This window comes from Halomonas sp. M4R1S46 (genome assembly GCF_025725685.1).
Taxonomy (GTDB): Bacteria; Pseudomonadota; Gammaproteobacteria; order Pseudomonadales; family Halomonadaceae; genus Halomonas.
In genome coordinates this window covers 1459686-2371297 of the sequence record NZ_CP107008.1, presented here as the reverse complement: position 1 = coordinate 2371297, position 911612 = coordinate 1459686, and the positions used below count along the sequence as shown (strand labels likewise).

Sequence of the window (911612 nt, the reverse complement as noted above, 5' to 3'; positions counted from 1 at the left end):
TGTGGCGTTATGGTTCGTCTTCAGCAGGCTGGGTGGGCGAACCGGCGCTGCCAACAAGGAAGGCGCAACCACCCGGGAGGAAGTGCCTTATTCGACACTCGACAAGGCGCTGCACAATTATGCGTTTTCGTCGCCGGGGCTGCAGATCTCGCTGTCGTCGATCGAGGATCGGTTATGGCGGAACAAGATCGCAGCGACCCGAACCGGACGGCCGCTCTTGATCACCTCGCTGCCACGCGCCGGGACGACCATTCTGCTGGAGCTGCTGGCCCGGCAGAAGGAATTCGCTTCCACCACCTATCGCAACATGCCCTTCACCATGGCCCCGCTACTCTGGGGACGCTTCTCGAGCATGTTCCGCAAGGCTGGCGAGAAGGCCGAACGCGCCCATGGTGACGGAATCGCCGTTGATTTCGACAGCCCCGAGGCCTTCGAAGAAATGATCTGGATGGCCTTTTGGCGCGAGCGCTACGAAAATGACTGGATCGGGCTCTGGGAGGCCACGGATCGGGATGCCGAATTCGAGGCGTTCCTCTCCCGTCATATGCAGAAACTCGTGGCGAGCACGCCTGACGCACAACGCTATGTGTCGAAGAACAACGCCAGTATTGCGCGGTTGCCGCTGCTTTCTGCCGCCTTTCCTGAGGCGCAGATGCTGATCCCCATCCGTGATCCAGCCTCACAGGTCGCATCGCTGAAGCGTCAGCATGCCCGTTTCAGCGATCTCCACGCCCGCGATCGCTTCGCGCAGCAATACATGGAGGGAATAGGGCATTTCGAGTTTGGTGCCGCACTCAGGCCTGTCGCCTTTCCGGGTGCCCCGGAGAGTGCGGAGGGGGCAGAGCATGTCGATTACTGGTTACGCTACTGGATCGCCGCCTATGAACATGTCCTGCATACCGCCCCGGAGGAGGCGATTTTTATCGACCATGTTGCGCTCAGTAGTCGTCCCGACATTCAGCTTCCACGACTCGCTGAAGCGCTTGATATTCATGATCGGGACCGTTTCCTCGCTGCGTCCAGCATGTTCCGCGCGCCAGCCTCTCCGCCTCGATTGCCGGATGCCTCGGCTGATCTCGTGCGACGCGCTAATGAGCTTCATGCGGCTCTGCTTGAGCGGGCGCTGTAACCGGGTCCCGCGGACAATGAGGATGTTTACTCAGTGAAATCATCGTTGTGGGATCGTATTGGTCTGATCGTGTTCGTGGTGTCGCTGGCGATCATTGCCATGGTCTATGGCACCGTTTCCTCCTGGCGAGGCTGGTTTCCGGCGCCACAGATCAAGCTGGCGCAAGAGACGTTGTTCGATGTCGCAGCGAACTGGAAGAATGACCTCGCGCTGGAGCCCACGCGGCATCTGGTCGATCCCGGGGGGGTCAATACGGGGCCGGAACGCGGCTTTTCAGGCGGGCCATCCAGGGAAGGGTATGTCCTCGTTGCGGGGTTGAGCGAGCAGCAGGATGAGTCATTCCATGTGGTCCATCTGTATGACAGAGCAGGGGAGGAAGTGCACCGATGGCCGGTGCACTACGAATGGCTCGATAGTGAGCATAAACCCCAGAATGTCATGCTGCATGGGATGGAGGTCTTCAAGGACGGCTCCCTCGCCTTGACATTCGATGCGGGTAATGTCATTGCACGCATCGATGCCTGCGGAAAGCCAATCTGGACACGGAATGACATTTTTCATCATTCCATCTCGCGTGATGGCGAAGGGCGCCTCGTCACTCTTCTGAAAAACGGCGTGGCCTGGATCGACGAAGATTCCGGCGAGCTTCTGCATTCGCTGGATATCGAAGAGGACATGACCACCGTCGATGACGGCGCGCACCAGGCAATGTTCAATATCCGGACGCGCAGTCCCGAAGACGCCAGCGAGGAGATCAGCTACCTGCTAGACCCGTTCCACATCAACGATGCCGAACCTCTGCGTGGCGATATGGCCAGCGCCTTTCCGATGTTCGAGGCAGGTGACGTACTCATCAGTCTCAGGGAGCTCAACCTGGTCGCCGTCGTCGAGCCCGAGAGCGGGCGCATGAAATGGTGGCAACATGGCCCGTGGTTCAAGCAGCACGACCCCGATTTCGAACCCGACGGCACGATCACTGTCTTCGATAATGGCACCGGCACCGGGTCCAGCAAGATTCGCCGGGTTCGCCCTGTCGACGGAGCGGACGTCGAGACGGTGTTCGTGGGCTCGGAGGAGGTGCCGTTCTATACTTGGCGTCGTGGAAAGCATCAAACCTTGCCGGATGGCAACATCCTTCTCGCCGAAGCGGAGGGTGGACGTGTTCTCGAAGTCACGCCGGAGGGCAAGCTGGTTTGGGAACGTCACATGGTCTGGGATGCCGAAAAGAACCTGATCATCACCGAAGCCCGCTTCGTTCCGGAAGACTTTTTCAAGAACAGTTTCAAGAGCGGAGTCCCCGATTGCAACACGCGCTGAGCATTGGTGAGTCACGAACCTCGCTGACGCCCGCCGGCGAGTCTCAACGCAGGGCCTCCTTATAAGCGATGGTCCCCCAATCGTCTGCTCACGGGGACCGTCGCTGCCATGGATGCCGCGCGCTCTGCCTGCTCTGAAAGGCATCATTCCCGTTCCTCAAGCCCTTCTCGATACCGACGCCTGCGCTGCTCCATCTGCGGCTCCACCCGGGAGCGTACCAGCTGGCTGCCTGGGCGCCCGTCAGTCATCGATACGCTTTGCAACACGCCCACGTCGGCCAGCCCGGGCCCGACGTCGGCGTGGACGTGCCTCCGCTGAAGGTTACGTGAGTGGCGAGACGGGCACCCCGCACATGAATGAAGTACGTTGAAAGCATGAGGCGTGCCCTGCGTCATGCGTAGCACGCCAACGAGTGGAATATGATACACAGTGATCATGCCATCTCCTTGATTCACATCGGCGCGTTGCCGGAGGGATGGCCGCTTACAAGACGCAAGGGAACTCATGAAACGCAAGCTGACGTTCACCATGCTGCTCTCGCTCTCCGCCGCCAGTGCGCAGGCGCTGGCGCTGGGGCTGGGCGATGTCGAGGTGCGCTCGACGCTCAATGCGCCGCTGCGTGCCAGCATTCCGCTGACCGATACGGCGGGCCTGGAGGCCGGCCTGCTCAATGCCTCGGTCGCCGATCCGGGGGCCTACCAGGCCGCCGGCCTGACGCGCACGCCGCTCGCGGCCAGTGTCCAGCTCGAGGTCAGCCGTCGCCAGGGGCAGCTGGTGCTCGACCTCGCCACCGAGCGTGCCGTGCGTGAACCCTGGCTCGACCTGCTGCTGCGCTTCGACTGGCCGGGCGGGCGGCAGTTCCGCGAGGTGACCCTGCTGCTTGACCCGCCCAACTACGCGGCGATGCCGGTGCTGATCGGCTCGTCGCGTCCCGGCCAGGACACCCGGGTCACCCAGGCCACCTCGACATCGGCTCCCGCGAGCCGCCGGGCCGTCGCGCCCTCGATGCCCGCCGATCCCCGTGATCCCGCCCGGGTGCGCAGCGGGGACACGCTCTGGGCGGTGGCCGGTCGCCTGCGTCCGGACAGCGGCATCGGCATGAACCAGATGATGCTGGCCCTGGTGGAGGCCAATCCGGAGGTGTTCCCCACCGGCAATATCAACCAGATGCGCGCCGGGGTCACCCTCGTGGTGCCGCCCCGCGAGGCCATCGCCGCCCGTTCGTCCGAGGCGGCGGCCGACCTCGTCCAGGCCATGAACCAGGCCTGGGCCAATCGCGGCAGCGGGGCGCCGGCCCAGGTGCCGCTCTCGGCGGAAACCGAGCCGACAGCCGTGGCCGGGGCCGAGACGCCGGCCGTGGAGGCGGCTGCCCCATCGGTGGGCGACGAGGCGGCGGATATCGCCACCCGGCGTGCCGAGGCCGCCGACAGCGGCCCCCGGCTCACGCTGCTCACCGAGGCGGAGGCCGCGGCCGCCGGCCTCGGTAACGGCCGCAGGGCCGACACCGCGCCCGCCCGCGACGGCGGGCAGGGCGATGGCCAGCAGGCGGCCCCAAGGGAGCGGCTGGATCCCTCCGTGTTCGCGGCCATCACCGGCACCGGCGAGCTGAGCGAGGATCAGCGACTGTTGCGCCTCGAGCGGCGCTGGCAGGAGAACCGAGAGGCGCTGGCCGCGGTGCAGGCCGAGCGCGACGCCCTGGAGGAGGAGGTCGGTGACCTGCGTGGCGAACTCGCCGCCCTGCGCCAGCGCGTCGAGGCGCTGGCGGCCGGCGGCAGCGGCGTCGACGGTGCCGGGGCCGGTGGCGTGGTGTCGCCCGGCAGCGAGCCCGCCGATGCGTCCCCGCCCTGGTGGGGCGCCCTCTACCAGGGCGCGACCGAGCGACCCTTGCTGTTGGGCGGTGCCGGGTTGGCCGCCCTGCTGGCGCTGTGGGGCCTGGTGCGTCGACGTCGGCGTCGAGAGGAGGAGCCGGCCTTCCCCTTCGGCGAGGTGCAGGTGGCCGAGCCGTCCGGTGGCACCCCGCAAGGGCGCACCCCGCCCACGCCGGCCGCGGCGCCCGAGCGGCCCCCCGCCAACGCGGTGCGGGCCTCCATGCCCGAGGCCGAGGCCATCAACGAGGCCGATATCTTCATCGCCTATGGCCGCTACGACCAGGCCCGCGAACTGCTGGAAGCGGGATTGGCCCGGGAGCCGGAGCGCGACGACCTGCGCCTGAAGCTGCTCAAGGTGCAGCTGGAGCAGGGGGACCGGCCGGCGGCCCGCCAGGAGGCGCAGCGCCTCCGGGAATCCGGGAATACGGCGACCCGGGCCGAGGTCGAGCGCCTGATGGCCCGCCATGCCGCCCCCGCCGCCAGTCCCGCCGGCGAGCGTGCCGTCTTCCCGGAGCCGAGTGAGCTGCCGCCCCGGGTCTTCGGCGACCCCGATGCCCCCGAGAGTGAGGAGGAGGCGGGCCCGCCGGCGAGCGACGGCGAGGCCGCTCGCGACGCCTCGCGGGCACCGCCCGCGGCGGATGACGGCGAACCCGATGACCTGGCCCGCTATCGCCCTCCCGAAGTCGACGCCGGCGCCGAGGACGAGGGGCGTGACCAGCCGGTCCCGACAGGCCGGGACGAGGCGTTCGGCGCTCCGCCGCCCGGGCCGTCGAGCGAGCCCTCCTCGACGCCCGACACCGGGAACGAGGAGCCGCCGATGCCTCAGGTGACAAGCCGCACCAGCGAGGAGGGGCGCGAGATCATCGATTATCGCCCGCCGTCTCTCGATGAAGCGACGCCCGTGCGCCAGGAGACGCCCATGCAGCCGGGCGTGGACTTCACCCCCGCAGGGCGGGAGGCGCCGAGCGAGGACGATGACGCCCAGTCTCGCGAGTCGTCTCGCGATCCTTCCCGCTGGGAGGTGGAGGAGGTGGCGTTTCCGCCCCTTGGCGGGGATAATGGGGCCTCGTCCGGCGCGGCGTCCTCCACGGCGACCCTGGGTGAGGCCCGCCACCTGCTCGATCTCGGCGAGGTGCGCGAGGCCCGGATCCTGCTGGAACGCTTGCTCGAGGCGTCCCATGACGCCGGAGCGAGGGAGGAGGCCCGCGAACTGCTCGACCGCCACCAGCCATGACGTGCGCATGACCCTTTTCCAACGGCTCGATGAACATCACCCACTGACCGGCCGCCTGGCCATGGCAGTGGAATACGACGGCACTGCCTACTGCGGTTGGCAGCGCCTCAAGCATGCCGCCTCGGTACAGGCCTCCCTCGAGACCGCCCTGTCCCGGGTGGCCGGTGACCGGGTCAAGGTCCACGCCAGCGGGCGTACCGACTCCGGTGTCCACGCCACCCGCCAGGTCGTCCACTTCGACCCCCCGGCGGCGCGCTCCCAGAAGGCGTGGGTGTTCGGCGCCAACGCCAACCTGCCGCGCGACGTCGCCGTGCGCTGGGTCACGCCGGTGCCCGACGACTTCCATGCCCGCTTCAAGGCCCTGGCCCGGCGCTACCGCTACGTGATCCTCAACCAGCCCAGTCGACCGGTGCTGGAGCGCGCCAATGTCACCTGGTGCCGGGATCCCCTGGATGCCGAGGCCATGCATGTGGCGGCCCAGGTGCTGGTGGGCGAGCACGATTTCTCCAGCTTCCGCGCCGCGGGCTGCCAGTCGAAGACGCCGTGGCGTCACCTGCACTTCATCGAGGTGCATCGGCATGGCCCACTGGTGGTGGTCGATGTCCAGGGCAATGCCTTCTTGCATCACATGATCCGCAACATCGTCGGTGCCCTGGTCTCGGTGGGCCGCGGCGAGCAGGGCGTCGACTATCTGGCGCGGCTGCTGGCGTTGCGGGATCGCACCCTGGGGGATGTCACCGCCCCGGCCTGCGGCCTGCACTTCGTCGACTCCCTCTACGACGAGGCCTGGGGCCTGCCCCGGGAGCCGCTGGGGCCCAACCTGCTGGCCTTCCTGGGCGAGTGGACCGGCGAGCGGCCGCTGCCGGACTGCCCGATGGTCGAGTTTCGCCGCGGCCGCCCGGTGGCGCAGGCGGCCATGGCCGGGGAGGACGGCGATGACTGAGCACGGACGTGTCCCGGGGCGCACCCGGATCAAGTTCTGCGGCATGACACGCCCCGAGGACGTGGACGCCGCCGTGGCCGCCGGCGCCGATGCCCTGGGCTTCGTGCTCTGGTCCGGCAGCAAGCGGGCCGTGGGCCTCGAACGCCTGGCGACGTTGAGCGCCCGGGTGCCGGCCTTCGTGACCCGGGTCGGACTCTTCGTCGACCCCGAGCCGGACCTGGTGGCGAGGGCCGCCGAGCATCTCGACCTGCTGCAGTTCCACGGCGAGGAATCGCCGGCCGCCTGCGCCGCCGCCGGACGCCCCTGGATCAAGGCCCTGCGCATGCGCGACGGCCTCGACCTGCCTGCCGCGGCCGGCGACTATCACCAGGCCCGCGCGCTGCTGCTCGACGCCTATCGTCCCGGCCTGCCGGGGGGCACCGGCGAGACCTTCGACTGGTCGCGAATCCCCGCAAGCCTGGCAAAACCTGTTATCCTCGCCGGAGGCCTGACACCGGCCAACGTGGCCGAGGCCATCGCGGTGGTCCGGCCCTACGCGGTGGATGTCTCCGGCGGCATCGAGGCCGCGCCCGGGCGCAAGGACGCCGCCTTGATGGCGGCCTTCCGGCAGGCGGTGCGCCGCGCCGACGAGTGCCGCACCGACGGCTGAGCCCGCACCACCGTGTCTTCCAAAACCCCCAACACCCCTTCTGGCGACCCTGTGAGGTGTCTTTCGTGAGCAAGTTCAGTGACCTGACCCGACTGCCGGATGCCCGTGGCCATTTCGGCCCCTATGGCGGCCGGTTCGTCTCGGAGACCCTGAGCTTCGCCCTGGAGGATCTGGAGAAGACCTACCTGAGTCTTCGCGACGATCCGGACTTCCAGGCGGAATTCGACTATGACCTGGCCCATTACGTGGGCCGCCCGTCACCGCTCTATCATGCCGAGCGATGGTCGAAGCAGCTCGGTGGTGCCCAGGTCTGGCTGAAGCGCGAGGACCTCAACCACACCGGCGCCCACAAGGTGAACAACACCATCGGCCAGGCCCTGCTGGCCAAGAAGAGCGGCAAGCCGCGGGTGATCGCCGAGACCGGCGCGGGCCAGCACGGCGTGGCCACCGCCACCGTGGCCGCCCGGCTGGGCCTCGAGTGCGAGGTCTACATGGGGGCCGAGGACGTCGAGCGACAGAAGCTCAACGTCTACCGCATGCGCCTGCTGGGGGCCAACGTCATTCCGGTGGAGTCCGGCACGCGGACCCTCAAGGACGCCATGAACGAGGCGCTGCGCGACTGGGTGACCAACGTCGACGATACCTTCTACATCATCGGCACCGTGGCCGGGCCGCATCCCTATCCGATGCTGGTGCGCGACTTCAATGCCGTGGTCGGGCGCGAGGCGCGCCGCCAGTCGTTCGAGGAGTTCGGCCGGCTGCCCGACGCCCTGATCGCCTGCGTCGGCGGCGGCTCCAACGCCATGGGGCTCTTCTACCCCTTCGTCGAGGACGACGAGGTCGCCATGTACGGCGTCGAGGCCGGCGGCGACGGGGTCGCCACCGGGCGTCACGCCGCGCCGCTGGCCTCGGGCGCGCCGCGCGGCGTGCTGCACGGCAACCGCACCTACCTGATGTCCGACGAGGGCGGCCAGGTCTCCGACACCCACTCCATCTCGGCGGGGCTCGACTACCCCGGCGTGGGGCCGGAGCACGCCCTGTGGAAGGACGTGGGCCGGGTCAACTACGTGGCCGCCGATGACGACGCCGTGCTCGAGGCGTTCCGCGAGCTGACCCATGTGGAGGGCATCATGCCGGCGCTGGAGTCGGCCCATGCCCTGGCCCATGCCAAGGTGCTGGCGCCGACCATGCGCCCCGACCAGCATATCGTGGTCAATCTCTCCGGACGCGGCGACAAGGATATCCTGACCGTCGCCAAGCTCGACGGCATCGACATCTAGGGGACCCTGATGAACCGTATCGACCAACGTTTCGCCGCGCTCAAGGCCCAGGGACGCCGCGCGCTGATTCCCTACATCACCGCCGGCGACCCGGCCCCGGAGCATACCGTGGGCTTCATGCACGCCCTGGTGCGTGCCGGGGCCGACGTCATCGAGCTGGGGGTGCCGTTCTCGGACCCCATGGCCGATGGCCCGGTGATCCAGAAGGCCTGCGAGCGCGCCCTCAAGCACCAGGTGCGGCTCTCGCACCTCTTCGAGATGGTCCGCGAGTTCCGCCGCGACGACGCCGAGACGCCGATCGTGCTGATGGGCTACCTCAACCCGGTGGAGCGCATCGGCCTCGAGGCCTTCGCCGACCAGGCCCGCGAGGCGGGCGTCGACGGGGTGCTGATCGTCGACATGCCCCCGGAGGAGGCCGACATCCTCGGCCCGACCCTCAAGGCGCGCGGCCTGGCCTCGATCTTCCTGGTGGCCCCTACCACTTCCCGCGCCCGGGCCGCTACAATATGTGCCCACGGCGAGGGGTATCTCTACTACGTGTCCCTCAAGGGGGTGACCGGTGGCGCCGCCCCCAATGCCAACGATGTCGCCGAGCACCTGGCCCCGCTGCGCGAGCTGACCGACCTGCCGCTGTGCGTGGGCTTCGGCATTCGCGATGGGGCCTCGGCCGCCGAGATGGGCCGGGTCGCCGACGGCGTGATCGTGGGCAGTGCGCTGGTCAGCCGAATCGCCGAGAACGCCGATGCGCCCGAGGCGATTCCCGCCGCCCTGGAGGCGGTACTGGGCGAGATGCGTCAGGCACTGGATGCGTGACGGGCCCCGCGCCGACCGATTCGATTCCGCCCCCGGTTCGCCGGGGGCGACAGCATAGATGGAAGCGTTTCTGACATGAGCTGGCTAGACAAGATCGTGCCCTCGGTGGGCCGCATTCAGCGCAAGGACCGTCGCGCGAGCGTGCCCGACGGCCTGTGGCGCAAGTGTCCCAAGTGCGAGGCGGTGCTCTACCTGCCCGAGCTGGAGAAGCACCACAACGTCTGTCCCAAGTGCGATCACCACCTGCGCCTCACCGCCCGCAAGCGGCTGGACTGGTTCCTGGACAAGGACGGTCGCGAGGAAGTCGCCGCCGACCTCGAGCCCATCGATCGCCTCAAGTTCCGGGACTCCAAGAAGTACAAGGACCGCCTGGCGGCGGCCCAGAAGGCCACCGGCGAGAAGGATGCCCTGGTCGCCATGCGCGGCACCCTGGAGGGGCTGCCGGTGGTGGCCGTGGCCTTCGAGTTCACCTTCATGGGCGGGTCCATGGGCGCCGTGGTGGGCGAGAAGTTCGTGCGCGCCGCCACCCTGTCCCTGGAGGAGGGCATCCCGCTGATCTGCTTCTCCGCCTCCGGCGGGGCGCGGATGCAGGAGGCGCTGTTCTCGCTGATGCAGATGGCCAAGACCTCGGCCGCCCTGGAGAAGCTCAAGCAGGCCGGCGTGCCCTATATCTCGGTGCTCACCGACCCGGTGTTCGGCGGGGTCTCGGCGTCGCTGGCCCTGCTCGGCGATCTCAACGTCGCCGAGCCCAATGCCCTGATCGGCTTCGCCGGGCCCCGGGTCATCGAGCAGACGGTACGCGAGCAGCTGCCCGAGGGCTTCCAGCGCAGCGAGTTCCTGCTCGAGCACGGCACCGTGGACATGATCGTCCATCGCCAGGAGATCCGTGCTCGCCTCGGCGGGGTGCTGCGCAAGCTGACCCACCAGCCGACCACCGGCCTGGCCGAGCCCGAGCCGGCGGCCGAGCCCGACCTGGTGGATGCGGCGCAGCAGGCGGAAGCCCAGGGCGAGGAGGCGCCGGCCGCGGCGGACGCCGCCGAGCCGGTGGAGACGGCAGAGCCGACGGGCGACGAGCAGCGCCCCGACGCCGGCCGCTGAGCCAGGAGCCCATGCACGACGCTTCCCTTTCCCCGCTCGAGGCCTGGCTGGCACGGCTGGAGGCGGCGCATCCGGTGGACATCGATCTCGGCCTCGAGCGGGTGGCCGAGGTCGCGCGCCGTATGGGCCTGCTGGACGGCCCCGTCGCCGGGCGCGTGATCACCGTGGCCGGCACCAACGGCAAGGGGTCCACCGTGGCCATGCTCGAAGCGCTGGCCCGGGCCCATGACTGGACCACGGCGACCTACACCTCGCCCCACCTGCTGCGCTACAACGAGCGCCTCCGCCTGGACGGCCAGGAGGCGGATGACGACTGCCTGGTGGCGGGCTTCGAGGCGGTCGACGCCGCCCGGCATGACGGCGACCCGGTCAGCCTGACCTATTTCGAGGCGGGCACCCTGGGGGCGCTGCATGCCATCGCGGCGCGGGGCCCGGACCTGGCGATCCTCGAGGTCGGCCTCGGCGGGCGCCTGGATGCGGTCAATATCCTCGATGCCGACGTGGCCGTGGTCACCACCATCGCCCAGGACCATGCGGCCTTTCTCGGCGACGATCTCGAGGGTATCGGTCGGGAAAAGGCCGGCATCATGCGTTCGGGGCGCCCGGTGGTCCTCGGCAGCACCGCGCTGCCGACGAGCGTGCGCGCCACCGCGGCTGCGCTGGGGGCGCCGGTGCATGCCCTGGGCGAGGCCTTCCGGCGCCTGGCCATCGATCCCGGCTGGACCTGGCGGGGGCATGACGCCGCGGGGCGGGCGCGTCGGCTGGCGGCGCTGCCCGATCCGGGCCTGCCCTTGGACAATGCCGCCACCGCCCTGCAGGCCCTGGCGCTGGCCGGCATCGCACTGGACGAGGCCGCCTGCCGCCAGGGCCTGGCGTCGGTGACGCTGCCCGGTCGCATGCAGTGGCGGGGCCAGTGGTGCCTGGACGTCGGGCACAATCCCCATGCCGCCGGCTACCTGGCCGGTCGCCTGGCCGAGCGGCCCTGCCGGGGACGCACCATCGCCCTGCTCGGCATGCTGGGCGACAAGGACGCCGATGGCGTGATCCGCACCCTGGCGCCGGTGATCGACGCCTGGGTGCCGGTCAGCCTCGACGGCGACCGGGCGCGCAGCGCCGACGCGCTGGCCGGCCGCCTCGAGGCCCTGGGCCAGACGGTATGGCATCGCGCCGCGTCGCCGGGGCAGGGGGCGGACTGGCTGGAAGCGCGCCTCGAGCCCCAGGATCGGGTGCTGGTCTGCGGGTCCTTCTTCACCGTGGGCGCCGTGCTGGCGGCCTGGGCGTCCCGGGCGCAGACTGCAACGGATGACAGGCCCAGCGAGGGAGCGACATGAAATACGGTATGCGTGAGCGGGTCAGCGGTGCGCTGATCCTGATCGCCCTGGCGGTGATCTTCGTCCCGCTGTTGTTCGACGACCCGGCTCCCCGGGAGGATCGCCCCGAGCCGGTGCTGACCATGGAGCAGCCGGTGGAGGTCCAGCGCCGCGACGTGGCGGATCCGCAGCCGCCCGAGAGCCTGCAGGAGACCCCGGCGGCCGGTCGCGACACGGCGAGCGACGAGGCCACGGCGTCCCGCGAGCCGGCCCCGGCACCCGCGCAGGAAGACACGCCGTCGACTGCTTCCGCACCCGAACCCGAACCCGAACCCGAACCTGAAGCCGTCGCCGAGGCCGGCACCCCGGAACAGGCCGCCGAGCAGTCGGCCTCGGCCGACCCCATCGCCGACCTGGCCCGCGCCGCCGACGAGCGGTTGGCCGGGAGCGAGGCGTCCGGCAGCGAGCCGGCTTCCCCCGCCCCCGGCGGCGAGTGGGCCGTCCAGGTGGGCAGCTTCGGCGAGCCGGGCAACGCCGAGCGCCTCGAGACGCGGCTGACCGAGCAGGGCTATCCGGCCTACCTGCGGCCACGGGGCAATGACCTGACCAGCGTCTATGTGGGCCCCTATGCCAACTCCGAGGTGGCCGAGGACGTGATGGGCCAGCTCAAGGCCCGCCTGAACCTGCAGGGCCTGCTGGTGAAGGCGCCATGACGTTGACCTGGCTGGACTGGCTGTTCATCGGCCTGCTGACGGTGACCACCCTGGCCGGCTTCCTGCGAGGCCTGGTGCGCGAGGCGCTCGGGCTGGCCTCCTGGATCGTCGCCCTGCTGGCGGCGCGCTGGCTGGCCGAGCCGGTGGCCGAGCTGCTGGCCGGCGTCATCGACAGCCCCGACGGCCGTCTGGTGCTGGCCTTCGTGCTGGTGGTCTTCGCCGTCATCCTGGCCTGTGGCGTGATCATCCGGCTGATGCATGCCGCCATCGAGTGGGTCGGCATGGGGCTCCTCAATCGGGTCACCGGGGCCGCCTTCGGGGCGGCCAAGGGCGCGGCGATCCTGGTGCTGGTCACCATCGTGATCAGCCTGACGCCGTTGGTGCAGCTCCAGGCCTGGCAGCAGGCCACGCTGCGCCCGAGCTTCGAACAGATGAGAGACTGGGCGGTAAGCCGACTGGCGGTCTGGGAGGATCGCCTGCCCGAGTCGGCGCCGTCCCTGGGCGACCTCCCGCGCTCCGCCTCGCGACCGGCGACGGAAGCGGACGAGGTCGCCTCCCCCTGACATTGATGAAACACGGGGCGGCCTCTCGATGCCGTCCCACCCTAGGCGAGCGAGGTAAGGTGTAATGTGCGGTATCGTGGGCCTGATGGCCAAGCAGGCGGTGAACCAGGGGATCTATGATGCCCTGACGGTGCTTCAGCATCGAGGCCAGGATGCCGCCGGCATGATGACCTGGAACGAGGGGCGCTTCCTGCTGCGCAAGAGCAACGGCCTGGTGCGTGACGTCTTCCACACCCGCCACATGGCGCGTCTCAAGGGCAACCTGGGCATCGGCCATGTGCGCTACCCCACGGCGGGGTCCTCCAGCGAGGCGGAGTCCCAGCCGTTCTACGTCAACTCGCCGTACGGCATCAGCCTGGCCCACAACGGCAACCTGACCAATTCCGAGCAGCTCAAGCAGGAGCTGTTCTCCTCCGACCTGCGCCACATCAACACCAGCTCCGACTCCGAGGTGCTGCTCAACGTCTTCGCCCATGAGCTGGGCAAGCAGGGCCTGCACCTGGAGCCGGGCGACATCTTCGATGCCGTGCGACGAGTGCATCGCCGCTGCCGTGGCGGCTATGCCGCGGTGGCGATCATCAACGGCGTCGGCATGGTCGCCTTCCGGGATCCCAACGGCATCCGTCCGGTGGTCTTCGGCACCCGTGACGAGGGCAACGGCCAGGAGGTGATGATCGCCTCCGAGTCGGTGGCCCTCGACGTCGGCGGCTTCGAGCTGCACCGTGACCTGGCGCCCGGCGAGGCGCTGTTCGTCGACATGAACGGCCAGCTGCATACCCAGTCCTGCGCCGACGCCCCGCGGCTCGCCCCCTGCATCTTCGAGCACGTCTACCTGGCACGTCCGGACTCGATCCTCGACGGCGCCTATGTCTACGGCACGCGCATGCAGATGGGCCGCAAGCTCGGCGATCGCATCAAGGCCGAATGGCCGGATCACGACATCGACGTGGTCATCCCGATCCCCGACACCTCCCGGACCTCGGCCCTGGAGCTCGCCCAGCACCTCGGCGTGACCTTCCGGGAAGGCTTCATGAAGAACCGCTACATCGGGCGGACCTTCATCATGCCCGGCCAGACCCAGCGCAAGAAGTCGGTGCGCCAGAAGCTCAACGCCATCGACATCGAGTTCAAGGGCAAGAACGTGCTGCTGGTGGACGACTCCATCGTGCGCGGCACGACCTGCCGGCAGATCATCCAGATGGCCCGGGAGGCCGGGGCCAACAACGTCTACTTCGCCTCGGCGGCGCCGCCCGTTCGCTATCCGAATGTCTACGGCATCGACATGCCGGCGGCCAACGAGCTGATCGCCCATGGCCGCAGCGAGGCCGAGGTGGGCGAGTTGATCGGCGCCGACCGCATGATCTACCAGGACCTGGATGACCTCCAGGACGCCTGTCGCGAGGTCAACCCGGCCCTGGACGCCTTCGACTGCTCGGTGTTCGACGGTCGCTACATCACCGGCGACATCGACGCCACCTACCTGGCCGATCTCGAGGCGTCCCGCAACGACGCGGCCAAGGAGCAGAGCGCCGGTGATCATGCCCTGGTGGGCATGCACAATCAGGAAGACGACATCGACTGAGGGAGGCCTCATGCACGACGAATCCAATCCGGCGGACGCCTGGGGCCTCGACACGCGGGCGATCCGTACCGGGCACCAGCGGACCGGCGAGCAGGAGCACGGCGAGCCGATCTTCCCGACCTCGAGCTTCGTCTACGAGAGTGCCGCCGAGGCGGCGCGCAAGTTCGGCGGCCAGGAACCGGGCAACATCTATTCCCGGTTCACCAACCCCACGGTGCGCACCTTCGAGCAGCGTCTGGCCGCTCTGGAAGGCGGCGAGCGTTGCGTGGCGACCAGCTCCGGGATGTCGGCGATCCTCGCCTCGGCACTGGCGTTGCTGCAGGCCGGCGACGAGATCGTCGCCTCGCGCTCGCTGTTCGGCTCCACGGTGAGCCTGTTCGACAAGTATCTGAGCAAGTTGGGCATCACCATCCGCTATGTGGAGCTCTCGAACCTCGAGGCCTGGGAGGCGGCGGTGACGCCGGCGACCAGGCTGCTGTTCGCCGAGACCCCGTCCAATCCGCTCTCCGAGGTGGTCGATATCGCGGCGCTGGCCGAGATCGCCCGTCGCCATGGGGCCTGGCTGGCCATCGACAACTGCTTCCTGACTCCCGCCCTGCAGCAGCCGCTGGCCCTGGGGGCGGACCTGGTGATCCATTCCGCCACCAAGTACCTGGACGGTCAGGGACGTGCGGTGGGGGGCGCCGTGGTGGGGCCCGACAAGCTGCTCGAGGAGGTGTACGGCGTGGTGCGCACCTGCGGGCCCTGCCTGAGCCCGTTCAATGCCTGGATCTTCACCAAGGGCCTGGAGACCCTCGGCCTGCGGATGAAGGCCCATTGCGCCAATGCCCGCCAGCTGGCCGAATGGCTCGAGGTCCACCCGGCGGTGGAGCGGGTCCACTACAGCGGCCTGGCCAGCCATCCCCAGCACCCCCTGGCGGCGCGCCAGCAGCGCGACTTCGGCGCCGTGCTCGGCGTCGAGGTCAAGGGGGGCCGCGAGGGCGCCTGGTCGGTGATCGATGCGACCCGGCTGCTGTCGATCACCGGCAACCTGGGCGACGTGAAGAGCACCATCACCCATCCCGGGACCACCACCCACGGTCGTCTCTCCGACGACCAGAAGGCCGCCGCCGGCATCCGCGAGGGGCTGATCCGCGTGGCCGTCGGGCTCGAGGACCTCGCCGATCTCCAGGCGGACCTGTCCCGCGGGCTCGATGCCCTGGCCTGATCCTCCTGCTTCACATGCCGTCCGTCCGGGCGGCATGTGGAAATTCCGAACGAAACTTTCATCTTTTTTCAGCGGATTCGGCCGGTCCGGTCGGGTAGCCTGTCGTCTCGATTCGCGATGATCAGGAGTCGCTCATGTGGCGTAACTCGACTTCCGGCTGGGGGCTGGTCAGCATCCTGCTGCACTGGCTGAGTGCGCTGGCCTTCGTCGGGCTCTTCGTGCTGGGCTGGTGGATGACCGGGCTCGGCTACTACGACAGCTGGTACAACCTGGCGCCCTGGTGGCACCGTTCGCTGGGTATGCTGCTGCTGGCCGCGACCCTCGCGCGGCTGGCCTGGCGGCTTCCCCAGCCGGCACCGGTGTTGCCCGGCCCCCGCCTGGAACGCCTCACCGCGCACCTGGGGCACGTGGCGCTCTACGCGCTGATGCTGCTGGTGCTGATCAGCGGCTACCTGATTTCCACCGCCGAGGGCGACGGCATCAGCGTCTTCGGCTGGTTCACGGTGCCGGCGCTGGTCAGCGACCTGCCCAACCAGGCGTCCCTGGCCGGCACCGTCCACTGGTACGGCGCCCTGGCCATGATGGGCCTGGCCGCGGGCCATGCCCTGGCCGCCATCAAGCACCATTACCGGGATCGCCACGACACCCTGGTCCGCATGCTTCATCCGCGTCATGCCCGTCGCGGCGGGACGCCACACCCCTGAGTCACCTCCAAGGAGACAGCGATGTTCAAGAAGAACGCCCTGGCGGCCATCCTGGCCACCACCGCCCTCGTGCCGCTTGCCCAGGCCCAGGCCGCCGACTACGTGATCGATACCGAAGAGGGCCAGCATGCCTTCATCCAGTTCAAGATCAGCCACCTCGGCTTTTCCTATATCCTGGGCAGCTTCGAGGACTTCTCCGGCCAGTTCAGCTATGACCCGGACGATCTGGCGGCCTCTTCCGCCAACCTCGAGGTGGACGTGGCGAGCCTGACCACCAACCACGCGGAGCGCGACAAGCACATCAAGAGCGACGACTTCCTCGACGTCGCGGAGTACCCGACCGCCAGCTTCACCTCCACCGGCTTCGAGGCGACCGGCGAGGACCAGGGCGTGCTGAGCGGCGAGCTGACCCTGCACGGCGAGACCCGGGCCATCGAGATGCCGGTGACGCTGCTGGGCGAGGGTGAGGACCCCTGGGGCAACTATCGGGCCGGCTTCGAGGGCTCGACGACCCTGGCCCTGGCCGATTATGGCATCGACATGTCCAGCTTCCCCGAGCCGATGCAGGAACTCGAGCTCTACGTGACCTTCGAGGGCATTCGCCAGTAACACACCGATCAGGCGTCGCCCGAACCAGAACACCCCCGGCCGCTGGCAGGGGGTGTTTTTCATGCCTGGCCATCAGGCCAGGCTGACGGGACCGGCGCCGGGGACCTCAGCGGCCAGCGCCGTGGAGGATGGCCTCCGGGAAGTGGCGGCGCAGGATACGGTTCTGGAAGGGGTCGACGAAGCGCGAGTTGATGATGATGATGAAGCGCTCGAAGGACGCCGACGGCTCTTCCGCGGTGATGGTGTCCACGCTGTGGAAGAGCTTGTCGTCGCGCAGGTGCAGCACATCCCCCGGGGTGAGAGACATGTCGGCGAGCTGCCGGGTGCCGGCCTTGTCGGCATACAGCCGGTTGCGGCCCCCCGTGACGTTGTGCCGGGTCAACACCATGATGCTCAGCGCGTTGCAGCCATCGGCATGGATGCCCTGGCCCTGCAGCGGATCGAGGGCCGTCTCACCGCGTACGCCGTTGATCTGGAAGAGGATCGGTTCATTGGGCTGGATGTTCCAGAGTCGCGCCCAGGCGCGCACGAAGGCCCTGACATCGGGGCGTTGCAGAAACGCCTCCTGCAGCGGCGCGTAATACCGCAGCCTGTCGGCCATGCTCTCGGCATCATTGAAGGCGCCGCCCTGTGCCATGGGGCAGGGGCCCAGGGTCTGGACGCCGTTCTGGTCGTCGATGGCGAGCCACGCCATGCGCTTCCAGCGCTGATTGACATAGGGATCACGCGGCAGGTCCGTGGTGAAGCCCTGCCAGGCTTCCAGGTCCACCCGCGAGCCGACCCGCGTCAAGGCCCAATGCTGCCGGCTGAGGTCCTCGCTGACGCCTGGCGACCAGTAGTCGGCGAGGGGGTCGATTGGCATGGTGGTACGGTCGAAGCCATATTTGAGTGTGTCGAGTTTCATGAGTCGTTCTCCTGTGAGTCCTGGGCGTTATTGCCCGTTCGTTGACTAAAAAAATCAGCCAACAATAAGGACAGGAGAAGAATTGTTTCTAAATGTCAATAAGTGTTTCTGTGGCGTATTCTCCTGGGGCATCCAAGGGCGAGAGGCGCCATGGCCGGGATCATCGGCGGTGGCGAGGGGCAGATCGAGGCGATGCCGTGCAAAAAATAAGCGAAAAGTGTGATAATCGAGACGTGCCCTATCATGAGAACGTCTGAGTGGATTTCATCGCCCGCTACCGAGAAGTGTGATGATCGGTGCTGTGTCCCGCCTCTGGCGGTGGTTGGTACAAGGGGTGAGCCCCGGCCGGCAGGCCTCGCCACTCCCGGACGACGGGGGCGGCGAGGACGTCGCCGTGGTGCGTCGCCAGTACCTGGAGAGCGAGCAGCGCTTTCGTGCCCTGCTGGAGAGCCTGCCCAAGGTGGCCGTGCAGGGCTATGACCGGGACCGGCGAGTCATCTACTGGAACGAGGCCAGCACGCGACTCTATGGCTATCGGGCGGAGGAGGCGGAAGGACAGCTGCTGGAGCACCTGATCATTCCGCCTCCCATGCGGGAGGCGGTGATTCGGGCCCATCGGGCCTGGATCCAGGAGGGCCAGGAGATTCCGGCGGGGGAGCTCGAGCTGCTGCATCGCAGCGGCGAACTGGTCCCGGTGTTCTCGCACCACGTGATGCTGGGGGAGCACACCGAATCGCCCTTGATGTTTTGCGTGGATGTGGATCTCTCGGACCAGAAGCGTGCCCATCGCGACCTGGCCTTCGCGACCCGTTTCGACAGCCTGACCCAGCTGCCCAATCGCCAAACCTTCGAGATCGAGCTGGATGCCCTGCTCGAGGAATGCCGGCGGCGGGGCATCGGCGCGGCATTGCTCTACCTCGATATCGACCGCTTCGTCGAGATCAACGACGCCCTGGGGTATGCCCAGGGCGACCAGCTGCTGGTGGAGCTGGCCCACCGGCTTCGCCAGGAGCAACGCGGGACGGATCTGATGTCCCGGGTCTCGAGCGATGAATTCGTGCTGGCGTTCCCGGGGATCGAGTTTCACGACGATGTCCTGCGGCTGGTGCGCAAGGTGAAGGGCGTCTTTCAGCGGCCCTTCAGTCTCGGGGGCGGTGAGCGCATGGTGACGGCCAGCCTGGGGATCGGCCTGTTTCCCGAGAATGGGGTCACGGCCCGCGACCTGATCCGTAACGCCGACGTCGCCAAGAACCACGCCAAGCTCGAGGGGCGGGGCGGACTGCAGTTCTTCCACCAGCGGTTGCACGATGAGCTGGTCCATCAGCTTGACTTGGTGGAGCGGCTGGAAAAGGCCGTCGATCGGGGCGAGCTGAGCCTGTGCTATCAGCCCCAGGTCTCGGCCGTCAGTGGACGCATCGAGAATCTCGAGGCGCTGTTGCGCTGGCTGCCGGCGGAGGGTGCCCCGGTGTCGCCGGCGGAGTTCATCCCCCTGGCGGAGCAGTCGGGGTTGATTCACCGCCTCGGGGACTGGGTGGTCGAGGAGGCCTGTCGTCAACAGGCGGCCTGGCGCGCCGCGGGATACCTCGAGTCGCGCATCGATATCAACCTCTCGGGCTCCCAGCTCGCCCGGCCGGATACCCTGGAGCGTTTCGAGGCGTGCGTGCAGGCCCATGGCCTGGCGCCGGGCGATATCGGCATCGAGCTGACCGAGAACGTGTTGATCGATGCCGACCACCAGATCCTGGAGGGGCTGCGGCGCCTCTACCATCGCGGCGTGCGGATCGCCATCGATGACTTCGGTACCGGCTACTCCTCGCTGAGCTATCTCAAGCTCTTTCCGCTGACGGCACTGAAGATCGATCGCAGCTTCGTGCGTGATGCCCCCGGTCAACCCGAGGATCGCGCCATTATGGAGGCGGCGGTGTTCATCGGTCATCGCCTGGGACTCGAGGTGGTCGCCGAGGGGGTGGAGAACGCCGAGCAGCTGACCCTGATCCGCGAGATGCACTGTGATCTGGTGCAAGGCTATTACTTCTATCGTCCCATGCCGGCGCCGGACATCGAGCGCTTGCTGTCAGGGCTGGTCACCGGTCCTCACGGGTAGGGCTATCGCAGTTAGCCGTGTCGCTCGGGGCTGATCCGGCGACAGGTCCCGGGGTGCCGGACCATCAAGGAGGCGCTGTAAACCCTTCCTTGGGCGCTACCGACGCCCTGCGGCGCTCTCGCGTCCCGCTCCGCTTGCAGGTCCGGTGCTGGCCATCCATGGCCAGCCCGTTCGGAGCCGTGCTCCTCACCCCTGGCGTAGGACCTCCTCTCCGACCTGTCCCCGGCGCCCCTCGTCATATCCAAGTTCTATAGCCTTGCCTTCCACGGGTTTGCCGACTGAGAGTCGTCACGGGATGGCGTAGAATGCCCAGCTCACGTTGCGACCCGGAGTAGATGTGAGTCATCCCTCGCCCCCCTCATCGTCGCTGGGGCTGACGCTGTGGCGTCAGACCTGGCCCATGGCCATCGGCGTGATGGCCCTGCTGGGGTTCCAACTGGTGGACAGTGCCTTCGTCGCCCGGCTGGGCACCCGGCCACTGGCGGCCCAGTCCTTCACCTTCCCGCTGTCGTTCCTGATCATCGGCGTTCAGGTGGGCATGGGCATTGCCATTGCCGCCCTGGTGTCTCGTGCCCTGGGTGCCGGGGAGACGGGGAGGGCGCGGCGCCTGGGCAGCCTGGTGCTGCTGGCCGGCACGGCGGTGATCGCGCTGCTGGGGCTGGTGCTCTGGCTGACCCAGGGGCCGGTCTTCCGCCGGCTGGGGGCCGACACGGCATCGCTGGCACTGATCCGCGACTACTGGGCCCCCCAGCTCCTGGCCGCCTGGTTGGGCGCGGCGCTCTATTTCGGCTACAGCCTCTTCCGTGCCCATGGCAACACCCGACTCCCGGGGTCGCTGATGGTGCTGACCAGCCTGGTTAACCTGGCGCTGGACCCCCTGTTGATCTTCGGCATCGGTGACTGGCCGGGCCTGGGCCTGCCCGGGGCGGCCTGGGCCACGGTGCTGGCCTTCGGGGTGGGGCTGGTCGTGCTGGGCGCCCGCCTGCGGGGGACGCACTGGCTGGCCGGAGCGGGGCTGTTGGCGGAGGCCCGAGAGTCACTTCGTCCCTTTGCCGGCATCGCCGGCCCGGCCATGGTCAGCCAGTTGATGCCCCCGCTTGCCGCCATGCTGGCGATCGCGGTGGTGGCACGGCTGGGCGAGGCCGAGGTGGCGGCCTGGGGACTCGCCAGCCGCCTGGAGACCCTCTCGCTGATGGTGGTACTGGCCATGACCATGTCGCTTCCGCCGTGGCTCGGGCGCTGTTACGGCGCCGGTGACTGGGAGCAGGTACAACGCCTGATGCGCCTGGCGCTGCGCGTGGTGGTGGCCTGGCAGCTGCTGCTGGGGGTGGTCCTGGCGCTGGTCTCGCCCTGGGTCGCCGAGACCCTGTCGGGCAACCCGGAGGTGCGGGACGAGCTGGCGATCCTGATTCGTTTCCTGTTGCCGAGCTACGCCGCCCTGGGCGTGTGCATGCTGGTGGTCTCGGCCGGCAACGCGCTCGGCTGGCCGCTCAGGGCCATGCTGATGTCCGCGGTCCGGCTGTTCGTGTTCTACCTGCCGTGCCTGTGGGCCGGGGCCTGGGTGGCCGGGGTGAGCGGCCTGGCGCTGGGCGCCGCCGTCGGCAACCTGCTGGCGGGGCTCGCGGCCTGGCAGCTGCTGCGACGCATTCTGGCGAGCCCCCGGCGCAGCCCAGCCCATGGTAGTTGAATGGACCAAAAAATGACGGATAATCGAAAAATAAGTCTGAGTAGTATTAAGAATTTGGTTATTGTGTAAATTTATTGACATAAAAACAGAATAATAGCCTGTATTGTTCGCCCTATACTCTGTCCCTCATTCGGCCCGGGTTCCCCGCCCGGGCCATGCCGTTCCCGCAAGTGACAACGAGAAGGTGAGGGCAGCACATGAAGGTACTGATTCTTGGCAGTGGCGTGGTGGGCGTCACCAGCGCGTACTACCTGGCCCGCCGGGGCCATGAGGTCACGGTGGTGGATCGACAGCCGTCGCCGGCCATGGAGACGAGCTACGGCAATGCCGGCCAGGTATCCTTCGGCTTCTCCTCGCCCTGGGCGGCGCCGGGTATCCCCCAGAAGGCCATGAAGTGGATGTTCCAGGAGCACGCCCCGCTCAAGATCCAGCCCAGGATGGACCCGACCATGGCGCGCTTCATGATGAAGATGTTCGCCAACTGCAACGCCGAGCACTATGCCGTCAACAAGGAGCGCATGGTGCGCATCGCCGAGCACAGCCGGGCCTGCATCGATGCCCTGCGTGCCGAGACGGGGATCCGCTACGAGGATCGCCAGCGCGGCCTGCTGCAGCTGTTCCGCCACGATAGCCAGGTCGAGGCGGTGGCCAAGGACATGAAGGTCCTGACCCAGTGCGGCGTGCGCCACGAACTGCTCGACAGCGAGGCGATCAAGGCCGTGGAGCCGGCGCTGGCCCGGGTGCCCGGCAAGTTCGTGGGGGGGCTCCACCTGCCCGATGACCAGACCGGTGACTGCCATCTGTTCACCAATCGCCTGGCAGACCATTGCCGGGAGCAGTTGGGGGTCGAGTTCCGCTTCCATGTCGATATCCAGCGTCTCAAGCGCGGCGGTGCCGGCATCGAGAGCGTGGTCACCAGCGCCGGCGAGCTGACCGCCGATGCCTACGTGGTCTGCCTGGGCAGCTATTCGCCGTTCCTGGTCAAGGACCTGGACATTCGCCTGCCGATCTACCCGGTCAAGGGCTACAGCCTGACCATACCGGTGGTCGACGATGGCGGGGCCCCCCAGTCCACGGTGATGGATGAAAGCTACAAGGTGGCGATCTCGCGCTTCGACGATCGCATCCGCGTGGGAGGGACCGCGGAGCTGGCCTCCTATGACCTGAGCCTGCTGGAAAAGCGTCGAGCCACCATCAGCATGGTGGTCCAGGATGTCTTCCCCGAGGGGGGCGACGTGGCCAGGGCTGAGTTCTGGACCGGCCTGCGTCCCATGACGCCGGACTCCACGCCGATCATCGGGGCCACCAAGCACGGCAATCTCTGGCTCAATACCGGTCATGGCACCCTGGGCTGGACCATGAGCTGCGGCAGTGGCCAGCTGCTCTCGGACCTGATCGACGCTCGCCAACCGGCCATCGACCCGCGTGGGCTCGACGTCTCGCGCTACGTCTGATCGCCGCGACCGGCCCATCCTGCAGCCCGCCCGGCCTCGCCGCGCGGGCTGTTCTGCTTTGGCAACACTGTAACTGGTTGATCACGCAGGGATTCGGGATTCCGGTGCGAAGGGGTGTCGTCGAATGCCGACGATCCCTCGGGCCCAGACGGACGTCTCACCGTGTAGTGTGGCCCGTGTTCGTTAATAACCAATTGTTTTTGAAGTGTTTTATTTAGTCCTGGCATATCTTTCGCTGCTCCAGCCTGTAGCCCTGGCGATCCTTGTCCAGGGCGTCGGGCGGCAGCAAGGGTTCTCCGCCGCCACGGAGGGTGCCGGGCCAGGGACGGGTCCGGTCGACAGGGAACCCCATACACAGGACAGGCCGGGAGCGCCCGGCGGTTCGATGACGGAGGTAGCATGCAGCTGAAGACACTGGGTATCAGTATCACCCTCGCGATCGCGGGGCTTGGCGCCAATACCGTCCTGGCCGACAGTGCCGGGATGCAGACACAGGCCGAGACCTCCCACCAGGCGGAGGCGGCCGGGCAGAGTGCCGGGGCAGAGCTCGGCGTCGAGGCCCAGGGCAGTGCCGGCACGGGCATGGGCACCGAGGCCGGACAGGGTGCCGCCGCGGACGGCAGTGCCGGCACGGGCATGGGCGCCCAGGCCGGACAGGGCGCCGCCGCGGAAGGCGAGCCCTACCTGGGCACCGAGCAGGCCCAGGAGCAGGCCGGTGACACGCTGGAGGCGGCCGGTGAGCGTGCCGCAGGGTCCATGGAACAGGCCGCCGGGACCGCCGACGAGGCCCTGGAGTCGGCCACGGGTACCGCCGAGCAGTCACTCGAGTCGGCCACCGGCACCGCCGAGCAGAGCCTGGATAACGCCGCCGGGGCGGCGGGGTCGGCCGGGGCAGACGCCGGCCTCTCCGGCTCCGCCGAGGGCGAGGCCAGCCTCGACTGACCCGCCACCCAAGTGGTCGTGGCGTGTCCACCGAGGCATTCGACAGACAATGAAATGCAAAGACGCCCGGGTCGTGAGACCCGGGCGTCTTGTGTGAGCAGGCGGTGGGGCCGGCTCAGTTGACCGCGGCGATGGCCTTGGCCAGGTAGGGCAGGTTCTCGTCGGAGAAGCCAGCCACGTTGGCACGGCCGGAGCGCACCATGTAGATGCCGTACTCGTCACGCAGGCGGTCCACCTGGTCCGGCGTCAGGCCAGTATAGGAGAACATGCCGCGCTGTTCGGCGACGCAGGCGTATTTCTCGTCGAGCCCGTAGGGCTGGAGGGCCTCGACGAACTGGCGCCGCAGCCCGTTGATGCGATCGCGCATCTCGGTGAGCTCCTCGCGCCAGATGGCGGCGAGCTCGGCGGAATTCATGATCTCGGAGACGATGGAGCCGCCATGGGCGGGCGGGTTGGAGTAGTTCTCCCGGGCCACGATGGCGACCTGGGAGCGCACGTTCTCCATCTGCTCGGCGTTCTTCGCCACCATGATCAGGCAACCGGTCCGCTCGCAGTAGATGCCGAAGTTCTTGGAGCAGGAGCTGGTGACGATCATCTCGTCGAGGTTCTCGGCGAGCAGGCGCACGCCGTAGGCGTCCTCGTCGAGGCCCTCGCCGAAGCCCTGGTAGGCGAAGTCGACCAGCGGCAGCAGGCCACGCTCCTTGACCACCTCCAGCACCTGTTGCCACTGGTCCCGTGACAGGTCGAAGCCGGTCGGGTTGTGGCAGCAGGCGTGCAGCAGCACCACATCGCCCTCGGGAATCTGCTTCAGGGCCGCGAGCATGCCGCCGAAGTCGAGGCGATTCTCGGCATCCACGTAGGGGTACTTGTGCAGCGTGAGGCCCGCCGCCGGGAAGATGCCCAGATGGTTCGGCCAGGTCGGGTCGCTGACCCAGACGTCCTTGCCGGGCAGCTGGGTGGCGATGAGGTCCGCGGCCAGGCGCAGGGCACCGGTGCCGCCCGGTGACTGGGTGGCGCTGGCGCGACCGGCCTCGAGGACCGGCGACGACGCGCCCAGCACCAGCGGCAGGATGGCCTGGCCATAGCGCGGGTCGCCGTGAGAACCGATGTAGGTCTTGGTGGTCTCGTTCTTGAGCAGCAGGGCCTCGGCCTCCTTGACCGCGCGCATCACCGGGGTATTGCCCTGGGCGTCACGGTAGACGCCGACGCCGAGATCGACCTTCTGGGGATTGGTGTCCTTCTTGAAGGCCTCGATGAGCCCGAGGATGGCGTCCCCGGGAACCCGCTCAATTTGCTCGAACATTTACTTCGCTACCTCGTCGGTTCTGGCGGCTAGGATGAAATCGTTCTTGTGCAGGCCCTTCATCTCGTGGGACCACCAGGTCACGGTGACCTTGCCCCATTCGGTCAGCAGGGCAGGATGGTGACCCGCGTCCTCGGCGATCTCGCCGACGCGATTGGTGAACTCGAGGGCCTGACGGAAATTGCGGAACGTGAAGCTCCGCTCCAGCTGCATGATGCCATCGCGCTCGACGATCTGCCACTCGGGGATGTCGCGGCGGAACTGCTCGATCTCGCTCTCGGTGACGTGGGGGGCATCCCAGCTGCAGGCTTCGCACTGCTGTTCGGAAAGCTCGCTCATGATGACTCCTTGTGGTTGTCGGGGGAATTCGCTAACGGCGGTGGTCAGGCGCTGGCGGCTTCGGCCGGCTTGGGCTTGGGCGGGAAGCGCGGCTCGAACAGGCCGAGTTCCATCGCCTCGTGGACCATGCTCATGATGTCGCGGCCCGCCAGCTCGTGCAGCGTCTCCAGGCCCTCCAGAACATAGTAGAGGGGCTGGAGGATATCGATGCGATAGGGCGTGCGCAGCGCATCAATGGGGTCGAAGGGCGCGTGCACCGGCACCTCGGACAGGGCGTGCAGGGTCTCCTTGGGCGAGGAGATGATGCCGCCGCCATAGATGCGCCGCCCCGCCGGCGTGTCCACCAGGCCGAATTCCACGGTCATCCAGTAGAGCCGCGCCAGGTAGACGCGCTCCTTCGGCGAGGCGGTCAGCCCCAGGCGGCCGTAGGTGGCGGTGAACTCGGCGAAGGCCGGATTGGTCAGCATCGGGCAGTGGCCGAAGATCTCGTGGAAGATGTCCGGCTCCTGCAGGTAGTCCAGCTCCTCCGGCGTGCGGATGAAGGTGGCCACCGGGAAGCGGCGATTGGCCAGGAGCTCGAAGAAGGTATCGAAGGGGATCAGCGCTGGTACCTGGGCGGTCTCCCAGCCGGTGGCCTCGCGCAGCACCGCGTCCACCTCGGCGAGCTGGGGAATGCGCTCCACCGGCAGCGCCAGGCGCTCCATGCCGTCCAGATACTCCTGGCAGACGCGGCCCGGCAGCAGCTCGACCTGGCGCTCCATCAGGGTCTGCCAGGTGGCATTCTCCTGATCGGACCAGGCGATATGGCCCTGGGCATCGGGCATCCTGGCCTGGTAGGCGGTCTTCTTGCTTGTTTGAGCCTTCATGATGTCTCCCGTGGCGGTTGGGGTTGTGATGGCCTTGGAGGGAATACCCGGAGTCTAGGCTCGTCGGCGCGGGGAGGGAGGGCCGGGGCGGAGGGGCAGGCCGCGAGAAAGGGCGGCCTGTCGTAACGAAATCTTGACACCCGAGGCCCTCCCCCTCTCGGCGGCGTGCCAGGACAGGGATGTCGGGCGTTGTCGCGGCTCTCGTGTCACGTTATCTTGACAGTAGAGTCATGCTCGCCTGACGCCCTTTTGCCGCCGTCGGTCCTTTCTTTCTTTGAGTGCCCCATGCGTCTGAGATTCCACTGCCAGAACCGGATCGGCATCCTGCGCGACATCGTCGCCCACTTCGCCGATTACGGCCTCAACGTGGCCCACGGCGAGGTCGGTGGCGAACACGGCAATGCCATCTACCTGCATGTGCCCAACCTGCTCAACGCCCAGCTGACCACCCTCAAGCCCGAGCTCGAGCGGGTGCCCGGGGTGTTCGGGGTCCGCCGGGTCAGCCTGATGCCCAGCGAGCGACGCCACCTGGAGCTCGATGCCCTGCTCTCGTCGCTTTCCGACCCGGTGATGTCGATCGACATGGAGGGCCACCTGGTGGCCGCCAACCGGGCCGCCGGCCAGCTGCTTGGGGTCCGGGTCGACGAGGTGCCGGGCCTGTCCCTGGACCGCTACCTGCCCGACCTCGACCTGCCGGCGCTGATCCGCCGCAACAACGCCCGGGTCAATGGCCTGAGGGTCAAGCTGCGTGACACCGTCTTCCTGGCCGACATCGCGCCCCTGCATCGCGAGAACCTCGTGGACGTCGCCTCCCTGGCCGGGGCCGTGGTCACCCTGCACCGGGCCGATCGCATCGGCGAGCGCATCTATCAGGTGCAGCGCCAGGAGTTGCGCGGCTTCGAGTCGCTGTTCCAGTCCAGCCCACGCCTCGCCGCGCTGATCCGCGAGGCCCGGCGCATGGCGCCGCTGGATGCCCCCTTGCTGATCCAGGGCGAGACCGGCACCGGCAAGGAGCTACTGGCCAGGGCCTGCCACCTGGCGAGTCCCCGCGGCCAGGCGCCCTTCATGGCGCTGAACTGTGCCGGCCTGCCGGAGTCGATGGCCGAGACCGAGCTGTTCGGCTATGCCCCCGGGGCCTTCGAGGGCGCCCGACCCGAGGGCAAGCTGGGGCTGCTCGAGCTCACCGCCGGCGGCACCATCTTCCTCGACGAGGTGGGCGAGACCAGCCCGCGCATGCAGGTCAAGCTGCTGCGCTTCCTTCAGGACGGCGGCTTCCGCCGGGTCGGCAGCGACGAGGAGACCTACCTGGACGTGCGGGTGATCTGTGCCACCCAGCAGGACCTGCCGACGCTGTGCGCCGAGGGGCGCTTCCGCCATGACCTCTACCACCGGCTCAACGTCCTGACCCTGGCGGTGCCGCCCCTGCGCGACTGCCTGGACGGCATCGAGGAACTCGCGGCGCACTTCATCGACCGTGCCGCCCGGCAGATCGGCTGCCCGCTGCCCACCCTGTCGCCGGCCGCCGTGGCGCGCCTGACCGGCTACCACTGGCCGGGCAACGTGCGTCAGCTCGAGAACGTGCTCTTCCAGGCGGTCTCGCTGTGCGAGGGCGGGACCATCGAGCCGGCCCACCTGCGCCTGCCCGACGTGGGCCAGGCGCCGGGACTGGCCGGCATCGACCTGGACGGCTCGCTGACCGAGATCCTCGGCGAGGTGGAGCGCCGGGTCCTGGCGACCCTCTATCCCCAGCACCCCTCCAGCCGCCAGCTTGCCAAACGGCTGGGGGTCTCCCACACCACCATCGCCAACAAGCTCAAGCGCCACGGCATCGGCACGGAGGAGGCATGAGCGGCCTGGTCCCGAGGCGCGGCCGCCTGCCGCTGTGGCTCAAGCTCGCCTTCACGCTCTGGGTGGTCATCTGGGCGACGCTCTATGGCCGGGTGCTGGGCTGGCAGAACTTCCTGTGGCTGTGCGACCTGGCGAGCTTCCTGATCCTGGTCGCCCTCTGGACCGAGAGCCGTCTGCTGATCTCCGCCCAGTGGCTGGCGGTGACGTTGGTGGGCGTGCTGTGGGCAGTGGATGTGGCGGTGGCGCTCGCCACCGGGGTGCATCCCATCGGCGGGACCGAGTACATGTTCAATGCCGCCCGCCCCCTGGCCTTTCGGCTGCTTTCGCTGTTCCATCTGCTGCTGCCGTTGGTGGCGGGCTACGGCGTGTGGCGGCTGGGCTACGACCGCCGCGGCCTGGGATGGCAGGTCGCCCTGACCTGGGTGGTGATTCCGCTGAGCTACGTCGTCACCGACCCCGAGCGCAACATCAACTGGGTGCAGGGCCCCTTCGGTCAGCCACAGGCGAGCCTGGATCCGCTGGTGTATCTCGTCGGACTGATGCTGGGCTGGCCCCTGGTGGTCTATCTACCGGTGCACCTGGCGACCCTGGCCCTGCGTCGCCGGCCGTGAGGCGTCATCCCGTCGGCCGTTGCACGAGCCAGTCGCGTACCTCGGCGAAGGGATAAGCCTCCAGGGCGGCGAAGCCGTCGAGGCGACGGGCCTGGTGGCGGGTCAGGCGCGGGGAGGTGAGGCCGCACAGGAAACGGGCCAGCAGGGCCGGCGTGGCGGCGTCCCCCTCGTCGGCATCAACCAGGCGATCCCGCAGCGGCGCACACAGTCGCTGGATGTCGAGTGCGTCCAGGGGGGTGGGCCGGGGCGGTGTCGGCAAGCGGGCGGCCTCGCCGCGACAGGCCGAGCAGTGGCCGCAGCGCTCGGGCGCGCGGGTGTCGCCGAACCAGTCGGCCAGGCGTCGGGTCAGGCAACCGTCGGTCTCGAACAGCGCGAGCATGGCGTGCAGGCGCGCGATCTCGGCGCGCTCCTTGTCGACGAAGTAGTCATGCAGGGCCGAGACGAGCGCTGGGGCGTCGACGCGCTCGACCACCTCGAAGACCTCGGTCATCTGGCGGGTCTCCAGGACCAGCCAGCCCTTGTCGACGAAGTAGTCCAGGGCGGTGATCACTCGCCGCCGCGAGGTATCCAGGCCGCGCTCGCCGCCCAGCCGCTCCAGCGCCGCGAAGTCCAGGCTGTACCAGGTGCGGGCCCGGGAGGAGGCCGCCAGGATCGCCTCCACGAAGGCGCGACGCTCGCCCTGGAAGCGCCCGACCAGCGCCTCGGCGTCCTCCAGCAGCCGGAAACGGTACTCGGCGAAATAGCTGTAGCGTGGCCGGATCACCCCGCGCAGCTCCAGCTGCACCAGCAGGGTCTTGAGCGGCAGGGGGCGGATGTCGCTGTCACGGGACAGGGCGTTGAGGGTGAACTCCCAGGCCTGGCCCGCGGGCGGCAGCATCTCGATGACCCGGGCGATGGCGCCGCGCTCCGGCGTGTCGCCATAGGCGAAGTTCTCCAGCACGTTGAGGTGGTCCCCCCCGGCCAGCATCAGGCATTCGGCGGGGGCGCCGTCGCGGCCGGCCCGGCCGATCTCCTGGCTGTAGTTCTCCACCGACTTGGGCAGGTCGTAGTGCACCACCGCGCGGATGTCGGCCTTGTCGATGCCCATGCCGAAGGCGATGGTGGCGACGATGCAGGGCGCCCGGCCGGCCATGAAATCGTCCTGCAGTCGGGTGCGCGTCTCGCCGTCGAGTCCGGCATGATAGGCCACCGCCGGCAGGCCGGCGGCCTGCAGGTAGGCGGCGATGCGCTCGGCGGTCTGCTGCAGGGTCACGTAGACGATGCAGGGCCGCGGGGTGGCCTGGGTGAGGCGGGGGCGCAACCAGTCGACCAGCCGACGGGGGCGCTGCTCGGCGGGCACCGGTGCCACCTGCAGGTCCAGGTTGGGACGATAGAAGCCGGTGGCGGTGACGTCGGTGGCCTCGATGGCGAAGCGCGCGCACATGTCGTCGATGACCCTGGGCGTGGCCGTGGCCGTCAGCAGCAGCACCTGGGGGATGCCCAACTCGCGGCGCACCTCGGGCAGCTTGAGGTAGTCCGGACGGAAGTTGTGCCCCCACTCGGAGATGCAGTGGGCCTCGTCGACGACCATCAGCGACAGCGGCACGCGGCGGATGAAGGCCCGGAAGCGCTCGTTCTTGAGGCGCTCGACCGAGACCATCAGGACGCGGATCCGTCCCTGGCTCACCCCCTCCATCACGGCCTGGACCTCCTCCCGGCTCTGGCCGGAGGCCAGGCTGGCGGCCGGGACCTGGTGGCGCTGCAGGAAGTCCAGCTGGTCCTGCATCAGCGCCAGCAGCGGCGAGATCACCAGCGTCAGGTGGGGCAGGTGCAGGGCGGGAAGCTGGTAGCACAGCGACTTGCCGGAGCCCGTGGGGAAGATCGCCGCGGCCGAGCGACCGGCCACCACGGCCTCGATCACCGGGCGCTGTCCGGGGCGGAAGTCGGGATAGCCGAAGACCCGCTCGAGGGTCTGGTCGATGGCGGTCATGCGCACTCCTGGGCCGTCACGAAGGGGGCCTCAGGATACACGCTCGCCGGGGCGATGACCCGCACCGCCTCCCCTTGGCATAATGGGCCGTTTACGGGTCCCAAGGATGTCACATGACCGCATGGAGCAAGCTGCTCGTCGCCACCACGCGGCTGATCGACCTGCACGACAGTGCCCACGAGCCGGGCTCCCCCTTCGTGCAGGTCAGCCAGGAGACTCGGCGGGGCTGGCGCGACGGCTACTGGCTGGATCTCGGTTGCCTGCTGCTGGAATACCTGCTCGATGTCGATTTCGCCACCAACAGCGCCTTCGTCTCCCAGGCCCGCTGCCTGGCCTGGCTGAAGAGCTATTATCCCGACCTGGTGCATGACGACCTGGCGTTCGTCATCAACCTGCTGGCCACGCCCAGCGAACTGCACTTTCGCCAGTCGTCCCCGACACCGGAGGCGCGCCAGGCTCCCCCGGCAGCCGAGGCGCGTCAGGCAGCCCCGATGGCCGGCACGGGCCGCGCCGAGGAGGCGACGCGGGGCGGACGCAGCACCAAGCGCACGGCGCTGATCGAGAAGCAGGGCCAGACCGGCCAGGTGCGCCTGACGCCCAGCGGCCGCCAGGCCGTGACCCTGGCCGGTCAGGTCGAGGACCTGCTGTACTCCGAATACGATGCGGCCAAGGTGTTGGCGGCGCTGGCGCGGGGCGACTTCGCGCGGATTCCCGACATCACCAACCAGATCCTGCTGGCGATTCGTGCCCTGACCCAGGAACTGCGCCGGGTTCGCGAGAACCCCACCCGAGAAGGCAAGCTCTCGGCGTTGCTGGACAACGAGCGGCACTACCACAATGCCCTGTCGAGCATTCAGCAGACGCTGCTCGACGCCCGGGCCCAGCTCGGCACGCCGCGGCTGATGGAACGCTTCGCGGCCTGGCGCGAGGCCCAGGCCGAGGACTGGGACCTGCGCATGCTGTCCGGCGCCATCGGCCGGGTGCTCACCGCCATCGAGAACCTGTCGCGGCGCCTCTCGGAGTTGCTCGCCGATATCGCCGAGGGGCGCGTCCAGTCCATGGGGGTGGTCGACTTCGCCGGCCTGGCCCGTGAACTGTTGACCGCCTCGCCGCAGCCGGCGCTGCAGGCGGCGCTGGTCAAGCGCATGATGCCCTTCCACCAGGCGGTGGCGGTGCCGCGCCTGGCGCCGCTGCTGCCCCTGCTCGAGACGCGCCGGGCCGAGACCAGCCATGCCGCCCTGGTGTTCGACGAGACCGACGACGCCCGCCCCCAGGACCCGCTGCTGGCGCGCTTCCTCGAGGCCCGGGGGCCGGCGCTGCGGCGTCGGGTGGCGCGGCAGCCGCTGTCGCTGCCCGAGGCGCTGGCCGAGGGCTGGCACCGCTTCGAGGAGGCCGACTGCCTGCCCCAGCTGCTCAACGTCTTCGTCGACACCCAGCAGCTCGACGACGCCCTGGCGGTGGGCATCGAGGCCCGGCCCTTCCGGCTGGACCTGCCCGACGGTCGACGCATCGAGGGCCACGTGACGCCCAGCCTGAGACTCGCCGCCGCGGCCGACGGGTCGCTCCTTGCCACGCAACAGGACGCTCCGCAATGAACATGACCGAGATGGGCGAGGTGGTCGCCTACCTGCTGCGCTACCGCAGCGCCGAACGCCAGCCGGGCAGCGGCCGCAAGCGCCGTGCGGCCCGGGAAGGCCAGCTCTCCGAGCGCGATGTCTGCGCACTGATCGACGATGCCAGCGATGCCGAGCGCGAGGCCCTGCGCGATTTCCTGGCCGGGCAGGGCCTGCGGCTGCGGGTCCTGGAGGCCGGCGACTACCCGGGCATCGCTCCGGGCTCGCGGTACTATGCGCTGTTGCCCGACCCCGAGCTCGAGCAGCCGCCACTCTACACCCGGGAGCCGGTGTTCGATGCCCTGCGCCTGCGTCAGGAGAGCCGCGGCGAGCTGGCCCAGTGGTACCTGCAGCTGTGGCTGCTGATGCACACCCTGCTCTATACCCGCTATAACCGGGCGCTGTCGGACGTCAGCCGCTACCAGGAGGCGACCTTCTCGGCGCCCGAGCTGGTCGAGCTGATGCGCGACCAGCTCGAGGCCCTGCGCGGCCTCGGCGAGACGGTGCCGGCGGCCAACCTGTCGCTGCTCGACGAGCGCGGCGAGGACATCAGCCGGCGGGTGCGGGCCTTCATCGACCTGCAGGTCCGCGCCGGCTTGCTGGAACCCCTGCGCGAGGCCGCCGAGGAGGGGGGCGAGGTCTGGCAGCAGACCCTGCTCGGCGCCCTGGAGAGCGAGCAGGTCGGCATTCACCAGCTGGGGCACCTGCAGGCCCTGGCCGAGGGACGGCTCGAGGAGCCGGGCGCCGTCCCGGCCGAGGCCGGGGAGGAACAGGATGCCGAGGAGGGCGAGGCATGAGCGTGATCAACCGGATCGAGGTGGCCAACCTGCTCAACAAGCACGGCGACGTGGCGTCTCCCTGGGAGGCGAAGATGCGTCACCTGTTGCTCGACCTGCGTGGCCAGTCCAGCGCCATCAGCATGGAGAACGGCTTCGGCAAGACCACCCTGGCCGAGGCGCTGATCGGGCTGCTGTCCCGGGACAAGACGCTGCTGACGCGGACCCGCCGTAAGTGCTCGCCGACCCAGGTGGCCGGCCAGGGGCGCAGCTGGAGCCACCTGCGGGTGGAGTTCCGCTCGCGCAGTGGCCAGGGCGGGCAGGAGGACATGCTGGCGGCGGCGGGCGAGGAGGTCGCCGGCGAGACCTTCGTCTTCGGCTTCTACGGCTACAGCGACGGCAGCGGCCTGTCCTTCTATCACTATACCGGCCGACTGGAAGAGGTCCCGGTGCACCACCAGACCGTCGACGGCAAGCTGGCGCTCTACGCCAACAGCGACGTCAAGACGGCCATGGGCCGCCAGGGCGTTCGCCTGACGCTCAACCGCGAGGAGTGGCTCGAGGCGGTGGGAGCCCATGTCTCGCGCCGGGAACTGGCCCAGCTCGCCGCCTTCCAGAAGGACGGCGGCGCCGACAAGAGCCAGATCTTCAACGCCATCCGTCCCCGGGCCGGCGAGAAGGCCGACCAGGCCTTCTTCTTCGAGGTGCTGGCCCCGGAGATTCTCTCCGGCGCCACCCGCGGCGAGACCGACGAGGGCGAGGAGTTGATCGAGGAGGTCATCCTCAACTCCGGGACCAACATCACCGAGTTGCGTCACCGCCTCGAGGAGGCGGAGCGCGACCAGCGCCGTACCGGCGACAAGGTGGAGTGTCTCGCCGGCCTGACGGCCCGGGGCGAGACCCTGGTCGAGGCGCGTGATCGCCTCGCCGCGCTGGACCGGGGGCTGGCCGCCAGCGAACGCCTGCTCGGCGGCCAGGCGCTGAGCGGGCTGCCGGGGGTGCCGCGGCCTCCCGGTGACGGCGACGAGGCCGAGTGGCTGGCCGGCTTTGCCTGGGGCGCCGGGGACACCGGCCGACCCCGGGTCTCGGTGTGGCTGCTCGCAAGGCTCAGCGGGCTCGGCGAGCGCCGCTTGCGCCAGCTGCTCGCCGACCAGGGGCAGAGGGTGGACAGTCATCGCCGGCTGGTCCACCTGCCCGAGGCCTCCTGGGTCGCCGCCCGGGACGTCGCCCACCTGAGCTTCGAGGCCGCCCGGGACTGGCTGGCGGGTAGCCTGGCCTTCGATGACGACGCCGCCCGGCACCGCGCCGTCACGGCCCTGGAGACGGGCGCCGAGGCCTTCGAGGCCCTGGATGGCAACCGCTACCGGGACGAGGTGATCGCCGACCGGCACTACCTGGCCGAGCTGGACCACGACCTGGCGGGGCTCGACGACGAGGCCGAGCGGCTCGACCAGGAGCGCGAGCGCCTGGCGTCCCGCCAGCGGGAGTTCGTCGACAACCAGAGCTTCTTCACCCAGGCCCTGTCCGAGGGGCTCTTCGACGAGGCCGAACTGGAAGCGCCCATGGACACCGCCGAGGCCTGCCGGGCCGAGGCGGCGTCGGCCCGGCAGGCGCTGCTGGACCACACCACCCGGGTGGGAGAGCTCTCGCGGGTCGCCGAGTGGCACGACGCCTTCCGCTGCGAACACCCCGGGCTCGACCCGGAGGCAGTGCTGGAGGAGAAGCGGGAGCGCCAGGCGACCCTCGAGGCGGCGCGGCACACCGCGACAACCGAGCGCGATAGCGCCGCCGCCGCCGTCGAGAATGCGCGGGAAGCGCTTGGCCGCCTCGACGGGGAACGCCAGCGGCTCGCCGGGGAGCGTGGCCCCCTCGAGCAGGGGCGGGCGCCCTGGGAGGCCTTCCGTCGCGGCTGGCCCGACGCGGCGGTGTCCGGCTTCTGGGCCGGTCGCAAGGCGGCGCTGGCCGAGCTCGACGAGGCCTGTCGCGAGGCGCAGCGGCAGCGCGAGGAGGCCGAGCGGCGTCGGGCGCGGCTGACACCCCTGGCCGAGGCCGCGGAGCGCTATCGCCGCCTCCACGGCGAGGACGAGCCCGTCCACCTGCGTGACCGCCTGCACGCCGAGTCCCGCACCCTCGCCGACGAGGCCCACCGGCTCGAGGCCGAGGAGGCGCGCCTGCGCGACCTGCACGCGGCGCGCCTGGCCTTCGCCGAGGTCAGCGAGCTGACCCCCACGGACTGGTTGCGGGACGCGCGGCGACGCTATCCGCGGCTGCTCGCCGAGGCGGAGCAGCTCGAAGTCGAGCTCGCCCGTCGCGAGACCTACCTGGAACAGTTGAATCGCGATCCCCTCGAGCGCCGCGCCGTGGAGGCCGAGGCCCACGCCTGCCTGGACGCCGCCGGGATCGCCTGGCAACCGCTGCATGGGGTGCTCAACGATCCGGCGCACCCCGAGGCACGACGTCGGGACTGGCTGGCCCAGGCCGCCGGCCTGCTGTTCGCGCCGGTCGTCCAGGGCGCCGAGGCCGCCGGTGCCGCGGCCGAGGCCCTGGTCGAGGCGGGCCTGGCGGTGCCGGTGGTCGAGCGCGAACGACTCGCCGACTGCCTGGTGGCAGACGCGTCGCCGCTGGGCGCGATCCAGGGTGTCGAGACCCTGGCGGTGAAGGCCGCCCTGGACCCGCGCCACCTGGAGGCCCTGCGCGAGGCCACCCAGCGGCGCCTGGTCGCCGATCGCCAGCGCCGCGAGGCGCTGGCGGCCGAGTGTGGTCGCCTCGACCCCCATGGCGAGCGCCATGCGCTGGCCCTCCAGGCACGTGAGGCCGACGAGGCGGACGTCGAGACGGCGCTTGAGCGGCTGGGGGAGCGGCGCGAGGCCCTCGAGGCACGTCGCCAGGCGCTGGCCCCGCGGCTGACCGACGACGCCCTGAGCTGCATCGACGATTACCAGCGGTTTCTCCAGGAGGGGGGCGAGATCGCCCTGGAGGAAGCCGCCGAGGAGAGGCTCGCCGCCGAGACGCGCCTGGCCGAGGTCGAGCCGGCCCGCGAGCGGGCCACCCGGGAACTCGAGACCCATGGCGACACCTGGCTCGCCGCCGAGCGATTCGCCGATGCCGGGGGCGCCCAGCGCCTGGCCGAGCTGGATGAACGCCTGGCCCGGCTCGATGAGCAGTGGCAGCAGGCCGAGGCGCGACGGGCGGCGAAGACCGAGGCCCTGGAGGCGGCGCGTCGGCGACTCGACGATCTCGAGGGCCAGCTGCAGGGACTGTTCGCCGATGGCGAGCGTGACCGCCTCCAGGCCCTGGCGGAGTACGAGCGCCAGGAGGGCCCGGCCTTCATGGCCGGGGCCGAGGCCCGCCAGGCGACCCTCGAGGCGGACCAGGCACGGGCCAGCCGGCGCGCCGATTTCGACTTCGAACGGATCCGCGCCTACCTGGCGGTGCGCGATGCCAGCGGCGGCAGCCAGGCCCTGGAGCGCGACCTGGTCAACCTCGAGCGCCGGCTGAGGGAGACCCGGGAGGCGCGCAAGGCCAAGGACCGGGAGCGTCGCGACGTCCAGGCGCGCCTGACCGATCAGCAGGCCGCCCTCGGCTGGGTGGATCAACTGGGCATCGCCTGGCTGGAGGCGGTGCGCCAGCTGCCGGAGGGCTGGGCGCGGCGGCTCGGGGTCCCGCTGTCGCCGAGCGAGGCCACCTGGCCCGAGGACGCCCCGCAGGCCGAGGCGCGCGAGGCGGCGCTGGCCCGCTGGCGAGCCCTCGCCGGTGGCGCGGAGGAGACGGATCTCGCCGAGCTGGAAGGCTGCCAGCAGTCGCTGCTCGACGCCCTCGGCGAAATGAACCTCGGCGAGCGGGCTCGCGACCGCGAGCGCCAGGCCCGTCAGGTGGCCGAGGCCGAGCGGGCGTTGGCCGCGGCCCTGGAGGAGAGTGCCCACAGCCGCCTGTTTAACGAGACCGAACGGGCCCGGCTGGCGTCCTTGCAGGGGGTGAACGAGGCGACCCTGGCCGACCTGGCCGGCCTGCATGCCCAGCTCGACGAGCAACTGGCGGAGCACCGCGGCCGGGTCGCGCGCCTGCAGGCTTCCCGCGACCAGATCGAGGGCACCCTGGTCGAACGCCTCGGCTCGATCATCGGCGATGCCGCCGGCAACCTGGATATCCTCAGGCGCGTGGCCCGGCGCGGCAGTGAGCGTCGTGATGGCGAGGACGGCGCCTACTTCGAGGTCAAGGCCGGGCTGATCGGCGGCGGCCAGCTCCGCGAGCTGATCGTCACCCTGCTGGCCGATATCGACGAGCACCAGGCGGCACTGCGGCGGCGGGCCGAGCGCGACGGCGGCCTGGCCGAGGGGGAGGCGCTGCGGCGTGACGACGAGCTGCTGGGGCAGATTCGCCGTCGCATCTATCGTGGCCTCTTCCACGACGTGGCGATCCGCCTCAAGCACGACGCCATCCGCCCCCATGGGCGACTGTTCTCGCTCAACGAGGCGATGTCGGAAGGCCAGCGCGAGGCGGTGTCGCTGATGTGGCTGGTCAAGCTCTCCGAGTTCGCCATCGAGCGCGAGCTGCGCGAGTTGCCCGGGCACCACAAGCGCCGGGCCCGGGCCAGCCGCGAGAGCGTGATCCTGCTCGATGGCCTGTTCTCCAAGCTCTCCCATCGCCGGCTGATCCAGGATTCCCTGGAGTCGCTGCGCAACACCCGCGGGCGCTTCCAGATGATCGGGCTGATCCATAATCCCAACTACGAGAACGATGCCGAGATATTCCCCACCTATCTGGTGGGCAGCGTCATCGGTGGCGTGCAGGGGCAGGGCGGGCACGTGATGGTCCGCGACGGGCGAGTGGCCGCCCCCGAGTCCCTGGGGCGAGGTGAGGGGGAGGCGAGCCTGTTCGGTATCCATGTCACGGAGGCGGCGACATGAGCGAACTCCAGGACACCGTGGAAGCCGTCCGGTCATGGCTGGAAGACGACTGGTGTCGCCATCGCCGCGTCCGCGTGGCGTCCCGGCGGTGGCAGGCCGCAAGCCTGGTGAGGAAGCTGAAGCAGGAGGGGGTTTGTGGCTCGGTCTTCATCGCCTGGCGGGCGCTGGCCGAGTTGGCCAGACAGGGGGTCATCGATGCTTCATCCACCTCGCTCGATAACCGGGTGTCGCAGGCGTTCGGGTTGTCGGAGGGAGAGTGCCATCGCCTCGAGCAGCGCCTGGTCGTGCCGGATGCCGCCCTCGGCCTGGCCGATCACCAGGCCGGGCCCTGGGCCCGAGCCCTCGACGGCGTTCTCGACGACTGGTCGCTGGCGGACCAGCGACGCCTGGTCGAGGGCCTGCGCCGGCTTGCCGCCGACCTGCCCGAGGCCTATGGCTTGAGCGCCAAGGTGGCCAGTGCCCGCTACCTGCTGGGCAGCAGCAAGTTGCTCGAGGCGCTGCCGGGCGAGTTGGTGCGCAGCTTCGGCATCGAGCCGCGGGACTTTCGCGCCGCCCCGCTGTGGCTGTTGGCCGCCATGCCCGAGGCACCCGAGAGTCTGCTGCTGATCGAGAACCCGCAGAGTTTCGCCCAGGCCTGCCGGGTCGGGCTGGATCGCCGCCTCGCCGTGGTGTGCAGCTTCGGCTACGGCCTCTCGCTTGGCGAGGCGATGCTCGACCCGGCGGCCGTGCGCCTGGTCGGCGAGCAGGGGCTGTCCCACGATCTGACGGCATTGCTCACCCTGCCGTCGCCGACCTACTGGGGGGACCTCGACCCCGAGGGGCTGCGGATCTATCGGCGCCTGAAGGCGCAGCTTCCCGCCTTGCGGCTGTCCGCGTTGCTCGAACCCATGGCCTCGGCGCTGGCGGGGCAGGGGGGCCACCCGCTGCATCGCCTGACCGGCAAGGAGGGCCAGCGGTCGGCCGGTGATTGGACGCGTGGGGTCGATCAGGAAGCGCTGGAGGATGCGACGGTGGCGGCGCTGGGCGGGCAATCACTGCCCTCGGCCCTCGAGGCCGAGTGGATGGCGGCCCTGATCGAGTAGGCCATCGAGGATTCAGTGGCCGCTCTCCACCCGATTGCGGCCCTGGTGCTTGGCCCGGTAGAGGCCGTCGTCGGCGCGTTTCATCAGGATATCCCGGGTATCGCCGACGCGGTGTTCGGCGATGCCGAGGCTGACGGTGACGCGGCCGCTCCCCATGCCGTAGTCCTGCGCGGCGATGTGTTCGCGTAGCCGCTCGGCCAGTCGCTCGGCGTGGGCCCGTGGGGTCAGCGGCAGCAGCAGCGCGAATTCCTCGCCGCCGAGCCGCGCCAGCAGGTCTTCCTCGCGAAGCAGCGCCTGGCAGTGACCCGCCAGTGAGGCCAGGACCTCGTCCCCCTGCAGGTGCCCCCAGGTGTCGTTGATGACCTTGAAGTGATCCAGGTCGAGCATCATCAGCGACAGGGGCGTGGCATGCCGGTTGCTCAGGGAGATCTCCTCGTCCAGGCGCTGGAGAAACTTGCGGCGATTGGCCAGTCCGGTAAGGGCGTCGGTGTCGGACAGCGCTCGAAGGCGCTCCTCTTCGGCCACCTGCTCGCTGATGTCGAACATCATGCCGTGCCAGAGCACGCCGCTCTCGATCCGCTGGGGTTGGGCGCGTACGGCGATCCAGCGACAGTGCCCGCCCTCGACGATCAGGCGGTACTTGGTGGCGATGCGGGTGCACCACTTCACCGAGCGCTCGATGGCGGCCATCAACCGGGGATAATCGTCGTGGTGGACGTACTCGAGGGCCGGACGGGCGTCGCTGGCCAGCACCGCGGGGTCCAGGTCGAGGAATCGTGTCCCGCTCCCCACCAGGTAGGGAAAGTGCAGGTGCCCCTCCTCGCTGCGGTGGAGCTGGAAGATCAGTCCGGGCAACTGTTCCGCCAGTTCGAGAACCCGCTGTGGCTCCTGTCGTTCCCTACACGGCATGACATCGATCGAAGGCATGCGGTTGTCCTTGTCGTTCCTGCTGCGTACAGGAAGATGCATCATCGTTTCCTGTCGCGCTTTCAGGCGCCCGGAAGGACAATGTCATTATTGATTTGCTTATCAAGGCGCATATGATACACGGCGGACGAGAGGCTGGCACTACCCATCCGTTGTAGGAGATTACCGACAATTCTCCGGCATTGGCGCCCGTTTTTCTCCTTTTCGTGCTTGTTGTTAGCACGATAAAAAACCAGGCGATGCCATCCTGTGGGAGTGCCGGTCCACCCGGGGCTGCGCTCAGCGCGGGGCGTCGTAGCGGCTCGGGCGGCCCAGCGAGTAGATGACCTGCCACAACTGCAGGTTGCGGGCGCGGAAGGCGCCGGCGCATACCGAGAGGTAATAGCGGAACATGCGCCGGGTGCGCTCGTTGTAGCGATCGGCGATCTCGTGCCAGTGGGCGTCGAAGTTCTCGGGCCAGGCCATCAGGGTATGATCGTAGTCGGCGCGGGGTCATGGACAGCGCCAGTCCACCCGTCAGCGCGGGGCGTCGTAGCGGCCCGGGCGACCGCGGGAGAAGACCACTTGCCAGAGCTGCATATGGCGCGCCCGGAAGGCGCCGGCGCATACCGAGAGGTAATAGCGGAACATGCGCCGGGTGCGCTCGTTGTAGCGATCGGCGATCTCGTGCCAGTGGGCGTCGAAGTTCTCGAGCCAGGCCATCAGGGTATGATCGTAGTCGGCGCCGAAGTTCTGCCAGTCCTCCATCAGCAGATGTCCCTCGCTGGCCTTGGCGATATGCACGGCCGAGGGCAGCACCCCGTTGGGGAAGATGTACTTGTTGAACCAGGGATCGACGCTGATCTCCGAGTTGTTCGAGCCGATGGTGTGCAGCACGAAGAGACCGTCCTCGGGCAGCAGGCGACGCACCGTGTCGAAGTAGGTCTCGTAGTTGCGGTGGCCGACATGTTCGAACATGCCGATGGAGACGATGCGGTCGAACTGGCCCTGCAGGTCGCGATAGTCCTCGAGCCGGATCTCCGCCGGCAGGCCCTTGCAGCGCTCCTGGGCGAGGTCGGCCTGCTCCCGGGAGATGGTGATGCCGGTGACGTTGACGCCATGATGCCGTGCGGCATGCTCGGCGAAGCTGCCCCAGCCGCAGCCGATATCCAGGACGTGCATGCCCGGCTTCAGGTCGAGCTTGCGACAGGCCAGCTCGAGCTTGGCCTTCTGGGCCTCGTGGAGGCTGTCAGCGTCCTTCCAGTAGCCGCAGGAATAGCACATGGTGTCATCCAGCATGCGCCGGAAGAGATCGTTGCCCAGGTCATAGTGCGCCTCGCCGACGATGTAGGCGCGTGCCCGGCTCTGCAGGTTGAAGAACCCGGACTGCAGGCGGTACATCAGCCGCTCGGAGGGCGACTGGGCGTGTTCGCCGAGGCCATGGTGCAGCATCAGGTTCGCCATCCGGTCGATGCGCTCGCAGTCCCACCAGCCATCCATGTAGGACTCGCCGAGCCCCAGGGTGCCCTGATGGAGAATGCGGGAAAAGAAGTCGGGATGGTAGACGCGGATGTCCTGGGGGGCATCGCCGTTGAGGCTCACCCCGGAGCCGTCCAGCAGCTTCTCGACAACGTGACGGGCCCGGGTATCGGGCAGGGCAACAGGGCCGAGGCGTGAGTCACTGGTCATGGAGTCCTCCTGGTCCCGCAGTGGCTGGATGCCGGATACTGGCGGCGTAACCGCGTTTCTTATCATGATAGACCACTGATACAAGACCTGAATTCCCCAGGCGTTCAACTATCAGCGAGCAGCGAGGAGAAAGGACAATGCATGTCATCATCGATCTCTGCGTGGTGCCCCTGGGCGTGGGGGTATCCGTCTCGTCCCATGTGGCCGCCTGTCAGCGGGTCATCGAGGCCTCCGGCCTGGAGCACCGGATGCACGCCTACGGCACCAACATCGAGGGCCCCTGGGACGAGGTGATGGCCGTGGTCAAGCGTTGCCACGAGGTCGTGCACGCGATGGGGGCGCCGCGCATCACCACCACCCTCAAGCTCGGCACGCGCACCGACCGCGAGCAGCACATGGACGACAAGGTGCGAAGCGTCGAGTCCCTGTTGCGCGAACCCGGCGGCGGTCGTGTGTAACGAATTCCTTACGGCCTGTCAGCCAAGCTTGCCGCCCCGGCGAGGCCAGTCATGGCCTCGCCGGGGCTGTAAGGAATGCTTGACAGCGGGGTGGCCAAGGCGGCCACCCGAGGCGGCGAAGGCGTGGTCTCGGGGCGTTCCGGTGGGGGCGGGGGCACTCTAGGCTGGGGGCACCCAAGGGCCGACGAGCCCGGACCCGACAACCACAAGCGACCCGGAGGTCTTCATGAACGCCCCTGCCCAGACGAGCCAGACCGTCAACACCGCCAACCCGATCGGCACCGATGGCTTCGAATTCGTCGAGTATACCGCCCCCACCGCCGAGGGGATCGAGGCACTGCGCCAGCTGTTTCTCCAGCTGGGCTTCACCGAGACGCGCAAGCACCGTTCCAAGGCCGTCACGCTGTTCCAGCAGGAGCATATCAACTTCGTGCTGAATGCCGAGCCGGATAGCCACGCCGCCGAGTTCGCCCGTGTCCACGGCCCGTCGGCCTGCGCCATGGCCTGGAAGGTGGCCGACGCCCGGCAGGCCTTCGACCATGCCGTGGCCTGCGGTGCCAAGCCGGTGGAGACCCCGGTGGGTGAGGGCGAGGTGGGCATTCCCGCCGTCGAGGGCATCGGCGGCTCGCTGCTGTATTTCGTCGACCACAAGGTCGACGGCGACGGCCGCACCATCTACGACATCGACTTCGCGCCGATCCCCGGGCGCACGCCTCAGGACCACAGCGTGGGCCTCGAGGTGCTCGACCACCTGACCCACAACGTCGACCGCGGGCAGATGGACGTCTGGGCGGACTTCTACACCCGCGTCGCCAACTTCCGCGAGATCCGCTACTTCGATATCGCCGGCAAGAAGACCGGGCTGCACTCCCGCGCCATGACCGCGCCCTGCGGCAAGATGCACATCCCGATCAACGAGTCCGCCGACGATAACTCGCAGATCGCCGAGTTCCTGCGCGAGTACAACGGCGAGGGCATCCAGCACCTGGCCATGGCCACCGACGACATCTACGCCACGGTGCGCGCCCTGAAGGCCAACGGCGTGACCTTCCTGACCACGCCGGACACCTACTACGAGAAGGTCGACCAGCGGGTGCCCAACCACGAGGAGAACCTCGAGGAGCTGCGCGAGCTGAACCTGCTGGTGGACGGCGGTCCCGACCAGGGGGTGCTGCTGCAGATCTTCACCGAGACGGTGATCGGGCCGATCTTCTTCGAGATCATCCAGCGCAAGGGCAACGACGGCTTCGGCGAGGGCAACTTTAAGGCCCTGTTCGAATCCATCGAGGAGGACCAGATCCGTCGCGGCGTGCTCGAGGCCGACGACTGATCCACTCCTCGTCGATCCCGGCAGGCCCGCCGGGATCGACGGGCAGGGCGAAGATAGCCAGAACAATCCCCCGTCTCCCTGCCCATTCACGATAAAATCCGTCACAATGGGCAGCCTTGCTGCCGCGTGGCGGGTGACAACAACAGTTCCGTGATCCCTGGTGTGACATGACAAACGACGCTCAACCCCGTACCCAGTGGCTCGGCCGCTGGGGCTTCGTCCTGGCCGCGACCGGCTCCGCCGTCGGCCTCGGCAACATCTGGAAGTTTCCCTACATCACCGGCGAGTATGGCGGCGGTGCCTTCGTGCTGGTCTACCTGGCCTGCATCCTGGCGGTCGGCGTGCCGGTGATGATGACCGAGATCGCCTTCGGCCGCCGTGGCCGCGGCAGCCCCATCGACGCCATCCGCCGGGTGGCCGGCGAGGCCGGCGCCTCCCCGGTGTGGTCGCTGCTCGGCTGGATGGCCATGCTCTGCGGCTTCATGATCCTGTCCTTCTACGTGGTGGTGGCCGGCTGGTCCTTCGCCTACCTGTGGAAGATGCTCAGCGGCGGCCTGGCCGGTTCCAGCGTCGACGAGATGGCGGCGATCTTCGGCGCGAACAACGAGAGCCCGCTGAACCTGGGCTTCTGGAGCACCCTGGTGACCATCGCCACCATGGCCATCGTCGGCAAGGGGGTGCAGGCCGGCATCGAGAAGAGCGTCAGTTGGATGATGCCCGGCATGGTCGTGATGCTGGCCATCCTGATCGGCTATGGCGCCTTCTCCGGCGGCTTCGTCGAGGCGCTGCGCTTCCTGTTCACCTTCGACGCGGGCAGCCTGTCCAGCGAGGGAATGCTGGCCGCCCTGGGCCACGCCTTCTTCACCCTGTCTCTGGCCTCCGGGGCCATCCTCACCTACGGCAGCTACCTGCCGGGCCGGGCCTCCATTGCCCGCACCACCCTCAGCGTGGCCGTGGCCGATACCGTGGTGGCCCTGATGGCGGGCCTGGCGATCTTCCCGGTGATCTTCGCCAACGGCATGGAGCCGGGCAGCGGCCCCGGCCTGATCTTCATGAGCCTGCCGCTGGCCTTCCAGGCGATGCCGCTGGGCACCCTGTTCGGCATTCTGTTCTTCGTGATGCTGTCCATGGCCGCGCTGACCTCGTCGATCTCTATGGTCGAGGCCACCGTGTCCTGGCTGACCGACAACAAGGGCATCTCGCGGCGCACCGCCTCCTGGGGCACCGGCATCGTGCTGTGGCTGATCAGCACCCTGGCCATGCTGTCGTTCAACGTGGGGGCCGAGTGGACCCTGGCCGGTAAGCACTTCTTCGGCTGGCTGGATTTCCTCACCTCCCGCTGGATGATGCCGCTCGGCGGCCTGGGGATGGTGCTGCTGGCCGGCTTCGTGCTGAAGAACGAGGCCTTCCGCGAGGAGCTCGGCTTGTCCCCGGCCTGGCATGCCCTGTGGCTGTTCATGGTGCGCTACGTCAGCCCGCTGGGGATCCTGGTGATCTTCGTCGACGCCCTGGGCATCGCCAAGGTGCAGTTCGGGACCCAGTGGCCCTGGTTGCTGCTGGTGCTGGCCATGATCACGGTGGTCGGCGAGCTGGCGAGTCCGCGGCTCAAGCGTGCCATCCGCGCCTGAGCCGATTCCCGCATGGTGAGACGACATCGCCCCCGCCCTTGCGGGGGCGATGTCGTTGGCCGGGCGGATGGCCGCGTCTGTCGCCCGCGAGCGGCGCAGTGGTTATATGCTTGCGCAGAGTCGATAGTGGCAATCTGGCGGCAAATTAATTACTTTATCGCATATTAAATCCTATCAACCTCGAGTGTGTGGAATATGAGTGCCGCAAGCGATCCCCGGGCGCCCGATAGCGTGCGGTTGCCGAAGGCCGTCTCCGAACTGGCGCCGGGACGGGTCAGCCTGGTCGGGGCGGGGCCGGGGGATCCGGAACTGCTGACCGTCAAGGCCCTGCGGCGTCTCCAGGCCGCCGAGGTGATCCTCCACGACCGCCTGGTCAGCGACGAGATCCTGGCCCTGGCCAACCCCGCGGCCTGGAAGCTCTACGTGGGCAAGGCCCGCTCGGACCACAGCGTGCCCCAGGAGGGCATCAACCAGGCGCTGGTCGACTGGGCGAACGCCGGCAAGCGGGTGGTGCGCCTCAAGGGCGGCGACCCCTTCATCTTCGGGCGTGGCGGAGAAGAGCTCGAGACGCTGGTGGCCGCGGGGGTCGAGGTCGAGGTCGTGCCGGGCATCACCGCGGCCTCGGGGTGCGCGGCCTATGCCGGCATCCCCCTGACACATCGGGATCATGCCCAGTCGGTGCGCTTCATCACCGGCCACCTGCGCGAGGGCGGCTGCGACCTCGACTGGCCGGCCCTGGCGAGCCCCGGGCAGACCCTGGTGTTCTACATGGGGCTCGGCAGCCTGACGATCATCGCCGAGCAGCTCAAGGCCCATGGCCTGGCCGCCGACACCCCCCTGGCCCTGATCGAGCAGGGCACCACCGCCCGCCAGCGCGTGCATGTGGGGAGCCTGGCGAGCTTGCCGCCGGCCATCGAATTAGGTATCATTCGACCGCCGACGCTTATCATCGTCGGCACCGTGGTGACGTTGCATGACGCGCTGGCCTGGTTCGACAATGATCGCGCCGGCAGCATGGGTTGGTTGCAGGGAAAGCACCCGACGCCGTCTGACACGTCTCAAGGCGCCTGAGGTCGCGGGGAGATCGACATCGGCGTACAAGTCGTTGTGAGGTGACGAATGGTGTATTCCCGCAAGGCGAGTTCGACTCGTCCCCATGGGTGGCGTTTGTTGTGTCTCGGGCTGTCCCTGCTGCTGCTGAGCGGCTGTGCGGGGGATTCGCTGGCCCACCAGTCCCGCGACGATGTTGCGATCCAGAAGGGGGTCGCCTCCTTCTACAGCGACCGCTTCCAGGGGCGTACCACCGCCAGCGGAGAGCCCTTCGACCAGCAGGCCCTGACCGCTGCCCACCGGAGCCTGCCCTTCGGCACCAAGGTGTTGGTGACCCGGCGCGATACCGGCCGCCAGGTCGAGGTGGAGATCACCGATCGGGGCCCCTTCGTCGACGGCCGCGTGATCGACCTCTCCAAGCAGGCCGCCCGTGCCCTCGGCATGCTGAGTCGCGGTACTGCCCCCGTCCAGCTCAGCTACGTGCGCTGATCCTGTCTCTCCGGCCAGTCGGCCGGGCCCGGCGAGTCAGTCGCCTGCCTCGCCGCCCCGCGAAAACTCCCGCCGCCAACGGGCCAGCAGGGCCTGTCGCTTGAGATCATCCAGGGTGGCCAGCAGCCCCGGGCCCAGCGTCAGGGGTCGCAGGGCCTCGCCGTGGGTCGCGCGCAGGCGGCCCGCCGTCCCCGGGCCATCCAGGGCCGGGTGGATCGCGCCCAGTGCGGTCTGCTCGGCGATCACCCGCTGGCCCTCCAGGCCGATCAAAAAGTCCAGGAAGCGTCGCGCGCTCCTCGGGTGGGGAGCCTGGCGCGGAATCAGCGCCAGGCGCTGGGTGACCAGCGCATAGTCATCGGGAATCACCATCTCTAGCGCCGGATCTCGCTCTACCACCCGGTGGGCATAGCTGCCCAGCAGGTTGTAGCCCAGCCAGTAGCGCCCCTCCGTGAGCCCCGTCAGCATCTCGCCGGTGGTATCCACCAGGCGCGCGTCGGCCTGGCCGAAGGCGGCCACCAGGTCCCAGTAGCGGGGCGACAGCCGCGATTCCTCGATGGCATAGGTGTAGCCGGCGCCGCTGCGCGAGGGGTCATAGGTCACCACTCGCCCCGCCAGCGCCGCTCCATGCCGCTGGAGCAGGGCGAGCAAGTCGGCATGACTCTCCGGGCGGCCGAAGCGGTCGATCAACTCGCGGCGGACCACCATCACCACCGGCTCGAAGGTGAAGGCGAACAGCTCCTGTCGCCAGCGGGCCCAGTCCGGCCAGGCCGCGGCGACGGCAGAGTCGAGGGGCTGGGCATGGCCGTCGTTGGCCAGGCGGTACTGCCAGGGCATGGCCGAGGAGATCAGCACATCCACCTCGCCCGGTGCGGCCAGGAAGCGCTCGTGGAGCGGCAGGGTGTCGAGGTTGCGGTAGGTCAGCTCGATGCCGGGATGCGAGCGGTGGAAGGTCGCCAGCAGGGGACGGATATGCCCCAGGTCCAGGGCCCCATGGATCACCAGCTGCCCCGTGGCCTGGCCGGGCCCGGGGCGCGCCGGGTAGTGCAGGCGTTCCTGTGCCGCGGCGAGGGGGGCGGCACACAGCCACATCAGCAGCAGGGTGGCGACGCGTTGCCTCATGGCGTGTCTCCCGGGAAGCGCAGGGCGACCCTCAGTCCGCGGCCGCCGCTGCCGTCCTCGAGGATCAAGCGGGCACCATGGGTGCGGGCGATGCCGTCGACGATGGCCAGTCCCAGGCCGGAGCCGTCGGGGTCATCGCTGCCGCGATGGAAGGGCCGCAGCATCAGCAGGCGGCGCTCGGCGGGGATCCCGGGCCCGTCATCCTCCACTTCCAGGGTCGGCGGCGAGGCGTGGGTGCGCACGGTGATGTGTCGGGCGCCATAGCGCCTGGCGTTGTCGATCAGGTTGCCGAGTGCCTCCTCCAGCTGCCAGTCGAGCCCCTTGACCGTCACCGGCGACGGCGAGGCCTCGACCCCCAGGTCGACCCCGTCCCGGTGGCAGGCGTTCCAGTGAGTCCTGACGGCCTGGCGGGCCAGAGTGTTGAGGTCCAGCACGGCCAGCTCGGGACGATACTCGGGATTGTCGAGGCGCGTCAGCGACAGCAGTTGGATGGCCAGGCGCGAGGTGCGCACGCTGGTGGTGTGCATGGCCTCGAGGGCCTCCCGCCAGCGGGCCGGGTCGTCCTGGCGCAGGGCCAGCTCGGCCCGCGCCGACAGGCCCGCCAGGGGGGTACGCAACTGGTGGGAGGCGTCGCCGATGAAGCGTTCCTGGTTGGCGCGGACCCGGCGCATGCGGGCCAGCAGGTCGTTCAGGGTCTCGCGCAGTTCCGCGAGCTCCCTGGGCAGGCTCAGCGCCAGGGGAGCCAGGGTGCGCGGGTCGCGGGCGCGGATGGCGCGGCGCAAGCGGGTGAGAGGGGCAAGAGCGGCGCGAATCGCCAGCAGCAGGATCACCACCGCCAGGGCCGCCATGGTCAGGATATAGGCCAGGTTGCCGCGCAGCAGTTCGGCGGCCAGGCGCTCGCGCCCCTCGCGGGTATGGGCGACCCGTACCTCGAAGCGCTCGCGCTGTCGCCAGTCCTCCAGGCGCGCCCGGCGGACCCCCTGTCGCAGCGCCAGGTCGCGCCAGACGATATCGCGGTAGAGCAGGCCATCGGCGCGCTCGCCGACCTGTCGGGGGTCGCCGGGCAGCTCGGCGTTGCCGGTGACGAATCGGCCCTGGGCATCGTAGAGGGCATAGAAGACCCGCTCCTCGGCGTCGGTGGCGAGCATCTCCAGGGCGGCGGGGGGGAGGTCGAGCCACAGGCGCTGTTCCTGCCACTGCACCTGTTCGGCGATCGCCAGGGTGGCGGCCTCGAGCAGGCGGTCATAGGCGCGGTCGGCCGTGCGGCGGGCATCCATCCAGGCCTGCAGCACCATCAAGCCGCCCAGGGCCAGCAGGGGCAGCAGCAACCAGCTCAGCAGCCGTCGGTAGAGGCTGTCCCGGCGGATCACGTGGCCTCCAGCAGGTAACCCAGACCGCGGACCGTGCGCAGGGCCACACCGCCATCGGCCAGGCGCTTGCGCAGGCGATGGACATAGACCTCGATGGCATTGTCGCCCATGGGCTGGTCCTGGAAGGCCTCCTCGGCGAGTCGCGCCTTGTCCACCGGCTCGCCGGCGTGACGCATCAGGCAGGCCAGCAGGCGTTGCTCCCGGGGCGGCAGTGCCAGGGGCGTGTCGCCGAGGGTGAAGCGCTGGGCCAGGCCGTCGAAGCTCAGGGGGCCGACCTGCAGCTGCTGGCCGCGCTCGCGGCGGCGTAACAGCGCCCGCACGCGCGCCTCCAGCTCGTCCAGGGCGAAGGGCTTCGCCAGGTAGTCGTCGGCCCCCAGGTCCAGCCCGCGCACCCGGTCCTCGATGGCGCCGCGGGCGGTGAGGATCAGCACCGGGGTGTCGCGGTCGTGGGCGCGCAGGGCCGCCAGCACCTCCAGCCCCCCGCAGCCGGGCAGGTTGAGGTCCAGCAGCACCAGCGACAGGCCATGCTCCGGCCCGGTCAGGCGCTCCCGGGCCGCGTCGCCGTCGGCCAGGTGGTCGACGTCGTGGCCCTCGAGGCGCAGGGCATCGACCAGCGTCTCGGCCAGCAGGTGATCATCCTCCACCAGCAGCAGTCTCATGGGGTCGTTTCCTCCTCGGCCTGAGGTGCCTCCAGGCGGCCGCGTGCCGCCTCCAGGGCCCGGTGCCACGTACCGGCCGGCTGGCGGCCGGCGGGGCCCGACAGCGACAGCCAGAAACGCGGCTCGTCGGGGCCGGTCGTCAGCGCCAGGCATTCCATGTGGCCCCCGGGCAGGACCGGGCGCGGGTCGTCGTCCTTGGTGGTCGGCCAGCGGCTGCCGGGCCTCAGGTCATGGCGCAGGTCGCTGGCCGGCAGGGCCACCAACCGACACTCGGCCTCGCCGTGGCGCGCCTCCAGCAGGGCCGCGGTCTCCCCGGTTTCAGCGGCCAGGTGCTCGAGCTGGGGCTGGACCCTGGCCGCCAGGTGTCGTGATGGGGCATGCCGCCGGGCCAGGCGGACCGGGCTGGAGCCGAGTCGCCAGCGGCCGTCGGGGCTACGCTGCACGTAGTCGAAGCGTTCCAGCGAGCCGAGCAGCCGCAGCAGGGTGCTCTTGTAGAAGCCGGTGGCCTGGGCCAGCTCGGCCAGGCTGAAGGCCTCCTGCTCGGCGTCGAAGGCCTCGAGTACCGTCAGGGCCCGCTCCACCGCTTCCACGCGATCCTGCGCCATTCTGGGGGTCTCCGGGGTCGGGAGGAGGGATGCAACTTTGGTCGCAAATTCACGGCCAGGCGTTGACCCCGACCAGCGAGGCGCCTAGCTTTCTATCCTGAAGAACGTGGTTCTGCCTTACAGAATTGTAAGCCAGTCGTCAGCGTTCGACAAGTCCAACGTTTCGTTCCACCGTCCAGGGGACCACAACAATGTCCAAGAGTACGCCGCTCAAACTCATCGCCGTCGCCGCCTTCACCGTCAGCGCCGGCTCCGCCATGGCCTTCGAACCCGAGGGCAAGGTCGAGTGCCTGGCCCCCGCCGACCCGGGCGGCGGCTGGGACTTCACCTGCCGCAGTGTCGGCAAGGTGATGGAGGACCTGGATATCGTTCCGCGCAGCGTCCAGACCATCAACATGGCCGGTGCCGGTGGCGGCGTGGCCTTCGGGCATACCGTCAGCAAGCGTGCCGGCGACGAGCAGTTGCTGGTGGCGGCCTCCACCGCGACCACCACGCGACTGGCCCAGGGGCAGTTCCCGAACATGAACGCCGACATGGTCAACTGGATCGGCGCCCTCGGGGCCGACTACGGCATCATCGCCGTGTCGGCGGATTCCGAGTACGAAGATCTCAATGGCCTGATGGATGCCCTCAAGGAAGATCCGCGCGCGGTCAAGTTCGCCGGCGGCAGCGCCAAGGGGGGCTGGGATCACCTCAAGGTGCTGATCGCCGCCCAGGCCGCCGATGTCGAGAACCTGCCGCGGATTCCCTACCTGTCGTACAACAACGGCGGCGAGGCACTGACGCAGGTGATCGGGGGGCACGTGGACGCCTTCACCGGTGACATCACCGAGGCCCAGGGCTTCATGGAATCCGGTGACCTCAAGGTGCTCGCGGTGCTGTCCGAGGAGCGCCTGCCGGGCGAGTTCTCCGATATCCCGACCGCCATGGAGCAGGGCATCGATGCCCTCGGCCCCAACTGGCGCGGCTTCTACATGCCGGCCGACATCTCCGACGAGGCCAGGCAGTACTGGGTCGATGCCATGGACACCATCTATGAAAGCGAGGAGTGGCAGAGCGTCATGACCCAGAACGGCCTGATGCCCTTCCATATGAGCGCCGGTGAGTTCGAGACCTTCGTCAAGGACCAGATCGCCGAGATCGAAACCCTCTCCAAGGACATCGGGCTGATTCAGTAATGACCTTCAACGACCGCATCTTCGGGGTCCTGATGATCGCCCTGGCCGTCGCGTACGGCTGGGGCACGACCCAGTTCCCCGAGCCGTTCGGCGGGACCGAAGCCGTCGGTCCCGAGACCTTCCCGCGCCTGCTGGCCGTCGTGCTGGCACTCTCCAGCCTGTACATGGTCGTGCGGCCGGATCCGGATAACGCCTGGCCGTGGAGCCGCACCGGCATCGAGCTGATCGTCGCCGTGGTGGTGTTGATCCTCTACGCCGCGCTGCTGCAGCCGCTGGGCTTCATCATCAGCACGACCCTGGCGGTGGGCACCCTGTGCTGGCGCATGGGCTCCGCCCCGGTGCGAGCCTTCGTCACCGGCGCGGCGTCGGGCGTGGTGGTCTTCCTGCTCTTCAACTTCGCCCTCGACCTGGCGCTGCCGCTGGGCCTGCTCTCGTTCCTGGAGGTGAGCTGATGGAGACCCTTGGCTTTTTGATGGATGGCTTCGGTGTCGCGCTGGCACCGCATAACCTGATGTTCGCGCTGCTCGGGGCCTTCCTCGGCACCCTGATCGGCGCCCTGCCGGGGCTCGGCCCGGCCAATGGGGTGGCGATCCTGATTCCGTTGGCCTTCACTCTCGGCCTGGCCCCGGAAACCGCGATGATCATGCTCACCTCGGTCTATGCCGGCGCCATGTACGGCGGGCGCATCTCGTCGATCCTGCTCAACATTCCCGGCGACGAGCCGGCGATGATGACCTGCCTCGACGGCTATCCGATGGCGCAACAGGGCAAGGCTTCCGAGGCCCTGGCGATCTCCGCCGTGGCCTCCTTCATCGGCAGCCTGGTCGCCACCATCGGGTTGATCCTGCTGGCGCCGTTGCTCGCCGACTTCGCCCTGACCTTCGGCCCGGCGGAGTACTTCGCGCTCTTCCTGCTGGCCTTCGCCACCCTCGGCGGCATCACCGGCAAGAACCCCATGAAGACCGTGGTGGCCGCCGCCATCGGGTTGATGATCGCCACCGTGGGCATCGACAACACCGGCGTGCAGCGCTACACCTTCGGTACCCTGGAGCTCTACGAGGGCGTGGACTTCATCATCGCCATCGTCGGGTTGTTCGCCATCTCCGAGCTGCTGTTCTTCATCGAGGAGAAGGCCGGCGGCGGCAAGGAGAAGATGGCCGTCAACAAGCTCACGCTCAGCTGGAAGGACATCCGCAACATCCTGCCGTCCAGCTTCCGGGGCGGCGTGCTGGGCTTCATCGCCGGGGTGCTGCCGGGCGCCGGCGCGTCCCTGGGCAGCTTCATCGGCTATACCCTCGAGAAGAAGATCGTCGGCAAGAAGGGCTACTTCGGCAAGGGCGACCCGCGCGGCGTGGCCGGGCCCGAGGCCGGCAACAACGGTGCCTCCAGCGGGGCCCTGGTGCCCATGCTGACCCTCGGCGTGCCGGGCAGCGGTACCACCGCGGTGCTGCTGGCACTGCTGATCTCGCTGAACATCACCCCCGGGCCGCTGATGTTCACCCAGAACGCCGACATCGTCTGGGGCGTGATCGCCGCGCTGCTGATCGGCAACTTCCTGCTGCTGGTGCTGAACATCCCGCTGGTGGGCATCTTCGTCAAGCTGCTCTCGGTGCCGCCGATGTACCTGCTGCCGGTGGTGACCATGATCGCCTTCGTGGGCATCTACTCGATCAGCAACACCACCTTCGACCTCTACTTCATGGTGGCCTTCGGCGTTGCCGGGTACATCTTCCGCAAGTTGGAGATCCCGCTGGTGCCGATCATCCTCGGCCTGCTGCTGGGGCCGGAGATGGAGAAGAACCTGCGCCATGCCATGGACATCTCCGACGGCGACTGGACCATCCTCTGGGACAGCGGCCTGGCCATCGGCCTGTGGGTGTTCGCCGGCCTGGGGCTGATCCTGCCCTATATCGTCGGCCCGCTGCTGCGTCGCCGCATGCAGCTCCAGACCGGCACGGGGGGGCCGGAGGGCGACTGATCGCCCGATATTCCCCGCAGCGCCACGAGGGGCGCCGGCCAGGCCGGCGCCCCTCGTGCTTTCCGGGCGGCCGAACCCGGCCTGCCTCATGCTACGGGCTACGAGTGCCCGTCTCAGCCTCGGCCGTGGCGGACGCTTTGCCCCATGACGGTGCGTTCGTCGCTCTCGCGTACTCGGATGGTGCAAAAGCCCACTCGCTCAGCGGCGCCGATGGTGCAAGCGGGCATCCGGATACCTCTTTGTGTACAAAACAACCATCTGATAAGAAACGGTTTTTTGGTGGCTTCACCAGATTGGTACGCGACTTGCTGAGGGAGAGGCAATAGCCACCGGACGCACAGGACCCTTGTCGATGACGGCCATCCCGCGCGCCATCCCTTCCCACCCCGAGTCGGGCCACCGCTTCGATGCCGGCCGCCGCTGGGCGGCGTCGCTGGACCTCGGCTTCTCGGCACGGGATGGCGTGACCCGTCTGGCCAGGGCGCGTCACCAGGGGCCATTGCGAGTCCAGCGCCCCTTCTATCCGGAAGGGCGCGATGCGGCAGGCCGCCCCGGCGCCTGCCACCTCTACCTGCTGCATCCCCCGGGCGGCCTGGTCAGCGGCGATGCGCTGCGCATCACCGCGGATGTCGAGATGGGAGCTCATGCGCTGCTGACCACGCCGGCCGCCAACAAGCTCTACATGGCGGACAGCCACGGCGTTGCCTGGGGCCAGCATACCCGGCTGCGCGCGGCAGACGGCGCCGTCCTCGAATGGCTGCCCCAGGAAACCATCGCTTTCGACGGTTCCCGGGGCGTGCAGCGCACGACCATCGAGCTTGCCGGTGGGGCCCGTTGCCTGGGCTGGGAGGTGCTGGCCCTGGGACGCCCGGCCAGCCGGCTTCCCTATGTCAGTGGATGCATCGAACAGCGCTTTCGCCTGCTCCGCGATGGGCGGCCGCTATGGCTGGAGCGCCAACCCCTCGACCCGGCCCACCCGCGCTTCCGGGGGCGCTGGGGGCAGGGGGGCGCGAGCGTCCAGGCGACCCTCTGGGCGGTGGGCCTGAGCGAGGAGAGCGATGCCATCGAGGCGCTCCGCGGGCGGCTCCCCGCGAACCCCTGCTGGGCGGTGACGGTGCGTCACGGCGTGCTGTTGCTGCGCTACCTGGGCAATGACCGCAACGAGGCCTGGCGGCTGTGCGAGGCGGCCTGGAAGGTCTTGCGACCGAGGCTGATCGGCCGGGAGGCCTGCGTGCCGCGGATCTGGCGGACCTGACAACAGCCGGAACCTTGAAGCTGGAAGTCCCCGTGATCTGGCTAAGGGGGTTCTTCGAGCTTCTCGCTTCCAGGCGCGCAGCGCCGCTCTTCCAGCTTGGTTGCGACAGGCTTGGCATCGAATGAAAGCGACATGGTTTGGGAGCTACCGCGATGGAACTCACCCCGAGAGACAAGGACAAGCTGCTGCTCTTCACCGCCGGCCTGTTGGCCGAGCGGCGCCGGGCTCGCGGCCTCAAGCTGAACTACCCCGAGGCGGTGGCGCTGATCAGCTGCGAGGTCATGGAGGGGGCGCGCGACGGCAGGAGCGTCGCCGAGCTGATGAGCGCGGGACGCGAGATCCTCGGCCGCGACGACGTGATGGAAGGCGTGGCCGAGATGGTCGACGAGGTGCAGGTCGAGGCGACCTTTCCGGACGGCACCAAGCTGGTCACGATCCATGACCCGATTGTGTGAAGGAGGGGAGTGCGGGGTAAGGGGTATGGAGTTACCCCTAACCCTTAACCCCTCACGGCGACTGCAAGGAGCCACGACATGATTCCCGGTGAATATCAATTGAAGGACGGCGAGATCGCGCTCTGCGAGGGCCGCGAAAGGATCAGCCTCGAGGTCGCCAATACCGGCGACCGGCCGGTACAGATCGGCTCCCACTACCACTTCGCCGAGGCCAACCCGGCCCTGGTCTTCGATCGGGCCCGGGCGCGGGGCTACCGCCTGGATGTCGCCGCCGGCACGGCGATTCGCTTCGAGCCCGGCCAGGTCCGGGAGGTGACGCTGATCCCCTATGCGGGGAGTCGGCATATCTTCGGCTTTCGCGGCGAGGTGATGGGTGTGCTGGACGACCGGCAGGGAGGTCGCTCATGACGTCCGGGAAGCAGATCAGCCGCCAGGCCTATGCCGATATGTACGGACCGACTACCGGCGACCGGGTGCGCCTCGGCGACACCGCGCTGTGGATCGAGGTGGAGCGGGATGCCACCCACTACGGCGACGAGGTGAAGTTCGGTGGTGGCAAGGTGATCCGCGACGGCATGGGGCAGAGCCAGCGTGTCGATGATGCCGTGATGGATACCGTGATCACCAATGCCCTGATCCTCGACTGGTGGGGGATCGTCAAGGCCGACGTGGGCCTCAGGGCGGGGCGCATCGCCGCCATCGGCAAGGCCGGCAACCCCGACACCCAGCCAGACGTCCAGCTGGTCATCGGGCCGGGCACCGAGGTCATCGCCGGGGAGGGCAAGATCCTCACCGCCGGTGCCGTCGACGCCCATATCCACTTCATCTGTCCCCAGCAGGTGGAGGAGGCGCTGATGAGCGGGGTCACCACCATGCTGGGGGGCGGGACCGGCCCGGCCACCGGCTCGAATGCCACCACCTGCACCCCGGGGGCCTGGCATATCGGCCGGATGCTCCAGGCCGTGGACGGCCTGCCGATGAATATCGGCTTTCTCGGCAAGGGCAACGCCAGCCTGCCGGAAGCCCTGGAAGCCCAGCTCGAGGCGGGGGCCATGGGCCTCAAGTTGCACGAGGACTGGGGGACCACGCCGGCCGCCATCGACAACTGCCTCGGCGTGGCCGAGCGCTACGACGTCCAGGTGGCCATCCATACCGACACCCTCAACGAGTCCGGCTTCGTCGAGGACACCCTGGCCGCCTTCAAGGAACGCGGTATCCATACCTACCATACCGAGGGCGCGGGGGGCGGCCATGCGCCCGATATCCTCACCGCCTGTGCCAAGCCCTACGTGCTGCCGTCGTCGACCAATCCCACCCGGCCCTACACGGTGAACACCATCGACGAGCATCTCGACATGCTGATGGTCTGCCACCACCTGGATCCGGCGATACCCGAGGACGTGGCCTTCGCCGACTCGCGCATCCGTCGCGAGACCATCGCCGCCGAGGACATCCTCCACGACCTGGGCGTGATCTCGATGATCGCCTCGGACTCCCAGGCCATGGGGCGGGTCGGCGAGGTGATCTGCCGCACCTGGCAGACCGCCCACAAGATGAAGCTGCAGCGTGGGCTGCTGCCCGAGGATCAGGCGCGCGGTGCCGACAACTTCCGCGCCAGGCGCTATATCGCCAAGACCACCATCAACCCGGCCCTCACCCATGGCATCGCCCATGAGGTGGGCTCGGTGGAGGTCGGCAAGCTGGCCGATCTGGCGCTGTGGGACCCGGCCTTCTTCGGCGTCAAGCCGGCGCTGATCCTCAAGGGCGGCATGATCGCCGCCGCCCCCATGGGCGATCCCAATGCCTCGATCCCCACGCCCCAGCCGGTGCACTACCGCCCCATGTTCGGTGCCTTCGGCCGGGCGGCGAGCCGCTCCCGGCTGACCTTCGTCAGCCAGGCCTCCCTGGACGCCGGCATCAAGGACCGGCTCGGGCTGGACAGCGACCTGGCCGCCTGTCGCGATGTCAGGCAGGTGAGGAAGGGCGACATGAAGCTCAACGATGCCTGTCCCGCCCTCAGCGTGGACCCCCAGACCTACGAGGTGCGTTGCGACGGCGAACTGCTGAGCTGCGAGCCGCTGGCCGAACTGCCCCTGGCCCAGCGCTATCACTTGTTCTAGCACGCCTGCAGCGCAGGAGGAGTGTGGGGTAAAGGGTAAGAGAGAAGGGGGCGGAGTCACTCCTCACTCCCAACCCCAGACTCTTCACCGCCCCACCCAGATTTCGAGGACATAGAGACATGCTGAAACTGACCGAACGCCTGGGGCCGATCACCGCCGACCCGGCCGCCGACAGCCTGACCCTGCCCTTCGAGCTGCGCACTCGCGGGCGCTTCAAGGCGACCAGCGACGCGGGACGCGAGGTCGGCGTCTTCCTCGATCGCGGCCCGGTGTTGCGCGACGGCGAGGGGCTGCGGGCCGAGGGCGGCGAGACACTCAGGGTGCGTGCCGCCGTGGAGCCGGTGATCACGGCCCGCATCGAGGCCGGCCTCGCGCTGGCGCGGCTGTGCTATCACCTGGGTAACCGCCATGTGCAGTTGGCCCTGGGCGGCGGCGATGCCGGTACCGGTTGGGTGCGTTTCCCGCCGGACCATGTGCTGGAGGCCCTGGCCGAGCGCCTGGGGGCCCGGCTCGAGCGTCACGAGGCGCCCTTCGATCCCGAGCCGGGGGCCTATGCCCACGCCGGGGAAGGACATGGTCACCACCATCACCACCACGGTCAGGCGCACGGCCATGCCCACTGAGTGGCGGGGGGCCACGACCGAAGGCGATGACCTGGCGCTGCTGGGCCTGCTGCAGCTGGTCAGCCCGGCGCTGCCGATCGGCGCCTTCGCCTGGTCCCAGGGGCTGGAGAGTGCCTTCGAGCTGGGCTGGGTGGCGGACGAGGCGAGCCTCGCCCGCTGGCTGGAGGGCGTGCTCGACGATGGCCTGGCGCGCTGCGAGCTGCCGGTGCTGGCCCGGCTCATGTCGGCCTGGGCGGACCGGGACGGGGCGACGGTGACCCGCTGGAACGACTGGCTCGCCGCCAATCGCGAGACCTCCGAGCTGGCCGCCGAGGACGGCCGCCTCGGCGCCGCCCTGGTCCGCCTGCTGGCGAGTCTCGAGCTCCTGCCCGGCGAGACGCCGCTGCCCCAGCCGGCCGGTTACGTCACCGTCTTCGCCTGGCTGGCCCATGCCCGCGGTATCGTCCCCCGTCAGGCGCTGCTGGGGTTCGCCTGGGCCTGGCTGGAGAACCAGCTCGCGGTGGCCTGCAAGGCGCTGCCGCTCGGTCACACCGCGGCCCAGCGCCTGGTCGAGCGCCTGCGGCCGTCCCTGGTGGCGGCCGTGGACGCGGCCCTGTCGCGGGATGACGAGGCGCTCGGCCCGGTGCTGCCGGGGCTGGCGCTGGCCAGTGCCCAGCACGAGACCCAGTATTCACGCCTGTTCAGAAGTTAGCGCCCAGCGCCAAGACAGGACGGCAGGGCGATCACTGGCGAATCCACCTCGCGCGGCCGCTGGCTCTGCGACCGCGAGAGGCCGGCCGGAGGGCCAGGGTTTCGGCCGCGTGGTGTGGTGAGGCCAGTGGGTCGCCCGTGCCGGGAAGGCAAACGATAGAAGCATGCATGAGGAGAGATCGAGATGACCCATTGTTTACGCGTAGGCGTCGGCGGCCCGGTCGGCTCCGGCAAGACCGCGCTGCTCAAGCAGCTGTGCCTGGCACTGCGCGACCACTACGACATCGCGGTGGTCACCAATGATATCTATACCCGGGAGGATGCCGACTTCCTGACCCGTCACGAGGCCCTGCCCGAGGACCGCATCCTCGGGGTGGAGACCGGCGGCTGCCCGCATACCGCCATCCGCGAGGATGCTTCCATGAACCTCGCCGCCATCGACGACCTCCAGGCCCGCCATCCGGGGCTCGAGCTGGTGCTGGTGGAGTCCGGGGGCGACAACCTCTCGGCAACCTTCAGTCCCGAGCTCTCCGACCTGACGCTCTACGTCATCGATGTCTCCGCCGGCGACAAGATTCCCCGCAAGGGCGGTCCCGGGATCACCAAGTCGGACCTGCTGATCATCAACAAGATCGATATCGCCGAGCAGGTGCACGCCTCCCTGGCGGTGATGGAGCGCGACTCGCGACGCATGCGCGGCGAGCGCCCGTTCGTCTTCGCCAACCTGCATGACGGCATCGGGGTGGAGGAGATCATCGCCTTCATCCTCGATCGCGGCATGCTGCCCGAGCGCCGGCCGCCCCAGGGCCGGACCACGGCGGACGACCTATCCGCCTGACCCTCGTTCCCCCTCAAGGAGACTCTCCGATGCTTCGTCTTGCCACCTCCGCCGTGCTCGCTGGCCTGCTGGCGAGCCCCCCCGTCCTCGGCCATCCCGGACATGGTGCCCCGTCGCTGCACCAGCATGCCGCCGAGCCTTCGCCCCTGGTCCTGCTGGGCGTCGCCACCCTCGCGACCGTCGCCGTCAGCCTGCTGGGGCGGGCCCTGTTGCGGCGTCGCCGGGCGCGCCCCCAGCCCTGACACGACGCCGGCATGCGCTCCCCCTGCGCCTCGCCGCCTGCACGCCGGCGGCGGGCGCGTTATGCTGCTGATGATCGTCGTCGGCCGGCGTCCAGGATGGCCGGCCGGGCCGGCAAGGAGAGTCAGGGATGCACAGGCGACGCGGATCGCGCGGGGGGAGGATGCCCATGGGAGCGTGGATACTGGCCATCGGGCTGCTCGCGTGGTTGGCCATGGGCCTGTGGCAGCGCTACAAGCCGCTGCCCGAGGGCATCGGCGAGGCCTATCCGGTGCGCGGCGTCGACGCGGTGCGGTTCCTCGCCGACGAGACCTGGTACGACGCCGAGGGAGACCGACAGCATCGCCGGGTCATCTTCGACGAGGTGCTCGGCCTGATCGGCCAGGCGCAACGCCTGGTGGTGGTCGACATGTTCCTGTTCAACGACTTCGCCGGCGAGGCCCGTGGCCACGAGTTCCGCCCCCTCTCGGCACAGCTCACCCGGGCGCTGGTGCGACAGCGGGAGCGGCATCCCGACCTCCGGGCGGTGCTTATCACCGACCCGCTGAATACCGTCTATGGCGGTCTCGAGCTCGCTCACCTGCAACGCCTGCGCGAGGCCGGCGTCTCGGTGGTCATGACCGACCTGACGCGCCTGCGCGCTTCCAACCCGATCTGGTCCGGGCTCTGGCATCTCGGGCCGCGCTGGCTCGGTAACAGCGTCCAGGGTGGCTGGCTGCCCAACATCCTGGGCCCGGGGCGCGTGACCCTGCGCAGCTACCTGGCCCTGGCCAACTTCAATGCCAACCATCGCAAGACCCTGGTGGTGGATCACGGCGAGGGCTGGGCCGGGCTCGTGACCTCGGCGAACCCCCATGATGCCAGCAGCCTGCACGTCAACGTGGCGCTGCGCTTCGAGGGCGCCGCGGCGCTGGACCTGCTGGGCTCGGAGCGTGCGGTGGCGGCCTGGTCGGGCGTCGAGGTGCCGGGGCCGATGCCTCCGGCGGCCGATGACGACGTCCCGGGCCTGCGCCTGCAGCTGCTCACCGAGGGGGCCATCCTCGATGCCCTGCTGACCGCCGTCGAGCGCACCCGGGAAGGAGACCGGCTGGATATCGCGGTCTTCTACCTGGCTCATCGCGACCTCATCGAGGCGCTGATCGCCGCACGACGGCGTGGCGTCGAGGTCCGCGTGCTCCTCGACCCCAACCGGGAGGCCTTCGGCATCGACAAGGGGGGCATCCCCAATCGGCCGGTGGCCGATGAGCTGGTGACGGCCGGCATCGCGGTGCGCTGGTGCGCCACCCGCGGGGAGCAGTGTCACAGCAAGCTGCTGTTTCGCCATCCGGCGGACGGCGGAGAGGCGGAACTGATCCTCGGTTCGGCCAACTTCACCCGACGCAACCTGGATGACCTGAACCTCGAGACCAGCGTGCGGCTCACCGGCCCGCCACAGCACCCGTCGCTGGCCGAGGCGGCGGCCTTCTTCACCCGTCGCTGGCAGTCCACGCCGGAGCGGCTGACCAGCCATCCCTACGGGAAGCAGGACGCGGTCAGCGCGTCGACCTGGTGGCGCTATCGGGTCATGGAGGCCACCGGGCTCTCGACGTTCTGACCGCCAGGCCACGACACCGGCGCGAGCTGGGCCGCGGGCAACCGACTCTCGGGCGTGTGCCGAACGCCTGACGCAGCGATGGAGGCATGTTATGGAGCGATTCTGGCTGGGAGTGAAGCTGGTGCTGATGGCGCTGGTGGGGATTCTCGTCATTCAGAACTTCTCGCTGGTGGAGATTCGGCTGTTGACCTGGAGTGTCACCCTGCCGATGCCCTTGCTGATCGTCGCCCTCTACTTGCTGGGAATGGTCAGCGGGCGCAGCCTGTTAGGTCTGATCCGACGGCTGGGCGGTCGCCGTGACCCGCGCTGAGCGGTGGCTCAGTCGACATGGGTGACAGCCTGATGCCGGGGATCCAGGTACCAGGGCACGCCGAGCCGGGCATTGCGTTCGAGTTCGGCGATGACCTGGGCACCGAGCAGGAGAATGACGGCACCCACCTCCAGGGACAGCAGCACCACGATCAGGGTCGCGAGCGAGCCATAGACGACATTCACGAAGGACAGGTTCTCGAAGTAGAACACCAGCAGCAGCCGGACTCCCTCCCACAGCAGGGCGGCGACGAAGCCCCCGACGACGGCGCGTCGCACGGCGATGCGTACCACCGGCAGGACCTTGTAGATGGCGCTGAAGAGCAGGAAGACACCGGCGAAGCTGGTCAGGTTGAGGGCGGTGCCGGAGAGTCCCGCCAGGGGCAGTTCGCGGCCCAGCACCGCCATCCATAGCGCATTGACCGCGCTGGCCAGGCTCACCAGCAGGGTCAGGCCCAGCAGGCCGGCGCCCAGCACCAGCATGAAGGCATAGGGCATCAGCACCGAGACCCAGATCGAGCGACGCGTATGGGTGTCCGGGGCGTGGAAGATGATCGCCAGGGCATCCTCGAGCATGCGAAAGACGAAGGAGCTGAACACCAGCAGCACGGGGATGCCGAGGATGCCGATGGCATCGCGGGAGTCGAGCAGGGTGCGCACGGCATCCAGCAGCACCTCGGCGTGGGCCGGTGCCAGGTGCCGGGCCTGGATGGCCAGCACGCCGAGCAGGTGCTGCTCGTCCACCACCTGGGCGAGCAGTACCACCAGCAGCGCGAACAGCGGCACGATGGAGAGCAGGATGTTGTAGCCGACGCCGCCGGCCAGCAGGATCCCCCGATTGCGCAGGAAGGCGGCGAGGACCCGCCAGGCGAAATGCAGCACCCGCGGCAGCAGGGTGAACATGCGGTGGCGGTCGGGGGCGCGGTCCGGCGGTGCGGTCATGGGCAATCCGGTCGGGTGGCTTTCGGCATGATATGCCGAGTGCCGCCTTCTGCGTCAATCCTCGCCGCGGCACCCCGACCAGCGACAGGCTTCGGGGCGTGCGTTGCCGCCGGGCATGGCGGTGTGCCCCTACCGCGTGTTGCCCTATCGGACGAGGCAATCGCCGAGACCCGTCGGCGCTTCGGGGTGTATGCTGAAATGGTTGCCGGGGCGCCTGCCCAGGGTGTCGCTGGCCCCAGCCAATGATCAAGGGAGAATGCCCGATGGCCGATAGCTCGATGGGACAGCTCTTCAAGGACAATCGCGTCAGAGGCCTGGCGGCCGTGGCGGTGGTTGCCATCGTCTGGGCCCTGGTGGCCCAGTCCAGCGTGAGTTCCAGCAACGAGGCGCGCCAGTCGCTGCAGGCGCGACTGGAGGCGGCGTTGGCGGAGAACGAGTCGCTCTCCGGGCGGCTCGCCCGGCTGGACGAGGCCGAGACCGATGTCGACAGCCTCCAGACGACGATCGAGGAGCTTGAGACCCGCCGACAGGATGCCCAGGCCGAACTCGAGGGCAGGACGGCCGAGCTGAGCAGTGCCCAGAACCAGCTCGAGGAGGTGCGTGCCCGGGTCGAGACCCTGCAGGCCGACGCCGAGGGTGCCGAGAGCCGGCTGGCCGAGGCCGAGACTGCCCTGGCCGATGTCCAGCAGCAGGCCGAGGATGCCAAGCAGGCCCGTGACGAGGCCGAGGCGGCCCGCGACGAGGCCGAAGCCGCCCGCGAGCAGGCCGAACAGGCTCGCCAGCAGGCCGCCGACCAGCGTGAGGCGATGACCCAGGAGATCACCGCCCTGGAGGAACAGATCGGTGAGCTCGAGGCCTCCCTGGAGACGCTCAACCAGGAGCAGCAGACCCTGCAGACCCAGCGCGACGAGACGCGCAACGAGTTCGAGAACCTCAAGGTGGCGATCCAGATCGGCCGTGATGAGCTCGCCGAGCTCGAGTCCCAGATCGAGGCGCGCCGCCGCCAGCTCGAGCAGCTGAACGCCGAGCTCGACGCCTGGCGCGAGCAGCTGGCCGAGCTGGACGCCCGTGTCGCCGAGAGCGCCGCGGCCTCCGGAACGGCTGCCGCCGAGACCAGCGATGCCTCCGCCGGCAACGACCAAGCGTCCTCTGACAGCGAACCGCAGGCCACCTCTTCCAGCGCCACTGACGCCCCGGAGGAGGGGGCTTCCAGCGAGGCCAACGACCAGGCCCCCACTTCAAGCGATCCGGAAGCCGCCAGCGCCACCGATGACTCCGCGGACACCTCGTCACAGACCACGACGGCCGATGAAGTCGATCAGGATGTCGGCGGCGAGGAGGCGTCGGCGGATGACGCCGAGGCGGCGTCCATGGAGTCCTCGAACTCCTGATCCATCCGCGCGCCGTTCAGGCCCAGGGGGCGCGCCGCGGTGCGCCCCCTGTCGTTACCAGGCAGGGGGGCGGCATTGCATCGGGGCGCGCCGGGACGGGTATACTGGCGCCAGTTGCCGCCTGGGCGGCACCGCCAACTGCAGAAGGAGCGAGTCGTGATCGAAGGGGTCAAGCACATCGTCGCCGTGGCGTCCGGCAAGGGCGGGGTGGGCAAGTCCACCGTCACTGCCAATCTGGCGCTGGCCATGGCCGCCGAGGGCTATCGCGTGGGGGTTCTCGATGCCGATATCTACGGGCCCAGCCAGGCCCAGATGCTGGGCGTCGGTGAGGGCGTGCGGCCGGAGGCCGCCGGCGAGAATCGCATGAAGCCGCTCCAGGCCCATGGCATCCAGGCCATGTCCATGGCCTTCATGGTGGATATCCGCGAGCCGATGGTGTGGCGTGGCCCGATGGTGGCCGGCGCCTTCCAGCAGCTGCTGACCCAGACCGCCTGGGACGACCTGGACGTGCTGTTCATCGACATGCCGCCGGGCACCGGGGACATCCAGCTGACCCTGGCCCAGAAGGTGCCGGTGGATGGTGCCGTGATCGTCACCACCCCCCAGGACATCGCCCTGCTGGATGCCCGCAAGGGCATCGAGATGTTCCGCAAGGTCAACGTGCCGGTGCTCGGCGTGGTCGAGAACATGAGCCTGCACGTCTGCTCCAATTGCGGCCACAGCGAGCCGATCTTCGGCGAGGGCGGCGGCGAGCGCATCGCCGGCGAATACGACACCCGGGTGCTGGGTCGCCTGCCGCTGGCGCTGTCGATCCGCGAGCAGGCCGACGGCGGTCGGCCCACTGTGGTGGCCGAGCCGGAGGGCGAGGTGACCGCGACCTTCCGCGACATGGCACGCCAGGTGGCCGACCAGCTGGCGGATGCGTCGTCCGAGGGGCCGGAGATCTCCTTCAGCGACTGAGGCGGCGCGCGGCGCGAACAGTGACGCCCGACCGTGGGGCCGCTATCATGGCGGCCCCTTTCGTTTCGATTCCACCCAGCAGGACGACCCATGAGCATCAAATCCGACCACTGGATCCGCCGCATGGCCGAGCGGGAAGGCATGATCGAGCCCTTCGAGGCCGACCAGGTGCGCTATGTGAACGATCGGCGGGTGATCTCCTACGGGACGTCCAGCTACGGCTACGATGTGCGCTGCGCCGACGAGTTCAAGGTCTTCACCAACATCCACTCGGCGGTGGTCGACCCCAAGGGCTTCGACGACAAGAGCTTCGTCGACATCAAGGGCGATGTCTGCGTGATCCCGCCCAACTCCTTCGCCCTGGCGCGCACCGTGGAGTACTTCCGCATCCCGCGCAGCGTGCTGACCATCTGCCTCGGCAAGTCCACCTATGCCCGCTGCGGGATCATCGTCAACGTCACGCCCCTGGAGCCGGAGTGGGAAGGGCACGTGACCCTGGAGTTCTCCAACACCACCAACCTGCCGGCCAAGATCTATGCCAACGAGGGCGTGGCCCAGATGCTGTTCCTCGAGTCCGACGAGGTCTGCGCGACCTCCTACAAGGACCGTGGCGGCAAGTACATGGGTCAGCGGGGCGTCACGTTGCCGCGTACCTGAGCCGGCGGAGCCGGCTCAGAAGCTTGAAGCTGGAAGAGCGGCGCTGCGCGCCTGGAAGCTCGAAGATAACCCTCGACCCAGGCTCTGGAGGCGACAAGCTGCCTTCCAGCTTCCAGCTTCCAGCTTCCAGCTTCCAGCTTCCAGCTTCCAGCTTCCAGCTCCGGGCGAAGCCCGGCTCTTCCAGCTTACAGCTCCCGATCCTCGTCGAGTTCCTCCGCGGCGTCGGCGTGGGACATGCGTAGCCCCTGGGCGGGCAGCGGCATGCCGTCGAAGCGGGCGCCGTCGTCGCCGAACCGCAGGCGGCCTTCCAGGCACCATTTCACGGCGATCGGGTAGATCAGGTGCTCCCGGGCGTGGACCTTCTCCTTGAGGCTTTCCTCGGTCTCGCCCTCGGCCACCTCGACCGCCGCCTGCAGCAGCACCGGGCCGCCGTCGAGCTCCTCGGTGACGAAGTGCACGCTGCAGCCGTGCTCGGCGGCGCCGTCGGCGAGCGCTCGGGCGTGGGTGTTCAGGCCCTGATAGGCCGGCAGCAGCGAGGGGTGGATATTGATCAACCGCCCCAGGAAGCGCTGCACGAAACGCGGGGTGAGGATGCGCATGAAGCCGGCCAGCACCACCAGGTCGGGCTCGTGGCGCTCGATGACCTTGATCAGGGCGCCGTCGTAGGCCTCGCGGCTCTCGTACTCGCGGTGGGGCAGGGCGACGGCGTCGATGCCGGCGTCCCGGGCCCGCTTGAGGCCATAGGCGTCGGGCTGGTTGGAGATCACCGCGACGATCTCGCCGCCCAGGCGGTCGTGGCTCTGTTCGTCGATCAGCGCCTGGAGGTTGCTGCCGTTGCCGGAGATCAGCACCACCACCCGCCGGGCCTCGGCGGGCTCGGGGGTGAAGTCCTGCAGGGTGTCGCTCTGGTAACCGGACTCGCTCATGCCTTGAGGTTCTCCAGCCGGACCGCGTCCTCGTCCTCGCCGCAGGCAACGATCTCGCCGATGCGATGGACCCTCTCGCCAAGGCCCTGCAGGTGGGCGCGGGCCTGGTCGGCCTTGTCCGCCGGCACCACCAGCACCATGCCGATGCCGCAGTTGAGCACCCGGTGCATCTCGTGCTCGTCGACGTTGCCTTTTTCCTGCAGCCAGTCGAAGACGGCCGGGCGGGTCCAACTGGCCACGTCGATGCGCGCGGCCGTCCCCTCCGGGAGCACGCGCGGCAGGTTCTCGAGCAGCCCGCCGCCGGTGATGTGCGAGAGCGCATGCACCGGCACGTCGGTCTCCTTGAGCAGCGACAGCAGTGGCTTGACGTAGATGCGGGTCGGCGCCAGCAGCGCCTCGCCGAGGGGCCGGCCGTCGATGGCGGTGTCCAGGGAGGCGCCCGAGACCTCGAGGATCTTGCGGATCAGCGAGTAGCCGTTGGAGTGGGGGCCGGAGGAGGCCATGCCCAGCAGCACGTCGCCCTCGGCGACCCGCCGGCCGTCGAGGATCTCGTCCTTCTCGACGACGCCGACGCAGAAGCCGGCCAGGTCGTAGTCGCTGCCCTCGTACATGCCGGGCATCTCGGCGGTCTCGCCGCCGACCAGGGCGCAGCCGGCCTGCTCGCAGCCTTCCCCGATGCCGGTCACCACGTCGGCGGCGATGTCCACATCCAGCTTGCCCGTGGCATAGTAGTCGAGGAACAGCAGCGGCTCGGCGCCGGCGACCACCAGGTCGTTGACGCACATGGCCACCAGGTCGATGCCGATGGTGTCGTGACGGCCGAGATCCATCGCCAGGCGCAGCTTGGTGCCCACGCCGTCGGTGCCGGTCACCAGCACCGGCTCGCGATAGCCGCTGGGCAGCTGGCACAGGGCGCCGAAGCCGCCCAGGCCGCCCATCACCTCGGGGCGGGTGGTGCGGCGGGCGACGCCCTTGATGCGGTCGACCAGGGCATTGCCGGCATCGATGTCGACGCCGGCATCCTTGTAGCTGAGGGAGGCCCCGCTCGGGCGATTGGTGGAATCGGTCATGACCTGTCCTGTATGAACATTGCTGTCGAAGAGTCGTCCCGACACCGTGGCGGGCCCGCGCGCTGGGGCGCCACGGTGGGCAAGAGTGGGCAGGAATTGTAGCATCACGACGCGCGGCTCGCACCGCCGTGCCAGGCATCACACAGGGAGAGCGCGATGCGCAGACAGGGGTGGATAGTGGCCGCGCTCGCGGCCCTGGGGTTGTGGTTCTTCATCAGCATCGAGCCGGTGCTGATGCCGTTCTTCGTCAGCATGATACTGGCCTATCTGGGCGACCCGCTGGCCGACCGGCTGGAGGCACACGGACTGTCACGCCGGCTCTCGGTGGTGGTGGTCTTCCTGCTGCTGACGCTGGCCATCGTGCTGACCCTGCTGCTGGTGATCCCGCTGCTGGGCCGCCAGATCGGCCAGCTGGTCGAGCTGATGCCGGTGGCCCTGAGCTGGATGCAGGGCAGCGTGCTGCCCAGGCTCCAGGCGCTGACCGGCATCGACCTCTCCACCGACTTCGATCAAATGCGCCAGGCCCTGCTGGAGAACTGGCGGGAGACCGGCACCTTCGCCGCCACCCTGCTGGCCCAGGTGTCCAAGTCGGGCCTGGCGCTGGCCGCCTGGGTGGGCAACCTGGCGCTGATCCCGGTGGTGACCTTCTACCTGCTGCTCGACTGGGATGACCTGGTGGCCAAGCTGCGCGGCTCCCTGCCACGCAGTTGGGAGCCCGCCGCGGTGCGCCTGGCAAGCGAGTGTGACGAGGTGCTGTCGTCCTTCCTGCGCGGCCAGTTGATCGTGATGCTGTGCCTGGGCGTGATCTATGCCATCGGCCTGACCCTGCTGGGGGTGAAGTTCGGCCTGCTGATCGGCCTGCTCTCCGGACTGGCCAGCATCGTCCCCTACCTGGGGGTGATCGTGGGCATCTCGGTAGCCGGCCTGGTGGCGTTCTTCCAGTTCGGCGATCCCCTGATGCTGCTCGGGGTGGCGGGAATCTTCGGCTTCGGGCAGCTCGTCGAGAGCACCCTGCTGCAACCCAAGTTGCTGGGCGACAAGATCGGGCTGCACCCCGTCGCGGTGATCTTCGCCGTGCTGGCCGGTGGCCAGCTGTTCGGCTTCACCGGCGTGCTGCTGGCATTGCCGGTGGCCGCCGTGGTGATGGTGGTGTTGCGTTATCTCCACGAGCATTATAAAAACAGCACACTGTATGACGCGGGCTACCGATCCCAGGAGCCCCAGGACGAGGAGTCGCCATGAGCCGTGCACCCGCACAGCTGCCGCTGGGCGTGGGGCTGCGCGACGATGCCACCTTCGCCAACTTCCACCCCGGGCCCAGTGCGACCCTGGTCGATCGCCTGCAGCACCAACTGGACGACGACGGCGAGCCCTTCCTGTATCTCTGGGGGGGCGACGGCGTGGGGCGCAGCCACCTGCTCCAGGCGGCCTGCCATGCGGCCTCCGACCGCGACCGCCGTGCGCTCTACCTGCCGCTGGAGGAGCTCGGCCACTTTCCGCCGCTGATGCTCGAGGAAGTCGAGCGCCTGGACCTGGTGGCCATCGACGACCTCGACCGGGTGGTGGGCCGCAGGCGCTGGGAAGAGGCCCTGTTCCATGCCTTCAACCGCCTGCGTGACGAGGGGCGGCGCCTGGTGATCGCCGCCTCCGCGCCACCCCGGCAGCTGGGCGTCGCCTTGCCGGACCTGGCCTCGCGGCTGACCTGGGGGATGACCTTCCATGTCTCGGGGCTCGATGATGGCGGGCGGCTGGAGGCGCTGCAGCTGCGCGCCCGGGTGCGTGGCATGCAGCTCCCCGACGAGGTGGCGCGCTATATCCTGCACCGCGGGCCGCGGCGGCTGGAGGCATTGTTCGAGGCCCTCGAGACCCTCGATCGGGCCTCGCTGTCGGCCCAGCGCAAGCTGACCATTCCGTTCGTCAAGCAGGCGCTGGGCTGGTAGTCACCACCCGCCCGCCTGGCAGGGGGTGCGGGTGTCGAATCGGTAAGAGTAGAGGATGTCCTGCTTCGTCCTCGTCGCCAAGGAGGCGATTGGGGTTCGAGGCGAGCACCAGGAGGCCTTACGCTGGAAGGGCTCCTGGGCGGGTAGCGGGGGCATGGCTTCACGGGGCATTCGAGCGGACGCTGGCCACGGCGTCGAACAGCAGCGATGGCCGTTGCCACAAGGAATTGACGAAGATGGTGGTCACGCTGGCGGCCATGGCCACCATGGCCCATACGGGATAGATCAGGCCGGTGGAGGCCAGCGGGATGCCGATGCCGTTGAACAGGAAGGCCAGCGAGACGTTCTGCAGCATCTTGCGATATCCCCACTGGCTGATCCGCCAGGCGGTCACCACGCTGCTCACCTGTGCGTTGAGGATGATGATGTCGGCGGCGTCGATGGCGATGTCGGTGCCGCTGCCCATGGCGATGCCCACTTCCGCCTGCATCAGCGCGGGGGCGTCGTTGATGCCGTCGCCGACCATGGCGACCCGCCCCCCGCGCTGCATCTTCCGCAGCAAGTCGGCCTTCTGTTCCGGTAGCACGCCGGCGTGGACGGTGTCGATGCCCACCAGTTCGGCGATATGCCGGGCGGTGCGCGCGTTGTCGCCGGTCATCAGCGCGGTGTCGATGCCCAGGGCGTGGAGCCGTTGCACGGTCTCCGCGGCATCGGCCCGCAGGCCGTCGCCCAGGGCGATGGCCCCCAGCAGCCGTTCGCCACGGGCGATGACGATGACCGTCTGGCCCTGCTGCTCGGCGCTTTCGATGCCATCACTCACCGGTGCCAGGTCGATGCCTTGCTCGACGAGAAAGGTCGGGCTGCCGACCCATACCGGTTCGTCGTCCACCCGGGCGATGACGCCTCGGCCGGAGTGCCCCTGGAACTCGGTCACGTCGGGGATCGCCAGGTCCCGTGCCAGGGCCGCTTCGACCACGGCACGGCCCAGGGGATGTTCCGAGGCGGACTCGACCGCGGCGGCAAGCGACAGCAGGGTGTCGTCGTCGCCGTCGATACTGGTGATGTCACGTACCGCGGGGCGCCCCTCGGTGAGCGTGCCGGTCTTGTCGAACACCACGGTGGTGACGCGCCGCAGCGCCTGGAAGGACTCACCGGTGCGCATCAGCACCCCCTGGTCGGCCGCCTCGCCGGCGCCCCGCACGATGGAGAGCGGCGCGGAGATGCCCACCGCGCAGGGATAGCCCATCACCAGCACGGTGAGGGCGGCGAACACGGCCCGTTCCAGGTCGGGCGCGGCCCCCCAGAGCAGCGGCGCACTCATCCAGAACCCGAAGGCCAGCGCCGAGACGATCAGTACCGCGGGGGTATAGATCCGCAGTACCCGGTCCACCAGATGCAACAGACCCGGCTTGAGTGCCCGGGCATCTTCCAGGCTGCGCACCACCTGATGCAGGAAGCTCGCCTCGCCGGTGGCCGTCACCCGCACCACTAGCGTGCCGTTGCCATTGATGGTGCCGCCGACCACCGAATCGCCCGCCGTCTTCTCGATCGGCAGGGGTTCGCCGGTGACCAGGGACTGATCCACGGCCGAGTCGCCATCGATGACCTCGCCGTCCACCGGGATACGCTCGCCGGGGCGGATACGCACCCACATGCCGGTTTCCACCTGCGCCACCGGCAGGTCGCGTTCGCCGCCGCCCTCGCCGATGATGTGGGCGGTCTCTGGCTGCAGGTCGAGCAGGCGACGCACCGACTGGGAGCTGCGGGTCTTGACGATCAGCGAAAGCCACTCGGAGAAGAGGTGGTAGCTCAGCACCATGACCGATACGGCGAAGAAGGCGGCGGTGGGGTAGCCGTCGGGCCGCAGTACCAGACCGATGCCGCCGCCGACCAGGCCCGCGAAGGCACCGATCTCCACCAGCACGTGTTGGTTGAGAATGCCACGGCGCAGCGCCTGATAGGCCATGACCAGCATCTGCCGGGCGATGCCGAACACCATGGCGAGGGCCAGGCCCGCGACCAGGATCGCCTCCTGGCCCGCCAGCAGGTTTCCGGCGCGCAGCCCGAACAGGACCAGACCGCCCAGGGCCAACAGCGCGCTACCGCCCAGGGCGGCTCGGGTGCCCTGGCCGCGAAGGACGGCATAGCCGAAGATCACCAGGCTGACGTAGACCAGGGTGGAGAGCCCCAGGGTCCAGGGCGACGCGGGATCGACGATCAGGCCCACCGCCGCCAGACTGGCGGCCAGCGCCACCAGGAAGCGGTTGCGCTCGCGAGCCAGCTCGCGCTCCTGGTCAGCGTAGGGTTCGATCTTGCGAGGGTCGCTGAGGGTGTAGCCGATGGCCTGCAGGGTGCCCATCAGCGTCTCGGCACTGGTCTCGCGCGTGTCGTATTCCACCAGGGCCTGTTCGTGGGTGAGGCTGACCGCCACGCGGCGCACCCCCGGTTTCTGTCCCAGGGCGCGCTCGATGGTGCCGGTGCACAGCGAGCAGTGCAGCCCGCCGATATGGGCCCTCACCCGCTGGATCTCCGGTTCCCCGGTGGATTCCAGGCTCCAGGGGGGGAGGCCATCCTCAGTCGTTGCTGTCGCTGCCGTACCCATCGCACGCCCGTCGGTGAAAATGAGGTCATGCGTCAAGGATAGGGGCCGTACCTTGCTACGTGGTCAAGCGCCGATGGGTACCAATCAGGGCTATCGCAGTTGAGTCTGACGAGGGGCGCCGGGGACAAGCCGAAGAGGAGGTCCTACGCCAGGGAAGGCGTCGGTAGCAATGGGATGGAGTCCTCCCCACCCAACATCGGCGTCGTAGCGCCACACTGGTGAGGGGAGTGCATCACACCTACCAGCCTGAGGATGAGGAGAACTCCCCATGAACATTACCCGGGTCGGCGTCGATATCGCAAAGTCCGTCTTCCACGTGCATGGCGTGGATCGCCATGACCAGGTCCAGTGGCGCGGAAAGTACTCCCGCGCCAAGTGGCTGAATGCGATCGTCAAGCGGGTCCCCGCCGGAGCCGAGATCGGCATGGAAGCCTGCGCCTCGTCTCACCACTGGGCTCGAGAGCTGCAGGCGCGCGGCTATCGCGTGAAGCTGATCGCAGCCCAGTTCGTGAAGCCCTACGTGAAGAGTCACAAGAACGACCGGGTCGACGCCGAAGCCATCTGTGAAGCCATGGCACGACCGCACATGCGCTTTGTGGCCATCAAGAGCGTTGCGCAGCAGGATAGCCAGGCCGCGCACCGCATCCGCGAAGAGCTGATTCGGCAGCGCACGGCCAAGGCCAACCAGATACGGGGGTTGGTGGGGGAGTATGGCTTGGTAGCCCCGGCCGGTATCGGCCAGCTGCGCGCCGCACTGCCCCGCTGGCTGGAAGAGGCGGAGAACGGGCTGACGGATGCCTTTCGTGTCCTGCTGGCCGGCCTCGCCGAGGACCTGCGTCACCTGGATGACCGTATCACCACGGTCACGGCGGGCATCGAGCGGCAGGCGAAGGCCGATCCCGTGGCGAAACGCCTGCTGGCGCTGCAGGGGGTCGGCCCACTGACGGCCAGTGCCCTGGCCGGCGCCTTGGGCGATGGCCAGGCCTTCCGTCGCGGACGCGACTTCGCCGCCTCGCTCGGCTTGACGCCGCATCAACATAGCACCGGTGGGAAAAACCGCCTCTTAGGCATCAGCAAGCGCGGCGACGGCTATCTGCGCAAGTTGCTGGTGCACGGGGCCCGGTCGGCCCTCCGCCACGTGGGCAGTAAGGAGGATGACCTGAGCCACTGGCTTAGGCACCTGGCCGAGCGCAAGCACGCCAATGTGGCGGTGGTGGCCCTGGCCAACAAGACGGCGCGCATTGCCTGGGCCGTCACTCGACATGAGACGTCCTATGAGGCCTCGTTGGCGGCCGGCCCGTTGGCATGAAAACGTTTTTTATTTAATGAGTTAGAGCATACGGATCATCTCCACCACGATTGCTGAGCATGCTGCAGGATGGCGAACAGGTCGAACCGATGTCGGAAAATCCCTTATGTACGCCGAGCCATCAAGCTCGTGGTAGCGACGGGGGGCCGACGTGCGCATAGCCCATCAGGGTCCGATGCCATCAAGGCATCCTTAGCGAGACCGGATATACGTTTGCAGTCGTACCTAGCTGTGTAAACCCACCAGGTTGTTCACGGAAAGCCTCAGCCGGCTAACCGGAGGCCGATAATCCAGACTGGCATGTGGCCGATGCCAGTTGTACGTAAGCGTCCGGTGACCCCATCTACCGCTGAGCCGCGAATTCCGAGACGGTAGGTGTCCACCTATTCATAAGTGGACACCTATCATGAGTGAGTTAAGCGTGTTGGCAACACCCCGGAAGCGTCGCCGCTTCACCGCCGCGTTCAAGGCCAAGATCGTCGAAGCGTGCCAGCAACCCGGCGCCTCGGTGGCCGGGGTTGCCCTGGAACATAGCTTGAACGCCAACCTGGTACACAAGTGGATCCGTGATGCTCGTCGGCGGAAGCCGGAGGACGACTCACTACCGTTTGTCCCGGTACCAATGGCAAGCCCCTTGCCCCCGGCGGCCCCCCAGCATCAGGAGACTGAGTGCATCCGACTCACGATCCCGCACTCTCGGGGGCCAGTGACCGTGGAGTGGCCCGTATCAGCCGCAGAGAGCTGTCGGACGATGCTTCGGGATCTGCTGTCATGATCCGTATCGATGAGATCTGGTTGGCCACCGAGCCGCTGGACATGCGCGCCGGCCCCGATACGGCGCTGGCCCGAGTGGTGAAGGTGTTCGGCGCTGCCCGGCCTCACTGCGCTTACCTGTTCGCCAACCGGCGCGGCAACCGTATGAAGGTGCTGGTTCACGATGGTCTGGGCATCTGGCTGTGTGCCCGGCGCCTGAACCAGGGCAAGTTCCACTGGGCGGAGACTTGGCGCGGGGACCGGCTCGAGTTATCTCCCGAGCAGGTCAGCGCGCTGGTGCAGGGGTTGCCCTGGCAGCGCATTGGGCCGGCAGGGGCCATTTCGGTGCTGTAATATCCGGCAAGTGCCGGCACAGAATGCGGCGCCTGACCATTCGATGATCCGCGCATCCCGCTGCTGCCAGCGGACTGGCATAATCGACGGATGAATACGCCGCCCGACCTGTCCCAGCTCTCACCCGATCAGCTCCGCCAACTGGCGGCAGCGCTGATGACGCAGGTCGAGCAGCAGGGGCAGGCGCTGGAGCAGAGTCAGAAGGCACTGCATCACACCGAGCAGGTCAATCAGAAACTGACCCATGAACTGGCGCTGCTCAAGCGCCATAAGTTCGGCCAGCGCAGCGAACACCTCAACGTGCTGCAGATCAGTCTGCTGGACGAGGTGGTCGACGCCGACATCGCTGCCATCGAGGCCGAGCTAGAGGAACTGGCAAGGCCGATGGCACCACCAGCCAAGAAGACGCCCAAGCGTGCACCGCTGCCTCCCGAACTACCTCGCACCGAGATCCGCCATGATCCGGAGAGCGACCATTGCGCCTGCGGTTGCCAACTGCGGCGGATCGGCGAGGAGATCAGCGAGAAGCTCGACTACACGCCGGGCGAGTTCCACGTCGAGCGCCACATCCGCGGCAAGTGGGTCTGCGATCACTGCGAGACGCTGACCCAGGCGCCGATGCCGGCGCAGATCATCGACAAGGGCATCCCCACCGCCGGCCTGCTGGCCCAGGTGCTGATCGCCAAATACGCCGATCATCTGCCGCTCTATCGCCAGGAGCAGATCTTTGCGCGAGCCGGTGTACCGATTCCGCGCTCGACCCTGGCCGAGTGGGTCGGCATCTGTGGCGTGCGGCTTCAGCCGCTGATCGATGCCTTACGTGACCTGCTACTCAGCGAGCCGGTGCTGCATGCCGACGAGACGCCGGTGCCGATGCTGGCCCCGGGCAAGAAGAAGACCCATCGGGCCTACCTCTGGGCCTACGCCACCACCCCCTACGCCGGGTTGAAGGCGGTGATCTACGACTTCAGCGAGGGGCGCGGCGGCCAGCATGCCCGCGACTTCCTCGGCGTGTGGCGGGGCAAGCTGATCTGCGACGACTACAGCGGCTACAAGCAGAGCTTTGCCAACGGCGTCACCGAGATCGGCTGCATGGCACATGCAAGACGCAAGTTCATCGACCTGCACGTGGCCGGCAAGAGCCAGATCGCCGAACAGGCCATCGACCTCATCGGCCAGCTCTACCAGGTGGAGCGCGAGGCCCAGTCACTGACCGCGGAAGAACGCCAGCAGTTACGCGATACAGGGGCGAGACCGATTGCCGACGCGCTACACCGCTGGATGCTGGCTCACCGGGAGAAAGTGCCGAACGGCTCGGCGACGGCCAAAGCGCTGGACTACAGCCTGAAACGCTGGGCGGCGCTGACACGCTACCTGGATGACGGCGGGCTGCCGATCGACAACAACCGGGTCGAGAACCTGATTCGCCCCTGGGCATTGGGACGCAGCAACTGGCTATTCGCCGGGTCACTGCGCAGCGGCCAGCGTGCCGCCAACATCATGAGCCTGATTCAGTGCGCCAAGCTGAACGGCCACGAACCCTACGCCTACCTGAAGGACGTGCTGGAACGGCTGCCGACGCAAAAGGCCAGCCAGGTCCACGAACTCCTGCCGCAGAACTGGTAAAAACCCGCCTGATCATGTGCCGGTGGTGATGCCCGAACGCTTACAGTTGTACTGATGAAGCCAGGCAGGCAGATGCCTGCCTCGCTCCTCCGAGCTGATGTATGACCGGGCGTAGGCCCATTCCCGCAGCGCGGTCTGAATGAACCGCTCTGCCTTGCCATTGGTGCGGGGCGTATAGGGTCGAGTGCGTTTGCGCTTCAGTCCCAGACGCCGGCACAGGCGGCGGAACGGCTTGGATTTGTAGCATCCACCATTGTCGGTCAGCACGCGCGTGAAGCGAATTCCCAGTCCTCGGTAATAGCGCACGGCCTCCAATAGGGCATAGCACGCACTCCAACCGGTTTCATCGGGATAGCGGGTGCCGAAAGCGACCCGCGAGTGATCGTCGATGGCGATGTGAACATACTCCCAGCCGGCGCCCCGCGTGTTCTGCTGGCGATCGCCGGTGACACGATGCCCTGGGCGTTCGAAGCGGCCGAGTTTCTTGATGTCCAGGTGCAGTAGATCTCCCGGCGCGTCATGCTCGTAACGATTCACGGGACGGGCAGGTGCCAAGGCCGGGAGACGATTCAGCCCCTCGCGTTCGAGGAGCCGTGCGACCGTGCTGTGTCCGATCCCTAACCGCTCGGCGATCTGGCGGTAGGTCTGGCGCTGCTGGCGACGCTCGAGGACCTGCTCGCGAACCTCGGCAGGGACCGCATGAGGGCAGCGACGGGGACGAGAAGAGCGGTTCTGCAGCCCGGCCTCACCCTCTTGCCGGTAGCGGCGCACCCACTTGTAGACCGTCCTCACACTGACACCTTGCGCCTGGGCGACCTCCTCTGGCCGGAGCCCTTCGTCAACGACTCGGCGGACCAGCAGGGCTCGACCATGCGGTGTGAGACGGGCATTCTTATGGGTGTTCATCCGGGCCTCCTGGAGGTTGGTTTGGGTCGCACCTCCAATTGTCCGGGTAGGTTCCGGATGAACAACCTACCGAGAGATCACACCTAGCGACCATCATGCTTCATGCTGGCAAACGGGGAGGACTCCATATACGTACAGGGAGGTATTCACAGCGCCTCCTCGCAGGCTTGTCGACGGATCAGCCCCGAGAGATACCGCTATCTGCGATAGCCCTGGGGTATTAATGTGGAACGGTACAGGGGCACTGTAGGGAGGGAGCCGGTCGAGCCCTCACGTCCAGGAGAAGGCCAACCACAGGGTCCACGCTCCCAGCCCCACCAGCACGGCCCCCGTCCAGCGCGGCATGCGTCCGGCGAGTCGCGCGAGGGCCTCGAGCCAACGCCGGCCCCGGGCGGTATGGACGGCAAGCACCAGGGGGCTGGAGAGCGCCAGGCCGAACACCAGCAGAGTGGCGGCGCCGAAAGTGACGCCCCCACCGGCCGCGGCTCGCGCGGCCGTATCACCGAGCAGCACCGCCAGCAGAGGGGCGGCACAGGCCGGCACATTCAAGCCGAACAACATGCCCAGCCCCAGGCTGCCCGGGGTCCCGGAGAGGCGTGGCAGGAGGCGTGTCACGCGGGCCAGGAACCAGGGCGCGCCGCCACCCAGGTACAGCAGTCCCACGATCACATAGAGGCTTCCCAGCAGGGCCCAGAGACCGTGCTGAAGCCCGGTGAACGCACTGCCGATCAGTGCTGCGAGCACTCCTAGCCCGGCCATCAACGCGGCCCGGGTCAGGGTGAACAGCAGCGTCTGGACGGCCTGAATCCGGCGAGGAAGTCGTTCGAGATGGCGGAGGAACAGCAGGTGGCTACCGACCGAACAGGGCTCGACGAAGCCCAGCAACCCGAGTCCGGCGGCCAGCGGCAAGGCAGCGACGATCTCCAAGACGCTAGTCTGCCGCTGTCACGAGGCTTGCCGAATACCCTGCGCCCTGTACCGCCTCCGCGAGCCGCTCAGCGGGGGTCTGGGCGGTGTCGACCGCCACCCTGGCCTCGCCGCTCTCATGGGAGACCGTGCACCCCTTGACCCCGGGCTGCTGCTCGAGAACGTGGCGGACGATCTCCGCACAGCCGTCGCAGTGCATGCCCCCGACGGTGAGTTTCACTGTCTGCATGCCATTCTCCTTTCGCCTGGTCGTCTCGCCGTGCAAGACCCTGTCGTGTTCCAGCGCATCGAGGATGGAGCAGCACCGCAACGGGCCCTCTCCCGGGCAACGGTCGAGCAACGTCAGCAGCCCGCGACGGATACGCTGGAGCCGCTCGATCTTGCGGTCCACATCCTGGAGCTTGGCGGTGGCTCGCTGCTGAACCTCTCCGGCATCGGTGTCGTGGTCGGCACGCAGCGAGAGCAGCTCGGCGATCTCGCGCAGGGAGAACCCGAGCTCCTGGGCGCGGCGAATGAACTGCACCCGCCGCACCGTCTCATCCGAATAGACGCGATATCCTCCCACTGCCGGGCGAGGGGGCTGTGCGATGAGCCCGCGTCGCTCATAGAAGCGAATCGTCTCGACCCCCACGCCCACCGCCCCGGCCACTTTGCCGATGGTCATGTCACTCATCGCGGTACCCACACGGTAATCTGGAGGCTAGCTTAATCGCCGTACCATGGTACGAGGGCAAGGCCAACGCTCCCAGTCGGTCTCCGCCCTCGAGGGCGGCGAAACCGCGTCGGAGATCGCTGCCCGCCCCGAGGCCATGCGCCGAAGGCGACGGCGTGCTGGTGCCGTTCATGCAGGGGCCTGCCAAGCGGGTGGCGTCGGGTCCGCGTCGGGAGCGGGGATGCTCAGGCGCTGACCCGCTTGGACTCGCCGGCAAAGACACTGAGTCCCAGCCAGTTCTGCATGCTGGCCTGCAGCTGGCGTGCCCCGGTCAGCCGGAGCTTGCCGCTATCGAGCGCCTCCGCCACGGTCATCAGCCCCATCCAGATGGCGGTCATGGTGCGCAGGTCGCTGACCACGTAGAGATCGACATCGTGGCCGGGATCCTTCCTGCACAGGTCGACGGCGCCATCTTCGTTCGATTCGTCGACGATCAGCCACCACTTGGCCCGGCCGGGCGTTACATCGTGGTACAGAAACTGAATCGTGACCCGCTGGGGCGGCAAGGGGGCGGGATCGAGGTTGCGTCGCATATCCCACATCAGCAGCGACGGATCGAGGTTCTTCATGGAGAGCTGCGCTTCCAGCCAGCGCTGCCCCCAGCAGCCCATCGCCATGATCACCGGGCGCAGCTCCTCGCCGGCCTCGGTGAGACAGTAGAGCGGGTTGCCGGTCTCGGGATCGCGCTCGCGGCCCACCACCCCCAGCTCTTCCAGTTCGCGCAGCCGCTTCGACAGCAGGGCCGGCGAGATATGCGGCAGCCCACGGCGCAGGTCATTGAAGCGATGGCTGCCGCTCAGGAGCTCACGGATGACCAGGATGGTCCAGCGGGTGCCGAGCACCTCCGAGGCCATGGCCACGGGGCAGAACTGCTTGTATCCCCAGTCCGTCATCGAAGGGCCCTCCTCGGGTGGCGGGACGTCCGCGGCGCCGCTCGTCCGCCGGGTGCGGTACAGATCGTGAATTCCCGGTCAGCCGGCGGCTCTACTAAGTTTAGCGTGACGATGTCCTCCACGCTCCGCATGGCAAGGTGCCGAGCCAGGGCCGCCACGCCGAGACCCGGAGGCGGCCCTCGCGGTGTGGACGCGGACCGGTGGGGGCGCATACCTCGAACCTTGGCGACGACAGGAGCCCTGACCATGAGAGCGACAACACTCGAGGATACCGAGATCGATTTGACGCCGGACATGCTTGCCGGTTTGCAGATGCAGCTCCAGGGGCCGCTGTTGACGCCGGACGACCTGGATTACGAGGCGTCGCGCCGCCTGTGGAACGCCATGATCGACCGGCGGCCGGCCGTGGTGGTGCGTTGCCTGGGGGTCGCCGACGTAATGGCGGGCGTGCGCTTCGCCCGTGAGCACGACCTGCTGCTCTGCATCAAGGGCGGCGGCCACAACATCGCGGGGCTGGCGGCGGCCGACGGCGCGCTGATGCTCGATCTCTCGCTGATGCGTGGGGTCTGGGTCGACCGCGAACGTCGGGTTGCCCATGCCCAGGCGGGGTGCGAGCTGGGTGACGTGGATCGCGAGACCCAGGTACACGGCCTGGCCACCGTGCTCGGTTTCATCTCGACCACCGGCATCGCCGGGCTCACCCTCGGGGGCGGCTTCGGCTACCTGAGCCGGCGCTGGGGCTATACCACCGACAACGTGCTGGGCATGGAGGTGGTGACCGCCGACGGCCGACTGGTGCATGCCAGTGCCGACGAGCATGCCGATCTGTTCTGGGGGCTGCGGGGTGGCGGCGGCAACTTCGGTGTGGTGACCGGCTTCGACTACCAACTCTACTCCGTCGGCCCGGAGATCGTGGGCGGCCTGGTGGCCTGGCCCGCCAGCGAGGCCCCGGCGGTGCTCGAACTCTATCGCCGCCTGGCCGAGCAGGCCCCGCTCGAACTGACCCTGGTCGCCCTGATGCGCCCGGCGCCGCCGGCGCCCTGGTTGCCCAGGGAATACCATGGCAAGCCGATCGTGGCGCTGCTCGCCTGCTACAGCGGCAACCCGGAGGAGGGAGAGGCGGTGGTCGCACCGATCAAGGCGTTCGGCCGGCCCATCGGCGACGTGCTGGTGCGTCGGCCCTATGCGCAGATGCAGAAGCTGCTCGATGCCACCCAGCCCAGGGGACGGCGCTACTACTGGAAGAGCGAGTATCTGCCGGACATCGAGCCCGCGCTGTGCGACAGGGTCATCGAGCATGCCGGGCGCATCCGCTCGCCGCACTCGGCGGTGATCCTGTTCCAGCTCGGCGGCGCCCTGAACGCGCTCGACAATGACCACTCGGCGGTGGGCAACCGCGATGCGCGCTACGTCTTCAACGTGGGCGGCGCCTGGGAGTCGCCGGACGACGACGCGGCGAACATCGCCTGGGCCCGCGAGGCCTGGCACGACCTGAAGGCCTTCTCCACCGGCGGCACCTACATCAACTTCCTGACCGAGGACGAAGGCCCTGAGCGCGTCGAAGCGGCCCTCGGCCCGGCCCTGCGGCGGCTCACCGAGATCAAGCGCCGCTGGGATCCGGATAACCGCTTCCGCGTCAATCGCAACATCGCGCCCGATTGAGCGAAGGGCGCGGGTGCGCTCAGCGTACGGTCGCAGGCCCGGTGGGCCTCCTCGCGTGTCTCGGCCATCCAGATCTCGTGCAGGTCGGCCTGGACCTCGGGTGACACCACGATCATATCGTTCACCCGGCACAGCATGACAACTGCGTCACATCCTGGGAGAAAGCCTGGGCACAGAGCTTGAGGCCTTCCACCATGGTCAGGTAGGGAAACAGCTCATCGCCGATGGCATGCACCGTCATGCGCGCACGCAGCGCCATCACCGCCGTCTGGATCAGCTCGCCGGCGTTCCCCGCCACCGCCTGGACGCCCAGCAACCGCCCCGAGTCGCGTTCGGCCACCAGCTTGATGAAGCCGGCGGTATCGAAGTTCACCAGCGCACGCGGCACGTTCGCCAGGTCGAGCACGCGAGTCTCCACGCTGACGCCCTGCTCGAGTGCCGCGGCTTCCGTCAGGCCGACGGTGGCCACCTGGGGGGCGGTGAAGATCACCGCCGGCATGGCGCCGAGGTCCAGGGTGGCCTCGCCCCCGGTCATGTTGACGGCGGCGCGGTTGCCCCCGGCGGCGGCCACATAGACGAACTGCGGCTGATCGGTACAGTCACCGGCGGCATGGATGCCCGGTACCGTGGTTTGCAGGTGCTCATCCACCAGAATCGCGCCACGCATGGTTTCCACGCCGATGCCCGCCAGGTTCAGGGTCTCGGTGTTGGGTGTCCGCCCGGTGGCCACCAGCAGTTGATCCGCCTGCAAGCTGCCGGCGTTGGTGTCGACAATGAATGCATTGTCGAGGTAGTCCACATAGCTCGCCTGAGTCTGCTTGAGCACCTCGATGCCCTCGCGGCGAAACGCTGCCTCCACGGCGTCACCCACCGCCGGGTCTTCATGGGAGAGCAGGCGGCTGCGGGCCAGCAGCGTGACCCGGCTGCCCAGCCGGGCGAAGGCCTGGGCCAGTTCCAGGGCGACAGACCCGGCGCCGATGACGATCAGCCGTTCGGGGATGGTGTCCAGTGCCAGCGCGCCGGTGGAGGTCAGGTATGGCGTATCGGCCAGCCCCGGTACCGGCGGCTCTGCCGGACGGGCGCCGGTGCCGATGAAGGCACGATCGAAGCGGACGGTCTGCTCACCGCCCTCGTTCAGCTTGACCGTCAGGTGATGGGCATCGACGAACCGGGCTTCACCGTTCAGCACCGTGATGGCCGGATGGTCGCGCAGAATCTGCTGGTACTTGGCGTCACGCAGTGCCTCGACACGCCGCTGCTGTTGCCGGAGCAGCTTCGCCCGGTCCACCACCGGCGTCCGGGCGTTCACCCCCTCGTCGAAGGGGCTCTCCCGGCGTAGATGGGTAATATGCGCGGCGCGAATCAGGATCTTCGAGGGCACACAGCCCGTATTGACACAGGTGCCGCCGAGGATGCCGCGTTCGATCAGGGTGATGCGGGCGCCGCGCTCGGCCGCCTTGAGGGCCGCCGCCATAGCCGCACCACCGCTGCCGATCACGGCGATGTGCGGGGTCTTGGCATCATTCATGAGGGGAATTCCTTGAAGGAGGCGAGCCGTTGTCCCCACCGGCGTCGCATCGCTTCTTGCGCCAAAGCGCATAGAGGGTCAGGCCGATGAAGAAAGCCAGGGCGGGAAACAGCACAACGTCCAGATAGCCGGTCAGTGTCGCCAATCCGAGGGTACCGAGCAGGATCACCAGGATCGGCGTAAAGCAGCACAGCGCCACCAGGACGGTGCCGATCACGCTCACGCGCAGCAGGGTCTTCGGGTTCCTCATGGTCACTGCGGATCCGCCTCCGAGGGTTTCGGGGTGGCGGGGTACCCGGCGTGGGTGGTGGCCTCGGTCAATGCGTCAACGGACGTCCGGGTATCGTCGAAGGTGACCACGGCCTCACGATTCTCGTAGCTCACCTCGATTTGCGAGACGCCGTCCACCCTGTCGAGGGCGGCCTTGACGGTGATCGGGCAGGGGCGCAGGTCATGCCCGGTACCGACAGCGTCACGGTCTACATGGCGGCCCAGTTCCTGCTCATTCCGCCTGGCCGCACAGCCACTCGGTATCGAAGCGAAAGGCGTTGAGGATGTCGTCCTGGGTGAAGCCGTGTTTCTCGAGGGTGTCCTGCCAGGCTCGGGTATTGCGGTAGTCCAGCAGTTCCTCGGTGAAGGCGTCCCGCAGTGCCTGGGCCTCCGGGGGGAAGGTGAAGGCGCCCCAGCTGCGCACCAGCTCCCCGTCGACCTTCGGGTCCTCGAAGTTCTGCACCACCTCGACCTCCTGGCTGCTGGCGTCCAGCTGGCTCACCGTGAGGCCGGTGCCGGCATAGGCATCCGCGTCCCCCTCCAGCAGGGTAGCGATGGCGGCCTCGTTCTCGGCGATCCGGACCATCCGGGCATCCGGGACGCCCAGCGCTGCCATGATGTCGATCTGGCTGGCGCCCTCGAGGACGGCGACGCGGATGTCGTCGCGCTCGGCGAAGTCGGCGTAGCCATTGATCTCCAGCGGATTCGCGGCGCGCACCAGCAGGCCCTCGCCGTAGGAGGTGTTGGGTGCCGAGAACAGCACCCGCCGACAGCGTGCCGGGCGAATGGCCATCTCGGCGGCGGCCATGTCGAAGCGTCCCTCCTCGAGCCCCGGGATCAGCTCGCCGAAGGGCGTGACCACCCAGTCGATCTGGTCGATCCCCAGTTCCCCCAGGATGTGCCGTGCCACCTCCGGGCCGGCACCGCGTCCCTCGCCATTCTCGTCCAGGTAGCCGTAGGGCACCTCGTTGGCCACGGCCACGCGGATGCTGCCACGCTCCTGGAGTTCCGCCAGGGTCGCCGCCATGGCGAGAGTCGGGGCAAGGGTCAGGGTCAGTGCCAGTGCCCAGCGGGCCCAGGGCGTAGAGAGGGGGCGGCCGGTGCCGTCGGTGCTGCAGTCCATGTCGAATCTCCCGTCCGAGCCGGCACCCCGGTGGCAGAGGTGCCCGTATCAGCCTTCAGCGTAGATGGCGGGGGATGAGGGTGCCACGGGGCGCCGGTCAGCGGCTGAGCTGGAGCTGGCGGTGCTGGCCGGGGGCCAGCGAGACCTGGTGGATCACCACGCGCCGCTTGCCGCTGGCGGGGTCCACCAGGCTGCCCGAGACATAGAACTCGCCGGCGGGCAGGCCACGCAACAGGAAGTGGCCGTTGGCATCGGTGCGCGTGGTATGGGTATAGGCCCGTGCCCGCGGGTCGGCCCGCTCGACGGCGCGGCCGGCCAGGGCCTGTTCGGCGGCCTCGGCGGAGTAGGTGGTGATCGGGGCCACCGAGATCGTCTCGCCGGCGCCCACCACCGTGCCCGCCGCGCTCTCCAGGGACAGGCGGCCACTCAGGGCGGCGCTGCCGGTCTTCTCCAGGGCGGCGTATTCCTCGGCGGGGAAGGCCACCTGGCGGGGAACGCGTCCGCGAGTCCGGTCCTCCGGTTCGCCGATGTCGATCACCTCGGCGGGTCCTTCGCGCTGGGGCAGGCCGGCGGGGGGCAGCATCTGGCAGCCGGACAGGATCAGGCCCAGCAGGGCGATCAGGATGGGGTATCTCATTGCACTCTCCCGGTGGGGTTGGCCCTGTGCGGGGGAGAGAGTAACCAAAAAAGGGGCCACCGCGGTAGCGGTGGCCCCCTTTGATCGGTCGCCGATGGCGACGTCAGGCTTACTGAGCGGCCTTGGTGGCGGTCTCGGTGGCCTGCTTGACGCTGTCTTCGGTCAGCTTCTGGCTCTGCTGGACGAAGTCCTGCTGCAGGGACACGACCTTCTCGGCGTCGCCCTTCAGGCGCTCGGTCAGGTCCTTGGCGATCTTCTGCTGGCCTTCCATGTAGCTGCGCAGGCCTTCGGCGTCCTTGACGTCGAGCAGGGCGCGGACCTGGGCCAGGCCGGTGTCGGTGTAGGCCTTGCCGGCTTCCAGCTGGGCGTTGGCCAGCTTCTCGGCGAAGTCCACGGACAGGGTCGCGTAGGCGCGAGCCGGACCGAAGAACATGGATTCGAACTGCTGGGTGAACTGCTTGGTGTCGAAGTTTTGCATCGTTTGACCCTCCTCGGGGGTGGCTTGGTGAAGGCCTGGGCGGTCCGCCGATGCCTTCCCTCGTCTGTTGCAGTGCACAATAGCAAAGTGATTTGTGCAGTGCAACATGGTCGGATCAAATTCTTTCGGGCCCGTCCGGACGCCTTGCAAGGTGCCCCGGCGAACACCATGGTGACAGGGCAGCCATCCACGAGGAGCCGATCATGAGCGAGCAGCGTATCGAACGCGACAGCATGGGCGAGCTGGAGGTGCCGGCGCATGCCCTCTATGGCGCCCAGACCCAGCGGGCGGTGAACAACTTTCCGGTGTCCGGCCAGGCCATGCCCACGGCCTTCATCCAGGCCATCGCCCGCATCAAGCTCGCCGCGGCACGGGTCAACCGTGACCTGGGACTGCTCGATGCCGAGCGGGCGGCCGCCATCGTGACGGCCGCCGAGGCGGTGATCGCCGGGGACCACGACGACCAGTTCCCGGTGGATGTCTTCCAGACCGGCTCGGGTACCTCGAGCAACATGAACGTCAACGAGGTCATCGCCAACCTGGCCAGCCGCGACGATCTCAAGGTGAGCCCCAACGACCACGTCAACATGGGCCAATCCAGCAACGACGTCGTTCCCACGGCCCTCCACCTGTCCGCCGCCCTGGAGGTGACCCGGGGACTGCGCCCGGCGTTGGTGCACCTCCACGAGACGATCGACGTGCGGGCCGCGGGTCTCGATGCCGTGGTCAAGACCGGACGCACCCACCTGATGGATGCCATGCCGCTGCGCATGAGCCAGGAGCTCGGCGGCTGGTCCAGCCAGGTCGGCCAGGCCATCGAGCGTTTCGACAGCGCCATGCTGCGCCTCTGCCGGCTGGCCCAGGGCGGCACGGCGGTCGGCACCGGCATCAATGCCCATCCCGAGTTCGCCGGGCGCATGGCTCGCGACCTCAGCGAGCAGACCGGCCTGACGCTGTCCCCCAACGACAGCTTCTTCGCCAGCCTGGGGGCCCAGGATGCCGCCGTGGAGCTCTCCGGGCAGCTGCGCGGCCTGGCCTGCGTGGTCATGAAGATCGCCAACGACCTGCGCTGGATGAACTCCGGCCCCCTGGCGGGCCTCGGCGAAATCGAGCTCGAGGCCCTCCAGCCCGGCAGTTCCATCATGCCGGGCAAGGTCAACCCGGTGATCCCCGAATCGGCGGCCCAGGCCGCGGCCCAGGTGATCGGTCTCGATACCGCGGTGACGGTGGCCGGCCAGAGCGGCAACTTCCAGCTCAACGTCATGCTGCCGCTGGTGGCCAACAACCTGCTGACCTCGATCACCCTGATGCGCAACACGGCCTGGCTGCTGGCCGACCGGGCCATCGCCACCTTCAAGGTCCGCGAGGACCACCTGCGTGAGCCTCTGTCGCGCAACCCCATCCTGGTGACCGCGCTGAATTCGGTGATCGGCTACGACGCCGCCGCGGCCATCGCCAAGCAGGCCTACCAGGCGGGGCGTCCGATCATCGAGGTGGCCGAGGAGCAGACCGATCTCGCCCGGGAGGAACTCGAACGACTCCTCGACCCGGCGGCACTGACCCGGGGCGGGATTCCCGAGTAGCCGGCGTGACGTTCCGGCGGGCGGCGAGTGTCATCGCCGTGCAGGGTGACTGCGCGCCGATCAAGTGTCCTGGTCGCGCTCCCTGGCCTCCTCCACGGTGCCCTCGGCATCGCGATGCTCGTCATCGGTGGCCGTCGGGGTCTCATGCTCGTCGGCCCGGGCGGGGCGATAGCAGAGGGTGGCCAGGATCGGGAAGTGATCCGAACCGAAGCGGGGCAGGCGCTGCATCTTCTTCAGCGTGAAGTGCTCGCTGACGAAGACGTGGTCGAGGGGCCAGCGCATCAGCGGGTAGTCCGCATGGAAGGTACTGAACATGCCGCGCCCCCGCCGCGGGTCGAGCATGCCGCCGACCCGGCAGAACAGCCGGGTACTGCGTGACCAGGCCACGTCGTTGAGATCCCCCGCCACCACGGTGGGCTCGGGCTCCTGGTGGATCAGCTTGGCCACCAGCATCAGCTCTCCGTCCCGCCACAGCGATTCCTCGCTCTCGCTGGGGGCCGGTGGCCGAGGATGCAGGGCATGAAAGCGGATCCGGTCGCCGCTCTCGAGTTCGACCCCGCAGTGGATAGACGGGATGTCGTCCTGGATCAGCCACTTGACCGTAGGGTCGACGAGCGGGCGGCGCGAATACAGGTGCATGCCATAGAGGTTGTCCAGGGGGATGCGCACGGCATGGGGCCAACCGCCGTTGAGCCCCTCGTCGAGGTGCTGCCCCCACCAGTCATCGGACTCCAGGGTCAGGACCAGGTCGGGATCCTGTTCGCGGATGATCGCCAGCAGGGCATCGCTGTTGCGATTGGGGGTCAGCACGTTGGCCACCAGCAGGGTCAGGCAGCGATCGGGGCGATCGTCCCGGGCGGCCTTGACCTGGACCGGCCACAGCGGCGTCCAGGGCAGGACATGGCGTAGCTGCACGGCGAGCACGGCGCATCCCGCCGCGGCGATCCACGGAGTCGCGGCCGGGTCGGCCAGCGGTGAGGCGAGGGCGCAGCCGGCACCGCCCAGGCCGATCTGCAGACGCGGGAACTCGCAGGCCCGTAGCCACCACCAGTGCCCGGGGACCCGAGCGATCAGGCTGGCCAGCAGCAGGACGGCGGCGAGCCCACCGAGCAACCATTCGACCATGTCGCGTTCTCCCCCGAAATGACGTTCGGCAGGTGCGCTTCCTGCCGCGCCCGCTTCCCGAGGGTAATGCCACCGGCCTCAGGCCGCGAGCTCGGTGCGGCGGTGGGCCATGTAGTCTGCCAGACGCGCGACCTGGACGGGGGAGAGATGCAGGCCGAGCTTGGTCCGGCGCCAGAGGATGTCCTGGGGTTCGCGGGCCCACTCCTGGGCCATCAGGTAATCCACCTCGGCGGTGGTCAGGCCCGCGCCGTAGGGTTCACCCAGCGCTTCCTGGGAGCGCTTACCTTCCAGAAAGCGCAGGCACAGCGAGCCGTAGCTGCGGGAGAAGCGGCGCACCTGGGCCGGGCTCAGGAACGGGAAGTCGGCGGCCAGCCGTTCGCGGAAGCGCGCCTGGTCACCGATGTCCCCGCCGGGCAGGGGCGCCTCGGCCGTCCAGGGTCCGCGCATCGCCGGCAGGTGCGGGGCCAGGGCGGTCATGGCCGCCTCGGCGAGCTTGCGATAGGTGGTGATCTTGCCGCCGAACACCGACAGCAGCGGCGGGCCCTGGGTATCCAGATCCAGGGTGTAGTCACGGGTCATGGCGGAGGGCTCGGCGGATTCATCGTCGCATAGCGGACGCACCCCGGCGAAGGTGCGAATGACATCGTCCCGCGTCAGGGGGCGGCGGAAATGATCGTTGACCACCGAGAGGAGGTAGTCGATCTCTTCCTCGCTGGTCTCGACGCGGGCGGGATCGCCCTCGTAGCGCCGGTCGGTGGTGCCCACCAGGCTGAAGTCCTCATCGAAGGGCAGCACGAAGACGATGCGCTGGTCGGTGTTCTGCAGGATGTAGGCCCGGTCGTCGTGGTTGCGGCGGGGCACGATCAGATGGCTGCCCTGGATCATGCGCACGCTGTAGCGGGAGGGCCGGTGGGCCGTGTCCTTGACCACGCCTTCCACCCAGGGACCCGCGGCATTGACCAGGGCGCGGGCCCGTCGCCGGAAGCGTTGACCGCTATCCAAGCCCTCGAGCTCGATCTGCCAGTGGCCGTCGACCTCGCGGGCGTCGACGCAGCGCGTGCGCACCCGGACCTCGGCCCCCATCTCCCGGGCCTGCAGGGCATTGAGGACCACCAGGCGGGCGTCATCGACCCAGCAGTCGGAATACTCGAAGCCGCGGCGGATGTCCGGACTCATGCCCTGGGCCGGCGTGAGCCTGATGCCACGCGAGCCCGGCAGCTGCTGGCGCTTGCTCAGGTGATCGTAGAGAAACAGGCCGGCACGCAGCATCCAGGCCGGGCGCAGGTGGGAGCGGTGGGGCAGGATGAAGCGTAGCGGCCAGATGATGTGCGGGGCCTTGGCCAACAGGACCTCGCGCTCCCGCAGGGCCTCCCGCACCAGGCGAAACTCGTGGTGCTCCAGGTAGCGCAGCCCGCCATGGATCAGCTTGCTGCTGGCCGACGAGGTGGCGCCCGCCAGGTCGGCCTGTTCGCACAGGCCCACCGAGAGGCCCCGCCCGGCGGCATCGGCGGCGATGCCGGCGCCGTTGATGCCGCCGCCTATGACGAAGAGATCCAGGATGTCATGGGTCGTTGTCATGGAGTGCTCCGCACCGGCCGGGAGACCGGGATGTCTGAAGGTGACCAAGATATGTTTGAAAACGAAAATAAAGCAATTGAAATCGAACATCAAGCGATGAGGCCTGGGTGACAGGGCTATCGCAGTTGGTCTGACGAGGGGCGCCGGCGGACGAAGGGGCCCACCGCAAGGGCGGGCCGGCGAGTCAGGCGAGGTGGAGGGTGACGTCGTGGGCCTGCAGCAACTGCAGGATGCGCTCGGAGGGCTGGCGGTCGGTGAACAGGGCATCGAGCTGGGCAAGGTTGCCCTGGCGCACCACGGGGTTGCGCTGGAACTTGGAATGGTCGGCGGCCAGGTAGACCTGCCGGGAGTTCTGGATGATGGCCTGGGCGACCCGCACTTCCTGGTAGTCGAATTCCAGCAGCGAGCCGTCCTCGTCGATGCCGCTGATGCCGATGATGCCGAAGTCGACCTTGAACTGGTTGATGAAGTCGATGGTGGCCTCGCCGATGATGCCGCCGTCCCGGGAACGGACCTGGCCGCCGGCGATGATCACGTTGAAGTCTTCCTTGCGCTGCAGGATGGCGGCCACGTTGAGGTTGTTGGTGATGACCTCCAGCCCGTGGTGATCCAGCAGCGCCTCGGCGACCACCTCGTTGCTGGTGCCGATGTTGATGAACAGCGAGGCATGGTCCGGGATATGGCTGGCGAGCAGGGCCGCGATGCGCTGCTTGGCCTCCAGATTGAGGGTCTTGCGCATCGAGTAGGCGGTGTTGACCGTGCTCGACTCGAGGCCGGCCCCGCCATGGACGCGTCGCAGCTGTCCCTCGCCGGAGAGCCGGTTGAGGTCGCGGCGGATCGTCTGGGGGGTGACCGCGAAATGTTCGGTGAGCTGTTCGATGCTGGCGTAGCCCTGCCGGCGTACCAGGTCGACGATGCTGTCTTGGCGCTGCTGTGGGTTCATGCTGACTCCTTGATCGCCGGGATTCTACGCCATCCCGTCGGCCGCTGCAGGGGCGCTTTCCCCGATCCTCTTGCGGCGAAAGTCGTAGGCCGGAGGCGGGGTTGTCAATTGAGCGTCATCGGCCACTAGCGTAGTCTTTTGATCATAAGCGAACATTTTCGTTGTGGAAAACGAAAGTGCTCCCCGGCTCAACGACACCAGGATGCATCGCCATGGCCTCTTACCTGCTTGCCATCGACCAGGGCACGACCAGCTCCCGGGCGATCCTCTTCGATCGCGACGGCCACAGCATCGCGACTGCCCAGCGCGAGTTTCCCCAGCAGTTCCCCGCCGATGGCTGGGTGGAGCACGACCCCGAGGCGATCTGGGACAGCGTGGTGGCGACCTGTCGCGAGGTGATCGCGCACCCGGGCGTGGGCCTCGAGGCGATCGCCGGCATCGGTATCACCAACCAGCGCGAGACCACCCTGCTGTGGGATCGGCAGACCGGCGAGCCCCTCCACAACGCCATCGTCTGGCAGGACCGGCGCACCGCCGATCGCTGCCAGGCGCTGCGCGAGGCGGGGCACACCGGCCTCGTCCAGGCGCGCACCGGGCTGCTCATCGATCCCTACTTCTCGGCCACCAAGCTGGCCTGGCTGCTCGACAACGTCGAGGGCGCCCGGGAGCGGGCGGAACGCGGCGAGCTGGCCTTCGGCACCGTCGACACCTTCCTGATCTGGCGACTCACCGGCGGTTGGGTGCATGCCACCGATGCCACCAACGCCTCGCGCACGGCACTGTTCGACATCCATGCGCAGCGCTGGGACCCGGAGCTGCTCGCGCTGTTCGACATTCCGGCGAGCCTGCTCCCCGAGGTGAAGGATTCCAGTGACGACTTCGGCCGGGTCCGGGCCGACCTGCTGGGCGGAACCCTGCCGATCGCCGGGGTCGCCGGCGACCAGCAGGCGGCCCTGGTGGGGCAGGCCTGCTTCATGCCGGGCATGGGCAAGAGCACCTACGGCACCGGCTGCTTCATGATCGTCAATACCGGGGAGCGGGCCGAGATCTCCCGCAACCGGCTGCTGACCACCGTGGGCTATCGCCTGAACGGCGTGCCGACCTACGCCATGGAAGGCAGCATCTTCGTCGCCGGGGCCACCGTCCAGTGGCTGCGGGACGGGCTCAAGCTGTTCGCCGATGCCGCCGAGACCGAGACCCTGGCCAGCGAGACCCGGAGCGGTCACAGCGTCTACCTGGTGCCGGCCTTCACCGGCCTGGGCGCACCGCACTGGGATCCCAAGGCTCGGGGCGCCATCCTCGGCTTGACCCGGGATACCGGCATCGGCGATATCGTCGCCGCGGGGCTCCAGGCGGTCTGCTACCAGACCCGGGACCTGCAGGTGTGCATGAGCGACGACATGAGCACGCCGCCGGGCACCCTGCGGGTGGATGGCGGCATGGTGGCCAACAACTGGCTCATGCAGTTCCTGTCCGACATGCTGGGCGTCCAGGTGGACCGCCCGGGGATCCTCGAGACTACCGCCCTGGGGGCGGCCTACCTGGCCGGCCTGCGCCTGGGCTGGTACCGGGATCTCGACGAGATCGCCGCCCTCTGGCACTGCGAGCGCAGCTTCACCCCGACCATGGACGAGGCCGAGCGCGAGCGGCTCTATGCCGGCTGGCTCGAGGCGGTGAACCGGGTCCGCTGCACGCCGGAGCAGGACACCCCAAGTTCCTGATCCGGCGCGACTTGACCGCCTCGTGGCGGGAAAAAAGGGGTTGCATTTCCCGCCCGGCCCAGTAGAATACGCAACCGTTGTCACGGCGAATGCCGCCGGGGTACGTAGGACCATAGCTCAGTTGGTTAGAGCGCCACGTTGACATCGTGGAGGTCGGCGGTTCAAATCCGCCTGGTCCTACCAGCGCTTCCCAGACGACCTTCCGTTGCAGGACCATAGCTCAGTTGGTTAGAGCGCCACGTTGACATCGTGGAGGTCAGCGGTTCAAATCCGCTTGGTCCTACCAGATCCCGAGACGCCCCCAAGGTCCACCGCACCTTGGGGGCGTCTTGCGTTAGGGCCGCTCGCCGCCAGGGCGCGAGCCCACGGGCACCGGGAGCATGTTCCTGATGACGGCGCTCAGCCGTATGGCGGAGACGCTTCCCCTGCCTGGGCACCATCCTATTCAACCGTCATGCCGTTTGAACCCTCCGGTCGCCGAGAGCTAGCTTTCAAGGAGGACGAGGGCATTTTGCGATGCTTCGCCGATCCGGGCCGGCCACTTCGCCGGGCCGGTCGATTCCGCGATTGCAGGAGGTGCCTCATGGCGGTCTCCCATCACCTCTTCGAGCTGGCGCTGGACGATGCCGCGCTGGAGGGCGACCTGCTGATGCCGGAGCAGCCGAAGGGCCTCGTCGTCTTCGCCCATGGCAGTGGCAGCAGCCGGCTCAGCCCCCGCAACCAGCAGGTGGCACGCTTCCTGGCCGATCAGGGCCTGGCGGCGCTGCTCTTCGACCTGCTCACGCCGGACGAGAACATCATCGATGAGCGTACCCGGGCGCTTCGCTTCGATATCGACCTGATCTCGCGGCGGCTGATCGGTGCCGTGGACCGCGTCAGCCGGGCGAGCGAGACCCGCAGCCTGGGCATCGGGCTGTTCGGGGCAAGCACGGGGGCGGCGGCGGCGCTGATCGCCGCCGCGGCGAGGCCGGAACAGGTGCGGGCGGTGGTTTCCCGCGGTGGGCGAGTCGACCTCGCCGGCGACCAACTGGCGGCGGTGCGCGCGCCGACGCTGCTGCTGGTCGGCGAGAACGACCCGACGGTGTTGCGGCTCAACGAGCAGGCGCGCCAGGGTATTCCGGGGCGCTGTGAGCTGGTGGTGGTGCCCGGCGCGACCCATCTCTTCGAGGAGCCGGGTACCCTGGAAGCGGTGCAGGAACATGCCGCCCGCTGGTTGCTCGAGTGCCTCTGATCCCCTGGACTGGGGGAGGTGGGTGTCAGGTCAGGTCAGGTCGGTGTTGGCGACGAAGACCTGAACCAGCCGCTCGATGCCGGCCTGATCGGCCGGGGTGAAGCGACCTCGCTGCGGGCTGTCGAGATCCAGCACGCCCCACAGGCGGTCGTCGACTACCACCGGCACCACCAGTTCGGCGTTGGAGGCGCTGTCGCAGGCGATATGGTCGGCGATGGCGTGGACGTCATCGATGCGCTGGGTCTCGCGGGTGCGCGCCGCGGCGCCGCAGACGCCCTTGCTGAAGGGGATGGGGTGGCAGGCCGGCTTGCCCTGGAAGGGGCCGAGACCCAGCATCTCGGGCTCGCGGTGCAGGTAGAAGCCGACCCAGTTGAGCGCCGGCAGTTCCTGCATCAGAAAGGCGCAGGTCTGGGCACTGTTGGTCAGCCAGTCCCGGTCATCGAGCAGGGCATCGAGCTGGCGCGCGAGCAAGGCGTAGTCGGGGGTGGGCTTGGTCATATCGTTTCCTTCAACGAACGGGGCCGGCGTGGAGCCGGCCCCGGAGTTTTTGTCGAAGAGGGTAATTCGGATATGCGTTATGAGCGAAGAGAGGCTGGTCGCCGCCGGAGCGCAGCTCCCGGAGTGTAGCCTGCTACATGAGGAGAGCGAGCACTGCCGGCGGCCAGGATGGCTAGGTTCGTTCCCGACGAACCAACGCACTTCCCACCTCCATGTGGGTCGTCGAGCGCAATAGCATATCCGTTTACCCTCATTTCCAGCCGGGGACCGCCGCGCCCTTGAATAGCTCCTCGGCCTTGGCGGCGACCTCGTCGCGCTGGTAGGCGTCGACCAGCTGCTGGATGGCCTCGCGATCCTCGTCGCCCGCGCGCACCGCGATGATGTTCACGTAGGGCGATTCCGGCCCCTCGCTCACCAGGGCGTCGTCCAGGCTCAGGCCGGCCGGCTGGGCGAAGGTGTTGTTGATGAACGCCATGTCCACGTCGGGCAGGACGCGGGGCAGCTGGGCGGCCTCTATCTCGCGGAAGTCGAAGTTGTGCGGGTTCTCGACGATGTCCAGCGGGGTGGCTTGCAGGTTGCTTGGGTCGTCGAGGGTGATCAGGCCCTTGTTGTGGAGCAGGATCAGTGAACGGCCCTCGTTGGTCGGGTCGTTGGGCAGGGCGATGGTGGCCCCGTCCGGCAGTTCCTCGAGGCTGTCGTACTTCTCGGAATAGGCGCCGATCGGATAGACGAAAGTGCGACCGGCGATGGCGAAGTCGTAGCCGCGATCCTCGACCATGGACTGCATGTAGGGCTCGTGCTGGTAGGCGTTGGCGTCCAGGCTGCCATCGGCAAGGGCGGCATTGGGCGTCACGTAGTCGGTGAACTCGACGAGCTCGACCTCCAGGCCATACTCGCGCTCGGCGATGTCGACCGCCACCTGCATGACGTCGGTCTCGGGGCCGGCCACGGTGCCGACCTTGATGCTGTGCTCGTCGGCATTGGCCTGGCCGATGGCCAGCGTCAGGGCCGAGGCGGCGAGGGTGCCGATCAGGGCATTGCGCATGTCATTGTCTCCCAAGCGAGCTGTGGTGATGGATTGCTCGCGATTTTAATGGAATAAGCAGTCGATGTGTAATGCTATTGCGTTATCAGTACGATCGAATCACTTGTGGTCGCTCTTCCGCACCAGGTAATCCCCCAGGCTCTGGAAGCCCTGCACCAGCACCACCAGGATCACCACGGTGATCAGCATGATGGTGGGGTTGAAGCGGTTGTAGCCGTAGCGGATGCCCAGGTCGCCGAGGCCGCCGCCGCCCACCGCGCCGGCCATGGCAGAGTAGCTGACCAGCGTGACGATGGTCACCGTCAGGGCGGTGAAGATGCCGCCCCGGGCCTCGGGCAGCAGCACCTTGGCGATGATCTGCCAGGGCGTGGCGCCCATGGACTGTGCCGCTTCGACCAGGCCCGGCGGGATCTCGTTCAGGGCGCCCTCGACCAGGCGAGCGATGAAGGGGATTGCGGCGATGGTCAGCGGCACCACGGCGGCATTGGTGCCGATGGAGGAGCCGACCAGCGCCCGGGTGAAGGGGATGATCGCCACCATCAGGATGATGAAGGGCACCGAGCGACCGATGTTGGTGATCACGCCCAGCGTACCATTGAGGGCCGGCTGGGCGAGGATCTGCCGGGGGCGGGTGACGTAGAGCATCACGCCCAGCGGGATGCCCAGCAGGGCGGCGATCAGCCCCGAGACTGCCACCATGTAGAGGGTGTCGAGGGTGGCCTCGAGGATCAGTTCAATCATCGCGCTGGACATGGCCGAGCACCTCCACCTGCAGGTCGTGGGTTTCCAGATAGCTCAGGGCGCGGCGGGTATCCGCCGCGTCGCCCATCAGTTCGGCGATCATCAGCCCCAGGGTGCGATCCTGGATGGACTCCACCTTGGCCTGGAGGATGCTGACGTCGACGCCGCACTCCCGGGCCAGCCGCGAGATCAGCGGCGTGGAGACGGCATCCCCGGAGAAGGCCAGGCGCACCACCGGGTGGCTGTGCGCCCCGGGTTCGGCCTCCAGGCGTTCGATCAGCGCCCGGGGCGGCTCGAGCTCGAGGAAGTCGTTGAGGAAGTCGCGGCCCAGCCGGGTGCGCGGGGCGGTGAAGAAGTCGCCGACCTCGGCCTCCTCGACCAGCTCGCCGCCGGAGATCAGGCTGACCCGGTGGCAGATCGACTTGACCACCTCCATCTCGTGGGTGATCAGCAGGATCGTCAGGCCGAGCTGCTGGTTGATATCGCGCAGCAGCTCCAGGATCGAGCCGGTGGTGTGCGGGTCCAGCGCCGAGGTGGCCTCGTCGCACAGCAGCACCCGCGGCCGGCTGGCCAATGCCCGGGCGATGGCCACCCGTTGCTTCTGGCCGCCGGAGAGCTGGGCGGGGTACTGGCGCGCCTTGTCGGCCAGCCCGACCAGTTCCAGCAGCGGGGTGACCCGCTCGGCGATCTCGGCCTTCTTCATGCCCATCAGCTCCAGGGGCAGGGCGACGTTGGCGAAGACGGTGCGCGAGGTCAGCAGGTTGAAGTGCTGGAAGATCATGCCGATGCGATGGCGCGCCTGGTTGAGGGCGTCGCCGCTGAGGCCGGTGAGCTCCTGGCCATCCACCGTCACGCTGCCGGTGGTGGGGCGCTCGAGCAGGTTGACGCAGCGGATCAGGGTCGACTTGCCGGCCCCGGACAGGCCGATCACGCCATGGATCTGGCCCTTGGGCACATGCAGGTCGACCGCCTTCAGTGCCTCGACGCCCCTGGCGCCGGCGCCTTTGCCCTTGCTGAAATAGGTCTTGGAAACGTTTTGCAGTCGAATCATCTGGGCCACCGAGGTGGCGCCGGGACCGGCGCGGGCGAGCAGGCGAGCGGGCAAAAAAAGGCCACCCTGACGGGTGGCCATCAACGCTGGACACACCCTTTTAGCTGCACTTCACGCCGTGAGACACGAGGCCCCGCGACGTCGGCGCCCGCAATCCGGGTACAAATCGGCGCCTTCAAAATGTAGCCGACAATCCTAGGTCTCGAACAAGCGTATGTCAAACGCCCTGGGGCATGTTGAGCCTCAAGACGCGATTGGCTGGCAAATTTCACTGTAAAAGCGAAGAAAGCAGCAAGAATTTCTGATCAGGGCGCCTGCGGTCGCCATCGGAGGCCGCGCGGAGGTCGGGCGGCCCCGCCCGGCCGGGCGGCGCGGGTCGGCACGCGCCGGCATGGACGCGGTGGCCAGGGCTTCCCTACACTATCGGCTTTCCCGGCCGCCTTCCCCGGCGGCCCCGCGACGAGAGGAGAGGGCATGTTTACCGGCATCGTGCAGGACACCGCCGAGGTGGTCGCCATCCAGGAAGCGGAGGCGTTCCGCACCCATGTGCTGGCCTTGTCCCCGGCGCTGAGCGAGGGCCTCGAGATCGGCGCCTCGGTGGCCCATAACGGGGTCTGCCTGACCGTCACCGGCATCGACGGCGAACGCGTGAGCTTCGATCTGATGCGCGAGACCCTGAGGGTGACCAACCTGGGCGAGCTCGCAGTGGGCGACCGGGTCAACCTCGAGCGCGCCGCCCGCTTCGGCGACGAGATCGGCGGCCATGCCATGTCCGGCCATGTCATGGCCATGGCCGAGCTGATGGAGCTCGACGAGGCGCCCAACAACCGGCGCCTGTGGTTCGAGCTGCCCCACGCCCTGGGGCGCTTCCTGTTCGACAAGGGCTACATCGGGGTGGACGGGGCCAGCCTGACCATCGGCGAGGTGCGCCAGGCGACGGCCGGGCACGGCCCGCGCTTCTGCGTCGACCTGATTCCCGAGACCCTGGCGCGGACCGTGCTGGTGGATCGGGTGCCGGGCGATCACGTCAATATCGAGATCGATCCCCAGACCCAGGCCATCGTCGAGACCGTGGAGCGGGTGCTGGCCGCCCGCGGCGCCTGAGGCGTTCAGGCTGCGTTGGCGGCGCGGCTGGCGTCGCCCCCGGAAGTCACTTATATATCAGGGAGTCTCGCCGCACCGCTTGCGCGCCGGCGTCTCGCATCCCGGGACGCCATCCGCTACCATGTGCGGCTTTTCTCGCACCCGGACGCGACGTCCCCCCGCAGGACGAATCCCATGCTGAAACGCCTTCTGGATAATCACTTCGCGCTCACCGAGCACGGCACCGACATCAAGACCGAGGTCATCGCCGGGATCACCACCTTCCTGACGATGGCCTACATCATCTTCGTCAACCCGAGCATCCTCTCGGAGTCGGGGATGGACTACGGTGCGGTGTTCGTGGCCACCTGCGTGGCGTCCGCCATCGGCTGCCTGATCATGGGGCTGTGGGCCAACTATCCCATCGCCCTGGCGCCGGGCATGGGCCTCAACGCCTTCTTCACCTACGGCGTGGTGCTCGGCATGGGGTACAGCTGGGAGGCGGCGCTCGGCGCGGTCTTCCTCTCCGGCTTCACCTTCTTCCTGCTCAGCATCTTCCGCATCCGCGAGTGGATCATCAACTCGATCCCCATGTCGCTGCGCATGGGGATCGCCGCGGGCATCGGCCTGTTCCTGGCGATGATCGCCCTGCAGAACGCCGGCATCGTGGTGGCCAATCCGTCCACCTACGTGGCGCTCGGCGACCTCTCCGAGCCCCCGGCCCTCTATGCGCTGCTCGGCTTCTTCGTGATCACGGCCCTGGCCTACCTGCGCATCACCGGCGCGGTGATGATCGGCATCCTCGGCATCACTTTCCTGGCGATGATCCTGGGCCACAACGAGTTCGCCGGGGTGATGTCCCTGCCGCCGTCGATCGCCCCGACCCTCATGCAACTGGATCTGGCCGGCGCCTTCGATATCGCCATGTTCAGCGTGGTCTTCGCCTTCCTGTTCGTCGACCTGTTCGACACCTCCGGGACCCTGATCGGCGTGGCCCATCGTGGCGGCCTGCTCGACGAACAGGGCAAGCTGCCGCGCCTCGGCCGGGCCATGATGGCCGACAGTGGCGCCTCCATGGCGGGGGCGGCGCTCGGCACCTCCACCACGACCAGCTACATCGAGTCCACCGCCGGCATCGTCTCCGGCGGGCGCACCGGCCTGACCGCCGTGGTGGTGGCCGTGCTGTTCCTGATCAGCCTGTTCTTCTCGCCGCTGGCCGGCTCCATCCCCGCCTTCGCGACGGCCGGCGCCCTGCTGTACGTGGCGGTGCTGATGACCGGCAGCCTGACCCATGCCGACTGGGATGACGCCACCGAGGCCGCCCCGGTGCTGATCTCCGCCCTGGCCATGCCGCTGACCTTTTCCATCGCCGAGGGTATCGCGCTGGGCTTCATCAGCTACGCGGCCATCAAGACCCTGTCCGGGCGCTTTCGCGACCTGAACCCGGCCGTGGTGGTGCTGGCGCTGATCTTTGCCGGCAAGTTCCTGTTCCTCGACTGACACTGACCAACCGAGAATCCCGATGAGCATCTACGGCGACTACATCAAGTCCGTGATCCGCACCGTCCCCGACTGGCCGCAGCCGGGGGTCAACTTCCGCGACATCACGCCGCTGCTGCAGAACAGCGCCGCCTTTCGCAAGCTGATCGACAGCTTCGTGCACCGCTACCAGGAGATGGACATCGACGCCGTCGCCGCCATCGATGCCCGGGGCTTCATCGTCGGCGCGCCGCTGGCCTACGAGCTGGGCTGCAGCTTCGTGCCGGTGCGCAAGAAGGGCAAGCTGCCGTTCAAGACCATCAGCGAGACCTATACCCTGGAGTACGGCGAAGCCGAGGTGGAGTTGCATTCCGATGCCTTCCGCGCGGGAGATCGCATCCTGGTGGTCGATGACCTGATCGCCACCGGCGGGACCATGCTGGCCGCGGCCAAGCTGATCACCCGTACCGGCGGCCAGGTGGTGGAGACCGCGGCCGTCGTCGACCTGCCGGATCTCGGCGGCGCCGACAAGATCCGCGAGGCAGGCTTCGGTGTCTTCTCCGTCTGCTCCTTCACCGAGGACGAGTGACAACCCGATGAGCACCCACCGCTACCACCAGCATTTCACCGTCTCCTGGGATCAGCTGCACCGGGACGTCCGCGAGCTCTGTCATCGCCTGGTCGAGCGCGACTTCAAGGGCATCGTCGCCATCACCCGGGGCGGGCTGATCCCCGCGGCGCTGATCGCCCGTGAGCTCAACGTGCGGCTGATCGACACCGTCTGCATCAAGAGCTACGAGGGCATGGAGCAGGGCGGTCTCGAGGTCATGAAGGGCGTCGATCACGACGGCGACGGCTGGCTGCTGGTCGACGACCTGGTCGACACCGGAAAGACGGCCCGCAAGGTGCGCGAGATGCTGCCCAAGGCGCACTTCGTGACCGTCTATGCCAAGCCGGAGGGCCGGCCGCTGGTCGACCAGTACCTCACCGAGGTGGCCCAGGACTGCTGGATCCAGTTCCCCTGGGACATGGGCGTGGCCTATGTCGAGCCCCTGGCCGACCAGGTCAAGCGCTGAGCCATGGGTTGTCCGCTTCCCGACAGCTGGCAGCAGTGGCTGGGTGACGAGTTCGAGGCGCCCTACATGCAGGCGCTGCGCGACTTCCTGGCCGCCGAGAAGGCCGCCCGCAAGGTCATCTATCCGCACTCCTCGAACTGGTTCCGGGCCTTCGAGCTGACGCCGCTGGACCAGGTCAAGGTGGTGATCCTCGGCCAGGATCCCTATCACGGCCCGAACCAGGCCCATGGCCTGTGCTTCTCGGTGCGCCCCGAGGTGCGAATCCCGCCCTCGCTGGTCAACATCTACAAGGAGCTGGCCGCGGACGTGGGCTTCCGCCCGGTGAACCACGGCTACCTGGAGAGCTGGGCCCGGCAGGGCGTGCTGCTGCTCAACACCTCGTTGACGGTGGAGCAGGGCAATGCCGGGTCCCACCGGGGCAAGGGCTGGGAGACCTTCACCGACCGCGCCATCGCCGCGGTCAACGAGCACGCCGGTCCCTCGGTCTTCCTGCTCTGGGGCAGCCATGCCCGCCAGAAGAAGGCCCTGGTGGATACCCGCCGGCACCTGGTGCTGGAGTCTCCGCATCCCTCGCCGCTCTCCGCCCACCGCGGCTTCTTCGGCAACCATCACTTCTCCCGGGCCAACGCCTTCCTGGTCGAGCATGGCCGCTCGCCGATCGACTGGCAGCTGCCCGAGACTCCGTGACCGAGACCCAACTGCGATAGCCCTGCGGCGGGTCTCGGCCAGCTTAACCTCGCGGCGGGATGCGGTTAGAATATTTCCCAATTGGCACATGCCCGGCATGTGACGAAGGATCGATCCAACCCCCGCCGAAGAGGTCCGCCATGAGCGTTCATGCCATCCAGCACCCCCTGGTCCAGCACAAGCTGGGTCTGATGCGCGAAGCCGGCATCAGCACCAAGAGTTTTCGTGAACTGGCCGGCGAGGTGGCCAAGCTGCTCACCTACGAGGCGACCCAGGACCTCGAACTGGAGACCCAGGAGATTCCCGGCTGGAGCGGCGAGCCGATCCCCGTGCAGCAGCTCAAGGGCAAGAAGGTCACCATCGTGCCGATCCTGCGCGCCGGCCTGGGCATGCTCGAGGGCGTGACCGACCTGATTCCCAGCGCTCGGATCAGCGTGGTGGGCCTGTACCGCGACGAGGAGACCCTCGAGCCGGTGCCTTATTTCTCCAAGTTCGCGGGGGATCTGGACGAGCGCATGGCCATCGTCATCGACCCGATGCTGGCCACCGGCGGCACCATGGTGGCGACCCTCGACATGCTCCGCGACCGGGGCTGCAAGCACATGAAGGTGATCGTGCTGGTGGCCGCCCCGGAGGGCATCCAGCGCGTGCAGGCCTCCTACCCGGATATCGAGATCTACACCGCCGCCGTGGACGATCACCTCGACGAGAACGGCTATATCGTGCCGGGTCTCGGCGATGCGGGAGACAAGATCTTCGGCACCCGCTGAGGCGTTCCGTCTTCCCGGCCAGCCGGCCTCGCGCCGGCCGGCCAGCCTTCAGAAAAAGCTCAAGCCAACCTGAAAGAGTCGTTCCACTTCCCGTAATCGGCGCTTATCGATGACGAACAGGATCACGTGGTCACCGGACTCGACCACCACGTCGTCATGGGCGATCAGCACCTCCTCGCCGCGCACGACCGCCCCGATGGTGGTCCCCTTGGGCAGGTCGATGGCGCCGATGGCACGCCCGACGACCCTGGAGGAATGGGCATCACCGTGGGCGACAGCCTCGATGGCTTCGGCGGCCCCGCGACGCAGCGAGTGGACGTTGACGATGTCGCCGCGGCGCACATGCGTCAACAGGCTGCTGATGGTGGCCTGCTGGGGCGAAATGGCGATGTCGATCTCACCACCCTGAACCAGATCCACATAGGCCGCGTTGTTGATCAGGGTGAGCACGTTGCTGGCGCCCATGCGCTTGGCCAGCAGCGAGGACATGATGTTGACCTCATCGTCGTTGGTGAGCGCACAGAAGATGTCGCACCCTTCGATGTTTTCCTCCTCGAGCACTCGCTTGCTGGTCGCGGTCCCGTGCAGCACCACCGTTCGATCGAGGCGTTCGGACAGCTGGGCACAACGCTCGAGGTCGCGCTCGATGATCTTGACCTGGTAGTCGTGCTCCAGGTGCTCCGCGAGGCGCTCGCCGATGTTGCCGCCGCCGGCGATGATGACCCGGCTGAAGTCCTCATGGCGACGACTCAGCTCGTTGGTGACCGTGCGGAGGTCGCGCCGGGCGGCGATGAAGAAGACCTCGTCATCGGCCTCGATGATGGTATCGCCACGGGGGATGAGCGGCCGATTCTGCCGGTAGATGGCCGCCACCCGGGTATCCACGTTCGGTAGGTGGCGCCGCAGGAAGCTCAGGTCCTGTCCCACCAGGGCCCCGCCGAAGACCGCCTTGATAGCGACCAACTGGACCAGGCCGCCGGCGAACTCCAGCACCTGCAGGGCGCCCGGATACTGGATCATCCGGCGGATGTGGTCGGTGACCACCTGCTCGGGGCTGATCAGGACATCGATGGGCACCGCCTCATGGGCGAACAGCCCCTTGCGGGTCAGGTAGGCGCTCGAGCGGACCCGGGCGATCTTGGTGGGAGTGCGAAACAGCGTATAGGCGACCTGACAGGCGATCATGTTCACCTCGTCGCTATTGGTCACCGCGATCATCAGGTCGGCATCCTCGCAGCCCGCCTGGCGCAGCACCGCGGGGTAGGAAGCGACCCCTTGCACGGTGCGGATATCGAGCCGCGTGTGCAACTCCCGCAGGCGCGCCCCATTGGTATCGACGACCGTGATGTCGTTCTCTTCATGGGCCAGGTGTTCGGCCAGGGTCCCGCCGACCTGACCGGCACCGAGGATGATGATCTTCATGCGTCCTCTCCCGAGGCGGTAAGAAGGCGGTACCCGACGCCGGCTTCGGTCTGCAACAAGGCCGGAGACTGGGGGTCATCACCAAGCTTGTGGCGCAGCTTGCTGATCACGATCCGCAGATAATGGGTGTCATGGGCATGCACGGGCCCCCAGATCTCGCGCAGCAACTGCGTCTGGGTCACCACGCGGCCGGCATGGCGGACCAGATGGGCGAGCACGGCGTATTCCTTGGGGGTCAAGTGCACCACGGCGCCATCGAGCAGTACCTGCCGGCTCTCGAGGTCGATGGCGACGCCCCCATGCCGGTAACGCGACATCTCGGGCGCGGAGGCGGCAATCTGATGGCGTCTGAGTACCGCGCGGATACGTGCCAGTAGCTCACGAATCCCGAACGGCTTGGTGACGTAGTCGTTGGCCCCGTTGTCCAGGGCCCGCACCTTCTCATCTTCCTGTTCCCTGACCGACAGGATGATCACCGGCACATCGCTGTGCCGCCGGAGGGACTCCAGAAGGGTCTGGCCGTCCATGTCCGGCAGCCCCAGATCCAGCAACACCAGATCGACACCGCCCGCCTCCGCCCGGCCGAGCCCCATGCTGCCCGATGATGCCTCGATGACCTCGAAACCCTGGGAACCCAGGCTGATCCGCAGGAAGCGGCGAATCTGGGGCTCGTCGTCGATCACCAGGACCCGGGGGCATTCACTCGGCATCGGGGCTCTCCTCATGCGCCGACAGCGGGAGGCAGACCTCGATGGTGGTGCCCTGGCCATCCGGACCGGGCAGCGCGGTCACCGAGCCACCATGCGCCCCTATCATGCCTCGACAGATGGCCAGTCCCAGGCCACTGCCACGCCGCCCGCGGTCGCCTTCGCCACCGGTGACGAACATGTCGAAAACGGCATCTCGCTGTTGCGGGTCGATCCCCGGCCCTTGATCCGTGATGCGCAGGGTCAACCAGTCGCGGTCCGCGGAGTGCTCCCCGTGGATCGCGATCCTGCCCCCCGGCGGGGAATAGCGCGCCGCGTTGTCGATGATGTTGACCAGGGCCTGCTCGATCAACGCCGGATGGACATGCAGCAAGGGCAGGTCTCCAGGCCAGTCACGCGCCACCGACAGTGCCTCGAGCGAGGGGGCGAGACGCTGGAGGGCCGAACCGACCAGGTCATCCAGCGAGATCCAGTCGCGTTCGATCCTGAGCTGGCCCTGTCCCAGCCGGGTCATGTCCAGCAGGTTCTGGATATACCGGTCCAGGCGCTCACTCTCGCTCAGGATGCTGTCGAGCAATTCGCGCTTGTCGTCATCCCCCAGCTGTTCATCGAGGTCACGCAACGCGCTGGCCGAGCCGATGATCGAGGACAAGGGCGTTCTCAGGTCATGCGACACGGAGGAGAGCAGCGCCGAGCGCAGGCGCTCATTCTCCTCCGATAGCCGCGACGCGCTCAGCTCGTCGACGAGGCGGGTGCGTTGCAGGGCCATCGCCAGTTGCCGGATCAGGGCGTCGATCAGCGCCTCCTGGTCGGTGGTGGGAGAGGGCTGCAGCACGGCCAGCTTCAGGCCGACCACGCCGAGCAGCCGGCCATGCTCGTGGAGGGGGATAAAGCGCCAAGGCAGCTCGCTCTGCTCACCCGTGTCGAAACCGCAGGCCTGCCGTGTCTGGCGACACTGCTGGACGGCGTCGTCCGCCGCCTGATCCAGAGTCACCCCCTCGGGCAGCGATTCACGGATGGTCAGGGGCGCTCTCGGGGCATCGGCTTCCAGGAAGACCACCGGCACCGCGAGCCAGCGCTCCAGGGTGGAGACCCCCACCCGGCGTACCTGCCCCCAGTCGGTCGCGATCGATAGCGCCCGGGCATACTGCAGCAATCGGTGGGTGTGTTCACGGTTCGCCCTCAGCGCCACCAGCCGCTGCCGCCCGCTGCCGGCCAGCTTGCCGACCACGATGGCCACCAGCAGGAAGAAGGTGACCGTCAGCAGCTGTTCCTGCTCCCCCACGACGAGCGAGAATCGCGGCCGAGTGAAGAAGAAGTTGAAGGCCAGGAAGCCGAGGATGGCGCTGGCCATGGCCGCCCGCGTTCCCGCCAGGGTGGCGCTGGCCAGGACGGCGCCGAGGAAGAGAAGCGACAGGTTGGCCAGCTCCAGCCAGGCCTCCAGGCCCCAGGACACCCCCAGCGCGACCAGCGTGGTCCCGATGGCGATGACGGGCTCCTGCCATCGCAAGGCCTGCCAGCGGGCTCGGGGGCGCCAACGCTCGCGTACGCCACCCCCGGACATGACGACCAGGTCGAAGCTGCCTTCCCGCCGGGCCAGTCGGTCGGGCAGGGAATGCCGCCAGAAACGCCAGCCGGAGGGGCGCGACCGGCCCATGATCAGGGTGCGAACCTTCTGGCTCTCCGCGTAGTCGAGCAGTGCCTCCGCCCATCCCTCACCCTGTAGCCAACGGGTTTCACCGCCCAGTCGGGTCGCCAGGGCGAAGCCTTTCTCCACCCGAAGCCGGCGGGCACTGTCATCTCGGGCCGGCTGCACATGGACGGCTCGCCAGCGCAGCTGATCTCGCTCGGCCATCCGGTGGGCGGCCCGCACCAGGTCGCTGTCCTGGGCGCCGCCGCTCAAGGCCACCAGCAGCGATACCGGGGACGGGCCTTCCGTCAGGTCACTCGCCGGGTGATCCCGTTTTTCGAGCATCGTGCTGGCCATGGAGGACGCCTCTTTCAACGAATGAGTCATTGGACCTGGCTCCCCGCGGTTCATCGGCGCCAGAACATGGGGGTCAGGAGGACCAGGACGGTGAGAATCTCGAGCCGGCCCATGAGCATCCCGATGCACAGGAGCCATTTGGCCGCATCCGGCAAGGGCGCAAAATTGCCGGACGGGCCGATGATGTCACCGAGGCCCGGCCCCACATTGGCCACGGCCGTGGCGGCCCCGGAGAGCGCGGTGACCAGGTCCAGGCCCATCAGGGAGAGGCCCAGGGCCACGCCGGCAATGGTCAGGAAGAAGAAGAAGGAGAAGGCCACCACGCCACGCGTGATCTCATCGGTCAGTGATTGGCCATTGTAGCGCGACACGAAGACGCCACTGGAGTGGATAAGGAAGCGCAACTGGCTGATCAGCAGCAAGATGGCGACCTGGAACCGGAAGATCTTCATGCCGCCCGCCGTGGAACCGCTGCAGCCACCGACGAAGGTGAGGTAGAAGAAGGCGACCGTGGCCATGGGCCCCCACAGGGTGTAATCCTCCGATGCATAGCCCGTGGTAGTGACCACCGAGATGACATTGAAGACCACATGGGTAAGGGCCTCGGCGGGGGGCGTGCCCAGCTGCATTCGCCATATCGCCATGAGCAGACAGACGACCGTGAGCACCAACAGCAGCCCCCTGACCTGCTGATCCTTCCACAGGGCCAGGCCGTGGCCGCGCAGCATCCGGATATACAGCACGAAGGGCAGAGAGCCACCCAGCATGAACAGGCTGGCGAGCCACAGTATGCGCGGTGTCTCGGCGTAGGCGCCGAAGGAGGCATCGGTATTGGCGAAGCCCCCCGTGGCCACGGAGGTCATGGCGTGGACGACGGCGTCCAGGGGCGTCATGCCCGCCAGCCAGTACGTGACCATGGCGGTCAGCGTCATTCCGCAGTAGATCCCCAGGGTCGCCTTGGCGATGCCGCCGGTCCGGGGCATGACCTTGTCCGACCAGTCCGACGACTCGGTATGGAACAGCCTCATGCCGCCGACCTTCAGGAACGGCAGGATGGCGATGCCCATCACGATGATGCCGATGCCCCCCAGCCACTGCATGATGCCGCGCCACAGCTTGAGCCCATCGGAAAGCGTGTCGATGCCGGACAGGATCGTGGACCCGGTCGTGGTGATCGCCGATACCGACTCGAACACCGCATTGGTGAACGAGAGCTGTGGGGCGCCCAGGATCAGAGGCAGGCTGGCGAAACCGCTGACGCTCACCCAGCTCAGTGTGGTCAATACGAACATCTGCCAGGGCTTGAGCTCAACGGCAGTGCGAAAGGTCAGGCTCCAGGTGAGGCCCACCGCCAGGAGGATCAAGAGGATGGACAGACCGAACGCCATGGCGTCGGGATCCCCTTCGATCAGCAGCACCCCCCAGGGCAAGGCCATGAACAGCGCCAACACCAGCCAGAGCACGGATACCGCCTTGAAGACCGGAGCCCAGAGGCGAGCACGTTCTTCGGCATGACGACGAGGAAAGCCCAACGTCCGAGACATTTGGATACCCCCACAAAATCCAGTCGTCATCATGAGAGCACGAGGGGGCATAAAATTTCTGTAAAGATTCCCGGGCTAATGACGGGGCAGTCCACGGGTAGGGAAACGGGGGCTGTCCTGTCTCTCATGACATGAATAATGCGTAAAAACTTCCCGAAGACTCGGAGGGGTGCTTGAAAATATCGCCATACAGATCAAGCCTGTGTGTCCACCAGGGAGCATTGTGCTCTTCAGGTTCAAATGGCGTACTCTCCATGTGCCAGGCGTGAAAACACGCTGACGCATCATGTCTTGTCTGCAGGCGTCAGCCCAGAGGTGCGTCGAGCACATGCCGTATCGGCAGCAACAGAGTTGATGGCCATCAGGCTTCGCTCGTCGACCGATGGCAACCTGGAACAAGAACTGGAAAGGCTGGACTCATATGCCGATACGATTCAAGCCGCATTGTGCCATTCTCGCCTGAGCGGCAAGGATCGAGAGGGTACATAATGTTCTGGTCAAGTCAGAGCGGACACATTTTCAAGCTGCCGCTGCCAGTTCGATCTCCCTCGGCGACTGGTAGCCGAGAGTCGAGTGGAGCCGGCAACTGTTGTACTCCATCTCGATATATTCGACGACGTCACGCCGTGCTGCCTGGCGGCTCCCGTAGCGCTGGTCAGCCAGCCACTCGCTCTTCAGTGAGCCGAAGAAGCGCTCCATGACGGCATTGTCCCAGCAGTTCCCCTTGCGGCTCATCGAGGCCTGGAACTCGTGCCGATCCAGCGTGGCGCGGTAATCACGTGACGCGTACTGACTGCCGCGGTCGCTGTGATGGATCAACCCGCTCTCGGGCTGCCGGCGACCCACGGCCATCTCCAAGGCGTCCAGGACCAACTGCGTGCGCATGTGGTCCGCCATTGCCCAGCCCACCAGCTGCCGGTCGTGGAGGTCGAGCACCGCCGCCAGATAGAGCCATCCTTCCAGCGTCCAGATCGCCGTGATATCGGCCACCCAGGCCCGGTTCGGTGCCGCCACCGTGAACTGGCGGTTCAGCAGGTTAGGCGCCACCGGCAGGGTGTGCTGACTGTCGGTCGTATGGCGCCAGCGGCGGCGCTGCCGTGACTCTACGCCTGCTTCCCGCATCAGGCTGCGGGCCTGGTAACGACCGACCTGGTAGCCACGGCGTCGCAGCTCTCTGGCCATGCGGCGGCTGCCGTAGCTGCCGCGCTTACGACGATGGATCTCTCTGACCTCGCGGTGCCGGGCCTGGCGATGGTCATCAGGGCCACGCCGTCGCCAGGCATAGAAACCGCTCCGGCTGACCCGCATGACTCGACACAACACGGCCACGGGATAGGTGGCCTTCTCCGACTCGATGAACTGGTATCTCAGCTCGACTCTTTGGCGAAGAAGGCCGCCGCCTTTTTTAAAATATCCTTTTCAATCTGAAGCTTACGAACTTCTTCGCGGAGCTTCTTGATCTCGGCGTCGCGATCATCCGCTTGCCGGCTCGAGGTGTCTGAAGCCTGTTGACGGTACTTGCGGCACCAACGATCCAACAGGCTACGGTCAACCCCCAGGCGCCGGGCGGCCTCGGATACGGAATACCCCTGCTCGGTCACCAGGCTCACCGCATCCGCCTTGAATTCATCGGAATACCGACGTCGAGTCTTCTTGGTCATGAACACCTCCATTGCCCCCATTATGAGGCTTATCGGGGTGTCCGCTCCAATTGGACCACTTCATAACGACAACCGTCACCGGTGGTCTCAATGACCGAATGCTACACCTGGCCCATCGGGTACGGTGATGCCATGCTGCGTCGCTACCGGCTTCCACCGCCGAAGACCGAGAGGCCATCATGATGATGCGAGCCACTCTTCGCTTTCCTGCAGATCGGCAACGGCAAGCGTTGCTCGCGACACCCCTGCCTCCCTGAAAGACGTGCTGGCTCGGCTGCCGACGCAGAACGCCAGCCGGATCCACAGACTCCTGCCTCACCACTGGCCATATGGTTTGCCGAATTGCTTTCTAAGGCACTATGAGTGAGTATTTATACGTTTTTGCAAACCTCCGGCATTGCCAGGAGTTTATTATGGGCGTATTTTGCTAACTATGAGTGAGCAATATACTAGGCGCATAAACCGCCTGATGGCCAACCTGGGCGACACCACCCTGGCTTCCAGCCGCTGGCTGAGGACCCATGGCTACTCCAGCAGCCTCGTCAGTCGTTATGTGGCTAGCGGCTGGCTGGAGTCGCCGGCACGCGGCGTCTACATGAGGAAGGGTGGGCGACTCCTGTGGGAGGGCGTGGTGCGTTCTCTCCAACTCCGGGAAGGGCTGTCGCTTCATGTGGGCGGACGCTTCGCACTTGCCTGGCAGGGGTATGAGCATTACCTGCGCCTAGGCGAAGGAGATGTAGTGACACTGTATGGCCCTGACCGGCTCCCGGGATGGGCCACCAGGCTCCCGATGTCCGAACGATTCGAGGCATGCGGAAAAGGCCCCTTCGACCTCCCCGCGCTTCGTTTCACATCCGAGGTGCCGGACCGTCAGCTAGCTGATCAAGGCTTAGTCAGGCGGGAGACCAGCTCCGGTGAGGGGCCCATCGTCTGCTCCACTCCAGAGCGGGCCATGCTGGAGCTATGCGATGAGCCGCCGGACGCAGCCCTGATCTATGAAGCCGATGCGCTGATGCAGAGCATGACGACCCTGAGGCCGCGCCGTATCGGCATGCTGCTGCGTCACTGCAGCAGCATCAAAGCCAAGCGCTTGTTCCTTGCGCTGGCGGAAAGGCATGAGCATGCCTGGCTGCCCCGGGTCCCGATGGAGGACGTGGATCTAGGCCGCGGCAAGCGATCGTTGGTGCCTGGAGGGCGGCTGCATCCCACTTATCTGATCACGCTACCAGGAGACTTGGATGAGCACTTGGGATAGGCGCTATGCCGACCGTGTGCAACTCTTGGTCGACATTCTGCCCATGTTGGGGCGGGAGCCGCGCTTCGCCTTGAAGGGTGGGACGGCGATCAACCTGTTCGAGCACGATCTGCCCCGGTTGTCGGTGGACATCGACCTGGCATGGCTGCCGGTACATGATTTCAACCAGGATTCAGCCCTCATCGCCGACTCGCTGGAGACGTTGGCTGGCCTCCTGCGGGCTCCCCCGCTGCGGTTGCAAGTGCAGCTATCGGGTAGCCAGGGGGCCCGGGGCATTACCCGACTGGTGGTCAGCCGCGATCGTGCACGCGTACAGATCGAGACTTCACCGGTAATGCGCGGGACTGTACATCCAGTGAGGGAGATGGAAGTTACCCCACAAGTCGAGGAGGCGTTCGGCTTTGCTTTCGTCCAGGTTCTCGCCTTCGCCGACCTCTATGCAGGCAAGCTGGCGGCGGCACTAACACGTCAGCATCCGCGCGATCTATTCGATATCGGGTTGCTGCTGCAGGATGCACGAGCGGACGCCACGCTGTGGCGCACCTTCCTGGTCTACCTGACCTGCAGCCCCAAGCCCGCGTGGGAAATGCTGGCGCCACGAGAGCCGGAGAATTTCGAGGCGATATTCAATACCCACTTCAGGGGCATGACCGCCGTGCCGACGAGTACGAGCGGCCTCCTGGAGACTCGAGCCCAGCTATTGGCGTGGATTTCCGGCTGGTTGGATGAATCGTCTCGCGATTTCCTGCGCTCCGTGGAATCCGAGCAACCGGATTTCGGGCTGATCGGATTGCCTCGGGCGCAAGCGTTACCCGGGGTGCGTCGCAAGCTGCACAACCTGTCCCGCCGTTCACAGGCCAAGCGGCAGGCCGATAGACTGCAGCTGGAGCTGACATTGGCGCAGGTTGCTGAGCGTGTAACTTGAGATATGCCGCGGCAACCGTTCCGAGGTAGTCGCAGTGCCTGGGCAGCTGCCTGGCGGTGGCGTTTGGCTCAGGGCATTCCTGTCTCGTGCCGGCAGGCCGCGTCCTGTCCAGCACCTCCCGGTGCGTGTCCCATCCACCAAGGTGGCGAGACCGTCGTCCTCGCAGAGAGTGATCTCCCTGGCCTCCTCGACCAGCAGGGCCAGCCCATTGATCTGCTGGTGCCTGTTGGCCGGCTCGCGGTACAGATCTGCTCCGCAGACCGGTGTCCGGTCGGATAATCCCGCCACCTCAACCGCCATAAACTGCATAGACCGTAGACGTGGCGGTACCAGCACTTCCTGTACGGTCCAGTGCGACTACCCACTGGCGTTGGCCTATTCTTAGCGTTGTTTCTTCATAATGTTCGAATTCGTTCAGTATTGAACATCCTCTCGCCGACCGCGCTTTTTCTTCGCGGATAACTGGCGGCCTTGGACAAAAGTTCAATGCTGCTACAATATTATTTATAAACAATAACATGGGGTGAGTGGATCGGGATTTCGTGCGGCGCGTGGCGCATTTTCGGTTATTAACATTTGTGGCGGTATCCGAATCTCGGCTAGGGTTCCCTCAGCACTTTCCGAATACCGTCAACAACAACGAAAGCCGAGAACTGTATGTCCCTGATCCTTGAAAACATCGATCGTGTGGTCGGCGGTGATACGCATATCGCGGGGGTGAGCCTCGAGCTCGAGCCCGGCTCCTTCAACGTGCTGCTGGGCCGCACCCTGTCCGGCAAGACCACGCTGATGCGCCTGATGGCCGGTCTCGACACCCCGACCCGCGGCCGGGTGCTGATGGACGGCGAGGATGTCACCGGCCGTTCGGTGCGCAAGCGCAACGTCTCGATGGTCTACCAGCAGTTCATCAACTACCCGAGCCTCAGCGTCTACGACAACATCGCCTCGCCGCTCAAGCTGGCCAGGGTCGAGAAGCGCGAGATCGATCGGCGGGTCCGCGAGATCGCCGAGATGCTGCATATCGAGGCCTTCCTCGATCGCCTGCCCCTGGAGCTGTCCGGCGGCCAGCAGCAGCGCACCGCCATGGGCCGGGCGCTGGTCAAGGATGCCGATATCGTGCTCTTCGACGAGCCGCTGGTGAACCTCGACTACAAGCTGCGCGAGGAATTCCGCGAGGAGCTGCGCGCGGTGTTCAGCGAGCGCAACTGCATCGCCGTCTACGCCACCACCGAGCCCGCCGAGGCCCTGGCCCTGGGCGGCAACACCGCGGTGCTCCACCAGGGGCGACTGCTGCAGTACGGTCGCACCGAGGATGTCTACCACCGTCCGCGGGATATCCTGACCGCCGAGATGTTCTCCGAGCCGCCGATCAACATCGTCGACGGCATCGTCTCCGGCGCGGAGGTCACCTTCGACAGCCGGCTGCATTTCCCCATCAACGACGACCTGCGCTCGCTGCCCCCCGGAGAATACCGCTTCGGCATACGGGCCTCGCACCTCTCGCTCACCCGCCGGGCCGAGGACGACATCGAGGTGCAGATGAGCGTCGACCTGGCCGAGATCAGCGGCTCCGAGACCTTCCTCCACGTGCACAACGAGAGCTTCCACATGACGGTGCATCTCGAGGGCGTACACGAGTTCCCGGTCGATGCGCCGGTCACGCTCTACTTCCCGACCCACAAGGTCTATGCCTTCGACCGGCAGGGCGCCGTGGTGCATATCCCGACCCACCTGGGAGGCATGTGAGATGGCCGAGATCACCCTGAAGTCCCTGGCCCACACCTACCTCGCCGACCCCCAGTCGCCCGAGGACTATGCCATCCGCGAGATGAACCACGTCTGGCACCAGGGCGGGGCCTATGCGCTGCTCGGGCCCTCCGGCTGCGGCAAGTCGACCCTGCTCAACATCATCTCCGGCCTGCTGGAGCCGTCGAGCGGTGACGTGCTGTTCGACGGCGAGCGGGTCAATGCCCTGCCGCCGGAGGCGCGCAACATCGCCCAGGTTTTCCAGTTCCCCGTCATCTACGACACCATGACGGTCTACGACAACCTGGCCTTCCCGCTGCGCAACGTGAAGACCCCCGAGGCCCGGGTCCACGAGCGGGTGATGGAGGTCGCCGACGTGCTGGAACTGACGCCGCTGCTCAAGCGCAAGGCCAAGAACCTCACCGCCGACGAGAAGCAGAAGGTCTCCATGGGCCGCGGGCTGGTGCGCGACGATGTCTCGGCGATCCTCTTCGACGAGCCGCTCACCGTGATCGACCCGCAGCTCAAGTGGAAGCTGCGCCGCAAGCTCAAGGAGATCCACCAGCGCTTCGGGATCACCATGGTCTACGTCACCCACGACCAGCTCGAGGCCTCCACCTTCGCCGACAAGATCGCCGTGATGTACGAGGGGCAGGTGGTGCAGTTCGGCACGCCCCGTGAGCTCTTCGAGACCCCCAACCACACCTTCGTCGGCTACTTCATCGGCAGCCCCGGCATGAACTTCCTCGATGTCGCGCTGCGCGACGGCCGGGTGATGGCCGGCGACACCGCAGTGGCGGTGGGGCAGGGCGTGCGCCGGGCCATCGATGGCGCCCGCTCGAGGAACGTCAAGCTGGGCATTCGCCCCGAGTTCGTCGAGGTCCACGAGACCCCGGTGGAGGGCGGCATGGAAGCCACCGTCGAGCACGCCCAGGACCTCGGCACCTACTCCATCGTCTACCTCAAGCTCGGTGGCACCGCCCTCAAGGCGCGCATCGAGGAGGACCAGCCGACCCCGACCGGGCGTGCCTACCTGCGCTTCCCCGACGATCGCCTCGGCCTTTACGTCGACGAATACCGCGTGGAGATCGATCATGACTAAAGTCCCCAACAACCGCGCATGGTGGTTGATCCTGCCCATGCTGCTGCTGGTGGCCTTCTCGGCCATCATCCCGCTGATGACCGTGGTCAACTACTCGGTCCAGGACGTCTTCGACGCCAATACCCGCTTCTTCACGGGCACCGAGTGGTTCAAGGAGATGCTCAACGACCCGACCCTGCAGGCGGCGGTGCTGCGCCAGTTCGCCTTCTCGCTGACGGTGCTGGCCATCGAGGTGCCGCTGGGCATCGGCATCGCCCTGATCATGCCCAGGAAGGGCTGGCAGGCCTCGGCGGTGCTGATCCTGGTGACCATGCCGCTGCTGATTCCCTGGAACGTGGTGGGCAGCATCTGGCAGATCTTCACCCGCGGCGACATCGGCCTGATGGGCTGGAGCCTGCGCGAGCTGGGTTACGGCTACAACATCACGGCGAGTCCGGTGGATGCCTGGGCGACCATCATCCTGATGGACGTCTGGCACTGGACGCCGCTGATCGCGCTGCTCTGCTACAGCGGGCTGCGCTCGATCCCCGACGCCTACTACCAGGCCGCGCGCATCGACCGCGCCTCCAGGTGGGCGGTGTTCCGCTACATCCAGCTGCCCAAGCTGACCAACGTGCTGGTGATCGGCGTGCTGCTGCGCTTCATGCACTCCTTCATGATCTACGCCGAACCCTTCGTGCTCACCGGCGGGGGGCCCGGCAGCTCGACCACCTTCCTCAGCCAGTCGCTGACCACCATGGCCATCGGCCAGCAGGATCTCGGGCCCTCGGCGGCGTTCTCGCTGATCTACTTCCTGATCATCCTGCTCGTCAGCTGGGTGTTCTACACCGCGATCATGAACATGCAGAAGGACAAGCAGGAAGGGGAGGCCTGAGATGACCGATTCGATGCCCACCACACCCGAGGCCGTGCGCAAGCGCGCGGCGTCCGCCGATGCCCGTCGCCGTCGCCAGGCGCGCCCGCTGGCTCGCCAGTGGCGCAAGCGCGGCCTGATGGCGGCCTACATCGTCTTCGTGCTGCTGCCGATCTACTGGCTGCTCAACATGTCCTTCCAGTCCAATACCGAGATCCTCGGCGGGCTGACCCTGTGGCCCGAGGACTTCACCCTCGAGCACTACGCCAGGATCTTCACCGACTCCAGCTGGTACATGGGCTACGTCAATTCCATCACCTACGTGGTGATGAACATGGCGATCAGCATCGTGGTGGCCCTGCCGGCGGCCTATGCCTTCAGCCGTTACCAGTTCATCGGCGACAAGCACCTGTTCTTCTGGCTGCTGACCAACCTGATGGCGCCGCCGGCGGTGTTCCTGCTGCCGTACTTCCAGCTCTACTACACGGTCGGGCTCTTCGATACCCATATCGCCGTGGCCCTGGCGCACTGCCTGTTCAACATTCCGCTGGCGGTGTGGATCCTCGAGGGCTTCATGAGCGGCGTGCCCAAGGAGATCGACGAGACCGCCTTCATCGACGGCTACAGCTTCCCGAAGTTCTTCGTCAGGATCTTCATCCCCATGATCAGCTCGGGGATCGGCGTCACGCTGTTCTTCCTGTTCATGTTCTCCTGGGTCGAGCTGCTGCTGGCCAGCACCCTGACCGCCACCGATGCCCAGCCCATCGCCTCGGTCATGACCCAGACCAAGGGGGCCTCGGGGATCGACTGGGGGGCGCTGGCCGCCGCCGGCACCCTGACCATCCTGCCGGGCATCGTCGTCGTCTACTTCGTTCGTAACCACATCGCCAAGGGTTTCGCCCTGGGCCGGACCTGAGGAGGAATCGACATGGAATGGATGGTCTGGACCACGCCGACCACGATCTTCTTCTCGGCCATCGCGGCCATGCTGGCCGGGATGACCGCCTGGGAAGTTGCCTCACCCTCGATCGAGCGCAAGGGCTTCCTGCCGATCGCGACCACGCGGGGAGATCGGCTGTTCATCGGCCTGCTCTCCGCCGCCTACATCCATCTGCTGGTGGTGGGATTCACGCCGCTGAGTATCTGGATCGCCCTGGGTGCCTCCATCCTCTGGATGCTGGCGTTGATGCGCTGGGGCTGACAGCCACGCATGGAGCTCAACGTTCACGGACGAACGACCACAACGATCCAGGGCAATGCAATTGGTTATCGAGGGGCGACGGGGACAGGACGAAGAGGGGGTCCTACGCCAGGGATGGCGTCGGTAGCGCCCAGGGAGGGGTTCACAGCGCCCCCTCGCAGTCCTGTCGACGGAGCATCTCCGAGTGCCAAGGCTGGCTGCAATAGCCCTGCACAACAAACCAAGAGGTCAATATGCAAGCGACAACAATGCGACGCTCTCTGCTGGCGGCCGGTGTCATGCTGGCAAGCACGGCCCTGCACGCCGACAACCACGACGCCCGCGCCATCGCCGAGCGGCTGGTCGATGAGCACTTCCAGGATTCGACGCTCTCCCGCGAGCAGCAGATCGAGGAACTGATGTGGTTCGCCGAGGCGGCCGAGCCGTTCCGCGGCATGGAGATCAACACCGTCGCCGAGGGCCTGACGACCCACATCTACGAGCGCGACGTGCTCGCCGAGGCCTTCGGCGAGCTGACCGGCATCGACGTCACCCACAACATCATCGGCGAGGGTGATGTGGTCAACAACATGCAGACCCAGATGCAGTCCGGGCGCAACATCTACGACGCCTACGTCAACGACTCCGATGCCATCGGCACCCATATCCGCTACGGCACCACCGTCAACCTGTCCGACGCCATGGAGAACGAGTGGGCGGACTATACGCTGCCGACCCTGGACCTCGAGGACTTCATCGGCCTGCAGTACGGCACCGGGCCCGACGGCAGCCTCTACCAGCTTCCCGACCAGCAGTTCGCCAACCTCTACTGGTTCCGCTACGACTGGTTCCAGCGCGAGGACCTGCAGGAGCAGTTCCGCGAGCTCTACGGCTATGACCTCGGCGTGCCCACCAACTGGACCGCCTACCAGGACATCGCCGAGTTCTTCACCGAGCACGTCGGCGAGATCGACGGCACCAAGGTCTACGGCCACATGGACTACGGCCGCCGCGACCCGTCGCTGGGCTGGCGCTTCCATGACTCCTGGCTGTCGATGGCCGGCATGGGCAGCCCCGGGGTGCCCTTCGGCAATCCGGTCGACGACTGGGGCATCCGCGTCAACGAGCAGAGCGAGCCGGTGGGGGCCAGCGTGAGCCGTGGCGGCGCCACCAACTCGCCGGCCGCGGTGTTCGCCGTCACCAAGATGGTCGACTGGCTGGAGAAGTACGCCCCGCCCGAGGCCAGCGGCATGACCTTCGGCGAGGCGGGGCCGGTGCCGGCCCAGGGCAACATCGCCCAGCAGATGTTCTGGTACACCGCCTTCACCGCCGACATGACCGACCCGGGCCTGCCGGTCACCGAGGACGACGGCACGCCCAAGTGGCGCATGGCGCCGTCTCCGACCGGGCCCTACTGGGAGGAGGGCATGAAGGTCGGCTACCAGGACGTGGGCTCCTGGACCTTCTTCGACTCCACCCCCGAGGACCGTCGCACCGCCGCCTGGCTGTTCGCCCAGTTCACGGTCGCCAAGACCGTCTCGCTGGAGAAGCTGATGGCCGGCCTCACGCCGATCCGCCGCTCCGACATCTTCTCCGAGCAGATGACCGAGATGGCGCCCAAGCTCGGCGGCCTGGTGGAGTTCTACCGCAGCCCCAACGAGTCCAAGTGGACGCCGTCCTCCACCAACGTGCCGGACTATCCGCGCATGGCGCCGCTGTGGTGGCAGAACCTGTCGCCCGCCGTCAGTGGGGACATCTCGTCCAAGGAGGCCCTCGACAACCTGGCCGGCGACCTGGACAGCATCATGGCGCGCCTGGCGCGGGCCAAGGTCTTCGAGACCTACGCCCCCAACCTCAACGAGGAGCGCGACCCCGAATACTGGCTCTCCCGGGACGGCTCGCCCAAGGCCGAGCTGGACAACGAGATGCCGCAGGGGACCACCGTGCCCTACGACGAGATGATGGAGGAGTGGATGGCCGCCGGCTCACGTTGATGTCCGCGGGCCTTCGGGTCCGCCTCGGCCCGCCGCTTGGTGGCGGGTAACGACACCCGTGTGAACGGTTGCCTGAACGGGACCCAGGGCCCCGCCCGGAGTACACCGAGCGGGGCCCCTTGCTTCCAGGAAGGGCCAGACATGCAACTACGACAGACCAATCTTCGCAAGCTGCCCGAGCCGGTGTTCGATGTCCTGGTGATCGGCGCCGGCATCAACGGGGCCTCCGCCGCCGCCGCGCTCAGCGGCAAGGGGGCGCGGGTGGCGCTGATCGACCGCGGCGACTTCGCCGGCAGCACCAGCATGCAGTCCTCCAACCTGGTGTGGGGCGGCATCAAGTACATGGAGAGCGGCGACTTCGCGCTGGTGCGCAAGCTCTGCAAGAGCCGCAACCACCTGATCGAGAGCTATCCCTCCACGGTGCAGGAGATCCGCTTCCTGACCACCATCAACAAGGGCTTTCGCCATCATCCCCTGTACCCCTGGGCCGGCACCTGGCTCTACTGGCTGATGGGCAGCGGCTTCACCCGCCGGCCGCATTTCCTCACGGCCTCCGACATCAAGGCCCGCGAGCCGATCATCGACACCGACGACGCCCTGGGTGGCTTCGAATATTCCGATGCCTACCTGCACGACAACGACGCCCGCTTCGTCTTCAACTTCGTGCGCGGTGCCCTGGACTTCGGCGCCGTGGCCGCCAGCTACGTCGAGTCCCTGGGCTCACGGCGGGAAGGGGGCCTCTGGGTGACCCGGGTGCGCGACGTCATCGACGGCGACACCTTCGAGGTCCGCTCGAAGGTGCTGATCAATGCCGCCGGCCCCTGGGTCGACCGGCATAACCGCCTCTCGGGCCAGCAGACCGAGCATCGGCATGTCTTCTCCAAGGGCATCCACCTGATCGTGCCGCGCCTCACCGAGCACCGTCGCGTGCTGGCCTTCTTCGCCGACGACGGGCGGCTGTTCTTCGTCATCCCCATGGGCGCGCGCACCTGCATCGGCACCACCGATACCCGGGTCGACTCGCCCGAGGTCGAGGTGACGGAGGACGATATCCAGTTCGTGCTCGACAACATCAACAAGCGCCTGGCGCTTCCGGCGCCCTTGAGTGCCGCCGATATCATCGCCACCCGCTGTGGCGTGCGGCCGCTGGCGGTGAAGACCAACGGCGGCGGCGAGCGGGACTTCCTCAACCTCTCGCGCAAGCATGCCATCGACATCGACCGCCAGGCCCGTCACCTGAGCATCTTCGGCGGCAAGCTGACGGACTGCCTCAACGTCGGCGAGGAGGTGGTCGAGGCGGTGGGGCGGCTGGGGGTGAGGCTGCCCCATCCGGACTATCGCTGGTACGGCGAGCCCGATGCCTCGTTGCGCGAGACCTTCATGCACCAGGCGCGCCTGATGGACCTGGACGCCATGACCGCCGCCCATGCCTCCGAGCCGCTGAGCCTGCGGCTGTGGCGGCGCTACGGCACCCAGGCCCTGGAGGTGCTCGAGGACATCCGCCAGGATCCCCGGCAGGGCGAGGTGCTGATCGCGGGGACCGAGTACCTGCGCGGCGAGCTCAAGCTGACCCGGCGCCGCGAGATGGTCACCCGGCTCGAGGACTTCCTGCGCCGACGCTCGAAGATCTCCCTGGTGGTGCCCCAGGCGACCATCCGCACCTCGCCGGGGCTGCGCGAGGCCTGCGACATCCTCTTCGGCGACCGGGCCGAGGCCCGCATGGCCGAGTACTTCGCCGATGCGCCCGCTCCGGTCGACGAACGCCTCGGGGAGGGGACTTAAGAGCTCCTTTCAAACCGCAACCAGTGGAGGTGGGCTTTTCCGGCGACAAGCCTTCGCGAGGGCGCTGTGAACCCCTCCTTGGGCGCTACCTTTGCCCTGCGGCGCTAAAGCATCCTGCGCCGCTTGCAGGGCCTGGGTTGGCCATCCTTGGCCAACCCGCTCGGCGGGAAGAACATTCACTGGATGTTCTCCATGTCCCGCCTCGCCCATGGCAAAGGACCCTCGCTTCGCCTTGTCCCCGGCGCCCATTGCTACTGCGAAACTGGAAAGGCTCTCTAAGGCGTCTGGTTGTGGTAGCAGCGGGTACGGTCGTTCAGACTCTCCCCGCGCCTGGGAGGCCCCAAGCCGCGGCGAGGCTGCTAGAATGCCGCGCGACGTCCACTGCCCGCTGTCCAGGAGCCCATTCCATGCCCGATACCTCGGCGGCCGCCCCCCTGCCGGTCGATTCCCCCGTGCGCACCCTGCTGGTCGGTGCCCAGATGCTGTTCGTGGCCTTCGGCGCCCTGGTGCTGGTGCCGCTGCTCACCGGCCTCGACCCCAACGTGGCACTGTTCACCGCCGGCGTCGGCACCCTGGTCTTCCATGGCGTGACCCGGGTGAGCGTGCCGGTCTTCTTGGCCTCGTCCTTCGCCTTCATCGCGCCGATCCAGGGCTCGGTGGCCAACTTCGGCATCCCCGCGACCCTCGGCGGCCTGCTGGCGGCGGGCCTGGTCTACGTGGCGATCTCGCAGCTGGTGCGCCTCAAGGGCACCGCCTGGCTGCATCGCCTGCTGCCCCCGGTGGTGGTGGGGCCGGTGATCATGGTCATCGGCCTGGCGCTGGCGCCGGTGGCGGTGGACATGGCCACCGGCGAGACCAGCGAGGCCATCGGCTACGGCCCGGCGATCTTCCTGTCCATGGCGAGCCTGCTGGTGACCCTGGTGCTGGCGGTGTTCAGCCGCGGGCTGATCCGGCTGGTGCCGATCATGGGCGGCATCGCCACCGGCTACGTGCTGGCGGTGCTGATGGGGGTGGTCGACTTCACGCCCGTGCACGAGGCGGCCTGGCTGGCGCTGCCCGAGTTCGTCGCGCCGAGCTTCCACTGGGCCGCGGTGCTGTTCATGCTGCCGGTGGCCATCGCCCCGGCGGTGGAGCATATCGGCGACATGGTGGCCATCGGCTCGGTGACCCGTCGCAACTACCTCGAGACGCCCGGCCTGCATCGCACCCTGCTGGGCGACGGCCTGGCCACCAGCGTCGCGGCGCTGTTCGGCGGGCCGCCGAACACCACCTATTCCGAGGTGACCGGGGCGGTGACCCTGACCCGGGCCTTCAATCCCTGGATCATGGTGACCACCGCCTGCATCGCCATCCTGCTGTCCTTCTTCGGCAAGCTCGGCGCGGTGCTGCAGACCATTCCCGGCCCGGTGATGGGCGGCATCATGACGCTGCTGTTCGGCTCCATCGCCGTGGTCGGCATGAACACCCTGGTGCGCGCCGGCAAGCCGTTGACCGCGCCGCGCAACCTGGTGGTGGTATCGCTGATCCTGGTCTTCGGCATCGGCGGCATGCAGTTCGGCGGCGGGCAGTTCACCCTGCAGGGCGTGAGCCTCGCCGCCCTGGTGGGCATCGTGCTCAACTGGGTGCTGCCCAGGGCCGAGGAGGAGTGACGGCTCCCCGCCGCTTCGGGCGGGGAACCGTCACTTGCGTCATCTGAAGCGACGCGTGCCCCTTCCAGCATCGGCTGAGCCCCGGCCCGAGCGCCCTCGGGCCTGGCATCGAGGTGAGCCCGAAAGATCGGGTACAGGCGGGCCGTCACCCCTCGCTATGCTGGCACGGGGTAACGGCAGGCAGGATGTCGGGCAGCGTCAGGAGGTCTTCCAGCGGCATGGGCCTGGCGAAGAGGAACCCCTGCAGCAGGTCACAGTCGCGATGGACCAGGTCCTGTTGCTGCTCCCGCGCCTCTATCCCCTCGGCGACCACCACCAGGTCCATGTGATGGGCCATGGTGATGATGCCCTGGACGATGGCGGCATTGCTGCGGTTGGTGAGAATGTCGCGGATGAAGGCGCGGTCCAGCTTGACCTTGTGGATGGGGAGATCGCGCAGGTAGCTGAGACTGGAAAAGCCGGTACCGAAGTCGTCGATGGCGACCGTGATGCTCATGCCGCGCAATGCGCCGATCATCTCGATGGCCTGTGCGGCTCCCCCCAGCAGGATGCTCTCGGTCATCTCCAGCTCGAGGAGCTCCGGCGGCAATCCCGTCTCGTCCAGAATGGCTTGCACCTCGTCGAGAAACCCGTCGCGGCGGAACTGCAGCGACGAGATGTTGACCGCCACCGGGAACACGCGCTCGCCCCTGGCGCGCCTGGCGGCGAGGCTCCGGCAGGCTTGTCTCAGCACCCAGCGGCCCAGGGGGATGATCTGGCCGGTCTGCTCGGCGATGGGAATGAAGATCCCGGGAGATACCATCCCGTGTGTCGGATGGTGCCAGCGGACCAGAGCCTCGACGCTGCGGATGCGGCCACTGACGGCATCGACCACCGGTTGGTAGTAGAGCTCGAACTGATTGTCGCGCAGCGCCGTATGGAGATCATGACGTAGCAGCACGTGCTCGATGGTGTCCCCTTTCCTGTCCCCCTGGTACCACTGCCAGGTGTTGCGTCCCTGCTGTTTCGCGACTTCCAGGGCCAGGTCGGCATGCTGCAGCAGTTCGTGAGCCTGCTGGATCTCCTCGTCGCTGCAGGCGACCCCGATACTGGTACTGATGTGCAGCGCGTGGCCATCGATCTCGAACGAGGGCGCGAAGGCCGCGAGGATATGCTCGGCGCTGATGGTCACCTCCTCGCGGGACGTGACGTTCGGCATCAGGAAGGCGAACTCGTCCCCGGTGAGGCGGGCCAGGGTGTCGTGGGGGCCGAGCAGCTGATGCAGTCGGTCGGCGATGGACACCAGCAACCGGTTGCCGGCGTGGTGACCCAGGCCATCATTGATCGCCTTGAACCCGTCCAGGTCGAGGTACATCACCGCCAGGAGTCGCTGGTTCTGCTGGCTCCACCGCAGGTCATGCTCGAGGCGGTCATCCAGGGTCGTCCGATTGGGCAGGCCGGTGAGCAGGTCGTGGGTGGCCTGATAGGCGATCTGGGCCTCCTGGTTGGTCTCCCGGGTGATGTCCTCCTGAATGCCGATGAAGTGGGTGCAGTGGCCGGCCTCGTCGACGACCGGGTTGATGGCCAGTCGATTCCAGAAGGGGGTGCCGTCCTTGCGGTAATTGAGCAGCGTGACCTGTACCTCGCTGCGCGCCGCCAGGGCCTGCCGGATCGCTTCGACGGTCGAGGGGTCGGTCTCGTCACCTTGCAGGAAGCGACAGTTTCTGCCGATGACTTCGTCCAGGGCATAGCCCGTCAGGCGGCAGAAGGCTTCATTGGCATAGACGATCGGCATGTCGCGCTGGGCGGCATCGGCCATGAGGATCCCGTTGGGGCTGGCTTCGATGCCCCGCTGCAAGAGACGGAGTTGGGCCTCCTGACGCTTGCGCGGGGTGATGTCGTGACAGATGCCATAGACACCGACGATCTCGTCATCGACGGTCACCGGGAAATTGGTGACCTCGAGGTAGTAGGTGTGACCGTCGGCATGGGTGCCCAATGTCTCGTACTGGCGTGATGCCCCGGCCCTGGCGGCATCGAAGGCCGCCTGAGTCTTCTCGCGATAGTCGGGGGCGATGAAGTCGTTGAAATGGCGACCGACCAGGGCCGACTCCGGATAGCCGGTGATTCGTTCCAGGGCGGTGTTGCCTCGCTGGAACCGGCCCTCGAGATCGAATTCGTAGACGCCGTCGGGGTGGTTGACGAACAGCGAACGGTGCCACTCGGCCAGCGTGCGGTGGCGGTGGTTGTCACGGTCCCTGATGATCGCCAAGGCGATCAGGGCGGCGGCTTGGCGAAGCCGTCTCTTGCTTACGGCGCTGGGCGTGGCGGTCTGGCGATAATAGGTGCCGAATGTCCCCAGCAACTCGCCCTGCGCGGTGATCACCGGGCTCGACCAGCAGGCACGCAGTCCCTCGGCAAGGGCCGCGCTACGGAAGGCGTCCCAACGCGAATCCGCCTGGATGTCTTCCGTGATGACCTGGCGACGCAGGTAGGCGGCCGTCCCGAAGGAGGCCACTGCCGAGCCGATGGGAACATCCTGGAGCCGGTCGACATAGGCCTCGGAGAAGCGTCGGCTGGGAAGCAGGCTGAGGGAACAGCGGGCCGGGTCGAAGCGCATGAAGTCCACCACGGCGCCGGGGAGCAGGATGCCGATCCACCGGGCAATCGCATCCAGCGTCTTCTCCAGCGGCGCCTGTTGGGCGATGAGTTCGTGGATATCCTGCTGAGCCTCCAGCAGGGTGAGGTCGTCGGTCACGCCCAAGTCTCCATGTGACATTCCCCTGGATTTTGTTGGTGCATCGCACATTAGCGGGAATTGCCGCAACAATTTCCCACGCCACCACGGCCTTCACGCTGATCTGCGAGGAGTCGATTCCTGGGGTGGCCGATAGTTTAGCAAAGACTGAAGGAATTGATCAGGCCGCTATCGTCGCACATGAACCGTGCGTCGGTCCGTCGATGGGACGCGATCCGCCACGAGCCTTCGCCCTCAGGGGCGGGGGCTCGAGACGGTCGGTTGGGCGGTCCACGGCGAGCGGGCTGACTAGCCGTGGTGAAGCTCCTCGCCGCCATCGGAGAACGACGGCGGGGTATTGGCGCTGACGATCACGCACTCCTGGTCGCCGATGTTGCGAAAGCGGTGGGGCAGGCGCGAGTCGAAGTAGTAGGCGTCGCCGGCTTCCAGCACCGAGACCTCGCCGTTCACGGTGATCTCGATCTCGCCTTCGATCACCACGCCGCCTTCCTCGCCCTCGTGCTCGAGCATCTCGTCACCGCTGTCGGCGCCCGGCGGGTAGCGCTCGTGCAGCACCGACATGCGCCGGTCCGGTCGACGCGCGGCGACCAGCCGCCAGGACAGCACCCCGTCGCCGATCTCGGTGAGCTCCGAGGCCTTGTAGAAGGGCCGCGGCTGGCTGTGCTCGTCGCCGGCGAAGAAGGCGCTGATCGACACCGGCAGGGCATCGAGGATCTTCTTCAGCGAGCTCACCGAGGGGCTCACGCTGTTCTGCTCGATCAGCGAGATGCTGCTGTTGGTCACCTTGGCGCGCTTGGCGAGTTCACGCTGCGAGAGGCCACGTTCCTGGCGCAGCTGGCGCAGTCGGGCGCCCACGTCGAATCCTGCATCCATCATCGTTCCTGCCGGCGGCGTCGGCCGCGAGTCTGAAGTGGGTGGTCGTGGAATATTCTTGACGAATGATACCGTGTCGCGACGGCCTCGATAAGCCGCGGCTTGATCGGCGTCACGGCGGCGACGAACCGTGAGCGGCGGTCATGGCACCCATCGCGTGGCTAAGGCATCATGAGGCCATATCTGAGCAATCCACTGGAGTATTGATGATCCACCGAGACGACCTCACCGGACTGGTGCTGGCCGGGGGTCAGGGGCGCCGCATGGGCGGGCGCGACAAGGGCCTCGAACCGTTCGCCGGCCGCCCCCTGGTGGCCCATGCCTGCGCGCCCCTGGTGGGACGGGTATCCGAGGTGCTGATCAACGCCAATCGCCACCTCGAGGCCTATGCCGAGCAGGGCGATCGGGTGATCCGCGACGCCGAGGACGGCTACCAGGGCCCGCTGATGGGCATCTACAGCGGCCTCCACGCCGCCCGGACCCACTGGGTGGTGGTGGTACCCTGCGACAGCCCGGCGCTGCCCGACGACCTGGTGGCGCGGCTGGTGGCGGGCATCGGCACGATGGATATCGCCGTGGCCGATGACGGCGAGCGGCTGCACCCGGTGGTGGCGCTGATCCGCCGCGCGCTGGTCGACGACCTGGCCCGCGCCCTGGCCCAGGGCGAGCGCAAGATCGATCGCTGGTACGACCGGCATGCCTGGTACCGCGTCGATGTCTCCGACTGTCCCCAGGCCTTCGCCAACCTCAACACCCATGACGAGAAGCAGCGCCTGGAGCGGCTGCACGGCAAGGAGTCCACGCGACCATGAGCGATTCGGTACCCGCCTCCCTGACCCTTCGCGACGACCTGCCGCTGCTCGGCATCGCCGCCTGGAGCGGCACCGGCAAGACCACCCTGCTGGAGCGCCTGCTGCCGGCGCTCGCCCAGCGTGGGCTACGCGTGGCGGTGATCAAGCACGCCCATCACGACTTCGATGTCGACCAGCCGGGCAAGGACAGCCATCGCCTGCGCCAGGCCGGGGCCGCGCCGATGCTGGTGGCCTCTCGGGCACGCATCGCGATGATGATGGAGACCCCGGGGCGCGACGAGGCGGACCTCGCCGAGCTGGTCGAGATGGTCCGTCCCCAGGCCCCGGACCTGGTGCTGGTGGAGGGCTTCAAGGCCTGGCCGCTGCCCAAGCTGGAGCTGCATCGTCCCGAGGTGGGCAAGCCGCTGCGCGTGGCCGAGGATCCCTGGGTCAAGGCGGTGGCCAGCGACGTCGCCGTGCCCCTGCCCGAGGGGGTCGAGGCGCTGGAGCTCAACGACCTCGAGGCCCTGGCCGACTGGGTCGCCGCCTGGCCCGCGCGCTGGCCCGAGGCGCGCCACCCGCGCCGGGAGGGCCGGCCGGCATGACGCTCTCCTGCTTCGATCTCGGCGAGCGCATGCTCTCGCCGGCAGAGGCCGACGCCGCCCTGGCCGAGCTGGTGCCGACGCCGCTGGCGGTGGAGCGGGTCGGCCTGGACGCCCTCTACGGCCGGGTGCTGGCCGAGGACGTGGTCTCGCCCATCGACGTGCCCCAGAACACCAATGCCGCCATGGACGGCATCGCCCTGGCCTGGCCCGTCGCCGGCCCGCCGCCCGAGACCTGGCGCCGGGTCGGCGAGGTGCTGGCCGGCCGCGCCCATGGCGCGGCCCTCGCGCCCGGCGACTGCGTGGCCATCACCACCGGGGCGCCGCTGCCCGCCGGGGCCGATACCGTGATCATGCGCGAGCAGCTCGAGGCGACGGGGCCGACCGTTTGCGTGCAGCATCCCGAGCGGGTCAAGCGTGGCCAGCACGTGCGCCAGGCCGGCGAGGACATCGCCCGTGGCCAGCGGGCGCTGACCGCCGGCACCCGGATCGGCGCCGCCGAGCTCGGCCTACTGGCCTCCCTGGGGCTGGCCGAGGTGGCGGTCCATCGTCGGCCCCGCGTGGCGGTGTTCTCCACCGGCGACGAGGTCACGCCCCCGGGCGAGGCGCTGCCCCCGGCCGGCATCTTCGATGCCAACCGCTTCAGCCTCGCCGGACTGCTGCGCGAACAGGGCGCCGAGCTGCTCGACCTGGGCATCCTCGCCGACGACCGGGCCGCGACGATCGCGGCGCTGCGCGATGCCGCCGAGCGGGCCGACCTGGTGATCACCACGGGCGGCGTCTCGGTGGGCCAGGCCGACTTTACCCGCCAGGCGCTGGAGGAAGTGGGCCGCCTGGCCTTCTGGCGCATCGCCATCCGCCCGGGGCGGCCGCTGGCCTGCGGCCAGCTCGGCGAGCGAGCGGTGCCCTTCCTCGGCCTGCCGGGCAACCCGGTGGCCACCATGGTCACCTTCCTGCAGTTCGTGGCGCCCCTGCTGGGCCGGCTGCAGGGCAGGGCGGAGGTGGCCCCGCGGCGGCTGACGGCGCTGGCCGAGACGCCCCTGCGCAGCCGCACCGGGCGCACCGACTTCCTGCGCGGGGTCACCCGCTGCGACGAGGCCGGCCGGCTGTGGGTACGCGACACCGGCGCCCAGGGCTCCGGCATCCTGTCTTCCATGGTGGCCGCCGACTGCCTGATCGAGCTCGACGCCCGGCGCGACAGCGTCGAGGCCGGCGAGGCGGTGACCATCCAACCCCTTTTTCGACTGTCTTGAGGCGCTGAATCCATGAGCCTGACCCATCTCAATCCCCGCGGTGAAGCCCATATGGTCGATGTCGGCGACAAGGCGGAGAGTCGCCGCGAGGCGCGGGCATCCGGCGTCATCCATATGCGCCCCGCGACTCTGGCCCTGCTGGCCGATGGCGACCTGCCCAAGGGCGACGTGCTGGCCACGGCGCGCATCGCCGGCATCCAGGCCGCCAAGCGCACCCACGAACTGATCCCGCTGTGCCACGCCCTGGCGTTGTCCAAGGTGAGCGTCGACTTTCGCCTGGACGAGGCCGCCTCCTGCGTGCACGTCAGCGCCACCTGCCGGCTGACCGGTCGCACCGGCGTCGAGATGGAGGCGCTGACCGCCGTGTCGGTGGCCTGCCTGACCCTCTACGATATGTGCAAGGCCGTGGACAAGGACATGGAGATCGGCAGCATCCACCTGGATGCCAAGACCGGCGGCAAGTCCGGCGACTATCAGCGCGGCCCGGCCGCCCTGGAGCCGGCGCCGATCGTCACCGGCGAGGGCGCCACCGGAGAGGTATCCTTGGGCGTGCGCTGTGCCATGGGCGAGCCCTGCATCCGCGTCAAGTGCCTGGCCGAGCTTCGCGAGCGGCTCGGCGTGGGCGAGGTCTCGGTGCCCTTCGACGAGCTGGAAAGCGCCGATGTGGCCGGCCTCAAGGCGCTGCTCACCGCCATGGACGCGCGCTTCGCCGGCCTCGACGAGGGCCGGGTGCTGTGCGCGGTCAATCAGGTCATGGCGGGCAACGCCACCCCGCTGACCGCCGAGGACGAGGTGGCCTTCTTTCCACCGGTGACGGGGGGCTAGGGTGATGATTCGTGTGCAGCAGGAGCGCTTCGATGCGGGGCGCGAACAGCAGGCCCTGACCCGGGGCCGCAGCGAAATCGGCGCGGTGGTCAGCTTCACCGGGCTGGTGCGCGACTTCAACGAAAGGCCCGAGGTCCAGGCCCTGACCCTGGAGCATTATCCCGGCATGACCGAGTCGGCCCTGGCCGAGATCGTCGCCGAGGCCGAACAACGCTGGCCGCTCCAGGGCGTGCGCCTGATCCACCGCATCGGCCGCCTGGCCCCGGGGGATCCTATCGTGTTAGTGGTGGTGGCCAGTGCCCATCGGCGCGCGGCCTTCGAGGCCTGTGACTTCATCATGGATTTCCTCAAGACCCGCGCGCCCTTCTGGAAGAAAGAACACACGGCCACCGGTGACTACTGGGTGGCCGAACGCGAGGGCGATCATCGCGATGCCCGTCGCTGGGAGACTTCAACATGAACGACGAGCTCATCGACGACTTCGGCAGGCGAGTGCGCTACGTGCGCATCTCGGTCACGGACCGCTGCGACTTCCGCTGCGTGTACTGCATGAGCGAGGAGATGACCTTCCTGCCGCGGGCCCAGGTGCTGACCCTCGAGGAGCTCGCCCTGGTGGCCCGGGCCTTCACCGAGATGGGCGTGGAGAAGATCCGCCTGACCGGCGGCGAGCCGCTGGTCAGGCGCGACATCGACCGCCTGGTGGACGACATCGGCGCCTTGCCGGGGCTCAAGGACTTCGCCATGACCACCAACGGGGCGAGCCTGCGCAAGTTTGCCCCGCGGCTGCGCGAGGCGGGGCTGCAGCGGCTCAATATCAGCCTCGATTCCCTGGACGCCGAGCGCTTCCGTCGGCTGACCCGCACCGGCGAGCTGGCCAGGGTCATCGATGGCATTCGCGCGGCCCGCGAGGCCGGCTTCGAGCGCATCAAGCTCAATGCGGTCATCCTCAAGGGCCGCAACGACGACGAGGTCGTGGACCTGGTCGACTTCGCCCGTCGCGAAGGCATCGATATCAGCTTCATCGAGGAGATGCCGCTGGGCGACGTCTCGGACCACTCCCGGGCCGAGACCTTCTGTTCCAGCGACGAGGTGCAGGCGCTGATCGAGCGCCGCCACAGCCTGATTCCCACCACCGAGTCCACGCTCGGGCCCTCGCGGTATTTCCGCATGCCCGACAGCGAGACCCGGGTGGGCTTCATCTCGCCCCACAGCCACAATTTCTGTTCGACCTGCAATCGGGTGCGCGTCACGGTGGAAGGGCGCCTGCTGCTGTGTCTCGGCAACGAGCACTCGGTGGACCTGCGCGCCGTGCTGCGTCGGCACCCCGGGGATATCGAGGCCCTCAAGGAGGCCATCGTCGAGGCGATGCCGCTCAAGCCGGAGCGCCACCATTTCACCACCGACGGCGACGTGCAGGTGGTGCGCTTCATGAACATGACCGGCGGCTGATTCCCCCCGACCCGCCGGGAAGGGCGCTCCCTTTTCCGGCGGGTCATGGCTCCGCTGCCCTGCGTTTCCCTCCCGGTTTTTGCCCCTCTTCATTGCGCATCCCGATGAATCCCGTCCATGATGGCCGGGATTTTTCCTCGACTATTCTTGCCAAATGGGTATCGACGAATATACTTTCGATATGGCCCGGTTGGTCGCAACCGAACGTGAGAATTCCCGATACGGAGGGGGCAATGTCCAACGAATCCCTGGAGCGCATCGCTCGCAACAAGAACGTGGCGCGTGCTGCGGCTCGTCAGCTCAGCATGGAGCAACTCCACAAGCTTGCCGAGGTGATCGGTGAGGTCATCGAGCAGAAAAACGATGAAGAGCGTCGTCGCCAGGAAGAGGAAGCGCTAAAGGCTCGCAAGCTGGCCGAGATCCGTGAGCAGATCAATGAAGCGGGCCTCTCCGTCGATGATCTGGTGCCTGAGCAACCCAAGCGCAAGCGCGGCCGTCCGCCGAAGAAGGCCGACAACGCCTGACGCGCTGCGGTGACCTCGCGAAGGTCATCGCGTAGAAAGCACAAAGCTCCCGCCATCACGGCGGGAGCTTTTTGTTTTCCCGAAGCCCTCGTCAGTCAGACGAGCTCGAGAGGAGTTCCGCCTCGGCGGCGAGGATCTGCAGGTGGATTTCCGGGACCCGACGCAGGTGCTCGCCCATCCAGGCCAGCAGTCTCGGACGCAGGGCGAGGCGCAGGTCGGCGAGGGTGTCGACGTGAATGTCCTCGAGGCAGTCGTCCAGCCAGTCGCTGAAGGCGTCCTCGTCGAGGGACGACGACTGGCTGGTATCCAGCAGCAGGCGACCGAGGCGCGTCCAGCCATGGTCGGTGGCGGCCACCGTCAAGGCCAGGTGAAGCTGGCCATGGCGCGAGCGTTCCTCCCCGCCGAGGCCCGGCAGGGGCGCCACCTCGTCCTGGCGGATCATGCGCGGCGACTGGGGATGGCGCGCCTCGAGGTGCAGGCCCTCGGCATCCAGGCGGAGCAGGTCGCCGTTCTGGGGCGTGAGGGGCGCCTCGATGCCGAGTTCCCGGGCGAGCGCCCGATGGGCATCCTGATGGCGCGGCTCGCCATGCACCGGCAGCAGGCGTCGCGGGCGCACCCAGCCATAGAAAGTCGCCAGTTCCTCCCGGGCGGGATGCCCCGAGGCATGCAGCTCTGGGTGGTTGGCGTCGTCCATCAGGGTCACGCCGAAGCGCCCCAGGGCGGCCTTCAGGCGCTCGATCAGGCGCTCGTTGCCGGGGATGGTCCGGGACGAGAAGATCACGCTGTCGCCGCTCTCCAGCTCGAAGTGGCGATGGTTCCCCCGGGCCAGGCGGGACAGCGCCGCCCGGGGTTCCCCCTGGCTGCCGGTGGCGATCACCAGCACCTCCTCCGGGGGCAGGTAGCCGAGGTCGCAGACCGGCACCAGCGGCGGGAAGTCCTCCAGGTAGCCGAGCCCCCGGGCCACGCCCACCATGCGCTCCATGGAGCGGCCCATCAGGCTCACCCGGCGCCCGCAGCGCTCGGCGGCGCGGCCGATGGCCAGCACGCGGGCCAGGTTGCTGGCGAAGCAGCTGACCACCACGCGGCCCCGGCAGGCGCCGATGGCCGTCTCCAGGGCCCGCGATACCTCGCCCTCGCTGCGCGAATGCCCGGGGAGGAGGGCGTTGGTGGAATCGCCCACCACCAGGTCGACCGGCGCCAGGGCGCGATAGATCTCCGGGGCCACGGCGGGACCGATCAGCGGCTCGGGGTCGAGCTTCCAGTCGCCGGTATGCAGCACCCGGTGCTCGCCGGCGGCGAGCAGCAGCGCACAGCTCTCGGGGATGGAGTGGGTGAGCGGCAGGTAGCGCAGGGTGAAGGGGCCCGTCTCCAGGGCCTCGCCGGGCTCGATGACCCGGATGGCGTCCTGGCGCAGGCCGCGCTCGGCGAACTTGGCGCGCAGCAGGCCGGCCGCCAGGGGAGTGGCATGGATCGGGCAGCCCCATTTCGGCCACAGCCAGGCGGCGGCGCCGATATGGTCCTCGTGGCCATGGGTGATGATCAGCGCCGAGGGCTGGATGCCCAGGCTGGCCAGGGTCGAGAGGTCGGGCACCTGCAGGGGGCTGTCCGGCAGGTCCTGGCGGATCATCATGCCGCAGTCCACCGCGATCCAGTCTCCCTCGTGGCCGTAGAGGCTCAGGTTCATGCCGATCTCGCCGCACCCGCCCAGCGGCAGGAAGTGCAGCGGCGGGCGGCGGCGGCGACGAATCTGGACACGGGGTTGGGGCATCGAGGAGGCAGGCGGCCGGGAAATGTGACTTCACTATACGGGATCGTCACCCTGGCCCACAACGAACCCCTTATCAAGCGGCTCACGTTACCCGTCCGTGCATCCGGGTGCTGTCTTGGGGCTATCGCAGCTGCCTATTGTTGACGCACCGGGGGCTGGCCATCGAGGAGGCGCTGTGAACCCCTCCCTGGGCGCTTCCGACGCCATCCATGGCGTAGGACCTCCTCAATGGCCAGCCTCCGGTGCCTGTCGAGCGGATGTGCACTGACCCATCTGTTATCCGTGATCCCTCTGGCCGGTCTGACCCGACACGAGGATTTCGCTACAATGCAGGCTTCCTCGTCCGCCCAAAGCAACGGTCATCCGATGTCACACTACTATCGACTGGTGGTTTCCTGCCCCGACCGCCTGGGGATCGTCTCCCGGGTATCGACCTTCATTGCCGGGTATGGGGGCTCCATCACCGAGGCCAGCCAGCACTCCGATCTCGAGTCGGGGCGCTTCTTCATGCGCTACGAGATCCTCGCCGATTCGATCGGCATGTCCCATGAGGCCCTGCGCGATGCCTTCGCGCCGATCGCCGACGAATTCGCGATGGACTGGGCGCTCAACGACACCAGCCAACGGCGCCGGGTGGTGCTGATGGTGTCCCGGGAGAGTCACTGCCTGGTGGACCTGCTCTACCGCTGGACCGCGGGCGAGCTCGACTGCGACATCGCCGCGGTGATCTCCAACCACGACGACCTTCGCGCCCTGGTCGAGTGGCACGGCATCGCCTATCACCACGTGCCGGTGGCCCCCGACGACAAGGCGCCGGCCTTCGCCGAGGTGCAGCAATTGGTGGACGAGGCGCGCGCCGACTGCGTGGTGCTGGCGCGCTACATGCAGATCCTGCCGCCGAGCCTTTGCGAGCGCTATGCCGGGCGGGTGATCAATATCCACCACAGCTTCCTGCCGTCCTTCGCCGGCGCCAAGCCCTACCACCAGGCGTACCAGCGGGGCGTGAAACTGATCGGCGCGACCTGCCACTACGTGACCGAGGAGCTCGATGCCGGGCCGATCATCGAGCAGGATATCCATCGGGTCAGCCATTGCCATACGCCCAACGACCTGGTGAGGTTCGGCCGCGACGTGGAGAAGGCCGTGCTCGCCCGCGGCCTGCGCTGGCACCTGGAGGATCGCGTGCTGGTGCACGGCAACAAGACCGTGGTCTTCGCCTGAACCGGAGGCGCGATGTCGTTTTCCGAGCTGGTACTGGCGCCGTGGCTGCTATGGCTGGGAGCCGCCGTCTCGCTGGCCTTCGTCGGGCTGGCGCTGAGCCGGCGCCCCTGGCAGGCGCTGCTCGACGATCACGCCCTGCAGCACCGCTGGCTGGCGGCCACCGTGATGGTCATGCTGCTCTGGCAGCTGCGCGCCCAGGCGGTCGACTGGCTCACCCTGCACCTGATGTTCACCGCCCTGCTGACGCTGGTCTTCAAGGCGCCCCTGGCGCTGCTCTCCATCGTGGTGGTGAACCTCGCCATGGTGCTGCTGGGGCGGGTCGAATGGCCGCTGCTGGGCGTCAACGTGCTGGTCACCGGGGTGGTGCCGGCGCTGGTCATCAGCCTGGTCTGGCGTCTGGTGGATCGGCGCCTGCCCGATCACCTGATGGTGTTCCTGTTCGTGGGCTGTTTCTTCGGCCCCGCCCTGGCCACGCTCGCCGCCGGGGGCGCCGCGGTGGGGCTGATGGCCCTCGGCGCGACCGATCCCGGCGCCATGCACCAGGCGCTGGAGTATGCCCGCTTCCTGCCCCTGCTGATGCCCTCGGAGGCCTTCATCACCGGCATGCTGATGAGCATCCTGCTGGTCTATCACCCCGACTGGGTCGCCACCTTCAACGATCACCGCTATATCGATACCAAATAGGAGTGAAGAGTGAAGAGAAACTCCGATTCACAGCGGCAACATACCCCTGATATGGCAGAGTGTCGATTAGGCCGTTCTTTTGCTGCCTTTCCGGGCCATGCAGCGTTGCTCGTTATGGCATAGTGTGGCCTTTCCGTCGTTGCCCGAGAGACTTCGTGAACGCCAACGCTACCCCTATCGCCCGCTCGCCGAGGTTGCTGCGTCAGCAGATGCTGCGAGATAACCGTTTCCTCGGTCTTCACCAGATCTGGTTCGCCGTACTGTTGACCCCTGGCAGCCTGTATCTCCTGCGCCTGTTCAGTCCGCTGGAATGGGAGTGGCTCGTGGTCCCTGGCTTCCTGATCGCCTGGCTATTGGTCGAGCTGCTGTTTCTTCCCCGCCGCCTCGCCATCCGGCGACTGGCGGTGAAGCAGAGCTACGACGAGGTCGTCCGCGAGGCCCTTCATCACGGGGTCGCCTTGCAGGAGGTCCGTGTGATCGATCGTGCGGAAGGATCGACAGGCAGGATCTGAGCCTTCAGATCGGCAGGCTCAGCTGCTGTCGGGCATCTTCCGGCAATAGCCGCACCCCGACCCCCAGCAGGCGCACCGGGCGCTGGGCCCGGGCCCAGGCCTGCTCCAGCAGGCTCAGGTAGCTGGCGAGATCGGTCGCCAGCCCTCGGCTCTCCAGGGTGGTCAGGCTGAAGTCATCGAAGCGCACCTTGACGAAGATGCCGGTGAGCGGCGGGTGCCCGTGGCGGGCCAGGCGGCCTTCCAGGCGCTCGCACAGCGGGGCAAGGGCGGCCCTGGCGCTATCCAGGTCGGGCAGGTCGCGATCGAAGGTGGACTCCACGCTCACCGACTTGCGCTCGCGCTCCACCTTGACCGGCCGCTCGTCGATGCCCCTGGCCAGCTCATAGAGGCGATGGCCGAACTTGCCGAATTCCTCGAGCAACCGCTCCAGCGGCACCCGGCGCAGGTCCGCGCAGCTTTCGATATCCAGCGCCTCCAGCCGCGCGCCGGTGGCCGGCCCCACGCCGTGCAGCTTCTTCACCGGCAGGGCCTCGACGAAGCCATCGACCCGCTCGGGGGGAATCACCGTGAGGCCGTCGGGCTTGTCCCAGTCGCTGGCGATCTTGGCCAGGAACTTCGAGGGCGCTACCCCCACCGAGACGGTGATCCCGGTGCGGGCCAGGCACTCCTGCTTCAACCACTGGGCCATCCAGGTGGCGCTGCCCTGGAAGCCCTCCACGTCGGTGACATCCAGGAAGGCCTCGTCTAGCGACAAGGGCTCCACCAGGGGCGTGAGCTCATGGAAGATGGCCTGGATCTGTCGGGAGACCGCCCGGTACTTGTCGAAGTCGCCGGGCAGCAGGGTCAGGTGCGGGCAGAGTCGCAGGGCCCGGGCCGTGGGCATGGCGGAGTGGATGCCATAGGTCCGCGCCGGGTAGTTGCAGGTGGCGATGACGCCGCGATGCTCCCGCGAGCGGCCGATGGCGATGGGAATCTCCCTGAGGCGGGGGTCATCGCGCATCTCCACCGCCGCATAGAAGCAGTCGCAGTCGGCATGCAGGATCTTGCGGATGCGCTGGGTCATGAGTCAGTCATTGGCCGGCGTGTCGCGCACCGGCCAGCGGTAGATGGTTAGCCGAGGGCCTGGCCATTGCCGCCACGAATCACCCCCACCCCGATCCCCTCGATCTCCAGCGCCTGGTGGCGCAGGTCCACCTCGATGGGGGCGAAGTCGGGATTCTCGGCCTCGAGGGTGACGGTGTGGCCCTGGCGGTGGAAGCGCTTGACGGTCACGTCGTCCTCCACGCGGGCCACCACGATCTGGCCGTCGCGGACCCGCTCGGTGCGATGCACGGCGAGCAGGTCGCCCTCAAGGATGCCCACATCCTTCATGGACAGCCCGCGAACCCGCAGCAGGTAATCGGCCCGGGGCGTGAAGTATTCCGGGGGCAGCGGGCAGTAGCGGTCGATATGCTCGGCGGCGAGTATCGGGCTGCCGGCGGCTACCTCGCCGATGATCGGCAGGCCCTGGGGGGCGTCGTCCTGGGGGGCATCGGGGGCCGCGGCCTCCGGCTCCTGGGCCGGCAGGCGGATGCCCCGGGAGGTACCGCGGATCATGCGGATGGCGCCCTTGCGCTCGAGGGCCCGCAGGTGCTCCTCGGCGGCGTTGGGTGACTTGAAGCCCAGGGCGCGGGAGATCTCGGCCCGGGTCGGGGGGTAGCCCAGCTCGTTCATGGTCTTGACGATGAAATCGAAGACATTCTGCTGACGCGGGGTGAGGGGGCGAGTCATGCGACCTCCGGGGCGGGACCAGTGGATGGCATCCATGCTGCCAGTCTATTGGGGAAGTATACAGCATGGGTATCCATCCAGTAAAAGGCGAAAGAGCCTTCCCCCTGACTCTCTCGATCACCGCCTGCTCCTGGCCCGCCAACGCGGGCAGCGATGACCCTGCTCATCACGTTTCAAACGCATGGCCGTGTGCGCATTGAGGCGAGGCCCTTGGCTGTCATACACTCGACATATATTCAAACAAATGTTTCCAACCCGGACGCACCCTATGGCTCAGCCCGATACCGTTACCCGCATCCTCGATACCGCCGAGGTGCTGTTCGCCGAGCGCGGCTTCGCCGAGACCTCGCTGCGCAACATCACCAGCAAGGCCAAGGTCAATCTCGCGGCGGTCAATTACCACTTCGGCTCCAAGAAGTCGCTGATCCAGGCGGTCTTCGCTCGCTACCTCGACCCCTTCACGGCGCGCTTCCATACCGCCCTGGATGAGCTCGAGGCACGCCATTCGGAGGAGGGCGACGAGATCCCCCTGGAGGAGCTGCTGGAAACCATGGCGCGCACCGTGCTGGAGGTGCCGGCGGAGCGCAACAGCCTGAAGGTGTTCATGCGCCTGCTGGGGCTGGCCTACAGCCAGGCCCAGGGGCACCTGCGCCGCTACATCCAGGACGAGTACGGCAGCGTCTTCACCCGCTTCACCGAGCTGGTGCGCCGGGCCACCCCCGACCTGCCGGATGCCGAGCGCTTCTGGCGGCTGCACTTCATGCTGGGCACGGTGATCTTCACCCTGTCGGGCCTGGATGCGCTGCGTGATATCGCCGAGAAGGACTACGACGAGCACGTCACGGTACGCGACCTGGTGCGCCGCCTGCGCCCGGTGGTGGTCTCGGCCATGAACGCCCCCCTGCCGGAGCCCCCGGCGGCGGTTCGCCAGGCGAGTTGAAGGGCCGGCGGGGTAAGGTGAAAGGGACGAGGAGCGAGGAAAGCATAAAGGGCTACTCGAACCTCTTCCCTCGCCCCTCACCCCTGTGTTCCTAGAATAACTCAGCGGAAAAATGTTTCATTTCCCCGAACGGATGAGTTAAACATTTTAAATCAATAGCTTATCTAATGGTGATGAGATGAAAGATAGGGGGTCACTTCAGATAGGGACAGTGCCCTGAAACGGACCGCCTGTGTTGGGATGGCGTAGCCACGGCGGATGACGAGCCGGCGACGGCAGCAGAATCATCAACGCTTTGTAGATCCCCAACACATAGGAGGCACGCTCTCGTTGCTCTGGTTCCAGCCAGGCTTGGGCTGGGTCATCCGACCAGGCGTGGTAGGTCTCGGAATCGATTCCAAGCAGCCGGGCCATCTCATCCGGCGTCAGGCTCCACTCTCGGGCGATGTTGGGCAGAGAACGTCCAATCACGCCACCAAGCGCTCCATCCGCTATCTTCGTTTCTACCCCTCCTCGGTGAATAAGGCGGGTTTCTCGACGCCCTGAGGAATGAGGCGGGCTACCGGTCCTGATATGGGGTGAGGGTCAAAACCGGGGCAACTCTGCTTAGCGCCTGGTCCGAATGTCGGGGACCACTTCATCCACATGGTGGGGAGCGGGCTGAGCCGACGCCGTTGGCGATGATGGCAATACCATCAGATCGACACCGCTGATGAAGGAGCCATCGCCTGACACGGTCAGCTCCCTTGTGCCAGTATCCGTCAGGCTCAGGCGTTGCAGTTGCTGCGGTGAGATTCTCAACCGGTAATCCCCGGCGATTACCCCTGGCACAATATAGAAACCGTCCCAGCTGCTTGTTGTCCGGGCCACTACCTCTTGCTGGTCGTTCAGCAGTTCCAGCTTCAGATCACCGACACCGCGCTGGACACCATCCTCCAGCAGATAGACCGTACCATCGATTTCTGTGGTCATGCGTACCGGGAACTCTAGGCTGGCCACGCTGCCCGGGCGCGGCACCAGCCTCAATCCTTCGATCGCTGGCGCCCATTGCGGGTCTATCAGTGTCGAGGTGTCTATCCCGATGTCTACATGCTGTTTCACCGGCAAGTGATCGATATGGGCAATGCCCGCCGCATCCGTGCGGGCCTGTTGCCTGCCGCCGTTGACCATGAATCCAGCACCCTGAAGCGGCTCCTCATTAGCGTCCATTACGCCATTGTGATTGTCGTCCATGAACACGCGCACTGAAGCGGCACCGCTGTTCGCCATGGGCCGGGCATCGAATCGCCAGTCGGAGCGCCGGTGATCCCGGCCCATGGCAATAAACAATTGTGCACCGAGAGCGATCTCCCCCGTGTCTACGTAGCTGGCATTAACGCCCAACCCGAAGCGGCCCAGGCTTTTGGTAAAGCCGGCGGTATAACGGGTTTCGGGTGACACGAAGGTGTGGGCTATACCCAGGGTCCCGCGATAGCCGTCTGCCAGATACTTATCGGCGGAGAGCGCTAACGAGGAGATGTCACGCTCAGAGCCCAGCAGGTAATCGATTTGACTGCGCAAACTCATATCGCGAACACGGCGGCTGACCTGCAGGCTGCCGGCAGCGTGCTCGATGTCACCGGAGGCGCGCCAGCGAAGGGTGTTGGTGAGGGCCGTGCGGTGCACATAAGCGGAAACACGCGCGCTGACCTCGGTATTGGCCCTGCCGGACTCCCATTCGTCCCGCTTGGCCTCGAGGGTTATGGGCATGCGCGAGCGAGACGTCAGCGGAAGGGAGCCACTGAGTCGAAGCTCATCATGGCTGCGCATGGGATCGCTGTCGGCGGGAAACACCTCGCTGGTGAAATCGGTCAGGTGGGTGCGACTCGCGTCCACGGCCACGCCGCCAATACGGGTCTGGACACCGAGCTCGGCCAGTGAACCACCGTCCTTCGCCTGGACAACATCCCCGCCGAGGCTCAGCGACTGCCAGAAGGTCCGTACCCCCAGGGTGGTATAGAGTTCCTCGTCCCCGGCCGTCGGTGCTCGGATCAGCCCGGCCGAGGCGGTCAGCGAGCGCGCGAGCCCCAGGTCGAACTGGGCGATGGTTCGGGATTGCCCGTCGTCGTCCCGGTGCTCGGTCACGCTGTACTGAAAGTCGCCGGGGCGAACCATGGATTGATCCAGAGGGAAACTGTACTGCTCCACCCGTGTCTGGCCCAGGGGACCGTTGAAAATCAGCCGGAAGTCATTGCGGCCATAGCTCAGGGGCTGGTCGTCGAAACGATAGCGGCCCTCGGCATCGGGCCGCGCAAAGCCCACCAAGGCATCATTGTAATAGAGTTCCACGTCCCACCCCGGCGGCAAGTCGCCCTCGAACGCCTGGCGGTCGAAGCTGGTGGGCCGTGTCAGGGGGCGATTGCTCAACGTCACCCCCTCGCCCCTGATACCGCGGGTGATATTTTCTACGCTGGAGGTCGAGTGACTACCGAATCGGAAAGACCGGGCATGCAGCGGACCCAGCAGGTTCCCGCCCGGGTCGTGTCGCGCGAGCGTGGCCCGCACTTCCGGCGAAGGATCCTGTTGGCGGCTTGAAAAGTAGAGCGAGGACTCCATGCCCAGCAGATCCCCCGTGAGGTAAGCGGTATAGGCCGCGTCGCTTTGGGTATGGTTATTCCTGCGCTGCAGTTCGGTGGCCAACGTCTGATCGATGAACGGCATGCTCAGCAGCCGATACGGCTGCTCATGGTAGGGATAGCCCGGGTCCTCATAGCCACCGCGTGTTCCTGCACGATCCGCGAGGCGTTCCCGCGCCAGGCGCGCCTGCAGGGGCAATGCCTCGAGGGCATGAACGCGCAGGGAGAGGCTGGCACGGTCGACCTCGAGTGCCAGCGGTAGCCACTGTTCGAGCAGGGACACAGCAACATAGATATCGTCCGGCTCCGCCAGCACCAGCGCCGGATCGAATGTCTCGGTATTCCCGCTCCGGGTAACGCTGGCGTTGTCCAGGTTCAGGCTGAACCCGCGATCTTCGCTGAGGATGAAGCCGCTGGCGGAGCCTTCCCCGGGCTGGGTCTGGATGGCGATGGTCAGCAATCTTGCCAGCTCGCCCAGTGGCAGCAGGGTATGCTCACCCCCCTCATAGGCAGGGATGGCGCCGGACAGTACGGCCTGGTCCAGGCGCACTTCCAGCAGCAGGAACTCCGGCTCCCTGGCCGGCTCCTGGGCAGGCAGGACTCGGGCGTAGGCCAGCAGCGCGAGCCATAACGCCAGCACGGTCAACTGACTGGCCCGGTGGGCGGTAGAGGATCTCATATCCGTGCTGCATAGAGCCAGGAAGCTATAGCGATAGCACCGCCTCGGCCAGCAGCCTGCCACCGTCCTCCGCCTGTTCCCGGTAGGTGACGCGCAGGGTGCCGTTGCTGAGGGGAAGGCCACTCGGCGGTTGCAGTGCAATGCGCGCTCGGCGCAGGGGGTTGGGGGTATAGACCGCCACCCCATTGGCGCGGCCGATGACCTGCTCTGCTCCGCTTCCCGGGGTGAAGCTGACGGTCAGATCGCCGTAGACAGACTGCGTACCGCTACGCTCCATCTGCAGCGCAAGCAGCGGCGCTCCGTTCGATGATCGCTGAAGCTCGAGCTGGGTCAGCGATACGGTAACGTCTGTGCCGCCATGACGCACGATCACCGGGATGGAGGCGCCGATCAGCGCCGTCAGTTGGATGCCTATCTCATCATTGGCGGCAGAGCCACGGGTCTCGATGCTACGACGGCCCCGGGTTTCGGGCTGTTGTGCGAACAGCAGGTGCGAGCGATACTCGCCGGCCGCCAGATCGGCAGGCTTGCGCACCATGATGCGGACCGTCTGCCCGGCGCCGGGCTCAAGGGTCACCTGGCGCGGCGAGTAACGCAGCAGAGTATCGGCAAACTGTTCACCCGGCAAAGGCTCGTCAACTTCGGAGAAACCGCCGGTTGCACTCATGCGTCGGTTGACCAGGGAAATGCGATAGGTGGCACTCTCGGTGCCGTTGTTGATCAGTTCCAGCTGGGCCGAGCGCTGGTTGCCCTCGAAGACGATTCGGGTCGGATAAAGCATCAACTGGGCCAGCGCATGGCTCGCCGGCAACACGAGCAGCAGGGCGCACAGGGTGACACGGTACAGGAACGCCATGGCTCGGGCTTTCTGGGGCAAGGTCTCGGGGATCATTGCGGAATCCATTTATCGCTTTTTTCGGGAGCACCGGACGGCACAAGGCACGATGGGTGCTATCCACAGGTGTTGCTCGCGGTGCATCAGTTGTAGTTCACGGTCACGCTGAAGGTGCCGGCGTAATCACCCGGTGCCTGGGCGCTGCCGACGTTGAGTGTTCCCCCGACCGTCAGGGTCTGGGACCCGCCCGCACTCAGCTGGCCGCCGGCCCCGGAAGGGGCACTGGTAAAGTCGTTGATGACCATATCGCTGCCCGGGCCCGTCAGTTTCACGAAATCGTCGCCGGGCAACTGGATCGTATAGGTCGCCTCGGCATCGCCCGTCACCGTAAACTCGGCGGCAAGGCCCGCGCTCGAGGGGATCAACAGCACATCACCGCCGGCGCTGCGCACGCCGCTGGTACTGACCGCGACCGAACCGCCACTGCCGGCCACGAAGCTGCCGAACGACAATCCCTGGGTGTTCTGGATCGCGATGTCCACCGCCCAGCCGTTGGAAGCCACCAGGGTGGCCAAGGCGACACCAGCCATGATCGTTGGCCAGCCACGTTTCATCGCAATGCTCCCGGTTTCTGGTGTCGATGGCCTACTAGTTGTAGAGCACAGTGACGCTGACATCGGCCGTGCCGGATGGGCCTCCCTCGACAGCCTTGACCCCAAGACCGCTGACCGGGTCGCCCTCGAGCATCCCATCATCGGCGTTGGCCATGATGCAGTCGGCCAGGCTTCCGGTGCGCTGAACACAGCCCTCAGGCACGACGGCCACGGAGACGGATGTCTCAGAGGGAAGAGGACCACCATCCTCCCCATCCACCCCGGACGAGACTGCTCCCGGAAGGCGTATGATCAGATCCCCCGTCGTGCCGCTGACGAAGGCGCTAGTGGAGGCGACCTGGAGGGTACGGCCGATGGTGACGGGCGCAATGACGGAAGCACTGACACGACCGGTCGCGCTGCGTGCATCGAGGTTGGCGGAAATGACGCAGGCGCTAACCAATGTCAGTGCCAAACCAGCGGTGGAGCCTCTGAAAGCGCTTTGCATAGCCCCACCCTGGTCTCCGCCGGTCTGGCACCCGGCTCGACATGCCGGTTAACGGTTAGTTGTACTCTACCGTTACCGTCACATTGCCGGTATAGGTCCCGGCTGCCTGAGCTGTAGCCACCGTCAGCTCGCCACCCAGATAGATGGATTGCGCACCCGATGTGAGTGTGCCGCTTGTCACGTCTCCGACCGTGGTGGAGGCGCTGGGGGTAAGCTCACTGATGCGGCCCAGTGTCATGGTGTTCGTTGCTCCGTCGGTCAGCTCGGTATCGCCGGACCAGGCAATGCTGTAGGTGGCATCAGCAGCACCCGTCACATCGAACTGGGCGGCGGCGGCGCTAGCGCCTGTGGAGGATAGAATCGGTCCCGATGCGGTTCGGTCACCGTTAGTGGCAACCGTCACGGTGCCGCCGGCGGAGCCGGGGGCGAATTGGCCAAAGTTGAGATCAACCACCTTGGTGATTGCGATCGGCTCGATCACCGTGCCCGTCGCCGTGGCTGTAGCATCGGCCGCAAAGCTGTTGGATGCCCCGAAAGCCCCAAGCGCGACGACGGAAGCCAGCGTGGTACGGCGAAAATTCTTACGAATGAAAGCAGATGAACTCATTTATCAATCCCCTGTAAGCCATTGCCACGGTTGTTTACCGTCGACGATGGCTTGAGTTAACACCAGGCAGGGGGAGCCGTTAACACTGCGATGGGGGCGGGCAGGAAGAACAGCGTGCCCGGAGCCAAAGGAGGTGTTGGCGGTCCCGCTGTCTTGGGGCTGTTACGCCCGTTAGACCGGTGACTTTGCGTCCCCGCCTTTCGACGGGTTTGCCTTTTTCGTTATCCGACAAATCGGTGAAGGCACCGGGCTGTCGGGAGCCGTATCACCCTTGGGTGGGTTGGCCTAAGCTAAGCGTAACTGAAGGGTAACCCTTCCACAAGCGGATTCTCTGAAAGGTATCCAATTCATGACTTACGTCAATTGCTTAAATTGTTATCTGATTGTTTTTGTGGGATAAAGAGCTGTCGGAAGCCATGTCACCCTTGGGTGGGTTGGCCTAGGTGAAGTGTAACTGAAGGGTAATCCTTCCACGAGCGGATTCTCTGCAAGGCATCCAATTCATGACTTACGTCAATTGCTTCAACTGGTATCTGATTGTTTTTGTGGGAGAAGGATCCTTGGTCAGCTATTCTCCAGCAGCAAGGTCAGTGGTCATGCCATTCCTGTAAGGCATACCCTACCCGTGGGTTCCCCCTTTCTGATTTCAGTATCAGATGTATACGACTGAAAAGAAGGTCTCCGGACAACGGCAATAGGCCGATAACTGTCGGACCCCCAGATCGCGGATGCGCCGCTTCGCTCGGACATTGACCGCTGAATCGACAGCCGCCAGGTCTTCGGGCAAGGTAAGCGCCTTTCCCCATGCACGAGACCGGTTTGCCCCCATGCGTATCGACGACATGAGCCTCGACCAGCTGTTGACGCTCAACCAGATCATCTGCCGCCGAATCGAAGAACTCCAAGCCCGGCAGGAGCTTGGCGTGCTGAGCCGCATGAACTTGGGGCAGGTCGTCTCCTTCGAGACCCGCGAGGGGCAGATCTTCGGCCGCGTCATCAAGATCAACCGCAAGACGGTCGTCGTACAATCGGATGACAGCCGCCAGTGGAAGGTCTCGGTGGGGCTGATCCAGCCATTACGGGACGTATAGCGCAAGCGGTACCTGAGACGCCTCGGAATGACCGGTTACCACTCGGCTCCTCAATCATCAGTTTCGCTGAAGGAGTCAGCATTGGTGCACGATCCTCGCCGGTTGCAGAGGCAGTCTCACCAGCAGCTTACACGCCTTGTCCCATGGAATATGGCTTTTCTGGGAGCGACGGCTCAGCCACTTGATCTAGATCCATGACACCCGGAATCGAAATGTCTGGAGGGCCTTCATATTGCCACGGATGCCGTAGTAGGCAACGTGTCCCTGGACCTTACGGCTTAGCTGTCGGTGCTGGTCACGTAACGGTCGGTGACGGTTGGCTCGACACCACAGCGCAATGCGCTTGAGGCCGCGCCGGAACCGGTCTTTCGCCGTCTTGCGCTTGACGATCCAGCTTCCACGCCGGGACTTGCCCCAGTAATGGGTGAAGCCCGGGAAGTCGAAGGTCCCGGGGCGCTGCTCACGGTGTGGCTGGAACCGCACCAGCCGGGTCTTGGTCGGGTGCAGGGTGAGGCCGAAGCGCGCGAAGCGCTCTGGCAACACCTCCAGCACCTTGCGAGCATCGGCTTTGTTGCTGAATGCCAGCCCCTATACAAGAAATGAAACGAGTAGCGCGGAACTGGAAGTTTCCTAGAGCACGCTGCCCAACTCGAAGATCGGCAGGTACATGGAAACCACCAGGCCACCGACCAGTACCCCCAGTATCACGATGATCAAGGGCTCGAGCAGCGAGGTGAGGGTATCGACCATGTTGTCGACCTCCTCCTCGTAGTAGTCCGCCACCCGGTTGAGCATGGCATCCAGCGAGCCGGCCTCCTCGCCGATGCCGACCATCTGCACCGCCAATGGCGGGAACTGCTCGGTCATGCGCATGGCGAAGTGCAACTGCTGGCCCGTGGAGACATCCTCGCGCACCTGGTTGACGGCCTTCTCGTAGACCTTGTTGCCGCAGGCACCTGCGGCGGTGTTCAGGGCCTCGACCAGCGGCACCCCGGCACCGAAGGTGGTGGCCAGGGTTCGGGAATAGCGGGCCACCGCGGACTTGTCGAGGATCTTGCCGATCACCGGAATGCGCAGTGACAGGGCATGCATGCGGTAGGCAAAGGCCTCCGAGCGCTTGATGCCTGCCCGCAGCAGGAAGATGAAGACCACGACGGACCCCAGGGCCCAGAGCCAGTAGGCCTGGGCAAACTCGGAGAGTTCGATGGTCATTTGGGTCATGGCCGGCAACTCGGCGCCAAAGCCCTGGAAGAGGCTCTCGAACTGGGGGACCACCTTGATCAGCAGCAGGGCGGTGACACCGATGGCGACCACGATGACGGCGGCGGGATACCACAGGGCCTTCTTGATGCGGCCCTTGAGGGATTCGGTCTTTTCCTTGTAGGTAGCGATACGCTCGAGCATGCGATCCAGGGAGCCCGATTGTTCGCCGGCTTCGACCAGGTTGGAGAACAGGCGATCGAAATGCTCCGGGTGCCGCTTCAGGGCCTCCGAGAAGCTGGCGCCGGCCGCCACATCGTTCATCAGCTCCTGCACGAGCCCACTCATGGCCGGCTTCTTGAGGCTTTCGGCGACCACCTGGAAGGCCTGGAGCACCGGTACGCCGGCGCGGATCATGGTGGCCATCTGCCGGGCGAACAGCATGATGTCGCGAGGCTTGATCTTGCCCATCCCGCCGCCGATGCCGCTCTTGCGGCGGATGTTCTTGATCATGATGTTCTGGCCGGCGAGCTCCTTCTCCACCTCGACGCGCCTGCTGGCGATCACCTCGCCGCTCACGCGCCTGCCTTGAGGGCCCTTGCCGGTCCATCGCCAGCGGTAGAGCTTGATCTTCCGTGCCTTGCGTAACGTCGCGGTGGCCATGGTCGATGTCCCTGCATTGTTCTAATGGTGTTTGGTGTTTGGTGTTTGGTGTTTGGGGTTTGGGGTTTGGGGTTTGGGGTTTTGGGTTTGGGGTTTGGGGTTTGGCGTGAGGCGTGCCCATTCTCCTCACTCCTCACTCCTCACTCCTCACTCCTCACTCCTCACTCCTCACTCCTCACTCCTCACTCCTCACTCCTCACTCCTCACTCCTCACTCCTCACTCCTTACCCCGAACTCTTTGCGCCTGATTAATCCTTGGTGACGCGGTTGACCTCCGCCAGGCTGGTCAGCCCCTGCATCACCTTGAGCAGGCCGCTGCGGCGCAGGTCGGGGTGGCCTTCCTCCCGTGCCTGGACGGCGAAGTCCATCGAGTTGCCCTGCTTCATGATCAGCTGGCTCATGGCATTGGTGATCGGCACCACCTCATAGATGCCCACACGTCCCTTGAAGCCCTGGGTGCAGTGCTTGCAGCCCACCGGCTCGAAGATGGTGGCCTGGTCGACCTCCTCCTCGTTGAAGCCCTGGTTGAGCAGCGCCTCCCGGGGGATATCGGCCGGCTGCTTGCAGTGATGACACAGCCTTCGCGCCAGGCGCTGGGCGATGATCAGGCTCACCGAACTGGCGATATTGAAGGGCGCCACCCCCATGTTGGCCAGGCGCGTCAGCGTCTCGGCGGCGGAGTTGGTATGCACCGTGGAGAGCACTAGGTGGCCGGTCTGGGCAGCCTTGACGGCGATCTCGGCGGTCTCCAGGTCGCGGATCTCGCCGACCATCACCACGTCCGGGTCCTGGCGCAGGAAGGCGCGCAGGGCGCTGGCGAAGTCGAGGCCGATCTTGGGCAGCACGTTCACCTGGTTGACCCCGGGCACCTTGATCTCCACCGGGTCCTCGGCGGTGCAGATGTTGCGCTCCACCTCGTTGAGGAGATTGATGCCCGTATAGAGGGTGACGCTCTTGCCGCTGCCGGTGGGGCCGGTGACCAGAATCATGCCCTGCGGGTGATCCAGCACCTGCTCATAGACCTCGCGCTGCTCGGGGGTGAAGCCGAGCTGCTCGATGCCAAGCTGCGCCGAGGCCGGGTCGAGGATCCGCAGCACGATCTTCTCGCCGTAGACGGTGGGCAGCGAGTTGACGCGAAAGTCGATGGAGCGAGTGCTGGAGATCTTCAGCTTGATGGCGCCGTCCTGGGGCAGGCGCCGTTCCGAGATGTCGAGGCGCGACATCACCTTGAGGCGGGCGGCGATGCGCGTGCGCATGGCAAAGGGCGGGTGGGCCACATCGTGCAGTATGCCGTCGATGCGAAAGCGCACCCGATAGCTCGTCTCGTAGGGCTCGAAGTGGATGTCCGACGCCCCGCGGCGGATGGCATCCAGCAGGATCTTGTTGACGAACTTGACGATGGGCGCGTCGTCCCCGGCGGCGGCCACGGCCTGCTGTTCGTCGCTGACGTCGGTGACGTCCTCGCCGTAGCTGAGCTCGCCGATGGCATCGTCCACATTGGCCAGCTCGTCGAGCATGCTGCTCTCGTTGCGGGCGAGATAGCTCTCGAGCACCGGGCCGAGCTGATCCACCGGGGCGAGAATCCCCTCGGGGGTCAGCCCGGTGGCGAACTGCAGTTCATCCAGCTGCGCCAGGGTGGAGGGGTAGGGCACCGCCACGGTGAGGCGATGGCCGTGCCGATTGAGCGGCAGCACCCCCAGCCGGCGCAGAATCTTGTCGGGGTAGTCCGCCGCGGGGGGGAGGCTCTCGAGCCGGATGGCATCCAGGTCGAGGATCGGCAGGCCATATTCCCAGGCCGCCGTCAGCGTCGCCTGTCGGGCCGGCACCAGGCCGGACTGGATCACATGCTCCAGCAGCGAGATCTCGCCCTCCCGGGCCTCCTGCTCGGCGCGGGCGGCGGCGGCCTCGCTCAGGTAGCCATCGCGCATCAGGCGCCGGCTGAGCCCGCGCAGCCCGCTGCGGTTGGCGGCGCCGGAGAGGGGCGAACTGGCGGGCTCGGGGGTGTAGGGCTGCTCGGGGCCGGGAGGGCGGTAGTCATTCATAGGGTTCGATCGTCTCGCCGCGGGAGCTGATGGCTTTCCTGCTTGATTCTAGCCTGTAAGCATGGCGGGCGCCCAGCGTAGGCCTCGTGCGTTCAACCTTAGGCTTGACCTATCGGCGGCAATCGTCAGTATGGTATCCATCAGTCTTCAGGTTTCGCAGCGTGATACCTTGTCCTTGCAAAGTACCAAAATGTAAATTAATGTAACGTCAGGGCGGCCTTCTTGTCGCCTGCGGGGGCTTGGGAGAGGCCAGCCACTGGGTGGTCTCCTCCACTGGGTCCCGAGGCTTGGCAACGAGTTCGCCTGTACCACTATCTGATATCGGCTTGGGCAGGCGGGAAGAGCAAGGGGTGAAGACCATGAAAAGACAAGGCACGAAGCATTACGTCAAGGCAGGCCAGGGTGGCTTTACCCTGATAGAGCTGCTGATCGTGGTGGCGATTATCGGGGTGTTGGCAGCGATTGCCATACCGCAATATCAGAACTATTTGAATAGAGCCGCTGACGGGGCTTGTGAAGCGGAAACAGCGTCGCTTCGGGCACCTGTTGCAGCTGACATTGCCGATCGGAATGCTGCCATGGCACATATTGCTGCTGATGGGACAGTTACTCCGGCTAATTTCGATGAAACTGAGTATATTACTCTTGAGTCTTGCTCTGACGTGACTCTTGCTGCTGCTGCTGTTGCTGCTGATGGGTATGTCCTTACAGGAACTACCGCTCGGACTAGTAATACCAACGATGTGGCAATACCGAATCTTTAATTAACCAATCGGGGACAGACCCCAATTAAAGAAGGCGGTCGGCATTTTCCGGCCGTTTTCTTTTCCACCGTTTCAGCAGTCACGTTCTCTGGGAACAATTGCGCCTGACGTCCGGCGGTCTCAAGTTCCAAGCGCAACGCTATTGAAGGGTGCTAGGTCCACCGACGGATTTCTTGAGCACCTCGGCGTAAACTTCCAGCGGCGTTCGCCAGTCCAGTGTCTTGCGCGGCCGCGTGTTCAGTGAATCAGCGATCTCATCGAGCTCTTCCTGGCTGTAGACCGACAGATCCGTGCCCTTCGGCAGGTACTGCCGCAACAGCCCGTTGGTGTTCTCATTGGAGCCCCGCGGCCATGGGCTATGCGGATCAGCGAAGTAGATCGCCGTACCGGTCTTCTGAGTGATCTCGGCATGCCTCACCATCTCTCTGCCCTGGTCATAGGTCATTGAGAGACGCAGGGATCGCGGCACTTCATTGAGCTTGTCACTGAAGCCGACGGCCGCCGCCGTAGCCGTGGTGCCGTCCACTTTCGCCAGGATCACCAACCGTGTGGTCCGCTCCACCAGCGTACCGACGGCGGAGCGATTGTTGGCGCCAATGATGAGATCGCCCTCCCAGTGGCCAGGCATCAGGCGGTCTTCGATCTCAGGCGGCCGCATATGGATGCTGACCAGCTCGGGAATCTGCTGGCGTCGATCCTTACCACGACTGCGTGGCCGACGCTTGCCGTTGCCCTGCCGTAAGCAGGCGATGAGTTCCTTTTTGAGGCTGCCGCGGGGCATCACATAGAGCGCGTTGTAGATGGCCTCATGCGAGACCTGGCGACGTGAATCGTTGGGAGACATACGCTTCAGTGTGCGGGCTATCTGTTCCGGTGACCAGTACTTGCGCAGCAGGTAGACCACCACCTCGAAGAGCTCCCCGTCGGGATGCAGCTTGGGACACTGACGTGGCCGATGTCGCGTCAGACGGGCCCGGTAGCCCGCCAGACCGGCATCGTAGCCCTTGATGGGATCGACCGTGTGGCGCGCGATTTCTCGCGACACGGTGCTCGGTGCACGGCCCAGATGAGTGGCGATGGCCCGGATCGAATGAGTAGCTCGCATCATCATGATGGCGGCTCGGTCTTCAGCAGAGAGATGGCGAAAGAAGCAAGTCATGGCAACACCGTACCTGATGGGTCACGTGTCGCACTTGGTCATTGAGACCGCCTCCCCTGATGACCATACACTTTGTCTGAGGAGACGCTATACCTATCGCGATCGCGGCCGCCCTGGCCCTGGGGCAAGATGGCTTATCTCCACCCCTACGACGGCCGCCTCGTCCTGGCTCTGGGGTGATGGCGGTGATCCATGGGGCGGTGGCATGGCGGAATGGGCGGCAGTAGCCATGCGTGAACGCCTAGCGCCGGAAGCGGTCACATGAGCGCACTGTCTTTTTCAAGGAGTTACCTCATGGACGTGATCCGCATTCTGTTCGCGATTTTTCTGCCTCCGGTAGGCGTGTTCCTCCAGGTCGGCTTCGGCCTGCATTTCTGGCTGAATATCTTGCTGACGCTGATGGGCTACATTCCCGGCATCGTGCATGCGGTCTGGATCATCGCTCGGCGGTGAGGCCATAGCAGCCAGTCGGGGACAGGCCCCAGGTAAAGGAGACGGTCGACATTTGCCGGCCGTTTTCTTTTCCACCGTTCCAGTTCTCAATGGTCTCGGGGTCGGCGCCCAGGTTTGCCGGGGGGTGGTGCGGCGGCCGAGCAACTCGGCCGCCTGCTGCTGGAAACGCTCGCCGCCCAGGACCAGGCCGCTGTGGGTGATCTGGCGGGTCTGATCGACCATCTGAGAAGCAAGCTGATGTCGGGTGAGTTCCCGGTATTAGCTGCATCGCTGCTCGCGGGTTGGACCGAGCGCTTCGATGGTGGGATGGGATGTGATCAATCGGCCTGCCTCTCCCTGGGCGTTAGTGCGATAGCTGCACCAGCGGTAGTGGCCGGGGTGGGCGACCATCCCGGCGCGGACGGGGTTCAACTCGATAATCCTGTACCCGTCCCCGATTAATCCCCGGAGACCGGCCCAGTTAACCCCTGATTAATCCCAGCTGTCTTGATAGTTCTCCCAGTAGCGGCCCAGGTCGCGGTCGTTGGTGATGCCGTATAGCTGGTACTGACGGTTCAGGCGGGCGCCGCCGTCACGCGTGAGGGGCTGCCAGGCGATGGTGGAGCGGCCGCGGCTGGAGCGAACGAAGAAGGCGTCCAGGGGAATGGAGACATAGAAGGCCTTGTCGAAGCTGCCCTCGCCGTAGGCGTCGCCGGCATCGGTGAACGTCGTCCAGGCACCCACGCGCACGCCGTTGTCGAACTCCCGCGACACATCCAGGGTGGCGCCATAGTCGCCGGCCAGGTAGCGGCCCACGCTGAACTGGGCCAGCATGTCCTCGAAGCCGGTCTCCCAGTAGGCGGTGGCGTGGCCGGTCCAGGTCTCGTAGTCGCGCAGGCCGAACTGCTGGTCGAACTCGCGCTGCTGGACCCAGTTCATGTCCAGGCCGAGTGCCAGGTCGCTGTTGAAGGGGCGGTAGAGCAGCTCGCCCCCCGCGCCGGCATACATCGTTTCCAGCAGGCCGCCATACCCCATGGCATACAGGTCGTCGCCCAGCTGCGCGGTGCGGGTGTACTGCAGGTTGCTGATCCCGACGTCGGCCTCGGCCAGGTAATCGCCGATATGGGTGCGCACACGGGGCAGGTCCGACTCGGCGATGTACTCGTACTCGTCGAGGTTGTCGGCCAGGGTGGCGGTCAGGCTGCCGGAGAGCCAGCCGTTGGGGTCGGTGGTGTATTCCGCCGAGGCGAAGGCCGAGAGGCGATAGAGGTAGCCATCCGGGCCGCCGAAGTTCTGCTCGATGGCCGGCCCCGTACTCCAGGAAAAGCGCTTCGGATCATCCTGATAGAGAATCTCGCCGGCAGGCTCGTCCAGCAGCGCGCGAGAGTAGATCCCGTAGCGATGGGCGGTTTCGGCATCCTGAGAGGCGGTTGCCGCAACCAGGGTGGAGCGGTCGTGAACGTCCTCGCGCAGGCCCAGGCCGCGGTTCTGCCAGCGGTAGTGGAAGGTCTCGACGGCCTCGTCGGCATTGGCATGCAGGATGCGCCCGGCTCGGCCTTCGCTCTTCGCCAGGTTGCGGAAGGTCACGGGCTCGCCGGTGACGATGAGGTCCTCGCCGTCCTGGCGGATCTCGTCCACGCGGATGCCGGCGTTATCCTGCAGCTTGGCGGCCACGGCCGGCCAGTCCTGCTCCGCTGGCGCGTTAATGGGCGCCGGCGGCGGGTCGCGCTTGATCTGGCTCAGCCCGGCGAGATTGGTGGAGAAGGTGATGCCGGCCATGGCGGCATTGCCCCGCTGCCAGCCGGCATGCAACTCAAAATTGTCCGTCAACCGGTAACGCGCCCCCAGGTTGAAACGCGAGTCCTGGGGCTGGTCGTTGTCCTGCGGCTCGTTCGCATAGTCGTTGCCCTCGTATTCGAGCTGCAGGACCAGTGGCTCCCAGGGCGTCTGATACTCGATGCCGCCGAAAAAGGCGGTGTTGCCGCTGAACAATTGATCGATCTGGAAATCACCAGCCTGGTCGCCACCCTCGCCTTCTGGCCGGTTCCTGAAGCGATCGCTTATCAGCGACAGCGGGGAGTCCATGTCGCCGCGGTTGCCGAGGTAGCCCCATCCAAGGCCCAGGCTGAAATCGAGGTCATGCCAGCGCTTGCTCGCCACGATGTACTCGGAACCGAAAAACGTAGTACCGCCGAGATCGCGTATTCCCAGCGCCAGTTCAGGCAGGTAGCGGCTTTCCTGACTCAGTCGTATCTTTGCATCGATGCTCTTGTCGAGATAGTCGCGATCGCCGGCGATGCTGGGGCCATACAAGCGATTCTCGATCGAGGTGTAACGAAAACCTCCTTCCAGCCACTCGGTGGGTTGCATGAAGATCGAGTAGCGGCGGTAGGGAGACGTTCGACTGGCATTGATAGCGAAATCACCGACTGGGGCCATGCGCGCCGTCGGGGTCTGCATCAGGCCGACGCCGCCGAAGTCGCTCTGGCCGGTGCCCAGGTTGTTGGCCGAGGCCGGGGAGGCCATCCATAGCAGCATCGGGGCCATGCCCCATGGGAGAGTCCGTCCTTTCATTCCACATCCCTGATGGTGCAGTCGTCGCCGGGAAGGCGGGTGGCGAGCCAGGCGGCCAGTTCGCGATTGACGATGTCGCCTTCCGCCGTGCCGCCGAGGCCACGCTCGGGCAGCAGCGAGACCAGCCGAGAGCCGGGGGCGAGGGGGGCACCCTCGTGATTCCAGGCGGCGATGCCGAGGTCGCGGGTCTCGCCCAGCGGGGTGACCAGCGTGACCCGGTCGATCCCCTTGGTGGCGCTGCCCGGCAGGGCATCCAGCGCCTGTTCCACGCTCATCCCTGGTGTCCACCGGAGCCGGTCGACGCCCTCGAGCGTCCAGGTCTCGATCCAGGCGGGTGGTGTGCAGGTGCCCAGCGCGGCGATGTCGGCCATGGCCGGGTTGCGCCGCAAGTCGCTCGCCAGGTGTGGCAGGCCCAGTCGCTCCGGGGAACGGGCAGGCTCTGCCGGCAGGGACGACAGGCCCCGTTGCCAGTCGGTCAGGGCATCGGCCCTGTCGGTATCCCTTGCCAGCTCCAGGGTGTTCGAGAGCACCTCGAGCTCGGCGACAAGGCGCCTGCGCCGTTGCTCCAGCGGCAGGGCATCGTTCGCCCTCAGGGCAAAGCTATAGGCCCAGTCGAAGGGAGCCGCCTGGCTGGCCTGGCGCTCTTCCTGCCAGGCCAGCCAGGCCTCGAGAAGCGTGGGGGAGGTGGCGGCGGATTGCGCCTGTGCCAGGCCGGGAAGCACCGCCAGCCAGCCAAGGGCCACGAGAGTCAAGTTGCGCATGAAAAGGATGCCTTGCGAATTACCACCAGTGGCGAGCCACCTGCCACTGCATCGTTGGAGCGCCTGGCCACGGGGTCTCATCGACGGCCCATAGCCGGTGGGAGCTCGGGTCGCGCCACAGGGTCGAGGCCGTCGTCGAGCCGTCGGCCCACTCGAGGACGAGTGAGCAGCGTTCCAGCTCTCGCTCGGCGAGGGGCAGGGCCAGCATCTCGGTGGCATCGCACCTCAGCTGCCCCTCTCCGGTGCCCTGGACGACATGCCCATCGGCGTCGCGCCAGTGTCGTTTCATCTCGACGCGTGCAGGCGCTTCGCGTCGCCAGGGCGGTGGTCCCGCGTAGTGCGTGCCGAGCAGGTTGGCGTCGAGCCCGCTGGTGGCATGGAGCCCGCCGTCCCGCAGCTCCAGCACCACGCCCTCGCCGGAGGGCCAGTAGGTCATCTCGCCGGCCTGGCTGCCCATGACCATGAGGCCGCTGACAGCGCCCAGCTGGACGGACAGGGAGGCATAGGGGATCTCGGTCGCCTGACGCGCGGTGGCCTGGTCGTCGGGGAAGAGCTCCGCCAGCGACGCCGACAGTGGTGTGGTACCACCGCTGGCACAGCCCGCGAGCAGCGCGGCTGGCACGGCACACGACAAGACCGCCCGCAGGCGGCCTTGAAATCTGCCTTCATGAGGACGATTGGGCATGGTCAGAAGGTGCCGGTCGTCCCCGTGGTGCCAGTGGTGCCGGAGGTACCGCTGCTGCCGCCATCGTCATCGTCTGACGCGATTGAGCTGATGCCGACCCCGACGGCCACGGCCCCGGCAACGGCAATACCCGTCAAGGCGGCGGTGGAGAGGCCGGTGGCGGCCCCGATGCCGGCCAGCCCGCCACTGGAAGCGGCTCCGCCAGCCGCGGCGCCCCCCGTGGTGCCAGCTGCACCCGCGCCGCCTTCCGTTTGGGCGCTCGCCAGCGGTGAGCCCAGCATCCCGACGATACCGATCAATGCAAACGTTTTGCGTAACATCCTGTTTTCTCCCGTCGCGTTGTGTGTTGCGGCCAGAGCTGCTGCTAGCCAGTCCTAACGTCTCGACGATTCGTATGGTAGGCGGTGAACGCGCCGATGTCTCGCCGAGGATGAGTTTTTTCATGGAATGATCATGAAATATATCAGTCTTCTCACATCCGTGTAAGAGATCACTTACACATGAGGTCAGCTAAGCCTTTAGTACTAGAGCTGCAGCGAGATTGTCATGTAGACTCGCTACCTTGCTGCTTAGCAACACTCAGCACATACAAACACTTGCGCGTTGCCATATGGCGACAGGCCTCGGGGAAAGCCATGGTATCCCGGGGCGGTAGCGTGCCCGAACGTCCTGGCGTTTTACCCTACAGGCAGTCCCTTATGCGTCATTCCACGCCCCGTACCCTCTTGCTCGTCCTGTGCTCTGCGGCCTGGCTATCCGGCTGCGCCTTCGCTCCCGGCAGTCATGTGGATTACCGCAGCGAGAGCGCCCCCATCGACGATCTGGTCGATGTCGAACCCATCACGCTCGGGCTGATCAACGCCCAGCAACCGGCCGACACCGGCGTCGAGCGGCGTCAGGCGGGTGAAGAGCAGCGTGCCGCGGTCGAGGGCTACGATTACCGCATCGGCAAGGGCGATGTGCTGAGCATCATCGTCTATGAACATCCCGAGCTGACCATTCCCGCGGGGGGGGAGCGCAGCGCCGAGGAATCCGGCAATACCGTCCACCAGGATGGCAGCATCTATTATCCTTATGTGGGGCGTCTCGAGGTGGCTGGCATGACCATGACGGAGGTGCGCGATACGCTGACACGCCGTCTGAGGGCGGTCATCCCCGAGCCCCAGGTAGAGGTCAAGGTGGCGAGCTTCAATTCGCAGAAGGTGCTGGTGACCGGCGAAGTGCAGGAGCCCGGGCGCCTGCCCATCACCAACGTGCCGATGACCGTGCTGGATGCCATCAGCCAGGCGGGCGGCCCCCGTGAGCTGGCCAACTGGCACGAGGTGCAGCTGACCCGGGAAGGCCAGACGCGCACGCTCTCCCTCTATGACATGCTCAATGACGGCCAGCTGGCCCAGGACCTGCTGCTGCAGGATGGCGATGTGCTGCATGTGCCGGATGTGGGCAACCAGAAGGTCTTCGTGATGGGCGAGGTGGGCGAGCCGCAGTCGCTGCCGATGGGGCGCTCGCGCCTGACCCTGACCGACGCCCTGGCCCAGGCGGGTAGCTTCGACGAGGCCCAGGCCGATGCCAGCGGCATCTTCGTCATCCGCCGCAAGCCGCAGGAGAGCGACAAGCTGGCCACGGTCTACCAGCTGGATGCCCGCAACGCCACGGCCATGGTGCTGGGCACCGAGTTCCGGCTCCAGCCCACCGATATCGTCTACGTCACCACCACGCCGCTGGGTCGCTGGAACCGCGTGATCAACCAGCTCCTGCCCACCGTGACGTCCATCTACCAGGTCACTCGCACGGCGAGGGATGCCAACGACCTCCGGGATGATATCTGATGTTTCAGCGTATCCTGGTCGTGTGTATCGGCAATATCTGTCGTAGCCCGGTGGCGGCGGCCATGCTGGGCCGTGCCTTGCCGGACCGAGAGGTGACCTCGGCCGGCCTCGGTGCCCTGGTGGATCAGGGCGTCGATCCCACGGCTCGCGAGCAGGCCGAGGCCGACGGGCTGGTCGTCAGCGAGCACAAGGCCCGGCAACTGACCCCGGAAATGCTGCAAGCCGCCGACCTGGTGCTGGTGATGAGCGAGGGTCAGCGGCGTGCCGTGGCCGATCTCTCGCCGGCGGCACTGGGCAAGACCATGCTGCTGGGGCGCTGGCTCGATGACGGCCAGGGACGCGAGATCCCCGATCCCTACCGCAAGAGCCGCGAGGCCTTCGTGCATGTGCACCGCCTGCTGGGGGAGGCCACCACCAGCTGGGCCAGCAAGTTGTGAATCCCCGCGGAGGCACTCCGCTTCGGTTTCCGATAACCCTTTTCCATCTTCAACCGGTATTCGCATGTCTGACGCATCCCGTAGCCCTTCTCCTGCCGATGACGAGATCGATCTCGGTCGGCTCTTCGGCCTGCTTCTCGATTACAAGTGGTGGATCGCCGGCACGACGCTGGTCTTTGCCTTGATCGGGGTGACCTATGCCCTGCTGGCCACGCCGGTGTACCGGGCCGAGGCCCTGGTGCAGGTGGAAGAGGACTCTCCCGGCATGAACCCGCTGGACGACGTGACCAGCATGCTGGGCGGCGAGCCGCCCTCCCAGGTCGAGATCGAGATCATCCGTTCGCGCATGGTGCTGGGGGATGCGGTCAACCTGCTCAACCTGGATATCGTGGTCGCGCCGCAGCGGCTGCCGCTGATCGGTGATTTCCTCGTCCGTCACGGCATCGAGCGGCCGGGCTTCGCCGACGGCTGGGCGAGTACCTGGGCCGGTGAAGAGATCGCCATCAGCGAGATGCCGGTGACCGATGCCTGGCGCGGTGAGCCCCTGGAGCTCGAGGTGCTGGAGGGCGATCGCTATCGCCTCTTCCACGACGGCGAGAGCCTCGGGGAGGGGCAAGCCGGGCAGCTGGAGAGTTTCGAGAATGGCGAGGTGTCGCTGCGGGTCACCGAACTGGCAGCCGCACCCGGCGCCCGGTTCGAGATCACCCACGTCAAGCATATGACCGCCTTTCTCGACCTGCGCAGCCAGCTGGGCATCAACGAGCAGGGGCAGGAGACCGGCATCCTGAATTGGTCGATGACGGGGCCCCAGCCCGAGGCCCTGCAAAAGACTCTCAACACCGTGGCGGATATCTACGTCTCGCAGAATGTGCGTCGCCAATCCGAGGAAGCGCGCAAGAGTCTCGAGTTCCTGGATGAACAGGTGCCCAAGGTGCGCGGCGACCTGCGGGCGGCCGAGAACCGCCTGAACGCCTACCGTACCGACCAGGACAGCGTCGATCTTTCCCTCGAGACCCAGGCGGTGCTCGAGCGATTGGTGAGCCTCGAGAGCCAGCTCAATGAGCTGGAGTTCACCGAGACCGAGATCTCGCGCAACTTCACCCCGAGCCACCCGACCTATGCGGCGCTGCTCGACAAGAAGCAGCAGCTCGAGCGGGAGCGAGCCAAACTCAACGAGCAGATCGACGGTCTCCCGGCAACCCAGCAGGAGATCCTGCGCCTGCAGCGCGACGTGGAAGTGAGCCAGGAGATCTACGTTCAACTGCTCAACAAGGTGCAGGAGATGGAGATCGCCGAGGCCAGCACGGTGGGCAATGTGCGCATCCTCGACCAGGCGGCCACCCTGCCGGAACCCGTCAAGCCCAACAAGCCGCTGATCGTGGTGGTGGCCACCCTGCTGGGCGGTATGCTGGCCGTGGGCGGGGTGCTGCTGCGGGCCGCCTTCCACCGTGGCGTGGAGGCGCCGGAGCAGATCCAGGAGACCGGCCTTTCCGTCTATGCCACCGTGCCCCTCTCCGAGGAGCAGGGCAAACTGGTCAAGCGCATCAAGCGCCGCAAGGATGGCCATGGCAATGCGGTGGCCACCGCCGTGCTCGCCGAGCGGGCGCCGGCCGATACCAGCGTGGAGGCCCTGCGCGGGCTGCGCACCAGCCTCCACTTCGCCATGCTGGAGGCGGGCAACAAGCGCCTGATGATCACCGGCCCCAGCCCGGGTATCGGCAAGAGTTTCATCACGGTCAACCTCGGCGCCGTTTGCGCCCAGGCCGGGCAGCGGGTGCTGGTGGTGGATGCCGACATGCGTCGGGGCCACATCCACCATGCCTTCGGGCATCCCAGCGAAGGCGGTCTCTCCGACCTGCTTTCCGGCAAGAGTTCCCCGGAGGCGCAGATCCGCTCCACCTCGATGGATGGCCTGGATTACGTGGCCCGCGGCACGGCACCGCCCAATCCCTCGGAACTGTTGATGGGCGAGCGCTTCACCGCCTTCATCGAGGCAGCCGAGGCCCGGTATGACCTGGTGATCATCGATACGCCGCCGGTACTGGCCGTGACCGACGCCTCTGTGGTCGGCGCGCAGTGTGGGACCACCCTGATGGTGGCGCGCTTCCAGCTCAACCCGGCCAAGGAGATCACCATCGCCAGGGAACGGCTGGAAAACGCCGGCGTGACGGTCAAGGGCGCCATCCTCAACGCCATGGAGCGCAAGGCCGCCACCAGCTATGGGTACGGCTACTACAACTATTCGTATAAGTGAGGGGTGTAGGGTGAGGAGTTGGGAGTGAGGGGTGGAGAGTGTGGAGTCGGGAGTGAGGGGTAGAGAGTGTGGGGTAGGGCGTGAGGGGTGGAGCGTGTGGAGTATAGGGTGAGGGGTTCAGTGTGAAGGGGGTGGAGTAAGGCGTGAGGAGCTATCACGGCCTTCACGCTTGGCAACAGGGCATGCAGCTTGTCGAGGAAGTGTACAGGCTGACTGCCCGGTTCCCCTCCTCGGAGCAGTTCGGTCTCACCAGCCAGATGCGGCGAGCTGCGGTTTCGATACCCAGTAACATCGCCGAAGGCGCCGGCCGAGGCAGCCCCGCCGAGTTCCTGCGATTCCTGGTCATCGCCCGTGGCTCACTCAACGAGCTGGAAACCCAATGCCAGCTCGCCCAGCGCCTCGGGCTAACGCCCGACATCCAGGAAATCATGGAACGCATCGAGCAAGTCTTCGCCCAGCTCGGCGGCCTGATCAAACACACAAGGGGAAAGGTCAAGCGCAACCAAACTCCGCGCCCCTGACCCCAAACTCCACACTCCGTACTCCACACCCTAAACACCAAACTCTCTACTCCATACTCTTTACTCCATACCAAAAACTCTTTACCCCGTACCCCAAACTCTTTACCCCGTACCCCACACTCTCAACTCCAAACTCTTTACCCTAAACTCCATACTCTCTACCCCAAACAACAAAAAACAGGCATGCCAGTCACTCCCTGACATTCACCCGCTACTTGCGCACCACGCGCACCGCGTTGACCCATGCCTCCTTCTTCGCTCAATTACCTTCTGGATAGATAACCCATGGATTGGGATGCTTATCTTTCGATTGCCGTCGTCGTGGCGGTACTGGCAGGGCTCGTATTGACTCGCGTCGCCCCCGACGTGATCCTCATGGCGGCCCTGGTCGCCCTTGCCATCACTGGCGTGCTGACCCCTGCCGAGGCCCTGCAGGGCTTCGCTAACCCCGGGGTGATGACCATCGCCACCCTCTATGTGGTCGCCGCTGGTCTCAAGGAGACCGGTGCCGTCCAGTTCATCGCCCACCGGCTGCTCGGTCAGCCGGCCACGCTTCGACGCGCCCAGCTGCGCATGCTGGTGCCGGCCGGCGGCCTCAGTGCCTTCATGAACAACACCACCGTGGTGGCGATGTTCATCCCCGCGGTTCAGGAGTGGGCCTACCGGCTCAAGCTCCCTCCCTCCAAGCTGTTACTCCCCCTGAGCTATGCCGCCATCCTGGGCGGCACCTGTACACTGATCGGCACCAGCACCAACCTGGTGGTGGATGGCCTGCTGCAGAGCGAGCGCGGCATCTCCCTGGGCATGTTCGAACTGGCCTGGGTGGGCGTGCCGCTACTGGTGATCGGCGGCACCTTCCTGTGGCTGTTTGCCGGGCGGCTGCTTCCCGATCGGGAAAGCGTCATCGAGCAGTTCGACCAGGCACGCGAGTACTGCGTGGAGGTGGTGGTCGAATCCGCCGGCCCGCTGGTGGGCAAGTCCATCCAGGAAGCCGGGCTGCGTCACCTGCGTCACGGCTACCTGGCCGAGATCCAGCGTGGCGAGCGGCTGCTGACGGTGGTCTCGCCGGATACCGACCTGCAGGCCGGTGACATCCTGATGTTCATCGGGGCTCCCGAGTGTGCCCGTGAGCTGCGCCGCGTGCATGGCCTGAAGCCCGCCAACGGTGACGTGCACAAGCTGGACGTGGCCCATCATCGGCGCTGCCTGGTGGAGGCGGTGATCGGCCCGGATTTCGCCGGCCTGGGCCAGACGATTCGCGAGTCGCGCTTTCGCTCGTGCTTCCAGGCGGTGATCCTTTCCATCTCCCGGGAGGGCCGGCGGCTCCCCGGCAAGGTCGGCGACATCAAGTTGCAGGTGGGCGATACCCTGCTTCTGGAGACGGCCCAGGACTTCGTCGACCAGTACCGCTACCGCAAGGACTTCCTGCTGGTCAGCGCGCTGCACGACTCCACGCCGCCGGATTATCGCAAGGCGCCGTTGGCGCTGGGCATCCTGGGCCTGATGGTGTCGCTGAGCGCTTCGGTGTGCTGAGTATCCTGGAGGCGGCGATGCTCGCCGCCGGCGGCATGCTGGCCAGCCGTTGCATCACCGCCAGCAAGGCCCGGCGCTACGTGAACCTGCAGGTGCTGGTCGTGATCGCCGCCTCGTTCGCTCTGGGGGCGGCCATGACCGAGACCGGCGCGGCCCGGGCCATCGCCTCACTGCTGGTGGGCGGCGTGGCCGCTCCCTGGTTGGCGCTGGCGCTGGTCTATGCGCACACGGTGCTGTTCACCGAGCTGATCACCAACAACGCCGCCGCCGTGCTGATGTTCCCGATTGCCGGTGCCGTGGCGGATCAACTAGGTGTCGACTTCATGCCGTTTGCCATCGCCATCATGGTCGCCGCCTCGGCCAGTTTCACGACCCCGCTGGGCTACCAGACCAACCTGATGGTCTACGGTCCCGGTGGTTATCGGTTCAGCGACTACCTGCGCATCGGCTTCCCGTTGAGCGTGCTGGTCGGTGTTACCGCCGTCGCCCTGATCCCATTTGTCTGGGCGTTTTAAACCCAATACCCCAAACCCTGTACTCCAGACTCCGAACGCTGAACTCCAAACACCGAACTCCAAACCCCATACTCCAAGCCCCCAACCCAACTATGCTAACCAAGCTCTCCCACCGCCTTAAGGGCGACCTGATTCTCCCTCTGGCCCGTACCTTTATCGCGCGAGGTATCGCCGCCTTGGGAGGCCTGCTGCTGGTGGTGGTGCTCGGCCGCCTCTACGGCCCGGCCGGCGTCGGGGTCTTCGCCCTGGCCCAGAGTGTCTATCTCGGCGCGGGCATCCTGGCCCGTTATGGCATGGACAACGCCTTGATGCGCTATGTGGGTCAGGACCACGCCTCCAGCGCAATCAAGATCTATTTGCGCTGGGCCGTGAGCCGGTCCTTCAGTCTGAGCGTATTGGCGGCGGTGGCGGTCTTTCTGCTGCGCCATCGATTCGCTATCTGGTTCGATGCCCCCATGCTGGCCAGCGTCTTGCCCGGCATCGCATTGACCATCCCGGCCTTCACCGTGGCCTTCGTGCTGGGCGGCTTTATGAAGGGCATCCGTAGGCCTGCCACCGCCTGTCTGATGGAAAACGGCAGTATTTCTCTGATTGCTAGCTGTGTAAACCCACCAGGTTGTTCACGGAAAGCCTCAGCCGGCTAACCGGAGGCCGATAATCCAGACTGGCATGTGGCCGATGCCAGTTGTACTGATGAAGCCAGGCAGGCAGATGCCTGCCTCGCTCCTCCGAGCTGATGTATGACCGGGCGTAGGCCCATTCCCGCAGGGCGGTCTGAATGAACCGCTCTGCCTTGCCATTGGTGCGGGGCGTATAGGGTCGAGTGCGTTTGCGCTTCAGTCCCAGACGCCGGCACAGGCGGCGGAACGGCTTGGATTTGTAGCATCCACCATTGTCGGTCAGCACGCGCGTGAAGCGAATGCCCAGGTTCCTGTAGTAACGCACGGCCTCCAATAGGGCATAGCACGCACTCCAACCGGTTTCATCGGGATAGCGGGTGCCGAAAGCGACCCGCGAGTGATCGTCGATGGCGATGTGAACATACTCCCAGCCGGCGCCCCGCGTGTTCTGCTGGCGATCGCCGGTGACACGATGCCCTGGGCGTTCGAAGCGGCCGAGTTTCTTGATGTCCAGGTGCAGTAGATCTCCCGGCGCGTCATGCTCGTAACGATTCACGGGACGGGCAGGTGTCAAGGCCGAGAGACGATTCAGCCCCTCGCGTTCGAGGAGCCGTGCGACCGTGCTGTGTCCGATCCCTAACCGCTCGGCGATCTGGCGGTAGGTCTGGCGCTGCTGGCGACGCTCGAGGACCTGCTCGCGAACCTCGGCAGGGACCGCATGAGGGCAGCGACGGGGACGAGAAGAGCGGTTCTGCAGCCCGGCCTCACCCTCTTGCCGGTAGCGGCGCACCCACTTGTAGACCGTCCTCACACTGACGCCCTGAGCCTGGGCGACCTCCTCGGGCCGGAGCCCTTCGTCAACGACTCGGCGGACCAGCAGGGCTCGACCATGCGGTGTGAGACGGGCATTCTTATGGGTGTTCATCCGGGCCTCCTGGAGGTTGGTTTGGGTCGCACCTCCAATTGTCCGGGTAGGTTCCGGATGAACAACCTACCGAGAGATCACAGCTAGCGGCCTTGTGCTGATTCTGCATTTCCTCTCGCCGCTGGGTATCGCCAATGCCGGCTGGGCCATGGCCTTGGCCGCCTGGCTGGTGTTGGGGCAAGGTGTCTGGCAGGCATGGCGCTGGTTTGGCCGGCAGGACTTGCAAAGCGGAGATGAGCTGACAACGCGACAGGAGTTCGTCACTAGCTCACGCGCCTTCTTCGTCATGAGTCTGGCCCAGTTCATGCAAACTGTGTTGAGTGTGCTGATCGCCGGCATGTTGCTTAGTAGTGCCGACCTTGGCCTGTTCAAGTCTGCAGAGCGAACGGCACTGCTGATCAATTTCATCCTCATGGTCATCAACGCCGTGCTGCCGCCGCGCTTCGCTACTCTTTATCGGCAGGGAAATTTTCTGGGCCTGAACGATCTGGCGCGCAAGGGGGTTTTGCTGGGGCTGGCCCTGGCCTCGCCCATGCTACTGGTGTGTCTGCTGGTGCCACACTGGGTATTCGGCCTGTTCGGGGCCGAGTTCACACAGGGCGCCAACTTGTTGCGCATCATCGCCGTGGCACAATTGGTCAATGTGGCCACCGGCTCGGTGGGCTTCCTGCTCAATATGACAGGGCACGAGAAGCTGATGCGAAATATTGCCTTGAGCTGTAATGCCTTGGGGCTCGCCCTGTTCTTCATCCTGATTCCGCTACTGGGGGCCTTGGGTGCCGCCTTGGCGCTGGCGATGGTGCTGGTGCTGCAGAATCTCACCGCACTGGTATTCGTGTGGCGCAAGCTGGGTATCTGGATGCTGCCCGTTCCCAATTTTCTCAAGTGGATGCACATCGATCGCCAGGAGGCACTATGATGAAACTCCCGAATCTTGAACAACGCCAGGCCCTGCTCGACGGCGTGAAGGCTGCCGGCCTCGACGTGTTGGCGATATACCGTCGCGACTTCGACATCGAGACCAAGGAAGACAAGAGTCCGCTGACCGAGGCCGATCTGGCGTCTCACCATGCCCTGGTGGCGCTGCTCGAGGAGTTGACTCCCGGGGTGCCGATCCTCTCCGAAGAATCCGGCGAGATCCCTTTCGAGACGCGCCAAGGCTGGGAGCGCTACTGGCTGATCGACCCGCTGGACGGCACCAAGGAATTCATCAAGAAGAATGTCGAATTCACCCTCAATGTGGCGCTGATCGAGAACGGCGTGCCGGTCTTCGGTATCGTGCATGCGCCGGCCCTGGGGGTGAGCTGGTGGGGGCAGGCAGGCGAGGGCGCCTGGAAGGTACAGGGCAATAAGTCCACCGCGATTCAGGTGAGGGAACTTCCCGGTCCCGAGCAGGCCTCCTGGAAGGTGGTGGGCAGTCGCTCCCATGGTTCCGAGGAGTTCGAGGCTTTCTGTTCTCACTTGCCCCAGCACGAGCGCGTCTCCATGGGCAGTTCACTGAAGCTGTGCCTGGTGGCCGAGGGGGAGGCGGACCTCTACCCGCGCTTGGCCCCCACCAGCGAATGGGATACCGCTGCCGCCCAGGCCGTGGTTAGCGCCGCTGGCGGGGAAGTGCTGAATGCCCAGTCACTCGAGCCGCTGCGCTGCAACCAGCAGGAGAGCGTGCTCAACCCCTTCTTTATCGTCTGCGGCCAACGCGATACCCGCTGGGAAGAGGCCCTGCGGTCCAGCTTGAAGCTAGAAGCTTGAAGCTGGAAGTAACCCCAAGGCTGGGCTCCGAGTGGTTTTTCTTCCAGCTTCCAGCTCATAGCAACCCCTCATCGACAATGCCCTGAATTTCCCGGATACCCCATGACCGAGATAACCCCCGAACGCCAGACCCATCTGAAACAACTCGAGGCCGAGTCAATCCATATCATTCGTGAGGTGGCTGCCGAGTTTGCCAACCCGGTGATGATGTACTCCATCGGCAAGGACTCCTCGGTGATGCTGCACCTGGCGCGCAAGGCCTTCTACCCGGGTACGCCGCCGTTCCCGCTGATGCACATCAACACCACCTGGAAGTTCCGCGAGATGATCGAGTTTCGCGACCGCATGGCCGCGGAAGCCGGGATGGACCTGATCGAGCACATCAACGAGGAAGGGCGCGAGGCAAACATCAACCCCTTCGACCACGGCAGCGCCAAGTATACCGATATCATGAAGACCGCGGCGCTCAAGCAGGCGCTGGACAAGCACGGCTTCGATGCTGCCTTCGGCGGGGCACGCCGCGACGAGGAAGCCTCGCGGGCCAAGGAGCGGGTCTTTTCCTTCCGCGACAAGCACCACCGCTGGGATCCCAAGAACCAGCGCCCGGAGCTGTGGAGTGTTTACAATGCCAAGGTCAACAAGGGCGAGTCGATCCGCGTCTTTCCGCTCTCCAACTGGACCGAGCTGGATATCTGGCAGTACATCTACCTGGAATCGATCCCCATCGTGCCTCTGTATTTCTCGGCACCGCGCCCGGTCGTGGAGCGCGACGGCATGCAGATCATGGTCGACGATGAGCGCCTGCCCCTCGAAGAGGGCGAGGTGCCCGAGGAGAAGTGGGTCCGCTTCCGCACGCTCGGCTGCTACCCGCTGACCGGCGCCGTGGAATCCAAGGCCGCAACCCTGCCCGAGATCATCCAGGAGATGCTCCTCACCCGCACCAGCGAACGCTCCGGCCGCGCCATCGACCACGATCAGGCTGGCTCGATGGAGAAGAAGAAGCGTGAGGGGTACTTCTAATTCGGCGGAGTTGATTTAGAAAGACGGAAGAAGGAAGTCTACCAATTCCCGTGACTTCGGCTTCAAGGATCAGGTCACGTGATCCGGCCTGTCCGATCCCAGCAATATTGCCGAGGGCATGACGAGGCCATCCGTCAAGGACCGTACCAAGTTTCTCTATATTGCCAAGGGCTCCTGTGCCGAACTTAGGACCCTGAATTCAAGCAATAAGCGCAGCACCTGCGGTGTTCAGGGCTCCTGAGTATTCCCACAGGAATACCTGTGCCGGAGTCCGGTAGCCGGGCGATGCTCGATACCTACACGGTTGGGAATCTTGCTAAGCCAAGCGCTCTTGGCCTGGGCACTGTGCTTGCTGCGCCGTTTGGGCTGGCGGAGGTGCTGCCAGAGATCACCACCGCGCTCCTTGTCTACCCAGATCGAGGAGTAGATCCACTAGTGACTTAAGCCTACGCCGGCCAAGGGCGCGATGAAACCGCTGATCTGCTTCGGACTCGAGTCCTCACGGAGCCGTTCGGCGACGCGGCGATCATGCTGGGCAAGTGCCTCGTCCACTTCCAGGAGGTGCGGCGGCGGTGATCACTAAGGGACAGCGCCTGTTCGGGGTCGTAGCCGCTGGCGGTGGCGTTGCGGCGCAGCTCACGGCTGATCGTGCTGCTATGGATGCCCAACTCCCTGCCGATCTGGCGCTGGCTGATGCCCAAGTCATAGCGGGCGTGGATCTGGTATCGTTGGGTCTGGGTCAGCTTTTGGTATCCCATGCTCTGCGTCACTTTGGTCGGTAAAGCAGGGAGGGTACCGGCGCTGGCCCTCCTGCCTCTACCGTGCGGTCCAAAGTGCTGCGGTTATTCTATGAATCCAGGGGATTGATGATTATATGTATGTTTTGTTTTCGTGTTTAGCATATTTTTTTTACATTGTTTGTCATAGGAAGTTATTGTCAACTGGGTTTATTTTTTTAACGTTCTATGTTTTTACGTTGTTGGTAGGATACTTAGGGTTTAATGTATTTACATTTTCTTATGGTATGCCTTTTGAGCTGGGTGACGATCTATATCGAAAAAGCTTTGTTAATGCAGAATTTGTTTTTTTTATAGCAATAGTGTCTTTCATGCTAGGGGATTCTATTTCGGGATTGGTTTTCAGAAAGTCAAGTATTCAAGAAAGTATAACTCAAAAGCAGGCCAGCGTTTTTTTAAAAGCCGGAGCTGGGCAGAAAAAAATCCTTTTCCCCCTATTGCTATTGTCTTGGTCCATGCTTGTTCTATCGTATGGTTTAGATGCAATACTGTATAGAAGCAAATATATACCGGCCAACATCGGAGCAATAAAGTCCTTGGGATTATTGTTGACAGTTCTTCTTCTGGTTTTGATTTATGGGGTTGTTAAAAGCAAGCTGTGCATGTTTTTTATTTACTCCGCAACTTTTCTTATATTCTTTAGCTATGGGAGTAGGTTTATGGCTGTAGTTCCAATTTGTTATATAATGTCAAATTTGTTATTTTCAAATAAAAATCTAGGTCCAACCAAGATTATTTCTTGCGCAGCTTCTTCATTATTTTTTGTCATGTTGGCTATTCAGTTAAGAAGATTTGAACCTCATGGGTTAGTGCCTTATTTCTGGGGTTTAATAAATAGAGGTATTGATATCGATTTGTGGATGTTTTCGATAAACTATATTGCATCTTTTAGTTATTCTTTAACTGCATATGTTGTAGAAAAATTCTCTTACGATATAGAGTATTTTTATTTGTCAATTAATCCAGCGCTCGGAAGTATGCTAGATTGGGCGGATCGATCTAAGGATGTCAGAGTTAATGAATATGTTCCTTTTAATGCTATAAGTGAGCTTTACCTTACAGGGGTCGCTTATCTATCAGTATATTTCTTGTTTTCTGGATTCTATTGGAAGTTGATCGATCAAGTTGTTTTTTCAAAAAGTAAGTTGTGTGCTGTATTCGTCTATGTGTTTTGTTTGATATTCACTTTCTATACTTTACAGTATAACTTGAGGAGCTCTACAAGGATCATGTATTACTCCTTTGCGGTTATTTCAATGTATTTTTCCTACTTTTATATTATTCGCATTCTGCCTAAGAAAAAAAATCATGGTTAATTACGCTCTAAGGTTGTCTAATGCCTTTTTCGTTTTGCTATTTGCATTGGCATGCGATTATTATTCAAATTCTGGAGGAAATGAGCTTCTGGTTACTTTTTCTTACTCAATATTAGGCGCTACAGTCTTAAGAAGGGGCTGGGATACTGCAATGATGAATGTTATTGCTAGTAGGCTGCTTAGTGTATCTCAGTCTTTCACGTTATTTTTCTATTTGCTGAAAAAAAATATCTATCATTTTGTGTCTCTCCTCATTGCTATGTTTTTTTTGTCAATGTTTGTTGAGGCAAGCCCGTTCTTGTTTTTAGGTTTGATTCTTAATATATATATAGCATTTTTCATGTCTGAGGTATATAGAGGTCTTGGAAAAATAAAGCTTTCAACAATTCTGCAGTTTTTTTATCCATATATTATTGGGGGGGTGTGCCTTTATTTCAAGGTGACTAGCTCAAGTGATTACTTATCGCATTCCTTGTTAGCTGCATTTTTTGCGCTACTAATATTTTATACATTTAAAAAAGTGCAAGGTGGTTGTGAAGAAAAAAAAGTTGACATTTTTTTGCCTGAAATAAAAGAGAAAGGAAAAAACTTCTTTTGCTCACAAGTTTATAATAATGTTGCCTACTGGTCGTCGCCAATAGTGATCTCTCTGTTCCTTTCTAAGGAGTATGCCTCGTCTTTTAATGCTAACTTCAGGGTGGGGTTTTCCAGTTTGTTTATAGCGTCAAGTTTGAGTTTTGTAGCGCTCCCTTTTATAAGCAAGTTGGTGTATGAGGGTGAACAAAGTGAGTTGACTAAAATTTATAGAAAATGGGTTCTAGGTTTCTCTGTGTTGTCACTTTTTGCAAGCTTGATAGTATTTTCTTTTTTTATATTTGTCGAGTACGAGTTTATATATATTTTTTTTCGTGGATTTGATGTTGAGTTGTTTTTAACATTTTATGTTTTTTCTCTGCTCTGCTGTATATTTTATATTTTTTTAAACGTGGCAAATATCTCGATAAAGACCAAAGGGGTTTGGTTTTTGCTTTCGGTTAGTGCTTTGTTCTCGCTTGTTATTTTGTCCTTCTCATTGTTAGAAAATAGTTTGCTGGGTATATCTATTGCTTATTCACTGCTTCTCTTTCTTCCATATTTTTTATCCTTTCTCAAGGTGCGAGTCTAAGCTAAATAATAAATGCATGGTCGATATTGTAATGGTCACCTGGCTTGGCGGTCTCAATAACCAAGTGTATATATGGTCTCCTTCCCCCAGTGTCAGGATGAATCGTGCCCTCTGAAACCCTGTTCTTATAATCCAAGGGGCGATAGGAGCCGCTTATTCCTCGCTACTCCGAGGAACGCTGATTAGCCGTGGTCGCCAAACTGCTGCCACCCCATAACTGAAGTACCTGTAGGGTCGGCGGTCTCAATGAGCAAGTGCAACACGTGACCCATCAGGTACGGTGTTGCCATGACCATTTGCTACCGCCACCTCACCGCCGAAGACCGAGCCGCCATTATGATGATGCGCGCCACGCACTCGATCCGGGCCATCGCCACTCACTTGGGCCGTGCACCGAGCACAGTGTCGCGAGAAATCGCTCGTCACACGGTCGATCCCATCAAGGGCTATGATGCCGGCCTGGCGGGTTACCGGGCCCGTCTGACGTGACATCGGTCACGTCAGCGCCCCAAGCTGCATCCCGACGGGGAGCTCTTCGAGGTGGTGGTCTATCTGTTGCGCAAGTACTGGTCACCGGAGCAGATAGCCCGCACACTGAAGCGCATGTCTCCCAACGATTCACGTCGCCAGGTCTCGCATGAGGCCATCTACAACGCGCTCTATGTGATGCCTCGCGGCAGCCTCAAGAAGGAACTCATCGCCTGCTTACGGCAGGGCAACGGCAAGCGTCGTCCACGCAGTCGTGGCAAGGATCGACGCCAGCAGATCCCCGAGCTGGTCAGCATCCATATGCGGCCGCCGGAGATCGAAGATCGCCTGATGCCTGGCCACTGGGAAGGCGATCTCATCATTGGCGCCAACAATCGCTCCGCCGTCGGTACGCTGGTGGAGCGGACCACACGGTTGGTGATCCTGGCGAAAGTGGACGGCACCACGGCGACGGCGGCGGCCGTCGGCTTCAGTGACAAGCTCAATGAAGTGCCGCGCTCTCTGCGCCTGTCCATGACGTACGACCAAGGCAGAGAGATGATGAAGCATGCCGAGATCACTCAGAAGACCGGTACGGCGATCTACTTCGCTGATCCGCATAGCCCATGGCAGCGGGGGTCCAATGAGAACACCAACGGGCTGTTGCGGCAGTACCTGCCAAAGGGCACGGATCTGTCGGTCTACAGCCAGGAAGAGCTCGATGAGATCGCTGATTCACTGAACACCCGGCCGCGCAAGACACTGGACTGGCGAACGCCGCTGGAAGTTTACGCCGAGGTGCTCAAGAAATCCGTCGGTGGACCGAGCACCCTTCAATAGCGTTGCGCTTGGAACTTGAGACCGCCGTCCCTGATGATCAGATGAGCTATAGGAGTTATCCTCTGCTGGCAGCCAGAGAGCTTCTACAGCAGTTCATCCGGGAGCAGAGACATGGACATCAAGCTGCATAAACAATGGGATGGAGTCCTCCCCACCCTCTCCGGCGCCGATGCGCCACTCTGAGAGGGTGAGGCCACCGGCTGAGGAGACCCTCCCATGAACATTACACGTGTTGGTGTCGACATTGCGAAGTCCGTCTTCCACGTGCATGGCGTGGATCGTCATGATCAGGTCGCGTGGTGCGGCAAGTACAAGCGCGACAAGTGGCTGGATGCCATCGCCAAACGCGTCCCTGTGGGCGCCGAGATCGGCATGGAAGCCTGCGCCTCATCCCATTACTGGGCACGCGGCTATCACGTCAAGCTGATCGCCGCTCAGTTCGTCAAGCCCTACGTCAAGAGCAACAAGAACGACCGCGTGGATGCCGAGGCGATCTGCGAGGCCATGAGCCGTCCTCACATGCGCTTCGTGGCTGTCAAGACGGTAGCGCAGCAGGACATTCAGGCGGCGCATCGCATCCGCAGCGAGTTGGTCCAGCAGCGCACCGCCAAGGCCAACCAGATTCGCGGTCTGGTGGGCGAGTACGGCCTGGTGGCGCCCACCGGTATTGGCCAGCTGCGAGCCGCCATGCCGCGCTGGCTGGAGGACGCCGAGAACGGCCTGACCGACGACTTCCGGATCCTGCTGGCGGGACTCGCCGACGACCTGCGCTACCTCGACGACCCCCAGTGTCAGGATGAGTGTCGTGCCCTCTGATACCCTGTTCTTAAAATCCAGGGGGCGATAGGAGCCGCTCATGCCTCGCTACTCCGAGGAACGCCGACAAGCCGTGGTCGCCAGGCTGCTGCCACCTCATAACCTGACCGCTCAGGAGGTCGCCGAGCAGGAAGGCATCTCCGTTGCCACCATCTACAAGTGGCGCAAGGAAGCCCGTGCCGAAGAGCGTTGCCTACCCGATGCCTCTGACCAGGGGAGTGAAGGCTGGTCCTCCCGAGACAAGTTCGCCGCCGTGGTCGAGACCGCGGCCATGAATGCCGAGGAAGTCGCCGAGTATTGCCGGCGCCGTGGTCTGTATCCCGAACAGCTCCAGCGGTGGCGCCATGATTGTGAGCAGGCCGCCAGCCTGTCCCACGAGGAGCGTCGGCGTGAGGCCGATGACGCCAAGCAGCAGCGCAAGCGCATCCGGGAGCTGGAACGCGAACTCCAGCGCAAGGAGGCCGCCCTGGCCGAAACCGCAGCCCTGCTGACGCTGCGAAAAAAGGCCCGGGCGATCTGGGGGACGAGGACGAATGATCAGTGGCCCGGATCGCCAACACGCTGTCGAGCTGATCGACAAGGCTCGCGCCAACGGCGCCCGTCTCGAGCCCGCCTGTCGTGCGCTGGGGCTCACCGCCCGCACCTATCAACGTTGGACGCGTGACGGCGACCTCCAGGAGGATCAGCGCCCTTTTGCCGAGCGGCCGGTGCCCGCTAACTGTGATCTCTCGGTAGGTTGTTCATCCGGAACCTACCCGGACAATTGGAGGTGCGACCCAAACCAACCTCCAGGAGGCCCGGATGAACACCCATAAGAATGCCCGTCTCACACCGCATGGTCGAGCCCTGCTGGTCCGCCGAGTCGTTGACGAAGGGCTCCGGCCCGAGGAGGTCGCCCAGGCGCAAGGTGTCAGTGTGAGGACGGTCTACAAGTGGGTGCGCCGCTACCGGCAAGAGGGTGAGGCCGGGCTGCAGAACCGCTCTTCTCGTCCCCGTCGCTGCCCTCATGCGGTCCCTGCCGAGGTTCGCGAGCAGGTCCTCGAGCGTCGCCAGCAGCGCCAGACCTACCGCCAGATCGCCGAGCGGTTAGGGATCGGACACAGCACGGTCGCACGGCTCCTCGAACGCGAGGGGCTGAATCGTCTCTCGGCCTTGACACCTGCCCGTCCCGTGAATCGTTACGAGCATGACGCGCCGGGAGATCTACTGCACCTGGACATCAAGAAACTCGGCCGCTTCGAACGCCCAGGGCATCGTGTCACCGGCGATCGCCAGCAGAACACGCGGGGCGCCGGCTGGGAATATGTTCACATCGCCATCGACGATCACTCGCGGGTCGCTTTCGGCACCCGCTATCCCGATGAAACCGGTTGGAGTGCGTGCTATGCCCTATTGGAGGCCGTGCGTTACTACAGGAACCTGGGCATTCGCTTCTCGCGCGTGCTGACCGACAATGGTGGATGCTACAAATCCAAGCCGTTCCGCCGCCTGTGCCGGCGTCTGGGACTGAAGCGCAAACGCACTCGACCCTATACGCCCCGCACCAATGGCAAGGCAGAGCGGTTCATTCAGACCGCGCTGCGGGAATGGGCCTACGCCCGGTCATACATCAGCTCGGAGGAGCGAGGCAGGCATCTGCCTGCCTGGCTTCATCAGTACAACTGGCATCGGCCACATGCCAGTCTGGATTATCGGCCTCCGGTTAGCCGGCTGAGGCTTTCCGTGAACAACCTGGTGGGTTTACACAGCTAACGCCCTGACACCGGCCGAGGAGCAGGAGATCCTCGAGGTATGCCACCGGCCGGAATACGCCAACCTGCCGCCGGAGCAGATCGTGGTGCGACTGTTCGATGACGAGGCGCGCTATCTGGCTTCGCCCTCGACCTTCTATCGCGTCCTGCATAAACACCGCGAGGTCGTCCACCGCGGCCGCGCTAAACCGCCCAAGCGCCACGCGAGGCCCACGACCTACCTTGCCACCGCGCCGAACCGGATTTGGACGTGGGATACGACGTGGCTCGGCGGGCCCATCAAGGGCCAGCACTACTACCTGGTGATGCTGCTCGACATCTACAGCTGCAAGATCACCGGCTGGGAGGTGTTTCTGGCCGAATCGGCCCACAACACGCGTACTGTGTTGGAGCGTGCTGTGCTGGCGGAGCAGGTGAGCGACCAGCCCCTGGTGCTGCACGCCGACAACGGCAGCCCGTTCAAGGGTGCGACGCTGCTGGAGAAGTTGCATGATCCCGGCATCACCCCGTCGTTCAGCCGGCCACGGGTCAGCAACGACAATCCGTACTCGGAGTCGCTGTTCCGCACCTGCAAGTACCGGCCCTGTTACCCGGCAGACGGCTTCGCCAACCTCGACGCTGCCAGGCAGTGGGGGCATGGTTTCGTCCAGTGGTACAACCACGAGCATCGGCACAGCGGCATCCGCCTGGTGACGCCGGCACAACGCCATGCGGGCCAGGACGCCGAGGTGCTGGTCAAACGCCACGCTATCAATCAGGCGGCGCGTGAGGCCAACCCGGCCCGCTGGAGCGGCAAGACCCGCAACTGGACGCCCATCGGTACTGTCTCGCTCAACCCGGAGCGGGAATTGCACGTCACCACGTCCGAACCAGAAAAACGGGCGGCGTGAATGAACTCAGAGACGACAACTTGCTTGACAACTACCGTCTGCGGGGTAACGCATGTTGACCACCTCTCAATCCGTTTAGGTGACAACTACGTTGACAGATAGGGTAGTCGATAGACAGTTACTAAACTACCTTCGAACCGGGAAATAGTAAAAGTTAATCGGTGAGTAAAATGAGAGATTTAATGAAGACGAAAGTGAATAATATTTTATTGCATACTGAGAAGAATGCGCGGTCTTATATGGAGAAAGTATCAGCATTCAATAATGATGAGGATTTTATTCTTGCTTCCTTTCCCAAGTCAGGTAATACTTGGTTGAGGTTTTTGTTTGCAAACTATATAAATGAGATGTCGGGAAAAATTTATGATGAAATTGATTTCCATAATGTTTCTCATGCTTGCCCACCCCTCAGGGCTCCGAAAGAGCATATGTCGGGTTCTCGGCTGAAGTTTAAGTCATTAAAAACACACTTCCCCAGTGTGGGTAAGTTTTACAACTTTGATGCGGTGGTCTTATATAGAGAGCCAGTAAAGACTCTTCGTTCATATTACGATTACATGATTTATGAAAAAGGGAAAAGGTTTAAAGACGAGGAAAGCTTCATAAGCCACTGGAAATATGGTGTAGATTCTTGGTGTTATTTTCACAATAGCTGGTTGCAAAGGGAATGCCAAAAAAAAACACTATTTGTAAATTACAAGGATTTGCTTGATAACCCAGTTAGTGCGATGGAGCTCCTCTTCTTCGAGTTAAAAAAACCTGTTTTCCAGAATTCTCTTAGTACTGCCATTGAGAAATCAAGTAAAGAGAATATGAAAAGGGTTTTGGAAAAACAGGGTGATCCCTATGCGCAAAACGAGAATTATAATTTCGTAGGAGATAAAAAAGATCGTAAAAATTTATCTGACAATGTCTGTAAAATCATTTATGAGAAAAGCTCACATGTATACAATGCGCTTGAAGATAAAAAATTAATAGTGTATAGATAATTTATGCATCAGATGTTTGGGGCGTCTTCGCGCAATTGCAATAAATCAAGGCTGAGAGTTATGATATAGTGCGTTATTGAGTTCAGGTTTATAATTTATAGAAACTCTCTTCATGGACTTTTTTATGTGCTTTGTCAGCACATTGATAAGTTGATATCAAGTGGCTTGAAGTTCTTACAACCTTGGCGAATACTAATACTGGTATCGCCTAATAGAATGAAGTGTGATAAATATGATATTTCTTGCAGACTTTCCTCCTCCAGTCCATGGCATGTCGAAGGTTAATCAAGATGTTTTTAACTTTCTGTCAAGCGTAGAAAGCAATATCAAAGTTATTAACACCGTGCCATCCAAACAAAATTGTCTGTTTGGCACTAGAAGATGGGTGTTTTATAAGGGGGGGTACTCGCTAGGAATGTTAGCGAAGCTTTTTTATGTTTTGATGTCTGCTAAGCATAAGTCTGTTTACCGACCAATTAATGGTGGAGTTGGTCAAGTATATGATGTGTTGTATTTGATGTTATGCAGAATGTTCCGAAAAAGAATTTATATCCACCATCACTCTTTCAGTTATCTAAACAGAAAGAGTCTTGTTTTTTCTTTGTTATCAAGCCTGGCAGGTAAGAGAGCTGTTCACGTAGTGTTAGGTGACAAGATGTCATCAAATCTACAACAGCTATACAATGTTAAGGAAGATAATGTTAGGATTCTGTCGAATTCATCATTTTTCAGGAAAAATTTAGAAGAAGATAAGGGTGTTGATTATGGTGAAATTGGAGAAAAAAAAGAATCTTTGATTATTGGGCATTTGGCCAATCTTTCAAATGACAAAGGTGTAGGTGTTTTTTGTCAACTTTGTCGAAAACTTGATGCCTTAGGGATTCAATTTCGTGCAAAAGTTGCCGGCCCATTTCATGATGAAGCTGCAGAAAAACTGATATTTTCCTTAATTGATAATTGTCCTAATGCATCATACTTGGGTCCAGTTTATGGGCAAAAGAAAGAAGATTTTTTTAAAAGTCTTGATGTCTTTATATTCCCATCTAAATATCGAAACGAAGCAGAGCCCCTTGTTTTATACGAGGCAGCTGAGCATGGTGTATTCTTGATGGGTACAGAAGCTGGTTGTATGAGAGACTCAATAAAAAATCTTAATGGGTTCTCATTCCCATTATCTGACGAAGAGGCATGGGTAGAGAAAGTTGTGGAATATTTAAAAGAAAATATCAATCAAGTAAGATCGCTAGATCAACGGCGTGCTAGGGGAAAAAGATTTCACCAGTTTTATGAAGAATCAAATAAGTCATTGGTTCGTTTGGCAAGGGAGATGCGTGATGCAGAGGCTTGATCTGTTTAAGCTTCCTCCTGGTTTTAGGGGGAGATCCGCATTTTGGTGTCAACTTTGGTGGGTTGTGCAATCTTGCTTGTTTTCCACTTCACCTCAGTTTATGTACGCTTGGAGGGTGTTTCTCTTGCGTATCTTTGGTGCAAAAATTGGTAAAAAAGTAATAATTCGTCCAACTGTTCGCGTGACATACCCATGGAAGCTGATGATTGGCGATAATTCATGGGTTGGAGATAATGTTGAACTTTATAATCTTGGGGATATTGTTATAGGTAAAAATTCTGTTATATCACAGCGCTCATATTTGTGCACAGGAAGTCATGACGAAACCAAGATAGATTTTGCTATTTACCAAAGGCCAATTGTCATAAAAGATAGTGTTTGGGTTGCTGCTGATGTCTTTATTTCTCCTGGTGTAATTGTTAATGAGAATTCAGTTATTGGAGCAAGGAGCTCTGTTTTTCATGATGTGAAGTCAGGGTATATATATATGGGAACTCCTGCGAGGCCTATCAAAGTGCGCGAAGCTGGTGGAAATTAATATCAAAAGGAGGTAGTATGAAAAAGGCTCTTATTACTGGTGTTACAGGGCAAGATGGCTCTTATCTGGTGGAGGCTCTTCTTGATAAGGGTTATGAAGTTCATGGCATTAAGCGCCGTGCTTCACTTTTCAATACTGAGCGTATTGATCACCTTTACCAAGATCCGCATGTTTCTAATCGAAATTTTGTTCTGCATTATGGCGATCTGTCAGACTCCTCCAACCTCACCCGCATTCTTTCTGAAGTGCAGCCGGATGAGGTTTATAACTTGGCAGCGCAATCTCATGTGGCTGTAAGTTTCGAGTCTCCTGAATATACGGCTGATGTCGATGCTTTAGGTACCTTGAGGTTGCTGGAAGCTATCCGGTTTTTGGGGCTAGAGAAAAAGACTCGTTTTTATCAAGCTTCTACTTCCGAGTTATATGGGTTGGTGCAGGAAACTCCTCAGAGGGAAACTACGCCGTTCTATCCTCGCTCTCCTTATGCGGTGGCAAAGCTGTACGCCTACTGGATCACAGTAAACTACCGTGAGTCATATGGTATGTACGCATGCAATGGCATCCTGTTTAATCATGAGTCGCCACGTCGTGGCGAAACATTCGTTACCCGCAAGGTAACTCGGGGGCTGTCGAACATCGCTCAAGGCCTCGAGCAGTGCCTCTACATGGGGAACATGGATGCACTTCGTGACTGGGGGCATGCTCGCGATTACGTGAAAATGCAGTGGATTATGCTTCAGCAGGAGGAAGCGCGCGATTTCGTCATCGCCACCGGCAAGCAGATCTCGGTTCGCGAATTCATCCGCCTGACGGCCCAGGAGCTGGGTATCACACTGCGCTTCGAAGGCGAGGGCGTTGAAGAAAAGGCCATCGTAGAGCAGGTATTTGGCGACAAGGCGCCGGCGGTCAAGAAGGGCGACGTGGTCGTGGCAGTGGATCCGCGTTACTTCCGCCCCGCGGAGGTCGAAACGCTGTTGGGCGATCCGACCCAGGCCAAGGAACTGCTGGGCTGGGAGCCGGAAACCACCGTCGAGGAGATGATCAGCGAGATGGTTGCCAGCGACCTCGACGCCGCGAGGCGCCATGCCCTGCTCAAGTCACACGGCTATGACGTCCAAGTTGCCAGGGAGGCTTGATGCCATGAGTATGGAGAGGAAACGGATCTTCGTCGCCGGCCACAAGGGTATGGTTGGTTCGGCCATCGTACGTCAACTGGCTGCGCGTGACGATCTCGAGTTGATTACGCGAGACCGCCACGAACTGGACCTGATGTCTCAGGCCGCGGTGGACGAGTTCTTCAGAACAGCTCAGATAGATCAGGTCTACCTAGCCGCCGCCAAGGTGGGTGGCATCCATGCCAACAACACCTATCCGGCGGACTTCATCCATGACAATTTGGTGATGGAGGCCAATGTCATTGGCGCGGCCCATCGCCATGGGGTGCAGAAGCTTCTGTTCCTGGGGTCCTCTTGCATCTATCCTAAGTTCGCCGATCAGCCGATTCGCGAGGATTCCCTGTTGACCGGCGAGTTGGAGCCCACCAACGAGCCCTATGCCATCGCCAAGATCGCTGGCATCAAGTTGTGCGAGAGCTTCAATCGCCAGCACGACCGAGACTATCGCAGCGTGATGCCGACTAATCTCTATGGGCCTCATGACAACTTCCATCCCGACAACTCGCACGTGATCCCGGCGTTGCTGCGTCGCTTCCATGAGGCGAAGGTCAACGGAGACACGGAGGTCTCGGTGTGGGGCAGCGGAAAGCCGATGCGCGAGTTTCTGCACGTGGATGATATGGCGGCGGCTTGTGTGCATGTGATGGAGATCGATGGTTCGACGTATGAGGTTCATACCCAGCCCATGTTGTCCCACATCAACGTTGGCACCGGGGCGGACTGCACCATCCGTGAGCTGGCGGAAACCATCTCCCATGTGGTGGGCTTCGCGGGTGAGGTTACTTTCGATACCAGCAAGCCGGACGGTACGCCGCGGAAGTTGTTGGATGTCTCTCGTCTCAAGCAATTGGGCTGGCAGGCTAGTATCTCGCTGGAGGACGGCCTGCGCGATGCCTATGACTGGTACGTCAATAACGTCGAGCAGGCACGGGCGCGCTGATGAAGATTCTGCTTTACGGAATCAACTACAGTCCTGAAGTAACTAGTACCGGGAAATATACGGGCGAAATGTCTCGCTGGCTGGCCGATCAAGGACACGAGGTCAGGGTGATTACAGCCCCACCTTATTACCCGAGCTGGAAAGTTCAGGACGGCTTTTCTGTTTGGAAGTATCTGTGTCACGATGAAGGTGATATCAAGGTTTTTCGTTGCCCATTATATGTGCCGGAGCATCCTACGGCGCTCAAGCGCCTGGTACACTTGGCAAGTTTCTCCTTATCGTCATCGCTGGCCGTGTTGGCCCAGGTTCGCTGGAAGCCGGATCGGGTCGTGCTGGTGGCGCCGACGCTCTTCTGCGCCCCCCAGGCCCTGTTATTGGCCAAGCTCACCGGTGCCGGTTCGGTGCTGCATATCCAGGACTATGAGGTTGATGCGCTGTTCGGCTTGGGGATGGCAAAAGGTGGGGGGCTCAAGCGCTTCGCTTTTGCCGCCGAGAAGGCCATCCTGCGGGCTTTCGACAAGGTGTCCACCATCTCCGAGGGCATGCTCAAGCGCGCCCGCCAGAAGGGGGTGAACCCGGATAACCTGCTGTTCTTCCCCAACTGGTCCGAGACGGAACGCTTTCGTGGTGTCTCTCGCTCGCCGCGTATGCTTGAGCGCTTCGGCCTCGATCCTGGCATGAGGGTGCTGTTGTACTCCGGCAATATCGGCGAGAAGCAGGGCCTGGAAAGCGTGATCGAGGCCGCCGAGCGCTTGCAGGATCGTCCCGAGCTGGCGTTTTTGATCGTCGGGGAGGGCGCCGGCAAGGCCCGCCTGGTGGAGCTGGTGCGCCGGAAGGGCCTGAACAACGTCCATTTCGCCCCCCTGCAGCCTTACGAGGATCTGCCAGCCTTGCTGGCCTCAGCGGACTGTCACCTGGTCATCCAGAAGCGGGGTGCCGCGGATGCGGTGCTGCCCTCCAAGTTGACCAATATCCTCGCGGTGGGGGGCAATGCCGTCATCACCGCCGATCCCGACACCAGCCTGGGGCTGCTGTGTGAAGAGCAGACGGGCATCGCCACCCTGGTCGAACCCGAATCGGTCGACGCCTTGGTTGCGGGGATCGAGCGGGCTCTCCGGATGCCGGAGCACAATGCAGTGGCCTCTGACTATGCCAGTAAAAATCTCGATAAGCACAACGTCATGACTCGCTTCCAGGCTGAGATTTCGTCATGTGGCTGAATGATGAATCGTTTCGCAGCGTAGTGGCCGCCACACCGTTGGTGTCCATCGACCTGATCGTAACCAATGAAAAAGGGAAGGTCCTGCTCGGGCAGCGCTTGAACCGTCCAGCGCAAGGCTACTGGTTCGTGCCGGGCGGTCGCATCCTCAAGGGCGAAAGCCTGGACCTAGCCTTCGAGCGACTGACCCAGCATGAGTTGGGTGATGTATTCGCACGCGATCGGGCAAGGCTGCTGGGCGTATACGAGCACTTCTATGCCGATAGTGTCTTCGCCGGAGCAGATGGTCCGAGCACTCACTATGTCGTCTTGGGCTACCAACTCCCGCTTGGCATCGGTGAAGTGGTGAGCCCCCCGCTGGAACAACATGGACGATATCGATGGTGGACCGTGGACGACATGCGTCACAGCCCCGACGTCCATGAAAATACCCGCGCCTATCTGGGCACGTTGAACTGAACATCGAGTGAAAGGAGGACAAGGATGTTAACCCCCGTGATCATGGCCGGAGGGACCGGCTCACGCCTGTGGCCGCTTTCGCGTCAACTGCGGCCCAAGCAGTTCCTGTCGTTAAATAACGATTCGACGATGATGCAGCGGACCCTCACGCGTCTGGAAGGGCTCGAACAGCGGGCCCCCATCGTGATCTGCAACGAGGAGCATCGCTTCCTTGTGGCGGAACAACTGCGCCAGATTGGTGCAGACGGCGGTCGAATTCTCCTCGAACCCATGGGCCGCAATACCGCGCCCGCGATCGCACTCGCGGCGATCGCTGCCATGCAGGAGGGCAAGGACCCGCTGCTGCTGGTGCTGGCTTCCGATCACCTGATTCAGGACGTCGAGCGATTCCATGCCAGTATCGAGCAGGCCATCCCGCTCGCCGAGCAGGGCCACCTGGTAACGTTCGGCGTGGTGCCGACGCATGCCGAGACCGGCTATGGCTACATCCACCAGGGGTCGGAGCTTGGCCAGGGCTTCAAGGTCAGGCGCTTCGTCGAGAAGCCGGATGCCGATACCGCCGCCACCTACCTGGCCAGTGGCGAATACTTGTGGAACAGCGGCATGTTCCTGTTCCAAGCGAGCCGTTATCTGGACGAGCTGGCGCAACATCAGCCGACGATGCTCGAGGCTTGCCTCTCGGCGATGGCGGAAGCCGCCGACGATCTGGACTTTACCCGTGTCTGCGCCGAGGCCTTCGCCAAGTGCCCGGAAGACTCCGTCGACTATGCGGTGATGGAAAAGACCGACAAGGCCGCGGTCGTGCCGCTAGACGCACGCTGGAACGACATCGGTTCCTGGTCGTCACTATGGGACGTCAGTGACAAGTGCGATGCCGGCAACAGCTGCCATGGCGACGTGCTGCACGAGGATACCCGCAATACCCTGGTGCGCGCCGAAAGCCGCCTGGTGACCACGGTAGGCGTCGAGGACCTGGTGATCGTCGAGACCAAGGATGCCGTATTGGTGGCCCACAAGGACAAGGCCCAGGACGTGAAGAAAATCGTCCAGCGGCTGAAGGCAGAAGAACGGCCTGAGTTCAAGAACCACCGTGAGGTCTACCGCCCCTGGGGCATCTACGACTCCGTGGACAATGGCGAGCGCTACCAGGTCAAGCGCATCACCGTCAAGCCGGGAGCCAAGCTGTCGGTGCAGATGCACCACCACCGTGCCGAACACTGGATCGTGGTCTCCGGTACGGCAGAGGTGACCAACGGCGAGAGTACCTACCTGGTGAGCGAGAACGAGTCCACTTATATCCCCATCGGCCAGGTTCACGCTCTGAAGAACCCCGGGGTGATCCCGCTGGAGCTGATCGAGGTGCAGTCAGGTTCCTACTTGGGAGAGGATGATATCGTGCGACTCAAGGATAACTACGGGCGCGCCTGACGTCGCTGATGAAGGTAGTGGTTCGAAACCAGTTCTCATCTTACATCTACTTTCCTCCTTCTTACATCTTTAACGAGGGATCGTATTATGTCGTCCAATACCATCTGGCATGCCCACAAGGTATGTCGGGGAAGTCGTGAAATTCTCAACGGCCACAAGGCCTGCCTGCTGTGGTTCACCGGCCTGAGTGGCTCCGGCAAGTCCACCATCGCCGGTTTGGTGGAGGAAAAGCTCCACGATACGGGCAAGCGCACCTATCTACTCGATGGCGACAACGTCCGCAAAGGGATGAACAAGGATCTCGGGTTCTCTGATTCAGACCGTGTCGAGAATATCCGCCGCATCGGCGAGATGTCACGCCTGTTCGTCGATGCCGGGATCATTACCCTCTCGGCGTTCATTTCGCCTTTCCGCTCCGAGCGTCGCAGTGTCCGTGAACTGATGCCAGAGGGAGATTTCATCGAGGTATTCGTCGACTCACCGCTGGCCACCTGCGAGCAGCGCGACCCGAAGGGGCTCTACCAGCGGGCACGGCAGGGCGAGATCCAGAACTTCACCGGGATCGACTCTCCCTACGAGACGCCGGAGAAGCCCGAGATACATGTGATCAATGACGGCATCACCCCGGATGAGGCGGCCAACGCCGTCATCGACTACCTGGTAACGCACGGCTACATCTAATCAAGCCAATCTGCCTACCAGTAACAACAAACTGCAACTCAGGTTGCAAAGGTGCTGACAATGGAAATGACAGTGACGCGCGGCAGAGCCCGCAGCCTATCGCATCACCGCTGGTTGATCAGTTTTACCGCTCGACTGGCGGATATCACCTCGACCCTGCTTGCAGGGAATGCCGCCTATTTCGGCTATTTTTCAGATTGGCATCCGTCGGATCAGTATCTCTGGGGCATGATGGTCGGGGCCCTGCTGGTTGCCGCCGTGTTGCCCAACCTGGGGGTCTATCGTACCTGGCGTGGGCGGCTGTTGAGTCCGCTGTTGTTCAAGCTGATGATGGGCTATGCCATCGTCGGTGTGATTTGCACCAGTCTGCTGTATCTCAGCGGGTTGGGAGATGACTTCTCGCGTGTGTGGCTGGTCTCCTGGTTTGTGTTGGCGTTCATGGGCTCATTGACGGCTCGCGCCATGACGTATCCGGTGATCAATCGCTTCCGCCTGCATGGGCGCAACCGCCGCCAGGTGGTGCTGGTGGGGGATGCCCACTCCTGTGCCACGGCGGCCGAGCACCTGCATAGGGAACCGACTTCCGGCTTCGATATCGGCAAGATTTATCTCGTTGGCAAGGACACCATGAGCGAACTGGCCGACATGCGCCTGTCGTGGGAGTCCTATGCCGCGGAGCAAGTACATGATATTGATACCGATGAGGTATGGATCTGCCTGCCGATCTCCCGGGGTAGCCAGGTAAAAGAGATTATCGCCGATCTGGGCGTGACGGCGGCCAACGTTCGCTTCATGCCCGATATGCGTGATTTCCGTTTGATCAACCACGACATCTGCAACGTAGCCAGCCTCTATCTGCTCAACATGAGCTGTTCCCCGATCGCTGGTTCGGCGCGGTGGCTCAAGGCGGTCGAGGATAGAATCATCTCGGCCCTCATCCTGCTGATGATCTCGCCGATCATGCTGGCCCTGGCGATCGGGGTGAAGTTGTCGTCGCCGGGGCCCGTGTTCTATCGCCAAGAGCGGGTGAGCTGGAACGGCAAGCCGTTCAACATGCTCAAGTTCCGCTCCATGCCGGTGGACTCCGAAAAGAACGGTGTGCAGTGGGGCGGCTCGCAGAAGAAGACCACCACCAAATTCGGGGCCTTCATCCGCAAGACCAGCCTCGACGAGCTGCCCCAGTTCATCAACGTACTGTTGGGTGATATGTCGATCGTCGGGCCGCGCCCCGAGCGGACGGTTTTTGTCGATCACTTCAAGCACGAGATCCCCGGTTATATGCAGAAGCATCTCATGAAGGCCGGCATCACCGGATGGGCTCAGATCAATGGCTGGCGAGGTGATACCGACCTGGAGAAGCGCATCGAATGTGATCTCTGGTACATCGAGCACTGGTCGGTGATGCTGGATCTCAAGATCATCTTCCTGACGATCTTCAAGGGCTTCATCAACAAGCATGCCTACTGACGCACTCGTCAAGCGTTGGCCGCTGTGGCTATCAGTCGCCGCGCTGCTGGCGTTCCTGGTTGGCGGCCTGATTCCCGGCGCACTGCGCGCCGCCATTGAGCAGCGCCTGCACCTGCCGTTTGCCGTGCCGCCGGTGGCACACTTCCTGCTGAGTGGCGTGATGGCCGCCGGCCTGCGCTGGTGCCGGCCGGCTTGGCCATTGGCGGTGGTACTGCTGGTGGTGCTGGCCATTGGCGGCCTGGCGGAGGTCGCCCAAGTGTGGGTGCCGGGGCGGCAGCCGAGTTGGGGCGATCTGGGGCTCGACCTGGCGGGCACGGTAACGGGGCTAATCGTCGCGGCATCCGCCAGGCGCCTGGCTGCATTCATCGGCCGATGAAGTGGGGAGCTACGACCGCTAGGTGTGATCTCTCTGTAGGTTGTTCATCCGGAACCTACCCGGACAATTGGAGGTGCGACCCAAACCAACCTCCAGGAGGCCCGGATGAACACCCATAAGAATGCCCGTCTTACCCTGCATGGTCGAGCCCTGCTGGTCTGCCGAGTCGTTGAGGAAGGGCTTCGGCCAGTGGAGGTCGCCCAGGCGCAAGGTGTCAGTGTGAGGACGGTCTACAAGTGGGTGCGCCGCTACCGGGAAGAGGGTGAGGCCGGGCTGCAGGACCGCTCTTCTCGTCCCCGTCGCTGCCCTCATGCGGTCCCTGCCGAGGTTCGCGAGCAGGTCCTCGAGCGTCGCCAGCAGCGCCAGACCTACCGCCAGATCGCCGAGCGGTTAGGGATCGGACACAGCACGGTCGCACGGCTCCTCGAACGCGAGGGGCTGAATCGTCTCTCGGCCTTGACACCTGCCCGTCCCGTGAATCGTTACGAGCATGACGCGCCGGGAGATCTACTGCACCTGGACATCAAGAAACTCGGCCGCTTCGAACGCCCAGGGCATCGTGTCACCGGCGATCGCCAGCAGAACACGCGGGGCGCCGGCTGGGAATATGTTCACATCGCCATCGACGATCACTCGCGGGTCGCTTTCGGCACCCGCTATCCCGATGAAACCGGTTGGAGTGCGTGCTATGCCCTATTGGAGGCCGTGCGTTACTACAGGAACCTGGGCATTCGCTTCTCGCGCGTGCTGACCGACAATGGTGGATGCTACAAATCCAAGCCGTTCCGCCGCCTGTGCCGGCGTCTGGGACTGAAGCGCAAACGCACTCGACCCTATACGCCCCGCACCAATGGCAAGGCAGAGCGGTTCATTCAGACCGCGCTGCGGGAATGGGCCTACGCCCGGTCATACATCAGCTCGGAGGAGCGAGGCAGGCATCTGCCTGCCTGGCTTCATCAGTACAACTGGCATCGGCCACATGCCAGTCTGGATTATCGGCCTCCGGTTAGCCGGCTGAGGCTTTCCGTGAACAACCTGGTGGGTTTACACAGCTAGGGGCCTCCTTGCGGATGCAGGAGCCCACCTTGTGGGTCGCCCCCCGCCGTTTCCGGCGGCCGCCCATGAATGGCGGCAGTGCTGCCCACGCTCGCAGCGCCCCGTTCATGGGGCTCTCGCAGCGGGGCGGTGGCTTGGACGAGGGGACATCGCTCAATGATTCGGGCTCCTGAAGCCAGTCGTCAGGGAATTTGATTTGGCTTCATTAGGGTTTTCGGCTGGAGCGGTCGGAGCTTGAGGCCTTCTTTGTAATTTATTGTAAAAAAGGTGGGTGCGGCGCATCTTGCCTCGGCAGGGTTCACCGCATTCACGGGAGAGGAGATAAGGATATGTCGATTCTGGTCACCGGTGGGGCGGGCTATATCGGCTCTCACGCTGTCGTCGAGCTGCTGGAAGCGGGCCACCGGGTGGTGGTGCTGGACAACCTCTGCAACGGCTCTCGGGAGGCGCTGCAGCGAGTGGAGGCCATCACCGGCAAGGCGGTGCAGTTCGTCGAGGGAGATGTGCGGGATCGCGCCTTGCTGGACAGCCTCTTCGCCAAGCACGCCATCGAGGCGGTGATCCACTTCGCCGGCCTCAAGGCGGTGGGCCAGAGCGTGCATGAGCCGCTGGCCTACTACGACAACAACGTGCACGGCTCGCTGGTGTTGTGCCAGGCGATGGCGGCGGCAGGGGTGTTCAAGTTGGTGTTCAGCTCCTCGGCCACCGTCTATGGGCCGGATGCGCCGGTGCCCTACGTCGAGGACATGCCGCGCGGGCGTACCTCCAACCCTTATGGCACCACCAAGGCCATGGTCGAGCAACTGCTCGAGGACCTGTGCCGGGCGGACGAGCGCTGGTCGCTGGCACTGCTGCGGTACTTCAACCCCATCGGGGCGCATCCCTCGGGGCTGATCGGCGAGGATCCCCAGGGCATCCCCAACAACCTGATGCCGTTCATCTCCCAGGTCGCGGTGGGGCGCCGCCCGGAGCTGTCGATCTTCGGCAACGATTATCCCACCGATGACGGCACCTGCGTGCGCGACTACCTGCACGTGGTGGACCTGGCGGTGGGCCATGTGCAGTCGCTGGCAAGCCTGGGAACGTCGGGGGTGCATATCTATAACCTGGGCACCGGGCAGGGTTACTCGGTGCTGCAGATGGTCGAGTCCTTCCAGCGCGAGACTGACCAGTCGGTGCCGTACCGCTTCGCTCCGCGCCGCGATGGCGACCTGGCGGCGTTCTGGGCCGATGCCGGCAAGGCCGAGCGGGAGCTGGGCTGGCGTGCCGAGAAGGGGCTGGCCGAGATGATGGCCGATACCTGGCGGTGGCAGCAGAAGAATCCGCAGGGGTATGGGGAAGGCTGAGGGAAGAGGGAAGAGGGAAGAGGGAAGAGGGAAGAGGGAAGAGGGAAGAGGGCTCCTGCATCGCTCAATGAACTGAGCTCCCACAGCTGCCAAGCCCCTCACTCCACACTCCATACTTCACACTCTTCACCCCTCACCGCTTCCCCTGCCCAAACAAACAGCTTGCAGAGAATTCATCTCATCATGGAGGAGGGATACATGGATACGATTCCGGCTTCGATCTTTCGGGCCTATGACATACGCGGCATCGTCGGCGATACGCTGCGCCCGGAGTGGGTGGAGCTTATCGGCCGTGCCATCGGCTCGGAAGCCGCCGCACGGGGCGAGGCGACGGTCGTCGTGGCCCGCGACGGGCGCCTCTCCGGCGAGGCGATGTGCGAAGCGCTGGTGCGTGGCCTGCGCGCGGCGGGGCGCGAGGTGGTGGACATCGGCATGGTGCCCACGCCGACCCTGTACTTCGCCGCCAAGACGCTGGAGGGCACCGATTCCGGGGTGATGGTCACCGGCAGCCACAATCCGGCCGACTACAACGGCTTCAAGACGGTGCTGGCCGGAGAGTCGCTCTCCGGCGAGGCGATCACCGCGCTCTACCAGCGGATCCGGGACAACGACTTCGTCGCCGCCGAGGAAGAGGGCGGCTATCGCCAGCTCGACGTCCGTGAGGCCTACCTCTCGCGCATCCTCGACGATATCGAGCCGGCCCGGCCGCTGCGGGTGGTGATCGACTGCGGCAACGGGGTGACCGGCGAGCTCGCGCCGCAGCTCTTCGAGCGGTTGGGCTGCGACCTGGTCACGCTGTACGCCGAGATCGACGGCGCCTTCCCCAACCACCACCCCGATCCGGGCAAGCCCGAGAACCTCGAGGACCTGATCCGTTGCGTCAAGGAAGGCCGCGCCGACCTGGGCCTGGCCTTCGACGGCGACGGCGACCGGGTGGGGGTGATCACCCCGAGTGGCGCGCTGATCTACCCGGATCGACTGATGATGGCCTTCGCCGAGGACCTGCTGTCGCGCAACCCGGGCGCGCGCATCCTCTTCGACGTCAAGTGCACCGGCAACCTGGCCAAGGTGATCGAACGCGCCGGCGGGGAGGCGGAGATGTACCGCACCGGCCACTCGCTGATCAAGGCGCGCATGAAGGAGAGCGGGGCGCTGCTGGCCGGCGAGATGAGCGGGCATATCTTCTTCACCGAGCGCTGGCTCGGCTTCGATGACGGCCTCTATGCCGCGGCACGCTTGGTGGAGGTGCTGGCCAACCAGGACCTCGATGCCGACGCCTTCTTCGCGCGCTACCCCCAGGACGTCAGCACCCCCGAGGTGAACGTCTCGGTCACCGACGAGAGCAAGTTCGCGATCATCGCTCGCCTGACCGAGGGCGACTTCGGGGGTGGCGTGATGAACACCCTGGATGGCGTGCGCGTCGACTACGACGACGGCTGGGGGCTGTGCCGCGCCTCCAACACCTCGCCGGTGCTGGTACTGCGCTTCGAGGGCAAGGACGAGTCGGCGATGTCGCGCATCCGCGAGCGTTTCGTCGCCAACCTGACCGAGGCGATGGGCGAGGCTCCGGCGCTCTCCGCCCACTAGGCTCGGGGGCATCCCGAAATATCTCGCGTCCGGCCTGCGCTACCGATTCGGTGTGGCCGGATGTCATTCCGTTTGAGGAGTCTTTCCGCATGAATTCCTTACGCAAGGTGATTATCCCGGTGGCCGGCTTCGGCACACGTTTGCTGCCGATCAGCAAGGCGATTCCCAAGGAGATGGTCCCGGTGGTCGACCGGCCGCTGATCCAGCATGTGGTCGAGGAGGCGCTGGCCGCCGGTCTCAATGAGGTGATTCTGGTCACCCGCGGCGGCAAGTCGGCGGTGGAGGATCACTTCGATGCCCATTTCGAGCTCGAGGCGAGCCTGGAGGCCAAGGGCAAGGAGGCCCTGCTCAATGAGCTGCGCGCCATTGCCCCGCCGGAACTCAAGCTGACGGTGATCCGCCAGCCCCAGGCGCTGGGCCTGGGCCATGCCGTGCACTGTGCGGCCCGGATACTGGATGACGGCGAGCCGTTCGCGGTGATCCTGCCCGATGTGCTGGTCAAGCCTCAGCCCGGCGAGTCGGCCGTGGATCTGGGCGACATGGTCACGCAATGGCGGGAGCTCCGGCGGGCCCAGATCATGGTCGAGGCGGTGCCGCGGGCGGAGGTGCAGAGCTATGGCATCGTCGACTGTGGCGGCGACGAGCCGCGAGCCGGCGAATCGATGGCGATGACCGGGGTGGTGGAGAAACCCGCGCCAGAGGTGGCGCCGTCGCGTCTGTCGGTGATCGGCCGCTATATCTTGCCGTATCGGGTGATGACGCTGCTCGAGGACCTTCCGCCTGGGGCCGGGGGCGAGATCCAGCTCACCGATGCCATCGAGGCCCAGATTCGGGAGAGCGGCGATGTGGATGCCTTCCGCATGCGCGGGCGCTCCTTCGATTGCGGCCAGATCGCCGGCTGGCTGCAGGCCAACACGCTGCTGGCCAGGGAAGCCGGTTATGCCGTGGACCAGACCGGGCCCACTGATTCGTGATGATGCGATAGTGACGGGGTGAGCGGTGTACAGGGGCCAGGAGGGGCTTACCCGTTGCCGCTCAGCGGATCGGTCAGGAAGTTTCGTGATCAAGGGAGTGAACATGGACGAACAGACAGTGGTGCCAGGCGAGCGTGCCGGCGAAGAACAGGGATGGCATGAACGCTTGGCCGACAAGGCCGAAGCGTTGCAAACGACTCCGCTGGCCATGTGGCTCGATGGTGGCTCCCGGCTATGCCGGGCGCGGGCCGAGGCCCTGAGTTGGCGCTGGGGCCCGCTGACCCTGGATGCCAGCAAGCAGCGCCTGGATCAGGAGGCGCTGCGGCTGCTGGTCGACTGGGCCGAGAGCCGTGAGCTCCATCGCTGGCGTGAGGCGCTGTTTGCCGGCGAGATCGTCAATCCGTCCGAGGGCCGGCCCGCCTGGCATGCCGCCTCGCGCTGGGGGGTGGAGCCCCCGGCGCCGAGCGGCAGTGAAGCGGCCGTTGCCGAGGCGCAGTCGCAGCGCCGTCGGATGTCGGCGCTCGTGGAGCACATCCGGGCCGGGCGCTGGCAGGGTGCGACCGGCCGGCCGATCCGTCACCTGGTGCATATCGGCGTGGGCGGCTCCGATCTCGGGCCTCGGCTGGTCAGCGAAGCCCTGGCCGAAGAGGGGGACGCCGACGCCATCGAGGTGCATTTCGTCTCGAGCATGGACGGGGGCCAGCTGCTGCCGCTGATGGAACGCCTGGACCCGGCGGCCACCCTGCTGGTCGTGGCCTCCAAGTCCTTCACGACCGCGGATACGAGTTTCAACCTGCGCACGGCCCTGGCCTGGTTGGAGGCATCGCTGGAGACCGGTGAGGCCGAGATTCGACGCCATCAGCTCATCGGCGTTTCCGCCCATCCCGAGCGCATGACGGCGTTCGGCATTCCCGACGCGCACCAGTTGACCTTCAGTGAAGGCGTCGGCGGGCGATTTTCGCTGTGGTCCGCCATCGGGGTGAGTCTGGCGGTACGGATCGGCATGCCGGCCTTCGAAGGGCTGCTGGAAGGGGCCCATGCCATGGATCGGCACTTCCTGGAAGCGCCCAGCCACGACAACCTGCCCGTGCTGAGCGCCGTGATCGGTGCCTGGAACAGCCAGTTTCTGGGCATTCCCACCCATGCCATCCTGCCCTACGACAGTCGCCTGGCCTCGCTCCCGGCGTACCTGCAACAGCTGGAAATGGAGTCCAACGGCAAGAGCTGTACGCGGGACGGGCGGCCGGTGGAGAGCGCGACCTGCCCCATCCTGTGGGGCGAGGTCGGCCCCGATGCCCAGCACGCCTTCTACCAGCTATTGCATCAAGGGAGCCATACGGTCAGCGCCGAGCTGTTGGCGGTCGCCCAGCGGCATGGCGCCCGGGGCGGTCGGCTCGGTGCATGCCTGCGGGATCAGCAACGCCTGACGCTGGCCAACTGCCTGGCTCAGTCGCAGTTGCTGGCGCTGGGCGATGAGGCGATTCCCTCATCCTTGCAAGGCTTTCTCTCTCAGGGGTATCGGGGCAATCAGCCGCACTCCGTGCTGCTGATGGAATCCCTGACGCCCCAGGCCCTGGGGAGCCTGCTGGCGCTGTACGAGCACAAGGTGTTCGTGCAGTCCCTGCTGTGGGGGCTCAATCCCTTCGACCAGCCCGGCGTCGAGCTGGGCAAGCGCCTGGCCAGCTCACTCTATCGACGACTCGGGGGAGAGGATGTCGAGCCGGAGGAGACCGTTCGCGATGTCGCGACCGAGCGCTTGGTGTCTCGGCTGACCGGCCTGGATGGCCTGACCTCCGCCATGGCGCCCCGGAGCATGCCGTGAGGTAGAGGGCCTCGCTGCGAGCCTCGCTCAGCCGGGCCTCCACATCGACACACCCCCCTTCGCCGACGCCCGGCTCAGTGCTCTGAGCCGGGCGTCGGCGTTTCTGGGGGCCGAGCCGTGCCGGCCTGGTGTCGTGCTAGCCGGAAAGCACCGTCGGCAGCCACAGCACGATGGTCGGCCAGACGCTGATGATCAGTGCGGCGAGGCACATCAGCGCGAAGAAGGGCGCCGCCGCCAGCGCCACGCGGCCGATGCTCTCGCCGGTCAGCCCCTGCAGCACGAAGAGGTTGAAGCCCACCGGCGGGGTGATCTGCCCCAGTTCCACCATGATCACCAGGAAGACGCCGAACCACAGCGGGTCGTAGCCGGCCTGGACGATGATCGGCAGGGTGATGGGCAGGCTCATCACGGTGATCGAGATGCCGTCCAGGAACAGCCCCAGCAGCACGTAGAACAGCGCCATGGCGAGCAGCAGGGCCACCGGCGAGAAGGCCTGTTCGGCGATCCACCCGGCCAGCTCGCTGGGCAGGTGCAGGTAGCCCATGGCGGTGGCGAGCATGGCCGCGGCCACCAGCAGGCTGCACACCATCACCGCGCTGATCAGCGCGCCACGCAGGGCGTCCATGAACAGCGAGATCGTCAGCTGGCGCTCCCACAGCAGCAGCGCCAGGGTGGCGGCGCAACCCACGGCGGCGGCCTCCGAGGGCGTGGCGATACCGCTGTAGATGGCACCGATGACGATCACGATCAGCCCCAGCACGGGGGCCAGGTCGCGCAACGCCTGTAACACGCCGCTGCCGGTGTCCTCGGTCCTGGGGGCCACGCTAGGGTCGAGCAGGCTGCGCAGGGCCACGTAGCCGACGTAAAGGGCCGCGATCAGCAGCCCCGGCAGCACGCCGGCCATGAACAGCTTGCTGATCGAGACCTCGGCCTGCACGCCGTAGACGATCATCACGATCGAGGGCGGGATCAACAGCCCCAGGCTGCCGGCGCCGGCCAGCGAGCCGATCGACAGGTTACGGTCGTAGCGGCGTTGGGCCAGTTCGCGGGTGGTGATCTTGCCGATGGTGGCGGTGGTGGCGGCGCTCGAGCCGCTGACGGCGGCGAACAGCGTGCAGCCCAGCACGTTGGTGTGCAGGATACCGCCGGGCAGGCGGCGGGTGAGCGGCGTCAGGCCGCGGAACAGCCGCTCGGAGATGTTGGAGCGAAAGATCAGCTCGCCCATCAGGATGAACAGCGGGATGGCCGAGAGCTCCCAGCTGTTGGCGGCGCGGAACAGGATCTTGGAGAGGATCAGGCCGATGCGTTCGGCGTCGAAGTCCCCCAGCCCCCACAGCGACAGCATGGCGACGATGACCAGGCCGGCGAACACCCAGCTGCCCAGCGCGAGCACGCCGAGCAGCAGGCCGATGACGCCGGCGCCGACGAGTAGCATCTCCATTCAGTGGTCTCCGGAGGCGAAGGCGTGGCGCTGCACCAGGATGCGCAGCGAGCGGACGATGAGGACGAAGCACAGCAGGTACAGGCCGACGAGCACCGCGCCCTGGGGGATCCACAGCGGCGTCTGGGCCAGGGTCTCGCTGACGATGCCGCGGGCCTGGCTGCGCTGCACGGCCAGCGTCCAGTAGCGGGCCAGCCAGCCGAAGGCGAGCAGCGCCGAGACGCTGGCGAAGAGCTCCAGCGGCCAGCGCCAGGCCCGGGGCAGGCGCTCCAGCACGAGCGCCACGCGGATCAGCCCGTCCTTCTCGAGGGCATAGGGCAGGCCGAGGAAGGTCATCGCCGCGACGCTGTAGCCGATGTATTCGTCGAGGATGAAGGTGGAGCGACCGAACAGCCGCAGGCCGATCTCGAGCAGGATATGGCCGAGCATGTAGACCACCAGCAGCATGGCCAGGCCGGCGCCCAGCGCCGCCAGGGCGCCGGACAGCCGGCCGAGGGCATCGACCAGGAGGGTGGCGACGCCGGGGAAGCCGGCGCCGTCACGGCGATGCTGTGAACTCATTGGCCGCTCTCTTGGCGGCTCTCCTGGTGGAACGCCTCCAGGACACGGCTGGCGCGCTCACCGGTGCTCTCGACCCAGTCGTCGACCACCGGCTGGGCCGCCTGCTCGAGGCCGTCGTGGAACTCGGCCGGCACCGGATCGTGGATGCTGACGCCGTGTTCCTCGAGTTCGGCGTAATTCTGCGCCACGCGTTCCTCCACGACCTCCCAGTTGTGGGCGTCGGTCTCCTCGGCGGCCTGGAGGATCGCCTGCTGGTTTGCCTCGCTCAGCTCGCTGAAGGCATCGCGGTTCATGTGCACCATGTTGAGCGGCACGGCGTAGTGGATGGCGTTGAAGTCGCTCAGGTGTTCCCAGAAGCTGCCGTTGGCGCCGGCCTCGGCGGAGGTGAGCACCGCCTCGATGCCGCCGGTGGCGAGCTGGGGCACCACATCGGCCCAGGAGAGCTTCACCGGCGAGGCGCCGGCGTTGACCAGGGTGGCGGTGCCGTTGCGGTCATAGCTGCGGATCTTGAGGTCCTCGAGCGCCGCCATGCTGGTGACGGGGCCCTCGGACCAGATGCCGCTAGCGGGCCAGGGCGAGGCGTAGAGCAGGATCTGGTCGTTGTCCTCGAAGACCTTCTCGTATTCCGGTCGGGCGATCTCGTAGAGGCGGTGGGCGGATTCGACATCGTCCGCCACGAAGGGCAGCGACGACAGCAGGAAGAGGGGATCGATACCGCCCAGGGTGCCGGACAGGCTGTCGGCGATCTGCACGGCGTTGTCGGCCACGGCGTAGAAGTGATCCCCGGAGCGGAAGCCGAGCGCGCCGCCGGTGTGCAGGGTGATGTCGACGTCGCCGTCGGTCAGCTCCTCGACCCGGTCGATGAACCAGGCGTCGCCCTGGGCATGGATCGAGCTGGCGTTGTATTCGTTGGAGAAGTCCATGCGCGTGGCCGAGTGGGCCGGCAGGGCAGAGGCGGCCAGGCCGAGGGCCAACAGGGGAAACGCCGCAACGGCGAACGGTGGGCGAGAGGTGCCAGGCATCAGCGGGTTCCTTATGCGTTGTTATCGTTTGCTGATTCAGCATCCTGAAATTTGCCTTGGCCTGGGGGTGCCGTAGCGACCTCTAATGTTCTGTTGGCGGCACGTGGCCACTGGCGGGCCGATCGGGGTCGTATTAGGTGGGCGGTCTCCGATCGAGAACCCTTCAATAGTGTTGCGCTTGGAACTTGAGGCCGCCGATCCTGGGAATTGAATTCCCCTTGTTGGGAGTGTCTTCTAGATTGCTCCACAACTTTTAACAACAATCAATGCTATGGCTAGTGGGGCTAGCTGAAAGAATAGTAACGTGGGGTTTCTCCGCTTTCTTGCGCAGTATCTTTTTTTCATTTTCAGATCTCGGCGTTGTTTTGTTATAACGCTATGATTCTGAAGACTTCTTCTGCGATGTCTGATAGACGACCCTCTGGTATTGCTCTTGTTATTTTTCTCTCGAAGAAGCTTTTCTGGTTGCTCAAGTCCAGGAATGTTCCCTCTGAAATGGGTTGCGTTTCTCTTTTCGGAAGGATGAAGATTTTGGGTTGAAGCTTTTTTTCAGGGGCTTGTTCTATCACAATAGCAGTCTCCCCCGTGTTTAGCTCTACAGATGACCCGGGGGGATAGATCCCAATGCATTCAATAAATTTAACGCTTAAGAGCTTGTCAAAGAGTTCTCCAGAGTTTTCATATATCACCTTTAAGGCATGTGTGGGCGGTTCGGCTGGGCTGTATACTCGGTCACTTGTGATGGCATCGTATGTATCTACAATGGCTATGAGTTTCGCCTCATCAGATAAGTCTGCCCCTTTTTTTCCATAGGGGTATCCTTTGCCGTTCATTCGCTCGTGGTGATCGCGACTCGTGTTCAAGACTGTTTCGGGTAACGTGCTGTCGCTGCTTAGAATCTTGTAACCTTCCAGGACATGCCTTTTTATTACTTCGAATTCCTCCTCGCTCAGCTTTCCTGGTTTGTCCAGTATCTCAATAGGGATGTTCATCTTTCCCACGTCATGCAGCATTCCTGATAGGCCGACTTCTTCAATTCTGCGCGGCTCCCAGCCGAGGTGCTTGGCGAATACCATTGCTAAAATGCCGACATTCAGGCAGTGTTCGGCAGTGTACTCGTTCTTGTTCTTGATTCTGGTTAGCCAGTAAAGGGCGTTTTGGTTTCTTGCAATGGAGTCGGCAAAGCTTTTCACGACCCTTCTGGTTTCAGGGATGTTCTTGTGCCAGTTCTGCTTGTCTGACATCAATTTCTTTATCATTCCCTTGGCGCCGTAGTGTTCTTTTTTTATCCTCTTGATCTCTTTTTCAACAGGGGGGCTGACTTCGAGATTTACGCGCTTGCCTGTTTCTGTGAACGGTTTGCCTTCTTTTTTAAAAACTGTGTTGCGTATAGGGGAGCCTGGGGTGCTATATGATTCTCCAACAGATATATAAACCGTGCTGGCGTATTTTTTTACTTGCTTAATGTCGCCTTCTGTTGCTATGAGGACACCTTCTAGTGGAAAGGGTGTTTCGAGCCAAGGGCGATCTAACTCAGCAACATACATCCCGATTCGTAATTCTGAAGCAGGAATGTTGATTAGGTTCCTGTAGGCTGGGATATCATCATTTGTCATCATTGTAATATCCTTACGTCCGAGATGGCCCCTGACCCTGCTAACTACTCAGGTGATGTGGCAGCTTAGCTCTTTTGTATTAGCAGGCTCGGCGTAACTAAGCAAGAGGTTTGTTACAGGATGTTACGAGGTTTTTTTCTTAAAAGATTGTTTTTTCAATATTTTTTGAGCGCAACGCTATTGAAAAGCGCCAGGGCCGGCGTAACGGATGCGTCAAGGAACGCTGGGAGACCCAGCTCGAATTCTCGACGCGGGAGACGATCAGCGGTTCCTGTGTGACCGATGACCTGCGCGATCGTGACGATGACAGCATCTGGCGGGGACCTTGGGGTGACGATTGGCTATGGTTTTTAGGTGCCTGTCCCGTATGCAGCGCTGCTCGAGTTTCGTCCCGAGCGCCGCGATGGTGGGATGGGGGGTGATCAATCGATCGGCCTCTCCCTGAGAGTTGGTGCGATAGCTGGACCAGCGATAGGCGCCGGGCTGGCGACCATCCCGGTGCGGACGGGATTCAACTCGATATAGGAGTGGCAAACGAGCAGGTAGGGGGCTGCCAGCAGGCAGGAGCGATATCGCCCCTCGAGGATCGCCTTGCGGTGAAGCGGCTTCGGCAGTCGTCATCCGCGGCAAAGCAGGCGCTGCGATTGTTGCCGCGCTGGATCAGCTGCAGCGGCGTATTCGGCACCAGGAGCCGAGCCTGGCGTGCCATGGGGAGGATCTCCGAAGCCCGCGATGCCCTCCGCCTAAGCGTCGAACGAGAGATATGTACCCGTCCCCGATTCAGGGGAAATCTGTACCGCTTTCGGTGCCTGTCCCCGATTAGGGGCGGAGCCCGGGCGCACCGGGCTACACTGGCGGGTGAATCGCGGGCATATCATCCGGCAGGGAGGCCGTGCCATGGCGTATCCAAGTATCGAGCATCACGGCGGCGCCGACGGCGTGACCGGTAGCTGCCATCGCCTGCGGTTAGCCGAGGATCGTTCGCTGCTGGTGGACTGCGGACTCTTCCAGGGCCAGGACGCCGAGGGGCAGGATGGTCTGGAACGGCACCGGGTGCGTTTCCCCGTCGACGACGTGCTGGCGCTGGTGGTCACCCACGTGCATATCGACCATATCGGCCGGCTGCCCTACCCAGGAGCTGCTCTACGAGTTGGAGGGCCTGATCCATGGCGACGGGGACGAAAGCTGGCGCGCGCTCGAGATCATCGTCGACTCGCCCCTGGCATCGCGTTTCACCGCGGTGTATCGCGAGCTCAAGCCCTGGTGGGACGCCGAGGCGCGTCGCCGCCTGGACCATGGCCGCCACCCGCTGAGCTTCGACAGCCTCTATACCGTGGGCAGCCACGAGGAACATGAGCGTACCCTGGACTACCTGGCCGAGAGCGGCCGGCCGGCGGTGGTGATCGCCGCCAGCGGCATGGTCAGCGGTGGCCGAGTGGTCAACTACCTCAAGCGCATGCTCGGCGATCCGCGCCACGCCGTGGTGTTCGTTGGCTACCAGGCCGCCGGCACCCCGGGGCGTGACATCCAGCGCTACGGCCCCCGGGGTGGCTGGGTGAGGCTCGGTGGCGAGCGCATCGAGATCCGCGCGAGTGTCGAGAGCGTGGCGGGCTACTCGGCCCATGCCGACGGCCGCGACCTGCTCGACTTCGTGCGGCACATGCGCCACTCGCCCCGGGAGATCCGCTTGGTGCATGGCGAGGCCGAGGCGAAGCGGGCGTTGAAGGCGAGCCTCGAGGCCTGGGCCGAAGAGGCGGGGCACGCCCTGGAGGTGACGCTCGCCACCGAGGCCCACTGAGGCTATCCCGGTTCCTCGCGGGAATCCGTACCCGTCCCCGATTTACGCCGCGTTGTGGCCTTGGCGGTGGGTCTGTATCCTTCCTGATCCAAGCCGTCTTAGCTTCTGCGCATCGCTCTCGGCGTGTGGCCGGCGGTGAGCGTAGAGCCCTTTCGAGCACTTGCGTAGAATGACGGCATCATCGACGGGGGTCGACACGGGGAGCGAGGCTCGCCCGGCGGTCCCCCTGTATCTGAAGGGCGTGGGAACAAGCCCGGGAGAATCCCCGGGCGGTAGCGTGCCCGGCGTTTGGGTGAGCCGCCAGGCTCGGGCTCCCACCATTCGACATGCCTCGAGCCAGGGACGGTCATGATGGATTCGCTTGACGTAGGACTGGGGCACGCATGACCTGGCAGATGCTGCTCTCCCTGGGGACCGTGCTGGCGGTCCTCGCCACGCTTGCCTTCAGTCGTATCGCGCCCGACGTGATCCTGGTCGGGGCCCTGGCGTTTCTGATGGTCGTCGGTGTGTTGACGCCTGCCGAGGCCCTGACCGGCTTCTCCAATCCCGGCGTGATGACCATCGCCACCCTCTATGTGGTGGCGGCAGGGCTCAAGGAGACCGGCGCCGTCCAGTGGCTGGCCCATCGGATGCTGGGCCAGCCGCAGCGCCTGCGGCTGGCCCAGCTGCGGGTGTTGCTGCCGGCCGCCGGCCTCAGCGCCTTCATGAACAACACCACGGTGGTCGCCATGTTCATTCCTGCCGTCCAGGAATGGGCCGGACGCCTCCGCCTGCCTCCCTCCAAGTTGCTGCTGCCGCTGAGCTTTGCGGCCATCCTGGGCGGTACCTGCACCCTGATCGGCACCAGTACCAACCTGGTGGTGGATGGGCTGTTGCAGACCGAGATGAATACCCACCTGGCGATGTTCGAGCTGGCCTGGGTCGGCGTTCCCCTGCTGATCGTGGGGGGCGGCTTCCTGTATCTGTTCGCCGACCGCTTGTTGCCCAACCGCCAGGGGGCCCTGGAGCAGCTGGAAACCGCGCGGGAATATGCCGTCGAGGTGTCGGTCCTGGACAAGGGCCCCCTGGTCGGCAGGACCATCGCCGAGGCGGGGTTGCGCAACCTCAGCCATGGCTACCTGGCGGAAATCGAGCGGCATGACCACCTGCTCACGGCCGTGCCGCCAGACACCGAGCTGCAGGCCGGCGATGTGCTGATCTTCATCGGGGCGCCCGAGTGTGCCAGGGAGCTGCGTCGCATCCATGGCCTGCGACCCGCCGGCGGAGACGTGCGCAAGCTGGACATCGCCCACCATCGCCGTTGCCTGGTCGAGGCGGTCATCGGGCCGGATTTCGCCGGTCTCAACCAGAGCGTGCGGGAGTCGCGGTTCCGCTCGCGCTATCAGGCCGTCATCCTGTCGATCTCTCGGCACGGCAAGCGGCTCCCGGGCAAGCTGGGCGACATCTCCCTGCAAGTGGGCGATACCCTGCTGCTGGAAACGGCCCAGGACTTCGTCGACCAGTATCGCTACCGCAAGGATTTCCTGCTGGTCAGCGCCCTCAACGACTCCACGCCGCCGGACTTCCGCAAGGCGCCCCTGGCACTGGGGATCCTGGCAAGCATGGTGCTGGCCAGTGCCAGCGGCTGGCTGAGTATCCTGGAGGCGGCGCTGCTGGCGGGGGGCGCCATGCTGGCGACGCGCTGCGTGCCGGCCAGCAAGGCCCGCCGCTATGTGGATCTCTCCGTGTTGATCGTGATCGGCGCCTCGTTCGCCCTCGGCGAGGCGATGACCAAGACGGGCGCGGCCAGCCAGATCGCCCAGTGGCTGATGTTCCGCGATGACCTGGCACCTTGGGCGGCGCTGGCGCTGGTGTACCTGATGACGGTGATCTTTACCGAGCTGATTACCAACAATGCCGCGGCCGTGCTGATGTTTCCCATCGCGATCGCCATGGCCGAGCAGCTCGGCGTGAGCTATATGCCGTTCACCGTGGCGATCATGTTCGCCGCCTCGGCCAGTTTCATGACCCCCCTGGGGTACCAGACCAACCTGATGGTGCTGGGACCGGGGGGCTATCGGTTCCTCGATTATGTACGCCTCGGCGCCCCCCTGAGCCTCATCGTCGGGACGACGGCGGTGGTGCTGGTGCCGGTGGTATGGCCGTTCTGACCAAGGAGATATTGTGACGGATTTTGTGACAAGCGAGATGCGGGATCGGCTGATCGCTGGTGTCAAGGCGGCGGGCCTGACGGTTCTCGATATCTACCGGGGTGACTTCGAGGTGGAGGCCAAGGACGACGAGAGCCCGCTGACCGAGGCGGACATGGCCTCCCACCATGCCCTGGTGGCGCTCTTGCAAGACGTGGCGCCCGAGGTTCCCGTGCTATCCGAGGAATCCGGCGAGATCCCCTTCGCGACCCGCCAGGCCTGGAGCCGTTACTGGCTGATCGACCCGCTGGACGGCACCAAGGAATTCATCAAGAAGAACGACGAGTTCACCCTCAACGTGGCGCTGATCGAGGAGGGGGTACCGGTGTTCGGTATCGTCCATGCGCCCGCCGTGGGAGAAAAGGGCGGGACGACCTGGATCGGCCAGCAGGGGCAGGGCGCCTGGAAGCAGATGGCCGATGGCCCCAGCCGCCCCATTGCCACTCGCCCGCTGCCGACCCCCGAACAGGAGGCCTGGAAGGTCGTCGGCAGTCGCTCTCACGGCTCGGATGCGTGCGAGGCCTTCTGTGCCGCGTTGCCGGCCCACGAGCGGGTCTCCATGGGCAGCTCGCTGAAGCTGTGCCTGGTCGCCGAAGGCGCGGCCGATCTCTACCCGCGCCTGGCGCCGACCTGCGAGTGGGATACCGCCGCCGCCCAGGCGGTGGTCACCGCCGCTGGCGGCGAGGTGCTCAACGCGCATACCCTGGAACCGCTGCGCTGCAACCAGCAGGAAAGCGTGCTCAACCCCTTCTTCATCGTCTGCGGCCAGCGGGACGAACGCTGGGAAGAGGCCCTGCGGGCCAGCTTGAAGCCGGAAGCTTGAAGAGAACCCCTTCTGTCCTTGGCCTACCTTGTAGGCATAACAGGATGAGGGAGGGGGAGGGATGGACTTCGAGAAGCTTCAAGTATGGAAGCGGTCGGCTAGGCTTTCGGCCTAGCTCTACAAGGTAATGCGTGACCTGCGTGACTTTGGTTTCAAGGATCAGATCACCCGATCCGGGCTTTCGGTCCCCAGTAACATCGCCGAGGGCATGACGCGTGGAACGTCCAAGGACAAACGGCACTTCTTGCTGATTGCCAAGGGCTCATGCGCTGAGTTGAGAACACAGATCTACATCGGTATCGATATCGGCTACATCGAGAAGGCCTGTGGCAACCGATGGATACAGGAAACAAGGGAGATTGCCGCCATGCTCTCAGGGTTGATCGGCAAACTCACCAAAGAATGAATCGGCTGCGTAGCTAAAGGGGTTGGAGTTTCTTCCAGCTTCAAGCTTCCAGCTTGTGGCTAAGGACTTTGGCAATGTCCCATACATCCACGATGATCTCGGAAGACATCGAAGCCTATCTGAAAGAGCACGAGCAGAAAGACCTGCTGCGCTTCATCACCTGCGGCAGCGTGGATGACGGCAAGTCGACGCTGATCGGCCGGCTGCTCCACGACTCCAAGATGATCTACGAGGATCAGCTGGCCGCCATCACCCAGGCCTCGAAGACCAGCGGCACCACCGGCGACGCCGTGGACCTGGCACTGCTGGTGGATGGCCTGCAGTCGGAGCGGGAGCAGGGCATCACCATCGACGTGGCCTATCGCTTCTTCTCCACCGACAAGCGCAAGTTCATCATCGCCGACACCCCGGGGCACGAGCAGTACACCCGCAACATGGCCACCGGGGCGTCCACGGCCAGCCTGGCGGTGCTCCTGATCGATGCGCGGTATGGGGTGCAGACGCAGACGCGTCGTCATAGCTTCATCGCCGACTTGCTGGGCATCCAGCACCTGGTGGTGGCCATCAACAAGATGGATCTTGTCGACTACTCGCAGGAGCGCTATGACGAAATCGTCGCCGAATACCAGGTGATCGCCGACAAGCTCGGCGCGCGTGACATTCGCTTCGTGCCGCTCTCGGCGCTCAAGGGTGACAATGTCGTCAACCGCAGCGAAGCCATGGACTGGTACGAAGGGCCGGCGATGCTCGAGCTGCTCGAGACCGTCGAGATCACCCACGACCAGAACCGGCGCGACCTGCGCCTGCCGGTGCAGTACGTCAACCGGCCCAATCTCGATTTCCGCGGCTACTGCGGCACCCTGGCGGCCGGCGTGATGAGCCCGGGGCAGAGGGTGAGGGCACTGCCGTCCGGCAAGGTCTCCACCGTCGCGCGGCTGGTGACCTGGGACGGCGATCTCGAGGTGGCCTATCCGGGCCAGGCGATCACCGTGACCCTGGAAGACGAGATCGACATCTCCCGCGGCGACTGGCTGGTCGCGGAGGATGACGAGGTGCCGCTGGCGAACGGCTTCGAGGCCGACATCGTCTGGATGCACGAGACGGCCCTCGAACCGGACAAGCTGTATGACCTCAAGCTGGCCACCCGGGATGTGGCCGGCAAGGTGAAGGCGATCGATTACCAGGTCGACGTCAACACCCTCGAGCAGCGCCACGCCGATCATCTGGATCTCAACGCCATTGCCCGTTGCCAACTGGAACTGACTGCCCCGGTCCCGGTCGACGACTACCGCACCAGCCCCGGCACCGGCAGCTTCATCATCATCGACCGGCTGACCAATATCACCGTGGGCGCCGGCATGATTCACCGGCCGCTGGATAGCGAGCTGCCCTACGAGTTCCGTGAGCACGACAGCAAGGCCAACGTGGTGTGGAACCGCGCCAGCGTGACACAGGCGATGCGCGAGCATCTCAAGGGCCACTCCGGCAAGTGCGTTTGGTTCACCGGGCTTTCCGGCTCCGGCAAGTCGAGCCTGGCCAATGCCCTGGAGGTGGAGCTCAACCGTCGCGGTTACCACACCATGCTGCTGGATGGCGACAACATCCGCCATGGCCTGTGCAAGGATCTGGGAATGGGCGAGGCGGATCGCGCCGAGAACATCCGCCGCGTGGGCGAAGTGGCCCGGTTGTTTGCCGAAGCCGGGATCATCGTGATCACCGCCTTCATCTCGCCGTTCCGCGCCGACCGTGACGCCGCCCGCGAATTGTTCAACGATGGTGATTTCATCGAAGTTCACGTGGATACGCCCCTGGATATCTGCGAGCAGCGCGATCCCAAGGGGCTCTACCACAAGGCTCGCGAAGGCAAGATCCGGGACTTCACCGGCATCAATAGCCCCTATGAGGTGCCCAAGGCCGCTGAAGTGACGGTCAATACCGAATTCATGAATCAGCAGGAAGTGATCAATCTTTTGCTAAAGGCGCTGTAGTGGTCAGACCGGACTGACGCCAAGCAAAACTTCCCGCTTGAAGAAGACAGGAACACCCCCTTTTATGACCATCAAGACTCTCTGCGTATTCGGTACGCGTCCCGAAGCCATCAAGATGGCGCCGCTCGCCCTGTCCCTCGCCGCCGATGATCGTTTCGAGGCCCAAGTGTGCGTGACCGGCCAGCATCGGGAAATGCTCGATCAGGTGCTGGACCTGTTCGAACTGGTACCCGACCACGATCTCAACATCATGAAGCCCGGTCAGGACCTCACGGACGTGACCACGGCCATCCTGCAGGGCATGAAGGGCGTGCTGGGCGAGGTCAAGCCGGATATCGTGCTGGTGCATGGCGACACGGCGACCACCTTCGCCACCACCCTGGCCGCCTACTACCAGCAGATTCCCGTGGGGCACGTGGAGGCCGGCCTGCGCACGGGCAACATCTACAGCCCCTGGCCGGAAGAGGCCAATCGCAAGCTCACCGGGGCCCTGGCCGAGCTGCACTTCGCACCCACCGATCGCTCCCGGCAGAACCTGCTGGAGGAGGGCATCGCCCCGGCCAAGGTGCATGTCACCGGCAATACCGTGATCGACGCGCTGCTGGATGTGGTCCGCAAGCTCGAGGACAGCCGTCGCTTCCAGCAGCAGTTTGCCGAACAGTTCGACTTCCTCGACGCCGATCGCAAGCTGATCCTGGTGACCGGGCATCGGCGCGAGAGCTTCGGCGGCGGTTTCGAGCGCATCTGCCAGGCCCTGCACGATACGGCGGCGGCCCACCCCGATTGCCAGATCGTCTATCCGGTGCACCTGAACCCCAACGTGCTCGGGCCGGTCAAGCGGCTGCTCTCGGACATCGACAACGTCCACCTGATCGAGCCCCTGGATTACCTGCCGTTCGTTTACCTGATGAACCGCGCCCACCTGATCCTGACGGATTCCGGTGGCATCCAGGAAGAGGCGCCGTCCCTCGGCAAGCCCGTGCTGGTGATGCGCGATACCACGGAGCGCCCCGAGGCCGTCGATGCCGGTACCGTCAAGCTGGTCGGAACCGATGTGGAACGCATCGTCGGTGAGTTGCACAGCCTGCTGACCGACAGCAGCGCCTACGAGGCGATGAGCTATGCCCACAATCCCTATGGGGACGGCAAGGCCTGCAGTCGCATTCTCGAGACGCTGGCCGGCACTCTCTAGGAACCGCGGTGCGTTGCCACTCTGTCCAAGCCCTTTTTACCCACTCACTGGATCGCTTCATGAACTACGACACCATCTCCGTCATCGGTCTCGGATACATCGGCCTGCCCACGGCGGCCGTCATTGCATCTCGCCGCAAGAACGTCATCGGCGTGGATGTGAATCAGCATGCGGTAGACACCATCAATAACGGTGACATCCATATCGTCGAGCCGGAGCTGGATATCGTGGTGCATGCCGCGGTGAAGGAGGGGTATCTTCGCGCGGCCACCAGCCCCGAGCCGGCGGACGCCTTCCTGATTGCCGTGCCCACGCCGTTCAAGGCCGAGAACGGCAACCACCATGTGCCGGATCTCACCTACATCAAGGCCGCGAGCCAGTCGCTCGCCCCGGTACTGAAGGCGGGCGATCTGGTGATCCTGGAATCCACCTCGCCGGTGGGGGCCACCGAGCAGATGGAGGCCTGGCTGGCCGAGGCGCGCCCCGATCTCACCTTCCCCCAGACCCACGGTGAAGAGTCCGATATCCGGATCGCCCACTGCCCCGAGCGGGTCCTGCCCGGCCATGTGGTGCGTGAGCTGGTGGAGAACGACCGGGTGATCGGCGGCATGACCGCCAGGTGCTCCGCCGCCGCGACGGCGCTGTACCAGATCTTCGTGGAAGGGGAGTGCATCACCACCACGGCACGCACCGCCGAGATGGCCAAGCTCACCGAGAACAGCTTCCGTGACGTGAACATCGCCTTCGCCAATGAGCTCTCGATCATCTGCGACAAGCTGGATATCAGCGTCTGGGAGCTGATCCGCCTGGCCAACCGGCACCCGCGCGTCAACATCCTGCAGCCCGGCCCCGGGGTGGGCGGCCACTGCATCGCCGTGGATCCCTGGTTCATCGTCAGCGAGACGCCGGACGAGGCACGGCTGATTCGCACCGCGCGGGAAGTGAACGATGGCAAGCCGCAGTGGGTGATCGACAAGGTCAACGAGGCGGTAGGCAAGTACCTGAGCGCCAATCCTGACAAGACCGCCAGGGACGTGACCATCGCCTGTTTCGGGCTCGCCTTCAAGCCGGATATCGATGATTTGAGGGAGAGCCCGGCGTTGCGTGTGGCAGAGGTTATCTTGGGGCAGCACGTTGGTGGCACGCTGGTTGTGGAACCGAATATAAAGTCGCTGCCAAAACTTACGTTAAAAGGGGCTGAGCTTGTAGATTCCTCAAGAGCGTTGGAGCAAGCCGATATTTTGGTCATGCTGGTGGACCACAAACCGTTTGCTCAGATCGGTCGGGATGCCGTGGTTGGCCATTTAACCGTTGATTGTCGCGGTGTGTGGGGCGCCTAATCGACATCTTACACTAATAGACAGCCTTTCAGACTGGGTCAATATGATCGCCGATACTTCAGACATGAAATCTCTCTCCGTTGACAGGGTCGACTATGTGATCGCCCTGCCAAATTGGAAAACCGATTACATCCAGGGTAAAATTGCCAGTTCCTGCGAGCCGTACGAACTAGCAATGCTGAGAAGCATGTCCGAACGACTTGAGCACGGCGACCTTGTTCTGGATGTTGGTGCGAATATCGGAAACCACACTCTGTATCTGGCTGCGGTTACGGGATGCAGGGTTCATTCATTTGAACCGAACGCTTTGCTTTGCCGGGCATTGCAACAAAGCATTGAAGCGAATGGGCTGTCAGCCTCCGTTTGGGTCCATAGCGTTGGGGTGGGCTCTGCTACGGGAAAGGCAAGATTTGCCCATGAAGATGAAACGAATCTGGGCGGCCAGTCACTGTCGCTTGACAGTAGTGACGGTGCCGCCATAGATGTGATCAGGCTGGATGACCTTGAATTTGATGAGCCGGTAACGGCTATCAAGGTCGATGTGGAGGGGATGGAGCTGGATGTCCTGGAAGGAGCAAAAGACCTGATCGCCCGGGATAGTCCATTACTCTACATTGAGTGCCAGAAACAATCAGACTTTTATTCGATTGCTCAATGGTTGGCGGCGCACGGGTATAGCTACCGGCAATCCTATAACGCGACGCCTACCCACCTTTTTATTCACCAAGCTCAGCTTGCTGGCCCGGATTTTCCAGAACAAACCCTTATAGAGTTGCGTGGAGACCTATACGACAGAGACAGCAGTATTCGCGAAACTAATGAGCGACTGAATTCAGTGAACCTGAAGTATAGGGAAGCCAACCAGCGCATAGGCAATCTAAAAGAAGAATTGGCCAGTGCGGTTGAGCGCGAGCGTGAATTGCGTGAGCAGGCCAACCAGCTGAGGAATCAACTGGCGGTGGCTCAGCAGTCGCCAACGTACGTGCTGAGAAAGCACCTTTCTCGACTAAAGCGTCGTGTTCGTACGCCGGGTGGTTTGCGGTATCTTGTTCTGTGCCTCGGCGTCCATTTGCTTCGCTCACCACTTTACCTCCGGGCCTTGTTAAAGCGAAGGCTGTTGCGTGCCCCGGGTTTGGTGGTTAACCAGTCAATTGTCCCCCCACGCAACCTTGACGAGCTGAACATTGAACCTCTGAAGAGTAAATCCGGCAAGGAGCTTAGGGTGGCCTGTGTCATGGATGACTTTACATGGTCATCCTATGCTCCCGAATGCCAGCTAACGCAACTGACCCCCATAAACTGGCAGGCGGAACTGGAAGAGTGCCAGCCTGAGTTGCTATTCATTGAATCCGCCTGGCGCGGCAAGGACCAGCTCTGGGGGAGCAAAGTGGGGCACACCAGCCAGGAACTTCAGGAAATCCTGCGATGGTGCCGAGAACGGCACATTCCGACCATGTTCTGGAACAAGGAAGACCCTGTTCACTTCGAGACATTTTTGAATACCGCTCGCCTTTTTGACTACGTATTTACAACGGATATTGACTGCGTACCCCGTTACAAAGCGGCCTTGGGCCACGGTGAAATTTATTTTCTGCCCTTTGCATGTCAGCCTCGCGAGCACAATCCGTTTGAAAAGTATGTGCGAAAGGATGCCTTTTGTTTCGCTGGCGCTTACTACGCTCGGTACCCGGAGCGCACGAGGGACCTAGAGGATTTTGTCCGTACCTTCCCGAAATACCGCCCCTTGGAGATCTATGACAGAAACCATGGCAAAGACGATCCCAACTATAAATTTCCAGAGGCATTTTGGCCACACATAGTGGGAACTTTGCCGTTTTCCGAAATTGATAAGGCGTATAAAGGGTATCGTTATGCCATTAACCTGAATTCCATAAAGCAGTCCCAGACGATGTTCGCGCGCAGGGTTTACGAACTGCTGGCTTCCAACACGTTGACGGTCAGCAACTATTCCCGGGGGCTGCGACTGATGTTTGGGGATCTCGTGCTCTCCAGCGACAACGGCAAGCAGTTGGTCAGCGAACTGGAATCACTGGAAGCAGACGGTAAAACCGACCGTGTCCGGCTTGCAGCCTTACGGAAAGTGTTGAGTGAGCATACCTACGAAGATCGATTGGCCTATGCCCTTTCCAGAATTACTCAGTTAGAACGCAAGACGCCGCTACCTACCTTCCGCATGGTCGGGTTGGCGAACTCAGAGCAGGATGTGAGCTGGCTGCTGGAGCAATGGAAGCGCCAGAAGGGCGTGGGTGTTAGCCTGACGATTGTTCATGCGCCAGGGTTAACGGACGAACAGCTGGCTCCGGTGAAGCAGGAGGAAGGCTCCCAGGTGACCTGGCTGGCATCCGACCAGTTGCAAGGTGCCATCTTGTCGGCATTGGCGAAGGATTGTGACTGGATTGCAGGGATCTCTACCCAGGATTATTACGGCCCCAACTACCTTTTGGATATCGCGCTGACAACGCGATACCGCGAAGTGCAGGTTCTTGGTAAGCGGGCCTCGTACACATGGAGCGATGATGCCTGCCACCTTGCTCATCAGGGCACCGAGTACAGACCAGCGGAGACGTTGCTTGCTCGTTGCTCTGCAATTCAGACTCCGGCCGCAAGCGAAATCGATGCGGCTGCATGGCTAAATGGGCTGGAACATTGGCAATATAAACTGAACGAGCAGTTTGCGATCGATCGCTTCAATTATTGTTCCAATGTGCCCAATGGGCCAATTGCTGACCGAATCGCCCAGCAGGTGGATGATTTTTGCCTGGACCATGGATTGGCACTTGAGGAACTGAACAAAGCCGCTGAGTCTTCTGAGCCGAAGAAGGATGTTGAGAACGGGAGTCATGCATTGTCCGGTGCATTATTGGGCCGCATGATTACCAGGAAGTCTTCATACGCGGATCACCTTGACCAACACACCGATTCCAAAACGTCCGCTGCCATTCAGGTTTCCAAAAATCCGGCTATCGAAGCCGAGATTGATGGCGTATGCCTGACACTATCCTCCAGAATGCCCGATGGGCAGCATGAATACCTCTACTGCCCGGAGAACATTCCCATAGAGAAACTGTCTACGGACATCGAGGGTATTCGGCAGCAAGGTCTTCCTATCCACCTGGAAATAGAGCCGGGGTTGAACCTGAGCCTGGTGGTATTATTTTTTGATTTTTCCGGTAAAAGAATTGAAAATGCTATTGAACCTGCCAATAGAAATGCAGTAATCAGTATCCCTGAAAATGCCACCTCTCTGAGACTTGGGTTGCGGGTGTATGCGGCGGGGTCCACTACGGTCCGGCGATTGGTTTTTGGGCATAAACACCTCGAGCCGGGGAGGATTTTTGGAAAATCAGACGTTCTCCTGCTTACCAACAATTATCCTAGCTACGAAGACCTGTACCGTAATGGGTTCGTTCACAGTCGTGTGAAAGGCTATAAGCAACATGGCGTGAATGTTGACGTCTTTCGTTTCCGCCCCCAAGAGCCAACCTATTGGCAGGAATTTCAAAATATTGATTCCATAACTGGATCTCAGGAAGCTCTCCACCGCTTACTGGGCAGTGGAAATTACCGGCACGTTCTTGTTCATTTTTTAGATGAACAGATGTGGGAAGTGCTTCAAGATTATATTGTTGACATCAAGGTCACTATATGGGTCCATGGGGCGGAGATACACCCGTGGTATAGAAGAAAGTACAATATAGAAACACCTGCGCAAGAGAAAAAAGCAAAGGAAGAAAGCGAAAGGCGTATCTCATTTTGGCGAAGAATTCTTAATCCAATGGATGAGAATTTGAAACTTGTATTTGTTTCTAATCATTTTTCTGAAGAGGTGATGGAAGATCTAGGGTTTCGCTTGCCAGAGCTCCAGTGCGAAGTTATAAATAATCCTATAAATACTGAGCTTTTCAATTATGTAGAAAAAGACGTAGAACAGCGGAAAAAGATTCTTTCCATTCGGCCTTTTGCATCTAGGCAATATGCCAATGACTTAACTGTGGCCATAATAGTTAAACTTAGCAAGTTGCCATATTTCAAAGAGTTGGAATTTAAAATTGTTGGAGATGGGCCGCTGTTTGATGAAGTTGTTGAGCCTTTAAAAAGATTTAACAATGTTGTGCTTGAGAAGCGGTTCGTTTCTCAGCAAGAAATTTCAAGTTTACATAAAGAGTATGGTATATTCATGTGTCCCACCCGCTGGGACAGCCAGGGGGTGTCGCGAGATGAGGCTATGTCATCTGGTCTGGTGCCAATAACAAGCTCTGTTGCTGCTGTTAAGGAGTTTGTTGATGACGACGTCGCTATATTAGACAATTCAGAGTCGATTGATAAGTTGGTGAATGGGATTGACAGGCTTTACCACAGCCCCAAAGATTTTTCTTCTATGTCATATAAAGCTCAGAAGTTAATTAGGGATAAGCGTAGCCTGAATAGTATAATTAAAAGAGAGTTGTCTGTATTCACTTTTGATGCTTGGATATAAATACTTATTTTTTATCTGTGCGATTTATTATGGCAGTTTTACTGGGAGAAGGGTATGCTTTATTTTCTTAAATCAAGTTTTTACAGAGTTAATAAATTAAAAAAACATTTGTTATTTTTAAGCATAAAAGAATATATTATAAAGATTTATGGATTAAAAAATCATGAATGCTCGGACGTTTCTAGTGATGCTATTCATTCCTTAATTGATGAAATTGAAATAAAGCCCATTGATTATGTTCCGGGGGGGCGATTAGATGGGGTTCCGTCTCATCTGAAAGAGGTTATTACTTTTCTCGAACTATCTGATGAGGATAAGGCATCTATATTATTAAATCAGCAATATGATAAGCATAAGATAAGTATGGTAAGGAGTTATTACCCGAACACGCCATATAATCTTTTGTTTGTGAATGGGAGGCTATATGCATTTGGTAGTTTTGTGTCCCCTATTGATGTTATAATTGATCTTGATACGTATTCTGTATTCAAGATAAACTCTTTGAGATTTGATGTTCTAAGTTCGTCTCGGTTACTTCTGCATAGGATGCTTAAAAGTCCGCCAGAATATTCTGAAAAAAACAATGTAGAAAAAAAGTTATTGGTTTGTATTAAGGATTCAAGACCTGCTCATGTGTTCTTTGATGAGCTGAGTGGTTATTATTCGCTAAGAATAAAGTTGGGGGAAAAGATTCAAGCTGGTTTTTCATCTGTAGCTAGCTATTTTGAACCGGACATGATTCCTGGAAGTATAGGTGTTCTTGATCTCAATAGAGAAGTTGATAGGCTGAACGGTGATTATGTTCTTATCAGGAATCATCACAGATTAATGCCCACTAGTGATCATGGTAGTTATCGACCTTGGTTGATCAACTGTGCTCGGAGAAACTATCTATCATCAGTATCACCTCTCAAAGGTAGGAAAGTTTTTTGGCTAGGTATTACTGGCGGAGAAAGAAGATCTTGGCTGGAAGAAAAGGAAGGGCTCTCTATTCTAGTGGATTTCATTTTAAAGAAATATAAAAATGCATATTTAGTATTTGATGGCTATACTGGGCAGTCATGTTTTGAAAGCGAAGATGCAATTGAGCACATACAAGCTCATCTAGAAATTCTTGATTATGTTGTAGATAAATGTAATTTGCATGAGTGTTGTTATACTTCGCTTATTAATTGTTCAGCCCTAAAGAAAATTGCATATGCAAGCATGTCAAGCTTTTATGTGACACTGGCAGGTACTCCATCTAATTGGATCTCCAATATAGCTAGGGTGCCTGGAGTTCTTCATGGTAATGAGCGCTCTTTAAAAGAAAACAAATTGAATTACTGGGAGGATAACTCATTACTTTTTCCTGTCAATTTGATAAACGAAGGGTTGTTAAATGTCAATAAAAGAGATTTGGCTAAGTATGGTAATAAAGCTATTGAAAAAAATAGTGGCTTTTATAACTATTCGATAAATCCTGATGATATGCTAGATATCGTTAGTGATATGATGACAAGGGTGATTAATGATTAACACTATTAACTCAAAATCTTCTGTACTTGTTACGGGCGGCACAGGCTCCTTCGGTCATACCTTCATTCCAATGCTGCTTGAACGCTATAACCCCAAGCGTGTAATCATTTTCTCCCGTGATGAGATGAAGCAATGGGAGATGGCTAAGAAATTTGAAGGCGATCCACGCGTGCGCTTCTTTATAGGTGATGTGCGTGACCGTGATCGGGTTTATCGAGCTCTGGATGGCGTAGACTACGTGGTACATGCAGCGGCCACTAAAATTGTGCCCACCGCGGAGTATAACCCCTTCGAGTGCGTCAAGACCAATGTGATTGGCGCCATGAACTTGATCGATGCCTGTATCGATAAGGGGGTGAAGAAGGTGGTGGCGCTTTCTACCGACAAGGCCAGCAGCCCGATCAATCTGTATGGCGCGACCAAGCTGACCTCCGACAAGCTGTTCGTGGCCGGTAACTCCTACGCTGGCGGCCACAATACCCGCTTCGCTGTGGTGCGTTACGGTAACGTCATGGGCTCGCGGGGTTCGGTGATTCCATTCTTCATGTCGATCAAGGACAAGGGCGTGCTGCCGATAACCGACGAGCGTATGACCCGCTTCATGATCTCGCTGGAGCAGGGCGTAGAACTGGTGTGGCACGCCTTCGAGGACATGGAAGGCGGCGAGATTTATGTCAAGAAGATCCCTTCCATGAAGGTCACCGAATTGGCACGGGTCGTCGCCCCGGCGGCGAAGCAGGAGGTAGTCGGCATTCGGCCTGGTGAGAAGCTGCACGAACAGATGATCGGCGCAGAGGATGCCTACTACACCTACGAGTATCTTGAGCACTTTAAGATCCTGCCGGCAATTAACAGCTGGGATCAAGACGCCAACCGCATCAAGGAGGGCAAGAAGGTGCCGGAGGGCTTCGTCTACGCCAGCGATAACAACGCTGAGTGGATGAGTGACGACGAGCTCAAGTCGTGGATCGATGCCAACTGGGAAAAGATTGGAGCCATTTGATGATTCCTTACGGTCGTCAGGATATCCAGCTGGCAGATATCGATGCAGTGCTGGAGGTGCTGCACTCGGACTTCCTCACCCAAGGGCCGATGGTGCCGCGCTTCGAGCAGGCCGTGGCCGACAAGGTTGGCGCCCGTCACGCACTGGCGGCCAACAGCGCCACCTCGGCGCTGCATATTGCCTGCCTGGCGCTGGGCCTGGGCGAGTGCGACTGGCTATGGACAACGCCCATCACCTTCGTCGCTTCGGCCAACTGCGGCCTCTATTGTGGCGCGAGCGTGGACTTCGTTGATATCGACCCGCGCACCTATAACCTCTGCCCCAAGGCACTTGAAGCCAAGCTGGAGCAGGCCGAGCAAGAAGGGCGGTTGCCCAAGGTGGTCGTGGCGGTCCACCTGTGCGGCCAGCCCTGCGACATGGCGGTGATTCATGCCCTGTCACAGCGGTATGGCTTTCGTATCATCGAAGATGCCTCTCATGCAATCGGTGGAAAGTACCGAGGCAATTACATCGGCAGTGGCCACTACAGCGATATCACCGTATTCAGCTTTCATCCGGTGAAGATCATCACCACCGCCGAGGGCGGCATGGTGTTGACCAATGACGGTGCCTTGGCCAGCCGCATGAACCTGCTGCGTAGCCACGGCGTCACCCGCGATCCAGAGTTGATGACCCATGAAGCCGACGGACCCTGGTACTATCAGCAGATCGAGCTCGGCTTCAACTACAGAATGACCGAGCTGCAAGCCGCACTGGGCGTCTCCCAGCTCGAGCGTTTGGACGACTATGTGTCCCGTCGGAACGCCTTGGCCGAGCGCTACGATGTCCTGCTTGCCGAGTTTCCTGTGACCACGCCTTGGCAGCATTCGAACAGCTATTCCGGGCGCCACCTCTATGTGATTCGTCTCACGCTTGATGCGATTTCCCTCAGTCATTGCCAAGTGTTTGAAGCCTTGCGCGCGTATGGCATCGGCGTCAACCTGCACTATATTCCCGTGCATACCCAGCCTTACTACAAGCAGTTAGGCTTCCAACCGGGGGACTTCCCTGAAGCTGAACGTTACTACGCCGAGGCCATCAGCTTGCCGCTCTATCCCACGATGAGCGAGGATCAACAGGACCAAGTGGTAGCCGCCCTGAAGGCGGCACTGGAGCTGTCATGAGTGCTACCATTGCTACTGGCTGCTTCGCCGTGATTCCTGCCCGTGGTGGCAGCAAGCGCATTCCGCGCAAGAATATCCGCGAGTTCGCCGGCAAACCAATTATTGCCTGGTCGATAGAGGCCGCGCTGGCCAGCGGTTGTTTCGACCGAGTGATTGTCTCCACCGACGACGACGAGATCGCCGCCGTAGCCGAGGCCCATGGCGCCGAGGCGCCGTTTCGCCGCCCGGCTGAGCTGGCCGATGATCACACTGGCACCATTCCCGTCATCGCTCAGGCCATTCGCTGGTTGCGTGAGCATGGTGCTACTCCGCAGGCGGTATGCTGCCTCTACGCCACGGCTCCCTTCGTGCAGCCCGAAGATATCAGAGTCGGCCTTTCGGCATTGCGAAGTAATGATATCTACTACGCCTTTTCGGTGACAAGCTACGGTTTCCCCATCCAACGGGCCCTACGCCTCACCGCCGAAGGGCGCGTGGCGATGTTCCAGCCTGAGCATTTCACCACCCGCTCCCAGGACTTGGAAGAAGCCTGGCATGACGCCGGCCAGTTCTACTGGGGCCTTGCCGAGGCGTGGTGTGCCGGCATCCCCATCTTTACCGAACGGGCCGTGCCGGTGATCTTGCCGCGCCATCGCGTTCAGGATATTGATACACTGGAAGACTGGCAGCGGGCCGAGTGGCTATTCAATGCCTGGCAAGCGGGGCGGCAAAGGGCACAGGCATGATCCAAGTGGCGCATGCAGACAAGGTCAGGATGGTCGTCTTTCGCACCGACGCCTCCCTGCAGATCGGAGCTGGCCACGTCATGCGCTGCCTGACCCTGGCCGAGGCGCTGAAGGAGCAAGGAGTCGAGTGTCACTTTCTGTGCCGTGAGCACTCAGGCCACCTGGTCGACATGATCGAAGAGCGCGGTTTTACAGCACACCGGCTGCCGGCGCTCGACCAGGATAGTACCGGGGCCGCGAACGGTGAGACTCTGCCTGTGCATGCTCACTGGCTTGGTGCCACTTGGCAGGACGATGTGGCAACCTGCTGGGCATTGCTGGACCAGCTGCAGCCGGACTGGCTGGTAGTGGACCACTATGCGCTGGATGCGAGATGGGAGGAGGCTGTGCTGACTCCGCGAACGCGTCTGCTGGTGATCGATGACCTGGCTGACCGGCCCCATCGCGCAGATCTGCTGCTTGATCAGAACCTGGGGCACAGTGACGAGGACTACGCTCACCTAGTGTCGGTAGAGTGCCGGATACTGGTCGGCCCTCGATTCGCCCTGCTGCGACCCGAGTTCGCCCAACGGCGTGAGTATAGCCTGACCCGTCGGCGTCATCATCCCCAGCTTAAACGCTTGCTGATCAGCCTGGGAGGCGTCGACAAAGACAATGCCACCGGCAAGGTGCTGGAAGCTCTGAGGGCTTGCGATCTTCCGGATGACTGCGAAATCACTGTTGTCATGGGAGCCACGGCTCCGTGGCTGGACGAAGTTAAAGCCAAGACCGCCGAACTGCCATGGCGAACCGATGTGGTGGTCAACGTTCCGGATATGGCCCGTCGTATGGCCGAGGCGGACCTCGCTATCGGGGCAGCCGGTAGCACCTCCTGGGAGCGCTGCTGTCTGGGCTTGCCCACGCTAATGCTGGTGCTGGCGGAAAACCAACGGACCATTGCCGAGAGCCTGCATGATACTCATGCTGCGTTATATCTAGGTGATATCAGTGCACATGCTTGGATAAGCCAGCTGAAAGAATGCGTGTCGGAAGTGTTGTTACACCCCTCGCGCCTGCAAGGGATGGCAAGCAGTGCGGCCGATGTGACTAGCGGGACAGGGGTGGTAATGCTGGTTGATGAGATGATGGAAGGGTAAAAGATGAGGATTACGCTCCTTTGCACAAGCTCTGATCATCCCGTGAATGCCTGGCTTTTGCGGTGGCGGGAAAAAAATCAAAAACAACACGATATTGTGCTTTGCCGGAATCGCCAGGAGTTGCCTGGTGGTGATGTGCTCTTTCTTGTTTCTTGCAACCAAGTTATAGACGCTAAGACGCGAGCGAAATACCGCCATACTCTGGTCCTACATGCCAGCGATTTGCCAAAAGGACGTGGTTGGAGCCCGCATATCTGGGCACTACTTGAGGGGGCGAAAAGCATCACAGTAAGCATGCTGGAAGCGGCAGATAGCGTTGATACAGGCGCCATCTGGTCGAAGCGTAGCTTTTCAGTGCCAGACCATGCGCTATATGATGAGATTCATGAGCGTTTATTTGAAACAGAACTGGCCCTGATGGATGAAGCGCTGATGCTGGTAGAAAGTGGTGCTGAGCCGGTGCCGCAGTCCACGGATGTCACGCCGACGTATTACCCGAAGCGCTCGCCCGTAGATAGTAAAATAGATCCTTCTCAAGCTTTGATCACATTGTTTAATACTATACGCGTTATGGACCCGCACCGCTATCCAGCCTACTTCAAGTTGCATGGCCATACCTATGCTATTGAAATCAAAAAGGTATCTTTCGATGAAGACGATTAGTATCGATGGCCGCACAATTGACGCAAGTCACGCGCCATATGTGATCGCAGAGCTTTCGGCAAACCACAATGGCAGCATCAACACAGCAATGCGGATCATCGAGGAAGCCAAGAAGGCGGGGGCAGATGCTATCAAGCTGCAGACTTACCGCCCAAGCACTATTACCCTCGATAGCGATCTTCCCGACTTCCAAATAACCGAAGGTTTGTGGAAAGGGCATACGCTTTATGAGCTCTATGAGTGGGCGCATACGCCTTGGGAGTGGCACCAGCCACTTTTCGAGTACGCCCGCAAGCTTGGTATCACGATCTTCAGCTCGCCGTTCGATACGACCGCGGTGGATCTTCTTGAAGGGCTCGGTGCCCCGGCTTACAAGATTGCCTCCTTCGAGGCGGTTGACCTACCGCTGATCGAATACGTGGCCAAGACCGGTAAACCGATGATCATCTCCACCGGCATGGCCAATGCCGAGGAGATTCGGGAAGCCATCGACGCCGCCCGCGGCGCAGGCTGCAAGGAGCTGGCGATTCTTCACTGCGTGAGTGGTTATCCGGCACCGGCAGAGGATTACAATCTGCGCACCATCAGTGACATGATCGAGCGCTTTGGACTGGTAACCGGCTTGTCCGATCACACCCTGGACAATACCACCGCCATTGCTAGTGTTGTGCTGGGTGCATCAATCATCGAAAAACACTTCACCCTTGATCGCAACGGCGGTGGCCCAGACGACAGCTTCTCTCTAGAACCCGTAGACCTCGCAGCTCTGTGCCGGGATAGCAAAACCGCATGGGAGGCGTTAGGAAATATAAACTATGGTATGAAATCCAGTGAGCAGGGAAATGTGAAATTTCGTCGGTCTCTTTATTTTGTAAAAGATATGAAGGCGGGCGACATAATAACTCCTGATAGTATAAGAAGTGTTAGGCCCGGGTATGGTTTGCCCCCGAAATATTTAGATTCGGTTGTAAATAAAACATTGGCCACAGACGTTTCTGCGTATACGCCAGTTAAATTGAGCCACTTTGACTGACTTTCTCTCCATGGAAATAGGATTTTAGATTGTGGTCCATAGAGATTGTAAATATTACTTAATTGGTGTTCTGAAGGAAGAACTTAATTCTCGGGAGGCTGAAATCGGCGCGATCCGTAACAGCCTGCGCTACCGAGTGGGCGGTTGGGTTCTGGAAGCTTGGCCACCCAGTCACCGGACATTGGTCATTATGGCTCGTATGTTGTTGATGTGCATCCGTTTGACGAGGCGCAACGGCAATGGCCGAGGGCCTGCCCCCGCTCCTAATGCCGCTGTTGGTCAGATGGGACGATTAGCGGATACCGTAATTTTCGGCACCCATGTGCCTGACCCTTGCAAGGGGGAACGCACGGTATGTACAGATGATCCCGCAGCTCTCATGGCGCTTCTCGATAGTGGTCGACCTGCCGGCACGCTTGTTCTCAGGTTCGTAGACCAAGCTGTAACCCGCCGTGTGCAGCGGCTTCGTTTAGATGGTTGGCGTATTATCTGGTGGCCAGAAGTAACCGGTAACAGCGATGAGTCACCCCAGGTTTGCTATCTCTCATCCCACGCCGACGAATGTCGAGTTGGTGTTCCATCATGAAGGTTCTTTATGCCTACCGCTACGGTATTATTGGGGGTGTATCCACCCAGTTGCTACTGAGGCAGCGCGCCCTGGAAACCACAGGGCATGAGGCTTGTCTTTTCTTTAGCCAAGACAACGGATTGGGACAGGTATTGAATAACCAGAGCCAGGTTATGTTTGGTTCTCAGCTGTCGTTTCAGAAACTTGTCCGTCGGGGTAGGTTTGATGCAGTCGTGGTTATCGATTCTCCCGAACTTCTGGCAGCGGCATCTGGTCCGCTGTTCCGCAAGAATCCCGTCTATCTGGATGTGCACACCACCACGGACGCCGGGCTGAGCTATCTGCTTGATCTAGATGCCAAATATTTGGCGGGCGTCATGGTGCCGACAAGTTACTCAGCCCGGCTCGTGCGTGAACGTTTGGGAGAACCAGCGGATATTCAGGTTGTGCCTAATATCCTCAATACAGAAGTTTTCCATCCTGATGTTGAAGGAAATCAATTGGGGGGGAGGCCAGCTGCACGTGAGTTTGTGTGGGTTGGGAAGCTGGATGACCACAAAAACTGGCGATTGGCGCTGGTCTATGCGGGTATGTTGAAGGATTTGTTAGGTAACATTCGGCTGCATGTCGTAGGTGGGTATACCGCTCCGCCAAAACGCGCCGAGGAGTTCTTTGATTTGGCATTCAGGCTGGGGGTCTCTGATTCCGTCAGCTGGCTGGATCGCGTTGAAAACACAACTTTAGCCGGCTTGTATAAGCGGTGTGCCGTGAGTGGTGGTGCCATGCTGGTAACGTCGCGGGACGAATCGTTTGGAATGGCCGCGGCGGAAAGCCTGCTATGTGGTTGTCCGTTGATCGCTAATGATCTGCCCGTATTTCGGGAAGTGTTCCCTCCTTCACCACTGGTTCATCTGATCGATATATGGGATCCCGAACAGGTTGCATGCGCCGCGCATGAGGTAGGAGTGCTATCCGGGCGGGAAGACTTGGTTGGACAGGTATACAAGCGGCTTGGTGACCGCTATGGTTCTGACGCGTTTGTTGAATCGTTTTTGAGCATGCTTGGAGAGCACCAATCGGAATGAAAAACCGGGAAGAACTTCAACAGGAATTGAGCGAGTTGGAGGAGCAGCATCGCCAGATTCTGAACAGTAGCAGTTACCGGCTGGGCAGGATGCTGGTTTCCGCGTGCCGCTCTCCAAGGCTCCTGTTCCGGCTACCCATTGATCTCATGCGCTTAGGTCGTGACGTCCGGAAGCAGAAGCGCCCTCCGGGACCTGGAAGCACTCAATACGAGACGGTTTCCAAACAATGGCGGCAGCTTTCCAATCGGTTGCGATCGGATCGCAATCCAGATCCGTTGGTGTTTCTGTTTTCCGGGACAACCTATATCCAGGGGACGCGTGGCAACCGTCCGATCCGACAAACGCAGGCCCTGTTGCGTCAAGGTGCGTCGGTCATCTTCAGCTATCATCGCTCCCGTTATACCGAAGCGCTGCCGAACTACTCCGTGGAGGGGTTGGTTCAGTCCCCAGTGGATATTACACTGCAATTGCTCGATAATATTGCATCCGAAGACTTGGGCGATATTGGGAAGCTCTATATTGTCTCTTACCCCTATCCTGGGATTGAGGACAGTATTGCGAAGTTTCGTCAAAATGGCTGGACGATACTTTACGATTGCCGGGACGACTGGGAAGAGTTTAGCAAGGTCGGAATGGCTCGTTGGTTTAATTCGGAAGTTGAGCGAAAATTGGTGAGGAATACCGACGTAACGGTTTGCGTTTCCCGCCCTTTGGTTGAAAAAATGTCCAACTTGGCTCCTGGTAGTCGAGTGGAGCTGATGCCGAATGCGGTAGAGACGGATTTCCTGCCCATGGACTATCAGCACAGGCCGGTACGCGACCCAAAAATCGTGGGTTATTTTGGCCACTTGGCTGGCGCCTGGTTTGATTGGGAGGCGTTTAGTGAAATAGCGCGGCGTTGTTCCACCTACCGATTTGAGATCATTGGTCACTCTGCCCCCCATGACTTGGCGCTGCCGGACAATGTAAAACTGCTCGGTCCCAAACCTTGGCATCAGTTGTACCAGTATGCCAGCCGTTGGAGTTCGGCTATTATCCCCTTCAAGATGGGCCCTTTGGCGGATGGTGTGGATCCGATCAAGATATACGAGTACCTGGCGTTTGGGCTTCCAGTTGTATCATTTATAATGCCACAGATTGATAGTTATCCGTATACGACAACGGTGAAAACGGTTGATGAGTTCTGTGCAGCGTTAAGAAAAGCAAGTGAGCAAGTGCCTGACAAGAGCCGCATGGATGAATTCCTTTCCCGAAATACCTGGGAAGTCAGAGCCGACCAACTAATCGAGTTAATAGAGGGCAAGCCATAATGCTGTCCACGGTTATTTCCAGCTTGCGTTGGAACGGTTCGTTAGGCGCCAAGTTCTTTCGCGTGGTGCCTCTACCTACCTTGTTGATCGTGCTGTTGACTCTGGTATCGCAGATTGCCACGCTTCTGGCTTCGTTTCTTCCATTGAAGGTGGTCATTCTCCTGGGCTCCGAGAGCGTACCACGGTACTTTCCTGCATCTTTCGCCAAGTTGGATCATGATGTATTGGTCGTGCTGCTGAGCCTATCCACCGTTGGCTTTTTCTTGCTTTACCTTGCAGTTGAACGCCTGATTGCCTGGACAACTGGAAAATCGGCCCAGCGACTACTTGCCAAGAGTCACAAGATGGTGCTGTTCGAGAACCAGGATGAATTGGCGGCCAGCTCATACCATCGCTATTCGCGTGCCTTGGCAAGTGGCGTGTTCATCGCTTTGGCCATGCTGGGCCTTGCCTGGTTCTATCCCTACATGGCACTGGTGATGGCTGGTTACGCAGCTATTGTCCTATTGGTGCTTGGGGGGATACATGCCATCAGCCCTGCCTTCCGTGAGCGGCTGGAGTTGCGGTTGGTGCCCACACTGAACCTGGTTGGTGGGGTCGGCTTCTTTGTGGCGTTCGGCTACCTCGTGGCGGACTTTATCTTCTGGAATCCGCCAGGTGTCATCATTGCCATCGTTTCTCTGCTATTGAGCAGGCAGCTGATGAATCGTGCCACGGGGATGATTGGGGACCTTTCTTCGCTGCGACGTCAGCGGGCCAAGCTTGATGCGCTTTTTTTTCATGGCAAGGTGTTGCTTCCTCAGAACGCTAGGCCAGAAAAGACCTTATGGCCTCTTTTACAGCCTCATGCACGACTTGAATGGGTGAGGCTAGTGTTGGACGAGTTAGTCGCAACTGCAAGTGAGCCACCAGTATGTTATTGGCGCCAGTCTGGCGTACCCAATGTAGCTGGGCTGGATGTTCAGTACGGAGGAAAGCGGTACCTTGTTAAGCTGTTTGATGCGAACCGTAGCTCCCTTGCGTTGCATGAAGCTACATTGATGGGGGAGTCGTTGAAAGACTTGCCAGCACCCGCTTGGGTGGGGACAACACAAGTCCAGAAGTTTCACTGCCTGGTTTATGAACTGCCGGAGGGAGGAGCGCCAGAACCTCGAGAGGTGAAATCTCTTGTTGAGAAGATGCGTACAGAGATGATGGCCATCAGCCCTTCACCGGGTATCCTGCATCGCTATCAGCGCTCCCGCCCTATGCTATGGCAGCGGCTTGATGCCAGTGTTCTGGAAAGGCTGAGTATTGCCGTCAGCAGCAGTAAACAGCAGCGCGACTTGGAGTCGCTGCTTGATCACCTGCCTAGGCTTTATTCAGTTCTCCAGTCCCTGCCTGTCGTACTGTTCAATCCTGAACTCAACCAAGACACTATCTGGGTACCTGCTCGTGGGACTCGCCCCTTGATGCTTAGCTGGGGACGGTGGTCATTGGAGCCCTTGGGCGCTGGTTGGCCGGAGCGCCCTGAACTTTTAGAGTGTCTTCCCGAAGCACTGCTAGATGCCGCCAATTTACGCTCAAGTCTAGCGAAGGTGGCTCCTGCGCATGCTCAGCTGGCATCGTTAACTTTTGCCTTGGAGCGTGAATGTAACAAGCAACGCTATGTGCAAGCGCTTGAGCTGCTGCCGCCCATCTTGGAGCGGCTAGAGACGATAAACGAACCAGAGCACAGGCAGGGAGCCATGTATGGAGGGTGGGTTTAAGATGACAGGCGTGGCTGCTCGGCAACGTGTCAGTATGTTGGTATGGAACACTTTTCTGAACGATGCTCGCGTCAGGAATGAGGCCGAAACTCTGGTTCGTGCAGGCTACCAGGTTGTTGTACACGCTCTAGCGTTGCCCGGTGTCACCCGGTCTTCTGAGATCGTCGGCAGTGGCATTGAGGTCCGCCGTTACGGTTCCAAGCAGGGAAAACAGCAAGCGAACCATGGTAGCCAACCCACAGCAAGCCGCTCGCACTTGGCTGCTCTGCTGCTCGGTGCTTCAAGGTTGACGACACTTATCGCCATGGCATGGGCAGTGCTGCGCTCTCGCCCTCATGTCATCCATGCTCACGACGTGAATATGTTGCCAACTGCCTGGTTGGCATCTGTACTGGCCCGGGTGCCGCTGGTATACGACGCTCACGAGATCAGCACCGACCGGGAAGGCTACAAGGCATTCCGGGGGCTGGTGGGGCGGATCGAAAAGACGCTCATGCCCGGGGCCGCGGGGACCATCACCACCACCGATGCCCGAGCCAAGTTCTTCGCGCGGGCTTACGGTATTCCGCGTCCGCTGGTGCTGCAGAACCGCCCACGGCTGGTCACGGCGTCGGGTTCCAACCGGATTCGTGAGGAGCTGGGGTTAACCCAGCCGTGGCCGATCGTCTTGTATCAGGGGGGCTTGCAGCCGGGCCGGGGGCTGCCGCGGTTGGTGGAGGCGGCTGCCAGTGTGCCGAACGCCTATTTCGTGTTCATCGGTGGGGGGCGCCAGGAGCGCGAGCTGCACGAGCTCACCGAGCGGCTGGGCCTGGCCGAGCGTGTCCGCTTCATTGCTACCGTGGCGCTTAGCGAGCTGCCATCCTATACGGCCTCGGCCGATATCGGTGTCCAGCCCATCGAGAATACCTGCCTGAACCATTTCACCACCGACTCCAACAAGCTCTTCGAGTACGTGATCGCGGGACTCCCGGTGGTGGCGAGCCAACTGCCCGAGATCAGCAGGGTGGTGCGGCAGCATGACCTCGGGCTACTGGTGCCGCCAGGTGATACGGCAGCCTTGGCCGAGGCCATCCACTGCCTGGTCGGGGATCCCGAGCGGCGCGCCCATTACCGCGATCAAGCGTCAACAGCCGCTCAGTCACTCAACTGGGAGGCCCAGGAACAGAGGCTGATCGATCTCTATGCCCGGGTACTACCCGCGTCGCGCGCCGGGGTGGCACAGCGATGACGGCGGTGCGGATACTGCTGCTCGGCTTCTACTATCCCCCCGATATCAGCGCCGGCGCCTTTCGCTGCGAGGCGCTGGTCCATGCCCTGGCCCGCCGGCTGCCATCGGGCAGCGAGCTGGAGGTGATCACGACGCAGCCCAATCGCTTCGGGAGGGAAGGGCGGTGGCGCGCGGATGATGACGTATGGTCCGAGGGGAACGTGACGATCACTCGGGTCGAGGTGTCGGGCGGCGGGCGCGGCATGGCCTCGCAGGCACGGGCCTTTGCCTCCTATGCCGCTCGGGTCCGGCAATTGACGCGTGATCGGCACTTCGATCTGGTGATTGCCACCTCGTCGCGGTTGATGACCGCGGTGCTGGGCCGCTGGGTGGCGAGGCGCTGCGGGGCGCGGCTGTATCAGGACATTCGCGACAACTTCGTCGATAACCTGCCCTCGGTGTTGCCCCATGGGACAGGTCACCTGCTCGCGCCGGTGTTCGGGGGGCTGGAGCGATGGGCGCTGGCCAGGGCGGATCGCATCAACCTGGTGTCGCGCGGTTTCGAGCCCTACTTCCGGTCGCGCTATCCGGGGCAACGCTTCTCCTGGCATACCAATGGGATCGATACTCCCTTCGTCGCGGCGCTCGAATCCGGTGTGTTCCAGCAGGAGGAGGCGTCAGGGAGATGCGATCGGCCGCTGCAGGTGCTCTATGCCGGTAATCTGGGGGCCGGGCAGGGCATGGAGCATATCCTTCCGGCACTCGCCCAGCGGCTCCAGGGGCGCGTCGCGTTTCGGGTGATCGGCGCAGGCGCCGGGCGCGAGCCGCTCCGCCGCGCGTTGGCCGAGCGAGACGTCGACAACGTTCGGGTGCTGGCACCGGTGTCGCGAGTTGGCCTGCTGGACGCCTATCGCCAGGCCGACGTGCTCTTCCTCCACCTGAATCGCTTGCCGTCGCTGGAGAGCGTGCTGCCCTCGAAGCTGTTCGAGTATGCGGCAACCGGCCGCCCCGTCTGGGCGGGTGTGTCGGGGTTCGCGGCGCGCTTCGTCGAGCAAGAGATTGATAACGCAGCGTGTTTTTCACCGTGTGATGTCGATGAGGCCGTCGCGGCCCTGGGGCGACTTGAGGTATCCTCACGCCCGCGGCCCACGTTCGTGGCCAGGTGGCGCAGAGACAGGATAATTGATGAGATGGCCGACGAGATCATGGCACTGGTGATGGATGAAGCGTGAGTATCAGCGCCGCCATTCGCGGTGGTACGAGGTGTTGCTGCTGGGGTTGTCGGTCCATGTGGTGGTGGGGATCCCGCTGGCCGTCGGGCTCCCGGCACTCGAGCGCTGGGGCTGGGGGTTCTGGGATTACCTGCCGGACGTACGCTACAACACCATGTTCGCCATCGGGCTGGCGTTTCTCGCATCGGCGCTGACGCTGCGGCGCATGGCGCGCTTCCCCGGGGCACAGCTGGCCGCCAACATCCTGCCGACCATCACCATCGCCTTCCTGATCGCGGTGGCCGTGCTGTTCTTCGCCCGGGAAGGCTATACCCGTCAGGTGCTGTTCGGTGGCTACCTGGTCAGCCTGATGTGGTTCTACCTGGGCTTCTTCATCGGTCGACGTTTCCGCAGGCTCAAGCTGGCTGTGGTGCCCTTCGGCGATGTCTATCGCCTGATGGGCACCCGCCAGGCGGATCTGCGCCTGCTGGAAGGCCCCGACCTGGACGGCATACGGGTGGATGGTGTGGTGGCAGACCTCCACGCCGAGGACCTGCCGCCCGAGTGGGAGACCTTCCTGGCCCGTTGCACGCTCTGCCATATCCCCGTCTACCATAGCCGCCAGGTGTCGGAGTCGATCTCCGGACGGGTGCAGATCGATCGCCTGTCCGAGAACGAGTTCGGCAGCCTGTTGCCGCCGCTCGTCTATGTCGGTTTCAAGCGGGTGGTCGACAGCGTCGCCGCCGTGCTGTTGCTGCCGCTGCTGTTGCCGGTGATGCTGTGTGTCGCCCTGGCCATCAAGCTGGATAGCCGGGGGCCGGTGCTGTTCCTGCAACCCCGCATGGGTTACAAGGCGCAGCCCTTCCTCATGTACAAGTTCCGCAGCATGCACCATGACATGAGCGGCGAGGACTTCACGATCTCCGAGGACGACCCGCGGATCACCCGGGTGGGGCGGGTGATCCGCAAGTATCGCCTCGATGAACTGCCACAGTTGTTCAACATCCTGAAGGGCGAGATGAGTTTCATCGGCCCACGGCCCGAGTCGGTATCGCTCTCCGAGTGGTACGAGCAGGCTGTGCCCTTCTTCAGTTACCGACACGTGGTCCGCCCGGGGATCACCGGCTGGGCCCAGGTGGAGCAGGGCTACGCCGCCGAGGTGGATGGCATGACCAAGAAGCTGCAGTATGACTTCTACTACATCAAGAATTACTCGCTGTGGCTGGATGTGCTGATTGCCTTGAAGACCTCCAGGATTCTCTTCACGGGGTTCGGGGCGCGCTGAGCCCTCACCCTGCCGATGCCACCCGACGTTGCCGCGCCTTGCGCGGCAACGTCGTGTTGGGGGCGGGGAGTCTGCTACCATTCGCGCTCCCTTGGAAATGCAAAGAGTGACGCGGCAGTGAGGCACCCCAATTCCCTTCTCGAGCCGGGCGGACCGCCCCCCGCCTGGACTTCTCCCCTTTGGTTGTGTTGGCTGGGCCTGGGTTGCGTGCTGCTCTATGCCGGTCTGCGGTTATGGGCGCCCCAGGTCGGTGAGCCGGCCGGCACCCTGATGGCCGTACTGGGGCTCTTTGCCGTTCTCCGCTGGGGGCATGGCCTTCGCAATGGTGGTGCGCTGTGGCTGCTGTGGGCGGTAGTGGTGGTGCAGCTGATTTCCTGGGTAGGCGGTTATCTCCATCATCCCGAATGGATGACCGACACCCCCCAGCTCGATCGACTCGCCAAGTGGTTCCTGTTCATTGGCCTGGCCTGGTGGCTGGGGGGCAGCACCCGCGCCACCCTGGTCGCCTGGGGCCTCGCGCTGCTGGGGCTGATGGTGGTGGTGTTCTTGCCCGAGGGTAGCCTGGAGCAGTGGCGGCTGGGGCTAGGCGGAGCGCGGGCCGAGTTCACCATTCGTAACTCCCAGCACGATGCCATGCTGTTCGGGAGCGGCCTGCTCGGTCTGGTGTGTTTCGCGGGGCGTTGCTGGCGGGGCAGCGGCGCCCTGGCCTGGGGGCGTCGCGTGCTGTGGACCCTGGCCCTGGCGGTGTGCCTGGTCGGTATCGGGATCACCCAGACCCGGGCCGTGTGGCTCGCGGGCCTGCTGGTGTTGCCGATGCTGGCGGTGCTGGCCTGGTGGGGCGGGCGCCGACCGTCACGCAAGGCCGGGTGGGGGCTCGCTGCGGTGTCCCTGGTGATACTGGTCGGGGCCGTGGCCTTCCATGAACCGGTGGTCGAGCGGCTGGCCAACGAGAATCGCATCATTGCCCAGGCCATGGAGAATGACTGGAAATCGCTTCCCTACAGCAGCATCGGTAATCGACTGCTGACCTGGCGGGCCTCGCTGGACTGGATTGCCGAGCGCCCCCTGATCGGCTGGGGAGAAGAGGGACGCAGCCTGGTCATCGAGCATACCGAGTGGTTGCCGGCAAAGACCCAGGAGCTCTATGGGCACCTGCATAACACCTTCCTCGAGATCCTGGTCGGTTATGGCCTGCTGGGGCTGTCGGTGGTGCTGGCGTTGATCGCCTGGATCGGCCTGGGCACCTGGCAGGCCTGGCGCGCCGGCGTGATGCCTGGCGACATGGCGCTGTTCGCGGCGGGCTTCTTCGTGTTCTATGCCATCGTCAACCAGTTCGAGTCCTATGGCAGCTTCTGGACCGGGGTCTTCGTCCAGAACCTGGTGGCGGGTGGTTTGGTCACGCATATCTGGCGTTGGCAGGTCACGACGGGAAGTCGCGTGTTTCCCGCCCTTCGTAGCAAGGCCACCTGATGCGCACCCTGGTCGTGGTTCGCTCCCTGAAGATGGGGGGCATGGAGCGTGTGGCGGTCAATCTCGCCGATGCCTTCGCGGAGGCCGGGCACGAGAGTCACCTTCTCAGCCTGCGCTCCACGAGCTGCCCGCTGGAGCCGAAACATGCCGATGTCAGGCTCCATCACTTGCCGTTGCGCTGGTGGAGCCGGGCTACCGTGCTTGGCCTGCTGTTCGAGCAACTGGCGCGCTTCTTCCTGAACCCGCTGGTCAAGCGGTCGCTGTTTCTCGGGCGGGGGCTGATGGGCGGCATCGTCTTTCGCGCCTGGCTGTGGGCCTTCGAACGCCGCCATGGGCGCGTGGATCGCATCGTCTTCCGCGGTATCGGGACCTTCGAGCTGGTCTGGACCTTCCGCGACGAGCGGGCCCGTTATGTGCTCGAGAACATCCTGCATGTCCGCAATGCTGGCTGGGCGCGCCGGGTCTTCGCTCGCTGCCTGTACCATCGTCGCCATCTCGTCACCGTCTCCCGGGGGGTGGCGGAGAGCGTGCGCGAGGGGATGACCCGCTGGAGATTCACGCCTGCCTCGCTAAGGGTGATCCCCAACCCGTGCCCCGTTGGTGCCATTCGCCAGCAGATGACACAGCACGAGCCCGACCTGCCCAGCGGGCCCTATATCGTCAACGTGGCGCGCCTGGTGCCGGCCAAGGACCAGGCGCTGCTGCTACGCGCCTATGCGAAGTCCGGCGTGTCGCTCCCCCTGGTGCTGGTGGGCGATGGCCAGGAGCGGCAGCGCTTGCAGGCCCTGGCCAGTGAACTGGACATCGCCGATCGGGTGATCTTCGCCGGCCAGCGCGACAACCCCTATCCGTGGATGCACCATGCCCGGCTGTTCGTGCTCAGTTCGCGTTTCGAGGGCATGGGGATCGTGCTGTTCGAGGCCCTGGCCTGTGGCACGCCGGTCTTGAGCGTGGATTGCCCCGGCGGGATTCGGGAAATCTTGAAGGGGGAACTGGAGGCTTCCATCGTGCCGCATGACGTCGAGGCCCTGGCGGAGGGCATGCGTCACGCCATCGAGGCGGAGAAGCCCGAGATCCGCGAGCGCTGGCTGGATGACTTCCGCCCGGAAAACGTCGCCGAGGCCTTCCTGTGAGCCGTGAGGGCGAGGCCGGCATACGCATGAGTGATGGCGCTGTGAGCTCGGAGCGTGGCTTCGAGATGGACTGGCAGCGGTTCGTCGACTACGGCATCCGCGAGGTGCTGGGGGGCAAGGGGCATCTGCCCTGGCTTCGGCTCTTCAAGTGCTTGTGGTCCATCAGGCCGGAGCGCCAGGCCGTGCTGCGCCTGCGCCTGGTGCAGATGTTGGAGCATTACGGACGCAACACCCTGGTCAGGCTGCAGCTCGCCACTCTGGCCACCCGCTTCGGGATCCATGTGGAGCCGCGTACGGTCATCGGCAGGGGGCTGAGACTGCCTCATCCCACTTCCATCGTGATCGGCAGGGGGCTCCGGATCGGTGAGCGCTGTCAGCTCTATCAACAGGTGACCCTGGCGGCGGCGCCACAGGAGCACGAGCCGTTCATGGCGCGGGTCGGGGATGACGTCACGATCTTTCCCGGCGCCAAGTTCGTCGGCCAGGGGCGTGTCGGGAATCGCGTGATCGTTGGCGCCAATGCGGTGGTGGCGGATGTCTTCGGCGACGATGTGGTGGTCGGCGGCGTGCCGGCCAGGGTCATCCGTGAGGTGAGGCCCGATGAGCGGACCGGTTCCGACAAGCCGGAATAGGGTGGTATCTCTCGACCTCCGAACCCCGAACCCCGAACCCCGAACCCCGAACCCCGAACCCCGAACCCCGAACCCCGAACCCCGAACCCCGAACCCCGAACCCCGAACCCCGAACCCCGTATGGTTCGCTACTTCATCAACGACTGCAGGCGCGACGCCGCCTGGGCGCGGTAGCGTTCGCCACGCAGCTTGTTGACCGTCAAGGAACGCTCGAGAGCCGGCCATTGGTCGGCTCTTTTCGTTGGTAGCCGGCGCACGTGGGCGTCGATCCAGACCAGCTGGCCGTCGGCCTTCACCAGCAGGTTGTTGTAGTGCAGGTCGCGATGGGCGTAGCCGGCCCTGGCCAGCATGGCCACCTCGCGGCACAGGCGGTCGAGGAAGCGTTCACGCTCGATCTCGGAAAGCGCATCGAAGACCTCACCGCCCATTCGGGCATCCGCCACGTGCTCGAGCAGCAGCAGCGAGGCATTGCGGTTGCAGGGGTTCAGCGAGACGCCCCAGCCATGGCAGTGGGGCGTGGCCAGGCCCGCGCCCTGCAGGAGACGCAGGCTGAGGAACTCCTTGCGGGCATCCGATTGCAGCAGGCAGCGTTTCTCGAGGTAGTCCCGCCACAGCCAGCCCAGCGGACGATGGCGCTTGTGGAACTTGTCGGGCACCACCTTGGCGAGGATATGGCCATCCTCGCTCAGGTAGAAGCGGCTACTGGCCACGGATTCGAAGGCGGCGGTGGTCGTGGTGCTGGTCAGGTGCAGCTCGCCCGGCAGGGCGCTGGGATGAAACACCAGGTAGCGCCGGCGGCGATCGTCGAAGGGGAGGTCCAGCAGCTTCATGGTCTTGTTTGCTCTAGAGTGCCTCGAACTGCGGTAGCACGGTATCCTTGAGGAACTGCTGGTAGTGACGTGGCTCGATGGTCACGGGGGCCTGGTCCATGCGCGCGATCGCATCGGCCAGGCCCTTTTCGTTCTCCGGGGCCACGAGGAAGTCCGCGAGCTCCTGGGTCAGGATCTCCTTCGGCCCACTGGGGCAATCCACGCTGAGTACCGGGGTGTGCAGCAGTAACGCCTCGATCAGTACCCGGGGCAGGCCTTCGGCATCCGAGGTCAGCGCCAGGGCCTTGGCATGGCGGATGAAGGGGTAGGGGTTGTGGTGATAGCCCAGCCACAGGACGCGGTCCTCGAGCCCCAAGGTCGTGATCAACTCGCGGACCTCGGCTTCGTGCTCGGGCTTGCCCTTGCCCATGATGGCCAGCGGCGTGCGGATCCCGCTCGCGGCATAGGCGCGCAGCAGCCGGTCGTGACGCTTGCGGGGTTCGATGGCCGCCACGCACAGGAAGTACTCGCCGTCGGGCAGTGGGGCCGGCTCGTCGGCCATGGCCACGAAGGGCTCACGCTCGTAGGGGTTGTAGATAGGCACGATGCGCTCGGCCTGGAGCCCCACCACCCGCTCCAGATTCTCCTTCACCCCCTGGGAGACGGCGATGACCCGGCGGCCACGGTAGAAACGCCGGACCTTGTCGAAGGCGCGCTCGCGCTGCTTCGCCTCGCTGAACTTGGCCGAGACGTCCGACTTCACCCAGAAGTAGAGATTCGGCAGGTCGAGGTGGCGGGTGATCTTGTCGCAGGAGCAGGAGATCGCCACGTCCGGCTGCCAGGCCTCGAGCGCCCTGGCGATCCGCGAGGCCTGCCACTTCTCGGTCAGCACCGTGCTGGTCGCCTTGGTGAAGCGGGTCACGACGGCGAGATCCTCGATGTCCAGGCCCTCGGGCAAGCGATGCTCGATCCGCTCGCGCAGGGTGAAGACCTTCACCGCGTGGCCGCGCTGGCGCAGCTGGTCGGCGGTGTAGAGCAGCGATTTCTGGGCGCCGCCGCCATAGAGATCCTCGATGACGAAGGCGAAGCGCTTGGCGGGAGCGGTATCGGCCTGGGCGGTAATGTCGGGCATCGAGGCGGAAGAGGACGTGGGCATGGGACGAAGATCGTTTCCGGAGTGTTCAATGGGCGGGATTCTACCATGCTCCCGTGTGGGTAGGTGTGAGCGGCTTGGCGCTGCACAGCTCGGCCTGAATGTCTCGCTGCGTTACAATTCGCTCAACGAGCCCGCCGTCAGGCGGGCAGGGGACTGCAGGAGACACCACCACTATGAAGCTGCTGATCACGGGAATGGCGGGGTTCATCGGCCATGCCGTCGCCAAGCGCCTTTCCGGACAGGGTCACGAGATCGTCGGCGTCGATAACCTCAACGCCTACTACGATGTATCCCTCAAGCAGGCACGGCTGGACGACCTGGCGGGATGCCGGGATGTGCGCTTCCTCCGGCTCGATCTGGCCGACCGGGACGCGGTGGCTGGCCTCTTCGCCGAGGAGGGCTTCGACAGGGTGATCCACCTGGCCGCTCAGCCCGGGGTGCGCTACTCGCTGGAGAACCCCCATGCCTATGCGGATGCCAACCTGATCGGGCACCTCAACGTGCTGGAAGGCTGTCGCCATGGCCGGGTGGGGCACCTGGTCTATGCCTCGTCCAGCTCGGTCTATGGTGCCAACGACAAGGTGCCCTTCGACACCTCGGACCACGTCGACCACCCCATCAGCCTCTATGCGGCCACCAAGAAGGCCAACGAGCTGATGGCCCACACCTATTCGCACCTCTATGAGCTGCCGACCACCGGGCTGCGCTTCTTCACGGTCTACGGGCCCTGGGGGCGTCCCGACATGGCCATGTTCAAGTTCACCCGGGCGATCCTCGCCGGCGAGCCGATCCAGGTGTTCAACCACGGCGACATGTCGCGCGACTTCACCTATATCGACGATATCGTCGAGGGTGTGGTGCGCATGCTCGACGTGGTGCCCGAGCGGCGGGCCGTCTCCTTGGTGGATGACCAGCCCGACACCAGCCGTGCCCCCTATGCCCTCTACAACATCGGTCATGGCAGCCCGGTGGCGCTGATGGACTTCGTGCGCGCGGTGGAGCAAGCGACCGGCCGGGAAGCCGTCTGTGACTTCCAGTCGATGCAGCCCGGCGACGTGCCGCGTACCTGGGCGGATACCGAGGCGCTGTTCGAGGCCTCCGGCTACCGGCCACGCGTGGGCGTGCGGGAGGGCGTGCGGCGATTCGTGGAGTGGTATCGGGGCTATTATGGGGTGTGAGGGGCGAGGAGTGAGGTGTGATGAGCCATCATCGTCTGCCTGCTTGGCAGCAGGCTATGCAATGGGCCGTTGACGTATACAAGCTGACTGCTTGCTTGCCGGATGCGGAGCGATTCGGCTTGATGAGTCAAATGCGACGTGCCGCAGTATCGGTGCCCAGAAATATTGCCGAAGGCGCCGGACGGGATGGCTCTACAGACTTCCTGCGTTTTCTGCGCATTGCGCGAGGCTCCCTGAACGAGCTCGAGACACCGTAATTACTGGTACAGCATCTGGGCTAGGTGTCCGACGATGGCCAGTTAGAACAGTCGATTGAACAAGCCTTTGCCCAGTTGGGCGGGTTGGTCAAGCATCTGGAAATGGAGAGGGGCCAAGGGTAGGGCTTTACTCCAAACCCCTCACCCTTTACCCCTCACCGATAATAGGAAAGGACACCCATGAGAATCACGATTTTCGGCACCGGCTACGTGGGACTGGTCACCGGGACCTGCCTGGCCGATGTGGGGCATGAGGTGCTCTGCATGGACGTGGATGCGGAGAAGATCGCCCGGCTCGAGGCCGGCGAGATCCCCATCTTCGAGCCCGGCCTGGAAGAGATGGTGAAGGCCAATGTCGGCGAGGGGCGGCTGCGCTTCACGACCGATGCGGCCACGGCGGTGGCCTTCGGGACCCTGCAGTTCATCGCCGTCGGCACGCCGCCGGACGAGGACGGCAGTGCCGATCTCCAGTACGTGCTGGCGGTGGCCGAGACCATTGGCCGGCACATGACCGACGCGAAGGTGGTGGTCGACAAGTCGACGGTGCCGGTGGGCACTGCCGATCGGGTTCGCGAGACCATCGCCGGGGTGCTGGCGGAGCGCGGCGAGCGGCTCGCTTTCGAGGTGTGCTCCAACCCGGAGTTCCTCAAGGAAGGTGCGGCCATCGAGGATTTCACCCACGGCGCACGCATCATCGTGGGCACCGACTCGGACCGGGTGAAGGCGCTGATGCGGGAATGCTACGCCCCCTATATTCGACTTCAGGAAAAGCTGATGTTCATGGAGGTGCGGGCGGCGGAGCTGACCAAGTACGCCGCCAACGCCATGCTGGCCACCAAGATCAGCTTCATGAACGAGATCGCCAACCTGGCCGAGCGCCTGGGCGCCGATATCGAGCAGGTGCGACGGGGGATCGGGTCGGACCCGCGCATCGGCTATCAGTTCATCTATCCCGGCTGCGGGTACGGGGGCTCCTGCTTCCCCAAGGACGTCCAGGCCCTGGCCCGCACCGCCGGCGACGTGGGCTACGAGGCCGAGCTGCTGGGAGCGGTAGAGGCCGTCAACCGGCGCCAGAAGGGATCGCTCTTCAGCAAGCTGGCCCGGGCCTTCGATGGCGATCTCGAGGGGCGCACCATCGCCCTCTGGGGGCTGGCCTTCAAGCCCAACACCGATGACATGCGCGATGCGCCTAGCCGCACCCTGATGGAGGCGCTGTGGACCGCCGGCGCCCGCGTCAAGGCCTACGACCCGGAGGCCATGGGCGAATGCCGGCGCCTGTATGGCGACCGTCAGGATCTCGAGTTGGTGGAGGACCGCGCCGAGGCGGTGCAGGGCGCCGATGCCCTGGTGATCTGCACCGAGTGGAAGGCCTTCCGCTCGGTGGATTTCGCCTGGCTGAAGGCACAGCTGGCCATGCCGGTGATCGTCGACGGCCGCAACCTGTTCGAGCCCGAGGCCGTCAAGGCGCACGGCCTGATGTATTACGCCGTGGGACGAGGCGATTCGCTGAACTGAGTGTCAGGCCATGGCATCGTGTCGGGAGGCGAGTATGTCCAGTTTGACGCTGTCAGCCCAGCGCTTCTCCCGACTCGGAGTCGGCATGGCAGGCGCTCTTCCCCTGGTGCTTCCCGGGGGCTATGCGTTGCCATTGGTTTGCCTGAGCCTCGGTGGGCTCTATGGATGGATTCGGGGCGAGCTTCGTGTGTCTGGCGCCCCGTTTACTCTATGGGACCGCTGGTTAATGGCAGGCTTTCTCACCCTCGGCCTGGCCGAGGCCATCAACCTGGCAGTGCATGGTGTCGAGCCGAGGGGTAGCCTGTTACTGCTGGTCACCTTGATGGCAGCACCCGCCTTCCTGCTATTGCGTATCTGTCGCCCCGACCCTCGCTGGTGGTGGGGGGATTGGCCGTCGGTGGCTCGTTGACGGGGTTCTCCGCACTCTGGCAGAGCTTGCTGCAGGGGGATGTCAGGCCCGAAGGGTTCTATCCGCTCGACTCCATCCTCTCCATCCTCTACGGTAACTTTGGGCCTCCTGGCGGGCTTTCTGTGTCTCGCAGGACTCCTGTGGGCACGTCAGTTACCCGATCGTCGTTTCTTCTGGCTCATGCTGATGGGGGGCAAGTGGTGGTCTGCTCGCGTCGGGGCTTGCTGGCAGTCGCGGAGGATGGATCGCGGTGCCGCCGATGTTGTGGGCCTTACACCATGTGCTTGGTCGCTACTGGGCGCAACGCTTTCGCCTGGGGTTGGTAGGCGGGCTTGTAGTATTCTCACTCGTTTTGTACGGCTTGCCTGCCACTGGCGTGAAGGCGAGAGTCGACAAGACGGTCGAGGAAATGTCGAATCTCGTCGCCCAGCCGGAGGAACCCAGCTCCCTCAGCATTCGCGTTGCCTTATGGCAAGGTGCGTTGCAATTGGCCCTCGAGCGTCCGGTCCTGGGCCATGGTGCCGATGGCTTCGCACAAGGGATGGAACGCTTGAACACGAGACTCGCGTCAGACACCGACTCCAAGCTTTCTAAGTTCTGGCATGCCCACCAGGACTTGCTTGATGCCTGGTCAAGACGCGGCATCCTTGCTGGTGTTGGTCTGCTGATCCTCTATGCCATCCCCCTCCTGTACTTCGCGCGTCAGAACTGCAGGGCCCGCATAAGCGTTGAAGCTGCTCGTGCAGCGGGCCTGATGGTGCCTACCGGGTTCATTGTCTTTGGACTTTCCTACAGCTTTCTTGCCTATCCCGTCGGCGTAGCCGTCTTTGCCACCTGGGTGATTATCCCCTGGTGTCTCATGCCCTCAAGACCCTCCTGAAGGCCTATGCCTGGCCGAAGGTAGTACCTTTGGCCGTTCGAGTGAACAGCCCTGCTGGCTCAAATGCTCTCATACCTGGAATGACGCTGACCCCTGTGGTGGCCGAACCAGTCCGTGGGTAATCCTCATCATATTTTCTACTGACCAACTTTTCTACGCATGTCCTTCCAATGAGGGAATCCCATTCTCAGAAGCTGAGAAGATTCCTTCTGTTTCCATTCATTAACTTTGTAAGCTGATGTTAACCGCCCCGTGGCGCTCTGTGACCGAAGGTACCTTCGTGGCACGGAGAGCGCGGGGCGGTACCACCGGGCTTTGCCAGGGGAACTGCCAGATGACGAAGTCTCCCGTGGCGGTAGCCTGTCAGGAACCAACCAGAGGCGCGTGGATATGGTTGCGCATGTGGAAGTTCGTAGACAAGGTTATGTACGCCCCAGGCTCCTGGCGTTGCTCCCCCTGATCTTGATGATGCTGGTAACGGCAGGCTGCGCCATCGCCCCCGGTGGGCACCTCGACCCCGATGAGGCCGGGGCCTCGTTGGATGAGCGCGTCGTGGTGCGTCCTATCACGCCGGATCTCGTCAGGACGATGTCCGATGAAATACAACAGGTCATGATGGCCAAAGCCACGCCGCCTGACTTGAATGCGGCCGTGGAGGGATATGAATACCGCATCGGTCCTGGAGATGTCCTCAGCATCATCGTCTACGACCATCCCGAGCTGACCATTCCGGCGGGCGCAGAGCGGGATCCCGCTGAAACCGGCAACCGGGTCCGGCCTGACGGTACCATGTTCTATCCCTATGTGGGACGGCTCAATGTGGCAGGCAAGACCCTCGAAGAGGTTCGCAGGCTGCTCACAAGCCGCCTTTCTTCGGTGCTCACGGACCCTCAGATTGAAGTGGGTGTCGCCGCTTTCCGCTCCCAGAAAGTCTATGTGAGCGGGGCGGTCCAGGCCCCCGGGATGGTGCCCATCGATATCGAGCCCTTGACCATCCTGGACGCCATCAGCGAAGTGGGCGGCGCGCTGCCCAATGCCAATTGGCATAACGTGCTGCTCACTCGTCAAGGTCGTGAGGAGCGCCTATCTCTGTTCAATCTATTGAGGGGCGGAGACCTGACGCAGAACCGGCTTCTCCGTGACGGCGATATCTTGCATATCCCGACTTCCGAGAACCAGAACGTGGTGGTGCTGGGGCAGGTGCTTAAGCCTGGTGCCATTGCCCTGGGTAATGAGCGTATCACCCTCACCGATGCCCTGGCGCGAGCGGGTGGGGTCAACGAGCGGCTCGCCGAGCCCTCCGGCATCTTCGTGGTACGTGGGGAGCCCGCCGAAAGCGAGACCCTGGCCACCGTGTATCAACTCGATATCAGCGATGCCACTCGCCTGATGCTGGGCACCCGGTTTCCCCTCCAGCCCCAGGATGTCGTCTACGTGACGTCGGCACCGGTGGCTCGCTGGAACAATGTGATCTCGCTGTTGTTGCCATCCCTCACCTTGCCGGGCGACGTCGTCACTTCGGCTGACGATATCGGGGCGCTATAGGCCTCAACCACCAACCATCCCGTGGGTCCGCCCGCGGGATGGCTTATGGAGGCATGGTTCCATATCGCTGCATAACACAGGGCAAAGACCTGCTGGGTGGTGTGGCGCCAGAGCTGCTCCAGGTGCACGGGCCCCAGTCATGGTGCGGGCCTGGTCGTGATACGGGAGATACATGAATGCTGGCACTAGAAAAGCTAGTGAAGATGCCTCGCTGCTACAAGCGAGGCCTGCTCCGGCTGGCCGATACGCTGCTGATTGCCCTTGCCATCCTGGTGGCCCTGCTGTTGGTGGAGCGTGACATATACCTGGCGCAGACCGAACGCTGGTTGGTGCTGGGTTGGGTGATGGCTTCCACCCCCATAATCTTTGGAGCCTTGGGTCTCTATCGCGTCGTGCTGAGGTTCATGAACGTGAAGGTCATGGCAGCAGTTGTGTTGGGGGTGGCGCTGTTGACCGCCAACTTGCTGTTGATGGACCTGCTGTTGGGTTGGCCGCTGGCCTGGCAGGTGGCGCCTGTCTTCGCCATGCTGGGCGTCATGACCGTGGCGGGCCTCAGGTTACTGCTTCTCGAACTCTATCAGTTGAGCCGTCGTCATCAACGCCAGTCTGTCATCATCTATGGTGCAGGCACTGCCGGGGGCGAGCTGGCGCGCTCCCTGCACCATGGAGACCGATATCATCCGCGGGCCTTCATCGATGACTGGCGCGGCCTGCAAGGGTCGCTGGTGGAGGGGTTGCCCGTCTACAGCCCGGAGGAGCTCGAGGACTGGATCGAGCGTCTGGGCATCGAACTCGTGTTGCTGGCGATTCCCAGCGCGCCGCGGTGTCGTCGGCGCCAGATCCTCGAGCAGCTGGCGAAGCTCTCGATCCCGGTCCAGACGATTCCAGGCGCGGAAGACCTGGTCTCGGGACGAGCACGTATTGCGGATACCTGCGATGTGCAGGTCGAAGACCTCCTCGGGCGCGAACCGGTACCGCCCTTTCCCGAGCTGATGACGGCCAATGTTCGCGACAAGGTGGTGATGGTAACCGGGGCAGGGGGATCGATCGGCTCCGAGCTGTGTCGTCAGATCCTGGCCCAGGAACCGCGTATGCTCGTCCTGGTGGATAATGCGGAACATGCCCTCTACGCCATCGAGCAGGAGTTGCGGCTGTGGTCACGCCGACATGATAGGCGCATCTGCCTGCGCGGCCTTCTGGCCTCGATCCAGCAGGAAGAGCGGATGCGGGAGATCCTGTCGAGCTTTGGGGTCCAGACGCTCTACCACGCGGCGGCCTACAAGCATGTGCCCCTCGTCGAGTGCAACCTGGTGGAAGGCTTGCGCAACAATGTGTTCGGCACCCTCGCCCTGGCGTCGGCGGCAGTGGAAACGAGGGTGGAAACCTTCGTCATGGTATCCACCGATAAGGCCGTCCGGCCCACCAATGTGATGGGCGCCACCAAGCGCCTGACGGAGTTGATCTGTCAGGCCTTCGCCGGTCGTGATCTCGGGCATGGCAAGACCCGTTTCTGCATGGTGCGCTTCGGCAATGTGCTCGGCTCCAGCGGGTCGGTCGTTCCCTTGTTTCGTGCCCAGATCGAGCGGGGAGGGCCTCTCGAGGTGACCCACCCGGAGATTTCCCGATACTTCATGACCATTCCCGAAGCGTCCCAGCTGGTCATCCAGGCGGGGGCCATGGGGACCGACGGTCAGGTCTTCGTCCTGGACATGGGGGAGCCGGTCCGTATCGCCGACCTTGCCACCAGCATGGTGCGACTGTCCGGGCTCGAGGTGAAGGATACCGACCATCCGGAGGGGGACATCGAGATCCACTTCACCGGCTTGAGGCCGGGAGAAAAACTCTATGAGGAGCTGTTGATCGGGGGCGAGGTCCAGGAGACGCGTCATCCCAGGATCATGACATCCCGGGAATTCTCCTGGGCCTGGCCCGAACTGGAGGCCTACCTCGTCGAACTGCATGAGGCCATGAGCGGCTCACGGCATGGCAGGATCCAGGCACTGCTGATGAAGGCGCCGCTTGGTTATTCGCCCGAGGGCGAGATGGTGGATCTGGTATGGGAGGCGCAGCATGCTTCGCCGCCTCTCGGACCCGTGACGCCGGAGACCTCGACAACATCCGTTGTGCCTCTTGTGCAGGAGCGTTTCCGATCCTCGGGCTCGGCATGAAGACGTGGAGATGGCCATGGGCGTTCAGCGTAGTGATAACCGGCTTGGCCAATGTGCGTTTCCACACAGGGATAAGGTCATCGCCTGCGCCTCATGTTCACGGCGGATTCCGCGCCTGACGTGGCCGCGGGCTTTGAAGGAATTTCGCCCTGTCTCTCCCGGTTGTCACGTCAAGCGTCGAGGTGGCCCAGGCGGACGTGGACGAGGGGCCGATGCCCAGCGATCGCTGGCTGACAGAGACTCGAGGCCGCGTCGATGAACATGGGGGATGTGGGGGGGCAGGAGGCCGACGAGTCGGGCGTTGGGCAGCCCGAGGGCCGTACGATCCTGGCGCTGCAACCGGTGCTCCTGGAGTGGGGGGAAACGCTTCCCCCGACGGGTGTCGTCCTGCAGTCGCAGGAGATCAGCCTGCCATCGCGAGCCTGGCAATATCTCGCCCCGCGGCTGGCGCCGGTACCGTCGACCTGGCCGCTCGAGGCCGAAGGTGGCGTTACCCTCAGCGTCAAGCGGCTCGTGCTGGCCGCGGGCATGCCCCCACCCCCGCGCTTCGGCGATGACGGCTGGCTGCTGCTGACGCAGTTGGCGGATGTCGAGGCGATGTCCGCCTTGTTGTTCAATCCCAATGGGGTGCACTTCCTGGTCCATGCGCGCCATCGTCGCTATCGGCGCTTATGGCCGGCAAGAATCACTCAGTTGCAGACATTTCTCGCCAGTCAGGAGCTCGATGCACCGCGTGTGGTGTTTGACACCTGCCTGGTGCTGGAGCTCTATGGCATCCGTCGTGCCAGGGTGATCGGCTACCTGGCGCTGGATGCCGTTTCCCACGCGGCGTCGCCCTTCATCGCCCAGGAGGCGGAAGTGGCAAGATGTGGGATCGACAAGGTCGAGATGATCACCGATGCCCGTTACCACTTCGGGGTCGATGGTTTCAAGGTCATGGCCTTCGGGCAGCTTCAGCACCTGAAACGCCATCGACGTAACCTGCAGGATCGCAACGACCTGGCCATGATGGCGGCACTGGAAGAGGGCAGGAGCTGGTATCTGTGGCTGGGGCGGTGTATCGATCTCGTGCTGGTAGGCGCCATGATCGTGCGACGGGCGGTCGCGCGCGTGGCCCGATTGCTTGGGCTGAGTGCTCTGCTGAGGCGGCTGAGGAGGTAGCCGGGGAACGGGCCCCGAGGCGGGCTAGCGGTGTCACCCCGGGATCATGACACGGAAAGCCACAGCGCCAGTGCGCTCATGGTCGCCAGGAAGGCTGCCAGGCCGAGCCGGCCGGTGGGCAAGCGTGACTCGCCCGACTGGGTGATCTCGGGATGGTCCGGGTCATGGCGGATCGTCATGAGCGTGCCGGGGGGCGTGCGGTCGGCATGGGCGACGGCGGCTTGCCGGCTGGTGAAGGAGGGAACGCCGTCGAAGCGGCCATTGTCCGAGCGATAGGTGCGCCCCTTGGCCTGGAAGGTGAAATGCACCCGCGCCAGGAAGCGACGCGGCGGGTCGTCGCCCTCCCGACGGTGGGCGTGGCCGTGAACGGCTTCCACCTCGCAACGGGTCACCCGGGCCTCGGCGCTGGGCCAGCGGTTGACGTTGTGCCGCCGCCACGCGCCGTGGCCGGCGACGGCGGCGCCCAGGCCCGCGGCGAGGGCGATGAATGGCGCGATATCAGGCATGCTCGGAGCTCACGATGATCGAATCCCTGCAACGACTCTTCCAGGACATGATGGCGGCTGGCGAGGCCCCTGAAAAGGGCGAGCCCACCCTGGCGCTGGCCACCGCGGTGCTGCTCTGCGAGGTGGCGCGGGCCGACTACCACCTGGACGACGCCGAGCTGGCGCGCCTGAGGGAGGTCCTCGACCAGCGCTTCGCCCTCGATGCGTCGGCCCTGGACGCCCTGCTCGCCCAGGCCCGCGAGGAGGTCGACACGGCGGTGGATCACCATCGCTTCGTGCGTAGCGTGCGGGAGCATTGCGACTACGCCGAGCGCTTTGATCTGGTCCGTCTGATGTGGTCCCTGGCCCTGGTGGATGGCCACAAGGACCCGCTGGAGGAACACCGCATCCGCCGTCTCGCCGAACTGCTGTACGTCAGTCACGGTGACTTCGTGCGTGCCAGGCTCGCCGAGGAAGAGGGCGCCCGGCGCTGACGCCTCGGCGTGCCCCGCGCCACTCGGGATGCCGACTGGTATGATCGAGAGCGGACCCGCCACGGTGGATCCGCTCATCGTTCATGGCAAGGGAGGTGCAGGATGGCGCGCGAGATCATCGTTCTGGGAGCCGGCATGGTGGGGGTGTCGGTGGCCTGGCACCTGGCACGGCGGGGGCACAGGGTGACCCTGGTGGATCGCCGTCCCCCGGGCTCCGAGACCTCCTTCGGCAATGCCGGGATCATCCAGCGCGAGGCGGTCCGCCCCTATCCCTTCCCCCGGGATCTCGCCACCCTGCTGCGAGTGCTGCCCAATCGGCAGGTCGATATTCGCTACCGGCCCGGTGGCATGCTGCGCGCCGCCGTCCCCCTGCTGCAGTACTGGCGGAATTCCTCTCCCCGTCGCTACCGGGACATCGTTCCCGAGTACGCCTCGCTGATCGCTCTCTCGCTGGACGCCCATGCGCCCATGATCGAGGCCGCGGGTGCCGAATCGCTGGTGCGTCGCGAGGGCTGGCTGGAGGTCTTTCGGACCCGGGAGGCCCTCGAGGCGCGCCTGGAGGAGGCCCGCGACAACCAGGCCCGGTTCGGGGTTCGCCACCGTGCGCTGGATAGCGCGGACCTCGCCGACATGGAGCCGAGCCTGGTGGAGGGCCTGGCCGGGGCCGTCCACTGGCTGGATCCCTGGACCGTCGCCGATCCGGGCGGCCTGGTCCAGGCCTATGCCCGGGCCTTCGAGGCCGAGGGCGGGCGCCTGCTCGAGGCCGAGGTCGACGAGATGGCCCGCGGCCCCGACGGCTGGCGGGTGAGTGCCGGCGGGGAACGCCTGCTGGCCAGCGACGTGGTGATGGCCATGGGCCCCTGGTCCCGGGAGTGGCTGGCCAGGCTGGGTCAGCTGATTCCGCTGTTCGTCAAGCGCGGCTACCACATGCACTACGGCAGCGTCGGCAAGGCGCGCCTCAATCACTGGGTGATGGATGCCGAAGTGGGCTACCTGCTGGCGCCGATGCGGGCCGGGATCCGCCTGACCACGGGCGCCGAGCTGGAGCGCCTCGAGGCGCCGCCCCACCTTCGCCAGCTGGCCGCGGCCGAAGAGAAGGCACGGCAGCTCTATCCCCTGGGGGAGCGCCTCGACCCGGCGCCCTGGAAGGGGGCCAGGCCCTGCACGCCGGACATGAAGCCGATCATCGGCCCCGTGGAGGGGCAGGCGGGGCTATGGTGCGCCTTCGGTCACGGCCACCAGGGCTTCACGCTGGGGCCGGCCACCGGCCGGCTGCTGGCACAGCTGATGGACGGGGAGACGCCGGAGATCGATATGCGGCCGTTCCGGGTGGATCGCTTCTAGGCGGTATCGTGCGGGTCCCGACGGGTCCGTTCGCGGCTGCGGCGCTTCTTGGCCACCAGGTGGATCAGCAGCTTGACCACCAGGGTGATGACGAACACCAGCCAGCCGGCGGTGGCCAGCACGTTGAACAGCAGCATCTTCTGCACGCCGTTCAGGGGCGTGATCAGGTGATCGATGACGATGGCCAGCAGGAAGGCCAGGGAGAGGGGCAGGGCGAGGATGTGCATCCACATCTCGGTGCGTCGCTTGCGCACGTGGTAGCGGCTGAGCAGCACCCGGATGGGGCGATGCACGAAGCTGATCATGATCAGGCTTCCCGCCATCAAGAGTGCCGCCAGGGTCGGCTCGATGTTGTCGATGTGCACCGAATAGCTCACCGACCAGTAGACCAGTAGCCACATCAGGCCGGCCAGGATGGCGACGAGATCGGCGTAGTAGCGTACCTTCGGCATGATGTTTCCTCGCGTGGATCAGCGCGCATGATACGCAGGTCAGCGCCGGCTGACCAATTTGTGTCCCCAGTACCAGCGATTGATCAGCAGGGCGAGAAAGCTCAGGCTGCAGCCGGCCAGCTGCAGCGGGCTCATCGCCTCGCGATACCAGGCCGCGGCCAGCAAGGCGGTCCAAAAATCGCATCCCGCCGCCGGGGCCGGTTCCGGTATACTGCCGCCATCACCGGGTCCCTGACCCTCCCCCTGAATCACCGAGACAGGACACGCCGTGAACTCGATTACCCTGACCCGACCGGACGACTGGCACCTCCATCTGCGTGACGGCGAGGTGTTGCCGGCCGTGGTGCCGGCCAGTGCCCGCCAGATGGGTCGTGCCATCATCATGCCCAACCTCAAGCCGCCGGTGACCACCACCGAACAGGCCCGGGCCTATCGGGAGCGCATCCTCGCCGCCGTCCCGGCGGGACATGACTTCGAGCCGCTGATGACCCTGTATCTCACCGATCGCACCAGCGCCGAGGAGATCGAGCGGGCCCATGCCTCCGGCCTGGTGCAGGCCGTCAAGCTGTATCCGGCGGGCGCGACCACCAATTCCGATTCCGGCGTCACCGACCTGGCCAACTGCGATGCGGCCATCGCCGCCATGGCGCGGCTGGGCATGCCGCTGCTGGTGCATGGCGAGGTGACCGATGCCGAGATCGACATCTTCGACCGCGAGGCGGTGTTCATCGAGCGGGTGATGAAGCCGCTGCTGGACCGCCACCCGTCCCTGAGGGTGGTGTTCGAGCATATCACCACGGCCGACGCGGCCGCGTTCGTGGCCGCGTCGCCGGCCAACGTGGCGGCCACCATCACCGCCCATCACCTGCTGTTCAACCGCAACCGCATGCTGGTGGGCGGGATCCGCCCGCACTACTACTGCCTGCCGATCCTCAAGCGCGAGCGTCATCGCCAGGCGCTGGTCGAGGCCGCCACCTCCGGCAGCAGCAAGTTCTTCCTGGGCACCGACAGCGCGCCCCATGCCCAGGGCGACAAGGAGAGCGCCTGCGGATGTGCCGGGGCCTATACCGCGCCCGCGGCCCTCGAACTCTATGCCACCGCCTTCGAGCAGGCCGGCGCCCTGGAGCGGCTGGAGGGCTTCGCCAGCCATCACGGGCCGGCCTTCTACGGCCTGCCGCGCAACACCGGGACCGTCACCCTGGTCCGCGAGCCCTGGACGCTGCCGGAGACGCTGCCCTACGCGGCCGGCCAGGCCATCGTGCCGCTGCAGGCGGGCGAGACGCTGGAGTGGAAGCTGAAGGGATAAGGGAGAAGCGGGAAGAGGAGTGAGGGAGGCTGCCCGGTGACGGGCGGCAGGTAGCAAGAGAGAAACGCGAACCCCCACCGGGCTACCCTGGTGGGGGTTCTGGCTACTGGGGGCTTGTCACCCGACCCTGGCCGCGCTTGGCCGTTCCTACCCCTCGACGGCGGCGTCGGCGGTTGCGGGCTCGGCGAGCCTGGCGACCATGGCGGTGACCATGCGGGTCGAGTGGTCGGCCGCCTTGGCGAGGAATTCCTCGAACGACAGGTGGTTGTCGCCGCCGCCGGCGATGTCGGACAGTGCGCGGATCACCACGAAGGGGCAGCCGTAGAGATGGCAGGTCTGGGCGATGGCCGCGGCCTCCATCTCGGCGGCGAGCATGGTGGGGAAGCGCGAGCGCGTCTGGGCGACCAGGTCGGGGCAGGCCATGAAGACGTCGCCGGTGGCGATCAGCCCCTCGACCACGCGCACCTCGTTCATCGACTCGACGCTCTCCCGGGCCACCCGCACCAGGCGCTCGTCGGGCAGGTAGGCGGCGGGCATGTCGGGCACCTGGCCGTGCTCGTAGCCGAACACCACGGCGTCCACGTCGTGGTGACGTACCTCGCTCGAGACCACCACGTCGCCGATCTCGAGCCCCTCGCCGAAGCCGCCGGCGGAGCCGGTGTTGATGATCGCCTCGGGCTGGTACATGTCCAGCAGCAGGGTGGTGCCGATGGCGGCGTTCACCTTGCCGATGCCGGACTGCAGGATCACCACCTCGACCCCATGCAGCGTGCCGCGATGGAAGGTGGAGCCGACATGGCGGCGGGTCTCGCGATCTTCCAGCATGGCCGCCAGCTGGGCGACTTCCTGGGACATGGCGCCAATGATACCGATGCGTTTCATCTTTCCGGGGTCTCCACGGAGTGGGGCGTGAGGAGTGAAGGGTAAGGGGGGAGGCGTTAGGCGTGGCCAGACAGCCCGGTCCAGCCGCCTATCAGCCTTCTTCGGCGAAGACCTGGGGCCACTCGTCGCGCTTGGCCAGGAAGCCGCGGGCGATGTCCTTGGCGCCTTCCAGGCTGTGGCTGGCCGCCCAGCCGCACTGCATCTCGTTGCAGGCCGGGACTTCATCGGCCGCCAGCACGTCCTTGAGGGTGCCCTCGAGCAGGTCGAGCACGCCGTCGTAGTCGTCATGGTTGATCATGGCGACATAGAAGCCGGTCTGGCAGCCCATGGGGCTGATGTCGACGACCTTGTCGGAATGGTTGCGCGACAGCTCGGCCATCAGGTGCTCCAGGGAGTGCAGCGCCGGCATCTCCATATGGTCCTGGTTGGGCTGGCAGATGCGCATGTCGTACTTGTGGATGCGGTCGCCGTGCTCGCCGCTCTTGATGTCGGCCAGGCGGACATAGGGCGCCTTCACCTTGGTGTGGTCCAGGTTGAAGCTTTCGACGTTCATCTTGTCGCTCATCGACGGACCTCTACGAGTCGGTGGAGAAATAGCCGGATATTCTATCGGAGTGCGACGAAGGGTGCACGGGTCGGCAGTCGTCGTTGGCGATACTCGGGGCTGATCCGTCGACAGGTCTCGAGGGGGCGCTGTAAACCCTTCCCTGGGCGCTACCGACGCCATCCATGGCGTAGGACCCCCTCTTCGACCTGTCCCCGGCGCCCCTCGTCCCTCGTCCCTCACTCCTTACCCCTCACTCCTTACCCCTCACGCTTTCCCCAGCGCCATGGCGTCATGCATCTCGGCGGCGAGCAGGGTGTTCTCGAGCAGCGAGGCGACGGTCATGGGGCCGACGCCGCCGGGGACCGGGGTGATATAGCTGGCGCGGGCGGCGGCGGGCTCGAAATCGACATCGCCGATCAGGCGGCCGTCCTCCTGGCGGTTGATGCCCACGTCGATGACGATGGCGTCGTCGCGTACCCACTCGCCCTTGACCAGCCCGGGCTGGCCGACCGCGACCACCAGCAGCTCGGCCCGGCGCACGTGCTCCTCGAGGTTGCGGGTGAAGCGGTGGCACACGGTGGTGGTGCAGCCGGCCAGCATCAGCTCGAGGGCCATGGGGCGGCCGACGATGTTGGAGGCGCCGACCACGGTGGCGTCCAGGCCGCGCACCTTGAGCCCGGTCTCCTGCAGCAGGGTGATCACTCCCTTGGGCGTGCAGGGGCGCAGCAGCGGCAGGCGCTGGGCCAGGCGTCCCAGGTTGTAGGGATGGAAGCCATCGACGTCCTTGTGCGGCTGGATGCGTTCGAGGATCGGCCGCGGATCGAGGTGCTCGGAAAGCGGCAGCTGGACCAGGATGCCGTCCACGCTCGGGTCGGCGTTGAGCTCGTCGACCAGCCGCTCCAGGTCGGCCTGGGAGGTCTCGGCGGGCAGCTGGTGCTTGATCGAGTGGATGCCGGCCTCCTCGCAGGCGCGTTGCTTGTTGCGCACGTAGACCGCGGAGGCCGGGTCCTCGCCCACCAGCACGACGGCGAGTCCCGGGGCGCGCGCGCCGGCCTCGCGGCGTGCCTGCACCTGGCGTGCGACCTGCTGGCGGACTCGGGCGGCAATGGACTTGCCATCGATCAGTTGGGCGGTCATCGAGCTTCCCTCTGGTGGTCGGGTGATGAAGGTGATGAATAGGGGAAGGCGATTTTCGCATGACCGGGCGTTAAGGCAAAGCGGGGCAGGAACGAGGGGCGAGGTTCGAGGGACGAGGCGGTGAGGGGTGAGGGGTGAGGGGTGAGGGGTGAGGGGTGAGGGGTGAGGGACGGGCGGTGAAGGAGGAGTTGAGGGGGCTAAGCACCTGATGAGTGGGCGTTGCGGCTTGACGCGGGCGGAGAGTCCCGTAGAATACGCAGCGCTTGACGAGGCCCCTGCGGCGGCGTCAGGGCCGTGCAAGAGCCGGCGGGGTGTAGCGCAGTCTGGTAGCGCGCCTGCTTTGGGAGCAGGATGTCGGGGGTTCGAATCCCTCCACCCCGACCACAAGCTATTGATTGAATTGAAATAAATTTCATCATTGGCTTGCGGTCAGGCGCTCGGGAACGTAGAATGCGCCCATAGCTCAACCGGATAGAGCAACGGCCTTCTAAGCCGTAGGTTGCAGGTTCGAGTCCTGCTGGGCGCGCCACGTTGAAGTGGTGGCTTCCGGCCCTCGGATCGTTCGGTCGGGCAGTGTCGAAATGGTGGATGTAGCTCAGTGGTAGAGCCCCGGATTGTGGCTCCGGTGGTCGTGGGTTCGATCCCCATCATCCACCCCATCTCGACACGCTCTCCAGGCAGTGGTGGATGTAGCTCAGTGGTAGAGCCCCGGATTGTGGCTCCGGTGGTCGTGGGTTCGATCCCCATCATCCACCCCATTGCCTCCCTCTTCTTTTATTACTCATGCAGTGACTCGCTTGCCCGTATCGCGGCGCACCCTCGTGCGTGGCGTTTTTCGCGTTGGCAGGGCCGCGTCGGATCGACCGCGGGAGAATCTGCGCCTCCCCCTTGTCTATAAGGTTGCATGCCCCCATCTGTTCAGCCATGGCGCTTGCCACTGCCCGGTGGGATTCATAGAATTCCCTCCTTTGAACGTTTCACGCATTCCACAGAACGCCCCAGTCGGTAGAGGACAATTCATGCAAGTTTCCGTCGATACGACCTCCCAGATTGAACGCCGCATCAAGGTGCAGGTGCCGGCCGCCGAAATCGACGAGGCCGTTGCCGCCCGTCTCAAGGACGCCGCCAAGAACGTGCGCATGGATGGTTTCCGCAAGGGCAGGGTGCCGATGTCGGTGATCCGTCAGCGTTACGGCAGCGAGGTCCGCAACGAGGTGGTCGGCGAAGTGATGCGCGAGCGCTACGTGCGTGCCATCACCGACGAGAACCTCAACCCGGCCGGTTATCCGGAGATCGAGGCCGAGGTCAACGAGGCCGGCAAGGATCTCGAGTTCACCGCGACCCTCGAGGTGTACCCCGAGGTCGAGCTGGCCTCCATCGAGGGCACCGAGGTCGAGCGTCCCGTGGTCGAGGTGACCGACGCCGACGTCGACGAGATGATCGAGACCCTGCGCAAGCAGAACGCCGGCTGGGAAGAGGTCGAACGGGGCGCCGAGGACGGCGACCAGCTGACCATCGACTTCCAGGGCTACCTGGGCGGCGAGCCCTTCGAGGGCGGCAGCGCCGAGGGCCACGACCTGGTGATCGGTTCCGGCAGCTTCATCCCCGGCTTCGAGGAGCAGCTGATCGGTGCCAAGGCCGGTGACGACAAGGAGCTCAAGGTCACCTTCCCCGAGGACTACCAGGCCGAGAACCTGGCCGGCCAGGAAGCGACCTTCCAGGTCAAGGTCCATGCGGTCAAGGCCCAGTCCCTGCCCGAGGTGGACGCGGAGTTCGTCAAGCAGTTCGGCGTCGAGGACGGCGACCTGGACAAGTTCCGTGACGAGATCACCAAGAACATGAAGCGCGAGGCCGGCCAGGCGGTCGACAACCGCGTCAAGCAGCAGGTCCTCGAGGCGCTGAAGCAGGCCAACGACATTCCGGTCCCGCAGGCCCTGATCCAGCAGGAGACCGACGGACTCAAGCGTCAGGCGGCCCAGCAGTTCGGCCTCGGCGAGGACTTCGACGTCAGCCAGCTGCCCGACGAGCTGTTCGCCGAGCAGGCCAAGAGCCGGGTGCAGATCGGCCTGCTGCTGGCCGAGGTGATCAAGTCCGGCGAGCTCGATGCCTCCGACGACGAGATCAAGGCCAAGGTCGAGGAGCTGGCCCAGCAGTACCAGGACCCGCAGCAGGTGGTCGAGTACTACATGGGCAACGACCAGATGAAAAGTCAGGTCAAGTCCGCCATTCTTGAAGAGAAGGCGGTCGATGCCCTGCTCGAGCAGGCCACCGTCAAGGACGTCGAGATGGGCTATCAGGAGGCACTCGCCGCGGCCCAGCAGCAGGGCGGCGACGCCGAAGAGGCCGACGAGGTCGAGGGCGAAGCCAGTCAGGCCTGATCCCCGTCCCGGTCCTCCCGTCCGGTCGCCCGCGGCCGGACGGGGTGTCAGGCGTCGCTTCCATACACCGGATGCAAGGACATCACCCAGATGAGCAACGAGTTCGATATCCAATCCGCCGGCGGCCTGGTGCCCATGGTGGTCGAACAGAGCGCACGCGGCGAGCGGGCCTACGACATTTATTCCCGCCTGCTCAAGGAGCGCGTGATCTTCCTGGTGGGGCCGGTGGAAGACTACATGGCCAACCTGCTGGTGGCCCAGCTGCTGTTCCTCGAGTCCGAGAACCCGGACAAGGACGTGCACCTCTACATCAACTCCCCGGGCGGGTCGGTCACCGCGGGAATGTCGGTCTATGACACCATGCAGTTCATCAAGCCCGACGTCTCCACCGTGTGCATCGGCCAGGCGGCGAGCATGGGCGCGCTGCTGCTCGCCGGGGGCGCGGCGGGCAAGCGCTACTGCCTGCCCAATTCGCGGATGATGATCCACCAGCCGCTCGGCGGCTACCAGGGTCAGGCCTCGGACATCGAGATCCATACCCGCGAGATCCTCGGCATCCGCGATCGTCTCAACCATATCCTGGCCCACCATACCGGGCAGGACATCGAGACCATCGCCCGGGATACCGACCGCGACAACTTCATGGACGGTCCGCAGGCCGCGGAGTATGGCCTGATCGATGCCGTGCTGGATAAGCGGCCGACATCCTGATAGCGTGAAATCATCCACGCTCTGATTACGTGATTCCCGGCGGCCCTTGGGCCGCCGCTGCGAGAGAGGTACGCGAATGGCCGACGGCAAAGGCAAGGACGAAGGCGGCAAGCTGCTGTACTGCTCGTTCTGCGGCAAGAACCAGAACGAGGTGCGCAAGCTGATTGCCGGCCCGTCCGTCTATATCTGCGATGAGTGTGTCGACCTGTGCAACGACATCATTCGCGAGGAGGTGCTCGATGCCGATGCCGAGAGCGACGAGGAGCGTCTGCCGGCCCCCCGCGAGATTCGTCACACCCTCGACGACTACGTGATCGGCCAGGACCGCGCCAAGATGGTGCTGTCGGTGGCGGTCTACAATCACTACAAGCGGCTGCGCTACGGCGTGAAGGGCGACGAGGTGGAGCTCGGCAAGTCCAACATCCTGCTGATCGGGCCCACCGGCAGCGGCAAGACGCTGCTGGCCGAGACCCTCGCCCGGCTGCTCAACGTGCCGTTCACCATCGCCGACGCCACCACCCTGACCGAAGCCGGCTATGTGGGGGAGGATGTCGAGAACATCATCCAGAAGCTGCTGCAGAAGTGCGACTACGACGTCGACAAGGCCCAGCGTGGCATCGTCTACATCGACGAGATCGACAAGATCTCGCGCAAGTCCGACAACCCCTCCATCACCCGGGACGTCTCCGGGGAGGGCGTGCAGCAGGCCCTGCTCAAGCTGATCGAGGGCACCACCGCCTCGGTGCCGCCCCAGGGCGGCCGGAAGCATCCGCAGCAGGAATTCCTGCAGGTCGACACCGGCAACATCCTGTTCATCGTCGGCGGCGCCTTCGCCGGGCTCGACAAGGTGATCCGGGATCGCGCCGAGAAGGGCGGCATCGGTTTCAACGCCGAGGTCAAGAGCAAGGACGAGACCAAGGGCGTCGGCGACCTGCTGCTCGACGTGGAGCCCGAGGACCTGGTCAAGTTCGGCCTGATTCCCGAGTTCGTCGGCCGCCTGCCGGTGATCGCAACCCTCACCGAGCTCACCGAGGATGCGCTGATCCAGATCCTCACCGAGCCGAAGAACTCGCTGATCAAGCAGTACGGCCGGCTGTTCGAGATGGAGGGCGTGGAGCTCGACTTCCGCGAGGACGCCCTGCGTGCGGTGGCCGGCAAGGCCATGGCCCGCAAGACCGGGGCCCGCGGCCTGCGCTCCATCCTCGAGTCGGTGCTGCTCGACACCATGTACGAGATTCCTTCCCTGGAGGGGATCACCAAGGTGGTGATCGATGCCTCGGTGATCGCCGGCGAGAGCGAGCCGCTGCTGATGTATTCCCAGCAGGAGCAGCCGCGGGTCGACGGTACCGACGGCTAGGCCGCCGCGGCGTCGCTCCCGATGCGTCGGGGCACCCGCCAGCCTGCCCAGGAAAGGGGCCGCCCAGGCGGCCCTTTTCTTTGCGCCGCCGCCGCGGCGGCCTTGTAATGCCGCGCCGGCGCCCCCACTCCCTTGGTATCCCATTGATCGTTTGAGGAACGTCTGCGATGCAGCAGAACGCCGAACAGACCCTGAGTCTGCCCCTTTTGCCGCTGCGGGACGTGGTCGTCTACCCGCAGATGGTCATTCCGCTGTTCGTCGGTCGGGAGAAGTCCATCCAGGCGCTGGAAGCCGCCATGGAGGCCGACAAGCGCGTGCTGCTGGTGGCGCAGCGCGAGGCCAGCAAGGACGATCCCGACAACGAGGATCTCTTCGCCATCGGCACCGTGGCCGAGATCATGCAGCTGCTCAAGCTGCCCGACGGCACGGTCAAGGTGCTGATCGAGGGTGAGTCCCGGGCCGATATCCGCGACATCCTGGCCGTCGATGACGGCTACAGCCGGGCCGAGGTGGTGCTGCGCGAGAGCGAGCCGCTGTCCGAGCGCGAACAGGACGCCCTGGTCCGCGTGCTGCTCAACCAGTTCGAGCAGTACGTCAAGATGTCCAAGAAGGTGCCCAACGAGGTGCTCAACTCGCTGTCGGGCATCGAGGACCCCAGCCGCCTGGTCGACACGATCTGCGCGCACCTGTCGCTGAAGATCGACGACAAGCAGCAACTGCTCGAGATGGACCGGGTGCGGGATCGCGTCGAGCACCTGATGGCGCTGATCGAGTCCGAGATCGACCTGCTGCAGGTGGAGAAGCGCATCCGCTCGCGGGTCAAGGACCAGATGGAGAAGTCCCAGCGCGAGTACTACCTCAACGAGCAGATGAAGGCCATCCAGAAGGAGATGGGCGAGCTCGAGAACGTGCCCAACGAGGCCGACAAGTACGAGCAGGCCATCGAGAATTCCGGCATGCCCAAGGAGGCGGCCGACAAGGCGAAGCAGGAGCTGGGCAAGCTGCGCATGATGTCGCCGTCCTCGGCCGAGGCCACGGTGGTGCGCTCCTATCTGGACTGGCTGGTCTCGGTGCCCTGGAAGAAGCGCACCCGGGTGCGCCATGACCTGGCCCATGCCCAGCGGGTCCTCGACGAGGATCACTACGGGCTCGAGGAGGTCAAGGAGCGCATCCTCGAGTACCTGGCCGTGCACAAGCGGGTCAAGAAGCTCAAGGGGCCGGTGCTGTGCCTGGTGGGGCCGCCCGGGGTGGGCAAGACCTCGCTGGGTCAGTCCATCGCCCGGGCCACCAACCGCAAGTACGTGCGCCTGGCCCTCGGCGGGGTGCGCGACGAGTCGGAGGTCCGCGGCCACCGTCGTACCTACATCGGCTCGCTGCCCGGCAAGATGATCCAGCGCATGAGCAAGGCCGGGGTCAAGAACCCGCTGTTCCTGCTCGACGAGGTCGACAAGATCGGCATGGATCACCGCGGCGACCCGGCCTCGGCGCTGCTCGAGGTGCTCGACCCGGAGCAGAACGACAAGTTCAGCGACCACTATCTGGAGCTGGACTACGACCTGTCCGAGACGCTGTTCATCTGCACCGCCAACTCGATGAACATTCCCGGGCCGCTGCTCGACCGCATGGAAGTCATCCGCCTGCCCGGGTATACCGAGGACGAGAAGCTGGCCATCGCCAAGCGCTACCTGGTGCCCAAGCAGCTCAAGGCCAACGGCTTCAAGGACGACGAGCTGTCCTTCGCCGACGACGCGCTGCTCGAGCTGATCCGCTATTATAGCCGCGAGGCCGGGGTCCGCGAGCTCGAGCGCCAGATCGCCAAGGTCTGCCGCAAGGTACTGCGCGAGCGCCTGGAGAAGGAGGGCAAGGAAGGCGCCCAGGCCCCGGTCTGCCTGTCGGCCGGCGACATCGAGGCCTATGCGGGGGTGCGTCGCTACAGCTATGGCCTGGCCGACCAGGAAGACCAGGTCGGCCGGGTGACCGGCCTGGCCTGGACCTCGGTGGGCGGCGAGCTGCTCAACATCGAGTCGGTGGTGACCCCGGGCAAGGGGCGCATCAACAAGACCGGCTCGCTGGGCGACGTGATGAAGGAGTCGGTGAGCGCCGCCCACACCGTGGTGCGAGCCCGGGCGCTGTCGCTCGGCGTCGACCCGGAGCGCTTCGAGAAGGAGGACCTGCACATCCACGTGCCCGAGGGGGCCACGCCCAAGGACGGTCCCAGCGCCGGCATCGCCATGGTCACCGCCATGATCTCCGCCTACACGGGCCGGCCGGTGCGCTGCGACGTGGCCATGACCGGTGAGGTCAACCTGCGCGGCGAGGTGATGCCGATCGGTGGCCTGAAGGAGAAATTGCTGGCCGCCAGGCGGGGTGGTATAAAGACCGTGCTTATCCCGGAGGAGAACCGCCGCGACTTGAAGGAGGTGCCGGATAACATCAAGGAAGCCCTTGATATTCGGCCTGTTCGCTGGATCGATGACGTTCTCGAGGTCGCTCTGGCCGAAAAGTCGGGCCAGAAAAGTGATGAAGCTCGCGCGGAAGATGTCGCCACTTCTCACTCGATGATCAGTACGCACTGACGACATTTTCGCCATCATGTCGGGGCAGAAACCCCGCCATGATGGGGATTGTCAGGGATGGTTGCTTGACAGGCCTTTCATCGCATTGCTATAAATTACCGCCATGCTGTGATCGCGTCAGTCAGCCGTAAGTCTCGCCGATTAGAGCCAATTTACGAAACAGTCAAGGGGTGAAGTGTGAACAAATCCGAGCTGATCGAAGCCATTGCCGCGTCTGCCGACATTCCCAAGGCGGCCGCTTCTCGCGCGCTGGATGCCATGGTCGAGACCGTGGCCGACAGCCTGAAGAAGGGCGACAGCGTTTCCCTGGTGGGTTTCGGCACTTTCACCGTCAAGGAGCGTGCGGCCCGCACCGGTCGCAACCCGCAGACCGGTGAGCCGATCGAGATCAGCGCCGCCAAGGTGCCGAGCTTCAAGGCCGGCAAGGCGCTCAAGGATTCCGTCAACTGAGGCAGCGCCGCTTGCCCAGTCATTGACGACTGATCCAGTACAGGCGCATCGCTTCCGCGGTGCGCCTGTTTTCGTTTTTGGCCGCGCCCTGCGCCTCCGGGTCGTTCCTTCCACGGTCGCGGCCCCGACCCGGATGCGTATAATGTGGCGCGACCCGACACACTTGATCCGCAGAGGCCTGCATGCTGCAAAGTATTCGTGACCGCTCCACCAGTTGGGGTGCCAAGATCATCATCGGCGCCGTGGTCGTGACCATGGCGCTGTTCGGCGTGGAGTCGCTGGTCGGCCTGCTGGGCAGCGATGGCGAGACGATCGCCGAGGTAAACGGCGAGCCGATCACCCGCCAGCAGCTGGAGCTCGAGGTCCAGCGGGCCATCCGCAGCGGCCAGGTGCCGCCGGAGCAGGAGCGCCAGCTGCGCGCCCAGATGCTCGATACCCTGGTCACCGACCGGCTGCTCACCCAGTACGCCGAAGCGGGGGGGCTGCACCTGTCCGAGACACAGCTCGATCAGCTCATCGTCGGCCTGCCGGAGTTCCAGGACGCGGAGGGGCGCTTCGACCGCGAGCTGTTCCGCAACCGGCTGGCCAGCGCCGGCTTCACGCCGCTGTCGTTTCGCCAGCAGTTGAGGGTCGACATGAAGCGTCGCCAGCTGCAGCAGGGCCTGGCCATGAGCGAGTTCAGCCTGGACAGCGAGCAGGCGCGCCTGGCGGCGTTGCAGCGCCAGACCCGCACCTTCCGCCACCATGCCCTGGTGCCGTCCGACCTCGAGTCGGCCCCGGCGGTCAGCGAGGGCGAGCTGCGCGACTACTACGAAGCGCATGCCGACGACTACCAGCGTCCCGAGCAGGTGCGCCTGGCCTATGTGGTGCTGGACCGCCAGGCCATGGCCGAGGACCTGGAGGTCGACGAGGCGGCCCTGCGCGAGGCCTGGCAGGCCGACGCCGCCGACGCCGATCGCCGCGTCGCGCATATCATGGTGACCTTCGGCGACCAGCGGACCCGCGACGAGGCCGTCGCGCGCCTGGAGGAGGTCCAGTCACGGCTGGCCGACGGCGAGGCCTTCGCCGACCTGGCCGCCGAATTCTCCGACGACGCCTCCACCAGCGATGCCGGCGGCGACCTGGGCGTGATCAGCCGCGGCTTCTTCGGCGAGGCCTTCGAGGAGGCGGCCTTCGCCCTGTCCGAGGGGCAGGTATCGGATATCGTCGAGACCGACAACGGCCTGCACCTGGTCAAGGTCACCGAGCTGGATCGCCCGTCCTTCGAGCAGGCTCGGGATCGCTTGGCCCGCCAGGTCGCCATGGAGCGCGTCGGCGATGCCTTCAACGAGCGGGCCCAGCGCCTGATCGACCAGAGCTTCGCCGCCGAGGACCTGGCGAGCGTGGCCGAGAGCCTCGACCTCGAGCTGCACGAGAGCGACTGGATCAGCCGCGACGGGGCCCAGGGCGTGCTGGCCGAGCCCGGCGTCATGCGTCAGGCGTTCTCGCCGGACGTGCTGGAGGAGGGCTTCAACAGCGAGGTGATCGAGCTCGACGAGGAGCGGCGCATGGTGCTGCGCGTCCTCGAGCATCGAGAGGCCACCACCCTGCCGCTGGAGGAGGTGCGCGCGCAGGTCGCCGAGGCCGTCGAGGCACGCAAGGCCCGCCAGGCCCTCGAGGCCAGGGCCGAGGAGATGCTCGCCGCCTTGCGCGACGGCGAGTCGCTGGACCTCGACTGGCAACGTGAGGACGCGCTGAGCCGCCAGGCCGGCAGCGACCTGGCGGAGCCGGTGATCGAGAGCGTCTTCCGCCTGCCGCATCCGGGCGACGGCGAAACCGTCTATGGCCACGCCGTGGATGGCCAGCGCGTGGTGCTGATCGCCCTGGAGCAGGTGACCGAGGGCGAGCCCAACGCGCAGATCGAGTCCTTCGTGGCGCGCATGGCCGAGCAGCTGCGCTCCCAGGCGGCCATCACCGGCCTGCTCGACCACCTGCGCGACCAGGCCGAGATCAGCCGGCCCTGAGGGCCGAGGGGTAAAGGGTGAGGGGTGAGGAGTATGGGGTGAAGAGTATGGAGTGGGGGGTGAGGAATCTTGGTTCCTTGCCTCCAGGCCCTTATCCTGCTCCTTGACCCCGACCCCCGACCCCCGACCCCCGACCCCCGACCCCCGACCCCCGAACTCCGAACCCCGAACCCCGAACCCCGAACCCCGAACCCCGAACCCCGAACCCCGAACCCCGAACCCCGAACCCCGAACCCCGAACCCCGAACCCCGAACCCCGAACCCCGAACCCCGAACACTATGCCCACTCCGCTTACCGACATTCCCGTCCACGTCGTCACCGGCTTCCTGGGCGGCGGCAAGAGTTCGCTGATTCGCCATTGGCTGGCCGGCAAGCCCGCGGGCGAGCGCTGGGCGGTGTTGATCAACGAGTTCGGCCGGGTGGGCATCGACCAGGCGCTACTCGCCGGTCGCGACGACGTGGTGGTCAAGGCGCTGCCGGGCGGCTGCCTGTGCTGCCAGTTGGCCGTGGTCCTGAAGGCGACGCTGGTCGAGCTGTTGCGCCGCGAGCGTCCGGACCGCCTGATCATCGAACCCTCGGGGCTCGGCCATCCCGGTGGGCTGCTGGAGATGCTGCGCGGCGAGGCCTTCGCCGAGGTGCTCAGGCTCCAGGAGGTCATCGCGGTGCTCGATCCCCGGCGTCTCGACGATCCCCGGGCCAGGCACCACGAGACCTTCCGCGACCAGCTGGCGCTCGCCGACGGCGTCGCCCTGACCATGACCGATCTTGCCAGCGCGGCCCAGGTCGCCGCCGCCCGGCGCTGGATCGCCGAGCTGGACGGGGCCGTGGCGTGGGTCGAGGAGGCGCCTCACGGCCGGCTGCCGGACGCCCATCGGCCGGCGTCGGCCGGCCGCCACGCCGCGGGCATGGCCTACCGCCCGGCGGCGCACCGGGCCCTGCTCGAGGCACCGGTGGGCGCAGGAGACAGCGAGCGCACACCGACGCCGGGCGTGCCGGTCAGGGAGACGGGAAGGGCGCTCGGCCACGTCAGCCTGGGCTGGCGCTGGCATGCCGAGGAGGTCTTCTCGCGTCAGGCGCTGGAGGCGTGCCTGGCGGCGCTGCCCGCCGGGGTGCGGGTCAAGGGCGTCTTCCATGCCGCCGATGGCTGGTGGAGCTACAACCGGGTCGAGGGCGACGAGCCCGCCGTGCGCAGCGACTGGCGACGTGACTCCCGTCTCGAGCTCATCGGCGCGCCCGGGACCCTGCCGGAGGCCGAGGCCCTGGAGGCCGAGCTGGCTGCCTGCCTCCGATAGGGGGATAAGCGTCAGCGCATCCACCACGATTCCGACACGAGCCTGGCCTTCCAGATGGCCCGGGCCGGCGTCATTCGTGAGGATGCGTCAGATGCAGCCGTTCGGATGGCGCCCGGTCATGCGGATCGGGTAGGCCGTGCTGGCGACAGGCGGCGATCAGGGTGTTGTGCAGCAGGCAGGCGATGGTCATGGGGCCGACGCCGCCCGGGACCGGGGTGAGCGCGCCGGCGACCCGGGAGACGCAGGCGGCATCCACGTCGCCCACCAGGCGTCGGCTGTCGCCATCGCCCAGGCGCGTGATGCCGACGTCGATCACCGTGGCGCCGGCCTTGACCCAGTCACCCTGCACCAGCCCGGGCTGACCCACCGCCGCCACCAGGATGTCGCCCTGGCGGCAGACCTTGGCGGGGTTGGAGGTCTTCGAGTGGGCAACGGTGACGGTGCAGTCCTCCCTCAGCAGCAGGCTCGCCAGGGGGCGGCCGACGATTCGCGAGCGGCCCAGCACCACGGCATGCTTGCCGGTGAGCTCGCCGAGGTGCGACTGGAGCAGCCGGATGCAGCCCAGCGGGGTGCAGGGCGCCAGGCCCTCGCCGCCCGCGGCCAGGGCGCCCACGTTGAGGGGATGGAAGCCGTCCACGTCCTTGGCCGGGTCGATGGCGTCGATGATCGCCTCGGGATCGATATGCGCCGGCAGCGGCAGCTGGACCAGGATGCCATGCACGGACGGGTCGCGATTGAGGGTCGCGATCAGCGAGAGAAGCTCGCCCTGCGGCGTCGAGGCGGGCAGGCAGTGCTCGAAGGAGCGCATGCCGACCTCCCGGGCATGCTCCCCCTTGCGCCGCACGTACACCTGGCTGGCGGGGTCGTCGCCCACCAGGACCGCCGCCAGGCCGGGGACGGGGCCCTGGTGAGCGCCGAGTCGCCGCACCTCGTCGGCCACCGTCTCGCGCAGCGCCCTGGCCTGGGCCTTGCCATCGATCCATATCGCCATTGCGCTCCCGCCTGTCTGGTGTGCTTCTCGAGCCGGCGGCGGCCAGGGCTATTGCAGTTAACCGTGCCGCTCGGGACTATCCCGGCGACAGGTCTCCGAGGGGGCGCTGTGAACCCTTCCCTGGGCGCTACCGACGCCATCCCTGGCGTAGGACCCCCTCTTCGACCTGTCCCCGGCGCTCCTCGCTGAGTTTCGCTGCTATTCCCCATCCCCAGCGGGGGCGGCTCAACCTGCCTCGGAAGTCTAGGGCAGGCGCGTCGCTGCGCTGTTCCCCCGGCGACGCCGCGCATCGCCACGGCGACGGTCGTCCTGCACTATGTCATTGTCGCCCTGGTGGAAGTGGCGAAACCCCAGGCTTCCTAGCCTAGGAGATAGCCCCGACGGGGCATAAGCATAGCGCAACGGCGAGGACAGTCCATGTATCGCGTGCGTCGCTGGGTGGTCCGTCATGCCCGGGCCTTCGAGATCCTCTACGATGGCTTCGAGCCCGTCCTCAAGGCCCTCGCGCCGCTGGTGGCCCGGCTGGGCCACGAACGGCTGGAGCGCCCGGTCGCGGCGTTCGAGCGGGCCGTCAAGGGCTTCCTGTTCGACTGTCAGATGTGCGGGCACTGCGTGCTCAGTGCCACCGGCATGGCCTGCCCCATGAACTGCCCCAAGCGGCTGCGCAACGGCCCCTGCGGCGGGGTGCGCCCCGACGGGGGCTGCGAGGTGAAGCCCGAGATGCGCTGCGTCTGGGTCGAGGCCTGGGAGGGCAGCCGCCGCATGCGCCACGGCGATCGTATCCAGGTGGTGCAGCTGCCGGTGGATGCCGCCGAGCAGGGGCGCTCCGCCTGGCTCAAGGTGATGCGCGGCGAACACGCCAGGGAGGTGTCGGGGATCCATGAAGTTCGATGACGAGCCGGTTCCCGGCTATTCGCTGCCGATCCTGCCGGGCCATGTCTCGCCCGGACGCCTGGAGCGCGTGCTGCGCGCCGGGCGCTTCGCGCTGACCACCGAGATCGACCCGCCGGACTCCGCCGACCCGGCGGAGGTGTTGCGACGGGTGGCGATCTTCGACGGCTATGTGGATGCCGTCAACGCCACCGATGGCTCCGGGGCCAACTGTCACATGTCCAGCGTCGGGGTCTGCTCGCTGCTGACCCGGGTGGGCTACGCCACCATCCTCCAGATGTCCTGTCGCGACCGCAACCGCATCGCCATGCAGGGCGAGATCCTGGGGGCCGCGGCCATGGGCGCCTGCAACCTGCTGTGCCTGACCGGGGACGGCGTCCAGGCCGGGGACCATCCCCAGGCCCAGCCGGTCTTCGACCTGGATTCCATGTCGCTGCTGGAGGTCGCCCGACGCATGCGCGACGAGGGGCGCTTCGAGAGCGGGCGGGCGATCACCGACCCGCCACGGATCTTCCTCGGCGCGGCGGAGAACCCCTTCGTGCCCCCGCAGACCTGGCGGGCGCGCCGCCTGGCCAAGAAGGTGGCCGCCGGCGCCCGCTTCATCCAGACCCAGTACTGCTTCGATCCGCCGCGACTGCGCGATTTCATGGCCGAGGTCGCGGACCTGGGCGTGCTCGAGGGGCCCGACCGCGCCTTCGTGCTGGTGGGCATGGGGCCGCTGGCCTCCGCACGCAGCGCGCGCTGGATCCGTGAGCACGTCCCCGGGGTGCATATCCCCGATGCCGTGATCCGGCGCCTCGAGGGCGCCCGCGACCAGCGGGCGGAGGGCGAGCGGCTGTGCTGCGATATCCTCGCCGAGGTGCGCGAGATCGAGGGGGTGAGCGGCGCCCATATCATGGCCTACCGCCAGGAGCACACGGTGGCACGAATCATCGACGAGACCGGGGTGCTCGAGGGGCGCGTGCCCTGGTACCCGGGGCGGGACAACCCCGCCGAGCTCAACCCCGAGGCGCCGGAGGCGGACGTGGACGACGTGGTCGCCTCCGGTACAGGCTAGCCATCCGGCGGAGAACCGGTCCGACGCATCGGCGATGGCGCCGCCAGGCGCCTGAGGCATCTCCCACCGCCGCTTCGCGGCGGATCGCGCAGCTCGCTGCGCTCCCACGAAAAGCTCAACACCCGCTATCTCCTGTGGGAGTGCCGGTCCGACGCTTCGGCGTTAGAGCGCGATGGCGCCGCCAGGCGCCCGAGCTGCTCAAGGCGCATCGATCCGGCGGCAGCGGGCCGGAAGCGGTGGATGCGCTGACGCTTATCCCCCTATTTCTCAGCCTTCCAGCGGGAAGTCGCGCAGTACCGGCGCCTGGCCCGGGGCGATCTCGATCTCCCAGCCCTGGCCCGGCTGCCAGTCGCCCAGCACGAAGCGGCGTGCCGGGGTACCGTCGAGTTCCAGCGGGTGAACGGCGGGGCGATGGGTATGGCCATGGACCAGGGTGGTCACGCCGTGCTGGCGCAGGGCGGCCAGCACCTCGTCCGGGGTGACGTCCATGATGTCCTCGGCCTTGTTGGAGTTGGCCTCGCCGGACTGGTCGCGCAACTGCCGTGCCAGCGCCAGTCGCTCGGGGATCGGCATGGCGAGAATCTGCGCCTGCCATTGCGGGTCCCGGGCGCGGGCCCGGAAGGCCATGTAGGCCTCGTCCCGGGTGCACAGGCTGTCGCCGTGCATCAGCAGCACCCGCTCGTCGCCGAGGGTCACGACGCTGGGGTCGGGCAGCAGGCGTGCCCCGGCCTCCCCGGCGAAGCGCTCCCCGAGCAGGAAGTCGCGATTGCCGTGCATCAGATAGATGGCGGTGCCGTCGTCGGCGCGGGCCTTCAGGGCGTCGGCGATGCGCCGTGCCAGGACGGCAGTGCCGGTCGGGTCGGCCTCGCCGAGGTCCAGCAGGTCGTCGCCGATCCAGGCCTCGAAGAAGTCGCCGAGGATGTACAGGGCCTCGGCGCCCCTGGCGCGGCGGTCGAGCCAGGCCAGGAACCCCTCGGTGATGGCGGGGGCGCCGGGGTGGAGGTGCAGGTCGGAAATCAGCAGGATAGACATGGCGGCTCTTGCGGCGTCGGGGGAAAGCCAACACACCCGCCGGGGCGGGTGCGTGAGAAGCATGAGGCGCTAGGCTTTGTCTGAAAAGTCGACGAGCGAAGGCTAGACAAGGCAAAAATCGGTGAAGAGGCGGAGTTTACAGGTAGTAAATGAGCACTTTGAGCCGATTTTTAACGCCGTATAGCCGAGCGCAGGCACTTTTCGGGCATTGCCTAGGCTAGGCCTCGGCGTCGTCCTTCACGTAGGCACGCTGGATGATGACGTCATCGGCGGGCACGTCGGCGTGCATGCCGCGGCGGGTCGTCGGCACGGCCTTGATGCGCTCGACCACGTCCATGCCGTCGACCACCTCGCCGAACACGCAGTATCCCCAGCCCTGGATGTTCTTGCCGCGATGGTTGAGGAAGTCGTTGTCGGCGACGTTGATGAAGAACTGGGCGCTGGCGGAGTGCGGGTCCTGGGTGCGGGCCATGGCCAGGGTGCCGGTGGTGTTGGCCAGGCCGTTGTCGGCCTCGTTCTCGATGGGCTCGCGGGTCGGCTTCTGGTTGAAGTCGGCGTCGAAGCCGCCGCCCTGCACCATGAAGCCGTCGATCACCCGGTGGAAGAGGGTGTCGTCATAGAAGCCGTCGCGCACGTATTGCTCGAAGTTGGCCGCCGTCTTCGGCGCCTTGTCGTGGTTGAGCGCGATGGTGATATCGCCGAAGTTGGTCTGCAAGATGATCATCACGGTTTCCTGTCAGGATGCGAGGGCGGTCGCCATCGGTCGTTGCGCGGGGCTGTTCCGTCGACAGCTCTTCGAGGAGGCGCTGTGAACCCTTCCCTGGGCGCTACTTTTGCCATCCATGGCAAAGGACCTCCTCTTCGAGCTGTCCCCGGCGCCCCTCGTCCTGTCCTATGGCCATCACCCTGGTCGTAAAGCGGGATGCCTTGGCGCCGTATGGGCACGTGGCGCTATAATAGCCCTTTTGCGTCGATGCGCGAAGCCGGGCCCGAGGCGGCGCCGGCGTCGCGGCGACAGGCCCGCGTTCAACCAGAGGTTGCCCTATCAACATGACCAGCGAGACCACCAGCGCGCCGAACTTCATTCGCAACCAGATTCGCGAGGAGGTCGAGGCCGGACGGCAGGGGAAGATCATCACCCGCTTCCCGCCGGAGCCCAATGGCTTCCTGCACATCGGCCACGCCAAGTCGATCTGTCTGAATTTCGGGCTCGCCGAGCAGTTCGGTGGCGACTGTCATCTGCGCTTCGACGACACCAACCCGGCGAAGGAAGAGCAGGCCTATATCGACGCCATCAAGGAGGATGTCAACTGGCTGGGCTTCGAGTGGGCGGGGCCGGTGCGCTTCGCCTCCGACTACTTCGACCAGCTCTACGCCTGGGCCCAGCACCTGGTGCGCGAGGGCAAGGCCTATGTCGACGACCTCTCGCCCGAGGAGATGCGCGAGTATCGCGGCACCCTGACCGAGGCGGGCCGGCCGAGCCCGTATCGCGAGCGCGGCGTGGAGGAGAACCTCGACCTGCTGGAGCGCATGCGCGTCGGCGAGTTCGCCGAGGGCGAGAAGGTGCTGCGGGCCAGGATCGACATGGCCGCCCCCAACATCAACCTGCGCGATCCCATCCTCTACCGCATCCGCCACGCCCATCACCACCAGACCGGGGACCAGTGGAAGATCTATCCGTCCTACGATTTCACCCATGGCCAGTCGGATGCCATCGAGGGCGTGACCCACTCCATCTGCACCCTGGAGTTCGAGGATCACCGGCCGCTCTACGAGTGGTTCCTGGACAACCTGCCGGTGCCGGCCCGCCCGCGCCAGATCGAGTTCGCCCGGCTTAACCTCAACTACACCCTGACCTCCAAGCGCAAGCTCAAGCTGCTGGTGGACGAGGGCATCGTCGACGGCTGGGACGACCCGCGCATGCCGACCATCTCCGGGATGCGTCGCCGTGGCTACACCCCGGCCTCGATCCGCAAGTTCTGCGAGATGATCGGCGTCACCCGGGCCGACGGCGGCCTGGTGGACATCGCCATGCTGACCCATGCCCTGCGCTCCGACCTCGAGGACAATGCGCCGCGCGCCATGTGCGTGCTCAAGCCCCTCAAGGTGGTGCTGACCAACGTGGCCGAGGACCATGAGGAGGTCTACGAGGTGGCCGGGCATCCGGCCCGCGAGGACATGGCCGTACGCCGGGTGCCGTTCACCCGCGAGATCTACATCGATCACGACGACTTCATGGAAGAGCCGCCGAAGAAGTTCTTCCGCCTGGCGCCGGGCAAGGAGGTGCGCCTGCGCAATTCCTACGTGATCCGTTGCGACGAGGTGGTCAAGGGCGCGGACGGCGAGATCGAGGAGCTGCGCTGCTCGGTGGACTTCGACACCCTGGGCAAGAACCCCGAGGGCCGCAAGGTCAAGGGCGTGATCCACTGGGTCAGTGCCCCCCATGGCGTGCCCGTGGAGGTGCGGCTCTACGACAACCTCTTCCAGGTCGAGCAGCCGGACAAGGACAAGGATGCCGACTTCCTCGAGCACCTCAATCCCGAGTCGCTGGTCACCGTGCAGGGGGTCGCCGAGCCGAGCCTGGCCGGCACCGCGCCGGAGAGTCGCTTCCAGTTCGAGCGGGTGGGCTATTTCTGTACCGACCGCCATGCCTCCTCACCCGACAGGCTGGTGTTCAACCGCACCGTGGGGCTCAAGGACACCTGGGCGAAGATCAAGAAGAAGGGCTGACATGCAGATCTACAACACGCTCACCCGGCGCAAGGAAACCTTCACGCCCATCGACCCGGGCAAGGTGCGCATGTACGTCTGCGGCATGACCGTCTACGACTACTGCCACCTGGGCCATGCCCGGGTGATGGTGGCCTTCGACGTCATCACCCGCTACCTGCGCGCGCGTGGCTATGACGTCACCTATGTGCGCAACATCACCGACATCGACGACAAGATCCTCAAGCGGGCCGACGAGAACGGCGAGACCATCGAGGCGCTCACCGACCGCATGATCGATGCCATGCACGAGGACGAGGGCCGGCTCGGGGTGCTGCGACCGGACAGCGAGCCTCGCGCCACCCGGCATCTCGACGAGATCGTCGGCATGATCCAGGCGCTGATCGACAAGGGCTACGCCTACGCCGCGGACAACGGCGACGTCTACTACCGGGTGCGCCGGTTCGAGGGCTACGGCAAGCTCAACAACCGCGATCCGGACGAGATGCGCGCCGGCGCCCGGGTCGACGTCGACGAGCACAAGGAGGACCCGCTGGACTTCGTGCTGTGGAAGGCGGCCAAGCCCGGCGAGGCCAACTGGCTCTCGCCCTGGGGGGCGGGACGCCCCGGCTGGCATATCGAGTGCTCGGCGATGTCCACCTGCTGCCTGGGCGAGACCTTCGACATCCACGGTGGCGGGCCGGACCTGACCTTTCCCCACCACGAGAACGAGATCGCCCAGAGCGAGGCCGCGACCGGCAAGCCCTACGTCAACACCTGGATGCACGCCGGCGCCGTGCGGGTGGACCAGGAGAAGATGTCCAAGTCGCTGGGCAACTTCTTCACCATCCGCGAGGTGCTGGCGCACCATGATCCGGAGGTGGTGCGCTACCTGCTGGTCGCGAGCCACTACCGCAGCCCGATCAACTACGCCCCCGAGTCGCTGGCCGACGCCCGCAAGTCCCTGGAGCGTTTCTACAATGCCCTGGCGGACGTGGAGGCGCAGGAGGGCGAGGTGGATGCCTCCTTCGATCGGCGCTTCACCGCCGCCATGGACGATGACTTCAACACCGCCGAGGCGATGTCGGTGCTCTTCGACCTGGCCCGGGAGCTCAACCGGGCGAAGAAGGAGGCACCGGACCAGGCACCGGCGCTGGCCGCCGAGCTCAGGCGCCTGGGCGAGGTGCTGGGCCTGTTGCAGCAGGCGCCGGCGGCCTTCCTCCAGGGCGGGATGGCCGAGCTGCCGCTGCCCGAGGCCGAGATCGAGGCGCGGATCGCCGCCCGGGCCGAGGCCAAGAAGGCTCGCGACTTCGCCACCGCCGACGGCATCCGCGACGAGCTGGCCGCGCTCGGCATCGTGCTCAAGGACAGCCGCGAGGGCACCTCCTGGGTGCTCGAGGCGCCGGGCGACTGACCCCCAGGTCGCGAAGGCGCGAGGGGAGGGCGGCCACCATCGAGCGCTCGATCCGCTGCTCGTGAGCGTCCCGCCCCGGATACGCAACGCCCGGCCTCGTGCCGGGCGTTGGGTATCTGTCCGGGGCCGACGCCAACGGTCAGGCGCTGGCCGGGTTCCCGGATAGCGTTGCAGCGGTTTCCCTGTTCAGTGACGTGCCTCACCACGGGCTCGACAGGCTTCCGGCGAGGAGGGAGCCGGCCCCTCGTCGACGACGGCCATGGCCTCGTCCAGGCTCCTGGCCACCGCATTCCACGGCAGCGGCGATCCGGCGAGGTGGCAGTGGTAGAGTGCATCGTCATCGATTTCGACGCGATGGATGTCGTTGCCCCGATTGTCCTGCCACCAGTCGGCATGGACATGCTGCCAGCGAGGGGTGAGCGGCGTTCCGATGTTCATGAGGACGTCCCTCCTTTGACTACCCGTGCAGGGCGAGAGCTCAGAGTGCTTTCCAGATCTGCAGGTGGGTTCTGCCAGCCCGTGCCAGCGCGAGTGGAAAGCGAGTCTGCGCTTGGCGTTGGCCGGATCCACCGGCCCCAGATCCTCGTGGGGGGGATGGGGGAGACTGCCGACGTCCACCCTGTCACGAGATCGGGGGCGCGTCCGGGGGAGCTGCCCGGTGCGAGCGGTCCGGCGTATCGGGCGCGCCTTGGCGAGGGGGCGTTTCTCACGGGGGTTATGAGTCAACAGCAATACCTGGTTCATATTGCTTCTCTCCGAACGGCTTGGCGGCCATGGGAGCGACTCTCGGTCGCCGGTCATCAGAGCGAGGGCAGGCGCTCATCCAGCAGTATCGGACGGCCCAAGCCTCGGCCCATGCTTCCAGAGTAGTACAAGAACGCTGTTTGTAAACGCTGTGCTTTAATCTTTTTTAACTGTTGTTAACGTTATTTAACTTTTTGTAACGTAACTTAACTGTGCCTGATCATCACGGCACCTGATGCAACATTCGGGCTCGGCCGTTTGAAGATATGGCGGGTAGGCGTGCCGGGCGTTGTCATTCACGTCGGGTCAAGGGGCGCTTTGGGCCGCCGGGGGCAGGGGCATCTGGTGGGGCCAGCCGTCGTCGACCACGAAGATCCGGCACCACTCCGCCGGCGCGCCCTTCCCGGGCAGGCGCAGGCCGAGCTGCACCGGCGCTCCGACGCCGGCGAAGTGCAGCCGCAGGCAGTGCTCCAGCACCGGCAGCGAGGCCAGCCGCTCCGAGCGCGGTAGGGCGAGCCAGTGCGGCTTGCACAGCCAGGCCCCGCGTGTGCCCGCGGGGAGCGCCTCGTGGAGCCGCGGCCAGTCTCGCCAGTACAGCCATTCCCCGCGATGGTGGTCGGGGGTGGCATCCCGGGGCGCGGGTAGCGGGGCATGGAAGGGATAGAACAGCACCCCGGGCATCGCCAGGCGCTGCCGGAGGCGCGGGACCGGCCCGCCCAGCCGCTCGGCCAGCGCCTGGCGGGCCGCCGGGGAGTGGGCCAGCGGCAACTGGTGGCGCTCCAGGTGGGCGCGCTTGATGGCCAGGCTGTCCAGGCCGCCGGGGCCGATCCAGCGGGCCTGGTCGGCATCGTCGCCGGGCCCCTCGGGGAGGCCCAGGTAGTACTTGATGGCCACCTCCAGGTGCACCGGGATGGGGTCCTGTGCCTCGGCATAGACCAGGTCGAGCTCTCCCAGGGTGCGGCGCTCGTGGATCACCGGCAGGTTATGGGCCAACAGGCGGGTGCCGGGTGCCGTGTCGAGCAGGCATTGCCACAACCGCTCGTGATAATGGCCCATGCGGCCCTTCAGGGTGTCGCCGATGAAGTGTTCGAGTCGCTCGGGCCGGGCCTCCAGGTGACCCAGGTAGTCGGCCTGGGCGTCGTCGCCGCCCAGGCCCAGTTGCGCCGGGTCGGGGCGACGGTGCCGCTCCAGGCTGAGCAGGTCCGGGGCCTGCAGCAGCCAGGCCAGGTCGCGTACCAGCGGGTGTTGCCAGCGGTCGATGATGTCGTGAAGCCCGTCAGGCGGCATGCGCTCGGGTTCCTGGCGTTGAGATGTGGTTCTGACAGCCAAGCTGTACAGGCCTTACACTCAGCTTACATTCATAGCGGAAGTGGGTGGTAATCATGAAGCCAGTATTGACGCGTCTCGCCGCCGTCGCGGCCGGCACCCTGATGACGCTTGCCGCGGCCCAGGCTCAGGACTCGGGTGACCCGGTGGTGGTCGCCTCGAAGATCGACACCGAGGGCTCGGTGCTGGGGCAGCTGATCCTGCAGCGCCTCGAGGCCGGCGGCATCGAGGTCGAGAACCGCCTGCAGCTCGGCGGCACCAGCATCGTGCGCGGGGCCCTCACCGCCGGCGAGATCGACCTCTACCCCGAGTACACCGGCAACGGCGCCTTCTTCTTCGACATGGCCGACAGCCCGGTGTGGAAGGACGCCGAGCAGGCCTACGAGACCGTCAAGCAGAAGGACCGGGAGCAGAACGGCCTGGTGTGGCTGACCCCGGCGGATGCCAACAACACCTGGGCGATCAGCGTACGCGGCGAGCTGGCCCGGGAGCACGGCCTGGAGAGCCTCGAGGACCTGGCCGACTACTTGGATGAGGGGGGCGAGTTCAAGCTCGCCGCCAGCGCCGAGTTCGTCGAGTCGCCCCAGGCCCTGCCGGCCTTCCAGGAGGCGTACGGCTTCGCGCTGTCCGAGGAGCAGCTGCTGGTGCTCTCCGGCGGCAACACCGCCGCCACCATGCGCGCCGCCGCCCAGCAGACCAGCGGCGTCAACGCCGCCATGACCTACGGCACCGACGGCGGCCTCAAGGCCCTGGATCTGGTGGTCATGGACGACAGCCTGGGCGTGCAGCCGGTCTACCAGCCGGCTCCGGTGGTCAGGCAGGCCGTGCTCGAGGCCCATCCGACGATCGAGAGCCTGCTGGCGCCGGTCTTCGCGGCGCTGGATCGCGACACCCTGCAGCGCCTCAACGGCGACGTCGCCGTCAACGGACGCGATCCGGCCCGGGTCGCCGCGGACTTCCTGGACACCCTGGACGAGTGAGGCCCGGGGTGCGCCGGGACACGACACGCCCCAACATCGTCCTCGCCAGCCTGCTGCTGGCCACGCTGGTCGCCTGGGTCGGCCTGGACGCCGTGAGCGTGGCGCCCAACCGCATCGTGCCCGGCAGCGGCTTCGCCGCCTGGGAGGTCGCCGGTCCCGCCGGCCTGGGGGTGAGCCTGCTGCCCCTGCTGGCCGGGCTCTGGCTGGCCGGGCGACCCACGCCGGGCAGGCTGCGGCTGTCGCTGGGGCTGGTGGTGGCCATGCTGGCCGCCTTGCCCGCCTGGCTGGCGCTGGCCGCGGCCAACCTGGTCGCCCCCGAGCTGCCCCAGGTTCGCATGGGCATCGGCGCCGGGGTCTGGGTCGCGCTCTTCCTGCTGCTGCTGGCCCTGATCGAGCTGCGTAGCCGGCTGGCCCTGTCGCGGCCGCTGGGCTGGGCGCTGCTGCTGGTGCCGCTGGCGAGCCTGGCGACCTGCCTGGCCCTGTGGCTCGAGCCCCTGGCCCTGCGCCAGGAATACCGGGGGCGCCGCGAGCAGTTCGTCGGTGCCATCGGCGAGCACCTGCTGCTGGTCGGCGTGGCCGTGACGGTGAGCCTGGTGTTGGGCGTGGTGCTGGCCCTGGCCATGCGTCACTGGCCCGGCGTCCAGAAGGTCGGCTTCGGGGTGCTCAACTTCCTGCAGACGATTCCCAGCCTGGCGCTGTTCGGCCTGCTGCTGGCGCCGCTCGCCTGGCTGGCCGCCAATGTCGAGTGGCTGGCGGACCTCGGCGTCAGCGGCATCGGCTGGGCGCCGGCGTTGCTGGCGCTGGTGGGCTACAGCCTGCTGCCGATGGTGCGCAACACCTTCGTCGCCCTCGACGAGGTCGATCCCGGCGTGATCGAGGCGGCCCGCGGCATGGGCATGAGCCGTGGCCAGGTGTTCCGCCAGGTGCGCCTGCCGCTGGCGCTGCCGGTAATCCTCGAGGGCATCCGCATCACCTCGGTGCAGGCCATCGGGTTGACCGCCGTGGCCGCGCTGATCGGTGCCGGTGGCCTCGGCACCTTCATCTTCCAGGGGCTGGGCCAGGCGGCGATGGACCTGGTGCTGCTCGGCGCCTTGCCGATCCTGGTGATGGCCCTGCTCGCCGATGCCCTGCTCGGCGCCCTGACCGACCTGCTGCGCCCGGGAGGGGTGAGATGATCGAACTGATCCACGTGACCAAGCGCTTCGGGGCCGAGACCGCGGTGGAGGACATCTCGCTGTCCGTGGCCAGGGGCGAGTTCTGCGTGCTGGTGGGCACCTCCGGCTGCGGCAAGTCGACGACGCTGCGCATGATCAATCGCCTGATCGAGCACAGCGAGGGCGAGATCCACATCGATGGCCAGCAGATCCGCGCCTTCCGCGAGGAGACCCTGCGCCGACGCATGGGCTACGCCATCCAGAGTACCGGCCTCTTCCCGCACTGGACGGTGGCGCGCAACATCGGCCTGGTGCCGCGGCTGCTCAAGTGGCCGGCGGAGCGGGTCCGCGAGCGGGTGGAGGAACTGATGACCCTGCTGGGCCTCGCCGTGGACGAGTTCGCCGACAAGTACCCCAGCCAGCTCTCCGGCGGCCAGGCCCAGCGGGTCGGGGTGGCCCGGGCCCTGGCCGCGGACCCCGATATCCTGCTGATGGACGAGCCCTTCGGCGCCCTGGACCCGATCACCCGGGAGACCCTGCAGGAGGAACTGCGGGCCCTGCAGGCCCGGCTGCAGAAGACCATCGTCTTCGTCACCCACGACATGGACGAGGCCCTGCACCTGGCCGACCGCCTGGTGGTCATGCACCAGGGGCGCATCCGCCAGCAGGGTCATCCCCTGGCGCTGCTCCGCGAACCCGCCGACGACTACGTCGCCTCGCTGCTCGGTGGCGAGGACCGGGGCCTCAAGGAGGCGGCCCTGCTGCCGGTGAGCGAGCGGATGCTGCCGCTGGCCCCCCGGCGGCCGGCCCGGGAGCGGGTGGGCCGGCACGCCACCCTGCGCGAGGCGCTGTCGATCATGCTCTGGCGTCATGCCGAGCGGCTGACCGTGGTCGACGACGACGATATGCCCATCGGCGAGCTGTCGCTGCGGCGGCTGGTGGGAGCCCGCGGCCATGAGTAGGGGGCCGGCGAGGCTCGGCGGCGCACTAGTGGGGCGCCGCTGGCTGGCGCCCGCCCTCTGGCTGCTGCTGCTGCTGGGCGCCTGCCTGGGCATGGCGCGGTTCGAGGGCCTGTTCCGCCTGGTCGAGCCCGACAGCCGGGCGGTCATCTACGCCCGCGCCGACTTCCTCGTCCTGCTCGGCCGCCACCTGCTGGTGGTCGGCGTGGGGGCGCTGCTGGCGATCCTGCTGGGCGTCGGGGCCGCGGTGGCCGTGACGCGGCGGGGCGGGCGCGACTTCCTGCCGCTGGTGGCCCAGCTGGCCTCGATCGGCCAGACCTTTCCGCCGGTGGCGGTGCTGGCGCTCGCCGTGCCGGTGCTCGGCTTCGGCACCCTGCCGATCATCGTGGCGCTGGTGCTCTACGGCCTGCTGCCCATCGTGCGCAACACCCTGGCCGGGATCGAGGGCATCGACCCGGGCGTGCGCGAGGCGGCCAGGGGCATGGGCATGACCGGGGGGCAGCTGCTGCGCCAGGTCGAGCTGCCCCTGGCGGCGCCGGTGATCCTCGCCGGCATCCGCACCTCGGTGACCATCAACATCGCCACCGCGGCCATCGGTGCCACGGTGGGGGCCAGCAACCTCGGCGACCCGATCATCTCGGGCATCGTCAACGGCAATACCGCCTATGTCCTCCAGGGGGCGGTGCTGATCGGCCTGCTGGCGCTCACCGTCGACAGCCTCTTCGCCCGCCTGCAACCCGCCGGCCCACGCTGATCCCGGCGGAGTTATACCGTTATCTTCCGGGATCCCGGGCGAGAGGAGGGAGACGCTGCCGTCGGTCGGAGTAAGCCAGAGGCGCACCCGACATGGCGGAGGCACGTTGGCCTGGTTCGTCGGGGGCGGAAGACGTCCTCCGGGGCTATTCAGAAACGGCAGTTTACGTTAACGTCAATATTGCTGCGTTGATCGGCGCCGGGGCAATCCCCTGGCGATCCGAAAGAATAGAGACAACACTGCCCTCAAAAGGGGTAAGGATCATGACGATGACCACAACGCGAGATACCCACGCGCCGGATTTCATGGCCGGGGACGAGTTCAGCATCCCCACCTACCGGGTCCTCTCCCAGGAGGGCCGCCTCTTCGAGGGCGCCGAGGCGCCGGACCTCGATCGCGACCAGGCACGGCGCATCTATCGCGCGATGATCGCCACCCGGGTCCTGGACGAGCGCATGATGGCGGCCCAGCGCCAGGGGCGACTGAGCTTCTACATGCAGTGCACCGGGGAGGAGGCCGCGGTGATCGGGGCCACCGCCGCCCTGGACGACGCCGACATGATCATGGCCCAGTACCGCGAGCAGGGCGCCCTGGTCTATCGCGGCTTCAGCTTCGACGAGTTCATGAACCAGCTGTTCGGCAACGAGCTCGACTACGGCAAGGGCCGCCAGATGCCGATCCACTACGGGTCGCGCAAGCTGCACTACATGACCATCTCCTCGCCGCTCGCCACCCAGATTCCCCAGGCCACGGGCTATGCCTATGGTCAGAAGCTGGCCGGGGACGGCCAGTGCACCATCGTCTTCTTCGGCGAGGGGGCCGCCTCCGAGGGCGACTTCCATGCCGCGCTGAACATGGCGGCGGTGCACGAGGTGCCGGTGATCTTCTTCTGCCGCAACAACGGTTATGCCATCTCCACCCCCTCCATCGAGCAGTTCGCCGCCGACGGCGTGGCGCCGCGGGCCTTCGGCTACCGCATGCACGTGATCCGCGTCGACGGCAACGACATCCTGGCGGTCTACCGCGCCACCCAGGAGGCCCGGCGCATCGCCGTGGAGCGCAACAAGCCGGTGCTGATCGAGGCGATGACCTATCGCCTGGCCGCCCACTCGTCCTCGGACGATCCCTCCGGCTACCGCTCGCGCAAGGAAGAGGAGGCCTGGCGCGAGAAGGATCCCATCCTGCGCATGCGGCGCTGGATGGACGAGCAGGGCTGGTGGGACGACGAGGAGGAGAAGGCCCTCCAGGAGAGCCTGCGCCGCGAGGTCCTGGAGACCATGAAGCGCGCCGAGAAGCGCCCGCCACCGCCCCTGGACAGCCTGGTCACGGACGTCTACGCCGACGTCACGCCGGCCCTGCAGCACCAGCTCGACGCCCTCAAGGTGCATATCCGCCGCCACCCCGATGCCTATCCCCGGGGCGCCCGCTCCCTGGATCCCGGACTGAGCCAGGGCGACGACGCGGCAGCCGACAAGGGAGGGGCCTGAGATGCCGACCATGAACATGCTGCAGGCCATCAACAACGCCCTGGACATCGCCATGGCCGAGGACGAGAAGGTGCTGTGCTTCGGCGAGGACGTGGGCGGCTTCGGGGGCGTCTTCCGCGCCACCAGCCACCTGCAGGAGAAGTACGGGCGGACGCGCTGCTTCAACACCCCGCTGGTGGAGCAGGGCATCATCGGCTTCGCCAACGGCCTGGCCGCCCAGGGCTCGGTGCCGGTGGCCGAGATCCAGTTCGCCGACTACATCTTTCCGGCCTTCGACCAGATCGTCAACGAGACCGCCAAGTTCCGCTATCGCTCGGGGGACCTCTTCAACGTCGGCGGCCTGACCATCCGCGCTCCCTACGGCGGCGGCATCTCCGGTGGCCACTATCACTCCCAGTCCCCGGAAGCCTATTTCGCCCATACGCCCGGCCTCAAGATCGTGGTGCCGCGCAATCCCTACGAGGCCAAGGGCCTGCTGCTGGCCGCCATCCGCGACCCGGACCCGGTGCTGTTCTTCGAGCCCAAGCGCCTCTACCGCGCCTCGACCGGCGAGGTGCCCGAGGAGGACTACCAGTTGCCCATCGGCGAGGCCGAGGTCACCAAGGAAGGCAGCGACGTCACCCTGGTGGGCTGGGGCGCTCAGATGGAGGTCATCGAGCGCGCCGTGGAGCTGGCCGAGAAGGAGGGCATCTCCTGTGAGGTGATCGACCTGCGCAGCATCCTGCCCTGGGACGAGGACGCCGTGGCCGAGTCGGTGCTCAAGACAGGCCGCCTGGTGGTCACCCACGAGGCGCCGCGCACCGGCGGCTTCGCCGGCGAGATCGCCGCCGCCATCCAGGATCGCTGCTTCCTGTACCTGGAATCGCCCATCATGCGCGTGACCGGCCTGGATACCCCCTTCCCGCTGACCCTGGAGAAGGAGTACCTGCCGGACCACCTCAAGATCTTCGAGGCCATTCGCGAGAGCGTGAACTATTGAGCCGATATCAGGACAGGAGAGACATCATGACGGAGTTCAAGCTGCCCGATATCGGTGAAGGTATCGTGGAGTGCGAAGTCGTGGAATGGCGCGTCGCCGAGGGCGATGCCGTCGAGGAAGACCAGCCGGTGGTCGAGGTGATGACCGACAAGGCGCTGGTCGAGATCACCGCGCCCGAGGCCGGGCGGGTCACCAAGCTGCACGTCGGCAAGGGCGAGATCGCCAAGGTTCACGCCCCGCTGTTCGCCTACGAGGCGCAGGGCGAGGCCGCAGGGGCCGACGAGTCGACCCCGAGCGAGACGCCGGCGCCCGAGGCGCAGAGCGGTCATCGCCCGCCGGCTCGTGACGGCCGGGCCAAGGACTTCATCCTGCCGGATATCGGCGAGGGCATCGTCGAGTGCGAGGTGGTCGAGTGGCGCGTGGCCGAGGGCGAGGACATCGCCGAGGATCAGCCGGTGGTCGACGTGATGACCGACAAGGCGCTGGTCGAGATCACCGCCCCCGAGGCGGGCCGGGTGAGCCGGCTGCACGTCGCCAGGGGCGAGATCGCCAGGGTGCATGCGCCGCTGTTCGCCTACGTGCCCGAGGGCGGCGCCGAGCCGGCCGAGGAGGCCGCCGCGACGGGGCCGGCCAGCCGGGCCGAGACCCCCAGGGCCGCGCCGGCCGGCACCGCGGCCTCCGCCCGTGCGGGCCGCGGTGCCCATGGGCGCATCCCGGCGAGCCCCGCGGTGCGCCGCCTGGTCCGCGAGCATGAATTGAGCCTCGAGGAGATTCCCGGCTCCGGCAAGGACGGTCGCGTGCTCAAGGAGGACGTCATGGCGGTGGTCGAGGGCGGCCGGGCGCGGCCCGTCGAGGCGGCGCCGGCTCCCCGCCCGGCCCCGGCCGAGGAGGGCGAGGTGCGGATCGAGCCGATGCGCGGGGTCCGGGCGGCCATGGCCCGGCGCATGGTGGCCTCGGCCACGACCATCCCGCACTTCCAGTACGGCGAGGAGATCGACGCCACCGCACTGCTGGCGCTGCGCGAGCGGCTCAAGCCCGAGGCCGAGGCACGCGATACCAGGCTTACGTTAATGCCCTTCTTCATGAAGGCCATGGCGCTGGCGATCCAGGACTTCCCGATCCTCAACAGCCGCCTCAACGAGGCCGCCGACGAGATCCACTACCTGCCGTCCTGCAATATCGGCATGGCGGTGGACGGCAAGGCGGGGCTGATGGTGCCCAACGTCAAGGGCGTGGAGACGCTCAGCCTGCTGGAGGTGGCCGGGGAGATCCAGCGCCTCACCGGCGAGGCCCGGGAGGGGCGGGTGGCCCAGGCCGACCTGCAGGGCGGCACCATCAGCATCTCCAACATCGGCGCCCTGGGCGGCACCTATGCCGCGCCCATCATCAACGCCCCGGAGGTGGCGATCGTGGCCATCGGCAAGACCCAGTGGCTGCCGCGCTTCGACGCGGCCGGCGAGGTGACCCGCCGGGCGATCATGACCGTGACCTGGGCCGGCGACCATCGCCTGATCGACGGCGGCACCATCGCGCGGTTCTGCAATGCCTGGAAGCGCTACCTCGAGGCGCCGGAGACCATGCTCCTCCATCTTCGATAAGCGCGTATTTCCAAGCTCCCAGCCATGCCGAGCACCGGGGGCAAGGTGACGCGAGGGTCCTTTGCCAAGGATGGCAAAGGTAGCGCCCAGGGACGGGTTCACAGCGCCCTCGCGAAAGCTTGCCGACGGGAGAGCTCGACTCTGATCCGCTGGGTTGTGAAAGGAAGCCCAAGTCATGACCCAGGCTCCGCTGCAGCAGTTCTATATCCCGGAAGACCAGTCGGTCTACCTGCTCAGTCACCATGACGCCCGCAAGCTCAAGGAGTGGGTGGCGTTGTGCCAGGCCCAGCTCGAGCAGCTGGGCTATCGGCATATCGAGCTGATCGGCAAGGGGGCCTACGGCTTCGTCTTCGCCGGCCTCACCGCCACCGGCGAGGAGTACGTCTTCAAGTTCACCCGGGTCAACCTGCCCCAGCACCTGCAGGACCGCCTCGAGGAGGAGGCCTTCATGCTGGAGCAGGTCGCCCATCCCCGGGTGCCGCGGCTGATCGTCTTCCAGCGGGTGCGCAACCAGTCGATCCTGGTGATGCAGCGGGCGCCCGGGGTCAACCTCGAGGAGGTCTCGCTGCGCGAGGGGCGGCTGTCGCCGCGGCTGGTCGTGCGCATCGCCGACCAGCTCGCCGACATCCTACGCGCCCTGCGCCGGGAATCGGGCCCCTCCGGCAAGCCGATCGTCCACGGCGATATCAAGCCCTCCAACCTGGTCTACGACGACCGCCACGAGACCATCGCCCTGATCGACTGGGGCTCCTCGGTGTTCGCCCAGCTCGACGCCAACCAGCAGTTCGTGGCCGCCAACGTCATGGAGCTGATGTCGGACAACCTGCAGCAGACCAATGCCCGCCTCGGCGATGTCTACTTCATCGGCGAGGAGCAACTCGACGGTGCGCTGTCCTCGCCGCGCTTCGACGAGCAGGGCGCCGCCGGCACCCTCTATGCCCTGGCCTCGGCCCAGTCGTGTCGCTTCGGCCACCGCGCCATCCCGGCGACCTCGCTCGGCCTGCCCATGGAGTTCGCTCGCATGCTCGACGGCATGCTCGACCCCGACCCCCGGGTGCGCCTCAAGGCCGGGGACCATTTCATCCGCGAGATGCCGCGGCTGGGCCGGTTGGTGATGCTCGACCTGCCGGCGCCCCCGGAGGCCCCACTGGTGCCGGTCTGGAGCCGGCCGCCGGACCGCGAGATCGATACCGTGGTCTACAGCTCGCGCAAGTCCTTCCTGCGCGAGGAGGGCGTGCGCGAGACCCTGAACGACGTCAATGACGTCCAGCTGGATCGCTACTACAGGAACTTCATGCAGGGCATGGGCGAGACCGAGAAGGCCTTCCTGGCCGCGGTGAGCCGGCTCGGCAAGTATCCTGTGGTGGGGGGGCTGGCGGTGCACTGGGAGGTCGATGGGGTCTACATCGACACCTCCCTGAACCTCCACGACCCGGCGCTCAAGCCGGCCTTCGTCGCCGCGGTCAACAACATGGTGACCCTGGCTCGGGCCATCCACCGGCGCGGCATCTTCAAGAGTTGCCTGTTCAATGCCCGGGATACCCTGCACCTGGATCGGGAGGGGCCCGACCGGCCCTTCGTGGTCTCGCCGGACCTGCGCCTGGCCTACGAGGTCAGCGCCGCTCCCGAGCTGGAGGATCGCTCACGGCTGCACAGCTACTTCGAGGACGGGCCCGACCCGGAGGAGTTCCTGGTGCTGCCGGAGGCGATCATCTCCTCCCTCGAGGCCCTCAACGACATCCACCACACCGGCATGATCATCTTCGAGGCGCTGCCCGAGCACCTCAAGATCCACAGCCACTACCGCCTGCTCGACCCGTCCCGGGAGGAGGAATTCCGCCGGCGCCTCGGCGACATCCTCGATGCCGTGGGGCTGATCGAGGGGCTCGGGGTCTCGGGCTTCATGAAGATGCCCTACAAGGACACCCGCTTCTTCGCCCACGTCGCCCGCCAGCCGGAGCGCTTCTACCCCCGGGATCCCCGCGCGGCCCTGGCCGCGGCACGGCGCGAGGCCGAGGCGGCGCGGGAAGGCTGAGCCACCGGCCGTGACTTAGAGTGAGGCGGCGGCCCGTGCCGCCTGGTCGTAGAGCCCCGACATGGCCCGCAGGCTCGCGGCGATGCGATGCAGGTCCTCGCGCTCGATGCCGAGCGTCGACAGCGAGTCCACCAGGCAGGCCTCGCGGATCTCGGCATAGCGCTGGCAGGTCTCGCGCCCCTGGTCGGTGGTGCGAAAGAAGGTCTCCTTGCCGTGCTTCTCGCCCGCCACCAGACCCAGCTTGCCCAGCTTCTTCAGGGCATAGGTCACGGTATGGGTGTCTTCCACGTTGAGCACCAGGCAGATGTCGGCCTGACGCTTGGCGCGCTCCCGGTGGTTGATGCTGTGCAGCACCAGCACGTCCAGCGATCCCAGCTCCGGCAGGCCGGCGGCGGTCATGCAACGCACCATCCAGCGCTGGAAGGCGTGACTGGCGATGATCATGCCGAACTCGAACTCCGAGAGCTCCTGGGCGTTGCGGGACAGGTGCTCCGAGGAGACGATCGGGCCGCGGGGCGACGCGGCCGTCCGGGTATCGTCCTGGCTCATCAGCGGTTCCCCATGGCGGAGGGCAGGTAGGTGACGATCTCCGGGAAGAGGCCGATCAGCACCACGCCGAGCATCATCAGGAAGAAGAACGGCAGGGCGGCCCAGGCGATGCTCAGGATGTTGCGGCCGGTCATGCCCTGGAGCACGAAGAGGTTGAAGCCGATCGGCGGGGTGATCTGCGACATCTCCACCACGATCACCAGGTAGATGCCGAACCAGATCAGGTCGATGCCCGCCGCCTCGACCATGGGCAGCAGGATCGAGGTGGTCAGCACCACCACCGAGATGCCGTCCAGGAAGCAGCCGAGCAGGATGAACAGCACCGTGAGGGCCGCCAGCAGCATCACCGGCGAGAGCCCCAGGGTGCCGATCCAGGCGGCCAGGTCGCTGGGCAGCCCGGTGAAGCCCATGGCGGCGGTCAGGAAGGAGGCGCCGGCGAGGATGAAGGCGATCATGCAGGAGGTGCGCACGGCGCCGAGCAGGGCATCGCGGAACACCAGCCGGTCCATGCTGCCCTGGACCTTCGCCAGCAGCAGCGAGAGCACCACGCCCACGGCGGCGGCCTCGGTGGGCGAGGCCAGGCCGGCATAGATCGAGCCGATCACGCCGATGATCAGGCCCAGCAGGGGAATCAGCCGCCGCGAGCGGCGCAGGCGCTCCGCCCAGCCGACCCGGGCGTCGGCGGCGGGCACCTTGTCGGGGTAGCGCCAGGCCCAGAGCATCAGGTAGCCGGCGAACAGGCTGATCAGCAGCAGGCCGGGAAAGATGCCGGCGATGAACAGCCGGGCGATGGACTGGTCGGTGGCCACGCCGTAGACGATCAGGATGATCGAGGGCGGAATCAGCAGGCCCAGGGTCGCCGAGCCGGCCAGGGTGCCGATCACCAGCTGCTCGTCGTAGCCGCGGCGGGTCAGCTCGGGAATGGTCATCCGGCCCATGGTGGCACAGGTGGCGGCCGAGGAGCCGGAGACCGCGGCGAACAGCCCGCAGCCCACCACATTGGTATGCAGCAGTCGCCCGGGGATGCGCTGCATCCAGGGCGAGAGGCCGGTGAACATGTCGTCGGCCAGCCGCGAGCGGAACAGGATCTCGCCCATCCAGATGAACATCGGCAGGGCGGTGAGCTCCCAGCTGTAGCTGGCGCCCCAGATGTCGGAGGCCATCACGTCGCCGGTGGGGATGGTGGTGAACTGGCTCAGCGCGACCCAGCCCAGGCCCAGCAGCGAGAAGGCCACCCAGACGCCGCTGCCGAGCAGCACCAGCAGCGTGACGAAGAGCGTCGTGGTCAGTATCAGCATGGTCGGGTCTCGCTCATTCCTGGTTGGCGTCGTCGATGGTGAAGTCATCGGGCCGGCGCAGGGCGGTGGTCAGGGTCTGCCACCAGGCCTCGCCCAGCGCCAGGCAGAACAGCCCGATGCCGGCGAGCATGGCCGATTGCGGCAGCCACAGCGGGATGCTGAGCAGCCCGTAGGAGGTCTCGCCGAAGGCGATGCTGTCGGCCAGCAGGCGGTAGAGGTAGAAGGCCAGATAGAGGCACAGCGCCAGGGCCACGCTCAGGCAGGCTACCTCGACGAAGACCCGGTAGCGGGCCGGCAGCCGGCCGATCACCAGGGTCACGCGGATATGCGCCCCGTGGATGAAGGTGTAGGCCAGCCCCAGGAAGGTCGCGCCCACCAGCAGGAAGCCGGAGATCTCGGCGAGCCCGGGAATGGCCAGGCCGATGCGGCCCACGCCGATGGCGGTGGTCAGCAGGTCGATGAGGCGCCCGAGGATCTGGGCGGTGATCAGGGTGCAGATCAGCACCAGGCAGGTGGCGGACAGGTAGCCGCCGAGGTTGTAGAGGGGCCTGAGTCGATAGGTCATGGTGAATTCCCGATGCACCGCCAGATGTTAGCGCTCATTGAAGATGCCACCGTAGTGGCGGGCTGTTCCGGCGGCAGGCCTTTGCGAAGGCGCTGTGAACCCGTCCATGGGCGCTACCGACGCCCTGCGGCGCTCTCGCATCCTGCGCCGCTTGCAGGGCCGGTGCTGGCCATCCATGGCCAGCCCGTTCGGAGAAATTCTCCTCACCCCTGGCGTAGGACCTTCGCTTCGGCCTGCCCCCGGTGCCCGTCATACCGGGGAGTTGGGACAAGAGCGCTTGGGCGAGAGGCGGCTGATGTGAAGGGGCCCTGGCCACGAGTGTCAGGGCCCGCTTGTATCACTCCTGGCTGGCCCGGTAGGCCTCGAGGATGGCGGCGCCCTGCTCGCCGGCGCGCTCGGCCCACTCTTCGGTCATGGTGGCGCCGATCTCCTCCAGCCTGGCGGCGAGTTCCGGCGTCGGCGTGGTCACCGTGATGCCGTTTTCCTCGAGCACCTTCAGCGCCTCGTCGGTCTCCTGGCGGCTCATGTCCCAACCGCGCTCCTCGGCGGCGGTGGCGGCCTCCAGCACCGCCTGCCGGGTGGCCTCGTCGAGGCGCGCGAAGGCACGCTCGCTGACGATCACCATGTTCTTGGGCAGCCATAGCTGGGCATGGTTGAAGTGGCTCAGGTAGTCCCACGCCTTGGTGTCGGCGCCGGTGGCCGGGGAGGTGATCATGGCGCCGACGCGGCCGGTGCTGAAGGCTGTGGGAATGTCCGGGACCTCGACCTGGGTCGGCACGGCGCCGGCCAGTTGGGCGAGCCGCTCGCTGGCGGCATTGTAGGCGCGCATGCTCAGGTTCTGCAGATCCTCGGGGTCGTCGATCTCCTGTTGGGTGTAGATCCCCTGGGGCGGCCAGGGCACGGCGAACAGCAGGCGCAGGCGCTGCTCGGCGAGCTCCTCGGCGATGACCTCCCGGGAGGCCTCCCACAGGGTGCGGGCGTCCTCATAGCTCGATGCCAGGTAGGGCACCGAGTCGACCTCGAAGATGGGGTTCTCGTTGGCCAGCCGCGACATGATCAGCTCGCCGATGGGCACGATGCCGCGGCGCACCGAGTTCTTGATCTCGGCATGGCCGATCAGCGAGCCGTTGGAATGCACGGTGATGTCCAACTCGCCATCGGTGGCCTCACGGACGTCGTCGGCGAATTCGCGGATATTGACGGTATGGAAGGTGCGGTCGCCGTAGGGCGTCGGCATGTCCCATTCGGTGGCGGCCTGGGCGTCGAGGCCCAGGGTGGCCAGGCCCACACCCAGCGCGATGGCAGAGGCGAGCCGGGTCAGCGGCGGTTGGCGGACGGTCATGAGCGGTTCCTCTCGCGGGTCGGTCTATTGTTATGGGGCAATGCACGGCGTTGATGGCCGCGCGATTCCCTAGAGCATAGCGGGTCGACGGAGGGAAGGTTATGCAGCCGGCGAGAGATTCGTCAACGATACATAGATCAATTGACGATGTTATGAGTATAAAACGTTGATAATTTATTGATGAAATTATCCTTGGAGAGGTGGCCATGAAATCTCTGCTCCTCAATGCCGACATGGGGGAAAGCTTCGGGCCCTGGGTGATGGGGCTGGACCATGAGGTCATGCCCCACGTCGACCTGGCCAACGTGGCCTGTGGCTTTCATGCCTCCGACCCCGACGTGATTCGCAAGACCGTGCGCCTGGCACGCCAGCATGGCGTGACCGTGGGCGCCCACCCGGCCTATCCGGACATGGTGGGGTTCGGGCGTCGTTCGATGGCCTGCAGCCCCGAGGAAATCGAGAACCTGGTGCTCTATCAGGTCGGGGCCCTGGCGGGCCTGTGCCGGGCGGAGGGCATGTCCGTCGGCTACATCAAGCCCCACGGGGCGCTCTACAACGACATGATGCGCGACCCCGAGATCCTCGCCGCCGTGATGCGGGCGCTGGTGGCCTATGACGCCGACCTGCCGTTGATGGTCATGGCCACCCGGGATCCCTCCGCCGCGCGGGAGCTGGCCGACGAGCACCGCGTGACCCTGTGGTTCGAGGCCTTCGCGGACCGCGCCTACGATGGCGAGGGTCGGCTGGTCTCGCGCCGCGAGCCGGGCGCCGTGCATCACGACACCGAGGTCATCGTCGACCAGGCCCGGCGCATCGCCCGGGGGGAGCCGCTGGTCGCCCGCGACGGCAGCGAGCTGGTGCTGGCGGCCGACACCCTCTGCGTGCACGGTGACAACGCCGAGTCGATCGCCGCCATCAAGGCCATCCGCGCGGCCTTGCGCGACTCGGGGAGGGCAGGATGACGGCCATGCGACTGCCGCGTCTCGAGTCCGCCGGCCTCGACGGCTGGCTGGTGCGCCTGTTCGCCGAGATCGACGAGGCCAACATGCCCTGGCTCACCGCCCTGGTGCGGGACTGCGAGGCGGCCTTCGGCGAGGCGCTCGTCGACCTGGTGCCGTCCTATACCACCCTGCTGGTGGTCTTCGACCCGCTGGCGCTCTCGCCCGGCGAGGCGCGCCAGCGGCTGGCGGGCGTGGTGGCGTCCCTGCGGCCCGACGAGGCGGCCGAGGGGACGCCGCTGCGGGAGCTGCCCACCTGGTACGACCCCTCGGTGGGCCCCGAGCTCGCCCGGCTCGCCGAGCGCAGCGGGCTGAGCGTGGAGCAGGTCGTCGAGTGCCACAGTGCTGCTACCTACCGGGTCTTCGCCCTGGGCTTCGCCCCGGGATTCGCCTTCATGGGCCGTGTGGAGGAGCGCCTGGCGTGCCCCCGGCTCGAGACGCCCCGCAAGCGCGTGCCCGCCGGCAGCGTGGGGATCGCCGGGCGCCAGACGGCGGCCTATCCGCTGGTCTCCCCGGGGGGCTGGAACCTGATCGGGCGCACCGCCGCGGTGCTCTTCGATCGGGACCGGGAGGGCTTCAGCCTGCTGAAGGTGGGCGACCGGGTGCGCTTCGTGCCCGTGACGCGGGAGGCCTTCACCCGACTGGGCGGCGATGATACGGCCATGGAGGACAAGCGATGACGGATGCGGTGCCGGGATTGCGCGTGCGCCGGGCGGGCCCGCTGGCGCTGCTGCAGGATGCCGGACGCTTCGGCGTGCGACGGCTGGGCGTGACCCAGGGCGGCCCCGCGGACCTGCATGGCTGGGCCTGGGCCAATCGCCTGGCGGGCAACGACTGGGGCGCGACGGCGCTGGAGGTCACCTTCGGCGGCCTGGCGCTCGAGGCGGAGCGCGACCTGACGCTGGCGGTCTGCGGGGGCGATCTGGGGGCGACTCTGGACGAGGCGCCGCTGCCGCTGTGGCGTGGGCTGCGGGTGCGGGCGGGGCAGGTGGTGGCCTTCCGCCAGCCGGTCGCCGGCCTGCGGGCCTACCTGGCGGTGGCCGGCGGCTTTCGCGCCGACCCGGTGCTCGGCAGCACGGCCTGTGTGGTTCGCGAGGGGCTGGGCGGCCACGACGGCCACGGGCGGTCGCTGGCGGAGGGGGATCGTCTGGCGGTCGGCGGCGCGGCGCGGGGCGTCCGCGGCGAGGCGGCGCCGCCCGACGTCCGGCCCGACTACACCGCGATGCCGCGTCTGGCCCTGCTGCCGGGGGCCCAGATCGGCGAGTTCGACGGGGCGAGCCTGTACCGCGCCTTCAACGCCGCCTGGCGGGTCGACGACCGGGCCGATCGCATGGGGGTGCGATTGACCGGTCCCCGGCTGCATTGCCGGGTGGAGACGCTGATCTCCGAGGGGCTCGGCCTGGGAGCGGTCCAGGTGCCCCCCGATGGCCAGCCCATCGCCCTGCTCAATGATCGTCAGACCATCGGCGGCTACCCGCGGCTGGGGGCGCTGACGCCGCTGGCCTGCGCTCGGCTGGCGCAGTGCCTGCCGGGCCAGGAGGTCCGGCTGGCGGCCGTCGCCGCCGAGCGGGCGCTGGCCGAGCATCGCCGCTTCCGCGCGCTCTTTCGCTGACCGGGGATCAGGCGCCCAGGCCGCTTTCGCGCAGCAGCTGGTCGATGCTGCGCTCGGCGCGGCGCAGGCCGGCGCCCTCGATCATCAGCTCGGTCTCGAGAGCCGTGAGACCCTCGGCCACCAGGCGTTCGAGCAGTTCGGTGCGCGACAGCGCGCAGCGCTCGGCCAGGCGGTCGAGGCGTATCTCCTGGTCGCGGGTCAGGCGCAGCAGGTGGGGCATGGGCATGACGGTCTCTCCTCTGGGGGACAACCGAAGTCTCGCACCTCGCCATGACAGCCCCATGACGCCGAGCGACATCGGCCTGCCGGATCCGGACAGTCGCGCGAGGAGCGGCTAGGCCAGGCCTCGCTGCTGCATGACGTCGAGGATGATCGGCACCGGGGTCATCAGGTGTTCCCGCATCATCGGCCGCGCCCGGCTGGCGTCGCGCGCCAGGATGACCTCGACTAGGGCGGCGTGCTCCCGACGCTTGCGTTCCAGGGCCTCCTCGGAGAACACGGTGGCCTGCAGCCAGAGATGGCGGTAGCGCTCGACCTGGTCGAACAGGCTCTCGCGCAGCTGCATCAGGTGTGGCGAGTTGCAGCCGGCGGCGATGGCGGTATGGAATGCCTTGTGGCGGGCATCCCAGACATCGAGCATCTCGTCCGGGCTCCTCACCTCCATGACCTTGGCCAAAGTATGGGCCTTGGCCAGGATCTCCGCCTCCCAGCTGTCGTCGCCGCGCTCGATGGCCAGCTCCAGCACCAGTCCCTCGAGCTGTGCCCTGGCGTCGTAGAGATCGGCGAGCTCCTCCCGGGACATGGGCGCGACCCGGTAGCCCCGCTGGCTGATGGCCACCACCAGCCGTTCGGCGACCAGCTGCGAGAGCGCCTCGCGCAGCGGCCCGATGCCCAGGTCGTAGCGCTCCTTCAGCCGGCTCATCAGCAGCTTCTCGCCCGGCTGGAAGACGCCGCGGATGATGTCGTGCTTGAGCCAGGTGTAGGCGCTGATGCCGAGGTTCTGTTTCGGGGTGCTGTCCATGGTACTGCCGTTCCCTGAAGTAGACGCTCATGATACCCGATCATCGTCAGGCTCGATAATCGTCGTCACTTCCTGAGGATACACCTCATCCCGGCAAATGATGGACATTGTCCGGGGCAAGACCCAGCAGGACGAAGGCCCGTCACCGTCTTCGCCCCGGCGGAGGCTGCCTGCGAGCGGCTGCCCGAGGGCATGGGAGAGGCGCTGTTCGGGCCCCGTATCGTGCTCATTGCGTCGGGCGGCGCAGTTCGGTCCAGGCCGCATAGGTGCTGAGGAAGACCCGTCCGGCGAGCGCGTCGAGGAAGTGGCTCTTCTTGAGCTGGTCCATCACCGGGCCCTTCACCTCGGCCAGGTGCAGGGTGACCCGGGAGTCCTTCAGCCGGGCATTGATGGCGTCCAGGCTCTCGAGTGCCGAGGCATCGATCAGGTTCACCGCGGAGCAGATCAGCACGACATGTTCCAGTTCGGGGCGGCTCGCCACCAGGGCGTAGAGGGTGTCCTCCAGGTAGCGGGCATTGGCGAAGTAGAGGCTCTCGTCGATGCGCAGCAGGGCCAGGTGGCTGACCGTCTCGGTGTCGTGGCGCAGCACGCTGCGAAAGTGCTCGGTGCCGGGGATCCGCCCCACCAGGGCGCTATGGGGCCGGCTGGTGCGATACAGGAAGAGCATGATCGACAGCAGCACGCCGCTGATGATGCCGGCCTCGACCCCCTCCACCAGCGTCAGCACCATGGTCACCGCCATGGCCGAGAAGTCGCTGCGCGAATAGCGCCAGGTCTGGCGGATCAGCGGGATGTCCACCAGGGTCAGGATGGCCACGGTGATGGTGGCGGCCAGGGTCGCCACCGGCAGGTGGTAGAGCAGCGGGGTCAGGGCCAGCGTGACCAGGCCGATGCCGATGGCTGCGAAGAGGCCGGCCATGGGCGTGCGCGCCCCGGACTCGTAGTTGATGACGGTGCGCGAGAGCCCCCCGGTGACCGGCATGCCGGCGGAGAAGGCCGCGGCGAGGTTGGCGCCGCCCAGCCCGATCAGCTCCTGGTTGGGCGAGATGCGCTCGCGCCGCTTGGCGGCGAGCATCTGTGCCATGGAGATCGACTCGACGAAGCCCACCACGCTGATCAGCAGCGCCGGTACCAGCAGCTCCCGCCACAGCGCCGCCTCGAAGGGGGGCAGGGTCAGCGGCGGGAGGCCGGCCGGCACGCTGCCGACCACCGCCACGCCCCGCTCGGCGAGCCCCAGCCACCAGCTGATCAGGGCGGTGGCGACGACCGCGAAGACCGGGCCGGCCCGGGTGATCAGGCCGGCGAGGCCCGTCGGCAGGCCCAGGCGTGTCAGGGCCGGGCGGCCGAGGCGTCGCACGGCGACCAGGAAGGCCAGGGTGCCGATCCCCATGGCCAGGGTCGGGCCGTGCACCGCGTCGAGGTGTCGCACCAGGCTAGCCGCCAGGGTCAGGGCGTCGTAGCCACCGGTGTCGATGCCGAGCAGGTGGGACAGCTGGCTGGTGGCGATGAGCAGGCCCGAGGCCGACAGGAACCCGCCGATCACCGGGTGGCTCAGGAAGTTGGCGAAGAAGCCCATGCGCAGCAGGCCCATGATCGCCAGCATCGCCCCGGAGAGCAGCGACAGCACCAGAGCGGCCTGCAGGTACTCCGGCGAGCCCGGGGGGGCCACGCCGGCCAGCGCCGCACCGGTCATCAGGGCGATGATGGCCACCGGCCCCACCGCCAGGGTGCGGCTGGTGCCGAGCAGGGTGTAGGCGAGCAGCGGCAGGATGCTGGCATAGAGCCCGACCACCGCCGGCAGGCCGGCCAGGATGGCGTAGGCCAGGGACTGGGGAATCACCATGATGGTGACGATGGTGCCGGCCAGCAGGTCGGCACCGCACAGGCGGCGGTTGTAGTGGGGCAGCCAGGTCAGAATCGGCAGGTAGCGTTTGAGCATCCGGGCCTATCGCGGTCGTGGTGGGCGGGGTCCAGACTAAACGATATCGGCCCGACCATCAGCCCTGGTGAGGCGGGGGTGGACCAGGGCCGCGTGGCCAGGGGCGACCACGCGCTGCCCGGCCATGCCGCTGGCTCAGCGGTAGCCGGCCAGGAAGCGGGCATCCAGCCAGCGCTTCCAGACCATGGCGAGCCGGCCGCCCCACCAGCGCCGACCGCGAATGGCCAGCGCCTGTCCCTGGCCGAGGTTGAGGATCGCCAGGGCGCGGGGTTGGGGGCGATAGGACTGCAGGGCGCCGCCCGTCAGGTGGGCGGCGATATTGGCCAACAGCACCGGCGCCTGGCGGACGCCGTAGACGCCCAGACGGGGCAGACGCTGGTGGAGCATCGCCGCACAATCGCCGGCGGCGAAGGCCCAGGGGGCCTGCGGGCTCTGCAGGGCGTCGGTGACGGCCAGGCCGCGACCGGCCAGGGTCGGCAGCCCCAGGCCGTCGACGACCTCGGGAGGGGCCAGCCCGGCGGCATGCACCACGTGGTCGGCCTCGAGGTAGCGGAAGCTGTCCTCGCCCCAGGGCTGGTCGAAGGCGGCGACCATGAGGCCGCCGGCGGCATGGCCCCGCACCTCGAGGCCCGTGGACACCCGGATCCCGCGGCGCTCGAGCAGGCGCGCGAGCCAGGCCACGGCCCGTTCGGGGGCTCCTTCCAGCAGACGCTGGCCGCGGGTCACCAGCCGGATATCGGCTGGGGTGCCGTGATGTCGCGCCAGGGCCCACAGGTTGCAGGCCACCTCCACGCCGCTGGCACCGCCGCCGACCACCACGATGCGCGGCTGACGGCCCGCGGCGAATTCGCGGGCCAGGCGATGATGCAGGGCCACCAGGCACGGAATCGGCTTCACCGCCCAGGCGGTGGGTCCCCGGGGATGGGGGGCGGGGCAGGGCGTGCGCGAGCCGAGGTTGAACGACAGCACCGAGAAGGGCAGGCGGCGGCCGTCGGCGAGCAGCGCCTCGCGGCGCCGGGCGTCGAGCCCGCTCAGGCGGCCGCGCAGGGCCCGGACCCCATGGCGCCTGGCGAGGCGCGCGGGGTCCAGGCGGTCTTCCCCCGGCGGGTACTGGCCGCCGAGGACGCCGCTTGCCAGGCCCGAATACCAGAAGCTCCCCGGATCGACCAGCATGACGTCCGCGGCCGGCAGGCGCCGGCGCTGCTGGATCAGGTGGAGATGAGCATGACCGGCGCCGACCAGCAGCACCGGTGCCCGGTCGACGGGCGGGACATCGTGAGTCATGGCGCGATGTTAGCGGAGTGGTCCCGGCCAGGCGAGTCCCCTCGGGCTCGACGCCTCCCTGGCCCGCCATGGCGGCGGCGATCCGTGAGCCCGGCACTCAGGTCCTGGCGGCCTGCCGCGGGCGACCCTGCCAGGCCGACCAGGAGTACAGGGCCAGGCCGATCCAGATCAGGCCGAAGGTCGCCAGCTGGACCGAGGTCAGCGGCTCGCGGAACACCAGCAGGGCGATGAAGAACTGCAGGCTCGGGTTCAGGTACATCAGGAACCCCAGGGTCGCCAGCCGCAGGCGCCGCGCCGCCCCTGCGAAGGCCAGCAGCGGCAGGGCGGTGATCACCCCGCTGGTCACCAGCAGGGCGGTGGTGTGGCCGTCGGCGAGGAAGTGGGACTGGCCGGCCTGGCCGAGCCAAGCCAGCGCCAGCAGCCCGAAGGGCAGCAGCAGCAGGGTCTCGACGAACAGGCCCGACAGGCCATCCAGGGGGACCTGCTTGCGCAGCAGCCCATAGGTGCCGAAGGACAGGGCCAGGGTCAGGCTGATCCAGGGCAGTTCGCCGAGTATCGCCAGTTGCAGGGCGATGGCCACGCCGGCCAGCACCACCGCCAGGGCCTGCAGGCGCACCATGCGCTCGCGCAGCACGAGCATCCCCAGGGCCACGTTGACCAGGGGCGTGAGGAAGTAGCCGAGGCTGGCCTGGAGCACCTGACGGCTCTCCACCGCATAGATGTACAGGCCCCAGTTGACGGCGATCAACACCGCGCAGCCGAGCACCCGGCCGAGTCGCCGCGGCTGCCTCAGGGCCTGGCGGACCGGCGACCAGCGGCGCAGCAGCACGATCAGCCCGGCCAGGAAGAGGCACGACCAGAGCACCCGATGGATGAGGATCTCGTAGGAAGGCACGCCCTCGAGGAGGGCGAAGAACAGCGGGAAGCAGCCCCACATCAGGTAGGCGGCGAGACCGAAGCCCACCCCCTTGGCGGCCTCGGCGTCGGTGGCGGTCGGGATCATGCTTAACGTCCTAACAAAATACCTAGGCTAGCACACACCGGCCGCCGTGTACCGAGGCGGACGCCGTCGCACCTGGCTGGGATGACGCGGATCGGTAACGCTGCCGAAGATGTCCAGGATAGGCCCAGCAGTCTGGGACATGGCATCCTCTGGTCAAATGCCCCATCCATTAGACCGGTGCCGCAGCCTTGGGCATCGCGACCGGCGGACAGTAAGGGAGGCGTGATGCTGAGGGTCGTCGCTGGCCTCCTGGCCACATATTGCCTGGTGGTGCTGCTGCTCTGGGGCTGCCAGGCACGCCTGCTCTACCTGCCCCATGTGGGGCGCGAGGTCGTGGGGACGCCGACCGACATCGGCCTCGACTGGGAACCGGTGAGGCTGCGTACCAGCGACGACCTCAGCCTGGCGGCGTGGTGGGTGCCGGCCGAGCCGGCGCGGGCCACGCTGCTCTTCTTTCACGGCAATGCCGGCAACATCTCCCACCGCCTGGCGTCGATCCGCCAATTCCACCGGCTGGGGCTCTCGATACTGATCGTCGACTACCGCGGTTACGGGGACAGCGAAGGGCGCCCTTCAGAGGCAGGGACCGCGCGCGATGCGCGGGCGGCCTGGCAGTGGCTGGTCGAGCGCCGCGGCCTCGCCGCCGAGGAGATCGTGCTCTTCGGCCGTTCCCTCGGGGCGGGCGTGGCCGCGGAACTGGCCGCGGCGCTGCCGCCGGACGAGGGCCCGGCGGCGCTGATCCTGGAATCGGCGTTTCGCTCGGTGCCCAAGCTCGGCCAGCGGCTCTATCCCTTCCTGCCGGTTCGCTGGGTGTCGCGTTTCGATTACGATGTCGAGAGGTACGTGACCCAGCGCTCGGCACCGCTGCTGGTCATCCACAGCCGGGATGACGAGATCATCCCCTTCAGCGAGGGCGAGGCCGTCTTCGAGGCCGCCCGCGAGCCCAAGGAGCTGCTGGTCATCCACGGCGGCCACAACACCGGTTTCCTCGACAGCCAGCCGGCGTATTCCACCGGCATCGCCGCGTTTCTGGACGAGCACCTCCAGACGCGGCGTCCCTGATCCCCTGCTGTCGCCCCGGGCAATCGCAGCTGGGTCTAACGAGGGACGCCGGGGACAGGTCGAAGAGGGGGTCCTACGCCAGGGATGGCGTCGGTAGCGCCCAGGGAGGGGTTCACAGCGCCCCCTCGCAGACCTGTCGACGGATCAGCCCCGAGCGACATCGCTAACTGCGATAGCCTTGTGCTGCCGGCGTCGATGGCTGCGTGCAACCGGCGTCTCGGTTAGGCTGGAGGCATTCCCCCCGAGCCGATGGAGTCCATGATGAGCGAACTTCGAACCACCCTGGTGCAGTCCGACCTGCGCTGGGAAGACCCCGAGGCCAATTGCCGGATGCTCGAGGAGACCCTGGGCGATCTCGGCGGGGACGAGACCGACCTGATCGTCCTGCCGGAGATGTTCGCCACCGGTTTTACCATGAATTCCCGGGAGATGGCCGAGCCGATGGCCGACAGCGCCACCGTGGCCTGGCTGCAGGACCAGGCACGGCGACGCGGCTGCGTGGTGACCGGCAGCCTGGCCGTGGTGGAGGATGGCGACTACTTCAACCGGCTGGTCTGGGCGCGTCCCGATGGCAGCCTGGTGCACTACGACAAGCGCCACCTGTTCCGCATGGCCGGCGAGCACGAGCGCTACGCCATGGGCCATGAGCGGGTAATCGTCGAGCTGAAGGGCTTCCGAGTGCTGCTCAGCGTCTGCTACGACCTGCGCTTTCCGGTCTGGCTGCGCCAGCAGCCGGCCCCCGGCGAGCATTTCGAATACGATGCCCTGCTGTGCGTGGCCAACTGGCCCGCCCCGCGGCGCCATCCCTGGCGGGTCCTGCTGCAGGCCCGGGCCGTCGAGAACCTGTGCCCGGTGATCGGCGTCAACCGGGTGGGCGAGGATGCCAAGGGCATGGCCTATGCCGGCGACTCCATGCTGGTGGACGCCAAGGGCGAGGCCTTGATCGACGAGCCGCGCGACACCCCCTTCGTCAGGACCGGCCGCCTGTCGCTGGACGAGCTCGCCGACTTCCGCGAGAAGTTCCCGGCCTGGCGCGATGCCGACCACTTCGCTCTGGCCGACGGGGTGGGGGTCTGATGCGCCTGGATCGTTTCCTCTCGGAAAGCACCGAGCTCACCCGGGGACTGGCCAAGCGGGCCCTGTCCCGGGGCGAGGTGACCGTCAACGGCGAGCCCGAGAAGAAGGGCGCCCGGCACGTCGGCGATGAGGACCGTGTCACCTGGAACGGCGTGCCGCTGGCCCTGGTGGGCCTGCGCCACATCATGTTGCACAAGCCGGCCGGCGTGGAGTGCACCGCCCGCCGGGGCCTGTACCCGCGGGCGGTGGACCTGGTCGAGGCGCCCAAGGCGGAGCGGCTGCGGCCGGTGGGGCGGCTGGATGTCGAGACCACCGGACTGCTGCTGCTGACCGACGACGGCCAGTGGTCCCACCGGGTCACCTCGCCGAAGCGGGCCTGTGCCAAGGTCTACCGGGCGACCCTGGCGCGCCCGCTGGCGGGCGAGGAGGCCGCGCGGGCGGTGGCCGCCTTCGCCGAGGGCGTGTGGCTCGAGGGCGAGGAGGCCGCGACCCGCCCGGCCGAGCTCGAGCTTGTCGATGCCCATCGGGCCCGCCTGACCATCACCGAGGGGCGCTACCACCAGGTGCGACGGATGTTCGCGGCCATCGGCAACCATGTGGAGGCCCTGCATCGCGAATCGGTGGGGGCGTTGCGTCTCGATCCGGCGCTGGCGCCCGGCGAGTGGCGCGACCTCACCGAGCAGGAGGTGGCCCTGTTCTGAGCCGCGCTCAGGCGTAGACGTGGGTCCGCGTCCGGCCCCCGTGCTTGGCGGCATAGAGGGCCTTGTCGGCGAGCCCGATCAGCGCCTGGGGTTCGTCGGCATGGGACGGGTAGGAGGCGATGCCGCAGGAGACGCTGATCGGCCCCAGGGTCGCTTCCCGGTAGTGGTAGACGGTGCCGGCCAGCCGGGCCATGAGGGCATCGACCCGGCCCCGGGCCGCGTCGGCATCGGCGTCGCTCAGCAGCACCGCGAATTCCTCGCCGCCCAGCCGACAGACCACGTCGGCCTCGCGAAAGTGCTGGGCCAGGCAGCTCGCGACCCCGGACAGCACCGTATCCCCCGCCTCGTGGCCGAAGTCATCGTTGAAGTGCTTGAAGTGGTCGATATCGATCATGACCAGCGTCAGGGCATGACCGTGGCGCTTGGCCTGGGCGGCCTCGTGCGCCAGCAGCTCGTCGAAGTAGCGGCGGTTGTGCAGGCCGGTGAGAGTGTCGGTGTAGGAGTAGATCTCGAGCCGCTTGACCAGTCGCGGCAGCTGGTCGGTGCGCTCGGCGACTTCCTGCTCGAGGCGCTGGTTGAGCCGCTTCAGGGCCTGCTGGGTGCGCGCATAGTCGGCCAGCGAGATACCGGCGATGGCCAGGGTGAACGCCAGGGCGCCTCGTCCGTGCCGGGCCGTGTCCAGGCCGGGGTCGACGGGAGCCAAGTATAGGCCAGGCTAGGGGATGACGCCCCGCCCGGCGGGAGTGTCCAGAAAGGGTTTATACCGTTATCTTCTCTTGCCGGGAGGCGTCTCAACCTGCTCTGGTGCGTGACCTCAAAGCCAGGCGTCCGACGGCATGGTAGCGTCCGGCCACCGACGCTGCTGGGGTCAGGAAACTTGCCCCATCAGGCCTCGGTGGACGTCAACCCGGCGGCCTCCACCAGGGCGCGGGTATAGTCGGTGCCGGGGTGTTCCAGGACCTCCAGGCAGTCGCCGCTCTCCATCACCTCGCCGTCCTTGAGCACCAGGATGCGGTGGGCCATGGCGCGGACCACCGCCAGGTCGTGGCTGATGAACAGGTAGCTCAGCCCGCGGCGGCGCTGGAGTTCCCTCAGCAGGGCGACCAGCTGCTTCTGCACGGTGCGATCCAGCGCCGAGGTGGGCTCGTCGAGAACCAGCAGCTCGGGCTCGAGGATGATGGCCCGGGCCACGGCGATGCGCTGACGCTGCCCGCCGGAGAACTCGTGGGGGTAGCGGGCGGCGCACTGTTCCGGCAGACCTACTTCGCGCAGGGTGTCGCGGACCCGACGGTCGACCTCCGACGGGGACAGCTCCGGGTGGTGGAAGTGCAGGCCCTCGCTGACGATGTCGGCAACGGGCAGACGCGGCGACAGCGAGCCATAGGGATCCTGGAAGACCACCTGGAGGCGGCGGCGGCGCCGGCGCAGGGCGTTGCCATGGAGCCGGTCCAGGCGTTCACCGTCGAAGTCGATCTCGCCCTGGCTGACGGTGAGCCGCAACAGGGCCAGCGCCAGGGTGGTCTTGCCGGAGCCGGATTCGCCGACGATGCCCAGGGTCTCGCCGGGGGCCACCGTCAGGTCGAGGGGCTTCACGGCCTCGAAGGCGGGCGGGCGGCGACGGAACAGCCGCCTGGGGCGCTCGAAGCGCACGCCGAGGCCGCGGGCGCTGAGCAGCGGCGGCTGTGGGCTGACGGGCTCGGGGCGGCCCGCGGGCTCGGCCTCCAGCAGGTCCCGGGTGTAGGGGCTCTGGGGCGCGGCGAAGACGCTGGCCACCTCGCCGGTCTCCTGGAGTCGGCCATGATGCATGACACAGACCCGGTCGGCATGGCGGCGGACCAGGTTGAGGTCATGGGTGATGAACAGCATGCCCATGCCGTGCGCGTCGCGCAGGTCGGCGAGCAGCGCCAGGATCTCGCGCTGGACGGTGACGTCCAGCGCCGTGGTGGGCTCGTCGGCGATCAGCAGCCGGGGGCGATTGGCGATGGCCATGGCGATCATCACCCGCTGGCGCTGGCCGCCGGAGAGCTGGTGGGGCCAGGCGTCGAGGAGCTCCTCGGCGCGGGGCAGCCTGACCTGCTCGAGCAGTTCCCGGCAGCGCCGACGGGCCGCCGGGCCGGAGAGGCCCTGGTGCAGGCGCAGGGTCTCGCCGATCTGCGTGGCCACGGTCTGCAGCGGGTTCAGCGAGGTCATCGGCTCCTGGAAGACGAAGCCCACCTGGCCGCCGCGCAGCGCCTGCCACTGTCGGCGCGTCAGGCGGGCGAGGTCGGTGTCGCCGAGGTGGCGGCCGCCGCGCACCTCGGCGTTGCGGGGCAGCAACCCCAGGGCGCCGAGGGCGGAGACCGACTTGCCGGAGCCGGACTCGCCGACCAGCGCCAGGGTCTCGCCAGGGTGCACCGCCAGGGACAGGTCCTCGACCACCGGCGTGCCGTCGAAGGCGATGGTCAGCGCATCGAGGCGGAACAGGGGGGTGTCAGGCATCGCGGGGCGTCCTTGGGCGTGAGTCGCCGGCCTGCTGGATATGACGGGGGTCGAAGGCATCGCGCAGGCCCTCGCCGATGAATACCAGCAGGGAGAGCATCACCGCCAGGGTCAGGAAGGCGGTGATGCCGAGCCAGGGCGCCTGGAGGTTGTTCTTGCCCTGGGCCACCAGCTCGCCGAGCGAGGGTGAGCCCGGCGGCAGGCCGAAGCCCAGGAAGTCCAGGGCGGTCAGGGTGGTGATGGCGCCGGTGAACAGGAAGGGAATGAAGGTCAGGGTGGCGACCATGGCGTTGGGCAGTACATGGCGCCACATGATCAGGTGCGAGGGCAGGCCCATGGCCCGCGCGGCGCGCACGTACTCCAGGTTGCGTGCGCGCAGGAACTCGGCACGTACCACGTCGACCAGGCCCAGCCAGGAGAACAGCAGCATGATGCCGAGCAGCCACCAGAGGTTGGGCTCGACCAGGCTGGCCAGGATGATCAGCAGGAACAGCATCGGCAGGCCGGACCAGATCTCGATCAGTCGCTGGCCGATCAGGTCGACCTTGCCGCCGAAGTAGCCCTGGACGCCGCCGATCAGCACCCCGAGTACCATCGAGCCGATGGTCAGCACCAGGGCGAACACCACCGACAGGCGAAAGCCGTAGATGACCCGGGCCAGCACGTCCCGACCCTGGTCGTCGGTGCCCAGCCAGTGCCGGGCGTCCGGCGGGGACGGCGCCGGGTGCGACAGGCCCATGTCGAGGGTGTCGTAGGTGAAGGGGATGGGGGGCCAGAGGATCCAGCCGTCGGCCTCGATGGTCTCCTGGATATAGGGGTCCCGGTAGTTCGCGGGAGTGGGCAGGAAGCCGCCGAACTCGGTATCGGGGTAGTCGACGAGCAGCGGGACGTACCACTGCCCCTGGTACTGCATCAGCAGCGGCCGGTCGTTGGCGACCAGCTCGGCGCCGAGGCTGACCACGAACAGGGTCAGGAAGACCCACAGCGACCACCGGGCGCGGCGGTTGCCGTGGAAGGTGGCGAGGCGGCGACGGGAAATCGGCGACAGCCGGGCGGTGAGACGTGACATGTCAGGACTCCCGGGTCTCGAAGTCGATGCGCGGGTCGACCCACACATAGGTCAGGTCCGAGATCAGCTTCAGCACCAGCCCGATCAGGGTGTACAGGTAGAGGGTGCCGAAGATCACCGGATAGTCACGCTGCATCACCGCCTCGAAGCCCAGCAGGCCGAGGCCGTTGAGGGAGAAGATCACCTCGATCAGCAGCGAGCCGGTGAAGAAGATGCCGACCAGCGCTGAGGGCAGGCCGGCGATGATGATCAGCATGCCGTTGCGGAACACGTGCCCGTAGAGGACCCGGCGATCGCTGGCGCCCTTGGCGCGGGCGGTCAGCACGTATTGCTTGTGCACCTCGTCGAGGAAGCTGTTCTTGGTCAGCATGGTCAGGGTGGCGAAGCTGCCGATCGCCGAGGCCACCACGGGCAGGGTGATATGCCAGAAGTAGTCCTTCACCTTGCCCCACGGGCCGAGGTCGGCGAAGTCCGGCGAGGTCAGGCCGCGCAGCGGGAAGACGTCCCAGTAGCTGCCCCCGGCGAACAGCACGATCAGCAGGATGGCGAACAGGAAGCCGGGGATCGCGTAGCCGACGATGACCAGGCCCGAGGTCCAGACATCGAACCGCGAGCCGTGGGTCAGCGCCTTGCGGATGCCCAGCGGGATGGACACCAGGTAGACCAGCAGGGTGGTCCAGAGCCCCAGCGAGATCGAGACCGGCAGCCGGTCGAGCATCAGGGTGGTGACCTTCTGGCCGAGGAAGAAGCTCTCGCCCAGGTCGAAGGTGGCATAGTCGACGAGCATGCCGAGGAAGCGCTCGTGGGCCGGCTGGTCGAAGCCGAACTGGGTCTCCAGGCGATCGATGAGCGCCTGGGGCACGCCCCGGGCGCCCCGTGACTCGCCGCTCGCGACGTCGCCGCCGCCGCCCTCCAGGCGCGTGCTGGCCTGGCTGGAGAGTCCCTCGAAGCGGGCCAGCATCTGGTCGATGGGACCGCCCGGGGCGGCCTGGACGATGATGAAGTTGAGCAGCATGATCCCCAGCAGGGTGGGGATCATCAGCAGGATGCGGCGCAGTACATAGGCGGCCACGGCGTGTCCTTAGCAATTATGTCCAGATGTCGTACGTCAAGGGCACGGTGAAAGAAGCGAGGGGTGAAGAGTGAGGGGAAGCCCGCCCCGTGGCTCATGCTCTGGTACACCTCACACCTCACACCTCACACCTCACACCTCACTCACCGATTGCGCTGTCGGCTCTCGATCTCGGCGGCGCGGTCGGGATCGACCCACCAGGCATCCAGATCCAGGTTGTAGTGGGGGAAGGGCTCCTGCCAGCCGAACTTGTCCCAGAGCGCGATGCGGGTCGTATCCAGGTGCCACTGGGGGATCACGTAGAAGCCCCAGCGCAGGACCCGGTCCAGGGCCTGGGCGGCGGTGTCCAGCGCCTCGCGGCTGTCGGCGGCGATCAGCCGGTCCACCAGGGCGTCGATCACCGGGTCCTGGAGGCCGATCAGGTTGCGGCTCTGGGGGGCGTTGGCATACTCGCTGCCCCAGAACTCGCGCTGCTCGTTGCCCGGGTTGGCGGACTGCGGAAAGCTGCCCACGATGATGTCGAAATCGAAGCGGCGCAGGCGATTGAGGTACTGGTTGACGTCGACGATGCGGATGTCGCCCTGGACCCCGAGCCGCGCGAGGTTGCGCAGCAGGGGCTGGACGACGCGTTCGAACTGGGTGTCGAACAGGAGCACCTCGAGGGTCAGGGGCTCGCCGGTCTGCGCGTCGACGAGCATGCCGTCCTCGCGATTCTCGTAGCCGGCCTCATGCAGCAGGTTCAAGGCTTCGCGCAGGCGGGCGCGCATGTCCTGCGGTTGCTCGATGGGCAGCGGCTGCTCGAAGACCTGCTCGGGCAGCGCCTCGCGGTGCGGCTCGAGCAGGGCCAGCTCGCCCTCGCCGGGCAGTCCCTCGGCGGCCATTCCGGAGTTCTCGAAGTAGCTCCGGGTGCGCTCGTAGGCCCCGTAGAAGAGGTTCTGGTTCAGCCACTCGAAGTCGAAGGCCAGGTTGAGGGCCTCGCGGACGCGCACGTCCTGGAACTTCTCCCGGCGCAGGTTGATGACATAGGCCTGCATGCCCGCCGGCTGGCCGTCGGGCACCTCCAGGCGCTGCACGAAGCCGGCCTCGGCGGCGGGGAAGTCGTAGGCGGTGGCCCAGTTGCGGGCGCTGGACTCGATGCGCATGTCGAGGTTGCCGGCCTTGAAGGCTTCCAGGGCCACGGTCTGGTCGCGGTAGTAGTCGAACACCAGGCGGCCGATGTTGTGGCGGCCGCGGTTCACCGGCAGGTCCTGCCCCCAGTAGTCCTCGACCCGCGCGTAGACGATGCGCCGGCCGGGGTCGACCTGGGCGATGCGGTAGGGGCCGGAGCCCAGCAAGGGATCCCGGGTGGTGGCCTCGAAGTCGCGGCCTTCCCAGTAATGGGCGGGCAGGACCGGCATCTGGCCGAGGATCAGCGGCAGCTCCCGGGACTCGCTGTCGGCCAGGTCGAAGTGCACGGTGTCCTCATCCACCGCGCGAACCGCGGTGACGTCGGCGTAATAGGCCCCGTAGAAGGGCTGTCCCTTCTCGGTGAGGGTCTCGAAGCTGAAGATCACGTCGGCGGCGGTCACCGGGGTGCCATCGTGGAAGCGTGCCTCGCGGTGCAGGTCGAACTCGATCCACTGGCGGTCCGGGTCCAGCCGGATGCCCTCGGCCAGCAGCCCGTACATGGTGAACGGCTCGTCCGGGTTGGCGACCATCAGGGTGTCGTAGATCGCGTTGAGGCCCGTGGCCGGGGTGCCCTGGATGATGAAGGGGTTGGTGGAGTCGAAGCTGCCGGTGGCCGCCCGGGTCAGGGTGCCGCCCACCGGTGCCTCGGGATCGGCATGGGGGAAGTGGGTGAAGTCCGCGGGAAGCGCCGGCTCGCCATAGAGGGCGAGGGCATGGCGAGTGGGCACCTCGTCGGGACTGGCGGCCAGGGCGGGGCCTGCCGCCAGGGCCGTCAGCAGCAGCACGGTCAATCGCATCGGAGCGGATCCTTGTTCCAAGGAGGGGCCGGGCCCCGTCATCATCTACCGGAAAGTGTCAGCTGCTGGCCGGGTTGTAAAGTGTCGACCCGCTGGATGTCGTTCCAGCGGGCCAGGTCGGAGATGGCCACGGCATGCCGGGTGGCGATGGCGGACAGGGTGTCACCCCGCTGCACGACATGGACCGCGTCGCCACCGCCGGTCGCGGGGCTGACCGCATCCAGTGCCGCCACGAGGCGTTCGGCGTCATCCACCGGCACCAGCAGCTCGCGGACCTGACCGGGGCGGGCCGCCTCGGTGCGCAGGCCGGGGTTGAGGTCGGCGAGCTGGCCCGTCGGCACGCCGGCCAGGCGAGCCGCCTCGCCCAGTCGGATCGTGCGGGTGACGCGTACCCGGGCGAAGGCCGGTTCGGCGTCGATCTCCGGCAGGGCGACGTCGTAGCGCTCCGGCTCGGCGATGATCGCGGCGATGGCCAGCAGCTTGGGGACATAGTCCATGGTTTCCGCCGGCAGGTCGAGGTCCCAGTAGTGGCCCTCATGGCCGCGGGACTGCGCGATGCGCCGCGCCCGGTTCACCGTGCCCGCCCCGGCGTTATAGGCGGCCAGCGAAAGCTCGATATCGCCCTCGTACCACTGGTCGGCCTGGTACTCGATGTAGTCCAGCGCCGCCTGGGTCGAGCGCACCACGTCGAGGCGTCCGTCCCAGGCGCCGTTGCGCCGCAGCCCCAGGGCATCGCCGGTTCGCGGCATGATCTGCCACAGGCCGGCGGCGCCGAAGTGGCTGCGTGCGTGGGGGTCGAAGGAGCTCTCCACGAAGGGGATCAGGGCGATTTCGCCGGGCAGCCCCCGTGACTCGATGCGCTCGAGGATCCAGGCCAGCCAGGGGCGGGCCCGCTCGGTGATCTCGACGATGTTGTGGGGGCTTGAACTGTATTCGTCGATCCAGTGCTGGACCCGCGCATGACCGGCACCGTCCTGCCACTGATCCCGCCACTGGAAGCTCCCGCGCAGGCGTGACCAGGCATCGCGGGGCTCCAGGTCGAGGCTGTTCCAGAAATGCCGGCCGCTGGCGGGCTTGCCACGGGAATGGCTGGTGAAGGTGGGAGTGTCCGTGGCCAGCCGGTCCTTCGGCAGGGTCGACGCCTGGCTGTAGGCGCCGTTGGCCAGTAGGGCCCCGGTCATGGCGAGGGTGCTGGCGAATCCGAGGAGTCGTCGGCGGGTGTGGTAGGTCATTCGCTGGCCTCCTGGGCGCAGGCCTGCCCGCCGCTCTGCGGCGGGGGCGGCGTCCATCGGGTATCGTGTCTCAGAAGGAATCTTTCCAGGCGCGCAGGGTGGCGAAGGTGGCGACGCTGCTGTCGGTGTCGCCGTGGGCCGAGGCGGCCCGGCGAACGCCGGCGTCGTCGCAGCGCAGGAAAGGATTGATGCGCCGCTCGCGCCCGATGGTGCTGGGCAGGGTAGGGCGGTCGAGCTCCCGGGCCCGCCGGCATTCCTGCTCGGCGGCGTCCACGTCGGTGTTGTCCGGGTCCGCGGCCCTGGCGAAACGCAGGTTCGCCAGGGTGTACTCGTGGGCCGCGAAGACCAGGCTGTCCTCGGGCAGGCCCTGGAGGCGTGCCAGCGAGGCGTGCATCTGCTCGGGAGTCCCTTCAAACAGACGACCACAGCCGGCACTGAACAGGGTGTCGCCGCAGAACAGCAGCGGCGGGATACCGGCGGTGAAGAAGGCGATATGATCCAGGGTGTGGCCGGGCACCTCGAGGACCTCGAACAGCCGGCCCATAACGCGTACCTCGTCCCCGGCGCCGACTCGCTCGTCGATGCCCGGGATATCGGGGTTGTGGGGGCCGATGACCCGCGGCGAGTAGCGCTGGATCAGCGCCGGCAGGCCGCCGGTGTGGTCGGGGTGGTGGTGGGTGATCAGCACGCAGCCCAGGTTGAGCCCTTCGCGCTCCAGCCACTCGATCACGGGGTCGGCATCGCCGGGGTCGACGACGCAGACATCGCCGTTCGTGTCCTGCCGAAGCATCCAGATATAGTTGTCGCTAAAGGCGGGAATCGGTGTCACGCTCAACATGGGCTCGGAGTCCTCGCGCCTGGGCTGGTCTCGACGGAGCCGCTGGCGCCTTGAATAGATGTTCTGCAAAATCGAGTACTCTGGAGAGAAGAGCGCAACATGTCAAATTCGCAGGATGCGATGGCCCTGGCTCGCCTGGTACGGGAGGGGCGCCGTTACTGGGCGAGTCCCGGTGGCCGGAGCGTCTGGCGCGCGGAGCGCGCCTGCCTGGGACCGCTGTGCGAGCGCTGGTTCGGGGCCCACGGTCTCGAACTCGGCATGGCGCCGACGCTGGCCGGCATGTGTCCGGTGCGTCACGCCCTGCGCTGGTCGCCCACGGCCGAGCTGGCGGAGGGCGAGGCGACCCTGGTCTGTCCCCCCGATGCCTTGCCCCTGCCCGACGGCTGCCTGAGCCTGGTGGTGATCCATCACCTGCTCGAGGTGGTCCCGGATCCCCACCACCTGCTGCAGGAGGCGGCGCGGGTGACCGATGACGACGGCCACCTGATCCTGTTCGGCTGGGCGCCCTTCGGTGTGGCCGGCGTGAGCCGCCTGTGGCCGGGGCGTCACCGACACCTGCCCTGGCGTGGGCGCTGGCGGACCCCGGGGCGGCTCAGCGACTGGCTGGCGTTTGTCGATTTCGAGGCCCAGCGGGTAGACTACTGCGGCTTTCGTCTGCCCGGCGGTACCGCACATAACGCCATGCTCGAGACCCTGGGCCGGCGGCACAACCTGCCGCTGGGCGACTGCTACATGATCCATGCCCGGCGCCGCTCCCAGCTGGCCCAGACCCGCCGCGACCGGGTGGCCTTCCCGAGGCCGCTGGTCGGCTCGGCGCTGGGCAATGCCTCGCGGCAGTTCGGGCCGCAGCCGGAAAGGGTGACCGAGGGTGACTGACAGACCACAGGACGCGGCGCTTGGCGTGGTGACGATCTATACCGATGGTGCCTGCCGTGGCAACCCGGGGCCGGGCGGCTGGGGCGCGCTGTTGCTCAGCGGTCGTCACGAGAAGGCCCTCAAGGGGGCCGAGGCCGAGACCACCAACAACCGCATGGAGCTGATGGCCGCCATCATGGCCCTGCGCGAGCTCAAGCGCCCCTGCCGCGTGGCGCTGTGGACCGATTCCGAGTACCTGCGCCGCGGCATCACCGAGTGGATCCATGGCTGGATCAAGCGGGGCTGGAAGACCGCCTCGCGGCAACCGGTCAAGAATGCCGAGCTGTGGCGTGCCCTCCACGAGGAGACCCACCGCCATGTCATCGACTGGCATTGGGTCAGGGGCCACAGCGGCCATCCGGGCAACGAGCGGGCCGACGCCCTGGCCAACGAGGCCATCGACGAGATGCTGGCCGGGGCCTGACGGTCCCGGTGTCCCCTTGAACACCGAGCACGAGACACAACGCCATGCGCCAGATCATCCTGGATACCGAGACCACCGGCATCGACCCCAAGGACGGCCATCGGCTGATCGAGATCGGGGCGGTGGAGATGGTCAACCGCCGCCTGACCGGCAACACCTACCATCAGTACATCAACCCCGAGCGCGAGATCGAGGCCGAGGCGGTGGCGATCCACGGCATCACCAACGAGCGGGTCGCCGACGAGCCGGTATTCGCCGAGGTCGCCGACGCCTTCTGGGCCTTCATCGAGGGCGCCGAGCTGGTGATTCACAACGCGCCCTTCGACGTGGGCTTCATCGACCACGAACTGGGCCTGCTCAATGCCGCTCGCGGGGAGCCGCGCCTGGGGCCGGTGGCTGACCACTGCCGCATCCTCGACACCCTGCGCATGGCCCGCGACAAGCATCCCGGGCAGCGCAACAGCCTGGATGCCCTGTGCAAGCGCTACGACATCGAGAACGGTCACCGGGTGCTGCACGGCGCCCTGCTGGACAGCGAGATCCTCGCCGACGTCTACCTGGCGATGACCGGCGGCCAGACGGCGCTGTCGCTGGATGCCTCCGCCGGCGGCGAGGGCGAGGTCGACAACAGCGGCGGCATGGCGATCCGCCGGTTGTCGCTGTCGCCGGGCCAGTTGAGGGTGCAGGCCCCCGACGAGGCGGAGCTCGCGGCCCATCGCGACAAGCTGACGCGCATCCGCGAGGCCGCCGGCGAGTGTCGCTGGGACGGTCTGGAGGGGTGGCCCGCCAGCCCCGAGGCGCCGGCCTGATGCTGCGTCGCGAGTTGCCCCACGCCGAGGCCGCGGGGCGGGTGATCCGCCTGGCCGAGGGACGCATCGCGCCCGGGCCGGGAGGCGGGCCCCTGCAGGAGGCGCAGCCGTGGACGGCCGCCATGCAGCCGCTGTGCTGGTGGCGGGACGAGCCCGTGGCGCTGTCCCTCGAGGACACCGCGGGGGACGACTGGCCGGAAGGGCGCGCCTGGCTGGCGCGGCTGCCGGAATCCTGGTTCCCGCTGGTCTCCACGGCCCTGCAGGTGGGCGCCTGGCTGCGCCACCACCGCTTCTGCGGCAGCTGCGGCGCCCGCGCCGCGCGCCTGGACCGCGAGTTCGCCATGCACTGTGCGCAGTGCGGCCATCGCAACTACCCGCGCATCTCGCCGTGCATCATCACCCTGGTGACCCATGGCGATGCCCTGCTGCTGGCCCGGAGCCCGCGCTTCCCGCCGGGGCGCTATTCCACCCTGGCCGGCTTCATCGAGCCGGGGGAGTCCGCCGAGGAGGCGGTCCGGCGGGAGATTCACGAGGAGGTGGGGCTGGCGGTGGGGCGGCTGCGCTACTTCCGCAGCCAGGCCTGGCCGTTTCCCCACTCGCTGATGCTGGGTTTCTTCGCCGAGGCGGCCAATCGTCGCATCCGCATCGATGGCCAGGAGATCAGCGACGCCGCCTGGTTCTCGCCGACGCGACTTCCCCGGTTGCCGCCGCTGTATTCCATCTCGCGGGCCCTGATCGAGACGCACCTGGACGAGGTCGGCGCCCGGCGTTCCTGACGGGCGGGTCAGTCGGCCGGGAACAGGCTGCCCAGGCGGGTGGCCAGCATGACGTTGCCGGTCGCCTTCAGCCGGCCGCTCATGAAGGCGCTCATGCCACTGATCTCGCCCTTCATCACGCCGCGCAGGGTGGTGGTGCTCAGGCTCAGGCTCACCGAGGGATCCTCGTGCTCGCCCTCACAGACTTCCAGGGTGCCATCCTTGACCACCAGGTAGTGGTCGCCGGCATCGCTGAAATGGAACTGGAAGACCTCCTCCATGTCGCGGGCGGCCTCTGCATCGAATCGGGCATGGAGCTTGTCGAGGGTGGTGTCGGACATCGGTTCGGTCTCCGGGGATCGTCGGGGCATGCGTGCAGGGAGCCTATTTAAAACAAGCGTTTTAATCAAGGCGGCTTGTGCGCCGACACGGCCATGGGCAGGATGGAAGCGGACATCAGGAGGAGGTGAGCGGTGAACGAATGGCTGACGGATTACGGCATGTTCCTGGCCCAGTTGCTGGCCGTGGCGGGCATCACCCTGGTGGTGATTCTGGTGGTGATGCGTGCCCGCGGGGCCGAGGGCGAGCGTGTCCGCCTGCGGGTCGAGGAGCTCAACGACAGCCGTCGGCGTCGCCGCCGGCGGCTGCAGCTGGCGGCCAGTGAGCCGGGGGCGCGGAAGCGGCTCCTCAAGGCCTTCCGGCGCGATGACAAGGCCCGCGGCAAGCGCCATGGCCCCGGCGGGTCCACTCCCACGGTCTGGGTGCTCGACTTCCACGGCGATCTCAAGGCCAGTGCCACCGGGCGGCTCGCCGAGGAGGTCTCGGCGGTGCTGGATGTCGCCGGCGAGGCCGACGAGGTGATCGTGCGCCTGGAGTCGGCCGGTGGCCTGGTCCATGCCTATGGTCATGCCGCCGCGGAGATGGACCGGCTGCGGGAGGCGGGCCTCAAGACCACGGTGTGCGTGGACAAGGTCGCCGCCAGCGGCGGCTACCTGATGGCCTGCTGTGCCGACCGGCTGCGCGTCGCCCCCTTTGCGGTGCTGGGGTCCATCGGGGTCGTGGCACAGCTGCCCAATCTGCACCGCCTGCTGAAGCGCCACGACATCGACGTGGAGGTGCTCACGGCGGGACGCTACAAGCGCACCCTGACGGTGCTTGGCGAGAATACCGAGGAGGGCCGCGAGAAATTCCTCGAGGACCTCGAGACCATCCATGGCCTCTTCAAGCGCTATGTGGCCGAGCGCCGTCCGGCGCTGGACATCGAGGCGGTGGCGACCGGGGAGGTCTGGTACGGGCGGGACGCCCTGGAGCGCGGCCTGGTGGATGATCTCGGCACCAGCGAGGCCTATCTGGCCCAGCGCCTGGAGGACGCGCGGGTGGTGTCACTGCGCCTGGAGCGTCGCCAGGGCCTCGCCGATCGCCTGGGGCTGGCGATCTCCCGCGGTGTGGAACACGGGGCCCGGCGCGGTCTCGAGTTGCTGGATGCCAGCGGCTGGCAGAAGCGCTGAGCGGGGGCGGACGCCGCGGTCAGTCCGGCAGGCCGAGTCGGTCCAGGGCGTCGAGGATGATCCGTGCCCGCTCGCCGTTGAGGGAGTAGTAGATGGTCTGGGAGGCCCGCCGGGTGGAAACCAGGTCCTCGCGCCTGAGAATGGCGAGGTGCTGGGACAGCGCCGACTGGCTCAGGGTCAGCCGGCGGTTGAGTTCGGTCACCGACAGCTCCGTGCCGTCCAGCAGGCAAAGGATGCGTAACCGGTTGTCATTGGCCATCGCCTTGAGCAGGGCGCTGGCCTGATCGATCACCACGTCCCCCCCCTCCAGCAGGTGTGATGCCCGGCGCTGAGAGTCGCTCATCTTGTGTCACCCCCGCGTGTTCGGGCCCGCGGCGAGTGCTCCCTGCTCGCCGGCACGGTCCCCGATGTCGTGATGGTTCGGCTTCCTGCTGGCCGGTAGCTGCCTGCCTTTCCGTTTCCTGATTCAGCCATCACTCAATTATAGCCCACGGGGCGCCACCCTACCGCGGGCATCGCCGCGGGCGGTCAAGGCCGCCTTTGTCGACAATGTTCGTCTCCCTGTCGTTCTTTTGTCGAAGGTTAGCCCTTTGTCTGAAGTTTTTCTCGATCCGCTGTTCTAGAGTGTCAACAATCCAGTGAGCCACCCGTGTAACAGGCAGGATGTCCATGACCGCATATCGCAGCGAATTCCGTCGTTCCATCGAGCAGCCCGAGGCCTTCTGGGCCGAACAGGCCCGGCGCCTCCCCTGGTTCACCCCGCCGCAGACCGTGTTGCGCCATGACGATCAGGGGCATGCCCGCTGGTACGAAGACGGCGAGCTCAACCTCTGTCACGCGGCACTGGACCATCATGTGGAGCAGGGGCGGGGTGACCAGGCGGCCGTCCACTGGGACTCGCCGGTCACCGGTGGCAAGCGGACCCTGAGTTTTCGCGAGATGCGCGACGAGGTGGCCCGTTTCGCCGGCGCCCTGAGGGGACTCGGCGTCGAGAAGGGCGACCGGGTCATCATCTACATGCCCATGGTGCCGGAGGCCCTGGTGGCCATGTATGCCTGTGCCCGTCTCGGGGCGGTACACTCGGTGGTCTTCGGCGGCTTCGCGCCCCACGAGCTGGCGGTGCGCATCGAGGATGCCGAGCCCAGGGTGGTGGTCGCGGCGTCCTGCGGCATCGAGGTCGACCGGGTGTTGCCCTACAAGCCCATCGTCGACGAGGCCATCGCCCAGAGTGCCTACCAGCCCGAGGCCTGTGTGGTGCTGCAGCGGGAACAGTATCGGGCCGAGCTCGGGGCCATCGACCATGATTGGGCCGACCTGGTGGCGCGGTCGGCACCGGCGGAGTGCGTGCCGGTGAAGGCCACCGACCCGCTCTACGTGCTCTACACCTCCGGCACCACCGGCAAGCCGAAGGGCGTGATCCGGGACACCGGCGGCTACGGCGTGGCGCTGCACTATTCCATGGAGGTCGTCTACGACATGGCGCCGGGGGAGGTGTTCTTCTCCGCCTCCGACGTGGGCTGGGTCGTCGGCCATTCCTATATCGTCTATGCACCGCTGCTGCGGGGCTGCACCACCGTGGTCTATGAGGGCAAGCCGGTGCGCACCCCCGATGCCGGGGCGTTCTGGCGACTCATCGCCGAGTACCGGGTGAAGGGCTTCTTCACCGCGCCCACCGCCTTTCGCGCCATCAAGAAGGAGGACCCGGAGGGTCAGCGGCTCGCCGAGCACGATATCTCCTGCCTGAAGGCGCTGTTCCTGGCCGGCGAGCGCCTCGACCCGCCGACCTTCCACTGGCTGAAGGACCTGCTGACGGTGCCGGTGGTCGATCACTGGTGGCAGACCGAGACGGGCTGGCCCATCGCCGCCAACCTCCAGGGACTCGAGCCGATGCCCACCAAGGCCGGTTCGGCCACCGTGCCGGTGCCGGGGTTCGACGTGCAGGTCCTGAACCGCGTGGGCCAGCCGGCCCCGGCACTGGAGCAGGGCAGCGTGGTGATCAAGCAGCCCATGCCGCCCGGCTGCCTGGCGGGCATCTGGCGTGATCCTAAGCGCTTCCACAGCGCCTACATGGCGGCCTTTCCCGGCTATTACCTGACCGGTGACGGGGGGTACTTCGACGAGGACGGCTACCTGTTCATCATGGGGCGCACCGATGACGTCATCAACGTGGCCGGCCACCGGCTCTCCACCGGCGAGATGGAAGAAGTGGTCGGGGCCCACCCGGCCGTCGCCGAGTGTGCCGTGATCGGCATCCACGATGCCCTCAAGGGCCAGGTGCCGGTGGGCCTGGTGATCCCCAAGGACGGCTTCGATGGTGACGAGCTGGCCCTCGAGAACGAGCTGATCGCCCGGGTGCGGGAGCGCATCGGCCCCATCGCCTGCTTCAAGCAGGTGTTGGTGGTGGATCGCCTGCCCAAGACCCGCTCCGGCAAGATCCTGCGCAAGCTGCTGCGCAATATCGCCGACGGCCAGGAGTTCGGCGTTCCCTCGACCATCGACGACCCCGCGAGCCTCGAGGATGTCCACGAGGCCATGAAGAGCCGGGAGGTGGGGGAGGCCCACCAGGCTCGCCAGGTCTGACCGGCCACGTCGGGTCCCCCTGGGCGGCGCGGCCCCGACGGGACAGGGCAATCGCAATAGCGGCATCGCGCGGGGCTGATCCGTCGACAAGCGTCAGACCCAACTGCGATAGCCTGCTAGCCTGTTTGACCGGCGAGTGGGTTTGGCCGCGGCGGGACGGCTGCGTATAATGCGCGCGTCTTCCGCCCGCTTCCGGCCTCACGAGGGTTCCCTCACCCCTCCCGCAAGAAGGTGCGCCCGATGTTCGTGCTCTCCGCCACCCAGACCCGCCGCTGCCTGGCCCTGCTGGTCGGCTTCCATATCCTGGTGATCGCCGCCAGCAACTACCTGGTGCAGCTGCCGTTCACGCTGTTCGGCCTGCATACCACCTGGGGCGCCTTCAGCTTCCCCTTCATCTTCCTGGCCACCGACCTGACCGTGAGGCTGTTCGGCAAGGCGCCGGCGCGGGCCATCATCCTGCGGGTCATGTTCCCGGCCCTGGTGGTCTCCTACGCCGTCTCGGTGATCTTTCCTCGGGGCAGCTTCGCCGGCCTCTCGGCACTGGCCGACCTCGACCTCTTCGTGGCGCGCATCGCCCTGGCGAGCTTCATGGCCTACGTGCTGGGCCAGCTGCTGGACGTGACCGTCTTCGACCGCCTGCGGCGGCTGAGCGCCTGGTGGGTGGCGCCGGCGCTGTCCACGCTGCTCGGCAACCTGGCGGATACCTTCGCCTTCTTCTCCATCGCCTTCCACCGCAGTCCCGATCCCTTCATGGCCGCCCACTGGCCGGAGATCGCCTGGGTGGACTACGGCATCAAGCTGGGCATCAGCCTGGCGCTCTTCCTGCCGCTCTACGGCGTGCTGCTGGCCTGGCTGACCCGCCGGCTGGTGGACGTGACCGGGGGCGACGACCTGGCGCCGGAGCCGGCCCAGGCCCGTTCCTGATTCCCAAGGAGACCGTGATGTCCATCGCGCTCAATTATCTCGATACCGGCGGCGAGGGGACGCCGCTGGTGGTCATCCATGGCCTGCTGGGTAGCGCCGACAACTGGCGCTCCCATGTCAAGAAGTGGCAGGCCGCGCGGCGGGTCATCGCCGTGGACCTGCGCAATCACGGCCGCTCGCCGCACGCCGCGGGGATGGCCTACACCCGGATGGCCGATGACCTCCTGGCCCTGCTCGACCGGCTCGAGGTGCCGCGCGTCCACCTGCTCGGCCATTCCATGGGCGGCAAGGTGGCCATCAGCCTGGCGCGCCTGGCGCCCGAGCGGGTGGCCTCGCTGATCGTTGCCGATATCGCTCCCCGGGCCTACGGCCATGGCCATGACGCCATCTTCGCCGCGCTGCGCCGGGTCGAGGCCGGGGCGCCGGCCAACCGGGGCGAAGCCGATGCACTGCTCGCCGAGCATATCGCGGAGCGCCCCGTTCGCCTCTTCCTGGCGACCAACCTGGAGCGCGACGATGCGGGCCAGCTGCGCCTGCGCATCGGTCTGGACGAGATCGAGGGGGATTACGACGCGATCATGGCGGCGCCGGCCGGCGAGGGCGCCTTCCCGGGGCCGACCCTGGTGATCCGCGGTTCCCGCTCCGACTATGTCACCGACGCCATGCTGCCGGCGCTCCACGAGGTGTTGCCCGGGGCGCAGCTGGTGACCCTGGAGGCCGGCCACTGGCTGCACGCGGAGCGGCCCGAGGCCTTCCAGGACGCGGTCAACGCCTTTCTCGACGAGCAGGTCGACTGATCCTCACGGCCGGGCAGCGGGGTCGAGGGCCAGGCGCTCGACCGGCAGGTGCTCGTCGGTGAGTCCGGCCTCGAACAGGAAGCGCTCGAAGTCGGCGTAGCGTGTCTGCGAGAGCGCCGCCGGCGCCAGGCTGAGGCGGGCACGGATCTCCGGCCAGGCGGCGCGGTTGGCCGGCGTGTCCAGCGTCGGCTCGGTCGCCACCAGCAGCGGCCAGCTCTCCTCGGGGTGCTCGAGGATCCAGGCGGTCGCTTCTTCCAGGGCATCCACGAAGCGCCGGATGGCGTCCCGCTGTCGGCTCAGGTGGTCCCGGTTGGCCACCAGGATGAGCCCATCGTGGCGCGGCACGCCGAAGTCCTCCACCGGCCGGGTCGTGGTCGCCAGGCCATCGTCGGCCAGCGCCCGGGGCAGCAGGTGGCGCCCCGCGCCGATCACCCCGTCCACGCGATTCTCGCGCATGCCCTGCTCCATCCGGAAATGCAGGTCGGGGCTGTCGACCTCCTCGCGGGCGACATCCTGGCTGGCCAGCAGGGTGGCCAGCAGGATCGCCTCGCCGTCCCGGTCGGTGTGTCCGATCCGCGCCCCGGCCAGGCTGGGCGGCGAGGGGAGGTCGGCATCGGTGCGCATCACCAGCGCCGTCAGCGGCACGCCGACCAGGGTGGCCACCCGCACCAGCGGCTGGCCGCGATGGACGAGCAGGTGCAGCAGCGGTTGCCGGGTCACGGCCAGGTCGATCCGCGAGGCCGCGAGCAGCTTGGTGGGCACATCCGGGTCGGCCGGGGTGACGATCTCCACCTCCAGGCCCCGGTGGGTGAACAGGTTCCGCTCCCGGGCCACGAAGAGCGCGGCGTGGCGGGGGCTGGGATACCAGTCGAGCATCACCTCGAGCCGACGCACCGGCGGCGGCTCGATGGGCTGCGCCGGCCCCACGGCCACGGCGGGTGCGGTGGGGCGCGTCGGGGTGTCCACCGCCGGCCCGCTGGGCAGGGTGCGGAAGGCGGCCAGGGGGTCCGTGGCCGGCGGCGCGGTCGGCCTCGACAGGTCGGGGACCATCACCTCGGTGTCGAGGGGCGGGAAGCGCGGAGGCGCCTCGTCGGTCTCCTGCGCAGCCACCGGAGGCGCGAGGGCGAGCAGGCCGCTGACAAACAGCAGCAGGGCCCGGGCCGGCCGGCGGCGGGAAGATGACAGCATGGCAGAGGCTCCAGCGACGTGACGCGCGTCGTGCACGTCCGTCGCTAGTCTATCGGCGCCGGGCGGGGGCTGGCCAGCATGACACTCAACGTTGCCGCGGGCTTCGCGACCCGCCGATGCTCGTGAGATAATCCCGCTCCTCTCCCGAGGCAGGACGCCATGGATTCGATCAATACCCTCTTTCTTCTCAGCGGCTTCTTGATTGCCCTGAGCATCCTCGCCAGTCGCCTTTCCACCCTGGTCGGCGTGCCCTTGCTGCTGATCTTCCTCGGGCTCGGCATGCTGGCCGGGGAAGAGGGCCTGCTGGGCATCCAGTTCGACGACTATGCGCTGGCCTTCCTGATCGGCCATCTGGCGCTGGCGATGATCCTGCTCGACGGCGGGCTGCGCACCCGGCTCAAGACCTTCCGGGTGGGCTTCAAGCCGGCGCTGTCCCTGGCCACCCTGGGGGTCTTCGTCACCAGCGCCCTGGTCGGGGCGATCGCCATGGCGGTCTTCGAGCTGACCCTGGTCCAGGGGCTGCTGGTCGGCGCCATCGTCGGCTCCACCGACGCCGCCGCGGTCTTCTCGATGCTCGGCGGCCGCGGCATCAACCTCAACGAGCGGGTGGGGGCGACGCTGGAGATCGAGTCGGGGACCAACGATCCCATGGCGATCTTCCTGACGCTGATGCTGGTGGAGGTGCTGGTCGGGGAGATCGGCGGCGTGCTGGAGACCGCGCTCTTCTTCCTGCGCCAGTTCGGGCTGGGGATCGTCATCGGCGTGGGGGCGGGCTGGCTGATCGCGCGGCTGATCAGTTGGCTGGACCTGGCGCCGGGCCTCTACTCGCTGCTGGCGCTGGCCCTGGGCTTCTGCGTCTTCGGCCTGACCAGTGCCTTGGGGGGCAGTGGCTTCCTGGCCATCTACCTGACGGGGCTGATGATCGGCAACCGCCCCGGGCGCCATCTCAACTTCATCCTGCCGGTCCATGACGGCCTGGCCTGGTTGAGCCAGATCGGCCTGTTCCTGGTGCTGGGCCTACTGGTGACCCCCAGCGAGATGCTGGAGTATGCCCTGCCGGCCACCGCGGTGGCCCTGGCGCTGATCTTCGTGGCGCGTCCCCTGGCCGTGCTGGTGGCCATCAAGCCGTTCTTCCGTTTCCGCTGGCGGGAGGTCGGCTTCATCGCCTGGGTCGGGCTGCGCGGCGCGGTGCCCATCGTGCTGGCGATCTTCCCGGTGATCGGCGGGGTGGAGAACGCCTCGCTGTATTTCAACGTCGCCTTCGCGGTGGTGCTGCTGTCGCTGTTGATCCAGGGCGGCACGCTGCCGTGGGTCGCCCGTCGTCTGAAGGTCCAGCTGCCGCCCATGGTGGCACCCAACCGGCGTGGGCCCCTGGGCATCCAGGCGGACAACGACTTCGAGATGTTCGTCTACGTGGTCGAGAACGACGACCTCGAGGACGTGCCGATCCGCCTGCTGCGCTTCCCCTCGGGAGCCCTGATTGCCTCGCTGTTCCGCGAGGGCGTGATGCTGCACCCCAAGGGCAGCACCCGGCTGTGCCGGGGCGATGTGCTCTGCGTGATCGGCCGCACCGACGACCTGCCGGCCCTCAACCGGCTGTTCAACGGCGATGCCACCCTCAAGCGCGAACGGGCCTTCTTCGGCACCTTCACCTTCGACGGGGCGGCGCGCATGGGCGACGTGGCCGATGCCTACGGGCTCACGCTCAGCCCCGGTGAGCAGGACATGACGCTGGCCGATTTCATCTCGTTGCGGGTCGGCGGCCACCCGGTGGTGGGCGATGACGTGGACTGGCACGGCATCCACTGGGTGGTCAGCGAGATGGATGGCAACCGGGTGACGCGGGTGGGGCTGCGTCTCTACTAGGTAATACCCCGTCGAGCACGGGAACCCGCTCCCCACCGGTGGGGGAGCGACGGGCGCCGTGACAGCGCGGGAGGGATGGTCGAGACTGTGACGAGTGGGCAGCCTCGGAGACCGTCCCCATGAACGTCCTTGTGGTCAGCTATGTGCCGGGCAGTGACCTGCTCGTTTCTCTGGCAGTCGACCGGCCACCGCGTCCCGGTGACGTCCTGCACGTCGATGACCGGTCGGTACGCGTGCTGCGTGCCATCCCGCTGGTGGCCGTTCACGATCACGCCTACTCGGTGGTGGTCGCCGAGCTCCCGGCATCGGCCAGCGAGGCACTTCCCCGGGAAGGAGAGTCGCGAGTGGCGACCGAAGGGCACACGTCGCTTGGCTCGGCCGGCGGAAGCGCCTTGCCCCTCGCCTAGAGCGTCAGGTGTTGTCTCGACTCGTCGTCTTCTCCGATCGATAGCGGTGCCCCTCGGCACATCGGTCATCGGTGGCTCCTTCCTCATTCCGCGCCTGTCGCTGGCTTGCATCGGCCCTGACCGATGGGCGTGCTCGCTGATGCAACCGCCAGCGTCGGCGCACCAAGGAGAGAGGCATGATTCGCCATGAGATGAACCGCCGGGGGCGTGACTTCTTCGTCGGCGACCTGCACGGCGAATATGACTTGCTGTCGGCTCGGCTGAGAGGGGTCGATTTCGACGAGCGCGTGGATCGCCTGTTCTCGGTGGGTGACCTGATCGACCGGGGCCCGGCCTCGCTGGCCTGCCTGCAGTTGGCCCGTCAGCCCTGGTTCCATGGGGTGCGCGGCAATCACGAAGTGATGGCGCATGAGGCCCTGTGCGTCGATGACGCCGCCATGCCCCTGTGGCGGATCAACGGGGGCGGCTGGGCCCTGGACGAGTCGCTCGATGAGGTCAGGCGGGTCCTGAAGGAAGCCCTGCACCATTTGCCCTTTGCTCGTGAGGTGAGGGTGGGCGAGCGGCGTATCGGTCTGGTACACGCCGAGCCGCCGGCGGATTGGGCGCGGATCGAGGAATGCGACCGTCATGCACTGGTATGGGGGCGAGAGCGCATTCGGCAGGGCGACACCACCCCGGTGACCGGTATCGATGCCGTGGTCGTCGGTCACACCATCGTGGAGGCCCCCAGGGTGCTCGGCAATGTGCATTACCTCGATACCGGCGCCTTCCTGACCGGGCGCCTGACCCTGGTCGAGGCCCGGGATCTGCTGGGATGACGCCGGCGGCGGGTCAGTCGCCGCCGTGATGCCGTCTCGGTTCCGCGGGGGTTCGCGCATTTCCCCTTCAAGTGCCGACAGCCGTTCTGTCGACGGTCCGGTCGCACCGAGGCGCGGTCGGTCCGCCGTCGCCATCGCCTGTTTCCGGAGCGTGAGGGGATGGGGTGGCATGATGCCGGCCCATCGACCACGCTGCATCAAAGAACTCTATTAACAGAGCACCGTGTAAAATGAAGGGCCTGCGTCCTGGCCACTGCCGGTGACAGGCTCGCCTACGCAGGAGAGCGGGAGAGTTGACATGACAACGACCTTTCGGACCCTTGCCCGTTATGCCCTCAAGACGCTCACCTGGGTGGCCTTCCTTGCCTTCGTGGGGCTGGCGGCGGGCATGATCATGGCGTACGGGGAGACCGCCCAGGGCCTCGGTGACTTCCTTGCCCCGATCATCGTGGCCGGCCTGTTCCTGATCGCCCTGACCTGGCTCAGCGGCAAGGGGCAGCAGGCCCTGTCACGGCCGAGCTCGCGCCAGGGGCCGGAAGATGTCGACGCGCGCGGGGACTCGTCGGCCCCGGGATGAGGCGGTTCGGGGCCGGCCCCGATGGGTGACCTGACGGCCAGACCCCGGGTGCCTCTCTCATGGGGGAGGCGGCGGCCCCGGGAAGGCAAGGGTGAGGACACGCTCCAGGGGGGTGAGCCAGGCCGTTGCGGAAGCGCCAGAAACGAAAAAAGCGCCCGAAGGCGCTTGATTCTGAATAGGAAGTGGCGGAGGGACAGGGACAATCCGCCAGATGCTCATAAACCATTGATATCCAAGTCAGTCAATGCGTTACGTCGATTTCATGTGGTAAATTAGTGTGGTAAATGCACCGTCAGGACACCACGCTATGAGCCACCTTGAGAGACGCGCCAACCGCTGGTACGCAGTGCTGACCATCCCCAAGGACGCACGCCCCAAGCTGGGCGGCAAGATTCGCTTCGTGAAGAGTACCGGGACCGCTGACAAGCGGGTGGCCCAGTCGAGAGCCTATGCGCTGGTGGCTGAGTGGAAGGACCAGATCGCCAGGGCGCGGGGCTGTGAGAAGGAGGAAGGATCGTTCCTCGACGGGTTGCTGGATTATCGCCAGCAACTCGAAGACCTCCAGCGAAGCGGCCAGAGGCTCCACCATGAGGCTCTGTCCAGCGCCATCCTTGAGAAGGCCGAGAAGCTCGATGCTCAGGGCCGGGCCGAAGATGCCCAGCGGCTTGCTGGTGTGGCGCTCGGTCAGGAGACGCCCATTGAACCTGAGCTTCAGGAGTGGCGAGACGGTCTCCACCTCAAGCCCAAGACTGCCGAGCAAATGGAGAAGGACGCCAAGCGGATGGCGGCTCACTTCGAGGTCATCGAGGCCATCGGCCAGGAGAGCGTCAGGGAGTGGGCCAAGGTGCTCATGGCGCCCAAGGACCAGGATGGCTACGGCTATGGGGTGTCCTCGGTCAAACGCTGCTTCTCAGCGGCCCGGAGTGTCTGGCACCACCTACAAGAGACGGGCAAGGCGCCAGCAGATCGCGAGCCCTTCAAGCTGCCATCCTTCATCCAGCGTCAGGAGCGGGCAGCCAGCGCCAGCAAGGCCCGCAACGGGGCGAAAGGTTGGATCGCCTTCGAGCCCGTCGATGTGGTCAGGCTGCGTCGTGCTGCCATGGATGATGGCGATGATGCCTTGGTGGACCTGATAGACCTCGGTATGTACACCGGGGCACGGATCGAGGAGCTGTGCTCGTTGCGCACGGATGATAGCTCAACGGACAGGCTCAGGATCACCGACAGTAAGACAGACGCAGGGATTCGCGAGATTCCGGTTCACTCCGAGTTGAAGCCCTCCGTGGAGCGCCTCCTGGCTGAGTCCAGGGACGGCTATCTGCTCTCCGGGCTCACCTTCAACAAGTACGGGGACCGGTCCAATGCCATCGGGAAGCGGTTCGGTCGGCTCAAGGCTCGCCACGGCTTCGGCGCTTCCTACGTCTTCCACTCCATCCGTAAGACGGTGGTGACCCTCCTCGAAGATGCGGGCGTGTCGGAGAACCTGTCGGCGGACATCGTCGGCCACGAGAAGCCACGCGTGACTTACGGGCTGTACTCCGGCGGCCACTCGCTGAAGAGCAAAAGGGAAGCGGTGGAGTTGCTGAGGTATCCAAGGTGAGGGGCCTTGCTCGATCTTGATGCCCTCGTTTTGTGGGGCGTAGGGTCACCAGGGAATGATAACGAAATCTGGAGAGACGCAGGATGAACGGTCGAACGCTGGGGGCATTCTTCGCCGCCGCCCTGTTCCTGGCCGCAGGGTATGTAGTGAAGGCAGGACAGGGGGCTGATTCGACACTGCTCCATCTACTGGGTGTTGGTATCGCGATAGGGGTGATTGTCTGCGTCCACAGGGGATACAACCCGTTCCGTAAGCTCTGGATCGGGCCTACCCATGAAGAGATGCGCCGAGAAGCGCAGGAACTGGAAGATACCCTCTGGAATGGTGAGAGCGATACCCAACTGACAGCCAAAGAGCGTGACCGCCTCATGAAGCGGGAGCGGAAGGTACGTAGGATGCTGGCCGAATACCGCAGACTCAACGATACAGGCTGACTACTCATACCACGACCTAGAAGCGTGGAAATCGAATCAATCTCAAGGAGGAGGACGTATGAAAAACAGTAAGTTGGGTTCAATTCTTGCGGCTGTTATTACGCTGTCGGGAATCTCAACAACTGCCCAAGCCGAGCCGACTTCGTCCGGCCAGACCGATGGCTGCAAGGTACTTGCCGAGTACGCCGTTGATGTTGCAATGCGTCGGGACGGTGGCGAGCCATCTGCCAGCGTAATCCGTGAGATTTCCGAGCAGAGCATCAGCTTGAGGACGAAACGGGTGTTGGTGGACATCACCGAATTGGTGTACGACCACATGGACACCAACCCCGAGGATACATACGGCGTGGTTTACTCGAACTGCCTCGACGGACAGGTCGCCGCTCAGGGCTCTTCCTCCTAGAACCTTCTCACCCCCACCTTAAAGCCCGCTCAAGCGCCTCTACCCACCCGAGCGGGCATCCCTACCGCCTACCCCGCAAGACCTCTCACAGCTCCGCACAGCGCCACATAGTATCGAATCAATTACGGCCCACTACAGGGAGACGAAGGCGCCCCTGCCGATTACCCCTCACTTACGGAGGGGATGGAGCCCACCTTAGGGAAACGATCCTTCTCAGGGTGATTACCACCCACTCACGGGGAAGGCAATCGCCGATGTAGCCATACGCGGGGACGGGCCTCTACGCCATCCAGCTTACGGCTGGCACCTACCGCCTACCTCCCCAGCATCACAGGCAGCCACCGCTGCCGCTCATCACACACCACCTATCCAATCGCTCATCAGTGGAGCTACTCACCGGCCAACCGTAGGACTGGGCTTTTCGTGTGCCCGGTTGGAAGTCCTGCGGCCAGGGGCTGGTGTGTGGTCCGGCTGGTCGAGTGGTTCCACTCATGAGGAAGACACGATCATGGATAACACCACATCCACTGTCCGCCACGACAACACCGACGCAACCCTTTCGACCCGAGGCGTCTTCATCCCCGAAGAAGGCGAAGTGCTTGACGTTGACATGGACACCGGGGAAGTTCTCGGCGAGCGCCCAGCTCCACCCGAAGAACACCTTCCCCACCGGCAACGTCATCTCGACGAGTGCCGCGACAAGGAGGAGGTCCTGGAGTGGTCCGGCGAGAACACGACGAAGAACATCGAACAAGGACGGTCGTCCGAACGGCTACGCTGGACCGATGCCGCCATGGAAGAGGTCTTGGGCTCCAGCCTCACGAAGGACCAAGCCCAGAAGTTTACCGCCCTGTGTGACCTGATCGTCACGCGGAATGTGATCCTCGAAGACCATACCCGCGACATCGCTGAGCACCTCGCCGTCTACACCAACCACATCTCGGGGTATCTCAAGGCGTTCGAAGCAAACGGCCTGATCCGCTTCCGCCGCAAAAACGTTTTCGGTCGTGGTCGCCACATCATCCTCGTGAACCCCACCATCTGCTGGCGTGGATACTTCCATGCTGGCGGGGATGACGTTGACGAGGACGGACGTCGGCCCTACTGCTCGGCCAGCGTCTTCAGCCGTGAACACAAAAAGGCGGTCCAGAGATGGACACTGGACGCCGTGAGCTATGCAGCGAGGAAGCACACGGGCATGTCAGAAGGGCCTTGCCCCGTTGTCCCCGAGAGGACTTCCGATGACATCTTCGAAGAAGCGTCCTTGGACTGGCTCGACTGGTTGAGCAGGAAGTACAGCCAACCACTCTCCACCCGTTCATCACATGAGCCGTGTGTTTAAATCTTCCTCAACGCCCGTAGCATGGGGCCGAGCATCTGCGATCTATAGAGGTTACTTGGGAACTCTTCGAGCGACCTCTTGAAGTCCGACTCTTGGCCCACCTCCGGGCGCTTCTTCGGGCCATGTAATCAATCCATGTCCCACACCGAACCCAGCATCTACCGATCCACTTAAAGACGGGCCAGTAAGCCCGCTGCCTCGGTCCTGACACAACATCCCTTCTCCGGCACTTCCAGCCTTCAGCGTCGTTGAGGATGGGTGATCTTGGATGACGATCACCACTCACCGAAGGCCCACCGATGACGCTGACAGAGAGCATCCGCGCTTGTGTCAGTGACCATGCCCGTGTCCGCCATCCACGACGGCCACACCTTCAGACCACTCCGTCAGCCTCTCCCGCTGACCAGCTACTAGCCCATCCACTCGAACCTCTTATCGGGATTCTTCCTCGCGTGCCTCATCGGCTGGCCTATCGTTGGGCCGGTTCGAGGGCCGGTGAGGGGGAGACTCGCCGAGGGGGAATCACCAATGAGGAAACAACGACCATGACCATCCCCACCGACCACGCCAGCGAAGCGCCAGCCGACGACATCCGCCCCACCATCTCCATCTACACGGACGGCGCCTGTAGCAACAACGGCCAGAGAAATCCGCAAGGCGGCTGGGGTGCTGTCCTGATGAACGGCCAGGGACGACGCCTGAAGATCGCCGGTAAGCTCCAGGGCGACACAATCACCAACAACCGGGCCGAGCTGATGGCAGTCATCAAGGCACTGGAGGCCCTGAAGCGGCCCGCCCGTGTGGAGCTGACGACGGACAGTGAGTACGTCCAGAAAGGCGCCTCCGAATGGCTGAGCGGCTGGAAGCGTCGAGGCTGGAAGACGGCCAGCAAGGCACCCGTCAAGAATGCCGATCTATGGCGCCGAATTGATGCTCTGCTTCAGACCCACGCCGTGCGCTTCCATTGGGTCCGTGGTCACGACGGGCACCCGGAGAATGAGCTGGCCGACTCGCTCGCCGTGGCTGGCGCTGAAGGCGCGTCAATCAGGGAGTACGGACGGGCCAAGGCTCCCGCCCACTCGATCCCGACGCAGTGATAGTGAAGCAGGACCAGGGGAGGCAAGCATCACCATGGCCATCGACGCAGAAGCGACGGCTTCGAGGAAGCCTATCCAGGTACACACCGTCCGACAACTCAAGGGTGCCAGCCCACGGACTAAGCTCCACCACCTCTATAAGACCGTCTGTCGGCGTGGGATCAATGTCCATCTGACCAAGGATGGTATCCACGTCACGCCCGCCGTCATGTCGATCCTTCTTCAGCGCCGTCCCGAAGACCTCGACAAGGGCGACTCTCAGGCGCTCCGTGTACTACTCGGTCTAAGGCACGACCGGGAGGCCAGCCCTTGCCTTGCGCCAGCGAGTGAGGCTTTCAGACAGCGGACGCGGGACATGGAGGCAGCGGCGGGCCTGTTCTATCTGCTCGTCGGTGAGTCTCGGCAGAGCGAGCACCTGTAAGAGCGCTGACGAGGGATTGATCCGATCTACCCCCTTCGACTGGCGACGCTCACCCTAAAGCAGATTCAGGGAGATAAGAGAACCCGCTCGATGGGTGCTCTTCACCGGCCAGGTAAGCGCCTTCTTTACGGATGGTCGGGAGGACCACCTTCGTCACCCAGTCCTGAAAGGGACGGGCCTGGGGCTTGTCCGAACGCATGACCAGCTTGTAGAGGCCGGACTCGGAAACGAAGAGCACTCGCTGGCCCCGGTTAGCAATCTGGTTCCTGGCTTTTTCGTCGCTGCTCAGGTGCCGGACCATGCGGCTCGGCGCGTAAGCCTTGTTTGCCCTATCCCATCCAAGCTCAAGTGCAGCGCAAACGTCCTTCGCCACGAACCACGGCTCGCCGTCGTAGTCGACGACGCGGATGTCCATGTCGATGTCTGTGTGACCGCTCGGGTTGAAGGTGCGGAACCTTCGGCTGGGCTACCTGCTTCTCCAGCTCCTGCCAACGGTCCACCAGTCGAGCGGCGAGCCTCTGGCGAGCTAGCTCTGTGAACTCAGGGGAAAGCTGGGCGACGATCACATAGCTGTCCCGCTGGTTGACTCGATAGGTCTTGGTGATGCGGGGACGGCCCAGCTTGTCGGTTAAGGGTTCGTCCTCAGATTGAGGGTGGACCGTGCCGTGAACCATCAACATTTCGATGGTGCGCTTCACGTTGTCGTGACGCTTCTCGACCACCTCCGCGATCTCACTGAGCGTTCGAGCGAAGCTCTCACGGCTGCTCATGGTCATCTCGGTGGTGGTGGTGGCGGTCTCTCGCGAAATCTGGCAGACCATCAAGGCGTTGGCCCTGCCGATTTGCTCACATGGCGCCATCGCATGATCTCAAGCTGAGAACGTGCCACGGTGGCGCGGACAGTAGACACACCGGGACGTGATCCACCCGCGTCCCCCTGACTCCGTGTGTACGTCGCTGAGCCAGAGGAACGGGACTCCGATGGGACTCCTACCCGCAGACGTTCGCGTCGAGGACGACGTTCACCGGCACGTCTTCGACTCCGTGTGTCCGTCCTTGAGCTGGAGGAACGGGACTCCTACCGATGATCTTCCGGTACACCCCCGGCCATTTTGTGGCGCACATCTGAGCCGGTGATTGAGTGTATAAAAGGAACGCGCTTCCCCGTACCCCGCCCCGAGCTGGCGCATGGTGGGGGCTGAAAGTCGATCTTCGAGGCACCCACCGGGGGGATGAACGACACCGGCACCCATCCCCCGTGACTGATCGTCAGTACCTGAGCACCGGATCACCCTTGGCATCCGCCCAACGATCCAGGGACAGGCCGCATTGGTTCCAGGCGAGCAGCCCGACCATCGGCACCCGCAGGAAGACATCTCCCGCGACCAGCCTGACGATCAATCCCATGATGGCCAGCTCCATGCCCCAGCGTGTTAACTCGATCCGCATTGCCTTTGGCTCCTTGCTGTCTGGTGGTAGTCCTTGGCGCCCTCTGTAAGAAGAATCCTCGTTCTTCGTATGTTCGCAGAACACTGCTCACGAACTCCGGTGAGCGCCAGCAGCGGGCACGCTACAGGGCATACCGCACATAAGTAAAGCATTGATTATAAAGGAATTTATCCTCTATCGATTCTGATTCGACAAGGGATGGATTGGCTTCCCTCGGATTGCCCGCGCTGACTGGCTCCCGGTGACAACCGATGCGCCAAGGGATGGCTTCAAGCCGACACAAAAAAGCAGGACCACTTGGCCCCGCCTCGGTGTTCCGCTGCTCGATGTCCCTCACTGGGCGGGGTGCTCGGCTCGCTTCATGGCGCGTTGGACGGTGCTGACACCACAGCCCACGATGTCGGCAGTCTTGCGGACACTGAAGCCTTGCTCCCGAAGCTCCATGACCCGCCGATGTAGTTCCTCATTCACCGGACGGCCCTTGTAGCGGCCATCCTGCTTGGCCTTCTCGATGCCCTGGGCCTGACGCCTACGCCTGTCCTCGTAGTCCTTGCGAGCGACTGCCGCCAGCATGTCGAGGAGCATGGCGTTCACCGCATCGAGCATCCGCCCGGTGAAGTCGTCACCGTTGCCCACGGTCAGCGCCGCGTGGCTCGTCGGTAGGTCCAGGGAGACGACCCGAAGACCCGCGCTCTGGATGGCGCCCTTGAGCCTGTCCCAGTCGCCTTTCGTCAGGCGCGTCAGTCGGTCCACCTGCTCGACCAGCAGAACGTCGCCGGGGTGAGCGTCGTCAATGAGTCGCGCGAGCTCAGTCCGGTCAGCCTTGGTCCCGCTGGCGTTCTCGATGTACCACGAAGCGACAGTCACTCCCTTCTCGCTGGTGAAGCTGGTCAGCGCCTCACGGGCACGGCTGGCGTTCTGGTCATCGGTGGAGGCACGGAGGTAGGCACGGATGTAAGCCATCGTCGTTCACTCCCTTGTCGAGCACTGTATTCGCTTGGGTATGTTCACAATAGGTGTGCTCGCTAGGGTGGTCAACCTATGTATGTGAATACGGATACAGGGCGCCTTGGATCGTGCTCGCTGAGGTGCACCCTAATGGTCACGGGGTCAGAGGCCCATCGACAGGCAGATCGACGAGGTTCGACAGGATGGACGCCGGGGACGCACAGCTTGCAGATTATTTGCTCGTCTGTGTGCCTCGGTTTGTTTTTGCGAACCAGAGACAGGCCAGGAGATGGACAAGAAAACGGGCGAGGTGTGACTTCGTGCTGGGGTGATTTGTTTTTGCTGCTACTTGGCCGCTCTGTTTCAGATAAGGCCTTGGCAGAATACTTCGACATCTCACCAGCATCCGTGAATCGGGCCTATCGGGCTGCCAAGGTAAGTGCTGGCGTTCAATGATGAATGGTTATTAGCGATGCGACTAGGCAGGTTCAGCTAGTAGTCATTTTGCTGGGTGCGACCTGAAGCGTCTTTGATGAGGGTGTGCGGACAATGTCAACACTGAAAAATCAATCGAGCATATGCAAATCGATAGTCCTGTGCTATCATCGAGTTTCACACATAGCATAAGGTTGTTAGCCATGGCGGAAATCAAAAACATCCGAGTCATTCGCGGTGATACAGGCGGGGTTCAAGTGAAAGCTATTGAAGTGCTTTCAGACGGTTTTGAGCGACCAGTAGTGGTGGACTGGGTTGGAGATACAGTCACAGGAATGAGCGATGAGCAGCTAAGGGACTACGCTGCGCGTATACTCATTGAAGGCAAAGAGAGCAGCTAGGCCTCGCTTGCTGCGCGCGCAACACTGTTGCTAGCGCTCAGGGGAAAAGCGATGTGGTAAACACATGTGGTAAATAAGCGAAAGGGCATGTCTTCTAAGCTATTGAAAAGCCTCGAAAACATGCCCTTGAAGTCGAAGTGGCGGAGGGACAGGGATTCGAACCCTGGGAAGGCTCTCACCTTCGCCGGTTTTCAAGACCGGTGCATTCAACCGCTCTGCCATCCCTCCGGCTCACGGCGATGCATCCTACCAGTTTTTCCATGGAGGTCAAGACCGTCGTGCGATCAAGGTGTTATCCGGATACCGTCCTGCCGGGCGGCCGCTGGCGCCGAGGTAGGGCATGAGCGGGACCCAGTGGCCAAGGGTGGCGGTGTCGGCGGCAGTGGTCCGCGATGCCCGGCTCCTGATGGTGCGGCGCGCCCATCCCCCCAACGCCGGCCGCCTGGCCCTGCCGGGGGGCAAGGTGGAGCCCGGCGAGTCGCTGCACCAGGCGGTGAGGCGCGAGCTGCGCGAGGAGACCGGCGTCGAGGGGCGTGTGCGTGAGGTGGTGACGGCGCTGGATGTGTTCGACCGGGACAGCCAGGGAGCACTCCGCGCCCACTTCGTCATCGTCGTGCTGCGGGTCGACTGGCGGGGCGGTGAGGCGGTGGCCGGCGGCGATGCCGAGGCGCTATGCTGGCTGGATCTCGCCGGCCTCGAGGCCGCGGGCGACACGGTGTGCGGGCCCGCGGCCGAGATCGCCCGACGGCTGCTGGCGGCCCCGCCGGCGCAGAATTGTCGTTGAAACCCGACAAGGCCGGCGCTTGCGTCGGGAACCGGCAAGCGGCATCCTGTATCCATGAGAACGGTCCACTAATAGGGAGCACTGGATCAATGGCTTACCAAGACACGCGAGTGACGAGTCAGCAGACGCAGGCCGTCAGCACCAACAAGGTGTTGCGAAACACCTACGGTCTGCTGGCGATGACGCTGCTGTTCTCCGCCATCACGGCGGGGGGCGCCATGGCCCTGGGCATTCAGCAGATGAATATCCTGGTGTTCTTCATCGGTGCCTACGGCCTGATGTTCCTGGTCCACAAGACCGCCAACTCTGCGGCCGGCCTGCTGGCGACCTTCGCCTTCACCGGCTTCATGGGCTTCACCCTGGGGCCGATCCTCACTGCCTACCTGACGCTGCCCAACGGCGCCCAGCTGATCATGACGGCCCTGGGCCTGACCGGCCTGACCTTCTTCGGTCTCTCGGCCGTCGCCCTGGTGACCCGCAAGGACTTCAGCTTCCTCGCCAACTTCCTGATGGCGGGCGCCATCGTGCTGGTCCTCGCCATGGTCGCCGCGCTGCTCTTCCAGATCCCGACCCTCTCGCTGATGGTTTCCGCCGGTTTCGTGCTCTTCGCCTCCGCGGCCATCCTCTACCAGACCAGCGAGATCGTGCATCGGGCCGGCGAGACCAACTACATCCTCGCCACCATCACCCTCTATGTGTCGATCTACAACCTCTTCATCAGCCTGCTCTCCCTGCTGGGGATCATGAGCCAGGACTGATCGCCGCGGCTCCCCGAGGCACGCGCATGGCTGGCCCCGCTACGGCGGGGCCAGCACGTTTACGACGAGGCCTTCCATGCGATATGCGATCCTGTTGATGGGTGCCCCCTACAGCCATCAGGCCAGCCATTCCGCGCTGCGCTTCGCCCGTGCCGTACTGGCGCGGGGGCACCGTCTCGAAGCGGTGTTCTTCTATCATGATGGCGTGCACAACGCCGCGCGGCTGGCCTCTCCGCCCCAGGACGAGCCCCACCTGGTGGACGCCTGGGCGGCGCTCGGCGCCGAGCATGACGTGCCGCTGCAGGTTTGCATCGCGGCGGCTCTGCGACGGGGGCTGCTCGACGCGCGCGAGGCGAGCCGCCATGGCAAGGCGGGCCACAGCGTCGAGGCCCCCTTCGAGTTGACCGGCCTCGGCCAGCTGGTCGATCTCGGGCTGCGCAGCGACCGGCTGGTGACCTTCGGGCCCTGAGGACGAACGAGAGGAAGGATGATGAGCGACAGCGACCTCGAGACTGGCGAGCTGCTGGTGATCCTGCGTCACGGCCCCCACGGCACCAGCTGGCTGCGGGAGGGACTGGATGCGGCCCTGGTGGCCGCCGCCTTCGGCCGTCGGGTGTCGCTGCTGTTCATGGGCGAGGGGGTGACCGCCCTGGTGACCGGGCAGCAGGCGGGCCCTATGGGTCAGAAGGGCACGGCGCCGACACTCGAGATGCTGGCGATGTATGATATCGAGACCCTGTGGGTCGAGGCCGAGGCGCTGTCGGGCCTTGGCCTCGCGGAGGGCGACCTGATGCTGCCGACCCGCGCGCTGGCCGCCGAGGCCATCGAACGGGCGGTGGCGGCGCACCCGCTGGTGCTCACCTTCTAGCCGGCCCGAGGAGTCCAAGGATGAAACTGCATATCGTGAATCGCTCGCCGGCCAGCAGCCATGTCTATGCCCAGGCGGTGACCGCCATGGGGCCGGAGGATCGCCTGCTACTGATCGAGGACGGCGTGCAGGGCGCGCTGCCGCAGCTGATCCGCTACTACGAGGATATCCCGGGCCGCCTCTATGCCCTGCACGAGGACCTGGAGGCGCGCGGGCTGCTCGGCCGCTGCGACGCCTCGGTCCAGGTGGTGGACGTGGATGGCTTCGTGCAATTGACCGAGGAAGCCGAGCAGACGGTGAGCTGGTACTGATGGCAACCACGGAAATATACCGTTACCTGTCCGTCGAAGATCACTCGATCGCACTCGACCCGGAGGGCTACCTGGTCGACCTCGACCAGTGGACACCCGGCGTGGCAGAGGCGCTGGCGGACGAGGAGGGCATCCAGCTCATGGAGGACCACTGGGAGGTGCTGCGGGTGCTGCGCGACTTCTATGCGCGCTACGAGATGGCGCCCGCCATGCGTCCGCTGGTCAAGGCGGTGGGCCTGGCCCTGGGGCCGGACAAGGGCCGCTCGATCCATCTGATGCGGCTCTTCCCCGGGAGCCCGGCCAAGGTCGCGGCCCGGTTGGCGGGCCTGCCGAAACCCACCAACTGCCTGTGACATGAACTTTCTGGCCCACGGCTGGTTGGCCCGGGGAGGCAGCGACGACTTCCTGTACGGCAACCTCGTCGCCGACGGCGTCAAGGGGAACGATCTCGGCGACTGGCGCGCTGCGGTGGCCGAGGGGATCCGCCACCACCGGCGGGTCGATGCCTTCGTCGATGCCCACCCCGCGGTGCGGCAGGCGCGGGCCCTGGCCCCGGACGGGCGGCGACGCTACGCCGGCATCGCCCTCGACCTGCTCTGGGACCACTTCCTGGCCATCCGCCTGCCGCGCCATGAGCGGGATGTCCTCGTCCAGCGTTGTTACCGGCTGCTGGAGGAACGCCCGGCCCCCGACCGTCTGGCGACGATGATGCCGGTGCTGGTGCGCCAGGACTGGCTGCGGGGCTATGCCGACTTCCGCTTCACCTGCCGCGCCGTGGAGGGCATCGGTCGGCGGCTCTCCGGCCCGAATCGCCTGGTCGAACTGCTGCCCTGGCTGGAGCGTGACTACGACCGGCTGGAGGCTGCCTTCTCGTCTCTCTGGGAGGATGTGGACCAGGCCCTGGGAGTCCCCCCGGGCCAGACCCTCAATCGACCCTGAGCCACAGGCAGTCGATGATGGCGCCCGGCGAGACGGCGGTCTCCGGCGGGATGACCGCCAGGGCATCGGCGCCGATGCAGGACGACAGCACCCCGGAATTCTGATCCCGGAAGGCCCGCGCCACGATGCCGTCGGCGGTGAAGTCCAGTGTCGCGCGCATGTAGTGCTGCCGCGGCCCGGTGCGGGTCTCGAAGTCGGCGCGCGCGACCAGCCGGGGCAGCGCCGCCAGCGCCGGGCAGGCGAGCAGCGCCCCGATCAGCGGCCGCAGGAACAGCCAGGCGCCGATGAAGCAGGAGACCGGGTTGCCGGGCAGCCCGACGAAGCGAGCCTCGCCACCGTCCGTCGCTCGGCGGGGCAGGCGTCCCAGGGCCAGCGGCTTGCCGGGGCGGATGGCCAGCCGCCACATGTCGAGCCGGCCCAGGCCCTCCAGGGCGGCCTTGACGTGATCCTCCTCGCCGACGCTGACCCCGCCGGTGGTGACCACCACATCGGCCGTCTCGGCGGCCTCCTGGAGTACCCGGCGAGTGCCCTCGGCGTCGTCCGGCACCGTCTCGATGCGCACCACCTCGGCCCCGAAGCGGGTCAGCAGCGTCCGCAACATGGGCCGGTTGGAGTTGTAGATCTGCCCGGGGCCCAGCGGGCGACCGGGATCGACGATCTCGTCGCCGGTGGACAGCAGGGCGATGCGCGGGCGGCGGCGGACCTCGACCCGGGTGATCCCCTGGCCGGCGAGATGCCCCAGGGCGGCGGCGTCGAGGCGGGTGCCGGCCGCCAGCAGGCGGTCGCCGACGGCCACGTCGCGCCCGCGGCGGCGCAGGTTGTCGCCGGCGGGGAGGCCGGCGGGGATCCAGGCCCGGTCGCCATCGACCTCGACGCGCTCCTGCATCACCACGCAGTCGGCACCGGCGGGCATCTCGCCGCCGGTGAAGATCCGCGCGCAGCCGCCGGGCGGGAGGGGAGCGGCGGGCGTGCCGGCGGCGATGCGCTGGACGATCGGCAGCCACTGTCCGGCCTCACGGTGATCCAGGGCGTAACCGTCCATGGCGCTGTTGTCGAAGGGCGGCACATCGAGCCGGGCCATGACATCCCCGGCCAGTACCCGGCCCGCCGCCGCGTCGCCGGCGATGGCCTCGCCGGGCAGCGCGGTGACGCCGTCGAGCAGGGCGGCGAGGGCCGCCTCGACGGGCTGCAAGTCGCCGTGGTTGTCAGGCATGCTGGCCTCGTTCGGGGATCACCAGATTCGCGAAGTTACATGGCTTGTGCCGACTGTCGAGCTGTTCGGCGAGGATCCCGTCCCAGCCGGTGCGGCAGGCGCCGGTGGAGCCGGGCAGGCAGAACACCACGGTGGCGTTGGCCAGGCCGCCCAGGCAACGGCTCTGCACGGTGGAACTGCCCACCTCGTGCCAGGACAGCTGGCGAAACAGCTCGCCGAAGCCCTCGATGCGCTTGTCCAGCAGTACCGACACGGCCTCGGGGGTGGAGTCGCGGCCGGTGAAGCCGGTCCCCCCGGTGGTGAGGACGACCTGGATGTCGGGGTCGGCGATCCAGGCCGCGACCACCGCGCGGATGCGGTAGACGTCATCGGGCACGATGCGCTTGTCGACCAGCTGGTGGCCGGCGGCGGTGAGCCGCTCCACCAGCGCCTGGCCGCTACGGTCGCTCTCCTCGGTGCGGGTATCCGAGACCGTCAGCACCGCCACCGAGAGGGGGATCATCGCCTCGCTCATTGTCCCTTTTCCTGCTTGGCGGCCTGGCGGGCCTCGAAGGCGGCCTGCTGTTCCGGCGTGGCCTCGGCCTGGTAGAGGGACTTCCACTCGCTGTAGGGCATGCCGTAGACGTATTCCCGGGCGGCCTCGTAGTCCAGCGTCTCGCCGCGCTCCTCGGCGGCAGCCACCAGCCACTTGGACAGGCAGTTGCGGCAGAAGTCGGCGAGGATCATCAGTTCGATGTTCTGCACCTCCTTGTGCTCGTCCAGGTGGCGCAGCAGGCGGCGGAAGGCGGCGGCCTCGAGTTCGGTGCGGGTGCTGTCGTCGAGATGTTGCATCGTGTCGGCTCCATGGTGGTGTCGGGCCCCTCGGGGGCAATGCCCCAGCTTAACAAAAGACACCGCCCGTGGGCGGTGTCGTGATAATCGTGATCAGGGTGCGAGGCACGATCAACCGGGGGGCCGGGAGGCCGATGGCGAGTCGCTCTGCGCCGCGTCCGGGGCGGCCCGGTCGGCCTTGCCCTTGACCTCCTCGTACCAGAGGTTGTGGTGTTGCCTGGCCCAGCTCTCGTCCACGTAGCCGTGGGTCATGCCCTCCAGGGCGCCCTCCGTGCCGAGGGTGCCGATATAGATATGGCCCAGTGCCACGGCGGTCAGGCCCAGGGCGCCGAGGGCATGGATGATGTTGGCCCACTGCATGGTGTCCCGGGTCTGGTTGAAGTTGGGGAAGTCCAGCACCAGGCCGCTGACGACCACCACCAGGCCCACGCTGGCCAGCAGCCAGTACCAGAGCTTCTCGCCGGCGTTGGCGAAGCCGGCATCCGGATGCGCCTTGCCGACCATGCCCCCGCCCTGGCGGAGCCAGGCCAGGTCATGGCGCCTGGGCAGGTTGTGACGCAGGAAGCGGGCCAGCACCACCAGCAGCAGGATGGCGAACAGCGGGCCCAGGTAGTTGTGCAGGGTCTTGGTGCCGGTCATCAGGCCGGCCCAGGCGCCGTCACCGAACATCGGGCGCAGCAGGGCCTTGCCGTAGAGCAGCATCAGGCCGGTCAGGCCGAGCAGGAGGAACAGGCTGGCCACGCTCCAGTGCAGGGCGCGGTCCAGTATTGGCCAGCGCAGCAGCTTGCGCCCGGTGCGGGGCTCGTCGAGCCGCTGGCGGCCGACGACGAGATAGAACACCAGGATCATGGCCAGCATGCCGAGGATGGCGATGGCGCCGAAGGGCGACACCCAGCGGTCGCGGACCTGCCGCCAGGTCTCGCCGCTGGCATTGATCAGGTTGTAGGTGCTCTGTGCCCGGCTGTCGCGGAAGTTGGCGTCGGTCTCGCCACCGCGGATCCGCCGCCAGGTGTCGGCGTCCACCGCGGGCACGGCGAAGGCGGCTTCCTGCCCGGGATTCGCCTCGCCGGGCGTGGTGTCCTGGGCGAGGGCCTGCCGGCCGAGGCCCAGGGCCAGGGCGACCAGCAGCAGCGCCGCCAGCAGGGCCGTCAGCACGAGCCGCCAGGGGTCTCGCATCGCGATGCTCATGGTCTGCCTCCTTAGCCCTGCCGGGTGGCGTCATGGGCCAGTGAATCGGCCTCGGCCCGGGGGTTGCCGGACCAGCCGCCATCCTCGTGCCCCCGACGCACCACCCGCTGGCGGAAGATGTCCGCGATCTCCTGGGCGTCACCGGCGAGCAGCGCCTTGGTGGAGCACATCTCGGCGCACAGCGGCAGCTTGCCCTCGTCGATGCGGTTGGCGCCGTACTTGGCGTATTCCTCCTCCTTGCTGTCGGCCGGGCCCCCGGCGCAGAAGGTGCACTTGTCCATCTTGCCGCGCTCGCCGAAGGCGCTCTGCTGCGGGAACTGCGGCGCCCCGAAGGGGCAGGCGTAGAGGCAGTAGCCACAGCCGATGCACAGGTCCTTGTCGTGAAGCACGATGCCGTCGTCGCGCTGGTAGAGGGTCTCGGTGGGGCAGACGGCGATGCAGGGGGCATCGTCGCAGTGCATGCAGGCCACCGAGATCGAGACCTCGGTGGGCTCGCCGTCGTCCAGGGTCACCACCCGGCGGCGCTGGATGCCCCATTCCACCTCGTTGGCGTTCTTGCAGGCGGTGACGCAGCCGTTGCACTCGATGCAGCGCTCGGCGTCACACATGAATTTCATCGTTGCCATGATGTCCTCCCGTGGGCCGTCAGCCGGCCTTCTCGATGCGACAGAGCGTGCACTTGGTTTCCTGCATCTGGGTCACCGAGTCGTAGCCGTAGGTGGTGGCCGTGTTCGCGGCCTCGCCCAGCACATAGGGCGCCGCCCCCTCGGGGTAGCGGTCGTGGAGGTCCTCGCCCTGGAACATGCCGCCGAAGTGGAAGGGCATGAACACCACCTCGCGGGCGACCCGCGGGGTGACCAGGGCCTGCACCCGCACGCGGCCACCCTCGGCACCCTCGACCCAGACCATCTCGCCGTCGGCGACGCCGAGGTCGTTGGCCAGTGCCGGATTGATCTCGACGAACATCTGCTGCTGCAGCTCGGCGAGCCAGGACATGGAGCGCGTCTCCTCGCCACCGCCCTCGTACTCCACCAGCCGGCCGGAAGTGAGGATGATCGGATAGGTACCGGTCACGTCCTTCTGCTGGATGGAGCGGTAGAGGGTGGGCAAGCGGTAGTGGGAGGCCACGTCGTCCCAGGTGGGGTAGTCGCTCACCAGGTCGCGGCGGCTGGTGTAGAGCGGCTCGCGGTGCTTGGGGATCGGGTCGGGGAAGGTCCAGACGTTGCAGCGGGCCTTGGCATTGCCGAAGGGGGCGCACTCGTGGGCGATGGCCACCCGCTGGATGCCGCCGGACAGGTCGGTCTTCCAGTTCTGGCCCTCGGCGGCCTGCTGTTCCTGTGGGGTCAGATCGCCCCACCAGCCCAAGTCCTTGAGCATGGCGGCGCTGAATTCCGGGTAGCCGTCGTCCAGTTCCGAGTCGCGACTGAAGGAGCCGTCGGCGAGCAGGGACACGCCATCGCGTTCGATGCCGAAGCGGGCCCGGAAGGTCAGCCCTCCCTCGGACACCTTCTTGCTGGTGTCGTAGAGGATCGGCGTGCCGGGGTGGCCCATCTCGGCGGTGCCCCAGCAGGGCCAGGGCAGGCCATAGTAGTCGCCGTCGGCGGCCCCGCCCTGGGCCTGCAGGGTCTCGAAGTCGAAGGTATGCCAGTTCTGCTGGTGGGCCTTGAGGCGCTCCGGGCTCTGCCCGGTGTAGCCCACGGTCCACATGCCGCGGTTGAACTCCCGGGTGATGTCCTCGATCAGCGGCTCGCTGCCCTCGACGCGGATGTGCTTGAAGAGTTCCTCGGCGAAGCCCAGCTTGCGGGCCAGCAGGTACATGATCTCGTGGTCAGGTCTGGACTCGAACAGCGGCTCGATGACCCGGTCGCGCCACTGGAGGGAGCGGTTGGTGGCCGTCACGCTGCCGGTGGTCTCGAACTGGGTGCAGGCGGGCAGCAGGTAGACGCCGTCGCTGCGATCGTGCATGACCGCGGCCACGGTGGGATAGGGGTCGACGATGACCATCATCTCCAGCTGCTGCATCGCCCGGCGCATCTCGGGGCCGCGGGTCTGGGAGTTGACCGCGTGCCCCCAGTAGAACATCGCCTTGAGGCGGGTGCGCTGGGCGATGGCGTCCTCCTCCTCGAGGACCCCGTCGACCCAGCGGGACACGGTGATGCCGCTGGAATTCATCGGCTTTCCGTCCGCGTATTCGGCGGGGTCGAAGCGGCTGACGAGCCAGTCGTAGTCCAGGTCCCAGACCCTGGCCCAGTGCCGCCAGGCGCCCTCGGAGAGGCCGTAGTAGCCGGGCAGGGAGTGCGACATCAGGCCCAGGTCGGTGGCGCCCTGGACATTGTCGTGGCCGCGGAAGATGTTGGCGCCGCCGCCGGAGGTGCCGATGTTGCCGAGGGCGAGCTCCAGGATGCAGTAGGCCCGGGTGTTGTTGTTGCCGGTGGTGTGCTGGGTGCCGCCCATGCACCAGACGATGCAGCCGGGGCGGTTCTCGGCCAGGCGGCGGGCCGTGTCGTGCATCGTCGCCTCGGGCACGCCGGTAATGTTCTCCACCACCTCCGGCGAGAAGGCCGCCACCTCGCTGCGGACATCGTCCATGCCGTAGACCCGCTGGGCGATGTAGTCGCGATCCTCCCAGCCATTCTCGAAGATGTGCCACAGCAGCCCCCAGATGAAGGCCACGTCGCTGCCGGGACGCAGGCGCACATAGTGGTCGGCCTTGGCGGCGGTGCGGGTGAAGCGGGGATCGACCACGATGATCTCGGCCTGGTTGCGCTCCTTGGCCAGCAGGATGTGCTGCATGGCCACCGGGTGGGCCTCGCAGGGGTTGGAGCCGATGAACATGATCGCCCGGCTGTGCTGGATGTCGTTGAGCGAGTTGGTCATCGCCCCGTAACCCCAGGTGTTGGCGACCCCGGCCACGGTGGTGGAGTGGCAGATGCGTGCCTGGTGGTCGGTGTTGTTGGTTCCCGCCAGGGCGGCGAACTTGCGCAGCAGGTAGGCCTGTTCGTTGTTGAACTTGGCCGAGCCCAGCCAGTAGACGCTGTCCGGGCCGTGCTGCTCGGTGAGCGCGAGCACCTTGTTGCCGATCTCCTCGATGGCCTGCTCCCAGCTCAACCGTTGCCATTCGCCGTCGACAAGCTTCATGGGGTACTTCAGCCGCCGGGTGGAATGGCCGTGCTGGCGCAGCGACGCGCCCTTGGCGCAGTGGGCCCCGCGGTTGATGGGATGGTCGAAGGCCGGCTCCTGGCCGGTCCAGACGCCTTCCTGTACTTCCGCGTAGACCCCGCAGCCCACCGAGCAATGGGAACAGACGGTACGCTTCGTCTCGATGGGGGCGTCGGAATAGGCCGTCTTCTCCGCGGCGTCGACCCGGCGCATCATCGGCGCGCCCATGAAGCCGGCGGCGGCCAGGCCGCCGGTGGTGGCACCGCTGCGCTTGAGAAACTGGCGACGGGAGATACCGAGGCCGCCGGTCCGGGGAGTGGATGAGCTTCGCGTCAGTCGCATGGTATCGGTCTCCTGGCGGGCGCGGACTCAGTCGCGCAGGGTGGCGTAGTAGGCGCGGACATGCGCGGTCTCCCGGTAGCCCCGCGGTGTCTCGTCCCGCGCGGCGTCCTTGGGGGCGGACTCGGCCCGCACCAGAGGCACCTGGCCGATGCCGGCGGCCGCCCCCGCCGCGACGGTGCCGAGGCCGAGGGTCTTGAGGAAGCGGCGGCGCTGGGGATTGCGTTCGGTGGACATGGGAGTCTCCTCGTTCAGGGCACGGGCGGGGTGACGAACCGCACGGGGGCTTCGCCGTCGGTCGCCGCCAGGCGACGCTCCTCCTCGGCGAGAAAGGCGCGGCCGAGCTCACCGAGACGGGCATAGAAGGGGGTGGCGACGGCAGCCAGGTCGGCCAGGCAGCGATCCGCCCAGGGGAGCAGGTGACGGCGGTAGAAGCCGGCCTCCGCCTGCGGGGTGGTTTCCACCAGCAGGGCCATGACCTCGAGCTCCGCCGCCAGGTGGTCCTCGGGGTCGCGGCTGTGCTCGGCGCGGGCGATCCCCAGGCGGCGCAGGTCGCGCCGCAGGGCGACCAGCGCCTCGTCCATCAGGGCGCCATTGTGGTACCAGGAGGCATAGGGGGTGATGTCGCCCTCGATGACGCCGACCAGGTGGCGGAAATGGGCCCGCGCCAGGGCCGCCGGCGAGGCCGCACCGGCGGCCTGGGCCAGACCCTGCCAGGCCCGGGCCAGGTCGCCGTCGCCCTCGGGGGCGAGGGTCGCCAGCCAGGCGAGCAGTGCCTCGTCGGGTGGCTCCCGCAGCAGGCGGCCCAGTAGCCGATAGATATCGGCGCGCAGGGCGCGTGTCTCGTCGCGGGGCTCGGCCATGGGCGGTTCCTGGGTCATGGTCATACCTTCAGTTGCGCGTCGGGATCGCGGGCCAGGGCCCGCCAGGCATCGCGAACACGGCAGTCCTCGCACATCTCCAGCCGCCGGGCGGCGTCGCCGGCAAAGCGGGGGTGATCGGCCAGCTTGGCCTTGATGGCGGCGATGGTGCCGGCGCTGGCGAAGGGCTTGCCGCAATGGATACAGGCGAAGGGTGCCTCCTCGTGCAGCACGCGTCGCTCGCCGCGGGCCGGGTCGGCCAGCAGTCCCGGGGTCAAGCGGATGGCGTCCTCCGGACAGGCCGCCTCGCAGAGGCCGCACTGCACGCAGTCGGCCTCGCGGAAGTCGAGACGCGGGGCGTCCCGGCCGGCCCCCAGGGCCGGCGTGGGGCAGGTCGCCACGCAGGCCATGCACAGGGTGCAGGCCGCCTCGCTGACCGCGACCGACCCATAGGGCGCGCCCGCCGGCAGCGCATGGCGCCGGCCATCCGGCGTGCCGAGGCCGGCGAGGCGGTCGAGCGCCTGGTCGAGGCGGGCGCGCTTGTCGTCGCCCGTCAACACGAGGGGCGTGGTGGTGAGAGGGGGCCATGCGGGCGGGGCATCTCGGCCGGCGCTGTCGCCGGGCGCCAGGCACACCAGCCGCTCGGGGGCATGGCCCAGGGCCGAGAGCAGGCCCCGCGCCAGTGCCAGCTGGTCATCGAGGAAGGTCGTCAGCCGGTCGGGCATGCCGTCGTGGTACTGCACGCGTACCTCGGCGGCACCGCCGGCCAGGGCGGCGAGCCACTGGTCGTGGCCGGCGGCGCCGAGTTCCTCGAGGGGGATGTCGAGCACGTGGCCGGCCGCGGCCTCCGCGGCCTGCGTCCCGGCCGCGAGGAAGCGCACGACGGGCGTGCTTCCCCCGGCCGCCAGGTAGGCCGCCAGCCAACCCAGCAGCGTGTCCAGCTGGCGCGGTGCGCTGGGCTGGCGGTAGCCGATGGCGCCGGTGGGGCAGGCGCTGGCACAGCTGCCCACGCCATGACAGCGATAGGGATCGATCTCGATCCAGGCCTCGATGCGACCCTGGCGGCTGGCGATGGCATCGGCGGGACACACCTCGAGGCAGCGCGTACAGCCCGGTTGGCCACTGGCGGCATGAGCGCAGCGTTGGCCGTCGATCTGGACGTAGCGGGGCTTGTCGAACTCGCCCACCAGCTCGGCCGCCTCGGCCAGTCGCGCGTCGCGCGCCGCGTCCTCCCAGTGGAAGGCGAGGTAGCCGGGCGGGGGGAGTTCCAGCGCCAGGCACGGCGCCTCGCCGAGGTCGATGACCAGGTCGAAATGCGCGCGGCCGGCCAGCAGCCTGGCCAGGTCCAGGGGGCCGCCGGGCATGTCCAGCGTCGCGGAGAAGCGCCCGAGATAGCCTGCCAGGCGTAGCCGGCGGCGCTGGTCCCGAGTGAGGGAATGCTGCGGGAGGTGGCCGGTGGCGGCCAGCAGGGCATCGTCGTCGCCGTCCTCGCCGGCGGCGGCGGGCTCGGTGATGAGCAGGCTGAGCGAGCCCAGCCCGGTATCGGCGAGGGCCCTGGCGGCGCGCCGGACGTGGCGCTCGTTGCCGAGCAGCAGGGCATGGCCGTCACTGACATAGCTCAGGGTCTCCGGGGCCAGGTTGACGGGCCAGGAGAGCTGGCGGCGGGCAAGGTCACGTGCCTGGCGGTTACGGGGCTCGTCCGCCTCGTCCACCGCCAGCAGGGCGATTCGCTGGTTCATGCAGCCTCACGGTCGAAGTCATTTATTATTATGAAAAGCTCATTCATCGAGTCTTGATGGGTTTTCCCGTTCGCGCCAATGGGCCTTGGTCTAATGGGGCGTCGCCGTCCCGCGCGGGTGGCGTCGCCGGCTGGGGGGCGGCGGTGAGCTCGTCGATCTCGCCATTCCCGTCGTCTCGCGGCTCGTCACCAGCGGGGGGCGTGGCGTCGTCGGCGACCTCGCGGGGCACGTCGCGCGAGTCGTCATCACGACTGCTGTCAGGCTCGTCGAGCCAGCGGCGCAGGCGTTGCGCGGCCTGGCCGGCCAGCGGGGTCAGGGTCCGGCGGAAATCCTGGTCGTAGTCATCGAGGCCATCGCGGATACCGTAATGGTCGGCGGCGAAGAGGCGCTTCAGCGCGCGTCGGCGCAGGCCGGCACTGACGCCGGGCGCCATGAACGCCGTGATATCGCTGCCCGGCGGCAGGTCATCGGGGTCGGGGAGGTCCGCCTCGGGGTCGGTGGGCGGCGCCTCCGGGGCCGCGACAGGCTCGGCCGAAGGGGCGGCGGACGCCGTCGCGTCGTCGATGGCGTCGTCGCCGATGACGCCCCGCTTGCGCCGGGACCAGCGTTGAAAGTGGCTCATGGGGTGTGCTCCCGGGCGCGGCCGGCGCCCTTGCGCTTCTTCTTGCGTCCCTCGTCGGGGGCCTCACCATGGCGGGCCAGGTAGGCCTCGAGCCAGGCCTGGATCGCCAGGGGCATGGCGACCTCCAGCACGCGCTGCTCGCCGTCCAGCCAGGCCGCGGCCACCTCCTGGCTGGCGGTGATGCACGCGGGACGCGGCTCCCCGTCCGCATCGCCGGCATTGACGAACAGCCGCGGCGACCTCGAGGCCAGGTTGAAGCGATAGGCGGCACGCTCGGTGAGGGTGAGCTGCAGGTCCAGGGGGTGGGGGCCGCCATCACCGGACACGAGGTCGGCGACCCGCCAGCGGGTCGCGGTGAACCCCTTGCTGGTGACGCGCTCGGCCCGGAGGGAAACGCTGAGTCGTCGGGTGGTGGCGGTGGTCATGCCGTGACTCCTGAGGGTTTCCCATCCAGTAAAGACACGGCGGGCGGGGAATGCCATCATCGTCATCAACGCAATCGCTGGAGTTCCCCGCATGCACGACATCAGCCTGAGCCGCGCACGGCTGCCGGCCACGCTCGAGATCACCGTCGTCGACGAGTTCGGTGAGGCCCGTCCCCAGGCGATTGCCGCGGAGCGTGCCCTGACGGTGTACCTGAACCGGCGCGAGATCGTCACCCTGATGACCCTGGGGGCGGATCCCGAGGCCCTGGTGGTGGGCTATCTGCGCAACCAGGGCCTGCTGGGCCGCCTCGAGGATCTCCAGGCGGTGCAGGTGGACTGGGAGGTGGAGGCCGCCGCCGTGGTGACCCGCCACCTGCCCGAGGACCTGGAGGAGCGGCTCGGTCAGCGCACCGTGACCACCGGCTGCGGCCAGGGCACGGTCTTCGGGCGACTGCTGGAGGCCACCTCGCTGACGCCGTTGCCGCGTACCCGGCTGCGTCAGTCGGTGCTCTATGGGTTGCTGGAGAACCTCGGCGCCTACAACGAGACCTATCGCAGCGCGGGCGCCGTGCACGGCTGCGCCCTGTGCCGCCAGGCGGCGGTGCTGGATTTCGTCGAGGACGTGGGGCGGCACAATGCCGTGGATACCCTGGCGGGGCGCCAGTGGCTCGGCCGCGAGGAGGCGCAGGCGGCGCCGGACATCTTCTACACCACCGGCCGGCTGACCTCGGAGATGGTGCTCAAGGTGGCCCAGATGGGCATCGGCGTGCTGGTGTCACGCTCCGGCGTGACCCAGAAGGGGGTCGAGCTCGCCGAGCGGTTCGGGGTGCTGCTGGTGGCGCGGGCCAAGGGCCGTCACTTCCAGGCCATCGGCGGCGAGGGGCGCCTCGAGCTGGATGCCATCCCCGCGCGTCGGCCCGGCGACCGCCCGCGCACCCAAGGCTCTCGCAGATAGCGATTTCGTCGGGACTGATCCGTCGACAAGCCCCGGGGTGCCGGACCATCGAGGAGGCGCTGTGAATACCTCCCTGCGCTCTCGCGTCCCGCTCCGCTAGCAGGTCCGGTGCTGGCCATCCATGGCCAGCCCGTTCGGAGCCGTGCTCCTCACCCCTGGCGTAGGACCTCCTCTTCGGCTTGTCCCCGGCGCCCCTCGTCAGGCCAACTGCGATATCCGCGCCCGGGGAGAGGTTGAGCGTCGCCGCTACTGGCCATCCCGGGGGGTGCAGACCGACAGCACCACGGCGTCCTCCTCGCTCACCGACACCAGGGCGTGCCCCATGTCGCTGTCGAAGTAGATGCTGTCGCCCTTGACCAGGCGCAGCGGCTCGTAGAACTCGGAGAACAGCTGGATCTCGCCCTCGAGCACCATCAGGAACTCCTCGCCGTCGTGACGCACCCACTCGCAGAAGTCCTCGAAGCGTCGGGCCCGTACGATCGTCTTGAAGGGGATCATGCGCTTCTGGGCCAGCTCGCAGCTCAACAGCTCGTGCTCGTAGGTGGGCGTGGGGTGCAGTTGGCCCTCGCCGCGGCGGGTCAGGTCGCGACGCCCCATGGTGCGCGTCTTGGCCTTGGGCTGGGAGAGCAACTGCGGGAGGTCGATATCGAGACCGCTGATCAGCTTCTGCACGGCACTGAAGGTCGGCGAGATCTGGTCGTTCTCGATCTTGGACAGTGTGGAGCGCGCCAGGCCGGTGCGTTCGCTGACGTCACCCAGGGTCCACTGGTTGGCCAGGCGGATCTCGCGGAGGCGTTCACCGAGGCGCTGGGGCTCGACGAAGGGTTTGCGCCCTGAGGCGATGCGCAGGGCGGCGTCCTGATCGTTGCTGGCGGTCATGCGGCATTCACTATCGGAAACTGGGTTTCCCACAGAGTACCATATCCCCGGCGGCCGTCGGCCACGGGAACGACGCCTGTCAGGGCGATGACGACAGCCTTCGGCGACGGGGGCGCTCCCCGCGATGTTTCCCGCTCCGGGGAAACCTGACGGGTCGGTCAGGCGAACGGCAGGCCGAGCAGCGCCTTGATGTGGGCCTCCGCGCCGCGACCCAGGGCGTCCGGATCGTAGCCCCCCTCGAGCACCGAGACCAGGCGATTGTCGGCATACAGGGCGGCGATCTCCATGGCCAGGTGGGTCACCCAGTGATAGTCCTCGTCCTCGAGGCACAGCTCGGCCAGGGGATCCTCCCGATGCGCATCGAAGCCCGCCGAGACCAGCACGAGCTCAGGCTTGAAGGCATGCAGGGCCGGCAGCCAGTCGTCCTCGACGGCGCGGCGGAAGGCCGGTCCGTCGGTACCGGCGGCCAGCGGCGTGTTGATCACGTTCTGCGACTCGCTGCGCAGGTAGCGCCAGGGATAGAAGGGGTACTGGAAGCTGGTGCAGACCAGCACCTCCGGGTCGTCCTTGAAGATGTCGATGGTGCCGTTGCACTGGTGGACATCGAAGTCGAGGATCGCCACCCGGCGCACGCCGTAACGGGCCCTGGCGTGGGCGGCGCCCACCGCCACGTTGTTGTAGAAGCAGAAGCCCATGGCGTCGCTGGCCTCGGCGTGATGGCCGGGCGGGCGCACGGCACAGAAGACGTTGTCGGCCTGGTGGCGGAACACCAGGTCGACGCCCCGCACCACCGCGCCGGCGGCCAGGCGGGCCGCCAGCAGGGTATCGGGATTCATCAGGGTGTCGCCATCCAGGGCAACGAGGCCATGGTCGGGGAGGCACTTGTCCAGGGCCCGCAGGTGACGCAGGGGGTGGACTCGGGCGAGCTGCGCCTCGGTGGCTTCCCGGGCGTCCGACTGCATGGTCTGCTGGAGGATGCCGCCGAGCATCAGCCGCGCGCGGATGGCCTCGAGGCGCAGCGGGCTTTCCGGGTGTTCGGGCCCCATGTGGTGCCGCTGACAGTCGGGATGGGAAATGTAGGCCGTTATCATTCACGCGCTCCGGGTCGATGACGATCACCTTATGCGTGGGGGGGCCTTGCAGGACAGTGTCCATAAGTCGTACACAGAGGACTGCCCGAATCCGATGGAGGAGCCCATGAGCACCCGCTTCCTGCACCACTTCTTCGAGCCGCGCACCATCGCGGTGATCGGTGCCTCCGAGAAGCCACATTCCATGGGTGGACTGGTGATCCGTAACCTGCAGGAGGGCGGTTTCCCGGGGACGATCTGGGCGGTCAATCCCAAGGGCTACGAGCGCGTGCATGGCGCCCCCTGCGTATCCCGCATCTCCAGGTTGCCCGAGACGCCGGATCTGGCGGTGCTCTGCTCGCCGGTGGCGACGGTCCCGCGGACGATCGGCCAGCTCGGCAAGCTGGGGGTGCGTGCGGCCCTGGTGCTGTCCGGCGGCGCCCACCTCGACGACGAGCGTGGTGGCGAGGGCTCGATCCGCGGACGGATGCTGGCGGCGGCTCGGGCGTCGGGCATCCGGGTGCTGGGCCCGGAGTGCATGGGGCTGATCGTGCCGGGGCGCCGGCTCAATGCCTCCTACGCCAGCCAGCCCGTGAGGAAGGGCCGCGTGGCCTACCTGGGGCAGTCCGGCATGCTCGGCAACGCCATGATCGACTGGGCCGCCGGCCGCGGCATCGGTTTCTCGCACCTGGTGACGGTGGGCGACAGCGTCGATGTGCTGCTGCCCGACCTGATCGACTACATCAATCAGTTCGCGCCGACCCAGGCCATCCTGCTGCACCTCGAGCGGATCCTCGACGCCCAGCACTTCATGACCGCGCTGCGCGATGCCTCGCGCCATCGGCTGGTCCTGGCCATCAAGAGCGGGCGGACCGCCGAGTCGGACATCTCCGGCCTGCCGCCGACCCCGGGCATCGCCAACCGCGACCAGCTCTTCGATGCGGCCTTCGCCCGGGCCGGGGTGGTGCGGGTCGATGATTCCGATGAGCTGTTCGACGCCCTCGAGACGCTGTCGCGCATGAAGCCGCTGCGCGGCGATCGCCTGGCGGTGGTCGCCAACGGCCTGGGGCCGGCCATGCTGGCCATCGACAAGCTGATCAGTGCGGGGGGCCGGCTGGCCGTCTTCACCGAGGAGACCCGCCGGGCGCTGCGCCGGGACGATGTCGACATCAGCAAGCCCGGGGAGAACCCGGTGGATCTGGGGGGCAACGCCACGCCACAACGCTTCGTCGAGGCGCTGGCGCTGGTCGCCGCCGATCCCGGCGTGGATGCGGTGCTGGTGGTCCACGCGCCGACCCGCCTGGCGCCGTCGAAAGACACCGCCCAGGCAATCATCGCCGCACGCAAGCGCTTTCACCGTAACCTGCTGACCAGCTGGATGGGGCTCGAAGAGGCGTTGTCGGCGCGCCACGAGTGCAACCTCGCCGGCATCCCCACCTATATCTCGCCCGAGAAGGCGGTAAAGGCGTTCATGCACATGGTCGACTACCAGCGGGTCCAGGCCCTGCTGCAGGAGACGCCGCCGAGCCTGCCGTTCGCCACCACACCGGAAATCCGGCGCCGATGCCGGACCCTGATCGACGAGGTTCGCACCCAACAGCGGGAATGCCTGCTGCATTCCGAGACCGCCCGGGTACTCGAGGCCTACGGCATCCCGGTGGCCCGGCGGCACTATGTCGGCACGCCGGAGGAGGCCGCCGACGCGGCGGCGACCCTCGAGGGGGCCATGGCCCTGAAGGTGATCCATGACGGCAACTGCCGGCCGTTCCGCTACCGCCAGCATCCGCACAAGATCTCGGCCGGCCTGCTCCAGGACCTCACCACGCCGGCGCAGGTGGCCGAGGGCGTCACTCGGCTGGGCGACAAGGTCGCCGAGAAGTTTCCCGAATTTCGCGTGCGGGAGTACTGCCTGCAGCCCATGCAGCGGGGCAAGCACTCCATGCAGCTGTGTGCCGGCATCACCCGGGACCCGGTCTTCGGCCCGGTCATCGTGTTCGGGATCGGCGGCTTCAAGGTCAATATCCTGGCCGATCGCCAGGTCGCCTTGCCGCCGCTCAATATCAGCCTGGCGGCCGACCTGGTCGGCCGCACCCATGCCGCCCGGCTGATCCGAGAGCACTCCAGCGATCCCGAGCGGGACCTTGACCGCCTCGGCAAGCTGCTGGTCACCCTGTCGCAGATGGCCAGCGACCTGATCGAGCTGCGTGGCCTGGAGCTCAACCCGCTGTTGCTCAATCGCGATGGCCTGGTGGCGGTGGACTTCGCCATGGACCTGGGCGGGCCCGCCCGCTTCGCGATCATGCCCTATCCCGAGGAACTGCGGGAATGGGTGACCCTCAAGAACGGCTGGGACGTGGAGGTGCGTCCCATCCGCGCCGAGGATGCGCCCCTCATCACTCGCTTCCATACCCGGCTCTCCGAGGAGAGCATCCGCTTTCGCTACTTCCATAACAAGGCCGACCTGACCCAGCGGGACCTGTCGATGTTGTCGCACATCAACTATGACCGCCAGATGGCCTTCATCGCCGAACACCTGCTGGAGGACGGCAGCAAGGAGATGCTGGGGGTGGTGCGGGTCTGGAACGATGCGGACAACATCCGCACCGAGTTCTCGATCATCATTCGCGACGATCTGCAGGGGCTGGGCATCGGCAGCGTGCTGATGGAGAAGATGATCCGCTACTGCAGGAGCGTGGGCACCCTGGAGATGATCGGCAAGATCATGGTCGACAACCGGCCGATGCGCTCGCTGATGAAGCACCTGGGGTTCACGCAGCGCTACAACATGGAGGAGCAGGTGGTCGATGCCGTGCTGCGCCTGAACGAGCCGCAGAGCGACTGGCAGCGGCATCGACTGGAGAGTCTGCCGGACTGACGGCCCCCGCCCTTGGCGGGGGCCGGCGGGGCGGCTCGCCCGCGCTCAGGGGGCCAGGCGGAAACGCTGCCAGTGGCCGTCGCGGCGCTCATAGCGGATACGGTCGTGGAGGCGGCTGGGCTGCCCCTGCCAGAATTCGATCATCTCCGGCACCACGCGGTAGCCGCCCCAGTGGATGGGACGGGGAATCGCCTGCCCCTCGTAGGCCTGCTTGAAGCGCTGTTCGCGTTCCTCGAGCCAGGTCCGGTCGGGAATCACCACGCTCTGGGTGGCGATCCAGGCGCCCAGCTGGCTGGCCCGCGGCCGGCTGGCGAAATAGGCGTTGGAGTCCTCTTCGCTGACCAGCTCCACCGGGCCCTCGACGCGCACCTGGCGGGACAGCGATGGCCACCAGAAGACCAGGGCGGCATGGGGCACGTTGGCCAGTTCGCTGCCCTTGTGGCTGTGGTAGTTGGAGTAGAAGACCAGGCCCCGCTCGTCGATCCCCTTGAGCAGCACCACCCGGGCATGGGGCAGTCCCTGGCTGTCCACGGTGGCCAGCGTCATGGCATTGCCATCGTCGCCCTCGGCCTCCATGGCCAAGGCCAGCCACTCGCTGAACAGCTCATTGGGCTGGTCGGGCATCCGGGATTCCTCCAGGCGCCCGCCTTCATAGTCGCGCCGGATGTCGGCGATATCGCGTGTCATGGTGTTCTCCTCGAATTCACTCTCATGGTCGCCGCTTGGCGAGGCGACCTCAACACCCGTTACGGGTCGGCCAGGGGATATTCTTCGCTAAGCTTATGGTGTCAAGCCCTGCTGGACCATGGTCATGTAAGCGACGTTGAGCTGGTCGTCTGCCGGGAAGCGGAACTCGCGCAGGGCCAGGATCGCCATGACCGCCGGCGGCAGGGAACGCCCCGGGTGACGGATCAGTGGGTGGCCTGCCTTTGCCGCCAGGACGAAGGGGCGCCACCCGGGGTGCGAAGGTGGCTGGCACAGGCTGCAGTGGGGCTTCGGCCTCGTGACGAGGGCCTGGCGCCAGGCCCGGAGATTCTCCATGGAGCTCCTCCCTGATTCCCGTGCCATGCTTGCTGCTTCTCCACGTGGGATTATCCGCATTTTTAAGGCCCATGCCGCAGATTTTCACTGGCAGCTGCCGTAAATCAAGAATCACGTTACCTGGCAACAGGCGGCAGGAGAGAAATCCGAGAGGCCATCTGTCGATAGATCGCAGATACTGAGGTAACGACGGTAACGTCTGGACGGTTTCAAACTGCCGGACAGTGTGGCTAGCCAGAATAGAGGCTGCAGGAGTGGCTTGCTTTGCGATCCAGCTGTGCAAGGTTGTGCCAACCAGAGACCAAGGAACCCGATAATGCTCGATTCCCCCTTCCCCCCCTGGCCGGATTACTCCGAGGCCGAGGTGGCCGCGGTGTCGCGCGTGCTGCGTTCGAATCGCGTCAACTACTGGACCGGCGATGAGGGGCGTGCCTTCGAAGAGGAATTCGCGCGCTTCGCCGGGACCCGCTACGCGGTCGCGGTCGCCAATGGCACCACTGCCCTCGACCTGGCGCTGCACGGACTGGGCGTGGGCGTGGGGGGCGAGGTCATCGTCACCTCACGGACCTTCCTGGCCTCGGTCTCGAGCATCGTCAATGCCGGGGCGATCCCGGTGTTTGCCGATGTGGACCGCGACAGTCAGAACATCACGGCAGAGACGGTGGCCCCCCGGATCACCCCGCGTACGCGGGCCATCCTGGCGGTCCACCTGGCCGGCTGGCCCTGCGACATGGCCCCCTTGACGGCCCTGGCGGAGCAGCATGGGCTGGCCATCATCGAGGACTGCGCGCAGGCCCACGGGGCATGCTATCGGGGCCGCAGTGTCGGTGGGCTCGGGGACGTGGCGGCCTGGTCGTTCTGCCAGGACAAGATCATGAGCACCGGTGGCGAGGGCGGCATGGTCACCACCAATGACCGTGACCTCTGGCAGCGCATGTGGGCCTACAAGGATCACGGCAAGAGCTGGGACGCTGTCTACGAGCGCGATCCCCCACCCGGTTTCCGCTGGTTGCACGAGTCCTTCGGCACCAACTGGCGGCTGACCGAGATGCAGGCGGCGATCGGCCGGATCCAGCTCGGACGGATGCCCGAGTGGGTCCGCCAGCGTCGGCGCAACGCCGAGACGCTGTGGCAGGCCGCCCGCACGATGCCCGGGTTGCGGGTGCCGACCCTGCCCGATGACATCGTGCATGCGGCCTACAAGGCCTATGTCTTCGTGGAGCCTGCCGCCCTGGCCGAGGGCTGGGATCGTGATCGCATCCAGCAGGCCGTGGTCGAGGGCGGCGTGCCGTGCTTCTCGGGCACCTGCTCGGAAGTCTATCGCGAGCGCGCCTTCGATGGCACGGGCTGGCGTCCCGACGCGCCTCTGCCGGTCGCCCGGGAACTCGGCGAGACCAGCCTGATGTTCCTGGTGCACCCGACCCTGGGGGCGGCCGAAATGGCACTGACGGTGGATACGCTCTGGGACGTCATGCAGCGGGCGACAGCATGATGGATCACTGCCGCAGCTGGCGGCTGCGGAAGCGGGCATAGCCCATGCAGCCGGTGAACAGCGCCAGGGACACCAGCGCCTCGAGGGCTCCGCGGGAGGCCTGGCCGGGCAGGGTGGCGACCATCACCCCCTGGGTGAAGTAGAGCAGGCTGACGAAGGCCAGCCAGGCATGCCCCCGGGCGCGACGCGCCAGGATCGACGGCAGGAACAGCAGCAGGGGCAGGACGAAGGCCACCAGGGGGCCGACGGAGCTGCCGCCACTGTCGACGGCCAGGCCGCGGTAGACCATCAGCATCAGCAGTAGCGCATAGCTGACCACCACCAGCTTGCGGGACCCGGCGGTGAGGTGGTCGAGGCCTCGGCGGGCCTCGAGATCTTCCAGCCACTGTCTCATGAGCGCTCTCCGGGCCGATGGGCGAGGGCCAGGGCGAGCCGCGCGAGGCGCTTGCCCTGGGCGAAGGCGAGCTGACGCTCCTGGTCGTCCAGCGGGCGATCGCTGCGCTTGCCGGCCACGTGGCTGGCCCCGTAGGGGGTGCCGCCGGCCCGGGTCTCCATCAGCTCGATCTCGCTGTACGGCAGCCCGGCATAGACCATGCCGTGGTGCAGCAGCGGCAGCAGCATGGAGATGAGGGTGGTCTCCTGGCCGCCGTGGAGACTGGAGGTGGAGGTGAAGGCGGTGGCTGGCTTGTCCACCAGGGTGCCGCCCAGCCAGAGTTCGCTGGTGGAGTCGACGAAGTGCTTGAGCGGCGCGGCCATGTTGCCGAACCGCGTCGGGCTGCCCAGGGCCAGCGCCGCACAGTGACGCAGGTCGTCGAGGCAGGCGTAGACCGCGCCCTCGGCGGGGATCTCGGGGTCGACGGCCTCGCAGGTGGGGGAGACCGGCGGGACGGTACGCAGCCGCGCCTCGATGCCGCGGCAGGACTCGACGCCGGCGGCCAGGCGCTCGGCCATGGCGCGGGTGGCGCCATGACGCGAGTAATAGAGGATCAGGACATAGGGCAAGGGGACGGACATGGGGCTTCCTGGTGCGGGAGAGGACGGATCAGTCGAGCAGGGCGAGGACGTCTTCCGGAGGACGTCCGATCACGGCACGGCTCCCGTCGTCGGCGATCGGCCGCTGCAGGACCCGCGGGTGGGCGACGATGGCCCGAACGACCTGATCCGGATCCCTGGGATCGGCGCCGAGGGCCTTCCACTCGGCCTCGTTGGTGCGCACCAGGGCCTGACCGTCGGCATCCAGCCGCGCCATCAGGGAGCGTAGTTCCTTCTCGTCGAGCGGGTCGTCGAGGTAGCGACGGACCTGCACATCGACGCCGCGCTCTTCCAGCAGCGCCAGGGCCTGGCGGGACTTGGAGCAGCGCGGATTATGGAGGAGGGTGATCATGACGCATGGGTCCTTGTGGTCGGTCGTGATGAACGCGGCTCATTGTAGGCCGTGCTCGAGCGCCGCCACAACCGGCGGGGCGGGGGCGGGCCTCGGTCGCCGCGGCGGTGATGGTGTCGGCAACCATGGGGTTCTGCTTGGCTCCGCTCACCAGGCCCGCAGTGCCTGAGACAGACCCGGCAGGGAGGAGCCATACGAAATATTATACCGTTACCTCAAAGCTATGAACGTTCCCCCATCATGCTCCGGACTCAAGGTCAATCCAGTCGACGATACGTCCATACGCTCCGGCCATCGGCGAGTCGGATGCGCACCCGCCGGTAGCGAATGCCCAGCCGCTCGTAACGGTCGAGACGCCTGAGCTCCTCGGCATCCACCCGCAGCAGCAGGCCCTCGACGCTGGCGCCAGCGGCGGGGACCAGGTCCAGCCCCTCCCGGCGATAGCCGGCGACCCTGACCGGCTCGGGGTCGCCGACGCGACCATACACCAGCCAGCGGACCGGCGCATGGCGCAGGGTGCCGTAGACGAACAGCTGGTGCGCCCCCGGGGACACCGGCGCCAGGTGCTCGGGACGCTCATAGGTCCAGGGACTGAGCAGGGTCAGCCACAGCCAGCCGGCGAAAGCGAGAGGCGAGGCAAGAAGGCAAACGGCGATCAGGCGGCGCGGCATGGGAGAGGCTCATGATGGAATGGGAGACGGGCAATCGGGCCATCCTGACATGCCGGGGCCCGGGACTTAAGCCCCCCGGCTCGCTTTGCTAGGATGGCAACGAGATCATCTGCGACGGAGGTGACCCATGACCCAGTCCCGCCATGACGACCTGGACTTTCGGGCCCTCGTCGGGGAGGTGCGTCCGCTGCATCGCGGCACGGACCGGGCCGATGCCGGTCGGCGTCGCCACGGCCCGAGCGAGGCACAGCTCGCCCGTCGCGAGAGTGCGGCCGGCGGCGATGAGGGGCGCGACATGCTCTCCGACGACTTCGTCGACCTGGTGCCGCCCTTCGATCCGCTGGCCTTTCGCCGCGACGGCATCCAGCAGGGGGTGATGGACCGCCTGCGCCATGGGGGCTATCCGGTACAGGCCAGTCTCCACCTGCTTCGGCGTCCCCTCGAGGAATGCCGCCGGGCGTTGCCGGCGTTCCTGCGCGAGGCCTGGGAGCATGATCTGCGCTCGGTGCTGATCATCCACGGGCGGGGACGCGAGATCGATAGCCCGCCCAATGTGCTGCGCTCCTACCTGGCCAAGTGGCTGCCGACCTTCGAGGAGGTCCAGGCCTTCGCCTCGGCAGTGCAGGCCGATGGCGGCCTGGGAGCCACCTGGGTGATGCTGCGCAAGAGCGACCGCGCCCGGGCCGCCAATCGCGAGCGACAGCAGAAGCGACGCGGCTGAGGTGACCATGACAACGACGAAGCCGGCCACGGGGGCCGGCTTCGTCGTCCGTGAGGCGAGGAGTGCGGATCAGGCCACGGCCCGATCCGCCTTAGTCTTTCCCGGCTCACGCAGGCGGCGCCGGAACAGCGGTTCCGGCTCGTCGACGCCGGGCTGGTAGCTCAGGCTGAAGGTGTCCAGGGCCTTCAGCGCCGCCTCGACCTCCTGGTCCTCGCGCAGCGAGAAGGCATCGAAGCCGCAGCGCGACATGTAGAACAGCTGGTCGATCAGGACATCACCCACGGCGCGGATCTGACCCGGGTAGCCGTGGCGCTCCCGCAGCAGCCGGGCGATGCTGTAGCCACGGCCATCGGTGAACCTGGGGAAGTCGATGGCGACCAGGGGAGCGGCCTTGAGCTCCTCGGCCAGCGCCGCGGTCATCTCGGTGTCGCTGGCCAGCCAGGGCGCGATATCCTGGCCCTTGTCGGAGGCCTGCCAGGCCTCCAGCGGCACGATGGCGGGCTGCCCCTCGGGGCGCTCCTCGGCGGACTCGCAGAGGACCCACTCGTCGCTCACGACACGACGCTCGGCGATCAGGGGACGGCTGGGGGTCTGCTCAGGCATAGACACGCTCCTTGAAGGGTTTGAGGCCGATGCGGCGATAGGTGTCGAGGAAGGTCTCGTCGGCGGTGCGCTCGCCGACGTAGACCTGCAGCAGCTTGTCGATCACGCTGGGCACGTCCTCGCGATAGAAGGACGGGCCGAGGATCTTGCCCAGGGAGGCGCCGTTGCCCTGGCTGCCGCCCAGCGAGATCTGGTAGTACTCCTCGCCCTTCTTGTCGACGCCGAGGATGCCGATGTGGCCGACGTGGTGATGGCCGCAGGCGTTCATGCAGCCGGAGATGTTGAGCTCCAGCGGCCCCAGGTCATAGAGGAAGTCGAGGTCCTCGAAGCGTTCCTGGATGGCGTGGGCGACCGGGATCGACTTGGCGTTGGCCAGGCCGCAGTAGTCGCCGCCGGGGCAGCAGATCAGGTCGGCGAGGGTGCCCACGGTCGGGTTGGCCATGCCGAGGGCCTCGAGGCGCTGCCAGAGTGCCTCGATGCGGTCCACCGGGACGTCGGTCAGCACCAGGTTCTGCTCGTGGGTGACCCGCAGCTCGCCATAGCCGAACTCGTCGGCCAGGTCGGCGATTGCGGTCATCTGCTCGGAGGTGACGTCGCCCGGCGAGTGCTCGCGGCGCTTCAGCGACAGGGTCACGGCCTTGTAGCCGGGGACCTTGTGGTCGGTGACGTTGTTGGTCACGAAGCGGGCGAAGGCGCGGTTCTCCGTGCGCAGGCGTTCGTAGGCGGCGATGGCCTCCTGGCTCACCTCGCGACGCTCGGGGTCGACGAAGTGATCGGCGACCGCCGCCACGGCCTCCTCGGTGAGGGTCTGGGAGCCGTCCTTGAGGTGCGCCCACTCCGCCTCGACGCGGCGGCGGAACTCCTCGATGCCCAGCGCCTTGACCAGGATCTTGATGCGCGCCTTGAACTTGTTGTCGCGACGGCCGAACTGGTTGTAGACCCGCAGGATCGCTTCCAGGTAGGTCAACAGGTGCTGCCAGGGCAGGTCCTCGCGGACCACGTCGCCGATCATCGGCGTGCGACCCAGGCCGCCACCGGCCAGCACCTTCACGCGCACCTCGCCGGCCTCGTCGCGCCACAGCCGCAGGCCCACGTCGTGGACCTGGATGGCGGCGCGATCCTCCTCGGCCCCGGTCACGGCGATCTTGAACTTGCGCGGCAGATAGGCGAACTCGGGGTGGAAGGTCGACCACTGGCGAATCAGCTCGCACCAGGCGCGCGGATCGACGTCCTCGTCGGCGGCGACGCCGGAGAACTGGTCGGTGGTGGTGTTGCGGATGTCGTTGCCGCTGGTCTGGATGGCGTGCATCTGCACGCTGGCGAGCTCCGCCAGCATGTCCGGCACGTCCTCGAGCTTCGGCCAGTTCAGCTGGAGGTTGGTGCGGGTGGTAAAATGGCCATAGCCCCGATCATAGCGGGCCGCGATCTCGCCCAGCTTGCGCAGCTGGTAGGAGGCCAGCATGCCGTAGGGGATGGCGATGCGCAGCATCGGCGCATAGCGCTGGATATAGAGACCGTTCTGCACGCGAAGCGGCAGAAACTCCTCGTCGCTGATCTTGCCCTCGAGGTAGCGACGCATCTGGTCGCGGAACTGGGCGACGCGCTCGTCGACCAGGGTCTGATCATGGGTGTCGTAACGGTACATTCAGCGCTTACCTGCAACTTGGAAGTGGCGGAGCTTGGCGACCACCTTAATGGGTCGGGGTTATTCTATAAAAGAATAAATCTTCATACTTTATATTCGAAATGGAATGAGCCGTGGCGCCTGTGGGATTCGCCCCAATGGTCGCCTCCGGCGGGCTCCCGACATCATATCGCGAGCCTCAGCCAACGGCGTCGCTGCCAGATCATCACGAACCAGGCGGAGTTCAGGCAGCGATAGCCGAGCTGAACCCACCAGATGCCCACCAGGCCATAGCCTAGTTGAACGCCCACCCACCAGGCCAGCGGCAGGAACACCAGCCACTGCAGGGTCAGGGTGGTCGTCATTACCGTACGATTCGCTCCGGCCCCGAGCAAGGCCTGAGCGAACACCAGCGCCGCGGCATCGAGCACGATCATCACGGCGGTGAGCCGCAGCGGCATCCGCCCCATGGCGGTGAGCGCCGGGTCGTGGAGAAAGAGCGCGAGCACCGCCTCGGGGAACAGCACCATGGGCAGGGCGATCAGCGCCAGGCACGGCCAGGCCAGGCGCACCACGTCCCAGCCCCAGCGGTGGGCCTCGTGGTGGTCCTGGCGGCCCAGCGACTGGCCGACCAGGCTCATCGCCGCCATGCCCAGGCCCACGCCGGGCAGGATCAGCAGCAGCGAGAGGTTCACCAGCACGTGGCCCACCGCGACGCTGGCGGTACCGACCTGCCCGAGGATCCAGAACAGCACCGCGTAGCCCGCCGCGAACCAGACCTGCTGGAACGAATGGGGCACGGCCAGGCGCAGGGTGGTGACGAGGGTCCGGGGATAGGGCCGACCCGCCAGGAACCCGCTGCCGGTGGCATGCCGGAGGCTCAGCCCCGCCCAGATGGCGAGTCCTGCATACAGCGAGAGGCTGGTGCCGGCCCCGGCGCCGGCGGCCCCCATGGCGGGCAGCCCCAGCCAGCCGAAGATCAGCAGCACGCTGGCCACCACGTTGACCAGGTGCATGACCAGGATGATGCGCAGGTACACGCCGGTCCGCTGGATGCCGTTCCAGTAGCCGCGGAAGCAGAAGATCATCGCCACCGGCACCAGCGACACCACGCGCCAGCGAAAGTAGGCGACGGCCTCGACATTCACCGCCGGGTCCTGGTTGATCAGAGCCAGCAGGCGGGGCGCCTGCCACAGGCACAGCAGGGTCAGGGGCAGGGCGACGGCCAGGGCGATCGCCAGCCCGGCGTTGAGGGCCAGGGCGCGCCGCTCCCAGTCCCCCTCGCCGTGACGTCGCGCGGTCTGCGCCTGCACGCCGGACGACAGGCCGAACACCACGGCGGTGATCAAGAAGATCGCGTAGCCGCCGATGCCCACCCCGGCCAGGGGCACCTCACCCAGCGAGCCCACCAGCGCCGCGTCGATCAGGTTGAGCAGGCTCTGGCTGAGCATGCCGCCGATGATCGGCAGGGCGAGGCGCAGGATGGTCCGGCGGCGCGGAGACTCAGGCAGCATGGCACCGTCCGTCACGACCGGGGCCGGCCCCGCGCCGGGGGCCCGAGATGACACGCCGCGCCATCAGCTGGGGTCGTAGGAGAGCACCGGCGCCAGCCAGCGCTCCAGTTCGGCGACCGACATGCCCTTGCGGCTGGCCAGCACCTCGACCTGGTCGCGGGTGATCTTGCCGGTGGAGAAGTACTTCGACTGGGGATGGGCGAAGTACCAGCCGGAGACCGCCGCGGCGGGCCACATGGCGAAACTCTCGGTGAGCTCGAGGCCGGCGTGGGTCTCGGCCTGGAGCAGGCGGAAGAGGGTGGCCTTCTCGGTATGGTCCGGGCAGGCCGGATAGCCCGGCGCGGGGCGGATGCCCTGGTACTTCTCGGCGATCAGCGCGTCGTTGTCGAGCGTCTCGTCGGGCACATAGCCCCAGAACTCCTTGCGGACCCGCTCGTGCATGTGCTCGGCGAAGGCCTCGGCGAGCCGGTCGGCCAGCGCCTGGACCATGATGGCGTTGTAGTCGTCGCCGGCGGCCTTGTAACGGTTGGCGAGTTCCTCGACGCCGTGCCCCGCGGTCACCGCGAAGCCGCCGATCCAGTCGGGCTTGCCGCTGGCCTTGGGCGCGACGAAGTCGGCCAGGCTGTAGCAGACCCCCTCGCGGTTCTTGGTGGTCTGCTGGCGGATATGGTGCAGCCGCTCGACCACCTCGGCACGGGACTCGTCGGCATAGACCTCGATGACGTCGTCATCGACGCTGTTGGCGGGCCACAGGCCGATCACGCCGCGGGCCTGGATGAGGCGCTCGTCGATCATCCGCGCCAGCATGTCCTGGGCGTCGGCGAACAGGCTGCGTGCCGCCTCGCCGACCTTGTCGTCGTCGAGGATCCTCGGGTACTTGCCGGCCAGCTGCCAGCTCATGAAGAAGGGCGTCCAGTCGATGCGCTCGACCAGCCGGGTCAGGTCGTAGTCATCGAAGACCTTGAGGCCCTCGAGGGCCGGCCGCGGCGGGCTGTAGTGCGCCCAGTCGATGACCGGCTTGTGACGACGCGCCTCGGCATAGCTGATCTCCGCGGCCTTGGGGCGACGCCTGGCGTTGCGCTCGCGGACCGTCTCGTACTCGGCGCGGATCTCGGCCACATAGGCCTCCTTGAGCCCCGGCGAGAGCAGCTTGCCGGCCACCCCGACGGCCCGTGAGGCGTCGGTGACATAGATTACCGGGTGCTCGTAGCCCGGCTCGATCTTGACCGCGGTGTGGGCCTTGGAGGTGGTGGCCCCGCCGATCAGCAGCGGCAGCGTGAAGCCCTGGCGCTGCATCTCCTTGGCGACATGGACCATCTCGTCCAGCGACGGGGTGATCAGCCCCGACAGGCCGATGATGTCGGCGTTCTCGTCGCGGGCGGTCTGGAGGATCTTCTCCGCCGGCACCATCACGCCGAGGTCGATCACCTCGTAGTTGTTGCACTGCAGGACGACGCCGACGATGTTCTTGCCGATGTCGTGGACGTCGCCCTTGACCGTGGCCATGACGATCTTGCCCTTGGCCTGGGTGTCCTCGCTCTTCTCCGCCTCGATGTAGGGGATCAGGTAGGCCACCGCCTGCTTCATGACCCGCGCCGACTTGACCACCTGGGGCAGGAACATCTTGCCGGCGCCGAACAGGTCGCCGACCACGTTCATGCCATCCATCAGCGGGCCCTCGATCACCTCGATGGGGCGCGTGGCCCGCTGGCGGGCCAGCTCGGTATCGTCCTCGATATAGGCGGTGATGCCCTTGACCAGGGCGTGCTCGATGCGCTTCTCGACCTCCCAGCTGCGCCACTCGAGGTCCTCCTTCCTGGCGCCGCCGCTGCCGTCGCCCTTGTACTTGTCGGCGAGGTCGAGGAGCCGCTCGGTGGAGTCGCTGCGCCGGTTGAGCACCACGTCCTCGACCGCCTCGCGGAGCTCCTCGGGCAGGTCGTCGTAGACCGCCAGCTGGCCGGCGTTGACGATGCCCATGGTCAGGCCGGCGCGGATGGCGTGGTAGAGGAACACCGAGTGGATGGCCTCGCGCACCGGGTTGTTGCCGCGGAACGAGAAGGAGACGTTGGACACCCCGCCGGAGACCATGGCGTGGGGCAGGTGCTCGCGGATCCAGCGGGTGGCCTCGATGAAGTCCACCGCGTAGTTGTCGTGCTCCTCGATGCCGGTGGCGATGGCGAAGATGTTGGGGTCGAAGATGATGTCTTCCGGGGGGAAGCCGATCTCGTCGACCAGCAGCCGGTAGGCGCGCTGGCAGATCTCGGTCTTGCGCGCGAAGGTGTCGGCCTGGCCCTGTTCGTCGAAGGCCATCACCACCACCGCGGCGCCGTAGCGGCGGCAGCGGGTGGCCTGCTCGCGGAAGGCCGCTTCGCCTTCCTTCATGGAGATGGAATTGACCACCGCCTTGCCCTGGATACACTTGAGGCCGGCCTCGATGATCTCCCACTTGGAGGAGTCGACCATGATCGGCACCCGGGCGATGTCGGGCTCGCCGGCGATCAGGTTGAGGAAGCGCACCATGGCCTCCTCGGACTCGAGCATGCCCTCGTCCATGTTGATGTCGATGACCTGGGCGCCGTTCTCCACCTGCTCGAGGGCCACCTCGAGGGCGGTGGTGTAGTCCTCCTCGACGATCAGCCGCTTGAAGCGGGCGGAGCCGGTGACGTTGGTACGTTCGCCGACGTTGACGAACAGCGAGTCGTGCTCGATGTTGAACGGCTCGAGGCCCGACAGGCGACAGGCCAGGGCCCGCTCCGGCAGCGGCCGCGGGGCGAGGTCGCGGATCGCCCGGTGGATGGCGGCGATATGCTCCGGCGTGCTCCCGCAACACCCGCCGATGATATTGACCAGGCCGCTGGCGGCGAACTCGGCGACGATGGCCGCCATCTCCTCGGGGGTCTGGTCATACTCGCCGAACTCGTTGGGCAGGCCGGCGTTGGGGTGGGCCGAGACGAAGGTGTCCGCCTTCTTGGCCAGCTCCTCGACGTAGGGCCGCAGTTCCTCGGCGCCCAGGGCACAGTTCAGGCCCACCGACAGCGGCCGGGCATGGCGCACCGAGTTCCAGAAGGCCTCGGTGGTCTGGCCGGACAGGGTACGCCCCGAGGCGTCGGTGATGGTCCCGGAGATCATTACCGGCAGCCGCTCACCGCGGTCCTCGAAGAGTTCCTCGAGGGCATAGATCGCGGCCTTGGCGTTGAGGGTATCGAAGATCGTCTCGATCAGGATCAGGTCGCTGCCGCCCTCGATCAGCGCCTCGGCGGCCTCGCGGTAGTTGTCGCGCAGCTCGTCGAAGGTGACGTTGCGCTTGGCGGGGTCGTTGACGTCCGGGGACAGCGAGGCCGTGCGCGAGGTCGGCCCCAGCACCCCGGCGACATAGCGGGGCACCCCGGTCTCCTCGGTCACGGCGTCACAGACCTCGCGCGCCAGCCGGGCCGATTCGCGGTTGAGCTCGGGGACCAGTGCCTCCATGCCGTAATCGGCCTGGGACAGGCGCGTGCTGTTGAAGGTGTTGGTCTCGACGATGTCGGCCCCGGCCAGGAGATAGTCCCGATGGATCCGCGTGACCAGGTCCGGGCAGGTCAGCGCCAGCAGGTCATTGTTGCCCTTGAGGTCGCTGGGCCAGTCCGAAAAGCGCTCGCCGCGAAACTCCTCCTCGGACAGCGCGGCGTTCTGCAGCATGGTGCCCATGCCCCCGTCCAGCATCAGGATGTGCTGGCCGAGGCGTTCGGTAAGCGTGGCGGTCAGGGGAGTCGGGACGGCAGCCATGGGTCGGGTCAATCTCCAGCGTGAAGGCGTCGGGGCGCATCGACGGCGCGGCGCCTGGGGCGTCTTGCCATACGAGGTGGCCGTCGAGAGTCGGCGGGGCAACGAGGCCCGTGACAAAACCGAAAACCGCTATGGTAGCAAAAGCCGGCGTGCGGCGGCAGGGGCCTAGGGCGCGTTGACCATCGCACGCACGTTGCGATGGTCAACGCGCCCTATAACCCAGCAAATCACTCGGGATTGTCTCGCGACGGCCACTCGCTTACCATGGGCCCATCACCTCATTGCGGCCTGCGGTCGCGGCGGTCGGCACCGCGGCGGCCCGGCTCGAACAGCGAGAGCATCATGAGCGACAGCATCCAGATTACCGACAGTGCCCAGGACTACCTCGCCGAACTGCTGGCCAAGCAGAACGTCGAGGGCATCGCCGTGCGCATCTTCATCACCCAGCCCGGCACGCCCTATGCCGAGACCTGCCTGGCCTACTGCCGGCCCAGCGACGAGCGCCTCGAGCTCGACAAGATCGCCGTCTACCTGGACAAGCACAGCCTGCCCTTCCTCGAGGAGGCGGTGGTCGACTTCAATGCCGACCGCATGGGCGGCCAGCTGACCATCAAGGCGCCCAACGCCAAGATGCCCAAGGTCAACGCCGACAGCCCGCTGGCCGACCGCGTCAACTACGTGCTCTACAGCGAGATCAACCCGGGGCTGGCCGCCCACGGCGGCGAGGTCAAGCTGGTCGAGCTGACCGAGGAGCAGGTGGCCGTGCTGGCCTTCGGCGGCGGCTGCCAGGGCTGCGCCGCCGTCGACCTGACCCTCAAGGAAGGCGTCGAGAAGACCCTGAAGGAGCGTATCCCGGAGCTGGCCGGCATCCGCGACGTCACCGACCATACCGACACCACCAACGCCTACTACCGCTAGGAAACCCTGATTTGCTGCTGCGCTCGATAGGCCGGCCGCCGGCGGTGCCGAGGCGTCGGACCGTCGCGATCCTCATTTAGCAGCACGTAAACTCCGGTCGCTCCGCGCCGGCGTCAACCAGCCTATCTTCGCTCACGACGCAAATCTGCGTTTCCTTGGTTAGTTCTCGGCACTCTCTGCCTGCGTGGGCCCCGCATCGTCGGGGCCCGCGTCGTTTTCGACCGTTTCGCTCAACCGGGCCTGGGTCTCGCGGATCCCCTCCAGTGATGACCAGAGGCGATCCTCGAGGCGTCGCTCCAAGGCTTCCACGCGCTCCTGGCGCGATGCCAGGGCCTGCTGGCTGTCCTCCAGCCGCGCCGTCAGGCGCGTCCTTTCCTCCTCCAGCGACAGGCGGGCCGCCTCGGCGTCGCGCCCCGCCTGCTGCGCCTCACGGCGCCGCCGCTGCTCCTCGCTGAGTTCCGCGCGCAGCGCCCTGTGCTCTTCCTGAAGCGTCTCCAGGCGTTTCTCCAGCTTGTCGTGGCGGCTGGCATGGGCCTTCTCGGCGGCCTGGCGTTCCCGGCGGGCCTCGTCGAGCAGCCCCATCAAGCGCGCCTCGGCGCTCTCGTGGCGCTGCTCCTCCTGGGCCAGTCGCGCCTGGTGGGTCGCCTCCTGGTCGGCCTGCGCCTGACGGTGGGCCTGGCCCTGGGCCTCCAGCTCCGCCTGCAGCTCCTCGAGGCGTGCCTCCAGCCGCGTCCGGGCCTCCCGCTGGCGTGCCTCGCGGCTCGCCAGGGCCTCATGGTCGGCCTGTAGTCGCGCCAGCTCGGCGGTCTGGGCCTCGAGGCGCGCCTCGGTGCGTGTCAGGTGAGCGGAGAGGGCGGCCTCGCGCTGTTCGGCGTCCTCGGCTCGGCGCACGGCCTCCGCGGCCTGCTCGCCGGCCTCGGCCACCTTGTCGTCGGCCTCGCGGCGATAGTGGGCCAGTGCCTCGTTGGCCGATGCCTGGGCCTGCTGCCAGAGCGTCTCGGCCATGTCCTGAAGGGCCGCCGGCATGCCCCGCGGCGGGGGCACGTCCCGGTTCTCCTCGCGGCGCTTGCGCCACTCCCTGAGGTGTTCGCTGATGGTGGTGAAGCTGCCGGTGCCCAGCGCCTCGCGGATCTTCTGCACGCTGGGCGCCTCGCCCCTGGCCATCAGGGTATCGATCGCCCGCTGCACATCCTCGTACTGCACACCGCTGCGTGCCATGCCGTTCTCCTCGCCTGTTGACTCGCCTCCCCGGAGGCCTCGCCGATGCGCGCAGCATACCCCGGGAGACGGGAAAACAAAATAATTACATATTACGTTTTACGTAAAATACATTACCATTTCGAGATAAAAATCAAGATTACGCGGCTTATCTTGATTTTCCTGGTGGCCACGGGGACACTGTTCCCGGCCGTCATGCGGCGTGTCGCACACGGAAGAGAGAAGAGGGAGAGGGGAAGGAATGTCGGACTCCGTCATCGGGCAGGAGATGGTGCAGGGGCTGTACGAGACGGCGCCCGCCGTGCCGGCCGCGCCGTCCGCCCAGGGCACCAGCCATATCGCCGCCCGCGACGACATCGAGGCGGTGGGCCTGTGGCTCGCCGAGTACCGGGCCAGCCCCAATACCCGGCGCGCCTACCGTCGCGAGGCCGAGCGCCTGCTGCTGTGGCTGGCGACCCAGAACCTGGGGCTCGCCGAGGTGCGCCGCGACCATCTCGACGCCTTCGAGGCCTTCCTCGGCGACCCGCAGCCCCGGGAGCGCTGGGTGGGCGCGACGCGACCGCGTCGCGATCCTCGTTGGCGACCGTTCCGCGGCCCGCTGTCACCGGCCAGTCGCCGGCAGAGCCTGGTCATCCTGCAGGGGCTGTTCGCCTGGCTGGCCGAGGCGGGCTGGATCGCCCACAACCCCTTCCGGCTGATGCGCGACAAGCGGCGTCGCCTGGACAACCGTCAGCCGCGGATCGAGCGCTACCTGGAGCGCCCGCTGTGGGACTGGCTGTGGGGCTGGCTGGATCGCGAGCCGGATGCCGAGGCCACGCCACGGGAACGCTTCGAGGCACAGCGGCGCCGCCTGGCGTTCGGCTTCGCCTACCTGCTGGCCCCACGGATCTCGGAGATGGCGGCGGCCCGCATGAGCGACTTCCAGCGGCGCGAGGGGCGCTGGTGGTGGGACGTGGTGGGGAAGGGCGGCAAGGCGGCCCGCCTTCCGGTACCCCCGGACATGATGCACCTGCTCGGCGACTGGCGAGGCCACCTCGGCCTCGCCCCCGAGCCCGGGCCGGACGAGGCCACGCCGCTGCTGCGGGGGCTGGACGGTCGCCGCGGCCTGGGCGAGAACCGGCTGTACCGGCTGATGCGCGGTGTCTTCGACGAGGCGGCAGGGGGCCTGGCGGCCGAGCTCGGCGAGGCGGCGAGGCGGGAGGTGGCCCAGCTGCGACGGGCCACGCCCCACTGGCTCCGCCACACGGCCCTGACCCACCAGGCCCAGGCCGGGATCGAGTTGCGCTACCTGGCCGAGACGGCGCGCCATGCGCGGCTCGACACCACAGCGCGCTATCTCCATGCCGAGGACGCGGAGTGGCATCGCCAGCAGGCCCGGCACGGGCTGTCGGGCCGGGTGGCAGGCGAGGGGGCGGACGAGGGCGGCTCCCGGACGTTATAATCGCGACCATCACATCGAGGAGTTCCCATGAGCACAGAGACCACCGCCGAACAGGCCCAGCAGGAGCTGCTGGACGAGTTCGAGATGTTCGACAACTGGATGGATCGCTACCAGTACATCATCGACATGGGCAAGCAGCTGCCGGCCTTTCCCGACGAGTGGAAGGTCGCGGAGCTGAAGATCCAGGGCTGCCAGTCCAATGTCTGGATGCACCACGCGCGGCAGGGCGATCGCCTGCACTTCCAGGCGATCTCCGATGCGGCCATCGTCTCGGGGCTGATCGCCGTGCTGATGCGCATCTACAATGACCAGCGCCCCGAGGACATCCGCGCCACCAGCCCGCACTTCCTCAAGGACCTGGGCCTCGACAAGCACCTGTCGCCGACCCGCAGCAACGGCCTGAACGCCATGCTGGAGCGGATCTACCGCGTGGCCGAGCAGGAAGCGGCCTCGGCCTGACGGGCCGCGCTCGCGCCGTGGCGACGGCGGCGCTCCCTGGCCAGGATGGCCTCGGCATCCAGGTCGGCGATGGGGGCGTCCTGGCGGGGCGGCACCTCCCCGGCGAGCTGCAGGGCGTAGTAGCGCCCACAACAGACGCGCAGGAAGGACGCGAAGTTATCGACGTCGCGTCCCGACTCGATCCATTCCCGGGAGAGCCGGGTGAGCAGCTGGCTCAGCCCCAGGTCGTCGCGGCGGCCGATCTCCTCGAGCACGCCCCAGAAGAATCCCTCGAGGCGCACGCTGGTGCTCACCCCGTCGAGTCGCATGGAGCGCGTCTGCGACTCCCACAGGGCGGGGTCGGCGCCGGTGAATAGCTTGCACATGGTCCCGATCTCCTTGGCGGCATGGTCCAGGCGCACCGCACGAGGTGCCAGGCGACAGCATGCCGCCTGGCAGGGGGCTCGGCAAGCCGGGCCTCAGGCGTGGCCGATGCGGGTGCCGAGCCGCTCGAGGTACTGGGCGAGCCAGGCGGGATGGGCCGGCCAGGCCGGCGCGGTGACCAGGTTGCCGTCGGTCACCGCCGCGTCCACGGCGATATCGGCATAGTGGCCACCGGCGAGCTCCACCTCGGGGCGACAGGCCGGGTAGGCGGAGCAGCGCCGCCCCTCCAGCACCCGGGCGGCGGCGAGCAGCTGGACGCCGTGGCAGACGGCCGCCACGGGCTTGTCCGCCGTGAAGAAGTGCCGCACGATCTCGATCACCCGGGCATCGAGACGCAGGTACTCGGGCGCTCGCCCGCCAGGAATCACCAGGCCATCGTAGGCGGCCGGGTCGACCTCCTCGAAGCTGGCATTCAGGGCGAAGCGATGGCCCGGTTTCTCGGTGTAGGTCTGGTCGCCCTCGAAGTCGTGGATCGCCGTGGCCACGGTGTCGCCGGGGCGCTTGTCGGGGCAGACCGCGTCGACGCGATGTCCCACGGCCTGGAGGGCCTGGAAGGGGACCATGGTCTCGTAGTCTTCGGCGAAATCGCCGCAGAGCATCAGGATTCGCTTGCCGGACATGGCGGTTCTCCTAGCATTGCGCGGAGAGGTCAGTCTGGCATGGGCGCTCACGGGGCGGGTGGTAGCCCACTACTACACCCGGGCTCAGTCCGTGCGCCCCGGCCGGGCGCGGCAGCGAAAGTGCTCGTCGAGCTCGGGGTCGTCGCGGCACAGCGCTTCGCTGGGCCCGCCCGGGACGGGGTCGATTCCCCCGGGGCAGCCCGGGTGACAGCGCAGGATCCGGCGCAGGGCCAGCCAGCCGCCGCGGCCCGGGCCGTGCACCCGGATGGCCTCCATGGCGTAGTGCGAGCAGCTCGGCCAGTAGCGGCAGCGCGGGCCGAGCAGGGGGCTCAGGAGCAGCTGATAGCCTCGCAGCAGCCCGAGCATCGCCCGACCGAGCCAGCCCATGGCGCCCCGATCATGCCGCGACGCCATGGGCTCAGCGAGGCGTCCCGGCGCCGTAGAGGGTCGCGGGATCGACCAGCGGGGCGCTGGTCACCCGCGCCTGGTCGCCCTCGAGGGCCACGTAGAAGCAGCTGCGCCGGCCGCTGTGACAGGCCGGCCCCGTCTGGTCCACCTGCAGCAGCAGGGTATCGCCATCGCAATCCAGGGCCGCGGCTCGCAGGTGCTGCTGCTGGCCGGACGACTCCCCCTTGCGCCACAGCTTGCCGCGCGAGCGCGACCAGTAGCAGACCCGACCGCTGCGCAGGGTCTCCTCCAGGGCCTCGCGGTTCATCCAGGCCATCATCAGCACCTCGCCACTGTCATGCTGCTGGGCGATGGCCGGAATCAGCCCGTCGGCATTGAAACGGATGGCGGCGAGGATCTCGGCCAACGGGTGGCGGCTGTCACGGGCGGCGCCTTCCAGCGCCTTGAAGGTATCGGACATGCAGTCTCCGGCAATGATGGTCAGAGGGCCTCGGCGGCCGAGCGGCAGCTATCGCACTGGCCGAGCAGCTCGATGGTCTGGCGCTGGACGACGAAGCCCAGCTCCCGGGCCCGGGCGCCCAGCTGCTCGTTGATGTCGTCCAGGTGCAGTTCCTCGACGCGGCCGCAGTCGCGGCAGATCAGCAACTGGAAGCCGTGGGCATGCTCGGGGCAGGGGCAGGCGACATAGGCATTGAGCGACTCGATGCGATGTACCAGGCCCTGGTCGATCAGGAACTCCAGGGCGCGATACACCGTGGGCGGCCGTGCCGCGGCATGCTCCGTGGCCAGGCGATCCAGCAGGTCGTAGGCCTTGAGGCCGCCGCGGGTGTCCGCGATCATCTGCAGCACCCGCTGGCGGATGGGGGTGAAGCGCACGCCGCGGCGGCGGCACTGTCGCTCGGCCTGGTGCATCAGGGCGCGGGAATCGGTCATGCTGGCCATGCGGGTCTCGGGATGAAGGCCATATTCTACGCGTCACGCCCGGAGGGAGCCAGTCACCGCGTCGTTGCCCCAGGGCTATCGCAGTTGCCTATAGCGAGGGGCGCCGGGGGCAGACCGTAAGGAGGTCCTACGCCAGGGGTGAGGAGCACTGCTCCGAACGGGCTGGCCATGGATGGCCAGCACCGGACCTGCAAGCGGAGCGGGACGCGAGAGCGCAGCAGGGCGTCGGTAGCGCCCAGGGAGGGGTTCACAGCGCCTCCTCAATGGTCCGGCACCCCGGGGCCTGTCGACGGATCAGCCCCGAACGATCCTGCTATCTGCGATACCCCTGGTCGTTGCCCTCAGCCGGAGGACGGGGCGGGCAGTCGCCTGGCCCCCGCCAGCCAGCCCCGCGGCCAGTCGCGAGCGGCCAGCCGGGCATCCTCGGCGTCCGCTCCATCATACGCCGCCACCAGCTCGGCGAGGATATGCCGCTCGGCCTGCTTCTGGGCGAGCATGCCGAGCAGCAGTGCCTGCAGGAACGGGGTGGCATTGATCTCCTCGAGGTGCGTCGCCACCCGCACCGTGTGCTCGGCCCGGGCCTCGGCCAGCTTCAGCGCGGCGAGCGCCTGGCCGCGACCGGCGATCAGCCCGGCGACCTTGCCGCTCTCCGCTTCCGCGCCTGCCGGCCAGGCAGGTCCCCTCGGGGGCGCGACACGTGATGCTGGCGGCTCGAGCTCACGGGCGACCCGGTGGATCTCCGCCAGGCGCCGTTCGCACTCGATGCCCAGGGTCGCCATCAGGCGACTGATGCCGCGGCCGAAGGGCAGGAAGCGGAAGGCCAGGCGGCGATAGTGGCCCATCGCCTGGCGTTCGTGATCGCCGGCCAGGGCCAGGAGCTCCCCGGGCAGCAGGACGGCGGGGAATTCGCGGGGATACGGGTGTGTCATGAGGCGGCCTCCCGTGGCTGCGGCGTTGTTGTTATGGGAGTGTCGTTATGGGAGGCAAGGGTAGCGGGCCGGGGGGATGGGCTCCTTGACGGAGGTCAGGTTTGTCCCTCGAAGGCCCGATTTCATGCCTGGGTATGAGATGTCTCATACCCAGGCTCGGGACGAATGCCGGGGCCCGCTCAGGCGCTGGAGATGGCCACCGGCGGCTCCTCGGTGGTGGCGAGTTCGCTGCGGCGGGCGAAGTGGCGCTGGGCGAAGGCCACCCGTTCCTCGACGCCGATGCCTTCGGGCTGCTGCTCGATGAGGTCGAGCCGCGGACGGAGCCCCTCGCCGTTGGCCATCTGGATCGCCAGGCCGGGGCGGGCATTGAGCTCGAGCAGCATGGGACCATGGTCACGATCCAGCACCATGTCGGTGCCCAGATAGCCCAGCGAGGTCATCTCGTAGCAGCTCGCCGCCAGCAGCAGCAGGGTCTGCCAGCCGGGGATGCACAGGCTGGCCAGCTCGTGGCCGGTGTCCGGATGGTCGTGGCGGGACCGGTCGAACTGGACCCCGCGGATGGCGGTGCCGGTGGCGATGTCGATCCCCACGCCCACCGCCCCCTGGTGGAGGTTCGCCTTGCCGTCCGAGGCGGCGGTGGACAACCGCATCATGGCCATCACCGGATAGCCCTTGAAGACGATGACGCGGATGTCGGGCACGCCCTCATAGGTGTACTCGCCGAAGGTCTCGTCGAAGTTGATCAGCGACTCGATCAGCGCCACGTCGGGCGACCCGCCCAGGGAGTAGAGGCCGGACAGGATGTTGGAGGCATGCCGCTCGACGTCCTCCAGGGACAGCCGGCTGCCGCTGGGCTTGATGTAATCGCCCCCGTCGACCCGCTCGACGACCAGGATCCCCTTGCCGCCGCTGCCCTTGGCCGGCTTGATCACGAAGCCGGTGTGTCCGGTGAGCATCTCGCGGATGTGCTTGACGCCGAACTGGGTGGTCACGGTGCCGATCAGGGCTGGGGTGGTGATCGCGTACTGCTGGGCCAGCAGCTTGGTCTTCAGCTTGTCGTCGACCAGCGGATACAGGCGCCGGTCGTTGTAGCGACCGATATAGCGGATGTTGCGGCGATTCATGCCGATGATGCCCTTGGCCTTCAGGCGGCCGGGAGAGGTCCACATGGCGTCAGTCCTCCGTCACCGGCTTGAAGCGGCGCAACTCGAGCAGGCGGTACCCGGTGTAGTTGCCGAGCAGCAGGATCAGCGCCATCAGGATCAGTTGCACCCCCAGGAAGTTGAAGGTGATATGGCGAATCCAGGGATTGTTCATGGCCAGGTAGGCGAGCACCGCGGTGAGCAGGCTGCCGCCCCCCTGGATCAGCACCTCCTTGGGGCCTTCCTCTTCCCAGAGGATCGACATGCGCTCGATCGTCCAGGACAGGATGATCATCGGGAAGAAGGTGATCTGCAGTCCCGCATTCAGCCCGAAGCGATAGGACAGCACCGAGAACAGCGAGATGATGGCGATGACCGTGATGATCACCGCCGTCACTCGCGCCACCAGCAACAGGTTCAGGTAGGACAGATAGTTGCGGATCACCAGCCCCACCGCCACGACCAGCAGGAAGCCGACGAGCCCGGTCACCAGGGTGGTCTGGATGAACGCCAGGGCGATCAGCACCGGCATGAAGGTGCCCGAGGTCTTGATGCCCACCAGGACCCGCAGCAGGACCACCACCAGGGCGCCGATCGGCAACAACAGGATGGTCTGGAACAGCGCCTGTTCCTCCAGGGGCAGGCTGTGGATCGAGAAGTTGAGCAGGGTGTCGGAGCCCCTGGCCAGCTGGCTGCGCACGGCGGCGGCGGCGGGCTGGTTGCGGGAGAGCATGGAGAAGGTCACCCGCGAGTTGGTGCCCCCCTGGACCTCGAGCACCGACTGCCCCGAGGCCTCCCACAGCAGCAGGTTGTCCGGCCGGCCCTGGGCGCCATCGCCAGGGTTGAACAGCGCCTGCTCGTCGCCGTCATAAACCTGGATCCAGGAGGTCAGGCTCTGTCGGCGGCGCCCATGCTCGAGCATCAGGCCATTCACCTCGCGGGCCGCCACGCCGGCCTGGTTGAGCAGGCGCACCAGCAGTGGCACGCGATCGAACTGGGTCAGCAGCAGCCGGGTGTTCTCGCTCTGGCGGTCCTCGGTGAAGTCGCCGATCAGCTCCCGGGTGAAGGTGAACGGGTCGGAGCTGCGCGACCAGGCGCGTTCGATGACCTCGCTGGCCGCCGTATCGTAGGGACGCTCCCAGACCACCGCCGGCAGGGGCTTCGGCGTCGGCCGGTCGGCATCCCGTGCCTGGGGGGCGACCAACAGCTGGGCGCTGTAGTAGAGCTGCTGGGGGCCGCGCGCCTCGCGGATCGACCACTGGGCACGACGGCTGCCGTTCTCCTCGAGGAAGCTGAGCCCGTAGCCCGGCGAGGCGGTATGCTCGGTGAGCACGCGGTAGCCGTCCTGGGTGGAGGGCAGGGCCATTTCCACCTTGGCGGGGCCGCCATCGGCGCGGAAGTTGACCTGTGCCTCGATCTCCCACACCTGGCGCTGTTCACCGGGCGTCCAGGGCACTTCGAATTCGACATGGCGATGCACGCTCATGCCGATGCCGATGACGAGCAGGAGGGCGACGACCAGATAGAAGGGCAGTCGGGACATTACATCTTCCTTGGGGATCAGGGTGAGGCGGAGCCGGTGTCCTGCTCGGCATCACCGTCGGGGTCGTTGGCGCCGTCTTCCGTTGCCGGGCCATCGTCGGGAAAGCTGGGGCGCTCGTGGATATGCTCCCGGGCCACGTCGACCACGGCGATGTCCATCAGGAAGCGACGGCCCAGCAACACGGGGTAGTCCAGGGGGATGCGATCGGTCAGGGTGAACTCGACGGTCTCGCGGATCGACCCCAGGGTCATCAGCAGGCTGATGACCGGGCGCGACTGCTCGCCATTGGCCTGGACGATCCGCACGCGGCGTTCCACCGGGGCCTCGATCCAGTCATCGCGCACGGCGTCGACCGCGCCATCCTCGTCGTTCAGCCCCAGCTTGAAGCGGACCCAATCCTCGCCGTCACGCTCGAAGGAGGTGATCTCGGTAGCCGACAGCGACGAGGTGTTGGCGCCGGAATCGATGCGCGCCTCGAGATAGGTGCCGACGCTGGGGAGTCCGATCCATTCGGAGCGTCCCAGCAGCGCCTTGTTGGCCAGGCGCTCATCGCCGGCCGGGCAGTCGGCGACCATCGGCGACTCGGCGGCATCGGCGCTCAGACCCGCGACATCCTCGCGGAGGCGGCGCAACAGGCTTCCCACTTCGCGGACATCGGTGGTCAGCCGCTGTTGCTGCTGACGATGCTGGGCGAGCGTCTCAAGCCGGGCATCGCAGCGTGCCGACAGGGCCTCCTCGAGGTGGTCGATACGCGCCTCGAAGGCCGGCGGGGTCAGGGGCTCGGGTGGGTCGGGGCGATCCGCAGGCACGAGCGCACATCCCCCAAGCCACGTCAGTCCGAGAAGAGACAGCATCAACGGGGGGCGTAACGGCATGTCGGAAACGTCCTTTGTGCAGACCGGGGAAGCAAACGCCGGGGCGTTCGAGCGAACAAACGAATGCGGCGATGATAAGGAGACGGGCCGCGCCTGTCCACGGCGAGCCGTCGTGCCGGCCGCAGGCCCAAGGCGAGTGAGGGGGATGTGGCGACATGCGGGCATCTGACCCATCATGCATTTAACATAATATATATTCTACGAACTCCTGGTCAGCACTTTTCCCAATCACCCTTCGCCACTATACCTTACGCCAGGCAACCGGCCCCGGTTGCCTGGCGATTCCCTGGCCGGCTGTGGCAGCGCGCGGATATCGAGCGCCATGCCGGCACCACTCCCGGCGCGATATTGCGGCGTCTTTCGTCGGCAATACCCGAGCCTGGCCCAGGACTCATGCTTCACCTATCCCGACGCCGATCGTCGGGGCTGACGGCGTTCATGGGCGTGATTCGCTGCATCATGAAGACGTTCGACGCGATCCTGGCGAAGATCCCCATCGTGTTCGGTCCGTCGGGCCGCCGAGCACGACGTGGCCCGGGCCAGGCGCGCGGGTGGTCAAGGCGAGACGAGCGCGTCGTCGCGTGCTGCCCGAGAGGCCGGGAATCGTTGGCGGCGCGGGTCAACGGCCCTCCTTCGCCTTCGAGCGGGTTCTGGCAGCCAGCCTGCAGCACGGGTGGGAGACACGGGCAACCGGGCCGGGATCAGGGGAAGGAGTCGGGGCGGCCTCAAGATGAATCAATTTGAACATAATTGACGTTATGATCAAATTGACTCATCCAGAGAGTCAACCTCAGCATAGTCATGCCGGGCCATGATGCAAGTTGTGGCGGCGCCTCGCCTGCCGATCCTGACCCGGAACCGTCCGTGACACTCGGGCAGCATCGAGTCCCATGTCCTCGCAGCTTCCCCTGGCCAACATCTGCGACGACACTCACCGGATCATCGCGCCAGACGAAAAAATCCGTAAAATGATGATCTTAGGTACTCCCTCGGGGCCGGTGCACGCCGTGGCGACCGTCGCGTCGGCGGCCCGTGTATCCCAGGCTTCCCTGCCACAGCGAATGACAAGGACCGACAACACCATGAGCGGGTTCCACGAGGACGATCGAGACAGCGACGGGCGTCTGGCCCCGTCGGCACCGCCGGCTTCCGCCGGGCCGGCCGGCGGTCGCAAGCCGACGCAGCGACACCGCCCGCATCTGCCGGCCGCTCACCAGCATCGGCCCGGGGCCGTCGATGCCTCGCGTCCCGTGATGCGCATCGCGCCGACGCCCATCCCCCGGCTCGAGAATCCCGCCCACGTCCACCTGCAGACACAGAACTCCCCTTCCGGCGCCCGCAGCAAGCTCTACCTGCTCAACAACATGGCTCGCCTGTTCGGCGCCGAGGACTATGAACATCTCGTCTGGCACGACCTCCGGGCGCCGGTGGTCCACTTCATCCTCGCCCACCTGCGGGAGGCGGGCTACAAGGCGAGCACCCGCAACGCCTACCTGGCCGCCCTGAAAGGCACCGCGAAGGAATCCTGGGCGATGGAGGTCATGTCGCCCGACACCTTCGAGAGGATCCGGGCGATCCGGCCGGCCAGCAATCCCGGCAAGCCCAAGGGGCGCGCCCACGATATCGCGACCCTGCGTGGCCTGATCCAGGCGTCGGCCTCCGACGGCACCCCGACCGCCCGACGCAATGCGCTGATCATCACCTTCATGGCCTCCCTGGGCATTCGCCGGGAGGAAGTCACCAGGATACGGGTTCCCCGGGATATCGATTTCCGGACCCGGGAGATCCATATCCACGGGAAAGGCAACAAGGAGCGCCTCGTGGTGCCGCCGGAGCCGGTCTGGCGGGCGCTGCTCGACTACCTGGAGACCGAGCGAGGCTACGCCAACGGCGCCCTCTTCTGCCCCTACTGGAACAACCGCGCGACCCCGGTCATCGGCGAGAACGGCCTGACCCTCGGCGTGATCAACTACGTGCTGGGCAAGGCGAGACGGCGCTGTGCCGAACTGCTGGGAGAGGCGGTCACACCGCATGACCTGCGCCGCAGCTTCGCCACCTTCATGCATGAGCAGGGCATGTCGATACGCGAGCTGCAGGTGCTGCTGGGCCACGCCAACTCCGCGACCACCGAGGCCTACGTGCGGGACGAGAAGGACGCCTATCGCCACAAGGCCGCCGACCTGGCCAGGGGCCTGTTCTAGTGTCCTGCAGGCCCACACGACGAGGCCCCGGACCTGGAGGTCCGGGGCCTTGGAGTCAGACCACCCTGGCGGCTTAGAGCGGCTTCTCGTCGTCGGCTTCCTCGTGGACCGGCGGCGCATAGGAGCCATCCTCGCGATGGACCTCCCTGCCGGTCAGCCCCGGGGTGAACACGCAGGCGAGGTGCATGGTCTTGTACGCCCGCAGCAGGTGCTCGTCGTGCTGGTCGAGGATATAGATGTCGCCCGGCTTGATCGGCCAGATCTTGCCGTCGGCCAGGGTCTCCACCTCGCCATCGCCCTCGATGCAGTAGACCGCCTCGAAGTGATGCTTGTAGTGGATATGGGTCTCGGTGCCGGCATAGATACGGGTGATGTGGAAGGAACAGTTGCCGCCGTCGTCGGCCAGCGACAGACGGGTGCTGTCCCAGTTGCCGTTTTCGGCGGTGACCAGACGGTCGGTCTCGCGGGCGACTTCGAGGTTGCGAACGATCATGGTGGCTCTCCAGTAGTGTCTATGACGGGTCGGCCAAGGCGAGGCCGCGACCGGCCGAGGATCTGGCCGTCGGGCCGACGCAGCCGCCCCGGTGGCTAATCAGCATATCAGCTGAGGGCCTGCTTGGCGCTGGCCTCCAGGATGTCGAGCCCCTCGAGGAGATCCTCGTCGGTGATGGTCAGCGGGCACAGGCACTTGACCACCTCACCGTCCTGGCCGCTGGTCTCGATGACCAGGCCGTTCTCGAAGGCCTTGGCGGTGATCTTGTCGGCGATGTCACCGGAGCCCACGTCGATGCCGCGCATCAGCCCACGGCCTCGCTCGGAGGCCTCGATGCCCTGCTCCGAGAGCCAGGCGGCGATCTTCTGGAAGCGGTCGGCGACCACGCGGCCCTTGCGCTGGACATCGCGCTCGAAGCTGTCGTCGCTCCAGTACTTGCGCAGGGTGGCCGCGGCGGTGGTGAAGGCCAGGTTGAAGCCGCGGAAGGTGCCGTTGTACTGGCCGGGCTTCCACTTGTCGAGCTCGGGGCGCATCAGCACGTGGGCAAAGGGCAGCCCGAAGCCGGACAGCGACTTGGAATTGGTGACGATGTCCGGGGTGACGCCGGCATGCTCGAAGCTGAAGAACTTGCCGGTACGGCCGCAGCCGGCCTGGATGTCATCGACGATCAACAGGATGTCATGGGCCCGGCAGATGCCTTCCAGGCGCTTGAGCCACTCCAGGCCGGAGACGTTGATACCGCCCTCGCCCTGCACCGTCTCGACGATGACCGCGGCCGGCACGTCGAGGCCACCGGACTGGTCGCCGAGCAGCTTCTCGAAGTAGTCCAGGGTGTCGGTGCCCTCGCCCAGGTAACCGTCGAACGGCAGGAAGGAGGCGCCCTGGGTCGGGATGCCGCCGGTGGCCTCGCGGAACTTGCGATTGCCGGTGGTGGCCAGCGCCCCCATGGTCACGCCGTGGAAGCCGTTGGTGAAGGTCACGATGTTGTGACGGCCCTTGGCCACGCGGGCCAGACGGATCGCCGCCTCGACGGCGTTGGTGCCGGTCGGCCCCGGGAAGTGGACCTTGTACTCCAGGCCCCGCGGCTTGAGGATCACCTCCTCCAGGGTCTCGAGGTAGTCACGCTTGGCCGCGGTCCAGAAGTCCAGCCCGTGGACGATGCCGTCGGAGGCCAGGTAGTCGACCAGCGCCTGCTTGATGTGCGGGTTGTTGTGGCCGTAGTTGAGGGTCCCGGCGCCGGCCAGGAAATCGATGTACTCGCGACCGTCCTCGTCGGTCAGGCGGGCATTCTGCGCCTTGGTGAAGACGACCGGAAAGGAGCGTGAATAGGTCCGGACATCGGATTCCATGCGTTCGAGGGTCTGGGTCTGCATTGCGACCTCCTGTCGGGAAAAATCGGCGGATAAAGGGGTGCTCTGCCGGCCCGTGTCGGGCCGGCACGGCAACATCGGATTCAGATCTGGTCGGTCTGGAAGGGACCGATGCGGACGAGATTCTCGGGGTCGTGCTCGCCGCCGAGCTGGTCGGTGGAGAAGTACTCGCGGCTGTTGAGCGGCGCCTGCCAGCGGTCGGCGAGGCGCCGGAAGAGCCCCCAGGATGCCTGGTTGTCGGGGGTGATGGTGGTCTCGAGGTGATGGACCTCGGCCATCTCCGGACGGCTCATCACGGCCTCGACCAGGCGCCTGGCCAGGCCCGTGCCGCGGGCCTTCTCGCCCACCGCGACCTGCCACAGGAAGTAGGTGTCCGGGGCATTGCTCTTCACGTAGCCGGAGACGAAACCGACGATCTCGCCCTCCTCGTTGGTAGCCACGGCACAGCTGTCGCGGAACTGGGTGGCCAGCAGCAGGTAGGCATAGGCGGAATTGACGTCCAGCGGGGGGCAGGACTTGACCAGTTCGTAGATCCCCCAACCGTCGTCGGGGCTGGGCTTGCGGATGAACAGCGGCGTGGCCTGATGGCCGACCACGGCATCGGCCACGCTGGGCCTGGCCAGGTCGGCGGAGGGAATGAAGGGCTCGGTGGTTGCATTCATTATGGTGTTCGCTGTAGCGAATTTGAGGGGCATCATAACAGCCGCTTACCTCCTTTTCAAAAAGCAGGTTATCCTGCTGCCGACAAACCATAATACGAAATTATAGTATGTCGTGGGCTTCCCGGAAGGCACGACCTTTTTTTAGTTTAGTCCACCCGGCGAACACCATGCCCCGCCCCAAACGCCAGCGGGCCACCCTCGTGAGGGTGGCCCGCTGAAGTGACGAGGACATGACAGCCTCGCCGGCCGGGGAGCGCTCAGCGCCGCGAGGGGCTGCGCATGGTGACGAACTCCTCGGCCCCAGTGGGGTGGATGCCGACGGTCTGGTCGAACTGGGCCTTGGTCAGCCCGGCACGCACCGCGATGGCGATGCCCTGGATCACCTCGCCGGCCTCCTCGCCGACCATGTGGGCGCCCACCACCACGTCGCTCTGATCATCGACGATCAGCTTCATCAGGCAGCGCTCGCTGCTGCCCGACAGGGTGTGCTTCATGGGCCGGAAGTCCGCCGTGTAGACCCGGATCTCGCCGCACTGCTCCCGGGCCTCCTCCTCGGACAGGCCCACGGTGCCGATGTTGGGGTGACAGAACACCGCCGTGGCGATCCGCGCGTAGTCCAGCGGCGCCGGCGTGGTCTCGCCGTAGTGGTGCTCGACCAGTTGCATGGCCTCGGCCAGGGCCACCGGTGTCAACTCGGGACCGCCGATGACATCGCCCAGCGCCAGGATGGAAGGCACCGAGGTCTCGAAACGCTCGTTGACCTCGAGGGAACCGTCACGATTGGTGGCCAGGTCGAACTGGTCCAGGCCCAGCCCCTCCAGGTGCGGACGCCGGCCGGTGGCCGCGAGCACCGCATCCACCTCCAGGGTCTCGCCGCTGGTCAGGGTGACCCTGAGGCCGCCCGCCACCTTCTCGATGGCCTCGACGTTGGTCTCGAAATGCAGGTTGACGCCCTTCTTGGTCATCTCGTCCCGGGTGAACTCGCGCACCTCCCGGTCGAAGCCGCGCAGGAACAGTTCGCCACGATAGATCAGGTGGGTGTCGCTGCCCAGACCGTTGAAGATGCTGGCGAACTCCACGGCGATGTAGCCGCCGCCCAGCACCAGGAAGCGCTCGGGGAAGGTGTCGAGATCGAAGACCTGGTTGGAGTTGACGGTCAGCTCGCTGCCCGGGAACTCCGGGACCCAGGGCCAGCCACCCACGGCGACGAGGATCTTCTCGGCGCTGATGGTCTCCCCGGCCACCGCGACGTGGTGGGGATCGAGCACCGTCGCGCGGCCATTGATCAGCCGCACCCCGGCGTTGTCCAGCAGGCGGCCGTAGATGCCGTTGAGGCGCTTGATCTCGCCGATCTTGTTGTCACGCAGGGTCGGCCAGTCGAAGGCCGGCGCACCGGGCAGCTGCCAGCCGAAGCCGCCGGCGTCCTCGAACGCCTCGTGGAAGTGAGCCGCGTAGGAGTACAGCTTCTTGGGCACGCAGCCCACGTTGACGCAGGTGCCGCCCAGGTAGCGGTCCTCGGCCACGGCGACCCGGGCCCCGGTGGCGGCGGCGGTCCGCGCGGCGCGCACGCCGCCGGAACCCGCCCCGATGACGAACAGATCGTAATCGTACTCGGACACAGGAATCTCCTGAGAAGTGGGTGAGCGTGAAGTGGCAGCGATCATACCAGCCGCCGGCAGCGCCAGGGAGCCCCGCGGCCATTGACCGGCACTATGCCGGTAATAAAAAATGCTATCGGTCAGATGGCCTGTTCATAAGAGACTCCACCATGAAAACCGAGATGAAGCAGCTGCTCGAGCGCAACCGCGACTGGGCGGAGAGCGTGAGCCGCCAGGATCCCGACTTCTTCGCCCGCCTCTCCCAACAGCAGAATCCCGATTACCTGTGGATCGGCTGCTCCGACAGCCGGGTGCCGGCCAACCAGATCATCGACCTGCCGCCGGGCGAGGTGTTCGTCCACCGCAACGTCGCCAACCTGCTCCATCACAACGACATGAACGCCCTCTCGGTGGTGCAGTTCGCCGTGGACGTGCTCAAGGTGAAGCACATCATGATCGTCGGCCACTACGGCTGCGGCGGCGTCAAGGCCGCGGTCACCGGCGGCGAATGCGGTATCGTCGACTACTGGCTGCACTCGGTACGCGAGCTCTACAGCCTGCATCGCCCGACCCTCGAGCACCTGCCGCTGGAGCAGCAGGTCGACCGCATGTGCGAGCTCAACGTCCAGGCCCAGGTCAACAACCTGTGCCGCACCAAGATCATCCAGCGCGCCTGGCAGCGCGGCCAGCCGCTCGCCGTGCACGGCTGGGTCTACGGCCTGAGCGACGGCCGCATCACCGACCTGGAGTGCAGCGTCACCGGCCTGGACCAGGTCTCCACCCTGTATCGGATCGATCGCGTGGCGCCGTCGAGCGAAGACTGATCCCCCGCCGCCCGGCGAGCCCTCGCCCTCATTCGCCGGGCGCATGACGCCTCTCACTTTTTCGATTGTCTTCCTGCCGCCGGACTCTCTATGTTGAGGCCTGGACCGGAATAAACGGTCGTTCGCCTCGCCGCCCTCGGCGAGGCGGAGAACAACAATCCATCCGGCATGGAACGACTCATGACAATCAATAAGACTCTGCTGGCCAGCGTCGTCGGCGCCGCCATGACGACTGCTGCGATCGCTCCGGCCGCCCAGGCCGAGAACCATCTGCGCATGGCCTACGACGCCGACCCGGTCTCGCTCGACATCCACGAGCAGCTTTCCGGCGGCATCCTTCAGCTCTCCCACATGACCTTCGACCCGCTGGTGCGCTGGACCCGGGACCTCGAGTTCGAGCCGCGCCTGGCCACCGCCTGGGAGCAGGTCGACGACACCACCATGCGCATGAGCCTGCGCGAGGGTGTCGAGTTCCACAGCGGCAACGCCTTCACCGCCGAGGACGTGGTGTGGACCGTGGAGCGCTTGAAGCGCAGCCCGGACTTCAAGGCGATCTTCGAGCCCATCGCCTCCGTCACTGCGGTCGACGCGCACACGGTGGCGTTCACCACCGAGAAGCCCTACCCGCTGCTGCCGAACCTTGCCACCTACATCTTCCCGATGGACCGCCAGTTCTACAGCGGCACCGACGCCGACGGCGACCCCAAGGACGAGATCGTCAAGAACGGCAACTCCTACGCCTCACGCCACCTCTCCGGCACCGGTCCCTTCGAGGTCACCGAACGCCAGCAGGGCGTGCGCATCGCCTTCGAGCGCAACGCGGACTACTGGGACGAGGCCTCCCCGGGCAACGTCGACAGCATCGTCCTGACGCCGATCAGCGAGAACGCCACCCGCGTGGCCGCGCTGCTCTCCGGCGACGTCGACTTCGTCGCCCCGGTGCCGCCCAACGACCTGGAGCGCATCCGTAAGGACGAGGACACCCAGCTGGTCACCATGTCCGGCACCCGGATCATCCTCTTCCACATGAACCAGGAGCGCGTCGAGGCCTTCCAGGACCCGCGCGTGCGCCAGGCCTTCGCCTACGCCATCAACCAGCAAGGCATCGCCGATCGCCTGATGAAGGGCTTCGCCACCCCGGCCGCCCAGTTCTCGCCGGCAGGCTATGCCGGCCACGTGGAGAGCCTGACGCCGCGCTACGACATCGAGCGCGCCAAGGAGCTGATGGTTGATGCCGGCTACGCGGACGGCTTCGAGATCACCATGATGGCGCCCAACAACCGCTACGTGAACGACGCCAGGATCGCCCAGGCGGTGGCCGCCATGCTGGCGCGCATCAACGTCACCGTGGACCTCAAGACCCTGCCCAAGGCCCAGTACTGGGGCGAGTACGACGACCGCGTCGCCGACATGATGATGATCGGCTGGCACGCCGACACCGAGGACTCCGCCAACTTCCACGAGTACCTCACCCAGTGCCCGGATGCCGACAGCGGGGCCGGCCAGTACAACGCCGGCAACTACTGCAATCCGGAGCTGGATGCCCTGGTCGCCGAGGCCAACCTGGAGGTCGACCTCGAGAAGCGCGCCGAGATGCTCCAGCAGGTCGAGCGGACCCTGCACGAGGAGGCCGCCTTCATCCCCCTGCACTGGCAGGACCTGGCCTGGGCCTCCGCCGACCAGGTCGACATCGAACCGGTCCTCAACGTGATGAACTTCCCCTACCTCGGGGACCTGGTCATCGCGGAAGAGTGATCCTCCCTCGCCGGCGGCCTTGCCGGCGAGTCCTCCAACCCTGACCCCGTGACAGGCTCCGCGGAGCCTGTCACCACGTGTTGCACACGGGACGCCACCCATGATCGCCTTCCTGATCAAGCGCCTCTTCCATGCGCTGCTGGTGATGCTCGTCATCAGCGTGATCGCCTTCGCCATCCAGGACAACCTGGGCGACCCCATCCAGCAGATGGTCGGCCAGTCAGTCCCGGAGAGCGAGCGCGAGGCCCTGCGCGAGGACCTCGGCCTCAACGACCCCTTCGCGGTCCAGTACCTGCGCTTCGCCGCCAAGGCGGTGCAGTTCGACTTCGGCTACTCCTACGTCTTCAACGAGCCGACCACCGACGTCATCCTGCGCCACCTGCCGGCGACGCTGGAGCTGGTCGCCGCCTCGGCCTTCCTGATCATCGCCCTGTCGATTCCCATCGGGGTCTACAGCGCCATCAAGCCACGCGCCTGGCTGTCACGCTTCTTCATGGGCGTGTCGATCATCGGCATCTCGATCCCGGTGTTCCTGACCGCCATCGTGCTGATCCAGCTGTTCGCCATCGGCGTGTCCTGGAGCCCCTTCCCCGCCGACACCGGCTGGGGCGCCTGGCTCAATGGCCTGCTGACCACCGACGGCGGCATGCCGGCCTACGGTCGCGGCAACCCGGTCCCCGTCATCGGCACCTGGGAGACCAACTTCGCCTCCCTCGAGGGGCTCTCCTACCTGGTGCTGCCGGCCATCTCGCTGGCCTCGATCATGCTGCCGCTGTTCATCCGCCTGATCCGCGCCGAGATGCTCGAGGTGCTGCAGTCCGATTACGTCAAGTTCGCCCGGGCCAAGGGCATCTCGCCGCGGCGCATCCACTTCCTGCATGCGCTGAAGAACACCATGCTGCCGGTGATCACCGTCGGCGGGGTACAGATCGGCACCCTGGTGGCCTACACCATCCTCACCGAGACGGTCTTCCAGTGGCCGGGCATGGGCCTGATGTTCCTCGACGCCATCGAACGCTCCGACATTCCGCTGATCGTCACCTACCTGATGATCGTGGGGCTGATCTTCGTGATCACCAACACCCTGGTCGACCTGATCTACGGCCTGTTCAACCCCACCGTCAAGCTGACAGGAAAGCCCGCATGACCACCACGACCTCTGCCATCGAGAGTTCCCCCACGGTGAGCCGTTGGGAGCGCCTGCGTGACTCCTATCTGCTCTACAGCTTCAAGCGCGACCCGATCGCCCAGGTCAGCCTCGCGGTGTTCACCGTGCTGGTCGCCGCCGCCGTGCTGGCCCCCTGGCTGGCGCCGATGAACCCGTACGACCTGGCCCAGATCGACATCCTGGCCTCGGAGCTGCCGCCCTTGTGGATCGACGGCAGCGATCCGGCCTACCTGATGGGCACCGACGCCCAGGGCCGCGACCTGCTGTCGACCATCCTCTACGGCGCCCGGGTGTCGCTGATCATCGGCTTCGGCGCGGTGGCCATGCAGGCGGCGCTGGGCGTCTGCTTCGGCCTGCTGGCCGGCTACCTGGGCGGGCGCGTCGACGCCTTCCTGATGCGCCTGGCCGACATCCAGCTATCCTTCTCCACCCTGATGGTGGCGATCGTGGTCGGCGCCCTGTTCAAGGCGATCTTCGGCGGCGCCACCTACAGCGCCTACGCCGTGCCGCTGCTGGTGCTGATCATCGGCCTGGCCGAGTGGCCCCAGTACGCGCGCACCGTGCGCGCCTCGGTGCTCGCCGAGAAGGGCAAGGAATACGTCGATGCCGCCCGGGTGATGGGCCTGTCCAGCCGGAGGATCATGTTCCGCCACATCCTGCCCAACACCCTGTCGCCGATCTTCGTCATCTCCACCGTGCAGGTCGCCAACGCCATCATCTCCGAGGCGGCGCTGTCCTTCCTGGGCCTCGGCATGCCCGAGACCCAGCCGTCACTCGGCTCGCTGATCAAGTCCGGCTTCGACTACCTCCAGTCCGGCTCCTGGTGGATCACCCTGATCCCGGGCCTGGTGCTGGTGGTGCTGGTGCTGGTCATCAACCTGCTCGGCGACTGGCTGCGCGACGTGCTCAACCCGCGACTCTACAAGGGCTGATTCCATGCATCGTCTCGATAACGTTTATCGGCTAGAGGGTCGCCGGCACGACGTGCTCAACCCGCGGCTCTTCGTTCGGCACAAGGGCTGAGGCCAAGGAGACCCCATGTCACTTCTCGACGTAACGAATCTCGACGTGCGCTTCGCGCTGCGCCGCGGCGACGTCCAGGCCCTGCGCGACGTCTGCTTCCGCCTGGATCGCGGCGAGCGCCTGGGCATCGTGGGCGAGTCCGGCGCCGGCAAGTCGGTGGCGGCCTTCAGCCTGCTCAACCTGATCGCCAAGCCCGGCTACATCGCCGGCGGCAGCATCCGCTTCGACGGCCAGGAACTCATCGGCATGCGCGACCGGGCCCTGCGCAGGATCCGCGGGCACCGCATCTCGATGATCTTCCAGGATCCGATGATGACCCTGAACCCGGTGCTGACCATCGGCGAGCAGATGGTCGAATGCCTCAAGGCCCACCGTCGCATCGGTACTCGGGACGCCCGGGCGATCTCGCTGCGCAAGCTCGAGCAGGTGCAGATCCCCTCCCCTTCGGCGCGGCTCGACCAGTACCCCCACGAGCTGTCCGGCGGCATGCGACAGCGGGTGATCATCGCCATCGCCCTGCTGCTCGACCCGGACATCATCATCGCCGACGAGCCCACCACGGCCCTCGACGTGACCATCCAGGCCGAGATCATGGCCCTGCTGCTCGAGCTCTGCGAGGAGCACCACGTGGGCCTGATCCTGATCACCCACGACCTGGGCGTGGTCAGCCAGGTCACCCAGCGGATGCTGGTGATGTATGCCGGCCGAGTCATCGAGCAGGGTCCCACCCGGGAGATCATCAACGATCCCCAGCACCCCTACACCCAGGGGCTGATCAACGCCCTGCCGCAGATGGCCACGCCCGGCTCACGCCTCAACCAGATCCCCGGCAGCATGCCGTCGCTCGACAACCTGCCGAGTGGCTGTGCCTTCCACCCGCGCTGTGGCTTCGTGACGCGTGCCCACGGCTCGACGCGCCAGGCCTGTGTCGATGAGGTGCCGGGCTTCGTGACCTCCGGCAACTGCCAGGCGGCCTGCCACATGGTGGCCGAGATGATCGAACGTGAACGCCTTCCGGCCGAGGAGCATGACTGATGAGTTCGACCGCGACATCCCCCGCGCCGGAGCAGGCCCAGCCGCTGCTGTCGCTGCGCGGCCTGGAGAAGCGCTTCGCGCTGTCCGGGGACTTCCTGGAACAGCTCAAGTTCAAGGGCGGCAAGCTGGTCCGCGAACAGGAATACGTGCACGCCATCAACGGCGTCGACCTGGACATCCAGCGCGGCGAGGCGCTGTGCGTGGTGGGCGAGTCGGGCTGTGGCAAGTCCACGGTGGCACGCACCGTGATGGGCCTGCTCACGCCCAGCGGCGGCGAGATCCACTACGACGGCGAGCGCATCGACGACCGCACCACCAAGGAACTGCTGCCCTATCGCCGGCGCATGCAGATGATCTTCCAGAACCCCTATGCCTCGCTGAACCCGCGCATGACCATCCAGCAGACCCTGGAGGAGCCGATCCGGCTCCACCACCCGGACTGGACGCCCCAGCGGGTCAAGGAGCAGGTCGCCGAGGTGATGGCCTCGGTGGGGATCGCCCCCGACTGGGGGGCCCGCTACGGTCACGAGTTCTCCGGCGGCCAGCGACAGCGCATCGCCATCGCCCGGGCGCTGGCCGTGGACCCGGAATTCATCGTCGCCGACGAGCCGATCTCGGCGCTGGACGTGTCCATCCAGGCGCAGGTGCTCAACCTGCTGATGGAGGCCCAGCAGCAGCGCAACCTCACCTACCTGTTCATCACCCACGACCTGGCGGTGGTCGAGCACTTCGGCACCCGGGTGGCGGTGATGTACCTGGGCCGGGTCTGCGAGGTGGCCCCCACGGCCACGCTGTTCGCCACGCCGCGACACCCCTACACCCGGGCGCTGATGTCGGCAATCCCGCGGCTCGAGGACGACCGTCCCCAGCATCTGCGCCTGGAGGGCGAGGTGCCCACCCCGGTCCACCTGCCCGCCGGCTGCGTCTTCCATGGCCGCTGCCCCCACGCCAATGCGCGTTGCCGCCGCGAGGTGCCCTCGCTGATCGCCACCGACCAGGGCGGCCGGGTCGCCTGCCACGGGGTGGAAGAAGGTCGCATCGGCTGAGCCGCGGGATCTGGCATACTAGCGCGTTGACATACCGCGGAGCGGCCGTGATCCGGCCGCTCTGCGGTTCATGGGACGCTGGCAAGCGTCACACAGCGACGGCCGGCCGATGTTACCCCATCGGCCGGCCGTCGGGACGAGGCTGATATGGAACTACGCTGGCTGGACGACTTCATCGCCCTGGCCCGTACCCGGCACTTCTCGCGGGCGGCGGATGAGCAGAACGTCACTCAGCCGACCTTCTCGCGGCGCATCAAGCTGCTCGAGGAGGAGATGGGCACCGTGCTGGTCAACCGCCAGACCCTGCCCCTCTCCCTGACCCCCGCCGGGGAGGAATTCCTGGCCCTGTGCCAGGACGTGACCCGACGCGTCGCCACCACCCGCGAGCGACTGGTCCAGCTGGCCGAGGCCAGTGCCAGCCGCATCCGCCTGGCGGCGCCGCAGAGCCTGCTCGCCCACTTCCTGCCGGAATGGCTGGCGCGCTGGGCGACGCCTCCGCCGCTGACCCCCTACCTGCGGGCCACCGGCTGGCTCGCCGACGACTACTTCCAGGCGCTGGCCCGGGACGAGTGCGACCTGGCGCTCTGCTACTGGCCGGCCGAGCCCTGTCCGCTGGCCTTCGATACCGAGGGTCTGGAGTACCGGGTCCTGGGGGAGGAACGCCTGCTGCCGGTGTCCCTGCCGGACGCCGACGGGCGGCCGCGTTTCTCGCTGGTGGGGGCCGGGCGGCGGCCGGTTCCCCTGATCGCCTACCATCCTCGGGGGCTGATCGATACCGTCATCCGCAGCCACCTCCGGCAACAGGCGGACGCGCCGACCTTCAGCGTGCTCAACGAGAGCATCCAGAGCAGCAACATCCGCGAGCTGGTCGGGCTGGGCTACGGGCTGGGCTGGCTGCCGCATCGCGCGGTCCGGGACGCCCTGGCCGACGGCACGCTGGTGGCGGCCGGCGGCCGCCGCTGGGAGGTACCGATGGAGATCCGCCTCTATCGCCATCGCGCCACCCCCCATCGCGCGGTGGCCTCCCTGTGGCAGGCCCTCGAGGCATCGGGTGCGGTGCCGGCCCGGCGCGGTGCCTGACGGGCGACCCTGCGGCCCGCCGCGCGACGTCTCGGCCGCTCGACCGATTGATTCCCGCCGCCGAAAAAACCGTCGCGCCGTTAACCCATGTTGTCGGCCCGCCAGGGCCCCGCCGCCTAGGCTGAACCCGTTAGCGAGGGCCAGGGAAGGCCATCGCTACGCCCATGACAATGCGGCCGGATCCCCCGGCGATGCCCAGGACACGGCAGCGCCCGATCCCGACGAGCCGAGACAACACAGGTGGGGGAAATACCTTGGACAAGCCGAACCAGCATCGACGCCATGACGCACGCCTCGCCGACGCACACCGATCGCTCATCCTGCCCGAGGAGTTGATGAGCCTGGTGCAGAACCATGAGCACCATCAATATCATTGCTATCGATGGCGGTCCCTGCGATTCTTGACCTACCATCCCGGCTTGAGCCAGTTGATGCAGGCCCTCGCCGCCGAGAGCCGCCATCGCCTCGGCGCCCTGGCCGAGGCGATGGCGGGTCTGTCGGTCGCCGAACGCCCACTGGCGAGCTGGATCCAGTCGGGCCGACCGCCCCATTTCTTCATCGTCGATGACGACATGGCACGCCTGGAGATGGCCAGGACGCTACTCGAGGAAGGGCGCTCCCGCCGCTTCTATGCGCGACTCCGGCAGGCCAGCGTCGTCCCGGGCCTGGATGCGTTGCTCGATGCCTTCATCATGCAGTCCCGGGCCCACTGCCAGTTGCTCGACGAGACGCGACAGCAACTGCCCGCCTGCCATCGCCCCCTGGGCAGCGTCCCGCCCGGCCGAGGTGCCGCGCGGCGACGCCGCAGGCGCCTCCCCTAGGAGGACGAGCCGGCCGGTCGGTCGCGGGACATCGTGCTCCGGGGCCGCGCCTCCTATAGTGAAGACACGGGCGAGCATTCCCGCCCGGGGAATGCCCTTGCCTTGGCGCCCGGTTGACGCGATCAGGGGGGATCCGAGGGTGCCGCGCCCACTCCGACCCAGGACGCCACCATGAGTCACGCCACGAGCATCCAGGCCGCCATGGGCCGCTACTTCGGCCTGGCCGGCAGCGACCGGCGGCTGCTCGAACGGCTCGAGCGCCGCCCGCGCCGGGCCGCCAAGGGAGAGAGCCTGTGGTCCGCGCATGCCGTGTTGGGCGAGCTCTATATCCTGCAGAGCGGCTGGGCCTGCACCATCCGCGATACCTGCGAGGGGGAGCGCCAGGTCATCGAGCTGCTGCTGCCCGGCGACATCCTCGGCCTGCGGGAGTTCACCTTCCGGCGTCACGTCACCGACGCATACATGATCAGCCCCGGCATCGTCTGCCCCTTCCCCCACGAGGACATCGTGGACCTCGTCGCGGCGTCCACGCCGCTGACCATCGCCCTGTTCGCCGCCATCGGCCGCCAGGAGGCACTGCTCAGCGAGCGCATGCTGGTGACGCTGCATCACACGGCGCGGGCCCAGATCGCCCACTTCGTGATCGAGACCTTCATACGGCTGGCCAAGCTCCAGCCCGTCGACCCCGCCGAGATGCCCTTTCCGATCTCCCAGCGGCTACTGGGTCAGATCCTGGGGCTCTCCCCGGTCCACATCAACCGCACCCTGAGGGCCCTGGAACGCGATGGCATCATGAAGAAGCACAAGGCGTTCATCGTCATCCAGGATGAAGCCCGGCTTCGCGAGATGGCGGACTTCGACGGCGAATATCTCAGCGACCAGATGGACGGCCTGAGGACGCGCCTGGCGGCACTGGATGTCCGGGGGGTGACGGGCGCCTGAGGGGCCGAGCCGTGGCCCGCCTGGCCGGGGTCCTCAGCCGATGGGGCAGCCGATGCCCGTCCCCTTCAGCCCGCAATAGCCCCCGGGATTCTTCTCCAGGTACTGCTGGTGGTAGTCCTCGGCATAGTAGAAGGCCTCCAGCGGGGCGATCTCGGTGGTGACCTCGCCGCGACCGGCCCGGCGCAGGGCCTCGGCGTAGGCCGCCCGGCTGCGTTCGGCGACCTCGCGCTGGGCCGCGCTGGTGGTGAGGATGATCGAGCGGTACTGGGGGCCGATGTCGTTGCCCTGGCGATGGCCCTGGGTGGGATCATGGGCCTCCCAGAAATGCCGCAGCAGGGTCTCGAGGTCGATCCGCCGGGGATCGAACACCACCCGCACGACCTCGGCGTGGCCGGTCCGCCCGCTGCAGGTCTCGCGATAGGTGGGGTTCGGGGTCACGCCCCCGGCATAGCCCACCGCGGTGACATGGACGCCCGGCAGCTGCCAGAACAGCCGCTCGGCGCCCCAGAAACAGCCCAGACCCAGCACGATCTCCTCCATGCCCTCGGGCCAGGGCGGGGTCATGGCCTGGCCGTTGACCGCATGCTGGCCATGAAGGGCCATGGGCGTATCGCGGCCTTCGGGGGCGTCATCGACTCGTGTCGGCATAGCGTGTTCCTCCGATGGGGATCATGGCGTGGGGGGATCGCCGGGCAGGCTGAAGGTGTAGATCAGGTCCACGGCCTGGGCGGCGCCGGACACCGCCTCGACGTAGAAGTCCCGCCACAGCTTGTAACGCAGGGTCAGCTCGGCGATGGGCGAGAAGACCCCCACACCATAGCCGACGCTCAGGCGGTCGGTCAGGTTCCCGGTGACCACCACCTGACTCTCCTCCCCCGTGCCGGCGGTGTCCAGGCTCAGGTCCTGGATGCCGAAGGCCTCGCCGATGGCCCCCACGGCGCCGCCGGCCCGGCCCAGGGTCACGCCGATCAGCGCCGAGGTGAGGGCGCCGTCGGCGCCGCCGGCGTCATCCGGGGCCCGCCCGCGCAGCACGTAGGACAGCGCCCGGGCCTCGTCCATCGCCGGCTCCGAGAAGACCGCCAGGCTCGGGCTGGACGCCGGCCCGGTGACACGCAGCCCGGCGACGACGTCGTCCTCGGTGCTGGCGGGATTGCGGATGGCCTCGAAGTCGAGCAGTGGCTCCCCCGGGGGGCCGCTGAAGTAGAGGATCCCCTCGCGGATGATCAGGTCCTGGCCGAAGGCGCGGAACCGGCCGTCCTCCAGGTTGACGTCGCCGAACAGTTGCAGAGGCCCGGTGGACTGGCGAACCTCCAGCCCGCCGGCCAGCGCGGTCTCCAGGCCGTAGGCCGTGAGGCGCATGTCGGGGCCCAGCTGCAGGTCGACGCGAATGTCGAGCGCCATGCCGGCACGCTCCATGGCCTCGGCGGTGGACGCGCCGGGGGCGTCCTGCTCGGCCGCCTGGTCCAGCTGCTGGGCCTGCTCCCGGGTGAGGATCACTTCATCGGGACTCGGCGAGACGGCCGAGGCCGGCACCTGGCCGACTTCCAGCCGCGCCCAGGGAATCCGCACGTCGCCGCGCACCCGCAGGCGTTCCGGGGTCGCGCGGATCGACAGGTCCGGTGCCAGGCGCAGGCGGCCGAAACCGGGCAATGTCGCCAGCAGCGGCTCGTCGCGGGCCTGCAGGTCGATGGCGGCCCGCCAGGCCTCCGGCGAGGGCCAGCGGGCGTCGCCGGTGATCCGCAATCGCCCCTCCTCGGTGGCCAGGAAGCCGTCGATATCGGCGCGCTCGCCGGCCAGCGCCACCGTGACGCGGCCATCGGTCACCGCGATCGGCAGGTCGAGCCCGGCGGCGCGCAGGCCCGCCAGCTCCACCCGGCCATCGAGTCGCGGCGTGGTCCGGGTGCCGCCGATGCCCACCTCGCCATCCAACCCGCCCTCGAGGGTCTCGAGGCCGGCGACCAGCGGTCGATAGGGGCTCAGGCGCAGGTCCTCCACCCGCAGGCGGCCGTCGAGCCTGCCGGCGCCGAGGGGATCGTCCACCTCGAGGTCGAGGCGCAGCGCGCCGCTGTCGCCGAGCGTCAGGGCCAGCGCCAGGTCGGCCCGGGCCTGGTTGGCCTCGAGGTCGAGTTCCAGTCCGGTGCCCGGCACCGACCAGGGCTGGCCATAGGCGTCCTCCCCCTCGATGGCGGCGCGACTCTGCAGCGCGGCGTCGAGCTGCCACCGGGCCGCCCCCCGGGACCAGCTGGCGACGATGTCCCCGGTGTTGTTGCCCGCGATGTCCCATCCGGCCGGCAAGCTCTCGGCGACCAGGTCCATGGGCAGATCGCGGATCGTCAGGACGGCGCGGCCCTGCTCGGCGGAGGCCGACAGCGTCTCCTCGAGGCACAGGGCCCCGCCCTCGACCCGGACCAGGCAGAAGGGCTCGACGGTGGCCGCCCCCGCCGCCAAGTCGGCCTCGAAGGTCAGCGCCTCCTCCAGGGCCAGGCCACCATAGGCGGTCACCGCCTCCAGCGGGCTCAGGCGCCCCCGATAACGCTGCCGCTCGGCGCCGAGGCCGCCCTCGAGGGCCAGGGCCAGGCGCGATAGCGGGCCCTCGGGGTCGCCGTCGACGGCCAGGGTCAGGCGGTGCGACGACAGCCGGCCGTCCAGGTTCAGGTTGATGTCGGCCAGTTGCTGGCCGCCGGCGGCTACCTCGCTGGCGGTCAGCGCCAGGTCCAGGGTCGGATCCTCGAGGCCGGCCACCTCGCCGGCCAGCGACAGGCGGGTCAGGCGGTTCTCGCCCAACGCCAGGTTCTCGCCCTCCAGGGCCAGCTCGAGCCGGGGCGCCTCCAGGCTTCCCGCGGCATGGAGGCGTCCGGACAGCGCGCCGGCCAGGGACGGGTAGAGGTCGCCCAGCCGGGGCAGATCCAGGACGGCGTCCAGGGCCAGGCGCTCGGGCGCCACCTCCCCGTCGGCGGTGAGGCGATTGTCACCCTGGCGCAGGATCAGGCTGTCGATCCACCAGTGCATGCCGCTGTCACCGGAGAGACGGGCCTGCAGGGCCAGCGGCTGGTCGGCCAGTTCTCCGTCGAGAGCCAGCGAGGGCACGCCGAGTCGCCAGCCATCGGCGGTCTGGCTGAAGGCCAGTTCGGCCTCGCCGTCCAGGCGCCCGGACAGCCCCTCGACGAAGGGCTCGGGATCGACGTTGTCGAGGCCCAGTCGGGCGGAGACGGACAGCGCCTCGGACCAGTCGACGCGCCCCTGACTGCTGACGATGCCCTCACCGGTGGCCAGCCGCAGCGGCTGCCAGGCGAAGTGCTCGAGGTTGCCGCTCCCCGTCAGGCTCAGCTCGCTGCGCGGCAGCGACGGGCCCTCGGCGGTCAGGGCCAGACGGGTCCGGTAATCGGTCAGCCGGCCCTCGGCGGACAGCGACAGGTCCTCGATGCGCCAGGGTGCGGGCGGTTCCCCGCCGTCCCCCTCGCTGGTCGGCGCGTCGGCCGACGGCGCACCGGGCAGCGGCCATTGCAGCTCGGGGCTCTGCAGGCTCGCCGCGAAGGGCAGGTCCGGGTCCAGGGCATCGAGGCGCGCCGTGAAGTGCGCCTCCACCGGTCCGCTGGCCGTGAGGTCGACCTCCAGGTCGGCCAGGCTGCCCGCCAGGACCAGTTCGAGACGCTGGCCGGCCAGGGCGGGCAGCCGCTCCGGCAGGTAGAAGTCGGCGGCGAGTCGCGCCTGCAGCGGATAGTCCCCGTGCAGGGTGATCCGGGCCATCAGCTCGGCATCCGCCTCCCGGGTCGCCACCGCCAGGGGGTCGATGGCGATACGCTGGTCACGGGCCGTGACGCTCAGCTCGAGACGATCGATCACGTAGGCCATGGCGCCTTCCAGGGCGGCATCCTCGACGGTCAGGCGAGGCACTTCCACCGCCAGCGGCAGGGTGATCTCGGGCAGCGCGAGGCGCGGCCGCTCCTCGGGGGGTGTCGAGTCCCGGCCCTCGACCACCGCCGCGGCCTGGGCCGGCAGCGGCGAGCGCACGGCGACGGCGGCATCGATGGCCGCCGCCGAGAGGCGCGGCGTGGCCTGCTCGGCCTCGCTGAGGGCGAGCTGCTGGCCAGGCGACAGTGGCAGTCGCAGGCGGGCGCCGGTGAGCCGCGTGGGGTCCAGGCGCAGCGTGCCCGCCTCGGCCACCGCCCCGGTGGTGAAGCTTTCCCAGCGGAGCTGGGTGCCGTCGGCCAGGGTCACCTCCACGTCGCGCAGGGCCAGCTCGCGCAGTTCGATGGGAAACGGCAGCTGGATCGCCCCGGGCGGGTCGTCACCGGCCGCCTCGGGGGGCGGCTCCTCGGGGGCGGCGTCGCTGCCGGCGAGCCGGATGCGCGCGCCCTCCACGACGAGCCGGTCCAGGCACAGCCGGCCATCGAGCAGGCAGTCCTCGGCCCAGGCCAGCTCGAAGCGGGCCACGGCGACCCGGGCCGGCCCCGCCGAGACGCGCAGGTCCTCGATGAGCAGGGTGTCCAGCGGCGCCCCCTCGACCCGGCCCACCTCGAGCAGCCCGAGGCGTTCCCCCTGGCTCAGCAGCAGGCCCGTGCCCCAGGGCGACAGGGCCAGGCCCAGGACCAGCAGCCCCAGGCCGAGGCACCAGAGCGGCAGGACGATCAACAGGCGGGCCAGGGCCCAGGTCAGAAGACGGACTCTCACGATACGGCCTCTCAGAATTCCGGGCCAATGGCGAAGTGGATGCGGAAGGCATCCTCGGCGTCGAAGGGATGGGCGATATCCAGCCGGATGGGCCCCACGGGCGAGATCCAGCGGACGCCGAGCCCCGCGCCGCTGTTGAGCTCGGCGGGCCACCAGTCGGTGAAGGCGTCGCCGACATCCACGAAACTGGCCAGCCACCACTTGCCGGTCAGCCGGCGCTGGGCCTCGACGCTGGCGACGAAGCGCTGTTCGCCACCGATCAACTCGCCGTCCTCGTCCTCGGGGGACAGGCTCTCGTAGGCATAGCCGCGGACACTGTTGTCGCCGCCGGTGAAGAAGCGCAGCGAGGGAGGGATATCGGCGAAATCATCGGTGGAAATCGCCCCCACCCCGACCCGCCCGATGAAGCGGTTGGCGTCCCCGAGCATGCGGATCCACTGGCTGTCGCCGTTGAGCCGCAGGAACTCGGCGGAGGAGCCCCACAGTTCGCTGGAGTACTGGAGCGTCAGCTGCTGACGGTCCCCCCAGGTGGGAAAGGTGGGGTTGCGCGACCGGGTGCGGGTCCAGCGCACCCCCGGATAGAGCAGCACCACCTGGTTCGACACCCCGGCCTGGGTGAAGTCCTCGTAGGTGCTGCGCAGATAGATGAGCTGTTCCCAGGCGTTGTCGAACTTCCAGCGGCGACCGAACTCGACGCTGGCCTCGAGGGTCCGGGTATCCTCGCTGTCCTTGTTGCGCAGCCCGTACTGCAGCTGATAGCTATCGCGAAGCGGATCCTCCAGCGGCATGCGGTAGACGCCGCTGAACTGCTGCTCGGGGCCGGAGATGTTGAGGTCGTGATCGAGGCTGTGCCCGTAGCGGTTGACCCAGGGCTGGTCCCAGGCGAAGCGCGCCCGGGGGCCCACATCGGTGGCATAGCCCACGCCGACCTCGAACTGGTGGCGGTCCGCGGGGGTGACCGTCACATCGATGGGCACCGAGGGCACGGCGGGGGCCGGCACCTGGCCGGCGGCGGCCAGGGCCTCGCGGCTCAGGCGTGGCGCGGGCCCTGGGAGCGGGCCGGCGCCCTCGACGTCCAGGGCACGATAGACCCCCAGCGGCACCTCGGGCAGGGCCAGGCGCCCGACGCCGGCATCGAGACGGGGCCGCACGCTGACCGAACCGAACCACTCGGTCTCGCCGAGCCGCTGGTTGAGGGTCGCCACGTCGCTGGCCAGGTAGGGGGCGCCCTCGCCGAACGGGACCAGGTTCTGGAGGCGGTCCGCCTCGATGTGCTCGCCGCTGAAGCTGACCTCCCCGAAGCGGTGACGCACGCCGCTGTCCAGGGTCAGGGACAGGCGCGCGCTGTTCGCCCAGGGACGAATCTCCATGCGCCGTTCGTCGAAGCGCCAGTCGAAATAGCCGCGCTCCAGGGCCAGGCTGGCCAGGCGACGGCGCAGCGCATCGAAGGGCGCATGGCGCAGCACGTCACCTTCCGCCTGGGGGTAGGCCTCGATGGCCTCGCGAAAGGGCCGGTCCTCGGCCGCCTCCCCTTCCAGGCGGAACGTCAGGCGTTCGATCCTGACGGGCGCCCCCGGGTCGATGTCGACGGTGACCTCCGTGGGGGCCTCGGCATCATCGAAGCGCACCCGCAGCTGGGGGGAATAGTAGCCGTAGACCCGCAGGGCCTCCTGGCTGAGGCGACGCACCTCGGCCTCGAGCCGTTCCGGGCGATACTGGCCGGCGTCCAGCTCGTCGAGGTAGACCTCGACGTTGTCGGCCAGCTCCTCCTCGACCCCCTCGATCCGGGCATCGATCGCCAGGGCGGCGGGGGCCATGCCGAGGCACAGCAGCGCGGGGCCCAGGCGTGTCACTAGGTGTTTTTCCATAGGGCAATGGGTTCCTGGCGGACGTCCTGTCACTCCCGGAGGGCCTCGAGTTGGGCATTCAGGGCCAGCTGGGACTGGCGGAGATCGCGTAGCTCGGTCTGCATGTCGGCGAGGCGCGCCTCCAGCGAGGCGACCCGTCCCCGGGTATCTTCCCCCGCCCCCGTCAGGGCTTCAACCTCGTTGCCGAGGGCGGTCATGTCTTCCCCCAGGGCGTCGAGGCGAGAGTCGGCGCGGTCGGCATGCTCCTCGAGTCGCGCCTGCAGCCCCGCCAGGCGCGACCGGGTCGCGCGGCGATCCCCTTCCAGACTCGCCAGACGCGACTGGGTCGCCTGCCGGCCCTCCGCGAGGGTCGCCAGGCGCTCGCGCAGGGCCGCGCGGCCCTCCTGGCCGGCGCGCTCCAGGGCGTCCAGGGAGGTGCGAACGGCCTCGAGGGTGGTGTCTCGCACCTCGCCGTCCTCCTCGAGGGTGGCGAGGCGCGCCTCGAGCTCCGCCTGCGCCTCGGTCAGCGGCGTCAGGTGCTCCTCCTCCCAGGCCGTCAGCCGGGTCTCGCGCCGCTCGTCGAGACGCTCCTCCAGGCCGTCCAGGGTGGCGAGGCGCTCCCGGATCGCGTCCAGCGCCTCGTCCCGGCCTGCCTCGGCGTCGAAGCGGGCATGCACGTTGGAGACCTCGCCGCCCAGCCGGGCGAGGCGCTGCTCGACGCGCTGTCGCTCCATCCACCCCGCCGCGGCCAGGGCGGCCAGGGCCAGCACCAACAGCAGGATCAGCAGCCACAGCGGCCAGAGACGGGCAGGCGGCGCGCCGTGATGCCGATGCCCGGACAGGCTGGCATCGGGGTCCGGAACGATCGGTCGGGGGAACCGGCTGTCTTCCGGGCGCTCTGCCATGACGTTCTCCTTGCTCAGTGCGGTGACGGCTTCCGGCCGGCCTAGGGGGGGGCGACGCTACCACAAGTCCGAGTACGACGATCGGAATTGGCGGTCCCGGACCCGAGTGATATGATGCCGTGGTGGCTGGCACAGCATGCTGATAGTGTAAGGTTTTTTATCGACGGAGCGAACGGGGCGCGGCCAACGGAGGCCGACGAGACCTTGAATCTCCGTCGTGCATCACCGCATCATGGGTCGCCGACCCGCAACGCTGACGACGAGGAGAAACGAAATGGCATTCGAACTACCCGCACTGCCGTACGAGAAGAACGCGCTGGAACCGCACATCTCCGCCGAGACCCTCGAGTACCACTACGGCAAGCACCACCAGGCCTACGTCAACAAGCTCAACGAGCTGACCGACGGCACCGACAACGCCAACAAGTCCCTCGAGGAGATCATCAAGACCTCTTCCGGCGGGCTGTTCAACCAGGCGGCCCAGGTCTGGAACCACACCTTCTACTGGCACTGCCTGTCGCCCAACGGTGGCGGTGAGCCCACCGGCGCCTTGGCCGACGCCATCAACGCCAAGTTCGGCTCCTTCGACAAGTTCAAGGAGACCTTCAACACCCAGGCCGCGGGCAACTTCGGCTCCGGCTGGACCTGGCTGATCAAGACCGACGACGGCGGCGTCGACATCGTCAACACCAGCAACGCCGACACTCCGGTGGCCCACGACCAGACGCCGCTGATGACCATCGATGTGTGGGAGCATGCCTACTACATCGACTACCGCAACGCGCGTCCGAAGTACCTGGAGAACATCTGGAACCTGATCAACTGGGACTTCGTCGCCCAGAACTTCAGCTGATCCGGTGCGCCGTGCCCGTTCGGGCACGGCGCCAGGGAAATGCAAACGAGACGGCCCCGCCATATGGCGGGGCCGTCTCGTTTGCCTGGCGCTGGACTCAGGGATCCGCGCGGCGGCCGATCCCGCGATAGTGCAGGCCCATGGAGGCCACGTGGGCCGGATCGTAGATGTTGCGCCCGTCCAACAGCAGGCGACCGGTCAACTGCCCCGCCAGGCGGGGCCAGTCGGGATTCCAGTAGGCCTTCCACTCGGTCACCAGCATCAGGGCGTCGGCCCCTTCACTGGCCTCGAAGGGATCGCCATCGAACAGCTCGAGCAGCGGATGCTCGCCGAGGCGCTCGCGCAGGGCGCCGACGGCCGCCGGATCGTGTAGCCGGACCCGCACCCCCTGGGCCCAGAGGGCGCGCAGCAGGGTCAGTACCGGGGCGTGGTCGATACGCGCCGTGCCCGGCTTGAAGGCCGCTCCCCAGATCGCGACCACCCGCCCCTCCAGCCGGCCGTGGTAATGCGCCCAGAGCTTGCGGAACAGGGTTTCCTTCTTGTGCTCGTTGATATCGACGACCTGGTCGAGCAGCGCCGAGTGCCGGCCGCTGGCCGACTGCACGTCGGCCAGGCGCATCAGGTCCCGGGAAAAGTTCGGGCCGCCGAAGCCGCAACCGGGGTACAGGTACTCGTAGCCGATCCGGGTATCGGCCCCCATCCCCTGCCGGACATGCTCGACATCCACGCCGAGGGAATCGGCCAGGCCGGCGATCTCGTTCATGTAGCTGATGCGGGTGGCCAGCATGCCGTTGATGGCCAGCTTGGTCAGCTCCGCCGCCCGGCGCGGCATCCGCTGGAACACTTCGCGGCGGCGATTGAAGGCACGCAACAGCTCGCGTACCTGATGCTCGGCGGCATCGTCATCGCAGCCCAGCAGCCAGCGAGATGGGCGGGTGAAGGCCTCCCAGGCGCGACCTTCCTCGAGCAGGTCGGCCAGCGCCACCGCATGGCGCCCGCCGAAGCCGGCTTCGAGCTGGTCGGTATCGCCGACCGGAAAGGTCGAGTTGTTGATCAGCACCGCCTCGGGGGACAGCGCGGCACTCGCCTGCGCCACCGCCTCGGCGGCGTCGCCACGCTGCTCCGGCGACAGGGCCAGCCACAGCACGTCGAAGGCGGCCCCCTCGTCCGGGGTCTCGTCCGCCGCGAGAATGCGCAGGTGCCCCGTGGTCACGGCCTCCTCGAGGCGCTCCTTGAGCTGCGGCTCGCTGGTCAGCCAGCCGCTCTTCGTCAGGGTGGTCCAGTCCTCGCTGGCATGAGGCCGCCAGACCACGCTGTGTCCGACCCAGGACAGGGCCGCCGCGGCCGTGGCCGCGGCGAGTTCACTGCCGTGTACCAGTACACGCATGGCTCAGTCCTCGTGGCTGTAGCGGCTCAGCAGCTCGCGGAAGCCCTGGCCATAGCGCGGGTGGCGGCGGCCATAGGCGAGAATGGCCTCCAGGTAGCCGAGTTGATGGCCGCAGTCATAGGTGCGACCGCGCATGCGCCAGGCATCCACGCCCTCTTCGCGGCGCAGGGTCTCGATGGCATCGGTCAGCTGGATCTCGTTGCCGGCCCCGGGCGCGGTCTCGGCGAGCAGCGGGAAGATCCGACCCGGCAGCACGTAGCGCCCGATCACCGCCAGGTCGGAGGGCGCCTCCTCCACCGTCGGCTTCTCGACGACGCCGGCCAGCGGGCAGAACCCGCCCGGCGCAGGCGGCTCGCCCTGGGGGGCGACGATGCCGTACTTGTAGACCAGTTCATGGGGGACCTCCTCCACCATCAGCTGGCTGTGACCGGTCTGCTCGAAGGCCTCGAGCATGCCCGCCAGGTCGTTGCGCTCGAGGCCGATGCCGTCGACCAGCACGTCGGGCAGCAGCACGGCGAAGGGCTCGTGGTCGCCGATCACGGGGCGGGCGCAGAGCACCGCGTGGCCGAGGCCCAGGGGCTCGGCCTGGCGCACGCTGATGATATTGACGTCGTCGGGCACGATCGAGCGCAGCTCCTCGAGCAGCTCGTCCTTGCCCTTGGCCTCGAGGCTGGCCTCGAGCTCGAAATGCTTGTCGAAATGGTTCTCGATGGCACTCTTGCTGCCATGCGTCACCAGCACGATATCGCGGATCCCGGCCTCGACGGCCTCCTGCACCACGTACTGGATCACCGGTCGATCGACGATGGTGATCATTTCCTTGGGAATCGCCTTCGAGGCGGGCAGGCAACGAGTTCCGAAGCCGGCGACGGGCAAAACTGCCTTGCGGATCATGGTGCGGTCCCTGTCATCTCAGTGCCGAATGGGTCCCGGGGCCAGGACGATGGGAATGCGGTCCCGGGAATGCGTAGAATAGACATGATACCGATCGAGGCCGAACCTGCCAGCGTGGCAGCGCGGCGACACCTACGGAGACGAGAGATGACGGCAAGCCAGTCGCAACCGGGCAATGTCGACCAGGCGGAAATCGCCAAGTTCGAGGCCCTGGCCGACCGCTGGTGGGACAAGGACGGCGAGTTCAAGCCGCTGCACGACATCAATCCCCTGCGTCTCGACTTCATCGATGCGCGCTCGGGCCTGGCGGGACGCCGGGTGATCGACGTGGGCTGTGGCGGGGGCATCCTCGCCGAGGCCATGGCCCATCGCGGGGCCGAGGTCACGGGCATCGACCTGGGCGAGGCGCCCCTGGCCGTGGCCCGCCTGCACGCCGCGGAGGCCGGCGTGGCGGTGGAGTACCGGCGCGTCAGCGTGGAGGAAATGGCCGAGGCCCACCCCGGCGAATTCGAGGTGGTGACCTGCCTGGAAATGCTCGAGCACGTCCCCGATCCGGCGTCCGTGGTGCGCGCCTGCACCCGGCTGGTCAAGCCCGGCGGCCAGGTATTCTTCTCGACCCTGAACCGCAACCCCAAGGCCTACGCCCTGGCGGTGCTGGGGGCCGAATACCTGCTGCGTATGCTGCCGCGGGGCACCCATGACTACGCCAAGTTCATCCGCCCCTCGGAACTCGCCGCCTGGTGCCGCGAGGCGGGGCTCGCGGTGTGCGAGCAGAGCGGCCTGACCTACCAGCCCCTGACCCGTCGCTATCGCCTGTCGGCGACCGATGTCTCGGTCAACTACCTGATGCACTGTCGCCGGGAGACGACATGAGCTCGCCCCTCCCTTCGGCCCTGCTCTTCGACCTCGATGGCACCCTGGTGGATACCGCGCCGGACCTGGCCCGGGCCACCAACGCCCTGCGTGCCCATCACGGCTTGTCGGCCCTGCCCTACCCGGTGATCCGCGCCCAGGTGTCCAACGGCGGCAGTGCCCTGGTGACCCTGGCCCTCGGCCTCGACAAGGCACATCCCGAGCACCAGGCGGCCCGCGACTTCCTGCTGGCGGCCTATGGGGAGGCGGTGGCCGTGGACAGCCGCGTCTTTCCGCCCCTCGAGCGCCTGCTGGCCGGCTGGAGCGGCACCGGTCGCCCCTGGGGCATCGTCACCAACAAGCCCCGCGCCTATGCCGCCCCGCTGGTCCGCGAGCTGGGCCTGGCGCCGGGAACGCTGCTCTGCGCCGATGACCTGCCGGTGAAGAAGCCCGATCCGGCCCCCCTCCACGAGGCCGCCCGCCGACTCGCCGTCGCGGCCACGGCCTGCTGGTACATCGGCGACCACGTGCGCGACATGCAGGCCGCCCGGGCCGCCGGCATGACCGCCGTGGCGGTGGGCTATGGCTATCTCGAGGAAGAGGACGACTACCGGCAGTGGCCGGCCGACCTGTGGTTCGACACCGCCGAGGCGCTGGTAGCGGCACTGCTCGGGCACTGAGGGCATCCCCATCACCCTGATGCCTGGCGGTCAGGCCGAGGGAGAGCGACAATACAAGACATGCTCAAGCCGAGCCCCGGGGGCTTCCTGTACAGCGACGTGGAAGCGTCCACCGCTTGTGCCATGTCTGCGATCAGGGTGTTCCACGAGGTAGGCGTGATGAGGAAGCGCTGCCCGCACTGCGAGAGCTTTAGCGTCGTCAAACTCCGACGTCCTCTCTGGAAACGCCTTGTCAGGCGCCCTCACCGCTATTCCTGCATCGATTGCGGGGCCAGTGTCAACCGGGATGAGGCTCTTACAGCGGCTGAGACCATGCGTCGCGACGCCCAGCAGGATTCGCTCCCTTCTCATCCGGGTGAGCCAGGCCCTCCCGTCAGCATGCCCTCAGAACGACCGGCAGAGGCCAATGCCGGCTATTGCTCGCCCGCCCACCCAGGGCCGATATCGACACTGTTGAAATAGCTGGGCAGGGCTCCGATCCGAGTCTGGGTCATCAAGCAGATCGATGACGACATACTGCATCTCTGTGGAGTCGGTACCCTGCAGTGCGATCAGAGACGCTGGGCCGTCATCGAGGCACTGGCCAAAGGAGAGTATCGAGGCGGCCTCGGCATCGGTCAGACAGGACCGGTGCTCAACAGCCGTCTCTTCCAGGCCTTGATGCCCCTGGAGGCGTTGCGGCTCGAGCAGGACGGCTCCGCGCACTGGCAGGGCCGTCACTGGCGGGTCTCAGAAGTTCCACAGCGCTGCTGGACATACGAAGGTCGCCTCGTCGCCCATATTGCCCTTATCGATAGTCGCGTGGGCCTGATCAGTAGCGAAGATGTCTCCACCCTCCGCAACACCATAAGACCCTGCTATACGCCGCCGGGCATCGTTGAGTACAAGTGCGGCGCTGCCAGGGGAGACCCTCTTGCCTATAAAGAACCCCGCGCGCGCCGTGACAATCACGAAGAGGGTGAGAGCACGCCCCCCGAACACGGCTTGCCCACCGCCCATCCCGACAAGACTGATCCCGACAAGTAATGGCGGGGGCGCAGCGCGGCAAGCGGCGAAGACATACCAGGTGACGCAGGACCGTCAGGCCTTGGGCGGCTGGGCATCGAACTGCTCGCCATTGTGTCCGCGGCTGTCGGGGCCCATCAGCCACAGGTAGGTCGGCATGATGTCTTCCGCGGTGCGCAGGGTCATCGGGTCCTCCGCCGGATAGGCGCTCTTGCGCATGGCGGTGCGGGTGGCGCCGGGATTGAGGCTGTTGACCCTCAGGCTGCCCAGGTGCTCGACCTCATCGGCCAGCACCTCGACGAAGCCCTCGGTGGCGAACTTCGAGACCGCATAGGCGCCCCAGTAGGCGCGACCGCGACGGCCCACCGAGGAAGAGGTGAAGATCACCGAAGCATCCCTGGAGGCGGTCAGCAACGGCAACAGCGCCTGGGTCATCCAGATCGGGCCGTTGATGTTGACCTGCATCACCTGTTCCCAGAGCTCGGGGTTGTACTGCTCGAAGGGGGTGATGCGGCCCAGCAGGCCGGCGTTGTGCAGGATGCCGTCGAGCCGGCCGAATTCCTTGTCCAGGGTCTCGGCCATGTCATGGAAGTCCTTGAGGCTGGCGCCCTCGAAGTTGAGGGGAAAGATCGCCGGCTGCGGCAGGCCCTCGGCCTCGATCTCGTCGTAGACCGCCTCCAGCTTGGCGATGGTCCGGCCCAGCAGGATCACCGTGGCGCCATGCCGGGCGAAGCTCAGCGCGGCGGCCCGCCCGATGCCGTCGCCGGCCCCGGTCACCAGGATCACTCGATCGGCGAGCAGGTCGCCGGGCGGGGCATAGTCGATCTTGCAGCGCATCACGGCTCCTCTAGTTGCCCGACTGGCGCAGGAAGTCGCCGGCGAGGCTGGCGGCACTGCTGTCCGGGTACTGGTCACGCACCCGCTCGAGCAGCTCGCGGCTGGCATCCGGCTCGCCCTGGCGCGCCTTCAGCAGCCCCAGCTTGTAGAGGGCATCCGGGACCTTGTTGCTGTCGGGGAAGTCCTCGAGGACGCGACGGAAGGCCGCCTCGGCCGGCTCCAGCTCGGAGGCCGCGGAATGCAGCTCGCCCAGCCAGTAGTAGGCATTGCCGGTCAGCTGGCTGTCGGGATACTCGGCGACGAAGGCCTCGAAGGCCTGGGTGGCCGCCGTGAACTCGCGTGCCTGGACCTTGGCGAAGGCGGCCTGATAATCGGAGCGGGCCGCGGCATCGCCGCCACCGGACGACGCTTGCTGGCCGGTCGGTTCGGCCGCGGTGTCTCCGCCCGCGGCCGCGTCCTGCGGGCCGCGACTGCCGCCGGCCGACATGGCGGGGCCACCCGTGGCCAGGCGGTCCTCGATATCCATGTACTGCTGGCGGGTCTGTCGGCGCAGCTGTTCCAGCTGGTAACGCAGTTCCTCCACCTGACCCCGCAGCTGGCGGAGTTCTTCCTGGTTGCGCTGCACCTCGTTGAACAGCAGCAGACGCCCCCCCGCCTCCTCGCGGGTGGTCGCCTGCTCGTAGAAGCTGCCACCGCCGGAGCCGCCGGTGAGGTCCTCCACCACCGGCTGCTGGGCCAGGGCAGGCACCGCCAGGACCAACGGGAGGCCCAGGGCCCCCGCCTTGCACAGTCGTTTCAGACCCTCTGTCATCGCTTGCTCCCTGTCGAGGTTGAAGCCGGGCTCAGGCTCAGTAGGCGAAGACGACCCGACGGTTCTGGGCATAGGTCTCCTCGTTGCCGCCGCGGGCCGCCGGGCGCTCTTCGCCGTAGCTGACGACCTCCACCTGGGACGGCGAGACACCCTGCACGCTCAGGAAGCGTTCCACGGCACCGGCACGACGCTCGCCCAGCGCGAGATTGTACTCGCGGGTGCCGCGCTCGTCGGTGTGGCCCTGCAGCACGACGCTGGCGTCCGGGTTGCCACGCAGGAACTGGGCGTGGGACTCGAGCACGGACTGGAACTCGGGGCGGATCGCATCGCTGTCGTAGGCGAAGTAGATGGTGCGCACCTCGGGGATCCGCGCACCGGCCATCTGGCCGGCGCCCTCGCCCAGACCGCTGCCACTCACCTGACCGCTGGTGCCAGCGCCGCCGGCGCCACCGGCGCCACCGGCGCCGTTGCCGCCCGCGATGCCATCCATGGATCCCTCCTGGGTGCCGCCACCGCTGGAACAGCCGGCCACGAAGGCCAGCGACACGGCGACGGCCAGAGAGCGGACATAGGGCTTGAGTTGCATCGTAAGACTCCTTGCGTGAGACATCAGTTCAGGAAAGGTGACCAGGAGGGTTCGCGAACCTCACCCTGGGCCGCGGGCAGGCGGAAGGACGCGCGTCCATCCGCGGTCACGGCCCCCAGCACACCGTTGCCTCCCTGCTGGGTGGCGAAGATTACCATGGTGCCGTTGGGCGCGACACTGGGCGATTCTGACTGGCCGCTCTCGCTCAGCTCGACGAGACGCCCGCTGTCGAGGTCCTGGCGGGCGACCTGATAGCCGTTGCCGCCGCGATGGATCAGGAAGATGGACTCGCCGTCCGGGCCGAAGCGCCCCCGGGCATTGTAGTTGCCGGTGAAGGTCAGGCGCTCGGGGCTGCCGCCGCCCAGCGCCTGGCGATAGATCTGCGGGCCGCCGCTGCGGTCCGAGGTGTAGATCAGGCTACGCCCGTCCGGCGCCCAGGCGGGCTCGGTCTCGATGCTGTCGCCGCTGGTGACCCGCTCGAGGTTGCGCGAGCCGATATCCATGACATAGATGTCCGGCTGACCGTCCTTGGACAGCGCCATGGCCAGGCGGCGACCGTCCGGCGACCAGGCCGGCGCGCTGTTGAGGCCCTCGAAGGAGGTGAGTTGCGCCCGGCGGCCGCTGGCCACTTCCTGCACGTAGATCGCCGGTCGGCCGGACTCGAAGGAGACATAGGCCAGCTTGCGGCCATCCGGCGACCAGTCCGGCGACATGATCGGCTCATCGGAGCTCAGCACCTGCTTGCTGTTGCGTCCGTCGGCATCGGCGACGAACAGCTGGTAGGACGTCTGCTCGCCCACGCCCTGGGAGGTGACATAGGCGATGCGGGTCGAGAAGGCGCCGCGAATGCCGGTGATCTCCTCGAAGATCTTGTCGCTGATGCGGTGCGCCGCGGCACGCAGCTGGCTGTCATTGGCGGTCAGCACCTCACCGAGCATCCGCGACTGGCCGCTGACGTCCATCAGCTCGTAGCGGATCTCGACCCGTCCGGCCTCGCGGCGGACCCGCCCGACCACCAGGTAGCGGGTATCCAGGGCCTGCCAGTCACCGAACTTGACCTCGTCGCCGTTCGAGGGAGTGGCGAACATGGCCTCCCGCTCGAGGGGGTCGAAGTAGCCGCTGCGCTCCAGGTCGTCGGCGACGACCTGGGCCACGTCGACGGGCAGCTGGCCACCCTCGTCGGCGAAGGGTACCACCGCGATGGGCGTGGCCTGCTCGTTGCCGCGGGTAATGTCGATGGTCAGTTCGGCCTGGACGAACGGCGCGCAGAACAGCAGCGCGGCCGCCAGCCAGGTAGTCATCAAGGCTCTCATCAGCGGATATCCCCCGGTTTGAATCTGAGGTTGAATTCTCGGTACTGACGCTGTACCGATGAAGGTAGCTCACGCAGTTCGGCGAAGGGTGCCGCGGCCTCGACCGCCTGGAGCGCCGAGCGGTCGAAGGCGCTGTCACCGCTGCTGCGCCCGATGCTCGCGGCGAACAGCTCCCCGGAGGGCCCCAGCCGCACCCGAATCTCGGCGGTGGCATTGCCGGTCACGTTGGGCGGTATCGCCCAGGCCTGCTCGACCGCCTGACGCACCAGGTTAATGAAGCCGTTGGCGGCCTCCTGGGCCTGGGCGCTGTTGGCCACGCTCTCCGACTCGCCGGCGATGGCCTGGTCCAGCCCCTGCTGGGCCGCCTCCGCCGCGCGGCGGGCGGCTTCTTCCTGACGACGCTGCTCCTCGGCCTCCCGTTGGCGACGGGCCTCTTCCTCGGCCTGGCGCTGACGTTCCGCTTCGGCCTCCCGGCGACGCTGCTCCTCGGCCTCCCGCTGGCGACGGGCCTCTTCCTCGGCCTGGCGCCGGCGTTCCGCTTCGGCCTCCCGGCGGCGCTGTTCCTCGGCCTCCCGCTGGCGCCGGGCCTCTTCCTCGGCCTGGCGCTGACGTTCCGCTTCGGCCTCCCGGCGGCGCTGTTCCTCGGCCTCCTGCTGGCGCCGGGCCTCTTCCTCGGCCTGGCGCTGGCGTTCCGCTTCGGCCTCGCGCTGGCGCCGGGCCTCTTCCTCGGCCTGGCGCTGGCGTTCGGCCTCGCGCTCGGCCTCGGCGGCACGCCGCTCCGCCTCTTCGGCGGCCTGCTTGGCCGCTTCACGGGCCGCCTCACGCGCCTCGGCTTCGGCCGCTTCCTCGGCCTGCCGGGCCTGGCGCTCCCGCTCGGCCTGTCGGGCCTCCTCCTCGGCCTGCCGGCGCGCCGTTTCCTCCTCGGCCTGCTTGGCCGCCTGGGCCGCGGACTTGGCTTCCTCGGCGCGCTGCGCCCGGTCGGTGGCGGTCTCGGTGCTGACCAGGGTGGCCTGCACGATGGCCCGATTGGGTGGCTCCTCCTCGGCCGCCGGAAAGCGGATCACGCTGATCACCAGGATCCCGAGATGCAGGGCAATGGCGAGCAGCAGCGGCAGACCATAGCCCACGCGTCGTTGGTGTCTGGCCATGGGCTCTCCTCAGGCCTCCCCGGGGGGCGGTTCCGAGATCAGCCCGACGTTCTCGACGCCGGCCGTCTGCAGGGTACTCATCAGGGTGACCACCTGGCCGTAGGAGACGTTCCGATCTCCCTCGACCAGCACCGGTGTGCCGGGCTGGCGCTCGAGCAGGATGATCACCCGCTGGCTCAGCTCGTCCAGCGTCACCTCGGTCGTGTCGTCGCCCAGGGTGATGAACAGTTGCCCCTCACGGTCCACCGAGACGACGATCGGGTCGCGCTCCTCGCTCTCCTCGATGGGTTCGGAGGTGACCTGGGGCAGGTCGACCTGGACGCCCTGGGTCAGCATCGGCGCGGTGATCATGAAGATCACCAACAGCACCAGCATGACGTCGATGAACGGGACCACATTGATCTCGTTCATCGGCTTGCGCCGACCCATGCGATGGAAGGGTCCGTGCATGACGTGTCTCCCTCAGCCGGCGGCGGCGTCGCCGCGCCCCTGCAGGTTGCGGTGCAGGATGGAATGGAACTCCTCGGCGAAGTCCTCGTACTTGCCCAGCAGCCGCGAGGACTCGGAGGAGAGCCGGTTGTAGAAGATCACCGCGGGAATCGCGGCGAACAGGCCCATGGCGGTGGCGATCAGCGCCTCGGCGATCCAGGGCGCAACGGTGGCCAGGGTCGCCTGCTGGGCCATGGAAAGGGACTGGAAGGAGCCCATGATCCCCCACACGGTGCCGAACAGCCCGATATAGGGGCTCGACGAGGCGACCGTGGCCAGGAAGACCAGGTGCAGGTTGAGGCGGTCCTCCTCCCGGGACCAGGCGACGCGCATGCTGCGCTGGACCCCGTCGAGGATCGCCTGGGGGCTGCGGGTCTTGGGCAGCAGGCGATTGAATTCGCGGAAACCGGCACGGAAGATGTGCTCGGCGCCCAGGGTTTCCTGCTCGGAGGGCGTCTCGCGGTAGAGCTCGTTGAGGTCGACCCCGGACCAGAAGCGGTCCTCGAAGCGGCGATGGGCCTTGCGGGCCCGGCGCATCACGAAGGTGCGCTGGAAGATCACTACCCAGGAGAGCAGCGAACCCAGCAGCAGCAACAGCATCACCGCCTGGACCACGCCGCTAGCGTTGATGATCAGGTGGGGAATGGACATGGCGTCGTTCACGGGATTCCTCGTCTCTTCGATCGTGACTGGGTGAGTCGTCAGGGGGTCGGGGCCCGGTCGTCCGGGGCCAGGCCGAAGTGCTGCCAGGCCTGGCGGGTCACCACCCGACCGCGGGCGGTGCGCATCATCAGGCCCTGCTGGATCAGGTAGGGCTCGATGACATCCTCGATGGTGTCGCGCTCCTCGCCGATGGCGGCGGCCAGGGAGTCGACGCCCACCGGACCGCCATCGAACTTCTCGATCATCGCCAGCAGCAGGCGACGATCCATGTGGTCCAGGCCATGGTGGTCCACGTGGAGCATGTTGAGGGCCTGGTCGGCGATCCCGGCATCGACGCGTCCGGTACCGCGCACCTCGGCGAAGTCGCGCACCCGACGCAGCAGACGGTTGGCGATACGCGGTGTGCCCCGGGAGCGGCGCGCCACCTCCCGGGCTCCGCCCGTATCGCTCTCCACGCCGAGCAGTCGGGCCGAGCGGGCGACGATCTCGGTGAGCTCCTCGATGCTGTAGAACTCCAGGCGCTGGACGATGCCGAAGCGGTCCCGCAGCGGCGAGGTCAGCAGGCCGGCGCGGGTGGTCGCGCCGACCAGCGTGAAGGGCGGCAGGTCGAGCTTGATGGACCGCGCCGCCGGTCCCTCGCCGATCACGATATCGAGCTGGAAATCCTCCATGGCGGGATAGAGGATCTCCTCGACCACCGCCGACAGGCGGTGGATCTCGTCGATGAACAGGACGTCGCCGGGCGTCAGGTTGGTGAGCATGGCGGCGAGATCGCCGGCGCGTTCGAGCACCGGGCCGGACGTCGACTTGAGGCCCACGCCCATCTCGGTGGCGATGATGTTGGCAAGCGTGGTCTTGCCCAGCCCCGGTGGGCCGAAGACCAGGGTATGGTCGAGGCTCTCCTCGCGGCCGCGGGCGGCGCTGATGAAGATATCCAGCTGCTCGCGCACCCGGGGCTGCCCGATGTAGTCGTGGAGATGCTTGGGTCGGATGGCGTGGTCGAGGCTGCCCTCGCCCTCGCGGGTGTCGGCAGCGATCAAGCGGTCAGTTTCCAGCATGCTGGTCCTCCGCTGGGAGCCGGGATGGGAAGGATGGCCGGGGCATGGTCTAGCCCGCCATGCGGCGAGCCAGGGCCGCCTTGATCATCGCCTCGGTACTGCCTTCTTCCTCGAGACCGGCCAGCATGCGTGTGGCCTCGGCGGGCTTGTAGCCCAGGCTGACCAGCGCCGCCTCGGCATCGGCCAGCGGCTCCTGGCGACCGGTCGCCGGCGACGGCACGGGCCCCACCTCGGCGGCCGTGAGCTCGGCGCCGCCCTCCCAGTGGGGAAAGCGGTCGCGCATCTCCACGATCAGCCGCTCGGCGGTCTTCTTGCCGACGCCGGGCAGGCGGGTCAGCGCCTTGACGTCGTCGTCCATCACGCAGCGGATGAAGGCATCCTCGTCCATGCCCGAGAGGATCGCCAGGGCCAGCCTGGGCCCGATGCCATTGACCTTGATCAGGGCCCGGAACAGGGCCCGTTCCTGCTCCCGGGCGAAGCCGTAGAGCAGGTGGGCGTCATCGCGCACCGTCAGGTGGGTGTACAACGTGACCTCCTCCCCGAGACCCGGCAGGGCCACCAGGGTCGTCATCGACGCCTCGAGCTCATAGCCGATACCGGCCACGTCCACCACCAGCCAGGGTGGCTGTTTCTCCAGCAGGGTGCCACGCAAGCGTCCGATCATGGTATGTCACTGTCCTTGGTCAAGAATCCAGCGCGGCGGGGCGCGTCGCGATCACTATACTGGTCCCCTTCGCGCCATGCCAGTCCAGGCAAACGGCGTTCGAAAACGGGCTCGCGTCGCCATCCCGCGACACTCAGGAGGGCCGGTAGTCCCGCCAGGTGCTGCCCTTGCGTGACCGCTTGCTGCCACCGCCGTAGCTGCCCCGGGTGATCAGGCCCCGTCGCGCATGGGCGTGGGTCAGAGCGATCGCCAGGGCATCGGCCGCATCGGCCTGGGGCGTGCCCGACAGCCCGAGGATGGCGGTCACCATATGCTGGACCTGGGCCTTGTCCGCCGCCCCGCCCCCGGTGACCGCCTGCTTGATCTGGCGCGGGCCGTACTCGCTCACCGGCAGGCCATGGTTGGCGGCGCAGACGATGGCGGTGCCGCGCGCCTGGCCGAGCTTGAGCGCCGAGTCGGCGTTCTTCGACATGAACACCTGCTCGATGGCGAACTCCCCGGGGCCATGCCGGCCGATCACCTCGCTGATGCCGGCATAGACCTGGGCCAGGCGCTGGGCCAGGTCGTCGCCCCGGGTGCGGATGCAGCCACTGGCCACGTAGCGCGGCGTGGACTCGGTGACATCCAGCACCCCGTAACCGGTGATCCGCGACCCGGGATCGATGCCCAGGATCAGCATCGGCCCTGCTCCGCCCGTGAGGGTGCACCCGCCCGCCCCCGCTCACTCACCAAGAGCCTCCATGATGGCAGCCGAGGCCGGTCAAGCGTGCATTGGTGGCCCCGCTCACTCACCAAGAGCCTCCATGATGGCAGCCGAGGCCGGTCAAGCGTGCATTGGTGGCCATGCTCACTCTCCAAGAGCCTCCATGATGGCATCCGAGGCCGGTCAAGCGTGCATTGGTGGCCATGCTCACTCTCCAAGAGCCTCCATGATGGCATCCGAGAAGTCCGCATTGGTGTAAACATTCTGCACATCGTCCAGGTCCTCGAGCATGTCCACCAGCTTGATGATGCGTCGCCCGAGTTCGGCGTCGTCGATGGGGGCATAGTTGTCGGGGTACAGGCCGACGTCGCTGGCGTCGGGGTCGATGCCCGCCGCGACCAGGGCATCCTTCACCGCGCCGAAGGCCTGGGGGCTGGTGACCACCTCCAGACGACCATCGTCCAGGGTCTCGATATCCTCGGGCTCGGCGGCCAGGGTCGCCTCCATGGCGGCCTCCTCGCTGGTCCCCCGGGGCAGCGTGAGGCGCCCCTGCTTGTGGAACATGAAGGCCACGGAGCCGGAGGTGCCCAGATTGCCGCCGTGCTTGTTGAAGGCATGTCGCACCTCGGAGACAGTGCGATTGCGGTTATCGGTCATCGCCTCCACCAGCATGGCCACACCCTCGGGACCATAGCCCTCGTAGACGACCTCCTCCATGTCGTCGCCGTCGCTGTTGCCGGCGCCCCGGTCCACCGCCCGCTGGATGGTGTCCTTGGTCATGTTGTTGGCCAGCGCCTTGTCGATGGCGGCCCGCAGGCGCGGGTTGTCGCCGGGCTCGCCGCCTCCCTGGCGGGCAGCCACGGTCAGCTCGCGGATCAGCTTGCTGAAGATCTTGCCGCGCTTGGCATCCTGGGCGGCCTTGCGATGCTTGATGTTGGCCCATTTGCTATGGCCTGCCATGTCACGTCTCCTCGGGAAGCCTCGTTGGCCCGCCGTGCCCGGCGCGTCGCGCGAGGCGGGCATCGGGGCGTTGTCGCTGGCTGGGTGGGTGTCGGGCGCAAATGACACCGGCGCCCTGAGGCGCCGGTGCGAGCTTGCCGGAGCGAGTGCCTTACTCGCCGGCGCTTTCCGCCTTGGCCTTCTGGCGCAGGCGGATGTTGAGCTCCTTGAGCTGCTCGGCACTGACCTCGCCCGGGGCGTCGGTCATCAGGCAGGCCGCGCTCTGGGTCTTGGGGAAGGCGATGACCTCGCGGATGGTGCGGGCCCCGCTCATCAGCATGACCAGGCGGTCGAGGCCGAAGGCCAGGCCACCATGGGGCGGCGCGCCGTACTGCAGGGCGTCGAGCAGGAAGCCGAACTTCTCGCGGGCCTCCTGCTGGTCGATGCCCAGCACCTCGAGGACCGTCTGCTGCATGGCCTGGTCGTGGATACGGATCGACCCACCGCCCAGTTCGGTGCCGTTGAGCACCATGTCATAGGCCCGGGACAGGGCCTCGGCCGGGCGGTTCTTGAGGGTCTCGACGTCGCAGGACGGTGCCGTGAAGGGATGGTGCAGCGCCTGCAGGCGGGCGCTGCCGTCATCCTCGAACATCGGGAAGTCGACCACCCACAGCGGCGACCACTCGCAGGTGTAGAGGTCGAGATCCTCGCCCAGCCGGACGCGCAGCGCGCCCAGCGCCTCGTTGACGATGCGCGCCTTGTCGGCCCCGAAGAAGATGATGTCACCATCCTCGGCGCCGACCCGGTCCAGCAACTGCTCGACCACGCCCTCCATGAACTTGACGATCGGCGACTGCAGCCCCTCGAGGCCCTTGGCACGCTCGTTGACCTTGATCCAGGCCAGGCCGCGGGCGCCGTAGATGCCGACGAACCTGGTGTACTCGTCGATCTCCTTGCGCGACAGCGAGGCACCGCCCTTGACCTTGAGGGCCGCGACGCGGCCGTCGTCGGCGTTCGCCGGCCCCGAGAACACCTTGAAGTCCACGTCCTTCATCAGGTCGTCGACGTCGGTGAGCTCCAGCGGGATGCGCAGGTCCGGCTTGTCGGAGCCGAAGCGGTTCATGGCCTCGGCGTAGGGCATGCGCGGGAACTCGGGCAGCTCGACCTGCAGCACTTCCTTGAACAGCTGGCGGATCATGCCTTCGGTGATCGCCATGATGTCCTCTTCCTCGACGAAGGAGGCCTCGAGGTCGATCTGGGTGAATTCCGGCTGACGGTCGGCGCGCAGGTCCTCGTCGCGGAAGCACTTGGCGATCTGGTAGTAGCGGTCGAAGCCGGACACCATCAGCAGCTGCTTGAACAGCTGGGGCGACTGCGGCAGCGCGAAGAAGCTGCCGGCATGGGTGCGGCTCGGCACCAGGTAGTCCCGGGCGCCCTCGGGGGTAGCGCGGGTCAGGATCGGGGTCTCGATGTCCAGGAAGCCCTGGCCCTCGAGATAGGCCCGCACGCTGTGGGAGATGCGCGAGCGCAGCCGCAGCTTGTCGATCATCTCCGGGCGCCGCAGGTCGATATAGCGATGCTTGAGGCGAACCTCCTCGCCGACCTTGCCATGCTCGTCGAGCTGGAAGGGCGGCGTGACCGCGGTGTTAAGCACCTCGACGTCCTTGGCCAGCACCTCGATCAGCCCGGTGGGCATGTTGGGATTCTCGGTGCCCTCGGGGCGCAGCCGCACGCGACCCTGGATGCGCAGCACATACTCGCTGCGGGCGCGGTCGGCAATGGCGAAGGCCTCGGCGGTATCGGGGTCGACCACGACCTGGGCAATGCCGTCACGGTCGCGCATGTCAAGGAAGATGACCCCGCCATGGTCACGGCGGCGATGTACCCAGCCGCACAGGGTGACCGTCTGATCCACCATGGTCTCGTTCAGCTGGCCGCAATAATGGCTGCGCATGTCGTATCCTGTTTCGTTGCGTGATGAAAAAGCGAGAGTGGTGACGGCTCAGGCCGCGGCGCCGCCGTCCGAGGACGTCCCTGCCCCCAGGCTGTCACCGGCCAGGTTCTTCTTGCCCCCGGACTTGAAATCGGTCTCGTACCAGCCGCCGCCGGCCAGCCGGAAGCCGGCGGCCGACACCAGGCGTCCGAGTTCGGCCTCGTCGCAGGCAGGGCAATCCGTCAACGGCGCGGCGCCGAGCTTCTGCAGCTTCTCCAGCCGGTGGCCGCAGGCCTTGCACTCATATTCGTAGATGGGCATGGTTTGGGTCTCCGTGAAACGACGTCCCAGTGGACGAAGCGACGACGCAACATGGCTCGGTCGCGGGTGGCGTTCTGCGATATATGGGCAGCCGGCGCAAACTCCAAGCCTGCCTCGAAAGCCGCATATTATAGCCTGTCGTGCCGCCCGAGGCCCAGCCCCGGGGCCACGCGTCCGTCGTCGCCCTGCACACGAGGAAACCGCCATGCACGCCGTGATTCTCGACGCCGCCAGCCTCGGCCAGGATATCGACCTCGCCCCGATCGAGACACAGCTGGACAGGCTCGATGTCCATGACCACACCGCCCCCGGGGAAGTGGCATCACGGCTGGCGGGCGCCGAGGTCGCCATCGTCAACAAGGTGGTGCTCGACGACGATACCCTCGGCCGCCTGCCGGCGCTGCGGCTGATCTGCGTGCTGGCCACCGGCACCAACAACATCGACATGGCGAGTGCCGAGCGGCGCGGGATCGCGGTGCGCAATGTCACCGCCTACGGCACCGCCAGCGTCGCCCAGCACACCCTGATGCTGCTGCTGGCCCTGGCCGCCCGGTTGCCCCGCTACCAGCGCGACGTGGCCCGGGGGCGCTGGAACGCGAGCCCCTTCTTCTGCCTGCTGGACCACCCCACCCTGCAACTGGCGAACAAGCATCTGGTGATCGTCGGCCAGGGCGAGCTGGGGTCGCGGGTCGGCGAGCTGGCCGGGGCCTTCGGAATGCGCGTCAGCTTCGCCGCCCGCCCCGGCGGCGCCGACGACGACCCCCGGCCAGCCCTGGCCACCCTCGCCCCCGAGGCCGATGCCATCAGCCTGCACTGCCCGCTCACCGAGGCGACCCACCACCTGGTGGACGAGGCCCTGCTGGCGAGTCTCAAGTCCGAGGCCCTGCTGCTCAACTGCGCCCGTGGCGGCATCATCGACGAGGACGCCGCCCTGGCCGCCCTCCGCCAGGGACGCCTCGGCGGCCTGGGGATCGATGTGCTGCCCCAGGAACCCCCCCGGGAGGGCCATCCACTGCTCTCGGCCCTCGACGAGCCGCTGAACCTGATCGTCACCCCGCACAATGCCTGGATCAGCCCCGAGGCTCGCCAGCGCATCGTGGCGCTGACCGCGGACAACCTCGCGACCTTCCTGGCACGCGGCTGACGGTGGGCGGGTGCGCTGCCCGCCCCTTTAGCGCGTCGCCGACGACCGCTGGCTGGGCGGTGGCCGCAGCGGCCGTCTCCAGACCCTCATCGGCCCGGCTTTACTGGGTGGTTGATCGGGCAGTGAGCGTGGGATTGGGCACATGCAAGATAACGGTATAAATATTCCCTACCCCGCGACCCGGCTTGCACCACTGGCGCCGGGCTTGGATACTTCCGCCGACCACCCCTTTTTTCAGCCTCACCCGGTCCACGGCATGCTGCATAACTTCGGGTCGATCAATCTCGACCACGTCTATCGCGTCCCCCACCTGGTCAGGCCCGGCGAGACCCTGGCCAGCCACGACTATCGCGTCGGCCTGGGGGGCAAGGGCGCCAACCAGTCGCTGGCCATGGCCCGGTCCGGCGGCCGGGTCCGCCACTGGGGGCGGCTCGGCCGGCAGGACGCCTGGGCCCGGGACCTCATGGCGCGCAACGGCGTGGCCGTCGACAGCGTCGCGCTCGTCGACGAGCCCAGCGGCCACGCCATCATCCAGGTGGACGACCAGGGCGAGAATGCCATCCTGCTGTTCCCGGGCGCCAACCATGGCTTCACGACGGCCGACCTGGACGCGCGGATCGCCGAGGTCGCCCCCGACGACTGGCTACTGACCCAGAACGAGTGCAATGCCCTGCCCCGGGTGTTCGCCCAGGCACAGGCTCGGGGGGTGAAGATCGCCTTCAATCCGGCGCCCATGACCGATGAGGTCGCCAGCCTGCCCCTGGAGGCCTGCCGGCTGCTGTTCGTCAACCGTGGCGAGGCCGAGGCCCTCACCGGCCTCGCTGCCGATGCCCCCGCGGAGGCCCTGCTGGCGGCCCTCGCCCGCCGGCTGCCCGCCACCGAGACGGTGCTGACCCTGGGCGGCGACGGCGCGTGGTACCAGCACGGCGACCAGCGCCATTTCCAGCCGCCGCTGCCGGTCGTCGCCCGGGACACCACCGCCGCCGGCGACACCTTCATCGGCTACTACCTGGCCGCGGTCCAGGCCGACCTGCCGCCGACGGCCTGCCTCGAGCGCGCCGCCACGGCCGCGGCCCTGAGCGTCCGGCGCCTCGGCGCCACCGAGAGCATTCCCGACGCCGCCGAGGTGGATCAGGTCCTGCGCCACGGCCTCGACGCCCCCTGACCGTCATCGACGAGGAGCCCCATGACCCATCCGATCATCTTCGATACCGACCCCGGCGTCGATGACGCCCAGGCCATCGCCATCGCCCTGCGCCACCCCGCCATCGAACTGCTGGGCATGACCACCACCTTCGGCAATGTCGACGTGGCCATCGCCACCCACAACGCCCTGCTGCTCGCCGAGCTGGCCGGTCGCGAGGTGCCCGTGGCCCAGGGGGCCGCGGCCCCGGTGGTCAAGCCCCGCCACCCGGCCCCGGCGCATATCCATGGCACCAACGGCCTGGGCGACATCGCGCTGCCCGCGGTGCAGGGCCGGGCCGACCCGCGCAGCGCGGCACGCTTCATCATCGATACGGTCAATGCCCGCCCCGGCGAGGTCAGCCTGGTGGCGGTCGGGCCGCTCGGCAACCTGGCCACGGCCCTGCAACTCGACCCGACCATCATCGACAAGGTCAAGCAGGTGGTGGTGATGGGCGGCTCGATTCGGGAAGGCGGCAACGTGACCCCGGTGGCCGAGGCCAATATCTTCAACGACCCCCATGCCGCCGCCCGGGTGCTCACGGCAGGCTGGCCGCTCACCCTGGTGGGCCTGGATGTGACCCACCGCTGCGTGCTCGGCCCGGCGCACATGGCGCGCATCGCCGCCGGCCAGGGCAAGCTCGGCGAGGTGCTGGCCGGCAGCTACGGCTTCTACCGCGGCTTCTACCAGGACATGCTCGGCATCGACGGTTGCTGCCCCCATGACAGCTGCGCCCTGGCCTGGCTGATCCGGCCGGAGCTGTTCACCACCGCCCGCGGCCACCTTACCGTGGCCACCCAGGGCGATGCCGAGGGCCAGACCATCTTCGCCCCGGAGAACCGTGGCTATATCGAGCCACGCTGGTCGCGCACGCCGCTGGCGGATGTCTGCCTGGGCGTGGACGGCACGGCCGTGGTGGAGTGGATCACCGAGACCCTGGCGTGACTCTCAGGCCGTCGTGAAGGTGTCCGGGTCGTGCTGCTCGACCACCTCGAGCTCCACATGGGTGACCCGGGCCCCCGGCGGCCCCTTCCACAGCCACTCGCTGAGATCGCGGACCGCCTCGCGGCGCCCGCACAGCAACACCTCGACGCGGCCGTCCGGCAGGTTCCTGGCATGCCCGGTGATCCCGGCCTTGAGGGCCTGTTCCTGGGTGGCGCGACGATACCAGACCCCCTGCACCTTGCCGGTCACCAAGGCCTTCACACAGCAGCTGTCCATTCGGCGTCCTCCATCTCGATGCGCGGACCCGCGGCCCGCAAGGGAATGGGAGCTTGCTTTCCTTTCTAGCATCCCGGCCGCTCACCACCAAGGCGCGGGGCTTCCCCGGGGCCAGGCGATGCACTAGTCTTCAGGGTGTCATACAGACGATCGCTCGGCCAAAAGCCGGGGCGATGCCAGGATTCGCCGCCCACCCCGCGGCGGATCCTCCCACAACAACCTTCCTCACAAGGGAGCCACGTCATGCTGGTCTTCGACCACCCCGAGTTCGACCACCATCAGCAGGTCGTCTTCGGCAGCGACGAGGCGAGCGGCCTGCGCGCCATCATCGCCATTCACGACACCCACCGCGGTCCGGCCCTGGGCGGCCTGCGCATCTTCCCCTACGCCAGCGAGGCGGACGCCCTGACCGACGTCCTGCGCCTGTCCCGGGGCATGACCTACAAGTCGGCCCTGGCCGACCTGCCCCTCGGCGGCGGCAAGGCCGTGATCATCGCCGACCCGCGTCGCGACAAGAGCCCCGACCTGCTGCGCGCCATGGGACGCCTGATCGACTCGCTGTCCGGGCACTACATCACCGCCGAGGACTCCGGCTCCAGCGAGGCCGACATGCGGATCATCGCCGAGAGCACCACCCATGTGGGCGGACTCGGCCACGCCGGCCGCGCCGGCGACCCCTCGCCCTTCACCGCCCACGGGGTGTTCTGCGCGCTGAAGAGTGCCGTGCGCCATGGCCTGGACCGTGACGACCTCGGCGAGCTGCGGGTGGCCATCCAGGGGGTGGGGCATGTCGGGGCCCACCTGGCACGCCAGCTCCACGCGGCCGGCGCGCAGCTGGTGCTGACCGATGTCGACCGGGATGCGCTGGGGCGGCTCGCCGATGAGCTGGATGCCGAGGTCACCGCCCCCGAGGCCATCGCCGATGCCGAGGTGGATGTCTTCGCCCCCTGCGCCATGGGCGCCGCCCTCAGCCCGACCGTGGTCGAGCGGCTCAAGGCCCGGGTGGTCTGCGGCGCCGCCAACAACCAGCTGGCCCATCCCGACGTGGCCCGCCTGCTGACCGCGCGAGGCATCCTCTACACGCCGGACTATGTCGCCAATGCCGGCGGGGTGATCGAGATCGCCTGGCAGCGTCGCGAGGACTATCGCCGCGAGGCCGTCATGGGCCATATCGAGGGCATCGGGGCCACCCTCGACGAGATCTTCCGGCGCGCCGAGCGCGAGGGCCAGAGCCCCGCCCGGGTGGCCGACGACCTCGCCCGGGAACGCTTCCGCCCCGCCTGACGCCCGACGGGGGCCGGGATCAGTCCCGACGCCCCCGCCGCGAGGCGGCCTCGTCCGTGCGGCCCGAGGCCTCCGCCCCCACGGCGTCTTCTCGGCTTGGCGCCTCCTCGGCGCCCTTGTGGCTTTCCGCCACGGCCCCCGACGTCTCGTGAGGCGCCTACCCGTCGCCCTCCGGTTCGCCGGCGCGGCGTCTCTTGAGGGACAGGCCACGCCGGCGTGACGAGCGCTCGACCGCGGGCTCGTCGAGCAGCTCGTGCTTGACCCGCACCGCGGTGTTGCGCGGGACCACCTCGCGCCCCCGCGCCAGCAGGTGACACTTGGTGAAGGCCGCCCCGAACAGCAGGATCAGCGAGGAGTAATAGACCCACAGCAGCACGACCACCACGGAGCCGGCGGCCCCGTAGGTGGATGCCGTGGCCGTATAGGCCAGGTAGGCGGCGATCGCCGACCGGCCGATGGCGAACAGCAGCGCGGTGACCACCGCCCCCACCAGCACGTCCCGCCAGCTCAGCACCACGTCCGGCAAGACCTTGAAGATGGTGGCGAACAGCGCCGCCACCACGGCCAGGGAGATCAGGAACTCCAGGCCGGCGGCCAGGACGCCGAGAAAGGGCAGCAGACCGTTGGCGGTCTTGAGCACGGCATTGACGGCCACCCCCAGCATCAGCGAGACCAGCAGGATGAAGCCGATGGACAGCACCACGGCCAGCGACAGGGTGCGATTCTTCAGGAAGATCAGCAGGCTATTGGAGCTGGGGCGCGCCGTCACCCCCCACAGGGTGTTCAGGGAGTACTGCATCTGGCCGAAGACGGTGGTGGCGCCGACCAGCAGCGCCCCGACGCCGAGCAGGGTCGGCCAGAGCCCCGACTCCTGGATGCGCGACTGGGCCACGGCGGCCTGTATCGCCTCGGCGGCGGATTGGCCCATGGTGCCCTGCAACTGGGCGACGATCTGTCCCTGGGCGGCTTCCTCGCCGAGGGCCAGCCCGATCACGGTGACCGCGATGATCATCGTCGGGGCCAGCGAGAAGAGGGTGTAGAAGGCCAGCGACCCGGCATAGCTGAAGGCGTTGCGCTCCAGCCACAGCTTCACGGCGGCATGCACCACGCCCCACCAGAACAACACGTGCTTCTTGATCATCTGCTTACCTCACATTCCCTTGCCTGTCCGCCAGCATACCGAAGCCGCGCCCGCCGTGCAGGGTGCGGGAATTGCACGGCCCCGAGCGGGTCACCATAATGGGCGTTTTACTGCGCGGAGCGAGCCCATGAGTCCGAGCCCGGACGCCGACAGCCCCCCCCACGACTTCGACTGTCTGGTCTTCATCGGCCGCTTCCAGCCTCCCCATCTCGGTCACCTGGCAGTCATCCACGAGGCCCTCAAGCGCGCGCGCCAGGTCATCGTGCTGGTGGGCTCCGCCTGGCAGGCCCGCTCGCTGCGCAACCCCTGGCGCTTCGACGAGCGGCGCCGCATGCTGCGCACCGCCTTCGACGAGGAGGACAACGCTCGCCTCGAGATCGTGCCGCTGCTGGACGCCCTCTACAACAACGACGTCTGGGTACGCGACGTGCAGCGCAAGGTGCGTGATATCGCCTCGCCGAGCCATGCCCGCCTGCCGCGGATCGGGCTGATCGGGGCCAGCCGCGGCCAGTCGAGCTACTACCTGTCGCTGTTTCCCCAGTGGGAGTCGGTCAGCGTGCCGATGGTCGAGGGCATCTCGGCCAGCCAGATCCGCGAGCGGCTGTTTCGCTCCCCGGCGGCCGCGACGGACTACGCCAATACCGGCGCCTCCCATGACCTGCCCCCCGGGGTGGTAGAGGAGGTCCAGACGTTCTTCGTCGCGGAGCCCTACCGGCAGCTGGTCGAGGAACAGCAGTTGCTGGACCAGTACCGCGACGCCTGGTCCCAGGCGCCCTACCCGCCGATCTTCGTCACCGTCAACGCCGTGGTGGTGCAGTCGGGACACGTCCTGCTGGTCAAGCGCACGGCGGCGCCGGGCAAGGGCCTCCATGCCCTGCCCGGCGGCTTCATCAATCCCCATGAACGCCTGCTGGATGCCTGCCTGCGGGAACTGCGCGAACGGGTCCGGCTCAAGGTTCCGGAACCCGTGCTCAAGGGCTCGCTGAGGGGCCAGCGACTGTTCGACGAGCCCCATCGCAGCTGGCGCGGCCGGACCCTGGCCGAGGCCTTCTACTTCGCCCTGCGCCCCGAGCAGCAGCTGCCGCGGCTGAAGCCGGTGAAGGGGGGGGACCATGCCCGCTGGGTGCCCCTGGCCGACCTGGAGCCGGACGGGCTCTTCGAGGACCACTTCTTCATCATCCAGAACTTCCTCGGCCTGCCGGCGGATTTCAGCGAGCCCTGATCACGAACGGCGTCGAGGGTGGATCTATCAGGGGCATGAGCATCGCGTAGGCTGGATAAGCCCGCGCAGCGGGCGCATCGGGCGTGCCAGGAGGCCAGGCTCGTGCCGGTATCGTGGTGGATGCGCTAGCGCTTATCCCCCTACCGACAGGCTCCTAGGCCTGGAGGAAGTCCCTCGGCAACTTCATCATCTGCCGCCAGAGTTTCTCGACGCCGGGCTTGTGAACCAGCGAGCAGCGATAGAGCCGGATCTCCAGGGGCACATCGAGGCTCTCGTCGCCGGCCCGCACCAGGCGACCGTCCTTGAGTTCCTCTCGGATGCAGAAATCGGGGATCCACGCCATGCCCATGCCCTGCAACACCATGCCCTTGAGCCCCTCGGCCATGGCGGTCTCGTAGACGGTGCGCAGGCGCATGCGCAGCGGGTCGTTCTTGAGCAACATGCGCACGCTGCGGCCCAGGAAGGCCCCCTGGGTATAGGAGAGATAGGGTACCGGCTCGTTGCCCTCGAGGGGGAAGCGCGGCCGTGCCCGGTCATCCGGCAGGCAGACCGGGAGCATCTTCACCTGGCCGATGGAGAAGGACGGGAAGACCTCGGCGTCGAGCTGCATGCTGGCGTAGGGGTCGTAGTAGGCGAGCATCAGGTCGCAGTTGCCCTCGCGCAGCACATGGATGGCATCGCCGACGTTCATCGCCACCAGTCGGGTCGGCAGCTCGCCCAGACCCTTCTGCAAACGCGAGATCCACTGGGGATAGAAGCTCAGCGCCAGGGAATGGGCGGCGACGATATCGAGCGCCTCGTTGGCGATGGACAGGCCGCGCAGGTGGCCGAGGCTCTCGTTGAGCTGCTCGACCATGCTGCGCGCGGTGACCAGGAACAGCTGCCCCTCCGGGGTCAGGTCGACCGGCGTGGTGGAGCGGTCGACCAGGGTCACCCCCACCGCCTGCTCCAGGGAGCGGATGCGCCGGCTGAAGGCCGGCTGGGTGACATGGCGCTGGCGCGCCGAGGCGGAGAAGCTCCGCGTGTTGGCCAGGGCAACGAAGTCTTCCAGCCACTTGGTCTCGAGGTTCACCACGACTCCCGATCGCTGATGCATGAACGGCCCCGTACCGGAGCCAGCCGAGGGCTGGTAATGTACCCCAGCCGCGGCACGGACCCAAGCCGCGTCACTGCACGGGGGCGAACAGGTACGCCGCCCGGGACACCAGCTTGCGCCACAGGGGACGCGAGGTGATCTCCTCCAGGCTGACCCTGCGGCAGTCGGCGAAGTCCCGCTCGAGCATCGCCGCCACCTCGGCGGCGAAGCGGCGGTCGGGCACGAAGGCGGTGATCTCGAAGTTCAGGCGGAAGGAGCGATTGTCGAGATTGACGGTGCCGACGCTGCCCGCCTTGTCATCGATCAGGATCACCTTCTGGTGCAGGAAGCCCGGCTGGTAGCGGTAGACCTTGACCCCGGCGCGCAGCATGTCGGGCAGGAAGGAGAAGGCCGAGAGGAACACCAGCAGGTGGTCGGGACGCTCCGGCATCATGATGCGCACATCGACCCCGCGCATGGCCGCCAGGCGCAGGGCATCCTGGACGCTGCGGTCGGGGACGAAGTAGGGGCTGGTGACCCAGAGCCGCTCCCCGGCGCTGTGAATGGCATGCTGCACCAGCAGGCTGGCGGTCTCCTGGGGGTCGGCGGGCCCCGAGGGGACGATGACCACGTTCTGGCATTCCTCGCAGGTCACCTCGGGCGTCCAGTTGAGGCGGATCACCTCCCCCGTGGCCCAGTGCCAGTCCTCCCAGAAGGCCTCCTGCAGGCCGAGCACACTGGGGCCGGTCAGCTTGAGGTGGGTGTCGCGCCAGTGACCGTGCCGGGCATGCTGTCCCAGGTACTCGACCCCGACGTTGAAGCCGCCGACCCAGCCCTGGCGACCGTCGACCACCAGGATCTTGCGGTGGTTGCGGAAGTTGAGCTGGAAGCGATGGCGCACCCCCCGGGAGGAGTGGAAGGCGCTGACCTCCACCCCGGCCTCGCGCAGATCGCGCAGGTAGCGCTCTGGCAGGTTGTGGCAGCCGATCTCGTCGAACAGGAAGCAGACCCGGATGCCCTTCTCGGCGGCGCGCTGCAGGCGGTGCTTGAGCTCGAGGCCCAGGGCGTCGTCGCGGACGATGAAGAACTGGATCAGGATGTAGTCGCGCGCCGCCTCGATGCCGGCGAACAGGCTATCGAAGGTCGCCTCCCCGTCCACCAGCAGCTCGCAGCGGTTGCCACCGGTCAATGGCATCATCGCCAGCTTCTCCACCGCCAGCACGTCGGCCTCCCGGGCGCTGGCCAGGTAGGGCGAAACCCGCTCCCGGTAGCGGGCCAGCACGCGCCGGAGCACGGTATCCCGCTCGCCCCGGGCCGATACATAGCCATAGAAGCGCGGACGACCGAACACCCAGTAGGCCGGCACCGCCAGGTAGGGCATGGTGAGCAGGGAGATGATCCAGGCGATGGCGCCCTGGGAGGTACGGCTGGACATCAGCGCCTGTACCGCCGAGAGGGCACCGAGCACATGGACCAGCAGGATCAGTACGCCGAACAGCCAGGAGGCCATGGTCAGTCCCCGTTCCGTGGGAGGAAGCCGCGGCGCCGGACACGACGCCGCCACCAGCATACCCGCAACGGCGACGGCCCCGCCAGTTGGCGGGGCCGTCGCGCAGGGCTATTGCAGTTGAGTCTGACGAGGGGCGACGGGGACAGGTCGAAGAGGATGGGAGGGACCTGTCGACGGAGCAGCCCCGAGAGATACCGCTATCTGCAATAGCCCTGGGCCGTCGCGGCCGGCGGCGCGGTCAGGCGCGCTCGGCGATGATCTCCTTCCACTTGGCGGGACCGGTCTGGTGGACCGAGGTGCCGGCGCTGTCCACCGCCACGGTCACCGGCATGTCCTCCACCTCGAACTCGTAGATGGCCTCCATGTCCAGGTCCTCGAAGCCGACCACGCGGGCCTGCTTGATGGCCTGCGCCACCAGGTAGGCGGAGCCGCCCACCGCCATCAGGTAGACGGCCTGGTTGTCGCGGATGGCCTCGATGGCCGCCGGCCCTCGCTCGGCCTTGCCGACCATGCCCAGCAGGCCGGTCTGCTCCAGCATGGTGCGGGTGAACTTGTCCATGCGCGTGGCGGTGGTGGGACCGGCCGGGCCGACCACCTCGTCGCGCACTGGATCCACCGGCCCCACGTAGTAGATGAAGCGGCCATGCAGGTCGACGGGGAGACTCTCCCCTTTCGCCAGCATGTCGACCATGCGCTTGTGGGCGGCATCCCGGCCGGTCAGCAGCTTGCCGTTGAGCAGCAGGGTGTCGCCGGGCTGCCAGGTGCGCACCTCCTCCGGGGTAATGGCATCGAGGTCGACGCGCTTGACGTTGTCGCCGGCCTCGCGGGTGATCTCCGGCCAGTCCTCGAGCCTGGGCGCCGGCAGCGCCGCGGGGCCCGTCCCGTCCAGGGTGAAGTGAGCATGCCGGGTGGCCGCACAGTTGGGGATGATCGCCACCGGCTTGTTGGCGGCATGGGTCGGGTAGTCCTTGACCTTGATGTCGAGCACCGTGGTCAACCCGCCCAGCCCCTGGGCGCCGATGCCGCTCTTGTTGACCTTGTCGTAGAGCTCCAGGCGCAGTTCCTCGGCGCGATTCGACGCCCCGCGGGCCTGCAGTTCCTGGATGTCGATGGGCTCGAGGAGCGCCTCCTTGGCGATTTCCATGGCCTTCTCGGCGGTACCGCCGATGCCGATGCCCAGCATGCCCGGCGGGCACCAGCCGGCGCCCATCCTGGGCAACTGCTCAAGCACCCAGTCGACCACGCTGTCGGAGGGATTGAGCATGGCGAACTTGGACTTGGCCTCGCTGCCGCCGCCCTTGGCCGCCACATGGACCTCGACGGTGTCGCCGGGCACCAGCTTGTGGTGGATGATCGCCGGGGTGTTGTCGCGGGTGTTGGCGCGCATGCCGTCCGGATCGGCCAGCACCGAGGCGCGCAGCACGTTGTCGGGCAGCCGGTAGGCCCGACGCACGCCCTCGTTGATCATGTCGTCCAGGCTCATGTCGGTCTCGAAGCGCACGTTCATGCCGACGTGCACGAAGACGGTGACGATGCCGGTGTCCTGGCAGATCGGACGATGGCCGGTGGCACACATCCGCGAGTTGATCAGGATCTGGGCAATGGCGTCCTTGGCCGCCGGGTTCTCCTCCCGCTCGTAGGCCGCCGCCATGGCGTCGATGAAGTCCTTGGGATGGTAGTAGGAGATGTACTGCAGGGCATCGGCGACGCTCTGGATGAGGTCATCCTGGCGGATCACGGTCATGGGCAAGACGCTCCTTGGCTGGGTCGACACGCCCGCTTCTGGGCCGGTCCGGGACACCGGCGGCGGGCTCGAACGGAGGCGCATTATAGCGCACTTGCCCTGCCCCGGCAGCGTCGACGCAGTGGCCATGGGCTGACGGGGTCTTGGCAGGGAAGATAACGGTATAACTCATGACCCGAAGCGATCCCCGGGGGCCGGCTGGCCGTCCGTCTCAGCCGACGGCCAGCTGGCGCTCCCTGAGCTCGTGCAGCCGATCGCGCAGCCGCGCGGCCTCCTCGAACTCCAGGTTCTGGGCCGCCTCGAACATGGCGTCCTCGAGCCGCGAGACCTCCCGGGCAAGCTCCGCCGGCCCCAGATCGGTCGGGTCGTAGATGGCGGCCCCCTCGGCGACCTTGCGCTCGGCCTTGCGGCCCTTGCCCTTGCGCCCCGGGGCCTGGGCGGCCTCGAGGATATCGGCCACCGAGCGGGAGACCGTCTCCGGAGTGATGCCGTGCGTCTCGTTGTGGGCGAGCTGCTTGGCGCGGCGCCGCTCGGTCTCGTCGATGGCCCGGCGCATGGAGTCGGTGACCCGGTCGCCGTAGAGCACCGCCTTGCCATGGGCGTTGCGCGCCGCCCGGCCGATGGTCTGGATCAGCGAGCGCTCGTTGCGCAGGAAGCCCTCCTTGTCGGCATCGAGGATCGCCACCAGCGACACCTCGGGGATGTCCAGGCCCTCGCGCAGCAGGTTGATGCCCACCAGCACGTCGAACTTGCCGAGGCGCAGGTCGCGGATGATCTCGACCCGCTCCACGGTGTCGATATCGGAGTGCAGGTAGCGCACCCGCACGCCGTGCTCGTCCAGGTACTCGGTGAGGTCCTCGGCCATGCGCTTGGTCAGGGTGGTCACCAGCACCCGCTCCTCCACCGCCGCCCGGGCCTGGATCTCGGAGAGCAGGTCGTCCACCTGGGTCGAGGCCGGTCGCACCTCCAGCTCGGGATCGAGCAGCCCGGTCGGCCGTACCACCTGCTCCACCACCTGGCCGGCATGCTCGGCCTCGTAGGGACCGGGCGTCGCCGAGACGAACACGGTCTGGGGCGATATCCGCTCCCACTCCTGGAAGGTCATCGGCCGGTTGTCCAGCGCCGAGGGCAGCCGGAAGCCGTACTCCACCAGGGTCTCCTTGCGCGAGCGGTCGCCCTTGTACATGCCCCCCACCTGGGGAACGCTGACGTGGGACTCGTCGATGAACAGCAAGGCATCGGCGGGCAGGTAATCGAAGAAGGTGGGCGGCGGCTCGCCGGGCTGGCGCCCCGACAGGTAACGGGAGTAGTTCTCGATGCCGTTGCAGTAGCCCAGCTCGAGCATCATCTCGATGTCGTAGAGCGAGCGCTGCTCCAGGCGCTGGGCCTCCACCAGCCTGTCGTGCTGACGCAGCCAGGCCAACCGCTCGGCCAGTTCCTCCTTGATGGCGTCGATGGCGCCCATGATGGTCTCCCGGGGCGTCACGTAGTGCGACTTCGGGTAGATGGTCATGCGCGGCACCTTGCCCCGTACCTCGCCGGTCAGCGGGTCGAAGAGGCTGATGGCGTCGATCTCGTCGTCGAACAGCTCCACCCGTACGGCCTCGTCCTCGGCGTCTGCCGGGAAGATGTCGATGACGTCGCCGCGCACCCGGTAGGTACCGCGCTTGAAGTCCATGTCGTTGCGGGTGTACTGCAGCTCGGCGAGGCGGCGCAGGAAGGAGCGCTGGTCGATCAGCTCGCCACGAGTGAAGTGCAGGCGCATCTTCAGGTACTGGTCGGGATCGCCGAGACCGTAGATCGCCGACACCGAGACCACGATCAGCGCATCGCGGCGCTCGAGCAGCGCCTTGGTCGCCGAGAGACGCATCTGCTCGATATGGTCGTTGATCGAGGCGTCCTTCTCGATGAAGGTGTCCGAGGACGGCACATAGGCCTCGGGCTGGTAGTAGTCGTAGTAGGAGACGAAGTATTCGACGGCGTTGTCGGGAAAGAACGCCTTGAACTCGCCGTAGAGCTGGGCCGCCAGGGTCTTGTTGGGCGCCATCACGATGGTCGGGCGCTGCAGGCGCTGCACCACGTTGGCCATGGTGAAGGTCTTGCCCGAGCCGGTGACGCCGAGCAGGGTCTGGTGGGCCAGCCCGGCGTCGATCCCCCCGACCAGGCTCTCGATGGCCGTGGGCTGGTCGCCGGCGGGCTGGAACTTCGCTTGCAGTCGGAACGGCTTGCTCATCGGCTCTCCTGGTGGCGCCGGACCGGCATCGCGCCCGGCGGGATACGACGGGATCAGCCCCGCCGACGGGTGGTGATCTCCACGGTGGCGCTGGTCATCAGGCGGTGGATCGGGCACTTGTCGCTGATCTCCTCGAGCCGCGCCCGCTGCGTCGCGTCCAGCGGCCCGTGGAAGGTCATGGTCACGTCGAGTCGGTAGACCCCACGGCGCTCGTCGCGTTCATCGCGGTTGACCACCACGCTGACGCCGTCCAGGGGCCACTCCTTGCGACGCGCGTACATCTGGGCGGTGATCGCCTTGCAGGCCCCCAGGGACAGGTCGAAGTAGTCGTGGGGGTCCGGGGCGCTGCCCTCGCCGCCGAAGGCCTCGGGCACGTCGACGAAGAGATCCTCGAAGCCCTCGAGCTCGACGCGCTGGCGGAAGATACGGTTGCGCTCGCTGACAATCCGGATGCCGTGGGCCATCATGTCACCTCGATGCCGAGCCTGAGGGCCTGCACGGCCTTGATCAGCGCCTCACGGCGCACCTTGCCGTCCACCTCGGCCCCATGGCGTCCCACCTCGACACTCTCGACGCCGTCGAGCATCATCAGAGCCGTGGTGATGCGATTGACCTGGTCGGCGCTCTCGACGCCCTGGAAACTGAGAGACTGGTGCGCCATGGGGCGGCTCCTGTACGGCTGGAATCGAACAGGGGCGAGTCTAGCACGCCGCCCGAACACGCGGCAGCGGTTGCAATGCGGACCGCTCGACCGCATGTCCCGACCAACGCCCGTCAACGGACACGACAAGGAACCCTGACATGAACGACTGGATCGCCCACCTCGGAGGCCAGCGGGAAGGCGCCGATCGCGTCGTCTTCGACACGCCCGAGCCGGCCCGCCGCGCCATGGAGGCCAACGCGATGACCCCGCTGGCCCACCTGGGCATCCTCGATGTCGCCGGCGAGGATGCCGAACGCTTCCTCCAGGGCCAGACCAGTGCCCAGGTCGCCCTGGCCGATGGCGCCTTCGCGCCGCTGACCTGCTTCTGCACCCCCAAGGGCCGCATGCTGGCCAATGCCCAGCTGTGGCGCGTGGCTCCCGATCATTACCGCCTGCTGATGCACCAGAGCCTGGTGGCTTCGCTCCGCGACCACCTCCAGAAGTTCGCCGCCTTCTACAGGGTCGCGCTGACGCCCCGCGACGACCTGGCGCTGATCGGCCTGATCGGCCGCGAGATCCCCGCCGTCGCCGAGGTCCTGCTCGACGTGGTGCCGCCCGCGGTCTGGCACCAGGCCAACCGGGATGACCTCCAGGTCCTGGCCCATCCCGGCCCCCGGCCGCGACTGCTGGCCTGCCTGCCGGTCGAACGGGCCACGGCCACCTGGGACACGCTCGCGGCCCAGGCCACCCCCGTGGACAACGCCGTCTGGCGACTCCATGACATCCAGGCGGGGCTCGCCTGGCTGGAGGCCGGCCAGCAGGACACCTACCTGCCGCAGATGCTCAACTGGGAGGCGCTCGGCGGGATCAGCTTCAAGAAGGGCTGCTACACCGGTCAGGAAGTGGTCGCCCGGGCCCACTTCCGCGGCCAGGTGAAGAAGCGCCTGGTGCGCGGCCAGCTCGATGGCGGCCTGATCCCGGAGGCGGGCAGCGCCATCGAGGATGCCGAGGAGAAGCGGCTCGGCGAGGTGCTCTGTGCCGAGCTGGATGCCTATGGCGAGGCCGAGGTGCTGGCGGTGATGAGCACCCGGGAGCCGAGCCCGCCGCTGCGCGTGGCCGGCCAGAAGCTCAAGCCGCTCAAGCTGCCCTACCCGCTGGAGCGCCTGGACCCCGAGAGCCTGGCCGGCAAGGCGTAGCCCTCCGCCTCAGTCCGCAGGCAGGCCGAACAGGCGCCGCGCCGTGGCCGAGCTCGCCTCGGCCACCCGCTCGGCGGCCTGGCCGCGCAGCCCGGCCACGGCCCGGCACACCTCGGCGAGGCGCGCCGGCTCGTTGCGCTCGCCCCGATGCCCCGCCGGGGGCATGTCGGGACTGTCGGTCTCCAGCACGTAGCCGTCGTCCGGCAGGGCCGCCACGGCTCGATGCAGCCGCCTGGCCCGCGCATGGGTCGGGGCCCCGCCGAGGCCCACCACGAAGCCCAGGTCGAGGAAGGCCTTCGCCTGCTCGGGGGAGCCGGCGAAGGCGTGGATCAGCCCGCCCGCGGGGAGCGCCAGCTGGCGTAGCCGCTTGGCCACCCGGTCGTTGGCCCGCACGCAGTGGATGACCACGGGCAGGCGGCGCGCCCTGGCCAGGCGCAGCTGGGCATCGAACAGCGACCACTGGGCCGCGAGGGTCTCGTCGAAGCGTGCATCGATGCCGCACTCCCCCACCGCCACCGCCTCGGGATGGGCGTCCAGGGCCCGGGCCAGCGCCTCGATGTCGCCCTCCCGATGCTCGTCCATGAAATAGGGGTGCAGCCCCAGGCAGACGCTGACAGCGTCCCGCCGGCCCAGCGCCAGCACCCGGTCCCAGTGGCGGCGGGTGGTTCCCGGCACCACGAAATGCGCGACGCCCACCGCCCTGGCCCGTTCGAACACCGCCTCTCGGTCGGCGTCGAAGTCGGGGAAATCCAGGTGGCAGTGGGCGTCGATGAGCATAGGAGCAAGGAGCAAGGAGCAAGGAGCAAGGAGCAAGGAGCAAGGACAAGATCCCCTTGCCGACTTGCTCCAAGCGAGGGGCGCCAGGGGCGGGCCGAAGAGGAGGTCCTGCGCCAGGGATGGCGCCGGTAGCGCCCAGGGAGGGGTTTACAGCGCCTCCTCGATGGTCCGACACATCGGGGCCCGCCGCCGGCTCAGCCCCGAGTGATCCAGCTATGTGCGATCAAGGGCTCAGTGCTCCCGGGTATGGTTGAAGCGGATCTCCGGCCAGCGCTCCTGGGTCATCTGCAGGTTGACCCGGGTCGGCGCGATATAGGTCAGGTAGCCGCCGCCGTCGATGGCCAGGTTGGTGCTGGCCTTGCGCTTGAACTCCTCGAGCCGCTTGGCATCGTCGCAGTAGATCCAGCGCGCGGTGTTGACGTTCACCCCCTCGTAGAGGCAATCGACCTTGTATTCCTGCTTGAGGCGATGGGCGACCACGTCGAACTGCAGGGTGCCCACGGCCCCCAGGATCAGGTCGTTGTTGTCCAGCGGCATGAACACCTGGGTCGCCCCTTCCTCGGAGAGCTGCTGCAGGCCCTTCTGCAGGGCCTTCATCTTCAGCGGGTCCTTGAGGCGCACGCGCTTGAACAGCTCCGGGGCGAAGTGCGGGATGCCGGTGAAGCGCATGTCCTCGCCCTGAGTGAAGGTGTCGCCGATCTGGATGGTGCCATGGTTGTGCAGACCGATGATGTCGCCCGGCCAGGCCTCTTCCACGTGAGCCCGGTCCGAGGCCATGAAGGTCAACGCATCCGCGATCTTGACGTCCTTTCCGATGCGCACGTGGCGCATCTTCATGTTCTTCTCGTACTTGCCGGAACACACCCGCAGGAAGGCGATGCGATCCCGATGATTGGGGTCCATGTTGGCCTGGATCTTGAAGACGAAGCCGGTGAAGCTGCCATCCTCCGCCTCGACGGAGCGCTTGTCGGTCTCCCGGGGCTGGGGGGACGGCGCGTACTCGACGAAGCCGTCGAGCATCTCGCGGACCCCGAAGTTGCCCATGGCGGTGCCGAAGTAGACGGGGGTCTGTTCGCCGCGCAGGTAGGCCGCGTGGTCGAAGGCGTGGGACGCGCCCCGGACCAGTTCCACCTCCATGCGCAGCTCTTCGGCGGCATCCTCGCCCAGCACCGCATCGACCTCGGGATTGTCGAGGCCCTCGATGCGCCTGTCCTCCGGGATCCGATTGCCCTGCCCCTGGGTGTAGAGGTGGATGACATCGTTGTAGAGATGGTAGACGCCCTTGAAGTGGCGTCCCATGCCGATGGGCCAGGTCATGGGCGCACACTGGATGTTGAGCACCTCCTCGACCTCGTCCATCACCTCGATGGGGTCGCGGATATCCCGGTCCATCTTGTTGACGAAGGTCAGGATCGGCGTGGTCCGCAGGCGGCAGACCTCCATCAGCTTGATGGTCCGGTCCTCGACGCCCTTGGCGCCGTCGATCACCATCAGCGCCGAATCCACCGCCGTCAGGGTGCGGTAGGTGTCCTCGGAGAAGTCCTCGTGCCCGGGGGTGTCGAGCAGGTTGACGATGCGCCCGCCATAGGGGAACTGCATCACCGAGGTGGTGACGGAGATGCCCCGCTCCTGCTCCATCTTCATCCAGTCGGAGGTGGCATGGCGGTCGTCACGCTTGCTCTTCACGGAGCCGGCCATCTGGATGGCGTTGCCGAACAGCAGCATCTTCTCGGTGATGGTGGTCTTGCCCGCGTCGGGGTGCGAAATGATAGCGAAGGTGCGGCGAAGCCCGGTTTCATGGGCGAGGGTCGAGTTGGACATTGCGTCTCGTCGCTGAGTGGTGCTCCCCCGGCCGGGATCGGTGCCGGCCGGGGCGTGTCGGTATCGTCTGTGCACCGATTGTACCGTCAGCCACGGATTCTGTCGCCGGTCGTGGCCGACACGAGCTGCGGCCCCAAGGGGGCATCGGCGGATAGCGCGGGCGATACAGGGCAGGAAGGTAACAGCCGGCGGCGCCGGTGGGGGCCCGGCACCGCCAGGGGGGCACGACTAGCCGGCGGCGGCGCCCATCTCGCGCCAGAGGCGTTCGGTAACGAACTCGGTCACGCGACGGTCGTTGGCGTCGTCGACCTCCACGGCCAGGAGCTGGAGACCGCCCGGCTCGTCGCCGTGGCTGCCGTCATAGACGGGAAACACGCGCAGGTTCGACTTCAGCAGCAGGAAGATGCCTCGGCGCGGGTCCACGCCGACGCCCCGCACCTCCTCGTCGGGGGGCATGACGAACACCACGTCGGCCGCCTCGGCCTTGCGATGATCGAGGTGCTGCCAGGGTAGTCGCTCCAACTGGATATGCTGCATTGACCGCCTCCTCTTCCCGACCCGGTGGGATTTCAACATAGTCCATTTGTAGGGGGGTGGTAGGTGACGATGGCGTGAAAATTTTGCGACGTGAGCATCCTTGACGGGAGCCCCATTGCTGCAAGGTCCACAGGACCCGCCACCTGGTGCCCGGACCTTGATCGCCATCAAGCTCAGGCGCTCGGTCCTGCCTCCCCTGCCCCGTCACGGCGCCTGCCGGGGCCTATGGACGAGGACCGCTATAGTGACAGGACGCCACGCGGACACGGGGAGCGCAGCGATGGACAGGGACCCACTCTTCGGCGACGCCTACCAGCCCAGGGAGATCGCCCATCGCGTGACCCACATGGGCGTGGCCAAGGCCCGGGGCGATGCGCTGACCCTGCTGGTGCTGGCGACCCTCGCCGGCGCCTTCATCTCCCTCGGCGCGCTGTTCTTCGCCGTGGTCGTGACCGGTAGCGAGCTGGGCTTCGGGATCACCCGCCTGCTGGGCGGCCTGAGCTTCTGCCTCGGCCTGGCGCTGGTGGTGGTGGCCGGCGCCGAACTCTTCACCGGCAACAACCTGCTGGCCATGGCCTGGGCCAGCGGCGAGATTCGCGGACACGAGCTGCTCAGGAACTGGGGACTGGTCTACCTCGGCAACGTGCTGGGCTGCCTGGGCACCGTCGTGCTGGCCGTGTCGGCGGACCTCGCCGCCCTGGGCGACGGCAGCCTCGGCGAGACCCTGAGGGAGATCGCCCTGGCCAAGGTCGCCCTCGGCCCCATGGCGGCCTTCGTCCGGGGCATCCTGTGCAATGTGCTGGTCTGCCTGGCCGTGTGGCTGGCCATGGGAGGCCACAGCGTCACCGACAAGCTGCTGGGCCTCCTGCTGCCGATCAGTGCCTTCGTGGCGCTGGGGTTCGAGCACTCGGTGGCCAACTGGTTCTTCCTGCCGATGGGCTTCTGGCTGGCCCCGCAGGGCATCGGGGTGGCCGGTGCCCTGCTCAATCTGGGCCTGGTGACGGCCGGCAACATCGTCGGCGGCACCCTGCTGGTGGCCGGGGTCTACTGGCTGGCCTACCTGCGCGACGGCCAGGACAGCCCCGGCCGATAGCCCCGTGTCAGCCCTTGTCAAGGGGCAGGCAGGCGGCGACGCGTCGACGCGTCGACGGGATCACGCAAGCGCTCATGCGGTCTCCCGGTCGGGGCAAAGGAGGCTGGCGCAGGCGGCTCGCCTACCAGGGCAGGGGCTCGCCGTTGCTGTGCCAGAAGCCGCCACTGGTCGCCAGGGTCAGGTCGGCGATGCGCGCGGCGATGCCAGCCGCGGCCTCCTCGGGACCGATCAGGCCGCCGAAGTTCACCATGCGTGTCTTCACGTACCCTGGATGCAGCTGGGCCACGGCGATGCCTCGCGGCGCGAGGTCCACCGCCAGGGACTTGCCGAAGGCATTCAACGCCGCCTTGGAGGCACGGTAGCCATAGCGCCCGCCCGAATCGTTGTCGGCGATCGAGCCCATCCGGCTGGTGATGTTGGCGATCTTGGCGCCCTCGCCCAGGCAGGGCAGCAGGGCCTCGACCACCCGCAGCGGCGCATAGGCATTGATCTCCATCTGGGCGCGGATGGCATCGAAGTCGAGCTCGCCCAACGCCTCGTCGTGCAGCATGCCGGCGTTGTTGATCAACACGTCGAGACGCCGGCCGTCGAGGGCCGCGGCCAGCCGGGCGACATCCGCCGGCGACGTCACGTCGATGCCGTCGACCACCTGCCCGGCCACTTCGTCGAGTTCCGCTGACGGGGTCCGACAGGCCCCGATGACACGCCAGCCCTCGCCATGGTAGTGCCGGGCCAGGGCCAGGCCGACGCCGCGGTTGGCGCCGGTGATCAGGACAGTGGGCATCGGGACACCTCCTTTGAGCAATATTTCACTCAGAAATGAATTTATTGGAAGATTTTGCGCAATTTGCTGCTCACGATTACCTCATAGGCTAGACTATGAGCATTATCCTGCTCACCGAGTCCAGCATGCAGCTCACCATCCAGATCTACCGCCAGGGCCGATGGCAAGACGCGGCCCGCCTGGAACTTCCGCATCCGGAACGCGGCACGCGCGGTCCCGCCCGGCTCGGCTACCTGCAGGACTATGCCCTGCAGTGGATGTCCCATGACGACGAGCACGCCTGCAGCCTGACCCTGCCGGTCGAGCTGATGATGCGGCACCACGGTGAGCGCTGGTTCGGCTTTCTCGAGGACATCATGCCGGCCGGGGCGAGCCGACGCTACTGGATACAGCACCTCGGCATCCAGGACCTGGCCCCCGGCGAGCAGGACACCGAGCTGCTGCGCCTGGGCACCATCGCGCCGGTCGGCAACCTGCGCATCCGCGAGGCCGTGCCGCCTCGCCCCCCGGGCGGCACCCTGGAGGCCCAGCGCTTCCCGCTCAGCGATGTCATCGATCGCCATACCGATTTCCTCGAGTATGCCCAGCAGATGGGCGCCGCCAGCGGCGGGGCCACCGGCGCCGGCGGCGAGGCGCCCAAGCTGCTGGTGCGTCGCACGCCCGGCGACGAGGTCTGGATCGACACCTGGCAGGACGACCCGACGAATCTCGATCCCCACTTCCTGGTCAAGTTTCCCCGCGGCCGGCGCGGCGCCGACGACTGCGACATCCTGCGCGCCGAGTACCACTACTACCGGGAACTGGCCGAGCTCGGCATCGACACCGTGCCTCGCCAAGGCCTCCAGTTGACCGAGGGCGAGCGCTATCCCTCGCTGTGGCTGCCGCGCTTCGACGTCGCGCCCCGCGAGGGGCGGCTGTGTCGCTTCGGCCTGGAATCCGTCTACGCCCTGCTCGGCGTGGCCCCGGGCACCCACCTGCGCCACCCGGCGGTGCTGGCGCGGCTGGTCGCGCTGCTCGAGCGCCAGCATCGGGTCCGCGAACTGGGCGAGCCCTTCGACCGGGAGGGCTTCGTGATCGAGTGGGTCAGGCGCGACCTGCTCAACGTGGCCTTCGGCAATTCCGACAACCACGGGCGCAACGCGGCCCTGCTCAAGCGCCCGGAGGGCATCTGGCATGCTCCGGTCTACGACTTCGCCCCCATGAAGGCCGATCCCGAGGGGGTGACGCGCACTACCCAGTGGGGCCCGCCGCTTGAGCAGGGCGGCGACTTCGACTGGCCCGCCATCGCCCGGTCACTCGGCGAGCTGGCCGACCCGGACCGCCTGATGGCCGAGCTGGAACGCCTCGGGGCCCGCCTGCATGGCCTGGCGGAGCGCCTGGCGGCGCGCGGGGTCCCCGAACGCATCCTGACCATGCCGGCCGTGGGCCTCGGCCACCTCGACCGACGGCTGACGCGCTGGGGACTGGCCCCATGAAACCGACTCCCATGACGCCCGAGGAGCGCGAGGCGGCGCTGCTGGACCAACTGCGCCGCCTGATGCGTGGCGAGCTCAGCGAGGGGCAGGTGCTGCGCCACCTGCGCCGCGAGGTGCTGGGCATGTCCCAGGGCGCCTATGCCGACCTGGTGGGCGTCAGCCGGCGCACCCTGTCCGACCTCGAACGGGACGCCGGCAACGCCTCCATGGCCAGCATGAACCGCGTCTTTCGCCCCCTGGGCCTGAGGGTTGGCCTGGTGCCTCGCCAACCCGCCCTGCTGGCCCGGCTCGCCGAGGACGCCGACGGCCCCTGAGGCCGTCAGGCGGTGTCCTGGCCGGCGCCGGGGGCGTGTTCGTGACGCCCGAGGCGCGCGCGCAGGTGCTCCAGGTAGCTGAGCAGCACCGGAATCACCGCCAGCACCAGCAGGGTCGAGAGGCCGAGACCGAAGGCGATGGACACGGCCATGGGGATCAGGAACTGCGCCTGCAGCGAGGTCTCGAAGAGCAGCGGCGTGAGGCCGCCGATGGTGGTCAGCGAGGTCAGCAGCACCGCCCTCACCCGCTGCACCACCGCCTCGTTGAGGGCCGCATCGATGGCCAGCCCCTGGCGGCGCTGCTGGCGGTAGAAGGCCACCAGGATGATGGCGTTGTTGACCACGATGCCCGACAGGCCGAAGAGCCCGAACAGCGACAGCATGGTCAGGTCGAGCCCCAGCAGCCAGTGCCCCAGCAGGGCGCCGACCAGCGCCAGCGGGATGATCGCCATGACGATCAGCGGCAGGCTCCAGGAGGCGAAGACCCAGGCCAGCACCACGTACATCAGGGTGAGCCCCACCACCAGCCCCATGCGCATGTCGGCGAAGGTCTCCCGCTGGTCGGCGGAGCGCCCCTCGAAACTGTAGCGCACGCCGTGGTCGCGCATCAGCGCCGGCAGCACCGAGGCCTCCAGCCCGGCGAGGACACCATCGACGCTGTTGGCCTCGGTATCGACCTCCGCGGTGACCTCCACCGCCAGCCGGCCGTCGGCATGGCGCAGCGCCTCGAAGCCCTGGCGATGGTCCAGGGTCATGACCTGGTCCAGCGGCACGAAGCGCCCGTCCGGGGTGCGGATCGTCAGGCGCGCCAGGGTCTCCAGGCGTTCACGCTGGTGGCGGGGCAGCAGCACCCGCACCTCGACCTCGTCGGGGCCGTCCTGGAAGACCTGCACCAGCCGGCCGTCGAAGGCGGCACGCAGCTGGCGGCCCAGCTCCCGGGTGGTCAGGCCGAGGGCCTCGCCGCGAGGGCTGACCCGGTAGATCAGCTGCTGCCGGCCCCAGGGCATGTCGTCCTCGGTGTCGTGGACCCCGGGCAGCTCCGCCAGCGAGCGCGCCAGCGACTCGGCCGCCCGCTTGAGCGCCTCCGCCGACTCCCCGGTCAGGCGGACATTGACGTCCTTGCCGGGCGGCCCGGCGGCGCGCTCGGAGATGGTCAGGGTCTCGAGCCCCGCCGGCGGCGCCAGCCGCTCCCGCCAGGCGCGAATGAACTCGGCGTTGCGCACCGTTCGGTCGTCGGAGGGGGTGAGCTCGACCATCAGCGAGCCCAGGTTGTCGCCGGCGCGGGAGGGCTCGCCGCCGACCAGGGTCGTCCCGTGGCGGGTCACCACGTGCTGCACCAGCCCCCCGCCCAGGGCCTCGTCGGTGGCCTCGAGGCTCGCCTCCATCCGCGCCAGCAGCCGGTCGACCCGGTCCCGGTCGGTGCCGGCGACGAAGCTGGCGTTGGCGTAGAGCACGTTGGGCTCCGGCGTGGGAAAGAAGTTGAAGGCCAGCCGGCCGCCCATCAGCAGCCCCAGGGTGACCAGCACCACGGCCACCGCCGCGGCCAGGGTCGAGGCCCGGTGGCGCAGGGTCAGCGCCGAGAAGCGCCGGAAGGGCCCTGCGCGGAAGGCGTCGAAGGCGGCCTCGAAGCGCTCCCGGGGGCGTGACAGCCGGCCGGCACGGCGCGCCCGGCCCGGCACGAAGGCATTGCGCAGGTGGGCGGGCAGTACCACGAAGCACTCCAGCAGCGAGGCGATCAGCACGCAGATCATCACCACCGGGATATCGCCGAGGATGTTGCCGATCACCCCGCCGACCAGCAGCAGCGGCATGAAGGCCGCCACGGTGGTCAGCGACGAGGCCAGCACCGGCCAGAGCATGCGCCTGGCCGCGCCCTCGGAGGCATGCCGGGGGGCCTCGCCCTGGCGGAAGTGGGCGTCGGCATCCTCGCCGACCACGATGGCATCGTCGACGATCACCCCCAGCGCCATGATCAGCGCGAACAACGAGATCATGTTCACCGAGCCGCCGATCACCCAGAACACCGTCATGGCACCGAGGAAGGCCGTGGGAATGCCGATGGCCACCCACAGCGCCACCCGGGCCGGCAGGAAGAGGTAGAGCAGCCCGAGCACCAGCACCAGGCCCCCCAGGCCGTTGCTGATCAGCAGCCCGATGCGTTCGGCGATCAGCCGCCAGGTCTCGTCGTGGACCTCGAGGCGGACCGAGGGCGGGAGTTGCGGGCGCGTCTCGTCGAGCCAGCGCTGCAGGGTCTCGGCGGCGGCCAGGGAGTTGCCGTTCTCGGCCCGCTGCAGCTGCAGCTCCACCGCCGGCCGGCCGTCCTGGCTGAGGGTGACCTGGGCGTCGCGGGATTCCCGGCGGATGGTGGCGATGTCGCCGAGCCGCAGCTGGACCCGGTCACTGCTGAGGATCGGCAGCTCACCGAAGCCGGCGGCGCTGCGACGCTGCTCCACGGCGCGCAACTCGCGGGCGCTGTCCTGCTGGCCGAGCAGCCCCGCGGGCAGGTCCCGGGACATCACGTCGATGCGCTCGGCGATCTCGTCGAGGCTGAGCTGCAGGCCCTGCAGGCGCGCCACCGGCACCTCGATGCTGATCTGCTGCTCGGGCAGGCCCTGGGTCTCGACCCGGTCGATACCGGCCTGCAGCAGGGCGTCCTCGAAGCGGTTGGCCAGTTGGCGCAGCTCCCGCTCGGAGACCGCACCGTGGATCAGCAGGCGGGCCACGGGCTCGTAATGGGCCACCCGGCTGACCCGGGGCGGCTCGGCGTCCGCCGGCAGGTTGGTGAAGTCGTCGACCTGCTGGCGGACGTCGTCGAGGGCCAGCACCGGATCGGCGCCTTCCTGGAACTCGAGGGTGATGCTGGAGACGCCCTGGGCCGAGGTGGAGGTCATGCGCTTGAGCCCGTCGAGGCTGCGCAGGCGCTGCTCCAGGGGAATCGTCACGCCCTGCTCGACGTCCTCGGCGGCGGCCCCGGTCCACACGGTGCGCACGCTGATGATGTCCAGGGCGAAGTTGGGGAAGAACTGGATGTTCATCCGCGCCAGCCCCAGGATCCCGCCCAGCAGCATCACCAGCATGATCAGGTTGGCGGCCACGCGGTGATGGACGAAGAAGCCGATCGGTCCCCGGCGGCCGCTCATGCCCCCTCCCCGGCGGTGTCGCGCTCGACCTTGAGGCCCTGGACGGCATTGGGCAGGTGGGTCGTGATCACCCGCTGCCCGTCGGCCAGGGCCTCGCCGGCGACCAGCACCCAGCTCTCGCCGTCGGGGCCCGGCACCTGGCCGCGGCGGGTCACCGCGAGGCGGCGCATGCGCCCGTCGGCGTCCATCAGGTAGAGCACATCGTCGCCGTAGAGGGCGCTGGCCGGCACGGCCAGGCTATCCTCGGCGACCGGACGCTCGAGGCGCACGTCCACCAGGCTGCCGGGACGCAGGCCCGCATTCTCGCCCTCGAGGCGCAGGATCGCCTCGACGCCGGCGGGCGCGCTCTCGCCGGCCAGTCCGGTGAGCACGAAACGCGCCCCCTCCCCGTGCGCCACCAGGCGCCGGCCGGCGGCCAGGGCCTCCGCCAGCTCGCCCTGGTAGGCCTGTGGAATCGTGGCCCGGAGTTCCAGGCCTTCCCGCGGGTAGACCGACAGCAGCTCGGCCCCCTCGCTGACCCGCTCCCCGGGGGCGGCAGTGAGGCCGGTGACGATGCCGTCGAAGGGCGCCTCGACCCGGGCGCGCTCGGCATCCCGCCGGGCCTCGGCGAGGCCGGCACGCGCCTCGGCGAGCCCCGCCTCGAGGCCGCGCAGGCGGGCCGGATGCTCGGCGATGCTGCCCTCCCGGGCATTGACCGTGACCCGCGCCCGCGCCAGGGCATCCCGAGCGTCGTCGAGGGCCGCCTGCGAGGCCAGGTTACGCGCCACCAGGGAGCGGTTGCGCTCCAGCTGTCGCCGGGCGTTGTCCAGCAGCTCGCGCTCGCGCGCCAGGGCGGCCTGGTCGCGTTCGTGGCGGATGCGCTCGGCGGCGATCTGGGCCTCGAGATCCGCGACCCGGGCCTCGGCCCGCGCCACCGGGGGGCCGGTATCGGCCTCGTCGAGGGCGATCAGCAGCGCGCCCGCGGCGACGCGCTGGCCCTCGCGCACCGGACGCTCGGCCACCCGGGCGGTGAGCGGCGCGGTGACCGTCACCCGCTCCGGGGCCGTGATCTCGCCGTACAGGGGCAACACCGGCACCCGGTCGGCGAGCCTCACGGTCAGGGTCTCGACCCGCCAGCTGCGCTCCTGGGGCGTCACCGTGGCCGGCTCGGGCCGAGTCACCCTCAGCCCCACGAAGGCCGCCAGGCCCAGGGCGAGAATCAGCAGCGGGATCAGCAGTCTTCGCATCGAACGGTGGCCATCGGCAAGAATTCGCAACCTCCAATATACAGGCTGGGCCCGCCGGGGGCAGCCGGGCGACACATCGCCGCGGCGGCGGAGAGGCGGCGCAGCGGGGCAATCGGTTATCATCGCGGCACCGATCGCCCGCGGAGTCCCCATGCAAGCCGCCCTGCCCCTGCCGCTCTCCACCCCCAACCGCAACCTGGTGCGCCTGACCATCGTGCGCGGGATCACCTGGACGGGGTTCCTGGCCGGCATCATCATCGGCGTCGAGGGACTGGGCTTCGCCCTGGACCTCCCCGCGGTCATCGGCGTGATCCTGGTGATGGGCCTGATCAACGTCGCCACCTGGTGGCGCCTGGGGCGTCCCCGCGCCGTCACCCACCGGGAGTACCTGAGCCACCTGCTCGCCGACGTGGCCGGGCTGACCCTGCTGTTCTACTTCACCGGCGGCTCCACCAATCCCTTCATCAACTACTACCTGGTGCCGGTGACCATCGCCGCCGCCACCCTGCCCTGGCGCCATGCCTGGGCCATCGCCGCCGCGGCCATGGCCGCCTACAGTTTCCTGATGTTCGTCTACCACCCGGTGCCCCAGCTCGGCATGCCCCACGCCGAGACCACCATCAACCTGCATACCCTGGGCATGTGGCTGAACTTCGCGCTGTCCGCCGGCCTGGTGACCTTCTTCCTCTACAAGATGGCCCGGGCCCTGCGCAGCCGGGAGCAGGCGCTGTCGCGCACCCGGGAGGCGGTGCTGCGCAACGAACAGGTGCTCGCCGTGGCCACCCAGGCCGCCGGGACCGCCCACGAGCTGGGCACCCCGCTGTCGACCATGGCCGTGCTGCTCAAGGAGATGCGCCAGGACGCCCGGGGCGACACCCAGCTGGAGACCGACATCGACCTGCTGCGCCAGCAGGTCGACACCTGCAAGTCACGCCTGCGCCACCTGGTGGACAGCGCCGACCGTCGCCGCATGGCCCAGCCCGAGATTCGCGAGGCCGGCGACTGGCTCGCCGCCGTAGTGCAGCGCTGGCTGGTGCTGCGCCCGGACGTGGCGCATCGTCTCGCGATCGCCGAGCGGCGCGGCCGGCCCCGTCTGGCCGTGGACGCCACCCTCGACCAGGCGCTGACCAACCTGCTCAACAATGCCGCCGACGCCAACCCCGACGACATCACCATCCAGCTCGACTGGAACGACGAGGAGGTGGTGATCGACATCCGCGACCATGGGCCCGGGGTGGCACTGTCCATCGCCGACCAGCTGGGCGACACCTTCGTCTCCACCAAGAGCAAGGGGCTCGGCATCGGCCTGTTCCTGACCCATGCCACCATCAATCGCTTCGGTGGCGGCGTGAGCCTGTACAATCATCCCGAGGGCGGCACCCTGACCGAGGTGACCCTGCCCCGCAGCGACCCCGCGGCCTGAACCGCAAGGGCCATCGACTCCCCCGCGAGGATGCCATGCAAGACACCGCCCAACGCCTGCTGATCATCGACGACGACGAGATGTTCTGCCATGTGCTGCATCGCGCCATGAGCCGGCGCGGCTTCGAGGTCCTGGTGGCCCACGACGCCGCCGAGGCCCTCTCCCTGGCCCGCCAGCACCAGCCGGAGCTGGCCACCCTGGACCTCAAGCTGGAGCAGGAATCGGGGCTCAAGCTGCTGCCGGAGCTGCTGGAGCGGGTCCCGGACTGCCGGGTGGTGGTGCTGACCGGCTACTCGAGCATCGCCACGGCGGTGGAGGCCATCAAGCTCGGCGCGGTGAACTACCTGTGCAAGCCGGCGGACGCCGACGAGGTGCTCACCGCCCTGGCCAAGGAGGAAGGCGACCCCGAGGCCGAGGTGGCCGACCGTCCGCCCTCGATCAACCGCCTGACCTGGGAGCACATCCAGAAGGTGCTGCAGGAACACGACGGCAATATCTCCGCCACCGCCCGGGCGCTCGGCATGCACCGCCGCACCCTGCAGCGCAAGCTGCAGAAGCGGCCGGTCAGGCGATAACGCCGCAAGCTGGAAGGCAGCGTGTGGCTTCCAGAGCCCGAGTCAAGGGGGGCTCTTCAAGCTTCCAGCTTACTGCCGCGGAGCGGGCGATCTTCCAGCTCCGGGCGAAGCCCGGCTCTTCCAGGCGCGTAGCGCCGCTCTTCCAGCTTAAAGCTTACGGCTCCCGGCGCAGCCGCGTCTTACTGCGCCGTCCACCCCAGGTCGATGTTCCAGCTCGCGCCGGTGACCGCCCCGGCGGCATCGGAGGCCAGGTAGCCCACCAGCGAGGCCACCTCGGCGGGCTCGATCAGCCGCTTGACCGCGGCGTTCTTGAGCATGATCTGCTCGACCACCTCCTGCTCCTCCATGCCGTGCAATTTGGCCTGGTCGGCGATCTGGTTGTCGACCAGCGGCGTCTTCACGTAGGCGGGGCAGATGGCGTTGGCGGTAATGCCCTGGCTGCCGCCCTCCAGCGCGGCGGTCTTGGTCAGGCCGATCATGCCGTGCTTGGCGCTGACATAGGCGGCCTTGCCCGGGGAGGCCACCTGGGCATGCACCGAGGCGACGTTGACGATACGCCCCCAGCCGCCCTCGCGCATGGAGGGCCAGGCCGCCTGGGTCAGCAGGAAGGGCGCGGTCAGCATCAGGTCGATGATGCGGCGCCACTGGTCCTCCGGGAAGTCCTCGATGGGCGAGACGTGCTGGATGCCGGCGTTGTTGACCAGGATATCCAGGTGGCCGAATCGCTTGAGGGCCTCCTGAACCGCCGCCTTGCAGGCCTCGCCATCGGTCAGGTCGGCCTGGAAGAAGGCGGCCCCGGCTCGCTCGGCGACCTCCTGGCCGGCGGGGTTGAAGTCCACGGCCAACACCTGGTGGCCCTGCTCGCAGAAGTGGCGTACCACGGCCTCGCCGATACCGCTGCTGGTCCCGGTGACCAGGGCGACGCGAGGGGTAGGGGCAGTTGCGGTCATGTTGGCTCCTTGAGGGTTGCCGGGAGATGGGCCCGTCCAGCATAAGGGGCCGCAACGTACAGCACCAGTTCAGGGCGGCGGCGTCATGACCCTTTCCATCAACCGCTGGGCCAGGCGACTGCCCTCGTGCAGCGAGCCGACATCGGACAGGTCATCGAGCAGCTCGCAGACCCACAGCCCCGGCTGGCCCTCGAGGGCCAGGGGACGGAAGGGATAGACCCCGGAGGGCAGGGACACCCGACGCAGGGCCTCGGGCGCCGGGGGCGGCTCGTCCTGGAGCGGCACCAGGGCCAGGGACAGCGACAGCGGGGTGATCAGCGCGCCGAGCAGCACCTCGCGCCCCTCCTCCAGGGCATGGGGCTGGAAGCACAGCGCATCCACCCCCAGCCGGGGGTTGTAGTGCGCCTCGGCCTTGGCCGCCCTGAGATGGTGGCGCTCCCAGGCCCGGGCCAGCTGCTGCAGCCGGGCATATTGTTCGGCCGTCAATGCCTGCATGTCGTCCTCCGGCGGGTGTCGGGGCGACAGTATAGGGGCTCGGCCGGGCATTCGGCAGGGGCCGGGCGAGCTGCTAGCATGAAGGCGTCCTTCCCCCAGCCCGAGGAGCCGTCATGAGCCCCGAGAACCGCCTCGAGATCGCCGTCGACATTGCCCGCCACGCCGGGCGCCAGATCGCCGAGGCCCGCGAGGAAGGCGGCATCGAGCACCGCTTCAAGCACGGCCAGGAACTGGTGACCGATACCGACGTCGAGGTGGACACCTATATCGGCGATCGCCTGGAGGCGAGCTTTCCCGACGAGCATCGCCTGAGCGAGGAACTGGCCCCCGACCGCGAGGCCCTCGAACACACCCAGGACATGTGGGTGGTGGACCCCATCGACGGCACCGTCAACTTCGCCCATGGGTTGCGCCACGTGGCCGTCTCCATCGGCTGGGTGAGCGGCGGTCACCTCAAGCTCGGGGTGGTCCACGCGCCCTTCCTCGACGAGACCTTCACGGCCCTGGCCGGCCGCGGCGCCTGGCGCAACGGCGAACCGATCCACGCCAGCCGCACCCGGGACCTGGCACGCTGCCTGGTGGGTACCGGCTTCCCCTACCGTCGCGACAGTCGCCCGCCGCTGATGCGCCGGCTGATGGCCGTGCTCACCCACTGCCAGGACGTGCGGCGCAACGGCTCGGCGGCCCTCGACCTCTGCGACGTGGCCTGCGGGCGCCTCGATGCCTACTACGAGAGCGTCTCGCCCTGGGACTTCGCCGCCGGCCTGCTGATCGCCCGTGAGGCCGGGGCCCGCACCGGCCATCTCTATCCCGGTCCCGGCGGTATCCCCGAGGAGCTCTACGGCGAGAACCTGCTGGTCACCAGCCCCGCCCTCTATGACGAGCTCGGCAACCTGTTGCGCCGCGCCGATGCCAGCGAGCTGGCGACGTTCTGAGGCCCGCCCGATAGTCCCCGGCAATGACCCCATCAGGCCTCGCCTATTGGTCAAATCCGCTGCGCTCGTTCACAATGGCGCCAGTTTTTTCCCCGACCCATTTCACGCATCCCCGGATGCAAGGAGTAGTTGATGTTCGTCGTTATCTTCGGTCGTCCCGCCTGCCCGTTCTGCGTGCGCGCCAAGGAACTCGCCGAGAGGCTGGAAGGCACCGGCGCCATCGCGGGCTTCCGTTACGTGGATATCCACGAGGAAGGCATCACCAAGGCCGACATGGAGAAGACCATCGGCAAGCCGGTCGAGACCGTGCCGCAGATCTTCGTCGACCAGACCCACGTGGGCGGCTTCACCGAGTTCGACCAGTACGTGCGCGACCAGGAGTGGCTGACCGCCAGCGCCTGAGCCTCCGACACCGCGCACCGAGAACCGCCTACGGGCGGTTTTCGCGTTTCGGGCCACGGCGTTCCTGCCTCGTTGAATCCGCCCACACCCCCGCCGCTTACACTGCGTAGAGTCAGCGCACAGGGCACCAGCACAGAGGGCAAGGCAGGATGCAACGTGAAGAGTTCGTTCAGCAACTGTGGCTGGACTATGTCCACCACCACCCGGATATCGGCGGGCTGCGGCTGTGGCCGGTGGAGACCCCACCGGAATATCTGGCCCTGCTGACCCTCAACCATGGCCCCTGGTCGATGGAGGCGCTGCTGCCGACCCTGGTGCGCTTCGGCTACCGTCCCGTGCAGCGCTATGCCATGGCCGACCGGGGGCTGCTGGTGACGCTGCTGGCTGCCCCCGACGAGGGCGCCTGGCTGGTGCTCGCCGAGCTGCAGCTCGGCACTCTCTCGCGGGGGCCCCGGGCGGCCCTGGAACGGCTGGTGACGCAGGCCCCACCCGAGGCGACCCGCGGCCAGAACCTGCTGTGTCGCGCCCGGCCCTGGCCGATGCCCGACTGGGCGAGCTACCAGGCCCTGGCGGCGGCTCATCCGCTGGCCGGCTGGCTGGCGGTGATGGGGCCCAGGCTGCATCACCCGGGCTTCGACTGCGCCCGCCTCGGCGAGGACATCGGCCGGCTGGACACCCGCCTGCGCGACACTGGCCTGAGCGGCGACGCCGACCGCCACCACGGCGTCTTTCCGATTTCCCCCCTGCTGGACTACCGCTTCTACCCGACGCTGCCCCGTCGGCTGGCCTTCGCCGAGGGCGATGAGCATCGGCTGGCCCTGGGCGGGCTGGCACTCGTCCAGAAGCAGGTCAGCGCCAACCAGGAGCGCACCGTCGAATTGCTGCTCCCCCACCATACCCGCTGCGAGCTCAGCTGACCGGACCATCCACAGATTCTGTGGATAACGCTGTGCACCGGTGACGGACAACCGTGTGGGATCGGCCTGACAGCGAGGTGTCGCTCGGAATGGTCAGAATTTCGGCATCCCGACACGCCTCGGCCCGGACACGGGGTCCGGGCCGAGGCGGGTCAAGACGAGATGCGCCGGCTTACTCCGTGAAGGTCATCTCCGGCACGTGCTCCGGCACGATCAGCTTGCCGGCCGTCTTCTCGACGATCTCCTCGACGGACACGCCCGGGGCGCGCTCCTTGAGCACGAAGGCGCCGTTCTCGATCTCCAGGTAGGCGAGGTCGGTGAGCACCCGGTTGATGCAGCCGGCGCCGGTGAGCGGCAGGCTGCACTGCTCGAGCAGCTTGGACTCGCCGTGCTTGGAAGCATGGGTCATGGTGCAGATGATGTTCTCGGCCCCCGCCACCAGGTCCATGGCGCCGCCCATGCCCTTGATCAGCTTGCCCGGGATCATCCAGGAGGCGATGTTGCCGTGCTGGTCGACCTCGAAGGCGCCCAGCACGGTGAGGTCCACGTGGCCGCCACGGATCATGGCGAAGGACTCCGCCGAGGAGAAGATCGCCGCGCCGGGCCGGGCGGTGACCGTCTGCTTGCCGGCGTTGATCATGTCCGGGTCCACCTCCTCCTCGGTGGGGAAGCGCCCCATGCCGAGCAGGCCGTTCTCGGACTGCAGCATCACGTCGATGTCGTCCGGGACATAGTTGGCGACCAGGGTGGGGATACCGATGCCCAGGTTGACGTAGAAACCGTCCTCGAGTTCGCGCGCCACGCGCATTGCCATCTGTTCGCGAGTCAGTGCCATCTTGATGCCTCTTGTGTCTTGTAAGGGATAAGCGCCGGTGAACCCTGCTCGAGGCCAATGCCGGCGGCAGATCCACGAGGAGGCGCTGTGAACCCTTCCCTGGGCGCTACCGACGCCATTCCATGGCGTAGGACCTCCTCTACGATCTGCCCCCGGCGCCTCTCGCGCTATCCAACGGCGAATGTCCGGGAGATGGAGAAAAACGCTCAGCCCTGGTGGACGGTGCGCTTCTCGATGCGCTTCTCGAAGCTGCCCTGGATGATGCGATCGACGTAGATGCCCGGGGTGTGGATCTGGTCCGGCTCGAGCTCGCCGGGCTCGACGATCTCCTCGACCTCGACCACGGTGATCTTGCCCGCGGTGGCGGCCAGCGGATTGAAGTTCTGGGCGGTGTCGCGGTAGACGACGTTACCGTAGCGGTCGGCCTTCCAGCCCTTGACGATGGCGAAGTCCCCTACCACGGATTCCTCGAGGATATAGTGCCGGCCGCCGAACTCGCGGACCTCCTTGCCCTCGCCGATGGGGGTACCGTAGCCGGTGGCGGTGTAGAAGGCGGGAATGCCGGCGCCGCCCGCCCGCATCTTCTCGGCCAGGGTGCCCTGGGGGGTCAGCACCACCTCGATCTCGCCTTCCAGCATCTGCTGCTCGAAGAGCGCGTTCTCGCCCACGTAGGAGGCATGGATGGTGCTGATCTGGCGGTCTTCCAGCAGCAGGCCCAGGCCGAAGCCGTCGACGCCGCAGTTGTTGGAGTAGACGGTCAGGTCCTTGACGCCCCGCCGCTTGATCTCGGCAATCAGGTTCTCGGGGATCCCGCACAGCCCGAAGCCACCGGCGATGACGGTCATACCGCTCTCGATGCCGGCCATCGCCTCTTCATAGGAATGCACACGCTTGTCGAATCCGGCCATATCGCTGCCTCAGATGGTTGGAGGATGGTTGTTATCGCGGTTCTGGCAGTGTCGCGGCAGGCAATATATTTGTTAAGTTTGTTTTTCTTATCGATTATTTTATATTTCAAATTAATCGACGCCACCGCGGAGGCCGCCATGACCGTCAAGCAACTCCGGGCCTTCCTCGCCGTGGCCCAGACCCTGAGCTTCACCCAGGCCTGCGAGCGACTCCATCTCTCCCAGCCGGCCCTGAGCCTGACCATCAAGGGCCTGGAGGAAAGCCTGGGCGGACGGCTGCTGACCCGCAGCACCCGCAGCGTGCGGCTGACCCCGGAAGGCGAGTCGCTGGTCCCGCTCGCCGAGCGCCTGCTGGCCGACTGGGACAACACCGAGGAGCTGTTGCGCCAGCGCTTCACCCTGCGCCTGGGCCGCGTCGCCGTGGCCGCCATGCCCTCCTTCGCCGGCAACCAGCTGCCCGACGTGCTGATGGCCTTCCGCAAGCGCTATCCGCGCATCAACGTGACCGTCCACGACGTCATCAACGAGCAGGTCATCGACATGGTCCACCAGGGCCGCGTCGAGCTGGGCATCGCCTTCGAGCCCGAGGCCGCCCAGTCGATGCACTTCGCCCCCCTCTACGTGGACCGCTTCGTCGCCGTGGTCCCCGCCGCCTCGGCCCTGGCGACGCGCGCCTCGATCGACTGGCCGGCGCTGCTGACCCGGGACTTCATCACCCTGCAGCGTCCCTCCATGGTCCGCCGGCTCCTCGAGCAGCAGCTGCGCCTGCAGGGGATCGAACTGCCGGTGGCCTTCGAGAGCCACCAGCTGGCCACCGTCGGACGCATGGTCGCCAGCGGTCTCGGCGTCAGCGCCGTCCCCTCGCTGTGCATCCACCAGATGCAGGAACTCGGCGCCCACTGCCTGCCGCTGCATGCGCCGATCATCGAGCGGGCGGTGGGCATCCTCTCGCCCAGCGCCGATGACCTCTCGGTGGCCGCCCAGGCCCTGCGGGAGGTGCTGCAGGAAAGCGTGCCGACGCCGATGCTAAGCTCAGGGTAACGGCACGGCGAGGGAGGGAAGCATATGGCCACCCCAGTCTGGCAACCGTCCCCCGAGGCGGTCGCGGCCACCCAGATGACGGCCCTGATGCGGCGTATCCAGGATGTCCATGGCGAGACCCTCACCGACTACGGGGCCCTGCACGCCTGGAGTCTCGCCCACCCCGAGGCCTTCTGGGCGCTGTTGTGGCAGACCTTCGAGATCGTCGCCGAGACCCGCGGCGAACGGGTACTCGTCGATCCCGAGGCGATGCCCGGCGCCCGCTGGTTCCCCGAGGCACGACTCAACTTCGCCGCCAACCTGCTGCGTCGCCGGGACGACCACCCGGCCCTGGTCGCCCTGGACGAGCGCGGCCGGCGGCGCAGCCTGAGCTACGGCGAGCTGTATCGCCAGGTGGCGCGCCTGGCCGCGGCGCTGCGTGCCAGTGGCGTGACGCCAGGCGACCGGGTCGCCGGCCTGGCGCCCAATGCGGAGCCGGCGGTGATCGCCATGCTGGCCACCGCCAGTCTCGGCGCCATCTGGTCCTCCTGCTCGCCCGACTTCGGCGCCCAGGGGGTGCTCGACCGCTTCGGCCAGATCGAGCCCAAGGTGCTGATCGCCGCCGACGGCTACACCTGGAACGGCAAGGAGATCGATATCCGCCCGCGACTGGCGCAGGTCGCCGCGGCCCTCGAGGAGCTGGCGGACGTGGTGGTCTTCCCCTTCCTCGACGACCGTCCCGACCTCGGCGACATCCCGGGCGCGGTGGCCTGGGACGACTACCTGGCCGGGGAGGCGGACGAGCCGACCTTCGCCTCCCTGCCCTTCGACCAGCCGCTGTATATCCTCTACTCCTCGGGCACCACCGGCACGCCCAAGTGCATCGTCCACTCCGCCGGGGGGACCCTGCTCCAGCACCTCAAGGAGCATCGCCTGCATACCGACCTGCGCGCGGACGATGTCTTCTTCTACTACACCACCTGTGGCTGGATGATGTGGAACTGGCTGGTCTCGGGACTCGCCAGCGGCGCCACCCTGGTGCTGTTCGATGGCGCCCCCTTCGCGCCGTCTCCCGACGCCCTCTGGGCGATGGCCGAGCGCGAAGGGGTGACGGTGTTCGGCACCAGCGCCCGGTATCTCGCCGCCTGCGAGAAGGAAGGCCTGGTGCCGGGCCGCGACCATGACCTCTCGCGGCTGCGCGTGGTGCTCTCCACCGGCTCGGCCCTGACCCATGAATCCTTCGACTATGTGTACCGGGACATCAAGGCCGACCTGCTGCTCGCCTCGATCTCCGGCGGTACCGATATCGTCTCCTGCTTCGCCCTGGGCTGTCCGATTCGCCCCGTCTACCGTGGCCAACTGCAGTGCCGCGGGCTGGGCATGGCCGTGGACGTCCTCGACGACGACGGCCGGCCGCTGCGCGGGGGGAAGGGGGAACTGGTCTGCACCCAGCCGTTCCCCGCCATGCCGGTGGGCTTCTGGAACGACCCCGACGGCAGCCGCTATCACGACGCCTACTTCGCCACCTTTCCCGGCATCTGGGCCCACGGCGACCTGGCGGAAATCACCGCGGAGGACGGCCTGATCATCCACGGCCGCTCCGACGCCGTGCTCAACCCCGGCGGGGTGCGCATCGGCACCGCCGAGATCTACCGCCAGGTGGAGAAGGTCGAGGAGGTACTCGAGTCGCTGTGCATCGCTCAGGAGTGGCAGGACGATGTGCGGGTGGTGCTCTTCGTGCGCCTGCGCGAGGGGCTGACCCTGGACGACGCCCTGCGCCAGACGATCCGCGACACCATCCGCGCCAACACCACGCCGCGGCATGTCCCGGCGAAGATCCTCCAGGTCGACGACCTGCCGCGCACCCGCTCGGGCAAGCTCGTGGAGCTGGCGGTGCGCAACATCGTCCACGGACAGCCCGTCAAGAACCGCGAGGCGCTCGCCAACCCCGAGGCCCTGGCCTTGTTCGAGGACCTGCCCGACCTGCAGGAATGACGCTTGCCAACGCCACGTCGTGGCCCCTGGCCATCTCCGTCGAACGACGCCTCGATGCCGTTGGCCTCAACGCTGGGCACCCTCGCCGTGATCCATTAGCATTGCCTTTCACGACGATGACGAAGGAGACCGGCATGTCGACCCTCAGGGGGATCGTCAGCCTGCTGCTGCTGACCCTCAACACCCTGTTCTGGGCGGTGCCGCTGATCGCGCTCACCCTGCTCAAGCTGGTCACGCCGGGGCGCCCGCTGCGTCGGCGGGTGCTGTTCGGGCTCAACGCCATCGCCCGCTGGTGGGTCGACGGCAACCTCTGGTGGATAGGCCACTGGGTACGGCCCGACCTGCGCCTGGACCTGCCGGACGGCCTGACCCGGGACGACTGGTGGCTGGTGCTCTCCAACCATCGCAGCTGGACCGACATCTTCGTGCTCTTCATGGCCCTGCACCGACGCATCCCCATGCCGCACTTCTTCGTCAAGCGCCAACTGATCTGGCTGCCCGTGATCGGCCTGGCCTTCTGGGCCCTGGAATTTCCCATGTTGCGGCGCATGAGCCGGGAGCAGCGGGAACGCCATCCGCACCTGGCCCGTCGCGACCGGGAAGCGACCGAGCGCATGTGCCGCCATGCCCGGGAACGGCCCATCGCCATCTACAACTTCGTCGAAGGCACCCGCTTCACGCCGGCCAAGCATGCCGCACGCCGCAGCCCCTATCGTCACCTGCTGCCGCCCCGGGCCGGCGGCATCGCCCAGGTCCTGAGCCTGCTCGGCGACCGCCTCGGCGGCATCCTCGACGTGACGATCAGCTACGACAATCCCGCGCCCCGCTTCTGGGACTTCCTCTGCGGCCGCGAACAAACCATCCACCTGCAGGCCCGGTACCTGGCGGTGCCGGCCTGGATGCTGCAAGGCGACTACCACCAAGACCCGATCTACAAGGAACGCTTCCACTCATGGCTCAACGCCCTGTGGCAGGCCAAGGACGCCGCCCTCGACTCGCCCTGATCCTGCTGTTCGTCCTGCTGGCCGGTTGTGCCGGAACGCCCACGGGCGCCCTGCGGGGCGGCGAGCCGCTGGCCGGCAACTGGATCACCATCCAGCGCGGCGACACCCTCGGCGAGATCGCCCGGCGTGCCGAGGTGCCGCTGGTCCGCCTGCGGCGCTTCAACCCCGGCGTCGACCCCCGCCGCCTCGCCGTGGGGCAGCGCCTGCTGGTGCCCAGCCGCCGCGAGCGGGCGCCCTCCGGCGGCCCCTATCGCTATCAGGTGCGCCCCGGCGACACCTACACCGCCATCGCGCGGCGCTTCGGCACGGCCCCCGGCCGCGTGGCGGCGGCCAATCCGAATATCGCGGCCACCGACCTCGAGGTGGGGCAGCTGATCCAGGTGCCGCTGGGCGGCGCCCGCCAGGCCTCCCGGAGCACGGCCACGCCAGCCCCTTCGCGCCCGTCGCGGACCCGCCTGCCGGACCCCGGCGAGGTGCCACGCCAGGCCAGCGGCTGGCCCTGGCCCCTGGACGACTACCGGGTGGCACGGCGCTACGGTCCCGATGGCCGCGGCACCCTCCAGCCGATGCTGCTGGCCACCGGCGAGGGGGCCCGGGCCAGGGCCGTCGCCGATGGCCAGGTGCGTTTCGCCGGCAGCATGCGCCAGCTGGGCCGGGTGGTGATCGTCCATCACCCCGACAACCTGCAGAGCGTCTACGCCCTGTGCGAGACGCTGCTGGTCGAGAGCGGCAAGGAGGTCCGTCGCGGCACGCCGCTCTGCGAGATCGGCCTGCATGCCGCCAGCGGACGCCATGAGCTGCTCTTCGACATGCGACACGGCGGCAAGCCCATCGACCCGACCACGGTACTGCGCTGATCCGCCGGGGCTGTCATCCCCGCTTCACCGCGCTGTCGCCCCGCTGTCACGCGCCTCGGGCATCGTCGTGACTGACGGGGGCCATCCCGGCCCGCGACGCCACGAGGGACGACATGCGCATCTGCCTGGTCAGCGAAACCTGGTCACCGGACATCAACGGCGTGGCCCATACCCTGGGACGCCTCAGCGACGACCTGCTGCGGCGCGGCATGACGCTGCAACTGATCCGTCCGCGCCCCGCCGGGAGCCCGCATGTCGCCGAGGGCATCACCGCCGAGCTCCAGGTCCGTGGCATGTCGGTGCCCGGCTACCGGGAGGTGCGCCTGGGCCTGCCCGCGGCACGCCGGATCCGCCGCCTCTGGGAGGCCGACCGCCCCGATGTCGTCTACCTGGCCACCGAGGGGCCGCTGGGCTGGTCGGCGCTGGGCGTGGCCGAACGACTCGGTATCCCCGTGGTCGGCGGCTGGCACACCAACTTCGATCACTACTGCCGCGACTATGGCGTCGGCTGGCTGTCCTCCCTGGTCACCCGACGGCTGAGGCACTTCCACAACCGCTGCGGGGCCACCCTGGTCCCCACCCGGGACCAGGCCCGGTCCCTCACCGCCCGGGGCTTCGAGCGGGTGCGGGTGATGGCCCGGGGCATCGACGGCGAGCACTTCTCCCCCCGCCACCGAGACCCGACCCTGCGCGCGGCCTGGGGCAGCGACGCCCATCGGCCGGTGGCGCTCTACGTGGGGCGGCTGGCACCCGAGAAGAACCTCGACCTGCTGCGCGACACCTTCACGGCAATGCTCGCCGCCCGCCCGGACATGACCCTCGTCGCGGTCGGCGACGGCCCGGGCCGGGCAGCGCTGGAGAAGGCGCTGCCCGAGGTCCACTTCACCGGTTTCATCGACGCCGCGAGCCTGGCCCGCCACTATGCCAGCGCCGACCTCTTCATCTTCCCCTCCATTTCCGAGACCTGGGGCAACGTGCTCCTCGAGGCCATGGCCAGCGGCCTGGCCACGGTGGCCTTCCGCCACGCCGCCGGCGCCGAGCTGATCGACGATGACGTCAACGGCGTCAGCCTGGCCGTCGGCGACGAGACCGGCTTCCTCGATGCCGCCGTCACGCTGTGCCAGCAGCCGGCCCGCTATGGCCGGCTGGGGCGGGCCGCCCGGGAGCGGGCGCTGCACTATCGCTGGCCGGCCATCACCGACGACTTCCTCGCCGCCCTGACCCTTGCCCGGGAGATGTCCGATGAAACCACGCGCCCCTGCCGTATTTGAACGCCTCGACCTGCTGGAGTGGCAGCTCTGCCAGCGACTGGCCGGCTTCAGCATCCACCGGCCCTGGCTCGCCACCCTGCGCCTGGCCAGCAAGCTCGGCGACTGGCCGATCTGGGTCGTGGTGATCCTCGCCCAGCCCTGGCTGCACCCCCAGGCGGGCTGGCGACTGGCCGCCCAGTATGCCCTGACGGCCGCGGCGGCCATCGTCGTCTACCGTCTGCTCAAGACCCGCCTGTGCCGCGAGCGCCCCTTCATCACCTTCGCCAGCATTCCCTGCCAGGAGCCGGCCCGAGACCGCTACAGCTTCCCCAGCGGGCACACCATTCACGCGGTGATGTTCCTGACCCTGGTCGCGGCCCACAGCCCCGCCCTGATGCCGGCCCTGGTCCCGCTGGTGGCGCTGATCGCGGTGTCGCGGGTCGGCCTGGGGCTGCACTACCTCAGCGACGTGGCCGCCGGCGCGGCGATCGGCTATGCCTTCGCCCTGGCGAGCCTGGCCCTGGCCGGCTAGCCGGCGGGCTGGCATCCTCGGGGCATGGCCCCGTTCGACCCTCCCCGCGGCGAGGCGCTGCTGGCCTCGCCGGCGCTGATTCGCTTCACCGACCTGCTCGGCGCTCCCGCGGCGGACAGCGCCCTCGACCGCCTGGACCACGAGCTGGACTGGCAGCGGCCGCGGCTACGCCTCTACGGCCGCGAGCATCCGATCCCGCGACGCCAGGTCTGGATGGGCGAGGCCCGCTATCGCTACTCGTGCCGGGACTTCCTGCCGGCCCCCTGGCATCCGACGGTCGTGCTCATCCGCGATGCCGTGATCCGGCGCCTCGCCCAGGCCGGTCACCCGGCCCGCTTCAACAGCGTGCTGCTCAACCGCTATGCAAACGGCCAGGAGCGCATGGGCTGGCACAGCGATGACGAGCCGGAACTGGGCCCCGCGCCGCTGATCGTGGGCGTCTCCCTGGGCGCCGACCGCCCACTGCGCTTCCGCTGGAAGGACCGCCACGCTCCGGCCTTCAATGTGGACCAGCCCCACGACAGCCTGCTGCTGATGGGCCCCGGTACCCAGACGGCGCTCGAGCATGCCCTGCTGCCGCGCCGGGGCGATGCCCTGCGCATCAGCCTGACCTTCCGCTGGGTCACGCCGGCCGCCACCTGACGGGACGCGACACTCCACCGGCAGCGGGACCATGAAAAACGGCCACCCCTCTCGGGATGGCCGCTGGTGGAATGACCTCAAGATAACGGTATAAGGTCAGCCGCGATAGTATCCCGGCGCCACGAAGGGCATCTTGCTGACCGTCATCGGCAACCGCTTGCCGCGCACCTCAGCATGCACGGTGGTGCCGACCTCGGCCTGGTCGATGGTCACGTAGCCCATGGCCACCGGCTTGCCGACGCTGGGGCCGAAGCCGCCCGACGTCACCGCGCCGATGCGATTGCCATCGGCGTCGAACAGCTCGCTGCCCTCGCGGACCGGCGCCCGGCCCTCCCCCAGCAGGCCCACCCGCTTGCGCTGGTGGTCCTTCTCGGCGACCTGGTGCAGGATCAGGTCGGCCCCCGGGAAGCCGCCGGGGCGCTCGCCGCCCCGCCGGCGCGGCTTGCCGATGGCCCAGATCAGGCCCCCTTCCACCGGGGTGGTGCCGGTGTCGATATCGTGGCCGTACAGGCACAGCCCCGCCTCGAGGCGCAGCGAGTCCCGCGCGCCCAGGCCGATCGGCGCGACCTCGTCCTCGGCGAGCAGGCGACGCGCCAGGGCCTCGCTGTGCTCGGCGGGCACCGAGATCTCGAAGCCGTCCTCGCCGGTATAGCCGCTGCGGCTGATCCACACGGGAATGCCGTCGATCTCGAAGCGACCATGCTGCATGAAGACCATGCGGCAGGCGTCGGGACACAGGCGCTGCATGACGGCGGCGGCCTTCGGGCCCTGCAGGGCCAGCAGACCACGATCCAGCACCTCGACCTCGTGGTCGGAAAGGCCGCGGCGCAGATGGGCGATGTCCTGCTCCTTGCAGGCGGCGTTCACCACCAGGTACAGGTGGTCGCCGGCATTGACGATCATCAGGTCGTCGAGGATGCCGCCGTCCTCGCTGGTGAACAGGCCGTAGCGCTGCATGCCCTCGGCCAGGCCGACCAGGTCCGCCGGCACCAGGGTCTCCAGCGCCTCGGCCGGCTCGGGCCCGCGCAGCAGCACCTGCCCCATGTGCGAGACGTCGAACAGGCCGCAGGCCTGGCGGGTGTGCTCATGTTCCTTCTTCACACCGAGGGGGAACTGCACCGGCATGGCATGGCCGGCGAAGGGCACCATCTTGCCGCCCAGTTCGACGTGAAGATCGTAAAGCGGGGTCTTGCGTTGTTCGGTCATCGGTTCGTTTCACCCTTCCCATGAGTGGAAAGCGGGCGTGGCCGGCCCCGGGCCGGACACGCCGTCGCTTACTTGTTGAGGTCCTCGCCCGGCAGCACGGGCCTGCCCTCGAAGTAGTCCCTGGTCAGCTGGAACACCACCGGCGACAACAGCGCCAGGGCGATCAGGTTGGGGATGGCCATCATGGCGTTGAACACGCTGGCCAGCAGCCACACGAAGCCCAGCGGCAGCACCGAGCCGACGAAGATCGCCAGGATGTAGACCACCCGGTAGACCTTGATCGAGGCCACGCCGAACAGGTACTCGAAGCACTTCTCGCCGTAGAAGGCCCAGCCCAGGATGGTGGTGAAGGCGAACACCGCCAGGGCGAAGGACACCACGTACTGGCCGACGCCCGGCAGGGCCGCGTCGAAGGACAGGGCGGTCAGGGAGGCGCCGGTCTCGCCGGAGGTCCAGGCGGTGGTCAGGATGGCCAGGGCGGTGATGGTGCAGACCACGATGGTGTCGATGAAGGTCCCGAGCATGGCGATCAGGCCCTGGCGCACCGGGTTCTTGGTCTGGGCCGCGGCGTGGGCGATGGGCGCGCTGCCGAGGCCCGCCTCGTTGGAGAAGACGCCCCGCGCCACGCCGAACTGGATGGCCTTGGCCACGGCGGCCCCGGCGAAGCCGCCCGCCGCGGAGATCGGCGTGAAGGCGTGACCGAAGATCATGCCCAGGGCGGCGCCGACCTGATCGGCGTTGATGATCAGCACCAGCAGGCCGCAGCCGATGTAGGCCACCGCCATGATCGGCACCAGCTTCCCGGCCACCTTGGCGATCCGCTTGATGCCGCCGAGGATCACCGCGCCGGCGAGCACCATGATCACCAGGCCGGTGATCCAGTGCGGCAGGCCGATGGACTGGCCGAGGCCGTCGGCCACGGAGTTGGACTGCACGGTGTTGCCGATGCCGAAGGCGGCCACGGCGCCGAACAGCGCGAAGGCGCCGCCCAGCCAGCCCCACTTCCTGCCGAGGCCGTTGCGGATGTAGTACATGGGGCCACCGACGTGGTCGCCGGCCTCGTCGACCTGACGATAGCGCACCGCCAGCACGGCCTCGGAGAACTTGGTGGCCATGCCCACCAGGGCGGTGATCCACATCCAGAACACCGCCCCGGGCCCACCCAGGAAGATGGCGGTGGCGACACCGGCGATGTTGCCGGTGCCGATGGTGGCCGACAGCGAGGTCATGAGCGCGTTGAAGGGCGAGACCTCACCCTCCCCCTCCTCGCCCTTCGCGGTGGTGCGTCCCTGCCACAGGAGCTTGAAGCCCATGCCCAGCTTGCGGATGGGCAGGAAGCGCAGCCCCGCCTGCAGATACAGGCCGACGCCCAGCAACAGCACCAGCATCAAGGGGCCCCATACGACCCCCTCGATGGCTGACAGTAGATTGGTAAAGGTTTCCACGTCTCGTCTCCCTATACTGGTTGTTGTTATGCACCAACGTGCATGTGCTCGCGGTCGGGTGAAACCACGCTGATACGAACACGCGTACCATAGCGGATACGTCCGTTGGCGCTCCAGTCTCCTATTGGAAAATTTGGTGATTTCTCGATCTGGCAGGACAAAGTATAGTCCCAGCCGCGCCTTGGCCCCTCATCATGTGCACCTCCTGGCCGCGGTTGCCGCCTCGGGCGCGCCGCACGGACCTCCGGGGCGCCATCGAGAAACTTGTTTCTTATTGGAAACGGTGCCACTCTAGCCGCGACGCCCCGCCAGGGCAAGGGCTGGCACGGACGGTGCGGCTCCTGCGCTCGGCGCACCGGGGCAACACGGAACTGGGCAAGACCCGCGACGGGCACCTAAGCTGGAGGTGGATCCTCCCGGTCACGGGGGAATCCGGGCGTACCGGGGCTCGCCAAACGGCCACGAGGGCGTTAGGATGCCCCCGCATCAGAAAACCTTTTTCGTATAGGAAATCGTTATGAGCTCTATCCCCGCCAACCTGCGTTATGCCGAAAGTCACGAGTGGGTGCTGGACAACGGTGACGGCACCGTGACCATCGGCATCACCGACCATGCCCAGCAGTCGCTGGGTGACGTGGTATTCGTCGAGCTGCCCGAAGTCGGGGCCACCCTGGCCAAGGGGGACGAGTTCGGGGTCGTCGAGTCGGTCAAGGCCGCCTCCGACCTCTACGCCCCGGTGTCCGGTGAGGTGGTGGCGGTCAACGAGGCCCTCGAGGACGCGCCGGAGTCCATCAACGAGTCGCCCTACGAGGACGCCTGGATCATGAAGGTGCGCATCGAGGACGCCGCCGCCCTCGACGACCTGATGGACGCCGACGCCTACGAGGCCGTGGCCGACGCCGACGACTGACCCCTCCCGGCGGACCCGACCGGCGGTCGGGTCCCGGCTTCCCGCTCTCCTGCCCGGACTCGGGTGACGACACGCAAACAGGGTATTCCATGGCTTTCGACAAACGCCGCCTGGCCGACCTGGCCAATCATGATGCTTTCATCCGTCGCCACAACGGCCCGGAGGCTTCCGACGTGGCCGCGATGCTGGCGACGCTGGACATGGACAGCATGGCCAGCCTCATCGAGCGCACCGTGCCGGCAGGCATCCGCCTGGGGCGTGAGCTGGATCTGGATCCGCCGCGCAGCGAGGCCGAGGCCCTGGACTATCTCTATCGCCTGGCTCGCCAGAACCGCGTGGCCAGGAGCTACATCGGCCAGGGCTACCATGACACCCACCTGCCGGCGGTCATCCAGCGCAACGTGCTGGAGAACCCGGGCTGGTACACGGCCTACACGCCCTACCAGCCGGAGATCTCCCAGGGCCGCCTGGAAGGCCTGCTGAACTTCCAGCAGATGATCATGGACCTCACCGGCATGGGCCTGGCCAATGCCTCGCTGCTCGACGAGGCCACCGCCGCCGCCGAAGCCATGGCGCTGTGCCGTCGCGCCAACAAGAAGGCCAGGACCGATGCCTTCTTCGTCGCCGACGATGTCTTCCCCCAGACCCTCGACGTGGTGCGCACCCGGGCTCACTACTTCGGCTTCGAGCTGATCGTCGGCCCGGCCGAGGAGCTGGCCGCCCACGACGTGTTCGGCGCCCTGCTGCAGTATCCCGGCGACGGCGGCCGGGTCCACGACCTGGCCCCGCTGCTGGCCGCGGCCAAGGACAAGGGCGTCATGACCTGCGTGGCCGCCGATATCATGTCGCTGGTGCTGCTGCGCGAGCCCGGCGCCCTGGGCGCCGACATGGTGGTCGGCTCGGCCCAGCGCTTCGGCGTGCCCATGGGCTTCGGCGGCCCCCACGCCGCCTTCTTCGCCACCACCGACAAGCTCAAGCGCTCGATCCCCGGCCGCATCATCGGCGTCTCGAAGGACAACCGCGGCCATACCGCCCTGCGCATGGCCATGCAGACCCGCGAGCAACACATCCGCCGCGAGAAGGCCACCTCCAACATCTGCACCGCCCAGGCGCTGCTGGCCAACATCGCCGGCTTCTATGCCGTCTACCATGGTGCCGAGGGGCTGCGCACCATCGCCGGGCGCATCCACCGCCTGACCACCATCCTCGCCGAGGGCCTGAGGCGCAGCGGCATCACCCTGGCCCACGACAGCTGGTTCGACACCCTGCGGCTGACCGGCGCGGATGCCTTCAAGATCCACGGCCGCGCCATGGCTCACGACGTCAACCTGCGCTACTTCGCGGGTGGCGACGTGGGCATCAGCCTCGACGAGACCACCACCGCCCACGACCTCGACCTGCTGTTCGACGTCCTGCTGGGCGAGGAGCATGGCCTGTCCGTGGCCGCCCTCGATGCCGAAATCGTCGCCGCCGGCAGGAGCGGCATCCCGGCGGCCAGCCGCCGCGAGTCCGAGTTCCTGACGCACCCCACCTTCCGTCGCTACCACAGCGAGACGGAAATGCTGCGCTACCTCAAGCGACTGGAGAACAAGGATCTCTCCCTGGCCCACGCCATGATCCCGCTGGGTTCGTGCACCATGAAGCTCAATGCCACCACGGAGATGATTCCCATCACCTGGCCGGAGCTCGCGCGCATCCACCCCTTCGCGCCCAAGGACCAGGTGGCCGGCTACAAGCAGATCATCGACGAACTGGCCGCCTTCCTGGTGGAGATCACCGGCTATGACCATATCTCCATGCAGCCCAACTCCGGCGCCCAGGGCGAATATGCCGGCCTGGTGGCGATCCGCCGCTACCAGGCGGCCCAGGGCCAGGGGCACCGTGACGTCTGCCTGATCCCCAGCTCCGCCCACGGCACCAACCCGGCGTCGGCGGCCATGGCCCACATGAAGGTGGTGGTGGTGGAGTGCGACGAGGACGGCAATATCGACCTCGCCGACCTGCGCGCCAAGGCCGAGCAGCACGACGACACCCTCTCGGCGATCATGCTCACCTACCCGTCCACCCACGGGGTCTTCGAGGAAGGCGTGCGCGAGGCCTGCGAGATCGTCCATGCCCATGGTGGCCAGGTGTACATCGATGGCGCCAACATGAACGCTCAGGTCGGCCTGGCTCGCCCCGGCGACTTCGGCGGCGACGTCAGCCACCTCAACCTGCACAAGACCTTCTGCATTCCCCACGGCGGCGGCGGCCCGGGCATGGGCCCGATCGGCGTCAAGGCCCACCTGGCGCCCTACGTCTCCAACCACGTGGTGCGCCCGCTGGACGGGGTCGAGGCGGATGCCGGCGCGGTCTCGGCGGCGCCCTTCGGCAGCGCCTCGATCCTGCCGATCTCCTGGGCCTACATCAAGATGATGGGCGCACGCGGCCTGCGCGAGGCCACCGAGCTGGCCATCCTCGGCGCCAACTACATCGCCCGCCGCCTGGGCGAGCACTACCCGGTGCTCTACAAGGGCGCCAATGGCACCGTGGCCCACGAGTGCATCATCGACATCCGTCCGCTCAAGGCGGCCTCGGGGATCAGCGAGGAGGATATCGCCAAGCGCCTGATGGACTACGGTTTCCACGCGCCGACCATGTCCTTCCCGGTGCCGGGCACGCTGATGATCGAGCCCACCGAATCGGAGTCGCGCCACGAGCTGGACCGCTTCTGCGACGCCATGATCGCCATCCGCGAGGAAGTAGCGCGGGTCGAGGCCGGCGAGTGGCCGGCGGACGACAACCCGCTGGTCAATGCCCCGCACACCATGGCCGACCTGATGGACGCGAACTGGGAGCGCCCCTACTCCCGCGAGCTCGGCGCCTTCCCCTCGGAGGCGGTCAAGGCCGCCAAGTACTGGCCGGCGGTGAACCGGGTCGACAACGTCCTGGGCGATCGCCAGCTGATCTGCTCCTGTCCGAGCATCGACGCCTACCGCGAGTGAGCTTGGCGCCCAGGAACGAGAAGCCCCGCCATGTGCGGGGCTTTTTCATGGACGAAGGGGCGGCTCCGACTCAGCCCAGGCGCTCGCCGGCCTCGGGCATCGGCAGCTCGCCATGGCCGTAACGCTCGTGACGGCGATGCTCCCGGAAGGCCTCCAGCAGCCGGGTATAGCGCCGCGGCATGCGGCTGCCTCGCCGGGTGACCAGGTAGAGGGTCTCATGGACCGGATACGGCAGCGACAGCTCCTTGACCTGACGCTGCCAGGGCGAGGTCTCCAGCACCAGACGCGAGACCACGGTGAAGCCCAGGCCCCGTGCCACGGCGTCCAGCACCATGCTCACCTCGTTGGTGAAGCCCTGGCGAGGAAAGTGGCTCATCGAGCGGAATTCCGCCGGGAAGTTGTGCCGCAGCAGCACCCCGGCATGGTTGACGCCATCGGAATAGCTGATGAAGCCGATGCCCATCAGGTCGGCCAGGCCGGTGCCGGCAAAGTCCGCCGGCACCACCAGGCAAAGCGGCTCCTGGTGCCAGGCCTCGCAGTCGATGTCCGGGTGGCGCACGGCCTCGGTGACGATGCCCAGGTCATGGCGCCCGGCCAGCACGTCGGTGACGATATCGTGATTGAAGGCGAAGCTGTAGCTGACCGTCAGCCCGGTGTACATCTGCTGCTGACCCAGGATGAAGGGATACAGCATCAGCCCGACGCTGCCCGGCGAGGCGAGGCGGCACTCGCCGCTGTCGAGGCTCTCGTCGTCGAGGGAGTGGCGGAACTGCTCGTGCTCGGCGAACAGCTTCAGGGCATAGTCGTAGGCGCGCCGCCCCGCCTCGGTGAGCACGAAACGCCGCCCCTGGCGGTCCAGCAGCGGCTTGCCCAGGTACTGCTCGAGCTTGCGCACGTGTTGGCTGACCCCCGGCTGGGTCATCTCGAGGCGCCGGGCCGTGCGCGTGAAGCTGCCGGTCTCGACGAGGGTGATGAAGGTACGGAAGTACTGGGCGTTGAACATGGCACGAACGTCGCTGGCAAGGGACCGGGCGCTACCATTCTACCAGCTCGCCCCCCGCACCGCAGCGCTGCCCGCGGCAAGGCGGCATGGTAGCATGAAGGCATCATCCATCGGCATCGCCGCACGGGTCGGCGAGCCAAGCCGCGGGCCCTAGCCGCCCGCCTCTATCCCCAGTGACACGGACGCCCTTGAATGGCCGACACCATCTCCAGCACCATCTCCCCGGAAGGCAGCCTCGAGATCCTCTCGCAGCACGAGGTCAACCGGCTGCATGACACCTCCCGCCGCGGGCTCCATGAGCTGCTGCGCAGCTGTGCCCTGGCCGTGCTCAACTCCGGCAACCCCACCGATGACGGTCTCGCCCTGATGGAGACCTATCCCGACTTCGACATCGAGGTGCTCCAGCAGGATCGCGGGGTCCGCCTCAAGCTGACCAACGCCCCCGCCGAGGCCTTCGTCGACGGCAAGATGATCCGCGGCATCCGCGAGCACCTGTCCTCGGTGCTGCGCGACATCGTCTACGTCTACAACGAGATCCAGACCCACCACCGCTTCGACCTGACCACCGCCGAGGGCACCACCAATGCGGTCTTCCACATCCTGCGCAAGGCCGGCACCCTGAAGCCGAGCCGCGACCCCAGCCTGGTGGTGTGCTGGGGCGGGCACTCGATCAGCCGTGAGGAATACGATTACACCAAGCACGTCGGCTACCATCTGGGCCTGCGTGAGCTGGACATCTGCACCGGCTGCGGACCGGGCGCCATGAAGGGGCCGATGAAGGGCGCCAACGTGGCCCATGCCAAGCAGCGCCGCAACGAGGGCCGCTACCTCGGCGTCTCGGAGCCCGGCATCATCGCCGCCGAGGCACCGAACCCGATCGTCAACGAGCTGGTGGTGATGCCCGATATCGAGAAGCGCCTGGAGGCCTTCGTGCGCCTGGGCCACGGCATCATCGTCTTTCCCGGCGGCGTGGGCACCGCCGAGGAGATCCTCTATCTGCTCGGCATCCTGCTGCACCCGGACAACGCCGACATGGAGCTGCCGGTGATCCTGACCGGTCCCGCGGATTCCGCCGACTACTTCCAGCGGATCGACGAGTTCCTGGTCTACACCCTGGGCGAATCCGTGCGCCGCCTGTACCGCATCATCATCGACGACCCCATCGAGGTCGCCCGCACCATGCGCAAGGGCATCGACGATGTCACCGAGTACCGCCGCGCCCGCCAGGACGCCTTCTACTACAACTGGCGGCTGACCGTGGCCCGGGACTTCCAGGAGACCTTCGATCCCAGCCACGAGTCCATGGCCGGCCTGGCCCTGCACCGCAACCAGCCGGTGCACGAGCTCGCCGCCAACCTCCGCCGGGCCTTCTCGGGCATCGTCGCCGGCAACGTCAAGGAGCGCGGCATTCGCCTGATCGAGGCCCATGGCCCCTTCCGACTCAGCGCCGAACCCGAGCTGATGGCCCGGCTGGACGAACTGCTGGGCTCCTTCGTGGCCCAGGGCCGCATGAAGCTTGCCGGCGAGTACGAGCCCTGCTACACGCTGGGTTAAGCGAGGGGACGAGGGGACGAGGGGACGAGGGGACGAGAGTGAAGAGTGAAGAGTGAAGAGTGAAGAGTGAAGAGTGAAGAGTGAAGAGTGAAGAGTGAAGAGTGAAGAGTGAAGCAGGCAGGAGAACCCTGCCGATCGCAGTTCTCAACGCTTCGCTCTTCTTCCTCGCCGCTTTTCGTCTTCCCTCTTGCGTCTTATCTCTCGTCGAACGGCTTCCACCAGAGGCCGAGGGCGTGCAGCAGCAACCCCGCGGTGGCGCCATGGGACACCAGGAGCGCCCAGCCTCGCCAGCCGGCCGCCAGCAGCTGCCAGCCCGCGGTGACCAGGACCCCGACCACCAGGCAGACCACCAGGCGCCGAAGCAAGACGGGCAGGCGCCCGCGAGCCTCGGCGGCCAGCAGGCGCCACTGGGCCAGCGCCACGCCGCTCACCACCACCAGGGCGATCCCCAGCAGCGTCAGGCGGCTCTGCTGGCCGTCCATCAGGTAGCGCGGCAGGCTGACCAGCATGACGGCGGCGAGTCCCAGCAGCAGGCTCAACCGCTCCGGCGTCGGCACCGCCATGCTCAGGCGACCTTGAGTTGCTGGGCCTCGATCCACTCCTCGACCCAGGGCAGGGCCTCGTCGTCGGCCATGAAGGTTTCCATGGCGTCCACCTCGAGGCGCTCGCCCAGGCGCGACGCTCCCTGGCCCTGGAGCAGTTCGTCGAGGCTGCGACCGGCCCCGCAGTAGGAGTCGACGTAAGAACTGTCGCCGAGGGCGATCAGCCCGTAGCGCAGCGAGCCGAGTCCGGGGCTCCGGGTCTCCAGCTCGCGCACGAAGGGCACGATGTTGCCGGGGTAGTCGCCGCTGCCGGTGGTCGAGACGCAGAACAGCGCCAGGTCGGTGGGCGACCCGGTCAGGTCGTCCAGGGTCGGCTGATCATAGATGGCGACCTCATAACCGGCCTCCTCGAACAGCGGCTTGACCTGCTCGGCCACGTCCAGGGCGCCGCCATACATGGTACCGACGAAGATCTTCAGCATGGGCATGTCGTGGAATTACCTGAGAATTTCTCTCGGATACTAACACGGGGCGGCCCCGCCCCGCATCCCGGCGGGTGGGGCAGCGTGCCGCGCCCGGCCACCTGCGAGCGCCCCGGAGACCGGGTATAATGGTTGGCCTCGATTTCCCACCCTCTGCCCGGAGGCAAGATGCAACAGACCTTCGAAGCCTGGATCACGCCGCTGATGATCGGCGGCCTGATGCTGTTCATGTGCTTCATCATCTGGGACCTCGCCAAGCAGTCCCGGGCCGGCCGCTTCGGCACCATCATGCTCTTCGTGGTGCTCGGCGCCGGCATGCTCGGTTATGTCTTCAAGGTGGTGATCACCTGGGCCCTGGAGAACGGCATCATCTAGATCCAGCCGGATCTCGGAGACGAAATAACGACGCCACCCCGAGGGGTGGCGTCGTCGTCAACGGCCGGGCGTCAGCGCTCCTCGGGATGGTAGTCCTCGACCTGGGTCTTGAGCTTCTGCCCGGGCCGGAAGGTCACCACACGCCGGGCCGAGATGGGGATCTCCTCGCCGGTCTTGGGATTCCGCCCGGGCCGCTCGCGCTTGTCGCGCAGGTCGAAGTTGCCGAAACCCGACAGCTTGACCTGCTCGTTCTCGCGCAGGCAGCCGCGGATCTCCTCGAAGAAGGCCTCCACCATGGACTTGGCCTCGCGCTTGGACAGGCCGAGTTCGGCGTGCAGGTGTTCGGCCAGTTCGGCCTTGGTCAACGCCCCCATGTCGCTTTCCTCACGCTGATGGCCGACCTCCCTCGTCGTCATGCGCGAAGCTCGGCACCCAGGTGCAGCCGTGACTCCTCGACGATGGCATCGACCAACTGATTGATTTCATCGTCATTTAGCGTGCGCGAAGGATGCTGCCAGGTCAAGCCCAGGGCCACGCTCTTGCGTCCTTCCGGCACCCCCGTGCCCTGGTAGACGTCGAACAGGCGCGCTTCCACGAGCCATTCCCCGGCCTGGTCACGCAGGGTATCGAGCAGCGCCTGCACCGGCAGGTCGGCATCGACCAGGAAGGCCAGGTCGCGGCGCACCTCCGGATAGCGCGACAACGGCCGGAAGGCCGGCACCTTGCCGTGGGTCAGGGCGTCCAGGCGCACCTCGAAGAGCAGCGCATCCACCTTCAGCCCCAGCCTGGCCCGCACCGCCGGATGCAGGGTACCGATCCAGCCGGCCTCCTCGCCGCGGTAGAGGATGCGCGCGCACTGCCCGGGGTGCAGGGCGGCATGCTCCCCGGGCTCGAAGCGCCAGGCCTCGGGCTCGCCGCCCATGGCCAGCAGGCTTTCCAGGTCGCCCTTGAGGTCGAAGAAGTCGACCCTGTCCTTGCCGCCGCTCCAGCCTTCGGGCTCGCGGGCGCCGCAGACCAGGGCGCCCAGCATCGGCACCTGGCTCAGCGCATCCAGCTCGCCGCGGAACACCAGTCCGGTCTCGAACAGCCGCACCCGGGTCTGCTGGCGGTTCAGGTTGTGCTGCAGGGCCCGCACCAGGCCCGGGAAGAGGCTCGCCCGCATCACCGAGAGGTCGCTGGAGATGGGATTGGCCAGCGTCGGCGAGACGGCCTCGGGCAACAGGGCCGCCTGCAGCTCGGGGGCGACGAAGCTGTAGGTGACCGCCTCGAAGTAGCCCCGGGCCACCAACTGGCGACGCAGCCGCGCCAGCGGCGTGCGCGCCTCGTGATCGGGGCGCAGGCCCAGTCGCGCCTGGGGACGACGCACCGGCAGGCGGTTGTAGCCGTGGATGCGGGCCACTTCCTCGATCAGGTCCTCCTCGATGGCGACATCGAAGCGCCAGCTCGGTACCCGCACGCGCCAGCCCTCCTCGCCGGCCTCCACCGCCATGCCGAGACGCTCGAGGATCTCGCCGACATCCTCCGCGGGCAGCACCTTGTCGAGCGCCTGGTCGAGACGGGCCCGGCGCAGCAGCACCTCGCGCTCGCCGGGCAGGCGATCGGTATCGACGACCTCGACCAGCGGCCCGGCCTCGCCGCCGGTGATCTCCAGCAGCAGGGCCGTGGCCCGCTCGGCGGCCTCGCGGGCCAGGGTCGGGTCGACGCCGCGCTCGAAGCGATGGGAGGCATCGGTGTGCAGGCCATAGGCGCGCGCCTGGCCGGCCACGGTCAGCGGCGAGAAGTGCGCCGACTCCAGGAAGATGTCCCGGGTCTCGGCGTTCACGCCGGAGTGCTCGCCGCCCATGACCCCCGCGATGGCCAGCGGGCCGCGCTCGTCGGCGATGACCAGGGTGCCGTCGCCCAGCGTGATCTCCTGGCCGTCGAGCAACACCAGGCGCTCGCCCTGCCGCGCCTGGCGGACCACCACGGCGCCCTGCAGGTTGGCGCGGTCGAAGGCATGCAGGGGCTGGCCGAGTTCGAGCATCACGTAGTTGGTGACATCAACCACCGGGTCGATGGCGCGGATGCCGCCGCGACGCAGCCGCTCGACCATCCACAAGGGCGTCTCCGCGGTCACGTCGACGCCCTTGATCAGCCGTCCCAGGTAGCGCGGACAGCCCTCGGCGTCCTCGACGCGCACCGGGAAGGTCTCGTCGTGGACCGGGGCCACCGGCGTGATACTCGGTCCTTCGACCGCCAGGCGGTTGAGCACGCCGACCTCTCGGGCCATGCCCTTCACGCTCAGGCAGTCGCCGCGGTTGGGCGTGAGGTCGACCTCGATGGTGTGATCATCCAGGCCCAGGAAGTCCCGGAAGTCCTCGCCCGCCGGCGCCCCGACCGGCAGCACCAGGATGCCCTCGGAGGTCTCCTCCGCCAGCCCCAGTTCCGAGGCGGAGCAGATCATGCCGCGGGACTCGACCCCGCGCAGCTTGGCCTTCTTGATCTTGAAGTCGCCGGGCAGCACCCCGCCGACCCGGGCGAAGGGCACCTTCTGGCCCTCGGCCACGTTGGGCGCGCCGCAGACCACCGGCACCGGCTCGCCGCTGCCGTCGTCGACCTGGCAGACGCTGAGCTTGTCGGCGTCCGGGTGCGGGGCCTTGGCGACGACCTCGGCCACCACCACGCCCTCGAAGGCGGACGCCACGGGCTCGATGGCATCGACCTCCAGGCCGGCCATGGTGATCTGGTCGGCCAGGGCCTGGGTCGACAGCGCCGGGGAGACCCATTCACGCAGCCACTGTTCGGAAAATTTCATGACAAATCCTATCGCTGTGGTCTCAGGGCTCTCGCCGTCCAGTGGATGTCGGAGCTGATTCGGCGACAGGTCTGCGAGGGGGCGCTGTAAACCCTTCCCTGGGCGCTACCGACGCCATTCCTGGCGTAGGACCCCCTCTTGGACCTGTCCCCGACGCTCTCGTCAGCCCAACGACGATTACCCTGGCTGTGTTCTTGAGACGTTCAGGCGAACTGCTTGAGAAAGCGCAGGTCGTTGTCGAAGAACAGCCGCAGGTCGTTGACCCCGTAACGCAGCATCGCCAGGCGCTCGGCGCCCATGCCGAAGGCGAAGCCGGTGTAGCGCTCGGTGTCGATGCCGGAGTGGCGGAAGACTTCCGGATGCACCATGCCGCAGCCCATCACCTCCAGCCAGCCGCTGTGCGAGCAGACCCGGCAGCCATCGCCGTTGCACATCACGCACTGGATATCCACCTCCGCCGACGGCTCGGTGAAGGGGAAATAGGACGGGCGGAAGCGCACCGAAAGGTCCTCGCGCTCGAAGAAGGCGTGCAGAAAGTCCTCGATGGTGCCCTTGAGGTCGGCGAAGCTGACGCCCTCGTCCACCAGCAGCCCCTCGACCTGGTGGAACATCGGGGTATGCGTCAGGTCCGAGTCGCTGCGATAGACCCGCCCCGGGCAGACGATGCGGATCGGCGGCTCGGCCTCCTTCATGGTACGCACCTGGACCGGCGAGGTGTGGGTGCGCAGCAGCCGGGTGGCATCGAAGTAGAAGGTGTCGGCCATGCCCCGCGCCGGGTGGTGGGCGGGAATGTTGAGTGCCTCGAAGTTGTGGTAGTCGTCCTCGATCTCCGGGCCGACCGCCACGTCGTAGCCGATGCGGGTGAACAGCCCCTCGATGCGCTCCAGGGTGCGGGTCACCGGGTGCAGGCCGCCGCTCGGCTGACCGCGACCGGGCAGGGTCACATCGATGCGCTCGGCGGCCAGGCGGGCTTCCAGGGCGGCCTTCTCCAGGGTCTGACGGCGCTCGTCGAGTTCCTCGGCCAGGGCCTGCTTGGCCTGGTTGATGCGCTCGCCGGCGGCCGGGCGCTCATCCGCCGGCAGCTTGCCGAGGCCCTTGAGCAGCGCGGTGATCTCGCCCTTCTTGCCGAGGTAGCGCACGCGCAGCTCGTCCAGCGCGGCCATGTCGTCGGCGGCGTGGATGGCGTCGCGGGCCTCGGCGACCAGAGTGGGAAGGTGGTCCATCCGTTGATGCTCCGAAGTATTGAGCTTGCTTTGTCGCATGCGAAAAAAACAGGGGAAGAGCGGCTGCTCTTCCCCTGCGACGATCATCGGGACGGCACGCACCGTGGTCCGCACCCTCCCGGAATCGAGACCACTTACTGGGCAGCCTTGGCCTTCTCGACGATGGCAGCAAAGGCGGCCTTCTCGTGAACGGCCAGGTCGGCGAGCACCTTGCGGTCGATCTCGATGCCGGCCTTCTTCAGCCCGCCGACGAAGCGGCTGTAGGACAGACCGTGCTGACGGGCACCGGCGTTGATGCGCTGGATCCACAGGGCGCGGAACTGACGCTTGCGCTGGCGACGGTCACGGTAGGCATACTGACCGGCCTTGATGACGGCCTGCTTGGCCACGCGGAAGACGCGTGAACGGGCACCGTAGTAGCCCTTGGCCTGCTTGAGGATCTTCTTGTGACGGCGACGTGCAACGACGCCACGCTTGACGCGAGTCATGGCTTACTCCTGACGGTAGAGGGTTGCGACCAAGGGGTTACAGGTTCGGCAGCATGCGCTGCACGAGCTGCTTGTCGGCGTCGTGGATCTGCTTCATACCACGCAGCTGACGCTTCCGCTTGGTGGACTTCTTGGTCAGGATGTGACTGCGAAACGACTGCTTGTGCTTGAAGCCGTTGGCCGTCTTCTTGAAGCGCTTGGCAGCGCCGCTGTTGCTCTTGATTTTCGGCATGAGATGAACTCCGCTCGAGATTCTTTAGAAAATCCGGGGCCGATGGCCGGCGTCTCGCCGGCCACCCGTTGAACGGGCCGTCGGATCACTTCTTCTTGGGGGCAATGATCATGATCATCTGGCGCCCTTCCATCTTGGGGAAGGACTCCACGGTACCGATCTCCTCGAGATCGGCGGCGATCCGCTCCATCAGCTTGCGACCGAGGTCCTGATGGGCCATCTCGCGACCGCGGAAACGCAGCGTGACCTTGCCCTTGTCGCCACCTTCGAGGAAGCGTACCAGGTTCTTCATCTTCACCTGGTAGTCGCCCTCGTCGGTGCCAGGCCGGAACTTGACTTCCTTGACCTGAATCTGCTTCGTCTTCTTCTTCTGTGCCGCCTTCTGTTTCTTCTGCTCGAAGACGAACTTGCCGTAATCCATGATCTTGCAGACGATCGGATCGGCATTGGAAATCTGGACGAGGTCCATACCGGCCGCCTCGGCGCGCTCCAGCGCTTCGCTGGTGGGCACGATGCCCAGCTGCTCGCCGTCATTGTCGATCAGGCGAACCTGATCCTCGGTAATGCGCTCGTTCATCGGGGGGCGCTTGTCCTGCGGGCGCCCTCTAGGGTTGCTTCGCTTGATGGTTCCGACTCCACTTTCGCTTAGGGAAGATGTCGCTATTGCCGCTCGGCCCGTACCAGGTCGATGAAGGCGTCCACCGTCATGATACCGAGATCTTCGCCAGTGCGGGTTCGCACGGCCACCGAGTCGGCCTCGACTTCCTTATCTCCCACCACCAGGAGATAGGGGACCTTCTGCAACGTATGCTCGCGGATTTTAAAGCCGATCTTCTCGTTCCTCAAGTCCGCCTTGACGCGCAGGCCGATTTTTTGCAGCCGTTGCTCGAGGTCGAGGGCATGATCACGCTGGGCATCGGTGATCGTCAACACCGCCGCCTGCTGCGGGGCCAGCCACAGCGGCATGGCACCGGCGTAGTGCTCGATGAGGATGCCCAGGAAGCGCTCGAAGGAGCCGAGGATGGCACGATGCAGCATCACCGGGGTCTTGCGCGCCCCGTCCTCGTCGACGAACTGGGCGCCCAGGCGACCCGGCAGGTTGAAGTCCAGCTGCAGGGTGCCGCACTGCCAGACGCGGTTGAGGCAGTCGCGCAGGGAGAACTCGATCTTGGGCCCGTAGAAGGCGCCCTCCCCCGGCTGCAGCTCCCAGTCCAGGCCGGTGGCGTCCAGGGCGGCCTCGAGGCCCGCCTCGGCCCGATCCCAGAGCTCCGGCTCGCCCATGAAGCCCTCGGGGCGGGTCGACAGCTTGAGCTCCACGTCCTCGAAGCCCAGCTCCCGGTAGACCTTGAGCGTCAGGGCGATGAAGGCCTCGGCCTCGGACTGGATCTGGCCCTCGGTGCAGAAGATATGGGCATCGTCCTGGGTGAAGCCGCGCACGCGCATCAGGCCGTGCAATGAGCCGGAAGGCTCGTTGCGGTGACAGCTGCCGAACTCGGCCAGGCGCAGCGGCAGGTCACGGTAGCTCTTCAGGCCCTGGTTGAACACCTGCACGTGGCACGGGCAGTTCATGGGCTTGACCGCGTACTCGCGCTTCTCGGACTCGGTGGTGAACATCAGGTCGCTGTAATGGCCCCAGTGACCGGAGGCCTTCCACAGCGAGAGGTCGACGACCTGGGGCGTCTTGATCTCCTGGTAGCCGTTCTCGATCTGCACCCGGCGCATGTACTGCTCGAGGGCCTGGTAGATGGTCCAGCCGTTGGGGTGCCAGAAGACCATGCCCGGGGCCTCTTCCTGCAAGTGGAAGAGGTCCATCTTGCGGGCCAGCTTGCGGTGGTCGCGCTTCTCGGCCTCCTCGAGGCGCTTGAGGTAGCCCTTGAGCTGCTTCTTGTCGCCCCAGGCGGTGCCGTAGATGCGGGTCAGCATGGGACGCTCGGCGTCCCCCCGCCAGTAGGCACCGGCCAGCTTGGTGAGCTTGAACGCCTTGAGGTGCCGGGTATTGGGCACGTGCGGCCCCCGGCACATGTCGGTGTATTCCTGGTGATGGTAGAGACGAATCGTCTCGCCCTCGGGAATCTCGCGGACGATCTCCTGCTTGTACGGCTCCTCGCGGTGCAGGAAGGTCAGCATCGCCTGGTCGCGGTCGACGTACTCGCGGACCACGTCGTAGCCCGTGTCGATCAGCGCCTTCATGCGCTGCTCGATGGCCTCGAGGTCCTCGGGGGTCACCGAGCGGCCGAAGTCGATATCGTAGTAGAAACCGTCCTCGATCACCGGACCGATGGCCATCTTGGCATCGGGATAGAGCTGCTTGACGGCGTGGCCGATCAGGTGGGCACAGGAGTGGCGAATGATCTCCAGCCCCTCCTCATCACGCGCGGTGATGATGGCCACCTCGGCGTCATGGTCGATGATGTCCGCGGCATCCACCAGCACGCCGTCGATGCGGCCGGCCACGCAGGCCTTGGCCAGGCCGGTGCCGATGCTCTCGGCCAGCTGCATCACGGTGAGCGGTTCGTCGAAGGATCTCTGGCTGCCGTCCGGCAGGGTCACGATGGGCATGATGAAGAGGTTCCTTGTGCGCAGTGGTGATCCATACCAGGGATCACGTGTCGCCAGAAAGAATGGTCGTCGGGGCGCTCGAAAAAGCGCCGCCTAGCCTAGCAGACGCCCCCCCTCGACGCCATGGCCGGCGGTGGAGGCACCACGAAAAGAGGCGCCCGAAGGCGCCTCCCAGAGACTCGACATGCCCCGGCGAGCCGGGGCATGAGGGGTCAACGCGGGATCACTCCCACTCGCCCAGCTCCACGCGGCGGTTCTCGGCGCGGCCGGCGTCGGTATCGTTGGTCGCGACCGGCTGCGACTCACCATAGCCGATGGTGCGCATGCGGTTGCGATCGACACCCTGGGTCGCCAGGTAGTCGGCGACGGAGTCGGCACGACGCTGGGACAGATCCTCGTTGTAGGCTTCGCTGCCCACGGAGTCGGTGTGGCCCTCGATGCGCACACGAACGTTCTCGTTGGCGCGCAGCTTCTCGGCGACATCGGCCAGGATCTGCTCGGCGCCCATGGTCAGCGTGGCGGAGTCGAACTCGAAGTTGACGTCACGCAGCACCAGGTCTTCCTCGCAGCCCAGGGCATTGACCTCGGCACCGGCCGGGGTACCCGGGCACTGGTCCTGGAAGTCCGGCACGCCGTCGCCGTCGGAATCCAGCGGGCAGCCGACGGCATCCACGGCCACACCGGCCGGGGTGCCCGGACACTGGTCGTTGGCATCGATGACGCCGTCACCGTCGGTGTCGCGCGCCTCCCGGTCGGGCGCCGGAGTGCGATTGGGCTCGGCACACAGCAGCGCACCGATGGTGGCCCCGGCGGTGCTGCCGATGGCCGCGCCCTGGTCCTCGTCGGACTCACTGCTGGTGGCATAGCCGATGCCGCCGCCGACCACGCCGCCGGCCAGGCCACAGACGAAGGGGTGCTGGTACCAGGCGCGATCGGAGGATGCGGTATCCCCCATGCCGGAAGATTGAGAGGCCGAGCTGGCGCAGCCGGAAAGGCCGACAACCAGAGCGGAACCGAGCAGCAAGCCAGTCGTTGATTTCTTCATGTAAGACTCCTTCTTGACACAAATTCTGGCATGGGCGACGTCAGCGAAGCCATCCAGTAAGCAGTGGGTCCGATCTGCGGTTCAGGCGAGGCGAGCAAACCCCGCCCTCTCCGACCAAGAAAGCACGGATATGCCTTTTCAGCCAGTCAACGCCGCGAGATGACTGCGGACTCCTTCCACATATCAGCCATCTACGGCTCGGGGGCAAGCTTGCCGAAGTCTGACGGATGATGCAATCAAAAGGGCCGTCAGGCGCCGATAATGACGCCCTTGACCGGGCTCAATGCAGCGACCCGGGCCAGCCCCGTCGAAAGCTGACCACGGCGCCGGCCGCCTCGAGGACGGCATCGCGCAGCTCGTCCTCGACGGCCAGTCGCTCGCGGTCCTCGTGGAAGCGGGCCTTGGGGCTCAGGGCCTGGCGGGCGGAGTGGGTATGCAGATGGCGGGTGCGACTGTGCACCTCACCGAAGGCGCGGAACTCGGGACGCTCGATCAGGCTCGGGTCGAGGATCTCGAGCAGGGTCTTGCAGCGCCAGGCGCCCTCGGTGATGTCCACCTGTTGCTGCATCAGGGCCGAGGCGACCAGCTCGAGGTTCTCGAGGCAGTTCTCGTGGGCCCGGCGCAGTTCCTCCTCGCGGAAGTCCCGGCGACGTCTCACTTCCCGCCACAGGGTGACGGCATAGGCCCCGAGGCCGGCCACGACGGCCAGGGCAAGGCCGAGCAGGATCAGCGCGGTGGTGGTGGTCATGGGTAGCTTCCCGGCGAGCGTTGAATGGACAGCGCATTCTATACTGCCCGAGGGATGCGTCCCAAACCCGTGATTGCCATGTGCTTGCCTGCCACCTCCCCGCTGCCGCTGGTGCTGGTCGCTGCGTCCCGCCGGCTACACCGGCCAGGCCACGGCGTAGTGATCCAGCAGCAGGATCCCGAACACGCCGAGGATGTAGCGGATCGAGAACCAGAAGGCGGCGATCGGCGCGGCCGGGTCGCGGCCGCGCCAGACACGCCAGTTCCACACCATGAAGCGGGCATTCAGGGCCAGCACTCCGACCAGGTACAGCGCCCCGCTCATGCCGATGACGAAGGGCAGCATCGTCACCGCCACCGTGAGCCAGCCATACAGCCACACCTGGAGCCGGGTGAAGGCCTCGCCATGGGTGACGGGCAGCATCGGCACCCCGGCCCGGGCATACTCGTCCCGCTTGTGGATGGCCAGGGCCCAGAAGTGCGGCGGCGTCCAGGCGAACACGATCAGCATCAGCAGCAGCGGCTCGGGCCCCAGCTGGCCCGTCACCGCGGTCCAGCCCAGCAGCGGGGGGGCCGCCCCCGCCACCCCGCCGATGACGATGTTCTGCGGGGTGGCCCGCTTGAGGAAGGCGGTATAGACCAGGGCATAACCGATCAACGAGGCCAGGGTCAGCCAGGCCGTCAGGGCATTGACCTGCCAGTGCAACAGCGAGATCCCGGCCACCGACAGCAGCGTCGCCCAGCCCAGCGCCAGCGGGGTCGGCAGGCGCCGGCTGGCCAGCGGCCGTCGCGCGGTGCGCAGCATCAAAGCGTCCAGCCGTCGATCGACCACGTGGTTGAAGGCCGCCGCCCCGCCGGCCGCCAGGCCGATGCCGGCCAGCCCGAACACCAGGGCGCCCGCTCCCGGCCAGGGCCCGGCCAGCAACATGCCGACCAGGCTGCAGACCAGCATCACCACCACCACCCGGGGCTTGCACAGGGTGAGGAGGTCGCGCCAGGTCCAGGTCGCGCTCCCCTCGAGGCGCGTCTGCGCCATCACGATACCGTCAGGCATGACTCCCCTCCTTTCGCGTGTTGTCGAGTGGTCGCCGCGTCGCGGGCGGCCGGCCAGCGCCAGTGCCAGACCGCCAGCACCATGGCGGCGACCAGCACCACCGCCCCGGCGGTGTGCATCAGCGCGAGCCACAGCGGCAGCCACAGCAGCACATTGGCGATGCCGAGGGAGGCCTGCAGCAGGCAGGCGCTGCAAAGCATGCCGAGCCAGCCGCGCAGCCGCGGATCACGCCGGTGGCGCAACCCGAGGGTCAGCAGGCAGGCCACCAGGGCCAGGGCGCCGAGGCGGTGGCCGACCTGGATGGCCGAGCGGGCCTCGGCATGGAGCTGGCCATGCAGGTAGCTGGGGCCCACGGTCTGGGCCAGGTTGAAGCCTTCGCGCCAGTCCAGCGCCGGCCACCATTGGGTGTTGCAGGTGGGGAAGCCCTGGCAGGCGATGCCGGCATAGTTGCTCGAGGTCCAGCCACCCAGGGCCAGCTGGCCCACCAGCAACACCACGGCCGCCGACCACAGTGGCGTCAGGCGCCGGGGGGACGGCGAGGCCGCACCGGCGATCAGCCGTCGCAAGCGCAGGTGCAGCCACAGGAAGAGCCCCATGATGGCGAGGCCGCCGAGCAGGTGCAGGGTCACCACCTGGGGCCACAGCTTGAGGGTGACGGTGAAGGCCCCGAAGGCGCCCTGCAGCAGGATCGCCCCGAACAGGCCCAGGGACAGCCACCAGGGATAACCGACGCGGCGACGCAGGGAAGCGCCCAGCACGACCACGGCGATGACCAGCAGCCCGAGGGTGGACGCCAGGTAGCGGTGGATCATTTCCATCCAGGCCTTGGCGGCTTCCAGCGGGACCTCCGGCGTGTGCGCCATGGCCCGCCCGGCATCCGGTACCACCAGGGCCCCATAGCAGCCCGGCCAGTCGGGACAGCCCAGCCCGGCATCCACCAGCCGGGTCCAGGCCCCGGCCAGGACCACCAGGGCCGTGAACACGGCCCCCAGCAGGGTCAGCCGACACAACCAGCGCAGTCGGCGTCGCTCACGCTCCCGCTCCTCGACCATGGCCCTCACTCCGCATGGAGCCGCGCCAGGGGCGGCTCGGGATTGAGGCGCAGCAACCGCTCGACGTCCTCGAGGACCTGTGCGGTCTCGACATCGGCCCCATAGCGCAGCACCGCCCGGCCCTCGGGATCGAGAATCCATAGCGCGCCCGGCACCCGCCACGCCGGCGCTGCGCCCGTCCAGGCGGCGACGGCCTCGCCCGGCAGCGCCGGGGCGCTGCCGCCGATGCGCAGACGGCTGACCCGGTGGGCATCGCGCCCCAGGGCGCGGTGCAGCCGCCACCAGCGATCGGCCGCCTGCGGGCAAGACTGCGGACAATCGAAGGCCAGCAGCCAGTCATCGGCGCCGTCCTTGGCCACCCCGGTCAGCGGCCAACTCGCCAGCCCCGGGACCTCGGGATGCAGGGTGCCGTGGGCGGTGCGCCCCTCGGGAATGCCCAGGCGCCACTCCACCATGCCCCAGGCCATGGCCATGGGCAGCGTGAAGACCGCGAACAGGGCGGCCAGCTTGAGCCGGGAACGGACGGGACGGGACAGGCTCATGGGTGCGCCTCCTCGGGGGATCGTTGACAGGCACGGCCGTCTCGACGCAGCCGGCGGCCACCGACGACCATCATCACCAGGGCGGCCAGGGCAAGCCCCCACCACTGAACGGCGTAGCCGAGATGACGGGCCGGGGGCAGGACGTTGGGCTGCCACCAGGAGGCGAGATGGCCGGGGCCGCTCTCCAAGTGTAGCCAGCCGGCATGGGCGAAGGCCCCCGGGGACGGCCAGGCGGCCAGGTCGATGCGCTGCAGCCGCTGGCCCTCGCGGTTGGGCCCGAACACCGGGGCCGCCTCGCCGGCGACCTGCCAGCGCCCCCGCAGCCGGACCGTCCCCTCGGGGGTGGCCACGGCGGGCGTCGCCCGGCTCGGGCCGGTGGCCAGGAAGCCGCGCTCGACCAGCCACAGACGGCCATCCTCGCCGCGCAATGGCGTCAGCACCGCCACCCCGAGCCGGCCATCATGGGTCCGGTTATCCAGAAACAGCGTCTCGTCGGCGAGGTATTCCCCCTCCAGGGTCAGGCGGGCCCCGTTCGGGGGCGCCGTCCGAGGGGCCTCCAGGCGCGGCGCCGACGCGAAGCTCGCCAGCATCTCCCGCTTGTCGGCGGCCCGCTCCCACTGCCATAGTCCCAGTGCCAGCCCCAGTCCCACCAGGCAGGTCCAGAACCCGCACCAGATGGTCAGGCGCCGACCGGCAGGCCGCTTGGTGGATGACCCTTTCACGGAGTGTTCCATGCTGCTCAAGACCCTGATTGCCTTCGTCTTTCTTACAATGGTGGCGAGCCTTGCGGCCGGTGCCGGCTTCCTGATCAAGGACGGCGGTCGCTCGCGGCGGGTGCTCGTCTCCCTCAAGCTTCGGGTGGGCCTGGCGGCGCTGCTGATGACCCTGCTCGTCTACGGCTTCTACATCGGCGACCTCGCCGGCTGAGGCCGGTCAGAAGACATAGACGAAGGTGAACAGGCCGATCCACACCACGTCCACGAAGTGCCAGTACCAGGCGGCCGCCTCGAAGCCGAAGTGGTCGTCGCGGGTGAAATGGCCCCGCTGCACCCTGGCCAGGATCGAGATCAGGATGATGGTGCCGATGATCACGTGCAGGCCGTGAAAGCCGGTCAGCAGGAAGAAGGTCGCCCCATAGATGCCCGCCTGCAGGGTGATGCCATAGTGGCTGTAGGCCTCGTAGTACTCGAACCCCTGGATGGTGATGAAGCAAAGCCCCAGCAGCACGGTGCCCAGCAGCCAGTGACGGGCGGTGGTGCGGTAGCCTTCCTTGAGGCCCTCGTGGGCCACCGTCAGGGTGATGCTCGAGCTGACCAGGATCAGGGTGTTGACCAGCGGCAGGTGCCAGGGACTGAAGGTCTCGTGAGGCCCCTCGATGGACGCGTCGGGCGGGTTCATCAGCGGCCAGGAGGCGGTGAAGTCGGGCCACAGCAGGGCGGCCACCCCCTTGGCGCCCTCGCCGTCCAGCCAGGGCAGCGCGAAGGTGCGCACATAGTAGAGCGTGCCGAAGAAGGCGGCGAAGAACATCACCTCCGAGAAGATGAACCAGCCCATGCCCCAGCGGAAGGAGCGGTCCATCTGCGCATCGTAGAGGCCGCTGCGCGACTCGTGGATGACATCGCGGAACCACAGCGTCATCACCGCGAGGATGGCCAACAGGCCCACCACCATCACCGGCAGCCCGGCGATACCGTAAACCAGCAGGGTGCCGGCCCCCGCCATCATCGCCCCCAGCGCCAGGGAGGCCAGCACCGGCCACTTGCTGGAGGCCGGTACGTAGTAGGTGCCACCGCTCATGCTCGGTCTCCTTCACTGATGAACCCCAGGTAGCGCCGTGCCAGCGCCTGCTCCACGGGATAGAGGGTGTAGACCAGGGTCACGGTCTTGATGTCGTCGGGGAGGTCGGGCGTCAGCTGGAAGACCAGCGGCGCCTCGAGCCGCTCCCCGCCGGCGAGCCGCTGCTCCTGGAAGCAGAAACAGGTGATCTTGCGCAGGTGCAGGGAGGCCTCGGAGGGCGACACGCTGGGCACCGCCCGCGCCCGGCTCGCCTCCTCGCCCCGGTTGCGAAACCGGAAGAAGACCTCGCGGCTCTCGCCGGGGTGCACGCGCACCTGGCGCGTATCGGTCTCCAGCTCCCAGGGCAAGCCGGAGCTGCCCCGGGTGAGGAACTGCACGGTGATGGTGCGCGACGTGTCGACATCGGCATGCACGAGGGCCTGGGCGCGGCCGCTGGTCTTGCCGTTGAGTCCCGTCACCTGGCAGAAGACGTCGTAGAGGGGCACCAGCGCGAAGGCGAAGACGAACATGCCGGCCAGCACCACCAGCGTCCGCGCCACGGTGCGCCGGACCCCCGCCTGTCTCGCCTGGTGCTCGCCGTTCGCCGCCATGCCAGCCTCCGGAGGTCAGTGCTGCTGCGGTTGGAAGTCGGGAGGCGTCTCGAAGGTGTGCAGCGGGGCCGGACTCGGCACGCTCCACTCCAGGTCCTCGGCCCCCTCCCAGGCCCGAGCCGGCGCCTTCTCGCCGCCGCGCACGCACTTGATCACCACCCACACGAACAGCAGCTGCGAGGCGCCGAACAGGAAGGCACCGAGGCTGGTCACCATGTTGAAGTCGGCGAACTGCAGCGCGTAGTCGGGGATGCGCCGCGGCATGCCCGCGAGCCCGGCGAAGTGCATGGGAAAGAAGGTCAGGTTCACGCCGATCACCGACAGCCAGAAGTGCCACTGGGACAGGCGCAGGTGCGGATAGTGGCCGGTCCACTTGGGCAGCCAGTAGTAGACCCCGGCCATGATGGCGAACACCGCCCCGGGCACCAGCACATAGTGGAAGTGCGCCACCACGAAGTAGGTATCGTGGTACTGGAAGTCGGCCGGCGAGATGGCCAGCATCAGCCCGGAGAAGCCGCCGATGGTGAACAGCACGACGAAGGCCAGGGAGAACAGCATCGGCGGCTCGAAGCTGATCGAGCCGCCAAACAGGGTGGCGATCCAGTTGAAGACCTTCACCCCGGTGGGCACCGCGATCAGCATGGTGGTGTACATGAAGAATAGCTCCGCCACCAATGGCAGGCCCACGACGAACATGTGGTGGGCCCAGACCAGGAACGACAGGATGGCGATGGAGGCCGTGGCGTAGACCATGGAGGCATAGCCGAACAGCCGCTTGCGGGCGAAGGTCGGGATGATCACCGAGACGATGCCGAAGGCCGGCAGGATCATGATGTAGACCTCGGGATGGCCGAAGAACCAGAACAGGTGCTGGAAGAGCACCGGGTCACCGCCCCCCGCCGCATTGAAGAAGCTGGTGCCGAAGTTGATATCCAGCAGCATCATGGTGATCACGCCGGCCAACACCGGCATCACCGCGATCAACAGGAAGGCGGTGATCAGCCAGGTCCACACGAACAGCGGCATGTCCATCATGCGCATCCCCGGGGCCCGCAGGTTGAGGATGGTGGCGATGATGTTGATGGCCCCCAGGATCGAGCTGATCCCGGCCAGGTGCAGCGAGAAGATGAAGAAGGTCGTGGACGGCGGCGCGTAGGTGGTGGACAGCGGCGCATAGAAGGTCCAGCCGAAGTCGGGCGCCCCACCGGGCATCACCAGGGTCGACAGCAGCATCAAGAAGGCCACGGGCAGCAGCCAGAAGCTGAAGTTGTTGAGCCGCGGCAGGGCCATGTCGGGCGCGCCGATCTGCAGGGGAACCATCCAGTTGGCCAGCCCCACGAAGGCCGGCATCACCGCCCCGAACACCATGATCAGGCCATGCATGGTGGTCATCTGGTTGAAGAACTCCGGCTGTACCAGCTGCAGCCCCGGCTGGAAGAGTTCCGCCCGAACGACCATGGCGAAGATGCCGCCGATGAAGAACATGGTCAGGGAGAAGATCAGGTAGAGGGTCCCGATCTCCTTGTGGTTGGTGGTCAGGAGCCAGCGCATCAGGCCACGCGGGGCATGCTGCGCCCCGGCGGCCAGGCCGCCGCCCGCGGTCTCTTCATACTGCGCGATGGGCTTGGGAGGCAGGTGCGACGCCATCGAAGTTCTCCCTGGTTGCCGTCTCGTGAGGGTGGGACAGCCCGGCTAGTCGGAAAGCTGCTCGGCAATGGCCGAGGGCTGAATGACATCGCCGGTCTCGTTGCCCCAGGCATTGCGCTCATAGGTAATCACGGCGGCGATCTCCACCGGATTGAGGGTACTGCGGAAGGCCGGCATGGCGGAGCCCGAGACGCCGTTGACGACGGTATCGATATGCCATTCCCGGTCGTCCAACAGCGCCTGGTTGCCGGCCAGGGCCGGGAAGGTCGGCGGGTTGCCGGAACCGTCGGGCTGGTGACAGGACGCGCAGATGGTGCCGTAGACCTGCTCGCCCCGCTCCATCAGCTCCTCCCGGGACCATTCGCGATCCACGCCCATGGCCTCCTGCGCCGCCGCTTCCTTGCGCTGGGCGAGCCAGGTGTCGAACTGGTCGGGCTCCACCGCCTTGACCACCACCGGCATGAAGCCATGGTCGCGACCACACAGTTCGGCACACTGGCCGCGATAGATGCCGGGCTCGTTGATGCGCACCCAGTTCTCGTTGACGAAGCCGGGCACGGCATCCTGCTTGACCGCCAGGTCGGGCACCCACCAGGAATGAATGACGTCGTCGGAGGTGAGCAGCAGGCGCACCTTGCGCCCCGTCGGCAGGACCAGGGGCTCGTCGACCTCCAGCAGGTAGGTGTCGTCCTTGGCGTCGCTGCCCTCGATCTGCGCGCGGGGCGTGGCCAGGTTCGAGGTGAAGGACACCTCCTCCCCCATGTACTCGTAGCGCCAGCGCCACTGCTGGCCGGTGACCATGACGTCGAGGTCCGCCTCGGAGGCGTCGTACATGGTCTTCAGGGTGGCGGTGGCCGGGACGGCCATGCCGACGAGGATCAGCAGGGGAATGACGGTCCAGATGATCTCGACGGTGGTGTGCTCGTGAAACTGGGTGGCCTTGGCCCCCTGGGAGCGACGGTAGCGGTACAGCGAATAGAACATCGCCCCGAAGACGACGATCCCGATGACCACGCAGATCCAGAAGATGATCATGTGCAGGGAGTGGATCTCGCGACTGACGTCGGTCACCCCGACCGGCATGTTCCAGCCGTTGGCCAGCACGCCCTGGGACAGTCCCGTGAAGGCGGTTCCCGCCGCCATCAACACGAGCCGCTTGCGCATCGCCCCCTCCTGAATCGCGTTGTTGTATTAGCCATGCCTTGATCGAGTATAGAAGGCCGATGGCACGACACCGGCGACGGGCGTCGCCCCCCGTAAACGCGACTATCAACGTTCAGCGAGGCGTCATTTCGCGGCCAGCGAGGCTACCAGCGCGATCAGCACGACCAGGACGATGCCCATCACCACGCCGACGACGATGAAAGGGCCGGGCCGGCCCTTCGCGAAGTCCTCGCGCCGACGTTCCTCCTTCTGGACCCCGAAGAAGGCGGCCAGCACCGACTTGATCACGTTCCACATGGGCGAGTTCCTCGGCGTTGGGCGTCTCTGCCCCGGGAGTATGGCCCAGCCTGACGGCGGCGGGGCGTTGATCCACATCACCGAAGCCGACGGCACCGCGCAACGGGAGCGCCGGGGCAGCCATGCCCTTCTATACTGGTGAGATGCGGAAGGCGCCATGATCGTGGCCCTCCGTTATGCCTGTTCCCTACCTTTCCAGGAGACCCGTGATGACTGAACGACAGGGTGATGCCGCCGATGCGCTCAAGGCGCCCAATGACGCCATGATGCAGTGGTGGAGCCAGCAGTGGCTCCAGGGCGTCACGCCCATGGCCCGCATGCAACTGGCCTGGATGGAGAGCCTCGCGGAAGCCATGCAGTTCGAGGCACAATGCCTGCATGCACTGGCCGAGAGCGGTCAGCGGCTGTCCGGGTGCATGAGCAGCGAGACCCCCGCCAACCCGCAGGACCTCCATGAGTGCTACCAGAAGCTCATGGAAGACGTCACCCAGACTCATATGCAGCGGCTCGAGAAGGTCGCCGAGCTGTCAGAGGACTTTCGCAAGCGGATCTGGGAGGAACTCTGACCCCACGGCCTCGATCCCGCCGGCATTGCCTGCCCCGCGGGGTCGACTAGTTGAGCCCCAGCACGCGCGTGATCACCGGCAGCAGGAAGGCCGTCAGCAGCCCCGTCAGCCCCATGGAGAGCCCCGAGAACGCCCCCGCGACGGCGCCGAGCCGCGCAAAGGAATGCGCGGTGCCGAAGCCGTGGGCGGCCAGCCCCATGGTGAAGCCCTGTACCGCCGGGTCCGTGACCCTCAACAGGCGGAAGATGGCGGGACCGAGGATGCAGCCGATGGAGCCGGTCAGCAGTACCAGTCCTGCCGCCAGCGAGGGGATGCCGCCGATCTGCTCGGCGATGCCCATGGCGATGGGCGAGGTCACCGAGCGCGGCGCCAGCGACATCAGGGTCTCGTGGCGCGCCCCGAACAGCATGGCCAGCCCCAGGGTGCTGGCCACGGCGGTGACGATGCCGGTGAGGCAGGCCACCAGCAACGGCAGCAACAGGCGCTGCACGCGCTCGCGGTGATCGTAGAGCGGGATGGCCAGCGCGACCGTGGCCGGGCCGAGCAGGAAGTGGATGAACTGGGCCCCCTCGAAATAGGTGGCGTAGTCCATGTCCACCAGCAGCAGGAAGCCGATCAGCATGGCGATGGCCAGCGTCACCGGATGCAGCAGCGGCGTGCCGCCGAGGGCCCGGTTGATCCTCACCGCCAGCAGGAACGCCAGCAGGGTGATCAGCAGCGACAGCAGCGGGTTGCCCGACAGGTAGACCCACAGCTGATCCAGGGCCGCGACCTTCATGACGACCTCCGGGCACGGCGACCCTGGAGCCGTGTCAGCCGCGTCAGCACCCAGCCGGTCACCGCGAGGGTCACGGCGGTGGCCCCGAGCAGGGTCACCACGATCGGCCAGAAATCGGCGCCGATCAGGGCACCATGGACCATCAGCCCCACTCCCGCCGGCACGAACAGCAGCGTCAGATAGCGGAGCAGCCCCTCGCCCGTGACTCTCAGGCTCGCCGGCACCTTGCCGAACGCCATCAGGGCCACCAACAGTATCACCATGCCGATCACCGGCCCCGGTATCGCCAGCCCCAGCCCCCTGGCCACCAGTTCCCCAAGCATCTGGCATGCCAGCAGCATGCTCATCCCCATGATCAATGGCATCGTCGCCCTCCCCTGCTCGGCTCGTGTCTCACGGCATCCATTTCAGGCCCTTATTGTGACAAAGCCTGGCGGCACCGGCAGCGTCCGGGACAGCGGGGCCAAGCAATTGAAACAAAAGCGCAAAAGGGGCTTTTCATTTGCCACGGAACGCGCTAGTATACGCCTCGTTCTCGGGAGCCAGGCAGCACCATGGCCGAGGCTGAAAGAGAACGTCGGAGCGTGGCGCAGCTTGGTAGCGCGTTGCAATGGGGTTGCAAAGGTCGCAGGTTCGAATCCTGTCGCTCCGACCATGAACATCAAGAGAAACCGCCACTTACGGGTCATGCCGGGTGGCGGTTTTTCGTTGCACTCAAAAAAATATCAATACAATGTCAAAACGTTGGGCTTCCATGTGTAATCGCGCGCTGCCCTTGGCACTGTCTAGCGCTAGCTCTCCGGGCTACTGAGCCATACGCCGATGATGGCAGCATATGGGCATCCATCCAGCGCCAGCAGCCGGGAACCCGCACCACTACTGGCCTGTCACGCCTCCCGCAGGGACCACCCTACCCCGTAGATTCGCATAGAATGGCGTCCGGCTTGCCCCATACATGCCCCATGGGGCGCGGTGCTATGCTGGGCATAGCAGGCTGGGTGGATAGGAGAGGGTAATGGGAGCTGCTCAGCGAGCCATGTACCATGGCAGCTGGTATTCCATTTTCGTTGGTACAGGTGAAGTCCATGCAAGACATAAACCGCCTTCAGGTTGGCATGACCACGCAGATTGGCACTCACCAGGTAGAGGAACCTGAGGTGGGCAAGGAGTACGTGCGAGGGTTCGATTCAAATACCTGGCTTCTGTTCACTGAAGACCCGGCTGAGGATCGCCCGGTTGTTGTTCGCATTGATAGTATTGAGGGTGATGTGTGCCACTGCACGGTCACAAGAAAGCTAAGCTGATAGCGCGCCGCGGCACGGTATGCCTGATCCGAGCCTGGATGGGTCCGGATTACGGTGGTGCCTGTGGGCATGTCACCGTGCATGCCATGAGCCTGGGTGTTGCAACGTCGACGGCGGCGGCGACGCCGTGAGCAGGTAGCCGACGCCTCGCTTGCATTTCCCGCTCCTCCCCCTGCCGATACTGGATACCCATCCAGAATCCACAGGGAGAGGCATGATGGCGCAGGACACCCCTACCACCTATGAGCAACTCGGCCGGCGCGTGCAGCAGCAGCTGGAGGCGGCGACCCATCGGCAACAGTACCAGATCACCCTCTCCCCACAGCCGGGTGACGAGCCGGCAGACTGGGAGCGTCTGCTCGAGGAGAGCGAGACTCACGGTAATGTCGACCTCACCAGACTCGATAACGGCGAGGTGCTGATCACCTGGAATCCCGCCGAGGCGGTGTGACGGTGGCATTGGATGGATCGGCAGGACGAACTCCGGTACCGGAGCACCACATGGCGGAAGCGACTGGAACGGCATGCCTCTCCCGCTCTGATTTGGGTGTTGGCCGTCCCTGGCCGAGTGCCCATCCGTGAATCATCAAACCACAGTGCTCACACCCTCCGTGGTGGCAACGACCGTGGGAGACGGCCATCACGCCCGTTATTGCACTGCACAATCAATGTAGCAGCCCATGCCCGTCGCAAGCGTTGAAGCGAGCGTTTGACTTATCGACACCGCCTGATGGCCGGCTCCATGTCGGCGAGTCGCACTGCCTCCGTCGCTGGCATGGGTCGCGCTACCATTGGGAAGACGGTGACCGTCGCTCGCGCGAGACAACCGCCCCGCCCCAGGCGCGGTATCTCGACCGACATATCGGGCCATTACCCACGGCATACTGCCACCACAGGACTAGACTGTAAGTGGCAGTGCAACATGCCGACCAGCAAACGAAGCGCCCCCAGCGAGGCAGGAGACGTTCGCCACACGCCGCCACGCCATCCGCGCATGACAGACGGCCCGTCTGACGACCGCCATCACAGGACCAATCAGCCTTTTGGTGTGAGGTGACACATGAACATCAAGCCCTTGGCCATCGCCTTGCTGATGGCCCTGATGCTGGGCGGTTGCGCCAGCCAGGGGAGCAGCGACATGTACACCCCGATGGGGAACGATGGCTACACCGATGCCGTGGATCCCTGGTGGCCTTGATTCCACACGCCACCCGACTGACCATCGACCGCACGGGGCATGCCCCCTCTCCAAGAGCTCCCTTGAATGCAAAAGCCCCGCCGAGGCGGGGCAAAGCCGGATCTATCGCAAGCAATCGCCGTTAGAACAGGTACTTGAAGCGCAGGCGCCCCCGTAGCGGTCGGCCTCATCTTGGCCCGATCGTGCCGGCTCTGGGCGACTCGATATCACTTCGTGGTTCGGCTCCCGGCCATCGGCCGGGAAGACCGTGATATTCAGGCGCCGGATAGCATCGTGTCCTCAGACCAGCGCCTTGAGCATCAACTGCACGCCGACGATGGCCATGGCCAGGATCACCAGCCGATAGAACAGCACCTCGCTGACGCGATGCTGCAGCCACAGCCCGCTTCTCACCCCCAGCCAGGCCACCGGCACCAGCAGTGCGGAGGCCCATAGGCTGGTCAGGTTGATCTCGCCGAGCCAGATATAGGGCCCCAGCTTCATCAGGTTGACCGTCGCGAACAGGATCGCGCTGGTGGCGATGAAGGTTTCCTTGGGCAAGCGGCGGGGAATCAGGTAGAGGTTGGCCGGCGGTGCCCCGGCATGGGCCAGGAAGCTGGTGAAGCCGCAGCCGACCCCCGCCGGCAGGGCCCAGAACGGCGCGATGGGCCGGCCGGCGGCCGGCCGCATCACCATGTAGAAGGCAAACAGCAGGGAGACCACGCCGAGCAGCAGGCGCACGCCATTCTCGTCCAGGCGGCCGATCAGCAGGGTGCCGATCACGACGCCGAGCGCCAGGCCCGGCGTCATCCGCCGGAGTTCGGCCCCGTCCTGTCGCCCCCACCACGCCTTGACCGTGAAGGCGTCCATGACCAGCAGCAGGGGCAGGAGCAGGCCGGCGGCCTCGATGGGACCGATCGCCAGCGCCATGATCGGCACGGAGAGGCTTCCGAAGCCTCCGGCGAAGCCACCCTTGGAGACGCCGGTCAGATAGGTGGAGAGCAGGATCAGCGTCCAGGCGATCCAGGTGTAGTCGGGCAACATGATCTCTTCCTGAGATGAGTCGATCGAGGCGGGATGATGCCGGCGGGCCGAGAGCCGCTATGGGGGAGAACCTCGAGGCCGGCCGATGACGTCGATCGGCACGGCGGGTCCGTCGACAGGACAGGCCTCAGGCCCCTCGCCAGGGTCTTGCGTCGAGGCATGGCCCCGGGTCGGCAGGAGAACGCCGGCCCGGGACATCACCCGCGAGGGGGGTCAGCAATTCCCCTTCTTGGCCTGTCCCGGCGGACAGAAATCGCCGCCGCCGTGCCCATCGTCATCGAAGATGACCAGGGGTTCGGTGGAAACCCGCGCGGGATCGTAGCTGCACCCCGCCAGCCCCACCACGAGAGCGACACTCAGCAACAGGAACGTCGAACGCATCATGTTCTCCAGCAATGACTCGAATCCTGCATCCTAGCAAGTCATGGCCCGGAGTCCATTAGGAAATACTCGGTATAACCCGCCGGTGTGGCTGGCACAGGACAGAGAGTCACGCCCTGCCCTACGAGACCGGGAGCCACAAGGGGCTGCCGGTCTCGTCCGTCGCGATGGGCGAGGACATCAGCCGAGATAGGCGGCGATGGCGTCGTACGCCTCACGCTGGGCGGTGGCGCGGGACGTCCAGTGCTCGAGGACGTCCTGGATGAGAGCGGGCTGTTGTGCGGTCATGGTCGACTCCAGTCAAACGTATGTTTCAATGTCACACGCTGCCGCTCGCACTTGGCCGGCACCATTCGCCTTTCGGCGGAGCCATTGCGATACTGACGACAAACCCTCGACGGGAGGTCACTCCGGTGCGGCACTACGAGAAGACCATCATCGCCTTCGACGAACACGGCAACGAGTACGTCATCGATCAGTACAACGACATCAAGGAAATCGACAGCCCGCCGCATGGCGGCGCGATCCATCGGGGCCTGCCCGCCTTCAAGACCCGGGACGGCCATGAGGTCACCCTGCTCGGGCCGGGCGAGTTCTCGGTGGTGGTGCCCGGCGAGGAGGACGGCGTGAAGGTCTGGACACACGATCCCGAACACGTGTGATACTGCACGGCAATGCCCCTTGGCGGCCGACCGGCGATCCCGGTCGGCCGACGACGGCATATGGCCGGCGCCCCAGGCACCGCCATCGACACTCACGCCTCGCCCGGAGACATGGCATGCCCCGAATCCATCGCGCCCTCCTGCTGGCAACGCTGCTGCTGATCGCGGCCACCGGCGGCTGCACCACCTACACCTGGCCCGACGGCAGTCGCGAGACGGTGTGGGGCATTCCCGCCGAGGACGAGACCAGGACGCGCGAGGAGCAGCAAGCCGAGGGCGTGCGCTACCGGGTGCCCGGCGAGATCCCCGAGTAGGGCTCACGGGCCGAGATATGCCAGCCGACTCAGCAGGACGTGGTTGCCCTCGATGGCCATCAGCAATGTCAGGAACAACAGCACGCCTGGCGGCACCAGCACGACGCAGATGATCGCCAGACGCTCCCATACCATGTGCATGAAGACCGCGAGGATCAGACCGGCCTTCAACAGCATGAACAGGATGATCAGGGTCCAGCGCAGGTACCCCTCCAGGCCGATGACGTCCACCAGATAGGAGCCCACGCTGAGCACGAACAGCAGGAACCAGACCCAGAGATAGATCCCGATGGGATGTTGCTGTGTCTCGCCATGCGCCATGTCTGCCTCCCCCGCGCCGCCTACCAGAGGTAGAAGAACGCGAAGATGAACACCCAAACCAGGTCGACGAAATGCCAGTACAGGCCCAGCGTCTCGACCATCTCGTAACGTCCCCGGCGGCGGGTCAGGAAGCCGGGGCGGCCCGCCGCCAGGGAGCCGCGCATCACCTTCACCGCCATGATGATCAGGAAGAGCACCCCGATGCTGACATGGGTGCCATGAAAGCCGGTGATCAGGAAGAAGGCGGCACCGAACTGCTCCGCCCCCCAGGGGTTGGACCAGGGCCGGACCCCCTCGCCGATCAGCTTGGTCCACTCGAAGGCCTGCATGCCGACGAAGGAGGCCCCGAGCAGCGCCGTCAGGATCAGCAGCACGCCGGTGGCCAGACGCCTCTGTTCATAGCCGAACTTGACGGCCAGGGCCATGGTCCCGCTGCTGCTGATCAGGATGAAGGTCATGATCGCGATCAGCAGCAGCGGCACGTGCTGCCCGCCGAGCTCGAGCGCGAAGACTTCGCTTGCATTCGGCCAGGACGCCGTCGTGGTGATCCGCACCTGCATGTAACCGACCAGGAAGCAGGCGAAGATGAAGATGTCGCTGAGCAGAAACAGCCACATCATCGCCTTGCTCCATGGCACGTTCTTGAAGGCACGCTGATCGGAGGCCAGGTCCGTGACCAGCCCTCGCAGGCCGGGCTCCAGGGTCGGGCCTCGAGGCGTCGTCTCCGCCATGGTGTCGTCCTCCCCTCAGGTTGCCAGCACCAGGCCGAGGATCACGCCCCAGACCAGCAACAGGAAGTGCCAATAGAGCGCGCAAAGCTCGACACTGGGGCGCAGCTGTACGGCTGGCGTCCCGCCCCGGGCGCGCACCAGCACCCGCCCCCAGGCGACCAGGCCGCCCAGCAGGTGCAGGGCATGCAGGACCGTCAGCAGGTAGAAGAAGGCATTGGCCGGGTTGGCCGCCAGGTAATAGCCGGCGGCCTCGAGTCGCACCCAGGCGACGCACTGGCCGGCCACGAAGGCGAGCGTCAGCCCGCCTCCCGCCAGCAGGGCCCGCCACAGCCGTCCCTCCTGCCCGTGTCCGGCGGCCCGCCAGGCGAGTTGCAGGGCCAGGCTGGCCAGCACCAGCAGGGCGCTGTTGACCCATATCACTCCCGGCATCGTCAGGGAGCGCCAGTCGGCGCCCATCTCCCGTCGCATCAGGTAGGCGCTGATCGTCAACGAGAACACCGAGGTCACCACCGCCAGGAACACCCCCAGGCCGGTGCGTGGCGCGGTCATGGGGGCCGGCACGCTGCGCCCGGGCCCCGACTCGGCCACCCAGGGCTGCACATGCAGGGACTGGCGGAACAGCCAGAGGGCGATGCCCCCCATTAATACCGCCATCAGCACCAGGGTGAGGGTCATGACCCGCCTCCCCGTCCCCCGGGTGCTTCACGCTCCACGGCCTCGGGTGGCACGTTCTGCGGAATGAAGTCGGCCTTCACGCCGGGGACGCTGTAGTCATAGGGCCAGCGATAGACCACCGGCAGCTCCTCGCCGAAGTTGCCGTGGCGCGGCGGGGTGTGCGGGGTCTGCCACTCGAGGGTGGTGGCCCGCCAGGGATTGGGGCCCGCCTCGCGCCCCCGGAAGTAGCTCCAGGCCAGGTTGTACAGGAACAGCAGTTGGGCCAGGGCCACCACGAAGGCCGCGATGGAGATGAAGGCGTTCAGGCTCTGGACCGAGTCGGTGATGAAGGCGGTCTCGCCGTAGGCATAGTAACGGCGCGGCACGCCCTGGAGACCGATGAAATGCATGGGGTAGTAGATGGCGTAGGTCCCCAGGAAGGTCACCCAGAAGTGGATCTTGCCGAGCGTCGTGTCGAGAAGACGGCCGGTCACCTTGGGATACCAGTGGTAGATGGCACCGAAGATCACCAGGACCGGCGCCACCGCCATCACCATGTGGAAGTGGCCGACCACGAAGTAGGTGTCCGACAGCGGCACGTCCACGGTGACGTTGCCGAGGAACAGCCCGCTGAGGCCGCCGTTGACGAAGGTGAACAGGAAACCGATGGCGAACAGCATGGGCAGGGTGAGATGGATGTTGCCCCGCCACAGGGTCAGCACCCAGTTGTAGACCTTGATCGCCGTGGGCACGGCGATCACCAGCGTCGTGGTCGCGAACAGGAAGCCGAAGTAGGGGCTCATGCCACTCACGTACATATGGTGCGCCCAGACCACGAAGCTCAGCGCGCCGATGATGATGATGGCCCAGACCATCATGCGGTAGCCGAAGATGTTCTTGCGGGCATGGACGGCGATCAGGTCCGAGACGATGCCGAAGGCCGGCAGGGCCACGATGTAGACCTCGGGATGACCGAAGAACCAGAACAGGTGCTGGAACAGCAGCGGGCTGCCACCGCGGTGGTCACTGCCCTCCCCCATCGACAGCATCTCCGGCATGAAGAAGCTGGTGCCCAGCGTCCGGTCGAGGAGCATCATCAGCACCGCCACCAGCAGGGCCGGGAAGGCCAGCAGGGCCATCACCGTGGCCATGAAGATCCCCCACACCGTCAGCGGCAGGCGCATCAGGGTCATGCCTCGGGCCCGCCCCTGGAGCACGGTCACCACATAGTTCAGCCCCCCCATCGTGAAGCCGATGATGAACACCGCCAGCGACACCAGCATCAGGATGATACCGGCGTCGGCCCCCGGCGTGCCCGGGGTGATCGATTGAGGCGGGTACAGCGTCCAGCCGGCGCCGGAACTGCCACCGGCCACGAAGAAGCCGGCCACCAGGATCAGTACCGACGCCAGGTAGACCCAGTAACTGAGCATGTTGAGGTACGGGAAGGCCATGTCCCGTGCGCCACACATCAACGGAATCAGGTAGTTGCCGAAGCCACCCAGGAAGATCGCCGTGAGCAGGTAGACCACCATGATCATGCCGTGCATGGTCACGTACTGCAGGTAACTGCCCGGGTCGATCAGCGAGAGACTGTTGGGAAAGCCCAGTTGCAGGCGCATCAGCAGCGACAGCACCAGGGCCACCAGGCCGATGGCGGTGGCGGTGAGCGCGTACTGGACCGCGATGACCTTGGCGTCCTGGCTCCAGACGTACTTGCCGAGGAAGGTCCTGGGATGGACGAGCTCCATCTCCTCGACCTCGGCGGGGGGCGCCTGGGAGCTGGCGTCATATTCGCGTTCGTGCATGGCTCATTCCTCCACGCCCGGCTGTCTCGCCCCGGCCGAGGCGGTACCGGGAAGGTCGTGAATATAGGCCACCACGTCACGGATGGCGGCATCATCCACCAGGACCTGGGCCATGTCGACCATCTGGTTGCCATAGGCATCCCGGGGATGTCGCCCGCGGATGCCGGCGCGGAAGTGCTGGAGCTGACGCACCAGGTACCAGTCGCTCATGCCCGCCAGGCGCGGGGCCCGATAGGCAGACCGTCCCTGCCCCTGGGGGCCGTGGCAGTTGGCACAGCTGCGGTATAGCCGTTCTCCCATCCGCCGATCGCCATCGACGGTCGCGGCCGTGGGCGTCACCGGCAGCGTCTCGATATAGGCCGCCAGGTCGCGGATCGCCGCCTCGTCCGGCAGCGACTGGGCGAAGGGCCGCATCTGCCGACCAAAGCTGTCACCCTCCCGGGTGCCACGGGCGCCGACACGGAAGTTGTGCAGCTGGCGGCGCAGGTAGTCGGCATCCAGGCCGGCGAGGCGTGGCGCGTTGGTGGCTTGCTGGCCCTGGCCCTGGGCCCCGTGGCAGGCCTGGCAGGCCGCATAGTGCGCCTTGCCCGCCTCGGGGTTTCCCGGACCACGGGCGATCAACTCGCCACGGGTGGGTTGCTCGGCCAGCCAGGCGTCGAAACGCTCCGGCTCGACCACCTGTACCCGGGCGCGCATGGCGAAGTGCGCGACACCACACAGCTCGGCGCACACCGCCTGGTACTCACCGGTACGCGTGGGGGTGAACCAGAAGTAGGAGACCTGGCCCGGGACCGCATCCATCTTGGCGCGGAACGCCGGCACCTTGAAGTTGTGCAGCACATCCTTGGAACGCAGCAGCACCTTCACCGGGCGGTCGACGGGCAACAGCACACCGGGACGATCCACCAGCACATCGTCCCGGCCATGCGGGTCATCGGCCACGAGGCCGAAGGGATTGGCCTCGTCGATCAGCGCATTGCGGGCGTCGCCGAAGACACCGTCCCGGCCCGGGAAACGAAAGCTCCAATGCCACTGCTGGCCCACCACCTCCACCTCGTGGGCATCGTCCGGAACCCGAACGAAATCGCCCCAGACGAAGAGCCCGGGGGCCAGCAGGGCAGCGATGCCCAGCGTGGTGATGCCGGTCAGCCAGAGTTCGAGCCGCTTGTTCTCCGGCTCGTAGAGGGCGCGCCTGTGGCGCCGGTGGCGATAGCGGATCAGGGCGACGGCCATGAACAGGGAGATCGCCAGGAAGACCACGCCGGTCACCCAGAAGGAAATGCCGATCGTGACATCGATGGCCCCCCAATTGGACGCCAGGGGTGTCAGGTGCCAAGGGCTCAGGAAATAGAACAACACCGAGCCCCCGGCCAGTACGATCAAGGCAATCGCAATCGCCATCGGCGGCCCCCTTGCCTGCCACACGGCCTCGCAGCGCGCGAATGGCGGGCTTCTGTGATCACTCTAGTGACTCGCCAGGGAGATCGCCAACCAGGGCGCGGTGTCAGGGGCGGCGCCAGACCAGGCCGAGGTTGTTGGCCGGCATCTCCACGATACGCTCCAGAACCAGGCCATGAGGGCGGGCCTCGGCGACCACGGCCTCGAGATCCCGCACCCCCCAGCGCGGATCACGGGCCCGGAGGTTCGCGTCAAAGGCCGCATTGCTCTCCGAGGTGTGCCGTCCCCTCCGCCGATAGGGGCCATAGAGGAAGAGCACGCCCCCCGGCACCAGGTACCGCCCGGCCCGGGCCATCAGCATTGCGGTCACGTCCCAGGGAGAGATATGCAGAAGATTGATGGCGACGATCGCCTCGAACCCGCCGTCGGGCCAGTCGCCGTTGACATCCAGATCGAGGGGGGCCCTCAAGTTGACGGGCCCTGCCGCCTCCCTCCAGGCGGCGATGGAGGCGCGTGCACCTGGCTGCGGATCACTGGGCAGCCAATCCCAGCCGGGCATCGCGCTGGCAAAGTGGAGAGCATGCTCGCCGCTACCGGCGGCCAGTTCCAGCACTCGGGCTCGCTCGGGCAGGAGCCCGGCCAACACCTCGAGGATCGGGCCGCGGTTGCGCGATGCGGCGGGGCTCCGCAGGCGGGCATCGGTCATGGTCACCTCGGTTGTCGCGTCACTCGGGGCAGGCGATGGTAACCCGGCAGACGCCGCGACGTCGTCCCGGCTCGCCTCATCCGGATACGGCGAGCCTTCCCGAGCCGGTGGCGGCGCCAGCGGGACGCCCCGGGCCGCCAGGCGCCTAGTCGCCCGTCCCCAGGTGATGCTTGCGCTCCCAGGCGGTGACCTTGTCGATGGTGACGTCGGGGTGGTGGCGGTGGATGATCGAGCGGATCCGGTCCTCTCGCTGATCCGAGACGTCGACCATCATCAGGAAGGCGCCTTGCTCGAGTTCGTCCTCATACTTGTCGACCTTGGCGTCGTGCACCGATACGCCGACCATGGTGCTGACCCACACCCCGAACAGGCCGCCGCCGATCCCCATGCCGACGATGATGGCCGTGGCCCCGACACCGATGTCCGGCCCCAGGACGAAATACACCAGCACCCCCAGCAGCCCCCCCAGGGGGGCTCCATAGAGGACCCCCCGATAGGCGGCATGAACGACATCCGAGGTCTGGCGCAGCGTGGCGTTGTTGACCCCGCGCTCCTCGAGATGCTGCCAGTCGCGCCCGGTGACATGCACCTGTTCGCGGCTCAGCCCGAGTTCGTCGAGTTCCTGGGCGATGTTGACGGTCGTATCCAGGTCAGGAGTCAGGAAATAGAGACGTGACATGACTCACCCTCCACTTGCTGGAGCGGGCGACACGACGCCACAAGGTGCACATCTCCCCGTGCCTGCCACTTCCCGTCGCGATCTTCCCCCGTGGAATGATTGCGGCGACTTCGTCGACCCGCGCGTCAGGGGACGCATTGGTATCAACATCGTGGAAGTTCGACGTCCCGGCAAGTGAAGCCACCACGCCGCGCCGGCAAAAGGGGCTCCCGTCGCCTCAACGCGGCCGTCATGGGGTGCCCCGGCCCCCGCCCCCGGGTAAACTGTGCGACACGACGCCATCGATACCACAGTGAAGGATTCACGGCCGACCATGGGCAGCACTCTCCCGCTCTACCTCAGGATCCAGCAACACCTGCTGGAGAAGATTCGCGGCGGCGAATGGCCCCCTCATCACCAGATTCCCCCCGAGGAACAGCTGGCGCGCGACTTCGGCGTCAGTCGCATGACCGCCAACAAGGCGATCCGCGACCTCGTGCAGCAGGGCTACCTGACGCGCCAGCCGGGGGTCGGGACCTTCGTCACCGACCACAAGGCGGAGTCTTCCCTGGTCGAGGTCCACAACATCGCCGCCGAGGTGGCCGGCCGCGGCCATGGCCACACCAGCCAGGTGCTCTCCGCCGAGGCCCTGGCGGCCAGCGACGAGGTATCGATGCGCCTCGGGGTCCGCCTGGGCACCCGGGTCTTCCATACCCTGATCATCCATCGCGAGGATGACGTGCCCATCCAGCTGGAGGACCGCTACGTCAATCCGCGCCATGTGCCCCACTACCTGGAGACGGACTTCACCACCGTGACCCCCAACGAGGTGCTGGTGGCGGCCTGCCCGATCAGCGACGTGGAACATGTCGTCGAGGCCGTGCTGGTGGATGCCGCCACCGCCGACCGGCTGGAGATTCGCCCGGAACAGCCCTGCCTGCGCATGATCCGCCGCACCTGGTCCGGCGACCACCTGGTCAGCTATGCCCGCCTGCTGCATCCCGGCGACCGCTACAAGCTTCGTTCCTCCCTGCACACCGCCTGACCCCATCCCCCGGAACGCGAAAAGGCCGGAGGCATTCGCCTCCGGCCTTTTCGTGGTGCCCGTTGCTGGCGCCGGTGTCGCGTCGCTCAGCCGACCAGCGGCTGTACCAGATAGGCGGTCGGCACGGCCAGCAGCAGGCTCAGCGCCACCCGCAGGAACCAGACGACGACCATGCGCCCCACCGACAGCGGGATGCTGGTGGAGAGGATGCAGGGGATCGAGGCGGAGAAGAACAGCACCGCGGACACCGAGACCACGCCGGTGGCGAAGCGGGCGACGAAGCCGGCATCGCCCATCAGCAGGGCCGGCAGGAACATCTCGGCCAGGCCGGCGGCCGCGGCCTGGGCCAGGGCCGCGGCCTCCTCCACGCCCCAGACGGCGACGAACGGATAGAACAGCCAGCCGAGCCATTCGAACACCGGGGTGTACTTGGCCAGCAGCAGTCCCGCCAGGCCCACCGACATGATCGACGGCAGGATGCTGATGGCCATCACCAGCCCCTCGCGGAAGTTCAGCGCCACGCTGGCCGGCAGGCTCGGCGCCTTGGCGGCCACCTCCAGGCCGGTATGCCAGGCGGTGGCAAGCCGCTTGCCGGGCACGGCCTCGGGCTCGGGGTCGGTCTTGGCGTCATCCATGCGGGACAGCGGCGGGATGCGCACGGTGATGGCGGTGACCAGGAAGGTGATGACCAGGGTCAGCCAGAAATAGGCGTTCCACACGGCCATCAGGTCCAGGGTCTTGGCGACGATGATCATGAAGGTCGCCGAGACGGTGGAGAAGCCGGTGGCGATGATCGCCGCCTCCCGGGCCGAATATTCGCCGGCCTGATAGACCCGATTGGTGATCAGCAGCCCGATGGAATAGCTGCCCACGAAGGAGGCCACGGCGTCGATGGCGCTGCGCCCCGGCGTCCGCCAGATGGGGCGCATGATCGGCTGGACCAGTACCCCGATCAGCTCGAGCAGGCCGAAGCTGATCAGCAGCGCCAGGAAGATGGCGCCGATCGGCACGATCAGGCCCACCGGGATCACCAGCTTCTCGAACAGGAAGGGCAACATGTCAGGGGTGTGCAGGAAGGCGGGCCCCCAACCGGTCAGCGCCAGTACCGCGGTCAGGATGCCGGCGAACTTGAGCACGGTGAAGATGACGTCCGTCGGGCTGCGCCGCCAGATGCCCGTATAGAGCGGGTAGAGGGCCCCCGCCACGATCAGCGCCAGGGCGTAGACACCGCTGGCCTCCCCCAGCAGCGTCCTGGCGCCGGTGACCATGTGGTCCAGCGGGATGGTGGTCGTGCCGCCCAGGGTCAAGGGTACGAAGAAGATCAGCACGCCGAGCAAGCTGGGCAGGAAGAGTTTCAGCACGGTGGCGGCCGAATGCCGTCGCTCGGCCCGGGGGATGGAGGGAGGAACAGACATGGAGCGCTCCTGGGTTGTCGTTGTGGTGGCGGCCTCGGGATGCCGTGTAATGTATATACAATATAAGATCCCACGGCGCCAACCTCCACCCTCGCGATGCCCTCATACTTTGGTCTTAAAGGGGCGAAAGAGAACCTGATCCACAGGCCAAGAGCACCCCTTGATACACTTTTACTTGTTGTTTTTACAGGGATAATCTCGTTTTCTCGCGACTGACTCTCCGAGGCAGGCGATGTCGCCGCGGGGGGGTGACGCGACGCGGGACTTCGGCTAATATTTGTATATACAAACGCAATCCGGAGACCTTCCCATGACTCAGGCAACGCCGACCCGCCTGCTCTGGCGCGACGTCACCGTCTTCGACGGGCTGGCCACCCGGCCCGAGCCCATGGCGGTCATCGTCGAGGGCGAACACATCGCCCGACTGATCCCGATGCGGGACCTCGACGATGACCTGGCCGACGACTGTCGAGACATGGGACGCGGCGGGGTGATGACCCCGGGCCTGGTGGATTGCCACACCCATATCGTCTTCGGCGGCGGCCGCGCCGATGAGTTCGAGGCCCGGCTCGAGGGCGCCAGCTACGAGGAGATCGCCCGCCGCGGCGGTGGCATCCTGAGCACCGTCAACGCCACCCGCGAGGCCGACGCGGACAGCCTCCTGCGTGCCGCCCTGCCCCGCCTGGAGGCGATGATCGCCGACGGCGCCACCACCGTGGAGATCAAGTCGGGCTACGGTCTGACCGTGGCCGACGAGCTCAAGATGCTGCGCGTGGCCCGCCGCCTCGGCGAGACCCTGCCGGTCCGCATCGTCACCACCCTGCTCGGCGCTCACGCCCTGCCGCCGGAATACCGGGACGACGCCGATGCCTACATCGATCTGGTCTGCGAGGAGATGATCCCGGCGGCCGCCGCCGAGGGCCTGGCCGATGCCGTCGATGTGTTCTGCGAGAAGATCGCCTTCTCGGTGGCACAGTGCGAGCGGGTCTTCCAGGCCGCCGAGGCCCATGGCCTGCCCATCAAGGCCCACGCCGAGCAGCTGTCCAACCTCGGCGGCACCGCCATGGCGGCACGCCACGGCGCCCTGTCCGCGGACCATATCGAATACCTCGACGCGGCCGGCATCCAGGCCATGCGCGAGGCCGGCAGCGTGGCGGTGATCCTGCCCGGCGCCTTCCATACCCTGCGCGAGACCCAGGCGCCGCCGATCGCCGCCCTGCGCGAGGCCGGCGTGCCCCTGGCCGTGGCCACCGACGCCAATCCGGGCAGCTCGCCGCTGTTCATGCCGAGCCTGATGCTCAACCTGGCCTGCACCCTCTTCCGTCTCACGCCCTCCGAGGCCTTGGCCGGGATGACCGCCCATGGCGCCGCCGCGCTGGGTCGTCCGGAGCTGGGCCGGATTCAGGAAGGGGCGCCGGCCGACCTCTGCGTATGGAACATCGACTCGCCGGCGGAGCTGGCCTACGCCGTCCAGCCGGGCCGCCTGCGTCAGCGAGTCTTCCAGGGAGTCCCGAGCCATGACGTCTAAGCGCGACTTCCCCACCGTCGACATGACCCCCTGGCAGGGCCGCAAGGATCCGGAGCCGAACAGCGAGCGCTGGCATCAGTGCATCCGTCCCCTGCAGGACGACACCCCCCCGGGCAGCGTGCTGATCGGCTTCGCCAGCGACGCCGGCGTGGCCCGCAACCAGGGGCGCCCCGGCGCCGCCGCAGGCCCCTCGGCCATCCGCCGCGCCTTGGCCCCGCTGGCCTGGCATCGCGACGGGCCCGCCTACGACGCCGGCAACGTGAGCTGCCAGGGCGACGCCCTGGAGGCCGCCCAGGACACCCTGGCCGAACGCCTGGCGCCGCTGCTCGATGCCGGCCACCTGCCCATCGTGCTGGGCGGTGGCCACGAGGTGGCCTACGCCAGCTGGTCCGGGCTGGCCAGGCACCTGGAGACCCGGGAACGCGCCCCCAGGATCGGCATCATCAACCTCGATGCCCACTTCGACCTGCGCGACCCGGCGTACGTGCGCTCCTCCGGCACGCCCTTCGCCCAGATCGCCGAGCAGTGCCGGGATCGCGGTTGGCCCTTCCGCTACGCCTGCCTGGGCGTCAGCCGGGCCGCCAATACCCGCGTCCTCTTCCAGCGTGCCGAGGCGCTCGGCGTGCTGGTCCGGGAGGATCGCGACTTCGTCCCGCAGCGCCTCGATGCCATCGTCCGTGACGTCGAACGCTTCGCCGCCCGTTGCGACCACCTCTACCTCACCATCGACCTGGACGTGCTGCCCGCCGCCGAGGCGCCGGGCGTCAGCGCCCCGGCCGCCCGCGGCGTGTCGCTGGCCATGCTCGAACCACTGATCGAGGCGGTCCGCGACAGCGGCAAGCTGCGCCTGGCCGACCTGGCCGAGCTCAACCCCGATTTCGACGTGGACGCCCGTACCGCCAAGGCGGCGGCGCGGCTCGTCCATCTGCTGACCCTGAACGGCTGATTCGGCACGCCAGCCGTCAGCCCCCCTTACCGCGACCACCCAGCGAGGATTCCAAGCATGTCCCCGACCGACAAGCGTCACGACCCCAGCCGTCAGATCGCCGCCCCCACCGGCCCCGAGCTCTCCTGCAAGAGCTGGCTCACCGAGGCGCCGCTGCGCATGCTGATGAACAACCTTCACCCGGACGTCGCCGAGCGCCCCGAGGACCTGGTGGTCTACGGCGGCATCGGTCGTGCCGCCCGCGACTGGGAGTGCTTCGACAAGATCGTCGAGACCCTCCAGCGCCTGGAGGACCACCAGTCGCTGCTGATCCAGTCCGGCAAGCCGGTGGCCGTCTTCGAGACCCACAAGGACGCCCCGCGGGTGCTGATCGCCAACTCCAACCTGGTGCCGGCCTGGGCCAACTGGGAGCACTTCAACGAGCTGGATAGGAAAGGCCTGATGATGTACGGCCAGATGACCGCCGGCTCCTGGATCTACATCGGCTCCCAGGGCATCGTCCAGGGCACCTACGAGACCTTCGTCGAGGCCGGCCGCCAGCACTACGACGGCGACCTCGAGGGCCGCTGGATCCTCACCGCCGGCCTCGGCGGCATGGGCGGCGCCCAGCCGCTGGCCGCCACCCTGGCCGGCGCCTGCTCGCTGAACATCGAGTGCCAGCAGTCGAGCCTCGACTTCCGCCTGCGCACCCGTTACCTGGACGAGCAGGCCGAGGACCTGGACGACGCCCTGGCCCGCCTCGAGCGCTACACCGCCGAGGGCAAGGCCATCTCCATCGGCCTGTGCGCCAACGCCGCCGACGTGCTCCCGGAACTCGTGCGCCGTGGGGTGAAGCCGGATATGGTCACCGACCAGACCAGCGCCCACGATCCGCTGCACGGCTACCTGCCCTCCGGCTGGACCTGGGAGGAGTACGTGGCCCGCGGCAAGAGCGAGCCCGAGGCGGTGGTCAAGGCCGCCAAGCGGTCCATGGCGGTGCACGTCCAGGCCATGCTCGACTTCCAGGCCCAAGGCATCCCGACCTTCGACTACGGCAACAACATCCGCCAGATGGCCCAGGAGGAAGGGGTCGCGAACGCCTTCGACTTCCCCGGCTTCGTGCCGGCCTACATCCGCCCGCTGTTCTGCCAGGGCATCGGCCCCTTCCGCTGGGCGGCGCTGTCCGGCGACCCCGAGGACATCTACAAGACCGACCAGAAGGTCAAGGAGCTGATCCCGGACGACCCGCACCTGCACAACTGGCTCGACATGGCCCGCGAGCGCATCAGTTTCCAGGGGCTGCCGGCGCGGATCTGCTGGGTCGGCCTCAAGGATCGCGCGCGCCTGGGCCAGGCCTTCAACGAGATGGTCGCCAACGGCGAGCTCAAGGCGCCGGTGGTGATCGGCCGTGACCACCTGGACTCCGGCTCGGTGGCCAGCCCCAACCGCGAGACCGAGGCGATGCAGGACGGCTCCGACGCCGTGTCCGACTGGCCGCTGCTCAACGCCCTGCTCAACACCGCCGGCGGCGCCACCTGGGTGTCGCTGCACCACGGCGGCGGCGTGGGCATGGGCTACTCCCAGCACGCCGGGGTGGTGATCGTCGCCGACGGCAGCGAGGACGCCCATGCCCGCCTCGGCCGGGTGCTGCGCAATGACCCGGGTACCGGCGTCATGCGTCACGCCGATGCCGGCTATGACATCGCCAGGCGCTGCGCCGTCGAGAACGGCCTCGACCTGCCGATGATCGAGGCCACCCAGCGCTGAGCGGGTCACCCGCGCCTCCCCCCAATCGCCCGCCGCCGGCGATGTAGCGCCGGCGGCGGGCACCGAGAACGACCTGGCCCTGTCGAGGGTCAACCCAATGACACCCATGAGTGAATCACCCATGTCGCATATCGAGATCCCCCCCGGTCACATGACCCTGGCCCAGGCGCGTCGAGTCTTCGAGGCCCCCGTGACGGTCAGCCTGCCCGAGAGCGCCGATGCCGACATCCAGCGGGGCGTCGACTGCGTCAATCGCGTGGTCGCGGAAGGTCGAACCGTCTACGGCATCAATACCGGCTTCGGCCTGCTGGCCCAGACCCGCATCGAGGACGACCGGCTCGAAGATCTGCAGCGCTCCCTGGTGCTGTCCCATTCCACCGGTGTCGGGGCGCCCATGAGTGATGACCTGGTGCGCCTGATCATGGTGCTCAAGGTCAACAGCCTGGCGCGCGGTTTCTCCGGCATCCGTCGCCAGGTGCTGGATGCGCTGGTCGCCCTGGTCAATGCCGAGGTCTATCCGCAGATCCCGCTGAAGGGCTCGGTGGGCGCCTCCGGCGACCTGGCCCCGCTGGCCCACATGAGCGTGCTGCTGCTCGGGGAGGGCAAGGCCCGCCACCGGGGCGAATGGCTGCCGGCCACCGAGGCCCTGGCCATCGCCGGCCTCGAACCGCTGACCCTGGCCCCAAAGGAAGGGCTGGCCCTGCTCAACGGCACCCAGGTGTCCACCGCCTACGCCCTCAAGGGCCTGTTCGAGGCCGAGGACCTGTTCGCCGCCGCCAGCGTCTGCGGCGCCCTGACCGTGGAGGCGACGCTGGGGTCGCGAGCCCCCTTCGATGCCCGCATCCATGAGGTGCGCGGCCAGCGCGGCCAGATCGACGCCGCCGCCACCTATCGCCACCTGCTCGGCAGCCGGAGCGAGATCAGCGACTCGCATGCCGACTGCGACAAGGTCCAGGACCCCTACTCCCTGCGCTGCCAGCCCCAGGTGATGGGCGCCGCCCTGACGCAGATCCGCCAGGTGGCCGAGGTGCTGGCCGTCGAGATCAATGCGGTCTCGGACAATCCCCTGGTGTTCGCCGAGCAGGACGACATCATCTCCGGCGGCAACTTCCATGCCGAGCCGGTGGCCATGGCCTCCGACGACCTGGCGCTGGCCATCGCCGAGATCGGCTCGCTCACCGAGCGGCGCATCTCGCTGATGATGGACAAGCACATGTCCCAGCTGCCGCCCTTCCTGGTCGAGAAAGGCGGGGTCAACTCCGGCTTCATGATCGCCCAGGTCACCGCCGCGGCCCTGGCCAGCGAGAACAAGGCGCTGGCCCACCCACACAGCGTCGACAGCCTGCCGACCTCGGCCAACCAGGAGGACCACGTCTCCATGGCGCCGGCTGCCGGCAAGCGCCTGTGGGAGATGGCCGACAACGTGCGCGGCATCCTGGCCATCGAATGGCTGGCCGCCAGCCAGGGCATCGACATGCGCCACGGCCTGACCACCACGCCGGCCCTGGAGGAGGCGCGTCAGGCGCTGCGCGCGCGTGTCGCCCATTACGACCAGGATCGCTTCTTCGCGCCGGACATCGAGGCGGCCAGCGAGCTGCTGGCCGAGCGCACCCTCAGTCGCCTGGTGCCCGCCGACCTGCTGCCCAGCCACTGAGGCGACGCCCCCGTCTACCGCCACCTGCCAGCGCGGTGGACGGCAGGGTTATCGTTGTGCCTATAGCGAGGGGCGCCGGGGGCAGGCCGTAGAGGAGGTCCTACGCCAGGGGTGAGGAGCACGGCTCCGAACGGGCTGGCCAGGGATGGCCAGCACCGGCCCTGCAAGCGGAGCAGGAAGCGAGAGCGCCGCAGGGCGTCGGTAGCGCCCAGGGAGGGGTTCAGAGCGCCTCCTCGAAGGCCTGCCGACGGATCAGCTCCGAGCGGTCCTGGTATCTGCGACCCGTTGGGATGAACGGCCCGCTAAGCCCCCAACAACAACCATCGATTCTCAAGGCCCACACAAAATGAATGCAGTCGTCCTGGCCATCCTGGTGATGGTCGTGCTCAGTCTCGCCCGCGTTTCCGTGGTCTTCGCCCTGATCGCCGCCTCCCTGGTGGGGGGCCTCTATGCCGGCATGCCGGTCGGCGAGATCATCGAGGCCTTCAACGACGGCCTCGGCAACGGCGCTACCGTGGCCATCTCCTATGCCGTGCTCGGCGCCTTCGCCGTGGCGCTGTCACGCTCCGGCATCACCCAGATGCTGTCCCAGAAGGCCATCGACAAGCTGCACCTCGATGAGGGGACTCCCCATCGCAAGATGATCGTCTTCGCCCTGCTCGGGATCCTGCTGGCCGCCTCGGTGAGCTCCCAGAACCTGATCCCGGTGCATATCGCCTTCATCCCGGTGCTGGTACCGCCGCTGCTCAAGCTGATGAACCACCTGAAGCTGGACCGGCGGGCGGTGGCCTGCGTGATCACCTTCGGCATCACCGCCCCCTACATGCTGCTGCCGGTGGGCTTCGGCTCGATCTTCCTGCATGACATCCTGCTCGCCAACCTCAACGAGGCCGGCGCCGCCCTGGGGCTCGACGTCACCCCCGGCATGGTGCCCACCGCCATGATCGTGCCCATCGGCGGCATGGCGCTGGGGCTGCTGGTCGCCACCCTGTTCAGCTACCGCGGCAAGCGCGAGTATCGGGACCTGGACCTGGCCCATGGCGACGAGACCCCGGCCCAGGCCGCCCAGCACCTCAAGCCCTGGCAGCTCGGCGTCCTGGCGATCGCCCTGGGCGGCACCGTGGCCACCCAACTCGTCACCGGCTCTATGGTGCTCGGCGGCATCTTCGGCTTCGCCCTGCTGTCGGTGAGCCGTGTCTTCCACTGGCACGAGCAGGACGGCATCTTCACCGAAGGCATGCGCATGATGGCCCTGGTCGGCTTCATCATGATCTCGGCGGCGGGCTTCGCCAGCGTCATGCAGGAAAGCGGCCAGGTCGAGGCGCTGGTGACGAGCTCCACCGAGCTGATCGGCGACAACAAGGGCCTGGCCGCGCTGATCATGCTGCTGGTGGGGCTGTTCATCACTATGGGCATCGGCTCGTCCTTCTCGACCATCCCGATCATCGCCTCGCTCTACGTGCCCCTGGCGATCAACTTCGGCTTCTCGCCCATGGCCACCGTGGCCCTGGTGGGCACCGCCGCGGCCCTGGGCGACGCCGGATCACCGGCCTCGGACTCCACCCTGGGGCCGACCGCCGGCCTCAACGCCGACGGCCAGCACGATCACATCTGGGACAGCGTGGTGCCGACCTTCCTGCACTACAACATCCCGCTGATCGCCTTCGGCTGGCTCGCCGCCATGACGCTCTGATCCGGCCCCACGAGCGGCCGGCCCGCCGGGCGGGTCGGCCTGCTCAGGCGGGCAACGTCCCGAGCGGTTCGCTGGCGCCCACGCCCAGCATGGTTACAATGTGCGGCTTTCGCATTCCGCCCATTCGACCGAAGGACCGCTCATGAACGCCGTCGTCCTGGCCATCCTGATCATGGTCACCCTGAGTCTCGCCCGCGTCTCCGTGGTCTTCGCCCTGATCGCCGCCAGCCTGGTCGGCGGCCTCTACGCCGGCATGCCGGTCGGCGAGATCATGGACGCCTTCAACAACGGCCTCGGCAACGGCGCCACCGTGGCCATCTCCTACGCCGTGCTCGGCGCCTTCGCCGTGGCGCTGTCGCGCTCCGGCGTCACCCAGCTGCTCTCCCAGAAGGCCATCGCCGGGCTGCACCTCGACGCGGGCATCCCCCACCGCCGCTCCATCGTCTTCACCCTGTTAGCGGTGCTGCTGGCCGCCGCGGTGAGCTCCCAGAACCTGATTCCGGTGCATATCGCCTTCATCCCGGTGCTGGTGCCGCCGCTGCTCAAGCTGATGAACCACCTGAAGCTGGACCGGCGGGCGGTGGCCTGCGTGATCACCTTCGGCATCACCGCCCCCTACATGCTGCTGCCGGTGGGCTTCGGTTCGATCTTCCTCCACGACATCCTGCTCGCCAACCTCAACGACAACGGCCTGGACGTCACCGCGCAGATGGTGCCGATGGCCATGGTGATCCCCATCGCCGGCATGGCGCTGGGCCTGGTGGTGGCCGTGCTGTTGAGCTACCGCGGCAAGCGCGAGTACCGGGACCTGGACCTCTCCCACGGCGACGAGACCCCGGCCCAGGCCGCACGGCATCTCAAGCCCTGGCAGATGGCCGTGCTGACCTTCGCCCTGGTGGGCACCGTGGTGGTGCAGCTGATGAGCGGCTCGATGGTGCTCGGGGGCCTGTTCGGCTTCGCCCTGCTGTCGGTGAGCGGCGTCTTCCACTGGCACGAGCAGGACGGCATCTTCACCGAAGGCATGCGCATGATGGCCCTGGTCGGCTTCATCATGATCTCGGCGGCCGGCTTCGCCAGCGTCATGCAGGAAAGCGGCCAGGTCGAGACCCTGGTGGAGAGCTCCACCGCCGTGATCGGCGACAACCAGGGGCTGGCCGCCCTGATCATGCTGCTGGTGGGGCTGTTCATCACCATGGGCATCGGCTCGTCCTTCTCGACCATCCCGATCATCGCCTCGCTCTACGTGCCGCTGGCGATCAACTTCGGCTTCTCGCCCATGGCCACCATCGCCCTGGTGGGCACCGCCGCGGCCCTGGGCGATGCCGGCTCGCCGGCCTCGGACTCCACCCTGGGGCCGACCGCCGGCCTCAATGCCGACGGCCAGCACGATCACATCTGGGACAGCGTGGTGCCCACCTTCCCGCACTACAACATCCCGCTGATCGCCTTCGGCTGGCTGGCCGCCATGATGCTCTGAAGGTTTTCCGCCGGCCCCCTCCGGGTCGGCGGCGCTATCCTCGACCGGCGGGCATTGCCACTTCCGGCGTCGGCATCGCCTCCTCACCTAGTTGGCCTGCTGCATCAGCCGGCAGGCCGCGGCCAGGCCGGACGGCCCGGCGCCGACGATGACCACATCGAATGCCATCACCTCAGTTGCCATCACTCATTTCCTCTGCTTCCTGTAGTGAATGACGCGGGAGGGTGAACCGCCCTCCCGCGTCATGCCATCGATGAAGCCCTGAATCAGAAGATCAGATGCGTGGCCAACGCCACCAGAGGGATAGCCAACAGAGTGCGGACCAGGAAGATCACCACCAGATCCTTGACGGACAGCGGAATACTGGACTCCAGCATGGCGTTGGCACTCTCGGTGAAGAAGATGATCTGAACCGTGGACAGGGTGCAGACGAAGAAGATCGCCATGGGGCTGACATCGGCACCGGAGATGATGATGGCCGGCAGGGCGATTTCGGCGATGGACACCAGGACCGTAGGCGCAATCGCCTCGGCATCCGGCAGCTGCATCAGCTGGATCAGCGGTTCGACCACGACGCCGAGATAATCGAACACCGGTGTATAGGTGGCCAGCAACAGGGCCAGGGTGGCGATGGACAGGATGAAAGCCACGATCTTCTGGGCAAAGGTGATGGCCTCCCAGAAGCCCTGATACAGGGCCTCCGGCCGGGTCTGCGCCGCCCGGGCAGCCGCCGCCGAACAGGCGCGTGCCAGGATATGGCCTTCCGCGTCATCACGCAGATCGTCCGCGGTCTGTTCACGCCCCTCATAGTAACGATCCTGCTTGCGGGACAGCGGCGGAATGCGTACCACGACGGCGGCCAGGGTGAAGTTGATCAAAAAGGAGACGAGGATCATGTGGGGGAGATACTCCATGATCCCGCCGATCGAGGCCAGCAAGGCGAAGAAACCCAGGCTGCAGATACTGAAGTTGGTCGCGATGCTGGCCGACTCCCGCTCGGTGTAGTACCCCCCCTTGTACAGCTTGTTGGTGATGAAGATCCCCACCGCCGGGGCGGCCACGAAGGAGGCAACGGCATCCACGGCGGAGCGTCCCGGCAGGCGGTACAGCGGGCGCATCAGCGGCTCCATCAGGGTGCCGATGAATTCCAGGAAGCCGAACTCGGTCAGGAAGAGCACCAAGAAACCGGCAATGGTGACGGTGAGAAAGACGCTGCCTCCGAGGTACAGGGCCAGACCGCCCACATCATCGTGCAGCAGCCAGTCGGGGCCGATACCGAACACCAGCAGCGTGGCAAAGAAGGCCGCCAGCAGGAAAGCCAGGCCACTCATCACCCCATCCTTGCGATGATAGCGACGCAGGGCGGCGTTGCCGGACGTTCTGGATACCAGCCAGGTCAGGCACAGAAGGCCGATAATGCCTAGTGTGAGGTAATCGATCGAACCGCCGAGCAGCTCCTTGACATAATCGATGATCATGACCAGTGGTATCTTGCTCTCGTCTTCCCCCACCGGAAGTGGAACGAAGAAGATACCGAGTCCAATGAGGCTGCCGACAACTGCCTTCAGGGCACCCGCGGCACCGGGCTGAGCCACTTCTATTTTGTTCATTGTGTTTCTCCAATTGGCAGGTAGTGGGTCGCGACAAGAGACTCGGCAACAAGGCGCGACCTGGTGCAAATGCCGGAACCGGCAATAAGCTCGTGAGCTTTCGCCTATAGTTGTTGTTCGAGTTCGGGTACGGCCTCGAAGAGATCCGCGACCAGGCCGTAATCGGCGACCTGGAAGATCGGCGCCTCCTCGTCCTTGTTGATCGCCACGATCACCTTGGAGTCCTTCATCCCCGCCAGGTGCTGGATGGCCCCGCTGATGCCCACGGCGATATAGAGCTCCGGGGCGACGATCTTGCCGGTCTGGCCGACCTGCATGTCGTTGGGCACGAAGCCCGCGTCCACCGCGGCCCGCGAGGCGCCGATGGCCGCCCCCAGCTTGTCGGCGATGTCCTCGAGCAGCTGGAAGTTCTCGCCGCTGCCCATGCCGCGGCCGCCGGAGACGACCACCTTGGCTGCACCCAGCTCGGGCCGGTCGCTCTCGGCGAGCTCCTCGCCGACGAAGGACGACAGGCGGTTGTCGACGCCGGCCTCGACCGGCTCGACGGCGGCCGCCCCGCTCTCGCCGACGGCGTCGAAGGCGGTGGCGCGCACGGTGATCATCTTGAGGGCGTCCTCGCTCTGCACGGTGGCGATGGCGTTGCCGGCATAGATCGGGCGCTGGAAGGTGTCGGCGCTCTCCACGGCGATGATCTCGGAGATCTGGGCGACGTCCTTGAGTGCGGCCAGCCGCGGCAGCACGTTCTTGCCGGTGGTGGAGGCCGCCGCCAGCACGTGGGAGTAATCGCCAGCCAGGCCGGCCAGCAGCTCGCCCATGGGCTCGGCCAGCTGGTGGGCGTAGACGGCGGCATCGGCGACGCGCACGCGGCTCACCCCGTCGAGCTTGGCGGCCGCCTCGGCGATGGGACCGACGTTCTCGCCCGCCACCAGCACGTCGATATCGCCGCCGATGGCCTGGGCCGCGGCGACCACATGGGCGGTGGCGCCGGCCAGCTGGCCGTCGTGATGTTCGGCAAGGACCAGAATGCTCATGAGATCACCTTGGCTTCGTTCTTGAGTTTGTCCACGAGCTCATCGACGGAGCCCACCTTGACGCCGCCCTGGCGCTCGGCCGGCGGCTCGACCTTGACCAGCTTGAGCTTGCTGGCCACCGCGACGCCCAGCTCCTCCGGGGTCTTGGTGTCCAGCGGCTTCTTCTTGGCCTTCATGATGTCGGGCAGCTTGGCGTAGCGCGGCTCGTTCAGGCGCAGGTCGGTGGTGACGATGGCCGGCAGGGCCAGTTCCACGGTCTGCAGGCCGCCGTCGATCTCGCGGGTCACCTTGAGCTTGCCGTCCTCGACCGCGACCTCGGAGGCGAAGGTGCCCTGGGGCCGACCGGTCAGGGCGGCGAGCATCTGGCCGGTCTGGTTGTTGTCGGTGTCGATGGCCTGCTTGCCGAGGATCGTAAGCTCCGGCTGCTCCTCCTCGACCACCTTGGCCAGCGCCTTGGCGGCACCCAGCGACTCGACGCGCTCGTCGGTCTGGACGTGGATGGCGCGGTCGGCCCCCAGCGCCAGCGCGGTGCGCAGCTGCTCCTGGGCGGCCTTGGGCCCGACGGTGACGGCGACGATCTCACTGGCCACGCCCTTCTCCTTGAGGCGCACCGCTTCCTCCACGGCGATCTCGCAGAAGGGGTTCAGGGCCATCTTGACGTTGGTGAGGTCGACGTCACTGTTGTCCGGCTTGACCCGGATCTTGACGTTGTAGTCGATGACGCGTTTGACCGCGGCGAGTACTTTCATCGAGAGAACTCCTTGCAGTGACGCCTCAGGCGGTGATGGCACGGCCGATGATGATCTTCTGGATCTCCGAGGTGCCTTCGAAGATGCGCGTGATCCGGGCGTCCCGGTAATAGCGTTCGATGGGCAGATCCCCGATGTAGCCGTAACCGCCGTGGATCTGCACCGCCTGGTCGGTGACCTTGGCGGCGGCCTCGGATGCGAACAGCTTGGCCACCGCCGACTCGAGGCTGAAACGCTGACCGGAGTCACGGGCGGCGGCGGCCTTGTAGGTCACCAGCTTCGCGGCCTCGAGCTGGGTGTGCATCTCGGCCAGCATCCACTGGATGCCCTGGTGCCGACACAAGGGCTTGCCGCTCACCACGCGATCCTGGGACCAGGCCAGGGTGTCGTCGTAGGCCGCCCGGGAGATGCCGACGCTCATGGCCGCCACTTCCACACGCCCCCGATCGAGGACCTCCATGGCGGTCGCGAATCCGGCGCCTTCCTTGCCCAGCAAGGCGCTCTCGGGCACCACACAGTCGATGCCGATCTCGTAGATGTGGCTGCCACGCAGGCCCAGTGTCTTCTCGGGCTGGGAGAACGCGAGGCCCGCGGTGTCGCGATCGACCAGGAAGGCCGAGATGCCGCGGTGACCGAGGTCTTCATCGGTCTTGGCATAGACGACCAGGAAATCGGCGAAGGCGCCGTTGGTGATGTAGTGCTTGGTGCCGGTGATATGCCAACCCTGCTCGCAGCGCACGGCCTTGGTCCGCATCTCGGCAGGGTTCGAGCCCGCCCCGGGTTCGGTGAGGGCGAAGGCGCCGAGCTTCTCGCCGGCGGCACACTGCGGCAGCAGTGCCTGCTTCTGTTCTTCCGTACCTCCCACCAGTACCGAATCGGTGGCCAGAAAGTGCGCCGTCAACGACGAGCAGGTGGCGGCACAGTGATAAGCGATCTCCTCCACCGCCAGGGACATGCCGATGCTGCTGATGTCGACGCCGCCGTACTCGGACGGCAGGTTCATGCTCCAGAAGCCGAGCTCGCCCAGGGCGCGCAGGCTCTCGGCGCAGAAGTCACGGCTCTCGTCGTAGCGGGCAGCATTGGCCTTGAGGACATCGGCCGACACGCGACGGGCGGCGTCCTGAAAGGCCAGCTCGTCTTCGGTGAAATCAAAGTGCATGGGTGCTCTCCTCATCGAGCATTGCGTTGTGGGCGCCCAGCGCCGGCGCCGGTTCGTCGGTCGCGACCTTGCGGCCATTGAAGAAGACGGGTTGAGCGGGCGACCGCACGGCCCCCGAGGGCTGGAGCAGGCCCCGCTCCCGGGCATGGGGGGAATCGGCCACCTGCTTGATGTCCCAGATCGGCGAGGCGGGGACCCCGGCCGCATCGAGCCGCTCGCAGACCTCGGCGACCGTCAGTTCGCTGGTCCAGCGTTCGATCCGCGCCTTCAGCTCGGCCTGATGGTCACAACGGCGCTCGTCGGTGGTGAAGCGTTCGTCGTCGACCAGCTCCGAAGCTCCCATGCAGTCGGCCAGCCGGGCGAACAGGCTGTTGTTGGCCACGGCGATGACGACCTGGCCATTTCGGGCCTGGAAACTGTCGAAGGGGGCGGACAGGGGGTGCCGGTTGCCCACCGGCTGGGGCGCCTCGCCATGGGCCATCAACTGCGCGAGGTTGGTGACCTGCATGGAGAAGAGGCAGTCCAGCATGGACACGTCCAGGTAGCAGCCGGTCCGTTGCGCGTCACGCTCGCGCTGGAACAGGGCGGCACAGATCGACCAGCTGGCGAACATGCCGGCCGCCACATCCCCCAGCGACTCACCGACGCGGGTCGGCGGCCCGCCTTCCGGCCCGGTGGCGGCCATGATCCCGGACATGGCCTGGGCGATGATGTCGTAGGCCGGCTTGCTGGTCATGGACCCGGTCTGTCCGAAACCGGAAATGGAGCAATACACCAGCGAGGGATGACGATCGCGCAGGGTGGCCTCGTCGATGCCCAGGCGGCGCGTCACTCCGGGGCGGAAATTCTCCACCAGTACATCGGCATCGGCACATAGTGCATGGAACCGTGCCAGGTCATCGGCCTCCTTGAGATTCAGGCAGATGCTGCGCTTGCCCCGGTTGAGCATCGCGAAGTAGACGCTCTCCCCATCGATGAAGGGACCGATATGGCGACTGTCGTCGCCATGAGGCGTCTCGATCTTGATCACCTCGGCGCCCAGGTCGGCGAGCATGGCCGTGCAATAGGGGCCGGCCAGGAAGCGCGACAGGTCGAGGACGGTAATGCCTTGCAAGGGTTTCATCTGGGACTCCTGTGCCAGGCGGGCGCTGCATCCCGCCCGCAAGTTCATGAGCGGATCATCGGCAGATCGAGGCCGTTCTCCACGGCGCAGCGCCTGGCGATGTCGTAGCCGGCATCGGCGTGGCGCATGACGCCGGTGCCCGGGTCGTTGCGCAGCACCCGGCCCAGGCGGGCATGGGCGTCATCGGTGCCGTCGGCGACGATCACCACCCCGGCGTGCTGGGAATAGCCCATGCCCACGCCGCCGCCGTGGTGCAGCGACACCCAGGTGGCGCCGCCGGCGGTGTTGAGCAGGGCGTTGAGCAGCGGCCAGTCGGACACGGCGTCGGAGCCGTCCTGCATCGCCTCGGTCTCGCGGTTGGGGCTGGCCACCGAGCCGGAGTCCAGGTGGTCGCGGCCGATCACCACCGGCGCCTTGAGCTCGCCGTTGCGGTACATCTCGTTGAAGGCCTGGCCCAGGCGCGCGCGGTCCTTGAGGCCGACCCAGCAGATCCGTGCCGGCAGGCCCTGGAAGGCGATCCGCTCGCGAGCCATGTCGAGCCAGTTGTGCAGGTGGGCGTCGTCCGGGATCAGTTCCTTGACCTTCTGGTCGGTCTTGTAGATGTCCTCGGGATCGCCGGACAGCGCCGCCCAGCGAAAGGGGCCGATGCCCTGGCAGAACAGCGGCCGGATGTAGGCCGGCACGAAGCCGGGGAAGTCGAAGGCGTTCTCGACGCCCTCTTCCTGGGCCATCTGGCGGATGTTGTTGCCGTAGTCGAAGGTCGGCACGCCCATCTTCTGGAAGTCGAGCATGGCCTGGACGTGCACCGCCATGGACCGCTTGGCGGCCTCGACGGTGGCCTCGGGCTGGGACTTGCCGCGCTCGACGTAGTCGTCCCAGGTCCAGCCGGACGGCAGGTAGCCGTGCAGCGGGTCGTGGGCGCTGGTCTGGTCGGTGACCATATCCGGCTTCACCCCACGGCGCACGAGTTCCGGGAGCACATCGGCGGCGTTGGCGCACAGACCGATGGAGATCGCCTTGCCCTCGGCGGTGTAGCGCTCGAGGCGGGCCAGGGCATCGTCCAGGTCGTCGGCCTGCTCGTCCAGGTAGCGGGTGCGCAGGCGGAAGTCGAGGCTCGACTGCTGGCACTCGATGTTCAGCGAGCAGGCGCCGGCGAGAGTCGCGGCCAGCGGCTGGGCGCCGCCCATGCCGCCGAGGCCGGCGGTGAGGATCCAGCGGCCCTTGAGGTCGCCGTCGTAGTGCTGGCGGCCGGCCTCGACGAAGGTCTCGTAGGTGCCCTGGACGATGCCCTGGGAGCCGATGTAGATCCAGGAGCCGGCGGTCATCTGGCCATACATCATCAGGCCTTTCTTATCCAGCTCGTTGAAGTGCTCCCAGTTGGCCCAGGCCGGCACCAGGTTGGAGTTGGCGATCAGCACCCGCGGGGCGTCCTTGTGGGTCTCGAAGACGGCCACCGGCTTGCCGGACTGGATCAGCAGCGACTGGTGGTCCTCCAGGCGCTGGAGGGTCTCGACGATCTTGTCGAAGCACTCCCAGTCCCGGGCGGCACGACCGATGCCGCCGTAGACCACCAGGTCCTCGGGGCGCTCGGCGACGTCCGGGTGAAGGTTGTTCATCAGCATGCGCAGCGGCGCCTCGGTGAGCCAGCTCTTGCAGGACAGCTCACTGCCGGTGGGCGCGGCGATGCAGCGGTTGGGGTCGTGACGCTTGTCGGTGTGGGACATGCCGAAATCCTCTCGAGTGCAGGGGCATTCGGGCCTTGCTGGGGCCTCGGGTATCGGGGCTGGAGTCGCCAGAAGCGAATCACCGCCTCAAATATGTATATACATATCTATGCGCCCGTCCCAAGTCCGTCAAACACCCAGTTGACAGCTCCACCATCGGATATACCGCATCTCACTGATTTTAAAAGGTTAAAAAATAATGGATATAGACCAAAGTATAACGACAGATCCTCAGAAGGGTGCCAAGGAAGGTATAATATGTATATACACATCTAACGATCCCGATGACATCGACACAGCCGCCAGGCACGAAACGTGCCAGGCGGCTTGAAGGGCAAGACTGGAGAGAAGGAATAGAACGCCATGACCAGAACTGGTGTCCGTCCATGGCGGGGAGGAGGGGTATAGGCGAGGAATCAGAGCCCTGCGGAATGCAGGGAAGCGTTCAGCTTGTAGCGGGTGCCAGGGTGGAGCAGTTGGGTATAGCTGATCAGATTTTCCCCCGACCAGGTGCGACGCACCACGAGGAGGCAGGACTCATTGAGCGGAATATCCAGCAGTTCGGCCTCCTCTTGCGTGGGAGAAACGGACTCCACTACGTTCTCGATATCCGTGACGGGATAACGGGCGACGAGCACAGCATTTGGGGTATTTTTCTCGAAATCCTGTTCGAGATAGTCGGGGGCCACGCGTGGGTTGACATGACGTCGTTCCAGTTGCAGTGGCACACCGTCTTCCATATGTACGAGCTCGGAGTAGAACACCAGGGTCCCGGTCTTGACACCAAGGTAGACGGCGACATGCTCGCTGGCAGGCACCTCCTTCAACTGGATGACGCGACTAGTATGATGACCTCCCCGATTTCGGATCTCGTCGGCGATATTTCGGATGTCGAACAGCGAGGACTCGGCCTTGCGCTCGACGACATAGGTCCCGGACCCCGTACGCCGCATCAAGACGCCACGCTGCACCAGGTCTCGGATGGCCTTATTGGCCGTCATTCGGCTAACGCCAAACTCCTTGGCCAGTCGATTTTCGGCGGGAATTCGGTCACCTGGGGAAAAGGCTCCGCTTTCTATTTCCTTGAGCAAATGCTCCTTTATTCGCTCATAGGAAGGTCGGTTTTCCGACATCCTTGGATGCTCCTTACGACACACATCGATACGCAATGCTCGGTACAATGAGGAAAATCATTTTACCACTTCTTCTATAGTCGAGGGGTTAGCCTTTCACGCAGCAGGCCTTGCCCTTCCTGCCGCTGCCGCAGGGGCAGGGATCGTTGCGCCCTGGCTTGAGGCGCGTTACCGAGGGCTCACCGTCCACGTAGCGCCAGTGCCCCGCCTCGCGGCGAAAGCGGGAGCGTTCTTCCAGCACGCCCCAGCGCCGTCCCTCACGGAAGGTGGCACGGAAATGCACCCGGCCCCTGTCGCCAGTGCGTTCATGGTCGAGGATCTCCAGACGCACCCAGCGGGTGGCGTCATCGGGCGCCAGGCTCTCGGGCCGGTGATCGGGATCCCAGGTCGCCAGCAGGTAGTCGGTGAGCCCCAGGGCAAAGGCGCTGTAGCGCGAGCGCATCAGCGCCTCCGGCGTCGGCGCCGGCCGACCGGCGTGGTAGGGGCCGCAGCAGTCGGCCAGCGGGCGTCCGCTGCCGCAGGGACAGGCATCGGTTGTGGTCATGGCGTGTCGATCCGGATCCAGCATGGGTTCCCGATGATACCGGATCGCGTGCCCGGCGGTCGCCGGGCCTAGCGCCTGGCCTTGGTCCGCGCCGTGGCCTGGGCCGACCAGGGATCCTCCGGCCAGGGATGCTTGGGGTAACGGCCGCGCATGTCCTTGCGCACCTCCGGGTAGCCGTTGTCCCAGAAGCTCGCCAGGTCCGCCGTCACCTGCAGGGGGCGCCGTGCCGGGGACAGCAGGTGCAGCAGCGGCGCCACCCGGCCCTCCACCAGCCGCGGCGCCTCGCGCCAGCCGAACACTTCCTGGAGCTTGACCGCCAGCACCGGCGCCTCGCCTCGGTAGTCCAGGCGGACGTTTGATCCGCTGGGCACCCTCAGATGGGGCGGCGCCAGCTCGTCGAGCCGGCTGCGCAGCGACCAGTCGAGGCCATCGAGCAGGATGCGCGACAGCGGCAGTCGTTCCACCTGGTCGAGCCGGGTCAGCCCCTCGAGGTAGGGGCCGAGCCAGGTCTCCAGGTCATCGAGCAGCGCCGCCTCGGACCAGTCCGGCCAGGGGTCGCCCAGCTCGCGACGCAACAGCGCCACCCGGCCGCACAGCTGTTCGGCGGCTGCGTCGAGAGGCAGGCCGCGGCGGCGCAGCGCCGCCAGCAGGGCCCGGCGCACCGCCTCCGGCGGCAGCTCGCCCAGCGGCCGCCGCTCGAGGACCACCGCGCCGAGCCCCCGGCGACGCTCCCCCTCCAGGCGACCCTGCTCATCGGACCACTCCAGATGATCCCGCCACTCGCCGGCCTCGGCATGCAACCCCGGCAGCCGTGCGGGATCCAGGGCGGCGGCGCGGAAGATGCGCCCGCCCCCGGCCTCGCCGTCCAGCGACACCGCCACCAGCAGCTCGACGTGGGCCAGCGGATGATCGGCGGGCAGGGTCGCCTGGCCGCCACCGGCCAGCCGGAAGCGCCCGGGCGCGAGGCGCTGGGCGATGCGCTCGGGCCAGGCCAGGGCCAGCAACTCGCCGAGCGGGGCCAGGCTCGGCGCCTCGAGCCGGCAGCCCATGCGGCTCGCCAGCCGCCTGGCATTACGCTGCCAGCGACGATCCTCGCCGGGGGCGGCGAAGCGGCGCTCGAGTGTGGCGGCCAGGTCGCGCTCGTCACCGGCGTCGCGGCCCTCGAGCAGCGCCGCCAGGCCACAGGCCAGGCCCTGCGCCGACAGCTCGAAGGCCCGCTCGAGCATCACCGCCAGCCGCGGATGGGTGGGCCAGCGGGTGCAGGCCCGGCCCAGCGCGGTCAGCCGATGCTCGGCGTCCAGCATGCCCAGGCGCGCGAGCAGCGCACGCCCGGCGGCGAGGGGCGCCGCGGGAGGCGGCGAGACCCAGGTCAGCGCCGCGGGGTCGGTGATCCCCCAGCGCGCCAGTTCGAAGGCCAGCGGCGCCAGGTCGGCCTGGCGGATCTCCGGCTCGCGGTCCGGGGCCAGCGGCTGCTCCTCGGCCCATAGCCGATAGCAGACGCCGGGGCCCTGGCGACCGGCCCGGCCGCGGCGCTGCTCGGCGCTGGCCCGGTTGACGCGCCGGGTCTCCAGCCGCGTCAGGCCGGTACGCGGCCGGAACACCGGCAGGCGCTCGCGGCCGGCATCGATGACCAGCCGCACCCCGTCCACGGTCACGCTGGACTCGGCGATGGCGGTGGCCAGCACCACCCGGCGCCGCCCCTGCGGGTCCGGCCGCAGCGCCCGGCGCTGGGCCGCCAGGGGCAGCCGGCCGTGCAGCTCCATCACCGCCAGGTGCGGGGCCCGTGTCGACAGCTCCCGGGCCAGCCGGCGGATCTCGCCGACGCCGGGCAGGATCACCAGGGCGTCGCCGTCGTCCGCCGCCAGGGCCTCGGCCACCACCGCCGCCTGGTGGCGGGCCGCGTCGTCCCGGCTCCGGGCTGGCCGATAACGGGTCTCGACCGGATGCTGTCGCCCCGGACAGTCGATCACCGGCGTGGCCTCACCGAGCACGGCGGTGAGCGCGGCGACATCCAGGGTCGCCGACATCACCAGCAGGCGCAGGTCCTCGCGCACCGACTGGGCATCCAGGGCCAGCGCCAGCCCCAGGTCGGCCTCCAGGCTGCGCTCGTGGAACTCGTCGAAGATGATCCCCGCCACGCCCTCGAGCAGCGGGTCGTCCTGGAGCATGCGCGTCAGCACGCCCTGGGTCACCACCTCCAGGCGCGTGGCCGGGCCCACCCGGGAGTCGCCGCGCATGCGATAGCCCACCGTCTCGCCGACCGTCTCCCCCCGGCTTTCCGCCATGAAACCGGCGGCCAGTCGCGCGGCGACGCGGCGCGGTTCCAGCAGCAAGAGCCGTCCGCCCCGGCACCAGGTCTCGTCCAGCAGCGCCAAAGGCACGCGGGTGGTCTTGCCGGCCCCGGGCTCGGCCACCAGCAATGCCCGGGCCTGGTCGGCCAGGGCCTGGCGGATCTCGGCCAGGCGGGCATCGATGGGCAGGGCCGTCAACGGGGTTTCCTCATCGGTCATGGTGGCATCGGTCTCCCATGGTGGCGCATCGGCACCTGCTTAATCGTATACAAAAATCACTCTGACTGTTGCCTAGTTGCCGTCTTGTTGACTAGTCTTGAAACGCCGACAATCTGACCAAAAGGTCAGGTTTTGGCATTCCGTCTCCATGCCGACCAACAACAAAGGTAAGACGCATGCAACATTCCTCCTCTGCCCGCCCCGCGGACGTCACGGCGGGCGATGTCCCGCAGGCCGCTCCGGCTCCGTGGCTGGACACCTGGTTCGGCGTCAGCCGCCGCGGCTCCACCCTCAAGACCGAGATACTCGCCGGCATCGCCAGCTTCCTCGCCGGCATGTACATCATCGTGGTCAACCCGGCCGTGCTCTCCGACGCCGGCATCCCCTTCTCCGCCGCCCTCTCGGCCACGGTGCTGATCAGCTTCATGAGCAGCCTGGCCATGGGGCTCTATGCCCGCAACCCGATCCTGGTGGCGCCGGGCATGGGCATGAACGCCCTGTTCACCTATACGCTGGTGCTGGGGGCCGGCCTGACCTGGCAAGTGGCCCTGGGCTGCGTCTTCTGGTCCGGGGTGATGTTCGCGGTGCTGGCGATGTTCAACGTGCGCAAGGCGATCATCGAGGCCATCCCGCTGTCGCTGCGCTACGCCATCACCTGCGGCATCGGGCTCTTCATCACCTTCATCGGCCTGCAGAACGCCGGCTTCATCGTCGGCAGCGACGCCACCCTGGTCACCCTGGGCAACATGGACACGAGTCTCGCGACCTTCTTCCTCGGCCTGGTGGCCACCGGGGTGTTCGTGATCCTGCGCTTCAACGGCGCCCTGATCATGGGCATCGCCCTGACCACCCTGCTGGCCGCCCCCATGGGCCGGTTGTGGGGCGACGAGGTGATGGTCGCCTGGAACGGCCTGGCCGCCTGGCCGGACTTCGGCGCCGTGATGCAGGTCGATATCGTCGGCGCCCTCAAGGTGGCCTACCTGCCGTTCATCTTCGTGATGCTGTTCACCAACTTCTTCGATGCGCTGTCCTGCTTCATGGCCCTGTCGGAATCCGCCAACCTCAAGGACAAGGACGGCAACCCGCGCCACCTGAAGCGCTCCATGACCGTGGATGCCTTCGCCTCGATGATCGCCGCGCCGCTCGGCACCAGCGCCGCCCAGACCTTCATCGAGTCCGGCGCCGGGGTGGCCCAGGGCGGGCGCACCGGCCTGGTGGCCGTGGTCATCGCCCTGCTCTTCCTGCCCTTCCTGTTCCTCTCGCCGCTGCTGTCGCTGGTCCCCGGCATCGCCACCGCCCCGGCCCTGGTGCTGGTGGGGCTGTTCATGATGGCGCCCATCGGCAAGATCGACTGGCAGCACTTCGATCAGGCCCTGCCGGCCTTCCTGGCCATCATCCTGATGCCGCTGACCTACTCGATAACCCTCGGCATCGCCTTCGGCTTCATGAGCTTCGTGCTGATCAAGGCCGCGACCGGGCGGATCGGCGAGATCAAGCCGGCGATGTGGGTCTCCGCGGCGCTGTCGGTGCTGATGCTGCTCACCGCCCAGTAGGCGCGGACGGCGACCGGCCCGGGCGGCGGGGCTTCCTCTCGCCGCCCGGGCCGGATCAGGAATGGACCTGCTGACCCTGCGGCGCGGCCACCCGATCGGGATGGCGGACGCCACAGCCCTTGATGACCACCCGGGTCAGGAAGTCGGTGATGTGCTCCAGGTCGTCGTCGCTCAGCGCCTCGCGTCCGGTGATGCCCAGCACCTGGGCCTCGAAGTCGGCGTAGTGCTGGGTGGAGGACCAGATCAGGAAGATCAGCCAGACCGGGTCGACCGGATCCATCAGCCCCCGGTCGGCCCACTCCCGGAACACCGCGGCCCGGCTCTGCACCCAGTCGCGCAGCTCGCCGCTCAGGTACTCCTGCAGGAAGGGCGCCCCGCCGAGGATCTCGCTGGCGAACAGCCGCGAGCCCTCGGGATGGCGGCGCGATATCTGCATCTTGGAACGGATGAAGGCCGCGAGCACCTCGGCCGGGTCGTCCTCCGGCGAGATGTCGTCGAGCATGGCGTTCCAGCGCTCCATCATCCGCTCGAGCAGGCGGACATAGAGCTTGCGCTTGCTGCCCATGTAATAGAGGACATTGGACTTGGGCAGGCCCGCCTGCTCGGCGATCGCCTGGAGGCTGGTCCCCCGGTAGCCATGGCGGGCGAAGACCCGCTCCGCCGCCGCCAGGATCGCGCGCTCGTTGCGCCGGCGGATGGCGCCGCCTTCCTGCTCGCTGGGATGTTCTGCCTTGGCCATGGGCCCTCGCTGCTGTCAAAACGGTCGTTTCGCGCTTGGAGCCTGCCGGGGGTGACCGATCGTCACGAGAATCCCGGATTCTGAGTCAAATTTATCGATCGATTGAGGCGAATAGCGCGCTATTTAACGACATGGATCGAATAAAGTTGGCCGAAAGTCCGGGATTTACAGCAGATCAGTGTTACGTCCGGCAGGCTCCTAAAGCTTGCCTGAGAGGCGCCCCACAAGGCAATCCGGGACGCCTGCCGGCAAAAAAAGTGCGGGGGAAACTTGTCAAAGCTGACCGAATGGTCAAGAATCAACTCATCCCCTTCTCCTTCGGCCAACACAACCACAAACGGAGCCGGCCATGATCGACTTCTATCTCAACGGCAGGCGTCAGCGCTGCACCGACGTGAGCGCCGACACCAGCATCCTCGAGCTGCTGCGCACGACACTGGGCCAGACCGGCACCAAGGAGGGCTGCGCCTCCGGTGACTGCGGGGCCTGTACCGTGGCCATCGGCGAGCCGGACGCCTCCGGCGAGCTCGTCTACCACAACGCCAACGCCTGCATCACCCCCGCCCACCAGCTCGAGGGCTGCCACCTGGTGACCGTGGAGGGCCTGGCCCGGGGCGAGCGGCTGCATCCCGCCCAGGCGGCCATGGTCGACTGCCACGGCAGCCAGTGCGGCTTCTGCACGCCGGGCATCGTGATGTCGCTGTTCACCCTCTACGAGAACCAGCGCCGCCGCCCCGCCCCGCTGACCCAGGCGCGCCTCGAGGAGGCCCTCGGCGGCAACCTGTGCCGCTGCACCGGATACCGGCCGATCCGCGACGCCGCCCTCAGCATGGGCGACTACCCGGCGGCCGAACCCGAATGGGCCGAGGACCCCATGCTGGCCAGCAACGTCGCCTGGCTGCGTCGCCCCGCCGACGGCGCCCCCGGGGCCGCCGGCCACTACGTGGCCCCCCAGGACCTGGCCGCCCTGCGCGCCCTCAAGGCCAGGCGCCCCGGCGCCCGCCTGGTGGCCGGCGGCACCGACCTGTGGCTCGAGGCCACCCAGCAGCTCAAGACGCTGGACGACATCATCGATGTCCGCCAGGTCGCCGAGCTGAACGCCGTCGAGGAGACCGCCGAGGGCTGGTGGATCGGCGCCGCCGTGACCCTGGCCCGCCTGACCCCGCTGCTGGCCGAACATTACCCGGCCTTCGAGCACCTGATGCACCGCTTCGCCTCGTCGCAGATCCGCAACCGCGCCACCCTCGGCGGCAACATCGCCAATGCCTCGCCGATCGGCGACACCCCGCCGGTGCTGCTGGCCCTCGATGCCCGGCTGCGGCTGGACGGCCCGCGGGGCGAGCGGGAACTGCCGCTGGCGGAGTTCTTCCTCGACTACAAGCGCACGGCGCTGGCCGAGGACGAGTTCATCGCCGCGATCTTCCTGCCGCGCCCGGCCACGGAGGCGAATCTCAAGGTCTGGAAGCTGTCGAAGCGTCGAGAGGACGACATCTCGGCGGTGCTGGCGGCCTTCGCCTGGCGCCTCGAGGATGGCGTGATGCGCGATGTCCACCTGGCCTTCGGCGGCATGGCGGCGATCCCGCGCCGGGCGCCGGCCGCCGAGGCCGCCCTGGAGGGCCGCGCCCCCGACGCCGAGGCCTTCGCCGCCGCCCGCGCTGCCTTGGCCGAGGAGCTGACCCCGATGTCCGATGTGCGCGGCAGCGCCGACTACCGTCGCCTCGCCGCCGGCAACCTGCTCGAGCGGCTGCGCCTGATGATCGAGGCCCAGCCGGCTGCCAACGACGCCGATAACAACACCCCTGCGACCAAGGTGACCCTCGATGCGTACGCTCACTGACCTCGACCTGCCCCGTGACAAGACCCGGCGCAACCAGGGGGACGCGCCCCTGGCGCGGGAGACCGTCGACCCCCAGGGGGGGGCCGGCAGCTCCCGCGCCCACGAGAGCGCCGTCAAGCATGTCACCGGCCGGGCCGCCTACATCGACGATATCCCGAGCCCCGCCGATACCCTGCACGTGGCCCTGGGCCTGTCGCCGGTGGCCCATGGCCGGCTGACCCGCCTCGACCTCGATAAGGTCAAGAGCGCGCCGGGGGTGGTGGACGTCATCACCCTCGCCGATGTGCCCGGCCATACCGACATCGGCCCGGTGTTCCCCGGCGACCCGCTGTTCGCCGATGACGAGATCAGCTACGTCGGCCAGTGCCTGTTCGCCGTGGCCGCCGAGAGCCACAAGGCCGCCCGCCTGGCGGTCCAGGCGGCGGTGGTCGAGATCGACGAGCAGCCGGCCTGCCTGGATCCGGTCGCCGCCGCCGAGCGCGGCGACTTCGTGCGCCCCACCCATACCCACGAGCGCGGCGACTGGCACCGTGCCCTGCATGACGCGCCCCACGTCCTCGAGGGCGAGCAGTTCGTCGGCGGCCAGGAGCACTTCTACCTGGAGGGTCAGGCCTGCCTGGTCCAGCCCACCGAGGACGAGGGGGTGATGGTCTACACCTCCAACCAGCACCCCAGCGAGACCCAGAAGCTGGTCGCCGAGGTGCTGGGCATTCCCTTCCACGCGGTGACCATGGAGATGCGCCGCATGGGCGGCGGCTTCGGCGGCAAGGAGACCCAGGCCTCGCCCTGGGCCTGCATCGCCGCCATCATCGCCCGGCGCACCGGCCGGGCCACCAGGATCCGCCTGCCGCGCGCCGAGGACAGCCGCGCCACCGGCAAGCGCCACCCCTTCCACAACCGCTACCGGCTCGGCTTCGACGACCGGGGCGTGCTGGCCGGCGGCGAGATCACGGTGATCGGCGACTGCGGCTACTCGCCGGACCTCTCCGACGCCATCGTCGACCGCGCCATGTTCCACGCCGACAACGCCTACTCGCTGGGCGCCGCCCGGGTCACCGGCCAGCGGGCCCGGACCCACAAGGCCTCGAACACCGCCTTCCGCGGCTTCGGCGGCCCCCAGGGCATGATGATCATCGAGCGGGCCATGGACGACATCGCCCGGCACCTGGGCGAGGACCCGCTGACCATCCGCCAACGCAACCTCTATCGCGAGAAGGACCCGGATGGCACGCCCCGCGACGTCACCCACTACGGCCAGCGGGTCGAGCAGCTCTCGCTGCTGCGTGACATCGTCGCCCAGCTCGAGGCCAGCAGCGACTACTGGGCGCGCCGGCGAGCGATCACCGCCTTCAATGCGCAAAGCCCGATCATCAAGAAGGGCCTGGCGCTGACCCCGGTGAAGTTCGGCATCTCCTTCACCGTCCAGCACCTCAACCAGGCCGGCGCCCTGCTGCTCGTCTACACCGACGGCAGCGTGATGATCAACCACGGCGGCACCGAGATGGGCCAGGGCCTGCACACCAAGGTCTGCCAGGTGGTGGCCCGGGAACTGGGCCTCGACCTGGAGCGGGTGCGGATCAGCGCCACCCGCACCGACAAGGTGCCCAACACCTCGCCCACCGCCGCCTCCAGCGGCGCCGACCTCAACGGCCAGGCGGCCCGGGATGCGGCCAGCAAGCTGCGCGAGCGGCTGTTCGACTTCGCCGCCGCGCACTTCGACCGCGAGGCCGGCGGGCTCGACCGCGAGGCCATGCGCCTGGAGGACGGCCACCTGGTGGCCGGCATCGGCGAGGCGGAGCGGCGCATCCCCTGGGGCGAGCTGGTCCAGGCGGCCTACATGGCGCGGGTCTCGCTGTCCGAGAAGGGCTTCTATGCCACCCCGCTGATCCACTACGACCGCGCCACCGGACGTGGCCGCCCCTTCTACTACTATGCTCACGGCGCCGCCGTGGCCGAGGTGGAGGTGGACACCCTGTCCGGCGAGTACCGGCTGAGCCGTGCCGACATCCTCCACGACGTCGGCGACTCCCTGAACCCGGCCATCGACATCGGCCAGATCGAGGGCGCCTTCATCCAGGGCATGGGCTGGCTGACCAGCGAGGAGCTCAAGTGGAACGACGCCGGCCGGCTGGTCTCCGACGGCCCGGCCACCTACAAGATCCCGGCCTTCGGTGACCTGCCGCCGACCTTCAACGTCGACCTGCTGCAAGGGCACCCCAACTCCCGGGCCAGCATCTACCGCTCCAAGGCCGTGGGCGAGCCGCCCTTCATGCTCGGCATCTCGGTGTGGTCGGCGCTGCGCGATGCCCTGGCGAGCCTCGCCGACTACCGGGTGAGCCCGCCGCTGGACACCCCGGCCACCCCGGAACGGGTGCTGATGGTCGCCGAGGCGCTGCGCCGGACCCAGGACGCACCCCAGGCGAGGCCCGACCATGCACCGGCCTGAGCCCTGGCACGCGGCCCTCGATCGCCTGCAGCGCGAGGCCCGCCCCCATGCGCTGGCCAGCGTCGTGGGGGTGGCGGGCTCCACGCCCCGGGAGCCCGGCGCCAAGATGGTGATCACCCCGGATGCCGTCCACGACACCCTGGGCGGCGGCACCTTCGAGCTGCAGGTGATCGAGACGGCCCGGGAGGCGCTGGCCCGGGGGGACGCCGGCACGCGGCTGGAGGCCTTTCCCCTGGGCGGGCGCTCCGGCCAGTGCTGCGGCGGCTACGTGCACGTGCTGATCGAGCTGTTCGCCGGCGCCGAGATGACCGTGGCGCTGTTCGGCGCCGGCCACGTGGGCCAGGCGCTGGTCGAGGTGCTCGCGCCGCTGCCCTGGCGCATCCTGTGGTTCGACAGCCGCGAGGAAGCCTTCCCGGCGGAGGGGGCCACGGAGGTGCGTGTGCGCCGCCAGCGGATCGCCGCAGGCACCGAGGGCCCGCAGGTCGCGGCCGCCGTGGACAGCCTGCCCGCGGGCTGCCATGCCCTGGTGATGACCCATGACCACGCCGAGGACCGGGCCCTGGTCGATGCCCTGCTGCGCCGCGGCGACTGCGCCTCCATCGGCCTGATCGGCTCGCAGAGCAAGTGGGCGAGCTTCCGCCGCCGTCTGGCGGAGGCGGGGCACGGGGAGACGGCGCTGGCGACGGTGCGCTGCCCCATCGGGGTCCCGGGCGCCCAGGGCAAGCGCCCCTACGAGATCGCCCTGGCGGTGGCCGCGGAGCTGCTGACCCTCAAGCCCGAGAGCGAGCACCAGGACCGCCGCGGCGTGTCCCCCGAGACCCTGCGCGAGACCTTTTCCCCTTCACGCGACTGAGAGCTTCGTTCAATGCCTGGCACCGGAGATGAGCCTACGCGAGGGCGCTGTGAATCCATCCCTGGGCGCTACTTTTGCCCTGCGGCGCTAACGCATCCTGCGCCGCTTGCAGGGCCTGGGTTGGCCATCCGTGGCCAACCCGCTCGGCGGGAAGAACATTCACCGGATGTTCTTCTCTTTCCGCCTCGCCCATGGCAAAAGACCCTCGCTGCGCCTTGTCCCCGGCGCTCATCTCGCTCGGCAATTGGCAATGAACTCTGGAATGACGCAGCGTCGGTCGAGCCGGCGCCCATTAGGAGAGTCCCATGACCGACCCACGTTCCCATATGCGCGTCCTGCGCGGCCCCCTGCTGAGCTTCGACGCCGATCCCGGCGATGGCGACACCCCGGTGCCGGACAGCGTGCGCTACCTGGAGGACGGCGCCCTCTGGCTGGTCGACGGGCATATCCGTGCCGTCGCCGACTACGCCGCCCTGGCGCCCCACCTGCCGGCGGGCATCGAGGTGGTGGACTACTCGGGCAAGCTGATGCTGCCGGGCTTCATCGACAGCCACGTGCACTATGCGCAGCTCGACATCATGGCGTCCTACGGCCGCCAGCTGCTCGACTGGCTCAACGACTACACCTTCCCCGAGGAGTGCCGCTTCGCCGAGCGCGCCCATGCGGAGGCCGTGGCCGAGGCCTTCCTCGACGAGTCGCTGCGGGCCGGCACCACCACCGCCCAGGTATTCTGCACCTCCCACCCGGGCTCGGTGGATGCCTTCTTCGCGGCCGCCCGGCGCCGTGGCCTGCGCATGCTCGCCGGCAAGGTGCTGATGGACCGCCATGCGCCACAGGCCCTGGTGGACGATACCCTGGGCGGGCTGCGCGACAGCGAGCGGCTGATCGGTGACTGGCACGGCAAGGGGCGCCTGGGCTACAGCCTGACGCCACGCTTCGCCCCCACCTCGACCCGTGAGCAGCTCGAGGCCACCGGCGCCGTGCTGCGCAATGCCCCCGACCTCCACCTGCAGACGCACCTGTCCGAGAACCCGGGCGAGATCGCCTGGGTGGCCGAGCTGTTCCCGGAATGCGAGGACTACTTGGCGGTCTACGAGCGCTACGGCCTGGTGGGCCCGCGCAGCACCTTCGCCCATGGCATCCACCTGGACCAGGGAATGCGCCAGCGGCTGGCCGCGGCCGGGGCCAACATCGCCTTCTGCCCCACCTCCAACCTCTTCCTGGGCAGCGGCCTGTTCGACCGCCAGGCCTGCCGGGAGGCAGGACTCGCCACCAGCCTGGCCAGCGACGTGGGCGGCGGCACCGACCTCTCGGGCCTGGCCACCCTCAAGGCCGCCTATCAGGTCGGCCAGCTGCTCGGCCAGCCGCTGACCGCCTGGCAGGGCTTTTACCGCCTGACGCTGGGCAATGCCCGGGCGCTGCACCTGGACGGCCAGGTCGGCCGGCTGCGCGAGGGAGGCGAGGCCGACATCGTGGTCCTCGATCCCGAGGCCACCCCGCTGCTGGCCCGGCGCACCGCCCATTGCCGGACCCTGGCCGAGCGCCTGTTCGCGCTGATGATGCTCGGCGACGACCGGGCCGTGCTGGCCACCTGGGCGGACGGCCGCTGCGTGCATCGCCGGGACTCCCGCATGACGCAGGCGACGACGCCCGTCGACGCCTGATCCACGCGCAAGTTGGGGTGTAGACCTTGGGCGACCCGGCAACGGGTCGCCCCTTTTTTGGCTGAGTTCGGCTGACGCCGGGGCTTGGGGTGACGGGGCTCAGCGGCAGGCCGCGAGGCGGCGACGCAGCTCGGTGCGGCGCGCCTCGGGCATGAAGGCCGCCTCGATGGCATTGCCGGCCAGGTCGAGGAAGACCTCCCGGGACCAGCCGAAGGCGCGGCGACAGGCCAGGAAGTTGTCCAGCAGGCCGCCGCCGAAGTAGGCGGGATCGTCGGAGTTGAGGGTCAGGGTCAGCCCGGCCTCCAGCAGCCGCGGGAGGGGGTGGTCCTCCATGCGCTCGACCACCTTGAGGCGCAGGTTGGAGAGCGGACAGACGGTCAACACCATGGCCTCCTCGCGCAACCGCTCGACCAGGGTCGGATCCTCGAGGCAACGCACGCCGTGGTCGATGCGGCAGACATCCAGGCTGTCCAGGGCCTCGAGGATGTAGTCGGGTGGCCCCTCCTCGCCGGCATGGGCGACCCGGGCCAGGCCCAGGGCCCTGGCCCGCTGGAACACCTCGGCGAACTTCGCCGGGGGATTGCCGAGCTCGGCGCTGTCGAGGCCCACGGCGTCCAGGGTCTCCCAGTAGGGGGCGGCCTCTTCCAGCAGCCTCAGGGCCTCGTCGCCGGGCCGGTCGCGCAGGAACGCCATGATCATCGCCGTGGACAGGTCGAGCTCACGCTCGGCCCGGCGTCTGGCCCGGCCCAGTCCCTCCATCACCGTGGTCAGCGCCACCCCCCGGGCCAGGTGGGCCTGGGGGTCGACGTGCATCTCCACGTGCACCACCCCCTCGTCGTGGGCCCGCCGGAAGTAGGCCATCGCCAGGTCCTCGAAGTCCTGGGCGGTGCGCAGCACGCTCATGCCCTGGAAGTAGAGATCGAGGAAGGACTGCAGGTCGGTGAAGTCGTAGGCGGCGCGTATCGCCTCCACCGAGCCGTAGGGCAGCGACACGCCGTTGCGCTCGGCCAGCGCCATCATCAGTTCCGGCTCGAGGGTTCCCTCGATGTGCAGGTGCAGTTCGGCCTTGGGCAGGCGCTTGAGGAAATCCCGCATGGCTCACCTCGCAAAGGTCCTTTGCCCTATCCTGTAAGATTCCGCGCCCGGGCGCAAAGGGCGCGTTGCGCGCCCGCCTCCAGCACCAGGCGGCGCGTCACTCCCGGCAGCAGCCCATCGGCGGTGGCCGGGGCGTGGGCCAGGTAGAGCACGCTGCGTCCTCGCAGCCAGGCGTCCAGGCGACCGGCCAGTCGCTCGGCCAGGGCCCGGTCCAGGCCCGCGAAGGGCTCGTCGAGGATCACCAGCCCCGGGTCGCGCAGCAGCAGGCGGGCGAGCGACAGGCGCCGGGCCTGACCGCCGGACAGCCGCCGGCCGCCCTCGCCCACGCGGGTGGCGAGCCCGCGGGGCAGGCCGTCGGCCCATTCGGCCAGTTCCACCACCGCCAGCACCTCCCAGAGCCGCGCCTCCCCGGCCGAGGGGTCGGCCAGGCGCAGGTTGGCCGCCAGGCTGTCGTCGAACAGCTCGGTGAGCTGGGTCAGGCAGGCCGTGCGCCGCCGCAGGTCGGCCTCGGCGATGGCGGCGAGCGGCCGACCGGCGAGCCGCACGCTGCCCGCGCTCGGCACGAGCTGGCGCGTCAGCAATGCCGCCACGCTCGACTTGCCGGCCCCGGAGGCGCCATACAGGGCCAGGCGCTCCCCCGGGGCGAGGGCCAGGTCGAACCCGTCGAGGGCGGGGGTCAGGGCGCCGGGATAGTGCAGGCCGACCCGCTCCAGGGCCACCGCCAGCGGCCCCTCGGGCAGCGACGCCGTGACCGGGGAGGACGGCGGGCGGCGGGCGGCCCTCAGGGCATTCAGCCGCTCGGCGGCGGCCCGGGTGGCGCCGGCCTGGGTGAAGGCCGCGGGCAGGGCCGTCAGGGCCTCGTTCAGCGCCAGCACGGCCAGGGGCACCATCACCATCACCGGCCCGGCCAGCTCGCCGCCCTGCCAGGCCCGGGCGGCCAGCCACAGGGCGGCGAGCCAGGTCGCGCCCGTCGCCAGCCCGGCCAGGGCGTTGCCCAGCGCCGCGGTGAGCCCCAGCCGACGATGGTCGGCGGCGAGCCGTGCCTCGATGGCCTCGAGTCGGCGACGATGGTCCGCCAGGCTGCCGTAGGCCTCGAGTTCGGCGAGGCCCTGGAGCTGCTCGATCACCCGCCCGCGCAGGCGCTCCAGTTCGTCCACGCGGCGCCGGCTGGCGGCCAGGCCCAGCCTCGCCTGGCCCAGGGTCAGCCACAGCCAGGCCGGGCCCAGCATCGCGGCCACGGTGCCCCCCACCACCGGCGACCAGAGCGCCAGGAAGCCGGCCAGGGCGAGAATCGCCCCCAGGGCCACCGCCGCCGGCGCCAGCAGACGCAGGAAGAGGCTGTCCAGGGTATCGATGTCGGCGGTCAGGCGGTTCAGCCAGTCGCTGGCCCGCCGCCGAGCCAGGCAGGCGGCATCGAGGTCGGCGAGGACGGCGAACATCCCGGCACGCAAATCGGCCAGCAGGCGCAGCACGGTGTCGTGGTTGTACAGGCGCTCCAGGTAGCGGGCCACGGTGCGGGTCAGGGCGAAGGCGCGGATGCCCCCACCGGGCACATAGACATCCAGGGTCAACGCCGCGCCGGCGGCCAGGGCCATACCGGCAAGCCCCGTGGCGGTGATGAACCAGCCGGAAAGGGCCAATAATCCCAATGCCGAGGCCAGCGCCAGGGCCATCAGGCCGGCACCGGCCAGCAAGCGACGCCGCCGCCTCCCCAGCAGGCGCAGCCAGGGCCCCAGGGTGGCCCGCCATCCGGGCCGCGAGGGCTCAGCCATGGAGCTCTCCCGCTTCACGGCCATTGCGCAGCCGCAGGACACGCCGGGCCAGCGCCAGGGGCGCCGCCTGGTGGCTGGCGATGACCAGGGTGCGCCCCTCCGCGGCCAGGGCGGCCAGCCCATTCAGCACCCGGGCCTCGCTGGCCGCATCCAGGCTGGCGGTGGGCTCGTCGAGCAGCACCAGGGACGCCGGCGAGAGGAAGACCCGCGCCAGGGCCAGGCGCTGGGCCTGGCCCCCGGAGAGCCCCACGCCGCGCTCGCCGAGGGGCGTCTCGAGCCCGGCGGGCAGGACGGCCAGCAGCTCGCCGAGCCCGGCCCGCTCGAGGGCACGTCGCAGGGCGGCCTCGTCGGCCTCGGGCGTGGCCAGGCGCAGGTTGTCGGCGAGGCTGCCATGGATCAGCACCGGGCGCTGGTCCATCCAGGCGAAGGCGTGGTCCGCCACCACCCGCCGCGTCCCCTCGGTGGGCCCGACGAAGCCCGCCAGCAGCTGCAGCAGCATCGACTTGCCGGCCCCGGAGGGCCCGCTCACCCCGAGGATCTCGCCCCGGGCGAGCGTCAGGTCCAGGGGCCCCAGCACCCGCCCCCGCTCGGGGTGCGAGACGCCGGCGCCGACGAGCTCGACCAGCGCCTCGGGTGCCTGGGGCGTCTCCTCCCCGGCATCCAGGGGCCGGCGTGGCCGCTCCGCCAGCAGGGCCACCAGGCCCTCGGCGGCGCCCAGGGCCGCGGCCCGGTCGTGGTAGTGCTGGGCGAGGCTGCGCAGCGGCTGGAAGAATTCCGGGGCCAACAGCAGCACGAGGAGCCCGCTGAACAGGGTCAGCTCGTCCGACGGCCCATAGGCGATATAGCCCAGCAGGCCGAAGCCCACGTAGATGGCCACCATGGCGATGGCCACGGCGGCGAAGAACTCGAGGACCGCCGAGGACAGGAAAGCCAGGCGCAGGGTGCGCATGCTGCGCCGCCGATAGTCGTCGGCGGCGGCATGCACCTCGCGGGTGGCCGCCCGGGTGTGGCCGAACAGCTGCAGGGTGGTGAGCCCCCGCACCCGATCGATGAAATGCCGCGACAGCCGCGAGACGGCGTCGAACTGCTCGCGGTTGAGCCGCTCGGCCCCCATGCCGACCAGGGCCATGAACAGCGGAATCAGCGGCGCGGCGAGCAGCAGGAACAGCGCCGCCAGCCAGTCCAGCCAGGCCACCACGGCGAGGATCAGCAGCGGCATGGCCACGGCCAGGTGACGCTGGGGCAGGAAACGGGCCACATAGCCGTCCAGGGCCTCGACCTGATCCACGACCCGGTTGGCGAGACTGGCCGTGTGGTGGCCGGCGACGCCCACGGGCCCCAGCTCCGCCAGGTGGTCGAGCAGCTCGGTCCTGGCCCGGGTCCGCAGGCGCAGGCTGGCGGCGAGCCCGGCGGCGTCCTGGCCCCACTGGGCCAGGGCACGCAACACCAGCAGCGCCGCCAGCGCCAGCAAACCCGGCACCAGGGCCGAAAGCGGCGTGCCGTCCACCAGCAGGGCAGCCACCAGCCAGGCCAGCAGGGTCAGTTGGGCGACGGTCAGGGCCCCGGCGACGAGCCCGGCGGCCACCGCCAGGGCCAGCCGCCGGCGCTCGGCGTGCGCCAGGCGCGCCAGCCAGGTGCGGGCGGTGCGCGCCTCGGAGACCTCAGTGATAGCCCTCGCCCTCCCGGACCTTGCCGCGGAAGACCCAGTAGGTCCAGGCGGTATAGGTCAGCACGATGGGAATCACGAAGAGCATCCCGAGCAGCAGGAAGAGCTGGGATTCCGGCGCCGAGGCGGCCTCCCAGAGGGTATAGTCCGGCGGCACGATCACCGGCCACTTGCTGACCACCAGTCCCAGGTAGGTGAAGATGAACAGGCCCAGGGTGGCGATGAACGGCTGGCCCTCGCGGCGCTCCCGCACCGAGCGCCACAGCCAGGCCGCACTGGCCAGCGCCAACGCCGGGAAGATCCAGATCAGGTGCAGCTGGCCGAACCAGCGGTCACGTACGTAGTCGTCGACGAAGGGCGTCCACAGGCTGATGACGGCGAACACCGCCAGGACCGCCAGCAGCAGCCGCGGGGCCAGCCGGTAGGCCCATTCCTGGGTGTGCCCCTCGCTCTTCATGATCAGCCAGGTGGCGCCCAGCAGCGCATAGCCGGCCATCAGGCCCAGGCCGGTCACCACCGTGAACGGCGACAGCCAGTCCAGGGGCCCGCCGACATAGACGAAGTCCTCCACGGCGAAACCCTGGATATAGGTGCCCACGACCGCGCCCTGGGCGAAAGCGGCCACCGCCGAGCCCCAGCAGAAGGCACGGTTCCACCAGCGGCGGTTGCGGTGGGACTTGAAGCGGAACTCGAAGGCGATGCCGCGGAAGATCAGCCCCGCCAGCATCAGGAAGACGCCGATATAGAGCGCCGGCAGGAAGACCGCATAGACCAGCGGGAAGGCCGCCAGCAGGCCGGCGCCGCCCAGCACCAGCCAGGTCTCGTTGCCGTCCCACACCGGCGCCACCGAGTTCATCATCACGTCCCGGCTGCCCTCGTCCGGGGCGAAGGGGAAGAGGATCCCCACGCCCAGGTCGAAGCCGTCCATCAGCACGTACATGATCACGCCGAAGCCGATGATGGCGGCCCAGATCAGCGACAGATCGAACATTTCCATGGCTCAGTTCCTCCCCGGTTGGCTGGCGGCGTCTTCGAAGGGCACGTGGGCGGCGGAGAGGGGGCGCTTGGGCCGCTCGACCTCGTCCTCGTGGGGGGCCTCGGGCAGCATGCCCTGACGGACCACCCGGGTCAGGTAGAGCACCCCGGCCCAGAACACCACGGCATAGACCAGGCCATAGCCGACCAGGGTGAACAGCGCCATGCCACCGGTCAGCGAGGGGGTCACGGCCTCGGCCTGGCTCATGATGCCGTAGACCAGCCAGGGGGCACGACCGGTCTCGGTGACGAACCAGCCGGCGAGCACGGCCAGGAAGGGCGTCACCGACATCAGCCGCATCAGCTGCAGGTAGCCGCGATGCGCATCGGGCCCGAAGAGCCGCCCCTTGAGACGCAGCCAGAGCCCGGCGACCGCCACGGCGATCATGGCGAAGCCCAGCCCCACCATGACGCGGAAGGACCAGAACACGATCCACACCGGCGGCTGTTCCGCCGGGGGGACCTCACTGATCCCCGGCAACTCGCCGTCCAGGTGATGGGTCAGGATCAGGCTGGCCAGCCCCGGGATGCCGAGCTCGAAGCGATTCTCCTGGGCGTCCTGGTCGGGCCAGGCGAACAGCAGCAGGGGGGCGCCCCGCCGGGTTTCCCAGTTGCCTTCCATGGCCGCCACCTTGGTCGGCTGATGCTCCAGGGTGTTGAGGCCATGGAAATCGCCCACCACCGCCTGGGTCGGGGCCAGCACCAGCAGCAGCCACAAGCACATGGAGAAGGCCTTGCGGTTGGCCTCGACGTCGCGGCCGATCAGCAGGTACCAGGCGCTGACGCCGGCCACCACGAAGCCCCCGGTGAGGAAGGACGCCAGCACCATATGGGTGAAGCGATAGGGGAAGGAGGGATTGAAGATCGCCTCGCTCCAGTCGGTGACGCGGAAACGGCCCTCGATGAATTCCATGCCCACCGGGGTTTGCATCCAGCTGTTGGCGGCGAGGATCCAGAAGGCCGAGATGAAGGTGCCGATGGCCACCATGATCGAGGCGAAGAGGTGCACCCCCTGGGGCACCTTGCCGCGGCCGAACAGCAACACGCCGAGGAACGACGCCTCCAGGAAGAAGGCCGTGACCACCTCGTAGCTGAGCATCGGTCCGAGGAAGTTCGCGGCCGCGAGCGAGAAGTTGCTCCAGTTGGTGCCGAACTGGAAGGACATCACGATCCCCGAGACCACGCCCATGCCGAACACCACGGCGAAGACCCGTGTCCAGAAGATCGCCAGGCGCTCCCAGGCGGGATTCTGGGTACGATAGAAGAGGCCGTTGAGCACGGCGAGATAGGATGCCAGGCCGATGGAGAACACCGGGAAGATGGCATGAAAGGACACCACGAAGGCGAACTGCAACCGCGACAACAGCAGGGGATCAAGCTCCATGAGACACTCCTCGGTCCTGCGGGCGAAGGGGCAAGGATGCACCGGGCACTGGTCGTGCCCTTGTGCATCGGACGCGGGAGCGTCCTGCCGCATTCATCTGGCGTGCCTGAACAGCCTAGCCAATCCCAGTGGATCGCGGGCTCGCGCGTCACCCGGCCCGCGCACATTCAGGCAATCCCCGCCATCATACTCCCGGTACGGGGCGAGGCGAGGTCTTGCCCATGCCCGGCGCTGTGTCGCGTTGTCGCAGCCGGCCGACTCAGGCCGTCGCGCTGCCGACCACCAGGCTGATCATGAAACCGATGTAGGCCGTGTACATCGCCAGCAGTGCCCCGCCCTCGAGGCGGTTGATGCGCCCTGCCCGCCCCCGCCAGCCCATGGCGAAGACCATCATCAGCACGGTCATGGCGGTCATCAGGCTCCAGTCGCGCAGCAGCACCTCGCGACCGGCGTCGATGGGCGCGATCACCGCGGCGAGACCCACCACCCCGAGGGTGTTGAAGAGGTTGGAGCCCACCACGTTGCCGAGCACCAGGTCATGCTCGCCCCGCCGCAGGGCGCTCAGCGAGGACGCCAGCTCCGGCAGCGAGGTGCCCACGGCCACCACCGTCAGGCCGATGATCAGGTCGCTGACGCCGAAGCTCTGAGCGATGGCCACCGCCCCCCAGACCAGCAGCCGGGAGCTCGCCACCAGCAGCACCAGGCCGATGCCCGTCCAGGCCAGCGACGCGCGCAGCGACATGGGGTGGGCCGCCAGGTCGGTCTCGGTGTCGGTGGAGAGAGGGTCACTGCCGTCGCGCAGCCCCCTGACGACGCTGACCGCCATGAACCCCCCCAGCAGCACCAGCAGCAGCACGCCCTCCAGGCGCGCGATGCCACCGCCCAGCAGCAGCAGCGCCGACAGCAGCGTCGCGGCCCCCAGCACCGGCAGCTCCCGGCGGATCACCCCGGAATGTACCGCCAGCGGCGAGATCAGCGCCACGAGACCCAGGATCAGGCCGATGTTGGCGATGTTCGAGCCGTAGGCGTTACCCAGGGCCAGGCCGGGATTGCCCTGCCCGGCCGCGATGGCCGAGACCACCAGCTCCGGCGCCGAGGTACCGAAGCCGATCACCAGCATGCCGATCAACAGGGGGGAAAGGCCGAGTCGTGCAGAGGTCGCGGCGGCACCGTCGACGAAGCGCTCGGCGCTCCATACCAGCAGGATCAGGCCTGCCACCACCGCCAGAACGGGAAGCATCATGGGATCTCCAAGGGGGAACATTCAGGCCCGCATGTTTGACTATGGTGCCTCCGGCGTCAACGTGACACACTCCGTAACAGTGCCGCTGATCGTCAGGAGGACCCCTCGCCAGTGCCAAGGCCGGCCTTTCGCCATGTCGCCCTGCCCCGGCAGGCGCCCCTCGTGGATCGCGCCCCGCCGGAAGTCCGGGTCTCCCGGCGGCGCCTGCGCGCGTGCCACGAGTGCGACTGGCTGATGGCCCTCCCGCCCCTGCATGCCGGCGAGCAGGCCGTCTGTCCGCGCTGCCGCCATCCGCAGGTCCGGCGCCACCGCTACCCCGCCCAGCGCAGCCTGGCCCTGTCCCTCGCCGCCCTGACGGCGCTGGCCCTGGCCCTGGCCTTCCCCTTTCTCGGCTTCAGCGTCAGCGGCGTCGGCAACCGTATCGAGCTGACCCAGACCGCCGGCCAGTTGATCGGCCACGACGCGCCCCTGGTGGCGATCGCGGTGCTGCTGACCATCCTGGTGCTGCCGGCCCTCTATCTGCTCGGCGTCGTCTGGCTCCAGGCGGGGCTCCTGCGGGGTTCCCCCCTGCCGGCGAGCCGGGGCACCGCCCGCACCCTGGCCCATCTGGAGCCCTGGATGATGGCCGACGTCTTCCTGATCGGCACCCTGGTCAGCCTGATCAAGATCGCGGGACTCGCCCAGGTGGAACTGGGTCCCTCCTTCTGGGCCTTCGGGGCCTTCGCCCTGCTGCTGCTGGCCACGTCCCAGTCGGTGGATCGCGACTGGCTCTGGTTCGCCCTGGCCGGGGAGCCGAGCGCTCCGGAAGGCAGCCGCACCGGCGAGACCGCCGCCGCCCAGGGCCTCACCGGCTGCCCTACCTGCGGCCTGGTCAACCGTCTCGATGCCGGCGGCAAGGGCCGCTGCCGGCGCTGCCACGAACCCCTGCATGCGCGCCATCCGCGGAGCATCCAGCGCACCTGGGCGCTGCTCGCCGCGGCGGCCATCTTCTATATTCCGGCCAACGTCTATCCGATCATGACCACCACCAGCCTGGGCCGCAGCAGTCCGTCCACCATCATCGGCGGCATCGTCGAGCTGATCGAGATGGGCTCCTGGCCGGTGGCGCTGGTGATCCTGGTGGCCAGCGTGATCGTGCCGGTGGGCAAGCTGCTGGCCCTGTCCTGGCTGTGCCTGGTGGCGCCCCGCGCCCACAACCACTTCGCGCTGTCGCGCACCCGGCTGTATCGGCTGACCGAGTTCATCGGCCGCTGGTCGATGGTCGATATCTTCGTGGTCGCCATCCTGGTGGCCCTGATCCGCGCCGGCAACCTGATGTCGGTCACGCCCGGCCCTGCGGCGCTGGCCTTCGGCGCCGTGGTGGTGATCACCATGCTCGCCGCCATGAGCTTCGACCCCAGGTTGATCTGGGACATCCATACGCCCCCGAGACCCGCAGCGGACAAGGACGCAGCCCATGAACGACTCGCCCCGTGACGATACGGCCGACGATGTGCACCGTGCCCGGGCCACGCCGCAGGCACCGCTCTCGCCGATCTGGATCGTGCCCATCGTGGCGCTGCTGATCGGCGCCTGGCTGGTCTATGACAACTACCTCGGTCGCGGTCCCCTGATCACCCTGACCATGGAGAGCGCCGACGGCATCGAGGCCGGCAGTACCCTGATCAAGACCCGCAACGTGGAGATCGGCAGGGTGGAGGCGGTATCGCTGTCGGATGACCTCTCCCGGGTGGTGATCAAGGCGCGGATGAAGCCCGAGGCGACCCCCATGCTCGTCGAGGACAGCACCTTCTGGGTAGTCAAGCCGCGCATCGGCCGGGAGGGCATCAGCGGCCTGAACACCGTGCTCTCCGGCGCCTACCTGCAGCTCGAGCCGGGGCGCAGCGAGGAGGACAAGCGCACCTTCCAGGTCAGCGAGCAGCCGCCGGTGGCGCCTCCCGGGGCCGAGGGCCTGAGGGTCAACCTGATCAGCCAACTGGGCAACTCCCTGACTGTCGGTGACCCGGTCACCTACCAGGGGTTCGCCGTGGGCCGCGTCGAGGAGGCGAGCTTCGAGGTGGAGTCCCGGCGCATGCACCACCGCATCTTCATCGAGAGCCCCTACCACCGCCTGGTCACCGAGAACACGCGGTTCTGGACCGCCAGCGGGGTCGACCTGCGCCTCGACTCCGAGGGTGTGCGCGTGCAGCTGGAGTCCCTGGAGGCACTGCTCGGCGGCGGGGTGAGCTTCGGCGTCCCCGAGGACCTGCCCCGGGGGCTGCCTGCCGACCCCGACACCACCTTCACCCTCTATGCCGATGAGGAAAGCGCCCGGCAGGGCACCTTCGATCGCTACCTCGAGTACGTGCTGCTGATCGAGGACACGATCCGCGGCCTGAGTCGCGGGGCACCGGTGGAGTTCCGCGGCGTGCGGGTCGGCACGGTGGCCAGCGTGCCCTGGAACTTCACCGCGCCCCAGCCCGACGAGCGAGGCCGGCTGGCCATCCCGGTGCTGATCCGCATCGAGCCACAGCGGCTGGGCATCGACAGCCAGGCGCTGGACCTCGAGGACTGGCGGGCACGCTTCGACCGGCTCTTCCAGCGTGGCCTGCGGGCGTCGCTGAAGAGCGGCAGCCTGCTGACCGGAGCCCTGTTCGTCGACCTGACCCTCGACCGCCAGCGGGCCGGCGAGTACCAGCCCGAGACCTTCGCCGAGCGCACCGTCTTCCCCACCACCTCCGGAGGCCTGGCCCAGATCCAGGCCCAGGTCACGGCCCTGCTCGACAAGCTCAACGAGCTCGAGGTGGCGCCGATCCTCGACGGCCTGTCGCGCAATCTCGCCACCTCGGAGGCGATGCTCAAGGAGGTCCGCGAGCTCACCGCCGAGGTGCAGACCCTGCTCGACGACCCGGACACCCGGGCCCTGCCCGGCAACCTCAACGCCACCCTCAAGGAGCTGCGCGGCACCCTCGAGGGCCTCTCGCCGGAGGCCCCGGCCTACCGCGACCTGACCGACACCCTCGACCAGATCGAGCGGCTGATGCGCGACCTGCAGCCGGTGGCCCGCCAGTTGGGCGACGACCCCCGCGCCCTGCTGTTCGACAGCCTGCAGACCGAGGATCCGATGCCTCGCGCCCCGACCCGGAGGAGCCAGCCATGACCCGCGCCAAAGGCCTCGCCGTCCTGATGTCCCTGCTGTGGCTGGGCGGCTGCGCCGTCGGTGGCGAGCCACCGACCCGCTATACCCTGCCCGACGATGCCACGACGTCCGGTCGGGCCTCGGGGGCGGCGGCCCGCCACCAGCTGGTGCTACGCCCGCTGCGCCTGGCCCGCTACCTGGACGTCGAGGGCATCGTCTTCCAGCTCGATGACATCACCCTGCAGGAGGCCAGCGGCCACCAGTGGGTCGAGCCCCTGGGCCGCCAGCTCGAGCGCGGCCTGCGCGAGCGGCTCGCCCATCGGCTGCCGGAGACCCGGGTGATGTTCGAGGCCGACGCCGGGGGCGAGACGTCGCAGCGACTGCGCGTCGAGGTGGAGCGCTTCCAGGGCCGCCACGACGGCCTGGCCGTCACCGAGGGCCGCTGGCAACTGCGCGACGCCGACGGCCGCCTGCTGGCCCTCGAGCCCTTCCGGGTGACCACGCCCCTGGCGGCCGACGGCTACCCGGCCCTGGTGCGCGCCCTGGGACACAGCTGGGACAGCGTCGCCGACGAGGTCGCCGCCGGAATTCGCCGGCTGCGTTGACGGCGCCGCTGTGGCATAATCCCCCTCTCGCGGCTCCCTCGGTCCCTTCCGCCGCGTCTTACCCCATTCCCACGCCCCGGCCCGGGACTGGCCAGTCGCACTTCCGACTGGCGCGGACCGTGGCGTTGTTGCGGAGACCGCATGACCTTTTCCGACCTCGGCCTGAGCGCCGAACTGCTTCGCGCCATCGATGCCCAGGGCTACACGACCCCGACCCCGATCCAGCGCCAGGCCATTCCCGCCGTCCTGCAGGGCGGCGACCTGCTGGCCAGCGCCCAGACCGGCACCGGCAAGACCGCCGGCTTCACCCTGCCCATGCTGCAGCGCCTGTCCGGCGGCAAGCGGCCGGCCAAGCGCGGCGTGCGTGCCCTGGTCCTGACCCCGACCCGCGAACTGGCCGCCCAGGTGGGCGAGAGCGTGCGCGACTATGGCCGCCACCTGCCGCTCACCTCCCACGTGATCTTCGGCGGCGTCGGCCAGCAGCCCCAGGTGGACGCCCTCCGCCCCGGCCTCGACATCCTGGTGGCGACCCCGGGACGCCTGCTCGACCTGCACCAGCAGGGCCATGTCGACCTCTCCAGGGTCGAGATCCTGGTCCTGGACGAGGCCGACCGCATGCTCGACATGGGCTTCATCCACGACATCAAGAAGGTGTTGAAGCTGCTGCCCGAGAAGCGCCAGAACCTGCTGTTCTCGGCGACCTTCTCCAACGAGATCCAGGCGCTGGCCAACAAGCTGCTCGACGCCCCGACCCTGATCGAGGTGGCCCGCCGCAACACCACCGCCGAGACCGTGGACCAGGCCGTCTACCGGGTCGACCGCGAGAAGAAACGCGACCTGCTGGCCCACCTGATCAGCGCCCACCGGTGGCACCAGGTGCTGGTCTTCACCCGCACCAAGCATGGCGCCAACCGCCTCGCCGAGCACCTCGGCAAGCAGGACATCCCGGCCATGGCCATCCACGGCAACAAGAGCCAGTCGGCCCGCACCCGGGCGCTGTCCTCCTTCAAGTCCGGCGAGCTGCAGGTACTGGTGGCCACCGACATCGCCGCCCGCGGCCTGGATATCGACGAGCTGCCCCACGTGGTCAACTTCGAGCTGCCCAATGTCGCCGAGGACTATGTCCACCGCATCGGCCGCACCGGCCGGGCCGGCAACGACGGCCAGGCCGTGTCCCTGGTCTGCGTCGACGAGCACGGCCTGCTCAAAAACATCGAGCGGCTGATCAAGCGCGACCTGGAGAAGCACATCGAGCCGGGGTTCGAGCCGGATCCCAACGCCAAGCCGGAGCCGATCGAGAACGGTCGCGGCAACCGCGGCGGTGGTCGCGAACGCAATGGCGGCGGCGGCCGTGGCGGCAAGCCCCAGCAGGCCCAGGGCGGCCGCGGCAGCGACGACGGCCAGCGTCCCTCGCGTCGCCGGCGCCGCGGCGGCCAGGGTCGCCAACAGGCCTGAGGCCCGGGCTGGCGGGCCACCGCGGAATATGCGACGGTAGCCCGGCCGGCGAGACATCCCCATCATCCTGAGCAAGGAATGCCCATGGAGTCCAACGACCCGATCCACGACTATCAGCGCTGGCTCACCTTCCAGCGGCAGGCCCAGCTGGACCGCGAGCATCGTGCCGCCTGGCAGAAGCTCGAGTCCTCGGGGGTCTCGGCGACCCGCACCACCGAGGCCTATCGCAGCATGGCCGAGAAGGCGGCCGGCCAGGGAGCCTGCTATCGCACCCTCTTCCTGCGCCAGCACCCGGGCGGCCAGGCGCTGGCCTGCGAGGGCTGGCTGTTCGTGCGCCGCGTGCTGGCGGAGGGCGGCGCCACCCGGGTGCGCGCCACGCTGCTGCCGAGCTTCACGCTGCAGGAGGGTCACCTCGAGCCGGGCGCGGCCGACGCCGAGAAGCTGACCCTGGAGATCTTCGACCAGCTGTCGGTGGGGCGCGGCATGGCCAGCGTCGCGCGGGTCGACCGCATCGATGCCTCCGGCGACAGCCACTTCATCGCGCTGCTGGACAGCGTGCGGGGCGACCTGCGCCGCCACCTGGGATAGGCCCATGTGGAAGAAGCTCTTCGGCCGGACGCCCGTGCGCGTCTGGATCATCAAACAGATCGACCGGGACCTCCTCCACCTCTGCGGCGAGGGTCGCCTCGACACCGGTCGCAAGGCCGATGCGGTGCTGGCCGAGCTGAGCGAGGGACGCTACCAGGGACCGGTGCAGATGGGCGACGGCGGCCTGATCCTCAACGCCCGGCTATTCGCCGCCCTGGTCCCCCACGACGGCCTGCACCTCGGCGCCGATGGCCAGGCCCACTGGCGGGGGCACAACTGGCGGGTCGCCCGGGTCCCGCAGCGTTGCTGGGCCTACGAGGGCCGTCTGGTCCCCCAGATGACCCCCCAGGGGCGCCTCCACCTGACCAGCACGGAAGACCTCTCCGGCATAAGGCGCCGCGCCGACAGCGAACGCGCCGCCCCCGGCACGGTGCACTTCCGCGCCGCCAACGAGCTCGAGGACGAGGCCGCCTTCAGCGAGCGTCAGCAGCGGCGGCGCGCTCGGCCGGCACCGCACCGGGAATGGCGAGGGGATGACCATGGCGGCCGCTGAACGCGCCCCGCCACGACGACCGCGTCCGCCGGTGTTCATCGCGCTGATGATCCTGGTGGGGCTCAACCTGCGCCCGGCGCTGTCATCCCTCGCGCCCCTGTTGCCGCGCATCGAGACCCAGGCCGGCCTGCCGGTCCTGGCCATCGGCGCCCTGACCACCCTGCCGGTGCTGTGCCTCGGACTCTTCGCGCCCCTGGCCCCCTGGCTGTCCCGGCGCCTGGGGGCGGAACGCACCCTGTCCCTGGCGCTGCTCGCCCTGACCCTGGGCCTGGCCCTGCGCGGACTGGCGAGCCCCGCCTGGCTGTTCGGCGGCACCCTGCTGGCGGGCGCGGCGATCGGCGTCGCCGGCACCCTGCTGCCGGCGCTGGTCAAGCGCGAATTGACCGAGAGCGCCGACCTCATGACCGGGGTCTATACCATGGCCCTGTGCCTGGGCGGCGCCCTCGGGGCCGGCCTCAGCATCCCGCTGGCCGAGGGCCTCGGCGGCTGGGCGGCGAGCCTGACGGCCTGGGCCGGCCTGTCCGCCCTGGCCCTGGCGGGCTGGGCGGCCCTGATGCCGAGCCCCAGGACGCTGCCGCCGCCCCCCGCTCCCACCGGCAATACCCGGGCCCTGCTGCACCAGCCGCTGGCCTGGCAGGTGATGCTGTTCATGGGCTTCCAGTCGTCGCTGGCCTATATCGTCTTCGGCTGGCTGCCGCGCCTGCTGGTCGAGCGCGGCTACGACGAGGCCACGGCCGGCTGGATGATGGGTGTCTCGGTGATGGTCCAGCTCTTCGCGGCCCTGGCCGCCCCCTGGCTCGCCCGCCTGGGACGGGATCAGCGGCCGGCGCTGCTGCTGGTGCTGTCGCTGGTGGGCAGCGGCCTGTGGCTGCTGCTGCTGGGCCCGGCGGCATGGCGCTGGGCGGGGGTCGTGCTGCTCGGCCTCGGCCAGGGGGGCGGCTTCAGCCTGGCACTGACCCTGATCGTGCTGCGCACCGCCGACTCGCGCCTCGCCGGCAAGCTCTCCGGCCTGGTGCAGGGCGGCGGCTACACCCTGGCCGCCCTGGGCCCGCTGGCGGTGGGGGTGATGCTCGACCGGGCGCTGAGCCTGGCGCAGATCACCGCCGCCCTGCTGGGCATCGTGGTGGCCGCCGCCGGCTTCGCCCTGCTGGCGGGGCGCAACCGTCGGCTCGAGACCGACCCGCGGGGCCGCCTGGTGACCCGCTAGCCGGCCGCCACCGGAACGCTTGCCCGGTGACGCCACGCCCGTATCATGACGCCAACGCCCCGGCCAGGAGATCCCCCCATGACGAGCAGCACCCCCGCCTCCCCCGTGCTGGTGATCTACACCGGCGGCACCCTCGGCATGGTCGACGGCCCCGATGGCCTGGTGCCCGGCCCCGACTTCGAGGCGCGGCTGCGCCGCGCCCTGGCGACCCTGCCGCCGGCTCGTCGAGCCGCGCTCCCGGACTTCGAGCTGATCGCCACCCCGACGCCCATCGACTCCAGTGCCGCGTCGCCCCGGGACTGGCAACGGCTGGCCGGCCTGATCGCCGGGCGCTACCAGCGCCATGCCGGTATCGTGGTGCTGCATGGCACCGATACCCTGGCCTGGACCGCCGCCAGCCTGGCCTACCAGCTCCAGGGCATCGACCGCGGCGTGGTCCTGACCGGCGCCATGCGGCCCCTCGAGGCTCCGGGCAGCGATGCCCTGGCCAACATCGAGGGCTCGCTGCGCTTCGCCGCCGATCCCCGCCTGCAGGAAGTCGCCCTGTGCTTCGCCGGTCGCCTGCTGCGCGGGGTGCGCAGCCGCAAATGGCAGACCCGCCGAGCCGACGCCTTCACCAGCCCCAACCACCCGCTCCTCGGCGAGTGCGTGGGCGAGGATTGCGTGCTCTTCCCGACCCGTGGCCTGGAGCGCCAGCAACGCGGGGCCCCCCGCTTCGAGCTGCCGGACTACGCCGCCCTCGGCGAGGGCGGCGTGCCCCGCATCGTGCTGTGGCCGGGCATCGCCGCCTGGCAACTGGAGGCCTGGCTGCTCGACGACCGCGTGCGCGGCGCCCTGCTGGAGGTCTGGGGCGGCGGCAACCTGCCGGACGACCCGGCCATGACCGGGGTGCTGGCCCAGGCCGCCGGCGAAGGCAAGCTGATCGCCGCCATCAGCCAGTGCCCGCATGGCGGGGTGACGATCGGCGACTACGCCGCCGGCCGCCCGCTGGTCGAGGCGGGGGTGCTGTCCGGGGACGACATGACGCCCGAGGCCGCGGCCACCAAGCTGGTCCACCTGCTCGCCCAACCCCTGGACGAAACCGAACGCCGCCGACGTTTCCTGACGCCCCTGGTGGGAGAGCGCGAGACGCCGAAGCGTTGAACGTCACCGGCCCCGGGCGGCGTCGCGACCGGCTAGAGTGAATGTCACACCTGGCAGCCCCCGGAGTGGCTCATGGAACACCCCGATCATCCCTTCAGCGAACTCTTCGAGCAGCTCGGACTGGCCTCGGATCCGGCGTCCATCCAGCGCTTCATCGAGCGCCACGCGCCGATCCCGGCCACGGTGGCGCTGCCGGATGCGCCCTGCTGGAACGAGGGCCAGGCGGAGTTCCTCCGCGAGGCCATCGCCGAGGACGCCGACTGGGCCGAGGTGGTCGACCACCTCAACGCCTCGCTGCGCAAGGCCTGACCCCGGCGATCCGCCGACAACGGGGGCGGGAAGGCGACCCGGCCGGGGCTCCACCACCCGCCCGTCCTGAGCGAGAAGGCTAGAGCCGGGCCTCGACCCGGTCGAGGATCTGCTGGCTGACCTTGTTGACCAGGGGCCGGACCGCCCGGTTGACCGCCTTCTCCACCAGGCGGTTCTTGATCTCGTATTCCAGCGTCAGGGCCACCTCGGTGCCCTCGGGCACCGGGCTGAGCCGATAGCGGCCGCGATTGTGGACGCCACTCAACGACTCCCAGGCCAGCACCTCCGGGGCCCGGGACTCGGTGATCGCCACCTCGAAGGTCCAGTCCATGCCCACCGCGTGCACATGCCAGCGATAGTGCCCGCCACCCAGCGGTTCGATGTCCCGGATCAGGTCGGAGTAATCGACGAAGTCCTCGACTCGCTCGAGCAGACTGAAGACCCGCTCAGGCGGCGCCGGGAGGGTGGCGTTATGCTCGATGATGGCCATGCCGGTTCCTTCTGGTCGATGTCATCGGGAGGCAGGGCAACCCCTGCCGGTCCCAGCTTCCCCGAAGGCCGCCGGCGGTGTCCAGCCCGGCGTCCCCGGCGGGGGCTCAGCCCAGGTCGCGCATCAGCAGGGCGAACTCGATCCGCTCCGGCGCAATCGCCTCGCCGGGCACCGGGATGCGCACCACATGGCCCGAGCCGGGGGCGGCGCCCACCGATTCGCCGCGCCGGTTCTCGATATGTTCGAGGGTGAAGCGGCGGTTGCCGCCGGGCAGCATCAGCTCCATGCCGTCGCCGACCTCGAAGCGGTTCTTGACGTCGATCTCCAGCACCCCGCGGTCGGGATCGTAGCCGGTGACCTCGCCGACGAACTGCTGATGCACGCCCACGGAGTTGCCCTGCTCGTAGTTCTGGTACTCGTCATGCACGTGGCGGCGATAGAAGCCTTCCGTATAACCGCGGTTGGCCAGGTTGTCGAGCTCGTCCATCAGCCGCATGTCGAAGGGCCGGCCGGCCACGGCGTCGTCGATGGCCCGGCGGTAGACCTGGGCGGTGCGCGCCACATAGTAATGGGACTTGGTGCGGCCCTCGATCTTCAGCGAGGTGACGCCCATCTCGGTGAGCCGCGGCACGTGCTGCACGGCGCGCAGGTCCTTGGAGTTCATGATGTAGGTGCCGTGCTCGTCCTCGAAGACCGGCATCAGCTCGCCGGGCCGGGTACGGTCCTCGATCAGCGCCGAGAGCTCGTCCTGGCCCTCCACGCCACCGGCGGTGGCGGTACTCACCTCGGCGCTGCCCCCGGCGGAGGCGATCATGCCGCCACCCTGCTCCGGGGTCCAGATGCCGCTGGCGGCATGGGCGCGGGCCGAATTGGCCGGCACCAGGTCGCCGGTCTCGTCCTCCGCCGCCGCCACGGTGTTGTACTTCCAGCGACAGGCATTGGTGCAGGTCCCCTGGTTGGGGTCCCGGTGGTTGAAGTAGCCGGACAGCAGGCAGCGCCCGGAATAGGCGATGCACAGGGCGCCGTGGACGAAGGTCTCGATCTCCAGGTCGGGGCACTCGGCGCGGATCTGGGCGATCTCCTCGAGCGACAGCTCGCGGGACAGGATGATCCGGCTGATGCCCTGCTGCTGCCAGAACCGCGCCGCCGCGTAGTTGACCACGTTGGACTGCACGGAGAGGTGGATGACCTGCTCGGGCCAGCGCTCGCGGATCATCATGATCAGGCCGGGGTCGGACATGATCAGCGCATCGGGGCCGGCCTCGATGACCGGCTCCATGTCGCGTAGGTAGGTCTTCAGCTTGCTGTTGTGCGGCGCGATGTTGGACGCCACGTAGAACTGCTTGCCCCGCTCGTGGGCATAGGCGATGCCCTTGTGCAGGTTGTCGAGCTTGAAGTCGTTGTTGCGCACGCGCAGCGAGTAGCGGGGCTGGCCGGCGTAGACCGCATCCGCCCCGTAGGCGAAGGCATAGCGCATTTTCTTGAAGGTGCCGGCGGGCGACAGCAGTTCGGGGGCTTGCATTGAGATCACCGTTGTCAGGACGATGGCGCGCGAAGGCGCAGGATGTGAAGGGCCACGGATTATAGCAGGGGTGAGGGGTGAGGGGTGAGGGGTGAGGGGTGAGGGGTGAGGGGTGAGGGGTGAGCCGGCTTGGCGCCTGTCCCCCTGGTCAAGTACACTGTATGGCCTCCCGGACCGGACCCCGGTTAAGCAAATTCTCCGACCCACAGGTATCCCATGTCCAAGCCCGTCTCCCCGGCCACCGTGGTGATCTACTCCGGTGGCATGGACTCCTACACCGTGTTGCACCGCGCCCTGCGCGAGGGCCGCGAGGTCCACGCCCTGTCCTTCGACTACGGCCAGCGCCATGCCCGCGAGCTCGACATCGCCCGCGTGGTCTGCCGCAAGCTCGGCGTCCCTCACCAGGTCGTCGATATCCGCGCCATCCATGGCCTGATCGACGCCTCGGCGCTGACCGATACGAGTCGCGAGCTGCCCGACGCCGACTACGCCGAGGCCAACCTCGAGGACACCGTGGTCCCCAACCGCAACATGATCCTGCTGTCGCTGGCCATCGCCAAGGCCGTCAACATCGGCGCCGGCCGGGTCGACTACGGCGCCCATGGCGGCGACCACGTGCTCTACCCGGACTGCCGGCCCGAGTTCGTCGAGGCCATGAACGCCGTGGCCGGCATCGCCAACTTCGAGCCGGTCACCCTGCATGCGCCCTACCTGCGGGCCGGCAAGGCCGAGATCCTCGCCGATGGCCTCGCCATGGGACTCGACTACGCCGAGACCTGGACCTGCTATCGCGGCGAGGCCCTGGCCTGCGGGCGTTGCGGCAGCTGCCGCGAGCGGCTGGCGGCCTTCGAGGCCAACGGCGCCGTCGATCCCCTCGCCTATTCTCGGCGGCCCGATGCCGCCGCCGGACCGGCCGAGGATGCCGGCGATGTATAGCGTCAAGGAAGCCTTCTACTCGCTACAGGGGGAAGGCGGCCAGGCCGGGCGCGCCAGCGTCTTCTGCCGCTTCGCCGGGTGCAACCTCTGGTCGGGCCGCGAGGCCGACCGGGCCGGGGCCGCCTGCCGCTTCTGCGATACCGACATCCGCGGCACCGACGGCCAGCATGGCGGTCGCTTCGCCTCCGCCGCGGCCCTCGCCGATCACCTGGTCGCGCTCTGGCCGGACGCCCCCGGCACGGCCACCCCCCAAGTGATCTTCACCGGCGGCGAACCGCTGCTGCAGCTCGACGGCGCCCTGATCGAGGCCATGCACGGCCGCGGCTTCGATATCGCCGTGGAGACCAACGGTACCCTGCCGGCGCCTCCCGGCATCGACTGGCTGTGCGTCAGCCCCAAGGGCACCGCGCCCCTCGTCCAGACCTCGGGGGATGAACTCAAGCTGGTCTACCCCCAGGCCGACGCCCCGCCAGCGCGCTTCGCCGACCTGGACTTCCGGCATTTCTTCCTGCAACCCATGGACACCGCGCCCCTGGGTGGCGGGGACGCCCCCCTGGCGGAGACCGTGACCTACTGCCTGGACCACCCCCAGTGGCGGCTGTCGCTGCAGACCCACAAGATCACGGGGATCGACTGATGACGCTTTTCGTCAACCGCCTCACCCACCTCGACGTCTCCCTGTGGTGCCCCGAGCGCGGCCTCATGGGCGCCAGCTGGCGCGTGGACGCGGAGCTCGACGGCGAGCTCGGCGAAGACGGCATGCTGTTCGACTTCGGCGAGGTCAAGCCGTGGATCAAGTCGCGCCTCGACCAGGGCGCCGACCACACCCTGCTGGTGCCCACCGAGGCCCCCGGCGTCAGCGTTCGCGACTGCCCCGAGGGCCTCTGCATGCGTGCCGAGACCCCCTATCCCATGGAGGTCCGTGGCCCCCGGCAGGCCTTCACCCTGCTCCCCTGGCGGGCGATCACTCCGGATCGGCTGGCCGGCCGGCTGGCCGCCGAGCTGATGCGCCAGCCGCCGGAGCGGGTCAGCGACATTCGCCTGACGCTCCTCGAGGAGGCCATCGAGGGGGCGAGCTACACCTACAGCCACGGCCTGCGCCGCCATGCCGGCAACTGCCAGCGCATCGCCCACGGCCATCGCTCGCGGCTGCATGTCTGGCAGGACGGCGAGCGACGCCCCGAGCTGGAGGCCGACTGGGCACGGCACCTGGCGGATCGCTACCTGGTGGACGAGGCGGATATCGCCGAGGGGCGCGAGGCCTCCTTCCTCGGCCGCTTGACCAGCCGCTACCAAGCCGATCAGGGCCGCTTCGCGCTGACCCTGCCCCGGGAACGCTGCGTGGTGCTGCCCACGCCCACCACCGTGGAGCACATCGCCGCCTGGCTGGCCGGCGAGATCGCCCGGGAGACCGGCCGGGCCACGCGGGTCCAGGCCTTCGAGGGCATCGACAAGGGAGCCCTCGCGGAGGCACGCCCATGACCGCGCGCCAGAACAGCGGCGGCTGCCGCCCCGGCTGCGGGGCCTGCTGCATCGCGCCTTCGATCAGCTCGCCGATCCCCGGCATGCCCGGCGGCAAGCCGGCCGGCGTACGCTGCGTGCAGCTCGACGCCGACAACCTCTGCCGGCTGTTCGGCGACCCGCGCCGGCCCGCCGTCTGCGAGCGCTTCGCCTTCGACCCGTCGCTGTGCGGCGAGCATCGCGACCAGGCGCTGGCACGCATCGCCGCCCTGGAAGTCCAGACCTGAACGGCCCTCCCCGAGCCCCTCCATGAAAGACGCCCGGCGACGCTCGCCTCTCGAGCACCGCCGGGCGGTCAGGCTGCGCTCGGCTGCGGTATCAGTCTTCCAGATCGGCCGTATGCGGCAGGCGCTTGTCGAGCAGGGTTCGCCAGCGCACCAGCACCGGCGCATCGCTGTGGCTGACCTTCCCGAGCAGGGCCCGGAAGGCCTCCCGGGCCGCCCCGTCGTCGGGATCGACCAGGGTCAGCCAGGCCTCCAGGGCACACAGCTCCTGGTGCAGGTTGCCATCGCCCCGGGCCTGCTGCAGGGCCTGGTCGGTCAACGCCCGCACCTCCTCGGCGGGGTGGCCGAGGCGGTGCCGCACCCTGGCCAGCTGGATCGCCAGCTCGGGCACGAACAGGGTGGTGCGCTCCCGGGCGATCATCAGGCACTGATCGAGATAGTCCTCGGCGCGGGCCAGCTCGCCCAGCGACATGCAGGCATCGACCAGCCACAGCGCCGGCCGCTGGTGGGGATCGCGGCCGGTGACCTCGGCGAGCTCCTCCAGGGCGGCCTCGATGCGGGTCAGCCCTTCACGATCGCCTGATAACGCCCGCTGCCAACCCAGCACGGTGCGCGACGAGACCTGCCAGAGGTGCAGGTCCGGCGTGCCGGTGATCTCGAAGGCCCGCTCGGCACGATTGGCCGCCAGGTGCACGTGGCCCACCTGGCGGTACAGGGAGGCGGCATACATCAGCGCCATGGCCAGGCTGCCGGGATGGTTGATCTGCTCGGCGAGACGGATCGCCGACTCCACCTGCCGCTCGGCGCGACGGTAGTCGCCGCGCAGGCACAGGGCCCAGCCCTGGAAGCAGGCGGCGGCCACCTGAGGGTGGTCGGAGAACGGCAGCCACTCGATCATCATCGACACCTTGAGCGGGTCGATCTCCTCGAGATGCTCACAGGCCTGCTGGATGCGCCCCGCCCAGTACTCGCAGCTCGCCCGGGCGAAGTCGGCCAGGCGACGATAGCGGGGATCCTCGAGCTGCGCGGCCAGGTCGGCCAGCCGCGCGGCCAGCAGGAAGGCATCGGCGTGGGCATTGCGCTGGCTGCAGCCAACCCACAGGCCCCACTTGACCAGGAAGGCCTGCTCCAGGTCCTCGCTGTCCTCCGGCGCCTCTTCGGCGCTGGTCAACAGCTCCCGGGCCCGTACGAAGCTCTCGTGAGCGGTGGGCGAGCCATGCCCCTCGAGGGCGAAGGCCGCCTGGCCGCGCACCGTGTGCAGGCTGATCTCACGCTCCTGCTGACCCTCCACGTGGCGCAGGCTGGCCAGGCCGAAGTCGGCCATGCGCAGCGCCGTGCGATTGGCACTGACCTTGAGCGCCTCCCGGGCCGCCAGCTCGAAGTAGCGGGCGCCGCGGGCATAGTGGCCGCTGCGCCGCAGATGGGTGGCGAAGTCGCCCGGATGGCGACTGATCCATATCGGGAAGCGCTCCTCGATCAGGCCGACCACCTGCCGGTGGATGTTGACCCGCACGTCGCGGGGACAGGACAGGTAGGCCGCCTCCTGGAGCAGCTGATGGGTGAACTGGTACTCGCGGCCCGCCTCGGCGTCCTCGGCCGGCTCGATGATCTCCAGCCGACACATCTGCTCCAGGGCCGAGGTCAACCGGGACAGCTCCCAGCCGCTGCATTCGGCCAGGAAATCCAGCCGGAAGCGGCGGCCCAGCACCGCGGCCACGTGGGCCACCTCGCGGTCGGCATCCAGCTGGTCGATGCGGCTGGCCAGCAGGCCGAGCAGGCCGCGGGGCAGCTCGTCCAGCTGGACGCTGCGCCCCTCGCGGCGATCCATGTCGACGCGGCGACAGATCTCCTGGAGGTACAGCGGCACGCCGTCGCAGCGCTCGATGATCTGGCTGCGCAGCCGCGGGCTGAGATGCAGCCGATAGCGCCGGGCGAGCTGCGACAGCAGCCGCGAGGCCTGCATGGGATCGAGACGCCCCAGGGTGATCTGCTGGTCCCAGTCGAGGCGTGCCGGGAGGGCCTCTCGGCCATGGTGGCTGGCCACCAGCAGGAAGGGACAGTTGATCGGCAGGCGGGCCTGGAGACCGGCCAGCACCTTGAAGGAGGGCTCATCGAGCCACTGCAGGTCATCGATCATCAGCACCAGGGTGCGCTCGGCGGTCAGTTGACCGATCAGCCGGTGCAGCAGCCCGACCACCAGCTCCACGGCCTCGCCGCTCTGGGCGAGGGCCGCCAGCTCGCGGGGCTCGCGCACCCCCAGGGCCTCTTCCAGCAGCAGCCGGTGAGCGTCGTCCAGCGCCACGCCCTCGATCCCGGCCAGGACGTCGGCGTCGATGGCCCCGCCGAGGTGCCAGCGCAGCAGCTGGCGCGCCACCCCGTAGGGCTCCTGGACCGACAGGCGGGTGGTGGGCTGCCAGCAGATCGCCGCCTCGCGACTCTGCTCGAGCTGGCGGAAGCCGACCAGCAGGGCCGACTTGCCGAGCCCCGAGGGGCCCCGCACCAGGACGCTCTGCCGCAGCCCGATCCCGGCCCGAGCCAGGGCGTCGCGCAGGGTCCGCATCGCCGACTCGCGCCCCACCAGGCTCGGCGGCAGGGCCTCCCGGCCGCCCTCGTTGGTCCCGAGCACCAACGCCCGCAGGCGCACCCGGCCATCGCTGGCCACCAGCCGCGAGGATAGCCGGGGCTGCAGGTCCAGGGCCGGCGGCATGTGCTGGCTGGCATCCTGGGAGATCACCAGCTCGCTGCCCTCGGCCGCGCTCATCAGGTCCAGGGCGCCCTGGGTCACCTGGCCCAGCGGATCGACCAGGTGGCGCTCGGGCAGGTAGACCACCCGACCGCTGTTGAGCCCGGCATCGAGGGCGATCCGCGGCGGCTCGCCCTCGCCGTTCCAGTGCCGTTGGCACTCGTCGGGCAGCACGCGGCGACAATGCTCGTAGAGGGCCACCAGTTCGGCGAGCTGGTGGGCCGGGCCATGGGTGCCGAAGCAGGCCAGGCCCAGGCCGCCGGTGGCACCGGGCAACCAGAAGCCGCCCAGGTGGTGACACTGCTGTTCCAACCAGCGCATCAGCTCGATCTGCAGGGCCAGGCAGGCCCGGGCCTCGCTGCGAGAGGAGAGATCGGCGTCCAGGGTTAGGCGAATCGCCATCACCGAGAGCTGGCGCTGCTCGATCTCGTCCTCGCGCAGCGGCGTGCTGTCGGGGGCCAGCGCCCGGGAGAAGGCGCCGCTCGGCCCGGCGCTCTGCTCGGGCTTGCCGTCGGACCAGTAGCGGGCCAGCTGCAGGAAGGCCGGATCCGGCTGCTGGCCGGTCAGCGCCAGCAGCTGCAGGTAGGCATTGTACTGCTCGTGGGCGGCGGCCAGCTGGCCGTGCTCGGCCAGCTGGCGCACCAGCCGCTCGTGGAAGGGGCCATAGCCGGAGAAGCGGCTGACCAGCGCCTGCAGCAGGCTGTCCGGCAGCGGTTCGTGCTGCTCGAGCACGGCCTCGGCGAAACGGATCACCCGCTGACGCCACTCGTTGCGAACCTGCACCAGCCAGCGCTGGAAATCCGCGCAGGCGGAGAGCTGCAGCTCCTCGACGAGATCGCCCTGGTAGCAGGCCAGCACCGCCTCCAGGCTCGCCACATCGGCCGGGGCGTCGAGCAGGGCCTGCAGCTCATGGAGGTCGAAATGCCAGCTCTCGGGCAGCTTGAAGGCGATGGTCTGGCGGGAGACCGACAACACCTGCTCGGCCTGCTCGCCCAGCGACTGCCGCAGGCAGTGCAGGGCGTGGCGCAGGTTGGTGCGACCGGACGACAGCCCCTGATCCGGCCACAGCAACTCGGCCAGGGTGGCCCGGTTGACCGGCTGATCGTGGAGCAGCAGGTAGACCAGCAACGCCTTGACCTTGTCATAGCTGAAATGGGTCAGGGCGTCGTCGCCCAGGGTCAGCGAGAAGTGACCGAAGAGGGCCAGGCGATCCTGGTCGTCATGAGTAACGGCGTCGGAAGCATCCCGCATGGTGATCGGTCCTGCTGGGCGGCGCGGCGGCTTCAGGCCGGTACACCGCTGTGGAAACGAAATGCCGTGTCCGGCATGGTGATCAGTTCGGCCTCGCGTTCGGCGAAGAAGGCGAGGCGTGAGTCGAGCGCCTCCGGGGCAAGCTGCCGCGCCAGCATCAGATAGTCCTCATAGTGGCGCCCTTCCGACTTAACCAGACCGCGATAGAACTTGGCAAGCTCGGCGTCCAGGTGCGGGATCAGGCGAGCGAAGCGCTCGCAGCTGCGCGCCTCGATCAGGGCCCCGACCAGCAGGATGTCGACCAGGCGGTGTGGCTCCTCGCCGCGCACGTGGCGGCGCAATCCCTCGGCATAGCGCGACGCCCCGATATGGCGGTAGACGATGCCCCGAGCCTCCATCAGCTTGATCACCTGCTCGAAATGCAGCAGCTCCTCCCGGGCCAGCTGGCACATCCTGGACAGCAGCAGGGGTTGGTCCACGTAGCGGTGGAGCAGGCTCATGGCGGTGGCGGCGGCCTTCTTCTCGCACTGGGCGTGGTCGATCAGCAGCAGCTCGGGATTGGCGAGCGCCCAGTCGACCCAGGCATCGGGAGTGGCACAGGGCAGGAAGTCGAGCAGCCCCGGGGGGAGCAGATCGTCGAGGTCGGGCGCGGCAAGCATCGCAGTCATGGGGGGAAGTCCGGCGGCTCAAGGGTTCAGGAGAGGGGCACGGCCGCATGCCGGCGCGTCTCGGCCGCGGCCATCAACTCGGCCGAGATCCGGGCATGCAGGGCCGCGGCGTCCAGCCGCTCCCGCGGGGCCAGGCCGTAGCGGGACAGGTCGCGGATCCGCCCGCGCCCCACCCGCAACAGCTCGACGGCCCGGGACAGCGGGGGCTGCTCGGCACGAAAGCGGATGCGATGCCGTTGCAGCTGGGCCTCCAGGGCCTCGGCATCCACCACCACCAGGTGGCGCCCGGCCACCGCCACGCGGAGGGCATCGAGCTCGGCCATGCGTCGCTCGCGCTCCTCCCCCGCCAGGGCCGGCCAGTCGCGAATCTCGCCATCCAGGCGTTGGCAGCCCCGGCAGACGCGGTCGCCCACCGTGGTCGAACAGAGCCCCACGCAGGGTGAGGTGACGCGCCCGGCCATCGTCCGCTCCTCTCCGTTGATTCGCCATCCATGGTAACGCGGCACGGGCGCGCTGGCACCCTGCGGAGGGCCGCAGACCAAAGTTCAAGGGCCGGCGGGACGGGCGTCCTTAACATTGTCGACAGTTTCTTCTAGAATTGCGCCACCGTTGACCGTGTCGATTCACGCGCCGAGGCGGCCGCGCGACGGACCCGTCGCGCGGCCGCCTCGGCTATCACAACCAATGAGGGCCACCACGTGCTTGAAGCCTATCGCCAACATGTCGAGGAGCGTGCCCAGGCCGGCGTTCCGCCGAAGCCCCTGAACGCCGAGCAGACGGCTGCCCTGGTCGAGCTGCTGAAGACCCCGCCCGCCGGGGAAGAAGAGGCCATTCTCGACCTGCTCACCAACCGCGTCCCGCCGGGCGTCGACGAGGCCGCCTACGTCAAGGCCGGCTTCCTCACCGCCATCGCCAAGGGCGAGGCTGAGTCCCCGCTGATCGACCGCGTCCATGCGGTCAAGCTGCTGGGCACCATGCAGGGCGGCTACAACATCGTCTCCCTGGTCGAGCTGCTGGACGACGAGGCGCTGGCCACCGAGGTCGGTGAACAGCTCAAGCATACCCTGCTGATGTTCGATGCCTTCCACGACGTGGAGGAACGCGCCAAGGCAGGCAACGCCGTGGCCAAGGACGTCATCCAGTCCTGGGCCGAGGCCGAGTGGTTCCTGTCCAAGCCGGCCCTGGACGAGAAGATCACCCTGACCGTGTTCAAGGTGCCCGGCGAGACCAACACCGACGACCTCTCCCCGGCCCCGGATGCCTGGTCGCGTCCCGACATCCCGCTGCATGCCAACGCCATGCTCAAGAACGAGCGCGATGGCATCGCCCCCGAGGCGCCCGGCGTGACCGGCCCGCTCAAGCAGATCGAGGACGTCAAGGCCCAGGGCTTCCCGGTCGCCTACGTCGGCGACGTCGTCGGCACCGGCTCCTCGCGCAAGTCCGCCACCAACTCCGTGCTGTGGTTCTTCGGTGACGACATCCCCAACGTGCCGAACAAGCGCGCCGGCGGCTTCTGCTTCGGCGGCAAGATCGCGCCGATCTTCTTCAACACCATGGAAGACTCCGGTGCCCTGCCGGTCGAGATGGACGTCGAGAAGCTCGGCATGGGCGACGTCATCGACGTCTACCCCTACCAGGGCAAGGTCTGCAAGCACGGCAGCGACGAGGTGCTGACCACCTTCGAGCTCAAGACCCAGCTGCTGCTCGACGAGGTGCGCGCCGGCGGCCGCATCCCGCTGATCATCGGCCGCGGCCTGACCGCCAAGGCCCGCGAGTCCCTGGGCCTCGCGCCCTCCGACGTCTTCCGCCTGCCCGAGCAACCCGCCGACACCGGCAAGGGTTTCACCCTGGCCCAGAAGATGGTCGGCAAGGCCTGCGGCATGGACGGCGTGCGTCCGGGCATGTACTGCGAGCCGAAGATGACCACCGTGGGCTCCCAGGACACCACCGGTCCGATGACCCGCGACGAGCTCAAGGACCTGGCCTGCCTGGGCTTCCAGGCCGACCTGGTGATGCAGTCCTTCTGCCACACCAGCGCCTACCCCAAGCCGGTCGACGTGGAGACCCACCACACCCTGCCCGACTTCATCATGAACCGCGGCGGCGTCTCGCTGCGTCCGGGCGACGGCATCATCCACTCCTGGCTCAATCGCATGCTGCTGCCCGACACCGTGGGCACCGGCGGCGACTCCCACACCCGCTTCCCGATGGGCATCTCCTTCCCCGCGGGCTCCGGGCTGGTGGCCTTCGCCGCCGCCACCGGGGTGATGCCGCTGGACATGCCGGAATCGGTGCTGGTGCGCTTCAAGGGCAAGCGTCAGCCCGGCGTCACCCTGCGTGACCTGGTCCACGCCATCCCCTACTACGCCATCCAGCAGGGCCTGCTGACCGTCGAGAAGTCCGGCAAGAAGAACGCCTTCTCCGGTCGCGTCCTGGAGATCGAGGGCCTCGAGGACCTCACCGTCGAGCAGGCCTTCGAGCTCTCCGACGCCTCCGCCGAGCGCTCCGCGGCCGGCTGCACCATCACCCTGGGCGAGGACTCGGTCGCCGAGTACCTCAAGTCCAACATCACCCTGCTCAAGTGGATGATCGCCAACGGCTACGGCGACAAGCGCACCATCGAGCGCCGCATCCTGGCCATGGAGGCGTGGCTGGCCGAGCCGAGCCTGATGCGCGCCGACCAGGACGCCGAGTACGCCGAGGTCATCGAGATCGACCTCGACCAGCTGGCGGAGCCGGTGCTGTGCGCCCCGAACGACCCGGACGACGCCCGCCTGCTCTCCGAGGTGGCCGGCGAGACGATCGACGAGGTGTTCATCGGCTCGTGCATGACCAACATCGGCCACTTCCGCGCCGCCGGCAAGCTGCTCGAGAAGCAGCCCGCCGGCAGCCTGAAGACCAAGCTGTGGCTGGCCCCGCCGACCAAGATGGACCAGCACCAGCTCACCGAGGAAGGCTACTACGGCATCTACGGCCGTGCCGGCGCGCGCATGGAGATGCCCGGCTGCTCACTGTGCATGGGCAACCAGGCACGGGTCGCCGCCAAGAGCACCGTGGTCTCCACCTCCACCCGCAACTTCCCCAACCGCCTGGGCGACGGCGCCGACGTCTACCTGGCCTCGGCGGAGCTGGCCGCGGTGGCCGCGGTGGAAGGCCGCCTGCCCAGCGTCGACGAGTATCGCCGCTACATGAGCGAGTTCGACGCCATGGCCGGCGAGATCTATCGCTACATGAACTTCCACGAGATCGAGGAGTTCCAGAAGGCCGCCTCGAACGTGATTCCGGTGGCCGAGGCCTGAGCCGGAGCCCGCCCTTCGACTCCGATGCTCGCACCATCGAAGGCCCGCCGCCCCGGCGGCGCGGCCGGAGCCGATGACCGAAGCGCCCCGTCCGGGGCGCTTTTTTTGTGCCAAGCCGGCCGACCACCAGCCAGGAGGGATGGCCTTCGCCGGCCGCTATGGCATCATCGAGGCCTCATTCCGAGACGAGGACGCTGCCATGTCTCCCATCGTGACACCCGATATCTGCGACGCCTATCCGGAGGTCGCGGTCCTCGAGCCGCTGTTCGTCAACTTCGGTGGCGTGGAGGCCTTCTGCGGGCCGGTGCGCACCGTGAAGTGCTTCGAGGACAACTCGCTGGTCAAGCAGGCCGTCAACGAGCCCGGGGACGGCGCCGTGCTGGTCGTCGATGCCGGCGGCTCGACCCGCTGCGCGATGCTCGGCGACATGCTGGCCGAGCAGGCCGCCGGCAACGGCTGGGCCGGCGTGATCCTGTACGGTTGCGTGCGCGACGTGGACATCCTGGCCGAGACCGAACTCGGCATCCAGGCGCTGGCCGCCCATCCGCGCAAGAGCGAGAAGCGCGGCGAGGGCCAGCGGGATCTCCCGGTCGGCTTCGCCGGGGCGACGATCACCCCCGGCCAGTGGCTCTACGCCGACAACAACGGCATCCTGGTGGCCGACGAGCGCCTGACGCTGCCGTGAGCGAGCGAGGATTTGCCGCGGCCCACCGGCCGGTGCCACCCTGAGGTCATGACCTCGTCCCCGCGGTGTTCATGCTGGCCCTGCCACGACTGACCGGCGATGTGCTGCGCAGCCTGCGCGAGCACCTGCGCCCGCTCGTCGCCTATCACCTGTTCTTCACCCTGCTGGCCTCCAGCCTGCTGCTGCCGGCGGCGGGCTGGGCCCTGGCCCACCTGCTCGGGCACTTCGGGCGGCCGCTGCTCTCCCCGGGGGCCCTGCTCGAGATCCTGCTGACCCCCGGAGGCCAGGCCTGGCTGCTGGCCGCCCTGGGCGTCATCTTCCTGCTGCTCTACCTGCAGCAGGCCGGCATGACCCTGGTCGCGGTACGCCCGCGGGACCACCACGTCCGCCTGGCCTTCGAGGCCCTCTGGGGCGGCCTGAGGCGACTGCCGGCGCTGTCCGGCCTGGTCGTCCTGCAGGTCGGCACCCAACTGCTGCTGGCGCTGCCGCTGGTGTTGGCCCTGGTGGGTCTGCATGATCTCATCCTGGGCCACCTGGATCCCTACTACGTCCAGCAGGTGCGCCCCCCGGCGTTCTGGGGCTGGCTGGCCGCGGCCCTGCCGCTGGTGCTGCTCTGGGCGGTGGCGGCCGCCACCCTCTACACCCGCTGGCACCTGGCCCTGCCGGTACTGATCCTCGAGGAGGCGTCTCCCCGTCGTGCCCTGGCCCGCAGCGTCGCCCTGACCCGCGGCCGCGGGCACGACATCGCCCTGTCGATCCTGGTGCTGCTGGCGGTGATCCTCGCCCTGCCGCTCGCGGCGAGCGCCGCCTTCGATGCCCTCTTCACGCCCTTGCTCGGGCAGCTGCCCGACCGCCAGGCGGTGCTGGTTCCCGCCATGCTCGGCTACGTGGGGCTCTATGTGCTGGTCACGCTGGCCATCACCTTCCTCGGCATCGCGGCCAACGCCCTGATGGGGGCCTGCCTCTACCTGCGCCTGGCCCATCGCGAGCCCAGGCCGCCGGCCCCGCCCCCCGGCACCCATCCGGGCCGGCTGGCCTGGGCCGTGGAGCTGACGGTGGTGCTGTTCGCGATCGGCCAGGCCTGGTTGATCGTCAACCGCTTCGAGCTGCGCGAGGAGGTGGCGATCATCGCCCACCGCGGGAGTTCGCTGAAGGCGCCGGAGAATACCCTGGCGGCCATCGACCAGGCCATCGTCGACGGTGCCGACCTCATCGAGGTCGATGCCCGCCTGACCGCCGACGAGCAGGTGGTCCTCCACCACGACAGCAGCCTGGCGCGACTCGCCGGCGATTCGCGGCGCATCGCCGACCTCGACCGTGCCAGCCTCGCCGCGGTGGACGTGGGCAGCTGGTTCGGCGACCCCTTCGTGGGCACCCGGATTCCCGGCCTCGACGAGGCGCTGGTGCGGGTACGCGGTCGCGCCGGCCTGATGATCGAACTCAAGCCCGCGGCGGGGGACGGCGCGACCCTGGTGCGGCGAGTGCTCGACGTCCTGGCCGAGGAACGCTCGGCCCGCCTGGCCTGCCGCGAGCGCGCCCCCGACGGCATCCGGCGAACCGCCTGTGGCGAGCCCGCCGTGCTGGAGCAGGTGGCGCTGGCGACCCAGGCCTACCCGCTGCTCGCCGAGATCGAGCGGCAGGCCCCCCGGGCCCGCACCATCCTGCTGGCCCAGTTGGTGATGCGCGGCACCCTGCCGCGACGGGGCTTCGATGCCCTGGCCCTGCGCCACAACCGGATCGATGCGGACGAGGTACGCCGCGCCCACCATTATGGCTACCGACTCCACGCCTGGACCATCAACGAGCCGGCGCGCATGTCGCGGCTGATCGACCTCGGCGTGGACGGCATCATCACCGACCGGCCGGACCGGCTGGCGACGCTGATCGCCGAACGCCACCGCCTCGGCGATGGAGCCCTGATGCTGGTCAAGCTGCGCAACTGGCTGCGGGGATGACGGCCAGGTCAGTCACCGCTCGCGGTGCCGGCCCCTCTCGGGTCGCTGGCCCCGACCAGGCCATCGTCGGCGCGTTGCAGGACCTGAAGACCACTGGTCAGCTCGCCGGCCTCGACATCATGCCCCCGCTCGGCGAGGGCCGCGTGTACCGCCTCGGGGTAACCGTCCGCCTCGAGGCGGATCCCCCCGTCACGGGTGACCACATGCGGCAGGCCGATGGCCGTTGGCGGATCGAGCCGCCAGTCCAGCAGGGCCACCAGTGTCTTCGCCAGGTACTGGACGATGGCGTCGCCGCCGGAGGACCCCAGGCTCGCCACCAGCTCGCCGCTCGCCCGGTCGAAGACCAGGGTCGGGCTCATGCTCGAGCGCGGTCGCTTGCCGGCGGCCACCCGATTGGCGACCGGGGTTCCCTGGTCATCCGCCGGGCGAAAGGAGAAATCGCTCAGCCCGCTGTTGAGCAGGTACCCCCCGGCCTTGCCGGTGCCCCCGTCGGCCAGCAGCCGGGCCCCGAACGCCTGCCCGATGGAGGTGGTCATGGCCACGGCCTGCCCCTCGCCATCGATGACGCTGACATGGCTCGTGCCGTACTCCGGCTGGACGGGCTGCATCGCCCAGGCGCTGTCCAGCGGGCCCGGATTGCCCGCCAGCGCCCGATCATCGCCCAGGCGCTGCTCGCCGATGAGGCCGGCGCGACTGGCCAGGTATTCGTCGGCCACCAGCGTCGACCAGTCGCCCCCCGGCGGGTCGACGAAGTCCGGGTCGGCGACATAGCGGTTACGGTCGGCGAGCGCCAGCCGCGAGGCCTCGACGAAGCGGTGCAGCCAGGCCGCCGTGGGCCGTTCCTCCTCCAGCGGCGCCTCCAGCGGGGACAACTGGGCGAGCGTGCCGAGGACCTGCATGACGGAGAGGTGACCGGAGGACGGCGGGGGGAAACCGCAGACACGCCAGCGCCGCCAGGGGACACAGAGCGGCTCGCGCTGCTTGGCGACATAGGTAGCGAGATCCTCGAGGCTCAGCGCGCCGGGCAACTCGGGATGGCCCTGGACCCGGGCCACCAGGTCCTCGGCGACGGCGCCGGTATGCAGCGCCGAACTGCCCTGTTCGGCGACCCGGCCGAGGATCGCCGCCAGGGCGGGGTTGGTCAGCGTCTCCCCCGCGGCGAGCGGCTCGCCGTCCTCCGTGAAGTACAGGGCGGCCGCCGCGCCGTCGTCGGCGAGCTCGGTGGCCGCAGCCAGCTCGTGGCTCAAGCGGTGGCTTACCGGGACCCCCTGCTCGGCCAGCGCGATGGCCGGCGCGATGAGGCTCGCCCAGGCCAGGCGGCCATGGGCGTCGTGGGCCACCTCCAGCATCCTCAGCATGCCCGGCACGCCGACGCCACGGCCACTGGAAGCGACCACGGAAAAGGCCAGCGGCTCGTCCTCCCCATCCATGAACAGCGTCGCCTCCACGCCCGAGGGAGCACTCACCCAACCATCGAAGGCCCGCACCTGCTCCCCATCGTAGAGCATCAGGAAGCCACCACCGCCAATGCCGGCAGACTGCGGCTGCACCAGGCTCAACACCAACTGCGCGGCGACGGCGGCATCGATGGCCGCGCCACCGGCCGCGAGGACCTGGCGGCCGGCATCGGTGGCCAGCGGGTGCGGCGTGACGACGGCGAAGGAGGTGGCGGCCACGCTGGACGAGGCATCCTCATCGGCGGCCGGCTCAGGGAGCGAGTCGGGGCGTTGATACTGGAACGACGACTCGGCCTCGCCCAGCATCGGCATCAGTACCAACAGGGCGCCCAGAGCCGCCTGACCCAGGCGTAGGCTGACTAGCAGGGGATCTCTATCCATGGCCACGGCTCCCGTGACGAAGAAGGTCACGCTCCTCCCAGCATAGGCGATGCCGACTCAGCGACGACAACGCCAGGCCGCCAGTAGACCGATACCGGCCAGGGCGCCCAGCCCCACGGCCCCCCAGCCCAGCGCCTCGACGATCTGGAGGAACTCGCCGGGCAGGGAGTGGGGACGGGCGGCCATGCCATGGGCGGCCAGCCGGGTCCCGCCATGGAGCAGCAGGACCAGCAGGGCCAGGGGCCAGGTGCCGTGCAGCCGCGCCAGCGCCTGGGTGAGACGCCAGGGGCCTGACGGGGCGGGCCGGCGCGCGGCGCGAGCGGCGTTACCGCGCCGCCGGGGGGTGGCGGTGGAACGCGACGGCGTGGCCCGCCGGCGGCCCAGGCCACCGAACAGCCAGCGACCGGTCCGCCACAGCCCCCAGCCCAGGGTGAAGGAGACCGACAGCGCCAGACCGCCCATCACCAGGAAATACGTCATGGAAAGAGTCCTACCAGGGATGGAGGCCGACATGATGCCAAAAGTCGCCGGTTCAGGGCACCACGACGACCGGCATGACCAGCCGCGACAGCCAGTCGGGGTCCTCGGCGAGCAGCCCGCGAAGCGCGTCACGATGCAACAGCAGGGCGCCGCCGCGGCATACCGCCAGCCGACGCGTCAGCGCGGCCGCGTCGCGGCGGGGAATCGGCTCCGTGCCGTCGAAGAACGTCGACAAGGGCGTGGGGACCGAAGGCGCGTCGCCAGAGGCCGGATCCACCAGCACCCGCAGCGGGCCTGGCGCCGCCGGCGGCCCCTCCTCGTCCCAGACGACCACCGGGCAGGGCGCGGAGAGGATCAGCCCCAGGCTGTTGGTGCCCAGCCGCGCGCCGAAGCGACCGGCCAGCCCGGCCTTGCCGAGCAGCATGATGTCCCCGGGGGTGGCGATGGACAACGCCTCGGAGATCACCCGGCCTCGGCTGATCTGCAGCGAATGCCGGAGCCGGCGCCCGGCCACGGCGAACTCCAGCGCCTGGCTGACCCGCTCCGCCTGGCGTGCCAGGCTAGCCTCGAGCTGAGGGGCCGTGAGGCGACGCACCTGTCCGGAATGGCCACCCACCTCCCGGGCGAAGGGAAAGGCGACGCTGTGCAACAAGTCCTGATCCTCGACATAGACCGCGACCAGCTCGGCCCCCTGTCGCTCGGCGAGACGCACGGCGACGGACAACGCCGCCAGGCTGTGGCGGGAGGCATCGAGCAGGGCCAGCACCCGGGCCACGGTCACGGCGATGTCGCCTTCCGTGCCGTCCTGACGCCTATCATTCTCGGCCATCGGCTTCCCCCACGTCTCCGTTGCCGTGATCGCCGTCCCCCCCGTCACCGACCGTGGCGGGGCGCGAACGGCTGCGGCGGACGGCCGCGCGGAACGCCCTCAGGCGCTCGGCGACCCGCTCATCCAGCGAGCGGTTCGCCTCTGCCGACTCGGTCAGCAGCTCCAGCGCCTCGTCGACGTGGCGGACGGCGTAGAGGCGGAAGGAGCCCGACGCCACGGCCTCGCGGACCTCGCTGCGCAGCATCAGATGCTCGAGGTTGGCGGCCGGCAGGATCACCGCCTGCCCCTCCGGCCCCCCCCGGGCCCGACAGACCTCGAAGAAGCCCTCGACCTTCTCGTTCACGCCGCCCACTGCCTGCACCTCGCCATGCTGGTTGATGGACCCGGTCACGGCGAAGGCCTGGTCCAGCGGTATCCGGGCGATGGCCGAGACCAGCGCGCAGGCCTCGGCCACCGAGGCGCTGTCGCCCTCCACGCCCCCGTAGGACTGCTCGAAGGCCAGGCTCGCGGACAGCGACAGCGGCTCGTCGCCGGCATAGCGATTGGCGAGGTAACGCGACAGGATCATCACCGCCTTGGAGTGGATGGGCCCGCCCATCTTGGCCTCGCGCTCGATATCCACCACCTGGCCGTTGCCGGGGCGAGCGGTGGCGGTGATGCGGATCGGCTGACCGAAGCCGTGATTCGTCAGCCGTATCACCGTCAGGCCGTTGACCTGGCCGACCCTGGTTCCCTGGGTGTCGATCAGCAGGGTGCCGCGGATGATCGCCTCCTGGCTACGTTCGCGGACCCGGCCGGCCCTGTGGCGCTGCTCGGCCACGGCGCGCTCCACGGCCTCGCGGCCGATCACGTCCCGGCCCGCGATCTCGGCCCAGTGGTCGGCCTCCACCAGCAGGTCGTGCAGGTCGCGATGGCGGGCGGTGAGTTTGCGCTGGTCATCGGCCAGGCGGCTGGCCCGCTCGATCACCGCGGCCACACCTTCCGGGTCCAGGGGACGCAGGCGCCCCTCCTGGACGAGCATGGCCACCATGCGCGCATAGAGGTCGAGCCTGCCGGTGTCGCGGTCGAACTCGTCGTCCAGGTCGGCCTGGACCTTGAACAGTTCCAGGAAGTCCGGGTCGTGCTCGCACAGCAGGTAGTAGAGCAGGCGATCGCCCAGCAGCACGACCTTGACATCCAGCGGCACCGGTTCGGGCTCGAGGGTCATGGTGCTGATCAGCCCATAGGCCTGTTCGAGGGACTCGATGCGGATCTGCCCGCCGTCCAGCATCCGCTTGAGGGTCTCCCAGGCCCCCGGCTGGGTCAGCAGGCCGCGCACGTCCAGCACCAGGTAACCGCCGCTGGCCCGATGCAGGGCGCCGGCCCGGATCAGGCTGAAGTCGGTGAGCAGGGTGCCGTTGTGCACCTGATGCTCGATCCGCCCCACCAGGTGCTGATGGCTGGGCAGGTCCTGATAGACCACCGGCGCGCCCTCGGTGTCGCCGTGGTCCACCAGCAGGTTGATGCGCAACCGGCTGAACACCGCCTCGGGCGGCACCTCGGGCTGGTCGGAATGGAAGGCATCGACATGATGGAGGATCGACTCGCGGATACCCGACAGATGGGTCAGCACGCCGTCATGATCCGCGTAGCGTTCCTCGAGCTCGCCCAGGGGGGCGCCGATGGCGGACTGCAGCATCTCCTCGTTGAGGGCATTGACCTGCTCGCGCAGGGACTTGGCCAGCTTGGGCATCCGGCGGATCGCCTTGGTCAGCTTCTCCTGCAGGATCTCCACGGTGCGCTCGATGCGCTCGCGTTCCTCCTGATCCAGGGCCTGGTAGGCATCCGGCGGCATCATCTCGCCGTTCTCGTCGGCGGGGGCGAAGGTGAAACCGCTGGGCGTCGAGAGCAGCAGGATGTCGTGTTCCCTGGCCTCGCGGCGCACCGACTCCACGGCATCCCGCTGCCGCTCGCTCATGGCCTGCTTGAGCTCATGGAGGCGGTTCTGGTACTCATCACTCTCGAACACCGCCGGGATGGCGCTTCCAAGCTCCTCGATCAGCCGCTCGACATCGCCGCGCAGCTGCCGCCCCAGGCCGGGCGGCAGACGTAGCAGCACGGGACTGGCGGGATCGTCGAAATTGTTGAGGTAACACAGGTCCGGGGGCACCGAGCCCTCGGCGGCGCGCTCTTCGAGGAAGCGCGTGACCAGGCCACGGAGGCCGTGCCCGGCCGGGCCCAGCACGTAGAGGTTGAAGCCCTGATGTCGGACGCCCGTGCCCAGGATCAGGGCCTCCCGGGCCCGATCCTGGCCTCCGATCAGGTCCAGGGGGTCGAGTTCGCTGGTCAGTTCGAAGTCGAAGCTCTCGCTCGGGCAGCGCCGGAACACCGCCTCCACCGTCAGGGGGTCCACCATGGCGTATCTCCTGTGCCGATACGTCCAGTATGGAAGATGGCACCGCGACCCGCCTGACCCGGGGTCATGGTCATCGCGATCGGCGCAGGATGGCGTGGCGCCGGCCGATCCCGGGCGCCAGACGACGACACCCGGGCAGGGCCCGGGTGTCGTGTCGGCGACGCAGGCGCGATCGACTCAGCCCAGCTTTTCGCCGGCCAGCATGAACCAGGTCTCGAGCACCGCATCGGGGTTCAGGGATACCGAGTCGATGCCCTGCTCCATCAGCCACTTGGCGAGGTCCGGATGGTCCGACGGCCCCTGGCCGCAGATGCCCACGTACTTGCCCTGGGCCTTGCAGGCCTGGATCGCCATGGACAGCAGCTTCTTGACCGCCGGGTTCCGCTCCTCGAAGAGGTGCGCGACGATGCCGGAGTCCCGGTCGAGCCCCAGGGTCAGCTGGGTGAGGTCGTTGGAGCCGATGGAGAAGCCATCGAAGTACTCCAGGAACTCGTCGGCCAGCAGGGCGTTGGCCGGCAGCTCGCACATCATGATGACCTTGAGGCCGTCCTTGCCGCGCTCCAGGCCGTTGGCCGCCAGCAGGTCGACCACCTCGCGGGCCTCGTCGGTGGTGCGCACGAAGGGCACCATGATCTCGACGTTGTTCAGCCCCATCACGTCGCGGACCCGCTTGAGCGCCCGGCACTCCAGCTCGAAGCAGGGGCGGAAGGCGTCGGAGATGTAGCGCGAGGCCCCGCGGAAGCCCAGCATGGGGTTCTCCTCGCCGGGCTCGTAGAGCTTGCCGCCGATCAGGTTCTCGTACTCGTTGGACTTGAAGTCCGAGAGGCGCACGATGACCCGCTGCGGGTAGAAGGCGGCCGCCAGGGTGGAGATCCCCTCCACCAGCTTGTCGACGTAGAAGCTGACCGGGTCGGTATACCCCGCGGTGCGCAGGTCGATGGTCTGCTGCAGGTCGGCGGGCAGGGTGTCGTACTCCAGCAGCGCCTTGGGGTGCACGCCGATCATGCGGTTGATGATGAACTCCAGGCGGGCCAGGCCGACGCCGGCGTTGGGCAGGCCGGCGAAGCCGAAGGCGCGGTCCGGGTTGCCCACGTTCATCATGATCTTGAAGGGAATCTCGGGCATGGCATCGACGCTGGTGACGTTGCGGTCGAATTCCAGCAGGCCGTCGTAGACATGGCCGGTGTCGCCCTCGGCACAGGACACGGTGACCTCGCGGCCATCGGCCAGGGCCTCGGTGGCGTCGCCGCAGCCGACCACGGCCGGGATGCCCAGCTCGCGGGCGATGATCGCCGCGTGGCAGGTGCGACCGCCGCGGTTGGTGACGATCGCCGAGGCCCGCTTCATGATCGGCTCCCAATCCGGGTCGGTCATGTCGGTGACCAGCACATCGCCCGCATGGACCTTGTCCATGTCGTCCGGCGAGAACACGACCTTGACGGCGCCGCGGCCGATGCGCTGGCCGATGGCGCGGCCGGTGACCAGGGTGCGCCCCTTCTCCTTGAGCTGGAAGCGCTCCAGCTTGCCGCCCTCCTGCTGGGAGACCACCGTCTCGGGACGCGCCTGGACGATGTAGAGGCTGCCGTCGTCGCCGTCCAGCGCCCACTCGATGTCCATGGGCCGGCCGTAGTGCTCCTCGATGGTGACCGCCTGCCGGGCCAGGTCCATGACCTGCTCGTCATTGACGCAAAAGCGGCAGCGGTCGGCCAGGGGCACGTCGACGGTCTCCACCGACTTGCCGGCGCTGGCATCGTCGGTGTAGATCATCTTGATCAGCTTGGAGCCCAGGTTGCGGCGCAGCACCGCCGGGCGATCGGCGGCCAGGGTCGGCTTATGGACGTAGAACTCGTCGGGATTCACCGCGCCCTGTACCACGGTCTCGCCCAGTCCCCAGGAGGCAGTGACGAACACCGCATCGCGGTAGCCGGACTCGGTGTCCAGGGTGAACATCACGCCGGAGGCGCCGGTCTCGGAGCGCACCATCTTCTGCACGCCGGCGGACAGCGCCACGTTCTCGTGGGCATAGCCACGGTGCACCCGATAGGAGATCGCCCGGTCATTGAACAGCGAGGCGAACACCTCGTGGACGGCGCGCTTGATGTTGTCGAAGCCCTCGATGTTGAGGAAGGTCTCCTGCTGACCGGCGAAGGAGGCGTCCGGCAGGTCTTCGGCGGTAGCCGAGCTGCGCACCGCCACCTTGAGGTTGGGGTGCCGGGCCAGCAGCTGCTCGTAGCTGTCGCGCAGGGCCTGCTCGAAGGCCGGCGGCAGCGGGGTATCGATGACCCACTGGCGGATCTGGGCACCGACCCGGGACAGCTCGGCGACGTCATCCACGTCCAGGGTGGCGAGCGCCTGGTTGATGCGGTCGTTGAGCCCCTCGTGGGACAGGAATTCCCGGTAGGCGTCCGCCGTGGTGGCGAAGCCACCGGGAACGGTGACGCCGGCACCGGCGAGGTTGGAGATCATCTCGCCGAGGGAGGCGTTCTTGCCGCCCACTCGCTCGACGTCGTCCATGCCCAACTGATCGAACCACAGAATGTACTCGTCCACGTGAGACCCCCTTGGATGGTGCCGCCAGGAACCCTTGGCGCGCCGTCATGATTGGATGCTGGCGACTCTACCAGCGGCGATCCATATTCGCCATTGGTCTAACATCGAAGTCACTGGAGGTTTTTTACAACATCGGCCCGCAGGGGCCGATTCCTGTAGTGAGCGCCCCATGCCGCGGCTTGTGCCGTGACCGATCAGGCTCGACAATAGGACCATTCCCACAGCCCGAGCGACGCCCCGCCATGCCCCGTACCGCCTTCTTCATCTCCGACGGCACCGGCATCACCGCCGAGAGCCTGGGCCGCAGCCTGCTGGCCCAGTTCGAGAACGTCGAGATCCGCATGCTCACCAAGCCCTATATCGACAGCATCGAGAAGGCCAGGGGGCTGGTCGAGATCATCGAGGGCGCGGCGGTCAAGGACGGCGAACAGCCGATCATCATCGACACCATCGTCGACCAGGACGTGCGCAACGTGATCCGCGATGCGCCGGGCTTCAAGGTGGACATCTTCTCCACCTTCCTCAAGCCCCTGGAGCAGGAACTGGCCACCCACTCCTCCTACAGCGTGGGGCGGACCCACGCCATCGGCAGCGATGACGTCTACATGGATCGTATCCACTCGGTGCATTTCGCCCTGGACAACGACGACGGGGCCCGCACCCACCAGTACAACAAGGCCGACATCATCCTGGTGGGGGTGTCGCGTTGCGGCAAGACGCCCTCCTCGCTCTACCTGGCGCTGCAGTTCGGCATTCGTGCCGCCAACTACCCGCTCACCGAGGACGACCAGGACGAGGACGGCAACCTCAAGCTGCCCAAGGCGCTGGAACCGTATCGCCACAAGCTGTTCGGGCTGACCATCGACCCGCGGCGGCTGGCGGCGATCCGCCACGAGCGGCGCCCCAACAGCCGCTACAGCTCCATCGACCAGTGCGTGCAGGAGGTCCAGCAGGCCGAGGCCCTCTACCGGCGCATGCATATCCCCTTCATCGATACCACGCGCTTCTCGGTGGAGGAGATCTCCACCCGGATGATCGCCGAGACCGGCATCAACCGGCGCTTCTCCCCCCGCTAACGCACGATGCCCTGGCGCCGCAGCCGGGCGATGTCGTCGCGGGTCAGGCCCATCTCGGCCAGTACCGCATCGCTGTCCTGCCCGAGCCTGGGCGGGGGCCGCTCGCTGGTGACGCTGTCGCCGTCGAAGCGCAGGGGGTTGGCCACCTGGGGGATGCGCCGCGCCCCGTCCGTCACTTCCCGACACAGACCGCGATGGCGCACCTGGGGATCGGCGAACACCTCGGTGAGGGTGTTGATGGGGCCGGCGGGAATGCCCCTCGCCTCGAGTTCGGCGAGCCAGGCGTCCCGCTCGCCGGCCAGGAAGGCCTCGGCGATCCTCGGTACCAGCACCTCGCGGTTGCCGACCCGCGCGGCATTGGTGGCGAAGGCCGGATCCTCGGCCCAGTCGGGGTGGCCGAGCAGGTCCGCGAGTCGCGCGAACTGGGCATCGTTGCCCACGGTCAGCACCAGATGCCCGTCGGCACAGGCGAAGGCCTGATAGGGCACGATATTGGGATGGGCATTGCCGTGGCGCCGGGGATCCTGGCCGGTGACCAGGGCATTGAGCGCCTGGTTGGCCAGGGTGGCCAGCTGGACGTCGAGCAGTGCCACATCGATATGGCGCCCCTGGCCGGTGCGGCGACGCTCGTGCAGCGCGGCCAGCACCCCGATGGTCGCATACAGCCCGGTCATCACGTCGGTGATCGCCACGCCGGTCTTCATGGGCATGCCGTCGGACTCGCCGGTCAGGCTCATCAGCCCCCCCATGGCCTGGATCATGAAGTCGTAGCCGGCGCGATGGGCGTAGGGGCCGTCCTGGCCGAACCCGGTGATGGAGCAGGCGATCAGCCGCGGGTTGCGCTCGCGCAGCCGTGCCGGGTCGAGGCCGTAGCGGGCCAGGCCGCCGACCTTGAAGTTCTCGAGCAGCACGTCGGCCCCGGCGGCCAGTGCGCGCACCAGCGCCTGGCCGTCCGGGGTGGCGATATCCACGGCCAACGACTGCTTGCCGCGGTTGGCGCAGAGGTAGTAGGCCGCCTGGCGCTCGGCGGCGTGCTCGCCGTCCAGCCAGGGTGGCCCCCAGCCCCGGGTGTCGTCGCCCCGCTCGGGATGCTCGATCTTGATCACCCGCGCGCCCAGGTCCGCCAGCAGCTGGCCGGCCCAGGGGCCGGCCAGGACCCGCGACATGTCCAGCACCGTGATCCCCTCCAGCGGTCCACTCATTGGAGCCCCCTTCAGTTGCTGAACGCCTGCAGGCCGGTCTGGGCCCGCCCCAGGATCAGCGCGTGGACGTCGTGGGTGCCCTCGTAGGTGTTGACCGCCTCCAGGTTCATCATGTGGCGGATCACGTGGTATTCGTCGCTGATGCCGTTGCCGCCGTGCATGTCCCGGGCCTGGCGGGCGATATCCAGGGCCTTGCCGCAGTTGTTGCGCTTGATCAGCGAGATGGCCTCCGGCACCAGCTGGCCCGCGTCGATCATGCGCCCCACCCGCAGCGCCGCCTGCAGCCCCAGGGTGACCTCGGTCTGCATGTCGGCGAGCTTCTTCTGGATCAGTTGGTTGGCGGCCAGGGGACGACCGAACTGCCGGCGGTCGAGGGTGTACTGGCGGGCGGCATGCCAGCAGGCCTCCGCGGCCCCCATGCTGCCCCAGGCGATGCCGTAGCGGGCCCGGTTGAGGCAGGAGAAGGGCCCCTTGAGACCGGTGACGCCGGGCAGGCGCTGGTCGTCGGAAACCTCCACGTCCTGCATGGCGATCTGGCCGGTGACCGAGGCGCGCAGGCTGAACTTGCCCTCGATCTTGGGGGCGGACAGCCCGGCCATGCCCTTCTCGAGCAGGAAACCGCGGATCACGCCGTCGTCGTCGCGTGCCCAGACCACGAAGACATCGGCGATGGGCGAGTTGGTGATCCAGGTCTTGGTGCCGTTGAGTCGCCAGCCCCCGTCGGTACGAGTCGCCCGGGTGGACATGCCGCCGGGGTCCGAGCCGTGATCGGGCTCGGTGAGGCCGAAGGCCCCCACCCACTCGCCGCTGGCCAGCTTCGGCAGGTACTTGTCGCGCTGGGCCTCGCTGCCGAAGGCATCGATGGGATACATCACCAGGCTCGACTGCACGCTCATGGCACTGCGGTAGCCCGAGTCGACCCGCTCGACCTCCCGGGCGATCAGGCCATAGCTGACATAGTTCATGCCGGCACAGCCGTGTCCCTCGAGGGTGGCCCCCAGCAGGCCCAGCTCCCCCATCTCGTTCATGATCTCGCGGTCGAAGCGCTCGTGGCGGTTGGCCTCCAGCACCCGAGGCATCAGCTTGTCCTGGCAGTAGTCGTGGGCGGTCTGCAGGACCATCCGCTCGTCCTCGGCGAGCTGGTCGATCAGCCGCAGGGGGTCATCCCAGGTGACGGGGGTGATCCGGCTCATGATGGCACTCCTCTAAATTTCTACATTTCGAACAAATGTAGACCCAAAGGGCGCGATTGCCAAGCCCGGATCCGGCCTGGCAAGGGGCCCGCCCGTCGAGGCGCGCCCCGCCGGGCGTCAGGGGGTCACTGCCCCTCCCCCGCCCGATAGAGGGTCTGGATGCTCGAGAAGTCCAGCCCGCCGTTGCCCTGGGCGCTGTGCAGGGCGAAGAGGTTGCGCGCCTGGGAGCCCATGGGCACGCTGGCTCGGGCCTTGAGCGCCAGCTCCCAGGCCAGGCCCAGGTCCTTGGCCATCAGGTCGGTGAGGAAGCCGCCCTGGTAGTCCCGGGAGGCCGCCGAGCCCTCCATCACCCCCGGCCAGGGGTTGTAGACGTTGAGCGCCCAGTTGCCGCCGCTGCTCTGCTTCATGATCTCGGAGAGCACCGCCGGGTCCAGGCCGTTCTTGACTCCCAGGGCCAGCGCCTCGGCGGTGCCGCTCATCAGGATGCCGAGCAGCATGTTGTTGCAGATCTTGCCCACCTGACCGGCGCCGATCTCGCCGGCATGGAAGATGTTCTTGCCCATGCCCTCCAGCACCGGCTTCGCCTTCTCGAAGCCCTCGGCGTCGCCGCCGACGATGAAGGTCAGGGTGCCGGCCTTGGCGCCGCCGACGCCGCCGGAGACCGGCGCGTCCAGGTAGGTCAGGCCGCGCTGGGTGGCGGCCTGCCCCACCATCCGGGCATCGTCCGGGGAGATGGTCGAGGCCTCGATGATCAGCGGCTCGTGGTCGAGGGCCTCGAGCAGGCCGGCCTCGCCGTCGCGACCCAGGTAGAGGCCGCGCACATGGACCCCGGCGGGCAGCATGGAGATGACCACCTCGGCGTCACGGCAGGCCGCGGCGGCGCTCTCGCCCCGCCGGGCGCCCTGCCCTTCCAGGTCCGCCATGGCGGCCTCGACCAGGTCGAAGACGCAGAGGTCGTGCCCCGCGCCCAGGAGGTTGGCGGCCATGGGCGCGCCCATGTTGCCCAGTCCGATGAATGCGATCTTCATGGCGTTGCTCCTTGATATCTTGTGAGTTGTTCTCGAGCTCCTGACAACACCTGAGTGGTGTAGGTGGGCCTTTCCGGCGACAAGCCTTCGCGAGGGCGCGGTGCACCCTTCCTTGGGCGCTACCGTTGCCTTCCTTGGCAAAGGACCCTCGCTTCGCCTTGTCCCCGGTGCCTATCCCCACCGGGAGTACGAATATGCTATGCGCTCTTATTGCCCCTCAATCGGTGTTTCCTAACCGACGCGGTGGCCGACGCCCAGGTCCCGCAACGGATGCGCCTCGCCGCTCCAGGGCGAGGTCAGCAGGGCCTGAATGTCCGCCTCCGGGACGCCGGCGGCATCGGCGTGGGACCACTTCGGCCGCTTGTCCTTGTCGATCAGCAGGGCCCGCACGCCCTCGCAGAAGTCGCCCAGGCGGCAGCACTGCACCGAGAGCCCCAGCTCGTCGCGGAAGGCATCGGCCAGGCTGGAGTGGCGATGGCGCTCCAGCATTCGCCACACCAGGTGGGCGGTCATCGGGCAGCCGGAGGCGAGCCGCGCCCGGTTGGCCGCGAGCCAGGGCTCGTCATGCTCGTCGGCGAGGATGCGCGCCGTGGCGTCGGCGGCCCCCGCCTCGCCCACCAGCGACTGGAGATGATCGCGCCGCGGCCAGACCTGGCCCTCGGGCGCCTGGTCGCGGGCCTCGAAGCGGTCGAGCGCCCCTTCCACGGCGAGCCGGCAGGCCAGGGCTCCATGATCGCCGTAATCGGCCTCGGCCAGGGCGCCCAGCAGGTCGTCGCGCCGCTCGCGGGGGATGAAGCGGTCCGCGAGCCCCAGGTCCAGGGCGTCCCGGGCATTGAGCTGGGCGCCGGTGAGCCCCAGATAGGTGCCGATCCCCGGGGGCATGCGGTTGAGGAACCAGCTGGCGCCGATATCCGGGTAGAGGCCGATGGTGATCTCCGGCATGGCGATGCGGGTGGTCTCGGTGATCAGGCGCTGGAAGCCACCGGCCAACAGGCCCAGGCCGCCGCCCATGACGATACCGTCGCCCCAGACCAGGAGCGGCTTGGGATAGGTATGGATGCGGTGGTCGAGCCGGTACTCGGCCGTGAAGTAGGTCTCGGCGAAGAGGCCGTCGCGGCCCGCACCGCGGTTGTCCCCCTCCTCGGTCAGGGAACGATACAGGGCCACCACGTCGCCGCCGGCGCAGAAGGCCTTGTCGCCCGCCCCCTCCAGCCAGACCGCGACCACGCTGCGGTCCACCGCCCAGGCGTCGAGCTTGGCCTCGAGCCGCTGGATCATTTCCAGCGACAGGGCATTGAGGGATTTCGGCGCGTTGAGCCTGGCCACGCCGACGCGGCCGCCGCCGCGGGTGGGCAACTCGTCGAAGCAAACCGCGAGGTCCGACATCGATGTCTCTCCTGGTGTCCGGTTACTGAAGCGATTCGATGACGCCGTCGGCGAGCAGCCGGCGGGCGACGATCAGCCGCATGATCTCGTTGGTCCCCTCGAGGATCTGGTGCACGCGGGTGTCGCGGACCAGGCGTTCGAGGGGATATTCGCGGATATAACCATAGCCGCCGTGCAGCTGCAGGGCCTCGTTGCAGACGTTGAAGCCCATGTCGGTGGCGACGCGCTTGGCCATGGCGCAGTGGGCGGTGGCCTCGGGATCGCCCTGGTCGAGCCGCCAGGCGGCATGGCGCACCATCAGCCGGGCGGCGGTCAGCTCGCTGGCCATGTCGGCGAGCTTGAACTGCAGGGCCTGGAAGCTCGAGAGTTCCCGGCCGAACTGCTTGCGCTCGGCCAGGTAGTCCCGGGACAGCGTCAGCGCCTGCTGGGCGGCCCCCAGCGAGCAGCTGGCGATGTTCAGGCGACCGCCGTCGAGGCCCTTCATGGCGAAGCGGAAGCCCTCGCCCTCCTCGCCCAGGCGATGGCTCACCGGCACCCGCACGCCGTCGAAGCTGATCAGGCAGGTGGGCTGGCTCTTCCAGCCCATCTTCTCCTCCTTCTTGCCCACCTCGACGCCCGCGGCATCGGCCGGCACCAGGATGGCGGAGATGCCGCCGGCGCCGCTGTCCGGCGCCCCGGTGCGCGCCATCACCACCAGCACATCGGTGGCCCCCGCGCCCGAGATGAACATCTTCGAGCCGGAGATGACGTACTCGTCGCCCTCACGGACCGCCCGTGTCCTGAGGCTGGCGGCATCGGAGCCGGCGTCGGGCTCGGTCAGGCAGTAGGAGCCCAGGGCGTCACCGGCTATCATGGCGGGCACGTAGCGCTCGCGCAGGGCATCGTCCCCCCAGCTGGCCACCATCCAGGTGACCATGTTGTGAATGGTCAGGTAGGCGGTGGTGGAGATGCAGCCCTGGGCGAGCTGCTCGAAGATCAGCGAGGCGTCGAGGCGCGACAGCCCCAGGCCGCCTTGTGCCTCGGGGGTGTAGATGCCGAGGAAGCCCGCCTCGCCGGCGCGGCGGATCACGTCCACCGGGAAATGGCTGCGCGCGTCCCAGTCGGCGGCATGTTCGGCCAGCTCGGCCCGGGCGAAATCGGCGGCGGCGTCGGCCAGCGCCTTCTGATCGTCGGTCAGCGCAAAATCCATGGGAACCTCTCTTCGAACGGCAATGGAGTGTGGATGGTGTCGGCACCCCGCCCGGCGGGACCGTCGCCTCGCTGGGACGCCCGGTCCGGCGGCCGGCACCAACCTAGCACTTGCTTGGTTTATCCCATATCACCCCATGGTCGAACAAGCACTTTACGTTAACGTAAACCTCGTCTAGGGTTTTCTGACGAGGTGGGAAACCGCCGGTGGACCACCCGGCTACAGGAAGCAACGTCATGAGTCGAACCTCATCCCAGGCCCCGGAAGCCAGTTCGGATGCCCTGCCCAAGCAGCAGCGTACCTACAGCATCGGCGAACTGGCGCGAATGTTCGAGGTCACGCCTCGCACCATCCGCTTCTACGAGCAGGAGGGGCTGCTGGCCCCGACCCGCCAGGGACAGAAACGCATCTATCGGGAGAAGGATCGGGTGCGGCTGAAACTCACCCTGCGCGGCAAGCGGCTGGGCTTCTCGCTGGCCGAGATCCGCGAGGTGGTGATGATGTACGACGCCATGCCCGACGGAAATGCCCGCCAGCTCAAGCGGTTGCTGGAGATCCTGGCCGACAAGCGCGACAACCTCGAGCGTCAGCTCGAGGATATCCGCCTGATGCGCATGGAGATCGATGACGTGGACCAGCGGGCACGAGAAGTGCTGCGCCAGCTGGGAGACGAGGTGTAGCCGGGCCATGGCCGCCGCGTGACTTTCCCGGTGCCCGACGCTTTCACGCCACAACAAGACGAGAGCCACCATGTCACGCCAAACCCGTCAGATCAGCTATGTGAGCGGCATCAGCGATACCCCCTTGAAGGGCCAGACCATCGGCGACTGCTTCGACGAGACGGTCGAGCGCCTTGCCGACCGGGACGCCCTGATCAGCCGCCACCAGGGGCTGCGCTATAGCTGGAAGGCCCTGCAGGAAGCCGTGGACCAGGCGGCCCGGGGCCTGCTGGCCCTGGGCGTCGCCAAGGGCGACCGGGTGGGCATCTGGTCGCCGAACTGCGCCGAGTGGACCATCACCCAGTTCGCCACGGCCAAGATCGGCGCCATCCTGGTCAACATCAATCCCAGCTATCGGACCCATGAACTGGAGTACGCCCTCAAGCAGTCGGGCACCTCCACGCTGATCCTGCAGGGGACCTTCAAGACCTCCGACTACGTGGCCACGCTGGCAGAGCTGGTGCCGGAGCTCCGGGAAGAGAAGGCCCTCGAGCGGCGTGACGGCTCCCCGGACGGCCTTGCCAGTGCCCGCCTGCCGGAGCTCAAGCGGGTGATCTGCCTCGACGAGGAACGGGCGCTGCGCGGCATGTACAGCTGGACGGACCTGCTGGCGCATGCCGACCGGGTCGGCGCCGACCGGCTGGCCGAGGTCCAGGCCGGGCTGGAGTTCGACGAGCCGATCAACATCCAGTACACCTCCGGGACCACCGGGGCCCCCAAGGGGGCCACCCTCTCCCACCACAACATCCTCAACAACGGCTTCTTCGTGGCCCGCACCATGAACCTCAGCGAAGCCGACCGCATGGTCATCCCGGTACCGCTCTACCACTGCTTCGGCATGGTGATGGGCAATCTCGGCTGCGTCACCCATGGCGCCACCATGATCTATCCCGGCGACGGCTTCGATGCCCAGTCGACCCTGGAGGCCGTGGCCGAGGAGCGGGCCACCACCCTCTACGGCGTGCCCACCATGTTCATCGCCGAACTGGAGCACCCGGAGTTCGAGCGCTTCGACCTGGGCAGCCTGCGCACCGGCATCATGGCCGGCTCCATCTGCCCCATCGAGGTGATGCGCAAGGTCATCGACAGGATGAACATGCAGGACGTCACCATCTGCTACGGCATGACCGAGACCAGTCCGGTGAGTTTCCAGACCCAGACCGACGCCCCGCTGGAGAAGCGCGTGACCACGGTGGGCACCATCCACCCGCATCTCGAGGCCAAACTGGTCAGCCCGGACACCGGGGCCGTGGTCCCGCGTGGCGAGACCGGCGAGCTGTGCACCCGGGGCTACAGCGTGATGCTCGGTTACTGGAACAACGAGGAGGCCACCGCCAAGGCCATCGATGCCGCGGGCTGGATGCATACCGGCGACCTGGCCACCATGGACGAGGAGGGCTATGTGGCCATCGTCGGCCGCATCAAGGACATGATCATCCGTGGCGGCGAGAACATCTATCCCCGCGAGATCGAGGACTTCCTCTATACCCACCCGGCCATCTCCGACGTCCAGGTGATCGGCGTCCCCGACGAGAAGTACGGCGAGGAGGTCATGGCCTGGGTCAAGCTCAGCGAGGGCGAGAGCCTCGACGAGGAGGGCCTCAAGGCCTTCTGCCAGGGCAAGATCGCCCACTACAAGGTGCCGCGCTACGTGAAGTTCGTCGACGCCTTCCCGATGACCGTCACCGGCAAGATCCAGAAGTTCAAGATGCGCGAGGAAGCCACCCACGAACTCGGGTTGGGCTGACAGCTGGAAGCTGACGTCCGCGAAGCGGACGGTCTTCAGGCTCCCGGGCGAAGCCCGGGCTACAGGCCCTTGGGCGCAAAGATCCCCGGCGCGTTGCGCCAGTAGCCCTTGTAGTCCATGCCGAAGCCGAAGACATAGCGGTCGACCACCTCGAGACTGCAGTAGTCCGCCTTGAGGTCGGGCACGGCCTTGCGGTCATGGCGCTTGTCCACCAGCACGGCGGTGGTGATGCTGGCGGCACCGGCCTGACGACAGTAGTCGAGGATCGCGGCGAGGGTCGTGCCCTCGTCCAGGATATCGTCGACGATCACCACGTGCCGGCCGGCCATGGGGATCTCCGGGGAGACGCGCCAGAACAGCTCGCCGCCCCGGGTGCCACCGCGATAGCGGGTGGCATGCAGGTAGTCCACCTCCAGGGGGAAGCCTAGCCGCGTCAACAGGTGTCCGGTGGTGATCAGGCCGCCGTTCATGACGCAGTAGAAGACCGGCAGCTTGTCGCCGAGGTCGCGGGTGATCGCGTCGGCCATGCGGTCCAGGGCGCGCTCGACCTGCTCCTGGTCGATCAGGCAGTCGGCGGAGTCCATGACCGCACGCATGTCGGCCAGGGACGGGAGGGCGTCGGCATCGAGTTTGGGCATCGTAGGGCTCGTCGTTCAATCAGCGAAGAGACGTCAGTCGGCGGCCATGGCCTCGAGACGGGCATGCACGCGGCGCCAGCGGGACAGCGCGCTCAGGGCGTCGAGGTCGGGGCGGGCCCGGCCGTAGCGCAACCTGGCGGCCCGCTTGGTCGTGCGCCCCTCGCAGGCCTCGACCACCTCGAGGGCCGCGGCGCGATCATTGCACACCAGCAGCATGTCGCAGCCGGCCGCCAGCGCCAGGCGAGCCCGCTCGGCGGGTGTACCGGCCGAGTGGGCACCGGCCATGCTCAGGTCATCGGAGAAGATGGCGCCCTTGAAGCCCAGCGATTCACGCAGCAGGCCGAGCCAGGCCGGCGAGAAGCCGGCGGGGCGATGGTCGAAGGCCGGATAGACCACATGGGCGGGCATCACGCCCCCCAGCCGCGAGGCCAGGGCCTCGAAGGGCATCAGGTCGTGCCGACGCAGCGCCTCCAGCGGACGCTCGTCCACGGGCAGCTCCAGGTGGGAATCCGCGGCCACGCCGCCGTGACCGGGGAAGTGCTTGCCGACCGCCGCCATGCCGGCCTCGTGGAGGCCATCGACGAAGGCACCGGCGAGGCGCGTCACGCCCTCCGGCGAGGCGCCGAAACTGCGATCGCCGATCACCGAGGAGCGCCCGGTATCGACGTCGAGCACCGGCGCAAGGCTGAGATCCAGGCCGCAGGCCGCCATCTCCATGCCCAGCAGCCAGCCCGCATCCTGACAGAGCCGCTGGGCCACCTCGGGCGCCGCCGCGGCCTCGCGACCCAGCCGCCCCATGGCCGGCAGACGGGTCACCCCCTGGCGCAGGCGCTGCACGCGCCCCCCTTCCTGGTCGATGGCCAGCAGCAGCGACGGCGATTCGCGGCGGATCGCCTGGCACAGCTCGCGCACCTGGAGGGCGTCCTCGACGTTGCGGCCGAACAGGATCACCCCACCGACTTCCGGGCGCCGCAGCAGTTCGCATTCCTCGTCGCGCAGGCGGGGACCTTCCAGGTCCAGCATCACCGGTCCAAGCGTCTGGGTCATGGTCGCTTCCTGACGTGTGAAGGGGGGAGATTCTAGACCAAAGGCGCCAGCCGGGACAGCCCGGGTCTCGACGCGACGCTCTCAGCATAGAAGAGACCGGACAAGTCGGGGCGCGGGCCGATAGAATGGCAAGCAGACCCCATCGCGGAAAGGAGCGCCCCTTGCTAGTCGACCTCCCCCCTTCCCTGCTCTGGCCGCTGGCTGCGGTGTTCGGCCTGTGCCTTGGCAGCTTCCTCAATGTCGTGATCACCCGGCTGCCGGTGATGCTGATGCGTGAATGGCGGGCCGAGGCGCGGGACGCCCTGGAGTTCGAGGCCGAATCGTCGGCGCCGTTCAACCTGGTCCGCCCGCCCTCGCTGTGCCCGCGCTGCGAGGCTCCCATCGCCTGGCACGACAACATCCCGCTGATCGGCTGGCTCAAGCGCCGTGGTCGCTGTGCCAGCTGCCAGGGACGGATCAGCGCCCAGTACCCGCTGGTGGAGCTGGCCGGCGGCCTGCTGACCCTGGCGGTGGTGGGACTCTACGGCCCCAGCCTGGAGGGCCTGTTCATCCTGGGCGCCTGCCTGGCCCTGCTGGCCATGGCCGTGATCGACCTGCGTACCCAGCTGCTCCCGGACATCCTCACCCTGCCGTTGCTCTGGGCGGGCCTGCTCTATCAGCTGGTCTTCCAGCCGCCGGCGCTGGCGGCGGCGGTGATCGGTGCCATGGCCGGCTACCTCGCCCTGTGGAGCTTCTACTGGCTGTTCAAGCTGGTCACCGGCAAGGAAGGGATGGGCTACGGCGACTTCAAGTTGCTCGCCGCCCTGGGCGCCTGGCTGGGCTGGCAGCTCCTGCCCCTGGTACTGATCCTCGCCGCGGGCGCCGGGGCCCTGGTCGGCATCCTGGCCCAGCTGGCCCTGCCGCGGCTGCGGGGGGCGCCGATGCCCTTCGGTCCCTGGCTGGCCGTGGCCGGCTGGATTGCCCTGCTGGTCGGCGAGCCCCTGATGGCCACCTACCTTGACCTGGTGTTCTGAGATGCCCCCCAAGACCCTGATCATCGGCGTGACCGGCGGCATCGCCTCCGGCAAGTCCACGGTGACCCGGGCCTTCGCCCGGCTCGGCATCCCCTGGGTGGATGCCGACGACACGGCCCGGGAGGTCGTAAAGCCCGGCGAACCGGCCCTGGCGGAGATCGCCGCCCGCTATGGCCCGCGGGTCCTGCTGGCGGATGGCCGACTCGACCGCCGTGCCCTGCGCGAGATCGTCTTCGCCGCCCCGGATGAGCGGCGCTGGCTGGAGTCGGTCACCCACCCGCGGATCCGCGAGCGCCTGGTCGAGCGCCTGGCGGCCTTTCGTCGCAGCGAGGCCCCCTATGCGCTGCTGGTCTCGCCGCTGCTTTTCGAGTCGGGACAGGCAGCACTGGTCGACCGCCGCCTGGTGATCGACGTCCCCGAGGCCGTGCAGATCGCCCGCACGGCGCGGCGGGACGATGTCGACGAGGCACAGGCCCGGGCCATCGTCGCCGCCCAGATGCCTCGCGAGGAGCGACTCGCGCGAGCCGATGACGTGATCGACAATGCCGGCGACGAAGCCGACCTGGCCGATCAGGTCGAGGCGCTCGACCAGCGCTACCGAGTCCTGGCCGGTTTGCCCGGATCGCACTGATTCGTCATCCTTGTGGGCAATTCCCCGACATCCACCACCTCACGAGTGACCGCGATGAGCCACACCCCCAACGACCGCCCCCTCGAGGTCGCCTGCCCCCAGTGCCGCCAGAAGGTGCGCTGGAACGAGGACAACCCCTATCGGCCCTTCTGCAGCAAGCGCTGCCGCTTGCTGGACCTGGGTGCCTGGGCCGATGAGTCACACCGCATCGCCGGCGAACCGGCCATGGACGAGACCGACATCGACGCCCTGCTGGCCCGGGCCGACCGGGACGGTGGCGGCGCGTGACGACCATGGCGGCACGCCCGGAGTATCGCCTGCTGGCGGAGCTGGAAGCCGCCTATGACGGCCTAGTGGACAGCACCGAGGCGCTGGTCGCCACCTGGCGTGCCTCGCGAGGAACGGCCTGGGCCTTTCCCCAGGGCGCCGTCGACGCCGACTGGCTGCACGCCGTACTGATGGACTTCTGGTACCAGGATGGCCAGGACGGCCGCAGCACCCGTAGTCATGTGGGGCTGGTCGCGGCCGACGCGGCCGTGATGGAGCAGGCGGCCCGGGTGAATGCCGCCAAGCAGGCCTTCGCAGCGTTGCTGGCCCGGATCCGCGAGCAGGCGCCCGCCCTGATCCCCGAGATCAAGGCGGTGCTGCCCTTCCGTCACCCCGGCCTGCACGGCCACCTGAGCGGCAGCGGACTGGCACGCCTGCACCTCAAGCAGTGCTGGCGCGCCCTGCCCCTGGCGCCGGCTCGGGTGGCCAGGGTACGGCTGGCCTGGTATGCCAGCGGGCGCTCCATCAAGCGCCTGACGGTGCGTGAAGCCGAACAGCGACTGCAGGCCCTCGATACCGAGGCCCCTCATGTTCGCATCCAGCTGCGCACGCTGGCCGGCCTGCCCGCCGACGAACCGCTGGCCCAGGTCCAGCCACAGGCGCCACTGATGCGGGCCAACCTGTTCTTTCGGGAAGCCTTGCCGGACGGCCATACCCGCCGCGCGATGAACGTCGCGCTGCCGCTGTTCGTGCCATCCGAGGACGGTCGACTGCCCGACCACAACCAGCCACCGCCGGGCCCGCCGGAAAGGCGCACACGGGCACGCCGCCGCGATGAGCGCCTGGAGGAGGCTCCCCTGCTGCCGAGCCTGAGGATCTACCGGTATCGGAACTGACGCCTCCGATCAGGCGATATGGCCGAGGGAGCGCAGTGTCTCGAGGAGGCGACTGACGCTCTCGGCAGGCTGCGCATAGTCCTGCATGAGGGCCTTCAGGCGACGCTCGAAGGCCTGCTGGACGGCCTCGCCGTCCGGCCGTTCCTGCGCCTCGAGGGAGCGCACGGGTGGCCCGGTGGGGATATCCAGTCGACTGTCGGGGTTTTCGAGCTCTTTCAGCGCTTCGGCGAAGGCATCGTCGAGCTCGCGGAACTTGCGCAACTTCTCACGCTCATCCATTGGCTTTCGTGAATTCTGCTGTTTCATTCGCTACCAATCGGTTCAAGGCACAGGCCGGGGATACTGGAATGGCACTGCCCATGGGATGGTACGGGGTGCCAGGGAAGTATACCCGCTTACTGTTCCCCAATCACCATCGCGAGTGGCCATACCGGGCAGGCATCATCATGCCGAACCGCTCGCCATCGAATGGCAAACTCGCCCCTGTCTCTGGTTGCCGGCATGAATGACACATTCAAATAATCTAATAGAAAATCGCGATATCCCGGACAGAACGGTGCCACCATCCGGCGCCGGCATCATCGGAGAACGGTGCTCCCTCCACTCGCCGGATCAATAAGCGAGCACCGCCATTAGCAGCCAGCTCATGAGTCACGGACCCGATGCGAGCGGACATCCGGCGGCAGGGGACCACCCACGCAGCGACGCCGCCCGGAGGCGGCGTCGTCAACGATCGGGCCCCTGGTGACCGATCACTCCTCGACGCGGACCAGCCAGGACTCCACGGTGTCGGCACCGAACTCGTCCTTCCAGGCCTTGAGGGTCTTCTGATTACCGCCGCGGGTCTCCACGACCTCGCCGGTATTGGGGTTCTTGTAGATCTTCAGCTTGCGCTTGCGACGACCGCCGGCACTGGCGGGTGCCGACTTGGCGGCCGCTGCGGGCTGCGGGTTGAGCAGTTCGATGACGTCGCCGGCACTCTTGCCAAACTCCTTCATCAACTCTTCAAGTTTGGTCTTGAACTCGAGCTCGGCCTTGAGACGCTCGTCATGCTCCAACTTCTCGAGTTCGGACTGGAGCTGCTTGAGTTGCTGCTCCTTCTGCATGTAGTTGCTCAGCAGTGATGACATCGACTCTCTTCCTTTTTTCCAGGACTAAAACTCAGGGGATGCCCGAATATTATTGCTCCAAATATCAGCATATGCAACTCGTCACAAATAAAATCGGCAGACAGGACATCCGACCTGGCCACTTCGTTAAAGTTCAAGACCGGCCACTCACTTTTATTAGAAGTTATCCAGCGACAACGCCCCCTCCTTTCGCGAGTCGGGTTTAAGCCATTCCCATCGGATGAACGCCCCGGACGCCCATAAAAAAACGCCGCCCCGAGGGGCGGCGTCTTGATGGGCGCCAAGGCGCGGAAGCAGTGCCCGCGACTCAGTCCTGTCCCATCTGCTGCTTGATCAGGTCGCCGATGGTGGTCGGACCACCGCCCTCGACTTCCTGCTCGCGCAGCTTGCCCAGGTTGCGACGGGTATCGTCCTGATCCTTGGCCTTGACGGACAGGTTGATCTGACGGTTCTTGCGATCGACCCCGATGATCCGGGCCTCGACGCTGTCACCCTCGTTCAGGACGTTGCGAGCATCCTCGACGCGATCGGCGCTGATCTCGGAGGCCTTCAGCACGGCGACGACATCGGTCGCCAGCTCGACGTGGGCTTCCTTGGCGTCGACCTCGACCACACGGCCGGTGACGATGGAGCCCTTGTCGTTGACGGCCAGGAACTCGGCGACCGGGTCGGTATCGAGCTGCTTGATGCCCAGCGAGATGCGCTCACGCTCCGGGTCGATGGACAGGATCACGGCTTCCGCCTCGTCGCCCTTCTTGAAGTGGCGCACGGCTTCTTCGCCGGTCTCGGTCCAGGAGATGTCGGAGAGGTGCACCAGGCCGTCGATGCCGCCCTCGAGACCGATGAAGATACCGAAGTCGGTGATCGACTTGATGGTACCGGCCACACGGTCGCCCTTGTTGTACTGGGCGTTGAAGGTTTCCCACGGGTTGGCGGTGCACTGCTTGATGCCCAGGGAGATGCGGCGACGCTCCTCGTCGATGTCGAGCACCATGACGTCCACATCGTCGCCGACCTGGACGACCTTGGACGGATGGATGTTCTTGTTGGTCCAGTCCATCTCGGACACGTGGACCAGACCCTCGACGCCCTCTTCCAGCTCGGCGAAGCAGCCGTAGTCGGTGAGGTTGGTGACGCGGGCATGCACCTTGGTACCTTCCGGGTAACGATCCTTGATGTTGACCCACGGATCCTCGCCCAGCTGCTTGAGGCCCAGGGACACGCGGTTACGCTCGCGGTCGAACTTCAGCACCTTGACGTTGATCTCGTCGCCCACGGAGACGATCTCGCTCGGATGCTTGATGCGCTTCCAGGCCATGTCGGTGATGTGCAGCAGGCCATCGACGCCGCCGAGGTCGACGAAGGCACCGTAGTCGGTGAGGTTCTTGACGATACCGATGATCTGCTGGCCTTCCTGCAGGGTGGCGAGCAGGGCCTCACGCTCGGCGCTGTTCTCGGCCTCGAGCACGGCGCGGCGGGACACCACGACGTTGTTGCGCTTCGGGTCGAGCTTGATGACCTTGAAGTCGAGTTCCTTGTTCTCGAGGTGCGTGGTGTCGCGCACCGGACGCACGTCGACCAGGGAGCCGGGCAGGAAGGCGCGAATGGAATCCACGTCGACGGTGAAGCCACCCTTGACCTTGCCGTTGATCACGCCCTTGACGATCTCTTCCTTCTCGAAGGCCGCTTCCAGCACCTTCCACGCTTCGGCGCGCTTGGCCTTCTCGCGGGACAGGCGGGTCTCGCCGAAACCGTCCTCGACGGCTTCCAGGGCGACATGCACCTCGTCGCCGACGGCGATGGTCAGCTCGCCGTTCTCGTCGCGGAACTGGGCCGCGGGGATCTGACCTTCGGACTTCAGGCCGGCATTGACGGTGACCCAGTCACCCTCGATGTCGACGACGGTAGCCGGGACGATGGCGCCCGGTTCCATGTTGATGTCCTGGAGAGACTGTTCAAACAGTTCAGCAAAGCTTTCGCTCATGATGTTCCTACGTGATCAACGTTGTGTGCGGCAGGGCCGCTCCTCCGCACCACCAGCGAGTGCGGGCCATTTCAGACTACCTTCGGGGATGTTGGCGCTGGTTCGACCTGGCCGGGCTCACGGGAAACGGGGTGCCCGACCACGTCATCACATCTTGCCGAAGGCGCCGCAAGGGAGTTCAGGTGTCGGATGCCAGGCCACGCTTGGCCAGCAGTTCCGTCAGCCGATCCACCACTTCCGGTATCGTCAGGCTCGTGGTGTCCAGCTCGACGGCATCCTCGGCCGCTACGAGCGGGGCCACGCTGCGCTGCATGTCGCGTGCATCGCGTGCCTGAATCTCCTTTAGAAGACTCGATAGACTAGCATCCACCCCGGCCTCCCGCAACTGCAGGTGGCGCCGCCGGGCCCGCTCGGCGGCCGAGGCGGTGAGAAAGATCTTCAGCGGTGCCTCGGGGAAGACCACGGTGCCCATGTCGCGGCCATCGGCCACCAGCCCCGGCGCCTGGCGGAAGTCACGCTGGCGCTTGAGCAGCGCCTCGCGCACCGCCGGCAGCGCGGCGACGCGTGACGCGGCATCGCCGACCTGCTCGGTGCGGATCGCCTGGCTGGCATCCGCCCCCTCGAGCAGGATGCGCGCCTCGCCGTCCTCGGCCAGGAACGCCACGTCCAGGGCGGCGGCGACGCCGGCCAGCGCCGTCTCGTCGTCGAGGGCCACCTCGTGCCGGGCGGCAGCGAGCGCCGTCAGCCGGTACAGGGCCCCGCTATCGAGCAGATGCCAGCCCAGTCGCTCGGCGACCAGGCGACTGATCGTGCCCTTGCCGGCCCCGCCGGGGCCGTCGATGGTCAGCACCGGCGCTGCCTCGCTCATGACGCCTCCTGCTCTTCCTGGAGGGACAAGCCGACCCGACGCGCCAGGGTGACGAAGCCGGGAAAGGAAGTGGCGACGTTGGCACAATCGTCGATGACGATCTCGCCGGAGGCCCGCAGCGCGGCCACGGTGAAGGCCATGGCGATGCGATGGTCTCCCAGGCTGTCGATGTGGCCGCCGCCGTAGCTCGGGCCCTCACCGCCCTGCCCGTCAAGACAGCCGACGATGTCGATGCCGTCCTCCTGGAGGCGGTTCTCCACCCCCAGTACGCTGAGGCCATCGGCCATGGCCTTGAGGCGGTCGGATTCCTTGACGCGCAGCTCGGCGGCCTCGCGCAGCCGGGTCGTGCCCTCGGCGTTGGCGGCGGCGACGAACAGCGCCGGGAACTCGTCGATGGCCAGCGGCACCTGGTCGACGGGAATGTCGATGCCCTTCAGCGGCGCGTGGCGGATATGCAGGTCGGCCACCGGCTCGCCGCCCACCTCACGCTCGTTCTCGAGGCGCAGGTCGGCGCCCATCTGCTGGAGGATGTTGATCACCCCGATCCGCGTGGGGTTGATGCCCACGTGCTCGAGCACCAGGTCGGCGCCGGGCGTGATGGCCGCGGCCACCAGGAAGAAGGTCGCCGAGGAGATGTCGGAGGGCACGTCGATGGGCGCGGCGGTCAGCTTGCCGCCGCCGCTCAGCCAGCAGGTGTCGCCGTCCCGCTCGACCTTGTAGCCGAAGCCATTGAGCATGCGCTCAGTGTGGTCTCGGGTCGGCGCCGGCTCGCGCACCCGGGTCTCGCCCTCGGCATAGAGGCCGGCCAGCAGCAGGCAGGACTTCACCTGGGCGCTGGCCATGGGCATGTCGTAGTCGATGCCCTGGAGCGCCTGGCCGCCATGGATCCTCAGCGGCGGGCGACCGCCCTCGGCGGTATCGATGACCGCGCCCATCTCGCGCAGCGGGTCGGCCACCCGGCCCATGGGGCGCTTGGTCAGCGAGGCATCACCGGTCAGCTCGGTATCGAAGGCCTGGCCGGCCAGCAGCCCGGCGAACAGGCGCATGGCGGTGCCGGCATTGCCCACGTAGAGCGGGCCGGCGGGCGCCTTGAGGCCGTGCAGGCCCACGCCGTGGACGGTCACCCGCCCCTGGTGGGGCCCCTCGATGGCCACGCCCATCTCGCGGAAGGCCTGCAGCGTCGCCAGGCTGTCCTCGCCCTCGAGGAAGCCGGAGACCTCGGTCACCCCGTCGGCCAGGGCGCCGAGCATGATGGAGCGGTGGGAGATCGACTTGTCGCCGGGCACGCGAATGCGCCCGGTCACGGCGCCACCGGGGCTGACCCGGTAGCGCAGCTTGCCATGTGCTTGCATCTGGTATTCCGCCTGATAACTGGTCTGGTTGAGCAGGGTGTCGAAGTAGTGCCGGGCGTGGCTGGCGCGGTCGAAGGTCGCCAGCATGGCATCGGTGTCGCCGCTCTCCACGGCCTGGCGCAGCCGGGCCACCCCGGCCTCGAAGTCGTCGAGGGCCGCGAGCACCGCCTCGCGATTGGCGACGAAGATGTCGCGCCACATCACCGGGTCGCTGCCGGCGATGCGCGTGAAGTCGCGGAAGCCGCCGGCGGCATAGCGAAAGATCTCGAGGCGCTCGTCCTGGCGGGCCAGGGTGTCCACCAGCGAGAAAGCCAGCAGATGCGGCAGGTGGCTGGTGCGCGCCAGCACCTGGTCGTGGCGCGCCACATCCATCTCCAGCACCTCGGCGCCGGCCACACGCCACAGCGCCCGCACCCTGGCCAGGGCGTCGGGGTCGGTGGTGGGCTCGGGGGTGAGGATCACCTTGTGGCCGACATAGAGCAGGGGGTCGGCCGCCGCCACGCCGCTCTTCTCGGAGCCGGCGATGGGATGGCCCAGCACCAGGTTCGGCGGCAGCCGGCCGAAGGCCTGCTCGGCGGCCTGGCGGATCGCCGACTTGGTGCTGCCCACATCGGTGATCGCCAGGTTGGCGGCGGCACGCCCGAGCCCCGAGGCAAGCTCCTCCATCACGCCGCGCATGGCCAGCACGGGCACCGCCAGCACGGCCAGCGACACCCCGTCGAGCAACGGGGTGAGCCGGGTATCGCCGCGGTCGATCAGCCCCATCTCGACGCCTTGCGCGATCTCCTCGGCATCCGGGTCGCAGGCCAGGATCTCGCCGTCGAAGCCGGACCGGCGCAGGGCCGCGGCCAGGGAGCCACCGATCAGCCCGAGCCCGACGATCAGCAGCCGCGACCCGGCGGGTAGCGTCTCTTGCCGGGTCATCCTAGAGCACGCCCTGGGGATAGGAGCCCAGGACCTTGACCTCCGCGGCCCGCAGGCGCACTTCCTCGAGCATGGCCGCGACGCGGGGCTCGTCGTGGTGCCCCTTGAAGTCGATGAAGAAGACGTAGTTCCACACGCCGCTGCGTGACGGCCGCGTCTCCAGGCGCGTCAGGTCGATCTGGTGACGATGGAAGGGCTCGAGCAGGTCGTGCAGCGCGCCGGGCTGGTTGCGCATGGCCACCACGATGGAGGTCTTGTCCTCGCCAGACATGGGCACGTCCTGGTTGCCGATGATCAAGAAGCGGGTGGAGTTGTCCGGGCGGTCCTCGATCTTCTCGGCGATACGCGTCAGGTCGTACAGCTTGGCGGCCATGTCGCCGGCGATGGCGGCGCTGTGCCACTCGGTCTTGACCAGGCGGGCGGCCTCGGCGTTGGACGACACCGGCACCCGCTCGGCCTGCGGGTAATGGGCATCCAGCCACTTGCGACACTGGGCGAAGGACTGCGGGTGGGAATAGATCCGCGAGACCTTGTCGCGCCGGGTGGTGTCGGAGACCAGCAGGTGGTGATGGATGCGCAGCACGACCTCACCGCAGATGCGCAGGGAGGAGTCCATGAAGGAATCCAGGGTGTGGTTGATCACGCCCTCGGTGGAGTTCTCCACCGGCACCACGCCGTAGTTGACGGCGCCGGCCTCCACCTCGCGGAACACTTCGTCGATGGCGGCCATGGGCAGGCTGACGGCGCTCTCGCCGAAATGCTTGAGGGCCGCCTGCTGGGTGAAGGTGCCTTCCGGCCCCAGGTAGGCGACCTTGATCGGCTGCTCCAGGGCCAGGCAGGCGGACATGATCTCGCGAAACAGCCGGGCCATCTCCTCGCTGTCCAGGGGGCCGTGGTTGAGCTCCATGATACGGCGCAGGACCTGGGCCTCGCGCTCGGGGCGGTAGAAGACGGCCTGGGGGTCGTCTTTCGTCTTGATCTCGGCGACGCCTCGGGCACATTCCGCCCGCTCGCTGATCAGCCTCAGGATGTCGCTGTCGAGTTGGTCGATGCGATTGCGCAGTTCATCCAGGCTCTTGGGGGTGTCGGTCATGCGTTATCCCCTGCGTTGTTCGAAATCGGCCATGAAGTCGATCAAGGCCTCCACGGCGGCCTCCGGCACGGCATTGTAGAGGCTCGCCCGCATGCCCCCGACGCTGCGATGCCCCTTGAGGTTGAGCAGGCCGGCGGCCTCGGCCTCCTCCAGGAAGGGCTTGTCCAGCCGATCGTCGGCCAGCACGAAGGGGATGTTCATCCGCGAGCGATTGCGCCGGGCAATCGGGTTCGAGTAGAGCTCGCTGCCGTCGATGGCGGCGTAGAGTTTCTCGGCCTTGCGGCGGTTGATGGCGTCCATCGCCGCCAGGCCGCCGATATCGTGCTTGAGCCACTGGAAGACCAGGCCGGCCAGGTACCAGCTGTAGGTGGCCGGGGTGTTGACCATGGAACCGGCCTCGGCCAGCGTCCGGTAGCCCAGCAGGCTGGGCATGTCGGCGCGGGCGCGATCGAGCAGGTCCTCGCGGACGATCACCACCACGAGCCCCGCCGGGCCGATGTTCTTCTGGGCGCCGGCGTAGATCACCCCGAACCGCGACACCTCCAACGGCCCGGCGAGGATGCTGGAGGACATGTCGCAGACCAGCGGCACCTCGCGTCCGTCGGGCCGCACCGGCTCGGGGATGTAATCGAACTCCAGCCCGCCGATGGTCTCGTTGGCGGTGTAGTGGAGATAGGCGGCATCCTCGCTCAGGGCGATATCCGCCTGGCGGGGCACCGCGGCATGGCCACCGGCCTCGCTGGAGGCCGCGACCGGGGCGTCGCCGAACAGGTGGCGGGCCTCGGCCATGGCCTTCTTGCCCCAGATGCCGGTATGCAGGAAGTTGGCCCGCCCGCCGAATCCCAGCAGGTTGTAGGGCACCGCGGCGAACTGCAGGGTCGCCCCCCCCTGGGTGAACAGCACCCGATAGTTGTCGGGAATGGCCAGCAGCTCCCGGAGGTCGCGCTCGGCCTGCTCGGCGATGGCCACGTATTCCGGCGAGCGGTGGCTCATCTCCATCACCGAGAGGCCGTGCCCCCGATAGTCCAGCAGCTCATCCCTGGCCCGGGCCAGCACCGCCTCCGGCAGCGCGGCGGGCCCGGCACAGAAGTTGTAATGGCGTGTCATCAGCGTCGTGATGGGGGACAGCCCCCCATTTCCTCTGTTCAGGTGTCTTTATGTGGCGTCGTCGGCGTCGAAATGGGGGTCTGCGTCGAAATGGGGGTCTGTCCCCGATTCCCCGACCGGCTCGTCGATGCGCACCGTCTTGACCAGCGACTCGGCCTCGCCCAGGCGGATCAGCATGACGCCCTGGGTATTGCGCGACGAGATGGAGACCTCGTCGACCCGGGTCCGCACCAGGGTGCCGCGGTCGGTGATCAGCATCATCTCGTCGCTGGCGTAGACCTGCATGGCCGCCACCAGGGCGCCGTTGCGCTCACTGGTCTGCATGGCGATGACCCCCTGACCGCCCCGGCCCCGCAGCGGGAACTCCTCGAGGCGGCTGCGCTTGCCGTAGCCGTTCTCGCTGGCGGTGAGGATGTAGATCTGGCCGCCGTTGCCGTTCGCGACCTCGCCCCCCTCGCCGCCTTCCGTCTCGTCCTCGGCGTCGATCCGCTGGCTCTGGGGGATGATCAGGCTGATCACCTCGGCGCCGCCCGCCAGGCGCATGCCGCGGACCCCCCGGGCGGTCCGCCCCATGGCCCGCACGTCGCCCTCCTCGAAGCGGATCGCCTTGCCGTTGGACGACAGCAGCATGGCGTGGTCCGACCCGCTGGTGATGGCGGCCCCTACCAGGCGGTCGCCCTCCTCCAGGTCGATGGCGATCAACCCCACGCTGCGGGGCCGGGAGAACTGGTCGAGGCTGGTACGCTTGACCGTCCCCTTGGCGGTGGCGAAGAAGATGTAGCTGTCCGGGTCATAGTCGTGGACCGGCAGGATGGCGTTGATGGCCTCCCCCTCGTCCAGCGGCAGCAGGTTGACCAGCGGCTTGCCGCGGGAGCCACGGCTCGCCGCCGGCATCTCGTAGACCTTGAGCCAGTAGACCTTGCCGCGGTTGGAGAACAGCAGCACGGTGTCGTGGGTGGAAGCCACCAGCAGGTGCTCGATGACGTCCTCGTCCTTCATCGCCGTCGCCGACTTGCCGCGTCCCCCGCGACGCTGGGCCTGGTAGTCGGAGAGCGGCTGAGTCTTGGCGTAGCCGGAGCGGGATACCGTGACCACCATGTCCTCCTCGGCGATCAGGTCCTCGATGGACAGGTCGAGGTGGCTGGCCTGGATCTCGGTGCGGCGCGGCTCGCCGAACTGATCGCGCACGGCGGTGAGCTCCTCGCGAATCACCTCCAGCAGGCGATCGGCGGAGGCCAGGATCTCGGTGAGCTCGGCGATCTTCTTGAGGATCCCCAGGTACTCGTCGAGGAGCTTCTCGGTCTCCAGCCCGGTCAGGCGATGCAGGCGCAGTTCGAGAATCGCCTGGGCCTGGGCCGGCGACAGCCGGTACTGGGTGGACGCCTGGTCGAGGCCATAGCCTTCCTCGAGGTCCTCGGGCTTGCAGGAGGTGGCGCCGGCGCGTTCGAGCATGCCGGTGACCTGCCCCGGGGGCCAGCTCCTCGCCAGCAGCTTCTCCTTGGCGTCGGCGGCGGACGGCGAGGCCTTGATCAGCTCGATGACCTCATCGATGTTGGAGATGGCAACGGTCAGGCCCTCGAGGATGTGCCCGCGTTCGCGGGCCTTCTTGAGCTCGAACAGGGTGCGCCGGGTGACCACCTCGCGCCGGTGGCGGATGAAGGCCTCGAGGACCTCCTTGAGGTTGAGGGTGCGCGGCTCGCCGCCGTCCAGGGCCACCATGTTGATGCCGAAGACGTTCTGCAGTTGGGTCTGGGCGAAGAGGTTGTTGACCACCACCTCGCCGGACTCGCCGCGCTTGACCTCGATGACGACCCTGAGGCCGTCCTTGTCCGACTCGTCGCGCAGCTCGGCGATGCCGTCGATCTTCTTGTCCTTGACCAGTTCGGCGATCTTCTCGATCAGCCGCGCCTTGTTCACCTGGTAGGGCAGCTCGGTGACGATGATGTGGTCGCGGCCGGTCTTGTCGTCATGCTCGATGGTGTGGCGGGCACGCACGTAGATGCGCCCGCGGCCGGTGCGATAGGCCTCGAGGATGCCGGCACGGCCGTTGATGATGCCCCCCGTGGGGAAGTCCGGTCCGGGGATGTGCTCCATCAGGTCGTCGACGGTGAGCGTATAGTCGTCGATCAGCGCCAGGCAGCCGTCGATCACCTCCACCATGTTGTGGGGAGGGATGTTGGTGGCCATGCCCACGGCGATCCCCGAGGAGCCGTTGATCAGCAGGTTCGGCACCTTGGTCGGCAGCACGTCGGGAATCCGCTCGGTGCCGTCGTAGTTGTCGACCCAGTCGACGGTATCCTTCTCGAGGTCGGCGAGCAGCTCGTGGGCCAGCCGGGCCATGCGTACCTCGGTGTAACGCATGGCGGCGGCGTTGTCGCCGTCGATGGACCCGAAGTTGCCCTGGCCATCGACCAGCACGTGGCGCATGGAGAAGTCCTGGGCCATGCGCACGATGGTGTCATAGACGGCACTGTCGCCGTGGGGGTGGTACTTACCGATGACATCGCCGACGACACGGGCGGACTTCTTGTAGGCCTTGTTCCAGTCGTTGCCGAGCTCGTGCATGGCGAACAGCACCCGCCGATGCACCGGTTTCAAGCCATCGCGCACGTCGGGCAGCGCACGGCCGATGATCACGCTCATCGCGTAATCGAGGTACGACTGCTTGAGCTCGTCCTCGATGTTGACTGGCAGAATCTCTCTGGCGATGTCACCCATGGGTCGTCGAATCCTTTGCACTGCAACAGGTTGGCGCGTCACGTGGCCGTGACATGGCGCGCAATAACAGCCTCACATCATATCACCCCGGGCGGGGCAAAGCAGCGGGCTATTGCGCAACCAGCAGGGGGGCCAGGGCCTCGCGAAGCTCCCCCTCGATCGCCACCGCCTTGTTGGCGCGCACCTCCAGCAGCACGAAGGTCACGTCGGCGCTGGCCACGAGCTTGCCGTCCCGGGCCCGGCGGATATCCTGATGCATGCGGGCACTGCGGGACCCGAGCTCGGCCAGGCCCGTCACCACCTCCAGGTCCTCGCCGGCCACCGCCGCACGGCGATAATCGATGTTGAGGTTGACCGCCACGAAGGCCACCCCGAGGCGCTGCACCATCTCGGCCAATGCCGGCCGGTCGTCGAAGAAGGCCCAACGCCCTTCCTCGAGGAACTCCAGGTAGCGGGCGTTGTTGACGTGGCCGTAGCCGTCGAGGTGATAGCCGCGGACGCGCAGCGAGGCCGTGGTTAGGCGAGACGCCATGGGACTAGACTCCTGTTCTGGGGGATCCTGCGATTCTAGGCAGGCCATCGCCCGACATTCAAACGATGGTTTTACCCACCGGGCCGGTTCACCGCTGGCACCCCCGGCTCCCATTCGCCATAATGTGCCTCCTTTTCACCCGGGAAATGCTTCATGTGGTTCAAGCACTTGCATCTCTACCGCCTGCACGGCGCTCCCGACCTGGCGGCCGCCACCCTGGAAGAGGCGCTCGGCGAGCAGGCCTTCCGCCCCCTCGGCGGCAGTGAACCGCGTCGTATCGGCTGGTGCCCGCCGGCCGGCCGCGCGGGAACCCAACTGCTGCATGAGCTGCAGGGCCAGCGCCTGATGACGGCCCTGCGCCAGGAGCGGATCCTGCCGGCCGCCGTGGTGCGCGAGGAAGTGGAGGAGCGCGTGGACGCCCTCGAGACCGCCGAGGGCCGCAAGCTTCGGCGCCAGGAGAAGCTCGCCCTGAAGGAGCAGGTCTACGAGGAGCTCCTCCCCCGGGCCTTCGTGCGCAGCCAGAAGGTCGACCTGTGGTGGGACAGTCGCCGGGCCCTGATCGCCGTCAACAGCAGCAGCCGCAAGCGTGCCGAGGAGCTCCTCGACCTGCTGCGCGAGACCCTGGGCAGCCTCAAGGTGACGCCGCTGGCCAGCCAGACCCTGCCGATGCGCGCCATGACCACCTGGCTCGGCGACCCCGGCTCACGCCCCGCCGACCTGGTGCTCGGCGACCAGGTGGAACTCAAGGCCAAGGGCGACGACGGGGTGCTGCGCGCGCGCCAGGTGGACCTGGACAGCGACGAGATCCAGCAGCTGCTGGAAAGCGGCCGTCAGGCCAGCAAGCTGGCCCTGAGCATCGAGGGTCGCCTGGCCTTCGTGCTGCACGACGACCTGGCCGTGAAGTCGCTGCGCTTCGATGACGCCCTCGTCGACGAGGCCGGCCAGGCCGATGACGGCGGCGATGCCCTGCTGCGCCTGGAGACCGACTTCCTGCTGATGACCCAGGCCCTGGCCGAGAGCATCGAGCGCCTGCTGGCCTGGCTGGGCGGCGAGGCCAATGCCGCCGGCGACACCCACCCCGTCCTGACTGCCGATCCCGCATGACCGAGCACGCCTCCGCGCCCATGAACACGACGCCAGACATGCACAACAACGATCCCTGGGCGGAGATTCGCCCCTACCAGGACGACGAGGTCGCCGAGGTGCTGCAGCGACTCGCCAGCGACCCGGAACTGCTGGATGCCCTGACCCGCTTCCGCCTGCCGCGCCTGGCGCGCATCCTGCCGCGCCTGTCGCGGGCGCTGGCCAGTTTCGCCATTCGCCGCGAGGTGCGCGGGGTGACCAGCGTGCGCGCCTTCCAGGGCCGCATCGCCGGCTACATGGAGCGGATGATCCGCACCTCCACCACCGACTTCCGGGCCGACGGCCTGGAGCGCCTGGACCCGCAAGCGGCCTATCTGTTCATCGGCAACCACCGTGACATCTCCCTGGACCCCGCCTTCGTCAACTATGCCCTGTACCTTGCCGGCCGGGACACGGTGCGCATCGCCATCGGCGACAACCTGCTGAAGAAGCCCTATGTCACCGACCTGATGCGGCTCAACAAGAGCTTCATCGTGCCGCGCAGCGCCCGGGGCAAGCGGGCCATGCTGGCCGCCTACCAGAAGCTCTCCGCCTATATCCGCCACTCCATCACCGAGGACAATCACTCGATCTGGATGGCCCAACGGGAGGGGCGGGCCAAGGACGGCATCGACCGCACGGACCCGGCGATCGTCAAGATGCTGACCATGGCGCGACGCGGGCAGGACCGCCAGGCCGGCATCGGCGAGGCCATCGCCGAACTGCGCGTGGTGCCGGTGTCGATCAGCTACGAGTTCGACCCCTGCGATACCCAGAAGGCCCGTGAGCTGTACTCGGTCCACGAGCGCGGCAACTACGAGAAGAGCGAGTTCGAGGACATCAGCTCCATCGTCGCCGGCATCACCGGCCACAAGGGGCGAGTCCACCTGCGCTTCGGCACGCCGCTGTCCGCCGACTTCGACACCCCCGAGGCCGTGGCCGAGGAGATCGACCGCCAGGTCCTCGCGGGCTACCACCTCTTCCCCAGTCACTACCTGGCCCTGGAGGCCCTGGGCGACGCACCGGAGCTGGTCGACCTCGGCGAGGTGACCGACGCCGACCGCGCCCGCTTCCAGGCCCGCCTCGCCGAGGTGCCCGAGGAACTGCGCGCCTGGTGGCTCGCCCAGTATGCCAACCCGGTCCGCAGCCGGGCCGCCCGGGGCTGAGACGATGCCGGCCACCGGGCGCGGCCACCGCCAGACCCGCGAGGCCCACAGGGTCACCCTCATCGGCGCCGTCGTGGACTTCGTGGTCGGCATGGCCAAGCTCATCGCCGGCCTGCTGGTGGGCTCGGCGGCCCTGGTGGCCGACGGCATCCACTCCTTCTCCGACATCGTCACCGACGTCTTCGTGATCGCGGCCACCCACTTCGGCCGCCAGGCGCCGGACAGCGACCATCCCTATGGCCATGGCCGTATCGAGACCCTGGCCACCCTCTGGCTGGGCAGCGTGCTGATCTTCGTCGCCGGCGGCATCGCCTGGGCCAGCCTGAGCCGCCTGCTGGGCGGCGAGCCGGCCCCCGCTCCCGGCGGCTGGGCCATCGCCATCGCCCTGGCCGCCCTGCTCGCCAAGGAATGGATCTACCACTACACGATGCGCGTCGCGCGGCGCATCGGTTCCCGCCTGCTCGAGGCCAATGCCTGGCATTCGCGTTCCGATGCCCTCTCCACCCTCGTGGTCCTGGTCGGCCTGGTGGCGGTCCAGGCCGGCATCGGCTGGATGGATGCCGTGGCGGCCATCGTGGTGGGCATCATGGTCGGCCAGGTGGGCGGACGGCTGCTCTGGGAGTCCAGCCAGGAGCTGATCGACACGGCGCTGCCCCTCGCGGAGCGGACGGCGCTGCAGGACACGGCCGAGTCGGCGCCCGGGGTCAGGGGCGTCCACGACCTGCGGACCCGCAAGCTCGGCAGCGACGTGCTCCTCGACCTGCATATCGTGGTACCGCCCCGGGTCACGGTCTCCGAGGCCCACGAGATCGGCAACGAAGTCACCCGCCGCCTTCGCGAGGCGTTTCCGAGCCTCTCCGACGTGACCTTCCACATCGACCCCGAGGATGATGCCGGGGAGACCGCGCACAGCCTGAGACCCGGCCTGCCGCTGCGCGACGATGTGGAGCGACGGCTGGATGCGGCCTGGCACGACCTGGCCATCTGGCACCAGCGGGTCGACCTGGATCTGCATTACCTGGACGACCGTATCGACGTCTCGCTCTACGTCGACTGCCTGCCGGAGCATGCCAGCCTCGACCAGGCCGCCGACACGCTGCGTCGCCGGGTCGGCGACCTCCCCTGGGTGGGTCGACTGCGCCTGTGGCAGGGGCCCGGTCGCGGCTGAATCGAGCTCACACGTTCGCATTAGCGACTCCTGCGACCTAAGATTGAGCAAAAGCTCATTAATCCGCGAGACCGCATGGCCGACCGCTCGTCCCCCGCTCCTGCATCGCCCGGGCGCCGCCGCTTCCTGGCGATGATGGGCGGCCTGACGGTCGCCGGCGTCCTGGGCCTGCGGCCCGACCGAGTCGAGGCACGCATCGATGCGACGCGACTGCGTCGCAGCATGGAAGACGCCTACGGCCAGCCGGGGCTCGATGTGCTCGACGAGTGGTTCGCCCTGCTCGATCGCCTGGACGGCGCCGACCTCGACCGCCAGCTGCGCGAGGTCAACAGCTTCTTCAACCGCCGCGTGCGATGGCTGGACGACAGCCTCATCTGGCAGCAGGAAGACTACTGGGCCACGCCCCTGGAAACCCTGGGCCGCGGCGAGGGGGACTGCGAGGACTACTCCATCGCCAAGTACATCACCCTGCAGCAGCTCGGCATACCCACCGACCAGCTGCGGATGATCTATGTCCGGGCGCGGATCGGACGCAGCCAGATCACCCAGGCCCATATGGTGCTGGGCTACTACGCGACGCCGGACGCCGAACCGTTGATCCTGGACAACCTCGTGCCCTCCATCACGCCCGCCAGGGATCGCAACGATCTGGATCCCCTGTTCAGCTTCAACAGCGGCGGCCTGTGGGCCGGTGGCTCGAGCCGCTCCAGGGCCGACCCCGTTGCCAGGCTCTCGCGCTGGCGGCGCGTGCTCGACCGAATGCGACTACAGGGTTTCATCCAGGGGAGATAACGAGATGTCGCTCATCAAGCAACTGTGGCTGATCATCGTGGGACTGCTGTTGCTGGCCTTCGGCGGCAGCCTGTTCATCGGCGTGACCTCGAGCCGCGCCTATATCGAGCAGGAAGTTCGCATCAAGAATGCCGACAACGCCAATGCCCTGGCGCTGACCATGAGCCAGATGCCCAAGGATGCCGTCACCCTGGCGCTGCTGGTCTCCGCCCAGTTCGACACGGGCTATTATCGGCGGATCGAGCTGCGCGACCTCGACGGCGAGGTCATCGAGCAGCGTCAGGCCGATGCGGCCATCGAGGACGTGCCGGGCTGGTTCACCGAGCTGATCGACTTCGACGTGCCCGCCGGCACGGCCGTGGTGCAGGATGGTTGGCAACAGTTCGCCACCCTGAGCGTGGAGAGCCAGCACAGCTACGCCTATCGTTCTCTCTGGCAGAGCACCCTGGAGCTGGCGGGCTGGTTCCTGCTCGCCGGCGGCCTCAGCCTGCTGCTCGGCTGGTGGCTGGTGCGCTCGATCCGCCAGCCGCTGCACCGGGTCGTCGAACAGGCCCGCGACATCGGCATGCGCCGCTTCACGACCTCGAAGGTGCCCCGAACCCGCGAGCTGCGCGATGTGGTCGTGGCCATGAACCAGCTCGCCTCCACCGTAGGCGAGATGCTCGGCACCGAGAGCCAGAAGCTCGATACCCTGCGCCGGCGCCTCCAGCACGACGCGGTGACGGGGTCGCTGAATCGCGAGGCCTTCCTCAGTCAGTTGCAGATCCATCTGGAGAGCCACGACTTTCGCGCCAGTGGCACCCTGGTGCTGGTGCGCGTCAGTCGACTGACGCAGATCAACGAGCAACTCGGCCATGCCGGCACCGATGCCCTGCTCAAGGCCTTGACCGAGACCCTGGAGCAGTTGGCCCAGGTGCATGGCAGCGGCCTGACCGGCCGCCTCAACGGCAGCGACTTCGCCCTGCTGCTGCCCGGACTGGATGACACGGAATACGTCCACCAGGAACTGGTCAAGCGTCTCAAGTCCCTGGGCCGGGACAAGGACGCCATGATCGGCCTGCCCGCCGCCATCAGCCCCTACTGTCAGGGCGACCGGCGCAGCACCTTGCTGGCCAGCCTGGACGGCGCCCTGTCCAGCGCCGAGGCCCGGGGCCAGCACGGCATCATCATCATCGAGGAGGGCAAGCAGCAAAGCCTGTTCCCCAACCATGCGCAGTGGCGCAGCGCCCTGAAGCAGGCCATGCAGGAAGGCGTCTTCCTGGCGCACTTCCCGGTGCTGGACAGTGACGGCAAGCTGCTGCACTACGAGTGCCCCTCGCGCCTGCGGCTACACCAGCAGTGGCAGGCCGGCGGTGTCTTCATGCCCTGGGTGACGCGTCTGGGCCTCGAGACGGAGCTGGACCTGGCGGTGGTGGAGGCGGCCCTGCAGGACATCGATCAGCGCGACCAGTCGGTGGCCATCAACCTGTCGGTCGCATCGATTCGCGATGCGCGCTTCGTCCTCGAGCTACGCTCACGGCTGCACGCCCGGCCCAGCGCCGCCGCCAGGCTCTGGCTGGAGCTGCCGGAGACCCTGGCCATCCAGGACCTGGCAAGCTTCCGGACCCTCTGCCGCGAACTTCGCCCGCTGGGCTGCAAGCTGGGACTCGAGCACGTCGGCGCCGAATTCACCCATATCGCCGACCTCCAGGACCTGGGCCTGGCCTACCTGAAGATCGACAGCAGCCTGGTCGGGGGGGTGACGGACAACCACGAGCAACAGACCATCCTGCGCGGCATGGCCACGCTGTGCCATTCGCTGGGGATCCTGGCCATCGCCGAGGGCGTCACCCGCCGCGACGAGACCATGATGCTCTTCGAGCTGGGGCTCGACGGCGTCACCGGCCCCGGGGTACGTCAGAACGACAAGTCGTCCCTATGATCCACCAGGCAAACCGCCGGCCCGACGGGTCGGCGGTAGCGGCATCCTGGCCGTGCACGCGGTCAGATGACGTCGTCCTCGTCCGCCCCGGGGGACACCAGCTGCAGGCCATTCAAGCGGCGACGCAGCGACTGACGCGCCATCACCTTCTCCTGGGCGGCCTCGGGCAGTTCGGTGAACCGGATCACCCCCTTATCCATGAGCAGGTCGATCACGTCTTCCAGCACGCGCACGAAGGCCAGATCCGACGCCTGGAAGCGAGCCGCTTCCCTGCCGACCTCCCCCTCCATGAGAAACGCCAGTAGCTCGGGCGAATCCGCCGGCAGGTACTCGCTACACTCCGGCGTGGGCTCGCGACTGACGAGCCGTATCCGCCCCTGGGCGTCGCGCTCGATGTACATAGGCCGCTCCCCGCCTTGGACTGGTGTGGGCATCATAGGCAGCCTCGCCCCCGACGCACAAGACAGCGCCCGACCTGGTCGGGCGCAGCGGATGCGGCGCCTGCTCACTCGATATCGAGCTGGCCACTGTCGATCAGGGACTGAAGGAAGGCAGAGGAATCGGCACCCTCCATGCTGACGCCATTCAAGGCGATGACCTGGTCCGACTCCGCCGAACTGAAGCCGTCGCTGAAGGCGCCGCTGGTGCTGACGTGCAGCAGCGTATTGCCCTGGCCGTCGTCGACGGCATGCAGGTAGTTCGCGAAGTCCGACTCGCCATCGCTGTCCTGCAACAGATCCGTCAGCAGGAGCGCATCGCCCTCGTCGGCTTCGTTCAGGTTGAAGTCGGTGACGAGATCGATGGCGGGCGTTCCCGGCGCGCCTTGATCGCCCCCATCGCCGAACTGCCAGGCGAAGGTATCGGCGCCCAGCCCCCCGGCCAGGACATCGTCGCCTTGTCCACCCATCAGGGTATCGTCACCCTCGAGACCGAACAGGCTGTCATCCCCGCCGGTGCCCGACAGCGTATTGCCCTGGCCGTCACCCACGATGCTCTCCGAGTCGGGGTAGACGGTGATGGCGACCTGGCCATCGCGGCTGTCACCATCCGCGTCCGTGCCGATGACCGGCAGCTCGAAGCTCACGGGAGAGACGCTCGCTTCCTGCCCATAGCTGAAACTGCCCAGCTTGAGGCCGGTGGCAGCGCCATCGGCCAGTTCGACGCCCTCGATCTCGACGGCATTGAAGGCCTCGTGGGCCAGGCTGCCATCGACGCTGACGATCTCGAAGCTCCAGCCATCCTGCAGGCCCTCGACCAGCACGGAACCGTCGGCGTTGGCGGTGACATGCCCCGACTGTTCGATGCCGTTCTCGTCATGGATCCTGACCTCGTCGGCGGTCAGGGTCAGCTGTCCCTCGCCGCCGGGGCCGGAGACCAGCGACTGCGACGCGCCCGTGGCGGACTCGTCCAGCCCCATGGAATAGATCCGCAGGAAGAAGCTCGCCTCCTTGCCACCGGAGACGACGATACCCTGCGAGAAGGCCAGGGTCTCCTGATAGCCATCGAAGCTGTACGACTCGGCATTCCGGGTATCATCGACCGAGAGATTGCTGACCAGGTCATAGCGCATGATCTCGCCGCCGGAAATCTCGGCCCCCTCGCCAACCCCGAGGGTCGCGTTGGTACTGTTGACGGTGCCCTGATCGGTATCGCCCAGGGGAAGGATGTCCGAGGACACCAGGACATCATCCGTGCCATCCGGGTCCGGCGTCTGCTTGGTACCGATGTTCAATCCCTTGAAGGCGACATTGCCGCCCCCGATACCACTCAGGTCGGTCAACGAGGTGAGCTTGCTGTCCGTCATGATGGAGCCGGAGAAGACTGTGTAGGTGACATTGCCCTCGGCATCGATCGTGGCCTCGAAGCCGATGTCACCGTCGTCGGTGACGGCCTGGATGCCGCGGTGGGTGTCGTCCGTGTACTGGAGGGAAAGCGGCTCGTTGGCGAGATACAGCTGATTGCCCTCCACGCTGAGGAAGGCCTGCTTGCCATCCACCAGCGCCAGGTCGAAGACGATATCACCGAGCCCATCCGTGCCCGGCAGGAAGTTCAGTGACTGCGTCACGGTCTGCTGGGTCGCTTCTGGCGCATCGACCGCCAGCAGGACATGGGCGGCCTGGGGGAAGAAGGGTCTGGGACCGTCGTCCTCGATGGTGAAGACTCCGGCGCTCAGGTCCACGGTCGCCGAGGCGCTGTCACCATCGGCGTCGGTGACCGTCTGGGTCAGCAGCAGGGTCCCGCTCGCGGCCTGCAGGGTCTCGGCGTCGTCATGGGCGGCCTCACCCGCGCCGTGCCAGATGTTGGCGCTCTGGCTGAAGGTGAGCGTGCCGCTGTCGTCCACGCCGATGCGGAAGTACTCGGTGCCGTCGAGCTGGCCGAGGATGTCGTCCCCGTCCATGGCCAGCTGGATCTCGCCGCCGGCCGCCCCGTCGGCGCCCAGCGCATAGAGTCCGGAACCCAGGTCGGCACCGCTCAGCGACAGGCCATAGGCCACGCCGCCGGCACCGTCGTTGCCATGGTCGATGGTCGTGGCGAAGGCGCCGCGGAAGTCGCCGCTGACGCTGGCGATGCCATCCGCCGACAGCGGCGACTCGTCCAGGGTCAGCGCCGGGGCCGTATAGTCCGCGTTCGGAATCACGCCGGGGCCGTCGTCATCGAACAGGATATTGCCGCCCAGATCCAGCGTCTCACTGTCGCTGGCCGAGTCACCCTCACGATCGGTGATGGTTACCGTGCCTACCAGGTTCACCAGCCCGCTGCCCAGCCCTTGCTGGTCACTGGCGTAGTCGCTGGTATCGGCGCGGTCGTGGTCGACCGTCGCCCTCTGGGTCAGGGTCACGCTGCCATTGCCATCCACCGCGAGGGTGAAGGCGGTGTTGGCGTCGGCCACCGCTCCGGCGCTCGCGGCCGTGGAGCCGATCACCTCGCCGCCGACCAGGTAGAGATAGACGGGATCGCCACCGCTGGTCAGCCCCGAGTCGCTGCCGTCGGCCGCCGCCAACTCGAGCGCATAGCTCCAGCTGGTGCTACCGGCCCCGTCGGCGCCATAGGCGCTACTGCCCACCGTGAAGGCAGCGGCAAAGCTGGCCGTGGCGGTGTCGGTGTCGGTGTCGGTGTCGGTGTCGGTGTCGGTGTCGGTGTCGGTGTCGGTGTCGGTGTCGGTGTCGGTGTCGGTGTCGGTGAGGTCGGCATCCTGGGTGTTGAGGGTGATGCTGTCACCATCGGACACGCTGGCTGCGATGCCCGGGCCATCGTCGTTGACGTCGAGGATCAGGGTCGCCTCCGGCGAGACGTCGCCATCGTCGTCGGTGACCCGCACCGCGAACGGCTCCTGCACCTGGTCGGCGTCGCCCGTCAGGCCGGTACCGGCATGGTCCAGGGTGTTGGCGTCGAGGCTGTAGCTCCAGCCGCCGTCCGTGTCGACCGTCAAGGTGCCGTAGGCGCCCTGCACGGCGGTGCCGTCGGCGGTGATGGCGATCCAGGCGCCATTGGCGTCCTGCACCTCGATCAGCGCCAGTTGGTCGTCGCCGGTGTCGATCTGCAGGCGGCCGCCGGTGGTCGTGGTGCCGCCACCGCTGCCCTCTGGCAGTGCGGACTCCCAGACCACGTCGCCGTCCGCGTCGAGGTCGGGGGCGGTCACCGTCGGCACATCATCGGGATCTTCCGCCGCCCCGCCGCCGCCCTCGGGGTCCACCACCGGCACATCATCGGGAGCTTCCGTCGCCTCGCCGCCGCCCTCGGGGTCCTCGGCGCCCACCACCGGCTCATCATCGGATTCTTCCGCCGCCACGGCACCGCCCTCGAGCCGGACCGCGTCGGGCCCGTCCAGCGCAGTGGCAGCGAAGTCGAAGGCCAGCGAATCGACGCTCTCGCTGATCCGCGCCAGGCGCACGAAACTGTGCCCCCCATCGCTGCCACCGCCGGCACCGGCCCCGGCAGCGGTCGCGTCCAGATCCTCGAGCAGGTCCCCCTGCCCTTCATCGATGGCCGTCAGCAGGGCCTCGAGGTCCGCATCCTGGGCGCTGGCATCCGCCGCCTCGACCGGCGCATCGGCAGTGAGCTCGGGCGTCATGACGACCTCCCGGCCTTCCCCGATCGCCGTCGGCTCGAGATGGTCGCCGAAGTCGAGCATCACCCGACCATTGTCCGAGGTGACGAGAGTCTCGCCCTCCTGCAGGCTGTCGCCGACGTCGAGTTCACGTAGCTGGCCGGCGGCGTCCCGCGCCCAGGCCTGACCGGTGATGGAAACAACGGTTGCGATGGTCATGTCATGCTCCCCTGATAAACACCAGCCGAGACGCAAGGCGATACTACTCGGCCCTCATACCTTCAAGTTAGGGGACGGCGACATGCATCGGTATTGGACCGATGGACAGGGTGACAAGATGTAACAGAGAGCAGGCCGTCACCCGGCCGAGCCGCACCGGGGAGGCGACGATCAGAGCGCATCCTGCTCCTGGCGGGAGAGCTTGAGAACCAGCTGAATGCGGTCGCGCACGCCAAGCTTGCGGAACACGGCCCCCAGATGCGCCTTGACCGTTCGCTCGGTGATGGCCAGGCGCCTGGCCACGGCCTTGTTGCTCAGCCCCTCGGCCACGGCCAGGGCCACCGCCCGCTCGCGCTCGGTCAGGCACGCCAGGGTCTCCTCCTGCAGCATGGCCTCGCCGCCCAGGCTGCGGAAGGCGCCCCCCACCAACCGGGCGAGCAACTCCGGCCAGACCCAGATACCCTGGTGAGTCACCACCGTCTCCACCTGGCGCAACAGCTCGGGGGGCGAGAGGGCATGGGCGTAGCCCCGGGCGCCGGCCCCCAGCGCCTGGAAGGCCTCGAGGGAGTTCGGCGCATAGCTCAGCACGCTGAGGATGGCACCACGTTGGCTGAGGGTGGTCACGAGCCCCGACCACTGGTCCAGGTCGCTGGTCACCCAGACCCGGTCCCCGGCGACGGCCTGGGCCCGCGCCTGCTCGGGCCCGACCAGCCGAGCCTCGGCGAAGGCCTCGCGCCAGCGCGGCACCTCGTCGTGCCCCCGACACACGAACAACTGCGCCATCATCGCTCTCCCATGGCATTGTCCCAGGTCCGCAGGACCGGCTTGAGGAGGTACTGCATCACGGTGCGCTTGCCGGTGAGGATATCCACCTGGGCGGTCATCCCGGGGATGACGTCCAGCGCCTCGTGCGCGTTGCCGCTCTCCCGGGTGCGGACCCGAACCAGATAGAAGGTATTGCCCTCGTCGTCGGTGATGGTGTCGGCACTGATGTGGTCGAGCTCGGCCTCGAGCCCCCCGTAGATGGCGAAATCGTAGGCGGTGAGCTTGATGGTCGCCGGCTGTCCCGGGCGCAGGAAGGCTATGTCCTGGGGGGCGATGCGCGCCTCCACCAGCAGGGCATCGTCGGTGGGCACGATATCGACCACCTCCTGGCCCGGCTGCACCACCCCCCCGAGGGTGGTGATCCCCAGGCGCTGCACGACCCCGTCGACGGGCGAGCGAATCTCGGCCAACCGCACCCGGTCCTCGAGGCCGGTGCTGGACTCATCCAGTGCCGACAGGTCGCCGAGCGTCCGGGAAAGTTCATTGCGCCATTCGTTGCGGGTCTCCAGGGTCACCTCGCGCAGTTGCGCCTGGGCTTCCTCGATGGCGGCCTGCAGGCGCTCCACCTGGGCCGCCGCCTGGTTCCGCTCGCCGCTGGCCTTGGAGACCTCGCGCTGCAGCCGCAACACCTCGACCTCGGAGACCGCTCCGGTCTCCAGCAGCGGCCGGGTCAGGTTCAGCTCCTGGCTGGCCATGCCCAGCTCCCGCGCGGCGGTGTCCCGTCGCGATCGGGCCTCGTCGAGTTCGGCACGCCGCTGCGCCAGGCGTTCCTCGAGGATGCTCTTCTGCTCCGCCAACGCCTCCAGACTGCTCTCGTAGAGCTCCCGCTCCCGCGTCACGAGCGCGGGCGCCTCCTCGCGCAGGGAGGCGGAGGGCGTGAAGTCGGACGCCGTGACCAGCGCCCTCAGGCGCTCGGCGCGGACCTCCAGGGCCTGGGCCCTGGCCCGGTTCTCCCGGAAGGTGGCCAGGAAGCGCGTCGGGTCGATGCGCATCAGCAGCTGCCCCGCCACCACCCGGTCGCCCTCCTCGACCAGGATCTCCTGAACCACCCCGCCATCGAAGGACTGCACCCTCTGCAGCTGGCTCGAGGGGATCACCCGTCCGGTCCCGCGGGTCACCTCGTCGATTGCGGCGAAGGCCGACCAGGCGATGAGGGCCGCCACCGCCAGCAACACCACGTAGAGGAAGGCCCTGGCCCGCAGCGGATCCTGCTGTAGCCGCGCCCAGTCGGCGTCGCTCGCCCAGTCGCGGTCGAGATGCGCCGCCGTCACGCGACGGGCGAAGAGACGATCGATGAAGGGACGGAAGGGACGACCGCCGGCCTCGGAGAACCGACCGATGGCCTCGAACCCCTGCTGCTCGGCACCGCGACGCGAGGAGGTCATCCGCCGGCCCTCCCGACCTGGCCCTTGCGCAGGGCCTCCACCACCTTGTCCCGGGGCCCGTCGGCCACGACCTTGCCGGCGTCGATGACGACGATCCGATCGACCAGCGACAGCAACGAGGTGCGGTGGGTCACGACCACCATGGTCTTGCCCTGGGCATAGCGCTTGAGCCTGGCCTTGAACGCCTCCTCGGTGGAGTGGTCCATGGCGCTCGACGGCTCGTCGAGCAGCAGCACCTGGGGATCGTGGACCAGGGCCCGGGCGATGGCCACGGCCTGGCGCTGCCCGCCCGAGAGCCGCTGCCCCCGCTCGCCGACGTTCAGCTCGACGCCCTGGGGATGGCCATTCACCAGGTCTTCGAGACCGCCGAGCTCGATGGCACGCAGCAGCGCCTCGTCCTCGACGCCATCGCTGCCCCCGCCGGCGGCGATATTGTCCCGCAGGCTGCCATGGAACAGGCTCACGTCCTGGGGCACATAGCCGATATGGCGCCGCAGCTGGATGGGGTCGAACTGGCGAATGTCCACGTCATCGAGTCTCACCGCCCCGGAGGAGGGCGCATACAGGCCCAGCACGAGCTTGTTGACGGTGGTCTTGCCGCAGCCGACGCGTCCCAGCAGCGCCACCTTTTCGCCCGGCGCGATGCTCAACGACACGTCCCGCAGGGCATCCTGCTCCTCGCCGGGGTAGCGGAAGGTCACCTTGTCGAAGCGGATATCGCCCCGGACCACCGGGCGATCGATGAAGCGCTGTCCGTCCGGCCGCTCGACCGGCAGCTGCATCACGCCCTCCAGGGACTGCAGGGCCGTGGCGGACTGGTGATACTGCGCCAGGAGCGCCGCCGCCTGGCTCACCGGCGCCATGGCCCGGGAGGAGAGCAGGTAGGCGGCGATCAGGCCGCCCTGGGTCAGCTGGCCGTCGATGATCAGGTAGACCCCGATGAGGATCACCGCGACCGCCACGCTGTGCTGGGCCCACAGCGCCACACTGGACACCGAGGAACTCACCAGCCTCAGTTGGGCCGTGGTGCGCGAGAGAAAGGCCGAGGCCCGCTCCCAGGTGCCCTGGATGCGGCTCTCGCCGCGCAGGGCCTTGACGGCCTCGAGCTGGGAGATCGACTCCACCAGGGTGGCATTGCGCTGGGCACTCGCCCGCCAGGTGGTCTCGGACAGCTCGTGCAGCTTGCCCTGGGCCGCCAGGGCATAGAGCAGCACGAAGGCGATGCCGACCAGCACCGGGATCACCAGCGGCGGTCCGATCAACGCGATGATGCCGGCGAACAGCAGCACGAAGGGCAGGTCGACCAGCCCGACCACCGTGGCGGAGCCGATGAAGGCGCGCACCGACTCGAAGGACTGCAGCGTCGCCGCGAAGGAGCCGGTGGAGGCGGGCCGAGCCGCCATGCGCAGCCCCAGCACCCGGGACATGATCGCCGAGGACAGCTTGACGTCGGCCCGGCTCGCCGCCAGGTCGACGAAGGCATTGCGCATCAGGCGCAGGGCCAGGTCGAAGCCCAGCACCACGAAGATGCCCGCCGCGAGCACCCAGAGCGTCTCGGTGGCATGGTTGGGCACCACCCGGTCGTAGACGTTGAGCACGAACAGCGGCATGGCGACCGCGAACAGGTTGATCACCACGGAGCCGGCGATCACGTCGCGATACAGCCGGCGGTTCTCGCGGATCACGCCCCAGAACCAGTGCCGTGACGACTGGCGCCGGACCTCCGGGCCTCGCGCATCGAAGCGAAAGCGCGGACGCACGTAGATGGCCTGGCCGCTGTAGCTGCTCAGCAGGCCGTCGAGATCGACCTCGGTCTCGGCCTCGCCGAGCTCGGGAAAGATCACCCGGGCGCGGCGGGACGTCAGGTCGAGGGCCACCAGCACACAGGCCCGCCCGGGCTCGAGCAGCAACACGGCCGGGAACAGGGCCGGGTTCAACTGCACCAGGCGGGACTTGACGATCCGCGCCGACATGCCGGCACGGGCCGCCGCCCGGGGGAAGACCCCCGGGGTGAGCCGCCCGGCCTCCAGCGGCAGGCCGGCGGTCAGCGCTTCCGCGCTGGCGTCATGGTCATGGACGAGGGCGAGGGTCTGCAGGCACGCCAGCAGTTCGTCACGCACCGCCGAACTGGCGCCGGCGCCCTCTCCCAGGGCTTCCTGTTGTGTCACGGACACCTCTGCATTCGGTCGCGGGCGTCGGGAGCCGACGGCTCCCGGTCAGGCATCATCCCGCGACCCGACCCTGAAGGCCGGGCGCGTGCTGGCTCAGGTCGAGATTTTCCCCGCCCCGCTCCAGGGTGACCTCCACCCGGCGGTTCTGACGCCGTCCCGCCACGCTGTCATTGCTGGCCACCGGACGACGCGACCCGAACCCTTCGGTCTCGATCAGGCCGGCCGAGACGCCCTGGGCCACCAGATACTCCCCCACGCTCTCGGCCCGCCGCCGCGACAGCGGCTCGTTGATGGCATCGGTTCCCGTGGCATCGGCATGGCCGGCGATATACACGCGCACCAGGTCGTTGCGCGCGCGAATCCGCTCGGCCAGCGAGCGCAGCTCCTCGCGAGCCTCGAGACTCAGCTCGGCGCTGTTGACCTCGAACAGGGCATCGGCGGAGAGGGTCACGTCCGGGGCCCGGGTCGGGGCCGGGGTGATGCCGTCGGTGAAGTCCGCCAGGGTATAGCCGCTGGGTCCCGGCGCCGGGCAGACCGTCTCGGGGTCGAGACGGACGCCCTCGCTGCCGAGCTCCGACAGACTGGGCAGGTCGTCGCGGCGCACCTCCAGCACCTGCATCAGTTGGCCCATCGCGGCCAGGGTGCGGGCATCGGCCAAGGCCACGTCATACCGGGCATTGACGTGGGCACGGCTGGCCTCGAAGAACTCGTTCTCGGTGTCGAGCACATCGAGCAGGCTACGCTGGCCGATATCGAACTGCTGCTGGTAGGCCCCGCGCACCCGGTCGGTGGACTGGCGATGCTGATCGAGGTAGGCCAGCTGCTCGCGCAGCCGCCGGGTATCGTTGTAGGCGATCTGGGTGGTCTGGCGCACGTCCACGCAGGCCTTCTCGCGCAGGTGGATGGCCTGCTCGACCCGGTCGCTGGCGGCACGGAACTCCGCCAGGTCGCTGCCACCACGGTACAGGTTCATGCTGGCCACCAACTCGATGCTGTGGCGGTCCTGCCGCTCGTCCGGCGTCAGCAGGCTGGTGCTGTCGCCGTCCTGGTAGGTGCCGGTTCGCCCCACCAGGTCGAGCCGGGGATGGAAGTCGGCCCCGCTACCGCGCCGCTGCGCCCGGGATGCGGCGATGTTCTCGATGGCGGCGTGAAATTCCGGGTTGCCCTGGAAGGCCAGGTCGAGGGCCTGGGAGACATCGGCGGGTAGCTGGTCATCGAAGCGCGGTGCCGGCGCCAGGCTCGCCGCCGGGAGATCGCCGACGATGCGCTGGTAACGAGCGGTCACGTCATGCAGGTTGGACGCCTCGGTCATCAGGTTGGATTCGGCCAGGGCCAGGCGACCGCTGACCTGTTCCAGGTCGACCCGGCGACCGGCCCCGGACGCCACCCGCTGCTCGATCTGGTTGAAGACCTCCAGGTGCTTGCGATAGTTGTCCTGGGCGAGCCGCACCAGCTCACGGTAACGCTGCACATCGAGATAGGCTCGGGCGGCCTCCAGGGCCACCCCCTCGCTGGCGCCGAGCAGCTCGTAGTAGCGCACCAGTTCCGCCCGGTCGAGGCGCTCGACCTCGCTGCGGGTGGCAAAGCCGTCATAGAGCATCTGGGTCAAGGCCAGCTCGGCGTAATCGGTGTCGTAGCTGCCCCGCCCATCGTTCTCGCGGTCCTCGATGCCCACCCCGGCGTTGACGTCGACACTGGGCAGGTAGTTGCCCCAGGCCGCACGCGCATCATGCCCCGAGGCCTGGAAGGCCCGCCAGGCGGCCTGGACCTCCGGGTTGGAGCTAATGGCCTGTTGCACCACCTGCTGGAGGTCGGTGGACCCCGGCGACATCAACCCGGCGGGCAACGATTGCGCCACGGCCGAGGCGAGGGGCAACAAGGCCAGGGTGGCACCGGCGGCCACGCCCCTGGCGAGGCGCTTCCCGATCCTGGTCGATGACGGCTGCGTATGCGCGCGTGTCATGGCAGATCCCTTCTCGTTGTGCGTAATGGGGCGGAGGCATGGGGAGCGCACGCCTGCCGATACCACCGGCGCCTACCTGCCTCCTGCCTTTCTGTGGGGATGCCTCATGTCCTGCAGCGCCGGCCCATCATGCCCCAGCACGAGAAATCCCATCTTCCAGCATTATATACAACATACTGTTACACACATTAACAAGCTTTGTCAGACTTGGCAGCCGGCCCGCAGGGAGCCGCTGCAAGTGATCGACCACGAGCCCTGTAAGCGATGTCTTACACGGCATGGCCCCGGCCTCTCGCGCCCGGGGCCAAACATGGTATCGTCTCGGCAAGACAGCACCGGCCCGCACAAGGAGAACGCCATGTCCTCATCGGAAATCCAGAAGACCCGTGTGATCAACGAGCTACGCAGCTTCATCAAGAAGCTGCTCCAGGACCCCAAGATCCTCGAACAGTCCCTGGTGATCGCCCGGCGGCGCCTCGGCGACGGCGACCAGGCCGATGTCATGGCCCGCATCGCCAACGAGATCTCGGACACCACCAGCGTGCACATCCCGGAGGATCCCGCCGAGCACTCCGAGGCCGACCGCCTCTTCCTGGAGCTGCTCAAGGAAGTCGTCCGCGAGGAGCAGGCCCTCTACTGACCGCGACGGGTTCGCGTGGCGGCAACAGCGGTGCCGCCGGCCGCCACGCCCCTGCGCCTCGCGGCGACGCCTGATAGAATGGCCCGACACTTTTGCAACGCGTCGCCGCATGTCCTACCTGATCAAGCTGCACCCCGAGATCACCATCAAGTCCCGCTCGGCCCGGCGGCAGATGACCCGCTGCCTGACCGGCAATATCCGCACGATCCTGCGCCGACATGACGAGCGCATCCGGGTTCGCGACCAATGGGACTCGATTCGCGTGCGACTGCCCGCCGGGCTGAGCCGTGAGCTCACCGCGACCATCGAGGACGACCTGGCCCGCATTCCCGGCATCCAGGAGATCCTGGCGGCGGAGGATGTGCCCTTCGTCTCCCTGGACGATATCGCCGCGCGCCTCGTCCCCCTCTGGCGCCCGCTCATCGAGGGCCGCCGCTTTCGCGTCAAGGCCAAGCGCCGAGGGCGTCATGACGTCACCTCGGAGGATATCGAGCGCCACCTCGGCAGCGCCTTGCTCCACGCGGCACCCTCCGCCAGGGTCGATCTGGGCCATCCGGAGGTGGTGGTGCCGGTGGAGCTCACCAATGATCGCGTCCAGGTCATCCGCGCCCGCTGGCCGGGCATCGGCGGCTATCCGCTGGGCGTGCAGGGCCAGGCCCTGGCGCTGATATCGGGGGGCTTCGACTCCCCGGTGGCCGCGTGGCGCATGATGCGCCGGGGCGTGAAGACGCACTTCATCTTCTTCAACCTGGGCGGCCCGGCCCATGAAGCCGGCGTCCGGGAGGTCACCCACCACCTCTGGGCCCGTTACGGGGCCTCGCACCGGGTCCGCTTCCTCTCGGTGCCCTTCGAGGGCGTGGTCGGGGAAATCCTGCGCAGCGTGCCCGACGGGCTGATGGGGGTCGTCCTGAAACGCATGATGGTCCGTGCCGCCGGCCGGGTCGCCCAGCGGGCGAGGATCCCGGCGCTGGTCACGGGTGACGCCATCGCCCAGGTGTCGAGCCAGACGCTCACCAACCTCGGCCAGATCGATGCCGCCAGCCCGGTCCCCGTCCTCCGCCCGCTGCTCACCGAGGACAAGCAGGCCATCATCGACCAGGCACGGGACCTCGATACGGCCCGCTTCGCCGAGACCATGCCGGAATATTGCGGCGTGATCTCGCGGCGACCGCATATCAGGACCGACGCCCAGCGGCTCGAAGCCGCCGAGGCCGACTTCGACTTCTCGGTGCTGGATGCCGCCCTGGAGGCCGCCGTCACCACCCGCAGCGATCGGCTCGGAGAGCCCGCCAGGGCACTCGGCGAGGTGCTGACGGTGGACTCACCGCAGGCGCTTTCGGCGATGCACGCCCCCTGCGTGATCGACATCCGCGCGCCGGCGCAGCAGGAGGCCGCACCGCTGGAGGTCAACGAGGTACCGCTGCTGGAGATTCCCTTCTACGAACTGCAGGACCGCGCCCCGACCCTGCCCCGGGACCGGCAATACTTGCTGTTCTGTGACCAGGGCGTGATGAGCCGCATGCAGGCGCTCCACCTGGCCGACCGCGGCCTGGAACACTTCGGGGTCTATCGCCCAGAATCGCGCTGACCGCGGGCGGGCGCCCTAGGGAGGGTGCCGGAAGTGATCGACGAACGCCTGCCAACGCCTGGGCACGGGGATCCAGCCGGCATCGACCAGCCGTGGCAGGGCGATCAGCACGCCCACGACCACCAGCCCGACCGCTATCGCCCAGCCGCTGTCGAGGGCAATCCCCTTCCCCGCCAGCACATAGATCAGGGTCATGGGGGCCATGCCCAGTGCCGTCGCCACCAGGAAGCGGCCGGTGGTGAGTGCAGTGAGTCCCGCCGCGTAGCTGATCAGGGCGAAGGAGACGACGGGAATCAACCGCGCCAGCAGCACCATGCCGAAGAGGAGGCGCTGCGGACACTCGGGGAACAGCGCCACCCGGCCATGGAACAGCCGCTCGATCACCGCCCGCCCCACCAGCCGGGCGATCCAGAAGCTCAGGGTGGCCCCCAGCAGGGCACCGGCCATGCTCAGCAGGAACGCCAGCAGCGGGTCATAGAGCATCCCGGCCGCCACGCTGACCACCATGGTGGGAATCGGCCCCACTACCACCGTGAGCGCCATCACGCCCGCCAGCACCGGCGGTCCCCAGGGCCCCAGACTCAGGCCCAGGCGCTCCAGGCGGTCGGCGTCGATCCACCCGGACTGGTAGACCCAGAGCCCCAGTGCCACCAACCCCAGCAGCGCCAGCCCCCCCAGCAGCGCCTGACGTCCGTGCCGCGGATCGACCTTCATCTCGGCTCCCAAGCTTCAGCCCCCCGTGGACGAGGCAGGCCTTCGACCTCACAGGATTGCGGATGCCCGATGCCAGGCCCCCCTCCCCACCGGGTTGGCCGGGTCGACCGCTACCAACGACAGGGACATGCCAGGGCCCACTCCCAGTCTAGTCCTGCGCTCGACCGCGCAGCGGCAGGAAATTCAAGAGCGCCCCCGGCGAGGACGACAGTCCTCGTGCCGTGGAACGGCATGCGGCACACCCGTCCACGGCAACCCGATAAAGCCGGAGCCTCCAGCATGGGTACCGCATGGCTGTCGTGTGTCTTGCTCCCCGGGGGCCGCCTGCCATGGCGTACGCCAGGAAGTCGTCGGCATAACCGCCGTGAACGCGCCCGACCTGATCGAGCCAGCGGTGGGCGTCGACACCACGGGGCGCCTGCAGACCGTCTGGCAGGTGAAGGGGCTGCCCGACGTGGGCGATATCGGCTGCGCCACCGACGCCGCCGACATCCCCGGCTGGCCGGCCGCGACGAGGTGCTGAGCTTTCACGAGGGTGGCTGGGTGGAGGTGACCGACGACTGGCGCGAGCTGCACGGCCTGCCCGGCGAACTGCGCCGCATCCGCACGCCCGCGGCACGGCGACGGACGCGCGGCAGAAGGCCGTCACGACGGCGCTCAAGCAGGCCCTGGCCGGCCTCGAGAAGAAGCGGCGCTAGCCTCGAGCTAGGCGCCGCTCCTTGATCGGCTTACCGGTTACTGGATGCGATCATGCCCAAACACCATGTCGCCGCCCGGGGCCCCGGCATGGCAGGCGATGCAGCCCTGATCCATGCCCTTGGCGACGCGCCCGGCCAGCGGCACCCCGGCGGGATTGCTATCCAGTTCGCCGCTCGGCAGGTACTTGACCCAGAACCAGTCGCTGTTGTCGGGGTCGTAGCCTTCCCGCTTGAACATCACCGTCACCGCGCCCAGGTAGTCGTCGGGAGCGTTCCATACCGTCTCCTTCGAGGCTCCCTCGCCGCCGTAGTTGCGCTTGACGATCACCGGCCCGGTGGTCCCGTCCACCGTCACCTCGCCGTCGATGGTACCGAGGATGGCACCGTGCGGATGCTGGCCGGTATAGGGCGCGGACATGGTGCGCCCCTCGCCGACCAGGTTCGCCTCCTGCAGGGCGCTCCATAGCGCCTCGGCATAGGCGACATCCTCGTCACCGCCGAACGGCGCCTGCTGGGCCAGGGCGGCCTGGCCGCCGATCAGCAGTCCGACCCCGAGGGTACCCAGTAGTCTGATGGTCTTCATGGTTGACCTCCATGCCTCTGTCATGAGGTAGGTTCGATGGCCTGCAGGACGTTGGTCGTCGAGATTCGGCCGGCCTTACAGCCCATCCCGCCTCGCATCGTCATGGGACGGGGGCGAGGCCAGGCGCAGGCACCGGTAGCGATAGTCCGGTCCCGTCACCAGCATCAGCCGATCGCGCGCCAGGTGAGGAGTGGCCCGCAGGGCATCATCCAGGGTCGTCTGCCAGACGAGGGACAGGTCATCCGCACCGAGGACCGTGACCCGCGAGGCCGCATCGGCCACCACGACCCGCCCCGCCGCGACGCGCAGGGGCAGCGACACGCTCGCCCCCAGGTCCCGCCGAGCCAACGGCGCCCCGGTGGCCTGATCGAGTACCCGCAGCACACCATCCAGGCGCGCCAGATAGAGGCGTCGATCATCCACCGCGGGACTGCCGCTGGCGACCCGGTCACGATACCGCCAGCGGATGTCGCCGCTCGACGGTTCGAGAGCCAATCCCTCGCCGGCGAAGGTGGTGACGAACACCAGTTCCCGGCCCGCCACCGGCCGGTAGACCAGTTCCTGCCCGACGGGGCGCTGCCAGAGGCGGCGCCCCGTGGCCGGTTCCAGCGCCGTGAGCCTCGCGCCCTGGCCGCCGGTCACCAGCACCCCGGCCGCGAGCGCCGGCGGATAGACCCACCCCTCGAAGCGGCGCGTCCAGCGCACCTCGCCCGATGCCGCGTCGATGGCCCGCAGAGTGCCGTCCCGCCCGGCCACGAAGGCCAGTTCCCCCGTCACGCTGGGCGAATAGAGGGTCGCCTCGCGAAAGCGGCGCCAGCGCACCTCGCCGCTGCGAGGGTCCAGCGCCACCAGGCCCGAGCCGGTGCCGACCAGCAGGTTGCCCGCCACCATCACCGGCGCGAAGGTCTGCTCGCCGGCCAGCGCCCGCCATACCCGCTCGCCGCTCCCGCGATCGAGACGCACCACGCCTTCGTCGGAGGCGAAGAGCGCCCGCTCGGTGACCAGCGGATTGCCGGGATAGACAGGTCCGGCTACCGGGGGGCCGGCCGCCGGAGCCTCGGCCGCCGGAGCGCCGGCCGCCGAAACCCCCGGCAGCACCAGGCACGCCATCAGCAGCAACATCACCATGCGCCTGTCCATTCGTCCTCTCCCTCACCCGGTGCCCGGCCCGGCCCGGCAAGCCAATGCCGTTGCTATGCAGCAGGAGCCAGCATGGACCGCCGCCGTCTCCCTCCTGATGGGACGCGGCGGTCCGCCGTTCCTTACAGCGCCTCGACCAGTTCGTCTTCCGGGCGCTGCCGGTGGCACCACGGGCGCGGTGCCACTGGGTCTACCACCAAGGTCGTGTTGTCGCCGGTGACCGTAACGGCCATGATGCCGGCCACTGAAGCACGCATAAAAAAGGTCCCTCGAAGGGGACCAGGTGGAGCACGCCAGCTCACGTTCAGAATCGTCACTGCCAAGGCAGTCGATCCTGCAAAAAATAATGCGAAACAGGCACCAACAAGTACAAAACGCTCTTGAATCAAGGCCTTGAATAACAACAACAAGAGCAGGCCTTGTCGCTTCCCTCCCTATCGATTGCTTCAACGCACCTCACCAAGGCTTCCCGCCCCCGCCTTGCCTCGGCATGGTGCTGCAGGACCACGTCTCGTTCCGCCCCATCATGCGGCAGACGCCGTACTGCCCCCTGCAGACCAGCGTAAACGACGACCGAACGCCCGGCGCCCGTATCAATCGTCGATGGTACTCGGCGGTCTCAAGTTCCAAGCGCAACGCTATTGAAGGGTGCTCGGTCCACCGACGGATTTCTTGAGCACCTCGGCGTAAACTTCCAGCGGCGTTCGCCAGTCCAGTGTCTTGCGCGGCCGGGTGTTCAGTGAATCAGCGATCTCATCGAGCTCTTCCTGGCTGTAGACCGACAGATCCGTGCCCTTCGGCAGGTACTGCCGCAACAGCCCGTTGGTGTTCTCATTGGAGCCCCGCTGCCATGGGCTATGCGGATCAGCGAAGTAGATCGCCGTACCGGTCTTCTGAGTGATCTCGGCATGCTTCATCATCTCTCTGCCCTGGTCGTAGGTCATGGACAAACGCAGGGCTCGCGGCACCTCATTGAGCTTGTCGCTGAAGCCGACGGCTGCCGCCGTGGCTGTGGTGCCATCCACTTTCGCCAGGATCACCAAGCGCGTGGTGCGTTCCACCAGCGTACCGACAGCCGAGCGATTGTTGGCGCCAATGATGAGATCGCCCTCCCAGTGGCCAGGCATCAGGCGGTCTTCGATCTCCGGCGGCCGCATGTGGATGCTGACCAACTCGGGAATCTGCTGGCGTCGATCCTTGCCACGACTGCGTGGCCGACGCTTGCCGTTGCCCTGCCGCAGGCAGGCGATGAGCTCCTTCTTGAGGCTGCCGCGGGGCATCACATAGAGCGCGTTGTAGATGGCCTCATGCGAGACCTGGCGACGTGAATCATTGGGAGACATGCGCTTCAGTGTGCGGGCTATCTGTTCCGGTGACCAGTACTTGCGCAGCAGGTAGACCACTACCTCGAAGAGCTCTCCATCGGGATGCAGCTTGGTGCGACGACGAGGCCGATGACGCGTCAAGCGGGCCCGGTAGCCCGCCAGGCTGGCATCGTAGCCCTTGACGGGGGCAACCGTGTGGCGAGCGAGCTCCCGCGACACGGTACTTGGTGCCCGGCCCAGATGAGTGGCGATGGCCCGGATCGAGTGCGTGGCTCGCATCATCATGATGGCGGCTCGGTCTTCAGCAGAGAGGTGGCGATAGCAGTGAGTCATGGCAGCACCGTACCTGATGGGTCACGTGTTGCACTTGCTCATTGAGACCGCCCTCGTAAAGATCAACCGGTTGCCGAACGGATCGGCGATCGACATCTCCCTGCTCCCCCAGGGCATCGCCTCCAGTGCCGGCCTGGCGTATCGGTAGCCAGCGCCCAGCAGCTCTCGATGGAACGCCTCGATCTCGCGGGCCTCGATCCGCAGAGTCGTACCGGGAGAGGCATCGCCATGGTGCTCCGACAGGTGAAGCACGCAATCGTCCCTGGAAACCTGCAGGTAGAGCGGCAAGTCGTCCTGGAAACGATGTTCCCAATCGACAGCGAAGCCGAGGAAGTCCACGTAGAACTCCCTGGCCTTGGCTTCATCGAAGATTCGAAGAATCGGGGTTGTTTTTCCCAGGCTCATTGGGCGGGGCTCTTTAGTCTGAGGCATTCATTCGATTAATGGAGAACCATGAAGATAGTCCATAGGGGCCGCTTTCTTCCCAAGCTGGGTGAAACTCCCGAGCCGCCCTGAAGATGGCTTTCGTGCGCGAAATCTGGGGTGGGTTTTGCCATGCAACGGCCTCAGAATAAGCGAGAGAATGTCATTTATGATCAGTTTTTGACCGACCCTAGATGCTCCAATCGTTTTCACTCCGTCCATGGGAGCAGGCACGCTACCGCCAAGTAAATCCCGACGCGAGCTGGCGCCTTCCCTTTTGCGGAGGCCTGAAGCGTCGCCATTTCGAGACATGAAGGCATCAGGTAGATACATACTTTCACACCACAGCCTAATCAAACTTTTCTCCATTTGCGAATGGTGGTCTTGAGGTGCATCAACGAAATGCTTCGTTGGTCAAGGCGTGGGGAAGGAGACGCGTGGATGGGAGAACCTAGGCGTCATCGCCGCGCTAAGCGGGCTGCGCCTGAGCCAGGAAGTGGGCTTCAACACCGGCGATGTCAGCATCCATCGCATCGGGATCACTTCGTTCGAGTGAGGACCTCGGGCAGCACCATCCTCTCATGCAGGAGCGCCCGTAGGCGCTCCTTTCAAGCATTTATCATCGGCAATATCCTAACCTCTAGTTTTGCGCGTCCTCCTCCAGGAACGCCTTCTCCTTCGGGCTGACCTGGAACACCACCGCATGGGCCGGCTGGTCGGTTGTGTTCAGCGCCCGCATCCGGGCATCCAGTGGTTCGGCTACCGCTTCTCCCGCTTTGATCGTCTTGGTCTCGCCCTCCACCTCAAGCGTCACCTCTCCTTCGACGACATATACATAGACAGGGCTGGGATGGGTGTGCCACGCAGCGGCGGTGTGCGGATCCATCGTCACCCGGACCACTCGCACAGATTGAGCGCCAGGGGGCAGCTCGATTTCTTGTGCCAACACCTCTTCCAACTCCGAAGCGGGTTTATCGATTTCCGTCAGGTCTTGAGCCACTCCCCATGATGATGCGATCACCAAGGCGGCACCAGCCGCCCACGTCAGCAGTTTCATCGTAGTCCTCCTATCCCCTCAGGGCAGTGAATGATCCAGCAATATCGCCGCAGCTGAGACGCGCGGCGCCCTCAGCTACAACTATAGTCAAGCCGTCCAGGATCCCCCCTTAGGGAACCGCTGATCAATTTGTCTCTGAACGGCTGACGCGGTCAGCGCGGCACACTCACCGCGTCAGCAGCTATTTTATGACCACGCCAGGTGGTCTGTTTTACCTGGCAGCCGGGTTGTCCGGCTGTCAAGCCGGATTCAAGACACACGAGCCCCGTCTACTCGTCCTTGGCATCGTGTGGCCAATACCAGATTTCCGAGAGTGAACAACTGAGCCTGGTTCTTAGCCAGTACCTTGTATCGAACCCTCTGGTAGCCTAAGAGGTTCTTGAAGACATGAAACGAGTTCTCGACCTTGGCGCGGATGCTGGCCTTTATCTTCTCGAACAACAGCAACTGCGTTCTCATGGGGCTGTCTTTAGACCTTGTACGATAAGCAGATTTTGCTAATTTCCCCTATGCCACAGCAGCATAGGTGAGATATGGCAGGACGCTACGAGCTATCCGACCACAGCTGGTCGCTGATCAAGGACATCGTCTCGCCACACCAGTCGATGGGCCGACCAAGGCGAGATGATCGCCAGGTGTTGAACGGCATCTTTTGGGTCTTGTGCTCAGGGGCCAAATGGCGCGACTTACCCGAGCGCTATGGCCCTTGGAGTACGGTGTATGCCCGATTCCGCCAGTGGCGTGATGATGGCACCTTCGACGCCGTGCTGGCGCGCCTCCAGCTCAAGCTTCGCGAGGATGGCCTGATGGACTTGGACACCTGGATGGTCGACGCCACAGCCGTTCGCGCCACCCGTGCCGCCTCGGGAGGCGGCAAAAAGGGGGGACGGACGAACCGGTAGACCATGCGTTGGGGCGTAGCCGGGGCGGCTTGCTGCGGAACACCTCGTGGGTGCCAGTGATCTTTGGCTCTTCGACGTTTTATGTGGATCTATCTGATTGGCAGTCCAGTGGGCCGCCTGCTGGATCAGGTCAAACCCGCATGAAACGACGAAGACCCGGTTTTTGCATTCACTTATTTTTCATCATCACGAGTCAACCTCTGATACACACCAAGACCGACCACCAGCAAAACAGCTGAAATCAACAAGAAAGTGGGATAGATCAACGTAGTAATATCTTTTGTCCCAGCGTCAAACACGAACACCAGGGATTCAAGGCTTATGGCAATGGCAATTATGACGAGGAACTTTAACAAAGCCTCTCTCTGTTTTGCGGGCGACTTTGTAGCGCTGCTGCTAAAAACCTCTTCCTCCAGCAGGAATTTGGATACATCAAAGACAGCCATTCCAATCACGATCAAGCCGATGGCATTAAGAAGGGCTGCAACAAGCAAGGTTCTTTCGTGTACCGAGAGCCATATATCCCATAAGGCAACGCCCATCATTGTGAGACTTATAATACCCAGGCTCAAGCTGATGAGCCCATAAACAGCACGCCCCATCAAATCAGAAATACTTTTCACCTTATTCATCCTTTCTCCGATCCGCCAATTGAATTCCTACCATATATAAAAATGGGGTCTTTCCCTGAGGGATCACAACGGGTCTGGGCCGCAAGGAAACGGCTCGAAACGCGTCACTACAGAGATTCTGGCAGAGAGTTTCTAACTCACTGAAATTGTCAGTCCTCATGTGCCAATTTCAGGCCAAGATCGGGCTGGAAGTGTCGAACTCGGGGAGGCCTGCCGGCAATCGCCCCATGTCCATTGCTCACATACCAAGAGGCCGCCGATCATGAATCGGCGGCCTGGGGTCTTGCGTCAGCGCGGCCCGCGGGCCCAAGGCTTACTTGGCCTTGGGAGCGGTATCCTTGACCGCCTTGGTCGCGGTGGCCTGCTGGAGGCCTTCCTGGGCCTGCTTCACGCTACCCTCGGTCAGCTTCTGGCTTTCCTGAACGAACTCCTGCTGCAGGGCTACCGCCTTCCCGGCATCGTCCTTCAGACGCTCGGTGAGTTCCTTGGCGACGGCCTGCTGGCCTTCCAGGTAGCCCTTCAGGCCTGCGGCGTCTTTGACCTCCACCAGGCTGCGCAGCTGCGTCAAGCCGGTGTCGGCATAGGCCTTGGTGGCGTCGAGCTGGGCATTGACCAGCTTCTCGGTGACGTCGATGGACAGGGCAGCGAAGGCGCGTGCCGGGGCGAAGAACACGGACTCGAACTGGGCGGTGTCAAACTGCTTGGCATCGAATGCGAAGACGTTGGTCATGATGGGAACCTCCGGGGTTCTGAATGTCATGGAACGGGAGATTCCCGTTCTGCTGCAGTGCACAATAACAAGGAATTTTGTGCAGTGCAACATAAATCGGAGCTTGGGGCGCCGCGCCTACCACCTACCAAGAAATGGGGTTACCTCACGGTGACGATGATCCCTCTGGATGCTGCTGGGTATGCGGCATCAGCGCCGCCCAGTAGCGGAGCAGGCGGTTTATGGCGGCCGTAGGGCGGTGCCACGTCGTCTCCGGTAGTCGTCGAGGTAGAAATGGCAGACCTCCCAGCCCTCATCAACACGCTTGGGGCGGAGGGCTGGTGGCATAAGTCGTCGGCCAGGACCGTGAAATGTTGCGGCAACAGATCGGGATGCCGAGGGGCGAGGTGCTGCGGAACACCTCGCGGGTGCCCGTGATCTCCTAGCCGCCAGCATGCTGGGCCAGACCGGAGTCTGGGGGAAGGACAAGAAACGGCCATCCGCAGACAATGGGGAGTACCCGCACCCACGTAGCCACCGGCGAAGCCGGGGCGCATCACGGCCGGGGCTGGAGAGGAACGCCCCCGCGGCAAGGGTGACGCGAAGCGCTACCCGCACACCGTCAGCAGCGACGTGGCCGGGCGGCTCCTTGCTGGCCAGGGGGCGCGGCGAGTCTAGAGGCCGGCGCGAGGGGCAAAGGCCGGACGACTGCAGCATGGCGTCAGCCGTGCGGGCTCGAGGTTGGCCTGGAGGCGAAGCCGCGAGGCCATGTGAGGGCTATGGCATTGCCCCATTGTGGTCCCCCTTCTCCCGCCAAGAGCACTGCTGAGGGCAGGCCGTTGGTCAGGACCGAGGCCGATGGCGACGTCGGCGGTATCGCCCCCTCGACAGTCGCAGGGCGCCCTTGCGAAGTCTACGCCACACACCACCAAACAGCCTGGCAAACAGTTCGGCCCGCAATCGGGCATTGCGCTGCTCCAGTGCCCGAATTTTCGGATTCGGATTGTGGAAGGCCATCGTCTCCTCCGCTGTCGCGAACACACTGGACTCGTAGCATAATAGAGGCACCGCGCATGCTTTTCATGGTGCCTGACAGTCAGGAATCGGCCAGAAGCGGACATATAGCGAGTTATGTCATATCACAACATTTCAGCTCCAATATTTTCGGATATGAGTATTCACAGCCAAACCCAGCAACTTTCAGGAGCATATAGAGCCTCCCCAATGTTCGAGAAGCATATCGATGAACAGCTGGGCTGTGCTGGAAATACTGTGCGAATTACTTCTTACCAGGCCGATGGTGCGCTGAATACGTGGTTCAGGCAGCTCACGTGAACACAGGGTGTCATGGTCGGGACCAGGCATTGTCATTTTGGGTAGGATCGCCACTCCGAGACCAGATTCGACAAGGCCAAGGGAGGTGGACAGGTGCTGGACTTCGTAGAAACTATTCAACCGGATGCCCTCAGCCGAGAGGGTATTGTCCAGCAGCATCCGGTTGCCACTGTCTCGGCTCACGGTGATCAACCTGACCTGTTCGAGATCCGACCACTCGATGCGACCTTTATCCGCAAGAGGGTGGTCGGAACGTAGTGCCAGGACAAAGGGATCTCGTAATAGTGGTGTGAAGGAGACTTCAGGACTCTGGGCGCTGAACATATTGATACCGAAGTCGGCCTCGCCGCTGATCACCTTTTCCAGACCTTCCTTGGCACTGACATCGAGGATCCTGATGCGGATCCCCGGCCATGCCTCGCTGAAGCCACGGATCACACTAGGCAGGAAATAGAAGGCCGCGGTGGGGATGCAGGCGATGGTAACCGTCCCCTTCTGATGCGTGGCCAGCTCGCGGATGCCCAGGATCGATGATTCGTACTCCTCGATCATGCGTCTTGCGCGGGGAAGGAAGTCCGTGCCGATAGGGGTCAGCCGCGTCCGCCGGGTGGTTCGTTCCAGAAGCTCGATCTCTAGAAGCTCCTCAAGCTTCTGAATGCGTCGAGATAGCGCCGGCTGAGAGAGATGCAGGCGTTGCGCGGCCTCGTGGAACGAGCCCAGCTCTGCGACCAGAATAAAGGCTTGCAGATCAAGAAATTCTAGTCGATGTAGCATATCCTGACTCTTGCATGAAGTAGTGGTGATTAATAACCATAGCACATTAATGTGATAATGACATTGACAGACATATTTATTTGCATTTGAAGCATCAAAAGCCCCCTGACATGCTCATATCACAACTTTTAAACGCGATATGGCATGACGATGATGAACAGCATTCCCTGCATGATCATGCGCGGTGGCACCTCCCGAGGCCCCTTCCTGCACATGAGAGACCTTCCCGACAGCCAGGAAGCGCAAGCCGAGATCCTGCTTAAGCTAATGGGATCAGGACACGCTCTCCAGATCGATGGCATCGGAGGAGGGGATCCGCTGACCAGCAAGGTGGCCATCGTGGAGCGCTCCTCCCATCCCGAGGCGGATGTCGACTACCTGTTCGCGCAGGTCGATGTGCTCAACCGGCGCGTCGACTTCAATCCGAACTGCGGCAACATGCTGTCTGCTGTGGGGCCGTATGCCATCGAGACGGGCCTGGTGGAGCCCCAGGAAGGGACCACTATCGTCCGCGTTCGCAACCTCAATACCCAGCGCCTGATCGAATGTCGCGTGCCGACCCCTGAGCGCCAGGTGTGCTACGAGGGCGATACGCGCATCAGCGGCGTCCCGGGGCGTGCCGCCGGCATTCAGCTCAGCTTCCTCGATATCGTCGGAACCAAGACCGGCGCGCTCTTGCCGACCGGGCAGGCTACCGACACGATCGATGGCATCGAGGTCACCTGCCTCGATGCCGCCACCCCCATCATGATGGTCAACGCGGCCGATCTGGGTCTGAGCGGCCGGGAATCCCCCTCTGAGCTGGACGATCATCCCGCCATGCTGAAGCGGCTGGAGCTGATTCGTCGCCAGGCCGGGCGTCGAATGGGGCTGGGGGACGTCAGCCAGAGCGTCTTGCCCAAGCCCGTGTTGGTGTCAGCACCGTCTAGCGATACCGCCACGCTGTGTACCCGCTACTTCGTGCCTCACCGCTGTCATAAGGCCATTGCCGTCACCGGTGCCATCGCGGTCGCCACGGCCGTCAGTGTCCCTGACACCGTGGCAAACCGAATCGCGATTGGAGCGGAGAAACTGGCGTCCGATGGCCGGCTGTCGCACGTAAGGCTGGAACACCCCTCTGGATTCATCGACCTGGATGTCGAGCACCGTAACGGGAATCCCTGCGATATTGCGCGTGTTTCCCTCATCCGCACCGCCAGGAAGATCATGAGTGGGACCATCTTCTACTCGCTTCCAGCCACGCCCAGTCAAGATACGCTGACTTCAAAGGCCAGCTGAGTCCACGTATCGACAGGGCCCTCATTAACCACCATGACAACGACAACACGCCAGGAGTAATGCCATGAAGATCCAAAAGACTGCAATTTCTTCTCACTCGCTCGGTCGGCTCAAGAAAGCCGCGCTGATCGGGCTGGCGATCACTGGACTGGGCCTGACGACCTCTGTCCAGGCTCAAGATGTCGAGGTACCCGGTAACATCAAGTGGACCATTCCATTTGGCGTCGGCGGTGGTACGGATGTCTGGGCACGCTTCTTCTCCCCCTGGCTCAGCGAGTCTCTGCCGGGAGAGCCGACCATCATGATCGATAACGTGCCCGGTGGCGGCTCCATCAATGGTGCCAATCTGTTCGCCGTGCGTGCCAAGTCGGATGGTAGCGACTGGTTAGGGACCTCGGCCTCGACCCAGTATCCGGCCATGCTCGACGATCCTCGCGTCCGCTACGACTACAGAGATTGGACGCCCATCCTGGCCACGCCGACGGGTGGGGTGGTCTATGCCCAACCCAGTCTCGGCGAAACGGCCGAGACTGCGCTGGACGCCCTGCTGCAACAGCCGGTCAAACTGGCGGCGCAGAACCCCACCGGCGTCGAGCTGCCGGTCTTGATCGCCTTGGACATGCTGGGCGCCGACGTGCAGGCCGTGTTCGGCATGCGCAGCCGGGGGGAGGGTCGCCTGGCATTCGAACGTGGGGAAGCCGACATCGACTTCCAGACCACCTCCGCCTATCTGAGCAACGTAGAGCCGCTGGTGGAGGCCGGCAAGGCGGTGCCGCTGTTCACGCTCGGGGTGCTGAACGACGAAGGAAAGATCGTCCGCGACCCGGCGTTCCCTGATCTGCCTACCTTCAACGAGGTCTACCAGGCCCGGCATGGCGAGGCACCGTCGGGCAACGCCTACGAGGCGTTTCGCAAGTTCTTTGCTTCCGGCTATGCCCTGCAGAAGCTGATCATGGTGCCGAAGGACACCCCGCAGGCCCTGATCGACACCTATCGTCAGGCGGCTCGCGACTTCGTGGACACCCAAGCGTTCAAGGAGGAGGCCGCTGCCCAGCTGGGGCCATACACGCCGGTTATCGGCGACACCGTCCAACGTCACCTTGAGGATGCCATGTCCATCGATGACGCCACTCGTGACTGGCTGGCCGACTGGCTGCAGTCGGAGCACGGCGCCAAGATCTGACGCGCAGTGGGATGTGCCGGCCCCTTGGGGCCGGCAGCCCCGGCTCCTCCCAATCACACAATATAAGAGCCATACGCCATGCTCGATATCCTTCTCTCCAGCCTGGGACAGCTCTTTACCCTGTCCCATCTGCTCTTCATGGTGCTGGGCGTGCTGGTCGGCCTCGTGGTCGGCATTATCCCCGGCCTCGGGGGCATCGCCGGCATGTCGCTGCTGTTGCCCTTCCTCTACGGCATGGAACCGACCGTGGCCCTTGGCATGCTGATGGGCCTGGTCGCCGTGATTCCCACCGGCGATACCTTTGCCTCCGTGCTGTTGGGCATTCCCGGCTCCAGCGCTTCCCAGGCGACCGTCATCGATGGCTTCTCGCTGGCCAAGCGGGGCCAGGCGGCACGCGCGCTGTCCAGCGCCTTCCTGTCCTCGATGATCGGGGGCCTCATCGGTGCCGTCATACTCACCGGCTTCATCCTGATCGCGCGTCCCCTGGTACTGTCGTTCTCTTCCTCCGAGCTATTCATGCTGACCCTGCTCGGCCTGTCGATGGTGGCCGTGCTCTCCGGGCGCGATCTCTTCAAGGGGCTGGCCGCCTGTGGCCTGGGCCTGCTGGTGGGCGCCATCGGCATGGCGCCGGCCACAGGCGAATTCCGCATGAATTTCGGGCTCGACTATCTCTACGATGGCTTGCCGTTGGTGGTGGTGGGGCTCGGGATCTTCGCACTCCCTGAGATTGTCGATCTGCTGGTCAAGCGTGGTGCCATCGCCGAAGAGCCGTGCAAACTCGGCGAAGGCTGGCGGCAAGGCATCCGCGATGTCCGTGAGCAACGTGGTCTCGTGGCGCGCTGCGCTGCTATCGGCAGCCTGATCGGCACCATCCCTGGCCTGGCCGGCTCGGTGGTCGACTGGCTCACCTATGGCCATGCGGTGCAAAGCGCCAAGGACAAATCCGAATTTGGCAAGGGGGATATCCGCGGGGTGATCGCCCCCGAATCCGCCAACAATGCCTGTGCCTGCGGCGCAATGGTCCCGACCCTGTTGTTCGGCGTGCCCGGCTCGGGTACGGCCGCCGTCTTCTTGGGTGGACTGTTGTTGCTCGGGTTGCAGCCCGGCGTCGGCATGATCGAGACTCACCTCGACCTGACCTATACCATCATCTGGTCGCTGGCTCTGGCCAATATCCTGGGGGCCGCGCTATGCCTGGTGCTGGCTCGCCCCGTGGCCAGCCTGACCCGGGTCCCCTTCGCCACGCTGGCCCCCTTGATCACGGTGCTGATCATGTTCGCCGCTTTCCAGGCCACGCGTTCCACGGGTGACCTGCTTGCTCTGGGGGCGGTCGGCATCTTGGGGGTCTTGTTCAAGCAGGCGAATTGGTCGCGCCCTGCCTTCCTGATCGGTTTCGTACTGGCTCCGGGAGCGGAGGGATACTTCTACCAGGCAGTGCAATTCCAGGGCACGGACGCCTTCATGCGTCCCGGCGTGTTGATCATCGGTGCCCTGATCCTGGCGGCTCTCTTCATTCCCCTGCTGCGCTCATTGTGGATCAAGCGTCGCCAGGCCTCCTCAGTCGGCGCGGCATCCGCGGCCCGCTCCGAACCTCCCACCCTGGGCGTCATCGACGTGGTGCTCTTCGCCGCCCTACTGGGTACGGCTATCGTTGCTTGGATCGATGTGGCCGACCTGACCTTGATCGGCGGTATCATGCCCCGACTGGCCATCGCGATCCTCGCCGTTTCCTGTCTGATGGAGATCGCCCGTTGCCTGATGCACCGTCCCCAGTGGCAACATCAGGCCATCGGTCTGCAGGGCCTCTGGCTGTTGGGTTTCTTCGCGCTGGTGGGCGCCATGTTGCTACTGGGTTTCATCACCGCGGCGACGCTGTTCTGCTTCGTTTTCCTGCTGACCATTGCGCGACTCAAGCCTTGGGTGGCAGCTGTCATGGCGCTTGGGGTCACGGCCTTTCTGGTGGGCATGGCCGAGTTCCTGACCTTGACCTACCCGAGCGGATTGATCGATCCCTGGCTGTTCGGCTGAATCAGTCCTGTCATGAACGTCCACCGCGGGCCGACGACCATTAGCGACATCGGCCCGCGCAACGAAAGGAGACAACATGAGCACCTCGCCCCTATCGGAGACCCTGCAGACCCTCGTGGCCGGCGGGACCACCTACCACTACCACAGCCTGGCGAAGGCCGCCGAGACGCTCGGTGACATCGGCCGCCTGCCGATGACGCTGAAGATCCTGCTGGAGAACCAGCTGCGCTTCGCCGACCAGGAGGGCGTCTCCCGCGACGACATGCAGGCCCTGGTCGACTGGCAGCAGGACGCCGCCTCCACCCGGGAGATCGGCTATCGGCCGGCCCGGGTCCTGATGCAGGACTTCACCGGCGTGCCCGGCGTGGTGGATCTCGCCTCCATGCGGGCCGCCGTCCAGGCTCTCGGCGAGGAGCCCTCGCGGATCAACCCCCTCTCGCCGGTGGACCTGATCATCGACCACTCGGTGATGGTCGACGAGTTCGGTAACGCCAGCGCCTTCAAGGACAACGTCGCCATCGAGATGCAGCGCAACCGGGAGCGCTACGAGTTCCTGCGCTGGGGCCAGCAGGCCTTCGACAACTTCCGCGTGGTACCGCCGGGCACCGGCATCTGCCACCAGGTCAACCTGGAGTACCTGGGCAAGACGGTGTGGACCAAGGAGGAGGACGGCAAGACCCTGGCCTACCCGGACACCCTGGTCGGCACCGATTCCCACACCACCATGATCAACGGCCTGGGCGTGCTGGGCTGGGGCGTGGGCGGCATCGAGGCCGAGGCGGCCATGCTCGGCCAGCCGGTGTCGATGCTGATTCCCGAGGTGGTGGGCTTCAAGCTCACCGGCAAGCTGCGCGAGGGCATCACCGCCACCGACCTGGTGCTGACGGTGACCCAGATGCTGCGCAGCCGAGGCGTGGTGGGCAAGTTCGTCGAGTTCTACGGCGACGGCCTCGCGGACCTGCCCCTGGCCGACCGTGCCACCATCGCCAACATGTCACCGGAGTTCGGCGCCACCTGCGCCTTCTTCCCGGTGGACGACGAGACGCTGCGCTACATGCGCCTGACCGGTCGCGACGACGATCAGGTCGCGCTGGTCGAGGCCTATAGCAAGGCCCAGGGCCTGTGGCGCGAGCCGGGCCACGAACCCATCTACAGCGATACCCTGGCGCTGGACATGAATGAGGTCGAGGCCAGCCTGGCCGGCCCCAAGCGGCCCCAGGACCGGGTCGCCCTGCGCGACATGCCCGCGGCCTTCGCCAAGGTGATGACCGACGACGGCAAGACCCTGCCCTCCTCCGAGGACAAGGGCCGGCTGTTCTCCGAGGGCGGCCAGACCGCCGTGGGGGTCACGGAGAGCTACGAGCACCACGACAGCCAGGAGGTCAGCCTGGACGGCGAGGCCTTCCGCCTCGACCCCGGCGCCGTGGTGATCGCCGCCATCACCTCCTGCACCAACACCTCCAACCCCAGCGTGATGATGGCCGCGGGCCTGCTGGCGCGCAAGGCCCTGGCGCAGGGGCTCACCACCAAGCCCTGGGTGAAGACCTCGCTGGCCCCGGGCTCCAAGGTGGTCACCGACTACCTGGCGGCCGGCGGCTTCCAGGAGGACCTGGACGCCCTGGGCTTCCACCTGGTGGGCTACGGTTGCACCACCTGCATCGGCAATTCCGGCCCGCTGGCCGAGCCCATCGAGCAGGCCATCAACGACGGCGACATGACGGTGGCCTCGGTGCTCTCCGGCAACCGCAACTTCGAGGGCCGCATCCACCCGCTGGTCAAGACCAACTGGCTGGCCTCGCCGCCCCTGGTGGTGGCCTATGCCCTGGCCGGCAACATCCAGAAGGATCTCGCCCGGGATCCGCTGGGGGTCGACCGCCACGGCAAGCCCGTCTACCTCAAGGACGTCTGGCCCTCCCAGGCCGAGATCGCCGAGGCGGTCGAGAAGGTCAAGACCGAGATGTTCCACAAGGAGTACGCCGAGGTCTTCGAGGGTGACGAGACCTGGAAGGCGCTCGAGGTGCCCCAGAGCCAGGTCTACCAGTGGTCCGCGGACTCCACCTATATCCAGCACCCGCCCTTCTTCGAGGGCATGGGCCGGACGCCCGAGGCGGTGGAGGACGTACGGGACGCCCATATCCTGGCCCTGCTCGGCGACTCGGTGACCACCGACCATATCTCGCCGGCCGGCGCCATCAAGCCCGACAGCCCCGCCGGGCGCTACCTGCAGGAGCGCGGCGTCCAGCCGGTGGACTTCAACTCCTACGGCTCGCGGCGCGGCAACCACGAGGTGATGATGCGCGGCACCTTCGCCAACGTGCGCATCAGAAACGAGATGCTCGACGGCGTGGTCGGCGGCGAGACCCGCCACGTGCCCTCCGGCGAACAGATGGCCATCTACGATGCCGCCATGCAGTACCAGGCGGAAGGCACGCCCCTGGTGGTGATCGCCGGCAAGGAGTACGGCACCGGCTCCTCCCGCGACTGGGCCGCCAAGGGCACCCGGCTGCTCGGCGTGCGCGCCGTGCTCGCCGAGTCCTTCGAGCGCATCCATCGCTCCAACCTGATCGGCATGGGCGTGGTGCCACTGCAGTTCCCCGAGGGCGAGACCCGCAAGACCCTGGGCCTGACCGGCGACGAGCGGGTCTCGGTGGCGGGGCTCGGCGAGCTGACCCCGGGCGGCCAGGTCGAGGTGACCATCCAGAGCGCGAGAGGCGAGAAGACGTTCGAGGCGCTGTGCCGCATCGATACTGCCAACGAGCTGGAGTACTACCGCCACGGCGGCATCCTGCACTATGTGCTGCGCAAGATGATCGGCGCGGCCTGATCAGGCCGGCCCCAAGCACCTTGGAAGCGACAGGCCCCGCCGGGTGACACCGGCGGGGCCTGCTTCATTGCGGCAGCGAGTTTCGGCAGTGGCTTTCGCACCAGGGTATGCCTGGCTTGCATAGACCGGAGCCTACATGCCGACTTTTCATACAACACAGAGCCCACGCGGCGCATGCGCTGGACCATCCTATACATCCAACAGTGGAGGTCCATATCATGACGACTTCAACAAACGCTGCTCGGGAGCCCTGGAACAAAGGCAAGCTGGTTGGTCACAAAACACCTCTTCGCCTCAAGGACATCTGGGCCATTCGGGTCAGGCTGCAGCTTGCGGAGAAGATACGTGATCTAGCGCTATTTGAGTTGGCAATCGATAGCAAACTGCGAGCCTGTGACTTGGTCACATTGCGTGTCCGGGACGTAGCTCATGGTGATCATGTATCATCAAGAGCCATCATAATGCAGAGGAAGACACATAGACCAGTACAGTTCGAGATAACCGAACAGACTCGCGATGCCTTAGATACATGGATTAGGCGTGCTCAACTCCGAAACGAAGACTACTTATTTCCAAGCCGCCTGAGTAGGTTAGATCACCTATCTACACGACAATACGCGCGGACTGTAAAAGACTGGGTAGCTTCTATCGGTCTGGACCCATCAGCCTATGGCACGCACACGCTCAGAAGAAAAAAGGCATCCCTAATCTACCGTCGCACAAAGAACCTAAGGGCTGTACAGCTGCTATTGGGTCATACAAAGCTAGAGAGCACTGTCCGATATCTTGGCATTGAGGTAGATGATGCATTAGAAATGGCCGAGCAGACGGAGGTATAGGGGAAACCAGCGACGGCCTACCTTTTGGTTGTCGCTATTCGGCCAAGAACGGACGTTGAGAACACCCTGATATATAATGGACCGGGCCGTCAGCCGCCGCCGAAGGCGGCCGGTTGCACGACCCGGTTATACGGTATCCGTGATCTGGACCTCTGAATTACAGTGTCTCGTCATCCAAGGGCCCGCGCTCAGGCCTCAACGAATATAGAACGTCATAGACCTCCCTGCGGACATCGACTGCCTCGTAGGCCTGAGGAATGCTTTTGGCAAGATCGGAGTCCTTGAATTGTGAGAGTGACTCGGCGCTGTCGAAGAAATAGATTCCGCATACATCTCCTGTCTCTGGATCCCGTCCATACACTTTCTGAAGAAGTCCTGGCACCTCCTGAAAACGAGGGCGTCTCTCAAGGAGTCGTCGTTCAAACTCACTGCGCTCCAGGTCGGACTTGATACGTACATATAGGATATTGGCCATTAGCGATCACCTCCGAAAGCTGAGTCTATAAAGCCGTCTTGACCTGGCGGCGTCAGCATAATAGTGATCAGATCGCACGCTCTATTATGGAGTTGTCCTTCTGGTACGCTCAAGTCAATAAACGCGCACCCTTTCATCCGTACCCCTCTGAGAATAACAGATACTAAATCCAACTTGGTTAGTAGAAAACTAATAAACTTGCCGGCACCATTCTCCGGGAAATCTGCTGAGGGTCGTCAACCGACGACCCTTGTCATGAGCGTAGCCTAAACTTCCCCATCCGGCCATAAGCTGACATCCAGCGATCGCTGATATAGCAAATATGGGTACGTCCTCGATTACTCCCACTTCGCTATCATGAACTTCACTTGTAACCGTTCAAGTAACTTAAATAGCTTGAAAGCCCATCAAGGTCTGGAAAAATCGTGCCCGGGTGAATTCCATATTTTATGAGCTTTTCCAAAAAATATTTTTTCCGCTCAGCAGGGATGACGATTTTTTTGATTGACGGAGACTCAAGCTTCATATTGCTGGTAGGATGGATTGTAAACATCCCCGACTGAGACGTTACCCTTTTAGTTGCGTGAGAGGGGAAGAATGCAACAATGTCCGTTAATTTTGAAGCGTCGAGTTCTTCCTCTTTCCTAAACCGACCCACATCGTAAACATAAATTGCCGCATCGGATCCAGTTAGACTTTGGACAGCAAAAAAACATGCAACAAGTGGGCTTAGACTCTGAGGGATCCCCACGAACTTCGGCTATCCGTCGCATAAGGCCTGCCCCCTGACCTCCTCCCAAAGGCTTGCTCGAAGTGTTTTCCAGGAGGGCCAAGGAGCCGCACCGGCACGATGACGCCGCAGCCATTCCAGTCCCAACCGCCACACGGAGAGCACGTTCCGGTGCCGGATGCTATTGCTCTGGTAGCGCCGCTGTTGACCGCTGTCACGGACATGCAGGCCGGCCACCATCACGACGACATTGGCCAGCATCGCGATCAGCAGCAGGATCTCGATGCGTTTGCCCTGGCGAGATTGGTGCATGCCGAAGCCCAGGCCAAACAAGGGGCTCTTGATGTCACGGAAGCCTTCTTCAATCTGCATGCGCTGACGGTAGATAGCGACCAGCTTATCCGCCAGCGAGGAGCGCTCCGGCAGGTTGCTGACCAGCACCCAGGGCTCCTTCTGGCGCTGGGCCATCGCCCGACTGTGGCCGCCCTGGGAGACCTGACCTCGCTTATTGCGATGTCTGCGCCCCTTCGGCGGCCGATGATAAAGCACCATGCGGGTGGTCAGCGGGTTGCTCTCGGCGATCTGGACGGAACCCAGCGCTTGCGGTACCGCGCTCGCTTGTTGAAACAAGGCGGTCACTGGCCGCCACGCGTCGCCAGACACCTGGCAGCGAGTGGGGCTGCGAACCCGGCCAACGTAGTACCAACCACGCGCCTCGACCGCCTTGAACCAAGGATTGCGAAAGCCCGCATCGGTGACCAGGATCGGCGTTGCCTTGGCCGGCAGGATCTCGGCCAAGGCCGCGAGCAAGTACGCTTCACAGTGTTGGCAGCCATCCTTGTGGTGGACCTTTTCGAATATCGGCAATGACCGCCCGGCGAACGGCACCGCCGCGCGTAGCAGAAACTGTTGGCCGCGATCATCGATCGGTGACCAGTCCACCAGAATCAGCGGGCGCGTCGTGTGGCCGATCAGCAGGGTGGCCACGAGCCAATAGAACAGCGGCCGCTCCTGATGCAGATGAGGGTTGCCCAGCAACCGATCGACCCGCTTGATGGTGTGTTTGGTCGCCACCGGTCCCGGCAAGGCACGCCCCAGGGCGGCCAAGCCCAGGCGGCGCTCCCCCAGCAGGGCCCCCACCATGTCGAGTAGTGCCTGCAGGCGTTTGGCATGGATCGAGGGGAGTGATGACGTCAGCAGAGTATGCAAGAATCGAGGGGCCTGCATGGGTCTCCTTCGGCATATTGTTGGTTTGGCGATTAACAACATGCCAATCCATGCAGGCCTTTTCAATTATATCCTTCTGATTTTGTTGCCTATTTCCTGGGGATCCGTCAGGCTTAGACTCCAATCTAACAACCTTGTAGGAAGGCCGTGATGCTGAGCAATCGTGAGCCACTCGATTTCATTCTCTGGGTTACTGCTTAGATATGGTTTTGCATGAGTTTTAAAAACCCACATCAGATTATGTTCGCGAACATCTGCCGATTCAACATCTACATGCCGGAAAAGAGAGGGAAGCAGAGGATACTCATGATTAGAAACGCCTCTACATAAAGCCGTCTTGCTAATGCCGTCAATTGCTTCATCGAATTCTGGGAATGTTTCTACAACAACGAGATTTTCACCTTCTTCATATCGCGTAAGGTCTGACGTTATCTTCTTAGTGCTTTCACTTATGAGAGCAAGCAATAGATCTGCGATCAACTCAGCCCTAAATAATGCTCCAGCATGCTCATTTTTAGAGGTTTTCACGTAATATCTTTGGCAGAGTTCTCGCAAGCTATTATTTTGCTTTGGATGCCTTTCGTTTCCAACAAGAAGAATGTCTACAATGTCATTGTTTAAACCATCATTATTTTTATTAGCAACGTTAGACAACGAGATCTCATGATGAATAAACGAAAGAAAAAAACCTGCGTCATATGTGACCACCTCGTCATATCCGACGAAATCAAGGAATGCATTTAAAATATCGGAAAAAACTGGCTTCCCTACTAGAAACTCGTCAACTATACCATGCCTTTGAATGGCAGATTCATCTATAGTGCGTTCTGGATTTATGTATGCATGGTAATGTCGACCTGTTATCCGTTCGTTAACGAGTTCAACACATCCTATCTCAACGATTCTGTGCCCGTCTTTCGGGTCATCACCAGTTGTTTCTATAGCAATGGCAACCTGTCTCAAAACTTAACACCCCCAACCATATTTTTAAGATCGCTCAATTTATGATGAACTGAAATCACTGATTACATTTTCTGCCATGACAGCTTTGGGGTCGAAAGATGACATGGAGCACTTAGAAACTTGAGTCTTGGTGTAGTCGATCTGAATCTTGGCCATGCTACGTATCAGCGAATTGCAGGGTTTTGTTGAAGAGGCGACGGCCCATAAGCCGGTAGAGCTCCGTTTCCGTAATTGGTCTAGAGATCACATAGCCTTGAGCGGTATCACACCCCATATCGGCCAGAGCCTGAAGGGTAACCATGTCTTCCACGCCTTCCGCCGTGACCTTGAGACCCAGCTTGTGGGCAAGGGCGATCGTGGAAGCAACGATGGCATGATGCCGCTCGTTCTCCAGCATGTTGCTGATGAAACTACGATCGAGCTTCACTTCATCCACGGAAAATTTGCTCAGGTAGGACAAGGACGCGTAACCCGTGCCGAAGTCATCCACGGCGCAACGGATGTTGGCCGCATGGAGTTCGGCGATGACCTCCTGGACATAGTCCTGGTCGCTGATGACACCGGTCTCGGTGATCTCAAGGCAGAGGCTGTGCGGGGGCCTGGGGGGCGCTCGCCCCTCGATAAAGTCCACCAGAGTGCCCCCCTCCATCAGGTCTCGAGGGGAAATATTGACGCTGACGCTGAATGCGGCATCGTAGGTGCGACAATGCTTGATCTCCCGGACCGCCTCCTCGATGACCCAGTGGGTGACCTGCGTAATCAGGCCGGTCTCCTCTAGCAGGGGAATGAAGTGCCCCGGGGACACCACCCCTAGTTGAGGATGATGCCAGCGGATCAGCGCTTCTGCCTCCCGGATATGCCCACTTGCCAGGTCCAGCTTGGGCTGATAAAGCAAGAACATGTCACGGGTGCCATGGCGTCGAAAGTCTCGCAGCAAAATCAAGTCGTCGGGGTTGGGCTCCAGCTGAGGGCTATAGACACACCATGACTTGTCGGTCCTCGCCGCCGACGAGAAGGCCGTCATAGCACGGCGAACCAGCTCCTCTGCCTCACGCGGGCTCATTTCGTCATCGGTGGTCCGGCTTTCACTGATCCCCATCACGACCTGTGCATCGATTTGAATCGTATCGATCTCGAACGACTCGCTCATGAGCTCGGCGATGTCCTCGTGAGGCATGCCATGCTGGCATAGGATGGCGAAGACGCCCGAGCCAAAGTGACTGACTTGCGCGAAGTTCAACTTTTCCAAGTGATGAGAAAAACCTTGTAGTAGCAACTCATGACCTAAGCGATAGCCAAGGATGCTGGTCAGTTGCTCAAGGTTCAGCAGGCGTAGCAGGATGACCGTCGGAACCCAGTCACGCTCGTCCCGGAGGCGTCGTTCCAGGCCATCAATGAAGGCCGTATGGTTGGGCAGCCCTGTGAGAGTGTCATGTCCCGCCTGATAGCGAAGCTCCGCCTCGAGCTGGCTTCGGGCCTCCAGCTCTACCGACAGTCGGCGGGTACGGTGGGACACTTGGCGTTTCAGATACCAGGAAAAGGAAAGGCCGATAAGGGCAAGCAAGAAGAGAGGCGTTACCACCCAGACGAAGGTGCGCAGTCTGTCGGTGAGACTCGGCTTCTGCCACTCCAGCTCGGGTAGCCAGCGTTGATAAATATCATAGTAAGTGCCATCTGTCTGGATCATGGCCAGCTGATGGTTCAACCAGGCCAGCAGCTCGGCGTTGCCCTTGCGGACACCGAAGACATAAGGCTGAGGCCAGAAGGGCGCGCTCGTCTGGTGCACGTCCAGCTCGGCTGCGTGGCGCCGTGAGGTATGGGTGGCTTCCACACAGGCCTCCGCCTCCCGCGCCTGCACCGCCACCACGCAGGCGTGTTCGGTGTTGACCGGGATCAGGTGCACCCCCTTGTGCTTCTCAGCGAGGCGCTCTGCAGCATAGCTCCCGACCACCACGGCGACCCGGTGTCCCTCCAGCTCCGCCAGGCTGCCGAAACGCTCACCCTCGGCATGGGAAAAAATGCCGTGGGACAGATAATAGAAAGGCTCCGTAAAGTCGAAGCGTTGGCTACGCGCTTCCGAGGCGAAGAGCGCGACGGCGTCAGCTGCGCCGGTATCGATGGCATTCAAGGCGCTTTCCCATTCCATCAACCGATGCTCGACGTCAACACCGCCACGCTGCGACATGCTTTCCTGTAAGTCGATGACGAATCCCTTCGTTTGACCCTGATGGTCGAGCCACTGGAACGGGGGGTAGGTCGCGGAGCCGGCGAAGACTACCGTGCCTTGCAGTTCGGGTTCGGCCTGCCCAACGGCAATGCCCGAGAGGAGTCCCTGCATCAGCAGAGCTCCTGTCACGAACAATCTACAGGCCTTGCTGTCTCCTTGACGCACCATCAAGTCCCCTTAGCTACGCAGCTCACCCCTAGGTTATCTTAGACATAATAGAACTTGGATGAAAGGCTCATCATCCCGCTGTAGTTGAAGTCCGGGTTTTGGCTCATGCTCTACCTAGGCCGTGACGTCCAAATAGGGTCGCTAGATGCCTGAAACTGTCCATCAGCGTTGGTTAAAATTGTCCTATCGGCCAGAAGCGGTCATACGTAGATTCCAGATATAATAATCAAGGGATGCTTTGGCGAAAAAGGCCTAGCATAAAAAATTACAACTTCAATCAATCAGCTATATCAATTAAACCCATCATAACAGCCAAGCCACACCTAAAGATAGCGCTATGGTAACAAACAACTGAAAAACCAAACCAATAAATTCAGCCCAAGAATTGATCTCTGGCTCCTCCAAGTCTGGAGTCACTACCTGATCATCAGGCCGGTTAAACGTTTTTTGGGACAAGTAAACAAAACCTTTTTCTAAAGCTGCCATTTCTGACCAGCTGTAGCAGGAGCGAATAACCACTAGAGTCAACACAACTTTAATCTCAGCAGAGCCTTCCCAACGATAAAGTGCAGTCAAACCAATAAAAGGCAAAATAAACTCATATAAAACTTGAAACTTCTTGTATGATTTTTCTGACTTCATGGCGACCCTCATTTACATCTGTGGACTTAACTATAAAAAACAACACATCTCCAGTATAAAGCATATCCTTTTGGCGTCAGCTGCCTCGAAAACTTCGCGCACAAACCAATATTCTTCAATCGGCCATAAGCAGCCATGTAGAATGTACTGATGTAACGTCTCACATCACCGGCGCCAATAAGCAGTGTGACGAAGGAGCGGCGTTTTTTGGTGTCCGAGTGCATGTGATTGTTATGTTCGTTCTTCAGCGGCTGTAACTACCATAGTAATTGAACCTAGTACGTCATACGGCTGATGGAAACCGTGAAAGCCTTTTTCTTCTGAATAAAAAATATGGCTAATATCAGAAAATGCATTTGGGTCTACTGGATGTCTTGCGTTTGGATTATGAAACATAATCAGCCCATCAGACCATGACTCCTCGTAATCAGGATCATCTAAATCTTTGGAGAATAGGATTGGATGGATTGCATCAGGATCGGGGTTATACAAAAAACCTTTTCTTATCATTTTAATATTTTTACTTCCTAGACCTGCGATTTTACCCATACGATTAAACTTAGGTATGGTGGCCTGATTGCTAAATAGAACGGCGCTAATATTCTCAGCATCATCTTGATAAAAGAATCCAGATGGTATCTCTTTACCATCCCAAACATGCTTCTCAATTTTTTCTATGCTTGGCACCCCATTAACAATTCGCGTCCTGACTCCGTATAGATATTCTGACAACGCAGTGCGTGACCACGTCATTGCATTGTCATTATGATAATCGTGTATTGCCAATATTAAAGGCTTTCCCGCCACATATTCTTTTTCCCAATACTTTTTGCAAAGCTTGCTATATAAAGGGCTGCCGAACTTAATAGGCATAAAGTCATTGAGCCTTTCCTCAATTTCTTCATTTGTTTGAGGCGGTGGCAAATCGGGACGTTTTGGATTGGAAGAAGGGTTAACTGTTACCGCTTCGATAAAGAGCTTATCCTCAAAATACGAAACTTCAAAATCTGGCGCCGGATGATTATTCTCAACTAACAATCCAGCGTTATGAATATATATGTGCAAATACAACTCCCATAACCTGGCTTGGAAATTGACAGACTGGAACTCGCGCTCATAGTGCCCATCATTATCCACGAACGAGTTTACAATTTCAGAAATTATGTTCCTTGCCGCTTCATAACGAGGCTCATTTTTAAGCACCTGATATCCATGATGCTGCTCACTCACTGGAATAACATCTGTAAATAAATCAAATCCGGCATCCGCTTCGTCCTCTTGTGGATATACATCCTGGACCTTCCCTAGATAAACATTGCTAAGCTTCCGAGCTAATGATTTTCTAGCTTCTACTGGTGAGCCATAGAACTCTGTACCGACTTCGATACAACGAAAAAGCTTCCTCGCATCTCTACCAAGTATTATGAATCCATAGTCATCATCTGCAACATCTCTTAAGACGATGCCAAGCAGCCGATTTTCAAATAGTGAATACCATTCGATCTCTTCTGTTGTGAACCGAACTAAAGTCATTCGGCAATAGCAATAAGCATCAAACTGACGCCTAGTTAAGGGCTTACCATATCTGAGTATGTTTTCCGCTACTTTTCGCTCTCGATTCTTTTCATGCACGGCACGCCTAGCGGCCTTCATCTTGGCTTGCTTTTTCTTCTTTCTTTTTTCTTGTTTAGAAATCTTTGGCATAACTTACACCCAAAGGAGAACATAAACAGTGATTAGATAACTGCACAAATATCCAGATGAACTTGCATTCTCGTTTAAGTCAATAAACACGCCTGGCATGGCATCATTAACATCTTGCTTTGAATCATATTTAACAATACTTCGTCAGCCTATCCTGAATAAACGTGCCGGCTGCATTTTCCAGGAGGTCCGCTGTGGGTCGTCAGCCACCGAACCGACTGCATCAGCATAGCCTAAAATTCGGCATCCTGACAGAATCGTCACTTTAGTGATGCTTGATATAATCAGCTATCTCTGCAGCGATTTAGAGCACACGCTGAAGCGACAGTAAAACTGCTATAGCAGCAAGCACTGGCTGTATGCGAAAATGACATTGATTTAAATATCTTGATATACTATATTGTAATTATTATTTACCTAGCCTCAACTAGACGAGGGGAAAAATGGCTCGGATAGCTAAAATCAGCATACGTAACTTCCGGGCCATAAGGTCATTCGACTGGTCACCAAGACCGGGCTTTAACTGCCTACTTGGGTCGGGTGACAGCGGAAAATCATCAGTTTTGGAGGCGATCGCTTGGTGCCTATCCGCAAATGTTAATCGTAGTGCTACAGATGCGGATTTCTACAAGCTAGACCTGGAGATTCCGATCGAGATCTCTTTGACGCTCATTGATCTCCCGGAGCGGCTGTTGGCGTTTGAGCCGTTCGGGCCATACCACCGCGGCTTCAATCACGACACAGATGAAGTCGAGGACGAACCCGGCCCTGGTCTTGAAATCGCCTTTTCGGTTACTTTGCGGATCGATTGGACGATGCAGGGCCGCTGGTCATTGGATACCGACCGTATTGTTGTTGAAGCCGAACGCCATGCTATGGCTCTACGTATGCTTCGTCGGTTATCTTTGTTGCAACTTCAGGGCGATAACGCTTCACAACTGACCTTCGGCCGTGGCTCAGTGCTATTCAACTTGGCCGATGATCAGTTGGAGCTGAATGGTGCCTTGGCCAGCGCCGCACGCGCCGCGCGGGATGCCTTCGGAGGCGCCGCAAACGCCCAACTCAAGGATACCCTCGAACGTGTGCACCAGATCGCAGGTCATCTGGGGATCAACGCAGCCGCAAATGCAGTCGCCAGTCTCGATGCTTCTCAGGTGACCCTCCGACCGGGAAACGTCGTCCTGCAAGATCATTTGAGCATCCCGCTGACACGGCTCGGGCTCGGCTCCTCACGTCTTCTCATCGCCGGCCTTCAGCAGGAGGCCAAGGCCGGCGCCGATATCGGCCTGGTAGACGAATTGGAGTCGGGTCTTGAGCCGCACCGTATCGTTCGTCTGTTACAGACGCTGGGCGCTAAAAGCTCGGATCCAACATTTCAGGTTTTTGCGACAACACATTCGCCTGTTGTCGTTCGCGAGTTAAGTGTCGATCAGTTGGTTCGCGTACAGAATGTCGACGGAATAGTAAAAATGCCGCCCATGGATGCTGTAAGCAGCCTGCAAGGTACGCTGCGGAGCTATCCCGAAGCATTCCTTTCAACGTCTGTCATCGTGTGCGAGGGGGCGGGGGAAGTGGGTCTGATTCGTGGTCTCGATCTGCACCGTATCGACAAAGGCAAGTATTCTCTCTCTGCATATGGAACGGCATTGGTCAATGCCGGGGGCTGCGACAACATACTGGCGTGCGCGGAAGCGTTCCACAGTCTGGGCTATCGAGTGGCCATTCTCCGCGACGACGACAAACAGCCACATGCTGACCATGAAAACGCCTTGGTCGCAGGCGGCTGTCTATTAGCCAAATGGCCGCAAGGCTATGCTCTAGAGCACGCAGTTTTTCTCGGCTTGCCCGGTTCGCATGGCCTAGCTGTCGTGCGTCACGCGATCGAACTCTACGGTTTAGAGGCAATTGAGGATCAGGTTCGTAATCAACTGCCGAACGGCAGCGCTTTTGATTTCGAGTTGTCAGAATTGATAGGCGTACTAGATGATGCAGAGCGCCAGGCCTGTGCTAAAGCTGCAATGTCTCGTTCTAAGTCTTGGTTCAAGAAACGCGGTATAGGGGTGATGGAGACTATCGCATACGAAGTGATAGGTCCGGCGCTCGAAGATTGCGAACCTTGGATGAAGGATGAAATCTCTAAGCTGTTCGAATGGGCTGCAGATGCTTGAGATTGATTTGCTATCGGTCAAGCGTGGGCACGTTAGCGCGCCGGCAGGCTACGGCAAGACTCAGCTAATCGCTGACAGCCTGATGGGTAACGACGCTAACAAGCCAGTGCTGATCCTAACCCACACAAACGCCGGCGTCGCCGCGCTACGCAAGCGCTTGAGCGTACGCGGCGTGCCAAGAAATGCTTATATCCTCCAGACTCTGGACGGTTGGGCACTTCGTCTCTTAAAAGCTTATCCTCAACGCTCGGGCATCGATACACGAAGGCTCACGATTTCCAATCCGGGCCGGGATTATCCGGCGATACAGGGAGCGGCTCGTCGCCTGGTTGCTAGTGGTGACATCGACACCATCATTCAGGCGAGTTACAGCCATCTCATTGTTGATGAGTACCAAGATTGCTCGATCGCACAGCACGATATGACTGTTGCCTGCGCTGGGCTCTTACCGACCGTGGTCCTCGGTGATCCGATGCAGTCGGTCTTCGGCTTCGCCGGACCGCGCGTAGACTGGACGACTTTGCCCTACATCTTCCCGGAAACGCATGCCCTCAACACGCCTTGGCGCTGGAACAACGCCGGCTCGCCCGAAATAGGGCGGTGGCTCGCTAGCGCAAGAAATTCGCTGTGTAACGGCGAGCCAATTTATATTAATAATCTTCCCGACGGAGTGAAACGTTCTGCGATACCACCACCGAACGCCCGCATACGAGAAGAAGCTAAAATCTTGCGAGAACTTGGTCGACACGGTCAAGTGTTGATCATCGGTCCAAGCACTGAAGAAGCTAGACGACATGAGTTTGCACGACGCAATCCAGGGGTCACTGTTGTGGAACCAGTTGAGCTTCGCCGAATGATGAGGTTTGCCAATCAGCTCGACTTGCAAGACCCCATGAGCGCTGTCGCTGAGAGTTCAAGGCTGGCGCAAGATGTGATGACAAAAATCATGTCTGTAAGTGACTTTCGATCTCGTATCGAGCGTATCCTCCAACGCGGAACCAGTCGATTCACTCTCACCGAAGCCGATCGAGCAGCGCTTGATCTCATGTCGGATCCGACCTATCAGGCCGTTTCGAGATTGCTGCATGCATTCCGTGACAGCGCCCAAACCCGCATCTTCAGACCGACGATTTACGAAGCCACACAAAACGCGCTGTCACGTGTGATTTCACGCGATCATCCCGATCTGATATCAGCCGCGCAGGCTGAACGCGATGCGCGTCGATACCATGAACGCACCGCCGGCAAAATGGCCGTCGGTAGCACTTTGCTGCTGAAGGGGCTCGAAGCGGAAAGTTGCATGATCATGAATGCCCACACGCTAGATCGCTATCAACTCTATGTGGCTCTAACACGGGGCTCACGGGCGATCCATATCTGGTCGAATAGTGACACGCTACAACCTGGCATGAATCGATAACTACGATAAACAAGCGGCTTACCTTACGACGCGAAGGTCCGCTTCGGGTCGTCAACTACCTCAGCCACCCCATCAGCATAGGCTAAAGTTCTTCACCCGGCCAGAAGCGGACATACAGCGAATCATAATATAGCCCACTGCTTCAGTCGCCGCTGTTAGCGACCAACTCTCCCCTTTTGTTAAAATCACCGATAAAGTCCTGAGCATGAACTCCAAATAGCAGGAGCCCCTTCAGACTCTACCTGAAATCTGTCGGTGTATACGATTGCTGGGTAAGACCACATCGGCTGAGGTAGCGGGACGATGATCCTTGATCGTCGACCGGCTGGGGCTAGACTAGCACGAAGCGTCCTTTCATACCTCACCTCTGCTTCTGCAGAATAGCTAAAATTAGCAGAACCTACTTTCCTGCGAAACCTAATATGCTGAAAAGGGTTATAGGCACATGGTGACACGCCTCGCGAAAGTTAGCATATAGATCTATAGGTTTTTAACCTTTGATACATACTGCCCAACCATGGTATGGGTTAGGATAAGCAAAAAAGGTCACGTATATTCCGCAACCTTTTTCACATAATCAGACAATAATATTATCGCTTTCAGGATTATTGTCCCGCTAAAATTTTAATCAAAGTTTTTATTTGTTGCTGACTCTTTCTTACAAAGCTCGATTGACTCCTTTTCTGTGACGGAAAGAGAGAAACAACAACTTCGATACTAGTCACAGTTCAGACTTTCCAGCCTAGCCAGCTGGGAGACACTTTCAAGCCTTAACATCCTTCAGCCACTCCCAGTAATCGCGAAGCCCCTCACGAATGTCGGTGAACCGCGGGGAGAAGCCGAGTTCCTGCTTTGCCAGCGAGATATCCAGCGGGGCCCCGCGAATCACGAACGGTCCCGGCCCAAGCTGAACGTTGGAGCGCTTGCCGACGACGTCGGCGACGTGCTCGACGATGTCGAGATGCTCCACGGTCACCCCGCTAGAGATATTGAAGTTGCGGTGGATGACACCCTCCTTCTCGAACAGTTGCACGATGCCCGCCGCCGTGTCATGGACATGAGTCCAGTCCAGTGCCTGCTCCGAGCCGTTGGGGGCCTGAATGTCATCCAGGCCCTCCAGTGGACCGAACATGGCCTGATAGACCTGGTGCATGTGCGACGGCCGCTTGCCGGGGCCGTAGACGAAGAACAACCGCGCGTTCCTGACGTCCATGCCGAAGGTGTCGGTGTATTGCAGGCCGTAGAGCTCGCCGGCGATCTTGGTGGCGCCGTAGAGGTCGGTCGCCTTGTAGGGCGTCGCCTCGTGCTGGGGACCCGGCGCATCGCCATAGACGGCGCCGGAGCTCATGTTGACGACCTTGTCGATGCCCAGGATCCGGCAGGTCTCGAGTACATTGAGGGTCCCGCTGGCATTGATCGAGATGTGCTTATACGGACGGGTCTGGAAATGCGGGCCGGCAATCACCGAGACGCCATGGATCACCCCTTCCAGGTCATCGCGGTGACGCAGCATCAGCTCGAAGAGGCTGTGGTAATCCAGCACATCGATGCTTTCCAGGATCAGCTGGTCGCGAACCTCTTCCAGGTAGTCGAGGCCCAGTCGGTCGAAGTGACTGGCCGCCATATCGCAGATGACAACTTTCTTGCCCTTCTTGGCTAGTTGGTAGGCCACCCAGGAGCCGACGTGGCCGAGCCCGCCGGTGATCAATACGGACATGATGAACTCTCCTTCTTGTTGGATAGTCGTTGTCGACGAGCGTCAGTTGAGCACCAGGTTGGGCAGGAACATGACGATCGCCGGGAAGCAGGTGATGATCAGCAGCACCACGAACAGCGGGATGTAGAAGGGAATGGTCTCCCGCACCAGCCCCACGAACGACATGCCGGTGATTTTCTGTATGGTGAACAGAACCGTCCCCACCGGGGGCGTGATCAAGCCGATCATCAGGGTGAAGATCATCACTACGCCGAAGTGCACGGGATCGATACCGTATTGCGTCACCACCGGCACCAGCAGCGGCGTGAGCAGGAACAGCGCCGGCACCGAGTCGATGAACAGGCCGATCAGCAGGATGAACGCGGCCAGCAACAGGATCAGCGCCAGGGGATCGGTCACGGTGGCGAGCAGGAAGTCCGCCACCAGCGCGGTGACCTGGTAGCGCGCCAGTACCCAGCTGTAGAGGGCACTGCCGGCGATGATGAACAGCAGCGCAGCGGTATCGATGGCCGTGGCTCGCAGGATGCCCAGGAAGTCACGGAAGGTGATCGAGCGGTAGACCAGGAATGAGATGATCATGCAATAGAGGAGCGCGACAACCGAGGCCTCGGTGGGGGTAAACACGCCCGAGAGGATCCCCACGATGATGATCAGCGGAGTCAGCATCGGCAGCAGGCCCCGCGAGATGGCCCGCAGGAACTCGTCGAGACGCGCCCTGGCCCGGGTGGGAAAACCACGGCGATGGGAAATGATCGCCACCATGACCATCAGCCCCAGCCCCATGAACAGCCCGGGAATGATCGAAGCCAGGAAGATGGCGGCAATCGAGGCATTGGCCAGCGCGCCGTAGATGACCGCGGGAATGCTCGGCGGAATGATCGGACCGATAGTGGCCGAACTGGCGGTCACCGCAGCACTGAAGCCCGTCGGGTAGCCGTCATCCTCCATGGCCTTGATCTCCAGCGCGCCGAGCCCGCCGGCATCGGCGACCGCCGACCCGGACATCCCGGCGAAGAGCATGCTGGCTACCACGTTGACATGGCCGAGTCCGCCCTTGAAATGGCCGACCATGGTGCGGGCGACGTCGAAGACGCGATCCGAGATGCCCGCCGAATTCATCAACCGCCCGATGAACAGGAAGGCCGGAATCGCCAGCAGGGTGAAACTGTTGACCCCATAGAGGGTGCGCTGGGAGATCATCTCCAGGGGGATGGCATCGAACCCCCGCGTATAGCCCAGCACCAACGCGGAGGAGGCGATCATGGCGAAGGCCACGGGCACTCCGATCATCAGCAGGACGATCAGGCCGATGAACATGATGGCGAACACTTCCATGGTCAGTGACTCCGGCTTTGTTTGTGGGTGAGCTGACGGGCAGCGACGATGCGCAGGCACAGGTCGCTGAGGAAGATGCCCATCATGAGAAGGGCGGAAACCATCTGGATCAGATAAATGTAGGAAAAGCTCATGTTGAAGGTGCTGGCCATGACCCCTGCGGTTCGCTCCATCATGTTCCAGGCGCCGACGATCAGCATCAGCAGCACCAGCATGCAGACGAGGTCCGCCAGGGCGTTCGCCACATGACGCAGCGGGGTCGGCAGGAGATCCGTCACCACGGTGATGCGGATGTGCTCCTGGTAACGTAGCGCCAGTACAGACCCCAGGAAGATTTCCGCCAGGAACAGATAGCGGGAGGCTTCATCGGTCCAGGGGACCGCCATGCCCAGGGCATAGCGCGAGATGACCTGGATGGCCATGATGATCAGCATCAGGGCGAAGGCCGTCATGACGACAGCGGTCAACAGCTTCCAGCACAGGTCGATCGCATTGGTGATGCGTTCCGCGGTTTTCACGGGGACCTCCGGTCAGAAGTGAGTCAGTCAGGAGATGTAGGGCGGTCCAGCATCGCCGTCGGCGTGCCGAACCGCCCGCTCACTCACTCGATCAGCGACAGCACGTAGTCACGTACCGAGGGATGGTAGCCATTGGCGATCTCGCGGATGGCGGGTTCCGCAGCGCTGCGGAAGGCCGCAACATCCGGTTCCACAACTTCCATCCCTTCATCCTTGAGCTTGGCGTACATCTCTTCCTCGCCATTGGCGACCATCTCGTCACCCCAGCTGGTGGCTTCCTCGATAGCCCCGAGGATGATCTCGCGATCCTCCTCGGATAGCCCCTGATAGAAGTCCTCGTTCATCAGCCAGTGGAAGAAGGAGTACACGTGCTCGGTGCGGTTGATGTAGTCCTGCACCTCGTAGAGCTTGCCGGCGTGGATCAAGTCGACCGGGTTCTCCTGCATCTCGATCACCCCGGTCTGCAGCGAGGTGTAGACCTCGGGCCAGGCAATGGGACTCGGCAGCGCGCCGGTCTGCTCCCAGATCTTGATCCAGGGGGCGATCTCGGGCACCCGCATGCGCACGCCCTCGATGTCCTCCGGCGTCTTGACAGGGAAGTTGGAAGTCAGGTTGCGCGGATTGCGTGCCGAGAGTCCTACAAGGCGGATGTTGCCGTTGGCGATCAACTGCTCGTTGAGCAAGTCACCGCTCTCGCCCCGATAGACCTCGCGGGCCTCGTCGCTGGAGCCGTAGACGAACGGCAGGTCAGCGGCGGCGAATTTCTCGGCATACAGGGTCATGGGCATTGAGCCCCCCAGGGCGATGGCATACTCCCCGTAGCTGGCCCCCTCCAGGTGGTCGCGTTCGCCGCCGACCTCGGTACCCAGCAGAGTCACCGAGTACTCGCCGTCGGTCTGTTCCTCGATGCTCTGCTTGAGCCGTTCACCAACCTTGAACATGGCGTGCGAAGGTTCCACGTGAATGGCGATGGCCAACTCCTCGGCAGAGGCGTTCACTGCGGTTCCCAGAGTGACGAGACCGGCGAGCACGATGCCGCTAGCTTTTATTGTCTTCATGTCGGCTTCTCCTTGGCGGATTGCGCGTAATTGGCGTGATCGATGCTTCATCCTGAAAACGGGCTGCGAAAGGCCCGCAACGCGACCGCGAGGTCGGGTTCCTGGTTGGCGTGATCCTCCAGGGAGACCCCGCTGGACGCGGCCTCCCAGGCGGCACGTATGCTGCGGCATCCGGCCGCGACTCCGTCGGGGTGAGCCATGATGCCTCCCCCGCAGGTGTAAATGAGATCGGTCGACTGCAACTGAGTGAAGGTGGCATGGGCCTGATGAACGGTTTGCGCCGAGGAAAACACCGGCATGGCGCGGTCATCTCTCCCCGGCCGTTCAAGCAGCGGCCTCAGGCAGGCACGGGCGGAGTCGATCACCGACGCATCGGCTTCGGCGAACTTACTGGCGAGTCCATTGACGTGCAGGTGGTCGGCCCCCGCCAGTCTCAGCAGTACCTGATAGGCGCGATAGCTCATGCCGATCTGCGGGTGGCGATAGAACAGTCCCCACCCGTTGCGATGGCCATGAATCGCTAATTGCGCATGGCGTCGCAGCGCCACCAGGGCCCCCAGGCCGATCCAGTTGACGCTCGCCATGACGCAGGTCCCTCCATGGTCGCGGACCAGGTCGTGACGATGGCGCATCTCGTCAGTGTCGCCGGTGATATTGAAGGCATACATCGGCTTGCGCCCGGTCCGTTGGGCGTGCTCCTCGATGACCCGCATGACAGCGGGGACCCGCTCGCGCAATGGCGAATAGGGAGGATCGGCGATCAACTCGTCGTCCTTGATGAAGTCGATCCCGGCCTCGATGAGCTGTTTGACCAGGGCCGCCGTCTCCTCCGGAGACAGCCCGACACTGGGCTTGATGATGGTGCCGATCAGGGGACCGTGCCCCACACCGGTCAAGGATCGTGTGCCGTCAATCGCGTATTGTGGGCCGGGCAACGCCTCGATGAAGCGGGTCGGCAGTCCCATGTCCATCAAGCGAATGCCGGAGAGTTCCCGCAGCTCGGTGAGGTTGCCCAGCACCGTGGCAAGCAGATTGGGCAGGCTGGCCCCGATGTTCTCGAGCGGCCATGACAGGGTCACGTCGGCTCGTGTATAGGCCTCCCCGGGAAGGGCTCCCGGCAGGGACGGCGTGGCGACCGTCTCCCGACGGGTCACCGCTTCGACCCGGGCGGCATGCCGTTCACGCAGGGCCTCGGTCTCCCCTGCCAGCTTGAGGAAGGTGCCGGAAGATTGTTCGCCGGCCATCGCCTCGGCGGCCCGTTCGGGGTCGCATGGAGTTTCAATGCGATAGCTGGCGGTGAGCCGCGGACTCTGCCCCGGGTTCCGGGAAGTCGCCATTGGCGTGCTCCTGGGCCGGCTTGAGCCGGTCGGTTGTCATTGTTTACGAGCAAGCTAGCACGGGTAATATGGTAGCGCTACCAAATATCTGCATCTCAGCCTAGCAGGCCTCTCATGGTAGCGCTACCATGAGATTCAACCTAGACTGGGATACAGCACGCAACCCGTACCGAACGAGGACATGAACCCATGGCGAACGAGAAGCCGGTGCCCCGGGGAAGACGCCGCCACCACGGCGATAACCGGATCACCATCGGTGATGTGGCGAAGGAAGCCGGGGTGGCCCCGATCACGGTATCGCGTGCCTTGAATACGCCGGACAAGGTATCGGCAAAATTACGCGAACGCGTCGACCAGGCCGTGGCGAGATTGGGCTACGTGCCGAACCTTATCGCCGGCGGACTGGCGTCGGCGGGTACGCGAGTCATCCCCGTCGTGGTGCCATCGTTGTCGATCTTGACCTTCATCGAGGTAGTACATGGCATCCAGCAGACCCTCGAGAATGCTGGCTACCAGGTGTTGCTGGGGTCGACCGATTTCGACTTGGACCGTGAGGCGACGCTGGTCGATTCAGTGCTGGGTTACTCGCCATCGGGGGTGATCCTGACAGGTCTGCGGCATCACGACAGAACCGTGCGACGCCTCCAGGCCTGGGGACGGCCGGTGATCGAGATCATGGAGCTGGGCACATCCTGCATCGACATGAATGTGGGCATCGACAATCGCAGGGCCGGCGCCTGCATGGCCCGGCACCTGCTTGATCGTGGCTATCGTCGCATCGCCTTCCTTGGGGTTGGGATGACGCGTGACTATCGCGCGCAACAACGTTACGAAGGGCATCGCGAAGAGCTGGCCGCGGCGGGGGTCGAGAGTGATCTGTTGTTCGCAAGCGAGGCGCCGTCGTCTTATTCGGCCGGACGCCAGGTGTTCCTCGAGGCAATGGAGGCCCGCCCCGACCTCGAGGCGATTCACTTCGCCAATGACAACCTGGCCGCTGGCGCGCTCCTCGAGGCCAACCGGCGAGGCATCCGCGTGCCGGAGGACATCGCCATGGGCAGCTACCTTGGCCTGTCACTCGGGGAACACCTGACGCCCAGGCTCACCACCGTCTCGGTACCGCGTTTCGAGATGGGAGTGGAGGCAGCGAAGCTGCTGTTGGAGTGCCTGGAAGGTCGGTCACCCTCGCGGCCTCGCATCGATATCGGCTATCGATTGACCGTCCGCGAAAGCACCTGACAATGGCAACGGGGAACACCGCATGGAACGACTCTTGGCCGCCTTCTATGGCGACGACTTCACCGGCTCGACGGAGAACCTGGCGCAATTCAGCCGCCATGGCCTCCGGGGTCGGCTGTTCTTCTCCAGTAACAACCACGAGGCGATTCTCGACATGGCCGCCGAACTGGACGTAGTGGGGCTGGCCGGCACGGCCCGCGGGCTCGCACCGTCGGCGATGACCGAGGAAGTCGCCCCCGCCCTGGCCCTGCTGAACGCCCTGAATCCCCGGATCAAGCAGTTCAAGGTGTGCTCGACCTTCGATTCGTCGCCCACGGTCGGCAGCATCGGCCATGTCATGGACCTGGCCAGGCGCCACTGGCCAGGGTGTGCCTTCCCCATCCTGCCCGCCACGCCGGCCTTCGGCCGCTATACGGCCTTTTCCCATCTGTTCACGCGTTATGGGAATGAGATCTGCCGACTGGACCAGAATCCGGCGATGGCACATCACCCCTCCACGCCTATGACCGAAGCGGACCTACGATGCCACCTCATGGCACAGACTGCCATCCCGCCGGCGGCAGTGACGCTGCTCGATTACCGGGAAGCGGACGGCGGTTGGCAGCGTCTGGCATCCGCCGCGGAGGCGGAGCGTTTCGTGATCCTCGATGCGACGGATGCGGACGAGATGGAACACGCCGCCGAGTTGATCCTGAAACTCGCCGAGAGATGCACCACCCTGGCCGTGGCGGCACAGGGCCTGGCCGATGCCCTGGGGCGGCTGGTCACGCGGAACACGGATCAGCGGAAGCCACTACCTACAACCTATCCCGGGGTGAACCGACTACTGGTGCTGTCCGGCAGCTGTTCGCCCCAGACACGCGGTCAGCTCGAGCATTTCGAGGCGCAAGGGGGCCGCATCGTGGCGCTGCCTCCCGAGGAGGCGCTACGTTCGCCTTCTGCGCTGGCACAACGACTTGCCCGCGAGGTGACGGCGGCCTTCACCGCCGGCCAGGCGGTCGCTGTTGCCACCACCCGTCGCGACGCCGACCTCGTCGCCGGAGTGTCTAGCGATAGCCTGGCCCTGGCCGTGGGGGACGTGTACGCCCTCCTGGCCCAGCGTCTCCGCCAGGAAATGGCCATTCCGCGCATCGTCTTCGCCGGCGGTGATACCTCCAGCCATGCCATGCGTCGACTCGGCGCCGACGCCCTCGAGCTGGTGGCCTTCGATGAGGCCCAGGGCGGACACTTATGCCGCCTCATCGCCCCCGGCTCGCCGCTCGAGGGGCTGGAAGTGGTACTCAAGGGCGGCCAGATCGGCGGTGAAGACTTCTTCACGCGAGTGAAGTGCGGCACGCAAGTGAACTGACCCCATGACAACAACGACAGGAGAGACCAGCATGTCTATCGTACTCGGGGCAATCGCCGATGACTTTACTGGCGCAACGGACCTAGCCAACAACCTGGTGCGTGCCGGCATGCGTTGTGTCCAGGTGATCGGCGTCCCGCCCCATGACCTGGCACTCGAGGATGTCGACGCCGTAGTGGTGGCGCTGAAGTCACGCTCTACGCCCGCGCCGCAAGCCGTCACGGATTCCCTGGCGGCGCTAGCGTGGTTGCAGGCTCACGGGACACACCAGATTTTCTTCAAGTATTGCTCCACCTTCGATTCCACCGACCAGGGCAATATCGGCCCAGTGAGCGATGCCTTGCTGGAACGCCTGGGAGGTCGCCAAACGGTAATGGTGCCGGCTTTCCCGCTCAATCGACGGACGGTCTACCAAGGGCACCTGTTCGTCGGGGATCGTCTCCTCAACGACAGCGGCATGGAACATCATCCCCTCAACCCGATGTGCGATGCCGACCTGGTACGTGTGTTGTCGCGCCAAACCTCGCACAGTGTGGGTCTCGTGTCACATGAGGTCGAGGCCCAAGGCAGCCGCGCGGTCCGTGAGCACCTCGACCATCTCGCCGGCCAGGGGGTCCGTCACGTGATCTGCGACACCCTTGATGAGGCGGACCTAGAGATCCTGGCGGGGGCGATAGTGGATTATCCGCTGGTTACCGGCGGCTCCGGCCTGGGCCAAGCGCTGCCCGTGGAGTACCGTCGCCAAGGGTGGTTGCAGGATGTCACTGATGCCGGCCGATTGGCCCCCGCCGAAGGGGCTCCCCTAGTGCTTTCGGGTAGTTGCTCCCGTGCGACCCTGGCTCAGGTAGAGCATTTCCTGGCCAGCCATCCGGGCTACGAGCTCGATCCCCTCGCACTGGCCGAGGACAATGGCCAGCTCGAGGATGCACTGGCCTTCGCCCGAACACATCTACAGGATGCCGATAATGATGGGCCCGTGTTGATCTATGCATCGACTACCCCGGAGCGCGTCAAGCAGGCGCAAAAAGCCCTCGGTACCGAGGCCGCCGGACGACTGGTCGAGGATGCCATGGCGAGCCTGGCCCGCACTCTGGTACAGGAGGGAGTCGGACGCCTCCTGGTCGCCGGCGGCGAGACCTCCGGGGCGGTAGTCTCGGCCCTGAACATCCAGCAACTGCGGATCGGCCACCAGATCGATCCCGGCGTACCCTGGACACAGGCTCCCATCGCCGGTCGCGCCGCCCCGCTCTCGCTGGCCCTGAAGTCCGGGAACTTCGGTGAGATCGACTTCTTCACCCGTGCCTTCGAGGTGCTGAAATGACAAGAAACGAGACCCGGCTACGCGAACAGATCGTGACCTATGGCCGCTCCCTGCTCGATCGCGGGCTGACAATGGGCTCCAGCGGCAACATCAGCGTACGCACCGAGGATGGTGGCTGGCTGATGACCCCCACCAACGCCTGCCTGGGACGCCTGGACCCCGCTCAAATATCGCGTCTCGACGCGACGGGCCACCACTTGGGCGGGGATAAGCCCACCAAGGAAAGCTTCCTGCACATGGCGATGTACCGGGAGCGCCCCCAGTCATCGGCCATTGTGCACCTGCACTCGACGCATTCGGTGGCGGTGTCCTGCCTGCCGGAGATCGACCCGCACGACTGCATCCCGCCGCTGACGGCCTATTACGTAATGCGTGTCGGCAGGCTGCCCCTAGTGCCCTACCACATCCCCGGCGATACTGCCCTGGGCGATGCCGTCGCTTCGCTGGCCGGTCGGCACAGCGCCGTGTTGCTCGCCAATCACGGCCCGGTGGTGGCAGGCAAGACCCTGGAGGCAGCCCTGTACGCCACAGAGGAGCTGGAGGAAACCGCCAGACTCTACCTGCTGCTGCGGGGCCAGAACCCGCGTTGCCTGACGCCCGAACAGATCACCGAACTCGAAGCGCGCTTTCCTCGCGACTGAGTCGTGGAAAAGACCCGCTTGGCGACCAGCTCGCCACGCGTCATGCGGCCTGAGGTGTGATCCCGCCTCATTCATCAGGGTGCCGAATGAGGGTGTTGAGCCAAGGGGTTGCCGGTATCGACCCACTTCAACGTCGTGCGGCCGCTTGGTAGCCGGTTGACCTATACCCGACTCAGCTTTTGGCCGGCCTTTTTTATAGCTTTTAGGAATCAATGTCGATCGCCGGCACAGCCGTGGCCGTCGACCTCCACTGTGGTCGCCTTGCCTGCTGCGTGGGATGTGGTGACGCCGGAGATCAGACCAGAGCCGTCAGCCGAGGCAGTCCCTTCAGCAAGGTGGGCCACCATTTGTCGGCGGCATCGCCGAGGTGAACCGTGATGCGCCGGGCGTGTACCGTCAGCGTGGCTGCGACCTTGAGCACCTATTCGCGCATCCGCATCAGGCTCCAACCCTGTAGCGTCCGGCTCTCCAGCAGGCGCCTCAGCCCATGCAGCACCTGGTAGGCGTAGAGGCTCAGCAGCAGGCTCACATCGTTGCGGGCCATGACGTCCTGGACGGTGGAGGCGCCGCGATCGGTCGACGAGAGAAGCACATCCAACGCCGACTTCACCTCGCCCATGTGCGCTTCGGCGTTGCCGCGCTTGCGGTAGAGCGCCAGGACCTTCTCCGGCGACCAGTCGAACTTGCCGAGGTTGGTGACCAGGAAAAAGGCATGCAGCAGCAGATCATCGGGGCGTTCCTGCACCACCAGCACCACGCGTCGCGGCGCCGGCCAGGAACCGGCTTGGTACTCAAGGTCGTGGCACCACTCCCGAGGCTGCTCGGGTGGGCGGCCTCGCGGCCGCTTCAGGTACGGCGCCGCCAGCTTCTGAAGCCCCGAGTGACTGCGCAGCCGGCCCAGATACTCGATGCCGCGATCTTCCAGGGCCTCCAGCGTGTCGTTGTCGGTGAAGCCCGCATCGATGCGCACCCGGACACTGGCCCCGAGGCTCTCGTTGAGCCGGCGTACCAAGTGCGGGATCCAAGTATCGGCATTCTCGGCCGGGCCGGCGTTGCCCTCGCGCAGCAGCCCGCCCAGCATGTCGCCGGTCTCGGCCAGCGATGCGATCAGCGGCGAGTAGATCCGTGCACCGTAAAGACCATGAAACGCCGAGCCGCCCTGGTGACCATGGACCTCGATCGGAAGGCCGTCGATGTCCAAGGTCAATTGCTCGGGGCGTTCGCCATTCTTCAGTGAGGTCAGACGCCAGACCACCAGTCGCAGCAGGCCCTCGTGCACGGCATCGATGTTGTCGTTGCGCCCGAGGCAGGTCAGCAGACGCGACAGCGTGGCTTGAGACGGTCGATCTTGCGCCAATGGCGTCGTCCCGCGAGCATCGCTGCAGGCCAGCTGCCAGAGCGGGTCACGACGCAACGTGTCGGTATCGCTGAGGTCGATCCATCCCATCGCACGCTGCAACACCAGGGTGCGCAGCTGACTGGCCAGCGAGTGGCGGATACGCAGCGGGTGGCGCGGGTCGACCAGGTTGTCCTCCAGCGCCTCGATCACGCCACTGTTATCGAGGGCTTCACGCAGCAGCAGAGCGCTGCTGTCGCTGGTCGTGCGCTCGCCGGTCAGCTCGACACGGACGGAGCCGTTGCACGAGGGCGACCAGGTCGTTAGGGTTTCACCCATGGCGAGTGGTCCTCTTGAATCGTGTTCTGCCAGGAACATCTTGATTCTACAAGAGGAAACCACTCGCCATCTTCATTTTCAGGCCTGCCTCATGAATAAGCCGGGGTGATCTCTCGGCTGGATGTTCATACTGAATCGACCGGACAGTAGGTGGTGCGACCCAAATCAACCTCTATTGTTTTTTCTCTAAAATCGCAGTACATAGGCATTAGAGCTTGGTCAGAATCGAATCCGCCGTTGCTGTCCAGGTAAATGGCGCGACCTTGTCGTTGCGGTAGTTGTCTTGCATGATAAAGGCATCCATCTTTTTCACCAACTCCCAGACGGCTTTGAATGATCCTCGACGAATCACCTGCTGGGTGGTCAACCCGAACCACCGTTCGACTTGGTTGTGCAAGGCGGAATAGGTTGGGATGAAGCGCACATGATACCGCGGTAACTTCGCTAACCATTCCTTCAGGCTTGGCCCCGTCAAACTATGGCACATACACGCTGCGAAGGACCAAGGCGTCTATAACCTACCGTCGTACACAGAACCTGAGGGCTGTACAGTTGCTATTGGGTCATACGATGCTTGGAGAGCACTGTTAGATATCTTGGCATCGAGGTAGATGCCGCATTAGAAATAGCCGAGCAGACGGAAGTATAGGTGAAAGCAGTGACGACCTAAATGTAGATCGTCTCTATTCGGCCAGAAGCTGCCAACAGCAGTCTTGCAAACGCAAGCTAGTTTTCTATTAACCTTGTACTCGATTTTCTGGTAAAAGGATGGCTTCCCAGTCAATAGCACTTCTCTCATCATAGGCTGACTCGAAGCCACGCAAGCCGACGTGCGCGGGATGCACCTCAACGGCCCGCTCAACAAATCGCTTCGCGTACGAGCCATCTCCGGCGACCCGATATTTTTCGGCAAGTGCTAGGCAAGCCGCCGCCTCGAGCAGTCGCGGCGCATGAAGACCTTTGGGCCGCGTCCGCTCGGCAAAGTACTGCTCCAGCACAGTCCGATGCTCTTCAAGCGTCCATTCCTGATGGGCATTGAGTACTGTTGAGACGATAACAGTTTCAACGCTAGGGCGCGCTGCCTCCGCACCATGCTTGCTTAAAAAGTTCTCGAATTTGGGCGTTCGCAAATCTGGAGTGACCATCAGGTTGAAAAGGACATGCAGGGCAAGCAGTGCGGGCCGGTGAACGGCTGCCGCCTGGGGTAGCAGGCTCTCCACGTCGGCAAGCATTGGCCGCAAATCAACAAGCAGAGCGCCTGGATCGCGACGAAGAACGGAGGCGGTTAGGCTGAGCATACCCTCTAGCCGGCGACGTGCCTCTGCCGAGTTGGTGAGCGGCCGCCACACCCAGTATTGGGGAGCCAATTCCATCGAGACGACACCCGACTGCTCAAGCGTGTAGTCATACGTTTCTTTTTGGATCTTCGGTCCCTCGGTTACGAAAGACCAGATGACGTGGCGTGTAAGCCGGAAAAGTCCTTGAAACGTAAGCGCGGGCCGGCGCTCAACAGAAGTCGTTTCCCGATGCCCATGTGGCAAAGAGATAGGAGTCGGTAGCGATCGTAGACGATGTATGTATGCGGAGCGAACCCCATAGGCTTGGCGTAGAGCCACATCGAGTTCGTAGCGAGCAACGGGATGCGAGCCAGCGGCAGGATGGCGGAAATAGTTGGCGTCAACATGAGATTGAACAAAGGCGCGATAGCGTCGCGCCAACGCAACATGCTCGCTTTTAAGAATGGCCGCTCGAACAGCATCCGCCTGAGAGATACTTAGATCAACCAGAACGCCGTCAACTGTGTTCCGCTTTCGGTCGTCGAGGTCAGACCAGGCTGGAGCGAAGCCGTCGAAGTCTTGGGCGAGAGACTCCACGGACGACACGATCAGAGTATAGGCGAGTGCGAGATCGTCGGGGATTCGATGCAGGCCGGCAACGAAATTGCGCATGGCACGCATGGCGCCCAGATAACTCTTCCGCTCAAGGGCGAGCAGTTCATCGACAAATGCGACGAATTCGTCTGCCTGTTCGTCAGAAATATGGATTGAGCGGTCAAAGAAGCCAGCAACGAACTTATCAGGGGCCTCGTAGGACGAGAATCCGGGGCGCCCTCCGGTCAGGCCGCGGACTGTCTCCGGATCATGCGAGAAGACTCCGCCGAGACCGAATGAAGCGACCACAGCGAAATCATCGATAAAAGGTCGTACCGTGTGAGAAATCAAAACGCCAGGCTCAGGATCAGCCTTCTCGATCCGCTCTTCGATCTCGTAAACGAGGGCAATGTCTTCCGGACTCGAACCGGTTGACCTCAGGGTCCCAGCGGCAGTGACAATTTCGCGCTCATACGGAAGGCGAACATTGGTGTAGACAACACCTGTCAACCGGTTTTTTCTTCCTACACCTCGTTGATATAACTTACCAGTATTAATCTGCAGCACGATTTTATTCCATCATCCTTTACGCAATCTAATCACCGCAATAGCGCGAATTAACATGGTTTATGTCGCGCACATATCGGGATTTCGCACCGAGCACCAAGTGTCCGCTTTGGGTCGAATCCAGACAGTCGCGCGATGAAGCCGCCCGCCTACCGCATGGGTTCGGAATCACGCCCGATCCATTTATCGCGTTGCAAAGAACGTTCCCACATTGGCTATTACCCGTTTGAAGCAGGGGCCCCTGTCAGCCCCCTGCCCGGCATCGGCCACGCTACCGCCGGATGTTGCAACAGAGGCAACACCCGCCAGGCAGCGAGCAGCCAGTCGTCGGGGCGCCGGGCGATGGCCGTCCTGCACTAATCAAGACTACAAAGAGAACTTCGGCATGGATAGGCGTCGCTTGAGAAAATCTCGGGGAGAAGGCGCTGGATGCAGCAGGGCCGAGAGCGTCAGGTCATGGCCACGCCGTCGTGCGTCCGTGTGGGTCGGGGCCCGGCAACGCTGCGCGGCGTTTGCTTGCAGGCAGGCAGAGCCGGGCTCATGCGAAGGGCTGTGCGGTGGCACCGCGGGTCGTATCGACCTCACAGGGTGCCATGCAGTGGCGCAGTGTAACCATGGGAGCTACGTCCAACGGCCTTTCACCGCGATCTGCGGAGCTCGAAAAAAGCCCGGTGCAGGAACTGCACCGGGCCGGGTGTGGCGTGAGGGTCGGGGCCGATCCTCAGTTGCAGGGCACCACGTTGCGCTGGGTGTTGAGGGCCCAGAGCTTCTGGCCGTCCGGGGTCTTGCCCTCTTCGCTCCAGGTCTCGGTGACCTTGACGCAGTAGGAGCCGAGGCTCTCGGTGGTGACCTGGGGGTCGGCCGGGCGCTCGTTGCCGATGCGCATGATGTCCGGGTCCTCGCTGGTGTAGTTCGGGGCGATGGCGCCACCGGCGCAACCGGTCATCAGGGTGGCGAGGCCGAGGATGGGCAGGAAACGGCGAAATGCCATGGGGATTACCTCCGATGAGAACATGGGTCCGACGAAGGTGACTCGCGAAGCGTGAGAGAGCCGGGCGCCGACGTCAATCCTATCGACGCGCCCCCGACGGATCAGGACTCTACCGTAATCGCACACTGTTCGACAAGTCTCCCGCGCGGGCGGGTGCAGTCGAGGGCGAAGATGCTACAATCGGGGCCTGATTTCACGGACTTTCCCATGGCGGCCTCGACTTCGCCCAGGCGTCGAGTCGGCCGCCGTGATCCACGTTTACGGGAACCTCTGAGCCACCATGTCGAATACCGCCCCGCGCAAGATCCTGGTCACCAGCGCCCTGCCCTATGCCAACGGCGCCATCCACCTGGGCCACCTGCTGGAGTACATCCAGACCGACATCTGGGTGCGCTTCCAGAAGAGTCGCGGCCAGGACTGCCACTACGTCTGCGCCGACGACGCCCACGGCACCGCCATCATGCTGCGCGCCGAGCAGGAGGGCATCACCTCCGAGGCGCTGATCGACCGGGTCAGCCAGGAGCACCAGGAGGACTTCGCGCGCTTCGGGGTGGCCTTCGACAACTACCACTCGACCCACTCCGAGGAAAACCGCCACTTCAGCGAGCTGATCTATACCCGGCTGCGCGACAAGGGCCACATCGCCACCCGCGACATCGAGCAGATGTACGACCCGGTGAAGGGCCTGTTCCTGGCCGACCGCTTCATCAAGGGCTCCTGCCCGAAGTGCCACAGCGACGACCAGTACGGCGACAACTGCGAGGCCTGTGGCGCCACCTACACGCCGGCGGAGCTGATCGACCCCGTCTCGGCGATCTCCGGCGCCACGCCCGAGGTCAGGAGCTCCACCCACTACTTCTTCAAGCTGCCCGACTTCGCCCGCTTCCTGCAGGGCTGGATCGACGACGACCATGTCCAGCCGCAGATCCGCAACAAGCTGATGGAGTGGTTCGAGTCCGGCTTCAACGAGTGGGACATCTCCCGCGACGCGCCCTACTTCGGCTTCGAGATCCCCGATGCCCCGGGCAAGTACTTCTACGTCTGGCTGGACGCGCCGATCGGCTACCTGGCCAGCTTCCAGAACCTCTGCGACCGCGAGGGCATCGACTTCGACGCCTACTGGCGCGAGGGCTCCGACGCCGAGGTCTACCACTTCATCGGCAAGGACATCGTCTACTTCCATGCGCTGTTCTGGCCGGCCATGCTGCACGGCGCCGGGCTGCGCACCCCCACGGCGGTGAACTGCCACGGCTTCGTCACCGTCAACGGCGCCAAGATGTCCAAGTCCCGTGGCACCTTCATCAAGGCCGCCACCTATGCCGACCATCTCAACCCCGAGTACCTGCGCTACTACTTCGCCGCCAAGCTGACCGCCGGGGTCGACGACCTCGACCTCAACCTCGAGGACTTCGCCCAGCGCGTCAACTCGGACCTGGTCGGCAAGGTGGTCAACATCGCCAGCCGCTGTGCCGGCTTCGTCAAGAAGCTCGGCGGCGGCCGCCTCTCCGGCCACTGCGCGGCGCCCGAGCTGGTCGCCCACTTCATCGCCGCCGGCGACGAGATCGCCGAGCACTACGAGGCGCGCGAGTTCGGCCGCGCCATGCGCAAGGTCATGGAGCTGGCCGACGAGGCCAACACCTACATCGCCGAGGCCGAACCCTGGGTGCTGGCCAAGCAGGGCGGCCGCGACCAGGAGGTGCTCGACATCTGCTCGGTGGGCATCAACCTGTTCCGCCAGCTGATGGTCTACCTGGCCCCGGTGGTGCCGGCCATGGCCGAGGGCGCCCGGCGTTTCATGCAGCTCGAGACCCTGGACTGGGACAGCCGCCAGGAACTCCTGCTGGATCACGAGGTCGCCAAGTTCAAGCCGCTGATGACCCGCGTCGAGACTGACCGCATCGATGCCATGATCGAGGCATCGAAGGAGGACCTGGTGGAAGAACAGAAACTCAAGGACACCCCCAAGGGCCCGCTGGCCGACACGCCGATCGCCCCGGAGATCGGCTTCGAGGACTTCGCCAGGGTCGACCTGCGCATCGCCCGCATCGCCAAGGCGGAGTACGTCGAGGGTGCCGACAAGCTGCTCCAGCTGACCCTCGACCTGGGCGGCGAGACCCGCAACGTCTTCGCCGGCATCCGCAAGGCCTACGCCCCCGAGGCCCTGGAGGGCCGCCTCACCGTGATGGTCGCCAACCTGGCGCCGCGCAAGATGCGCTTCGGCGTCTCCGAGGGCATGGTGCTGGCGGCCGGCGACGACGAGGGCATCTACCTGCTGGAGCCCCACTCCGGCGCCCAGCCGGGCCAGCGCGTGAGCTGACCCCGCCGCCCCGCAGCCGGGGGCCTCATGCCCCCGGCCCGCGCGTTGGCAGGCCCGACTTGTCCCGGGCCCGGCGGGCCGTCACCCTGATTCCCAGGTCTCGCGACAAGGACAGGCGCCCGCCATGGCTTCGATGCCCCCCCGATTTTCCTCGCTGCGCAATCGCTTCCTGGCCGCCCTGGCCCTGGTGGTGGGCGTCGCCGCCCTGATACTGGCGTTGATCGCCCGCTACCAGATCGCTCCCATCCTGCTGGAGGACGAGAGCCGCTATGCCAGCGGCGAGCTCGACCGCATCGAGCGTGCCCTGGGCAACGAGCGCCATCACCTGCAGAGCCTGGTCGAGGACTGGGCCTGGTGGGATGACACCTACGCCTTCGTCGGCGGCACGCGTCCGGAATACGTCGACAGCAATCTCTATGCCGGCGCCCTCGAGACCCTCGGCGTGCAGCTCATGGCCTTCTTCGCCGCCGACGGTTCGCCCTATTGGACCGCCGGCTTCGACCGGCAAGGCGCCTTCTGGTCCTGCGCCGGCCACCCTGACGCCTGCGAGGGCAGCGGCGAGCTCACCGACCGGCTCGGCTCGCGCATCGGGCAGGGACTCGACGAGGGAACCCACAGCTGGCTGTGGGCCGGCGACGCCCCGGCCCTGATCGCCCTGTCGCCCATCCTGAAGAGCCAGGAGGACGCACCGGCCAACGGCTGGCTGGCGATGGTGATGCCGCTGTCGGCGGCCCTGGTCACCCAGCTCCGCGAGACCACCGGCATCGAGCTGACGCTACGCGGCCAGACGGTCGAGGGCGCCATGGCCGACGATCGCCTGAAACGGCTCTCCCCGACCCGCATGCGGGTCACCCGTGACCTCGCCGCCCTGCCGGCCGGGCAGGCGCTGCGCCTCGAGGCCACCCTGCCGCGTCAACGCTACCAGGCGAGCCTGGAGACCTTCCGCTTCGCGCTGGTGTGGACCGCGGGTGTCCTCGCCGTGACCCTGATCGTGGTGCTGCTGTTGCTGGAGCGCATGATCCTGCGTCCCCTGCGGGACTTCGCCCGCTTCACCCAGCAGCTCGGGCGGCATGCCCATGACCAGCAGACGCCCGAGTCCCTGATCGGGCGCCGGGACGAGATCGGCATCCTGGCCCGCGCCTTCCAGCACCTCCGACAATGCCAGCGCCACCAGCACGACCTGCTGCTCGAGCTGTCCCAGCATGACGCCCTGACCGGCCTCGCCAACCGCCGGCTCCTCGACGAGCACCTGGGCGCGGCCCTGGCGCGGGCGGCGCAGGGCGAGCATGGCGTGACCCTGATGCTGGTCGATATCGATCACTTCAAGGCCTACAACGACCACTTCGGCCACCCCGCCGGTGATGCGTGCCTGAGGACGGTCGCCGAGACCATGCGCCAGCACTTCAGCCGGCCGGGGCAGCTGGTGGCCCGCACCGGCGGCGAGGAGTTCACGGTGGTGCTGCCCGGGGCACCCGCCGAGGCCGGGCCGCGCATGGCGGAGAGCCTGCGCGACACCATCGAGCAACTCGCCATCCCTCACCATCCCTATCCGCGGGTCACCATCAGCGTCGGCGTCAGCCACGTCGAGGCCGGACAGGCACGCGCCGCCGAGTCGCTGATCGAGAGCGCCGACGCCGCCCTGTATGCCGCCAAGCGAACGGGGCGCAACCGGGTCCAGGTCGAGACGTCCTGAACTCGGTATGACGCCACCCCTGCCGTTCGCTGCGCTGCCAGGCGGGCGGAACGCCAGCGGGCTCAAGGCGAGCTGACCTGGCCCGCCGGCCGGGCCAGCCCCTATAATGGGCGCCTCACCGCCCCGACGCTTGCGCCGGGACGCCCCGTTTCGACTCGCTTGGCAGGCAATGACCGATTTCTTCCTGATCCTGGTCGGCACCGCACTGGTCAACAACTTCGTGCTGGTGCAGTTCCTCGGCCTCTGCCCCTTCATGGGCGTCTCCAGCAAGCTGGAGTCGGCCATGGGCATGTCGCTGGCCACCACCTTCGTGCTGACGCTGTCCTCGGTGGCCAGCCATCTGGTCTATCACCTGCTGCTGGCGCCCCTGGGCCTCGAGTACCTGCGCACCATCGCCTTCATCCTGGTGATCGCCGTGGTGGTGCAGTTCACCGAGCTGGTGGTGCGCAAGACCAGTCCCCTGCTGCATCAGGTGCTGGGCATCTTCCTGCCGCTGATCACCACCAACTGCGCCGTGCTCGGCGTGGCCCTGCTGACCCTCAACCGTGGCTCCGGTTTTCTCGAGGCCGCCCTCTACGGCTTCGGCGCCGCCGTGGGCTTCTCGCTGGTGCTGGTGCTGTTCGCCGCCCTGCGCGAGCGCCTGGCCACCGCCGACGTGCCCACCCCCTTCCGCGGGGCGGCCATCGCCATGGTCACCGCCAGCCTGATGTCGCTGGCCTTCATGGGCTTCTCGGGGCTGGTGCGGCTATGAGGGGAGACGGTGATGCTTGAGACCCTGCTCGACGCCGACCTGGTCGTCGCCGTGCTGGCGCTGGTGGGGCTGGCCGGGGGCTTCGGCGCCCTGCTCGGCTTCGCCGGCGAGCGTTTCCGGGTCGAGGGCAATCCGGTGGTGGAGAACATCGACGCCCTGCTGCCCCAGACCCAGTGCGGCCAGTGCGGCTACCCGGGCTGCCGCCCCTATGCCGAGGCCATCGGCGAGGGCGAGGAAATCAACAAGTGCCCGCCCGGGGGCGAGGCCACCATCGCCGCCCTGGCCGACCTGCTGGGCCGTGAGGTCAAGCCCCTGGACGGCGAGGCCGAGGCGACGCCCCGGGTGGCCTTCATCCGCGAGGAGGAGTGCATCGGCTGCACCAAGTGCATCCAGGCCTGCCCGGTGGACGCCATCCTGGGGGCGGCCAGGCACATGCACACGGTGATCGCCGACGAGTGCACCGGCTGCGACCTGTGCCTGGAGCCCTGCCCGGTCGACTGCATCGACATGCTGCCCCGGGACGCGGGACACGACGCCGCGCCGCCCCTGCCCGCCGGTCCCGGCTATCGTCCCGTGCTGCCCACGCCGGCCTGGGGGGCGGCGCTGATCGCCAGCGACCGCCCGGCCCCGCCCGAGGAGGCCCGGCATGGCTGAGCGACTCGACTTCCCGGGCGGCATCACGCCGCCGACCCGCAAGGCCAATTCCACCCGTGCGCCGCTGCGCACGGCCCCCCTGCCACGCCGGGTCGTCCTGCCGCTGGACCAGCATGCCGGTGCCCCCGCCGAGCCCTGCGTCGAGCTCGGCCAGCGCGTGCGCACCGGCGAGCGGATCGCCCAGGCGAGCGGCCTCGTTTCCGCCGCGCTGCATGCCAGCATCACCGGCCGGGTCGCGGCCATCGAGGAGCATGCCCTGCCCGTCGCCGACGGCCGGCGGGGCCCGTGCATCGTCATCGAGGGCGAGGGCGAGGACGACTGGCTGACCCTGCCGCCCCTGGACTGGCGGCAAGCGCCGGAGGCGACGCTGCTCGAGCGCCTCGACGCCTCCGGCGTGGTGGGCCTCGGCGGCGCCGCCTTCCCGGCCCAGGTCAAGGCGCGCATCCGCGAGCTGCATGCCATCGACACCCTGGTGGTCAATGCGGCGGAGTGCGAGCCCTATATCTCCGCGGACGACCTGACCCTGCGCCACTTCGCCGCCGACGTGCTGGAGGGCGCCCGCCTGATGGCGCGACTGGCCGGCGCCGAGCGCATCCTGGTGGGCATCGAGGACGACAAGCCCGAGGCCCGCCAGGCCCTGGAGGCCGCCCGCGAGGCCAGCCTGGCGGAGCCCGTGCCGGTGGAGATCCGCCCCATCGCCACCCGCTATCCCAGCGGCGGCGAGCGGCAGCTGATCAAGCGCCTGCTCGGCCGCGAGGTGCCGAGCGGCGGCCTGCCGGCGGATGTCGGCACCCACTGCCACAATCCCGGCACCCTGCGCGCGGCGCTGGCCGCCGTGCGCGACGGCGTGCCGCTGGTCGAGCGGGTGGTGACCCTCACCGGCGAGGCCCTGGCCCGGCCCGGCAACGTCGTCGCCCGGCTCGGCACGCCCATGGGCGAGCTGCTGGACTTCGCCGGGCTCGACCCCCGGGCCCTGCACCGCCTGGTGATGGGAGGCCCCATGATGGGCGAGGCCCTGGGCGAGCTCGCCTGTCCAGTGGTCAAGGCCACCAACTGCCTGATCGCCGCCACCCGCGAGGAGCTGCCCGACCCGCCGCCGGAGCAGCCGTGCATCCGCTGCGGCGCCTGCGAGGAGGTCTGTCCGGCCAGCCTGCTGCCCCAGCAGCTCTACTGGTTCGCCAGGGGCCGCGAACACGACAAGGCCGAGCGCTTCCACCTGTTCGACTGCATCGAGTGCGGCGCCTGCAGCTACGTATGCCCCAGCCATATCCCCCTGGAGCAGTACTACCGCGCCGCCAAGCAGGCGATCCGCGCCCAGCGCCGCGAGGCGGCCCGGGCCGATCACGCCCGGCATCGCTTCGAGTTCCGCCAGGCCCGCCTGGCCCGTGAACAGGCGGAGAAGGAGGCCCGCCGGGCCGCCCGCAAGCGCGCCGCCGCCCCCGCTGCCCGGCGTCCCGCCGGCGGCGAGGCCCCGGGCACGGCGCCGGCCGCCGACCTTCGCGGACTGCGCATCGCCCACAGCGCCGCCACGGCGGCGGAGCGCAAGGCCGAGAAGGCCCTGGCCCGCGCGGCCGAAAGCGGCGAGGCGGACCCGGCGACCCTCGACGACCTGGAGACCCAGCTGGCCACCGCCCGCGAGAACCGCCAGGCCGCCGAGGCCCGCCTGCAGGCCGCCCGTGACGCCGAGGAGAAGCCCGCATGAGCCTGCTGCACGCCGACCAGACGGCCCCGCGTCGCCCCGCCTCCACCGCCGGGGTGATGGGCTGGCTGCTGGTCGCCACCCTGCCCGGCATCGCCGCGCTGACCTGGCACTTCGGCTGGGGGGTGCTCACCAACCTGGGCTTCGCCGCCGTCGCCGGCATCGGCCTGGAGGCGGCGATACTGCGCCTGCGCGGCCGCCCGGTCGCCGCGACCCTCGGCGACAACAGCGCCCTGGTCACCGCCGTGCTGCTCGGCGTGGCGCTGCCCCCGGGCAGCGCCTGGTGGCTGATCCTGATCGGCATGGTGGCCGCCATCGTGGTCGCCAAGCAGCTCTATGGCGGCCTGGGCCACAACCTGTTCAACCCGGCCATGGTCGGCTATGCGCTGCTGCTGGTGTCCTTCCCCGGGCCGATGAGCCTGTGGCCCGCCCCCGACGGCCTGGTCGGCCCCGAGGCCCGCACCCTGGGCGAGACGCTCCGCCAGCTCGCCGGCCTGACCTCCCTCGAGACCCTCGATGCGCTGAGCGGGGCGACCCCGCTGGACGCCTTCAAGCACAAGCCCGAGGCGCTGATGGCCGGCGAGTTCTGGGCCGGCTCGCCGCTCCCCGAGGGGGCCCTGGCCGCCTGGCGCCAAGTGGCCCTGGCCTGGCTCGCCGGGGGCGCCCTGCTGCTCTACAAGCGGGTGATCGGCTGGCAGATCCCCGTCGCCATGCTCGGCACCCTGACCCTGGTGGCCACGCTGCTCTACGCCGGCAATCCCAGCCACCAGGGCTCGCCGCTCTTCCACCTGCTCGGCGGGGCCGCCATCTTCGGCGCCTTCTTCATCGCCACCGACCCGGTCAGCGCCGCCACCAGCCGGCGCGGCAAGCTGCTCTACGGGGCCGGCATCGGCGCGCTGGTGATGGCCATCCGTGCCGCCGGCGCCTACCCGGATGCCGTGGCCTTCGCCGTGCTGCTGATGAACTTCGCCGCGCCCTTCATCGACTACTACAGCGAGCCCCGGGTCTTCGGCCACCCCGCCGCCCGCCGGGGCATCCGCGCCGACGCCGGCGAGGAGGAGCGATGAGCGCCGCGCTGCCCCGCGCCATGGGCCGGGCCGCCCTGGGACTCGCGACCTTCGCCCTGATCACCGCCGGCAGCGTCGCCCTGACCCGCGGCCTGACCGAGGAGCGCATCGCCGACAATCGCCAGGCGAGCCGCCACCGGGAAGTCGCCACGGTGGCCCCGGCCGGGCACGATGGCCGGCTGCTCGACCATGTGCTCACCCGTCCCCCCGCGCCGGCCTTCGGCTTCGAGGCCCCCGTCACCCTGTGGCAGGTCCGGGCCGGCGAGCGGGTCCTCGGGGTGGTGGTGCCGGTGACCTCCCCCCGCGGCTACAGCGGCGACATCGCGCTGGTGGTGGGCCTCGACGCCGCGGGCACCCTCACCGGGGTGCGGGTCACCGAGCACCGCGAGACGCCCGGCCTCGGCGATCGCATCGAGGCCCGCAAGAGCGACTGGATCGAGCAGTTCACCGGCCACTCGCTGGCGAACCCGCCCGAAGGGGGCTGGGCGGTGAGCCAGGACGGCGGTGGCGTGGAGGCCCTGACCGGGGCCACCATCACCTCGCGGGCCGTGGTCGCCGCCGTGCACCGCACCCTGCAATGGGTCGAGGCCCAGCCCGCCCTGCTCGCCGCCCCCGACTCGGGAGAGACGCCATGACGACGCCCAGCCTCGGCGAGGTCAGCCGCCACGGCCTGTGGTCGAACAATCCGGCGCTGGTGCAGCTGCTCGGCCTGTGCCCGCTGCTGGCGGTCTCCAGCAGCGTGGTCAACGCCCTGGGCCTGGCCCTGGCCACCCTGCTGGTGCTGCTCGGCTCCAACGTCGCGGTGTCGCTGATCCGCCACCAGGTGACCGGCACGCTGCGCCTGCCCGCCTTCGTGATGATCATCGCCGCCTTCGTGACCTGCGCGGAACTGCTGATGGCCGCCTACACCTTCGAGCTCTACCGCATCCTCGGCATCTTCATCCCGCTGATCGTCACCAACTGCGCGATCCTCGGCCGCGCCGAGGCCTTCGCCTCCCGGCAGCCGCTGCTGCCCTCGGCCACCGACGGCCTGATGACCGGGCTCGGCTTCGGCGCCGTGCTGGTCCTGCTGGGTGGGCTGCGCGAGCTGTTCGGCCAGGGCACGCTGTTCGTCGGCATGGACCTGCTGCTGGGCCCCGCGGCCGCCGGCTGGGGCATCACCGTCTTCCCCGACCTCGACTTCCTGTTCCTGGTGCTGCCGCCGGGCGCCTTCTTCGCCACCGGCCTGCTGATCGCCCTGAAGAACGTCATCGACGACCACCTGGAGCGGCGCCGCCTGGCCCGGCAGCCCGACCGTCCCCGGGAGCACCGCCGCGTCCGGGTGACCGGCACCATTCGCTGAAGGAACCGTCTCAACCATCATGAACGCCCAGAAACGTCACGAGATCTTCGCCCGGCTCCGCGACCACAACCCCGAGCCGACCACCGAGCTCCACTGGTCGACCCCCTTCGAGCTGCTCGCCGCCGTGCTGCTCTCGGCCCAGGCCACCGATGTGGGGGTGAACAAGGCCACCGCCCGGCTGTTTCCGGTGGCCAACACCCCGGCCGCCATCCTCGAACTCGGCCTGGACGGGCTCAAGGAACACATCAAGACCATCGGCCTGTACAACACCAAGGCCGAGAACCTGATGAAGACCTGCCGCATCCTCGAGGAGCAGCACGGCGGCGAGGTCCCGCGCACCCGCCAGGCCCTGGAGGCGCTGCCCGGGGTCGGCCGCAAGACCGCCAACGTCATCCTCAACACCGCCTTCGGCGAGCCGACCATCGCCGTGGACACCCATATCTTCCGGGTCGCCAACCGCACCGGCCTGGCCAAGGGCAAGGACGTGCTGGAGGTGGAGCGGAAGCTGATGCGCCACGTGCCCCGGGAGTTTCGCCAGGATGCCCACCACTGGCTGATCCTCCACGGCCGCTACACCTGCCTGGCGCGCCGCCCTCGCTGCGGCAGCTGCGTGATCGAGGATCTCTGCGAGTACCCGGACAAGGTCGACATCTAGCGCCGGCTGGACGAGGATGCAGTAAGCCCCCGCATCCGAGGTGATGGCATGGCCCTGCTGGAGACCCTGCTGCTTCCGCCGACGCTCAATGCGCTGCTGACCCTGGTCGGCGGCCTGCTGTGGCGCCGACACCACCTGCTCGGCGGCCTGGCGGTGGTGCTGGGCCTCGGCGGCCTGCTGGTGCTGGCCACCCCGGTGGCCAGCCATGCCCTGCGCCAGGACCTCGAGCCACCGGCGCTCCAGGCGTCCGGGGACCTGCATGGCGCCGAGGCCATCGTGATCCTCGGCGGCGGGCGGGACTATGACGCGCCGGAGTTCGGCTGGGGCGATGCCCCGTCCAATGCCAGCTGGCGACGGCTCGCCTACGGCACCTACCTGCATCGCCAGACGGACCTGCCGATCCTGGTCAGCGGCGGCCGCCGCCACGACGAGCCCAGCGCCGAGGCGGGCCTGATGGCCGCGGCCCTGGAGGAGGTCTTCGAGGTGCCGGTCCGCTGGTACGAGGGCCGCAGCCGCACCACCGCGGAGAACGCCCGCTACAGCGCCGAATTGCTCGACGAGGAGGGCATCCGGCGGGTCGCCCTGGTCTCCCAGGCCTGGCACCTGCCCCGGGCGAGAGCGGCCTTCGAGCGGGCCGGCCTGGAGGTCGTCGCCGCCCCCACCGAGTTCGCCAGTGCGCCGCCCGAGGGGCTCGCCGCCTGGCGGCCCAGCGCCTATCACCTCCACCAGAGCAGCCGCGCCCTGCACGAGTGGCTGGGCCGCGCCGCCCGGCGGCTGAAGGACCGACTGCCCCGCTAGTCGCCGCCGACCAGGGAGAACGCCCCGCCCCGTTCCATGGCCCGCCGATAGGAGCGGGAATTCTCCAGGTGATGCACGCGGATCATGATCGACCTCCTTGACGATGGAACCGCCAGTCTACTGGCTTGGGCCAAGGTCGTCTTTGCTGGCCCGGGGGCGGTCACTAGACTTACGGAAACGCTGATTTATTGCTGCGCTCGATATCCTGGCCGCCGGCGGTACTCAACATCCTCATTTACCGCCATGTAAACTCCGGTGTTTCCGTTCCGGCAGCGGCCAGCCTCTCATCGCTCGCGACATAAATCAGCGCTTCCTGAGCGCAACAACGTACAACGAGCCTTCAGAGGAGAGCGCCATGGCCAAGGTGCTGGTGGTGGACGACGAGCCCAACATCGTCCTGTCACTCGAGTTCCTGATGCAGCAGGCCGGCTTCGAGGTGACCACCGCCGGCGACGGCCAGACCGCGCTGGACTGCGTCGCCGCCGAGACGCCCGACCTGGTGCTGCTGGACATCAGCCTGCCGGACATCAGCGGCTTCGATGTGCTCGAACGCCTGCGCGCCGACCCGGCACTGGCCCGGCTGCCGATCATCATGCTGACCGCCCATGGCCGCGAGGTGGAGCGCGAGAAGGGGCTGGCCCTGGGCGCCGATGACTACATCACCAAGCCGTTCTCGACCCAGGCCCTGGTCGATAAGGTCAGGGCGCTGCTCGACGAGGCCCGCTGATGGCGCGACGCAACCCCGGCCTCCCCCGCCGCCAGACCCTGGTCGGACTGTGGCTGCTGCTCAGCGGCATCAGCCTGCTGGGCGGGGCGATCTTCGCCCTCTGGCTCGACGGCCTCTTCCAGCCCCGGGGCCTGGCCCGCTGGGTGCTGTGGCTGGGCTGCTTCTCCGGCGGCGGCACCATCTTCCTGGTCGGCCTGCTGCTGGAGCGCCAGCTGTTCGCCCCGCTGCGCCACCTGCAGGTGCAGCTGGCCCGCATGGTGGCCAACCCCGACGCCCGGGACGACTACCCGCCCGAAGGCTGGCTGCGCGGCCTGGGGCCCGACCTGGTGCGCATCCGCGAGGCCTGGCGCAGCGATCGCGGCCGCCTCGCCACCGCCCATGCCGAGGGCGCCCGCAGCGCCGCCCGCATCCGCCAGGAGCTCGAGGCCCTGCTGCAGGTCCTCGACACCCCCCTGCTGCTGTGCGACCGGCACCGCCGGCTGCTGCTCTACAACCAGGCCGCCGAGCGCCTGTTCGAGGATCACCCGGGGCTGGGACTGGGCAAGCGCCTGGAGACGCTGCTGCCGGTGGCCAGCCTGCACGATGCCCTGGGCCAGCTGCCCGAGGATGGCAGCCCCCGGGAGGTGCTGGTGCCCAGCGGCGAGCGCTGGCTGCGCGCGGGCCTGCGTCGGGTCCCCGGCAGCGAGGGCGAGGCCTTGCTGACGCTGGCCGATACCACCGCGGCCTGGTCCAGCGAGCTGGGCGCCCGGGCGGAGCTCGCCGAGCTGCTGCCCGTGCTGCGTCGCCACGGCGCCAGCCTCAGCACCGCTGCCGATGCCCTGGGCCAGCTGCCCCGACCGGCCGCCGACGCCGACGCCGATGCCGATGCCCTGCGCCGGCGCCTGGAGGCGGTGATCGACGAAGAGGGCCGGGCCCTGGCCGATCGCCTCGCCCGCCTGGGCGAGGTGGTCGACGACATGCAGCGCCATGGCGAGCGACTGGCCCCGCTGTGGTCCAACGACCTCTGGCAGGCCCTCGCCGAACGCCTCCCCGACACGGCGCCGCGCGTCACGCCGGTGGGCATGCCGGCCTGGCTGAAGGGCGATGCCCCGGCCCTGCTGGTGGTGCTGACCAGCCTGCTCGAGCGCCTCGCCGAGCACACCGGCCAGACGGCCTTCGACGGCGAGGTGTGCCTGGGCAACCGTCGGGTCTACCTGGACCTGCGCTGGCGCGGCTCGCCACTGCCCGAGCAGCGCATCGACGCCTGGCGGCAGTGGCGGCTGGAGAGCCTGCCGATGACGCCGACGGTGGGCGAGGTGCTCCGCCAGCACGCCAGCGATGCCTGGAGCCTGGCGGACCCGGACGGGGAGCATGCCCGGCTGCGCCTGCCCCTGCCGGCGCTGGAGCGGGTCGGGGCGCCCCGACCGCGCATGCCGCCACGCCCCGAGTTCCACGACTTCGGCATCGCCGAGCTGCCAGCGCCGGATGCCGAGCTCGCCGCCTGTCCCCTGCGCGCCCTGGAGATCGTCGCCTTCGACACCGAGACCACCGGGCTGGAGCTGCGCCGCGGTGACCGGGTGATCAGCCTCGGCGCCTGCCGCATCGTCAACGCCCGGCTGCTGGCCAGCGAGACCTTCGATATCCGCGTCGACCCGGGCCGGCCCATTCCCCCGGCCAGCACCGCCATCCACGGCCTCAGCGACGAGGACGTGGCCGGCGCACCGCCCCCCGCCGTGGCCCTGCCGCGCTTCCGCGACTATATCGGCGAGGCGATCCTCCTCGCCCACAACGCGGCCTTCGACCTGCTGGCCATCCAGCCGCCCGATGGCGGGGTGACCTTCGACATGCCGGTGCTCGACACCCTGTTGATCTCCCGGGCGCTGGACGCCGGCCTCGACGGCCACGACCTCGACTCCCTGGCCGAGCGCTACGACCTGCGCTTCCCGCCGGGCAGCCGCCATACCGCCCTGGGCGATGCCCGGGTCACCGCCGAACTGTGGCTGGCCCTGCTGCCGCGGCTCGAGGCGCGGGGCATCGAGACCCTGGAGGCGCTGCTGGCCCTGCAGGCCAGCGCCTTCGACCGGGAGGATGCCAGCGCCTCATGATCTCGCCACGCCGCAAGGAACGCCTCATCGCCCTGGTCGTGCTGGCCACGGCCCTGTTCACCCCGCCGCTGCTGCTGGTGGCCGATCGCGCCGGCGGCAGCCCGTCCTGGCTGCCGATCTACCTGTTCGTCGCCTGGGGCGTGGTGATCGGCCTGATGGCCTGGCTGATGGAAGGCGGGCGCGGGGAGTGACGGGCCCATGAGAGACGAACTGACGGTCCTGACGATCGCCTTCGGCTACCTCGCGCTGCTCTTCGTCATCGCCGCCTGGGGCGACCGACGCGCCGAGCAGGGGCGCTCGCTGATCGGCTCGCCCACCGTCTATGCGCTGTCCATCGCCGTCTACTGCACCGCCTGGACCTTCTACGGCAGCGTCGGCCGCGCCGCCCAGACCGGCCCCAGCTTCCTGCTGATCTACCTCGGCCCGACGCTGGCCATGCTGCTGGCGCCCTTCGTGATCCGTAAGATGGTGAGGATCGCCACCGCCCAGCGCATCACCTCCATCGCCGACTTCATCAGCGCCCGCTATGGCAAGAGCGCCGGGCTGGGCGCCCTGGTGGCGCTGATCGCGCTGATCGGCATCACGCCCTACATCGCCCTGCAGCTCAAGGCCATCACCCTGAGCTACGCCACCCTGGTCGACTATCCCCAGGAAACCGCCCGGCGCCTCGACGAGGCGAGCTTCCTGGCCGACAAGTCGTTCTGGGTCGCGCTGGTCCTCGCGGTGTTCATCATCCTCTTCGGCACCCGCCACCTGGATGCCAGCGAGCGCCACGAGGGCATGGTCGCCGCCATCGCCTTCGAGTCGCTGGTCAAGCTGGCGGCCTTCCTGTCGGTGGGCGTCTTCACCGTCTTCGTGCTCTACCAGGGTCCCGCCGACCTGTTCGCCCGGGTGGCCGCCACGCCGGCCCTCGAGCAGGCGCTGAGCCTGGCGGCGGTCCCGGGGGGCTCGCTCGGCTGGGTCGGCATGCTGGTGCTCGCCTTCCTCGCCTTCCTGACCCTGCCCCGACAGTTCCAGGTGCTGGTGGTGGAGAACGTCGACGAGCGCCATATCCAGCGCGCCGCCTGGCTCTTCCCGCTCTACCTGCTGGTGATCAACCTCTTCGTGATCCCCATCGCCCTGGCCGGGCTGCTGGGCGACGCCGGCGGCGACCCGGACAGCTTCGTGTTGACCCTGCCCCTGGCCGCGGGCGGCGAGGGCCTGCCGGTGCTGGTGTTCATCGGCGGCCTGTCGGCGGCGACCGGCATGATGATCGTCGAGACGATCGCGCTGTCCACCATGGTCAGCAACCAGCTGGTGATGCCGCTGCTGCTGCGCTCGAAGCGCCTACCGCAGAGCAGCCGGGGGGCGCTCGCCGGCTGGGTGTTGGGCATCCGCCGGGTGGCGATCTTCGGCATCCTGCTGCTGGGCTACAGCTACCATGCGTTGATCGGCGACGCCTACAGCCTGGTCACCATCGGCCTGGTGTCCTTCGCCGCGGCCGCCCAGTTCGCCCCGGCGCTGCTGATCGGCATGTACTGGCGGGGCGCCAACCGGCTGGGCGCCGGGCTCGGCATGAGCGCGGGCTTCCTGGTCTGGGCCTGGACCCTGCTGATCCCGGGGTTCGCCCAGTCGGGCTGGCTCGATGCCGGCTTCCTGTCCCAGGGCCCCTTCGGGATCGGCTGGCTGCGGCCCTATGCCCTGTTCGGCCTCGAGGGCTGGGACATCTACACCCACTCGCTGCTGTGGAGCCTCGGCGCCAACGTCGGCCTGCTGGTGGGCGTCTCGCTGTTCGCCCGGCAATCGCCCCTCGAGCAGACCCAGGCCGCGCTGTTCACCGAGGCCCTGCATCCCCGCCTCGACCAGGCCTCGCTGTGGCAGGGCCAGATCCCGCGCGGGGAGCTGCGCGCCCTGCTCGACCGCTACCTGGGGGGCGCCGCCACGGCCCGGGTGTTCGGCGCCACCACCGCCGAGGACGACGACCAGCCGGCGCCCGCCGCCCTGATCGCCCGGGCGGAGCAGGCGCTGGCCGGCGCCCTGGGCAACGCCTCGGCCCGGGTGCTGATCGACTCGGTGGTGCGCGGCGAGGCCCTCGACCTCGAGGCCATCCTCAGCATCCTCGACACCACCTCCGAGACCCTGGAGATGAACCGCCGGCTCGAGCAGAAGTCCCGGGAGCTCGAGCGCATCGGCCGCGAGCTGCGCGACGCCAACGAGCGCCTGCGCGAGCTGGACCGGCTCAAGGACGAGTTCGTGGCCATGGTCAGCCACGAGCTGCGCACGCCCCTGACCTCGATCCGCGCCTTCGCCGAGATCCTGCGCGACAACCGCGAGCTGCCCGACGACAAGCGCGCGCATTTCCTCGACGTGGTGGTGCGCGAGAGCCAGCGGCTGTCACGGCTGATCGAGGAGATCCTCGACCTGGCCCGCCTCGAAAGCGGCCGCCTGACCCTGCACCCGCAGCGCCTGGACCTCGTCGCCCTGGCCCGCCACAGCCTGGAGGCGATACAGCGGCCCCTGGAGGAGCGCGGCGTGGCCCTGGAGGTGGCCATCGAGGTCGAGGCCGCGCCGGTGATCGGCGACCCGGACCGGCTCGAGCAGGTGATCATCAACCTGCTCGACAATGCCGGCAAGTTCGCCGCCGACGACGCGCCCCGGGTGCGCCTGCACCTGGCCCGCCACAAGCGGGGCTACCGCCTCGCCGTGGAGGACAACGGCCCCGGCATCGCCGAGGCCGAACGCGAGCGGGTCTTCGAGAAGTTCCACCAGATCCAGCGCGAGGACGACGGTCCCGTCCGCGGCCGGCCGCGCGGCAGCGGGCTCGGCCTGCCCATCAGCCGCGGCATCGTCGCCCACCTGGGGGGTCGGCTGTGGGTGGAGGCCGCGCCGACCCTGGGCGGCGCCTGCCTGGTGATGGAGTTGCCGGAGGCCCCCGAGGAGAGTCCTAAGACGACGCCTGCGCCCGCCGTACCAGCCGGCGAATGACGCCCAGGTCGTGACGCAGCATCAGCCGCTGGTCCTCGCCGAGGCCGTCGAGGCCCACCCAGCCATCCACCACGCGTCCCTCCCGGCGCGCCCCGCGCTGGGCCTCCAGCAGCAGCGCCTGGAGACGCGCCATGGAGCGCATCAGCTCGGCGGCCTCACCGGCGGCGAGCACGCCCTCGGTGACCAGGGCGGCGAGGCGATCGCGCGTCGCCACGGCCCGCAGGCCATGGCGCAGCGCCAGCAGCCGCACGGCCCCCACCAGCGGCATCAGCCCGCCGTGCTTCAGGTCCACGGCGCCGTCGTGGGGCGCCTCCTTGCCGCCGCCGGCCAACCGCCCGAAGCGGTCCAGCGCCACCGGTGACTCGTCGAGCAGCGCGGCCATCTCGTCGAGGAACAACGACGCCCTCGGCACGTGGCGGGCGACGCTGTCGGCCAGCGCCTCGGCCAGGGCCGTCGCGCCATGGACCGGATGGAAGTCGAGCAGGATATTGGCCTGCTGCACCCGCTTGACCCGGCGCTCGGCGGTCCAGAGGGCCAGCTGGGCATCCCACTCCCCCAGGCGCTTGCGCCACATCGGCCAGCGAGCCATCACGTGCCCCGGGCACAGCGGGATCCCCGCGGCATCGAGCCGCGCGGTGAAGCGCTCACCGAGGGACTGGAAGAAGCCATCGATCTCGCCATGGCGGGCATCCGGATAGTCGGCGATCAGCATGGCGTTGTCCTGGTCGGGCCCCAGCAGGCTCTCGTGGCGCGCCGCCGAGCCTAGGGTCAGGACGCAGAAGGCCACCGGGGGCTCCCCCCAGCCCTGGCCGCGCATCTCGTTGAGGGCGAGTTCGATGGCGTGGCGATAGAGGCCATCGTTGTGGTCGCTGATCAGCTGGGCGATCCGCCAGGCGGGCAGCTCCAGCCGGGACAGGGCATCCACCAGCTCGGCTTGCCAGGCACGGGACGCGGCAAGCGTGGGTTCGGGTCCCAGCCGCACCAGCGAGTCACGCAGCGGGGCCAGCAATTCGGTCAGGCGGTCATCGAGCGGCCCCGCCTGGCCGGCAAGCAGGGCCCGCCAGGGCGAGGCACGGTGGAGCAGGCGCATGGGGACTCCGGCAGGCGTTCCGCTTCAGGGTAGCAGCCCGCCGGGAGGCGCTCCCCGGCCGGGAAGGTCGCCGCCACGAGAAACGGCGCCGCGCGGGCGCCGTCGATCGGTCTGGCTTGGTCTGGCTTGGTCTGGCTTGGTCTGGCCGAGGGTGTCAGCCCTCGTCGAAGAGGGCGTCGCCCATCTCGTCGATGAGCCGCTCCGCCTTGCTGACCATCAGGCTATCGCAGGCCTCGCGGCCGGGGACCACGTCGGAGCGCTCGAAGCGGTGCTCGAGCATCTCGCCGTCGTCGCCCCGGGGCTTGCGGATCCAGCCACTGACGCGGAACTGGCCGCCCATGTCCTCGGCCTGGGGAACGATCAGATAGCCCTTGTAGGCCACCGGCTCACCCTCGGCGGCGCCGGCCTTGGCCACGCCCTGGCCGAACAGGCCGGATAGCAGCTTCTTGAACATCGTGGCCCTCCCGAGTCGAGGGCACCGGACGCGCCGGCGCCGTCGCGATCAGTCCTGCTGGCGGCCTTTGCCAGCGGCAATCCGCAGGCGCAGGGCGTTGAGCTTGATGAAGCCCTCGGCATCCTTCTGGTCGTAGGCGCCGGCGTCGTCCTCGAAGGTGGCGATGGACTCGTCGAACAGCGAGGCGTCGGACTTGCGGCCCGCCACGGTGGCGCTGCCCTTGTAGAGCTTCATGCGCACCACGCCGGAGACGTTCTTCTGGGTCTCGTCGATGGCGGCCTGCAGCATGCGGCGCTCCGGGCTCCACCAGTAGCCGTTGTAGATCACCTCGGCGTACTTGGGCATCAGCTCATCCTTGAGATGGGCCTCCTCGCGGTCGAGGGTGATCGACTCGATGGCGCGATGGGCACGCAGCATGATGGTGCCCCCCGGGGTCTCGTAGCAGCCGCGGGACTTCATGCCCACGTAGCGGTTCTCGACGATGTCGAGGCGGCCGATGCCGTTGTCGCCGCCCAGCTTGTTGAGCCGGGAGAGCACCTCGTGGGGCTTCATCGGCATGCCATCGATGGCCACGATATCGCCCTTGTCGAAGGTCAGCTCGATGTAGGTGGGGGTGTCCGGGGCGGCCTCCGGTGCCACGCTCCAGCGCCACATGTCTTCCTCGGCCTCGGCCCAGGGATCCTCGAGGATGCCGCCCTCGTAGGAGATGTGCAGGAGGTTGGCGTCCATGGAGTACGGCGATTTCTTTTTCTGGCCGGTGAAGTCCACCGGGATGTCGTGCTGCTGGCAGTAGGCCATCAGCTTCTCGCGGGAGTTGAGGTCCCACTCCCGCCACGGCGCGATCACCTTGACCCCCGGCTTCAGCGCGTAGGCGCCGAGCTCGAAGCGCACCTGGTCGTTGCCCTTGCCGGTGGCCCCGTGGGAGATGGCGTCGGCACCGGTCTGGTTGGCGATCTCGATCAGCCGCTTGGCGATCAGCGGGCGCGCGATGGAGGTACCGAGCAGGTACTCGCCCTCGTAGATGGTGTTGGCGCGGAACATCGGGTAGACGTAGTCGCGCACGAACTCCTCGCGCAGGTCCTCGATGTAGATTTCCTTGACGCCCAGGGCCTCGGCCTTGGCCCGTGCCGGCTCGACTTCCTCACCCTGGCCGATGTCGGCGGTGAAGGTCACCACTTCGCAGTCGTAGGTTTCCTGCAACCATTTGACGATGACGGATGTGTCCAGGCCGCCGGAATAGGCGAGCACGACCTTCTTGACATCGGACATGCTGGGGCTCCTTCTAGGTGAACGACGTAAAGGCTCGATTATAGCGCGCCAGGCCCACCACGAATACCGGCGACGGGACGCCCCGGGCCCGAGCTGGTAGACTCTCGCGTTTCGAGACATTCCGTTGGCCCAACAAGGAGAGGTGCATGAGCGAGGTGGTCGCCCGCGAACTCATGGCACAGCGATTCCGCAGCTTCCTGCCCGTGGTGGTGGACCTGGAGACCGGCGGCTTCAATCCCCAGCGCGACGCCCTGCTGGAGATCGCCGCCGTGACCCTGACCATGGATCCCGAAGGCAACCTCATGCCGGATGCGACCTATGCCTGCCATGTCGCGCCCTTCGAGGGGGCCAACATCGAGCAGTCGGCGCTGGACTTCACCGGCATCCGCCTCGACGATCCCCTGCGTCAGCAGGTGGCGGTCAGCGAGACCGAGGCGCTGGGCGAGGTGTTCCGTCCGGTGCGCAAGGCGATCAAGGCCAACGGCTGCACGCGGGCGGTGCTGGTGGGCCACAACGCCGCCTTCGACCACGGCTTCCTGAATGCCGCGGTGGAGCGCTGCGGCATCAAGCGCAACCCCTTCCATCCCTTCTCGAGCTTCGACACCGCCTCGCTCGCCGGCCTGGTCTACGGCCAGACCGTGCTGGCCCGCGCCTGCCGGGCCGCGGGCATCGAGTTCGACAACACCTCGGCCCACTCGGCCCGCTACGACACCGAGCGTACCGCCGAGCTGTTCTGTGCCATGGTCAACCGCTACAAGGACCTCGGCGGCTGGCAACTGGCGCAGCGCGAGCAGGGCATCGAAGAGCCGTAAGCTGGAAGCTGGAAGCTGGAAGCTGGAAGCTGGAAGCTGGAAGCTGGAAGCTGGAAGCTGGAAGCTGGAAGCTGGAAGCTGGAGAGCAGCATAAGTTCGCCGCCCCCATAGCAAACACCCCTGCAGCAATGCTGCAGGGGTGTTGATCGTCCAGCTTCAAGCTTCCAGGCGCGAAGCGCCGCTCTTCGAGCTTCAGCCTTCCGCCTGATCGTCCTGGTGCTTGGCGGCGGTGTCCTTGATCAGGGGCTCCAGCTCGCCGTTCTGGTACATCTCGACGACGATGTCGCAGCCACCGACCAGCTCGCCCTCGACCCACAGCTGCGGGAAGGTCGGCCAGTTGGCCACCTTGGGCAGCTCGGCGCGGATATCCGGATTGTCCAGCACGTTGACGAAGGCGAAGCGCTCGCCGCAGGCCATCAGGGCCTGGACGGTCTGGGCGGAGAAGCCGCACTGGGGCAGCTGGGGGGTACCCTTCATGTAGATCAGGATCGGGTTCTCGCTGATCTGGCGCTGGATGTTCTCGACGGTGGTACTCATGTGCACTCCCTCTGGATCGCGTGGTGACCAGGGCGCTGCCGGGCAATACCCGAGTGCGTTGGTCGGCCTTGTTGATAGGCCCATTGTACGGATGCCGGGCGCATTGCGCATCCCCCCGCAGCTGGCTAGGATGGTCGTTTTTTCCCCGTGGAGTGACGCCATGGCGACCCGCCATTTCTTGACCCTGCTCGACCTGAGTCCGGATGAACTGCGCCACCTGATCCAGCGAGGCATCGCGATCAAGAACGGCCTGAAGACCCATGGCCCGACCTATACGCCGTTCGCCAACCGCACCCTGGCGATGATCTTCGAGAAGTCCTCGACGCGCACCCGGGTCTCCTTCGAGACCGCCATGGCGCAGTTCGGCGGCCATGCGCTCTTCCTGTCGCCCCGCGACACCCAGCTCGGTCGCGGCGAGCCCATCGGCGACACCGCCCGGGTGCTCGCCGAGATGGTCGACGCGGTGATGATCCGCACCTTCTCCCACCAGGGCCTGGAGACCTATGCGGCCGCCAGCGAGGTCCCGGTGATCAACGCCCTCACCGATGACTACCACCCCTGCCAGCTGCTCGCCGACGTCATGACCTGGACCGAACTGCGCGGCAGCGTGCGGGGCCGCACCGCCGTCTGGATCGGCGACGGTAACAACATGTGCCACTCCTGGATCAACGCGGCGCGCCAGTTCGATTTCCAGCTGCGCATCTGCTGCCCCGAGGGCTACGAGCCGCGCCAGGATATCCTCGACGCCGCCGGCGACCGGGTGACCGTGCTGCACGATCCCCGGCAGGCGGTGGTCGATGTCGACCTGGTGACCACCGATGTCTGGGCCTCCATGGGCCAGGAGGAGGAGCAGGCCAGGCGCGAGGCCGACTTCGCCGGCTTCCAGGTCAGCGAGGCGCTGCTCGACCGTGCCGCCGACGACGTGCTCTTCCTGCATTGCCTGCCGGCCCACCGCGGCGAGGAGATCAGCGAGACCCTGCTCGACGACCCGCGCGCCGTGGTCTGGCAGGAGGCCGGCAACCGGCTGCATGCCCAGAAGGCGCTGCTGGAGTTCCTGCTGCTGGGCCGCGTGGACGGCTGACCCGGCCATCCGTCCCGACATCCCCGACGCCCCGGCCCGTCATGGCCGGGGCGTCTTGCGTTGGGGCCCGGGTGTGTGGGGGAAAACGGCTTAGACCTTGGTCTAAGCCCTGGCCGCCAGTATAATGCGCTGCAACATTGGCGACCGCGAGGAGGGCGATAGCGCCCATGAGCACTTCATCCCCCGGGGCCACCCCACAGCGCAGCCTGCGGCAGTGCCTCTGCGACATGGCCGCCCTGCTCTACCGCGAGGGCCACGTCCTGGAAAGCGTCTCGATCCCCGACCGGGGCCTCGACGCCCGCGCGCTCCGGCATCTGGATGCCGCCGACGGGGACTGGCCCCGTTACCGGCGCATCCTGGAAGGCAGCGGCGCCGCTACCTACAACGACCAGCAGCGCCTGGTGCTCACCGACCTCGGCCGCGAACTGCTGTTCAGCATGTTCGGCGCCGGCGCGGCGGATAGCCGCGCCTGAGACGCTGCCCCACGCGGCGGCCCCCGGGGCCGCCGCACGCGTCTCGACCTTCCTCCACCGGCAGCGCGTCACCGCGCGGCCTTTCACCCGAGGCCCCTCGACCGCGGCTCCGCCCCCGCCCTGCCCTCGCGCGCCTGCCTGCTGGTCCAGACCCCGCGGGAAGCCGATGCCCGCCACGCCGCACCCCGAGCCTTCAGCGATCGCCTGCTCGGCGAGCTCGAACGCCGCTTCGAGACGATCTTCGCCCCGCAATGACACCGGCCATCGCCAACGGCAGACCCGCGCCCCTACACCTGGCGCCTTATGTCAATTTCAAGTCGCCTAAGGCACGTTTCGTGGGCGCCGGATCACGGACACTCCCCTCAGGCTCACCCAGGAGGTCCCCATGAACCGCAACGTCATTCTGACCTGTGCCATCACCGGCGCCGGCGACACCGCCGGCAAGAACCCCAACGTCCCGGTCACGCCCCGGCAGATCGCCGACGACTGCATCGCCGCCGCCAAGGCCGGCGCCAGCGTCGCCCATATCCACGTGCGCGATCCCGAGACCGGCGGCATCAGCCACTCCACCGAGCACTTCCGCGAGGTGATGGAGCGGGTCCGCGAGGCGGATACCGACATCGTCATGAACATCACCGCCGGCGGCGGCGGCGACTGGATTCCCGACGCCGAGGACCCGACTCGCGGCGGCCCGGGCACCGACATCCAGACCCCACGCGAGCGCCACGCGCCGGTCGGCGAGCTGCTGCCCGAGCTGTGCACCCTGGATTGCGGCAGCCTGAATTTCGGCGACATGGTCTACGTCAACACCGCCGACTGGCTGCGCGAGCACGCCCGCCTGGTGCAGGCCGCCGGCGTCAAGCCGGAGCTCGAGTGCTTCGACCTGGGCCACGTCTGGTTCGCCCGCCAGTTGCAGCAGGAGGGCCTGCTCGACGGCGACCCGCTATTCCAGCTGTGCCTGGGCATCCCCTGGGGCGCCGAGGCCGACCCCGAGACCATGCTGGCGATGCGCAACAAGCTGCCGGAGAACGCCAACTGGGCGGCCTTCGGCATCGGCCGCCAGCAGATGCCCATGGTCGCCCAGGCGATGCTGCTCGGCGGCCACGCCCGGGTCGGCCTGGAGGACAACCTCTACCTCAAGAAGGGGGTGATGGCGACCAACGCCCAGCTGGTCGAGAAGGCCGGCGACATCATCGAGCACCTCGGCGGCCGCGTCATGACCCCCGCCGAGACCCGCGCGCACCTCGCGCTGCGCGACCCGAGCACCGGCCATATCGTCAAGACAGCGCTCGAGACAGCCGCGGGAGGTGACGCATGAGCCGTCAACTCTCCGTCATCGGCACCGGCGTCATCGGCAACGGCTGGATCGCCCGGGCCCTGGCCCGCGGCTGGGACGTGGTCGCCTTCGACCCGGCCCCCCAGGCCGCCGAGCGCACCCGCGCCTTCGTCGACAACGCCTGGCCGTCCCTCGAGACACTCGGCCTGGCCGAGGGTGCCGATCCCGCACGCCTGACCTTCGTGAGCCGCCTCGAGGAGGCGGTGGCAGGCGCCGACCTGATCCAGGAGAACGTGCCCGAGCGCCTCGAGCTCAAGCGCGAGATCCTCGCCGCCATCGACGCCGCGGCCGCGCCCGGCGCGATCATCGGCTCCTCCACCTCGGGCTTCAAGCCCAGCGACCTGCAGCGCGACTGCACCTGGGTCCCGGGCCGGGTGATCGTCGCCCACCCCTTCAACCCGGTCTACCTGCTGCCGCTGGTGGAGCTGGTGGGCGGCGAGGCCACCGAGGCCAGCCATATCGCGCGGGCCCAGGCACTCTACCAGGACCTGGCCATGCGCCCGCTGGTGGTGCGCCGCGAGATCGAGGGCCATATCGCCGACCGGCTGATGGAGGCGCTGTGGCGCGAGGCCCTGCACCTGGTCAACGACGGCGTGGCCACCACCGAGGAGGTGGACGCGGCGGTAGTCTACGGCTGCGGGCTGCGCTGGTCGCTGATGGGCACCTTCCTGACCTTTCACCTGGCCGGCGGCGAGCCGGGCATGCGCCATATGCTCGAGCAGTTCGGCCCGGCGTTGAAGCTGCCCTGGACCAGGCTCGAGGCCCCGGAGCTCACCGACGAGCTGATCGACAAGGTGGTCACGGGCTGCGAGTTCCAGGCCGCCGACCGCCCCGTGGCCGAGCTCGACCGCCGCCGTGATGAGTTCCTGGTCGAGCTGCTCGACCTGGTGCAGAAGTACTGGCCCGAGGCCGAGGGCCTCGAGGGGCGCATCTGATGGCACTGCTCGAGACCCGCGTCGCCCCGCAGTGGGTCGACTACAACGGCCATATGAACGATGCCGAATACGCCCGGGTGTTCTCCCTGGGGGTGGAGGCGCTGATGGACGCCATCGGCCTGGACGCGGCCGGCCGGCGCCGCCACGGCTACACCCTCTACACCCTGGAGACCCATCTCTGCTATCGCCGCGAGGCCCACGAGGGCCAGCCGCTGGCGGTCGAGGCGACGGTGCTGGACCGCGATGCCAAGCGCCTGCACGTCTTCTTCGCGATGCGTGACGCCGAGGGCACCCTGCTGGCCACCAGCGAGCAGATGCTGATGGGCATCGACAGCGAGGCCGGCCGTCCGGCGCCCTTCCCCGAGGCCGTGGAGCGGGCCATCGCCGCGCTGCCGCATGCCGAGGCGGACGCCTGGCCGGAACTCGCCGGGCGACGCATCGGCCTGCCGCCCAGGCGCTAAGGCCGCCCGGCGTCATCACATCGCTTCATCACACCATCCCGCCCGGCCGGCGCCGGGCGGGCAACGGGATCGCCGGCCCGAGGCCCGGCCCATCAGAGGAGACGGCTTATCGCTACCCCCACCCCCCCGCAGCGCGACGCGCGCCCGCACGCCGGGACCACCACGGACTACATGGTGACCGAGCTATCCCAGGCCGGGTTCTTCCGCGGCATGCACAAGGGCATGACCATCACCTCCGCCGCCCTGGTGCTGGCCTTCGTGCTGTTCACCGGGTTCGGCGCCGATGTGGCCGGCAGCGTCTTCGGCGCCGCGCGCGGCTGGATCGAGAGCACCTTCAGTGGCTACTACCTGGTGACCGTGATGCTGCTGCTGGCGGTCTGTGCGGTCATCGTGGTCAGCCGCTACGGCAGCATCCGCCTCGGCGCCGACGACAGTCGCCCCGAGTTCAGCAACTTCGCCTGGTTCTCGATGCTGTTCTCCGCCGGCATCGGCATCGGCATCCTGTTCTTCGGGGTCGCCGAACCGATCTTCTACCTGGATGACGGGGGCGCCTTCGGCTACCCCAACAACCCCCATGCCGACATGGCCGGCGCCACCACCCTGGGCCATGAGCGGGCCATCGACGCCCTGCGCGTCTCGGTCTTCCACTGGGGGCTGCACGGCTGGGCCATCTACGTGATCGTCGGCCTGTCGCTGGCCTACTTCGCCTACCGCAAGGGGCTGCCTCTGGCACTGCGCTCCGCGCTCTACCCCTTTATCGGCGAGCGCATCTACGGGCCGGTCGGCCATGCGGTCGACATCCTCGGGGTGCTGGGCTGCGTCTTCGGCGTGGCCACCTCGCTGGGCCTCGGCGTCAGCCAGATGGCCGTGGGCCTGGAGCGGCTGGTCGGCATCAGCGACGGCCTGCAGACGCAGCTCGTGCTGATCGCGGTGATCTCGGCCGTCTCCATCCTCTCGGTGGTGTCCGGCGTGCAGAAGGGCATCAAGCTCATCTCCGAGCTCAATATCTGGGTCTCGGTGCTGGTGGTCGGCGCCTTCCTGCTCGGCGGCCCCACCCTGTGGCTGGTCCAGGCCTTCGGCGAGACCCTGCTCGACTACGCCGCCCACTTCATTCCCATGGGCCTGTGGTACGCCGACGAGCCCGGCCCGGCCGCCTGGCAGCAGGCCTGGACCATCTTCTACTGGGGCTGGTGGCTGGCCTGGGCACCCTTCGTCGGGCTGTTCATCGCCCGCATCTCCCGGGGCCGCACCCTGCGCGAGTTCGTGCTCGGCGTGCTGCTGGTGCCGACCCTGATCATCTTCGTCTGGCTGGTCATCTTCGGCGGCAATGCCCTCTATCAGGAGCTGCACGCCGCGGACGGCCCCGGCAGCGCGGGAATCATCGAGCTGGTCAATGCCTGGGACCTGCCCGCCGCCCTGTTCGCCAGCGCCGACGGCATCGCCGGCACCGGCGCCCTGGGCTGGCTGCTCTCGGCGATGATGGTGTTCCTGCTGATGAGCTGGTTCGTCACCTCCTCGGATTCCGGCACCCTGGTGCTGACCACCATCCTGTCGCTGGGCAACGACGAGCCGCCCCAGCGCTTCCGGGTCTTCTGGGGGGTGGTGATCGGCCTGGTGGCCGCCGTGCTGCTGGTGGCCGGTGGCCTCAAGGCGCTGCAGACGGCGCTGATCGCCGCCGCCCTGCCGCTGAGCGGGGTCATCCTGGTGATGACCGCCGGCGTGCTGGTCTCGCTGGTGCGCGAGTCGCGACAGGCCCGCCCGGCGATGGAGCGGCAATGACGCCGGAGACCTTCCGTCGCGCCTTCGCGCAGGGTCTGGAGGCACTGGCCGGGCTGTCCCTCGGGGCGGCCCGGCCGCGCTATGACCGGCTGTGCCAGTCCTTCGCGCCGCCACTGCCCGAGGGCATGACCGTCGCCGATACCAGCGTCGCCGGCGTGGCCACCCGTCGCTTGCGCCCCTGGAGCGCACTATCGACGCCTGGCGATCGGCCGGTGCCGAGGTCGGCTATCGGCGTGCCCCGGGACTCTGGCACGGGGCCCTGCATGCCCATGCCCCCCTCCCCGCCATGCGAGCGGCCTGGCGGGACTTCTGCGCCGCCCTGGCCCATCGGCTGGCGTGAGGACTGGCCAGACGATTGACCTGACCCACTGACAAGAAGGCCCGACCCGGCGGAGCCGGGTCGGGCCTTGGCGGGGGGGCTTTGCCCTCCCATCGTTGGCGGGGCGGCTCAGTAGCGGCCGAGCAGCGATTCCAGCTTGAAGGTGCTGGACGACAGTTCCCCGTAGCTCATCACCGGCGCCTCGGGCGCCTCGGCGGAGGGCCAGGCCGCCATCGCCTCGTCATAGGCCGCCATCAGTTCCTCGTAGGCCGCCTCGTCGCTGGCCTGGAAGAGTTCGGCCTGCTGTTCGAGCTGCGCCTTGGCGGTCAGCATGAAGCCACGCCCGTCCTGGTACTCCGGCACGTTGACGAACTGGCCGTCGTCCACGGCTTCCTCGTACTCGTGCACCGCCTGGCGCAGCAAGGCCAGCTGGACGCGACCCTGGAAGGCCACATCCTCGCGCAGCTCACCGTCGACGTCCTGCATGGCGGTGTCGATGGCGGCCAGGGCGGCCTGGTAGGCGTCGGCATGCTCACCCCACTCGCCGCCCTCGCGAGTCTGATCGACCAGGGCCTGGAGCGTATCCTCGAACGGCGCAACGCCACGGGTCTCGAAGGCCGGCTCCAGGGGCTCGTAGTGCTCCTGAAGGGGATGGCCGAAGTGCGGCTGGGCGGCGGTCTGCTCGCCGGCCTGGTAGAGCTCGCGGGCGACGGCCAGGTGGCCCTTCATCATGGCCAGGTTGGTGTAGTAGACGCCGGGGTTGCTGGCATCGATGGCATGGCCGGCTTCACCGCCTTCGCCACCTTCACCGCCTTCACCACCTTCGCCGCCTTCACCACCGGCGGGGGCATTCAGGTAGGCGAACACCGCGAAGGGATCGGCCGCGGCGCTGCCTTCACCGCCCTCGCCACCTTCACCGCCTTCCTGGTGGTGGCCGGCTTCACCGCCCTCGCCACCTTCACCGCCTTCCTGGTGGTGGCCGGCTTCGCCGCCCTCGCCGCCTTCACCGCCTTCGTGGTGGTGGCCGGCTTCACCGCCCTCGCCGCCTTCACCGCCTTCGTGGTGGTGGCCGGCTTCGCCACCTTCACCACCTTCACCACCTTCGTGGTGGTGGCCGGCTTCACCGCCCTCGGCACCTTCGCCACCATGGTCGGCATGGGCGAGCATCGGGCTGTCGGGCCCCTGGGTGTAATCGTTCGGGACCTCGGCCCAGCTGGCCGCGCTGGTGCCCAGCAGAACGGAGGCGCCGACGCCGACCCAAATCTTGGTGCGGGTATTGTTGGACATGCAGTCTTCCTCGTGTAACGGGATTACCAGGGCGCTCGGCCACGCTGGCCGACTCGGTCAACGGCATAGATTGCCGGCTGCGAAAGTTTAATGCAAACCATTCACAGCCGTTTATAATTGGCAGTCGTTTTCTCGACTGGAGCGCCTACCGTGATCCTTTGCATCGACCAGGTCATTTCGCCGGAGCTGCTCGCGCGAGTACAGGCCACCCTGGCCGACAGCGCCTTCCGGGACGGCCGGGAAACCGCGGGCTGGCATGCCCGCACCGTCAAGCAGAACGAGCAGGCCGACGGCCGCCAGCCCGAGGTGGTCGCCCTGCGAGAGGAACTGGCCTCGGCACTGCAACGCCACCCGCTGTTCCAGATGGCCGCCCGCCCGCGTCGCATGAAGCCGCTGATGTTCAGCCGCTACCAGGAGGGCATGAGCTACGGCAACCATGTCGATGATGCGATCATGGCGACTCCCCAGGGCGCCATGCGCACCGACCTGTCCTTCACCCTCTTCCTCAACGACCCGGACAGCTACGAGGGCGGCGAGCTGCTGATCGACTCCACCGCCGGGGAGCAGACCTACAAGCTGCCCGCCGGCGCCCTGATCCTCTACCCCTCCTCGACCCTGCACCGTGTCGAGCCCGTCACCCGAGGCGATCGGCTGGCCGCCGTGGGCTGGGCGCAGAGCCAGGTGCGCGACCCGCAGCAGCGGGAGATCCTCTTCGACCTGGATACCACCCGGCGCCAGGAATTCGAGGCCCACGGCAAGACCCGCACCTTCGACATGCTGTCGAAGAGCCTGGCCAACCTGCTGCGCATGTGGGCGGAGATCTAGGAGCCTGTCGGACTTAACGCTGATCGACTGCGAAACCCGGGCTTTCGGCCAATTTCATTCGATCTGCTTCGTTAAAGAGCCCGCTATTCGCCTCATCAGATCGATAAACTTGTCTCGAAATCCGTGTCTCTCGCGACGATCGGTCAAATCCGACAGGCTCCTAGGCGCTCAGGGTCGCCGGGCCTGCCGCGGGGAGATGCCATAACGGCTTCGGAAGGCCCGCGCGAAGCTCGAGCCGGACGTGAAGCCACAGGCCAACCCCACCGCCAGGATGTCCAGGTCGGTCTCCTCCAGCAGATGGCGGGCCCGCTCCAGGCGCAGGCCCAGGTACCAGTCCCGGGGCGACTGGCCCAGCTCCTGGTCGAAGAGGCGTTGCAGGTGACGGGAGGAGACGCCACTGCGCCGCGCCACCTCGGCCAGCGGCAGCGGCGACTCCAGGTGGCGCTCCATCAGGTCCACGGCCTCCACCAGGCGGCGGCGATGCGTACCCAGCCGACGGGCGAGGGTCATGCGCTGCTGGTCATGACGGGTGCGGATGCGCTCGTGCACCAGTTGCTCGGAGACGTCGATGGCCAGCCGATGACCATGCCGGCGGGCGATCACCTCGAGTGCCATGTCCATGGCGGCCGCCCCACCGGCACAGGAGAAGCGCCGCGAGCCGAGTTCGAAGAGCTCGTCGGAGGTGGCGATGGCGGGAAAGCGCTCCTGGAAGGCCGGCAGGCTCTCCCAGTGCAGGGTCACCCGCTCGCCATCCAGCAGGCCCGCCGCGGCCAGCAGGAAGCACCCGGTGTCGAGCCCGCCCAGCACGCAGCCGGCCCCGTCCAGGCGGTGCAGCCAGCGCATCAGCGTCCGGCTCAGGTGGCGCTCCGGATCGAAGCCGCTGCATACCGCCAGGGACGGCAGGTGGTGCACCGCCTCGATGGACTGCTCGGCGAGCAGGGTCATGCCGTTGGAGGCGGTGACCGGCCCACCGTCCTCGCTGATCAGCGTCCAGTCGAACAGGGGCCGGCCGCTGATGCGGTTGGCGATGCGCAGTGGCTCGATGGCCGAGAAGAAGGCCATCATCGAGAAGCGCGGCAGGAGCAGGAAGCCGATCGGTTCGGGCGTGGGTCCGGAGTAGTCGAGGCGCATGACGAGGCCGGTGGAGAGGACGAGGGCCGGTCATGATGACCGGCCCTCGTCGTGTCGGCAAGCGAGGGGCGCCGGGGACAGGTCGACGGATCGCCCCCGAGCGACACGGCTCACTGCGTTCGCCGTGGATCAGCGAAATGGGCCTTCACCGCCTCCATGGCAGGTCGACCGTCCCTGGCCTCGACGCCCTCGAGCCAGGCCTCGACGGTGTCGTAGTGCTCGCGGATCCATTCGCTGGCCACCTCCTCCGCGGGCCGCTCCTCGTAGCTGTAGGCATGGACCCAGTCGTTCTGGTCCGCCGTGTCGACCACGTACTGGCTCATGAAGCGATAGAGGTCGGGATCCTCGTCCTCGAGGGTGGCAGGCACCACCGTCCAGACGGTGCTCTCGATGTCGGCGATCCCGGCGCCGTCGGCATCCTCGAGATAGACGAGGTCGAAGCTGACGTTCATCCAGTGGGGTTCCCAGCCGACGAAGGTCACCCACTCGCCGTCACGCATCTTCTTCTCGGCCTGAGCCAGCATGGCCGCCGTGGAACTCTCGCGCAGGGACCAGTCGCCGAGGCCGGCCAGGTCCTGGTCGACCGCCTCGCCGATGGCGATGTTGATGCCGGTGCCGGCCTCGATGCCCTGGATGGTGTCGTCGAAGCGCTCGCGATGGGCGTCGAGATCGGCCACCGAGGTGATGCCGGCCTCATGGACATAGCGCGGCACCACCAATCCCGAAGTCGCCCCCTGGATGTTGGCCGCGGCCTTGACCACCTTGCCGTCGGCGACCAGCGGCTCGACCATGTCGGTCAGCACCGGGTACCAGCCGCCCAGGTAGGCCTCCAGGTCGCCCTCGGCCAGGCCGTTGAGGACGCCATAAGGCGACGCATGGACGACATGAGGCGACACGATGCCCCGGAGCCTCGCCCGGCGTTGCAAAGGCACGTTCAGCCCCTACAATCGGGGACCGAGATCCGCGGGCCCCTTGCAGGCACCGCACGAGCCCCACTCGATGTCGGCCCGAGGCCCCATGCGACTCCACCCTCCCGTTCCCGCGCCGGAGCGCCTCGGCTTCCTGCTGCTGCCCCGCTTCGCCATGGTGGCCTTCTTCTCGGCCATCGAGCCGCTGCGCATCGCCAACCGCATCAGTGGCCGGACCCTCTTCCGGTGGGACGTGATCAGCCGCGACGGCGAGCCGGTGATGGCCTCCAACGGCATGACGCTGTCGGCGACCCGCGCCATGGCCGAGGCCCCGCTGGCACCCAGCCTGGCGGTGTGCGCCAGCTTCGAGCCCGAGGCCGCCGTCGATGACACCCTGCTCGACTGGCTGCGCGAGCGGGCCGCCGCGGACTGCCTGCTCGGCGGCATGGACACCGGCTGCTTCGCGCTCGCCGCCGCCGGCCTGCTCGACGACCAGACGGTGACCCTGCACTGGGAATCCCTGCCCGAGTTCCGCGCCCGCTACCCGCGCGTCGACGCCGTGGAATCGCTCTACGAGATCACCCCCGAGGGGTTCTCCTGCGCCGGCGGCAGCGCGGCCATCGACATGAGCCTCGACCTGATCCGCCGCCGTCATGGCGACGACCTAGCCGGCCAGGTCCGCGAGCAGCTGATCCACGACCAGGGACGCCGGCCGGCCAGCCGCCAGCGCGACCCGGCCACCCCCGACGACCCGGCCCTGCGCCGTGCCATCGCCCTGATGGAGGCCAACCTGGAGGCGCCGCTGGGCATCCGCGAGCTGGCCGCCGAACTCGACCTCTCCTGGCGGCGACTCGACCGGCTCTTCGCCCGCCACCTGGGCACCTCGCCGCAGCATGCCTACCTGGCACGCCGCCTGGACCATGCCCATCGGCTGCTGCGCGAGACTCGCCACAGCGTCATGGATATCGCCCTGGCCTGCGGCTTCGCCTCCGCCTCGAGCTTCACCCGCGCCTTCCGCCGCCGCCATGGCGTCACCCCGAGCGCGCTGCGACAGCATCCCTGAGCGATGCCTCGACTGCCGGACGCCCCCGCGCCGGAGGATGTTGACAGGCCCGCCGGCAACCGGTTTCATTTGAAACCAAATGCTCGCTCACGTCCCTGGAGACCCCGATGCCTCAGTCCTGGCAGCAATATCGCAGCGCCCCCTCCCCCGGTACCCGCGTGGCCGAGGCCGACGCCCTGCCCGAGCAGGGCCACCTGAGCGTGACCGTGGAGAGCGACCGCGGCCGGTTCCCGCTGCTGGTGATACGCCTCGGCGACGGCGAACTCAGGGCCTACGTCAATGCCTGCCCCCACCAGTTCCTGCCCCTCGACCAGCGCGGCAATCGCCTGCTGAGCGAGGACGGCGAGCAGCTGCGTTGCACCAACCACGACGCCGCCTTCGCGACCCGCAGCGGGGAAGGCGTGGGCGGCCTGGGCCTGGGCTGTGCCCTGGACCCGGTCCCCGTGCGCCTGGCGGACGGCTGGCTGGTGATCGGCGGCTGAGCCCGCCTGTCGAATCGTGCACAGTCGGCGTCGAATCCTGTCGCGAGGCCTTGCTCTCCCGCTGGCATCCTGAGCCCGTTCCCACGCCGTTCAGGAGATACCCCATGACCGAGACCGCCCTGCCGTTGACGCCGGATTACGATGCGTGGCCGATCGACGCCGCCCTCGACGCCGTCTCCTTCACGCCGCGCCTGGTGACGGTGCGCTGGAGCGACGGGCGCGTCAGCCGCTATCACGGCGTCTGGCTGCGCGAGAACGCCGCCGACGAGACCACCGTCAACCCGGCGACCCGGGAGCGGATCCTCGATCTCTCCACCCTGCCCGCCTGGCCGGAGATCGCCGGCGCCGACATCGACGCCGCCGGTGCCCTGTGTGTCGACTTCGCCCCCGAGGACCGGCGCCTGCGCTTCCACCCCGGCTGGCTGCGCGCCCACGACTACGACAATGCCGACGATCCGGAGGCGCCGCTGGTACCGGTGACGAGCTGGCAGGGCGGCCCCGAGGGCGGCCCGGACACCCTCGACGCCGCGGGCCTGCTCGACACCGCCCCCGACGGCGAAGGCGAGGAGGCGATCCTCGCCCCGGCACTGGAAAGCGTGCTCGGCAAGGGGCTGGTGCGGCTGCGTGGCCTGCCCACCGAGCCGGGCTCGCTGGAGGCCATCGCCCGACGCATCGGTCCGGTGCGACCCACCAACTTCGGCCAGCTGTTCGACGTCAAGGCCAAGCCGGATCCCGACTCCAACGCCTACACGGCCATCGCCCTGCCGCCCCACGTCGACCTGCCGACCCGGGAGTATCACCCGGGCCTGCAGATGCTGCACTGCCTGGAGAACGGCGTGGAGGGCGGTCAGGCGGTGATGCTCGACGGCTTCGCCGTGGCCGAGGCCTTGCGCGACCGCCACCCCGAGGCCTGGGCCACCCTGACCCGGGTGCGCTGGTGCTACGCCAACACCGCCAGGACCACCGACTACGTGTGGTTCGCGCCGATGATCCGCCTCGACGCCCGGGGCGAACTGCTCGAGGTACGCATCGCCGACTTCCTGCGCGGCCCCCTGCAGACCGCCTTCGAGGACGTCGAGCCGGCCTATGAGGCGCTGATGACCCTGCAGCGGCTGTTGCGCGACCCGGCCTTCGCCATCCGCTTCACCTACCGGCCCGGCGACCTGGTGATCTTCGACAACCGTCGCCTGCTGCATGCCCGCGACGCCTTCGAGGGCGCCAGCGGCCACCGCTGGCTGCAGGGCTGCTACATGGAGCGTGACGAGATCCGCTCGCGCTATCGCATGATCCAGCGGGCCCGGCGTCGCCGGCGGCTGACCGCCGACGCCTGAACCGACTCACCCCGGTCCCCGGGCCGCCGTCTCCCTGGGCGACTCCGCGAAGCGCGTCCGGTAGGCGCGCGAGAAGTGCGCCGGGTGCTGGAAGCCGGTCGCCATCGCCGCCTCGGTGACCCGGCAGTGGCTGCCGGCGAGCAGCCGCTGGGCCCGGTCCAGGCGCATGCCCAGGTAGCACTGCTTGGGGGTCTCGCCGAAGTGCGCCAGGAACAGCCGCGTGAGCTGGCGCTGGGACTGACCCACCATCCGGCAGATCTCGGGGATCGGCAACGCCTGGGCCAGGTTGGCCTCCATCACCGCCAGACTCCTGACCACGCTGCGCGGCAGCCGCGCATAGCGGGCCTGGCGCTCGCCCTCGTCCGCTTCGTGGTATCGGTCATGCACCAGCTGACGGCCCACGGCGTCGGCCAGCGCCGGGCCATAGTCGCGTTCGATGCGGTCGAGCATCATGTCGATGCCGGTGGTGCCCCCGGCGCCGGTCTGGCGGGCGATATCGGACTCGAAGCGCTCGCGGCTGATCCTCAGGTGCGGGAACTCGCGACGAAAGGCCGGCACGCTCTCCCAGTGCAGGGCCACCCGATGCCCCTCCAGCACGCCGGCCCGCGCCAGGATGAAGGGCGCGGTATCCAGCCCCCCTAGCCAGCCGCCATGGGCCGCCACGCGGCGCAGCACCGCCCGGTCCTGGGCGGTGACCCCGGCCTCCGCCTCATAGGACGACACCACCATCAGGCTGGCGTCATCGGGCACCGTGGCAAGCTGGCCATCCACCTCGATGCGCACGCCGTTGCTGGCGACCACCCCCTCGCCGTCCGCCGAGCGGAGTCGCCAGGCGAAAAGATCACGACCGAAACGATTGGCCACCCGCAACGGCTCCAGCATGCAGAACAGGGTCAGCATCGAGAACTTGGGCACCAGCCAGACATCCAGGGTGTGCTCCGCCTGTTCGGGAGACAGCAAGGGGGGCGAATCGGGACGGGGATAGGGCCAGGTTTCGGGATAGTCATCGATCATGGCCAATTTCATCAACTTTATGGCAAATTTATGCAAATCATAGCCCCGGGGTGGCGTTAGGGTAAAGCCGGTCACGTCATCGGCGCCGCTGACCGCGACCCCACAACGTCCCCTGCATGACTCGGAGATCCATTGCCATGACCGCAAGCGGCAAGCCACGGCTGTCCCCCGACGGGCAGCGCCTGACCCTCGACCTCGATGATCAGACCCGCGAGTTCGCGGCCCTGTGGCTGCGCGAGCGGACGCCCGACACCGAGACCCTGGACCCGCGCACCGGCCAGCGCCTGATCGAGGCCGCCGACCTGCCCCTGGATCTTGCCCTGGAACACGTCGAACTCGCTGGCGACGCCCTGGCGCTGCGCTTCAGCGACGGTCACGCCACACACTTTCCGCTCACCGAACTGCGCGCCGACACCGATGCCCGCGACACGATCGTCCCGGGCCGTACCCTGTGGGACGCCCGGCTGGCCGAGCCGCCCCGTACCGACTTCGTCGCCGCCCTGGACGACGACACCGCCCTGCTCGAGATGCTCGAGGGCCTGCACCGCTACGGCTTCGTGCTGGTCTCCGGCGTGCCCACCGACGAGGACGGCATGCAGGCGCTGATCGACCGCATCGGGCCGCTGCGGCGCACCAACTGGGGCGGCATCGCCGACGTCAAGTCGGTGGCCGACGCCTATGACCTGACCATGACCCAGCGCGGCCTGGAGCCGCATACCGACAACCCCTATCGCGACCCGATTCCCGGCTACATCTGGCTGCACTGCCTGACCAACGCCGCCGCCGGCGGCGACAACACCCTGGTCGATGGCTATCGCGCAGCCCAGCTGCTCCGCGAGCGCGATCCGGCGGCCTTCGACTGTCTGACCCGGGTCTCGCCGGGCTTTCGCTACAGCGACGACACCACCTGGCTGGAGAGCGAGGGGCCGCTGATCGAGCTCGACGGCCGGGGCCAGGTAATGCGGGTGCGCTACTCCAACCGCACCGAGCGCGTCGAGGCGCTGCCCGCCGAGGAGCTGGCCCGCTACTATGCCGCGCGGCGCGCCTTTTTCGAGCTGATCACCTCCGAGGAACTCACCGTGCACCTCAAGCTCGACCCGGGCCAGATGCTGATCATGGACAACTATCGCCTGCTGCACGGCCGCCGCGCCTACGAGCTTGCCGGGGGCGTGCGCCACCTGCGCCAGGGCTACGTGGATCGCGACAGCACCGCCAGCCGCCGCCTGGTGCTGCGCCGGCAACTGGCCGAGACCGGGGAGGTGGCATGAACCAGGCCTGCTTCCGCCACTTCGGCGAGGCCCGACGCGACGACTGGGCGCTGATCGACGACCGCTTCCGGGACTATGTGGCCGATGCCCCGCGCCGGGTGCTGGAGCACCTGCACCGCCTGGCCGGCGACACCCATGGCTACCCGGTGGATCGCTACACCCACAGCCTGCAGACCGCCACCCGGGCGTTGCGCGACGGCGCCGACGAGGAGATGGTGGTCTGCGCCCTGCTCCACGACATCGGCGACGACCTGGCCCCGACCAACCATGCCGAGATCGCCGCGGCCATCCTCGAGCCGTTCGTCGATCCGCTCAATGCCTGGATGATCCGTCACCACGAGCTCTTCCAGGGCTACCATTACCGCCATTTCTTCGGCCTGGATCGCCACGCCCGGGAGCGCTTCCGCGACCATCCCGCCTATGCCCGCACGGTGCGCTTCTGCGACGACTGGGACCAGACCAGCTTCGATCCCGACTACGACACCCTGCCGCTCGCGCACTTCGTGCCGATGGTGGAGCGCGTCCTGGGGCGCGCCCCCTTCGGCGGCCTGCCGGCGATCACCGAGGAGAGCGACGCGCCATGACCTGTGCCCAGCGACTGATCGAGCTGCTCGAGGCCCACGGCGTCGACACCGCCTTCGGCATCCCCGGCGTGCATACCATCGAGCTGTATCGCGCCCTGGGCGACAGTGGCCTCGCCCACGTCACGCCGCGCCACGAGCAGGGCGCCGGCTTCATGGCCGACGGCTACGCCCGGGCCAGCGGCAAGCCGGCGGCCTGCTTCATCATCTCCGGCCCCGGCATGACCAACATCGCCACCGCCATGGGCCAGGCACTGGCCGACTCGGTGCCGATGCTGGTGATCTCCAGCGTCAACCGCCGCGACACCCTGGGCCGCGGCCAGGGCCGGCTGCACGAGATGCCCCACCAGGGCGAGACGCTCGCCGGCGTCAGCGTGTTCAGCCACACCCTGCACGACCCGGAGGCGCTGCCCGAGGTGCTGGCCCGCGCCTTTGCGGTGTTCGCCTCCGCCCGCCCGGGCCCGGTGCATATCGAGATCCCGCTCGAGGTGATGGCCGCACCCGCCCCCGAGGCACCGGCCGCCGCCCCGGCGCGGGTCTTCCCGCCGGCCCCGGCTCCCGAGGCCCTGGCCCTGGCCGCCGACTGGCTCACCCAGGCCGAGCGCCCACTGGTGCTGCTCGGCGGCGGCACCGTCGCCGCCCCGGAGACGGCCCGGGCGCTGGTCGAGCGCCTCGACGCCCCGGCCTTCACCACCATCAACGCCAAGGGCGTGCTGGGCCTCGACCACTCGCTCGATCTCGGCGCCACCCAGAGCCTGCCCGCGGCGCGCCGCCTGGCCGCCGAGGCCGACGTGGTGCTGGCGCTGGGCACCGAGCTCGGCGAGACCGACTACGACCTGGTCTTCGACGAGGGCTTCCGTCTCGACGGCCGGCTGATCCGCGTCGACATCGACCCCCAGCAGCTGGGTCGCAACCAGGCCGCCGACCTGGCACTGCTCGCCGAGGCCGGCCAGGCCATGCGCGGCCTGCTCGAGCGGCTGCCTGGCGAAATCGACCGCGATGGCGCCGGCCGTGCCGCAGCCGTGCGCGGTGCGCTGGCCCTCGCCGAGGATCCGGAGCTCGCCCCCTATGTGCCGCTCTACGCCACCCTGCGCGAGGCGCTGCCCGAGGCGATCGTGGTCGGCGACTCCACCGGCCCGGTCTATGCCGGCAACTTCCTGGCCGCGATGCCGGACCCACGGCGCTGGTTCAACGCCGCCACCGGCTTCGGCACCCTCGGCTACGGCCTGCCCGCCGCCCTGGGCGCCGCGTTGGCCCGGCCGGAGCAGCCGGTGGTCGCCCTGGTCGGCGACGGCGGGCTGCAGTTCGTGCTCGGCGAGCTCGGCACCGCCCGCGATCTGGGCCGGCCGATGGCGCTGGTGATCTGGAACAACGATGGCTACGACGAGATCCGCCGCTACATGTCGGCCAGCGAAGTGCCCCATCTGGGCGTCGACCTGGCCGCCCCGGACTTCCGCGCCCTGGCCGAGGCCTATGCCTGCCGTCACCAGGGGGTGACCGACCCGGCGAGCCTGCACGACGCCCTGACCCGCCTCTTTGATGCCACGAGCCCGCTGATCATCGAGGTCGATGCCGCCGCCTGGGCGGCATCCCTCTGACGGCGCCGTCACCTCGAACGACCACCCTGAGGAGGAGATGACTGTCTCCTCCTCCCTGAAAAGGGAAGCGCTGATTTATGTCGCGAGCGACGAGAGGCTGGCCGCCGCCGGAGCGCAGGAACCGGAGTGTAGCCTGCTACATGAGGATTCCGAGCACCGCCGGAGGCCAGGATATCGAGCGCAGCAATAAATCAGTGTTTTCCAAAAGGAGACGTCCAAGAATGAAGACGCACTATACGACCCTGCCCCTGATCGCCGGCCTGGCCCTGGCCGGCCCCGCCATGGCCGCGGACCGCGACGACACCCTGCGCCTGGTGGTGCCACCCTGGCCGGGCGTGACCGTCAAGAGCGAGATCCTGGCCCAGCTCGTCGAGCCGCTGGGCTATGCCACCGACACCCAGGAACTCAGTTCCACGGTGGGCTACAACACCCTGCAGAACGGCGACAGCGACGCCTTCCTGGCCGGCTGGATGCCCGCCCAGCAGGAGAGCTACGACGCCGCCATGGACGCCGGCGCCATCGTCGACCTGGGCAACAACGTCAACGGTGCCCGCATGGGCTTCGCGGTGCCGGGCTACGTGGTCGAGGCCGGCATCACCAGCGCCGAACAGCTCGCCGACCCCGAGGTGGCCGAGCGCTTCGGCCGTACCGTCTACAGCATCGAGAGCGGTTCCACGGTCACCGACATGCTCGAGGGCGCCATCGAGGCCGACACCTACGGGCTCGGCGACTGGGAGGCCATGGCCTCCTCGACGCCCGGCATGCTCAGCGAAGTGGAGGCCGCCGAGGAGCAAGGCCGCTGGATCCTCTTCTACGGCTGGACGCCCCACTGGATGGTGCCGGAATACGACGTGCGCATCCTCGACGATCCGGCCGGCGTCTACGGCGCCGACAACGGCCGCAGCGACGTCAAGACCATCGTCGCCAAGCCCTACGCCGAGGCCAACCCCAACCTGATGCAACTGCTCGACCAGTTCGTGTTCTCGGCCGACGAGCAGAGCGAGTTCATCCGTGCCTACAGCCTGGAAGAGCGCGAACTCGAGGCCGTGGCCCACGACTGGCTGGCCGACCATCCCGAGCGCGTGGCCGCCTTCCTGGAGGGCGTCGAGACCCGCGACGGCCAGGACGCCCTGGCGGCAGTGAAGGCCAGCCTGTGAGCGACGCCCCCGAGATTTCCTGACACAGCGAGAGCGAGATGCGATTTTCCCGACTGACCGAGCGTATCGCCGGCGAGGGCGCCGCGGCCTGGGACATCCACAACCGGGCCCTGGCGCGCCAGGCCGCCGGTGAGGACATCACCGTGCTTTCGGTGGGGGACCCGGACTTCGACACCCCGGAGGCGATCGTCGAGGGCGCGGTGGCCAGCCTGCGTGGCGGCGCCACCCACTACCCCGACGTCCAGGGCAAGCGGGCCCTGCGTGAGGCCATCGTCGAGCGTTACCGGACCCTCGGCGTGGACGTCACGCCGGACAACCTGATCGTCATGGCCGGCGCCCAGTGCGGTCTGTATGCCGCCGCCCAGTGCCTGCTCGACCCGGGCGACGAGGTGATCGTCCCCGAGCCGAGCTATGTCACCTACGAGGCGGTGCTGCAATCGACCGGGGCGAGCATGGTGCGCATCCCGCTGCACGGCGACGCCGGCTTCCGCCTGGATCCGGCCGACCTCGAGGCGGCGATCACCCCGCGCACCCGGGCGATCCTGCTCAACAGCCCCCACAACCCCACCGGCCAGCTGATCGACGCCGAGGCCTGGGCCGCCATCGCCGCGCTGTGCCGGCGCCACGACCTGTGGCTGATCTCCGACGAGGTCTATGCCGAGCTGATCTTCGAGGGCGAGCATGTCTGCGCCGCGAGCCTGCCGGACATGGCCAGCCGCAGCGTGGTGGTCGACAGCCTCTCCAAGTCCCACGCCATGACCGGCTGGCGGCTGGGCTGGGTGCTCGGCCCCGAGGCGCTGATCGGCCATCTGAGCCACCTGGCGCTGTGCATGCTCTACGGCTGCCCGGACTTCATCCAGGACGCCGCCCGCGACGCCTTGCGCCAGCCCCTGCCCGAGCTCGACGCCATGCGCGAGACCTACCAGGCGCGGCGCGACGCCGTGGTCGCCGCGCTCGCCGACTGCCCGGCGGTGGAGGTCGTCACCCCCGCGGCGGGGATGTTCCTGATGGTCGACGTGCGCGCCACCGGCCTGTCCTCCCAGGCCTTCGCCGACCGCCTGCTCGACGAGCAGGGCGTCTCGGTGCTCTCCGGCGAGGCCTTCGGCCCCTCCGCCGCCGGCTTCGTGCGCTTGAGCCTCACCGTCGAGGAGGCACGCCTCGCCGCGGCCTGCCGACGCCTGGCGCGCTGCGCCGAGGACGCCCGCGCCGGCTCCCTTTCCACCATCGCATGAGTCGCCTATGACATCATCGAACCAAGCCCCCTCCCCCGACGCCTCCCACCGCCTGGCGGTGGAGGTCCGGCACCTCGTCAAGCGCTACGGCGACCTCGAGGTGCTGCGCGACGTCTCCCTGGAGGTCCCCGAGGGCAGCGTCACCTCGATCATCGGCGCCAGCGGCTCCGGCAAGAGCACTCTGCTGCGCTGTCTCAACCTGCTGGAACGCCCCGACCAGGGCGACCTGGCGATTGCGGATGAGACGATCCGCTTCGACCGCAATCCCCAGGGCGACATCGTCGGCCTCGACCGACGCCAGCTGCAGCGGCTGCGCGCCAAGGTCAGCATGGTCTTCCAGCAGTTCAACCTCTGGCCCCACTTCACGGTGCTGGGCAACGTCAGCGAGGCGCCGATGCGCGTCCAGGGGCTGTCCAGGCGCCGTGCCATCGAGCGCGCCGAGCACTACCTGGAGCGCGTCGGCATGGCCGACAAGCGCGATGGCTATCCGGCCTACCTGTCCGGCGGCCAGCAGCAGCGGGTGGCCATCGCCCGGGCGCTGGCCATGGAGCCGCGCCTGCTGCTCTTCGACGAGCCCACCTCGGCGCTCGACCCCGAACGGGTCAGCGAGGTACTCGGCGTGATCCGCGACCTGGCCGCCGAGGGCCGCACCATGGTGCTGGTCACCCACGAGATGGCCTTCGCCCGCGAGGTCTCCGACCAGGTGGTGTTCCTCGACCGCGGCTTCGTCGGCGAGGCCGGCTCGCCCGGAGAAGTGTTCGAGGAGAGCCGGGACCCGCGCTGCCGGCGCTTCGTGGCCCCGGCGGCCTGATCCGCTAATCCGCTTGGATCTCGTTTCCAGCCGTGCAACGAGATGAGCGCCGGGGACAAGGCGGAGCGAGGGTCTTTTGCCATGGGCGAGGCGGAAGGAGAAGAACATCCAGTGGATGTTCTTCCCGTCGAGCGGGTTGGCCAAGGATGGCCAACCCCGGCCCTGCAAGCGGCGCAGGATGCGAGAGCGCCGCAGGGCAAAAGTAGCGCCCATGGAAGGGTTCACAGCGCCCTCGCGATGGTCCGGCACCCCGGGGCTTGTTGCCGGGAAAGCTCATCGCCTGCGAGAACAGCGTTTGTTCGCAAGATCCACAATACCAAGGAGAACTGCATGAACCGTCCCCTGATCACCCTCGCCGCCGCGGCCGTCCTGGGCCTGTCCGCCACCGCCCAGGCCGCCGAGCCGCTGAAGATCGGCATCTCCGCCGAGCCCTATCCGCCCTTCACCTACACTTCCTCCGCGGGCGAGTGGACCGGCTTCGAGGTCGAGCTGGGCATGGCCCTCTGCGAGGCCATGGAGCGTGCCTGCGAGATCACCCCCACCGGCTGGAGCGGCATCATCCCCTCGCTCAAGGCCGGGCGCATCGACATGATCATGAACTCCATGTCGATCACCGAGGCGCGCCAGCGAGTCATCGACTTCAGCGAACCCTACTACTTCACCCCGGGTGCCTTCGTGGCCGCCGACGATCACGAGCTGAGCGGCCCCGACGATCTGGGCGGCCAGGTGCTCGGCGTGCAGGCCGCCACCACCAACGCCACCTACGCGCGCCGCGCCCTGCGCGACAGCGTCGGCGACATCCGCCTCTACGATCAGGCCGAGCAGGTCAACCGCGACCTGCTGGCCGGCCGCCTGGACGTGATCCTCGCCGACGAGATCGCCATGACCGAGTTCCTCGAGCGCGACGAGGCCGAGGGTTTCGAGATCAAGGCCACCGCGCCGCGCCACGCCGCCTACGGCGAGGGCGTCGGCATCGGCCTCCGCCCGGACGACGACGCCCTCGAGGCCGATCTCAACGCGGCCATCGCCGAGGTCCGCGAGGACGGCACCTGCAGCGCCCTGTCCGAAGACTACTTCGGCACCGACATCTGCACCTGATCCCGGTCCTCGACGACGCTCGTCCGGCAGGCGGTCCCGACCGCCTGCCGGTCTCGCCCTGTCTCATCAAGGACACGATTCTCCATGAACAAGGTTTCCCACGAGGGACTGCTCGACTGGGCCGGCCCCATCCTCCAGGGCGCCCTGACGACCCTCGAGATCGCCGTGCTGGCCTATGCCATCGGCCTGCTGCTGGGGCTGCTCGGCGCCAGCGCCCGGCTCAGCCCCTGGGCCCCGCTGCGCGGCCTGGCCACCGCCTACTCCACCGCGGTACGGGCGGTCCCCGAACTGCTGCTGATCATCCTGCTCTACTACGCCGGCTCCCAGGCGCTGACCGCGCTGACCAACGCCCTGGGGCTGCCCGGCCAGGTCGCCATCAACGGCTTCGTCACCGCCGTGGGCGTGCTGGCCTTCGTCCAGGGCGCCTACATGACCGAGGTGCTGCGCGGCGCCATCCTGGCCATCCCCCGGGGCCAGCTCGAGGCCGCCGACGCCTTCGGCTTCTCGGCCTGGACCCGCTTCCATCGCATCGTCGTCCCGGCCATGCTGCCCAACGCCCTGCCCGGGATGTCCAACCTGTGGCTGATCCTGATCAAGGACACCGCCCTGATCAGCGTGATCGGCTTCAGCGAGCTGTTCTTCACCATCCAGCAGGCCGCCGCCAGCACCCGCGCCCACTTCCTGTTCTACGCCGCCGCCGGCGTCATCTACCTGGCGATGACGCTGTCGTCCACGGCGCTGTTCACGCGCCTGGAACGCCGCGTGCGACGCGGTCAACCGCTGGGCGAGGAGGCCTGACATGGATTTTTCCTGGCTCCGGGACTCCTTCTATCAGGAGTACTTGATCGAAGGCTTCGTCAACACCCTCTGGCTGCTCGCCGTCTCCGCCATCGGCGGCCTGCTGCTGGCCGTGGCGGTGGCCATGGCACGCCTCAAGGGCCCGCGCCCGCTGGCCTGGGCCGCCCAGGGCTTCACCACGGTGATGCGCGGCACCCCGCTGCTGGTGCAGCTGTTCTTCTTCTACTACGGGGTCGGCCGGCTACTGGAGGGCATCCCCGGCGTGCAGGACAGCGTGATCTGGCCGCTGCTGCGCGACCCGTTCTTCTACGGCGCCCTGACCTTCATCCTCAGCGTCGGCGCCTACTCCGGCGAGGTGCTGCGCGGGGCCCTGGTGAGCGTGCCCCCTGGCGAGCGCGAGGCCGGCCGCGCCTTCGGCATGAGCCCCTTCCAGGTCTTCGCCCGGCTGTGGCTGCCGCGAGCCGTCCAGCTGTGCCTGCCGACCCTGACCGGCGAGATGATCCTGCTGCTCAAGTCGGTGCCGCTGGTCTCCACCATCGCCCTGATGGACCTGCTGCAGGCCGCCAACATCATTCGCGACGAGACCTTCCTGGTCTACGAGCCGCTGATGCTGATCGCCGGCATCTACCTGGCCATGACGGTAGTGCTGACCCTGGTGCTGCGCCAGGTGGAGCGCCACTTCCCCGGCATGCAGCCGACGCGCCGCCGCTGGCGACCCCTTCGTCGAGTCGAGACCGCCACATGCAAGCATTGACCCATCATTTCATCGACAACCGCTGGGTGGCGAGCCAGGGCGAGCGCCGCCTGCCGGTCACCGACCCCTACCGCGAGGCGATGATCGCCGAGGTCACCGCTGGTTCGTCCGAGGACGTCGACGCCGCCGTGGCCGCCGCCCGGCGCGCCCTGCCCGCCTGGCGGGCGCTCGGCGGCGCGGCGCGCGGCGCCTATCTGGACGCCCTGGCCAATGCCCTCGAGGCACGCCGCGGGGAGCTCGAGGCGCTGTCCAGCCGCAACAATGGCAAGCCGCTGGCGGAGGCCGAGCAGGACCTCAGCGATGCCATCACCTGCTACCGCCACTATGCCGGCGAGGCCCGGGCCCTGGACGCCCGCCAGGGCGAGGCCGTGGCCACCGGCGAGGCGAGCCTGGTGTCGCGCCGCTACCAGGATCCCGCGGGCGTGGCCGGGCTGATCACGCCCTGGAACTTTCCGCTGGTCAGCAGCGCCTGGAAGCTGGCCCCGGCGCTGGCCGCCGGCTGCACGGTGGTGTTCAAGCCCTCCGAGGTCACCCCGCTTCCCGAACAGGCGCTGGCCGAGATCGCCCTGGCGATCGACCTGCCGCCCGGCGTCTTCAACCTGGTGCATGGCGACGGCGAAGGGGTCGGCGCCCCGCTGACCGCCCATCCCGGCGTCGACAAGCTGTCCTTCACCGGCAGCAATCCGGTGGGCGAGGCGGTGATGGCCGCCGCCGCCCGCGGCACCCGCAACGTCTCCCTGGAGCTCGGCGGCAAGTCACCGATACTCGTCACCGAGGACGCCGACCTCGATCTGGCCTGCGAGCTGGTGCTGGCCGGCTTCTGCTACAACGCCGGCCAGATGTGCTCGGCCACCTCGCGGCTGCTGGTCCACGCGGCCGTCGCCGATGCCCTGCATGCCCGGCTGGACGCGGCCATCGCCGCGCTGGTGGCCGGCGATCCACTCGATGGGGCCACCACCCTGGGCCCGCTGGTCAACGCCACGCAGCGCGACCGGGTGAACGCCTACCTGGCGGCGGCCGAAGCCGAGGGGCTCGCCCCCACCACCTCGGACAGGATCGCCCTGCCCGATCACGGCCACTTCGTCGCCCCGCGGGTGTTCCGCGACGTGCCGACCGACAGCCGCCTATGGCGGGAGGAGATCTTCGGCCCGGTGCTCTGCACGCAGACCGTCTGTAACGACGATGAGGCGGTGGCGCTGGCCAACGACAGCGACTTCGGCCTGGCCGCCAGCGTGGTCGCCGGCGACCCGGCGCGGGCCGAGGCCCTGGCCGCCCGGCTCATCGCCGGCAGCGTCTGGTGCAACACCCACCAGGTGGCCCCGCCGGGGCTCGGCTGGGGCGGCATGAGGGGCAGCGGAATCGGCCGCGAGCTCGGCCGCGCGGGGCTCGAAGCCTATCTCGAGACCCGCTACGTCACCCGGCCGGCCTGAAGCGAGGCCTTCTCCCCGAACACAACGGCCGCCCTGAGGGCGGCCCGTTGTCGTCGCGATGTCCTCATCACGCCAGACGCGCCCCGTTCGGTACCGCCAGATCGGGCGTCGCCAGCACCACGGCGCCGTCGTCGCGATGAAAGCCGGTGACCAGGCACTCCGATTGCATCGGGCCGATCTGCTTGGCGGGAAAGTTGACGACGGCGACCACCTGCTTGCCGACCAACTCGCCCGGCTCGTACAGGTCGGTGATCTGGGCGCTGGACTTGCGCACCCCGATCGCCTCACCGAAGTCGACCCGCAGCCGATACGCCGGCCGCCTGGCCTCGGGGAATGCCTCGGCTTCCACGATCGTCCCCACGCGCAGTTCGACCCTGGCGAAATCTGCCCATTCGATCTGTTCCATGCTGCACTCCTCTCCTCATGCCATTCGCCAACTCTGCCTTTCCAGAGAACGCTCCAGGCGTTATCCCCGCGGTTGCTCCGAGAACGCTTCCTCGCGCTGCCGAGCCTTGCGGCTTCCTAGCATGCCACTACCGATCAGCGCCCCGCCGCAGATCAGCAGCGCGGCGAGCAACAGGGTCGGGCTGGGGGTGGCCAGGTCGGCGGCGATCAGCACCAGGGTGGAGAGCAGCGGCGTGGCATAGGCCAGCAGGCCGAGCAGCCGCACCCGGCCGCGCTTCATGCCCAGGTCCCAGGTGAAGAAGGCGCTGCCTACCGGGCCGAGTCCCAGGGCCAGGATCGCCCAGGGATTGGCGCCCTCGGGCCAGCCGAGGGGCTCCCAGGCGAGGTGGCAGACCAACGCCAGCGCCGCGGCGCCCAGGCAGTTCCAGGCCACCGCGGTGGTGGGAATCCTGGCCAACAGCCGCGAGGCCACCGAATAGCCGCTCCAGAGGAAGGCCGCGACCAGCGCCGCCAGGTAGCCGAAGGTGTACTCGCCCGCCCAGTCGAGGCCGTCGGGCCCCACCAGCAACGCCGCGCCCAGGAAACCGCAGACGCCTCCCAACAGATGGATGCCGCGCAGGCGCTCGCCCGGCAGCAGCCAGCCGGCCAGGATCACGATCAGCAATGGCCACAGGTAGCTGATCAGCCCGGCGTTGGCCGCCGGCGCGTTCTGCTGGGCGATGAAGTAGCAGAGGTGGTAGCCGAACAGGCCGCCGATCCCCAGCGCCCAGCCCAGGGGCGGCTGGTGTAGGGCGGCCACCAGGGCGCGCCTCTCGCCACGGGCGACGAAGACCAGCAGCGCCAGGCCGCCGGCCAGGCCGAAGCACAGGCCCGTGAGCAGGAAGGGAGGCACGGGCCCCGCCCACTGGGTGAACAGCGCCAGGGTCGCCCAGTTGAGCACCGTGGTTGCGCCCCACAGGGTGGCGCGGCGTGCCTCGGCAGGGGAAGCGGCCGACATCGCGAGTCTCCGGTCAGGGATCAGCGGTACAGTGTGACCGCCGGCGCCGGCGAGAACTTGTCGATTTCGGCCATCAGTGCGGCCGGCGGCGGAAGGCGCTCGGCGTCATGCCCCGCCAGCCCCGGAAGTGGCGGCTGAACTGGGCGCCATCGGCGAAGCCGCAGGCCAGGGCGATCTCGGTGATCGTGGCCTCGCTGGTGTCCAGCAGCCGGGCGGCCCGGGCCAGCCGCTGGCGCTGCAGCCATTGCCAGGGCGTGAGGCCGGTGAGCGCGGTCAGGCTGCGGCGCAGCTGCCGCTCCGAGAGGCGCGAGGCCTCGGCCAGCCGCGCCAGGGTCCAGGGCGCCGCGGGGTCGGCCTGCACCCGACGGGTCAGCCGCGCCATGTTCAGGCGTGGCCCGGTCAACGGCGGCGCCCCGGTCAGCCGCGACAGCAGGGCGTCGTCGTCCAGCCCCCGTCCCTCCTCGGGCGCCAGGCGCAGGAAGCGGATACGCTCGAACAGGGCCTCCAGGTGTGGCTCCCCCACCGGCAGGTCCAGCACCCGGCAGCGGTTACCGGCGACGAGCCCCAGGTAGTGATGGGTCGCCGCGGCGGGAATCAGGCAGACGCTGCCCGGGGCCACGGCGGCGCCGCGGCCCTCGATCTCGACATCCACGCGGCCGTCGAGGCCCACCAGCAGCTGGTGGAAGTCATGGGTGTCGCTCAGGCAGTCGAGGGGATAAGAGCGCTCCACGCTGCCCGGCAGTGCTGAGGTATCGGGGTCCATGATCGAAGGATGCCGCGAGATCGGCGAGGATGCCAGGGTTGTCGCCATGACCGGGCGGACCGCTATACTCGGGGCTTCTCCCCTGGACCCCGCAGAAGGAAGCATCGGATGTGCGACAAGCTCATGGCCGCCGTCGGGATCCCATCAAGGAAGTCGACGACAAGAAGGTCAGGATCGGCCATCCCTGGGCCTCGGTAGAGGTCTGCGGCGCCATGACCATCGCCGCCGGCGAGGAGCGCCGGATCCCCTTCGAGCTCCCCCTGCCGCTGCTGTTGCCGCTCTCGGTAGGCCGCCAGCATCCCAAGACCTGGGTCGCCACCCGAGCCGATATCGCCATGGCCCTGGACCCGCGCGACAAGGATCCCCTGCGCATCCTGCCGGGGCCGGTCCACCGCGCCGCCTTCGAGGCCATGGAGGCGCTGGGCTTCGTGATGACCGGCGCGCCACTGGAGCTGTCGCGCAAGAACCCCGCCACCGGCTGCCTTCAGGAGTTCGAATTCAAGCCCGCCCCCGGCAGTCGCTTCGGCCACCTGGACGAGGCGGAGATCGCCTTCCTGCCCGCCGCCCGGGGCGATGGCCTCGACCTGCTGGTGCAGCGCGATACCCGTGCCACGGGGCTGGGCTCGCTGCTCTCCGAGATGGCCGGCACCGATGAGTGCTTCTCCCGCCTTCCCCTCTCCGGCCGGGATTCCGTCGATGAACTGCGCGGCCAGCTGGCGTCGCTGCTGAGCTGATCACGATTCCGCGGGGACGCGACGATGTCGCGGCCCTGCGGCTGTCCCGTGTGAGATCGGCTTCGGCACCCCTCACTGCAGCAGGCGGATCAGCTCGGGCACGTGGGCCTGGCGATCCTCGATGCCGGCATAGAGCGCCTCGACCGCCGAGGCGAGCCCCCTGGCCGCGCCCAGCTCCTCGGCCATGGCATGGTAGTAGCCGAGGTCCTTGCTGGCGTTGGCCACGCTGAAGCGGAAGCCGGAGGGGTCGCCGGTCTCGATGAAGGGGCGCAGGCGCTCGAAGACCACCCCGCCACCGCCTCCCCTGCCCACCACCTCGAGGAAGGCCGCGTCGTCGATGCCCGCCCCTCGCGAGGCGGCGGCGGCCTCGGCGAGCACCGCCGAGAAGCCCAGCGAGACGAAGTTGTGGAGCAGCTTCAGGGTATGCCCCGCCCCCACCTCGCCGGCATGGGTGATGGTCTCGGCGAAGCTCGCGAGCAGCGGCCGGTACTGCGCGAAGAGCGGCTCCGGCGCCCCCACGATCAGGTTCAGCCGCCCCGCCTCCGCCTCCTTCGGCGTGCGGGTCATGGCGGCGTCCATGAAGCGTCCCCCGGCCCCGGTCACCCGCTCGGCCACCTGCCGGGTCGAGCTTGGCAGGGCCGTGGAGCAATCGATCACCACGGCATCGGGCGCGAGCCCCTCCAGCACGCCGCCGGGCTCGAACAGCACCGCCTCGACCTGGGGCGAGCCGGTCACGCAGAGGATGACGGCGTCGCTGGCCTGGGCCACCTCGCGCCCGGATGCTCTGGGTGTTGCACCAGCGGCCAGCAGGTCGTCTACCGGCTGGTTGCCGGGATGGTCGAGGAAGCACAGCCGATGACCGGCCTTCAGGATGTTGCGGGCGATGCCGTGGCCCATGAGGCCCACGCCGATCAGCCCGACCCGCATTGTCTGGGTCATTGTCGTCTCCTTTGGTGGCTGGGTTGAGGACGCCACCGCGTCATCCATGGCGGATGGCCAGGGTCTTCAGCCGGGTGTAGCTCCTGAGCCCCTCGAAGCCCTTCTCGCGGCCATGGCCGGAACGCCCCACGCCACCGAAGGGCAGCTCGATACCGCCGGCGGCCCCGTAGTCGTTGACGAACACCTGGCCGCTGCGGATGCCTTTGGCGAGACGCAGCTGGCGCCCGCCGTCGCGAGTCCAGATCCCCGCGCACAGGCCGAAGTCGGTGGCATTGGCCAGCGAAAGCGCCGCCGCCTCGTCGTCGAAGCCTTGCACCGCCAGCACCGGCCCGAACAACTCCTCACGCAGCACCGCATGGCCGGCCGGAATATCCGTCAGCAGCTGCGGCACCACGAAGTGGCCGCCGGCAGGCGCCCCCTCGGCCAGCCGTCCCTGGGCCAGCACCCGGATGCCATCGGCCCGGGCGGCCTCGAGCCTGGCCTTGAGGCCGGCCTTCTGCCGGGCACTGATCAGCGGGCCACAGTCGGCATCCGCCTCGCCGGCATCGCAACGCAGGGCCGAGAAGCGCTCGGCGAGGCGCGCCAGGAGGGGCTCGGCCACCTCGCGCTGGACCAGCAGGCGACTGCCGGCCGAGCAGGTCTGGCCGGCGTTCTGGATGATGCCGCGCACCACCGCCTCCAGCGCCGACTCGAGGTCGGCATCGGCGAAGACGATCTGCGGGGACTTGCCCCCCAGCTCCAGGGTGACCGGCACATGATGCGCGGCCGCGGCCCGGGCCACCCGGGTGCCGGTCTCGGGGGAGCCGGTGAACGACAGGTGATCGATCCGCGGATGGGCCGCCAGGGCGGCGCCCGCCTCGCGCCCCAGCCCCGGGACGACGTTGAGCACGCCCGGCGGCAGGCCCGTATGCATCGCCAGCTCGGCCAGGCGCAGCACGCTCAGACAGGCCTCCTCCGCCGGCTTGAGCACCACGCTGTTGCCCGCCGCCAGGGCCGCGGCGACGCAGCGGCCGAAGATCTGGGCGGGATAGTTCCAGGGAATGATCTGGGCGCAGACCCCGTAGGGTTCCCGCCAGGTCATCACCGCGAAATCGGTCTCGAAGGGAAGCGTCTCGCCGTGCAGCTTGTCCGCGGCCCCGCCGTAGAAGCGGAAGTAACGGGCACAGGCGGCGATGTCTCCGCGGGCCTGGGACAGCGGCTTGCCGGTGTCGGCGCACTCCAGGGCGGCCAGCCGCGCATGATCGGCCTCGATGGCCGCGGCGAAGGCCAGCAGCCATTCGCCGCGCCGGCGCGCGCTCCAGCGCGACCAGTCGCCGAGCCGGCCGGCGAAGGCGTCCCCCGCCGCCCTGACGGCGGCGTCGACCTCCTCGGCCTGGCCACGGGCGATGCACGTGATGGCCTCGCCCCGCGCGGGCGCCTCGACCGGCAGGGTCTCGAGGGTGGCGACCCAGTCACCGCCGATCAGGGCCTCGCGGCGGGGCATGTCGGGTAATGCAGGCATGTGTTGGCCTCCGTGTCGTGAGGGCGTCAATAGAGCAGGTCGACCAGCCCCAGCGAGATCCAGGGCAGGTAGGTGATGGCCAGCAGGCAGGCCAGCACCACCAGCACGAAGCGCATCAGCCAGGGCAGCAGCTGGTCGACGGACAGCCGGGCCACCGCGCAGGCCGCGAAGAGGTTGACGCCGAGCGGCGGCGTGAACATGCCCAGCGCCAGGTTCACCACGATGATCAGCCCGAAGTGCACCGGGTCGATGCCGTACTGGACGGCGATGGGAGTGAAGATCGGCGCGAGCACCAGGATCGCCGCCGAGGTCTCGATGAACATCCCGACCACCAGCAGCATGACGTTGACCGCCAGCAGGAAGGCGATGGGACTGTCGAAGACCTCGGTCACCCAGGCCGCCACCTCGCCCGGCAGCCCCGAACGGCTGATCAGGAAGCTGAACAGCGCCGCCGCCGCGATGATCAGCATCACCGCCGCCGTCGAGATCACGCTCTCCTTGAAGATCGGGAACAGCTCCGCCAGGGGCAGCTCGCGGTAGATCAGTCCGCCCACGATCAGCGCATAGACCACCGCCACGGCGGAGGCCTCGGTGGGGGTGAACACCCCGCCGTAGATGCCGCCGATCACCACCACCGGCATCAGCAGCGCGGCCCAGGCCCGCTTGAAGGCGGTCGGGAAGTCGTGGCGATCCTCCCGGTCACGCAGCCCGTAGCCGCGGATCTTGCAGAACAGGTAGAGGAACAGCAGCAGCGCGCCGCCGATCAGCAGCCCCGGGCCGATGCCGGCGATGAACAGCTTGCCGATCGAGGTATCGGTGCTCACCCCGTAGAGGATCAGCGGGATGGAGGGCGGGATCAGCACCCCGAGCTCGGCCGAGGAGGCCTGGATGGAGGCCGCCAGCGGGCGCGGGTAGTCGTGCTTGACCATCGCCGGGATCAGGATCGAGCCGATGGCGAAGGTGGTGGCCACGCTCGACCCGGAGACCGCGGCGAACATCATGCAGGTCAGCACGCAGGTCATGGCCAGCCCGCCCTGGAGGCCGCCGACCAGGGCCTTGGCGAGGTCCACCAGGCGCCGCGAGATCCCGCCGGCGGCCATCAGGTTGCCGGCGAGGATGAAGAACGGGATCGCCATGAGGGGGAAGTTGTCGATGCCCACGAACATCTGCTGGGGCACCAGCAGCAGCGGCAGGCGCGAGAAGAATTCGATGCCGATGATCGAGGCCAGCACGATCGAGACGGCGATGGGCACCCCCAGGCTGAACAGGATGATCAGCGAGAGTCCGATGGCGGCATTCATGGGCGTTCACTCCTGTCGTTGGGCTTGCCGGGGGCGACGGCATCCTGGGTGGGGCCGCCGGTCACCGGCATCGCGCCCTCGCCGGCCACCGCCGGCACCTCTTCCACGACCGGGCCGATGGTCTCCTGGCCGGCGGCCTGGGCGAGCAGGCGGGCGAGCACCGCGACCAGCGCGAAGCTGGCGCCCACCGGCATGGCGGCATAGGCCCAGGCTATCGAGACCTCGAGCCCCGACAGCATCTGGTTCTGGACCCGCAGCATCATGGCGGTGCCGAAGGTGATCAGCACCACCAGCACCACGGCGCAGCACGCGGCGATGAAGCCCTCCAGCCAGATCAGGCGACGCCCCGGCACCAGCTTGTAGATGACCTCCACGGACATCATGAACCCGCCCCGGAAGCCTGCCGCGGCCCCCAGGAAGACACACCAGATCATGGCCGAGCGGGAGATCACCTCGGACCAGGTCGACGGGGCATCGAAGACGAATCGCGTCATCACCTGGTAGAAGCCCAGGGAAACCGACACGATCAGCATGAGCACGGCGCCGAGCAGGGCCAGACGGGTGGTCTGGCGCTCGACCCTGAGAAAGAGTTGCAGCATCGTGGCCACCATCAGTGAAGCAGGGCCCCGGCACCCTGAGGGTGCCGGAGGGTCGGTTCAGCGGATCAGCAGTCGCTGGCGCGCACGCGGTCGAGCATCTCGCTGCCGTACTGGTCGGTGTAGATCTGGTAGGCCGGCTTGACGGCTTCCTGGAACGGCGCCTTGTCGATGTCCGTCTCCACGGTCATGCCCTTCTCGCGCAGCAGTTCCACGCCCTCGCTCTCGAGACGCGACACTTCCTCGCGGGTGGCCTCGGCGGAGGCCTGGGCGGCCTGTTCGAACCAGCCGCGCTGCTCCTCGGAGAGCCCGTCGAGCAGGATCGGCGAACCCAGCACCACGGCGGGCGAGTAGACATGCCCGGTCAGCGAGAGGTGATCCTGCACTTCCCAGAACTTGGTGGCGACGATCACCGTGATGGGGTTCTCCTGGCCGTCCACGGTGCCCTGCTGCAGGGCGGTGAACACCTCGGGGAAGGCCATCGGGGTGGGATGCACGCCCATCTGCTCGAAGGCCTCCATGTGCACCTTGTTCTCCATGGTGCGGACCTTGAGACCCTCGGCGTCGCCCGGCGAGGTGACCGGCCGCTGGCTGTTGGTCATGTGGCGGAAGCCATTCTCCGACCAGGCCAGGCCCACCAGGTCGTGGTTGCTCATCTTGTCGAGCAGGTCCTGGCCGACCTCGCCGTCGAGCACGCAGCGCGCCTCGTCGTAGTCCTCGAACAGGAACGGCAGATCGAGCACATAGGTCTCCGGCACGAAGTTGCCCAGCGGACCGGTGGAGGTGATCACCAGGTCCACGGTGCCGATCTGCAGGCCCTCGATCATGGCGCGCTCGCCGCCGAGGGCGCCCGAGGGATGCTCCACGACCTCGAACTCGCCGTCGCTGAGGCGCTCGAGGGTCTCCTTGAAGGCATCGGCCCCGACCGAGTAGTGGGAACTGTCGGAGAGGGTGTGGCCCAGGTTGATGGTCTGTGCCGCCTGGGCGCTGAGGGCCCCCATGGCGAGCGCGGCGGTCGTGGCACCGGTGATGGCGGTGGCCAGGGTGCGGCGTGCGAAAGTGGCTGTCATTGTTGTCACCTCTGTTGGCATTGATACGCTTGGGGAAACATCCCGGGGGGGTGGTCCCGGGATCAGGCACGTTCGTCCAGGAAGGCCTCGACGATCTCGTGGAAATCCTTGTCGCTCTGGAAGCCCAGCCGGCGGGCGCGCTCGTTGGTGAAGCGCGCCGGCCAGCTGCCGACGATGGCCTCGATGCGCGCATCGGGCTCGTGGCGCACCCGGGCCAGCGCCTCCTCTCCGGTCGCCTCGCCCAGCGCCTCGAGCATCTCGGCGACGCTGACGGTGATGCCCGGCAGCATGAAGGCCCGGAAAGGGCCCAGCGCCTCGCCCGGCACCTCGGCGCCGTGGATCAGCGCCTCGACCACCTTGGCCGGCGACATCACGAACAGCTCCAGGTCGGTGGGGACGGGGCAGACGGCCTCCTCGCCGTTCAGCGGCTCGCGCAGGATGCTGGAGGCAAAGCTCGAGGCCGCGGCATTGGGACGCCCGGGGCGAATGACGATGGTCGGCAGGCGCAGCACCAGCCCGTCGACGAGGCCGCGACGGCTGTAGTCGTTGACCAGCAGCTCGCTCATGGCCTTCTGGGCGCCATAGGAGTTCTGGGGGTGCAGCGCGGTCATGTCGTCGAGGACTTCCGGCAGGTCGCCGCCATAGGCCGCCACGGAACTGGCCATGACCAGGCGGGTATCGGACAGCCCCTGGGCGCGGCAGCCCTCGAGCAGGGCGCGGGTGGCGTCGAAGTTGACGCGCATGCCCAGGTCGAGGTCCGCCTCGGCCGCCGAGCTGACCACCGCGGCCAGGTGGTAGATGACATCGGGCCGGGCCTCCAGCACCGGGTCCAGGGCGCCCGGGGTGCTGATGTCCAGCGCCAGGGGCACCACCTCGACGCCCTCCCGGGCGATGGCGGGCGGCTCGGTCCGGTCGACCAGGGTCAGGCGGCGGATCGCGGTGCCATTGAGCGTGCCGCGATCGAGGAGCCGGTGCACGAGGCGCTGGCCGAGAAAGCCGGCGGCGCCGGTGATCGCTATATGCATGGATTCTCGCTTCCTGATCTAGAGGTTGTCGTGTCGGTACTTCCGGTCAGGGCTGGAGCCCGTAGTCGCGGCCCCAGCCCAGGCCGTCGCGGGTGTCGGCGGCCGGCCGGTACTCGCAGCCGACCCAGCCCTGATAGCCCAGGGCCGCGAGGCGCTCGAGCACCGCCGGATAATGGACCTCGCCGATGTCCGGCTCGTGGCGCTCCGGCACCCCGGCGATCTGCACGTGGCCGATGCGGGGCAGCAGACGCTCGAGGTGGCGGATCAGGTCGCCTTCCATGATCTGGCAATGGTAGAGGTCGAACTGCAGGCGCAGGTTGTCGGCCCCCACGGCCTCGAGGACCGCCACCGCCTGGTCCTGGCGAGAGAGGTAGTAGCCCGGCATGTCACGGGTATTGATCGGCTCGATCAGCAGCTCCCTGCCGGCCTTGGCCGCCTCCCCGGCGGCGAAGCGCAGGTTCGCCAGGTAGGTGGCGTGATGGGCCTCGCGGACCTCGGCATCGGCGTCCTCGGGCAGCAGCCCGGCCATGGCATGCACGCGCGGGCAGTCCAGCTGCGCGGCATAGCGCAGCCCCTCGATCACGGCGTCGCGAAACTCCGCCTCGCGGCCCGGCAGGCTGGCGAGCCCGCGCTCCCCCGCCGCCCAGTCGCCGGGCGGCAGGTTGAACAGCACCTGCTCGACGCCCGACTCGCGCAGCGCCTCGGCGATCCGCTCCGGCGCATGGGCATAGGGGAACAGGTACTCGACCCCCGTGAAGCCGGCATCGGCGGCCGCGGCGAAGCGGTCGAGGAAGGCATGCTCCTGAAACAGCATGCTGAGGTTGGCGGCCAGTCGGATCATGATCGGTCCTCGCTGTGGGTTCAGTCGCGCGGGAAGCGCGCTTCGAGCTCGGCCACCTGCTCGGGGGTCAGGCCGCGTGGCTTCTGCCCGCGCAGCAGCAGGTACAGCCTGGCGGTCTCCTCCAGTTCCTCGGTGGCATAGACCGCCGCCTCCAGCGACTTGCCGGCGACCACCGGGCCGTGGTTGGCCAGCAGCACCGCACTGTGGCGCCCGGCCAGCCCGCGCACGGCATCCCCCAGGCTCGGGTCGCCGGGAATGTGGTAGGGCACCAGCGGCAGGCGGCCCACCCGCATCACGTAGTAGGCGGTCAGCGGCGGGATGCAGTCGCAGGGGTCCACGTCGGGCAGACAGGAGACGGCCACCGAATGGGTGGAGTGGAGGTGGACGATGGCGCCCGACTGGGGACGCTCCTCGTACATCGCCGTGTGCAGGAAGTGCTCCTTGGTCGGCTTGTCGCCGTCGAGCAGCCGGCCGTCCCGGTCCAGGCGCGAGATGCGCGCCGGGTCGAGGCGTCCCAGGCAGGCATTGGTGGGCGTCATCAGCCAGCCGCCATCCTCCAGGCGCACGCTGATGTTGCCGCTGGAGCCCATGGTCAGGCCGCGGTCGAACAGCGACTGACCCAGGGTGGCGATCCGCTCGCGCAGCGCATTGATGGCATGAACGCTCATGGCAGCACCTCGAAGGCTCGGGTGAAGAAGTCCGGGCCACCGAAGTTGCCCGACTTGAGGGCCAGGGACAGCGGGGCCTCGCGATCGGCGAGCGGCGCCTGGGTCCAGGGCACCCCGGGATCGATCTGGTCGCCGATGCGCAGCGTGCGGATGCCGAGCGCCGAGACCACCGCGCCGGAGGTCTCGCCGCCGGCGACCACCAGGCGCCCCACCCCTTCCGCGACGAGCTGGCGGGCCAGGCGCCCCAGTGCCGCCTCGACCAGCTGGCCGGCGCGCTCGGTGCCGAGCGCCGCCTGGGCGGCCCGGACCCGCTCCGGCTCGGCGGAGGCATAGACCAGCACGGGACCGCCGGCCGCCAGCCGCTCCCGGGCGAAGGCCAACGCCGCCTGGAAGTGGTCCTCGCCCTCAGCGAGCGCCAGCGGGTCCAGGGCATGGCCCGGGTGGCGTTCGAGGAAACGAACGACCTGGCCGAGCGTCGCTCGCGAGCAGCTGCCCGAGAGCACCAGGGCGCTGCCCGACGCCGGGGCGAGGCGGCCGGGCTCGGCGACCTCGGCGAGCCAGCCCCGGCGCCGATACTGGGCGGGAAGGGCCTGGCCGAGCCCGGAGCCGCCGGTGACCAGCGGCAGGTCGACCACGGCCTCGGCGATCGCCTCGAGGTCCTGCTCGTCGAGGGTGTCGCAGATGACATGCCCGATCCCCTGCTCACGCAGCGCCTCCAGGTGCCGGCGGGTCGCCTCGCCGCCCTGGGCCAGCACCGGGCGGGCCGCCAGCCCGACCGGACGCGAGGCCTGGCGGGACAGCACCCGCACCAGGTCGGCGTCACGCATGGGGTTCAGCGGGTGGTGCTGCATCCCGCTCTCGCTCAGCAGCCGGTCGCCGACGAACAGGTGGCCCTGGTAGACGGTGCGCCCATTGATCGGGAAGGCCGGCACCATGACGGTCTGCGCCGCGCCGAGGCGCTCCATCAGCGCCTCGCTGACCGGGCCGATGTTGCCCGCGGCGGTGGAGTCGAAGGTCGAGCAGTACTTGAAGAAGACCTGGCGCGCCCCCTGGCCCTGCAACCAGTCGAGGGCGGCGAGGGAGTCCTCGACGGCTTGGGACGCCGGACAGGAGCGGGACTTCAGCGCCACCACCACCACATCGACATCCTCCAGCGGCAGGGGGCCCTGCGGCACGCCGATCACCTGCAGGCAGCGCATGCCGCTGCGCACCAGGTTGTTGGCGAGGTCGCTGGCCCCGGTGAAGTCGTCGGCGATGGCACCCAGTACGATCCCCATGGTCACGCCTCCCCCGGGTCGTTGGCCGCCTCGGGCAGCGCGATGCCCGACAGCCGCTCGTAGACCTTGATCACCGCCGAGTCGTCCTCGCGCCCGAAACCGGCGCCCTTGGCCGCGGTGAACTGCTGCAGGGCACTGGCGGTCACCGGCGTCGGCATGGCCAGCTCACGGCCGGTGTCGTGGACGATGTTGAGGTCCTTGACGAAGATGTCGACGGCGGACAGCGGGGTGTAGTCGCCCTTGAGGATATGTGGCACCCGGTTCTCGAACATCCAGGAGTTGCCCGCCGAATGGGTGATCACCTCGTAGACGGTGTCCGGGTCCAGCCCCATGCGGATACCCAGCGCCATGGCCTCCGCCGCCGTGGCGATATGCACCCCGGCCAGCAACTGGTTGACGAGCTTCATGCTCGAGCCGATGCCGGCCGCGTCACCCAGCCGATAGACGGTGGCCGCCATGCCGTCCAGCGCCGCAGCGGCCTTGTCGAAGGCCGCGGGCGTGCCGGAGGCCATCACCGAGAGCTCGCCGCGGCGCGCCTTGGCCGCCCCGCCGCTGATCGGCGCATCGAGCATCTCGAGCCCGGCCTCGGCCAGCCGCTCGCCGAGCCGGCGGGCGATGCTGGGGGCCACCGTTGCGCACTGCAGTACCACGCTGCCCGGGGCGAGGCGACCCACCAGGCCCTGGTCACCGAACAGTACCTGCTCGACCTGGTCGGCGTTGACGACCACCAGGAGCACGATGTCGCAGCGGGCGGCCAGTTCCGCGGGGGTGGTGGCCGTGCGCCCTCCCTGGGCCTCGAAGGCCTGGCGTGCCGGGGTCGAGACGTCGCAGCCGGTCACCGCCAGCCCCTGTTCGAGGAGGGCGGTGGCCGTGCCCATGCCCATGGCGCCCAGGCCGATGACCCCGATGCGCGGCGCGCTTGCGGAAATGTCACTCACCTTTCGATCTCCCGATGGTCGTGTGATTCGCGATGGTAGCGCTGTCATGTTAGCGCTAACATAGTTCTAGACGAGTGACTTTCCCACAGCAAGCCCAGTGTGCAAGGATGTGACCAATGTCTAATCAGGATCCCAGCAGGACACGGCGCCGCCGCGGTTCGACCCAGCCGACCCTCAAGGAGGTCGCGGCCGCCGCCGGCGTGTCCTCCATCACCGCCTCCCGCGCGCTGAACACGCCCGAGCGCGTCAACGAGGAGACCCGCAAGCGGGTCCTCGAGGCCGTCGACCGGGTGGGCTACGTGCCCAACCTCGTCGCCGGCAGCCTGGCGTCCGCCCGCTCCCGCTTCATCGCGGTAATCGTGCCGTCGCTGGCCAACGCCGTGTTCATCGAGGTGATCCGCGGCCTGCAGACGACCTTCGAGGCGCAGGGCTACCAGATCCTGCTGGGCAACACCGACTACGACATCGAGCGCGAGCACCGCCTGGTCAGGACCTTCCTGGGCTGGTCGTGTTCGGCACTGGTCACCGCCGGGCTGCGCCATACGCCGGCCTGTCGCGACCTGCTCGAGCATTGCGACAAGCCGGTGATGGAGGTCATGGAGCTGGGCGAGGCCCTGGACCTCAACGTCGGCCTGGACCATCGCGAGGCCGGCCGCTGCATGGCCCGCCACCTGCTGGAGCGTGGCTATCGCCGCACCGTCTACGTCGGCGCCTGCCTGGACAAGGACTACCGGGCCGGACTGCGCCTCGCCGGCCACCGGGAGGTCATGGAGGCGGCCGGGCGCGAGGCCCCGCTCATCGAACTGGACCGGCTGGGCAGCCTGGAGGCCGGCGCCGCCGGACTCGACCGGGTGCGCGAGGCCTACCCTCAGGCCGAGGCCATTCACTTCGCCAACGACGACCTGGCGGCCGGTGCCCTGCTGCACGGCTTCCGGCTCGGCCTGAAGGTGCCGGACGAGATCGCCATCGCCGGATTCAACGGCCTGGCCCTGGGCCAGCACCTCACGCCACGCCTGACGACGATCCGGTCCCCCCGCGAGACCATGGGACGCCAGGCCGCCGAACAGATCCTGCGGCGGCTGGATGGCAAGCGGGTCACCCGCCGCCAGTTGGATGTCGGCTTCGAGCTGCTGGTCGGCGAGAGCACCTGAGGCCTTCCAGGGTCACTCGCCGTCGGGCGACAGCGGCGCCCGGATCCGCTCGCGCAACCAGGCCCGCAGTCGGATGGGAACCACTCGACTCGCCCGGTGCCAGATCACCGGAACCAACCCGCTTTTCCGGGGCCACGTGACTTCGACGCCCCGGCCAAGGAGGAAAAGACCGATGAACAAGCGGATCCTGATCGTATTGACCTCGCACGACCGTCTCGGCGACACCGGCGAGAAGACCGGCTTCTGGCTGGAAGAATTCGCGGCCCCCTACTATGCCCTGAAGGATGCCGGTGCCGAGATTACCCTGGCCTCCCCCCAGGGCGGACAACCCCCGCTGGATCCCAAGAGCGACGCCGAGGACAGCCAGACCGAGGCGACGCGGCGCTTCAAGCAGGACCCGGAGGCCCAGGCCCGGCTCGCCACCACCCATCGACTCGCCGAGATGAACGCCGACGACTTCGATGCGGTCTTCTACCCCGGCGGTCACGGTCCGCTCTGGGACCTGGTCGACGACCGCGACTCGATCCGCCTGATCGAGGCCTTCTGGACCCAGGGCAAGCCGGTCTCGGCGGTCTGCCACGCGCCCATCGTGCTGCTGAACGCCAGGGACGCCTCGGGCAGGCCCATCGTCGAGGGACGCGAGGTCACCGGCTTCACCAACGGCGAGGAAGCGGCGGTCGGCCTGACCGAGGTCGTCCCGCAGTTGGTAGAAGACGCCCTGATCGCCCGGGGCGGCAGGTACTCCAAGGCCGAGGACTTCACCCCCTACACTCGCCAGGACGGGCAGTTACTCACCGGGCAGAACCCGCCCTCCTCCGCACCGGTGGCCGAGCGGCTGATCGCCATGCTGAAAGGATAACGAGGAGCCGAGGCGAGCGATCTCGACTCCTGGACCACGCCCAACGGGCACAAGATCACGATGCTCCTCGAGGAGGCCGGGCTCACCTATCGCATCGAGCCGAGGCTCGTGCAGGGCTAGGCCAGGCGGTCCTCTGGGCCGTCCCCCTTCCGTCATCAGGGCCGTCGTGCCTCGCGACCCTCAATGGGCGTGATCATGCCCATCGCCGTGATGGTCGTCCTCGGGTGGGGCGGCCGACGCCTCCTGGTGGTGGTCGTCGGTCCCCTGGTCATCCGCCGCCCCGTCGTGGTGGCCCTCACCGGCCTCCCCCTGGGCCCCCGTGGTGTCCGCCATGGCCAGCAGGTTGCCGTGCTCGTGGTCATGGCCATCGTCGGCCACGCCTTGTCGCGCCTCGGGCGCGATCGAGGCGGCATAGTCCTGCTCGGAGAGCTCGGGCAGGCGCTGCAGGAAGGCCACCATCTCCCAGAGCTCGGCATCGTCATGGGTCTCGCCCCAGGCCGGCATGCCGGTCATCTTGATACCGTGCTTGATGATCCAGAATTGCTCGGCCGGCGAACGATGGTTCGGCTCGGCCAGCCGCGGGGGCACGGGGTTCAGGCCCGCCCGCAGCACCGTGCCGTCGAGCCCGGGCTTGAGGTGGCAGGCCGTGCAGAGGTCCTCGTAGGCGCGGGCCCCCTGGCGGATCATCGCGGGGTCGTCGAGGTCGGGCACCTCGATGTCCTCGGCCCGGGAGGACACGGAGGCGTGCATGGTGGAATGCAGGACCGACTCGACCAGCGGCAGGTGATCGTCACTGGCGGCGACGTTGTACATGCCGCTGTGCATGTAGGCCATGGCTCCCGCGCCGAGCAGGCCCAGCCCCAGCACGATGCCGGCAAGGATGCGAAACATATGGGTGAACCTCAGAGTCCTTGGTGGTGTCGGTCATTCGCAAGCGTCGGGACCCACCATCGGCCGAGGTGGCCGGCCGAGCGGCCTGCACGGCGAAGGCGGCTCCCCGCCTGCGAATCCGCGACACAGTGTGCCACGAACGGTCCGGCGCCTCGAATGCCTCCCTCGCTCGGTTAGCCTCGGCAGAACGGCCAGACCTGGTAGAAGCGATCGCAGCGAAACTCGGCCTCGCAGGCGGCCAGCTGCGCGCGATAGCGCCCGGCGGTCGCGGCGACCTGCCGGGCGGCGCGCCGCACGCCGGGCTTGCTGCGGTAGGACCCTCGCCGATAGCCGCCCTGGCCCTCGTGGTAGGCCAGGTAGAGGTGCTCGGGGTTGTGCAGCGACACCCCCGTCATGCGCCGGGTGCGCGCGTTGTACCAGCCGATGAAGTCGGTGGCGTCCTCCATGTCGCTGCGACTGGCGAACCAGCCGGCCGCCTCTGCCTGGTACTCCCCCCACACCGGGTCCTGGGCCTGGGCGTAGCCGAAGGCCGACGACGGGCGGGTCCAGGGGATGAAGCCGAGCAGGCGTCGCCGAGGCGGCTTCACGTGGCTGCGAAAGGACGACTCGCGCTCGATGAAGGCCATCTGCGTCCAGATCGGCGTGCCCCATTTCTGCTCGGTGTCCCGGGCGGCGTCGTACCAGTCCGGTTGCTCGCGGAAGATCTCGCAGAGGTTCGTCTGGTCCCGGGGCGGCGTCGGGGCAAACATGGCGCAGCCCGTCAGGCCGAGGGCCATGCCCAGCAGGCCCAGCCGGCCGACCCATCCTCTCATGCTCCTTCCACCCCTCCAGGCACCTCGACTCGCCATCACCCGCTGTCTCCCGTCATCGGCCCGGCCGCCTGTCGACCGAGCTGATGGCGAGCCTATCACCGCAACCTGCCCGGCGGCAGCCCGGAGGTTCCACGCGCCGGGCGAGTCGCCGCCGGCCCGCGTCAGCGTCGCGCGGCGTTCGTCGCGGCGCGACGGCCCGGCATGGCCAGCGGCCGATGCAGCAGGCCGTAGGCCAGGGCGCCGACCACCACGCCCCAGAAGGCCGAGCCGAGACCCAGGAAGCTCATGCCGGAGGCCGTGGCGAGGAAGGTGATCACCGAGGCCTCCAGGTGATCCTTGCAGGCGGCGAAGGCGCTGACGTTGCTGGTGATGGCCCCGATCAACGCCAGGCCGGCCAGCACGGCGACGAACTCGCCGGGCAGCGAGGTGAACAGCGCCACGATGGTACCGGCCAGGGTCCCCCCGACCAGGTAGAAGACGCCGTTGGCCACGCCGGCGACATAGCGCTTGTCCGGGTTCTCATGGGCCTCCGGGCTGGTGCAGATCGCCGCGGTGATGGCGGCGATCACCGTGGTGATGCCACCGAAGCAGGCGGTCACGAGGGAGGTCAGGCTGGCGACGGTGACGATGGGCCGGGCCGGGGTGTCGTAGCCGGCGGTGCGCAGGATCGCCATGCCCGGCAGGAACTGGCCGGTCAGGCTGACCAGCACCAGCGGGATCGCCAGGCTGAGGGTGCCCTGCCAGGTCCACTCGGGGCGGATGAACTGGGGCGAGGCCAGGCTGAGCGTCACGCCCTCGAGGCTCGCCCCCTCCAGGACGACCGCCAGGACGACGCCGACGATGAGCAGCAGCACCAGGCTGTAGCGCGGCGTCAGGCGCTTGAACACCAGGTAGGCCAGGAGCATGCCGATGGCCAGCGCCGGCACCGATTGCAGCGAGACGAAGACGCCGACGCCGAACTGGAAGAGGATGCCGGCCATCATGGCGCTGGCGATGCCCGGCGGAATCGCCCGGATGATGCGATCGAAGGAGCCGGTGATGCCGATCACGAGGATCACCGCCGCCGCGGTGAGATAGGCCCCCACCGCCTCGCCGAGCGACAGCCCCGGGAAGAGCGTGACCAGCAGCGCCGTGCCCGGTGCCGACCAGGCGGTGACCACCGGCACCTTGAGCCACAGGCTGAGCCCGATGCCGGAGACGGCGGCCCCCATGGAGATGGCCCAGACCCAGGAGGTCATCATGGCGCCGGAGATCTCGGCACTCTGGGCGGCCTGGAAGAAGATGGCCAGGGGGCCGGCATAGGAGACCAGCACCGCCACGAAGCCGGCGGTGACGGCGGGAAGGGACCAGTCCTGGTGGAGTCGCATGACGAGAACCTCGGCGGGGAAACGGGAAGGCGGCACCCGAGGGTGCCGACGAAGGAAAAAAGGCCCGCTCCACCATCGCGGGCGCGGGCCAAGGGAGGATGCCGGGGCAGACGCCGGGGCCTAGCCGGCCTTCCTGGACAGCGGGCGGCGCTCGAAGGTGAAGTCGAAATCCTTGAACTCGACGAGCATCGAGAGCCCCACGCCCAGCACCAGCGCCCAGAAGGAGGAGCCGATGCCGAGGATCTGCAGGCCCGAGACGGCGATCAGGAAGGAGAACATCGCACCCACCTCATGCTTGCCGGAGAAGGTCATGTGCATCGCCGAGCCGATCACCCGCAGCAGCGCCAGGCCGGCGATGATGGCGATGAAGTAGCTCGGCATGGCCTCGATCAGGCTGAACACGAAGCCGTAGAAGGGGGCGGCCACGACGAAGATGATGCCGACGATGACCGCGGCCACCCAGCGCTTGTCGTGACTGCCGGCCTCCGGCCCGGAACAGATGCCGGTCATCGGTGCGGCGATGCAGGTGCTGTGCAGGTTGAAGAAGGCCGAGATCATGGTGCCGAAGCCCCCCACGGCGGTGATGGCATTGGCCGGCGCCTCCTTGAAGCCCATGCCCTTGACCAGGCCCACGCCAGCGGGGGTTTCCATGCCCACCAGGATCAGCGCCAGGGGCAGGCCATAGGCCAGGAAGGCCTCCAGGGTGAAGGTGGGCATGATGAACTCGGGGAGCCTGAAGGAGAACTCCACGCTCGAGAAGTCGGCGCCGGAGGCGGCCATGTACCCGACGCCGACCAGCAGGGTGACGACCAGGGGGGGCACCCGACGCAGGTAGCGCGCCGAAAGGAAGAAGGCCAGGATCATCACCACCGCCGGCAGCATGGCATCCTGCAGCGGCATCACCATGTTGATGCCGAACTTGAGCAGGATGCCCGCGACCATGCCCATGACGATGGGCATCGGAATCAGCCGCATGACCAGGCTCATCATTCCGGCCAGGCCGACGACCAAGGCGATGGCCCCGGCGAGCAGCGTCGCCCCCAGGGCCTCGTTGAGCCCCACCACGGGAATGATGGCGGCGAACAGCAAGGCACCGGGAATGGAGTTGGCCATCGGCAGGGGCAGCCGATAGTAGGCCGGCAGGAAGAGCCCGAACAGGCCGTTGATCATCAGATAGCTGATCACCCACAGCAGGGTGAACTCCTGGGGGAGCCCGGCGGCGGTGCCGGCGCTGATATGGATGATACCCGCGCTGAGGCCAAAGATCCCGGCCACCAGGCCGGCACTGAGGTTGTCGGCATTGAGATCGCGGATGAAGTCGCGTGGCGCGGACACGAGACCCACGCCCTTTTCGATATGCTTCATGATCTGCTCCAGGGGTTATTGTCGTTGGAGGTCAGGAGAACGCCCGATGCGCTAGCCCAGGTCACCACCGGCCACCGGCACCACCGTGCCGGTGATGTAGCTGGCCTCGTCCGAGGCGAGGAACAGGATCGGCGCGGCCATCTCGTCCAGGGTGCCGTAGCGGCCCATCAGGCAGCTCGCCTTGGTCTGATCGATATGCGCCTGGAACCAGGCCTGCTCCGTTTCATTGCGGGGCTCCGGCGTGCCGCGCGAGATCCGCCGCGGCGGCGCCTCGGTACCGCCCGGCGCCGTAGCCACCACACGAATGCCGTGCTCGGCATACTCGAAGGCCAGCGACGCCGTCATGGCGTTGACGCCGCCCTTGGCCGCCGAGTAGGGAATCCGGTGGATACCGCGGGTCGCCGCCGAGGACACGTTGACGATGACGCCACTGCCCTGCTCCACCATGCTGGGCAGAGCCGCGCGGCAGCACCACAGGGTCGGCATCAGCGAACGGGTGATCTCGGCCGAGATCTCGGTATCGCTGAACTCGGTGAACGGCTTGAAGTTGATCGCCCCGCCCACGTTGTTGATCAGGATATCGAGACGCCCGAAGTGCTCCCGGGCCCGGGTCATGGCGTCCTCGGCGCCCTCCCAGGTCTCCAGGTCGGCCTGCAGGGCGATGGCCTCGGCCCCCTGCTCGCGCAACTCGGCCGCCACCGCCTGGACATGGTCGGCGCGGTCCACCAGGGCCAGACGGGCACCCTCGGCGGCGGCGCGCTCGGCGACGCGCTGGCCGATGCCCTGGGCGGCGCCGGTGACCACCATCACCCGGTCCTGGAAACGTGGGCCAGCGAAGCGTTGGCGGTTCATGCGGCCTCCCCGGGTGCCTGGTTGGGGGTGAACTTCTCGTAGTGGAAGCTCTGCGGGGCGATGCCCTGCTCGTCGAAGTGCTTGAGCACGGCGTCGACCATGGGCGGCGGCCCGCACAGGTAGACATCGACATCGCCGTCGTGCAGGACCTCGGCATCCATATGGTGGGTGACGTAGCCCTTGCGCGGGTGATCGCTGTCCTCGTCCACCACCACGGTGGCGTAGCTGAAGGTCGGCAGGCGCTCCCTGAGGGCATCCAGGGCCTCGGTCTTGACCAGGTGATCGTCCTTGTTGACGCCGTAGATCAGGTGCACCGGCGCCTCGCAGCCCTGCTCCGCCAACTGCTCGAGCATCGACAGGAAGGGGGCCAGGCCGGTGCCGCCGGCCAGCATCAGCACCGGCCGGGTGATCTCGCGCAGGTAGAAGCTGCCCATCGGCCCGGTCAGGGTGAGGCGCTCACCGGGCTTGGCCTGGTCGCTCAGGTAGCCGCTCATCAGGCCATGGGGGACGTTGCGGATCAGGAAGGTGGCCCTCGAGGCGCCCGGCCGGGAACTGAAGGAGTAGGAGCGATGCTCCTCGGTGCCCGGCACGTCGATGTGGATGTACTGGCCGGGCAGGAAGGCCAGCTCGGCGTCGTCATCGAGGTCGATGGCCAGCTCGATGCTGTCCTCGGAGAGTGGCTCGACCACGGCCACGGTGCCCTCGAGCTTGCCGACCGCGGTCTTGCACAGGGTCGAGGCCACCGGCACCTGGAGGACGCAGTCGGTCGACGGCACCATCTGGCAGGTCAGCACCTGGCCCTCGGCGGCCTCCTCGTCGGAGAGCGCCTCCTCCAGGTACTCGTCACCCATGTCGAACTCGCCCTGCTCGCAGTGGCCCTTGCAGGTGCCGCAGACGCCGTCGGAGCAGTCCATGGGCAGGTTGACCTTCTGCCGGTAGGCCGCGTCGAGGACGGTCTCGCCTTCCTTGCAGCCGATGAAACGGGTCACGCCGTCCTCGAAGTTGAGGGCAATGGTGTAGCTCATGGTCGTTCTCCTCCCCCACCGGATCAGATGTGATAGATGTCGATGACCTGGTGGATGTAGTCGTTGTTCAGCACCACCTTCTTGTCGCTGATCAGCGGTGTCTCGCCGGACACGTCCAGGGTGTAGAAGGACGTCCCGAAGAACTGGTTGGTCTGCTGGTAGCGGTGGCTCAGGGTGTGCCAGTTGAAGCGCAGCTTCACTTCATCGCCCTCCTGCCCCAGCACCTCCAGGTTGCCGATCAGGTGCGTGGTGCGCGGCTCGGGGAGGCTGGTCGCCCCGGAGCGCTCGGTCTTGATCCGGTAGACCCGGTCCTCGAGCCCCTCGCGGTTCGGGTAGTAGATCAGCGAGATCTCGCTTTGCGGGTCCTCGGTGAGCCGGTCGTCGTCGTCCCAGGCCGGCATCCAGAACACCGCGTCCTTGCGGTAGCACTCGAGCCACGCGTCCCACTGGCGGTCGTCGAGCAGGCGCGCCTCGCGAAAGACGAAAGCCTGGATATCGTGATAGCTGATGCTCATGGTCACTCCTCCCCTCTTCACAGTCGCTGGCGCTTAGGCGGACGCGGTGGCGATGTACTGGCTGCGTTCCTTGTCGATGGCACGCAGCATCTCCTCGACCCAGTGCTGGTGGTGCAGCACGTAGAGCCCCTCGTCCTCGGGGGACGCTCCGCTCAGCAGCGGCTTCATGTCGATCGCCTGGGCGTTGTCGTCGGCGCCCTCGATCCATTGCTTGGCGCCGCGGCTGAGGTCGTTCCACTCGGCGTCGCGGGCGGCGTAGCCGTTCTGGCAGGCGCGGAATTCCTCCAGGTCATCCGGCGTGCCCATGCCCGAGACGTTGAAGAAGTCCTCGTACTGGCGGATGCGCACACGGCGGCTCTCCGCCGATTCGCCCTTGGGCGCGAAGCAGTAGATGGTCACCTCGCTCTTGTCCACGGACAGCGGGCGGATCACCCGGATCTGGGTGGAGAACTGGTCCATCAGGTAGACGTTGGGGTAAAGGCAGAGGTTACGGGTCTGGTTGACGATGGAGTCGGCCCGCGCCTCGCCCAGCTCGGCCTCGATCTCGTCCTTGCGGCCGTAGACGGGACGCACCTCGGGGTTGAGCAGCCGGGTCCACAGCATCATGTGGCCGTTGGCGTAGGAGTAGAAACCGCCCTGGCTCTTCGACCAGCCGTCGGCGTCCACCGCCTGGGTGCCGCCGGCGTCGTAGTTGCGCCGGTCCATGGTCGAGGCGTAGTTCCAGTGCACCGAGCTGACGTGGTAGCCGTCGGCGCCGTTCTCCGCGCCCAGCTTCCAGTTGCCGTTGAAGGTGTACGACGAGGTGCCGCGCAGGATCTCCAGGCCTTCCGGCGCCTGGTCGACGATATTGTCGATCACCTTGGTGGTCTCGCCCAGGTACTCCTCCAGCGGCATCACGTCATCGCTCAGGCTGCCGAACAGGAAGCCCTTGTAGTTGCCGAACGTCGGCAGGCGCTTGAGGTCGTGGGAGCCTCCCTGCTTGAAGCCGTCGGGGTAGGCGCCGGTCTTCTCGTTCTTGGCCTTGAGCAGCTTGCCGTCGTTCTTGAAGGTCCAGCCGTGGAACGGGCAGGTGAAGGTGCCCTTGTTGCCGCGCTTCTTGCGGCACAGGGTGGCGCCGCGGTGGGCGCAGGCGTTGAGCAGGCCGTGCAGTTCGCCCTGCTTGTCGCGGGTGATGATCACCGGCTGGCGGCCCAGGGTCACGGTCATGTAGTCGCCCGGCTCACTGATCTGGCTCTCGTGGGCCAGGAACACCCAGTTGCCCTCGAAGATGTGCTTCATCTCGAGCTCGAAGAACTCGGGGTCGGTGAAGATGCTGCGATGGGCGCGGAAGATACCGGCCGCGGCGTCGTCGACGACGGCACCGCGGACGCGTTGTTCGAGACGATCGAGCTTGCTGGTCATGATTCAATACCTCGATATCTTGTCGTATCTGTCTGTCGGAGCTTGTCCGGCGGAATGCCAGGGGCAGATGCCGATCAGACCCTGGCGGTGCCGGCCTGCTGGCTGGCCTGATCCTGCTCGTCTTCCTTGGCGCGCGGGCGCTTGTGGCGATGCTGCAGCTCAGGGTCGTCGGTCCTGGCCAGCTCGATATCGAAGGTCACCTCGGAGAAGGGGCCATCCAGCTCGCGCCTGGCGATCTCGTCCTGATCCTCGATGCGGTGCGCCGGGATCACCAGCTCCTCGCGGGTAGCGAAGGCGAAGTCGTCGAAGGTGTAGGGGTCGCCGGCCAGGTTGATCTGGGTGGTCAGGTGCTGGTGCCCCGGCGCCGAGATGAAGTAGTGGATATGCGCCGGACGCTCGCCGTGGCGGCCCAGCGCCTTGAGCACCTGGTCGGTCGGCGCGCCTTCCGGGACCCCGTAGCCGGAGGGGATGATGCTGCGCGCGGTGTAGCGACCTTCGCTGTCGGTGATGATGGAGCGACGCAGGTTGTAGTCGCTCTGGGTCGGGTCGAAGAAGGAGTAGCCGCCCTTGGAGTCGGCGTGCCAGATCTCGACCTTGGCACCGGCGATGGGGGTGCCGTCGACGTCGCGCACCTGGCCGGTCAGCCACATGGTCTCACCATCCGGGTCCTTGCCGTCATCCATGCGCGCGAAGCCTTCGGCTTCCGGGGCGCCGGCCACGTACAGCGGGCCCTCGATGGTGCGCGGGGTCCCCCCGGTGCGCTTGGCCTCGGCATCGATGGCGTCCTGGCGCATGTCCAGGAAGTGGTCGAAGCCCAGCCCCGGTGACAGCAGGCCGAACTGGGTCTCGCCCCCCAGGGCGTTGAGCATGCTGACGGCGGACCAGAACTCCTCGGGGCTGACGTCGTAGTCGTCGATCAGGCGGTAGAGGTCGGAGAGCAGGCGGTGCATGATCTGCTTGGCGCGCTCGTTGCCGCCAGCCTGGTCGAAGCCGCTGACGGTCTTCAGGAAGTCCTGGACCTCGGGAGTGTCGAAAATCTTCACGGTCATGCTGGCATCCTCGTTCTTGTGGTTGGCTGGCCCGCCCGATGGCAGGCGCTGGCTGCAATCGTGCCGTCAGGCATCGTCCTCGCGGATCGACGAGGGGTGGCGACACAGCGGCGTGACACTGATCTCCATGTAGGGAAAGAGCGGGAGGTTCGAGACGATCTCCTGCAGTTCGGCGTTGTCCTGCACGTCGAAGATGCTGACGTTGGCGTAGCTGCCGGCGACCCGCCACAGGTGGCGCCACTTGCCGGCGCGCTGCAGCTCCTGGGCATAGGCCTTCTCGGTCGCCTTGATCTCGGCGGCCCGCTCGGCCGGCATGTCCGGCGGCAGCTTCACGGTCATTTCCACTTGAAACAGCATGTTTCTCCTCCTCTTGAATCTGGCCAGGGGCCCTTACTGGCGCGAATAGTGGGCGAGCTTGTCCTCGTCGAGGGTGATACCGAGCCCGGGACCGGCCGGCAGGTCGACCCCGAACTCGTGGTACTGGAGCGGCTCGGCGACGATGTCGTCCTTGAGCAGCAGCGGCCCGAACATCTCGGTGCCCCAGGCCAGTTCGCCGAGCGTCGACCAGGCATGCAGGGACGCGGCGGTGCCGAGGGTGCCCTCGAGCAAGGTGCCGCCATAGAGGCCGATGCCGGCGGTCTGGGCCAGGTGAGCCAGTTCCAGCGCCGCCACTGGCCCGCCGGACTTGGCGATCTTGAGGGCAAAGGCGCCACTGAAGCCGCGCGCCGCCAGGTCGAGGCCGTCGCGGGCGTCGGCCACCGCCTCGTCGGCCAGCATCGGCACCCGAAAGCGGTTGGCCAAGCGCACCAGGCCGGCATGCTCGCGGGCGGGAATCGCCTGCTCGATCAGCTCGATGCCGGCATCCTGCAGGGCCGCGATGCCACGCACCGCGGTGGCCTCGTCCCAGGCCTGGTTGACGTCGACCCGTACGCTGGCTCGCTCCCCCAGCGCCGCCTTGATGGCCGCGACATGCCGTACGTCCTCGTCCAGGTCACGGGCGCCGATCTTCAGCTTGAAATCACAGTGGCGACGGTCGTCGAGGCGCTGGCAGGCCTCGTCGATATCCTTGTCGGTCTCCCCCGAGGCCAGCGTCCACAGCACCGGCAGATGCGCGTGGCGCGCGCCGCCGAGCAGGTCGGCCACCGATACCCCCAGTCGCTTGCCTCGGGCGTCGAGCAAGGCGGTCTCAAGCGCCGACTTGGCGATCATGTTGCCGCGGGTATGGCGGGCCATCCGGGCGCGCAGGACGTTGAGGTTGTCGGCGGGCTGGCCGATCAGCAGTGGCGCCAGGTAGGCGTCGATATTGCGCTTGATACTCTCCGGGCTCTCGGGACCGTAGGCCAGGCCGCCGATGGTGGTGCCCTCGCCCAGGCCCTCCACGCCGTCGCTGTGGCGCATGCGCACGATGACCAGCGTCTGGCAGGCCATGGTGGTCATGGAGAGCTTGTGGGGGCGAATGGTCGGCAGGTCGACCAGCTGCGTCTCGATGGATTCGATCACGGATGACATGGAGGCTCCCGAAAGGCGGCATGCTGAACTGTTGGAGGCAGTTTGATTGCGCCCCGGGAAAGGAACCAATATGGTTTTGGTGGTTAGCCATACCCTGGAGGTATCATGGAGCTACGTCACCTGCGGTACTTCTGCGTGGCGGCCGAGGAACTGAACATGACCCGGGCGGCCGCCCGCCTGCACATGGCACAGCCACCCTTAACTAGACAAATCAACCAGTTGGAAGAAGAGATCGGCACTCGCCTGTTCGAGCGGAGCCCCCGGGGGCTGACCCTCACCCCGGCGGGCCAGTTCTTTCATGAGCATACCCTGCAGATACTCGACAAGGTCGACACCACCGTCGCGGGCACCCGGCGCATCGCCCGCAGCAAGCGCCAGCTGTTCGGCATCGGCTTCGTGCCGTCGGTGTTCTACGGTCAGCTTCCGCTGCTGGTGCGTGGCCTGCGACAAAAGGATGACGTCGAACTGACGCTGGTCGAGCTGACCACGGTGCAGCAGATCCAGGCGCTCAAGGCGGGTCGCATCGACATCGGATTCGGCCGGCTGAGGATCGACGACCCGGAGGTCGAGCAGGAGGTGCTGTTCGAGGAGCCGATGATGGCGGCGCTGCCCAATGGTCACCCGCTGGAAGGCACCACGCCGACCATGGCGCAGCTGGCCGAGTATCCGCTGATCCTGTTCCCGGCCACACCGCGACCGAGCATGGCGGACACCGTACTCGGCATGTTCCGCCGCCGCGGCCTGCGGGTGCAGGTCGCCCAGGAGGCCAACGAGATGCAGACCGCCCTGGGCCTGGTGGCCTCGGACCTGGGCATCACCCTGGTGCCCGAGCAGGTTCGCCGGCTGCAGCGCGACGGGATCAACTATGTCTACCTCGCGGAGACACACATCACCATCCCCATCCTGTGCAGCCGGCGACGGGGCGAGCCGCCCAGCGAGATCATGCGCGAGGCCAACGCCATCCTCGAGGTGCTGGTCGAGAATCGCCGAACGGGCCGCTACCCCTGACCCTGCTTCCGTCATTGCCCCCGGCGGTCTCCGGCCGACGCGTGGTCGGCATCGGCGAGCGACCCGCCGCACGGGCCCGGGGCTCGCCCCTGCCACGGCCAGGCGAGCCGGCCCCGAGCCGGTGCCGCCCCCCTGCCATTGCCGGTCCCTTCGCCCCTCACCCTCGCTAGCCATTGCAGGGCTATCGCAGTTAGCGTTGCCGCTCGGGGCTGATTCGTCGACAGGTCTACGAGGGGGCGCTGTGAACCCCTCCCTGGGCGCTACCGACGCCATCCTTGGCGTAGGACCCCCTCTACGACCTGTCCCCTGCGCCCCTCGCCACTCAACTGCGATTGCCCTGCCAGTCATTGCCAGTATGTTGAACATAAGCTAGCATCGCGGTTATTTAGTGGAGACCCGCCTTGTCGACTCGCTCCCGCCCGGACACCGTGCGCCCCAGCATCGCCGACCACCTCGCCCGGGAGATCTTCTCCGGCCGCTACCAGCCCGGTGACTTCGTGCCCAAGGAAGTGGATCTCGCCGAGCGGTTCGCGATCAACCGCTCGGCGGTGCGCAGCGACCTGCGTCAACTGGTCGATGTCGGCATCATCGAGCGCATCTCCGGACATGGCTCCAAGGTGCGCGAGTACGATGCCTGGAACATCCTCGACCCCCTGGTCACCGACTGGATGACCCGCTACGCCACCCCCAACCCGGAGATCCAGCGCGAGATCCTGGCCTTTCGCCTCGACGTGGAGCCCTACGTGGCCATGACCGCCGCCCGGCGTGCCACCGCCCGCGACCTGGTCGCCATCGAGGAGGCCTTCGAGGGCATGGGGCAGAACCTGCACGGCGGCAACGGCGAGGCCGGCCGCCTGCACAGCGACTACGACGTCGCCTTCCACGTCGCCATCTACAAGGCCACCCACAACATCGTCTGGGCGCAGCTCTCGCATATCCTCAGGCCCTCGATCTACATGCTGATCGAGAAGTCCAACGTCAGCGCCAGCGACCCCGAGGAGAGCCTGGAGCGCCACCGCCAGTTGATGGAATGCATCCGCGCCCGCCGCCCCCGGGAGGCCTTTCTCGCCGCCCAGGCGGTCCTGGCCGGGACCGCCGACGCCCTGGGCATCCCCCCCGGCGACGCCATCCTGGGCAGCCAGCTGGACCTGCCCCCGACGCAGGCCTGACCGTCCGGCACGACGCCCCGGTGAGCCGGCCCGTCCCGAAATGCGATCGGCTCCCACGCCGCAGCATGGGAGCCGATCGCGCTCGGAAAAGCGGCTGACTAGGCTCGCGAGCGACGGGTCTGCTTCCAGCGGTCGAACATCACCGCCAGCAGCAGGATGGCGCCACGCACCAGGTACTGGTAGAAGGTCGGCACGTTGAGCAGGCCCATGGCATTCTGCACGCAGCCCATGATCAGCACCCCGACCAGCACGCCGGTGATCGAGGCGATGCCGCCGGACAGCGCCACGCCGCCCAGCACGCAGGCGGAGATCACGGCGAGCTCCAGGCCCAGGGCGGTGTTGGGATCGCCAAGGCCCATGCGCGAGGTCAGCAGCACCCCGGCGATACCGGCGACCACGCCCTGCAGGCCGAAGACGATGATCTTCAGACGGCGCACGTTGACCCCCGCCAGGGCCGCGGCCTCGGCGTTGCCGCCGGTGGCCAGGACGTTGCGCCCGAAGGCGGTCATGTTGAGCAGCACGCCGAAGATCACGAAGCAGGCGATCATGGTCCACACCGGCAGGGTGAGGCCCAGGAAGGAGGCGCTGCCCAGCTCGAAGAAGGCCGGCACGGTGATCATCACCGCATCGCCGCCGGAGGTGATGTAGGCCAGGCCGCGCACGAACTCCATGGCCGCCAGGGTGGCGATCAGCGAGTTGATGCCGAAGCGCGCCACCACCAAGCCGTTGAAGGCCCCCACGGCACCGCCGGCGACCACCCCGCCGAGCACGCCGATGATCACGCTGCCCGAGGCCGAGGTGGCCACCGCGGCGACCACCCCGGCGAAGGCCACGATGGAGGCCACCGAGAGGTCGACCTCGCCCAGCGCCAGCACCAGCATCATGGTCGTCGCGATGGTGCCGATCAGCGTCACCGAGAGCAGCAGCCCGATCATGTTGCGGCCGGTGAGGAAGTCGGGGATGAACACCGACAGGGCCACGAACAGCACCAGGAAGATGGCGATCAGCCCCGAGGTGTCGAGCAGGGTACGCAGCGGCTTGGTGAGCCCCTGGCGGCCCTCGGGCCGGGCCGGGGCGGCGCCCTCGCCCTGCGCGATCTCTTGCGTATTCATAGGATTCTCTCTCGCGGTTGGTGTGGTGTCAGGCGATTCGTTCAGGCGGGCAGCGCCAGGCCCAGCAGGCGTTCGGGGGTGGCGTCGTCGCGCGCCACGATGTCGACCAGGGCGCCGTCGCGCATCACTCCGATGCGGTCGCAGATCGAGCTGACCTCGGCCAGGTCGCTGGAGATCACCACCACGCTCTTGCCCTGGTCGGCCAGGTCGTAGAGCAGGGTGTAGATGTCGCGCCGGGCGCCGACATCGATGCCGCGGGTCGGCTCGTCCATGACGAACAGCTCGATCTCCTCGGACAGCCAGCGAGCCAGGATCACCTTCTGCTGGTTGCCGCCGGACAGGGTGCTGATGCGGGTCCGCGGCCCCGGCGTCTTGATGCTCAGCCGCCGGATGTAGTCGCGGGTGTTGGCCATCTCGCGCGACGGCTGGCGGAACAGTCCCCAGCGCTTGAAGAAGCGTCGACAGCTGACGTTGAGGTTGTCGGAGACGCTGGCGATGGGGAAGATGCCCTGGGACTTGCGGTCCTCCGGACACATGGCGATGCCGGCGCGTATCGCCTCGGCGGGCGTGCGGAAGCGACGCGGCTCGCCGGCGAAACGCACCTCGCCTCCGCGCGGGCGCTCGACGCCGCAGACCAGCCGCATCAGCTCGCTGCGGCCGGCGCCGACCAGGCCGAACAGTCCGAACACCTCGCCGCGGCGGACGTTGAAGCTGACCGGCTCGCTCAGCCCCTTGCCGGCGATGGCGTCGATGGCCATCAGCTCCTCGCCCGCCTCCCGGGCGCGATAGCCGTAGACGTCCTCGATGTCGCGCCCCACCATCTCGCTGACCAGGGTGTCGTGGTCCAGGGCCTCGAGGCTGTCGTGGGTGCGGATGTGCCGGCCGTCGCGGAACACCGTGACCGCATCGCACATCTCGAATACTTCCTCCATGCGGTGGGTGACGTAGAGCACCACCCGCCCCTCGTCGCGCAAGCGCTTGACGATGCGCTTGAGCTGGCGGGTCTCCTGCACGGAGAGGCTGCTGGTGGGCTCGTCGAAGGCGATCACCTTGGCATCGCGCAGCAGGGCGCGACCGATCTCGATCATCTGCTGCTGGCCGATGGACAGCTCACGCACCTTGGTGGCGGGATGGATGGCGTCCTCGCCCAGGTCGCGCAGGATGCGCAGGGCCTCCTCGCGCATGCGGCGGCGATCGACGAAGCCGCGCCTGGCCGGCAGCTGGCCGAGCAGCAGGTTCTCGGCCACCGAGAGGTTGGGCGACAGCGTCAGCTCCTGGTAGATGATGGCGACCCCCTGGCCGAGGGCCTCGCGGGCGTTGGCGAAGACGTGGCGCTCACCGCCCAGCCACAGGGCGCCCTCGGTGACACGATTGACGCCGCTGAGCACCTTGAGCAGGGTCGACTTGCCGGCGCCGTTCTCGCCCATCAGGGCATGCACCTGGCCGGCATGGGCGGCGAAGCTCACCCCGTCCAGCGCGCGCACGCCGGGAAACTCGACGCTGATGCCGTCGAAACGCAGATAGGGTTCTGACATGGGGGCAGACTCCTCAGCGGGCGGGCCCCCGGCCCCGCGGGGGCCGGGCGGGCGGGATCAGAGGCCGAGCTCATCGCGCACGGCCTGCCAGTTGTCGCGGGTCATCAGGGTGCCGGTGGTCACGGTGTTGCCCGGCGGCTCGTCGCCCTCGGTGACCCAGGCATAGAGGTTCTCCGCGGTCTGGCGACCATGCATGGTGGAGCTCACCGCCACGGTGCCGTGAAAGCCGGTGGGGTTCTCGCGGGAGAACTCGGCGAAGGCGGCGCCGGAGCCGTTGATGCCCACGCCGATCACGTCCTCGGCGCCCAGGCCATACTGCTCGCTGGCACGCACGCCCCCCAGCACGCTCTCCTCGTTGAGGGCATAGATCACCCAGTGCTCATAGTCGCCGCGCTTGGCGAACACCGGCGAGGCCGCCGAGAAGGCACTGGCGGTATCGCTGTTCTGCTGGGGGGCATCGAAGATATTGCCCTCGGGGAAGCCGGCCTCGAGCAGGGCATCGGTGGCGCCGTCGGTGCGCTCCTTGGCGGTGGGCAACTCGTAGTTGGTGATGCGCAGCGCGGCGACCTCCTCGGGATTCCAGCCGCGCGCGTCCATCTCGGCGGCGAGGGCCTCGCCCACCTGCTGGCCGATCTTGTAGCCGGACATGCCCAGGTGGGGGACCCCCTCCATGGGCTCGCCGTCGGGGCCGACGAAGCGGTCATCGACGGTGACCACCTTCATGCCGTACTGCTCGGCGCGGTTCATGATCGCCGGGCCGAGGCGCACGTCCGGCGGGCAGATCACGAAGCCCTGGGCCCCCTGGGAATGGAGGTTGTCGATGGCGCTCAGCACTTGCTGGCCATCCTCGCCGGCCAGGCGCACCACCTCGAAGCCCTGCTTCTCGCCGAGGGCGGTGGCGGCCTTCTGCTCGTTGATGAACCAGGCCTGCTCGGGCTTCTTGACGATGAAGCCCAGGGTCACCTCCTCCTGGGCCAGGGCGATGGTGGGGGCAGACAGGGCCAGGCCGGCGCCCAGGGTAACGGTGGCGATCAGTGAAAGGGGTCTCATCGCGTACTCCTGTGGTGATCTCGATTGTTGTTATGCACCCCGCGGGCAGCCCTTCAACTGCCGCGGTAATGGTCACCCTACGCCGTGACAACCATAACTCTCCAATAGCATTCGGCGCATAAAGTGATATCCATATGGTTATCAACCTGAATGAAGGGGGCGCTACGGGGACACGGACAGGACGACGGGGGCGACAACGCTGCGACTAAAGTGTGGCCAACGGACGCGGTGCGCCGGGCCGGTCTGGCGGGCGGCCGACTCAGCGGGTCGAGAAATGCCACCGGGTATGGCTCCGGTAGGTCTCTCCCGGTAATCGCAGCATCGAGGGGAAATCGGGGTGGGCCCGCAAGCGCCGGGTGGTGATGGGGTTCTCTCTGGACACCGCTTTTGGTAACCGCTGATACTGGCTTGGCGCTCTACTCATATTCATCTGGTTATCATGCCCATGACGCCTCCTGCCCATGACGGTCGCCTGACGCCGGACTGGTTTCTCGACGTGCGACTGAAGTGTCGCCACCTGCAGTTGCTCGCCGCCCTCGACGAGCATCGCAACCTGCATCGCGCCGCCGCCAGCCTGGCGATCAGCCAGCCCGCCGCCTCGAAGCTGCTCGCGGAGCTGGAAGCCCGACTCGACGTCAGGCTCTTCGAGCGTCACGCCCGGGGGCTCGACCCCAACTGGTATGGCGAGATCATGGTGCGTCGGGCCCGCAGCATGCTCTCGGAGTTGCAGCAGACCGGGGACGAGCTCAACGCCCTGCGCGCCGGCAATGCCGGCCGTGTCTCGGTGGGCACGGTCATGGACCCAGCGGTCACCCTGCTGTCCCAGGCCCTGGAAGCCACGCGCAGCGACCTGCCCAGGCTCAAGGTGAACGTCGACGTGGACGTCAGCCAGCGGCTGATCCCGCGCCTGCTCGAGGGTGAGCTCGACATCGCCCTGTGCCGCATCCCGGCGGGCTTCGATCACGGCCAGTTCGTCTTCGAGGAGATCGGCGAGGAAGTCATCAGCCTGATCTGCCGGCACGGCCATCCGCTGACGGCCACGGCCGCCCCCGAGCTGGTCGAGATGATCGACTACCCCTGGTCCCTGCAGCCGCCCGGCGCCCTGATGCGCCAGCGCTTCGACTACCTGCTCAGCTATCACGGCCTGGCGCCCCCCACACAGGTCGTCGACACCCCGGATATCCTGGTATCGCTGGCCCTGGTGGCGGCCTCCGACACGCTGACGGTGACCACCCGGGAGGTGGCCGAGCTGCTCTGCGACCCACAGCGCTTCTGCCTGCTGCCGACCCCGCAACCGGTGAACGTCCAGCCCTACGGCCTGGTCACCCTGAGGGCCAAGCGCCTGTCGCCCGGGGCGGCGGCACTCACCACCCAGCTGCGCGAGGTGATCCGCCGCCGCGAGCTCCGCTGAGGGGCCCGGTCACCCCACAGCCGCTGATCGAGAGGTCACCAGTCAGTCGTGGAACGGCGCCACGGCCTGCCGGTGGCCGAGCATCAGGGCATCGGCCACGTGGCGCAGGGGGGCGATGTCCATATCGCTCGCCCCGCGCTCGAGCAGGTCGCGGAAGTGAGCATAGACGCCCGGGTACTCCCGCTCCGGCTCATCCATCACCGTCTCGCCGTCGATGACCAGGCGGGCGCCCCCCTTCTCGAGCGTCAACACGCCCTGCGCGGTGTCGATGCGCATCTCCCAGCACGGCGGGTCTTCGTGGCGGAAGTCGAGATCGGCCTCGATCTCGACCCCGGCGGCAGTGCGGAACGCGAGGGCCGCGGCGATCGGCGTCTGGCAATTCTGCGGGATCTGGAGGGTCGCGCGGCGCAGGAAGAACGGTGCCAGCAGCTCGGTGGCGATGGACAGCGCGTTGATGCCGGGGTCGAAGACCCCCATGCCACCGGCTTCCCAGAGCCAGTGCTGGCCGGGGTGCCAGACCCGCACGTCTTCATGCCAGCGGATGGCCACGCCGCGCACGGCCTTGTCGGCCAACCACGCCCTGGCGGTGGCGATCCCCGGCGCGAACCGCGAGTGCCAGGCGGCGAACAGCACCCGGTCCCGCGCGGCGGCGAGGACCCTCAGGTCCTCGATCTCGGCCAGGGTCGCGCCGGGGGGTTTCTCCAGCAGCACCGCCTTGTCGTGGCGCAGCGCCAGGGAGGCGAGCTCGTGACGCAGGTGGGCCGGGGTACAGATCGCCACCCCGTCAAGGCTCGGCTCGGCGTTGAGCATCGCCGCCAGGGACGGATAGGCGGTGACACCGTCGAGGCGGGCATGGGGATCCGCCGTGGCGACGAGTTCGAGGCCGGGGGTGGCGGCGATGGCGGCCAGGTGCTGGTCGCGGGCGATCTTGCCGACACCGGCCAGGCCCAGGCGAAAGGCGGACATGAGGCTCTCCTCGGTGGGTCGCGCCGGAGGCGGCGGGCGCTCCGGCGACGGGCTAGTGGTTATCCCTCGGCGGGCTGCGGCGCGCCACGTCGCGATACTTCGGCGCCGGCGCCAGGGTCATGCCGCGATCCAGCGGCTCGACCATCGAGCGCTGGATCTCCTGCCAAGGCGTCTGGTGAGCGGGATAGCGATAGCCGCCCTGCCGCTCGAGTCGCTCACGCCTCGCCGCGAGTTCGGCGTCATCGACCATGAGGCGTACCTCGCCGCGGCCGAGGTCCACCCGCAGCCGGTCCTCCGTCTCGAGCAGCGCCAGCGGCCCGCCGGTGGCCGCCTCCGGCGAGGCGTTGAGGATCGACGGCGAGCCGGAGGTGCCCGACTGGCGCCCGTCGCCGAGGCACGGCAAGGCCTCGATGCCGGCACGAATCAGCGCCTCGGGCGGCTGCATGTTGACCACCTCGGCCCCGCCGGGATGGCCCACCGGGCCGGCGCCGCGCATCACCAGGATGGTGGTCGCGTCGATGCCGAGCGCCGGGTCGTCGATGCGCGCATGGTAGTCCTCGGCGCCATCGAAGACCACCACGCGACCCTCGAAGGCCTCGGGATCATCCAGGGCCTCGAGGAAGCGCCGGCGGAAGTCGGCGGAGATCACGCTGGTCTTCATCAGCGCCGAGTCGAACAGGTTGCCGGTGAGGTTGAGGAAGCCGGCGTGTTCGACCAGCGGGTTGGCGTAACGGCGGATCACCTCGGGGTCCCGGGTCTCGCGCCCCGCCAGGTTCTCGCCCATCGTCCGGCCATTGACGGTCGGCGCCTCGCCGTGGAGCCGGCCGGCCTCCAGCAGCTCGTGCATCACCGCCGGCACGCCGCCGGCGCGGTGGAACTCCTCGCCCAGATAGGCCCCGGCCGGCATCACGTTGGCCAGTAGTGGCACCTCGTGGCCCAGGCGCTGCCAGTCGTCGTTGTCGAGGGCGACGCCGGCATGCCGGGCGATGGCGTTGACGTGGATCGGCGCGTTGGAGGAGCCACCCAGCGCCGAGCAGGTGACCACGGCGTTCTCGAACGCCTCGCGGGTCAGGATGTCGCTCGGCCGCAGGTCCCCCCGGACCATGTCGACGATGCGCTCGCCGGTCCGGTAGGCGACCGCGCCACGTTCCTTGTAGGGGCCGGGGATCATCGCCGAGCCGGGCAGGCTCATGCCCAGCGCCTCGGCCAGCGAGTTCATGGTCGAGGCGGTGCCCATGGTATTGCAGTGGCCCACCGAGGGCGCGGAATCGGCGATCCGCGACAGGAACTCGGGGTAGTCGATGTCGCCGGCGGCCAGGCGCTTGCGCATCTCCCAGACGATGGTGCCCGAGCCGACACGCTCGGCGCCCCGCCAGCCGTTGAGCATCGGCCCGCCGGAGAGCACGATCGCCGGGATATTGACCGTGGCCGCGGCCATCAGGCTGGCCGGGGTGGTCTTGTCGCAGCCGGTGGTCAGCACCACGCCGTCCAGCGGGTAGCCGTGCAGCACCTCGACCAGGCCCAGGTAGGCGAGATTACGGTCCAGCGCCGCGGTGGGGCGGCGCACGTTCTCGTGGATGGGGTGCATGGGGAACTCGAAGGGCACTCCGCCGGCGGCGCGGATGCCGTCCTTGACCCGCTTCACCAGCTCCACGTGGTGGCGGTTGCAGGGCGTCAGGTCGGAGCCCGACTGGCAGATGCCGATGATCGGGCGCCCGCTGGTCAGTTCCTCCAGGGTGACGCCCTGGTTCAGGTAGCGCTCGAGGCATAGCGCGGTGGTGCCGGGGTGGTCCGGGTTATCGAACCAGTCGCGCGAGCGGAGTGGGTCGGGGGAGATCCGGCGTGACTCTTGGGCCATGTCTGCACCTCTATCGTGATGATGGCGTCGTTACAGTCGGGAATAAGTTAAACATACTAACCATATGTTAAACATATCTAGATGACCGTAGAAGACCGACCGGGACACCGGGGCCCTCCCCGAAGGGGAACTTGCCGGCCTAGCGCCGCTGCCAGTAGCGGGCGAGCCTGGTGCGATGTCGTATACATCCTTCGGCATGACGCACAGAGAACGATAATCGGATGCCCGGCCTGCATCATGGCACCCCCCAACAATCCAACACGGTTTCTGCCATGGTCTATACAAGCGCCATCCTGCTGAGCCTGATCGGCTATTTCGTCATCGGCCACCTGGCCGGGCGTCGGGTCAAGCACCTCGACGACTACCTGGTCGCGGGGCGCAACGCCCCGACCTTTCTCATCCTCGGCACCCTGGTCGCCAGCTACCTGAGCACCAGCGCCTTCCTCGGCGAGACCGGCTTCGCCTACCAGGGCTATCCCTTCGTGATGCTGATCTTCGCCGCCATCAGCACCTCCGGGTGCCTGCTCGGCGCCCTGGCCTTCGGGCGCTACCTGCGCCGCAGCGGCGCCCTGACCGTGCCGGAGTTCTTCGGCAAGCGTTTCGCCTCCAAGCGCGTGCAGAGGATCGCCGGGCTGACCACCGTGCTCGGCCTGGGCGCCTACCTGCTGGGCGTGATGCAGGGCGCCGGCATCATGTTCGAGGAGCTCACCGGACTGCCCTACTGGGTCGGCCTGGTGCTGGTGTGGCTGACCTACACCGGCTTCATCCTCTACTCCGGCTCGCCGGGCGTGATGCTGACCGACACGATCATGTTCGTGATCTTCTCGGTGGCGGCGCTCGGCGGCTCGATCTACATCATCCAGGACCTGGGCGGCTGGCACGGCGTGGTCGAGGGGCTCCTGGCCCAGGGCGACAAGCCCGGCATCGCGCTGTGGCACGGCGTCCTGCAGGGTGACGACGCGACCTTCTCCACGCCGGGCGAAGCCCTGACCTGGGGCCTGACCCTGGGCCTGGTGTGGGCCGCCGTGCTGGCGGCGAGCCCCTGGCAGTCCAGCCGCTACCTGATGGCGCGCAACGAGCACGTGGTGATGCGCTCGGCGATGCTCACCGCGGTCTCGCTGGCCGTCTTCTACGCCCTGATGATGATGACCGGCGCGGCCATCAACCTCTACGACCCGACCCTGAACGGCGAACGCGCCATGGTGTGGGCGGCCCTCAACGTCCTGCCGGCCTGGCTGGGCGTGGTGATCCTCACCGGCGTCTTCGCCGCCGGCCTGTCCTCCTGCTCGACCTTCCTGTCGATCATCGGCTTCAGCATCTCCAACGACATCCTGCCGGCCAACCGCAACGAAGCCTCGGCCATGCGCGCCAGCCGGATCGCGGTGCTAGGAGCCGGTCTGATCGCCCTGATCCTGGCGCTGTTCCAGCCGCCGGCGGTGATGGCCGTGGTGTGGTTCGCGGCGACCCTGTTCGCCTCCTCCTGGGGCCCGGTGGCGCTGATGAGCATCTGGAGCCGCCGGATCACCGCCGCCGGCGCTGGCTGGGGCCTGACGGTCGGCTTCGTCGGCAACCTCATCCTGTCGCTGATGGTGCAGGCCGAGTGGCTCGCGCTGCCGACCTACCTGCACCCCGTGCTGCTCAGCACCCTGATGGCGCTGGTGGCCATCGCCGTGGCCTCGTCGCTGACCCGAGTCAGCCAGGCCGAGCGCGACTACCGGGCCTTCCTGCATCGTGCCGACGAGCACGAGCCCAGCGGCTGGACCGCCGGTTCCCGCGGGGTGGCCGCGTTCACCATGCTGGCGGGCGTCGGCGTCGGTGCCTTCCTGTGGCGCCAGTACGCCGATACGCTGGCCGCGCTCGCCGGCCAATTCGGCATCCCCGAATCCGCGGTCACCGGCGCCTACGCCCTGGCCGTCGGCTGCGGCGGCATGCTGGTCATCGCCGGCGCCGTGGGTTACCGGGTGGTACGGTCCCGGAATGCCCCGGCACACAACGCCCGTCCCGCCGAGTCCTGACAACCGCCCGCCCCCTCACGACGATGCCGGTGGCGGGACAGCACCGGCATCCCCGCCGACGGCGGTAGCCCATGGCCGACATTTCGGCTCAGCCCAGCCGGCCGGCGCTACCGCCACTTTCCTCGAGGCCTATCGGAGGCAAGCGGCGTGGCGAGGCACCACCCCGTATCTTAGAGCCCCGCGTCCCCTCGCCTCAGTGCGAGTGGCGCGGCACCTCGGCGCCGCGCTTGCCGACCAGGAAGTCGAAGTCGCAGCCCTCGTCGGCCTGCAGGACGTGCTCGATGTAGAGCTGGCGATAGCCGCCGCTGCGGGCGATCTCCTTCGACTCGGCGGTGGGGTCGCCCTCGGCCAGCCGCGCTTTGAGCTCGGCCTCGTCGACCTCCAGGTGCAGGCGGCCGCCGTCGCAGTCGAGCTCGATCCAGTCGCCGTTGCGCACCGCCGCCAGCGGGCCGCCGGCCGCCGCCTCCGGCGCCACGTGCAGCACCACGGTGCCGTAGGCGGTGCCGCTCATGCGCGCGTCCGAGATGCGCACCATGTCGGTGACGCCCTGCTCCAGCAGCTTGGACGGCAGGCCCATGTTGCCGACCTCGGCCATGCCGTGATAGCCGCGCGGACCGCAGTTCTTCATCACCAGGATGCTGTCGGCGTCGACCGCCAGGTCCGGGTCGTTGATGCGCGCCTTGTAGTCGTCGAAGTTCTCGAACACCACGGCGCGGCCGCGATGCTGCATCAGCTCGGGGCTCGCCGCCGAGGGCTTGAGCACCGCCCCGCCCGGGGCCAGGTTGCCACGCAGCACGCACATCCCGCCATCTGCGCGTAAGGGAGAGTCCAGCGGACGGATCACTTCGTCGTCGTAGAGCGGCGCCTCGCAGACGTTCTCCCACAGGGTCTTGCCGTTGACGGTCAGGGCGTCCTTGTGGGGTAGCCGGTCGGCCTCGCCGAGGCGCCTGAGCACCGCGGGCAGCCCGCCGGCGTAATAGAACTCCTCCATCAGGAAGCGCCCCGACGGCTGCAGGTCGACGATGGTCGGCGTGCCGCGGCCGATGCGCGTCCAGTCGTCCATCGTCAGATCGACGCCGATGCGCCCGGCGATCGCCTTGAGGTGGATCACCGCGTTGGTCGAGCCGCCGATCGCCGCGTTGGTGCGGATGGCGTTCTCGAAGGCCTCGCGGGTCAGCACCTTCGACAGCCTGAGATCCTCGTCGACCATCTCGACGATGCGGTTGCCGGAGAGGTGCGCGAGCACGTAGCGACGCGAATCCACCGCCGGGATCGCGGCATTATGCGGCAATGAAACGCCCAGGGATTCCGCCATGCAGGCCATGGTCGAGGCGGTGCCCATGGTGTTGCAGGTCCCCGCCGAGCGCGACATGCCGGCCTCGGCAGCCATGAAGTCGTGGATCGAGATCTTGCCCGCCTTGACCTGCTCGGAGAGCTGCCAGACCACGGTGCCCGAACCGATGTCCTTGCCCTCGTGCTTGCCGTTGAGCATCGGCCCGCCGGTCACCACGATGGTCGGCAGGTCACAGCTCGCCGCACCCATCAGCAGCGCCGGGGTGGTCTTGTCGCAGCCCACCAGCAGCACCACCGCGTCCATCGGATTGCCGCGGATCGCCTCCTCGACATCCATGCTGGCCAGGTTGCGGGTGAACATCGCCGTGGGACGCAGGTTGGACTCGCCGTTGGAGAACACCGGAAACTCCACCGGATAGCCGCCGGCCTCCAGGATGCCCTGCTTGACGTGCTCGGCGATCTTGCGGAAGTGGGCGTTGCAGGGGGTCAGCTCCGACCAGGTGTTGCAGATGCCGATGATCGGCTTGCCCTGGAACTCGTGGTCGGGAATGCCCTGGTTCTTCATCCAGCTGCGGTACATGAAGCCGTTCTTGTCGGCGCTGCCGAACCATTCGGCACTGCGCAACCGGCGCTTGCTGTCGGTCATGGGAGTCTCTCCTTTCGCGTATCGCGGCCTGTCTTTCGCCTCAAAGGCGTCGCCCAAATGCGGCGCGGCCTGGCCATGACGGTAGCCCGATGCCGACGAGTAGTCGACACATACGAAAGTATATGTTGAACAAATATGCCGTATGTACAACATTTAGTCCCACGACGGCATAGCCAGCCGTGACACCACGACACAACAACAGCTTCGATGGAGAATGCAGATGCCCCACTTCAAGCCAAGCCTGCTGCTCACCGGCACGGCGCTGATGCTCGGCCTGTCCACGGCCCAGGCGGCGGAGTACGAGTGGAAGTTCCAGGCCTCGGAAACCGCCGGCGAGCCCAGCTTCAAGATCAAGGAGGAGTGGGCCGACAAGATCGAGACCATGACCGATGGCCGGGTGCATATCGAGATCCTGCCGATCAACTCGGTGGTCGGCCCCACCGAGACCCTGCAGGCGGTGTCCTCCGGCATCCTCCAGGGCCACATGACCGACCCCAGCTACTTCTCGGGCCAGAATCCCGCCTTCGGCATGCTGGGCAACCTGGTCGGCGCCTGGAGCGATCCCTACGACTTCCTGGAGTACATGAAGTACGGCGGCGGCGAGGCGCTCTACAACGAGCTGGCCAACCCCTACGGCACCCAGCTGATCAGCGCGGCGACCTTCCCGCTGGAATCGATTCCCTCCACCGTGCCGATCGAGTCCATCGATGACTTCGAGGGCCTCAAGATCCGCGCGCCCCAGGGCATGGTCTACAACATCTTCGAGCGCATCGGTGCCACCCCGGTCAACCTGCCGGGCTCGGAGGTCTACACCGGCCTGGAGAAGGGCGTGATCGACGCCGCCGACTCCACGGTGCTGTCCAACAACGACGCCATGGGGATCCACGAGTTCGCGCCCTACCCCCTCTACCCGGGCTTCCACTCCATGCCGATGATCGCCGTGTCGCTCAACAAGGAGATCTGGGATGGCCTGCCCGACGAGCTGAAGACCACCCTCGAGACGGCCTTCGACGGCATGGCCTACGACCTGATCGCACGGCTCAAGGCACAGGACATCGAGACCCTGCAGGCGCTCAACGACAACCCCGACGTCACCCCCATCGACTTGTCCAACGAGGAGCGCAAGCGCTTCCGCCAGGCCGCCGAACAGGAATGGCGCGAATGGGCCGGCAAGAACGAGATGACCCAGAAGGTCTACGACTCGGCCACCGCCTTCCTGGAATCCCGCGGCCTGCTGTAACCCCAGCCCCCACCCACTCGGCGGTGCCCGGCCGGCACCGCCCTTCTCCCCACTCCCAATGACATCGGCGGCGCCTCGGCGCCGCCCGGAGGAGTCATGTCTCCCAAGAATCACGACGACCGCCTCGCCGTCGACGAGGGGCACGTCGCCAGCGACGAGGATGAACTCTCCGCAGCCACCGCCGGCGAGCCGGAACATGCCCATGATCCTGCGGCCGGCGCACCGGGGCGCGGTGTCTTCGACCGCGGCGTGATCCAGGCGGCCCGCGGCGCCGCCTGGCTGGTGTTCATCGCCATGGCGATCAGCGTCTATGAGGTCATCATGCGCTACGCCTTCGGCTCGCCGACCTCCTGGGTCCACGAGAGCGTAGTGATGCTGGTGGCGGTCGGCTTCTCCCTGGGTGGCCCCGCGGCCCTGGCCAACGACCGTCACATCCGCGTCAAGGTACTCTACGACGCCGTCGGCCCCCGCGCCCGATTGTGGCTCGACCGCTTCAACGACCTGGTGACCTTCCTGTTCTGCCTGGGCATGTCCTACGCCGCCTACACCATGTTCTGGTCGGCTTCCCACAACCCGCTGGGCGAGTGGCAGCTGGAGCGCTCCGGCACCGCCTGGAACCCGCCCATCCCGGCCCTGGTGAAGGGCGTGATCCTGCTGGCCCTGGCGATCATGTGCGTGCAGGCCTTGCTGCATCTGATCCGCTCGCTTCGCCGCCGTGCCGATTTCGCAGCTCGAGGGGCTCAATCATGACGATTGCCGACGGAACCCTGCTGCTGGTGGGCCTGATCTTCGCGCTGCTGGTCACCGGCCTGCCGCTGGCCTTCATCACCGGCCTGGTGGCGCTCGCCTTCACCTTCGGCTGGTTCGGCCCCGACGCCCTGCCGCTGGTCACCAGTCGGGTCTACGGCTTCGTCACCGAGTACTCGCTGGTGGCGGTGCCGATGTTCGTGCTGATGGCCTCGCTGCTCGACCGCTCGGGGATCGCCAAGGACCTGTTCAACGCCATGCGCGTGTTCGCCGGCCGCCTGCCCGGTGGCGTGGCGGTGCAGACCATCGTGGTGGCCTTCTTCCTGGCCGCGCTGTCGGGGATCATCGGCGGCGAGATCGTGCTGCTCGGCATCCTGGCCCTGCCGCAGATGCTGCGCCTGGGCTACGACAAGCACCTGTCCATCGGCGTGGTCTGCGCCGGCGGGGCGCTGGGCACCATGATGCCGCCGTCCATCGTGCTGATCATCTACGGCCTGATCGCCTCGGAGTCGATCGCCGACCTGTTCACCGCGGCGATCACCCCGGCGGTGATCCTGATGCTCTCCTACATCGGCTACGTGCTGGTGCGCTGCCTGAAGAATCCCGCCATGGGCCCGCCGATGAGCGATGCCGACCGCGAGGAAGGCTTCGCCAACCGTTGGCAGGCCCTCAAGGCGATCGTCGTCCCGGGGCTGATCGCGGTGCTGGTGCTGGGCTCGATCTACGGCGGCGTGGCCTCGGTGACCGAGGCGGCGGCCATGGGCGTGTTCGGCGTGCTGCTGGCGGTGGTCGCCCGCGGCGAGTTCTCGCTGAAGACCATGCACGAGAGCCTGGGCCAGACGCTGATCACCTGCGGCATGATCATCTGGATCGGCATCGGCGCCGCGGCGCTGGTCGGGGTCTACAACCTGATGGGCGGCAACCGCTTCATCTCGGGCATGATCATGGGCCTGGACGTGGCGCCGATCATGATCATCCTGGTGATGATGGCGATCCTGCTGGTGCTGGGCATGTTCCTCGACTGGATCGGCGTGGCCATGCTGACCCTGCCGATCTTCGTGCCGATCGTCGAGCAGCTGGGCTACAGCCCGATCTGGTTCGGCATCCTGTTCGCCGTGAACATGCAGGTGTCCTTCCTGTCGCCACCCTTCGGCCCGGCGGCCTTCTACCTCAAGGGCGTGGCGCCGCCCGAGGTCAGCCTCAAGGACATCTTCGTCTCGCTGCTGCCGTTCATCGCCTTGCAACTCTGCGTGCTGTTCGCGCTGCTGTTCTGGCCCAACCTGGCCATGTGGCTGGTGGGCTGAGCGACGCCGGCAAGGCGACAGGGGTGTCGCCTTGCCCCCTAGACGCCCGACGCAGGCGTCTCCATCGATGACAAGGACAACATCATGGCGACACCCAGACTGACGTACCTGGAAAAGATCGGCTTCGGCAGCGGGGACATGGCCATCAACGTGGTCATCTCCTCGATGTTCCTGATCATCTCCTACTTCTATACCGACATCTTCGGTCTCAAGCCCTCCCACATGGGGATCCTGTTCCTGGTCGCCCGCCTGGTCGACGCGGTGACCGATCCCCTGATGGGCATGATCACCGACCGCATCAACACGCCTCGGGGACGCTACCGCCCCTACTTCCTGATCTTCGCGGTGCCCTTCGGCATCTCGGTGCTGTTGCTGTTCACCACCCCGGACTGGGACTACAACGCCAAGCTGGTGTGGGCCTATTCGACCTACCTGCTGGTCACCCTGCTGTTCACCGCCGTGACCATCCCCTATATCTCGCTGATCGGCGTGCTGAGCGACGATCCCAAGGACAAGCTGTCCGCCAACGGCTACCGGCTGTTCTTCGCCAAGATCGCCGCCTTCCTGGTCACCATCATCGTGCCCAAGCTGGCCGAATCCTTCGGCGAAGGCCAGCTCGAGCTGGGCTACCAGGTCGCCATGGGACTGATGGGCGGCCTGGCGACCCTGCTGCTGCTGTTCTGCTATCACACCACCACCGAGCGCGTCCAGCACCGCATCGACGACAAGCCCATCAAGCAGCAGTTCGCGCTGCTGATGAAGAACGACCAGTGGCTACTGCTGTGCGGCGCCTGCTTCACCGGCACCATGGGCTACGTGATGCGCAGCTCCGTGGCCGCCTACTACGCCAAGTACTACCTGGGCGCCGGCCCGAGCCTGCTCTCGGCCTTCCTCACCGTCGGCGTCGGCGCCGCCATCCTGGCCATGATCGCCTCCACCTGGATCACCAAGCGCTACTGCAAGGTACAGCTGTTCCGCTGGAGCCAGGTCGCGGTGGGCGTGCTCAGCGTGCTGATGTTCGTGCTGGTCGATCCCGGCGAGGTGGTGCTCGCCTTCGTGCTCTACTTCCTGATCTCCTTCGTGGTGGACCTGCACGCCCCGGTGTTCTGGTCGGCCATCGCCGAGTCCGTGGACTACGGCCAGGCCAAGACCGGCCAGCGCGTCTCGGGGCTGGCGTTCGGCGGCATCTCCTTCTTCCAGAAGGCCGGCATGGGTGCGGCGGGCTTCCTGGTCGGCGTGCTGCTGACCGTCTTCCACTACGAGCCCAACGTCGACCAGAGCGCCTTCACCCTCACCGGGATCGCCCTGATGCTGTCGATCATCCCCGGCGTCTTCCACACCCTGATGGGGGGCTTCATGTTCCGCTACCGGATCACCGACGCCTACTACGCGTCGCTGGGCGACATCGGCGCCGACCGTGACGCCGCCGCCCCGTCGACCGACAGCGCCCTCGAGCCGGGCCGGGCCAACTGATGGCCGCCCCCCGTTCAACCGCCCACGCCACGGAGCCTTCCATGACACTGCCCCCCGAGCCCCTCATCGAGCAGCGTGCCGACCCCTGGATCCTCGCCCACGACGGGCACTACTACTTCATCGCCTCGGTGCCCGACTACGACCGCCTGGAGATCCGCCGTGCGGGCAGCGTCGCGGGGCTGGCCACGGCGCCGGCCGCCACGGTATGGCGCAAGCCCGACGCGGGGCCGCTGCGCGAGCTGATCTGGGCCCCCGAGCTGCATCGCGTCGGCGGCATCTGGGTGATCTACTTCGCCGCCGCGCCGTCCCGCGAGATCGTCGATGGCCTCTTCCAGCACCGCATGTACGCCATCACCTGCGCGGCGGACGACCCGCTGGCCGGCGCCTGGAGCGAGCCGCGCCGGATGGAGACGCCGCTGGACAGCTTCTGCCTGGATGCCACGACCTTCCAACTGCGCGGACGCGACTACTACGTCTGGGCCCAGAAGGACCCGGCCATTCCCGGCAACTCGAATCTCTATATCGCCGAGCTGGCGGGCCCGGACCGCCTGGCCGGGCCGCCGACCCGCCTCAGCGTGCCCGAGCACGACTGGGAAAAACGCGGCTTCCTGGTCAACGAGGGGCCGGCGGTGCTCCAGCGCCACGGTCGGCTCTTCCTCACCTACTCGGCCAGCGCTACCGACGAAAACTACTGTGTGGGACTCCTGTGGGCGGATGCCGACAGCGACCCGCTGGACGCGGCGAGCTGGTCGAAATCGCCGACCCCGGTGCTCGATAGTGACCCGGAGCACGACATCTTCGGCCCCGGCCACAACGGCTTCGTGGTCAGCCAGGACGGCACCGACCTGCTCGTCTACCACGCCCGCACCTATACCGACATCCTGGGCGACCCGCTGTGGGACCCCAACCGCCATACCTACGTCAAGCCGATCCGCTGGGACGAGCACGGCTTCCCCGATTTCGGACGGGCCGGCGAGGACACCCTGCCACCGGCCAGACAACGTCCATGAGCCACCACGCCAGCAAGTCATCAGGACCATAGAATCAACATATAATATTATATGTTGTACATACCCCGGAAGCCGGGGCTATGATGGGGCCACTTCGGTGCTCGCCGCTCCGACCCGACAGCCGAGGAATCACACCATGCGAATCATCCAATGCCTGCATGACGGCGCCCCCCGCGCCGCCCTGGTCGAAAGCGAGAACAACGTCCGGCTTCTAGAGGCCGACACCTATACCCTGGCCCGCCGCGCCATCACCGACGGCCGGTCGCTGGCCGAGGTGGCCGAAACGGCGCTGACCGAGACGCGGCTCGACTACGCTCAGCTCGTCGACGAGCAGCGCCTGCTGCCGCCGCTGACCCACCCCGACCCGGCCCATTGCCTGGTCACCGGCACCGGCCTGACCCATCTGGGCAGCGCCGACACCCGCTCGGCGATGCACGCCCCGTCTCAACAACAGGCGCAGGCCGACGAGGCCGAGCTGACCGACTCGATGCGCATGTTCCGGCTCGGCGTGGCGGGCGGCAAGCCCGCCGCCGGCGAGACCGGCGCCCAGCCGGAGTGGTTCTACAAGGGCGACGGCGACTGCGTGGTGGCCCCCGAGGCGCCGATGCCGGTGCCGGCCTTCGCCGAGGACGCCGGCGAGGAGCCGGAGCTCGCCGGGCTCTACCTGATCGGCGACGACGGCCAGCCCTGGCGGGTCGGCTACGCCATCGGCAACGAGTTCTCCGACCACGTCACCGAGCGCTTCAACTACCTGTGGCTGGCCCATTCCAAGCTGCGCCACTGCAGCTTCGGCCCGGAGCTCTTGATCGGCGAGCTGCCCGAACACCTGGAGGGCGTGAGCCGCATCGTCCGCGACGGCGAGACCCTGTGGGAGAAGCCGTTCCTGACCGGCGAGGCCAACATGGCCCATAGCCTGGCCAACCTCGAGCATCATCACTTCAAGTACCCCGGCTTCCGCCGCCCCGGCGACGTCCACGTGCACTTCTTCGGCACCGCGACGCTGAGCTTCGCCGACGGCGTCCAGACCCGCGACGGCGATCGTTTCGAGATCGCCCTGCCGGCCTTCGGCCGGACACTGCGCAACCCGCTGGCGTTCGACACCGACACCACCGATACCCCCGTTCATTCCCTGTGACCTCAGGAGGCTCCATGACCCTGGAAGGCAAGCAACTGATCGGCCAGGCGGCCGTGACCGCCGACGGCAAGGCGATCCACGCCATCGACCCGGCCACCGGCGAGACCCTGTCCCCGGCCTATGCCGCGGGCGGCAAGGCCGAGGTGGAACAGGCCTGCGACCTGGCCTGGGCGGCCTTCGCGACCTACCGCGAGACCGGCCTCGAGGAACGCGCCCGTTTCCTCGAGGCCGTCGCCGACGAGATCGAGGCCATCGGCGATGCGCTGATCGAGCGCGCCATGGCCGAGTCCGGCCTGCCCCGGGCCCGCCTCGAGGGCGAGCGCGGCCGCACCTGCGGCCAGCTGCGCCTGTTCGCCCAGGTGGTGCGCGCCGGCGAGTGGCTCGACCTGCGCCTCGACCCGGCGCTGCCGGAGCGGGCGCCGATGCCGCGCGTCGACCTGCGCCAGCGCCATATCGCCCTGGGCCCGGTGGCGGTATTCGGCGCCTCCAACTTCCCGCTGGCCTTCTCGGTGGCCGGTGGCGACACCGCCTCGGCCCTGGCCGCCGGCTGTCCGGTGGTGGTCAAGGCGCACTCCGCCCACCCCGGCACCTCCGAGCTGGTCGGCCGCGCCGTGCAGCGCGCCGTGGCCAGGTGCGAGCTGCCCGAGGGCGTGTTCTCGCTGCTCTACGGCTCCGGCCGCGAGGTGGGCCAGGCGCTGGTGCGCGATGCGCGCATCAAGGCGGTGGGCTTCACCGGCTCGCGCTCCGGCGGCACCGCGCTGATGCAGGCCGCCCAGGCGCGTCCCGAGCCGATCCCGGTCTATGCCGAGATGAGCTCGATCAACCCGGTGTTCCTGCTGCCGGCGGCCCTGGAATCCCGTGCTGCCGAGCTGGGCGAGGCCTTCGTCGGCTCGCTGACCCTGGGCGCCGGCCAGTTCTGCACCAACCCGGGGCTGGTGATCGGCGTCAAGGGCGAGGGCCTCGACGCCTTCGTGGCCGCCGCCGGCGAGGCGGTGACGGGCGCCGCGGCCCAGACCATGCTGACCCCGGGCATCCATGACGCCTATGTGCAGGGCGTCGATGGCCTCCTTCAAAGCCGCAAGGCCCGTGAGGTGGCCCGCGGCCCGGTCGGCGAGGGTCCCAACGCCGGCCAGGCCGGGCTGTTCGTGGCCTCGGCCGCCGACTTCCTGAGCGACGAGGCCCTGCAGGCCGAGGTGTTCGGCGCCAGCTCGCTGGTGGTGGAGTGCGCGGACCTCGACGAGGTCAAGCGCGTGGCCGAGCATCTGGAAGGCCAGCTCACCGCCACCCTGCAGATGGACGACGGCGACCTGGAGGCCGCCCGCGACCTGCTGCCGATCCTCGAGCGTCGCACCGGGCGGGTGATGGCCAACGGCTGGCCCACCGGCGTCGAGGTGTGCCACGCCATGGTCCACGGCGGGCCTTACCCGGCGACCTCGGACTCGCGCACCACCTCGGTGGGCAGCGCGGCGATCCACCGCTTCCTGCGCCCGGTGTGCTACCAGAACCTGCCCCAGGGCCTGCTGCCCGAGGCACTGCATGACGGCAACCCCGCCGGCGTCAGCCGCCTGGTCGACGGCCGGCGCGAAGCCTGAGGAGACGCCCATGTCGCATACCATGACCTTCGCCCTGCCCGAGGATGCCGACCAGGCCCTGCTGGTCGGCCGGGTCTGGCGCGATGCGCCCCACCAGGGCCCGGCCCTGGTGGTGGTCCGTCGGGGCCGGGTCCTCGACATCACCGCGAGCGGTACCTGCATGGCCGACCTGCTCGACCGCGACGACGCGGTCGCGTTCGTGGCCTCGGTCGAGGGCGAGGACCTGGGCCCGGTCGAGGGGCTGCTGGCGAACTCCCTGCGGGACACGCCCGAGGCGCCCTATCTGCTCGCCCCCTGCGACGTCCAGGCGATCAAGGCCTGCGGGGTGACCTTCGCGGTCAGCCTGGTGGAGCGGGTGATCGAGGAGCAGGCGGGCGGCGACCCGGCCCGGGCCGGCGAGCTGCGCGAGGAACTGCAGGGGCTGATCGGCGACGACCTGTCGAGGATCGTCCCGGGCTCCGAGGCGGCCATGGCACTCAAGGCCGAGCTGCAGGCCCGCGGCGCCTGGTCGCAATACATGGAAGTGGGCATCGGCCCGGACGCCGAGGTGTTCACCAAGGCCCAGCCGCTGTCGGCGGTGGGCTTCGGCCGCGGCGTGGGCCTGCACCCGGCCTCGGAATGGAACAACCCGGAGCCGGAGATCGTGCTGGCGGTGGACGCCGCCGGCCGGGCCAAGGGCGCGACGCTCGGCAACGACGTCAATCTGCGCGACGTCGAGGGCCGCAGCGCCCTGCTGCTGGGCAAGGCCAAGGACAACAACGCCTCCTGCTCGCTCGGTCCCTTCATCCGCCTGTTCGACGAGCGCTTCACCCTGGACACGGTACGCCAGGCCCGGGTATCGCTGCGCATCGAGGGCGCCGATGACGACTTCATGCTGGAGGACGTCAGCGACATGGCCGAGATCAGCCGCGACCCGCTGGATCTGGTCCGCCAGACCCTCGGCGCGCATCACCAGTATCCGGACGGCGTCATGCTGTTCCTGGGGACCATGTTCTCGCCGATCCAGGATCGCGACGGCGCCGACCAGGGCTTCACCCACCATGTCGACGACCGCGTGACCATCGCCACCCCCGCCCTGGGCGCACTGGTCAACCGCGTCGACCGCTCGGACCGGCTGCCCCCATGGACCTTCGGCATCCGCCAATGGCTGGCCTTCCAGGCCCGGCGAGGCTGACACGCATCCTGGCCGGCTGATCGAAGCGGAGACAATGAGGTATCCTTGGCGACGGCCGCCTTCCTGTGCCTCGCACACGCCTCGATGGCGGTCCGTCCAGCGAAGGAAGGCTCATGTTCGACCTCATCGGCGATATCCACGGCTACGCCACCCCGCTAAGGGTGCTGCTCGAGCGGCTCGACTACCGCGAGCGCGGCGGTGTCTGGTCACATCCCGCGCGCCGGGTGATCTTCCTCGGCGACTTCATCGACCGCGGACCGGAACAGGCCGAGGTGGTCCGCATCGCCCGCGAGATGGTCGACGCCGGCCACGCCCTGGCCGTGATGGGCAATCATGAATTCAACGCCGTGACCTGGGCCACCGCGGACCCGGCCCGGCCCGGCGAGACGCTGCGCCGCCACTCGCCGAAGCACCGACGCCAGCATCAGGCCTATCTCGACCAGGTCGGCGAGGGCAGTCCCCTGCACCGTGACCACATCGCCTGGTTCAGGTCGCTGCCGCTCTACCTCGACCTGCCCGGGCTGCGCGTCGTCCACGCCTGCTGGCACCCGCCCTCCCTGGAGACGCTTGCCTCGCGACTCGACGACGCGGGCCGGATCCCGCCCGCGGCCTGGCCCGAGCTGGTGCGCGAGGGCAGCGCCGCCTTCGAGGCGGTGGAGACCCTGCTCAAGGGACTCGAGGTGGAACTGCCGACCGGGTACGAGTTCCTCGACAAGGACGGCAACCCCCGCCGTCGCGTGCGCACGCGCTGGTGGGAACTCGACCGGCTCACCTACCGTGACCTCGCCCTGGTGCCACCGGAGGCCATCGAGGAGATCCCCCACGAGCCCATCCCCGGGGATGTGCTGCCGGGATATGAGGGGAACAAGCCGCTGTTCGTGGGGCACTACTGGCTCACCGGCACGCCGCGCCCCCTCACCCCCCACATCGCCTGCCTGGACTACAGCATCGCCGCCTCGCCGACCTCGCACCGTGAGGGGGGCAGCAAGCTGTGCGCCTATCGCTGGGACGGCGAGGAGCAATTGCAGGCCGACCACTTCGTCTGGGTCGCTCCCTGAGCGGTGTTGACGGACCGAGCCCGGCCTGTAAAGGTCGCTCTCTTCTATTCCTGCCCCAGACCATCACAGCCACGGAGCGACGCATGGCAACAAGGAAAGGCCCCAAGTTCTATGTCGTCTGGGTCGGCCGTCAGACCGGGATCTTCACCACCTGGGCCGAATGCAATCGCCAGGTGAAGGGCTACCCCAAGGCCCGTTACAAGTCCTTCCCGACCCGAGAGGATGCCGAAGCCGCCTTCGCGAAAGGCCCTCTCAGTGCCGCACCCGCCAAGACGGCGAAGGCATCGGGCAGCGCGGGCTCGGCGTCCGGGGGACGCACGACACGCCGGCAGACTGCGCCGGCACAAGACACCTCCACGCCACCAGGCAAGGCCTACGACACGGAGATCTACTGCGATGGTGCCTGTGAGCCCAACCCCGGGGATGCCGGCTCGGGCATGGCCATCTACCGCAATGGCACTCTGGCCGAGCTCTGGTATGGGCTCCACAACCCCAGGGGGACCAACAACACCGCCGAGTTGAATGCCTTGCACCAGGCGCTCCGCATGGCCCGGGAGGAGGTCGCCCGGGGGGCCTCCGTGCGGATCCATTGCGACTCCACCTACTCCATCAACGCCATCACCAAGTGGGCCAGCGGGTGGAAGAAGCGCGGCTGGAAGAAGGCCGATGGCCAGGCGATCAAGAACCCCGAAATCATCCAGCCCACCCATGCCCTCTATGAAAGCCTCGCGTCGGCGGTGACCATCGCCCACGTCAAGGGCCACGCCGGCGTCGAAGGCAACGAGCTGGCAGACCGCATGGCCATGTATGGGGCCGACCAGCAGGAGCGCGAGTTCTGCCGTTACCGGGGCAGCGACTGCGTGGCGGATATCCTCAAGCTCAAGCGGGGTTGATGCCGGCTACGTTGGCGGTTGGCTTCCGACGGTGGGCTGTCGCCCGGCGTGAGCGATTGCCGGGCGGCGGCGGTGCCGGTGCGCTTGCCCAAGGCCGGCACGCCGTAGGGTATAGGTAGGAGCTCGACATCAGGGAAAAGTGCTAGATGCCGTGACTGCGAACACGCCAGGCAGTAGGAGAAAAGCAACCCTTTTTCGTAACAGTTTGTGTACTACTGTTACAAGAGAAGTCAGCGACAGCTTCATTAGCATGACAGGTTGCCTTTCTCCCTGGACTGGAGGTGGTCCAATGCACACCCAGCACGCTGCCAACCCGACTCGCCGCCCTTCCGGAATCGCCGCCCTTCATCTGGCGGCCCGCACCATCGCCACTTCTCGTCGCGATCAAGACGATGGCCCGATGACCGTAGAGCAACTGGCCAATGCACGACGGGAGGTCGAATACCTGGCCAGGCGCAACGGCATGAAAGAGCCTCTGTTACAGATATGGACTGTGCGTAGCTAGGTGTGTAAACCCACCAGGTTGTTCACGGAAAGCCTCAGCCGGCTAACCGGAGGCCGATAATCCAGACTGGCATGTGGCCGATGCCAGTTGTACTGATGAAGCCAGGCAGGCAGATGCCTGCCTCGCTCCTCCGAGCTGATGTATGACCGGGCGTAGGCCCATTCCCGCAGCGCGGTCTGAATGAACCGCTCTGCCTTGCCATTGGTGCGGGGCGTATAGGGTCGAGTGCGTTTGCGCTTCAGTCCCAGACGCCGGCACAGGCGGCGGAACGGCTTGGATTTGTAGCATCCACCATTGTCGGTCAGCACGCGCGTGAAGCGAATGCCCAGGTTCCTGTAGTAACGCACGGCCTCCAATAGGGCATAGCACGCACTCCAACCGGTTTCATCGGGATAGCGGGTGCCGAAAGCGACCCGCGAGTGATCGTCGATGGCGATGTGAACATACTCCCAGCCGGCGCCCCGCGTGTTCTGCTGGCGATCGCCGGTGACACGATGCCCTGGGCGTTCGAAGCGGCCGAGTTTCTTGATGTCCAGGTGCAGTAGATCTCCCGGCGCGTCATGCTCGTAACGATTCACGGGACGGGCAGGTGCCAAGGCCGAGAGACGATTCAGCCCCTCGCGTTCGAGGAGCCGTGCGACCGTGCTGTGTCCGATCCCTAACCGCTCGGCGATCTGGCGGTAGGTCTGGCGCTGCTGGCGACGCTCGAGGACCTGCTCGCGAACCTCGGCAGGGACCGCATGAGGGCAGCGACGGGGACGAGAAGAGCGGTTCTGCAGCCCGGCCTCACCCTCTTGCCGGTAGCGGCGCACCCACTTGTAGACCGTCCTCACACTGACACCTTGCGCCTGGGCGACCTCCTCGGGCCGGAGCCCTTCGTCAACGACTCGGCGGACCAGCAGGGCTCGACCATGCGGTGTGAGACGGGCATTCTTATGGGTGTTCATCCGGGCCTCCTGGAGGTTGGTTTGGGTCGCACCTCCAATTGTCCGGGTAGGTTCCGGATGAACAACCTACCGAGAGATCACAGCTAGGTCCCACCGCTGCTCCCCGCCACCTCACCGGCTCCCGCCTCGAGGCCGCTGAACTGCCGTCGAGCCTGGGGCAGGATGATCTCGTCCGCCCGGAACTTCGCAACGACGTCCTGCTCGCCGGCGAGCTGACGGGCAAAAGCGGTGTGGAGTTTTTCGGATTTTTTACGGGCACACGAAAAAGCCGCCTGGTGCATAGCACCAAGCGGCTGATTCTCTGAAACTTGTTGGTGGAGCCTAGCGGGATCGAACCGCTGACCTCAACACTGCCAGTGTTGCGCTCTCCCAGCTGAGCTAAGGCCCCACGCTGTCTCGCCGTTCCTGCCTTGCGAGAACGAGGCGAATATTACGTCCTGACCGGGAGACCGTCAACCCCGCCATGAGAAAAACCATCCCCGGGACTGACGCCAATTCCCCTTAGGATGATGTTGTGCCACGCTAAGGGCATCGTGAGCCGCCCGGGATGACGAGCAACGCGCCAGCGTCATGCCGTGGCATGCCCACCCTTTCATTCTCAACTTCGTTCAGGAGCACCTGCCTTGATCAGGGTTCTCGTTGCCGATGATCATCACCTGGTTAGGACCAGCATCGCCCACCTGCTGAATGCCGAGGCCGATATCAGCGTGATCGGCGAGGCCGCGGATGGCGAGGAGGCCATTCGACAGGCGCGTCAGCTCAAGCCGGATATCGTGCTGATGGATATCCGCATGCCCGGCATCGGGGGACTGGAGGCCACGCGCAAGATCCACCGCTTCACCAGCGACGTCCGCATCCTGGTGCTGACGGCCTTCCTCGAGGAGGCCTTCGCCCAGCGGCTGCTGGAGGCCGGCGCCCATGGCTTCATCAGCAAGGGCTGCCAGCAGGACGAGATGGTCCAGGCGATCCGCGGGGTCTTCGCCGGCCAACGCTACGTCAGCCCGGAGATCGCCCAGCGCCTGGTGCTGTCGCGCATCGATTCCAGCGACAACCCCTTCGACCAGCTCTCCCAGCGCGAGCTGCAGGTGGCGATGATGATCGTCAACTGCCAGAAGGTGGCCGACATCGCCGACCGCATGTTCCTGAGCCCCAAGACCGTCAATACCTATCGGTACCGCATCTTCGAGAAGCTCGGGGTGCATTCCGACGTGGAGCTGACCCACCTGGGACTGCGTCACGGCCTGGTGGACGGCTTCAGCGAGGTGGAATGACCCGCCCGGTGGCGGGTCTGATAGGATGACGCTCCCGTTTCATCCACCACCGGCGCCGCGATGAGTTTCGATTCCCGTCATTTCCTCGATACCGTCACCGAGTCCCCGGGGGTCTATCGCATGCTCGACGAGCAGGGCGAGACCCTCTATGTGGGCAAGGCCCGCCGGCTCAAGGCGCGCCTGGCCAGCTATTTCCGGGGCGCCCTGAACACCAAGACCCAGGCGCTGGTCTCGCGCATCGCCGACATCCAGGTCACGGTCACCAACAGCGAGACCGAGGCACTGCTGCTCGAGCAGACGCTGATCAAGGAACAGCGCCCGCCCTACAACATCCTGCTGCGCGACGACAAGTCCTACCCGTTCGTCTTCGTCACCGACCGTCACCCCTTCCCCGCCCTGGAGTACAAGCGGGCCCGCGCGCGCCACGACGACGGGCGCTACCTGGGTCCCTACCCCAGCAGCGGCGCGGTGCGCGAGAGCCTGTCGCTGATGCAGAAGATCTTCCGCATCCGCAACTGCGAGGACAGCGTCTTCGCCCATCGCACCCGGCCCTGCCTGCAATACCAGATCGGCCGCTGCAGCGCGCCCTGCGTCGGCTATATCGGCGAGGCGGACTATCGCCGCGACCTGGAGCATGCGGTGCAGTGCCTGGAGGGCAAGAGCGAGGCGGTGACTCGTGAGCTGACCCGGGACATGGAGGCGGCCAGCCAGGCGCTGGACTTCGAGGAGGCGGCCCGGCTGCGCGACCAGATCCAGCACCTCCGCCAGCTGCAGCAGCGCCAGTTCGTCGATACCGGCGGCGGCGACGCCGACGTCTTCGCCCTGGCCACGCGCCCCGGCGCGCTGTGCATCTCGGTGCTCACCGTGCGCCAGGGCCGCCTGCTCGGCGCCCGCCACCATGAGCCCGCCAACGGCCTGGACCTGGGCCCCGAGGCCCTGCTCGGCGACTTCGTCAGCCAGTTCTACCTGGGGCAGAGCCGGGAAATCCCCACCGAGGTGATCACCAGCCACCCGCTGCCCGATGCCGCCCTGATCGCCCGCGCCCTGGGCGAGCGCGCCGGCAGGCGCATCCGGGTCACCGACCAGGTTCGCGGCCACCGCGCCCAGTGGCGCGAGCTCGCCCGCACCAACGCCGAGCAGCAGCTGGCCGGCCAGCTGGCCAGCCAGAACCAGCTCACCAGGCGCTTCGAGGCCCTGCGCGAGGCGCTCGCCCTGGAGACCACGCCGGCGCGGCTGGAGTGCTTCGACATCAGCCATAGCCATGGCGAGGCCACGGTGGCCTCCTGCGTGGTGTTCGATGCCAGCGGCCCGCGCAAGTCGGACTACCGGCGCTTCAACATCGAGGGCGTGGAAGCCGGCGACGACTACGGCGCCATGCGCCAGGCGCTGACTCGCCGCTTCCGGCGTCTGAAGGAGGGCGAGGGCGAACGCCCGGACATTCTCATCGTCGATGGCGGCAAGGGGCAGCTCAACATGGCCCGCGAGGTCTTCGAGGAACTCGGGGTCACCGGCGTCCACCTGCTGGGCGTGGCCAAGGGCACCACCCGCAAGGCCGGACTGGAGACCCTGTACATCGAGACCGTGAACCGCACCCTCGACCTGGACGGCACCTCGCCGGCCCTGCACCTGCTGCAGCACATCCGCGACGAGTCACACCGTTTCGCCATCGCCGGCCACCGGGCACGGCGCGACAAGGCCCGGCGCACCTCCACCCTGCAGGAGATCCCCGGCGTCGGTCCGCGGCGTCGCCGCGAGCTGTTGCGCTTCTTCGGCGGCCTGCAGGGGGTCAAGCAGGCCAGCCGGGAGGAGCTCGCCCGGGTGCCCGGCATCAGCGCCACCCTGGCCGAGGCGATTCATCGTGCCCTGCATGGATGAGCGCGGCCAAGCTGGATAGAATAGCCCGACATCACGGCATCCCCTCTCCATACAGGCAAGGACCGCAGCTTCCGATGAACATCCCCAACATCCTGACCCTGGCCAGAATCATCTTCATCCCGCTGCTGGTGGTGCTGTTCTATCTGCCCGTCTCCTGGAGCATGCCGCTCGCCGCGGGACTGTTCGGCCTGGCCTCGGTGACCGACTGGCTGGACGGCTACCTGGCCCGGCGCTGGGACCAGTCCACGCCCTTCGGCGCCTTCCTCGATCCGGTGGCCGACAAGCTGATGGTCGCCGTGGCCCTGGCCCTGCTCATCGAACGCTACGACGCCAGCTGGCTGACCCTCCCGGCGCTGGTCATCATCGGCCGCGAGATCGTCATCTCGGCGCTGCGCGAATGGATGGCCGAGATGGGCAAGCGCGGCACGGTGGCGGTGTCCTGGATCGGCAAGTTCAAGACCAGCCTGCAGATGATCGCCCTGCTGCTGCTGCTGGCCTTCGCCCCGGGCACCCCCATCGCCATGCTGGGCGTCGCGACCCTCTATGTGGCCGCCCTGCTGACGCTGTGGTCGATGATCGACTACCTGCGCGCCGCCTGGCCGCACCTGAGCCGCTCGATGTGACGACAGGCCGAGAAAACCGTTTGACAGTCACCGACTTATCCGTATAATGCGTCCTCGAGTCAGGCGGGAATAGCTCAGTGGTAGAGCATCGCCTTGCCAAGGCGAGGGTCGCGAGTTCGAATCTCGTTTCCCGCTCCATTCCCCAAGAATGGCACGACTCATGAGGCTGGATGGCAGAGTGGTTATGCAGCGGACTGCAACTCCGTGTACGCCGGTTCGATTCCGACTCCAGCCTCCATCATTCCTATAGCAGCCCGCTCGAACCCCGCCCGGATGGCGAAATTGGTAGACGCAAGGGACTTAAAATCCCTCGGTGGCAACACCGTGCCGGTTCGAGCCCGGCTCCGGGCACCATACCGCAGTCAGCGTTTCGACTCATCTTGAGCCCGGCCATCCAACGGGGCGTCGCTTCATGATCCTGGCGCGTCTGCGCGATCCGTACTTCAGCCATCGTCACCGCCGCAAGCTGCACGTCCTGCGTGTCGCCCTCGCCCTGTGCGTGACCTACGCCGTCACCGAACTCTTCGCGATCCAGCACAGCGGCTGGGCTCTGGTCAGCACCGTGATGGTGATGGGCAACCTGCCGCATATCGGCGGCGTGCTCGACAAGGGCCGGCAACGCCTGCTCGGCACCCTGCTCGGGGCCGCCTGGGGCCTGCTGCTGATCGCCGCCGCCCCCCTGCCCTGGGCCGGCCTGGTGCCGCTGGGGACCCTGCTGGCCATCGCCCTGGGCACCTGGATGACCTTCGGCAAGCGCTACGGCTACGGCGGCCTGATGTTCGCCATCAGCCTGCTGCTGGTGGTCGGCGACGGCAACCAGGAGCTGGGCGTGGCGCTGTGGCGCAGCTTCGACGTGCTGCTCGGCACACTGATCGGCATCGGGGTCACCGTGGCGGTCCTGCCCCACAAGGCCACCGACATGCTGCGCTTCATGCTCGCCGACAACCTGGATCGCATGGCGCGCCTCTACCATGCCCACACCTCGGCCACCGCGGCGCCGGACCTGGACACCCGCGAGCTGCTCAAGGCCTGCAGCGGCCTGCTGGTCAAGCAGCGCGGCATGGTCGACGCCATCCACCGCGAGGGGCGGCTGCGCCGAGGCGAGCTCGACGACATCATCTCCCTGCAGCGACGCATGCTCTCGACCATCGAGCTGCTGCTGGAGACCCACTGGAATACCCGCGCCGGCCATGACCGGATCGATGCCATGGGCGGCCTTCGCGATCAGCAGCATACCCTGGCCCGGGGAATCGGCAGCCTGGCCTTCCAGGTGCGCACCGGCCACCCCGTCGAGGTGCGCGTCGCGCCCTTCGACCTGCAGCGCCACGCCGGCCTGGCCGCCGATGCCCACGGCGAGGACGGTCGCGCACTGTTCAGCCCCAGCGGCTACCTGTGGCTCAACCGGGAGCTCGCCCGCCTGACCGGCGAGCTCATCGAGCGGCTGGGCGGCCTGGAGCGCCTGCCCAGCCAGCGCCTGCGCCGGCGCGCCTCGCGCAATGGCCTCCTCGACCGCCCCGCCGGCGCACGGCCGGCCCATCAACAAGGACTGCCAGATGACCGACAGCAAGCATGAGGTGCTGATCATCGGCGGCGGTATCGCCGGCCTGGTGTTGGCCCTGGAAGTCGCCGACCGGCGACGCGTGACCCTGCTGCAGCCCGCCCGGGACGAGCAGGGCGCGAGCCGCTGGGCCCAGGGCGGGATCGCCGCGGTACTCTCGCCCCAGGATGACGTCGAGGCCCATGTCGCCGATACCCTGGTGGCCGGCGACGGCCTCTGCGACGAGGCCGCGGTGCGCTTCACCGTGGAGCAGGGCCCCGCCGCCATCGGCTGGCTGCTGTCGCTGGGCGTGCCCTTCACCCCGGACCCCGACCCCGAAGCCGGCTACCCCTATCACCTGACCCGGGAAGGCGGCCATGGGGCGCGGCGCATCATCCACGCCGACGATGCCACCGGGCGGGCCGTGGTCGAGACCCTGATGGCGCACGTGCAGGCCCACCCCGCCATCGTCCTGCGCACCGACCTGACCGCCATCGGGCTGATCGGCGACAGTGCCGGTCACTGCCGCGGCGCGCACTGCCTCGACGAGGATGGCCAGCTGCACCGCCTGCTGGCAGCGGATACCGTGCTGGCCACCGGCGGGGCCAGCGGCCTGTACCGGCATACCACCAGTCCCCGACCGGCCAGCGGCGAAGGCATGATGATGGCGGCCGAACTGGGCGCCGAGCTGATGAACCTCGAGTTCCAGCAGTTCCATCCCACCTGCCTCTATGACCCCGAGGGCGCGCCCTTCCTGATCAGCGAGGCGGTACGCGGCGAGGGCGGCCTGCTGCTCAATGGCGAGGGCGAGCGCTTCATGCCCGGCGTGGACCCCCGCGCCGAGCTGGCGCCCCGCGACATCGTGGCTCGCGCCATCGATGCCGAGATGCAGCGTACCGGCACCGATCACGTGCTGCTCGACATCCGTCACCTCGGCGAGGCGGCGATCCGCCACCACTTCCCCACCATCCACGCCCACTGCGCCTCCCGGGGCCTGGATATCGCGCGCACGCCGATCCCGGTGGTCCCGGCGGCCCACTACAGCTGCGGCGGGGTCACCACCAACCTGGAAGGCACCACCACCGTCCCGCGTCTCCACGCCATCGGCGAGGTCGCCGGCACCGGCCTGCACGGCGCCAACCGCATGGCCAGCAACTCGCTGCTGGAATGCCTGGCCTTCGCCCGCAGCTGCGGTCGGCGCCTGCGCCACGCCCCGCCGGCCGGCGATGCCCCCCTGACGACCTGGCAGCCCGGCCGGATACCGGTCCCGCGGGAGGAGATCGCGGCCCTGCGCGACGAGATGCGCCGGATCATGAGTGCGCGGGTGGCCATCGTGCGCCGGGATGCCGGCCTCGACGAAGCCGCCGAGGCCCTGGCCGAGCTGGCCGCCCGACTGGCGCCGCGCCTGCCCGAAGCCGCCCCGGACGAGGAGCTGGCGAGCCTGTGGCACGCCCTGCGCCTGGCCCGGCTGACCGTGGCCTGCGCTCGGGCCCGCCGGGAGTCGCGGGGCCTGCACTTCAACCCCGACTGTCCCGTGCATGGCGACCCGTCGCCCCGCCCCTCGCGGATCCATCTCGGCGACCTGGCCGGCCCCTGAACCCGGTCACGCGACGACCGCCCCGAGGTGCCTCCCGGGGCGGTCGTCGACGCCCACACGCAGGGCACCGCGGGTTCAGGGCAGTGACACCAGCCAGCGCCGCAGGATGCGCCGGGAAGCCGCATCGCTGCTGTCGGGCCAGACCCAGAGCCGGCGGCCGTCGAGGCGCAGTCCCACCAGCCAGGGCCCCAGGTAGTCGCAGTCCAGCCGCGCCGCCTGCCAGTCGCTCGTGCCACGGGGACGCCAGGCCCAGTCCGGAGCCGCCGACGGGCGGGGCGTGACCCGCAGCGCCCCGGCCGGACGACGCCGCGCGATGTCCCACAGCACGGCGCCCATCACCAGCGCCGCCGACACCGCCACCCAGGACGGCGCCTGGTGGGTCAGCAGCGCGACCACGCCCAGGGCCGGCAGGCCATGGGCGAGCAGTGCCAGCCTAGAGGGTGCGATAGTGATCGTTGTCGGTGGTTTCGGCATGTTCGACGATCATCTTGACGATGCGTCGCCGGGAGGGCTCCTCCGGCCACTCGCGGCGCATCAGCCAGGCGAAGAGGTCCTGGTCCTCCTCGGTGATGAGGTCGCGATAGGCGGCCTGGTCGCTCTCGTCCAGGTCGTCATAACGCTGTTCGAGGAAGGGAATCAGCAGCAGGTCGAGCTCCCACATGCCGCGACGGGAATGCCAGTAGAGGCGCTTGCGCAGGGCGGCGCCGGCAGACGAATCGTCGTTCAAGGTCGGCCTCGTCGGATTGGGTGAATGTGGCGACAGTATACCCGAGCCTCCGCGACGCAGGCAGCCCGCCGACCGCTTCGCCTCCCCACCTGGGGCAAAGGTCGTAGAGCGTTGTTTTATCGAGAGTTGCACAGTATGCTTTGGAGAAAACCATCGCCCTCGGTAGCACGCCGACCCAGGCAGGACCGCACGGAGAGAACCGATGACCAAGTCCGAACTGATCGAGCAGATTGCCATGCGACAGCCGGAGCTGTCGGTCAAGGAAGTCGAGGCCGCCGTGCGCCTGATCCTCGACGACATCACCGATACCCTGTCGGAAGGCGGCCGCGTGGAGATTCGCGGCTTCGGCAGCTTCTCGCTGCACTACCGGGAGCCGCGCGTCGGGCGCAATCCCAAGACCGGCGAACCGGTCGCACTGGACGGCAAGTTCGTGCCACACTTCAAGCCCGGCAAGGAGCTGCGCGAACAGGTAGACGCCAGCCGCGCGCTCGGCTACTGACGAGCGGCCTCGCCCCACTCTCTCCTCAACTCGACATGGGAACAAGCACATGCGTTGGCTTAAAGGCCTGATCATGGCCATCATCCTGCTGGCGGTGCTGCTGATCGGCATCCTGTTTGCCGTCAACAACCAGCAGGCCCTGCCCCTCAACCTGATCTGGATCGAGTTGCCGGCGGCCTCGCTCTCCGTCTGGCTACTGGCTTCCCTGGCCGTGGGCGTCTTCCTGGGCATGCTCGCCATGAGCGGCGTCTACCTGCGCCTGCGCACCCTGCTGACCCGCGCCCAGCGCCACAACCAGCAGCAGCGCAAGGAACTCGACAAGCTGCGTATCCAGGAGATGAAGGAACTCCCCTGAATGCCCGATGTTCTGCTGCTGGCCCTGTTGTTGGCAGCGGTCGCCATCGGTTGGTGGCTGGGCCGCCGCGAACGCCGAGGCCCTGGCACCCCCGCCACCTCGCCCGGCCTGGCCCGCGACTACTTCGTGGGCCTCAACTACCTGCTCAATGACCAGCAGGACCGCGCCATCGAGACCTTCGTCGGCGCCCTGGAGGTCAACAGCGATACCATCGAGACCCACATCGCTCTGGGCAACCTCTTCCGCACCCGCGGCGAGGCCGACCGCGCGGTGAAGATCCATCAGAACCTCCTGGCCCGCCCCACCCTCTCCGGCGATCAGGGGGAACGGGTCCAACTGGAGCTCTCCCGGGACTTCCTCCACCTGGGCCTGCTCGATCGGGCCGAACGCCTGCTCCAGGGGCTGGTCAGGGAAGGCCAGGACGACGAGCTGCGCCAGTCGGCCAAGCGCCTGTTGGTCGACCTGCTCGAGCGGGAAGGCGAATGGCAGGCGGCCCTGGACGTGGCCCTGCCCCATCTGGTGCGGCAGCACGACGACATCCGGCGCGCCGCGGCCCACTGGCTGTGCGAGCTGGCCGACCAGGAGCGCCGGTCGGCCAGCCCGGTACTGGCCCGGCGCCATCTCAAGCAGTCGCTGGCCACCGATGCCCGCTGCGTGCGGGCCAACCTGCTGCTCGCCGAGATGGCCCTCGATACCGGCCAGTACCGCCAGGCCATCCGCCTGCTCAAGCGCATCCCCGACCAGGACAAGACCTTCATTCCCAGCATGCTCGAGCCGCTGAGTCGCGCCTACCGGCTGCTGGATGACGAGGTTGGCCTGATCCAGTACCTCCAGGAACTGCTCGAGACGGCCCCCTACACCAGCGTGATCATCCTGCTGGCCGAGACCCTGCGCCGGCATCATGGCGACGCCCGCGCGGCCCATGCGCTGGTCGCCCGCCAGCTCAACCGGGAGCCGAGCCTGGGCGCGGTGGACTACCTGATCCGCCTCTACCTGCGGGAGGCTCCCGGCAGCGAGGACGAGCGCATCGAGCTGCTGCAGCACCACACCCACACCCTGCTGCAATCCCTGCCCCGCCACCGCTGCCGCCGTTGCGGCTTCAGCGGCGAGCACCTCCACTGGCAGTGCCCCCGCTGCCGCAGCTGGGGCACCACCAAGCCGATCACCGGCATCGAGGGCGAATAGCCGCTCAGCGGGCGTCGAGCTCGCTCTCGATGGCGGCCAGGGCGGCCATGGGATCATCGGCCTGGGTCACCGGCCGCCCCACCACCAGGTGGGTGCTGCCGGCGGCCATGGCCGCGGCAGGCGTCATGATGCGCCGCTGATCGCCGGCGTCGGCGGTGGCCGGCCGGATGCCCGGGGTCACCTTGAGGAAGCGGTCGCCGCACAGCACACGCAGCCGCTCGGCCTCCCGGGCCGAGCACACCACGCCGTGCATGCCGCTGTCCCGGGCCAGCACCGCCAGGCGCTCGACCTGCTCGGCGGGCGTCGCCGACACCCCGACCTCGGCCAGGTCCCCGGCCTCCATGCTGGTCAGCACCGTCACCGCGATCAGGTGGGTGCTCAGGGCGTGTTGCTCCAGGCGCGCCCGGGCGGCCTCCATCATCCGCCGGCCGCCGCCGGCATGCACGTTGACCATCCACACGCCCTGCTCGGCGGCCGCCTGCACCGCCCCGGCCACGGTATTGGGAATGTCGTGGAACTTGAGATCCAGGAAGACCTCGAAGCCGCGCCCATGCAGCGCCTCGAGCACGTCCGGTCCGCTGCGGGTGAACAGCTCCTTGCCCACCTTCAGGCGGCAGCGGGCCGGGTCCAGCCGATCGGCCATGCACAGGGCGGCATCCAGGGAGGTGTAGTCGAGGGCGATGATCAGGGGTGACGCAGTGGACACGGGCGGGCTCCTGGCGAGGTGAGTGGTCCGGGGCAGTATATCAGCCATGCCCGACACCGCATGTGGTGGATGTCGTCTCCGCGATGTCGCCCTTCCCTGACAGCCACTGGCGGGAATCTCTGACCTTCGCCACCGGCTGGCGGCACTAGCTTTGAAGACAGGCAGCTCGCCTGCTCGTAACCCCCCTCCACCGACACAAGGAGATCGGTATGCCACGCATGCTCAAGGAACGTCTCGCCCTCCTCGGCCTGATCCTGCTGCTGGGCCTGGCCGCCCCCGCCCTGGCGCAGGAGATGGCGCCGGTGAACGTCAACACCGCCGATGCCGCCCTGCTCGCCGAGCTACCCGGGATCGGCGAAGTCAAGGCCGCCGCCATCGTCGAGGAGCGCGAGACCAACGGCGACTTCGGCTCGGCCGAGGAGCTGACCCGGGTCGATGGCATCGGCGAGACCACCGTCAATGCCCTCGCCGACCAGGTGAGCTTCTAGTCCCTCCGGCCACCGGACCGCGCCCCGGTGGCCGTCTCCCCCGAATCAGGGCCGACCTCGCTCAGAGCCGCAAGCTCCGTCACACTCGATCACCCGCCCGGTCAAGTAGTCACTCTCGACGATGAAGGCCACGCTCTCGGCGCTGTCCTGGGGCTGACCCAGGCGCTTGAGGGGCATCCAGCATGTCATCGCGCATCGAGGCCGTCATTTGCGTCTCGATGAAGCCGGGCGCCACCGCGCCCACGCGAATGTCATGACGGGCATACGGCGGCGACGGCGCGTCGCCGTCGTATGCCCGTCATGGCGACACTGACAGCCTGCGCTTTCTATCGCGACGCAGTATCCTCCCTTGGGCGCAGTTCCCGGCCGACGCGGGGTCGCTTGATTTTCCCTGGCCCGCCCCCATGTCTTCGGCATTCGACCTAGCGGAGTCATCATGCCTTTCCTTCTCATCTTCACCGTCTTTGCCCTGCTCGATTTCGTGCTCCTGTTTTCCGTCGGCAGCCAGATCGGCCTGCTGACGACCCTCGCCCTGGTGCTGGGCACCGGCTTCATCGGCCTGCACCTGATCCGCCGCGAAGGGGTGGCCACCTTCGCCCGGGCCCAGGAGCGCATGGCCCGGGGCGAGGTCCCCTCCGGCGAACTGCTCACCGGGGCGGCGCTGATCTTCGGCGGCGCCCTGCTCATGGCCCCCGGCTTTCTCTCCGACACCCTGGGCTTCATGTGCCTGATCCCCGATGCGCGCCGCCTGCTGGGCAAGCTGCTCGGCCGGGTCGGCCTGCGCATGCGGGGCGTGCATGTCCATGCCGGCGGCTACCGCCCCCGTCAGGGCAGCGACGCCGACTGGCAGCAAGCCGACGCGCCGCGCGGCGACACCACACGGGAAGCCCATACCGATAGCCGGGGCGAACCCCTGGAGGGCGACTTCATCGGACACGACGAGCGCCGCGGCTGACGAGAGAAAAAATTTTCGCCGGGGCCTTGAAAGCCCTGACAGCAGCCCCACTTAACCGTCAGCAACGAGCTTCGGCCCCGGCCCTGCCGAGGCCATCCCCACGGAAGGCGGAGACGCCTTCACCCCGCAGCCCGCTGCGGGATGATGATGAAAACCGCCGAGGCAGCGACGCCCCGGCACAGCAAACCATCAGGAGAACGTGAGCAATGAACATCCGTCCCTTGCACGATCGCGTCGTCATCCGTCGCGTTGAAGAAGAGCAGAAGACCGCAGGCGGCATCGTGCTCCCGGGCAGTGCCCAGGAAAAGCCGACTCGTGGCGAGGTCCTCGCCGTCGGTAACGGCCGGATTCTGGACAGCGGCGACGTGCGCCCGCTCGACGTCAAGGTCGGCGACACCGTGATCTTCAAGGATGGCTTCGGCGTCGAGAAGCAGAAGATCGAGGGCGAGGAAGTGCTGATCATGAGCGAGTCCGACATCCTGGCAGTCGTCGAGGGCTGAGCCACGCCCCGCTAGTAATCGCTCGATACTGACGTTCACGAACTCACAGGAAGCATACGAAAATGGCAGCGAAACAAGTCAAGTTCTCCAGTGATGCCCGTACTCGCATGGCGAAAGGCGTCGATACCCTGGCCAATGCCGTCAAGGCGACCCTGGGGCCGAAGGGCCGCAACGTGGTGCTGGAGAAGTCCTTCGGCGCCCCGACCGTGACCAAGGACGGCGTCTCCGTGGCCAAGGAAATCGAACTCAAGGACAGGTTCGAGAACATGGGCGCGCAGATGGTCAAGGAAGTCGCTTCCAAGACCTCCGACGTCGCCGGTGACGGCACCACCACCGCCACCGTGCTGGCCCAGTCCATAGTGACCGAGGGCCTGAAGGGCGTGATCGCCGGCATGAACCCGATGGACCTGAAGCGTGGCATCGACCAGGCCGTCAACGCCGCCGTCAAGGAAATCAGCGAGCTGGCCGTGCCCTGCACCGATTCCAAGGCCATCGCCCAGGTCGGCACCATCTCCGCCAACGGCGACAGCCGCATCGGCCAGATCATCGCCGAGGCCATGGAGAAGGTTGGCAAGGAAGGCGTCATCACCGTCGACGAAGGCCGTGGCTTCGAGGACGAGCTGGATGTCGTGGAAGGCATGCAGTTCGACCGCGGCTACCTGTCGCCGTACTTCGTGACCAACCAGGACACCATGGCCGTGGAACTGGAAGATCCGTTCATCCTGCTGGTGGACAAGAAGATCTCCAACATCCGCGAGCTGCTGCCGACCCTCGAGTCCGTGGCCAAGGCCGGCAAGCCGCTGGTGATCATCGCCGAGGACATCGAGGGCGAGGCCCTGGCCACCCTGGTGGTCAACACCATGCGCGGCATCGTCAAGGTCGCGGCCGCCAAGGCACCGGGCTTCGGTGACCGTCGCAAGGCCATGCTGCAGGACATCGCCATCCTCACCGGCGGCACCGTCATCTCCGAGGAAGTGGGCCTGAACCTCGAGCAGGCGACCCTGGATCACCTGGGCACCGCCAAGCGCGTGACCATGTCCAAGGAGAACACCACCATCATCGATGGCGCCGGCCAGGACGGTGACATCGAGGCCCGCGTCAGCCAGATCCGTGCCCAGATCGAGGAGACCTCCTCCGACTACGATCGCGAGAAGCTCCAGGAGCGCGTCGCCAAGCTGGCCGGCGGTGTGGCCGTCATCCGCGTCGGTGCCGCCACCGAAGTCGAGATGAAGGAGAAGAAGGCCCGCGTCGAGGACGCCCTGCACTCCACTCGCGCCGCCGTCGAGGAAGGCGTGGTGCCTGGCGGTGGTACCGCCCTGATCCGCGTGTTGACCAAGGTGGCCGGCCTGAAGGGCGACAACGAGGACCAGACCCACGGCATCGCCATCGCCGTGCGCGCCATGGAAGCCCCGCTGCGCCAGATCGTCTCCAACGCCGGTCAGGAGGCATCCGTCATCCTGAACCGCGTCAAGGACGGCGAGGGTAACTTCGGCTACAACGCCCAGACCGGCGAGTTCGGCGACCTGTTCGAGATGGGCGTGCTGGACCCGGCCAAGGTCACTCGTAGCGCCCTGCAGTCCGCTGGTTCCGTCGCCGGCCTCATGATCACCACCGAGTGCATGATCGCCGACGATCCGGACGAGAAGGAAGCCGGTGGCGCCGACATGGGCGGCATGGGCGGTATGGGTGGCATGGGCGGCATGATGTAAGCCGACCCCAACCCCCAGGCCCAGCCTGATCGAGACCCCCGCCGGGTGACCGGCGGGGGTCTTTTTAGCTATAAGCCTTAAGCTGGAAGCTGGAAGCTGGAAGCTGGAAGCTGGAAGCGGGACAATAGCTTACGAACGCCAGCACCGGTGCCAATAGCCTTTCTTCAAGCTTCTAGCTTCCAGGCGCGTAGCGACGCTCTTCAAGCTATCGGCAATTCGCACTACCTCCTGCCTGATATACGACGCCCTCATCTCGCATAGAGCCGACTCATGCTGTCCAATATCCGCATCGTCCTCGTCCAGACCTACCACCCCGGCAATATCGGCGCCTCGGCCCGTGCCATGAAGACCATGGGCCTCGAGAACCTGGTGCTGGTCACCCCCCGCTGCTTCCCCGACCCCGAGGCAGCGCGACTCGCCGCCGGCGCCGAGGACGTCGTCGACAACGCCCGGGTGGTGGGCTCGCTGGCGGAGGCCATCGGCGACTGCGTGCAGGTCGTGGGCGCCAGCGCCCGCCTGCGCAACCTGCCGCTGCCCCACTTCGATGAGCCCGCGGACATGGCCGATGCCCTGATGGCCAACGCCGCCGACGATCCGGTGGCCCTGGTGTTCGGTCGCGAACGCTTCGGCCTGACCAACGACGAGATCCGCCACTGCAGCCATCAGGTGAGCATTCCCGCCAACCCCGACTACGGCGTCCTCAACCTCTCCCAGGCCGTGCAGGTCCTGGCCTACGAGGTGTTTCGGGCCTGGCGACAGCGCCCGGACAGCGACTTCCGGGCGCCCCGCCCGTCCCATGACCGCCAGCCCACCCGGGAACAACTGGGGCATTTCCATGAACATCTCGCCAGGGTGATGCACACCAGCGGCTTTATCACCCAGCCCCATGCCCGCACCGAGGAACAGCTCCAGGCGCTGTTCGCCCGCGCCCGGCCCTCGCGCAAGGAACTCTCGCTGCTGCGGGGCCTGCTGAGCTCGCTGGAGGACGGGCTGGACGACGCCTGAGCCGTCAACGCATCGTCATTTCCCGGTCACGGCACCGTCATCCGCCCCGCCGATACTGATCCTGCCCAGGACGGGACCGGCAAGGGACACTGCCACTCGCTTCGCCAGGGACGCACGGGGGCAGGACGCCCCCCAGGGAGGCCGATCGTGGCATCGGGACGATGCCCAGGGAGGATGAAGATATCGCCACGACGCCCCGCGTCGTGGCGTTTTTCTTGGCGTACCCCGCCCAGGGTGGCACAGTGGCCTCGAGCCGGTCAGGAGAGATCCCATGAGCATGGAGCCAGAGCCCACCCCCGAGAAGCGCCCACGACTGCTCCACGACGAGCTGCCCGAGGAGCACGAGGATCCGCTGATCGGCATCCTTCACCGCATCATCCGCGTCGGCGTCAAGGTCCTGGCCGTGCTGATGGTGTGCGTGATCCTCTGGGGCATCTTCGACGTCATCTATGTGCTCTACCAGCAGCTCATCTCGCCACCCGTCATGCTGCTGGAGGTCGGGGACATCTTCCGCCTGTTCGGCGCCTTCATGGTGGTGCTGATCGCCATCGAGATCTTCATCAACATCCGCCTCTACCTCGGCACCCATGTGCTGCCCATCCAGCTGGTGATCGCCACGGCGCTGATGGCCATCGCCCGGAAGGTGATCGTGCTGGATATCGAGACCGTCTCGGCCGAGTACGTCCTCGCCATCGCCGCCGTGGCGCTGGCGCTGGGTGTCACCCATTGGCTGGTCGCCCACAAGCACTAGCCGGGATGCTCATTCGCTTGCCTCCTGGCGCTCCCAGACCTCGATGGCCGCCGCCAGGTCCTCCAGCGAGGCGCCCACCGACTTGAACACCGTGATGGCGCCCTCGCCGCTGCGGCCGGGTTTTTGCCCCTGCAGCAGCTCGGCCAGCTCGCCGCGGATGTCGTCGAAGGCGAAGGCGCCCTCGTCGATGGCCTGGAGGATGTCGCCGGCCTCGCCCTTGGCCCCGGCATAGGTATCGACGAACACCTCGCCGCGGCGCAGGCACTCGGCGTCGGTCTCGCGCATGGAGGGGCGGAAGGCGCCGATCAGGTCGAGGTGGGTGCCCGGCATCAGCCAGTCGCCGCGGATCAGTGGCTCGCTGGACAGGGTCACGCAGCTGATCAGGTCGGCCTCGCGGCTCGCCGCCTCCAGGTCGGTCACCGCCGCCGTGTCGAAGCGATCCGCAAAGTCGGCGGCCAGGCGCACGGCCTTGTCGGGGTGCCGGCCCCAGATCCGCACCCGATGGATGGGCCGCACCGCGGCATGGGCCTCGATGACCATGGGCGCCAGCTTGCCGGTACCCACCACCAGCAGGGTCTCGGCATCGGCTCGCGCCAGCTCCCGAGCCGCCAGGGCCGAGGCCGCGGCAGTGCGCCGCCGGGTCAGCTCGCTGCCGTCGAGGCAGGCCAGCGGCCGGCCATGGTCGCCCTCGCTGAGCAGGTAGACCCCGGCGATCGCCGGCAGGCCGTGCGCGGCGTTCTGGGGAAAGACGTTGACCATCTTCACCCCGATGTAGCCGTCGCGCTCCCAGGCCGGCATCAGCAGCAGGGTCGCCTCGCCGTCGGGGCGATGCATGGCATGGTGGTGACGGGGCGGCGACTCCACCCCCTCACGGAAGGTGGTGGCCAGCCGCGTGACCAGCGCCTGCCAGTCGAGGGCCGCCGCCACCTGCTCGGCGTCGATGATGCGCATCTCAGGCCTCCGGCAGCGCGGCCACGACCATGATCTCGACCTTCCACTCGGGCTTGGCCAGCGGCGCCTCGACGGCGGCGCGTACCGGGGGGCGGCCGGGCACCACCCAGGCGTCCCAGGCGGCGTTCATCTCGGCGAACTCGCCCATGCTGGTCACCCAGACCTGCGCGGAGATCAGGTATTCCTTGGAGGTCCCGGCCCTGGCCAGCAGCTCGTCGATGCGCGCCAGCACCTGCTCGGTCTGGCCGCGCATGCCGGCGCTGGCGTCGCTGGGCACCTGGCCGGCCAGGTAGACGGTGCCGTTGTGGACGGCGATCTGGCTCATGCGGGCGTTGCTGTCGTGATGGGTCAGGCTCATGACGTGATCTCTCTCGGTCGAGGGCGCTCAGGCACCGGTGAAGCCCGCCATGAAGGCGGCCAGGTTGTGGCTCAGGTGATCGGTGGGATAGCCGCCTTCCTGCACCAGCACCGTGGGCAGGCGCAGCGCCTCCAGCAGCCTGCCCACGGCGGCGAAGTCCGCGGTCTCCAGCGACAGGCCGGCCAGGGGGTCGTCCTTGTGGGCATCCAGGCCCAGGGCCACCACCACCGCCTGGGGACCGAAGGCCCGCAGGCGTTCGAGCAGGGTCTCGAGGGCGGACAGGAACGCCACGCCATCGCTGCCCAGCGGCAGCGGCAGGTTGACGTTGGCGCCCAGGCCATCGCCCTCCCCGGTCTCGTCGGCCCCGCCCCAGAAGAAGGGGTAGAAGTCGCCGGGGTCGGCATGCAGCGAGCCGGTCCAGACGCCGCCGCTCTGGTAGAAGATGTCCTGGGTGCCGTTGCCGTGGTGCAGGTCCACGTCGATGATCGCTACCCGAGGGAAGCGCTCGTGCAGCACCGTGGCGGCCAGCGCCGCGTTGTTGAGGAAGCAGAAGCCACCGGCGCGATCCGGCCCCGCATGGTGGCCGGGGGGCCGGCACAGGGCATAGGCGCTGTGCTCGCCCCCGGCCACCGCGTCGGCGGCGGCCTGGGCGCTGGCGGCACTGGCCAGGATGCCGGCGAAGCTGTCCGCGGTGATCGGGCAGGCCATGTCGTGGAGGTGCCAGCCGGCCTGGCCCACCGGATGGCGGGGATAGTGGTGGCCCCCGCCGCAAGGGTGGACGTTGGGGGCGACGATCTCGGCGGCCGCCGGCAGCGCCATCCAGCGGGCATGGATGGTCTCCAGGAAGGCCAGATAGCGCGGCGTATGGATGCGCCCCAGACGCTCGCGCAGGCGCTCGCCGTCGGCGCTCGCGGGAGCGCTCAGCGAGAGCCCCACCTCGGCGAGCCCCCGGGCCAGCAGGTCGGCCCGTAACGGCCCCTCGGGGGACGGCGCCGGCCGACCCCGCAGCAGGAAGGTCGGCGGGGCATGGCGTTCCTGATCGGGATGGTAGAAGAGCTTCATGCGACGTCATCCTTGCAGCGGGCCCTCAGTCGAGCAATGAAGGGATCCAGGTGGAGAGCGTGGGGAAGATCGCCAGCAGCACCACCACCGCGATGAAGGCGCAGTAGAACGGCAGCGAGGCGACGATGGCCCGTTCGTAGGGCACCTCGGCGATGCGTGCCGCCGTCATCAATGTCATGCCCACCGGGGGCGTCACGTTGGCGATGTTCAGGGTCACGATCATCACGATGGCGAAATGCAGCGGATCGAAGCCCAGCGAGACCATGGCCGGCACCACCACCGGCCCGATGACCACCAGCGCCGGCAGTACATCCATCACGGTCCCCAGCACGATCAGCAGCAGGCACACCAGCATGATCTGGATGAAGGGCACGTCGCTGATGGTGGTGATGAGCGAGGCCGCCTCCCGGGCGATCCCCGAGCGGGTCACGAACCAGCCCAGCACCGCCGAGGTGGCCAGCAGGAAGAACACCACGCCGGAGAACTTCACCGTGGTGACCAGGGCCAGCCAGATCTTTTGCGGCGTGAGGGTCCGGTAGAACACCATGCCGATGAAGATGGCGTAGACCGCGGCGAAGCCGGAGGCCTCGGTGATGGTGGTCATCCCCGAGAGGATGCCGCCGAGGATGATCAGCGGCACCAGCATGGCCGGCAGCGCCGTGAGGAAGGCGAGGATCGCCACCCGGATCGGCGTGCCGGCCTGCTTGGGGTAACCGCGCAGCCAGGCCAGCACGATGCTGGTCAGCAGCAGCGCCAGGGTCATCAGCACCCCCGGGAGGATCCCGCCGGCGAAGAGGTCGATCACCGAGATATCGCGCAGCAGGGTGGCATAGACGACCATCACCACGCTGGGCGGGATGATCGGCCCGATGATCGACGAGCAGGCGGTGATGGCCGCCGCGTACTCGGCGTCGTAGCCCTGCTTCTTCATCTCGGGGATCATGATCTTGCCGATCGCCACGGTGTCGGTGATGGCCGCGCCGGTCAACCCGGCGAAGAACAGCGACACCGTCACGTTGACATGGGACAGCGCCCCGCGGATGCGTCCGAACAGCGCATTGTTGAAGGCGATGAGCGTCTGGGTCAGGCCGCCCTGGTTCATCAGCTCGGCGGTGAAGATGAAATACGGCACGGCGATCAGCATGTAACCGGAGACCCCGGAGAACATGCGGTCGGCGATGATGCCGACCAGCCGCTCGCCGCCCAGCGAATAGACGCCGGCGACCCCGGAGATGGCCATGACCACGGCCACCGGGGCCCCGATCAGCAGCACGACGACGAAGGCGACGATGGCGGGGGTCATGAGCGGGACTCCTCCTCGTGGGCGTGGAGCACTTCCTCGATCATCGCCGACTCGTCGGTGAAGTGCTCCAGCAGGCTGAAGCCGTGGACCAGGTGCAGCAGGAAGATCACGCCGGACAGCGGCACGGCGGCGGCCGTCCACTGGCGCGAGATCTGGATGTTGTCGGAGACCATGTAGACCTGGGTGGCGTTCTGGAAGAAGGCCCAGCCGTACCAGATCACCAGCAGCGCGAAGACGGCCATGGCCACCAGGCTGAGGCCCGCGCACAGCTTGACCAGGGGCTCGGGCAGCAGCCGCATCAGCAGGGTCATGGCCACGTGCTCGCTGGCGTGCAGCGCGATGGTGGACGACAGCAGCCCGATCCACGGCAGGAAGAGCCGGGCCAGGGAGTAGGTCCAGCTCAGGGCATCGCCGGTGAACAGGGTATAGAGGAAGCCCGTGAAGGAGATCGCCAGCATGCCGAGGATGCAGGCCACGCACACCACGATGGCGACCTGGTTGACGACATCACTGAGGCGACGGACCGGGGCGAGTAGGCGCATGGGCGGTATCCGGGGAAGGCATCGGGCGAAGGGTGACGGCGCATCGCCGGGGCCGCCCAGGGCGGCCCCTGCCACCGGGATTCAGCGCAGGCTCACTGGCCGTAGCGCTGGTAGGTTTCCTGGGGCAGCGTCTCGCGCAGCGACTGCACTTCGGCGAGCAGGTCCTCGACCAGCTGGGCATCGGCCCCGAAGTCCTCGACGATCCAGGTCTTCCAGGCCGGCCGGGCGATCTCGGCCATGCGCTGGCGCTCGTCGGTGGGCATGATGTAGCACTCCTCGAACAGCTCGCAGGACTTCTGCCAGCTGGCGGTGGCCAGCATCGCCGAGGCGCCGTGACTCAGCTCCACCGCCTCGCGGGCCGCCGTGGTGACGATCCGCTGGTAGTCCTCGGGCAGTTCCTGGTACCAGGCCTCGCTGACCACCCAGGACGCACTGTTGTAGACGTGCCCGGTCAGGGTGGTGTAATCGGTCACCTCATCGAGGCCGTAGGTGGTATTGATCACCGGGGCGTTGAACTGGCCATCGGCGAGACCGGTTTCCAGGGCGGTGATCAGCTCGCCCCAGGGCAGCGGCGTGGCCGAGGCTCCCAGGGCCTTCATGGTCGCCACGTGGGCCGGGTTCTCCTCGGTGCGGATGTTCAGGCCCTCGAGGTCCTCGACGGTCTTGATCAGGCGCTCGTTGTTGGTGAAGGCCACGAAGCCGCCGCCGTCGTCGAAGGTGCCCAGGTAGCGCATGTCGGCGGCCTCGACGGTGCCGGACATGAAGTCCGCGAACCACTCGCCGTCGAAGAAGGCCCAGGCCTGACGCCAGCTGTCGAACAGGAAAGGCGCGGTGACGACCTGGTAGTCCGGATAGAAGGACGACATGGCGCCGGAGGTCAGGATACTCGACTGCAGGGCCCGCCCCCCGGCCTGCACCTGGGAGCCGGTCTCCACCTCGGAGCCCATCTGGCCGCCGCCGAAGAGGGTCACGGCGAGGTCGCCCTCGGTCCGGGACTCCACCTGCTCCTTGAAGTGCACCAGGGCGGGATAGATGCTGTTGTTGGTCAGGTTCTCGGGGATCAGGGTGGCGATGGCCATCTCGTAGGACTGGGCCTGCACCTGGGTGCTGGCGATGGCCAGCGGCAGCGCGGCCAGCGCCGCCAGGCGGGGTAGCGATGTGGCAGTCATGTGGTTCGACCTCGTTGTGGTTGTTATCGACCGGCCGCCGACGCTCGGGGGGCCACCGGCGACGCAAGGTACTGAACCTCAAGGTAGGACGCCCGGATGGGTCCTGCTTGCCCGGGACTGCGGGGCGTTTGCCCCAGACTCATGGCAGGCTCAGTCCCGGTGCCGTTCCCGGGAGGGAGCGATGGCGAACCGGCGCCGATAGGCCCGGGAGAAGCTGCCCTGGTCGCGGAAGCCCACCAGCGAGGCGATATGCCCGAGGCTCAGGCCGCTGTGGTTGACCAGGGTCCGGGCGTGCTCGAGGCGACGCCGCTGGACATAGGCCAGCGGCGTCATGCCCGTGCGTTCGCGGAAGCGGGCATGGAAGTGGCCGGCACTCAGGGCGCACAGCGCGGCCAGGCGGTCGACACGAATCTCGTCGGCCAGGTGCCGGTCGATCCAGGCATCCAGGCGGGTCATGTCGAGCCGCCCGTCGAGGCCGGCCGGGCCGGCGAGGCTCGGCTCGTCCAGCGGCCGGGACTGCAGGTGCAGGTAGAGCGCCCGCAGCAACAGGGTGGCGATCTCGCTGTGCAGGGCCGGGCACAGCTCGAGTTGCTGCATCAGGCTGTCGGCCAGGCGATTGAGGCGGCACGGCACGCCGAAGAACCGCGGACGCTCGAAGAGTCGCTCGAGCTCGCCGCCGTCGCGCAGGCTGGGCAGGGTCGCGGCGGGGATATCGAGGACGAAGGTCCGGTTGCGACCGTCGCCCTGATACTCGTGATGGCGGGCACAGGGAATCAGGCAGCCACGCGTGCCGGTGATGCGCTCGCCGTGGCCCTCGATGGCCAGCTCGGTGGCCCCGCTGGTGGCCAGGATCAACTGGTGGTGGTCGTGGGCATGGGCCACGTGTTCGCGTGCAAGGGTGGTGGCACGCAGGTCGAGAGTGGGCATGGGACCCTGCCATGGCAAGCGACGAAGACGCCTTCACACCATGGGCCGCGCCGCTGAAGAAAGCAAACCGGCGAGCCGCGCGAGGCGCTGCCGGGCGATCCCCCGACTGGCCGACCCGGCGGCTCTACCTGTAGCCTTCCATAGAGCCCCATCCACCCTCGCCAGGAGAGAGACTCTCATGCCGCGTTTCCCGGATCACCTCACCTCGCCCGGCCCCGACAACCCCTTTCCCGGCATCTGGGTGCTGCAGCGGCGTCTGGGACACGAGATCGCCCACCGCCTGGGCTCCAACGAGGGCCTCGACATGCCCCATGCCGCCCTGCGCGAGCACTTCGGCGACGCCATGACGGAGCACGTCTATTGCTACGGGGACGCCGAGGCCCTGGGCCTGCGCGAGCGCCTGGCCGGTCGCCACGGCTTCGCGGTGGACACCCTGCTGGTGGATGCCGGCTGCGACAGCCTGTTGGCACTGGCCCTGCGCACCGTCGCGCCGGCCGGCAGCACCGTGGTCGGTTCCGCCGGCACCTACCCCACCTTCGGCTACTTCGCCAGGGGCCAGGGCTGTCGCCTGGTGGAGGTCGACTACCGGGAGGACGTCGAGCGGCTCGCCCCGGACCTCGACGCCCTGGTGCGCGCCGCCCACGAGGAGGACGCCCGCCTGGTGTACCTGGCCAACCCGGACAACCCCACCGGCCATGTCCACGACGAGGCCAGCGTCTCGCGCCTGCGCGCGGCACTGCCCGAGGACTGCTGGCTGCTGCTGGACGAGGCCTACCATGACTTCCGCGACGACGCCGCGGCCCCGGGCTTCACCCGGGCCCTGCCCGGGGTGATCCGTTGCCGCACGCTGTCCAAGGCGCTGGGGCTCGCGGGGCTGCGGGTCGGCTATGCGATCGCCGAGCCCGATACCCTGGCCATGATGATGAAGGTGAGGATCCATTACGCCGTATCCACCCTCAGCCTCGCGGCCGCCGAGGTGGTACTAGATCATCCCGGGGAGATCGACCGGCACATCCGTGACGTCATCACCCGTCGGGAGCGGCTGGCCCGGCATTTCCGCGAGCTCGGCGCCGACGTGCTGCCGAGCGCCACCAACTTCATCGGCATCCGCCTGGCCAATGCGAACCTGGCCAAGCGCGTGCATGCCGACCTGCTGCGGCAAGGCAAGCTGATCGCCCGCCCCGCCCATCCGTCGCTGGGCCACGTGCTGCGCATCACCGCCGTGGAGGACGCCCTGGTGCCGGGCCGGCTCAGTGAGCTGGAAGCGGCCCTGACGGACGGCTAGGTGTGTAAACCCACCAGGTTGTTCACGGAAAGCCTCAGCCGGCTAACCGGAGGCCGATAATCCAGACTGGCATGTGGCCGATGCCAGTTGTACTGATGAAGCCAGGCAGGCAGATGCCTGCCTCGCTCCTCCGAGCTGATGTATGACCGGGCGTAGGCCCATTCCCGCAGCGCGGTCTGAATGAACCGCTCTGCCTTGCCATTGGTGCGGGGCGTATAGGGTCGAGTGCGTTTGCGCTTCAGTCCCAGACGCCGGCACAGGCGGCGGAACGGCTTGGATTTGTAGCATCCACCATTGTCGGTCAGCACGCGCGAGAAGCGAATGCCCAGGTTCCTGTAGTAACGCACGGCCTCCAATAGGGCATAGCACGCACTCCAACCGGTTTCATCGGGATAGCGGGTGCCGAAAGCGACCCGCGAGTGATCGTCGATGGCGATGTGAACATACTCCCAGCCGGCGCCCCGCGTGTTCTGCTGGCGATCGCCGGTGACACGATGCCCTGGGCGTTCGAAGCGGCCGAGTTTCTTGATGTCCAGGTGCAGTAGATCTCCCGGCGCGTCATGCTCGTAACGATTCACGGGACGGGCAGGTGCCAAGGCCGAGAGACGATTCAGCCCCTCGCGTTCGAGGAGCCGTGCGACCGTGCTGTGTCCGATCCCTAACCGCTCGGCGATCTGGCGGTAGGTCTGGCGCTGCTGGCGACGCTCGAGGACCTGCTCGCGAACCTCGGCAGGGACCGCATGAGGGCAGCGACGGGGACGAGAAGAGCGGTCCTGCAGCCCGGCCTCACCCTCTTGCCGGTAGCGGCGCACCCACTTGTAGACCGTCCTCACACTGACACCTTGCGCCTTGGCGACCTCCACTGGCCGAAGCCCTTCGTCAACGACTCGGCGGACCAGCAGGGCTCGACCATGCAGGGTAAGACGGGCATTCTTATGGGTGTTCATCCGGGCCTCCTGGAGGTTGGTTTGGGTCGCACCTCCAATTGTCCGGGTAGGTTCCGGATGAACAACCTACCGAGAGATCACAGCTAGGAGCCTGTCGGATTGGACCGATCGTCACGAGATTCACGGATTTCGAGTCAAATTTATCGATCTGTTGAGGCGAATAGCGTGCTATTTAACGAAGCAGATCGAATGAAGTTGGCCGAAAGCCCGGGATTCGCAGTCGATCAGCGTTAAGTCCGACAGGCTCCCAGGGCCGGAGGGGCCGGGTCGCACCGGCCCGGTCACGCCGGGCGACTCTCAGCAACGCCCCTGCATGGCCAGGCCAGGCGGACAGAAGCGGGAACGGTGCCGGTCCCGATCCCGGTAATGGCGCCGGTCACGATAGCGCCGATCGTCGTAGTGACGGTCGTGGTCATGGCCGTAGTGTTCCCAGTAATCATCATCGTAGTGATCATGGTGGCGGTGATACCCCCCATCGTAGCCATCGATCTCGATCAGAGGCTCGCTCATGACGCGCGCCGGGGTATAGCTGCAGCCCGCCAGGCTCAGGGCCGCCACCATCAGCATGGCGGGCCCCAGGATTCTGGACATGTTCATGACACCCCTCCCCCTCCGTTCACGGTCGGGTCTGCCGGATCAGCAGCGCCCCTTCTTCGCCTGGCCAGGGGGGCAGAAGCCGCCGCCGTGGCGGTGCCGGTCGTGACCGTGGCCATCGTGGTGATCGCCGAACTCGATCAACGGCTCGGAGCTGATCCGCGCCGGCGTGTAGCTGCAGCCCGCCAGGAAGGTGGCGGCGATCAGCAGGGTCGAGAGCAGCAGGGTCCGACAACTCATAAGGACTCCAGATAGAGAATGGTTGATCGCCATTCTAGCGAACCGTTGCCGGTTGCCCCATGTGGCACAGCGGCGACGCCTCTGTCGCCGACAAGAGACACCATGGCGCCACTCGCCAGGCAAACCCTCGCCGCCCTGCCCGGCATGCTTCGAGGAAGAGCATCGCGGGCGTCTCTGGGACCCGCGTCACTGAGGGGCACGCCCCACCCCTGCCGGCGGCACCCGACGGTGCCGCCTGAGCTTCACCAACACTCGTACGACAGTGCACAGCCTGTCCCCGTCGTCTTGACTGCCCCGTCGAGGGCAAAGAACAAAGGCCGCCGCGGCTCGCCCTCGGTGGCCTCATGACGGTCAACCGCGAGGAGAGGACACCGGTTTCGGGTCCGGCCGGTAACGATAGCCCACGCCGGTGACAGTCTCGATGCAGCCGGCCTGAGGGCCCAGCTTGCGCCTCAAGCCAGCCACCACGGCGTCGACCTTGTTGCTCCAGCCAGTGTAGTGGCTGTGCCAGACCTCACGGAGCAGCCGCTCCCGGGAGACCGCCTCCCCCTCCCGGTCGACGAGATAGCCGAACACCCCGAACTCCAGCGGCGTCAGCGGCTGGCGTCGTCCATCGGCCAGCACCAATTCGCGGGCGTCCCGATCCAGCGGCTCGGGTCGCGCGAGCCCCAGCTCCGCCGCCGCCAGCCGCGCCAGCCAGCCGTCCACCGAGCCGGCCCCGAAGTCGAGCACCGCCGTGGCATGGTCGCGACCGTCCAGACGGACGCCATGGGCCGGCAGGTGCCGGAAGCCCAGGGTCGCGGCCACGGCGGCATAGGGAGCAAGATCGGTGACAGTCAGGTAGACCCGGGCCAGGGAAGGGCGCATCTCCATGTAGGTGCGCTTGAGATCCAGCCAGGCCGCGGCCTGGACGTCGCCGGGGCGTTCCCCCGCCGCCTCCCCCAGCCAGCGGCGAATGAACAGCGCCCGGCGGCCCTCCGGCAGGGGATCCGCGGCGAGATGCGTCTGCCAGCTCGCGGTGACCGGATCCTCCGCCAGGCACTCGGGGGCCACCCGGGCCGGGTCGAAGCGACAGTAGAAGCCCCGGCAGGCCCCCGCCTCGTCCCGGACGACGACGAAGGCCTCGGGCTGGCATCGCCACCAGCGCCTCAGCGCCCGGCTCCCCGACTCGCCTTCATGTGTCGCGATGATGCGCTCCAGCATCACCCCGTGCTCGGGACGCGCGGGCTCCACGACCAACGCCTGGGCCCCGGAGGGGAAGAAGGCCTCGCGCACCACGGGGTTGTCGATGAGGTAGAGCATGTCGGCGGTATAGCGCCACAGCTCGAAGTTCGCCGTCACGGCGGCGCGCCGGGCCAGGGCCTGCCAGGCCCAGCGGCGATAGTCGAGGAAGCGCTCGGGGTCCCGGGCGCGCAGGGTATGGGCCAGCGGCTCCTTCACGGCGTCGTGCAGGGCGAGGCCGTCGGGCAAGACCTCGGTGAAGTCCAGTCGACGCAGGCTCTCGTAGGCCGGCTCGGCCGCCATATCAGGAAACAGGGCGTGCAGGAGGGGCACCGTGACGCGCCTCACCACCGCCGCGCCCTCCAACAGGCGCCGGCCCTGGCCGTCGTCCACGTCGGCGAGATAGAGCTCGGTCAGCTCGTCCATGACCCGCTGCAGGGAAGCATCCGTGAGCCGGTGGTCCGGTCGTTCCCGCAGGGTGGTCGCCGCCAGACGGATAGCCAGGGGATGCCCGTGCAGTCGGCCCGAGACCGCGGCGGCCCGGGCCGGCGCGAGGCCCAGGCGGATCAGCAGCCGGGTGGCGTCCGCGTTGGCCAGGGGGGCGAGCGGCAGGTTCAGGGGCGGCTGGGTGAACTCGCCGGCGGCCCAGTTCACCGAGGGGTGGTGGCGGCCGCTGAGCACAAGGCGCAGGTTGTCGGGCAACCGGGGGGCCAGCCGGTGGCACAGCCAGGTATCCAGCAGGCGCCAGGCCTCGACGCTGTCGAGGACGATGAGCCCCAGCGGCGCTCGCCCGGCGAGCGTCTCGAGCAGCGCGGGCAGCCCCTCGGCATCGGTGTCGGCCGCCTGGGCCAGGGCCCCCGTACAGCCTTCGGGGGTCGGCTCGATGTCGCGGCAATCCAGCCACCAGCAGGCGGCCTCCGCCAACGCCTCCCGGACGAAGCGCTTGAGCAAGGCCGTCTTGCCGATGCCGGCCACGCCATGCAGGTGAGCGACGCGGGGCCCGTCCCCGGCCAGCAGGGCCCGTAGCCGGGCCAGTTCGGCTTCCCGGCCGATGACCTCGTTGTCGACGATCCGATCGACCACGTTGTTCTCCCCCTCGCCGGCGGCACCGTCCACGCCCTGCCACCAGCCTACGCCATCCCCTCGAGGCGGCCCAAGATCACCGCCCCGGGGCATTCTCATGGAATCCTCATGCCATCCTCGAGCCAACGCCCGCCTTCCCCGCTATAGGTGAAGTCGAGGAGTCTGTCGGATTTGACCGATCGTCGCGAGACACACGGATTTCGCGACAAGTTTATCGATCTGATGAGGCGAATAGCCCGCTATTTAACGAATCAGATCGAATCAAATTGGCCGAAAGGCCGGGTTTCGTAGCAGATCAGGGTTAAGTCCGACAGGCTCCGAAAACCCCCAACAAAGGAGACTTCATCATGAACGCGGATTGGCGAGTGGCAGGGACCTACTTCGAGGCCTGTACCTGCAAGGGTGCCTGCCCCTGCCTGTTCGGCAACGACCCCACGGAGGGCAGCTGCGACGCCCTGGTGGCCTGGCACATCGAACGCGGTCATTTCGACGACCAACCCCTGAACGGCCTCAACCTGGCCATGGCGCTGCATTCGCCCGGCAACATGACGGACGGCAACTGGCGAGTCGTGGTCTACGTGGACCAGGCCGCCAGCGAGGCACAACACCAGGCCCTGGTACGCATCTTCGGCGGCCAGGCTGGCGGCCATCCGGCCATGCTGGCCGGCTTCATAGGCGAGTTCCTCGGCGTCGAGTCCGCCCCAATGGACTTCCGGATCGAACACCGCCATCAGTCGCTGACGATCGGTGACGTGGCCAGCGCCGCCCTGACCGCCATCGAGGGACAGGACGGCGGCGAGGTGTGCATCAGCGGCCATCCGGTGGCGATCTCGCCGGGCAATGACCTGGTGCTGGCGCGTCACGAAGGCGTGTCTCACCGGGGCCATGGGCTGGACTGGCATTTCAGCGACCGCACCGCATCCTATGCCGCCTTCCAATACTCGGCGGTCTGAACCGAGGAGGCGATACCATGTGGCGTCGAACGCTGCAGGCACTGCCCACCAGGCCCCTGCCCCTGGTGGCCAGCCTGATCCTGGCGGCCGTGGCCAGTTGGGCCTACATGTTCGACATGGCCGGCATGCCGGCCATGGGCGGCGGCTTCATGGCCTGGTCGACCTTCGTGATGTGGACGGTGATGATGGTGGCCATGATGCTGCCCACCGCGACCCCGGCGATCCTGGTCTTTGCCGCGGCGACCACACGCCCGCCCGGCCGGTCGGCGCCCCTGCCCTACCTGTTCGCCGTCGGCTACCTGTTGGCCTGGACGGGCTTCGCCGCCGTCGCCACGGCGGCGCAGTGGGGGCTGCACGAGTTGGCGCTGCTGTCGCCAGGCAAGGCGCTGGGCGCGCCGACCTGGGCCGGGGCGCTGCTGCTGGGCGCCGGCCTCTTCCAGTGGACGCGCGTCAAGGACGCCTGCCTGCGCGGCTGCCGCAGTCCCATGGGCCTGGTCGCCGAAGGCCTGCCCGACACCGCTGGCCGGGCCCTTCGGGCCGGGATCCGGCTCGGCCTCTACTGCACCGGCTGCTGCTGGGCCCTGATGGCGCTGATGTTCGTCGGCGGGGTCATGAGCCTGGCCTGGATGGCGGGTCTCACCCTGCTCATCCTGCTGGAGAAGCTGACCCATCACCCCCGGCGCCTCAGCCAGGGCGTCGGGCTGGGGCTGATCGCCTACGGTGGCTGGCTGCTGCTGGGCTGACCGTGATCATGACACGCGCAATGCTTGTCACCGCATCACAGCGGTAACGGTCGAGGCGACTGAACGGCGCCCTGGCAAGGGAGTCTCCAGGAGACTGTCGGACTTGACGCTGATCTGCTACGAAACCCGGCCTCTCGGCCAATTTCATTCGATATGATTCGTTAAATAGGGGGATCGAGGAACCGGACATGACAAGCGACCTCGACCGTGGTGTACATCCCACCCGCTACTGACACCGCCTGGACGACGGCCGGGTGCAGTGCGACCTCTGCCCGCGCGCCTGCAAGCTGCACGAGGGGCAGCGCGGGCTCTGCTTCGTGCGCACTCGCCAGGACGACCGGGTGGTGCTCACCAGCTATGGGCGCTCCAGCGGCTTCTGCCTCGCCCCCATCGAGAAGAAGCCGCTCAACCACTTCCTGCCCGGTACCGCCGTGCTCTCCTTCGGTACCGCCGGCTGCAACCTGGCATGCAAGTTCTGCCAGAACTGGGACATGAGCAAGTCCCGTGAGTTGATACCGCTGCGCCCGCCTTACTACGACGCCCCGGAGACGCTTGGCTTCTTCGACACTCGCTCGCGCACCGTCTTCGGCGCCCTGCTCCCGCAACCAGCCGAGAGCGTCGAGGCGCTCGACGTCGCCACCCTGCGAGACGGCCTGGTGACCTGGTCGTCACTCGATGCCCCTGACTCGCCACGGTCGACCGCGACGCCCTGGGCCGCACCCTCGACGCGCTCGAGCGCCTCTCACCGACCACGGTGCTTTCCGGCCATCTTCCCGTGTTCGACGCCGGCATGGAGCAGCTCACCGCGCTGGTATACGACGCCTGGTGTTCCGGAGCGACGTCCAGCAGACCGGCCACGCGCGCCCAGGGCGCACCGGCTCCCGCGGCAGCCGCCAGGCGCACGCGGCCAGGGCAACTGCCCCGACCAGGAAGACCGAGCCATTGATGGGATTGGCCTCTCGCCAGGCCAGGACGCCGACACTCGGCAAGGGCAGGATCAGCAGGCCGGCGGTATGGCGTCGGGCCGGCCACAGGGCCAGCAGCAGTGCGAAGTAGGCATGCCAGGCGATCGCCAGCAGGGTCCAGCGGTTGGCGATCGCCTGCAGGCCCTCGAGGATCTGGTACGGTGTCGGCATACCGCCCTCCCCGCCTCGTCGGCGCCTCTCAGGCTCGGGCCCATGGCTTACCCGTCAGCCGGGTCCACGCGGCCCGCCCGGCGCGTCGGCGGAGGACACTCGACGGCCAGACGAATCGGTGGTTTCGTATATAGGGTATAGCCCCGGGCCGGCATATCGGTCGACACCTTTGACCTCCTGATGAGTACAGCATGCAATATATTGACCTCGAGGTGAGAACCGCCGTGATCGTCCACGGATTCGATGACCAGAATCGCGAAATCACCGAACAAGTGGATGCCCCCGACTTCATGCGCAAGCTCGTGGCGATCGATCGCATCCTGTCCATCAGCGAGCGCTACCTCCTGGTCTCGTCCTCGCATGACAGGGTCATGTATTGGGAATACAAGGGCTCCCTGGACGACATCCTGCAGCGACTCGACAGGGCCGGCCTGATGCTGACTTGAGAGCCGTCGTCACCCACCACCACGAGGAACCCGCCACATGAAGAAATGCATCCTGGCCTATGGGCGCCTGAGCGATGACCAACTGGCCCAGCTCGCCCGGGAGTTCGAGGTTCGCAACTTCACTGGCCTGGCCTCCTCCGAGGATCCGGCCTTCCGGGCCGCCCTCCCCGAGGCCCATGGCCTGATCGGCTCGAGCCTGACCATCACCCCGGAGCTGCTGGACATGGCACCGAGACTGGAGGCCATCGCCACCATCTCGGTGGGCCACGACAACTACCCCGTCGAGGAGCTGACGCGACGCGGGATCCTGTTGTGCAACACGCCGGACGTGCTCACCGAGACCACCGCCGACACCGGCTTCCTGCTGATCATGGCCACCGCTCGCCGCGCCGTGGAGCTGGCGGAGTTCGTGCGTCGCGGCGACTGGCAGCAGAGCCTCGGCCCGGAGCACTTCGGCACCGATGTCCACGGCAAGACGCTCGGCATGGTGGGCTTCGGTCGCATCGGCGCGGCGATCGCACGACGCGGTGCCCTGGGCTTCGGCATGAAGGTGCTCTACTCCAACGCCTCCCCGAAGCCCGATCTCGAGGCGGAACTCGGCGCCGAACGCCGCGAGCTCGACGCCCTGCTGGCCGACGCCGATATCGTCTGCATCACGGTGCCCCTGACCGCCGAGACAGAGCACATGATCGGCGCCCGGGAGTTCGGACTGATGAAGCCCTCGGCGATCCTGGTCAACATCGCCCGCGGCAAGGTGATCCAGGAGGCGGCGCTGATCAACGCCCTGGAGACCGGCCAGATCCATGCGGCAGGCCTCGACGTCTTCGAGCATGAGCCGTTGTCCCCCGAGTCGCCGCTGCCCCACATGGCCAACGTGGTGGCCCTCCCCCACATCGGCTCGGCGACCCACGAGACGCGCAACGCCATGGCCCAGAGAGCCGTGGACAACCTGCGCCTGGCGTTGAAGGGGCAGCGCCCCATCAGCCTGGTCAACGAGGCGGCCTGGAGGCCCGCCTGAGCGGCGCCCCGCTCCATGGGTAAGGGACTACCGTGATCTCCAAGCTGCCCAGATGGGTCGAATACGGCGCCTTCGTCCTGGCCTTCACGGCGCGGCGCGTCAATGCCGTGGGCCTGCTGGGCTTCGAGCAGCAACGCCACGGGTCGCGAGGAGCCATACCGAAAAAATCCCCAGCCAGCCGCGCCCAAATCGGAAAAAACCACCGATGGCGTGTCCCCGCGAGTTTGTTATCGTCAGCCCTCGAACCCCGCCAATGCCAGGAGGTAGCCAATGGGCGCCGAGTCCCTGCCGGAAACCGTTCCCGCCACCATGTCGGCCATGCTGCTGACCGGCCATGGCGACGTGGACAAGCTGGTCCATGACACCCATGTCCCCACCCCGCGACCCGCCGCCGGCGAGGTGCTGGTCAGGGTCACGGCCACGGCGAAGAACAACACCGACCGCAAGGCGCGCGAGGGCCTCTACCCGACCAAGGACAAGGGCGAGGTGACCTCCTTCGCCATGGGCGGATCGCCGACGCTGACCTTCCCGCGCATCCAGGGCGCCGACGTGGTCGGCCGCGTGGTGGCCGTGGGCGAGGGCGTCGCGAGCTCGCGGATCGGCGACCGCGGCCTGCTCGACTTCAACCTCTATGCGGATGAGCGCCGCGACATCAACCTGACGCCGGACTACTACGGCCATGGCGCCGACGGCGGCTTCGCCGAGTACATCGCCGTGCCGTCGGACCAGTTCCATAGCGTGGCGAACCCCGAGCTCGCCGATGCCGAGCTGGCGGCCATGGGCATGTGCTCCTACCAGACCGCCTATCACATGATGACGGCTGCTGGCGTGAAGTCGGGAGAACGTATTCTCGTCACCGGCGCCAGCGGCGGCGTGGGCACGGCACTGATCCAGCTGTGCCGCATCGTCGGGGCGGTGCCCTATGCCCTCAGCCAGGCGGACAAGGCCGACGCCCTGCTCGCGCTGGGCGCCGAGGCGGTGCTCGACCGCAATGACATGGCGGACTTCACCGAGCGGGTCAAGGCCGTTACCGGTGGCGCCCCCATCGACGCGGTGATGGACCTGGTCGGCGGCGAGATGACCGACCGCTTCATCGACACCATGATCTTCGACATGAACAGCCGCCACAGCTACCCCCGCCTGTCCATCGCCGGGGCCAGCGGCGGCAACGTCAGCGAGATCATGTGGACCCGCATCTACCTCTACCAGGTGCAGATCTTCGGCGTCTCCCACGGCACCCGGGAAGAGGCCGAGCAGCTGGTCCACTGGATCCGCGACGGCCGGCTCAAGCCGGTGCTGCACGCGGCCTTCAAGCTCTCCGAACTGCACGAGGCCGAGCGCTACTTCGTCCATCGCGGCAGCAACTACCTGGGCAAGATCGTGATTGTCCCGGATTCCCAATGGCAGGAACACGGCGCACCCTTTGCGCTCGAGGGGACCAAATGAGCAAGGAAGAGCTGAAGATCCGGCTGATGGACACCCATGCCGGCGGTGACGTCAGCCGCATCGTGCTCGGCGGCATCGACCCGCTGCCCGGCGCCACGGTGCGCGACCAGATGCACTACCTGCGCGACGACGCCGACGGCCTGCGCAAGCTGCTGCTCGACGAGCCCTACGGCATCCCCGAGATGTCGGTGGACCTGATCGTGCCGGCCACCGACCCCGAGGCCGAGGTCGGCTACATCATCATGGAAGTGATGGGCTACCCCATCTATTCCGGCTCCAACACCATCTGCACCGCCACGGCGGTGCTGGAGGCCGGCCTGGTGCCCAAGCAGGAGGGGCGGCAGCGCTTCATCCTGGAATCGCCGGCGGGCCAGGTGCACATCGAGGCCAAGGTCGTCGACAACGTGGTGGAGGCCATCACCTGTGAGGGGCTGCCCAGCTACATCGACACCTACCGGGCCAGCATCCATGTGCCGACCATCGGCGACGTCACCTACAGCGTGGCCTACAGCGGCGGCTTCTATGCCCTGGTGGAGGCCGCCGAGCTGGGCTTCGCCCTGATTCGCGAGGAGGAACGGGCGCTGTCCGATTGCGCGCACAAGATCGTCGAGGCGCTGCAGGCCGAGCGCGGCTTCTCGCACTACACCCTGGGCGACGTCGGTCCCCTGCCCTTCCTGCACTTCATGGGACCGGTGGACCAGATCTCCGATCACTTCTACCGTTCGCGCTCGACCACCTACGTGCATCCCGGGGTGATCTGCCGCAGCACCACCGGTACCGGCACCTCGGCACGCCTGGCACTGATGAACCACGAGGGCCGCATCAAGCCCGGCGACAAGCTCGAGACCGTCTCGCTGCGCGAGACCGGCTTCATCGGCGAGTTCACCGGGACTCGTCAGGAAGGCCTCCACCAGGTGGTGGAGAACACCATCACCGGCAAGGCCTATGTGCTGGCCCACTCGGATATCGTCATCAACCCCGAGGACCCGCTGGTGGAAGACGGCAGCCTGCACCATATCCTCACCGATAGCCATCACGGCCACGGCGACTGACCCTCGTCTCCTCGATGGCCCGGCCGCCCCGGGCCATCGGGCGACGCCGCCAGGCGGCGTCGATTCGCCTCGGGTCCCCGCCTCCGGCATGATGGGAGACCGCCAGGCCACCTCGTGTCTCCACAGGACCCCACCATGCCCAACGTCCTCATCCTGCTGGATGTCCAGAACCTCTACTACACCAGTCGCCAGGCCTATCGGCGCAACGTCGACTACAACGCCCTCTGGGCGCGGGCGAGCGCCGGCCGGCGGGTGGTCAAGGCCATCGCCTACGCCATCGACCGCGGCGACGAGAAGCAGCGCCAGTTCCAGAACATCCTCCGGGCCATCGGCTTCGAGGTGAAGCTCAAGCCGTTCATCCAGCGCGCCGACGGCTCGGCCAAGGGCGACTGGGACGTGGGCATCACCCTGGATGCCATGGAGTACGCCGGCGACGTGGACGTGGTGGTACTGGCCTCGGGGGACGGCGACTTCGCCCTGCTGGCCGACCGCCTGCGCGAGAAGTTCGGCGTGGCGGTGGAGGTCTACGGGGTGCCCGCCCTGACCGCCGGCGCCCTGATGCAGTCGGCCAGCCGCTTCGTGCCCATCGAAGGCGAGCTGCTGCTGGGCCAGGCGAGTCGCTCGGTGTGATCCCTCCTTCCGCCGACGACACCGTCGACATCGGTCAGGCGCTTGCTCTGGCCGCGCCGGGGGATGGCTGCTATACCGTGAGACAAGGAAGGTGGGAGCATCAGGATATTCATCAACTTGCCCGCCTGGCCATTGATTCAATGTTTCCTTAAAAGCGTCGCTGGGCGACGAAGGGGATTATGACATCTCAGCTGACCGCCACGCCTGGCCACATCGTGGCGATCGGCGGTGCCGAGGACAGGACTTCCGATCTCGAAATCCTCAAACAGGTTTTCGGTCTCGCCCCCCTGGGCGGTCACGAGGTCGCCATCATCGCCACGGCGAGCAGCATCCCCGATCAGGTACTCCCCGAGTACCAAGCCGCCTTCACCCGCCTGGGCGCCAGCCGTGTCCATGCGCTTGACATCCAGAATCGCAAGCAAGCCGCCGACCCCGGCAATGTCCGTCTGATCGAGCAAAGCGGGGTGATTTTCTTCACCGGCGGTGACCAGCTGCGCCTGACCAATGTGCTGGGCGGCTCGGTGACGCTGAATGCCGTTCGCGAACGCCTGCTGGCCGGCGCCGTGGTGGCCGGCACCAGCGCCGGAGCGGCGGCCATGCCGGGGACCATGATCTACGATGGCGACGCCGCGGATGCCCTGCGCAAGGGAGCCGTCAACATGACCTCCGGCCTCGGCTTCGTCGATGGGCTCATCATCGACAGTCACTTCCTCGAACGCGGGCGTTTCACGCGCCTGATGGCGGTCGGGGCGAGCAACCCGGAGCACCTGGGCGTGGGGCTCGGCGAGGATGCCGCCGTGATCGTTCACCCGAACCGGATTCTCGAGGCCATCGGGTCGGGGCATGTCATCCTCATCGACAGCCGCGACCTCGCGAGCTCGAACATCACCGAGTTGTCGATGGGAGGAGCGGTGGCCATCGAGAACATGATCCTCCATGCGATGGTCAGCGGCCATGGGTTCGATGTCGAGGCGCGACGCTACCTCGTCGCCGACGAACTCAGTGCCTTGCTGGAGGAGAGCCGATGAACATTCTCGAACACCGGGCCCTGCGAGGCCCCAATTATTACAGCCGCTACCAGAGCATTTTCATGCGGCTGGACATCGGCGAGCTCGAGGAGCGTCCCAGCGACACCGTCCCGGGGATCGTCGAGCGCCTCACCGGGCTCATCCCGACCCTGCAGGAGCATCGCTGCTCGGTCGGCCGCCCCGGCGGCTTCCTGGAGCGGCTGGCGCGTGGCACCTGGGCCGGGCACGTCGTGGAACATGTCGCGATCGAGCTGCAGAACCTGATCGGTTTCTCGGTCGGCTACGGCAAGACCATCGACACCTACGAGACCGGTGTCTACAACGTGGTCTACCGCTATCGGGACGAGGCCTGTGGCCTGGCGGCCGGGGTCGAAGCCGTCGATTTCGTCACCCGGCTGTTCAAGGGGGATGAGATCGACATGCCGCCGATCATCGCCCGCCTCAAGGCGGTGCGCGACGCTCACATGCTGGGCCCCTCCACCGCGTCGATCGTCGACGCGGCCAAGCGCCGCGACATCCCCTTCACTCGCCTGAGCGAGGAAAGCAGCTACTTGCAGCTTGGGCATGGCCACCTCCAGCAACGCATCCAGGCGACGGTGACGTGTCGCACCAGCCTGCTCGGCCACGGCATCGCCGACGACAAGGACTGGACCAAGCAGATCCTCGGCGATGCCGGCATCCCGGTACCCCTCGGCCAGATTTGCGGATCGCTCGATGAAGCGCTCGAGGCCGCGACCAGCATCGGGTATCCCGTGGTGGCGAAACCACTCAGCGGCAACCATGGCCGAGGGGTGAGCACCAACCTCCAGGATGAGCAGGCACTGCGCGATGCCTACGCGACCGCCTCCCGGCAGCATCCGTCGGTGATCGTCGAACAGTACATCAAGGGCGAGGACCATCGCCTGCTGGTGATCGACGGCAAGCTCGTCGCCGCGGCCCGGCGGCGCCCGGCCCATGTGGTCGGCGACGGCGAATCCACGCTGCAGGAACTGGTGGACCAGGCCAACCAGGACCCCCGCCGCGGCATCGGCCACGAGAACCTGCTCACCCGGATTCACCTGGATGAGCAGTCGCTGCGGTTGATCAACCAGCAGAACCTGACCCTGCAGAGCGTGATCGCCCAGGACGAGATCGTCTACCTGAAGTCCACGGCGAACCTGAGCTCGGGGGGCACGGCCACGGACGTGACCGATGATGTCCACCCCGAGGTGCATTATGCGGCGGAACGGATCGCCCGGCTGATCGGGCTCGACATCATCGGTATCGACCTCCTCGCCGAGACCCTGACCCGGCCGCTGGAAGAACAGGCGGCGGCGGTGGTCGAGGTCAATGCCGGGCCGGGGTTTCGCATGCACCTGTCCCCGACCCACGGGCAGGGGCGTGATGTCGGCCAACACGTCGTCGACATGCTGTTTCCCGAGGGTAGCGACGGCCGCCTTCCCATCACCGCGGTGACCGGCACCAATGGCAAGACGACGACGGTGCGACTGCTCTCGCACCTGCTTCGCCAAGCCGGGCGAAAGGTCGGCATGGCCTGTACCGGCACCATCGAGATCGACAACCACGTGATCATGCGCGGCGACTACAGCGGCCCGCAGGCGGCCGCCATCGTGCTGCACGAGCCCACTGTGGAGCATGCCGTGCTCGAGGTGGCCCGGGGCGGCATCATGCGTCGCGGCCTGGGCTTCGACGAGTGCGACGTGGGCGTGCTGCTCAATATCGCCAGCGATCACCTGGGCGAGCACGACCTCTATACCCTCGACGATCTGGCGCGCTGCAAGACGGTGGTCATCGACGCCGTGCGCGAAGGGGGGACCGCCGTGCTCAATGCCGACGACCCCTATGTGCTGGAGGGCCAGCAATGGGCGCGCGGCAACATCATCTTCTTCACCCTGGACCCCGACTCGCGCGCCATCCGCCAGCATGTTCGCGACCATGGCGTGGCCTTCACCGTCCACCACGAGCGCATCGTGATGCGCCAGGGCCGCGTCGAGGCCGAGATCATCCCCGTCGATGACGTGCCCATCACCTTCGAGGGACATGCCCGCTTCAACGTCGCCAACGCCCTGGCCGCCAGCGCCGCCGCCTACGCGCTGGGGCTCGACGTCGCCGATATCCAGATGGGGCTGCAGACCTTCCACCCTACGCCCGGCCAGAATCCCGGGCGCACCAATCTCGTGGCGGCCGACGGTGTGCAGGTGCTCATCGACTACGGCCACAATGTACCGGCACTCGAGGCGCTCGACGAGCTCGTCAGCAGCCTCCCGGCGCGCCGCCGCATCAGCGTGGCGAGTGCCCCCGGCAATCGTCGCGATGAGGACCTCATGGCCCTGGGCGCCCAGCTCGCCAGGATGCACGATGTCGTGTTCGTCTGCGAAACCCATCCGCGCGGACGTGCCGTCGGCGAGGCCGCGGGGTTACTGCGCGATGGCGCGGCGGCGGAAAGCGCCTGCGAGCTCGAGATCGTCCTCGACGAGCACATGGCGATCGAGAGGGCCTTCGATGAAGCCCGAGAAGGCGACTTGCTGGTCTTGCTGATCGATGACATCGACGGCGCCATCGAACGCCTCAAGGGGCGCCGCTTTCCGTCCGCCGTCCCGGGAGAGGCGCTCCCATGATGCCTGATGCCGATCGGGACACGCCGCTGCTGACCCTGCTGCGGGTCGGGCGTCTCTACGCGCCGGAACCCCGCGAGGACACCGACCTGCTGATCGCCGACGGCCGGATCGCGGCGCTGGGACGCGACCTCGCCGTGCCGGAAGGTTGGCCCGTGCGCCTGGTGGAGGCTCGCGACCTCACTGCCGTCCCCGCCTTCATCGACCAGCATGTCCACCTCACCGGCGGTGGCGGCGAGGGGGGCTGCGTCACCCGCTGCCCGGAGATCACCGCCGCCGAGATCGCCGCCATGGGCATCGGCACAGTGGTCGGCGTGCTCGGCACCGACAGCATCAGCCGCTCGCCGGCGGACCTGCTGGCCAAGGTGCGCGCCCTGCGCGCCGAGGGCATCGCGGCCTACCTGTACACCGGCGCCTATCGCGTGCCGCCGCCGACCCTCAGCGGCGATCTCCAGCGCGACCTGGCCTGGATTCCCGAGGTCATCGGCCTGGGCGAGCTGGCGATCTCGGATCACCGCTCCAGCCAGCCGCGCCAGGACGAGATCGCACGGCTGGTCAGCGAGGTGCGCGTCGGCGCCTTGCTGGCCGGCAAGCGCGGCATCTGTCACTTCCATGTCGGCGACGGCGACCGCGGCCTGGAACCGCTGCGCCGGCTGCTGTCCGAGACCGAGATTCCCGCCGACCAGCTGATCCCCACCCACGTCAATCGCCGCCACGCCCTGCTCGACGAGGCGGCGGACTACGCGCTTACCTTCGGCGCCAGCATCGACCTGACGGCCTTCGAGGATCCCGGCGAGGAAGGGCTCTCCGCCTTCGACGCGGTGGTCGTGCTGCTCGAGCGCGGCGTGCCGCCGGAGCGCATCACTATCAGCTCCGACTGCAACGGCAGCCTGCCCGAGTTCGACGCCCAGGGCGACTACGTCGGCATGCGCGTGGCACGCAACACCGCCCTGATCGCCGACTGGCAGCGCCTGGTACGCGAAGACATCCTGCCGCTCGAGCATGCCCTGGACCTGATCGCCGGCAACGTCGCCCGGGTGCTCGGGCTGCAGGCCCACAAGGGGCGGCTGGCCGTGGGCTTCGATGCCGATATCACCCTGCTCGACGGCGACCTCCAGCCGCAGAGGACATTCGTGGCGGGCCGCTGCATCTACAGCGAGGGGTAAGTGCTCAGGCTGGACGACGGCGCCACTTCCCGGGAGACAGGCGGTCAAAGGGGACACAGGGACTCAGAGTCACGGGAGGCCAAAGATGCGTGTCCAGCCCTTGATCGCCGTGGAAGACATCGAGCGCAGCCGTCGTTGGTACGAGGCGTTGCTCGGCTGCGTGGGCGTCCATGGCGGCGACGACTACGAGCAGCTGATGATGCCGGGAGACGAGACCGTCTTCCTGCAGCTGCACCTCTGGGAGGCCCATGGCCACCCCAACCTCGAGCCCTCCTTCGTGCGTCCGGGACACGGGGTGCTGTTGTGGTTCGAGGTCGAGGGCTTCCATGACGCCGTGGACCGGGCCCGCGAGATGGAGGCCTGGATCATCGCGGAGCCCCACGTCAACGCCCGGGCCAACCACCGCGAATGCTGGCTGCACGACCCCGACGGCTATACGGTGGTGCTGGCCAGCCGCTATGGCGAGGTCGACTGACGACGCTTCGCGCCCCTCTCCGGCAAGCCGCGACAGGGCCGTCTACACTGCACCGCAACAGGGCGGCCGGCACGGGAACCCACTTGGCAAGAGGGACAGGCATGACGGAAAGGAAGCGCATCGACCTGGCGCTACAAGGCGGCGGCTCCCACGGGGCCCTGACCTGGGGCGTACTGGATCGCCTGCTGGAAGACGACCGACTGGAGATCGATGCCATCAGCGGCACCAGCGCCGGCGCCATGAACGCCGTGATCCTGGCCGACGGGCTCTACAAGGGCGGCCGCGACGGCGCGCGGGAGGCGTTGCTCGCCTTCTGGCGCTCGGTGAGCGAGATGGCCCGCTTCTCGCCCCTGCAGCGCACCTTCTGGGACCGGCTGATGGGCGACGACAGCCTGGATCACTCCCCGGGCTACCTGTTCTTCGAGGGCCTCACCCGGCTGGTCGCCCCGGCCCAGCTCAACCCCCTGGGCATCAATCCGCTGCGCGACCTGATCGAGAAGTGCATCGATTTCGACTGCGTCAACGCCTGCGACAGGGTCAAGGTGTTCGTCACCGCCACCAACGTGCGCACCGGTCGGGCGACGATCTTCCGCCAGCCCGAGCTGACCGTGGACACCCTCATGGCCTCGGCCTGCCTGCCCAATCTGTATCCCGCCGTGGAGATCGATGGCGAGGCCTACTGGGACGGCGGTTACAGCGGCAACCCCGCGCTCTACCCCTTGGTCGACGACCGCGGCTGCAGCGACCTGGTGGTCGTCCAGGTCAACCCCCTGGTGCGCCGCAAGCTGCCCGACAGCGCCCGGGAGATCATCAACCGCATCAACGAGATCACCTTCAACTCGAGCCTGATCAAGGAACTGCGCAGCATCCAGCTGCTGCAGCGGCTGATCGAGGCCGAGGCCCTGGAACTCGAACGATTCCGGGCGATGCGCCTGCACCTGATCCACGCCGAGCACGACATCGAGGAGCTCAGCGCCTCCAGCAAGATGAACGCCGAATGGTCGTTCATCTCGCGCCTGCACGACCTCGGCCGCGCCTGGGCCGACCGCTGGCTCGCCGACCACTTCGAGGCCATCGGCCAACACTCGACCTTCGACCTGGAGGCGGTGTTCGACGACACCTTCCGGCCGCTGGCCAGGCCCGCGGACGCCCCGCCTGGTCCATGAGCGCACCGTCAGGGCCCGGTGCCCGCCCTCGGCAATACCATCGATTCGGGAGAGCATACCGGTGACGAGTCAGCCCCATTGGGACGCGATCTACCGCAGCAAGGCCCCGGACCAGCTCAGCTGGTACCAGCCGCACCTGGCGGCCTCGCTACGGTTGATCGAGGCGGGGGCACCGGAGCGGGACACGGCCATCATCGACGTGGGCGGCGGCGAGGCCACCCTGGTCGACGACCTGCTCGCCCGGGGCTATCGCGACCTCACCGTCCTGGACATCTCCCCCGAGGCGCTCGAGGTGGCCAAGCGCCGCCTGGGCGACGCCGCCGAACGGGTGACCTGGCGGGTGGCCGACATCACCCGGGACGCCCTGCCGGCGCGACGCTACGGTTTCTGGCATGATCGGGCGGTCTTCCACTTCCTGGTCACCCCCGAGCAACGAGCCGCCTATGTCCGCCAGCTGCGGAACAGCCTGACACCCGGCGGGCAGCTGGTGATCGCCACCTTCGGGCCGGAAGGCCCCACCCGCTGCAGTGGCCTCGACGTGGTCCGCTACGATGCCGACACCCTGGCCGCTCAGCTCGGCCCCGATTTCGAGTTGGTGAGCCACCAACTCGAGACGCACCACACGCCGAACGGCAAACCCCAGTCCTTCCTGTACGCTCACTTCCGGCGCAGCGCCGAAGGCTGAATCCGCACACCCCCGCGCCAGCGTCCCATTCCCGTCCCTTCTCGCGAGGACCGACGGGATCACGCCCTGCTGCCCTCCACTGCGTTGAAGGACGTCACTTCGCCGACACCGAACAACCGCTATAGTGGGGCCAAGGATAATTCGGGGCCTTCACCAGAATGAAGACTCCGGCCATGGATAAGCAGGACTACTGCACGATGGAAGGTCCACATTCGACCCATCTACGGCCTTGCCGACAAATGCAGCCTGCATGCTCACCCTTTTATGCTGCTGGCATGATGATCGGTGCCATGCTTCCAAATTATTAATAATAAAAAGGAGTTTCAAGAGGTAGGGGGATAAGCGACGTGCGCTACAACATCAATGAACGCGTTAGCACATTCGTCCAGTCATAAGATGCGCAGCCGAATCACTGTTAGGCAATCCACACTGATGCAGTCTTCACTTTTAAAGTTCGGAACCGGGAACTCGAATCCATGTTGAATGTGCTTTTCGTCGCTATCGGGGTGTTGCTTTTGACGAGTGGCGGGGAGGCTCTGATCAGGGGAGCCTTGGCCGCTGCGAATCGAATGAGCGTTTCACCTTTGCTCAGTGGCTTGTTGATTGTGGGGTTTGGTACTTCTGCTCCGGAGCTGGTCGTATCGATCGACGCAGCTCTGAATGAGCGGCCTGACATGGCAATCGGGAACGTCGTCGGGAGCAATATCGGCAACATCCTGCTGATTCTGGGGATATGCACGTTGATAACGCCCCTCGCCGTTAAGCCGCTCGTACTACGCCGTGATGGTGTCACGGTTGTGGCCGCAAGCATCCTGTTTCTCATTCTTGTCGGTGGGGATGCCTTGGTAAGGTCTGACGCTGCCATGTTCCTTCTGGCGCTACTGGTTTATCTGATCTGGGCTTATTGGACCGAGCGCTCAGGGGAAGCACCTTCTGCGCAATTGCACAGAGCGGAAGGGCAAGAACTGACCTCCTTGCCAAGAACAGTACTGTGGATAATCATGGCGATTGTGTCGGGTTTGGTGCTGTTGATCGCTGGTTCCCAAGTACTGTTAATGGGAGCCGTGGGAATCGCTGAGACGCTTGGAGTTTCAGAGGCTGTCATAGGTCTCACCCTTGTAGCGGTTGGCACGTCTCTTCCGGAGCTTTCCATCTCGGTAATCGCAGCATTCAGGCGGCATGCCGATGTCGCCATTGGGAACGTCCTGGGCAGTAATATTTTCAATCTTCTGGGAATACTCGGAGTTTCCGCGCTGCTACAGCCGCTTCCAGTTCATGAGCGAATCATTAAGTTTGACCAGTGGATCATGCTGGGCACCTCTCTGATACTATTGTTATTTCTTTATACAGGCAGTCGGCTTAGCCGACTCGAGGGCGGATTACTCCTGCTCGGCTACGGAGTGTATGTGAGTCTGAGTTTTACTGTGTTCGGTGTGTAAGGCCCGGCCTAGAAAAGGCCTAACCAGGCCAAGCACAGCGACGGCTTGTCCGTTGTGGCTTCGCGTCCACTACAAAGCTGAGCGTGTTGTCGGCGTTTCACCCAAGTTTCTACTCGTTTGCTTCTGGCCGGATGCCGGACTTCAGGCTACGCTGCAGGAGGTGGTGCGGCAGCTGATGACCCAAAGGGAGTTCTTGGAAAATGCCGTCGGCATCATGCACAAGGGCTATGATGAATTTCTTCTGACTCCATCTGGTTGGTCGTGAATGACACACGGTATAAACCGAATAATGCACAGAAACGCTCACCCAATCAAAGATGGGACGCCTGACAACTCTTAGGAGACAAACAAGCGCTTCATGTACCATCCATTCGACCCCTAGACCAAAGCATTATCAACTTAACCCCGACGACTGCTCCCAAAGATCACATTAGACTTATCATTCTTTCACCTGACACTACTAATGTCCTGCCATTCACAAATAACAAGAAGTCTTGTTTCAGGGCGAAACATGAGCCACAAGCATAAAAACCACAGGGGGAAAAAAGCGATGGAGCTTGTCGGCAATACCATCATGTCTGAGTTCTCTAACTTTAACGATTTGAGTGAGTTCGTCGTTGTTGTGATTCGATTGCTGTTCGCTGCCCTTCTGGGTGGCCTGCTTGGTCTCGAACGAGAACAGCGTGGCAAGTCCGCTGGAATACGCACCCATATGTTGGTTTGCATGGGGGCTGCTCTGTTTATATTTATCCCGCAGCAAGCGGGTATCTCGGATTCGGAGATGAGTCGAGTCATTCAGGGGGTGATTGCCGGCATCGGCTTTCTATGTGCCGGAACGATCATCACCGGTAAGGATGACCAAGGTGCTACAGGACTTACCACGGCGGCTGGTATTTGGTTCACGGCAGCCATAGGGATAGCCGTTGGTCTGGGGCGCGAGCAGACTGCGGTGTTGTGTACGGCTCTGGCTTGGGTGGTACTGTATGTAGTGCCCTTCTTGACTCGCTTGATACACAACAAAATCCCATGATGCTGGACACCCAAACATTAATTTCTTATCAGAACATCGACATAACACCTGACCAGTCCATTGAATGTGTTCCCTATACTTACGGTCACCGGACGCTCGTGCCTCGCCCCGGTTAACACATCATCATATCATCTTTTGCCGAACGTCCGCTCCTGGCTGGATGCCGAACTTCAGGCTATGCTGATTGAACTGGTGTGGCAGTTAACGACCAAGGCGGACGTTCCAGCAAGATGCTGCCGGTGCGTTCACCCGGGGCAAACCGGGGACAGGCCCGAATGCCATTCGGGACAGATCCCATCTGGCCCATTTTTCGGGACATCGGGGAGGCCCCCATCCATCCTCCCATGGCGTCAGGCGTCTAGTGGGGGGATTCAACCAGGCTACGCAGAGCGGAGCCAGGAGGGAAATCATGAGTGAGTCAACTCATCGAGAGTCCGCCTTGGCCTCCTCGGTCAGGCGTCTGGTGACGCGGGTCCCCATGAGCGTTCGCTGTGTAGCATTGTGCGCAGTACTGGTATTTGCGAACCTTCCCGCCATTGTCCTGGCCCAATCACCATGCCCGGGAATTCACGTAAAGATTCTGGACATAAAAAACAGCACTGGAGCCGTAGCTTGCGCGCTTTTCGAGTCGCCAGTGGGTTTCCCTACTGAATTTCTTCACTCCGCAACCAATATCATGGTAATAAAGATTCGGGATACGCAGGCGCGTTGCGACTTTTTAGACATCCCGCCGGGGACGTATGCGTTGGCCGTCATTCATGATGAAAACATGGACGGCAAGCTTGACGCCAACTGGCTGGGGGTCCCCACGGAAGGCTACGGTTTTTCAAACGACGTAACAGCCAGGATGAGTGCACCTTCATTCGACGCCGCCAGCTTTCCATACGGTGGGCGAAACCTAGATCTGACGATCAGCTTGAATTACTGAGCGATCTTCTCATGGACACCGAAGAGTTCTTTCAATCCAGCACGCCCATTCAGAGTTTGCATCGCCTAACACGTCGCTCAAGCGGGCGTCGGCTTTGCAGCCGCCGCTTAGCTTCCCCGTTTAGGCGACACGAAAGGCGCGTGGTTGTGGGGCAGGGCGACCGCCGGCCAGATGTCCCAGGGCGAATGGCAGGCGTAAGTGCTCTTCTCACCAGCCCGTTACCTCGGCAGGGTATTCGGCCAAGGTACCGGGGCCACTTGGGGCCCGTCCGATATCCCGAGAAATTGGGTCTTATCGGGACAGCCTTTGCATCGAAGGAGCGCCTTGAAAGACGGCAAGGGAGGCCGGGTGTTCGTCTTTATTAGCGAGGATTAAACAATGGATCCTATCGTACTGATCATTATCGTGATCTTGGCTGTCGCTCTGCTGGGTGGCGGCTACGGTTACCGCAGCGGCAACAACGTTCTCGCCGGGGGCGGCGGCATAGTCGGGCTAATCCTGATCGTCCTCCTGATTCTTTTCCTGATGGGCCGTTTATAACGGTGATTGAATGCCCGTCCGGGGACGATTAAGGGCAGGCTGCCGAACCAGTCGTTGCAGCAGATGGGGCCGGCATTACGGCTTTCCGAGGTATGAAGGGGCTGCAACCGACCCCGCTGCTGAACTTTGTCGTTACATCCGACCTTGCTGAAGGTCCGTTTTTTGCCGAGTGGGGAACTTTAGGCGGCACAGGATGGAATGGCTGGGGCAGCCCCATCCAAGTGATGGTTGCAGGTTAGCGGTTGCTTCCTCCTCGATTGCTCCCGTGCTATACCACGCGATCATTCGCTCCTGACGTACTGGCTTGCCACCTGGCGATGGCTGGCCAGGTGAGGGGCTTCAGACTCTCTGTGGCGCGAGCACCTGCCGGTGAAGGGCTTATCTCAGTGTGCTGCCTGAACGGGGTGTCCACGGCTCCTGGACAAGATCAGAAAACGTGGCGGCCGGGCGGTGCGGTCAACGAGCTGCTTGCTGAATGCGGGCTGGATGCCGGTGGCATCGAGGCGGCTTCGCGCCCGCCTCACGCCACTGGGCCCTCACCCGCCGGACGTACTCGCGTCGTCGACCCGCACTCGGACATAGGACCCCGGTGCCTCCTCGAGGGGCGGGAAGCGGCGGCTGCCGGGATCCCGGGCGGCCACCTGGTCGCCGGCGTGGCGCTTGAGCCAGCTGCGCCATTCCGGCCACCAGGAACCCGGGTGGTGGGTGGCCGAGGCCAGCCAGCGCTCGGGATCGCGCGGCAGGCGTCCATAGCTCCAGTAGCCGTACTTCGAGGAGCCGGCCGGGTTGATGACCCCGGCGATATGCCCGGACCCGCCGAGCAGGAAACGGGGGCGCTTGCCCAGCAGGTACGCACCGCGGTAACTGGACTGCCAGGGGGCGATGTGATCCTTCTCGGTCGCCACGAAGAACGCCGGGATGCGCACCTGGCTCAGGTCGATGGCTTGCCCCGCCAGGGAGATCCCCCCCGGTTCGGCCAGGCGGTTTTCCAGGTACATGTTGCGCAGGTAATAGCTCTGCATGCGCCGTGGCATGCGGGTGGAATCCGAATTCCAGTAGAGCAGGTCGAAGGCCTGGGGGGTGCGGCCGAGCAGGTAGTTGTTGATCACGAATCCCCAGATCAGGTCGGCGGACTGCAGCAGGTTGAAGGCGTTGGCCAGGTGCGTGCCCTCCAGATAGCCGCGCTGCGCCATGTGCTGCTCCATATAGCGGACCTGCTCCTCGTCGATGAACACCTCCAGCGGCCCCACCTCGCTGAAGTCGAGCAGGGTGGTGAAGAAGGTGGCACTGTGCACCCGCTCATCGCCTCGAGCGGCCTGATGCGCCAGGGTGCTGGCCAGCAGGGTGCCGCCGATGCAGTAGCCGATGGTGTTGAGCGTCTCCTCGCCGGTGACTTCCGCCACCACGTCCATGGCCTTGAGGGTGCCCTGGGTGAGGTAGTCGTCGAAGGCCACCTCGGCATAGCGTTCATCCGGGTTGACCCAGGAAATCACGAAGACGGTTATCCCCTGCTCCACGGCCCAGCGGATGAAGGAGCGCTGCGGGGTCAGGTCCAGGATGTAGAACTTGTTGATCCAGGGCGGGACGATCAGCAGCGGCCGGCGGTCGACCTCCTCGGTGGTCGGTGCATATTGGATGAGCTGCATCAGCTGATTCTGGTAGATGACCTTGCCCGGGGTCACCGCAAGGTTCTTGCCCAGCTCCAGCTCGGCCGAATCGCTCTGCTTGATGCGCAACAAGCCCTCGCCCCGGGCCAGGTCCTCCATCAGGTTGGCCAGGCCCTGCAGCAGGTTGGCGCCGCCGGTGCGCACCGTGGCCTCGATCACCTCCGGGTTGGTGATGGCATAGTTGCTGGGAGCGAGGGCGTCCATCAGTTGATGGGCATAGAACTCGACCTTCACCCGCTCGTCGTGATCCAGTTCCTCGGTGACCTCATGCACCCCCTTCAACCACTGCTCGGCGGTCAGTTGGTAGGCCTGGCGGAGCGCGTCGAAGAAGAGGTTCTCCTCCCACCCCTTGCCCTTGAAGCGCCGGTCCCGCGGGTCGGGCGCGGCGGCCGGTGATGGCGCCTCGCCAGACAGGCGCCGCGCGGTGATCTGCCAGAGTGTCGTATAGCCCTGCCACAACTGCTGCTGGACCTCCAGGGCGCGTTGCGGATGGAGCAGGAACTGCTGGCTGAGGCGGGTAAGCGCCTTGGCCGCGACCGCCGGGTCGGGCAGGGTGAAGAAGTCCCCGCGTGCCTGGCGCTCGAGCCAGCCCTGCCAGGCCCGGGACGATCCTGCCGACAATCGCTCGAGGGCCTCGGCATAGCGCTGTGCCAGTTCGTCGGATGGCGTCTCTTGGGGTGGTATCGCCTGATCGCCAGGTTTCGCTGACGACGGTTTCTGGTCACTCATGGCCTTGCCCCTTGGTGAGTACTGCTCGATAGCGGCATCGTCCGACCCATGGCCGGAGGCAGGCCGACGAACCAGGGCCGACACGCTGCCCCCCTCTGCCGCAACCCTACCGTTTCAGTATCGTCGGGGCTGAGTGAGACGCCAGCCAGGATGCGCTCCCCTACCCCAGCAGCCAACATCATCAAGGCGGCCCATGTCGTCAGGCTCGCCTGGCGTGGCGGCGCCCTGCCGCCTTGTCGCTTCCGGCTGGCTCACCTAGCTTGAGAGTCAATCGCCTTGCGCCACGGCCCGGCTCACCGGGCGCCTGGGGCGCGACGTGCCGATACCCGACGAGGAGCCGGCATGATGGAAACGACCGAGCATTCCCCCGAGGCTGCGGTGTCCGTCCACCTGACCCTGAATGGTGTCCCGGTCACCGCCGAGGTCTCCCCCAACGCCATCCTGCTCGACGTGCTGTGCGAGCAGCTCGGGCTGACCGGCACCAAGAAGGGCTGCGATCACGGCCAGTGCGGAGCCTGCACGGTGCATGTCGATGGCCGGGCGATGAACGCCTGCCTGCGCCTGGCCGTGATGTGCGAGGGCCAGGCCATCACCACCATCGAGGGGCTGGCCGAGGCGGGCCACCTGCACCCGGTGCAACAGGCCTTCCTCGACCACGATGCCTTCCAGTGCGGCTACTGCAGCCCGGGGCAGATCATGTCCGCCGTGGCACTGCTCGAGGATCGCCGTGTCCCCGGCGATATCGCCACGGTCCGCGAGGCGATGAGCGGCAACCTCTGCCGTTGCGGCGCCTACCAGAACATCCTCGCGGCGATCCAGGATGCCCGCCTTCGCCTGCACGGGCAGGAGGGAGGAGACGGCGCATGAGGACCTTCGCCTTCGCCCGAGCCGACAGCGTCGCACGCGCGGTGGAGTACCGTCAGGACGAGCCGGCCGGCGCCTTCGTGGCCGGCGGCACCACCCTGCTCGACCTGGTCAAGCTCGACGTCATGCGCCCGTCCCGGGTCATCGACATCAACGCCCTGCCGCTGAACACGGTCGAACGCCTGCCCGATGACCGCCTGCGCATCGGCGCCCTGGTGACCAATACCGACCTCGCCTACCACCCGGACGTGCTCGCCGATCACCCCCTGCTGTCCCAGGCGATCCTGGCGGGCGCCTCGACCCAGGTGCGCAACATGGCCACCACCGGCGGCAACCTGATGCAGCGCACCCGCTGTCCCTACTTCCGCGACGCGGCGGCGGCCTGCAACAAGCGCGAGCCGGGCAGTGGCTGCGACGCCCGGCACGGCGTCAACCGCATGCACGCCGTGCTCGGCGGCAGCAGCGAGTGCGTGGCGGTGCATCCCTCCGACATGTGCGTGGCCCTGGCCGCCATCGGCGCCACCCTCACCCTGCACGGCCCGAGCGGCGAGCGCGAGATCGATTTCGCCGACTTCCACCGCCTGCCCGGCACGACGCCGCATCTCGAACACGACCTCGACGACGAGCTGATCGTCGCCGTCACCCTGGCGCCGCCGCTCATGCCGCTGGGCACGGCCTACGTCAAGCTGCGCGATCGCGCCGCCTTCGAGTTCGCCCTGGCCTCCGCCGGGGCCATGCTGTCGCTGGACGAGGAGCTGATCGGCGAGGCGCGCCTGGCACTGGGCGGCGTGGCCACCAAGCCCTGGCGCTGCCGCGAGGCCGAGGCGCTGCTGGCGGGCAAGCAAGCCGACACTGCCGCCTTCGAGGCGGCGGCGGACGTCGCCCTGGCCGATGCCCGGCCGCTCTCCCACAACGCCTTCAAGATTCCGCTGGCGCGCCAGGCCATCGTGCGGGCACTGCGCGACGCCGCCCGGCGCGCCAGGGAGGACGACTCATGAGCGCCATCCCCGAGCATCCCGTCGTCGGCCGGCGCACGCCGCGTATCGACGGCGAGGACAAGCTGACCGGCCGCGCCGACTATACCGTCGACCATCGGATCGAGGACATGCTCTACGGCTATCCGGTGCCGGCGAGCATCGCCCATGGCACGCTCGAAGTCCTTGAGCTCGATGCCGCCCGCGCCATGCCCGGCGTCGTGGACATCCTCCACCACGGGCACTTCCCCGACCTGCATCGCTCGCCCAACAGCCTGCGCCAGGGCGATGCGGTCAGCGAGGTCCGCCTTCCCTTCGAGGACGACCGGATCCATTATCACGGCCAGTACATCGCCCTGGTGGTGGCGGAAACCTTCGCGCAGGCCCGTGCCGCGGCCTTCCAGGTGGAGGCGCGCTACCATCGGGACGCGGGGGTCGTGACCGGCCTGGCGGCCAGCGACGACGAGGGCGAAGAGGTCGGCCACTACATGCGCGGCGAGCCCGAGCTCGCCTTCGGCATCGCCCCGATGATCCTCGACGAGACCTACACCATGGCCGCCGAGAGCCATCTGCAGCTGGAACCGCACGCCACCCTGGCCGAGTGGCGCGAGGCGGACCAGCGGCTGATCGTCCACGAATCGACCCAGGGCGTCTTCTACCAGCGCAACGCCCTGGCGCGCATCTTCGACCTGCCGCCGGAGCGGGTCGAGGTGATCTCGCACTACATCGGCTCGGGCTTCGGTAACAAGCTGTTCATGTGGCCGCATGCCGTCGCCACCGCCGCGGCCGCGCGGCTGCTCGGTCGCCCGGTCAAGACGGTGCTGCCCCGCCAGCAGGACATGATGACCACCGGCCACCGCCCCGCCTCGCGCCAGCGCATCCGCCTCGGCGCCGAGTTCGACGGCAGCCTGGCCTCGATCCAGCACGACAGCCTCACCGAGACCTCCACCGTCGACCGCTATGTCGATGCCTGCGGGGGCGCCACGCCCAGCGCCTATGCCTGCGACAGTGTCGCGACCCACCAGCGCATCCTGCCGGTCCATCACGGCACCCCCTGTCCGATGCGCGCCCCGGGCGAGGTGTCCGGCGTGTTCGCGCTGGAGAGTGCCATCGACGAGCTGGCCGTGGCCCTCGACATGGACCCGCTGGCCCTGCGCCTGCAGAACTACGCCCACCAGGACCCGCAGCGCGGCCTGCCGTGGTCGAGCAAGCACCTCGACCGCTGCCTGGAAAGCGCGGCCGAGCGGTTCGGCTGGGCCTCGCGGGACCGGCGGGTCGGCAGCATGGGCGACGGCGACGAGATCATCGGCCAGGGCATGGCCTCGGCCACCTGGTTCGCCGGGCGCCAGCCCTGTGCGGCCCGGGTGACGCTGCGCGCCGATGGCACGGTATTCGCGGCCTGCGGCACCCAGGATATCGGCACCGGCACCTACACCATCGTCGCCCAGACGGTGGCCGACCTCACCGGCGTGCCGATCGCGCATATCGAAGTCCGGCTGGGCGAGACCAGTCTCCCCGCCGGCCCCCTCTCCGGCGGGTCGATGACCACCGCCTCCACGCTGCCGGCCGTCGCCGCCGCCACGCGCGACGCCCTGGCGGCCCTCGAGCAGGTCGCCACCGGGCCGGGGGGGCACTTCGAGGGCCTCGCCCCTGCCACCCTGAAGGTCGAGGCGGGCGCCCTGGTGGCCGAGGGCCGACGGGCGGACTTCGCCGAGATCCTCGCGCGCCACCGCCTCTCCGGCGTCACCGGCGAGGGCAGCACCGCGCCGGGGGACGAGCGACGGGAGTACAGCTTCCGCTCCTTCGGCGCCCACTTCGTCGAGGTGCGCTGGGACCCGGGCATCTCCCGGCTACGGGTGGCCCGGGTGGTCAGCAGCATCGACGTCGGCCGGGTCATCAACCCCGTCGCGGCACGCAACCAGGTGGAGGGAGCGATCGTGATGGGCATCGGCATGGCACTGCTCGAGGGACTCGACTACGACCCGCGCGACGCCCGACTAATCAACGCCAACGCCTCCGACTATCGCATCCCGGTCCACGCCGACATGCCCGAGATCGACGTCGAGCTGCTCGACTATCCCGACTACCGCTTCAACGAGTTCGGCGCCCGCGGCATCGGCGAGATCGGCCTGACGGGGATCGCGGCGGCCCTCGCCAACGCCGTCTACCATGCCACCGGCAAGCGCCTGCGCGATCTCCCGATCAGCGTGGAAACGCTGGTGTCGCCGGACTGAGGGATAAAGACCGTGTCTTCGGCGTCCAGGGACTGGGCAGCGTCGTTACCCGCCACCCGAGGCCTCCGCGGCCTCACGGCGCCTGCAGCGCGCGTTCCTCCTGGCGATGCTGCAGCGGTGACACCCCGAAACAGCGCTTATAGTCGCGGCTGAACTGCGAGACGCTGCGATACCCCACCGCCTCGGCGGCCTGGTTCACGTTGCACTCCTCCTGGACGAGCAGCTGCTGTGCCTTGATCAGGCGCAGCCGCTTCAGGTACTGCAGCGGCGAGGCCTGAGTGACCTGCTTGAAGTGCTGATGGAAGGTCGAGGGGCTCATGTTGGCCTGGCGGGCCAGGGCCTCCACCGAGACCTCATCCGCGTAGTGGGCATGCAGCCGCGACAGCACCTGGACGATCCGCGAGTAGTGCCCCTGATGCAGCACCAGGGCGCGCAGCGCCGGCCCCTGCCGGCCCTTCAGCGCCTCGAACACCACGTCCCGCACCCGAAGCTCGCCCATGGCGGCGGTCTCGGCGGGGTCGTGCAGCGTCCGCAGCAGCCGCTCCACCGCTCCCTGCATGCCATCGGTCATCGACACCGAGGCCATGGGCACGGGGGCCTCTTCATCCTCCCCACCGCACTCGCCCATGGCCGTCACCAGCTCGCCGAGCAGCGCCGGCTCGAGGCGTATCGACACCCCCAACAGCGGAGACTCGGCCGAGGCATGGGTCTCGCACTCGAAGGGCAGCGGCAATGTCTGCACCAGGTACTGGCCGGGGCCGTAATGGATCTCGCGGTCGCCGAGAAAGCCGATCTTGTAGCCCTGGGCGACGATGATCAGGCTCGGCTCATACATCAGCGGCGTGCGGCCAACGGGGCGCCGTGACGCCATCAGCGACACCGCCGGCAACGACGTCGGCGTGAAGCCATCGCGCGCGACCAGGGGCACCATCAGCTCGACCAGCGGACACGAGAGGGCTTGTGTGACTTGCATCCTGGGCTCCATGACTCGGGATGGGACGATTATGACGATTTCCTCCGCCCGTCGGGCGAGCGGTCCCTGACTTTCGTAGGAATGGGCAAAAACCCCGGAGGAACGTCGGTCCCAGACGACCGCCTGCCATCCCATACTGTCAGCGTCCCTTATTCCGGATACCTCACATCGAGAGGAGCACCGTTCCATGAGCCAGACCCGTGCCTATGCGGCCCACGCCGCCGACCAGCCCCTGGCCCCCTTCGGCTTCGAGCGCCGCCAGCCGCGCCCGGACGACGTCGCCATCGAGATCCTCTACTGCGGCGTCTGCCACAGCGACCTGCACTTCGCGCGCAACGACTGGGGCATGACCCGCTTCCCCCTCGTGCCCGGCCACGAGATCGTCGGCCGCGTCACCGCCGTGGGCGACGAGGTGAGCCAGTTCCGGGTCGGCGACCGGGTCGGCGTCGGCTGCATGGTCGACTCCTGCCGCCACTGCCAGCCCTGCCGGGACGGCGTCGAGCAGTTCTGCCTCGAGGGCTTCACCATGACCTACGGCAGCGACGACCGCCAGGACGGCAGCTTCACCCAGGGCGGCTACGCGGATCAGATCGTGGTCAGCGAGCCTTTCGTGCTGCGCATGCCCGAGGGCATCGACCTCGCCTCCGCCGCGCCGATCCTGTGCGCCGGCATCACCACCTACTCGCCGCTCAGGCATTACGGCGTCGAGGCCGGCCACCGGGTCGGGGTGATCGGCATGGGCGGCCTCGGCCACATGGGCGTCAAGCTCGCCAAGGCGCTGGGCGCCGAGGTGACCGTCTTCACCCGCTCCGAGGCCAAGGTCGAGGAAGCCCGCCGCCACGGCGCCGACCACGTGGTGGTCTCCACCGACGCCGCCCAGATGGACGCGGTGGCCGAGCGCTTCGATTTCATGCTCGACACCGTGCCGGTGCAGCATGACCTCAACCCCTACCTGGCGGCCCTGAAATACGACGGCACCCATATCCTGGTCGGCCTGCTCGACCCCATCGAACCGGCCATCGAGGGCTTCAACCTGGTGTTCAAGCGCCGCGTGCTGGCCGGCTCGCTGATCGGCGGCATCGAGGAGACCCAGGAGCTGCTGGACTTCTGCGCCGAGCACGATATCCGCTGCGACATCGAGACCATCGACATCCAGGACATCAACACCGCCTTCGAACGCATGGAGAAGGGCGACGTGCGCTACCGCTTCGTCATCGACATGGCCTCGCTCAAGACCTGATGCCCCGACCGCCGGCCGCCTCCTGGGCGGCCGGCCTCGTCGAGCGTCCCACCCCGAACTGTTGGCGGGCAACGACGACGATAACCTAGGCTGAGCTGTCGCCGGCCAACTCCAGGAGGGAAACACCCCATGCAGTCACGCTACTTCACCATCAACGACCACCCCCAGGGCACCCCGACACGGTCGCTGTTCGAGCTCCACGAGAGCGAGCTGCCGGCACTGGCCGACGGCGAGGTACGGGTGCGCAATACCTGGCTCTCGGTGGACCCCTACATGCGCGGCCGCATGAGCGGCGTCACCACCTACATCGAGCCCTTCGCGCTGAACGCGCCGCTGGAGGGCGCCGCCATCGGCGAGGTGGTCGAGTCCCGCGATGCGGCCTTCCCGGTGGGCACCCGGGTGCGCCACATGGCCGGCTGGCGCGATGTCGCCCAGCTGCCCGGCGCCGAGCTCGAGCCACTGCCCGGCTTCAAGGTGCCCGAGCAGGCCTACCTGGGCGTGCTGGGCATGCCGGGCATGACCGCCTGGACCGGCCTGAACCGTATCGCCGAGATGAAGCAAGGCGACAACGTGCTGGTCAGCGGCGCCGCCGGCGCGGTGGGCTCGCTGGCCGTGCAGCTGGCCAAGGCCAAAGGCGGCACCGTGGTCGGCATCGCCGGCTCCCGGGACAAGCTGGACTGGCTCGAGTCCCGAGGCGTCAAGGCGGTCGGCTACAAGGGCAAGGATGCCGCCCAGCTCACCGAGGCGCTGCAGGAGGCCTGCCCCGAGGGCTTCGACGTCTACTACGAGAACGTCGGCGGGACCTGCCTGGAGGCGGCCCTGAACACCCTGCGGGTCGGCGCGCGCATCGCCGTGTGCGGCATGATCGCCCGCTACAACGAGGCCACCCCCAGCGCCGGCCCCGGCAACCTGGCGATGATCCTGATCCGCCGTGCCCGCATGGAGGGCTTCATCGTCTTCGACCACTGGGCCCACTACTCCGAGTTCCTCGGGGAAGTCGGCCCCCAGGTCGAGAGTGGCCGACTCGACTATGAGGAAACCGTGGAAGCAGGCCTGGAGCACACCCCGGACGCCTTCCTCAAGCTCTTCGAGGGCGCCAACCGCGGCAAGATGCTGGTCCGGCTATGAGCGAGCCCGCCAGGGGCGAACCCCGGGACGTGGTGGCGGTGATCCTGGCCGCCGGGGCGTCCCGGCGCTTCGGCGCCGAGGACAAGCGCCGGGCCCGGATGCCAGGTGGCCAGCCCCTGCTGGCCGCCGCGGTGGCCAACGCCGCGGCGGCCTTTCCCCGGCTGCGCGTGGTGCTCCGCGACGATGACGATCCCGAGGCGCTGGGGCTCGCGCCCGATACGCCCGTCATCCGGGCGCCCCATGCCTGCGACGGGCTCGGCGCGAGCCTCGCCGATGCCTTCGCCGACCTGGTGGGCGATCCCGCCCTGGTGGATACCGTGGCGGCGGCGGTGCTGCTCGGCGATATGCCCTGCCTGGCGCCCGAGACGCTGGGGGCACTGCGCGACGGCGCCGAACCTGATCGCATCCTGCGCCCCCGCCACGCCGATCGACCGGGTCATCCGGTGCTGTTCGGCCGTGCGTTCTGGCCCGAGCTGACGGCCCTGGCCGGCGACGCGGGCGCCCGCGGCATCATCGCCCGCCACCGATCGCGCTGCCGCGAGCTCGAGGTGAACGATCCCGGCATCCACGTCGATATCGACGTCGCCGCGGACCTGGCCGCCCTGGCGCCGTGCTCTCCCTGAAGGCCGACGGCCTGGACCGCCCCACGAAGACGGCGACTACACTCCCCAAGTGATCGCCGAGAATGACAAGGGGTACGACCGTGACGACCCTGACCATCAACGGGCAACGCCATGAGCTGGATGCCCCGGATGACATGCCCCTGCTGTGGGCGATCCGCGATCTCGTCGGCTACACCGGCACCAAGTACGGCTGCGGCAAGGGACTGTGCGGCGCCTGCACCGTGCACCTGGACGGCCAGCCGACTCGCAGCTGCATCACCCCCCTCTCCGCGGTGGGGCAGCGCGAGATCACCACCATCGAGGCCATCGCCGACGACCCGACCGGTGCCAGCGTGCAGCAGGCCTGGCGCGAGCTCGACGTGGTCCAGTGCGGCTACTGCCAGTCGGGCCAGATCATGGCCGCCACCGCGCTGCTGCGCCACAACCCGGCGCCGGACGACGCCGCCATCGACGGCGCCATGAGCGGCAACCTCTGCCGCTGCGCCACCTATGTACGGATACGCGCCGCCATCCACGCGGCGGCGGACGACCTGGGCCAGGAGGTGACCTGATGCACGTATTGGCGAATCGGCACAATGACGAGGCCCCCGCGGCACGGCACTGGCTGGTGAATGTCAGCCGGCGCGGCTTCATGAAGGGCACCGCGGGGCTCGCCCTGGGCCTCTACATGGCCCCCCTGCTGGGCCGCGGCGGCCGGGCCCTGGCGGCCGAGGAGAACGGCGAGTTCGCCCCCAACGCCTTCCTGCGCGTGACGCCGGACGGCGAGGTGGTGGTGATCGCCAAGCACCTGGAGATGGGGCAAGGCACCTACACCGGGCTGGCGACCCTGGTCGCCGAGGAGCTGGACGCCGACTGGCAGACGGTGCGCGTCGAGGGCGCCCCGGCCGACACCCAGCGCTACCAGAACCTGATGTTCGGCATCCAGGGCACCGGCGGCAGCACCTCCATCGCCAACTCCTTCGAGCAAATGCGCCGGGCCGGCGCCACGGCGCGGGCCATGCTGGTGGCGGCCGCCGCCGGGCGGCTCGAGGTGTCGCCCGACAGCCTGAGCGTGCGCGAGGGCCGGGTCAGCCACGAGGCCTCCGGGCGCGCGCTCGGCTTCGGCGAGCTGGCCGAGGCCGCCGCCGGCCAGCCGGTCCCCGACGCGGTCTCGCTGAAATCCCCCGAGCAGTTCACGCTGATCGACAGGCAGCACCTGCCCCGCCAGGACGGCCCCGCCAAGACCGACGGCAGCGCCCGCTTCACCCAGGACGTGCAGCTGGACGGCATGCTGATCGCCGTACCGGCCCATCCGCCGCGCTTCGGCAGCCGGCTGGCCAGCGTCGACGACGCCGAGGCGCTGAAGGTACCCGGCGTGGTGGCCAGCGTCCGCTTCTCCTCCCCGACCCGCGGCGGCGAGCTGGTCGCGGTGCTGGCGAGCAACACCTGGGCCGCCATCCAGGGACGCGACGCCCTGTCGCTCGAGTGGGACGACGGCCAGGCCTTCACCATGAGCAGTGACGAGATCGAGGCCGCCTATCGTGAGCGCGCCGGCACCCCCGGGGCCCCGGTCACCCGGCGCGGTGACGCCGCCCAGGCGCTGGATGAGGCGGCCCGGGTCATCGAGGCCGACTACGTGGTGCCCTACCTGGCCCATGCCGCCATGGAGCCGCTCAACTGCGTGGTGGACCTGCAGGACGATCACTGCACCATCCACAACGGCGAGCAGTGGCAGACCATGGATCAGCAGCTGGTCGGCAAGCTGCTCGGCCTGGCCCCGGAGAGGATCACCATCCACCAGCTCTACGCCGGAGGCAGCTTCGGCCGGCGCGCCAACCCGGTCAGCGACTACGTGCTGGAAGCGGCGGCGATCGCCAAGGCCGCCCGCGCCCAGGGACGGGACGTGCCGATCAAGATGGTCTGGACCCGCGAGGACGACACCCGCGGCGGCCACTATCGCCCGCTCAACGTCCACCGCGCCCGCCTCGGCCTGGACGACGACGGCAAGCTCACGGCCTGGCACCAGCGCCTGGTCGGCCAGTCGATCATGAGCGGCACGCCGATGGAGTCGATGATGGTCGAGGACGGCATCGACCCCACCTCCGTGGAGGGCGCCTCCAACCTGCCCTACGCCGTACCGGCGCTCCACGTCGAGCTGCACACGCCCGGTGACATCGGCGTGCCGGTGCAGTGGTGGCGCTCCGTGGGCCATACCCACACCGCCTTCTCCACCGAGAGCCTGATCGACGAGGCCGCGGTGGCCGCGGGCCAGGACCCCTACCGCTACCGCCGCGAGCTGCTGGCGGATCACCCCCGCTGGCGCGGCGTGCTCGACCTGGCCGCCGAGCAGGCCGGCTGGTCGTCGCCCCTCGAGCCGGGTGCCGAGGGCGTGCGGCGCGGCCGCGGCATCGCCGTCCACCAGTCGTTCAGCAGCTATGTCGCCCAGGTGGCGGAAGTCTCGGTGAACGGCGATGGGCGGCTCAAGGTCGACCGGGTGGTCTGCGCCGTGGACTGCGGGGTGGCCGTCAACCCGGACATGATCCGCGCCCAGATGGAGGGCGGCATCGGCTTTGCCCTGGCGGCCGCCCTGCACAGCGAGATCACCCTCGACGGTGGCCGGGTAGTACAGTCCAACTTCAACGACTTCCAGGTCCTGCGCCTCGACGAGATGCCCAAGATCGAGGTGCATATCGTGGCCTCCGACGCGGCGCCGACCGGGGTCGGCGAGCCCGGGGTGCCCCCGCTGGCCGCGGCGGTAACCAACGCCATCCACGCCGCCACCGGCCAGCGCATCCGCCGCCTGCCGATCGCCGACCAGCTCGAGGCCTGACCATGCAGGCCCTGGATCTGGAAGTCGTCGAGGCCGCCCGTCGCTGGCATGCCGAGGGACACGATCTCTGGTGGTGCACGGTGCTGTCGACCTTCGGCTCCGCGCCCCGTGAGCCGGGCGCCCTGCTGGTCGCCCGGGCCGATGGCCGGCATGTCGGCTCCCTGTCGGGCGGCTGCGTGGAGGAGGCCTTCCTGGCGCGCCTGGCCGCCGGCGCCTTCCGGGCCCCGGCCGAGGTCATCGCCTACGGGGACGGCGCGGGGGCGATCGATGCCGACCGGGTGAGCCTGCCCTGTGGCGGGCGTCTCGAGGTACTGGTGGAACGCTGGCCCGCCGACGCCCGGGCGTCCCGCGAGCTGGAGGCCTACGCCGAGGCCCTGCGCGGCGCCAACCTGATGGAGCGCCGGGTGCCGCTCGACGGCGGCCGGTGTGGCTGGCAACTCGCCGACGCCCCGGGCCCCCGGGTCGAACGCCGGGCGGAGACCGTGCGGATCCGGATCGGACCGGTGGCGCGGCTGGTGATCGCCGGCATCTCGCCGGTCAGCCAGTACTGCGCCCAGTTCGCCCAGGCGCTGGGCTTCGAGGTGGTGGTCTGCGATCCTCGTGCCGAGGCCTGGGCCGGCTTCGACGCCGGCGACGCCCGCTGCCGGCGCGAGCTGCCCAGCGAGTACCTCAGGCGCCACCCCGCCCACGCGATGACCGCGGTGGTGGCCCTGACCCATGACCCGCGCCTGGACGACCTCACCATGCTCGAGGCCGTCCGGGGCTCGGCCTTCTACATCGGCGTCATGGGCTCGAAGCGCACCTCGGCGAACCGCGCCGAGCGGCTCCGGCGCAGCGGCGGCCTGGACGACGAGGCGCTGGGGCGCATCCGCATGCCGATCGGCCTGGACCTGGGCAGCAAGACACCGGCCGAGATCGCCCTGGCGACGCTGGCCGATGTGGTGCGGGTGATGCGCGGGCGCTGATTCCTCATCGGGTCGGCACCGGGGACGCCCCCGACACGTTTCGACGGCGGGAGACCGATGACGCCATGAGCCCGATCATCCGCCCCTGGCGCCATTCCGCTGATTCGAGACCTGGTCGAGCGGTATCACGACTGGGGAAACCTGCCGTTGCTTTTGACGTTCATGAATTAGGCTGGCATCGCGATGAAAAACAAGGGTCTTACCACGAAGATTGTCCACGGCGATCGCGAATCGCCGATCGAGCACGGCTCCGTGCACAAGCCGGTGCATAACGTTGTTCTCTACGGTTACAACACCGCGGAAGAGCTCGCCGCGGTATTCCAGAACAAGCAGCCCGGCTATTCCTACGGTCGGCAGAACAACCCGACCACCACTGCGCTGCAAACCAAGATCAGCGCGTTGGAAACGGGGATCGATACCATCTGTTTTGCCACCGGCATGGCGGCGATTACCGCCACCTGCTTGACGCTGTTAAAAGCCGGGGATCATCTGGTCTCCAGCCAGTTCCTGTTCGGTAACACCAACAGCCTGTTTCAGACGCTGACCCAATTCGGCATCGAGGTCACCTTCGTCGACGCCACCGATGTCGCCAATGTGGAAGCGGCAGTGCAACCCAATACACGCATGGTCTTCGTCGAAACCATCGCCAACCCCTGCACCCAGGTAGCGGACCTGAAAGCGATCGGCGATTTCTGCCGCCGGCAGAACTTGGTCTACGTGGTCGATAACACCATGACCTCACCGGCACTGTTCTTGCCGAAGGCGGTGGGCGCCGGCTTGAGCATCAACTCGTTGAGCAAGTGCATCGCCGGCCATGGGGAAGTCCTGGGCGGCGCGGTCACGGATCTGGGCGAGTACGACTGGAGCCGCTACCCCAATATCAATCCCGTGTACCGGAAAGGCGATCCACAGAAATGGGGCCTGCAACAGATTCGCAAAAAGGGGTTGCGTGATATGGGTGCGACCCTGGCACCGGACTCGGCCCACCGCATCGCTATCGGCTCGGAAACCCTGGCCCTGCGCATGGACAAGGCGTGCAGCAATGCACAGGCGCTGGCAGAGTATTTTTCCCGGCACAAGGCGATCAAGCAGGTCTACTACCCGGGCCTTGCCGCCCATCCGCAACATCAGCGCGCACAGGAACTGTTCAACGGTTTCGGGGCCTTGATGAGCATTGATCTGGTCGACAACGACGCCTGCTTCGACGTGTTGAACAAGCTGCAAGGCGTGGTGCTCTCCAGCCACCTCGGCGACAACCGCACCCTGGCCATTCCGGTGGCGCACACCATCTTCTTCGAGATGGGGCCGGAACGGCGGGCGTCGATGGGCATCTCCGACGGCACCATTCGTCTCTCCGTGGGAATCGAAGATCGGGATGATCTGCTGGAGGAATTTGAGCGGGCATTGGGGTAGCCGATATCGCGGCTCTCGCGCCGGCAGGCACCACATCCGGATACTCCAGCAGCTGGTCAAGCATGGTCGGGAGCCTCTCCCCGTGACCCGCTCGGATGGCAGCCCCGGCCGGTACGGCATGGGGCCGGTGGCGGCGGCGCGGGCCCGATTGCGCGAGTGCGGGGCCCGGGTGAGCGTCCTTCCGGCCTTCGATGTCCAATCCTGACGTAGCCCTGCCCGCCGGAGATGGCGGTCGCATCACCTTTCCTCGAGGGGGCCTTATGGATCCTCGCCTGCTCTACTCCCTGGCGGCGGATGCCATCCTGGTGGTCCACGCGGCCTTCGTGGTGTTCGTGATCCTGGGACTCGCGCTGACGCTGATCGGCAAGCCCCTCGCCTGGCACTGGGTCCGCAACCCCTGGTTCCGCCTCGCGCACCTGGGGGCGATCGGTTTCGTGGTGCTGCAGGCCTGGCTGGGCGCCCTCTGCCCGCTCACCGTGTGGGAGATGGCGCTGCGGGAAAGGGCGGGGGACGTCGTCTATTCGGGCTCCTTCGTTGCCTACTGGCTGCACCGGCTGCTGTTCTATCAGGCACCCGCCTGGGTGTTCATCGTCGTCTACACGCTGTTCGGCGGCCTCGTCGTCCTCAGCTGGCTCTGGGTGCGCCCTCGTCCCCTGGGCCGCAAGCGACGCCGTGACATCCGCTGACATGGCCTGGCAAGTCGCGACCGTTCACGTCACAGGAAGACATACACCGTCACCACGAGGAAGGCGCCGTGCAACAGCGGCCAGAACAGCAGCTTGGGGATGAGGTTGTCGCGGTAGTGGAAGAAGCGGTTATCGCTGAGCGCCATGAGCATGAACGCATTGATGGAGACGGCGACGATGGTGAAGTAGGTGATGAAGTAGAAATACTCCAGGTACATGATCTCCTCGGCGGCGTACCGGCGGCGGACATCGATATGCGCGAGCAGGATGATGAAGAAGATGGCCGCCGAGGTCGCCAGCACCGTGGAGGTGGTGAAGCCGTACAGGGAGGCACGGGCCGTCTCCCGGGTGTCGATCATCAGCATGGCAAACAGCATGACCGCGGCGACGAACAGCGGGATCTGGTTGGAGATGAAGGCGTCGGTGATGTTGCGCAGCAGGGTGACGTTGTAGGTCAGCTCCGGGAACTCCCCTCCCTTGGCGTTCCCGCGCAGCCCGAGGTCGCTGCGGTAGTCATGGAAGCGATAGGCGAAGAAGCTGCGCTTGACCTGCCAGCCCGGCAGGCGAAAGTCGGGCTCCATCCCCGGCAGCGCCGTCGGATGGATCAGCCGATAGGCCTCCAGCTCCGGCACCAGCACGATATGGCGCGCCAACTCGGGATGCCAGACCCGCAGCCGCAGGGTCTTGATATCGATCGGGAAACGGGAGTATTCGAAGGGTTGATGCAGGGTGGTCTTGAAGTACCAGCCGATCACCTCGCTGTCGCCCTCGCGCAGGCGAAACAGCTCCTCGCGAACATCCTGTTCGGGGATGGCGTCCGGGAAGAAGATCCCGCGCCGCAGGTCGTCATGTTCCGGCACCGCATAGCGCTGCCAAGCGAAGCCGGTGACGACGAAGTCGTGCGCCGTCTTGAAGCGAATCGCCTGGATGAACATCCCCGTCGGGATCCGGATCGGGTCACCGAAGCGCTGCAGGCGAGCCTGTTCGCCATAGCCATCGAGGTAGCTCTCGATACCGGCACGGTCGATCAGCATGACCGCCTCCGGCGGGTCGCGACCCGCCTCGGCGAACTCCAGGGTCCAGATGTGCACCACCCCGACCAGGAACAGCAGGGCGATGGCCACGCTGCCGCTCCAGAGGGCCGGATTGGCGTCCAGGCGGTAGGCGAGGAGCAGGACGATCAGGCCGCTCGCGCCGACGATCAAGGCGATGGCGATCAGGATCTGTCGGTGCTTGTGTTCGCCGAGGTCGAGCGGGATCTCGGCGGTGAAGGCCACCACCGCCAGGGACCAGCGCGGCGCCGTGATGGGACGATAGAAGATCCAGGAGTCCTGGCCGGTGAGTTCGTTGGAATGGGCGATGGCACCGCTCTGCAGGTCGGTGGCCCGTTGCGCCAGCCGCGTCAGCACCGGATCGCGCAACTGGTCGGCGATGTCGTGCAGGTTCTGTCCCTGACGCGCGTATTCCCGCCGCGGGTGCGCCACGAAGGTGCCCTGATCGGTGATGACGAAGGCATAGCCGGTCTCGCCCAGGTCCAGGGCGCCGACCAGGTCCCAGACATCCTCGATCGAATAGTCGATGCAGACGGTGCCGTCGGCCTCGGCGGCGTCGCGGGCCCGCTGCGCCTCGGGGAGTCGGAAGGGCGTGCAGTAGAGGGCGAGCATCGCCTGACTGGCCTGGCCGAAGAAGGGCTCCAGCCAGCCCGACCGGGCGGTCCCCTGGTGGTACCAGTCGTGTCGGGGCTCGGTATAGTCGTAGACGTCCTCCACCCGGACCATGCGGTGAACGCCATGGCGCTTGACGATGTAGGGCGCATGCAGCCGTCGGTCCGGGGCATAGGCATAGGGGCGAAACATCACCCCGACGCCGAAGACGTGGGGGTGCTGCGCCACCAGTTCCTCGAGTCGAGCCTCGATCCGGGCGACCGGCAAGTCGCCGCTGGCCAGCTCGCTGGCGAGCTCATCGGCCAGGCCGGAGAGCTGGCGCATATCGGCGTTGAGTGACTCGGCAGCCGCCGTGGCCTCGCCCCGGATCCGCTCCCGCCAGTCATCGGTCGTTTGCTGCCGAGTGCTGCGGTCCACCCAGATCAGGCCGACGGCGATGGTAAAGGCGACCACCGCCACGACCAGGGCCGTGCTGAAGACGAGGCGTGCCGGACCGGGTGGGGGAAACATCCTGCACCTTGATGTCTCGGGAGCGAACGGGGTTCGTGTTCGGTATGGCACCGGCCGAGGGGGATTGCAACATCGGTGGTCAGGTCCTCAGGGAAAGATGGCGACGCCCTCTACACTTACAGGAGGCAAGCCGCAGCACAGGCTGGAGGTGGGTGTCACCTCGGCCGCCGCTCAGGGGGAAGGTCATGCCCATTCTCGACTTCGACCCGATACGCGATGTCTGGAGCAGCCTCGCGGCGGGCTATGATCGGCTCGTCACCCCCACGCACCTGTGGCTGGGCAACGAGGCCCTGCGCCGGGCCGGCCTCACCAACGGCATGTCGTTTCTCGACGTGGCCTGCGGCAGCGGGGCCTTGAGCCTGCCGGCGGCGCGCCTGGGGGCGCGGGTCACCGCCATCGACCTCTCCCCCGCCATGGTCGAACGGCTCGCGGCCAGGGCCCGGCAGGCGGGGATCGACAACATCGAGACCCGGGTCATGGACGGCGCCGCCCTGCGGCTGGACGACGACACCTTCGACATGACCGGATCGCAGTATGGCGTCATGCTCTTCCCCGATCTCATGGCCGGGCTGGCCGAGATGGTGCGAGTCACCCGGCCGGGCGGCACGGTGCTGGTGGTCGCCTTCGGCCTGCCCGAGGAGGTCGAGTTCATGCGCTTCATGATGGACGCCATCCAGGCCGCGGTGCCCGAGTTCCCCGACCTCTCCCGGGAGCCGCCGCCGCTGCCGTTCCAGATCGGCAGACCCAACAAGCTGCGTCACCGGCTCATCACCACCGGCCTGAGAGACGTCCGGGTGGAGCGGCTCACCGAGCCGCTGCGCTTCACGTCGGGCCAGGCACTGTGGGACTGGCTGATGTACAGCAACCCCATCCCCGGCCAGCTGGTCGCCGACCTCTCGCAGCAACAGCAGGCCCGGATCCTCGAGGAGCTGGACGCCAGGGTCCAGGATCGCGCCGGGAACGACGCCTCCGCGGTGCTCACCAGCCGGGTCAATATCGGCATCGGCACGAAGCGGGACTGAGCGTCGCGAGGCGCCCGGGGCCATCGCGCGCGGCTCCCGCGGGAAGTCTGCCGACAGCGGCCTCGAACCCGGCGTGAGCCTGCTCCCCAGCAATCAGGAGTGGCCATGAACATCGGCATTCTGACCCTGCGGATCTCCCTTCCCGGCTGCGCCTCTCTCAAGGAGAAGCGCCAGCGCATGCGCGGCATGCACCAGCGCTATGGCCGCAACCCGGCGGTGGCGGTCTGCGAAAGCGCCGACCGTGACAGCCTGGCAACCAGCGAATGGACCTTCGTGGTGGTCGGGCAGACGGTGCCGGAGGTCGAGTCGCTGTGCAGCGAGATCGAGGACAGGCTGCAGCGCACGGTCGATGGCCGGGTGATGGACGCCACCCGGGAGATCCTCTGACCACTCCTGCGGTGCCCGATGGATGTCGCCCATACTAGCAGGAGGCCGACGCCCGCCTGTCGCCGGGCACACACGCCCCTGTAACAGTCCGGCGGCATGCTGGGGTCCCCCTACCCGGGAACCATCCAAGGACAGCGAGGCCCCCGATGAAACGAATGCTCCTGATGCTCACGCTCTGCTGGCTGCCGTGGCTGCTGGCCTCGGCCCCGGTGTCGGCCGCGCCGGATGACGCCATCACGGCCGCGGCCGGCCGCGTCACCCTGGGGCCCCGTCCCCTGGCGCTGGTGCAGGCCATGGGCGAGGACAGCCAGCGGGAACGCGAGCTCAAGGCGGACCTGCTGCGCTGCGCCGCCGGCGAGCGGCCCTGGCGCCGCAGCGACTTCACCATCGGCCATCGCGGGGCCCCCATGCAGTTTCCCGAGCATACCCGCGAGTCCTACCTCGCCGCGGCCCAGATGGGGGCCGGGGCCATCGAATGCGACGTGACCTTCACTGCCGACCAGGCACTCGTCTGCCGCCATTCCCAGTGCGACCTGCACGCCACCACCAACATCCTCGAGACCGACCTGGCCCGGAAGTGCAGCGTGCCGCCGGCCTTCGCCCCGGACAGCGGCGAGCTGACCAATGCGGCCAAGGTCCAGTGCTGTACCAGCGACATCACCCTGGCCGAGTTCGAGTCCCTGCAGGGCAAGATGGATGGCGCCAACACCGAGGCGCGCAGCGTCGCGACCTACCTCGATGGCACGCCCGGCTGGCGAACCGATCTCTACGCCGATCGCGGCACCCTGATGACCCACGCCGAGAGCATCGAGCTGTTCCGGGCGCTGGGCGTGCGGATGACGCCGGAGCTCAAGGCCCCGAGCGTCGTCATGCCCTTCGAGGGCATGAGCCAGGCCGACTACGCCCAGAAGCTGATCGACGAGTACGAGGCCGCCGGCGTGCCGGCAAGCCGTGTCTTCCCGCAGTCCTTCAACCTGGAGGACGTGCGCTACTGGATCGAACACGCCCCGGCCTTCGCCGACCAGGCCGTCTACCTGGACGATCGCTATGACCTCGAGGGTTTCGATCACCGCGACCCGGCCACCTGGACGCCGAGCATGAAAGAACTCGCCGCCCAGGGCGTGAAGATCCTGGCGCCACCGATGTGGATGCTGCTGGCGGCCAACCCGGGGGCCGGCGACGGCGAGAGCCGCATCCTGCCCTCGGTCTACGCCGAGCGCGCCAGCGACGCCGGGCTGGAGTTGATCGCCTGGAGCTTCGAGCGCTCCGGCCCGCTGTCCCGGGATGGCGAGTGGTACCACCAGACCACCGAGGCGGTCATCGACGGCAACGGCGACAAGCTGCTGACCCTGGACGTACTGGCCCGGGACGTGGGTGTCCGTGGCCTGTTCTCCGACTGGCCCGCCACCGTCACCTTCTACGACAACTGCATGAACCCCGAGGCCTGACCGGTAGCCCAACACACACGCAACGGGCCGCACCGATCTGCGGCCCGTTGTATTCGGTGCCCTCCACGCTCGACCACGATGACATCTCTCCCACGGCGTTGAAGGCATACGTCATAGATCGAAACCAGGCACGACAGGAATGAGTGCGAACTGGAGAAGTTATTGTTGGCGAGCTGTGGCCACCTTGATCCTATAATAATATTTGTCAGGCCTCACGGAGCGGAGTCTCACGAAACACAAATAAGGGATATATCATATTACTGGAACGAGTAAGCTTTCGAGCTTAAGGAGAGCGACATGCGGCGGGCCTTGGTAGTACTAGCAATCTTGCTCGGTGCGTACACCGCCACAGCGATGGCGCAGGATGCCGTCGAGGTCGACCCTGAACACTACCAGGTTGAATTCGAAAATGACCAGGTCCGCGCGTTACGCATCACCTATGGCCCTGGCGAGCAATCTGTGATGCACGAGCATCCGGCGGGCGTGGTTGTGTTCCTGACGGACGGCCATGTGAGATTTACATTCCCTGACGGCACGACTCGAGAGGTCACCGCAGAGGCGGGCACGACTCACTGGGTTGCGGCCGACCACCACCAGCCCGAGAATCTCGGTGACGAACCTCTAGAGGTGATTCAGATAGAGTTCAAGGACAATCCTGCGGCGGTGAAGTGAGCCTGGCTGATGGCCAGCGATTGCTCAGCCAAGGGACGCGCTCACGCTGGCCGTATGGAGCCCCGTGGACATAGCCGCTGCATATAGCAAGATACCCCCACTTCAATGATTCCGATTCGGACGTCCAGTGGTTGTCAGAAATATTCTGTCATCTGGAACGTGTGGCGATATTCACTCGGACATAATCACGTGATCCGTTTGAAGAGCCGTCGAAAGGCACAGGAATCCTCTTATCCGACCAGCCAGCTGATTTCATCGACCGACGCCGGAGTGCGCTCCAGCCGGCGTTTGGCGTCTTCGACCCGCAGCCTCTGAACATAGGCGAGCCCCCTGAGTACCAGCACCCCGGCCGGGCTGCCGCACCGCACGTTCCGATCCCGCCGCCTGGTCGCGATGGCCGATATGGACCGGATCTGCCCTGTCTGCCTCTCACATTCCGGTTCGATGAGCGCGACCCTGGCCCCGTGGGGACGGGCGCCAGGCGAGGGACGCCCTTCGCCGCCGTCCCGGCCGAGGGATGCCACGCCGCCCAGGCGGCATGGCATCCGACCGCTACTCCATCAGGGAGGCAGCATCCATGTTGACGACATCCGTTATCGAAACCCTGCAAGACGCCTTGCGTGGTCGCGTGATCCAACCGACCGATGCCGACTACGAGGAAGCACGCACCCTCTTCAACGCGATGATCGACAAGCGCCCACGACTGATCGCCCGGTGCGTCGACGTGGCGGACGTGATGGCCGCCGTCGGGTTCGGGCGAGACCAGGGACTCCCCATCGCCATTCGCGGCGGCGGACACAATGGCCCCGGCCTCGCCTCGGTCGACGACGGCCTGGTCATCGATCTCTCGTCGATGAAGGGGCTGCGCGTGGATCCCGTGGCCAGGACGGTGCGGGTCGAGCCCGGCTGCCGATGGGGCGACGTCGACCATGCCACCCATGCCTTCGGCCTGGCGGCCGTCAGTGGCATCCACTCCAATACCGGGGTGCCCGGCCTGACCCTCGGTGGGGGGCATGGCTACCTGACGCGTCGCCATGGCCTCGCCATCGACAACCTGCTGGCCGCCGACGTGGTGCTGGCCGATGGCCGGCTGGTGCACGCCAGCGAACGCGAGCACCCCGATCTGTTCTGGGCATTGCGCGGCGGGGACGGCAACTTCGGTGTGGTGACCTCGTTCGAGTTCCGTCTGCACCCGTTGGAAACCGTCATCGCCGGGCCCCTGTTCTGGCCGATCGAGGCGCTCGAGACCACGCTGCGCTGGTACCGCGACTGGCTGCCCCAGGCGCCGGAGGAGGTCTACGCCTTCTATCTCACCGCCGAGGTGCCCTCGGCGCCGCCCTTCCCGCCGGCACTGCATGGCCGCAAGGTGTGCGGACTGCAATGTTGCGTCACGGGCCCCGAGGCGCACGCCGAGGCGGCGCTGCAGCCGGCCCGTGAGGTGGCCGAGCCACTCTTCGAGGGCATCGGGCCCATGCCCTACCCCGCCCTGCAGAGCATGTTCGATGCCCTCTATCCCGACGGCCTGCAGTGGTACTGGAAGGGCGATGTCGTCCGCGAGCTCTCCGACGCGGCCATCGCCGAGCACCGGCGCTTCGCCGAGGTGCCCACCAGCCTGTCGACGATGCATCTCTATCCCATCGACGGCGCCGTGCATCGCGTCGAGGAGCAGGCCACCGCCTGGCGGTTCCGCGATGCCACCTGGTCGATGGTGATTGCCGGCATCGATCCCGACCCGGCCAACCACGAACGCATGCAGCGCTGGGCGCGCAACTACTGGGAGGCCCTGCATGGCCACTCCGCGGGGGGCGCCTACGTGAACTTCATGATGGAGGAGGGCCTGGAGCGCATCCGGGGAACCTACGGCGACAACCTGCCACGCCTGCAACGCATCAAGGCCCACTACGACCCGGAGAACCTCTTCCGGGTGAACCAGAACATCGTGCCCGCCGGCTGACGGGCACGAGGCCACCGACAAGCGGACCGACCGCCAGGGAAAGGCGGCTCCCCCCCCCTCGGGGCCCGCCGGCCATGACGCCTCCGTCTACGGCGGGACGGTGGCATCCGGCATGCGGAACTTGCGCCGATGGCCACCGGGCGTGATCCCCGTCTGCCGCTTGAACAGCCGCCGGAAGAAGGCCGGATCCTCGTAGCCCACGGCCCAGGCGACCGCGTCGATGGGCTGGGTGGTGCGCTCCAGCAGGCGCTTGGCCTCCTCGAGTCGCAACGCCTGTACGTACCGGATCGGCGAGTAGCCGGTGGCCTTGAGGAAACGCCGCTGGAAGCTTCGCTCCGCGGCGCCACTGCCCACGGCCATCCTCTCCACCGGTGAGTGACAGTCCAGATGCCGAGCGATCCAGCGCTGGGCGCGCTCGACCGCCGCGTCGCCATGATCGAAGCGGGGCGAGAAGACGCTATAGGCCGCCATGCCGTCGCTATGCAGGTCGAAGGCGAAGAACTTGGCCATGGCCTGGGCCACGGCCGAGCCCAGTTGCCGGGCCACCAGGTAGAGCGCGAGATCCTGCCAGGACGAGGCGGCCCCGGACATCACCAGTTCCTGGTGCTCGCCCTCGATGATCAGGGTCTTCTCAAGGGCCAGGGTGACCCGCGGGAAGTGGCGGCGAAAGGTGTCGGCATAGGCCCAGTGCATGGTGGCCACGCGCCCGTCGAGCAGGCCCGTCTCGGCCAGCAGCAGGGTCCCCGAGCACGCCGAACACAGCTTGGCGCCCCCGGCATGCATGGCCAGCAGCCACTCCACCAGCTCGGGATAGCGGCCGGCCTGCCATTCGCCATCCACCACCATGAAGGACGGCACGATGACCAGGTCGGTCCGGGTCACCTCCTTCACGGAGCGCGCCTGCAGCAGGGTCAGGCCGGCATCCAGCATCAGCGGCCCTTCTCCCGCGGCGACGATATCCACGGTGAACGGCGGATGCCGGGACAGCGCCTCATCGAACCAGCCCAGGGCACCGAAACAGTTGAAGACGTCATGCAGCCCCGTGAGGGTGCCGATGATGACATCCCGGGTCGCCACCAGGCTGACGTGCTGGGCGGGTTGCCGTGTCTCCATACCCAGCAACGTGGCAGAAACGGCACCGTTCTGCCAACGCCACCCTCCATGACAACGGCAAGGCGCCGAAGCTTGATCGCCCTTCTGCCCTGGCGTCACGGTCCCCTGCGAGTGATCCGCGGCAGGGGGCAACGCTGTGACGTCGGCTACACCAGCGGCAGGCAGACGTCCGTCACCAGCTCGTGCTCCGGCGTCTCCGGCATCAGGTTCCGGTAATGGAAGAAAAGCGGGAAGTCGCGCAATTCCTCGCCGCTCTGCGGCAGCCATTCCCGGTACAGATAGTAGGCGGCGTCGGCGATGCGGTCATGGGAGCCCCGGTGGCGCACCACGGCACAGCGCCCCCCCGGGATGACCTTGTTGACGACGCCATGGTCATTGTCCGGCACCGGGGTTGTGACAGAGCTGCAGAGGTCGAAGCGGAATCGCTCCGCCGGCGTGGTCGCCGGGTCGTCGTAGGCGATACCGAGGTTCTCCGCGTAGGCGATGGGCGAGAATCCCGTGGACTTGCGCCACTCGATGAACCGCTGCGCCGAGGCGTTGATCAGTGCAGGATCGCCGCGGTGTTCGAGCGCCGCCACTCGGGTATCCGGAAAATCGATGATGGTGACGTCCATGTGGTGCCTCCGTTCTCTTCTGGGCAGTTGATAGGTCTCGGTCCAGGGCCGCCAGTCCGCGGCCCGGCGGAATCGAGAGGGGGTCTGGCCGAAGGTCTTCTTGAAGGCCCGAGAGAACGACTCGGGATTCTCGAACCCCGCTTCCAGCGCGATGTCCAGGATCGACGTCTCGCGCTCGAAGGCCAGCCGATAGGACGCTCGGCGCAGCCGCATCAGCTGTATGTAGCGCGCCACGCTGATGCCCGCGAACTGCGAGAACTGGCGATGGAAGTGATACTTCGAGAAATGGGCGACCCGGCTCAGCCGCTCCACCGAGAGCTCCTCGGACAGATGCTCGTCGATATGGGCGAATACCCGGTCGAAGCGTTCCGCATAGCCCGCCGCCGTACTTCCCTTCATGCGTCTCCCTCCCTCGATTCCCCGGCACTATGCCCCAGGGAAGTCACGCTCTCCTGACCGATCTTGCGCAATGTGCGACTGAGCTCACGCGTCTACCACTCACGGCGCGGCGGAGGGGGCTGTCCCGCCCCCGGTACCGACAAGGTCTGCCACGCCGATGGCAGGACGACAGGAGCCGCCTGGGTGGTCTGGTCAAAGAGAAACAGGTTGATGGGATCATAGCGGTTCCTCGCACTCCCCACAGCAGCAGACGTTGAAGGTCCATGCGGTTCGACCGGCCGGGTCGACGCGAACTCCCTGCATCCCCGAGAGTTCGACCAACAGGCCGTCATCGCAAATGCCGCTGCCCCTCGTGTCCCCACTAACCGCGTCCTTCCGTCGGACAGGTCTGCTCGGCGGAGGCGACCCGCTTCTGGGTGGCCTCCGGCCGAACGACAGCGCCCGAATACGGTCTACCTCGCGAATGCCAGCGCCGGCGGGTCCACTCGCCTCGTCGCGCGGGGCCCACGGCCGCACCACTGCAGGGGATGCCATCAAGGTGACGATCTACAGGACCACGGGGTTTCTTGCCGTCTTCTTCCTCACGACCGCCGCGTTAAGCGGCGTCGTCTACCGCCTCTTCGAGACGCATGTCGACGCGCGGGGCGTACTCCACGAGCCCTTCGTGCTGATCCCGCTCGGCTGGCTCTCGCTGATCCTGGGCCTGGTGCTGTTGCTGGCCTGCGTCGGCAACTGGCTGGCGAGACGCCAGAGACGGCGGGGCTAGAGTGGCCGTCCCGGTCGGATGAGTGCGCCGTCGCGCGCTGCGATTTCGGTCTCGAGCCCCGCACACGCCTGACCGCCGCGTCGAACGCTTAGGGCGTTACATGGCGGCGCCATCGCCCCGGTGATGCCCTGGCGGGCCCCCGACACCGCAGCTCAGGAAGAGACGCCGACAGAGATATTCTGGTTGAAGCGGAACCGGTTGGTGGGGTCATAGCAACGCTTTAGCGCCGCGAGCCGTGCGTAGTTGGCCCCGTAGGCGGCCCGGACCCGCGCCTCCCCCTCGTCGGCCAGGTAATTGACGTACGCGCCCTCGTCCAGGAACGGCGCCGCGGCGCGGAAGCACCGGCGTCCCCACTCGATGTTGGCGTCGGAGTCCGTGGCGTCCTGCCACATGCGTAACACCAGCACGCAGTGCTGGGCGTGCCGATGAGCGAAGGCGGTTTCCCGTGTCCCCACGCGGCCGACCGCTCCTCCCAGATGCTCGATGGCGGCATCGCTGAAGGTGCGCATGAAACCCGCCTTCCAGTAGTGGCGCAGGCCAGGCCTGAATCGTCGCATTCGCCAACATGACGCCTGCCTCCCCCTCAGTGCCCGATGCGCCAATGCTCACCGGTGCCACCTCGGCACCGCCCGCAGTGTCCTGCGTATTATCCCCTTGACTGCAATATTGTACTGAGGGTCATGCGTCGGCAGCCGTTGCACCCGCCGCCAGCGCTGGGCGGGCCAGGCCGGGGCCAACGGTGACGCTCCCCTGGTGGAATGCATCGGCCTGCGCCATAGTCTCCCTGACGACCAACCGGAGACCGGCGAGGTGCCGTGATGCTGCCCATCCGCGGGATCGACCATCTGGTGCTGCGCATCCGCGACGAGCGCCGCATGCTCGCCTTCTACTGCGAGGTGCTGGGCTGCCCCCTGGAGAAGCGCCAGGACGAGCTCGGTCTGATCCAGCTGCGGGCGGGCGACGCCCTGATCGACCTGGTCCCCGTGGACGGCCCCCTGGGCCGCCGCGGCGGACCGCCACCCGGCCGGGACGGCCATAACCTGGATCACTTCTGCCTGCGCCTCGCTCCCTTCGACGAGGCGGCGATCCGCCGCCACCTGGCCGCCCATGGCATCGAGGCCGGCGAGACCAAGCGCCGCTATGGCGCCGAAGGCGCGGGCCCCTCGATCTATCTCCAGGACCCCGAAGGCAACACCATCGAACTCAAGGGACCACCCGACGCGTAACGACGCCATGCCCCGGGCGCCAGTCACGTCCTTTGGCGGCCCCAATGACATCCCCACCGACCGCCTGCGCTTTCAACGCCTCTCCAGGGCTGCTCTCAATTCATCGCCAGGGCGATATGGAAGTCCCCCGTGTAGCCCTCCCCGCCTTCGGTCAAATCCAGCACCAGCTCGTCTCCGCCACTGCGCCGGTAGATGCCGTCTCCGTCATTGCGCACATTGCGTGGCCCCCTTTCGGCATACGGGGCCTGTTGGTGCACCCGATCGGTCAGGGCGTCGTCGAAGTACAGCTGCGAGGTGAACTCCAGACCGAGGCCGGCCTCGGAATCGGTGCGAATCTTGAAGTGGATATGCACGGCCCGCCCCGAATACCAGCCGGGGTAGAGGGTGGTGAACCGGGCCATGCCACGGCTATCCGTCACCTGATAGCCGCGCAGGAAGCGCTGCTCGCGGGTATCGAAGCGTCCCGCGAAGTCCTGCACGCCCGAATAGACGCCCAGGGCGTCGCACTGCCAGAGATCGACCACGGCACCGGCCAGCGGTGTGCAGGCGTCATCGTCGAGCCGGGAGACGTGAAACGCCAGCGCCACCGGCACGCCCGGCTTGCGAGTCCCATCGGTGGGGTCCGAGCGAAGGTCGCTACGCTCGAGCCGGGCATCCACGAAGTAGGGCCCCTCCGTCTGGCGCGGCCTGGCGACGCAGTGGGGTGCCGCCCCGCCGGTATCGCCGGCTGACGCCATGACGCCGCCCGTCCGGCCCCAGAGTGACGCGACGGCGGCCACCCCGGTGCAACGCAGCATCTGGCGTCGACTCAGCCCTTGCAGGCTCGGCATGGTGCCCCGCTTGGCCATCTCGTGCCCCCCTCGAAGTATTGGAGTCGCGCTCGCGAGTCATCCCGTGAGGCCTTGGGTGTCGAAAATGAACCGGTCTTGTCGGCTATCACTCTCGATCCCCTGGAACGTGACTCTTACTTTTTAATTGTAGGATCCTGGATGATCCCGCAAGGCTCGAGGCGACCGGGGCCAGATTCCTGGCGACAACCCCGAGGCGGTCGATTGCCCCGGATCACTGCATGCGGCAGGACACAGCGGCAACGGACTGCCAACCGACAGGCCACTTTCCGCTTGCGATCACGAGGAGTATCAGATGCAACCATCCGACCTCACTCTCAAACAAGCTGTCGAGCGCCTTCGGTGCGGCGAACTCGGGGCCGTGGAATACGCGGAGGACCTACTCGCGCGCTGCGAAACGGCCCGTCCGCTAAACGCCTATGTGTCTCAGGACGGCGACCGTGTTCTCGACGCGGCGCGCGCCCTGGACCGTCGGGAGAAATCGCGTGGCCCCCTTGGCGGCATCCCACTATGCGTGAAGGATGCCATCGACATCGAAGGCACAGCCACGACTGCGGCCACGCCCTCACTGGAACGAAACTATCCCGGGCGGACGGCGTCGACAATCAAACGGTTGTTCGACGCCGACGCCGTCCTGATGGGCAAGACCAACCTCCCCGAACTGTGCTTTCACGTGACCTGCGACAACGCGCATACCGGCCCCACACGCAACCCCGTGAAGCCGGAATACACCGCAGGTGGCAGTAGCGGTGGGACGGCCGCGGCCGTGGCCGCACACACGGTCCCGGCCGGCGTGGGCACCGATACGGCCGGATCGGTCCGCATTCCCGCTGCCTTCTGCGGTATCGCCGGGTTTCGGCCCTCCCTGGGGCGCTATCCGACCGACGGGGTCCTGCCCATGAACGCCAGCCGCGACACGATCGGCCTCATGGCACGCACCGCGCGGGACATCGCGTTCCTGGACGCCATCCTCACCGGCGAAGCCGAGGTCGGGCCGGCACCGCTCGAGGGGCTGCGTCTGGGTGTGCCGATGGATCAGTTCTTTGTGGAGCTCGATGATCAGATTGCAGCGGTGATGGAAGACGCGCTGCTTCACCTCCGCCGCCTGGGTGTCGACTTGGTCGAGGTGGACGCGCCGGATTTCGCTGCCGCCCGCGCCGAAACGTCGGGCCCGACCATGCGGGTGGAGTTTCCGCGCGACCTTGCGCGTTATCTGGATGAGATCGGCAGCGATCTGACAGCCGGCGATGTCGTGAGTCAAATCGCCAGCCCCTATGTCAAGGTGGAGGTCGAGCCTCTCGTCTGCGGCGCCGGAGGTGGCGCCGCAGCAGAATACGCGCGCGTCCGCTCGGAGGTACTCCCGCGTCACCGCGCCGCCTATCAGGCCTATCTCGAAGAGAATGGTCTTGCCGGAATGGTCTATCCCACAACACCGCTCATGCCGGCACCGATTGGCGAAACCGAGAAGGTGACCGTGAACGGCAAGGAGGTTTCGATCTGGCAGACCCTCCGACACACGGTGACGGCCGCGGTGCTGGGTGTGCCGGCGCTGAGCGTGCCGGCCGGGACCACGCCACGGGGCCTGCCCGTAGGCCTGGAATTCGCCGGCGCCGGTCAGGCAGACCGCACAGTGCTGGCGCTCGGCCTGGCCTGGGAAACCGGATAGGCAGACCATTGGAGTGCATCATGCCATCGGTAGTCTGCTTCGCGCTGGCTCATCCGTTTATTGTTCTAATGCCACGCGGCTCCCGAGGCACCAATGTCATCCGCCCCGAGTCCGCAGTGGACGTACCGGGCTTCGTTACTCAGGCCTGAGCCGGCACGCCAGCGTCTCATGCCGGCGCGACGCCTTCCTCCGCCACCAGTCGCTCCAGAAGGTCGGGAATCGCGCTCTCGACGTCCAGGTCGGGCAGGGCGTCGCGCAGGGCGATATGGCTCGCCGCCTGGAAGCGCTGGGGGTCGTCGATGGCGGCCTGGAAGGCATTGACCACGGCGACCAGCGCCGCGGGGGTGTCGTCGACCTGCATGGCGCCATGGACCAGCAGCGCCATGTCGCGACAGCCCCGCACCCGACGCCAGCGCTGGGCGGTGCCGACCAGCTTGCGACCTTTGAGGCGCACGTTGAAGCGTCCATCACAGTAGGCCCCGGGCGCCGGTCCCAGATCGGCGTCCGCCACGCCCAGGGCGCCGAGCCAGTCGCACCAGGGGTCGCCCAGGCGGTGATAGCCCCACTCCAGGTGGGCCGCCGAGCTTCCCACCCGACAGCGCACGGCCAGCGCCAGGTTGACCACCGCCGGGCCCTGCGGCACCGGAGTGCCGCCGGTGCCGCGAAACTGGATTGGCCAGCCCGCCTGCCTCAACCGGTCCCGGGCGTCAGGGAAACCCGCCAGGCGCTGGTGGCGCCGCGGCATCACCAGGGCACGGTCGACGGGCGACCAGGCCAGCCAGCCGAGCGACGCCTCGCCCTGGCAGACCATGTCCAGCAGCGTCTCCTCGGCCACGAGGCCCTCCTCCACCGTGGGGTGCTGCAGGGACATGCTGGACAGGGTCATGCTGGAAACGTCGAGTGGGCCTGACATGGTCTCCCCCGTGTCACTGGGTCAGTTCGTGGTCGAAGGCATCGGACGCGAGCGTCTCGATGCGCTCCCCCAGTCTATCCAGAAAGGCCGCCGCCGGCGCGCCGTTCACCGCCCGATGGTCGAAGGTCAGCGACAACCCGATCACTTCGGCCAGGCGTACGCCGCCGTCCTCGTCCGGCAACGCCCGCCACTGGGTGCCGCCGATGCCGAGGATCGCCACCTGGGGTACGTTGAGGATGGGCGTGAAGTGATGCACCCGTGAGCGTCCCAGGTTGGAGACCGTGAAGCTGGCTCCGGTCAGCTCGCGCACGCCGAGCGTGCCGGCCCGGGCCTTGGCCACCAGCGCGCGACGCGCCCCGGGCAGCGCGCCCAGCGCGATCACCTGGGCGTCGAACAGCGCCGGCGCCACCAGCAGGTCGTCGGGCAGCGGCACGGCGAGTCCCAGGTGGACCCCGGGGTGCTCGATGATGCGGTTGTCCTCCAGGGTGGCGTTCAGCGCCGGGAACTCGGCCAGCGTCTGCACCACCAGGCGCAGCAGCAGGTCCTGCACCGAGGGCGCCGGCAGGCCCGCGGCTCGGCAATGGTCACGCAGGGCCTGCAAGGCACCGAGCTCGGCGCCGGCGTGGTGGGTCAACTGGGCGCTGGATTGCAGGCTCTCGCGCATCCGGGCGGCGATCATGCCGCGCATCCCGCGCAGCGGGATCTCGCGGGGCCCCCGTCTTCCCCCTTCTGGCGGGCGAGCCGCCCCCTCGGGGGCGGCGGCACTCTGAATGTCGAGTGGCATGGCGGGCCTCCTCAGGCTTCCAGGCTGGCGATGGGGGTGCCCTTGGCGACCACCTCGTCTTCCTGCCTGGCGATGGTGAGCACGCCCGAGACGGGCGCCTCGATCTCGTACTGGGCCTTCTCGACCATCACCTCGGCCACCAGGTCGCCCTGGTGGACCTCGGCGCCGTCGTCGACCAGCCAGGCGGTGATCACGCCCTCGCCGTCGCCTTCCCAGAGGTCCTCGGGTACGGTAATCGCGGTATTCATGCATCTCTCCTTGGTCAGTCGTTGCGCAGCATCTGATGAAAGGCGGCGACGATCTTGTCGGCATTGGGCAGGGCCCACTGCTCCATCGTCGGCGCGAAGGGAATGGGGATGTCCGGGGAGGCCACCCGGGCCGGAGCGGACTTGAGGCGATGGTCGTGCTCGACCACGCTGGCGATGATCTCGCCGCTGACGCCGAAGCTGTGGTAGTCCTCGTCGACCACGATCAGCCGGCCGGTCTTGCCCACCGAGGCGCGCACCGTCTCGCGGTCCAGCGGCACCAGGCTTCTCAGGTCGACCACCTCGACGTCGAAGCCCTCTTCGCCGAGAGCCTTGGCGGCGCGCAGGCAGTGGTGCACCCCGGCGCCCAGGCTGACCAGGGTCAGGTCACGGCCCTCCCTGACCACCGCCGCCTTGCCGATCTCGACGGTGTAGGCCTTCTCGGGCACCGGCACGGTGGCGCCCTTCTCGGTGCCCAGCCAGCCCATGCCCTGCAGGGCCTTGTGGTACATGAACACCACCGGGTTGTCGTCGCGGATCGCCGCGGTCATCAGGCCCTTGGCGTCATGGGCGTTGCTCGGCACCACCACCTTCATGCCGGGCAGGTGCGCGAAGGTGGCGTAGAGGCACTGGGAGTGCTGGCCGGCATCGGAGTAGCCACCGCCGGTGGAGGTCATCAGCACCATGGGCACCTTGACCCGGCCGCCGGAGAAATAGGTGTTCTTGGCCATCAGGTTGTAGATGGCGTCCATGCACACGCCGAAGAAGTCGACGAACATCAGCTCGACGACGGGGCGCATGCCATCGGAGGCCGCGCCCACGGCGGCGCCGATGAAGGCGGTTTCGGAAATGGGCGTGTCTCTGACGCGCTCTCCGCCGAACTCGTCATGCAGCCCGCGGGTGTTGCCGAAGACCCCACCCAGGGGGCCCACGTCCTCGCCCATCACGAAGACCGTCGGGTCGGCGCGCATCTCCTGGGCGGTGGCCTCGGCCATGGCCCGGGCGATGGTGAGCTTGCGTGTCGCAGTCGTGGTAGTCATGTCTTCACCTCGATGGTGGCGTGGCGGCCCGCCTCAGGCGGGCTGCACGATGATCTTGACGTTCTGATCCTTGCGGTGGACCAGCTCCTCGAAGCCCTTGTCGATGATCTCGGGCAGGGTGATGCGCCCGGTGATCAGCGGCTCGACGTCCAGGGCGCCCCGGTCGATCAGGCGGATGACATCGGCGAACTCGCCGCTGTAGGCCAGCGAGCCGACCACCTCCTTCTCGCTGGCCACCAGCTCGAAGAAGTTGTAGGCGCTGGGCTCCTCGAAGATGCCCACCATCACCACCCGCCCGGCCTTGCGGACGGCGTCGATGGCGAGCTTGGCGGTGTCCTTGTGGCCGATGCACTCGAAGGCCAGCTCGGCGCCGCGCCCGCCGGTGAGCGCCTGGATCTCGGCGATGGCGTCACACTCGCTGGGGTCGAGCACCACATCGGCGCCGACCTCCCGGGCCTTCTCCTTGCGGGCGGCGGACATCTCCAGGACGATGATCCGCGCCGCTCCCTCGGCCCGGGCGCACATCAGGGTGCACAGGCCGATGGTGCCGGCACCGACCACCACCACGCTGCGCCCCGCCACGACGCCTGCCTTGCGCACGGCGTGCATGCCCACCGCCAGGGGCTCGATCAGCGCCCCGGCTTCCGTGGGAAATCCCTCGGGCAGCGGATAGACGATATTGGCAGGCACGTTGACGAACTCGGCGAAGGCGCCATCGTTCATCAGCCCGGTGAATGCCAGCCGCTCGCAGAGGTTGTAGCGGCCCTCTCGGCAGTCGGCACACTCGCCGCAATGCTGGCAGGCGTCGGCGGCCACCCGCTCGCCGGGCGCCAGCCCGGCGACGCCCTCGCCCACCGCGACGATCTCGCCGCAGAACTCGTGGCCGAGGATGCACTGGCCCTGCACCCCGGTGAGCGGATGCGGCGCATCCACCGGGATGAACACCGGACCGGCCAGGTACTCGTGGAGGTCGGAGCCGCAGATCCCGCACCAGTGGACCCGCACCTGGACCCAGCCCACCGCCGGGGCCTCGGGACGCGGCACCGTCTCGAGGCGCACGTCCTGGCGGCCGTGCCAGACCGCTGCTTGCATCGTATTCATGGCATTGCTCCTGGTTGTTGTTATCGATTCATGCCCCCGTCAGACGAAGACCGTCTCCAGCGCCGCCTCGGGTGGCAGAAACTCGCTGTCCTGGGCGAAGCGGATGGCCGACTCGACCCGGGCGTGGGCCTCGGCGACGAGCGAGCTATCGCCGGCCTCGTCGATCAGCCCGGCCTCGAGCAGCGCCCAGCGGTAGCGCGGGATGGGGTCGCGGGCCTCGAGGCCGGCCTTCTCGCCCTCGGGGCGGTAGTCCTCGCCGTCGCCCATGAAGTGGCCGGCCAGTCGCGCGGTCTCGATCTCGATCAGGCTCGGGCCCTGGCCCTCGCGGGCCCGGGCGATGGCCACGCCGGCCGCGGCGAAAACGCCATCCACGTCGTTGTCGGCCACGTGGTGGCCGGGCATGCCGTAGGCACTGGCGCGCAGGTCGTTGCGCGGCACGGCGGTGGAGGCCTGCTTGGCCACCGAAATGCCCCAGGCGTTGTCCTCGATGACGAAGACCACCGGCAGATCCCAGACGGCGGCCAGGTTCAGGGCCTCGTGGAAGGCGCCCTGGTTGGCGGCTCCCTCCCCCATGAAGGCCACGGCTACCCCCGGCTTGCCCTGCATCTTGCGCGACAGCGCGGCACCCACCGCTGGCCCCAGGCCCTCGCCGATGATCCCCGAGCAGGAGAAGTTCACGGCCTCGTCGAAGAGGTGCATGTGGCCGCCACGGCCGCCGGCGAGGCCGGTGGCCTTGCCGAAGATCTCGGCGACCATGGCATCCAGGTCGACGCCCTTGGCCACGGCGATGTGGTGCGGCCGGTGGGTGGCGGTGACGATGTCCTCGGCGCCCAGGTGGGCGCAGACGCCCACCGCGCAGGGTTCCTGGCCATTGGAGAGGTGCATCTCGCCGGGGATGGGCCCCTTGGCCATGTTGAACACCGGGGTCTTGCCTTCCATGTAGAGCGTCTCGATGCGCTCCTCGAGGTAGCGGCTGGTCACCATCTGGCGATACATCCACAGCCGTTGGTCGCGGGTCGGTTGCATGGGGAATCCTCCGCTCAGAGTTCGCGGCGCTGCATGCGCGCGGCGATGTGGTCGGCCTGGCGCAGCGCCAGGGCGACGATGGTCAGGGTCGGGTTCTCGGCGCCGCTCGAGGTGAACTGGCTGCCGTCGGAGACGAACAGGTTGTCGATGTCGTGGGTCTGGCCGAAGCGGTTGACCACACCATCGGCGGGCTGCGCGCTCATGCGGTTGGTGCCCACGTTGTGGCTGGTGGGGAAGTCCGGCACGCGGAAGATGCGCTCGGCGCCGGCGGCCTCGTAGCAGCGTCGCGCCTGCTGTTCGCCGTGGCTTCGCACCTTTTCGTCGTTGGGGTGATCGCCCTTGTAGACGATGGGCACCGGCAGGCCGTGCTGGTCCTTCTTGGTGTCATGCAGCGAGATGCCGTTGGCCTCCACCGGCAGATCCTCGCCGCAGATCCACACCCCGGAAAGGTGGTCGTACTTGTCCAGGGCGGTGGTGATCTCGCGCCCCCAGCCGGCCTGGGTGGGATCCATGAACTTGGCGAAGAAGGGCACGCCCAGCGACATCACCTCCAGGGTGTAGCCGCCGACGAAGCCCCGGGAGCGGTCGAGGCGTGCCTCGTCGGAGATGATCCCGGCGAAGGTGGTGCCCCGGTGCATATGCACGGGTTTCGGCATCACACCGAAGATGCAGCTGGTGGCGTGGGTCATGTAGTTGCGTCCCACCTGTCCCGAGGAGTTGGCCAGGCCCTCGGGGAACAGCGACGAGTGGGAGTTGAGCAGCAGCCGCGGCGACTCGATGGAGTTGCCCGCCACGCACACCGCCCGCGCCTTCTGGCGATGGCGGTTGCCGTCGCCGTCGGCGTAGACCACCCCGGTGGCGCGCCCGTTGGCGTCGTGCTCGATTTGCAGGGCCATGGAGCGCGGGCGCACCTCGCAAAGGCCGCTCGCCTCGGCGCGGGGGATATCGGTGTACATGGTCGACCACTTGGCCCCGAAGCGGCAGCCTTGCATGCAGAAGCCGGCCTGCATGCAGCGCCCGCGCTCGTCGTATTCCTCGGTATTGATCGCCATGGGCCCGGCGCGTAGCTTCGTGTAGCCGACGCGCTCGGCACCCGCCGCCAGTACCTTGAAGTTGTTGTTCCACTGGTGGTAAGGCATGCCGGTGGACTCGCCGGTCACCCCCATGTGGCGCTCGGCCTGCACGTAGTAGGGCTCGAGTTCCTCATAGGAGATCGGCCAGTCCAGCAGATTGGCGCCCTTGATATCGCCGACCTCGCTGTGCAGCCGGAACTCGTGAGGCTGGAAGCGCAGCGAGACGCCGGCCCAGTGGATGGTGCTGCCGCCCACCCCCTTGACGATCCAGGCCGGCAGGTTGGGGAAGGTCTCGGTGAGCTGGCGGGGCCCGGCGGTGATGCGCTCGTCGAGCCAGGAGATCTTCTTGAACATCTCCCACTCGTCGTTCTCGATGTCGTTCATCCGGTAGCGCTTGCCGGCCTCCAGCACCACGCTCTTGATACCCTTCTTGGCGAGCGCGTGGGCCAGGGTGCCGCCGCCGGCACCGGAGCCGATGATCACCACCACACCGTCGTCGTCATGGGCGAAACGGGTCGTCATGGCGTGTCTCCTCGTTATCGTTGTGCGTGTCGGTGGCCTGCGCCCTTACAGCCAGTCGATCACCAGGTCGTCGAAGCCGCGGTACAGGTAGCCGCCCTGCTGCCAGGAGGCCCCCTCGTAGCCGAAGTGCGGCTGCCACAATTCGGGGTTGTCGTAGAGGCCCACCACCAGGGTGTTGCGGACCCGCTGGAAGAAGTCGCCGTCCTCGATCTGGCGCAGCAGCGCCACCCGGTCGGCTTCCCGGGGGATCTCGCCGTAGCGGGTGCCGTGAGCCTCGCGAGCCCGGCGGTCGAGATCGGCCAGGCCGTCGGCGATCAGCGCCCGATCGCGCTCGAGCAGCGGCTCGAGGGGCGCCAGGTAGTAGCGGTCGGCGATCGCCTCGTGGGGGTAGATGTCGCGGCCCATGCGCAGCAGGCCGGCGGCGAGGTCGGGCTCGGCCAGGGCCCAGCGCGGCCAGAGGCCGCCGGCGGCCAGCGCCAGGCCGCCGGCCAGCAGCGCGCCCTGCCCGGAGAGGCTGAGGAAGCGGCGCCGGCTGAGCGTCGTCGCCTTGGGGGAAAGGGTCATGGCATGGCTCCTCTTGTTATGCGGACGCGATCGTCACGCTCGTTGATCAGCCAGGGCGGCACGGGGCCGCACGCCATGACAGAGCAGCTTTCGTGCCAGAAAGCGCCCTAAAAAGGCCAGTGCCATGTTTTTGGAGGGAATCATTCGAACGCGGAGGGGGATATCGACCCCTGGCGAGGCCGCTAGGGACACCGGGCATTACAACCGGCGTGACAGGGGAATTTACAGATGACGTTACAGGTGTAATGGGGGCGACCAAGGTCGCATCTTCGGAGGCGTTGCGGGGTCGTACCTTGAAGGGCAGGACAACGACAACACCATGCCACGCCGGTATGCCTTCGAAAGGCCATGACCATGAGCAACGCCCAGGCACAACGACAGCACGTGAAGACGATCCTGCACGCCCTCGATCATCCCGCCGATGAGGAGGACGCGGTGATCCAGCGCTCCTGGCGCCGCTGCATCGACCGCTTTGGTCTCGATCCCGCGGCCCCCAGCCCGCCCCGCTACGTCCCCGACCGCACCCTGCGCGAGCATCAGGACCAGGCCGATGCCCTGATCCAGGTGGCCCGAGCCGGCGTCGAGCAGCTCTACCGCCAGGTCATGCCGCTGGACTATGTGGTGCTGCTCACCGATGCGCGGGGCATCGCCGTGCAGTTCCTCGGCGACCGCCATGCCCAGCGCGAGCACCAGCGCACCGGTCTCTACCTGGGTGCCGACTGGAGCGAGGAGCACGCCGGTACCTGCGCCGTGGGCACCTGCATCCAGGAGCGGGTACCGCTGACCTGCCACCACAGCGATCACTTCAGCGCCCACCACATCGGCCTGACCTGCACGGCGGCACCGGTCTTCGACCCCGACGGCCAGCTGCTGGCGGTGCTCGATATCTCGGCCTACCAATCCCCCGAGTCCAAGGCCTCCCAGACCTTCGCCCTGCAGGTGGTCAAGCACTATGCCCGAATGATCGAGGACGCCTTCTTCCTGCAGCGCTACGGCGGCTATCACCTGGTCTGCCTGGACCGCTCGCGGGAATTCGTGCAGATCAACCGGCGCTACCTGATCGCCATCGAGGAGAACGGCACCCTGGTGGCCGCCAACACCGCCGCGCGCAAGCTGCTGCGCCATCACGAGCTGCCCCTGCCCGGCCCCGGCGAGGCCCGACCCTTCCGCGCCTGGAACATCCAGGACCTGCTCGACGCCGAGATCGGCGAGGTCCTCGACACCCGACACTACGGCGACGATCGGGTGCGCGCCTTCCGCACCCACCGCCACCACGAGCTGCACTTCGCCACCCTGCTCGAGCCCCAGCGCCGCCGCGCGCCTGCCGGCCAGCCCCACTACCGCGACGCCAGCCTGGCGCCGCTGGAGGCCCTGGCCGACGACGACCCGGCGATGCGCGACACCCTGACCCGGGCCGCGAGGCTTCGTAACGAGCCGATCAACATCCTGGTCGTCGGCGAGACCGGCACCGGCAAGGAGCGCATGGCCCGGGCCCTTCACGAGTCCAGCCGGCGATGCGACAAGCCCTTCGTGGCCATCAACTGCGCCGCCATGCCCGAGTCGCTGATCGAGAGCGAGCTGTTCGGCTACGAGCCCGGCAGCTTCACCGGCGCGCGCAGCAAGGGCATGAAGGGGCTGATCGCCCAGGCCGACGGCGGCACCCTGTTCCTCGACGAGATCGGCGACATGCCGCTGCAGCTGCAGACCCGACTGCTGCGGGTACTGGCCGAGCAGGAGGTGCTGCCGATCGGCGCCAGCCGGCCGCTCAAGGTGGACCTGCGGGTGGTGGCCGCCACCCACCGCGACCTGCGCGGACTGATCGACCTGGGCCAGTTCCGCGAGGACCTCTTCTACCGCCTCAACGGCGCCAGCCTGCGCCTGCCGCCGCTGCGCGAGCGGGCCGACCAGGGCTACCTGATCCGACGGCTGTTCGAGGACCTGCAGGCCGAGCGCGGCGACCGGCGGGTGCGGTTGCGCGGCGACGCCATGAGCGCCCTGCTCGCCTACCCCTGGCCGGGCAACATCCGCGAGCTGCACAACGCCCTGCGCTATGCCCTGGCCACCTGCGAGGGTGACGAGGTGGTGGTCGGCGACCTGCCCGAGGAATGCATCAGCGGCCATCTGGCCCACCCGGCGGCGAGTTCCCCCGTCGCCAGCGGCAATGGCCGCGCAGGGCCGGCCCTCGGCGAGGATCCGCTGGAGGAGGCCCTGCGCCGGCAGCGCTGGAACATCAGCGCCGTGGCCCGGGAGCTGGGGCTATCGCGCCCCACCATCTACCGGCGCATGAAGCGCCTGGGGATCGTGCCGCCCAATCAACAGTCAGCGCCCTGATCCCGACAGCGCCTGCTCCGCCGCCCCCGTCGCCGGCCGGGCGATGGGGCGCCCCACGGTGAGCGCCTCGCGCAGCGGTTCGGGCAGCTCACGATAGGCCGCATCCGGCTCGGCGCCCAGGCCATCCAGGATGCGGGTGAAGAAGGCTCTCGCCGCGGCCACGGCGACGATGTCGAAGATCTCGTCGTCGGCCAGTCCCTGCTCGCGCAGGCCCTCGATATCCTCGGCCGTCACCGCCGGGGCCTGGCAGGCCACCTTGCGGGCGAAGGCCATGATGGCGTGTTCCACGTCGCTCAGGGAGCTGGCCTCGCCGGCCACCACGTCCCGCGCGGCGTCCATGCCCAGCAGCTCGCCGAGCGCACGGGCATGGGCCAGGGCGCAGTAGCTGTTGCCCAGGGCCTGGGCGGAAGCCAGGGTAACCAGTTCGAAGCGGCGCGGCGCGACATGTCGCCGGATGGTCGCCAGCAGGCTCGCCCAGCTTGCCATCACGTCGGGGCGGTGGCTGAACACCCGGGCATAGTTGGGCAGGTAGCCGAAGTGCGCCTGCTGGCGCTGGTACAGCGCCAGCACCTCGCCCTCGGCCACTTCCGGGGCGATCGTCTCGATATAGCTCATGACCGGTTCTCCTGAATGTCGGGGCCCGGGCCGACGGGCGGTCCCGGACCGAGCCCGGGGAGTCGAGCCCCGGGAGGCGTGGCACTCGATACCGGCAGCATCATTCCGCGACGAGGAAGAAGACGTGGGAGCCAGCGTGGTATTTTGCGCGCGCCGGCGTCATCCCTCCGACGAAACGCGCGGATGGCGAGGCATGCCGGGCTATACTGATGGCGTCACGACTGGCACGAGCCGGCCGTCGGGAAGCTGCCATGTGCGCCTTGACCCTCAACCTGCTGGGCGACCTCGAGGTCCTGCACGACGACCGCCCGGTGTCGCTGCCCCCGTCGCGGAAGACCCGCGCCCTGCTGGCCTACCTCGCCCTCCACGCCCGCCCGATCAGTCGGGAGCGCCTCTGCGAGCTGCTCTGGGAGCTGCCCGATGATCCCCGCGGCTCGCTGCGCTGGAGCCTGTCCAAGCTGCGCCGCCTCGTGGACACACCGGACCGGACGCGCCTCGTCGCCGATCGCCTGTCGGTCGGCCTGGATCTCGAGGACCTGGACGTGGACGTGCTGCGACTGCACCGCCTGGTCGACCGGGAGCTGCCGGACGCCGACCTCGCCTGCCTGGCGACCACCGCCGCCCGCTACCGCGGCCCCTTCCTGGAAGGCCTGGAGCTGCCCAACCTGCACGACTTCCACAGCTGGTGCCTGGCCGAGCGGGAGGGCGCCATGCGCGCCCAGTCGCGACTGTTGGGGGCGCTGGTGGAACGACTCGGCGAGGCGCCCGAGCGCGCCCTCCCCCATGCCCAGGCCCTGGTCCGGCTGAACCCCTTCGACGAGCCGGCCCGCGCCCGGCTGGTACGCCTGCTCCAGGCCCTGCATCGCCCCCGGGAGGCCGAGCAGCAGTACCAGCTCGGCATGCGCCTGCTCCAGGAGGCGGGCCTGCCCGTTTCCGGGGCCCTGCCGGCGGCCAGGCGCCACCCGGTCAAGGGGCCGGGCACGCCGCCGACGTCGGCCCCGGCACCCGCCGGTCAGGCCGAGATCCTGGCAGGGCTCGAGCCCGATACCCGGGAGCTGCTGCAGTGGGCGTCGCTGCTCGGCCGTTGCCCCGACACGGGCGCCCTGGCCCGCTACAGCGGCCTGGACAGTCACCGGATCGGCCTGGCCCTGGAGACCGCCGAGCGCCTCGGGTGGCTGGCGTCCCGCGAGCAGGGCCTGTGCTTCGCCGACGATGAGCTGGTCGGCCGCCTCTATGCGACCATCTCCCCGGCACGGCGGCAGGTCATGCACCGCAGCATCGCCCACCACCTGGTGGCGTCGTCCAGCCACGACCTGGACGAGGCCGCGGAGCTCGCCCATCACGCCCAGCGCAGCGGCGATCCGGCACTGGCCGCCGAGGCCCTGGTCACCGCCGGACGCCTGTGCCTGCGCTTCTTCGCCAATGACGAGGCCCTGCGCCTGGCCCGGCGCGGCCTGGCACTGGCCGAGAGCCTGCCCGGCCGGCGCCGTATCTGCCTGCTGCTCGACCTCCATGCCGTGGAGCTGGGCGCCGCCCCACCGGCGGACTGGGAGGCGACCGCCGAGGCGCTGGTGGAGCTCGCCGAACAGGCCCTGGAACATGGCGACCTGGCCCACGCCCGGCTCGGCTATCACCTGGCCAGCCACCTGCGCTGGGCCCACGGCCAGTGGGGCCACGCCCGGGAGGAGGCCCTGCAGTCGGAGCGGGTGACCCGCAGCGCCGAGGATCCCGAACAGGTCATCGCCATGGCCGAGGCCGCTCGCTGCCTGGCCATGCTGGAGCGCGACCTGGACCAGGCCAGGACCCTGCTGACCAGTGCCGAGGCGCGCGCCGACCGGCATCACCTCACCCATCCGGCAATGTCGCTGGCGCGGGGCCTGCTGGCCTGGCACGACGCCCGGGGCACGGAGGCGGAAGCGGCCTTCCAGGAGGCGCGCACCCTGTGCAAGGCCGGCGGCGACCGCCTCGGCGAGTTCCAGGCCAACGAGTACCTGATGATGATGGCACTGGAGACGGGCCACTACCCGACGGCGCGCCAGCGCTGCCAGGCCCTCGTCGCCCTGGGCGATCGCCTGCGCGGCGGCAGCGAGGGTCCCTTCGCCCATGCCGCCGAGGCCCTGTGCCGGCTGGCCGAGGACGATGAGCCGCGCCCCCTGGCGGCCGCCCTGCCGGCACTGCGCGACGCCGATGCCAAGCACCGCCTGGCCTGGGTGCTCAACCGGGCGGCACGGCTGCACCTGGCCCGCCGGCGCCCCCGCGAGGCGAGCCTCGCCGCCGAGGAGGCCCTCGCCAATGCCCAGGCCCTCGAGCGCGACAGCGAACGGCTGCTGGCCCATGCCATCCTGGCCCGGGCAGGACATGCCCTGGAGGAGACCTCGCGCGCGGCCGAGCATAGCCAGGCCGCCGAGAAGATGCAGGCGACCACCGTCTCGGCCTGGGTCCGCGAGCAGGCGGCCGAGCTGCTGAGCGGGCCTGGCGCCCCCCTCCCGACGGCATCCGAGGCCGGAACGCGCGACGTCGAAGGCAACGGGAGGAACGCCCCATGATCGATATCGTCCTGGAGCGGCGCTTCACGACGCCCCTGGCGCCGGAGGTCGTCAGCCGGCTGACCCTCGCCGCCCAGGACTGCCTGGACCTGCACCGTGTCGCCTGGCAGGGCAGCCTGCTGGCCCGGGACGGCCGACGGATGGTCTGTCACTTCCGGGCGCCGGACGCGGAAGCGGCGAGGGTGGGCCTGCGCCAGGCCGGCGCCGATGTCAGCCGGCTATGGGCCGGCACGCTCCATGAGTCCCCCGGCACGGCGGGCGCCTCGGGCAACGTGCTGGTGGAGCGAGCCTTCGCGACTCCCGTCGATCTGGCCGAGATCCAGGCCATCGAGGACACCGGCGCGGCCTGCCTGCAGAACCATCGCGTGCGCTTCCTGCGCACCTTCTTCTCCCTGGACCGGCGGCGCATGCTCTGCCTCTACCAGGCACCGGACGCCGAGTCGGTGCGCATCGCCCAGCGCCAGGCCGGCATGCCGCTGGAGGCGGCCTGGGCCTTCCAGCGGGTGGCGCCCCCCGCGTCCACGTCGGCCGCTTCCACGCCCGCCTCGTGAAAAACCACGCACCTTCCCACGCTGGGTCCCACGCCTCCCTCGCAGGCTGACTCTCGAGCCGCCAGACATCCCGTCGACGGCCTCGACCATCACGACACGCGAGGACGACATCCATGACCACCGCCATCCACACCATCGACAACGGCGTCAACGTCGCCGCCCTGCTCGGCGCCCGCGAGGCCCTGGCCGAGGCGCCCGAGGCCGCACGTTTCACCTGGCAGGCCCGTTGCGACTGGGTCAACGGCACCCACAGCCGCAGCACCATCGACACCTTCCACGGCCTCGGCGAGACACAGGCCCACCGCCAGCGCTCCACCTTCGATACCGACCACCCGGCGGTCTTCGCCTCCGAGGATCACGGCCCGACGCCGGTGGAGTACGTGCTGGTGGGTCTGGCGGGCTGTCTCACCGCGGGCATCGCCGCCGTGGCCCAGCATCGCGGGATCCAGCTGCGCTCGGTGAAGGCCTGCGTCGAGGGCCGCATGGACATCCAGGGCATCCTGGGCATGGACAGCGAGGTGCGCAACGGCTTCGATGCGGTCCGCGTGAGCTACGAGATCGACGCCGACGCGAGCCGCGAGGAGATCGCCGCCCTGGTGGCCCAGTCCCAGAAGCGCTCCGCGGTGTTCGACCTGCTCACCAACCCCACCGATGTCGCGGTGACCCTGGCATGACAGGGCAAGCCCTCCACCGCCGCGCCCGCGCCGTGACCGTGGTGGTCATCGGCGCGGGCCACGCCGGGCTGGCCATGTCCCACCACCTGGCGGCGCGCGGCATCGACCATGTGCTCCTGGAGCGCGGCGAGGTGGCCAACTCCTGGCGGCACGAGCGGTGGGACTCGCTGCGCCTGCTCACCCCCAACTGGCAGTGCCGACTGCCCGGGCTCCCCTATGCGGGGCCCGAGCCCGAGGGCTTCATGACCATGGCCGAGCTGATCGCCTTCCTGGACGACTACGCCCGCCGGACCGCGGCGCCAGTCCATCCCCATACCCGGGTGCGGTCGGTACGCCCGGGGGACGGCGGCTACCGGGTGATCACCGAGCGTGGCGAGTGGCGCTGCCGGGCGCTGGTGCTGGCCAGCGGGGCCTGCAACCTGCCGCGGGTACCGGCCCTGGCCGGAGCGCTGCCGCCCGGCATCGCCAGCCTGAGCCTGCACGACTACCGGCGGCCCGAGGATCTTCCTGAAGACGGCGTTCTGGTGGTGGGCGCCTCGGCGAGCGGGGTCCAGCTCGCCGACGAGATCCAGCGCAGCGGGCGTCCCGTGACCCTGTCGGTGGGCGACCATGTGCGCATGCTGCGTCGCTACCGCGGTCGCGACATCCAGTGGTGGCTGGAGGCGGCCGGCCTGCTCGACCAGCGTCACGACGAGGTGGAGGATCTCGAGCGCGCCCGTCGCCTGCCCTCGCCCCAGTTGGTGGGAAGCCCCGAGCCGCGGACGCTGTCGCTGGGGACGCTGGCCGAGCAGGGCGTGCGGCTGGTCGGTCGCCTGGTCGGCCTGCGCGATGGGCACCTGCAGTTCTCGGGGTCGCTGCGTACCCACTGTGCCGCCGCCGACCTCAAGCTCGGCCGCCTGCTGGACACCTTCGACGACTGGTCGCGGACCCATGACCGGGACACCTGCCTGCCGCCGCCCGAGCGCTTCGCCCCCACGCCCGTGCCGCGCTCGCCGTGCCTCGACCTCGACCTGGCGCGTGGCGAGATCGGCAGCGTCATCTGGGCCACCGGCTTTCGGCCCGACTACCGCTGGCTGCACCTGCCGGTGTTCGATCGCAAGGGCCGGCTTCGACACCACGGCGGGGTGGTGGACGCGCCCGGCGTCTACGCCATGGGCCTGCCGTTCATGCGCCGGCGCAAGTCGAGCTTCCTCCATGGCGCCGATGACGACGCCCGCGAGCTCAGTGCCCACCTCGCCGCCTACCTGGCAGGGGCCTCCTCGGGCGCGCCGCTGCGGCCGAGCGTCGTGACGCCCCTCGCCTGCCCCCTCGACTAGCCCGCCGCGCGGCCCCGGGCGGCGACCTCAGGCGTTGTAGGTCACCCGGCCGAGCTCGCCGACGTCGTAGCCGCCGAACGCCTCGGCGCGCTCGTGGAAGCGCGGCTCCCGGGCGAAGGCCAGCAGGCGCTGCAGCGGCGGCTCGAAGTAGCTGCGCCGGCGCAAGGCCAGGTCGAAGGCCTCGTCTTGGAGCGCCACGAAGGCCAGTCCCTGGCGCCGGGCGGCGGCCTCCACCCCGAGCCCCGCGTCGGCCTCGCCCTGGCGGATGGCCAGCGCCAGATCGTCCTCGCTGAGCGAGGGGTGGGCCATGAAGGCGAGCCGCTCGGCCGCCACCCCCGCCCGCCGCAGCAGCCAGCCCAGCAGCCGCTGGGCCCCGGCCCCGGCCTGGCGGTGGGCGAGCCGCACCCCGGGCCGGGCCAGGTCGGCCAGCCGCCGGATGCCCAGGGGGTTGCCGGGGGCCAGCAGCAGTCCCTGGCGCCGCGTCGCCCAGCGCACCATCACCAGGTCGCGCATGCCGGAGAGACCCAGCGCCTCCGGCCGGTTGTAGCGCCCGCTGGCCTCGTCCACCAGGTGCAGGCCGGCCACCATGGCCTCGCCGGCGAGCAGGCGGCGCACGCCGTCCCCGCTGCCGTGGCACAGGGTGGCCAGGCCCGCCCCGCTCTCGCGCACCGCCCATTCCAGCAGCGGGTCCTGGCTGCCGGCGAGCACCACCGGCACCGGGCGGCTCCCCGGCTGGTCGCCCTCAAGGTGGCTCATCAGCCACAGATCGATGCTCTGGCGGGGAAACAGCAGCTTGCCGGTGGCCCGGGTGCAGGGGATCTGTCCCTGGCGCACCAGGTCGTAGACCTTGCGCGGCTTCAGGCGCAGGTACTCGGCCACCTCGGCGGTGGTCAGGTAGGCCGGCCCGGCCCCGATGAGGTCCGTCGTCATTCCCTCGCCTCCCGTCGTCCCCGGAATGTCATTCCGGTGTGTTCTGCGGCATATTTTTCAGTACCCGATGCAAGCAGCTTACACAGGGCACATGATGCCTGGAAACGTCAGGAGAAATGGATGCCCCAACACGACTCCGCCTTCGCCACCGCGCTCGCGCTGATCCTCGACCTGGATCCGACGCTGCTGGGCATCGTCGTGCTGTCGCTCAAGGTCTCGTTGACGGCGGTGCTGATCGCCGCCCTGCTGGGTCTGCCGCTGGGCGCGGCCCTGGCGCTGTGGCGCTTCCCCGGACGCGGCGTGCTGGTGGTGGCGCTCAACGCCCTGATGGGCCTGCCGCCGGTGGTGGCCGGCCTGGCGGTCTACCTGCTGCTGTCCCGGGCCGGTCCGCTGGGCGAGTTCGGGCTGCTGTTCACCCCCGGCGCCATGGTGGTGGCCCAGCTGCTGCTGGTGCTGCCGATCATCGCCGCCCTGACCCGCCAGCAGGTGGAGGAGCTGCACCTGGAATACCGCGAGCAACTGCGCTCCCTGGGCCTGTCCCGGACGCGCATGATCCCCACCCTGCTGTGGGACGCCCGCCTCGGCCTGATGATGGTGGTGCTGGCCGGCTTCGGCCGGGCCAGTGCCGAGGTGGGCGCGGTGATGATCGTCGGCGGCAACATCGACGGGGTGACCCGGGTGATGACCACGGCCATCGTGCTCGAGACCAGCAAGGGCAACCTGCCCCTGGCGCTCGGCCTGGGCATCGTGCTGCTCGGCCTGGTGGCACTGGTCAACGCCGCGGCGCACCTGGTCGGCGAGACGGCGCGGAGGCGGCTCGGATGAACGACATGCTCCAGGTCCACACCCCGGCCTCCATCGCGCCCCTCGAGCTCGAGGGGCTCGGCTTCCACCACCGCGGCCAGCCCCTGCTCAGCGATCTCTCCCTGCGCCTGGACGGCTGTCGGCGCACCCTGGTGATGGGCCCCAACGGCGCCGGCAAGAGCCTGCTGATGCGCCTGGCCCACGGCTTGCTCTCGCCCACGCACGGGCGGGTTCGCTGGCAGGGCGAGATGCCCCGCCAGGCCATGGTCTTCCAGCGCCCGGTGCTGCTCAAGCGCTCTGCACTGGACAACCTGTGCTATGCGCTGGGCGTCAACGGCACCCCCTGGCGCCGCCGCCGCCCCCTGGCCCGGGAGGCCCTGGAGCGCTTCGGCCTGGGCGCGCTGGCCCGCCGCCCGGCCCGAGTGCTCTCCGGCGGCGAACAGCAGCGCCTGGCCCTGGCCCGGGCCTGGCTGCTCGAGCCCCGGATGCTGTTCCTCGACGAGCCCACCTCGGCGCTGGACCCCGCCGCCATCAAGGCGGTGGAGGATGCCGTGAGCGACTTCCACCGGCGTGGCACGCGCATCCTGATGAGCACCCACGACCTGCACCAGGCCCGTCGCCTGGCCGACGAGGTGGTCTTCCTGTGCGGCGGCCGGCTCCTCGAGCACACCCCGGCCGAGCGTTTCTTCACGGCACCCGCCACCCCTGAGGCGGCGGCCTTCCTGCGCGGGGAGCTGGTCTGGTAGCCCCGCACATCGCCACCGCCACCACTCTCCCAACCACGCAACGCCACACAAGGATGCCAAGCATGCGTACAGGACTCCCCCTCGCCGCCCTCGGCCTGATGGGCCTCTCGATGACCGCCGTCGCCCAGGACGAGGCGCCCTACATCACCCTGGCCTCCACCACCTCCACCGAGAGCTCGGGGCTGTTCGATGCCATCATCCCGCCGTTCCGCGAGGCCAGTGGCATCGAGGTCCGGGTGGTCGCCGTGGGTACCGGCCAGGCCTTCGAGATCGCCCGACGCGGCGACGCCGACAGCCTGCTGGTGCACGATACGGCCGGTGAGGAGCGCTTCGTCGCCGACGGCTACGCCACCGAGCGGGCCGACGTGATGTATAACGACTTCGTGCTCATCGGCCCCGCCGGGGACCCGGCGGGCATCCGCGAGGCCGAGACCGTCGAGCAGGCCTTCTCGCGGATCGCCGAGGCCGAGGCGCCCTTCGCCTCGCGGGGCGACGACAGCGGCACGAATCGTGCCGAGCGGCGCCTGTGGGACGCCGCCGGCATCGAACCCGCCGGCGAGTGGTACCGTGAGCTGGGCAGCGGCATGGGCCCGACGCTCAATACCGCCGCCGGCATGGACGCCTACGTGATGTCCGACCGCGCCACCTGGGTGGCCTTCGACAACCGCCAGAACCTCGAACTGCTCTTCGAGGGCGACGAGGCGCTGTTCAACCAGTACGGCAGCCTGCGGCTCGCCGAGGAGCAGCACCCGCACCTCAAGCATGACCTGGCCGCGCAGTGGCATGACTGGCTGCTCTCCGACGCGGGCCAGCAGGCCATCGCCGACTTCGAGGTGAAGGGCCAGCAGCTGTTCTTCCCCAACGCCGACTGAGCGTGCCGTGCCCCATGCCCGGCGACGCCGACCCGCCGTCGCCGGCCAGCTTGGCATACACTGGAATCACAGGCGCGACAGCCGTCATGACGGGGAGGACTGCCGGTGGCCACGACCGGACAAGGCGGCATCATGGCACCGCCCAATCGCTGCGACGTCAAGGGCAGGCTGGTGTCTCTCGAGCGCTCGGCGCGCTTCCCCGACAAGCACGAGCTGGCCTTCGCGTTGCTGGCCACACAGCCTCGCGAGGGCCCCGACCTGGCCCATCGCCGGGTGGGCACCACCGTGGCGGGGTTCACCTTCGAGTCGATCGCCGGCCTCCATCCGGGCTGTGTCTTCCTGGCGGAGGCCGAGTATCTCGGCGATGCCCGGCACGGCCTGTTCCAGCTCTCCCGGCTGAGGCAGGCCGAACCGTGACGGACGCCTGCCGCACTACAGCAGGTACATCCGGTAGAGCGTGTCACCATCGGCGTAGACGCTGACCTGACGGTCGTTGGCCTGCGCCTCGCAGAGCGCCAGGAAGGTGTTGGTCACCCCGTCCGCACTGCCCGTCTCGATCTTGCGCCAGCCCAGCCCCTGGATCCTCGCCCAGGCATTCTGCGAGTGATAGGTGCTGTAGGTCTGCAGTACCGCCCGATGATTGTGCCAGGCCTTGGCCGTGACGCCCCCCACATTGATATCGGTTGTGATGGTGTCACCCACCCGCTGGATATCGGTCACCGCCACCCGGGAATCCGAGCCGTCGTAGGCCTTGCTGGCCGGCGTGGTAGCCACGGTGAAGGCGTTGTTGCCGGCGGTGGGATAGGGGTCTTCCGCATCCCCCGCGTTGGCGTTGCTGTTCAGGTGACCCTGGCCATCGGCCTGTTCGATATCCACCAGGTAGTGAGTCTCGTCGGTATTGTTGGACTGGTTGTCATCGACGTGCTCGATGAGGCAGCCCTCCCCCGGCAGGTGGGTGTCGAAGCCCGCCTGCTGCCGGTTGGAGACGAGGAAGTACTCCTTGCTGTCGGGGCTGCCGATGGGCAAGCGGTAGACGTCGGGGTGGCGGGCGTAGGGCTGCAGGGTCACGCTCTGCTGGGCGTTGAAGATCGTCGTCGGCGTGACCCAGCCCGCCTTGACCTTGCACCAGGCGGTGGGGTGCGCGGGCGTGTTGCCCCCGTCGTTCCAGCTGCCACCGGCCATCAGGTCCCAACGCCCCGTGCCCCGTGAGGTGTAGTCGGTGTCGTAGAGATCCGGCCACTTCATCAGCAGGTGGCCGAGTTCATGGGCCATGACCCCGACACGACCGTCCTCCGGCGCCATGAAGTAGTTGCGCACCTGGACGCCATCCACGTTCCTGGGGGTGATGCCCCACTTGTGGGACCAGATGTCGCCGGTATCGCCGCTCACCTCTCCCCCCGTGCCGGCGGCGATGATGACCAGCGCATCGACCACGCCGTCGCCGTCGTTGTCGTAATCGGCGAAGTTGAGGTGGGGCGCGGCCAGGTCCACGACATCCTCGACCAGTTTCTGGGCGTTGCGTGGATAGTCGCCGAACCCATAGTCGCCGTTGGTGTAGTAGGCCTTGGTCTGGGGGGCGCGGTACCAGCCCGCGGTGACCCCGCCGGTCCCGCTCACCTCGCCGATGACATCGAGTTGCTGGTAGGACACCTCGCGGTAGTAGTCACGCATGCTGCCGGTCGCCTGGCTGCCCACCGAGAACAGCATGTCCTGGTAGTGGCCCCGGGACTGGGTCGCCGCCTCGTCGGAGAAGTCCACCAGCAGCACGAGCGCCCGACGCACGCCGGTGATGGGTGCGAAGTCGACGACATGGGAAATGAGGGTATGGGCGCGCGTCCTGGGCGGACGGGTCAGGATGCGCGTCACGCTTCGCAGGTCGAGGACGTCGACCGTGGGCTTGTCGGGCAGGGTGTGCCCGGCCAGCAGTTCCTGGCGCGAGCGAATGATGCGTTCCTCCAGCTCCGGCGAGGGCGGAACGATGCAACGCTGGTCACACATGGGGCCTCCTTGGGGCATCCCGCGCTGTCGCCTCACCGGCCCGCCAGCCGCCACTACGCGATCTGCCTGACGCTGAGCGCGACACGGTCCGGGGGGCCGAACGTCAGCACCGGGAAGCTTTGCACGGTGACGAGATCGCCCGGCGCCGGGGTGCCGCTGCCGTCGAGATCGACATGGGCGCGCACCGAGTAGTGAGCGGCGGGGTCGACGGGACCACCCCTCAACTCGAAATCGAACCGGGACACCTCACCCGCCCGATGGTGCAGGTGGGGGATCGACACCCTGGCCACCGGCGTGGCGGGCGCGTCGATGCGACTCACATCCTCGGGGTAGACGTGCAGGGTGGCACCGGTAAAGCCCGCCACCTCCGCACCTAGGACGAGGACGCCATGGACCCGGCCTGGGACGAGTGGCGACATCGGTTCGGGTCACTTCCTGGTCTTGGTGGATTTTGGCGCTGCTCCAGACTTGCCTGCCGAACGTTTGCTCCCGGAGGCGTTATCCGCTTCGGCATCGTCCATCGCCGGTGCATCGGGGGCCTCGGGGCCGGGCGGCACCTCGGTCGACACGCCCGCCTCGGCCTCCCCGGCCATGAGATCCGGCGGTGGCGGCGCCCCGTCCACGTCGCCCTGAGCGAGGGCGGCTCCCCCCACCTCCTCGGGGGGTGGTGCGGCCGCCACGTCACCCTGGAGCATGGCGGCACCTCCGCTCTCGTCGGGCGGCGGCCCCTCGGCGGCCCCGGCGCCGAGGGACGTGACTCCCCCGCCCTCGGTCACCTGGCGCATGGCATCCCCGGCGGGCATGTTGATATTGATGTTGATCGTGTCCGGGCACATCTCTGTTCTCCTGTCCTCTTCGAGGCCGTCGTGCCGGCTTCGCTCTGGGCGCCCCGGGTCAATTCATGTAGGCGCGCTCGATGCGGTTATCCACGATATAGAGGTTCACGGTTCGATTGTTCGCCTTGGCGGCACTCAGTAGGCAAAAGGTATTGGTCACGCCATCCGTCGCACCGGTCTTGATCTTTCGCCAGCCCATCCCCTGGATATTGGCCCAGGCATTCTGCGAGTGATGCGTGCTGTAGACCTGCTGGACCGTCTTGCCGTTGTTCCACATGGTCGTCGCCCCCTTTCGTTCATGAAAGCGTCAGACAGTCGAGGGGCTCTGGCGGCAGGGCGCGCCGCTAGCGGTGCCGAGCACGATACAGCCCTCGAACACGGCCAGCCCATCCACTACCGAATACTGGACCGGCTTGTTCCTGAAGGTGACACCGGAAATGAAGCCTGTCCTGACATCATCACTGGCCAGCATGCCAAACTGGTAGTTCTCGCTATTCGTCGCCATTGCTCCCCTCTCCAATCATGATGGCGTCAGGTGCATATCGACTGGGTCCGAAACCCGATGGGGCCGCAGTCCTGCAACAGGGATGCCTTCCGATATCCCGCAGGATCCGGCCGGGAGCCCACCTGCCCGGAGGGGAACGTGGTCAGGATGTCACACCCTGTCACTCACGATTTCTTACTATTCCATACCTTGCCTTTCACACTTCTTTACGAGAGGCAACGTTGGCAAAATTCAGTATAGTTTCGCCATCCCCACTCGCAGAAAAAAATAGCTAAAGACAAGCGAAGACCAATAGCCGCCTTCAATATTAGAGGATGGATATTTATTTAATAAAGACACTTCACATTAATAAAATAACTCATCAAAGAATGGCTTTATTGTGCGCTGACAGATCGCGTGCCCTCCCCGGCTCCGCCCGGTCCCTCTCTCGACCCATCTCAGCACGAAGCCGTTGAACGGCCAGGCCGTGGCCAGGGTCAGCGCGAGCAGCACTGCGAGCCCCGCATGATGTTCAACGAGCTGGTGTGCCCTAAACTCGGCAGCCAGACCATGCTCTCGGCATAGATGAAGCGGCGCCTGATCGTGTTGCCACGCTCGGTGGACCGCCAAGAAGGTCCCTTGCCCTGGCTGGCGGCCATGCATGACCCGAGGATGGTCAGGGCCCTGGCCACCATGACCCGGGATCTCAGTCAACGCGTTAGCGTGGATGCGCTGGCCGAAGTCGCCTGCCTGGGACGCTCGGCCTCTCTCGAGCACTTCAAGGCGCTGATGGGCTGCGACCCGCAACACTTTCGCCGACGGCTCGCCGAGGGTCTTTGACCGCCTCCAGCCCGGCCAGCAGCCCGGGGAGCTCGTTGCAGACGAAACGCTTCTCCACGCACTCCTCCAGGTAATCGCGCACGAAACGCAGGAACCCTAGCGCCGAATGGGCCAGGCGCTGGTCGCGCCGGGCGATGAACTGCCAGTGGCTCTCGATGGGCAGGCCCGGCAACGGCAGAGTCGCCAGGTCGGGATGCTCCGGCGGCAGCACGTGTTCGGAGAGGATCGCCAGTCCCAGGCCCGAGGCGACCCCGACCCGGATCGCCTCGTTGCTGGCCATCTGCATGGTCGGCCCGGTGGCGAGCCCCCGCTCGAGCAGCCAACGGTCGGTCAGCATGCGGGTCGCCGAGCCCGGCTCGCGCAGTAGCAGCCGCTCGCCGAGCAATCGCTCCAGCGCCCAGCCCGGCTCCCGGACGGCGGGATGGTCCCGCGGGGCGACCATCACCAGCGGGTTGCGCAGGAAGCGCCCCGCCAGGGCGTGCTCCAGCGACGGCGGATGGCTGAAGACGTAGAGGTCATCCTCCTGGCGGTCGAAGCGGCGCAGCATCTGCTGGCGGTTGCCGATGTGCACCGTGACCTCCACCTCCGGGTAGGCCCGGTTGAAGGGGCCCAGCAGGCGCGGCAGCACGTACTGGGCGGTGTTGACCAGGGCGATGCTGAAGTGGCCCCGCCGGCCGCCGCGCAGGGCGTCCAGGTAATCAGCGAAGTCGTCGAAGCGTCCCAGCACCTCGCGGCTGGCCCGGTAGAGCTCGAGGCCCGCCTCGGTGGGCTCCAGCCGGCCCTGGCGGGTCTCCAGCAGCGGCTCGCCCACCGCCTCGCGGAGCCGTTTGAGCTGCTGGGACACGGTGGGCTGAGTGAGATGCAGCCGCCGGGCGGCCTCGCTGACCGAGCCTCGGCGGACGACTTCTACGTGCACCTGCAGCAGGCGGAAGGTCAGGTGACGGATATTCATGGCACGACCTATAGATGTTCATCTATGGAAAGCCGGCATAGATATTATTGGTATCAATATTCGCGACTCCGCACAATCCGGCCGCCTTCCTTCATCGACCGGAGAGAGACCTCGTGCCCGATATCGTGGTGATGTTCTTCCTGCTCGGCCTGCTGGCCGGGCTCGTCAAGTCCGACCTGACCATTCCCCGCGCCGCCTACGACACCCTGAGCCTGCTGCTGATGCTGACCATCGGCCTCAAGGGCGGCATGGCCCTGTACGGCCGCCTGGACTGGTCGCTGGTGACCGAGCTGTTGGCGGTGGCGGCGCTGGGCGGGCTGATCCCGCTGGTCCTGATGCCGGTGCTGCGCCGGGTGGTGCGGCTGTCCGCCGCGGACAGCGCCAGCCTGGCCGCCCACTACGGCTCGGTCAGCGCCGGTACCTTCGCCGTCGCCCTGGCCTACGCCGAGGCCCGCGACCTGGTGGTCGGCGCCGAGGTAACACTGTATCTGGTGATGATGGAGCTGCCGGCGATCATGGTCGCCATCGCCCTCTACCGCCGCTACCGCGGCGCCGAGCCCAGCGAGGCCATGCGGGGCCTGTGGCACGAGACCCTGACCAACCGCGGGGTGATCCTGCTGGCCGGCGGCGTGGTGATCGGCACCATGTATGGCCCCCTGGAGGGCGCCACCGTCACCGACCTGTTCACCGGGGCCTTCAAGGCGGTGCTGGCGCTGTTCCTGCTGGAGATGGGCCTGACCGCCGCCGAGACCCTGCGCCCCCTGCCCTGGCGTCACTGGCGCCTGCTGGCCTTCGCCCTGGCGGTGCCGCCGGTGCTGGGTCTGGTCGGCCTGCTGCTCGGCCGCGCCCTGGGCCTGCCCGAGGGCTCGGTGCTGATCCTCACCGCGCTCGCCGCCAGCGCCTCCTATATTGCCGCCCCCGCCGCCATGCGCACCGCGGTGCCCAAGGCCAATATCGGCCTGGCGATGCTGGCCTCCCTGGGAGTGACCTTCCCGTTCAACGTGATCGTCGGCATCCCCCTCTACCATCAATGGAGTCAGTGGCTAGGATGAGGGAAAGCCCCGAGCGATGGCCACGCCGTAGGTCCACGGGGACGCGGGACGGGCGAGGGTTCGTCGGGAGCGAATCTCGCCTTCCTGGCCTCCGGCGGCCCCGGAACGCCAGGCGCATGGCGCGACCTTGGTCTAACCATATTCAGCTGACCTTTACGTTAACGTAAACCTGGCCTAGGCTAGCGATATCGGTCCCTAACTTGCCCGGTGCGCCGACCTGCGGCTCACCCCCTGAATCATCACGGAGTACGCCATGTACGCGCCCTACCAGCCCCTCGACTTCGGCCTCGACGAGACCCTCGACATGCTGCGCGACCAGGTCAATGCCTTCGCCCGGGACGAGATCGCGCCCCGCGCCGCCGAGATCGACGAGAAGAACGCCTTCCCCGACGACCTCTGGCAGAAATTCGGCGACATGGGCCTGCTCGGCATCACCGTGCCGGACGAGGACGGCGGCAGCGGCATGGGCTACCTGGCGCACTGCATCGCCATGGAGGAGATCTCCCGGGCCAGCGCCTCGGTGGGCCTGTCCTACGGCGCCCACTCCAACCTGTGCGTGAACCAGCTCAAGATCAATGCCTCGGCCGAGCAGAAGGCCAGGTACCTGCCCAGGCTGATCAGCGGCGAGCACGTGGGGGCGCTGGCCATGTCCGAGCCGGGCGCCGGCTCCGACGTGGTCTCGATGAAGCTGCGCGCCCGCCAGGACGGCGATCGCTACATCCTCAACGGCAACAAGATGTGGATCACCAACGGCCCCGACGCCGACGTGCTGGTGGTCTATGCCAAGACCGACCCGGAGGCCGGCTCCAAGGGCATCACCGCCTTCATCATCGAGAAGGGCATGCCCGGCTTCTCCACCGCCCAGAAGCTCGACAAGCTGGGCATGCGCGGCTCCAACACCTGCGAGCTGGTGTTCGAGGACTGCGAGGTGCCCGCGGCCAACGTGCTGGGCGAGGTCAACAAGGGCGCGCGGGTGCTGATGAGCGGCCTGGACTTCGAGCGCACCGTGCTGGCCGCCGGCCCCATCGGCATCATGCAGGCCGCCATGGATGTGGTCATCCCCTATATCCACGAGCGCAAGCAGTTCGACCAGGCGATCGGCGAGTTCCAGCTGGTGCAGGGCAAGGTGGCCGACATGTACACCACCCTGAACGCCTGCCGCGCCTACCTCTACGCCGTGGCCGCTGCCTGCGATCGCGGCCAGACCTCACGCAAGGACGCCGCCGGGGTGATCCTCTTCTGTTCCGAGAAGGCCACCCAGGTGGCGCTGGACGCCATCCAGCTGCTCGGCGGCAACGGCTACATCAACGAGTACCCCACCGGGCGCCTGCTGCGCGACGCCAAGCTCTACGAGATCGGCGCCGGCACCAGCGAGATCCGCCGCATGCTGATCGGCCGCGAGCTGTTCAACGAATCAAAATAAGCCAGAAGCTGGAAGCTGGAAGCTTGAAGCTTGAAGAGACGGCCACCCCCACCGTCTGGGGGTTTCTTCCCGCTTCCGGCTTCTCGCTTCCAGCTTTTATCCCGGAGGGATAAATGAACGTTCTGACGTCCCAGATCAATCCACGCAGCGAGGGCTTCCAGGCCAACGATGCGGCGATGCGCGCCGAGGTCGGCAAGCTGCGCGAGCTGACCGCCGCCATCAGCCAGGGCGGCGGCGAGAAGGCCCGCGCCCGCCACGAGTCCCGCGGCAAGCTGTTCGTGCGCGACCGCATCGACCACCTGCTCGACGAGGGCTCGCCCTTCCTCGAGTTCTCGGCGCTGGCCGCCCATGAGGTCTACGACAGCCCGGTGCCCGCCGCCGGGGTGGTCACCGGCATCGGCCGGGTCAGCGGCGTGGAGTGCGTGATCGTCGCCAACGACGCCACCGTCAAGGGCGGCACCTACTTCCCGCTGACGGTGAAGAAGCACCTGCGCGCCCAGGAGATCGCCCGCAAGCACCGCCTGCCCTGCCTCTACCTGGTGGATTCCGGCGGCGCCTTCCTGCCCCGCCAGGACGAGGTCTTCCCGGACCGCGACCACTTCGGGCGCATCTTCTACAACCAGGCCACCCTCTCCGCCGAGGGCATCCCGCAGATCGCCGTGGTGATGGGCTCCTGCACCGCCGGCGGCGCCTACGTGCCGGCCATGGCCGACGAGTCGATCATCGTCCGCGAGCAGGGCACCATCTTCCTCGGCGGCCCGCCGCTGGTGAAGGCCGCCACCGGCGAGTCGATCAGCGCCGAGGACCTGGGCGGCGCCGACGTCCACGCCAAGCGGAGCGGCGTGGCCGACCACTATGCCGAGAACGACGCCCACGCCCTGCAGCTCGCCCGGCGCTGCGTGGCGCGACTCAACTGGCAGAAGCGCGGCGAGCTGGCCATGGCCGAGCCCAAGCCGCCGCGCCTCGCCCCCGAGGAGCTCTACGGCATCGTCGGTACCGACCTCAAGAAGCCCTTCGAGGTGCGCGAGGTGATCGGGCGCATCGTCGACGACTCGGCCTTCGACGAGTTCAAGCGTTACTACGGCGATACCCTGGTCACCGGCTTCGCCCATATCCACGGCCACCCGGTGGGCATCGTCGCCAACAACGGCGTGCTGTTCTCCGAGAGCGCCGTCAAGGGCGCCCACTTCATCGAGCTCTGCGCCCAGCGCAAGATCCCGCTGATCTTCCTACAAAATATTACCGGCTTCATGGTCGGCTCCAGGTACGAGCATGAGGGCATCGCCAAGCACGGTGCCAAGCTGGTCACCGCCGTGGCCTGCGCCAGGGTGCCCAAGTTCACCGTGCTGATCGGCGGCAGCTTCGGCGCCGGCAACTACGGCATGTGCGGCCGCGCCTACGACCCCAACCTGCTGTTCATGTGGCCGAATGCCAGGATTTCCGTCATGGGCGGCGAACAGGCGGCCGGGGTGCTCGCCCAGGTCAAGCGCGAGCAGATCGAGCGCGAGGGCAAGGAGTGGTCCGCCGAGGAGGAGGCGGCCTTCAAGCAGCCGACCCGCGACCAGTACGAGCACCAGGGTCACCCCTACTATGCCAGCGCGCGGCTGTGGGACGACGGCGTCATCGACCCGGCCCAGACCCGCGACGTGCTGGGCCTGTCCCTGGCCGCCGCCATGAATGCCGAGGTGGAAGAGACCCGCTTCGGCGTGTTCAGGATGTAGTCCCCTTGCTGCGCAAGGGAGCGGGAAGCTTGAAGCTCTAAGCTGGAAGTCACCACCGCACGCCCCGGAGGCAAGATACCGGGGGTTCTTCAAGCTTCCGGTTTCAAGCTCTGCTAACGAGGTCTGACATGTCACAGACAACCTTCTCAACACTGGCGATCGACGACCGCGGGGTCGCCCGGCTCACGCTGGATCGCCCGGAAGTGCACAACGCCTTCGACGACCACCTGATCGCCGAGCTCAACGACCACCTGCACCGGGTGGGCGAGCTCGCCCAGCGCGGCGAGGTGCGCCTGCTGGTGCTGGGCTCCGAGGGCAAGAGCTTCTCCGCCGGCGCCGACCTGAACTGGATGAAGCGCATGGTCGACTACGACTTCGAGGACAACCTGGCGGACTCCCGCGAGCTCTCGGCGCTGATGCACGGCCTGGACACCCTGCCCTGCCCCAGCGTGTGCCGCGTGCAGGGCGCCACCTTCGGCGGCGCCGTGGGCCTGGCCGCCTGCTGTGACGTGGTCATCGCCTCCGAGAAGGCCAGGTTCTGCCTCTCCGAGGTGAAGATCGGCCTGTCGCCGGCGGTGATCAGCCCCTACGTGCAGCGCGCCATCGGCGAGCGGCAGATGCGCCGCTACGCGCTGACCGCCGAGGTCATGGACGCCGCCACCGCCGAGACCCTGGGCCTGGCCCACCGGGTGGTCGGCGCCGACGACCTGGACGCGGCCGTGGACGCCATGGTCGAGACCCTGCTGGCCACCTCGCCCCAGGCCAGCCGCGCCACCAAGGCGCTGCTCGCCGAGGTGGCCCGCGAGCCCGACAGCAACGCGACCCGCGATCACACCTGCCGGATCATCAGCGAGCTGCGGGTCAGCCACGAGGGCCAGGAGGGCCTCGCCAGCTTCTTCGAGAAGCGTCGTCCCGCCTGGGCCCCCGACTCCCCCTCGACCACGGAGCGCCATCAATGACCCAGACGTCCGTCCCCCCTGCCAAGCGCTTCGACACCCTGCTGGTGGCCAACCGCGGCGAGATCGCCTGCCGCGTGATGCGCACCGCCCGCGCCCTGGGCCTGCGCACCGTCGCCGTCTACTCCGACGCCGACGCCAACGCCCGCCACGTGCGCGAGGCCGACGAGGCCGTGCGCCTGGGTCCGGCCGCGGCCCGCGAGAGCTACCTCAAGGTGGAGGCGGTGATCGAGGCCGCCCGGCGCACCGGCGCCGGCGCCATCCACCCCGGCTACGGCTTCCTCTCCGAGAACGGCCCCTTCGTGGAGGCCCTGGACGCCGCCGGCATCACCTTCGTCGGCCCGCCCGCCTCGGCCATCGCCGCCATGGGTGACAAGTCCGCCGCCAAGGCGCGCATGCATGACGCCGGCGTGCCCCTGGTGCCCGGTTATCACGGTGCCGACCAGGACGACGCCCTGCTGCGCGACGAGGCCGAGCGCATCGGCTACCCGGTGCTGCTCAAGGCCAGCGCCGGCGGCGGCGGCAAGGGCATGCGCGTGGTGGAGTCCGCGGACGGCTTCCAGGCCGCCCTGGACGGCTGCCGCCGCGAGTCCCAGGCCGCCTTCGGCGACCAGCGCATGCTGATCGAGAAGTACCTGACCCAGCCGCGCCACGTGGAGGTCCAGGTGTTCTGCGACACCCACGGCAACGGCGTCTACCTCTTCGAGCGCGACTGCAGCGTGCAGCGCCGCCACCAGAAGGTGCTCGAGGAGGCCCCGGCTCCGGGCATGACCGAGGAGCTGCGCCGCGAGATGGGCGAGGCCGCCGTGCGCGCCGCCAAGGAGATCGGCTACGTGGGCGCGGGCACGGTCGAGTTCCTGCTCGACTTTTCACAAGGTCAGGATGGGTCGTTCTACTTCATGGAGATGAACACCCGCCTGCAGGTGGAGCACCCGGTCACCGAGATGATCACCGGCCAGGACCTGGTGGCCTGGCAGCTCAAGGTCGCCATGGGCGAGCCGCTCCCACTGGCCCAGGACGCGCTGACCATCACCGGCCACAGCTTCGAGGCGCGCCTCTACGCCGAGGATCCGGCGCAGGACTTCCTGCCCGCCACCGGCACCCTCTCCCGCTTCGCCATGGACCTCGCCGGCGCGGGCCTCGACCCGGCCAGGGTGCGCCTGGACAGCGGCGTGGAAACCGGCGATGTGGTCTCGATGCACTACGACCCGATGCTCGCCAAGCTGATCGTCCACGGCGACGACCGCCCCCAGGCGCTGGCCACCCTCAACCGGGCGCTGGCCGCCCTGGACGTGCAGGGCGTGGTCACCAACCGCGCCTTCCTGCAGCGCCTGGCCACGCATCCAGGTTTCAAGAACGCCGAACTAGATACGCGCTTTATCGAGCGCAACGAGGAGACGCTGTTCGCCCCGCGTCAGATCGACCTCGAGGAGTACGCCGGGGCGGCGCTGGTCGGCCTGCACCAGCTGGCCCGGGAGTGCGAGAGCGACTCCCCCTGGGACCGCCACGACGGCTTCCGCCTCAACGCGGCGCACACCATCCGCATCGCCCTGTGCGACCCCGCGCATGCCCAGGACGAGGACGACTCCGAGGCCGTGGTGGTGGTCGAGGGGCGCCGCGAAGCCGGGGGCTCGCCCTGGCAGCTGACCCTCGGCGGACGCACCTTCGCCGCCACCCTCGCGCCCCTGGAAGGCGACGCCGTGGCGGTGACCCTGGACGGGCACCGCCGCCGCCTGCAGGCACGGCTGGTGGGCGAAGGGAGAGAGCGCAACGTGGTGGTGATGGTCGACCCGCAGCGGGAGACCCGGCTGTTCTGGCGGCGCATCGACGCCATCGACCACGGTCACCACGAGGCCGAGTCGACCCTCACCGCGCCCATGCACGGCACCGTGGTGGCGCTGCTGGTGGAGGCCGGCGCCCGTGTGGAGAAAGGCATGCCGCTGATGGTCATGGAGGCCATGAAGATGGAGCACACCATGACCGCCCCCGCCGACGGTCACGTGGAGAACTTCCACTTCGCGGCCGGCGACACCGTGGGGCAAGGTGATGTGCTCCTCGAGTTTGCGGCGGACGAATAGCGCCGAGCGCCGAGCGCCGAGCGCCGAGCGCCGAGCCGTAGCTTGGCCCGCGTTGGCACTGATGGTAACCGGTAGATAAGACCCTGATGAGCGGCGCCGGGGACAGGCCGAAGGGGAGGTCCTACGCCAGGGATGGCGTCGGTAGCGCCCAGGGAGGGGTTCACAGCGCCTCCCCGCAGGCCTGTCGCCGGGAAAGCCGCGACTCGAGGCCACATCATGGCCCGTCGTGAGCAAGACAGGAGAGAACCAATGGCATTTCCCAAGCGCGTCCGCCTGGTCGAGGTCGGCCCCCGCGACGGGCTGCAGAACGAACCCGAGGCGATCGCCACCGACACCAAGCTGGCACTGATCGACCGCCTCGGTGCCGTCGGCCTTGCCCATATCGAGGCGGCAAGCTTCGTCTCGCCCAAGTGGGTGCCACAGATGGCCGACCACCGCGAGGTGATGCAAGGCCTCAAGCGCCGCGAGGGCATCGTGTACTCGGCGCTCACCCCCAACCTCAAGGGCCTGGAGGCCGCGCTGGAGTGCGGCGTCGACGAGGTGGCAGTGTTCGGCGCCGCCTCCGAGGCCTTCTCGCAGAAGAACATCAACTGCTCGGTGGCCGAGTCGCTGGAGCGCTTCGCCCCGGTGCTGGAACGCGCCCGGGAGGCGAACGTCCGCGTGCGCGGCTACGTCTCCTGCGTGCTGGGCTGCCCCTACGAAGGCGAGATCGCCCCAGCCAAGGTGGCCGAGGTCGCCAAGGCCCTGTTCGAGATGGGCTGCTACGAGATCTCGCTGGGCGACACCATCGGCACCGGCACCCCCCTCAAGGCCAAGCGCATGCTGGCGGCCGTGGCCCGGGACGTGCCGATGGACAAGCTGGCCGCCCACTTCCACGACACCTACGGCCAGGCGCTCGCCAACCTCTACGCCGTGCTCGAGGAAGGCGTGGCGGTGATCGACAGCTCCGTCGCGGGCCTCGGCGGCTGCCCGTATGCGAAAGGGGCATCGGGCAACGTGGCAAGCGAGGACGTCGTCTACCTGCTCAACGGCCTCGGCATTGAATCCGGCATCGACCTGGACAAGCTGGCCGCCACCGGCGGCTGGATCACCCAGGCCATCGGGCGGCCCAATCGCTCCAAGGTCGGCGTGGCCTTGAGCAGCCGCTAAGCGGCGGCTGCCCGCTCTCTATAGCCACAAGGGCGCCTCCGGCAACGTGGCAAGCGAAGACGTCGTCTACCTGCTCAACGGCCTCGGCATTGAATCCGGCATCGACCTGGACCAGCTGGCCGCCAAGTAATCGCGACCTGAAACGCAAAGCCCCCGAGCCGGCTGACCGGCTCGGGGGCTTATGCGTTGTGGCGAAAACGATCGACTTACGACAGGCCCGCCCGGGCGGCACGCGCCGCGCCCAGCATGTCTTCCAGCTCGCTCTCCTCGACGCCGAGCAGTCGCAGGATATGGCGCTGCGCGGCGTTCAGGACATGCTGACGCTCCGTCTCCTCGGGCAGGCTCTTGGCGATGGCCACGGCGCCCACCAGCGAGGCGAGGATGGCGCGAGATTTCTCGGCGATGACCTCGCGATCGGGCTCGAAGGGCAACTTCTTCAAGCGCCCCAGGGCGATGAGCCGAGTTTCCAGCATCTTCTTCACGCGCAGGTAAGAGGCCTCGAACAGCGTGCGAACCTCGGCATTCTCGTTACCGATCTCATTGAACAGTACCGTCTCCGGTCCCGGCTTTCGCTTGCGTTCCAGCTCCTGGAGATTCCAGCAGTTGGCCACCAGCTCCGTCAGGTGCTTAACCGACAGGGGTCCCTTGACCAGCCTGGCCGCACGACTGCTCTCCAGGGTCTCCTGCACCGATGCCTGATAAAGCGCTTCCTTCGAGGCGAAATGCGCATAGAAGGCCCCGTGAGTCATCCTGGCCAACTTCATGATCTGACCGATGGAGACCTTCTCGAAGCCTTGGCGACTGAACAGCTCGATGGCCGACTTGAGGATCCGCTCCCGGGACTTCGCCTTGTGGTTCGCTGAGTAGGGCATGGCGACCTCACACTCCCACGCTGAATATTACCTTGATCATATAAAGCCCGGTGCTAGCGTGGCATAACCCCAAGCTTTTCAGGACATCACCATGCAATCACCGCTCGTCATCACCGGCATGGGCATGATCAGCCCGCTTGGTTGCGGCGTCAAGGCAGGCTGGGAGCGCCTCCTCGCCGGCCGCTCCGGCATCTCCCCGATCACCCGGTTCGATACCGGCGATCTGCCTATCAAGGTCGCGGGCTCGGTGCCCGACATCACCGAAGACCCCGAAGCCGGCCTCGACCCGGACCGAGTGGCCGATGCCAAGGAGCGCCGGAAGCTGGAACGCTTCAGTCTCTACGCCATGGCAGCCGCCGAAGAGGCGCTGACCCAGGCCGACTGGTTCCCGACGAACGATGCCGACCGTGAGGCCACCGCCACCATCGTGGGCTCCGGTATCGGCGGCTTCCCCACCATCACCCAGGCCCAGAACACCCTGACGACACGCGGCCATCGCCGGCTCTCCCCTTTCACGGTGCCGGCCTTCCTGGCCAACCTGGCGGCGGGCAACGTGTCGATTCGCCATGGTTTCCGGGGGCCACTGGGCTGCCCGGTGACCGCCTGTGCGGCAGGCATCCAGGCCATCGGCGATGGCATGCGACTGATACGCAGCGGCGAGGCCGAGGTGGCCCTGGTGGGCGGCGCCGAGGCCTGTATCGACCCGCTCTCGCTGGCCAGCTTCCACGCCATGAAGGCACTCTCCACCGAGCAGGAAAACCCTGGCCGGGCGTCGCGCCCCTTCGACCAGGCACGCAATGGGTTCGTCATGGGGGAAGGTGCGGGACTGTTGGTGATCGAAAGCCTGGCCCACGCCGAGGCCCGCGGGGCAACGCCCCTGGCCGTGCTCAGCGGCTATGGCACCAGCGCCGACGCCCACCACATCACCGCCGGCCCGGAAGACGGTGCGGGTGCCGCGGCCGCCGTTCGAGCGGCGCTGCGGATGGCGGGGCTATCTCCCGAGGCGATCGATCACATCAATGCCCACGCCACCTCGACGCCGGTCGGCGACCGTGCCGAGATCGCCGCCCTGCGCAACGTATTCGGTGACGCCCTCGCCGGCATCCCGATTTCCGCCACCAAGTCGGCCACCGGCCATCTGCTCGGTGCCGCCGGCGGCGTGGAGAGCATCTTCTCTGCACTGGCGGTGATGCTCGACCGCCTACCCCCTACCCTGAACCTGGAAAAAGCCGACGAGGGCATGCGGGATCTGGACTTCGTGCCTGGCACGGCGCGCGAACAGCCCACCCGGCATGTGCTGTGCAATGGCTTCGGCTTCGGCGGGGTGAATGCCGCCCTGATCGTCAGTCGGTTGTAGGGGCCAACGCCAACCGACCGTGCACGCCACGCAACGAAAGGCCCCGAGCCAGCAACCGGCCCGGGGCACTTGCCTGTGAAACGTGGTCGTGGCGTGACTTACACCGCCACACCGGCCCTGGCGGCCCGCGCCGCGTGCAGCTTCTGGTAGCTCTCGATCAGGCGCTGGTGCTTCTCGAGACCCTCCAGCTGCATGTTGGTCGGGGTCAGGCCGTGGAAGCGGACCTCGCCGTTCACCGAGCCGACCACGGCTTCCATGGTCTCCTCGCCGAACATGCGCGTGAAGTTGTAGAGGTAGTCGTCCAGCTCCAGCTCGTCGTCGAGGGCGATCTCCAGCACCGCGTTCACCGCCTGGTAGAAGAGCCCGCGCTCGACGGTGTTGTCGTTGAACTGCAGGAACATCTGCACCCGATCCAGGGCCTCCTCGTGCTGGCCCAGCGCCAGGTTGATCAGCAGCTTGAGCTCGAGGATGGTCAGCTGGCCCCAGACGGTGTTCTCGTCGAACTCGACGCCGATCAGGGTGATGATGTCCTCGTGGTCATCGATCTGGGTCTCCTCCAGGCGCTCCAGCAGGTCGGCCAGCCGCTCGTCGCTCAGCTCGTGGAGGTGCAGGATGTCCTCGCGGAACAGCAGGGCCTTGTTGGTGTTGTCCCAGACCAGGTCCTCCACCGGATAGACCTCGGAATAGCCCGGCACCAGGATGCGACACACCGGCGCGCCCAGGTCATCGAAGACGGCCTGGTAGGCCTCCAGGCCCAGCTCCTCGAGGATGCCGAACAGGCCGGCGGCCTCCTCCTCGTTGGTGCCCGAGAAGTCCCACTCGACGAACTCGACGTCCGTCTTCGAGCTGAAGAAGCGCCAGGACACCACGCCCGAGGAATCGATGAAGTGCTCGACGAAGTTGTTGGGCTCGGACACGGCCAGGGAGTTGAAGGTCGGCGGCAGGAAGTCGTTGAGGCCCTCGAAGCTGCGGCCCTGCATCAGCTCGGTCAGGCTACGCTCGAGGGCCACCTCGAAGCTCGGGTGCGCGCCGAAGGAGGCGAAGACGCCGCCGGTCTTCGGGTTCATCAGGGTGACGCACATCACCGGGAACTGGCCGCCCAGGGAGGCGTCCTTGACCAGGATCGGGAAGCCCTGGGCCTCCAGCGCCTCGACGCCCTCGAGGATATCCGGGTACTTCTTGAGCACCGCCATCGGCACGTCGGGCAGGGTGATCTCCTCCTCGAGGATCTGGCGCTTCACCGCCCGCTCGAAGATCTCCGACAGGCACTGCACCTGCGCCTCTGGCAGGGTGTTGCCGGCGCTCATGCCGTTGCTGAGGAAGAGGTTCTCGATCAGGTTTGACGGGAAGTAGACCGTCTCGCCGTCCGACTGGCGCACGTAGGGCAGCGAGACGATGCCGCGCTCCACCTTGCCGGAGTTGGTGTCGATCAGGTGGGAGCCACCCAGCTCGCCGTCCGGGTCGTAGATCGCCCGGCAGTGGTCATCCAGGAGGCCCTCCGGCAGCTCGTCGTTGGGCCCCGGCTGGAACCACTCCTCGTTCGGATAGTGGACGAACTGGCTGCCCGCGATCTCCTCGCCGAAGAACTGGTCGTTGTAGAAGAAGTTGCAGCTCAGGCGCTCGATGAACTCGCCCAGCGCCGAGCACAGCGCGCTCTCCTTGGTGGCGCCCTTGCCGTTGGTGAAGCACATCGGCGAGGCGGCATCGCGGATGTGCAGCGACCACACGTGCGGCACGATGTTGCGCCAGGAGGCGATCTCGACCTTCATGCCGAGATTCTCGAAGAGGCCGGTCATGTTGGCGATGGTCTGCTCCAGCGGCAGGTCCTTGCCCTCGATCCAGGTGCTCGCGCCCTCCTCCGGCTCGGCCATCAGCAGCGCCTGGGCATCCTCGTCCAGGTTCTCGACCGTCTCGATCTGGAACTCTGGGCCGGTCTGCACCACCTTCTTGACCGTGCAGCGCTCGATGGAGCGCAGGATGCCCTCGCGATCCTTGGCGGACAGGTCCTCCGGCAGCTCGACCTGGATCTTGAAGATCTGCTTGTAGCGGTTCTCCGGGTCGACGATGTTGTTCTGCGACAGGCGGATGTTCTCGGTGGGAATGTTGCGCGCGTTGCAGTAGACCTTGACGAAATAGGCCGCACACATGGCCGACGACGCCAGGAAGTAGTCGAAGGGACCGGGGGCCGAGCCGTCGCCCTTGTAGCGGATCGGCTGGTCGGAGATGACCGTGAAGTCGTCGAACTTGGCCTCCAGCCGGAGGTTGTCGAGATAGTTGACCTTGATTTCCATTGACAAAGCACCGGATATGTGGTTTCGGGCGACCGTAGCGCGTAACCCGCCATTATCCAGCTTTTCGGGCCCTGCGTCTTGGGCGAGTGGTCAAAAATCCACCGGCCTGGCGCGAGCCAGGTGAGGGATGGTCCCGGCCAGGCCTATCCATGCCTTCAGGTCACGCCCGTCCGTCGATGCCGTCGATACCACTGGGAGAGATAGACCAGCGCATAGAGGCTCACGCCGAGAATATCGGTGAACCAGTTGGGCTGGATCAGCATGAAGGCCACGCCCAGCAGCACCAGCCGCTCGGGCAGGATGGTGCGGATGCGCACGAAGCCCTGCACCCCGGCGGCGAAGGCCATCATGCCCACCAGGGCGCTGGCGAAGATATGCACGATCTGCAGCCAGCTCTCCACGTTGATCTGCAACAGTTGGGTGTTGAAGATGAACATGAACGGCAGGATGGCGGTGCGCATGTCATAGATGAAGCCCTGGATCCCGGTGCGGATCGGGTTGCTGCGGGCGATGCCGGCGGCGGCGTAGGCGGCCAGTCCCACCGGAGGGGTATCGTCGGCGAGGATGCCGAAGAAGAACACGAAGAGGTGCGCCGCCAGCAGCGGGATGCCGAAGCCGAATTCATTGCCCAACTGATAGATCACCGGCGCGGTGAGGGTGGCCATCACCACATAGTTGGCGGTGGTGGGCAGCCCCAGGCCGAGGATCAGGCTGGCCACGGCGGTGATCAGCAGCACGATGGCAAACTGGGTGGTGGTGTCGAAACCCGTCACATCACCGCCGAAGAAATCCACCACCGGCAGGGTGACCAGGCCGATGCCCGACGCCATGGCGGCGCTGAGGATCTGGATGATCTCGGTGAGCCGCAGTCCCACCCCGGTCTGGCTCACCGAGCCGACGATGATGCCGGCGGTGGCCACCGCCACGGCGATCCCCACCATGTTGCGTGCCCCGGCGAGCAAGCCCTGGAAGAGGGTCACCACCCCGTGCCACAGGGCCGGCGCTAGCGGGCGCCCTTGTCGAACCGCCTTGACGGGTTCCTGCACCAGCATCAGTACCGCCAGGGTAAGGATCGCCACCATCACCGCATAGCCCGGCGTGCGCTGCTCGATCACCAGGTAGTGGACCAGTACCGTCACCGGGATCAGGAAGTGGAGCCCCCCGAGGAAGGTCCTGAGCCGTGGCGGCAGCTCATCACGCGGGATGCCATGCAGGCCCAGCTTCAGGGCCTCCAGGTGCATGATATAGAAGAGCGCGAAGTAGGCCACGAAGGCCGGGATGGCCGCGGCACGGATCACCTCGATATAGGGCACCCCGACGAACTCGGCGATGATGAAGGCCGCCGCCCCCATCACCGGCGGCATCAGCTGGCCGTTGGTGGAGACCGCCACCTCGCAGGCTCCCGCCTTGTAGGCCGGGTAGCCGGTGCGCTTCATCAGCGGGATGGTGAAGGTGCCGGTGGTGACCACATTGGCCAGCGACGAGCCGGAGACCATGCCGGTCAGCCCCGAAGCCACCACCGCCGCCTTGGCCGGGCCGCCGCGCAGGTGACCGAGGAAGGAGTTGGCCACGTCGATGAAGTACTTCCCCGCCCCGGCCTTGTCGAGCATCGAACCGAACAGCACGAAGAGGAAGACGAAGGCCGTGGAGACCCCCACGGGCACCCCGAAGATGCCCTCGGTGGTCACGTACTGGTGGCTGATGGCCCGCTGCAGGCTGGCGCCGCGGTGGGCCAGCAGGTCCGGCATCCATTCCGCCAACCAGGGAATGGCGCCGCGCGGACCGGAGAGTTGGTAGAGGAAGAACAGCCCGGCAATCACCGCCAGGGCCGGCCCCAGGCTGCGCCGGGTCGCCTCCAGCAGGAGCAGCATGAACAGCAGGCCGATCCAGATCTCGCGCTCGATCGCCAGCCCCTGCCGAGCCTGCAGGCCCTGGTAGTCGAATACCAGATAGAGCGCGCCGAGCCCGGCCATCAGGGCGAACAGCAGATCGAACCAGGGCACGTGGTGGATCTGTTCGCCACGCAGCGACCAGAGCACCGCCACTGCCAGGGCGAGCCCCACGGCCAGCGCCAGCCAGTGGGGCGGTGAAAGCGGCGTGACCTCCCCCACCAGGCGCACCGCCGCATAGCCGACCCCCAGGCTGAGGCCGCCCAGCACCGCCAGTTGGAAAACCCCCGGGCGCCGGCGGCCGCGAATGGCCGGAAACACCAGGAAGGCCAGGGTGATACCGCAGAAGACATGCACCGCCCGCTGGATGATCACGTCCACCGCCAGCACGCTCGCCACCCCGAGCTGAAACAGCGACCAGCCCAGTGACAGGCCGATGATCCCCCAGAGCAGCACCCCGCTGGGCAGGCGGCCACCGGTCTCGAGCTCCTCGACCAGCCGACGCGCCGCTCGGGCGGCCTCGGTATCGTCCCGGGTCGGTTCCTGTGTACTCTGGGGCGATGCCGGCGGCGGATCCGGGGGCTGAGAGCGATCGGCCATGGCGGTGCCTCACGGAGTGGCCGTGCGAGAAGCCGGCCGGGGCCCATGGCCCCGGCCGCGGGTCCGAGAAAAAGCTCTCGAAAGAGCCGCCGCCCCTACTGCAGGCCGGCCTCCTGATAGGCCCGCTCGGCCCCGGGATGCAGCGGGGCGCCGAGGCCGCTCAGGAAGTCCTCTGCGGTGAGGAGGTTGAGGGCCGGATGGATCCGGGTGAAGTCCTCGAGATTGTCGAGTACCGCCTTGGTGACCTTGTAGACCACCTCCTCGTCCAGATCGGTGGTGGTGACGAACAGCGCCTTGACGCCGAACAGGGTGATGTCCTCCTCCTGGCCACGATAGGTACCGGCGGGCACCTCGGTGAAGGCGTAATAGGGGAACTCTTCCACCAGGGCCTCGAACCCCGGGTCGTCCATGGGCACGAAGACCACGTCCTGGGTGGTGCTGATGTCCTGCAACGCGGCCCCACCGACGCCCACGGTGAAGAAGAAACAGTCGACCCGACGGTCACGCAGGAAATCCACCCCTTCGGGGGCGGTCAGGTTATACGCATCGAAGTCGTCCAGATCGATCTCCAGCGCCGCCAGCGCCTGCTCCACGGTGAAGCGGATGCCGGAGCCGGGGTTGCCGATGTTGATCCGCTTGCCGACGATATCGCGCACGCTGGTGATCCCGGACTCCCGGGAGCAGACCAGATGCAGCGGTTCGGCATGCAGGCCCATCACGGTGCGCAGTTCGGGTACCGCCTCCCCCTCGAACCCCGCCTCGCCGTTATAGGCCTGATAGACCACGTCGGACTGGGCCAGGGCCAGGTCGAGTTCCCCGGCGGCCAAGGCTCGGACATTGAAGGCGGAACCACCGGTGGCTTCCACCGTGGCCCGCAGGCCCACATCGGCCTGGTTGATGATCTGCCCCGTGGCGCCCCCCACGGGATAGTAGATACCCACCACGCTGGCGGTGCCGATGGTCAAGAACTGGCGCTGGGCGAGGGCCTGGTGGGTCACCAGTCCGAGCGCCAGGGCCAAGAGAACAACAATGAGTCTTTTCATGACAGCCTCCCCGATGGAATGGATCGAACATCCGCCTCCTGCGGGGGCCCTTGCCCCGTGGCCTCTCTTTCACCGTCTCCCTCTCGGAGCGGTGAAGCCACGACATCGGCGACAGGGCCGGCTCGTCGATGGTGTCGAGGTACGGTTATTTACCAGTCTATACGCAAACGTCGCCCTGCCACGGCGTGAGGGTCGCGAATTTGCGACGAACTGGACTCTACTGCGTAGCGATTGATGCTAGCTACTGAGCCCAAGTACAGTCATTATGATGATTGTCGCCGCAGCACCGGCGATGAGAAGCTCCTCGCAGAGCGAGACCAGCCGGGGCGTTACTGGTCTACCCTGAATACAGTTCCACCCATAGCGGATGGTCCTCTGGAACCAGGTTCTTGGCGGAACGCCCTGATTTCTCAAGAGAATACCATCCGCCACCTTCGTTTTCAGACCTCCCTCATGAATCTCCCGGGATAAAAGCTCTTGCTCACTTGGCAATCTTCCTGGTTTGCCAGAGAACTCTTGACCATGAAAAATGGCGACAACTTATCTAATCGGCGACGATCTAAACCTGTAGCTTAACTCAATCATGTGAAAATCGGCCCCGGTCGTGTCAGATCCATTAACGCCGGCATCGGAATAGTGAAGAAACCGATAGCCTAGCCCCAGGTTTTTATATAACGTAACACCGACGCCCACGGTCAGGGCAAACTGGAAAGGCCCGCCATAATCCTGCGTCCCAAAGCGATGCCTACTGAACAGTGCTCCACCTGCTCCCAGATCCAGGATAAAGCGCCCGTCTTCACTCCCCAGCGTCAATTCAGGGATGAGAGAAACGACGAGAGCCTTTTCCCCCGCTCCCCGCAACATCCCGGTACTCGCCATCAAACGGGTTCCCACACCCCAGTCTGAAGTGGAGTAGCGCTCCCATGGTAACTCGAAGTTAGCCGACACGTCGTACTCCTCGAAATTCTCCGGCGCCTCTTCTCCAAGCAAGGTCTTCTCTGAAACTCGTGCGCGCATGCTGAGGCTCTGTAATCTCAGGTCATCAGCGTAGCTCTGGCTGGGAGCGAGAAGACAACAGATGACGATCGGCAACAGTCCGACATAAAAGGAATGGTGAGAAAATCCGATTACTGGAAGCATATATTCATTCAAAAGAAAGGTTTTTCCAGCTATACTCATGTGTTAACGCCCGGCCCAGCGGGCCATTTGGAGCGACGGAGGAGCGGAAAATGGCTCCGCCTGCCGCCGCTTTGTTATACGGCACTTAATAAACCGCGAACATGGATCATTCCGGGCTTGCCGGAGGTCTTTTAGCCTTGTCAGACCGTGCAGGGCTGCCGGGTACCCACCACGCTCCAGCCTTGCCAGCTTCTGCCGCACGCTCCGCCTCCGTGAGATTTCGTGTACGGACTATAGATATTAGCATTGACCCGCCGATCAGAACTGCGGTGATCAACAACGCCAATTCCGTCGGAATGAACTTCGTTCCGAAATAGGCGTTCACCAACATCTTCACGCCAACGAATATCAGAACCAGGGAGAGCCCATACTTAAGGTAGTGGAAACGGTGTATGACGCCCACCAGCGCAAAATACAGTGCCCGTAGACCTAGGATGGCGAATACGTTGGACGTGTAAACAATGAAAGGGTCGGTAGTAATAGAAAAAATAGCTGGAATGGAATCCAGTGCGAACACCACGTCAGTCAGCTCAACCAGCACCAGCACGATAAACAAGGGTGTGATGTACAGTACACCATTCTGGCGGGCAAAGAATTGTCGGCCAATGAAATCTTCTGTCACCCGGAAGTGTCGTTGCATGAACATCGCCACACGGTTCTTGTCCAAATCCGGCTCCTGACCTACGGTGATCAGCATTTTGACGCCGGTAAAAACTAGGAACGCTCCAAACAGGTAGATCACCCAATGAAATGCGTCGATCACGGCGGACCCGACCAATATGAGGCCTCCCCGCATGATCAGAGCGCCCAGCACCCCCCAAAAGAGCACCCGATATTGGTATTGGGGTGATACTCCAAAGTGCATAAAAATGAGCACGAAGACAAAGATGTTGTCGACGCTGAGACTCTTCTCGATGAAATAGCCCGTAAGAAACTCGTACCCTGCTTCTCGGCTCATGAAGACAAAGAGGCCGACCGCAAAGATCATCGCCAAAACGATGTACCCAAAGCTCAGCCACAACGCTTCGCGCACTGTAATCACCCGATCGCCCCGGTGCAGGACCCCGAGATCCAGAGCTAACAACAGAATTACGAACAGATTGAAACCGGTCCACAGCCAGATTACGTCCATATCCATTCCTGGTTATCCCTGGTTAAAGTTACCAAGAAGTGTCACCACTGATCGGGTAACGTGTTCTGTTACCTCCCTTCGAAACACCCTCAACGCTAACAGTGTTTAGACTGCACGCTTTGATATTTGATGAACACGCCTGCACGTTATTATCTAGGCTTTTTATGAAAAGTAGATTTTGCTAATTTCTCCTATGCCACAGCAGCATAGGTGAGATATGGCAGGACGCTACGAGCTATCCGACCGCAGCTGGTCGCTGATCAAGGACATCGTCTCGCCACACCAGTCGATGAGCCGGCCAAGGCGAGATGATCGTCAGGTGCTGAACGGCATCTTCTGGGTCTTGTGCTCAGGGGCCAAATGGCGTGACTTACCCGAGCGCTATGGCCCTTGGAGCACGGTATATACCCGATTCCGCCAGTGGCGTGATGATGGCACCTTCGACGCCGTGCTGGCGCGCCTCCAGCTCAAGCTTCGCGAGGATGGCCTGATGGACCTGGACACCTGGATGATCGACTCCACAGCCGTTCGCGCCACCCGTGCCGCCTCGGGAAGCGGCAAAAAGGGGGAACGGGCGAACCGGTAGACCATGCGTTGGGGCGTCGCCGGGGCGGCTTGACCACCAAGATCCATCTCGTCTACGACCGACATGGATGGCCGCTGACGTTCACACTGTCGCCGGGCCAGGACGCCCGCTGGGGTAGCGGAACGTCAGACAGTCCGGGCACGCTACCGCCCTACCCTGCACGCCGTGATGGCGCCCTGCCATCCATGTGGTAGTCCCGGCGTTCCCAGTGGCCATCTAAGTGGTCTTGATCTTCAAGCCTATGCAACCGGCTCCTTGACTGCAAAAGGTCCGCTTGCACTGTGCCGAATGGAGCATCCCGAGGGGTTATCTTTATAATCCTGGCCCCGAGCCATGGCGGTTTGGAGCCGGCATAACGTCTTATCGGCATCGCCGGCTCAAGATGAAGGCCGGGGCTCGTTCCAGCGCTTCACGAGGCGCGCCGATTCCTGGAGGGTGGCGACGAACCAGGGCACCTCCCACTGCGGAGTGCTGGAGTAGGTGTGGAGCACCTCCTCGTCGCTCATCTCGAGGATGCGGGTCCAGTGGGCGTGGTTGGCGGCGTCCACCAGGCGGCCGATGGTCAGGTCACTCCGCGTCGCTCAGCATGATGGCGCTCACACTCGCCCGCCGCCCGTCGGGCACCAATAGCTGCATGCGCCCGTCGATCCGCGCGGGCCTCGACATACCCAGCTCAGGGGAGCCATAGGCATGGTTCGAGAAGCCGCTCAGCGAGTGGATCTCCACCAGGCGCTCACCGCGGCGTCGGTAGACCCTCAGCACGCCACCCAGGTGGGGTGTCGTCACCGCGGCGATCTCCGCCTCACCGTTGCCGTTCAGGTCGGCGACGCCGACCGGGTTGAGCCAACGGTTCGGCCTACCGATCGGGGCCGACTGCGCCACGACCTCCAGCCGATTGCCATCGAGGCCGACCAGTGCCAGCCGCGCCCCGCCGTCACGCGAGCTGACGATGGCGAGCAATTCCGCCGGCGCCCGATCCGCCAGTCGCACGAGGCGCGGCGCCAGGTCCTCGAACACCTCATCCCTGGGGCAATTCCAGCCCCACGTCTCGCCCGGCGTCGGTCGTCGCGACCAACCGCGCGTATTCATGCGGCCAACCCAGGGCATAATGCCCGTACCGCTCGACCGGCTCGGCATACCTGGCAGCGACGATCTGCTCCGCACGGGCGGAAGGCGCCATCAGCACGATCAGGGCACAGGTGACGTTTCATCATCCTGATCCTCTGAGGCGGTTGAGCGCTAGCCCGGAGATGGCGGAGCAAATGGGGTCTGGGAGAAAAGGGAGCTGTCCGCGATTGCTCCTGGCAAACGGGGAGGACTCCATATACGAACGGTGATCCCCCTTCACGAGTGGTCAGTCGCGGATCGTGATCGCTGCTCGCTGACAGGGTAGGTGCCTGAACTCAGCAGAGTGGCACCGTGAGGTTATCGCTATTACCGAGGCTTCCTCGAACGCCAATAGCGAGCAATAGTGGGTTTGACGCTGACCCCGTGAACCAGGATCGACAAGGCCACCACCACCAGGGTCAAGTGTATCAATTCCAGTGCTATATCCTCTGGCAGCCCGTGTTGGATGGCGTACATGAGATAGTAAAGCGAGCCAATACCACGGACACCAAACCAGCCCACGAGGTGACGCATACGCATGGGTGCCCTGCTTCCTAGCAGGCCAAGGTGCACGCTGATGGGGCGGGCGACAAAAAACAGAAACGCCGCGAAGCCAGCGGCTCGCCAGCTCCAGGAATCCCAGAACAGCGAACCGCCGATCAGTAAAACAAGCACGATTTCTGCTAGCCGTTCGAGGTGTTCGTTGAAGACCAAGGAGCTTTCGCTCACGTGCACGTGCGCTATGGCTTTCGGCTCATCGTCCTGGCGAGTCTCGATACGTTCCGAATACCCTTGCTTTAATCCGGCCAATTTTAGTTCGGTATGGCGCAGAGCCACCGCTGCACTAAACACAGCTAAAAAGCCCCAGGCATCCACTAACAAGCTGACTCCGTAGGCGAGCGCTATCAGTCCCAGGCCGAGAAAGCTTTCCAGAAAGGCGGTATCCAAAAAGGTAGTGCGTATCTTGTTTACCAGCCAACCTACACCATAGCCTGCCAGAATACCGATGCCGATACCTGCACCGCTGGCCCAGAACACATCCACTGCCAGCCAACGCCAACCGGCGTCGCCAAGATCGTGCAGACCCAGCAAGCCCAGGCCGAGCATCACGAACGGGAAGGCGCTGCCGTCATTCATTCCGGCCTCGCAGGTCAATGCAAAACGTAGATGGTCAGGATCATCGGCATGGCGAACCTGAACTTCGGTCGCCAGAACAGGGTCGGTCGGTGCGACTACGGCTCCTAGCAACACGGCAGCCCCAAGGGGCAAAGTGAGCCAGTAGTAGCCGAACAGCGTCACTAATCCGACGGTAATCGCCATCGAAAAAACCGCCAGTTGCAGGGGGTTCTGCCAGCGCTTGATGGTCACCGGCGCTGGCATTTTCACGCCGGCGCAATACAACGAAATAAGTACAGCTATCTCGGTCAGAAGCTCCAATAAAGCCGATTCTTCCAATGAGTTAAAGTGAAACAACCCAAAGCCCATCGGTCCAAAAATGACTCCGATCATGAGATACAAAATGGCAGAGGTAGCGGGCACCCTCTTGAAATAGGAGAAGGTAAAGCCCACTACCAGAAGCAGCGTTCCAATCAATATGAACCAGGTCTCGGCTGTCATAGGTTACTCATTGACATCCTCCCCCGCCTGAAGTCGGGGGATGTCCACGGCGCTCAGGCGCGGCATTGAGCCGCCCCCGAGTCGCTCCGGTGGGTTCCTGTTGCTGGCGGCATCAATTCGTATTGGAAGGCTGGCAGGCGCTGCATCATCATGACCTGTTCACTCACACAGTTCCGGCGTTACAGGACGGCTGCGCCGTCCGCGCCATCCACCTCCCCCAAGAATGAGGGCGCTTCTCGTGCAACTTGGTAAGCCTGTGTTCACTGGCAAGATCACTGCCAACCGCACGCGACCCGAAAAGGATCGGACCAACGTGATCGCGCGCGTTCGTGAACTCGCCTCAACCCGCTATCCTCGAATCCCTCCCTCGGATACCCAGCGCGTCAACGCCCCTGCGCACCCCGGCGCAGCCAGTCATGCACGAAGGTGAGCTTACGGCGCGCGGCATCCGACAGCACGAAGGGGTAGATATCCGACAACCCCATGGAGCGATTGACATGATTGACCCCCGCTGCGAGGGAGGCCGCGACATAGATCAGACGCTCGGCATCCGGTTCCGAATACGGGTCCCAACCCCGGCTCGGCAGCTCAGGCGAGGACAGGCCCGCCGCGACGAAGCTGTCGGTAATATCGGTCAGGTGCAGCAGATGCGCGGCGGTCTCGGCCCAGTCCTCATGCGGATGCGAGGAAGCGTAGCTGGTCAGGAAACGCTGCCGCCAATCGGGCGGAGGGCCCTCATGGTAGTGGCGCTGGAGCGCAGCGGGGTAATCCATGCGCTCGTCGCCGAACATGGCGCGGAAGGCGTCGAGGAAATCCTCGCGCAAGCTGAGCCGCCACCAGAGCATATGCGCGATCTCGTGGCGCATATGGCCGATCATGGTGCGGTAGGGCTCGTCCAGCGCTTGGCGGCGAGTGGCGCGCAGGACCGGGTCCGCCTCAGCCACGCTGATCGTCACCACACCTTCGACATGCCCCATCAACACGGGCGTCAGGCCCTCGGCGACCAGGTGAAAAACGGGAGGCGCGCCCGGATCCTCCGGCCGGAACCAGTGCCAGCGGCCGAGATTGTCAAGCGCCCAGCGCTTGGCGGCTTCGGTCTGCGCCCAGTTGGGGATGGCGCCGGGTATGGCGGGGTCTGGGGCCAGCGCCGTCATGGTGCAGGACCGGCAGAAGGCGCCCTGGGCAGGAGCAATCCAATTGCAACCGATGACTTCCCGGTTGGCGCAGAAGGGCGGCATCGGCAGGAAGGCCCGCGCCTGCGGATCGTAAGCAACGGGGGTGCCGTCGGCGGTGGTGAGGTTGTCAAACCAAAGCGAGCCGGAACCGACTGGGTTGGCAAAAACGCGCATACAGTAGGGACTCCGGAAGAACAACGGGGCACAGGGCCCGAAAAGTCACGAATTCATACTTCGCTTCTCCCAGTCGTGTGTCAACTCGTTTGGAGCGCGGCCGGATATTCTCCCCGGTCGACAGCCTGAGCGGGCAGGATTGCCTGGTCCTCATGCTGACCCCCCAATCCGGCGATAGGCGTCGTGGCGGTGGCTTTCAACAGAATCGCTTATCATGCATGTAACTGTGAAACCACTGGGGAGGAAGGTATGAGCTACATCGCGTTCCTGGCGGGACTCTGCTTCCTGCTGGTCGGTGCCGAAATACTGGTTCGCGGCGCTTCACGGCTGGCGGCACGCCTCGGCATCTCGCCGCTGGTCATCGGCCTGACGGTCGTGGCGTTCGGCACCAGCTCGCCAGAGCTGGCGGTCAGCATCAAGGCCGCGTTCGCGGACCAGGCGGAGATCGCCATGGGTAACGTGGTGGGCAGCAACATCTTCAACATCCTGTTCATCCTCGGGCTCTCGGCCATGGTGACGCCACTGCTGGTCGCTCAGCAGCTGATCCGCTTCGATATCCCCTTGATGGTCGGCCTCTCGGCGGCCCTGTTGCTGCTCGTGCTGGATGGGCAGCTGAGCCGCCTGGATGGGTTCCTGCTGGCGGCGGGCCTCGTTGCCTACCTCGCCTTTCTGCTTTACCAGAATGCCCGGTCTCGCGCCCAGGCCACCGCCGGGAGCGACGGCATGCCTTCTGCCAGCGATGCCTGGGGGATCAACCTGATGCTGGTGGCGGCAGGCCTGGTCCTGCTGGTGCTGGGCTCGCGATGGCTGGTCGAGGGAGCGGTGGCCTTTGCCAGCTTCCTGGGGGTCAGCGAGCAGGTGATCGGCTTGACCATCATCGCGGCGGGCACTTCCCTGCCCGAGGTCATGACCTCGCTGATCGCTGCCCTGCGCGGCGAGCGCGATATCGCCGTGGGGAACGTGGTCGGCAGCAACGTGTTCAACATTCTCGGCGTGCTGGGACTGAGCAGCCTGCTGGCGCCGTCCGGCCTCATGGTGACGCCCGCCATGATCAGCTTCGACATCCCCGTGATGCTGGCCGTCGCGGTGGCCTGTCTGCCGATCTGTTTCACGGGTGGCACCATCGAACGATGGGAAGGCGCCCTGCTGCTGGGCTACTACGTCGCCTATACCCTCTACCTGATCCTGGCGACGACTCAGCATGATGCGCTGGCCGGGTTCACCGGGGTCATGCTGTACTTCGTGCTTCCCCTGACGGCCCTGACACTGGCGGTGCTGAGCCGGCAAGAGCAGAAGCGCCGCTCTGGCAGGCTTCGCTGACCCCACGGCGCGCTCGCGCTCGCTCGGCGCTGCCGAGTTCAGGGTCACCGCGGGACGTCGCGGGCATCGAGCCGTGGGGCCACTGTCCGCGGTTTCCCTACCTCAAGATGAGGGGCGATCAAACGCCAGCGTCCGCGTCCGGCGTCCCCTCCTCGGTTCGTTGGGCGATAGGCGGCACAGCCGTCGCCTGGCGGGTATCGCTGGATCCATCGCCGAGGCGACGGTCGATATAGTGCAGTACAGCCAACTGGGCGAAGAGAAAGGCAAAGCAGAGAACAATGCCTGGGATCATGGTCGGATTCCGGAGAGGGCCCTGTCTGCATCATAGGCCAGCTTCGGCCAGGCTCACCATCGAATTCCGCGGCCACAACCGGCGCTGAGTGGCCGGCACTGGCTCCCGCCCCGGCAGCACCGCCGGACGTGTCTCCTGGTGTCGAACACTCGAGGCGCGAGGGGTGGCCGATCAGGCATCAGGCCCGTCGTCGGCTGACTTCGCTTGAGCCGCCAGAAACCCGGTGATGGCCTCGTTGACCGGTGCCGGCCGCTCGATCGCCGCCAGGTGTCCGGCACCCGGAATCACCGTGAGGGTGGAATCGTGCAGTCGCTCGTGAATCCGTCGGGAGAGCGCCACCGGCAGGGAGCGATCCTCCTCCCCCACGAGCACGAGCGCCGGCACGCGGATCTCATGCAGGCGATCGAGCACCGAGTCCCGCTTGATCAACGCATCCAGGCCCAACAACATGGAGGGCACGTGATTCTCGGCAACGCGCGCCTTCCACTCGTTGACCAGGGCACGGTTCTCGCGCCGGGTGGTGGCACCGAACATCAGCCCCACGATGGACGGCAGCAGCGGGCGAAAGCCGAAGGCACGCGCCGTGGCGCCCATGGCGCGATACTTCACCTTGTGCCAGGCGGTTTCCGAGCCGGCATCCGTATCCATCAGGATGAGGCCGGCCACCCGCTCCGGGTGGCTCAACGCGGCGCGAAGCGCCACCATCCCGCCGATCGACAGGCCACACCAGATCGCCCGCTCGATGCCGAGCTCATCCAGCACGGCGACAACGTCCGAGACGGCATCGTACAGCGTAAACGGCTCCGTGATGTGGCCGGACTTGCCATGCCCGCGGAAGTCGGGATTGATGACGCGGTAGTGTTCGACCAGGGCGGGAACCTGCTCGCGCCACATCTCACCCGAGCAGAGAAAGCCGTGGCCGAGGACGATGGGCAACCCCGCGCCGCTGTCCTCGAAGGCGATCCGGACGCCCTGGTGGTCGACCACGGTCATGGGTGTCTCCAATGGATAAGGATGGGCGGTCTCAAGTTCCAAGCGCAACGCTATTGAAGGGTGCTCGGTCCACCGACGGATTTCTTGAGCACCTCGGCGTAAACTTCCAGCGGCGTTCGCCAGTCCAGTGTCTTGCGCGGCCGGGTGTTCAGTGAATCAGCGATCTCATCGAGCTCTTCCTGGCTGTAGACCGACAGATCCGTGCCCTTCGGCAGGTACTGCCGCAACAGCCCGTTGGTGTTCTCATTGGAGCCCCGCTGCCATGGGCTATGCGGATCAGCGAAGTAGATCGCCGTACCGGTCTTCTGAGTGATCTCGGCATGCTTCATCATCTCTCTGCCCTGGTCGTACGTCATGGACAGGCGCAGGGAGCGCGGCACTTCATTGAGCTTGTCACTGAAGCCGACGGCCGCCGCCGTCGCCGTGGTGCCGTCCACTTTCGCCAGGATCACCAACCGTGTGGTCCGCTCCACCAGCGTACCGACGGCGGAGCGATTGTTGGCGCCAATGATGAGATCGCCTTCCCAGTGGCCAGGCATCAGGCGATCTTCGATCTCCGGCGGCCGCATATGGATGCTGACCAGCTCGGGGATCTGCTGGCGTCGATCCTTGCCACGACTGCGTGGACGACGCTTGCCGTTGCCCTGCCGTAAGCAGGCGATGAGTTCCTTCTTGAGGCTGCCGCGAGGCATCACATAGAGCGCGTTGTAGATGGCCTCATGCGAGACCTGGCGACGTGAATCGTTGGGAGACATACGCTTCAGTGTGCGGGCTATCTGTTCCGGTGACCAGTACTTGCGCAGCAGGTAGACCACCACCTCGAAGAGCTCCCCGTCGGGATGCAGCTTGGGGCGCTGACGTGGCCGATGTCGCGTCAGACGGGCCCGGTAACCCGCCAGGCCGGCATCATAGCCCTTGATGGGATCGACCGTGTGACGAGCGATTTCTCGCGACACTGTGCTCGGTGCACGGCCCAGATGAGTGGCGATGGCCCGGATCGAATGAGTGGCTCGCATCATCATGATGGCGGCTCGGTCTTCAGCAGAGAGATGGCGATAGCAGTGAGTCATGGCAGCACCGTACCTGATGGGTCACGTGTTGCACTTGCTCATTGAGACCGCCATGCATGCGGAATGCGCGTCAGGATCAAAATGATCGCTAACGCCCGACACAGCGGGCAACTTGTAGCGCCAGCGAAACGTTGCTCCGCTGCTGCCGTTTGTGAGTCCCCATGCTACAGATCCGCTTCATGATTCACACCATCACTGATTGGAACATCAGCAATGTCATACGGGTTGACACCCTCCAAACACCCAACATTGAATCCGTACTCGTTTGGATTGGAGCGCGTTTGGTGATGCGTGTAGATGCCACAGTTCGAACAGAAATAGTGCCTTGCGACCCGCGTGTTGAAATGATAGAGCTTAAGGTGCTCAGAGCCTTTGAGGACGCGGAGACCGCTCAATGGCACATAAGCCATAGCTGCTCCTTTACGCCTACAAATAGAGCAATTACACCTTTTCAGGTCAACAAGACCATCTGGCAGATCAAGTTCGATTTCCACCATGCCACAGTGGCACGTAGCCCTGTGCTTGAGCTGAATTTCAACTCCGCCCACTTGTTCGAGCACTATAATGTTTCCCGTGTGGCCTAACGTATCGCTAACCGGCGCGAGGTACGAGGGTCCGGTTGAGCGATTTGTTAAGCATCCGCGGCCTTCTCTCTGGCTTTCTTGATTCTCTCGATACGACCCTCAAACCCTGACTTCGTTCCATCATGGAGCCCATACCGCATAGCTTCCTCACAGACCTCGATAGCCCGTGAATACTCACCCCTCTCCTGGAGGAGCTTCGCGTACGTTTGGAATGTCGTGACGTTGGGCAGAATGCCATCCATATCTTGCCTCAGTGCTGGAGCAATATCGGGAAACTCCCGGATATGCTGCTCCGCTGTCTCTGAACAAAGCTTGACCATATCGGGATCGGATCGCTTCTTATAGGCCTTCTCGACGATTCCCATGAGCAAGAAATGCCGATCAATCGGGTTCGTCTTTTGAGATCGGGCTTTTTTCATTCTCTCAAGGTCATCGGACGTCCGAGCTTCGAACACTTCGTCCGCCCGCACCGACTTACCTTGGCGTATGACATGTTTTGAGCCAGATTCCGGGGAAGCCGAACGAGGGCGAGATGGCGAACTGGATCGCCGCCTTGGCCTGTGCGTCGATCTGCCGTTCCGCAGCGACTTCCACCACAGTGCCGCGAGGCCAGCGATGACAAGAACGGTAATGGCTTTCATAGACCTTCTCTACAATGCTTAACAGTGATTAGGCGGAACGTTCTGATATTGAATGAACGCGCCGGCACGTTCAAGAATGTTATCTAGCGCGTCATTCTTTCCCTAACCCATTTATATTTAAAAATATTAAGAATAGCTCGGCAGCCTATACTCGGCCACACGAGGGTGGAAACCACCCAGATCTATACACATGTGCTGGGCAAGGGCTTTGCCGGCGTGCGCAGTCCTCTGGGGTGAGGGAATGCCAAGGGCCCCGGGCATGCTACCGCCCCTACCTTGCACGCTGCGATGACCTCCAGCCATCCATGCGGTAGTCCCTTGTTCCGCGCGTCTGCTTCACACCGGCCGTCTTCAGCGGCCTTAGTCATCAAGAGTAAGCAGGTGTAACGTTGGACGCAAAGCCACGGTTGGTCGTAGCGGGGGTACGGCGTTGCTCCTCGGCCCGGATCAGCAGCCCCGGGCCATTGGCGGCGTAGACGAGATGGCCCCTCTTGATGACCCCGTCCAATGCGGTGCCCTCGCTTACCAGGGCACGCAGCGTCTCGACCCGATCGCGCTGCCAGCCGGCCTTGGCCGCCAGATAGGCAGCGGGGTTTGCGGGGGCCGTGGTCTTCTTCAGCGCTCCCCCTCGCCTGCTGTCGAATCCTCCAGCCCCAGCCGTTGGTGCCACTCGGCGATGCTCTCCTCGGGGTAGCCGGCGAAGCATTTGTCGTTGTCCCGCGCCTCGACTTCCACCCAGTCGGCCTTGCTGTCGAGCAGCAGGTGGACCCGCTCGGGCGGGACCGGCAGCTCGCTGTCGATGGCCGAGGCGAAGGGGTGGACCAGCTCCGGCCAGCGGGGATCGTAGACCCACAAGGCACTGGCGCAATAGCGGCAGAAGTGGCGCTCGCCGGGGCTCGTCTCGCCGTCGATCACGGCCTGGTAGACGCCCTTGTGTTCGGCGCCCTCGACCCGGAGCGTCTCGGTGCGCCCGCTCAGGTTGATGGCGTAGCCGCCGCCTCCCGCGGTCTTGCGGCAGATGGAGCAGTAGCAGCGCTGGTAGGGATAGGGATGCGGCGACTCGACGCGGAAACGCACCGCGCCGCAATGGCAGGAACCTTCGAGCAGCATGACGTCTCCTCCCGGGCATGGTGGCTGCTTCCAGTCTAGTGCACCGCAATTTCGTTCAATACCGCGCTCGGCCGTCATCGCAGACTCCGGTCATAGTCTCGACCGGAGGATGACCATGAGCCTGTCGCTGTTGCTGCCGATGTCGGCCTTCGCCCTCGCCGCCTCGATCTCGCCGGGACCCGTGAACCTGGTGTGCCTGAGCAGCGGTACCCGTTATCCCCTCGCCCGGGGGTTGGTGTTCGTCAGCGGCGCCACCCTGGGCTTCATCGCCTTGTTCATCGCCGTGGGCCTGGGGCTCTATTCGCTGCTGTCGATGGCGCCGGGCATCCACGAGGCCCTGCGCTGGGCCGGGGTGGCCTTCCTGCTCTACCTGAGCATACGGCTGTTTCGCGACGACGGCCGCCTGCCGGAGGGCGACGCCCAGCGCGCGCCGGGCTTCATGACCGGCGCGCTGATGCAGTGGCTCAATCCCAAGGCCTGGCTGGCCTCTGCCTCGGGGATCGGCGCCTACACCAGCGGCCACGACCTGCAGCAGGTGCTGCTGTTCGCCGCCCTCTACCTGCCCATCTGCTGGCTGTCGCTGGGGAGCTGGGTGTATGCCGGGGCCTTCCTGCGCCGCCACGTCCATCGCCCCGCGGTCCTGGTCACCATCAACCGGAGCCTGGCGGTGCTGCTCGCCGCCAGCTGCGTCTACCTACTGCTCGGGTAGCGACCGCCGGTACTGGTTCGGCGTGGCGGCCACCAGCCGCTTGAAGGTGCGCTGGAAGTGCGGCTGGTCGCTGAAGCCGGCATTCAGCGCCGCCTCGGCGATGGGCGTGCCCTGCTTGAGCTCCCGCTGCCCGAGCTGGATGCGGCGATTGATCAGATAGGCATGGGGCGTGAGGCCGAAGTGCTGCCGGAAGGCGCGGATGAGGTGGCCGGGGCTGTAGCCGGAGCGCTGGCACAGGGCGTCCAGCGAGACGTCTTCCGCGGCGTGCGCGTCGAGGTAGGCGGCCAGCTCGCGCAGGGTGGCCGGGGGCATCGGCAGCGGCTGGGTCGGCTGGCCCGCCACCCGGTGCATCAGCGCCGAGAGGTACTCGACCACCTCGCTCTGCTTGTCCAGCAGGTCGCGCCGCGGGTCCAGCAGGCAGGCGGCCAGGCGGCAATAGCCGTCATACCAGGCGGGCTCGTCGATCACCGCGGTGGCGATGTCCTGCCAGCGCGGCGCCGCGAGCAGGCCCGCCGCGTAGCGCAGGCGCGTCAGCCAGTCGGCCTCCACATACAGCATCAGGTAGGCCCAGGGCCGGTCGTCGATGGGATTGCAGGCGTGCACCCACTCCGGGTTCATCATCACCAGGCTGCCGGCACGGATCCGGTACTCGTCATCACGATAGCGAAAGGTGCTCTCGCCCGCGGTGATGGCACCCAACGACCACTGGGTATGGCTGTGGGGCGCATAGCAGACCTGGCGGCCGTCCTCGACCTTGCGCAGCTCCACATGGGGCATGCGCGCGTCGCGCCAGAACAGAGGCTTGCCGGGATCGGTCATGGCCGCGGTCCTCCGGAGTACGGGCTCGGCGATGGGATGGGGAAGGTGCGCCGGGGCGGGGGCCGCTCGAGCGTCTCCCCCATGGTAGCGGAATGCCGCTGGCAGCGCTCCCGCCCCTCGTCCCCGCCGGTTTCCGGCTCCTGCACTCGAGGGTTAGGGTGACAACCGCCGACCCAACCGGACGGGACACGCCATGACACGACCGCTCGATTGCCAGGCTCCCGCGCGGGGCCGACCAGTGCACACAGCGCGAGCAGGCAAGGTGTCATCGTCCCCATCCCCTGAGATGGGTGAATACTGCGGACCGTGCCGGCCTGAACCATACTGGTCAGGCGCCTGATTCGTGACATGGCGAGCTATTCGACTCGTCCGATCGATCGACGTGTCTCGACATGGGTGTCGCTCGCGACGAACGGTCGAGTCCGACAGGCGCCTTCCGTGGATGGTGGTCAGGGGGCACTGGATACCGTGTGGTGGCTGGTGATCGGGGCGTTGCTGCCGGCGGCGCTGGCAGGCGGCTACCGGTGGATCTTCCACATGCCGGGCAGCAGCTACCGGGGCACACCGCCGCCCCTGGATGCGCAGGGCGAGGCGCTGCGCGGGCGGTTGCGCACCCACGTGCGCGCGCTGGCGGAAGGGATCGGCGAGCGTCACGTCTGGCGCCCCGAGGCGCTGCGGGCGGCCGCCGATTCCATCGAGCAGGCCTTTCGCGATGCCGGCCTCGAGCCGCTGCGCCTGCCGGTGCCCAGCGGCGGCCAGGTGTTCCACAATCTCGAGGTGCGCTTGCCGGGTAGCGGGGCAACGGACGAGATCCTGGTGGTCGGCGCCCACTACGACACCGTGCGCGGTACCTCCGGGGCCGACGACAACGCCTCCGGCGTGGCCGTGCTGCTGGAGCTGGCGCGGCTCCTGCGGGGGGCCGAGCTCGCGCGGGACATTCGCCTCGTCGCCTTCGTCAACGAGGAGGCGCCGCACTTCGGCAGCGACACCATGGGCAGCCTGAGCTACGCCCGCGAGGCCCGGGCGCGGGGCGATGCCATCGTCGGCATGCTCTCGCTGGAGATGCTCGGCCACTATAGCGACGCGCCCGGCAGCCAGGCGTATCCGCCGCTGCTTGGCCTCGTCTATCCCGACCGCGGCAACTTCCTGGCCTTCGTCGGCAACCTGCGTTCACGACGCCTGGTGCGTCGGGTGACGGGCGTCTTTCGTCGGCATGCCGAGATGCCCTCGGAAGGGCTGGCCGCGCCGGAGTTGCTGCGCGATATCTTCCGCTCCGACCACTGGGCGTTCTGGGAGATGGGCTGGCCGGCGATGATGCTCACCGACACCGCCAATTTCCGCAATCCCCACTACCACGGCCCGGGCGACACCTGGGACAAGCTCGACTACGCCCGTATGGCGCGGCTGACCCCGGCGCTGGCCGAGACCCTGGCGCAGCTGGCGCGGCGCTGAGCGGGGGAGTCGCTGGCCTGGGCGCCGTTCCTCCTGTTCCTCGAGCGCGGAGAAAACGGAGCCTGTCCCCGATTGCCGAACTCGCCTAGGGTGTAGGGAGAAGCAGGCAACCGGGGGTAGTGGCCGACGGTGCATCGATGAGACGTCTGTTGCTGGTTGGCGCGACACTGATCCTGGTGGGCGTGGTCGCGGTGGCACTGCGTCAACCGGCACCGTCGACCGCGCCGGCCATGGGCCAGGACAGCGCGGAGGCGGATCTCCGCTCCCGCCGCGGGGCGCTGGTGGATCAGGTCGTGTTCACCCGCGAGGACGAGGCGGGCCGGGTCACGGGGCTGATCGAGGCGGGCACCCATCAGGTCTTCACCCAGGGCATCTCCAATCCCGGCATCTTCCACCGGCTGCGCGATTCGCTCGCCACCGGCTACGACCTCTCCTACGGCACCTCCAGCGAACTGACCCTGAACCCGACCGGGCCGGAGCTGGCCGACGGCACCCTCAATCCCTTCCATGTGCCGGCCATTCGCGAGGCGCTCAACCGCCTGGTGGATCGCGAGCATATCGCCCAGGAACTCTATGGCGGCCTGGCCGAGCCGCGTTTCCTGCCGCTCTCCACCGCCTTTCCCGACTATGCACGCCTGGCCGCCGTGGTCCGCGAGCTGGAGCTGCGCTACGCCCATGACCCCGACGCCGCCCGCGAGGTGATCCACCGCGAGATGGCGGCGCTCGGGGCGCAGCTCCGCGAGGGCGTGTGGCACTACGCGAGCGAGCCGGTGCGCCTGATCGCGCTGATCCGCACCGAGGACGAACGCCGCCAGGTCGGCGACTATGTCGCCAACCTGCTGGAGGCGCTGGGCTTCGTCGTCGAGCGCCGCTATCGCACCGCCGAGGAGGCCTCGCGCATCTGGATCGCCACGGACCCCAGGGCCGGGCGCTGGCACCTCTATACCGGCGGCTGGATCAGCATCGAGATCCAGCGCGATCAGGCGGAGGTCTTCAGCTTCTACTACACCCCCCGCGGGCGTGCCGAGCCCCTGTGGCAGGCCTACCAGCCGGCCCCGGAGTTCGACGAGCTCGCCGACCGCCTGCAGCGCCGTGACTACCGGGACTGGGAGGAGCGCCAGGCGATGATGGCGCGGGCGCTGGAGCTGGCCATGCAGGACTCGGCGCGGATCTGGCTGGTCGACCAGCTCAACGCCTCGGCGCGGGCCGCCAACGTCGAGGTGGCCGTCGACCTCGCCGGGGGGCTCGCCGGCTCGGCGCTATGGCCCTACACCCTGCGCTATGCCGACCGGGTGGGCGGCCGCATGGTGTTCGGCACGCCGGGGCTGCTGACCGAGCCGTGGAACCCGGTGGCGGGCAGCAACTGGATCTTCGACCAGATGATCATGCGCGCGACCCAGGACCCGGTGGCGCTGCCCGACCCCTTCACCGGGCTCTACCGTCCCCAGCGCATCGAGCATGCCGCGGTGACCGTGCAGGAAGACGTGACGATCGCGCGCACCCTCGACTGGTTGAGCGTCTCGACGGCGGAGGAGATCGTCGTGCCGGAAGCGGCCTGGATCGACTGGGATGGCGAGGCGGGACGCTTCGTCAGCGTCGGCGAGGCGCACGACGCGCCCGTCACCGCCCGCACCCGGGTCCGGGTGCGCTACGACGAGGAGCTGTTCGAGCAGCGCTGGCACGACGGCTCGCCGCTGTCGCTGGCCGACTTCGTGCTGCCGTGGATCCTGGCCTTCGCACGGGCCGACGAGGCGAGCCGGCTCTTCGACCCGGCCTACCTGCCCACCTTCGAGGTGTTCCAGCGCCACTTCCGCGGCTGGCACATCGTCTCCCGCGACCCGCTGGTCATCGAGGTCTACAGCGACCAGGGCTTTCCCGATGCCGAGACCCTGGTGGCCAACCGTGCGCCCGCGCCGCAGCCGTGGCACACCCTGGCCCTGGGGATCTTCGCCGAGCGCCAGGGGGAGCTGGCGTTCTCCTCCAACAAGGCGGACCGACGGCGGGTGGACTGGATGAGCCTGGTGGCCGGGCCCAGCGTGCCGATCCTGGCGCGCCATCTCGAGCGGGCCCGCGAACGCACGGCGTCGCCCTTCCCCGGCGTGCTCGACGAGCTGCTCGACGAGGACGAGATCGCCGCCCGCTATCGCGCGCTCGCCGACTGGCATGCGAAGCGCGGTCATTTCTGGGTCGGCAACGGCCCCTTCCTGCTCGATTCGGTGCACCCCGTGGCGGGCAGCCTGGTGCTCGAGCGCTTCCGCGACTTCCCCGACCCGGCCGACAAGTGGCTGGGCTTCACCCGTCCCGCGATCCCGGAACTCGAACTCGACGGCCCCCTGGTCATGGAGCTCGGCACGGCAGCCGGGAACGAGGGCGGCGCGGCGACGTTCCGGCTGGCGGTGACCCTCGAGGGCGAGCCCTACCCGCCGGCGGCGATCGACCGGGTGCAGTTCCTGCTCTTCGACGGCCACGGGACGCTGGTCGAGCGCGGCGAGGCCGAGCCGCGCGCCCCCGGGCGTTGGCGGATCGCCCCGTCGCCGGCGACGCTCGCCGCCCTGGGCGTCGGGGCCAACCGCCTGGAGGTCGCCGTGACCAGCCACCGCGTGGCCCTGCCGGCCTTCGCCTCGCACGTCTTCGCCACGGTGCCGCCCGGCGGCACGGAGGCATCGCCATGAGATCCCGGCCGGCAGCGGCCGTCACCGCGCCAGCCACCCGCCGCGGCGGATGGCGCGACCTGCGTCGCCTGCTGCTCTACACGGTCAAGCGGCTGCTGGCGCTCTTCGTCACCGTGCTGGTCGGGGTCTACCTGACCATCGTCATCGCCAACATGGGGGGCCAGGTGGACGAACTGCGCCGCGTGCAGATCCGCAGCGAGGCCGCCGAGGCCGTGCGTGCCGACCCCGCCTTCCAGGACATGCCCGCCGAGGAGCGCAACGCGCTGATCGAGCGGCAGGTGGCGTTCGAGGTGGAGCGGCTGCGCCTCGACGAGCCCTTCCTGGTGCGCAGCGTCGACTACCTGCAGCGGGCGCTGCGCCTCGACCTGGGGCGTGCCGAACAGATGCACAGCGACCGGGGGTCGCGCGACGTCTACGACATCATCGTCGAGCGCCTGCCGGCGACCCTGCTGCTGTTCGGCACCGCCAACCTGCTGGTCTTCTTCGTCTCGGTGTTCGTGGCGCTGTTCCTGTCGCGGCGCTACGGCAGCGCGCTGGACCGCAGCGTGGTCGCCCTGGCGCCGACCTCGGCGGCCCCGGGCTGGTTCTACGGCATCTTCCTGATCCTCCTCTTCGCCTTCGTGGCGCCCCTGCTGCCCTCCGGCGGCATGGTGGCCGTACCGCCGCCGGAAGACGGCTGGGCCTACGGCGCCAGCGTGGTGCGGCACATGCTGCTGCCGGTGGCGGCCATGTTCCTGTCGCAGATCTTCATCTCCATCTATTCCTGGCGCACCTTCTTCCTGATCCACTCCAGCGAGGACTACGTGGAGATGGCCCGCGCCAAGGGCTTGCCGTCGCAGCTCATCGAGCAGCGCTACATCCTGCGCCCGACCCTGTCGCCGATCGTCACCAGTTTCCTGCTGATGCTGATCGGGCTGTGGAGCGGCGCCATCATCCTCGAGCAGGTGTTCAACTGGCCGGGGCTGGGCTCACTGCTCTTCCGGGCCATCGGCTACCGCGACACCCCGGTGATCATCGGCGGCGTGGTGATCTTCGCCTACCTGCTGGCCGCGACGGTGTTCGTCCTCGACCTCCTCTACGCGCTGCTCGACCCGCGCGTGCGCCTGGAGGGGGGACCGCGATGACGGGCGCACGCTGGCGGGAGGGGTGGCGGGAACTGCGCCGCTACCCCTCCGCGTTGCTGGGGCTGACGATCATCGCCGCGCTGGTGGCGCTGGCGCTCTACACGCCGATCGCCATCCCCTACGGCGAGGCGCTGGCCAAGTGGCGCGGCAGCGAGGCGTGGCAGCGCAATCCCGTCAATGCGGCCCCCGTGTGGCTCGACCGCCTCACCGGCGGCGAGGCGCCGCGCACCCTGATCGTCGAAAGCGAATCGGCGCCGGTCGAGGAGCACGCCTTCGAGGGCGGACGCCGCCTGCGTATCCCGCTCACCTTCGACTTCGATGCCGGCGGCTTTCCCAGCGAACTGAACCTCTTCCTGCGCGCCCCGGGCCATGAGCAGCCGCCCTTCGCGCGGCTGAGGTGGCAGACGCCCGACGGACGCGAGCTGGCGCTGGGCGGGTATCGCATCGGCGCGCGGGAGCGCATCTCGCTGTCGCAGGACCGGGCGCTGGAGCGTCGGCTGGGCGGGCTGGTGCCGCACATCGGCCTGCTGGCCGAGCCAGGCATGGCGGAGGCGCCCGACGCCGAGCCCCGGGTGCTGCCCGGGCGCTATACGCTGCTGCTGGACGTGCTGGTCTTCGACGCGGCGGCGGCCTTCGACGCCGAGCTGGTGCTCTACGGCCGGGTGCACGGCATCGCCGGCACCGACCACCAGCGCCGGGATCTCAGCCTGGCGCTGATGTGGGGCACCCCGGTGGCGCTCGCCTTCGGCCTGCTGGCGGCCGTGGGCACCACCGTCACCACCCTGGTGATCGCCGCCGTGGGGGTGTGGTATCGCGGCTGGATCGACGCCACCATCCAGCGGCTCACCGAGGTCAACATGATCCTGCCGATCCTGCCCATCCTGGTGATGGTCGGCACCCTCTACTCGACCAGCATCTGGCTGATGCTCGGCGTGGTGGTGGTGCTGGGCATCTTCAGCGCCGGCATCAAGATGTACCGGGCGATGCTGCTGCCGATCCGCGAGGCGCCCTACATCGAGGCGGCCCAGGCCTACGGGGCGAGCAACCCGCGCATCGTGCTGCGCTACCTGATCCCGCGCATCCTGCCGGTGTTGATCCCCACCTTCGTCACCCTGATCCCCACCTTCGTGTTCCTGGAGGCGTCGCTGGCGGTGCTGGGCCTGGGCGACCCGCTGCTGCCCACCTGGGGCAAGGTGCTCAACGACGCCCAGTCGCAGAGCGCGCTCTACAACGGCTACTACTACTGGGTGGTGTCGCCGGCGGTGCTGCTGATGCTGACCGGGCTGGGCTTCGCCATGCTCGGCTTCGCGCTGGACCGTGTCTTCAACCCGCGGCTAAGGAGCCTGTGATGCGCGACCGGACGCTGCTGCGCGTGGAGGCGCTGGAGCTGCACTACCAGACGCGGCGGGGGGCGGTGCATGCCGTCGACGGCGTGAGCTTCGACCTGTGCCAGGGCGAGGCGCTGGTGGTGCTCGGCGAATCCGGCTGCGGCAAGAGCTCGCTGGCCAAGGCGCTGATGCGCCTGCTGCCGCGCAACGTCCACCACACGGCGGGGCGGGTCACCCTGGACGGCGTCGACATCACGACGCTGCCCGACGAGCGCTTCCGTCGCGAGGTGCAGTGGTCGCGCATGGCGCTGGTCATGCAGGCCTCGATGAACGCCCTCAATCCCGTGGTGCGGGTCGGCGAGCAGGTCGCCGAGCCGTTGCGGGTGCTGCGCGGCTGGCCCCGGGGGAAGGCCCTGGCCAGGGCCGCGGAGGTGTTCGAGCTGGTGGGGGTGTCCACGGACTTCCTGGCCCGCTACCCCTTCGAGCTCTCCGGCGGCATGCGCCAGCGCGCCGTGCTGGCCATGGCGCTGGTCGCCGAGCCGGCGCTGGTGATCCTCGACGAGCCCACCTCGGCGCTCGACGTGCTCACCCAGGCGAGCATCATGAACGCCCTGAAGCGGGTCAAGCGCGAGCTGGGCACGAGCTTCATGCTGATCACCCACGACGTGGCCACCTCCAGCGAGCTGGGGGACCGCGTGGCGCTGATGTATGCCGGCCAGTTCGTCGAGGTGGCCGACGCCGCGCGCTTCTTCACCGCCCCGGCGCACCCCTATTCGCAGATGCTGATGGCCAGCGTGCCGCGCCTGCGCCAGCGGGCCCGCCCGGAGGCGATCCCCGGCGAGCCGCCGAGCCTGGTCGCCCCGCCCGGCGGCTGTCGCTACGCCGAACGCTGCCCGTATCGCTTCGCGCGCTGTGCCAAGGACCCGCCCGCCTTCCCGCTCGGCGAACGCCACCTGGCGCGCTGCTGGCTGCACGCCGACGACGCTCCGGCCGGAGGTGGCGCATGACCTCGCCCGCCGACCATCAGGCCGAGGATGACCAGGCGCCGCTGATCGCCGCCCGCGACCTGCACACCTGGTTCGAGCTGCGCCGGTGGGGCTTCATGCGCGTGGGCGCGGTGCGGGCGGTAGACGGGGTCGAGTTTGCCCTGGCGGCTGGCGAGGCGGTGGCCTTCGTCGGCGAGAGCGGCTGCGGCAAGAGCTCGCTGGCGCGGACCCTGCTCGGGCTGCACCGTCCCACCCGCGGCGAGGTGCGCTTCGCCGGCCGCTCGCTCGGCGACCTCGAGGGGCGCGCGCTCAAGGCCTACCGGGCCGAGGTGGGCTACGTGCAGCAGGATCCCTACGGGGCGCTGCCGCCCTTCCTGGACGTGCGGCGTATCCTCGCCGAGCCGCTGATCGTGCACGGGGTGCGCGACCGCGCCGAGCGTGAGCGGCGCATCCGCGCGGCCCTGGAGGAAGTGCGCCTGTCGCCGGCCGAGGCCTACCTCGGCCAGTTCCCGCACATGCTCAGCGGCGGCCAGCAGCAGCGGGTGGTGATCGCCCGGGCACTGATCCTCGCCCCGCGGCTGCTGATCGCCGACGAGCCGGTCTCGATGCTCGACGCCTCGGTGCGGGTGGAGATCCTCGAGCTCCTGCGGCGCATCCAGCGCGAGCGAGGGCTGACGCTGGCCTTCATCACCCACGACCTCTCCACGGTGCGCCACTACGCCGAGCGCATCTTCGTGATGTACGCCGGGCGCGTGGTGGAGAGCGCCCCGGTGGACGACCTGCTCGATCACCCCCAGCACCCCTACACCCAGGCGCTGCTCGCCGCCATCGCCGACCCCGACGCCGCCAACGCCACCCGGCTGCGCGAGGTGCCGGCCGGCGAGCCGCCGAGCCTGCTGCATCCGCCGGCGGCCTGCCGCTTCCACCCGCGCTGCCCGCACTTCATGGCCGGGCTGTGCGACGTCGAGGATCCCCCCGACTTCACGCCGCGCCGCGACCACCGCTCGGCCTGCTGGCTGCATCGCTGAGCGCTGGCGCCGGCGCCGGCGCGGCGGGCAATAGACCCGGTCAGGTGTCGGCCCCGGCAGCGCCAACGAAAGCCCCCGAGCCGGCTGACCGACTCGGGGGCGATGTCGCGGGGCCAATGTGCCAGCGACGCATGCGTTCGCGACCAGGGGCGCGCGCCGCGGGCCGCTTCTTGTCGCTCTCGATCAGGCGCCGGGGCTTCTCGAGGCCCTCCAGCGGCATGTGGATCCGGGCCAGGCCGTGGAAACGCACGCTGCCGTTCACCGAGCCGACCGCGGTACGACCGCGGGCTGGATGGCATCGTGGCCATGCAGGCACATGCCAATGGAGGAATTCTAGATACCATTTCTGAAAAGTTGGCACGCAGACAGCGATCTATGCAGGCCAGGCGTTCCATGGCCTTGAAACTGCTGGCCATCTTGTCGAAGCCGAAGCTGGAGGCGTGTTAGAGGCGTTGAAAGTGCCGTCATCTCGCCACTGCCGGAAGCGGTCGTAGACCATCTTCCATGGACCGTAACGCACAGGAAGGTCACGCCACTTGGCGCCCGAACACAGAATCCAGACGTTGCCGTTCAACACCTGGTGATCGTCGCGGCGAGGCCGCCCCGTGGTCTGTGGCGACGACACGATATCTTCGATAAGGGGCCACCCGTTGACGGAGGTCCCGTAAGGTCCTGCCATGGGTCACCTATGCTGCTAAGGTACTGGTGGGACTAACAATTCCGAGTTCTCAGACAAAACCTACGCCACCTTCTATACTGGGTACTGGCCGGAAGGCTCGCTGATTGCGGCCGGCTATCAGGCAAGGATTGACAGCAAACCAACCAGTGACCGTTTTCGGCAGAATGGTCCGAAAGACCAGAGCTGGAAGTGCCTGGGTCTGCCAGAACACGCAATTGCGTGATTGAACGGTGATGTTGATTCGAGGTGTTGTCATGAAAATGTTAAGAAATGCTTCGCTGGTCGCGCTGATAAGCGTTTCGCTTCTGCCCGTCTCCTATGCCATGGCCCAATCCTCTATGGGAGGACAGCGCACGATGGGCCCACAAGAAGGGGACCAGGAGTTTACTCTCTCCGGTACTGGTAGCAGCAACAAGGATTTCGATAACAGCAGCTTTGGTGTTTCCGTCGACTACGGCTGGTACCTGTCCGGCCGCACATTGGCAGGTGTTCGTCAGAGCGTCAACTTCGCCGACGTGGAGGGTGAGGGAATATCTGACGACTTTTGGAACGGCAGCACGCGTGGTTTTGCCGATTACCACTTCGGCCAGCGTGCGACTCGGCCCTTCGTGGGCGCTTCGCTCGGCGTTATCTATGGTGACGGCGTCAAGGACACCGGCATCGCCGGCCTGGAAACCGGCCTCAAGTACTATCTGCTGCCCACTACCTTCATTCAGGCAAGGGCCGAGTACCAGTTCCTGTTCGAGGACAGTGACAGTGCTGAAGATAACTTCGATGATGGTGTCTGGGCCTATACCTTCGGCATGGGCGTTAACTTCTGAGAGGCAAGGCTGACTCCGTGTTGAACAAGCAGTCCCGTCGTCGGGGCTGCTTGTTTTTTTATTTGCTTTCAAAAGCCGATGCCTCGCCCTTTAATGCCCCCTGGTTTCTGCACACCCCACGCGGCTAACGCTGAAGCTCAGCCGAAGCAAAACCGTCGGTGAAGCTCTTGGTTAGGATTCCCCTAATGCTACATAACTTGCCTGAGATCAGAGGGCTCCTTCCGTCGTTTTCCTGTCCCACCGGACGAGCTTATCCTCTGGCCAGCTCGTCGCGAATTCTTTGACCTTAGGCACATCATCGAGAGACGCCACAAGCATGTCCCAGCGCTCTTTCGTTAAGTCCCAGGCAGTAGAGGGCAAAAAGAAAACCTTTCGACCAAACGACGGCAATACAAATTCTGACACCCAGTAGGAAGGCACGATAAATACTCGCGGCTGTCGTTCTGTTTCGTCCCGTAGGTCAACCAATGCGTACCAAAAGTCTGGGCTGTGCTTACCAATTACTCCGGCTCCAACATCCCACTCGCACCCTTCCCTGCCGTACCGCTTGCGGCGATAAGCATTCCGCGAAGTCTTTACCTGTATGGAGATACTTCGTGACCCATCGGCCTTAGCCGCAACAACATCAACTACCGGTGCGTTGCCCAAAGTGAGACTCGCATGAATATTTCGACGTGCAAGCGCGTAGGACACGTAGTACTGGCCAGTTGCGCCCACAAACTGACTTCTTCCCTTTGCCAAACTACCTCCTATGCTATTTCGCAGCTTCGGTTTGATTCCTAACGCTGAGCTCAGCTGCGCGAGGCACGAGCGTCGGCTGTAGCGTCTTGTTGGGCAGTAGCGATACTCCACGTACCGTCATGAAACACCTGCCCAAGGGACTGCTTCGGCGCCAAAACTCCAGATTGGGTCGCGACGAACATCTGACAGATACGCATTACTTTATCCTCACCTGCTAATCGCACGCGCCTATGCTCAAGGTGAGCTTCGGCTTTGTATGCGTTTCGATTGAAACCTGAGGTTGATAGGAAAAGCCCCGCATCATGGTTCTCTTTCGCGACTACTTCGACAAACTTCAGAAGCTCAGTGCTACCAACTCGCTTTCCGGATACCCAGTGTTTCACTTCGACGACATACCGCCGTCTCGTGCCCTGTTCCATACAATGGAGCACCAAATCTTTACCACCGTCTTTTGATGACGGCGTGAGTTCTACATCGAAACCCAAACCGTCAAAGGCCTTGGCAAGAACACGTTCAAGGTCGCGCCATTCGATTTCTCGAAGCGTTAATCGGTTCTCAGCGATCAGTGCAATCAGATCCCGTGCCAGCTGCTCAACCAGCATGACTACAGAGGCACTTGGAGCATCGTCTTCTAATGGGAGCACGAACGGCATGTCGACAAGGTCGGCTGCACTTACACGTAAATCACCTCGAAGGAGGGATACACGTTGGGAAAGCTCCTCGAAAAACTCGTGGGACGTTAGATAATCTAATACTCGTGCAGGTGAGGGGCCTGAAGAAGTCGGTCGAAGAACCCTGACCGTGTGGTGAGGGTAAACGCCCTCTAAATCTGGTCCGATTAGGCGCGCTTTCGGGCGCTTCGTAACGACCGGCACAAGAATGTCACCCTGACGCAGCGCCAAGCTTGTTGATGGTTTCTCTCGAACGTCCGCAACTCGTAACTCGTCTCGAACGATCACTTCCTTTCTCAGGTCTGCACCTGTGATGACCGGGATGGATAGTCCATCCTCTCCCCCCTGAATGGGCTGGACACGGCTGTGAAGAACTTCGCAGATGTCACCAAGACGTACTACGCTGCGGGTATCTTTCCTGTCCGAGATTGTAGGTGTACTCATTCGAAATACTCTGTCGCCCCAACGCTTTGCTCACCGGTAAACTGCGAGCAGAGCGAGTAGTTTATCCGTATGCAGCAACTTGTTATGACTCAATGCTATTTACAATAGCTAGGGCATCAGACCAGCTGGTATTTGCTTCTATATGCCGTTTTATCAATGTACGGTTAGATGCTATAACTGTTGGCCAACGCTTTCTCCAAGCCTTGTAGGCATGCCAAGAATATCCAATGTAGTATTCTTTTTTCATTGTAGTCATTGACCGAAGAGTTGCTTCCAAAAACTGCTCTTCCATTGAGGTCCCTTGGATCTCCATTATTGATGCAAGGTATACCAACCAACCTGCAAGATGCTCGTATTGTTCCCAAGCGTTGTGCTCTAAAGTTAGCTCTCTCTTTGATTCAATAACCTCACCTAGCATTTCGACAACTCTTGCGTCATTGAGACTCAATCCTTCGGCCGATAGCGAGGAAATAATTCTGTAGAATGAGTCATCCAACTTTAAAAAGGCCTCTTTAAAGTGAAAGCCATCATGAACAACTTTTCTTATACTCCTCAGTGAACGATCAGTGATTCTAGCGACCTTCGGAATCTTATTATTTAACCTTCGAAAAAACCTTTCTGTATTAAGTCCATCAAGAACCCGAATGCCATAGCAATGAGAATAGTAGTCTTTAATGTGTTGATCTACAGCAGATCTAGACACTAAAAAAATATTAGAACCAATTACATGGCTCTTTGAAAAACCTTTGTAATCACTAATTATTGACTTTAAGTTAGTGTCACCAAGTGAGTAACCCAAAATTACTACGGTATTTTCATGTAGTATCGTACTCAACTTTCTTGAGAAATAAGAACCGCTGTTTATAAACCTAAAATAATCTTCAGATGTGACCACCATATTCTCTGGCGAATCGACCGAACCATGCACATGGTAAACCTTTACATTAGCAGAAGATCTGGGTATAGGTCTTCCAGGAGTAATCGATTGACAACTATTCTCACCGGTTAACTTTTCAGATAACTTGTCATAATTAGTAGTAACAACCCTAAAAGATCTATTAGAGAAAAATTCTTCGATTTCTTCTACTTCATCATCAAGATCTATTTCCTCTATCAATTCAGCGATCTCTTCATGGATATTTTTACCAACAGCAGAAAGCTTAATTGAGATGACCTGAGCAGCCTCTTCTAAACTAAGTTGCGCTACTTTATCTTCAGGAAATAGTGACTCCTTCATTTCATCAGGGTTTGGCAATAGGTCACATAGTTCTTCCAATAACCCTTGCCAACTTGGAGCTTCATTATCGGAAACAGCTTTAGAAAATCCAGTACCAGTAAATAGGCACAATCTATTTGTTGCTGCTGCATATGCGATTTCGAAAAACTCGCTCAACATTTCCTCCTTGAGTCATAACGCCTTGCTCACCGGAAAATTAGGAGCGCAGCAAGTAATTTTTCCGAGCGCAGCAACTTGTTATATTCGCTTTTTCATTGAAGATTTTTGATTGGATTTTATCTTTTTGTTTAGTTCTTTGCCTGCCTCTATCATCTCAGGGGTTAACTCTTGCTGCATTAACTGAAAGTGCCTAGCTTTGATAATTGCCAATGACATTGCTCTAGAAATAACAAAGTCATCAGATTTATCTAATATCTTGGCCTTGGTTTCTTCAAGATTTTTATCTGTTACGTCTCGTTGGATTAACCATAAAAAAAGATCAGCGACTTGCAATCCGTATGATTTTTTTGACGTTTCTAATTTGAACTCTCCCAGGTCGTATTCGACTTCTTTAAACTGAGGGATACCACCAAATTTATCCTCTTCAAAATCAACGCCGAAAAACATTCGGTGATACTCTCTCATCGTGCCTTTAAATTCGTCACTTTGATCATGAACAAGCTCTGAAACGGATACACCATACTCTTTACAAAAACGATGCGTGGCGGTTAGCAAGCTAGAGAAGGCAATTATATTGGGAGTCTGCTTTTTATATGCACTTTTCCCTTTAGCTGATATGAGGGTGAAAATATCTGGGTTGGCTATTGCGTAGCTTAAGCCGGCTGTAACAACTTCACACGCTCTCTTATCAAAGATATATGGAGCCTTTTCCAACAGAGCCCTACATATTTCAATAAGGCCTTGCAAATCGTCTTTTAAGTAGAAACTCCAAAATTCTACGTCTAGTCCATCTTCCATCATGTCATCAATTAATATACATAATGTATGTCTGAATAGCTCGGTTGTATACCAAAAGGGATGCACTGCTGGGTTATCCCAACAATCGAATACAGTATCAACAAATTTGGTAGGTGCTATATACTTTTTTTGAAGCATTGTGTAATGAAATTTCCATTGAGTTCCATCCAAGGCTTCCAATAGCTCTAAACAAAGGCTATTTACCCTATTTTCTCCAAGTTCATATCCATGCAATCTTTCCAGTCCATTCTCAACGCAATACCTTTGTATGATAGGAGAAACTTTGGACTCGATTTCTCCAACAGATATTACAGCGCCTTGGTAGTAGAAGGGTGATTTCTCGCTAAATATCTCTTTCCCAGAGTGACCTGACTCATCAGCATATATAAAAGCACCTTCTTTCTTTTTACTCATAAATACCCGTTTTGATCAATTTGAACCGAGGATATAACGCTGCGTTCACCGGTTTATCCGGTGTAACGCTTTGTTATGCTTTCCTCTCAAATTCAATCACATTCTGTTTGCTGACCTCATTCCCTCGCCGCTGCTCTTCTAAAAAAGGGGCTCCTTTGACGCGATCATATAGTTTTAGAAGGCGGCTTTTCGCTCTTGATATCACCACCTGATAATCCAAAGGTTGAATGGTGCATCTATCATTATTCTCTTTTCTAGCATCACGTTCGAAAGGGTCAATTTCACTGCCTAATACAAAGCACGTTACTTTAGTGTCTCGGCTAATCAACCCTTTTCTAAGCAACTCGCTGACATACCTCCAGCACTGGCCTTTTTCATCAGTGCTAATCGGTATTCCCGGTTTTTTGAGCTCTACTACGACAAGTCTATCAATCCCAACTTCAGCCCCGTCATCGTCATATCGGTGGTATGAATAGCTGCCAACTGTGCTATCAGGCAATATTGCGAAATCGGGTCTATTCCTACTTCCTTTAATATCAGACCTAAAGAGTCCTTGGATTACCTTAGTCATCCCTTCATTTGAAGTAAACTCGATAGTTTCGTATTCTGGACCAAATATCCATAACCCCTGATAAAAAAGCGGTTGAAGATCTTGGACTTCCCGCGTATTCACATCTAACACCCTTTCCCTTAACTCATCTAAAAGCTTCAGCCTCATTTGAAGTTCATCCAGCACTTCCTTTGCAAGATCTAAGCTCCAGTCAGACAAGATATCATGGAGATTATCAATTTGGTCGGAATTAAGCTCATGCAGTTTATTAATAAGTGAATACTTTGTGTCCGACTGCTCCATTTTTATTAGGACGCCGGAAAGCTTGAGAAGATCCTTCTCACTTAAGCCAGTGCATTCAGTCTGTATCTCTTCAACAAATTCTTCCCAACGCTCCAATCGGAGAGGTGTTAGTTTATCTAAATCTCCTTCATGAGCCTTCTTGACATTTGAAAGCATTCGCTCTCGCTTTTGCTTCGTTTGTCCAAGTATATGGGATCTTACAAATTCGAATACTTTATCTCTCGCCAATTCAAATTCAGGCGTCATATTGAAACCAGTCCAATCCTTCTTAACTGAATCGGTATTGGCCAGAAAATCAACACTAACTATGAAAGTATGACGCTTAGCCTCAGACGATCTACCATCGATGATTTGATCAAAGCCGTAGCTTTTCCAATCAGCTTCCCCAACCAACCGACCATTAACATGCCACGCGATACCATGTTGTTTAGTTGTTTTATCTGCGTCGTTGGTATCAATTATCACAATTTCAATCACATCGCCTGAGTCCAACTCAATGCTATGTTGTGCAATGTTCTCATCTGGAATATGAGAAAAATTGACGGTTGTGCCGTTTACAACACAAGTAAATGACGGATCTGTTAGGAAGCGCATGCCAATTTCAGACCGCACTGTTTCTTCGTCAATCCGAGTCGATGAACTTTGCCGGACAAATATTCTTGTGCCTTTCTCTCTAATGTATGTAGCTGGAGAATGTTTTACTAATGAGAACGGCGATTCGCCACTTCCTGGCCTTATCTCGTATTCAATATGGTCTCCATCTTTGTTGGAGGCAACATGATATGAATCACCAAAGCAAAATCCGGCAAACCTACCAACACCATTTCGACCAAACACTGTTCTTTTTCTGCTATTAACGACAACAGTACTGCCTTGGTTGTCGATTCTATCGTAAGCTAGCGTGCGCCATCTCGAGCTGAATTCTTTCTCGGTTAATCCATAGCCGTCGTCTTCGATAGAGAAGAATTGCTCATTCTCTTGAGTTGGCCAAGTAATACTTACTTCACTTGCACCTGCGTCCCAAGCATTTGCAACTAATTCAACTATCGCAATCTTCGGATCATGCAAGATCGCTTTTCCAACGAGCTTTTCTAGAAAATTGGGCCCGAAAAGACATGGTTGTTCCATTTAGAGAACCTCTTTGGTAGCGACTGCATAACGCCAGCCAGCATGCGCGGCTACGGAATGGAGGCGAAGCCGCAATGTAGTAGACGTCGCCGTGCCTGGCCTTGTTATGTTCCGGCCATGATTTGTTTAATTCTCTCGCCGCTTATCGTTTTTGACTCTTCGAGTTCGGCAACCGCAATGGCGATTTCTTTCTTGTAACGACGGATGATTGGAACGACTGCTTCGTAAGCACAACTCATGAATTCACGATCTTGAGCTTCGGTTAGCTCAGACTCTGGATCTAACGAGTGATACATCGTTCGATCGATGGTAGCGTTTCGAAACAAAATTTGAGTCATAGGCTTTTCATCTTGCGGGCCCAAGTCGCCATCTCGGTACAACACCAATTCGGCAGCGAATCCACCACAAGCAACCCGCTGTCTTATACATTGATTAGTCGTGCATCTTGCTCGAGCTTGACCGACTTCGTGGTCTTCTAGAAATTCCACACATTCCACATCACCGCCTAGCTCAATGCATGTAAAGGCGTGACCCAATTCGTGCCAGCATTGATAATCTAAATCGTTTACTTCCATGCGAAACACCTAGGAACATAACAGTGATTAGGTGGAACGCTCTGATATTGGATGAACGTGCCGGCACGTTCAACAATGTTATCTAGCGCGCTTTTCTTCACCTAACCAATTGATATTTAACAATATTAAGAATATCTCGGCAGTCTATGCAGGATTCGCGCACTTGCGCGTTTTGCCGGCGCCAATAATACTGTACGCATATCCATGCATCGAGAGGACAACCGTATGGATACGCAGAGTAAGCCGCCGAAGCTGATGGATCGAGTGAAGGCTACCATGCGGGTGAAGCGCTACAGCCCCAGAACCGAGAAGACCTACTGCTACTGGATACGCTTCTTCATCCGATTCCACGGAGTGCGGTATCCCGCCAGCATGGGTGCCCCCGAGATAAAGGCCTTCCTGGAATATCTGGCAGTGGAGCGCCATGTGGCGGCGGCCACACAGAACCAGGCCCTGAACGCCCTCGTCTTCCTGTATCGCCACATCCTTGAGCAGCCCCTGGGCGATATCGGCGAATTCTCGCGCGCCAGGCGCCCTCGCCGGCTGCCGGTGGTGCTATCCCATGAGGAAGCGACGCGCGTGCTGAGCCATCTATCGGGCCCCATGTGTTTGATGGGCATGCTAATGTACGGCTCGGGGCTGCGGCTCCTTGAAACATGCCAATTGCGTGTACGGGATATCGATCTCGAACGCCAAGATATTACGGTGAGAGCCGGCAAGGGCGATAAGGACCGCACTACCTTGCTCCCGGCCACTTGTCTCCCATGCTTACGGCAGCAGATTTCCTCGGCCCAGCGCCAACTGGACTGTCGGCTCGCTCATGGCCGCGTGCCGGTGACGCTACCCCATGCGCTGGATCGCAAGTACCCCAATGCGGGAGTCTCCCTGGCCTGGCAGTGGCTCTTCCCTGCCTCCCGCCCCTGCTGCGACATGGATGGCAAGGTGGTACTTCACCATGTACACCCATCGGCGGTACAAAAAGCCGTCAAACACGCCATGCGAGCCGCCTCTCTACCGCGCCCCGGTTCTTGTCACACCCTGCGACACAGCTTCGCCACCCAGTTGCTGAGCCGAGGCACGGATATCCGCACGGTTCAGGAGCTGTTGGGGCACAAGAGCGTGGAAACCACGCAGATCTACACCCATGTGCTGGGAAATGGGTTCGCCGGGGTGAAAAGCCCGCTGGGTTAGCCACGCTATCGTCATGCGCGGGCACGCTACCGCCTGACCCACCGGCATGATGCGACGGCGCTCCGGCCATCTCCTGCGGTAGTCCCTGCGCGATCCCTTGGTGGCCATCTGTCGCGGCCTTATCAGGCCAGACTAATCAAGGACAGGCGCCAGCGCAAAAGTCGCCTGCCAATTGTGCCAAAAGGGGCGTGCGAGGCACGGAAGTGTGTCATTCATCCTCGACTTTCCGAGGATCCTTGCTGGCTCGGCCAGGCGTAGGAAACGGGTGGGCGTGTGGTGATCGGGTATCCGGTATCCGGCGTATAGTGCTGTGTCGCTGGATCGCCATTGGCGATAAGGCGCCCTTCCGCCACGAGTTGCTCACCTACGAAACCCCGTTCGGTGACATCGTCCCTCGAGTCGAGGTCAGGGCGTGGACGCGAGGTCGCGGTGCATGATGGTCACCGCCTCGCCGCGGTAGTGGCGATCCTCGAGGTCCTTCCAGCCGAGCCGCCGGTAGAGCGCCTGCCGATCCGGGGTATAGAGGTAGAAACGGCCATGGCCATGCGCCAGGGCCTCTTCCTCCACGCGGCGCACCAGCCGCGAGGCGATGCCCCTCCCCCGCCACTCGGGCAGCACATAGACCGAGGCCAGCCAGGGCGTCAGCTCGCGGCGGTCGCTCATGTCGTCGGCCACCAGGCTGGCCATGCCCACCGGGCGCTCGCCGGCCATGGCGGCGAACACCGAGGGCACCCCGGCCGGCCCGCAGTCGGCGCGAAACGACGCGATGCCCGCCGCCAGGTCGCGGCCCGGATGCAGGTGCCCCCACTCGGCATGGGCCCAGCCGGCCAGGGTGGCGACATGGGGAGAGTCGTCGTCGATGCGGGCGAGATGTAGGCCTGCGTCCATGGCGGGGAACTCCTGTCAGCGATGCGTGGCGATGCCGGCCCCGGTGCGCGAGGCCGACTCGGCGAGGCATCCAGTTTCCCGGTTCTCGCCGCCGCTCGCCAGTCCCCCGGGACCCTCTCCCCAGGGACCGTCTCCCCAAGACATGGGTACTCGGCTAGACTCGGGGCTTCGGTCATCAGGGAAGATCGCCATGTCCGCCGCCCTCGAACAGCGCGCCCTCAAGGTCTCCATCGCCATGACGCTGGTCGTCGCCGGCCTCGGCGTGGTCTTCGGCCTGCTCGCCGGCTCCCGCTCGATCCTCTTCGATGGGGTCTTCTCCAGCCTGGATGCGGCGATGTCCGGGCTCGCCCTGGTGGTCTCGCGGCTGGCGGTGCGCGAGGCCAGCCGGCGCTTCCAGCACGGCTACTGGCACCTGGAGCCGCTGGTGGCGGCGCTCAACGGTTCCATCCTGCTGCTGCTGTGCTTCTATGCCTTCCTCAATGCGGTGCAGGGCCTGATCGACGGCGGCCAGGACCTGGCCTTCGACGTGGCCATCGGCTATGCCGGGGTGGTCACCCTGGTGTGCACGGCGATGACGCTCCATCAGCGGCGGCTCAACCGCGAGGCGGACTCGGAGTTCGTGCGCATCGACATGCACGGCTGGCTGATGGCGGCGCTGATCACCGGCGCCCTGCTCATCGCCTTCGCCATTGCCCTGGGCCTGCAGCGCACAAGTTATGCCCACCTCACCCCCTACGTGGATTCGCTGCTGCTGGCGGTGCTCACCCTGGGGTTCCTGCCGGTGCCCGTCGGCATCGTGCGCCGGGCCATGCGGGAGGTGTTCCTGATCGCGCCGAGCGCCGTCGACCGCGAGGTGCAGGCCGCCATGGCCCCGGTGATGCGCCGCGAGGGGCTGCTCGACTATAACAGCCACGTCGCCAAGGCCGGCCGTGGCCACTTCATCGAGATCCATATCGTCACCCGGGGGGATTTCGCCGCCGGGCGCGGCATGGCCGAACTCGACGAGATCCGCGAGGCGATCGCCGCGGGGCTGAGCATCCCGCCGGAGCGGCGATGGTTCACCGTGTCGTTCACCGCCGATCCGCGCTGGACCTGAGCCGGCCCTCACGGCGCCTGGAACATCGGCGGCACCGGGCGTGTCGCAGGGAGTGACGGCCAACCGACAAGGAGGACGTCGAGATGCCGAAGTTCCACAACGATTCGACCCTGCCCAACCCCACCTTTCCCGGCAGCCACGTGGTACTCGACGAGGACTACGTGCATCTCTCGGGCCTCACCGCGGCGGATATCCAGGGCGGCGAGGCCGTGCTCGGCGATGTCGCCGAGGAGACCCGCTGGGTGATGCGCCGCCTCGTGCATATCCTCGAGCAGGTGGATTGCCGGGCGGAGGATGTGGTGCGCGTCGACGTGCACCTCACCGACCTGGACCAGGTGGAGGAGGTGGACGCGGCCTACGCGGAATTCTTCGCGGCGCCGCACTACCCGGCCCGCACTTGCACCGAGGCGCCGCGGCTGCTCGGCGGCGCCAACGTGGAGATCACCCTGGTGGCACGGCGCCCATCCCGGCCCGAGGCCGAGGACGGCGACTGAGCCAGCGCCGAGCCCACCGGCCAGCTCCTTGCCTACTGCAGGCGCAGCCGCAGGCTGCGAAAGCGCCGCCGATACTGGCTCGGCGTCAGGCCCACCCGGCGGCCGAACAGCCGCCGGAAGAAGCTCGGGTCGGCATAGCCGACCTCCTCGGCCACCGCGTCGATGGGCGCGTCGCCGCTCTCCAGGCACTGCTTGGCCTCCTCGAGGCGCAGGGTGTGCACGTAGTCCATCGGCGTCATGCCGGTGGCCGCCTTGAAGCGCCGCTTGAAGGAGCGCTCGGTCAGGCCGCTGACCGCCACCATGCCCGCCACCGGCGAGGGCGTGTCGTAGTGCTCGGCCACCCACACCTGGCAGCGGGCGATGCAGGCATCCTCCACCTGGCGCGAGCTGGTCAGGGTGGCATAGGGCTGCTGGCCCTCGCGGTGCCAGTCGATCAGGTTGAGCCGCGCCAGGTGCATGGCCTCGTCCACGCCCACCAGCCGCGCCACCAGGAACAGCGCCAGGTCCTGCCAGGTGGTGCCGCCGCCGGCCATGATCAGCCGCTGCCCCTCGCCGCTGACCACCAGGGTGCGATGGGCATGCACCCGCACCCGCGGGAAGCGCTCTGCCAGCACGTCGCAGTAGGCCCAGTGGGTGGTGGCGTCCTGGTCGTCGAGCAGCCCCGCTTCGGCGAACAGCAGGGCCCCGGTGCAGGCCGCCGCCATCAGCGCCCCGCCCTCCCCGCAGGCGCGCAGCCAGGCCATCTCGGGCACGTAGCTCGCCAGGCTGGCACCGGGGGCGATCATCAGGTCGGGCACGCACACCGCCAGCGGCATGGGGCAGTCCGCCAGGGACACATCCGGGGCGATCCAGGCGCCATTGGCGGTGCGAAAGCCCTGGCCGTCCCGGGAGACGATCAGCGGATCGAGCAGCGGTTCGCCCGGCCGCCCATGCATCAACAGCTCCCAGTCGCGGCCCGCCGAGCCGAAGATGTCGTACATGCCGAAGAGGGTCGAGGCGGTCACGTCGGGACCGGCCAGCAGCGCGATGGTCGCCTTGCCTCGTGTCTCGGGCTCACCCATGGCAGAAACCCCTCGTTTGCGGCGCGATGCGCCTGAGTGTCGGCGGGTCCCCGGTCGTATCGTGAACCTGGCCCCAACGCCAACACGACAACGACAGGAGGAGCCCGCTCATGTGCGATATCGACATCCCGACACGCCCGACGACCCAGACGACCCACGCCGACGACTTCGAGTCACGGCTGGTCCAGGCCCTCAACCACGGCGGCCTGCTGCTGCTGACCTCGATCGGCTACCGCACCGGGCTGCTGGAGGCGCTGGCCGGCCAGCCACCGCTCACCAGCCAGGCCCTGGCCGAGCGCACCGGCCTCCAGGAGCGCTATGTGCGCGAGTGGCTCGGCGGCATGGTGGCGGCCGAGGTGGTCGAGACCGACCCGGCCGAGGCCACCTATTGGCTGCCGGACGAGCGCGCCGCACTGCTCACCGACCGGGGCGAGGCGAACCTGGCCGTCTATGCCCAGTTTATGCCCTTGCTGGGCAACGTGGAGGACGAGGTGGTGCGCTGCTTCCATGAGGGCGGCGGCGTGCCCTACTCCCGCTATCCGCGCTTCCAGGAGGTGATGGCCAGCGACAGCGGCCAGACGGTGCTGCCGGCGCTGTTCGACCACATCCTGCCGCTCGCCCCGGGGCTCACCGAGCGCCTGGCGGCCGGCATCCGGGTGCTGGACTGCGCCTGCGGCCGCGGCCGAGCCCTGCTGGCCATGGCCGAGCGCTTCCCGGCCAGTCGCTTCACGGGTTACGACCTCTCCGAGGAGGCCATCGACTGGGCGCGCGACCAGGCCGAGCGGGCCGGGCTGACCAACCTCACCTTCGAGGTGCGCGATCTCAGCGACTTCGACGCCACCGCCGAGCCCGGCGCCTTCGAGCTGGTCACCACCTTCGACGGCATCCACGACCAGGCCCAGCCGCGCCGGCTGCTCGCGGGGATCCACCGCAGCCTGACCGCCGACGGCGTCTACCTGGTGCAGGACATCCACGCCTCGAGCCACCATCACCTGGACCGCGAGCACCCGCTGGGCGCGATGCTCTATGCCGTGTCGCTCAGCCACTGCATGACGGTCTCGCTGGCCCAGGGCGGCGAGGGGCTGGGCACCATGTGGGGCCGGGAGCGCGCCCTGGCCTACCTGGAGGACGCCGGCTTCCGCGATATCCGCGTCCACCAGCTGGAGCACGATATCCAGAACGACTACTTCGTCTGCCGGCCCTGATCCCGGAGCATGACACCAGACCTTCCGGTCCGGAGACGCCTGGGGCGTCTCCGGGCCGGTTTCGATGCGCCGTGTAAGGACACAGGCTCAGCCGCCATCCGCCGCACGCTCCAGGTCGGCGATGATCAGCTTGGTCATCCCCATCATCGCCTCCATGGCCCGCCGGGCCCGCTCGGGATCGGGGTCGCGGAGCAGCTCGTGCATGCGGGTGGGCACCACCTGCCAGCGGAGCCCCCAGCGGTCCTGGAGCCAGCCGCACTGGATCTCGCGGCCGCCCTCGGCCAGGGCCGCCCAGTAGCGATCCACCTCGGCCTGGTCCGCGCAGTCGATGTGCAGCGATACCGCCTCGGTGAAGGGCACGCCGGGGCCACCGTTCAGGCCGACGTAACGCGACCCGGCGAGGGTGAACTCCACGAGGAGCACCGCGCCGACCGGCACGCTCGGCGTGTCGGTCGGCGCGTGCACCACCCGCTCGATGCGCGAGTCGGGGAACAGCGAGACGTAGAAGCGGGCCGCTTCTTCCGCCTGGCCATCGAACCACAGGAAGGGCGTGATCTTCTGCATGGGACATCTCCTCCCGGCAGGGGTGCCTGCCGCTGCCTGGGGAACCTGGCCGGCGTCCGCGGCACGCCATTGCGCGCCGCGGGCGTCGGCCACCGTCGGGTGACTATTCGTCCACCACCATCTCGAAGCCGCCGTAGATCAACCGCTTGCCGTCAAAGGGCATGGGATTGACCTCCGGCGACAGGCGCGAGTCCTCCATGATCCGGGGCATGGCCTGGTCACGCACCTCCCGGGAGGGCCAGACCAGCCAGGCGAAGATCACCGTCTCGTCGGACCGGCACTGCACGGCCATGGGAAAGGAGGTCACTTCGCCTTCCGGGACGTCGTCGCCCCAGCACTCCACCACCTTGAGGGCCCCGTATTCCTTGAAGACCTCCGCCGCCTGTCGGGCGTGCTCGATATAGGCCTGCCGATTGGCGGTCGGCACGGCGGCCACGAAACCATCCACGTAGCTCATGATGTCTCTCCTGTGTCGTCTCTGGGAGGCAACTCCCGCACCGGGCGCACCTCGATGGTGCCGAAGCGCGCCGGGGGGATGCGGCCGGCCAGCCGCAGGGCCTCGTTGAGGTCATGGGCCTCCAGCAGGTAGAAGCCCGCCAGCTGCTCCTTGGTCTCGGCGAAGGGGCCGTCGGAGACCAGCAGCTCGCCGTCGCGCAGGCGCACGCTGGTGGCGCTCTCCACCGGTTGCAGGGCCCGGCCGGTCACGAAGTGCCCGGCGTCCGTCAGGCGCTCCACCCCGGCCACGCACTCCTGGTTGAGCGCATGCCACTCCGCCTCGCTCATGGCGTTGATCAACTGCTCCTGGTAGTACACCAATGCAACGTACTGCATGCTTCCCTCCTCCCTGGTGTCAGGGGCACTGGTCGCTCGGGGTGGCCACCATCCAGTGCACGCCGAAGCGGTCGGTGGCCATGCCGAACCCCTGCGCCCAGAAGGTGGCCTCGAAGGGCATCAGCACCTGGCCGCCCTCGGCCAGCCGCCGGAACACCGCCTCGGCCTGATCGACCTCCGCATAGTCGAGGAATACCTGGGCCCCCTGGGGCGCCCGGTAGCAATCGCCCAGCATGTCGGCGCCCATCAGCCGATGGCCGCGGATATTGAGCGAGGCGTGGATGACCCGGTCGTGCCAGTCGGGCGGCGTTTGCTCGGCGGCGGGGGTCTCGCCATAGGTCAGCACCGCCTCCAGGTGGCCGCCGGTGACCTCGGCGTAGAAGGCCATCGCCTCCCGGCAGGTGCCGGGAAAAGTGAGGTGCACCTGCAGTGCCCGGGGCAGGCGCTGCTGGGCGACGTGCCGCTCCAGGCCGGCGCCGGGGTCGAAGTCCTCCATGGTGCAGTAGCGCCGCAGCTCCAGGGTGACGTTGCCCTCGCCGTCCTCGCGGGGCCAGCCCCTGGCCCACTCGATGGCCTCCTCGAGCGACTCCACCTCGAGCACGCTGTAGCCCGCCAGCAGCTCCTCGGTGGCCGGGAAGGGTCCCTGGATGACCCGGGGCTCGCCGCCGCGAAACTCGAGGCGACAGCCCTCCCGGCTGGGGCGCAGGCCATCGCCGGTGACGAAGACCCCGGCGCGGATCAGCCGCTCGTTGTAGTCGCCCATGGCCTGCAGCAGTGCCTGGCTGGGCAGTATGCCCTGCTCGGTGTCCGCATCGGCCTTGCGCATCAGCATGTATCGCATGGCATCACTCTCCTGGGTGGGTGGTATTCAGGAGTCGTGCGGCGGCGACGGGAATCGACAGGCGGAGAGCATTTTTTCGCGGCCGCCGCCACGCCCCACCGGCGGCGACAGCCAGCGCCTTGCCCCGGGGCTCGCGGCCGCCTCACCCCGGCGTGTCCAGCGCCGCCAGGCGGCGCGCCAGGAAGCGTCGCTCCGGGGCCTGAACGGTCAGCGCCAGGGCCCGCTCGTAGGCCTGCCGGGCCGCATCAAAGTGGCCGGCGCGCCGGTGCAGGTCGGCCAGGGCGGCATGGTAGAGGTGATAGTTGACGATCGACTTGTGCCCGGCGAGCCCCTCGAGCAGCGCCAGGCCGGCCTCCGGCGAGTCGCGCATGGCCACGGCGACCGCCCGGTTGAGGGCGATCACCGGGGTGGGCTGCCGGCGATAGAGGGCCTCGTAGAGCATCACGATGCGCCGCCAGTCCGTGGCCTCGGCGCTGGGGGCCTGGGCATGGACGGCGGCGATGGAGGCCTGCAGGGTGTAGGGGCCGGTGGGGCTCAGCGCCAGGGCGCGGGCCAGGCAGGCCAGCCCGGCCTCGATCTGGGCCCGGTCCCAGAGCCCGCGGTCCTGCTCCTCCAGGGGCATCAGCTCGCCCCGGACGTCCTGGCGCGCCGCGCGGCGGGCATCGTGGAGCAGCATCAGCGCCAGCAGGCCGAAGGCCTCCCCCCGGGGCAGCAGGTCCGTCAGCGCCTCGGCCAGGCGGATGGCCTCCTCGGCCAGGCGCACGTCCACCACCGTCTCGCCGTCGCTGCGGGAATAGCCCTCGTTGAAGATCAGGTAGATCACCCCGAGCACGCCGGGCAGGCGCTCCGGCAGCTCACGGACGTCGGGAACCTCGTAGGGGATGCCGGCCTCGCGCAGCCGCCGCTTGGCCCGCACGATCCGCTGGGCCAGGCTGGCCGGGCGCTGCAGCAGCGCGCTGGCGACCTGTTCGGTGGTCAGTCCGGCCATCTCGCGCAGGGTCAGGGCGACGCGATCGGTCATCGCCAGCCGGGGGTGGCAGCAGGTGAACAGCAGCCGCAGCGGGTCGTCCGCGATGCCCTGGTCCGCCGGGTCGCTCGTGTCCTCGGCCGCGAGCAGATGGGCATGCCGACGGGCGGTCTGCCGGCGGCGGATCTGGTCGATGCCCCGCCGGTGACCGACCCGGATCAGCCAGGCCACGGGGTCGTCGGGCACCCCCTCCGCCGGCCAGCGGCTCACCGCCGCGGCGAAGGCCTCGTGCAGCGCGTCCTCGGCCGGCTCGAAGTCGCCGAGCAGGCGAATCAGCGTCGCCAGCACGCGTGGGGCGTGCTGGCGATAGAGGGACTCGATGGATACCTGGACCTGCATGGCGATAGCGCTCCCGGGCCGTTCCTTGGCATGACGCGCCTGGTGTCAGCCTCCAGCATAGTCGCTGGGACACCCGGCGCGAGTCGCCACGGGACGCCACTGCCGATGCGCCCGCCTGCCATCAGGCGGCGAAGGCGAGATCGGCCACCTCGACGACCTCGCCGCTGACCCGGACATCCGCCAGCTCCATGCCCTCGATGACCAGCTCCGCCTCGATGCGGCTCGGCCGGCCCACGAAGCGCCCCTGGGTGATCGTCAGGGTCCTGCCGAGCGCGAGCCCGTGCTTGTGGAGATAGGCCGCCGCGGGGCCGGCGGCACTGCCCGTGGCCACATCCTCGACCCGGCCGGCATTGTCCCAGCTCCGCCCTTCCCGGCCGTTGATATCGAGGACATAGACGAACTTGGCGCCGTGCGAGGCGAGCAGCGGCGACAGGTCCGCCACCTGGAAGGCGATCCGCTCCAGGCCGCCGGCGACCGGCAGGACCAGGTAGGGCAAGCCGGTGGAGACCACCTCGGCCGGATAGTTGCGTCGCCCGCCGGCACCCAGCCCCAGCGCCGCATAGACCTCCCCGGCTTCGTCACGCGTCAGCGTCCTGAGGAAGGCGGGACGCCCCTGAGCCAGGGTCGCCGTGAAGCGGCCGTCCCGCCAGGCGCTGGTCAGCGCGGCCGTGCGCCGGTTCAGCCTCACCCGCCATGCATGCCGATCTCGGTCGCCGTACGTCTGGTGCAGGTAATAGGCCAGTCCCAGCAGCGGATGCCCGGCGAAGTCCAGTTCCTCTTCCATGGTGAAGATCCTCGCCGCAAAGGTGTCTCCCTCCCGCCACACGAAGATCGACTCGAACTGCCCCGCCTCCCGCGTCAGCGCCTGCATTTCCCCCGTCGACAGGCCATCGGCCTCGGGGAAGATCGTCAGGCCGTTGCCGCCGAAGCGCTCGGCGCTGAACACATTCACCAGCTTGGCTTTCATGTCACTCTCCCGCTTCTTGACTGTGAGGTCCTCGGGTGGTCGACGCGCCTGGCGTCAGCCCGTCGAGGATGAAGACGAAGCATCGCCCCGCGGCGAGTAAGCCGGCGTTGAAGCCAGCGTGGTATTTTGCGCGGCCCCGTCACCGGGCCCCAGTCATGGGCCTCGGAGAAGATCATCCGGCCGTTGCCGCCGAAGCGCTCGGCGCTGAACACCTTCACCAGCTTGGCTTTCATGTCACTCTCCCGATGCTTGACTGTGAGGTCCTCGGGGCCTCGACGCGCCTGGCGTCAGCCGAGGATGAAGATCACGCAGGCCGCGGTCAGCGCGCCCATGGTGCCGTTGAACACCCGCCAGGAGCGCGGCCCCTTCAGCCAGCGGCCGATGGCCATGCCGAAGCCCGCCCACAGCGAGATGCAGGGCAACGCCACCAGCTCGGCCACGCCGGCCAGCACCAGGGCGTTGACGAAGGTGTTGCCCTCCTCGGGCAGGAAGCTCGCCATCAGCGTCAGCCCCATCACCCAGGCCTTGGGGTTGGCGAACTGGAAGGCGGCG

Annotated in this window: 828 protein-coding genes, 12 tRNA genes, 13 pseudogenes and 1 riboswitch (2 of these 854 cut by a window edge); of the genes and pseudogenes, 459 read left to right on the top strand and 394 right to left on the bottom strand. The window is 66.9% G+C overall.

What is annotated here, in order from left to right; all coding sequences use genetic code 11:
* The 15 genes from OCT48_RS11195 to OCT48_RS11125 form a co-directional block, all read left to right on the top strand.
* Nucleotides 1-1129 carry the 3' portion of a sulfotransferase gene (locus OCT48_RS11195; protein ID WP_263589238.1) on the top strand. The gene continues 341 nt to the left of window position 1, outside the view, so 1129 of the gene's 1470 nt are visible here — the last part of the coding sequence; its start codon lies beyond the left edge, outside the window; the stop codon is at nt 1127-1129.
* A 33-nt stretch (nt 1130-1162) separates the two neighbouring features.
* Complete coding sequence (locus OCT48_RS11190) at nt 1163-2446, top strand: arylsulfotransferase family protein (RefSeq protein ID WP_263589237.1); 1284 nt, start codon at nt 1163-1165, stop codon at nt 2444-2446.
* A gap of 504 nt (nt 2447-2950) precedes the next feature.
* Nucleotides 2951-5548, top strand: coding sequence for a FimV/HubP family polar landmark protein (locus OCT48_RS11185; RefSeq protein WP_263589236.1), 2598 nt, complete (start codon nt 2951-2953; stop codon nt 5546-5548).
* Between the two features lie 7 nt (nt 5549-5555).
* Nucleotides 5556-6491, top strand: coding sequence for a tRNA pseudouridine(38-40) synthase TruA (gene truA / locus OCT48_RS11180; protein ID WP_263589235.1), 936 nt, complete (start codon nt 5556-5558; stop codon nt 6489-6491).
* Nucleotides 6484-7140 carry a phosphoribosylanthranilate isomerase gene (locus OCT48_RS11175; RefSeq protein ID WP_263589234.1) on the top strand — a complete coding sequence of 219 codons (657 nt, stop codon included), beginning with the start codon at nt 6484-6486 and terminating at the stop codon, nt 7138-7140. The genes truA and OCT48_RS11175 overlap by 8 nt, the downstream gene beginning before the upstream one ends.
* A 65-nt stretch (nt 7141-7205) precedes the next feature.
* The gene (gene trpB, locus OCT48_RS11170) at nt 7206-8420 is read left to right on the top strand and encodes a tryptophan synthase subunit beta (protein ID WP_263589233.1); all 1215 of its coding nucleotides are present in this window, start codon (nt 7206-7208) and stop codon (nt 8418-8420) included.
* Between the two features lie 9 nt (nt 8421-8429).
* Nucleotides 8430-9233 carry a tryptophan synthase subunit alpha gene (gene trpA, locus OCT48_RS11165; protein WP_263589232.1) on the top strand — a complete coding sequence of 268 codons (804 nt, stop codon included), beginning with the start codon at nt 8430-8432 and terminating at the stop codon, nt 9231-9233.
* 75 nt (nt 9234-9308) lie between these two features.
* Nucleotides 9309-10331 (top strand): acetyl-CoA carboxylase, carboxyltransferase subunit beta, encoded by a 1023-nt coding sequence (accD, locus tag OCT48_RS11160; RefSeq protein ID WP_263589231.1) that lies wholly within the window; start codon nt 9309-9311, stop codon nt 10329-10331.
* 11 nt (nt 10332-10342) lie between these two features.
* The gene (folC, locus tag OCT48_RS11155; protein WP_263589230.1) at nt 10343-11662 is read left to right on the top strand and encodes a bifunctional tetrahydrofolate synthase/dihydrofolate synthase; all 1320 of its coding nucleotides are present in this window, start codon (nt 10343-10345) and stop codon (nt 11660-11662) included.
* Nucleotides 11659-12354 carry an SPOR domain-containing protein gene (locus tag OCT48_RS11150; protein ID WP_263589229.1) on the top strand — a complete coding sequence of 232 codons (696 nt, stop codon included), beginning with the start codon at nt 11659-11661 and terminating at the stop codon, nt 12352-12354. Before folC ends, OCT48_RS11150 begins: the two co-directional genes overlap by 4 nt.
* Entirely contained in the window at nt 12351-12917 is a 567-nt protein-coding gene (locus OCT48_RS11145; RefSeq protein WP_263589228.1) for a CvpA family protein, read from the top strand. Before OCT48_RS11150 ends, OCT48_RS11145 begins: the two co-directional genes overlap by 4 nt.
* Nucleotides 12918-12981: 64 nt before the next feature.
* Nucleotides 12982-14499, top strand: a complete 1518-nt coding sequence (gene purF / locus OCT48_RS11140; RefSeq protein ID WP_263589227.1) for an amidophosphoribosyltransferase — start codon at nt 12982-12984, stop codon at nt 14497-14499.
* A 10-nt stretch (nt 14500-14509) separates the two neighbouring features.
* A complete protein-coding gene (locus tag OCT48_RS11135) occupies nt 14510-15706 on the top strand; it encodes an O-succinylhomoserine sulfhydrylase (RefSeq protein WP_263589226.1) in 1197 nt (398 codons plus the stop codon).
* A 134-nt stretch (nt 15707-15840) separates the two neighbouring features.
* On the top strand, nt 15841-16410 hold the full coding sequence (locus OCT48_RS11130; RefSeq protein WP_263589225.1) for a cytochrome b: 570 nt from the start codon (nt 15841-15843) through the stop codon (nt 16408-16410).
* A 21-nt stretch (nt 16411-16431) separates the two neighbouring features.
* Nucleotides 16432-17019: a YceI family protein gene (locus tag OCT48_RS11125; protein WP_263589224.1), complete on the top strand. Its 588-nt coding sequence runs from the start codon at nt 16432-16434 to the stop codon at nt 17017-17019.
* A gap of 106 nt (nt 17020-17125) precedes the next feature.
* On the opposite strand, the gene OCT48_RS11120 is transcribed toward OCT48_RS11125, so the two are convergent.
* A complete protein-coding gene (locus OCT48_RS11120) occupies nt 17126-17923 on the bottom strand; it encodes a 2OG-Fe dioxygenase family protein (protein ID WP_263589223.1) in 798 nt (265 codons plus the stop codon).
* A gap of 289 nt (nt 17924-18212) precedes the next feature.
* Here OCT48_RS11120 and OCT48_RS11115 point away from each other — a divergent pair, with 289 nt between their 5' ends.
* The 4 genes from OCT48_RS11115 to OCT48_RS11100 all read left to right on the top strand — a co-directional run bounded on the left by OCT48_RS11115 (nt 18213) and on the right by OCT48_RS11100 (nt 24110).
* Nucleotides 18213-20027 (top strand): putative bifunctional diguanylate cyclase/phosphodiesterase, encoded by a 1815-nt coding sequence (locus tag OCT48_RS11115; protein ID WP_263589222.1) that lies wholly within the window; start codon nt 18213-18215, stop codon nt 20025-20027.
* Nucleotides 20028-20427: 400 nt separating this feature from the next.
* A complete protein-coding gene (locus OCT48_RS11110) occupies nt 20428-21714 on the top strand; it encodes an MATE family efflux transporter (RefSeq protein ID WP_263592613.1) in 1287 nt (428 codons plus the stop codon).
* Nucleotides 21715-21911: 197 nt separating this feature from the next.
* The gene (locus OCT48_RS11105) at nt 21912-23168 is read left to right on the top strand and encodes a D-amino acid dehydrogenase (RefSeq protein WP_263589221.1); all 1257 of its coding nucleotides are present in this window, start codon (nt 21912-21914) and stop codon (nt 23166-23168) included.
* 399 nt (nt 23169-23567) lie between these two features.
* Nucleotides 23568-24110, top strand: a complete 543-nt coding sequence (locus tag OCT48_RS11100) for a hypothetical protein (RefSeq protein WP_263589220.1) — start codon at nt 23568-23570, stop codon at nt 24108-24110.
* A gap of 115 nt (nt 24111-24225) precedes the next feature.
* Here the strand turns inward: OCT48_RS11100 and OCT48_RS11095 are convergent, their stop codons facing one another.
* Genes OCT48_RS11095 through phhA form a run of 3 tightly spaced genes read right to left on the bottom strand, consistent with a single transcriptional unit; the run spans nt 24226 to nt 26618 of the window.
* Nucleotides 24226-25413 carry an aromatic amino acid transaminase gene (locus OCT48_RS11095; RefSeq protein WP_263589219.1) on the bottom strand — a complete coding sequence of 396 codons (1188 nt, stop codon included), beginning with the start codon at nt 25411-25413 and terminating at the stop codon, nt 24226-24228.
* Nucleotides 25414-25752, bottom strand: a complete 339-nt coding sequence (locus OCT48_RS11090) for a 4a-hydroxytetrahydrobiopterin dehydratase (protein WP_183382130.1) — start codon at nt 25750-25752, stop codon at nt 25414-25416.
* Between the two features lie 44 nt (nt 25753-25796).
* Nucleotides 25797-26618, bottom strand: coding sequence for a phenylalanine 4-monooxygenase (gene phhA, locus OCT48_RS11085; RefSeq protein WP_263589218.1), 822 nt, complete (start codon nt 26616-26618; stop codon nt 25797-25799).
* 285 nt (nt 26619-26903) lie between these two features.
* Between phhA and OCT48_RS11080 the strand changes: the two genes are divergently transcribed.
* Both OCT48_RS11080 and OCT48_RS11075 read left to right on the top strand, forming a co-directional pair.
* A complete protein-coding gene (locus OCT48_RS11080; protein ID WP_263589217.1) occupies nt 26904-28466 on the top strand; it encodes a sigma-54-dependent transcriptional regulator in 1563 nt (520 codons plus the stop codon).
* On the top strand, nt 28463-29077 hold the full coding sequence (locus OCT48_RS11075; protein WP_263589216.1) for a hypothetical protein: 615 nt from the start codon (nt 28463-28465) through the stop codon (nt 29075-29077). Before OCT48_RS11080 ends, OCT48_RS11075 begins: the two co-directional genes overlap by 4 nt.
* A 4-nt stretch (nt 29078-29081) precedes the next feature.
* Here OCT48_RS11075 and OCT48_RS11070 read toward each other — a convergent pair whose 3' ends face one another.
* On the bottom strand, nt 29082-31046 hold the full coding sequence (locus OCT48_RS11070) for an ATP-dependent DNA helicase RecQ (protein ID WP_263589215.1): 1965 nt from the start codon (nt 31044-31046) through the stop codon (nt 29082-29084).
* 113 nt (nt 31047-31159) lie between these two features.
* Between OCT48_RS11070 and OCT48_RS11065 the strand changes: the two genes are divergently transcribed.
* The 4 genes from OCT48_RS11065 to OCT48_RS11050 are packed head-to-tail and all read left to right on the top strand — an operon-like array spanning nt 31160 to nt 39424.
* A complete protein-coding gene (locus tag OCT48_RS11065; RefSeq protein WP_263589214.1) occupies nt 31160-32641 on the top strand; it encodes a hypothetical protein in 1482 nt (493 codons plus the stop codon).
* Complete coding sequence (locus tag OCT48_RS11060; RefSeq protein WP_263589213.1) at nt 32638-33456, top strand: hypothetical protein; 819 nt, start codon at nt 32638-32640, stop codon at nt 33454-33456. Before OCT48_RS11065 ends, OCT48_RS11060 begins: the two co-directional genes overlap by 4 nt.
* Nucleotides 33453-38342: a hypothetical protein gene (locus tag OCT48_RS19525; protein WP_318152494.1), complete on the top strand. Its 4890-nt coding sequence runs from the start codon at nt 33453-33455 to the stop codon at nt 38340-38342. The genes OCT48_RS11060 and OCT48_RS19525 overlap by 4 nt, the downstream gene beginning before the upstream one ends.
* Nucleotides 38339-39424 (top strand): DUF2220 domain-containing protein, encoded by a 1086-nt coding sequence (locus tag OCT48_RS11050; protein ID WP_263589212.1) that lies wholly within the window; start codon nt 38339-38341, stop codon nt 39422-39424. Before OCT48_RS19525 ends, OCT48_RS11050 begins: the two co-directional genes overlap by 4 nt.
* 12 nt (nt 39425-39436) lie before the next feature.
* Here the strand turns inward: OCT48_RS11050 and OCT48_RS11045 are convergent, their stop codons facing one another.
* The 3 genes and pseudogenes from OCT48_RS11045 to cfa form a co-directional block, all read right to left on the bottom strand.
* On the bottom strand, nt 39437-40351 hold the full coding sequence (locus OCT48_RS11045; RefSeq protein WP_263589211.1) for a GGDEF domain-containing protein: 915 nt from the start codon (nt 40349-40351) through the stop codon (nt 39437-39439).
* 279 nt (nt 40352-40630) lie between these two features.
* Nucleotides 40631-40828, bottom strand: a pseudogene (locus tag OCT48_RS11040) (class I SAM-dependent methyltransferase); the annotation flags it as partial.
* 39 nt (nt 40829-40867) lie between these two features.
* Nucleotides 40868-42019, bottom strand: a complete 1152-nt coding sequence (gene cfa, locus OCT48_RS11035) for a cyclopropane fatty acyl phospholipid synthase (RefSeq protein ID WP_263589210.1) — start codon at nt 42017-42019, stop codon at nt 40868-40870.
* A 137-nt stretch (nt 42020-42156) separates the two neighbouring features.
* Here cfa and OCT48_RS11030 point away from each other — a divergent pair, with 137 nt between their 5' ends.
* The 5 genes from OCT48_RS11030 (at nt 42157) to OCT48_RS11010 (ending at nt 46974) form a co-directional block, all read left to right on the top strand.
* On the top strand, nt 42157-42477 hold the full coding sequence (locus tag OCT48_RS11030) for an MTH1187 family thiamine-binding protein (protein ID WP_263589209.1): 321 nt from the start codon (nt 42157-42159) through the stop codon (nt 42475-42477).
* 226 nt (nt 42478-42703) lie between these two features.
* Nucleotides 42704-43807, top strand: a complete 1104-nt coding sequence (gene hppD, locus OCT48_RS11025) for a 4-hydroxyphenylpyruvate dioxygenase (RefSeq protein WP_263589208.1) — start codon at nt 42704-42706, stop codon at nt 43805-43807.
* Nucleotides 43808-43974: 167 nt separating this feature from the next.
* Entirely contained in the window at nt 43975-45435 is a 1461-nt protein-coding gene (locus OCT48_RS11020; protein WP_263589207.1) for a sodium-dependent transporter, read from the top strand.
* A 195-nt stretch (nt 45436-45630) separates the two neighbouring features.
* Entirely contained in the window at nt 45631-46506 is an 876-nt protein-coding gene (gene cobA / locus OCT48_RS11015) for a uroporphyrinogen-III C-methyltransferase (protein WP_263589206.1), read from the top strand.
* A 48-nt stretch (nt 46507-46554) separates the two neighbouring features.
* Nucleotides 46555-46974, top strand: coding sequence for a septal ring lytic transglycosylase RlpA family protein (locus OCT48_RS11010; RefSeq protein ID WP_263589205.1), 420 nt, complete (start codon nt 46555-46557; stop codon nt 46972-46974).
* Between the two features lie 36 nt (nt 46975-47010).
* On the opposite strand, the gene OCT48_RS11005 is transcribed toward OCT48_RS11010, so the two are convergent.
* Genes OCT48_RS11005 through OCT48_RS10990 form a run of 4 tightly spaced genes read right to left on the bottom strand, consistent with a single transcriptional unit; the run spans nt 47011 to nt 50727 of the window.
* The gene (locus OCT48_RS11005; RefSeq protein WP_263589204.1) at nt 47011-48093 is read right to left on the bottom strand and encodes an ABC transporter substrate-binding protein; all 1083 of its coding nucleotides are present in this window, start codon (nt 48091-48093) and stop codon (nt 47011-47013) included.
* Nucleotides 48090-49463, bottom strand: a complete 1374-nt coding sequence (locus OCT48_RS11000) for a sensor histidine kinase (RefSeq protein ID WP_263589203.1) — start codon at nt 49461-49463, stop codon at nt 48090-48092. The genes OCT48_RS11005 and OCT48_RS11000 overlap by 4 nt, the downstream gene beginning before the upstream one ends.
* On the bottom strand, nt 49460-50122 hold the full coding sequence (locus tag OCT48_RS10995) for a response regulator transcription factor (RefSeq protein WP_263589202.1): 663 nt from the start codon (nt 50120-50122) through the stop codon (nt 49460-49462). The genes OCT48_RS11000 and OCT48_RS10995 overlap by 4 nt, the downstream gene beginning before the upstream one ends.
* Nucleotides 50119-50727 carry an IclR family transcriptional regulator gene (locus OCT48_RS10990; RefSeq protein WP_263589201.1) on the bottom strand — a complete coding sequence of 203 codons (609 nt, stop codon included), beginning with the start codon at nt 50725-50727 and terminating at the stop codon, nt 50119-50121. The genes OCT48_RS10995 and OCT48_RS10990 overlap by 4 nt, the downstream gene beginning before the upstream one ends.
* 191 nt (nt 50728-50918) lie before the next feature.
* Here OCT48_RS10990 and OCT48_RS10985 point away from each other — a divergent pair, with 191 nt between their 5' ends.
* The 13 genes from OCT48_RS10985 to OCT48_RS10925 all read left to right on the top strand — a co-directional run bounded on the left by OCT48_RS10985 (nt 50919) and on the right by OCT48_RS10925 (nt 62008).
* Nucleotides 50919-51905 (top strand): Bug family tripartite tricarboxylate transporter substrate binding protein, encoded by a 987-nt coding sequence (locus OCT48_RS10985; RefSeq protein WP_263589200.1) that lies wholly within the window; start codon nt 50919-50921, stop codon nt 51903-51905.
* Nucleotides 51905-52357 carry a tripartite tricarboxylate transporter TctB family protein gene (locus tag OCT48_RS10980; RefSeq protein ID WP_263589199.1) on the top strand — a complete coding sequence of 151 codons (453 nt, stop codon included), beginning with the start codon at nt 51905-51907 and terminating at the stop codon, nt 52355-52357. The genes OCT48_RS10985 and OCT48_RS10980 overlap by 1 nt, the downstream gene beginning before the upstream one ends.
* Entirely contained in the window at nt 52357-53883 is a 1527-nt protein-coding gene (locus OCT48_RS10975; protein ID WP_263589198.1) for a tripartite tricarboxylate transporter permease, read from the top strand. The genes OCT48_RS10980 and OCT48_RS10975 overlap by 1 nt, the downstream gene beginning before the upstream one ends.
* Before the next feature lie 352 nt (nt 53884-54235).
* Nucleotides 54236-55138: an urease accessory protein UreD gene (locus OCT48_RS10970; RefSeq protein ID WP_263589197.1), complete on the top strand. Its 903-nt coding sequence runs from the start codon at nt 54236-54238 to the stop codon at nt 55136-55138.
* 152 nt (nt 55139-55290) lie between these two features.
* Nucleotides 55291-55593: an urease subunit gamma gene (gene ureA / locus OCT48_RS10965; protein WP_263589196.1), complete on the top strand. Its 303-nt coding sequence runs from the start codon at nt 55291-55293 to the stop codon at nt 55591-55593.
* 78 nt (nt 55594-55671) lie between these two features.
* Nucleotides 55672-56001, top strand: coding sequence for an urease subunit beta (locus tag OCT48_RS10960; protein ID WP_263589195.1), 330 nt, complete (start codon nt 55672-55674; stop codon nt 55999-56001).
* Nucleotides 55998-57713, top strand: a complete 1716-nt coding sequence (gene ureC, locus OCT48_RS10955) for an urease subunit alpha (protein WP_263589194.1) — start codon at nt 55998-56000, stop codon at nt 57711-57713. Before OCT48_RS10960 ends, ureC begins: the two co-directional genes overlap by 4 nt.
* A gap of 119 nt (nt 57714-57832) precedes the next feature.
* Nucleotides 57833-58336, top strand: coding sequence for an urease accessory protein UreE (gene ureE, locus OCT48_RS10950; RefSeq protein WP_263589193.1), 504 nt, complete (start codon nt 57833-57835; stop codon nt 58334-58336).
* Entirely contained in the window at nt 58326-59027 is a 702-nt protein-coding gene (locus OCT48_RS10945) for an urease accessory protein UreF (RefSeq protein WP_263592612.1), read from the top strand. The genes ureE and OCT48_RS10945 overlap by 11 nt, the downstream gene beginning before the upstream one ends.
* A 183-nt stretch (nt 59028-59210) precedes the next feature.
* Nucleotides 59211-59864 (top strand): urease accessory protein UreG, encoded by a 654-nt coding sequence (gene ureG, locus OCT48_RS10940; protein ID WP_263589192.1) that lies wholly within the window; start codon nt 59211-59213, stop codon nt 59862-59864.
* A 29-nt stretch (nt 59865-59893) separates the two neighbouring features.
* Complete coding sequence (locus tag OCT48_RS10935) at nt 59894-60106, top strand: hypothetical protein (RefSeq protein WP_263589191.1); 213 nt, start codon at nt 59894-59896, stop codon at nt 60104-60106.
* 167 nt (nt 60107-60273) lie between these two features.
* The gene (locus tag OCT48_RS10930; RefSeq protein WP_263589190.1) at nt 60274-61698 is read left to right on the top strand and encodes a phospholipase D family protein; all 1425 of its coding nucleotides are present in this window, start codon (nt 60274-60276) and stop codon (nt 61696-61698) included.
* Between the two features lie 91 nt (nt 61699-61789).
* Nucleotides 61790-62008, top strand: a complete 219-nt coding sequence (locus OCT48_RS10925) for a DUF1049 domain-containing protein (RefSeq protein ID WP_263589189.1) — start codon at nt 61790-61792, stop codon at nt 62006-62008.
* Between the two features lie 8 nt (nt 62009-62016).
* On the opposite strand, the gene OCT48_RS10920 is transcribed toward OCT48_RS10925, so the two are convergent.
* Nucleotides 62017-62949, bottom strand: a complete 933-nt coding sequence (locus tag OCT48_RS10920; protein ID WP_263589188.1) for a YihY/virulence factor BrkB family protein — start codon at nt 62947-62949, stop codon at nt 62017-62019.
* 263 nt (nt 62950-63212) lie between these two features.
* Between OCT48_RS10920 and OCT48_RS10915 the strand changes: the two genes are divergently transcribed.
* From OCT48_RS10915 to dcd, 3 genes are all read left to right on the top strand, one after another.
* The gene (locus tag OCT48_RS10915) at nt 63213-64340 is read left to right on the top strand and encodes a hypothetical protein (RefSeq protein ID WP_263589187.1); all 1128 of its coding nucleotides are present in this window, start codon (nt 63213-63215) and stop codon (nt 64338-64340) included.
* A 159-nt stretch (nt 64341-64499) separates the two neighbouring features.
* Nucleotides 64500-65300, top strand: coding sequence for an iron-sulfur cluster carrier protein ApbC (gene apbC / locus OCT48_RS10910; protein ID WP_412031044.1), 801 nt, complete (start codon nt 64500-64502; stop codon nt 65298-65300).
* A 90-nt stretch (nt 65301-65390) separates the two neighbouring features.
* Nucleotides 65391-65957, top strand: coding sequence for a dCTP deaminase (gene dcd / locus OCT48_RS10905; protein ID WP_126486044.1), 567 nt, complete (start codon nt 65391-65393; stop codon nt 65955-65957).
* Between the two features lie 185 nt (nt 65958-66142).
* Here the strand turns inward: dcd and purN are convergent, their stop codons facing one another.
* Nucleotides 66143-66883 carry a phosphoribosylglycinamide formyltransferase gene (gene purN / locus OCT48_RS10900; RefSeq protein WP_263589185.1) on the bottom strand — a complete coding sequence of 247 codons (741 nt, stop codon included), beginning with the start codon at nt 66881-66883 and terminating at the stop codon, nt 66143-66145.
* On the bottom strand, nt 66880-67953 hold the full coding sequence (gene purM / locus OCT48_RS10895) for a phosphoribosylformylglycinamidine cyclo-ligase (protein WP_263589184.1): 1074 nt from the start codon (nt 67951-67953) through the stop codon (nt 66880-66882). The genes purN and purM overlap by 4 nt, the downstream gene beginning before the upstream one ends.
* A gap of 156 nt (nt 67954-68109) precedes the next feature.
* Between purM and OCT48_RS10890 the strand changes: the two genes are divergently transcribed.
* Complete coding sequence (locus tag OCT48_RS10890) at nt 68110-69195, top strand: AI-2E family transporter (protein ID WP_263589183.1); 1086 nt, start codon at nt 68110-68112, stop codon at nt 69193-69195.
* Nucleotides 69192-69893 (top strand): DnaA regulatory inactivator Hda, encoded by a 702-nt coding sequence (hda, locus tag OCT48_RS10885; protein WP_263589182.1) that lies wholly within the window; start codon nt 69192-69194, stop codon nt 69891-69893. The genes OCT48_RS10890 and hda overlap by 4 nt, the downstream gene beginning before the upstream one ends.
* Before the next feature lie 160 nt (nt 69894-70053).
* Here the strand turns inward: hda and OCT48_RS10880 are convergent, their stop codons facing one another.
* Nucleotides 70054-72411, bottom strand: coding sequence for a heavy metal translocating P-type ATPase (locus OCT48_RS10880; RefSeq protein WP_263589181.1), 2358 nt, complete (start codon nt 72409-72411; stop codon nt 70054-70056).
* Between the two features lie 352 nt (nt 72412-72763).
* On the opposite strand from OCT48_RS10880, the gene OCT48_RS10875 reads away from it, so the two are divergent.
* The 4 genes from OCT48_RS10875 to tnpC all read left to right on the top strand — a co-directional run bounded on the left by OCT48_RS10875 (nt 72764) and on the right by tnpC (nt 76537).
* Nucleotides 72764-73804 (top strand): IS110 family transposase, encoded by a 1041-nt coding sequence (locus OCT48_RS10875; RefSeq protein WP_263589180.1) that lies wholly within the window; start codon nt 72764-72766, stop codon nt 73802-73804.
* 406 nt (nt 73805-74210) lie between these two features.
* Nucleotides 74211-74579 carry an IS66-like element accessory protein TnpA gene (gene tnpA / locus OCT48_RS19595; protein ID WP_412031006.1) on the top strand — a complete coding sequence of 123 codons (369 nt, stop codon included), beginning with the start codon at nt 74211-74213 and terminating at the stop codon, nt 74577-74579.
* A complete protein-coding gene (gene tnpB, locus OCT48_RS10870) occupies nt 74576-74911 on the top strand; it encodes an IS66 family insertion sequence element accessory protein TnpB (protein WP_263589179.1) in 336 nt (111 codons plus the stop codon). The genes tnpA and tnpB overlap by 4 nt, the downstream gene beginning before the upstream one ends.
* A 90-nt stretch (nt 74912-75001) precedes the next feature.
* Entirely contained in the window at nt 75002-76537 is a 1536-nt protein-coding gene (tnpC, locus tag OCT48_RS10865; RefSeq protein WP_263589178.1) for an IS66 family transposase, read from the top strand.
* Between the two features lie 12 nt (nt 76538-76549).
* Here the strand turns inward: tnpC and OCT48_RS10860 are convergent, their stop codons facing one another.
* From OCT48_RS10860 to OCT48_RS10845, 4 genes are all read right to left on the bottom strand, one after another.
* Entirely contained in the window at nt 76550-77443 is an 894-nt protein-coding gene (locus tag OCT48_RS10860) for an IS481 family transposase (RefSeq protein WP_263589177.1), read from the bottom strand.
* A gap of 270 nt (nt 77444-77713) precedes the next feature.
* Nucleotides 77714-78370, bottom strand: coding sequence for a cytochrome c biogenesis protein CcdA (locus OCT48_RS10855; protein WP_263589176.1), 657 nt, complete (start codon nt 78368-78370; stop codon nt 77714-77716).
* Between the two features lie 4 nt (nt 78371-78374).
* The gene (locus tag OCT48_RS10850; protein ID WP_263589175.1) at nt 78375-79043 is read right to left on the bottom strand and encodes a MerR family transcriptional regulator; all 669 of its coding nucleotides are present in this window, start codon (nt 79041-79043) and stop codon (nt 78375-78377) included.
* 224 nt (nt 79044-79267) lie between these two features.
* Nucleotides 79268-79975: a winged helix-turn-helix transcriptional regulator gene (locus OCT48_RS10845; protein WP_263589174.1), complete on the bottom strand. Its 708-nt coding sequence runs from the start codon at nt 79973-79975 to the stop codon at nt 79268-79270.
* A 246-nt stretch (nt 79976-80221) separates the two neighbouring features.
* Here OCT48_RS10845 and OCT48_RS10840 point away from each other — a divergent pair, with 246 nt between their 5' ends.
* The gene (locus OCT48_RS10840) at nt 80222-81637 is read left to right on the top strand and encodes an FAD-binding oxidoreductase (RefSeq protein WP_263589173.1); all 1416 of its coding nucleotides are present in this window, start codon (nt 80222-80224) and stop codon (nt 81635-81637) included.
* A gap of 121 nt (nt 81638-81758) precedes the next feature.
* Here the strand turns inward: OCT48_RS10840 and merA are convergent, their stop codons facing one another.
* From merA to OCT48_RS10810, 6 genes and pseudogenes are all read right to left on the bottom strand, one after another.
* Nucleotides 81759-83165, bottom strand: coding sequence for a mercury(II) reductase (gene merA / locus OCT48_RS10835; RefSeq protein WP_263589172.1), 1407 nt, complete (start codon nt 83163-83165; stop codon nt 81759-81761).
* Nucleotides 83158-83415, bottom strand: coding sequence for a mercury resistance system transport protein MerF (gene merF / locus OCT48_RS10830; protein ID WP_263589171.1), 258 nt, complete (start codon nt 83413-83415; stop codon nt 83158-83160). The genes merA and merF overlap by 8 nt, the downstream gene beginning before the upstream one ends.
* Nucleotides 83416-83417: 2 nt before the next feature.
* Nucleotides 83418-83641: pseudogene (gene merP / locus OCT48_RS10825) on the bottom strand (mercury resistance system periplasmic binding protein MerP); the annotation flags it as partial.
* Nucleotides 83642-83667: 26 nt separating this feature from the next.
* Entirely contained in the window at nt 83668-84558 is an 891-nt protein-coding gene (gene ehuB / locus OCT48_RS10820) for an ectoine/hydroxyectoine ABC transporter substrate-binding protein EhuB (RefSeq protein ID WP_263589170.1), read from the bottom strand.
* A gap of 97 nt (nt 84559-84655) precedes the next feature.
* Entirely contained in the window at nt 84656-85195 is a 540-nt protein-coding gene (locus OCT48_RS10815) for a carboxypeptidase-like regulatory domain-containing protein (protein WP_263589169.1), read from the bottom strand.
* Nucleotides 85196-85304: 109 nt separating this feature from the next.
* The gene (locus OCT48_RS10810; RefSeq protein ID WP_263589168.1) at nt 85305-85673 is read right to left on the bottom strand and encodes a phasin family protein; all 369 of its coding nucleotides are present in this window, start codon (nt 85671-85673) and stop codon (nt 85305-85307) included.
* Nucleotides 85674-85876: 203 nt separating this feature from the next.
* Between OCT48_RS10810 and OCT48_RS10805 the strand changes: the two genes are divergently transcribed.
* On the top strand, nt 85877-87256 hold the full coding sequence (locus OCT48_RS10805) for a class II fumarate hydratase (protein WP_263589167.1): 1380 nt from the start codon (nt 85877-85879) through the stop codon (nt 87254-87256).
* 60 nt (nt 87257-87316) lie between these two features.
* On the opposite strand, the gene OCT48_RS10800 is transcribed toward OCT48_RS10805, so the two are convergent.
* The 3 genes from OCT48_RS10800 to OCT48_RS10790 form a co-directional block, all read right to left on the bottom strand.
* The gene (locus OCT48_RS10800) at nt 87317-88381 is read right to left on the bottom strand and encodes an endonuclease/exonuclease/phosphatase family protein (RefSeq protein WP_263589166.1); all 1065 of its coding nucleotides are present in this window, start codon (nt 88379-88381) and stop codon (nt 87317-87319) included.
* Nucleotides 88382-88459: 78 nt separating this feature from the next.
* Nucleotides 88460-89959: a glycerol-3-phosphate dehydrogenase gene (gene glpD / locus OCT48_RS10795; protein ID WP_263589165.1), complete on the bottom strand. Its 1500-nt coding sequence runs from the start codon at nt 89957-89959 to the stop codon at nt 88460-88462.
* A gap of 184 nt (nt 89960-90143) precedes the next feature.
* Complete coding sequence (locus OCT48_RS10790; RefSeq protein WP_263589164.1) at nt 90144-90902, bottom strand: DeoR/GlpR family transcriptional regulator; 759 nt, start codon at nt 90900-90902, stop codon at nt 90144-90146.
* Between the two features lie 212 nt (nt 90903-91114).
* On the opposite strand from OCT48_RS10790, the gene glpK reads away from it, so the two are divergent.
* The 4 genes from glpK to OCT48_RS10770 all read left to right on the top strand — a co-directional run bounded on the left by glpK (nt 91115) and on the right by OCT48_RS10770 (nt 93854).
* A complete protein-coding gene (gene glpK, locus OCT48_RS10785; protein ID WP_263589163.1) occupies nt 91115-92623 on the top strand; it encodes a glycerol kinase GlpK in 1509 nt (502 codons plus the stop codon).
* A gap of 106 nt (nt 92624-92729) precedes the next feature.
* Nucleotides 92730-92806: transfer RNA gene (locus tag OCT48_RS10780), tRNA-Val, on the top strand.
* Nucleotides 92807-92832: 26 nt separating this feature from the next.
* A tRNA-Val gene (locus tag OCT48_RS10775) sits at nt 92833-92909 on the top strand.
* Between the two features lie 297 nt (nt 92910-93206).
* Nucleotides 93207-93854, top strand: a complete 648-nt coding sequence (locus OCT48_RS10770) for a dienelactone hydrolase family protein (protein WP_263589162.1) — start codon at nt 93207-93209, stop codon at nt 93852-93854.
* Between the two features lie 30 nt (nt 93855-93884).
* Here the strand turns inward: OCT48_RS10770 and OCT48_RS10765 are convergent, their stop codons facing one another.
* The 4 genes from OCT48_RS10765 to OCT48_RS10750 all read right to left on the bottom strand — a co-directional run bounded on the left by OCT48_RS10765 (nt 93885) and on the right by OCT48_RS10750 (nt 97189).
* Nucleotides 93885-94352, bottom strand: a complete 468-nt coding sequence (locus OCT48_RS10765; protein WP_263589161.1) for a GAF domain-containing protein — start codon at nt 94350-94352, stop codon at nt 93885-93887.
* A gap of 250 nt (nt 94353-94602) precedes the next feature.
* Nucleotides 94603-95397 carry a MetQ/NlpA family ABC transporter substrate-binding protein gene (locus tag OCT48_RS10760; RefSeq protein ID WP_263589160.1) on the bottom strand — a complete coding sequence of 265 codons (795 nt, stop codon included), beginning with the start codon at nt 95395-95397 and terminating at the stop codon, nt 94603-94605.
* A 99-nt stretch (nt 95398-95496) separates the two neighbouring features.
* Nucleotides 95497-96150 (bottom strand): methionine ABC transporter permease, encoded by a 654-nt coding sequence (locus OCT48_RS10755; RefSeq protein WP_263589159.1) that lies wholly within the window; start codon nt 96148-96150, stop codon nt 95497-95499.
* On the bottom strand, nt 96131-97189 hold the full coding sequence (locus OCT48_RS10750) for a methionine ABC transporter ATP-binding protein (protein ID WP_263589158.1): 1059 nt from the start codon (nt 97187-97189) through the stop codon (nt 96131-96133). The genes OCT48_RS10755 and OCT48_RS10750 overlap by 20 nt, the downstream gene beginning before the upstream one ends.
* 474 nt (nt 97190-97663) lie before the next feature.
* Here OCT48_RS10750 and OCT48_RS10745 point away from each other — a divergent pair, with 474 nt between their 5' ends.
* The 6 genes from OCT48_RS10745 (at nt 97664) to upp (ending at nt 102284) form a co-directional block, all read left to right on the top strand.
* Nucleotides 97664-98293: a riboflavin synthase subunit alpha gene (locus OCT48_RS10745; protein WP_263589157.1), complete on the top strand. Its 630-nt coding sequence runs from the start codon at nt 97664-97666 to the stop codon at nt 98291-98293.
* Nucleotides 98294-98467: 174 nt separating this feature from the next.
* Entirely contained in the window at nt 98468-99772 is a 1305-nt protein-coding gene (locus OCT48_RS10740) for an NCS2 family permease (protein WP_263589156.1), read from the top strand.
* Between the two features lie 22 nt (nt 99773-99794).
* On the top strand, nt 99795-100340 hold the full coding sequence (locus OCT48_RS10735; protein WP_263589155.1) for an adenine phosphoribosyltransferase: 546 nt from the start codon (nt 99795-99797) through the stop codon (nt 100338-100340).
* 7 nt (nt 100341-100347) lie between these two features.
* Nucleotides 100348-100827, top strand: coding sequence for a xanthine phosphoribosyltransferase (gene gpt / locus OCT48_RS10730; protein WP_126486002.1), 480 nt, complete (start codon nt 100348-100350; stop codon nt 100825-100827).
* A gap of 3 nt (nt 100828-100830) precedes the next feature.
* The gene (ung, locus tag OCT48_RS10725) at nt 100831-101514 is read left to right on the top strand and encodes a uracil-DNA glycosylase (RefSeq protein ID WP_263589154.1); all 684 of its coding nucleotides are present in this window, start codon (nt 100831-100833) and stop codon (nt 101512-101514) included.
* Between the two features lie 140 nt (nt 101515-101654).
* Nucleotides 101655-102284, top strand: a complete 630-nt coding sequence (upp, locus tag OCT48_RS10720) for a uracil phosphoribosyltransferase (protein ID WP_263589153.1) — start codon at nt 101655-101657, stop codon at nt 102282-102284.
* Nucleotides 102285-102332: 48 nt separating this feature from the next.
* Here upp and trkA read toward each other — a convergent pair whose 3' ends face one another.
* The 5 genes and pseudogenes from trkA to OCT48_RS10695 form a co-directional block, all read right to left on the bottom strand.
* Nucleotides 102333-103706 carry a Trk system potassium transporter TrkA gene (gene trkA, locus OCT48_RS10715; protein ID WP_263589152.1) on the bottom strand — a complete coding sequence of 458 codons (1374 nt, stop codon included), beginning with the start codon at nt 103704-103706 and terminating at the stop codon, nt 102333-102335.
* Nucleotides 103703-104416, bottom strand: coding sequence for a response regulator (locus OCT48_RS10710; protein WP_263589151.1), 714 nt, complete (start codon nt 104414-104416; stop codon nt 103703-103705). The genes trkA and OCT48_RS10710 overlap by 4 nt, the downstream gene beginning before the upstream one ends.
* Nucleotides 104406-106400, bottom strand: coding sequence for an ATP-binding protein (locus OCT48_RS10705; RefSeq protein WP_263589150.1), 1995 nt, complete (start codon nt 106398-106400; stop codon nt 104406-104408). Before OCT48_RS10705 ends, OCT48_RS10710 begins: the two co-directional genes overlap by 11 nt.
* Nucleotides 106401-106450: 50 nt before the next feature.
* Nucleotides 106451-107944 carry a TrkH family potassium uptake protein gene (locus OCT48_RS10700; protein ID WP_263589149.1) on the bottom strand — a complete coding sequence of 498 codons (1494 nt, stop codon included), beginning with the start codon at nt 107942-107944 and terminating at the stop codon, nt 106451-106453.
* Between the two features lie 519 nt (nt 107945-108463).
* A pseudogene (locus tag OCT48_RS10695) lies at nt 108464-109605 on the bottom strand (IS3 family transposase).
* A gap of 433 nt (nt 109606-110038) precedes the next feature.
* On the opposite strand from OCT48_RS10695, the gene OCT48_RS10690 reads away from it, so the two are divergent.
* The 10 genes from OCT48_RS10690 (at nt 110039) to OCT48_RS10645 (ending at nt 122091) form a co-directional block, all read left to right on the top strand.
* Entirely contained in the window at nt 110039-110860 is an 822-nt protein-coding gene (locus tag OCT48_RS10690) for a type IV toxin-antitoxin system AbiEi family antitoxin (protein ID WP_263589148.1), read from the top strand.
* Nucleotides 110844-111785: a nucleotidyl transferase AbiEii/AbiGii toxin family protein gene (locus OCT48_RS10685; protein WP_263589147.1), complete on the top strand. Its 942-nt coding sequence runs from the start codon at nt 110844-110846 to the stop codon at nt 111783-111785. Before OCT48_RS10690 ends, OCT48_RS10685 begins: the two co-directional genes overlap by 17 nt.
* A 657-nt stretch (nt 111786-112442) precedes the next feature.
* Entirely contained in the window at nt 112443-113531 is a 1089-nt protein-coding gene (locus OCT48_RS10680) for an ABC transporter ATP-binding protein (RefSeq protein ID WP_263589146.1), read from the top strand.
* A 1-nt stretch (nt 113532) separates the two neighbouring features.
* The gene (locus OCT48_RS10675) at nt 113533-114633 is read left to right on the top strand and encodes an ABC transporter ATP-binding protein (protein ID WP_263589145.1); all 1101 of its coding nucleotides are present in this window, start codon (nt 113533-113535) and stop codon (nt 114631-114633) included.
* Nucleotides 114626-115507, top strand: a complete 882-nt coding sequence (locus tag OCT48_RS10670; protein WP_263589144.1) for a carbohydrate ABC transporter permease — start codon at nt 114626-114628, stop codon at nt 115505-115507. Before OCT48_RS10675 ends, OCT48_RS10670 begins: the two co-directional genes overlap by 8 nt.
* A gap of 1 nt (nt 115508) precedes the next feature.
* Nucleotides 115509-116402 (top strand): carbohydrate ABC transporter permease, encoded by an 894-nt coding sequence (locus OCT48_RS10665; RefSeq protein ID WP_412031005.1) that lies wholly within the window; start codon nt 115509-115511, stop codon nt 116400-116402.
* A 12-nt stretch (nt 116403-116414) separates the two neighbouring features.
* Nucleotides 116415-116687 carry a DUF2160 domain-containing protein gene (locus tag OCT48_RS10660; protein WP_263589143.1) on the top strand — a complete coding sequence of 91 codons (273 nt, stop codon included), beginning with the start codon at nt 116415-116417 and terminating at the stop codon, nt 116685-116687.
* 233 nt (nt 116688-116920) lie between these two features.
* Nucleotides 116921-118660, top strand: coding sequence for an ABC transporter substrate-binding protein (locus OCT48_RS10655; protein ID WP_263589142.1), 1740 nt, complete (start codon nt 116921-116923; stop codon nt 118658-118660).
* A gap of 141 nt (nt 118661-118801) precedes the next feature.
* A complete protein-coding gene (locus OCT48_RS10650; protein WP_263589141.1) occupies nt 118802-120442 on the top strand; it encodes a glycerol-3-phosphate dehydrogenase/oxidase in 1641 nt (546 codons plus the stop codon).
* A 407-nt stretch (nt 120443-120849) separates the two neighbouring features.
* The gene (locus OCT48_RS10645; protein ID WP_263589140.1) at nt 120850-122091 is read left to right on the top strand and encodes a uracil-xanthine permease family protein; all 1242 of its coding nucleotides are present in this window, start codon (nt 120850-120852) and stop codon (nt 122089-122091) included.
* 145 nt (nt 122092-122236) lie between these two features.
* On the opposite strand, the gene OCT48_RS19520 is transcribed toward OCT48_RS10645, so the two are convergent.
* Together OCT48_RS19520 and OCT48_RS10625 are read right to left on the bottom strand one after the other, a co-directional pair.
* On the bottom strand, nt 122237-124828 hold the full coding sequence (locus tag OCT48_RS19520) for an EAL domain-containing protein (protein WP_318152492.1): 2592 nt from the start codon (nt 124826-124828) through the stop codon (nt 122237-122239).
* Between the two features lie 288 nt (nt 124829-125116).
* Nucleotides 125117-125701, bottom strand: a complete 585-nt coding sequence (locus tag OCT48_RS10625) for a cupin domain-containing protein (RefSeq protein ID WP_263589139.1) — start codon at nt 125699-125701, stop codon at nt 125117-125119.
* Nucleotides 125702-125907: 206 nt separating this feature from the next.
* On the opposite strand from OCT48_RS10625, the gene mobA reads away from it, so the two are divergent.
* The 7 genes from mobA to OCT48_RS10590 all read left to right on the top strand — a co-directional run bounded on the left by mobA (nt 125908) and on the right by OCT48_RS10590 (nt 131145).
* On the top strand, nt 125908-126513 hold the full coding sequence (mobA, locus tag OCT48_RS10620; protein WP_263589138.1) for a molybdenum cofactor guanylyltransferase MobA: 606 nt from the start codon (nt 125908-125910) through the stop codon (nt 126511-126513).
* On the top strand, nt 126510-127097 hold the full coding sequence (gene mobB / locus OCT48_RS10615; protein ID WP_263589137.1) for a molybdopterin-guanine dinucleotide biosynthesis protein B: 588 nt from the start codon (nt 126510-126512) through the stop codon (nt 127095-127097). The genes mobA and mobB overlap by 4 nt, the downstream gene beginning before the upstream one ends.
* Nucleotides 127094-128347, top strand: a complete 1254-nt coding sequence (gene glp / locus OCT48_RS10610) for a gephyrin-like molybdotransferase Glp (RefSeq protein WP_263589136.1) — start codon at nt 127094-127096, stop codon at nt 128345-128347. The genes mobB and glp (OCT48_RS10610) overlap by 4 nt, the downstream gene beginning before the upstream one ends.
* Nucleotides 128348-128359: 12 nt before the next feature.
* Nucleotides 128360-129172 carry a cyclic pyranopterin monophosphate synthase MoaC gene (moaC, locus tag OCT48_RS10605; RefSeq protein WP_263589135.1) on the top strand — a complete coding sequence of 271 codons (813 nt, stop codon included), beginning with the start codon at nt 128360-128362 and terminating at the stop codon, nt 129170-129172.
* Between the two features lie 4 nt (nt 129173-129176).
* Nucleotides 129177-129632 carry a molybdopterin synthase catalytic subunit MoaE gene (gene moaE / locus OCT48_RS10600; RefSeq protein WP_263589134.1) on the top strand — a complete coding sequence of 152 codons (456 nt, stop codon included), beginning with the start codon at nt 129177-129179 and terminating at the stop codon, nt 129630-129632.
* Nucleotides 129629-130621 (top strand): GTP 3',8-cyclase MoaA, encoded by a 993-nt coding sequence (moaA, locus tag OCT48_RS10595; RefSeq protein WP_263589133.1) that lies wholly within the window; start codon nt 129629-129631, stop codon nt 130619-130621. The genes moaE and moaA overlap by 4 nt, the downstream gene beginning before the upstream one ends.
* A 233-nt stretch (nt 130622-130854) precedes the next feature.
* Nucleotides 130855-131145, top strand: coding sequence for a hypothetical protein (locus tag OCT48_RS10590; protein ID WP_183382215.1), 291 nt, complete (start codon nt 130855-130857; stop codon nt 131143-131145).
* Between the two features lie 91 nt (nt 131146-131236).
* Here the strand turns inward: OCT48_RS10590 and OCT48_RS10585 are convergent, their stop codons facing one another.
* Nucleotides 131237-132829 (bottom strand): ribonuclease J, encoded by a 1593-nt coding sequence (locus OCT48_RS10585; RefSeq protein ID WP_263592609.1) that lies wholly within the window; start codon nt 132827-132829, stop codon nt 131237-131239.
* A gap of 450 nt (nt 132830-133279) precedes the next feature.
* Between OCT48_RS10585 and purU the strand changes: the two genes are divergently transcribed.
* From purU to OCT48_RS10570, 3 genes are all read left to right on the top strand, one after another.
* Nucleotides 133280-134134 (top strand): formyltetrahydrofolate deformylase, encoded by an 855-nt coding sequence (gene purU, locus OCT48_RS10580; RefSeq protein WP_263589132.1) that lies wholly within the window; start codon nt 133280-133282, stop codon nt 134132-134134.
* Nucleotides 134135-134146: 12 nt separating this feature from the next.
* On the top strand, nt 134147-134818 hold the full coding sequence (locus tag OCT48_RS10575) for an energy-coupling factor ABC transporter permease (protein ID WP_263589131.1): 672 nt from the start codon (nt 134147-134149) through the stop codon (nt 134816-134818).
* A gap of 155 nt (nt 134819-134973) precedes the next feature.
* A complete protein-coding gene (locus OCT48_RS10570) occupies nt 134974-135330 on the top strand; it encodes a hypothetical protein (protein WP_263589130.1) in 357 nt (118 codons plus the stop codon).
* 4 nt (nt 135331-135334) lie between these two features.
* On the opposite strand, the gene dinB is transcribed toward OCT48_RS10570, so the two are convergent.
* Both dinB and lexA read right to left on the bottom strand, forming a co-directional pair.
* On the bottom strand, nt 135335-136381 hold the full coding sequence (dinB, locus tag OCT48_RS10565) for a DNA polymerase IV (RefSeq protein WP_263592608.1): 1047 nt from the start codon (nt 136379-136381) through the stop codon (nt 135335-135337).
* A gap of 59 nt (nt 136382-136440) precedes the next feature.
* Nucleotides 136441-137100: a transcriptional repressor LexA gene (lexA, locus tag OCT48_RS10560; RefSeq protein WP_263589129.1), complete on the bottom strand. Its 660-nt coding sequence runs from the start codon at nt 137098-137100 to the stop codon at nt 136441-136443.
* A 268-nt stretch (nt 137101-137368) separates the two neighbouring features.
* Between lexA and OCT48_RS10555 the strand changes: the two genes are divergently transcribed.
* Nucleotides 137369-138040: a TetR/AcrR family transcriptional regulator gene (locus tag OCT48_RS10555; protein WP_263589128.1), complete on the top strand. Its 672-nt coding sequence runs from the start codon at nt 137369-137371 to the stop codon at nt 138038-138040.
* 198 nt (nt 138041-138238) lie between these two features.
* Here the strand turns inward: OCT48_RS10555 and OCT48_RS19590 are convergent, their stop codons facing one another.
* The 6 genes from OCT48_RS19590 to OCT48_RS10530 all read right to left on the bottom strand — a co-directional run bounded on the left by OCT48_RS19590 (nt 138239) and on the right by OCT48_RS10530 (nt 143877).
* The gene (locus OCT48_RS19590; RefSeq protein ID WP_412031004.1) at nt 138239-138511 is read right to left on the bottom strand and encodes an antitoxin Xre-like helix-turn-helix domain-containing protein; all 273 of its coding nucleotides are present in this window, start codon (nt 138509-138511) and stop codon (nt 138239-138241) included.
* A 135-nt stretch (nt 138512-138646) separates the two neighbouring features.
* Nucleotides 138647-141301 (bottom strand): carboxypeptidase-like regulatory domain-containing protein, encoded by a 2655-nt coding sequence (locus OCT48_RS10550; protein ID WP_263589127.1) that lies wholly within the window; start codon nt 141299-141301, stop codon nt 138647-138649.
* A gap of 58 nt (nt 141302-141359) precedes the next feature.
* A complete protein-coding gene (locus OCT48_RS10545) occupies nt 141360-142226 on the bottom strand; it encodes a molecular chaperone (RefSeq protein WP_263589126.1) in 867 nt (288 codons plus the stop codon).
* 86 nt (nt 142227-142312) lie between these two features.
* Nucleotides 142313-142783 (bottom strand): DUF4402 domain-containing protein, encoded by a 471-nt coding sequence (locus OCT48_RS10540; RefSeq protein ID WP_263589125.1) that lies wholly within the window; start codon nt 142781-142783, stop codon nt 142313-142315.
* A gap of 34 nt (nt 142784-142817) precedes the next feature.
* Nucleotides 142818-143270, bottom strand: coding sequence for a hypothetical protein (locus OCT48_RS10535; protein WP_263589124.1), 453 nt, complete (start codon nt 143268-143270; stop codon nt 142818-142820).
* 55 nt (nt 143271-143325) lie between these two features.
* Entirely contained in the window at nt 143326-143877 is a 552-nt protein-coding gene (locus tag OCT48_RS10530; RefSeq protein ID WP_263589123.1) for a DUF4402 domain-containing protein, read from the bottom strand.
* A gap of 135 nt (nt 143878-144012) precedes the next feature.
* Nucleotides 144013-144101: riboswitch (cyclic di-GMP riboswitch) on the bottom strand.
* A gap of 603 nt (nt 144102-144704) precedes the next feature.
* Here OCT48_RS10530 and OCT48_RS10525 point away from each other — a divergent pair.
* The gene (locus tag OCT48_RS10525; protein ID WP_263589122.1) at nt 144705-144968 is read left to right on the top strand and encodes a transposase; all 264 of its coding nucleotides are present in this window, start codon (nt 144705-144707) and stop codon (nt 144966-144968) included.
* Between the two features lie 186 nt (nt 144969-145154).
* Here the strand turns inward: OCT48_RS10525 and OCT48_RS10520 are convergent, their stop codons facing one another.
* The 3 genes from OCT48_RS10520 to pilB all read right to left on the bottom strand — a co-directional run bounded on the left by OCT48_RS10520 (nt 145155) and on the right by pilB (nt 148873).
* Nucleotides 145155-145520: a hypothetical protein gene (locus OCT48_RS10520; RefSeq protein WP_263589121.1), complete on the bottom strand. Its 366-nt coding sequence runs from the start codon at nt 145518-145520 to the stop codon at nt 145155-145157.
* 78 nt (nt 145521-145598) lie between these two features.
* Nucleotides 145599-146831, bottom strand: a complete 1233-nt coding sequence (locus tag OCT48_RS10515) for a type II secretion system F family protein (RefSeq protein WP_263589120.1) — start codon at nt 146829-146831, stop codon at nt 145599-145601.
* A 248-nt stretch (nt 146832-147079) separates the two neighbouring features.
* On the bottom strand, nt 147080-148873 hold the full coding sequence (gene pilB, locus OCT48_RS10510; protein WP_263589119.1) for a type IV-A pilus assembly ATPase PilB: 1794 nt from the start codon (nt 148871-148873) through the stop codon (nt 147080-147082).
* Nucleotides 148874-149232: 359 nt separating this feature from the next.
* On the opposite strand from pilB, the gene OCT48_RS19515 reads away from it, so the two are divergent.
* Nucleotides 149233-149637 (top strand): prepilin-type N-terminal cleavage/methylation domain-containing protein, encoded by a 405-nt coding sequence (locus OCT48_RS19515; RefSeq protein WP_318152491.1) that lies wholly within the window; start codon nt 149233-149235, stop codon nt 149635-149637.
* Between the two features lie 139 nt (nt 149638-149776).
* Here the strand turns inward: OCT48_RS19515 and OCT48_RS10500 are convergent, their stop codons facing one another.
* Nucleotides 149777-150796 (bottom strand): IS30 family transposase, encoded by a 1020-nt coding sequence (locus OCT48_RS10500; protein WP_412031003.1) that lies wholly within the window; start codon nt 150794-150796, stop codon nt 149777-149779.
* Nucleotides 150797-151090: 294 nt separating this feature from the next.
* Between OCT48_RS10500 and OCT48_RS10495 the strand changes: the two genes are divergently transcribed.
* Nucleotides 151091-151249 (top strand): YqaE/Pmp3 family membrane protein, encoded by a 159-nt coding sequence (locus tag OCT48_RS10495; RefSeq protein ID WP_263589118.1) that lies wholly within the window; start codon nt 151091-151093, stop codon nt 151247-151249.
* 471 nt (nt 151250-151720) lie between these two features.
* Here the strand turns inward: OCT48_RS10495 and OCT48_RS10490 are convergent, their stop codons facing one another.
* The 4 genes from OCT48_RS10490 to OCT48_RS10475 form a co-directional block, all read right to left on the bottom strand.
* On the bottom strand, nt 151721-153775 hold the full coding sequence (locus OCT48_RS10490) for a YjbH domain-containing protein (protein ID WP_263589117.1): 2055 nt from the start codon (nt 153773-153775) through the stop codon (nt 151721-151723).
* Between the two features lie 23 nt (nt 153776-153798).
* Nucleotides 153799-154563: a capsule biosynthesis GfcC family protein gene (locus tag OCT48_RS10485; protein WP_263589116.1), complete on the bottom strand. Its 765-nt coding sequence runs from the start codon at nt 154561-154563 to the stop codon at nt 153799-153801.
* A 19-nt stretch (nt 154564-154582) separates the two neighbouring features.
* Nucleotides 154583-155185: a YjbF family lipoprotein gene (locus OCT48_RS10480; RefSeq protein WP_263589115.1), complete on the bottom strand. Its 603-nt coding sequence runs from the start codon at nt 155183-155185 to the stop codon at nt 154583-154585.
* 65 nt (nt 155186-155250) lie between these two features.
* Nucleotides 155251-155568 (bottom strand): hypothetical protein, encoded by a 318-nt coding sequence (locus tag OCT48_RS10475; RefSeq protein ID WP_263589114.1) that lies wholly within the window; start codon nt 155566-155568, stop codon nt 155251-155253.
* Nucleotides 155569-155946: 378 nt separating this feature from the next.
* On the opposite strand from OCT48_RS10475, the gene OCT48_RS10470 reads away from it, so the two are divergent.
* The 7 genes from OCT48_RS10470 to OCT48_RS10445 all read left to right on the top strand — a co-directional run bounded on the left by OCT48_RS10470 (nt 155947) and on the right by OCT48_RS10445 (nt 162981).
* Nucleotides 155947-157077, top strand: a complete 1131-nt coding sequence (locus tag OCT48_RS10470) for a polysaccharide export protein (protein ID WP_263589113.1) — start codon at nt 155947-155949, stop codon at nt 157075-157077.
* Nucleotides 157077-157514, top strand: coding sequence for a low molecular weight protein-tyrosine-phosphatase (locus OCT48_RS10465; protein WP_263589112.1), 438 nt, complete (start codon nt 157077-157079; stop codon nt 157512-157514). The genes OCT48_RS10470 and OCT48_RS10465 overlap by 1 nt, the downstream gene beginning before the upstream one ends.
* 64 nt (nt 157515-157578) lie before the next feature.
* Nucleotides 157579-159768, top strand: coding sequence for a polysaccharide biosynthesis tyrosine autokinase (locus OCT48_RS10460; protein WP_263589111.1), 2190 nt, complete (start codon nt 157579-157581; stop codon nt 159766-159768).
* A gap of 143 nt (nt 159769-159911) precedes the next feature.
* The gene (locus OCT48_RS10455) at nt 159912-160289 is read left to right on the top strand and encodes a four helix bundle protein (RefSeq protein ID WP_263589110.1); all 378 of its coding nucleotides are present in this window, start codon (nt 159912-159914) and stop codon (nt 160287-160289) included.
* Nucleotides 160290-160574: 285 nt separating this feature from the next.
* On the top strand, nt 160575-161822 hold the full coding sequence (locus OCT48_RS10450; protein ID WP_318152490.1) for an SLC13 family permease: 1248 nt from the start codon (nt 160575-160577) through the stop codon (nt 161820-161822).
* Nucleotides 161816-162337 carry an SLC13 family permease gene (locus tag OCT48_RS19510; protein WP_318152489.1) on the top strand — a complete coding sequence of 174 codons (522 nt, stop codon included), beginning with the start codon at nt 161816-161818 and terminating at the stop codon, nt 162335-162337. The genes OCT48_RS10450 and OCT48_RS19510 overlap by 7 nt, the downstream gene beginning before the upstream one ends.
* 92 nt (nt 162338-162429) lie before the next feature.
* Nucleotides 162430-162981, top strand: coding sequence for a lipopolysaccharide biosynthesis protein (locus OCT48_RS10445; protein ID WP_263589109.1), 552 nt, complete (start codon nt 162430-162432; stop codon nt 162979-162981).
* Here OCT48_RS10445 and OCT48_RS10440 read toward each other — a convergent pair.
* On the bottom strand, nt 162932-163882 hold the full coding sequence (locus OCT48_RS10440; protein WP_263589108.1) for an IS481 family transposase: 951 nt from the start codon (nt 163880-163882) through the stop codon (nt 162932-162934). The two genes, OCT48_RS10445 and OCT48_RS10440, sit on opposite strands and share 50 nt — an antisense overlap.
* 94 nt (nt 163883-163976) lie before the next feature.
* Here OCT48_RS10440 and OCT48_RS10435 point away from each other — a divergent pair, with 94 nt between their 5' ends.
* From OCT48_RS10435 to OCT48_RS10420, 4 genes are all read left to right on the top strand, one after another.
* Nucleotides 163977-164801 (top strand): lipopolysaccharide biosynthesis protein, encoded by an 825-nt coding sequence (locus OCT48_RS10435; protein ID WP_263589107.1) that lies wholly within the window; start codon nt 163977-163979, stop codon nt 164799-164801.
* A complete protein-coding gene (gene cysQ / locus OCT48_RS10430; protein ID WP_263589106.1) occupies nt 164798-165631 on the top strand; it encodes a 3'(2'),5'-bisphosphate nucleotidase CysQ in 834 nt (277 codons plus the stop codon). The genes OCT48_RS10435 and cysQ (OCT48_RS10430) overlap by 4 nt, the downstream gene beginning before the upstream one ends.
* A gap of 102 nt (nt 165632-165733) precedes the next feature.
* Nucleotides 165734-166651, top strand: a complete 918-nt coding sequence (cysD, locus tag OCT48_RS10425) for a sulfate adenylyltransferase subunit CysD (RefSeq protein WP_263589105.1) — start codon at nt 165734-165736, stop codon at nt 166649-166651.
* A gap of 88 nt (nt 166652-166739) precedes the next feature.
* Complete coding sequence (locus OCT48_RS10420) at nt 166740-166892, top strand: four helix bundle protein (RefSeq protein WP_412031043.1); 153 nt, start codon at nt 166740-166742, stop codon at nt 166890-166892.
* Nucleotides 166893-167097: 205 nt separating this feature from the next.
* Here the strand turns inward: OCT48_RS10420 and OCT48_RS19585 are convergent, their stop codons facing one another.
* Nucleotides 167098-167409: a helix-turn-helix domain-containing protein gene (locus tag OCT48_RS19585; protein WP_412031002.1), complete on the bottom strand. Its 312-nt coding sequence runs from the start codon at nt 167407-167409 to the stop codon at nt 167098-167100.
* Nucleotides 167410-167585: 176 nt separating this feature from the next.
* Here OCT48_RS19585 and OCT48_RS10415 point away from each other — a divergent pair, with 176 nt between their 5' ends.
* From OCT48_RS10415 to pgi, 23 genes and pseudogenes are all read left to right on the top strand, one after another.
* Nucleotides 167586-168764 carry a hypothetical protein gene (locus OCT48_RS10415; protein WP_263589103.1) on the top strand — a complete coding sequence of 393 codons (1179 nt, stop codon included), beginning with the start codon at nt 167586-167588 and terminating at the stop codon, nt 168762-168764.
* Complete coding sequence (locus tag OCT48_RS10410) at nt 168757-169929, top strand: hypothetical protein (RefSeq protein ID WP_263589102.1); 1173 nt, start codon at nt 168757-168759, stop codon at nt 169927-169929. The genes OCT48_RS10415 and OCT48_RS10410 overlap by 8 nt, the downstream gene beginning before the upstream one ends.
* 294 nt (nt 169930-170223) lie before the next feature.
* Nucleotides 170224-171237 (top strand): annotated as a pseudogene (locus OCT48_RS10405) (IS30 family transposase).
* A gap of 216 nt (nt 171238-171453) precedes the next feature.
* Nucleotides 171454-172053 (top strand): IS110 family transposase, encoded by a 600-nt coding sequence (locus OCT48_RS10400; protein ID WP_263589101.1) that lies wholly within the window; start codon nt 171454-171456, stop codon nt 172051-172053.
* Nucleotides 172054-172093: 40 nt separating this feature from the next.
* Nucleotides 172094-172717 (top strand): transposase, encoded by a 624-nt coding sequence (locus OCT48_RS10395; RefSeq protein WP_263589100.1) that lies wholly within the window; start codon nt 172094-172096, stop codon nt 172715-172717.
* Nucleotides 172718-172854: 137 nt separating this feature from the next.
* Nucleotides 172855-173805, top strand: a complete 951-nt coding sequence (locus OCT48_RS10390; protein ID WP_263589099.1) for an IS481 family transposase — start codon at nt 172855-172857, stop codon at nt 173803-173805.
* Nucleotides 173804-174694: pseudogene (locus OCT48_RS10385) on the top strand (transposase); the annotation flags it as partial. The gene OCT48_RS10390 and the pseudogene OCT48_RS10385, both read left to right, overlap by 2 nt.
* Before the next feature lie 182 nt (nt 174695-174876).
* A complete protein-coding gene (locus OCT48_RS10380; protein WP_263589097.1) occupies nt 174877-175683 on the top strand; it encodes a sulfotransferase domain-containing protein in 807 nt (268 codons plus the stop codon).
* Nucleotides 175684-175915: 232 nt separating this feature from the next.
* On the top strand, nt 175916-177031 hold the full coding sequence (locus OCT48_RS10375; RefSeq protein ID WP_263589096.1) for a glycosyltransferase family 4 protein: 1116 nt from the start codon (nt 175916-175918) through the stop codon (nt 177029-177031).
* Complete coding sequence (locus OCT48_RS10370) at nt 176970-177569, top strand: WcaF family extracellular polysaccharide biosynthesis acetyltransferase (RefSeq protein WP_318152488.1); 600 nt, start codon at nt 176970-176972, stop codon at nt 177567-177569. Before OCT48_RS10375 ends, OCT48_RS10370 begins: the two co-directional genes overlap by 62 nt.
* A gap of 17 nt (nt 177570-177586) precedes the next feature.
* Entirely contained in the window at nt 177587-178705 is a 1119-nt protein-coding gene (gmd, locus tag OCT48_RS10365; protein WP_263589095.1) for a GDP-mannose 4,6-dehydratase, read from the top strand.
* Between the two features lie 10 nt (nt 178706-178715).
* Nucleotides 178716-179684, top strand: coding sequence for a GDP-L-fucose synthase (gene fcl, locus OCT48_RS10360; RefSeq protein WP_263592606.1), 969 nt, complete (start codon nt 178716-178718; stop codon nt 179682-179684).
* Nucleotides 179684-180904 carry a glycosyltransferase WbuB gene (locus OCT48_RS10355; protein WP_263589094.1) on the top strand — a complete coding sequence of 407 codons (1221 nt, stop codon included), beginning with the start codon at nt 179684-179686 and terminating at the stop codon, nt 180902-180904. The genes fcl and OCT48_RS10355 overlap by 1 nt, the downstream gene beginning before the upstream one ends.
* Complete coding sequence (locus tag OCT48_RS10350; RefSeq protein WP_263589093.1) at nt 180895-181362, top strand: GDP-mannose mannosyl hydrolase; 468 nt, start codon at nt 180895-180897, stop codon at nt 181360-181362. Before OCT48_RS10355 ends, OCT48_RS10350 begins: the two co-directional genes overlap by 10 nt.
* 24 nt (nt 181363-181386) lie before the next feature.
* Nucleotides 181387-182790 (top strand): mannose-1-phosphate guanylyltransferase/mannose-6-phosphate isomerase, encoded by a 1404-nt coding sequence (locus OCT48_RS10345; RefSeq protein ID WP_263589092.1) that lies wholly within the window; start codon nt 181387-181389, stop codon nt 182788-182790.
* An 87-nt stretch (nt 182791-182877) separates the two neighbouring features.
* The gene (gene cysC, locus OCT48_RS10340) at nt 182878-183471 is read left to right on the top strand and encodes an adenylyl-sulfate kinase (protein WP_318152486.1); all 594 of its coding nucleotides are present in this window, start codon (nt 182878-182880) and stop codon (nt 183469-183471) included.
* Nucleotides 183472-183531: 60 nt separating this feature from the next.
* Nucleotides 183532-184938, top strand: a complete 1407-nt coding sequence (locus OCT48_RS10335; protein WP_263589091.1) for an undecaprenyl-phosphate glucose phosphotransferase — start codon at nt 183532-183534, stop codon at nt 184936-184938.
* Nucleotides 184928-185314 carry a VanZ family protein gene (locus OCT48_RS10330; protein WP_263589090.1) on the top strand — a complete coding sequence of 129 codons (387 nt, stop codon included), beginning with the start codon at nt 184928-184930 and terminating at the stop codon, nt 185312-185314. The genes OCT48_RS10335 and OCT48_RS10330 overlap by 11 nt, the downstream gene beginning before the upstream one ends.
* Nucleotides 185315-185419: 105 nt before the next feature.
* Nucleotides 185420-186370, top strand: a complete 951-nt coding sequence (locus tag OCT48_RS10325; protein ID WP_263589089.1) for an IS481 family transposase — start codon at nt 185420-185422, stop codon at nt 186368-186370.
* 329 nt (nt 186371-186699) lie between these two features.
* Entirely contained in the window at nt 186700-187716 is a 1017-nt protein-coding gene (galE, locus tag OCT48_RS10320; protein ID WP_263589088.1) for a UDP-glucose 4-epimerase GalE, read from the top strand.
* A gap of 198 nt (nt 187717-187914) precedes the next feature.
* Nucleotides 187915-189303: a phosphomannomutase/phosphoglucomutase gene (locus OCT48_RS10315; RefSeq protein WP_263589087.1), complete on the top strand. Its 1389-nt coding sequence runs from the start codon at nt 187915-187917 to the stop codon at nt 189301-189303.
* Nucleotides 189304-189392: 89 nt separating this feature from the next.
* Nucleotides 189393-190277 (top strand): UTP--glucose-1-phosphate uridylyltransferase, encoded by an 885-nt coding sequence (locus OCT48_RS10310; RefSeq protein ID WP_263589086.1) that lies wholly within the window; start codon nt 189393-189395, stop codon nt 190275-190277.
* Between the two features lie 103 nt (nt 190278-190380).
* Nucleotides 190381-192099 (top strand): glucose-6-phosphate isomerase, encoded by a 1719-nt coding sequence (gene pgi / locus OCT48_RS10305; protein ID WP_263589085.1) that lies wholly within the window; start codon nt 190381-190383, stop codon nt 192097-192099.
* Between the two features lie 136 nt (nt 192100-192235).
* Here pgi and OCT48_RS10300 read toward each other — a convergent pair whose 3' ends face one another.
* From OCT48_RS10300 to OCT48_RS10285, 4 genes are all read right to left on the bottom strand, one after another.
* The gene (locus tag OCT48_RS10300; protein ID WP_263589084.1) at nt 192236-193540 is read right to left on the bottom strand and encodes a TRAP transporter large permease; all 1305 of its coding nucleotides are present in this window, start codon (nt 193538-193540) and stop codon (nt 192236-192238) included.
* Nucleotides 193541-194101, bottom strand: coding sequence for a TRAP transporter small permease (locus OCT48_RS10295; RefSeq protein WP_263589083.1), 561 nt, complete (start codon nt 194099-194101; stop codon nt 193541-193543).
* The gene (locus OCT48_RS10290; RefSeq protein ID WP_263589082.1) at nt 194098-195123 is read right to left on the bottom strand and encodes a TRAP transporter substrate-binding protein; all 1026 of its coding nucleotides are present in this window, start codon (nt 195121-195123) and stop codon (nt 194098-194100) included. The genes OCT48_RS10295 and OCT48_RS10290 overlap by 4 nt, the downstream gene beginning before the upstream one ends.
* A gap of 368 nt (nt 195124-195491) precedes the next feature.
* Nucleotides 195492-196742, bottom strand: a complete 1251-nt coding sequence (locus OCT48_RS10285) for an HD-GYP domain-containing protein (RefSeq protein WP_263589081.1) — start codon at nt 196740-196742, stop codon at nt 195492-195494.
* Between the two features lie 894 nt (nt 196743-197636).
* Here OCT48_RS10285 and OCT48_RS19505 point away from each other — a divergent pair.
* The 25 genes and pseudogenes from OCT48_RS19505 to OCT48_RS10165 form a co-directional block, all read left to right on the top strand.
* Nucleotides 197637-197810 (top strand): annotated as a pseudogene (locus OCT48_RS19505) (MBL fold metallo-hydrolase); the annotation flags it as partial.
* Nucleotides 197811-197889: 79 nt separating this feature from the next.
* On the top strand, nt 197890-198537 hold the full coding sequence (locus tag OCT48_RS10280; protein ID WP_318152485.1) for an MBL fold metallo-hydrolase RNA specificity domain-containing protein: 648 nt from the start codon (nt 197890-197892) through the stop codon (nt 198535-198537).
* Between the two features lie 383 nt (nt 198538-198920).
* The gene (locus OCT48_RS10275; RefSeq protein ID WP_263589080.1) at nt 198921-200687 is read left to right on the top strand and encodes an SLC13 family permease; all 1767 of its coding nucleotides are present in this window, start codon (nt 198921-198923) and stop codon (nt 200685-200687) included.
* 13 nt (nt 200688-200700) lie between these two features.
* Nucleotides 200701-201549 carry a 3'(2'),5'-bisphosphate nucleotidase CysQ gene (gene cysQ, locus OCT48_RS10270; RefSeq protein ID WP_412031001.1) on the top strand — a complete coding sequence of 283 codons (849 nt, stop codon included), beginning with the start codon at nt 200701-200703 and terminating at the stop codon, nt 201547-201549.
* Between the two features lie 127 nt (nt 201550-201676).
* A complete protein-coding gene (locus tag OCT48_RS10265) occupies nt 201677-201955 on the top strand; it encodes a four helix bundle protein (RefSeq protein ID WP_263589079.1) in 279 nt (92 codons plus the stop codon).
* 74 nt (nt 201956-202029) lie between these two features.
* Complete coding sequence (gene cysN / locus OCT48_RS10260) at nt 202030-203943, top strand: sulfate adenylyltransferase subunit CysN (RefSeq protein ID WP_263589078.1); 1914 nt, start codon at nt 202030-202032, stop codon at nt 203941-203943.
* A 70-nt stretch (nt 203944-204013) separates the two neighbouring features.
* The gene (gene wecB, locus OCT48_RS10255) at nt 204014-205135 is read left to right on the top strand and encodes a non-hydrolyzing UDP-N-acetylglucosamine 2-epimerase (protein WP_412031042.1); all 1122 of its coding nucleotides are present in this window, start codon (nt 204014-204016) and stop codon (nt 205133-205135) included.
* A gap of 59 nt (nt 205136-205194) precedes the next feature.
* On the top strand, nt 205195-206475 hold the full coding sequence (gene wecC, locus OCT48_RS10250) for a UDP-N-acetyl-D-mannosamine dehydrogenase (protein WP_263589076.1): 1281 nt from the start codon (nt 205195-205197) through the stop codon (nt 206473-206475).
* A gap of 43 nt (nt 206476-206518) precedes the next feature.
* Complete coding sequence (locus OCT48_RS10245; RefSeq protein WP_263589075.1) at nt 206519-210973, top strand: FkbM family methyltransferase; 4455 nt, start codon at nt 206519-206521, stop codon at nt 210971-210973.
* 54 nt (nt 210974-211027) lie between these two features.
* Entirely contained in the window at nt 211028-212491 is a 1464-nt protein-coding gene (locus OCT48_RS10240) for a hypothetical protein (RefSeq protein ID WP_263589074.1), read from the top strand.
* On the top strand, nt 212484-213494 hold the full coding sequence (gene pseB, locus OCT48_RS10235) for a UDP-N-acetylglucosamine 4,6-dehydratase (inverting) (RefSeq protein WP_263589073.1): 1011 nt from the start codon (nt 212484-212486) through the stop codon (nt 213492-213494). The genes OCT48_RS10240 and pseB overlap by 8 nt, the downstream gene beginning before the upstream one ends.
* Complete coding sequence (gene pseC, locus OCT48_RS10230; protein WP_263589072.1) at nt 213494-214657, top strand: UDP-4-amino-4,6-dideoxy-N-acetyl-beta-L-altrosamine transaminase; 1164 nt, start codon at nt 213494-213496, stop codon at nt 214655-214657. Before pseB ends, pseC begins: the two co-directional genes overlap by 1 nt.
* The gene (pseF, locus tag OCT48_RS10225) at nt 214654-215382 is read left to right on the top strand and encodes a pseudaminic acid cytidylyltransferase (RefSeq protein ID WP_263589071.1); all 729 of its coding nucleotides are present in this window, start codon (nt 214654-214656) and stop codon (nt 215380-215382) included. Before pseC ends, pseF begins: the two co-directional genes overlap by 4 nt.
* On the top strand, nt 215379-216518 hold the full coding sequence (gene pseG / locus OCT48_RS10220; RefSeq protein WP_263589070.1) for a UDP-2,4-diacetamido-2,4,6-trideoxy-beta-L-altropyranose hydrolase: 1140 nt from the start codon (nt 215379-215381) through the stop codon (nt 216516-216518). Before pseF ends, pseG begins: the two co-directional genes overlap by 4 nt.
* A gap of 3 nt (nt 216519-216521) precedes the next feature.
* A complete protein-coding gene (locus OCT48_RS10215) occupies nt 216522-217181 on the top strand; it encodes a formyltransferase family protein (protein ID WP_263589069.1) in 660 nt (219 codons plus the stop codon).
* Nucleotides 217168-218214, top strand: a complete 1047-nt coding sequence (gene pseI / locus OCT48_RS10210; RefSeq protein WP_263589068.1) for a pseudaminic acid synthase — start codon at nt 217168-217170, stop codon at nt 218212-218214. Before OCT48_RS10215 ends, pseI begins: the two co-directional genes overlap by 14 nt.
* 582 nt (nt 218215-218796) lie before the next feature.
* A complete protein-coding gene (locus tag OCT48_RS10205) occupies nt 218797-219867 on the top strand; it encodes a glycosyltransferase family 4 protein (protein WP_263589067.1) in 1071 nt (356 codons plus the stop codon).
* Complete coding sequence (locus OCT48_RS10200; RefSeq protein WP_263589066.1) at nt 219864-221177, top strand: glycosyltransferase; 1314 nt, start codon at nt 219864-219866, stop codon at nt 221175-221177. Before OCT48_RS10205 ends, OCT48_RS10200 begins: the two co-directional genes overlap by 4 nt.
* A complete protein-coding gene (locus OCT48_RS10195; protein WP_263589065.1) occupies nt 221177-222925 on the top strand; it encodes a hypothetical protein in 1749 nt (582 codons plus the stop codon). Before OCT48_RS10200 ends, OCT48_RS10195 begins: the two co-directional genes overlap by 1 nt.
* A 34-nt stretch (nt 222926-222959) precedes the next feature.
* Nucleotides 222960-224153, top strand: coding sequence for a glycosyltransferase family 4 protein (locus OCT48_RS10190; RefSeq protein WP_263589064.1), 1194 nt, complete (start codon nt 222960-222962; stop codon nt 224151-224153).
* Complete coding sequence (locus OCT48_RS10185) at nt 224150-225364, top strand: glycosyltransferase family 4 protein (protein WP_263589063.1); 1215 nt, start codon at nt 224150-224152, stop codon at nt 225362-225364. The genes OCT48_RS10190 and OCT48_RS10185 overlap by 4 nt, the downstream gene beginning before the upstream one ends.
* Nucleotides 225354-226628, top strand: a complete 1275-nt coding sequence (locus OCT48_RS10180; protein WP_263589062.1) for an exopolysaccharide biosynthesis polyprenyl glycosylphosphotransferase — start codon at nt 225354-225356, stop codon at nt 226626-226628. Before OCT48_RS10185 ends, OCT48_RS10180 begins: the two co-directional genes overlap by 11 nt.
* Before the next feature lie 183 nt (nt 226629-226811).
* Nucleotides 226812-228098, top strand: coding sequence for an O-antigen ligase family protein (locus OCT48_RS10175; protein WP_263589061.1), 1287 nt, complete (start codon nt 226812-226814; stop codon nt 228096-228098).
* Nucleotides 228098-229231, top strand: a complete 1134-nt coding sequence (locus OCT48_RS10170; protein WP_263589060.1) for a glycosyltransferase — start codon at nt 228098-228100, stop codon at nt 229229-229231. Before OCT48_RS10175 ends, OCT48_RS10170 begins: the two co-directional genes overlap by 1 nt.
* Before the next feature lie 26 nt (nt 229232-229257).
* Nucleotides 229258-229863, top strand: coding sequence for a serine acetyltransferase (locus OCT48_RS10165; RefSeq protein ID WP_263589059.1), 606 nt, complete (start codon nt 229258-229260; stop codon nt 229861-229863).
* 128 nt (nt 229864-229991) lie between these two features.
* Here OCT48_RS10165 and OCT48_RS10160 read toward each other — a convergent pair whose 3' ends face one another.
* Nucleotides 229992-230693 (bottom strand): lipopolysaccharide kinase InaA family protein, encoded by a 702-nt coding sequence (locus OCT48_RS10160; RefSeq protein ID WP_263589058.1) that lies wholly within the window; start codon nt 230691-230693, stop codon nt 229992-229994.
* Nucleotides 230694-230706: 13 nt separating this feature from the next.
* Nucleotides 230707-231828 carry a glycosyltransferase gene (locus OCT48_RS10155; RefSeq protein ID WP_263589057.1) on the bottom strand — a complete coding sequence of 374 codons (1122 nt, stop codon included), beginning with the start codon at nt 231826-231828 and terminating at the stop codon, nt 230707-230709.
* A gap of 173 nt (nt 231829-232001) precedes the next feature.
* On the opposite strand from OCT48_RS10155, the gene OCT48_RS10150 reads away from it, so the two are divergent.
* The 7 genes from OCT48_RS10150 (at nt 232002) to OCT48_RS10120 (ending at nt 240941) form a co-directional block, all read left to right on the top strand.
* Complete coding sequence (locus tag OCT48_RS10150; protein WP_263589056.1) at nt 232002-233006, top strand: NAD-dependent epimerase; 1005 nt, start codon at nt 232002-232004, stop codon at nt 233004-233006.
* A 20-nt stretch (nt 233007-233026) separates the two neighbouring features.
* On the top strand, nt 233027-233263 hold the full coding sequence (locus tag OCT48_RS10145) for a four helix bundle protein (protein WP_263589055.1): 237 nt from the start codon (nt 233027-233029) through the stop codon (nt 233261-233263).
* Between the two features lie 180 nt (nt 233264-233443).
* Nucleotides 233444-234778 carry a UDP-glucose dehydrogenase family protein gene (locus OCT48_RS10140; protein WP_263589054.1) on the top strand — a complete coding sequence of 445 codons (1335 nt, stop codon included), beginning with the start codon at nt 233444-233446 and terminating at the stop codon, nt 234776-234778.
* A gap of 614 nt (nt 234779-235392) precedes the next feature.
* Entirely contained in the window at nt 235393-236067 is a 675-nt protein-coding gene (locus tag OCT48_RS10135) for an O-antigen ligase family protein (RefSeq protein ID WP_263592604.1), read from the top strand.
* Between the two features lie 447 nt (nt 236068-236514).
* Complete coding sequence (locus OCT48_RS10130; RefSeq protein ID WP_263589053.1) at nt 236515-237612, top strand: polysaccharide export protein; 1098 nt, start codon at nt 236515-236517, stop codon at nt 237610-237612.
* Nucleotides 237613-237788: 176 nt separating this feature from the next.
* On the top strand, nt 237789-239780 hold the full coding sequence (locus tag OCT48_RS10125) for a polysaccharide biosynthesis protein (RefSeq protein WP_263589052.1): 1992 nt from the start codon (nt 237789-237791) through the stop codon (nt 239778-239780).
* Nucleotides 239781-240035: 255 nt separating this feature from the next.
* Nucleotides 240036-240941 (top strand): hypothetical protein, encoded by a 906-nt coding sequence (locus OCT48_RS10120; protein WP_263589051.1) that lies wholly within the window; start codon nt 240036-240038, stop codon nt 240939-240941.
* A 44-nt stretch (nt 240942-240985) separates the two neighbouring features.
* Here the strand turns inward: OCT48_RS10120 and OCT48_RS10115 are convergent, their stop codons facing one another.
* Nucleotides 240986-241447, bottom strand: coding sequence for a DUF3592 domain-containing protein (locus OCT48_RS10115; RefSeq protein WP_263589050.1), 462 nt, complete (start codon nt 241445-241447; stop codon nt 240986-240988).
* Between the two features lie 14 nt (nt 241448-241461).
* Here OCT48_RS10115 and OCT48_RS10110 point away from each other — a divergent pair, with 14 nt between their 5' ends.
* A complete protein-coding gene (locus OCT48_RS10110; RefSeq protein WP_263589049.1) occupies nt 241462-241920 on the top strand; it encodes a TerB family tellurite resistance protein in 459 nt (152 codons plus the stop codon).
* 102 nt (nt 241921-242022) lie between these two features.
* Nucleotides 242023-243264 carry an NAD(P)/FAD-dependent oxidoreductase gene (locus OCT48_RS10105; RefSeq protein ID WP_263589048.1) on the top strand — a complete coding sequence of 414 codons (1242 nt, stop codon included), beginning with the start codon at nt 242023-242025 and terminating at the stop codon, nt 243262-243264.
* On the opposite strand, the gene OCT48_RS10100 is transcribed toward OCT48_RS10105, so the two are convergent.
* Nucleotides 243261-243716, bottom strand: a complete 456-nt coding sequence (locus OCT48_RS10100; protein WP_263589047.1) for a hypothetical protein — start codon at nt 243714-243716, stop codon at nt 243261-243263. The two genes, OCT48_RS10105 and OCT48_RS10100, sit on opposite strands and share 4 nt — an antisense overlap.
* 39 nt (nt 243717-243755) lie before the next feature.
* On the bottom strand, nt 243756-243881 hold the full coding sequence (locus tag OCT48_RS10095; RefSeq protein ID WP_318152484.1) for a hypothetical protein: 126 nt from the start codon (nt 243879-243881) through the stop codon (nt 243756-243758).
* Nucleotides 243882-243984: 103 nt separating this feature from the next.
* Between OCT48_RS10095 and pyrC the strand changes: the two genes are divergently transcribed.
* Nucleotides 243985-245022: a dihydroorotase gene (gene pyrC, locus OCT48_RS10090; protein ID WP_263589046.1), complete on the top strand. Its 1038-nt coding sequence runs from the start codon at nt 243985-243987 to the stop codon at nt 245020-245022.
* A 147-nt stretch (nt 245023-245169) separates the two neighbouring features.
* On the opposite strand, the gene mtnN is transcribed toward pyrC, so the two are convergent.
* From mtnN to folD (OCT48_RS10075), 3 genes are all read right to left on the bottom strand, one after another.
* On the bottom strand, nt 245170-245904 hold the full coding sequence (mtnN, locus tag OCT48_RS10085) for a 5'-methylthioadenosine/S-adenosylhomocysteine nucleosidase (RefSeq protein WP_263589045.1): 735 nt from the start codon (nt 245902-245904) through the stop codon (nt 245170-245172).
* 91 nt (nt 245905-245995) lie between these two features.
* Nucleotides 245996-246469, bottom strand: a complete 474-nt coding sequence (locus OCT48_RS10080; protein ID WP_263589044.1) for an S-ribosylhomocysteine lyase — start codon at nt 246467-246469, stop codon at nt 245996-245998.
* 246 nt (nt 246470-246715) lie between these two features.
* A complete protein-coding gene (folD, locus tag OCT48_RS10075; RefSeq protein ID WP_263589043.1) occupies nt 246716-247588 on the bottom strand; it encodes a bifunctional methylenetetrahydrofolate dehydrogenase/methenyltetrahydrofolate cyclohydrolase FolD in 873 nt (290 codons plus the stop codon).
* A gap of 307 nt (nt 247589-247895) precedes the next feature.
* On the opposite strand from folD (OCT48_RS10075), the gene OCT48_RS10070 reads away from it, so the two are divergent.
* The 11 genes from OCT48_RS10070 to OCT48_RS10020 all read left to right on the top strand — a co-directional run bounded on the left by OCT48_RS10070 (nt 247896) and on the right by OCT48_RS10020 (nt 258356).
* Nucleotides 247896-247972, top strand: a tRNA-Pro gene (locus tag OCT48_RS10070).
* A 68-nt stretch (nt 247973-248040) separates the two neighbouring features.
* Nucleotides 248041-248117 (top strand) — tRNA-Arg (locus OCT48_RS10065).
* Between the two features lie 55 nt (nt 248118-248172).
* Nucleotides 248173-248247, top strand: a tRNA-His gene (locus OCT48_RS10060).
* A gap of 24 nt (nt 248248-248271) precedes the next feature.
* Nucleotides 248272-248346, top strand: a tRNA-His gene (locus OCT48_RS10055).
* Nucleotides 248347-248607: 261 nt separating this feature from the next.
* On the top strand, nt 248608-249966 hold the full coding sequence (gene tig, locus OCT48_RS10050; protein WP_263589042.1) for a trigger factor: 1359 nt from the start codon (nt 248608-248610) through the stop codon (nt 249964-249966).
* A 90-nt stretch (nt 249967-250056) separates the two neighbouring features.
* Complete coding sequence (clpP, locus tag OCT48_RS10045) at nt 250057-250677, top strand: ATP-dependent Clp endopeptidase proteolytic subunit ClpP (protein ID WP_263589041.1); 621 nt, start codon at nt 250057-250059, stop codon at nt 250675-250677.
* A gap of 76 nt (nt 250678-250753) precedes the next feature.
* Nucleotides 250754-252034, top strand: a complete 1281-nt coding sequence (gene clpX / locus OCT48_RS10040) for an ATP-dependent Clp protease ATP-binding subunit ClpX (RefSeq protein ID WP_263589040.1) — start codon at nt 250754-250756, stop codon at nt 252032-252034.
* A 167-nt stretch (nt 252035-252201) separates the two neighbouring features.
* Nucleotides 252202-254610, top strand: coding sequence for an endopeptidase La (gene lon / locus OCT48_RS10035; RefSeq protein WP_263589039.1), 2409 nt, complete (start codon nt 252202-252204; stop codon nt 254608-254610).
* Nucleotides 254611-254787: 177 nt separating this feature from the next.
* Complete coding sequence (locus OCT48_RS10030) at nt 254788-255060, top strand: HU family DNA-binding protein (protein WP_126486769.1); 273 nt, start codon at nt 254788-254790, stop codon at nt 255058-255060.
* A 182-nt stretch (nt 255061-255242) separates the two neighbouring features.
* On the top strand, nt 255243-257063 hold the full coding sequence (locus tag OCT48_RS10025; protein WP_263589038.1) for a SurA N-terminal domain-containing protein: 1821 nt from the start codon (nt 255243-255245) through the stop codon (nt 257061-257063).
* A 279-nt stretch (nt 257064-257342) separates the two neighbouring features.
* On the top strand, nt 257343-258356 hold the full coding sequence (locus OCT48_RS10020) for a CobW family GTP-binding protein (protein ID WP_263589037.1): 1014 nt from the start codon (nt 257343-257345) through the stop codon (nt 258354-258356).
* Nucleotides 258357-258426: 70 nt separating this feature from the next.
* Here the strand turns inward: OCT48_RS10020 and folD (OCT48_RS10015) are convergent, their stop codons facing one another.
* Entirely contained in the window at nt 258427-259347 is a 921-nt protein-coding gene (folD, locus tag OCT48_RS10015; protein ID WP_263589036.1) for a bifunctional methylenetetrahydrofolate dehydrogenase/methenyltetrahydrofolate cyclohydrolase FolD, read from the bottom strand.
* A gap of 417 nt (nt 259348-259764) precedes the next feature.
* On the opposite strand from folD (OCT48_RS10015), the gene OCT48_RS10010 reads away from it, so the two are divergent.
* Nucleotides 259765-260241 (top strand): methylenetetrahydrofolate reductase C-terminal domain-containing protein, encoded by a 477-nt coding sequence (locus OCT48_RS10010; RefSeq protein WP_263589035.1) that lies wholly within the window; start codon nt 259765-259767, stop codon nt 260239-260241.
* Complete coding sequence (locus OCT48_RS10005) at nt 260228-261295, top strand: methylenetetrahydrofolate reductase (protein ID WP_263589034.1); 1068 nt, start codon at nt 260228-260230, stop codon at nt 261293-261295. Before OCT48_RS10010 ends, OCT48_RS10005 begins: the two co-directional genes overlap by 14 nt.
* 267 nt (nt 261296-261562) lie before the next feature.
* Here OCT48_RS10005 and OCT48_RS10000 read toward each other — a convergent pair whose 3' ends face one another.
* Both OCT48_RS10000 and OCT48_RS09995 read right to left on the bottom strand, forming a co-directional pair.
* Nucleotides 261563-262327 carry a UDP-2,3-diacylglucosamine diphosphatase gene (locus tag OCT48_RS10000; RefSeq protein WP_263592546.1) on the bottom strand — a complete coding sequence of 255 codons (765 nt, stop codon included), beginning with the start codon at nt 262325-262327 and terminating at the stop codon, nt 261563-261565.
* A gap of 217 nt (nt 262328-262544) precedes the next feature.
* Nucleotides 262545-263051, bottom strand: coding sequence for a peptidylprolyl isomerase (locus OCT48_RS09995; protein ID WP_263592545.1), 507 nt, complete (start codon nt 263049-263051; stop codon nt 262545-262547).
* Nucleotides 263052-263377: 326 nt separating this feature from the next.
* Here OCT48_RS09995 and OCT48_RS09990 point away from each other — a divergent pair, with 326 nt between their 5' ends.
* On the top strand, nt 263378-265057 hold the full coding sequence (locus tag OCT48_RS09990) for a glutamine--tRNA ligase/YqeY domain fusion protein (protein WP_263592544.1): 1680 nt from the start codon (nt 263378-263380) through the stop codon (nt 265055-265057).
* Between the two features lies 1 nt (nt 265058).
* Nucleotides 265059-266450, top strand: a complete 1392-nt coding sequence (gene cysS, locus OCT48_RS09985; protein ID WP_263592543.1) for a cysteine--tRNA ligase — start codon at nt 265059-265061, stop codon at nt 266448-266450.
* A gap of 186 nt (nt 266451-266636) precedes the next feature.
* Here the strand turns inward: cysS and OCT48_RS09980 are convergent, their stop codons facing one another.
* Both OCT48_RS09980 and OCT48_RS09975 read right to left on the bottom strand, forming a co-directional pair.
* On the bottom strand, nt 266637-266888 hold the full coding sequence (locus OCT48_RS09980) for a hypothetical protein (RefSeq protein WP_263592542.1): 252 nt from the start codon (nt 266886-266888) through the stop codon (nt 266637-266639).
* Nucleotides 266889-267500: 612 nt separating this feature from the next.
* Nucleotides 267501-268481: a DUF1853 family protein gene (locus OCT48_RS09975; RefSeq protein ID WP_263592541.1), complete on the bottom strand. Its 981-nt coding sequence runs from the start codon at nt 268479-268481 to the stop codon at nt 267501-267503.
* A gap of 95 nt (nt 268482-268576) precedes the next feature.
* On the opposite strand from OCT48_RS09975, the gene OCT48_RS09970 reads away from it, so the two are divergent.
* From OCT48_RS09970 to OCT48_RS09935, 8 genes are all read left to right on the top strand, one after another.
* Nucleotides 268577-269500, top strand: a complete 924-nt coding sequence (locus OCT48_RS09970) for an ABC transporter substrate-binding protein (protein ID WP_263592540.1) — start codon at nt 268577-268579, stop codon at nt 269498-269500.
* Between the two features lie 8 nt (nt 269501-269508).
* Complete coding sequence (locus tag OCT48_RS09965) at nt 269509-270675, top strand: ABC transporter permease (protein WP_263592539.1); 1167 nt, start codon at nt 269509-269511, stop codon at nt 270673-270675.
* A complete protein-coding gene (locus tag OCT48_RS09960) occupies nt 270672-271616 on the top strand; it encodes an ABC transporter ATP-binding protein (protein WP_263592538.1) in 945 nt (314 codons plus the stop codon). The genes OCT48_RS09965 and OCT48_RS09960 overlap by 4 nt, the downstream gene beginning before the upstream one ends.
* Nucleotides 271609-272367, top strand: a complete 759-nt coding sequence (locus OCT48_RS09955) for an ABC transporter permease (protein WP_263592537.1) — start codon at nt 271609-271611, stop codon at nt 272365-272367. The genes OCT48_RS09960 and OCT48_RS09955 overlap by 8 nt, the downstream gene beginning before the upstream one ends.
* A 263-nt stretch (nt 272368-272630) precedes the next feature.
* Nucleotides 272631-273854: a thiamine pyrophosphate-dependent dehydrogenase E1 component subunit alpha gene (locus OCT48_RS09950; RefSeq protein ID WP_263592536.1), complete on the top strand. Its 1224-nt coding sequence runs from the start codon at nt 272631-272633 to the stop codon at nt 273852-273854.
* A gap of 1 nt (nt 273855) precedes the next feature.
* Nucleotides 273856-274833, top strand: a complete 978-nt coding sequence (locus tag OCT48_RS09945) for an alpha-ketoacid dehydrogenase subunit beta (RefSeq protein WP_263592535.1) — start codon at nt 273856-273858, stop codon at nt 274831-274833.
* A 26-nt stretch (nt 274834-274859) separates the two neighbouring features.
* Nucleotides 274860-276431 (top strand): dihydrolipoyllysine-residue acetyltransferase, encoded by a 1572-nt coding sequence (locus OCT48_RS09940; protein WP_263592534.1) that lies wholly within the window; start codon nt 274860-274862, stop codon nt 276429-276431.
* A 175-nt stretch (nt 276432-276606) separates the two neighbouring features.
* Nucleotides 276607-278466 (top strand): protein kinase domain-containing protein, encoded by a 1860-nt coding sequence (locus OCT48_RS09935; RefSeq protein ID WP_263592533.1) that lies wholly within the window; start codon nt 276607-276609, stop codon nt 278464-278466.
* A 15-nt stretch (nt 278467-278481) separates the two neighbouring features.
* On the opposite strand, the gene OCT48_RS09930 is transcribed toward OCT48_RS09935, so the two are convergent.
* The 4 genes from OCT48_RS09930 to OCT48_RS09915 all read right to left on the bottom strand — a co-directional run bounded on the left by OCT48_RS09930 (nt 278482) and on the right by OCT48_RS09915 (nt 282220).
* Nucleotides 278482-279015, bottom strand: coding sequence for a winged helix DNA-binding protein (locus OCT48_RS09930; RefSeq protein WP_263592532.1), 534 nt, complete (start codon nt 279013-279015; stop codon nt 278482-278484).
* Entirely contained in the window at nt 279015-280313 is a 1299-nt protein-coding gene (locus OCT48_RS09925) for a TRAP transporter large permease (protein ID WP_263592531.1), read from the bottom strand. The genes OCT48_RS09930 and OCT48_RS09925 overlap by 1 nt, the downstream gene beginning before the upstream one ends.
* A 13-nt stretch (nt 280314-280326) precedes the next feature.
* Nucleotides 280327-280878 (bottom strand): TRAP transporter small permease, encoded by a 552-nt coding sequence (locus OCT48_RS09920; RefSeq protein ID WP_263592530.1) that lies wholly within the window; start codon nt 280876-280878, stop codon nt 280327-280329.
* Nucleotides 280879-281215: 337 nt separating this feature from the next.
* Nucleotides 281216-282220 (bottom strand): TRAP transporter substrate-binding protein, encoded by a 1005-nt coding sequence (locus tag OCT48_RS09915; protein ID WP_263592529.1) that lies wholly within the window; start codon nt 282218-282220, stop codon nt 281216-281218.
* Nucleotides 282221-282426: 206 nt separating this feature from the next.
* On the opposite strand from OCT48_RS09915, the gene OCT48_RS09910 reads away from it, so the two are divergent.
* Genes OCT48_RS09910 through OCT48_RS09900 form a run of 3 tightly spaced genes read left to right on the top strand, consistent with a single transcriptional unit; the run spans nt 282427 to nt 284830 of the window.
* Nucleotides 282427-283182: a 5-oxoprolinase subunit PxpA gene (locus tag OCT48_RS09910; RefSeq protein ID WP_263592528.1), complete on the top strand. Its 756-nt coding sequence runs from the start codon at nt 282427-282429 to the stop codon at nt 283180-283182.
* Nucleotides 283179-283898 carry a 5-oxoprolinase subunit PxpB gene (pxpB, locus tag OCT48_RS09905; RefSeq protein WP_263592527.1) on the top strand — a complete coding sequence of 240 codons (720 nt, stop codon included), beginning with the start codon at nt 283179-283181 and terminating at the stop codon, nt 283896-283898. The genes OCT48_RS09910 and pxpB overlap by 4 nt, the downstream gene beginning before the upstream one ends.
* Nucleotides 283895-284830 (top strand): biotin-dependent carboxyltransferase family protein, encoded by a 936-nt coding sequence (locus OCT48_RS09900; protein WP_263592526.1) that lies wholly within the window; start codon nt 283895-283897, stop codon nt 284828-284830. The genes pxpB and OCT48_RS09900 overlap by 4 nt, the downstream gene beginning before the upstream one ends.
* Nucleotides 284831-284837: 7 nt before the next feature.
* On the opposite strand, the gene OCT48_RS09895 is transcribed toward OCT48_RS09900, so the two are convergent.
* From OCT48_RS09895 to rarD, 5 genes are all read right to left on the bottom strand, one after another.
* Nucleotides 284838-285056, bottom strand: coding sequence for a hypothetical protein (locus tag OCT48_RS09895; protein WP_263592525.1), 219 nt, complete (start codon nt 285054-285056; stop codon nt 284838-284840).
* A gap of 108 nt (nt 285057-285164) precedes the next feature.
* A complete protein-coding gene (gene csiR, locus OCT48_RS09890) occupies nt 285165-285851 on the bottom strand; it encodes a DNA-binding transcriptional regulator CsiR (protein ID WP_263592524.1) in 687 nt (228 codons plus the stop codon).
* 226 nt (nt 285852-286077) lie between these two features.
* On the bottom strand, nt 286078-287790 hold the full coding sequence (locus OCT48_RS09885) for a SulP family inorganic anion transporter (protein WP_263592523.1): 1713 nt from the start codon (nt 287788-287790) through the stop codon (nt 286078-286080).
* A 135-nt stretch (nt 287791-287925) separates the two neighbouring features.
* Nucleotides 287926-289074, bottom strand: a complete 1149-nt coding sequence (locus OCT48_RS09880; RefSeq protein WP_263592522.1) for an NAD(P)/FAD-dependent oxidoreductase — start codon at nt 289072-289074, stop codon at nt 287926-287928.
* A gap of 97 nt (nt 289075-289171) precedes the next feature.
* Nucleotides 289172-290077: an EamA family transporter RarD gene (gene rarD / locus OCT48_RS09875; protein ID WP_263592521.1), complete on the bottom strand. Its 906-nt coding sequence runs from the start codon at nt 290075-290077 to the stop codon at nt 289172-289174.
* 225 nt (nt 290078-290302) lie between these two features.
* Here rarD and OCT48_RS09870 point away from each other — a divergent pair, with 225 nt between their 5' ends.
* The 3 genes from OCT48_RS09870 (at nt 290303) to OCT48_RS09860 (ending at nt 292917) form a co-directional block, all read left to right on the top strand.
* Complete coding sequence (locus OCT48_RS09870) at nt 290303-291139, top strand: alpha/beta hydrolase (protein ID WP_263592520.1); 837 nt, start codon at nt 290303-290305, stop codon at nt 291137-291139.
* Between the two features lie 261 nt (nt 291140-291400).
* Nucleotides 291401-292216 (top strand): amidohydrolase, encoded by an 816-nt coding sequence (locus OCT48_RS09865; protein ID WP_263592519.1) that lies wholly within the window; start codon nt 291401-291403, stop codon nt 292214-292216.
* The gene (locus OCT48_RS09860) at nt 292216-292917 is read left to right on the top strand and encodes a pseudouridine synthase (protein WP_263592518.1); all 702 of its coding nucleotides are present in this window, start codon (nt 292216-292218) and stop codon (nt 292915-292917) included. Before OCT48_RS09865 ends, OCT48_RS09860 begins: the two co-directional genes overlap by 1 nt.
* A gap of 7 nt (nt 292918-292924) precedes the next feature.
* On the opposite strand, the gene OCT48_RS09855 is transcribed toward OCT48_RS09860, so the two are convergent.
* From OCT48_RS09855 to gloB, 7 genes are all read right to left on the bottom strand, one after another.
* Nucleotides 292925-293620 (bottom strand): GGDEF domain-containing protein, encoded by a 696-nt coding sequence (locus OCT48_RS09855; protein WP_263592517.1) that lies wholly within the window; start codon nt 293618-293620, stop codon nt 292925-292927.
* 182 nt (nt 293621-293802) lie between these two features.
* Nucleotides 293803-295395, bottom strand: a complete 1593-nt coding sequence (locus OCT48_RS09850; RefSeq protein WP_263592516.1) for an ABC transporter ATP-binding protein — start codon at nt 295393-295395, stop codon at nt 293803-293805.
* Nucleotides 295388-296464, bottom strand: coding sequence for an ABC transporter permease (locus OCT48_RS09845; protein ID WP_263592515.1), 1077 nt, complete (start codon nt 296462-296464; stop codon nt 295388-295390). The genes OCT48_RS09850 and OCT48_RS09845 overlap by 8 nt, the downstream gene beginning before the upstream one ends.
* Nucleotide 296465: 1 nt before the next feature.
* Complete coding sequence (locus OCT48_RS09840) at nt 296466-297536, bottom strand: microcin C ABC transporter permease YejB (protein WP_263592514.1); 1071 nt, start codon at nt 297534-297536, stop codon at nt 296466-296468.
* 143 nt (nt 297537-297679) lie between these two features.
* The gene (locus OCT48_RS09835; RefSeq protein ID WP_263592513.1) at nt 297680-299500 is read right to left on the bottom strand and encodes an extracellular solute-binding protein; all 1821 of its coding nucleotides are present in this window, start codon (nt 299498-299500) and stop codon (nt 297680-297682) included.
* A 41-nt stretch (nt 299501-299541) separates the two neighbouring features.
* Nucleotides 299542-300732 (bottom strand): transglycosylase SLT domain-containing protein, encoded by a 1191-nt coding sequence (locus tag OCT48_RS09830; protein ID WP_263592512.1) that lies wholly within the window; start codon nt 300730-300732, stop codon nt 299542-299544.
* Between the two features lie 70 nt (nt 300733-300802).
* Complete coding sequence (gloB, locus tag OCT48_RS09825) at nt 300803-301570, bottom strand: hydroxyacylglutathione hydrolase (RefSeq protein WP_263592511.1); 768 nt, start codon at nt 301568-301570, stop codon at nt 300803-300805.
* 99 nt (nt 301571-301669) lie between these two features.
* Between gloB and OCT48_RS09820 the strand changes: the two genes are divergently transcribed.
* From OCT48_RS09820 to nudC, 4 genes are read left to right on the top strand one after another with little or no spacing between them, the layout of a single operon-like run.
* Complete coding sequence (locus OCT48_RS09820; protein ID WP_263592510.1) at nt 301670-302446, top strand: class I SAM-dependent methyltransferase; 777 nt, start codon at nt 301670-301672, stop codon at nt 302444-302446.
* Nucleotides 302439-302909, top strand: a complete 471-nt coding sequence (rnhA, locus tag OCT48_RS09815) for a ribonuclease HI (RefSeq protein WP_263592509.1) — start codon at nt 302439-302441, stop codon at nt 302907-302909. Before OCT48_RS09820 ends, rnhA (OCT48_RS09815) begins: the two co-directional genes overlap by 8 nt.
* Nucleotides 302910-302953: 44 nt before the next feature.
* Nucleotides 302954-303718, top strand: a complete 765-nt coding sequence (dnaQ, locus tag OCT48_RS09810; RefSeq protein WP_263592508.1) for a DNA polymerase III subunit epsilon — start codon at nt 302954-302956, stop codon at nt 303716-303718.
* Nucleotides 303718-304494: an NAD(+) diphosphatase gene (gene nudC / locus OCT48_RS09805; protein ID WP_263592507.1), complete on the top strand. Its 777-nt coding sequence runs from the start codon at nt 303718-303720 to the stop codon at nt 304492-304494. Before dnaQ ends, nudC begins: the two co-directional genes overlap by 1 nt.
* 8 nt (nt 304495-304502) lie before the next feature.
* Here nudC and OCT48_RS09800 read toward each other — a convergent pair whose 3' ends face one another.
* Complete coding sequence (locus OCT48_RS09800; RefSeq protein ID WP_263592506.1) at nt 304503-304814, bottom strand: SCP2 sterol-binding domain-containing protein; 312 nt, start codon at nt 304812-304814, stop codon at nt 304503-304505.
* Nucleotides 304815-304946: 132 nt separating this feature from the next.
* On the opposite strand from OCT48_RS09800, the gene sohB reads away from it, so the two are divergent.
* Entirely contained in the window at nt 304947-305981 is a 1035-nt protein-coding gene (gene sohB, locus OCT48_RS09795) for a protease SohB (RefSeq protein ID WP_263592505.1), read from the top strand.
* Between the two features lie 19 nt (nt 305982-306000).
* Here sohB and OCT48_RS09790 read toward each other — a convergent pair whose 3' ends face one another.
* A complete protein-coding gene (locus tag OCT48_RS09790) occupies nt 306001-306324 on the bottom strand; it encodes an ArsR/SmtB family transcription factor (RefSeq protein WP_263592504.1) in 324 nt (107 codons plus the stop codon).
* A gap of 326 nt (nt 306325-306650) precedes the next feature.
* On the opposite strand from OCT48_RS09790, the gene OCT48_RS09785 reads away from it, so the two are divergent.
* From OCT48_RS09785 to OCT48_RS09775, 3 genes are all read left to right on the top strand, one after another.
* Nucleotides 306651-308561: a propionyl-CoA synthetase gene (locus tag OCT48_RS09785; RefSeq protein ID WP_263592503.1), complete on the top strand. Its 1911-nt coding sequence runs from the start codon at nt 306651-306653 to the stop codon at nt 308559-308561.
* A gap of 240 nt (nt 308562-308801) precedes the next feature.
* Nucleotides 308802-309485 (top strand): 7-cyano-7-deazaguanine/7-aminomethyl-7-deazaguanine transporter, encoded by a 684-nt coding sequence (locus tag OCT48_RS09780; protein ID WP_263592502.1) that lies wholly within the window; start codon nt 308802-308804, stop codon nt 309483-309485.
* Between the two features lie 17 nt (nt 309486-309502).
* Entirely contained in the window at nt 309503-310282 is a 780-nt protein-coding gene (locus tag OCT48_RS09775) for an alpha/beta fold hydrolase (protein WP_263592501.1), read from the top strand.
* A 3-nt stretch (nt 310283-310285) separates the two neighbouring features.
* Here the strand turns inward: OCT48_RS09775 and OCT48_RS09770 are convergent, their stop codons facing one another.
* The gene (locus tag OCT48_RS09770; RefSeq protein WP_263592500.1) at nt 310286-311470 is read right to left on the bottom strand and encodes an ABC transporter substrate-binding protein; all 1185 of its coding nucleotides are present in this window, start codon (nt 311468-311470) and stop codon (nt 310286-310288) included.
* A 159-nt stretch (nt 311471-311629) separates the two neighbouring features.
* On the opposite strand from OCT48_RS09770, the gene OCT48_RS09765 reads away from it, so the two are divergent.
* From OCT48_RS09765 to OCT48_RS09720, 10 genes are all read left to right on the top strand, one after another.
* Nucleotides 311630-313336 (top strand): potassium/proton antiporter, encoded by a 1707-nt coding sequence (locus OCT48_RS09765; protein WP_263592499.1) that lies wholly within the window; start codon nt 311630-311632, stop codon nt 313334-313336.
* Nucleotides 313337-313455: 119 nt separating this feature from the next.
* Nucleotides 313456-313743, top strand: coding sequence for a hypothetical protein (locus OCT48_RS09760; RefSeq protein WP_263592498.1), 288 nt, complete (start codon nt 313456-313458; stop codon nt 313741-313743).
* A gap of 176 nt (nt 313744-313919) precedes the next feature.
* A complete protein-coding gene (locus OCT48_RS09755) occupies nt 313920-314561 on the top strand; it encodes a metallophosphoesterase (RefSeq protein WP_263592497.1) in 642 nt (213 codons plus the stop codon).
* Nucleotides 314562-314859: 298 nt separating this feature from the next.
* Nucleotides 314860-315138: a hypothetical protein gene (locus OCT48_RS09750; protein ID WP_263592496.1), complete on the top strand. Its 279-nt coding sequence runs from the start codon at nt 314860-314862 to the stop codon at nt 315136-315138.
* Nucleotides 315139-315445: 307 nt separating this feature from the next.
* The gene (locus OCT48_RS09745; RefSeq protein WP_263592495.1) at nt 315446-316738 is read left to right on the top strand and encodes a DUF6538 domain-containing protein; all 1293 of its coding nucleotides are present in this window, start codon (nt 315446-315448) and stop codon (nt 316736-316738) included.
* Nucleotides 316739-316821: 83 nt separating this feature from the next.
* Nucleotides 316822-317172, top strand: a complete 351-nt coding sequence (locus tag OCT48_RS09740; RefSeq protein ID WP_263592494.1) for a hypothetical protein — start codon at nt 316822-316824, stop codon at nt 317170-317172.
* 58 nt (nt 317173-317230) lie between these two features.
* Nucleotides 317231-317575: a hypothetical protein gene (locus OCT48_RS09735; protein WP_263592493.1), complete on the top strand. Its 345-nt coding sequence runs from the start codon at nt 317231-317233 to the stop codon at nt 317573-317575.
* A 508-nt stretch (nt 317576-318083) separates the two neighbouring features.
* Entirely contained in the window at nt 318084-318917 is an 834-nt protein-coding gene (locus OCT48_RS09730) for a hypothetical protein (protein WP_263592492.1), read from the top strand.
* Between the two features lie 545 nt (nt 318918-319462).
* A complete protein-coding gene (gene rnhA, locus OCT48_RS09725; RefSeq protein WP_263592491.1) occupies nt 319463-320014 on the top strand; it encodes a ribonuclease HI in 552 nt (183 codons plus the stop codon).
* A gap of 34 nt (nt 320015-320048) precedes the next feature.
* Nucleotides 320049-320435, top strand: a complete 387-nt coding sequence (locus tag OCT48_RS09720) for a hypothetical protein (protein ID WP_263592490.1) — start codon at nt 320049-320051, stop codon at nt 320433-320435.
* Nucleotides 320436-320484: 49 nt separating this feature from the next.
* Here OCT48_RS09720 and OCT48_RS09715 read toward each other — a convergent pair whose 3' ends face one another.
* The 4 genes from OCT48_RS09715 to OCT48_RS09705 form a co-directional block, all read right to left on the bottom strand.
* Entirely contained in the window at nt 320485-320850 is a 366-nt protein-coding gene (locus tag OCT48_RS09715; RefSeq protein WP_263592489.1) for a Bro-N domain-containing protein, read from the bottom strand.
* Nucleotides 320780-321205 (bottom strand): Rha family transcriptional regulator, encoded by a 426-nt coding sequence (locus OCT48_RS19580; RefSeq protein ID WP_412031034.1) that lies wholly within the window; start codon nt 321203-321205, stop codon nt 320780-320782. The genes OCT48_RS09715 and OCT48_RS19580 overlap by 71 nt, the downstream gene beginning before the upstream one ends.
* Before the next feature lie 499 nt (nt 321206-321704).
* The gene (locus OCT48_RS09710) at nt 321705-321884 is read right to left on the bottom strand and encodes a hypothetical protein (protein ID WP_263592488.1); all 180 of its coding nucleotides are present in this window, start codon (nt 321882-321884) and stop codon (nt 321705-321707) included.
* 333 nt (nt 321885-322217) lie between these two features.
* Nucleotides 322218-322847 carry a recombinase family protein gene (locus tag OCT48_RS09705; RefSeq protein ID WP_263592487.1) on the bottom strand — a complete coding sequence of 210 codons (630 nt, stop codon included), beginning with the start codon at nt 322845-322847 and terminating at the stop codon, nt 322218-322220.
* A gap of 623 nt (nt 322848-323470) precedes the next feature.
* On the opposite strand from OCT48_RS09705, the gene OCT48_RS09700 reads away from it, so the two are divergent.
* On the top strand, nt 323471-323668 hold the full coding sequence (locus OCT48_RS09700) for a hypothetical protein (protein WP_263592486.1): 198 nt from the start codon (nt 323471-323473) through the stop codon (nt 323666-323668).
* A gap of 138 nt (nt 323669-323806) precedes the next feature.
* Here the strand turns inward: OCT48_RS09700 and OCT48_RS09695 are convergent.
* Nucleotides 323807-323896, bottom strand: a tRNA-Ser gene (locus tag OCT48_RS09695).
* A 112-nt stretch (nt 323897-324008) separates the two neighbouring features.
* Between OCT48_RS09695 and OCT48_RS09690 the strand changes: the two genes are divergently transcribed.
* The 7 genes from OCT48_RS09690 to OCT48_RS09660 all read left to right on the top strand — a co-directional run bounded on the left by OCT48_RS09690 (nt 324009) and on the right by OCT48_RS09660 (nt 327328).
* Entirely contained in the window at nt 324009-324452 is a 444-nt protein-coding gene (locus OCT48_RS09690; RefSeq protein WP_263592485.1) for an NUDIX hydrolase, read from the top strand.
* Between the two features lie 89 nt (nt 324453-324541).
* Nucleotides 324542-325210, top strand: coding sequence for a Bax inhibitor-1/YccA family protein (locus tag OCT48_RS09685; RefSeq protein WP_263592484.1), 669 nt, complete (start codon nt 324542-324544; stop codon nt 325208-325210).
* Between the two features lie 76 nt (nt 325211-325286).
* Complete coding sequence (tusD, locus tag OCT48_RS09680; protein ID WP_263592483.1) at nt 325287-325679, top strand: sulfurtransferase complex subunit TusD; 393 nt, start codon at nt 325287-325289, stop codon at nt 325677-325679.
* A gap of 21 nt (nt 325680-325700) precedes the next feature.
* Nucleotides 325701-326078 carry a sulfurtransferase complex subunit TusC gene (tusC, locus tag OCT48_RS09675; protein ID WP_263592482.1) on the top strand — a complete coding sequence of 126 codons (378 nt, stop codon included), beginning with the start codon at nt 325701-325703 and terminating at the stop codon, nt 326076-326078.
* A 20-nt stretch (nt 326079-326098) separates the two neighbouring features.
* On the top strand, nt 326099-326389 hold the full coding sequence (tusB, locus tag OCT48_RS09670) for a sulfurtransferase complex subunit TusB (RefSeq protein WP_263592481.1): 291 nt from the start codon (nt 326099-326101) through the stop codon (nt 326387-326389).
* Entirely contained in the window at nt 326389-326742 is a 354-nt protein-coding gene (locus OCT48_RS09665; RefSeq protein WP_263592480.1) for a TusE/DsrC/DsvC family sulfur relay protein, read from the top strand. Before tusB ends, OCT48_RS09665 begins: the two co-directional genes overlap by 1 nt.
* Before the next feature lies 1 nt (nt 326743).
* Complete coding sequence (locus OCT48_RS09660) at nt 326744-327328, top strand: ACP phosphodiesterase (RefSeq protein WP_263592479.1); 585 nt, start codon at nt 326744-326746, stop codon at nt 327326-327328.
* Here OCT48_RS09660 and glp (OCT48_RS09655) read toward each other — a convergent pair.
* The 11 genes from glp (OCT48_RS09655) to OCT48_RS09605 all read right to left on the bottom strand — a co-directional run bounded on the left by glp (OCT48_RS09655) (nt 327315) and on the right by OCT48_RS09605 (nt 337704).
* The gene (gene glp / locus OCT48_RS09655) at nt 327315-328541 is read right to left on the bottom strand and encodes a gephyrin-like molybdotransferase Glp (protein ID WP_263592478.1); all 1227 of its coding nucleotides are present in this window, start codon (nt 328539-328541) and stop codon (nt 327315-327317) included. The two genes, OCT48_RS09660 and glp (OCT48_RS09655), sit on opposite strands and share 14 nt — an antisense overlap.
* Nucleotides 328534-329055 carry a molybdenum cofactor biosynthesis protein B gene (gene moaB / locus OCT48_RS09650; protein ID WP_263592477.1) on the bottom strand — a complete coding sequence of 174 codons (522 nt, stop codon included), beginning with the start codon at nt 329053-329055 and terminating at the stop codon, nt 328534-328536. Before moaB ends, glp (OCT48_RS09655) begins: the two co-directional genes overlap by 8 nt.
* The gene (locus OCT48_RS09645; RefSeq protein ID WP_263592476.1) at nt 329052-329372 is read right to left on the bottom strand and encodes a DUF1244 domain-containing protein; all 321 of its coding nucleotides are present in this window, start codon (nt 329370-329372) and stop codon (nt 329052-329054) included. Before OCT48_RS09645 ends, moaB begins: the two co-directional genes overlap by 4 nt.
* Before the next feature lie 111 nt (nt 329373-329483).
* Nucleotides 329484-330560: a formate dehydrogenase subunit gamma gene (locus OCT48_RS09640; protein ID WP_263592475.1), complete on the bottom strand. Its 1077-nt coding sequence runs from the start codon at nt 330558-330560 to the stop codon at nt 329484-329486.
* A gap of 11 nt (nt 330561-330571) precedes the next feature.
* Entirely contained in the window at nt 330572-331186 is a 615-nt protein-coding gene (gene fdh3B, locus OCT48_RS09635; protein WP_263592474.1) for a formate dehydrogenase FDH3 subunit beta, read from the bottom strand.
* 19 nt (nt 331187-331205) lie between these two features.
* The gene (locus tag OCT48_RS09630; RefSeq protein WP_263592473.1) at nt 331206-334061 is read right to left on the bottom strand and encodes a molybdopterin-dependent oxidoreductase; all 2856 of its coding nucleotides are present in this window, start codon (nt 334059-334061) and stop codon (nt 331206-331208) included.
* 27 nt (nt 334062-334088) lie between these two features.
* Nucleotides 334089-334295 (bottom strand): twin-arginine translocation signal domain-containing protein, encoded by a 207-nt coding sequence (locus tag OCT48_RS09625; protein WP_263592472.1) that lies wholly within the window; start codon nt 334293-334295, stop codon nt 334089-334091.
* Between the two features lie 14 nt (nt 334296-334309).
* The gene (locus OCT48_RS09620; RefSeq protein WP_263592471.1) at nt 334310-334939 is read right to left on the bottom strand and encodes a molecular chaperone; all 630 of its coding nucleotides are present in this window, start codon (nt 334937-334939) and stop codon (nt 334310-334312) included.
* Between the two features lie 2 nt (nt 334940-334941).
* Nucleotides 334942-336657: a 4Fe-4S dicluster domain-containing protein gene (locus OCT48_RS09615; RefSeq protein ID WP_263592470.1), complete on the bottom strand. Its 1716-nt coding sequence runs from the start codon at nt 336655-336657 to the stop codon at nt 334942-334944.
* Between the two features lie 43 nt (nt 336658-336700).
* Nucleotides 336701-337279 carry a DUF3306 domain-containing protein gene (locus tag OCT48_RS09610; protein WP_263592469.1) on the bottom strand — a complete coding sequence of 193 codons (579 nt, stop codon included), beginning with the start codon at nt 337277-337279 and terminating at the stop codon, nt 336701-336703.
* Nucleotides 337276-337704, bottom strand: coding sequence for a DUF3305 domain-containing protein (locus OCT48_RS09605; protein ID WP_263592468.1), 429 nt, complete (start codon nt 337702-337704; stop codon nt 337276-337278). The genes OCT48_RS09610 and OCT48_RS09605 overlap by 4 nt, the downstream gene beginning before the upstream one ends.
* Before the next feature lie 91 nt (nt 337705-337795).
* Between OCT48_RS09605 and OCT48_RS09600 the strand changes: the two genes are divergently transcribed.
* Complete coding sequence (locus OCT48_RS09600) at nt 337796-338659, top strand: formate dehydrogenase accessory sulfurtransferase FdhD (RefSeq protein WP_263592467.1); 864 nt, start codon at nt 337796-337798, stop codon at nt 338657-338659.
* Between the two features lie 246 nt (nt 338660-338905).
* Here OCT48_RS09600 and OCT48_RS09595 read toward each other — a convergent pair whose 3' ends face one another.
* Both OCT48_RS09595 and OCT48_RS09590 read right to left on the bottom strand, forming a co-directional pair.
* On the bottom strand, nt 338906-339538 hold the full coding sequence (locus OCT48_RS09595) for a helix-turn-helix domain-containing protein (protein WP_263592466.1): 633 nt from the start codon (nt 339536-339538) through the stop codon (nt 338906-338908).
* A 158-nt stretch (nt 339539-339696) separates the two neighbouring features.
* Entirely contained in the window at nt 339697-340629 is a 933-nt protein-coding gene (locus tag OCT48_RS09590) for a histone deacetylase family protein (protein WP_263592465.1), read from the bottom strand.
* A gap of 106 nt (nt 340630-340735) precedes the next feature.
* Here OCT48_RS09590 and OCT48_RS09585 point away from each other — a divergent pair, with 106 nt between their 5' ends.
* A complete protein-coding gene (locus OCT48_RS09585) occupies nt 340736-343483 on the top strand; it encodes a bifunctional acetate--CoA ligase family protein/GNAT family N-acetyltransferase (protein WP_263592464.1) in 2748 nt (915 codons plus the stop codon).
* Nucleotides 343484-343528: 45 nt separating this feature from the next.
* On the opposite strand, the gene pdxH is transcribed toward OCT48_RS09585, so the two are convergent.
* Nucleotides 343529-344170 (bottom strand): pyridoxamine 5'-phosphate oxidase, encoded by a 642-nt coding sequence (gene pdxH, locus OCT48_RS09580; RefSeq protein WP_263592463.1) that lies wholly within the window; start codon nt 344168-344170, stop codon nt 343529-343531.
* Nucleotides 344171-344263: 93 nt separating this feature from the next.
* Nucleotides 344264-344524 carry a hypothetical protein gene (locus tag OCT48_RS09575; RefSeq protein WP_263592462.1) on the bottom strand — a complete coding sequence of 87 codons (261 nt, stop codon included), beginning with the start codon at nt 344522-344524 and terminating at the stop codon, nt 344264-344266.
* Nucleotides 344525-344840: 316 nt separating this feature from the next.
* Between OCT48_RS09575 and OCT48_RS09570 the strand changes: the two genes are divergently transcribed.
* Complete coding sequence (locus OCT48_RS09570; protein ID WP_263592461.1) at nt 344841-346016, top strand: DegT/DnrJ/EryC1/StrS family aminotransferase; 1176 nt, start codon at nt 344841-344843, stop codon at nt 346014-346016.
* A gap of 4 nt (nt 346017-346020) precedes the next feature.
* Here OCT48_RS09570 and OCT48_RS09565 read toward each other — a convergent pair whose 3' ends face one another.
* The 4 genes from OCT48_RS09565 to OCT48_RS09550 all read right to left on the bottom strand — a co-directional run bounded on the left by OCT48_RS09565 (nt 346021) and on the right by OCT48_RS09550 (nt 348071).
* Entirely contained in the window at nt 346021-346410 is a 390-nt protein-coding gene (locus tag OCT48_RS09565; protein WP_263592460.1) for a DUF2069 domain-containing protein, read from the bottom strand.
* Nucleotides 346407-347030 (bottom strand): NAD(P)H:quinone oxidoreductase, encoded by a 624-nt coding sequence (gene wrbA / locus OCT48_RS09560; RefSeq protein ID WP_263592459.1) that lies wholly within the window; start codon nt 347028-347030, stop codon nt 346407-346409. Before wrbA ends, OCT48_RS09565 begins: the two co-directional genes overlap by 4 nt.
* A 28-nt stretch (nt 347031-347058) precedes the next feature.
* A complete protein-coding gene (gene arsC / locus OCT48_RS09555; protein WP_263592458.1) occupies nt 347059-347400 on the bottom strand; it encodes an arsenate reductase (glutaredoxin) in 342 nt (113 codons plus the stop codon).
* A 257-nt stretch (nt 347401-347657) separates the two neighbouring features.
* Nucleotides 347658-348071 carry a gamma-glutamylcyclotransferase family protein gene (locus OCT48_RS09550; RefSeq protein WP_263592457.1) on the bottom strand — a complete coding sequence of 138 codons (414 nt, stop codon included), beginning with the start codon at nt 348069-348071 and terminating at the stop codon, nt 347658-347660.
* A 127-nt stretch (nt 348072-348198) separates the two neighbouring features.
* Here OCT48_RS09550 and smrA point away from each other — a divergent pair, with 127 nt between their 5' ends.
* The gene (smrA, locus tag OCT48_RS09545) at nt 348199-348792 is read left to right on the top strand and encodes a DNA endonuclease SmrA (RefSeq protein WP_263592456.1); all 594 of its coding nucleotides are present in this window, start codon (nt 348199-348201) and stop codon (nt 348790-348792) included.
* A gap of 69 nt (nt 348793-348861) precedes the next feature.
* On the opposite strand, the gene OCT48_RS09540 is transcribed toward smrA, so the two are convergent.
* The 4 genes from OCT48_RS09540 to metH form a co-directional block, all read right to left on the bottom strand.
* Nucleotides 348862-349395, bottom strand: coding sequence for a DUF934 domain-containing protein (locus OCT48_RS09540; protein WP_263592455.1), 534 nt, complete (start codon nt 349393-349395; stop codon nt 348862-348864).
* Nucleotides 349388-351040 carry a nitrite/sulfite reductase gene (locus OCT48_RS09535; protein ID WP_263592454.1) on the bottom strand — a complete coding sequence of 551 codons (1653 nt, stop codon included), beginning with the start codon at nt 351038-351040 and terminating at the stop codon, nt 349388-349390. Before OCT48_RS09535 ends, OCT48_RS09540 begins: the two co-directional genes overlap by 8 nt.
* A 164-nt stretch (nt 351041-351204) precedes the next feature.
* On the bottom strand, nt 351205-352533 hold the full coding sequence (locus OCT48_RS09530) for an MATE family efflux transporter (protein WP_263592453.1): 1329 nt from the start codon (nt 352531-352533) through the stop codon (nt 351205-351207).
* 63 nt (nt 352534-352596) lie between these two features.
* On the bottom strand, nt 352597-356298 hold the full coding sequence (metH, locus tag OCT48_RS09525) for a methionine synthase (protein ID WP_263592452.1): 3702 nt from the start codon (nt 356296-356298) through the stop codon (nt 352597-352599).
* Nucleotides 356299-356640: 342 nt separating this feature from the next.
* Between metH and nfuA the strand changes: the two genes are divergently transcribed.
* Nucleotides 356641-357216 carry a Fe-S biogenesis protein NfuA gene (gene nfuA, locus OCT48_RS09520; protein WP_263592451.1) on the top strand — a complete coding sequence of 192 codons (576 nt, stop codon included), beginning with the start codon at nt 356641-356643 and terminating at the stop codon, nt 357214-357216.
* Nucleotides 357217-357375: 159 nt separating this feature from the next.
* Here the strand turns inward: nfuA and OCT48_RS09515 are convergent, their stop codons facing one another.
* Nucleotides 357376-358434, bottom strand: a complete 1059-nt coding sequence (locus OCT48_RS09515; RefSeq protein WP_263592450.1) for a DNA-binding protein — start codon at nt 358432-358434, stop codon at nt 357376-357378.
* A gap of 241 nt (nt 358435-358675) precedes the next feature.
* On the opposite strand from OCT48_RS09515, the gene OCT48_RS09510 reads away from it, so the two are divergent.
* Nucleotides 358676-359875, top strand: coding sequence for a tyrosine-type recombinase/integrase (locus tag OCT48_RS09510; protein ID WP_263592449.1), 1200 nt, complete (start codon nt 358676-358678; stop codon nt 359873-359875).
* Between the two features lie 27 nt (nt 359876-359902).
* Complete coding sequence (locus tag OCT48_RS09505; protein ID WP_263592448.1) at nt 359903-360334, top strand: SufE family protein; 432 nt, start codon at nt 359903-359905, stop codon at nt 360332-360334.
* On the opposite strand, the gene OCT48_RS09500 is transcribed toward OCT48_RS09505, so the two are convergent.
* From OCT48_RS09500 to OCT48_RS09460, 9 genes are all read right to left on the bottom strand, one after another.
* Nucleotides 360298-360699, bottom strand: a complete 402-nt coding sequence (locus OCT48_RS09500) for a ribbon-helix-helix domain-containing protein (protein WP_263592447.1) — start codon at nt 360697-360699, stop codon at nt 360298-360300. The genes OCT48_RS09505 and OCT48_RS09500 overlap by 37 nt on opposite strands.
* Before the next feature lie 93 nt (nt 360700-360792).
* Nucleotides 360793-361377, bottom strand: a complete 585-nt coding sequence (locus tag OCT48_RS09495) for a DJ-1/PfpI family protein (protein ID WP_263592446.1) — start codon at nt 361375-361377, stop codon at nt 360793-360795.
* A gap of 84 nt (nt 361378-361461) precedes the next feature.
* Nucleotides 361462-361791, bottom strand: a complete 330-nt coding sequence (yidD, locus tag OCT48_RS09490) for a membrane protein insertion efficiency factor YidD (RefSeq protein WP_263592445.1) — start codon at nt 361789-361791, stop codon at nt 361462-361464.
* A 4-nt stretch (nt 361792-361795) separates the two neighbouring features.
* On the bottom strand, nt 361796-362245 hold the full coding sequence (gene hisI, locus OCT48_RS09485; protein WP_263592444.1) for a phosphoribosyl-AMP cyclohydrolase: 450 nt from the start codon (nt 362243-362245) through the stop codon (nt 361796-361798).
* A 20-nt stretch (nt 362246-362265) separates the two neighbouring features.
* On the bottom strand, nt 362266-362718 hold the full coding sequence (locus OCT48_RS09480) for a Fur family transcriptional regulator (protein WP_263592603.1): 453 nt from the start codon (nt 362716-362718) through the stop codon (nt 362266-362268).
* A gap of 350 nt (nt 362719-363068) precedes the next feature.
* Nucleotides 363069-363656: a hypothetical protein gene (locus OCT48_RS09475; RefSeq protein ID WP_263592443.1), complete on the bottom strand. Its 588-nt coding sequence runs from the start codon at nt 363654-363656 to the stop codon at nt 363069-363071.
* A gap of 179 nt (nt 363657-363835) precedes the next feature.
* Nucleotides 363836-364825 (bottom strand): alpha-L-glutamate ligase-like protein, encoded by a 990-nt coding sequence (locus tag OCT48_RS09470; protein WP_263592442.1) that lies wholly within the window; start codon nt 364823-364825, stop codon nt 363836-363838.
* A 4-nt stretch (nt 364826-364829) separates the two neighbouring features.
* Nucleotides 364830-366341: an inactive transglutaminase family protein gene (locus OCT48_RS09465; protein ID WP_263592441.1), complete on the bottom strand. Its 1512-nt coding sequence runs from the start codon at nt 366339-366341 to the stop codon at nt 364830-364832.
* A 17-nt stretch (nt 366342-366358) separates the two neighbouring features.
* Nucleotides 366359-367150 carry an ATP-dependent zinc protease gene (locus OCT48_RS09460; RefSeq protein ID WP_412031033.1) on the bottom strand — a complete coding sequence of 264 codons (792 nt, stop codon included), beginning with the start codon at nt 367148-367150 and terminating at the stop codon, nt 366359-366361.
* Nucleotides 367151-368298: 1148 nt separating this feature from the next.
* On the opposite strand from OCT48_RS09460, the gene OCT48_RS09455 reads away from it, so the two are divergent.
* Nucleotides 368299-369417 (top strand): tyrosine-type recombinase/integrase, encoded by a 1119-nt coding sequence (locus tag OCT48_RS09455; RefSeq protein ID WP_263592439.1) that lies wholly within the window; start codon nt 368299-368301, stop codon nt 369415-369417.
* Nucleotides 369418-369490: 73 nt separating this feature from the next.
* On the opposite strand, the gene OCT48_RS09450 is transcribed toward OCT48_RS09455, so the two are convergent.
* The 4 genes from OCT48_RS09450 to gorA form a co-directional block, all read right to left on the bottom strand.
* Nucleotides 369491-369910, bottom strand: coding sequence for an ectoine synthase (locus tag OCT48_RS09450; protein WP_263592438.1), 420 nt, complete (start codon nt 369908-369910; stop codon nt 369491-369493).
* Between the two features lie 107 nt (nt 369911-370017).
* Nucleotides 370018-371283, bottom strand: coding sequence for a diaminobutyrate--2-oxoglutarate transaminase (gene ectB, locus OCT48_RS09445; RefSeq protein ID WP_263592437.1), 1266 nt, complete (start codon nt 371281-371283; stop codon nt 370018-370020).
* 80 nt (nt 371284-371363) lie between these two features.
* Nucleotides 371364-371942 carry a diaminobutyrate acetyltransferase gene (gene ectA / locus OCT48_RS09440; protein ID WP_263592436.1) on the bottom strand — a complete coding sequence of 193 codons (579 nt, stop codon included), beginning with the start codon at nt 371940-371942 and terminating at the stop codon, nt 371364-371366.
* A 257-nt stretch (nt 371943-372199) separates the two neighbouring features.
* On the bottom strand, nt 372200-373561 hold the full coding sequence (gene gorA / locus OCT48_RS09435; protein ID WP_263592435.1) for a glutathione-disulfide reductase: 1362 nt from the start codon (nt 373559-373561) through the stop codon (nt 372200-372202).
* Between the two features lie 149 nt (nt 373562-373710).
* Here gorA and can point away from each other — a divergent pair, with 149 nt between their 5' ends.
* From can to OCT48_RS09390, 9 genes are all read left to right on the top strand, one after another.
* Complete coding sequence (can, locus tag OCT48_RS09430) at nt 373711-374364, top strand: carbonate dehydratase (RefSeq protein WP_263592434.1); 654 nt, start codon at nt 373711-373713, stop codon at nt 374362-374364.
* A 180-nt stretch (nt 374365-374544) separates the two neighbouring features.
* Complete coding sequence (locus OCT48_RS09425; RefSeq protein WP_263592433.1) at nt 374545-376119, top strand: ABC transporter substrate-binding protein; 1575 nt, start codon at nt 374545-374547, stop codon at nt 376117-376119.
* Between the two features lie 100 nt (nt 376120-376219).
* The gene (locus OCT48_RS09420; RefSeq protein ID WP_263592432.1) at nt 376220-377266 is read left to right on the top strand and encodes an ABC transporter permease; all 1047 of its coding nucleotides are present in this window, start codon (nt 376220-376222) and stop codon (nt 377264-377266) included.
* Nucleotides 377263-378219: an ABC transporter permease gene (locus OCT48_RS09415; protein WP_263592431.1), complete on the top strand. Its 957-nt coding sequence runs from the start codon at nt 377263-377265 to the stop codon at nt 378217-378219. The genes OCT48_RS09420 and OCT48_RS09415 overlap by 4 nt, the downstream gene beginning before the upstream one ends.
* A 106-nt stretch (nt 378220-378325) precedes the next feature.
* A complete protein-coding gene (locus tag OCT48_RS09410; protein ID WP_263592430.1) occupies nt 378326-379345 on the top strand; it encodes an ABC transporter ATP-binding protein in 1020 nt (339 codons plus the stop codon).
* Nucleotides 379345-380391 (top strand): ABC transporter ATP-binding protein, encoded by a 1047-nt coding sequence (locus OCT48_RS09405; protein ID WP_263592429.1) that lies wholly within the window; start codon nt 379345-379347, stop codon nt 380389-380391. The genes OCT48_RS09410 and OCT48_RS09405 overlap by 1 nt, the downstream gene beginning before the upstream one ends.
* Before the next feature lie 147 nt (nt 380392-380538).
* Nucleotides 380539-381471 carry a LysR family transcriptional regulator gene (locus OCT48_RS09400; RefSeq protein WP_263592428.1) on the top strand — a complete coding sequence of 311 codons (933 nt, stop codon included), beginning with the start codon at nt 380539-380541 and terminating at the stop codon, nt 381469-381471.
* Nucleotides 381472-381902: 431 nt separating this feature from the next.
* Nucleotides 381903-382292, top strand: coding sequence for a hypothetical protein (locus OCT48_RS09395; protein ID WP_263592427.1), 390 nt, complete (start codon nt 381903-381905; stop codon nt 382290-382292).
* Nucleotides 382293-382463: 171 nt separating this feature from the next.
* Entirely contained in the window at nt 382464-383234 is a 771-nt protein-coding gene (locus tag OCT48_RS09390) for a Crp/Fnr family transcriptional regulator (RefSeq protein ID WP_263592426.1), read from the top strand.
* A gap of 33 nt (nt 383235-383267) precedes the next feature.
* Here the strand turns inward: OCT48_RS09390 and msrA are convergent, their stop codons facing one another.
* The 4 genes from msrA to OCT48_RS09370 are packed head-to-tail and all read right to left on the bottom strand — an operon-like array spanning nt 383268 to nt 390657.
* Nucleotides 383268-383882 (bottom strand): peptide-methionine (S)-S-oxide reductase MsrA, encoded by a 615-nt coding sequence (msrA, locus tag OCT48_RS09385; RefSeq protein WP_263592425.1) that lies wholly within the window; start codon nt 383880-383882, stop codon nt 383268-383270.
* Nucleotides 383883-383903: 21 nt separating this feature from the next.
* Nucleotides 383904-387905, bottom strand: a complete 4002-nt coding sequence (locus OCT48_RS09380; RefSeq protein ID WP_263592424.1) for a translocation/assembly module TamB domain-containing protein — start codon at nt 387903-387905, stop codon at nt 383904-383906.
* Between the two features lie 11 nt (nt 387906-387916).
* Nucleotides 387917-389773 carry an autotransporter assembly complex protein TamA gene (locus tag OCT48_RS09375; protein ID WP_263592423.1) on the bottom strand — a complete coding sequence of 619 codons (1857 nt, stop codon included), beginning with the start codon at nt 389771-389773 and terminating at the stop codon, nt 387917-387919.
* A 29-nt stretch (nt 389774-389802) separates the two neighbouring features.
* Nucleotides 389803-390657, bottom strand: a complete 855-nt coding sequence (locus OCT48_RS09370) for a hypothetical protein (protein WP_263592422.1) — start codon at nt 390655-390657, stop codon at nt 389803-389805.
* Between the two features lie 274 nt (nt 390658-390931).
* Here OCT48_RS09370 and OCT48_RS09365 point away from each other — a divergent pair, with 274 nt between their 5' ends.
* Complete coding sequence (locus OCT48_RS09365) at nt 390932-391510, top strand: superoxide dismutase (RefSeq protein ID WP_263592421.1); 579 nt, start codon at nt 390932-390934, stop codon at nt 391508-391510.
* A 97-nt stretch (nt 391511-391607) separates the two neighbouring features.
* Here OCT48_RS09365 and OCT48_RS09360 read toward each other — a convergent pair whose 3' ends face one another.
* Together OCT48_RS09360 and galU are read right to left on the bottom strand one after the other, a co-directional pair.
* Nucleotides 391608-392897 carry a nucleotide sugar dehydrogenase gene (locus tag OCT48_RS09360; RefSeq protein WP_263592420.1) on the bottom strand — a complete coding sequence of 430 codons (1290 nt, stop codon included), beginning with the start codon at nt 392895-392897 and terminating at the stop codon, nt 391608-391610.
* A gap of 3 nt (nt 392898-392900) precedes the next feature.
* Nucleotides 392901-393791: a UTP--glucose-1-phosphate uridylyltransferase GalU gene (galU, locus tag OCT48_RS09355; protein ID WP_263592419.1), complete on the bottom strand. Its 891-nt coding sequence runs from the start codon at nt 393789-393791 to the stop codon at nt 392901-392903.
* 147 nt (nt 393792-393938) lie between these two features.
* Here galU and ubiG point away from each other — a divergent pair, with 147 nt between their 5' ends.
* From ubiG to OCT48_RS09340, 3 genes are all read left to right on the top strand, one after another.
* The gene (gene ubiG, locus OCT48_RS09350) at nt 393939-394664 is read left to right on the top strand and encodes a bifunctional 2-polyprenyl-6-hydroxyphenol methylase/3-demethylubiquinol 3-O-methyltransferase UbiG (RefSeq protein WP_263592418.1); all 726 of its coding nucleotides are present in this window, start codon (nt 393939-393941) and stop codon (nt 394662-394664) included.
* Nucleotides 394661-395323: an HAD family hydrolase gene (locus tag OCT48_RS09345; protein ID WP_263592417.1), complete on the top strand. Its 663-nt coding sequence runs from the start codon at nt 394661-394663 to the stop codon at nt 395321-395323. The genes ubiG and OCT48_RS09345 overlap by 4 nt, the downstream gene beginning before the upstream one ends.
* Before the next feature lie 630 nt (nt 395324-395953).
* Entirely contained in the window at nt 395954-396349 is a 396-nt protein-coding gene (locus tag OCT48_RS09340) for a hypothetical protein (protein WP_263592416.1), read from the top strand.
* Between the two features lie 54 nt (nt 396350-396403).
* On the opposite strand, the gene OCT48_RS09335 is transcribed toward OCT48_RS09340, so the two are convergent.
* From OCT48_RS09335 to OCT48_RS09275, 13 genes are all read right to left on the bottom strand, one after another.
* Entirely contained in the window at nt 396404-397165 is a 762-nt protein-coding gene (locus OCT48_RS09335) for a YciK family oxidoreductase (protein WP_263592415.1), read from the bottom strand.
* A 10-nt stretch (nt 397166-397175) separates the two neighbouring features.
* A complete protein-coding gene (gene ybgF / locus OCT48_RS09330; protein ID WP_263592414.1) occupies nt 397176-397976 on the bottom strand; it encodes a tol-pal system protein YbgF in 801 nt (266 codons plus the stop codon).
* Nucleotides 397977-398013: 37 nt separating this feature from the next.
* Nucleotides 398014-398562, bottom strand: coding sequence for a peptidoglycan-associated lipoprotein Pal (pal, locus tag OCT48_RS09325; protein WP_263592413.1), 549 nt, complete (start codon nt 398560-398562; stop codon nt 398014-398016).
* 23 nt (nt 398563-398585) lie between these two features.
* Nucleotides 398586-399863, bottom strand: coding sequence for a Tol-Pal system beta propeller repeat protein TolB (tolB, locus tag OCT48_RS09320; RefSeq protein WP_412031032.1), 1278 nt, complete (start codon nt 399861-399863; stop codon nt 398586-398588).
* A gap of 11 nt (nt 399864-399874) precedes the next feature.
* The gene (tolA, locus tag OCT48_RS09315) at nt 399875-401023 is read right to left on the bottom strand and encodes a cell envelope integrity protein TolA (RefSeq protein WP_263592411.1); all 1149 of its coding nucleotides are present in this window, start codon (nt 401021-401023) and stop codon (nt 399875-399877) included.
* A 9-nt stretch (nt 401024-401032) separates the two neighbouring features.
* Nucleotides 401033-401473, bottom strand: a complete 441-nt coding sequence (gene tolR / locus OCT48_RS09310; RefSeq protein WP_263592410.1) for a protein TolR — start codon at nt 401471-401473, stop codon at nt 401033-401035.
* Between the two features lie 12 nt (nt 401474-401485).
* Complete coding sequence (gene tolQ / locus OCT48_RS09305) at nt 401486-402163, bottom strand: protein TolQ (RefSeq protein ID WP_412031041.1); 678 nt, start codon at nt 402161-402163, stop codon at nt 401486-401488.
* A 50-nt stretch (nt 402164-402213) separates the two neighbouring features.
* Nucleotides 402214-403233 carry a Holliday junction branch migration DNA helicase RuvB gene (gene ruvB, locus OCT48_RS09300; RefSeq protein ID WP_263592408.1) on the bottom strand — a complete coding sequence of 340 codons (1020 nt, stop codon included), beginning with the start codon at nt 403231-403233 and terminating at the stop codon, nt 402214-402216.
* A gap of 49 nt (nt 403234-403282) precedes the next feature.
* Nucleotides 403283-403897: a Holliday junction branch migration protein RuvA gene (gene ruvA, locus OCT48_RS09295; protein ID WP_263592407.1), complete on the bottom strand. Its 615-nt coding sequence runs from the start codon at nt 403895-403897 to the stop codon at nt 403283-403285.
* A 133-nt stretch (nt 403898-404030) separates the two neighbouring features.
* Nucleotides 404031-404576 carry a crossover junction endodeoxyribonuclease RuvC gene (ruvC, locus tag OCT48_RS09290; RefSeq protein ID WP_263592406.1) on the bottom strand — a complete coding sequence of 182 codons (546 nt, stop codon included), beginning with the start codon at nt 404574-404576 and terminating at the stop codon, nt 404031-404033.
* A 231-nt stretch (nt 404577-404807) separates the two neighbouring features.
* Nucleotides 404808-405560 carry a YebC/PmpR family DNA-binding transcriptional regulator gene (locus OCT48_RS09285; RefSeq protein ID WP_263592405.1) on the bottom strand — a complete coding sequence of 251 codons (753 nt, stop codon included), beginning with the start codon at nt 405558-405560 and terminating at the stop codon, nt 404808-404810.
* Between the two features lie 151 nt (nt 405561-405711).
* Nucleotides 405712-407493, bottom strand: coding sequence for an aspartate--tRNA ligase (aspS, locus tag OCT48_RS09280; protein ID WP_263592404.1), 1782 nt, complete (start codon nt 407491-407493; stop codon nt 405712-405714).
* Nucleotides 407494-407541: 48 nt separating this feature from the next.
* Nucleotides 407542-407793, bottom strand: a complete 252-nt coding sequence (locus tag OCT48_RS09275; protein WP_263592403.1) for an FmdB family zinc ribbon protein — start codon at nt 407791-407793, stop codon at nt 407542-407544.
* 205 nt (nt 407794-407998) lie between these two features.
* On the opposite strand from OCT48_RS09275, the gene OCT48_RS09270 reads away from it, so the two are divergent.
* The 3 genes from OCT48_RS09270 to OCT48_RS09260 all read left to right on the top strand — a co-directional run bounded on the left by OCT48_RS09270 (nt 407999) and on the right by OCT48_RS09260 (nt 411065).
* Nucleotides 407999-408937 carry a D-2-hydroxyacid dehydrogenase gene (locus tag OCT48_RS09270; RefSeq protein ID WP_263592402.1) on the top strand — a complete coding sequence of 313 codons (939 nt, stop codon included), beginning with the start codon at nt 407999-408001 and terminating at the stop codon, nt 408935-408937.
* Between the two features lie 256 nt (nt 408938-409193).
* Nucleotides 409194-410102, top strand: coding sequence for a ribokinase (locus tag OCT48_RS09265; RefSeq protein ID WP_263592401.1), 909 nt, complete (start codon nt 409194-409196; stop codon nt 410100-410102).
* A 21-nt stretch (nt 410103-410123) separates the two neighbouring features.
* Nucleotides 410124-411065 (top strand): nucleoside hydrolase, encoded by a 942-nt coding sequence (locus OCT48_RS09260; protein ID WP_263592400.1) that lies wholly within the window; start codon nt 410124-410126, stop codon nt 411063-411065.
* Between the two features lie 3 nt (nt 411066-411068).
* On the opposite strand, the gene OCT48_RS09255 is transcribed toward OCT48_RS09260, so the two are convergent.
* Entirely contained in the window at nt 411069-411341 is a 273-nt protein-coding gene (locus tag OCT48_RS09255; protein ID WP_263592399.1) for an acylphosphatase, read from the bottom strand.
* Nucleotides 411342-411584: 243 nt separating this feature from the next.
* On the opposite strand from OCT48_RS09255, the gene OCT48_RS09250 reads away from it, so the two are divergent.
* Nucleotides 411585-412625, top strand: coding sequence for a Glu/Leu/Phe/Val family dehydrogenase (locus tag OCT48_RS09250; RefSeq protein WP_263592398.1), 1041 nt, complete (start codon nt 411585-411587; stop codon nt 412623-412625).
* Between the two features lie 157 nt (nt 412626-412782).
* Here the strand turns inward: OCT48_RS09250 and OCT48_RS09245 are convergent, their stop codons facing one another.
* Nucleotides 412783-413766 (bottom strand): YihY/virulence factor BrkB family protein, encoded by a 984-nt coding sequence (locus OCT48_RS09245; protein ID WP_263592397.1) that lies wholly within the window; start codon nt 413764-413766, stop codon nt 412783-412785.
* Nucleotides 413767-413893: 127 nt separating this feature from the next.
* Between OCT48_RS09245 and OCT48_RS09240 the strand changes: the two genes are divergently transcribed.
* Entirely contained in the window at nt 413894-414988 is a 1095-nt protein-coding gene (locus OCT48_RS09240) for a bifunctional nicotinamide-nucleotide adenylyltransferase/Nudix hydroxylase (RefSeq protein WP_263592396.1), read from the top strand.
* Between the two features lie 154 nt (nt 414989-415142).
* On the opposite strand, the gene OCT48_RS09235 is transcribed toward OCT48_RS09240, so the two are convergent.
* From OCT48_RS09235 to OCT48_RS09210, 6 genes are all read right to left on the bottom strand, one after another.
* Entirely contained in the window at nt 415143-416060 is a 918-nt protein-coding gene (locus OCT48_RS09235) for a LysR substrate-binding domain-containing protein (RefSeq protein WP_263592395.1), read from the bottom strand.
* Nucleotides 416061-416154: 94 nt separating this feature from the next.
* A complete protein-coding gene (gene cls / locus OCT48_RS09230) occupies nt 416155-417573 on the bottom strand; it encodes a cardiolipin synthase (protein WP_263592394.1) in 1419 nt (472 codons plus the stop codon).
* A 238-nt stretch (nt 417574-417811) separates the two neighbouring features.
* A complete protein-coding gene (locus OCT48_RS09225; RefSeq protein ID WP_263592393.1) occupies nt 417812-419317 on the bottom strand; it encodes a fumarate hydratase in 1506 nt (501 codons plus the stop codon).
* Between the two features lie 211 nt (nt 419318-419528).
* Nucleotides 419529-421550, bottom strand: coding sequence for an excinuclease ABC subunit UvrB (uvrB, locus tag OCT48_RS09220; RefSeq protein WP_263592392.1), 2022 nt, complete (start codon nt 421548-421550; stop codon nt 419529-419531).
* A gap of 53 nt (nt 421551-421603) precedes the next feature.
* Complete coding sequence (locus OCT48_RS09215; protein WP_263592602.1) at nt 421604-422014, bottom strand: OsmC family protein; 411 nt, start codon at nt 422012-422014, stop codon at nt 421604-421606.
* On the bottom strand, nt 422014-422211 hold the full coding sequence (locus tag OCT48_RS09210; RefSeq protein ID WP_263592391.1) for a hypothetical protein: 198 nt from the start codon (nt 422209-422211) through the stop codon (nt 422014-422016). The genes OCT48_RS09215 and OCT48_RS09210 overlap by 1 nt, the downstream gene beginning before the upstream one ends.
* A 140-nt stretch (nt 422212-422351) precedes the next feature.
* On the opposite strand from OCT48_RS09210, the gene OCT48_RS09205 reads away from it, so the two are divergent.
* Nucleotides 422352-423389, top strand: coding sequence for a YgfZ/GcvT domain-containing protein (locus tag OCT48_RS09205; protein ID WP_263592390.1), 1038 nt, complete (start codon nt 422352-422354; stop codon nt 423387-423389).
* A 9-nt stretch (nt 423390-423398) separates the two neighbouring features.
* Here the strand turns inward: OCT48_RS09205 and OCT48_RS09200 are convergent, their stop codons facing one another.
* The 3 genes from OCT48_RS09200 to OCT48_RS09190 form a co-directional block, all read right to left on the bottom strand.
* A complete protein-coding gene (locus tag OCT48_RS09200; protein WP_263592389.1) occupies nt 423399-424166 on the bottom strand; it encodes a TatD family hydrolase in 768 nt (255 codons plus the stop codon).
* Nucleotides 424167-424397: 231 nt separating this feature from the next.
* Nucleotides 424398-425987, bottom strand: coding sequence for a peptide chain release factor 3 (locus tag OCT48_RS09195; protein ID WP_263592388.1), 1590 nt, complete (start codon nt 425985-425987; stop codon nt 424398-424400).
* A gap of 228 nt (nt 425988-426215) precedes the next feature.
* Nucleotides 426216-426524, bottom strand: a complete 309-nt coding sequence (locus OCT48_RS09190) for a hypothetical protein (protein WP_263592387.1) — start codon at nt 426522-426524, stop codon at nt 426216-426218.
* Nucleotides 426525-426804: 280 nt separating this feature from the next.
* Here OCT48_RS09190 and OCT48_RS09185 point away from each other — a divergent pair, with 280 nt between their 5' ends.
* Nucleotides 426805-427617, top strand: a complete 813-nt coding sequence (locus tag OCT48_RS09185) for a formate/nitrite transporter family protein (protein ID WP_263592386.1) — start codon at nt 426805-426807, stop codon at nt 427615-427617.
* Between the two features lie 121 nt (nt 427618-427738).
* Here OCT48_RS09185 and OCT48_RS09180 read toward each other — a convergent pair whose 3' ends face one another.
* Nucleotides 427739-428401 carry an SDR family oxidoreductase gene (locus tag OCT48_RS09180; protein WP_263592385.1) on the bottom strand — a complete coding sequence of 221 codons (663 nt, stop codon included), beginning with the start codon at nt 428399-428401 and terminating at the stop codon, nt 427739-427741.
* Nucleotides 428402-428496: 95 nt separating this feature from the next.
* On the opposite strand from OCT48_RS09180, the gene OCT48_RS09175 reads away from it, so the two are divergent.
* Nucleotides 428497-429876 (top strand): type II toxin-antitoxin system HipA family toxin, encoded by a 1380-nt coding sequence (locus OCT48_RS09175; RefSeq protein ID WP_263592384.1) that lies wholly within the window; start codon nt 428497-428499, stop codon nt 429874-429876.
* Nucleotides 429873-430190 carry a helix-turn-helix transcriptional regulator gene (locus tag OCT48_RS09170; protein WP_263592383.1) on the top strand — a complete coding sequence of 106 codons (318 nt, stop codon included), beginning with the start codon at nt 429873-429875 and terminating at the stop codon, nt 430188-430190. The genes OCT48_RS09175 and OCT48_RS09170 overlap by 4 nt, the downstream gene beginning before the upstream one ends.
* 5 nt (nt 430191-430195) lie before the next feature.
* Here the strand turns inward: OCT48_RS09170 and OCT48_RS09165 are convergent, their stop codons facing one another.
* The gene (locus OCT48_RS09165; RefSeq protein WP_263592382.1) at nt 430196-433330 is read right to left on the bottom strand and encodes an efflux RND transporter permease subunit; all 3135 of its coding nucleotides are present in this window, start codon (nt 433328-433330) and stop codon (nt 430196-430198) included.
* A complete protein-coding gene (locus OCT48_RS09160) occupies nt 433327-434556 on the bottom strand; it encodes an efflux RND transporter periplasmic adaptor subunit (protein WP_263592381.1) in 1230 nt (409 codons plus the stop codon). The genes OCT48_RS09165 and OCT48_RS09160 overlap by 4 nt, the downstream gene beginning before the upstream one ends.
* A gap of 151 nt (nt 434557-434707) precedes the next feature.
* Between OCT48_RS09160 and OCT48_RS09155 the strand changes: the two genes are divergently transcribed.
* Complete coding sequence (locus OCT48_RS09155; protein WP_263592380.1) at nt 434708-435979, top strand: ATP-binding protein; 1272 nt, start codon at nt 434708-434710, stop codon at nt 435977-435979.
* A gap of 35 nt (nt 435980-436014) precedes the next feature.
* Nucleotides 436015-436554 (top strand): response regulator transcription factor, encoded by a 540-nt coding sequence (locus OCT48_RS09150; RefSeq protein ID WP_263592379.1) that lies wholly within the window; start codon nt 436015-436017, stop codon nt 436552-436554.
* Nucleotides 436555-436733: 179 nt separating this feature from the next.
* Here the strand turns inward: OCT48_RS09150 and OCT48_RS09145 are convergent, their stop codons facing one another.
* Nucleotides 436734-437504: a 3-hydroxybutyrate dehydrogenase gene (locus OCT48_RS09145; RefSeq protein WP_263592378.1), complete on the bottom strand. Its 771-nt coding sequence runs from the start codon at nt 437502-437504 to the stop codon at nt 436734-436736.
* 69 nt (nt 437505-437573) lie between these two features.
* The gene (hybE, locus tag OCT48_RS09140; RefSeq protein ID WP_263592377.1) at nt 437574-437999 is read right to left on the bottom strand and encodes a [NiFe]-hydrogenase assembly chaperone HybE; all 426 of its coding nucleotides are present in this window, start codon (nt 437997-437999) and stop codon (nt 437574-437576) included.
* Between the two features lie 113 nt (nt 438000-438112).
* Between hybE and OCT48_RS09135 the strand changes: the two genes are divergently transcribed.
* The 3 genes from OCT48_RS09135 to OCT48_RS09125 all read left to right on the top strand — a co-directional run bounded on the left by OCT48_RS09135 (nt 438113) and on the right by OCT48_RS09125 (nt 440253).
* A complete protein-coding gene (locus OCT48_RS09135) occupies nt 438113-438934 on the top strand; it encodes an inositol monophosphatase family protein (RefSeq protein ID WP_263592376.1) in 822 nt (273 codons plus the stop codon).
* Between the two features lie 132 nt (nt 438935-439066).
* Entirely contained in the window at nt 439067-439336 is a 270-nt protein-coding gene (locus tag OCT48_RS09130) for a GrxA family glutaredoxin (RefSeq protein WP_263592375.1), read from the top strand.
* Between the two features lie 149 nt (nt 439337-439485).
* On the top strand, nt 439486-440253 hold the full coding sequence (locus OCT48_RS09125) for a DUF1338 domain-containing protein (protein WP_263592374.1): 768 nt from the start codon (nt 439486-439488) through the stop codon (nt 440251-440253).
* 172 nt (nt 440254-440425) lie between these two features.
* On the opposite strand, the gene OCT48_RS09120 is transcribed toward OCT48_RS09125, so the two are convergent.
* Nucleotides 440426-441088 carry a CoA transferase subunit B gene (locus tag OCT48_RS09120; RefSeq protein ID WP_263592373.1) on the bottom strand — a complete coding sequence of 221 codons (663 nt, stop codon included), beginning with the start codon at nt 441086-441088 and terminating at the stop codon, nt 440426-440428.
* Nucleotides 441089-441294: 206 nt separating this feature from the next.
* On the bottom strand, nt 441295-441996 hold the full coding sequence (locus OCT48_RS09115; RefSeq protein ID WP_263592372.1) for a CoA transferase subunit A: 702 nt from the start codon (nt 441994-441996) through the stop codon (nt 441295-441297).
* 138 nt (nt 441997-442134) lie between these two features.
* On the opposite strand from OCT48_RS09115, the gene OCT48_RS09110 reads away from it, so the two are divergent.
* The 7 genes from OCT48_RS09110 to OCT48_RS09080 all read left to right on the top strand — a co-directional run bounded on the left by OCT48_RS09110 (nt 442135) and on the right by OCT48_RS09080 (nt 449296).
* Nucleotides 442135-443037, top strand: a complete 903-nt coding sequence (locus tag OCT48_RS09110) for a LysR family transcriptional regulator (protein WP_263592371.1) — start codon at nt 442135-442137, stop codon at nt 443035-443037.
* 24 nt (nt 443038-443061) lie between these two features.
* Entirely contained in the window at nt 443062-445011 is a 1950-nt protein-coding gene (locus OCT48_RS09105) for an acetoacetate--CoA ligase (RefSeq protein WP_263592370.1), read from the top strand.
* Between the two features lie 134 nt (nt 445012-445145).
* The gene (locus tag OCT48_RS09100) at nt 445146-446015 is read left to right on the top strand and encodes an acyltransferase (RefSeq protein WP_263592369.1); all 870 of its coding nucleotides are present in this window, start codon (nt 445146-445148) and stop codon (nt 446013-446015) included.
* Nucleotides 445964-446872: a LysM peptidoglycan-binding domain-containing protein gene (locus OCT48_RS09095; protein WP_263592368.1), complete on the top strand. Its 909-nt coding sequence runs from the start codon at nt 445964-445966 to the stop codon at nt 446870-446872. Before OCT48_RS09100 ends, OCT48_RS09095 begins: the two co-directional genes overlap by 52 nt.
* A 113-nt stretch (nt 446873-446985) precedes the next feature.
* Nucleotides 446986-448143 carry a glycosyltransferase family 4 protein gene (locus OCT48_RS09090; RefSeq protein WP_263592367.1) on the top strand — a complete coding sequence of 386 codons (1158 nt, stop codon included), beginning with the start codon at nt 446986-446988 and terminating at the stop codon, nt 448141-448143.
* On the top strand, nt 448115-448654 hold the full coding sequence (locus OCT48_RS09085; protein WP_263592366.1) for a phosphatase PAP2 family protein: 540 nt from the start codon (nt 448115-448117) through the stop codon (nt 448652-448654). Before OCT48_RS09090 ends, OCT48_RS09085 begins: the two co-directional genes overlap by 29 nt.
* A 24-nt stretch (nt 448655-448678) precedes the next feature.
* Complete coding sequence (locus OCT48_RS09080; protein WP_263592365.1) at nt 448679-449296, top strand: alpha-ketoglutarate-dependent dioxygenase AlkB family protein; 618 nt, start codon at nt 448679-448681, stop codon at nt 449294-449296.
* 96 nt (nt 449297-449392) lie between these two features.
* On the opposite strand, the gene gcvT is transcribed toward OCT48_RS09080, so the two are convergent.
* The gene (gcvT, locus tag OCT48_RS09075) at nt 449393-450502 is read right to left on the bottom strand and encodes a glycine cleavage system aminomethyltransferase GcvT (RefSeq protein WP_263592364.1); all 1110 of its coding nucleotides are present in this window, start codon (nt 450500-450502) and stop codon (nt 449393-449395) included.
* Between the two features lie 68 nt (nt 450503-450570).
* Nucleotides 450571-451947, bottom strand: a complete 1377-nt coding sequence (locus OCT48_RS09070; RefSeq protein WP_263592363.1) for an alanine/glycine:cation symporter family protein — start codon at nt 451945-451947, stop codon at nt 450571-450573.
* A gap of 517 nt (nt 451948-452464) precedes the next feature.
* On the opposite strand from OCT48_RS09070, the gene gcvH reads away from it, so the two are divergent.
* Both gcvH and gcvP read left to right on the top strand, forming a co-directional pair.
* Nucleotides 452465-452857 carry a glycine cleavage system protein GcvH gene (gene gcvH, locus OCT48_RS09065; protein ID WP_183382454.1) on the top strand — a complete coding sequence of 131 codons (393 nt, stop codon included), beginning with the start codon at nt 452465-452467 and terminating at the stop codon, nt 452855-452857.
* Between the two features lie 89 nt (nt 452858-452946).
* Nucleotides 452947-455841, top strand: coding sequence for an aminomethyl-transferring glycine dehydrogenase (gene gcvP, locus OCT48_RS09060; protein ID WP_263592362.1), 2895 nt, complete (start codon nt 452947-452949; stop codon nt 455839-455841).
* 70 nt (nt 455842-455911) lie between these two features.
* Here the strand turns inward: gcvP and OCT48_RS09055 are convergent, their stop codons facing one another.
* Nucleotides 455912-456844: a LysR family transcriptional regulator gene (locus OCT48_RS09055; RefSeq protein ID WP_263592361.1), complete on the bottom strand. Its 933-nt coding sequence runs from the start codon at nt 456842-456844 to the stop codon at nt 455912-455914.
* Between the two features lie 192 nt (nt 456845-457036).
* Here OCT48_RS09055 and ppnN point away from each other — a divergent pair, with 192 nt between their 5' ends.
* On the top strand, nt 457037-458398 hold the full coding sequence (gene ppnN, locus OCT48_RS09050; protein ID WP_318152607.1) for a nucleotide 5'-monophosphate nucleosidase PpnN: 1362 nt from the start codon (nt 457037-457039) through the stop codon (nt 458396-458398).
* A gap of 194 nt (nt 458399-458592) precedes the next feature.
* Here the strand turns inward: ppnN and OCT48_RS09045 are convergent, their stop codons facing one another.
* Both OCT48_RS09045 and OCT48_RS09040 read right to left on the bottom strand, forming a co-directional pair.
* A complete protein-coding gene (locus OCT48_RS09045; RefSeq protein WP_263592360.1) occupies nt 458593-458961 on the bottom strand; it encodes a hypothetical protein in 369 nt (122 codons plus the stop codon).
* Nucleotides 458962-458963: 2 nt separating this feature from the next.
* Nucleotides 458964-459428 (bottom strand): flavodoxin domain-containing protein, encoded by a 465-nt coding sequence (locus OCT48_RS09040; RefSeq protein WP_183382458.1) that lies wholly within the window; start codon nt 459426-459428, stop codon nt 458964-458966.
* A gap of 162 nt (nt 459429-459590) precedes the next feature.
* Here OCT48_RS09040 and OCT48_RS09035 point away from each other — a divergent pair, with 162 nt between their 5' ends.
* Nucleotides 459591-459797, top strand: a complete 207-nt coding sequence (locus OCT48_RS09035; protein WP_263592359.1) for a DUF2788 domain-containing protein — start codon at nt 459591-459593, stop codon at nt 459795-459797.
* Nucleotides 459798-459868: 71 nt separating this feature from the next.
* Here the strand turns inward: OCT48_RS09035 and ihfA are convergent, their stop codons facing one another.
* From ihfA to OCT48_RS08970, 13 genes are all read right to left on the bottom strand, one after another.
* Nucleotides 459869-460171: an integration host factor subunit alpha gene (gene ihfA, locus OCT48_RS09030; protein ID WP_183385408.1), complete on the bottom strand. Its 303-nt coding sequence runs from the start codon at nt 460169-460171 to the stop codon at nt 459869-459871.
* 38 nt (nt 460172-460209) lie between these two features.
* Nucleotides 460210-462591, bottom strand: coding sequence for a phenylalanine--tRNA ligase subunit beta (gene pheT / locus OCT48_RS09025; protein WP_263592358.1), 2382 nt, complete (start codon nt 462589-462591; stop codon nt 460210-460212).
* A gap of 203 nt (nt 462592-462794) precedes the next feature.
* Nucleotides 462795-463814, bottom strand: coding sequence for a phenylalanine--tRNA ligase subunit alpha (pheS, locus tag OCT48_RS09020; RefSeq protein ID WP_263592357.1), 1020 nt, complete (start codon nt 463812-463814; stop codon nt 462795-462797).
* A 134-nt stretch (nt 463815-463948) separates the two neighbouring features.
* Nucleotides 463949-464302 carry a 50S ribosomal protein L20 gene (rplT, locus tag OCT48_RS09015; protein ID WP_021817421.1) on the bottom strand — a complete coding sequence of 118 codons (354 nt, stop codon included), beginning with the start codon at nt 464300-464302 and terminating at the stop codon, nt 463949-463951.
* A gap of 37 nt (nt 464303-464339) precedes the next feature.
* Nucleotides 464340-464534, bottom strand: coding sequence for a 50S ribosomal protein L35 (gene rpmI, locus OCT48_RS09010; RefSeq protein WP_016854829.1), 195 nt, complete (start codon nt 464532-464534; stop codon nt 464340-464342).
* Nucleotides 464535-464619: 85 nt separating this feature from the next.
* Nucleotides 464620-465159 (bottom strand): translation initiation factor IF-3, encoded by a 540-nt coding sequence (gene infC, locus OCT48_RS09005; protein ID WP_263592600.1) that lies wholly within the window; start codon nt 465157-465159, stop codon nt 464620-464622.
* A 35-nt stretch (nt 465160-465194) separates the two neighbouring features.
* Nucleotides 465195-467093 carry a threonine--tRNA ligase gene (gene thrS, locus OCT48_RS09000; RefSeq protein ID WP_263592356.1) on the bottom strand — a complete coding sequence of 633 codons (1899 nt, stop codon included), beginning with the start codon at nt 467091-467093 and terminating at the stop codon, nt 465195-465197.
* A gap of 223 nt (nt 467094-467316) precedes the next feature.
* The gene (locus OCT48_RS08995; RefSeq protein ID WP_263592355.1) at nt 467317-468138 is read right to left on the bottom strand and encodes an OmpA family protein; all 822 of its coding nucleotides are present in this window, start codon (nt 468136-468138) and stop codon (nt 467317-467319) included.
* 280 nt (nt 468139-468418) lie between these two features.
* Nucleotides 468419-468886 carry a DUF2489 domain-containing protein gene (locus tag OCT48_RS08990; RefSeq protein ID WP_263592354.1) on the bottom strand — a complete coding sequence of 156 codons (468 nt, stop codon included), beginning with the start codon at nt 468884-468886 and terminating at the stop codon, nt 468419-468421.
* Nucleotides 468887-469021: 135 nt separating this feature from the next.
* Nucleotides 469022-469939, bottom strand: a complete 918-nt coding sequence (gene cyoE / locus OCT48_RS08985; RefSeq protein ID WP_263592353.1) for a heme o synthase — start codon at nt 469937-469939, stop codon at nt 469022-469024.
* Nucleotides 469921-470991: a COX15/CtaA family protein gene (locus tag OCT48_RS08980; protein ID WP_263592352.1), complete on the bottom strand. Its 1071-nt coding sequence runs from the start codon at nt 470989-470991 to the stop codon at nt 469921-469923. Before OCT48_RS08980 ends, cyoE begins: the two co-directional genes overlap by 19 nt.
* 5 nt (nt 470992-470996) lie before the next feature.
* A complete protein-coding gene (locus tag OCT48_RS08975) occupies nt 470997-471533 on the bottom strand; it encodes a hypothetical protein (protein WP_263592351.1) in 537 nt (178 codons plus the stop codon).
* A complete protein-coding gene (locus OCT48_RS08970) occupies nt 471530-472255 on the bottom strand; it encodes an SURF1 family protein (RefSeq protein ID WP_318152603.1) in 726 nt (241 codons plus the stop codon). The genes OCT48_RS08975 and OCT48_RS08970 overlap by 4 nt, the downstream gene beginning before the upstream one ends.
* Before the next feature lie 10 nt (nt 472256-472265).
* Here OCT48_RS08970 and OCT48_RS08965 point away from each other — a divergent pair, with 10 nt between their 5' ends.
* Complete coding sequence (locus OCT48_RS08965) at nt 472266-472460, top strand: DUF2909 domain-containing protein (protein ID WP_263592349.1); 195 nt, start codon at nt 472266-472268, stop codon at nt 472458-472460.
* Between the two features lie 6 nt (nt 472461-472466).
* On the opposite strand, the gene OCT48_RS08960 is transcribed toward OCT48_RS08965, so the two are convergent.
* The 5 genes from OCT48_RS08960 to OCT48_RS08940 all read right to left on the bottom strand — a co-directional run bounded on the left by OCT48_RS08960 (nt 472467) and on the right by OCT48_RS08940 (nt 477028).
* Nucleotides 472467-473330, bottom strand: coding sequence for a cytochrome c oxidase subunit 3 (locus tag OCT48_RS08960; protein WP_263592348.1), 864 nt, complete (start codon nt 473328-473330; stop codon nt 472467-472469).
* Nucleotides 473327-473920: a cytochrome c oxidase assembly protein gene (locus OCT48_RS08955; protein ID WP_263592347.1), complete on the bottom strand. Its 594-nt coding sequence runs from the start codon at nt 473918-473920 to the stop codon at nt 473327-473329. The genes OCT48_RS08960 and OCT48_RS08955 overlap by 4 nt, the downstream gene beginning before the upstream one ends.
* A 15-nt stretch (nt 473921-473935) precedes the next feature.
* A complete protein-coding gene (ctaD, locus tag OCT48_RS08950; protein ID WP_263592346.1) occupies nt 473936-475567 on the bottom strand; it encodes a cytochrome c oxidase subunit I in 1632 nt (543 codons plus the stop codon).
* A 45-nt stretch (nt 475568-475612) separates the two neighbouring features.
* On the bottom strand, nt 475613-476731 hold the full coding sequence (coxB, locus tag OCT48_RS08945) for a cytochrome c oxidase subunit II (RefSeq protein WP_412031031.1): 1119 nt from the start codon (nt 476729-476731) through the stop codon (nt 475613-475615).
* Between the two features lie 123 nt (nt 476732-476854).
* Nucleotides 476855-477028, bottom strand: a complete 174-nt coding sequence (locus OCT48_RS08940) for a DUF2970 domain-containing protein (RefSeq protein ID WP_263592345.1) — start codon at nt 477026-477028, stop codon at nt 476855-476857.
* A gap of 209 nt (nt 477029-477237) precedes the next feature.
* Between OCT48_RS08940 and OCT48_RS08935 the strand changes: the two genes are divergently transcribed.
* Complete coding sequence (locus OCT48_RS08935) at nt 477238-477594, top strand: hypothetical protein (protein ID WP_263592344.1); 357 nt, start codon at nt 477238-477240, stop codon at nt 477592-477594.
* Nucleotides 477595-477640: 46 nt separating this feature from the next.
* Here OCT48_RS08935 and OCT48_RS08930 read toward each other — a convergent pair whose 3' ends face one another.
* Together OCT48_RS08930 and OCT48_RS08925 are read right to left on the bottom strand one after the other, a co-directional pair.
* Entirely contained in the window at nt 477641-478372 is a 732-nt protein-coding gene (locus tag OCT48_RS08930; protein ID WP_263592343.1) for an LrgB family protein, read from the bottom strand.
* Nucleotides 478369-478737 carry a CidA/LrgA family protein gene (locus tag OCT48_RS08925; protein WP_263592342.1) on the bottom strand — a complete coding sequence of 123 codons (369 nt, stop codon included), beginning with the start codon at nt 478735-478737 and terminating at the stop codon, nt 478369-478371. Before OCT48_RS08925 ends, OCT48_RS08930 begins: the two co-directional genes overlap by 4 nt.
* Nucleotides 478738-478950: 213 nt before the next feature.
* Between OCT48_RS08925 and OCT48_RS08920 the strand changes: the two genes are divergently transcribed.
* The 3 genes from OCT48_RS08920 (at nt 478951) to OCT48_RS08910 (ending at nt 480874) form a co-directional block, all read left to right on the top strand.
* Nucleotides 478951-479027, top strand: a tRNA-Pro gene (locus tag OCT48_RS08920).
* Nucleotides 479028-479890: 863 nt separating this feature from the next.
* Nucleotides 479891-480127 (top strand): DUF1654 domain-containing protein, encoded by a 237-nt coding sequence (locus tag OCT48_RS08915; RefSeq protein ID WP_263592341.1) that lies wholly within the window; start codon nt 479891-479893, stop codon nt 480125-480127.
* Between the two features lie 609 nt (nt 480128-480736).
* Entirely contained in the window at nt 480737-480874 is a 138-nt protein-coding gene (locus OCT48_RS08910; protein WP_263592340.1) for a hypothetical protein, read from the top strand.
* A gap of 279 nt (nt 480875-481153) precedes the next feature.
* Here OCT48_RS08910 and OCT48_RS08905 read toward each other — a convergent pair whose 3' ends face one another.
* Both OCT48_RS08905 and OCT48_RS08900 read right to left on the bottom strand, forming a co-directional pair.
* Entirely contained in the window at nt 481154-481897 is a 744-nt protein-coding gene (locus OCT48_RS08905) for a sulfite exporter TauE/SafE family protein (protein ID WP_263592339.1), read from the bottom strand.
* A gap of 213 nt (nt 481898-482110) precedes the next feature.
* Nucleotides 482111-482293: a hypothetical protein gene (locus OCT48_RS08900; RefSeq protein WP_263592338.1), complete on the bottom strand. Its 183-nt coding sequence runs from the start codon at nt 482291-482293 to the stop codon at nt 482111-482113.
* Nucleotides 482294-482691: 398 nt separating this feature from the next.
* On the opposite strand from OCT48_RS08900, the gene OCT48_RS08895 reads away from it, so the two are divergent.
* Nucleotides 482692-482940: a hypothetical protein gene (locus tag OCT48_RS08895; protein WP_263592337.1), complete on the top strand. Its 249-nt coding sequence runs from the start codon at nt 482692-482694 to the stop codon at nt 482938-482940.
* A gap of 116 nt (nt 482941-483056) precedes the next feature.
* On the top strand, nt 483057-483254 hold the full coding sequence (locus OCT48_RS08890) for a hypothetical protein (protein ID WP_263592336.1): 198 nt from the start codon (nt 483057-483059) through the stop codon (nt 483252-483254).
* Between the two features lie 3 nt (nt 483255-483257).
* Here the strand turns inward: OCT48_RS08890 and OCT48_RS08885 are convergent, their stop codons facing one another.
* From OCT48_RS08885 to OCT48_RS08855, 7 genes are all read right to left on the bottom strand, one after another.
* Nucleotides 483258-483575, bottom strand: coding sequence for a cytochrome C oxidase subunit IV family protein (locus OCT48_RS08885; RefSeq protein WP_263592335.1), 318 nt, complete (start codon nt 483573-483575; stop codon nt 483258-483260).
* Between the two features lie 20 nt (nt 483576-483595).
* Nucleotides 483596-484306, bottom strand: a complete 711-nt coding sequence (locus tag OCT48_RS08880) for a heme-copper oxidase subunit III family protein (RefSeq protein WP_263592334.1) — start codon at nt 484304-484306, stop codon at nt 483596-483598.
* 15 nt (nt 484307-484321) lie between these two features.
* Complete coding sequence (locus tag OCT48_RS08875) at nt 484322-484981, bottom strand: cytochrome oxidase subunit III (protein ID WP_263592333.1); 660 nt, start codon at nt 484979-484981, stop codon at nt 484322-484324.
* Nucleotides 484978-486768 (bottom strand): cbb3-type cytochrome c oxidase subunit I, encoded by a 1791-nt coding sequence (locus OCT48_RS08870; RefSeq protein WP_263592332.1) that lies wholly within the window; start codon nt 486766-486768, stop codon nt 484978-484980. The genes OCT48_RS08875 and OCT48_RS08870 overlap by 4 nt, the downstream gene beginning before the upstream one ends.
* 3 nt (nt 486769-486771) lie before the next feature.
* Complete coding sequence (locus OCT48_RS08865; RefSeq protein ID WP_263592331.1) at nt 486772-488169, bottom strand: c-type cytochrome; 1398 nt, start codon at nt 488167-488169, stop codon at nt 486772-486774.
* A 103-nt stretch (nt 488170-488272) separates the two neighbouring features.
* Complete coding sequence (locus OCT48_RS08860) at nt 488273-488872, bottom strand: class I SAM-dependent methyltransferase (RefSeq protein WP_263592330.1); 600 nt, start codon at nt 488870-488872, stop codon at nt 488273-488275.
* A 145-nt stretch (nt 488873-489017) separates the two neighbouring features.
* Nucleotides 489018-489551 carry a DUF1269 domain-containing protein gene (locus OCT48_RS08855; RefSeq protein WP_263592329.1) on the bottom strand — a complete coding sequence of 178 codons (534 nt, stop codon included), beginning with the start codon at nt 489549-489551 and terminating at the stop codon, nt 489018-489020.
* 313 nt (nt 489552-489864) lie between these two features.
* Between OCT48_RS08855 and hutC (OCT48_RS08850) the strand changes: the two genes are divergently transcribed.
* Nucleotides 489865-490575: a histidine utilization repressor gene (gene hutC, locus OCT48_RS08850; protein ID WP_263592328.1), complete on the top strand. Its 711-nt coding sequence runs from the start codon at nt 489865-489867 to the stop codon at nt 490573-490575.
* 86 nt (nt 490576-490661) lie between these two features.
* Here the strand turns inward: hutC (OCT48_RS08850) and OCT48_RS08845 are convergent, their stop codons facing one another.
* Nucleotides 490662-491990 carry a YjiH family protein gene (locus OCT48_RS08845; protein ID WP_263592327.1) on the bottom strand — a complete coding sequence of 443 codons (1329 nt, stop codon included), beginning with the start codon at nt 491988-491990 and terminating at the stop codon, nt 490662-490664.
* 310 nt (nt 491991-492300) lie between these two features.
* On the opposite strand from OCT48_RS08845, the gene hutI reads away from it, so the two are divergent.
* The 6 genes from hutI to OCT48_RS08815 all read left to right on the top strand — a co-directional run bounded on the left by hutI (nt 492301) and on the right by OCT48_RS08815 (nt 501034).
* Nucleotides 492301-493518 (top strand): imidazolonepropionase, encoded by a 1218-nt coding sequence (gene hutI / locus OCT48_RS08840; RefSeq protein WP_263592326.1) that lies wholly within the window; start codon nt 492301-492303, stop codon nt 493516-493518.
* Nucleotides 493508-494464: a formimidoylglutamase gene (hutG, locus tag OCT48_RS08835; protein ID WP_263592325.1), complete on the top strand. Its 957-nt coding sequence runs from the start codon at nt 493508-493510 to the stop codon at nt 494462-494464. The genes hutI and hutG overlap by 11 nt, the downstream gene beginning before the upstream one ends.
* 57 nt (nt 494465-494521) lie before the next feature.
* Nucleotides 494522-496210 carry a urocanate hydratase gene (hutU, locus tag OCT48_RS08830; RefSeq protein WP_263592324.1) on the top strand — a complete coding sequence of 563 codons (1689 nt, stop codon included), beginning with the start codon at nt 494522-494524 and terminating at the stop codon, nt 496208-496210.
* A 121-nt stretch (nt 496211-496331) separates the two neighbouring features.
* Nucleotides 496332-497864 (top strand): histidine ammonia-lyase, encoded by a 1533-nt coding sequence (gene hutH, locus OCT48_RS08825; RefSeq protein WP_263592598.1) that lies wholly within the window; start codon nt 496332-496334, stop codon nt 497862-497864.
* A gap of 346 nt (nt 497865-498210) precedes the next feature.
* Nucleotides 498211-499557 carry a Na+/H+ antiporter family protein gene (locus OCT48_RS08820; protein WP_263592323.1) on the top strand — a complete coding sequence of 449 codons (1347 nt, stop codon included), beginning with the start codon at nt 498211-498213 and terminating at the stop codon, nt 499555-499557.
* Between the two features lie 142 nt (nt 499558-499699).
* A complete protein-coding gene (locus OCT48_RS08815; protein ID WP_263592322.1) occupies nt 499700-501034 on the top strand; it encodes a Na+/H+ antiporter family protein in 1335 nt (444 codons plus the stop codon).
* A gap of 266 nt (nt 501035-501300) precedes the next feature.
* Here the strand turns inward: OCT48_RS08815 and OCT48_RS08810 are convergent, their stop codons facing one another.
* The 9 genes from OCT48_RS08810 to hrpB all read right to left on the bottom strand — a co-directional run bounded on the left by OCT48_RS08810 (nt 501301) and on the right by hrpB (nt 512617).
* Nucleotides 501301-502644 (bottom strand): YjiH family protein, encoded by a 1344-nt coding sequence (locus OCT48_RS08810; protein WP_263592321.1) that lies wholly within the window; start codon nt 502642-502644, stop codon nt 501301-501303.
* 104 nt (nt 502645-502748) lie between these two features.
* A complete protein-coding gene (locus tag OCT48_RS08805) occupies nt 502749-503675 on the bottom strand; it encodes an electron transfer flavoprotein subunit alpha/FixB family protein (protein WP_263592320.1) in 927 nt (308 codons plus the stop codon).
* Nucleotides 503672-504424, bottom strand: coding sequence for an electron transfer flavoprotein subunit beta/FixA family protein (locus OCT48_RS08800; protein ID WP_263592319.1), 753 nt, complete (start codon nt 504422-504424; stop codon nt 503672-503674). The genes OCT48_RS08805 and OCT48_RS08800 overlap by 4 nt, the downstream gene beginning before the upstream one ends.
* Before the next feature lie 25 nt (nt 504425-504449).
* Complete coding sequence (locus tag OCT48_RS08795) at nt 504450-505583, bottom strand: acyl-CoA dehydrogenase family protein (RefSeq protein ID WP_263592318.1); 1134 nt, start codon at nt 505581-505583, stop codon at nt 504450-504452.
* Nucleotides 505573-506706 carry a CaiB/BaiF CoA transferase family protein gene (locus tag OCT48_RS08790; protein ID WP_263592317.1) on the bottom strand — a complete coding sequence of 378 codons (1134 nt, stop codon included), beginning with the start codon at nt 506704-506706 and terminating at the stop codon, nt 505573-505575. Before OCT48_RS08790 ends, OCT48_RS08795 begins: the two co-directional genes overlap by 11 nt.
* A 44-nt stretch (nt 506707-506750) precedes the next feature.
* On the bottom strand, nt 506751-508430 hold the full coding sequence (gene hutU, locus OCT48_RS08785) for a urocanate hydratase (RefSeq protein ID WP_263592316.1): 1680 nt from the start codon (nt 508428-508430) through the stop codon (nt 506751-506753).
* A 416-nt stretch (nt 508431-508846) separates the two neighbouring features.
* Nucleotides 508847-509563 (bottom strand): histidine utilization repressor, encoded by a 717-nt coding sequence (hutC, locus tag OCT48_RS08780; protein WP_263592315.1) that lies wholly within the window; start codon nt 509561-509563, stop codon nt 508847-508849.
* Between the two features lie 88 nt (nt 509564-509651).
* On the bottom strand, nt 509652-510107 hold the full coding sequence (locus OCT48_RS08775) for a YchJ family protein (protein WP_263592314.1): 456 nt from the start codon (nt 510105-510107) through the stop codon (nt 509652-509654).
* Between the two features lie 68 nt (nt 510108-510175).
* Complete coding sequence (gene hrpB / locus OCT48_RS08770) at nt 510176-512617, bottom strand: ATP-dependent helicase HrpB (protein ID WP_263592313.1); 2442 nt, start codon at nt 512615-512617, stop codon at nt 510176-510178.
* A 176-nt stretch (nt 512618-512793) separates the two neighbouring features.
* Between hrpB and OCT48_RS08765 the strand changes: the two genes are divergently transcribed.
* Entirely contained in the window at nt 512794-514170 is a 1377-nt protein-coding gene (locus tag OCT48_RS08765) for an NCS2 family permease (protein WP_263592312.1), read from the top strand.
* Between the two features lie 55 nt (nt 514171-514225).
* Here the strand turns inward: OCT48_RS08765 and OCT48_RS08760 are convergent, their stop codons facing one another.
* Complete coding sequence (locus OCT48_RS08760; RefSeq protein WP_263592311.1) at nt 514226-514909, bottom strand: TetR/AcrR family transcriptional regulator; 684 nt, start codon at nt 514907-514909, stop codon at nt 514226-514228.
* 349 nt (nt 514910-515258) lie between these two features.
* On the opposite strand from OCT48_RS08760, the gene xdhA reads away from it, so the two are divergent.
* The 4 genes from xdhA (at nt 515259) to guaD (ending at nt 521709) form a co-directional block, all read left to right on the top strand.
* Nucleotides 515259-516746 carry a xanthine dehydrogenase small subunit gene (xdhA, locus tag OCT48_RS08755; protein ID WP_263592310.1) on the top strand — a complete coding sequence of 496 codons (1488 nt, stop codon included), beginning with the start codon at nt 515259-515261 and terminating at the stop codon, nt 516744-516746.
* Nucleotides 516730-519192 (top strand): xanthine dehydrogenase molybdopterin binding subunit, encoded by a 2463-nt coding sequence (gene xdhB, locus OCT48_RS08750; RefSeq protein WP_263592309.1) that lies wholly within the window; start codon nt 516730-516732, stop codon nt 519190-519192. Before xdhA ends, xdhB begins: the two co-directional genes overlap by 17 nt.
* The gene (xdhC, locus tag OCT48_RS08745) at nt 519179-520045 is read left to right on the top strand and encodes a xanthine dehydrogenase accessory protein XdhC (RefSeq protein ID WP_263592308.1); all 867 of its coding nucleotides are present in this window, start codon (nt 519179-519181) and stop codon (nt 520043-520045) included. Before xdhB ends, xdhC begins: the two co-directional genes overlap by 14 nt.
* Nucleotides 520046-520350: 305 nt before the next feature.
* A complete protein-coding gene (guaD, locus tag OCT48_RS08740; RefSeq protein ID WP_263592307.1) occupies nt 520351-521709 on the top strand; it encodes a guanine deaminase in 1359 nt (452 codons plus the stop codon).
* 99 nt (nt 521710-521808) lie between these two features.
* Here guaD and OCT48_RS08735 read toward each other — a convergent pair whose 3' ends face one another.
* The 6 genes from OCT48_RS08735 to OCT48_RS08710 all read right to left on the bottom strand — a co-directional run bounded on the left by OCT48_RS08735 (nt 521809) and on the right by OCT48_RS08710 (nt 529904).
* Nucleotides 521809-522804, bottom strand: coding sequence for an adenosine deaminase (locus OCT48_RS08735; protein WP_263592306.1), 996 nt, complete (start codon nt 522802-522804; stop codon nt 521809-521811).
* Nucleotides 522805-522830: 26 nt separating this feature from the next.
* Complete coding sequence (cydC, locus tag OCT48_RS08730; RefSeq protein ID WP_263592305.1) at nt 522831-524576, bottom strand: thiol reductant ABC exporter subunit CydC; 1746 nt, start codon at nt 524574-524576, stop codon at nt 522831-522833.
* The gene (gene cydD, locus OCT48_RS08725; RefSeq protein ID WP_263592597.1) at nt 524569-526245 is read right to left on the bottom strand and encodes a thiol reductant ABC exporter subunit CydD; all 1677 of its coding nucleotides are present in this window, start codon (nt 526243-526245) and stop codon (nt 524569-524571) included. Before cydD ends, cydC begins: the two co-directional genes overlap by 8 nt.
* Nucleotides 526238-527239, bottom strand: a complete 1002-nt coding sequence (cydB, locus tag OCT48_RS08720; protein ID WP_263592304.1) for a cytochrome d ubiquinol oxidase subunit II — start codon at nt 527237-527239, stop codon at nt 526238-526240. The genes cydD and cydB overlap by 8 nt, the downstream gene beginning before the upstream one ends.
* 3 nt (nt 527240-527242) lie before the next feature.
* Nucleotides 527243-528661, bottom strand: coding sequence for a cytochrome ubiquinol oxidase subunit I (locus OCT48_RS08715; protein ID WP_263592303.1), 1419 nt, complete (start codon nt 528659-528661; stop codon nt 527243-527245).
* Nucleotides 528662-528920: 259 nt separating this feature from the next.
* Nucleotides 528921-529904, bottom strand: coding sequence for a calcium/sodium antiporter (locus OCT48_RS08710; RefSeq protein WP_263592302.1), 984 nt, complete (start codon nt 529902-529904; stop codon nt 528921-528923).
* Between the two features lie 162 nt (nt 529905-530066).
* On the opposite strand from OCT48_RS08710, the gene OCT48_RS08705 reads away from it, so the two are divergent.
* The 9 genes from OCT48_RS08705 (at nt 530067) to OCT48_RS08665 (ending at nt 538882) form a co-directional block, all read left to right on the top strand.
* Nucleotides 530067-531380 (top strand): paraquat-inducible protein A, encoded by a 1314-nt coding sequence (locus OCT48_RS08705; protein ID WP_263592301.1) that lies wholly within the window; start codon nt 530067-530069, stop codon nt 531378-531380.
* On the top strand, nt 531361-533043 hold the full coding sequence (pqiB, locus tag OCT48_RS08700; RefSeq protein ID WP_263592300.1) for an intermembrane transport protein PqiB: 1683 nt from the start codon (nt 531361-531363) through the stop codon (nt 533041-533043). The genes OCT48_RS08705 and pqiB overlap by 20 nt, the downstream gene beginning before the upstream one ends.
* The gene (locus tag OCT48_RS08695) at nt 533040-533627 is read left to right on the top strand and encodes a membrane integrity-associated transporter subunit PqiC (protein WP_263592299.1); all 588 of its coding nucleotides are present in this window, start codon (nt 533040-533042) and stop codon (nt 533625-533627) included. Before pqiB ends, OCT48_RS08695 begins: the two co-directional genes overlap by 4 nt.
* 141 nt (nt 533628-533768) lie before the next feature.
* Nucleotides 533769-535082 carry a DEAD/DEAH box helicase gene (locus OCT48_RS08690; RefSeq protein WP_263592298.1) on the top strand — a complete coding sequence of 438 codons (1314 nt, stop codon included), beginning with the start codon at nt 533769-533771 and terminating at the stop codon, nt 535080-535082.
* Between the two features lie 84 nt (nt 535083-535166).
* Entirely contained in the window at nt 535167-535670 is a 504-nt protein-coding gene (locus OCT48_RS08685; protein WP_263592297.1) for a hypothetical protein, read from the top strand.
* 4 nt (nt 535671-535674) lie between these two features.
* Nucleotides 535675-536223 carry a hypothetical protein gene (locus OCT48_RS08680; RefSeq protein ID WP_263592296.1) on the top strand — a complete coding sequence of 183 codons (549 nt, stop codon included), beginning with the start codon at nt 535675-535677 and terminating at the stop codon, nt 536221-536223.
* Nucleotides 536210-537430 (top strand): MFS transporter, encoded by a 1221-nt coding sequence (locus OCT48_RS08675; protein WP_263592295.1) that lies wholly within the window; start codon nt 536210-536212, stop codon nt 537428-537430. The genes OCT48_RS08680 and OCT48_RS08675 overlap by 14 nt, the downstream gene beginning before the upstream one ends.
* A gap of 78 nt (nt 537431-537508) precedes the next feature.
* Complete coding sequence (locus OCT48_RS08670; protein WP_263592294.1) at nt 537509-538573, top strand: asparaginase; 1065 nt, start codon at nt 537509-537511, stop codon at nt 538571-538573.
* 72 nt (nt 538574-538645) lie between these two features.
* Entirely contained in the window at nt 538646-538882 is a 237-nt protein-coding gene (locus tag OCT48_RS08665) for a DUF2789 domain-containing protein (RefSeq protein WP_263592293.1), read from the top strand.
* Between the two features lie 79 nt (nt 538883-538961).
* On the opposite strand, the gene OCT48_RS08660 is transcribed toward OCT48_RS08665, so the two are convergent.
* Entirely contained in the window at nt 538962-539372 is a 411-nt protein-coding gene (locus tag OCT48_RS08660) for an SRPBCC family protein (protein ID WP_263592292.1), read from the bottom strand.
* A 106-nt stretch (nt 539373-539478) separates the two neighbouring features.
* Nucleotides 539479-540894 (bottom strand): tRNA 5-hydroxyuridine modification protein YegQ, encoded by a 1416-nt coding sequence (yegQ, locus tag OCT48_RS08655; RefSeq protein ID WP_263592291.1) that lies wholly within the window; start codon nt 540892-540894, stop codon nt 539479-539481.
* Nucleotides 540895-541110: 216 nt separating this feature from the next.
* On the opposite strand from yegQ, the gene queC reads away from it, so the two are divergent.
* The 4 genes from queC to OCT48_RS08635 are packed head-to-tail and all read left to right on the top strand — an operon-like array spanning nt 541111 to nt 543578.
* Nucleotides 541111-541830 (top strand): 7-cyano-7-deazaguanine synthase QueC, encoded by a 720-nt coding sequence (gene queC / locus OCT48_RS08650; protein WP_263592290.1) that lies wholly within the window; start codon nt 541111-541113, stop codon nt 541828-541830.
* Nucleotides 541823-542467: a 7-carboxy-7-deazaguanine synthase gene (gene queE / locus OCT48_RS08645; RefSeq protein ID WP_263592289.1), complete on the top strand. Its 645-nt coding sequence runs from the start codon at nt 541823-541825 to the stop codon at nt 542465-542467. The genes queC and queE overlap by 8 nt, the downstream gene beginning before the upstream one ends.
* Nucleotides 542467-543312, top strand: a complete 846-nt coding sequence (locus tag OCT48_RS08640) for a 6-carboxytetrahydropterin synthase (RefSeq protein WP_263592288.1) — start codon at nt 542467-542469, stop codon at nt 543310-543312. The genes queE and OCT48_RS08640 overlap by 1 nt, the downstream gene beginning before the upstream one ends.
* On the top strand, nt 543309-543578 hold the full coding sequence (locus OCT48_RS08635; RefSeq protein ID WP_263592287.1) for a YkgJ family cysteine cluster protein: 270 nt from the start codon (nt 543309-543311) through the stop codon (nt 543576-543578). Before OCT48_RS08640 ends, OCT48_RS08635 begins: the two co-directional genes overlap by 4 nt.
* A gap of 91 nt (nt 543579-543669) precedes the next feature.
* Here OCT48_RS08635 and OCT48_RS08630 read toward each other — a convergent pair whose 3' ends face one another.
* The 3 genes from OCT48_RS08630 to OCT48_RS08620 are packed head-to-tail and all read right to left on the bottom strand — an operon-like array spanning nt 543670 to nt 548698.
* Nucleotides 543670-547569 (bottom strand): AAA family ATPase, encoded by a 3900-nt coding sequence (locus OCT48_RS08630; RefSeq protein ID WP_263592286.1) that lies wholly within the window; start codon nt 547567-547569, stop codon nt 543670-543672.
* A gap of 32 nt (nt 547570-547601) precedes the next feature.
* The gene (locus OCT48_RS08625) at nt 547602-548237 is read right to left on the bottom strand and encodes a tRNA-(ms[2]io[6]A)-hydroxylase (RefSeq protein WP_263592285.1); all 636 of its coding nucleotides are present in this window, start codon (nt 548235-548237) and stop codon (nt 547602-547604) included.
* A gap of 26 nt (nt 548238-548263) precedes the next feature.
* Nucleotides 548264-548698 carry a DUF1289 domain-containing protein gene (locus OCT48_RS08620; protein WP_263592284.1) on the bottom strand — a complete coding sequence of 145 codons (435 nt, stop codon included), beginning with the start codon at nt 548696-548698 and terminating at the stop codon, nt 548264-548266.
* Nucleotides 548699-548935: 237 nt separating this feature from the next.
* Here OCT48_RS08620 and acnB point away from each other — a divergent pair, with 237 nt between their 5' ends.
* The 3 genes from acnB to OCT48_RS08605 all read left to right on the top strand — a co-directional run bounded on the left by acnB (nt 548936) and on the right by OCT48_RS08605 (nt 554176).
* The gene (gene acnB / locus OCT48_RS08615) at nt 548936-551536 is read left to right on the top strand and encodes a bifunctional aconitate hydratase 2/2-methylisocitrate dehydratase (protein ID WP_263592283.1); all 2601 of its coding nucleotides are present in this window, start codon (nt 548936-548938) and stop codon (nt 551534-551536) included.
* A gap of 199 nt (nt 551537-551735) precedes the next feature.
* Nucleotides 551736-552221 (top strand): ribonuclease E activity regulator RraA, encoded by a 486-nt coding sequence (gene rraA / locus OCT48_RS08610; protein ID WP_263592282.1) that lies wholly within the window; start codon nt 551736-551738, stop codon nt 552219-552221.
* Nucleotides 552222-552292: 71 nt separating this feature from the next.
* Entirely contained in the window at nt 552293-554176 is a 1884-nt protein-coding gene (locus tag OCT48_RS08605) for a glycerophosphodiester phosphodiesterase (RefSeq protein ID WP_263592281.1), read from the top strand.
* Nucleotides 554177-554184: 8 nt separating this feature from the next.
* Here OCT48_RS08605 and OCT48_RS08600 read toward each other — a convergent pair whose 3' ends face one another.
* The 5 genes from OCT48_RS08600 to ppsA form a co-directional block, all read right to left on the bottom strand.
* Complete coding sequence (locus OCT48_RS08600; protein WP_263592280.1) at nt 554185-556014, bottom strand: gamma-glutamyltransferase family protein; 1830 nt, start codon at nt 556012-556014, stop codon at nt 554185-554187.
* 57 nt (nt 556015-556071) lie between these two features.
* Nucleotides 556072-556494: a hypothetical protein gene (locus OCT48_RS08595; RefSeq protein ID WP_263592279.1), complete on the bottom strand. Its 423-nt coding sequence runs from the start codon at nt 556492-556494 to the stop codon at nt 556072-556074.
* A 52-nt stretch (nt 556495-556546) separates the two neighbouring features.
* Nucleotides 556547-557323, bottom strand: coding sequence for a universal stress protein (locus OCT48_RS08590; protein ID WP_263592278.1), 777 nt, complete (start codon nt 557321-557323; stop codon nt 556547-556549).
* A complete protein-coding gene (locus tag OCT48_RS08585; protein ID WP_263592277.1) occupies nt 557310-559718 on the bottom strand; it encodes a Lon protease family protein in 2409 nt (802 codons plus the stop codon). Before OCT48_RS08585 ends, OCT48_RS08590 begins: the two co-directional genes overlap by 14 nt.
* 177 nt (nt 559719-559895) lie before the next feature.
* Nucleotides 559896-562268, bottom strand: coding sequence for a phosphoenolpyruvate synthase (gene ppsA, locus OCT48_RS08580; RefSeq protein ID WP_263592276.1), 2373 nt, complete (start codon nt 562266-562268; stop codon nt 559896-559898).
* A gap of 242 nt (nt 562269-562510) precedes the next feature.
* On the opposite strand from ppsA, the gene OCT48_RS08575 reads away from it, so the two are divergent.
* Nucleotides 562511-563344, top strand: a complete 834-nt coding sequence (locus OCT48_RS08575; protein ID WP_263592275.1) for a pyruvate, water dikinase regulatory protein — start codon at nt 562511-562513, stop codon at nt 563342-563344.
* Here the strand turns inward: OCT48_RS08575 and OCT48_RS08570 are convergent.
* The 5 genes from OCT48_RS08570 to OCT48_RS08550 all read right to left on the bottom strand — a co-directional run bounded on the left by OCT48_RS08570 (nt 563341) and on the right by OCT48_RS08550 (nt 569342).
* Nucleotides 563341-564546, bottom strand: coding sequence for a CaiB/BaiF CoA transferase family protein (locus OCT48_RS08570; protein WP_263592274.1), 1206 nt, complete (start codon nt 564544-564546; stop codon nt 563341-563343). The two genes, OCT48_RS08575 and OCT48_RS08570, sit on opposite strands and share 4 nt — an antisense overlap.
* Before the next feature lie 11 nt (nt 564547-564557).
* The gene (locus OCT48_RS08565; RefSeq protein ID WP_263592273.1) at nt 564558-565739 is read right to left on the bottom strand and encodes an acyl-CoA dehydrogenase; all 1182 of its coding nucleotides are present in this window, start codon (nt 565737-565739) and stop codon (nt 564558-564560) included.
* A 125-nt stretch (nt 565740-565864) separates the two neighbouring features.
* On the bottom strand, nt 565865-566767 hold the full coding sequence (gene mmsB / locus OCT48_RS08560) for a 3-hydroxyisobutyrate dehydrogenase (protein ID WP_263592272.1): 903 nt from the start codon (nt 566765-566767) through the stop codon (nt 565865-565867).
* 231 nt (nt 566768-566998) lie between these two features.
* Nucleotides 566999-568153 carry an enoyl-CoA hydratase/isomerase family protein gene (locus OCT48_RS08555; RefSeq protein WP_263592271.1) on the bottom strand — a complete coding sequence of 385 codons (1155 nt, stop codon included), beginning with the start codon at nt 568151-568153 and terminating at the stop codon, nt 566999-567001.
* 22 nt (nt 568154-568175) lie between these two features.
* Nucleotides 568176-569342 (bottom strand): acyl-CoA dehydrogenase family protein, encoded by a 1167-nt coding sequence (locus tag OCT48_RS08550; protein WP_263592270.1) that lies wholly within the window; start codon nt 569340-569342, stop codon nt 568176-568178.
* Nucleotides 569343-569578: 236 nt separating this feature from the next.
* On the opposite strand from OCT48_RS08550, the gene OCT48_RS08545 reads away from it, so the two are divergent.
* Entirely contained in the window at nt 569579-570022 is a 444-nt protein-coding gene (locus OCT48_RS08545; protein WP_263592269.1) for a MerR family transcriptional regulator, read from the top strand.
* Nucleotides 570023-570092: 70 nt separating this feature from the next.
* Nucleotides 570093-571808 carry an AMP-binding protein gene (locus OCT48_RS08540; protein WP_263592268.1) on the top strand — a complete coding sequence of 572 codons (1716 nt, stop codon included), beginning with the start codon at nt 570093-570095 and terminating at the stop codon, nt 571806-571808.
* A 59-nt stretch (nt 571809-571867) separates the two neighbouring features.
* Here OCT48_RS08540 and OCT48_RS08535 read toward each other — a convergent pair whose 3' ends face one another.
* Together OCT48_RS08535 and nagZ are read right to left on the bottom strand one after the other, a co-directional pair.
* A complete protein-coding gene (locus OCT48_RS08535) occupies nt 571868-572446 on the bottom strand; it encodes a hypoxanthine-guanine phosphoribosyltransferase (protein WP_183384666.1) in 579 nt (192 codons plus the stop codon).
* 33 nt (nt 572447-572479) lie between these two features.
* On the bottom strand, nt 572480-573493 hold the full coding sequence (nagZ, locus tag OCT48_RS08530; protein WP_263592267.1) for a beta-N-acetylhexosaminidase: 1014 nt from the start codon (nt 573491-573493) through the stop codon (nt 572480-572482).
* Nucleotides 573494-573654: 161 nt separating this feature from the next.
* On the opposite strand from nagZ, the gene OCT48_RS08525 reads away from it, so the two are divergent.
* The 4 genes from OCT48_RS08525 to OCT48_RS08510 are packed head-to-tail and all read left to right on the top strand — an operon-like array spanning nt 573655 to nt 576300.
* Nucleotides 573655-574506: a prepilin peptidase gene (locus tag OCT48_RS08525; RefSeq protein WP_263592266.1), complete on the top strand. Its 852-nt coding sequence runs from the start codon at nt 573655-573657 to the stop codon at nt 574504-574506.
* A gap of 1 nt (nt 574507) precedes the next feature.
* The gene (coaE, locus tag OCT48_RS08520) at nt 574508-575137 is read left to right on the top strand and encodes a dephospho-CoA kinase (RefSeq protein ID WP_263592265.1); all 630 of its coding nucleotides are present in this window, start codon (nt 574508-574510) and stop codon (nt 575135-575137) included.
* A 54-nt stretch (nt 575138-575191) separates the two neighbouring features.
* Nucleotides 575192-575425: a DNA gyrase inhibitor YacG gene (gene yacG / locus OCT48_RS08515; protein WP_263592264.1), complete on the top strand. Its 234-nt coding sequence runs from the start codon at nt 575192-575194 to the stop codon at nt 575423-575425.
* Nucleotides 575426-575430: 5 nt separating this feature from the next.
* Nucleotides 575431-576300, top strand: a complete 870-nt coding sequence (locus tag OCT48_RS08510; RefSeq protein WP_263592263.1) for a DNA replication terminus site-binding protein — start codon at nt 575431-575433, stop codon at nt 576298-576300.
* 9 nt (nt 576301-576309) lie between these two features.
* Here the strand turns inward: OCT48_RS08510 and OCT48_RS08505 are convergent, their stop codons facing one another.
* The 9 genes from OCT48_RS08505 to OCT48_RS08465 all read right to left on the bottom strand — a co-directional run bounded on the left by OCT48_RS08505 (nt 576310) and on the right by OCT48_RS08465 (nt 588008).
* Entirely contained in the window at nt 576310-576579 is a 270-nt protein-coding gene (locus OCT48_RS08505; RefSeq protein ID WP_263592262.1) for a hypothetical protein, read from the bottom strand.
* A gap of 473 nt (nt 576580-577052) precedes the next feature.
* On the bottom strand, nt 577053-577430 hold the full coding sequence (locus OCT48_RS08500; RefSeq protein WP_263592261.1) for a histone-like nucleoid-structuring protein, MvaT/MvaU family: 378 nt from the start codon (nt 577428-577430) through the stop codon (nt 577053-577055).
* Between the two features lie 307 nt (nt 577431-577737).
* On the bottom strand, nt 577738-579414 hold the full coding sequence (gene rpsA, locus OCT48_RS08495) for a 30S ribosomal protein S1 (protein ID WP_263592260.1): 1677 nt from the start codon (nt 579412-579414) through the stop codon (nt 577738-577740).
* Nucleotides 579415-579592: 178 nt separating this feature from the next.
* Entirely contained in the window at nt 579593-580282 is a 690-nt protein-coding gene (cmk, locus tag OCT48_RS08490) for a (d)CMP kinase (protein WP_263592259.1), read from the bottom strand.
* Nucleotides 580279-582558 carry a bifunctional prephenate dehydrogenase/3-phosphoshikimate 1-carboxyvinyltransferase gene (locus OCT48_RS08485; RefSeq protein ID WP_263592258.1) on the bottom strand — a complete coding sequence of 760 codons (2280 nt, stop codon included), beginning with the start codon at nt 582556-582558 and terminating at the stop codon, nt 580279-580281. Before OCT48_RS08485 ends, cmk begins: the two co-directional genes overlap by 4 nt.
* A gap of 1 nt (nt 582559) precedes the next feature.
* A complete protein-coding gene (pheA, locus tag OCT48_RS08480) occupies nt 582560-583651 on the bottom strand; it encodes a prephenate dehydratase (protein WP_263592257.1) in 1092 nt (363 codons plus the stop codon).
* 3 nt (nt 583652-583654) lie between these two features.
* The gene (serC, locus tag OCT48_RS08475) at nt 583655-584758 is read right to left on the bottom strand and encodes a 3-phosphoserine/phosphohydroxythreonine transaminase (RefSeq protein WP_263592256.1); all 1104 of its coding nucleotides are present in this window, start codon (nt 584756-584758) and stop codon (nt 583655-583657) included.
* 48 nt (nt 584759-584806) lie between these two features.
* Nucleotides 584807-587476 carry a DNA gyrase subunit A gene (gene gyrA, locus OCT48_RS08470; RefSeq protein ID WP_263592255.1) on the bottom strand — a complete coding sequence of 890 codons (2670 nt, stop codon included), beginning with the start codon at nt 587474-587476 and terminating at the stop codon, nt 584807-584809.
* A gap of 109 nt (nt 587477-587585) precedes the next feature.
* The gene (locus tag OCT48_RS08465) at nt 587586-588008 is read right to left on the bottom strand and encodes an acyl-CoA thioesterase (protein ID WP_263592254.1); all 423 of its coding nucleotides are present in this window, start codon (nt 588006-588008) and stop codon (nt 587586-587588) included.
* 153 nt (nt 588009-588161) lie between these two features.
* On the opposite strand from OCT48_RS08465, the gene OCT48_RS08460 reads away from it, so the two are divergent.
* The 5 genes from OCT48_RS08460 to OCT48_RS08440 all read left to right on the top strand — a co-directional run bounded on the left by OCT48_RS08460 (nt 588162) and on the right by OCT48_RS08440 (nt 594177).
* Entirely contained in the window at nt 588162-589112 is a 951-nt protein-coding gene (locus tag OCT48_RS08460) for a recombination-associated protein RdgC (RefSeq protein ID WP_263592253.1), read from the top strand.
* Complete coding sequence (locus OCT48_RS08455; RefSeq protein WP_412031030.1) at nt 589109-590296, top strand: 1-acyl-sn-glycerol-3-phosphate acyltransferase; 1188 nt, start codon at nt 589109-589111, stop codon at nt 590294-590296. Before OCT48_RS08460 ends, OCT48_RS08455 begins: the two co-directional genes overlap by 4 nt.
* Before the next feature lie 4 nt (nt 590297-590300).
* Nucleotides 590301-591464 (top strand): cation diffusion facilitator family transporter, encoded by a 1164-nt coding sequence (locus tag OCT48_RS08450; protein WP_263592251.1) that lies wholly within the window; start codon nt 590301-590303, stop codon nt 591462-591464.
* Nucleotides 591465-591539: 75 nt separating this feature from the next.
* Nucleotides 591540-592256: a transglutaminase-like cysteine peptidase gene (locus OCT48_RS08445; RefSeq protein ID WP_263592250.1), complete on the top strand. Its 717-nt coding sequence runs from the start codon at nt 591540-591542 to the stop codon at nt 592254-592256.
* A 4-nt stretch (nt 592257-592260) separates the two neighbouring features.
* A complete protein-coding gene (locus OCT48_RS08440) occupies nt 592261-594177 on the top strand; it encodes an EAL domain-containing protein (RefSeq protein ID WP_263592249.1) in 1917 nt (638 codons plus the stop codon).
* A gap of 62 nt (nt 594178-594239) precedes the next feature.
* Here the strand turns inward: OCT48_RS08440 and OCT48_RS08435 are convergent, their stop codons facing one another.
* The 6 genes from OCT48_RS08435 to OCT48_RS08410 all read right to left on the bottom strand — a co-directional run bounded on the left by OCT48_RS08435 (nt 594240) and on the right by OCT48_RS08410 (nt 604788).
* On the bottom strand, nt 594240-594578 hold the full coding sequence (locus OCT48_RS08435; RefSeq protein ID WP_263592248.1) for a tryptophan synthase subunit beta like protein: 339 nt from the start codon (nt 594576-594578) through the stop codon (nt 594240-594242).
* 104 nt (nt 594579-594682) lie between these two features.
* Nucleotides 594683-598444 carry a retention module-containing protein gene (locus tag OCT48_RS08430; RefSeq protein WP_263592247.1) on the bottom strand — a complete coding sequence of 1254 codons (3762 nt, stop codon included), beginning with the start codon at nt 598442-598444 and terminating at the stop codon, nt 594683-594685.
* Between the two features lie 171 nt (nt 598445-598615).
* The gene (locus OCT48_RS08425; RefSeq protein ID WP_263592246.1) at nt 598616-599227 is read right to left on the bottom strand and encodes a response regulator transcription factor; all 612 of its coding nucleotides are present in this window, start codon (nt 599225-599227) and stop codon (nt 598616-598618) included.
* Nucleotides 599227-600654: an HlyD family type I secretion periplasmic adaptor subunit gene (locus OCT48_RS08420; protein WP_263592245.1), complete on the bottom strand. Its 1428-nt coding sequence runs from the start codon at nt 600652-600654 to the stop codon at nt 599227-599229. Before OCT48_RS08420 ends, OCT48_RS08425 begins: the two co-directional genes overlap by 1 nt.
* Nucleotides 600651-602822: a type I secretion system permease/ATPase gene (locus tag OCT48_RS08415; protein WP_263592244.1), complete on the bottom strand. Its 2172-nt coding sequence runs from the start codon at nt 602820-602822 to the stop codon at nt 600651-600653. The genes OCT48_RS08420 and OCT48_RS08415 overlap by 4 nt, the downstream gene beginning before the upstream one ends.
* A gap of 55 nt (nt 602823-602877) precedes the next feature.
* A complete protein-coding gene (locus tag OCT48_RS08410) occupies nt 602878-604788 on the bottom strand; it encodes a TolC family outer membrane protein (protein WP_263592243.1) in 1911 nt (636 codons plus the stop codon).
* 358 nt (nt 604789-605146) lie between these two features.
* Between OCT48_RS08410 and OCT48_RS08405 the strand changes: the two genes are divergently transcribed.
* Complete coding sequence (locus tag OCT48_RS08405; RefSeq protein ID WP_263592242.1) at nt 605147-605428, top strand: hypothetical protein; 282 nt, start codon at nt 605147-605149, stop codon at nt 605426-605428.
* A 109-nt stretch (nt 605429-605537) separates the two neighbouring features.
* Nucleotides 605538-607016, top strand: a complete 1479-nt coding sequence (gene thiI, locus OCT48_RS08400; RefSeq protein ID WP_263592241.1) for a tRNA uracil 4-sulfurtransferase ThiI — start codon at nt 605538-605540, stop codon at nt 607014-607016.
* 15 nt (nt 607017-607031) lie between these two features.
* Here thiI and OCT48_RS08395 read toward each other — a convergent pair whose 3' ends face one another.
* Nucleotides 607032-607730, bottom strand: coding sequence for a TVP38/TMEM64 family protein (locus OCT48_RS08395; protein ID WP_263592240.1), 699 nt, complete (start codon nt 607728-607730; stop codon nt 607032-607034).
* 364 nt (nt 607731-608094) lie between these two features.
* Between OCT48_RS08395 and OCT48_RS08390 the strand changes: the two genes are divergently transcribed.
* Nucleotides 608095-608253 carry a hypothetical protein gene (locus OCT48_RS08390; RefSeq protein WP_263592239.1) on the top strand — a complete coding sequence of 53 codons (159 nt, stop codon included), beginning with the start codon at nt 608095-608097 and terminating at the stop codon, nt 608251-608253.
* 212 nt (nt 608254-608465) lie between these two features.
* On the opposite strand, the gene OCT48_RS08385 is transcribed toward OCT48_RS08390, so the two are convergent.
* The 6 genes and pseudogenes from OCT48_RS08385 to OCT48_RS08360 all read right to left on the bottom strand — a co-directional run.
* Complete coding sequence (locus tag OCT48_RS08385; RefSeq protein WP_263592238.1) at nt 608466-609011, bottom strand: cytochrome P460 family protein; 546 nt, start codon at nt 609009-609011, stop codon at nt 608466-608468.
* 75 nt (nt 609012-609086) lie between these two features.
* A complete protein-coding gene (locus OCT48_RS08380) occupies nt 609087-610151 on the bottom strand; it encodes a PQQ-binding-like beta-propeller repeat protein (protein ID WP_263592237.1) in 1065 nt (354 codons plus the stop codon).
* A 638-nt stretch (nt 610152-610789) separates the two neighbouring features.
* Nucleotides 610790-611809, bottom strand: a complete 1020-nt coding sequence (locus OCT48_RS08375) for an IS30 family transposase (protein ID WP_412031029.1) — start codon at nt 611807-611809, stop codon at nt 610790-610792.
* A 21-nt stretch (nt 611810-611830) separates the two neighbouring features.
* Nucleotides 611831-612214 (bottom strand): VOC family protein, encoded by a 384-nt coding sequence (locus OCT48_RS08370; protein ID WP_263592236.1) that lies wholly within the window; start codon nt 612212-612214, stop codon nt 611831-611833.
* Nucleotides 612215-612872: 658 nt separating this feature from the next.
* Complete coding sequence (locus OCT48_RS08365) at nt 612873-613289, bottom strand: cupin domain-containing protein (RefSeq protein ID WP_263592235.1); 417 nt, start codon at nt 613287-613289, stop codon at nt 612873-612875.
* A gap of 249 nt (nt 613290-613538) precedes the next feature.
* A pseudogene (locus OCT48_RS08360) lies at nt 613539-613766 on the bottom strand (transposase); the annotation flags it as partial.
* A 56-nt stretch (nt 613767-613822) separates the two neighbouring features.
* Here OCT48_RS08360 and OCT48_RS08355 point away from each other — a divergent pair.
* Nucleotides 613823-614223 (top strand): annotated as a pseudogene (locus OCT48_RS08355) (IS5 family transposase); the annotation flags it as partial.
* 141 nt (nt 614224-614364) lie between these two features.
* Here the strand turns inward: OCT48_RS08355 and OCT48_RS08350 are convergent.
* The 3 genes from OCT48_RS08350 to OCT48_RS08340 form a co-directional block, all read right to left on the bottom strand.
* Nucleotides 614365-614823 (bottom strand): general glycosylation pathway protein, encoded by a 459-nt coding sequence (locus tag OCT48_RS08350; RefSeq protein ID WP_263592234.1) that lies wholly within the window; start codon nt 614821-614823, stop codon nt 614365-614367.
* A 313-nt stretch (nt 614824-615136) separates the two neighbouring features.
* Nucleotides 615137-615553, bottom strand: coding sequence for a phasin family protein (locus OCT48_RS08345; protein ID WP_263592233.1), 417 nt, complete (start codon nt 615551-615553; stop codon nt 615137-615139).
* 1179 nt (nt 615554-616732) lie between these two features.
* A complete protein-coding gene (locus OCT48_RS08340) occupies nt 616733-617641 on the bottom strand; it encodes a LysR family transcriptional regulator (RefSeq protein WP_263592232.1) in 909 nt (302 codons plus the stop codon).
* A 144-nt stretch (nt 617642-617785) separates the two neighbouring features.
* Between OCT48_RS08340 and OCT48_RS08335 the strand changes: the two genes are divergently transcribed.
* The 5 genes from OCT48_RS08335 (at nt 617786) to OCT48_RS08315 (ending at nt 625793) form a co-directional block, all read left to right on the top strand.
* Entirely contained in the window at nt 617786-618919 is a 1134-nt protein-coding gene (locus OCT48_RS08335) for a 4-oxalomesaconate tautomerase (protein ID WP_263592231.1), read from the top strand.
* Between the two features lie 64 nt (nt 618920-618983).
* Nucleotides 618984-620102, top strand: coding sequence for a Bug family tripartite tricarboxylate transporter substrate binding protein (locus OCT48_RS08330; protein ID WP_263592230.1), 1119 nt, complete (start codon nt 618984-618986; stop codon nt 620100-620102).
* Between the two features lie 78 nt (nt 620103-620180).
* Nucleotides 620181-622130, top strand: coding sequence for a tripartite tricarboxylate transporter permease (locus tag OCT48_RS08325; protein ID WP_263592229.1), 1950 nt, complete (start codon nt 620181-620183; stop codon nt 622128-622130).
* Nucleotides 622131-622206: 76 nt separating this feature from the next.
* Entirely contained in the window at nt 622207-624954 is a 2748-nt protein-coding gene (acnA, locus tag OCT48_RS08320; RefSeq protein WP_263592228.1) for an aconitate hydratase AcnA, read from the top strand.
* A 107-nt stretch (nt 624955-625061) separates the two neighbouring features.
* Entirely contained in the window at nt 625062-625793 is a 732-nt protein-coding gene (locus OCT48_RS08315) for a tyrosine-type recombinase/integrase (RefSeq protein ID WP_318152599.1), read from the top strand.
* A gap of 157 nt (nt 625794-625950) precedes the next feature.
* Here the strand turns inward: OCT48_RS08315 and OCT48_RS19575 are convergent, their stop codons facing one another.
* From OCT48_RS19575 to OCT48_RS08290, 6 genes are all read right to left on the bottom strand, one after another.
* Complete coding sequence (locus tag OCT48_RS19575) at nt 625951-626268, bottom strand: YdhR family protein (RefSeq protein ID WP_183385274.1); 318 nt, start codon at nt 626266-626268, stop codon at nt 625951-625953.
* A gap of 760 nt (nt 626269-627028) precedes the next feature.
* On the bottom strand, nt 627029-628225 hold the full coding sequence (locus OCT48_RS08310) for an IS4 family transposase (protein WP_263592226.1): 1197 nt from the start codon (nt 628223-628225) through the stop codon (nt 627029-627031).
* A gap of 66 nt (nt 628226-628291) precedes the next feature.
* The gene (locus tag OCT48_RS08305) at nt 628292-629188 is read right to left on the bottom strand and encodes an exonuclease domain-containing protein (protein ID WP_263592225.1); all 897 of its coding nucleotides are present in this window, start codon (nt 629186-629188) and stop codon (nt 628292-628294) included.
* Nucleotides 629189-629345: 157 nt separating this feature from the next.
* Nucleotides 629346-631526, bottom strand: a complete 2181-nt coding sequence (locus OCT48_RS08300) for a putative bifunctional diguanylate cyclase/phosphodiesterase (protein ID WP_263589846.1) — start codon at nt 631524-631526, stop codon at nt 629346-629348.
* A 360-nt stretch (nt 631527-631886) separates the two neighbouring features.
* Complete coding sequence (locus tag OCT48_RS08295; RefSeq protein WP_263592224.1) at nt 631887-632225, bottom strand: hypothetical protein; 339 nt, start codon at nt 632223-632225, stop codon at nt 631887-631889.
* Nucleotides 632226-632456: 231 nt separating this feature from the next.
* The gene (locus OCT48_RS08290; RefSeq protein ID WP_263592223.1) at nt 632457-633929 is read right to left on the bottom strand and encodes a hypothetical protein; all 1473 of its coding nucleotides are present in this window, start codon (nt 633927-633929) and stop codon (nt 632457-632459) included.
* 443 nt (nt 633930-634372) lie between these two features.
* On the opposite strand from OCT48_RS08290, the gene OCT48_RS08285 reads away from it, so the two are divergent.
* Both OCT48_RS08285 and OCT48_RS08280 read left to right on the top strand, forming a co-directional pair.
* Nucleotides 634373-636097 (top strand): ATP-dependent nuclease, encoded by a 1725-nt coding sequence (locus OCT48_RS08285; protein ID WP_263592222.1) that lies wholly within the window; start codon nt 634373-634375, stop codon nt 636095-636097.
* Nucleotides 636057-637517 (top strand): UvrD-helicase domain-containing protein, encoded by a 1461-nt coding sequence (locus OCT48_RS08280; RefSeq protein ID WP_263592221.1) that lies wholly within the window; start codon nt 636057-636059, stop codon nt 637515-637517. Before OCT48_RS08285 ends, OCT48_RS08280 begins: the two co-directional genes overlap by 41 nt.
* A 763-nt stretch (nt 637518-638280) precedes the next feature.
* Here OCT48_RS08280 and OCT48_RS08275 read toward each other — a convergent pair.
* The 5 genes from OCT48_RS08275 to OCT48_RS08255 all read right to left on the bottom strand — a co-directional run bounded on the left by OCT48_RS08275 (nt 638281) and on the right by OCT48_RS08255 (nt 643482).
* Nucleotides 638281-639234 (bottom strand): NAD-dependent epimerase/dehydratase family protein, encoded by a 954-nt coding sequence (locus OCT48_RS08275; RefSeq protein WP_263592220.1) that lies wholly within the window; start codon nt 639232-639234, stop codon nt 638281-638283.
* Nucleotides 639235-639276: 42 nt separating this feature from the next.
* On the bottom strand, nt 639277-640569 hold the full coding sequence (locus OCT48_RS08270) for a TRAP transporter large permease (protein WP_263592219.1): 1293 nt from the start codon (nt 640567-640569) through the stop codon (nt 639277-639279).
* A gap of 2 nt (nt 640570-640571) precedes the next feature.
* On the bottom strand, nt 640572-641087 hold the full coding sequence (locus OCT48_RS08265; protein WP_263592218.1) for a TRAP transporter small permease: 516 nt from the start codon (nt 641085-641087) through the stop codon (nt 640572-640574).
* Between the two features lie 83 nt (nt 641088-641170).
* Nucleotides 641171-642145 carry a TRAP transporter substrate-binding protein gene (locus OCT48_RS08260; RefSeq protein ID WP_263592217.1) on the bottom strand — a complete coding sequence of 325 codons (975 nt, stop codon included), beginning with the start codon at nt 642143-642145 and terminating at the stop codon, nt 641171-641173.
* A gap of 47 nt (nt 642146-642192) precedes the next feature.
* Nucleotides 642193-643482, bottom strand: coding sequence for a ribulose-bisphosphate carboxylase large subunit family protein (locus OCT48_RS08255; protein ID WP_263592216.1), 1290 nt, complete (start codon nt 643480-643482; stop codon nt 642193-642195).
* Between the two features lie 189 nt (nt 643483-643671).
* Between OCT48_RS08255 and OCT48_RS08250 the strand changes: the two genes are divergently transcribed.
* The 4 genes from OCT48_RS08250 to otnC (OCT48_RS08235) are packed head-to-tail and all read left to right on the top strand — an operon-like array spanning nt 643672 to nt 648028.
* A complete protein-coding gene (locus OCT48_RS08250; protein WP_263592215.1) occupies nt 643672-644718 on the top strand; it encodes a LacI family DNA-binding transcriptional regulator in 1047 nt (348 codons plus the stop codon).
* A 22-nt stretch (nt 644719-644740) separates the two neighbouring features.
* A complete protein-coding gene (locus tag OCT48_RS08245) occupies nt 644741-646066 on the top strand; it encodes a four-carbon acid sugar kinase family protein (protein ID WP_263592214.1) in 1326 nt (441 codons plus the stop codon).
* Between the two features lie 31 nt (nt 646067-646097).
* Nucleotides 646098-647387, top strand: a complete 1290-nt coding sequence (otnK, locus tag OCT48_RS08240; protein ID WP_263592213.1) for a 3-oxo-tetronate kinase — start codon at nt 646098-646100, stop codon at nt 647385-647387.
* A complete protein-coding gene (otnC, locus tag OCT48_RS08235) occupies nt 647384-648028 on the top strand; it encodes a 3-oxo-tetronate 4-phosphate decarboxylase (protein ID WP_263592212.1) in 645 nt (214 codons plus the stop codon). The genes otnK (OCT48_RS08240) and otnC (OCT48_RS08235) overlap by 4 nt, the downstream gene beginning before the upstream one ends.
* Before the next feature lie 295 nt (nt 648029-648323).
* Here otnC (OCT48_RS08235) and OCT48_RS08230 read toward each other — a convergent pair.
* The 4 genes and pseudogenes from OCT48_RS08230 to OCT48_RS08210 all read right to left on the bottom strand — a co-directional run bounded on the left by OCT48_RS08230 (nt 648324) and on the right by OCT48_RS08210 (nt 653132).
* A pseudogene (locus tag OCT48_RS08230) lies at nt 648324-649742 on the bottom strand (IS1380 family transposase).
* Between the two features lie 169 nt (nt 649743-649911).
* Entirely contained in the window at nt 649912-650070 is a 159-nt protein-coding gene (locus OCT48_RS08225) for a hypothetical protein (protein WP_263592211.1), read from the bottom strand.
* 370 nt (nt 650071-650440) lie between these two features.
* A complete protein-coding gene (locus OCT48_RS08215; protein WP_263592210.1) occupies nt 650441-652141 on the bottom strand; it encodes a hypothetical protein in 1701 nt (566 codons plus the stop codon).
* 721 nt (nt 652142-652862) lie between these two features.
* Nucleotides 652863-653132: a hypothetical protein gene (locus OCT48_RS08210; RefSeq protein WP_263592209.1), complete on the bottom strand. Its 270-nt coding sequence runs from the start codon at nt 653130-653132 to the stop codon at nt 652863-652865.
* A gap of 280 nt (nt 653133-653412) precedes the next feature.
* Between OCT48_RS08210 and metG the strand changes: the two genes are divergently transcribed.
* The 14 genes from metG to OCT48_RS08140 all read left to right on the top strand — a co-directional run bounded on the left by metG (nt 653413) and on the right by OCT48_RS08140 (nt 669883).
* A complete protein-coding gene (gene metG / locus OCT48_RS08205; RefSeq protein ID WP_263592208.1) occupies nt 653413-655449 on the top strand; it encodes a methionine--tRNA ligase in 2037 nt (678 codons plus the stop codon).
* Between the two features lie 124 nt (nt 655450-655573).
* Nucleotides 655574-657142 (top strand): diguanylate cyclase domain-containing protein, encoded by a 1569-nt coding sequence (locus tag OCT48_RS08200; RefSeq protein WP_263592207.1) that lies wholly within the window; start codon nt 655574-655576, stop codon nt 657140-657142.
* 169 nt (nt 657143-657311) lie between these two features.
* Complete coding sequence (gene rsxA, locus OCT48_RS08195) at nt 657312-657893, top strand: electron transport complex subunit RsxA (protein ID WP_263592206.1); 582 nt, start codon at nt 657312-657314, stop codon at nt 657891-657893.
* A 12-nt stretch (nt 657894-657905) separates the two neighbouring features.
* A complete protein-coding gene (rsxB, locus tag OCT48_RS08190) occupies nt 657906-658547 on the top strand; it encodes an electron transport complex subunit RsxB (RefSeq protein WP_263592205.1) in 642 nt (213 codons plus the stop codon).
* Nucleotides 658540-660249, top strand: coding sequence for an electron transport complex subunit RsxC (rsxC, locus tag OCT48_RS08185; protein WP_263592204.1), 1710 nt, complete (start codon nt 658540-658542; stop codon nt 660247-660249). The genes rsxB and rsxC overlap by 8 nt, the downstream gene beginning before the upstream one ends.
* Complete coding sequence (locus tag OCT48_RS08180) at nt 660246-661313, top strand: RnfABCDGE type electron transport complex subunit D (protein WP_263592203.1); 1068 nt, start codon at nt 660246-660248, stop codon at nt 661311-661313. Before rsxC ends, OCT48_RS08180 begins: the two co-directional genes overlap by 4 nt.
* Entirely contained in the window at nt 661310-661948 is a 639-nt protein-coding gene (locus OCT48_RS08175) for an RnfABCDGE type electron transport complex subunit G (RefSeq protein WP_263592202.1), read from the top strand. Before OCT48_RS08180 ends, OCT48_RS08175 begins: the two co-directional genes overlap by 4 nt.
* Nucleotides 661945-662655 carry an electron transport complex subunit E gene (locus tag OCT48_RS08170; RefSeq protein WP_263592201.1) on the top strand — a complete coding sequence of 237 codons (711 nt, stop codon included), beginning with the start codon at nt 661945-661947 and terminating at the stop codon, nt 662653-662655. Before OCT48_RS08175 ends, OCT48_RS08170 begins: the two co-directional genes overlap by 4 nt.
* Nucleotides 662656-662674: 19 nt before the next feature.
* Nucleotides 662675-663310 carry an endonuclease III gene (gene nth / locus OCT48_RS08165; RefSeq protein ID WP_263592200.1) on the top strand — a complete coding sequence of 212 codons (636 nt, stop codon included), beginning with the start codon at nt 662675-662677 and terminating at the stop codon, nt 663308-663310.
* A 48-nt stretch (nt 663311-663358) separates the two neighbouring features.
* Nucleotides 663359-664108 carry a YdcF family protein gene (locus OCT48_RS08160; RefSeq protein ID WP_263592199.1) on the top strand — a complete coding sequence of 250 codons (750 nt, stop codon included), beginning with the start codon at nt 663359-663361 and terminating at the stop codon, nt 664106-664108.
* 355 nt (nt 664109-664463) lie between these two features.
* Nucleotides 664464-664835, top strand: a complete 372-nt coding sequence (locus tag OCT48_RS08155) for a response regulator transcription factor (RefSeq protein WP_263592198.1) — start codon at nt 664464-664466, stop codon at nt 664833-664835.
* Nucleotides 664835-666919 carry an exonuclease domain-containing protein gene (locus OCT48_RS08150; RefSeq protein ID WP_263592197.1) on the top strand — a complete coding sequence of 695 codons (2085 nt, stop codon included), beginning with the start codon at nt 664835-664837 and terminating at the stop codon, nt 666917-666919. Before OCT48_RS08155 ends, OCT48_RS08150 begins: the two co-directional genes overlap by 1 nt.
* Complete coding sequence (locus OCT48_RS08145) at nt 666916-667110, top strand: hypothetical protein (protein WP_263592196.1); 195 nt, start codon at nt 666916-666918, stop codon at nt 667108-667110. The genes OCT48_RS08150 and OCT48_RS08145 overlap by 4 nt, the downstream gene beginning before the upstream one ends.
* Before the next feature lie 7 nt (nt 667111-667117).
* Entirely contained in the window at nt 667118-669883 is a 2766-nt protein-coding gene (locus tag OCT48_RS08140) for a sensor histidine kinase (protein WP_263592195.1), read from the top strand.
* Here the strand turns inward: OCT48_RS08140 and OCT48_RS08135 are convergent.
* The 3 genes from OCT48_RS08135 to OCT48_RS08125 all read right to left on the bottom strand — a co-directional run bounded on the left by OCT48_RS08135 (nt 669843) and on the right by OCT48_RS08125 (nt 672696).
* Nucleotides 669843-670973: a DUF294 nucleotidyltransferase-like domain-containing protein gene (locus OCT48_RS08135; RefSeq protein WP_263592194.1), complete on the bottom strand. Its 1131-nt coding sequence runs from the start codon at nt 670971-670973 to the stop codon at nt 669843-669845. The genes OCT48_RS08140 and OCT48_RS08135 overlap by 41 nt on opposite strands.
* Before the next feature lie 154 nt (nt 670974-671127).
* Nucleotides 671128-671427 carry an HlyU family transcriptional regulator gene (locus OCT48_RS08130; protein WP_263592193.1) on the bottom strand — a complete coding sequence of 100 codons (300 nt, stop codon included), beginning with the start codon at nt 671425-671427 and terminating at the stop codon, nt 671128-671130.
* Nucleotides 671428-671475: 48 nt separating this feature from the next.
* Nucleotides 671476-672696, bottom strand: coding sequence for an argininosuccinate synthase (locus OCT48_RS08125; RefSeq protein WP_263592192.1), 1221 nt, complete (start codon nt 672694-672696; stop codon nt 671476-671478).
* A gap of 146 nt (nt 672697-672842) precedes the next feature.
* On the opposite strand from OCT48_RS08125, the gene rnt reads away from it, so the two are divergent.
* Nucleotides 672843-673508: a ribonuclease T gene (gene rnt, locus OCT48_RS08120; protein WP_263592191.1), complete on the top strand. Its 666-nt coding sequence runs from the start codon at nt 672843-672845 to the stop codon at nt 673506-673508.
* A 192-nt stretch (nt 673509-673700) separates the two neighbouring features.
* Here rnt and OCT48_RS08115 read toward each other — a convergent pair whose 3' ends face one another.
* Nucleotides 673701-674045, bottom strand: a complete 345-nt coding sequence (locus OCT48_RS08115; protein ID WP_263592190.1) for a Grx4 family monothiol glutaredoxin — start codon at nt 674043-674045, stop codon at nt 673701-673703.
* A 160-nt stretch (nt 674046-674205) separates the two neighbouring features.
* Between OCT48_RS08115 and argF the strand changes: the two genes are divergently transcribed.
* The 7 genes from argF to OCT48_RS08080 all read left to right on the top strand — a co-directional run bounded on the left by argF (nt 674206) and on the right by OCT48_RS08080 (nt 680450).
* Nucleotides 674206-675126: an ornithine carbamoyltransferase gene (gene argF / locus OCT48_RS08110; protein WP_263592189.1), complete on the top strand. Its 921-nt coding sequence runs from the start codon at nt 674206-674208 to the stop codon at nt 675124-675126.
* 167 nt (nt 675127-675293) lie between these two features.
* The gene (locus tag OCT48_RS08105) at nt 675294-675599 is read left to right on the top strand and encodes a hypothetical protein (protein ID WP_263592188.1); all 306 of its coding nucleotides are present in this window, start codon (nt 675294-675296) and stop codon (nt 675597-675599) included.
* 385 nt (nt 675600-675984) lie between these two features.
* Nucleotides 675985-676917 (top strand): 3-keto-5-aminohexanoate cleavage protein, encoded by a 933-nt coding sequence (locus OCT48_RS08100; RefSeq protein ID WP_263592187.1) that lies wholly within the window; start codon nt 675985-675987, stop codon nt 676915-676917.
* Entirely contained in the window at nt 676914-677870 is a 957-nt protein-coding gene (locus OCT48_RS08095; protein ID WP_263592186.1) for an L-carnitine dehydrogenase, read from the top strand. The genes OCT48_RS08100 and OCT48_RS08095 overlap by 4 nt, the downstream gene beginning before the upstream one ends.
* The gene (locus OCT48_RS08090; RefSeq protein ID WP_263592185.1) at nt 677870-678331 is read left to right on the top strand and encodes a thioesterase family protein; all 462 of its coding nucleotides are present in this window, start codon (nt 677870-677872) and stop codon (nt 678329-678331) included. The genes OCT48_RS08095 and OCT48_RS08090 overlap by 1 nt, the downstream gene beginning before the upstream one ends.
* A gap of 171 nt (nt 678332-678502) precedes the next feature.
* Nucleotides 678503-680110 carry a BCCT family transporter gene (locus tag OCT48_RS08085; protein ID WP_263592184.1) on the top strand — a complete coding sequence of 536 codons (1608 nt, stop codon included), beginning with the start codon at nt 678503-678505 and terminating at the stop codon, nt 680108-680110.
* 91 nt (nt 680111-680201) lie between these two features.
* Nucleotides 680202-680450, top strand: a complete 249-nt coding sequence (locus tag OCT48_RS08080) for a hypothetical protein (RefSeq protein ID WP_263592183.1) — start codon at nt 680202-680204, stop codon at nt 680448-680450.
* Between the two features lie 108 nt (nt 680451-680558).
* Here the strand turns inward: OCT48_RS08080 and OCT48_RS08075 are convergent, their stop codons facing one another.
* The gene (locus tag OCT48_RS08075) at nt 680559-681161 is read right to left on the bottom strand and encodes a hypothetical protein (protein WP_263592182.1); all 603 of its coding nucleotides are present in this window, start codon (nt 681159-681161) and stop codon (nt 680559-680561) included.
* A gap of 45 nt (nt 681162-681206) precedes the next feature.
* Between OCT48_RS08075 and OCT48_RS08070 the strand changes: the two genes are divergently transcribed.
* The gene (locus OCT48_RS08070; protein WP_263592181.1) at nt 681207-681734 is read left to right on the top strand and encodes a hypothetical protein; all 528 of its coding nucleotides are present in this window, start codon (nt 681207-681209) and stop codon (nt 681732-681734) included.
* A gap of 132 nt (nt 681735-681866) precedes the next feature.
* The gene (locus OCT48_RS08065; protein WP_263592180.1) at nt 681867-682541 is read left to right on the top strand and encodes a Fe2+-dependent dioxygenase; all 675 of its coding nucleotides are present in this window, start codon (nt 681867-681869) and stop codon (nt 682539-682541) included.
* A 168-nt stretch (nt 682542-682709) separates the two neighbouring features.
* On the opposite strand, the gene OCT48_RS08060 is transcribed toward OCT48_RS08065, so the two are convergent.
* Both OCT48_RS08060 and OCT48_RS08055 read right to left on the bottom strand, forming a co-directional pair.
* Nucleotides 682710-683672 (bottom strand): GlxA family transcriptional regulator, encoded by a 963-nt coding sequence (locus OCT48_RS08060; RefSeq protein WP_263592179.1) that lies wholly within the window; start codon nt 683670-683672, stop codon nt 682710-682712.
* 110 nt (nt 683673-683782) lie between these two features.
* On the bottom strand, nt 683783-684604 hold the full coding sequence (locus OCT48_RS08055) for a glycine betaine ABC transporter substrate-binding protein (RefSeq protein WP_318152595.1): 822 nt from the start codon (nt 684602-684604) through the stop codon (nt 683783-683785).
* 85 nt (nt 684605-684689) lie between these two features.
* Between OCT48_RS08055 and OCT48_RS08050 the strand changes: the two genes are divergently transcribed.
* The 3 genes from OCT48_RS08050 to OCT48_RS08040 all read left to right on the top strand — a co-directional run bounded on the left by OCT48_RS08050 (nt 684690) and on the right by OCT48_RS08040 (nt 687456).
* On the top strand, nt 684690-685643 hold the full coding sequence (locus tag OCT48_RS08050; protein WP_263592178.1) for a GlxA family transcriptional regulator: 954 nt from the start codon (nt 684690-684692) through the stop codon (nt 685641-685643).
* Nucleotides 685644-685750: 107 nt separating this feature from the next.
* Entirely contained in the window at nt 685751-686125 is a 375-nt protein-coding gene (locus tag OCT48_RS08045; RefSeq protein WP_263592177.1) for a Rieske (2Fe-2S) protein, read from the top strand.
* 104 nt (nt 686126-686229) lie between these two features.
* Complete coding sequence (locus OCT48_RS08040; RefSeq protein ID WP_263592176.1) at nt 686230-687456, top strand: TauD/TfdA family dioxygenase; 1227 nt, start codon at nt 686230-686232, stop codon at nt 687454-687456.
* Nucleotides 687457-687462: 6 nt separating this feature from the next.
* Here OCT48_RS08040 and OCT48_RS08035 read toward each other — a convergent pair whose 3' ends face one another.
* Nucleotides 687463-688470 (bottom strand): GlxA family transcriptional regulator, encoded by a 1008-nt coding sequence (locus OCT48_RS08035; protein ID WP_263592175.1) that lies wholly within the window; start codon nt 688468-688470, stop codon nt 687463-687465.
* 137 nt (nt 688471-688607) lie between these two features.
* On the opposite strand from OCT48_RS08035, the gene OCT48_RS08030 reads away from it, so the two are divergent.
* From OCT48_RS08030 to OCT48_RS07985, 10 genes are all read left to right on the top strand, one after another.
* Nucleotides 688608-689738, top strand: a complete 1131-nt coding sequence (locus OCT48_RS08030; RefSeq protein ID WP_263592174.1) for a TauD/TfdA family dioxygenase — start codon at nt 688608-688610, stop codon at nt 689736-689738.
* Nucleotides 689735-690322, top strand: coding sequence for an HD domain-containing protein (locus tag OCT48_RS08025; RefSeq protein ID WP_263592173.1), 588 nt, complete (start codon nt 689735-689737; stop codon nt 690320-690322). Before OCT48_RS08030 ends, OCT48_RS08025 begins: the two co-directional genes overlap by 4 nt.
* The gene (locus OCT48_RS08020) at nt 690319-691917 is read left to right on the top strand and encodes a 5-guanidino-2-oxopentanoate decarboxylase (RefSeq protein WP_263592172.1); all 1599 of its coding nucleotides are present in this window, start codon (nt 690319-690321) and stop codon (nt 691915-691917) included. Before OCT48_RS08025 ends, OCT48_RS08020 begins: the two co-directional genes overlap by 4 nt.
* A 221-nt stretch (nt 691918-692138) precedes the next feature.
* Nucleotides 692139-693074, top strand: coding sequence for an ABC transporter substrate-binding protein (locus tag OCT48_RS08015; RefSeq protein WP_263592171.1), 936 nt, complete (start codon nt 692139-692141; stop codon nt 693072-693074).
* Nucleotides 693075-693112: 38 nt separating this feature from the next.
* On the top strand, nt 693113-694306 hold the full coding sequence (locus OCT48_RS08010; protein ID WP_263592170.1) for a pyridoxal phosphate-dependent aminotransferase: 1194 nt from the start codon (nt 693113-693115) through the stop codon (nt 694304-694306).
* Nucleotides 694307-694313: 7 nt separating this feature from the next.
* Entirely contained in the window at nt 694314-695117 is an 804-nt protein-coding gene (locus tag OCT48_RS08005; protein ID WP_263592169.1) for an ABC transporter ATP-binding protein, read from the top strand.
* 330 nt (nt 695118-695447) lie between these two features.
* Nucleotides 695448-696215 carry a transporter substrate-binding domain-containing protein gene (locus OCT48_RS08000; protein ID WP_263592168.1) on the top strand — a complete coding sequence of 256 codons (768 nt, stop codon included), beginning with the start codon at nt 695448-695450 and terminating at the stop codon, nt 696213-696215.
* A gap of 84 nt (nt 696216-696299) precedes the next feature.
* The gene (locus tag OCT48_RS07995; RefSeq protein ID WP_263592167.1) at nt 696300-697013 is read left to right on the top strand and encodes an ABC transporter permease; all 714 of its coding nucleotides are present in this window, start codon (nt 696300-696302) and stop codon (nt 697011-697013) included.
* A 1-nt stretch (nt 697014) separates the two neighbouring features.
* Nucleotides 697015-697767: an ABC transporter permease gene (locus tag OCT48_RS07990; protein ID WP_263592166.1), complete on the top strand. Its 753-nt coding sequence runs from the start codon at nt 697015-697017 to the stop codon at nt 697765-697767.
* The gene (locus tag OCT48_RS07985) at nt 697755-699197 is read left to right on the top strand and encodes an aldehyde dehydrogenase family protein (RefSeq protein ID WP_263592165.1); all 1443 of its coding nucleotides are present in this window, start codon (nt 697755-697757) and stop codon (nt 699195-699197) included. Before OCT48_RS07990 ends, OCT48_RS07985 begins: the two co-directional genes overlap by 13 nt.
* 67 nt (nt 699198-699264) lie before the next feature.
* Here the strand turns inward: OCT48_RS07985 and OCT48_RS07980 are convergent, their stop codons facing one another.
* The 3 genes from OCT48_RS07980 to OCT48_RS07970 all read right to left on the bottom strand — a co-directional run bounded on the left by OCT48_RS07980 (nt 699265) and on the right by OCT48_RS07970 (nt 701410).
* The gene (locus OCT48_RS07980) at nt 699265-699603 is read right to left on the bottom strand and encodes a tRNA-binding protein (RefSeq protein ID WP_263592164.1); all 339 of its coding nucleotides are present in this window, start codon (nt 699601-699603) and stop codon (nt 699265-699267) included.
* A gap of 60 nt (nt 699604-699663) precedes the next feature.
* Nucleotides 699664-700599, bottom strand: coding sequence for a DMT family transporter (locus OCT48_RS07975; protein ID WP_263592163.1), 936 nt, complete (start codon nt 700597-700599; stop codon nt 699664-699666).
* 73 nt (nt 700600-700672) lie between these two features.
* Nucleotides 700673-701410: a helix-turn-helix transcriptional regulator gene (locus OCT48_RS07970; RefSeq protein ID WP_263592162.1), complete on the bottom strand. Its 738-nt coding sequence runs from the start codon at nt 701408-701410 to the stop codon at nt 700673-700675.
* Nucleotides 701411-701472: 62 nt separating this feature from the next.
* Here OCT48_RS07970 and OCT48_RS07965 point away from each other — a divergent pair, with 62 nt between their 5' ends.
* A complete protein-coding gene (locus OCT48_RS07965; protein ID WP_263592161.1) occupies nt 701473-702096 on the top strand; it encodes a sporulation protein in 624 nt (207 codons plus the stop codon).
* 72 nt (nt 702097-702168) lie between these two features.
* Here OCT48_RS07965 and OCT48_RS07960 read toward each other — a convergent pair whose 3' ends face one another.
* The 10 genes from OCT48_RS07960 to ltnD all read right to left on the bottom strand — a co-directional run bounded on the left by OCT48_RS07960 (nt 702169) and on the right by ltnD (nt 712243).
* Nucleotides 702169-703035, bottom strand: coding sequence for an NAD(P)-dependent oxidoreductase (locus OCT48_RS07960; protein WP_263592160.1), 867 nt, complete (start codon nt 703033-703035; stop codon nt 702169-702171).
* Nucleotides 703036-703075: 40 nt separating this feature from the next.
* Nucleotides 703076-704536 (bottom strand): aldehyde dehydrogenase family protein, encoded by a 1461-nt coding sequence (locus tag OCT48_RS07955; RefSeq protein WP_263592159.1) that lies wholly within the window; start codon nt 704534-704536, stop codon nt 703076-703078.
* A gap of 26 nt (nt 704537-704562) precedes the next feature.
* Nucleotides 704563-705837 (bottom strand): TRAP transporter large permease, encoded by a 1275-nt coding sequence (locus OCT48_RS07950; RefSeq protein WP_263592158.1) that lies wholly within the window; start codon nt 705835-705837, stop codon nt 704563-704565.
* Entirely contained in the window at nt 705834-706436 is a 603-nt protein-coding gene (locus OCT48_RS07945) for a TRAP transporter small permease (protein ID WP_263592157.1), read from the bottom strand. The genes OCT48_RS07950 and OCT48_RS07945 overlap by 4 nt, the downstream gene beginning before the upstream one ends.
* 65 nt (nt 706437-706501) lie before the next feature.
* The gene (locus tag OCT48_RS07940; RefSeq protein WP_263592156.1) at nt 706502-707503 is read right to left on the bottom strand and encodes a TRAP transporter substrate-binding protein; all 1002 of its coding nucleotides are present in this window, start codon (nt 707501-707503) and stop codon (nt 706502-706504) included.
* A 62-nt stretch (nt 707504-707565) separates the two neighbouring features.
* A complete protein-coding gene (gene denD / locus OCT48_RS07935) occupies nt 707566-708528 on the bottom strand; it encodes a D-erythronate dehydrogenase (RefSeq protein ID WP_263592155.1) in 963 nt (320 codons plus the stop codon).
* A 46-nt stretch (nt 708529-708574) separates the two neighbouring features.
* A complete protein-coding gene (otnI, locus tag OCT48_RS07930) occupies nt 708575-709369 on the bottom strand; it encodes a 2-oxo-tetronate isomerase (RefSeq protein WP_263592154.1) in 795 nt (264 codons plus the stop codon).
* A gap of 20 nt (nt 709370-709389) precedes the next feature.
* Nucleotides 709390-710037, bottom strand: a complete 648-nt coding sequence (gene otnC / locus OCT48_RS07925) for a 3-oxo-tetronate 4-phosphate decarboxylase (protein ID WP_263592153.1) — start codon at nt 710035-710037, stop codon at nt 709390-709392.
* Complete coding sequence (otnK, locus tag OCT48_RS07920) at nt 710034-711314, bottom strand: 3-oxo-tetronate kinase (RefSeq protein ID WP_263592152.1); 1281 nt, start codon at nt 711312-711314, stop codon at nt 710034-710036. The genes otnC (OCT48_RS07925) and otnK (OCT48_RS07920) overlap by 4 nt, the downstream gene beginning before the upstream one ends.
* Before the next feature lie 2 nt (nt 711315-711316).
* Nucleotides 711317-712243 (bottom strand): L-threonate dehydrogenase, encoded by a 927-nt coding sequence (gene ltnD / locus OCT48_RS07915; protein ID WP_412031040.1) that lies wholly within the window; start codon nt 712241-712243, stop codon nt 711317-711319.
* Between the two features lie 125 nt (nt 712244-712368).
* Between ltnD and OCT48_RS07910 the strand changes: the two genes are divergently transcribed.
* Nucleotides 712369-713403, top strand: coding sequence for a LacI family DNA-binding transcriptional regulator (locus OCT48_RS07910; protein ID WP_263592150.1), 1035 nt, complete (start codon nt 712369-712371; stop codon nt 713401-713403).
* Nucleotides 713404-713575: 172 nt separating this feature from the next.
* Entirely contained in the window at nt 713576-714262 is a 687-nt protein-coding gene (locus OCT48_RS07905; RefSeq protein ID WP_263592149.1) for a type 1 glutamine amidotransferase domain-containing protein, read from the top strand.
* Between the two features lie 180 nt (nt 714263-714442).
* On the opposite strand, the gene OCT48_RS07900 is transcribed toward OCT48_RS07905, so the two are convergent.
* The 11 genes from OCT48_RS07900 to OCT48_RS07850 all read right to left on the bottom strand — a co-directional run bounded on the left by OCT48_RS07900 (nt 714443) and on the right by OCT48_RS07850 (nt 725048).
* Nucleotides 714443-715153: a c-type cytochrome gene (locus OCT48_RS07900; RefSeq protein ID WP_263592148.1), complete on the bottom strand. Its 711-nt coding sequence runs from the start codon at nt 715151-715153 to the stop codon at nt 714443-714445.
* Between the two features lie 173 nt (nt 715154-715326).
* Nucleotides 715327-715965 carry a lysozyme-like domain containing protein gene (locus OCT48_RS07895; protein WP_263592147.1) on the bottom strand — a complete coding sequence of 213 codons (639 nt, stop codon included), beginning with the start codon at nt 715963-715965 and terminating at the stop codon, nt 715327-715329.
* 161 nt (nt 715966-716126) lie between these two features.
* A complete protein-coding gene (locus tag OCT48_RS07890; protein WP_263592146.1) occupies nt 716127-717332 on the bottom strand; it encodes a benzoate/H(+) symporter BenE family transporter in 1206 nt (401 codons plus the stop codon).
* A 120-nt stretch (nt 717333-717452) separates the two neighbouring features.
* A complete protein-coding gene (locus tag OCT48_RS07885) occupies nt 717453-718697 on the bottom strand; it encodes a benzoate/H(+) symporter BenE family transporter (RefSeq protein ID WP_263592145.1) in 1245 nt (414 codons plus the stop codon).
* Nucleotides 718698-718748: 51 nt separating this feature from the next.
* Nucleotides 718749-719549: a benzoate diol dehydrogenase BenD gene (gene benD / locus OCT48_RS07880; RefSeq protein WP_263592144.1), complete on the bottom strand. Its 801-nt coding sequence runs from the start codon at nt 719547-719549 to the stop codon at nt 718749-718751.
* Entirely contained in the window at nt 719546-720574 is a 1029-nt protein-coding gene (gene benC, locus OCT48_RS07875) for a benzoate 1,2-dioxygenase electron transfer component BenC (protein ID WP_263592143.1), read from the bottom strand. Before benC ends, benD begins: the two co-directional genes overlap by 4 nt.
* Before the next feature lie 23 nt (nt 720575-720597).
* Nucleotides 720598-721089, bottom strand: coding sequence for a benzoate 1,2-dioxygenase small subunit (benB, locus tag OCT48_RS07870; protein WP_263592142.1), 492 nt, complete (start codon nt 721087-721089; stop codon nt 720598-720600).
* Nucleotides 721090-721122: 33 nt separating this feature from the next.
* Nucleotides 721123-722490, bottom strand: a complete 1368-nt coding sequence (locus OCT48_RS07865) for a Rieske 2Fe-2S domain-containing protein (RefSeq protein WP_263592141.1) — start codon at nt 722488-722490, stop codon at nt 721123-721125.
* Between the two features lie 74 nt (nt 722491-722564).
* A complete protein-coding gene (gene catA, locus OCT48_RS07860) occupies nt 722565-723539 on the bottom strand; it encodes a catechol 1,2-dioxygenase (RefSeq protein ID WP_263592140.1) in 975 nt (324 codons plus the stop codon).
* Between the two features lie 66 nt (nt 723540-723605).
* On the bottom strand, nt 723606-723896 hold the full coding sequence (gene catC, locus OCT48_RS07855; protein WP_263592139.1) for a muconolactone Delta-isomerase: 291 nt from the start codon (nt 723894-723896) through the stop codon (nt 723606-723608).
* A gap of 33 nt (nt 723897-723929) precedes the next feature.
* Nucleotides 723930-725048: a muconate/chloromuconate family cycloisomerase gene (locus tag OCT48_RS07850; RefSeq protein WP_263592138.1), complete on the bottom strand. Its 1119-nt coding sequence runs from the start codon at nt 725046-725048 to the stop codon at nt 723930-723932.
* A 105-nt stretch (nt 725049-725153) separates the two neighbouring features.
* Between OCT48_RS07850 and OCT48_RS07845 the strand changes: the two genes are divergently transcribed.
* A complete protein-coding gene (locus tag OCT48_RS07845; RefSeq protein WP_263592137.1) occupies nt 725154-726056 on the top strand; it encodes a LysR family transcriptional regulator in 903 nt (300 codons plus the stop codon).
* A 401-nt stretch (nt 726057-726457) separates the two neighbouring features.
* Complete coding sequence (locus tag OCT48_RS07840) at nt 726458-727225, top strand: FadR/GntR family transcriptional regulator (RefSeq protein WP_263592136.1); 768 nt, start codon at nt 726458-726460, stop codon at nt 727223-727225.
* A gap of 98 nt (nt 727226-727323) precedes the next feature.
* Here OCT48_RS07840 and araH read toward each other — a convergent pair whose 3' ends face one another.
* The 3 genes from araH to OCT48_RS07825 are packed head-to-tail and all read right to left on the bottom strand — an operon-like array spanning nt 727324 to nt 730922.
* Nucleotides 727324-728337, bottom strand: a complete 1014-nt coding sequence (araH, locus tag OCT48_RS07835; protein ID WP_263592135.1) for an L-arabinose ABC transporter permease AraH — start codon at nt 728335-728337, stop codon at nt 727324-727326.
* Between the two features lie 41 nt (nt 728338-728378).
* Nucleotides 728379-729872: an L-arabinose ABC transporter ATP-binding protein AraG gene (gene araG, locus OCT48_RS07830; RefSeq protein ID WP_263592134.1), complete on the bottom strand. Its 1494-nt coding sequence runs from the start codon at nt 729870-729872 to the stop codon at nt 728379-728381.
* 57 nt (nt 729873-729929) lie between these two features.
* Nucleotides 729930-730922, bottom strand: coding sequence for an arabinose ABC transporter substrate-binding protein (locus OCT48_RS07825; RefSeq protein ID WP_263592133.1), 993 nt, complete (start codon nt 730920-730922; stop codon nt 729930-729932).
* Between the two features lie 445 nt (nt 730923-731367).
* Here OCT48_RS07825 and OCT48_RS07820 point away from each other — a divergent pair, with 445 nt between their 5' ends.
* Entirely contained in the window at nt 731368-732333 is a 966-nt protein-coding gene (locus tag OCT48_RS07820) for a LysR family transcriptional regulator (protein ID WP_263592132.1), read from the top strand.
* Nucleotides 732334-732375: 42 nt separating this feature from the next.
* On the opposite strand, the gene OCT48_RS07815 is transcribed toward OCT48_RS07820, so the two are convergent.
* Both OCT48_RS07815 and OCT48_RS07810 read right to left on the bottom strand, forming a co-directional pair.
* Complete coding sequence (locus OCT48_RS07815; RefSeq protein WP_263592131.1) at nt 732376-733299, bottom strand: Gfo/Idh/MocA family protein; 924 nt, start codon at nt 733297-733299, stop codon at nt 732376-732378.
* Nucleotides 733300-733351: 52 nt separating this feature from the next.
* The gene (locus OCT48_RS07810) at nt 733352-735157 is read right to left on the bottom strand and encodes an IlvD/Edd family dehydratase (RefSeq protein WP_263592130.1); all 1806 of its coding nucleotides are present in this window, start codon (nt 735155-735157) and stop codon (nt 733352-733354) included.
* Between the two features lie 272 nt (nt 735158-735429).
* On the opposite strand from OCT48_RS07810, the gene OCT48_RS07805 reads away from it, so the two are divergent.
* Nucleotides 735430-737172 carry a sodium:solute symporter family protein gene (locus OCT48_RS07805; RefSeq protein WP_263592129.1) on the top strand — a complete coding sequence of 581 codons (1743 nt, stop codon included), beginning with the start codon at nt 735430-735432 and terminating at the stop codon, nt 737170-737172.
* Nucleotides 737173-737365: 193 nt separating this feature from the next.
* On the opposite strand, the gene OCT48_RS07800 is transcribed toward OCT48_RS07805, so the two are convergent.
* Complete coding sequence (locus OCT48_RS07800) at nt 737366-739111, bottom strand: IlvD/Edd family dehydratase (RefSeq protein ID WP_263592128.1); 1746 nt, start codon at nt 739109-739111, stop codon at nt 737366-737368.
* Nucleotides 739112-739331: 220 nt separating this feature from the next.
* On the opposite strand from OCT48_RS07800, the gene OCT48_RS07795 reads away from it, so the two are divergent.
* From OCT48_RS07795 to OCT48_RS07745, 11 genes are all read left to right on the top strand, one after another.
* Nucleotides 739332-740351 (top strand): TRAP transporter substrate-binding protein, encoded by a 1020-nt coding sequence (locus tag OCT48_RS07795; RefSeq protein WP_263592127.1) that lies wholly within the window; start codon nt 739332-739334, stop codon nt 740349-740351.
* A gap of 96 nt (nt 740352-740447) precedes the next feature.
* Nucleotides 740448-741101 carry a TRAP transporter small permease subunit gene (locus OCT48_RS07790; protein ID WP_263592126.1) on the top strand — a complete coding sequence of 218 codons (654 nt, stop codon included), beginning with the start codon at nt 740448-740450 and terminating at the stop codon, nt 741099-741101.
* Complete coding sequence (locus OCT48_RS07785; RefSeq protein WP_263592125.1) at nt 741098-742402, top strand: TRAP transporter large permease; 1305 nt, start codon at nt 741098-741100, stop codon at nt 742400-742402. The genes OCT48_RS07790 and OCT48_RS07785 overlap by 4 nt, the downstream gene beginning before the upstream one ends.
* 84 nt (nt 742403-742486) lie before the next feature.
* Nucleotides 742487-743875, top strand: coding sequence for an MFS transporter (locus tag OCT48_RS07780; protein ID WP_263592124.1), 1389 nt, complete (start codon nt 742487-742489; stop codon nt 743873-743875).
* 41 nt (nt 743876-743916) lie between these two features.
* Nucleotides 743917-744885, top strand: coding sequence for a family 43 glycosylhydrolase (locus OCT48_RS07775; RefSeq protein WP_263592123.1), 969 nt, complete (start codon nt 743917-743919; stop codon nt 744883-744885).
* A gap of 136 nt (nt 744886-745021) precedes the next feature.
* The gene (gene araD1, locus OCT48_RS07770; RefSeq protein ID WP_263592122.1) at nt 745022-746020 is read left to right on the top strand and encodes an AraD1 family protein; all 999 of its coding nucleotides are present in this window, start codon (nt 745022-745024) and stop codon (nt 746018-746020) included.
* Nucleotides 746021-746034: 14 nt separating this feature from the next.
* Nucleotides 746035-747612, top strand: coding sequence for an aldehyde dehydrogenase (NADP(+)) (locus OCT48_RS07765; protein WP_263592121.1), 1578 nt, complete (start codon nt 746035-746037; stop codon nt 747610-747612).
* Nucleotides 747613-747622: 10 nt separating this feature from the next.
* Nucleotides 747623-748786, top strand: coding sequence for a fumarylacetoacetate hydrolase family protein (locus tag OCT48_RS07760; RefSeq protein ID WP_263592120.1), 1164 nt, complete (start codon nt 747623-747625; stop codon nt 748784-748786).
* A gap of 113 nt (nt 748787-748899) precedes the next feature.
* Nucleotides 748900-749844, top strand: a complete 945-nt coding sequence (locus OCT48_RS07755) for a metallophosphoesterase (protein WP_263592119.1) — start codon at nt 748900-748902, stop codon at nt 749842-749844.
* An 83-nt stretch (nt 749845-749927) separates the two neighbouring features.
* Complete coding sequence (locus tag OCT48_RS07750) at nt 749928-750737, top strand: ribonuclease H family protein (RefSeq protein WP_263592118.1); 810 nt, start codon at nt 749928-749930, stop codon at nt 750735-750737.
* Nucleotides 750738-751026: 289 nt separating this feature from the next.
* Entirely contained in the window at nt 751027-751242 is a 216-nt protein-coding gene (locus OCT48_RS07745; RefSeq protein WP_263592117.1) for a hypothetical protein, read from the top strand.
* Here the strand turns inward: OCT48_RS07745 and OCT48_RS07740 are convergent.
* Nucleotides 751239-752189: an IS481 family transposase gene (locus tag OCT48_RS07740; RefSeq protein WP_263592116.1), complete on the bottom strand. Its 951-nt coding sequence runs from the start codon at nt 752187-752189 to the stop codon at nt 751239-751241. The two genes, OCT48_RS07745 and OCT48_RS07740, sit on opposite strands and share 4 nt — an antisense overlap.
* Before the next feature lie 312 nt (nt 752190-752501).
* Nucleotides 752502-752577, bottom strand: a tRNA-Ala gene (locus OCT48_RS07735).
* Between the two features lie 235 nt (nt 752578-752812).
* Between OCT48_RS07735 and uvrY the strand changes: the two genes are divergently transcribed.
* The 8 genes from uvrY to nadB all read left to right on the top strand — a co-directional run bounded on the left by uvrY (nt 752813) and on the right by nadB (nt 759092).
* Complete coding sequence (gene uvrY / locus OCT48_RS07730) at nt 752813-753460, top strand: UvrY/SirA/GacA family response regulator transcription factor (RefSeq protein WP_263592115.1); 648 nt, start codon at nt 752813-752815, stop codon at nt 753458-753460.
* Nucleotides 753461-753520: 60 nt separating this feature from the next.
* Nucleotides 753521-755335, top strand: coding sequence for an excinuclease ABC subunit UvrC (gene uvrC / locus OCT48_RS07725; RefSeq protein ID WP_263592114.1), 1815 nt, complete (start codon nt 753521-753523; stop codon nt 755333-755335).
* A gap of 74 nt (nt 755336-755409) precedes the next feature.
* On the top strand, nt 755410-755958 hold the full coding sequence (gene pgsA, locus OCT48_RS07720) for a CDP-diacylglycerol--glycerol-3-phosphate 3-phosphatidyltransferase (protein WP_263592113.1): 549 nt from the start codon (nt 755410-755412) through the stop codon (nt 755956-755958).
* A 63-nt stretch (nt 755959-756021) separates the two neighbouring features.
* Nucleotides 756022-756096, top strand: a tRNA-Gly gene (locus tag OCT48_RS07715).
* 26 nt (nt 756097-756122) lie between these two features.
* Nucleotides 756123-756196: transfer RNA gene (locus OCT48_RS07710), tRNA-Cys, on the top strand.
* A 29-nt stretch (nt 756197-756225) separates the two neighbouring features.
* A tRNA-Leu gene (locus OCT48_RS07705) sits at nt 756226-756312 on the top strand.
* Between the two features lie 58 nt (nt 756313-756370).
* Entirely contained in the window at nt 756371-757531 is a 1161-nt protein-coding gene (locus tag OCT48_RS07700) for an FUSC family protein (RefSeq protein WP_263592112.1), read from the top strand.
* Nucleotides 757512-759092, top strand: a complete 1581-nt coding sequence (gene nadB / locus OCT48_RS07695) for an L-aspartate oxidase (RefSeq protein WP_263592111.1) — start codon at nt 757512-757514, stop codon at nt 759090-759092. Before OCT48_RS07700 ends, nadB begins: the two co-directional genes overlap by 20 nt.
* A gap of 75 nt (nt 759093-759167) precedes the next feature.
* Here the strand turns inward: nadB and OCT48_RS07690 are convergent, their stop codons facing one another.
* Together OCT48_RS07690 and OCT48_RS07685 are read right to left on the bottom strand one after the other, a co-directional pair.
* Entirely contained in the window at nt 759168-759566 is a 399-nt protein-coding gene (locus tag OCT48_RS07690; protein WP_263592110.1) for a hypothetical protein, read from the bottom strand.
* A complete protein-coding gene (locus tag OCT48_RS07685) occupies nt 759526-759819 on the bottom strand; it encodes a succinate dehydrogenase assembly factor 2 (protein WP_263592109.1) in 294 nt (97 codons plus the stop codon). The genes OCT48_RS07690 and OCT48_RS07685 overlap by 41 nt, the downstream gene beginning before the upstream one ends.
* Nucleotides 759820-760015: 196 nt before the next feature.
* Between OCT48_RS07685 and OCT48_RS07680 the strand changes: the two are divergent.
* The 3 genes and pseudogenes from OCT48_RS07680 to lapB form a co-directional block, all read left to right on the top strand.
* Nucleotides 760016-760318 (top strand): annotated as a pseudogene (locus tag OCT48_RS07680) (integration host factor subunit beta); the annotation flags it as partial.
* Between the two features lie 49 nt (nt 760319-760367).
* Nucleotides 760368-760673: a lipopolysaccharide assembly LapA domain-containing protein gene (locus tag OCT48_RS07675; protein WP_126481005.1), complete on the top strand. Its 306-nt coding sequence runs from the start codon at nt 760368-760370 to the stop codon at nt 760671-760673.
* Nucleotides 760674-761858, top strand: coding sequence for a lipopolysaccharide assembly protein LapB (gene lapB, locus OCT48_RS07670; protein WP_263592108.1), 1185 nt, complete (start codon nt 760674-760676; stop codon nt 761856-761858).
* Between the two features lie 4 nt (nt 761859-761862).
* On the opposite strand, the gene pyrF is transcribed toward lapB, so the two are convergent.
* Nucleotides 761863-762564 (bottom strand): orotidine-5'-phosphate decarboxylase, encoded by a 702-nt coding sequence (gene pyrF, locus OCT48_RS07665; RefSeq protein WP_263592107.1) that lies wholly within the window; start codon nt 762562-762564, stop codon nt 761863-761865.
* A 209-nt stretch (nt 762565-762773) separates the two neighbouring features.
* Here pyrF and OCT48_RS07660 point away from each other — a divergent pair, with 209 nt between their 5' ends.
* On the top strand, nt 762774-763052 hold the full coding sequence (locus OCT48_RS07660; protein ID WP_263592106.1) for a ComEA family DNA-binding protein: 279 nt from the start codon (nt 762774-762776) through the stop codon (nt 763050-763052).
* A 45-nt stretch (nt 763053-763097) separates the two neighbouring features.
* On the opposite strand, the pseudogene OCT48_RS07655 reads toward OCT48_RS07660, so the two are convergent.
* Nucleotides 763098-763314: pseudogene (locus OCT48_RS07655) on the bottom strand (SDR family oxidoreductase); the annotation flags it as partial.
* A 174-nt stretch (nt 763315-763488) separates the two neighbouring features.
* Between OCT48_RS07655 and OCT48_RS07650 the strand changes: the two are divergent.
* The 5 genes from OCT48_RS07650 to OCT48_RS07630 all read left to right on the top strand — a co-directional run bounded on the left by OCT48_RS07650 (nt 763489) and on the right by OCT48_RS07630 (nt 767972).
* Complete coding sequence (locus tag OCT48_RS07650; protein WP_263592105.1) at nt 763489-764007, top strand: FxsA family protein; 519 nt, start codon at nt 763489-763491, stop codon at nt 764005-764007.
* A 206-nt stretch (nt 764008-764213) separates the two neighbouring features.
* Nucleotides 764214-764507, top strand: coding sequence for a co-chaperone GroES (locus OCT48_RS07645; RefSeq protein ID WP_263592104.1), 294 nt, complete (start codon nt 764214-764216; stop codon nt 764505-764507).
* 62 nt (nt 764508-764569) lie between these two features.
* Nucleotides 764570-766216: a chaperonin GroEL gene (groL, locus tag OCT48_RS07640; protein WP_263592103.1), complete on the top strand. Its 1647-nt coding sequence runs from the start codon at nt 764570-764572 to the stop codon at nt 766214-766216.
* Nucleotides 766217-766486: 270 nt separating this feature from the next.
* Nucleotides 766487-767221, top strand: a complete 735-nt coding sequence (locus tag OCT48_RS07635) for an RNA methyltransferase (protein ID WP_263592102.1) — start codon at nt 766487-766489, stop codon at nt 767219-767221.
* A 271-nt stretch (nt 767222-767492) separates the two neighbouring features.
* A complete protein-coding gene (locus OCT48_RS07630) occupies nt 767493-767972 on the top strand; it encodes a phosphate-starvation-inducible PsiE family protein (protein ID WP_263592101.1) in 480 nt (159 codons plus the stop codon).
* A 9-nt stretch (nt 767973-767981) separates the two neighbouring features.
* On the opposite strand, the gene OCT48_RS07625 is transcribed toward OCT48_RS07630, so the two are convergent.
* From OCT48_RS07625 to OCT48_RS07595, 7 genes are all read right to left on the bottom strand, one after another.
* On the bottom strand, nt 767982-768923 hold the full coding sequence (locus OCT48_RS07625; protein ID WP_263592100.1) for an ornithine cyclodeaminase family protein: 942 nt from the start codon (nt 768921-768923) through the stop codon (nt 767982-767984).
* 1 nt (nt 768924) lies between these two features.
* Nucleotides 768925-769281 (bottom strand): RidA family protein, encoded by a 357-nt coding sequence (locus tag OCT48_RS07620; RefSeq protein WP_263592099.1) that lies wholly within the window; start codon nt 769279-769281, stop codon nt 768925-768927.
* Nucleotides 769282-769308: 27 nt separating this feature from the next.
* A complete protein-coding gene (locus OCT48_RS07615) occupies nt 769309-770343 on the bottom strand; it encodes a histone deacetylase family protein (protein WP_263592098.1) in 1035 nt (344 codons plus the stop codon).
* Nucleotides 770344-770368: 25 nt separating this feature from the next.
* Complete coding sequence (locus tag OCT48_RS07610) at nt 770369-771646, bottom strand: TRAP transporter large permease (RefSeq protein ID WP_263592097.1); 1278 nt, start codon at nt 771644-771646, stop codon at nt 770369-770371.
* Entirely contained in the window at nt 771643-772188 is a 546-nt protein-coding gene (locus OCT48_RS07605) for a TRAP transporter small permease (RefSeq protein ID WP_263592096.1), read from the bottom strand. Before OCT48_RS07605 ends, OCT48_RS07610 begins: the two co-directional genes overlap by 4 nt.
* 92 nt (nt 772189-772280) lie before the next feature.
* Nucleotides 772281-773357, bottom strand: coding sequence for a TRAP transporter substrate-binding protein DctP (gene dctP / locus OCT48_RS07600; RefSeq protein ID WP_263592095.1), 1077 nt, complete (start codon nt 773355-773357; stop codon nt 772281-772283).
* Between the two features lie 150 nt (nt 773358-773507).
* Entirely contained in the window at nt 773508-774284 is a 777-nt protein-coding gene (locus OCT48_RS07595) for an AraC family transcriptional regulator (protein ID WP_263592094.1), read from the bottom strand.
* A gap of 178 nt (nt 774285-774462) precedes the next feature.
* On the opposite strand from OCT48_RS07595, the gene OCT48_RS07590 reads away from it, so the two are divergent.
* Entirely contained in the window at nt 774463-775569 is a 1107-nt protein-coding gene (locus OCT48_RS07590) for an aminotransferase class I/II-fold pyridoxal phosphate-dependent enzyme (protein WP_263592093.1), read from the top strand.
* Here the strand turns inward: OCT48_RS07590 and OCT48_RS07585 are convergent.
* The 4 genes from OCT48_RS07585 to OCT48_RS07570 form a co-directional block, all read right to left on the bottom strand.
* Entirely contained in the window at nt 775566-776516 is a 951-nt protein-coding gene (locus OCT48_RS07585) for an IS481 family transposase (protein WP_263591409.1), read from the bottom strand. The two genes, OCT48_RS07590 and OCT48_RS07585, sit on opposite strands and share 4 nt — an antisense overlap.
* Nucleotides 776517-776813: 297 nt before the next feature.
* On the bottom strand, nt 776814-777113 hold the full coding sequence (locus tag OCT48_RS07580; protein WP_263592092.1) for a hypothetical protein: 300 nt from the start codon (nt 777111-777113) through the stop codon (nt 776814-776816).
* A 39-nt stretch (nt 777114-777152) separates the two neighbouring features.
* The gene (locus tag OCT48_RS07575; RefSeq protein WP_263592091.1) at nt 777153-777350 is read right to left on the bottom strand and encodes a hypothetical protein; all 198 of its coding nucleotides are present in this window, start codon (nt 777348-777350) and stop codon (nt 777153-777155) included.
* A gap of 351 nt (nt 777351-777701) precedes the next feature.
* Nucleotides 777702-779753 carry a winged helix-turn-helix domain-containing protein gene (locus OCT48_RS07570; protein ID WP_263592090.1) on the bottom strand — a complete coding sequence of 684 codons (2052 nt, stop codon included), beginning with the start codon at nt 779751-779753 and terminating at the stop codon, nt 777702-777704.
* A 248-nt stretch (nt 779754-780001) separates the two neighbouring features.
* On the opposite strand from OCT48_RS07570, the gene OCT48_RS07565 reads away from it, so the two are divergent.
* Together OCT48_RS07565 and OCT48_RS07560 are read left to right on the top strand one after the other, a co-directional pair.
* Nucleotides 780002-780607, top strand: coding sequence for a DUF1326 domain-containing protein (locus OCT48_RS07565; protein ID WP_263592089.1), 606 nt, complete (start codon nt 780002-780004; stop codon nt 780605-780607).
* A 17-nt stretch (nt 780608-780624) separates the two neighbouring features.
* Nucleotides 780625-781350: a DUF2182 domain-containing protein gene (locus OCT48_RS07560; protein WP_263592088.1), complete on the top strand. Its 726-nt coding sequence runs from the start codon at nt 780625-780627 to the stop codon at nt 781348-781350.
* A gap of 800 nt (nt 781351-782150) precedes the next feature.
* On the opposite strand, the gene OCT48_RS07555 is transcribed toward OCT48_RS07560, so the two are convergent.
* Entirely contained in the window at nt 782151-782486 is a 336-nt protein-coding gene (locus OCT48_RS07555) for a hypothetical protein (RefSeq protein ID WP_263592087.1), read from the bottom strand.
* 191 nt (nt 782487-782677) lie between these two features.
* Between OCT48_RS07555 and OCT48_RS07550 the strand changes: the two genes are divergently transcribed.
* The 15 genes from OCT48_RS07550 (at nt 782678) to OCT48_RS07480 (ending at nt 798150) form a co-directional block, all read left to right on the top strand.
* Entirely contained in the window at nt 782678-782932 is a 255-nt protein-coding gene (locus tag OCT48_RS07550) for a hypothetical protein (RefSeq protein ID WP_263592086.1), read from the top strand.
* A gap of 37 nt (nt 782933-782969) precedes the next feature.
* Nucleotides 782970-783950: a 2-hydroxyacid dehydrogenase gene (locus OCT48_RS07545; RefSeq protein WP_263592085.1), complete on the top strand. Its 981-nt coding sequence runs from the start codon at nt 782970-782972 to the stop codon at nt 783948-783950.
* A 270-nt stretch (nt 783951-784220) separates the two neighbouring features.
* The gene (locus OCT48_RS07540) at nt 784221-785396 is read left to right on the top strand and encodes a zinc-binding dehydrogenase (protein ID WP_263592084.1); all 1176 of its coding nucleotides are present in this window, start codon (nt 784221-784223) and stop codon (nt 785394-785396) included.
* Entirely contained in the window at nt 785393-786448 is a 1056-nt protein-coding gene (locus tag OCT48_RS07535; protein ID WP_263592083.1) for a proline racemase family protein, read from the top strand. The genes OCT48_RS07540 and OCT48_RS07535 overlap by 4 nt, the downstream gene beginning before the upstream one ends.
* Before the next feature lie 135 nt (nt 786449-786583).
* Nucleotides 786584-787078 carry an NYN domain-containing protein gene (locus OCT48_RS07530; RefSeq protein ID WP_263592082.1) on the top strand — a complete coding sequence of 165 codons (495 nt, stop codon included), beginning with the start codon at nt 786584-786586 and terminating at the stop codon, nt 787076-787078.
* A 215-nt stretch (nt 787079-787293) separates the two neighbouring features.
* On the top strand, nt 787294-788106 hold the full coding sequence (locus OCT48_RS07525; RefSeq protein ID WP_263592081.1) for a cyanophycinase: 813 nt from the start codon (nt 787294-787296) through the stop codon (nt 788104-788106).
* Complete coding sequence (gene cphA / locus OCT48_RS07520; protein WP_263592080.1) at nt 788103-790724, top strand: cyanophycin synthetase; 2622 nt, start codon at nt 788103-788105, stop codon at nt 790722-790724. The genes OCT48_RS07525 and cphA overlap by 4 nt, the downstream gene beginning before the upstream one ends.
* Entirely contained in the window at nt 790721-791887 is a 1167-nt protein-coding gene (gene iadA / locus OCT48_RS07515) for a beta-aspartyl-peptidase (protein ID WP_263592079.1), read from the top strand. The genes cphA and iadA overlap by 4 nt, the downstream gene beginning before the upstream one ends.
* A gap of 85 nt (nt 791888-791972) precedes the next feature.
* The gene (locus OCT48_RS07510) at nt 791973-792362 is read left to right on the top strand and encodes a VOC family protein (RefSeq protein WP_263592078.1); all 390 of its coding nucleotides are present in this window, start codon (nt 791973-791975) and stop codon (nt 792360-792362) included.
* A gap of 101 nt (nt 792363-792463) precedes the next feature.
* A complete protein-coding gene (locus OCT48_RS07505; RefSeq protein ID WP_263592077.1) occupies nt 792464-793528 on the top strand; it encodes a patatin-like phospholipase family protein in 1065 nt (354 codons plus the stop codon).
* Nucleotides 793529-793589: 61 nt separating this feature from the next.
* A complete protein-coding gene (locus OCT48_RS07500) occupies nt 793590-794213 on the top strand; it encodes a class I SAM-dependent methyltransferase (protein WP_263592076.1) in 624 nt (207 codons plus the stop codon).
* A 476-nt stretch (nt 794214-794689) separates the two neighbouring features.
* Complete coding sequence (locus OCT48_RS07495) at nt 794690-795652, top strand: calcium/sodium antiporter (protein WP_263592075.1); 963 nt, start codon at nt 794690-794692, stop codon at nt 795650-795652.
* A gap of 511 nt (nt 795653-796163) precedes the next feature.
* Nucleotides 796164-796682: an MgtC/SapB family protein gene (locus OCT48_RS07490; RefSeq protein WP_263592074.1), complete on the top strand. Its 519-nt coding sequence runs from the start codon at nt 796164-796166 to the stop codon at nt 796680-796682.
* 409 nt (nt 796683-797091) lie between these two features.
* Nucleotides 797092-797610 carry a DUF2141 domain-containing protein gene (locus OCT48_RS07485; protein WP_263592073.1) on the top strand — a complete coding sequence of 173 codons (519 nt, stop codon included), beginning with the start codon at nt 797092-797094 and terminating at the stop codon, nt 797608-797610.
* Nucleotides 797611-797988: 378 nt separating this feature from the next.
* Nucleotides 797989-798150 carry a DUF3309 domain-containing protein gene (locus OCT48_RS07480; RefSeq protein ID WP_263592072.1) on the top strand — a complete coding sequence of 54 codons (162 nt, stop codon included), beginning with the start codon at nt 797989-797991 and terminating at the stop codon, nt 798148-798150.
* Nucleotides 798151-798686: 536 nt separating this feature from the next.
* Here the strand turns inward: OCT48_RS07480 and OCT48_RS07475 are convergent.
* On the bottom strand, nt 798687-800546 hold the full coding sequence (locus OCT48_RS07475; protein WP_263592071.1) for a PHA/PHB synthase family protein: 1860 nt from the start codon (nt 800544-800546) through the stop codon (nt 798687-798689).
* A gap of 342 nt (nt 800547-800888) precedes the next feature.
* Between OCT48_RS07475 and OCT48_RS07470 the strand changes: the two genes are divergently transcribed.
* The 3 genes from OCT48_RS07470 to OCT48_RS07460 are packed head-to-tail and all read left to right on the top strand — an operon-like array spanning nt 800889 to nt 804618.
* Complete coding sequence (locus OCT48_RS07470; protein WP_263592070.1) at nt 800889-801413, top strand: (2Fe-2S)-binding protein; 525 nt, start codon at nt 800889-800891, stop codon at nt 801411-801413.
* Entirely contained in the window at nt 801410-802408 is a 999-nt protein-coding gene (locus OCT48_RS07465; RefSeq protein ID WP_263592069.1) for an FAD binding domain-containing protein, read from the top strand. The genes OCT48_RS07470 and OCT48_RS07465 overlap by 4 nt, the downstream gene beginning before the upstream one ends.
* The gene (locus OCT48_RS07460; protein ID WP_263592068.1) at nt 802405-804618 is read left to right on the top strand and encodes a xanthine dehydrogenase family protein molybdopterin-binding subunit; all 2214 of its coding nucleotides are present in this window, start codon (nt 802405-802407) and stop codon (nt 804616-804618) included. The genes OCT48_RS07465 and OCT48_RS07460 overlap by 4 nt, the downstream gene beginning before the upstream one ends.
* A 73-nt stretch (nt 804619-804691) precedes the next feature.
* Here OCT48_RS07460 and OCT48_RS07455 read toward each other — a convergent pair whose 3' ends face one another.
* Nucleotides 804692-805591: an AraC family transcriptional regulator gene (locus tag OCT48_RS07455; protein ID WP_263592067.1), complete on the bottom strand. Its 900-nt coding sequence runs from the start codon at nt 805589-805591 to the stop codon at nt 804692-804694.
* Nucleotides 805592-805778: 187 nt separating this feature from the next.
* Between OCT48_RS07455 and OCT48_RS07450 the strand changes: the two genes are divergently transcribed.
* The 8 genes from OCT48_RS07450 (at nt 805779) to OCT48_RS07415 (ending at nt 814455) form a co-directional block, all read left to right on the top strand.
* Nucleotides 805779-806831: an NAD(P)-dependent alcohol dehydrogenase gene (locus tag OCT48_RS07450; protein ID WP_263592066.1), complete on the top strand. Its 1053-nt coding sequence runs from the start codon at nt 805779-805781 to the stop codon at nt 806829-806831.
* Between the two features lie 129 nt (nt 806832-806960).
* Nucleotides 806961-807959 (top strand): NADP-dependent oxidoreductase, encoded by a 999-nt coding sequence (locus tag OCT48_RS07445; RefSeq protein WP_263592065.1) that lies wholly within the window; start codon nt 806961-806963, stop codon nt 807957-807959.
* Nucleotides 807956-808582, top strand: a complete 627-nt coding sequence (locus OCT48_RS07440; RefSeq protein WP_263592064.1) for an NTP transferase domain-containing protein — start codon at nt 807956-807958, stop codon at nt 808580-808582. The genes OCT48_RS07445 and OCT48_RS07440 overlap by 4 nt, the downstream gene beginning before the upstream one ends.
* 80 nt (nt 808583-808662) lie before the next feature.
* Nucleotides 808663-809133, top strand: a complete 471-nt coding sequence (locus OCT48_RS07435) for a (2Fe-2S)-binding protein (protein WP_263592063.1) — start codon at nt 808663-808665, stop codon at nt 809131-809133.
* Nucleotides 809133-811391 (top strand): xanthine dehydrogenase family protein molybdopterin-binding subunit, encoded by a 2259-nt coding sequence (locus OCT48_RS07430; RefSeq protein ID WP_263592062.1) that lies wholly within the window; start codon nt 809133-809135, stop codon nt 811389-811391. The genes OCT48_RS07435 and OCT48_RS07430 overlap by 1 nt, the downstream gene beginning before the upstream one ends.
* 2 nt (nt 811392-811393) lie before the next feature.
* Nucleotides 811394-812356 carry an XdhC family protein gene (locus OCT48_RS07425; protein WP_263592061.1) on the top strand — a complete coding sequence of 321 codons (963 nt, stop codon included), beginning with the start codon at nt 811394-811396 and terminating at the stop codon, nt 812354-812356.
* 183 nt (nt 812357-812539) lie between these two features.
* The gene (locus OCT48_RS07420) at nt 812540-813769 is read left to right on the top strand and encodes a cystathionine gamma-synthase family protein (protein ID WP_263592060.1); all 1230 of its coding nucleotides are present in this window, start codon (nt 812540-812542) and stop codon (nt 813767-813769) included.
* Between the two features lie 260 nt (nt 813770-814029).
* A complete protein-coding gene (locus tag OCT48_RS07415; RefSeq protein WP_263592059.1) occupies nt 814030-814455 on the top strand; it encodes a DUF2784 domain-containing protein in 426 nt (141 codons plus the stop codon).
* 29 nt (nt 814456-814484) lie between these two features.
* Here OCT48_RS07415 and OCT48_RS07410 read toward each other — a convergent pair whose 3' ends face one another.
* Nucleotides 814485-816629, bottom strand: coding sequence for a cache domain-containing protein (locus tag OCT48_RS07410; protein WP_263592058.1), 2145 nt, complete (start codon nt 816627-816629; stop codon nt 814485-814487).
* Nucleotides 816630-816814: 185 nt separating this feature from the next.
* Between OCT48_RS07410 and OCT48_RS07405 the strand changes: the two genes are divergently transcribed.
* The 5 genes from OCT48_RS07405 to OCT48_RS07385 all read left to right on the top strand — a co-directional run bounded on the left by OCT48_RS07405 (nt 816815) and on the right by OCT48_RS07385 (nt 822112).
* Nucleotides 816815-817651, top strand: a complete 837-nt coding sequence (locus tag OCT48_RS07405; RefSeq protein WP_263592057.1) for a class I SAM-dependent methyltransferase — start codon at nt 816815-816817, stop codon at nt 817649-817651.
* A 105-nt stretch (nt 817652-817756) separates the two neighbouring features.
* Nucleotides 817757-818038, top strand: a complete 282-nt coding sequence (locus OCT48_RS07400) for a DUF503 domain-containing protein (RefSeq protein ID WP_263592056.1) — start codon at nt 817757-817759, stop codon at nt 818036-818038.
* A 146-nt stretch (nt 818039-818184) separates the two neighbouring features.
* Nucleotides 818185-819486 carry a glycerophosphodiester phosphodiesterase family protein gene (locus OCT48_RS07395; protein WP_263592055.1) on the top strand — a complete coding sequence of 434 codons (1302 nt, stop codon included), beginning with the start codon at nt 818185-818187 and terminating at the stop codon, nt 819484-819486.
* A gap of 297 nt (nt 819487-819783) precedes the next feature.
* Complete coding sequence (locus OCT48_RS07390) at nt 819784-820158, top strand: cupin domain-containing protein (protein WP_263592054.1); 375 nt, start codon at nt 819784-819786, stop codon at nt 820156-820158.
* Between the two features lie 628 nt (nt 820159-820786).
* Entirely contained in the window at nt 820787-822112 is a 1326-nt protein-coding gene (locus OCT48_RS07385) for an FAD-binding oxidoreductase (RefSeq protein ID WP_263592053.1), read from the top strand.
* 87 nt (nt 822113-822199) lie between these two features.
* Here the strand turns inward: OCT48_RS07385 and OCT48_RS07380 are convergent, their stop codons facing one another.
* Nucleotides 822200-823225: a GlxA family transcriptional regulator gene (locus tag OCT48_RS07380; protein WP_263592052.1), complete on the bottom strand. Its 1026-nt coding sequence runs from the start codon at nt 823223-823225 to the stop codon at nt 822200-822202.
* A 146-nt stretch (nt 823226-823371) separates the two neighbouring features.
* Entirely contained in the window at nt 823372-824238 is an 867-nt protein-coding gene (locus OCT48_RS07375; RefSeq protein WP_263592051.1) for an AraC family transcriptional regulator, read from the bottom strand.
* 538 nt (nt 824239-824776) lie between these two features.
* Here OCT48_RS07375 and OCT48_RS07370 point away from each other — a divergent pair.
* Nucleotides 824777-825004, top strand: coding sequence for a DUF3955 domain-containing protein (locus OCT48_RS07370; RefSeq protein WP_263592050.1), 228 nt, complete (start codon nt 824777-824779; stop codon nt 825002-825004).
* A 152-nt stretch (nt 825005-825156) separates the two neighbouring features.
* Here the strand turns inward: OCT48_RS07370 and OCT48_RS07365 are convergent, their stop codons facing one another.
* Entirely contained in the window at nt 825157-825513 is a 357-nt protein-coding gene (locus OCT48_RS07365; protein ID WP_263592049.1) for a BBE domain-containing protein, read from the bottom strand.
* 309 nt (nt 825514-825822) lie between these two features.
* Between OCT48_RS07365 and OCT48_RS07360 the strand changes: the two genes are divergently transcribed.
* Nucleotides 825823-826230, top strand: a complete 408-nt coding sequence (locus tag OCT48_RS07360) for a VOC family protein (RefSeq protein WP_263592048.1) — start codon at nt 825823-825825, stop codon at nt 826228-826230.
* A gap of 95 nt (nt 826231-826325) precedes the next feature.
* Here the strand turns inward: OCT48_RS07360 and OCT48_RS07355 are convergent, their stop codons facing one another.
* Nucleotides 826326-827078 (bottom strand): intradiol ring-cleavage dioxygenase, encoded by a 753-nt coding sequence (locus OCT48_RS07355; RefSeq protein ID WP_263592047.1) that lies wholly within the window; start codon nt 827076-827078, stop codon nt 826326-826328.
* A gap of 295 nt (nt 827079-827373) precedes the next feature.
* Here OCT48_RS07355 and OCT48_RS07350 point away from each other — a divergent pair, with 295 nt between their 5' ends.
* Nucleotides 827374-828744, top strand: coding sequence for an amidase family protein (locus OCT48_RS07350; RefSeq protein ID WP_263592046.1), 1371 nt, complete (start codon nt 827374-827376; stop codon nt 828742-828744).
* A gap of 166 nt (nt 828745-828910) precedes the next feature.
* Here the strand turns inward: OCT48_RS07350 and OCT48_RS07345 are convergent, their stop codons facing one another.
* Genes OCT48_RS07345 through OCT48_RS07310 form a run of 8 tightly spaced genes read right to left on the bottom strand, consistent with a single transcriptional unit; the run spans nt 828911 to nt 836012 of the window.
* A complete protein-coding gene (locus OCT48_RS07345) occupies nt 828911-829657 on the bottom strand; it encodes a lipoyl protein ligase domain-containing protein (RefSeq protein WP_263592045.1) in 747 nt (248 codons plus the stop codon).
* A gap of 13 nt (nt 829658-829670) precedes the next feature.
* Nucleotides 829671-830441, bottom strand: a complete 771-nt coding sequence (locus OCT48_RS07340; RefSeq protein WP_263592044.1) for a 2-oxo acid dehydrogenase subunit E2 — start codon at nt 830439-830441, stop codon at nt 829671-829673.
* 11 nt (nt 830442-830452) lie between these two features.
* Nucleotides 830453-830689 (bottom strand): lipoyl domain-containing protein, encoded by a 237-nt coding sequence (locus tag OCT48_RS07335; RefSeq protein ID WP_263592043.1) that lies wholly within the window; start codon nt 830687-830689, stop codon nt 830453-830455.
* Between the two features lie 14 nt (nt 830690-830703).
* Nucleotides 830704-831726: an alpha-ketoacid dehydrogenase subunit beta gene (locus OCT48_RS07330; RefSeq protein WP_263592042.1), complete on the bottom strand. Its 1023-nt coding sequence runs from the start codon at nt 831724-831726 to the stop codon at nt 830704-830706.
* 33 nt (nt 831727-831759) lie between these two features.
* Complete coding sequence (locus tag OCT48_RS07325) at nt 831760-832827, bottom strand: 2,3-butanediol dehydrogenase (RefSeq protein WP_263592041.1); 1068 nt, start codon at nt 832825-832827, stop codon at nt 831760-831762.
* Nucleotides 832828-832866: 39 nt separating this feature from the next.
* Nucleotides 832867-833853 (bottom strand): thiamine pyrophosphate-dependent dehydrogenase E1 component subunit alpha, encoded by a 987-nt coding sequence (locus OCT48_RS07320; RefSeq protein WP_263592040.1) that lies wholly within the window; start codon nt 833851-833853, stop codon nt 832867-832869.
* Between the two features lie 14 nt (nt 833854-833867).
* Nucleotides 833868-835448 carry a GMC family oxidoreductase gene (locus OCT48_RS07315; RefSeq protein WP_263592039.1) on the bottom strand — a complete coding sequence of 527 codons (1581 nt, stop codon included), beginning with the start codon at nt 835446-835448 and terminating at the stop codon, nt 833868-833870.
* Between the two features lie 45 nt (nt 835449-835493).
* Complete coding sequence (locus tag OCT48_RS07310) at nt 835494-836012, bottom strand: gluconate 2-dehydrogenase subunit 3 family protein (protein ID WP_263592038.1); 519 nt, start codon at nt 836010-836012, stop codon at nt 835494-835496.
* Nucleotides 836013-836360: 348 nt separating this feature from the next.
* On the opposite strand from OCT48_RS07310, the gene OCT48_RS07305 reads away from it, so the two are divergent.
* Nucleotides 836361-838343: a sigma-54-dependent Fis family transcriptional regulator gene (locus OCT48_RS07305; protein WP_318152588.1), complete on the top strand. Its 1983-nt coding sequence runs from the start codon at nt 836361-836363 to the stop codon at nt 838341-838343.
* Here OCT48_RS07305 and OCT48_RS07300 read toward each other — a convergent pair.
* On the bottom strand, nt 838332-838958 hold the full coding sequence (locus tag OCT48_RS07300; protein ID WP_263592037.1) for a carboxymuconolactone decarboxylase family protein: 627 nt from the start codon (nt 838956-838958) through the stop codon (nt 838332-838334). The genes OCT48_RS07305 and OCT48_RS07300 overlap by 12 nt on opposite strands.
* 251 nt (nt 838959-839209) lie before the next feature.
* On the opposite strand from OCT48_RS07300, the gene OCT48_RS07295 reads away from it, so the two are divergent.
* The 4 genes from OCT48_RS07295 to OCT48_RS07280 all read left to right on the top strand — a co-directional run bounded on the left by OCT48_RS07295 (nt 839210) and on the right by OCT48_RS07280 (nt 844045).
* Complete coding sequence (locus OCT48_RS07295) at nt 839210-841504, top strand: BTAD domain-containing putative transcriptional regulator (protein ID WP_263592036.1); 2295 nt, start codon at nt 839210-839212, stop codon at nt 841502-841504.
* Nucleotides 841501-842055 carry a DUF4242 domain-containing protein gene (locus tag OCT48_RS07290; RefSeq protein WP_263592035.1) on the top strand — a complete coding sequence of 185 codons (555 nt, stop codon included), beginning with the start codon at nt 841501-841503 and terminating at the stop codon, nt 842053-842055. The genes OCT48_RS07295 and OCT48_RS07290 overlap by 4 nt, the downstream gene beginning before the upstream one ends.
* A 113-nt stretch (nt 842056-842168) precedes the next feature.
* A complete protein-coding gene (locus tag OCT48_RS07285) occupies nt 842169-842729 on the top strand; it encodes an OsmC family protein (protein WP_263592034.1) in 561 nt (186 codons plus the stop codon).
* Complete coding sequence (locus OCT48_RS07280; protein WP_263592033.1) at nt 842726-844045, top strand: NAD(P)-binding domain-containing protein; 1320 nt, start codon at nt 842726-842728, stop codon at nt 844043-844045. The genes OCT48_RS07285 and OCT48_RS07280 overlap by 4 nt, the downstream gene beginning before the upstream one ends.
* 27 nt (nt 844046-844072) lie before the next feature.
* Here the strand turns inward: OCT48_RS07280 and OCT48_RS07275 are convergent, their stop codons facing one another.
* On the bottom strand, nt 844073-844975 hold the full coding sequence (locus tag OCT48_RS07275; protein WP_263592032.1) for a helix-turn-helix transcriptional regulator: 903 nt from the start codon (nt 844973-844975) through the stop codon (nt 844073-844075).
* 120 nt (nt 844976-845095) lie between these two features.
* Between OCT48_RS07275 and OCT48_RS07270 the strand changes: the two genes are divergently transcribed.
* From OCT48_RS07270 to OCT48_RS07255, 4 genes are all read left to right on the top strand, one after another.
* Nucleotides 845096-845800: an ABC transporter permease gene (locus tag OCT48_RS07270; RefSeq protein ID WP_263592031.1), complete on the top strand. Its 705-nt coding sequence runs from the start codon at nt 845096-845098 to the stop codon at nt 845798-845800.
* Nucleotides 845797-846525, top strand: a complete 729-nt coding sequence (locus OCT48_RS07265) for an ATP-binding cassette domain-containing protein (RefSeq protein ID WP_263592030.1) — start codon at nt 845797-845799, stop codon at nt 846523-846525. Before OCT48_RS07270 ends, OCT48_RS07265 begins: the two co-directional genes overlap by 4 nt.
* 98 nt (nt 846526-846623) lie before the next feature.
* Entirely contained in the window at nt 846624-847397 is a 774-nt protein-coding gene (locus OCT48_RS07260; protein WP_412031039.1) for a substrate-binding domain-containing protein, read from the top strand.
* A 132-nt stretch (nt 847398-847529) separates the two neighbouring features.
* Complete coding sequence (locus OCT48_RS07255) at nt 847530-847814, top strand: hypothetical protein (protein ID WP_263592028.1); 285 nt, start codon at nt 847530-847532, stop codon at nt 847812-847814.
* 15 nt (nt 847815-847829) lie between these two features.
* Here the strand turns inward: OCT48_RS07255 and OCT48_RS07250 are convergent, their stop codons facing one another.
* The 6 genes from OCT48_RS07250 to OCT48_RS07225 form a co-directional block, all read right to left on the bottom strand.
* Nucleotides 847830-849395 carry a M6 family metalloprotease domain-containing protein gene (locus tag OCT48_RS07250; protein ID WP_263592027.1) on the bottom strand — a complete coding sequence of 522 codons (1566 nt, stop codon included), beginning with the start codon at nt 849393-849395 and terminating at the stop codon, nt 847830-847832.
* A gap of 53 nt (nt 849396-849448) precedes the next feature.
* Nucleotides 849449-849814: a YbaY family lipoprotein gene (locus OCT48_RS07245; RefSeq protein ID WP_263592026.1), complete on the bottom strand. Its 366-nt coding sequence runs from the start codon at nt 849812-849814 to the stop codon at nt 849449-849451.
* A 9-nt stretch (nt 849815-849823) separates the two neighbouring features.
* Nucleotides 849824-850231: a hypothetical protein gene (locus OCT48_RS07240; RefSeq protein ID WP_263592025.1), complete on the bottom strand. Its 408-nt coding sequence runs from the start codon at nt 850229-850231 to the stop codon at nt 849824-849826.
* A gap of 58 nt (nt 850232-850289) precedes the next feature.
* Entirely contained in the window at nt 850290-850508 is a 219-nt protein-coding gene (locus OCT48_RS07235; RefSeq protein WP_263592024.1) for a hypothetical protein, read from the bottom strand.
* A 30-nt stretch (nt 850509-850538) separates the two neighbouring features.
* A complete protein-coding gene (locus OCT48_RS07230; RefSeq protein ID WP_263592023.1) occupies nt 850539-850736 on the bottom strand; it encodes a hypothetical protein in 198 nt (65 codons plus the stop codon).
* Between the two features lie 757 nt (nt 850737-851493).
* Nucleotides 851494-852507, bottom strand: coding sequence for a LysR family transcriptional regulator (locus OCT48_RS07225; RefSeq protein ID WP_263592022.1), 1014 nt, complete (start codon nt 852505-852507; stop codon nt 851494-851496).
* 113 nt (nt 852508-852620) lie between these two features.
* On the opposite strand from OCT48_RS07225, the gene OCT48_RS07220 reads away from it, so the two are divergent.
* The 6 genes from OCT48_RS07220 (at nt 852621) to OCT48_RS07195 (ending at nt 860886) form a co-directional block, all read left to right on the top strand.
* Nucleotides 852621-853559 carry a sodium-dependent bicarbonate transport family permease gene (locus OCT48_RS07220; RefSeq protein ID WP_263592021.1) on the top strand — a complete coding sequence of 313 codons (939 nt, stop codon included), beginning with the start codon at nt 852621-852623 and terminating at the stop codon, nt 853557-853559.
* Nucleotides 853560-853812: 253 nt separating this feature from the next.
* Complete coding sequence (locus OCT48_RS07215; RefSeq protein WP_263592020.1) at nt 853813-854982, top strand: isovaleryl-CoA dehydrogenase; 1170 nt, start codon at nt 853813-853815, stop codon at nt 854980-854982.
* A gap of 113 nt (nt 854983-855095) precedes the next feature.
* Entirely contained in the window at nt 855096-856703 is a 1608-nt protein-coding gene (locus OCT48_RS07210) for a carboxyl transferase domain-containing protein (protein WP_263592019.1), read from the top strand.
* Nucleotides 856704-856831: 128 nt separating this feature from the next.
* Nucleotides 856832-857662 (top strand): enoyl-CoA hydratase-related protein, encoded by an 831-nt coding sequence (locus OCT48_RS07205; protein ID WP_263592018.1) that lies wholly within the window; start codon nt 856832-856834, stop codon nt 857660-857662.
* A complete protein-coding gene (locus OCT48_RS07200; RefSeq protein ID WP_263592017.1) occupies nt 857659-859737 on the top strand; it encodes an acetyl/propionyl/methylcrotonyl-CoA carboxylase subunit alpha in 2079 nt (692 codons plus the stop codon). The genes OCT48_RS07205 and OCT48_RS07200 overlap by 4 nt, the downstream gene beginning before the upstream one ends.
* Before the next feature lie 249 nt (nt 859738-859986).
* Entirely contained in the window at nt 859987-860886 is a 900-nt protein-coding gene (locus OCT48_RS07195) for a hydroxymethylglutaryl-CoA lyase (RefSeq protein WP_263592016.1), read from the top strand.
* Between the two features lie 206 nt (nt 860887-861092).
* Here the strand turns inward: OCT48_RS07195 and OCT48_RS07190 are convergent, their stop codons facing one another.
* Complete coding sequence (locus OCT48_RS07190) at nt 861093-861758, bottom strand: TetR/AcrR family transcriptional regulator (RefSeq protein ID WP_263592015.1); 666 nt, start codon at nt 861756-861758, stop codon at nt 861093-861095.
* Between the two features lie 91 nt (nt 861759-861849).
* On the opposite strand from OCT48_RS07190, the gene fabF reads away from it, so the two are divergent.
* Nucleotides 861850-863115, top strand: a complete 1266-nt coding sequence (fabF, locus tag OCT48_RS07185) for a beta-ketoacyl-ACP synthase II (RefSeq protein ID WP_263592014.1) — start codon at nt 861850-861852, stop codon at nt 863113-863115.
* Nucleotides 863116-863213: 98 nt separating this feature from the next.
* On the opposite strand, the gene OCT48_RS07180 is transcribed toward fabF, so the two are convergent.
* From OCT48_RS07180 to OCT48_RS07160, 5 genes are all read right to left on the bottom strand, one after another.
* Entirely contained in the window at nt 863214-865406 is a 2193-nt protein-coding gene (locus OCT48_RS07180; RefSeq protein ID WP_263592013.1) for an OsmC domain/YcaO domain-containing protein, read from the bottom strand.
* 155 nt (nt 865407-865561) lie between these two features.
* On the bottom strand, nt 865562-867895 hold the full coding sequence (locus OCT48_RS07175; protein ID WP_263592012.1) for a TRAP transporter permease: 2334 nt from the start codon (nt 867893-867895) through the stop codon (nt 865562-865564).
* 95 nt (nt 867896-867990) lie between these two features.
* Nucleotides 867991-868938 carry a TAXI family TRAP transporter solute-binding subunit gene (locus OCT48_RS07170; protein WP_263592011.1) on the bottom strand — a complete coding sequence of 316 codons (948 nt, stop codon included), beginning with the start codon at nt 868936-868938 and terminating at the stop codon, nt 867991-867993.
* A gap of 540 nt (nt 868939-869478) precedes the next feature.
* Nucleotides 869479-870117, bottom strand: coding sequence for an acyloxyacyl hydrolase (locus OCT48_RS07165; protein ID WP_263592010.1), 639 nt, complete (start codon nt 870115-870117; stop codon nt 869479-869481).
* 106 nt (nt 870118-870223) lie between these two features.
* Complete coding sequence (locus tag OCT48_RS07160; RefSeq protein WP_263592009.1) at nt 870224-871249, bottom strand: TerC family protein; 1026 nt, start codon at nt 871247-871249, stop codon at nt 870224-870226.
* Between the two features lie 217 nt (nt 871250-871466).
* On the opposite strand from OCT48_RS07160, the pseudogene OCT48_RS07155 reads away from it, so the two are divergent.
* Nucleotides 871467-871936 (top strand): annotated as a pseudogene (locus tag OCT48_RS07155) (IS5 family transposase); the annotation flags it as partial.
* Nucleotides 871937-872212: 276 nt separating this feature from the next.
* On the opposite strand, the gene OCT48_RS07150 reads toward OCT48_RS07155, so the two are convergent.
* The 4 genes from OCT48_RS07150 to OCT48_RS07135 form a co-directional block, all read right to left on the bottom strand.
* Nucleotides 872213-872383, bottom strand: a complete 171-nt coding sequence (locus OCT48_RS07150; protein WP_263592008.1) for a hypothetical protein — start codon at nt 872381-872383, stop codon at nt 872213-872215.
* Nucleotides 872384-872402: 19 nt separating this feature from the next.
* Nucleotides 872403-872924 (bottom strand): hypothetical protein, encoded by a 522-nt coding sequence (locus tag OCT48_RS07145; RefSeq protein ID WP_263592007.1) that lies wholly within the window; start codon nt 872922-872924, stop codon nt 872403-872405.
* Nucleotides 872925-873269: 345 nt separating this feature from the next.
* A complete protein-coding gene (locus tag OCT48_RS07140) occupies nt 873270-874559 on the bottom strand; it encodes a cation:proton antiporter (RefSeq protein ID WP_263592006.1) in 1290 nt (429 codons plus the stop codon).
* 383 nt (nt 874560-874942) lie between these two features.
* The gene (locus OCT48_RS07135) at nt 874943-875908 is read right to left on the bottom strand and encodes a putative zinc-binding metallopeptidase (protein ID WP_263592005.1); all 966 of its coding nucleotides are present in this window, start codon (nt 875906-875908) and stop codon (nt 874943-874945) included.
* A 249-nt stretch (nt 875909-876157) separates the two neighbouring features.
* On the opposite strand from OCT48_RS07135, the gene OCT48_RS07130 reads away from it, so the two are divergent.
* Entirely contained in the window at nt 876158-877228 is a 1071-nt protein-coding gene (locus OCT48_RS07130; RefSeq protein WP_263592004.1) for a calcium/sodium antiporter, read from the top strand.
* Nucleotides 877229-877691: 463 nt separating this feature from the next.
* Here the strand turns inward: OCT48_RS07130 and OCT48_RS07125 are convergent, their stop codons facing one another.
* The 5 genes from OCT48_RS07125 to OCT48_RS07100 form a co-directional block, all read right to left on the bottom strand.
* Complete coding sequence (locus OCT48_RS07125; protein WP_263592003.1) at nt 877692-878513, bottom strand: alpha/beta fold hydrolase; 822 nt, start codon at nt 878511-878513, stop codon at nt 877692-877694.
* Nucleotides 878514-878563: 50 nt separating this feature from the next.
* Nucleotides 878564-879583, bottom strand: coding sequence for an IS30 family transposase (locus tag OCT48_RS07120; protein ID WP_412031010.1), 1020 nt, complete (start codon nt 879581-879583; stop codon nt 878564-878566).
* 164 nt (nt 879584-879747) lie between these two features.
* Nucleotides 879748-879993: a GFA family protein gene (locus tag OCT48_RS07115; protein WP_263592592.1), complete on the bottom strand. Its 246-nt coding sequence runs from the start codon at nt 879991-879993 to the stop codon at nt 879748-879750.
* Between the two features lie 221 nt (nt 879994-880214).
* A complete protein-coding gene (locus tag OCT48_RS07110; RefSeq protein ID WP_263592002.1) occupies nt 880215-880637 on the bottom strand; it encodes a hypothetical protein in 423 nt (140 codons plus the stop codon).
* A gap of 786 nt (nt 880638-881423) precedes the next feature.
* On the bottom strand, nt 881424-881918 hold the full coding sequence (locus tag OCT48_RS07100; protein ID WP_263592001.1) for a GFA family protein: 495 nt from the start codon (nt 881916-881918) through the stop codon (nt 881424-881426).
* Between the two features lie 115 nt (nt 881919-882033).
* Between OCT48_RS07100 and OCT48_RS07095 the strand changes: the two genes are divergently transcribed.
* Complete coding sequence (locus OCT48_RS07095) at nt 882034-882627, top strand: LysE family translocator (protein WP_263592000.1); 594 nt, start codon at nt 882034-882036, stop codon at nt 882625-882627.
* On the opposite strand, the gene OCT48_RS07090 is transcribed toward OCT48_RS07095, so the two are convergent.
* On the bottom strand, nt 882613-883446 hold the full coding sequence (locus OCT48_RS07090; protein ID WP_263591999.1) for an AraC family transcriptional regulator: 834 nt from the start codon (nt 883444-883446) through the stop codon (nt 882613-882615). The genes OCT48_RS07095 and OCT48_RS07090 overlap by 15 nt on opposite strands.
* A gap of 438 nt (nt 883447-883884) precedes the next feature.
* On the opposite strand from OCT48_RS07090, the gene OCT48_RS07085 reads away from it, so the two are divergent.
* From OCT48_RS07085 to OCT48_RS07060, 6 genes are all read left to right on the top strand, one after another.
* A complete protein-coding gene (locus OCT48_RS07085) occupies nt 883885-884898 on the top strand; it encodes a M28 family peptidase (RefSeq protein ID WP_263591998.1) in 1014 nt (337 codons plus the stop codon).
* Between the two features lie 137 nt (nt 884899-885035).
* A complete protein-coding gene (locus OCT48_RS07080) occupies nt 885036-887570 on the top strand; it encodes an ABC transporter substrate-binding protein (protein ID WP_263591997.1) in 2535 nt (844 codons plus the stop codon).
* On the top strand, nt 887567-888694 hold the full coding sequence (locus OCT48_RS07075) for an ABC transporter permease (RefSeq protein ID WP_263591996.1): 1128 nt from the start codon (nt 887567-887569) through the stop codon (nt 888692-888694). The genes OCT48_RS07080 and OCT48_RS07075 overlap by 4 nt, the downstream gene beginning before the upstream one ends.
* Nucleotides 888691-890043, top strand: a complete 1353-nt coding sequence (locus OCT48_RS07070; RefSeq protein WP_263591995.1) for an ABC transporter permease — start codon at nt 888691-888693, stop codon at nt 890041-890043. The genes OCT48_RS07075 and OCT48_RS07070 overlap by 4 nt, the downstream gene beginning before the upstream one ends.
* Complete coding sequence (locus tag OCT48_RS07065) at nt 890043-891029, top strand: ABC transporter ATP-binding protein (protein ID WP_263591994.1); 987 nt, start codon at nt 890043-890045, stop codon at nt 891027-891029. Before OCT48_RS07070 ends, OCT48_RS07065 begins: the two co-directional genes overlap by 1 nt.
* Nucleotides 891026-892036: an ABC transporter ATP-binding protein gene (locus tag OCT48_RS07060; RefSeq protein ID WP_263591993.1), complete on the top strand. Its 1011-nt coding sequence runs from the start codon at nt 891026-891028 to the stop codon at nt 892034-892036. The genes OCT48_RS07065 and OCT48_RS07060 overlap by 4 nt, the downstream gene beginning before the upstream one ends.
* A 411-nt stretch (nt 892037-892447) precedes the next feature.
* Here OCT48_RS07060 and OCT48_RS07055 read toward each other — a convergent pair.
* Nucleotides 892448-892715 (bottom strand): annotated as a pseudogene (locus tag OCT48_RS07055) (transposase); the annotation flags it as partial.
* 254 nt (nt 892716-892969) lie between these two features.
* Here OCT48_RS07055 and OCT48_RS07050 point away from each other — a divergent pair.
* Complete coding sequence (locus OCT48_RS07050; protein ID WP_263591992.1) at nt 892970-893536, top strand: hypothetical protein; 567 nt, start codon at nt 892970-892972, stop codon at nt 893534-893536.
* 791 nt (nt 893537-894327) lie between these two features.
* Here the strand turns inward: OCT48_RS07050 and OCT48_RS07045 are convergent.
* The 5 genes from OCT48_RS07045 to OCT48_RS07025 all read right to left on the bottom strand — a co-directional run bounded on the left by OCT48_RS07045 (nt 894328) and on the right by OCT48_RS07025 (nt 900556).
* Nucleotides 894328-895392, bottom strand: coding sequence for a restriction endonuclease (locus OCT48_RS07045; protein WP_263591991.1), 1065 nt, complete (start codon nt 895390-895392; stop codon nt 894328-894330).
* Nucleotides 895393-895474: 82 nt separating this feature from the next.
* Nucleotides 895475-896785 (bottom strand): SIR2 family protein, encoded by a 1311-nt coding sequence (locus OCT48_RS07040; protein WP_263591990.1) that lies wholly within the window; start codon nt 896783-896785, stop codon nt 895475-895477.
* An 81-nt stretch (nt 896786-896866) separates the two neighbouring features.
* Nucleotides 896867-898000, bottom strand: coding sequence for a DUF3800 domain-containing protein (locus OCT48_RS07035; RefSeq protein WP_263591989.1), 1134 nt, complete (start codon nt 897998-898000; stop codon nt 896867-896869).
* A 73-nt stretch (nt 898001-898073) separates the two neighbouring features.
* Nucleotides 898074-899981 (bottom strand): ATP-binding protein, encoded by a 1908-nt coding sequence (locus OCT48_RS07030; protein WP_263591988.1) that lies wholly within the window; start codon nt 899979-899981, stop codon nt 898074-898076.
* Nucleotides 899982-900085: 104 nt separating this feature from the next.
* Nucleotides 900086-900556: a hypothetical protein gene (locus OCT48_RS07025; protein WP_263591987.1), complete on the bottom strand. Its 471-nt coding sequence runs from the start codon at nt 900554-900556 to the stop codon at nt 900086-900088.
* A 225-nt stretch (nt 900557-900781) separates the two neighbouring features.
* Between OCT48_RS07025 and OCT48_RS07020 the strand changes: the two genes are divergently transcribed.
* On the top strand, nt 900782-901747 hold the full coding sequence (locus OCT48_RS07020; RefSeq protein ID WP_318152584.1) for an integron integrase: 966 nt from the start codon (nt 900782-900784) through the stop codon (nt 901745-901747).
* Nucleotides 901748-902152: 405 nt separating this feature from the next.
* Here the strand turns inward: OCT48_RS07020 and OCT48_RS07015 are convergent, their stop codons facing one another.
* Both OCT48_RS07015 and OCT48_RS07010 read right to left on the bottom strand, forming a co-directional pair.
* On the bottom strand, nt 902153-902635 hold the full coding sequence (locus OCT48_RS07015; RefSeq protein ID WP_263591986.1) for a GNAT family N-acetyltransferase: 483 nt from the start codon (nt 902633-902635) through the stop codon (nt 902153-902155).
* Between the two features lie 15 nt (nt 902636-902650).
* On the bottom strand, nt 902651-902779 hold the full coding sequence (locus tag OCT48_RS07010; RefSeq protein WP_263591985.1) for a hypothetical protein: 129 nt from the start codon (nt 902777-902779) through the stop codon (nt 902651-902653).
* A 46-nt stretch (nt 902780-902825) separates the two neighbouring features.
* On the opposite strand from OCT48_RS07010, the gene OCT48_RS07005 reads away from it, so the two are divergent.
* Together OCT48_RS07005 and OCT48_RS07000 are read left to right on the top strand one after the other, a co-directional pair.
* The gene (locus OCT48_RS07005) at nt 902826-903731 is read left to right on the top strand and encodes a cation diffusion facilitator family transporter (RefSeq protein ID WP_263591984.1); all 906 of its coding nucleotides are present in this window, start codon (nt 902826-902828) and stop codon (nt 903729-903731) included.
* 83 nt (nt 903732-903814) lie between these two features.
* Nucleotides 903815-904225 (top strand): RidA family protein, encoded by a 411-nt coding sequence (locus OCT48_RS07000; RefSeq protein WP_263591983.1) that lies wholly within the window; start codon nt 903815-903817, stop codon nt 904223-904225.
* Between the two features lie 32 nt (nt 904226-904257).
* Here the strand turns inward: OCT48_RS07000 and OCT48_RS06995 are convergent, their stop codons facing one another.
* On the bottom strand, nt 904258-905286 hold the full coding sequence (locus OCT48_RS06995; RefSeq protein ID WP_263591982.1) for a GlxA family transcriptional regulator: 1029 nt from the start codon (nt 905284-905286) through the stop codon (nt 904258-904260).
* A 110-nt stretch (nt 905287-905396) separates the two neighbouring features.
* Between OCT48_RS06995 and OCT48_RS06990 the strand changes: the two genes are divergently transcribed.
* On the top strand, nt 905397-906491 hold the full coding sequence (locus OCT48_RS06990) for a methyltransferase domain-containing protein (protein ID WP_263591981.1): 1095 nt from the start codon (nt 905397-905399) through the stop codon (nt 906489-906491).
* 87 nt (nt 906492-906578) lie between these two features.
* On the opposite strand, the gene OCT48_RS06985 is transcribed toward OCT48_RS06990, so the two are convergent.
* The 8 genes from OCT48_RS06985 to OCT48_RS06950 all read right to left on the bottom strand — a co-directional run.
* Nucleotides 906579-907055 (bottom strand): VOC family protein, encoded by a 477-nt coding sequence (locus OCT48_RS06985; protein WP_263591980.1) that lies wholly within the window; start codon nt 907053-907055, stop codon nt 906579-906581.
* Between the two features lie 103 nt (nt 907056-907158).
* Complete coding sequence (locus OCT48_RS06980) at nt 907159-907512, bottom strand: DUF1428 domain-containing protein (RefSeq protein ID WP_263591979.1); 354 nt, start codon at nt 907510-907512, stop codon at nt 907159-907161.
* Nucleotides 907509-907886: a YciI family protein gene (locus tag OCT48_RS06975; protein ID WP_263591978.1), complete on the bottom strand. Its 378-nt coding sequence runs from the start codon at nt 907884-907886 to the stop codon at nt 907509-907511. The genes OCT48_RS06980 and OCT48_RS06975 overlap by 4 nt, the downstream gene beginning before the upstream one ends.
* Before the next feature lie 19 nt (nt 907887-907905).
* Nucleotides 907906-908727, bottom strand: coding sequence for a YciI family protein (locus OCT48_RS06970; RefSeq protein WP_263591977.1), 822 nt, complete (start codon nt 908725-908727; stop codon nt 907906-907908).
* Between the two features lie 142 nt (nt 908728-908869).
* Entirely contained in the window at nt 908870-910093 is a 1224-nt protein-coding gene (locus tag OCT48_RS06965) for an RNA polymerase sigma factor (RefSeq protein ID WP_263591976.1), read from the bottom strand.
* A gap of 121 nt (nt 910094-910214) precedes the next feature.
* Nucleotides 910215-911060 (bottom strand): PhzF family phenazine biosynthesis protein, encoded by an 846-nt coding sequence (locus tag OCT48_RS06960; RefSeq protein ID WP_263591975.1) that lies wholly within the window; start codon nt 911058-911060, stop codon nt 910215-910217.
* Nucleotides 911057-911293, bottom strand: coding sequence for a hypothetical protein (locus tag OCT48_RS06955; RefSeq protein WP_263591974.1), 237 nt, complete (start codon nt 911291-911293; stop codon nt 911057-911059). The genes OCT48_RS06960 and OCT48_RS06955 overlap by 4 nt, the downstream gene beginning before the upstream one ends.
* 54 nt (nt 911294-911347) lie before the next feature.
* A protein-coding gene (locus OCT48_RS06950; protein WP_263591973.1) for a LysE family translocator crosses the window boundary here: on the bottom strand, nt 911348-911612 show its end. The gene runs 335 nt beyond the window's last position; the window shows 265 of its 600 coding nt (coding positions 336-600); its start codon lies beyond the right edge, outside the window; its stop codon occupies nt 911348-911350.

Coding starts and splice junctions, on each gene's coding strand:
- OCT48_RS09975 (WP_263592541.1), bottom strand. CDS start 268,481: ATGCCGCCTGACGGGCTTCACGACATCATCGACCGCTGGCAACACCCG.
- OCT48_RS10475 (WP_263589114.1), bottom strand. CDS start 155,568: ATGTTACGCAAAACGTTTGCATTGATCGGTATCGTCGGGATGCTGGGC.
- OCT48_RS08445 (WP_263592250.1), top strand. CDS start 591,540: ATGGCCGACCGCTCGTCCCCCGCTCCTGCATCGCCCGGGCGCCGCCGC.
- OCT48_RS09665 (WP_263592480.1), top strand. CDS start 326,389: ATGGCAACCACGGAAATATACCGTTACCTGTCCGTCGAAGATCACTCG.
- OCT48_RS08955 (WP_263592347.1), bottom strand. CDS start 473,920: ATGGCGGCGAACGGCGAGCACCAGGCGAGACAGGCGGGGGTCCGGCGC.
- OCT48_RS08685 (WP_263592297.1), top strand. CDS start 535,167: ATGGAGTCCAACGACCCGATCCACGACTATCAGCGCTGGCTCACCTTC.
- clpX (WP_263589040.1), top strand. CDS start 250,754: ATGGCCGACGGCAAAGGCAAGGACGAAGGCGGCAAGCTGCTGTACTGC.
- OCT48_RS08890 (WP_263592336.1), top strand. CDS start 483,057: ATGCCCCGAATCCATCGCGCCCTCCTGCTGGCAACGCTGCTGCTGATC.
- rarD (WP_263592521.1), bottom strand. CDS start 290,077: ATGATCCCGACCGCCACCGACGCCGAGGCCGCCAAGGGGGTGGGCTTC.
- OCT48_RS07650 (WP_263592105.1), top strand. CDS start 763,489: ATGCCTTTCCTTCTCATCTTCACCGTCTTTGCCCTGCTCGATTTCGTG.
- OCT48_RS08575 (WP_263592275.1), top strand. CDS start 562,511: ATGCCCCGTACCGCCTTCTTCATCTCCGACGGCACCGGCATCACCGCC.
- OCT48_RS10390 (WP_263589099.1), top strand. CDS start 172,855: ATGAACACCCATAAGAATGCCCGTCTCACACCGCATGGTCGAGCCCTG.
- OCT48_RS06990 (WP_263591981.1), top strand. CDS start 905,397: ATGTGCGATATCGACATCCCGACACGCCCGACGACCCAGACGACCCAC.
- OCT48_RS10810 (WP_263589168.1), bottom strand. CDS start 85,673: ATGCAAAACTTCGACACCAAGCAGTTCACCCAGCAGTTCGAATCCATG.
- OCT48_RS09885 (WP_263592523.1), bottom strand. CDS start 287,790: ATGCTCAAACGCTACCTGCCGATTCTGACCTGGCTGCCCCACTACAAC.
- OCT48_RS09760 (WP_263592498.1), top strand. CDS start 313,456: ATGAACGTCCTTGTGGTCAGCTATGTGCCGGGCAGTGACCTGCTCGTT.
- OCT48_RS07070 (WP_263591995.1), top strand. CDS start 888,691: ATGACGGGCGCACGCTGGCGGGAGGGGTGGCGGGAACTGCGCCGCTAC.
- araG (WP_263592134.1), bottom strand. CDS start 729,872: ATGTCAGAACCCTATCTGCGTTTCGACGGCATCAGCGTCGAGTTTCCC.
- OCT48_RS07560 (WP_263592088.1), top strand. CDS start 780,625: ATGTGGCGTCGAACGCTGCAGGCACTGCCCACCAGGCCCCTGCCCCTG.
- OCT48_RS10100 (WP_263589047.1), bottom strand. CDS start 243,716: ATGCCGAAGGTACGCTACTACGCCGATCTCGTCGCCATCCTGGCCGGC.
- OCT48_RS09245 (WP_263592397.1), bottom strand. CDS start 413,766: ATGATCAAGAAGCACGTGTTGTTCTGGTGGGGCGTGGTGCATGCCGCC.
- OCT48_RS10120 (WP_263589051.1), top strand. CDS start 240,036: ATGAACATGGGGGATGTGGGGGGGCAGGAGGCCGACGAGTCGGGCGTT.
- OCT48_RS10540 (WP_263589125.1), bottom strand. CDS start 142,783: ATGAAACGTGGCTGGCCAACGATCATGGCTGGTGTCGCCTTGGCCACC.
- folD (WP_263589043.1), bottom strand. CDS start 247,588: ATGACCGCCCAACTGATCGATGGCAAGTCCATTGCCGCCCGAGTCCGC.
- OCT48_RS09550 (WP_263592457.1), bottom strand. CDS start 348,071: ATGCCGCGCCGCCTGATCGCCGTTTGCCTTCTTGCCTCGCCTCTCGCT.
- OCT48_RS07425 (WP_263592061.1), top strand. CDS start 811,394: ATGCAGGCCCTGGATCTGGAAGTCGTCGAGGCCGCCCGTCGCTGGCAT.
- OCT48_RS08485 (WP_263592258.1), bottom strand. CDS start 582,558: ATGACCCGGCAAGAGACGCTACCCGCCGGGTCGCGGCTGCTGATCGTC.
- OCT48_RS08500 (WP_263592261.1), bottom strand. CDS start 577,430: ATGTCATCACTGCTGAGCAACTACATGCAGAAGGAGCAGCAACTCAAG.
- OCT48_RS09285 (WP_263592405.1), bottom strand. CDS start 405,560: ATGGCAGGCCATAGCAAATGGGCCAACATCAAGCATCGCAAGGCCGCC.
- OCT48_RS07205 (WP_263592018.1), top strand. CDS start 856,832: ATGTCACAGACAACCTTCTCAACACTGGCGATCGACGACCGCGGGGTC.
- OCT48_RS09480 (WP_263592603.1), bottom strand. CDS start 362,718: ATGACCGATTCCCGCGCCCTGATGCACCAGGCCGAGCGACAGTGCCGC.
- OCT48_RS07545 (WP_263592085.1), top strand. CDS start 782,970: ATGAAGAAATGCATCCTGGCCTATGGGCGCCTGAGCGATGACCAACTG.
- OCT48_RS07190 (WP_263592015.1), bottom strand. CDS start 861,758: ATGCCCTACTCAGCGAACCACAAGGCGAAGTCCCGGGAGCGGATCCTC.
- OCT48_RS08550 (WP_263592270.1), bottom strand. CDS start 569,342: ATGGATTTTGCGCTGACCGACGATCAGAAGGCGCTGGCCGACGCCGCC.
- OCT48_RS07815 (WP_263592131.1), bottom strand. CDS start 733,299: ATGTCCGCCTTTCGCCTGGGCCTGGCCGGTGTCGGCAAGATCGCCCGC.
- OCT48_RS10760 (WP_263589160.1), bottom strand. CDS start 95,397: ATGCGCAATGCCCTGATCGGCACCCTCGCCGCCTCGGCCCTGACGCTG.
- OCT48_RS08075 (WP_263592182.1), bottom strand. CDS start 681,161: ATGATGAAGGGCCACCTGGCCGTCGCCCGCGAGCTCTACCAGGCCGGC.
- OCT48_RS09600 (WP_263592467.1), top strand. CDS start 337,796: ATGCACGACATCAGCCTGAGCCGCGCACGGCTGCCGGCCACGCTCGAG.
- OCT48_RS07805 (WP_263592129.1), top strand. CDS start 735,430: ATGGTCTATACAAGCGCCATCCTGCTGAGCCTGATCGGCTATTTCGTC.
- ctaD (WP_263592346.1), bottom strand. CDS start 475,567: ATGGCGTCGCACCTGCCTCCCAAGCCCATCGCGCAGTATGAAGAGACC.
- OCT48_RS07675 (WP_126481005.1), top strand. CDS start 760,368: ATGCGTTGGCTTAAAGGCCTGATCATGGCCATCATCCTGCTGGCGGTG.
- OCT48_RS10245 (WP_263589075.1), top strand. CDS start 206,519: ATGATCGCCGATACTTCAGACATGAAATCTCTCTCCGTTGACAGGGTC.
- OCT48_RS06970 (WP_263591977.1), bottom strand. CDS start 908,727: ATGCGATACATGCTGATGCGCAAGGCCGATGCGGACACCGAGCAGGGC.
- OCT48_RS10675 (WP_263589145.1), top strand. CDS start 113,533: ATGGCCGAGATCACCCTGAAGTCCCTGGCCCACACCTACCTCGCCGAC.
- pxpB (WP_263592527.1), top strand. CDS start 283,179: ATGACGGCCATGCGACTGCCGCGTCTCGAGTCCGCCGGCCTCGACGGC.
- OCT48_RS08765 (WP_263592312.1), top strand. CDS start 512,794: ATGCAACATTCCTCCTCTGCCCGCCCCGCGGACGTCACGGCGGGCGAT.
- OCT48_RS09845 (WP_263592515.1), bottom strand. CDS start 296,464: ATGTCACGTCTCACCGCCCGGCTGTCGCCGATTTCCCGTCGCCGCCTC.
- metG (WP_263592208.1), top strand. CDS start 653,413: ATGTCGAATACCGCCCCGCGCAAGATCCTGGTCACCAGCGCCCTGCCC.
- OCT48_RS08670 (WP_263592294.1), top strand. CDS start 537,509: ATGACGAGCAGCACCCCCGCCTCCCCCGTGCTGGTGATCTACACCGGC.
- cysN (WP_263589078.1), top strand. CDS start 202,030: ATGTCCCATACATCCACGATGATCTCGGAAGACATCGAAGCCTATCTG.
- OCT48_RS09475 (WP_263592443.1), bottom strand. CDS start 363,656: ATGACACACCCGTATCCCCGCGAATTCCCCGCCGTCCTGCTGCCCGGG.
- OCT48_RS08255 (WP_263592216.1), bottom strand. CDS start 643,482: ATGGCGACTTCCCGGAACCCGGGGCAGAGTCCGCGGCTCACCGCCAGC.
- OCT48_RS08870 (WP_263592332.1), bottom strand. CDS start 486,768: ATGCACGAACGCGAATATGACGCCAGCTCCCAGGCGCCCCCCGCCGAG.
- OCT48_RS10300 (WP_263589084.1), bottom strand. CDS start 193,540: ATGGAGATGCTACTCGTCGGCGCCGGCGTCATCGGCCTGCTGCTCGGC.
- OCT48_RS09200 (WP_263592389.1), bottom strand. CDS start 424,166: ATGCTCATCGACGCCCACTGCCACCTGGATTTCCCCGACTTCGACGCC.
- yegQ (WP_263592291.1), bottom strand. CDS start 540,894: ATGCAAGCCCCCGAACTGCTGTCGCCCGCCGGCACCTTCAAGAAAATG.
- OCT48_RS07240 (WP_263592025.1), bottom strand. CDS start 850,231: ATGTGCCCGGACACGATCAACATCAATATCAACATGCCCGCCGGGGAT.
- gpt (WP_126486002.1), top strand. CDS start 100,348: ATGAGCACCCACCGCTACCACCAGCATTTCACCGTCTCCTGGGATCAG.
- OCT48_RS08095 (WP_263592186.1), top strand. CDS start 676,914: ATGAGCCGTCAACTCTCCGTCATCGGCACCGGCGTCATCGGCAACGGC.
- hisI (WP_263592444.1), bottom strand. CDS start 362,245: ATGTCCGATACCTTCAAGGCGCTGGAAGGCGCCGCCCGTGACAGCCGC.
- OCT48_RS11135 (WP_263589226.1), top strand. CDS start 14,510: ATGCACGACGAATCCAATCCGGCGGACGCCTGGGGCCTCGACACGCGG.
- iadA (WP_263592079.1), top strand. CDS start 790,721: ATGATGCCTGATGCCGATCGGGACACGCCGCTGCTGACCCTGCTGCGG.
- OCT48_RS06965 (WP_263591976.1), bottom strand. CDS start 910,093: ATGCAGGTCCAGGTATCCATCGAGTCCCTCTATCGCCAGCACGCCCCA.
- OCT48_RS09745 (WP_263592495.1), top strand. CDS start 315,446: ATGAGCCACCTTGAGAGACGCGCCAACCGCTGGTACGCAGTGCTGACC.
- cphA (WP_263592080.1), top strand. CDS start 788,103: ATGAACATTCTCGAACACCGGGCCCTGCGAGGCCCCAATTATTACAGC.
- nth (WP_263592200.1), top strand. CDS start 662,675: ATGAACGCCCAGAAACGTCACGAGATCTTCGCCCGGCTCCGCGACCAC.
- OCT48_RS07120 (WP_412031010.1), bottom strand. CDS start 879,583: ATGACTCACTGCTATCGCCATCTCTCTGCTGAAGACCGAGCCGCCATC.
- OCT48_RS07325 (WP_263592041.1), bottom strand. CDS start 832,827: ATGAATACGATGCAAGCAGCGGTCTGGCACGGCCGCCAGGACGTGCGC.
- OCT48_RS08880 (WP_263592334.1), bottom strand. CDS start 484,306: ATGGCGGAGACGACGCCTCGAGGCCCGACCCTGGAGCCCGGCCTGCGA.
- OCT48_RS07170 (WP_263592011.1), bottom strand. CDS start 868,938: ATGAAAAGACTCATTGTTGTTCTCTTGGCCCTGGCGCTCGGACTGGTG.
- OCT48_RS10625 (WP_263589139.1), bottom strand. CDS start 125,701: ATGGATGCAGGATTCGACGTGGGCGCCCGACTGCGCCAGCTGCGCCAG.
- otnK (WP_263592152.1), bottom strand. CDS start 711,314: ATGGGGATCGTACTGGGTGCCATCGCCGACGACTTCACCGGGGCCAGC.
- OCT48_RS10145 (WP_263589055.1), top strand. CDS start 233,027: ATGAGCCATCATCGTCTGCCTGCTTGGCAGCAGGCTATGCAATGGGCC.
- OCT48_RS19575 (WP_183385274.1), bottom strand. CDS start 626,268: ATGGCCAATATCCTATATGTACGTATCAAGTCCGACCTGGAGCGCAGT.
- mmsB (WP_263592272.1), bottom strand. CDS start 566,767: ATGAAGATCGCATTCATCGGACTGGGCAACATGGGCGCGCCCATGGCC.
- aspS (WP_263592404.1), bottom strand. CDS start 407,493: ATGCGCAGCCATTATTGCGGCCAGCTGAACGAGACCATGGTGGATCAG.
- OCT48_RS07350 (WP_263592046.1), top strand. CDS start 827,374: ATGCAACCATCCGACCTCACTCTCAAACAAGCTGTCGAGCGCCTTCGG.
- hrpB (WP_263592313.1), bottom strand. CDS start 512,617: ATGACCGATGAGGAAACCCCGTTGACGGCCCTGCCCATCGATGCCCGC.
- tolR (WP_263592410.1), bottom strand. CDS start 401,473: ATGCACGGACCCTTCCATCGCATGGGTCGGCGCAAGCCGATGAACGAG.
- OCT48_RS09175 (WP_263592384.1), top strand. CDS start 428,497: ATGAGCATTATCCTGCTCACCGAGTCCAGCATGCAGCTCACCATCCAG.
- OCT48_RS10925 (WP_263589189.1), top strand. CDS start 61,790: ATGGAGCGATTCTGGCTGGGAGTGAAGCTGGTGCTGATGGCGCTGGTG.
- OCT48_RS08245 (WP_263592214.1), top strand. CDS start 644,741: ATGGAACGACTCTTGGCCGCCTTCTATGGCGACGACTTCACCGGCTCG.
- OCT48_RS08100 (WP_263592187.1), top strand. CDS start 675,985: ATGAACCGCAACGTCATTCTGACCTGTGCCATCACCGGCGCCGGCGAC.
- OCT48_RS10330 (WP_263589090.1), top strand. CDS start 184,928: ATGCCTACTGACGCACTCGTCAAGCGTTGGCCGCTGTGGCTATCAGTC.
- OCT48_RS07550 (WP_263592086.1), top strand. CDS start 782,678: ATGCAATATATTGACCTCGAGGTGAGAACCGCCGTGATCGTCCACGGA.
- OCT48_RS09265 (WP_263592401.1), top strand. CDS start 409,194: ATGCTGCATAACTTCGGGTCGATCAATCTCGACCACGTCTATCGCGTC.
- hybE (WP_263592377.1), bottom strand. CDS start 437,999: ATGCAGGCATTGACGGCCGAACAATATGCCCGGCTGCAGCAGCTGGCC.
- OCT48_RS09860 (WP_263592518.1), top strand. CDS start 292,216: ATGCGCCTGGATCGTTTCCTCTCGGAAAGCACCGAGCTCACCCGGGGA.
- OCT48_RS08285 (WP_263592222.1), top strand. CDS start 634,373: ATGGCTCGGATAGCTAAAATCAGCATACGTAACTTCCGGGCCATAAGG.
- gyrA (WP_263592255.1), bottom strand. CDS start 587,476: ATGGGTGACATCGCCAGAGAGATTCTGCCAGTCAACATCGAGGACGAG.
- OCT48_RS07905 (WP_263592149.1), top strand. CDS start 713,576: ATGAACAAGCGGATCCTGATCGTATTGACCTCGCACGACCGTCTCGGC.
- OCT48_RS08335 (WP_263592231.1), top strand. CDS start 617,786: ATGACGATGATGAACAGCATTCCCTGCATGATCATGCGCGGTGGCACC.
- OCT48_RS07625 (WP_263592100.1), bottom strand. CDS start 768,923: ATGCGCATCATCGACGCCGAGCAGGTGGCGGCGGCCCTCGACTGGCAG.
- OCT48_RS07200 (WP_263592017.1), top strand. CDS start 857,659: ATGACCCAGACGTCCGTCCCCCCTGCCAAGCGCTTCGACACCCTGCTG.
- OCT48_RS09395 (WP_263592427.1), top strand. CDS start 381,903: ATGCAGGCCCTCGCCGCCGAGAGCCGCCATCGCCTCGGCGCCCTGGCC.
- OCT48_RS08135 (WP_263592194.1), bottom strand. CDS start 670,973: ATGCGCCTGCTCCACCGTGCCTCGCCCTGGCGGGCCCTGCTTGCCGGC.
- OCT48_RS08570 (WP_263592274.1), bottom strand. CDS start 564,546: ATGAGTGGACCGCTGGAGGGGATCACGGTGCTGGACATGTCGCGGGTC.
- OCT48_RS10980 (WP_263589199.1), top strand. CDS start 51,905: ATGACCTTCAACGACCGCATCTTCGGGGTCCTGATGATCGCCCTGGCC.
- OCT48_RS07645 (WP_263592104.1), top strand. CDS start 764,214: ATGAACATCCGTCCCTTGCACGATCGCGTCGTCATCCGTCGCGTTGAA.
- OCT48_RS11145 (WP_263589228.1), top strand. CDS start 12,351: ATGACGTTGACCTGGCTGGACTGGCTGTTCATCGGCCTGCTGACGGTG.
- OCT48_RS08860 (WP_263592330.1), bottom strand. CDS start 488,872: ATGACCGATGCCCGCCTGCGGAGCCCCGCCGCATCGCGCAACCGCGGC.
- tusC (WP_263592482.1), top strand. CDS start 325,701: ATGAGCGACAGCGACCTCGAGACTGGCGAGCTGCTGGTGATCCTGCGT.
- OCT48_RS07310 (WP_263592038.1), bottom strand. CDS start 836,012: ATGACCCTTTCCCCCAAGGCGACGACGCTCAGCCGGCGCCGCTTCCTC.
- OCT48_RS10140 (WP_263589054.1), top strand. CDS start 233,444: ATGAGAATCACGATTTTCGGCACCGGCTACGTGGGACTGGTCACCGGG.
- OCT48_RS09940 (WP_263592534.1), top strand. CDS start 274,860: ATGACGGAGTTCAAGCTGCCCGATATCGGTGAAGGTATCGTGGAGTGC.
- OCT48_RS09120 (WP_263592373.1), bottom strand. CDS start 441,088: ATGGCACTGACTCGCGAACAGATGGCAATGCGCGTGGCGCGCGAACTC.
- OCT48_RS10460 (WP_263589111.1), top strand. CDS start 157,579: ATGTCTGACGCATCCCGTAGCCCTTCTCCTGCCGATGACGAGATCGAT.
- tnpA (WP_412031006.1), top strand. CDS start 74,211: ATGAGTGAGTTAAGCGTGTTGGCAACACCCCGGAAGCGTCGCCGCTTC.
- OCT48_RS08710 (WP_263592302.1), bottom strand. CDS start 529,904: ATGATGCTTCCCGTTCTGGCGGTGGTGGCAGGCCTGATCCTGCTGGTA.
- OCT48_RS09455 (WP_263592439.1), top strand. CDS start 368,299: ATGAGCGGGTTCCACGAGGACGATCGAGACAGCGACGGGCGTCTGGCC.
- OCT48_RS10355 (WP_263589094.1), top strand. CDS start 179,684: ATGAAGATTCTGCTTTACGGAATCAACTACAGTCCTGAAGTAACTAGT.
- OCT48_RS11185 (WP_263589236.1), top strand. CDS start 2,951: ATGAAACGCAAGCTGACGTTCACCATGCTGCTCTCGCTCTCCGCCGCC.
- OCT48_RS08395 (WP_263592240.1), bottom strand. CDS start 607,730: ATGAAGGTCGATCCGCGGCACGGACGTCAGGCGCTGCTGGGGGGGCTG.
- OCT48_RS10465 (WP_263589112.1), top strand. CDS start 157,077: ATGTTTCAGCGTATCCTGGTCGTGTGTATCGGCAATATCTGTCGTAGC.
- OCT48_RS09375 (WP_263592423.1), bottom strand. CDS start 389,773: ATGGAAAAACACCTAGTGACACGCCTGGGCCCCGCGCTGCTGTGCCTC.
- OCT48_RS09615 (WP_263592470.1), bottom strand. CDS start 336,657: ATGAACCAGCGAATCGCCCTGCTGGCGGTGGACGAGGCGGACGAGCCC.
- OCT48_RS07015 (WP_263591986.1), bottom strand. CDS start 902,635: ATGGACGCAGGCCTACATCTCGCCCGCATCGACGACGACTCTCCCCAT.
- OCT48_RS11090 (WP_183382130.1), bottom strand. CDS start 25,752: ATGAGCGAGCTTTCCGAACAGCAGTGCGAAGCCTGCAGCTGGGATGCC.
- OCT48_RS07365 (WP_263592049.1), bottom strand. CDS start 825,513: ATGCGCACCTTCAGCGATGCCGCCATCGAGCATCTGGGAGGAGCGGTC.
- pheS (WP_263592357.1), bottom strand. CDS start 463,814: ATGGACCACCTTCCCACTCTGGTCGCCGAGGCCCGCGACGCCATCCAC.
- OCT48_RS07780 (WP_263592124.1), top strand. CDS start 742,487: ATGGCGACACCCAGACTGACGTACCTGGAAAAGATCGGCTTCGGCAGC.
- metH (WP_263592452.1), bottom strand. CDS start 356,298: ATGGCTGCCGTCCCGACTCCCCTGACCGCCACGCTTACCGAACGCCTC.
- OCT48_RS10665 (WP_412031005.1), top strand. CDS start 115,509: ATGACCGATTCGATGCCCACCACACCCGAGGCCGTGCGCAAGCGCGCG.
- yacG (WP_263592264.1), top strand. CDS start 575,192: ATGAGCCACACCCCCAACGACCGCCCCCTCGAGGTCGCCTGCCCCCAG.
- OCT48_RS07955 (WP_263592159.1), bottom strand. CDS start 704,536: ATGCCTGCATTACCCGACATGCCCCGCCGCGAGGCCCTGATCGGCGGT.
- OCT48_RS07895 (WP_263592147.1), bottom strand. CDS start 715,965: ATGAGAGGATGGGTCGGCCGGCTGGGCCTGCTGGGCATGGCCCTCGGC.
- OCT48_RS10445 (WP_263589109.1), top strand. CDS start 162,430: ATGCTAACCAAGCTCTCCCACCGCCTTAAGGGCGACCTGATTCTCCCT.
- OCT48_RS08630 (WP_263592286.1), bottom strand. CDS start 547,569: ATGCGGGATGCTTCCGACGCCGTTACTCATGACGACCAGGATCGCCTG.
- OCT48_RS08105 (WP_263592188.1), top strand. CDS start 675,294: ATGAGCACTTCATCCCCCGGGGCCACCCCACAGCGCAGCCTGCGGCAG.
- OCT48_RS10345 (WP_263589092.1), top strand. CDS start 181,387: ATGTTAACCCCCGTGATCATGGCCGGAGGGACCGGCTCACGCCTGTGG.
- OCT48_RS09955 (WP_263592537.1), top strand. CDS start 271,609: ATGAGTAGGGGGCCGGCGAGGCTCGGCGGCGCACTAGTGGGGCGCCGC.
- OCT48_RS07135 (WP_263592005.1), bottom strand. CDS start 875,908: ATGCGCGTTTTTGCCAACCCAGTCGGTTCCGGCTCGCTTTGGTTTGAC.
- OCT48_RS08045 (WP_263592177.1), top strand. CDS start 685,751: ATGCCTCAGTCCTGGCAGCAATATCGCAGCGCCCCCTCCCCCGGTACC.
- lon (WP_263589039.1), top strand. CDS start 252,202: ATGCAGCAGAACGCCGAACAGACCCTGAGTCTGCCCCTTTTGCCGCTG.
- OCT48_RS07470 (WP_263592070.1), top strand. CDS start 800,889: ATGATGGAAACGACCGAGCATTCCCCCGAGGCTGCGGTGTCCGTCCAC.
- OCT48_RS07980 (WP_263592164.1), bottom strand. CDS start 699,603: ATGGAACAGATCGAATGGGCAGATTTCGCCAGGGTCGAACTGCGCGTG.
- OCT48_RS09185 (WP_263592386.1), top strand. CDS start 426,805: ATGGACAGGGACCCACTCTTCGGCGACGCCTACCAGCCCAGGGAGATC.
- OCT48_RS07050 (WP_263591992.1), top strand. CDS start 892,970: ATGAAAATGTTAAGAAATGCTTCGCTGGTCGCGCTGATAAGCGTTTCG.
- OCT48_RS09420 (WP_263592432.1), top strand. CDS start 376,220: ATGATCGCCTTCCTGATCAAGCGCCTCTTCCATGCGCTGCTGGTGATG.
- OCT48_RS07320 (WP_263592040.1), bottom strand. CDS start 833,853: ATGCAACCGACCCGCGACCAACGGCTGTGGATGTATCGCCAGATGGTG.
- OCT48_RS08160 (WP_263592199.1), top strand. CDS start 663,359: ATGGCCCTGCTGGAGACCCTGCTGCTTCCGCCGACGCTCAATGCGCTG.
- OCT48_RS08025 (WP_263592173.1), top strand. CDS start 689,735: ATGAACCAGGCCTGCTTCCGCCACTTCGGCGAGGCCCGACGCGACGAC.
- OCT48_RS10165 (WP_263589059.1), top strand. CDS start 229,258: ATGAGTGATGGCGCTGTGAGCTCGGAGCGTGGCTTCGAGATGGACTGG.
- lexA (WP_263589129.1), bottom strand. CDS start 137,100: ATGACTCGCCCCCTCACCCCGCGTCAGCAGAATGTCTTCGATTTCATC.
- wecC (WP_263589076.1), top strand. CDS start 205,195: ATGAACTACGACACCATCTCCGTCATCGGTCTCGGATACATCGGCCTG.
- OCT48_RS08635 (WP_263592287.1), top strand. CDS start 543,309: ATGACCGCGCGCCAGAACAGCGGCGGCTGCCGCCCCGGCTGCGGGGCC.
- OCT48_RS09160 (WP_263592381.1), bottom strand. CDS start 434,556: ATGCGAAGACTGCTGATCCCGCTGCTGATTCTCGCCCTGGGCCTGGCG.
- OCT48_RS11095 (WP_263589219.1), bottom strand. CDS start 25,413: ATGTTCGAGCAAATTGAGCGGGTTCCCGGGGACGCCATCCTCGGGCTC.
- OCT48_RS07080 (WP_263591997.1), top strand. CDS start 885,036: ATGAGACGTCTGTTGCTGGTTGGCGCGACACTGATCCTGGTGGGCGTG.
- pseB (WP_263589073.1), top strand. CDS start 212,484: ATGATTAACACTATTAACTCAAAATCTTCTGTACTTGTTACGGGCGGC.
- OCT48_RS07620 (WP_263592099.1), bottom strand. CDS start 769,281: ATGAGCCTGACCCATCACGACAGCAACGCCCGCATGAGCCAGATCGCC.
- hda (WP_263589182.1), top strand. CDS start 69,192: ATGAGCCGTGCACCCGCACAGCTGCCGCTGGGCGTGGGGCTGCGCGAC.
- purN (WP_263589185.1), bottom strand. CDS start 66,883: ATGAGCGAGTCCGGTTACCAGAGCGACACCCTGCAGGACTTCACCCCC.
- OCT48_RS07565 (WP_263592089.1), top strand. CDS start 780,002: ATGAACGCGGATTGGCGAGTGGCAGGGACCTACTTCGAGGCCTGTACC.
- OCT48_RS09155 (WP_263592380.1), top strand. CDS start 434,708: ATGCAAGCCGCCCTGCCCCTGCCGCTCTCCACCCCCAACCGCAACCTG.
- OCT48_RS10375 (WP_263589096.1), top strand. CDS start 175,916: ATGATATTTCTTGCAGACTTTCCTCCTCCAGTCCATGGCATGTCGAAG.
- OCT48_RS09785 (WP_263592503.1), top strand. CDS start 306,651: ATGACCGCATATCGCAGCGAATTCCGTCGTTCCATCGAGCAGCCCGAG.
- OCT48_RS10970 (WP_263589197.1), top strand. CDS start 54,236: ATGACGGCCATCCCGCGCGCCATCCCTTCCCACCCCGAGTCGGGCCAC.
- OCT48_RS08115 (WP_263592190.1), bottom strand. CDS start 674,045: ATGAGTACCACCGTCGAGAACATCCAGCGCCAGATCAGCGAGAACCCG.
- ectB (WP_263592437.1), bottom strand. CDS start 371,283: ATGCAGACCCAGACCCTCGAACGCATGGAATCCGATGTCCGGACCTAT.
- fcl (WP_263592606.1), top strand. CDS start 178,716: ATGGAGAGGAAACGGATCTTCGTCGCCGGCCACAAGGGTATGGTTGGT.
- OCT48_RS07760 (WP_263592120.1), top strand. CDS start 747,623: ATGTCGCATACCATGACCTTCGCCCTGCCCGAGGATGCCGACCAGGCC.
- gloB (WP_263592511.1), bottom strand. CDS start 301,570: ATGTTGAGCGTGACACCGATTCCCGCCTTTAGCGACAACTATATCTGG.
- OCT48_RS19585 (WP_412031002.1), bottom strand. CDS start 167,409: ATGGGATACCAAAAGCTGACCCAGACCCAACGATACCAGATCCACGCC.
- OCT48_RS07960 (WP_263592160.1), bottom strand. CDS start 703,035: ATGACCCAGACAATGCGGGTCGGGCTGATCGGCGTGGGCCTCATGGGC.
- OCT48_RS08865 (WP_263592331.1), bottom strand. CDS start 488,169: ATGGCGATTGCGATTGCCTTGATCGTACTGGCCGGGGGCTCGGTGTTG.
- OCT48_RS08370 (WP_263592236.1), bottom strand. CDS start 612,214: ATGAGCCTGGGAAAAACAACCCCGATTCTTCGAATCTTCGATGAAGCC.
- OCT48_RS08260 (WP_263592217.1), bottom strand. CDS start 642,145: ATGAAGACAATAAAAGCTAGCGGCATCGTGCTCGCCGGTCTCGTCACT.
- dcd (WP_126486044.1), top strand. CDS start 65,391: ATGAGCATCAAATCCGACCACTGGATCCGCCGCATGGCCGAGCGGGAA.
- dctP (WP_263592095.1), bottom strand. CDS start 773,357: ATGACTGCCACATCGCTACCCCGCCTGGCGGCGCTGGCCGCGCTGCCG.
- OCT48_RS09790 (WP_263592504.1), bottom strand. CDS start 306,324: ATGAGCGACTCTCAGCGCCGGGCATCACACCTGCTGGAGGGGGGGGAC.
- OCT48_RS09105 (WP_263592370.1), top strand. CDS start 443,062: ATGGCCACCCCAGTCTGGCAACCGTCCCCCGAGGCGGTCGCGGCCACC.
- mtnN (WP_263589045.1), bottom strand. CDS start 245,904: ATGAAACGCATCGGTATCATTGGCGCCATGTCCCAGGAAGTCGCCCAG.
- OCT48_RS08640 (WP_263592288.1), top strand. CDS start 542,467: ATGACGCTTTTCGTCAACCGCCTCACCCACCTCGACGTCTCCCTGTGG.
- OCT48_RS08145 (WP_263592196.1), top strand. CDS start 666,916: ATGATCTCGCCACGCCGCAAGGAACGCCTCATCGCCCTGGTCGTGCTG.
- OCT48_RS08660 (WP_263592292.1), bottom strand. CDS start 539,372: ATGGCCATCATCGAGCATAACGCCACCCTCCCGGCGCCGCCTGAGCGG.
- OCT48_RS10680 (WP_263589146.1), top strand. CDS start 112,443: ATGTCCCTGATCCTTGAAAACATCGATCGTGTGGTCGGCGGTGATACG.
- OCT48_RS08510 (WP_263592263.1), top strand. CDS start 575,431: ATGGCGGCACGCCCGGAGTATCGCCTGCTGGCGGAGCTGGAAGCCGCC.
- ung (WP_263589154.1), top strand. CDS start 100,831: ATGGGTTGTCCGCTTCCCGACAGCTGGCAGCAGTGGCTGGGTGACGAG.
- OCT48_RS10645 (WP_263589140.1), top strand. CDS start 120,850: ATGCCCGATACCTCGGCGGCCGCCCCCCTGCCGGTCGATTCCCCCGTG.
- OCT48_RS10700 (WP_263589149.1), bottom strand. CDS start 107,944: ATGTCTCGGACGTTGGGCTTTCCTCGTCGTCATGCCGAAGAACGTGCT.
- tnpC (WP_263589178.1), top strand. CDS start 75,002: ATGAATACGCCGCCCGACCTGTCCCAGCTCTCACCCGATCAGCTCCGC.
- araH (WP_263592135.1), bottom strand. CDS start 728,337: ATGAATACGCAAGAGATCGCGCAGGGCGAGGGCGCCGCCCCGGCCCGG.
- OCT48_RS09755 (WP_263592497.1), top strand. CDS start 313,920: ATGATTCGCCATGAGATGAACCGCCGGGGGCGTGACTTCTTCGTCGGC.
- OCT48_RS19525 (WP_318152494.1), top strand. CDS start 33,453: ATGAGCGTGATCAACCGGATCGAGGTGGCCAACCTGCTCAACAAGCAC.
- OCT48_RS10005 (WP_263589034.1), top strand. CDS start 260,228: ATGAAGTTCGATGACGAGCCGGTTCCCGGCTATTCGCTGCCGATCCTG.
- OCT48_RS08465 (WP_263592254.1), bottom strand. CDS start 588,008: ATGGCGTCTCGCCTAACCACGGCCTCGCTGCGCGTCCGCGGCTATCAC.
- OCT48_RS08555 (WP_263592271.1), bottom strand. CDS start 568,153: ATGTCGGACCTCGCGGTTTGCTTCGACGAGTTGCCCACCCGCGGCGGC.
- OCT48_RS08210 (WP_263592209.1), bottom strand. CDS start 653,132: ATGGCATTTCGCCGTTTCCTGCCCATCCTCGGCCTCGCCACCCTGATG.
- otnC (WP_263592212.1), top strand. CDS start 647,384: ATGACAAGAAACGAGACCCGGCTACGCGAACAGATCGTGACCTATGGC.
- OCT48_RS08845 (WP_263592327.1), bottom strand. CDS start 491,990: ATGTCTGTTCCTCCCTCCATCCCCCGGGCCGAGCGACGGCATTCGGCC.
- ureA (WP_263589196.1), top strand. CDS start 55,291: ATGGAACTCACCCCGAGAGACAAGGACAAGCTGCTGCTCTTCACCGCC.
- OCT48_RS08315 (WP_318152599.1), top strand. CDS start 625,062: ATGCCTGGCTTGCATAGACCGGAGCCTACATGCCGACTTTTCATACAA.
- benD (WP_263592144.1), bottom strand. CDS start 719,549: ATGAACCGCCAACGCTTCGCTGGCCCACGTTTCCAGGACCGGGTGATG.
- yidD (WP_263592445.1), bottom strand. CDS start 361,791: ATGGCGTCGCGGCATGATCGGGGCGCCATGGGCTGGCTCGGTCGGGCG.
- OCT48_RS07410 (WP_263592058.1), bottom strand. CDS start 816,629: ATGTTTCCCCCACCCGGTCCGGCACGCCTCGTCTTCAGCACGGCCCTG.
- ehuB (WP_263589170.1), bottom strand. CDS start 84,558: ATGGACTGCAGCACCGACGGCACCGGCCGCCCCCTCTCTACGCCCTGG.
- OCT48_RS07765 (WP_263592121.1), top strand. CDS start 746,035: ATGACCCTGGAAGGCAAGCAACTGATCGGCCAGGCGGCCGTGACCGCC.
- upp (WP_263589153.1), top strand. CDS start 101,655: ATGAGCGTTCATGCCATCCAGCACCCCCTGGTCCAGCACAAGCTGGGT.
- OCT48_RS09715 (WP_263592489.1), bottom strand. CDS start 320,850: ATGGACATCCGCGTCGTCGACTACGACGGCGAGCCGTGGTTCGTGGCG.
- xdhC (WP_263592308.1), top strand. CDS start 519,179: ATGCACCGGCCTGAGCCCTGGCACGCGGCCCTCGATCGCCTGCAGCGC.
- OCT48_RS07005 (WP_263591984.1), top strand. CDS start 902,826: ATGTCCGCCGCCCTCGAACAGCGCGCCCTCAAGGTCTCCATCGCCATG.
- OCT48_RS07510 (WP_263592078.1), top strand. CDS start 791,973: ATGCGTGTCCAGCCCTTGATCGCCGTGGAAGACATCGAGCGCAGCCGT.
- OCT48_RS19515 (WP_318152491.1), top strand. CDS start 149,233: ATGAAAAGACAAGGCACGAAGCATTACGTCAAGGCAGGCCAGGGTGGC.
- OCT48_RS10690 (WP_263589148.1), top strand. CDS start 110,039: ATGAGTGAGCAATATACTAGGCGCATAAACCGCCTGATGGCCAACCTG.
- OCT48_RS09270 (WP_263592402.1), top strand. CDS start 407,999: ATGCACGCCGTGATTCTCGACGCCGCCAGCCTCGGCCAGGATATCGAC.
- OCT48_RS09830 (WP_263592512.1), bottom strand. CDS start 300,732: ATGACCTACCACACCCGCCGACGACTCCTCGGATTCGCCAGCACCCTC.
- OCT48_RS07275 (WP_263592032.1), bottom strand. CDS start 844,975: ATGACGACGGACCTCATCGGGGCCGGGCCGGCCTACCTGACCACCGCC.
- OCT48_RS10155 (WP_263589057.1), bottom strand. CDS start 231,828: ATGCCCACGTCCTCTTCCGCCTCGATGCCCGACATTACCGCCCAGGCC.
- OCT48_RS10790 (WP_263589164.1), bottom strand. CDS start 90,902: ATGAACCCACAGCAGCGCCAAGACAGCATCGTCGACCTGGTACGCCGG.
- fdh3B (WP_263592474.1), bottom strand. CDS start 331,186: ATGGCAACGATGAAATTCATGTGTGACGCCGAGCGCTGCATCGAGTGC.
- OCT48_RS07450 (WP_263592066.1), top strand. CDS start 805,779: ATGAGCCAGACCCGTGCCTATGCGGCCCACGCCGCCGACCAGCCCCTG.
- OCT48_RS10530 (WP_263589123.1), bottom strand. CDS start 143,877: ATGAGTTCATCTGCTTTCATTCGTAAGAATTTTCGCCGTACCACGCTG.
- moaA (WP_263589133.1), top strand. CDS start 129,629: ATGAACGACGAGCTCATCGACGACTTCGGCAGGCGAGTGCGCTACGTG.
- OCT48_RS07090 (WP_263591999.1), bottom strand. CDS start 883,446: ATGACCGATCCCGGCAAGCCTCTGTTCTGGCGCGACGCGCGCATGCCC.
- OCT48_RS07140 (WP_263592006.1), bottom strand. CDS start 874,559: ATGACAGCCGAGACCTGGTTCATATTGATTGGAACGCTGCTTCTGGTA.
- OCT48_RS07130 (WP_263592004.1), top strand. CDS start 876,158: ATGAGCTACATCGCGTTCCTGGCGGGACTCTGCTTCCTGCTGGTCGGT.
- OCT48_RS07420 (WP_263592060.1), top strand. CDS start 812,540: ATGAAAAACAAGGGTCTTACCACGAAGATTGTCCACGGCGATCGCGAA.
- glpD (WP_263589165.1), bottom strand. CDS start 89,959: ATGACAACGACCCATGACATCCTGGATCTCTTCGTCATAGGCGGCGGC.
- tolB (WP_412031032.1), bottom strand. CDS start 399,863: ATGACTACCTGGCTGGCGGCCGCGCTGCTGTTCTGCGCGCCGTTCGTC.
- OCT48_RS06975 (WP_263591978.1), bottom strand. CDS start 907,886: ATGCAGTACGTTGCATTGGTGTACTACCAGGAGCAGTTGATCAACGCC.
- OCT48_RS07115 (WP_263592592.1), bottom strand. CDS start 879,993: ATGGCTTATGTGCCATTGAGCGGTCTCCGCGTCCTCAAAGGCTCTGAG.
- OCT48_RS11005 (WP_263589204.1), bottom strand. CDS start 48,093: ATGAGGCAACGCGTCGCCACCCTGCTGCTGATGTGGCTGTGTGCCGCC.
- OCT48_RS10315 (WP_263589087.1), top strand. CDS start 187,915: ATGGATACGATTCCGGCTTCGATCTTTCGGGCCTATGACATACGCGGC.
- OCT48_RS10850 (WP_263589175.1), bottom strand. CDS start 79,043: ATGAGTGACATGACCATCGGCAAAGTGGCCGGGGCGGTGGGCGTGGGG.
- OCT48_RS11100 (WP_263589220.1), top strand. CDS start 23,568: ATGCAGCTGAAGACACTGGGTATCAGTATCACCCTCGCGATCGCGGGG.
- trpA (WP_263589232.1), top strand. CDS start 8,430: ATGAACCGTATCGACCAACGTTTCGCCGCGCTCAAGGCCCAGGGACGC.
- moaE (WP_263589134.1), top strand. CDS start 129,177: ATGATTCGTGTGCAGCAGGAGCGCTTCGATGCGGGGCGCGAACAGCAG.
- OCT48_RS09950 (WP_263592536.1), top strand. CDS start 272,631: ATGACGATGACCACAACGCGAGATACCCACGCGCCGGATTTCATGGCC.
- OCT48_RS09135 (WP_263592376.1), top strand. CDS start 438,113: ATGAGCCCCGAGAACCGCCTCGAGATCGCCGTCGACATTGCCCGCCAC.
- OCT48_RS09895 (WP_263592525.1), bottom strand. CDS start 285,056: ATGCCCATGCCCCACCTGCTGCGCCTGACCCGCGACCAGGAGATACGC.
- OCT48_RS10080 (WP_263589044.1), bottom strand. CDS start 246,469: ATGAGCGACAAGATGAACGTCGAAAGCTTCAACCTGGACCACACCAAG.
- OCT48_RS07890 (WP_263592146.1), bottom strand. CDS start 717,332: ATGCGACTCCACCAGGACTGGTCCCTTCCCGCCGTCACCGCCGGCTTC.
- OCT48_RS07295 (WP_263592036.1), top strand. CDS start 839,210: ATGTGCGCCTTGACCCTCAACCTGCTGGGCGACCTCGAGGTCCTGCAC.
- OCT48_RS10535 (WP_263589124.1), bottom strand. CDS start 143,270: ATGCAAAGCGCTTTCAGAGGCTCCACCGCTGGTTTGGCACTGACATTG.
- tnpB (WP_263589179.1), top strand. CDS start 74,576: ATGATCCGTATCGATGAGATCTGGTTGGCCACCGAGCCGCTGGACATG.
- OCT48_RS09045 (WP_263592360.1), bottom strand. CDS start 458,961: ATGGCGGTGCCGACGCCGGAGCGGTTGAGCCTGCTGCTGGGACTCGCC.
- pal (WP_263592413.1), bottom strand. CDS start 398,562: ATGCAACTCAAGCCCTATGTCCGCTCTCTGGCCGTCGCCGTGTCGCTG.
- OCT48_RS07215 (WP_263592020.1), top strand. CDS start 853,813: ATGTACGCGCCCTACCAGCCCCTCGACTTCGGCCTCGACGAGACCCTC.
- serC (WP_263592256.1), bottom strand. CDS start 584,758: ATGACACGCCATTACAACTTCTGTGCCGGGCCCGCCGCGCTGCCGGAG.
- OCT48_RS07950 (WP_263592158.1), bottom strand. CDS start 705,837: ATGAATGCCGCCATCGGACTCTCGCTGATCATCCTGTTCAGCCTGGGG.
- OCT48_RS10890 (WP_263589183.1), top strand. CDS start 68,110: ATGCGCAGACAGGGGTGGATAGTGGCCGCGCTCGCGGCCCTGGGGTTG.
- arsC (WP_263592458.1), bottom strand. CDS start 347,400: ATGATCACCCTCCTCCATAATCCGCGCTGCTCCAAGTCCCGCCAGGCC.
- OCT48_RS08585 (WP_263592277.1), bottom strand. CDS start 559,718: ATGGTGGACCCCCTGACGGTGGAGGCGGTGTTCCGGCGCTGCCCGAGC.
- OCT48_RS07530 (WP_263592082.1), top strand. CDS start 786,584: ATGCCCAACGTCCTCATCCTGCTGGATGTCCAGAACCTCTACTACACC.
- OCT48_RS10160 (WP_263589058.1), bottom strand. CDS start 230,693: ATGAAGCTGCTGGACCTCCCCTTCGACGATCGCCGCCGGCGCTACCTG.
- OCT48_RS07785 (WP_263592125.1), top strand. CDS start 741,098: ATGACGATTGCCGACGGAACCCTGCTGCTGGTGGGCCTGATCTTCGCG.
- cydC (WP_263592305.1), bottom strand. CDS start 524,576: ATGGCTGAGCCCTCGCGGCCCGGATGGCGGGCCACCCTGGGGCCCTGG.
- OCT48_RS08295 (WP_263592224.1), bottom strand. CDS start 632,225: ATGAAGTCAGAAAAATCATACAAGAAGTTTCAAGTTTTATATGAGTTT.
- OCT48_RS07585 (WP_263591409.1), bottom strand. CDS start 776,516: ATGAACACCCATAAGAATGCCCGTCTTACCCTGCATGGTCGAGCCCTG.
- OCT48_RS10205 (WP_263589067.1), top strand. CDS start 218,797: ATGAAGGTTCTTTATGCCTACCGCTACGGTATTATTGGGGGTGTATCC.
- dnaQ (WP_263592508.1), top strand. CDS start 302,954: ATGCGCCAGATCATCCTGGATACCGAGACCACCGGCATCGACCCCAAG.
- OCT48_RS09465 (WP_263592441.1), bottom strand. CDS start 366,341: ATGTCCCGACTGCCCTTCTATCTGGTCGTCGCCCTCCTGCTCGTCATC.
- otnC (WP_263592153.1), bottom strand. CDS start 710,037: ATGAGCGTTCATGCCATCAATGCGCTGCGCGAGCGGATCGCCACCCTG.
- OCT48_RS08405 (WP_263592242.1), top strand. CDS start 605,147: ATGTCCTCATCGGAAATCCAGAAGACCCGTGTGATCAACGAGCTACGC.
- OCT48_RS09800 (WP_263592506.1), bottom strand. CDS start 304,814: ATGTCCGACACCACCCTCGACAAGCTCCATGCCCGATTCGATGCAGAG.
- OCT48_RS10500 (WP_412031003.1), bottom strand. CDS start 150,796: ATGACTTGCTTCTTTCGCCATCTCTCTGCTGAAGACCGAGCCGCCATC.
- phhA (WP_263589218.1), bottom strand. CDS start 26,618: ATGAAGGCTCAAACAAGCAAGAAGACCGCCTACCAGGCCAGGATGCCC.
- OCT48_RS07010 (WP_263591985.1), bottom strand. CDS start 902,779: ATGTCTTGGGGAGACGGTCCCTGGGGAGAGGGTCCCGGGGGACTGGCG.
- OCT48_RS07035 (WP_263591989.1), bottom strand. CDS start 898,000: ATGAGTAAAAAGAAAGAAGGTGCTTTTATATATGCTGATGAGTCAGGT.
- OCT48_RS06960 (WP_263591975.1), bottom strand. CDS start 911,060: ATGAAAGCCAAGCTGGTGAATGTGTTCAGCGCCGAGCGCTTCGGCGGC.
- pqiB (WP_263592300.1), top strand. CDS start 531,361: ATGAACGACTCGCCCCGTGACGATACGGCCGACGATGTGCACCGTGCC.
- OCT48_RS09255 (WP_263592399.1), bottom strand. CDS start 411,341: ATGGACAGCTGCTGTGTGAAGGCCTTGGTGACCGGCAAGGTGCAGGGG.
- nadB (WP_263592111.1), top strand. CDS start 757,512: ATGACCGACAGCAAGCATGAGGTGCTGATCATCGGCGGCGGTATCGCC.
- OCT48_RS08460 (WP_263592253.1), top strand. CDS start 588,162: ATGTGGTTCAAGCACTTGCATCTCTACCGCCTGCACGGCGCTCCCGAC.
- OCT48_RS07305 (WP_318152588.1), top strand. CDS start 836,361: ATGACCATGAGCAACGCCCAGGCACAACGACAGCACGTGAAGACGATC.
- cysC (WP_318152486.1), top strand. CDS start 182,878: ATGTCGTCCAATACCATCTGGCATGCCCACAAGGTATGTCGGGGAAGT.
- OCT48_RS08380 (WP_263592237.1), bottom strand. CDS start 610,151: ATGGACAGGCGCATGGTGATGTTGCTGCTGATGGCGTGCCTGGTGCTG.
- OCT48_RS07660 (WP_263592106.1), top strand. CDS start 762,774: ATGCCACGCATGCTCAAGGAACGTCTCGCCCTCCTCGGCCTGATCCTG.
- OCT48_RS07380 (WP_263592052.1), bottom strand. CDS start 823,225: ATGGAGACACGGCAACCCGCCCAGCACGTCAGCCTGGTGGCGACCCGG.
- OCT48_RS10190 (WP_263589064.1), top strand. CDS start 222,960: ATGTTGGTATGGAACACTTTTCTGAACGATGCTCGCGTCAGGAATGAG.
- OCT48_RS07445 (WP_263592065.1), top strand. CDS start 806,961: ATGCAGTCACGCTACTTCACCATCAACGACCACCCCCAGGGCACCCCG.
- OCT48_RS07985 (WP_263592165.1), top strand. CDS start 697,755: ATGCAAGCATTGACCCATCATTTCATCGACAACCGCTGGGTGGCGAGC.
- uvrC (WP_263592114.1), top strand. CDS start 753,521: ATGAGTTTCGATTCCCGTCATTTCCTCGATACCGTCACCGAGTCCCCG.
- OCT48_RS10740 (WP_263589156.1), top strand. CDS start 98,468: ATGCTGAAACGCCTTCTGGATAATCACTTCGCGCTCACCGAGCACGGC.
- OCT48_RS10295 (WP_263589083.1), bottom strand. CDS start 194,101: ATGAGTTCACAGCATCGCCGTGACGGCGCCGGCTTCCCCGGCGTCGCC.
- OCT48_RS10525 (WP_263589122.1), top strand. CDS start 144,705: ATGCGTATCGACGACATGAGCCTCGACCAGCTGTTGACGCTCAACCAG.
- OCT48_RS08990 (WP_263592354.1), bottom strand. CDS start 468,886: ATGACCACCACCACCGCGCTGATCCTGCTCGGCCTTGCCCTGGCCGTC.
- OCT48_RS09360 (WP_263592420.1), bottom strand. CDS start 392,897: ATGCGTGTACTGGTACACGGCAGTGAACTCGCCGCGGCCACGGCCGCG.
- clpP (WP_263589041.1), top strand. CDS start 250,057: ATGAGCAACGAGTTCGATATCCAATCCGCCGGCGGCCTGGTGCCCATG.
- OCT48_RS10275 (WP_263589080.1), top strand. CDS start 198,921: ATGACCTGGCAGATGCTGCTCTCCCTGGGGACCGTGCTGGCGGTCCTC.
- OCT48_RS10655 (WP_263589142.1), top strand. CDS start 116,921: ATGCAAGCGACAACAATGCGACGCTCTCTGCTGGCGGCCGGTGTCATG.
- OCT48_RS08070 (WP_263592181.1), top strand. CDS start 681,207: ATGGCCGGCTTCACCGCCTTCGCCACCTTCACCGCCTTCACCACCTTC.
- ppnN (WP_318152607.1), top strand. CDS start 457,037: ATGGCCGACACCATCTCCAGCACCATCTCCCCGGAAGGCAGCCTCGAG.
- OCT48_RS09590 (WP_263592465.1), bottom strand. CDS start 340,629: ATGATAACGGCCTACATTTCCCATCCCGACTGTCAGCGGCACCACATG.
- xdhB (WP_263592309.1), top strand. CDS start 516,730: ATGCGTACGCTCACTGACCTCGACCTGCCCCGTGACAAGACCCGGCGC.
- OCT48_RS07820 (WP_263592132.1), top strand. CDS start 731,368: ATGACGCCTCCTGCCCATGACGGTCGCCTGACGCCGGACTGGTTTCTC.
- OCT48_RS07580 (WP_263592092.1), bottom strand. CDS start 777,113: ATGAACATGTCCAGAATCCTGGGGCCCGCCATGCTGATGGTGGCGGCC.
- OCT48_RS07480 (WP_263592072.1), top strand. CDS start 797,989: ATGGATCCTATCGTACTGATCATTATCGTGATCTTGGCTGTCGCTCTG.
- accD (WP_263589231.1), top strand. CDS start 9,309: ATGAGCTGGCTAGACAAGATCGTGCCCTCGGTGGGCCGCATTCAGCGC.
- OCT48_RS08695 (WP_263592299.1), top strand. CDS start 533,040: ATGACCCGCGCCAAAGGCCTCGCCGTCCTGATGTCCCTGCTGTGGCTG.
- araD1 (WP_263592122.1), top strand. CDS start 745,022: ATGCGAATCATCCAATGCCTGCATGACGGCGCCCCCCGCGCCGCCCTG.
- OCT48_RS08005 (WP_263592169.1), top strand. CDS start 694,314: ATGACATCATCGAACCAAGCCCCCTCCCCCGACGCCTCCCACCGCCTG.
- OCT48_RS09085 (WP_263592366.1), top strand. CDS start 448,115: ATGAAACCACGCGCCCCTGCCGTATTTGAACGCCTCGACCTGCTGGAG.
- OCT48_RS09410 (WP_263592430.1), top strand. CDS start 378,326: ATGTCACTTCTCGACGTAACGAATCTCGACGTGCGCTTCGCGCTGCGC.
- ubiG (WP_263592418.1), top strand. CDS start 393,939: ATGACGGCAAGCCAGTCGCAACCGGGCAATGTCGACCAGGCGGAAATC.
- OCT48_RS09370 (WP_263592422.1), bottom strand. CDS start 390,657: ATGGCAGAGCGCCCGGAAGACAGCCGGTTCCCCCGACCGATCGTTCCG.
- OCT48_RS09125 (WP_263592374.1), top strand. CDS start 439,486: ATGCAACGTGAAGAGTTCGTTCAGCAACTGTGGCTGGACTATGTCCAC.
- nudC (WP_263592507.1), top strand. CDS start 303,718: ATGCTGCGTCGCGAGTTGCCCCACGCCGAGGCCGCGGGGCGGGTGATC.
- pseF (WP_263589071.1), top strand. CDS start 214,654: ATGAGTGCTACCATTGCTACTGGCTGCTTCGCCGTGATTCCTGCCCGT.
- OCT48_RS07290 (WP_263592035.1), top strand. CDS start 841,501: ATGATCGATATCGTCCTGGAGCGGCGCTTCACGACGCCCCTGGCGCCG.
- OCT48_RS09055 (WP_263592361.1), bottom strand. CDS start 456,844: ATGTTCAACGCCCAGTACTTCCGTACCTTCATCACCCTCGTCGAGACC.
- OCT48_RS07825 (WP_263592133.1), bottom strand. CDS start 730,922: ATGAGACCCCTTTCACTGATCGCCACCGTTACCCTGGGCGCCGGCCTG.
- OCT48_RS07265 (WP_263592030.1), top strand. CDS start 845,797: ATGAACGACATGCTCCAGGTCCACACCCCGGCCTCCATCGCGCCCCTC.
- OCT48_RS09090 (WP_263592367.1), top strand. CDS start 446,986: ATGCGCATCTGCCTGGTCAGCGAAACCTGGTCACCGGACATCAACGGC.
- OCT48_RS10935 (WP_263589191.1), top strand. CDS start 59,894: ATGCTTCGTCTTGCCACCTCCGCCGTGCTCGCTGGCCTGCTGGCGAGC.
- OCT48_RS08410 (WP_263592243.1), bottom strand. CDS start 604,788: ATGACACGCGCGCATACGCAGCCGTCATCGACCAGGATCGGGAAGCGC.
- rpsA (WP_263592260.1), bottom strand. CDS start 579,414: ATGAGCGAAAGCTTTGCTGAACTGTTTGAACAGTCTCTCCAGGACATC.
- OCT48_RS07180 (WP_263592013.1), bottom strand. CDS start 865,406: ATGGAAATCAAGGTCAACTATCTCGACAACCTCCGGCTGGAGGCCAAG.
- OCT48_RS10735 (WP_263589155.1), top strand. CDS start 99,795: ATGAGCATCTACGGCGACTACATCAAGTCCGTGATCCGCACCGTCCCC.
- OCT48_RS08270 (WP_263592219.1), bottom strand. CDS start 640,569: ATGGAAGTGTTCGCCATCATGTTCATCGGCCTGATCGTCCTGCTGATG.
- tolA (WP_263592411.1), bottom strand. CDS start 401,023: ATGGCCAGACACCAACGACGCGTGGGCTATGGTCTGCCGCTGCTGCTC.
- OCT48_RS07635 (WP_263592102.1), top strand. CDS start 766,487: ATGCTGTCCAATATCCGCATCGTCCTCGTCCAGACCTACCACCCCGGC.
- OCT48_RS10105 (WP_263589048.1), top strand. CDS start 242,023: ATGGCGCGCGAGATCATCGTTCTGGGAGCCGGCATGGTGGGGGTGTCG.
- OCT48_RS09945 (WP_263592535.1), top strand. CDS start 273,856: ATGCCGACCATGAACATGCTGCAGGCCATCAACAACGCCCTGGACATC.
- OCT48_RS10020 (WP_263589037.1), top strand. CDS start 257,343: ATGCCCACTCCGCTTACCGACATTCCCGTCCACGTCGTCACCGGCTTC.
- guaD (WP_263592307.1), top strand. CDS start 520,351: ATGACCGACCCACGTTCCCATATGCGCGTCCTGCGCGGCCCCCTGCTG.
- OCT48_RS09995 (WP_263592545.1), bottom strand. CDS start 263,051: ATGATCATCTTGCAGACCAACTTCGGCGATATCACCATCGCGCTCAAC.
- OCT48_RS09630 (WP_263592473.1), bottom strand. CDS start 334,061: ATGCGACTGACGCGAAGCTCATCCACTCCCCGGACCGGCGGCCTCGGT.
- OCT48_RS08790 (WP_263592317.1), bottom strand. CDS start 506,706: ATGAAACCCTTGCAAGGCATTACCGTCCTCGACCTGTCGCGCTTCCTG.
- groL (WP_263592103.1), top strand. CDS start 764,570: ATGGCAGCGAAACAAGTCAAGTTCTCCAGTGATGCCCGTACTCGCATG.
- OCT48_RS07225 (WP_263592022.1), bottom strand. CDS start 852,507: ATGAATATCCGTCACCTGACCTTCCGCCTGCTGCAGGTGCACGTAGAA.
- OCT48_RS10440 (WP_263589108.1), bottom strand. CDS start 163,882: ATGAACACCCATAAGAATGCCCGTCTCACACCGCATGGTCGAGCCCTG.
- OCT48_RS08715 (WP_263592303.1), bottom strand. CDS start 528,661: ATGGAGCTTGATCCCCTGCTGTTGTCGCGGTTGCAGTTCGCCTTCGTG.
- OCT48_RS09740 (WP_263592494.1), top strand. CDS start 316,822: ATGAACGGTCGAACGCTGGGGGCATTCTTCGCCGCCGCCCTGTTCCTG.
- OCT48_RS08995 (WP_263592355.1), bottom strand. CDS start 468,138: ATGAAGAAATCAACGACTGGCTTGCTGCTCGGTTCCGCTCTGGTTGTC.
- OCT48_RS07945 (WP_263592157.1), bottom strand. CDS start 706,436: ATGCTGCAACTCTTTCTCAGGGTCGAGCGCCAGACCACCCGTCTGGCC.
- gmd (WP_263589095.1), top strand. CDS start 177,587: ATGAAAAAGGCTCTTATTACTGGTGTTACAGGGCAAGATGGCTCTTAT.
- merF (WP_263589171.1), bottom strand. CDS start 83,415: ATGAGGAACCCGAAGACCCTGCTGCGCGTGAGCGTGATCGGCACCGTC.
- OCT48_RS09470 (WP_263592442.1), bottom strand. CDS start 364,825: ATGTGGACCTCTCCCGGCCGCCTGAAGGCCAAGGGCATCATCGGCATG.
- OCT48_RS08600 (WP_263592280.1), bottom strand. CDS start 556,014: ATGGATAGAGATCCCCTGCTAGTCAGCCTACGCCTGGGTCAGGCGGCT.
- rraA (WP_263592282.1), top strand. CDS start 551,736: ATGTCTCCCATCGTGACACCCGATATCTGCGACGCCTATCCGGAGGTC.
- OCT48_RS08140 (WP_263592195.1), top strand. CDS start 667,118: ATGAGAGACGAACTGACGGTCCTGACGATCGCCTTCGGCTACCTCGCG.
- OCT48_RS10860 (WP_263589177.1), bottom strand. CDS start 77,443: ATGAACACCCATAAGAATGCCCGTCTCACACCGCATGGTCGAGCCCTG.
- OCT48_RS10875 (WP_263589180.1), top strand. CDS start 72,764: ATGAACATTACCCGGGTCGGCGTCGATATCGCAAAGTCCGTCTTCCAC.
- OCT48_RS10515 (WP_263589120.1), bottom strand. CDS start 146,831: ATGGCCACCGCGACGTTACGCAAGGCACGGAAGATCAAGCTCTACCGC.
- OCT48_RS07020 (WP_318152584.1), top strand. CDS start 900,782: ATGGATACGCAGAGTAAGCCGCCGAAGCTGATGGATCGAGTGAAGGCT.
- pheT (WP_263592358.1), bottom strand. CDS start 462,591: ATGAAATTTTCCGAACAGTGGCTGCGTGAATGGGTCTCCCCGGCGCTG.
- OCT48_RS09685 (WP_263592484.1), top strand. CDS start 324,542: ATGGCTTACCAAGACACGCGAGTGACGAGTCAGCAGACGCAGGCCGTC.
- OCT48_RS09335 (WP_263592415.1), bottom strand. CDS start 397,165: ATGCGCTGCAAGATCGACTATGCCCCGCCCGGCGACCTGCTCGCCGAT.
- OCT48_RS07230 (WP_263592023.1), bottom strand. CDS start 850,736: ATGGCGACGAATAGCGAGAACTACCAGTTTGGCATGCTGGCCAGTGAT.
- OCT48_RS10575 (WP_263589131.1), top strand. CDS start 134,147: ATGTCGTTTTCCGAGCTGGTACTGGCGCCGTGGCTGCTATGGCTGGGA.
- OCT48_RS08565 (WP_263592273.1), bottom strand. CDS start 565,739: ATGAGCCGGATCACCCCCGTCACCTGGGATGACCCCCTGCGGCTGATC.
- OCT48_RS09620 (WP_263592471.1), bottom strand. CDS start 334,939: ATGACCCAGGAACCGCCCATGGCCGAGCCCCGCGACGAGACACGCGCC.
- OCT48_RS09900 (WP_263592526.1), top strand. CDS start 283,895: ATGACGGATGCGGTGCCGGGATTGCGCGTGCGCCGGGCGGGCCCGCTG.
- OCT48_RS07165 (WP_263592010.1), bottom strand. CDS start 870,117: ATGAGTATAGCTGGAAAAACCTTTCTTTTGAATGAATATATGCTTCCA.
- OCT48_RS07845 (WP_263592137.1), top strand. CDS start 725,154: ATGGAGCTACGTCACCTGCGGTACTTCTGCGTGGCGGCCGAGGAACTG.
- OCT48_RS08775 (WP_263592314.1), bottom strand. CDS start 510,107: ATGACCACAACCGATGCCTGTCCCTGCGGCAGCGGACGCCCGCTGGCC.
- OCT48_RS08345 (WP_263592233.1), bottom strand. CDS start 615,553: ATGACCAACGTCTTCGCATTCGATGCCAAGCAGTTTGACACCGCCCAG.
- OCT48_RS10995 (WP_263589202.1), bottom strand. CDS start 50,122: ATGAGACTGCTGCTGGTGGAGGATGATCACCTGCTGGCCGAGACGCTG.
- OCT48_RS07430 (WP_263592062.1), top strand. CDS start 809,133: ATGCACGTATTGGCGAATCGGCACAATGACGAGGCCCCCGCGGCACGG.
- OCT48_RS07360 (WP_263592048.1), top strand. CDS start 825,823: ATGCTGCCCATCCGCGGGATCGACCATCTGGTGCTGCGCATCCGCGAC.
- hutH (WP_263592598.1), top strand. CDS start 496,332: ATGTCGCATATCGAGATCCCCCCCGGTCACATGACCCTGGCCCAGGCG.
- OCT48_RS10185 (WP_263589063.1), top strand. CDS start 224,150: ATGACGGCGGTGCGGATACTGCTGCTCGGCTTCTACTATCCCCCCGAT.
- OCT48_RS10650 (WP_263589141.1), top strand. CDS start 118,802: ATGCAACTACGACAGACCAATCTTCGCAAGCTGCCCGAGCCGGTGTTC.
- OCT48_RS10195 (WP_263589065.1), top strand. CDS start 221,177: ATGCTGTCCACGGTTATTTCCAGCTTGCGTTGGAACGGTTCGTTAGGC.
- OCT48_RS10150 (WP_263589056.1), top strand. CDS start 232,002: ATGAAGCTGCTGATCACGGGAATGGCGGGGTTCATCGGCCATGCCGTC.
- OCT48_RS06955 (WP_263591974.1), bottom strand. CDS start 911,293: ATGAAAGCCAAGCTGGTGAAGGTGTTCAGCGCCGAGCGCTTCGGCGGC.
- OCT48_RS09365 (WP_263592421.1), top strand. CDS start 390,932: ATGGCATTCGAACTACCCGCACTGCCGTACGAGAAGAACGCGCTGGAA.
- OCT48_RS09205 (WP_263592390.1), top strand. CDS start 422,352: ATGAACGACTGGATCGCCCACCTCGGAGGCCAGCGGGAAGGCGCCGAT.
- OCT48_RS09450 (WP_263592438.1), bottom strand. CDS start 369,910: ATGATCGTTCGCAACCTCGAAGTCGCCCGCGAGACCGACCGTCTGGTC.
- OCT48_RS09835 (WP_263592513.1), bottom strand. CDS start 299,500: ATGCGATTGACCGTGCTGCTGCTGACGGCCCTGGCGGCAGGCCCCGCC.
- OCT48_RS09415 (WP_263592431.1), top strand. CDS start 377,263: ATGACCACCACGACCTCTGCCATCGAGAGTTCCCCCACGGTGAGCCGT.
- tig (WP_263589042.1), top strand. CDS start 248,608: ATGCAAGTTTCCGTCGATACGACCTCCCAGATTGAACGCCGCATCAAG.
- OCT48_RS08805 (WP_263592320.1), bottom strand. CDS start 503,675: ATGAGCATTCTGGTCCTTGCCGAACATCACGACGGCCAGCTGGCCGGC.
- OCT48_RS09100 (WP_263592369.1), top strand. CDS start 445,146: ATGTCGACCCTCAGGGGGATCGTCAGCCTGCTGCTGCTGACCCTCAAC.
- OCT48_RS10380 (WP_263589097.1), top strand. CDS start 174,877: ATGAAGACGAAAGTGAATAATATTTTATTGCATACTGAGAAGAATGCG.
- OCT48_RS07395 (WP_263592055.1), top strand. CDS start 818,185: ATGAAACGAATGCTCCTGATGCTCACGCTCTGCTGGCTGCCGTGGCTG.
- OCT48_RS09645 (WP_263592476.1), bottom strand. CDS start 329,372: ATGCAACATCTCGACGACAGCACCCGCACCGAACTCGAGGCCGCCGCC.
- OCT48_RS11105 (WP_263589221.1), top strand. CDS start 21,912: ATGAAGGTACTGATTCTTGGCAGTGGCGTGGTGGGCGTCACCAGCGCG.
- OCT48_RS09690 (WP_263592485.1), top strand. CDS start 324,009: ATGAGCGGGACCCAGTGGCCAAGGGTGGCGGTGTCGGCGGCAGTGGTC.
- OCT48_RS07485 (WP_263592073.1), top strand. CDS start 797,092: ATGAGTGAGTCAACTCATCGAGAGTCCGCCTTGGCCTCCTCGGTCAGG.
- OCT48_RS08170 (WP_263592201.1), top strand. CDS start 661,945: ATGACGACGCCCAGCCTCGGCGAGGTCAGCCGCCACGGCCTGTGGTCG.
- pheA (WP_263592257.1), bottom strand. CDS start 583,651: ATGACCGACACCCCCAAGAGCCTGGATGAACTGCGCAATCGCATCGAC.
- benC (WP_263592143.1), bottom strand. CDS start 720,574: ATGAGCTACACCATTGCCCTCAACTTCGAGGACGGCGTGACCCGTTTC.
- pseI (WP_263589068.1), top strand. CDS start 217,168: ATGAAGACGATTAGTATCGATGGCCGCACAATTGACGCAAGTCACGCG.
- OCT48_RS07245 (WP_263592026.1), bottom strand. CDS start 849,814: ATGTCGCCACTCGTCCCAGGCCGGGTCCATGGCGTCCTCGTCCTAGGT.
- OCT48_RS07535 (WP_263592083.1), top strand. CDS start 785,393: ATGAGCAAGGAAGAGCTGAAGATCCGGCTGATGGACACCCATGCCGGC.
- OCT48_RS11175 (WP_263589234.1), top strand. CDS start 6,484: ATGACTGAGCACGGACGTGTCCCGGGGCGCACCCGGATCAAGTTCTGC.
- OCT48_RS07995 (WP_263592167.1), top strand. CDS start 696,300: ATGAACAAGGTTTCCCACGAGGGACTGCTCGACTGGGCCGGCCCCATC.
- OCT48_RS09605 (WP_263592468.1), bottom strand. CDS start 337,704: ATGACCACCGCCACCACCCGACGACTCAGCGTTTCCCTCCGGGCCGAG.
- gcvP (WP_263592362.1), top strand. CDS start 452,947: ATGGCTTTCGACAAACGCCGCCTGGCCGACCTGGCCAATCATGATGCT.
- OCT48_RS09640 (WP_263592475.1), bottom strand. CDS start 330,560: ATGAGCATCGCGATGCGAGACCCCTGGCGGCTCGTGCTGACGGCCCTG.
- OCT48_RS08420 (WP_263592245.1), bottom strand. CDS start 600,654: ATGACCTCCTCGCGTCGCGGTGCCGAGCAGCAGGGGTTCGAGGCCATC.
- OCT48_RS07145 (WP_263592007.1), bottom strand. CDS start 872,924: ATGAATACGCGCGGTTGGTCGCGACGACCGACGCCGGGCGAGACGTGG.
- OCT48_RS08280 (WP_263592221.1), top strand. CDS start 636,057: ATGAAATCTCTAAGCTGTTCGAATGGGCTGCAGATGCTTGAGATTGAT.
- OCT48_RS10915 (WP_263589187.1), top strand. CDS start 63,213: ATGGCCGATAGCTCGATGGGACAGCTCTTCAAGGACAATCGCGTCAGA.
- msrA (WP_263592425.1), bottom strand. CDS start 383,882: ATGCCGACACGAGTCGATGACGCCCCCGAAGGCCGCGATACGCCCATG.
- OCT48_RS09145 (WP_263592378.1), bottom strand. CDS start 437,504: ATGACCGCAACTGCCCCTACCCCTCGCGTCGCCCTGGTCACCGGGACC.
- nfuA (WP_263592451.1), top strand. CDS start 356,641: ATGAGCGACAGCATCCAGATTACCGACAGTGCCCAGGACTACCTCGCC.
- OCT48_RS07630 (WP_263592101.1), top strand. CDS start 767,493: ATGAGCATGGAGCCAGAGCCCACCCCCGAGAAGCGCCCACGACTGCTC.
- OCT48_RS08875 (WP_263592333.1), bottom strand. CDS start 484,981: ATGACCCTCACCCTGGTGCTGATGGCGGTATTAATGGGGGGCATCGCC.
- OCT48_RS09250 (WP_263592398.1), top strand. CDS start 411,585: ATGCTGGTCTTCGACCACCCCGAGTTCGACCACCATCAGCAGGTCGTC.
- OCT48_RS09170 (WP_263592383.1), top strand. CDS start 429,873: ATGAAACCGACTCCCATGACGCCCGAGGAGCGCGAGGCGGCGCTGCTG.
- OCT48_RS08505 (WP_263592262.1), bottom strand. CDS start 576,579: ATGGATGAGCGTGAGAAGTTGCGCAAGTTCCGCGAGCTCGACGATGCC.
- OCT48_RS09970 (WP_263592540.1), top strand. CDS start 268,577: ATGAAGCCAGTATTGACGCGTCTCGCCGCCGTCGCGGCCGGCACCCTG.
- OCT48_RS09515 (WP_263592450.1), bottom strand. CDS start 358,434: ATGGCACGCAGCGGTGTGCAGTACGAGGATGTGCAGCGGGCGATCGAT.
- benB (WP_263592142.1), bottom strand. CDS start 721,089: ATGAGCATCAGCTATCACGATATCCAGGCTTTCGTCTTTCGCGAGGCG.
- cfa (WP_263589210.1), bottom strand. CDS start 42,019: ATGACCAGTGACTCACGCCTCGGCCCTGTTGCCCTGCCCGATACCCGG.
- OCT48_RS08885 (WP_263592335.1), bottom strand. CDS start 483,575: ATGGCGCATGGCGAGACACAGCAACATCCCATCGGGATCTATCTCTGG.
- folC (WP_263589230.1), top strand. CDS start 10,343: ATGCACGACGCTTCCCTTTCCCCGCTCGAGGCCTGGCTGGCACGGCTG.
- OCT48_RS09080 (WP_263592365.1), top strand. CDS start 448,679: ATGGCCCCGTTCGACCCTCCCCGCGGCGAGGCGCTGCTGGCCTCGCCG.
- OCT48_RS09275 (WP_263592403.1), bottom strand. CDS start 407,793: ATGCCCATCTACGAATATGAGTGCAAGGCCTGCGGCCACCGGCTGGAG.
- merA (WP_263589172.1), bottom strand. CDS start 83,165: ATGAATGATGCCAAGACCCCGCACATCGCCGTGATCGGCAGCGGTGGT.
- OCT48_RS08330 (WP_263592230.1), top strand. CDS start 618,984: ATGAAGATCCAAAAGACTGCAATTTCTTCTCACTCGCTCGGTCGGCTC.
- OCT48_RS10200 (WP_263589066.1), top strand. CDS start 219,864: ATGAAAAACCGGGAAGAACTTCAACAGGAATTGAGCGAGTTGGAGGAG.
- OCT48_RS07195 (WP_263592016.1), top strand. CDS start 859,987: ATGGCATTTCCCAAGCGCGTCCGCCTGGTCGAGGTCGGCCCCCGCGAC.
- OCT48_RS09870 (WP_263592520.1), top strand. CDS start 290,303: ATGCTGAGGGTCGTCGCTGGCCTCCTGGCCACATATTGCCTGGTGGTG.
- OCT48_RS07465 (WP_263592069.1), top strand. CDS start 801,410: ATGAGGACCTTCGCCTTCGCCCGAGCCGACAGCGTCGCACGCGCGGTG.
- OCT48_RS08290 (WP_263592223.1), bottom strand. CDS start 633,929: ATGCCAAAGATTTCTAAACAAGAAAAAAGAAAGAAGAAAAAGCAAGCC.
- OCT48_RS09915 (WP_263592529.1), bottom strand. CDS start 282,220: ATGACCGTCCGCCAACCGCCGCTGACCCGGCTCGCCTCTGCCATCGCG.
- OCT48_RS10755 (WP_263589159.1), bottom strand. CDS start 96,150: ATGTCCAGCGCGATGATTGAACTGATCCTCGAGGCCACCCTCGACACC.
- OCT48_RS09115 (WP_263592372.1), bottom strand. CDS start 441,996: ATGGCCGGATTCGACAAGCGTGTGCATTCCTATGAAGAGGCGATGGCC.
- lapB (WP_263592108.1), top strand. CDS start 760,674: ATGCCCGATGTTCTGCTGCTGGCCCTGTTGTTGGCAGCGGTCGCCATC.
- OCT48_RS09700 (WP_263592486.1), top strand. CDS start 323,471: ATGGCGGAAATCAAAAACATCCGAGTCATTCGCGGTGATACAGGCGGG.
- otnI (WP_263592154.1), bottom strand. CDS start 709,369: ATGATCCGACTGGCCGCCAACCTCAGCATGCTGTTTCAGGAGCATGCC.
- smrA (WP_263592456.1), top strand. CDS start 348,199: ATGACCCAGTCCCGCCATGACGACCTGGACTTTCGGGCCCTCGTCGGG.
- OCT48_RS06980 (WP_263591979.1), bottom strand. CDS start 907,512: ATGAGCTACGTGGATGGTTTCGTGGCCGCCGTGCCGACCGCCAATCGG.
- OCT48_RS07495 (WP_263592075.1), top strand. CDS start 794,690: ATGTTGAATGTGCTTTTCGTCGCTATCGGGGTGTTGCTTTTGACGAGT.
- OCT48_RS08125 (WP_263592192.1), bottom strand. CDS start 672,696: ATGTCCGATGTCAAGAAGGTCGTGCTCGCCTATTCCGGCGGCCTGGAC.
- nagZ (WP_263592267.1), bottom strand. CDS start 573,493: ATGACCCAGACGCTTGGACCGGTGATGCTGGACCTGGAAGGTCCCCGC.
- OCT48_RS10930 (WP_263589190.1), top strand. CDS start 60,274: ATGGGAGCGTGGATACTGGCCATCGGGCTGCTCGCGTGGTTGGCCATG.
- OCT48_RS07755 (WP_263592119.1), top strand. CDS start 748,900: ATGTTCGACCTCATCGGCGATATCCACGGCTACGCCACCCCGCTAAGG.
- OCT48_RS07540 (WP_263592084.1), top strand. CDS start 784,221: ATGGGCGCCGAGTCCCTGCCGGAAACCGTTCCCGCCACCATGTCGGCC.
- pgsA (WP_263592113.1), top strand. CDS start 755,410: ATGAACATCCCCAACATCCTGACCCTGGCCAGAATCATCTTCATCCCG.
- glpK (WP_263589163.1), top strand. CDS start 91,115: ATGGCCTCTTACCTGCTTGCCATCGACCAGGGCACGACCAGCTCCCGG.
- trkA (WP_263589152.1), bottom strand. CDS start 103,706: ATGAAGATCATCATCCTCGGTGCCGGTCAGGTCGGCGGGACCCTGGCC.
- OCT48_RS10770 (WP_263589162.1), top strand. CDS start 93,207: ATGGCGGTCTCCCATCACCTCTTCGAGCTGGCGCTGGACGATGCCGCG.
- ureG (WP_263589192.1), top strand. CDS start 59,211: ATGACCCATTGTTTACGCGTAGGCGTCGGCGGCCCGGTCGGCTCCGGC.
- OCT48_RS10765 (WP_263589161.1), bottom strand. CDS start 94,352: ATGACCAAGCCCACCCCCGACTACGCCTTGCTCGCGCGCCAGCTCGAT.
- OCT48_RS09405 (WP_263592429.1), top strand. CDS start 379,345: ATGAGTTCGACCGCGACATCCCCCGCGCCGGAGCAGGCCCAGCCGCTG.
- OCT48_RS10555 (WP_263589128.1), top strand. CDS start 137,369: ATGGCTCAGCCCGATACCGTTACCCGCATCCTCGATACCGCCGAGGTG.
- OCT48_RS07030 (WP_263591988.1), bottom strand. CDS start 899,981: ATGGAACAACCATGTCTTTTCGGGCCCAATTTTCTAGAAAAGCTCGTT.
- can (WP_263592434.1), top strand. CDS start 373,711: ATGAAAACCGAGATGAAGCAGCTGCTCGAGCGCAACCGCGACTGGGCG.
- OCT48_RS11050 (WP_263589212.1), top strand. CDS start 38,339: ATGAGCGAACTCCAGGACACCGTGGAAGCCGTCCGGTCATGGCTGGAA.
- wrbA (WP_263592459.1), bottom strand. CDS start 347,030: ATGTCCGTCCCCTTGCCCTATGTCCTGATCCTCTATTACTCGCGTCAT.
- OCT48_RS09495 (WP_263592446.1), bottom strand. CDS start 361,377: ATGTCCGGCAAGCGAATCCTGATGCTCTGCGGCGATTTCGCCGAAGAC.
- OCT48_RS08925 (WP_263592342.1), bottom strand. CDS start 478,737: ATGCCATTGATCATGGGGATGAGCATGCTGCTGGCATGCCAGATGCTT.
- OCT48_RS10920 (WP_263589188.1), bottom strand. CDS start 62,949: ATGACCGCACCGCCGGACCGCGCCCCCGACCGCCACCGCATGTTCACC.
- OCT48_RS10010 (WP_263589035.1), top strand. CDS start 259,765: ATGTATCGCGTGCGTCGCTGGGTGGTCCGTCATGCCCGGGCCTTCGAG.
- OCT48_RS09190 (WP_263592387.1), bottom strand. CDS start 426,524: ATGCAGCATATCCAGTTGGAGCGACTACCCTGGCAGCACCTCGATCAT.
- OCT48_RS07440 (WP_263592064.1), top strand. CDS start 807,956: ATGAGCGAGCCCGCCAGGGGCGAACCCCGGGACGTGGTGGCGGTGATC.
- OCT48_RS09150 (WP_263592379.1), top strand. CDS start 436,015: ATGCAAGACACCGCCCAACGCCTGCTGATCATCGACGACGACGAGATG.
- OCT48_RS07490 (WP_263592074.1), top strand. CDS start 796,164: ATGAGCCACAAGCATAAAAACCACAGGGGGAAAAAAGCGATGGAGCTT.
- OCT48_RS07125 (WP_263592003.1), bottom strand. CDS start 878,513: ATGACCGTGGTCGACCACCAGGGCGTCCGGATCGCCTTCGAGGACAGC.
- ybgF (WP_263592414.1), bottom strand. CDS start 397,976: ATGACAGAGGGTCTGAAACGACTGTGCAAGGCGGGGGCCCTGGGCCTC.
- OCT48_RS11110 (WP_263592613.1), top strand. CDS start 20,428: ATGGCCATCGGCGTGATGGCCCTGCTGGGGTTCCAACTGGTGGACAGT.
- OCT48_RS08820 (WP_263592323.1), top strand. CDS start 498,211: ATGAATGCAGTCGTCCTGGCCATCCTGGTGATGGTCGTGCTCAGTCTC.
- OCT48_RS10805 (WP_263589167.1), top strand. CDS start 85,877: ATGAGCGAGCAGCGTATCGAACGCGACAGCATGGGCGAGCTGGAGGTG.
- OCT48_RS09225 (WP_263592393.1), bottom strand. CDS start 419,317: ATGACCGTGATCCGCCAGGATGACCTCATCCAGAGCGTCGCCGATGCC.
- OCT48_RS08030 (WP_263592174.1), top strand. CDS start 688,608: ATGACCGCAAGCGGCAAGCCACGGCTGTCCCCCGACGGGCAGCGCCTG.
- pgi (WP_263589085.1), top strand. CDS start 190,381: ATGGACGAACAGACAGTGGTGCCAGGCGAGCGTGCCGGCGAAGAACAG.
- OCT48_RS10750 (WP_263589158.1), bottom strand. CDS start 97,189: ATGATTCGACTGCAAAACGTTTCCAAGACCTATTTCAGCAAGGGCAAA.
- tusB (WP_263592481.1), top strand. CDS start 326,099: ATGAAACTGCATATCGTGAATCGCTCGCCGGCCAGCAGCCATGTCTAT.
- OCT48_RS09530 (WP_263592453.1), bottom strand. CDS start 352,533: ATGCTGCCTGAGTCTCCGCGCCGCCGGACCATCCTGCGCCTCGCCCTG.
- hutC (WP_263592315.1), bottom strand. CDS start 509,563: ATGTCGGAAAACCGACCTTCCTATGAGCGAATAAAGGAGCATTTGCTC.
- OCT48_RS08690 (WP_263592298.1), top strand. CDS start 533,769: ATGACCTTTTCCGACCTCGGCCTGAGCGCCGAACTGCTTCGCGCCATC.
- OCT48_RS07095 (WP_263592000.1), top strand. CDS start 882,034: ATGAGCCTGTCGCTGTTGCTGCCGATGTCGGCCTTCGCCCTCGCCGCC.
- OCT48_RS10590 (WP_183382215.1), top strand. CDS start 130,855: ATGTCCAACGAATCCCTGGAGCGCATCGCTCGCAACAAGAACGTGGCG.
- OCT48_RS07990 (WP_263592166.1), top strand. CDS start 697,015: ATGGATTTTTCCTGGCTCCGGGACTCCTTCTATCAGGAGTACTTGATC.
- ectA (WP_263592436.1), bottom strand. CDS start 371,942: ATGAATGCAACCACCGAGCCCTTCATTCCCTCCGCCGACCTGGCCAGG.
- OCT48_RS07900 (WP_263592148.1), bottom strand. CDS start 715,153: ATGTTTCGCATCCTTGCCGGCATCGTGCTGGGGCTGGGCCTGCTCGGC.
- mobB (WP_263589137.1), top strand. CDS start 126,510: ATGAGCGATTCGGTACCCGCCTCCCTGACCCTTCGCGACGACCTGCCG.
- OCT48_RS08150 (WP_263592197.1), top strand. CDS start 664,835: ATGGCGCGACGCAACCCCGGCCTCCCCCGCCGCCAGACCCTGGTCGGA.
- OCT48_RS10545 (WP_263589126.1), bottom strand. CDS start 142,226: ATGATCCCCGAGACCTTGCCCCAGAAAGCCCGAGCCATGGCGTTCCTG.
- OCT48_RS10450 (WP_318152490.1), top strand. CDS start 160,575: ATGGATTGGGATGCTTATCTTTCGATTGCCGTCGTCGTGGCGGTACTG.
- OCT48_RS07390 (WP_263592054.1), top strand. CDS start 819,784: ATGCGGCGGGCCTTGGTAGTACTAGCAATCTTGCTCGGTGCGTACACC.
- OCT48_RS09595 (WP_263592466.1), bottom strand. CDS start 339,538: ATGACCGCCAGCAACGATCAGGACGCCGCCCTGCGCATCGCCTCAGGG.
- OCT48_RS11065 (WP_263589214.1), top strand. CDS start 31,160: ATGACCGCATGGAGCAAGCTGCTCGTCGCCACCACGCGGCTGATCGAC.
- OCT48_RS08980 (WP_263592352.1), bottom strand. CDS start 470,991: ATGGTCGAGGAGCGGGAGCGTGAGCGACGCCGACTGCGCTGGTTGTGT.
- OCT48_RS08155 (WP_263592198.1), top strand. CDS start 664,464: ATGGCCAAGGTGCTGGTGGTGGACGACGAGCCCAACATCGTCCTGTCA.
- OCT48_RS07100 (WP_263592001.1), bottom strand. CDS start 881,918: ATGCTGCTCGAAGGTTCCTGCCATTGCGGCGCGGTGCGTTTCCGCGTC.
- OCT48_RS07335 (WP_263592043.1), bottom strand. CDS start 830,689: ATGAATACCGCGATTACCGTACCCGAGGACCTCTGGGAAGGCGACGGC.
- OCT48_RS10025 (WP_263589038.1), top strand. CDS start 255,243: ATGCTGCAAAGTATTCGTGACCGCTCCACCAGTTGGGGTGCCAAGATC.
- OCT48_RS08855 (WP_263592329.1), bottom strand. CDS start 489,551: ATGTCACGTCTCTATTTCCTGACTCCTGACCTGGATACGACCGTCAAC.
- OCT48_RS08365 (WP_263592235.1), bottom strand. CDS start 613,289: ATGAAACTGCTGACGTGGGCGGCTGGTGCCGCCTTGGTGATCGCATCA.
- OCT48_RS07865 (WP_263592141.1), bottom strand. CDS start 722,490: ATGACCAGCAAGCTCGATCGTCTCGAACAACGCGTCCGCGGTGCCGTC.
- OCT48_RS08680 (WP_263592296.1), top strand. CDS start 535,675: ATGTGGAAGAAGCTCTTCGGCCGGACGCCCGTGCGCGTCTGGATCATC.
- cysD (WP_263589105.1), top strand. CDS start 165,734: ATGACCGAGATAACCCCCGAACGCCAGACCCATCTGAAACAACTCGAG.
- OCT48_RS08605 (WP_263592281.1), top strand. CDS start 552,293: ATGCTGGCCCTGCCACGACTGACCGGCGATGTGCTGCGCAGCCTGCGC.
- folD (WP_263589036.1), bottom strand. CDS start 259,347: ATGGCGATATGGATCGATGGCAAGGCCCAGGCCAGGGCGCTGCGCGAG.
- cydB (WP_263592304.1), bottom strand. CDS start 527,239: ATGGAAATGTTCGATCTGTCGCTGATCTGGGCCGCCATCATCGGCTTC.
- OCT48_RS10125 (WP_263589052.1), top strand. CDS start 237,789: ATGCTGGCACTAGAAAAGCTAGTGAAGATGCCTCGCTGCTACAAGCGA.
- OCT48_RS07060 (WP_263591993.1), top strand. CDS start 891,026: ATGACCTCGCCCGCCGACCATCAGGCCGAGGATGACCAGGCGCCGCTG.
- OCT48_RS08090 (WP_263592185.1), top strand. CDS start 677,870: ATGGCACTGCTCGAGACCCGCGTCGCCCCGCAGTGGGTCGACTACAAC.
- OCT48_RS11080 (WP_263589217.1), top strand. CDS start 26,904: ATGCGTCTGAGATTCCACTGCCAGAACCGGATCGGCATCCTGCGCGAC.
- OCT48_RS07460 (WP_263592068.1), top strand. CDS start 802,405: ATGAGCGCCATCCCCGAGCATCCCGTCGTCGGCCGGCGCACGCCGCGT.
- OCT48_RS10745 (WP_263589157.1), top strand. CDS start 97,664: ATGTTTACCGGCATCGTGCAGGACACCGCCGAGGTGGTCGCCATCCAG.
- OCT48_RS09850 (WP_263592516.1), bottom strand. CDS start 295,395: ATGCCTGACACCCCCCTGTTCCGCCTCGATGCGCTGACCATCGCCTTC.
- OCT48_RS07175 (WP_263592012.1), bottom strand. CDS start 867,895: ATGGCCGATCGCTCTCAGCCCCCGGATCCGCCGCCGGCATCGCCCCAG.
- OCT48_RS08810 (WP_263592321.1), bottom strand. CDS start 502,644: ATGAACAAAATAGAAGTGGCTCAGCCCGGTGCCGCGGGTGCCCTGAAG.
- OCT48_RS10350 (WP_263589093.1), top strand. CDS start 180,895: ATGTGGCTGAATGATGAATCGTTTCGCAGCGTAGTGGCCGCCACACCG.
- cyoE (WP_263592353.1), bottom strand. CDS start 469,939: ATGCCTGACGGTATCGTGATGGCGCAGACGCGCCTCGAGGGGAGCGCG.
- OCT48_RS07270 (WP_263592031.1), top strand. CDS start 845,096: ATGCCCCAACACGACTCCGCCTTCGCCACCGCGCTCGCGCTGATCCTC.
- OCT48_RS09500 (WP_263592447.1), bottom strand. CDS start 360,699: ATGTGCAAGCTATTCACCGGCGCCGACCCCGCCCTGTGGGAGTCGCAG.
- OCT48_RS08540 (WP_263592268.1), top strand. CDS start 570,093: ATGTCACGCCAAACCCGTCAGATCAGCTATGTGAGCGGCATCAGCGAT.
- OCT48_RS08620 (WP_263592284.1), bottom strand. CDS start 548,698: ATGGCCGGGCGCGTCACCTCACCCTGCGTGGGGCTCTGTTCGACCACG.
- glp (WP_263589136.1), top strand. CDS start 127,094: ATGACGCTCTCCTGCTTCGATCTCGGCGAGCGCATGCTCTCGCCGGCA.
- OCT48_RS09720 (WP_263592490.1), top strand. CDS start 320,049: ATGGCCATCGACGCAGAAGCGACGGCTTCGAGGAAGCCTATCCAGGTA.
- OCT48_RS10800 (WP_263589166.1), bottom strand. CDS start 88,381: ATGGTCGAATGGTTGCTCGGTGGGCTCGCCGCCGTCCTGCTGCTGGCC.
- ureC (WP_263589194.1), top strand. CDS start 55,998: ATGACGTCCGGGAAGCAGATCAGCCGCCAGGCCTATGCCGATATGTAC.
- OCT48_RS07740 (WP_263592116.1), bottom strand. CDS start 752,189: ATGAACACCCATAAGAATGCCCGTCTCACACCGCATGGTCGAGCCCTG.
- OCT48_RS10485 (WP_263589116.1), bottom strand. CDS start 154,563: ATGCGCAACTTGACTCTCGTGGCCCTTGGCTGGCTGGCGGTGCTTCCC.
- OCT48_RS09935 (WP_263592533.1), top strand. CDS start 276,607: ATGACCCAGGCTCCGCTGCAGCAGTTCTATATCCCGGAAGACCAGTCG.
- OCT48_RS08960 (WP_263592348.1), bottom strand. CDS start 473,330: ATGAGCGGTGGCACCTACTACGTACCGGCCTCCAGCAAGTGGCCGGTG.
- OCT48_RS08175 (WP_263592202.1), top strand. CDS start 661,310: ATGAGCGCCGCGCTGCCCCGCGCCATGGGCCGGGCCGCCCTGGGACTC.
- OCT48_RS08035 (WP_263592175.1), bottom strand. CDS start 688,470: ATGATCGATGACTATCCCGAAACCTGGCCCTATCCCCGTCCCGATTCG.
- OCT48_RS08590 (WP_263592278.1), bottom strand. CDS start 557,323: ATGGCCGAGAATGATAGGCGTCAGGACGGCACGGAAGGCGACATCGCC.
- otnK (WP_263592213.1), top strand. CDS start 646,098: ATGTCTATCGTACTCGGGGCAATCGCCGATGACTTTACTGGCGCAACG.
- OCT48_RS08085 (WP_263592184.1), top strand. CDS start 678,503: ATGGTGACCGAGCTATCCCAGGCCGGGTTCTTCCGCGGCATGCACAAG.
- OCT48_RS11030 (WP_263589209.1), top strand. CDS start 42,157: ATGCATGTCATCATCGATCTCTGCGTGGTGCCCCTGGGCGTGGGGGTA.
- OCT48_RS09575 (WP_263592462.1), bottom strand. CDS start 344,524: ATGGAGAATCTCCGGGCCTGGCGCCAGGCCCTCGTCACGAGGCCGAAG.
- OCT48_RS08940 (WP_263592345.1), bottom strand. CDS start 477,028: ATGTGGAACGTGATCAAGTCGGTGCTGGCCGCCTTCTTCGGGGTCCAG.
- OCT48_RS09710 (WP_263592488.1), bottom strand. CDS start 321,884: ATGCGGATCGAGTTAACACGCTGGGGCATGGAGCTGGCCATCATGGGA.
- purF (WP_263589227.1), top strand. CDS start 12,982: ATGTGCGGTATCGTGGGCCTGATGGCCAAGCAGGCGGTGAACCAGGGG.
- OCT48_RS09260 (WP_263592400.1), top strand. CDS start 410,124: ATGACCCATCCGATCATCTTCGATACCGACCCCGGCGTCGATGACGCC.
- OCT48_RS08795 (WP_263592318.1), bottom strand. CDS start 505,583: ATGCACTTTGATTTCACCGAAGACGAGCTGGCCTTTCAGGACGCCGCC.
- OCT48_RS09210 (WP_263592391.1), bottom strand. CDS start 422,211: ATGGCGCACCAGTCTCTCAGTTTCCAGGGCGTCGAGAGCGCCGACCAG.
- OCT48_RS07340 (WP_263592044.1), bottom strand. CDS start 830,441: ATGCCACTCGACATTCAGAGTGCCGCCGCCCCCGAGGGGGCGGCTCGC.
- OCT48_RS07065 (WP_263591994.1), top strand. CDS start 890,043: ATGCGCGACCGGACGCTGCTGCGCGTGGAGGCGCTGGAGCTGCACTAC.
- OCT48_RS09040 (WP_183382458.1), bottom strand. CDS start 459,428: ATGCCCATGCTGAAGATCTTCGTCGGTACCATGTATGGCGGCGCCCTG.
- OCT48_RS10310 (WP_263589086.1), top strand. CDS start 189,393: ATGAATTCCTTACGCAAGGTGATTATCCCGGTGGCCGGCTTCGGCACA.
- OCT48_RS11150 (WP_263589229.1), top strand. CDS start 11,659: ATGAAATACGGTATGCGTGAGCGGGTCAGCGGTGCGCTGATCCTGATC.
- OCT48_RS08250 (WP_263592215.1), top strand. CDS start 643,672: ATGGCGAACGAGAAGCCGGTGCCCCGGGGAAGACGCCGCCACCACGGC.
- OCT48_RS08310 (WP_263592226.1), bottom strand. CDS start 628,225: ATGCAGGCCCCTCGATTCTTGCATACTCTGCTGACGTCATCACTCCCC.
- coxB (WP_412031031.1), bottom strand. CDS start 476,731: ATGCGCAAGCGGCTCGTGTTGATGGCGGCGGGAACCGCCTTCACGGGA.
- OCT48_RS09880 (WP_263592522.1), bottom strand. CDS start 289,074: ATGACTCACGATGTCCCGCCCGTCGACCGGGCACCGGTGCTGCTGGTC.
- OCT48_RS10495 (WP_263589118.1), top strand. CDS start 151,091: ATGGACGTGATCCGCATTCTGTTCGCGATTTTTCTGCCTCCGGTAGGC.
- OCT48_RS09735 (WP_263592493.1), top strand. CDS start 317,231: ATGAAAAACAGTAAGTTGGGTTCAATTCTTGCGGCTGTTATTACGCTG.
- OCT48_RS10285 (WP_263589081.1), bottom strand. CDS start 196,742: ATGATGACAAATGATGATATCCCAGCCTACAGGAACCTAATCAACATT.
- OCT48_RS10400 (WP_263589101.1), top strand. CDS start 171,454: ATGAACATTACACGTGTTGGTGTCGACATTGCGAAGTCCGTCTTCCAC.
- OCT48_RS07415 (WP_263592059.1), top strand. CDS start 814,030: ATGGATCCTCGCCTGCTCTACTCCCTGGCGGCGGATGCCATCCTGGTG.
- OCT48_RS08930 (WP_263592343.1), bottom strand. CDS start 478,372: ATGAAGGTCGCGGCCCTGGATCAGCTGTGGGTCTACCTGTCGGGCAAC.
- OCT48_RS07970 (WP_263592162.1), bottom strand. CDS start 701,410: ATGGCGACAACCCTGGCATCCTCGCCGATCTCGCGGCATCCTTCGATC.
- OCT48_RS07790 (WP_263592126.1), top strand. CDS start 740,448: ATGTCTCCCAAGAATCACGACGACCGCCTCGCCGTCGACGAGGGGCAC.
- OCT48_RS10290 (WP_263589082.1), bottom strand. CDS start 195,123: ATGCCTGGCACCTCTCGCCCACCGTTCGCCGTTGCGGCGTTTCCCCTG.
- OCT48_RS07885 (WP_263592145.1), bottom strand. CDS start 718,697: ATGAAGCATATCGAAAAGGGCGTGGGTCTCGTGTCCGCGCCACGCGAC.
- rnhA (WP_263592491.1), top strand. CDS start 319,463: ATGACCATCCCCACCGACCACGCCAGCGAAGCGCCAGCCGACGACATC.
- queE (WP_263592289.1), top strand. CDS start 541,823: ATGTATAGCGTCAAGGAAGCCTTCTACTCGCTACAGGGGGAAGGCGGC.
- OCT48_RS10470 (WP_263589113.1), top strand. CDS start 155,947: ATGCGTCATTCCACGCCCCGTACCCTCTTGCTCGTCCTGTGCTCTGCG.
- OCT48_RS10110 (WP_263589049.1), top strand. CDS start 241,462: ATGATCGAATCCCTGCAACGACTCTTCCAGGACATGATGGCGGCTGGC.
- OCT48_RS11070 (WP_263589215.1), bottom strand. CDS start 31,046: ATGACCGCCATCGACCAGACCCTCGAGCGGGTCTTCGGCTATCCCGAC.
- OCT48_RS08965 (WP_263592349.1), top strand. CDS start 472,266: ATGCTGCTCAAGACCCTGATTGCCTTCGTCTTTCTTACAATGGTGGCG.
- OCT48_RS09165 (WP_263592382.1), bottom strand. CDS start 433,330: ATGAGCGGCCGCCGGGGACCGATCGGCTTCTTCGTCCATCACCGCGTG.
- OCT48_RS10410 (WP_263589102.1), top strand. CDS start 168,757: ATGGTTAATTACGCTCTAAGGTTGTCTAATGCCTTTTTCGTTTTGCTA.
- OCT48_RS07570 (WP_263592090.1), bottom strand. CDS start 779,753: ATGAGAATGCCCCGGGGCGGTGATCTTGGGCCGCCTCGAGGGGATGGC.
- ureE (WP_263589193.1), top strand. CDS start 57,833: ATGCTGAAACTGACCGAACGCCTGGGGCCGATCACCGCCGACCCGGCC.
- pilB (WP_263589119.1), bottom strand. CDS start 148,873: ATGAATGACTACCGCCCTCCCGGCCCCGAGCAGCCCTACACCCCCGAG.
- OCT48_RS09865 (WP_263592519.1), top strand. CDS start 291,401: ATGAGCGAACTTCGAACCACCCTGGTGCAGTCCGACCTGCGCTGGGAA.
- purU (WP_263589132.1), top strand. CDS start 133,280: ATGTCACACTACTATCGACTGGTGGTTTCCTGCCCCGACCGCCTGGGG.
- tolQ (WP_412031041.1), bottom strand. CDS start 402,163: ATGTCCATTCCCCACCTGATCATCAACGCTAGCGGCGTGGTCCAGGCG.
- OCT48_RS08015 (WP_263592171.1), top strand. CDS start 692,139: ATGAAGACGCACTATACGACCCTGCCCCTGATCGCCGGCCTGGCCCTG.
- pseG (WP_263589070.1), top strand. CDS start 215,379: ATGATCCAAGTGGCGCATGCAGACAAGGTCAGGATGGTCGTCTTTCGC.
- OCT48_RS10240 (WP_263589074.1), top strand. CDS start 211,028: ATGCTTTATTTTCTTAAATCAAGTTTTTACAGAGTTAATAAATTAAAA.
- OCT48_RS08040 (WP_263592176.1), top strand. CDS start 686,230: ATGACCGAGACCGCCCTGCCGTTGACGCCGGATTACGATGCGTGGCCG.
- OCT48_RS08440 (WP_263592249.1), top strand. CDS start 592,261: ATGTCGCTCATCAAGCAACTGTGGCTGATCATCGTGGGACTGCTGTTG.
- OCT48_RS08665 (WP_263592293.1), top strand. CDS start 538,646: ATGGAACACCCCGATCATCCCTTCAGCGAACTCTTCGAGCAGCTCGGA.
- OCT48_RS10585 (WP_263592609.1), bottom strand. CDS start 132,829: ATGAACCTGAGCCTCTACGGCCACGAGGGAGACTGGATCGCGGTGGAC.
- OCT48_RS11120 (WP_263589223.1), bottom strand. CDS start 17,923: ATGAAACTCGACACACTCAAATATGGCTTCGACCGTACCACCATGCCA.
- OCT48_RS09390 (WP_263592426.1), top strand. CDS start 382,464: ATGAGTCACGCCACGAGCATCCAGGCCGCCATGGGCCGCTACTTCGGC.
- pdxH (WP_263592463.1), bottom strand. CDS start 344,170: ATGACACGCGATATCGCCGACATCCGGCGCGACTATGAAGGCGGGCGC.
- OCT48_RS10490 (WP_263589117.1), bottom strand. CDS start 153,775: ATGGCCCCGATGCTGCTATGGATGGCCTCCCCGGCCTCGGCCAACAAC.
- purM (WP_263589184.1), bottom strand. CDS start 67,953: ATGACCGATTCCACCAATCGCCCGAGCGGGGCCTCCCTCAGCTACAAG.
- OCT48_RS09625 (WP_263592472.1), bottom strand. CDS start 334,295: ATGTCCACCGAACGCAATCCCCAGCGCCGCCGCTTCCTCAAGACCCTC.
- OCT48_RS08455 (WP_412031030.1), top strand. CDS start 589,109: ATGACCGAGCACGCCTCCGCGCCCATGAACACGACGCCAGACATGCAC.
- OCT48_RS08020 (WP_263592172.1), top strand. CDS start 690,319: ATGACCTGTGCCCAGCGACTGATCGAGCTGCTCGAGGCCCACGGCGTC.
- OCT48_RS08325 (WP_263592229.1), top strand. CDS start 620,181: ATGCTCGATATCCTTCTCTCCAGCCTGGGACAGCTCTTTACCCTGTCC.
- OCT48_RS11115 (WP_263589222.1), top strand. CDS start 18,213: ATGATCGGTGCTGTGTCCCGCCTCTGGCGGTGGTTGGTACAAGGGGTG.
- OCT48_RS09705 (WP_263592487.1), bottom strand. CDS start 322,847: ATGGCTTACATCCGTGCCTACCTCCGTGCCTCCACCGATGACCAGAAC.
- OCT48_RS07610 (WP_263592097.1), bottom strand. CDS start 771,646: ATGACCCCCGCCATCGTCGCCTTCGTCGTCGTGCTGCTGATCGGGGCC.
- OCT48_RS08535 (WP_183384666.1), bottom strand. CDS start 572,446: ATGCCCAAACTCGATGCCGACGCCCTCCCGTCCCTGGCCGACATGCGT.
- OCT48_RS08430 (WP_263592247.1), bottom strand. CDS start 598,444: ATGACCATCGCAACCGTTGTTTCCATCACCGGTCAGGCCTGGGCGCGG.
- rpmI (WP_016854829.1), bottom strand. CDS start 464,534: ATGCCGAAAATCAAGAGCAACAGCGGCGCTGCCAAGCGCTTCAAGAAG.
- denD (WP_263592155.1), bottom strand. CDS start 708,528: ATGCATATAGCGATCACCGGCGCCGCCGGCTTTCTCGGCCAGCGCCTC.
- OCT48_RS19580 (WP_412031034.1), bottom strand. CDS start 321,205: ATGAGCAGCCGTGAGAGCTTCGCTCGAACGCTCAGTGAGATCGCGGAG.
- OCT48_RS07975 (WP_263592163.1), bottom strand. CDS start 700,599: ATGTCGGCCGCTTCCCCTGCCGAGGCACGCCGCGCCACCCTGTGGGGC.
- OCT48_RS07745 (WP_263592117.1), top strand. CDS start 751,027: ATGCACACCCAGCACGCTGCCAACCCGACTCGCCGCCCTTCCGGAATC.
- OCT48_RS07810 (WP_263592130.1), bottom strand. CDS start 735,157: ATGGCCCAAGAGTCACGCCGGATCTCCCCCGACCCACTCCGCTCGCGC.
- hutU (WP_263592324.1), top strand. CDS start 494,522: ATGTCCCCGACCGACAAGCGTCACGACCCCAGCCGTCAGATCGCCGCC.
- OCT48_RS07555 (WP_263592087.1), bottom strand. CDS start 782,486: ATGCCGACACCGTACCAGATCCTCGAGGGCCTGCAGGCGATCGCCAAC.
- OCT48_RS09215 (WP_263592602.1), bottom strand. CDS start 422,014: ATGGCCCACGGCATCCGGATTGTCAGCGAGCGCAACCGTATCTTCCGC.
- OCT48_RS07260 (WP_412031039.1), top strand. CDS start 846,624: ATGGGCCTCTCGATGACCGCCGTCGCCCAGGACGAGGCGCCCTACATC.
- OCT48_RS09775 (WP_263592501.1), top strand. CDS start 309,503: ATGTCCATCGCGCTCAATTATCTCGATACCGGCGGCGAGGGGACGCCG.
- OCT48_RS08735 (WP_263592306.1), bottom strand. CDS start 522,804: ATGCGGGATTTCCTCAAGCGCCTGCCCAAGGCCGAACTGCACCTGCAC.
- OCT48_RS07160 (WP_263592009.1), bottom strand. CDS start 871,249: ATGGACGTAATCTGGCTGTGGACCGGTTTCAATCTGTTCGTAATTCTG.
- hppD (WP_263589208.1), top strand. CDS start 42,704: ATGAACGCCCCTGCCCAGACGAGCCAGACCGTCAACACCGCCAACCCG.
- OCT48_RS09510 (WP_263592449.1), top strand. CDS start 358,676: ATGTCGGACTCCGTCATCGGGCAGGAGATGGTGCAGGGGCTGTACGAG.
- mobA (WP_263589138.1), top strand. CDS start 125,908: ATGATCCACCGAGACGACCTCACCGGACTGGTGCTGGCCGGGGGTCAG.
- cysS (WP_263592543.1), top strand. CDS start 265,059: ATGCAGATCTACAACACGCTCACCCGGCGCAAGGAAACCTTCACGCCC.
- rsxC (WP_263592204.1), top strand. CDS start 658,540: ATGGCTGAGCGACTCGACTTCCCGGGCGGCATCACGCCGCCGACCCGC.
- OCT48_RS10370 (WP_318152488.1), top strand. CDS start 176,970: ATGAAGAATCAAATAAGTCATTGGTTCGTTTGGCAAGGGAGATGCGTG.
- OCT48_RS11020 (WP_263589207.1), top strand. CDS start 43,975: ATGACAAACGACGCTCAACCCCGTACCCAGTGGCTCGGCCGCTGGGGC.
- OCT48_RS09660 (WP_263592479.1), top strand. CDS start 326,744: ATGAACTTTCTGGCCCACGGCTGGTTGGCCCGGGGAGGCAGCGACGAC.
- OCT48_RS10815 (WP_263589169.1), bottom strand. CDS start 85,195: ATGAGATACCCCATCCTGATCGCCCTGCTGGGCCTGATCCTGTCCGGC.
- OCT48_RS09195 (WP_263592388.1), bottom strand. CDS start 425,987: ATGTCCAACTCGACCCTCGCCCATGAAACCGGGCTTCGCCGCACCTTC.
- OCT48_RS10685 (WP_263589147.1), top strand. CDS start 110,844: ATGAGCACTTGGGATAGGCGCTATGCCGACCGTGTGCAACTCTTGGTC.
- OCT48_RS09540 (WP_263592455.1), bottom strand. CDS start 349,395: ATGCCTGAGCAGACCCCCAGCCGTCCCCTGATCGCCGAGCGTCGTGTC.
- catC (WP_263592139.1), bottom strand. CDS start 723,896: ATGCTGTTTCAAGTGGAAATGACCGTGAAGCTGCCGCCGGACATGCCG.
- OCT48_RS07345 (WP_263592045.1), bottom strand. CDS start 829,657: ATGTCAGGCCCACTCGACGTTTCCAGCATGACCCTGTCCAGCATGTCC.
- OCT48_RS09585 (WP_263592464.1), top strand. CDS start 340,736: ATGAGCACCCGCTTCCTGCACCACTTCTTCGAGCCGCGCACCATCGCG.
- OCT48_RS10985 (WP_263589200.1), top strand. CDS start 50,919: ATGTCCAAGAGTACGCCGCTCAAACTCATCGCCGTCGCCGCCTTCACC.
- OCT48_RS09750 (WP_263592496.1), top strand. CDS start 314,860: ATGACAACGACCTTTCGGACCCTTGCCCGTTATGCCCTCAAGACGCTC.
- OCT48_RS09570 (WP_263592461.1), top strand. CDS start 344,841: ATGCTCGATTCCCCCTTCCCCCCCTGGCCGGATTACTCCGAGGCCGAG.
- cls (WP_263592394.1), bottom strand. CDS start 417,573: ATGGCCTCCTGGCTGTTCGGCGTACTGATCCTGCTGGTCCATGTGCTC.
- OCT48_RS09095 (WP_263592368.1), top strand. CDS start 445,964: ATGGCTCAACGCCCTGTGGCAGGCCAAGGACGCCGCCCTCGACTCGCC.
- OCT48_RS10975 (WP_263589198.1), top strand. CDS start 52,357: ATGGAGACCCTTGGCTTTTTGATGGATGGCTTCGGTGTCGCGCTGGCA.
- OCT48_RS07235 (WP_263592024.1), bottom strand. CDS start 850,508: ATGTGGAACAACGGCAAGACGGTCCAGCAGGTCTACAGCACGCATCAC.
- OCT48_RS10990 (WP_263589201.1), bottom strand. CDS start 50,727: ATGGCGCAGGATCGCGTGGAAGCGGTGGAGCGGGCCCTGACGGTACTC.
- OCT48_RS08060 (WP_263592179.1), bottom strand. CDS start 683,672: ATGCGCCTCGACTACTCCGGACCCACGCCCGAACCGATCGGCTTCCTG.
- OCT48_RS09240 (WP_263592396.1), top strand. CDS start 413,894: ATGAGTCCGAGCCCGGACGCCGACAGCCCCCCCCACGACTTCGACTGT.
- coaE (WP_263592265.1), top strand. CDS start 574,508: ATGCCCCCCAAGACCCTGATCATCGGCGTGACCGGCGGCATCGCCTCC.
- OCT48_RS07400 (WP_263592056.1), top strand. CDS start 817,757: ATGAACATCGGCATTCTGACCCTGCGGATCTCCCTTCCCGGCTGCGCC.
- OCT48_RS08180 (WP_263592203.1), top strand. CDS start 660,246: ATGAGCCTGCTGCACGCCGACCAGACGGCCCCGCGTCGCCCCGCCTCC.
- OCT48_RS08450 (WP_263592251.1), top strand. CDS start 590,301: ATGCCGGCCACCGGGCGCGGCCACCGCCAGACCCGCGAGGCCCACAGG.
- ihfA (WP_183385408.1), bottom strand. CDS start 460,171: ATGGGGGCGTTGACCAAGGCCGAACTGGCCGAACACCTGCACGCCGAA.
- OCT48_RS09180 (WP_263592385.1), bottom strand. CDS start 428,401: ATGCCCACTGTCCTGATCACCGGCGCCAACCGCGGCGTCGGCCTGGCC.
- truA (WP_263589235.1), top strand. CDS start 5,556: ATGACCCTTTTCCAACGGCTCGATGAACATCACCCACTGACCGGCCGC.
- OCT48_RS10180 (WP_263589062.1), top strand. CDS start 225,354: ATGAAGCGTGAGTATCAGCGCCGCCATTCGCGGTGGTACGAGGTGTTG.
- OCT48_RS08435 (WP_263592248.1), bottom strand. CDS start 594,578: ATGTACATCGAGCGCGACGCCCAGGGGCGGATACGGCTCGTCAGTCGC.
- OCT48_RS07375 (WP_263592051.1), bottom strand. CDS start 824,238: ATGAAGGGAAGTACGGCGGCGGGCTATGCGGAACGCTTCGACCGGGTA.
- OCT48_RS07615 (WP_263592098.1), bottom strand. CDS start 770,343: ATGAAGCTCTTCTACCATCCCGATCAGGAACGCCATGCCCCGCCGACC.
- OCT48_RS08675 (WP_263592295.1), top strand. CDS start 536,210: ATGGCGGCCGCTGAACGCGCCCCGCCACGACGACCGCGTCCGCCGGTG.
- OCT48_RS07355 (WP_263592047.1), bottom strand. CDS start 827,078: ATGGCCAAGCGGGGCACCATGCCGAGCCTGCAAGGGCTGAGTCGACGC.
- OCT48_RS08050 (WP_263592178.1), top strand. CDS start 684,690: ATGCGACTCCACCCTCCCGTTCCCGCGCCGGAGCGCCTCGGCTTCCTG.
- ruvB (WP_263592408.1), bottom strand. CDS start 403,233: ATGCTGGAAACTGACCGCTTGATCGCTGCCGACACCCGCGAGGGCGAG.
- OCT48_RS07590 (WP_263592093.1), top strand. CDS start 774,463: ATGCCGCGTTTCCCGGATCACCTCACCTCGCCCGGCCCCGACAACCCC.
- OCT48_RS09345 (WP_263592417.1), top strand. CDS start 394,661: ATGAGCTCGCCCCTCCCTTCGGCCCTGCTCTTCGACCTCGATGGCACC.
- OCT48_RS08300 (WP_263589846.1), bottom strand. CDS start 631,526: ATGCAGGGACTCCTCTCGGGCATTGCCGTTGGGCAGGCCGAACCCGAA.
- OCT48_RS09925 (WP_263592531.1), bottom strand. CDS start 280,313: ATGCTGATACTGACCACGACGCTCTTCGTCACGCTGCTGGTGCTGCTC.
- thrS (WP_263592356.1), bottom strand. CDS start 467,093: ATGCCCATCGTGACCCTGCCGGACGGCAGCCAGAGATCCTTCGACGAA.
- OCT48_RS09930 (WP_263592532.1), bottom strand. CDS start 279,015: ATGAGCCAGGACGATACCCGGACGGCCGCGTCGCCCCGCGGCCCGATC.
- OCT48_RS09565 (WP_263592460.1), bottom strand. CDS start 346,410: ATGAGACAGTGGCTGGAAGATCTCGAGGCCCGCCGAGGCCTCGACCAC.
- acnA (WP_263592228.1), top strand. CDS start 622,207: ATGAGCACCTCGCCCCTATCGGAGACCCTGCAGACCCTCGTGGCCGGC.
- rplT (WP_021817421.1), bottom strand. CDS start 464,302: ATGACTCGCGTCAAGCGTGGCGTCGTTGCACGTCGCCGTCACAAGAAG.
- OCT48_RS08375 (WP_412031029.1), bottom strand. CDS start 611,809: ATGACTCACTGCTATCGCCACCTCTCTGCTGAAGACCGAGCCGCCATC.
- thiI (WP_263592241.1), top strand. CDS start 605,538: ATGTCCTACCTGATCAAGCTGCACCCCGAGATCACCATCAAGTCCCGC.
- OCT48_RS11060 (WP_263589213.1), top strand. CDS start 32,638: ATGAACATGACCGAGATGGGCGAGGTGGTCGCCTACCTGCTGCGCTAC.
- OCT48_RS08905 (WP_263592339.1), bottom strand. CDS start 481,897: ATGTTGCCCGACTACACCTGGATCGCCTGGACGCTGATCCTGCTCTCC.
- OCT48_RS08915 (WP_263592341.1), top strand. CDS start 479,891: ATGATGGCGCAGGACACCCCTACCACCTATGAGCAACTCGGCCGGCGC.
- fabF (WP_263592014.1), top strand. CDS start 861,850: ATGCAATCACCGCTCGTCATCACCGGCATGGGCATGATCAGCCCGCTT.
- OCT48_RS09610 (WP_263592469.1), bottom strand. CDS start 337,279: ATGAGCCACTTTCAACGCTGGTCCCGGCGCAAGCGGGGCGTCATCGGC.
- OCT48_RS10335 (WP_263589091.1), top strand. CDS start 183,532: ATGGAAATGACAGTGACGCGCGGCAGAGCCCGCAGCCTATCGCATCAC.
- cobA (WP_263589206.1), top strand. CDS start 45,631: ATGAGTGCCGCAAGCGATCCCCGGGCGCCCGATAGCGTGCGGTTGCCG.
- OCT48_RS10395 (WP_263589100.1), top strand. CDS start 172,094: ATGCCTCGCTACTCCGAGGAACGCCGACAAGCCGTGGTCGCCAGGCTG.
- OCT48_RS08010 (WP_263592170.1), top strand. CDS start 693,113: ATGCGATTTTCCCGACTGACCGAGCGTATCGCCGGCGAGGGCGCCGCG.
- OCT48_RS10660 (WP_263589143.1), top strand. CDS start 116,415: ATGGAATGGATGGTCTGGACCACGCCGACCACGATCTTCTTCTCGGCC.
- OCT48_RS09960 (WP_263592538.1), top strand. CDS start 270,672: ATGATCGAACTGATCCACGTGACCAAGCGCTTCGGGGCCGAGACCGCG.
- OCT48_RS08625 (WP_263592285.1), bottom strand. CDS start 548,237: ATGACTGCGATGCTTGCCGCGCCCGACCTCGACGATCTGCTCCCCCCG.
- OCT48_RS07605 (WP_263592096.1), bottom strand. CDS start 772,188: ATGCGCCTACTCGCCCCGGTCCGTCGCCTCAGTGATGTCGTCAACCAG.
- OCT48_RS08595 (WP_263592279.1), bottom strand. CDS start 556,494: ATGACGTATTTCCTGGTGATGGGCGGTCTGGCGCTGTCGGTCTCCTTC.
- OCT48_RS09130 (WP_263592375.1), top strand. CDS start 439,067: ATGTTCGTCGTTATCTTCGGTCGTCCCGCCTGCCCGTTCTGCGTGCGC.
- xdhA (WP_263592310.1), top strand. CDS start 515,259: ATGATCGACTTCTATCTCAACGGCAGGCGTCAGCGCTGCACCGACGTG.
- OCT48_RS08935 (WP_263592344.1), top strand. CDS start 477,238: ATGACTGAACGACAGGGTGATGCCGCCGATGCGCTCAAGGCGCCCAAT.
- OCT48_RS07700 (WP_263592112.1), top strand. CDS start 756,371: ATGATCCTGGCGCGTCTGCGCGATCCGTACTTCAGCCATCGTCACCGC.
- gcvT (WP_263592364.1), bottom strand. CDS start 450,502: ATGACCGAACAACGCAAGACCCCGCTTTACGATCTTCACGTCGAACTG.
- OCT48_RS10670 (WP_263589144.1), top strand. CDS start 114,626: ATGACTAAAGTCCCCAACAACCGCGCATGGTGGTTGATCCTGCCCATG.
- OCT48_RS07795 (WP_263592127.1), top strand. CDS start 739,332: ATGCCCCACTTCAAGCCAAGCCTGCTGCTCACCGGCACGGCGCTGATG.
- OCT48_RS10215 (WP_263589069.1), top strand. CDS start 216,522: ATGAGGATTACGCTCCTTTGCACAAGCTCTGATCATCCCGTGAATGCC.
- OCT48_RS08800 (WP_263592319.1), bottom strand. CDS start 504,424: ATGAAAGTACTCGCCGCGGTCAAACGCGTCATCGACTACAACGTCAAG.
- OCT48_RS07255 (WP_263592028.1), top strand. CDS start 847,530: ATGGCACCGCCCAATCGCTGCGACGTCAAGGGCAGGCTGGTGTCTCTC.
- rsxB (WP_263592205.1), top strand. CDS start 657,906: ATGCTTGAGACCCTGCTCGACGCCGACCTGGTCGTCGCCGTGCTGGCG.
- OCT48_RS09820 (WP_263592510.1), top strand. CDS start 301,670: ATGTCAAATTCGCAGGATGCGATGGCCCTGGCTCGCCTGGTACGGGAG.
- OCT48_RS10115 (WP_263589050.1), bottom strand. CDS start 241,447: ATGCCTGATATCGCGCCATTCATCGCCCTCGCCGCGGGCCTGGGCGCC.
- OCT48_RS07850 (WP_263592138.1), bottom strand. CDS start 725,048: ATGTCATCCGTGATCGAATCCATCGAGACGCAGCTGGTCGACCTGCCG.
- hutI (WP_263592326.1), top strand. CDS start 492,301: ATGACTCAGGCAACGCCGACCCGCCTGCTCTGGCGCGACGTCACCGTC.
- argF (WP_263592189.1), top strand. CDS start 674,206: ATGGCGACCCGCCATTTCTTGACCCTGCTCGACCTGAGTCCGGATGAA.
- OCT48_RS08200 (WP_263592207.1), top strand. CDS start 655,574: ATGGCTTCGATGCCCCCCCGATTTTCCTCGCTGCGCAATCGCTTCCTG.
- OCT48_RS07575 (WP_263592091.1), bottom strand. CDS start 777,350: ATGAGTTGTCGGACCCTGCTGCTCTCGACCCTGCTGATCGCCGCCACC.
- glp (WP_263592478.1), bottom strand. CDS start 328,541: ATGCCTGACAACCACGGCGACTTGCAGCCCGTCGAGGCGGCCCTCGCC.
- OCT48_RS08385 (WP_263592238.1), bottom strand. CDS start 609,011: ATGAAGACCATCAGACTACTGGGTACCCTCGGGGTCGGACTGCTGATC.
- galU (WP_263592419.1), bottom strand. CDS start 393,791: ATGATCCGCAAGGCAGTTTTGCCCGTCGCCGGCTTCGGAACTCGTTGC.
- OCT48_RS10845 (WP_263589174.1), bottom strand. CDS start 79,975: ATGACGGACTGGGGATACAAGCAGTTCTGCCCCGTGGCCATGGCCTCG.
- OCT48_RS10710 (WP_263589151.1), bottom strand. CDS start 104,416: ATGCCGAGTGAATGCCCCCGGGTCCTGGTGATCGACGACGAGCCCCAG.
- OCT48_RS09110 (WP_263592371.1), top strand. CDS start 442,135: ATGACCGTCAAGCAACTCCGGGCCTTCCTCGCCGTGGCCCAGACCCTG.
- OCT48_RS11010 (WP_263589205.1), top strand. CDS start 46,555: ATGGTGTATTCCCGCAAGGCGAGTTCGACTCGTCCCCATGGGTGGCGT.
- OCT48_RS07210 (WP_263592019.1), top strand. CDS start 855,096: ATGAACGTTCTGACGTCCCAGATCAATCCACGCAGCGAGGGCTTCCAG.
- OCT48_RS07045 (WP_263591991.1), bottom strand. CDS start 895,392: ATGAGTACACCTACAATCTCGGACAGGAAAGATACCCGCAGCGTAGTA.
- ruvA (WP_263592407.1), bottom strand. CDS start 403,897: ATGATCGGACGCTTGCGTGGCACCCTGCTGGAGAAACAGCCACCCTGG.
- OCT48_RS07455 (WP_263592067.1), bottom strand. CDS start 805,591: ATGCAAGTCACACAAGCCCTCTCGTGTCCGCTGGTCGAGCTGATGGTG.
- OCT48_RS07250 (WP_263592027.1), bottom strand. CDS start 849,395: ATGTGTGACCAGCGTTGCATCGTTCCGCCCTCGCCGGAGCTGGAGGAA.
- hutC (WP_263592328.1), top strand. CDS start 489,865: ATGGGCAGCACTCTCCCGCTCTACCTCAGGATCCAGCAACACCTGCTG.
- OCT48_RS10325 (WP_263589089.1), top strand. CDS start 185,420: ATGAACACCCATAAGAATGCCCGTCTTACCCTGCATGGTCGAGCCCTG.
- pseC (WP_263589072.1), top strand. CDS start 213,494: ATGATTCCTTACGGTCGTCAGGATATCCAGCTGGCAGATATCGATGCA.
- OCT48_RS07025 (WP_263591987.1), bottom strand. CDS start 900,556: ATGGAAGTAAACGATTTAGATTATCAATGCTGGCACGAATTGGGTCAC.
- OCT48_RS08000 (WP_263592168.1), top strand. CDS start 695,448: ATGAACCGTCCCCTGATCACCCTCGCCGCCGCGGCCGTCCTGGGCCTG.
- OCT48_RS07910 (WP_263592150.1), top strand. CDS start 712,369: ATGTCTAATCAGGATCCCAGCAGGACACGGCGCCGCCGCGGTTCGACC.
- OCT48_RS11075 (WP_263589216.1), top strand. CDS start 28,463: ATGAGCGGCCTGGTCCCGAGGCGCGGCCGCCTGCCGCTGTGGCTCAAG.
- galE (WP_263589088.1), top strand. CDS start 186,700: ATGTCGATTCTGGTCACCGGTGGGGCGGGCTATATCGGCTCTCACGCT.
- OCT48_RS06995 (WP_263591982.1), bottom strand. CDS start 905,286: ATGGGTGAGCCCGAGACACGAGGCAAGGCGACCATCGCGCTGCTGGCC.
- OCT48_RS07505 (WP_263592077.1), top strand. CDS start 792,464: ATGACGGAAAGGAAGCGCATCGACCTGGCGCTACAAGGCGGCGGCTCC.
- OCT48_RS09770 (WP_263592500.1), bottom strand. CDS start 311,470: ATGCTGTCATCTTCCCGCCGCCGGCCGGCCCGGGCCCTGCTGCTGTTT.
- OCT48_RS08975 (WP_263592351.1), bottom strand. CDS start 471,533: ATGAGCCTGTCCCGTCCCGTCCGTTCCCGGCTCAAGCTGGCCGCCCTG.
- OCT48_RS09400 (WP_263592428.1), top strand. CDS start 380,539: ATGGAACTACGCTGGCTGGACGACTTCATCGCCCTGGCCCGTACCCGG.
- rnt (WP_263592191.1), top strand. CDS start 672,843: ATGAGCGAGGTGGTCGCCCGCGAACTCATGGCACAGCGATTCCGCAGC.
- OCT48_RS09910 (WP_263592528.1), top strand. CDS start 282,427: ATGAAATCTCTGCTCCTCAATGCCGACATGGGGGAAAGCTTCGGGCCC.
- rsxA (WP_263592206.1), top strand. CDS start 657,312: ATGACCGATTTCTTCCTGATCCTGGTCGGCACCGCACTGGTCAACAAC.
- OCT48_RS09765 (WP_263592499.1), top strand. CDS start 311,630: ATGGATTCGATCAATACCCTCTTTCTTCTCAGCGGCTTCTTGATTGCC.
- OCT48_RS08910 (WP_263592340.1), top strand. CDS start 480,737: ATGAACATCAAGCCCTTGGCCATCGCCTTGCTGATGGCCCTGATGCTG.
- OCT48_RS08760 (WP_263592311.1), bottom strand. CDS start 514,909: ATGGCCAAGGCAGAACATCCCAGCGAGCAGGAAGGCGGCGCCATCCGC.
- OCT48_RS09505 (WP_263592448.1), top strand. CDS start 359,903: ATGAGCACAGAGACCACCGCCGAACAGGCCCAGCAGGAGCTGCTGGAC.
- moaC (WP_263589135.1), top strand. CDS start 128,360: ATGAGCCTGACCCATCTCAATCCCCGCGGTGAAGCCCATATGGTCGAT.
- OCT48_RS10945 (WP_263592612.1), top strand. CDS start 58,326: ATGCCCACTGAGTGGCGGGGGGCCACGACCGAAGGCGATGACCTGGCG.
- hutG (WP_263592325.1), top strand. CDS start 493,508: ATGACGTCTAAGCGCGACTTCCCCACCGTCGACATGACCCCCTGGCAG.
- OCT48_RS10265 (WP_263589079.1), top strand. CDS start 201,677: ATGCGTGACCTGCGTGACTTTGGTTTCAAGGATCAGATCACCCGATCC.
- OCT48_RS10705 (WP_263589150.1), bottom strand. CDS start 106,400: ATGGCCAGCACGATGCTCGAAAAACGGGATCACCCGGCGAGTGACCTG.
- OCT48_RS08340 (WP_263592232.1), bottom strand. CDS start 617,641: ATGCTACATCGACTAGAATTTCTTGATCTGCAAGCCTTTATTCTGGTC.
- OCT48_RS08350 (WP_263592234.1), bottom strand. CDS start 614,823: ATGAATAAGGTGAAAAGTATTTCTGATTTGATGGGGCGTGCTGTTTAT.
- OCT48_RS10170 (WP_263589060.1), top strand. CDS start 228,098: ATGCGCACCCTGGTCGTGGTTCGCTCCCTGAAGATGGGGGGCATGGAG.
- OCT48_RS07940 (WP_263592156.1), bottom strand. CDS start 707,503: ATGACAGCCACTTTCGCACGCCGCACCCTGGCCACCGCCATCACCGGT.
- OCT48_RS07595 (WP_263592094.1), bottom strand. CDS start 774,284: ATGCCCACTCTCGACCTGCGTGCCACCACCCTTGCACGCGAACACGTG.
- OCT48_RS08815 (WP_263592322.1), top strand. CDS start 499,700: ATGAACGCCGTCGTCCTGGCCATCCTGATCATGGTCACCCTGAGTCTC.
- OCT48_RS07300 (WP_263592037.1), bottom strand. CDS start 838,958: ATGAGCTATATCGAGACGATCGCCCCGGAAGTGGCCGAGGGCGAGGTG.
- OCT48_RS11130 (WP_263589225.1), top strand. CDS start 15,841: ATGTGGCGTAACTCGACTTCCGGCTGGGGGCTGGTCAGCATCCTGCTG.
- csiR (WP_263592524.1), bottom strand. CDS start 285,851: ATGGACAGCACCCCGAAACAGAACCTCGGCATCAGCGCCTACACCTGG.
- OCT48_RS09730 (WP_263592492.1), top strand. CDS start 318,084: ATGGATAACACCACATCCACTGTCCGCCACGACAACACCGACGCAACC.
- ruvC (WP_263592406.1), bottom strand. CDS start 404,576: ATGCTGATCCTGGGCATCGATCCCGGGTCGCGGATCACCGGTTACGGG.
- OCT48_RS10840 (WP_263589173.1), top strand. CDS start 80,222: ATGAGAGCGACAACACTCGAGGATACCGAGATCGATTTGACGCCGGAC.
- OCT48_RS09920 (WP_263592530.1), bottom strand. CDS start 280,878: ATGACCTATCGACTCAGGCCCCTCTACAACCTCGGCGGCTACCTGTCC.
- cmk (WP_263592259.1), bottom strand. CDS start 580,282: ATGAGCGAGGCAGCGCCGGTGCTGACCATCGACGGCCCCGGCGGGGCC.
- moaB (WP_263592477.1), bottom strand. CDS start 329,055: ATGAGCGAGGCGATGATCCCCCTCTCGGTGGCGGTGCTGACGGTCTCG.
- tusD (WP_263592483.1), top strand. CDS start 325,287: ATGCGATATGCGATCCTGTTGATGGGTGCCCCCTACAGCCATCAGGCC.
- OCT48_RS07405 (WP_263592057.1), top strand. CDS start 816,815: ATGCCCATTCTCGACTTCGACCCGATACGCGATGTCTGGAGCAGCCTC.
- OCT48_RS10000 (WP_263592546.1), bottom strand. CDS start 262,327: ATGTCTATCCTGCTGATTTCCGACCTGCACCTCCACCCCGGCGCCCCC.
- OCT48_RS07285 (WP_263592034.1), top strand. CDS start 842,169: ATGACCACCGCCATCCACACCATCGACAACGGCGTCAACGTCGCCGCC.
- OCT48_RS11125 (WP_263589224.1), top strand. CDS start 16,432: ATGTTCAAGAAGAACGCCCTGGCGGCCATCCTGGCCACCACCGCCCTC.
- OCT48_RS09035 (WP_263592359.1), top strand. CDS start 459,591: ATGCAACAGACCTTCGAAGCCTGGATCACGCCGCTGATGATCGGCGGC.
- OCT48_RS08425 (WP_263592246.1), bottom strand. CDS start 599,227: ATGGCGCAGTTGTTCGTGTGTCGGGGGCACGACGAGGTGCCGCGCTGG.
- OCT48_RS06985 (WP_263591980.1), bottom strand. CDS start 907,055: ATGCAGAAGATCACGCCCTTCCTGTGGTTCGATGGCCAGGCGGAAGAA.
- cysQ (WP_263589106.1), top strand. CDS start 164,798: ATGATGAAACTCCCGAATCTTGAACAACGCCAGGCCCTGCTCGACGGC.
- OCT48_RS07690 (WP_263592110.1), bottom strand. CDS start 759,566: ATGCCGAAACCACCGACAACGATCACTATCGCACCCTCTAGGCTGGCA.
- OCT48_RS09980 (WP_263592542.1), bottom strand. CDS start 266,888: ATGAACATCGGAACGCCGCTCACCCCTCGCTGGCAGCATGTCCATGCC.
- gcvH (WP_183382454.1), top strand. CDS start 452,465: ATGAGCTCTATCCCCGCCAACCTGCGTTATGCCGAAAGTCACGAGTGG.
- OCT48_RS09425 (WP_263592433.1), top strand. CDS start 374,545: ATGACAATCAATAAGACTCTGCTGGCCAGCGTCGTCGGCGCCGCCATG.
- OCT48_RS10960 (WP_263589195.1), top strand. CDS start 55,672: ATGATTCCCGGTGAATATCAATTGAAGGACGGCGAGATCGCGCTCTGC.
- catA (WP_263592140.1), bottom strand. CDS start 723,539: ATGACCGTGAAGATTTTCGACACTCCCGAGGTCCAGGACTTCCTGAAG.
- uvrB (WP_263592392.1), bottom strand. CDS start 421,550: ATGAGCAAGCCGTTCCGACTGCAAGCGAAGTTCCAGCCCGCCGGCGAC.
- OCT48_RS11045 (WP_263589211.1), bottom strand. CDS start 40,351: ATGCCTTCGATCGATGTCATGCCGTGTAGGGAACGACAGGAGCCACAG.
- OCT48_RS08275 (WP_263592220.1), bottom strand. CDS start 639,234: ATGTCCGTATTGATCACCGGCGGGCTCGGCCACGTCGGCTCCTGGGTG.
- OCT48_RS07315 (WP_263592039.1), bottom strand. CDS start 835,448: ATGACGACCCGTTTCGCCCATGACGACGACGGTGTGGTGGTGATCATC.
- OCT48_RS07000 (WP_263591983.1), top strand. CDS start 903,815: ATGCCGAAGTTCCACAACGATTCGACCCTGCCCAACCCCACCTTTCCC.
- OCT48_RS07475 (WP_263592071.1), bottom strand. CDS start 800,546: ATGAGTGACCAGAAACCGTCGTCAGCGAAACCTGGCGATCAGGCGATA.
- OCT48_RS08545 (WP_263592269.1), top strand. CDS start 569,579: ATGAGTCGAACCTCATCCCAGGCCCCGGAAGCCAGTTCGGATGCCCTG.
- OCT48_RS09780 (WP_263592502.1), top strand. CDS start 308,802: ATGTTCGTGCTCTCCGCCACCCAGACCCGCCGCTGCCTGGCCCTGCTG.
- OCT48_RS07750 (WP_263592118.1), top strand. CDS start 749,928: ATGGCAACAAGGAAAGGCCCCAAGTTCTATGTCGTCTGGGTCGGCCGT.
- OCT48_RS07330 (WP_263592042.1), bottom strand. CDS start 831,726: ATGACTACCACGACTGCGACACGCAAGCTCACCATCGCCCGGGCCATG.
- OCT48_RS09535 (WP_263592454.1), bottom strand. CDS start 351,040: ATGTACCGTTACGACACCCATGATCAGACCCTGGTCGACGAGCGCGTC.
- queC (WP_263592290.1), top strand. CDS start 541,111: ATGTCCAAGCCCGTCTCCCCGGCCACCGTGGTGATCTACTCCGGTGGC.
- OCT48_RS09990 (WP_263592544.1), top strand. CDS start 263,378: ATGACCAGCGAGACCACCAGCGCGCCGAACTTCATTCGCAACCAGATT.
- hutU (WP_263592316.1), bottom strand. CDS start 508,430: ATGTCCCACACCGACAAGCGTCACGACCCCAACCGCTGCATCGCCGCG.
- OCT48_RS07800 (WP_263592128.1), bottom strand. CDS start 739,111: ATGACCGACAGCAAGCGCCGGTTGCGCAGTGCCGAATGGTTCGGCAGC.
- OCT48_RS07075 (WP_263591996.1), top strand. CDS start 887,567: ATGAGATCCCGGCCGGCAGCGGCCGTCACCGCGCCAGCCACCCGCCGC.
- OCT48_RS08130 (WP_263592193.1), bottom strand. CDS start 671,427: ATGTTCAAGAAGCTGCTATCCGGCCTGTTCGGCCAGGGCGTGGCCAAG.
- OCT48_RS07280 (WP_263592033.1), top strand. CDS start 842,726: ATGACAGGGCAAGCCCTCCACCGCCGCGCCCGCGCCGTGACCGTGGTG.
- OCT48_RS07775 (WP_263592123.1), top strand. CDS start 743,917: ATGACACTGCCCCCCGAGCCCCTCATCGAGCAGCGTGCCGACCCCTGG.